This is a genomic window from Synechocystis sp. PCC 7509 (assembly GCF_000332075.2).
Lineage (GTDB): Bacteria > Cyanobacteriota > Cyanobacteriia > Cyanobacteriales > Chroococcidiopsidaceae > Aliterella.
The window spans coordinates 398,463-1,321,208 of the sequence record NZ_ALVU02000001.1; the positions used below are offsets into that span (position 1 = coordinate 398,463).

Sequence of the window (922,746 nt, forward strand, 5' to 3'; positions counted from 1 at the left end):
ACCCGCTAAAATGGCAACGATACCGATATGAACCACAATCGGCCCAATGCGTCCGGCGATGCCTTTACGAGCATATAAATTATTATTTTCCCCAGCAAATACTAAGTAGCGACGGCTTTGGAGTTGTTGAGTTAAATCCGATAGTGTTCCGGTATCAAGTTCGGCACTTAAAGCCAATTTTTGAAACTGACGGGGTTTGTCGTAAAATTTCCACTTGCGCGAAGCTTTTAGTGCTGGCAATTGCCGAGTAAAAGTACAAGCCGTTAAGCTAATGCCAAATAAAATAAGTAAAGCTAAATACCACCAAGTGCGATAAACATGGTCAAAACCCGCCGCTAGCAGCACTTTCCAGCTAAGGAAGCCAAACAAAGCCGGGTCTTCGGGATAATTGGATTGGTAAAAAGCGACAGGTTGTCCTTGCTCAATTACTGTACCGCTAATACTAAATAGCGCGATCGCCAGTAACAGCAAAATTGCCAACCGCAAATCTGTAAGTACAGGTAATAACTCTTTTTTTAAAAATCTTTGTGGTGCAGACCAAATCGAAGGTTGCGGTACAGGTACATTATCTAAAGTCATTTAAAATATTCCTACGGGAAGCCGAACTAATAAGGAAAATACGCCAAAACCTACCAAAATAGCCCCACTTACAGGGGTAATCCAACCCGACCACCGCCGCAACTCTAGTAAGTTTTTAATTGCGGCAGTAAAAGTACCAGCCAAAATTAAGGGTGCAACGTAGCCAGCAGTATAAGCAAGCAGCAAACCCGCACCTAAAACTAAGTCATGGGTACTGGCAATCCAAGCAAGTAAAGTTGCTAAAACTGGCGTACTGCAAGGAGAAGCCACTACTCCAAAAGTTAAACCAATCAAATAAGAACGCAATCCTGGGGGTAAGTCTTTAGAAATCCAATTCATGCCACCAAAAGACGGCAATTTTAGAGGCAACGCTTCTAATAAGTTTAGCCCCATTAAAATTGCAATAATACTAACAATAATCGGTAAACCTATCCCTACTTGACCGTAAACTTTGCCCACAAAGGCGGCAACTATTCCTAGGGCTGCTAAAGTAGTGGCAAGACCTAACGCAAACCAAGTAGAGGCGATCGCCGCTTGCAATCGGTTTTTAGTTTCATAACCACCAATATAGCCAATGGTAATCGGCAGCATCGACAGCATACAAGGAGTTAAGCTCGTAAGCAGTCCGGCTATAAAAATAATGGCAATGCTCGTAAAATTTAGATGAGTTAGCTGACTCGTGACTAAATTATTTGCAAAGTGTTCTAGTTCGTATATATAGTTTTGCATTCTTTTTGAGCATGAAATGCCGATTACTGCTCAATTTTAACGTAGTTAGCAAAAACTATAATTTTAAAAGCGATCGCCCCGACGCTGTGGTAAAGATACAACTTGTCCCTCGCTGCTTTCTCTAGCTACGCGAATTAATAGCCCAGCTATCAACAAACTAGCAATAATTGAATTACCACCATAGCTAACTAAAGGCAAAGGCAAACCGGTAGTTGGTAAAGCTCCCGAAGCTACGCCAATATTTAACAATGATTGTCCTACCAAAAAAATCATTGCGCCAATTGCTACCAAGCGATGTACCGGGTTTGTAGCTTTAAAGGCGACAAGTAAAGCGATCGCGCTATACACTACCAATAGTAGTAAAAATAGTAGGCAGCCCACAAAGCCAAATTCTTCAGCAAATACCGCAAAAATAAAATCTGTGTGCTGAATTGGTAGATAAAACAATTTTTGCTGTGACAGTCCGTATCCCGTTCCCCAAGTACCACCAGAACCAATAGCCAGCAAGCTTTGTACTAATTGATAGCCATTATTTAGCGCATCAGCCCAAGGATTGAGAAAAGACATTACCCGTCGCCGTTGGTAGTCACGTAAGCTAATACTAATTGCTGCCATCCCCACTCCACTTAGCGCCGTCATAGTTAAGTAGGAGTAAGGTAAGCCTGCCGCTAGAGCAACTAGCCACAAAGCCATCCCACACAATGCAGTTGTACTCAAATTTGGCTGTAGTAAAATGCCCCCTAGAATTAGAGCAAAAATACTTAGCCAAATCAGCCGGGATTGCCATTTTAATTTATGCCATTGTCCAAAAACACGAGCGCCTTGCAGTACCAAAAACGGCTTAATTAATTCTGAAGGCTGCAACTGAAATGAACCTATTGCTATTGTCCGGACTGCACCAAGGGAGTTTGTGCCAATTCCTGGAATTAAAGTTGCAAATATCAGTGCCATAAATAGAAATACAAACCAGTGAGCCATACCTAAGATTCGGCGCAAAGGTGAATGTATTACCCAGTTAAATACCACTAAGCCAATAATTATGGCAATAATTTGCCTCTTAAAGTAATACAACCCATCACCTAATTCTGCTTCGCCCACAGGATAAGAAGCAGAAAATAAGATTGCTAAACCGATAAATACCCAAAGTAAAGTTAGCCAGCGCAATAACCGCGCTAAACTAGCCCACTTAGACGTAGAAGTATCAAATACGGGGATTAATTGGCGTAATTCCACAATAATTTAAAGGACTTCACGAGGACATTAGAAGTTTGACACTTGATGCTCAATAGCGCAAGCATAAACAACAAAAAAAGGAGGCTTTAATACCTCCTTAAATGCAAATCTACTTAAATTAAAGTAATTTATGCTAAACCAGTATTCATCCCAGGCTTTCCGGTAGCTAGTTCAACTTTCATAATTTTGCCGCCCATTTTCATAATGCGCTGCTGTTCGCGGAACCAGTTTTCATAAGGAACTAACTTAGTAAAATAAGTATTTTGTAATTCTCTTTGGGTGCGAATCCGTGTTTGGCTGGGAACGCAAGCAGTTATTTTAAACATTCGCATCGGTTAGAATCTCCTAGGGCTAGATGAGAAAAATTTTTGATTTCAATGGTTGTAAGTAAAGTCCTATGCGATCGCCTTTACTCTACTTTTATCTATAAATCGATCGAAGCTGGGAGTCAATCCGTCAATACTAGACTGCTAACACTCATTGACTGGATTTAGTCAATCTAAGCGACAAAACTTTCTAGCACTCACAAACTAACTCCCAGACCTCAAATAAATATGCTATTTAGCTTTTACAGCTATTAGCTTAAGCCAGAGCAGATGTAGTCAAAGTAAACACCCATTTCTTTGCCAGCATCAGGGCCAACTAAGCTTGCGGTTACTTCTTTCATTGCTTGGATAGATTGAACGGTTGCACCGATGGGTACACCCAAGGAGTTGTAGGTTTCTTTCAATCCGTTGAGAACGCGCTCATCGAGGATTGAAGGATCGCCCGCTAACATTGCGTAGGTAGAATAACGCAAGTAGTAGTCCAAATCGCGGATGCAAGCAGCATAGCGACGAGTGGTGTACATATTACCACCGGGACGAGTAATGTCCGAGTACAACAAGGACTTAGCTACAGCTTCTTTTACAATCGCTGCGGCATTGGCGCTGATTGTGCTGGCTGCACGAACGCGAAGTTCGCCAGTTTGGAAGTAGCCTTTTAGCTTCTCCATTGAGGAGTTGTCAAGGTACTTACCTTGAACGTCTGAAGAATTGATTACAGAAGTAATTGCGTCTTGCATTTCTTGATTCCTTTAGCAATTTTTTGAGTAGTTTTGCAGCTACTTACTGCATAGCACCGACTAAGTAGTCGAAGTAAGATCCAGCTTCGGCCGAGTCTTCACCAGACATCATGGAAGTTGCAACGTTCTTCATGGCACGGATGCCTTCAGCAACGCCTTCAATGGGTGTACCGAGAGAGCGATACATTTCACGAACGCCTACAACACCAATTTCTTCAATAGGTGTAACGTCGCCAGCTACTACTCCGTAAGTGATCAGACGCAAGTAGTAATCCATGTCGCGGAGGCAAGTAGCAGTCATTTCTTGACCGTAAGCATTTCCACCGGGAGATACTACGTCAGGACGCTTTTGGAACAACTGGTCGCCAGCTTGCTTAACAATGCGTTCGCGGTTCTCTGTTAAAGCTTGAACGATCCGCAAGCGGCGCTCTCCACTACCAACAAAGCTTTTGATGCGATCTAGCTCACCGGGGCTGAGGTAGCGAGCTTCGGCATCCGCATTCACGATGGATTTCGTGACAATACTCATTAACCGATTCCTCCAATAAATGAACCAATTTTTTAAACTGGCTTAATAACTAACTGAGTTTATCTAAAATAGTGCGTATCTCTACACAACTATTACCGCAATTAAGACAGTAATTCTTTTTAGGCGCTTGCGTAAACCTATACACAAACATTTAAACTCATTTACCTTCCGCAAATATTCTCCTGCATTCCGTTCACGTTTTGACTCATGCCTTAATACTTTTTAATATATCTTTCATCTAAATCAATAATTACAGACTTTCTTAATTTCTTAGGGCGTGAAGAAGTCGCAAGAACTGGTATTGAGAGAAAAAAGCCAGGAAAGCGATCGCACTTCCTGGCTTTTCAGTTAACTAATTTTAAGGCAGTTTAGCGCCCGGTAGAGCCTTGTGTAATCGACGAAGGCGACATATCCGACCACGATTGCTTAACTAAGTCTGCCGCCGCCTTAACGCTGCCTAGGTAGTTACCAGCAGGCAATGATGGGTAGCGGGGGTAAGGGGCAACGTCTTCACCAAAATACTGCGCGTATTCGGTGCTATCCACCATTGCATCAACCGCCGCTTTTAAGCCGCTATCCGCGAGTAGCTTGTTGTACTGGCGAATTTCGCTTTGAGTAGCCGGAGCGCGTCCCAAAATGTGACGGAATAAGAATTCAATCACTTTGGTATTGGGGTAAGGCGTATAGAAGCGCCGACGGTAAGTATCGGAACTAGCTAGAGTACGGACAAATTCTCTGACATTGATTTCGCCATTTCGCAGTTTGCTCTCTAGGTCAGAAATTCTTAGCCCGTCAGGAACCTGACCGCTAAAGATATCCATTATTTGACAGTAGATAGCATTAATCGCCTGTTGAGTTTCGGCGGCGTTATTCCCATTAGTAACGCGATGAATCCGCGCGGGTTTGCGGCGGGTTGTACCAACACCAACTTCTACTGATTGACCGCTACCGTTATTGTAAGAACGTCCAAGTTCAATAAATGCTGGTTTACTTTGGTCAACTTGACGGGCTGCAAAAGCCATATCGGCGATCGCTTTTGCCATCATCGGCATCTTATCTGTTGCCATCATCGGCGTTACAGTTTCAAAGCTAGGTACAACTACATCGTCATTTTGCTTTGTTAGCTGGTTGTACAACTTCTCAGTATTCGGGAAGTTAGCCGCAGGTAAGGTTGGGAAGCGACGGTAAGGAATCGTATCTTCACCAAACATCTGAATGTACTCAGCGCAATTTACCATTGCACTAACGAAGCCGCGAATGCCCGTAGAAGCGAGGATTTGGTTGTATTCCCTAATCTCTGCTTGATCTTTGGGGGCGCGTCCTAAAAAGTGCTTAGTTCCGAGTTCAATTACTTTAGTGTTGGGGTAAGGCGTGTAGAACTCCTTGATATAGAGACTTGAGCTACCCAAACCTTCTATAAATTCCTTGACATTAATTTCATTGTTACCTAGTTTACTTTCTAACTCTGTAAACTCGTTTTTAGTAATGTAAGGTTCGATGTCCCGCTCAAATACTTGGCGATAGGCTGCCCGAATGGCAGTTTTTAAAGCAACTTTGTCGCTGGTATTGGTGAGCTTGAATACTTTTGTTTGTTCGCGCTGCTTGTTCACGCCTTGGTTAATGCGGAACTCGATATCTGGCTGCGTCCGCATTTCCTTAACTTCGCCCAATTCGACAAAGCGTGGAGTTTCGGCTTGGTCTACTTTAGCGCTGACAATATCTCGATTGATACTGCCAACTCGGAGACTCCGCAAGGCTAAACCACCAGGAGTTAAATAACGCTCGTAAGGAACGGTATCTTCTCCAAAGGCTTCGCTGTATTCTGGGCTGTCAATTAGGGCATCAATTAGAGCGTAGAAGCCTTTTTTAGCACAGACATCAAAGTAGCTATTGATTTCCGCTCTACCATAGGTAGGACGACCCAACAAGCGGCGGTGAATGTACTCAACGGCTTTGGTAACGTACAAAGAAGTCCAGTAAAGCTTGCGGAATAAATCGGATTTAGCTAATTGACGGACAAACTCCCGGACTGGAATTTCGCCATTTTCAAGCTTAATTTCTGAGACTTTTAAGCGCTGTCCTTCGTAGACATCCCGCCCAAATACTTGTAAGTATGCGCCTTTAATTACCGCTTGAGTAGAGCTTTCCGAGTATTTAACGCTTGCTCCTTTGGCTGACTTTTTGCCGCTAGTACCGGGAAGTTGGTCTAAGCGGAATACTTTGGGACCTAAAGTACCAGGAAACTCGCCTCGCGCTTGAGGAGTGCTGTTTTGGTTGTTGATACCGGGGCCTTGGTGAATCAAGATCCGCTTAGTATCTTTACCAAAAGGAGCGGGACTTGTGCTAGGATTGCGGGTTTCTTTGGGGAAAATTGCCCCAAATTGAATTTCTAATGGATCGTTACCCGAACCATAGGGGTGCTGATCTGGTAAAGGCTTTTCGTAAGCCGCAAATAAAGTAATAAACTGCGGTACTTTACGGAAAGGTGCGCTGTAATTGAGTAAGTCTTGCTGCGCTCCCCAGTTGCGACATTCTTGGGCTTCCTGACCCAATCCGCGCAAATATGGTACAGTTTCTTCGCCAAAATAATCGGCGTACTCGTTAGAATCGACTAGCGCATCGATTAAAGCGGGTAAACCACCATTGGAGACGATAGAGAAGTAATTTTGTACTTCTTCGCGACTAGAAGGCCCTCTGCCCAAAAAGTGGCGGAAAGCAAGTTCTAGAGCGCGACTATTGATAAAAGGTTGGAAAAATTGTTTTTGGTAAAGAGGAGATTTCCCAACGCGGCGGACAAACTCTTTCATAGAGATGTCACCATTTTTAACTTGGGATTCTAAGTTAGATATCGACTGGCTGTAAGCGCGGGTAATGTCGCGCTCAAAAATTTGTCGATAAGCAGCTTTAATTACTTCTTGCTTTTCTCCGGCGGACAAGCCCGTTTTCATGACGAATTTGGGGCGACGTTCGGCGGCGTTGAAGTATATTTGTGGTAGCTGCAACCCTTGCAAATCTCCAGAAGGGCGTTGTCTAACTTTTTCTGAAGGGGTAGGCGCTTTGAATTCTGTTATTAGTACGTCCATGTACTGACTAACAATATTTGTTGCTTCATCATCCTTACGGAAGTAAGACAGTGATGCTTGTTTAATTTCTTGTAAGGCAACGATTGTGGCTTCACCAGAACAAGCATTTTCAATGATTTCTCTTAGTCCCCGGACGTTGACGGCAATAATATTAGGATCGCCAGCAACGATTGCATAAGTTGCATAACGTAGCATCCAGCTTAAGTCCCGTAAGGACTTTTGCATATTGCTCGGCCCGTAGCGGGAAACGTTGATGGGACGGAAATTTGCTGGTGTAGCACCACCGCCACCAGAGGTATTAAATAGCGATCGCAATCCTTCTAGAAAACCACCCCGGCTATCTACATAGGTTATGTTTCCTAACTGCATCCCTGTTTTTAATTCGTCTTTTGCGCCTACGGTTGCTAGTTGCAATTCCTTGGGCTTTTCTAAGTAAGCCATCGGCGAACCACCAACAAAGATTCGGTTAGCTGCGCGAGACACAATTAGTTCAGCATTTTTGCTTAGTGTCTCGGCAATTTCTAATCGTTTTGTTCCCGATGCAAAATAGTTAGACAGTTCGTTCAGTTCGCCACGCTCTAAAAAGCGGTCTTGTTGTTCCGCTTGGTTGATTGTTGCGACTGCTAGTGTTTGATATAGTTGCGGACGAGCAACTGAGCTTCCACCACTTGCCTTAACACTCATGCGATTATTTAAACTCCCATCATATTTTTTACTGTATTAAACCTGACCGGGATACCAGTAAACTTTCTTTTGAGCTACTTCAAAACTTGACAAATCGCCGCTTTTACCCTTGACTCAAGGAACTTTGATTTTTATATTGCTGCTAGATAGCAATCGCGGTTTAAAGTTAACTCGGTCAGTTCCTACATTAAAACGTTTTGCGTAGCTTCCGCTTGAATATTAAGAAGTGTGTATAATTCCCAGGATTGAGGGGAGTTTTACGAGGATAAGTTGGGGTGGGAAGTGCGATCGCACTTAAAAAACTAAACTACTGATTCATCTGGAGTGCGATCGCGGCTTGAATTTTGCGATCAAATTCAGGCTCTTCTACCGTTGTAGCGATCACATTTTATAAACTCAAAGGTACTAGAATGCGATCGCTTATCTAGATCGCTCAACTAACCTTCTTTACTGCCATAGTCTAAATAAAGCAAAATATTTCTCTTATTTTGCTCTAGCTTAGGTTCAATCCAATGCTTCTTGTCAACTAAGGAAGATACCGAATTGGACTAGCGCCTCCATCAGAGAAATCAGTCCAATTTTTATCTGTTATGCCTACATACTGGACATGAGCAAGTTGAATTACATATTTTTCTTCCTTGCTTTCCTCGAGTGATTTTCCTTTACTGGCATAGTTTGCAATGTATACAGTATTGGATTGTTTTTCTTCATTTCGTAAATAAATAATAATACGATCAACTAAACGATTTTGAGCAATCGTCCAGTTACCAGTTGAACCCGTATTGTCATCATGGACATGAAAATTACGTCCACAAGTAAAAATAACCAATACTTTTTCATTAGACTTAATCAGGTCACGGGCTTTCACAAATTGCTCCTAAAAAATGTCTATAGGTGACAGTTAGTTATAAGAAATAACTCATGATAGCTTTTATATTTGCTACTGCCTATCAACTCTAGAAGCCAATCTTGGTACAAAGATTTTTGTACAATTTCTTTTATCCAACTATTTCCTAGCAACAGTAACAAGACATTCGCTAAACTACGGGATGCTGCAATTTTCCTTACTATGCCAGATCCTCAAAGCGTTAGCGCTGCGGTTGCCAAACTCTACGATACTTACCCATTTCCCCCAGAACCCTTGCTAGATGAGCCGCCACCGGGTTACAACTGGCGTTGGAATTGGCAAGCTGCTTACAATTTCTGCACTGGACAAAAGCCCCAAAAACAAGATATTCGCATTCTTGATGCTGGCTGTGGTTCGGGTGTAAGTACAGAATATTTAGTACACTTAAACCCCCAAGCTCAAGTAGTTGGTATTGATATCAGCGAAGGTACTTTAGCGGTGGCTAAAGAGCGCTGTCAAAGGTCAAAAGCCGATCGCGTTCAATTTCATCAATTAAGCCTATACGACGCAGACCAGATTGAGGGGGAGTTTGATTTAATTAACTCCGTTGGCGTGTTACACCACTTAGACGATCCCATTCGCGGGATTCAGGCTTTAGCTAAAAAGTTAGCTCCTGGTGGATTGATGCACATTTTTGTGTATGGAGAATTGGGACGGTGGGAAATTAGTTTAATGCAACGCGCGATCGCACTTCTGCAAAAAGACAAAGGCGATTACCGCGACGGTGTAGAAGTAGGACGAAAACTATTTGCATCTTTACCAGAAAACAATCGCATTGTCAAGCGAGAAAAAGAGCGTTGGTCAATGGAAAATCAGCGCGATGAATGTTTTGCTGATATGTACGTCCATCCCCACGAGATTGACTACAATATTGAAACTTTGTTTGAACTGATTGATGCTTCAGGATTAGACTTTTTAGGGTTCTCTAATCCCAATTTTTGGCAAATAGAGCGACTTTTGGGCAAAGAACCATCTTTACAGGAAAGAGTAGAAAAGTTGAGCGATCGCCAAATTTACCGTTTAATTGAATTACTAGATCCTGAAGTAACGCATTATGAGTTCTTTTTGGGACGTGCGCCTTTACCTAAAGCCGATTGGTCAGTAGATGCAACCCTTTTAGCTGCTATCCCCGAACGTCATCCTTGTATGGAAGGTTGGGAAAGTAAGTGTTTATTTAACTACGATTACCAAATTGTCAACTTATCAGATTTAGAATTTGAGTTTATGCAGCAGTGCGATCGCGCAAGCGCGCCCAGTTACGGGCTTCGCAATTTAACTAAAACTGTAGGCGAAATCTTGACAACAGTACCGTTGGACTTAGAACGAGTGCGATTTTTACTTACTCAACAGCTAATTATGCTTACACCTAGTTAATTATTTTTAAAGAATCGTTACCTTGTCGTGTTACGATCTTTTCTGGCTCTTTGGAGTCAAACCACTTATTTAAAACGGTTTGCGAGTCCTGTGAGCTTGTCAAACGAACCCACAACCACACCCGAAGTAGAAGAAAAATCTTCCCCCGATTCTGTCCCGTCAGAATCGGGAAAATCGATGCAGGCATTCTATCAACTCTCCCAAGAGTTGTTTTCAATTACCTTGGTTTTGACCGGGATAATTTTTATTTCTGTATGGATTTTTTACTCGCTAAACATTGCCCTAAATTATCTGATCGGGTCATGCACTGGTGTGGTTTACTTGAAAATGTTGGGTAAAAACGTTGAGCAACTTGGCGCAGAAAACCCCCAGTTGAGCAAAAATCGGTTTGCATTGCTAATTGGATTGCTGGTTGTAGCAAGTCAATGGGATCAATTGCAAATCTTGCCCGTATTCTTGGGATTTCTGACTTATAAAGCTACGCTCCTCGTCTATACGCTCCGCACCATTTTCAATCCTGACTCTTAAAGCAGTTGGGTTGTAAAAAAATCGCAAGTTAACTCCTAAAACTTTAGGATCGAAAACTTCCACAATGGAAATGCTCAGTGTGTTAAACACCTTTAACTATAAGTTCCTCGCCGCCTTAGAAGTCGGTCAGCATTTCTACTGGCAATTGGGCAGTCTAAAAATTCACGGACAAGTATTTCTTACGTCCTGGTTTGTAATTTCCCTTCTAGTTATAGCTTCCCTGGCTGCAACTCGAAACATCCAACGAATTCCTAGCGGTATCCAGAATTTTATGGAATACGCCCTAGAATTTATTCGGGATTTAGCAAAAAACCAAATCGGCGAAAAAGAATACCGTCCCTGGGTTCCATTTGTTGGAACTTTATTTCTGTTCATTTTTGTATCAAATTGGTCAGGGGCTTTAATTCCCTGGAAGTTGATTCGCCTCCCAGAAGGTGAACTAGCTGCCCCAACTAACGATATCAACACCACCGTAGCCTTAGCTTTACTGACTTCTTTGGCGTACTTTTACGCAGGTTTTAGTAAAAAAGGTTTGAGGTATTTTACAAAATACATCGAACCTACACCGATACTACTACCGATCGCAATTTTAGAAGATTTCACCAAACCCCTTTCCCTAAGCTTCCGATTATTTGGTAACATTTTGGCGGATGAATTGGTGGTAGGAGTATTAGTTTTACTAGTTCCCTTATTTGTACCACTGCCTGTAATGGCTTTGGGTTTATTTACTAGCGCCATTCAAGCATTAGTTTTTGCTACCCTAGCTGCCGCCTATATCCACGAAGCACTAGAAGGGCATGGTGGAGAAGAGGAGCATTAGAAAAATGCCCTCTGTAGAAGTGCGATCGCACTAAATAGCGCGTAAAATACGCATCTCGTAAACGTTTGTTTTTGTAAATTTTAGGTAAGGAAATCATCATGGATCCATTAGTCGCTGCTGCTTCCGTAATCGCTGCCGCTTTAGCAATTGGTTTAGCTGCAATTGGGCCTGGTATCGGTCAGGGAAACGCCGCCGGACAAGCTGTAGAAGGTATTGCTCGTCAACCAGAAGCGGAAGGCAAAATTCGCGGTACTTTACTACTAACCTTGGCGTTCATGGAATCTCTTACCATTTACGGTCTAGTTATTGCTCTAGTATTGCTATTTGCTAATCCTTTCGCTTCCTAAGAGCCGTTGGATTTAGAGACGTGGAAATCGCGTCTCTACACCAAAGCAAGTTAGTTAAGGTAATTACCCCTCCCATTAGAGGGTTATTGAATTTATCAAAGGAAAACAATGTTTGATTTTGACGCTACTTTGCCCTTAATGGCATTGCAGTTTCTCCTCCTAGCAGCGTTATTGAACGTAATTTTCTATAAGCCAATTACTAAAGTGTTGGACGATCGCGCTAATTATATTCGTAATAGCAAAACGGATGCGCGCGATCGCCTAGCTAAAACTGAGCAGTTGGCAACCCAATACAAGCAGCAGTTAAACGAAGCCCGCAAACAGGCTCAATCGGTAATTACTGCGGCTCAAGGCGAAGCTCAAGTCATTGCTAGTCAAAAAGTTGCCGAAGCTCAAAAAGAAGCTCAAATTCAAAGAGAACAAGCGCAACAAGAAATAGATCAGCAAAAGGTTGAAGCAATGCGATCGCTTGAGCAACAAGTAGACGCTCTTAGTCGGCAAATTATAGACAAACTGCTAGAGCCAGCTAGATAAAGCAATTGCCACACACTAACAACCAAATTTATTTTATTAGCAATCGAGCAGGGCAGTTGTAGATGAATATAATCGGAAGTTATTTACTCACCGCCGCCGCCGAAGCAGGTGCAGCCCACGCGGAAGCTGAAGGCGGTTTTGGTCTAAACCTTGACATTTTTGAAACAAATATCATCAACTTAGCAATCTTGGTTGGGGTATTGTTTTACTTTGGGAAAGGTCTATTGACAAATATTTTGACCGAGCGCAAAGCTGGGATTGCTACAGAAATTCAAGCGGCAGAAAAGAGTGCCAAAGAAGCGGCGGCGGCTTTGTCTGAAGCTCAACAAAAGCTAACTCAAGCTCAAGCTGAGGCGCAAAGGATACGGAAAACCGCCGAAGAAAACGCCCAACTTGCCAAAGAATCAATTTTAGCTCAAGCATTAAAAGATGTAGAGCAGATGAAACAAATGGCGGCTAATGACTTGACGACAGAAACGGAAAGAGCGATCGCCGATTTGCGTCAGCAAGTAGTTGCTAAAGCTTTACAAAAAGTAGAATCCCAGTTGCGTCAGCAAGTAGATGGCAACGCCGAACAAAAACTATTAGACCGTAGCATAACGCTATTAGGGAGTGAAGCCTAATGAAAGGAAGTGGCGGTATAGATTCGGAAGTAGTAATGCCTTACGCTCAGGCGCTAATGTCTTCGGCAAAATCGCAAAATATTACCGAGGAAATTGGTACTGATGTTCGTGACTTGCTGCGTTTGCTCCAAGATTCCGACCAGTTGCAGAATTTTGTAGCTAATCCGTTTGTGAAAGAGCAAGACAAAAAGCGCGTATTAGAGCAAGTAATTGGCGATCGAGTTCATCCTTATTTGCGTAACTTTTTGCGAATCCTGGTAGATCGACGACGGATAATATTGCTAGAAGGAATTTGTCAGCAGTATTTGAACCTTTTACGCCAGCTAAATCAAACAGTTTTAGCGGAAGTGACTTCTACGGTAGAACTCAGTAGAAATCAAAGGCAAGCAATCAAAGATAAAGTTAAAGCAATGACTAGCGCTCGTGAAGTTGAGCTAGATATGAAAATCGACTCAGAATTAATTGCCGGAGCGATCGTTAAAGTTGGCTCTCAGGTAATTGATGCTAGTCTTCGAGGTCAGTTGCGCCGCCTGTCTTTGAGCTTAACTAGCGGTAGTTAAAAAAGGCAATTTTTAACAGTCAAACAATCCTCAATCACCCAAGATAAACATGGCTATTAGTATTAGACCCGACGAAATTAGCAGCATTATCCAGCAGCAAATTGAGCAGTACGACCAAAACGTTAAAGTTGATAACGTTGGTACAGTATTGCAAGTAGGAGACGGTATCGCCCGGATCTACGGCTTAGAAAAAGCAATGGCTGGGGAATTACTTGAATTTGAAGATGGCTCCATTGGTATCGCCCTAAACCTCGAAGAAGACAACGTAGGCGCGGTATTGATGAGTGAAGGGCGAGATATTCAAGAAGGTAGCACCGTTAAGGCTACTGGAAAAATTGCTCAAGTCCCCGTCGGCGATGCAATGATTGGGAGAGTTGTAGACGCTTTAGCTCGTCCCATTGATGGTAAAGGCGATATTCATACGACAGAAAGCCGTTTAATTGAATCTGGCGCACCGGGAATTATTGAGCGTCGTTCGGTATACGAACCAATGCAAACGGGGATCACAGCGATTGATGCGATGATTCCTGTAGGACGCGGACAACGAGAATTGATTATTGGCGATCGCCAAACTGGAAAAACATCAATTGCCATTGATACGATCATTAACCAAAAAGGTGAAGATGTAGTTTGCGTTTATGTAGCGATCGGACAAAAAGCTTCTACGGTAGCTAATATCGTCAACGTGCTGCAAGAAAAAGGCGCGATGGAATACACCATCGTTGTAGCTGCTAATGCTAATGCTCCCGCAACCCTCCAATACTTAGCTCCTTATACAGGTGCGAGTTTGGCGGAATACTTCATGTATAAGGGCAAAGCCACCTTAATTATCTACGACGATCTTTCCAAGCAAGCCCAAGCTTATCGTCAAATGTCGCTGTTGCTACGTCGTCCCCCAGGACGGGAAGCTTACCCCGGCGATGTATTTTATCTCCACTCTCGCTTGCTAGAACGGGCGGCAAAATTGAGCAACGAACTTGGGGAAGGTAGCATGACAGCTTTACCTATTATCGAAACTCAAGCTGGGGACGTATCGGCGTACATTCCTACTAACGTAATTTCAATTACCGACGGTCAAATCTTTTTATCTTCCAACCTATTTAACTCTGGCTTGCGTCCGGCGGTAAACCCTGGTATTTCTGTATCAAGGGTAGGTTCGGCGGCTCAAACCAAAGCAATGAAACAAGTAGCAGGCAAAATTAAGCTAGAACTAGCTCAGTACGACGATTTAGCCGCCTTTGCTCAGTTTGCCTCAGACTTAGACCAAGCAACCCAAAATCAGCTATCACGGGGTAAGCGCTTGCAGGAACTCTTGAAGCAGCCTCAATACTCGCCCCTATCAGTTGGCGACCAAGTAGCAATTTTGTACGCGGGAATTAACGGCTATTTAGATGATGTTCCTGTAGACCAAATCTCTAACTACACTCAATCACTGCGCGATTATCTCAAGAGCAGCAAAGTTCAATACGGCGACTTGCTCCGCAGCGAGAAAAAACTGGGTGATGAAGCCGAGAAGCTTCTTAAAGAAGCCATCAACGAGTCTAAGCAAACCTTCATGGCATCGATGTAAAGCTGTTAGTAATTTAGCGGTTAGGATGGCTAATCGCTAACTTGCTATTAAAGGTAATAAAAATATGGCTAATCTCAAAGCAATTCGCGATCGCATTAATTCCGTCAAAAATACCAAAAAAATCACCGAAGCCATGCGGCTTGTAGCAGCCGCTAAGGTGCGGAGAGCGCAACAACAAGTAATTGCCACTCGTCCCTTTGCCGATCGCTTGGCTCAAGTATTATTTGGTTTACAAACTCGTTTAAAGTTTGAAGAAGCAGATTTACCCCTGCTCAAGCAGCGCCCCGTCGAAACTGTGGGCTTATTAGTTATTTCCGGCGATCGCGGTTTATGTGGCGGCTACAATAGCAATATTATACGCAGAGCAGAAAATCGCGCCAAGGAAATCAAAGCCGAAGGCAGAAACTACAAGTTTATCCTAGTTGGTCGTAAAGCTTCGCAATACTTCCAGCGCCGCAGCCAGCCTATAGAGGGCGTTTACACAGGCTTAGAGCAGATTCCGACCGCCGCAGAAGCGTCTAATGTTGCCGATCAACTGCTGTCATTATTCTTATCTGAGAGTGTAGACAGAATTGAATTAGTTTATACTAAATTCGTTTCGCTCATTAGCTCTCGCCCTGTAGTACAAACCTTGCTACCTTTAGATCCCCAAGGTTTAGAAGTACCAGACGATGAAATCTTTAGATTGACAACTCGCGGCGGTGAGTTTGAAGTTGAAAGACAAAGAGTTACTAGCGAAGCTCGTCCTTTTCCCCGCGATATGTTATTTGAGCAAGATCCGGTACAAATTCTGGATGCTTTGTTGCCGTTGTACTTAAATAACCAGCTACTAAGAGCATTGCAAGAATCCGCTGCCAGCGAATTAGCCGCCCGGATGACGGCGATGAACAGCGCCAGCGACAACGCCAAAGAACTAATTGGCAACCTATCGTTGACTTACAACAAAGCCCGTCAAGCCGCGATTACCCAAGAGATTTTAGAAGTTGTGGGTGGTGCGGAAGCCTTAACTTAGGTATCACATTAATTCAAATTTGTCAACAGCGCTAGAACATTCTGGCGCTTTTTGTTTGCAGTTTTTTAACTTAGTGCGATCGCCTGGATTAAAGTCAAAAACTTAACCATCACTATAGAAAAAACAACACTAAGTTTAAGCTTTTGAGGGCGCTTCTTTTTAGGATTTTGTTGCCATTAAAGTAATATTTGGGGATAAAAAATTAAATTTTCTCCAGGTAAGACTAATAGTAAGTTACGAGATTTTATGGGAGAAATAGCTATTAAATGTTCTAGCATCAATGTTTCAAAGCAGACACCATCAACTTCAACAATACTATTGTTCATATTTTTACTGGGCGATCGCGCTATCTAAGCCAAACCTGCCGATTGCAATGCCATTTGCATAAATATCTTTTGCGAGTTAGTTTGAGGATAAGCCGAAGCATCTTCTTTACTTAAAGCATCTCCGCGCTTTTGATAACTGCCATCAGACTGTAATTCCCAAGCTTGACAGTTATCAGCTAAGGTAATGCCGAGAATTTCCTCTAACTCTTTAGCTAAATCTGGATCTCGCACAGGAGTAATTGCTTCTACGCGCCGATCTAAATTGCGTGACATCCAGTCGGCGCTACCGATATAAATTTCTTCTTCGCCAAGATTATGAAAGTAGTAAATGCGGGAATGTTCTAAAAAGCGCCCAACTATACTAATAACGCGGATATTCTCGCTAATTCCCGGTACTTGAGGACGCAAAGAACACATCCCGCGCACGATTAAGTCAATTTGCACCCCAGCGCGGGAAGCTTCGTAAAGAGTCAAAATAATTTGCGGATCGACTAAAGAATTCATTTTGGCGACAATTCGCCCTGGAATATTGCTAGATTGAGTTTGTGTTATTTCGCGGCGAATTAAAGCTAGAGTGCGATCGCGCATATTTACAGGAGCTACCAACAACTGCCGATAAGAGCGCTGCCGAGAGTAGCCTGTAAGGTAATTAAACAAATCCGTCAAATCTGCCGCCAAGTCTTCCCTACAGCTAAATAAGCCCATATCCGTGTACAGCCTGGCAGTTTTGGGGTTGTAATTACCCGTACCGATATGTACGTAACGACGAATGCGATCGCCCTCTTGGCGCACCACCATGACTACTTTAGAGTGGGTTTTTAGTCCGTTTAGCCCGTAAACTACATGAACTCCAACGCTTTCTAACCGTCGCGCCCAATAAATATTATTTTCTTCATCAAACCGCGCCTTTAATTCCACAAGTACCGCTACTTGCTTACCATTTTCCGCCGCCGCAATTAAAGCATTAACAATAGGTGAATCTCCTGATGTGCGGTACAACGTCATTTTAATAGCTAGGACATCCGGATCGCGGGAGGCATCGTTAATAAACCGCAGTACGGTAGAAGAAAAAGAATGATAAGGATGATGTACTAATAAATCTTGTTCGCGGATAGCAGCAAAAAAGTCAAAGTCTGATTCGGTATTAGGGGAATTAAAAGAGCCTAATTTTTGTAAGCGCGGTGGTATGACTGACTTCCAGGGCGTGTCTTTAAGTTCTGGCATCGGCAAAGACAAAAAAGACATCAAACTCCCCAATCCTAGTAAGCCCTGGTTTTCATAAACATCGTTCTCTCCTACCTCTAATTCTCGCATCAGCCGACGGCGGACACTTTCGGGGGTTTGGGGTTGGATTTCTAAGCGGACTGTAGAACCTCCTACACGGCGTTTGCGGAGTTCTTGCTCGATGGCTTCTAATAAATCATCTGCGTCATCTTCTTCTAATTCCAACGCACTATCGCGGGTAATCCGAAACGGGTAGTATTCTTGAATATTCATGCCCGGAAACAGCGATTCAAGATTATGGGCGATCGCTTGTTCTAAGGGTACACCCGCCCACTTTGCAGGAACTCCATTAGGTGTAAAGCTTAATTGTTCGGGTAAGGGCAAAAATCGCGGTAATACTCTCGGTACTTTTACCCTAGCAAATAATTCTTCATCAGTTTCTGGGTTTTTGACAACTACCGCTAGATTTAAGCTGAGATTGGAAATGTGCGGAAAAGGATGTCCTGGATCTACTGCTAAGGGCGTTAAAACTGGAAAAATTTGCTGCTCGAAATAGGTTTGTAAATAAGCACGCTGTTCTTGATTGAGATCGATATAGTCAAGAATATGAATACTTGCTCGCGTTAAAAGCGGTCTAATTACTTTCTCAAAATATTGGTGTTGTTTAGCAACTAGAGGACGCAGACGTTGACTAACGGATTCCAACTGTTCAACGGCGGTTAATCCATCGGGGCTTAATTTACTTACTTTTGCTTCTACTTGCTGCTTCAAAGCCGCTACCCGTACCATAAAAAATTCGTCCAAGTTTGAGCTAAAAATTGCCAAAAACTTCAATCGTTCTAATAATGGGGAGTTTTCGTTACAAGCTTCCTGCAATACCCGATGATTGAATTCCAACCAGCTTAATTCGCGGTTAAAGTAATATTGCGGATCGCTGAGATTAATTTCCAACGGAGTCTTTTTCGATCTGGGCATAGTTTTAGTTACTTGTCAGGCTAGGGATTTAAAAGCGGTAATTTAGCTAATTATTCAAGTTTGGCATCCCAAATTCTTCTTCCTCTTATTCCCCTCCACCACTCTCCCAAATTCACCAAGATTTGATGAATTTCTGTAAGTTTTCGCCCATACTCCGCCACCGAAATACTTGCTCTTACTTCTTGAAGTTTTTTTAGACGCAATTGTACCAATAGCCAAGGCTTAGAAATACTATCGGTTGCTTCTATATATTGTGCTAATTCTTTACTATCCATTAAACTCCTTTGGTCAAAACTTGAAACACAACTTGAGGATGATATAGCGCTAGAGGTGACTTTAGTAGATGAGCTACTTCCATTAGCAGCGCGTTCATGTTTGGGTCAGAATTTGTTAGTTTTAGCAGTCGCTCGGTATAAGAATGGAAAAATCCCCCCGATTTTATCGGTTTATCTCCACCTTTAGTTGTGGCAAAACGTAAATCTTGCCCCGTTGCTAGCATCCAGGAAAGAGAATTGCTTTTAGCTAACTTTTTTTGAAACCGTGCAGGTTTAAGAGCGCTCAAAGTTGGGCTTTGATTTAACCAGTCTCGCAAAATTGTTGTCGCGATCGCACTAACGGTCATTCCTTGTCCGTAAACCGGACACAAAGCACAAACTGAGTCTCCCAAAGCTACAAAACCTTGAGGTAACGTTATTTGTTCGTAATGGCGCAATCTATTTGTAGTAGCGCGATGAGCATAAATGCGCGATGTGGGTTGAGCATTTTTAATTGCTTGGTAAAACTCCAAACTCGGCAAACTACGGGCAAAATCCAAAAAGCCGCGATCGTCTATAGGTGGAAAATCGCCTCCATACCCACCTAAAGTTGCAATCCATTCTCCATTCTCAATTTTTGCCAAATAACCTAATCTCGTACCTGTGGGCGGCGCACTGGAAATCAGCATTACTTTCCAATTTGACTTAAAACCCTCTGGTTGTTGATAACGCCGAGTTGCATAGCCTAAAAACGGATTAATAATAGTTTCTGGTGGCGGAGCAAAACCCAACTCTTTCAACCAGTTGGGCGCTTGCGATCGGCGACCACTAGCATCTACAACCAAGGAAGCTGATAACTCGGTTTCTAAACCCGTAGACGAACGCAAAGCTACGCCAGTAATCTGTGTTTCCCTAGAAAGTAGCCTTGTAACGCGATATCCATCTACAAACTGTACATTGGCATACTTAGCTAATTGCTGCCTTATAGACCACTCCAATAACGGGCGCGAACAAGTAACAGAAATCAAGTCCGATGGCGTTAAAGAATTTGCATTCCATCCCATGCGATTAAAATGATGAAATTCTCGCGTCCAATCTATAGATATTGCTCCCCCAGCCTTTAGTTGTTCCTCAATTTCGGGGAATAATTCTCCTAAGATTCTGTAGCCTTTTGTAAATAGAATATGAGGCTGTACAGATTGCGGTACGCCGATCCGAGGGCTTGGCAATTCGGGCAATTTGTCAGTTTCAATAATCGTCACGGAGGCAAAGCGGTCAGATAGTATGCGGGCGCTTAATAGTCCAGCAATACTACCGCCAATAACAATGGCAGAGTCATTGATGTTAGTTGTCAACTTTCTTACCTGTGTTTTTACGCGATCGCACTTTTCGATAGTAATAAATTTACTGCTAAAAAAACAGCCCTGCGATCGCCTGGCTGTTTTTTCTCATTCCTAAAACTCTAACTAGCGGCTAGACATTGCCAATCGGTTATTCACTTCATCCCAGTTAACTACATTCCACCACTGCTTGAGGTACTCCGCCCGACGGTTTTGGTATTTGAGATAATAAGCGTGTTCCCACACATCATTACCCATAATTGGGAAATGTCCGCCAGACATGGGGTTGTCTTGGTTTGGCGAACTTGTAATCTCAATTTTGCCGTCGTTAGTACGCACTAGCCAAACCCAACCGCTACCAAATTGCTTTGTTCCTGCGTCGTTAAACTTCTGTTTGAAGCTTTCAAAGTCGCCAAAGTTTTCGCTAATTGCTTGAGCAATTGCTCCCGTTGGTTCTCCACCTGCGTTTGGAGCCATAATTTGCCAAAACATTGTATGGTTTACATGACCGCCGCCATTATTGCGGACTGCGCCAGTAATATCTTGGGGCAAAGTACTTAGATCCTTAATCAATTCTTCCGGGCTTTTTGATTGCAGTTCAGGATATTTTTCTAGGGCTGCATTCAGATTATTTACATAAGCCTGGTGATGCAAATCGTGATGCACCTGCATCGTTTGAGCATCAATGTACGGATCTAAAGCGTCGTAATTGTAAGGTAAAGGCGAAAGTTCAAAGGCCATGTTCACAAAATCCTCAAGTAAGCTCTTTCCAATCACAGCGCTATTTTCAAGCTTTAGCACCTATATTAAGGCGGACTTCCTCATAGATTCACGCAATAAACTGCTGCTGAAATAAAACTTAATAGTTTGTTTTTATAGCAAAAGCTGCAAATTGCTGTTTCAATCAACGTTTTAGTCCACTTCTTGCCCCAAGTCCATTGGCAAGTAAATTTACTTAGTTAGGCGATCGCCAAGCACTTGATCTCTATACTATTTACTTGACTAAGATTACATTTTATGATAGTAAAAAATAATTTTATCAATAACTTGAGCAATACTCAAACCATCGGTACAAATTTCGATTGCATCGGCGGCTTTTTGGAGGGGAGCAAGTTCGCGGGTACTATCAGCGCGATCGCGTTCGGCGATAGTTTCTTCTAGTTGCTCTACCGTAATTTCAATTTCTCCTAGCTTTTTTAAGTCTTGTTGGCGACGACGCGCTCGTTCGCCAACGGAGGCGGTTAAAAATATTTTGAGTTCCGCATCCGGGAAAACATGAGTACCAATATCCCGCCCTTCCGCTACTAAGCCGCCTTGAATCCCCCAACGTTGCTGTTGATGTAACAAGGCATGACGCACGGCTTTTTGCGAGGAGATCGCGCTCACATTGGCTGTAACCTCCAAACTGCGAATAACGTTAGTAACTTCTTGACCATTAATCCAAACTCCTACCGGGTTATTTAGCTCAGTGCTGCTAGACAATTGAATCGAGCAATTGCTAACTAATTGAGCGATCGCATTATGATCATTTACGGCAATCCCTGACTGCAAAACTAGCCAAGTTAACGCCCGGTACATTGCCCCAGTATCAAGATAAACTAAGCCCAGCGTCGCAGCTACAGCGCGCGCTACCGTAGACTTTCCCGCCCCCGCCGGGCCATCAATAGCGACAATCGGCTGACGCACTATTAATTCTGTATTGTCAATTAACCGCGCTGTCCCAATTTGAGAAGCGATCGCGAGTAATCCTTGCTGCTCAATTTTCTCTAACGGCATTAATGTATCTGGCTCTACCAATTCAATATATTCAATAGCCACAGCTTCCACTGTTGCTAGTTCTTTGTTTACAATATTTTTCAACACTTTGCTGTCACGTTCGCCAGATTTAAAAGCCTGCTTTGCAACTTGCAAACTGCGATACAAAACTGCCGCCTGCTCTTTTTGCTCTAAGGACAAATATTGATTGCGGGAACTTTTCGCTAATCCCGATGCTTCTCTAATAGTCGGACAACTGACAACTTCCACTGGAAAACTTAAATCTTTGACCAGTCGCCGAATAATTGCTACTTGTTGAGCGTCTTTTTGCCCAAAATAAGCTTTATGAGGTTGAACTAAGTTAAATAACTGGCTGACAATCGTTGCCACGCCTTGAAAGTGTTTCGGTCTGCTTTTCCCGCACAAAACCGAGGTCATGCTTTGGGGCGGTACAACAGAAGTGCGAGATTGTCCGTCTATGCCCAATTCCTGCGGCGGCGGTGCAAAAATTGCTTCTACTCCCGCTTGCTGACAAAAAGAGCGATCGCGCTCCAAAGTTCGGGGATAGCTCTGATAATCTTCTGTAGGGGCAAATTGCAAAGGATTAACAAAAATACTTACAATTACTAAATCATTTTCCTGTTTAGCCCGCTCAATTAAACTTAAATGCCCCTCGTGCAAGGCTCCCATTGTTGGCACTAAACCAATGGCAACCGAGGAACTGTTTGCTTGTCCCGGTAAATTTCTTTTTTGATACAAATTATTTAAGTAGCAACTCAAAGCTGCAACTGTTGTAAACAGGCGCACCTTAATTTCCTCTGACTTTTTGGCTACCTGTTAGTTTATCGCCATTAATTGGCAAGAATAAAGGATAAATAATTTTTCCCCAGCACCGAAATCAAATAAGTAAGCCACTCCTTCCTTTGCGGACTGGCTTACTTATTTTTGAACAAACTTTTTTAGGAAAACTTATTGTTTTTAGAACGTTGTTTGCGACTAATCCCAATAACCGAGGGTAGCGGTGCGCCTAAAGGCTTGCCTTTGAGATTGTTGGGCCAATTGCTACCGCGAGGTACAGTACGATTTTGAGTAAATAAAGTACCGTCCAAATTCAACATCTCAATATCGCGATTGAGAGTGACTTGGGGACTATAAGGACAATCTTCTCCGGGATGTTGAATGGAAATAATTAGTGTATCGGACACAAAAGTAGGCCCAGTCATCTCACAGCGCGGGGGGCCATAAGCAAAAGGTACTACTTCCCCAGCATCTTTCCCCCGTGTAGGAATATAAAATAGCCAGTTATTGCCAAAAACACCAATTAAGCTTGAAGTTTCGACATTTTTATCTGAAGTAGCTGCACTCTTTGAACTTGCACCTACTACGGTATGTTCTATTAACTTGGGAGTTGCCGCCGCACCTACGTCAAACCCATTATGGGAGGCAGTAGACATATCGGTTACACCCCAGATATTTTCCCGGCGATCAAATACTAAATTGTCCACATTGGCGAAACCAGAACCAATTTCTGCTCCCGCTTCGCCACCTTTAGCAAAGCGCTCCCAACGGAAAGTTAGCCCTGTACCATCGGTACTATCTTCAGTAATTTTAAATAGTTCCCCCGAAGGTTGAGCATCATTTATAGCGCTTGTGTACTTGGAAACAACAAAAATTCTAGAATCAGGATAGCCATCGCCTCCGGGCGCACCATCGGTATAAGCAATAAATACTTGCTTAGTGCGGGGATGCACTTCTAAGTCTTCAGGACGCGCGGTTGGCGTTGCTCCTGCTAAGTTAGCCGCCAAGAAAGCATCGCAAACGATCGCCCCTTTAGTGGTATAAAAGTCTGATAGTTTTTTGTTCCGGTAAGCTGGCAACACCTCCGCCTCACCAAAAGAAGTTGTTGTCCCGCTAGAATTAACAACAGTATTGATCGTCACAGATAAAGAACCGCCATCGGTGGTTTGTCCTGCTACTCCATTACGTCTAGGTAAACGCATAAGTCCATTGTTGGTCGCTTTCCCCAACTGAGCAATTTCTGTAGAAGCAAGTACAGAGGGGATATTGGGGTTAGTTGGCGTATCTAATTGTAAGGGAATCCATGTACCCTTACCATCACTGTTGTAGCGAGCCGCATACAAAATACCCGACTCAAATAAAGCACTATTATCTTTACTTCTGGGGTCAGTTACTGTATTTGTACTCACAAATTTATAGGTGTGTCCTCCCCGGCGATCGTCCCCCATGTAAGCAACTAATTTTTTGCCTCTTTCCACGCGCATAGTAATGTTTTCATGGCGGAAACGTCCTAAAGCTGTATGCTTGCGGGGGCGACAATTGGGGTCTTTGGGATCGATTTCCACCATCCAACCGTACTTTTCCCCTACCATGCCAAATTCCGCCCCAGTAGTCCCGGTAATGTACCCTGTTTGCGTCCCGTCGGGTTTTACGCCTTCCTGTACGCCGACAAAAAAGGCGGTGCTGGCTTGGAAATTTTCCTCCGCCGACATGATTGTTCCCCAAGGTGTTGTTCCACCCGAACAATTATGTCCTGTACCAATAATTTTATTACCTAAACCATCGCTACTAAGATTAAATACTTGAGCCGCCGCCGGGCCTGTACCGATGAGATAATTTTGGTCGCCTTGTTGGTAACTTTTAGCGCCCCAAGCAGTAATAGCTTGATAACCATCGGTACGCTGGCTGTTGATGCCTAATCCTGAAAGGGTGTGAATCCGTCTATTTTTAGGATCGCTGACGACTTTAAATTGTCCGCCGCGCTGTTTGGAAATTCGGAGAATCGAACCGCCCATGTTGTACAAAAATTCGCCTAAAAGCGCCCGATCTTTGCTGGTGGGGGTGTAACCAATTACAGAGGTAAAGGATTCAGGAAATCCGGCTAAATCTGTGGGCGACTCTGGTGCTAAAGCGCTAATTGGATAGGATACATATTCGTGATTTACCCACAAATAGCCATCGTCCTCGCTATAGCCATTGACAGACACAAAGCCTGTATAGTCGCAGTTGTAGCCAAAATATTCTTCTTTGTTGGGAAATACGCGATCGCCCCAGCTAACAATTACATAACGTTCATACTCTGGCGGTACTACCACATCATCAATAATTGTGTAATTACTTAACCTTGCATCGGTAGTAGCATTTAATACTTTTCCTTGCTCGATGCCTGTAGCGTAGTAGCTACTTTGCTGTTGATAAATGGGTAGCGGATGAGGTAAACGCACGGGCGTAAATTTTAATATTTCCGTCGCTTCCACCGCACTCTCGAACAATTGTTCGCCCAAAACTGGCGCTAGTACCGCACTACCAGCACTTGCACCAAAAAATACAAGTAGCTGTCTCCGAGTAAGCTTAGACATCAGACACTCTCTTTATTTCTTAGAATCGCCGTAATTAAAAAATGCTTTTTGCCAACAAATAAGTCCGTTTGCACAGTTATTGTTGTCTTTGCTACCATAGTCTTACAAGATTAAAATGAGTTAATCTTTGGGTTAACACTAAACCAAGTTTGTCTGTAAGATATTGGTTTAATTGCTATAAGTTACAAACTTACTTTTTAATCATCTCGAAAACCTGGATCGCTCTCTATAGAGTTAAAACTTGTTGATACTTTAGAAACTTTCGGTTTAGTTGTTGGTGGCAAATTAAACCCTAATAAAATTCCGGTTTTAGGATAATACTTAGTCCAGGATTGGATTTTAGGTTGAGTTTGCCAATCGGTGCGGGAAACTTTAGCCGAGAGCAAAGGTGCTTCTTGTCCGTTGCGTTCGCCACTAACAATAATTCTAATTTCACTAATGTTTGACGATCGATTGAATTCTCGATCGATCAAATTAATCGCCGTTAATTCCGCCTCTTGCATTAAGTTATTAAAATTTTGATTTTTTTCTGTTTTCAAACTAACACTTACTAATTTTGTTTCCGCAAAAGCTGGATAACTGAGAGGCAAAAGTAACACAATACCAAAGCCTAATAACCAACTATTTAGATAATTACCCATTCCTAATTCCTAAAAATATTCTGCATTTTTAACAATTATTAAATTGCTTAATGCCTATTTAGCTCAGGTTATCAGTTGCTAAATTAACAAGTAAGTAAGCATTAGTTAATGTTGGGTAAAGAAAAATTTATTGTTAACGGGGGCGAAATTCTACCACATCGCGCTTAATTGTGACATCGTAATTGCTAAAAAAATCTTGTCCCAGCAATCCTATATCTAAGTTTGCCGTAGGAGCGATCGCCACAGGAACATTTTTGACAATTGCCCCGCCGACTTCTATTGAATTAACTTTACCAATAGAAAATTCTACATTGCGATCGCTGGCAGTATTGGCTGTAGCTCTACCTATGGGGACAACTCCCAAAACCGCCGCCATTTGTTGAGTAATTACTGTCCCACTCGCGCCCGTATCGACAATCATTTCAAATTGCGTACCGCCATTGAAAGTAACATCAATAACTGGTGTGCCGCCATGACGGCTTTTAATTACCGCTTGAAATACTCCTGAAGGGGTAAGGATTGGCGGCTCTGAAGCCATGGGCATAATGGCAACTACTGGCGCTGGCGGTACAATCGGACGAATTGCTTGTTGCTGGGCGTAGTTAAGATTTTGCTGATACTGAATAATTTTTTTTTGGGCGATCGCTTTGTAGGGACTGCGGACAGGTACAGTTTTCATTAAGGCTATAGCTTCGCTCCATTGCAGGGCGATTAAGCGCCAATCCTCCGCGCCTTGGGCAGACTGACTAATAGTTAAAGCTCCATAAGCTTTATCCAACGCCATTTCAAAGCGATCGGTTTCAACGGGGGATGAGGGCAATTTTGTTGCTTGTGGTAGCGGTGACTTTTTAATTACTACCGGCGTATTTTGTTTAGGAGGCGAAGAATTACTTGTGTCAAAGCTATTACAAGCAGTTCCTATTAATCCCAATATTCCTGTTAGCAAAATTAATTCTAAACGTACAGATAAAAACCGTTTCATACTTGCGTAAAACTACTTAAAAATATTTGTAGTATTTTTGCTACCAATCCTCCAGCATACAAAATTTTATTAGCGATGTCAGGCTACAAAAAAGAAAAAAGTTATATTTATATTCCCGTACACTCTGGTACGCTCAATAGGAAAAACTAAAGACTCTCTTGCTACACAAGTTAAATAGAAAGTTAATCTAATGCAAGAGCAAAATTTAATTGGTGAAAACTTCTCAGCTTAAAGGCGCTTCAACTTATGAGTACAAGTAGCTTCAACTACTTAAAAAATAGTCTGATACTAACAATAGCTGTGGCTATTTCAACAATTTTGGCAACTTCAGTAAAAGCGCTGCAAGTTCAAGTCAGCCCTGCTAAACCAAAATTAGGCGATACATTAACGGTGGTAGTAACTCCCGACGACCCGACCACCTCTAGCAATCCATCGGTAACAGTCAATAATAAAACTTATCCCGCCTTTGCTATTGCTCCCAACAAATACCGGGCTTTCTTACCGACAACCCCCCTGCAAAAACCAGGTACAAGAGCGCTGCAAGTAAAAGCTGGAGCCGAAACTAAGCAATTATCCGTGCTAGTAGGCGATCGCAAATTTCCGGTGCAACGAATTAGATTATCTCCCGGAAAAGCTGGACTTAAAGCTACAGAACACGAACTAAACCGTGTAGCCGCCCTTAAAGCTCTAAAAACCCCGCAAAAATTCTGGAATGGTGCTTTTCTCAAGCCAAATAAAGGGGCAATTACGACAATTTACGGGGTTCGTCGGTACTATAATGGTAAATTCGCTCAAGATTACTATCATCGTGGTGTAGACTATGCCGGAGCTACCGGATCTCCTGTTATCGCTCCCGCCGATGGAAAAATTGCTTTAGTTGGCAGAGTTTCCCAAGGCTTTCGCGTCCACGGTAATATCATTGGCATCGATCACGGGCAAGGAGTAATTACAACTTATTTGCACCTCAGCCGGATAAGCGTCAAAGAAGGAGATATCGTCAAAGCAGGTCAAGTAATTGGTGCTGTAGGCTCAACTGGAGCCGTAACTGGCCCTCATTTACATTGGGGATTATACGTACAAGGCGAAGCGGTCGATCCTAGTCCTTGGCGCAACAGCAAATTTAATTAACTCTATTTTGCAACTTTTTTGTAATAGTAAGGCAAAATTATTGAGTAATACAGAAATCACCAGCAAGTGCCAGAGATAGAGGCGTTATGGGTATTGAAAAAATAGTTGAACAAGCCCTTCAAACTGGTTATCTTACACCAGCAATGGAAGCGGAGGTAGGGTCTATTTGCGATGCTGCCTCAGAGCTTTCTGTCGCTGAGTATATGGCGCTAGACAAGCTTATGGGAGCGCTACTAACCGGGGAAGTAGTAGCAGTACAACGCAAGCAATTTATTAATGTTATGGAAGAATTAGTGCTAACCGAAGCCTTGGCTAGAGTAGCGGAAATTGAAGTAACTAGCGATCGCCATTTAGATGTGGGAGATATTGCAGCTTACGCTCTCAACCGTCTGCCGCCACTCTATGCCACCACCGAAGAAGGCGGCAACTATCAACGTCTACGAGCTAAAGAAGAATTGGAGTATTTAATTGTTCAACAAGTAAACGAAGCCATTTCTCGTGGCTTAGATCGTCCTGACTTTTTCCCGGAAAGGCAAGCTTTGGGTAAAAATTCTGGCGAGGAGGTTTTAAAACAAGTCAGTACCCTGCTCCAAACTTACGCTCCCTCCTTTGAGCAAGCTCCAGAATAGAGCGCTTTTTGTACTCCTACGCCTATATTGGCAAAGATTTATTAGCTTTTGCCCAAGTTTTTAGCAAAAACTAGGCAAACTAAGTGTAAGAGGACGGCGGCAGTTTATCGCTTGTAAAAAAGCTGAATAGCTGTAACCAATCAATTGTAGGTGTGGGAGGCGAAGTGCGTGATCGAAAAACTATTTTTAGCCTTGATAATGACGTTGTGCCTAAACTTGTTGGTAGTAGTTCGGTTAGCAAATAATCCAGATAATACAACAAGTTCGCGCCCAGCAGACAGTGTCACCACTAGGAACAAATGGCTTGATCCTATAGGCGGCAATTGGCAACAACAACTATTGCCAATTGCTGCTAAATAGAGCCAACAAGTACACGGCTTGAACCGGGAACTTACTGCCAATAGCAATGTCTAGTAGGGTGGGATGTTCTATTTCTTATTGGCGTGTATGAGTCAAGCTATTTCTGTACCCTGGTCATCAGTTGAGGCAAAATTTCCTCAAGCGCCAGTGCAAGTAGATAAATTGTCAAACTATGATTTAATTTTGCGTTGCCAATCTGAACGCAGTCCAGATCGTGCGGCTTTTTCGGAGTTGCTACGGCGCTATCAGTCCCATGTGGAAAGAGTGTTGTATCATCTAGCTCCTGATTGGCAAGATCGCGCGGATTTGACTCAAGAAGTTTGGATTCGAGTGTATCGCAATATCAAGCGGTTGCAAGAACCTGTCAAGTTTCGCGGCTGGTTGAGCCGCATTGCTACTAATTTGTTTTACGACGAGTTGCGCAAGCGCAAGCGGGTAGCAAGTCCCCTGTCTTTGGACGCACCCCGGTTTATGGAAGATGGGGAAATGAATTGGGAAATTGCCGGGGAAAATCCCTCTCCAGAGGAAGAATTGACCACTCAGGAATTTTACGAACAATTGAAGGAGGCGATTTCTGACTTACCGGAAGTCTTCCGCACAACTATAGTTTTAAGAGAAATTGAAGGCATGGCTTACGAAGACATTGCCGAAATTACAAAAGTTTCTCTAGGAACAGTGAAGTCAAGAATAGCTAGAGCTAGAGCGAGACTTCAATCTCAACTGCAAAACTACTTAGATGGTTGACACTAGCAATATATTTTGCTCCTTTAACCTCTTGTATAACTTGGTAGGAATGTTAAAATTATCTTTGAATTAATTCATCAGTTAGTTTTGACCCTATAACTACTAAGCAACTTGTCCGCGTTTAATCCTGGTAATAAAAATAATTGATAAATGCTATGAATACACAGAAGCGCGATCGCTTCGAGTTACTAAGTGCTTACTTAGACGGGGAAGTTACTTCTACAGAAAAACGACAGGTAGAAGAATGGTTAGAAAATGATGCCGAAATTCAGAAGCTATACGCGCGGCTATTGGCACTACGCCAAAACTTCCAAGTTCTGCCCGTACCAAGCAATACTCAAAGCGTAGAGCAAACAATTCAACAGGTATTTGGCAAAATCGAAAAACGCCGCCAGTATCGGTCTTTAAAGTGGGGAGGCGCAGCAATTGCCGCTTTAGTTATTGCCGCCCTATCTAGCGTTGTCCCAGGTCGTCAGGTGTTACAAATGGCAACCGTTAGCGATCGCCCAAATACACAAGAAAAGTTATTAGTGGCGCTGAATACTCCCTTGGTTGAACTTCCTGAATCTGCCTTTGAACCCAAAAGCCAGAACCACACAAGCGACAATAACAAAAAGTTTAAATAGACCTGTAGGCTGTTAGCGCGATAGTTAGCAGCTTATTTTTTGCTCTCCCACCAGCCATCGCTGATAAAAATACCACCATACCCATTAATTTGTTGTTGATTCATTGAATAAGTCCAGGCTTTACCCAAAGATTCTTTATTGTATTTATAAACTTCTATTTGGTGTCGCTGGTACAGGTTTTGACTTGTCGGTTGGCTAGGATCGTAATCTTCTAATTCGTCAAGAGCTTGTAAAAATGCACGTTGTAAAAACGTGAGTAAATAACCCCGTACAAGGTACGATTCGGGGAATATTGCTGCCGGATAACCCATCGGTAAGTTGTATAGTTTACCATAGGCGATCGCTTGTTGTACCTCTATTACCTTAGCAGCGCCAAAAAGGTGATAATTTCTCTCTCCTGGCTTCAGAGTTCCGTAAACAAAGACTTTTAACAACTTTAAATAACCTTAGTATCAAAATTAATAGTTAATTGTTGAACGTCATCTAGTTGATTAAGAGAGTAATTTGTAATTATTAATTCTTTGCCAATAGCTGCGTTTTTTTGTTTATAATTATTCATTCCATACTGTACTTGTAATTCCGTTATATTCGCAAAACTAAATAAACTTCTAGTTTCTAAACAGTCATCGTAAGTCAGCAACCATTTATGTTTGCATTGTTTGACATTATGAGCAAATCTTTCATGGTCAAAGTTTGTATGCAAATCTCCTTTATTGCCATAGAGTTTTGATTTTGTAGGTTTATAGTAAGGCGGATCTAGAAACAAAAATACATTTTTACCATCTTTTACTAATAGTTCTTCGTAGTCGCCACAGGTAATTTTAACTTTATCTAAGTAAGGCGATATATTTTTTAGTCTTTCAATAGATGAAACCGTAAATCTTTTATCAAATGCTTGCTGCGAATATCCTCCAGAATCCATAATTCCTGAAAAAGTAATTCTATTCATAATAAAAAAACGAACGGCTTTATTAAAATCAGACTTTTCAAAACTATCACTATTCAAATAGTTATACAAATCTCTGCCAGTTGGGTAGCTTGTTTTTAAATATTTAATGCCGTCTAAAAAAATATTTATATCATCTCTTGCATACTTCCAAAATAAGTATAAATCGCTGTTTATATCATTAATCCAATACTGTTTTTTTTCCTCGCTGAATATACTTTTAAAAGCAATAAAAACCGAGCCGCCGCCTATAAATGGTTCTCTAAAATCATTAATTGTTAAAGGTAAATAAGGAAGCAAGTATTTAACGACTCTAGACTTACCTCCCGGATATCTTAAGGGACTTTTTACGGAGTTATTCATTGGAAGTAATCAACACATTTAATTTATTATTTTGCTTAGTTTCTGCGTCTAAAGATTGAACTATTGTTTTTTGCCTTTTGCTGAAACTATTAGCTTGACAAAATGCCACTTTCGTCACTTTGCAACTGAAGAACTCCGCGAATTTTACCAGTTATTTTTAAGCAGGTAGTAAACCTTACTACTTGCCCATCTAAACGTAAAGATTCTAAATTACTAAAAAGTATTAGCTTGAATAAACCATCTTTAATATCATCTTACGACGGCATTTGTCTTTGGCTAGAATTTTTAGATTCTTGTAAAATAAATACGTTATTCTGTTCATATACTTCATCTACAGTTAAATGATAACTTCCCCCTAAGTGATTGGAAATAAATAATATGCCTTTATAGCCATCAGATAAATGCTCTAATTTATGGGTAGTTATTGATTCTCGCTGGGTAGCAATTAACGATTTACTAAGAGTATAGTTTTTAAACTTTTCAATATTGAAGACTCCATTTAGTTGAAACTCATTAAGTACCTCAATATTCTTGGCACTTGAATGTAAGCTTACCTGTTGACTAATTGCTATTTTTTCGTAGCTATTGACAGCATTTAGGTAAACGGAATTAAAGTCTTTTTCAAAATGGGTAGTATTCCAGTGCAAAGCTGTTAATTGGTAACTACTTAATTCTTCAAGTTTTTGATTAATATAACTCGGATTAAATTTTTGCTTAGTAATCTTGTTTGTTGTGCCTGTTTTTACTTCAGCTTGTTCATACCAAGCGAGGATAATGTAGGCATTTAACAAATTCATCCAAGACAGAGTAATAAAGTTAATTCTATCATTGTCTCCGCCAGTACCTTCGTCTTTTATAATCGGGATTATTGTAACTTTTTTAGAATTTAGATGATAAGTATTATAAATTCGAGAAAAAGGATAGGTTCTGGTTCTTTTAGGAGATTTCCATTGAGAGAAAGCAATGTTGTTTTGCAAAGAATCTAAAGTAATTATGCCAAAGGGTTTAGATTGATTAATATCAAAGGTATTTAAAGAGTAAGTTTTAAGTTTAGGAATAAGCACGGGCTTATAAATAATATCTCTGATGAAACCTTGAAAACAAAGTATAGCCATAGTTATTAAAGTAATACATTCTAAACGCGCGATCGCCCGGCGGTAGATTTGCCGTTATCAACACACAGCAAGGAAACCATCGGGGCAATCCGAGATTGTGTCACAATAACGAAACACCAATTGCGATCGCTTTACTGTAGGAGTTTGTTTGTGGAGTCCCGTTATAACCCCGCCGCCGTAGAGGAAAAGTGGCAAAAAAGTTGGGCAGAAATTGGCTTAGACCGAACCTCTACAGATGAAACTAAGCCAAAATTTTATGCTCTTTCTATGTTTCCCTATCCATCGGGAAGCCTACATATGGGTCATGTCCGTAACTATGTAATTACGGATGTAATTGCTAGACTCAAACGGATGCAAGGTTATCGCGTACTGCACCCGATGGGTTGGGATGCTTTTGGACTCCCCGCCGAAAATGCGGCAATTGAGCGGGGTATACCTCCGGCTAAGTGGACGTATCAAAATATTGCTCAAATGCGCAGTCAGTTGCAACGCCTCGGCTTGTCTATAGACTGGGAAAAAGAAATCGCTACTTGCGCGCCAGAGTATTACCAGTGGACGCAGTGGATATTTTTACAGTTTTTTCAAGCAGGACTTGCTTACCAAAAAGAAGCGGCGGTAAATTGGGATCCTATAGATCAAACTGTTCTCGCCAACGAACAAGTAGATAGTGCGGGAAAGTCGTGGCGCAGTGGCGCGGTAGTTGAGCGCAAACTATTGCGACAGTGGTTTTTAAAAATTACCGACTATGCCGAACAACTGCTAAAGGATTTAGACAAGCTAACCGGATGGCCGGAGCGAGTTAAAACCATGCAGGCAAATTGGATTAGCAAATCTGTTGGTGCTTACTTAGAGTTTCCCATTGTTGGCTTGGAAGAAAAAATTGGCGTGTTCACAACTCGCCCTGATACGGTTTATGGCGTTACTTACGTTGTTTTAGCGCCCGAACATCCATTGACAGCTAGTGTGACTACGCCAGAGCAAAAAGAAGCCGTAGAAACGTTTATTCAAGAAGTATCAAGTCAAAGCGAATTGGAACGCACGGCGGAAGATAAACCTAAGCGGGGTATTCCTACTGGGGGTATAGCAGTTAATCCTTTTACGGGTTCAGAAATCCCGATTTGGATTGCTGATTATGTGCTGTACGAGTACGGTACAGGGGCAGTGATGGGCGTACCAGCCCACGACGAGCGAGATTTTAAGTTTGCCAAAGAAAAGCAATTGCCCATTCAACTGGTAATTGTACCTCCAGGGACGGTAAAAACAGCGTCTAAAACCTCTGTAAAAGCAGCGTATACAGAACCGGGGATACTAATCAATTCGGGGGCTTTTGAGGGGATGGACTCGACAAAAGCTAAAAATGCGATCGTGCAGTACGCCGAACAAAAAGGCTACGGAAAAGCACGGGTACAATACCGCTTAAGAGATTGGTTGATATCAAGGCAACGCTATTGGGGCGCACCAATCCCAATTATTTACTGTGCTAGTTGCGGTACAGTTCCCGTACCAGAACAAGATTTGCCCGTGAGATTACCAGAGGAGGTAGCATTTACCGGGCGCGGCTCGTCTCCTTTGGCACAATTGGATAGTTGGGTAAACGTACCTTGTCCAACTTGTGGCAAGCCAAGTGTTAGGGAAACTGACACGATGGATACTTTTATTGATTCTTCGTGGTATTTCTTGCGCTTTCCCGATGCCAAAAATCCCCAGGCAGTTTTTGCTAGTGCCAAAACTAACGACTGGATGCCTGTAGATCAGTATGTTGGAGGTATTGAACACGCAATTTTACACTTATTGTATTCGCGGTTTTTTACTAAGGTATTGCGCGATCGCCAACTAATCAATTTTGACGAACCTTTCCTTAGTTTGCTCACTCAAGGAATGGTACAAGCGGTTACTTACAAAAACCCTGTCACAAATAAATATATTCCTTCCGCTCAAGTAGATGAAAAAGAGCCAAAAGATCCAGAAACTGGGGAAGAATTGGAGGTTTTCTACGAGAAAATGTCTAAGTCGAAATACAACGGCGTAGCCCCAGAAGATGTAATTGCTCAATACGGTGTAGATACTGCCCGGATGTTTATTCTATTTAAAGCGCCGCCGGAAAAAGACTTGGAATGGGATCAGGCGGATGTGGAAGGGCAATTTCGGTTTTTAAATCGGATTTGGCGATTGGTGACAGAATTTGATGGGGCAAAAGTACGCAGTCAAACCGCTAATTTAAGTTCACAGGAAAAAGAGCTACGCCGAGCAATTCATATAGCAATTAAGGAAGTTACCGATGACTTAGAAGGGGAATACCATCTAAATACGGCGGTTTCGGAGTTAATGAAGTTAAGTAATGCGGTTTTTGATTCTAAATGTACTGATTCTCCCGTATACGCGGAAGGGATTGAGACGTTAATGCAGCTACTTGCGCCTTTTGCGCCCCATATTGCCGAGGAATTGTGGCACTTGAGCGGTAAAACGGGTTCAGTCCATCAACAAACTTGGCTTACTTACGATCCTGATGCCTTAGTAGCCGATGAGATGACGTTAGTAATTCAAATTATGGGAAAAACCAGAGGTACAATCCAAGTTCCCGCCCAAGCCGATAAACAAGAGCTAGAAAATTATGCCCGCCAGTCGGAAGCCGCCCAACGTCATCTTGAAGGTAAACAAATTAAAAAAGTAATTGTTGTACCAGGAAAATTAGTCAATTTTGTAATCTAATTTTAGATACTTTAGGAGCTGGTCATTAAAAATTGATTGTTTTCCCAATTACCCCTTACCCAATACTCCCTCGCTTGACAAGCCTCAAAGCGCAACAGTTGCGGATCTCCTGTCATTATTGGCTTTTGGGGAATAGTGGGCGTAACGCCTAACGCCGCAATAATTTTTTTGCCCACCGCTTGCGCCAACAGTGGCGGCACAGAATTGCCCACTTGTCTAAATCCATGCCATTTGGTTTGATGGAGGCGAAACCAGTCAGGAAAAGAATGCAATCGCGCCGCCTCTCGGACAGAAATTACTCGCGGTAGAATTGGGTGGATTGGACGGGGGGACGTATAACTACCGCGATCGCTTCCTGTACCCGCCCGTAAGGTATGGCAAAGCCCATTTAGGTCTAATCGGCGCAGATGACTAATGGGTTCTCTCTGATTGGCATTAGTAGCCGCAAAACGGGCTATAGAAGTTTGATTATGCTGGGTTTGCATGGAACTTGTTAATAATTGCGGATTCCATAACCGAGGATAAGCAAAATAGTTATTGTGGCGAAGCAGTTTTGCATAAAAGCTAGTTTTATGCTCGATTTGGGCTAGTTGTTCGGCACTTAACAGCACTTCGTCAGTAGTTTTAAGTTCGGCAAAACTATCTAAATCTGGCAAGTCGGCGATCGCATCTACAACTTTAACGTTGTTCCCCTCTAGAGTTTTGGGAAAATAAACTCTAATTCCCGCTTGTGCGCCGCAAAAAAACAACCTTTTGCGTCTTTGAGGTACGCCAAAATCCGCCGCATTTAAAATTTGCGCCTTGCCATGATAACCATGAAGTTTAAACTTATTTTTGAGCTTGTTTAGCCAAGTTTTGTGTTTTCCTGTAACCATTCCTGGCACATTTTCCATCACAAAATAGCGGGGATTTAGCTCAATAACCAGGCGGCAAAATTCCAATACTAAGTGATTGCGATCGTCATTTATCAAGCGTTTTCCCATAATCGAAAACCCCTGACAAGGTGGCCCACCAAAGACTAAATCGATTTGTCCGTCCCATAGAGTACCAGTTTTGTTGTGAGCATCCCAGCCTTTAAAAGCGGCTTGTCTAATGGTAGAAGCGGTTAATTTGGCAACATCCGCGCAAATTACCTCAGTTAGGGGAAAATTAAATTTATAAGCACAAGCATGAACTGGATCGCTTTCTACAGCAACTAATACATCAAAGCCAGCTTGTTCTATCCCTAAAGAAAAGCCGCCCACTCCAGCAAATAAGTCTATAGCAATGGGACGTTTAGCAAGGCTGGTTTTTCCCTTGTCGATTACCGCTCACCCCTTGCCTCTAATAGTTGGAAAATTTCAGCAGCAGCGCGATCGCATACTCCCACTTCTCCTAAAGATAAGCGCATTTGCTCGTAAGCGTCTAGCATTTCTTGGCGACGACTAGGATTAAGCAATAATTCTAGGGCTATTTGTACAATATTTTCGCTAGAAGCTTGTTCTTGAAGTAATTCTGGCACAATCGGCTTCATTTCTACCAAATTAGGCGGCGACATAAAGGGAATAGAAAACTTTAATAACCTGGCGATCGCAATTGTTAATCGGCTAACGCGGTAAATTACTACTTGAGGCACGTTTAATAAAGCAATTTCTAAATTCACTGTCCCCGACTTAGTTATCGCCAAATCCGCCGCCGCAATCGCTTCTGTCGTTTGTCCGCAAACTATAGTAGCTTGTAAACCGTAACGTTTTATGGCTTCTTCGATGGGCTGGCGATAGATTTCTAAAGCTAAAGGAATCAAAAATTGCACGTTTGGCAACTTAGTTTGAATTTGCTTTGCAGCCTCAAACATGGCTGGGAGTAAATATTTTAATTCTTGGCGACGAGAAGCAGGAATAAGAGCGATCGCGGTAGTTTCTGGGGAAATATTTAGTAACTTCCGGGCAACTTCTCGACTAGGCGCATTTTGCATTCTATCAACTAACGGATGTCCTACCCAGCTAACTATTGCTCCCCGCTTTTCAAAGTAACGCGCTTCTTCGGGAAAAATTGCTAGTAGCTTATCACTAATTTCAATAATTCTCTGGGTCGCCCGTCCTGTTATTGACCAAACCCATACTTGGGGAGCAATATAATAAACCACAGGCACTTGCGGCAGCGAGGAATGAATGTAACTGCCGATTTTCATGTTGGGGCCCATATAGTCAATTAGGACGACCAAATCGGGCGGATTTGCCTTCAAAGAAGCGATCGCTTGTTTTTGTAGTTGGAGGGTAGGCAAAATAAAAGGCAATGCTTCTAATAGTCCCATCGAGCCAATGCTGCTAGTATTACCCAGTAAAATTGCTCCTGCCGCCGCCATTTTAGCGCCGCCTAAAGCGACAATTTCTAATTCTACGCCGGCTTTGACAGCTTGACGCAATAGAGCCGTAACTAAAAGCGCACCTTGCAAATCTCCTGATACTTCACCAGTGCTAATAAAAATCCTGACTTTTGTTTGCTGACAAAGATTAGCTGCTAGCAAAGTTAATTCATCTTGCATTAATTCTGGCGCGGACGTAGGCCGGGGATAGAACCGCGCCGCCCTGACTTTTGCGATAATTGCAAAAACTGGCGCAGGTGTTGGATATATTCGTTATCGGGTAATAGGTCTAATTGTTCTAGCGCTGCACTAACCGTTAAATTCGAGCGGTAAAGACTGCGGAAGGCTTTTTTTAAAGTTTGAAAAACTAAGCCTTGTTCTAATTCCGATATTCCTGCTCGTTTTAGACCAACAAGATTGAGACTGCGGACTCTGGAAGGACTACCTTCTACTAACATATAGGGCGGTACATCGCGGTCAATGCGGCTCATACCGCCAACCATTGCTAACTTGCCGATATGCACAAATTGATGAATGCCCAAAACCCCGCCAATGGTAGCTCTTGACTCAATATGTACGTGTCCAGCTAAAGCGACGCTGTTGGCAATAACCACCGAATCGGCGATCGCGCAATTGTGAGCTACATGAGTGTAAGCCATCAGTAAGTTATTATCGCCAATTACTGTCGCTTCCCCTGCCCCGGTAGCGCGGTTAATTGTCACGTACTCGCGGATGCGGTTATTGTTGCCAATTTTTACCCAACTTAAAGAGCCATCATACTTTAGGTCTTGGGGTTCAAGTCCAATAGCAGCACCGGGAAAAATTTGATTATTGCATCCTATTTCCGTCGGGCCTTCTAAGACTACATGAGCGCCGATGATAGTTTCAGAGCCAACTTTAACTTGTTTTCCAATTACCGCATAAGGCCCAACCTGTACGGTGGGGTGCAATTCTGCGCCGGGATGAATTACAGAAGTAGGATGAATTAAGGTCTTCAAAGATAGGTCTCCAACGGAAAGCAGAGGTTATTAGTGGGGTGCATAAGTAAAAACAGGTTTTTTAGACCAAAGGCGCTGTGAGGATTTGTTTCTCCCTACGGTTAACATTTTTTAATCGACGAGGGAAAACATTAATTCTCCTTCACTAACTAGCTGCCCGTCTACTACAGTTTGAGCTTGCATCTTCCCAAAACGACGGCGCTTGACACACAACAGTTCCACCGTCATGATTAAGCGATCGCCTGGAACAACGGGACGACGAAACCGGACTTTATCGATACCTGCAAACAAAAATAGCCCGCCTTCCAATTCTGGCAATTGAGTTAGCACGATGCCGCCCACTTGCGCCATTGCTTCCACTATTAACACTCCCGGCATCATTGGTCGTCCGGGAAAATGCCCTTGAAAATGCGGTTCATTGAAGGTGACATTTTTGATCCCAACTGCACGTTTTCCTGGGACATATTCAATAATCCGGTCTACAAGGGCAAAGGGGTAGCGGTGAGGTAGCAGCTTTTGGATTTCTTCAACAGTAAAAACAGTTTTTACGACTGGAGGCTGATCAACAATAGGGCTTGTTGATTCTGCCGTTGTTGAATTTAAGTTGGTTAGGGCGGTTTTCATGGCAGTCAAAGACTTGGTGCGGGACTAAAAGTCTAATTTTATCTGTAGCAGGGGGCGTTTGTTTAGAAATGATTTAGGCAGATGCCATAGAAGATGAAATCTTTAAGGAGTAATAAAATTTTCTGGCTCTCCCTGCCCAGTTTTCAACTTTTGTATTAGCTGGGCAAGTTGAATATGTAGGTTGTGGCTGGCTTTGTAAGCCAAAAAATGAGCAATAGGCAAATTTTCAACCAAGCTTAAATCTCCTACTAAGTCTAAAATTTTATGACGTACTGGCTCATTTGCAAACCGCAAGGGCGGATTTAACCATCCGGTAGTGCGATCGCAAACTAAAGCATTATCTAAACTTCCACCCTTAATTAAACCTTGTTGCTGTAGTGCCTCAATTTGGTGTGCTAATCCAAAAGTCCGCGCTGGCGCAATGGCTTGGGCAAAAGAATGTTCTCCTAGCCCTGATTTAGCCCAGCTATACCACTGATTGCCGATAGCTGGGACATCATCAAAGTCAATTCCGTAAGTAAAGCGCGTTATGGGGGCTGGCAAGGCAGCGACAAAGGCATCTTGGTAGTGTACCCAAATCGGGGTTAACAAAGGGGTTTGGGGCGACTTCCAGGGCGATCGCACTAAACGGGCGGCGGCGATTTCTTCTACCCACCGTTGGGCAGAACCTTCTAATAAAGGCACTTCTGGCCCATCTATTTCAATTCGCGCATCATCCACTCCCATACCCGCTAACGCTGCTAGGAGATGCTCTACAGTGCGAACGCTTGCCTCTCCTATACCCAATTGAGTTGATAGCTGTGTATTGGTTACGGCGGCTACATTGGCGGGGATAACAGGTTTTTGGGGCAAATCCACGCGCACAAAGTAGCGCCCTTCTCTGGGAGCGGGTAATACTCGCACGGTGGTACTCACCCCGCTATGCAGCCCTACCCCCGACAAGCTAATTTGAGTCGCTAAAGTGTTTCTAGTGGCTGATTGTTCCTCCTCGCCCATTAGAACCTTTCTCCTATACCAAAGTGCAAGCGGCTGTCGCCTTCATCGGTAAAACCGTAATCAATCCGAATTGGCCCTAAAGGTGATTGAACTCTTACCCCCAGACCGTAGCCAAAGCCACTACCAGATTTTCCCCGCACTCCCGCAGGATCGCCAGGGACGTTGTTTCCACTGCCTAAATCTGTACCAACATCAAAAAATAAAGCGCCGCCGACAATTGAAAATACAGGAAAGCGGTATTCGGCGGTAGCTTGGACAAAACTGCGTCCGCTACCTAAATCGCCTTCATCGTAGCCGCGCACCGAGTTACTACCGCCTAACAAGAAAGCTTCATAAGGTGGCAAATCTCCCAGTACCGTACCGCCTTGAATATTAAAAGCCAAAGTTTGGGGACCGTCACTAAAATTAATAAAGCTAACGGGGAAGTATTGACTGTAGCTGCCTCTGACTCTATTTAGCAAAATATTTCCTGCGCCTATAGGCACAGATTGCTCTACCCCAAACCGGACAAGAGAGCCACTGGTAGGTCGAATGGCATCATTTCGGCGATCGCGTACTGCCCCAGCTTGCAAGGTCAATAAATCGTCCGTGCCGTCACCGCTAAAACTTAATTCGTTGCCTAATTCATCTTCCGGGCTAAGTTCGCCGTCCGAGTCGCGGATCGATACCCGTTGGTACTCAAGTCCCGCCGAGGCTGTCCATTCTGACTTGCGCAGGGGATCTTTGGACAAAGGACGAGTAAAGTTTACGCCGCCGCCTAGCCGCAGGATGCGGGGGCGATCATCATTAGGCAGAGTAATTTCATTTTCACCGCCGTCGAAAATTAGCGAAGTTGTCCGCCGTCTAAAGGTATTAACGGTATAAGATGTGCGGTAAGGGTCGCCGCCAATCCAAGGGTCTGTAAACCGCAAATCAAATAATAGTTCTCGCTGACCAATTTGAAATTCTGCCCCCAAATCTTGGTTATTACCGCCTAAGTTTTGCTGTTGATAACTCAAACTACCAAATAAGCCGCTAGAGGAACTGAAGCCCGCGCCCGCCCCTACCGAACCGCTATTTTTTTCGTCAACGTTGACCGTGACAATTACCTTACGCGGGTCTTCTCCGGGGTTTAGGGATACATTCACGTCTTCAAATAACCCTAGTCCAAAGACTCGTTGCAAATCTCTTTGGACGGTAGTGCGGTTGAAGATTTGTCCCGGTTTAAGTTCTAGTTCGCGAGTAATAATAAATTCCCGCGTGCGGCCAACAATTGGTTTTCCTTCATCGTCGGTTGCGTCTCCTTCTTTATTGCGGAAGCTAATTTGAATATCTTCAATTACTCCCTCGGCGATCGCTAAGGTCACTGTCCCATCGGCGGCTACTTGGGGCGCTTCGTTTACCTGCGCTAGGACGTAGCCGTTATCTTGATACCATTTATTTAATTGTTTAATTCCTTCTTGAAAACGGCGCAAATTCAAGATACTGCCGTATTGTTCTTTAAATATGTCATCGACAACTTTTTCTGGTATTACCGATGGGATGTCTGTCCCGGTATTTGCCTGCACCCGCACAGCGCGTAAAATTGGATTTGGTTGGACGATAAACGTAACTCGCACTCCCAAAGGTGTATCTTGAGGTTCGGCGCGGACGTTGGCAAAAAAGCCAGTGGCAAAAATAGCGTTGATGTCTTCTTGCAATTGCGATCGCGTTGCTGTCCGTCCTGGTTGCGTTCTAATTGCTTGGTATACTTCGTTTTCAAGTTCTGTTGTTAGTTGTCCCTCTTGAGCTTGAACTAATACTTCTCCTACTAGCACCTCTGGGTTTGATTGCGAGTCCGCTTCGGGGGTAGCAGTTCCTGGGGTGGGAGTGCCTTGGGGGACTGGTGGAGTTGTCGATGGGGGAGGATTGTTTTCAATCGTCGGAGTTTGATTTCCTGGAGTAATATCAAATTCTAGTTGATTGGGGGTTTCCTGTTGGGGTATGCCTTCAGTTCCCGGCGCGGGAATGATCGGGGCTGACGGATTTACGGGGGTATCTGTATCGGTGGTGGATTGGTTGGGCGTAGTTGAGGGGGTTGGGATCGCCTCATTTTGTGCTACTTCTTGCCCGGTGGCGATCGCCTCTACCACAATACTATTACTAGGAATTTCTTTAGCCTGCGCCGATGGCGGTGAAGTTTTGTTTGTAACTGGTGGTTGTGCTTTGGCAATTTCTGGAGTCAAAATTTGACTTGTTGAAATTGCTAAAACTAACCATAGAGTAAATTTGACTGGGCGCTGAAGCACCCAACGGTAGGTAATTATTGGCATTTTATTGAAATTATTTAACACGTCCACACACCATAATTTAGAGCGACAAGGCTGCTTAGAAGACTTTGCACTATTTGTTTGCTCCTAAGTTATCAACTTTAATAAACCAATAAAAATTATTTTACTTTTTCTCCTAGCTATTCATAGCATTAAACTGGGCTAATACCCTCTCTAGGACTTGCTGATAAGCGTTTTCTACTTTGCCCAAATCTTGTCGAAAGCGGTCTTTATCCATGACGCGATTTTTGAGGTCGGCTTCCAAATTATCCCAAAGGCGGCAAGTATCGGGGCTAATTTCATCAGCTAAAAGTAGTTGCCCGCTACTATCGATGCCAAACTCTAGTTTGAAGTCTACTAAAGTCAAGTTACAGTTTGAGAAAAATTCGCTTAAGTAGCGATCGCACTGTAGAGCCAGCGCAATTAATCGATCGATTTGATCAGGAGTTGCGAGTTTCAGTAATAATAGGCGATCGTGGGTCAATAAAGGATCTCCCAAAGCATCATTTTTGTAGTAAAACTCTACCAGTGGTTGAGGTAAAATTTCTCCTAAAGGCAATCCTGTCTGTTGACAGAGACTCCCGGCAGCAATGTTCCTGACAACTACCTCTAAGGGCAAAATTTTTACTTTTCGTACCCGCATTTGCTTCAAAGTTGGACAATCGATCAGATGGGTTGTTATACCGCATTGCTGCAAATATTGAAACAATTTTTCAGATATTTGGCAGTTAATCGCGCCTTTACCATTAATACTGCCGCGCTTAAGAGCATTAAAAGCTGTAGCATCGTCTTTAAAGTCAACAAGTACAATTTCTGGATCGGCAGTAGCATAAATAATTTTTGCTTTGCCTTCGTAGAGTAAAGAGCAGGACATATATAGTTTAAATGGTCGCAATAAACCTACAATAAAGTAGGCTTAACTATTCTACCTGTGGTTTGCAATCAAGGTAATTCTACTTATTTTTTTCCCAAAATTTTAGTCCTTCAACTTTTTCAGTGCTGCCAAAATACTCTCGCTCTTCATCAATCAAAACTTCAGCAGCGATCGCATCTAAGGGTTTTGAGAAGTAATAGCCTTGAGCAAAGTTGCATTTTAAAGACTTAAGTTGATACATCTGAGTTTTAGTTTCAACTCCTTCAGCAACAGTATCCATACCTAAGTTCCACGCAAGTCCAACTACCGTGCGGATAATTTCTATTTTGCCTAGTTCTGTATCCACATCAATAACAAAAGAACGATCTATTTTTAATGTATCAATGGGGAAGCTGTGCATATAGCTCAAAGATGAGTAGCCTGTGCCAAAATCATCTAGAGATAACCGCATTCCCAACTGACGCATTTTTACGAGCATGGCAGTTACGCGATCGGCATTTTCTACCAAGACGCTTTCAGTAATTTCTAGTTTTAAATGACGACTTTCCAGTCCAGTTATTTGTAAAACTTTTTCAATTTGCTCGATTAAATCTGTTTGAGCAAATTGTTTAGTAGATAGATTGACGCTGACAACTAAAGCCGGTTTGCCGGGAAACTGCTCTTGCCACGATTTCAATTGACGGCAAGCTTCGTACAATGTCCAATAACCAATAGCATTGATTAATCCTGTTTCTTCCGCCAGGGGAATAAATTGGAGCGGCGAAACTAAGCCGCGCTCTGGGTGTTTCCAACGGATCAAAGCTTCAAAACCAGTAATGCGAAAGTTTTTGAGTGAGACAATTGGCTGGTAGTGTAAAACAAATTCTTCCCGTCCGAGCGCTCCTCGCAAATCGTTTTCCAATAGCAACATCGTCCTAGCTTGAGAGTGGAGGGTGCGGTCAAAAACTCGATAGCATTCTTTGCCAGTTTTTTGAGTTTTTACGCCATACATGGTCATATCTGCATCGCGTAAAATGTCTTCAGCTTGCTCATAACCATCGCTACTTAAAGCAATCCCGATACTTATGGTACTAAATACTTGATGACCACCAAGATTAAACGGTAAGGCAAGTTTATGTTGAATCCGTTCAGCAATTTGAGTAGCGTTGTCACGACTATTGATGTTGTCTAGTAAAATTGTGAATTCATCGCCACCCAAACGGGCGACAGTATCTTGAGGACGCACGCAAGACTTTAAAGTCTGAGCAATTTCTACCAATAAGCGATCGCCTATATCATGACCCAAGCTATCGTTTATCACTTTAAAGCGATCCAAGTCTAAAAACAGGACAGCAAATAAATAATCTTTGTTTTGTCGGGGATGGGCAATTACTGCTTGCAAACGCTCCATAAATAGGCGACGATTGGCTAATCCCGTCAAGCTATCGTGGCAGGAGTCATACCATAACTGAGCTTCGGCTGCTTTTTTTGAGGTAATGTCGGTTTGAGAACCAGCTAGACGATAGGGCTTGCCGCTCTTGTCGCTAACAGCCAATCCTCGCACTAGCATCCACCGCTCTTTGCCGTCTTGATGCTGAATGCGGTATTCATTTTCTAAATAGGGAACTTGCCCTTCAAGGTGAGAGGCGATCGCTTTTTTTAATTGCTGGATATCTTGGGGATGGACGCGACTAAACCAATCATTAGCGGTGTTGCCGATTTCGCCCGCCGTTAAACCCAACATTGCTTGCCAGCGAGGCGAAAAATAAATTTCCTTTGTGAATAGATTCCAATCCCACAGTCCATCGTTAGCACCTTGCGCCGCTAAAGCGTACCTTTGTTCGCTAACACTTAAGGCTTGTTGCGTGATTCTACGTTCTTCTTCGACACCAATAGCGGCGGCAATAATTCCGAGGATTTTGCAATCGGCATTGCTAGGAATAAAGTTTTTTTTGTACAGAGCGCACACTGCACCGATGGCAACGCCTTCACTTTTGACAACTTGACCAATGTAGGTTTGTAAATTGTACTGCCGAACGTTAGGTTCACTTTGGGCGTATTTTGTATTCAGCAAATCGTTAATAATTAAGGCTTCATTGTTACTATCAGTAATTAAGTCGTAACAAATACTGCCTTCAATTTTATGCACCGGGTTGTAGTTTTCGGGAGTTTCCCATTGTCCTGCGGCGTACAATGTACCTTTATCTAAGCGATTATATAAAGCGCAACTTGCTTCTAATAATTCTCCACATAAAGCCGTAAGTCGATTAATATTGGCACTTGGCTCTGTTTTGAAGCTTAAAAAGCATTGATTAATTTTTTCTAGTCTTTCTTCAGCTTTTTTACGTTCTGTAATGTCTCGCTTGACAGCAACATGGTGAGTAACCAATCCAGCTAAGTCAAATACTGGAGAAATAGTTACGTCTTGATGGTAAAGAGATCCATCTTTACGCCGACCAATATAGCTACCACTCCATACTTGACCATTACTTAAGGTGACTGCGATTTGTTGATAAAAAGCTGCATCGTGCTTGCCACTTCTAAGTAGTGCTGCCGATGTTTTACTCATTACTTCCGCACGCTTATAGCCTGTTATGGCTTCAAAGGCAGGGTTAACATAGATAAACCTGGCTTCTGTATCGGTAATTTCTATAGCTTCGGCAGCATAGGAAATTGCTGTAGCTAGTAAATTTTTTTCGGCTTCCGCAATTGCGCGATCGCGCAATTGTGCTTTTTGTTCCCTAATATCTTCCGCTACACAAACTATTCCTTGAATTTCTTTTGTCTCGTCTCGCATCAACGAACTTGTAAAAGATACAGGTAGGCGATCGCCATTTTTTTTTAAATAACTTGTTTCCAAGTTTTTAATTGATTTTTGTTGTTCAATATTATTAAGGATCTCTGTTTGAACAAATATTTTTGCAAAAGGTTGGTCAATTATTTCTTCCTCTGTGTAACCTAAATAATCCAGGGTAGCTTGATTAACTTTGACAATTATTTTGTTGCTGTCCAAGACTATCAAGCTATCTAGCATAGTTTCAATAATATTATCTACATAAGCTTTAGAAACAGTTGTTTTTTGCAAAGCTTCATTCATTTGATTAAAGCTTCTTGCTAAACTGCCAAGCTCATCTTTATTTTTAATGTTTATTTCTGTATTCCAGTTGCCTTTGGCAATATTTAAAGCGGCTTTTTTTAGTTGGACTATTGGCTGAGAAATAGAGCGGGACAATACCAAACTTAAAATAATACTGATAGTAAAAATTAAGCCAGCAAAGATAATAATTACTATATTGTCGTTTACAATACTTTCTTCAATAATTTTAATCTCTTTTGTAAGTTCTACTTGTATATCTGTAGAAACTTCCTCAATCAAAGGCACTAATACATTTCTAAAGTATGGTGATAAATTTTGTTTGAGAAAGCTTTCAGCTTTGCTAATGTCTGTATCAGTTAACTCTAAATATTCCCTAACAAGCTGACTGTAAATAGCTGTTTTTTTCGTTAAATTCTCTATATTTTCTAATTTGTCTTCTTCCTTTTGAATTTCGTATTCTTTTTTAAATAAGCTCTGCTTATTTATATAAATACTTTTTTCTATGGCTGCCTCAAAATTGTTCAAATTGATAGCAATATTATTTAATTCTCTTTTAATATCTGCGTAGATTTGCAGTTTATTTGATAGTAGATTGGTTGGTTTTGAACTAGAATTATTTTGATTTATGAGGATATCGTTAGCAGAGGTTTGAATTGATTCGCCTGCAACCCTTATTTTTGTTAGAGCTATAAATTTTTTACTAACACGTTGATTAACTTGAGCAAAATTGTTAAGAATACTTAAGTTACTAGCGACTTCAAAACAAACACTTATCCCTGCCATAAGGGAAGGTAGAAGAAAGCTAAGAAGTAATTTTTGTTGTATTTTCATCTTTAACTTTGACTTGTGCTTATATAACGAGCGAAAAGCAATTTATTACTTTTAAGAATCAGCACAATTGAACTAAAAAAAGTAAGCCAAACCTATCTCGATTTTGGCTTACTTTTGTATTTCCAGCAACCTAGTGTACTAGAAGTACAAAGATATCGTTTTTAAGTGAGTTGCTTAAGTCTCAGTAATTTCAACTAAGATAAGATAGAAATTGACTGTTTCAATTGCCACGCCTTAGCTAATCTTTACGCGCCGTTTCCAGATCCCAAAAATGCGATTATGGGCAACGGGGATGATTACCACCTTGCAGACAAATAGCTGCAAGTTGGGTAGTGTCTAAGTTTTTAACATTTGTAAAGTCAACGCCTTTAAGTAGAACCGATGGGGATTCTGCCACAGGTGTTTGCATAAATCCGTCTGCTTGAGTAGATTTGGCATCAATAAAAATTGCTCCAGCTACATCGGCATTTTGCAAATCGGCATTTCGCAAATCAGCATTTCGCAAATCAGCATTTCGCAAGCTAACGTTTTGTAGATTTGCTTGACGCAAATTAGCATTCTGCAATCGAGCAGCGCTTAAGTTAGCGTTGCTAAGATTAGCACTACTCAAATCTGCTCCTGATAAATCTGCTCCTTGCCAATCGGTGGCACTTAAATTAGCAAGCTGAAAGTTAGTTTTTAAGGCACTAACTCGACTCAAACGAGCAGAGGAAAGATCGGCTTTCGCTAAATTGGCTGCGCCTAAATCTGCCCCTGTAAGACTTGCTTGGGTTAGTACAGATTGTTGCAAATCGGTTTCTACCATCTGAGCGCTACTAAGATTAGCACCAGAAAGATTGCTATGAGCTAGGTTAGCTCGGTTAAGCAGAGCATGAAGCAAGTTGGCGCGCTGCATGGAGACACGGCTGAGGTCGGCTTCAGTAAGGTTAACAAATTTCATTTGAGCATCGTTAAGGGTGGCAATAGCATCATCAAAAGTATTGACGATGCCATCATTTCCTGCACTTTGCCAATGACTTGCCGCTAGATTAGCCCGGTCGAGATTTGCTCCACTAAGTTCAATTCCCGCTAAATCAATTTGGTTAAGGACTAAGCTAAAATTATCAGTCTCACTTAAGTTGATGCGGTCTAGTTGTACCGAAGTCAATTTGCCGCTATAAATAGACAGAATTTCGGCGATCGCATTTTGGGTTGATTGCAACTGCTGGCTATTAGCGGCGGGATTAGTGGCTAAAGACAAGTTCAATCGTTGCAGTGCTGGCAATACCTCCGTGCCACTTGTAACCAACGCTTGTTGGATTACCTTAGTTAGTTCGGGGCTGGAAGATTGCGCTAACAAATTGACGAGCAACTGCTGTGCTTGGGGATTATTTACTGTACCCAAATTTAAAATTGCTTCCGTTCGCTGGGCTAAGGTGTTTGCTTCAGTAGCATTCAGTTGTTTCGTAGCTGCTAATAACTGTTCGCTATTATATTCGGCAACTTGCCCGCTACCTATTTGCGTGCGAACGTAAAGTTGAGTGGCAATTAAAGTTCCCACTACTGTTCCGACGCTACAACTGGCAACAACAGTCAAAACAAATTTGGGATGGCGACGCATCCAAATCCACAAGTCGCGCTGCTGTTCCTTTTTCTTTGTTAAAACAATTGTCGCCTCGCTTACCGGCGCGGCGGTTTGTTTGCCACTATAAGTAGTAGAGGTATCCCACTTAATCCCTTGTCCGTTATTTTCTCCTAAGCGACCCGTATTGGGGGCATAGATGCGACTGGCATTGACAACGTAGGTTCCCGATATTAAGTCGTGCAACGAGCGGCGCTGACGGTCAAATCGAGCGCTGATGCCTTCTCCTAGTACCATTACCCCGGCTAAGATAGTCAGCATTGCTGGATCGGGAAATAAGCCACTACAACGCCATACTACGTAAGCAATCGATAAAGGCAATCCCCAAGTTACGATACCTTCGCGGAGGATAGTTTTTGCTAACCCCGGCGGGTTTCCGGCGGTAGTGACTACGCGGACACCCAACCAGCGCTTAGGCAACGTGCTACCAGTTTTAGCGAGTAAATATATTTGCCAGCTACCTAGTAATATTGGTGTTGCCAGGGCTACCGACCATAAGAAGTTAGTTAGGGGTGGTACTTCGCTTACCTCTCTACTAGGAGGTAAAGCAAAGGTTGCGATTATGACTTTTTCTGTTACTGCTAGTACCGGATTTAAGGGTACTTGCTCTACTAAATGGGTTTTGGCATACATTCCCACGCTGTAGGGAACTATAGCGCTACTGGCAATTATTGATATTTCGATCGCCCAAGCAGCAAAGCGTCTAGTCACTAATGGTAGTGGTTGTAGCCGTGCTTGCTTATAATTGCGATCGCCCCCTCTCCTCACACTTGGATTAGCCATCTCAATATCCTTTATATAAATTTTTTATTCCTGTTCCCAGCGTCGACGGATTTATGACTTTGCTAATTTTGAGAGCTACGAGCTACTAAAAACTGATACACAAAGTACACTACCAACCCTAAAAACGCTAGGCTAAACAGCGCTGCTACTAAGTTTAATAAGCTTTTTAGTACCGCAAAGCCAACTATAATTCCTACGCCGACTACAATTATCTTTCCCGCGTTAGGTAGAGACTTAAACAAGTTGATGAATTTGTTTAATCTTGTTACCGAACCGTTACTGGTAGGTGAGTTGGTTGTTGCTGGGTGGGCATTAGTTGGAGTGGAAACTTCCAATTGTTGCAAACGATGCTCTAAATCTTGTTCGCTTTCTTCGGTATTCATTTGGTGTTTGGCGCTAGATAACAATCTTTAGTCAGCAATTATAAGACGACAAACATTGTTTGGTTAGGAAATTTTAGCGAATTTTCGGATTTGGAAATTGCATCCTAGCGAACAACTCTGGTAAATCTTTATTGTGCTTCTAGATACCATCTTTGCTATCTAGCGTTAGTTAAGGGTGGCATAATTATATAATTTATTTCCTAATTTAGGATGTAGAAATATTAAGTTTAAACTAGAAAAACTAGCTATGTATGATTATGGTTGCAGTTCACTTTGACTCGTCCCACGATGAACTAGATACTTCCACTGCTTGCACGTCAATAGTTCCCGCCAGAGTTAGGCGATTAAACTTGCCTTGGATTACCTGCAATGGTTCGGAGCAATTGGGACACTGCAATTGAGTTTTATTTAAGCCTGTAAATTCGTAATGGCAAACAGGACAAGTGTCTTGAATTAGGTTATTTTGCAGCCAAAAACGGAAGCCAAAAAAGCCTAAAACAGGTATTAGTAGCAGTAAGCCCACCAAAATTAAAAACCAGTTTACTAACCAGCCTAGACCGACGCTTCCAATTAGCCAAAAAACTCCAATAACAGCGATCCACCGTCCTAAATTAGAAATATTGAGATCGAAAGATTTGAGACTCATTTTTAGGTGATTTTAATTGCGCTATCTCTAGGATAACCAATAGCTACGGTGTATTAAAAGCAACTACCCTGCCAACGGATTTTAGTAGAGTTCCAAGCAATTTTAGTAGGAGGGAAGGGCGCTGAATTTTGGCAATTGAGGGTTTTGGGTTGGCTACACCAGAATTTAAAGGGCGATCGCAACTATATCGATTAATCATTCGTCAAAGTATTGACCCTAGGATAGTTTTGCTTTTAACTCCTGGAGGCTGAACGACCAGAAAATAAGGATGCTAGGGACAATCTGCACTTCTAGTATTGCCATAAAATACACTAAGAGCAGTTGCTGTTTATTTCGGTTATTGAATTATTGGTACTATGCGATTAAAGAATAAATTGCGCTCCTTACGTCAATTAATTACTCATGGACTGGCGATCGCTTTTGGGGTATTGTTCGCCTTTAGTAGTTTGCGAGTCTTGCCGTCTCAAGCTCTATCGATCCCGACCGAAGTAGATTCTCCCCAAATTGTTGCCCAAAAGCCCCCCAGAGCCAATGTAGGCTCGAATAACTTTGTCGCCACCGCCGTCAATCGCGTAGGTTCGGCGGTAGTTCGCATTGATACTGAGCGTACCGTAACGCGGAGAATTAACGATCCGATGTTTGACGATCCTACCTTTCGGCGCTTTTTTGGGGAAAGTTTCCCCCAGCGAATGCCAGAAGAACGGTTAAGAGGGATAGGATCGGGATTTATTATTGACCGTAGCGGTGAGATTTTGACCAATGCTCACGTAGTTAATCAGGCGGATAAGGTAACTATAAGGTTGAAAGACGGACGCACCTTAGAAGGCACGGTACAGGGCGCTGACGAAGTTACCGATTTAGCGGTAATTAAGGTTAATTCCACTAACGGCGATTTACCTGTCGCACCTTTGGGAGATTCTTCAGAGGTGCAAGTGGGAGATTGGGCGATCGCCGTAGGAAATCCTTTAGGCTTTGATAGTACGGTTACTTTAGGTATTGTTTCCACTCTAAAACGCTCTAGCGCTCAAGTTGGTATTCCTGATAAACGCTTAGAATTTATCCAAACTGACGCAGCTATTAACCCCGGTAATTCTGGTGGGCCATTGCTAAACGACCGAGGTGAAGTAATTGGGATTAATACCGCCATTCGCGCCGATGCAATGGGAATTGGGTTTGCAATTCCGATTAATAAAGCCAAAGAGATTAAAGACAGATTGATGCGCGGTGAAAGGATTGCTCACCCTTATTTAGGCGTACAAATGGAGAATTTAACTCCAGAACTTGCCAAAGCTAATAATACCGATCCCAATTCTCCCATTAATGTACCGGAAGTTGAGGGTGTTTTAGTGGTGCGCGTAGTTCCAAATTCCCCCGCAGCATCGGCGGGTTTGCGGCGCGGCGATGTTATTTTGCAAATTGATAAGCAATCTGTAACGACTGGGGAACAGTTGCAAAATATTGTTGAAAATAGCCGCGTTGGTCAAACACTGCAACTCAAAATCCAGCGTGGAAATCAAACCCAGCAAATAGGCGTGAAAGCTGGGGAGTTACAAAGCGAGGCGGCATAATTATCAGGAAGCAATACAAAACAAGTATTGCTTCCTTGGCTTTTTGTTCGAGAAGGCGATCGCGCTAGGATAACAAAAATAAACGCGATAACTAATTACTATGTCCGTTAAAGTTGGAGATCCAGCACCAGATTTTACTCTACTCTCTCAATCTGGTGACTCTGTTAGCCTGAATGATTTTCGCAATCAAAAGTCTGTGGTACTTTACTTTTACCCCAAAGACGACACCCCAGGATGTACCAAGGAATCTTGTGAATTTCGAGATCAATACGAAGTATTTAAAGCTGCTGGAGCGGAAGTTATGGGGATTAGCGCCGATTCTCCAGAATCTCACCAAAAGTTTGCCACTAAGTACAATTTACCTTTTACTTTACTTAGCGACAAAGACAACCAAGTTCGTAAGCTTTACGGTGTCCCGTCAACGGCGTTTGTACTTCCAGGAAGGGTAACTTATGTTATCGACGAGCAAGGAATTGTCAAAAATATTTTCAATTCGCAATTCAACTTTAAAGGTCATATTGAAGAATCGCTAAAAACTCTGCAAGCAGCGTAGTTAAGTGGGCGTACATAAATGCACGCCCACTTATTCTTATTTCACTAAATGGGGTTTTTCGCTAATTTTAGTTTGGGCAGATTTGCCATTGCTATTATTAGCGTGTCCGTTGTTGCGCGGTTGAATTACACCATAGCCGCCATGATTGCGTTCGTAAATTACGTTAATTTCTCCGCTTTCGGCATTGCAGAACATATAAAAATCATGATCTACATTCTGTAATTGCTCTAATGCCTCGGATACGGTCATTGGTGGCATGGCAAAATACTTAGTACGGACAACTTCGGCAGGTAATTGAGGAGTGCGATCGCCAATTAAGTCAGATACTAATGGTATCTGTTCTTCGCTATCTACTTCTACTGTTGTCTCTACACTCGCTTTATTAGCTTGTCTTCTTTCTTTGTATTTTCGCAGTTGACGGGCTATTTTATCTGCGACTAAATCTATACTTGCATACAAGCTCTCGCTGCTTTCTTCGGCACGAATTACACTACCGTTGGCATATATTGTCACTTCTGCTGATTGCTTGCTGCTAATGCGTGGATTACGGGCTACAGATAAATGTACATCTACTTCGGTGGTCAAAGATTGAAAATGATTTACTGCTTTTTCAATCTTCTGATGTACGTACTCACGAATTGCATCGGTAAGTTCAATATTTTTGCCGTGAATGACAAGCTTCATATTTAATTCTCCGCTAAAAAATTGCTTGTGCAAATTGTTGTTTTCAAAGGCAAAGCTATGGTAATAGCTGTTACAAGTAACTATTCCTTGGTTTAGTGGGGCAATGCCTTCTTAGGTTTCCTTAGTATCCAATTCCAACTTAAATGTCTTTCTATTGCTACCACGCACGTTATATAAATTACCTTGGCAACTGCTAAAATTTATTAGCTTGCGATCGCCAACTTAATTATTTGACAGTCACGATGGAAATATTTAGACCTTATATCAACGGTATAGATATTGATATTTTGCCCTTAAATATTTCAGCTTTCTAGTGCGTAAGTTAGGTTAGAAGAAACTTCCTCCCTGCCGATTTGAGGTCATACATTTACCCTACCACTTTGCAAACCGGAAAACGTTTATTTTGCTCTGGCTTCAAGATTTTTTGCATCCGTTAACAATTCTTGATTTTAGCACCGAAGTTTAAAGTCAAATTTAGTAAAAATTACCCTTGATTTTTGTAATGATTCCGAGTAATGAAACATTAATCGAAACTCACCGCCGTTGCTGTTACTTATATAACCTGAAGCTAGTAAGTTATTCTCTAGCTTGGGTTTGGCAAAAAAAGCTACTACAAGAGCGAATTGATAATCCTGAGTTGAATGATGCCCTAATTTTGCTAGAACATCCACCAGTTTATACTTTGGGACAAGGTGCTAGTCTAGAGTTTTTGAACTTTGATATTGACAAAAATGCTTTTGAGGTGTATAGAGTAGAGCGAGGTGGTGAAGTTACTTATCATTGTCCGGGTCAATTAGTCGGCTACCCGATATTGAATTTGAGATATTACCGTCAAGATTTGCACTGGTACTTACGGCAGTTAGAGGAAGTATTGATAAGGGTTTTGGCGGTTTATGGGTTGAAAGGCGATCGCATTGCTGGTTTAACAGGAGTTTGGGTAGAAGGGGTTAAAGTGGGTGCGATCGGTATTAAAGTTAGTCGCTGGGTAACTATGCACGGTTTCGCCTTAAATGTATGTCCCGATTTAACAGGGTTTGAGCAAATTGTCCCTTGTGGAATTGCAGATAAAGCTGTAGGGAGTATGGCGCAATGGATTTCAGGTATTAAGTTAGAGGAAGTACGAACCCAAGTAACAGTAGCTTTTGCGGAAGTCTTTGGAGTTGATTTTCAGGAGTTGTAGCACCATGTTGGAATTAGAGACTAGCAACCAAGAATCGATTATTACTGTTTACGATATCTCGTGGGAAAAGTTTGAGGCGATCGCATCTTTGCTAGAAGAAACAAAAATACGTCTAACTTATTTGGATGGAACTCTAGATATAATGTCCCCTTCACCAGCGCATGAAGAATCAAAAGGTACTGTAGGGTTGTTGTTGGAAACTTACTTACGACATATTGGTAGAAGATTTTATACTACAGGCGGATATACGCTAGGGAGTCGTGAGGATGGCGCAAGGGGAGAACCTGACGAATCTTACAACTTAGATTTTGTGAAGCCAATTCCAGATATAGCTATTGAAGTAGTCATTACTAGCGGTGGTGTAAATAAGTTAGAAAAATACAGGCGCTGGGGTGTACCAGAAGTTTGGTTTTACCAAAGACAGCAAGTTTTTATTTATCACTTACAGGGTAATAAGTACGAACAGGTAGATAAGAGCGAATTTTTACCAGAATTAAATATAGATTTACTCGTGCGTTGCTTAAATATGCCCGATCAATACGATGCAACGATCGCATTTTCTCAAGCCTTGCAAGATTAGAAATTACTGGTTATTTTTAAACGACTGAGAAATGTCTGTAAGCGGGTACTTTGAGGACTATCAATAACTTCACGCGCTATCCCTTGTTCTTCTATTTTGCCTTTGTCTAAAAAGATGACTTTGCTTGCTACTTCCCGCGCAAATTGCATTTCATGAGTTACAACTACCATCGTCATCCCATCGGCGGCTAATTGCTGCATTACTTGCAATACTTCTCCTACAAGTTCTGGATCTAAGGCGCTAGTCGGTTCGTCAAATAGCATAATTTGCGGATTCATACACAAGCTACGGGCGATCGCTACTCGTTGTTTTTGTCCCCCCGATAATTGTTCTGGATAAGCTGATGCTTTATCAAATAAGCCTACTTTGTCAAGATAAACTCCGGCAATTTGGGCGCTTTCTTTCTGAGTTTTGCCTAATACCTGACGCGGTGCGAGGGTAAGGTTTTCTAAAACGCTGAGGTGAGGAAATAAGTTAAATTGCTGAAATACCATCCCTACCAAACTTCGCAATTGGCGCAGAGTTCGGTAGTTTAAGGCGGAGTGAGAGATATCAATGCCGTTAACTACCAATTTTCCGCGATCGATGGCCTCTAGGCGGTTAAAACAGCGCAACAAGGTACTTTTACCACAGCCAGAAGAACCAATCACGGCGACAACTTCCCCTTGATTAATTGCGCCCGTGATTCCTTGGAGGACTTTTAGAGCGCCAAAGGTTTTCTCAATATTCTCAAATGCGATCGCTTTGTCCATATTTATTTATCGTTTGATTGTATGGTGGGATAAATTTATTAGCTAAATATGTATAGAGACAAGCAAAAAACTAACTACTGGTGGCTGCAAATAGTTACGGCGTTAGTTTGTTTGATTTTGGTTACTGGTTGTACTAATTCTAATTCTTTGGCGGCGGACAAAACGCTAACTATTGCGGTAGAAGGGACGTATCCACCTTTTGAGTTTCAAACCGACAAAGGGGAATTGCAAGGTTTTGATGTCGATTTGATGAATGCGATCGCCCGTGAATCAGGTTTTAAGATAACTTATCAAAATTTGCCTTTTGCGGGGATGATTCCGGCGTTACAGGCGCGTGCTATCGATGCGGCGGTGGCGGCGATGACAATTACTGAAGAAAGGGCGAAGACGGTTTCTTTTTCTCGTCCTTATTTTAGATCGGGACTGGCGATCGCCATTCGCACTAATGACAAAAGTATCACAGGCTTTGAAAGCTTAAATAATAAGCGAATTTCTGTGCAAATTGGCACAACGGGCGCAGAAAAGGCGGCGGCGATTCCTGGGGCAGAAGTTCGTAGTTTTGACGATGCACCTACAGCAATTCAAGAGTTGCTTAACGGTAATGTTGATGCTTTACTGCACGATGAGCCAGTAATTTTGTATGCGATTAATTCGGGAAATGTTGCAGGCGTTAAAGTGGTTGGAAAACTGCTGACTGAGGAGTATTTTGGCTTTCCGACTCCTAAAAAATCGCCGAATTTGGCTTTAATCGATCGCGGTTTGACAAAGTTGCTTGGTAACGGTGTCTACGCCCAAGTTTATCAAAAATGGTTCGGGGTTGAGCCTCCAACTTTACCGGAAAGATTGCCTTTTCAAACTGAAAATACAACGGATTCTGGTTTTTTTGGGGCTTTTACAATGATCGCTACAGCAATGCCTTTACTATTGCGCGGTGCTTTAGTAACGCTACAACTTACGGCTTTATCGGTGGTTTTGGGCTTGATAGGTGGCTCTTTACTGGGAATTATCCGCCTTTCTCAGATTTTACCTATTCGTTGGGCGGCGAGGGCTTATATAGATTTTTTCCGAGGTACGCCTTTGCTAGTGCAGATTTTTATGATTTATTTTGGCATTCCGGCAATTTCTCAAGAACTCGGACTTGGCTTCAATCTCAATCGTTGGACGGCGGCGGTAATTGCTTTAAGTCTTAATAGTACAGCTTATATTGCTGAAATTGTCCGCGCGGGAATTCAATCAATTGAAACGGGACAATCGGAGGCGGCGGAATCTTTGGGGATGAGTTCTAATCAAACTATGCGCTATATCGTCTTTCCTCAAGCTTTAAGGCGGATGCTACCACCCTTGGGTAATGAATTTATTAGTATGCTCAAAGATACTAGCTTGGTAGCGGTAATTGGCTTTGAGGAGCTATTTCGCAACGGACAACTCATTGTTGCTACTAATTATCGCTCCTTTGAAATCTATGCGGCGGTGGCTTTTATCTATCTGGTGCTAACTATCTTCTCATCTCAAGTTTTTAGCCGTCTAGAACAGTGGTTTAATCCTGTTACTCGCAAAGCAAATTGAGTTAAAGTTTTGTGTAGTTTTATTAAGAAATTTTCTTTACAAAAGTTATTGTAATTAGCTATTGCAATCTGTTAAATTTATTTTATAATGGGAAGTTTGAGTTCAGTGTATAAATACTCACACTTTCACTATCTAATTGTACTGTCAAGCCCCCCCTTTGTAAAGGGGTAAAAGACAAAAAAAAGAATTTTTTTTAGTTAATATAACTTAATTTGTGCGACGACGATAAGCCCAAGGTTCAACAAACTTAGCATCACTCCAAACGCCGCGACGCTTGCTTTTGGCTTCAGTTTCCGCTTGTTCGATAGCTGCGGCGCTAGGACAATTTTTCAAATAAGGACGATAAACGAGGGCTAAACCTTCACGAACTAAGACTTCTTGAATAAAAGTGCGATCGCCTAAACGAACTTCGCTAACTTTGCGTCCGTAGCGGTCGGTATCGGTAATAGTTAAAGTAACAAACCCGCCCTTTTGTTTAATTAACTGCTCAACGCGCATCTGTGCTTGATTTCCCCATTTAAACTGATCCTTATCTACAGATTTTTTACTAGCTTTTTCAGCTTTAGTATGGGCAATTTCCGGCGCATCAACGCAAGCAAAGCGGACTTTAACCTCTGCGCCCCCGGAATCGGTTAAAGCCATCGTATCGCCATCACTGACGCGCTTAACAGAGTATTGATTCGGGGAGTTACAGCCCTGCAACCAAAGGGTAAAAATGGGGATTAGACATAAATAAAATAATCTTTGAGGGATTTTCATAGCAATACTTTGATAGCCGTGCAATTGTTATAAGCGATCGTTAACATAAGTTAAGTAGACTTCTTACTTACAGCGCAAACACTTATGAGCTTGATTACTCACATTTTGCACCTAGTCGGGTCTAGTGGCGTGGCTTATTTTAGCGCCCGTCAAATCCGCGATCCTTTAACTCGCCCGAATACCCTAGCAATGTTCCAGCTTGCAGAATCCGGCGCTGTACCTATGTTACAAAAACTAAGAAGTCGCGCGGCGACGGAAGGCGATACATGGATGGCCGAGAAACTAGCCCAACACGCTGAAGACGAAAAAAGGCATGGACAAATATTTGCTCACGCTTTAAAGCAGATAAATAAACAAGTTATTGACTTTAAAAGTCAGCCAAAAAAAGCTGAATCTAGCCAACGCAGCCCATTTTTTGATGCTTTTTTTGAAGGTTACACTTCCGAGCAACTAAAGACAGAAAATATAGATTGGGATGTATTTATCGGTAGCACCTATATTTTAGAACTAGATGCGAGTAAAGACTTTGCGCGGATGGCGAAAGTTCTTTCCGAAGATGAAGCCACAAGTCGCAATCTCAAAAAGAGTTTACTTAGCGTTGCTAGTGACGAAACTCTTCATGCAGCGTACCTCTACGAAGCAATGCAACGGCGGATGAGTGGGGCGGATGTTCAAGAGTTAGTAGATAAGTGGCGCACTCGTAAAGTAAACGCAATGTTAGCGATGATTGGTGGCTTAATGCAGCCAAAGGGACAACCACCGAACTTAGTTCAAGAGGGTATTCCCCAAGAAGAAACTCCAAACATCCCCGATTTAGCCGCCGCTTAATTTGGCTTTGCTGGCGGTGAGTTTTCCGCTTGAGACTGCGTTTGGCTTTGAGTGGGTTTTAATCGCTCAAATAAAGCTGGAGGCGTAGCTTGGCGGAAAGCCCCGCAATAGTACATTGTCATTACAGCTTTAAAAGCCCAATGATCCGGGGGAACATCGCTAAAAGGTACGGGTAAAGTTTCGGCTTGGTTTTGGACGCAAGCGTTTAAAACCTGATTGTCTGAACTTTGTGGCACGACTGATTGAGCTTTGACGGGGAAATTAAGCGACGTTGTGGCAAGTATAGTTAGGGTTGCTAAAATTCGCAGTTTCATAGAACAAATGTATTAAACCTATTTTTTATTTTGCCTTGGCTGATAAGAAATTGACACAAACAGGAGATAGAAATTGCTAACGCTGGGAGTAAATATCGATCATATTGCCACGATTAGGCAAGCACGGCGCACGGTAGAACCCGATCCTATAGCGGCGGCGGTTTTGGCAGAATTAGCGGGTGCGGATGGAATTACTGTACATTTGCGCGAAGATCGGCGACATATCCAAGATCGGGATGTACGTTTATTGCGGCAAACTGTGCGATCGCATCTTAATCTAGAAATGGCGGCTATCGATGAAATGGTAAATATTGCCTTAGAAGTTAAGCCTGATTATGTAACTTTAGTCCCCGAAAAACGGGAAGAAGTGACAACAGAAGGTGGGTTAAATATTGTTGCTCAGAGCGATCGCATTGGTGAAATAGTAGACAAATTACAATCTGCGGGTATCCCTGTTAGTTTATTTATCGATGCAGAGGAATCACAAATTGAAGCATCGGTTAAAGTAAAGGCTAAATTTATTGAACTGCATACAGGACAGTACGCAGAAGCAAAAAATGAAGCTAGTCGCCAAAAAGAATTAACCATACTTGCTAAAGGCTGCAAACAAGCCATAGAGGCAGGTTTACGAGTAAATGCGGGTCACGGGCTAACTTACTGGAATGTTTACCCAGTGGCTTGTATTGAGGGGATGGAAGAACTTAATATTGGTCATACAATTATTAGCCGCGCTGCACTGGTGGGAATAGAACGAGCAGTAAGAGAAATGAAGCAAGCAATGCAGGGAAAGTAATAAGGTAGAATCAAATTTTTGCTATATAAAACTATGCAGACGTATTACTATGTGTTGGCGAGCGATCGCTTTTTAGTGGAAGAACCAATCGATGAAGTGTTAACTGAACGCACTCGCAACTATCACGAAAACGAAAAAGCTATTGATTTTTGGTTAGTTAAGCAACCAGCTTTTTTAGAAGCGCCAGAAATGGCAGCAATTAAAGCCCAATGTCCACCCCAACCAACAGCAATTATTTCAACTAATCAGCAGTTTATTACTTGGCTCAAACTACGTTTAGAGTACGTGCTGACCGGGGAATTTGCCGCACCTTCTATCACAATTGCCGAGCCTTTAGCTTCAATAGTAGCGGTGTAAAGGTTTTTCTATGGCGATCGCACCCATGATTGATAAATATTAACCGTAGGGGTGCAATGCTTTGCGAAGGCATCTTTTGGGGAGAAGGATTCATCCCAAAAATGCCGCCCCCTACAACGTTCGCAATGTTAGTAACCTAAAAAAGTGGCAATTTCTATCGCCGTAGGTTGAGATGCGATCGCACCGGGTTTTAAAGTTGTCAAAGCTCCCGCCGCACTAGCATAGGTTACTACTTTTTTTGCCATTTCTGGGTCGCTAAGATTCCCGATTCCTGATTGTGCTAGTTGATAGACAAAACCCGCCACAAAACTATCTCCCGCGCCCGTTGTATCAACGACAGGGACAGAAAAAGCGGGGACTTTTCCTTCGTTTTCCGACAAACAATAACTGCAACCATTTTCGCCATCAGTTATAACCACGCCTTCGAGGGTATCTACGCGATAAGTGATTGCGCCGGGATCTGTAGTGTCAAATAAAAATTGCGCTTCTTCCTTGGAAAGCTTGAGAAAGTCAATTTTATTAAAGATTTTTTGAATAATTGGCCGAGCGGTGTTTGGATCTTGCTGCCAAAATACTGCTCGCCAGTTGACATCTAAAACTACCTTAATATCGTACTGTTCGGCTAATTGTAGCGCGCGGTAAACGCTGGTATGGCTATGAGGATAAGCAAGAGCGATCGTTCCTAACACTAAAAAATCTGCTTCTGCAAATAGCTTTTCGGGTAATCCATCAGCTTGCAACTGAGTATCGGCAAATTCTGTAGTGTCTAAGTCGCCAAATCCGGCAAAAATGCGATCGCCCGCTTCTGTCCGCACCACATAAACTTGTCTAGTAGGGGCGGTTTTATGTCGCTGTACGCCACTTATATCGACTCCTGAAGCTGCTAAAACTTGGATTAATTGATTTCCTGGTTCGTCTTCCCCAATGCAGCCAATAAAGCCGGAAGTGGAGCCTAGTTTTGTTAACGCGCAAGCAACATTTGCAGGTGCGCCACCGGGGTAGGGTGTCCAAGATTCGACTCGATCGAGCGATCGCCCAATTTGATCGGCTAGCAAATCGAATAAAATTTCCCCAAGGCAAAGTATGCGAGGATTGCTCATAGCAGCATAGGTCAGCAGAATACAGCTATTATCTGACGTATTCGCCTCAATTGCCTAACAACTTAGTCTTTTGCTTCCTGCAATTGAGTTGCTACCCTTTCCCCAAATTCGGGATCAATATTAGCAAGTCCCAATAGCTGTAAATACTCTTGATTTGTCAAACCTGCTTTTTCAATAATCGCAAAAGCTTCTGTTTCAATTTCTTGGGCGATTCGTAACGATTGCAACTCCGTCTCCGCCGCTTGCAATTCTCCTTCTCGACTGGAAATTAATTGCCAAACTTGTAAATATGCCTGCACGAATTTATTTACTTTTTCGGCAGGAATAGTAGTTGCATCAAGCAATGGACGTAGTTGAGTTGTTTCTGGCGAAGTCTTTTGTATGGATACTTCGGCAAGGCTTGCACCAGCATTTGTTAGTAAAGTAAAGGTAAAAAATATTACTAACAAGTAGATTCTTACAGTATGAAACAGCATAAATATCGCTAAAAGAGTAAAAATTGTTGTTGATTCCTTTGCGGCGCAAAGTCTGACTCTGCAAGCATCCTCTAGAATTAAGAAGGATACTAAGTAAATATACTAAAGGAATAAAATTAAGTCATGGCTATTAGCGAGTCTCAAACCCCCGCGTCTCTATCTGACAGGGAAATGCAAATTATCGAATTAGTGGCTGCTGGCTTAACTAACGAAAAAATTGCTGACGAGTTAGAAATTAGCAAACGTACTGTCGATAATCATATTAGTAATATTCTTGACAAAACGGGAGCAAATAACCGGGTAGAGCTTGTCCGATGGGCATTACAGTGGGGTAAAGTTTGTTTGGATGAAGTCAATTGTTGTACTTTGCCTATCCATAGCGATCGCATATCCTAGTATAAAAGCAAGCAGCCAGAAAATTTATTCCCTTCTGTCTGCCTGCAAAACTACTAAGGAAACTTCCCTTCTCGAACATCTTGCCCAAAATTCTGCACAGCCAACGCAATTTGGGCGCGCAAGTCAGTATAACTTTTTGCAAAAGGTGGTTGATGTTCCGAAAGACCGAGTAAATCGGCGGTAACTAAGATTTGACCGTCACAATTAACCCCCGCACCAATACCAATGGTAGGAATAGTTAGTTTTTGAGTAATTTGTAAAGCTAAAGAAGCGGGGATATGTTCTAACAACATACTAAAAGCTCCAGCTTGTTGCAGTGCGATCGCTTCGTTTAAAACTTTTTCCCCAGCTTCCTTCGTTTTTCCCTGTTGGCGCAATCCCAACTGATGAATAGATTGGGGAGTCAAACCAACATGACCCATGACCGGAATACCCGCTTGCACCAAATAAGCCACAGTTTCCACCATTGCCGGATAACCACCTTCCAACTTTACTGCCTGAGCGCCCGTTTCCTTCAATACTCGTCCCGCCGAATGTAGCGCTTGCCCAGAACTTTCTTGATAAGTTAAAAACGGCAAATCAACGACAAGTAAAGCGTTTTTTACTCCTCGACGCACCGCTTTAGCATGATGGATCATTTCGTCTAGAGTTACAGGGAGAGTATTTTCATAGCCTAGAATTGTTGCTAAAGAATCTCCCACCAAAACTAAATCGACACCCGCATTATCTAATAACTGAGCAAAAACGTAATCCCAAGCAGTTAAAGCAACAATGGGTCTTCCTTGTTGTTTCCATTTAATCAATTGCTGGGGAGTAATTGCCATGTTGTTGATAAGATTGGGTGCGATCGCTTTTCTAGCTAAATTTACTCTGTGGTTTGATTTTGGGCAACCTGTCTAACTTGCTCCATACTCAAACCTAACGCCTGTGCTATTTGCTTCAATGTCAACCCCAGTGCTAATAATGGCGGCACAGATTGTAGCTTACCTTCTTGAATGCCCTCTAGCTTGCCTTCTTGAATGCCTTCTAGCTTCCCTTCTTGAATGCCTTCTAGCTTCCCTTCAAGTTTTGCTTCTTGATAAACCTTCGTTTGTTTCAAATCGCTTAACTCAAACATTGCCTCTATTTCCTCCCGACTTAGGTTAGGCAACTTATAAACTAAGATTGTCTCTACTAATTGTACAAATTTTTCTTGTTGTAGTTGGTTGCCTTGTTGCCTAAATCGATTTACTAATTCTTTTGCTTGTTCGACGGTTTTTAATGTGGGCGCAATTATTAACTTTAGAGTTTTAATTGCTAGAGAGTTTTCAAAAACTTCTCCGCTTAACTCGTTAAGATAAATGCGTCTAATTCGCCCACTATCAAAAAATTCTCGGTAATGTTTTATATTGCCTGCGTCTGTACTGGAACTGGGATACAAAACGATCGCACTCCAATCATTTTCTGGCTGATTTTGCCGCAGATACAAAAATATTTCCGCCAAAAACCTTGAATAAAATTCTTGCTGTGGCTGAAACTGTACTTCTACAAAGTAAATGCGATCGCTTTCCAGGTTAGGAAGAAAAACCCCATCAATGCGAAAAGCAGTTTGCTTGACTTCCACCGATGAAAACTGATAATTGTTAGCAATTTCTGGTGTAGTACCGATAAGTTCAAAAAAGATATTAGGAAATTCTTGAAACAATAGGTAAAAAAGGCTATCAGTTTTCACCCAACAATTTTCCAACTACAAAGATTTTACAACACTCAAGAACTAGAAGCGGCAAGTTCTGCTAATCGCTCTTGCTGATCTTGAGAGATGCAAGACTGGGTGATGGTTTCCAAGTCCCCTTCAATGACTGGGTTAAGGACAAAGTTCTGTCCCAAACGGTGATCGGTAACGCGATTATCTTTGTAATTGTAAGTCCGAATCTTCTCTGATCGAGATCCTGTCCCAACTTGAAGTCGCCGCATAGAAGTTACAGCTTCTTGCTGTTCTCGCAACTTCATTTCATACAACTTCGCTCGTAAAATCTGCATCGCCCGTTCTTTATTCTGTAACTGACTGCGTTCTTCAGTACAAAAAATCCGAATCCCTGTAGGTTTGTGGTACAAATCGGCGGCGGTTTCTACTTTATTGACATTTTGCCCACCAGCACCACCAGAACGAGCGGTACTCATTTCAATATCTTTAGGATCGATATGTATTTCTACTTCGTCCACTTCAGGCATTACCGCAACAGTAGCCGTAGAAGTATGAACTCGTCCGCTTGCTTCGGTTAAAGGTACGCGCTGTACCCGATGAACGCCAGCCTCAAACTTTAACTTACTGTAAACTTGGTCGCCCTGAATTTCTAAAACAGCTTCTTTAAAACCGCCCATTTCGGCTAAAGATTCGCTGACTAGCTTTACTTTCCAGCGTTGAACTTCCGCGTAGCGCGAATACATCCGCACTAAGTCTCCTGCCCAAATACTAGCTTCATCGCCGCCAGTTCCGGCACGAATTTCTAGCATGATGTTTTTGTCATCATTGGGATCGCGCGGTAAGAGCAACATTTTCAAGCGAATTTCTAGTTGCTCTAACTTTGCTTCTAATTCCTCCACTTCACTAGCGGCGATTTCTTGAAGTTCAAGATCGCTGGCTGATTCTTTAAACACCTGACGAGCGCCAACTAATTCTTCAGTGGCAATTTTCCATTCTTCGTAGCTATCAACTACTCGCTCTAAGGAAGAACGCGCCTTAGCCACCCGTTGCATTTCATCGGGATCTCTAGCAACATCGGGGTCAGCAAGGCGGCGGTTGAGTTCGTTAAAGGTTTGCTCGACGGACTTGAGTTTGTCTAATAGGTAAGTTTCAGCCATAAAGAAAAGCCGCGCAATTATTCAAGAAGGATAGGTTAGTTAGACTAGCAACAAGCTAAAAGCTAACCAACGCTACTTTTTATCTTCTTCTTGAGTTGGCTCGGCTTCCATCATGCCGTACTTACGCATAAACCGTTCTACACGCCCTTCGGTGTCAATCATTTTTTGCGTACCAGTATAGAAAGGGTGATTTCCCGACCATACATCAACGTGCAATTCTGGTTTGGTAGAGCCTACAGTCATTACAACTTCGCCGTTGCAATAAACTTTTGCTTCGGGATACCACTTAGGATGAATATCTGGTTTTGCCATTGTTTTAGTGAGGGATTTAGTTATTTTTATTGTAGCCTAGAGGATTTTGGTGTAAAGACGTTGCGGTGCAACGTCTTTATCGTTGGTTTTGTAACCTAAATTTATCAACACCCAAAACCCAATTCCAAATTTTTAGCGCTTCGAGAACTGAGGAGCTTTACGAGCTTTGTGCAATCCGTATTTCTTCCGCTCTTTGGCTCTGGGATCGCGGGTGAGATAGCCTTCTTTTTTCAAAGGTGGGCGATTGTCAGGATCGAGCTTACATAAAGCACGGGCAACACCCAAGCGAATTGAGTCCGATTGTCCAGTTAAGCCGCCACCATGAGCATTTACCAAAATGTCATACTCACCTTCTAATCCCAAAGTTTCTAAAGGGGCTTTGGTGACAGAAATATAGTTGGCGTTGAACTGAAAATACAAATCCCCTGGTTTGTCGTTAACGGTCAATTGACCAGTGCCTGGAACTAGGCGTACCCGTGCTACCGACGACTTACGACGACCTGTACCCCAGTACACGGCACGACCGCTATTAGCTTCTACTGCTTGCATTACTTATCTGCTCCTGGAATTGTTTGAATTTTTAACTCTTGGGGTTGCTGTGCCGAATGGGGATGATCGCCACCAGCATAGACTTTTAGCTTCGTAAATAGTTGCTTGCCCAAACTACTTTTAGGTAGCATTCCTTTAACTGCTTGCTCAATAATCCGCTCTGGAATCCGGGCTTGGAGTTTAGCAAAAGTCTCGGTTTTCATTCCCCCTGGTCGTCCAGAATGACGGCGATAGAGCTTCTGAGTGCGCTTTTTGCCTGTAACTACAATTTTTTCAGCGTTAACTACAATTACAAACCCGCCCGTATCCATATGCGGGGTAAATTCGGGCTTGTTTTTGCCGCGTAAAACCATCGCAATTTCACTAGCTAATCGTCCCAAACGTTGGTCTGCGGCATCAACTATATACCAATCGCGGTTAATAGTGTCTTGGGGTGGAAGATAAGTTTTTTCCATTTTTAGAGTGTCCTGTAAAATTTAATTGAGTAGCCTTGCCGTACTAAGTAGAGGGCAAAACTAATTTAGGCATGGTGTCGTACCAGACTTCCGGAGGAAAAGGAGAGTCTTCATAGCCGACTCGCAGCAAACATAAACCCCAAGGGGGGGCGGCGTGTTTTACTTCTTCTCGGCGCTCTTGCTGCCATAGTTCTGTAAATTCCTCCAGACTCCGCTTGCCTGTACCTACTTGCACCAGTAGCCCTACAAGTAACCGCACCATGCCATACAAAAACCCATTTGCTTGAATTTCAATATGAATAAAGTCTAGAGCGCGATCGCACTGAACTTGTTGCACTTCTACCCAAGAATGCGATCGCTTTGAGCCTGCCCGGTGAAAGGCTGCTAAATGATGAGTTCCCAGCAATGTTTTTAATGCCGCTTGCATTAAGTATTCATCTAGAGGCGCATAATAATAGTGCCAACTAAAGGGACTCACAAACAAGTTTGGTCTAGCGCTGGTATAGAGCGTATAACGATATCGCCGCCACTTAGCGCTAAACCGAGCGTGCCAGGATTCGCTAACCGCCGCACTTGCCCGGATTAAGATATCGGTGGGTAAGTAGCCATTTAACACTGATGCCCAACGCTGGGCGGGAATCAAGCTATTATGCTCAAAATGGGCGACTTGAGCGGCAGCATGAACCCCAGTATCTGTCCTTCCCGCACAGTGTAAAGTAACTTGATATCCCAAAACCTTGTTTAAGACTTTTTCAATCTCCGCTTGAACGGTACGCTGTTGTAGTTGCCTTTGCCAGCCATAAAAATGAGTACCCAAGTATTGAATTACTAGGGCGACTTTATGTTTAGGCGTTTGGGAAGACAAGGCAACCATATTTTAGCTTACACAAGTTCAATGATTGCCATTTGAGCATTATCGCCACGACGGGGCATCGTTGACAAAATGCGGGTATAACCGCCATTGCGATCGCCGTAGCGAGTAGGAACTTGCTCAAATAAAGCATGAACCAATTGCTTGTCGTAGATAAAACCCATCGCTTGACGACGAGCGGCTAAAGAACCATTTTTAGCTAAAGTGATCATTTTGTCAGCTTCTTGGCGCAGGGCTTTGGCTCTAACTTTAGTTGTCGTAATCCGACCATGCCGGATTAATTCTGTAGTTAAAGCTCTTAGTAAAGCGCGGCGTTGGTCGGCAGGTTTGCCAAGTTTACTTATACTATTGCGGTGGCGCATAACAATTAGGGATTAATTAGTTAGAAAGTGGACGGATCTAGCTAGGTTTAGGTGATTTTTCGTGAGGTAAAGTAATACCTAAACGAACTTGCAAGGCTTCAATTACTTCTTCGGCGGATTTTTGCCCAAAGTTTTTAATTTCTAGCAAGTCTTCTTGGGTATAGTCCAACAAATCGGCAACAGAGTTTACTTGCGCTCGTTTGAGACAGTTGTAAGCTCTCACCGATAATTGCAGTTCTTCGATGGGAATTTGGCTAGTGGGATCTTCATCGGTGGGCAATTCGTCTTGCATTGCCTCCAGTGAAATATCTTTTAGTGGATTAAATAATTCAACTAAAATACTAGCCGCCGCCGAGAGCGATTCTTGGGGGGTAACGCTGCCGTTTGTCCAAATCTCCAAGATCAGCCGATCTTTTGCCGCCGAGCCATCTACAAGGGCATCTTCGACACTGTAGTTGACCTTATGAACGGGCATAAATACAGCATCAATTTGCAAAAAATCTAACGCTGAGGCTTCGTCTCGGCTGCGTTCAATTGTCCGGTAGCCTTTGCCGCGCTCGATGCGAAATTCCATTTCTAGTTTTGCGCCCTCGGCTAGAGTTGCTACATACTGATTGGGATCGACGATCTCTACTTCCGAAGGTAGGTCAAAGTGAGCGGCGGTAACGATGGTTGGCCCGGTAACTAATAATCGTCCAATTTGGGGTTGAGAGGAATAGCTTTTTAAAACTACTTCTTTCATCCGCATCAGGATTTCAATTACATCTTCCCGCATTCCTGGGACGGTTGCAAATTCGTGATTGACTCCAGCAATCCGAACGGCGGTGACAGCCGTACCTTCTAGGTTTGATAGTAAAATTCGCCTTAGAGCGTTACCCAGCGTAGTGCCTTGACCGCGATCGAGAGGCTCCAGGACAAATTTACTATATAGACTCCGATGTTCCTGTGTATTAGACTCGACACATTCAATTTGATATTGCGCCACGGAGTAACCTCCCTTATGATTAGCTGCCACTATAGGGCAGAGTATTTACCTTTACTGTTGACGGATTAAAGCAATAAAGCTTTTTTTAGACTCGACGGCGCTTGGGTGGACGGCAACCGTTGTGAGGAATGGGGGTAATATCCCGAATTAGGGTAATTTCAAGTCCCGCTCCTTGCAAAGCTCGAATTGCGGTTTCCCGACCAGAACCAGGGCCGCTTACCATGACTTCGATTTGCCGCATTCCTTGGTCTACGGCTCTCCGGGCGGCACTTTCGGCGGCGGTTTGGGCTGCAAAGGGTGTTCCCTTTTTCGCGCCTTTAAAGCCGCTAGATCCGGCGGATGCCCAAGAAATTACATCGCCGTTTTGATCGGCGATCGTAACTATGCTGTTGTTAAAAGTAGACTGGATAAAAGCGATGCCGTTGGGAACGTTGCGCTTTTGCTTTTTAGCTCCAGGTTTTTTGTTTGTTTGACGCGCCATAACTGAAAATAAGCTAAATAATGCTGAGTAAAGGAAATAATAGAGTTACTTGCCACTGGGTGCTTTTTTCTTCCCAGCAACGGTTTGTCTTCTACCGCGTCGGGTTCTGGCATTGGTCCGAGTTCTTTGTCCACGCACAGGTAAACCCATCCGATGGCGACGACCTCTATAGGTGCCAATATCAATTAAGCGCTTGATCGACATTGATTCTAAGCGGCGCAAGTCTCCTTCGACTTGGTAGGCTTCGATCGCACCCCGTAAGGCAGTAACGTCAGCATCGCTTAAATCTTTGATCCGAGTATCTGGATTTACGCCAGTAGTTGTCAAAATGTTCTTTGACCGCGATAATCCAATTCCATATATGTAAGTAAGACCGATTTCGACACGCTTATCACGCGGAAGGTCTACACCAGAAATCCGTGCCACGCTTTTTTCTCCCTAACTTGCGGTGCTAAAAAACTTGATAGATAATTCTTGTATTTAACGGTCTAACCTTGTCTCTGCTTGTGTTTTGGGTTAGAACAAATTACCATTACTCGACCGCGACGGCGAATAACGTTACACTTTTCACAAATTCTTCGGACTGAAGCTCTAACTTTCATTGCTGTTGCTTTATTACAAACTCTAAATTATATCACGATTGATTATTTATAGGAAGCATTGTTAAACAAAAGCTTGACTTACTATTTTTTCCGCAAGCGGTAAGTAATTCTGCCTTTAGTTAAGTCGTAGGGTGTCAATTCAACTTTGACGCGATCGCCTGGTAAAATTTTGATGTAATTACGACGAATTTTCCCGGAGATGTGGGCTAACACATCAAAGCCATTATCAAGCGATACTCTAAACATCGCATTCGGCAACGAGTCTGTGACCGTGCCTTCCATTTCAATCAAATCTTGTTTAGACAAGTTATATTTTCCTCAATTCTACTGGCTGTTTAATTACCCACAGCTAAGGGCGGTATAGCATAGCAATTAAAACAATTCCACCTTTTATTAATATATCTTATCTAGCATCAAGCTAAAGTTTGACTATCAAACTTGGGTGTATTTGTCAACTAATCGGCTACTACTTGATGGAGGTCGGTGTTGACAGCTTCTAGGGGTTGATTGCCATTAACGTAAACAAGTTGGTGGCGATCGCTATAAAAGCCAATTAATGGTTTAGTATCGGCGTGGTAAACCTCCAAACGACGGCGAATCACGTCTTCGGTGTCATCAGGACGACCGCGACCTAACAATCTCTCGATCAAAATATCGTCGGGTACATCTAAGTTGATGACTTGAGCGCTACTATGACCGAGTTTTTGCAGCAATGCGTCTAAAAACTCTGCTTGGCTGACAGTGCGGGGAAAACCATCTAAGATCCAACCGGAATTGATATCGTCTTGGTGGAGGCGTTCTTCGACCATAGCTTGAACTAAATCGTCTGGTACAAGTTCGCCGCCATCCATGTATCCTTGGGCTTTTATCCCCAAAGGCGATCGCGCTTTCAACGCTTGACGCAAAATATCGCCAGTAGAAATGTGAGGAATCTGTAACTTTTCGGCTAAAGCTACAGCCTGAGTTCCTTTTCCCGCCCCAGGAGGACCTAAAAAAATCAATCTTGCCACTATTGTTTTACCATTCCTTCGTAGCGCTGAGAGATGACATAAGTGCGAACTTGTCTTGCGGTATCAATCGCCACACCGACAAGAATTAGCAAAGATGTTGCTCCTAGTCCTCTAAAAGTTGGTACGCCTACCGCGCTTTCTACCGCCGTCGGAATAATTGCAACAGTTCCTAAAAACAACGCACCAAGTAAAGTTAAGCGATTTAAAACCCCCTCAACATATTCGCTGGTTGCTTTTCCAGGACGAATCCCTGGAATACTAGCGCCCATTTTCTTCAAGTTTTGCGACAAATCAACGGGGTTAACAATTAACGACGCATAGAAATAACTAAAGAAAACAATGGAAACTAGATAAACTAGCGCGTAAGCCCAAGGAGCAGAACCGCCGGGGCTAAGATAGTTGGTAGCAATATTGCTTATAGTTGCGTTTCCAGTTGCGTTAGCTAAAAACGCTGGCAAAATCAGGATACTAGAAGCAAAAATAATCGGCATTACTCCCCCCTGAATTAACTGCAAAGGTAAGTAACTGCGCCGTTCTTCTTGAACTTTTCGCCCAACTTGACGACGAGCAGAAAGAATCGGAATTTTGCGGCTGGCTTCTTGCACAAAAACAATGCCCACAATGGTTACGAGAAACACCAATAGGAGGACAACAACCCGACCTACGGCCGCTCTACCACCCGTTTGAGCAAAAGTAACTGTATCGCCTAAAGACTTGGGTAAAGCCGCGACAATGTTGACGAAAATCAGCAAAGATGCGCCATTTCCAACCCCGCGCTCAGTAATTAGTTCTGATGCCCACATAATGAACATGGAACCCGCTATAAGTGCGATCGCAGTTTGAACTACAAAAGCTGGGCCTGGTACAATCGCAAAAGGTCGCACCCAAATAGCAGCAATAAAAATACTCTGCAAAACTGCCCAACCAAAAGAAACATAGCGGGTAATTTGCGAGATTTTCCGTCGTCCTGCTTCCCCTTCATTTTTTTGTAAGTTTTCTAAAGCGGGAATTGCTGCCGTTAACAATTGAATAATAATCGAGGCGTTAATGTAGGGCAAAATGCCTAAAGCAAAGATGCCCAAGGTAGAAAGTCCACCACCGGAAAAGATGTCTAAAAAGCCAATAATCGCGTTATTATTTTGTACGGCTTGGGTAAACTGTTCGCGGTTAATACCTGGGATGGGTAAAAACACACCAAGACGCGCCAATATTAAGATCCCAATGGTGACAAACAGCCGTCCTCTAAGTCCGGCGGTTTGTGCCATCTGCATAAAAGTTTCTTGAGCAGTTGGGGCTTTATCTCGACTAATCATAAAGTACCTTTTTAATTATTTTGGCACTGCGTTGTTTACGGCTAAAACGTGCTAAAAATTTAGCCTATACTATTTGACAACTGCCCCCAGCCGCTTCAATTTTGCTTTTAGCCGATGCTGTAAAAGCAGCAGCTTGAACTGTAAGCGGTACAGTTAGTTCGCCATCTCCCAAGATTTTTAACGAGCCTTTAAATGCCGTTAAAATTCCGGCAGCTTTTAAAGAAGCAACATTTACTTCGGTATTGGCAGCTAAATCGGCGAGTTTGGAGACATTAATAATAGTGTAAACTTTCCGGTTGACGAGGGGAAAGCCCTTCAACTTAGGAACGCGACGGTACAAAGGCTGCTGTCCACCTTCAAAGCCGGGTCTGGTACTGCTACCAGAACGAGCTTTTTGTCCGCGCATCCCCTTACCCGCACTAGCTCCCTGTCCGGCGGCAATTCCTCGCCCTAAGCGGCTAGAGCGTTTTCTTGAGCCTTTTTGGGGCTTGGCATCATTTAATCGCATAGTGGTTAAGTAGTGTAAAGATTTTCAATGGGTACGCCGCGCTCTTGAGCTACTTCAGACATAGTGCGGAGAGTGGAAAGCGCATTAACTGCCGCCCGTGCATTATTAAGCGGATTATTTGAGCCGAGTTGTTTTGCTAAAATATTGCGAACTCCAGCGAGTTCTAATACCGTGCGTACTGCACCCCCCGCAATTACTCCAGTTCCGGGAGCCGCCGGACGCATCATAACTTTAGCACCGCCCCCTACACCGTTTGTAGGATGGGGAATTGAGTTACTTTTAGTAATTGGCACGTCGATTAAGTGCTTTTTGCCATCAGCTACGCCTTTTTTAACAGCGCCGATGACATCTCCAGCTTTACCCACCCCGATACCAACTTGACCGCGTTCGTTGCCGATCGCTACAATGGCACGGAAACTGAGTTTTTTACCACCTTTAACTACTTTGCTGACGCGGCGAATTTGAATCACGCGCTCTTGAAAAGTAACTTCTTTCTCTTTCGTGCGCTTATTAGTTTTGCGCCGTTCGGTTGCCATAATTTATATTCCTCAGTAGATATTGCTTTAAAAATCTAACCCAGCTTCCCGTGCGGCTTCAGCAAGGGCTTTAATCCGACCGTGATAGAGGTTTCCGCCCCGGTCAAATACAACTTTGGATATGCCTTTTTCTAAGGCTCGTGTAGCGATGAGTTTACCGACTTCGGTAGAGGCAGCACAAGTAGCGCCTAATTCCATTACTTTTATTGCAGCTTCTACCGTAGAAGCCGCCGCCATAGTTAGATGCTGAGTATCATCTATGACTTGAGCATAAATATGTTGATTGGAGCGAAAAACTGCCAAACGCGGGCGAGCTTGGCTGCCGAAAACTTTGCCACGAACGCGGCGGTGTCGGCGGATTTTTGATTGATGGCGAGTGAGTTTCATGTTTACTTCTTACCTGTCTTACCAGCTTTACGTCTAACCGCTTCTCCGGCGTAGCGAATACCTTTACCTTTGTAAGGTTCGGGAGGACGAACGGCGCGAATTTTGGCGGCGGTATTGCCTACTTCTTCTTTGTTAAATCCACTAACGATAACGTTGGTGTTTGTTTCGACAGCAATGGTTACGCCGTCGGGAGGTTCAATAATTACGGGATGGCTGTAGCCTACGTTTAAAGTTAGGGTACGTCCTTGAACTTGAGCGCGATAGCCTACCCCTTGAATTTCCAAACGGCGCTGAAATCCTTGAGATACTCCTTCAACCATGTTGGCAACTAAGGTACGGGATAAGCCGTGCATTTGCCGAGCGGGGCGGGATTCATCGCGCCGCTTCACCAGCAGGGTATCGCCTTCTTGTTCTATTGTTACTGTATTAGAAAGAACCCGCGATAGTTCGCCTTTTGGCCCTTTAACAGCAACGTGCGACCCATCAATCGTGACAGTAACTTTATTCGGTACAGTAATGGGAAGCTTACCAATTCTAGACATAACTACTTACTCCTATTGATTAGCGGTAATAGTGCCGCTAATGTTTCTACCAGACGTAGCACAGAATTTCGCCCCCTAGTCCTTGACGGCGGGCTTCGCGGTCGGTCATGATGCCGCTAGAAGTGGAGATAATTGCAATGCCAATTCCACCTAATACACGCGGTAGCTCTTTGTGGTTGGCGTAAACGCGCAAACCAGGTTTGCTAATCCGCTTTAAGGCATTAATTAAGGGTTGACGGTTTTTACCTTTGTATTTTAAGGCGATCGTCAAGTTGCATTTGATTCCTTCTCCTTCTTCGCCAACTTCGGCAATAAAGCCTTCGCTTTGCAGCACTTTAGCAATATTACGAGTTACTTTTGTTGCTGGTACGTGCGTCACCTGATGCCGTGCCATATTGGCGTTGCGGATGCGCGTCAGCATATCTGCAATTGTGTCGTTAGCCGCCATCGTTTCCTCTTTACAATTTTATTGATCGTTTCGAAAAGGCATTCCAATTTCTTTAAGCAAAGCCCGACCTTCTTCGTCTGTTTTGGCTGTGGTGATAATGGAAATATCTAAGCCACGAACTTGATCGATGCTGTCATATTCCACTTCAGGAAATATTATTTGTTCTCTTACGCCCAAGGTATAGTTACCGCGTCCGTCAAAGCTTTTGGGGCTAATGCCGCGAAAGTCGCGGATTCGGGGTAAAGATAAACCGATTAGACGGTCTAAAAAGTCATACATCCGATCGCCACGCAATGTCACCATCAAGCCGACGGGCATTCCTTGACGAATTTTAAAACCCGCGATCGCTTTTTTAGCGCGAGTAACTACAGGTTTTTGTCCAGTAATTACAGCGACTTCCTTTAAAGAAGCTTCTAAAGATTTAGCGTTTTGCGCTGCTTCTCCCAATCCCCGGTTAATCGTGACTTTAATCACCTTGGGAACTTCTTGAACGTTCTCGTAGTGGAATTGTTCAACTAATTTAGGAACAATTGTTTGCTGATATAAGCTTTTAAGTCGAGTTGCCATAGTTTTGAGCTTTTCCCTGGTCTTTGTCAGGGCTAATAAGTTGAATAAAATAGCTTGGAAATGCTATTTATCCAGGATTTCCCCAGTTTTTTTCAGCATCCGTAGTTTGCGCCCTTGTTCGTTAAAGGTGTAACAAACCCGACTAGCTACATTTTGCTTGGTCGAATACAACATCACATTTGAGCTATGAATGGGAAATTCGGAAGTAACAATTCTCCCCGATTCTCCTTCTTGCTGAGGTTTGACGTGTTTTGTTTTAATATTCACGCCCTTAACTGTGACTTTGCTAGTTTTGGAAAAAACTTCGACAATTTCGCCAACTTTGCCGCGATCTTTACCAGCGATAACTTGCACAGTATCGCCAGTTTTGACATGCATTTTGTGCCGTTGGGGCAGCTTGTTTGATTGCTTGGTTGTTGCCATTACAGTACCTCTGGAGCCAGAGAAACAATTTTAGTAAAGTTTTTATCTCTTAGTTCCCGCGCCACTGGACCAAAGACGCGAGTGCCTCTAGGATTGCCATCAGCATTGATAATTACGGCGGCGTTATCGTCAAAACGAATGCACATACCGCTATCACGGTTCATGCCTTTACGAGTACGCACGATTACAGCGCGGACAACATCGGACTTTTTGACCGCCATGTTGGGACTAGCGTCTTTAACCACAGCGATAATTACATCGCCAACGTTGCCGTAGCGACGATTGCCACCACCGCCACCTAAGACGCGGATACACATCAATTTTCTCGCGCCGCTATTATCGGCGACGGTAAGATAAGTTTGGGGTTGAATCACGGTTGCGCCTCCTCTGTAGCTTCAGTAGTAGCTACCGTCCGGTTGAGGATATCAATTACTACCCAGCGCTTAGTTTTGCTCAAAGGTCTGGTTTCTTGAATGCGGACGCGATCGCCCACTACACATTTATTTTCTTCGTCGTGAACTTTGTAGCGCTGAGTGCGGACTACAATTTTGCCGTACTTAGGATGAGGAGAGCGGTTTTCGATGGCTACTACCACCGTTTTTTGCATTTTATCGCTCACCACTAAGCCAACTCTTTCTTTGACTGCCATAATTACTTACTCTGGTACTGCGATGGCTGCGAGTTTGCGTTCGTGTTCTACACTTAGTAACTGCGCTAACCGATGTTTGGCGTGGCGGAACATATGAGGCTTTTCTAGCTGTCTGGTAGCTTTTTGCAACCGCAACTGAAATAACTGCTTTTTGACGGCGTTAATTTGCTCGTTTAGTTCTTCGTCGTTTAAGCTTCGAGCTTCAGAAATTTTTGGAAGTGCCATTATTTATACTTCCTCCAATTGTTCGCGCATAATAAACTTGGTATGAATGGGCAGCTTATGAGACGCAAGGCGCATAGCTTCACGGGCTGTAGCTTCGGGAACACCAGTAATTTCAAATAAAATTCGTCCTGGCTTAACTACAGCTACCCAAAATTCGGGCGAACCTTTACCAGAACCCATCCGAGTTTCGGCAGGGCGCATAGTTACAGGCTTATCGGGGAAAATCCGAATCCAGATTTTGCCACCGCGACGCAAGTAACGGTTCATAGCTCGACGACTAGCTTCGATTTGCCTTGATGTAATCCAAGAGGGTTCTTGAGCTTGCAAGCCATAATCGCCAAAGTTTAGGGTGCTACCTTTAGTAGCTAGTCCTCTCATTCGTCCGCGCTGTTGTTTGCGGAATTTTGTTCTTCTTGGACTTAACATGACATTAATCAGGAAGTGGGTAGGGCGGAAACAAATAGCTAACTATTAATTTCCTTCGTTGGAGCGGTCTTCAAACTGTTGGCGACGGCGACCTTGGCGACGGCGCGGTTGATTATTGTCGTCAGGAGTAGGTTGCTGTTCTTGTCCGGGGATAATTTCACCCTTAAAGACCCACACTTTTACACCCAAGATCCCGTAAATAGTTTTAGCGGTGCAGTAGGCGTAATCAATATCAGCACGTAAAGTATGCAGGGGTACTCTGCCTTCACGAGTCCATTCTGTCCGGGCAATTTCTGCACCGTTGAGACGACCGCCGACTTGAATTCTGATCCCTTGAATCCCGGCTCTTTGAGCGCGTTGGATCGATTGGCGAACTACACGACGGAAGGAAACCCGGCGCTCTAGTTGTCCGGCGATGTACTCGGCGATTAAATAAGCATTAGCGTCAACTTGAGGCACTTCTACCACGTTGATGCGAATTTGCCGATTGCCGCCTAATAGTTCGTTAAGTCCGTTACGTAGGGCTTCGATGCCCGTACCGCCACGACCTACGACTACACCGGGACGAGCCGTACTAACTTCTAGCTCGATTTGGTCGGCTTTACGAGAAATTTTTACTTCAGCAATTCCGGCGTTATTCGCTGCCAGACGACCGAGTTTTTTTTCTATATACTGCCGCAACTTATAGTCTTCTTGAAGCAAACTCGGATAGCGCTGAGGATCGGCAAACCATTGCGAGCGATGCTCCTGCGTGATACCCAAGCGGAAACCGACTGGATTTATCTTTTGTCCCACAATTTAACGAGTCCTTGTGTGATTATTTACTTGGTTGGTGCGCCGATCGCAACGGCTACAGTAATGTGGCACGTTGGTTTGCGAATTTGGTAAGCCCGACCTTGCGCTCTTGGTTGAAAGCGTTTGAGTACAGGCCCTTGGTCAGCAAAGGCTTGAGAGATTTTTAGTTCGGCGGGATCGAGTCCTTCGTTATGCTCGGCGTTGGCGACGGCGCTCCGCAAGACTTTGAGGACGGGATCGCAGGCACGATAAGGCATAAATTCCAGAATTATTAATGCTTCCCTGTACGATCGCCCGCGAATTTGGTCGAGAACTCGGCGCACCTTAAAAGGGGACATCCGAATGTAACGAGCGATCGCTTTGATTTCTTTTTGATCTGTAGCCATAATTTTCTCCTGTAGCTTTTAGGGGCTAAAAGCTTTATCTCCCGGCTTTTTTGTCACTTTTGGAGTGACCGCGAAACGTCCGAGTTGGGGCAAATTCGCCTAATTTGTGTCCAACCATTTGTTCGCTTAAGAAAACTGGTATGTGCTGTCTACCGTTGTGGACTGCGATCGTATGACCGACCATTTGCGGCAAAATTGTCGAAGCCCGCGACCAAGTTTTGATTACTTGTTTTTCACCTTTGGCATTTAGCTTTTCAACTTTGGTAAGTAAGCTATCGGCTACAAAAGGCCCTTTTTTTAGCGATCGACCCATAATTTAATACTTTTGAAAGTAAGCGATTAGTTTTGAGACAAAAAGAACTGATTTAAGACTCTCTACCGCCTCTACCGCGTTTCGAGGATTTGCGCCGACGACGGATAATTAGAGCGCTACTAGCTTTCTTCTTCTTCCGAGTCTTGTAACCCAAGGTTGGTTTACCCCAAGGAGTAACAGGGCCTGGTCTACCAATAGGCGCTCTACCTTCACCACCTCCGTGGGGATGGTCTACGGGGTTCATGACGCTACCTCTAACTTTGGGGCGGCGACCTTTCCAACGATTGCGTCCAGCTTTACCCGCACTCAGGTTTCTCATTTCTGAGTTACCTACTTGACCTAAAGTTGCGTAGCATTCGCGGCGGACTAACCGAACTTCCCCAGAGGGCAACTTGAGAGTAACGTAATCACCCTCTTTTGCTACTACTTGAGCGCTTGCACCCGCAGAACGAACCATTTGCCCACCTTTTCCGGCGGTTAGTTCGACGTTGTGGACGCTTGTACCCAAAGGAATTTTAGATAAAGGTAAGGCGTTTCCGTCTTCGTAAGGTGAATCGGGACCGGAGATAATCATTGTCCCGACGGCTAAACCTGCGGGGTGAAGAATATATCTTTTTTCCCCATCTCGGTAAAATAGCAAAGCAATTCGAGCGTTGCGATTGGGATCGTACTCGATAGCTGCTACTTTTGCGGGAATGTTGTGTTTATCGCGTTTAAAATCGATCTCACGATAAAGTTGCTTGTGTCCGCCACCGCGACGACGGCTAGTAATTACACCGCGATTGTTTCGCCCTTTGGGACGATGAACGGTATAAGTTAAGCTTTTTTCCGGTTCGCTTTTGGTAATTTCCCCAAAGTCGGAAACAGTGCATTGGCGAGTGCTGGAAGTGTATGGTTTATAAGAACGAGTACCCATAATTAGTAGTTTTGAGTTTTAAGGTTTGAGTTATTAAGACACTTTGAACTGATAACTAACTACACTTCCGGGAATAGCGCTTGTCTAATTTTTTCTTCGTCGCCAGGAGCTAAAGTAACGATCGCTTTTTTATATTGCGGTTTGTACCCGGTATGCTTGCCTACTCGCTTTTGTTTGCGGGGGGGCATATAGGTATTTACTTTAGTAATTTTGACTTGAAACAAGCTTTCGATCGCGGCTTTAATTGCTGGCTTGGTAGCGTTAGGAGTGACGGCAAAAGTGTATTTGTTTTGCTCCATCAGCAGGGTAGCTTTTTCAGTCACAATTGGGCGACGCACGATATCCGGTAGATTCCGCTCATCAAACTGAGTCACTGTAAACCTCCTGGATTTTTGCTAAAGCGGCGGCGGTAGTGATAATTTTGTCGGCGTTTAGCACGTCGTAAATATTCAACTGGTGAGCCGGATACATTTTTAAGCCAGCAACGTTACGGGCTGATAGATAAATGTTTTGGTTTGGTTCGGTAACAATTAACAAAATTTTGGCGCTGCTATCAACTCCCCAACGAGCGATCGCACTGAGCAATTCTTTTGTCTTTGGTTTAGAAAACTGATCGCCAAATTCTTCCACCACTACCATGTCGTTAGTGCGGCTAAAAAATGCGGTTCTTAATGCTAAACGGCGCTCTTTGCGGTTTAGTTTTGTCTCAAAGTCTCTTGGTTTTGGTCCAAAAATAACACCGCCACCTCTCCACAATGGAGAACGAATCGATCCGGCTCTAGCGCGACCTGTTCCTTTTTGTCGCCAAGGTTTGCGACCACCACCGCGAACTTCAGCGCGGGTTTTTGTACAAGCGTTTCCTTGCCTAGCGTTGGCTAGTTGGCGGATTAAGGCACGATGAACAACGTGAGAAGCGGTTTTCTCTTTAGCAACTTTTAATTCTAAAGTTGTTTGCCCGACTTCCTCTCCTTGCCAATTTTTTACTACACAATCAACCATATTGGCTTACCTCGTAACAGCTAAAGCTTGCGCGTTTAACTATCGATTTGACTTTTACTTTTTAAGTGGAGCGTTTTAACCTTTTAGCTGGCGAAATACTTAGTAGTGCGCCAGGTTTGCCAGGAATTGCCCCTTTGATTAATAACAAGTTGCGTTCTGGATCTACTCTAACGATGGTGAGCTTGCCAATAGTGACGCGCTTACCGCCCAATCGTCCCGCCATTTTTTTACCAGGATAGACGCGACCTGGGGTAGTACCCGCACCGATAGATCCGGGCGCTCGGTGGTTTTTAGAACCGTGAGACATTGGACCTCTGCCAAAATTATGCCGTTTTTGATAACCAGCAAAACCCCGACCGATACTTGTCCCTGTAACATCAACAATTTGCCCGGCGGCAAATATTTCTGCTGTAAGTTGCTGACCAGGAGTATATTCGCTGGAATTATCAGCAAGATACTCGCGCAAATGACGCAATGGCGGCGCTGAAGACTTGCTCAGATGCCCCAATTCTGGTTTGTTTAACGATTTTGGCTTTACTTCTTTAAATCCAACTTGGATGGCGCTGTAGCCATCGGTTTGAGTTGTCTTAACTTGGGTAACAGTGCAGGGCCCAGCTTGAACGATAGTTACAGGGATAGCCCGTCCTATTTCGTCAAAGATTTGGGTCATGCCCAGCTTGGTGCCGAGGATTCCTACAGACACGGGTAACTGGTTCTCCTTTTTTCACGCATGGGGTGGTTTTGATTTCTAGTGCGATCGCCAGCATTTAAGCTCTGTTGCAGCACAGAAATATCTAGAATTTCAGCATTACCCGAAATTCTTTTATTTTGATGATTGTTCAGCAATTGCCAACATTAGCAAGAAATCGCTTCTACAAGTTCCAGGGTATTTGAGGACTTAAGCGCATCAATCGCTTAGTATCCCGCACATTAATTTGTGCTAATAACAAATCTTTAAATAAGCTTGCTATTCCTGGCTTTGGGGCTGCTATTTGTAATTAGACTGCTATAACCTTGGGGCGATATTTAACGGATAAAACAATTTTTATCTGAACTCACTCCGGCATAATTTACAGTTAAACTAATCAATTTTGACCACGATCTAATAGTTTAGATGAAGATGAGTAAATTGACAACTCTAATTATCGGAAATTAGCACTGGTGGCGATCGCAATAAAAAGAACAAATCTTTAACGGGCTGCTTTTAATGCCATCGATAGAGATAATAAAAACATTAAGTATAGTTAACAACAAAAGTAATGGCGCTAATTACCACTGGCAAGCAACTGATTCGAGACTTGGAAAAATCGGGGGCGTTGGGTTTGTACGTACCGCCAGAGGGTGGTTACGAAGGACGCTATCAAAGGAGAGTTCGAGCGGCGGGTTATACAACCTTACTAATGACGGCACGTGGTTTGGGAGACTTGGCGGCTTATCTCACTGGAGTGCATGGAGTTCGCCCCGCTCATTTAGGTAAAAAAGATATTAGAGTTTATTACTTACCACCAATTGTTAACTACCATTTGGAAAATTTGCCGCCCAAGTCCAAAGGGCTAGTTTTGTGGATGATGGAAGGGCATTTGCTTTCTAACCAAGAAATAGAATATTTGGCTTCGTTACCACAACTAGAGCCAAGAGTGAAGATAGCGATTGAAAGAGGCGGCGATCGCTTCTTTCGTTGGATGCCGTTAAAAGAAACCTTAGAAGCGAGTTACAAAGCAGTATAGAGAGCTTTTATTTGGGTAATTCAGCATCAACGAGCGATCGCAAATCTGGGGGTAAAGTTTGCACAAGCCGAACTTGAGAAACATTTTGGGCGATCGCTCTTGTATAGTTAGCGCTTAAATAAGGTAAATATTGGGCATCATTGGCGACGTAAGCAGAGCTAAAAGCAACACTCAAGGCTCTCATATAGCGCCGAATTAAGTTAGGGTGAGCGCCGTAGATAGGAATAGGTAAGCTTATAGGAGAAGTAGCGGGGTCAGGTTCGGAAAGTGTAGAAAAGTGAGTTCCACCTTCTAGTAATACTAGATATTTTTTCTCGGTAGTTAACCAGCTAAAAGGGATAATTTGCTCGGATAAAGCTGGTGCAACCGTGTCATCGCTGCTACTGACAATCATTAAGGGAATGGAAATTTTACTGAGGCTTTCTTCCCCAAAAATGCTGTTACTCAAAGGATTAATAGCGATCGCGGCTTTAACTCGCAAGTCGCGCAAGTTGTACTGAGTTACAGGCAATTCTAAAGCCCGACATTGCAGAAGTAGAGATATATTCCAAGCATCAACGCGATTTTTACAGTCTTTTTGCAGTTGAGAGAAATTAATCGGAGCGCCAGCTAAAGCTAGTGCGGTATAACCGCCATAGGATTGTCCAATAACTCCTACTTGGTCTAAGTTAAGTTGGTAGGTGGAATCGTTTTGGTCAAGCAACTGGAGGCGATCGAGTAAATAAGTTACATCGTAAGGACGATTGATAAATTCGCTGGGTTCTTCGGCGGTGTTAACTCGTCCTGTTAGCAGATTTTGCACTCTTTCGGTATTGCTCCCAGGATGTTCGGGGACAGCGACAGCAAACCCATAGGAGACTAGGTGCGTAGCTAGATAAGCTAGAGTTGTGCGATCGCTTGCTAAACCATGAGAAATTACGATTACCGGGGCTGGGCGAGAAGTAACGGGGATGTAAAAATCGGCAATATAATTGCGATCGCGCCTTTTGTCGTTTAGGGTCAGCGTTTGTTTATTCCACTTAAAACGCCCATTGCTGCGGAGATCGGGTAATTGGGAAAAATCCGTTACTCCAGTATTAGCTTCAGTTTCCGATTGTTTGGCGATAGAAGCGATCGCGGTATTGGTGCGATTGATAATAGTTTCTACTTCCTCAGCAAGTTGCAGACTGCGGTTTAAATCTACCCGAATACTGTTGCTAGGAAAGTGGCGCAAAACATTTAATAATGTCAATCCTTCCTTATCGGCGGCGGCTAACACTAGAGCCGAGCGTAAGGCATAAACCCCCGTTTGTCGGGACTCTGTTTGAATAATTTGCCCAATTCTTTGTAGTAAATCTTCCCCTTGAGGGGTGTAAAAAAACTGAGAAATGGCGACGGGTTCTAAATTTACTCGCGTCATCAAAACTCGCCGCAACTGTTCCATTACCTGGGGTTCGGTATAATTGGCATAGGCGGCTAAATCGTCATTAATTATGCCTTTTTTGGCGTAAATTTCTAAAGCATCAACAGAAATTGAGCGCTCGAAAGCTGAATAAGAAACATAAATGCGTTGGGCGGCTATGGTGGGACGAGGTAAGGCGAAGGAAGGTATTAGTAGAGATATAGCGATCGCCAGGGTTTGGAATGCTTTGTGTTTGAGCATAATTAAATTTTCGGGGATGATTTACCTAAAGCGATCGCCATTGAGCCAGAAACTACCATTATCGCCCCAATTATTGCCAAAACTGTCAAATTTTCTGGTTTGACTAATTGGGGGGCAATTTTTGCACCTAAATCAACGGCGATAAAAGTCACAATGGGAGTTATAGCCCCCACTGCACTGATTTTTGAGGCTTGCCAATGTTCCAAAGCTTCAGCAAAAGCGCCGTAAGCTATAAGAGTATTTAATCCGCAAAATACTAAGGCGGCGAACTGGAAAGAACTTAAAGAGAAAATGAGTTGAGGTTTGGCGAGGGGCGTAAATAACAAGCTACAACCGCCATAAATAAATAGCATGATGCTAAAGGAAGAGAGTGTTTGCAGTAACTGCTTTTGTGCTAACGCATAGATTGCCCAAGCAACGGCGGCGATAACTAATAAACTGCTACCAATAAGATATTGTCTAGGCGCGGTTAAAAGATTATTTAGCTGTTCATGAAAAAAGACGCTAAAGCCAAGAGTTAGGACAGCAAAGCCTAACCATTGTTGTAAAGTATATTTTTCTTTAAAAAGGGCGATCGCCCCAATGCCAAAGGCTACCGGGGCGATTTGAATCAAAACTTCGGCGTTGTTGGCGGAAGTTTGGGCTAAACCTTGGACAAATAACAGGTAATTGATGGCGAGAAAGCAAGTGGCGATCGCCAGTAATTTAAAAGTAGGCGATCGCAGAGTAGAAATTTTTGGTAACTGGTGACGTACACCTAAATAAATTGCTAATAGTACAAAGGATAGTAAGAATCTAAACCAAGTCAAAGTATATACATCTAAGGCTTGGAGAACAATAGAGAGGGCTATAGGTAGTATTCCCCAGAGGAAAACAGCTAATAGAGTCAAGACTAATCCTAAGCGCCAGTTACCGGAATTTTGATGGAGTTGCATAAACGAACTTGGGCGCAGATTATTGGTTTAAAAGTTCTAGTAGCTGGGATTCTTCTAAGCAAGTAATGCCTAGTTTTTGAGCTTTGGTGAGTTTAGAACCTGCTTCAGCACCAACAACTAAGTAATCGGTCTTTTTGCTAACGGAATCCGTTACTTTTGCTCCAGTTTTTTCGATTAACTCTTTAACTTCTTCCCTTTTTAGCGTGGGTAAAGTTCCAGTAATTACAAAGGTTTTCCCTGTTAATGGAGTTATGGGAGTTTCTTTAACCTCGGCTTCTAGTTGCAAGCCTAAGTTTTGCAGCCGAGAAATTAAGGTTTGATTGGCTGGAATCCGAAACCATTGATGTACAGATCCGGCAATTTCTGCGCCAATGCCGTAAACTGCTGCTATATCGTGGATTTCTGCTTGTGATAATTGTTCGATAGAGGGGAATTGTTGGGTTAAAGTTTGAGCGTTGACGCTACCTACATGACGAATCCCTAAGCCGTATAATACCCGTGACCAAGGTTTTGTTTTGGAAAGGGCGATCGCATCTATTAGTTTTTCTGCTAACTTATTCCCCATCCGCTCTAAGGTTTGCAGCTTTTGGGTAGTCAATTCGTAAAGGTCTGCAACGGAGTGTACTAAGCCTCGTTCTACTAACTGATATCCTAGTTTTTCTCCCATCCCATTAATATCTAAAGCATCCCGGCTTACCCAGTGTTCTATAGCACCTTTAAGAATGGCGGGACAAGAAGCATTTACACACCTAGTTACAGCTTCGCCCAAAGTTCTCACTACTTTCTGGTGGCAAACTGGGCAATTAAGTGGCATTTCAAAAGCTTGGGTATCCGGTGGGCGTAATTCCCGCAATACGCGCAATACTTCGGGGATAATTTCGCCAGCTTTACGCACAATTACCGTATCGCCAATGCGGATATCTAACTCTTTCAGGCGATCGGCATTATGCAATGTAGCGCGAGAAACCGTTGTCCCGGCTAGTTGCACCGGACGCATATGAGCAAGGGGTGTTAACGCTCCCGTCCGTCCTACGTTGATAACAATGTTCTCAACGCGGGTAGGGGCTTCTTCGGCGGCATATTTGAGTGCGATCGCCCAACGGGGGAATTTTTGAGTAAATCCTAATTGCTCTTGCAAACTAAAGGAATTTAGTTTTACAACTACACCATCAGTCATGTAGGGCAAATTTAACCTTTCGGTATCCCAACGCTGGTAATATTCTGCAACTTCTTGGGATGTGGGGGATAAAGTTCGATTGGGATTGACTTTGAAACCCATTTTTTGCAATAGTTCCAAAGCTTCCCATTGAGTACGGGCAATACTTGTATCGTCTTGTCCTGGAATATGCAAGGTATAAGCAAAAAAGTCTAGTTTGCGTTTGGCGACAATTTTGGGATTTAGCTGGCGCAACGTACCAGCAGCAGCATTGCGCGGGTTGGCAAATAATTGTTCTCCGACGGTAAGTCTTTCTTGATTTATCTGTTGAAATACATCTAAAGGTAAAAATGCCTCCCCGCGAACTTCAACTAAAGGCGGACAATTTTCTAACTCTAACTTAAGGGGAATTGAGCGAATTGTCCGCACGTTTTGGGTGATATCTTCTCCAGTTACGCCATCTCCCCTAGTCACACCTCTAACTAATATGCCGTTTTCGTAACTTAAGGCTAAAGCCGAACCATCTATTTTGAGTTCGCAGACATACTCTGCTACTTTAATGCTAGGCGTTTGACGTTGAGTGCGTTTTTCCCAGTTTTGCAACTCCTCAATATTAAAAGCATTTTCTAGGCTATACAGAGGGATTCGGTGCTGTACAGATTTAAAACCCGTTGCAGGCTTTTCTCCTACTCGCGCTGTAGGACTATCGAGGGAGGCTAATTCGGGATACTGGGTTTCTAGTTGTTGCAATTCTCGGTATAAACTGTCGTATACCGCATCTTCCATAATCGGGTTGTCGAGGACGTAGTAAGCATAGCTGGCTTTTTGCAACAGACTTCGCAACTCACTGGCTCGCTGCTTGATTTCTAGGTTTGGGGATTCCACAGAGTCTCTCTTAATTTTGCCATCGACACCTATTTATCTTAGCTGTCGCTTTGACTTAGATAGTTTGAGAAGATGTTTTGAGATTGCGCAATGGGGAATAGGTAACAATTTTGGGGGAAGACAGGAGAGTTACAGAAAGGAAAAATCATCACACTTTTAGAAAAGCCAAAAATTAGGGCATAGCGCTCATTTGCTCTAAATTCAGCACTTGGGCTAATTCCTCCTCGCTCATCAAGTTGCGTTCTTGGACAATTTGCCGCAAAGATTTACCTGTTTCTAAGGATTCTTTCGCTACAGAAGCGGCGTTTAGATAGCCAATATGGGGGTTTAAAGCCGTAACTAAAGCAAGACTACCTTCAGCGTAACTGCGACAGCGATCGCTATTTGCAGTAATTCCCGTAATACAATTATCTGTCAGCGCAGCGATTGTATTACCCAATATCTCGATTGAGTGGATTAAATCGTAAGCAATTAAGGGCATCATGACATTTAATTCTAATTGTCCTGCTTGGGCGGCTAAAGAAATTGCATTGTCGTAGCCCATCACCTGAAAACATACCATTGCCGTCATTTCTGCCATTACGGGGTTGTATTTCCCTGGCATAATTGAAGAACCTGGTTGTACGGGTGGCAATTGAATTTCTTTTAATCCCGTTTTTGGGCCAGAATCCATTAACCGCAAATCGTGGGAAATTTTCACCAAATCTTGAGCTAAGTTACGAATTGCTCCCGAAACGTTGACAAAAGGGGCCATACTTTGCATTGCCGCCATCATGTGGGGGGCGCTTTGCAACGGAAAATTGAGTAATTCGGATAATACTTCAGCAACGCGCACTTTATAGTCAGGATGAGTATTTAACCCTGTACCTGCGGCACTGCCTCCTAATCCTAGCCGGGTTAAATCTGTTTGTGCCAATTCTAGGCGGGTTTTGTGTTCGGTAAGAATTTGCGCCCAAGCGCGGAAACTTTCGCCTAATCTGACGGGAACAGCGTCTTGTAAGTGAGTTCTACCCGATTTGACTATATCCTTAAATTCTTCAGCTTTAAGATTTAAGGAGGCGATCGCTTTATCCAAAGCTGGGTACAAAGTGCGCCTCAATGACAATAATCCACCAATTCTAATCGCTGTAGGGATTACATCGTTTGTAGACTGTCCGTAATTGACATGATCGTTGGGGCTAACTCTTTGATAATTGCCCTTTTCGTCCCCCAAAATTTCTAAGGCGCGATTGCTCAACACTTCGTTTACATTCATGTGGTGAGAAGTACCCGCCCCAGCTTGATAAATATCTACCACAAATTGATCGCGCAAATCCCCCTTAAGTATCTCCTCCGTCGCTTGGATAATTGCCTCAGCAACATCTTGAGGTATACAGCCAAGTTCAGCGTTTACAAGGGCTGTAGCTTTTTTGATTGTGACACAGGCATCTATATAAGTAGCTAAAGGTTTAATGCCACTAATCGGAAAATTCTCTATGGCGCGTAGTGTCTGAATGCCGTAATAAGCATTGCTTGGAATTTGCCGTTCGCCCATCGAATCGCGTTCGATACGAAACTCAATACTTTGTTGATCGATCTTGGTCATTTTTTGGGAACTTTAAATATAAAATCAGTCTTAGGTATGATGCTAAATATTATGATAATAACTCTCAGTTTAGAAGCAGAATTTCTATTTCACCAAGGAGTACATCAAGTTAAGGCAGAAAAGTACGAAGCAGCGATCGCTTGTTTTACTCGCGCCTTGAGATATAAACCCGATTATAGCGAGGCTTTGTCGCAACGAGGTTTTGCTTTGGGTAGTTTAGGACGACACGAGGATGCGATCGCAAGTTTTGATAAAGCTTTAATGATTCGTCCCGATGCTTGCTGGCTGTGGCATAATCGCGGCATAGCTTTAGGTAAGTTGGGGCGCTATATTGAGGCAATTAATAGCTTCGATCGCGCCTTAGAATTTAATCCTGATAGTTCTACAGTGTGGCACAATCGCGGCATTACTTGGAGTGATTATGGTGTTTTTGAGAAAGCTATTGCTAGTTTTGATCGGGCTTTAAAATTGCAACCAAACGCTTATTGGGCATGGTACAACCGGGGTACAGCTTTAAGACAGTTGCAGCGTGGCGAAGAAGCCCTAAATAGTTTCGATCGCTCGATTGAATTTAAACCTGATGGCTTCCTTCCTTGGTATCACCGAGGTTTAATTTTAAGCGATTGGGGAAAACATGAAAACGCTGTAGCTAGTTTTCACCGGGCGTTAGAAATTCAGCCAGATTGCAATCGTACTTGGTACAATTTGGGGTTGAACTTGGGAAAAATTAAACGCTACGAAGATGCGATCGCAGCTTTTGATCGAGTGCTAGAGTTGAAACCTGATGATTATTGGGGATGGTATCACCGAGGAGTTGCTTTAGAGCAGGTGGGGAGACAAGAGGAGGCGGATATTAGCCATAATAAGGCGATCGCAATTCAGGCTCAACAACAGTTAGAAAATGGGTAATGGGTAAATTCTAGGAAAATAATCTAGCTATCCATCAAAAATAGCCGCGCGGGATCTAAATATACAAGCCAGGGAAAAGGGCGATCTTTTAAAGCCGCCCACTTTTCTTTAAACACTTCTGCTTGCAGATGATAATCGTTAAGTTGAGTGGGTGGCTGGTGTAGTTTGAGATATATTGTCATGCGGTGGGGTGTTTCGCTCGTTTGCACAACCCAGCAAGGAAATGTGTTTTCTGTCAGGGTATCTCTAAAACTTATTTGATGGGCGCGAATCCCTATATGTACTGGGTTAGAGATAGTTTCTATCACCTGCAAAGTACAATCCCAATCTATGGCGCGTACTTGTTGGGATGATATAACTTGAGCGCGAGAGAAATTTTTGCATCCGGTAATTTGAGCGGTGGTAAAGGTTTGGGGATGCTCAAAAATGCTTTCTTTACTTCCGGAAGCAACCGTTTTACCTTCTGAAAGTACCAAAAGATTTTTACAAACTCGATAAGCTTCTTCTAAATTGTGGGTGACAAATAGCGTTACACCTTGGTAGTTGCTAACAATAGAAATTAGCTGTTTTTCTAGTTGGCTACGCAGGTGAGTATCTAAAGCCGAAAAAGGCTCATCTAATAAAAGTACCTCCGGTTGTACTGCTAAAGCCCTCGCTAAGGCTACTCGCTGCTGTTGTCCCCCCGATAAGTTTTTGGGATGGCGTGTTGGTAATCCTTGGAGGTGCATGAGGGTTATTAGTTCGTTTACGCGCCGATTTCGTTCTTGAGGGGACAAGTGTTTTAGCCCAAAAGCAATGTTTTGAGCAACGTTTAGGTGGGGAAACAAGGCATAATTTTGAAAGACAAAACCAATATTGCGATCGCGTATAGGTAAGTTAATTTGTTTTTGCTTGTCAAATAGCACTCGTCCATTTAGTACAATGCAACCACTATTAGGCTTTTCTAACCCCGCAATGCAGCGCAAAATCATACTTTTACCTGCTCCTGAAGCGCCTAATAATCCGAGCGGATAATTATCGATAGTGAAGTTAGTTATTAGATTATAGTTAGGCAAATATTTTTGAATATTTACAAGTAAATTATTTTTGGTTCTCTTGAAATTAGTTATTGGGAGACTTAGATAATGTTCATTTCTTTGCTGGTAAGAAGTTTCTTGTATCTGTGGTAAATCTGACCAATAATTTAAGCCAAACGTTGCTCCTAGGGAAATTGCCACAATTACTAATACCCACACCAAAGCATTATCTATTTCTCCACCTTCGGCGGCAAAAAATATAGCAACGGGGATAGTTTGAGTTTCTCCAGGAATATTCCCCGCCAACATTAAAGTTGCCCCGAATTCGCCCAAAGCACGAGCAAAAGTCAAAATAGTTCCGGCAATAATTCCCGACTTACTTAGGGGTAAAGTAACTTCCCAAAAAACCCGCCACTCTGATGCGCCTAGCGTTCGCGCTGCTGCAAGTAAATTTGCATCTATTTGTTTAAATGTTCCTAACGCTGTTTTATACATTAAGGGAAAAGCAACTACAATAGCAGCAATTACCGTTGCATACCAAGTAAAAATTACTGTAGTTCCTAATAGTTGGAGTAATTGCCCAATTCCATTTTTACCTAGTATTAATAGTAAGAAAAACCCTACTACAGTAGGAGGTAAAACTAAAGGTAGCGTAAGCAATCCGTCTATTAAGTTTTTACATTTACCGTGATAGTTAAATATCCACCAAGCTGTAGCAATTCCTAGAAAAAAAGTAATTATTGTGGCAGTTAAAGTAGTTTTAAGAGATATCCAAAGCGGAGAAAAGTCTAGCATTTATAGTTTTTTAAAACCATATTTTTGATAAATACTAATAGCTTCTTTACTTAACAAAAAATCTGTAAAACTCCTAGCTTGAGAAACATTTTTGCTACTTTGAATAACAGCGATGGGATAAATTACCGGAGAATGAGATTTTGCGGAAGCCGTTGCAATAACTTTAACTAATTTTGATTGTTTAGCATCAGTAACATAAACAATACCTGCATCAACATTTTCTGTTTCTACATAACTTAAAACCTGACGAACATCTTTAGCAAAAATAAACTTTTTTTTAGTAGCTTCAAGGATGTTTAAATAACTTAGAACTTCTTGAGCATATTTTCCCGCAGGTACGCTACTGGGTTCGCCAAGAGCAATTTTTGTAATGCGATCGCTCTGTAAATCTGTAAAGCTAGAAATATCTTGAGTATTCTTTGGTACAATCAACACAATTTGATTGCCTAACAGATTTTTTCGAGTATTTGCAACTAATAATTTTTTGCTTTCTAAAGCATTCATTTGTTTAGCCGCAGCAGAAATAAATATATCTACATTCGCGCCTTGTTCAATTTGTTGCTGTAAAGCTCCCGAAGCGCCAAAATTATAGATAATTTTTACGTCTGGCTGTAACTTAGCATATTCCTGTTTTACTTCTTCTAGTACATTTCGCAAACTCGCCGCCGCCGATACTGTTAAAGAGTTTGATTGATTGGTAGTACAGCTTAGGAGTAAGATCAATAGTAATGCGATAGCACTTAAACGTAAACTTAATTTTTGTAGCATTATTCTTTAATCGCAACTATCCGCAAACGTCGGTAATCTGCAAACCACGTACCATTTTTATATAATGTTGGACGCAATTGTGATTCTACATTAGCTAAAATTCTGGTTTGCGCCTCTTCAGCAAAAGCAACTAATACACTATTTCTAAACATTTTCAGCCAATTACCTATTCCGTTTTCTCCATCTAAAGGAGTAGAACGAGCAAATAATGTCGCAAAAGTCAACTCAAAACCTTGCTTTTCTAATAAAATTCCATATTCGGCAATACTCGGAAAATAGTTAGGATTTACCACTTCCTTAAATGCAGAATCTTCCGTACAAATTGCGTTATTTAGTGCAGTTTGGATTAAGTTAATGTTTCCTTTTCCGCCAAATTCTGCAACAAAACGTCCTTTTGGTTTTAAAGATTGCCAAACACCTGTAATAACTTTTTCTGGTTGCTTAATCCAGTGCAGCACAGCATTAGAAAAAACTGCATCAAATTCTTCTGTAAATTCTAAGTTTGTTGCGTCCATGACTGCAAATTGTAAATTAAGGTAATTTTCCTTTGCTTGCAAAATCATTGTTTCCGCACTATCAATACCTAAAACTTCCGCACCATAACTTGCAATTTCTTGAGTCAGGTGTCCCGTACCACAACCAATATCTAGTATGCGCTCTCCTGCTTTTGGCGACAGTAATTCTACTAAATCGGTAGCCAATTGTGAGACAAACTTATGCTTACTATCGTATAAGCTGGCATTCCATTGTTGGGCGTTACTATTCATGTTGTTCTACGGGTACAAACCTAATTTATGTATATCAGAGATGCGGTGGAAGCTGATTTAAGTGCGATCGTTTCTATCTATAATGCTTCTATCCCTGGTCGTCTAGCAACGGCGGACTTAAACCCCGTCTCGGTGGAAAGTCGCCTGGAGTGGTTTTATCAGCATTCTTCTACGCTGCGCCCAATTTGGGTAATGGAAACAGATAAACTTATTTTAGGATGGTTGAGTTTTCAATCGTTTTACGGACGACCAGCCTACCAAGCAACGGCGGAAATTAGTATTTATGTCTCGCCTACCCACCAACGCCAGCGCGTGGCGTACAAGTTGCTTACGCAAGCAGTTGCTCATAGTCCCAGCTTAGGATTAAAAACTTTGCTAGGTTTTATTTTTGCCCACAATCAGCCCAGCATAAAGTTGTTTGAGCGATTTGGCTTTCAAACTTGGGGATATTTGCCTCAAGTAGCAAAGTTAGACATAATTGAGCGCGATTTATTAATTATGGGGCTTAAAATAACTTAAGATAACTTAATAGAAGTTTTCTTTAAACTGACTGCCTGTTGTGAGTAATGGCTGGGAGCAAAACTCCTAAGCTTTAACTTGCGGTGAATCTGCTTCGAGACGCTTCTGCCACAGCCAATTTTATCAGCAAGTGACTTTAAAACAGTGCTTGCTCAAGGTGTTTTTTAGGTATTCATGACTACATCAGCAATCAATGTTTCGACCTTACCATCTAGGTCAGATTTAACTCTCAAAGATATTATCAAAACTTTACCAAAAGAGTGTTTTCAGCAAAATCAGCGCAAAGCTTGGTCTAGAGCGCTTATAAACGTGCTGATGGTGGGCTTAGGCTACGTTGGACTTGCCTTTGCACCTTGGTATTTCTTGCCTTTATTATGGGTATTTACAGGTACGGGGTTAACAGGATTTTTTGTAATTGCTCACGATTGCGGACATCGTTCTTTTGCAAAACGCCGTTGGGTGAACGATTTAGTAGGGCATATATTTATGATGCCGCTAATTTACCCTTTTCACGGCTGGCGAATTAAGCATAACCATCACCATGCTTACACCAATCACCTCGAACAAGATAACGCTTGGCGACCAATTACCCCGGAAAAATACGAAGGTTGGGGAAGTTTTAGACAATCAGTATTTCAAGGCTTTGCTAAAAATCGTTTTTGGTGGGTAGGTTCTATTGCTCATTGGGCAATAACTCACTTTGATTTGTCCAAATATCAGCCCAAAGAACGCTCTTATATTAAGCTTTCTGTTGCCGTTGTAGTAGTTTTTGCCGCGATCGCATTTCCATTATTAATTGCTACTACAGGTCTTTGGGGTGTAGTCAAATTTTGGTTAATGCCTTGGTTAGTTTATCATTTTTGGATGAGTACCTTTACGTATTTTCACCATACAGCGTCCGATGTAAGGTTTGAAGAAGATAGTAAATGGCAAGCTGCGATCGCCCAATTATCGGGTACAATTCACTGCAACTATCCAAACTGGGTAGAATTTCTTTGTCACGATATCAACGTCCACGTACCTCACCATATTTCTACAGCAATTCCCTCTTACAACTTGCGGTTAGCTTATCAAAGTCTTCAAGAAAATTGGGCGGCGTATTTGCATGATGAGTGTAAGTTTTCTTGGGCGCTGATCAAAGACGTTACCGATAAATGTCATCTCTACGATGAAAAAGATTGTTATCAATCCTTTTCGGAGTATCAGCAATCTAAGCAATTAATGTAGCGAATTTGTTGTAGGGGCGTAATGCCTTGCGCCCCTGCATTAATGTTTATAAATTAGGCTGTGGGGAGAATAATCCGCCCAACATTATCGAATCACCGTGTTTTCACGTAGTTAAAATATGTAAACAGTAAATGTTTACGCGATCGCGCGGTTTAATCTTCCCAATCATCTAAGCATAGTGAGGACATACACTAAATAAAATAAAAATTAAAACTATGTCAGTAACCACACGCCCAGAACTCGGAGAATTTAGTAGTATTGTTTGTCTAAAATCCCTAATTGTGGGAGTAGAAGAAACTTTAGGCGCAAAAGCAACAGAAATAGCCTTAATAAATGCTGGTCGTTCTCGTGGTAAAAAACTTGCTGAAGATTTAGGATTAATCGGCTCATCGGAAAGTTTGAGCGAGGTAGCTCAAAAAATGGGTCAAGCTTTAGGTAAAAATGGCACTCGCCTTTGCAAAATTGACAAAATCGTTCAAGAAGGCGAAATTATCAAAGTTTACACATCAGAAACAGTATGTTCGGCGGGAGAACCCCAAGGATCGCCTCGTAAGTGTACTTTTACATTGGGTGCAGTTTGGGGCGCACTAGAGTACATATTAAAGAAAAGATTGGATGGCAAACACACTGAATCTGTTCTCCGAGGTGGCAAACACGATGTGTTTGAATTTACTACTAAATGGGCAATAAACGTTTAAGCCTCAATTTGTCTAACTACTGTTGAAGCCGAATAACTAGCTCCGGCGGTCCCTTCCCCAGGATGAGTGGAATCGCCCACTAACCATAGATGCTTAATCGGGGTGCGATTAGCAAAACCAAAAGGGCCAAAAGTAGGTACTCTTTGCCCAATTCCCCCCACAATTCCTAAATCACGGGCTGTATAACGAGCAAAAGTACGGGGGGTTGCAGCTTCTTGAAAAGTAATTGTTTCGGGGATGAGGTGGAAAAAGTTTGATAGGTGCGCGATCGCATTTTTCGTATATTCTTGCTTCATTGCTTCGTAATCTCCACTCCACCAAGGGTTAGGATCGACAAAAGAAGACGCGATAATTGTTGCAAATCCATCGGGTGCGCGTCCATCGCCGGGATGACTAACGGAGACAAACAAAGAATTATTTTCGCCAATAACTCCTTCTGAGTCGTAGAGAAATTGCAAGTGTGGCGGACAATTAGCCGGAATCGCCTCTTGTTTTACACCCAAATACACCACAAAAGCCCCCGATGCTTGGGGGAGTTTTTCTACTCGGCGAGTGTAGCCTTTAGGTGCATTTTCCCCTAATAATTGCACCAAGTTCTGCACCGTAACATTAGCAATTATTTCATCGGCTATTTGCGTCCAAACTTCACCATTTTTTTGATTGCGAATAACTACACCCGTAGGTTTACCATCTTTTAATTGGATGCTTTCAACGGTATGACGCATCAACAATTTACCGCCATCTCGTTCTAAAGCTTTTACTAATAAGTCGCTCAATACCTGCATACTACCTTGCAAGTGAAACAATCCTTGAGGCAATTGGGAGACATTCAAAGCCGTTGCAGCGTAAAGTAATGCTGTTTCTTCCGTGTCTACTTGAGAATAAAGCTTGAGTTGCAAATCTAAAAAAGTCCGCAAACGGCGATCGCTCTCTAGTCCATAGCCCCGCAGCGCATCTCCTACGGTCATCAATGTATAGGGCAAGGTAATCAGCGTACCAGGGCGTACAGCCTGCATTAGCTGCCACAAATCCCACAAATTGCGGGGAGGTAGTACCGGATCGCGTGCTTGAAACGCCCAACTAGCTTGAAATAAATCTTCTAACAATTTCCAAAAGTCTTGACTACCAGGAAACTGTCTTAACCTTTCTTGTTGCCACTTTTCCGGATTTCTCCATACATTAATTGGTTTGCTTTCCCCTGGCAAATATACCGCACAAGCTGGATCGCAGGGCGTAGAAGCGGGTAAATCTATCTCTAATTCTGAAAATATCCGATGATGAATCCCCCCAGGTTCTAAACCCGCTACTTGAGTTGCACCCACATCAAAGGTAAATCCTTGGCGTTTAAAGGTAGAAGCGCAACCCCCCGGAACTATAGCTTGATCTAAAATTATCACTTCATAGCCGCGATGTGCGAGTAATGCCCCCGCCGTTAAACCGCCAATTCCCGCCCCAATAACGACAATGCGGGATTTATTACTTTTTGCTGGGCTAGGCATAGATGAATAATGAAAGCGTACTATATAAAACTTAACATTTTCTAGAAAAGTGCTGAGAAGTGCGATCGCCTTTGGTAAAAATTTGTTTTGTAGTGTTAATTTTGCTTAGTCTAGGCAGACTAAGTTTGAGCAATTAGTTAAGCCTTCAAGACATGAATCAAAACCCAGAACAGCAAGCGCGCGATCGCACACCCAAAAATACAAGCATTAAGTTGTTAAAAAGCGATCGCCCAAACACTTCAAACTTTACTACAGAATTTTTATGACTCACAATCCTTTGTTGATAGAAAAAATTGGATTAGCGATCGCTTTGAGGTGGGGATGCTTTTTCACTTCTTGTTTAGCAACTCATCAAGTCCGTTGAGGATCAATTCAAGTCCAAACTCAAAATCATGAATACCGTCATAATGACCTCCAATGATTTGATGGGTAAGTTGATTGAGGTAAGGGTACTCCTGAGCGGGGATGAGTGGAAGCCCTTTCTGCGCCGCTTCGGAATATTCCGCTTCCTCAAAGGGAAAGTTTAGTTCCTGAAGCGTAAAGCCATAGATATGACTGTCGATGGCATTCCAAGCACGATCTGCCATCTCGAAGGAAAAGCCCGCTTTGTGCAAACAACCTAGCGTTGCGTTTACATAGCGCAACATCGCCGCTCCCACATTAACCCGTGAAACGATCAGCATCGTAGACCAAGGGTGACGCAAAAGCATCTCATGGGCGGAGTTCGCTCGCCGTCGCATTGCCAACTTCCAGTCAATTTCAAGGTTAGGAAGATCAATTTCAGCGATCGCCAGGTCCACAATGCCATCTAGCACGTCGTCCTTGTTCGCTACGTGGTTGTACAGCGACATCGCCTTAACTCCAAGTTCCTCCGCCAACTTCCGCATTGAGAGCGCCTCAATGCCCCCCTCGTCAGCCAAATAGAGTGCAGCGTCTAGTACCCGCTCCCGACTCAACGGGACTGGGGACGCAGTATCGGGTTTGCTCGTCTTAGCCATCTAACCTTTCTCACATCAACTTTTAACATCCAAACCAAGCCTAGTTCTGGGGCTTAGTTCGCTTTTCATCTTGACAAACTTACGCCGTAAGTTATGCTTGCAGTGTAAGTCAAAATGGTGCAGGCTCACTCCTGAGTCAGTATTCTGCCCAATTGGAGAGAAGGCTATGAAAACATCGAATGCCCTCACCCCTGCCCAAGGGGATAACAAAGAGAATGGCAAAATGAAAGCGATCGTTCAGACCGAATACGGTTCAACGGATGTATTGAGTTTGCAAGAAGTTGACAAGCCTGTAGTAACAGATAATGGCGTGTTGGTGCGGGTTTATGCTGCGTCCGTCAATGCCGGGGACTGGCATTTGATGCGAGGAACTCCATTTTTCAGCCGCCTTCTTTTTGGGGGGCTACTCAAGCCAAAGATTGCGATCCTCGGCTCTGATATGGCAGGACGGGTTGAAGCTGTTGGCAAAGATGTCACGCAATTTAAGCCTGGTGATGAGGTCTTTGGGGATTTGTCTGAGTGTGGTTTTGGGGCATTTGCCGAGTACGTCTGTGTTATAGAAACGGCATTGGTGCTAAAACCAACCAATGCCTCCTTTGAAGAAGCTGCAACTGTTCCGGGATCGGCTCTTGCCGCTTTGCAGGGTTTACGGGATTTTGGGCAACTTCAGCCAGGGCAGAAGGTGTTAATCAATGGTGCCTCCGGTGGGGTGGGGTCGTTTGCGGTGCAAATTGCCAAAACCTTTGGCGCTGAAGTGACTGCCCTATGCAGTCCGAAAAAAATGAACATGGTGCGATCTCTTGGTGCAGACTATGTTGTTGACTATACAAAAACAAATATTACCAAAAATGAGCAGCGTTATGACCTCATACTTGATATGGCAGCCTACCGTTCAGTGTTTGACTATTTGCCACTATTAACCACCGAGGGAACTTACCTTTTAGTCGGCGGATCTGCTGCTCAATTTCTCCAGATGATGTTTCTTGGCGATTGGATTTCGAGAATTAGTCGCCGGAAAGTAAAATATCTAGCCTGCAAACCAAATCAACAGGATCTCCTCACGTTGAAAGAATTGATCGTGGCAGGGAAAATCGTCCCCTTTATCGACCAGTGCTACAACCTTAGTGAAGTCCCCGCAGCAATTCGTCACCTCGAACAGAGGCAGGTAATGGGGAAAGTCGCCATTCGGGTTTGACCTCTAGTATCTCGTCTTTTTATAGGAAGTCAGCGTTCAGATTTTCTAGCTTTTGCTGGCACTAAAGCCATTACTTATCTAAACTTGGGATTGCACCACCGCAAATATATAAGGTATTTTTATGAAAACTCCGCAAACAGTAAAAGCCTTAGAAGAATTAGGTAGAGTTCAACTATCTAAAAGCTTTTTTATGCGAGAGTTTCTTTATTCAGAAATTGCTCAAATAGAAAACCTCAGCAATATTCCCGAAAATCCAGAACTTGCGATCGCATCTGGCAAAAACTTATGCCAAAAAGTATTAGAACCAATCCAACAGCAGCTAGGCAGAATTACTATTCGTTCGGCTTATCGTTCCCCTGAAGTGAACGCAAAAGGTGCAGAAAAAAACTATAACTGTGCAGCTAATGAATCAAACTATGCAAAACATATTTGGGATGTACGAGACGCTAACGGTTATATGGGCGCGACAGCCTGCATTATTGTTACTTCGTTTATTCCTTACTATGAAAGGACAGGAGACTGGACGGCTTTGGCTTGGTGGATTTGCGATCGCATTCCCGATTATGCTGAACTAACATTTTTTCCTAAATATGCAGCTTTTAATATTAGTTGGCATGAAAACCCAAACTATCCCAAATTTATCTATAGCTACGTAAAAGATCCCCACACCAATAAAAATAGTGGATATTTAACGAAGGAAGGGATGAGCAATTTTACAGGTTCTCACACCGAATTTTATCAAGAATTTGTCCAAGGGTTGTGAAATTAATAGGGTAAAGTTTTTTTACTAAAATGAGCGTAAAAGTGCGATCGCGTAGAGGAAAAATAAAAGAGGTAAAAATGCTAACCAGTGTTGAAGGAATTTATCGCAATGGTCTTGTAGAACTTGTAGAAAGCCCTAAAGATGTACTTGAAGGGGCGCGAGTTATTGTAACTTTTGTTCCATCTAACACAATTGACTTAGCATCTCAGGGAATTGATAAAGCACAGGCTGAAGTTTCGAGTTTAGCGACTTTTGCCGAAGATTGGAATCACCCGCAAATGAGTATATATGACGACTACGACACAGCCAAAGCACACCTTTAAATGAGAGAAAATTATCCGACGTAAGGAAAACTGATTTTTTTAATGCTGATTCCAAATGCAGAGAATGCCATCGTTGATATTCGCAAACTTCGTGATTATTGCCTGAATCTTGAACATGATGAAGGAAAACACAAAGCCTTACTATTTTTAACAATCTTTGGTATGACAGCCAACGACGCGGAAAACTTGCGCCAAATTCTTCTAGAAGTTATCAAAACTCACGAAGCCAAATTAGGGCGACAAGATGAATTTGGACAACGCTATACTCTAGACTTTCAGCTTGAATGGCAAGATAGAAGGGGAATAGTTCGTAGTGGTTGGATGATCGAACAAAGTTTTGATATTCCCAAATTAACTACCTGCTACCCTCTATAATTTTTGAGGTATGAAACTATGACAACAAAGGAAGTCAAATTATTAGATGTAGTTGCCCTTACAGTCGATCTCCCCGAATATAACTTGTGGCGCGGACAGGTTGGTACAGTGGTGGAAATATTAGCTGATGGCGATGCCTTTGAAGTAGAATTTAGCGATCGCAACGGACGCACCTATGAGTCAATGGGTTTACGTCTAAGTCAAATTATGGTGTTGCGTTTTGAACCAGCATCTCCCGATTCTGCCCGTGAAATGGTTACAGTGTAAGCAGTTTAATTTTGACATCCACAGCTTTTAGAAAAACACTACCCTAAATGAACTCATCGATTATTGACGAAGTTTTTGAACGATTGAAAGTAATGCCTCAAAGCTTGCAGCAACAAGTGCTTGAATTTACAAAGGCTCTAACAGATTCAACTACTGTAAAAGGTGTTCCCGGTTCTCAACTACTACGTTTTGCAGGTACTATTCCATTAGACGAGCTTAATTTGATGAACGAAGCTATTAACCAAGACTGCGAACAAGTAGATGGCAATGAATGGTAGTTACTTGCTGGATACCAATATTGTTATTGCGCTGTTTGCAGATGAGATAGAAGTTAAAAACAGCCTTGCAAAGGCTAACGAAGTTTTTATTTCCAGCATTACGGTTGGTGAATTGTACTATGGCGCAAAAAAATCCGCGCGTTCAACGGAGAATTTGGAACGAATTAAAAATTTTGTCGCTAGTATTACGGTGCTTGGGTGCGATCTAAAAACGGCTTATTGCTATGGAGAGGTTAAAAATAAGCTGCGTTTTAAAGGTAAACCACTACCTGAAAATGATATTTGGATTGCTGCTATTACACTTCAATATAATCTTACGCTCGTTACACGCGATGCTCATTTTCGGGAAGTTGAAAATCTGCAAACTATTACTTGGTAAATTGCAGGGATAAGCAGCATAAAGCGTAACTATGGGCAAAATTGAACAAAAATTTAATAACTGGCATGGCAACCTTAATTTAGTTTATGCCCAGCATCAAGGCAAAACTCAGGTAATTCATAGTCAAATGAAAGCACCACTAAAAGTACAACGTCCGTTTTATCCAGAAGGCGGGGTTTGTCATAGTGTAGTGTTGCATACGGCGGGGGGAATTGTGGGAGGCGATCGCAATAATCTATCTTTTCACCTCCAACCCCACTCCCAATCCTTGATTACGACTGCAACGGCAAGTAAAATTTATCGCAGTAATGGCTTGCTTGCAAAGCAAAATATCCAAATGCAAGTAGATACAGATGCTTGTCTAGAATGGTTGCCTCAAGAAACGATTGTATTTGATGGGGCAATATATCGCCAAGACTTGCAAGTAGAATTAGCACCAGGCGCTAAATGGTTGGGTTGGGAAATTACTAGGTTTGGACGCACAGCAAAAGGAGAAAGGTTTTTACACGGCGATTGGAAATCTCATACAGAAGTTTGGCAGCAAGGCTTACCCTTATGGATAGATAGACAATGGCTACCCGCCGGAGAAAAAATTATTGATAGTCCTCATGGTTTAGCTGGATTACCAATTGTGGGAAGTTTAGCTTGGATTGGGCAACCTGTAGAACCAGAAATAGTCGAGAAAGCAAGGGTTTTGTTTCCTAATAATAGTAGTAGCCAAGGTGGGGTAACTCGCTTGCCAATGGGCTTATTGTGTCGTTATCGTGGATCTTCGTCAACAGAAGTGCGAAACTGGTTTACGGAGATTTGGCAATTATTGCGATCGCCCTATTTAAACCGATCTATTTGTCTACCGAGAGTTTGGCAACGATAAAGGAATTATGCAACTTACTCCCCAAGAAAAAGATAAATTACTAATTTTTACGGCGGCTTTGGTGGCAGAAAGACGCAAGGAAAGAGGCTTAAAGCTAAATTACCCCGAAACTGTCGCCTACCTCTCCGCAGCGATATTAGAAGGTGCTAGAGATGGGCGGACTGTAGCCGAATTAATGACTTATGGCACAACTCTATTAACGCGAGATGAGGTAATGGAAGGCGTACCAGAAATGATTGCCGACGTACAGGTAGAAGCAACTTTTCCTGATGGCACAAAATTAGTTACCGTTCACAATCCAATTTTGTAGCTTTAAACAAAATTATGATTAAAAGCTAAGTCAGGTTCGCTAAGATTGCGGGTTTCTTCATCTAACACTTTAACTAAGCGGTTGTAAATTTCCTGTGCTTGTTGCGGAGAATCGCCAATACTTGTAACTCCAAGCTTGCCAAACTCGGAAAGGCAACCCATTAAGTGAAAAATTATTCCCGTTTCTGTGCCAGAGTCAAAATGTAGCCGATTGGTAGCGATAATATCCATCAAATCGTTGGGTAGTAATCCTTTATAGCGTTCTTTTTGCAGGTTGTCAGTGGCAGTATAATATTTTTCGCGTCCCTGCTGGCTGTAAAATAGTCCGGTGGAAAGGTCGTAACGTCCGTTAGTTAGCAGTTTCAAGGTCATAAAGGGGTGAGTAGTACCACCTTTACGCAAATTGATTTCGATCGCCTGAATATCCCAATAATCGCCCTCATTTCCAGGATGGCGCACGGCAATAAAATCAACTCCAAATCTCTCTAACGCGCCTTTTTCCGCCAAAACTCTGCCAACTTTTAACCCCAAGTCTTGAATCCGCATCCGGTAAGCAATATCGGCGGGAAACCGACAACCAAGATATATTTGTCCGTCGGGACCGCCTAAAATTTGGTCGTGGGTAGATAATATTTCTACTTCACCATTGGGGGTAATTCTCCCTTGGACGCTAGGACTGCGCTTTTCTTCCCCTTCGACAAACTCCTCTACTATTGCCCCAATTTCAGGAATTCGCCCCGAAAAATTCTCCCAATTTTCCGATTTTGCTTGAAAGCGCATTTGCTGTAATTGTTGCTTAATAGCTTCAGGCTTTTCTTGGGAAGATATATTTTGAATTGGTCTTAAATCAAATAAAGCATTAGCTTCGCCGGAAATTCCTTCATTGAGTTTAACTACCAGGCGTTTTAATTGCGGCTTGCATTTCCACAGTTCGCTAATAGCTGCAACTAATTCCTCGACATTCCACAGGCTTTCGTTAGTGCCATCGGGGTAAGGAATCCCACTTTCGGCAAAGATTTGTCTACTACCGCTTTTTGTTCCCCAAATTTGCAAGCTGGGATCGCAAGCATACAACGGTACACCAATTTCTACAGATAAATCTCTCTCCCAATTGGAGGAGTTATAACAAATCATAAAAGACTTTCCAGGACGTAAAGCTTGACGCAATCGCGCCATCAACCGGGGACGTTCTAAGATTTTTTGAGTTAGGGGTTTGTTAGAAGAATCGTAGGTAGAAAGTAATAGTAAGCGATCGCGCGCATGAGAAAAAGGTATCCCCGGCAACAACTGCAAATAGTAATCTATAACACTGGGATGCAGTGGTTGAGACGTAACATAAATTAGTCGAGTGCGGGGATTTTGCAAGCGAATCAAGGAAAATAACAATCTTTCTTCGTAGTGGTGAACGCCGTCAATTTTCAGCAATTCCCGCCGATCTAAGCTTAGAGATGGAATGACTAAAATATCTCCATCACTGCGATCGAAATCCTGCACCGTATGCCAGTGTTCGCGCAAACTTGCCTGCAATTGGCGAAATTTTATTTCTTGTTCTGATAAAAGAGAACCATCTATTATTTGCATCGCCTCAGTCCTGCCACCATCGCCTATAAATGCGATTTTACTGTGCCGACTGAGGCTTGCAACATACATCTAGAGAACGAATAAGTTAAATTATCGTCCCATCCTTAATTACGGCATTTTTCATCACCACGACAATGCCACTACGAATATAGAAACCTTGACTTTCTTTCTCGGCTTCTTGGACGCGATCTTTATTAATTATCTGCACATCGCAGCCAATCCGAGCATTTTTGTCAATTATGGCGCGACGAATAACGCTATTTGAACCAATTCCTAAAGGAACTTGGGTAGTTTCACAATCAGATTTTTCTTCAGCAAAGGGTTGATAAAAGTCTGCGCCCATAATTAAAGAGTCATCAATAATACAACCTGATTCAATGCGCGATCGCACTCCCAAAACTGAATGCTGAATCCGACAACTTCTTAAAATGCAACCTTCGCCAATAATTGATTCTGTCACCTGGCAATCTAGCAGCTTACTGGGGGGCAAATAACGAGAGCGAGTGTAAATTGGGGCTTCCTCATCATAAAAGCTAAAAGGCGGGTGCGGTTGCTTTGTCAGCGCCAAATTAGCCTCATAAAATGCCTCTATCGTCCCGATGTCTTCCCAATAACCATTAAACAAGTAAGCTTGAACGTTGAGATCCTTCGCCGCCGCCGGAATAATCTCTTTGCCAAAATCTGTTTGATTTAAAGATTCTTTCAAAAGTTTAATCAAAACTTCTTTTTTGAAGACATAAATCCCCATCGAAGCGATGTAGGGTTTTTGCTGTGCTTCTTCTTTAGTCAAACCCAAAATGGTTGTATCAACCTGCATTTTGCGTAATTCGTCACCCTTGGGCTTTTCGCTAAAGTCTACTATTCGCCCATTGTCGTCAATTTTCATTAACCCAAAGTCAGAAGCCAAACGTTCAGAAATGGGAACAACCGAAAGGGTAATATCTGCCCCGGTTTCGCGGTGACGTTGGACAAATAAGCGGTAATCCATGCGATAGAGATGATCTCCCGACAAAATCAGGTATTCATCAACATCCCATTCCTCCAATAGCCAAATATACTGACGTACCGCATCGGCAGTTCCTTGAAACCAATTAGGGTTTTCTGGAGTTTGCTGGGCGGCTAATACTTCCACAAAGCCCTCGGTAAAGCCAGCAAAACTATAGGCACGGGCAATGTGACGATTGAGAGAGGCGGAGTTAAATTGCGTCAGGACATAAATTTTGTAAATTTCTGAATTGATGCAATTACTAACAGGAATATCGATGAGGCGATATTTGCCTGCTAAGGGTACGGCGGGCTTGGCGCGTAGCTTGGTTAGGGGATAAAGCCGAGTGCCAGCGCCGCCCCCTAAAATGATCGATAATACTTTTTTCATAAATAACTGCTCTTACTGCCAATCAACTCCCAAGTTTAGTGTCTGACTGTGTGGGGCAGTTGGCAAGGGGGGAAAGCAATTTAGTATTTATTGACAACAAGAAACTTAGCTATTGGAAGCTTTGGGGTAGGCAATTCGCTTGTGATGAAATTGCAACCAAACTTTAACAAAAATTTCGGCAATGCGAGACATTTGATCGCGGGTTAGTCCCGAATTTATCATTTGATTATCTTGCCAGCGCGATCGCAATATTTTATTTACCATTGCTAAAGCTTCTTCATAAGTGGCATCTTTAAGGCTTCTTAATGCCGCCTCGCAAGCATCAGCCAACATGACTATCCCCGTTTCCGGCGATTGAGGAATTGGGCCATCGTAACGAAAATTTCTTTCATCCACCACAATCCCTGATGGATTATCTACCTCGGCGGCTAATTGCTGGGCTTGGTGGTGAAAATAAGCAATTAAAATCGTGCCTTGGTGTTCGGGAATAAAGGCTCTAACGGCTTTAGGCAAACGGTATTTGCGCGCCATAGCTAATCCGGCGCTGACGTGCTTTTTAATAATTTCCGCACTCAACCAAGGATTATTAATTTCGTCGTGCTTATTGGGTCCACCCATTTGATTTTCAATAAAGCTTTGGGGGTCGTGTAATTTACCAATATCGTGATAAAACGTACCTGCCCTGACTAACTCCACATTACAAGCAAGTTCTTTGGCTGCGGCTTCCGCTAAAGTTGATACAAATAAAGTGTGTTGAAAAGTGCCAGGAGCGTTCGTTGCTAGACGTTTTAAGAGTGGTCGATTGGGGTTAGCAAGTTCGGCGAGGCGAATAGGAGTTACGAGGTCAAATAGATACTCTAAGTAAGGGCTTAAGCCAATAGCGACAATACTCCAAGCTAACCCCGAAAGCCCTACTAATCCTGCTTGTTGCCAGCGAACATACCAACCAATATTAATTTGGTTAAAAATAAAATCTATCAGTAAAAATACCGTTGCTTCAATTAAACCCACCGCCACGCCTAATAAAGCTAATTCTTCGCGCGATCGCATTTTTCCGGCTAAACTACTTGCAAGTACGCCCCCAGCCGCCCCTGCCAGCAAATAATCTACGTCTATACCCAAGCTCGCTGGCAATAATACGGTTACTAAGGCGATAACTGCAAACCCCAAAGAACGACCGTAGAAACTACCTAAAAGCAAGCCAATAGCCGGCAAGCTTGTATAGTTTACGCCTAAAGTTGCAATCAAAATTGTACTCAAAGTTAGCAACATTGCTAAAATGCGATCGCGCTGCTGTAAATTACAACCAAGTTGTCTTTTGACTAGGGTAAAAACGCCCAAGGCGGCGCTGACAAAAAATCCTAGTTGCCACAATCCGTACCAGTTAATTTCCCGCCGACTTAAATCAAAACGATCTAAAAGGACAAAGGCGGTGTGGTTTATTTCTTGTCCAGCCGTGACAATGGTTTCACCTTGCTGAACTTCTAACATTACAGTGTTTACTGCTAGGGCGGCATACTCTGCTTGCTTTTTTGTTTTGGCAACGTCGTCAACTAAGTTTGGTTGCAAAACGTCTATTAATAGTTCCCTTGCCCAAGTTTCGACCGTTTTTGGTAATCGGGTATTGGGATCGGGGGATTTTAACTGTATATTTATAGCGGATTGAATAATATCTGGTGGTAGACCGGGGGCAATTCCTTGAGTTAAGATGCGATCGCTACTGTTATTAATTGCCGCTTGGGTGATTTTCCACTCCTTATCTGACAATTCCAGCAACAACAAGTTGTTTGGTAATTCTCTACTATCGCTGATGTCTTGAGCTTTTGCTTGGCTGTATTGTTGCCGAATTTGAGTAATTTTATTAATTAATTTAGCTACTGTTTGCGGCGAAGTTCTCCAACTATGAGCTTGCAATTCTATAATCGCTTCTGCTGTGGGATTATTTGCTGGCATACTGGGCTGATTTTTACTACCCGATTGATTTAGTAAAGTTGTTGTTACTAATTTCCAGTCTGATTTTGGGCAGCTACGCAGATAACGTTGCACGGAAATTGATAAAGTTGAGGTTTCAACAAAGGGAAAACTTCCAGCTATTGACCGACTTTCATTAATTGAATCGAGGACTACTTGCAGTTGGGCTTGAACTTGTTGGTTTACTGTTTCGTTAATTTTTAATATCGGTGCGGCAATGGTTCGGGCGGCTTTGCGTTCGGCTTTTGTTGTTTCAATGTCTTCTACGCGAACGTTGTAAGGCGCGGTAATAGTTTGCGGGGCAATTGTACCTATAGCTAATCGCGGTTGATTGTAAAATCTATGTCCTAAAACTGTAGTTAAGGCGATCGCTGTCAAACAAAAAACTGCTATAGAATGATACTTTTCTAGCCCCCGCCAAAGTTTTAACCAGGAGGTGACAAAAGAACTCAAAAATCCCAATTTTTGGAAATTTTGGTTTGTGCTTGCACGCGAGTGGCTTAACAACTTTTGTTGTCGCCCTTGGTTCTTTTGGAAGTCAAACAAGCGCAGTTTTTTCATTGCCTACCATCGCCAACAACCGCTAGAAAGCAAACAAAAAAACAATTTTTAGCTATTAATTTTTGTTGCCACACTATAACTATTTAACCTGTGCGCGATGTCTGTTTAAACTTAGATTACTTTGAATTATTTTTTACTACCTAGTAGCTGGCAGGTCTTCTATCTAAAGTTAACTTCTTTAACGCGAACGGATAACGCGCGGTGCAGCCACTGCCGTAGATGTTAGTTTTGCTTCGCTGTTGTACATTCCCGACCATACCGCAACTAAGTAATCTGATAATTGTAACATTTCTGTCTGGGCGCTAGTTTGAGTATCTACAAATATTGTCTGCCAACTACTAGGAATGCTGAGGGCGCTATTGTAAGCGCCCGATAATGCGCCCACAATTGCACTACTTGTAAATGGCGATAACATACTTCTTTTTACGCTTAATTTTAAGTCTTCGGCGGTACTCAAAAAGTAATAGAAAGCTAAGGCTATTGATGTTGTAAGGCAACTTTTGTTTTGGTTTAATTGGGTTATAGTTCTTTCTACCCCTGCTTTTTGCTCTAATAGCGTTTGAACTTGAATCAATTTGTCTATTAAATCGGTGCTGGGCGCGTCTATAAATGTAACTATCTGAGGTATTAGCTTGTAGGGGGTAAATTCTTCGGTCAAAGCTTGGGCGATCGCATATCCTAAAGCTAATATACTTTCTTGAATTATTAGGTCATTTTCCCAAATACTACCTACCAACAGCAAATTTTGCCGTAATTTAATTTTGTTATCGTGGTAAAAAAGTGCTAACGGTAAAGTAGCAATAATAGCCTGCAAAGGTGTTAGTTTTGATATTGGCAGCTTTTCAAGCCAATATTCTCGCTCAAATCTGCCCAATTCTACTAAACTCTGCGCTCCTGGAATTATAACTTTTGCTATCTGGGGATATTGTCGTGGCTGAGTAATTTTCTCTCCCAAGGTTACACCTAATAAAGTGCCACGAAATCGGCTAGTTATTGAGTAACGCATGAGGTAACACTGCCAATTTTTACAATCAACAAAATTGATTAATTTATTTTCAGTTTGTAGCTAAATGATGAACTAACGCCTGTAATCCTAGTCGATAACTTTCTGCGCCAAATCCGCTAATTTGTCCAATAGCTACTGATGCAATATACGAGTGATGGCGGAAAGCTTCACGCTGATAAATGTTACTCAGATGAACTTCCACCGTGGGCTTTTTCATAGCAGAAATTGCATCGCGAATTGCTACGCTAGTGTGAGTATAAGCACCAGCATTAATTAAAATTCCGTGATGTTCGGTCGCATTATGGATAGCGTCGATTAATACACCTTCGTGGTTTGATTGCAGTGGCAAGATTTGCACCTGCAACTTTGATGCTTCGCTCATTAACAAGCAATTAATTTCATCCAATGTCACCACACCATAAATCCCTGGTTCGCGTTTTCCCAAAAGATTTAGATTTGGGCCGTGTAGCACCAAAATACTAAATAGTTCCAACGGTTTTGGCACAATACTACACTAACGACGACGGGATCTGTCGTTAACAGGAATGGGGATAAGTTCTGGCTCTGCTTCTGGCCCCAATAATGTTTCTATCAGCTTACGCGCCCAGTCCTTTAGCTTTTCCAGTACCTTTTCGATGTAGTCCATTGAGCCGATTGCTCCTACAATATCTGTTTAGTTTTCTAATCTACGTTAAAAATAACGAAATCTTACGACACATTAGATTATCTTAAGCTTATCATGCCGCTCTAAAGCAGATTCATCTTAGCTAAAGAGAGGCAAACAACTTAAAATTAATTTTTTTAACATTTGTACATATATCTTAACTTATTGTGGGAACTTATGCCGTTAATAGTTGACGGCGGAGACAATCAAGAGCGCTGCAAAGGCTGAGGTGACGTATTAAAGCCCGGTCTTTTGTGTCTCCAAAGCGAAACTCAAAACTTGTGACTTGACCATTTTTCATTGCCAAACCAACATATACTAGCCCAACAGGTTTATGGTCGCTACCGCCCTCTGGCCCCGCAATTCCGGTAATGCTTAAGCCCCAGGTAGTCCCAAGTAAATTTTTTACACCCAGCGCCATTTGTTCGGCAACTACAGCACTTACAGCCCCTTGTGCTGCCAATTGTTGGCCATCAACTTTGAGGAGAGAAGTTTTTACTCGATTGTCATAGGAAATTACACCACCGAGAAAATATTGAGAACTTCCCGGCACAGTAGTTAGCATCTGTCCCAATCCGCCGCCCGTGCAAGACTCCGCCACACTTAAAGTTTTCTCAGAGGCGAGAAGTAGCTGCCCAACAATGGAGGCTAAGGTGTCATCATCAGCGCCAAAGTAATGTTTGCCTGCAATTAGCTTTAATTGTTCGACTACGGGCTGTAGTATTTGCTCTGCTTGGGCTACAGAAGTAGCTAGAGCCGAAACGCGCAATTTAACTTCGCCCAAACTGGCATAAGGAGCAACAGTTGGATTAGACAAGTCAAAAAAGGGAACTACTTTTTCGGCTAAAGCTGACTCGGCAATTCCCCAAAATTTCAAGGTGCGGCTGTAAATAATTTGTTGACCGAAGCCGCGACTTTGCAAGTAAGGGACAGCACTTTGCGTCCACATCTGATACATTTCTGAGGGTACGCCAGGGAAGGTAAAAATAATTAGCCCAGCTTGGGATTCCCAGATGACTCCAGGGGCAGTGCCGCTTTGATTGGGTAAAATCTTCGCTCCTAGAGGTAACAGTGCCTGCTTGCGGTTGCTAGGGGTCATTGGGCGATCGCGCTGGGCGTATTTATTAGTAATATCGGCAACGATTTCGGGATGCTCTACCAAAGTCACGCCAAAAAAGTCTGCCAAAGTTTCGTGAGTAAGATCGTCGGGTGTAGGGCCAAGTCCACCAGTAAAGATGAGAATTTGGGCTATTTCTTCAGCCTCGCGCGTCCTAGAGATGGCAATTTCTACAACTTGCTTGATTCTCATTGGATTATCGCCAACCACCGTTTGATAATAGTGACTAATCCCAAGACTTGCTAATTGGGTAGCTAAAAACTGGGCATTACTATTAAGTATGCTGCCTAGCAATAACTCTGTTCCTACACAAATAATTTCCGCACTCATAAATATTTTTTAGCTTAATTACCAACTACCCCTGATTAAGATTGCCTAGCGTGTCGCCAAACGTGCCAACTAGCGTAACTAAGTAAAGAAGTTGCAGCCAAAGCGTAAGCAATACCGCTAGGAATACCAGCGAAGGCTAAGGCTAAACTACCAACCCACAAAGTTAATGCGTAAATAAATAACACCGTTAAACGATGGGACAAACCCGCTTGCAGCAATCGGTGATGGAGGTGACTTTTATCAGCAAGAAACGGCGATTTGCCTTTCCTTAGCCGTGTCAAAATTACTGTAGACATATCTACAATTGGCACAGCCAAAATTAAGTAAGGTAGTAGTACCGCCGTTACTGCTGTACCTTTAACTAAGCCAATTACACCTACTCCAGCCAAGGTAAAGCCCATATAGTAAGCTCCACCATCGCCCATAAAAATCTGTGCGGGATTAAAGTTGTAGCGCAAAAACGCCAACGCCCCCCCAGCCAAAGCCGCCGCAATTAAAGCCGCAGCGCTTTGTTGCATAAATAGCGTCACAATCAGCATTACTACCGCCGCAATGCCCGATACTCCCGCCGCCAAGCCATCTAAGCCATCAATCCAATTAATGGCATTTGCCATGCCTACAAGCCAGATTACGGTAATGGGTAAACTCAGCCAGCCCATTTGGACTAGCCCGATTGCAGGAATACTGAGAAAATCAATATGTACGCCCATTACCCAAGCTAAGGTAGCAAAAATAATTTGTAATAGCAGGCGCACAAAAGGAGATAAGTTAAATAAATCGTCGGCTAAACCGATCGCAAAAAAAGCTAGTCCACCGAGGGTAACTCCCCAGATTTCCCACTCAATTTCTGGGGGGAGAATGCCAAAGCCACCAGACCACCAAACCGTTAATAGGGCAATAAGAGAGCCTAAAAAGATTGATATTCCGCCCAAACGCACCATTGGGCGCTGATGAACTTTGCGATCGCCTGGTGCGTCAACTTTGCCGCTTTTAATCCCAATAGTTTTGACGAGCGGTGTAGTCCAAATTACTACTAAGGCAGAGACGAGAAAGGCAATAAGATGATAAATCTGATAAGGCATTTGCTATCAAGGGCTTGCCGATACAGAATTTTTGGGCAAAATTGCCATCAGTTTACTACAGTTAAGGCACAAATTTCTGTTTGTAATCAAATAGAGACGTTCCCTGGGAACGTCTCTAAGTTTAAACTAAGGCAGCTACGGGAATTGTCAGATGCGGATACAAAGGAAAACGATCGCATAATGCCGCTACTCGATTTCGACAATCTTGAGCTACTGTTTCATCTTGGGGATTAAGCAAGCGATCGCTAATTATATTAGCAATCTCTGTAAATTCTATTGTCCCCATGCCTCTAGTTGTCATGGCGGGCGTACCTAAGCGCAAGCCGCTAGTTACAAAAGGCGACTGAGGATCGAAGGGAACGGTATTTTTATTGGCAGTAATATTCACACCACTAACTAATCTATCGCCCTCTTTTCCGGTCATCTCAATACAGCGCAAATCTACCAGCATCAAATGATTGTCTGTGCCGTTGGAAACAATTTTAAAGCCCCTTGTTTGTAATTGCGTTGCCATGGTTTGAGCATTGGCAATTACTTGAGCCGAGTAAACTTTAAACTCTTTACTTAGCGCCTCGCCAAAAGCTACAGCTTTACCAGCAATAACGTGTTCTAAAGGGCCTCCCTGAGTTCCAGGGAAAACAGATTTATCTAGCTTTTTGCCCAATTCTTCGTCACCAGTCAAGATCAAACCACCTCTAGGCCCACGCAAAGTTTTATGGGTAGTAGTCGTAACTACATGGCAATGAGGGATGGGGTTGGGATGAAGCCCCGTAGCAACTAAGCCCGCAATATGAGCAATATCGGCGAGTAAATAAGCGCCTACTTCATCAGCTATTTCTCTAAACTTAGCAAAGTCAATAATGCGGGAATAAGCTGAATAACCGCAAATTAATAATTTGGGGCGATGTTGCCGTGCGAGTTCCCGGATTTGGTCGTAATCTAGCTGCTCAGTTACTGGATTAACGCCATAATGACAGACCTTAAACCACTTACCAGATACATTAACTGGAGATCCATGAGTCAGGTGTCCGCCGTGGGACAAGTCCATGCCCATAATTGTATCTCCAGGCTCTAGCAGCGTCAGGAAGACGGCAAAATTGGCTTGCGCTCCTGAATGAGGCTGGACGTTAGCATGAGCCGCCCCAAATAGCTGTTTGGCACGGTCGATGGCTATTTGTTCGATTTTATCTACATACTCACAACCGCCGTAGTAGCGCTTCCCTGGTAGTCCTTCGGCATACTTGTTTGTTAGTACCGAACCTTGGGCAGCAAGTACCGCCGATGAGGTAAAGTTTTCACTAGCAATTAGCTCCAAATGGTCTCGCTGACGTTGGAGTTCTTCATTAATTAATAGCGCGATCGCACTATCAGTTTGGGCAAGAATATCTAAGTTATTTAGGCTCACTTGGGCTATCCCTAGAAATTTCACAAAGGTTTAAATTTTTAGCAAGGCAAAAAATTGCCCAATAGTCCATCATAACCTGTAAATCTTCCCTCCTTTAAGCCATCAATGCCTACTTGCCAAGCCCCAAGCATATTAAACTATGTATTTTTTCTCACAATCTCTTGAGGTGAATACCTTAAAATAGACTTAATTGGAATTAAGACCATACCGGAGAAATTAGGATGTTAGTGATTTTGATGGAAAATCAAATCCTTGCTCCTCAGCACGTTTGTCCAAGCTGTTTGCTTGCCGATCGCACGGGTCAACCCCGTTGGAGTAATGGCAAGTTGCGTTGCGGTCGAGCAATAAGTAAAGTTGCTGTCGAGCAGCCAGAACAATATCAATGTTTAATGGGTTTTCGGATTGCAAATATTGAGTAATGCGATCGCCCTAAAACCAGGAAAAGCCAACAAATCCCTATAATATCTGCGTTATCCTAAAATTATTAGACTTAGTTTCAGGAGAACGCAACTATGAGTTTGCGCGGATCTACAACAATTAAAGAGCGAATTTTTGCTTGCTTACCTTATTTATTGCCGTTGATTGAAGGAATAATCTTTGGAAGATTTTTATTTGCACAGGTGCCAGAGCTAGAGTTATTTTTTGTACCTATTGCTCCTTTGATAATACTTTACGAAAAATTTCCTATTATCTCATTAGTCGTATTCTTTGCCTTATTTTTATTAGTAGTGAGAAATGAATCCATTGCTCATTTCATTCGTTTCAATACAATGCAGGCAATTCTTATCGATATTGTTTTGTTTTTATGTAGCTTTGGGTTAAAAATTTTCGGAAATAGTTTTGCAGCAGAAATCCTTAGCAACACGGTATTTATCGGTTTAGTTGCGGCGGTTGGTTATTCAGTCATTCAGTCGGCTTTGGGTCGTTACGCAGAAGTTCCAGTAATTTCCGAAGCAGTTTATATGCAGGTACGCTAAATAATAGCTGGGAGGAGTTTGGAAACTACAGTATTTTCTAAGCGCCCAATACCTTCAATTTCTACGCGAATGCGATCGCCTATTTGCAATGCTCCCACTCCCGCAGGCGTACCCGTAAGCACTACATCTCCTGGTAACAAGGTCATGATTTGACTAATATAAGCAACCAAAAAGTCTGGGGAAAATACCATCCGCTCAATGGAAGTAGATTGTACAGGTTCTGGATTGTCGTTGAGAAAGGTTTGTAACGTCGCGGCGGCGTTTAACTCGCGGACAATCCAAGGGCCTAAAGGACAAAAAGTATCAAAACCTTTGGCTCTTGTCCACTGTTTGTCTTGTTGTTGCAAATCCCGCGCTGTTACGTCATTAGCAATCGTATAACCCCAAATTTTAGTATGTGCTTCTTGGGGAGTACAGTTAATAGTGCGATCGCCTATTACTAGCGCCAACTCTCCCTCATACTCTACTCTTTGAGATTGAGGCGGATAGGCGATTTCTGTAGAGGTAGGAATAATTGCTGTAGACGGCTTTAAAAATAATAAAGGCTCTCTAGGTACATTTGTTCCCATTTCGGCGGCGTGTTCTACATAATTTCTGCCGACTGCGACAATTTTTGAAGGAGCGCAAGGAGCAAGAATTTGATAGCGAGATGCTTCTAGTTCTAAGTCTATAGGTTGCCCTTGCAACCAAGGTGGAGCATCTAATACTTGGACATTTTGATTAAGTTGCAATAAACCGTAATAAATTCGTCCTTGCAAGTCTTGAACTCGGACGTAGCGCTGCGCCATAAATCATCTTCCTATTTAAAGGTTAATTTCAATTGTTTGGTCATAGATTAGGAGGAGTTTTGCAACTATATATTTTTTGCCTAATTAATTGTTTACTTTAGCTGCCAATTAACATAAATATGTCACTAAAATTGATAATTACTTAAGTTCAATATTTTAGAGCGCAATCTGATACAATAGAAAATCCTTGTTGCTTGACTAGAGTTCAAGCAGCCAAATTGTCCATAAGGAGACTAAGACCCATGCAGATCGTTTACGAAACAATGTATATTTTGCGCCCCGACTTAAGAGAGGAGCAAATAGAGCAAGCCGTTAATAAGTACCAAACCTTTATCCAAGAACAAGGTGCGGAACAAATCGAAATTCAAAATCGCGGTAAGCGTCGCCTTGCTTATGAGATTGGTAAGCAAAGGGAAGGTATTTACATTCAAATGAACTACCAAGGCTCAGGAACTTTAATTGCACCCTTAGAACGCTCAATGCGTTTGAGTGAAGAAGTTATCCGCTACTTAACTATCAAACAAGAAGTTTCAGAAAAGACAACCCCAGAAGATGACGCTGAAGACGAATAATTTCCAAAAGTTAAATTCATAACAACTTTAATGAAAAAAGGCAAAAGACTTATCTTTTGCCTTTGATTTTAAAAATAAATCTTTTCATTATGCAACTACAATAATTTTCTCAACAGTTGCTTTAGCAGCAGCATAGTTATCAAAGATTTCAAATACTGAATCTAGTTGAGTTAATTCAAAAATTAGTTTAACTGGAGGCTGTAAGTTACACAATACAAGTCTACAATTATTTGTACGAGCCATTTTTAAAGCTTTTGCTACTGCTACCAACCCCGAACTATCCATAAACTCAACTTGCTCTAAGTCGATAATTAACAGAGTTTGGGCATTATGGGCATTAGTTACTATTCTTAATTGTGTTTCTAATGCTTTACTACCCTGTAAATCCAAGCGTCCTTGGGGTTGAACTAGAATTATTTGATATTGTTGTGTATTGCTCATAGTTTTTACTTGATACCTAATACCTTTAATAAAGCTAATCCCAACTAGATTGAACTGTAAACTAACTTGTTGGTAACTAACGAATCAATAACCATTTTTTTATCAACTTATAAGATAAAATCAAACTTTCTATTCTTTGTGTATCAAAGATTAACAGAACTACAAAAATAATTTGTGTTGCTGTCAAAATATATTTTTACAGCTAAATAGAATAGAGCGATCTTTTTTAAAAAATTCAGACAAGATAACTGTAAAAACTTACAATCCTCTGTCTCAATTACCTTTATGTAAACATACCTGTTAAAAAAGTTCAGTACTTTCCAAGGTATTTATTGAATCTTTATCCCTCTGAGTCGCTTTTGTAAAGTTTTTGTAAAGCCAACCAGCCCTATCTTCCTTAAATTGCATATTTCTAGGGAGAAAAGACTCCAAAAACGAGTGTTATAGACAATTTCAGGAGTTTTGCAGGGAGTTCATGCCCGTATATTTACTTAGAAAAAGAATTGAGCGCCACCGCACGATCGCCCTCTAGAGACAATTTAAGTTTGACACCCTCGATCCAATCGCGCCAAGATAAAGAATAGTTTTACTTTGTAAAGGCAGCAAATGAATGTCGGCTGAATTCCTCTCATTAGAGACAATCCAAGCAATTGCTCAACACTATGGTTATTGGGCAGTTTTTGGGGGAATACTACTAGAAAATCTCGGTATTCCTCTCCCTGGCGAAACCGTAACCCTAGTAGGAGGGTTTTTAGCAGGTAGCGGTCAATTAAACTACTGGTTTGTTTTGAGTAGCGCTATTTTGGGGGCGGTAATTGGTGGTACTTGTGGTTACTGGATAGGGAGGTATGCGGGATGGACTTTTATGCTCAAACTCGGTAAGTTATTGCGTATCCCGGAAACTAAGTTAGAAGAAATTAAAGCTCAGTTTACTGAAAATGCCGGGAAAGCGGTGTTTTTTGGGCGATTTATTGCCTTACTGAGAGTTTTTTCGGGATTACTAGCGGGAATTGCCCAGATGCCTTTTGGACAGTTTTTTTTGTATAACCTTGTGGGTGCGATCGCCTGGGCTTCAGTAATGGTTACTTTAGCGTTTTTTGTCGGGCGAGTTATTGCTTTAGAACAATTAATTGCTTGGGTAGGTCAATTTACTCTAGTAGCTTTTGGGTTAGTAATTTCTTGGCTATTTATTCCGCCTTGGCTAGAAGCTCGTAAAACTAACAAAGAGTTAAAAAGTGGAGAATAGAGGCGCAAGGTATTACGCCCCTATCTGTTGCTACTTAGGAGTTTTGCTGCGACCAAATTCGCGTTGGTAGTCCCCAAACATAGATAAAGCCTTCGGCGGCTTTATGATCGAACTTGTCATCGGCTCCATAGGTGGCTAAATCGGGGGTATATAGCGATTGAGCAGAGGAGCGTCCGACAATTGTGGCATTACCCTTAAATAACTTGATGCGGACGCTTCCAGTTACTCGCTCTTGGGTTTTTTGGACAAAAGCATCTAAAGCAGCTTTTAAAGGGCTATACCACAGTCCGTTATAAATAATTTGGCTGTAAGTTTCCTCAATACCGCGTTTGTAATGGGTAACATCAGCAGTTAAAGTCAAGCTTTCTAAGTCTCGATGCGCCTGAATTAAAACAAGTAGCGCTGGAACTTCGTAAATTTCCCGCGATTTAATCCCAACTAATCGGTTTTCCACCATGTCGATGCGTCCGACTCCGTGAGTACCAACAAGCTCGTTTAGCTGCTTAATTAGCTCTACTGGAGCAACCTTTTGTCCGTTTAAAGCGGTGGGAATACCACGCTCGAAGCCAATCTCTACATATTCTGGCTCATTTGGGGTATCAGCGATCGCACGGGTCATTAAGTAAATTTCTTCCAATGGCTCGTAGCTAGGATCTTCTAGGGGCCCAGCTTCAATACTACGCCCTAATAAATTGCGATCGATACTGTAAGGAGAAGATTTTTTTACCGGGGAAGGAATGCCAAACTTTTCCCCATAGGCTATCGTTTCTTCCCTGCTCATTCCCCATTCCCGCGCTGGTGCTAAAACTTTGAGATTGGGATTGAGAGCGGCGATGGAAACATCAAAACGAACTTGATCGTTACCTTTTCCAGTACAACCATGAGCTACCGCATCCGCGCCGTATTCTTTGGCTGCATCTACCAGGAGTTTAGCGATTAAAGGACGAGCTAAAGCGGTGGAAAGAGGATAGCGATTTTCGTACAAGGCGTTTGCTTGTAAAGCCGCAAAGGCGTAGTCTTTAACAAAATTTTCTGTTGCATCAATAACTAAAGACTCGCTTGCACCGGATTTTAGCGCTTTTTCCCGGACTGGCTCTAATTCATCTCCCTGTCCTAAATCTGCGGCTAGGGTAATCACTTCTTCAACGCCCCATTCTTTTTTAAGGTAAGGAATACAGACGGAAGTATCTACTCCGCCCGAATATGCCAATACAACTTTTTTAGCACGACCCATTAATTTTTACTTCCCACAAAACAACGAGTCAATATTATCTAACTAATTACGCCCTATTCACAGTTAGCAATGGTACAAATTTGTAGTAATGGATAAATTAAACCAACTAGGCGCGGTTTCTCAAGTGACATACTGGAAGTAAGTGGGATTAATTAGGGGGTGACGAGTGTTTTTTAGTGTTGTTATTCCAACTTACGATCGCTTGCCAATTTTACAAAAGTGTCTTAAAGCTTTAGAAAAACAAGATATTCCGGCGGAGAGTGCGATTAGTGGCTATGAAATTGTGCTTGTAGATGATGGCTCAACGGATGGCACTTTAGAATGGTTAAAATCGGCGACGGCGGATTTTCCTCATGTAAAAGCTTACTTGCAAGACCACCAAGGGCCGGCGGCGGCACGTAATCTCGGCGTAGAGAAGGCTACAGGGGATACAATTATTTTTATTGATAGCGATCTAGTTGTCACGGAAACCTTCTTGAAGGCTCACGCAAAGGCGCTACAGGAAGCGGGAAGCGATCGCGTTTTTACTTACGGACGGGTAATCAATACTTGTAACTTTGATTCTCCTACTTCTGAACCTTACAAACTTACAGATTTTTCGGCAGCTTATTTTGCTACCGGAAATGTAGCGATTGCTCGTCACTGGCTAGATAAAGCGGGTTTATTTGATACGCGCTTTCAACTTTACGGCTGGGAAGACTTAGAACTTGGTGTAAGACTAAAAAAATTAGACTTAAAATTAATCAAGTGTCCTGATGCTGTAGGCTATCACTGGCATCCTCCCTTTGCTTTGGCGCAAATTCCTAACTTGATTGATAAAGAAATTCAACGGGGACGGATGGGAGTATTATTTTATCAAAAACACCCTACTTGGGATGTGCGGATGATGATACAAATGACAGCGTTACATCGGCTTTTGTGGGGCATTCTGTCGGTAAATGGGCTGCTAAATGAAAAGACAATGGCTCCCTTTTTACAATGGCTAATTAACCAAAATAAACCCCAATTAGCGCTAGAAATTGCCAGGATTTTTCTTAACTGGTATAACGTTCGGGGTGTTTATGCTGCCTACGATCAAATGCGTCAAGCTTCTAGTTCGTGATATACTAGAAGGGTTGTCTAAACTCACACATCCAGTTTTTTCGGGTGTTTCTTAGTTAGAAATACGCCTGGATGGAGGATTAACCCGAATAGGAGCAAAAAATATGCCAGTAGTTTCATTGGCTCAAATGATGGAGTCGGGAGTTCACTTCGGGCATCAAACCCGGCGGTGGAATCCAAAAATGGATCGTTACATTTATACGTCTCGCAATGGCGTACATATCATTGACTTGGTGCAAACAGCCCAGTTGATGGACGACGCATACAACTATATGCGGACAGCCGCAGAGCAAGGGAAAAAGTTTCTATTTGTTGGTACTAAGCGCCAAGCTGCCGGGATTATTGCCCAAGAAGCTACTCGTTGCGGCGCTCACTACATTAACCAGCGTTGGTTGGGTGGAATGTTGACCAACTGGGCAACAATCAAAACCCGCGCCGAACGGTTGAAAGATTTGGAACGCCGGGAAGAAACGGGGGCATTAGATTTGTTGCCCAAGAAAGAAGCTTCTATGCTGCGCCGGGAAATGACTAAGCTGCAAAAATACCTTGGTGGTATTAAAACTATGCGGAAAATTCCCGATATCGTAGTAATTGTAGACCAACGCCGGGAATACAACGCCGTTCAAGAATGCCAAAAACTAGGAATTGAGATTGTATCAATGTTAGATACAAACTGCGATCCTGATGTCGTAGATGTTCCCATTCCCGCTAATGATGATGCTATTCGCTCAATTAAGTTGATAGTAGGTAAGTTAGCCGATGCAATTTACGAAGGTCATCACGGTCAAGTCCCAGAAGATGGAGACTACGACGGCGCAGAAGACTTCGAGGATGAGGAGAGCGGATATACAGATTCGTTGCCTCCTGACGACGAAGACACTGGAACATAGTTTCCTGGAAAAAAAATTCAAAATCCTTAATTTAATGTTTCAAACCCTAGGGATTTAGGGAGTTAACAGCAAAATTAAGTTTTGAATGATTTGGATAAGTGTTTTAGGGCAAATTATCGGTTTGTCTTAAAGCACTTGTAGCGCAAAGATAACTGTAATTCAAGTAGGGATTAAGGCAAGATGGCGGACATATCTGCACAAGCTGTCAAACAACTGCGCGAAAAAACTGGCGCGGGGATGATGGACTGTAAAAAAGCGCTAAAAGAAACTGACGGCGACCTCACCCAAGCAATGGACTGGTTGCGGAAAAAAGGCATGGCTTCGGCGGCGAATAAAGGTACAAGAGTAGCGGCGGAAGGCTTAGTAGACAGCTACATTCACACAGGTGGTAGAGTTGGCGTACTTGTAGAAGTAAACTGCGAGACGGACTTTGTAGCGCGTGGAGATGCGTTTAAAAAGCTGGTACAAGACATCGCCAAGCAAGTAGCAGCTTGCCCTAATGTGGAGTATGTTTCGGTCGCAGACATTCCCGCCGAAATTTCAGAAAAAGAAAAAGAAATTGAGATGGGTAAGGATGATTTGGGTAATAAGCCAGCCAATATTAAAGAAAAAATCGTCTTTGGTCGAATTGAAAAACGCCTGAAAGAGATGACTTTGATGGATCAACCCTTTATCCGCGATCAAAGTATTACCGTAGAGGAATTGGTAAAACAGAGTATTGCGACTTTAGGTGAAAATATCAAAATCCGTCGCTTTGCTCGGTTTGTATTGGGTGAAGGGATTGAAAAGCAAGAAAGCAATTTTGCTGATGAAGTAGCCGCGCAAATGGGTAAAAACTAACTTAGGCTAATTGCTCGGTGATTAAGACAGGTCAAGCACTAATTAAGGCTGACCTGTCTTTATTTTGAAGGCTTATTTTAAAATAAAGAAGGTACAAATGTACCTACGTTTAGCTTGGCGCTGTGGTAGTTATGGTTGAACAAATAAATCGAGATATTGCGGCGCTAGAAGCAACGGTAAAAGCGATCGCTATTGAACTTGAAAATGCTTATATTAGTTATCTTACGTCTTTGGGGCAAGGGGTGACAAAACAGCTAATGTTGGCAAGCTATCATGTGTGTACTCAGGGCTACCCAAAACAGTTTGTGAGCTTAAGCTTTAATAAAAGGCAGCAATTGCAGCAAGATATCCTTAAGTTGACCCAAAAAGCCGCCGAACAGTTGTTAAAGCATACTCAAACAGAACATCCTTTAGAGTTTTCTTTTTTGGCAGAGGAAGAAGCAACGCCAATTAGCTTTTCTAACCCGGTGGAGTTGATAAAGTGGCAGTTTCAGGTAGAAAATGCGATCGCCCAAACCTTAAAAACTCTCTCTAGTCAAACAAATAGCGTCCTACAAGAGGCGCAAATTTTACCCAATAACCTACCTCTTGCTCCCTTGCTAGAAGCGGCTACAAGTTCCCCCGACGATACGCCGGAAGTTATCACAGGATTGCCCAATCTACTAAACTTATTAATAGAAACCGATAGTGATAACGAAGCCCAAGAATCTAACGTTACCCAGATTGTTGCTATTCACCTGCGACTAATAGATATTGAATTTGCAGATAGTACAGTTAGAGCAAAGCGCAACCAACTTCGCAATTTATCGGGAAAAGTAGGTAAGCTGGAGCGCGAATATCAAAAAAAGCAGCGCGAAAAAGATGTAGCCGAGGCGGAATCCGCATGGCGGGGAAGTTGGTTTGAATCCTAGTTTTAAATTTTAAACATCAATGTATATCACTGATTCACCCGATTGGTTGCGCTTACAAAAAGCCTTGGCTGTAGAGGCAGAAAGGGGCTTTGTTGACCTGATGGGGAAACAGTACCGTTTTAGTGAGTTTTTGAGTCTCAGCTTTGGCAAATCGCCGGATGGACTACCTTTTGAGGAGCGCCAAAGATGGCAAGCAATGGCGGTAGAATTTGCCAACTATCCCCAACTAACTCTTGAGGAACGACAAAGTTTAGTAGCTGCTACTCGCCGATATATTTATACTACTTTTCAATCTCCCGCACCCACTGAGGAGCAACCTTACACGCCCAAGGTGAAGTTGGCAAAAACCATTCCCTTAGTGGCGGAAATAAATGAACGCCTTATACCAACTCTCGACCAATCTCTAACTAGCTTGCCAGAAGTGGGAGCTAGGAAAGCAAGTTATTTAACTCGTTTGGGTTTAAATACCGTGCGAGACGTGCTATTTTACTATCCCCGCGACCATATTGATTATGCTCGTCAAGTCAATATTCGGGAATTAGAGGAGGGAGAAACGGTAACAATTGTCGGTAGAGTTCATCGTTGCAGTTGCTTTAACAGTCCTCGTAATCCCAAACTAACGATTTTAGAAGTAATTTTAAAAGACAATACCGGACAAATTAAACTCAATCGCTTTTTTGCTGGTAGTCGTTATTCTAATCGCGGTTGGCAAGAACAGCAAAAACGTCACTATCCAGTAGAGGCAACGGTCGCCGCTTCAGGATTAGTGAAGAAAAATAAGTATGGCGTAACTTTAGACGACCTAGAATTAGAAGTTTTGGCGAGTCCAGGAGATGGGATTGATTCGCTAACTATTGGGCGGGTAGTGCCGATATACGCGCTAACTGAGGGCGTAAGTGCAGATATGGTAAGACAAGCAGTAATTGCGGCTTTACCTAGTGCGAGTTTATTGAAAGATCCCTTACCTGCGGCTTTACGCAAGCATTACGAATTAGATAAGTTGAGTAATGCGATCGCAAATATTCATTTTCCTGCCGATGACACTGCTTTAGCTGTTGCTAGGCGGCGTTTGGTTTTTGATGAATTTTTCTACCTACAACTAGGTTTACTGCAACGTCAATACAAAGCCAAACAAATTCAAACTAGCGCTATTATTGCTCGGACTGGGCAGTTAATTGAGCAGTTTTACGAAGTATTGCCTTTTAAAATGACGGGCGCTCAATCGCGGGTAATTAACGATGTTCTCAACGATTTACAAAAATCTTCTCCCATGAATCGTTTAATTCAAGGGGATGTAGGTTCGGGAAAAACCGTTGTTGCCGTTGTTGCAATTCTTGCGGCGATTCAATCGGGCTACCAAGCGGCTTTGATGGCTCCTACAGAAGTTTTGGCAGAGCAACATTATCGTAAATTAGTTAGTTGGCTCAATTTGCTACATTTGCCTGTAGAATTGCTCACGGGTTCTACTAAAGCTGCTAAACGGCGACAAATTCACGCGCAGTTAGAAACCGCCGAATTGCCGCTACTTGTAGGCACTCATGCTTTAATTCAAGACCCGGTAAATTTTCAAAGGTTGGGTTTAGTAGTCATTGACGAACAACACCGTTTTGGGGTGGGACAAAGAGCGGCGTTGCAACAAAAAGGAGAAGCGCCCCATGTTTTAACTATGACTGCAACCCCGATTCCCCGCTCTTTGGCGCTGACTCTACACGGCGATTTGGATGTCAGCCAGATTGATGAATTGCCCCCCGGACGGCAAAAGATTCATACTACAGCTTTGACGGGGAAAGAACGCGCCAACGCCTACGATTTAATTAGCCGCGAAGTTGCTCAAGGGAGACAAGCTTATATTGTTTTGCCTTTGGTGGAAGAATCGGAAAAATTAGATGTTAGAGCGGCGGTTGAGGAGCATCAACGGTTGCAGGAGAGTGTTTTTCCCCAGTTTCAAGTAGGATTGCTACACGGTCGGATGAGTTCGGCGGATAAAGATGCAGCGTTGACTGCGTTTCGGGATAATCAGACACAAATTATTGTTTCGACGACGGTAATTGAGGTTGGGGTTGATGTCCCCAATGCTACGGTAATGTTGATTGAAAATGCCGAGCGTTTTGGTTTGTCTCAGTTGCACCAGTTGCGGGGACGAGTGGGACGGGGTGCGGCGCAATCTTATTGTTTATTGATGAGTAGTACCAAGACGGAAACGGCGCGTCAACGGTTGCAAGTTTTGGAACAGTCCCAAGATGGCTTTTTTATCTCTGAGATGGATATGCGGTTTCGCGGGCCGGGGGAAGTTATTGGAACTCGTCAATCGGGGGTCGCAGATTTTACTTTAGCAAGTTTAGTAGAAGATCGGGAAGTTTTGGAATTAGCTAGGCAAGCGGCGGAAAAGGTGATTGAAAAAGATCCTTTGTTAGTTCGTTGGTCGTTGATGCGGAAGGAGTTGGAGTATCGTTATCAAAGGTTGATGGGTGGGGCGATTTTGACTTAGCCGTAACTAGCTTACTTTAAGAAAAACCGAATATGGGGGGTCTGCCCCCCAAACCCCCCATTGGGGGACGAGTTGCCTCCCCCAAACCCCCTGCAAAAGGGTCTTATCTGTAGGTACGCAAGTTTTTGGTAAACGCTCTTTTGTAAGTTATTTGTTTAGGAGATCGCCAATAATACCAAATCTTCTATCTTTTTTATATTGGGATCTCCTGCTAAATAACCAATTCCACGATGGAGATGCAGGCGAAATTGAGTTGCTAAGGTTTCTTTGTCTGTGCCTAAATTGTCGTTGTAGCAGCGCTGTTTGAGGGCAATAAGCAGGATATCGGACATTTCGCCGCCAAATACTCGCCAAGTCATTTCTACGTTGCTATCGGCGGGTATGGGGACGGGTGAGGGAATTGTTGGTTCGGCTAAAGAACGACAAAACGCCCACCTACAAAGAATATTCCATTGTTCTATTTTGGTGCTGCGTTTGAGTTTGGTCAGTTGATCTTTAGCAGTTTGTGAGAGTTGGATTCGGTTTAGAGGTGCTTCCATCACTAAAGTAGCCAGGTTCTATGGTGGTTTGTCGGGTGCTGGGAGAGTATTTTAGGATATATTCACGGGCGATCGCTTTATTATCCCGCAACTGCTGTAATTCTGTCTGCCCAATCTCTGTATCAGTAGATAATAATATTACTTGGTGGCTGGCGTTGGGAAAGTAACGCTCTATTAGGTTGTTGCGGTGAGATGAATCTAATCTACCTAACGGCGTATCAATGGCTACAGGTAAGTTGCGCCCAGATACACGGGCTAATCCCCACAAAAATGCGATCGCCAGTAACTGTTTTTCTCCCGCCGATAAGCGATGTTTGAGTACGGGTTTTCCTGAATAATCGTACAAAGATAAGGTAAAAGTATGAGCATCAATGGCAATTCTATGTACTAAATCTGATTTGTGTAGTAGATAAAGGAAGCATTCTGTAACTACAGTTTCTAGTTGGTTTAGTTTGCGTAATGTGAGTTTTTCCCGAAATAGCTTAAGAGTATTTTGAACTTTTGCCGATGCTTTGATAATATGTTCATCGTTTTTGCGGTCAATATTTTGTTCGCCAAACTGTGATAGTTCTTTAATAGTTTTGTCAACTAATCTACCTAATTCTTCACAGCTTTTTCTAGTAGTTTCGTAATTAGATTTTGCTTGTACTAATTGCGATTGAGAAACTTTGACAGCATCGGCGAGTTTTTCGTAAGTTTCTGGCGCGGCGGCGGCAGCTAATTGTCTTTCAATAGCGGTTGTTTCTTCTTCTTTGTTTTTTAAGTTAAGTAACTGCTCTTTAGCTTTCTTTATCTGGCTTGGTAAGTCACGTTCAATATTGTTATTTAATTGATTGTTCGTTTCGGAATCTATAGCTAAGTAGAGGTTTTCAGTTAAGTTAATATCTTGCTCTAAAGCTTTGTTTTCTTCAGCAATGAAAAGGTTTATTTGCTCGACTTGTTCTGGTAATAATGCAAGAGTTTCAATACAACTTAGAAAACGATTATCTCTAGCTTTTACAACATCTTGAGCAATTTTTGCTTGTAAATGCTTAGATTCTTTCTGTGCTTGGGTTTGCGCTTGATTTAAAAGGTTTGAAATTAAAGCTAATGGTAGAACATCCGCCGCTACTTCGGCTAAATCTTTGCGTTGGTTTGCGATCGCATCATTCCCATAACTTAGCTGTATTTCTAGCTGGCTGCGGTTTTTGGCGATTTTCCCTCCTTCCGACAAGAACTTTTCTGAGGTTTCATCGTGATGTTTTTGAGCTTTTTCTATACCTTTTTGAGCTATTCCCAACTGCTCTTTTGCTGCTTCAAACTTATCTTTTTGCAAAGTTAGTTTTTTTTCAATTACTTCTAAACTTGCCAAGTCCTTAGTATCCGCTAAAGCTTTACGTTTGCGATTAACTAAAATATCAATATCGTTTGCTAAACGCTCGGCTAATTCTAATCCCAAAAGGGTTTTTATCGCATTAGTAACGTCAACAGTAGGCGTTTCTTGTTCGGCTAACTCTTTTACTTGTTCTCCATCAAAAAGAAACAAGTTAGAAATGCCTAAAGGTAGCAAATCTTCGATGCGTTCGTCCCAAATTTGAGTAAGGGCTGTGTCTCCTCTATTATCAATAGAAACGCCTAAAGTATCTTTGCCACTTTTAGAGTTTTTCGTCCAAACTCTTTCAATTTTAAACTCTACTTGAACGTTGTTTAAAATATGTTCAAAAGTTAACTCAATGCGAGTTTGATCGCCAGGGGGTGTATGGCGATTAACTGATTGATTTAAAAACTCGCTATATCCCAAATTATTGCGAGTAGAACATTGCGCCCGATGTCCGTAAAGCGCAAGCCGAATAGCATCCATTAGCGTTGTTTTGCCACCGCCATTCATTCCACCTAATAAAATAATTGGCGGTGAATCTCGGTCATCGGGACGCAGATTTAATACTTGTCTGCCACAATAAGGACCAAAGTTTTGTAATACAAGTTCAAGAAATATCATTTTTTGCCTGAAACTTTAAATCTGCCCAAGTTAATTGTTTAACAGTTTCTACATTCCCATCGCCTGCCGCAGTTTTTAAGTCGCGCTTATAATGGGCATTAGCGATCGCATCTGTCGGGGATCTAGAACTTGTTTCAAAGCACTTTTCTAATTTACTATAGATACCTGTACGACTTGTCATTGTCCGATATTGGCGTTCTGTATCAAGCAATTTTGCCATCAATTCTAGGTGCATAGCATCGCCCTGACAGAGTTCTTCTAATACCGCCCATTCATCTGCACCTAAAAGACTATTATCAGCCCCAGGACGCGGATCTCGGAAAATTTCCCCTGTTACTTCTTGATAGATGCGCGGTAAGCTATCATCAAACTCGTGTTTTTCTTCTAGCCAAATGCGTCTAATTTCGCTAAGTTCTTCCGCCGTAATTAGAGTAATATCGCGCATTGCTTCCGGTGCAGTGCGGCGAATTTGCGTTTGGGCTGCAAGTAGCTTTCTAAGCCAAGTTTCCCGCCACTCCTTAGTATAAGGGCCTGGTATGGGTTCAACAGATATTTCACCGTCGATATTACGCTCAAATAATTGTACATTACCAGTTAGACGGCGAAAATCACGGCGATCGCGATCGTTTTCTACATCTAGTTCATTGCGTATATCTAGTAAAGGCTGCATCCATTCTTTTTCTTCATCATTTTGAATCATTGCCTCCATTGACTTATCTTTACTAACCATTGTGCAAACCCAGCACCCAAAACGAGAACTTCCACAGCTAGGGGTAGAAGTATCGACGACTAAAGGACATTCATTATCTTCTGTAGCACCCCGATACATGGCAAATAAGTCTTTATTACTTTGTCCCCAAGGGTTTTCATACTGATTGAGGTAAAGCCACACTTCATCATTACGCCAGTCTTCTATAGGGCTGTAAATTAATGAGTTAGGTAGGCTAGGATTTTCATATAAATTTGAGTCACGGACGCTAGAATTAGAGATAATTCTCTCCCCTACCTTGCCCGCCCTATGTTTTTCCATTGTTGAGGCTCGTTTGATACTCTCAGCTTTACGAGTCCCCAAAACCAGAATTACCTCGCCACTAGCCCGAATCATATCCCGAATAAAAGAGTTGGAAGGATGTATTTTTAGGCGTTCTGTACACCAGCGAAACCTATTGCGGGGTGCAGGATATCCTTTACCCATCAAACTTACCCAAAACGTATCTTTAATTGCAGGATGAAGTAAATGAGGTTCTATAGGTAGCTTCTGTTCTTGAGCAGCAGCACGCATAAGTTTTAATGAATTACCTACCCATGCAGATACTATAGGATTTTCTACCAGAGTATCTGTTGTAATAACATAAACTATCTTATTTTGTTTCTCTGCGGAGAGTGCTGCGATCGCATTCCAGACAAGTTGCAAGACTGTAGTGCTGTCTTTTCCCCCAGAGTAGCCTATAATCCAGGGAATTGTATCTAAGCAGTACAGTTGTTGTATTTCAGCCGTAATATTTTCTACGTCTTTTAGTAGCTCAGTAGCAGTGCGTTGAGCTTGAGGTGTGTTTTCTGGCTCTTGTATTCTAGTCATTTTTCTTTCCCTGCTAAAACAAGGAGTTTTACAGAGAGATTGTTTTAATCAGTTAATCTTCATTGTCATTTTCATCATACATTCTTCCATCTTCCAAGCTCTCATCTCTTAAATAATTGTGATTGTTAATTGTTGATACATCTTCTTTATTAACATCACTAAAATCCTCTTGAGTAATATTATCTTCATCGATTTTTACTTCAGGCAATTCTACATGAAAACTTTTTCTCCACTCAGCAATTTTGCCTACTGTCCAATCTACTTCACTATCTACATCTTCACGAGTTTTTTCTATTAATTCACGTACACCGTCAGGTTTATTAAAAAATATCATTCTAAGAAGCTCTATGCATTTCTCTCCCCCTGAACCTGTTGTAATCATTGTGAGCTTATCATTTGGCTGCACAATAACATTTTTCCAGTGGGATGCATTCCTATCAAAAAAGCCACTGTCGTGCATCTTTAGTACACTATCAGTTATTTGATTTAATGTTGCAGAAATACGTTGTTCTGGTTTGATTCTCATTAAAAATCTTGAGATGGCAAAAAATAAAATACGCTGACCTAAAACAGTATAAAGAACATTAGATTGCCTTAAGTTCTTAATTTGCTCTTTTTGGCTAGTAGTTAATTTAGTCTGCTCTGGTTGTAAAATTACATTTATATATGAATGCTCAAAATGGTTCATCCAGTCTTTGAATGGTTGTAGCTCGTAGAAAAACCATTTAAAAATATGTTTAGTCCCCATTCCATCAAATAAAGGATGAGATTCGTAGTATTTTTCTAGTGCTTTCTCTCTTTCAATGTGGGAATTAAAGGTTTTCTTTAAAGCTTCATTTTTACTGTTAATTAGCAGTTCTTCAGTACATTTGCTAATTAAATCCAGTGTAGTTAGATAAGGATCTGATTGTGATAAGTTTGTAGAACTGGATGACCATTTTACAATTTTATCCTCTAGGACATCTTCTTCTAAAAGTTTTCTAGGTATCAAAGCAGAAATTTTTGTATCATCCAGCAAAAGTTGAGTTTGACGGTCAATGCGTTTCGCAGTATTGTTTATTACAGTAAATATATTTCTTGTGGCTTTTATTACGTCATCACGTATTGAATCAGTTTCTTGAGAATATCCAACTCTACCAATATTCCCAAAAACTAAATATACAACTGGGATATCAAAAGATTCCTCACATTTACAATTTTCAGCTAACTCTTCAGCCGAAAGAGTCTTTGTACCTATATGTATATTCCAATATTTTTTTAGTGACAATAAACGATGTTGTCCATCAATAACAACTCTAGAGACACCTTTATATAATTTTAAATTGACCCACTTCTCAATTTCTCTTCCCTGACTTATCACATTAGAAAAATCCCAAAATTCTCTCTGCTCATCAGAACTAGGCAGCAAAACGACAACTAAAGAATTAAAAAATCTGATCCCACTTTTAGCCAAGTATGTGAATAACTCTGTTTCTGCTCTTTTATCATCTAGTTGGCGTTGGACTCTTTCAGAAAATCCCCATTTTCCTTGAAGGTCACGCGCAAATCTAATATTTTCTGCTGCATCATTATGGTCAAGGGTTGTTAAAAAGTAACGTACTTCCCCAAAAGTCCCTGTAATTGCTTTGTATTCAATAATTTCTGGTGATTGATTGTCTAATTCCATCATTATGTTTATTTAGCTTCTTTGTGTATTAAATTTAGGCTGGCAAAGCTGAATTAGTAGGCTTTCTAGTTCTCTAGCTATGTTTTCATGACAAGGAAAGCATATAAATAAAAACTCATTTTGAGGTCTTGTCTGTCCATACCTTGCAAAAAATCCATTATCGCTTTCTAAGTGTTGCATAAATCGTTTTTGCAGATTAGTAGCATACCCAATATAATCTGGAGTTTGTAGAATACTACAAGTTAAAAGCAGTTTTCTAAGAGTACGCCTATCTTTTGGTAGAGATACATTGCTAATAAATTTAGTCATAGTGTCTGATAAAACAACTGGTTCTCCACATAAATCTATAGTGAACTTTGTTCCTGTTTTGTCTTCTAAGAAAAGTGTATTAAATACAGTATTACCAACACGCTTATTTATACTTTCAAGCAAATAATCTTCTGAGAAGTCAAAGGCATGATAAAAAGCATATATACCTGGTTTGCTAGGTATATCGTACAGGGCTGAGATGGTAGCTGTAGCTACTAAAAAGTTACTAAAAAATTCTTCATGTATTGTTTCTTGCATTACTATTTTAATGATATTTATATAAATCTACTCAAGTCAAACTCAGTTTTTAATGGTTGATTTTTCTCAAAGCTTAAAAACAATAAAACTCTTTCTAGGTGATCTACTGAGCCGCGCAACTCCTCTTGTAAAACTTCAAGTCCACCGTTGGCATATTCCTCAAAAATATTAATGCGTTCGTTATCACAATCTTCACTATTATCTAAAATTTCTTTATCGTGAGATTCAGAGATTGCTATCAGCTTTATTATAAACTCATAACCCTTGCTAATAAAATGCTCTTGCGGAATTGGATCTGGATCTCCTTTTGATATTTCTTTTAATGGTACTCGCTTCTTTCGTTTTGCTCCTAATGCGGCTGCAAACACAATTAAATCGGCATAAGTATTGAAGCAGTTAGTCGCACTATTATCTGACGCTATTAATAGTTTTACTAAAGTAGCTTTGTCTTTAGCAATTTTAATTCTGTTTAAAGCCATAGTTTTAATATCTATTTGGTAAACTTGTGCTGATAAATTAAGATAGTGTGCGATCGCTTATCTTCCAAAAGCACGCTAGTATAACTTGTCAAAGGGTTAATCATAAGCTTCCATTCCGGGCGCGTCCCAATCGTCTTTAAATGCTATCAACCGATAATATGTCTCTGCCATTTCTGCTGCTGTCCATCTCAAATCGCTAGTTAGCAGTTGTTTCTTGCTTTTATCTACAAAGCGATCGCTATTTGCATCGGTAGTTTTTACAATATCTTGGTTCTCAATATCTTTACTTTGCATGAATACCCTTTACTAATCGGCTAGAGTCGCACTCACCCCCTAAACCCTAGTTTAACTGCGCTTACAGGCTTATTATCCCAAAGCCCCTAAACTTTGGTTTCCTGACGCACAAAGCCGCCAACTTCCGCTAAAGTATACAACGGTCTACCCTTAACTTCTTCGTAAATCCGCCCAATATATTCGCCCAAAATTCCAATCGAAACTAGCTGCACCGCACCAAGAAAAAATGTTGCCATTAAAACTATTGTGAAGCCCGTTAACGGTGAATTGGGGACAAAAATCCGCCAATATAAAACTAATAAAGCCATTAAAATAGATGCGATCGCAGCTAACAAACCTACATAAGTAGATATACGCAAAGGCACTGTAGAAAAAGATACTAATCCGTTAATGGCTAAAGCTAAAGATTTACGGAAAGTATACTTAACTTCCCCTGCAAACCGAGGATCGCGCTCAAATCGGATTGCAGTTTGCCGAAAACCAATCCACGATCGCAAGCCTCTAATATAACGGTTGCGTTCTGGCATTGCATTTAACACTTCTACAACCTTTCGATCTAATAAGCAAAAATCCCCCGTATCTGTGGGAATATCTACATCTGCAAGCTTTTTAAGCAACCGATAAAAACTGTAAGCCGTAAAACGTTTAAACCAACCTTCTTGACGGCGTTGGGTGCGTTGGGCGTAAACTACTTGATAACCTTGCTTCCACTTTTCTACCATATCGGGGATAAGTTCGGGAGGGTCTTGTAAGTCTGCGTCTAAGATAACGACAAGTTGACCTGTAGCAAAGTTTAAACCCGCCGTTACTGCAATTTGGTGTCCAAAATTACGCGCCAAACTTAGATAGCAAACGCGGGAATCTTTATTGTGTAAATCTCGTAGTAATTGCAAAGAGCGATCGCGGCTACCATCATTAATTAAAATTAATTCTACTATTCCATCCATTCGATCCATTACCGCACTCATCCGGCGATACATCTCAGAAATCGTTTCTTCTTCGTTATAAATTGGGATGATAAAAGAATATTTAGGAGACATAATTTAGCGTTCTATTTAGTCTTGATTACCAAGTTCTTCGGATTTATGTAAAGCCTTTGCTGCTTTATTAAGTAAAGTTCGACGACGATACCACGTAGACCCTCCTACCAGAATACCTGTAAGTGCTAACGCTCCTACTAAAGGTAAAACATCCCCCGTATTCAATGCCTTTAACCCCGAACTACCCAAGAGTACGAACGGTAAAACACTAGGAACTGTACCAATGGTTGTTCCCAAAACATAATCTTTGAAACTGATTGATGTTAATCCCGCCGCAAAGTTAACTAAACCGTAGGGCATAATTGGTACTAACCGGATAGCAAACATATAAAATAGCCCACCCTGGCGCACTTCTGCATCCATAGCTTGCCAGCGTCCAGAAAGTCTTTTAGCTATAGTTTCTCTACCTACTGTGCGAGTAAACGTAAAAGCAACAATTGCCGCAATAATTGCCGCCAAGCTAGTCCACAAAGTTCCCCATACAGCCCCAAAAACTGCCCCACCCGTAAGATTAAGGACGGTTGAGGGTAAAACTAATACCGTTGCAACCACATACAACGCAATATAAATAAATGGCGACCAAATACCTACCGCCTCTAACCAAACTGCAATTTGAGCGCTGTCTATGCCCCCAAGTAAATAAATTGCTCCACCCGTAGCTAAAATACAAAGAATTGTCAGTAGTAACATACCTATTTTCATTTTCGACCTCTGATACTGCAATACTTACTGCGGACAAAACTATAACAAAGATATATAACTAAAGCATTGATTTTGAGTAAAATCATTTAGCAACGGCTTTAGTTTTCTAATTTATTAATAATGCCCTCGCATCCCCCAGGAATTGTGGCTCTAGTTTTTTCTCCACCCCATGTACAGCAGTAACAACGCACCGATTCAGACATCCTTTGTACATCGCTAAAATCAGCATTTTCAACTACCGCTCCGGTGTACTCTCCAGTTTGGTAATTAGGCTCTTGTGTGCGGCTGCGGGGACTAGCTACTTCTGCCGTACCGTAAAATAAGCGAGTGCCTTTGAAATCGGCGGCAATTAATTTAGCATCATATAAAATAGTTCGAGCTAGGTTAGTTTTGACCAAATCGCATTTACTTAAGTTAGCGCGAACTAAGTTAGCCTCACTCAGGTCTGTCCACCGTAAATCAGTATTAGATAGATCCGCCCCAGCCAGCATTACGCCTAAATCAATTACTCGCACCCCGTAAAGGCGATCTTCTGCGTAACCACCATTGCCGTTCAAAATAGCTCTACCTAAACGTGAATCGCGCTGCAACGGTGTAAGCAATTTGGAGCGGGACAAAAACCGAATAATTTTGGCTTTACCACTGCCATCAACACTACTAAATATCGCTGCGGTACGTCCTTCGGCGATCGCTCTTTCTTGGGGCCAATCTTCCAATAACCCTTGTTCGTCTAATACCAAGTCAGATACCCCTTGAAAATAAGCATCAATGGTTTGCTGCTGGGTAATTAAGTTTTGTTGGACAGTTAGCAAATTTTGCTGAATAGTCAAGTCTTTAGAAATTACATATTGTCGCCAAGCTACATAAACTGCTATTACAGCAATTAAAATTTGTCCCAAAGCGCCAAACCACTCGGCTAATGTCCCCGAAGCATCCCAGTTAATTTGTTCACCCCAGGCGTAAACTTGGTTACTGATACCTGTGAAGTTAAATAATCCCACAACGGCAGCAGCAGCGCCCAAAAAAGCCACAAATAGCGATCGCTCTTGTGGCGATACCATCTCGCTAACTACCGCTTGCAACCAAGGTAAAATCACCGCTCCCGACAGCAACAAAGCTAGTAGCGTTCCCGCAATACCAATGAGAAAGTTATTTAAAGCTACGCCAATAATTACTAAAGTAATCGCAATTAAAGTTACAACTAGCGCTCTTGGGCTACCCGTGCGAAACTTTGCCAAGTCCTGGTTAGTTGAACGAGATTGAGATAAAGCCGCTAGATTTTGCGGTGATTGCAAGGATGACAAAGCAGCTAAAGCTTGTTGTGTTGCCAAGTCTGCGGTACTAATGCCCAAATCTCGACCATGGCGATCATCGTTTGGCGGTTCTGGGTTAGGCAAAGAGGAATTTGAATCAATAGTCATGCTTTTATTTTGACAGTGGGCTGCTTTAAGTAAAATAGGGCGTTGCGTATTCAAAAGATGAAAATCATCGACTGTAATCTTTGCGGATAGGTAGAGTTGTAGTGCAACGTCTCCACACAATCGATACCTGCGATGTTATCTGCTATCATCCCAAAATTATGCAACACCTAAAATAGGCATTAACGAAGACGAAGGCGATCGCTAAATTAGACCTCTTGCAAAAGTTAATGATAAAATCGTAGGGAAGTGACTAAGTAGAAGTAAAAGTGACTTATAAAAAGGTAAAAAAATTAAAGGCGGAAGAATTTAAACGTTTGACTGGAGTGCATTTTGACACTTTTAATCAAATGGTAGAAATAGTCAAGGAAGCGGAAAAATCAAGGAAGAAAACTGGCAGACCGCCAAAACTAAAGGTAGAAGACCAAATCTTAATGGTCTTAGAATATTTACGAGAGTACCGAACTTTTTTTCATTTAGGTGCTACTTGGGGAATAAACGAATCTACAGCCTACCGAATTATTCAAAAAATAGAAAATATTTTAATTAAAGCTCCTCAACTAAGACTACCAGGGAAAAAGAGATTGATTGACGATGATTATCAGCTAGAAACGGTAGTAATAGATGTAAGTGAGACCCCCATAGAAAGACCTAAAAAAAACAAAAGAGCTATTATAGTGGCAAGAAAAAAAGACATACGTTGAAAGCCCAAGTAGTTATCGATCAAAGAAATGGAGAAATACTGTGTACGTACTATGGCAAGGGTTCTGAACATGATTTCAAGTTATATAAAAGAAGCAAAATCAGGATTAAAAAAGAGGTTAAATGTTTAGCAGATAAGGGATATCAAGGAATTAAAAAGCATCATCATTTTAGTCAAATACCTAAAAAGAAGCCAAGAAAAGATAAGCTTTCTGTAGCCGAGAAAAAAGAGAATAGAGAACTAGCAAAAGAGAGAATAATTATTGAAAATGTTTTTGCCCATTTGAAAAGATTTAGGATTTTACAAGGGCGATATAGAAACAGAAGGAAACGATTTGGATTAAGGTTTAATTTAATAGCTTCTATTTATAATTATGAGCTTAACTTAAACGCAAATCAATCTTAAAGCTTATTTTTGCAAGAGGTCTATTGCTAAATTATTTTCGGTAGTGCATCAAAATGATGTGGGTCTGGTAAGATAAGGAATCAATGATTCATTGGGTCGTGCGTTAAATTGTTGTGGGATAGGTGATTAAGTCTTGCCAAGTCCAAGGAGCAGTTGTCAACTCTGTACGTTGAGCCGCAGTTGTTTTAAGGTGACAGTGCTGCCAAATCCAATTGAAATAACTCACCACCAATCGGGTTGTCACTTTCGTTTGCTCCCACACCTTACCAAACTTATTTTGTCGTCGATGCCATCGTCCTGTCTGTTGCCTGACAATGCCATTGGTTCGTTCCAATCGTTGGGTCTTATCCTTGCCAATATGGTGCAAGATTTCCGGGGGTAGAACTCGTTCATCGCCACCCCAATCATCACTATTCCACCGTTTACAGTCCGTTTTCCCTTCCGTTGTGACCACCAGTTGCTCAATTAATTTGTCCGTGTGCTTGCCCACTCGTGCCGCCAAAATTAGCCCACTTCCTAGCGCCAAGCTTAACCCTATCCAACAGTCTCCAGCGACTAATTCCTCCGGCAGGCATTGCTGCTGTTTTTTGTACAAATGACCATATCTCATCACTGCTCACCTCCTCGGTTTGAACCGGAGCTACTTGGTGATTAGGAACTATTTGAGCTTTGACACTGGCGGCACGAACAATACTTACAACGGTGTTGTATGCTAGCCCGCTAATGCGGCTAATCCCTCGTAAGCTACTCCCTGCGCTGTGGGCTTGGAGGACTTGCCTAATTTGCTCTGGACTGACATGACGGCAGTAGTAGAGGGTGTCAAAACTCCCTTTAAAAAGCTTGTAAGCACTCAGGACAGAAGTAGCGTTGATGTCCGTTGGGCATCGAGCCATGTTTATGAGTTTTATAATGACCACAGAGCTTACATTCCATAGGTTAAGTAGATGAATCATTGATTCCTTCTCTTCCCAGACCCACATCATTTTGATGCACTACCGGTCATTTTCATATTTCCGGTAACAATATGCTAAGTTTAATTGCAAAATTAACGACAGTGCGACCGCATCAAATAGATTCAATATCAATCTGTATAGTCTGAATTATATGCTGCGGTTGTATAATTTTTTATTTTCTGGCAATTGTTATAAAATTCGTCTGTTATTAACTCAGTTGGATATTCATTTTGAAAACATAGAAGTGGATATTCTTAAAGGTGAAAGTAGAACCCCAGAATTTTTAGCTAAAAATCCCAATGGTAGAGTGCCAGTTTTGGAAACTAAAGCCGGGCAATTTTTAGCTGAATCGAATGCTATTATTTTTTATCTCAGCGAAGGAACTCAGTTTTTACCGCAAGAACCTTTTTTACGCGCTCAAGTATTACAATGGTTATTTTTTGAGCAGTACAGTCATGAACCTTTTATAGCTACTTCTCGATTCTGGATTACTTATTTGGGTAAAGCTGAAGAATACATTGAAGCAATTGAACAAAAACGCGCCCCTGGTTATGCTGCGCTTGCAGTGATGGAAAAGCATTTACAACAACATAGTTACTTTGTGGGCGAACAGTATACTATTGCAGACATTGGTTTATTTGCTTACACTCATGTTGCTCATGAAGGCAACTTTGATTTAACAGGATTTCCTGCTATTCAATCATGGATTAAACGAGTAGAATCTCAACCGCTACATATCAGTATTAATCGGGAATAAAACTAATTTTGATTTTTTATATCAATTATTACTAACTTTTGTCGAGATGATAAGCCTAATTTAATTGTAATTTTAGACTTTGATACAGCGAATTTTTTAGCTAATAATTGAATTAGTTCATGATTTGCCTTGCCATCTACGGGGGGCGATTTCAAACTTATAGTTAGACTCCCGTCTGCTTCTTCTATAATCTTTTGCTGCTGAGAATTTGGTTTAACTTTGATACTTTTTTGCATTACTTTTATCTAATCGCCGTAACCATAACCAACCTAAAATACACCCTATAGCATAATGCGGAAAGTCCAACCACGAAAAGGTAGAGCCAATTAATAAACGCCCTACAAGGGTAGCCCTAATTTGTTGTAATTCTGGTGGATGCCACAATTGCAAAAATTCGAGTATACAGGTAATTATAAAAACCCCTAAAGGAATCTGGATAATTGCTTTACGACTTTTTACGAACAAAAATGCAAATAAACACCAGAAAACTTCATAAAATACCGCCGCTCCATTATTATTAAACCACTGTCGCCCAAATCCATCATAGAACTTGAAAAAGAAGCCCATAGAGATAACAACAATCAGGGAAAAAATAATCTTTATTTGCTTGTTTTGGTTAAGGGTCATACAAAAAGCGATTTATTCCTAATTTGGATTGATAAACTTTAAACTTTAATTAATTTACTCTTAATCCTCGCTCAGTACATTTACGGTGTACAAACATTTTTCGCAGGACTACAGACAGTAATAATACTTAAGTTGCTGCCAAAGCTTTTGTTTGACCTAAATGAAAAATCAGTGAGGATTACAAAATGGTTCGGCTTTCCCACTTAACAATACTAACATCAACATTTTTGACGCTTTTGGGCGCAAATCAAGTTAACGCCGCAACTTTAAATGGAGCAGAACCTATTGTGATTGGACATCGGGGTGCTAGTGCTTATCGTCCCGAACATACTTTAGCTGCTTACAAGTTGGCAATTGAAATGGGTGCTGATTACATTGAACCAGACTTAGTATCAACTAAAGATGGCGTATTGGTAGCACGCCATGAAAATGAAATTTCTGGGACTACTGATGTTGCGACAAGATCCGAATTTAGCAGTCGCCAAACTACTAAAACCATCGATGGCGTACCCGTCAAGGGCTGGTTTACAGAAGATTTTACTTTAGCTGAACTAAAAACTCTCAGAGCTAAAGAGCGTATTCCTCTTATTCGTCCTGATTCCGCCACTTATGACGGATTATATCAAGTTCCAACTTTCCAAGAAGTCATCGATCTAGCTGCACAAAAAAGCTTAGAAACCGGGCGTACTATTGGTATTTATCCAGAAACAAAACATCCTACTTACTTTGACTCAATTGGCTTGTCTCTGGAAGAACCTTTAGTAGCTGCTCTCAATGCTAATGGCTTGAACGATGCTGATGATAAGGTGTTTGTGCAGTCCTTTGAAGTCGGAAACTTACAATATCTCAATACTTTGACCAATGTATCGTTGGTACAATTGTATGATGATCGCACTGTTCAACCTTACGATTTTGTTGCTAGTGGCAGCGATCGCACTTACGGCGATTTATTAACCGAAGAAGGATTGACAAAAGTTTCAGAGTATGCAGACGGCATTGGCGCTTGGAAGCGGCTAATTGTTCCTGGGGAAAATATAGACTCCGATGGAGACGGGAAACCTGACGATCTTAACGGTGATGGTTTAATTAGTGATGCTGACACTGTATTACAAGATCCCACTAGCTTAGTTGATGATGCTCACGCTGCGGGTTTGCTAGTGCATTCCTATACTTTCCGTAGCGAAGATTATTTCTTGTCTAGTGATTACGGCGATTTCTTTGTTCCTGAAGGAGATCCAGAACTAGAATACGAACAGTTTTTTGACTTGGGAGTTGATGGCGTATTTAGCGATAATCCAGATATTGCTGTTGCTGTACGCGATCGCCTAGCCAAACCAGTCCCAGAACCAAGTACGTTGTTAGGATTAAGTATATTGCCATTTTTCCAATGGCTGCGTCGTCGCCAAGCTAAACGCTAAAAGATCGGGGTAGCATCTGTAAGGGCTACCCTGACTGAATGAGCATATTTGTTGTCTTATCTACAACTACAACAACTAAAATTACTGTAGATAAGCTAGGTAGAAAACCATGCAAATTGCCCTTGCTGACTACATTATTGGTGAAATTATCCATGACAGCAATAGAACAATTGTCTATCGCGCTCTTAAAACTTCCCAGCGCCAACCAGTTGTTATTAAAATCTTTAAAGCGCCATTGCTGGAACTCGAACAAATCGCTTGTTTTAAGCAGGGTAGATGTTGCAAAAGTGTTGATATGACAACATTCAATTAGGGAAGTAGTAGTATAAATAGTATCAAGATTAGCCATGATTACACAAGTATTGCATTGTCCTTACTGTCAGGGAGTAAATATTGTAAAAAATGGGAAGACTCCTCAAGGGAAGCAACGCTACCAATGTCGCGAACAAGTTTGTGAGGGTCGAACATTCATTTTAAATTATGCTTATCAAGGACAGTCCCGAAAAGTAAAACAACAAATTGTAGACATGGCTCTTAACGGCAGTGGAATTCGAGATACAGCAAGAGTATTGCATATTAGCACTAGCACTGTTATCAAAGAACTAAAAAAACAAACCCAATTGCAACCAGTGAATTTATTAATGTTAAAGCAATCTGATTGCGAATCAATAGTGGTTAATATTTGTGTAGCTAAACTAGACTTGATGACGATTGGGATGGAATCGAAAAAACGATGAAATGTGGAGCTTCGTTGAAAAAAAAGCTAACCAAAGGTGGTTGTGGCACGCTATTGAGCGTTAGAGCAGAAAAGTTTTAGCCTACGTTTTTGGGACACGTTGTGATGAAGTTTTTGTCCAATTGAAAGCTTGATTAGAACCCTTTGAAATTACCCGTTTTTACACCGATAATTGGGGAGCTTATTCACGGCATTTAGAGCAACACTTGCATAAAATTGGCAAACAAAATACTTATAAAGATAAAAAATAAGCATTTGAATTTGCGAACTCGAATTAAGCGTTTAGCTCGAAAAACTATTTGTTTTTCCAAAACAGTTGTCATGCACAACTTAGTGATTGGGATGTTTATTAATAGATACAAATTTGGTCTATCTATTTAACTTCTTACCAACACTTTTACAACACCTCCCGAAGAAGAAACCAAGAGGCGGTAGAATCACGGTTGAAAATAAGCACTTGAATCAACAGTTAGCTAAATTGAGAGTTGTTATTGAACATATTAACGGCAGGCTAAAAATTTTTAAGATTCTGTCCGAGCGATCCAGAAATCGTCATCAGCGTTTTAGTTTACGCTTTAAATTGATCTCTGGTCTTTACAACTATGAACTAAAACTCCTTGATTACTTTAAGCTAGAGGTCTAATCTCGGCAGGTGATTTCAATTACTTACAAATCCTTATCAGGGATTGAAACTCGCTGTACGAGGTGGAGAGAAGCAAATTCTACCAATTTAAAATGAGTAATAGGCAGATGAGTTAAACTGAGCATAGTTGTTTAGCCCCCTTAAGTAATGGCTGGTATTACTTCAATTGAAGTCAAAGAAAGTTTGGATGAGTTGACACAACAGTTGTGTCAAGTTAACTCGTCGAGTGCTAAAGAACGATTGCAAGTTCTCTACTGGCTTAAACAGGATAATGCACCAAGTATCAGCGCGATTGCTAAAGCGGTGGGAAAACATCGAAATACTGTGCAAACCTGGTTATCGAAGTACCGAGATGGTGGGGTAGAAGTGATGTTGAAGTTTAAGAAATCGCCTGGGGGAGTACGGGTAATTCCGCAATGGGCAGAAAATGCTTTGGCAAAGAGGTTGCAAGAGCCAAATCATGGATTCAGCAGTTATGGAAAAGTGCAGCAGTGGTTGGCAGAGACGTTAGGGATAGAGGCAGAGTATCATGCGGTCTACCAGATGACCCGCTACCGACTCAAAGCAAAACTTAAGGTTGCTCGTCCTCAAAATTCCCAGCAAAATAGTGAGCAGAGAGAAGCTTTTAAGCAAACCTCTCTGATGACCTTAAGCTGCTGAACCAGCATGACCGCAAAGGACGGCAGGTTGAACGCCCTATTCGTTACTTTGCCCAGGATGAGAGCCGATGCAGGACTGCATACCATCATCGGACGATTAATTACTGCTTGTGGAGTCAAACCGATTGGGTCGTGGCAATGGCCAGTCAAAGCCTTCTGGCTTTACGGTGCCGTTGAACCTGCTACGGGTGAGTCCTTTTTCTGGCAATTTTCCCATGTCGATACCGAGTGCTATCAACGGTTCCTCGATCAGTTTTCTGCGGCATATCCAGAGAGTCTTAACATTCTTCAAGTGGATAACGGACGATTTCATAAAGGCAAGAATTTGATTGTCCCAGAAAACATTATTTTGTTATTTCAACCACCGTACTGCCCGGAGTTAAATCCTATTGAACGGTTGTGGGAACATCTCAAGGCAAATCTCAAGTGGGCTTCGTTCAAAACCCTGGCTCAACTGCAAACCAAAGTTGATCAACTCCTAGCTGAGTTGACACCAGAAGTAACTGCTTCCATCACTGGTTACTCTTTCATCTTGGATGCCATATCTGCTCTAAACACCGTTTAAATTGGTATAAGAAATAATTTCAATTACTCCAAATTCCTATCAGGGATTGAAACACTGCTTTGGCTTTTCAAGCCACTGAACCCCATGATTTCAATTAGTACAAATCCTTATCAGGTTTATCACCCTGGTTTAACTTTCCGGGTCGGTCTTTTCTCTAATTTTTAGCGAGAAATCGCCCTATTACCTTTTAAAGTTCAAAAACTGGGTGTATTGCGGGTTAAATAGCAGTTTGACTGTCCCTGTAGGCCCATTTCGATGTTTGGCGGCAATAATTTCTGTTACTCCACGATCGGGAGAATCGGTATTGTAGTAATCATCCCGATAAATCATTAAAACTAAGTCAGAGTCTTGTTCTAAAGAACCAGATTCTCGTAAATCTGAAAGTAGCGGACGCTTATTAGTGCGAGACTCTACTCCTCGACTTAACTGAGATAAAGCAATAATCGGAACTTTCAATTCACGGGCTAAACCTTTGAGACTGCGGGTAATTTTAGATAGTTCTTGCACCCGATTATCGCTGCTACTACTTTCCATTAGCTGCAAGTAATCAATTACAATTAAGGAAAGTTCGCTATTTTTCTCCGCTTGCAAACGGCGGGCTTGACTACGCATCTCCATTACCGTCATATTTGCCGTATCGTCTATATATATTGGCAACTGAGCTAAGTTACCAAAAGCCTGACTTAATTGTTCCCACTCATTTTGACTAATGCGCCCGCTACGCATTCTTTGACTTTCAATGCCCGCTTCACTAGCTAATAAGCGTTGTACCAATTGCTCTTTGGACATCTCCAAACTAAAAATTGCTACGGGCATCTTTTTGTAACGAGTAGCAACATTGCGAGCAATATTTAGACATAAAGCCGTTTTGCCCATAGCCGGACGGGCGGCAACAATAATTAAGTCGGAGCGCTGGAAACCACTTGTCAACGCATCCAAATCATAAAAGTCGGATAAAATACCCGGTAAAGTTTGTTCGCGATCGCGATTTTCCAAGTCTTGAAAGGTATCTACTAATGTATCGCCAATCGCAATCAATCCTTGCTGGGGACGATCTTGAGTAATGTTAAAAACTTTTTGTTCGGCTCTATCAAGAACTATTGGCAGTTCGGTTTCTGTTTGATAGCCAAGTTGGACAATTTCATTACCTGCTTGAATCAGCTTGCGCCGCAGATATTTGTCCATTACCAGGGTTGCAAGAGAGTCAATATTGATTGCTGATACGGTGCGATCTACTAATTGAACTAACTTGCTTTTTCCCCCAACTTTCGCTAATAATTCATGATCAGTCAACCAAGAAGTAATGCTAAGTAAATCCGTAGGTTTACCTTGGTTTTGGAGTTTTAAAGCCGCTTCGTAAATTTCTTTATGAGCGCTGATATAAAAAGCTTCCGGTAATAAGCGATCGCTTACACGGCTAATTGCTTCAGCATCTAGTAAAATGCCTCCTAAAACCGCTTCTTCTGCTTCAATATTTTGCGGTGGGAGTCCGCCCAAGCCTTGAAAGTTGAGTTGTTCCACTATAAATTTAATAGAGCAAAAATTTGGGGGGTTTCCCTCTCTAAGCTTTTAACAGATTTCGCCTATCAGCCACGATCCATCGCTAATCAAGAGAGGGGAGCAATAGAACTTTATTCAGCTACTACTTGAATCCGTACAGTGGCGGTTACTTCTGGGTGTAGCTTAACTTCGGCATTGTAAGTACCAGTTTTACTAATATCGGGTAAGGTAATACCCCGACGATCTACTTCTTCATTGATCGCACCTTGAATTAGAGTAGCAACTTCTCTATCTGTTACCGTACCAAAGATTGAATCGCCTTCACCGACTTGTTTAGCGATCGTAAAGCTACCTACTTTTTCTAAAGTTGCTTTCAATCCTTGGGCTACTTGCTTAAGTTCTTCTTGACGTAGACGTTCTTTCTCTTTGCGGCGTTCGGCTTGCTTGAGAATACCGGGAGTAGCCTGAACAGCCATTTTTTGCGGTAGCAAGTAGTTACGAGCATAGCCGGGAGCTACTTCTACAAGATCGCCTAGTTTTCCGAGTTTGTTTACGTCTTTATTTAAAACTAACTGTACGCGCTTTGCCATAATCTTACCTGTAAAGTCTAAATTATCTATTGGTCGAATCTATGATTTTACCCAAATATCGGATGCGATCGCAACTACTCAGTAATTCCTAGTAAAACGATCGCATTTATCATCTTTTTCACAATTAAACATTGCCCTCTTGCATTAATCCCGGAAAGCCCCCTAAATCCCCCAAATTTGGGGGACTTTAAACTCCGGTTTCCCCCAGAATTGGGGAGGCAAAAAGCGGTGTAGCTCTGCTTCCCGCTTTATTGCCGTGGGTTAGGGGGGCAAAAATTATTTACGCAAGAAGTCTATTGCCCTCAATAGTAGGATGTGACTAAGTTGAAACCGTCTTTCTTTACTGGAGAACGTTTAACTGAGCGATCGCATTATATCAGTACATTTGTACTCAATCAAGTTTTGTAATTGCCTACACGATCGCACTAACAGCAGTAATCAGAGCAATCGAGGGCTTTTTTGGTTAAAACGATCGCCGGATGTACAGCACATTTAAGGTAATGATTGTTATCAAAGAATCGACAGTTAGTGCAAGGAACTTGCGGATACTGACTGATAACGTCTACTTTGTTGCTTCTAACTCGCGTCACCTTGCAACAAGCCACAACAATAGATCCAACAGTGCCACAAACTATCATGAAACTCAGAGGAACTAAAATTACGACTACCCAATCATTGTTTCCGGCTTGAGGGACTGTGTTGTTGGGTTGGCTAAGTTGTTTAGCTTCAATTAATTTTATTTGCTCAAAACTCTGATCTTTTATGAATCTATCCCACTAAGGTCAAAAGGTGATAATCTAATTGTCAGAGTGATTAAGTCCTACAGAATATGGCGGGAAGATTTGAGGGATTAAGCGATCTAGAATGGAAGTTGTTTGAGGATGTGATCGGCGAGAAAGGAGAAAAACGGGGACGGGGAATGCCCCATGCGCCTTTCCGTCATGTAATCAACACCTTAATGAAGGCAATTGATTACGGGCTGCCGTTGGTGCGATGTACCGAAGGGAGAAGTTTGGGCATCAAAAAGTTCAGCCCACCGATGGCTAAAAAGCTGGCAAGCAGATGGAACGCTAGAGCGACTACAAGCAAGGATATTAGGCATCGCCTCGGAAAAAGGATTAATTAACTGGAGTCATGGTGCGGTCGATGGCTCTTTTTCCCCCTGGGAAAGGAGGAGGTGAGGACGTTGCTTATGGCTATAAGGGCAAAGGAATTTTAATTCATACTTTGACCGACGGTAATGGTATGCCTCTGGCTAATTGCACGACCGCAGCTAATGGTAGTGAAAGAGAACAAGTGATGCCGCTATTGAATAGCGTTACTGTCAAAATTAATTCTCCTGGCAGACCCCGTAAACGGGTCAAAGTGCTGGCTGGGGACAAAGGCTATGACTCCAAAGATTTGCGTGCGGCTTTACGCAAACGTGGTATTAGACCGCAGTTGCCGAAGCGAGCCTGGAAAACTAAAAGAAATCGAGGTAGACCCATAAAAATGTCAGTCCCTCGTTTTCAACAAGAGCGCTGCTTTGCATGGTTTCAACGGAAATACCGTAGACTTGTTGTTCGATGGGAAAGAATTTCTGCCTGCTTTAATGCTTTTATTTCCCTTGCAACAATTCACATTTGGATTAACAGAATTTTATTACTGGGATAGGTTCAAGGCATCAACTGAAAAAGCTTCAAAAGATTGCATATAAGTAATAGCGCTCTTGTAATGATTAAAAGCCTTGCTAAACGTCACACAGCAAGGCTTTTCGCCGTTTTAATTAGCTGATAAATTATCTAAAGCTAAATTTAGTTTGAGTACATTAACTCCAGGTTCGCCGAAAATTCCCAAAAATCTACCATCGGTGTTTTGAGTGATTAGCGTCTTGATTTGGTCTGGAGAAAGCGATCGCACTCTTGCTAATCGTTCCGTCTGAGCATCAGCAGCAGCTACAGTAATATGAGGATCTAAGCTAGAGCCTGAAGTATAAACTAAATCCGCCGTTGGCTTAATACCCGCCTGTTGCAACTGTGAAACGCTTTCGTTAATGCGTTTGAGCAAATCGGGATTACTAGGAGCAAAATTACTAGCGCCAGATACACCAGTTGTTTGACCAATATTTTCTGGATCTCGCTCTTTGGCGGTAAAGCTGCTGTAGTTTGTCGTACTAGGACGGCTTTGGAAATAGCGCTCTGTCGTAAAAGCTTGACCAATCAAAGCCGAACCCACAATTTGTCCTTGAGCATTTTGAATCAGGCTACCGTTAGCTTGAAAAGGAAAGATAGTTTGAGCGATCGCGATCGTCACAAAAGGATAGATGATTGCTGTTAGTACCCAAATAACCAAAGTTACACGAATTGCTCTAGTAGTTTCGCTGACAATAGACATAAGTTAGAAACGCTCCGGTTGAAAAACGACAATAAATAAGTAAACGGTCAGTCCCAATGTCACCAAACCCAGTAAACCAAGCGCCCAAGCCGAACGGCGTTCTAAGCTTCCACCTGTAGCGGCGTAAACCGTTGGGGCAATTATCAAGTTCAGACACAGCACCAGAAAGATTCCCAAAGGCAGTTTTTGTCTGCGCCACTCTAACCACACAAAAGAAATACTTTCAGCAATACCAGGGACTACAACATCGGCAATTGATTCAATTCTCATAACTTTTTCCTCTTTTTTAGGTTGTCAAGCTAATCCCACCGCCGAGATTGCTAAATCAATCAACTTAATAGCAATAAAGGGCGCAACCACTCCGCCGATCCCATAAATTAAGATATTGCGTTGCAATAATTGATTAGCTGTTAGCGGTCTAAACTTTACCCCACTCAACGCCAAAGGAATCAAAGCCGGAATAATCAAAGCGTTATAAATTAGCGCTGACAGTACCGCCGAGTTGGTACTAGCTAAATTCATAATGTTCAGGCTACCAAGTTTGGCGGAGGCAAATATCACCGGGATAATGGCGAAGTATTTAGCAATATCGTTAGCAATAGAAAAGGTAGTCAACGCCCCGCGAGTAATCAGTAATTGCTTACCAATAGCAACGATATCAATGAGTTTTGTAGGGTCAGAATCTAAATCCACCATGTTAGCGGCTTCTTTTGCCGCTTGCGTCCCCGTATTCATGGCTACGCCAACATTGGCTTGGGCTAAGGCGGGAGCGTCGTTAGTACCATCTCCTGTCATGGCGACAAGTTTGCCCTGTGCTTGTTCTCGTTGAATTACAGCGATTTTATCTTCCGGTGTCGCTTCAGCAATAAAGTCATCAACCCCAGCTTCGGCGGCAATTACTGAAGCCGTCAGCCGATTATCGCCCGTTAGCATGACGGTACGCACTCCCATGCGTCGCAACTGGTCAAAGCGTTCTTTGATGCCGGGTTTGACTATATCTTTGAGATAAATTACCCCGTAAATCTCGTTATTTTGGCAAACAGCTAAAGGCGTACCTCCTAGTCCGGAAACTCGTTCGTAGGCAGCATCAAGTTCTGATATATTGTTTCCACTACGCGATCGCACAAACCCTTTAATCGCTGACACCGCACCCTTACGCACCTCTGTACCATCAGGTAAATTTGTGCCGCTCATTCTCGTTTTAGCTGAAAAATCCACCGCTTCCGCTTTGGTGCGGTCAAAGGTCACTTTTGCGCCTAAACTATCTGCTAAACGGACAATAGATTTACCTTCGGGAGTTTCATCAAACACGCTTGCAGCCAAAACTACATTGGCAATATCCATCATTGAATGACCGTTGACGGGGATAAACTCGTCCGCTAATCGGTTGCCTAGGGTGATTGTCCCGGTTTTGTCCAAAATCAAGGTATTGATGTCGCCACACGCTTCTACCGCTCGTCCAGAAGTAGCTATGACGTTAAATTGAGCAACTCTATCCATGCCAGCAATTCCAATTGCACTAAGCAATCCACCAATGGTTGTGGGAATTAGCGCCACCAGTAAAGCAATTAAAATCACTATACTAACGGGGCTACCAACGTAATTAGCGATCGCCGGCAGCGTTGCAACTACAAATAAAAATACCAGTGTTAGCACGGCAAGGAGTACCGTTAAAGCTATTTCATTAGGGGTTTTTGACCTTTCTGCCCCTTCTACTAAGGCAATCATCCGGTCGATAAAACCTTTGCCAGGGTCGGAGGTAATTCTAATAGTTAATTCGTCAGAAATAATCCGCGTACCACCCGTTACAGAGCTTGCCACGTCTGAACCAGTTTCTTTAAGAACCGGCGCAGATTCCCCAGTAATTGCCGATTCATCCACCGAAGCGACACCCGCAATTACTTCACCATCGGCGGGGATAGTATCACCAGCTATTACTTTAACGCGATCGCCTTGATGCAATTCTGTAGAAGATACTTCCATCATTTCACCATTGGGCAAAAGTTTTTGCGCGATCGTATCTGATTTCGTTGCCCGCAAGGCATCGGCTTGAGCCTTTCCCCGTCCTTCTGCTACCGATTCAGCAAAGTTGGCAAAGACCACCGTGAAAAACAAAATTATTGTAGTCAGTCCATTAAATAAATGCTGATTTTCTCCAGGATAACGACCAAACAAATTAGGATCGATAGTTAATAACGCCGCGATAATTGTGGCAACCCAAACCAAAAACATCACCGGGTTTTTGATCATCTGCTTGGGGTTTAGCTTCACAAAAGCATCTTTAATCGCTCTAGAGTAAAGCCCTTGAGTATTTACCTTTGGCGTATGTTTGCGCTCAGAGCGCATTCCCCTAGGTTGAGGACGAGGAGACGAAGAATTGGCATCCATAATTTACTGTCCACCACTAGCAATATTAAAAGCTCGCTCAGAGCGCATTCCCCTAGGTTGAGGACGAGGAGACGAAGAATTGGCATCCATAATTTACTGTCCACCACTAGCAATATTAAAAGCTTCAGCAATTGGCCCCAAAGCCAAAACAGGAAAGAAAGTTAGCACTCCCAGAATCAAAACAATCCCCGCCGTGACACCAGTAAATAGCAATGAGTCGGTTCTTAAAGTTCCCGCAGTTTCGGGTACTGGTTGTTTGTGCGTCATGCTTTCGGCTAAAAGCAATATGGCAATGATGGGAATATAGCGCCCTCCCAAAAGGCTGACACAGGTGCTTAAGTTCCACCACAAGCCTGTAGGGGCGGGTTGACTGTCTGCCAGTCCTTCAAAACCAGAACCGTTGTTAGCGGCGGCGGAGGCGTACTCATACACCACTTGGGAAATGCCATGAAAGCCGGGGTTACTAATTCCCGCTAAAGTGTCGGGGAAAGCTAAAGTAATCGCACTGGGAATCAAAATCATAATGGGATGAACTAGCAACACTACACTCGCCAGCACAATTTCCCACTTTTCGATTTTGCGCCCCAAAAATTCCGGGGTTCGTCCGACCATCAAACCAGTTACAAACACCGTCAAAATCAGGTAAATAAATAAGTAAGCTGTACCTGTTCCCTGACCGCCCCAGATGATTTGTAAAAATAGATTAAACATCGTAGAGAAACCACCGGGTGGCATAAAAGAATCGTGCAGACTATTAATTGCGCCGCACATAGTCCCAGTAGTAGTCACCGCCCACAAAGCCGATTGCGCCCAGCCAAATCTAACTTCTTTCCCTTCTAAATTAGGTTGTTGTCCACCCAAAAGAGGATTTACAAGCGGATTGCCTTGGTACTCGCCTAAAGCTGTAAACCCGATTAAAACTACAAAAATAATAAAAACCATCCAAAACAGCAACCAAGCTTGCTTTGTATTGTTCGCAAACAAACCGTAGGTGTAAATCAAAGCGGCGGGAATGCACACCATCGCCAAGATTTCTAAGAGATTGCTGGCATTATTAGGATTTTCAAAAGGATGAGCGGAGTTGATGGCAAAAAAGCCGCCGCCATTTTCTCCCAACTGTTTGATAATCTCAAAGTGAGCAACCGGGCCGCGTGCAATAACTTGGGTTGCGCCTTCTAAAGTTGTTACTGTTACAGGACTTGCGAGAGTTTCGGGAACACCTACAATTAGCAATAACAGCGCACCTACTAGCGAAATTGGTAGTAAAATTCGGGTGATGGCGCGAATTAAGTCAACATAAAAGTTGCCTAACGGTCTACCTGTTAAGCCCCGGATAAAGGCAATTCCGACAGCTAAACCCGTTGCAGCCGAGGTAAACATATGATAACCAAGAGCTAGCATTTGACTTGCATAACTAAAGGTTGTCTCTCCTGAATAATGCTGCTGGTTAGTATTTGTAATAAATGAGATAGTTGTATGCAGGGCGGTATCCCAGCTAGGAGCGCCTAAGTTTGTCGGGTTGAGAAACAGCCATCCTTGATTCATGAGAATAAACAAAATTAAAGCAGCCATGACAAGATTGCTATAAAGGATTGCTCTTGCATACTGCCAACCTGTCATCTCATCTTTTGTCACACCGCTTAAAGTGTAGATGACTTTCTCTACAGGGTTCATTATGGGATCAAGCAGAGTTTTTTTTTCCATAAAAACTCGCGCTATGTATTGTCCCAACAGGGGAGTAATTAACACCAGTATTAGTAGTGTTAATGCAATTTGAAAAATTCCTTGACACATAAGTTATTAGCTATTTTGCTGCTAGATTAGGCGAAATATAACGGATTTGGCTGGAGAATACGCCAGAGTTTTGCAAAGTATATACCCGTACTTTTAGCATTTGTTTGTCGAGAACTAAGTCAGGAGTTTACTGTTAATCAGTTCTAAATAATTACCTTTGTTAAAAAATAATTATTTGATTAAATGTTGCAATGACAACTGTTTAAATTCTCAAATTCCTATTAAATAAAACCATGGCTTCAAAATTCATTCCTTAAGCTGCAACTAAACAAACCTCTACTTCTAAAACATCTAATTATTGGTAACAGTTTTCAACTAATGGCAGGTATAAATTGGTTGTTAAACAGTTATATGCTTAGTGTTTAGTGAGCATATATGTATCTATACTTGTAGATATATATATGCGAAAAATATATTTATCCGTCAATTAAATAGTTATGCTGTTAATAAACTTCAGCGCGTTAATGCTCAAAATAAAAATGTAAATGTTACCTTGGTTTTTAAAATATCAGAGCATTTCCCCGCCCAAAAAGTTGCAGATAAAAGCATTTTGGTCAATTATTAGCCTATTTGCACTAATTGTAGGACTGGAATTTACTACACCCGTCAATTATGTATTTGGTTATCTGTACACCGGGCCAATTTTGCTTGCAACTTCTCGTTTAGGTCGAGTAGCAACTTTTTGGGCTACTGGATTAGCGGTAATTTTAACGATCTTAAACCTATGGATTCCGGGTAATACGGCAATTGAAAGCTCAACGGTAGTAAGTAGGATAATTGCTGCTGTCGCTCTAATTGTTACCGGAATTTTAGGCGATCGCAATCGAACTTACGAGCAAGAAATCGCCCAACAACAAGCCGTCTTACAATCTCAAGAGCAATTAGTCAGCGTTAGAGAAGATTTCGCTTCAACCTTGACTCATGACTTGAAAACACCGCTACTTGGAGCGATAGAAACTCTCAAAGCCTTTCAGCAAGGCGTATTTGGGGCAGCAACACCCGTACAGCAAAAAGTCTTAGCAACCATCGTCCGCAGCCATCAAACTACTCTACAACTGGTAGAAACACTGCTAAACGTATATCGCAATGACTTAGACGGATTAACATTGCAGTTAGCCCCCGTTGATTTAGTTATAGTAGCTTCTGATGCGATCGCTACATTGACCAATTTAGCCTCATCTCGGCAAATTTCCCTGAATTTAAACTACGGCGAGTCAGATTTTCGCCGCGCTTTTTGGGTAGAAGGCGACGCATTACAACTCCAGCGCGTATTTATTAATTTACTAACTAATGGCATCAATCATTCGCCGCGTGGGGGAATGGTGGAAGTAGTGTTAACAAATCAATCAGACTACCAAATTGTCAAAGTGCTAGATAATGGATTGGGAATTACCGCCGCCGAACATCCGTATATATTTGAGCGATTTTATCAAGGATATAGCGATCGCCAAGCCAAAGGATCGGGGCTAGGATTGTACTTAACTCGGCAAATTATCACTGCTCACGGCGGTACAATTTGGGTAGAGAATCGTTTACCACGCGGCGCAATATTTGGATTTCAATTACCTGCCTATCCCTTTCAGCCGTTTTTATCGACATAAAATGCCCTCTAATGTGCTGCGACTGTTGCTAGTTGAAGATGATGAGTTGTTTCGCCTCGGTTTGCGGGTAAAACTGCAACAAGAGACAGGTTTAGAAATTGTTGCCGAAGCAGAAGACGGCGAGAGTGCTGTAGAAATGGTTAAGCGCTATCCCCTTGATGTGGTGTTATTAGATATAGGATTGCCGGGAATTGGCGGTATTGAAGCTTGTCGTCAAATTAAGCAACAAAACCCACAACTACCAGTATTAGTATTAACATCGCACTCGCAACAGCCTTTAATTACGCGGTTACTAGAAGCTGGGGCGCAAGGCTACTGTTTAAAAGGAATTTCGGCAGAAGTTTTAGTTTTAGCAATTCGTTCCGTTGCGGCGGGTGCTTCGTGGTGGGATCGAACCGCAACTACAGAAATTAGAGCTAAATTTGAACCTAATGATGAGGATAAAGAAGTAAAAGGATCGTCAACTTTACCTTTAACGCCGCGCGAACAAGAAATTTTGGCACTAATTGCTACAGGCAAATCAAATCAAGAGATTGCTGAAACCCTATATATTACGCCAGGTACAGTTAGAGTACACGTCCATACAATTTTGCATAAATTGGGAGTACGCGATCGCACTCAAGCGGCGGTATTAGTTACCCAAAAACAATGGATGGCTACAGAATTAGCTAAACAAAATGATTGATTTGTCAGTAATTAGGAAATAATAAGTCCTATTTTAAACATCCACTTAACTCAAGATGCTTTAAATAGTGGCTTGTCCACCTCCGCCAAATACCTAACTTGACAATCCTCAGAAATGTTACTACAGTAATACAAATGTAATAACATTACATTTGTATTACTGAGAGCTTGGTGAAAATATCATGTTTACCCTATTAAAGGTTCGGAAAGTTGGTAATTCGCTAGGAACGACACTCCCTAAAGAAATTTTGCAAAAACTCAATGTAGGCGAGGGCGATTGCGTCTTTGTTAAAGAAACAGCGTATGGTGTTGAGCTTACGGCTTACGATCCTGAGTTCGAGAAAGCAATGGAAGCCTATAAAGAAGTAAGCGGCTTATACAAAAATGCTCTACGCGAACTTGCTAAGTGAATGAACCGTCTTGGCTTAACGAGCGGATGGTAGCAGCCTTTCATGAAAATCAAATCTGTTTGCATGGAGGGCTATCAGGGATTGAAGATGAAAATATGTTAGCAGCAAGTTGTGCTAGACCCAAACACTTATTTGCTTACGACAATAAAGCTACCATCTTTGATTTAGCTGCGGCTTATGGTTACGCCTTTGCTAAGAACCACGCCTTTGTAGATGACAATAAAAGGGTAGGTCTTGTTGCAGTGCTTACTTTTCTTTATTTGAATGGGTTTTTGCTTAAAGTTCCAGAAATGGAAGCGGTTTTAGTTATTAGTCGTCTAGCAGCAAGTGAGGAGACACAAGAATCTGTATCGAAATGGTTAGCAGAAAATTCACTTAAACGTTAGTTGGCTTTAAAACCTGTCTTTCATTCCTCGCAGCCTAGCAAATGTTTGAAATGGATTGCTACTATTAACGGCTGTTTGTAATGCTGGTTGGTTCCAACGTAAAAAGGGATTTGTCCGCTTTTCTAACCCCAAATTAGAAGGAATTGTCGATTCGTTGCGGCTACGGACGGCTTGGACGGCAGCAAAACGAGTTTTTAAGTCAGGGTTGGTACTGTCTACTGTTAGGGCAAATTTGAGGTTATTTAGAGTGTATTCGTGGGCGCACCATACCCGTGTATCATCGGGTAAAGCTTGGAACTTGGTTAAAGACTCCAACATCTGCGTTGGCGTACCTTCAAACAATCGTCCGCAACCGCCAGCAAATAACGTATCGCCGCAAAATAGCTCCCCGGATTCGGTCGCTGTCGGCGGGAAATAGTAAGCTATATGGGCGCGGGTATGTCCGGGAACAAAAAATACTTGTCCCGTGCAATCGCCAAAAGTAACGCGATCGCCTTCTTTTAAAAATACTTGCTGTCCGGGTATTCTTCCCCGATCTTCAGCGCCACCATAAACTACAACATCATTGAAAAGTTTGATTAATTGCTGGTTTCCACCTACATGATCGTGGTGATGATGAGTGTTAAAAATTGCAACTAATTTAGCGTCTAGTTGTTGCAATTGCTCTATTACAGGTTCTGCGATCGCCGGATCGACCACCGCCGCAATATTTTTAGTGCGATCGCACAATAGAAAAATGTAATTATCTGTAAGTACAGGAATGCGAATTACTTGCATACATTACCTAGCGCCAAGAATCTAAATCCAAGGATTCAAAACCTTTCTTTTCGACAAAAGACAACATACTGCCTAGTTGATACCATACCAATAAACCGATTAATAAAGTTAAAGGTGCAGCCACTGACGCAGCTAACCAACTAGGAAACCCAAAGATTTCTAAACCCGCCGCCAAAAATACTAAGATTCCGGCATTGATACCCAAGTAAGGAATAATCAATTGTGCAGTGGGTAATTGAGCTTTAGTCGCCGCCGCGCGATCGCTTGACCATTTTGCCACAATTAGTTTTAAAGTTGCTGCAAACGCCGTTCCTGCCGCTAGGGCGATCGCAAATCCGGCAAACATTAAAAAATAAGGCGGTTCGGGATAGTAAGACATAGTAATTTATAGTTGCTGATGAAGTGGGAAAACCTCTACTTGTAAATAGAGGTTTTTTTGGGATTACTTACCGTTGAAAGCGTTAAAAACGGGTAATAATGCGGCAGTACGTTCTTTAGAAAAATCGCTTAAAGCTCCAATTGCTACATTAAATAGGCGATTTGGCTGTAATTCATCTTTAACCAAGTTCCACAGACTTTGTACTTCTGCGGTATGCAAGCGATCGTCCTCCGTTAAAGCAATGAGTAATTGCTGTCTTAAATACTGTCCTTCCTCGGATAGTAAAAACTGTAAACCCATCTGCGCTGTAGGTAATAAGTCAAAACTATTATCGGCGCGGGCGATCGCAATTAAGTCTTCTAACCGCTCCCATTGAAACTTACCATTTTTAAACAATAAATTTAGCAGCCGTCGCCGTAGTGGGGGAGTTTCACCTTTTAACAAGCGCTGGGCGATGTATGGGTAAGCAACTTCAACGATTTTGAAGTCAGGATTTAAGCTTAAAGCAATACCTTCTTGCGTTACTAAAGAGCGAATAATTAAAGCAAACTTTGCTGGGACGCGGAAAGGATACTCATACATCAACTCTGAGAAAGAGTCTGTAATTGTTTTAAAGTTTAGCTTGCTAACACTTTCGCCGATCGCATTTTTAAGTACAGCTTCTAAAGCGGGGACAATTGGGCGAATATCGGTATTTGGCGCTAAAAAGCCCAGCTTAACGTAATCTTCTGCTAACTCGGTATAGTCTTGATTGACGGAATGTACTAACGCATCTACCAAGGTTTCTTTCATTCCCTCCGTTAGCTGATCCATCATCCCAAAGTCAATGTAAGCCATCCGTCCGTCAAAAGTTGCAAACAAGTTTCCTGGGTGGGGATCGGCGTGAAAAAATCCATGTTCTAGCAACTGTTGGAGTCCCGCAGTTACCCCTATTTCGATGATTCTATTTTGATCGAGTCCCGCTCGTTTAATTGCTGCGGTGTCTGTAAGTTTAAAGCCGTTAATCCACTCTAAAGTTAAAACGCGATCGCTTGTGTAGCGCCAATATATAGATGGAACTTTAACGCGGGGGTCGTCGCGGAAATTGGTAGCAAATTTCTCGGCGTTGCGTCCTTCGTTAAAGTAATCAATTTCCTCAAATAACTTTGTCCCAAACTCATCGACAATTAGTTGCAAATCGTGACCGAGATTGAGAGGAAGCCAAGGCGCAAGCCATCCCGCCGCCCAACGCATTAAATATAAGTCTAGATTTAAAACTGGGCGCAGGTTTGGACGTTGGACTTTTACCGCTACTTCTTCCCCCGTGTGCAACCGTGCTTGATACACTTGTCCTAAACTCGCCGCCGCTACAGGATTTGGGGTAATTTCGCTGTAAAGTTCTTCTAGAGGGCGACCTAATTCTCTTTCAATTGTTTGAAAAGCGATCGCATTACTATATGGTGGTAGCTGATCTTGCAGCTTTATTAATTCTTCTAAAAAGTCTTTTCTAATTAAATCCGGGCGCGTTGATAGGGCTTGACCGACTTTAATAAATGTTGGTCCTAAGCGCGTAATTATTTTTCTTAGTTGCGTAGCACGCAACGGCTGATTTTGTTCGGCTTTTCCCAACCACTCATCGGTTTTCATCCCCACAATAAAGCCCGAAAAAAACCAAATAATAGTTAAAATCCGTCCCCATACTAGCCAAGGACGGAAACGGAAGTATTTTACAAGCGTTTCAGGATTGTAACGCCGATTTTCTTGACTAAGTTGATACTGACCCACGCCTCGATCTGCCTCTCAAACTGGGAATTGGACTTTTACTGTGGTTTTTATCTAAAACTAGGTAGCTTTTTTTAAATAGCCGCCAAGAGCAACCACTTATTTATATCTTTTTATTAATTATAGTATTTAAAACTACAAAGTATTTATAAAAAAAGTAACAAATATCTATAGCATCCCTTTGTTGCTAACGAGCTAATAATGGAGACTTGGTTTATACTCCAGAGAACTTATCCCCACTCCACTTTATCGGTTTTGATCGTGGTGTTGCGATCGCCTTGTAGATAATGGCAATAATTCTATCCCTCTTCTGTCACTTTGCCGGATATTATGAATAAAAAAGTAAAATCAAGAAAGCACTAGAGGGTAAGGCAATTACCGTAGTAATAGATGAAACTAGAGATAGAAAAAAAGGAAAAAAACTGATTATGTAGCCAAGCAATATTTGGGAAGTGTAGGGAAAGTTGATAGAGGAATAGTTTCCGTCAATGCCTAGGTCGTTTATGCCAATATAACGATTTCTTTCACAGTGAAAATATTTAAACCCAAGGGAACGCTAAAAGCTGAAGATAAATACAAAACAAAAATAGAATTAGCGTCAGAAATCCTTACAAAATTAATTGAGTCAGGCTTTAATATTGAATTAGTATTGGCGGCTAGTTTCTATGGTGAAAGCAGCCAATTTATTAGAAAGATAGCTGAATACAACTTAAATTACGTGGTATCAATTCGTTGTAATCATAGAGACTGGTTACCTTCAGGGCAGAGCGTTAGGGCGAATAAGTGGAGTTCTTTTGAGAGAACATTTAGTAATCAAAAATCAGAGACTAGATACGTTAGGGAAATAATTTATGGTAAAAAAAGAGCGATAACGAACTTAGAAATAACTACTGATCCAAAAACCATGCCAGAGAATTCTACAACATTTGTAATGACAAATCTTCAAGCTAATCTCAAGGAAACTTTAGGTGACTTATATGGATTAAGAATATGGTTTTAGACAGTGTAAAATGGTTAAGTATTTTCTCTAACTCACATTTATTCCGGGGATTCAATCATTTAATTGCTGCAATGAATTAATTTAAACCCTATTATGCTTCTGGATGATTTAGCTTATTTACTACTTGCTTATTTCAGAAAGTGACAGAAGAGGGATATATACTAAATACCGATGGCGATCTTTATTTTGGCTGCCGATAAACTTTTAAAAAATAGCTAATAATGCAAAAACTCTTACCAGGAATGTTATTAATCGTCCTTGCTATCTCTAGCTGTGATATTCCTCTAAATGCAGACATCGGCTTACCATCGCCGGAAATTGTAGCCGCTTCCCCTACCAAACCGCCCTCAGCTATGGAAAAATCTATTCACCAACAAATCAATCAATATCGCCAGTCGCGCAAGTTGCCGCCTTTAACTCTCGACGCGCGGATTAGCGCCCAAGCAAAGATTCATAGTCAAAATATGGCAAGTGGGAAAGTACCTTTTAGCCATGATGGATTTGATGCCCGTGTTTCTGTTATCCGTCGTCAAATTTCCTATCGTGCAGCCGCAGAAAATGTTGCTTTTAACCAAGGATATCCTAACCCCGCCGAACAAGCTGTAGACGGTTGGATAAAAAGTGACGGGCATAGAGTTAATATTGTTGGTCAATACAACCTAACTGGTATTGGCGTTGTCAAAAATGCCAAGAATGAATACTACTTTACTCAATTATTTATCAACCGCCGCTAACCTAATGGAATTACTAGATTTTCAAGTATGCGATCGCGATCTCCCCGATCATATCCTCGCACAATACTTAAGCGCTGAAGCGATTGCCGTAGATACTGAAACTATGGGATTATTGCCCACGCGCGATCGCCTGTGTTTAGTCCAAATCTGCGATCCTCAAGGTATAGTCGCCGTAGTTCGTATCGCCAAAAATCAAACCGATGCGCCCAACTTAAAGCAATTACTAGAAAACCTTAATGTCGTTAAAGTCTTCCACTTTGCCCGGTTTGACTTAGCTACGTTACGCCAATATCTAAACATTCATGTCATCCCAGTATTTTGTACAAAAATTGCTAGCAAGTTAGCCCGTACTTATACAAATCGACACGGTTTAAAAGAGCTAATTCAAGAACTAGAAAATGTAGAATTAGACAAAAGCGCTCAAAGTTCCGATTGGGGAAATGCGGCAAATTTATCAGATAAACAACTAGATTATGCCTCCAATGATGTCCGGTATCTCCTAAGTGCGAGACAAAAATTAATAGCAATGCTAGAACGGGAAGAACGATTAGAACTTGCTAAAAAATGCTTTGAAGCGTTGCCTACTATAGTTTCTTTAGATTTAGTGCAGTTCAAAGACTTATTTGAGCATTAATAATTGTTCATTATCTATATACTCACCTAGATCATATAACTTTTTATCAAATACTAATTATATATCGTTAGACTGATGCGAAAAAATCCAAAACATTCAAAAATCATAATGCAATGATTGCAAAGATTAGCCTGTAATCAAAGTAGTTCAATTGACAAAAGCATGGTAGGAGTATTTATTATGAAGCGTGTAACTTCTTGGCTGCAAAGCATTAAATTAAAACAGATTATAACAGTATTTATAGTTGGGTTGACATTGTTGATTAGTAGTGCTTTTGATATTCACGGAAATCAACTGCAAGCTCAAGCAGAACCCGTAACACCCGAAGCTACTCAATACAAAGTTGATAGTGGTGAAAGCGAAGCAGAAATTAAGGCAGATAGAATCAAAGATAACGCCGAAAAATCAGCAAAATTGCTTAAAGATGAAGGCATAAATATCAAAAATAGAGCCGCAGAAACTAAGGGCAAAAACATTTTTGAAAACGTCAAAGATAAACTAAATCTTGATGAACCAATCGATCCAGGGACAAAAAAAGCTGGAGAGCAATTGAAAGAAGCCGCCGAAGACGTAGTTAAAGCACCCCAAAAGGCTTTAAAAGATATTAGCAAGTAAAAAAAGTAAAATTAACTTTTAATTAATCCCTCCTAAATCTAGGAGGGATTAATTTTAAATAAACTATTTTATGCAATCAATTATGGAAATCAGTTTTTTACCCCAATTAATTGCCCAACTAACAGAAACTGAATCTATAAGTCTGGCAAAAAGTATCAAACGTCAAGAAATAATTACGCCTTTAAGCCCTAAAGTGATAGCAACTTCCTACGTTCAGCAAGGAAACACCGGAACGCCAATATTATTACTGCACGGATTTGATAGCTCAGTTTTAGAATTTCGGCGCTTACTCCCATTACTAGCAACTCAAAATCAAACATGGGCGGTAGATTTATTAGGTTTTGGCTTTACAGATAGACCTAAAGAAATCAAAATTAGTCCCAGTGCGATCGCAATTCACTTATATTCTTTCTGGAAAACCTTAATTAATCAGCCAGTAATATTAGTTGGTGCATCCATGGGAGGAGCCGCAGCCATTGACTTTACCCTAACTTACCCCAAAGCGGTCAAAAAATTAGTATTAATCGATAGTGCAGGCTTTAGCGCTGGGTCAGCAATGGGAAAATTTATGTTTCCGCCCCTAGGCTACCTAGCGACGAAATTTTTACGCCATCCCAAAGTCCGCGCTAGTATTAGTCGCACAGCTTACAAAGACAAAAGTTTAGCCTCTTACGACGCTCAATTATGTGCCGCCTTACATCTAAATATGCCCGATTGGAATCATGCTTTAATCGCCTTTACCAAAAGCGGTGGCTATACTTCCTTTAAAGATAAACTTGCCCAAATTAAGCCGAAAACGCTAATTTTGTGGGGAGAAAATGACAAAATACTAGATATAGCTGACGCAGAAAAGTTTAAAAGCGCTATCGCTCCTAGTCAACTAATTTGGTTGAACGATTGCGGACACGTCCCCCATTTAGAACAGCCACAACTCACCGCCCAACACATTCTTAAATTTACTTCTGCTTAGTTCTAGGTTTTAAAAGCTGCCTTCGGTGAGCTTCGCCAACGCACTTTTTCCCTAAACTTAGCTTAAGGATTAACTTCATCAACAACCCACCCATCTTTGCGCCGATATATATAACGATTTTGGGGATTGCCTAATAAATTCAAGTAATCTACTTGGATTGGTTCTAATAATAACAAGCAAAAATTAGCTAATGGCTCTACCGGATTGGGCGCAGGCGGATTAAAATTACTATCCTTTGTTCTAGGTTGCCCAGGATTTGCCCAAGCAAATTGTAATCTGGCATTATCGCTAAGTTCTTGCCAACAAGCTTGACGAGCTTGCTGTAACGCCATGTCTGCGTTATCTACTTGTACTAAGTGCAGCAAACCACTAAATCTAAATTGTTCGCGGGTTTCAGTAAAGTACCAGCAAGCCTCCGCCCAAGGCTGCACGGCAATTTGTCGCACTTTCTCGCTGCGACTGTCGATAGTGAACTTCAAACAATCTTTATCTCCGTAAAAACCCCGAAACACTACAGTACGATTGGCTGGGCGATTTTCTGTTGTGACTGTTGCTAGTTGTAAATAACGAGCATACGTAATATTACGGTGACAGTCGAGAGACTTTTCTAACAAAACTCGCCAATTTGAGTCAAACATAAATTAGTTCATCTACAGCTATTTTTTAGCATTATCAAGATTAATAGCGGAAGTTAGCTTCTATAAGCGAAATATCTAAAGCGATCGCCAGAAACATAAAAATTACCATCAATACATACAATTTTCTTTACAACATCAGTAATTTTACCAATATTAGCTTCAAGTCTTCTTATTACAGTCGAGTAGTTTCCTCGATCTTATTTTTAGAGCAATAGGGAAAGATGATTATGTAGCCTATATAGCTATTTGAATTTATCTATAGCAAAGCTTGGGCTGACCGCTTTCCCTCCCCACCGATTTTCAACTAAGTAAATCTTGATACTAGGTCGTACTTACCTATAAATCAAAACTTACCATCTCTATATTTTCTGACTCTTTTTGTGTTTAAACCATCTAAGTGTAGTGCGCTCCCATGAAACAATCTCAAAAAAATCTTTACCGTCCACTACTAACAGCAGCCCTATTAGTCGGGGGAGCCTTTCAACTAGCGGCTCCTATACTTGCAGCCGGAACAACGGCGGGAACAGGTATTAGCAACACTGCCACTGCCACCTACAACGACCCCAATAATCCCGCCGAAGTAATTGATGCCACCTCTAATACAGTCACAATTACAGTGGCAGAAGTTGCAGGTATTACCAACGTAGCAGCAGGCACTACCGATTCAACCCCTAGCACTTCTGTTCTCCCTGGCGATACGCTGACCTACGACTACTTAATTACTAACGTCGGTAACGATACTACAAGGGTATTTATTCCCGCTCCTGTAGTTACAGGCCCTGCAACCCAAGCTGGCACAATTACCTATGACATTGATGCTGACGGCGATGGCACCTTTGAAATTGTAGGTACAGCTACGGCTCCCACCGCCACAGTAATTAGCGCTGGCGGTGCCATTCGCGTCCACGTACCTATATTAGTATCAGCAGGAGCTACCTCTGGTGCGCCTATCATCGTCCGATTGGGCGATACCGCACCCAATAACAACAGCGCAGCTACCCAAAACCAGCCCGACTCTGCTGACGGCCCATTACCTGGAGAAGTTCGCACCGTAGATGTAGTCACCGAATTATCTCCTAATAATGGCGCTCCTACCAACGGAGAACGAGAAGCTAGTGCTAATCAACAAGTCCTTGTGGGCGCTCAACCTCAAGCTTTTGCCGCCGTTCTCAAAACCCAAGGTACTTATTCAGATAATGGTACGGTAGGCGTATTCAATGACGATCTGCAAACTTATAACTTGACCTTACGAGTAGACTCTGCTGCTCCTGTAGGCACTCCCGCCAGCTTAATTCCCGCAAATTTAGAAGGGACTCCAGTAAACGTTGATGGTACGACCGCCAACCGCATATTAGTTTCCGATGCAATTCCTACAGTTGCAGTTCTATCTACAGTTACTCCTATCCCACCTTCCGGTTGGACTGTAGTTTATACTAATTCTTCTACCTCAATCAATGCCAATGCCGCACTTTGGCAAACAAATAGAGCCTCAGTTACGGGTCGTATCACTCGCGTTGGTTATGTAATTTCCACTCCAATTGCCAAAGGTGCTAACCTATCAGGCTTCTCGTTCCAAGTAATCACCAGTGGATTGAATGCAACTAACGGCGGCACAGTTGCTAACCTTGCTCAATTATTCGGTGAAACTGTTGGTGGCGGCACAACAATTGTGTACGACGAGTCCGGCGACCCAACTCCTACCAACTTCAACGATAACGGTAGTCGCGGGCCAAACACAGGCATAGATGCCAACGGTGATGGCATTCCCGAACCTGTTATTGGTACTGGTGTTGCTAACCCAACCGTTGATGAAAATGACCCCACTGGCAACAACACAGGTACTGGGGCTGGTGGTGAAGATAACATTTTAATCCTTGCTCCTACTGGCGCAGTTCTCAACGGGCCTATTGGAGTACCCACAGCCGTTGGACCTAATAGCAATAACGACGACTTTACCAACCAGTCCACCGATATTCCTGCCGGTACTGCTCCTGAAACCCTAATAAACCCAGCCCCTGAAGTCTTTACCAATACCCTCAGCGCCCCAGTCACACCCCTAACTAACGTTTTGCTCCGCCCTGAAGACGGTGCGGCAACAGGTACTCTGCCCACAAATACCACTGTCACCATCACCTTTGGTGGTAGTTCGGCGGTTTATACCTACAATGGCACGGACTTTGTATTTAGCTCTGGAACGGCGATTACAATTCCAAATATCAGTGTTGGGACATCAGTAAATTACACTACCACTATTGACTTACCTGCTGGCACGGCACTATCAACAGATTTACCTGCCGGATTTATCAATGGTTATGCAGCCCCAATTCTTGCCTTTACTGATGTTAACGAAAATGGTGATCTCGATCCGGGTGAATCTTTTAACACCACAATCGATCGAGTCTATACAGGCTTCTTAAGATTGGTCAAAGAATCTCGCATCTTGGTAGGTACTGGACCCGCAGTTCTTGGTGGTGATGGAACCTTCAGTACGGCGGCTAAGACTCCTGCACCCGGCAACATCATTGAGTACCGGATTAGTTACAGCAACATCTCTACTGCCGTATCTGGTAGCAACAACGTTACTCTCAATGCCAGCAATGTCACGATTACAGAAAGTGGCATTACCAACACCGCAGTCTTCCCCATTGCAGCTAATGGTAACAACTGGGGTCAAGATTACTCGCTACCTTTGGGTATCGATACTAGCAATGTGATTGGTTCGGCGGTAGATTCTGGTACTGGCGCTAATATTGCCTTCTTCAATGGTACTGGCGGTAATGTTAGTGCTACGGATCAAACGGGTTCTACGCCAGCAACGGATGTTACTCGCTACGTCAATATTGTGAGCGTACCTGTTGAACCTGGTATTGCACCACGCACATTTAGCTTCCAACGCATCGTCAACTAAGACGCTTTCCAGGGATATCTCCTGTCGGGAGATATCCCTCCTGACTAATAGATTGAGTTTATTAACTAAAGCTTTTCCACTTTTAAGAGGTTTTTTAACATGAAGCGTTCCTTCCTGATTGGTTTAGGTGCCGTAGCTCTACTCGCCTCTGGCTCTTTTGCCACCGAAGTGCCGGCGATCGCCAACTTACTCCCAAAAACAGCAATTGCCCAAAATATTCAAGCCAAACGTCAAGTTCAATTGAATTTAGCAGCCGCTAAAAAGATTGTCCAACAAACTAGCGATGGCAAACAACAAGTTAGCTGGCAAAATCTCCAAGGTAATGTCACTGTACAACCTGGTGATGTCATTCGCTACACGGTGACGGGTGCTAATAATGGCGATCGCCCAGCTAACAATTTAATTGTCACCCAACCTATTCCCCAGCAGACCGCCTACGTTTTAAATTCCAGCAAAACAATTAATATTACTGCGATCGTTACCTACAGTATCGACAACGGTAAAACCTTTGTTGCCAAACCTACAGTCAAAGTCAAACTTACCGACGGCAAAGTAGAAACTCGACCAGCCCCCGCCGAAGCCTATACTCACGTGCGATGGAAGTTTACTAGCGCGATCGCTGCCAAATCTAAGGTAGCCGCAGCATACCAAGTAAGGGTGAAATAATTACCCATTTTCGAGGGCGATCGCCCTCTCCTTTTAGGCGATCGCTCGATTTATTTTGTTATTAAAACTTTTCTATCTTTCTAAGCCAAAGTCCCATCAGTAAATAATTAATTCTCTAACTAATAGCAATAATCAGGTTCTCATTGATGAATTGCTACTAAGGTATAAAAAAATGCACCGCTATCACACTCACACTCAATCAAATCAATGGCTTCAATTACTCACAGCAGCCTTTATTAGCGGTAGTATTTGGCAATCGATCCCAGTTGTTGCTCAAAACGTTCAACCCGTTCAACTCACTAATCAAGTTAGTTTTTCCTACACTTTTGGCGGAGAAACCAACAGTGAAACTACCATAAACGGACTTAGCAGCAAAGCGGACTTGAGTATAAGTAAGCTAGTAGATCCTTTAGGACAGATTACTGGTTGTGCTGGAGAAAAACTAGCAGACTACGAAGGCTTTAGCATCGGTTTATACGAAGTAAATTCCGCAGATCCGACCGGAACAGAAATTAGTGCGCCGATCGCCTTAACTTCTACAGAATTACCAGATATTAGTAATAACAATATACCTCTAGGTCTAAATCCTAATAGAGAAAATAGCAATCCTTTCTCTCTTACTAATGACAATGAAGGGCGCTATAACTTTTTATTCGATCCCAGTAAGGGGCAATTAGCCCCTGGTAAAACTTATATCTTATTTATCAGTCCGCCGCCCGACTCGATTTACAGCGAACGCCGGATCAAACTAATCATTGGCGCTCAAAATGGCGAAGTTATTAGTTACACAGCTACTTCTCTTGATGGTAGACCGATTAGCACTAGCCAAAATCAGACCTCAGTAACAGGAACGATTAATATCGACAATGCCGAACGCATCGGTCTGAGTTTAGCCATCCTCGATTTAGATACAAGCATTTGTCAAAGCCAAGAAATTCAAATTATTAAAACTGGCGATCGCGCTTCCGCCGCCCCCGCCGATACAGTAATTTATCGCATTTCGGTTAAAAACTTGGCAAGTTCTACTCTCAACAACGTAGTTGTTACTGACACTTTGCCTCTAGGATTCAACTTTATTAACGATTCCGTTCGGGCTGAACTTGGAAATCAAAGAGTTGCCGTTACCTCTAGTCATACAGGTAGAACAATCACTTTCCGCGCTGCCGATGTCAACTTACCAGCAAAAAATTCTCCTGACGGCGAGAAAATCCTAAATATTGCCTACGCTGCGGTACTAACCCCCGATGCGATTCGTGGAAACGGACAAAATTCCGCGATCGCTCAAGCTCAACGCGCCGATAACAACTTTACAGTCAAAGATGGCCCCGCCACCCACAGGTTAAGAGTTAATGCTGGCATTCTTACCGATGCTGGCACAATTATTGGTCGCGTGTTCGTAGACAAAAACTTTGATGGCGAACAACAACGCGGCGAACCAGGAGTACCAAACGCAGTTGTCTTTATGGACGATGGCAACCGGATTACCACCGATAAAGATGGACTATTTTCGGTCGCCAATGTTTTACCAGGTTATCGCACAGGAGTTTTAGATTTAAGCAGTTTACCTGGTTATACCCTTGCTCCTAATCGTCGTTTTAGCGAACGCAATAGCCAGTCAAGGCTGGTACATCTAGCCCCTGGCGGTTTAGTCCGCATGAATTTTGCCGTAACTCCTAGCTTTCAAGAAGGTGAAAAGAAGTGAAACGAACCACAAACACCTTAATTACTTTCTTGGTATTAGCTACCGTAGAAGCTTTGAGTTTAGTAATTGCCACCACAGCTAAATCTGCACCACTACCCGTTGCACAAAACAATCAGACTGAGCAACAAAAAATATCGCCAGCCAGTCCTAGCGATGAATTGCTGTTACCCTTTTCTACCGAACTAGCTCCTGCCAAGCCAATAACAGAACTAGCTCCTGTTGAGCCAATAGAACTAGCTCCTGTTGAGCCAATAGAACTAGCTCCTGTTGAGCCAATAGAACTAGCTCCTGTCGAGCCAATAACTGAACCAGAACCCAACCCACTACCTCCTCCCGCCGAGCCGCTAAATACCATTGCTCCAGAAAGCTCAGGAAATACTCAAACTCCACCAACAGAAGCAATTAGCGAACCGGAAACACAAAAGGTACTTTCTGCTTTAGAAGTAAGAATTCTTACGCCTAAAAATGCTTCAGTTTTAAATAATCCAGCTACCTCCGTAATCCTACAGTATTTAGAAGGAAGTAAAGTAGAGCTAAAAATCAATGGGGTCAATGTCGATCCTAACTTTATTGGACGTACAGAAATCGATAGCAAATCAAAAATTGTCACGCAGACATGGTACGGAATTGCTTTTAATCCTGGTAACAACACTCTGACGGCTCAAGCTACCAGAGATGGTAAATCTGGGGAAATTGCCACAGTCAAGCTACAGGTACGCGGTACGGCAACTCAGATTAAATTGCAAACTACTGAAGCCAGAATACCTGCCGATGGGCGTTCCACCGCCACAATTCAAGGTGAGTTACAAGACGCTGAAGGCAACCGCTCCGAGCAAAATGCGATCGTTACGTTAGTAGCTAGTGCGGGAGAATTTGTTGGTGTAGATGCAAATCCCGATAGCGATGGGTTTCAAGTAAAAGCTGAAAAAGGACAATTTACCGCTCAGTTACGTTCTGTCTTGCAAGCTCAAACAGTAAGGATTGCCGCTCAGACTACAAATATAGAAGTCTTTACTCAAGTTCAGTTTGAAACAAATTTGCGTCCTTCCTTGGTGACGGGAGTAATCGATCTGCGTTTGGGTAAAAGAGGTACAGACTATTACAGTAGTTTTAGAGACTTTTTACCCCCAGATGGCAATAATAAAACTCAATTAGATTTTCGTTCGGCAGTTTTTGCTACGGGGAGAATTGGGGATTGGTTATTTACTGGAGCTTACAACAGCGATCGCACTCTCAATGAAGACTGTAATGGCAATAGCCGCTTATTTAGAGATGAGAATGATTGTACCGAAAAATATCCTGTTTATGGCGATAATTCCACGGTTGAAGCTACTACCCCTTCCCAAGATAGTCTGTACTTAAGGATAGAGCGCAACTCGCGGATTTTGGGAGCAGAGCCAGATTTTGCCATGTGGGGTGACTACAATACTGAGGAGTTTTCCCGCTCTTCCCAAGAATATACCGCCTTCAATCGCAAATTGCACGGTTTTAAAGCTAATTACAACCTAGGAGACTTACAAGTTACCGGGTTTTACGCCAACAACGTTGAGGGATTTCAACGGGATACTATCGCTCCTGACGGGACGAGTGGTTATTACTTTTTATCGAGACGGTTACTAATTTCAGGGAGTGAAAGTGTTTTTATTGAAGTAGAAGAACTCAATCGTCCGGGTACAGTTTTGCAGCGCCAACAACTCAGCCGTGGCCCTGACTATGAGATTGACTACGATCGCGGGACATTATTATTTCGCCAAGCAGTTTTACGCACTGCGGTAGATGAAGAAGGCAGAATATTAGTCCGGCGAATAGTGACTACCTATCAGTACGAAAGCCAAGACGGAACCAGTAGCATTTATGGCGGTAGGGTACAATACCATCTTGCCCGCGAACTAGGGCGAGAAAGTTGGATAGGAGCTACTTATCTCACTGAACATCAGGGAGTGCGAGACTTTGAACTATATGGCGCTGATGCGCGATTTGCGATCGGCCCTAAAGGCTTCTTAATTGCCGAGTACGCCCACTCTACCAACGAATCGGATGTTATGGGCAAAGTTAGCGGCTCGGCTTACCGCATCGAAGCAGAAGGCGAAATTGCTAAAAATATTCAAGCACGAGCTTTTTATCGTTCCGCCGATCCTGGCTTTGCTAATGATGCCACTATTAGCTTTGTTCCCGGTCAAACTCGTTACGGAGCCGATGTTACTGCCAAAATTTCAGACACAACCAACCTGCGCGTACAGTACGATCGCGAAAAAAACTTTGGCATTGCTCCCCAAGTTCGCAATACTTTAGAAGAATTATTAACTCCAGGTATTAGAGCTACCCCTGGAAGTGCGGTTGACAACTCACTGACAACTATTTCTGCGGGGGTACAACAACGCATAGGTAAAGCTGATTTAACGGTAGATTGGATTCATCGCGATCGCACTGACCGCATTCCAGAAACAGATTTAAACAGTACCTCTGACCAATTGCGCAGTCGCCTAAACTTGCCGCTCACAAATACTCTAAGTTTCGTTGCTCAAAATGAGCTAACTTTTTCTAGCGATGTAGATGCAGTATATCCCGATCGCACTTTGTTTGGCTTGAGTTGGAAAGCTTTACCTGGTGTCAATATTAGCCTATCGCAGCAATTTTTTACTCGCGGTCAATATTCTGGTAACTCAATTACCAGTTTAGATGTGAGTGGCGAACATAAGTTTGGCTCTGATACTACCTTGACTGGACGTTATTCCATGTATGGCGGTGGTGATGGGCTTGGCGGTAGTGGAGCAATTGGGATTAAACAAGGTTGGACAATTGCGCCGGGATTAAAGGCAAACTTTGCTTACGAACACGTTTTTGGGGATTTCTTTGGCAAAACGGCGGCGGGAACTCAGTTTGCTCAACCCTTTGCGCCGGGTCAAAGTGCCTCATCAATTGGTGTAGACGGCGGCGATAGCTACAGTGTCGGTCTTGACTATACAGATAATCCTAATTTTCAAGCAAATGCCCGTTACGAGCATCGCAACTCTTCTGGTGGCTCAAATACAGTCCTTTCTGCCTCAGCTACAGGCAAAATCACTCCTTCGATTACAGCTTTAGCTCGTTATCAACAGGCTAATTCTTCTAACCAAACTCTAGAAGGATTGGGAACTACTAGAGATTTAAAAATAGGTTTAGCTTACCGCGACATTAATAGCGATAAGTTTAATGCTTTATTGCGCTACGAATATCGCAAAAATCCCTCCACAAATCCCGAAACAATTTTATTTGGTAGCGGGACGGGTTCAGAGGATCATACTTTTGCCTTAGAAGGCATTTATGCTCCTTCTTGGCGCTGGGAGTTTTACGGCAAGTATGCGCTGCGGAGTAGTACGTCTTATTTAGCTGATGATTTGGTCGGTACAAGTACAATTAATCTTACCCAACTGCGGGCTACCTATCGTCCCGGCTACAAATGGGATGTAGTGGGCGAAGCTCGTTTGATTAATCAACCCTCCGCCGGGTACAGCGAAACAGGCTTTCTTTTAGAAGCTGGTTATTATCTCACTCCTAATCTGCGCTTGGCTGGTGGTTATGCGTTTGGGAATGTTGACGATGATGGTTTTAGTGGTTCTCGTTCGGCTAGTGGCCCTTACTTGGGCTTAACTGTCAAACTCAATGAGCTATTTGATGGCTTTGGCTTGCAAAAAGTCGCGCCACCTCAGCAACAAGAATCTCAAAAGACACCTTTAGCTAGAAAGCTTACTCAACGTGAAAATGCGATCGCTCTTTGGGATCGTAACAATGATTCCAAAGAGGAGCTAGAGTTTTCTGGCGCAGAAGTAGATATAGATTTGCAAATTAGTCAGTTAGCTTTCAAAGTTAAGCAATTACTTCACAGCTATCAACAGGTTAATTCCTCCCCTACACCCGATCTAGCTATAAGTACCCAAATTCAAAGATTGGATAAACCTACACTCCCCCTGCTGCTAAGAGGTGAAAAGCTATGAAAAAAATCTATTGGTTGGTTGTTTTTGCTTGTTTGTCACCATTATTACAATTTCCTGTAGTTGCTCAAGAAGCTTTAACAGTGCAGATAGTTGTAAATAGCGATCGCGATGGCACTATTACACCAGATACATTTTTAACTTTGCGCGAAGCTATTGAGCTAGTAAATGGTACTTTGCTTTTAAGTCAACTCAGCGCCGCCGAACAAAATCAAGTTAAATCCCTTAATCCTAATCTGCCTTCACGGATTGAATTTAAGTTACCGCCCAAGCAAACTACGATTCGCTTAGTTAGTATGCTCCCGCCTTTGGCTAAGGCTGGTTTGATTGTCGATGGTGAAACTCAACCAGGTTATACCACTAAGTCCGGCAGACTAAATAAGACTTTTGTGAGAAAATTTCCTTTACCTGTAGTAGCAGTTACACCGGGGGAAAATGTAGAGATATTTCGCGGACTAACCATAGTTGCAGATGGGGTTACTGTTCGGGGTCTAAGTCTTTATGGCTTTACGGCTAAACATGGTACTACAGCTTCTACACCCCCGGCAGATATATTTATTGCCGATGAGGTGACAGCCAGAGAAACCAGCCCACAGCAAAATTTACAGCTACCCCTAGTTCAAAGTAAAGTTTCACCTCAAGGGGTAGTTATTGAAAATAATTGGTTAGGAAGCTTTCCTCCCCGTGTGGATAATTCCACTAAAAAAGTTACAGTAATTGGGATTGTTTACGATCTTCCGCGTTCGGCATTTGGCGTTTCGGTCTTCAATTCTCTAGGTACAACAATCCGCAATAATTTAATTACTAATCATGACGGTAGCGGGATTATTACCGGGAAGCAAGCTACCAATCTCCGCATTACTGGCAACGTAATCGAGCGCAACGGTTTAGCCGGAATGCCCGACGCTATTCGTTTGGAAGGCAATATTCAAAATACAGAAGTTGTTAGTAACTTAATTGAAAACAATGCAGGTAGTGCAGTGTTTTTATTTAAACCCCAAGGAGCGGTACAAATTCGGGACAATGCGATCGCCAATAATGGTAAACGTTTTAATAGAGCGGCTATTTACTTGATGGGCAATGAGCATCAAGTTACTGGCAATCAAATTATTAACCAAAATGGTTCGGGAGTAGTAGTTGCAGCTTATCCCCAAAGCCGTAGTAACAAAATTACCAATAATCAATTTGGTAACTTATCTGGTTTGGCAATTGATTTAGTTACGCAACTCAATGTCAGTCCTCAAGATTACCAAAAAGGGGATGGTGCAAACCCCTTAACCGATAGCTATCAACGTCGGCGCAAAACGGGCAACTTTGGTATGGATGCACCGCGTTTTTTAAGTCCAGAATTTTTTATTATTAATTCCCCAAATGGCGCAACGGTTGATGGACTCGCCGAACCCAATTCGCAAGTAGAGATTTATCTCTCTAGCCAAGAATCAGGGACGCGGGAATTAGTTGGTAAACCCATCGCTACTACAAAAGTGGATGAAAAAGGTAGATTTTCCCTTTCTTTGGGTATGCTAAAGCCTGGAGAACGGGTAAGTGCGATCGCAACTCATTCTCAGTACGGTACATCGGAACCTGCTTTAAATGCTGTAGTGCAGTCTATATCAACAGATTAAAACAAAATTTAGCTTGGCAATAAAATGAAACCTTTTAATCCTTCCAGACAACTTAGGCGCTTAAGAAAGTGCGATCGCATTACTTAAACATTGATTGTTGCCTGTGTCGTTTATATCTAGTCAAATATTAATTATATAAATTTTAAGATGAAAACTAAGCAACAACTATTGCATAAATACTTATTAGCTCCTTCCCAGCACCTCAGTCACCAAAGATGGCTAGTTGGCAGTCTTCAACGCGGGAAGAATAATGCCTTAAAGATGGGCAAGGGAATACAAATTGTTGGGCTAGCTGCCGTCTTGCTGGGTTTGTCTAGCCCAGTACAAGCTGCGGTGATACGAAATTTCACTTCGCGTTTCAGTACCAATGATACCGGTGATATTCAGATTGTGGGTAATAGCTCAGTTACTTGCTCTACAACACTTGGATCTGCCGCAAGTAGCTGTACAAGCGCCCTAAATGGAGGTACTACTGGCGGCTTACTGAACAACAATAGCTATTTCATGACTAATGTGGATGTAGATGCCGACTCCACTACATTCAACTCTAGTAGCGCAAACATTGTCCTACCCACCGGAGCTACCGTGCTATGGGCAGGGCTTTATTGGGGAGCCGATTCGAGTGCTGGCGCAGCACAAACCACTTCGCCCACTGTCCCCGCCGGTAGTGCCGCACCCAATGCCACACAACGCAACACTGTCAGACTGGCAACGCCTGCTACGGGAGGGTACACAACTATAACAGCTACCCAGTTAGACGCAGATAACTCTAGTGGCAACGACTACCAAGGATTTGCTAATGTCACTTCCTTAATTCAAGCTGGCGGTGGCGGTACCTATACAGTAGGTAATGTCCAAGTAGGTACTGGCGTAGATCACCAAGCTGGCTGGTCTTTGGTTGTAGTTTACCGCGATACTTCTCAACCGACTCGTAACCTAACAGTTTTTGATGGTTATGCTGTTGTTAACACTACTACTCCGAATGTTTCATTTACTGTGAGCGGGTTTACTACGCCTCCAAGTGGGGCAGTAACTGCAAAAATTGGTGCTGTTGCTTACGAGGGCGACCGAGGCTCTACGGGTGACAATTTGAACTTTAATGGTACAACTCTAACTGATGCTCAAAACCCTACAGGCAATTTCTTTAACAGTTCGATTAGTCGCACTGGTAGCAATTTAACTAATAAAAATCCTAATAATGTTAACCAATTAGGCTTTGATATTGATATTATCTCTCTTTCTAACCCTAGCAACAGCGTACTGGGCAACAATGCTACAAGTGCCACTATTAATTTGACTACATCAACTACAAATGGTGAATTTTACCAACCTGGAGTAATTACTACCGCGATTGATATTTTCGCCCCAATCGTAGCTGGTAACATCAACAAAAGTGTCAGCGATCTCAACGGGGGGACTGTCTTACCAGGAGACATTTTAGAGTATACAGTGACAGTTGCTAACACTGGTCAGGATGGGGCGCTCAACAATGTACTGACCGATCCCATACCCACCAATACTACCTATCTTCCTGGTAGCCTGCAAATAACGGCTGGAGCGAACACTGGAGCTAAAACCGATACCGCAACTGATGACCAAGCTAATTACGATAGCCTCAACAATAGGGTAGTATTTCGTCTCGGCACTGGGGCTACAGGCACTGCTGGTGGCACTTTAGCTCCTACTAATTCTACCACTATCAAGTTTAGGGTACAGGTTAATGCTGCTACTCCCAACAGCACCATACTTTCTAATCAGGCAACAGTTGCCTATAGGGCCCAGACTCTAGGTACTGATTTCACCGCTCAAAGCGATGGAGATTCTGCTACTTCTGGAGTTCAGCCAACCAACGTTATAGTGACGTTACCTGATATGGCGATCGCTAAAAGCCACACAGGAAATTTTAATAAAGGACAGACTGGCACTTATACTCTCACAGCTACTAACTTAGGTCCGGGAACCACCAACGGAACCGTTACCATCAGCGATACTTTACCTACAGGTTTAACACCCACCGCCGCCACTGGTACAGGCTGGACTTGTACTATTAGTGGTCAAGTTGTCACTTGTACGCGATCGGATGCTTTAGCTGCCACTACTAGCTATCCGCCAATTACCCTCACCGTAAACGTGGCTGTAAATGCACCTGCAAGTATAACTAACACAGCAACAGTATCTGGAGGCGGACAAGCTAATACGACTAACGATAGCGTTAATGATGCAACAACTATCGATCCGTTAGCCGACTTATCTTTGACCAAAATAGTCAACAATGCTAGTCCCAACATTGGAGATAACGTAACATTTACTGTCACACTCAATAATGTTGGACCAGACTCCGCTACAGGTGTTAGTGTTAGCGATCTTTTGCCTGCGGGGTTAACGTTTGTATCCGCAACCCCAAGTCAGGGGACTTACGTTAGTAATACGGGAGTTTGGACAGTAGGAACAGTGGGGACGGCGGTTAATGCAAACAGTGCAACGTTGCAAATTGTAGCAACCGTAGCAACGGCGGGAGCAAAAACTAATACGGCTCAAGTAAGTGCTTCAGGACAACAAGATCCAGATTCAACACCCAACAATAATGTTGCGACAGAAGATGATCAGGCAAGTGTAACGGTAACGTCACAAAATACCGATTTATCCATAACCAAAACCGACTCTCCCGATCCAGTTATTGCGGGAGCCGATCTAACTTATGCGATCGCGGTTACTAATAATGGTTCGGCTACAGCCACTAATGCCACAATGAGCGATCCCTTACCTATTGGCACAACTTTTCAGTCAATCACCACTCCTCCAGGCTGGACTTGCACTACACCCGCCATTGGTAGTAATGGCACAGTAAGCTGTACTAATCCCTCTTTTGTAGTGGGTTCGGCAAACTTTACGGTCGTAGTCAGAGTAGCGCCGACCACCGCCAATAACTCTAGCCTCAGCAACACAGCAACAATATCCTCAACAACTTCCGATCCAATTGCAGCCAATAACTCTAGTACCCAAGCTACAACTGTACAGCAGTCGGCAGATTTGAGACTGACAAAAGTATCAACTCCTGCAAGTCCGACGGTAGGAGGCACTTTTGATTACACAATTACCGTAACCAACGATGGCTCTAGCACAGCTACTAATGTCCAAGTTACAGACCAACTCCCACCAACAATACAAGTAGCAGTTACATCAGTAGGAATCACTACTACTCAAGGCTCAACTACCTACAATGCTACTACTCCTAATGTAGTATGGAATGTCGGTACACTAGCTCCTAATACAAGTGCCACTTTAACTATTCCTGCCACAAGGTTAACAGCCGACAATACATTAAACACTGCTGAAGTAACATTTTCAGACCAAAGCGATCCAGACTCAACTCCTGGCAATGGTCAAGTTGGCGAGGACGATCGTGATAGTGTAACAGTACCGAATCAATCTGTAGACTTAGCAGTAGCAAAAATCGTCAATAATTCAACGCCCAACGTAGGCGATAGCGTAATATTCACTATTACAGTCACTAATCCTATTACTTCCCCAACTGCTGCTACAAATGTTGGTTTGTCTGACATCTTACCTCCAGGATTAACTTATCAGTCCAATACAGTATCTACAGGTACATACAATAGCGGTACTGGGGTTTGGAGCATTGCCAGCCTAAACCCTGGGGTTACAGCTACCTTAACAATTACAGCTACAGTGGCAACGCCCGGTGCAAAGACCAACACGGCTCAACTAAGCGCCCTAGACCAAAACGATCCAAATTCAACGAACAATAGCAGTAGTGCGATCGTCACCCCCAACTCGGTTCCTCCAAATCTGCTGTTAGTTAAACGCATCACAGCAGTTAATGGTGTAGACGTAACTGGGTTTCAAGATGGAGTTGATAGCCCAACTACCGATCCTAATTATGTCGGTACTCCCAAAGCCGTTGAAGATAACGATCCTCTTTGGCCTGCTCCAAATACAACCTCTCTGCGAGGTGCGATCAATAGCAGCACGATCGCACCAACGGTTAGTTTTAAACCTGGCGATGAAATAGAATATACAATTTATTTCCTGAACAATGGGGCATCTCAGGCAACGAATGTCAGTATTTGCGACTTCGTGCCAGCAAACCAAACCTTTGTTAGTACAGGTTACGATAGCTCGCTTCTTAGTGCTGATGCTGGGGGATTATTCGGCACTAATTATGGGATTGTCATCCAAAGTGCTAATGGTGCTGCGCCCGTAAAAGCGACTAATGTATCTGATAGCGATCGCGGTCAATTCTATAACTCTAGTTTTCCGATTGCTTGTAACAAGGGATCAACTAATGGCAAAGGTGCAGTGGTGGTCAATATCGGTACTATTCCTAACGCTACGGGTGCTGGTGCGCCTGCCAATTCCTACGGTTTTATCCGTTTTAAAGCCAAAATTGATTAGTCCCCCTGTTATAACTAAAAAGCTTTATGGTGGAAAAGTTAGAATTTAGCTGCTTATTCCTCATTTTTAACTATGTCTCATTCTTATTTTGATAACGAAGCTAATAGCCACAAATCGTTTGAGTTACCTGGCTCAAAACCTCATTACAACCCCGATCGCCCTGGACAAGTTGAGCATATTTTTTTAGACCTCAATTTGGACATCTCTAATCAAAGTTATACGGGGATTTGTAAAGTCGCTCTTAAACCAATAACAACGGGAATTAATCGTTTATCTTTAGATGCGGTTAATCTCAATATTCAGTCGGTAGATGTTGATGGGATACCGCAAAGCTTTGATTACGATGATACTAAGTTAGATATTCGTTTAGAAACAGCAACGGAAGCTGGGAAAGTAATTAAAATTGCGATCGCCTATTCTGTAGAAAAACCCCAACGCGGACTCTACTTTATTACTCCTGACGATCATTACCCCAACAAACCAACCCAAGTTTGGACGCAAGGAGAAGATGAAGACTCGCGCTATTGGTTTCCTTGCTTTGACTATCCCGGACAATTAGCTACTTCAGAAATTAGAGTCCGAGTACCTAGTAATATGAAAGCTATTTCTAACGGACGCTTAGTTGAAACTCAACAGGACGGGGATGCGAAGATTTACCACTGGTTGCAAGAACAAGTACATCCTACTTATTTAATGACTTTAGCAGTAGGAGATTTTGCCGAAATTGAGGACGAATGGCAAGGCAAACCTGTAACTTACTACGTGGAAAAAGGTAGGGAAGAAGACGCACAGCGCAGTATGGGTAAAACTCCCCGGATGATAGAGTTTTTTAGCGAAAAATATGGCTACTTGTATCCTTTCCCCAAATACGCCCAAGTCTGCGTTGACGATTTTATTTTTGGCGGGATGGAAAATACTTCTACAACGTTGCTCACTGATCGCTGTTTGCTAGACGAAAGAGCAGCTTTAGACAATCGTAATACGGAAAGCTTAGTTGCTCATGAACTGGCTCATCAATGGTTTGGCGACTTGGTAGTTATTAAACATTGGTCGCACGCTTGGATTAAAGAAGGGATGGCTTCGTATTCCGAGGTGATGTGGACGCAAGAAGAATACGGAAATCAAGAAGCAGCTTACTATCGTTTGCTTGAAGCCCGTAACTATTTAGCTGAAGATAGCAGCCGTTACCGTCGCCCGATTGTTACCCATATTTACCGCGAAGCGATTGAATTATACGATCGCCATCTCTACGAAAAAGGTTCTTGCGTGTACCATATGATTCGCGCTTTATTGGGTGACGATTTGTTTTGGCAAGCAATTCAAACTTTTGTTCGAGACAACGCCCACAAAACTGTAGAAACTATCGATTTATTACGCGCCATTGAAAAAGCTTCCGGGCGCAACTTGCTGTTTTTATTTGATCAGTACGTTTATCGCGGCGGACATCCCGATTTTAAAGTTGCTTACACTTGGGACGGAGACAGCAAACTAGCCAAAGTTACTGTTACGCAAACTCAAGTTAAAGAAGGTAGTAATACGGATTTATTCGATCTAAAAATTCCAATTACTTTTGGTTATACCCAGAACGAGTCTAAAACCTTCCCCGTGCGAATTTTTGAACGCGAACAAAGTTTTTACTTTCCTTTAGCTGAAAAGCCCCAGTTTGTTAGCTTTGATGCTGGAAATAATTACTTAAAAACTGTGGTTTTAGAGTACGCTTTACCAGAATTGCAAGCACAATTGGAGTTTGACAAAGATCCCGTTTCACGGATTTATGCTGCTATTGCGATCGCCCTTAAAGGCGGATTAGAAGCAGTTAAGGCGCTGACTAAAGCTTTAAAGAGCGATGATTTTTGGGGGGTAAGGGTTGAAGTTGCTAAAGTTTTAGGTGAAATTAAGCTAGACCAAGCTTTTGATGGTTTAGTAGCGGGTTTGCAAGATGAAGATGCTTTAGTTCGTCGGGCGGTAATTGAAGCTTTGGCACAAATTAAAACTAAAGCTAGTTACAAAGCAATTAAACCCTTTATCAAAGCTGGCGATCCTAGCTACTACGTGGAAGCGGCGGCGGCTAGAGCAATTGGCGCGATCGCATCGGTAGATTTTGATGAGGAATCAAAAGAGAAAAAAGCTATTAAGCTGCTTAATAACGTACTAGAAGAAAAAGCAGGTTGGAACGAAGTAGTGCGATCGGGCGCAATTGCTGGGCTGAGTCAATTAAAAACTTCCTCCGAAGCCCTAGATATTATCTTGCAATATACTAAACCTGGTGTTCCTCAAGCCTTGCGTTTGGGGGCTATTCGGGCATTAGGTAGTATTTCGGCGGGTCAAACTCCAGTTCACTTAGAACGGATATTAGAACGTTTAGACGGGTTATCTGTAGAAACGTTTTTCTTAACCCAAGTTTCGGTAGTTGTCGCTTTAGGACAAATGGAAACCATCAAAGCGGTGGCTATTTTGAACGCTTTAGCCAGCCAAACCCCTGATGGTAGAGTGCGACGTATGGCGGAAGAAGCCGTACAACAAGTACAAGCAAAATCTGGTTCTTTGCAAGCAACAAAACAACTGCGGGAAGAACTCGATCAACTTAAAAAAGACAATCAGCAACTCCTAAGCCGCTTAGAAACATTGGAGGCTAAATCAGTTAGTAGTTAAACGCTGAATCTTTAAGGGCGATCGCTCAATTCCCCAAACCCAACGCCGCAATGATTGACAACATCTCCAAATTTCTGATTGAGCAGTACAGCGCCGATTTTGCCGCTTGGTTATTGGGAGAAGCGATCGCTCTAACTACCATCAATCCTACCGAACTTAATGTTGAACCCATCAGGGCAGATTCAGTAATGTTACCGCAATCGAGTCAAATTATCCTCCATACTGAGTTTCAGACAGTCAGCGACTCGACAATGCCTTTTCGGATGGCAGATTATTATTTACGCTTAAAACGCAAGTTTCCAGAGCGAGATATTCACCAAGTAGTAATTTATCTTAAACCCACAAATTCGGATTTAGTCAGACAAACAAGCTATCAAACCGCCGTAATGACTCATCAGTTTAGAGTAATTAGGTTATGGGAAGAACCATTAGAGGTATTTTTAAGTACGCCAGGACTATTACCCTACGCAGTATTGAGTCGAGCCACAGATAAGGAAAGAGTGTTAGCTCAGGTGTTGGGGGAGTTAGAGCAGATTGCAGACCCTAGAGAACAGAGTAATTTAGTCGCGGCAACGAGTATCTTGGCGGGGTTAGAATTAAATGAACAGACAATCCGACAATTGATGAGGAGTCCAGTCATGCGCGAGTCTACAATGTATCAGGCTATTTTACGCGAAGGCGAAGAACGAGGATTAGAACAAGGATTAGAACAAGGCTTGATAGAAGGTCGCACCGTTGGAGAGAGAGAATTAGTCCTTAAGCAACTTACTCGTAAGTTGGGTAGCTTATCACCTCAATTAACTGCAACAGTAAGCAATCTAACTCTAGAAAGATTAGAAGCTTTGGCGGAAGATTTGTTAGATTTTACCAGCGCGGCGGATTTGGATTCTTGGTTAGACTAATTGATTTAACTAACGCCTAATTTTCGAGCATTGATGAGAAGTCTAAAATGTATCAATCTCTATCAATTATTTGAGGTGTTGAATCATGGATAGAGAAGAATTGATTAGAAAGTACGCTGGAGGGGAAAAAGATAAGACTGGTAGGAAAATTCAAGTTAACTGGATCGATAGAGTCGATAAAGGAATTATTTACCATCAAGCCGACTTCTCCAACTCCTATTTCGAGTTGAGTGGGTTCGACGAATGTGACTTGAGCTTTACTAAATTCGTCCGCGCCCGTATGTATGAAAGTGGTTTCTTCAAAAGTTATATGCCAGGGGCTGATTTTAGAGGCGCTACGTTTGGACAGTGTAGATTCACTGATGTCGATTTTAGAGCTGCTATCTTTAAAAATACTACTGTTAGTGAAACCAGATTTAAAAGATGCAACCTCGCCTATGCCGATTTTACGGGGGCTAGGGAATTCAATCTGAGTGATTGTATAGAATGTCTGTTTCAAGAAACTATCCTGCCCGACGGTAGTATTCGTACTGATGATATTTAAACTAAATATTTCTGTTGTATCAGCTAAAAATGAAGCCGTTGAATCATTAGCGTTAATCCAATTCAAGATTTTATAAAGCTCTTTGCCATTATCTACAAGGCGATCGCATTACCCTAACCAAGATTCCAAATCCTCAACGCTTGTAAAATCAAATATCACCTCCGCTAAAGTCTCCAATTCCTCAAGATTTAGATCGCTGACTTTTGTAGTTATATCTGATGGTAAATTACCCAATTTCCTAGTAAGCAACTTGAGAACTAAGGCTCTTTCTCCGTCAGTACGACCTTCCGCCCGACCTTCCGCCCGACCTTCGCGTAAAATAAATTGATACATCGTAGACTCTCGCATCACTGGACTCCTGATTAGTCGTCGAATTGTCTGTTGCTCTAATTCTAATCCTGCTAATATACTTGTCGCTGCTATTAAATTGCTCTGTTCTCTGGGGTCGGTAATCTGCTCTAACTCCTGCACTACTTGCGCTAACACGCTTTCTTTCTCTGTTGTGCGACTTAACACGGCGTAAGGTGACAATCCTGGACTACTCAAAAACACTTCTACTGGTTCTTCCCATAAGCGAATGACGCGAAACTGGTGAGTCATCACAGGAGTTTGATAGCTCGTTTGTCTAACTAAATCCGAATTCGTCCTTTTGAGGTAAATTACTACTTGTTGAATAGTTTGCTCTGGAAACTTGCGTTTTAAGCGCAGATAATAATCTGCCATCCGAAAGGGCATTGTTTCATCACTAGCGGTTTGAAACTCAGTATGGAGAATCACATCGGTTGATTGCAATAGCATTACTGAATCGGCGCGAATTGGTTCTACATTCAGTTCGGTGGGATTAATAGTAGTGAGACTAATTGATTCACCTAATAACCAAGCGGCAAAATCCGTAGAATATTGTTCAATGAGAAACTTAGAGATGTTGTCAATCACTGGTAAAGCATTGAGGAGAAAAGCAGGACTACTTTATCTTACATAGCTGTGTAACGGCTGTTCCCGATGCAGGAGAACACACGGGTTTGTTTTACTAATAGCAAAAACAACTTGCAGACGGCGGCAATTGAACGCAATATTAGAGCGATTTCTTCTACTTATCTAAGTGTTCGCCGTTCAGGGTGGCGGTGAAATTATCGCCTGTAAAGTAGCGAATACTGTTTTTGGTAAAAGTATAATTATCAAAGCCCCAAAAGCTGTCAATTGCAACAGTGATAAGTTCTCTGGAGTATAAACCAAGTCTCCATAACCAAACAGAAACACTTCGGGATTGAGTAAATCTGACCAAATATTGGTTGCTATAGTATTGAGGTCATTGATTATTTGAGGAGTTGAGTCATGGATAGAGAAGAATTGATACTAAGTTGCAGTCAGAGGTAGTAAATGCCCGCGATAAACAAACGTATTTCGGAGGATTAGACTACAAAACAAAGGAATTTCTCACTTACGTGGCTAAAAAAGGTGATTCCCAAAACACGATCAATTTCTTGGAATATCTCCGTTCACAGCGCCCAGGAGCAAAACTTTTAATAAGTTGGGATGGTGCAAGTTACCACCGTTCGCAGCAAATCAAAGATTATTCAGCTTCATAATTTCACACCAGAGCAATGGTTGATTGTTTGTGAATGGTTTGCTCCCAATGCTCCACAACAAAATCCTGTAGAAGATATCTAGTTACAAGCAAAGAGATTGGTTCGAGAATTTTACTTTTTCTGTTCTTCTTTCTCTGTAGTCGAGGCATTATTTGAATTAGCAATTCACCGTCAATTTTTTGACTTTCCTAAGCTACGTGAATATGGTGTTTTCTCATGAATGATTTAGGATTGCTATAGTTTTAATTGTAAATGGTAGAGTGGGGCGGCTTCTGCGGGATCTAGTCGGCTACACTGCCTACACAAGTTACGATAAATAGGATAATCCGCTTAATTATTTTATGGCATCCCTTAATCGCAAGTCTTCGGACTCGACTAAATCGAAGGAAACTCGTTTTGTTTATCGAGAGTTTGGCGATAGTAATCCAGCTTTAGAAAGGGGAGTTGCGGCCTTACCCCCGGCGGAGCAAAATGTCAGAATCCAAGCTTCTCGTAAAGGACGTAAGGGTAAGACTGTTACTGTAATTACTGGGTTTCAAGCAAAAAATGAAACCTTAAATGAACTTGTGAAAAAGTTAAAAACCCAGTGCGGTACGGGGGGAACAGTTAAAGAAAATGAAATTGAAATCCAAGGAGAACACACCCAAAAGCTTTTACAGATTTTGACGCAGTTGGGCTATAAAGCTAAAATTAGTGGCGGTTAAAAGGCAATTCTATCTATATAGAGATGCTAAAAATGCTAATTTGTGACATCTTGAAAAAGTAGTATAGTAGCTGCGATCGCTTATTGACACGATCATTTTAGCGGCTACAAGGAAGATTGCTATGGATATTATTCGCTTACTAGCTGCAATTTTTTTACCTCCTCTAGGGGTTTTCCTCCAGGTAGGGATAGGAACAGATTTTTGGATAAATATTGTTTTAACGCTGTTTGGCTATGTTCCGGGAATTATCCATGCAGTATGGATAATACTATCTAAAAAGTAAAGAATAAAGCGATCGCTTCTTTAACAAAAGCGATCGCACTTAGTATTGTTTACTTAGGTTTATTGACTGCAAATAATTCAGAGAAAAACTGCCGCATATCTGCAAAAGAGCGCCTATCAGCAGTGGCGTTGTAAGCCGCACCTTTTGAGACATCTTTACCAGCTTCGGGATTAGTAAAACTGTGTACTGTGCCTCCGTACTCTACCATTTGCCAATCAACTTTTGCTTGACGCATCTCGTTTTCAAAAGTATCAACTTGGGCTTTAGGAACTAAAGGATCGTCCGCACCGTGTAGAACTAAAACTTTACTCTTAATATTTGTGGCATCTTTAAGGTTGGGCGTGTCTAAATTGCCGTGAAAGCTAACTACGCCCGCAATATTTGCCCCACTGCGAGCTACTTCTAAAACTGTAGTCCCGCCAAAACAGTAACCGATAGCAGCAATGCGATTTTTATCGGTGAGTTTGTTGTCTTGTAATATTTTTAATCCTACGGCAGCGCGATCGCGCATTAATTTGCGATCAGACTTGTATATACTAGCTTGGGCGGCGGCATCTTTGGGATTAGTGGGTCTAATACCTTTACCGTACATATCAACAGCAAAAGCGACATAGCCAAGGCTTGCTAATTGCTCGGAACGCTTTTTAACATAAGATCCTAAGCCCGTCCATTCATGCACAACCATCACGCCGGGACGTTGCCCTTTAATTGCATCATCGTAAGCTAAATAGCCTTGTAATACGGTATTTCCGTGCTTGTACTCAACAACTTGGGTTTGCACTTTGGCAAAAGCCGCCGTTGAACCGACTATAGTTACAATGGATGCGATCGCTAAAGAAGATAAAACTTTCATTCGGTTGCAAAGAGAAAAGTAGATAATGGGTAAATTATCTTAGCGCGAGTAATTAGACTTAAACATCTTGCCTAAGTAAGGCTACAAATACAAAAGTCCACCATAGGCGGACTTTTTTAAGTTAAAGGAATTAGCGCCCGACTCTGTTTATTGCGTATTTGAACTAGCCAAAGATGGAGCGCCCAAAGTCCGCGCGTACAAGCTAGAGGGTTGTTGTTGAGCAATAACTGGCAACACATTACGTACTTGAGCAGCTACAGCTACAGTCTTCACGTCGTAGACTTGAGTCGCAATTTTGGGGTACAAGCCAATGCCAATAATGGGAACCAATAAGCAAGCGGTAATAAAGATTTCGCGGGGCTTTGCGTCTCCCAAAAACTTTTCAATAACTATGCCAGAGTTTTGTTCGCCGTAGAAAGTTTGACGCAACATAGCAAGTAAGTAAATCGGGGTAAGAATCAAACCTACCGCCGCTAGAAATACGACGACAACTTTAAAGCTAGAACTGTAAACGTCGCTAGTTGCAATTCCTAGAAAAACTGTAAGTTCGCCAACAAAACCGCTCATTCCTGGCAAACCCAAGGAAGCCAAAGAACCCATTGTAAATAAAGCGAATACGGTAGGCATTTGTTTTGCCATTCCCCCTAACTTTTCCATTGCTAAAGTGTGGGTACGTTCGTAAGTTATCCCCGAAAGGAAGAATAGACTAGCCGCAATCAAGCCGTGTGAAACCATTTGCAATACCGCCCCACCGATACCAAGCTCGGTAAAAGAAGCAATTCCAATCAATACAAAACCCATGTGAGCGATGGAAGAATAAGCCAAGCGCCGTTTTAAATGGTCTTGAGCCAAAGCAGCCAAAGAACCGTAAATAATATTGACTACACCCAAAACTACCAATACTGGCGCAAAATAAACGTGAGCATTGGGCAGCATCTCAATATTAAGGCGAATTAGCGCGTAACCGCCCATTTTAAGCATTACTCCCGCCAAAATCATCGATACAGGTGCAGAAGCTTCGCTGTGAGCATCGGGCAACCAAGTATGTAAGGGGAAGATTGGCAGCTTTACACCAAAAGCTATCAAAAAGCCTGCATAAACAAGCAGTTCAAAGTATTTAGGATATTCTTTATATCCCAAAGTTGTCATATCAAAAGTTATAGTATCGCCGTAGAAAGCCATTGCTAGACCTCCTACCAAAATAAATATAGAAGCTGCTGCCGTATAGATAATAAATTTAGTAGCTGCGTAGCGGCGCTTTTCACCGCCCCAGATGGAGATTAATAGGTAAACCGGAACTAACTCCAATTCCCACATTAGGAAAAATAACAACATATCTTGAGCGACAAATACACCAATTTGAGCGCTATACATTGCCAGCATTAAAAAATAAAACAGCTTGGCTTTTTTTTCAACTTTCCATGCTGCCAGCATTGCTAAAGTAGTAATTAAGCCTGTTAGAAGTACCAAAGGCATAGATAGCCCGTCAACCGCTACCGACCACCGGATTCCTAGTTGAGGAATCCAAGCATAACTATCAAATAACTGAAATGCAGATTCTTGTAAGTCATAGCTAGACGAAAAGCAGTAGAGCATTAAAGCTAAGTCTACAATTCCTACTCCAAGAGCGTACCAACGGACAATATTTGTTTTGTTGTCAGGAATGAAGGGGATGGCGAAGGCAGCCACCACAGGCAACAAAGTAATCAGACTCAACCACGGAAATTCGGCGCTAATCATAACTAAGGATTTGTACCTATTGGCTATAGTTTCATTCTATAAACTTAAATAAAGTTTTGTAAAGGGGTAAATCTACGGAAAATCCATTTAATTCGTAAAAAACTTAAGCATAAATACTTAATTATTAAGGGTAAATACAGTTTTGTAACCAAAGATAGAGAAGCGCCGCAGTTAATTAGCTGCGGCGCGGAACTAAAACTTAGGTAATATCAGCTTTAGCGCCTTGAGCATCGAGAGAGAGCGATCGCACGTCTACCATTACCCCCACAGATTGCCAAGCAGAGGCGATCGCCTTTTCCACCTCCGCCGCCTGCATTTTATCTACTAATGCTAGTAAAGTTGGGCCAGCACCACTAATTACCAACCCCAACGCCCCCGCCTCTAGAGCGGCGGTTTGTACCGTCTCAAAGCCATGAATTAGTCCTTGACGATAAGGTTGATGTAACCTGTCTTGCAGTGCCACCTTGAGCCAATCAGCGCGTCCAGTTTGCAAAGCGCGGATTAATAAACCCAAATGCGCCGTATTAAAAATCGCGTCAGCGCGGCTAACTTGCTGTGGTAAAACTTGCCGTGCTTCTGCTGTTGAAAGCTCAAAATTGGGAATCGCAACTACAGGAACAATAGATTCATGCCAAGGTACATCGCAAATTGCCCAAGATTCTCCACTCGCCGCCAACCGACAGCCACCTAGCAAGGCGGGAACTACATTATCTGGATGCCCTTCAAGAGCGATCGCTAAATTCATAATTTCATCAGAACTCAAAGGCAATCCCGCTAAATAATTTGCCCCCAGTAAGCCCCCCACAATCGCCGTTGCCGAACTTCCCAAACCCCTCGCTAGAGGTACATCTAACCCAATTTCAATATGTACGGCGGGAATCTGTTCACCTCTATGTTGATAAAATTTTACAAAGGATTGATAAGCTAGGTTACTTTCATCGGTACTTACTTTTTGTGCTTCTAAACCAGTAACCGAGATCCTAAAACTCTCATTAGGAGTAAATTTAAACTGGTTATATAGAGTTAAAGCCGCGCCAATACAATCAAAACCCGCCCCTAGGTTTGCAGTAGTGGCGGGAACAGTAATATTAATAGCTGTCATATAGATAATTTGCGATCGCGTTACTTACCTTAGCTATCGTATAAGCTAGGCGTGTCTTGACAATCAGAATTTATCTACACAGCTTAAAAGTTGCCGTAATGAGCGATCGCATTTACAATTTTTTCCACTACTTCCGTTAAAGGCAAACTTCCCAATTCCCCAGAGGCGCGGGTACGGATGCTGAGGCTATTGGATTCTACTTCTTTAGCCCCTACAACTGCCATTACAGGAATTTTATCTTTTTCGGCGTTGCGAATCAGTTTCCCTAAACGTTCGTTGCTGGTGTCTGCTTCTACTCGAATACCGCGCGATCGCATCAAAGCCGCTACTTCCATCGTAAAATCTCTTTGGACATCACTTACAGGTAATAATCTTACTTGTACAGGCGCAAGCCATAAAGGGAAGTCTCCGGCGTACTCCTCAATTAAGATCCCAATTAAACGTTCCAACGATCCAAAAGGAGCGCGGTGAATCATTACCGGACGTTTGCGAGTACCATCTTCCGCTACATACTCTAAATTAAACCGCTCTGGTAAGTTGTAATCTACCTGTACCGTCCCTAACTGCCACTCTCTTTCTAAAGCATCGCTGAAAATAAAGTCTAGTTTCGGCCCATAAAACGCCGCTTCGCCGATCCCCTCAAAATGCTCCATCCCTAGCTTTTCTACCGCGCGGCGAATTGCTCCCTGGGCTTTTTCCCAAGCTTCATCAGAGCCAATATATTTATCAGAGGCAGGATCTCTAAAACTCAGTCTTGCTTTAAAGTTTTTTAATTGCAAACTTTTAAACACTGACAAAATTAAATCAACGACATTGAGAAACTCATCATCTAATTGTTCTGGCGTAACAAATAGGTGGGAGTCATCCACCGTAAAGCCGCGTACTCTAGTTAAACCGCCAAGTTCCCCCGATTGCTCATAACGATAAACCGTGCCAAATTCAGCTAAACGCATTGGTAATTCGCGGTAGGAACGCAATTCGCTTTTGTAAATTTGGATGTGAAACGGGCAATTCATCGGTTTAAGGACAAAACCCTGTTCGGCGGCGGCGGCTTCAGAGTCCTCCGCCATCAACGGAAACATATCTTCTTTGTATTTCTGCCAATGTCCAGAAGTTTTAAATAAATCTACCCTAGCGATGTGGGGTGTGACTACTGGCAAATAACCGCGTTTTAGTTGCTCTTGCTGAAGGAAGCTTTCTAAAGTGCTTCTTAGTACAGTTCCTTTGGGTGTCCACAAAGGCAAACCCGGACCCACTTCATCGGAGAAAATAAATAAACCTAATTCTTTACCTAGTTTTCGATGATCTCGCCTGAGAGCTTCTTCTTTGCGCCGCTTATACTCTGCCAATTGTTCGGGAGTTTCCCAAGCTGTTGCATAGATGCGCTGCAACTGAGCTTTGGTTTCATCGCCGCGCCAATATGCCCCAGCGACGCTTTCCAGTTCGATCGCTTTGGGGTTCAAATCGCTAGTATTTTCTAAGTGCGGACCCGCGCACAAATCCCACCATTCTTTACCTAGGTGATAAATTGTAATCGGCTCGGTAATGCCTTCTAATATCTCTAATTTGTAAGGCTCGTTAATTTCCTTAATTCGGCTAGTTGCTTCTTCTCGGTTTATTTCTTCACGAATTACAGGCAACTTACGATTAATAATTTTTACCATCTCTTTTTGGATGGCTTTAAGATCCTTTTCCGTAAAGGGTTCGGGGTTGTCAAAGTCATAATAAAACCCATTTTCAATCCAAGGGCCAATAGTTACTTGTGCCTTGGGAAATAGCTTTTGTACCGCCATTGCCATTACATGAGACGCGGTATGGCGAATTTTTTGTAATGCTGGGGATTCGCTACTACGAGGCAAATATATTTTTTCTGATTGTTCGGGAGATAAAGAGGCTGACATCGGTAGGTTTATTTTGTTAGGACTTCGGCGGTTTTTGCTGAATGCGATCGCTTGTTTAAAATGCGATCGCTTACTTTTTTCTTTCGTTTAAGTATAATTACCTAAACCTTAAGACCGATTTATGAGTTTTTACTTTCTCTATTTTATCTGTCTAACAACTATCCATCTGCCCAATTATGGCAATTAAAGTCGCCAAAAGCCTATAGTGGCTCAGTTTTCCGCAATTTAAGTATTTATAAAGCGGTTTATTATTAAATTTGATTTTATATTATTAAGAAACTTAAATTAAGTTAATATATAGGAGGAAAATACTAATCTATTTTTTCTTCATGCTGAACTCTAACTTGCCGGAGCCAGAATTGCTCAAAACAGTGCTGAAACCACTTTTGCAAGACTTTCATTATTGGTTTGGGCGTAGTTTGGCGCTATTAGAAACTGAGAAAATTGAATTTTTGTCTTTAGAGGAGCAATCAGACTTACTAGAGCGCGTCAAGCAAGCAAAACAAGAAGTAAGCGTTGCCCAAATAATGTTTGAAGCTACCGGAGAGCAAGTTGGCATCGAAATGTCCGCGCTCATGCCCTGGCATCAATTAGTAACAGAATGCTGGAAAGTAGCAATGCGCTTACGTTTACAAAATTCTAATTGGAAAGAAAGCGAAAATTCCAAATAAAATCTAACAACACTCAATAATCAATTATTGAGTGTTAAATAAGCTAATACACCTTTTGAACGACTTTTTAACCGACTGCCTTGGAGAATAACGAAATGTTACATTTACTTTACATTTTAGCTTTTACAGTTCTTGCCTTAATCGCGGTAAGTAATTTAATCCGCAACTTGATTGTCTTTAGTGTGGAAGGAGATGGCGTTTATTCTAGAGGGCAGTCTTCTAGTTATGCTAATGGTAATCATGGTTCGGGTTCAAGAATGGCTCGTTCTGTACCCCATCCAGAGTTTTTAGATAGTACAGGCAAAATAATTAAAGATCCGCTTTTAGTTATGCGTTCTATCGATGTTCAAGATGCCCGCGCTCATTTGGATGCACTTTACGAAGCTTCTCCTGGGTATAGTGGTGAAATTGACAAGGAAAATTAAGTAAACAAATTTATTAATAAACTTTAAAAAACCTACTCTGTCTAAAATGGCATGGGTAGTTTTTTATTGAGTGTCAAAAAACTACTCGTCTTTAAACACCTGATATTTCTCCTCATCAATCCGTCCAGCTTCATACAGTGTTTTTGTAATTTCTGAAATAGTTAAAACAGCATGAGCGCAATAACCATGAGCTTTTAATCTATCTTTAACCCCTTGCTCGTGATCCATAAACACTACAATGTCATTAACTATAAGTCCCGCAGATTCTATTTTTTGAGCGCCAACAATTGCACTTTTACCACTAATCAAAATATCATCAACAACAACCACCGTTTCGCCGGGACAAAAATTACCTTCAATAACTTTACGAGTTCCATGAGCTTTGACTTCTTTACGAGGGAAAATCATTGGATAACTCAAACGCATTGATAAGCCTGTAGCCGTAGGTAATGAACCGTAAGGAATTCCCGCAATGCGATCGAATTGCAAAGTTTTTAATATATCAGCGTAAGCCGTCAAAATTAACGAGAAAACTTGCGGATTAGAAATGATTTTTCGCAAATCGACATAATAGGGAAAAGTTGCCCCCGATGCTTGAACAAAATCACCAAACATAATGCAACCAAGATCGTAAAGCTGCAAAATTAAATCTAAATAACGGTGTCGATCTAACAAACAAACATCGGGCAACCAAATAGTACAACTAGAAGCATTAGAAATAACTTCTTCCCTAACTTGGTTAATTTCTAAGCGTAAAGAATTAATTTTTTCCGGCTGGGTAGTCAACATATCTTGAGGAACGGGAATTAGTAACCCATCACCATTACTATTTAAACCCGCCGTTAAAATATTGTGTAAATTACCACCCTCTGCCCAAATACTCCGCGCCAGTATAACTCGTTCGGGTGCGATCGCCCTGACTCTAGCCAAAACCTCTGGTGAAGTCGTCCCCACTTCCAAACCAACTTGTTCTAAAGTTCCCCAAGTTTGAGCAGCTTTAACTACCTGCAAGTACAATGGAGCATCATTATTAGGATACTGCTGCAAAGCTATAGCACCCAAGTTAGAAGTACAGGCTAAAATAAATACCGATTTACCTGGATAAACTAAAAACGGCGCGACATGATCTTGCCCTACGTAAGGACTTAAAGTAATCGCATCTACTCCCCACTGAGTAAATACCGTCCGCGCAAAAACACTGCTGGTATTAAGGTCGCTATGTTTGGCATCTAGAATCACTGGAATATGACTAGGAATGGCTTTCAGTGTTTGTGCGAGTAATTCCAACCCGCGCGCGCCCAAAGCCTCGTAGAAGCCCAAGGTGGGCTTGTAAGCGCACACCAAATCGGCAGTTTGAGCGATAATTAATTGCAGAGCGTCGGACAAATCGGCGATCGCATCAGACTTACTACTACTTGGCATCATTTCTAGATTGGGATCGAGTCCCACAAATAGCAAACTTTGATTATTGGCGATCGCGGCATTTAACTTATCAAAAAAATTCATGGGATAACTGACGATAAGGAAAGCTATAAAATGGCATCAATATATAAATTTTTAGCCTGCCAAGGCACAGACTTACAATTGATGCTGTAAACAAAGTAGCGATCGCCAATCAATTAGACGCAATTACTCAGAAGTTATTGATGGCGAATTATCAGCATTTTGAGTATTTGTTGCAGTGGAAACGATTTCACACCGCTCCTCTACAGACCAACTATTTAGTAAAGATTGTAGTTTCATTCTTTCAATGTAGGGCCAGCCTCCTTCCGATTCAATATCTTTGAGCAAAGTATGAAATCCATGACGGCTATCAGGTAAAGACTCTTGGAAAACTCCTTCTCGAATCTCTCTATGCCAAGCTTCTAGACATCGCAGCAAAGCTAAGAGCGCTAAACTATCGCCTTGACAGCTTTGGGCTAAAGTTTGAACATCTGTACCAATAGCTGCTAATTTTTCCTCAATATCCGTGCTTCTATCCATTAAAATTCCTCGCTCGCTCCCCCATCAAATATTTTTGCATTCCCATAAAATTTATTACTTTGTGTTTCAAAGCCATAGATTAACTAAATGCTCCCCAGAGTAAACGTAACATCCCCGTGTAAAATTCTGTATTGGGGTCTAAAGTGAATCTTTCTGCAAACCATCACTCTTGAGCTAAATTAATCCAGGTCAAGAGCTTCTAAAAACAATAATTGCAGGAGAGAGACGTAGTCTAAACCACTGCCTAAGTTGCTTAAAGTGCGATTACGGGTAAGGGCGACTATAGGTGGAGGAGCATTTTACTAATAAAGTAGAAGACTCACCTTCCTAACAAGGCATCCGATATTAGCCCAGTTCAATTGTATTATTAGGGCTATCCGGTTAAATATGGAGTTTATAACACATTGAGGTTAACCATGAGGTATCGCGCTTTAATTATTGCCTTTTTAGCAGTCTTTTTAGGGCTAATAACTGCTTGTAGTGATGCCACTATGGCATCGGAAAGTCGAGATGTACTTACCTATGACCAAATTAGAGGTACAGGTCTTGCCAATAAATGTCCGCAAATGGCAGAGACTACTCGCGGTTCCATTGCTCTCGATCCAAATCAGTCCTATAGAATTACCGAGATGTGCTTGGAACCCACAACTTTTTTTATTAAAGAAGAACCTGTTAACAAACGTCAAAAAGCCGAATTTATTGCCGGAAAATTGTTGACTCGCTATACTTCCACTATTGACCAAGTACAAGGCAAACTCAAGCTAAATGACGATCGCAGTTTGACTTTTGTAGAAGAAGATGGTCTTGACTTCCAAGCAATCACTGTTCAACTACCCGGTGGCGAACGAGTACCGTTTTTGTTTACCATTAAAGACTTAGTTGCCCAGTCACAACCTGGTTTAACTAGCATCAACACTTCTACAGATTTTGAAGGCAAGTTTAAGGTTCCTTCCTACCGAGGTTCGGCGTTTCTCGATCCTAAAGGTCGCGGTGTAACCGCAGGCTACGATAATGCCGTAGCTCTACCTTCTAGCGCCGATGACGAAGAACTTACCCGTGCCAACATGAAGCAAGCTGAAGTTGGTGAAGGCACTATTTCGTTGCAAATTGCCAAAGTAGACAGCAATACCGGAGAAATTGCTGGCACTTTCCAGAGCGAACAGCCCTCAGATACCGATTTGGGAGCCGCCGAAGCTAAAGAAGTTAAAATTCGTGGTTTGTTTTTCGCTCGGATTGATACTGCCGCGCTTTAAAAGGCGATCGCACTTAGCTAGATAAGCGATAACTCATAAATCGAGCAGTCTTTACTTATCACAAAAAGGGCATTTAGCCCTTTTTTTATTGACAAATATTATATGTAGGAAGATTCATTGAGGCGATCGAGTAGTTTAACTTAGTAATTTTCTCTAAATTTGGTTTAACTTTAGCTAAAATTCAGTGAATTTTCGGTAGCAAAAATGGCAATAAAATTAATATTCTTAGTGTTAGAGATTCAATCTATCTCGTTGGCTTGACTAAAAATAACTTTTACCCTCCTTTTAATGGCTTCTTGATTCACTCCCTATATTTATTTTGCTGTAGTTTGCTTGTCTGCCTCTTTCAACATTAATAATCTTAAAACTTAAGTAGCATAAAAAAATATGGTGTTAGCATATACCGGAAGTAATAATGAAGTTAAGCAAGAGAGCGCGGCTCTGTTACGAGAGTATCAGCAGACCCAATCGGCTAATATTCGCAATGAAATCGTCACGCTGAACTATGGATTGGTAAGAAAAGAAGCTTATTACTGGACGAATCAGTGTACAGAAAGCTATGATGACCTGCTTCAAGTAGGCTGTCTGGGTTTGATTCGCGCCATCGAAAAATTTGAATTATCTAAAGGAATTGCGTTTAGTTCTTTTGCTATCCCCTATATTCGAGGTGAAATCCAACACTATCTGCGCGACAAAGGAGTTATGGTCAAAATTCCTCGGCGCTGGTTAGCATTACAACAGCAGGCGATAGGAGTTACTCGTCAACTACAACAAAAGTACAACCGCCAACCTACAGATACTGAAGTTGTTACGGCTTTGAACATCACTATGGCTGAATGGCAAGAAGTCAAACTTGCTTGGACAAACCGCTCTCCTCTAAGTTTGGACACCCCAGCCCAAGATGGAGATGAAGACTCCGCATTGTTAGGGGACACAGTTCCCGATGCCCAATATACCAGTTTCCAACTAGCCCAAGAAGATCAACTTCGTCTGCAAGAAGCATTAGTTCAATTAGAACAAAAAACTCATGAAATTTTAAAGTTTGTGTTTTTATATGACTTAACGCAAAAAGAAGTTGCTGAACATCTAGGGATTAGTGTCATTACCGTATCGCGTCGCGTCAAGCAAGGACTAGCCTCTTTGAAAAAACTCATGCTTGTTCCCGAAGATTAGGACTGTATTGAGTTTCTGCTAATCATACTTTATTAGCAGAAACTTGACATTTTAGGCTTAATTGGTAATATGCAAATAAATTAATCTTAATCTTGGCAAAACTAGCGTTGAGTCACCTAAAAAAACCCAGATAAATAAATAATTTTTAATTTTGCTCAGTAATTTTACGGAGCAAAAATTTTTATTTATAAATTAGTTAAAATTAGTAAAATCTGCTTTATTAAGCAAAGTTTAGAAAGTTGCAATTAAATTACCAATTTAAGTACAAAATAAAGTTTTAGTTTATAATAATCGTGCTATACGTAATAGTTATATTACTTAAAAAAACGGCAAAGTACCTGTTTTAAAATAAGGACAGTTATTTATTAAAACTATTTAGTGAAATTATGCGCCAAATCTCAACAACAGCATTTTTAGGAATGTTAGCTTTAACAATAACTGGGTGTCCATCGTCAAACACTCAACAAAGCAGTCCTGTACCATCGCCTTCTACGGCTCCAGTTGTAGTTACCACTCCCCCAGTGAAACCACCCTTAGTGGCTTCAGACCCAAGTAGTGCCGCCAACTTAGCGCCGGGATTAATTCAACCAACTAATGCAAATCAACGCGCCAAACAGGTAGCAAAAGGCAATCGAGATCCTTTTACCGCATTGTTTTTACCTGTTCCAGCTCCTCCCATAAGTGTAGGAGGAAATAGCTCTAATGCTCCTGCCCAAACTCCACAAACGGGAAGTTCGCCTAGAAACATAAATAGTGGGCAGTCAAGACCTAATGTAACTATTAATGTTAATAATCCTAGGACTGCGCCAGGTTCGAGGACTGCGCCAAATCAGAACAACTTAAGAAATGGCACAACTACATCAATCCAAAACATTCCAGTGCCACCTAATACAGCGCAGCCAAATAATAGTTTGGAACCCGTACTACCAGTACAACAAGAACCAGACTTGGCAGAAAGTGTAATGGTTATGGGTGTAATTCAAATTGGCGAACAAACTCAAGCAATTGTTCAAGTACCTAGTGAAGCAACAAGTCGATATGTTCAAGTAGGGCAAACACTATCAAACGGACAAGTATTAGTAAAAAGAATCGAGTTGAATGCAGGTGCAGAGCCATTAGTTATTTTGGAACAATACGGTGTTGAAGTTTCTAAAGCTGTAGGCGAACAAGCTCCAAGCCAGGCGCAGCAAACAACACCTGCGGCGGCGGTTCCGTATTTACCACCGCAAAATGCTAGTACGGCTTCGGTAGAACTTCCAGCACCGCCACCCAATATCAATACGCCGCAAGCAAATATTTCTCTACCAACACTGTCATTACCCAATATCCCTGTAGCAGCTAGGTAACAATGGATAATAATCGAGAAAATTTAACAATTCAATTTTCTAACTTACCTTTGGCAGTGTATCGAGAAATTGCCGCTCATCTCTGCCAAGTCGAAGAAGTGGAAACAAAGTTGCTACCTACTTCCAAGACAGAATTTAATTACAATGACAGCCAAATTGAAAGTCTACAAATTCAACTGCCTGCTGCTAACTTGCACTGTAGAGAGCAAGTAGAAAAAATTTTGGCTTACTATCAAAATATTTTTGGAGTAGTACAAAGGCTTTAGCTTGTCTGTATTTGATGTACTAACGTGGCGCATTTTTTGTGAAAAGTGTGTAGTTTCGGCTGTTTGGCGATCGCGCAGTTAAGCAATTGTCAAGTCCTCAACTCCCCAAACTAAATTGTATTACGGAATTTAAAGTTCTGTAGCCTTTTACTAGCAGTGCGATCGCCTGTGCGGTAGACTATGCCTTAATTATGAGTTTGTATCTAATACTAGCGCTCGTTAGGAGTTTTGCTTCAATGTCTCATACAGTCAAAATCTACGATACCTGCATCGGCTGCACCCAATGCGTCCGCGCCTGTCCTACAGACGTTCTAGAGATGGTTCCTTGGGATGGCTGCAAAGCTGGTCAAATTGCCTCATCACCACGTACAGAAGATTGTGTAGGCTGCAAGCGGTGCGAAACTGCTTGTCCTACCGACTTCTTAAGCATCCGGGTTTATCTGGGTGCAGAAACTACGCGCAGCATGGGTCTAGCATATTAACTAAGAAATTTCCCCAAATTTCTCTAGATAACGTTGATCTAAAACCTGCGTTAGCAAAAATAGCTAGGAAAAACTAGAGAGAGTCAATTAATTGACTCTCTCTTTTTTGTTTGGCAATCCCTTGAGATCAAATAAAACGGCATTGATTAGGGATATTAAGAGCTATTTCATCGCTAAAAAAATAAAACTTAACCTTCTGTTGCCGTTACGGTTTCCCCAACTACCTAATAGATGAATTTTTGTAACTAATAAGAAAAACTTTATTAGTTAAGAAATTTATACTTATGATTAGGGTTGCCGCTATAGGCTTTTTCAAGTATTAAAATTTTAGTTGAGTCATAACAAAGCATCTACAAATATTGCGACTCGATTACAGGGTATCTATCAAAGTGTTTTCGGCACAGTTGAGATTTGCAAAAGTGAATTGACTGATTGAAGGCTATTACTTTCAATCATTGCTGTAAGCTTTAAAGTTTTTATTCTAGGCAATAGCAGTTTTCTACTGCTTGTCAAGACTTGCATGAATACCGTTAATTCCTTAACTACAAAAAATTAGCGTTGTCAGCACCAACTTAAAGCGCGGACATCAAGCTTCAAGTCAGTTTATTGAACCGTTGAAAATTATTGCACTTCATTCTTATTCGCTGAAAAAGAATAAACATGAAAAAGTTTACTAGACGAGAATTACTAAAAATTGGAGCGATCGCTAGTGGCTCATTGTTGCTGCCCATCGCTTTCCAGTATCGTGGGTATGGTGTAACTGCTGGTAGTCCACAACCTACTCCTTTTAAGATAAAGCTTCCCATTCCTCCGGTGCTGCAACCTGTACGGAGTGATGCCACAACTGACTATTACGAAATTGTGATGTACAAAAACCTGGTTAGTATTTTGCCAGGGCTAACAACAGAAGTTTGGGCTTATAACGGAACTGCCCCTGGTTCGACTATTGTACAGCGTCAAGATCGGCAATCTGTCGTTCGTTTTATCAATCGTTTAGATGTCCCAACATCAGTTCACTTGCATGGGATGGCATCGCTGCCGCAGTACGATGGCTACCCGGAGGATCTTATTTATCCAGGCTACTACAAGGATTATATATATCCCAATAGTCGTGCTGCCACCTTGTGGTATCACGATCACGCAATCCATAACACTGCTCGTAACGTTTATATGGGACTAGCGGGAATGTATATCGTTCAAGACAAACTTGAACTCGATTTGCCTTTACCTAAAGGTAAATATGATGTGCCGCTAATTATTCAAGACAAAATCTTTGCAAGTTCTGGCTCATTGATTTTTAACCATGATAATCACAACGGTTTGATGGGCGATATCATTTTGGTCAACGGTGCGCCGTGGCCCAAGATGGAGGTAAGTCAGCGCAAATATCGTTTTCGGATTTTAAATGCCTCAAATTCCCGTGCTTACAAGTTGACACTTAGTACAGGAGATGACTTAGTTGTAATTGGCAGCGATGGCGGACTGTTGGGCGCGCCAGTGAGAACTAAGGATCTACGGATTGGGATGGCGGAGCGCTATGAGGTGATTGTTGACTTTTCTATCTATCCGATAGGAACCAAAATAGTCCTCCAAAATCTGAGTCTTCGCAATAATAAAGATTACGATGGCACAAGTCAGGTTATGCGCTTTGATGTAGTAAGCCAGGAATTTGAGAATAGTTCTATCCCCAACACTCTACGTCCCTTTCAACCTATTTTGAGAACTTCCGCAATTAGAGAAAGGCGGTGGACTTTCGAGCATCGCAGCCAGATGTGGCAAATTAACGGCAATACATGGAATAAAAACCGGATTGATGCCAATCCAGGTTTTGATGACATTGAGATTTGGAATTTTATTACTAATGGGCGTGACTGGTTTCACCCTGTACACGTTCACTTAATAGATTTTCAAATTTTGGAGCGTAACCGTCAGCCTCCTCTTGCTTATGAACGGGGTTGGAAAGATGTAGTCTATGTGGGTGAAGACGATAATGTCCAAGTTATTGCTCAGTTTAGACCTCAAAAAGGTAAATATATAATTCACTGCCACAATACGGTTCACGAAGACCATGACATGATGACTCAGTTTCAAGTAGGTCAAGGTGGAGCAGATCCCATGTCAGCCCCAGCTAAATCGCTTCCAGCAACACCCTTATAATAGTTAAGTTGGGGTTACAAAACCTAGGCTCGGTCTAGTAGAAATAGTGTCTACTGACCGAACCAAATTCAGAAGCATCTTTGATTGCTAGAATAATACGTCTGAGTACCCAAGGTGATTTTTTGTTTCAATGCTCTCAATTGGGCAATAGCAGAAAAATATAACTTGACTACGTGCCTAATGCTCTTGTAGCTTTTAGAGCATATATAAAAGACCTATCGGTGCGACTTATTATGTGTGGAATCGTTGGCTACATTGGCACTCAAGCAGCTACACAAATTTTACTGTCGGGATTAGAAAAACTAGAGTATCGGGGCTATGATTCGGCGGGAATCGCTACGGTTTTAGAAGGGGAGTTGCATTGCGTCCGCGCCAAAGGTAAGTTATGCAACTTACGGGATAAGTTAGAAACTATCGTTAACCCGGCAAAAATTGGCATTGGACATACTCGCTGGGCAACTCATGGTAAACCCGAAGAATACAACGCCCATCCGCACATGGATACCTCTAAGCGAGTGGCGGTGGTACAAAATGGCATTATCGAAAATTACCGCGAACTGCGGGAAGAATTAAAGCGACTGGGGCATGAATTTCGCTCTGATACCGATACTGAAGTTATCCCCCATCTTATCGCCCAGTATTTGCAAGCAGACAATTCATTTTTAGAGGCGGTAAGAGAAACGGTAAATAGACTTAAAGGGGCTTTTGCGATCGCAGTTATTAACGCTGATTATCCCGATGAACTAATTGTTGCCCGTCAGCAAGCACCTTTAGCGATTGGTTTTGGACAAGGAGAGTTCTTTTGTGCTTCCGATACTCCGGCTTTAGTTGCCCATACTAGAGCCGTATTAAGTTTAGAAAATGGAGAATTAGCAAGACTTACACCCCTTGGAGTAGAAGTATATAGCTTTGCAGGCGATCGCCTTAAAAAACATCCCCGTACTTTAAACTGGAATCCGGTAATGGTGGAAAAGCAAGGCTTTAGGCACTTTATGCTTAAAGAGATATACGAACAACCGGGAGTAGTTAGAGCCGGATTAGAAGCTTATTTAGATGCCGCAGATGTTATAAATTTGGGATTGCCAGAGACACTATACGCAGATATCGAAAATATCCAAATTGTTGCTTGCGGTACTAGCTGGCACGCTAGTTTGATTGGCAAGTATTTATTAGAACAAGTAGCAGGTATTCCCACATCCGTTCAATACTCCTCAGAATTTCGCTATGCGCCACCACCAATAGCCGCTAATACTCTAACTATTGGCGTTACTCAATCGGGAGAAACGGCGGATACAATCGCTGCTTTGACTATGGAAAAAGAGCGAAGAATTGGTTTAAAACCAGCTTATCAGCCGCGTCTACTTGCCATTACTAACCGCTTGGATAGTACGATAAGTGCGATCGCTAATAACATTATCGATACTCATGCAGGCATTGAAATCGGCGTTGCAGCAACTAAAACCTTTATCGCTCAACTATTAGCTTTTTACTTATTGGCGTTAGATTTAGGCACTCGCCGCCAAACGCTATCGGCGCAAAGACTGGCAGAAGTTATTACGGGTTTGCGTCAGTTACCCGCGCAAATCGAGCTTATTTTAGAAAGTCAAGAGCGGTATATTCAAGAATTGGCGCACCAGTTTATAGAAACCCATGACTTTATATTTGTAGGCCGGGGGGTAAATTTTCCGATCGCTTTAGAAGGAGCATTAAAGCTGAAAGAAATTAGTTATATTCACGCCGAAGGCTACCCGGCGGGAGAGTTGAAACACGGGCCCATAGCGCTATTAGATGCCAAAGTTCCAGTAGTTGCGATCGCAATTCCTGGTAGCGTTTATGAAAAAGCTTTATCTAACGCCCAAGAAGCTAAAGCCCGCGATTCTCGGTTAATTGGCGTAGTAGAAATGGACGATCCACAAGCGGCGGAGACTTTCGACGATTTGATTCCTATCCCCAAAGTAGACGAGTTACTCTCCCCGATTTTGACAGTAATTCCTTTACAACTATTGGCTTACCACATTGCAGCGCGGCGGGGATTGGATGTAGATCAGCCGCGAAACTTAGCAAAATCTGTGACGGTAGAGTAGAAATAATTGAAATAGGGCGATCGCTTTGGAGTGTGATTTTTTACGAGTTCGGAGCGCTCTTTAATGGCTAAGTATATCAATTACCCATTAAAGATTTGGCGGACTTGTCAAACGCCATAATGCCCCTAAACCCAACCCAAAAATTGCGATTCCTGCCAATATCAAAATCGTATTAAGTTGACTGAAAGATAATAGTAATTGACTTTTTGCACTCAACAAGCTCCAAACACCAGCCCAAGCGATACTAACTACAAATACCCAAATTACAGTAAACGTGATTCCACTTGTAACTAAACCTAAAACTAGACCTACACCGCAAGTTACAATCCAACCCCAGCCTAAAACTTTAACCCAACTGACAACTCCCACTTTAGTCCAAGCCAAACCCCAAGTTAAAGTTAAAGCTAAAAGGATAATTGTAACTCTTGGTAGTGTTAGAGCTTTTCCATTAGATACTTCGTCTATCCCCAAAGCGTCAGCCCAAAGCGATGTCCAGGCAAATAAAGAGCCAACGACTACGTAGCACAATAGACCAAAGATCAACTTGACTAAAATAATCACATTGCTGTTCATAGCGATCGCCCACTTAAATTTTTACTATGCACCAAAATAACCCTAAGTATGGCGCTGATGCCTACTCTCTAGACCAACGAAAAAGCTGGTACAATCCCGTAGCAGAGGCTTACAACCGCGTTAGACCTCGTTATCCTGAAGCGTTAATTAGTCGGGTAATAGAATTAACCCAACTTCCCCCAAATTCAACAATTCTCGAACTAGGCTGCGGCCCCGGAAACGCTACGGTTGCCTTTGCTCAACAAGGTTACGATATGCTCTGTATTGAGCCAAGCGAAGCGACTTGCCAATTGGCTAAACAAAACTGCGCCGCTTATTCACAGGTAAAAATTAAAAACATTACCTTTGAGGAATGGGAACTTGAGACGGAAAGATTTAACGCTGTTTTGGCTGCAAATTCTATTCATTGGATTACCTCAGAAATTGCTTACTCAAAAGCGGCGGCGGCTTTGCAAAATGATGGTTATCTAATTTTGTTATGGAATATGTTGGCTCAACCTGCCTATGAAATTTGGCGATTTCTGTATCCGGCTTACGAAAAATATGCGCCAGCTTTAGGGAAATATGAAGACAAAGCACATCAAACCCAAAGGCTGAAAGAGTTTGGACAGCGTGTTATTGATTCCGGTCATTTTGGCGACTTAGTGTCCGAACAAATGGAATGGGAAGTAAATTACAGCATTGATGATTATTTGCTAATCCTAAGCACTTATTCGACTTATATAGAGCTAAAACCACAGCAAAGAGCCGATTTATTTGCTTCATTGCAGGAAATATTAGAGCAAGACGGTACAAACAACGTGCAAGTTTCTTATCTCTCGGCTTTTCATATTGCCCAAAAAACGCTCTAGAGTGCGGAAATTTTACGCAATACTGGAAGAAATAGCAGCTTTGAGCGAGATACAAGGGATGGAAATTCGAGCCGTTGATACACCACTATTAGATTGGGCTGGAGACGCGATCGCACTGGGTTTATTTGAAGATACTCTAGAACAATCAGAGGAGTTGACCCAGTTAGATGCAAAATTTGCTGGTGTGTTGAAAGAAGTAATTGCCGAGACGGAATTTAAAGGCAAAGATGGCAGTAGTGTTGTAACTAGAGTCGGTGGTAGTAGTTCGGTGCGTAAAGTGCTGTTAGTAGGACTTGGCAAACCCGATAAACTAAAACTAGACAACTGGCGGCGGTGCGCTGCGGCGATCGCTAAACTAGCTAAAAAAGAAAAGTGTCAAACTGTAGGGATTAGTTTACCGATTTGGAACAACGAGCCAGGCGCAACCGCCGGAGCAATTTCTGAAGGTATTGAGCTTGCATTGCACCAAGATCGGCGCTTTAAGTCAGAACCAGAGGAAAATAGTTTTAATTTAGAACGAGTAGATTTAATTGGGTTCTCAGGACAAGAAAACGCCATTTCCCGCGCCCAGCAAATTTGTTCGGGAGTGATTTTGGCCCGTCAACTGGTAACTGCTCCAGCGAATACTGTAACCCCTATGAGTATGGCGCAAACGGCGGAAGAAATCGCTTCTACTCACGGTTTGCAAGTAGAAATTCTCGAACGTGAAGAATGCGAACAGTTAGGAATGGGGGCTTTTTTAGGGGTTGCTCAAGCGTCAGAAATGCCCCCGAAATTTATTCACCTCACCTATAAGCCCGAAGGAACGCCCAAAAGAAAACTAGCAATTATTGGTAAAGGCGTAACCTTCGATTCTGGCGGTCTGAACATCAAAGGTGCAGGTAGCGGCATCGAAACTATGAAAATGGATATGGGCGGCGCGGCGGCGACTCTAGGGGCTGCTAAAGCTATTTCTCAACTCAAGCCGGATGTAGAAGTTCATTTTATTAGCGCCGTAACCGAAAATATGATTAGCGGTCGTGCTATTCACCCCGGAGACATTCTCACCGCTTCTAATGGGAAAACTATTGAGGTTAATAATACCGATGCTGAAGGGCGGCTAACGTTAGCTGATGCGCTGGTGTTTACGGAAAAATTGGGTGTAGATGCGATCGTAGATTTGGCTACCCTTACAGGCGCTTGCGTGATTGCCCTAGGCGATGATATTGCGGGTTTATGGAGTAGTGATGATGAATTAGCAAATCAACTGGTGCAAGGAGCGGACAAAGCAGGAGAAAAAATTTGGCGAATGCCGATGGAAGAAAAGTATTTTGAAGGCTTGAAGTCTTCCATTGCTGACATGAAAAATACCGGACCTCGTCCTGGTGGCTCAATTACCGCAGCTTTATTTTTGCAGCAGTTTGTTAAAGAAACTCCTTGGGCGCACATTGATATTGCGGGGCCCGTTTGGACAGATAAGGAAAATGGTTACAACAGCCCTGGTGCTACAGGCTACGGAGTACGGACTTTAGTTAGTTGGGTAATGAGTTAGTAGCAGTTAAGCCTCTCCCTAAATACAGGAGAGGCTTTTTGTTGCCGCAAAATATTTACTATTTACTTAGATAAATTTGTTTTACCTCGGCGTTTTTGCTTGAGAGCAAAAGCACCTAAGCCAAACAAAATTAAAACAGGTGTTGCTGGAGGTTCAGGGACAGGAACAAAACTAAACTGCTCTCCTGGTAGAGGCGACAAAAGTGCAGGTGGTTTGTGAAACCTGGTCGCCGCTTCGTAGTCGTAGGCATAACTAATAATCTCTGCCTCGCCAAAATAGTTACCCATAAACTCTAGAGACATGGGGATGCCTTCTTCGGAGTAACCCATTGGCACTGTAATACCTGGAACTCCCAGGATATTTGCCTCAAATCGTCCAGGAAGGCTGCCATATAGTTCGTATACTTCGCTAGCTTCTTCCTCTTCTTGGGGTGGAGCAAGATAGTTTAATGTCGGAAACACAAAAGCGTCAATCCCTTGGTCTACCATGAAATCTGCGTATTCTTCTGTCCGCAATTTGGCGATTGCTTCTAATGCTTGAGCAACTTCCGGGAGTTCTTCCCAAGGTTTAGCTTCCCCGGCGGCGATCGCATCGGCAATTGCTTTGACATACTCGTAGTTTTCGTTATCTTCAGGGATAATTTCCAGCAGATCGACAAAAGATTTAATCTCGTCGTCGTTGTACCCTTTGATGAGTTCCTCATAGTAGTACGCCCTACTTTGCAAGTTCCGCGTACTTTCCGGGGAAGGATAGCCTTCGGGAAGATTGCCTTCAACTAGATAATAGACCTCTTGCAAAAATAAGCTTTAAGATTGATTTGCGTTTAAGTTAAGCTCATAATTATAAATAGAAGCTATTAAATTAAACCTTAATCCAAATCGTTTCCTTCTGTTTCTATATCGCCCTTGTAAAATCCTAAATCTTTTCAAATGGGCAAAAACATTTTCAATAATTATTCTCTCTTTTGCTAGTTCTCTATTCTCTTTTTTCTCGGCTACAGAAAGCTTATCTTTTCTTGGCTTCTTTTTAGGTATTTGACTAAAATGATGATGCTTTTTAATTCCTTGATATCCCTTATCTGCTAAACATTTAACCTCTTTTTTAATCCTGATTTTGCTTCTTTTATATAACTTGAAATCATGTTCAGAACCCTTGCCATAGTACGTACACAGTATTTCTCCATTTCTTTGATCGATAACTACTTGGGCTTTCAACGTATGTCTTTTTTTCTTGCCACTATAATAGCTCTTTTGTTTTTTTTAGGTCTTTCTATGGGGGTCTCACTTACATCTATTACTACCGTTTCTAGCTGATAATCATCGTCAATCAATCTCTTTTTCCCTGGTAGTCTTAGTTGAGGAGCTTTAATTAAAATATTTTCTATTTTTTGAATAATTCGGTAGGCTGTAGATTCGTTTATTCCCCAAGTAGCACCTAAATGAAAAAAAGTTCGGTACTCTCGTAAATATTCTAAGACCATTAAGATTTGGTCTTCTACCTTTAGTTTTGGCGGTCTGCCAGTTTTCTTCCTTGATTTTTCCGCTTCCTTGACTATTTCTACCATTTGATTAAAAGTGTCAAAATGCACTCCAGTCAAACGTTTAAATTCTTCCGCCTTTAATTTTTTTACCTTTTTATAAGTCACTTTTACTTCTACTTAGTCACTTCCCTACGATTTTATCATTAACTTTTGCAAGAGGTCTAATCGATAAACCAAGTTTCGTGAGCGGGAATATCAACCTCGATTAAAGTTGCTCCTTGAGCTGACAATACACTTTTCGCTTGCTCGAAGGCGGAGGCAATCTGTGGGTCGAGGGGAAAGCTCTCACCTTTAGCCGGGTCGCCTTTACCAATATAAGGTCGCGGTAGTGCCAAAACTTTGCCTTGCAGCGAATTATCATCTAAGGAATCAGTATAAGAATCGGGGCGAGGAATATCAGGAATGTACGGATTCCAGATATTATTTGGATCGTAGGCAACTAGGGCATCCATGCTTGCCGCCACATCGGCAACGGACTTAGCCATAGGACCAATTACATCCCGTTCGGTGGTTAGCGGCCATATACCATCGACGGAAATTAGCCCCGCACTCGGTTTAAGTCCAACTAGCGCATCGTGTGTACTAGGTACGCGGATTGAGCCACCAGTTTCTCCCCCCATTGCCAACATTGCAAAGCTAGAGGCTACAGACACCCCAGAACCGCTACTAGAGCCACCGGGGGTGCGATCCGGCGCGTAGGGGTTAATTACTGTCCCGTAAGCTTCGCTGATACCGTCGTAGGAAAAAGCCCAGGTACTCATGTTGGCTTTGCCTAAAACGATCGCACCAGCTTCTCGAAGCTGTTTGACCGCAAAGGCATCGTCTGTAGCAATTAGTGACTTGAGCGCTTCAACTCCATTACTTGTAGGCAATCCAGCAACGTTGTAAGAGTCTTTGATTAATACTGGAATCCCATGCAGGGGTCCAAGAATAGTCCCTTCCTGTCTAAGCGCATCTAGCTTGGCGGCTTCTGTTAGAGCGTTAGGATTGATGTAAGCAACGGAATTTAACTTTGGGCCGGCGCGATCGTAGGCATCAATTCTATTTAGGTATAGTTGCGTTAAGGTACTACTGGTTAATGCACCCGCATCAAAGGCGGCGTTAACATCGGCAATAGTTGCTTCTTGTAAGGAGAATGTTGCTGCGTCGGCAATACCAGGGATAAGTCCCCAAATTAAGCATGGAGTGGCAAACAGCACTTTTTGTTTCCAGACTTGGCTCAATCGACTATACCTCGTTAAATGTTTGAACAATAAACGAAATGCTATGTTTTAGCCTTTAGAACTTTTGTTACTTTGATTACTTTTGCCACGTTTGTCATCGAAGTTTGTTTTAACAGAAATTATTTATTTTTAAGAAAATGAAGAGCTTAAGAACTATTTGCTCGTTGGTTTTTAGCACGATAATGTTTATCAACGTTGTTGTTTTAACAGCAAATGCGATCGCCATGAATTTAGCTAAAGTGACGGGAACTTTAAGCTATCCACGATTCTCTCCAGCTCTGGGGAGTGAAGCCACTATTTACATAACTTTAGTAGATGTATCGCCTCGTCAAGATAGTTCTGGAGATATTATCGTTAGACTTACGATTGTCAAGCCCACGCCATCGCCAATTTATTTTGAACTAAAATATAATCCAGCCCAAATTGATCGCCAACATACCTACGCAATTCAAGCCCGAATCACCGAACGGGGTAAAGTTATATTTACCAACAATTCACCCTATCCAGTAATTACAGGCGGAAATCCTCACAAAGTTGATATAGTTTTGACTCCTAAGCAATTGCCCTAAATATCTCACACGTATTTAGCTTCGATAAGATTTGTGTATTCAAGAGCGATCCAGCTTGCAGGTAGTGGATTGTATTTACTTAAGTTCTGGATGTGCGGCTTCAGGCGTTGGCTTACCCATTTGATTAATAGTTGCGATCGCCTGATACAATCTCCCTAAGTCGCGCTGGTTGAAATAAAGCACCAAACGGGGAAGTTCGGCCGTTTCATCTTGCGCTTCTTGAGGTAAAGCAATACTTTTTTCAATCCGTCCTTCAACTAAAATGTCGCTAAAATCAGTATTTAACTGTTCAATTTGCTCGTCCGACAACTCGGTTTTGAGGCGAATTACTAATTTTTCTTTGACGTAGCGGCTAGAGTGGTACACCTGATAAAAATCGGTAATGGCGTTGCAAGCTACCTCTAAGTTATCGGTAATAGTATAAAGACTAGAATCGTCTTTGCTGACTAAACCTGTTTTGCGTAAATTCTTGTCTATATAGGCGCTCCAATCGTGCCAATAACAGCCGCCAGGACGATCGATTAATACGAGCGGTACAGGCCCAAATTTTCCGGTTTGGCTTAATGTCATACATTCAAAAGCCTCGTCTTGAGTACCAAAGCCACCGGGAAACAAAGCTACGGCATCGCTTTCTCGTAATAAAAATAATTTGCGTGTGAAAAAATACTTAAAATGGATTAATTTGCGATCGCCTTCTATAAACGGATTTGCTTCTTGCTCAAAAGGTAATTGAATATTCAACCCAAAAGAGTTTTCCTTTCCCGCGCCTTCGTTACCTGCTTGCATAATCCCACCACCACCGCCCGTCATTACCATAAAGCCTAACTTAGTTACACAACGAGCAAAATCCACCGCAATTTGGTATTCCGGGGCTTCTGGTAAAGTACGCGCCGAACCAAAAATCGTTACTTTGCGGACGTGGCGATAAGTATGAAATAATTCCAATCCCCTTTCCATATCTGCTAGAGAGGCGGATAAAATTTTCCAGTCCAAGCGATCGATTTCGCTATTAGCTAGACGGACAATGGTAGCTAGAGTTTGGGCGATAAGTTGCCGATGTTGCGAGTTTGGTAGCTGCTCAAGTAATTGGGCAACATCAGAGGAAAGAGAATCGATTGGATTGAAGGATGATAAATTCATGAGTGCGATCGCCCAACTGGCATTTTATTGTACTGATTTTTGGGTTATTAAATATTCCCCCTTTAGCAATAAAAAGCACCTTGGATCGGAGAGATCCAAGGTGCGCTATTTAATTTATCGTTAAAACTATTTTTAAAGATACTTTTCCAAAGTGTTTGATAAAGTTGTCTTTGGTACTGCGCCAACAACCATATCAACTCTTTGCCCACCTTTAAAAATCATCAAAGTGGGAATGCTGCGAATACCGTACTGGCTGGCAACATTAGGGTTTTCATCAGTATTTAGTTTAACAACTTTAACTTGACCATCGTATTGTTGGGCAATTTCATCGACTACTGGGGCTACCATCCGACAAGGGCCACACCAAGGGGCCCAAAAATCCACTAAAACCGGAACTTCACTGTCTAATACTTCTTGCTTAAATGATGAGTCTGTAACTTGTACGGCTGCTGACATTCCTAGAAACCCTTACTACGTTTGTTTATTTCTTTGCTGAAAATTCTATCATAGGGCAAAGCCCGTATCTTATCTGTCAACGGTGTATATTTAGACAGACTTTGTTTAATTATAACTTTTGTATCAATGTTTTGTACCTGTACAACAAATAGACTATTGGCTACACATTATTATACAATTTGTCAACCTCTACTAGGTGAATTAAAACTTAAAATATTGTTGTAAGTTTTAGTTTTTTTGGTGATCGGGTTAACGGATAAGTTTTATTACTAAATCAATGAAGTAAGCGATCGCTAATTTTTTCTAACCTCTTTACTATTAGTTAAGTTTATAAGTTAACGAAAAATTAAGTTTAGCCGATCTTGAGCAGTTTTTAGGGCAGAAGTGGGGGTACTTTTTCCTAACAGCACTGATTCTAAGGCTCTACCTAAACTTTCTGATAAGCGACTGTAACGAGGAAAAATTGGACGCGATCGCCCATACTTTGCCTGGTCTAAAAATACTTTAACTGCGGGCTGCTTGGCAACAAAGGTTTGATATTCTTCGCTGGCTCTAGCTTTAATATTTATTGGTAAGTAACCTGTATTAATTGCCCATTGGGTTTGGAATTCTTCACCAATTACAAATTGAGCAAACTTCAAAGCGGCGGCTTCTTGCTTGGGGTTGGATTTAAAAACAAACAGATTCTCGCCTCCGATGGCGGTGGCAGGTTTCAATTTAGTTGGAATAGGAAAAACATCAAAATCGACTCCCGTTGCCTGCAATTGCCCTAAAGTCCAAGGTCCAGTAATTTGCATTGCGACTTTACCAGCTAAAAAGTTGTCAATCTCAAAACCTCTTTCGGGTAACGATAGTACCGCCGAACCATCGGCGATTAAACTGCGCCATAATTCCATTGATGCGATCGCACCAGGGTTTACAATTGCTGGCAAGTGGTTGTCACTAGCTACTAATTCGCCGCCACCACTCCACATAAACGGTAGCCATAAAAATACTGCAAACTCTCCTTTCCCTAAAGGCAAAAATATTCCGTGTTGGTCTACTCGGCGATCGCCATTTGTATCTATAGTCAATTTACGCGCTACTTGGCGCAACTGTTCCCAAGTTTGGGGTAATTCGGTTATTCCTGCGGCTTTAAATAAGCTTGGGCGGTAAAATATACCTACATTATTAGTAGCAAAGGGTACAGACCAAGTATGTCCTCCATACTCCATTGACTCGAACAATGCCGGATCAATTTGGCTAAATTCTGGTAATTTTGCTAACCAATTTTCTAAGGGAAGGATGGCGTTTAGTTCGACTAATTGTCCGGTGAGTGTAGCATTAAACCATAATAAATCTGGGGGTGCATTTCCGACTACTGCTGCCAATATTTTCGGTAGTTGTTGTTCGGATTGTCCTACATATAGCGATTCTACTTTGATATCTGGATGCTCTTGATTGAATTTGTCTACAAGCTTTTGCAGTACATCTCTATTTAGTGGTGGATTTACTCCTTGCCATAGAGTTATCTTTGTTATATCGGTAGATTTAGGAGTTTCAATTAAGTTTTGACATCCGGTTAAAAATAAGCTGACTATAAGTATTAGTTTGAGGAAAAAATTAAATTTATCCCCAAAAACCGAACAGTTAGGAGGTTTAATATTATTTATGCTGAAAAAGTTTGTATTGGTTTTTATACTGGTAATTCTTAGCACAATTATTTTTACAAGTTGTAGTGTTAGTAGACAAGCAAATAACGATGGTGTTGTTACTATAACTCTTAGCGGTTGGAGTAATTTATTAGAAAAACAGCTTTTACAACAGGTGGTTTCGGAGTTTGAGGCGTTGAATCCGACGATTAAAGTTAGGTATGATGCGATCGCAGATGAGTATATGGATGTACTTAAAACTCGGCTAATTGGCGAAACTGCGGCGGATGTTTTTTATTTAGATGCTTTAGAAATTCCCGCGCTGATTTCTCCCGGCGTACTTGAACCATTAAATAATTATATAAACGATGAGTTCGATCTTCAAGATTTTGCCCCAAATTTACTAAAAGCTTTTGAGCGCGATGGGGTAATCTATGGCTTACCTAAAGACTTTTCTACTCTGGCACTTTTTTACAATAAAAATGCTTTTGCGGCGGCAAATTTAAGCATTCCTCCTGTTAATTGGGATGAGTTTCTTAGCTATGCTAAAAAGCTGACAGTTGATAATAATAAAGACGGTAAAATTGATGTTTATGGATTTGGTTTAGCACCAGAATTAGCTAGACAAGTCTTTGTTATTAAAGCTTTTGGTGGTGAATTGGTTGACGTTAATAATAATGCTGCTTTTGCTTCAATAGACAGCTTAAAAGGTTTGCAATTAATAGTAGATCAATATATTCAAGATAAGTCTGTGGCGCAACCAACGGATGTTGGTACAACTTCGGGAGGTGAAATATTTGGACAAGGTAAAGCAGCAATGGTAATTGAAGGTGCTTGGATTATTTCTTACTTAAAAGAAACATTCCCAAATCTTGAATATGGCATTGCAGAAGTACCAACAATAGCAAATAAAAAAGGGACAATGGCTTACACTGTTGCTTATGTCATGAATAAGAAATCGCCGCATAAATTAGCCGCATGGAAATTGATTGCTTATTTAACGGGAAAAGATGGGATGACAGCGTGGACAAAAAATGGTTTAGCATTGCCAACTCGCGCCTCTGTTGCTAATAAGTTAAATTATGACGATAATGATTTATATGCACCCTTTATTGCTGGTGCAAATTATGCCACTATTTGGCAAGCAGGGAAATATTTACCTTTAATTTTAAATAATTTTAACAATCAGTTTGTAAGTGCTATTATTGGCGAACAAACCCTAGAAAGTGCAATGCAAAAAGCTCAGGATACAGCTAACAAAGAAATTGAATTATCCCAATAATTGCTCTATGTTAAATAAGTCAAACAAGCAATTTAAAGATTTAGTTAGTGCTTATATTTTCATGAGTCCTACAATTATTATTCTGTTGTGTTTTTTAGTATTGCCAATTTTATTAGCTATTTTACTTTCTTTGTACAAAGTGCAACCTTTGGGAGATATTAGTTATGCTTTTAGAGGTGGGAAAAACTTCTTGCGACTTACCCAAGATGAACGAGTTGCGATCGCACTTAAAAATACTGTCGAATATGTAGCGATTGTTGTTCCTATTCAAACAATTTTAGCTTTAAGTTTAGCTTTAATATTAAATGCTCAAATTAAAGGTAAAAATCTATTTAGAGTTCTCTTTTTCTTGCCAACAGTTACTTCCTCCGCCGTATTAACTCTAATTTTTATGTGGATTTGTAACTCTAATGGTTTGTTAAATAGTTTTTTAGCTTTTATCCATTTACCTACCTACAATTGGTTGGGAGATCCAAATATTGCTTTAAAGGCAATTATGCTGATGAATATTTGGTCAACTGCTCCTTTATTCATGGTTATTTATTTAGCAGCAATGCAAGAGATACCCGAAAACTTGTACGAAGCTGCAACAATTGATGGTGCTAATTGGTTAGATAAATTTGTCTGTATTACCTTACCTTTTTTAAAGCCAATTACTTTTTTTATAATTGTAATGGGTGTGATTGGAACTTTTCAATTATTTGATCAGTCATACATATTTTCTCGCGGTTCTGGTGGCCCAAATAATTCAACTTTAACCGTTGTACTATTAATCTATCAGTATGCTTTTAAAAACCTAGATATGGGTTATGCTGCGGCTTTAGCCTTGATGCTAACGTTAGTAATTATGACGGCAACTTTAATGCAACGCTATTTCTTTAAAGAAGAAAGAATTGATTAATTATGCAGCGTTTTAAATCTATGAAATTAGTTTTATATTTGATTTTAGTTTTATATGCAATTATTACAATTGTTCCGTTTGCGTGGGCGCTTTCTGCTTCTTTTAAACCCTTGGCGGAAATTGTTGGCGGTGGAAACAGTTTTATCCCGCAACAGTTTACTTTAGCAAACTATCAAAAAATATTTACTCAAGAGCCATTATTTGGACGTTGGTTGTTTAATAGCGTAGTAGTTGCGGTTACTATAACTACTTTTAATTTACTATTTAACTCAATGGCTGGTTATGCTTTAGCAAGGCTGTATTTCCCAGGAAATAAGTTTTGGTTTTTCCTGATTTTAGCGGTTTTAATGATTCCGGGACAAATTACATTAATTCCTACCTTTTTAATCTTAAAAAACTTAGGCTGGCTCAATTCCTACCAAGGTTTAATTGTCCCCAATATTATTAATGCAACTTTTATATTTATGATGAGGCAATTTTTTATAAACTTTCCTAAAGACTTAGAAGAAGCAGCCGCTTTAGATGGGTTGGGACACTTAGAAACGTTTTTTCAAATTGTTTTACCTTTAGCAAAACCGGCTTTGGCGGCGCAAGCAATATTTGTATTTATGGGTGCGTGGAATAATTTTTTATCGCCGCTAATGATTCTGTCTGATTCAACAATGTTTACTTTACCTTTGGGCTTGAATATATTTAAAGGTCAATATATAAGTTACTGGAACTATATAATGGCAGCTTCGATGATGTTTACATTACCTGCATTGGCTATTTATGCATTTTTTAACCGCTACTTTATTCAAGGCGTAACTTTTACAGGTGGTAAATAGCTGTTATAGTAAAAATGAAGAAATGTAAAGTTTAATGCTAAGGCTTGATTCTCCAACCATTTCAAATCCTTCTTTAACCTACGATTACGATATAGCGATCGCGGGTGGTGGCATTATCGGCTTAACTTTAGCTAGTGCGTTAAATAATTCTGGGCTAAAAGTAGTTGTAATTGAAGCAAAACCCCAATCAGTAGCCGTCGCCAAAGGTCAAGCTTACGCCGTTCATCTCCTCTCAGGGCGCATATTTGCGGGAATTGGCGTATGGGATGAAATATTGCCCCAAATTGCTCATTTTTGCCACGTTCAGCTATCAGATGCCGATTATCCCCACTCTGTCAGCTTTGAAACTAACGATTTGGGTACAGAAGTCTTAGGCTACGTCGCCGAACATCAAGCGTTATTAAAGCCACTACAAGACTTTGTAAACCGATCCCCTAATATTGCCTATTTGTGTCCGGCACAGGTGCTAGAGACTCAATATCAGCCCTCTGGAGTAGAAATTAGCTTGCAGATGGGTGAGGAAATAAAAACTATCCGTACCCGCTTGATTGTCGCCGCCGATGGGGCAAAATCTCAAACTCGTCAGAAAGCGGGAATTAATACGCGCGGTTGGCAATATTGGCAGTCATGTATTGTTGCTTTTGTCAAGCCCGAAAAAGGACACAATAATACAGCCTATGAAAAGTTTTGGAGTAGTGGCCCTTTTGCAGTGTTACCTTTACCAGGAAATCGTTGTCGCATTGTGTGGACTGCACCCCACTCCGAAGCTAAAGCATTAGTAGCCTTGAATGATGAGGACTTTTTAGCAGAACTTACCAAGCGTTATGGCGCACACATGGGCAAACTGGAACTAGAGGCCGATCGCTTTGTATTTCCAGTACAGTTAATGCAGAGCGATCGCTATGTTTTGCCTAGACTTGCTTTAGTTGGTGATGCTGCACATTGTTGTCATCCCGTAGGCGGACAAGGTTTAAATATGGGTATCCGCGATGCGGCGGCTTTAGCGCAGGTATTGCAGCAAGCCCATCAAAAAGGTGAAGATATTGGAGACTTGGCAATTCTCAAACGTTATGAAAGTTGGCGCAAGCAAGAGAATTTGACAATTTTGGGGTTTACAGATTTATTAGATCGTGTGTTCTCTAATAACTTTTTACCTGTAGTTATAATTCGTCGGATTGGCTTACTAATGTTGCACCGAGTACCGCCAATTAAGATATTTGCTTTAAAATTAATGACGGGTTTAAAAGGACGCGCTCCAGAAATAGCCCAGAAGTTTTAGTTTTTGGGCAAGTCAATTGTTTGATTATTTTTAATTGTATCGGTTAAAGTTTTTGCCAAATTCATAAAATCTGAAGGCATCATAATTATGGTTGTGGTGTTATTTTCTGCGCCAATTTCTGTTAACATTTGCAATCGGCGAAGTTCTAGCGCAATCGGGTTCTGATCGATATTTCGAGCGGCGGCGGCTAACTGCGTTGAGGCTTCTTTTTCCGCATCGGCTTTAATTATCCGGGCGCGTTTTTCTCTAATTGCTTCGGCTTCTTTTGCCATTGCTCTTTGCATTGCTAGGGGAATTTCTACATCTTTCATTTCTACCCTTTCAACTACAACGCCCCAAGGTTCGGTAATTTCATCAACTATTTCTTGAACTTTAATATTTATTTTGTCGCGGTTTTGCAAAACATCATCTAATATATTTTGCCCTACTACATTACGCAAAGTTGTTAGTGCCGCTTGATAAACTGCTAATTCGTAATTTTCTACTTTATTGATAGCTTTAGACGGGTCAAGAATACGGTAATAAAGAACGGCATTAACTTTAATTGTGACGCTATCGGACGTTACAGTTTCTTGAGGCTCGATACTAACAGTTTTAGTCCGAATGTCTAGTTGTGCCTTTTGGTCTATTATCGGCATAATCCAGTACATTCCTGGCCCTCTAACGCCTTGAATTCTACCTAATCGGAAGATTACCCCGCGCTGATATTCCCGGTCTAATTTTAGTCCTGAACCACCAAAAAACAACAGAGCAGCGATCGCGCCTAAGATAACTTCCATAAAACTTTTGGCTAAATATTTAATTATTACCTTTATTTTAGCCCTGGGATAGATGACCTTACACTAAACAATTAGTTCTTAATCATTTCTAACTCGATAGCGGACTAGCTTTCGCACTTCGGCAATAGATAAGCCTAATTCTTGAGAAATTGCCGATTCTACTTGAGCAAATTCTGTTACTGGAAACTGAAATTCTAAACTTGTTAGTACAGGATTAGTATTTTTAACTTGAACAGTGGTAAAACCAAGCTCCTTATCAATTTCCGCCTTAATTACAACAATAGTAACCGATAGCTTTACTTCTAATTGAGCATCGGCTTCTAGCTGCGCCACAGTTCCGTAGGGACGGCTTAATATGCGATCGCTAGCAACATCACTACCGTACCAAAATGTTAGCCCTAAAATCGGCAAAACTAGCCAAGCACGAGGTAAAGCCATAAATAATTGGAGCTATCAAAATTTTTCACTATTGCGGGCAGTACAAAACCTGTCTGCCCCAACATCGCTATAGTTAGAGCGTAATTATCAAATAACCTTGCTGAAACTTTGCGCCATTAACCGTTCTACCACTTAATCCCGGCGGTAAAAATATATTGCGTCTTTGATCTCCCGCCTCAATAGTCACTTCTGGCCCTGATTGAGTAAGTTTTACCTGTTTTTTGTCAAATCCGGGCAAAAATAGCTTAACTTGACGATTTACAACATCAAACTCTATTGGTTTTGGCACTTCTGTATTTTGCGTAAAATCAGGCAAAGCATCAATTAACGGTTGCCAATTACCAATTGGGCTGCTAGGAATAGTGCTAATGGGTAAAGGCGAAAAATCTTCCGTTGTTGGCGTACTATCTGTTTGGTTGAATAATACACCCCCAACATTTAACCCTACTTGTTGAGCGCTACCCCATAGATAAGTAGCCGTTGCGATATTTAAAGGATTATCTGTGGTAACTAAATAAGCTAAAAGCCTTTTGGGGTCAGCTAAAGCAGCTTTCCCTTGTTCTAAAATATTTGTAGCTTGGTTAGTAGGCGCAGCGAAATTGTCACCCGTCCAACTAACGTTAAATACCGTCGCTATCAAAGGCTGAAGAAACGGCGAAACTGTTTTAACTAAATCAGATTCAGTAATCAACTTACCAAAGCGACGGCTGTACCAGCTAAGACTTTCCGGCATTCCCAACATTCGTAGTGTAGAGGCATCGCCACTGCCATCATAAACGATCGCATCGTACTTTCCACTTGCGTCGTATTCCCGTAAGGCGTTAAGTTCTAAGGCTTTGTCCATTCCTGGTAATACTACCAATTCTTGCCCGTAAACATCTTTAATTACTGGTGTCCGTAAGTATTGGGCTTCTAACTTTTTTACTTCTTCCCAGTTACGTTCCAATAATGCGGAAGTTTTTAAATGCACTGCGTCGAGGTTAGTATCTATTTGCTGGACTTCTGACGTTACCGGGGTTTCTAAAAGCAAATTTATGGCTACAGTGTCTTGCACCGCCAAAAGTACACGCTTACCAAGGCTTGCTAATTTCTTCGCAGCAGCGATCGCTATTGTCGTGCGACCACTGCCGCCTTTACCCAAAAAGGTTAATATCAGTGACATGGTTATTTTTCAAAGGTTGAGTCTATTTAAAAGGGTAGTTCCTCAATGGCTAGTTGGGGCTACCTATTAAGAGATATCCCCAACACCATGCGACTTTTAAACCGCTTTTAGTTCATCTGCAAAAAACCAGGTAGTAAATTCATCTTCAAACTGAACTACCACGCCTAAGTTCATACCGTCCAGAATTTTAAAGCCTTTAACAGTTCCTACTGCCCCTAGCCGTTTCACAACCGTCGATGGTACTCGATCTCGGAGACGGCAAACTTTTACTTGTTGTCCTATTTCCATGCCAACTTAAAATAATGTAATAAACCATGACTCAGTGTAGCGGAATCTGTCACCTACAAAGAGGATAGATTTAATTTGCGTCCAGCCAATAAGTGTACTATTTCTGGAAAGACAGTTTAAAAAGTAGAAAAAACAGCTAAAAAAATGTAACTTACCAGTTTGGAAAAGGGATAACTAAATATTAAGCTTTGTAATAGTCTTTATACCAAGCTACAAAGCGTTCGATTCCGATTTCAATAGAAGTAGTAGGCTTAAACCCTACATCATTATATAAATCGTTTATGTCTGCATAAGTTGCAGGAAGATCGCCTAATTGCATTGGTAGCAGATTTTTTTTAGCTTCTTTACCAATACAATTTTCTAATACTTTAATGAAGTACATTAATTCTACAGGTTGACTGTTGCCAATATTGTATATTTTGTAGGGAGCATTGCTGGTACTGGTATCTGGCGCGTCTCCCGACCATTTAGGGTTAGGTTTTGGTGTTTTATCCATTACTTTAACAACACCTTCTACAATGTCATCAATATAAGTAAAATCTCGCTGCATTTTTCCTTGATTAAAAACATTTATTGGCTGTCCTGCTAAAATAGCTTTAGTAAACATAAAAAGCGCCATATCTGGTCTTCCCCACGGCCCATAAACTGTAAAAAAACGCAATCCTGTAGTTGGCAATTTATACAAATGGCTGTAGGTATGCGCTAACAACTCATTAGCTTTTTTAGTAGCAGCGTACAAGCTGATAGGGTGGTCTACGTTGTCGTGAGTTGAAAAAGGCATTTTGGTGTTAGCACCATAAACAGAACTAGAAGACGCAAATACTAAATGCTGAACTTCTGAGTAACGACAACCTTCTAAAATGTTGGTAAAACCGATCAAGTTACTATTTATATAAGCGTGGGGATTTTTTAAAGAATAACGTACCCCAGCTTGGGCTGCTAAGTTAACAACTATATCAAAGTTTGTTTGAGTAAATAATTTAGCTACCTCCTCACCGTCAGCCAAATTTATTTTGTGAAAGTGAAAGTTTGGATACTTTTTTAATAAAGCTAATCTATCTAGCTTCAAATTTACATCATAGTAATCATTAAGATCATCAAGACCAAATACTTGTACATTTATACTAAGTAAGTATTTGCTTAGATGAAAACCAATGAAACCTGCTGCGCCAGTAACTAAAATTTTTTTCATACTTTATTTATTTTACTAAAAATTCTACAATATCAACCATTTATCTTTTTATTTAATAAATATTTCAAGTTGCAGCAATCCGTTTTTTGCTGGGGAAACTAGGAAACGAAACTGTCCATTTTTTGTAGACGATTTAGGATTATTACAATTATCATTTACTCAATCTAATTTGGAATTTTACTGTTTATCAATAACAATAAACAAATATCAATTAATTCATTCTTTTATACTGTCTAAAAATAGAGTAGAGTTAACTACCTTCTATTAAATTATTTTTTGCCTTGGTTTACATTTTCTAAAAATTCTATAAATTAACATTATAAAATGGACAACCTTAAAAAAATAGCTGTGATATTAAGTAGTTAGCAAATTACACCTTGATAAGGCTATCAAGAGTTGGCAATGTCTAAAAAGTCGATTACATCAACTAAATAAAAATTGCTTCTAGGCGATCGCGCTAGATCCACTAACAATCATCCTCAAAGCTAGGCGATCGCGCAGTTAGTTTACCAGATCAATAGAAAGCAAGCTAACTTCTTCCCGACTCAAACCTCCAAGCTTTTTGCTCCTTATTAAAGCATATTGAGGCTTTACAGCAATTAATCTGGGGAACTCGACCCTAAAAAACCTCCTAAAAACTTGGTCAAATCAGGTATTTTAAAGGTACAGAGCTTTAGCGCAGAGGCGATCGCGCCTACAAACACCTTAGTTCAACATTGTCATAAAATCTTGCCGTATTACAAACACAAGCCTTAGCAATGGTTTTACCCTTTGCCCAGACTAAATTTTATTGGGCGAATAGTTAAAGCTTAAAACAATTTATGATAGAATCTCCATGATGATTTTTAGTTAACTTGTTTCTAGCTGTTTTTGATAATGGGGCTTATATAATATAGGATTTGTTGCTAAAAATTAAGTAAATAGTCAGTGGGTAAGCAAAAATTGTTGCAGAAGATAGTTAATAAATCTCTTAAACTTTATAAAAAGCGTTTTAACCGATTAGGAATCTCGCAACAGCGAGAAATACACCGCTATTGGGAATTATTAAATGTTTTAGTATCACGGAATCTCAAAGTACGTTATAGAGGTTCTTTATTGGGGGTTTATTGGTCTTTATTAAACCCATTAATTATGACTGGGCTATATACAGCAATTTTTGGGGCGACTTTTGCTTCCTATTATCATAATTCTGTTGCCAACTACATATTAGCAGCATTTACTGGCTTAGTAGTAATGAATTTCTTTTCAGCTTCTACATCTCAAGCTTTGACAAGCATAGTGGGTAATGGAGCTATTTTAAATAAAATTCGTTTGCCAATAAGTATTTTCCCGGTATCGCTAATTGCCGCCAATGTATTTCAATTTGCTATAGGAGTTTTGCCTTTATTGGCAGTGATTACGCTGATTAAATCTCACAGTTTAGTCAACTTAATAGCACTTTTAGTACCATGTACCGCTTTAGTTTTAGTTTGTACTGGCATTGGTTTTTTGGTTAGTGCGCTATATGTTTTCTTTAGAGATTTACCATATTTTTATGAATTAGTTGTATTTATGTTATTATTAAGTAGCCCGGTATTTTACCCCGCCGATATTGTTCCGAAACAGATAAAACCTTTTTTATCCTTAAATCCTTTATCACCCATTATTGAGAGTTTGCGTCAAATTTCTTTAGAACAAACATCGCCAGACCTGAGTTTGATCTGGGGTAGTTTGCTCAGTAGTATTGTTGTTATGGCTTTTGGATGGACTGTATTTCACCTGTGGCGACATAAATTTATGGATTTGCTGTAAATGGAAGTAATTCGTCTGGAGCAAGTTTCGCTTTGGCGACGAACGCAAGAAGAATTTTCTTATGATCTGAAAAAGACGATTTTATCTATTTTGCAGGGTAAATATCGTCAGCCAGCAAAGAATTTGGTATTAAATAAAATCGATTTAGTAGTAGCTCCTGGCGAAAAAATTGGCATAATAGGAGCAAATGGAGCAGGGAAGTCAACGCTACTTAAAGTTATTTGTGGTATTCTACAACCAACCAGTGGCAAAGTTCGGGTACGGGGACATATTGCGCCTCTAATTGAGTTGGGCGCAGGGTTCGATCCTGAAATTTCTGTAGAAGACAATATTCTTCTGTATGGAGTGTTGTTAGGATTTTCTAGAGCAGAAATGCGGCAAAGAATACCTTCAATTTTAGAGTTTTCTGAGTTACAAGATTATGCTTTCATGCCAGTAAAAGCTTTATCATCAGGTATGGTAGCGCGTTTAGGGTTTGCGATCGCAACAGACGTACAACCAGATATTTTAATTCTAGATGAAGTTCTTTCCGTAGGAGATGAAAGTTTTAAAAACAAGTGTCAGCAGCGCATCAACAAGTTTTGGAGTGCAAATGCAACGATATTAGTAGTATCTCACGATCTAGAATTTATTGAAAAATCATGTGGCAAAGTAATATGGTTAGACAAAGGGCAGTTAAAGTTTATTGGCGAGTCTCAAGAAGCAGTTTCTTGTTACCTTAATATTGTTTGACTAGATAACCAATTATGAATGTGCATAGGATTACTATAATTAGATTAATAGCTGCTTTTTTTATAATGTAAATATAATTTTATTCACATAAATTACCTTACTAAACAAATCGAATGAATTTGAACGGAATTAATGTATTAATAGATTGCTATAACTTAGAACTTATTCAAGGTACAGGTATAAAAACCTATGGTATAAGTTTAATTAAAGCTTTAAATTTGCTTGAAGCAAATGTGAATTTATTATGCAGTCGTTCTAGTGGGAGTCCTAAGTCAATTTTAAATGAAGTATTATTTTTTGATAGGCAACATACGAGAGCTACAAAACTTAATCAAATTAAAAGCTTACTTTCTACGGTTACTCAATTTTACCCAAAAGTAAAAAACTTAAATAATAGTAATTTTATAATCAAGCAAGAATCAGACTTGTTTTTTGATTTAGTAAATTCTGAAAATATTTTTACCGCTCATAATTGTTATGATATTGCTAATTTTTTATACAAAAATTTCAGAATAACAAATAAAGTTAGATTTGCAAAAAAGATAGATATATGGCACTCAACTTGTCCGATGCCGCTAGAGGTAGATAAAGCCAAGAAAATAACTACTATTCATGATTTAATTCCTTTGAAGTTACCCTATACAACTTTGGATGATAAAAATTTCTTTTTTAAACTGATAAAAAAATCTATTGAAAAATCCCATCTTATTTTAGCAGTTTCAGAACACACTAAAAAAGACATAATAGATATTTTTAATGTTTCTTCTGATAAAATCTTTGTCACGTATCAACCCGTTATACAACCACAATATACATTTAATGAAAATGAGCTTTTAATATTATTAAAACAGTACCGATTGCGTGTGAAAGAATATATCCTTTTTGTTGGAGCTATAGAGCCAAAAAAGAACTTAGGGCGATTGATAGAGGCGTATATAAAACTAGATACTTCTATGCCTTTAGTTATTGTTGGTAAAAAAGGATGGTTATGGGAAGATGAAATTGGTAAACTTCAAAAAGTTTTTCCTAAATATTTTATAAAAAAGATAAAATTTCTTGAATACATATCAAGAAGCGATCTGACTTATTTGTATCAAGGTGCTTGCTGCTTTGTTTTTCCTTCTCTATATGAAGGATTCGGTTTACCTCCTTTAGAAGCGATGGCTTTAGGATGCCCAACTATTGTATCTAATGTTTCTTCGTTACCGGAAGTATGTGGCGATGCGGCTCTTTATGTAGACCCTTACGATGTAGTTAATATTAGAGATCAGATAGAGACTTTAATTACCGATCCTTTCTTGCAAACACAACTTTCATTAGCGGGAAAAGAAAGGGCAAAGTTATTCAGTTTTAATAACTATACTAATAAATTATATGAAGCTTATAAAAAAGTAATTTAGATTAGATGGCAACTTAAATAAACTTAAGCGAACTCTTACTTAAGTTTATTTGTTAGTAATTACTGTTAGAGCGGTTGTAGATATAATTTATCCCAAAATAACGATGGACTAAAATATTAAGATTGACGCGAATAGCTTGTTTTAAGTTTGCGTTGTTAAAGTTCCTGTTATTAAAATTGCCATTGTTAATAGTACCGTTATTGAAATTCTTATTTATAAAATTGCTGTTGTTGGAATTTTGATTGTTATTGCGATCACTGTTTATGTTGAAAAAAGCGCCTATTTTATCCCCAGCTTTAAGTAATTATCAACTATAGAGGGTGTGGTAGCCTCAATGTGCGAGTGTTTTTGTTTTTAAGTAGGGTTTCATAGCCAATTACACAGGTTGTATAGCTAATGGGGATAATTTACCTTTCCAATCGGTTACCATTACCAAAAATTACCACTTAGTAAGCTTTTGTATCGCAATTAAATTATTTTGTCAACTGTCATAAAGCAGAAGTATTTAGTTGATAATTATAACGAGCAATAAATACATTAGTAAGGATTTTTTAATGGAGCGCGGACATATTGGTGTGACACTGTGGTTTACAGGCTTGAGCGGCGCGGGTAAAACCACAATTAGCCAAGCAGTAGAAACAGAACTACGGCTAAAGGGGTGTAAAGTTGAAGTTTTAGATGGTGATATAGTACGTCAGAACCTGACTAAAGACTTGGGATTTAGTAGAGAAGATCGTGATGAAAACATCCGACGTATTGGTTTTGTAGCCAATTTATTAACTCGAAATCAGGTAATTGTTTTAGTTTCGGCGATATCACCCTATAGAGAAATTCGCACTGAAGTACGCCAACGCATCGGCAACTTTATTGAAATTTACGTCAATGCACCTCTAGAAGTATGCGAACAAAGAGATGTAAAGGGGCTATACAAAAAAGCTCGTTCAGGAGTAATTAAAAATTTTACTGGGATAGACGATCCTTACGAGCCACCGATTAATCCAGACGTAGAATGTAGTACCGATAAAGAAAGTTTAGAACAAAGTGTATCTAAAGTATTAGACCAGTTAACTACCCTAGGACTCAAGCTTTAGAAGGTTTCTTGTAGAAGTGGTTTTGCCTGAGTATTCATACTCAGGCTGATACTTGTAGCCGTCAACTGACCCGGCGAACAAAAGGTAAAAGGCTCTCTAAAACTAGGTCATAGAAATGCTCTTGAGGATAGTGTCCGGCTTCTTCTAGCTTGATAAATTCTGAGTGCTTGATAGAGGCGGCAAAATTTTGTGCCATTGAAAGCGGTAGCCAAGGATCGGTTATGCCCCAAATAATAGCTGTAGGATACTGCCATTGTTTAAATCCCGCTTCGATTTCTGCCATTGCGGAGGGCCTTTGCAAATTGCGGATTGTATACATTAAACTGCGTCCGGCGGCGGAACTTTTGAGAAATGGCTGACGGTAAGTGTCCAAATCGCGATCGCTAATTCGGTAACGACTACCACCTTCAAGAGTGCGATCAACTAGCAACGGATCTTGAGTCAACATATCTCCAGCTAAGGGTAAGCCCCATTGTTGCATTTGCCAAGGTAGCTTGGCGCTAGAGGAGAGGGGGGTATTTAAAATAACTAAACTTTCAATTTGCTCAGGATGACGCAAAGCATACTGCAAGCCTACAGAACCTAAAAAGCCTTGTACTACTAAAGAAAAACGTTCGAGTTTTAGGGCTTGCAAAAAGTCCGCTAGAGCATCTATAAAAGCGTCAGGAGTATAGGCAAATTCTTTTTTATCGGGTTTAGCAGAATAGCCAAAACCAACCCAATCGGGAGCGATCGCTCTTGTACCTTGATTTGCCAATGCTGGCATAATTTGCCGCCAACTGTAGCTGTGAGATGGCAAGCCATGTAATAAAACGACAGGTACTAAGTCTGTTTCGCTTCTAGGCGTAGACTCACGGTAAAACCAATCAAGTCCGCCAACTTTAATTTTATTTTCTGTCACGATCGCGCTATTAAGCAGAAGTTATTTCTTTATGTCGTTACGATACCAAGAAACTGTCTAATAATTTTATAATCCTCTGGGCTGTAGCTGGAGCTAATAAAACCCCATTCCGATAATGCCCAGTAGCGAGAAGAACATTACTAAACCCCTCTAAAAGCTCAATTATGGGGGCGGGACGGGCTTCAGGGCGGGGGCGCAACCCTGACCAGGTTTTGATGGTAGTGGCGGCTGCTAATGCCGGACAATAGGCGATCGCACGGTGTCTAACTGCCTCTAGTTTTTCTGCTTCTGGTACAACTTGCCCCGATTCTAAGGGAAATTCTACCGTTGCCCCAATCCAGTAATCTGTAACAGGATTGCTAGTTAAACACGGCACTATATGCACATCGTTACCAGTAATTACAGGTTGAAACTCTGGGTTTCCTAAAGAGTTTGGTAAGCGGATATGGATTGCTTGACCTAGTACGGGTCTAATATCTAGTAGAGGTGGAATTTGCAAGTTAGGAAGAGACTGCAACGAACCTAAGCCAGCAGCTACTACTAAGCAATCTATTACTTTGCCTTGTACAGATTTAACTACATGGTGAAGATTAGCAGTAGTCAGATCGTATTGTAAATTTGTGGCATCAAAATGAAAAATTACGCCCCGACTTTTTGCCGCATCTACTAAGGCTAAAGTTAGCGCTACAGGATCTACTTGGATATCTTGGGGAGAATAAATTGCTGCGGGGATATTTTGACAATCTATTTGCGGACAACTCGCTTTTAGTTTGGCGCTATCCCATAATTCTAACTGCCATCCTTGCTCAGAACGAATTGCGGCTAATTTTTCCCATTTGGCTAAATCTTCTCCCTCTGGGCAAAGTTTTAAAATTCCCTGTTGATTGTAAGGAATTGTTCGCTTGGTAATTGCTTCTAGTTCGGGAATTAGGGTTGTATAGCGCTCAATGCTGTGCGATCGCATTTGCCAGGCTTTGCCTTTAGTTTTGTGGCTAATGATGCCCATTAATACACCTAAAGCGGCGGCGGTAGAGCCTTGGGCGGGTGGTTGTTTATCTAAAACGGTAATTTTTAGTCCGGGGATTAAACTAAGCTCGTAGGCGATCGTTGCCCCAACTACGCCGCAGCCGATAATTACTATGTGATTCATGATTATTTGCAAGAGAGACGTTTCACCGAAACGTCTCTCTGTTTTCCTAATCCTCTACCTGTGCGGGGACAGCTTGTTTAGGAATCAAATCTACAAATTTATTGATGTCTGCAAAGGCATTTTGGTAACTACGTACTGCTCCAGTGGTGCTGTTTTCTTCAATTGCTTGCTCGACTTTTACTAAGTCATCAAACAATTCTCGCGTGATTTGCCGCGCTTTTGTTTGCTCTTTTGGTAGCAAGTTGCGGGTTATGTAAGTCATTTTTAGCCGCAATTCACCCAAGGGCCCGTGAATAAAATTCCTAACTCCAATCCAATCTCGCCGTTGAATGAGGACAGGAATTTCACTCATGCGATCGCGTAAAGCTAGTAAAGTAGGAGCATATTCCTGAATTTGCTCGATTTGAGCGGGGGTATAAGTTGGAGATACTTTAGCCACCGTGGGACTACTACAACTAATTAAAAATACTGCCACCATAGCCAGAATTAATGACAAAATCGACCGAGAACGCACCATAACCTAATTTTCTATCTGTTAACGAACAGTGTCATTTTAGATCGCTACTGAGCTTAAGCGCCAAACAAAAGCGCGACTTGCTCTAGGTAGAAAAACTTTAGCGGTTTAGTTAGGTATTAATGCTTACTTTAATGAGCGCCTAAGTTCTCTAAAATTTGATAAGCTGAAACACAATAGCAGTAGTATTTATAGCGATATCTATCCCCGCGATCCAAAGGTAGGAGCATTTTTCTTGTGAATGCAGCAGAAGCGGCAACTAACCTAGAACTTACAAGTAAAATTGCCTCTGTCGTCAATTTGTTTAAAAGTGAGTTTCCGGAAATTAAGTCGGATCTCAAACCTTGGCAAAACGATCCAGAAACTAGGGAATTAATCGATCCAGATTCGATTGATATTGGCTTGCATTTCCCTGGTAGAAGTAAGTTGTTTCAAAGTCGTAGCATTTTAATTCAAATTCGTTTTTATCAAGATCCAATGAATAATAAAGTTTCTTGCATTGGCGTGGAAGCGGCGGGTTTCGATCATCGGGGCAAACAATGGCGACTTTCTACGGTGGAAGATTGGCGATGTGAAGGCGAAACTCAACCTAAGCCTGAAGCTGGCGAACAGTTAAAACACTTTTGTCGGCAGATTATTGAATTATTTAATACTTAAAGTTTTTTGCCAGGATTACAGCCGCAATCAATGTTGTAAGCAGAATTATAAGTAGTGTCGCGTTTACCAAACCAACTGTAACGATTGTCGCGGATTTGCTCGTAAAGGCGATCGCCTGTCCATTTTAATCCGGGTAAAAGTCGATAAGCCGCTACAAATACTCCTCCTAGGGGCAATAATTCCCCGATCTTTTCGGCGGCGGCGCTTCCTTGCCAACGTTTTTTGGGGTCGTTGGCATCAATTACTATCATCCCTAGTTCGCAATTATTGGGCGTAATGTCCCAACGCTTAAGGGTTTCTTCTGCTTGCATTGGTGCGTATTGGAATAATTCACCCCGATCTATGGTTTCGAGGATTTGGACTAAATTTGTACAAAGGTTGCAGTTGCCGTCGTAAATGACGTAATAAGTCATGCGGATAAAAATATTAGGTGTATCTTCTATCTTAGAATCTACAAAGCTTATCCTAAGAAAAACCAAGAATTGGGGGGTCTGCCCCCCAAACCCCCCATTGGGGGACGAGTTGCCTCCCCCAAACCCCCTGCAAAAGGGTCTTGTCGATGAGCGTTCAAGTTTTCGGCAAGTAGACCAGAAACGAATTATTCCCCAAACTCTTTGTAAAAAAATCTTTTAGGTAAACATCCGAGTCTTTGTAATCTTTAAGTTGCGATCGCAATCCCCCCCACAAACGCTATAATGCCAAGCTAAACGAATGTACAGGCACAAAATAATGGCAGACTGGCACGAAATTAGCGGGGGTGTTACTGCTCCTAAAGGCTATCGGGCGGCAGGAATTAAGGCAGGTCTAAAACCTTCGGGTTTGCCAGATTTGGCGCTGATTTTATCCGATGTAGATGCGATCGCAGCAGGGGTTTTTACTACGTCCCAAGTCCGTGCTGCTTGCGTAGACTATTGCCGTCAGCTACTACAAGCTAAACCTAGCGCTCGTGCCATTCTCTGTAATGCTGGTCAAGCAAACGCTGCTACCGGTTCTCAAGGCTGGCTGAATGCTTTAGAAAGTGCCATGCTACTCGGTCAAGCTTTGGGCATTCCCTCAGAATCAGTGTTAATTGCTTCTACTGGAGTAATTGGTCAACAAATTAAAATGGAGGCAATGCGATCGGGTATTCCTCAACTCGTGGCGGCGGCTTCCAATACTGGCAGCGATGCGGCGGCGCAAGCTATTGTTACTACGGATTTAGTCACAAAATCTATTGCTCTAGAAACTACGTTTAGCGATCGCCCTGTACGCATTGGTGGCATCTGTAAGGGTTCGGGAATGATTCACCCCAATATGGCTACACTACTAGCTTTCGTAACCTGCGATGCGGTGGTTTCTCCGGCTCTATGGCAACAAATGTTAAGCCGCGCGGCAGATAAAAGTTTTAACCAAATTACGGTTGATGGCGATACAAGTACCAATGATGCTCTTATTGCTCTTGCTAATGGTCAATCTCGCACTCCGGCAATTACAGAAATGGGCACGGAAGCGGAAAAGTTAGAAGCAATGTTAACGGCTGTCTGTCAGCATTTGGCAAAGGCGATCGCTCGTGATGGTGAAGGCGCTACTTGTCTTATTGAGGTGCAAGTTTCTGGCGCTACTGATGAAAAATCTGCTCGGCAAGTTGCTAAAACTATTGTCGGTTCGGCTTTATTCAAATCTGCCGTTTTTGGACGCGATCCCAATTGGGGCAGGATTGCGGCAGCCGCAGGACGCGCTGGTGTCCCTTTTGAACAGGAGAACTTACGGATTATGTTAGGGGATTTTCTGTTAATGGAAAATGGTCAACCTCTAGCTTTCGATCGCGCCGCAGCAAGTAACTATATGAAACAAAAAGCTTCTAGCATTGTTCCAAATCAAGGAGTTGAGAAACTTAGTGCTTATAGTAATAGCGGTTTATCCGTTGAAGATGACCAAAGCGCTGCTAGTCGTTACTTAAAAGATGACACAATTTTAATTTCTGTCTGTATTGGCAATGGTTCGGGAACGGGTACGGCTTGGGGTTGCGATCTCAGCTACGATTACGTGAAAATTAATGCCGAATATACTACTTAAAACTCTGGCATTGCTGAAAAGATTGAAGACGTTGCAACGCAACGTCTCTACATTTAGATTCATATAATATCTTCTCAATTTCTTTACCCTAAATCGCTGCCTGCGGAGGTGGGAAAACGATCGCCTTCTTGCCCATTATTGTAATAATACAAAGTCCGAATCGGGTAGGGGATGGGAATCTCGGCTTGTTCGCAGGCGGTTTTTAGAGCAATAATTACACGAGTTTTGGTTTGGCGCACTTCGACTTTTTGCGGTAATGTCCAATAACGAATCATTAAATCTATAGAACTATCCCCAAACCCTACAGCGTCCACTTCTGGTAAAGGAGCGGCTAATACTCCTGGTACAGTAGCAACGGTTTTAACTAAAATATCTATTGCTTTAGTTAAAGGTGTATTGTAATCAATCCCTAATGCTAAATCTGTGCGGCGATGAGGCATTGCTGTAAGTACCTGCACGGGACTTGTAAATACAATAGAGTTGGGAATTACTACGCGCTCTCCTTGATAGGTCTTTATTTGAGTTGAGCGAATAGTAATATCCTCAATTGTTCCCTCATACTCGTTGACAATAATTTGATCTCCTAAGCGAAAAGGCTCGTTTAGTAACAATAATATTCCTGCTAAAAAGTTTTTGAAGATATCTTGAAAAGCAAAACCAATCGCTACCGAGCCTAAACCTAATAAGCCAACAATATCGCCCAATCCCAAATCGGGAAAAGCCATTACACAAGCAAATAATATTCCCGCTACCCAAGTTGCTACATAGCTAATTTGTGTTAGTAGCGATCGCAATGAATGGCTTTTTAGTACCCGTCTTCCCGTTGCTGTTGCTAGGCGCTTAGTAAAATTAGCAATATAACGAGTTATTAGGAGAATTACGATCGCAAACATTATCCCTGGTAAGGACTCAATAACACTACCAGTTAGCTTTAGTAAGCTTAGTTTGATTTCTTGTAGTAAGGCAGTCATAGGCTCAAACTTGTTTTGCCTAGAATTTTACTACTTACGTTGCTTATCTAGCTTGAAACTCTAGATGCAGGCTTCAAAAACAACCAGCTTACAAAAAAGAATGATGCGGTGAAAAGCTGCACTATATCTAATGCTGACAAATACCCGTCTGCAAAGGAAGCAATACTTCTATCGGTGATTCCAAACAACCAAGACGAAATACCAACCAACCAAATACCATTTCTCAGGCTATCTAAAAATGTTGTTGCTTCTGACGATTGCTTATTCTTCATTACGTTAGTCTTTTTTTGGAGATGAGTTTGTATTTAGATAGCTCTCTATTTAATGGCGCGAAACAAACTTATATTTTGTCCCCCCTTGGATTCTTACTTTAAGAAATGTCTCTTTTATTTGCCATTACTCTAAAGAAGTATTTAGATGTATTGACAAGTTACACCTTAACTATTATAGAAAATTATGCCGTGCTGTGGCGAATCCTAGGGATTTAGGATTATCTTCTTAAGCGATCGCCCAACGACAGAGCAATAGTTTGAACAAGTTTTTAAAATCTATCTAAAGATAGATGAATATTAAATTAATAAAAAATTCTGCCTTGGGATACTTAAAAAAGTAGTTAATGAATAGCTCTAATAAAGAAAAATCAAAAAGATATTCATGACTGCTGCTCAAATAAATAAAAAAATCCTGGTAAATCAACCAAACTTAGGATTAGTCTGTGTTACAGCTTCTAAAGACATTCGCTATCGCACAATTACCCGTACTCGCTACTTAAAACTAAGCGATGGCGATCGCCAAACAACTCTCACAAATCTTTATAGTGACAATATTAGTCGTCTAGATAAAGCTGTAGATTTTTGTCAGCAACACTCAATCAAGCTTTATAGGCTACCTTCTGGTTTGTTTCCGATGAGCGATTGGGAAGACAATATCGGCGAAACAATCCTGGAATCAATGAGCGCGCAATTAGCTTTAATTGGCGAAAAAGCTCAGAAATTAGGCATTAGATTAGTATCTCATCCCGATCAATTTGTGGTTTTAAGTTCCGATTCTGAGCAAGTATTGGCAAATAGCATCAAAATCTTAGAAGGACACGCAAAAGTCTTTGATTTACTAGGTTTACCGCGAAGTCCTTGGGCATTAATGAACATTCACGGCGGAAAATCGCAAAGAATAGATAGGTTGGTTGAAGTTTTAGCACAGTTACCTACTTATATCCGCGATCGCTTAACCTTTGAAAATGACGAATACTCTTATAGTTCCGCAGAGATTTTAGAAGTATGCAATAGATCCGGCGTACCGATGGTATTTGATGCTCATCATCACATTTGCCACGAAGGTTTGACAACCTATGACGATCCCTCGGTAACTGAAATGTTTTATGCAGCAAGAGAAACTTGGAGTAACTCAGATTGGCAATTAGTACATATTTCTAACGGACAAAATAGTTTTAGCGATCGCACTCATAGCGATTTTATTACCGATATGCCTAGTGTGTACCGTCAAGCACCTTGGATCGAAATAGAAGCTAAAGCTAAAGAAGAAGCGATTTCCCGCGTAGAAGCCGAATGGCTTATGAGAAAATAATTTTAATTCCGCCGCACCGCTATCTATGTTTGCAATCGATTTTGGTACAAGTAATACCTGTGTAACTCGCATTAATCCCGTCACCGGACAATCGGAAACTGTCAGCATTCCGGGCTTATCTCAGCAAATCGGGGCAAATCCGCCTTTAATTCCTAGCTTAGTATATGTAGAAAATGCCGCCGAAGGTAAAGTATTAATTGGGCAACAAGTGCGCGATCGCGGTTACGATAGCAAAAACGATCCAAGATTTTTCCGCAGTTTCAAACGCGGTATTGGCGCAAATATTCAGGGCTTTTTACCAGAATTAGACGGGCAAATTATCACCTTTGAGCAAATCGGGACATGGTTTTTGACTAATCTAATTTCCCAACTAGGAAGTATAGAATCTTTAGTTTTAACTGTACCTGTAGATAGCTTTGAATCTTACCGTCACTGGCTGGGGGAAACTTGCCAAACTTTGCCTATAGAGCAAGTTAGAATGCTTGATGAGCCTACCGCCGCCGCTTTAGGTTATGGTATGGCAGATAAAGAAAATTTGCTAGTAATTGATTTTGGCGGCGGTACTTTAGATTTATCTTTGGTACGTCTAGATGCAAGCATCCAAGCGGGTAAAACTACTTTAGGCTTTTTACTCAAATTCGGGCAAAAATCCTTAGCTGAAAAATCTGGACAAAAGTTAAAAACCGCTCGTGTTTTAGCTAAAGCTGGGCAAAATTTGGGCGGTACAGATATTGATAACTGGTTAGTTGAATACTTTGCTAAAACTCAAGGATTAGCCGCTACATCGTTAACAGCTAGGTTGGCGGAGCGGGTAAAAATTCAACTATCTTCCCAAACTCAAGCAAGCGAAGTTTATTTTGATGACGAAACCTTAGACAGCTATGAATTAGAACTAAACCGCGATACTTTAGAAACCATCCTTGAAGAACATCAGTTTTTTGAGCAACTAGACGAATGTATGACGCAGCTATTGTATCAAGCGCGGCGACAAGGTTTAGAAATTGCCGATATCAATGCAGTGCTGTTAGTTGGCGGTACTTCGCAAATGCCTGTAGTGCAAAATTGGGTGCAAAAGTATTTCGATCCAGCGTTAATAAGTAACAAAAAACCCTTTGAAGCGATCGCATCTGGCGCACTCCAACTTACTCAAGGCGTAGAAGTAAAAGACTTTCTTTATCACAGTTACGGTGTCCGTTATTGGGATCGGCGCAACAATCGCCACAATTGGCATCCTTTAATTAAAACCGGACAACCGTACCCAATGCAAGATCCGGTAGAGCTAGTATTAGGCGCTTCGGTTGAAAATCAACCAAGTATTGAATTAATTATTGGTGAATTGGGAAGCGAAACGGGAGCAACCGAGGTTTTTTATGACGGCGAAATGTTGATTACTCGTCGCCAAAAAGATAGTCAAATTCAAGTACAGCCATTAAATGACAAAGCCGCCTCCATTGCTCAATTAACGCCGCCAGGATTTCCCGGAAGCGATCGCATTCGGGTTTTATTTTACGTTGACTCCCAGCGTTTTTTGAGAATGACTGTTGAAGACTTGCTTACAAATCAAACTTTGCTAGAAGCTCGATTAGTTACGCAGCTAAGTTAATTTACTTTTGCGCTTGATTTGGAGTTGAACCCACTTTTGCCATCGCTGAAAGCTAGGATCGTCCGATCTAGTTTGTTGCCAAGATGGGCGATTGCTAATACGTTCTCGCCAAGCGTCTAAGCAAGGATAGCCATTTAACGAAACTCCCAAACGGTAAAAGAGTGGAATCGTCGCACCTGCCACAATATCACCAAGATTTAGGCGATCGCCTCCAAAATACGTTTTTCCTTGTAACTCATCATCCAAAAATTGCCAAGCCGTAGCTAGGCGCGTCTGAACAGCACTAGATAAAGGCTGTTGTTCGGCATTAACAACGGCGATCAAATTTGGCATCAATTCGTTTACGGCGACTTGTTGCACCATCCGCATTTTAGTAATTGCTTGAATCTCGGTAGGTATTAAAGCTAGATCGGGATAGCACAGTTCAAGATATTCTAAAATTGCTATTGATTCAAATACCCGAAAATCACCATCTACAATTACAGGTACATGGTGAAAAGGATTCATTGTCAAAAATTCCGGCTCAAACTGCTTACCAGTTCCTAGATTAACCTCAATAAGCTGGTAGGGAATCTGTTTTTCTAATAGTAGAAGCCATACGCGCCGCGAAATTGGGGAAAGTGGGTGGTAATAAAATTTCAGCATAGGAAACTTCTTTTAAAAATCTAAAAATATAACTCTATTTCAATTTTCTCGACTCAATAGTAAATTCTGGAATTTGCTCAAGTTCTCGCTCTACAAGATTATACTGTTCGCAAACTAAACTTAAACGATTAGAAACTGCACTTTTAACTTCATTTACTGAGTGCGTCAAATCTCCTTGAAAAAGCACCAAAGTATTGTATTGCGGCTTTATACAGCCAACTTGTTTTTTACCGTGACGCAACACTAATTCGCCACCTTCCAACTCTGAGGAAACTTGCACGTATAAGACGCTAACCATAGCAGGAGGAGCGATAGTTTTACAATACGATCGCAAACTCCGATCTATGTGCGGATCGACCCGCGAACCCTGGTTTAACACCAAAGGATTGAGATAAAAAGCATTACAATCCTCTTGCAAAGCAACGTTCAGATAGTTTTTAAAAAAAGGAAAGCAACGCTCAACTTCGCTAATATGCGACTTCTGAAACACTACAGAAAACCCCTTAGTTGCTATAAAGTCGCGGTTGAGATTGTTAACTGCTAAGTATGGACACGCTAAAATCCTGGCTTGTAACTTTGTAAGGTAGTTAGGCTTAAATGTATTCTGTGTGGTGCTGTAATAACTCATGAATCGGTCTTGTTTAGCCTTTGATTGAGGTAGGAAAACTAATTTTTGATTGCATACTTATAACAAAAATAAAGTATTAGCTGATACTTTTTATTTGAAATTTGAAACTTTTTTGTAAATAAAAACAATCGGAACTAAGTAGAGTGATAATTATTAGAAATTGTTTAATTTAAGGTTAATTAATGGCTGAATTTTGTTTAAAAATACTTTAAGACTATTAAATATATGACTTATTGAATAAAAGGATCTTATCAAAACTTTTTATGCTTGTATGGACATCTCGTAATGTTATTTAAGTAGCATTTTTGATTGTGTTTGTTAAGAAAAAAAATAACAGTCAAGTCCTTAAGTTTCTAAGCATTAGTCTTTTAGTTGCCGCTTTAATTACCTCTCCTTCTTTAGCTAATAGAACGCTGCAATTGTTTTCTGGCTTACCAGGTGTGGAATACAGTACCCAAGCTTCTACTTTAGCTCAGTCTCAACAATCCGAGGCGAAAATTAACTTTGAAATTGCTCAAGCGCCAAACCCAACTAACGAAAAAGAAGCAGAAGAAGAAATTATCGACTTTTTTGCAATGGCTATGGGTGCATTAGCAGGTTTAGTCCTGTTTATCTACGGTGTGACGCGCCTAGCCGAAGGATTAGAAGACATGGGAAGCGATCGCATGAAAAATATACTTGCCAAATTTACCACTAACCGTTTTGCGGGAGTTGCAACGGGAACTGTAGCCACAACATTACTTGAATCATCGTCCGTTACTATCATTATGGTAATTGCGATGGTAAGTGCGGGAGTATTGACCTTTGTGCAATCTCTTGGCGTGGTTTTGGGTTCAAATATTGGGACTGCTGTAGGCGCTCAAATCATTTCCCTTGACATAGATAAATATATTCCAATTTTGATGTTTGGAGGCTTGCTACTACTGTTTGTAGGTAAAGGACAAACACTAAAAACTCTCGGTATTGTGCTGTTAGGATTTGGCTTAATGTTTTATGGTTTAGAAGCCATTGACGAAGCAATGAAACCGTTTAGAGAGTACCAGCCTTTTCTTAATTTAATGAAATCTCTCGCTCAAAATCCGCTCTTAGGGGCGCTAGTTGGAGCAATTTTTACAATAATTATTCAATCTTCTTCCGCCACTGTAGCAATTGTAGTTACTTTGGCAGGTTCGGGCTTAATTTCTCTACCCGCAGGTATTGCTATTATGTTAGGTGCAGAAATTGGTACTTGCGCCGATACCCTCGTAGCAACCATTGGGCGCGGTCGTCCCGCACTGCGAACTGGGGTGTTTCATTTGCTATTCAATTTGGTAAGTGTGGCTTTAGGACTGTTGTTTGCGCCGCTATTAGTACAATTAGTCTCATCAATATCTGGCGATGATGTCGGTCGTCAAGTAGCTAACGCTCAAATTATATTCAACGTCATGGGCGTAGTTGCAGTTATTGGTTTTCTGCCCATCATAGCGAGACTGCTAGAAAAATTTATTCCCGATGTCGCCAGTGATCGCAAATTGCAGCCAGAAAAATTACTTTCCCGTTAGCTGTTTCAGCAAATTTTGACATCGAAGTGCGATCGCCTCCCAATCTCGCTTTACAACTAACTCCTGGGGAAATAACTCTCTAGAAAGTCCAATAGCGCTCGCACCTGCTAATAAAAAACTCTTAGCATTATCTACCGTCACCCCTCCAGTCGGAATTAACGGTATATGTCCAAGCGGTGCTTGCAGGCTTTTAATGTAGCTTGCTCCCCCCACTGCTTGCACGGGAAACACTTTTACACAACTTGCGCCAGCATTCCAAGCTGTTACAATCTCCGTTGGTGACAGCGCTCCCGGTATAATCGGTATATCTCCCGATGCTTCAATCATTGCTATATCGGTATGGGGTGTAAATAAAAATTGCGCTCCCGATGCGATCGCTTTTCTTTGTTGCTCTAGAGTCAAAAGCGTTCCCGTACCTATCGTACAGCCTGGCAACTCGTCACGCAATTGGGAAATTGTTTCGGATGCGCGATCGCTATTCCAAGTAATTTCGATTAGTTTTACTCCCCCTTTAGCTACAGCAAAAGCCATTTGCAACGCTAAATCTTTATTGCTAGAGCGTATAACTGCAATTACTTTATTTTTTTGTAACAAAGCTAACCAGTTTTGGTTAGATATTTTCATTATTTGAAATACCTATACTGAAAAGTAATTTTAAATTTTGGATTACAACTTTTATTCAGCCTAAAGATCGAGTTATTTCAGCCATCAGAAGGATGAAGATATTTATATATATTTTTACTGTATATAGGTAAGTATTATTTTGTATTAAATAAAACGATGCCTCTTTATAAGCTCGAAGACTTCGATGCAAACTACCGTCAAACCTTTAATGGAGAAGACGTTAAATCAATGGCTCTCTATACTGAAGGTGGTAATCATATTGGTAAAGTAGCCGATGCTTTAGTAGATAATGAAGGCAAGTTTCGGTATTTGGTCATTGATACAGGTATGGAATATTCTGGCAAACAAATATTACTACCAATTGGTCTATCCCGAATTGATTATAACGCCCAACAAGTCTATGTAGATGGTTTAAGTAGAGAGCAAGTAGCCCACTTACCAGAGTATAGCGATCGCATTGTAGTAGATTACGATTATGAAGAACAGGTGCGTGGCATCTATCGCGATCAAAATACTTCCTCAATCCAATCTAGCGATCGTGATACTTACAGTTATCAGCAAGAACCTTCTTTGTATGATTTAAGCAACCAAAATCACCAGATTTTCAAGTTATACGAAGAAAGATTAATTGCTAACAAAAATCGAGTTAAAACTGGCGAAGTAGCTGTTAGCAAGCATATAGAAACTGAAACAGCAACAGTTTCTATACCAATTACAAAAGAAAGAGTTCTAGTTGAACGCGCCACACCTTCAACTATAGGTCAAATAGTTACACCTAGCGAAATGGATTTTCAATCTGGTGTGATAGCTCGTATAGAATTGTACGAAGAAAAACCAGAATTTCGTAAAGAAACTTTTATCCGTGAAGAAGTCCGCATTACAAAAATTGTCGATAAAGATACCGTGGAAGCTCAAGAGACAATTCGCCGAGAAGAATTAGATATAAATACTGAAGGTAATCCAAACATAACTTTAGATTCGTAGATCATAAACAACGATATTTATGTTTTAAGTATTGTTGTTTATTAACTTGAAAATTTGCTTAAGCAACTCAAAAACACAGCGTAACATAAAATTGGATATTAATACATGACACTCTATAAATTAGACGAATTTTACCCTAACTATCAAGAAGAATTGTTTGATGGCGAAGATATAAAAGGACTTGATGTATATGCCGGAAAATCGGATGATAAAATTGGCAGTATAGAAAATGCTTTAGTAGACGAGCAAGGACGCTTACGTTATTTTGTAATTGATACAGGGTTTTGGATTTTTGGCAAAAAAGTCCTATTACCTGTTGGTAAATGTCATATTGATGCCAAAGCAAAACGGATAAATGCCATTGGTATTTCCCATAAAAAGCAAATAGAAGACTTACCAGAATATCACGAGAGCAAAATTATCGATCGTCAACACGAAGAGCAAGTAAAAAAAGCTTATCACCCGCCGTTAATGAAGTCTTTAGAAGAACCTAGTTTAACCGCAACTTATTCAAGTCCCCCCCCGGTGGAAGCAAGAAGTCACCCTAATTATGATTATCAACAAGAGCCATCTTTATACAATTTAGATTCTGACAACCATCAAACTCTAAAATTGTACGAAGAAAGGTTAGTTACTAATAAAAAACGTCAGCAAACTGGAGAAGTAGTTTTAGCCAAGCACGTTGAAACCGAAACTGCTAGTGTTTCCCTACCTTTAGAAAAAGACCGAATCATTATTGAGCGTAGCACCCCTAAAAATATAAATGCAGCTTCGGTTAGAGATGCAAATTTTCAAGAGGGAGAAATAGTTAGGATGAAAGTTTATGAAGAAACCGCAGATGTTCATAAAGAGGCTTTTGTCCGCGAAGAAGTAACAATTAAAAAAGCAGTAGATATTGATACAGTTAAAACTCAAGAAACGTTACGCAGAGAAGAACTAGACATTGATACAAAAGGTTCTTTAGATATTGATACACAAAATAGTTAGGTATCACCTATCTGAAAAATAGACAAGCATTTCTAAGGAGTTTAGAAGTGCTTGTCTATGTCTATTTATTGTTTCTAGTGAAGCTCGGCGCAAGTAATTCTACTAATGAGTTACCGTGTACAAATAATTTTTTATATGAAATTTGTTAACTTTTGTTAATACTAAATATCTATCTTTTGTAAATAATTGACCTTAGCTAATTCTTTCGTTAGGAAGATGAAGAAAAGCTAATAAATTAATAAATTAGTCAAGTATCGAGATGAAAAAAATAGAGGTTTTACATTATGGCATTAGTAAAAATTTCAGATTACGATCCAGACTATCGCGATAGCCTTGGTGGTTCTGATCTTAAAGGTATGGGAGTTTATACTCAAGCAGATGAAAAAATTGGCACTATCCATGATGTTTTAGTAGACGAAGACGGACAGTTTCGTTATTTAGTAATAGATTTAGGTTTTTGGATTTTTGGTAAGCAAGTTTTGTTACCAGTGGGACGTTCTCAAATCGATCAAGATAGCGATCGCGTATATGCAGTGGGTATGACTAGAGAGCAAGCGGAAAACCTACCAGAATTTAGCGATCGTCTAGCTTTGGATCACGACTACGAGGAAAGCGTTAGAAACGTATACCGCACACCTGCCGTCGGAGCGTCTACAAGTGCAGTAACAGACACGGCTGCACCACTAGATGCTGCTATGCCTTTAGAAGCCTCTGCACCTCTGGATATGCCCTCTACGGCTGCTATGACCGGAGCTAGTGCCACTCCCGCTTATACTCGCGACACTTACAACTATCAAAACGAGCCAGAATTGTTTGATGTCAATCAAACTAATAACCAAACCCTCAAACTGTATCAAGAACGCCTAATTGCTAACAAAAAGCGTGTGAAAACAGGAGATGTTACTGTAGGCAAGCACATTGAAACTGAGATAGCCCAAGTATCTGTACCAATTGAGAAAGAGCGCGTTGTCATTGAGCGCATTACTCCAACCAATGCGGGAGTAGCTGTCAGCCCAGGCGAAGCAACCTTCCGCGAAGGAGAAGTTGCTCATGTTGAAATCTATGAAGAAACTGCCGACATTCACAAAGAAGCCTTTGTAAGAGAAGAAATTAAGGTAAGAAAAGAAGTAGAGAGCGAAACCGTTGAAGCCAAAGAGACATTGCGCCGTGAAGAATTAGATATTAATACTGGTGGAATCCCGGTTGATGAACGCCGCGATCGCATCTAAGCTAGATTAGCAACTTTCAATAGTCGAGTATAAGCTGTGGTCAAATAGCTTTCTAGCTAGACTCGTGCAGGCAGGGCATAAGATATGCCCTGCCTGCACTTTTGCAGGTAGAATACACTCATAATAATTGTCAATTTGCTTTCTCTGAAGTTATCATTTGTTCTTATTGAACCGTTTGAAAAAATAAACACAAAAAATCATTAGGTAGTATTAATTATGAATAGTTCAGATCGTGATTTTTCTAATTACCAAGATAATAATCAACCAAATACTGAGTCTTCTAATACACAGGACGACTCTAAGGATCAAGAGGATAAAAGTATTGATTCTTTATTTGAATTGACAAATTTTGCTAACCAATCATCTGATGATGATTTAATGAGCTTATTTGAAAATTCTGGGATGCCAGAAACAGATAATCCAGAGATGATGTCAACGGCAGAACATACTGATTTATTCAATACCCCTGAAATGCCAGGAGAAACAAGCGAACTAGACTTGTTTAATACTCTCGAAACGATGTCAATGGGAGAAAATACTGACTTGTTTAATACTCCTGAAATGCCAGGAGAAACAAGCAACATGGACTTGTTTAACACTCCCGAAATGATGTCAATGGAAGAAGAAACAAGCGATATGGACTTGTTTAATACTCCTGAAATGATGTCAATGGGAGAAAATACTGACTTGTTTAATACTCCTGAAATGATGTCAATGGGAGAAAATACTGACTTGTTTAATACTCCTGAAATGCTAGGAGAAACAAGCGACATGGACTTGTTTAACACTCCCGAAATGTCAGGAGAAACAAGCGATATGGATCTATTGGCGACTCCCGAAATGATGTCAATGGCAGAAAACACTGACTTGTTCAATACTCCTGAAATGATGTCAATGGGAGAAGACACAAGCGACATGGACTTGTTTAATACTCCTGAAATGATGTCAATGCCAGGAGAAACAAGCGACACTGAATTGTTCAATACTCCTGAAATGATGTCAATGGGAGAAGAGACAAGCGATATGGATCTATTGGCGACTCCTGAAATGATGTCCATGGGAGAAAATACTGAATTGTTTAATACTCCTGAAATGATGTCCATGGGAGAAGACACAAGTGACATGGATCTATTGGCGACTCCTGAAATGATGTCCATGGGAGAAGACACAAGCGAAATAGATTTGTTCAATACTCCTGAAATGATGTCCATGGGAGAAGACACAGACTTGCTTGTGACTCCTGAAATGATGTCCATGGGAGAAGACACAAGTGACATGGATCTATTGGCGACTCCTGAAATGATGTTGATGGGAGAAGACACAGACTTGCTTGTGACTCCTGAAATGATGTCCATGGGAGAAGACACAAGCGAAATAGATTTGTTCAATACTCCTGAAATGATGTCCATGGGAGAAGACACAGACTTGCTTGCGACTCCTGAAATGATGTCCATGGGAGAAGACACAAGTGACATGGATCTATTGGCGACTCCTGAAATGATGTTGATGGGAGAAGATACAGACTTGCTTGTGACTCCTGAAATGATGTCCATGGGAGAAGACACAAGCGAAATAGATTTGTTCAATACTCCTGAAATGATGTCCATGGGAGAAGACACAGACTTGCTTGTGACTCCTGAAATGATGTCCATGGGAGAAGACACAAGCGAAATAGATTTGGTTGCTTATCACAACAACTTAGCAACAGAAACCAACGATATAAGCCAACTTACAGAAGTGATGGCAAATGATGTTGAGGACGAACAAGATTTAAGTCAACAGTCAGAAACAACCGAAGAAACAAATGATATGAATTTGGGTTTAGGTTTAGGAATAGCAGCAATAGCCACAGGTGCAAGTATTCCTTTACTAGAGGAAAGGTTGATAGTAGATGTTAATAAGCAAAAAATTGGCGAAGTAGTTGTTAGAAAAGAAATTGAAACTGAAATGATCCAAGTTCCAATTAGACGAGAAAAATTGATTATAGAACAAGTAGGTGAAGAAACTATCCAACTTGCAGAGATCGATTTAGGACAAAGTGAAATTCAAGGAGTTGATTTAGCCACAAATACAAGTCAAGTTTCAACCGTAACTAAAACTAATGAACTGATCGTATCCGGCGAATTTACCTCTGCTAAAATAGCAAGCTTGCTCCTAAATGCGATCGCATTAGAACGCCGTCAAGGATGCAAAAAAATCAGCATCCAAATCGTTGTAGATGATGCCGAACGCCAGCAAACCTATCAAGAGTGGGTAAACCGTTGCTCCATTAAGCCATCACAAAACTAAAAATCTTCCTGACAATCGCATCAAAAAAGCAGGGTAATTCTAGTTTTAGAATTACCCTGCTTTGTATATCAGTTGCTTATGCTAACGATGCAGTTTTTACATCGCTATTGGCTAACAACTCTTGTAACTCATCCGCGTCTACAGTCTCTTTTTCAATTAGCATATTTGCTAAAGTATCGAGAATGTGACGATTGCTAACTAGCACTTCTTTTGCTCTACGGTAAGCTACATCTACAAGCTTGCGTACCTCGTCATCAATAGCGGCGGCGGTTTCTTCAGAGAAATCGCGCTCGGCGACAATATCCCGACCGAGGAACATATTACCTTGCTGACGACCTAAAGCAACTTGCCCTAGGCGATCGCTCATGCCAAATCGAGTTACCATTTGACGCGCTACTCTTGCTACTTGTTGCAAGTCATTAGATGCGCCTGTGGTCACTTCTTCCTCACCAAAGATCAATTCTTCAGTAATGCGACCACCCAAAGCTACAGCCATTTGATTCTCTAAGTAAGAGCGGCTGTATAGTCCGGTATCCATGCGGTCTTCACTAGGAGTAAACCAAGTTAAACCACCTGCACGACCACGAGGAATAATGCTAATTTTCTGTACGGGATCGTAGTCTGGCATTAATGCACCAACTAAAGCATGACCTGCTTCGTGGTACGCTACCAAAGTTTTGCGCTTTTCGCTCATTACCCGGTCTTTTTTCTCTGGGCCAGCTAGTACGCGATCGATCGCATCATTAACTTCATCCATCGAGATTTCGGTCAAACTGCGCCGTGCTGCCAAAATTGCCGCTTCATTGAGCAAGTTAGCCAAATCAGCACCTGTAAACCCAGGAGTACGCCGAGCAATTCTGTCTAGGTCAACATCTTTAGCTAAAGTTTTGCCGCGAGAGTGAACTTTGAGAATTTCCGCGCGTCCTGCGTAATCGGGACGATCTACCACCACTTGGCGATCGAAACGACCTGGACGTAGTAAAGCTGAATCTAGAACATCGGGGCGGTTGGTTGCTGCAATTAGAATAATTCCCGTATTACCTTCAAAACCATCCATTTCTGTAAGCAACTGGTTTAAGGTTTGCTCTCTTTCATCATTACCGCCGCCTAAACCTGCACCCCGTTGGCGACCTACAGCGTCGATTTCATCAATAAATACGATACAAGGAGCGTTAGCTTTGGCTTGCTCGAACAGGTCGCGGACGCGGGACGCACCCACACCGACGAACATTTCCACAAATTCCGAACCAGAGATAGAAAAGAAAGGAACCCCGGCTTCTCCAGCTACCGCACGTGCTAAAAGGGTTTTACCAGTTCCGGGAGGCCCAACTAGCAGTACGCCTTTAGGAATTTTTGCCCCTACCGCCGTGAAACGGTCAGCATTTTTGAGAAAGTCTACAACTTCGTTTAACTCAAGTTTTGCTTGGTCGATTCCCGCCACATCACCAAAAGTTATTTGGGTTTGCGGTTCCATTTGAACTCTAGCTTTTGACTTGCCAAAATTCATTGCTTGACTTCCGGGCCCACTTTGAGCGCGTCGGAGCAAGAAAAATAAGCCAACCAATAGCAGCACTGGCACAAATATACTGCTGAGGACTCTAAACAAAGTGCTATCGTCAGCTTGGGGTGAAACTACTATATCAACGTTATTTTTACTCAATATATCGATTAAGTCAGGATCGTTGAGTAAGTTTACTATTTTCTTTTCGCCATCTTGAGGTGTTACTTGCGCTCTAGTGCGATCAGCACTAAGACTTACTCGCTCAACTTTGCCTTGTTGAACTTCTTGAATAAATTGGCTATAGCGCCATGTCTCTCGGCTTTGAGGTTGTTTTTCAAAAAATGCTGTTCCCAATGCTAAAACTACAATGCCTAGCAGAACGTACAGCCCCGCGTTTCTCCAGCGTTTATTCACCGAGGTCTTTCCTCCTAACCTTAGTTAACTTATGAAGGTCTTTATAAGTTAAATGTTAACTATTCTTAATCTACCTTAGAATCACAGGAGTTGCCCATGTTAGGGATCGGGCTTTGGCAATAGAGCTTTTTTACTCGATAAACAAGTCTTGAAGGAGCTTCAAAGCTGGATGTTGAACTTCGTAGTGCTTTTGAGTTGATAGTGATGCGATCGCCCTAATCGGCATAATCTCCACCACACTATTACTATAACAAATCGTTTCAAAGCCTTGCACCAACTCCTGTTGCCAAGGTTTTTGTTTTACTTCTAAGTTTTGCTCTTGCAACCAGTTAATTAATTGACTTCGCACTATTCCCGGCAAAATTCCCGCTTTTAAGGGTGGTGTCCACCAACAATTATCTTTCCAGCCCCACAGGTTTCCGGTGCTAGTCTCCAACCATTCCCCGCTACTAGATACCAAAATCGCCTCTTGCGCCGAGTTTTTTCTAGCTAAGTTCTGCGCCAACCATGCACTTAGATAATTTCCGGTTTTATGAGCAGCAAGGCTTCGGACTAATTCTATAGTATAAGCCGCTCTACCATATTTTTGTTCTTTTGTCAAATCTGCGGGTAATTCTCTCCCAATAATCCATTCGCGCCCATCGGGAAATAAAGTAAGGCGGAGAATAGGGAAGTATTGCAGCATTGCTTTTGCTCCTTGTTTTACTTGCGTCCAATGGGGTTGTTGCCAATCAAAAGCTTGTAAACTTGCCGATAAGCGATCGCAATGTGCCGCCCAGTTAGTCAACCTTGAGTCTAGGGAGTGCTGATATACGCGCATAGTTGTAAATACCGTTGCGCCATATAGTAGCCCCGGATCGTCAATTGCCAATTCCAGCGTATTCCCTGCAACTAAGCCACCGTTATACCAAAACATATTAAAGTCCGCAAAACCCAGAAAGAGCTACTTCCCAAGAACTTGCGAACCTACAGACAAGACCCTTTTGCAGGGGGTTTGGGGGACGAGTTGCCTCCCCCAATGGGGGGTTTGGGGGGCAGACCCCCCAATTCCTGGTTTTTCTTAAAGTAAGCCTCAAACGCTTAACCTTGATATGCAAAAGAACTATAAAAATACTTTAAAGCCTGCCATTACCTTGAACAATATGTTTAAGCGTGGTTAGAGTTTCCAAACTAATTAAACCGCGCCTTTGTCCTTTTTGATTAGACATCCCCAAAAACACCGAATCGCCGTGGGATGGATTGCGGGAAAAGCGAGGCGAAGCATTGATATAAGTAGAAGCGCTACTTACACCCAAGGCAAAATAACGGCTTTCTTGGTAAGACTCAGTAACAATACAATCAGCATGACCGCTACTATGCAAATTAATCAGCGCGATCGCTTCCTCCAAATCATTGACGACTTTAAAAGCCACAATTTTTTTTAAATAAGCGCGATCCCACTCCTCATCCTCCGCTAACTTTAAGTCAGCAAAAGCCTTACAAAGTTCCTCATCGCCTCTAATTTCAAAACCTTTTTCTTTTAAACTATTCCATAAAGTTACCAGCGACGACGGTTGGCTAGAGCGATGAATTAATACTTTTTCAATAGCATTTACAGGATCTGGCTGGCTTTGATGGCTATCTAAAATCATTGATTTCACCATTTCCAAACCCCCCGACACCGCCCAATACAAATAACAATTGCCCATCGCCGTTTTTAATACCGGGGCGGTAGATTGGCGCATTACCTGCTGTACCATACTCGGACGACCGTAGGGAATGACTAAATTTATGTACCGATCTTGAACGATTAAATCTCTAACTACCGCACTCCCGCCTTCTGTACCTAGCAACTGTACGCTTCCACTAGGCAAATCTGTTTCATCTAAGGCAGATTTAAGCGCTTTGGCGATCGCTTCATTAGAATGACTAGCTTCGCTACTACCGCGCAAAATTAAACTATTACCCGTTTTAATACATAATCCCGCCGCGATCGCTCCCAATTCTGGAAATGCCTCATAAATTAGCGCAATTACTCCCAAAGGCATCAATTGGCAGTAAGTTTGCGAGTCTTGAAGTTGATATTCGGCGTTTCTAACTCGGCGTAAAGGATCAGGTAACTTCCCCAACCGCTCTAAAATTTCTATAGTTGCTTGTAAGCGTTCTGGGGTCAACTTCAGCCAATCTAAAATTAGCTCTGGGACTGCCATTTCCCGACTAGCTTCTAAGTCTAGGGTATTGGCTTCTAAAATGTCATTGACGGAGTTTTTAAGAGCTTGCGCCATAGCGGAAACGGCGTTATTGCGATCGCCTCCCTTGGTAATGCTTAACTTCAAAGACGCTCGATAGGCGCGTTCTACTGTAACCATAGGTTCAATATTTGCAGCCACATTATCTGTCGTCATTTATTAACGCCTGTAAGTCAGCCAATGTATAAATGCTGGTATTATAGCCACAATTACGGCAATCATCGCCCAGATTAAGAAGTTTGCCCCACTTGGTACTTTTAATGCCGATGGCAACCAGACAAGTAGCAATATGACGATTGCTCCTAGAGCTATAGGTAAATAACTTTGCTTTAAGTGCGATTGAGCCGTTATCCACCGATTTCCTACCCATCGCCAACTTGGTTTGTGGGGGTAGGTTGTTGCTAGTTGCTCTAAAGCATAGCCATTTTCTTCTACTACAAAGATTTTTTGACAGCGATCGCATCCCATCGCCTCAGTTAGCACAATTGGAATCAACCGCCCTTGACGGCGACACGGACAAGGATAGTCGGTATTGAGATCAATTTTTTGCGGCTTTTGAGATTGCACGAGAAGTCGCACTGCCTAAATTAATAGTTTTTCTTGAGTGTAGCTGAAATATATTTGTATATAAACCTAATAAATCCAATTTTCATCGGCTAAGGGTTCGCGTTTGAGGAGATCGCGGTATAGCTTCCACTGAGGGAGGTATTTATCCATATAAGCTTTAAAGCGATCATTGTGATAGCGTTCTAGTAAGTGTACCAATTCGTGAACTACAACGTACTCCAGACATTCGAGGGGTTTTTTCGCTAGTTCCAAGTTTAGCCAAATGCGGCGCTGAGTAATGTTACAGCTTCCCCACTTTGTTTTCATTTTTTTTATTCCCCAGTCCTCAATCTCCTTACCAATTATTACTTGCCAGCGATTTAGTAAGGTGGGAATTTGAGCTTGTAGCTGATGGCGATACCATTGATTTAGTACCAATTCTCGATTTTGGGTGGAAGTACCGGGATTAACAAAAAGTTGGAGAGTGTTGTTACTTGCGATCGCAATTTCATGAGTTCCCCGGCGTTCAATTACGTCAAGACGGTAACGTTTACCAAACAAATAATGGCTTTCCCCTGTAACCATTTCCCGCGCTGATTGGCGAGGTTGAGCTTCAAACTTGGCTTGTTGTTTTTTAATCCAACCTAAGCGAGAAATCACAGCTAGACGTATATTGTCATCAGATAGATGCTTTGGTACAGCTACCCGGACGCGACCATCGGGGGGATAGACGGATAGATGCAGGTTTTTAATAGATTTCCGTACTATTTGCACAGGTATACCGCTAACTAACATGGCAACTTTTACTGATACTCAGGTTGGTTTTTGATTAGCTCTACCACTTCTTTAGCGTTAATGTTATATCCGGTGGCGGCTTCTCGAACTACTTTAGCAACTTCTCGCTCTTTGAAATTATTGTTTACCCAACCTTCTTTTTTAGTTTCGCGCACAACTTTATCAATGGAGAGTGCTAAGTCTTCATTTTTGCCCAAATTGTCATACAGAGACTTCAATGCTGGAGTGTTTAAAGTTGGCGGGTAATTAGTCGTAAAAGGCTGTACTACTTGACGAGAGAGTTGTTTAACTTGTGCTAGATAGTCTTGATAGGCGATCGCATTATCGCGGCGTTCTTTAATTAAATCGTCAAGCAACTGGGACATTTGCTCATAGTATTTGGGATTTACAGGATTTTTATCGATGATAGTTTTCCGCAGATTGTTTTCGATGGTTTCCGCCATTGCTACGGGGTCTTTTTTCAAGCCATCGGGCAATTCTTCTAGTACTTCCAACCCGTTTTTAACAATTAATTCGACTAAACCTAGTTCTGCAAACTCTGAAAAAACCGCACTGTCATCAGCGCGAATATAACTATCAAGCAAGTGACGCATGGCGCTTTCGTAGCGTTTCATATCGAGGTAGTCGCCACTAGCAACTTTTACCTCGTTGCGAATTAAGGTGTAATGGGTAACTTCGGCTTTAATAGCGGCGGTTTCTTGGGGGCTGTAGCCTGCTTGGGTCATCTCATTAGCTAGGTTGGCGTAGGCACGAATTAAGGCGGCGACAGCTTGATATAGAGCGATTCTTTTGGGGGCGTTGCCAGGTAAATCGGTGGTATCTGCGCCACAAAAATAGTGTAAGTAATCTTGAGTTTCGCGGGGAAGTAAAACGGTTTCGCACAAGGCTTTAACTTTTTCGCGGGTTTCTTCAAGGCGATCGCTTGCTTTTTCGAGGCGATTACTTAATAATCCTGCTACATCAGTGCTGTCGTACCCATCTAATGCGCCGCTTGTGTAGTCGCCAATTGCTCCCTCCAAGCTCTGAAATAGGTCTTTGTAATCCACAATATACCCATATTCTTTATCGTCTCCATCTAGGCGGTTGACGCGGCAGATTGCTTGAAATAAGCCATGATCTCGCATTTGTTTGTCGATATAAAGATAAGTAGCTGAAGGAGCATCAAAACCTGTAAGTAGTTTATCAACCACAATTAGCAATCGCATTTGTCCGGGTTCGTCAATAAAGCGCTGTTTAACTTTTTGCTCAAATTCTTCTACCCGATACATGGCTTTATCTTCAGATTCGCCAAAGTAATCCGCCAACATTTTGCGGTAAATAGCGTACTGGTGGAGTTTTTCCGTGAGTCCTTCGCCGCTTTCTTCGCCTTTAATATCGGCGGGGGAAGGTTTGTAACTTGTGGCGATCGCACATTTGCCAGCCAAATCGGTACGGCTGAATAACTCGTAAACTTTACAAGCTTGGTAGATACTGGCACAAACTAACATGGCGTTACCGCGTCCATCCATCAGGCGGGGTTTGGTATCCATATCGAGCATAATATCTTTAACAATTTGCTCTAAGCGCGATTGGCTAGAAAGTACCTTTTGCAACGTTCCCCATTTTTGTTTGAGTTGCATTTTGGCAATGTCTGTTAAACCGCGAGTTTTTGCTTCAAACCATTGGTCAACTTTTTGGGGTGAAGTAATGTGTTGATCAATATCGCGGGCTTCGTAGCGCAAATCTAAAACTACGCCATCGGCGACGGCTTCATCAAATTTATAAGTATGAATATAACTGCCAAAGATTTCAATACTTTTTTGCTTGTCTTGTTTTAATAAAGGTGTACCTGTAAAACCAATAAAAGTTGCATCGGGTAAAATCGCCTGCATTGCATCGTGGAGTTTTCCCGATTGGGTACGGTGACATTCATCTACAAATACAAATAGGTCGCCTTTGGGATTAAAGTTGCTAGGTAGCTTGGTTTTGATGTCTTGAATAAATTGGTCGGTGGCAATATTTCCCTCGTCGCTATTGCCAAATTTGTGAACCAATGAGCAAAGCAGCCAAGGAGTTGTTTTATGAACCTATCCCACTAAGGTTAAAAATGTGATAATGTAGTTCTCAGATTGATTAAGCTACATGGGATATGGCTGGAAAATTTGAGGGATTGAGCGATTTAGAATGGAAACTGTTTGAGGATGTGATGACAGAGAAAGGAGAAAAGCGGGAACGAGGAATGCCCCATGCGCCTTTTCGTCATGTACTGAACACCTTAATGTATGTATTGATTACGGGTTGCCGATGGTGTGATGTGCCGAAGGGAGAAATTTGGGCATCGAAAAGTTCAGCACATCGATGGCTAATGCGTTGGCAAACGGATGGAACGTTGGCACAATTACAAGCACGGATACTAGGAATCGCATCAGAGAAAGGATTAATTAACTGGAACTATGGCGCGGTGGACGGGTCTTTTTCCCCCTGGCAAAGGCGGTGGTGAGGATGTTGCTTATGGTTATAAGGGCAAAGGGATTTTAATTCATACTCTCACTGACGGTAACGGGATGCCGTTGTCTAATACGACTACACCAGCTAATGGTAGTGAACGCCAGCAAGTAATGACGCTAATTGACCGCAACGCCAGTCAAAAATAATCAACCTGGTAGACCCCGTAAACGAGTCAAAGTGCTGGCGGCGGACAAAGGCTATGTCAAAGTGCTGGCGGCGGACAAAGGCTATGATTCAAAAGATTTGAGAAAGGCTTTGCGTAAGCGTGGTATTAGACCACAGTTGCCAAAACGAACTCGCAAAACAAAGAAAAATCGGGGTAGACCAATTAAAATCTCAGTCCCTCGCTTTCAAATCGAGCGTTGTTTCGCATGGTTTCAACGGAAATACCGTAGGCTCGTTGTTCGATGGGAGAGAATCTCTGCCTGTTTCAATGCCTTTGTTACTCTTGCAACAATTCACATCTGGATTAACAGAATTCTGTTAGTGGGATAGGTTCATTGAGAGTAACAAATAAATTTGCGCCGCTAACAGTGCGATAAATGTCTTCTTCTACGCCTTTAAAAACTTTCTCGATTTGTTCGTCTAATTCTGTGCGATCGCTAACAATCAAAACTCGCGTATTGGTGACATTTTCCCGAATCCATTTAGCCAGCCATACCATAACTAGGGTTTTACCTGAGCCTTGAGTATGCCAAATTATGCCCCCTTCACGGCGCTGGATGTGCTGTTGGGCAGCTTGAATGCCGAAATATTGGTTATGGCGACAGGTTTTTTTAATCCCAGAATCAAAAACTATAAAGTCGTGGATGATTTCTAAAAACCGAGCTTTGTTGCATAGCAAACCCAGATGGGAGTCTAGGGAATTGTCGGCGGTTTCTTTCCATTGCAAGTAATATTTTTCAGGAGTTTCAATTGTTCCATACTGCAAACCCTGAGTATCGTTACCCGCCATTATTAATTGCAGAGTGGTAAAAAAGGGGCGAATAAAATCTTTTTTCTGATTGTCGAGGTTTTGGCGGATACCTTCGCCGATCGCAATGCTAGATCGTTTTAGCTCCAAAATCCCCAAGGCGATACCGTTTACATACAAAACAATATCGGGGCGTTTTTTGTTTTCACCTTTAATTGTGACTTCTTGGGCGATCGCAAAGTGGTTATTTTCTGGCTGTTTCCAATCAATTAGCCAAATAGTTTGATTTTGTTCTCCTGCACCTTCTTTAACTTTGACTCCGTAGCGCAGAAGGCGATAAACGGCTTTATTAGCATCGTAGAGGTTTTGACCTTCGCCCAAGGTAGCAGCTTTGTCTAGTTCGCGGAGAGTTTTATCAATTAAGGTTTTGCTTGCGCCTTGCTGTTGCAGCCATTTACTGAGTAAGTCGGGTTCGATGTTGCGGTTGTTGGCGCGGGTATCCCAATTGCCGAGGTAACTGTAACCTAATTGTTGAAACAGTTTAACGACGCGATTTTGAGTGATGCGCTCAAGTTGTCCGACTTTACTCACATTTTTTTCCTTTTTTGGGTTGCCTGACAGTACGCAGTCATTGAGTCAGTTATAACAACAGTGTCTGAGAAAACGGTAGATTTTTTTATAGCAATCTTCAATCAATTGCGAAACTTGTAGGGGGCGCAATGCATTGCGCCCCCTACGGTTAAACCCATTACGCTATATCTAAATCAAGAAATTTGAAAAAATCCATCAGGTTCAACGGTGGGTAAAAACTTGCGGCTATCTGGTGGCAATTTCTCTAAAAATAAAACTAGACACCATTGTTCTAAGTTATCTAGAAAGGCAACAGAAGGAACAACGATCGCTTGGGTTGAAGTCGTATTACGGATAAAGTTTGCTGTTGAACGGGCGATATTTTTGTCTTTAAAACAATCTGGCGCTGTTTCTAAAGAAAGTTCTGCCCAAACTTTGGCATTTGTTAAGTCAAGCACGTACTCTAGCTCTACTTTAAAACGAAAAACTTGACGGCGGTAAGTTTGGGCTGCAAGTTCTGGTGTTCGGTCAACTTTAAAATGTCGGGCGTATTCAGCCAAAGCAACATTTTTTTCTTTTGCTAGATATAGGGTTGATTCCCCAGCAATATTCCAACGATTTTCGCTGCTGCGATCGCAATACTTGAAATTGTAAATATCGTAAGTTTTGCCAGGGGTATCGGGTATGTGTCGAACAGCGTAACCTGTCCAGGGTGATATATAAGCCTGGAGGGGCATATTTTAAAAACCTGTTCCCTCAAAATCTGCGGCGATCGCACTCAGGACAGTTTCATAGTTGCCTAACCCAAACAAATCAAAAGCACACCGTCCCTCAAAAACTGGCAAAGGTGTTTTTAAAAACTCTTGAAACCCAACTGCTGTATAAACCATTAGTCCTAGTTCGGTAATTTCTTTGAGCTTGGCTAACCGCGACAGCGCCTCGGAATTGTTGGGTAGTCGTTCGCCTTTTTCCCAGCGAGTTATGGTTTTGCTGCTAACTTTTAACAAGTTACTCATCCGCTCTTGAGAAATACCTAATCCTTGACGAATATCTAGGGGATTTAAAAGCCGATCGCTGTTTATAACTGTTGGCATATTCTAATTGCCTCCAATAACTCGGTATATTTATTTTAATTAATGTCTAGACTTTTGTCTAGACTACTCAAGAATAGCGATCGCTACGCAACTCCGTAGCCTGTGTACGGTCGTTTATAAGCAGGATGTAGACCTAGAACAATATCTTGTTTGGGAATGCCCATATCAACCAGTTCTTGCCCTACATCAATATCGGTAGTGTTTTGCTGAAGCCAAACTTTACCATTTTTGATATCGAAGTGCAGGACGGTGTGATAAACGCGGCTTAAGCCTTTCCAGCCAACGCGCATTAATTGATAGCGATCGCGCACAAGATCGAAAAAAAGTTCGTTCTCAATTTCTTCATCTTGAAATTTGGACTGGCTGTATTGCTCCAAAAGGTTTTGTATACAGGTTCGATAAAGTTCTAATTTATCCATATTGGAAAATACGCTATTCAATAATTTCCTCGTACTGGGTTGCATCGTCTTTTTGGCGCTGTCTCATTGATGTCAAAATGTCTTCTAAGGGAGTTTTGTCTAGCCACTTTTGGCGCTCTTTGGTGTAGTCTCCTTGTCCAGGGGTGAAGTGTTGAATAAAACGAATAGCATCTACAACTCCCAAGGAATCGAATAATGCTTGATAACCTTGCTTAATAATTTCCTGCTGTGTTTTGATCACAATCTACTGGAGTTTTCTGGGAAAATAGGTGCAATTACATCGCCTAAAATTTTACCTGTGCCTTTCATAAATCCAAAGGCGGGACGTTGGGGGAGACTTGTAGATTCAGTTGATCGCATATCCTGTTTAAGCGTATTCAAAATTGCCTCAATAATGCGAATCCGATCTTCTACTGATGATCCTTGCAGTTTTTCGAGAATTTCTGACTCAAGCATTTTTCTGTTTTTTAAATTGATGGATAGTCTATTTATGTCTCAATCTCCTGAGCGATCGCACTATCGGGATCGCAAAGTATGCTACTCAATAATTTCTTCGTATTGGGCTGCATCGTCTTTTTGGCGCTGTTTCATTGATGTCAAAATGTCTTCTAAGGGGGTTCGCTCTAACCACTCATGGCGCTCTTTGGTGTAATCTCCTTGTCCAGGGGTAAAGTGTTGAATAAAACGAATAGCATCTACAACTCCCAAGGAATTGAATAATGCTTGATAACCTTGTTTGATAACTTCCTGCTGTGTTTTAGGCATTGGCGTTGTCTTCAGTTTGTGAGATTTTAATTAACCATTGAACGGGATTGTCGATGTCTACATAAATTAGTTGAGTATTGTTTTGAGCTTTCTTGAGCAATCTGTCGTCGGTAGTCAAAAATATATCGGCTCGACTCCTTTCTGCACTAGCAATATGAGTTGCATCGTACCCAGAAAATCCCAGTTTTTGCAGTTCTAGCGATCGCCTTTCGATAAATTGACTACTAATAACTTTGATTTTAGCGATCGCTAGTGTGGTTTTTACATTTTTAAGCCTTTCTAAATCTGGGGTTTGTTCGAGTTCTTCGTCTAAGGCGGTGCTGGAGATTAGTTTCCACAATCCCAATTCACATTTACTCAAGATAGCGAGAATTGCCTGGGTTTCTAAAGCAATGCGGGGCTGGGTTTGGTCATCGAAAGGGCGATTGAGGCAGCAAGCGTCTAAATAAATTCTATAGCTCAAACTCATACTAGCCGCGTCCGTCCAGTTAAAAGTTCTTGCATCATGCCTTGTTTGATGGCTTGGGTTTTAGATTGGCGGGATTCTAAAGCAGAAATCGCTTTATCCATATCAGATAGTACAAGTGCGATCGCTCTTTGTTCTTCTAGCGGGGGAATTGCAACCTCACAGTTTTTAACTACATTCCAATCGGCTCTAGGCATATGCGTACCGTAAGCAGTGCTTGCAGCTTCAATAAACCAATCAAGGGTGACAATTTGATATAAAAATTTAGGTATAGTTAGTTGGCTATTTGCGACTAAAACCCATATTTCAGTTGAGCAAACACCCTTACAATCTGCAAGCCAATATTTTCGTAAATAGGAACGCAATTTACCAAACAAAACATCTCCAGGCTGAAAGATTGCTTTAAGAGAAGATTGCTCTCCCGTTTGGGTGCTGCCTAGCAATCTTCCTGTACTTGATTCGATGTGTTCTAACTCAACACAAAATTCTTGAGTATTGGATTTTTTTGGATCTAAACGTTCCTTTCGATAAAAAGCAATTTCAGAAAATAATTTTATCTTCCACTCACCATCAAACCCCCGTAGGCGTTTTTTGCCCGTGAGAAGTTGCTGCATGATAGCGGTTTTGAGGTCGCGTTTTTTGGCAATTAGCTTATCTAGGGCGGAAATTAGGGCATCTACGTCAGATAAAGCTTGAGCGATCGCGTGTTGTTCTTCTAGCTTTGGAAAAGGTAATAATAATTGACTATATTCATTGCCATTAATTCCCGGTTGTCCACTTCGCATAGACATTACCAGTACCCAGTTCCAATATGCTTTTGTTTTTACATACTGAGAAAGAAAGCTTGGCAGTAATACAGATTTATTAGGCTGTACTTTAATAAGAAAGCCTGCATATACAAGCCGTCCATCTTGGGATCTATAAAAATAAGACTTGCCAACACTAGCACCAGTTCTTGCAAAAACTAAATCACCTTCCTCAAGAAAATATTGGTTTGCGCTAGAATGCCTTACACTTGCTAGGTTTTCTGGTTTAAAGTAGCCATCTTCTGAAATATCAGTAATTCTAATGTAAGTGGGAAGATCGCCTTGACACACAACAGCAGCAGCATTAATTCCATACTGAGGATTTGTTTTTAATGCAGTTTTTAATTGCTTAACTTCCCAATCTTCAGGAATCAAACCAATTTCAGTTTGCTTATACCCTTCTCTCACTTGATTACTCATTCCCTTTTTCCTCAACAACTTTGAGAACTCTGTCATACAAAGGTGCAGCAATCCAAAAGCCAGCGCGATCGCATTTATTGCCCTGTACTTTAATAATTGTGCGATCGCTAAACAACTGAGGAGAAATGCGATCGCTAACAACAATCACAGCCAGCCCTTTGTATTTAACTGCTGAATGTCTTGCTGAAACTCGGCTACATCGTAGTGAACGCAGATCCCGCGATCGGCAATCAATCTCTGAAATCGAATCTGCGGTATTTTTAACAATTCTGCTGCTTTCCCTAAACTAATTTTGTCCAGCTTAAAAAGCATCACGACAATTTCTATTAAAAGTTCATTTTCTGAAAGCCTACTAGCTTTTACAATTTCGTCAGAAATAACTAGACTCATCTTGCTTTCTCCTTGCAGCTACTTGAATCCTAATTTATTTTCTTGTCTCTAATTCTCTGCAAGTCTTGCCAGAAATCATCTCTCGATCCCGAATCTAGTACATCCTTTCTTTCTTGGGTATAATCACCACTTCCCAACTCTACTTGTGTTTTCTTTTCTAATAGCGATCGCAGCCTGCCCATTTCCCGCAGATTTTTAACATCTTGTTCAAAATCCTCTACATCGTAATGGATAGAAATTTGACGGCTTGCCAATAAATGTTGAAATGCAACGCGATTCATTCCAGCAAACCGACTTGCCTGACCAAGAGTAAACTTTTCTTTCTGAAACAGCAAAACCGCAATTTCTTGTTTCATTTCCGCTTCAGTCATGAATCTATCCCACTAAGGTCAAAAGGTGATAATCTAATTGTCAGAGTGATTAAGTCCTACAGAATATGGCGGGAAGATTTGAGGGATTAAGCGATCTAGAATGGAAGTTGTTTGAGGATGTGATCGGCGAGAAAGGAGAAAAACGGGGACGGGGAATGCCCTATGCGCCTTTCCGTCATGTAATCAACACCTTAATGAAGGCAATTGATTACGGGCTGCCGTTGGTGCGATGTACCGAAGGGAGAAGTTTGGGCATCAAAAAGTTCAGCCCACCGATGGCTAAAAAGCTGGCAAGCAGATGGAACGCTAGAGCGACTACAAGCAAGGATATTAGGCATCGCCTCGGAAAAAGGATTAATTAACTGGAGTCATGGTGCGGTCGATGGCTCTTTTTCCCCCTGGGAAAGGAGGAGGTGAGGACGTTGCTTATGGCTATAAGGGCAAAGGAATTTTAATTCATACTTTGACCGACGGTAATGGTATGCCTCTGGCTAATTGCACGACCGCAGCTAATGGTAGTGAAAGAGAACAAGTGATGCCGCTATTGAATAGCGTTACTGTCAAAACTAATTCTCCTGGCAGACCCCGTAAACGGGTCAAAGTGCTGGCTGGGGACAAAGGCTATGACTCCAAAGATTTGCGTGCGGCTTTACGCAAACGTGGTATTAGACCGCAGTTGCCGAAGCGAGCCTGGAAAACTAAAAGAAATCGAGGTAGACCCATAAAAATGTCAGTCCCTCGTTTTCAACAAGAGCGCTGCTTTGCATGGTTTCAACGGAAATACCGTAGACTTGTTGTTCGATGGGAAAGAATTTCTGCCTGCTTTAATGCTTTTATTTCCCTTGCAACAATTCACATTTGGATTAACAGAATTTTATTACTGGGATAGGTTCATACGAGTTGCTGACAAAACATCATCAGAGATTAATATACTCATTGCTTTAGCCTTCTCTCTCAACTTTTATTTTAATAATTAATCTCATTCCAACCCCCGCCAATTTGTGCGACAGTGTCGCACAAATTTGAATAAACTTACTTTCCACACAATTGTTACCAATCTAACCCCATTCGCTTCAAATGCTCCTCTACCTTGCTCGATAATACTTCCACCTCCTGCACCAACTGCGGTAATGGTTCGGCGTAGCGTTCCTCTAGCGTCTTTACCCGATTTGCCAATTGTTGCGTTACCCTTTCAATCTCGGATGCGATCGCACTTCTCAAAGTAGTTTGCCATTTATCATCTACTACCAAGGTTTTTATCTCGTCTTCTGTTAGTTTGGGATAGTAAGCAAACACCGCTTTATCTAACGCCGTCTGCTTATCTCTTAACACTTTTTCCCCCTCAGCCTTGCTATCAAACAATTTAAGGCACTTTTTCAATACCTCTTGTTCTTCTTTATCGCCTTTTAACTCCTTCAATCTCGCTGTAATGCTGGCTTTAGTTACTTTCCCCGTATCGGTTTGAGCATCGCTAAGTAAACCTTCTTCGCCAATGTGTTCCTCAATCAACGCCTCCAACTCCTGAGATTTTGCCTCTACTTCTGCTTGCAACTGGTCGATTTGTGCTTGCTGTGGGGCAAAGTAGCGCTCTACTATTAGTTTTGGCGGAATCAAGTCCGACTTATATTTGTTTTTATCAATCACTAAATCCGGCGTTTCCGTATTCTTATCGCCTTTTTTAACTATCAATTGTCGCAACCCATTACCCGCCGCCCAGCCGTCTTGTACCAGCACGTACACATCATCAGTCATCGTCTGCGCCCAATAATCCATCAATAGCTGATAAATTTCGTAATGGCTCAACAAATCAGCGTCTGCAAACCGTGCTAATAGGTCTTCTGACAGGATTTTAATTAATTCTTTGGGCTTATCGGCGATCGCAATTCCCTTTAATAAAGCATCGTGTGCCTTACGCCAATTAGTATAAATAGCAATAGAGCGATCGGCAAAGGTAGTAAATTCAGGATGATTGAGAATAGTTGCCTTTACTTGACTAGCTGCTACTAAACTATTGCTGTAACCATTACGTTTACTGTCTGTAAAAAGCGTCTTTCGCAGATTGGGAAACACCGCCCAGTAGTCTTGCAACGCATTAATATCTGTGTCAGGAATCCCGCCGTTTAAGTGAGCGCCCAGGTCGTGCAAATCTTCCGGCTTACTAGAATCGATATAGCGCGGAATATTGAGGTTATAGTCATTTTTAGCAATTTCTTCTAAGCTAACCATCCGGCTGTAGCGGGGTAACTCAATTTGTTTATTAAAAGCATCAACAATTTTGTGAATATCTTGGCTACGCAGGCGGTTTTTATTGCCATCTTTAATAAAACCTTTGCTTGCATCCACCATAAATAAACCTTGACGGTTTTTAGCATTCTCTTTATCGATAACAATAATGCAAGCCGGAATCCCCGTCCCGTAAAACAAATTTGCAGGTAAGCCAATAATCCCCTTAATGTATCCCTGACATACCAAATTTTGCCGAATCCGCGCTTCTGCATTGCCCCGAAACAGCACCCCATGAGGCAAAATCACCGCCGCCTTCCCCGTACTATTTAAAGACTTGAGGATGTGTAGCAAAAAAGCATAATCGCCGTTTTTATCAGGAGGCGTACCGTAGTCAAAGCGCCCAAATTCATCGTCTGTTAAATTAACGCCATTACTCCAAGACTTGTAGGAAAAAGGGGGATTAGCAACAGCAAAATCAAAGGTTTTCAGACTGCCATCAGCATCTTTCCAGTAGGGAGCGCAAAGCGTATTATCTCGCCAAATTTCGTGAGTCGGATAACTGTGCATAAACATATTCATCCGCGCCAACGCCCAGGTAGAATTGTCCATTTCCTGCCCGTAAATCGACAACCCGCGCGGCGCTTCATCCGCCACCTTTAGCAATAACGAACCCGAACCACAGGTAGGATCGTAAACTGTTTGATCTTGGCTTGTTTGCGCCGTTATCCCGATGATTTGGGCAAGAATCCGCGACACCTCTGCCGGAGTATAAAACTGCCCCTTACTTTTGCCCGACTCCGTAGCAAAATGACGCATCAAATACTCGTAAGCATCCCCTAGCAAATCGTCCCCTTCAACGCGATTGGCGCTCAAATCTATGCCGTCAAAAATTGCTACTAGGTTAGACAAGCGATCGACCATTTCCTTCCCTTTGCCTAACTTATCCTCATCGTTAAAATCAGCAACGTTAATTACACCCTTAAGATCGTTTTCCGCCGCCAACGCCCCAATAATTTTATTAATCTTGTCGCCAATTTCTTTATCACCCTTCAGCGCCACCATGTCTTTAAAAGAGCCGCCTTCTGGGACTAAAATCGTCCCGTCAGGATCGCCAGCATACTTGTCGCTAACGTACTTCATAAACAGCAGCGTTAGCACGTAATCTTTGTACTGAGACGCATCCATCCCCCCGCGCAACTCGTCACAACTAGACCACAACGAGCTATAAAGTTCCGTCTTTTTAACTGCCATTAAGTTTTAGTAAATCCAAAATATAGAAAATAAGGTTACAAATCGGGGAATAGTGCGATCGCCTTAAATGATGTTTGATAAGTTCCTGCTAATCTTAGAAAAAACCCGATTTAAAATCCCCCATGCGTTGGGGAACTTGGGGGGCAAAAAATGTAAGTTTACTATCCAAAATGAAGCGCAGGCAAACCAGAAGTATTAGTTTGAAGGCTAAATAAGTCCCCAGAGTAGAAACTTTTTTGAATTTCTCCTTCGCTCAAACCTACTGAAGCCGTTGTAATATAAAGCGTCGTCAAGTCTCGATCTCCAAAAGTACAAGAAGTTGGACGCTGGACAGGCATTTTTACCCGCATCATCTCTTTACCTTTGGGGTCAAATTGGATAATACACCAACCGTCCCACATTGCCGACCAAATACAGCCATCTTTATCGACTGTCAAACCATCGGGAAAAAAAGATTCAGCTTGTAAATTGATCAGTGTTCGGCGATCGCTAATACTACCGCTTTCAGCGTCAAAATCATACGCATAGATAGTTTTAAGCGGCGAATCTGTTAGATAAAAAGTCTTATTGTCTGGACTCCATCCCAAGCCATTAGATACTGTTAGTCCCGTTTCGAGTATATGTAACGATCCATCGTAGCGGTAAAGTTTGCCTTGGGGTTCGCCTTTACTACTCATTGAACCAAACCAGAAACGCCCAGCGCGATCGCATTTACCATCGTTAAAACGGATATCGGGATTATCTTCTATATCCATAATCGCCGTAACTTGACCATTGCTAGTATCCAAAAAAGCAATTCGGTGACGTTGACCAATAATTAGGCGATTATTTCCGGCGGGTGCAACACAACAAACAACTTCACCCACATCAAAAAACCGATCTTCCCCTGTCGCTGGATTAAATTGATGGACGCGATGATTGTAAATATCACCCCAGTAAAGCAATTGCTCGTCAGGATGCCAAAAGGGAACTTCTCCTAGCCGCGCTCTAGCTGTGAGGATGTTTTGTGGCGAGTAATTCATTACTTTTTTATTTAACTTCTGGTGCGGTTTGATTCCAAGTATTAGAAAAAACAAACTTATCTAAAGGCTTGCGAGTGCGCGGATTTTGTTCTCTTTGTTGCAATGATTCTGATAGAGTTTGAGCATTGCCAAGATAGCCAAGAGCGATCGCACTTGCAGGTTCGTAACCAGTGGGTATCTGGTAAACCTCTTTTGCTTTTGGTACGTCAAAACCTGCCATTTGGTGTACAAATAAGTCTAAAGCAGCCGCTTGAATCGCCAAACTAGCAGAAGATGCACCCACATCATGAAAAGCATGGCGATTTTCTACACCATTGCGTTCAAAATGTAGTTTGGCAACGGTAAGCATCAATACTGGAGCATTCCGCGCCCATTCTTGGTTTCCTTCTGCGAGAATACTAAGCAAACGCTCAAATTCAACGGAGTTTTCTTTAGTAGCAATAATAAAGCTCCAAGGCTGTTCGTTGTAAGAAGAAGCCGCCCATCGTGCTGCTTCTAGCACACTTAGTAACTTTTCTGTTTCCACCATGCGATCGCTAAAAGCTAAAGGACTCCAACGTTTACGTTGCGCGTCTTCGATTGGATGTTGATTATCAGCTAATTTATCTATCATTAAATCTTTTCTCCTAAGTGCAACTCAATCGTATTTATCTTACTGCCTACATTTGGTAGTATTTCCCGATGTTTTTTGACGGCTTTCTACACTGCAATATTAAATAATTTAACATTAAACTAAATACAGTTGAATGGAGCAAACATAATATGATTACTCTACGACCAGGCAATCAAAGAGGTCATGCCAATCATGGTTGGTTAGACAGTTACCATACATTTTCCTTTGCCAATTATTACGACCCCAAAAATATGGGCTTTCGTGACTTGCGGGTAATTAATGAAGATTGGATTGCTCCAAACGGCGGGTTTGGCGCTCACAGTCACCGCGATATGGAAATTATTACCTATGTTTTAGAAGGGGCGCTAGAACACAAAGATAGTTTAGGTACGGGAGCAGTAATTAAACCTGGAGATGCTCAAAGAATGAGTGCGGGGACAGGAATTACTCATAGCGAGTTTAATAACTCTACAACGGAGGCTGTGCATTTATTGCAAATTTGGATTTTGCCCGACACAACGGGAATTGATCCAAGTTACGAACAGCGCAACTTTCCCATAGACGAAAAGCTAGGCAAACTAAGGTTAATTGCCGCAAAAGATGGGCGTGAGGGGGCGGTAAAAATTCATCAAGATGTAGATTTGTATACGTCCGTTTTAAGGAAAGGCGATCGCCTAGTTCATAATTTGCAACCCAACCGTCACGCCTGGTTGCAAGTAACAAGCGGGGAAATAAAGGTAGGCGATATGGCGCTTAAGGCTGGAGATGCGATTTCAGCTAGTGATTCTCAATCGCTCAATATCAGCACTGATACCGATGCGGAAATCTTACTATTTGACTTAGTTTGATAAGTAGTCGTAGAGGCGCTATTTCCCTCCGCCTCTACCTTTGACGGCAAGTACACCTAAGCACATACGGCTCTCACTACTGCCGAAAGTGACCCCAGATAGATACATTAAAGCAAGAAAGTACATAAAAGTTTAATTATGGGTGAGAGTAACTCATCCGCTCTATTTAGCCAAAAGAGGGCAACCCACGATGTTTGAACACTTCAGCAAAGAAGCTATTAAGGTAATAATGTTAGCCCAAGAAGAAGCCCGACGCTTGGGACACAATCTCGTGGGGAGCGAGCAAGTGCTTTTAGGGTTGATTGGCGAAAATACTAGCATTGCAGCTAAAGTATTGAACGACTTAGGCATCAATATCAAAAACGCCAGAGTAGAAGTAGAAAAAATTATTGGTCGAGGTTCGCGCTTCGTCAGTGCAGAAATTCCTTTTACTCCCAAAATGAAGCGGGTATTTGATAAATCCTTTGAAGCCGCGCGTCAACTAGGAGACAACTTTATTGCTCCCGAACACCTATTTTTAGGACTAATTGAAGAAGGCGAAGGTGTAGCCATCAAAGTAATTGAGAACTTGGGCGTTGATACCGCCGTTGCCCGCAAAGCCGTGTTAGATGAATTAGAAAAGCAGCCTGTTGGCGCTAATAGGGGCAACGTTCAAAGCTCTACAAGCCGAGGTGTTGCAGGCAAGACGACCACTTTAGAGGAGTTTGGGACAAATTTAACCAAACTAGCCGCCGAAGGCAAGCTTGACCCCGTAGTAGGACGAGATAAGGAAATTGAACGCGCTGTACAGATTTTAGGACGACGCACGAAGAACAATCCCGTACTAATTGGCGAACCGGGAGTCGGTAAAACTGCGATCGCCGAAGGATTAGCACAGCGCATTGTTGACAAAAATATTCCTGACATTCTCGAAGATAAGCAAGTATTTAGCCTTGACGTTGGTTCGTTAGTTGCTGGAACTCGTCATCGCGGAGACTTTGAAGAACGTATCAAAACAATTATGGAGGAGATTCGGGCGGCGGGAAATATCATCTTAGTAATTGACGAAGTACACAACTTAGTTGGTGCGGGATCGGTTCAAGGTGGAATGGATGCGGCGAATATTCTTAAACCCGCTTTAGCAAGAGGCGAACTTCAGTGTTTGGGTGCAACTACTCTTAACGAATACCGCCAGCACATTGAACGAGATGCAGCTTTAGAGCGCCGCTTTCAGCCGATTATGGTGGGCGAACCTTCGGTAGAAGAAACCATCGAGATTTTGTACGGTTTGCGTTCTGTTTACGAACAGCACCACAAAATCAAAATTTCTGATGAGGCAATTTTTGCCGCCGCTAAGTTGTCGGATCGTTATATAAGCGATCGCTTTTTACCCGACAAAGCCATAGACTTGATCGATGAAGCAGGTTCTCGCGCTCACTTAGCTAGTAGCCAACAATCGCCCGAAGTTAAACAGTTAAAGCAAGAACTTGACAGCATCTCTAAAGATAAAGAGAAAGCCGTTAAAGACCAAGATTTTGAAGTTGCTGGACAATTACGCGATCGCGAAATTGAGGTAAATGAGAAAATTAAGTTAGCCTCAGAAAATAAGCAAGCTGTCGTGACTACTGTTGATGAAGAAGCGATCGCCCACATCGTTGCTTCTTGGACGGGAATACCGCTCAACAAACTAACCGAATCTGAGTCTACAGTTTTACTACACCTAGAAGACACTTTGCACCAACGCATAATTGGTCAAGAGGAAGCAGTTACAGCAGTTTCACGCGCAATTCGTAGAGCTAGGGTAGGCTTAAAAAGCCCCGACAGACCAATTGCTAGTTTTATCTTCTCTGGGCCTACTGGAGTTGGTAAAACCGAACTTTCTAAAGCTTTAGCTGCTTACTTCTTTGGTTCGGAAGAAGCCATGATTCGCTTAGATATGTCGGAATACATGGAGCGCCATACAGTTTCTAAACTAATTGGTTCGCCCCCCGGTTATGTCGGCTATGACGAAGGCGGACAGTTGACCGAAGCCGTAAGACGCAAGCCTTATAGCGTCATCTTGTTTGACGAAATTGAAAAAGCGCACTCTGATGTATTCAATCTGCTGTTGCAACTATTAGATGACGGTAGGCTTACTGATGCTCAAGGTCGGACAGTGGACTTTAAAAATACACTGATTATCATGACATCTAATATCGGTTCTAAAGTCATCGAAAAAGGCGGCGGTGGGATTGGCTTTGAGTTTGCTGATAATGGCGCAGAGACTCAATACAACCGCATCAAAACCTTAGTTAACGAAGAACTCAAAAACTACTTCCGTCCTGAGTTTCTCAATCGTTTAGATGAAACCATTGTCTTTACACAACTGAAGAAAACAGAAATTAAGCAAATTGCCGACATTTTGCTTCTTGAAGTTGCCAATCGATTAGCTGAACAAGGAATGACTTTAGAAGTAACCGACTCCTTTAAGGAACTTGTAGTAGAGCAAGGCTACAGTCCTAGCTACGGTGCTAGACCATTGCGCCGAGCAATTATGAGCTTGTTAGAAGACTCCTTAGCCGAAGCAATGCTAACTGGACAAATCAAACTTGGCGACAATGCGATCGTTGATGTCATTGGCGGTGAAGTGAAAGTAACTAAATCTGAAAAACCAGAATTGGTACTTGCTTCTATTGCATAGTTATAAACCTTGGTATTGGCACTAGGTTAAAGCGCACATTTTTAGGAATGTGCGCTTTTTTAATTAAAGCGATTTAATGTTTCGCGGACTGTATCATTTTGCCACAGCCCTTAAACGGGGAGAAGCTGAGGAAGTAATTTCCTATTTTCTTTCCTCACCATCGACTTCTAGGTCTCGTCAAAGCATCTCGCCCACGACATCAACAGCGAGATGCCCTCTCACAACAGATTTGGGGCGCAACTTCCTCCTTATGTTGAATGAATGCTTTGCGCCCCTACGGTTGTATGTTTATGAATCCTATAGGATCGCTATAGTTATCGCCACCTAAAAGCTATTTAGCAACCGGGAGAGGCTCGTTAATCCAAATTAAAGCCTTACTATTGGGACTACCCATAGCCTTGAATTGCAAAGAGTTACTTAACTTCAAAGCGGCGGAAATATCCATTACTCGCACTTGACCCGCTACCAAACTCCCGGCAAGAAAATCGCTACCATTTACCGATAGCCGTAGCTCGGTTAAACCAGGATTAGCATTAAGGATGTTAAATAGACCTTGTTGCTGTCCTATCCCCGTCAAAGTTGCGGCGATGGGTTTGCCAGTGCTGCTAATTAAAACAGTGGCATAGTTGGAAGTGCTAACGTTACCTGCAACATCTGTCACCTTGACTTGGAAGGCAAGAGTTTTAGAGGGGGTTGTAGGTTTGGCAGACAAGACTAAAACCGAACTTTGAGTTCCTGGGGTAAAACTAGGGGTAGTGACGGTAGTATTATTAGCGCTGCTCACCATAACAGTAGCAAGTCCTGAGCCTGGATCTTGGGCAGTCACTTGGATGGGTGCGGATAAGTTAGAGGGTGTATAAGTTACCGAAACAGTGGGGGGAGTTGTGTCTGGTAAAGGAACTGGGGTGCAGTTGTTGACCAATACCGAGACAGTGTCGGAGCTACCATTTGCCACGAATAGGTCTTGCTTATTATCGCCATTGACATCCCCTAGGGTAATAAAATTGGAATTACTTCCGGCAGCAAAGGTTTGTTGGGTTTGGAAAGTTCCGTCCCCATTGCCTTTCAATACCGAGACGTTGCTGGAGTTAGCGTTTGCGGTGACAATATCTTGCTTATTATCGCCATTGACATCCCCTAGAGTTACAGAATTGGGAGAAGTCCCGGCGGCAAAGGTTTGTTGGGTTTGGAAAGTGCCGTCCCCATTGCCTAGCAACACCGAAACGTTGTTGGAGCTAAAGTTTGCGGTGACAATATCTTGCTTATTATCGCCATTAAGATCCCCTAGAGTGACGGAAATGGGATTACTTCCGGCGGCAAAGATTTGTTGGGCTTGGAAAGTTCCGTTTCCATTGCCTAGCAATACCGAAACGTTGTTGGAGTAAAGGTTTGCGGTGGCAATATCTTGGTTGCTATCGCCATTGACATCCCCTAGGGTTACGGAAATGGGATTACTTCCGGCGGCAAAGGCTTGTTGGGTTTGGAAAGTACCGTCTCCATTGCCTTTCAGCACTGAGGCACTGTTGTTGCTAAAGTTTGCGGTGACAATATCTTGATTGCCATCGCCATTGATATTCCCTAGGGTTACGGAACGAGGATTAGTTGCGACGGCAAAGGTTTGTTGAGTTTGGAAGGTGCCGTTCCCATTGCCTAGCAATACAGAAACGTTGTCGGAGTAAACGTTTGCTATGACAATATCTTGGTTGCTATCGCCATTGACATACCCTAGGGTAACGGAAGTGGGAGCAGTCCCAACGGCAAAGGTTTGTTGGGTTTGGAAAGTACCGTTCCCATTGCTTTTCAATACCGAGACAGTGTCAGAGGAGTTATTTGCTACGACCATGTCTTCGTCACCATCGCTATCAATATCTCCCAGGGCTACGGAAATAGGATAAGTCCCAGTGGCGAAGGTGGTTTGGGTTTGAAAGCTAACGTTGCTGCATTGGACAAGCGCCTGTGCTTGTGCTTTTGGCATTGGTGCTTGCACCAGTAACAAGCTGCTGATTGGGACTATGGTTGCTATAAGTTTAATAGCGCGATCGCCACCATGAATATTTACCCTTCGATAAATTAGTTTGATTGAATGGGTAACAAACTTTGATTGGGATGCTGAATTTACTGAACCTGATACAGGTATAAAATTGTTAGTTTTCATGGTGGTTACTGTAATAATAGGTAGGTTTTTAACCCCAAGATCGCCAAAGGTTTTAATTGGGTGCTGCCAATTTTTAGCTTTTTACAGGGAAATTTGGAGGATTTTATTAACTTTTGGCTGAGTAAGACTGATGTTTGCGATCGCACTTACCTTGCAACTAAGCATTTCTGTGTAGTTACCAGATAAACTATTGGCGGGCGATCACATTTATATACAGTCGAAAAAAGAGCAAAAAATAAACTCTAAACTATTCCTGACGAGCAAAAACGGCTTAGAGTATTTATCAGAAAGTTGCTCAAAGGCAGAGTCCGTCAGCAAGCTGGAAATATCTTTGGCTAAAATTTAAGCTACAGCGTCAAACCCTCACTGGTAGTTAGTTTCATCAAATACCACTACCAATTAAAACTGTTGTTGAGTCACCAAAAGAGTTAGATTGAGGTATATCTAGGGCGGGGTCGCCTACACTTGAAACACTATTAATAGCCAAAGGAGCTAGACCTCTAATAGTAATTACCCCTGCTGATCCATAAGCAAAGGCTGTATTCTCTTCAAGAAAAGCATCGTTAAAAGCGCCAGCAAAAGCAGTTTGCTTGCCGATTGCGGCGGCAAGGGCTACCCCAGTTACGGAACCCTCAACAATTGTAAAAGCTGCACTACCTGCCGCACCACCTTCACCAGCCATTGCATTAGTAGATAGTGCTGAGATACTAGCAACAGTAGTTAGACAAACATACAAAGTTTTTGTTAGTAATTTCATCTTTTTTTCCTAAAAACTTGATCTTTAGCAACATCTTATTTTAAGAAATGGAAAAATGTCTATAACTTAATTTATTAAGCCTTCATTAATAAAAAATACTGCCTCAGTATATTCCACATATTGCTTATTTTTTTTCTCAATAAATATGTTGTTTTAATGGTTAAAGGCGCTTTTTCAGTTTTTAGCTCTGTGAAAATACTTAGTTATTAACACAAAGTGTAAAATAATTTTATTCAAAATTTATAGGAATTATATAGTTTTCTTTAAAGTCTTCAAAAATCTATAGCGATCCTAAATCAACTATGAACGTTGTAGTAGGGGCGCAAAGCATTGCGCCCCTACGGATAATTTTCACTAATCAATTAGGATTGCTATATATCAATTGTTATATGTATATTTTTAAATAGATTTATAGAGAATAAATAATTATAAACTTACTTTCCAATTCGCCGTAGCCTGATATTATTTATTAGTGTTTAATAAATTTATTCAAGCGAATATTTCTATAAAACCTAGTGAGATTATATAGCTATAACAATCCTAAAGCAGTCCTTAAAAAGCTAGACGGCTTTGCCCCCTAGCCGCAAACTTGGGGGAAGCGGAATTTTAAACTCCAAGCCTGGGGAATAGGTGCAAACGAATATTTCACTAGCTCAAAACAGATTGCTATAGGAATTAAATAAAAATATAAAACTTTATTATTGTGTCACAAATTGAAAATACTAAATCTAGTTATAGTAGGTGAAAGATGTTGGTATCACTTATTATATTTTTTTGGTTATAATCATTGCCATTATAATATTTGCTAGTAGTTTTTTGAAGACCAATGAATAATTTAGGATAAGATTTTCCTTTAATCACAAATCTACTTTTCTAAAACTTACTTAAACTTAAAAATTACTTTTATAAATAAAATTATGATTGCCAAACAACTTTTTGTTACCCCTAAGTTACTTTTAAAACTTATTTACTTTAATTACTTAACTAATGGACTGAAGCCAAACAATATTAGCTTAAATTTAATAACTCATACATTTTGTAGGCTGTTATTATTAGGTCTGCCTTCAACATTACAGAGATCAAGTTTAGCTATAACTTTATTATTAATATTTACCAGTTTAAGTTTAACTAAACCTGCTTTTGGTCAAACTTCTTTGGCTTATTCTATTTTAAAGACTTCTGAATTACCACCAATTGACAATCAAATTCAACTTGCAGAAACACCAATAGACTTTTCTCCAGTTTTAGCTAATTTAGAATTAATAATACCCGCCGATCCAACGATTAAACCATCAATTCGACTAGAAAATACAACACCGACCCCACAAGATTCTGAATATATTATTACTCCTCGTGTTGTCCCGGATAATAAAATTAATCCTTTCACAACTGCTTTACCTCTAAATGGCATATCAATTAGTCATTTGACCCAATGGGAAGCTCTCGGTGGTTATAATTTTGGCGAGAATCAAAATGATAGTTTTATTGTTGATGGGATTGTCAGACTTGAAAGTTCAGTTACAGAGAGTTTAACTAGAAATAATGTCTTAACTATTGATCAAAAAGGTACTTACGCTCAGTTGCGAACAGTTAGACAATTTAGAGAAGTAGATGTTACCCGCTTCGATCCTCAAACTTTAATTGGCTTACAAATTCAACTTAGCTTGACTGCTGCTTGTATTGGTGAAACGGCTTCCACTTCACAGCAATGTACCTATACGCCAGGATTAGTTACCGACAGAAACAGTATAGATCCGCAGTTTTTAGTCCCTACACGCATCAATCAAACTGCTAATGTCTTCGATATTGTTACACCCGAATCGTTAGCGATAATTGAGCGTCCAGGCTTTCAATCTGGCGCTAATGGGCAGCAAATAGGAATAGATTTGTACTTTCCCAATGTTGGGGCGTTTCCAGGTAATACCCAAAGCGATCGCACTAGAATTGAGCGCCGAGAAACCCTTGAAGATACTCCAGCGCTGACTATTTCGGGAGTTAGACAAATTATTAAGGCTAATGACTCTGAGGCGGTAATTGCTCGTACTATTCGCGGCTGGACGGGAATATTGGAAGATGACAATACGGGTCTTAATTCTTTATGGCAATTAGGCGCTTACTTGCTCCCGGATGTAGAACCGCAGCTTGATGGTGGGGTTAATCCTGTCAATAGTAATATCAATAAAAACTTGTTTTTGGCTGCTAATAATACTCGCGTTCCCTTAAATAGTTTTACAGCTTATCAAGCCGGAATTGGGCGATCGCCAACTCCAAAAGTACCACCTACAGATTTACGCGAACTTCCTAGTGTTAATTACAATAGCCTTTGGGTTGGTCTTTCTCCCATTACAGAGCGTACTTTTTCTCGCAGTGTTCGGTACAATGTTACGGGTCTGCCGCGAATTCTCGCTGCTGCTGGTGGAGAAGGTGGAGTTAATTCTAATGTGGCTTTTGTCTCGGTAGTTAATAATCAAGGTTTCTCAACAGATGAGTTTCAAGATTTTTATACCCAAATTTATTTAACATTTTTAAATCAAAATGCTGATTTTGTTAGTAGTACCAGATTGACAGAAAAAACTACTTACTATCCCCATATTAGTTTTACAGGAAATATTACAGGTTCGGAAGATGTTTTGCGCTATTATGCTGGGGTAATTCCAGCAAATAGAACTAAAGCTTATTTGGGTTTAGATTATACAAAAAATACTTCAAACGGCTGGACTTTTAATACTGGAGCTATTGGTTATCTCAATCCAGACCGCGATTATTACAGTCAATTGGTTGGGAATTTAGCTAAAAGAATTGCAATTAATAAAAATGCCAACGTAATTTTATCAACGGCGTTTAATTATGCTTTAGATCGTGAAACAATGATTGGTAGTACCGTAATTATTTCTCCTGCTAGTTACGTTACTTTGGGTGCAAGAGCTAATGTAGGTAGGGTTTCTTTTGGTTTAACTAATTACTTTGGTGACTTACTTCCTGAATCAATTGATGATACTTTATTGGCAAATTTAGATTTAAGAATTAGCAAAAATCTAGTTTTATCTGCTTATCTTACCCCAATTAATAATAACTCTAGCCGCAGTCGCTATGGTGCTAGTGCTAATTTACGGTTGGGCAAAAGCTACAATAGTCCTTCTTTGATTTTCCGGTGGACTAATAATGAGTATGATTTTGGTAACGACCCAGTAGGGAGAGAGTTGTTAACTACAGATAATGTTTTTAGTGTGGTATTTAAGTTAGGTCAACCATCTAATCCTTTTGATGTAGAAACTGCGGAAAAAATTCGTCAACAAACAGAGCAAGAGGTGCAGCGATTGCGAGAATCTAATCAAGACCAAGATTTGCTACCTCCGCCCTTTCAAGCACCTGTGCCTTAAAAATTTTATTTTTTTAATGTTTGAAAATGCTATAGTTATTTATAATTAATAATACTAAACTGATGACTAAACAAGGTTGATGTTCAATATTCAATATTTGATAATTTAGTTTTTAGTAATCAACTAAATAAATTTTTCCACTTTTACCTAGAAAGTAGCCAACTTACGAAAAATACAAAAATATGGAGATCGGTTCTAAGTTTTATAGTGTTGATGACTTTATCTGTACTTGGTACTAGGACTAACGCTGCCAAAAAACCACGAACCTATCCCAGTAATAAAATTCTGTTAATCCAAATGTGAATTGTTGCAAGGGAAATAAAAGCATTAAAGCAGGCAGAAATTCTTTCCCATCGAACAACAAGTCTACGGTATTTCCGTTGAAACCATGCAAAGCAGCGCTCTTGTTGAAAACGAGGGACTGACATTTTTATGGGTCTACCTCGATTTCTTTTAGTTTTCCAGGCTCGCTTCGGCAACTGCGGTCTAATACCACGTTTGCGTAAAGCCGCACGCAAATCTTTGGAGTCATAGCCTTTGTCCCCAGCCAGCACTTTGACCCGTTTACGGGGTCTGCCAGGAGAATTAGTTTTGACAGTAACGCTATTCAATAGCGGCATCACTTGTTCTCTTTCACTACCATTAGCTGCGGTCGTGCAATTAGCCAGAGGCATACCATTACCGTCGGTCAAAGTATGAATTAAAATTCCTTTGCCCTTATAGCCATAAGCAACGTCCTCACCTCCTCCTTTCCCAGGGGGAAAAAGAGCCATCGACCGCACCATGACTCCAGTTAATTAATCCTTTTTCCGAGGCGATGCCTAATATCCTTGCTTGTAGTCGCTCTAGCGTTCCATCTGCTTGCCAGCTTTTTAGCCATCGGTGGGCTGAACTTTTTGATGCCCAAACTTCTCCCTTCGGTACATCGCACCAACGGCAGCCCGTAATCAATTGCCTTCATTAAGGTGTTGATTACATGACGGAAAGGCGCATGGGGCATTCCCCGTCCCCGTTTTTCTCCTTTCTCGCCGATCACATCCTCAAACAACTTCCATTCTAGATCGCTTAATCCCTCAAATCTTCCCGCCATATTCTGTAGGACTTAATCACTCTGACAATTAGATTATCACCTTTTGACCTTAGTGGGATAGATTCACAGATAAGTATTACAAGTAATGAAACAATACTTGCTCAAGATTGTTCTTACAATAACCCCCGATTGAGATACGGTAGAGTAGCGACCAAAGACGGTGACGACTTATCTATTGGTTTTCGTCCCAAAGGTAAAATAATTGGTACAGTGCCTTTTGGTTAGGCGGTACTTACGGTCAAAAGAGATGCTACTAAGCAGTGAATTTATATTAATGAGCAATATCCTTATGGCTCTGCTCCAGTCCTAACACGAGGCTGGGTATCGGCTAAGTTTATCAAACCTTTAGGACGATTGACGATTTTGCGAAAAGCCGACAGCTTTTATTTGATTAAAATGTACGTTTCGTTTATTTGCCACGAGTCATTGGTCGAACGCAGTGATGGTCGGCATCGCTTATCTATTTCTGGACTATATTCCTGTACCCAACGAAACACCGTTGTAAAATATACCTCCCGCACTCATTTACTATCTCTGCTACTTGGCGATAGGAAAGCGGATAACTAAGATATCCGCTTTCCTATCGCAAAATGATTTCGGGCGAATAGTGCCGCCACTTACAGCAGTTCTTGATTAAATAGGATACAAGTAAAGGGCAAACTTAAACGGAAGCCGAATAAAAGCGTACTCTGTAGACCTGCGCCAGAAAGTTATTGATGCGTACAACCAGCCAGAGGGATCACAGCGACAACTAGCTAAAAGATTCCGAGTTAGTTTGACATTTATTGAGAATTTATTAAAACGCTATCGCACAGATGGAACAGTGGAACCCAGAGCGCATCAGGGATAATTCGTTGATGAGAAAAATATTAAAATGATGAAAACAAATAAGTTTTGGAAATTTTGATGGCGGTCAACTTAATTCAATCATTGCAGGAAATCAAAGATTTCCGAACATCTCGATGTAGACGTTATTGTTGATATTGAGAAAACTCACGGATGAATTACCTGTCGCATCGTCAAGGTCTTTAGTGAACTTAAGAACATTGACCTCGATTGGGTAGAAGTGCAAAGCCTTATTCAAATTGAACGCATCGGTATCCGCGTAGGCAAGAAATATCTACAGACTAACTATTACATTAGCTCCTTAGTCTCAAAAGCAATTACCTTTGCGAAGGGAATTCGCTACTCATTGGGGAATTGAAAATCGTTTGCACGCTCGTGAAAGATGTAATTTTTGGAGAAAATGCTGCCCCATTTAGTAACTACAATGCTGCCACCAATTGGTCTATTATCCGCAATATCGCGCGGAGGTCTGGCTATGATTCTCTTACCAAAGCCGAACGATGTCTTGCTCATGATATCGATAAATTATTTTCTCTTCTAGAATGAATTATCCCTGACTGTTGACTCGTTCCGGTATCGCATAAAATAGTAAGCACTATGTGTTAGAGCAAAAATCAAAATTATGACTATTTCTACGACACAATCAGCTTCAACGGTACAACTTGCCCCTAGCTACACTTTACCTATAGTTATTGTCATTGTGGCGATTCCAGTATTGTTGTTGCAGATGTGGGTAGGATTGGTTTGCGCTTTATTTGGATTATTTCTGATGTTTCAAGCGGCAACAATTCGCCTACAATTTAGCGACACCGCTTTAGATATTTATCGAGGTGAAACTTTAATTCGTTGCTTTCCCTTCACTGAGTGGCAAACTTGGCGCATATTTTGGTCATCTGTACCAATTTTGTTTTACTTTAAAGAAGTTAAAAGTATTCATTTTCTGCCCATTTTGTTTGATCCCAAAATGCTGAAAAGCTGCTTAGAGCAACGCCTACCTAATCAGTAATACATAAATTGTATCGATCGCCTGGCAAACTTGTTTTTATATGAATGCAGACCAATTTCCCCTCCCAGAAACAACTACTGAGCCTGTAGCAGAGTCAGAAAAAGCCGATCGTAATTCTGCAATCCAACTTCCAAAATCAGAAAATGAGTCGTCAACACAAATAAAAACAGGCATTTCTGACATTGAGCAAATAGAATCAAAGCAACAACGCATAGCTGGTTTACAAGTTGAGGAACAACGTCTTAAACAAGAAATTGCAACTTTGCAAGCCTCTTACAGTTCGATTTCTGAGCAGTTGGCGCAAACGCAAAATGCTATGTCGGTAGTGGTGCAAGAATCTTTAGCGCACCTAGAGCAACGCAAACAAACCTTACAAATTACGATTGAGCAGCTAGAACGCCGTTCTGAACGTATCCGGACTGAGATGCGAACTACTTTTGCTGGAACTTCTCAAGAATTAGCCATTAGAGTTCAAGGTTTTAAAGATTATCTTACGGGTAGCTTGCAGGATTTGGCAGCGTCCGTCGAACAGCTACAATTAACCCCCGCCGCCATAGAGCCACCTTTACCGCCCGTTTCCACTGTAGAACCGCCGCCACAAAAAAAAGTTGTTGCGCCACCAAGTACGCCCCAATTTGCCGAGCAACGCTTTCAATCGACTACTAAAGAAATTCGCCAGATGCTGGACGAATACCGCACCAAGCCCGATTACTACGGAGAACCTTGGAAACTACGCCGCACCTTTGAACCCATCCATGCAGAGCGGGTGTCGCAGTGGTTTTTCAATCAAGGTGGTAGAGGTGCATTAAAAACAATGGGTAGTCGCTTGCAGAATATCTTAATTAGTTCCGCCGTTATCTCTATTTTGTCAGAGTTACATGGCGATCGCCTCCGCGCCTTAATTCTTGCTAATACCCCCGAACGTTTGGGAGAATGGCGGCGCGGCTTACAGGACTGTTTGGGTATTGTTCGCGCTGATTTTGGCCCCGATCGCGGTGTAGTATTATTTGAGTCTGCGGACGCTTTGGCGATTAAAGCCGAGCGTCTAGTTAAAGCTAACGAGTTGCCGTTAATTATTGTTGACGATTCAGAGGAAAAAATTAGCCTTTCTCTATTGCAATTTCCTTTATTACTAGCTTTTGCTCCCGATCCGCAAATCAATAGAGAGCGAGAAGACGACTTTTTTAACTAAAGCGATGTCCCCTTTTTAGAAAAAATATGCTTACTTGGTTAACTTTGGGCGGCGCACTTTTGCTGGTAGCTTACTTATTAGGTTCTACTCCCACAGGCTACACCGCCGCGCGGGTGCTAAAAGGCATTGATATCCGCGAACACGGTTCCGGGTCTACAGGGGCAACAAACGTGCTAAGAACCCTCGGAACTGTCCCAGGAATGTTTGTTTTATTGGTAGACGCGCTCAAAGGTTATAGCGCGATCGCATCTACTCATTGGTTAGTCAATTTTGCCGCCAACAATCAACTCATTCCCCCAGAAGTAAATATCTCTTCTTGGCTTCCTTGGATGGTGACAAGTGCGGGTTTAGCCGTTGTTTTGGGACATAGTAAGTCAATTTGGCTTGGCTTTAGTGGCGGTAAATCTGTCGCTACAAGTTTAGGAGTTTTACTGGCTATGTCTTGGATGGTAGGCTTATCAACGATCGCCGTTTTTGGGTTAGTATTTGCCTTTTCGCGGATTGTGTCGTTGAGTTCTATAGCGGGGGCGATCGCAGTAACTTTACTAATGCTATTTTTCCATCAGCCTTTAGCTTACGTACTATTTGCGCTTACGGGTGGATTTTACGTGATTTTACGACATCGCAGCAATATTGAGCGCTTAATTGCCGGGACTGAACCCCGAATTGGGCAAAACTCAGCTACTCAACCAGAACAAAGTTTGCAATAAATAAGTAGCTTTTTTTATCGTCAAGTATCTAAGCTTGATGGCACAATTTAGTTATGAATTGGCAAGAAATTTCTGGTAATTGGGTATTAATTCCCCCGCACCCAGTGGGGATTGTACATTTTTTAGGGGGGGCGTTTGTGGCGGCGGCTCCTCAAGTGACTTATCGTTGGTTATTGGAACAAGTCGCCAAGCAAGGCTACATCGTTGTAGCTACACCTTTTGTAAATACTCTCGATCATAGTGCGATCGCGCAATCCGTTTTGCAAAGCTTTGATCGCACTATCAGCGAACTAAAATATCGCTCCTTACTCCGCCAGCAATACTTACCTATTTATGGCTTAGGTCATAGTATGGGTTGCAAACTTCATCTCCTCGCTGGTAGTTTATTTTCTGTAGAGCGATCGGGCAATATTTTAATTTCTTTTAATAACTATGCAGCGCGAGATGCTATACCTTTTGTTCAGCAACTTAATCCTGCTTTTGCTGTCGAATTTACCCCCTCGCCTCTAGAAACTAATAACATAGTTCAAGAACGTTATAATGTCCGTCGCAACTTGTTAATTAAGTTTAGTAATGATACTCTCGACCAATCTGCTGCCTTGACTCAATTGTTACAAAAACGTTTTCCCAATATGGTAACAGCCCAGACTCTCAACGGCACGCATACTACACCATTAGGGCAAGATGTCAATTGGCAATCGGGAACAACATTTACACCTTTTGATGCGATGGGTCAGTGGTTTAAACAAGAAATTTATCGGGATCTAAATCAACTCAAAAAAGCAATTGTTTTCTGGCTAAATCCTCTAAAATCTCTATGATAAATAAACTTAATTATTCATGTTTACGATTTTAATTATTGATGATGACGGAATAGTACAGCTAACACTTACAAAAATATTAGAACAACAAGGTTATCAAATAATCACGGCTACGAGCGGCGAAACTGGGCTAGAACAAGCGCAACAATTGCAACCATCGTTAATTATTTGTGATTGGTTAATGCCAGGAATGGACGGGATAGAAGTTTGCCGTCAAGTGAAAGCCACTCCTAATTTATCCACTACTTTTTTTATCGTACTAACTTCTTTAGATTCGGTTGCAGATGTGGTTAAAGGTTTAGACTCTGGAGCGGATGATTTTATTACTAAACCCATCGAGCCAAATGAACTAAAAGCGCGGGTAAGAGCAGGTTTGCGCTGGCATCAAATGAGCCGCGATTTACAAAATCAAAAGCAACTTTTAGAAACAGAATTGGGCGAAGCTGTGGACTATGTGCAAAATATTTTGCCTAGTCCTATGTATCAACCTCTAACTATTAATTCGCGCTTTATACCCTGTAAAAATCTTGGTGGCGATTGTTTTGATTATTATTGGTTAGATGGAGATTATTTAGCAATTTATTTATTAGATACGGCGGGACACGGGTTAGGCGCTACTTTGCCTTCTATATCTGTCCTAAATCTCCTTCGTTCTCGTGCTATTCCTCGCCTTAATTACTATCAACCTAATCAGGTTTTAAGTGCGCTTAATGATGCCTTTCAAATGAGCTATCACAATAATAAGTATTTTACAATTTGGTACGGAGTTTATAACCGTATAAATCATCAATTAATTTATTCTAGTGCCGGACATCCTCCAGCAGTATTACTTTCTAAAAATTCTACAGATAGCAGTCAAATAAAATTACTAAGAACTGCGGGTGTTCCTGTAGGGATGTTTCCAGATTCTGAATATGTAAACGGGTTTTGTCACATCGAAGAATCTAGTATTATTTATCTATTTAGTGATGGGGTTTATGAAATCAATTCGGCAAAAGGTAGAGATTGGGACTTTGAGGCTTTTGTAAACCTACTTCAAGAGCAGTACAACAACAACAGTTGTAGTCTTGATGCAATACTAAATCATTTACTAACATTAAACTCAAAAACAGGGTTTGATGACGATTTATCTATTTTAGAAATTATATTTGAGGGTTATATAAGTAGACCTAATTCTATTAGCTGGTAATTAAATTTTATCCCCAAGGGAATAGTGAGAAACTTCATTGCCTAAAGCTATAGCGTTTTCTTTCATCAATTGCGCCCCTACGGAAAATGATTATGAATCTGCATAGGATTGCTACATATACCAGCGCACAGGAGAGGATAATTAGTCGCAGCCTTAACAAAAATATATATTTAAGTAAAATTAAATAAAATGCCCAGCGACTCCATGCAGCTAAAACTTACTGATTCAAAATTGTTGGCTTCAGTGTTACTTATTGCGCCCTTTTTCTTCTGGGGTACAGCAATGGTAGCAATGAAAGCCGTAATACCCCATACTACGCCGTTATTTATGGCAGGAGTGCGTCTAGTCCCGGCGGGGGTACTGGTGTTGATAGTTGCGGCAATTTTAGGCAAACCTCAGCCTAAAGGCTGGATAGCATGGCTGTGGATTGGTTTATTTGCCTTGGTAGATGGGACGATGTTTCAAGGCTTTTTGGCAGAAGGATTAGAAAGAACCGGGGCGGGATTGGGATCTGTAATGATTGATTCTCAGCCCCTAGCAGTGGCAATACTGGCGCTATGGCTATTTGGCGATCGCATTGGGTTATGGGGATGGCTAGGCTTGTTTATTGGGGTACTGGGGATTAGTTTAATTGGTTTACCCGATGAATGGATCATCAATCTGTTCCATAAAGATGCAATTAATATTGCTCTTAGCTGGCAAAACTTGTTTGCTAGTGGGGAATGGTTGATGCTATTAGCGGCGCTGTCGATGGCGGTAGGGACGATTTTAATCCGTTATGTATGCCGCTATACAGATCCCGTAGTAGCTACGGGATGGCATATGATTTTGGGCGGTTTACCATTGTTTGCGCTGTCGAGCGGCGTTGAATCCCAACAGTGGATAAATATCGATTTGGGCGGCTGGCTGGCGTTAGGATATTCAACTATATTTGGTAGTGCCTTAGCTTACGGCTTATTTTTCTACTTTGCTTCTAGCGGTAGCTTAACAAGTCTTAGCTCCTTAACCTTTTTAACTCCGGTATTTGCCTTATTTTTTGGTAATCTCTTTTTGGGAGAATTCCTGAGTCCTTTGCAGTGGCTAGGAGTTGGCTTAACTTTAGTCAGTATTTACCTAGTAAATCAAAGAGAAAATTTAACCGCCGCTAAAAATCCTGTAATTACTAGCAGCGAAACCCAATTGCAGCAGGCAATTGTTAATTTAAACGAACCTGAAACCTTACCTTAAAGTTATTTTGCCTAACTATTCTCTCAAATTATTATTTGTTTCTACTCCCGTTGGTGCATTGGGTACGGGAATCGGTGGCGGAGTGGAACTAAGTTTATATAATATTGCTCAAGAAATGCTAAGGCGAGGACATAGCTTACAAATCCTTGCGCCTGTTGGCTCAAAACTTGCCCAACTACCCATAATAGAAATTCCGGGCAATAGGCAGATTATCGCCCAAAGTCAGGGACGCGACACGCCGATTATGATGCCCGATAATTCCGTACTGGCGAATATGTGGGAGTACGCGCGGCAAGTACAGGGAGAGTACGATTTAATAGTTAATTTTGCTTACGATTGGCTGCCTTTTTATGTGACACCTTTTTTTGATAAAGCGATCGCTCATTTTGTTAGTATGGGTTCGTTATCGGTGGCAATGGATAAAATGGTTGTCCAAGTAGTCGCAAAGTTTCCCGGTACGATTGGTTTTTATACTCCGTCTCAAGCGGCAACTTTTGCTCTTAATACTGAATGTGCGTGTTTGAGTAGCGGCGTAGATTTATCTTTATACGAATTTTGCCCCAATCCAAATAATTATTTAGCTTGGTTGGGGAGAATTGCCCCCGAAAAAGCTTTAGAGGATGCGGTACAAGCGGCGCAAATTAGTAATATTCCCCTAAAAATTATGGGCAAAATGCAAGACGAGGAATACTGGCAAAAGATTTGCATTACTTACCCCAACGCGCCGATAGAATACTTGGGATTTTTGTCTACAACCAATATGCAGCAACAATTGCGCCAATGTATTGCCTTACTAATGACACCGCGCTGGATAGAAGCTTTTGGAAATGTAGCAATTGAAGCTTTAGCTTGTGGCGTACCAGTAATTGCTTATCGTCGCGGCGGCCCGGCGGAGATTGTACAAGATGGGAAAACAGGGTTTTTGGTAGAACCAGATAGTGTAAAAGGATTAGTAAGTGCGATCGCACATTTACCCCAAATTGACCGCTCTAACTGCCGCCAGAGTGCGGAAACAGACTATTCTTTAGAAGCATTAGGCGATCGCTTTGAACATTGGTTTAGAGTTATGCTCAAATAAATCAAAATTTCCCCACTGCTTGCGGATGCTAACAAAATGCTAGATTTACAGCCGCCTCCAGTGAGGAAACAAGTTAAAAGTTTAGAATTTTTATGTAACGCCACTAAAAATTTAGCGGAGTACACATTTTATGTTGAGCTTTTTAACACAGGTTTAGGACATTGACTGAATGATATAGTCAAAGTAAGGTGCTGCTTCTGCCGCATCTTCGGCGCTCATTAAGTTAAGAGCCGCAGTTTTTAAGCAACGGATAGATTCAACCATTCCTGGAACGGGAACGCCCAAAGAATTGTACATTTCACGCACGCCAATTAAACCAATTTTTTCAATCGGTTCTTTATCGCCAGCCAGTACGCCATAAGTAATTAGGCGCAAGTACCAGCCATAATCGCGCAGACATAAAGCTCGTTGACGTTCGCCGTAAGCATTACCGCCAGGGGCGATAAAGTCGGGGCGTTTTTGCCAAAGCTGCTTGCTGGCTTCAGTGACAATCTTTTTTTCGTTCTCAGCTAGAGTTGCAGCGATTCTCATGCGCTGTTCCCCAGTTCTCAAAAACTCTTTAATGGTATTAAGTTCGCCAGTGCTGGGGTAGCGAAGATCGTCGTCGGCTTGCAAAATAAGTTGACTAACTACACTCATGATGATTGCGATCGCTAATAAACATTAGTAGTTTAACTAAGTCTATGTACACAAATAAAGAGAAATTTACACTATGTCTTTAAATCAATTATCCACCGATGCAGAAAATCAACCGCAGCAATGGCAACAGGGTAACTTAGTTGAGATAGTTATCGACGATTTGAGCGATACAGGGGACGGGGTAGGACGCTTTGAGGAGCGGGTTGTATTTGTACCGGATACTGTACCAGGCGATCGTATTTTAGCGCGGTTAATTAGAGTAAAACCTAAGTATGCCTATGGTAAACTTTATGAAATTTTAGAGCGATCGCCCCACCGTCGGCGACCTAGCTGTATTGTTGCCGATAAATGCGGGGGTTGTCAGTGGCAAAGCGTAGCTTACGAATATCAACTAAAAGCAAAATTTAATCAAGTTGTGCAAGCAATAGAAAGAATTGGCGGATTTACAAATCCCCCCGTAGATCCAGTTTTAGCAGCACCGGAAGCTTTAGGCTACCGCAATAAAGCAACTTATCCCCTTAGTAGGTCAGCAGAAGGACAAGTACAAGCAGGATACTATCAAAAAGGTACTCATCAACTAATTAATCTTAATCAATGTCCCGTCCAAGATGAGCGGCTAAATCCGTTACTTAAAGAAATCAAGCAAGATATTTACAATCGCGGCTGGTCAATATACAACGAAACCCGCCATCAAGGAAGATTGAGGCATTTGGGTTTGAGAATTGGTCGCCGCACTGGGGAAATGTTACTAACGTTAGTTGTTACAGATTGGACTTTACAAGAACTTGAAACCCAAGCGCAAGAATGGTTAGACCGCTATCCAAAATTAGTCGGAGTGTCGCTAAATCTCAACGCCAAAGCTACTAATACGATATTTGGTGAAAAAACTCGTTGTATTGCTGGGGAGGCTTACTTAGTAGAACAATTTGCTGGCTTAGAGTTTCAGATGTTGCCTACTACGTTTTTTCAGGTGAATACAGAGGCGGCAGAGGCGTTGTTAGAGGTAATTAAACTCCAACTCAACTTACAAGGTCAAGAGGTCTTAGTGGATGCTTATTGTGGCATTGGGACGTTAAGTTTGCCCTTAGCCTCCCAAGTTAAACAAGTAATTGGTTTAGAGGTACAAGCCGCCGCCGTAGAGCAAGCTAGGTTTAATGCTTGGCGCAATAATATTGAAAATGCGACGTTTCAATTAGGTTCGGTAGAAAAGGCGCTTCCAGCTTTGACGATTAAGCCAGATGTTGTATTGCTAGACCCACCCCGCCAAGGATGCGATCGCACAGTAATTGATGCTTTAATTGCAACTAAGCCCCAAAAAATAGTTTACGTTAGCTGCAAACCTGCAACTTTAGCCCGTGACTTGAAGCTACTTTGCTCTGATGGTAACTACGAATTAGTCAGAGTCCAAAGCGCCGATTTCTTCCCCCAAACATCTCATGTTGAGTGTGCAGCTTTTCTAGAACTCGTTGGAAATTAGCTCTTATGGCTGAATGATTAAAGGCTCTCCTTGTCTGCTAGTACCAACTACAACAATTTTGGCATTAGAAGATTGGGCTAATTTTTCATTTGCCTCAATTTGTTTTAATTGCAAAAGTTTATCATTGAGTCCTTGAGAAATAATCTGTTGAGAATCAGCAATTCCTCTAGCTTCAATGCGCTTGCGTTCAGCTTCTTTGCGTTCTTTTTGAATCACAAAATCCATTTGCTGAGTTTGCTGCTCCGCTTGCAATTTGTCTTCTACAGCTTGGCTAATTTTTGCGGGTAATTCTAGCTTTCTTAAGGGAGTATCTTCAATAATTATGCCTCGATTAGCTACAAGTTGGCTCAAAGAGTCGCGGATTTCTTGAGCTAGCTTCTGTCTTTCGGAGGTATAGAGAGCTTTAGCATTGTAAGTAGCGGTTACTTTCCGAATTACCGAGCGAAATTGCGGAATCAAAATAATTTGCTCGTAATCCGTGCCAATAGTTTGATAAATTTCTTGAGCCTTTTTTTCGTCCACATGGTAAAGAATACTGACATCTAGTTTGATGTTTAATCCTTCTTTAGACGGTGCATCTAGAGTTTCCTTCATTTCCTGAGTGCGAGTTGAAAACTTGACTACTTGGGATAAGGGATTTTTGAAACTCAAACCAGGCTTAAGAGTTTGACTTGAAACCGAGCCAAAGCTATCAACCACGCCCACATAGCCAGCCGGAACAATAGTAATGGAGCGTAATAACAGGAGTAAAACAGTGATAGATGTAGTAGTTAAAGCGATCGCAAAAATTGAGTAACGATTAATTAGGAGTTTCATTATTTTATTTAGCTCTTAATCTTAGAGTTCCCAAACTTGCGATCGAAACGCTCAACTTAACTATTTTTCAATTCTTGATGAGCCATTGTAACTAATTGTGCAATTTCTATTTGGTCTGTAGGCGGCGTTTGGCTATCCATACCCAACCACAAAAGATACTCAATATTTCCGGCAGGCCCAACTAGAGGCGACCAAGTTAAACCACGATAAAGCCAGCCAAATTCTAAAGCAGCTTGGAGGACGTGAAAAATAGCCTCTGCTTGGTCTTTGGGGTCGCGAACAACGCCTTTTTTGCCCACGCGAGACTTGCCCACCTCAAATTGCGGCTTAACTAGCAATACCGCCTCGCGCGGCGGGGTTAGTAATTGCCATAAAGCAGGCATCACTTTAGTTAGGGAAATAAACGACACATCAACCACCGTTAAATCGGCGATTTCCGCACCCTGATATAAGTTTTGAGGCTTTAGATAGCGCAAGTTGGTACGTTCTAATAAAACTACTCGCTTTTCGGTACGCAAGCGCCAATCAACTTGTCCATAGCCAACATCAACGCCATAAACTTTTTTTGCGCCATTTTGCAGCAAGCAGTCAGTAAAGCCACCGGTAGAAATGCCACCATCTAGACAAATTCTATCGGTTACGTTAATAGCAAATACCGATAGAGCCTTAGCAAGTTTTTCGCCACCTCTAGACACGTAAGGCAACTTTTCTTTAACTTGAATTGGCGCTGTGGTATCGACTTCTGTACCAGCTTTATCGACAACTTGACCATTTACCCTAACCTCGCCAGCCTGAATTAGCCTTTGAGCTAAGGCGCGAGAGGAGCATAATTTAAGCTCTACGAGTAGAGTATCTAGGCGTTGTTTAGGCAAGGAATTTTATTGAGATTGAAGTATTATAAAGAGCTTTGTTGAGATTTTCGCAACAGTGTTATGTACAAATTTAGCGGTTAACAGATATGACCCTTTTGCAGGGGGTTTGGGGGAGGCAAGCCGTCCCCCAATGGGGAGGCAAAAAGCGGTGTAGCTCTGCTTCCCGCTTTGTTGCCGTTGGGTTTGGGGGGCAGACCCCCCAAGTCTTGGTTTTTCCTAGAGAAATTTTATGCAACCAACGTAAATCAAGAAGCCCACAAAATCAAGCGGGGTTCGTAGGGACTAGACAAGTATTCATGCTGAGGTAGGACGCGCAAAGACAAACCCTGCAAGCCAGAACGAGTATAAACAATATTTGCCGTATACACGCAACTACCGTGGGAATCATGCCCTTGACACTCCATAACGACCGGAACGCCATCAACAATCTCGCCATTAGCATCAATAGCACCCTGATAGAGTTGGACTTGAATATCATCAGGGGTTAAAGTAGCTAGATCGATTTTTGCCTTAACAGCGATCGTTTGGTCTACCTTAACATCTGTAGTATCAGAGATATCAATACTATCGATTTTGATGTTGTACCAGTGGTCAGTTAAATTAGCTTTCCACTCGGCTAATTCATTAGCGGGCGCGTAATGATTCACACTTAAACTATGATAGCGATCGCTTGCCGGGAAATAAGCCCTTTGTGCGTACTCACTCACCATCCGCTCAGTATTAAAAAACGGACAATTGAGCCGAATTGCGTCTTTCATCTTTGCTACCCAAGGGCGGGGTAAGCCTTCCGCATCGCGGTTATAAAACAAAGGCACTACATCTTGCTCAATCAAATCATACAAAGCATTAGCTTCAATCTCATCTTGATACATGGGGTCTTCGTAATTTTCCCCGTGACCAATAGCCCAACCCGTGCGCACATAATCCGCTTCATCCCACCAGCCATCTAAAACGCTCAAATTGGGCAACCCATTCATCGCCGCTTTCATACCGCTAGTACCAGAAGCTTCGCGGGGACGACGGGGAGTATTGAGCCAAATATCGCAGCCAGCAACCAATAACCGCGCTACATGGATATCGTAATTAGGCACAAATACCACTTGCTTAGATAAACCCTGCTCCCGGATAAAGTGGTTGATATCGCGAATTAGCTCTTTACCAGGAATGTCTTTAGGGTGAGCTTTGCCAGAAATTACAAATTGCACTCGACGATCTTTATTTCCCGCTAAAATCCGCTTGCATCGCTCCAAGTCGCGCATCCATAGCGTAGCCCTTTTATAGGTAGCAAACCGACGAGCAAAGCCAATAGTTAATACTGAAGGATCTAGCACTTCTTGAGCTTGGGTAATTTCTGCCGGACTTGCCCCGCGATCGCGTAAATGCTTTACTAAATGTTCGCGGACAAACACCACCATATCTAAGCGGCAACGTTCGTGATTGCGCCACAATTCCTCATCGGGAATTGTATGTACACGCTCCCACAACTGGCTATTTGCCGGGGCTGAAGACCAATTTGGGCCTAAGTAGCGATCGTACAACGTCTGAGTAGCGCTGGCAACACAACTTCGGGCGTGAACGCCATTAGTAATGGCGGTAATTGGTACTTCTTGTACAGGTAAATTCTGCCACAAGGCTCTAAACATTCCTCGCGATACGACACCGTGCAACTGAGCAACACCATTAGCAAAAGTTGCAGTTTTGAGCGCCAACACTGCCATACTAAACGGCGAAGTCAAATCTCCCGTATTTTCCCGTCCCAAACCTAGCAATTGATCTTTGGACAAACCAAAAATTTCCGCATAATGACCCAAATAATACAAAGTTTTATCTGGTGCAAATAAGTCAATTCCCGCCGGTACGGGGGTATGAGTTGTAAAAATATTACTTGAGGCAACTAATTGTCTTGCTTGGGTATATTTTAAACCTTCTTCCTGCATCAAGATTCTTGTCCGCTCTAAAGCCGAAAAAGCCGCGTGTCCCTCGTTCATGTGATACGCTGTGACCCTTAAGCCCAAAGCTTTGAGCATTCTTACCCCACCAACTCCCAGCATTATCTCTTGGTGGATACGCATATCAATGTCGCCACCATACAGTTGATCTGTGATGTCGTGATCGTAAGGGTTATTTGGTTCGATATTTGTATCCAATAGATACAAAGGCACAGTTCCCACCTGCACCCGCCAAACTCTAGCGTAAACCGTGCGTCCTGGGTAATCTACCTCAATTCGCAACTCCGAACCATCAGAATTACGCTCTAAAAACAAAGGCATATTATAAAAATCATTGATGGGGTAGCGCTCTTGCTGCCAACCATCGGCGTTGAGATACTGAGCAAAATATCCTTGCTGGTAAAGTAAGCCAACTCCTACTAAAGGTAAACCTAGGTCGCTCGCTGACTTTAAATGATCCCCCGCTAAAACCCCCAAGCCTCCCGAATAAATTGGCAAACAATCAACTAGCCCAAATTCGGCGGAGAAATAGGCAAAACATTCTTGGGAGTATTTATCAGTTTTATTATCTGTTTCCTGCGCCCGATTTTTGTCATACCAGCTACGCTCTTGCAAATAATCTTCCAACTGACGTGCGGCTCTGTCCATTTGGGCTAAAAAGCCCTCGTCTTCTACCACTTCTTGTAAACGTACTTGGCTAATATTGCCCAACATATAAACCGGATTATGGCGGCTTGCTTCCCAAAGGTCAGGATCTAAACGGCGAAATAAGTCTTTGCTTTCGGCACTCCAATCCCAATGAAGATTGTAAGCTAACGGGCGCAAGCTTTCTAAGCGAGGCGGCAAAGAGGGATAAACGTTAAAAGTCCGAATTGGCTGCATGAGTTAGTAGAGATTTAAGTAAGGTGGTTATGGCTATTGTTTACCTGGTTCTACCTTGAATTGGCAACTCTTGATACTTTTATGGGTAAAAAAAATTATTTTAGTAGTTTTTGCTAGCGACTTCTAATCTAAATTAATTTACTTAGGGCGATCGCACTTGCAGAAAAATAGCCCGATCTTTGGGTATTATAAGAAAGCTATCTGCTGAATATTTATTGCGGAGACAATTCCTGTGGTCACTCTCAAAATAGCTGTGTATATTGTTGTTGGTATATTTGTCGCCATGTTTTTCTTTGGCTTTTTGTCCAACGATCCTTCTCGCAATCCTAGCCGTCGCGATTTAGAATAAACCGCCCCTTGCGACTTCTATAGACACCTGCAAACAACTAATACTAGAGGCGGTTGCCAGTGTGGTTAAATTCATGCTTCCGGGCTGATAATTCGCTACTCATGTTTTGAACGAATATGCCCTACCCATTACCGTCACCTGCACCGCCTCCTATAGTTCAAGTAGAAAAAAACCGCTTTATTGATTCCAAGCCATTATCAAAGCCTCATATTAGCCCGGTAGTAACGCCAAATACCCCCGATTCACCTTTACCTTCTGCCTTACAAGCCCATAAGAGAGCGATCGCTCTAGATAATCCTGTTAGTCTTAGCGATCGCTTACAAGCGGCGACAACTCAAAGTAACCAACAGACACCTATTGAACCTGTAGCACCAGCAACCCCTACAAACAACCCCCAAAGCGTCGAAAATATCCCAACGGAAAGTGTAGAAACCTCGCCTAGTCCAACTACACCCGTAGAAATACAATCGCCACCAAGGGAAAACCCTCCCACCCCAACGGGGAGCGGAGAAACCCAACCGAGTAATGTTGCTCCAGTAAATAGCAGAATTGTAGAATTAAACGCCGATCGCCAAGAGTACGACGAGCAAAGACAAATTGTTACCGCCGAAGGTAACGTCGTAGTAAGGCTAAATGGCGGAGTTATAGACGCAGACAGCTTGCAAGTCAATCTATCTAATCGCATCGCTGTAGGGCAAGGAAATGTAGCCGTAACGCGAGGCGAACAAATACTTCGGGGTGAAAGATTTACCTACAACTTTGTGCAAAATACTGGTCAATTGCTCAATGCTAGTGGCGAAATTTTTATTCCTAGCGCTAGTCAAGACTTATCTGTTAATTTAGCCACCGATATCAGCGCCGGAGGAGTAAGCGCACCACCAAGCGATCGCATTACCGCCAATCAACCCAGGCAAGACGTTACGAGTACAGGGGGAATTGGCATTAGTATAGGTGCAGGTAGAGACGTTAACAACGTTGCTTTACCGCAACAAGGGGGTGAAGTTCGCCGCTTGAGTTTTCAGGCACAACAAGTCCAATTTTACCCGGAAGGTTGGCAAGCTCAAAATGTCAAAATTACCAACGATCCCTTTGCGCCACCAGAACTAGAATTAAGAGCAGATACAGTGACGCTGACACGGGAAACGCCCCAGCGCGATCGCATTGTTACTACTCGTCAGCGTTTAGTATTCGACCAAGGGCTATCAATCCCCATTCCTAAAAATCAAACAGTCATTGATCGCACCGAAAGAGAAGTTACACCAGGATTATTTCAAATTGGCTTAGATGGTGACGAACGAGGTGGAGTATTTATTGAGCGCAACTTTAGCCCCATCAATAGCGAACAAATACAGTTAACTTTAACACCACAGTTTTTTGTACAATCAGCAGTCACCGAAAGCGGCGGTAACGTCCTCGATCCCGATTTGTATGGTTTGAGGTCAAAATTGCAAGTAAATCTGGGAGAGCGGACTTCAGTTAGAGGTAGAGCCTCAATTACTAGCCTAGACTTAAGCCAATTAGAAGACAATTTGCGAGGGAGCTTGCGACTTACTCAAGCCGTAGGGAGCAGCGCTAGACCCCATCAATTGACCGTAGAATACAGCTATCGCGATCGCTTGTTTAATGGCAGTCTCGGTTATCAAACCGTACAAAGCAGTTTAGGCGGGGTTTTGACTTCACCAGTGATTGCTTTGGGAAATACTGGAATTGCTTTGAGCTATCAAGGTGGCGCACAGTTGATTAATGCCGAAAGCGATCGCTCAGACTTATTGGCATCCCAGAGAGATAGCGATCGCATTTCTTTAAGCCGCCTGCAAGCCAGCGTTGCCCTCAATCGTGGCTTTACTTTGTGGCAAGGACAAGCTTTAGCTGCTACTCCTACCGAGGGGCTGCGATATACCCCCGCCCCAGTAATTCCTTATGTCAGTTTAGCTACTGGATTAAAAGGAGTTAGTAGCCTTTACAGTAGTGGAGATAGCCAAAATACAATTACCGGAACTATTGGTATTCAAGGACAATTTGGGCATTTCTCTAGGGAGTTTTTTGATTACACGGGCTTTAAAATCAATTTTTCCCAAGATATTCGTAGTGGACTATCACCATTTTTGTTTGATCGCGCGGTGGATAATAAAGTTCTCGAACTTGGCTTTGTCCAACAAATCTACGGGCCTTTTCGTTTTGGTATCCAAGCCGCCCTTAACTTAGATACGGGAGAAAATATTAGCACTGACTACATTTTGGAATACAGCCGCCGCACCTATGGCGTTGCTTTACGTTATAATCCAGTGTTGGAATTAGGCTCTTTAAGTTTGCGGATTAGCGATTTTAACTGGAATGGTGGCAGTAATTTATTTTCCGATTCTGAGGTGCAGCCCGTGTTAAATGGGGTGCGTCAAACTAATGATTAAAGTTAGTTAGATATTTTTGATAGCCCATCGCTTCAAGTTTTGCTTGTTTGTCTAAAACAGATTGCTTTAAAGTTTGGCGATACTTTTGGACTTTCTCTAATAACTCGCTTTGCGAAGTTGCTAAAATTTGAATCGCTAACAACCCAGCATTAGCCGCATTACCAATCGCTACAGTAGCGACAGGAATACCCGCAGGCATTTGAACAATAGAGTACAAAGAATCAAGCCCTTGTAAGTGGCGACTAGGTACAGGAACGCCAATTACAGGCAAAGGAGTTAAAGCTGCAACCATACCAGGCAAATGCGCCGCACCACCTGCCCCAGCAATAATAACTTTAATGCCGCGTTTGTGGGCTTCAGTGGCGTACTCAAACATCCGTTCGGGAGTACGATGAGCGGAAATAATTGCAACTTCAGGCGTTAGCGCAAATTCTGTACAAATTGCGATCGCATCCTGCATAACCTGTAAGTCTGAATCGCTACCCATAATAATGCCGATTAGTGGTTGAGTCATAGTATTTAGAGGTTAGTTAAAAATTTTGTAGCAGATATAGGGACGCAATTTAATGAATAGTGCGATCGCCAACTTAGATATTATCAATGCTCGTGTACCTGATGGTGGAACTTTACGGGCAATTAGAGTCGATTCTCAAGGCAAAGTTGCTCAAATTCTACCCATGAGCAAACTTGCAACAGATAGAAAAGTATTGGATGTAGCTGGCGATTACATTTCCTTGGGTGGTGTAGATTTACAGATTAATGGGGCGCTAGGATTAGCATTTACTGACTTCCAGGCACAAGACAGCGAATTATTGTCAAAAATCTGTCAATTTCTTTGGCAACAAGGAGTAGATAGCTTTGTCCCTACTCTAGTTACAACTTCTGTGGAAAATATTAAACGAGTTCTCGCTACCCTGACTGATTTTATTGAGAGTCAAAAATCCACGTCTCAACAAACCGCGCAAATTCTGGGAGTGCATTTAGAAGGGCCTTTTTTAAACCCTGAAAAGCGCGGCGCACACCCAAAAGAATACTTATTACCACTGACTATTGACAACTTGAAGTATATTTTGGCCGAACAAAGTCACATCGTTAAGATCGTCACCTTAGCGCCGGAATTAGACCCCACTGGGCAAGCAATCCCCTATTTAAAGAACCTAGACATAACTATTAGTTTAGGTCACTCCCTAGCCACCGCAGCCCAAGCAAAACGAGCTTTTGAACTAGGGGCATCAATGGTAACTCATGCCTTCAATGCCATGCCATCACTGCATCATCGAGAACCAGGATTGCTAGGAGCAGCTTTAGTAAATCAGCGCGTAAAATGCGGTTTAATTGCCGATGGGCAACATATCTGCCCTACCATGATTCAAGTGTTACTTCAAGCCAGCAATTACCAACAGGGATTGTTTCTAGTTAGTGATGCTTTAGCACCCTTGGGATTACCTGATGGCGTTTACCCCTGGGATACAAGACAAATAACTGTTACGAGGGGTACAGCACGATTAGCTGACAACACTTTATCCGGCACAACTTTACCATTATTTACCGGAGTCCAAAACTTAGTTAAATGGGGTATATGCGAAGTTGGTAGTGCGATCGCATTAGCTACAAGTTCACCAAGAATTGCCATTAATATCGCTAGTGGAATTGAAAACACTGTAGCTAATCAACTAATCCGTTGGCATTTCGACGAATCGACCAAAAACCTAAGTTGGGCAAGACTAATAGATTCTCTTGACTACTCGTCACCTCAGTTGATGAGTCTCTAGCACCTATAAATGTTAAGTTAAACCCTGGGAAAGTATAAAAATAAATTCATGAATCCAGCAGACGATAAAACCATTGTTAAAGAGTATTTTAACTCCACCGGATTTGATCGCTGGCGGCGAATTTATGGCGATGGCGAAGTTAACAAAGTTCAGTTAGACATTCGTACCGGACACCAGCAAACTGTTGATACCGTCCTAAATTGGCTCAAAACCGATGATTTAAGCTCGTTGACCATCTGCGATGCGGGGTGTGGTGTAGGCAGTCTGAGCATCCCCCTAGCCCAAGCTGGAGCGACAGTTTACGGCAGCGATATTTCTGAGAAAATGGTTACTGAAGCAATAGAAAGAGGTATTGCCGAGTTAGGTAAAACAGATAAGCTTAAGTTTGCGGTTCAAGACTTAGAAACTCTTAGCGGTGAATACCATACAGTTACTTGCTTAGACGTTTTGATTCACTATCCCCAAACCGAGGCGGATAAAATGATCTCTCACCTTGCTTCTATGGCGCGATCGCGCCTAATTTTGAGTTTTGCTCCGAAAACTTTGGCTTTAAGTATTTTGAAAAAAATTGGTAGTTTTTTTCCTGGCGCAAGTAAAGCAACTCGCGCTTACCTACATCGCGAAGCCGATGTGATCAAAATTCTGGAAAGTAACGGCTTTGTAGTCCAAAGACAAGCAATGACTAAAACTAGCTTTTACTTTTCCCGCATTTTAGAAGCGACCCGCAAATAAATGTGAAGTAGTGCAAGATGTATATAATTTTGCACTACTAAAAACTTCTATCTTAAATATAGTTATAAGACTTTGGATGCAATGAAAATTAGTTAACAAGGGAGAGAAAAATCGCTGATTATTTCAGTTGGCTTTGGCGGACAAAAACAATTTTTTGCTGCCTTTTGCAAAGTAATTTTAATTGAGTCTATTTGCTTGATTTGTTGGGGAATAAAATAATGTTGAGAAATTTCTAACCAATCTTTGTCGCGCAAAGTTACAATTCCATCTAAGAAATAACTAACCCAACACTCGCCGATTTTGGAACTTGCTATTTCTTGCGCGAGTTTAAGCTTTGAAGCCTCACAATAAACATAGTCAAGTTCAAAGCCGATAAAATTTCTGCCTAATCGTTTAGCAGCGATCGCCGTTGTTCCTGTTCCTAAAAATGGGTCAAGCACAACGTCGTTTTCGTCCGTTGACATTAAAATTACTCTCTCAAGTAAATGTATGGGCAATTGACACGGATGCTCGTCGCGGTATTTATTATGTTTGATGCGATGAATATCTGTCCAAACATCAGAAACTAGCGAACCAAATGGATGAAGTAAAGCTTTTTTGCCGCCGTAATCTTTATGTAAATAGCCGCATTTTCGACAGCGTTTATGCGGGTAACGTAGCTCGTAAAATTTATTCTGCTTTGCATCTTTCGCGTAAAACAAAATTCCGTAATGATTCGGTTGTAGAGATTTTCCCATCGGTGCCGTTGGCGCGTCCCACGAAATCCAATGCCGAAAATCTGCGAGATTGTTTAATACACTCGCGTAGTAAGTTAGCCATTTAGGAATATTATGCAAAAAAATAGAACCCGTTGGTTTTGTAATTCTGACACACTCAGTAATCCACGTTTCACACCAGTTCAAATAGTCTTGCAAAGCCAGACTGTCTTTGTGACTATTATATTTTTTCTTAAGATTAAACGGCGGATCGGCAAACACAATATCAACGCTGTTACTTGGAAGTTTGCGTAGTAAATTCAGGCAATCGCCTTGCACAATTTGGTTTAGATACTTTTCTATCATTGAGTTAATTCCTGAATTAAAAATTGCTCGAAGCGGAAAGTTTGCGGGAGGCTGTGCCTACCGAAAACCTTTCCAAGAGAAGCGTAGTAACTCGCTTTTGTGAAAAGTAAACACTTCATCAAACGCCGCGACCATTCTCCGCAAATCTTGTTTGCGAACATACCAGCCAACACCATCCACGAATCCAATAAATTTCGCTGCTGGATAATGTTGTTTGAGTAAAAAACCGACGGCAATTTCTGTTTTAGCTTTGTCTCCTTGACTAGAAGCAGTTGTCGCCAGATAGGAACTTTCAATTATAATTCTCGGATTTTGCTTGTTGGGAATGACAAAATCTATTGTACGATTTGTGTTTGGTGCGTTTGCTACGAGTTCGCTTAAATCCCCTGCTTCAAACGTCAAATTCAAACTTTCGAGGAGTTCCACAATAACAGCTTTTGAGTTGTTTTGTTTATTTCCCGAATACGAGCCTTTTTCCTTGTATCGAATCAGCGTATAGGTTAGATACTAGGTTTTTTAAGTGGTTAATTACTTTTTCCATTTACTTAATTATAACATATTGCAGGTGCTTAAAAGCACTAACCGCCTACATCCCCATGTTTGAAAACAGGGGCTTTAGCTCGTTTTTCGGTAAAAAGTCGCACAGTACAATAAATAGGCTTATTGCTTCAGTTACAGGCTAAAGCAGTAGGCTTAAAATTTGGGTTAGGATGCAGAAACAAGAATTTGCAAAAGCTGGAGTCTATTTTGTACGGAGCCGATCCCAAAAATAAGCATCCTATGGAGGGATTTCCCCAAATTTGCTTTATTCAAAACACCGTATCGAATCCCAATATAATCATTGGAAATTACACCTATTACGACGATCCAGAAAATTCGGAAGACTTTGAACGTAATGTTTTGTACCACTTTCCCTTTATCGGCGATCGCCTAATCATTGGCAAATTTTGTGCTTTGGCTAGAGGCGTAAAATTCATCATGAATGGTGCAAACCACAAGTTAGATGGGTTTTCAACTTATCCGTTTGGGATATTCGGTAATAGCTGGGAAAAAGTCAATCCTCAGCCTCAAGAACTACCATATAAAGGAGACACAGTTATTGGTAATGATGTGTGGATTGGCTATGAAACAGTGATTATGCCGGGAGTGCAAGTAGGAGATGGAGCGATCGTTGCCGCAAAGTCCGTAGTAGTAAGTGATATCCCGCCCTATACAATTTTTGGGGGCAATCCAGCCAAGTGTATTCGTCAACGATTTAATGATGAAACTATTCGATCTTTACTTGAAATAGCTTGGTGGAATTGGGAAAGTGAAAAGATTACGCACAATTTAGAAAAAATCGTATCAGCAAATATTGAAGCTTTGCTTAATTGTAAGTAGAAGATTAACATCGACAGCAAAATGAGCGTGATACTAAATCGCTCTTTTCCTATCCAAACCCAAAAAATGACTCAGTTATTCATCTCTTTAGGGGCAATTTTAGGTGGCTTATCCGTTGCTGCTGGAGCTTTTGCAACCCACTCCTTAAAAACAACATTGAGCGATCGCGCGATAGAGATTTTTGAAACGGCGGCGAAATATCAGATGTATCATGCGATCGCATTTATAGAAGCTTTCAATTTAAGAGATATGTGGAAAAATAGAGCAGTAGTAAGTTGTCTAAAATCTATGATTGTAACGAAGCTCTTTCCAGCTTTAAGAGATTTACCGCGCGGTGATAAGTTGAAAGTTATACAGTTTTTGGTTATGGAACTGGCTAAAGAAGAAGAACCAAGTTTACAACCTGGAGCAACTTATCCAGTCTGGTCGCCATTGAACTCTCACGGGGCGGCGCAAAAATTGGCTCAACTTTTAGAATCAGATCAACCCACAGCTTAATGCTTGACAGTCAAAGATTTGATTTCACGGAAGGATTTGATACATTTGGCGTTTCTGATGCCTTGCCTCAACTGCCTCTAACATTAATGTACCGAGATTCATCGCTCAAGGTTTTAGCCTTACTAGATACAGATGCAAGTGTTAACGTGCTTCCGTATAGCATTGGAGTCCAGCTTGGTGCGGTTTGGGAAGATATGACAACTTCTAGTGACTCTGGCTGGCAATCTAGCTTCAGTTGAGGCACGGGGTTTATTGGTTTCTGCTCAAATTGGTAATTTTGCTCCAGTTCGGTTGGTATTTGCATGGAGTCAGTCGGATGATGCACCATTACTATTAGGTCGCATGAATTTCTTTTTAGAGTTTGATGTCTGCTTTTATCGTTCGCAATTGAGCTTTGAAGTCCGGTCAAATCGTAAAATTTTTAAAGGTGGCTAAATATCATAAGCGATCGCTCTTTTTCTATCCAAACCCAAAAAATGACTCAATTGTTCATCACTTTAGGGGCAATTTTTAGTGGCTTATCCGTTGCTGCTGGTGCTTTTGCCACTCACGCCTTAAAAGTAACACTAAGCGATCGCGCTCTAGAAATTTTTGAAACAGCCGCTAGATATCAGATGTATCATGCGATCGCACTGCTAATAGTCGCGATATTACTGCTGCGGACTGATTCGCCCACAATTTTAGTTGTCACCGGATGGGCTTTTATTATCGGTATGGCGCTATTTTCTGGTAGCTTATACGCCCTCAGTCTTACCGATATCAAAATCCTGGGAGCAATTACCCCTCTTGGCGGTGCGGCATTTATTGTTGGCTGGCTGTGTCTTGCTTACGCAGGTTTCAGTATCAAGTAACTTGCCTACATCTATCTTTAGTAACGACCTATACATCTATCTTTTGCAGGGTTAATTTAGCCGCTTTGATTGATTAAACCTAAGTTATTGCCATGCAATAAGAACAATCAGACACTTTTAACTATGACTTTTGCTACCGACGAAAACACAACGCAATCTCTAGAAACCTTCAAAAGCTTTGATGTAGATACACAATTAGCCATTCTCTGGTTTGGTTATCTCGATCTCAAAGATAAACTAAATCCCGGCAATTCTGCTTCTGCTCAAGACAGCGCCGAAGCTTTCTATGATCGCATTAAATCAATGCCTCAAGATCAACAATTACAGGCGCAGCGCGACATTGCTAGCGGTACAGATTCCGATATTAGCCGTAGCTACAGCGCTTTGAGTTCTAGCGGTAGATTGGATGTATGGTTGCGTTTGGCTCAAGGTATGGATGAAGGTTTAATTATTCAAGTCCCTTCTGATTATCAGTTGCCATCTCAAACCGATGAATTTGTAAATCAAATCAAACAACTTGACTTTGAACAACGTATCAATTTCATGCGGAGTCTAGTAGTTGAAATGGGTGCTAAATCCTAAATATTATTTAGGCAGAAAGTTCAGATTAAACATATTTTATCTAGATTTTCTGCCTTTTTGATATCTATAGTAATTCTATTTGATTCATAAACATTATCTCGTAGGGGCGCAATGCATTGCGCCCCCTACAACGTTTACTAATTAAAAGATAGATTTAACTATCGCTACTCAACTGCTTCAATAAACGCCGGATTACAGGAGCATCTTGAGCATCAGGAACTTTTTGTAAATAAGTTTCAAAATCTTTTACCGCAGATATCCAACTACCTATTTGATAATAAATTAATCCGCGATCGCGTATTTCTACAATGGCGCTCGGAAACAACATTAAAATGCGCTCAACGGCGGCTAAAGCTTTTTCTAATTGTTGACTATTGAGATAAATTAGTTTTAAGTTACTCAGCATTCGGGCTAAAAACTGCCGATTACTTATAGTTGCAAAAAATTCCGGTTGCATAACTACAGGTTGCCCGTAAACTTTCATGATCCGTTCTTGACAATCTTCAAGAAATAGCACCTCACCGTGATTAAAAGGATCGACGAATATTTCCATGTCTGCAAGCTGGGGACGAATTACAAAATGTCCCGGCATTCCTACGCCTACCATGGGGAAATCAATTCGTTTAGCAATTTCTAAGTATACTAATGATAGGGTAATCGGGATTCCTACTCGTCTTTCAATAACGTCATTTAAAAAACTATTACGTGGATCGTAGTATTCAGTAACGTTACCGCTAAATTTTAGATCATCGTACAAATAACTGTTAATAGTTTGAATATTTTTTAACGGATAACGCTGGCTTGGTAAGCGCTTTTTTAGTTCGGCTGCCATAGCATCTAAAGTATTAAGATATTTGAGTACATCTAAACTAGAATATTCTTCCTGAGCAATGTACAGTGCTGATAATGCTAAATCGATTTCTTCGTCTTGCTGACTAATTTCTTGTTGAAAATATTGCCGCGATCGCAAATAACTCATAATTTATGTTTTTGCTTTAATAGTTAAACCAGAAACAGGTTTTCGTTATTTTTATTGATGGTGAGAATGTTACAAGTAATGGTGGCATCATCAATTTTTACCTTAGACACCAACAATTACTTATTTTCTTCTCATTATTAAGTCACCAACCCTACAAGTTTACAATTTTCAGGGCGATCGCATTACCGATCGGTGATGCGAAACTTTTGTACCTAATTTCCAGCAAACATAGGTAGAGGATTGTTGTGCAAATAATTTTTCTAGGCGATCGCTCTATCTTATTTACCGCTACTACAAACAGCTTTATTTGCGGGAAATTAATTTATCAGTCTCTAAAGATATCATGCTTTGCAGTAAATGTCAAATAGCCTTTGAAATAGGTCTAGCACCACTAATAATTAGTTACTTCCTCGCCACTGGAAGGATGCGAGTATTTATACTAACCCTTGTAATTGCTGTCATTGCCTGAACTGTCTAACTTAATAGCCTAGTCTAACTCTCTACATAAGTTAGACATAAAGTAACCACTTAATGACTATAAAGTTGTCATCTTAGAAAAGTAAGGTTAATAAATCTTAACTTCTAGCTAATTTTCCAGCCACCCAATAGCACACCGCCACCTTTCAAACGAGAACACCAAAATGACATCAATAAGTAGAAGACAAGCTCTCAAGCTAGGAGCGCTTGCAGGAAGTTCATTATTATTACCCATCGCATTCCAAAGCCGTAGTTATGCTGGAACTGCGGGTAGTCCTAGCGTAACGCCCTTTACGCTGCCATTTCGCGTCCCACCAGTCCTTAACCCAGTGCGCAGTGATAGCACTACTGATTACTACGAAATTACGATGAAAAAAGCTTTGGTAGAGATTCTCCCAAAGCTAAAAACTGAAGTTTGGGCTTATAACGGTATCACTCCTGGTCCGACAATTAAGCAAAATAAAGATCGGCGTTCAGTAGTTAGATTTATAAATAATAGTGTAGGTACGCCTACTTCCGTACACTTACATGGAATGGCATCGCTACCTCAATACGATGGCTATGCTGAAGACCTGACCAATCCAGGTCAATATAAAGATTATATTTACCCCAATAACCGTGCAGCTACGTTGTGGTATCACGATCACGCTATTCATAAAACCGCCCGCAACGTCTACATGGGACTAGCAGGAACTTATTTAGTTCAAGATCAAGAAGAACTTAATTTACCTTTACCCAAAGGTGATTATGATGTACCGCTACTCATTCAAGACAAGCAGTTTGGTTCAAAGGGCAATTTGATATTTGACGATCAAGGTCAAAAAAGTCAAATGGGCGACATTATTTTAGTTAATGGCGTACCTTGGCCCAAAATGCAGGTTGCAAATCGAAAGTACCGTTTTCGGATTTTAAATGGCTCAATTTCACGGTCTTACCAACTTGCTCTTAGCACTGGCGAACCTTTGATTGTCATCGGTACGGATGCGGGGTTAATAAGTGCGCCAGTACCTACTAGCAGTATGCGAATTGGGATGGCAGAACGTTACGAAGTAATTATTGACTTTTCTAAATATGCAGTTGGAACCAAAATTGTCTTAAGGAATCTCCAACCACCCAATAATGACAATTACGACAACACAGAAAAAATCATGCAGTTTGAGGTAGTGAGAACGGAAAGCGACCCTAGCTCTATTCCTAGCACACTGCGCTACGTTCAACCTATTGATGAAGCTTCCGCCGTCCGCACCCGTGAATTTAGATACGAGCGCTCTAATGGTTTATGGGTAATTAATGGGAAAATCTGGGACAATCAACGCTTTGATGCCAGTCCTCAGTTAGGTGATGTGGAAATCTGGAAGATATACAACAATGCTGGTGGTTGGTTTCACCCAATTCATATGCACCTATTAGATATGCAACTCCTCGACCGCAATGGTAAGCCTCCCTTCGCTTACGAAAAAGGTTGGAAAGATGTGTTCTATGTGGGTGAAAATGAGACCCTAAGAGTCATTGGTAGATTTGGTCCAAATAGTGGTACTTATATGTCTCACTGTCATAATACAGTCCACGAAGACCATGACATGATGAATCAATTTAAAGTCGGCGAAGCCACCGTCAACCTTGCTTCTTTGGCTCCAGCCCAATCATTACCAGCGCCACCTCTTTAAAGTGGACTGAGATTATCTACTATTAAGTATCCCGTAATGCGATCGCATTACGGGGGCTGCTGGCTATATAACTTTTAAGTTAAAAACTTATTGGTTTTTATTTGGCTGAGAATCATAAAACCTTTTACTTTGGCAAGAATTACTACCTAAAATTTATTTAATAAGCTGTTATACACTGAAAAAATAAAATAGCTAAGTATCAATAATTAAATAACTTAAAAATGCAAAATCATCATTCAATCTGGCAGCGTCTAAAAAACCAAGAAATTAATTGCGAACAAGCGTTAAAAATATTAGTAGATGACCAAGGAGTTGTCAATTTAGGATTGCTTGATCCAGAAGTAAGTCAAAGATTTCTGCGGCAATTTTCCGACCGGAAAACTATACCCCCAGTAATTCCACTACTGCTATGGCGCAATTGCTACTTTCTGGGAAGTTCTGTACCGTTAACACCCGATATAATTAAAAAAATCAGTCAACAAACTGCAACAGATATCAAGTTTGTGCCTATTAAACATCAAAGTTACCGAGACTGGGTTCACCGTTACAACCAAGCAAATAATCATCGTCTTAGTTCTACTTCTTCGCCTGACTATAGCGACAAAGAAGCGCCAAAAGTAGAAAACCTAAGCGAATCTACCGAAATTTCTTTATCAAAAGCCGCCGACCAAATTAGTAGAATCAAAGCGATTATTTCTAGCGCTTTGCGTAGTCGAGCTAGTGATATTCACTTAGAACCAATGCCTAATGGCTTGAGAGTTCGCTATCGCATTGATGGAATTTTGCGTAACATTACAACTTTGCCCTTAGAAGTAAGCCGCAAAGCAATTATTGCGCTCAAAGTTATGTCAGAAATGGATATTTCTGAAAGCCGCCGTCCTCAAGATGCGAGAATTAGTGACAAATATATGTCGGCGCAAGATAGCGAACAAAGCCTAGATATGCGAGTTAGTACGTTGCCTTGTATAGGTGGAGAAAAAGCTGTAATTCGGCTGTTACCAAGAGAAAATAATTTCTCTAGTATCGAAGAATTAGGTTTTAGCGATCGCACTTTAGCCACTTACAAGCATTGGTTGCAACAGCCTCAAGGAATGATTATTTTTACAGGGCCAACAGGTTCTGGTAAAACAAGTACGCTTTACACCAGTTTGCAAAGATTGGCAGAAGAACACGTCAATTTGGTAACGGTAGAAAACCCTGTAGAATACGTATTACCTGGGATTACTCAAACTCAAGTTCACGAAGTTGCGGGGATGACTTTTGCGGCGGGTTTACGAGCAATTTTGCGTCAAGATCCAGACATTATTATGATTGGAGAAATCCGCGATCGCGAAACAGCAGAAACGGCAGTAAGAGCAGCTTTAACGGGGCATTTGGTATTAACAACTTTACATACTAATGATGCTCTAAGTGCTATTCCACGTTTAAAAGACCTTTGCCCAGATGCGGGATTTATTAGCGATGCACTTTTAGGAGTTGTAGCTCAACGTTTGGTTCGCAAAGTGTGTCCTCATTGTGCAGAAAAATATACTCCTACCGAAGCAGATTTGAAAGTTTTAGGCTTGGATACAGAGCAGGCAAAAACGGCTAATTGGCGGTATGGTAAAGGCTGTCGTCAGTGTTTTAATTCTGGGTATTTGGGGCGAGAAGCTCTAGTTGAACTGCTCAATATAGATGACAGCATCCGGCAGATAATTTACGAAGGGACAATGACACAACTGCAACATTATGTTCGTGGGGCTAACTTTGATTCTTTTCGACTAGCGGCGATCGCAAAAGTAACAACTGGGGTAACTACGGTACAAGAAATTTTGCGCGTATTGCCTCATAGCTCTTTGTATTCTAAGCCTGTAACTAGCACTAAGCTAGAGCAGCATAGAAATTTACTAAATGTAAATTAAAAAAGCTTGATTTGAAATAGTATCTTAAGGAGAATTTAGGTATATGTTTAGTAGGGCGATCGCATTTATAGCCGCAATTGGGATAGTTTTAACGGTCAATAAACCTGTAATTTCTCAAAATCATAGCGAACATCATTCCGTACCTAGTCCGTCCGAAACTTCCGCAGAAAGGGAAAGTTCGCGCCTTACTGAATCCCACGTCAATGAAGGGCTAACTAAGCTACATCAAAAAAACTACTCTGGTGCAATTGAAAGCTTTGGTAAAGCTGTAGAGATTCAGCCTAGTCATTATCTTGCTTTTACTTATCGGGCGGATATTCACCGCTTACTAAAAAATTATCAAGCGGCGATTGATGACTATACCAAAGCCATTGAATTTAATCCCGCCCATTCCTATCTCCGCAATAGCCGAGGGGTTTCCTACGCGGCTTTAGGTGATTATCAAAATGCTATTGAAGACTATACTCAAGCAATTAGCATTTATCCTGAAGAAGGTGCGGGATATCGCCATCGCGGCGCAGCTTATTATCAACTAGGCGAAAATGAAAAAGCCATGGCAGACTTAAATAGTGCGATTTCTCGTAATCAAAAAGACGCAGAAGCTTACACTATTCGCGGTGAAATTTATACTAACCTAAAAAATCCAGATTTAGCGATCGCAGATTATCAACAAGCGGCTAAACTTTTTTTAACTCAGTCCAATCGAGAGGGTTATACTAAAGCCATAAATTTAGCCAAGTCACTTCAGCAACAATCAATTGTCCCAGATTCTAAGTAAGGGCGTAATGCACTGCGCCCTCACACAAGCCATTGCGCCCCAGATTTTTTACTGGGAGCGCAGTTATTTTTGATAGAAAATTATAAACGAGCAATAATTAATTACCTTCTCCATACAATTCATCATCAAATTTTTTGATAGCATTGTTATTATAGGGATTAGCGCTCGCTACCTTTGACTTTGAAGAATTTGCTTCTTTAGGTGACTGGCTGCAAAGATTGTTGAGATTCCAAGTTTTACCATCGGATGTTTGCAAATAGCATAATGGGGTTTCTTCTTGCGTTTTTAGTCCTGCTGTAGGTTTGGGCTGCTGAGGCTGAGGTTTACTAAAAGCTGGAGCAACTAAAATTATACTCAAAGCAACGGATAAAGACATTACAATTAATTTTCTCATTGCTTTTTAATAATAAGATATATCTAACTTCTTATAGCAATTAATTAATAATAAATATCTCTATCTAAAGCAGCAAAATTAATTATACAACAAGGAATTAGTTCCAAGGTATCAGTAACATTATTTATACTGCGGTACGTGAATTAAATAACCTGTGCCGCCGATCTTATGCGGGTAGTAAGTGTAAAATATAAATTGCATTTAAGTAAAAAGTTACTATAATTGCTTTTACTGCGATTAGTTGCATCAATTTTTACTAAACAGGCTGATTTTTTGATGAATTTTCTAAAACTAAAATTGACTTTTTTCAAGCAATATCTAACTTTCACACTGATGGTAGTGGTGTGCTTATTATTACTGGGAATGCCTATAGCTAATGCAGAGATAGACAGCGATCGCTTTGAAGGCAATATTTTTGTATTGTATGCTGGCAATGGCTCGTTAGTGCCGTCTAAAGTCACCTTAGCGCAATCTATAGCCGGAGCAAAGCCGACGATATTAGTTTATTATGTTGATGACAGCAGCGATTGCAAACAGTATGCGATCGTTGTTTCTAATATGCAAGCTTTTTATGGACGTGCTGCCGATATCATCCCTGTAAATGTAGATGCAATTCCTGTACAAAGTAGCTATACACCAACGGAAGCAGGATATTATTACAAAGATATAGTGCCTCAAGTTGTCATCTTAGATAAGGCTGGGAAGTTAGTATTTGACAAGCAAGGACAAGTACCTTACGAGGAGGTAGATGATAAATTACGCGAAGTATTTAACCTCGTACCTCGCTTGCAGTCAAAAGAACTAAAGCTACGTCCGGTAAATGAATTTAACAACGAGTTAGTGGAGCAATCGACAAAGTAACACACCAAACTTTTGATTAGCATCTGTCCATACGTGCGTTGGGTTTAGTCCTTGTGCTTGCAATTCTTGCTCGATAGTATTTAAGTCAAATTTGCGGGATATTTCTGTAAGTATGGTTTCGTCAGATGCTAGATCAATTGTTAAATCTAGAGCGTTTAATCTCACAGTTTGAGAACATACACTTCGCAAGTGCATTTCAATTTGGCGCTCAGTTTCATTATAAAAAGCTAAGTGTTCAAATTGGGTTAAATCAAAGTTGCCATCAAAGCGTTGATTTAAGTGGTTAAGCATATTGAGATTAAAAGCTGCGGTAACTCCTTGACTATCGTTATAAGCAGGTTCTAGTACATCTTTAGATTTATGTAAATCTATGCCTAATAAAAAGTATTCTCCTGGTTGGAGAGCTTTAGTAATTTGCGCGAAAAAACTCTGGCATTCTTGAGGATTGAGATTGCCTAAAGAACTACCAATAAAACAAATTACTCGGTTCGGTAATGGAGAAGGTTTTAGTTGTTTTAAAGCAAGTTCGTAGGTGCTAACAAGAGCATGAACTTGTAAATAGGGGTAATCAGCCAAGAGCGCTTTGGCACTGCTTTCTAAAATACCTGCACTCACATCAATAGACTGGTAGTGTAGAGGATAGTCTAATTGATTGTAAGCATCTAAAAGAATGCGAGTTTTAGTCGAGCTACCACTACCTAATTCTACCAGTTCGCAAGCCCCAGTAAGTTGAGAAATCGCGATCGCACATTCTTGTAATATGGCGGTTTCCGTGCGCGTAAGATAGTATTCGGGCAATTCACAAATTTGTTCAAATAGTTGCGAACCATAGTCATCGTAAAAGTAACGAGCTTGAATAGATTTAGGCGTTTGAGTTAATCCAGCAATCACATCGCTTTTCTCTGTAAGCGCGGAAGCCGATAAAGTGGCTGCATTTAACAAATGCTCGATTTGCAAACGATTTTCTAGATTAGTGGAAAGATTACCGCTTGCATTATTAGAAATTGACATTGACACTCCTACTTAGGAAACAACCTATCTTTTAAAACCATCCGAAAATCGGGAATTGAAATTATTACCAATTACCAATTACCAATTACCCATTTACTTATTTTTAGCACAGCGAAACCCAGCTAAAATTTGCCGCACGTCAGGATAATACCAGTTGCGAAAACTAGAACGTAGCGCCCAGGGACGAGTTGCCCAACTACCACCTTTTAGCACCCAATGCTCTCGATCAAAATATACCTGAGAGTAGCCAGGATAAGGATAGCTAGCAAAACCTTCATATCCCTCAAATATTGTAGATGTCCATTCCCAAACATTACCCAGCAGATCGTAACAACCATAAACACTTTGCCCAACGGGGTAAGCATTTACTGGCGTTGTCTGATTAACAGTATTATCGTGATTGCAGTGGTTTTCTGTTGGTATATCTTCTCCCCAAGGATAAGTACAATCGCCCCCGGCGGCTTTTTCCCATTCAGCTTCGCTAGGTAGCCGTTTACCAACAAATCGGGCGTAAGCATCAGCTTCGTACCAACTAACCCCACAAACGGGGTGATTGTCCCAGCGATGATCTTCTGACCAATATAAAGGTTTTGTTACTTGCCCAGATTGTACCCATTTCCAGCCTGATTTTGACCACCAAGTAGGATTTTGATAGCTACCAGCTTCAATAAAAGCTCTATATTGCCCGCAGGTAACGGGGTAGCGGTCAATATAGTAGGTATCAAGGCAAACTTGATGAGCGGTACGCTCGTTGTCTAAAGCGTCTATAGAGTCGTTTCCTTGGGTAAACTCACCCGATTCAATGCAAACCATTTCTGAATCTAAACAGTTGGCTGGAACTGTAGAGGAATTGAGAGCGGGATGCACGGTAAATTTGTTTTGAGTAGTAAGATTTTGCCAACTTGCACCTACTGGGGCGCGGTCGTGCCAGCGTTGAAGTTGCATCACAAAAGCAATAGTTTCAGTATGCTGACTTTCATGTTGCAGTAGCCAACGCCATAGACGTTCTTCTTGCTCCAAATCGACGGTTTCTAGACGCAAAAGAACTTTGTTTCTAATTGCTTCAAGATAGGTTTTAATCTCGCTTATGGGGGGCAATTTGACGCGCTCAGACTTGGGTAATCCATCGGCGACAAACAAACGGCGATATTCGGGAAACTCTGGCTTTATGCCTGTTTGACGTTCGAGCAACCACAAGGACTCAGTATAGCCAATATGTCCCAAATGCCAACCAACGGGGCTAAATTCCGAGTGCGCTTGATGACAAAATGTTGTTTCGTCTATAGATTCAAATAACTCTAAAGTTCCCGTTCTACACTGATGCAACCATTGCTCTAATTGTTGTCTGCGGTCAACAACTTGGCTAGTTTGTTGAAAGTTGATGGATTTCGATCTCAAGGTCTTGTCCCACACTAAGAATACTCTGTTCGGAAAAACGATGCCAGTCGCCTTTAAATACAGGTTCAGAGGCGATAATTACGGATTTTGGATAAGCTAGGTCGTCCCTAGTCCAATATAAAGAAGGACACTCTATCCCGCTTGCAAATCGAGCAGCAATTAGCCGCTTACCATCGCTAATAATGATATTAGCGGAGGCAGAAACTTGATGAATTTTAGCTAATTCATCCAATTTTAGTAATGCTGCTCGCAAAGCTTGTTCTAGAGTACCATCGGGGTTTTTTAGATATTCATCAAGAAATACAGCAAAAAAATGTTCAGAATCAGTGCTACCTTTGATAAATTTGTATGCAGTGTCACTCAGGGCTTCGCAGATTGGACGCATGAGCGTCTGCTTAAAGTTTTCAATCCTACCATTATGAATAAATAACAGTTGATTGAACTCAAACGGCTGACAATTGCTCATATCCACTGCTTGTCCGGTGGTTGCACTGCGGACGTATCCTAAAATGCAGCCTGACTCTACATATCTCCCTAAACTAGGCAAATTTACATCATTCCAAATCGGGATAATGTTTTTGTAGATAAAAGGATTCGTTTCTTTTTCAAGATGATACCAACCAATACCAAAACCATCGGCGTTGACTACTCCTGAGTTCATTTCGAGCGGTTGATAGCTTTGAACGATCAAAGAGTGTTCTGGTTTGGATAATATATAGTCCAATGGAATTGATGAGCCGATATAGCCTAATAATCTACACATAATTAGCGCGATCGCACTCAGCGTTCCTAATCGTCGTTCCTATTGTATTGGTTTAATCGGGGTGGCGTGTTGTCGCAAATTCTGTCTTAGGAATGAATACAAGAAAATAACTACTTTTGTACTGTAATTATTTTTGGCGATTTTTCTGGGCAAATCTCAAAAAATCGCCCTCCACCTATATTTTGCAAACTTTCCTCGAACTTCTATAAGTCTGACTCTAAAGTAATTTCAGTATCGCTTTTAGACATCAACAACCGAATCCCCAATATAGCAAACCCGATAGCGGCAATTAATTTTACTGTCCGTACCGGCAACAATTGCGCCATCCATTCTCCAGCCATTACCCCCAGCAAGCTAGTTAAAACTAGCGCCGCCGCAGTACCAAAAAATACAGCGCGGGGTGAAGATGACTGTCCACTCAAAGCGATCGCCGCTAACTGACTTTTATCGCCTAATTCCGACAAAAATACGGTAACAAAACTCAGTCCTAGCAAATGCCAATCCATATTTTTAACCTTTGATTACGTCCCATAACAGCGTTGCAGATATCAATAGCAAACTAATACCTGCGGCTATTTCTATAGTTTTGGGCGCAAAACGACTAGCAATCCAGCGTCCTACGATTACGCCTAACAAGCTAGTAGTAACTAAAGCTGCACTTGCACCTAAAAATACGATCCAAGGATTTTGAGATTCTGCGCTCATCAGCAAGGTTGCTAACTGAGTTTTGTCTCCTAATTCCGCCAAAAATATTGTCAAAAATGTAGAGCCAAAAATTGCCCCCATAGAGCCTCGATGGCGCTCTGGAGCGATCGCTGAATTAGGATTAGCACTCAAAGGCGCAACATCAAGTTTCACGATTAGGTAATTCTCATATTCTTTTCATTTTCTCTGTATTTGCGACAAAAATCAACTACTTCAGCAAAAAACCTGGCTTCATAGTGTAGGAGGCAAATCTAAACTTATACCTATTGCCTTTTCAAAGCGCAGCATTTCTAAAGACAAATCGCCATAAACTCCGGTAATTTGTTCTTCGCAGCATTCGATTGCAAAGTCGTTTAATTCTTCTGGTTCTATACCATACATATCGCCAAATACTTCAGCTTCCACACGACAAAAACGCGGTCTATCGGCATAAATGCGACATTCTCTGGCAGTGCGATCGTAGTTGACGCACCAGCCATCAACTCCTACCATACTGAGATATAAGGTTAATTGTTCAGGTAAAAGATACTCCTCCAAATCCGGGCGATCGCGCGCGTCAAGATGACAGCAGGCTCCACATTGCTTAACACATTGCCAAGTTGCCATAATTTAATTAAAGATATTGCCTTTCGATCTTAGTTAATTTCTTGAGTGCTGCCGTGGTTTGGCGGCAAAAAATGCCTCAAAATCAGAGATTTTGTTGAGAGTGTAATATAGAATTGTGAAGTTACTTTAATTAGGCGATCGCTCTTTGAGGTAAGATAGGGTGCGGATTTCATACCGCATTTAAAGATTTTTTTGGGTAAATTTGGAGGAAAAATGGAATCATTGTTTGATGGATTAGGCAGCATTAATTGGCTTGTACTGGCTCAATTGGTTTCTGTAGGACTAATTATGATTTCAGGACCAGTAGTAATATTTATTCTTGCCTTTCGCAACGGCAACCTGTAAAAGCCTAAAGCGAAGACCACAAAAATTTGCTATTTGGGGGTACTTATTGTACCCCTAATCTATTTTCAATCAAGCTAAAACCCAACGCTGTTAGACAAAACAAACCCGTTACCAATTAATATAAACGATGCCCAGTAATAAGGATGAGTGTTGCGACTGCCAGCAGAAGTTTGATTAATTAGAGTCAACTGAGCTTGACGTAGAGTTTCAGCTTTAGAGAATTTTTGAGTTTGCAAGGATTGGTAAAAAGCATTCATCAACTGTTGAGTAGCCTCGTCATCAACTACCCACAAAGAGGCAATAGTTGCTTTTGCTCCAGCTTGTTGCATTTGGTAGCCTAAGCCAAGAATTTCCTCCCCGTTGCCCAATTGTCCGCCCACCCCAGTTTGACAGGCACTCAGTACCACTAAATTCGCCGTTAGCTGCCAATCGGCGATATCTCTTAAAGTAGCGCGATCGCCATTGCCAAATAAGATAAAAGATTCTTCCGGTTGACCTTTAACAAAGGCTGCATGAGTTGCCAAATGAATGATATTGTAATTGCTTAAATTGGGAACTGTAGCCGCACGGTTAAATTGCCCATTTAATAGTTGGGTTGTCCCTGGAATTAAGGCGGCGATTCCCGCAACTTCTTTGCCAGCAAAAGGCAACCCCACAAAGTCAAATTGATTAGCACCGACGTTGAAATTATAATTACCCTTAGTAAAAGCCGCCGCTAAAATTTTGGGAGCGTCCAAAGGCTGGGGGCTAAAATCGATTAAACTTGCTGCCGTGATATTGTTAACGCTATAACGCTCAACTAGCCACTGCTTGCCGTCGTGTAATGCCGCTAAAGGCACGTAACGCAACTGACCATCGGGAGCGTAAATAAGACTATCTATGCCCGCCGTCACTAAATCTTTTTCCAGAGGAGCAATTAGCCAGTTATACAGTTTATTGGCGGAGGGAATAACTCGCTTTGTAGATAATTTGCGGTTGGTAAGAGCAGCGCGAAAATCGGCTACAGCTTGCTTAAGTTCAGTCCGGCTAACGGGAATAGAGCGGTGAATCGGGGCAGAATTGGGAGTAATTAAGACAAGTTCTAAGCGGTCTTCTAAAATCAAGGGATAAAGTAGGGCAGTTTTGGCATCTAGAGTTTTTAACTGTTGCTGTAAGTAATTAAAATTAGGTAGTTCGGGGTTTTGGGTGCGTAGGCTTTGATTTAACTGTTGGACTAAAGCTACAACTCCGGGACTATTAGTCAATTGGTTAAATTCGGCTATAACTTGCTGCTGTTGTTGTTCTAATTGAGTTAGGCGTTGTTTTTGAGTTGCAGAGCGCGAAGCTGGCGAGAGTTGTCTAAGGGGGATTAATTGGTTGCTAATAATTGCTAATCGCCCTTGAATTGCGGTATATTTAGCTAAAATTTGCTGTTCCATTGGTAGTAGTTGAATCCCTACTACCGTTTGTTGGTTGGATTTTACATTTCGCAGGTAGTCTTCAAGCTCTTGAACTTTGAGCAAATCAAGAATTTGCTGTCCTTCAACTACGCGATTTTGATTGAGAAGTAAAGAGGCTAGAGCGCGGTAAGTGTCGCTAATAGTTGTAGTGTAAGATTCCTGTTGAGAAGTTTCTAATACTCGCAATTCTTGGCGAATTTTCTCCGTAACATTGACTGACTGCTTGTAAAAAATTATGGCTAGACTGCGCTGTTTTTGCTGCTCTAACACTTCCCCAATATTACTAAGGGTAATTCTTTCGCCATCCAAATCGCCGACTTCTTTTTGAATTGCTAGAGCTTGTTGATAGTAGCCTAAAGCTTGCGCCGAGTTATTGAGAATTTTGTAAGCTGTACCGATGCTGTCTATTGTCCGCCCTTCCCCAGCTTTGTCGCCAAGTTCTTGAAAAATTGCCAAAGCTTGATTTAGAGAAGTTAAAGCTTTTGATTGCTGCTTCAAAATGGCGCTAACAACACCAATGTTGTTGAGAGTGGCCCCAATTCCAGCTTTGTCGCCAGCTTCAGTACGAATAACTAAAGCTTTTTGATAAAAATCTAAGGCTTTATTAGGATTGTTCTGGCGATCGTAAACAAAACCGATATTGTGCAGGGTTGCGCCAACTCCGGCTTTGTCGTTAATTTTTTGACGCACTATTAAAGCTTGTTCGTAAGACTTGATTGCTTGATCGTACTGACCAAGTTGAGTTTTTACTAAACCAATATTATTTAAAATAGCGCCTACGCCTGTGGAGTTATTAGTAGATTGAAAAATATTTAATGCTTGCTGATAAGACTCAATTGCTTGGGGATACTGCCCCAATTGGTTGTAAACTAAGCCAATATTATTAAGGGTACGTCCTAATCCCGCCGTATCTTTGACTTCTCGGCGGACAACTAAAGCTTGCTCGTAAAATTGCAAGGCGCGACGAAAATTGCCTTGCTGCTGATAAACAGAGCCAATACTATTGAGAGTGCTACCAATGCCAATTTTATTATCAGTTTGCTGGCGAATCGTTAAAGCTTGCTGATAATAGTTGAGAGCTTGGGAATATTGTCCTAAGCGATCGTAAGCTGCACCAATTTGTTGCAGAATTTCCCCCACGCCCGTGCGATCGCCCCTTTGTTGCCGAAGTGACAAAACTTGTTGATAAGTCTGGAGAGCGGCGGTGTATTGACGGTTACGAAATTGCTCCGTTGCTTGTTTAAGTAGCCTGTTTTCCTCGGTGCTACTTGCCCCATTATTACTATCTTCCGGCAAAATCGTTCCCGAACCTCTGGGAGATTGCACAATGGGGATTGTTACTGGATTTTGCGGCAAAACTGGCTCTGAATTTTTGAGAGATTGGGCTACAGCGCTAGAAATTGTTAGGTTTTGGATGAGTTGCCAAGGGTAAAAAGACAATATCAGCGTAGCAGTAGCAACGCTGAATAAAGTTTTATAAATTCGCATAATTTAAAAATTCCTGTTGCCGAGAAGAAGTAGATTGTTGTCTTAAATTGGGCCTAAGCCGTCAGTTTGAGCGGGTGTAGTAGGACGCCCGTTAGGAATACTTCTAGGTAGTGGTAGTGGAGTAGGAATTTTCGGATTGTTGTTAGAGATAACACCCGCCGGTGAGATTAATCCCTCTGTTTCGTATTCGTCTAACAAAATAGTACCACTACTAAATCCTGACTCTAGGCGCGGACGAGTAGGAGATAAAGCTTCTGTAGTTGCTTTGATCCCGTTAACGTCTTTCATTTGGTTGAAAATTGTCATTGCTTGAGTGAAAGATTTTTGAGCTTTCGTATTTTGGCGTAACTCTTGATAAACCAATCCAAGGTTGTACAAGGTTCTAGCTTCGCCTAATTTGTTGCCCATTTGCCGCCGAATTGCTAGGCTGCCTAAATAAACATCCAAGGCTTGGTAATATTGGTCTTGCTCGTAATACAACCCACCCAAGCTATTGAGGGTGCGTCCTACTCCAGCATTGTTACCGTTTTCGCTTTCTATAGACAGTAGTTGTTGATAAGTCTGGAGCGCTTCAGGGTACTGTCCGTTCCGAAACTGTTTTAATCCTTGGTTGTAAAATTGTTTGGCTAAAGCAGTAGAGTTTAGTGCTGTTTGTGCTTGAGCGGGTGAAGGATTAATAGTAGGAACTATAGCTGTTAAGCCGATTAAAAGAATGGAAGTAATGATGATAGGCGATCGCATAAAGATAATCCATTACTATAAAAAGCTATATATAACTAGAGTTGCTGTACTAATATAGTTTGCACAGGGGTATTAATAACTGTGCCAACCTTTGAACTCTAGTTGTTTTATAACTACATTTTAACTGGTTTCAATTCCTAATTTTGTAGAGATTTTTTGCTTTAATCTTTACGAAGTCTTTAAATTATTAAGTTCTCTAGCAACTTACGATTTCTTAAAAGTAGGCAAAATTTACGATCGCAAAACCATTTATTCTCAAATAAAATCTTAATTATCTCCAGCTTTTTTGTCTGTTTCTAAGGCTTGGAGGGCTGCTTGGACTAAATGATAAAATTTGGGCTGCGATAAATCCACAATTGTTGCGTTTTCTCGATTAGTACCAAGCAAACCTGTATTTTGACCGGATTGGATAGCTAAAACTTTACCAACATCATTTTTAATTCTTAATTCTAATAAAGCATTTGTGGGAAAGAAGCCACAAGTGTAGTGGCGTTGTTTGTAGTCAAATTTGGCGTTTTTGGGTGTAGGGGGAGAAAAACAAAGCGGGACGGAAATTTGGGCTGCGTGGTTTTCCTGCTCCCAAATTTTCCCAGACACTTGCAACGGGGTGGCAAGTTTTGCCCCTAATAATTCAAGTTCAATAGTTGTGTTGCCATTCCAAGTATTTTCTCGCAATCGGTAGGCAATATCAAGTCTAGGTGGTAGGGGAAAATAATCACCCCAACGCCAAGCGATCGCTTTGATTTTACTACTACCATCGGCTACCGTAAGTTTAATATGACCTTTGCCGATAATTTTTTGCTCTACTATTTGAACATTTGCCGTCCAAAATACCGGATCGGGGTTTTCAATTCCACAGGGATTTAGAACTAAAATCTCTTGATAAAGTAATGAATTTATTTGTTCAAGCTGAAGCTGGGCATCAATTTTTAATAAGGGTTTGAGGTGTTCGACTTGCAAGTATTGGTTGGCAAAAGTAATTAAACGCGATCGCAATTGGGGCAAATTACCCGCCGGCAAAGAAAAGCCCCCCGCCGCTTGATGTCCGCCAAACTTGCCTAAAAGGTCTTTACAGGCTTCTAAAGCGGCAAATATATGAAATTCTGGAATCCCCCGCGCCGAACCCCGAATCTGTTGTTCATTCTCATCAGTACCAATAAAAACGGGTACGCCGTAGCGCTCCAAAAGGCGTGAAGCGACAATCCCAATTACACCATGATGCCAATTTGGTTGAACAAGCACCAACACCCGATCTTGATGGAGAGAAGAAGCATACAATTTTTCGACCACAGAAATCGCTTCCGTTTCGATTTGTTCGCAAAGTTGCTGGCGAGTTTGGTTAATTTGTTCGCACTGCATGGCTCTTTCTAGAGCGATTCCGGGGTCGTCAGTAGTGAGTAATTCAATTACTATTTGGGGGTCAGCAATCCGCCCAATCGCGTTGATTCTCGGACCTAAGCGAAAACCGATATCATCAGGCTTAAGGGTTTGTTGCTTTTGGGTTTGTTTACCTTTGACTCCCGATACTTGAATCAAAGCCTGTACGCCCGCTAGTTGAGAATGAGGTAGCTGTTGCAAGCCGCGTTTTACCCAACGACGATTGACACCAGTTAAGGGTGCAAGGTCGGCAATTGTTCCCAAGGTAAATAGTTCTAATAGTGGCTTAACTAAGCCTTTAATTTGTCCTAGTTGTTGGGCTAAAGAAATAGCTAAGATGTAGGCAACACCCACCCCCGCCACACCGCGATAAGGCGAAGATTCGGCGATTAGTTTGGGGTTGAGAATAGCATTAGCTGGAGGGAGTTTTTGCGGGACATCGTGGTGGTCAGTAACGATGACAATTAATCCTAATTCGCGCGCGCGTGCGATCGCATCATAGGCAGAAATGCCATTGTCTACAGTAATAACTACCCCAAACCCAGTATTTTTAAATTCTTCAACGATGCGTTTATTGATACCATAGCCTTCGTGCATCCGGCTGGGAATAGCATAATCTACCTGTGCGCCCAACCACCGCAAACTGCGTAATAATAGGGCGGTGCTAGTCATCCCGTCCGCATCGTAGTCGCCGCAAATCGCAATTTTTTGTCCAGTAGCGATCGCCTTTTCTAGCAACTCTACGCTCAAAGCTAGATCGGGAAACTCCTCTAGGGGTGAAGGTAAGTTTTGAGATTCAGGATTTAGATATGCTTGAATTTGTGCTAAAGTTTCTACGCCGCGATTGATGAGCAATTGGCTAATTATCGGCGATATTTGACTTTTTTGGGCAATTTCTGTGGCTTTTTGGGCATTGGTGTGAATTTGCCACCGATGTATTGGTAGCCGCCAAATTTTCGGCTCCGGTGTAGGACGGTTGAGCATCGGGGTTGATATAACGAGAAACTAGCGCTTATTTTACCGCGATGCTCTAAGATTTAGCGATCGCTCGGAAAACCAATAGATAAACTAGCAGGAGTGGGGGGAATCCGATCCGATCTCTGATAGCCAGCAATGTTTGTTGGTGGAAGCTGAATATAAAGCGATTGGGTGGGATTATTCGGGTCAGAAATCAAAATTACTGTACTCACAGTATCATTTTTGTTACTGATGCCAGCATTGTAGGTGGCGCGAGTGTTAACAAAATTTACAGTTTGACCGTTAGCTGTAATCGTGCCATTAACTGTTAAAGTCCCGGTTCTGAAGTCTGAGTTTTGTTGTACGGAACTAAATTGAAGACTACCGAAATTGCGATCGCTATTAAAGGTTGTGAACAAGAAGTTGGGACTATCTTCATTGGTACTTCTAACAGCAATAGTCCCAGCGACGTTTCCTGGAGTAGCATACAAAGAATTAGCATTTGCTTCAAAGCCAGATATTTTTGCTGGATCGGCAAAGGAGTTTTGTTCGCCATCTAAAGCCGAGCGGAGAAAGTCACCAAATCCAAATTGTCTTAGTCTTCTTTCTTCTTCAAAAAACGTTGCTCGCAGGCGCGGTTTAGCTTGAACAGCATTATTAGCGGGATTTGGGGGAGTTTGGGCTAAACTATTATTTCCCAAAGCTAAATTAGCGCCTAAACAAGCTGAAACTAACAGTAAATAAGTTATCGATTTTTTTGTCATGATTTTCTCCGCTCTCAGAAGCGGAAAGTAGTGCGAATTGTGCCAACGTAAATAGTATTATTATTGTCGATATTTCCAGGATTTGTAACTAGAAAAAAGCCTGGAGTAATGGAAATATTGTCATTTACCAGGAGGCGATAAAAAGCTTCAAGATGCAATGATGTCGCTTCGTCAGCAAGCCCGGTAGATGCCGAAGTATCGCCAATGTCAATCAATTTGGGAGGTTGCCCAAACAAAACAGCGAATAAATCTCCTTCTCTGCCAAAGGGGTCAGAGTAACCAAGAGAAAATAGATAGTTGGTGCTAACCGCAAAAGCATCAGTTTGAGCAGCATAAGTACCCACAATACCGCCCCAGGTTGCAAAAGTTAATTGTGGTGTCAAACGCCATTGCAAAGTTCCACTCAAAGCATGAATATTAGAGCTTTGATTAATAAAACCTGAAGCATCAGCGATCGCACTTCCGGTAAAAGTGTTTAATCGACCGTCCGGGGAGTAGCCGTACACATAACTAAGTCCCGTCAGGACGCTAGGGGCTGGGGTAAATAGTAATTGAGCCGCCGCCGCATGAGAACGTCGACCAAATACAAACCCATTGTCTGGATTATTGGCATTATTAGCACCATAAGCAAGTTGAATGCGTGTATTTCTACTAACCAAGAAGTCCGCCCCAATCCCTGCATCTAAGTTACCAATTTTAAATATTGGCGGAGCCTCTCCAAAGCGAGATATTGCTCCTCTCCCAGCATCAAAATAAGGAGAATTAGCGGTGAGGACGCTGCTTAGACTAAAACCTACTGGTCTAATTGTAAACACGGCGCGATCGCCAAAAGCCGCAAAGCGATACTCTAATGTTGATAATTGAATCTGATTATCGGTAGCGGTTTGAAAAGATAATAAAGCGGCGTTGGTATTAAAGATATCTCGGTTAGCAAAGCCTAATCCGTCAAAATTTCCTGCCGCTAATTCGAGGCGCAAGCGATCTTTACCCGTAAAGGTAGAAACGGTCTGCAACCGCGTCAGATGAGTAAGGATAGTATTAGATTCTCCCGTTCCGGGGGGGCCGCCGCCAAAGGCTTGAGAGACGGCAACTACTACTTCTCCGCCTAAGATGGTGGTAGAGGAAGTAAATTTATTAGATTCAAGTTCTGCTACTTGCGCTTCTAAGTTATCAACTCGACCGCGCACGCTGGCAAGTTCGGTTGCAAATTCTTGTTGCAGTCTTTGTAGAGTTTCCAAGTCTTCGCGTTTGACGGTATTAGCTGTACCAGAAGCAATTAATTCGCTAATTCTGTCTAATGCCGCATTTAGTCCCGCCGCAAACTCGTAGCGCGTCATAGAGCGGTTTCCCCGATAAGTTCCGTCGGGGTATCCGGCAATTACTCCATACCTTTCTACTAGCGATTGCAAAGCTTGAAATGCCCAATCTGTAGGTTGTACGTCAGATAGTTGCGATACTGATGTGACTTGTTCGATTGTCTCTTGAGTTGAATTGAGATCGCTTTGAGCAGATAAAGTTGGATCTATTGATGAATTGGTTAAAACTTCTTGACGCAATTGCGTTCTTAATTTTTGCTCTAACGAACTGTTATTATCAACAATTTGTGTTTCTACTGGTAGTTGCTCCGAGTTTACTTTGATTAATGCTTCTGCCCATACTGCGGGGGCAGCACAAAATAATATTGATATACTTGATAAAAGTAAAAAAAGCTGTTTATTTAACACATTATCCCTCACACCTATTAGGAGAAATGCCTCTAGAGGTATTCCTGTCGCCAATAAGTTACCATACTTTTGTTGATTTAATCACTAAATTTTTCTTAAAATTATTGAGGAAATAAGTAACCTAACTAAAGTTTTACGAGCTTCAAAGGTAAAGACATTAGTAAGTAGTCAAAAAATTACAAACCGCTACAATTAGAATCGCGATCGCCTAACAAAACGCTGCCAACCCCCCCAGATGGGCAATCTCTAAGCAAGTTACCGAGTTGAAATGAGTAAGCTTTATAGATATCTTTGACAACATCTTGGGGATCGGACAAAGCATCAGCACTAGCATCAAATTCTACTTTACCGCTTGCTTGGGCAAGCTCATTAATCTCATTGCTTCTTAGTCCTTTTTTAATTGCTTGTTCTGAAGGAGCTTTGAGATTGAAGGATAATTTTACACCGTCTCGATTGATCAAACTCAAAAAGAAATTAACATTTTGAGAACTACTAAATCGTTTTTGCAAACTGCTAAAATCCGAACCATTCGCGGCGGCGGCATTAGCTTCAGATTCTAACCTTGCTCCCGACTCTGGGGTGGCAGTTTCTAGAGCAACGCTACTACCACATTTTGGTTTACCTAATCTGCCTTGTCCGTGACTGCCAATTACTCGCCCGTTGCTGTCAAATACAGGCCCGCCACTCATGCCTACACGAGTATTATCGGTATAAAAAATACTATATCCCAGAGTATCAGGATTTTCAGGGTTGACTTTTCCGGTCACGGGTCCCCAAGCTAAACGCCGTTGCCGCCTAGCTACTTTATTACGACATTTACCAGTATCAGTATCTAATTCTTTTTCTGGGTCAGGCCAGCCAGAAATGTAAACTGTGTCTCCAAGTTTGACAGCATTAGCATCGCCGATAGAGGCAATGGGATAATTTTTATCGCTTGTAAAAGTAACGATCGCTAAATCTGTACCTTTTACGTCGTCTTTCCCTGCCAAGCGGTCAACGGTATTTGTACCGGGAATAAAGCGATCGCGGCAACCGTAACGCAAAAGCACTCCCAATTCTGGTTTACCTTGAAGCGGACAACCGCGCTTGTCGTCTACAGGTCTAACTACATGAACTTCTCCATCGCTTGTGCGAATACCATAGTAGGGAGCGCCGCCGGATTGTTCCCAATAAGATTTTGTATCTAAGTGTCTTTGAAAGAAATTATGGGCAACGGTCAACACGTAATAGTTCTTTCCTTCAACGGCAATAATGACTCCCGATCCTGGATTCCATACTCCTTCCGGGTTGCGTTTTTCAGCGAGGGGGTTATTGCGGTTATTTTCGATTTCTGATTTTAATTGTGGGGTAAGTCCTGGGGCAATTAATACCGTAGTTTGCCTAGCAATAGAATTTACTTCAGCAATAGAAAGAGCCGCCATTGACGGACTTGCCCCTATCCCTAATAAAATCCCACTTAAAGCTGTAACTGTACATTGTTTAATAGACAGCATATTTTCTAACTATGTCAAAATTTAATAACCATCGTCGTTTTTTTGGACTGGTGGCGGTAAAGTGCGATCGCGTTTTAGCGGCATAATGACCATAGGTGGATCGCCTATATCGATTAATCCCCGTACATCTACGTAGGGAATATCTTGCTCAAAGGTATCATCCTCGCTTTCATAGCGAATCTGCGCCCCAGCTTTGTTTTGTGCCAAATTTCTAATCGAGTTAATAGCTTCAACGGCAGATTCTCCAGGCTTGAGAGTATAAAGCAATCCGGTACAATGACCAGGAGCATTGCCTGTACAAATTACTGGCTGATTGTTAATTGTGCTAGTAGTAATAATCGCCAATTTGCCTGTACTGCGATACTCCTCAAAGCGTCGGCTTACTTGTTCGCAGCGACTGACAGGATTGTAGCCGGAGGCGGATAACAGCGTAGAAGTCCAACCAATCCATAGTTGCTGCACATTTTTTTTGTTTTGATATTTTGTAATTGGGTAAGTACCAGAAGTATCGCACCAAAAACCCGGCTTGTTTTCTAGCGGGCGAGTTCCGGCAAGACTTGGTAAGTTCAGAAATACTCCACTACAGGAAACCGCAACAAGGACTAGGGAAAATTTCATTGGTTACTCCTAAACATTGTAAAAAAACTTGTCATTCTAGCTACTTAAATCGCCCCCAACTGCTGAGAAACTGTACTAATCGGAATTGCCCAACTTAGGGCGGTCATCTGCTCAAAAAACGCCTGGGATGGGATACTTCCATCAGCGAAGATGTAAGACTCTATACCTTGAAAGGGATATTTTAAGCGCCCGTTAATGCCAATTACTTGACCTTTACTATTTAAGACTGGACCCCCACTCATGCCGTTTTCTATATCATTGGTGTAGCCAAGACGGTAGCCTCTAGGCAAGGATTTGTTTAGCAATAATTCTACATTTCCTGTGGTGACGCGAAAGGCTAAAAAGCCCCACGTGCGGGTATTTTCAATAGTTAGTTTATTAATCCAGTGCCAATTAGGAAATCCTGAAGCATACACCGTTTCGCCTACTTTTAGAGTTTTAGAGTCGCCGATAGTGGCAACTTGATAGGCTAAATTACTCCTAAACTCTACTAGGGCTAAATCTACATTGCCAAATTTTATTGACTGCCGCCGTAGCGCTTTGTGCCTATTCCCATCGACGGTTAAAACTTGGTAATTATCGTCTTTACTATCGGCGACAACGTGATCGCAGGTCAAAACTGTATAAGTTTGCCCGTGACGAGCAATAATTACTCCCGCACCTACGCCGGGATTTGTAACAATTCTTACTGTCACTTGGCGGGCAATTTCGGTGACGGAATCGGCAACGGCGGGACGACGTGTTGTTAAATTAAGTTGATGACCAGTGGCGACATCGCTTACCGATGCCAATACCAATAAGGGTAATGTTATCAATAATGATGCGATCGCCAATACTTGTAAATACTTCACAGCAATTGACGAGTAATAAATTGTTTTTTATTCGTTGCCAAAAGGCGATAGGTTAGTTAGCTTTGAATGCTCTTTCGCTCCAAGCTTCTAGACTAACCGCTTGAGTGGGCGCTATGTTGGCATCGTCTTCCGATTCAAAAATTGGTGAACCGGAACCTTTTTCGCTAAACTCTTTTAAGGAAGCGAGAATTTGAGAAGCGATCACTCTATTTTCGGGTTTGAGCGTAAAGACAACGTTATCGGTAGTACATTGAGCTTGGGCTGTATGGTAAACGCAGATTGCTACTTCTTTGTTTACAGGCTTGTAATCAAGTAGTAAGTTTCTTAAACTACCTTGTCCTAAAGTTGATACTAAATTTGTTAAGCGTTTAGCAACGGCATTACAGCGTCTCTCTGGGGTATACAAACCTCCATTGGCATCAGAATTAAGGGTTGCAGTCCAAACAATGAGCGGGGTTGAGGTTCTATTTCCTCGTTTGGCAATCGTGGCAATGTTGCCACTACTTTGTTCTTTCACGCATTCAAAAATTGTTTTTTCCCCTTGGTTTGCTCCTTGAGCTAATAACGGCAGCGTTGCACTTAAACTCAATGCAGCAGTCAAAATTGGTATACTCCAAATTGTCTTCATCTCTGACTCCTGTAATTAACCTTTATCTAAATGTTAGATATACCCTTTATCTTTGGCAATATTTTGATAGTATTTTGGTTAATAATTTATTAATCTTGCAATTTCTTTACGAAAATTTTGTAAAAATTTTCCGTAATTATTCCTCTAAATATTGAGGAAAATAATCTTTTACAAACAAAAAAAATATTATCTACTCAAAGATTAAAGGTTTATTATATCAAGCTTTTTGGGCTATAAAACTTTTAATTCTAATCCGTAAAAAAGCACACAAACATTATGTTTATGTGCTGGCGATCGTTTTAAGACAATACTTAACGATTAACGGCGGCCGATGCGCGAGCGGCGGTGGCTTCGTCGGGGTGAATACCTAAACGGGTAAGATTAATTCGCCCTTTGTTGTCAACCTCACGGATTTTTATAACCACTTCGTCGCCAATGGTCAATTCATCTTCAACTTTGGCTACACGGTGTTCGGCAAGTTGGGAAATATGAACCATTCCTTCTTTACCGGGTAGAAATTCAATAAATGCGCCAATCGGAATGATTCGAGTTACGCGACCAATGTAAACATCGCCTTCATTGAGCTTGCGGGTCATGCCTTGAATGATGTTACGGGCTTTTTTAGCTTTGCTTTCATCAATAGCTGAAATTGTTACCGTACCATCATCTTCAATATCAACTTTTGCGCCGGTTTCTTCGGTAATACCTTTAATGGTTTTACCACCAGGGCCAATAATTAAGCCAATTAACTCCGAATCGATCTTAATTGTTAGTAAACGAGGGGCAAAAGGTGAAGTCTCCGAGCGAGGTTTATCAATTACTTCCAGCATTTTCTCTAAAATATGCTGCCTAGCTGGACGTGCTTGCTCGATGGCTTTAGCAATGGTTTCTATTGGTAAACCACTAATTTTCATATCCATTTGCAAGGCGGTAATTCCTGCGTCTGTCCCGGCAACTTTGAAATCCATATCGCCTAAAAAGTCTTCAATGCCTTGAATGTCAGTAAGGACGCGCACCTCGTCGCCTTCTTTGATTAAACCCATCGCTGCGCCGCTTACAGGTTTAGAAATTGGTACACCCGCATCCATCAATGCTAAGGTAGAGCCGCAGACTGAACCCATAGAGGTTGAACCATTGGAAGAAAGAATTTCTGATACTACGCGAATAACGTAGGGGAAATCTTCTTTTGATGGTAGTACAGGTAAAATCGACCTTTCCGCTAAAGCTCCGTGACCAATTTCTCGCCGACCTGGAGCGCGTAAAGGTTTAGTTTCGCCTACAGAAAAAGGTGGGAAATTGTAGTGATGCAAGTAGCGTTTCTTTTGCAAGTCTGGTTGCAAGTCGTCTAAAAGGGTTTGAGCATCTCCGGGAGTACCGAGAGTACAAGCAGATAACACCTGCGTTAGTCCCCGATTAAATAATCCGCTACCATGTACCCGTTTGGGTAATAAGTCAATGCGACAAGAAACTGGGCGCACTTCGTCTAGTTTGCGTCCATCAACTCGAACCCCGTCTTCGATGATTTGACGGCGCATGAGTTTTTTGGTTAAAGCTTTAAAGTTGTTGCCTAAAGCCTTACTATTTGTTTGCGTTGCCACTCGGACTGAATCATCTTCTGGTAATGCGGCAATTTCTTCGACTATAGATTTTTTGACTTCATCTAGAGCAGCATCGCGGACATTTTTATCTTTTTCAAATCGCCCTAGGATTTCTTTAACTTTATCAGTGGCGCGATCGCTGATAAAGTTAAGCAATGTTTGATCTTCTTGCGGTGGCACTTCTGTCACCCTTTCAATACCCATTTCCGCAATCAGGTCTAGTTGCGCTTGAATTAAGTCCCGCACTGCTTCGTAGCCAAAATCAATCGCTTCGATAATATCTCGCTCTGGCAACTGGTTAGCTCCAGCTTCAATCATCAGTACGCCATCGGGAGAGCCTGCTACTACTAAGTCCAATTCTCCAGCTTCGATCTCTGCGTAGGTAGGATTAATGATAAAATCGTCTCCTACTAACCCAACTCTTACTGCTGCCATTGGGCCATTGAAAGGAATTTTAGCCAGTAGCGTTGCTAAAGACGCGCCTGTTACCGCTAAGATATCTGGCGGTACTAATTCATCCATTGATAAGGTAGTAGCGACTATTTGCAAATCATCCCGCAACCAAGAGGGAAATAAGGGACGCATGGGACGGTCAATTAGACGACTAGCGAGAATTGACTTTTCTGGGGGACGACCTTCGCGACGCAAATATCCTCCCGGAATCCGACCGACAGCATACAGTCTTTCTTCGTAATCTACAGTTAATGGTAAAAAATCAATGCCCTCTCTGGCGGTGGAGCGCGTCGCGGTTACGAGGACTGCGGTATCTCCAGATTGCACTAAAACTGAGCCACCAGCTTGAGGAGCCAATAGACCAACCTTCAGTCTAATATCCCGTCCATCAAAGGATATTGACCTATCAATCTCTATCATTCAGTTTTCTTCCTTCTCTTTTTCTGCTTTCTCTGTGGCAATCCTAGCATCGATAGACCAGACAAGGGGTAGACAAAAAAAACTAATAGTGCGATCGCACGGCTGATTGTGTTATGTGTAAATACTGCAAATTCGTTTTGAACTTTAAATTAATATTCAATTTGATTAACATAAAACAAGTTAGGCGCTAAAAGTCCCACTTTTCAACAACAAATGTATAAATAGTTACTCTAAAGTTTTAAAAGAAAACCAGTTTGCGTAAGTCGAAAGTTTGGGAAAAAGATGGCAATTTTACACGGTAGTTGGTTACTGCAAAAGCAAGGTAGTTGTTTATTTGTTTGGGGAGAAACTTGGCGGAGTTCCGTAGGATTATCAGAAAGTTCTACAGAGATACCTAATCACCCGTTGGCGATGACACCAGAGGAATTAATAGCTTGGGTATCTCTACAAAACCCAGCAGTGGCTAAATTATTTCCTCGTGGGGTAGCAAAAACTCCTCGAAAAGGGACAAGTATTGCCAAGCTAGATAATAATCAACTACCTTCCATTCAAGGGATTGCGCTACCAACCCACCAAGATAAAACTCTACTGTATCCGGTACATTCGGCGGCGGACGTGCTAGACACTAATTTGTTGTACCCTTGGCAAGTTGAGGGATTTTGCTTTAGCCCGTTAGAAGCGATGAAACTGCTAACAGCTTTACCTTTGGGAATTGAAGAAAATTCTTATTTGGGTGGAGATTTGCGTTTTTGGGCGCAAGTTGCTAGGTGGAGTTGGGATGTCATGAGTAGGGCTAAGTTTTTGCCTACTTTAGAAAGACTTGAAGACAATACGCTCACAACCAGATGGCGGAGTCTTTTAGATAGTTATGTCGATTCGGGGCGCTTAGAACAATTTGCCCATAATATGCCTCGTTCTTGCCTATCCTATCAGCAGGAAACCAACCAAGTAATAAATTTACCATTACCGCCGCAAACACTAATTCAAGACTTCCTTAGCAATACCATAGATGCTCAAGTGCGAACGGTGGTTAGTAGCGATTTGCCTACCTTACCGCCTCTATGGAAAGAATGGCTACAAAGTTTAACTCGCACCAGTAATACTGTTAAATCAGAGCCAGGGCAACTAGAGCGGCTGGAATCGTCTTTAAATGCTTGGATTGCGCCAATGCAATATCAACTAACGGCGGCTCAAAATCGTTTTCGGACTTGTTTTGAGTTAGTGCCGCCAACCTCTGATAATAATGAGTGGATTTTGGCGTATTCTCTCCAGGCTGTAGATGAAGCGGAGTTTTTAGTAAAAGCGGCGGCTATTTGGCAACATCCGGTTGAAAGTTGGGTGTATCAAAATCGAGAAATAGAAAACCCTCAAGAAACTTTTTTACGCGGCTTGGGTTTGGCTTCTAGATTATACGAACCCGTTGCCCCTAGTTTAGAATCTGCTTATCCTGAAAGCTGTACTTTGACTCCGTTACAAGCTTATGATTTTATTAAGTCTATCGCTTGGCGGTTTGAAGATAATGGCTTAGGGGTAGTTCTACCGCCGAGCTTAAGTAGTAGCGGCGGTTGGGCTAATCGTTTGGGCTTAAAAATTAGCAATGCTACTCCCCTACAACAGCAACGTTTAGGATTGCACAGTTTACTAACCTTGCAGTGGCAATTAGTGATTGGCGGGCAAACTATATCAAAAGCCGAGTTCGATCGCCTTGTAGCGCTGGGTAGCCCCCTTGTAGAGATAAATGGGGAATGGGTAGAACTACGATCGCCTGATATTAAAACTGCCCAAAACTTTTTTGCCGCTCGTAAAAATAGCTTGACATTATCCCTAGAAGATGCTCTGCGCCTGAGTACCGGGGATACAATGGCAATTGAAAAGTTGCCAGTAGTCAGTTTTGAAGCTTCGGGAGTGCTTCAGGAATTGATGACTACATTGCAAGATAATAATGCGATCGCAGTTTTACCAACACCAAGCAAGTTTAAAGGAGAGTTGCGCCCTTATCAACAAAGGGGTTTTAGCTGGTTGGTATTTTTAGAACGTTGGGGTTTGGGTGCGTGTTTAGCTGATGATATGGGTTTAGGAAAAACAGCACAGTTAATCGCCTTTCTACTACATCTGCAAGAACAAAACGCCTTGACACAGCCAACGTTGGTAGTTTGTCCTACTTCGGTATTAGGTAACTGGGAACGAGAGGTCAAAAAGTTTGCACCTAGCTTAAAAGTAATGATTCATCACGGCGATAAACGCTCTAAAGGTGAGGCTTTTATTAAAGAAGTGCAGAAGTATGAAATTGTGATTACAAGTTATGCGTTAGTGTACCGGGATATTAAGATATTTGAAAGTGTTTCTTGGCAAGGATTGGTATTAGATGAAGCGCAAAATGTCAAAAACTCTGACTCTAAACAATCCCAAGCAGTTAGACAATTAAAAGCTAATTTTAAAATTGCTCTAACTGGTACGCCTGTCGAAAATAGATTAGGGGAATTATGGTCAATTTTAGACTTTCTCAATCCGGGTTATTTGGGCGCTAAACAGTTTTTTCAACGGCGATTTGCCATGCCAATTGAAAAGTATGGCGATGCAGCTTCTTTAAATACATTAAGATCCCTGGTACAGCCTTTTATTCTGCGGCGATTGAAAAGCGATCGCACGATCATCCAAGATTTGCCAGAAAAGCAAGAACTGACCGTGTTTTGCGGACTTTCGGTAGACCAAGCAAGCCTTTATCAGCAAGTAGTTGAAGACTCTTTAGCTCAAATAGAATCGGCGGAAGGCGTACAGCGTCGCGGCATGATTTTAGCGTTACTTGTGAAGCTAAAACAAATCTGCAATCATCCAGCGATGATAGGAGAAAAAGCAGCAAAAGTAAATATATTACCTAGCGATTTTGATAAAAAATCGGGTAAATTGCAGCGTTTGCAGGAAATGTTAGAGGAAGTTTTAGCCGAAGGCGATCGCGCTTTAATTTTTACTCAGTTTGCCGAATGGGGAAAGTTATTAAAAACCCATTTAGAACAACAGTTAAATAGAGAAGTTTTGTTTTTGTATGGAAGCACTACAAAGACGCAAAGAGAAGAAATGATTGATCGTTTCCAGCACGATCCGCAAGCGCCGCCAATCTTTATTCTTTCCCTTAAAGCTGGTGGCGTAGGGTTGAATTTGACGAGAGCAAATCATGTTTTTCACTTCGATCGCTGGTGGAATCCTGCCGTTGAAAATCAAGCAACTGACCGCGTATTTAGAATTGGTCAAAAGCGGAATGTTTTAGTACATAAATTTGTTTGTACTGGCACTTTAGAAGAAAAAATCAATGCCATGATTGAAAGCAAAAAAGAACTAGCCGAACAAATAGTAGGCGCAGGGGAACAATGGTTAACGGAATTAGATACTAACGGATTGCGGGACTTATTGATTTTAGATCGAGATGCGGCGATTTCTGACATACGCCCTTTTTTGGTATAAATGGATAGTTTTTCTTGACACTAGACTTTTTCTCTTTGCTGGGAGATTTTCTAGTGTCTTTCTTTTTGGTTGGCTTTGATTCTACTTTTGGTTCATTCAGCGTCCGTCTTACAGAATCGCTTCTTCGTCTCACCTACCCGCCAATACTCTGCCATAACCCGCCATTAACAGTGTCGTCTAATAGTCAACCTTTCAGCCATCAAGTGGCGGCAAATGACAGCCTCGCTGATTTCACCCCTAGTAGCTATGTAGTCGGTTTAAGTTACCTTAAAAGATGAGCTTTAAAGTGACGTTGATATTGGCGATTTTGACTTATGGATATTACAGAGTTTTTTGAACTAAGCGCTGGTAAATGGTTCTCTCACCGTACTAGCCACCACTTAGCTTTTAAGCAAGCTGAAGACGGCAAATCAGATATAACAATTGAAATGTTGGCTAAAGACGATCCAGAAGTCATTAAGCTTTGTCAGCAATACGAAATCGATCCTGCCTTGGCTACCTGCGGCGCTAGAGTTAATTGGAATGGAACAATGGAATGGGACGAAGAAAAGCATACAGGTTCGACAGTATTAGTCACCATACCCGATACAGACGATCCTAGTCGCGGTAAATTGCTGCGAGAAATGGGTTATGCCGAAAAAGCGCCAGTAGCAGGTAGTTATGCTATGGGTAGCGATGACGCATTAACCTTAACTACTGAGTACGAAACCATGTATTCAGAAGAAAGATTATGGTTTGCAAGTCCCAATTTAAGAATGCGAGTTAGCGTATTAAAGCGCTTTGGTGGTTTCAGTATGGCTTCCTTTACTTCCGAAATTCGCACAGGTGGATTAAAACCAACTTCTGAAACGGTTACATCATCAGCAAGTTGATATCAATTTTTTAGGGCGTACTGAAAAGTGCGCCTTTTCTTACCACTATTTAGCAATTCCATCAAACCCGAACAGTTTAGCAAGTCCACCCAGCAAAGCTACCAATAATCCAATTGCTACGCTGCGATTAATAAATTCTTGTCCGTCTAGTCTTTTGTTTATTCCTTGGATATCTTTTGAAAGTCCTTCTATTTCACCCTTAAAGGTGGCTTCAACTCTCACTAAATTAGTCTTCACATCTGCAATATCAACAGTTACTTTATCGAGCTTGGTTTCAATTCGTTCAAATCGACTTTCTAGTTTTGTTTCTAGGGTTTCAAATCTATTGTCTAGTTTGTTAAGAAGTTCTTTTAGGTCATACTCTACTTTTTCCGTCATGTGTTTTGCCTCATCCTATCCAAATTTCTACTTTTTTAGCTTTTGAGCCAAAAATGCGATCGCTCTCTAGCCAATTTAGTTTCATCACCTGGGTTATGACGGCGGCTAAATAATTCTACGTACTCCACCAATATCTGATTTCAAAGCTCTTTAGATGCGATCGCGCGAAATTGCTTTTAATTTACCGTAAAAATCGTTAGTATCGCCCTTGTACGGGCTAAACTGCTCGATGGGTTGGTTAGCCTGTGTAGGTTTGGTTTGACGAGAATTTTGTGTTAATAGGATGTCTAATTTTTGAGCAAGTTGAGAATCTGCTTGTATTGGGCGATCTAGTTTTCGCCATCCATTGGCAAAATTACCACACACTAGGCGCTCAAATTCGTGATTAAAACGAATTTGACTCTGTCCTTTACGCTGCCAAATTGCTAAAATTTGCTCTACCGAGTTTGCTTTATAACGCCCTTGGTACAGTGCTTCAATGACCGCTAAATAGATCCAGCGATCGGTATAATCTTTTAACCAGCGCTCCATTAGCACGTTTGCACTACAGCCACCAAAATCAAAACTGTAGTGAGTTAATAATTTTACTGCTAAGTCGATAGGCGTTCCCAAAGTTTCTGTCAACATCGCATTTGCGGCATCAAGCAAATATCGTTCGCCTATAGCCTATCGTTAAATCACCTATATTAGGTACAACTAATACGATAATTTTAAACCTGCGTTAACTATATACTTAGGAGCATTATTAAATATTCCTTTTGGAGGTTGATTTAAACATTGTGATTGAAGTTGAACATTTAAGTAAAAACTACGGCTCTACCCCAGGCATCCAAGACATTAGTTTTAATGTAGAACCAGGGGAAATTATGGGCTTTTTGGGACCCAATGGCGCTGGAAAAACTACAACTATGCGGATATTAGCGGGTTACTTACCAGCTACCGCCGGAACGGCGCGTATTGCTGGTTATGACGTGCATGAGAATTCATTATTAGTTAGACAGCGCATCGGCTACTTACCAGAAACGCCGCCACTATACCCAGAAATGACTGTAGAAGGGTTTTTGTACTTTGTAGCTAGGGTAAAAGGAGTAAGTGCCGGAAATCAGGCGGCGGCAGTAAAAAAAGCTATAGAGCGCTGCAACCTCCAGGAAAAAAGCAAAGTATTAATTCGCAAGTTATCTAAAGGATTTCGGCAACGAGTAGGCATTGCTCAGGCAATAGTACACGATCCGCCAGTAATTATTTTAGATGAGCCGACGGTAGGATTAGATCCTCGGCAAATTATTGATGTGCGAAACTTAATTAAAAGCCTGGCAGGTAGTCATACAATTATTCTTTCTACTCACATCCTCCCTGAAGTTAGTATGACGTGCGATCGCGTGACAATTATTAATGGCGGTAAAGTAGTTGTTACCAATACCCCCGAAGGCTTAGAAGCAAGTTTAGCAGGCGGTGTAGAGTACGAAGTTGAAATTGATGGCGAAGCAACAGAAGCTGTCCAGCAACTACAATTTTTGCTGAACGTGCGGCTAGTAGAAATTGCCCATTCAGGAAATAAGCAAAGCGATCGCCCAATATTAAAAGTATCCTCAGAACCAGGAACTGAACCCGGAAGCGATATTGTTCAAGTATTGGTAAATATGGGCATTAGTGTCTATGAAATGCGCCGCACTCGTGCAAGTTTGGAAGATGTATTTTTAGTAACGACTGAAGAAAAATTAGCACCAGCAACTCTTGAAAAGGACAACTTAGAAGCTAGTGCGCCTACCCCGGAGAATGAACTAACTAACACCGCAGAGGAGATTTAGATGGGTATTGTTTTGGGCAATATTATTGCTATTTACCGCCGAGAATTGCAGAGTTATTTTACATCGCCCTTAGCTTATGCGATCGCGGTGATTTTTTGGCTGCTATCAGGATACTTTTTTGTAGCAATTTTACTTGGAGATCAAGGTATTCTTGCGCAAGTCGCCGCCGCCGAAGCGCAAAGTCAGCAAACCGGTCAACAACTACCACCAATTGATGTAGCTTACGAATTTTTGCGATCGTTTTTGAGTGTGATGAGTTCATTGGCATTATTTATTTTGCCTATCCTATCAATGGGATTGTACGCCGAAGAACGCAAGCGCGGTACTTTAGAACTTCTCGCCACATCACCGATAACTAATTGGGCGGTAGCAGTGGGTAAACTGCTGGGAGTAGTAACGTTTTTTACGGTGTTGATATTGCCATTATTTGCTTACGAAGCGATCGCCTTTAGTGCCGCCAATCCCCCCGTTCCCCCGGCTATACCCTTTTTGGGACATTTGGCATTAATTCTATTAGCGGCGGCGATATTGTCATTGGGAATGTTTATTTCTTCCCTAACGGACAGTACAATCTTGGCAGCAATTATGACTTTTGGCTTAATTATGTTTTTGTGGATTCTTGACGCAATTGCTAAAAGTATCGGTGGTTGGTTGGGTGCTACTTTAGGTCATCTTTCTTTACTCAAACATTACACCAATTTAGTCCAAGGCATTTTTGACACCAGCAGCTTAATTTTATTTGCAAGTTACATCGTTTTGGGTGTATTTCTCACCGCTCAATCGATTGATGCTTTGCGCTTCCAAAGATCGTAAAACCTATGAATATCTTAAAAAAATACCGCCAATATCTAGTTTGGGTAGCTCCGTTTCTGGCTTTGATGGGGATAACGGCGGGACTTGTCTCTAATAGTTGGGGCGTAATTCCATTGGGATTATTAATTGCAGCAATTATTACTAGCAGTTTGTGGCTAATATTTTTATCCTCGCGAAGTAGCGGAGACAATAAAGGCGAAAGCGATCGCAAAAACAATTCCCCCTGGCAGATTTCGCGGTCTACCAAATCGGGAACTAATGCTTTAGTTGCAACGTTATCTGTCTTCGTAATTTTGGGTCTAATCAATTTTCTGGCTGTTCGTTATCCCACAAGAGTAGATTTAACCGAAACTGGTTTATATACCCTTGCTCCCCAATCGCGCGAATTAGTCAAAAGCTTGCAACAACCTGTCAAAGTCTGGGTATTTGAACGAGATGGAAAGCCGGAAGAGCGAGCTTTATTAGAAAACTACCGCCAGCAAGGGAAAAACTTTAGCTACGAGTATGTAGATCCGCAAATCAAGCTAGGACTTGCACAAAAGTTCAACGTCCAAAGTCTCGGCGAAATCTATCTAGAAAAGGGAGAAAAAAGGCAGCTATTGTCAAAAGCAAACGAGCAGCCTTTAACAGAAATTCGCTTAACAAACGCTTTGCAACAAATAACCACTAACTTTAGCGCTCAAGTTTATTTTGTACAAGGTCATGGCGAACAACCATTAACAGGCGAACAAAATAGTTTGTCTCAAGCTTTGAATGTACTAACAGAAAAAAGTTTTACTCCCCAAGCGCTTAATTTGGCACAAACGACTATTCCTCAAAATGCCACTGTAGTTGTATTAGCAGGTGCTAGACGGGGTTTGTTGCCATCAGAAGCAAAGGCTTTAAATGATTACCTCAATCGAGGTGGTAGTTTATTTTTAGCTATCGATCCGACGATTAATTTGGGAATTGATAGTTTGCTGAAAAATTGGGGCGTAACTTTAGATAACCGTTTAGCTGTAGATCCGGCGGGTGCAACGGTAGAACAGGGCCCGGCGGTCATCTTAGTAAATACTTACGGGCAACATCCCATTACTAAAGATTTTGGCAATGGTTTATCATTTTATCGCGGTGCTAGACCAATTGAAACAACGATTGTTGAGGAAGTACAGGCAACTCCTTTGTTGCTAACAAGTAGTCAAAGCTGGGCAGAGAGCAATTTAAAAGACGAAAACTTAAATTTTGACCCAAAAAGCGATCGCCAAGGGCCTTTAACTCTGGGTGTTGCTCTAAGCCGTCAAGCTACAACTACCAGTAACAGCAAGCCTTCAGAATCGCGTTTAGTTATTATTGGCAATTCTGACTTTATTACCAACAATCAATTTTCACAGCAGTTAAACGGAGATGTATTTACTAACTCTATTAGCTGGTTAAGTAAGCAGGACGGAGCAGCACAGCTTTCTGTGCGTCCCAAAGAAGCAAAAAATCGCCGTATTAATTTGCAAGCAGCGCAAGCGAGTATTTTAAGCTGGACTGCACTGGGTTTGATACCACTAATTGGTTTTGTTAGTGCAGTTATCCTCTGGTGGCTGCGTAGATAGTAATTCTTACTGATCCCTTACTTATGAAGTTACCGAAAACAACTTTGATTTTGCTGTTGTTAGCACTAGGATTAGGCGGTTTTGTTTATTTCTATGAAATTAGAGGTGCAAGTCAAAGACAAGAAGCTATAGCCCAAAGTGAGGAAATTTTTGCTTTTACTGAAGCTGATGTCAAGGCTTTTGCAATTAAAAATCAATCCCAGACGCTAAAGTTTGAACAAATTGATTCAAGATGGCAAATGAAAGAGCCTGACGATACTCCAGCGAGTAACGCTTCGATTGCTTTCTTGTTAAATTTGCTGGAAACAGGAAAAAGTAATCGCACTTTCTCTGTACCTACTACCCAATTAGCTGATTATGGACTAACTGAGCCATCTAGTGCGATCGCCATTACCTTAAAAAATGCCGAAACTCATCAATTAATTTTGGGCAAACCAGACTTTAACCGCACTTTTTTGTATGCTTTAGTCGATCCTCCGGCTAAGTCTAAGGGTAATGTCAACGTATTATTAGTTTCTCCAGACTTCGCCAACGCTGTAAATCGGCAACTATCAGAATGGCAAAGCCAAGATACTAAAAATCAACCCACAAACCCCTCGCCATGAGTAGTCCTACGGCAACTCTCCTTGTTTCCTGCGCTGATAGACAAGGATTAGTTGCAAAAATTGCTAACTTTATTTACTCCAATGGTGGCAATATTATTCATGCCGATCAACATACAGACTTAGCGGCGGGATTATTCTTAACGCGTATAGAGTGGCAGTTAGAAGGGTTTAATTTGCCGTGCGAATATATTAAACCAGCTTTTAGTGCGATTCCTCAACCCCTAGATGCTAAGTAGGGATTACATTTTTCTGACAGTATTGCTCGAATTGCTATTTGGGTGAGCAAGCAAAATCACTGTCTGTTTGATTTACTTTTGCGCCAACAAGCTCAAGAATTTATTGCCGAAATACCGCTAATTATTAGCAATCACCCTAATTTGCAAGGAGTAGCCGAGCAATTTGGCATCGACTACCACCACATCCCCATTACCAAGGAAAATAAACAAGAGCAAGAACTACAACAGCTAAAATTACTTAAAAAATACCAGATCGATTTAGTAGTTTTGGCTAAATATCTGCAAGTTGTGAGTGCAGACTTTATTACTAAATTTCCGCAGATAGTTAATATTCATCACTCGTTTTTGCCTGCGTTTGTGGGCGCAAACCCCTACCATAAAGCTTACGAGTGGCAATGGAATCAACCGGAGTCTATTGGATTGCGCTATTTCAGATTCTTGAAACTCGTGGCTTTGAGGTCAAATTGGTCAATGCTCATCATGTCAAAACTCTGCCAGGGCGCAAGAGTGATGTTTTAGACTGTCAGTGGTTACAGCAACTGCACAGCTACGGTCTACTCTCGACCTCTTTTCGTCCTGATGACCAAATCTGTGTTCTCAGAAGCTATATACAGGCAGTAAGGTGAAAAACTCCCGAACTCGACGGGGTCGTCAATCGCGCTGCGAACGCTTTCCGTATGGCGGCGCTAGCCGCAGGTAAAACCCGCTCTGCCCTCGGTGGGTTTTATCGGCGGTTGCGAACTCGTCTGGGAACACCGAAAGCCATTACTGCCACCGCTCATAAACTAGCTCGCATTTTCTATCGTCTTTGGAGAAATGGTAGAACTTATGATGACCCAGGTTTCAACTACTACGAGCAACGCTACCAGGAACAAATTCTCAAACATCTTCAGAAAAAGGCTCAAACATTAGGATTTGAGCTTGTTGCTACACCCTCCACTCAAATTGTTTCTTAGGAGAGTGATAATATATTTGCATTCATTATTGGTAGGTGTAATAAGAAACTAAAAATTTTGCAGAATATAAGCAGAATATAATAAGTTAATTATCCCCAGCCTAGCTCAAATACTTATACAGTCGCCAATTATATGAATAGCTCCTTCCTTTCTCGTCTTCATAGTAAAAGCCGCCCAGTTATTGTATTTGATGGGGCGATGGGTACATCTTTGCAAACGCAAAACTTAACTGCTGAAGACTTTGGCGGTGCGGAGTATGAAGGATGTAATGAATATTTGGTACATACTAAGCCTGAATCTGTTAAAACAGTGCATCGTGACTTTCTGATTGCTGGAGCAGATGTAATTGAAACAGATACTTTTGGCGGCACATCTATTGTACTTGCGGAGTACGATTTAGGCGATCGCGCCTACGAACTAAATAAAACCGCCGCCGAACTTGCTAAAAGCGTTACTGCCGAGTTTTCAACTCCCGAAAAACCTAGGTTTGTAGCGGGTTCTATTGGGCCTGGGACGAAGTTACCAACACTTGGACACATTAATTATGACTCTTTAGAATCTGCCTTTGCCGAGCAAGCAGAAGGGCTGTATGACGGTGGAGTAGACTTATTCATCGTCGAAACTTGTCAAGACGTGCTGCAAATAAAAGCGGCGCTAAATGGCATTGAGCAGGTTTTTCAGCGCAAGGGAGAAAGACGACCTCTAATGGTGTCGGTGACAATGGAAGTACAAGGGACAATGCTTGTAGGTACAGAAATCGGCGCTGTATTATCAATTTTGGAGCCTTACGCCATTGATATATTAGGGCTAAATTGCGCCACTGGGCCCGATCGCATGGCGGAACATATTAAGTATTTATCCCAGCATTCGCCCTTTGTGGTTTCTTGTATTCCTAATGCGGGTTTACCGGAAAATATTGGCGGTCACGCTCACTATAAATTAACGCCCATAGAATTAAAAATGGCGTTGATGCACTTTATCGAAGATTTGGGAGTACAAGTAATCGGCGGTTGTTGCGGAACAAGACCCGATCATATTCAAAAATTAGCCGAAATAGGTACAACTTTACAACCCAAGGAGCGACAGTTTCAGTACGAACCGGCGGCGGCTTCTATCTATAGCGCTCAACCTTACGAGCAAGATAACTCATTTTTAATTGTCGGCGAACGGCTTAATGCTAGTGGCTCGAAAAAGTGCCGCGATTTATTGAATGCGGAAGATTGGGACGGACTTGTGGCTTTAGGAAAGGCGCAAGTTAAGGAAGGGGCGCACATATTAGATGTCAACGTCGATTATGTAGGACGCGATGGGGTGCGCGATATGCACGAATTAGCATCTCGTCTAGTAACCAGCGCAACTTTGCCTTTAATGCTGGACTCGACTGAATGGGAAAAAATGGAGGCTGGTTTAAAGGTTGCTGGTGGTAAGTGTTTGCTTAATTCGACTAACTACGAAGACGGCGAACCCCGGTTTTTGAAAGTGTTGGAGTTGGCAAAAAAGTATGGCGCGGGAATAGTTGTCGGGACAATTGATGAAGATGGGATGGCGCGAACGGCAGATAAAAAGTTTGCGATCGCTCACCGTGCCTATCATCAAGCTGTAGAGTATGGTATCGCCCCTTATGAGATATTCTTCGATGCTCTAGCATTACCGATTTCTACAGGGATTGAGGAAGATAGAGCTAATGGCAGCGCGACTATTGAAGCTATTAAAACAATTCGCCAAGAATTGCCCGGATGTCACGTTATTTTGGGTGTTTCTAACGTTTCTTTTGGTTTGAACCCCGCCGCACGAGTCGTGCTAAATTCGATGTTTCTGCACTATGCAACCGAAGCTGGGATGGATGCAGCCATTGTTAGCGCTAGTAAAATTTTGCCTTTGGCGCGGATTGAAGACAAGCATCAAGAAGTTTGTCGTCAGTTGATTTTTGACGAGCGCAAATTTGACGGGGATATCTGCGTATACGATCCGTTGACCCAATTAACAACCTTATTTGAAGGAGCAACTACAAAACGCGATCGCACTGAAGACGAAAACTTACCTGTAGAAGAACGACTCAAGCGCCACATCATTGACGGCGAAAGGATTGGTTTAGAAGAACAACTAAAAAAAGCTCTAGAAACTCACCCACCGTTAGAGATTATCAACGTTTTCTTGCTCGATGGGATGAAAGTTGTAGGGGAATTATTTGGTTCGGGACAAATGCAATTGCCTTTTGTATTGCAGTCGGCGGAAACAATGAAGGCGGCGGTGGCATTTTTAGAGCCGTTTATGGAGAAAAAAGCCGGCGAAGTTAGTACCAAAGGTACAGTTGTAATTGCCACTGTTAAAGGCGATGTCCACGATATCGGCAAAAATCTTGTAGATATTATTTTGTCGAATAACGGTTACAAAGTAGTCAATTTAGGCATCAAACAGCCTGTAGACACCATTATTGACGCTTGCTTGCAGCACGAAGCCGATTGTATTGCCATGAGTGGACTATTGGTTAAATCTACCGCTTTTATGAAAGAGAACTTGCAAGTATTTAACGATCGCGGAATTACTACCCCAGTAATTCTAGGCGGTGCAGCGCTGACACCTAAGTTTGTTTACGAAGATTGTCAAAACGCCTACAAAGGTCAGGTAATTTACGGTAAAGATGCTTTTTCTGACCTGCATTTTATGGATAAATTAATGCCAGCAAAGTCCCAAGATAAATGGAGCGATCGCACGGGCTTTTTAGATGGTACGGCAATAGAAGTTGTAGAAAATGGCTCTAAGCCCGTCGTAGAAGTGGCTGAAACTGTAGTTGAAGCTGAAAACCTACCCGCAGACACCCGCCGCTCGGAGGCGGTAGCAATAGACATAAAACGCCCCACGCCGCCCTTTTGGGGAACTCAGTTATTAGGTGCTGACATCGACTTAGAGGAAGTTTTTGGGTATTTGGACTTGCAAGCCCTAATTGCCGGACAATGGCAGTTTCGCAAGCCTAGAGAGCAATCTAAAGAAGAATACGAGGCATTTTTGGGGGAGAAAGTTTACCCAGTTTTAGAGCAATGGAAGCAACGAGTAGTTGAGGAAAAGCTGTTGCATCCTCAGATAATTTACGGGTATTTTCCTTGTCAATCCGAGGGAAATTCTTTGTATATTTACGAGCCAGAGACGACAGAAAAAATTGCAACTTTTGAGTTTCCGCGTCAAAAGTCATTGAGACGATTGTGTATTGCTGACTTTTTTGCTCCGGTGGAATCGGGCATTATGGATGTATTTCCAATGCAGGCGGTAACAGTGGGAGAAGTGGCGACCGAGTTTGCTAAATCCTTATTTGACGAGCATAAATATACTGATTACCTCTACTTTCACGGGTTAGCGGTATCTGTGGCGGAAGCATTGGCGGAATGGGTACACCTTCGGATTCGGCGCGAATTGGGTCTGGGCGCGGAACCGACCAGTATTCGAGATATATTAGCTCAACGCTACCCTGGTTCTCGTTATAGTTTTGGTTATCCAGCTTGTCCAAATATTCAAGACCAATACAAGTTGTTGGATTTACTGAAAAGCGATCGCATTAATCTACATATGGATGAAAGCGAACAACTATATCCCGAACAGTCTACAACGGCAATTATTGCCTATCACCCCACGGCTAAATACTTTAGCGCCTAAATAATATAACAGGGCAGTTTTGTGGCTGCCCTATAAATAATCTGCAAAGTCTTCGCAAAATAATCAAAAAGCACCCCTTATGGGGTGCTTTTTAAGTTGTCAAATTGTTAGCAGGTGAAGTTAATAATTTCCATTTGCTCTAGGCTTACGTGCGCCAGCAGCCGAACCAATCATTGAAGCGGCTAAACCTAGTAAAGAACCAAATACAAACGACCACAAGCCTCTTGTTGCTCCTTCCGCGATCGCCCGTGCATCATTAGCGCTCACATTTGGCGCTGGAGGTACATTTACGCCACCTTGCTGCTGTACCTGGTTTGTGATGGCTCCTGCCGCATTAGCCGCCGCATTAGTTACCAAACCAAAAGCACCGCTAACTCCACTTGCTAGTAACCAAGAGCTAAGAGCTAGAGTTGTTGCCCACAAAATTGTCCCATTTAGTAAAGCTGTTTTCCGGTTCATTGGTCCGCAAGCTTGGGCTGTAAACCAACCACCGATAAATAACGAAACTAGCAAAGCAATAATTGCACTAATTCCCGCCGTCGCTCCAGCATTATCAGCGTTCGATCTGGGTGCGCCAGAATCAGAAATAAACCCTGTAGTGATTGCGCCAATTAATGCTGTCAAAACTAACTGAGTTGCTAGGGCTACTACTAAACCTGAAAATATTGGGCCCCATCGGACGCGATCATGATAATCTACAACGTTAGCCGTTACTCCCGGCTCTGTAATTACATCGTTAATTGGTCTGTTTACGTAAGACATAACTTTATGTTTCCTGATTATTTATTTGTTAGGATTGCTTAGTTTTTTTTACTTCAGAGCTTTATTTAATTACAAAATTCGTCATTACACTATCTATCACTAGAAATACATTAATTGTCTACCTTTAGACATAAAAAAGAAAAAATTATGATTAAATTAGTTTCTATCCACACCATGATCTTTGATTTTGGGGTTTTTATAAGCTTCAATAAATGTCTAAAATCCTCATAGTTTTTTTGTTTTAATAAGTAATTTTAAAAAGTTTTCAAAATGATTGGGATCTTCTCTGGGCTGACAAAAAATTAACTCATAAAGGAGATTAAATTTTTAAAACAACGACTTTTTGGCTAATAATAATTGCTTAATTACTCGGCGGCTATTTAAACAAATAATCAAATTTAATCTGTACAATTTGCAAATTTACCAAATTCTGATTTAATGTAAAAATAATTGTAGTCAATGTAAAAATTTGTAAAGATTGTAAAGAACTATAGGTTATAGGCTAGTGCAAAGATCAAAATTATTAGGAATTGGTTTAGTATTGCTGGGAGGAATCGCGGTCTTAGTACCGACGGTAGCTACTGCGGAGATACAGATAGCGTCAAAAAACAGTAGTAAGCAAGCCATCAGCCAGCAGTTAAATAAATTGCTAGAACAAGGGCGTAAATTAGTAGATGCGGGCAACTGGTCAGGAGCGATCGCCTTGTATCAAAAAGCAGCGAAGTTAGAGAAAAATAATCCTCGCATTTTCTCTGGTATAGGCTACTTACAAGGATTGAAAGGTGATTTTGCGGCGGCGGTCGTAGCCTATCGTCAAGCGGTAGTATTAGAGCCAAAGAATCCAGACTTTCACTATGCTTTAGCTTATAGTTTAGGGAAATTGGGCGAAAATACGGGTGCAGCCGAAGCTTATAGTCGCACTATAGAGTTAGACCAAAATAACCCTAAAGCTTATTTAGGATTTGGGGTAATTATGTTACGCCAAGGAAATTATAATAGCGCGATCGCAGCCTACGAAAAAGCTTTAGCCCTAGAACCGGATAATGCCAGCGCTCACGGCTTTCTAGGAGAAATATTACTAAGACAGGGGCGTTCAATGGAAGCAATTTCGGCTTTACAAAAGTCGGCGCAAATAGACCCCAACAATAGCACTGTACTGTTATCTTTAGCCGACGCTTGGGGAAAACAAGGGAATGAAACGGCTAAATTATTAACATTGCAGCAAGTCGCCAAGCTAGAACCAAGCAATGCAAAAGTCCAAGTAGCAATTGGCAATATGCTGTTGACACAAAATGATTTAGAAAATGCAATACTTGCTTACGAAAAAGCTTTAACTGTCGAGCCAAACTTAGTTACAGCCCAAGAAGCGATTGGGAATATTTTACTAGCCAGGGGAGAATTAAAGCCAGCAATTAGAGCCTACAAGCGGCTAATTGTGCTATCGCCACAAAATGGTAATGCTTACTATAGCTTGGGTGTAGCTTTGCAACAGCAGCAACAAATACCAGATGCGATCGCCGCTTTTAGCCGCGCCCGCGAACTTTATCAGCAAAGAGGACAGTTAGAAGGCTTACAAAAAGCCGAAGCTGCATTGAAACAATTACAGCCTTAGCTTAAGTTTTTACACTTTTTAAGCTGTCTCGGCTAAATATTTATGAGCAAAAGTAACAGCCATCGCCCCTTCCCCGACGGCAGAAGCTACGCGCTTTACTGAACCGTGTCGGACATCCCCCGCCGCAAAAGAACCTGGAACGCTAGTTTCTAGAAAGAATGGATCGCGATCTAGAGTCCAGCATTCGGGTGGACGACCATCTTTAAGTAAATCTGAGCCAGTAATTAGATAACCTGACAAGTCACGGATAATACTGGTATCTTTTGCCCATTCAGTATTTGGCGCGCCACCAATGCAAACAAAAAGTCGTCCTGTATCGATTTGCTGCACTTCTCCATCACTGCAATTAGTAACTTCGATTTGACGAAGCGATGTATCGCCACTTAATTTAGTAACTTGAGATTGAAACAGCACTTCAATGTTGCTAGTGTTTGTAATTCGATTAATTAAATAATGAGATAAGGTTGCTGCTAAATTATTGCCACGAACTAGCATCGTCACTTTGCGCGCGTAGCGAGAGAAATACATAGCAGCTTGACCTGCGGAGTTACCACCACCAACTACAAAAACGTGTTCATCTTGACACATGGGCGCTTCGCTTGCACCTGCACCATAGAACAATCCGACTTTTAAAAATTGGTCTTCGTTGGGCAAATCTAGTCGTCGATATTCTACCCCAGTGGCACAAATATTTGCTCGTGCAACCATTTTGCTGCCATCCGCCATATCTGTATAGATACGATTATTCTTAAATTCTGATTTTGTTCCTTCGCGCAACAGCAGAATCTCTATGCCAAACTTAACCGCTTGCTGCCGTGCGCGTTCGGCTAAATTAGCACCGCTAATTCCTTCTGGGAAGCCCATATAGTTTTCAATCAAGGAACTTGTACCCGCTTGTCCTCCTACCGCATGACGTTCAACTAAAACTGTACGCAAACCTTCGGAAGCCGCATAAACCGCCGCACTTAACCCTGCTGGCCCTGCACCGTAAATTGATACGTCGTATTCTTTAAGCTTTGGTTGCGTTACCCAGCCCAAATGTTGAGCAATTTCGCGGATACTAGGAGCAAATAGCCTCGTTCCATCAGGTAATTCAACTACTGGTAAGCGAATATTGCTTAAAGATGGCAATCCAAGTTCTCGGTTGCAATCAGCGTCGCAAGTAATTAAAATCCAATCAAATTCAACTACCATGCGATTGAGAAAATCACGGATTTCATAGGCTTGGGCTGAATCTGGTTGACCGTAAAGCCGGACTTTTTTTTGATTTGGTTGTGTAGAATCTAAATCTTTTAGTTGGGTCATTTTGGTTTCCTCGGATTATTTTGTATAGATGCGATCGCGTTTTGTCCCAATCAAGGATTGCACTGTAAAGTTAAAAGGGCGATTTGTTCGCGCCAATACACTGCTCTTTATTTAACTAAGGCGAAGATTTATGCCTGATATCGTAGATACTGCAATTAACGCGGGTACTTTCAATACTTTGGTAACAGCTATCACTGCTGCGGGACTTGATACAGCACTGAAGGGCGAAGGGCCATTTACTGTTTTTGCACCCACTGATGAAGCTTTTTCAAAGCTGCCATCGGGAACGGTTGAGTCGCTGTTAGAAGATGTTATTCAACTGCGAAAAATCTTGGAGTACCATGTCGTATCTGGCAAAGTAATGGCAGCCGATGTAGTGAAACTTGACTCAGCAACTACAACAGAAGGTTCAACCGTGAAAATTGATGCCTCTAATGGTGTCAAGGTAAATGATGCTACCGTTGTTACCCCCGATGTTGAAGCAGATAATGGTGTGATTCACATTATTGATACAGTGCTAATTCCTCAATAGGTACTAAGAACAAGTCTGATCGCTTCAGGCTTGTTCTATCAATTGCTTATCAATAATTCCTGGCAAAAGATAGAACGCGGGAATAAGGGCGTAAAGTATGATACTCAAGTTAAGGCTGATAAAAGCTAAACCTGCGGCAACAAGATAAGAAATTGGATAGCTAAGAGTCCAAAGGGTTGCTTTTTGAACAACTTTTTGGTGAATAGTTTTTTCCGTCTTAATGTAGCGACGAACAACATAAAACCAAAGTGCGTTGTAAGCAAATCCAGTAATTGCTAGAGATAACCCATAAAAAACAACGACAGGTAGAGATGAGCCATATTCACCAATAAGCGCTGTAGGATAGGGGATAAAAGCAACGCACATTAACAATAGTAAGTTGATTACTAAAATAGTGCGATCGACTCGTTTGATAAAATGAAAAAGTGCGTGATGATTGATCCAAATTACGCCAATGACAATAAAACTGGTGGCATAACTTAGAACATGGGGTAAAACTTGGAGTAGTTTAGCAATAACTTCAGAGGAGGTGGCTTGAGTTAAGTCCGGTGCTTTGATTTCGATTACAAGTAGAGTTACAGCGATCGCAAATACACCATCACTAAAAGCCTCAAAACGGTTTAAACTCATCAAGGGAACTTGTTTTGTACTCTCCAATTGCGGCATTTTAGTCTCCTGAAGTAGTAGTTTAAATCAGTTTACTCTACGCTTTTTGTTGCAGAGTCGCTAAATTTTCACCAAATCGACCTGTACCATAACTAAATTGAGAGAAGTCGCCCATTTGTTTACCTGATGCCATAAGTTGTCTGCCATAAGCTAGTTGACTTGGTTGCCAAGCTGACAGAGCTTTAGTAACATCATGATTGGATTTAACTAGCGCCTCTGCTAAAGAAATTGCATTTGCTGCTGCTTTTGCGGTACTTGCTGCGGTATGCGGACGAGGAATAAAAGCAGCATCGCCAACTAGCGCCACTCGTCCAAAGGTCATTTGCGGTACTCCCAAGTCTAGAATTGCTTGGACAAAAGGCTCTTGGGTTGCAGAAACAAGTTTTTGAAATGGGGGAGCGAGTACGGTATTTGCATAATTACGCATCTCTTGCTCAACAGAAGGTGCGATCGCACCTGGTGGAATAGAATAATCTCGACGTTTGCCATTTTTATCGGTCAAAATGCGCGGTAATTCGGTTGTTTCGTCATAGTTTACATACCAAACCCAGTTAAAACGGCGTTCTCCAGGTATTAATGATTCGCGATCGCCAGGAATTACATATTGCAAAATATGCGAGTTGGGAAATTGATAAAATACAAATCGCTCTGTAAACAGCGCCGCCGCTTCTGATTGCAGTTCGTTTTCGTTGACAAGTCCTCGATAAGCAACATATCCGGCGTAACGATAATCAGCATGGGGTAAAAATTGTTGGCGTACTGTAGAATTTGGGCCATCTGCACCAATCAATAAATCTGCCGTTTCTTGAGTTCCATCGGTAAAAATGGCTGTAACGCGATCGCCGTTTTGCCCAATATCAGTTAAGTATTTGCCGTAATGATAACGCTCCGAGGGAAAATGCCGACGCATAGAACCGTAAAGCAGATTCCAAGAAGTCAACATTTGACGCATTGGCATTGGCTCATCAACACTACCATCAGAATTTAGATAATAACGTTCCTTTGCTACTACACCCAGCGATTGAGTAGAGATTCCCGCGCGTTCAAAAGCTTCAATAACATCGCTTTGTAATACAACACCACCACCGCGACTATCAAGAGTGCGATCGGAACGTTCGTAAATATCGACATCCCAACCAATAGAACGCAAGATGATTCCGGTAAACAAACCGCCGAGCGATCCACCAATAACAATTGCTCGATTACCTGTTGATTTGATAGTCATTGAACCTCTTGTTATACAACTTCTAATTCATTTACCGCCGTTTGTAAGGCTGCTAAGAAAACCTCAACGCTTTGCGCTCCAACAATTGTTTCTCTGCCGATTTTAATTGACGGTACGCCGCGTATATTTCGGCTTGCTGCTTGTTCTTCTAGCGCTTTGACCTCCTCAACGCCTTCAGTTGAATTTAAAAATGCTCTAATGTCACCTTTTAACCCAACTTCCTCAGCAAGTTTAGCTAAGGTTTCAACATCGGTAATATCTTGACCTTCAGTAAAGTAAGCGTTTAAAATTCGCTCAACCATTTCTGTTGCTTTGCCTTCTTGTTCTGCAAGCCAACTGAGGCGATGCGCCTTTAAAGTGTTGGGGGTAACCTGCATTAAGTCATACCGAAATTTGATGCCATCACCACTAGCCGCCTGCATTGTTTGAGCATCAAGGCTCTGGGAATATTCCCAACTACCAAACTTATGAGAGCGATAGGTTTTACGATTCATCCCTGCTTCTGGCATCGTTGGGTTTAGTTCAAAGGGATACCAAAGGCGCTTTATCTTAATGGGGGCTTTTAGTTGCTCAATTGCTCTATTGAGTCTTTTATCTACAACCAAACACCAAGGGCAAATAAAATCTGAGGTAATTTCAATCGTTAAAGTCATGAGTTTGTTTCCTTTAATTCCTGACTTTTTAACAATAACTCCATTCATAAAAAATGATAATATAGCTAATATGCTAAACACCTTTGCGTTTTATGCAAAAGTATAAAAACTCCGATGGATCAGTTTGCAGCAATGCGCGCTTTCGTCAAAGTAGTAGAAACAGGCGGATTTTCTGAAGCATCTAGGCAAACTTTAATGGCGGTATCTTCTGTAACTCGCCAGGTAAATGCTTTAGAAGCAATGCTCAATACCCAATTACTTAATCGATCAACTCGCAGCGTTACTTTGACAGTGCAAGGACGTAAGTATTACGATCGCGCTGTTCGCATTTTGCAAGACTTGGAGGAAGCAAACCAAGGTGTAATCGAACAAGATATTCCGCGTGGATTGTTGAAAGTTAGCGTACCTGTTGCTTTTGGAAGGCTGCACATTGCACCAATTGTCAGCGATCTTTTTGTACAGTATCCAGAATTAAAGCTAGATTTGAGATTGAGCGATGGATTATCTAACTTAGTAGAAGAAGATTTAGATGTTGTGATTCGGATTGGCAATCTCGATCGCTCTGGGGGAAATCTAATTTTGCGTAAAATCGCCTCTCATACGCGCCTCGTCTGCGGTAGTGCAAAGTATTTCGAGCAACATGGTAAACCCCAACATCCAGAGGATTTAGCAAATCATAACTGTTTATTGTTTGCCTATTTTATGGGCTATGACATCTGGAAATTTAAACGAGATACCGAGTTTTATGATGTTAAAGTAAGCGGCTCTTTAATATCAAGTAATTCTGAGGTATTGCGCCAAGTTTGTTTGGATGGTACGGGTTTGATTTTGATGCCAACTTGGTTAATTGGTGAAGATATCCGCAAAGGCAGTTTGCAAGCAGTGTTAACCGATTGTCAAGTTTACCCCCAAACCAGTACAGATATGGGTATTTACGCGCTTTATTTGCCCTCTCGCAGAAATTCGTTGAGGGTAAAAGCATTTATTGATTTTTTAATTAAACGGTTTGGTAATCCGCCTTATTGGGAAGAAACCACGCTTTGAAAAAGCTCTAATCAAGTTGTCTCCCTGTGAGTTCAACAAAAATATCTTCTAAGTTAGCTGGGCGTACCATCATTCCGGTTTTATCAGGTTGGCTATTGAGGTAGGCGTTTGCGTCGGTTAAATCGGGGAAAAACTTATACTCCCAGCGATCGCCCTCTTGTTTCATGACCAATCCTTCGCCATACTGAGATTTTAGTTGTTGTAATGTACCCAAAGATATAAGTTTACCGCCGTCCATAATTCCAATGCGATCGCACAGATACTCGACTTCATCCATATAGTGTGTTGTGAGTAACATTGTCATTCCTTGCTTATTTAAGTCAAGAATAATCTCCCACAATCGCCGCCTTGTTTGCGGATCTAAGCCTACTGTCGGTTCATCTAAAAACAATATTTTCGGCTCGTGTAATAGCGCTCTAGCAATCTGTAAGCGGCGTTTCATCCCCCCGGAAAGCGTTTTAACTAAATCTTTGCGCCGCTCGATTAGTTCGACATATTCTAGCCAGCGATTAATAGATTGTTGGCGTTGAGGATTGGGAATGTGATGCAAGCGCCCGTGCAATTCCATGTTTTCCCACACGCTCAAATCAGCGTCTACACTGGTTTGCTGCAAGACTACACCAATATTTTGCTTGGCTTGCAATGGTTGGCGAGTTACATCAAAACCAGCTACTTCAATGTGTCCTTGAGTAGGTTTAGTAAGAGTTGTTAGCATCCGAATGGTAGTAGATTTACCCGCGCCGTTTGGCCCAAGTAAACCGAACATTTCTCCAGATTGGATTGTAAAAGATAAATCGTTAACTACAGGGATGTTGTTATAGACTTTATGGACGTTTTGGAGAGAAACCGCCGTCATGAATGTTTAGATAAATTAAGCTTATCTTTACATAAAAACGCTGTTTATATCCGATTAGCTTCTAGCCGGGGAAGGAATTTTAGCTTCGGTTTGATGACTACTAGCATCTACCCATTTATTCGCAATCGGCATTCGCCAACCTGTACCAAAAGCGCGATCGGTAATCTTCAATCCTGGGGGTGCTTGACGGCGTTTAAACTCCGATCGCGCAACCAATGCCAAAATCCGCGTAACCGTTGCTTTGTCGTGTCCCGCCGCCACAATTTGCGCCGCAGATTGATAATTATGAATCGATCTCTGCAAAATATCATCCAAGATATCGTAAGGCGGTAACGAATCTGCGTCCACTTGTCCAGGTTTAAGTTCGGCGCTGGGGGGTTTAGTTAAAATGTTTTTGGGGATAATTTCAGTGGTGCGATTTAGCCAGTTACAGATAGAATAAACGCGAGTTTTGGGAACATCTGCGATCGCAGCTAAACCCCCATTCATGTCACCATACAAAGTACAGTAACCTACAGCCATTTCGGACTTATTACCTGTAGACAGTAGCAAGTAACCGAATTTATTTGCGATCGCCATTAATAAGTTACCCCGAATCCGCGATTGGATATTCTCCTCCGCTAATCCAAAAGGTGTATCGGCAAATAAAGGCGCTAAAGTTTTGTCATAACCCGCCATTAAGTCGCCAATCGGTAGAGTTTGGGTAGCAATCCCTAGATTTTCGGCTAAAAGTAGCGCATCTTTTACAGAATGGTCTGAACTATAGGGAGAAGGCATTAATACGGCTAAAACGTTCTCTTTTCCCAAAGCTGTAGCAGCAATTTGGGCAACTAAAGCTGAATCTACCCCGCCGCTTAAACCGATAACTACTTTAGAAAATCCACACTTGCGGCTATAGTCACGAACCCCTAATACCAAGGCTTTCCAGATTTCTTCGTCGTCATTTTCTGGCATAAGTGCTAACGCGCTTGGTTGTAATACCAATTGTTCGTCAAATTCTACTACTACTAAATCAGTCTCAAAAGCCTTAGCACGACAAATTACTTCACCTTTGCGGTTAAAACCTACACTACAACCATCAAAAATTAGATCGTCATTTGCACCTACTTGGTTGGCGTAAATAATTGGTTTTTGATAGCGAATAGCAGCGTGTCGCAGCATTGCTTCTCTTAAGTGTGGTTTCGCCGCACTATAAGGAGATGCTGACAAATTAACGATTAAATCTACATTCAAGTTAGCCAAGTCTGCAATGGGATTGGTTGCATAACTGCGTTTTCCCCAAAAATCTTCATCATTCCAGAAGTCTTCGCAGATAGAGACACCAATTTTTATTGAGGAGAAACTAAAACAATTAGTTTGCAATCCTGGTTCAAAATAACGGTGTTCGTCAAATACATCGTAATTAGGTAAAAGCCGCTTGTGAAAAACTTGCTCAACTTTGCCTTGGTGCAACAAAGCCGCACTATTAAATAACGGTTTTCCGCCGGATTGATGAGATTTATCGTTTATTTGTACGCAACCTACCAATACCGCCATATTTTGCGGCAATTCGTGCGCTAACTTCTCTAAAGTCGCCGTTATATCGTTAATAAAACTCGCATTAAGTAACAAATCCTTGGGTGGATAGCCACATAAAGATAGTTCTGGGGTTAGAAGTAAAGAGACATTTTGCTGCTGTGCTTTTTGGGCAAATTGGCGGATTTGATCGGCATTTCCAGCCAAGTCGCCGATAGTTGGGTTAATTTGGGCGATCGCAATTTTCATAATTTCAATCTAAATAAACACTAAAGGCTTATCTTTAAATGGTGCAAAAGCATCCGCATCAAACCGATACAATGTAGCTGGACGACCTGCACCCCGCGATACTTTAACTTTGGTATCAGCCAAAAATCCCAACTTTAGCAACCGCGCTCGGAAGTTGGAATAATCAGAGAAGTTATCGCCCAAAACTGTAGAGTAAAGCTGATACAAATCGCTTAAAGTAAATAATTCCGGTAACACTTCAAAAGCTACCGGACTGTACTCTAGTTTATTTTTCAATCTTCTATGTCCATAAGCCAAAATCTCTTGATGATCGAAAGCTAGTTGCGGTACTTCTTTGACGGGATACCAAGCAATTCCACTCACGCCATCAGCAATTAATTCTGCTTCCTCAAACCGCACCAAAGCAAAATAACTCACCGACAAATAACGCACTCCATAACAATCCATCGCTTCACGCGGATCGCGGTTTGGGCCGCCAAAAGTATATAGTTGCTCCAAATACAAGTTTTTAGCGCGAATTTTCTCCGCCAAAATCCGATAAGCGCCATCTTCCAGCGATTCCCCCTGACGCACCAAAGTACCGGGAAGTCCCCAATAATCTAAAAATGGCTCTTGGTGTCGCATTACTAATAGAACTAATAGCCGATTTTGCGAAGTATCGACAGAAAAAATTACATTATCAACCCCAACCTTAAAATCAGCTAAAGGTTGTTTATTTAGTGAATCGGCAAACTTTTTTTGGATGTGTCCTGGCACTTGTACAACTGCTCTTGATGAATATAGGCTTGAATTTGAGGAGTTATAACCTGGTCGTCGCCATAATTGCGGTATGCTGTGGAAGATACATCTAGCCCGGTTAAATCAGCAACTTCTACACCCAGCGCCAAGTCCTTTAATTGTTGCAAATCCTCATTTTCCAGTGTATAACCTGGTCGCGGGACAACCAAAATTTGAACTTGCTGTAACAATTCCTCGGCTTTATACCAACAGGGTAATTGGTTAACTAAATCTGCACCAATAACTAAGGTAAAATCTACCTTTTCAGAACTCCACAACTTCTTAGCTTTTTCTACTGTTTCCAGGGTGCGACGGCTACTAAGTTCGGGATAAAATCCAATATTATGTCGTGGTGGGCGCATTTCCTCAATCAGCAATCGCAGCATGGTACTACGATGAGCTAAAGCCGTTTGATGAGATTTCAAGGGATTATCCGCCGCCCAAACCGCTACCCAGTCGTAATACTGAGAAAGCCAATTAAGAATTTTTTGATGTCCAGAAGTGGGCGGATCGGCGCTTGTACCAAATAATGCAACTCTCATCTATTTTTTTCACTCACTTGTTGAGTTAACTTCTGCAATTCGGGAGAAATATTTACTTTACAACTTACAGGAGCGTTGATATCTCGACATTCTGGGGGCAAACTAGCTACAGAAGCCGTAGTACGCGATCGCAAATCCGCTAGACTTTCTGGTAATTGTAACCTTTGTCCTTGTTTAACTACCAACTGCAATAGTGGCACTTGCGATCGCGGTTTTGCCTCTGTAATTAGTCCCAATTTGTCGTGCTGTACTACTCCATCAATATAAGTTCGCCAAATTTGTTTACGTCCTGGATAAGTTACTTTACTTGTAGAAGCTTTCATTACGGGAATACCGTCAATTTCTACTAGCTTATACACCCCATTTACTGGCGCTCCGGTTACTAATTTTGTACCAATCCCATAACCATCAATGCAAGCACCGTTGGCTTTTAGCCTCGCAATTTCGGTTTCGTCAATATCTCCACTGGCAATTATCGGTACATTTGGTAAAAGATTTCTGACTATTTTTGATAACTGCTCTATATCCCCTGAATCTATCCGCACTCCAGCTAACTCAATCTCTCCAGCATTAACCCTTTGTGCCAATTTTTCCGCCGCCGCCACTGTATCGAAAGTATCAATTAACAGCGCACCTGTAGGAAAATAACGATGAAAAGCGCTAAAAGCTTGCTCCTCAGTACCTTCTAAGGCAGTCAGCGCCATAACTAAAGCATGAGCCATTGTCCCACTAGGCTTTTGTCCTAATTTCAAAGCCGCTAATACGTTCGATGTTGCATCAAATCCTGCTGCTAAAGCCGCCCGTGCCGCCCATAAAGAGCCTTGAGGACTAAAAGCTCGGCGCGTCCCAAATTCTAATAAAGTCGCTTCCGCCCCAGCTACATCTCGCAAACGAGCCGCTTTTGTGGCTACCAAAGTTTGGTAATTTAAGGTATTGAGTAAATAAGTTTCTACTAATTGAGCTTGCCATAATGGGGCTTCTACCCGTAATAATGGCTCATTGGCAAAAACTGCCGTTCCTTCTGGTACAGCCCAAACATCGCCTGTAAAGCGCGCACTAGCAAGTAAAGCCCAAAATTTATCGGGTGCGTGGGCAAAAATTCCCGTTGCTTTTAATGCTTCTAATCCCGCAGCGCTAAAACAAAACTTTTCTAAATACTCCAATGCTTGCGCCAAACCCATAGCGATCAAATAGCCAAACCCTTCGGGCAATTTTCGCGCGAATAATTCAAAGCTGGCTTGTTTTGTTTCTACACCTTCGCCTACATAGCTGGCTGCCATTGTAAGCTGGTAAAGGTCTGTTAATAAACTGTAGTCTTGTCCTTCGGTTAAAGTTAATTCTTGAGTTGATGCTATTGGTTGCAGGTGGTTATCTTGCAGACACTCCCAATTAGGGGAAGTAGTCATGGCGCAGCTACCTCGATGGTGATTTTTTTAATTATAGTGCATTTCACCAAAATGCCAATAGATTTTTGGTATTCTTCGGTACACATATAGAAAATAGTTAGTTTATTAATTTTTCTTTATGGTAGTTTTTGCTAAAACAGACAATATAAAGTAATGCGAATATAAACAAACAAATACTGCGAATGCTTGCAATTGATTGAGATAGCAAGGGTTTTACTCATTTTTGACTTTAGAATGCAATTAAGTAACATTCCTTGGCTTTTGCTTGGAGGGTTGATTTTATGAATATTTCTCAAAGAGTTGTCAGCATTGTTCAATATCTTTTTGAAGGATTAGCGCGGACTTTTAGACCTACTGACGATGAATATCCTGTAATTGGCGTACAGCCTTTTACTGGTGAACCTTTTAAGCCTGGTGCAGATTAGCACTAAAAAAGATTGTTTTAAATAGAATACTCAAAAAAGTTGGTGGAAATAGTTTTATTTTCGCCAACTTTTTTATAAGCTAAAATAAATCACTTGCGCGATCGCAGTTTCCGTTAAAAGTGCATCTAATCAGTGCTAGATATCTTAGGCTGTTCTACTGGACAGTTTAATGTCCCCTCGATAACTACAAAGTAGGGGAAACGATAAAAACCCTACACCACTACCATTTAACGGAAACTACCAATCAATTGCAAGTTATGCGATCGCTTGATCCTTAGACATCGTTCTCCTTTAGGAAGCAACTAGCAAGACAAACAGCAAAAAGCCTGCTACGACCTAGCAAAATAGATTGCTTATCTACTTTGCTATTAATAATTTTGCCTACAAATTAATGTTATTTAATCAATCAAAAGAGCTAATAAATTTATATATTTAAGTAGCCTTTGAGTAGATGTGAAGTTTGCTATAACTACTTTTGGAGAGAGATTGATAAATATTATCGTAGGGGCGCAATGCTTTGCGCCCCTACAACATTCGCAATTATCCCAAATAACGGGGCAATATTTCAATCAAGAAAAAGCCTAAAGCCGCACTTCCTAAAGGTACAGTCAAGTTATCAATCCCGTACATAGAAAAAGCTTCTAAAGTTGTTGCCAGCAGTGCCACATTTAAAGATACTATCCAAGTTTGCCAATTATTACCTTGGACGTTCAGAAAAATTAAACTACAAACAATAAAACTAACTACAGCCATTGTGCCAGAACCTTCCCAGCTTTTGAGATTGTCCCAAATTTGGTAAGGATGTTTGCCAAACCTTTGTCCAACTAAAGCCGCTAAACCATCTCCCCAAGCCATGACTAATATCCCTAAAGCTGCATACTGGGGTTTATTTATACTCCAAAACCAAGCAACTAATATCCCAATACTCACCGCATAAAAGAACGTACCTAAACTTTTGCGCCCGACGCTATTAATTCCCGGTAAAATTGGGAAACGGTACGACAAAAAAGTAACTATACTCGCCAAAATTGAAGCGCCAACGCCAACAAAAGCGGGAATATGCAGCCACCACGCAAATAAAATTACATTCCCCGTACCAATATGGACAACTTTGCGGATAACTTCGGAATTACCCGTACCAAAGCGACTTAACAAAGATGCTACAAGTAAAAGTAAGCCTATCCAAAGTACAACGATCGCAATTTGTAGACTTATCGGCGCAAGTGAAGTATCCAAAGTGTTTACGGTAAAAAATAAGCTCTTTATATAAATGTAGTAGATTCTGAATGATGAAAATCCTGCTGTTGTGGCTAATTCATGGCTATCGGTTACTTATATCGCCTTTATTTGCGCCTACTTGTCGATTTCATCCCACCTGTTCAATGTACGCTATAGAAGCTATAGAGAGATTTGGGGCGATAAAAGGTAGTTTTATGGCAATTAAGCGGATTTTGCGCTGTCATCCGTTGCATCCGGGTGGTTACGATCCCGTACCTTCGTTACCGGAAAAAGTTATAAAATGAAACCTTATCAGCAAATTGTGATCGCAGAATGTGGCGAACCTTTAGTACCAATTCCCTTAGAACTATTTGCTGTAGAATCTCCTCATCCTTATCAGCTATTAGGTGCAACTTATGCAGAAATGTCGCCCTATTATCTGCGTAAATCTGTACTTGATAATTTAATTAAAGCGCAAGAGTATCTACAGACAAAACATCCCGGTTGGCGGATTCAAATTTTTGATGCTTATCGCCCGGTTACTATACAACAGTTTATGGTTGATTACACTTTTTCTCAGGTAGTGGAAGCGCAAAAGCTGAGTATAGATAACTTATCCGCCGTAGAAATCGAAAATATCTGGCAACAAGTTTATCAAATTTGGGCAGTACCTAGTTTAGATTCACTTACTCCACCGCCTCATAGTACGGGCGCGGCGATAGATATTACTTTAGTAGACGATCGGGGTAAAGTAGTAGATATGGGTTCGCCTATAGATGAATTATCAGCGCGATCGCATCCTAATTATTTTGCTAATAGTAACTTACCCGCACATCACTATCGCCAACTGTTGCTAGAAGTAATGGAATACGCAGGTTTTGCGCGTCATCCTGGGGAATGGTGGCATTTTTGCCAAGGGGATCAAATGTGGGCGTGGTTGAGTTCTAAGCCTGTATTAGCGCGTTACGGGCGAGTAGAAAAATAATTAAGCATCTTGGGGGTTTATTTTCATCATCTCCCAAGTAGTGTAAGTACCGATGGGACTCCAAAGTATATAGGGAACAAGTAACAATGCTGCCCAGCCAGAAATTGGCAATACTGCTAGGGTAAGTATAATTCCGATAATTGCACCAGTACCGCCGATAATTGTGCCAATTTTTAAACTGCGGAGTCTAAACATAACTGGAGTGTAGGCAATAGTAACAAGTTCTAGCAGCAAATACAGTCCCATTATTAACCAATTTTTGCTACTTTCCCAAACTATATAAGCCGACCAAGCGCCACAAATAAAAATAGTAATCCAAATAAAGGGAATTGCAAACTCAAAGGTTAACCATTTTGGGCGACGCAAGCGTTTAAACCATTTGCGATCGCTTGGTGTAAAAAAGTTCGCCGCCATCGCCACAAGTAGCGTTACACCCCCAATTACCAGCCAAGATTTAATCATATTTTTATCATTGCTTTTCTAATCCAATCTTGTAAGGTTACTTGCTTAAGATCAATCAACCCTTTGAATTATTCTGCACCTGGATTTAGTTGGATCATTTCTTCGGTAGTATATGTACCTACAGGACTCCAAATAATATAAGGAAGAAGTAATCCGGCGGCTAAATGAGAAACGGGGAAAATTGCGATCGCCAAAAGCACACTTAACACCGCTCCCGACCCGCCTAAAATCGTCCCTACAAGTAGACTGCGAAGCCTCAGAGTTACGGAAGTATAGGAAACGGTAATAATTTCTAAAAGCAAATATACGCCCATTAACAGCCACGTTTTAGCGCTATTTGGTTCGTGTTGCCAAACTATATTAGCTGACCAAGCACCGCAAATAAATATAATCGTCCAAATTACCGGGATTAAAGGCTCAAATGTCAACCATTTTGGGCGGCGCAATTGTATCGCCCATTTGAGATCGCGGGGTTTAAATAACACGCCACCAAAGGCGACGAAGAATGTTATCAATGCGATCGCCATCCAAGATTTAACCATACTAGCTTTATTGTCTTAACCTTACACATTTATAATGCCAATGGATAAAAACAAGATTAATCTTCCTTAAGTTTGAATCGTATTTTTTATCTTAAATCTTTATTAAGTTTTGACGAGTTTTCAATAAAGATTTTATTGGCAGCGCGAGCAAAATATTAATTTGTCTAGCAATGGTTAATTTATTCAGTGTATTCTCGGTTTTTATATCAAGGGATCGGTAATATAGTTGAGTTATAGCTTTTAAATTTAATTCTTAAAAATATGAAAAATAGCGCTCTTTCAAAAGAAATTGGAGAAATAAAAAACACACTTTTATTTACTTTAGTTTTGGTTTGCTTATTATTATCAATTACTTGGCTCTAAGTTAAGGGTAAAGGAAATGCGATCGCATTTCCTATTTTACAGACTACAAAAGCCCTAATTTTTTCAACGCATTCTCCGCCGCGTTTTTTTGCGCTTCTTTTATTCTATGACCTTTTCCTCTGCCATATTCTTTTCCTTTTATACTTACTTTGAAAATAAATTCCTTATTGTGGTCTGCTCCTGACTCGCTTACTAGATCGTATTTAGGTTCTTCTCCGAATTGAGGTTTTGACCATTCTTGAAGCATACCTTTATAATTTTTATTTGATTGAAAATCGACAATATGTTCAGCAACTTCCATGACTAGCGACTCTACAAAAAAAGAAGTAGCTTGAATTCCTGAATCAAGAAAGTAAGCTCCTATAACAGCTTCAAACGTACTACTGAGTAAATTAGAATTGTGACATCCTCCGTCTAATTTTGCGCCATTCCCTAAAAGCATTTGACCCCCAATATTTAATTTTCTAGCAAATTTTGCTAGTTGCTGTTCATCTACTAATGTAGAACGTAATTTAGTAAGTTGACCTTCATCCATATCTGGATATTTATGATAAAGTCGTTCAGCAATCAATAAACCTAATAAGGCATCGCCTAAGAACTCTAAACGCTCATTATTCCCTTTTATTCCAGGATTTTCATGCATATAGGAGCTATGAGTTAGAGCAAGGCGTAAAAGTGAAGGATTTCTAAATTCTGGTAGTTTGGACATTATTTTTTTAATTGCCTAAGTAAGATTTGATCATTGCCAAAAGTTCTAATTGTTCAGGACAACTTGATTGCTGAGGAAAACCTGGAGGGAAAGGGCGGTTTCCACGAGAATTATTACAGGAAAAGCAAGCTAATCGTAAATTGTCGATAGAATTAGAACCTCCACGGCTTATATGTTTGATATGTTCAAGAGTTTGTTCTTCTTTTGTAAGAGGTTTATTGCACCAGCAACATTTAGAGCCATATTTATTAGCTAACTTTCGCTTCTGGTTTCGCTTAGTTTTAGAGGACATTGCATCTCTTTTAGCTATGGTTAAATACCATGCAAAAAGCACACATAGCGCTACTTCAAGTTACTACAAAAAACCTACTACTCCCTAAATAAGAAATAGTTTATGTTGCTAGAAACCTGAAAATAGAGACAGCATCAATTATTTAGCAAATAACTGCCTGTTACTGCTGAATTTGTATTGCAATCTCACGTATTACAAGACTTAGAAAGCCTCAAAGACATGAAATTGCAGCACACATCCAACAATTGTTGGTTTTGCTCAAGATTGACGCGAAGCCCTGCGTGCGCGCTTGCGCTATCGCACTTAGTAACGCGAAATATGCTCCTTTACTTAGCATACTTCAATCATACATATAATTCTTTTGTTGTCAAGAGGGCTGAGTAAGTATCTTATTTTTCACCCAATCACGAAATAACTTGATTAATGTAATCTCTCCGATAGTTTTACTTTGCTCTATAAATTGGTTTATTTCTGTTGCTGATACGAGCGGAAAAGCACAACTAAACTCACGTTCAATGTATTGATTTTCTACTAACTGATAAAACTGTAAAATCTGTCCGTTATATCGCCAAATTTCCGGGACACCCAAAGCGGAATAAATATCTAGCTTATTTACCGAACTACTTGTAATATCAATTTCAATCGCTAAATCTGGCGGTAAATCTATAGTTAAATCTAAGGTTTGTTTACCTCTAAAAGCTATTTCATTTTGAATGTAATAACAATTATCTGGTTCTATACCGCGATTAGCTGATTTAAGTTTTAAAGTTGTAGAACCAGCACTTTTAATTTCAATTCCTAATTCTTCTGCTAATACAACAACTAAGTTACCAAAATTACTTTTATAACTTTCATGTTCAATTAATGGAGACATTATTTCTAAAGTTCCACACTCATAAACAAACCTAAAACCCCTGTCTTCACCCGTTTCTGTCAACAAAGTTTCAAAAGTTTGCCAGCTAATATTTTGTAAAATTGTACGTTGTTCGGCGGGAATTGAAGTAACAATCATTTTACAAAAAATCTTTTTTTAAAGAGTAGGGGCGCAATGCTTTACGCCCCTACTTTATTGTCGTATGTTGGAGAAAATCTCCCTCTAAAAAATGCTCCCAAAAAACTCTACAGCTTCCTTCAAAGCCGCAATGAAAACATCAATTTCCGCGCGAGTATTGTAAAAAGATAAACTAGCTCTTGCAGTGGATTGAGCTTTTAAATAACGATGCAAAGGTTGCGTACAATGGTGTCCGGCACGAATAGCAACCCCCTCTTGGTCTAACATGGTAGATAAGTCGTGAGGATGCACCTCTCCCGCCGTAAAAGATGCTAAGGCGGCTCTCCCAAAACCTGCTAATTTAGGCAAAGGACCATAGGTGCGAATTTCGGGAATCTGTGCTAACTTCTCAAACAAATATCCCGTCAACTCTGCTTCATAGGTATAGATTTTATCCATACCAATATTAGTAAGATAATCTACTGCTGCCCCTAGTGCGATCGCTTCCGCAATTGCTGGAGTACCTGCTTCAAATTTATGGGGTAAATCTGCATAGGTTGAATGGTCTAGGTATACATCGGCAATCATCTCGCCACCGCCTAAAAATGGAGGCATAGAGCGCAGTAATTTCAACTTTCCATACAAAAAGCCAATTCCTGTAGGAGCGCACATTTTATGACCAGATGCGACTAACCAATCGCAATCTAGCTTCTGTACGTCTATAGGCATATGAGGGACACTTTGGCAAGCATCAATTAATACTTTAGCACCGTACTTGTGTGCGATCGCAATAATTTCTTGAACGGGATTAATACAGCCTAAAGTGTTGGAAACATGAACAACTGAAACTAATTTTGTTTTGTCAGAAATCAGCGTTTTAAACTGTTCTAAGTTAAATTCTTCAGTTTCCGTTAATTCAACAAACTTTAGCACCGCTCCAGTTTTTTGCGCCAACAATTGCCAAGGAATTAAATTACTGTGGTGTTCCATCACTGATAGAATAATCTCATCGCCAGCCTTTAAATTGCTAGTACCCCAACTATAAGCGACTAAATTAATCGCTTCGGTTGCGTTACGAGTAAACACAATTTCTTGACGAGAATCAGCATTTACAAAAGCTGCAATTTTATCGCGGGAACTTTCGTAAGCATCGGTAGCTTTGGCGCTAAGAGTATGTACACCTCTATGAACGTTAGAGTTGTATTGCTCGTAGTAATCGCGGAGAGTATTTAAAACTTGGATTGGTTTTTGCGAAGTAGCCGCATTATCCAAGTACACTAAAGGATGCTCGTTAACTTCTTGGTGCAATATTGGGAAGTCAGCGCGGACTAAATCAGCAAGAGTTTTTTCTTTAGTAACTGTCATTTTGAATAAGTAATGAGTTTGCTTATTTAACTAACTGTGGAAAAGCGTTTAATGGAAGCATTCAAACTTTCGCGTAACGAATCTATTGGCAACTTATTAATAATTTCTGCCGCAAAAGCATTAACTAAAAGATTCCGCGCATCGCTGGCATTTATCCCGCGACTTTGTAAGTAGAAAATCTCATCATCTTCTAATTGACTTACCGTTGCACCGTGAGAACATTTGACATTATCCGCCGTAATTTCTAACTGGGGTTTAGTATCAATTCTCGCTCTAGAAGACAATAATAGATTGCGATTTAACTGCGCTGCATTGGTTAATTGCGCTGGTTTAGGGACAAAAACTTTACCGTTAAAAACACCGTGCGACTTTTCGGAGACAATACACTTATGTAACTGATTTGTCGTACCATGAGGATAATTAAGTGCGATCGCACTGTGAGTATCGCCCACTTGATTACCAGAAATTGCCGTCAATCCAAAGAGATTAGTATCCGTTTGTTCGCCAGCTTGGAAAACTTCTAAATTGTGGCGCGATAATTTACCGCCAAGACTTACCGCGTAGCAAGTATAGCGACTATCACGCGCTTGAGAAACCGCCGTTTTCCCAATATGGAAAGCTTCTAAACTTTCCTGCTCAATTCTAGTATGGCTAACTTCGGCATTTTCTTCTAGCCAAATCTCCGTAACGGAATTGGTAAAGTAAACCGTATCTGCGCTTCCAGCTTTTTTGTATTCTTCAACTACCGTCACATTACTACCAGACTCCGCCACCAGCAAGCAGCGCGGTTGAGAAACTATTGGTTGTTCGCTTGTAGAAACAAATAATAAATGAATGGGAGTATCGACTACAACATTTTTACCTACCCACACAATCGCCACATCGCTTATACCAGAAGTATTTAAGGCTGTAAAGACTTCTGTAGCGCCTTGTTGCTGCGCTAGATATTTTTTAATTTTAGAGCGATGAGTTATTGGTAAACCAGCTAAATTACTAACGGTAATTCCATCGGGTAAATCTGCAACCCTTGATAGTTCAGAGGTATAAACGCCATTAACAAACACTAAACGGCTGTTTTCAGCTTCCGGTAGAATTAGCGATGAAATATCTATTTGTGGTGAAGTGTTTTCGCTAAAGTTTAGTTGACGCAAAGCCGATAAATCGGTAAAACGCCATTCTTCATCGCGGGTTGTGGGGAGAGTAGCAAGATTTATTATTGAGGAGGTGCGATCGCGCAATTCCTGCAACAATAATATTAATTCTGGTTCTAGTACGGCGATTTTTTGTGCCTGACACAGTTCTAATAAGTTGCTAAGTGTTGCATCTCTATCTTTTAGCTCAAGATTTGTAAGTAACTGCATACTTATCTTACCTCCGTTACCGCTTGCTCTAGCACCCAGTCGTAACCGCGCGCTTCTAATTCCAGCGCCAAATCTTTACCGCCACTCTTAATAATTCGTCCTTCTGCCATTACATGAACGTAATCCGGGACAATGTAATTTAGCAAACGCTGGTAGTGAGTAATTAAAATCGTCGCATTATCAGGACTTGCTAACTGATTAACGCCATTAGCAACAATTTTCAGCGCATCAATATCCAATCCCGAATCTGTCTCATCTAAGATTGCTACTTTTGGCTCTAATATCGCCATTTGCAAGATTTCGTTGCGCTTTTTCTCTCCACCGGAGAAACCCTCATTGACGCTACGACTCAAAAAAGCTGGATTCATTTTGACAATATCTAGCTTTTCCTGCACCAACTCATCAAAATCAAAAGAGTCTAATTCTTCTAAACCCTGTTGTTTGCGACGAGAATTGTAAGCTACGCGCAAAAAGTCTAGGTTACTAACTCCAGGAATTTCTAAGGGATACTGAAACGCCAAAAATATACCCGCTCTAGCGCGTTCTTCGGCTTCCATTTCTAGCAACTTCTCCCCTAGAAAAGTTACTTCTCCCGCAGTCACATCATAAGCTGGATGTCCCGCTATAACCTTAGAAAAAGTGCTTTTACCCGAACCGTTAGGACCCATAATTGCATGAATCTCTCCGGCTTTTACTTCCAGATTCACACCCTTTAAAATCGAATTTCCATCTACTTCCGCCGCGAGGTTTTTGATCGACAGGATAATGGGACTACTAGGATTAATCATATTTAGATTCGTTTAATTACATTCTATATAATGTTCAATCAAATGCGTTTAGTCTTTCATCATATCATTGGATGAATATATCTGAATATCAACATCCATTCTACTACAGTTACAAGTTCATATTATATTGATGTAATTACCCAAGGATTTTGAACATTAAAATTATTAACGATGTATTCAGTTACAACTGCATTAAATATGAGAGCTATTGCACACACGTCGCGAACATAATTCCTGACATTTCCCATAGTTGGTTTATCTGCCGCCGAACCATGTGTAATATTGTTTCGCCTATTAATAAAAGCATCTAAATTATTTTTTGACCTCATAGTAGTGTCTTTATTTTCTACCAAATTCCAAACATCATTAATCCCAATACTTTTAAACAAATCGTCTACATTTTTACTGCCAGGTGATGCAAATCCTTTTAAATGAAGTTCTAAATTAAATATACCCTGATAGCATTTATTGTTAGTATTAGCAAACGGACTTTGAATCATACTCTCAATAATTTTCCATTTTTTATCAAAGCCTAAATTGTCGGTGATTGGTTTACGAAGAGTTTGAATAACTTTTAAGCGATCGGGTAACATACTTATTGATGTTTGATTGTATTCATGAAAGGTCAAAATATCGAGAATCAAATCCTCAAAGAAGCTTTCAATGTGACTGCAAAGTAATAAAATAGATGCTCTAGATAAACACTCATTAATTTCTCTTTGCTTTGATGAACTGTCATTTTCTTTGGACAATTATGCTAAAACTCCTACTTCTCTCAAGTTAACCCAAAACTTCATCAAGGCTGGAGACCGATCTTTCATGAAACTCATCTTTATATAGTTTCATGTGCTGTCGTTCCAATAACGATTCGTTCGATTGGGATGCCAATATATTCAAGTCTATCTCGCCACAAATCGAGTCGAGATTGCATCTGAGTTACTTTTTCGGGTTGAGATACAATTGCATCTTCAAACTTAGGAGCTTTGAAAAGTTCTGTAAATTCACTAATGATTTCATCACGCTTATGTTCGAGCAACTCCAAAGACAATCTAGAAAAATACAACATCTCCACATCGTAAACTGCTCTATTTATAGTTGATTTCCATACCCGCTCGGTAGGATCGTATCTACGAAAACTGTTTTCCCCAAATATATTATGTATGATATCAATGGTTTTTAAAAATATCTCTCGATGCTGTTCTAATATTTTGGAATTAAATTTCATACCAGATTCTAGGTAATCATCCAAAAATTTAGATAATTTACCTTTATAGTTAGCTCCATTGAAATAAAAAGCAAAAAATCGTAGAATCATTTCACAATCATTCATTCTCTTTTCAACATCTTTAGCTCTACGCAGCTTTATAAATGTCTCATGTTTCGATAAATCTTTAATTAATTTATTAAGCGAGCCTTTGTATAAACTATTTCTTAATTCTTGACGATTTAATTTAACTGAATTAGAATTCAGTCGGTCAAAGACATCAAATCTAATCTCTGGATCTGAATCCTTTAAAATAACAACACATCTAATTATTCTCAATCTAATCGATCTTTGATCGACAATACTCAATTGACTAAATTTCAGCTTATTAAGATCGTCCCTGATTTTTAATGACTTTAACTTAAAATCATCATTAAGATATCTATAAATAGCCGTAAGCCTTTGCTGTCCGTCAATTACACTACAACTACTATCTTCCAACTCGGCAAAATAGCAAACAGGAATTGGTACATTTATTAATAGAGATTCTATCAGCCTACTTGCTTTTGTATCATCCCAAACTCTACGACGTTGAAAGTCATCTGCAAGCACTAAAGTTCCATCTTCTACTTGCTCTTTTAGGGATCTAATACTATAGTCGTAGGGATGCACGAATAGCTTTCTATCTCGAATTTTAATACTACTACTAATATTTAATTCTGCATCTTCATTTTCGGTGTTTTCACGATCAAATTCATCTTCTGTGAATACAGGAAGGGTAGTATCATTAACAATCGAGCTATTTGCAAGCATTATTTTACTCCTTCTTCACCAAAGATAAATATTTCTCTAATTAAGCCTGTCAATTATGTTGCAAAATGATTTATATCCATTGCATATAAATCATTTTGCTTTCAATTCTTTATCTTTAACCTACACTTCCTTCTAACTTCAGACTCAATAACCTATCTGCTTCTACGGCAAATTCCATCGGTAATTGATTAAATACATCCTTACAGAAGCCGCTAATCATCATTGAAATCGCATCTTCTGAAGAAATACCCCGTTGCGAGAAGTAAAATAATTGGTCTTCGCCAATTTTAGAAGTAGACGCTTCATGTTCTACCTTCGCCGCCGGATTTTGTACTTGAATATAGGGAAAAGTATTCGCACTAGCATTATCGCCAATTAGCATCGAGTCACATTGCGAATAATTCCGCGCTCCTTCAGCCTTGGGATTAATCTTCACCAAACCGCGATAACTGTTAGAGGAATTACCCGCCGAAATTCCTTTAGAAATAATCGTACTGCGGGTATTTTTGCCCACATGAATCATTTTTGTCCCGGTATCGGCTTGCTGTTTGTGATTGGTAAGCGCTACCGAGTAAAATTCACCTACAGAATTATCGCCTACAAGTACGCAACTAGGATACTTCCAAGTAATCGCCGAACCTGTTTCTACTTGCGTCCACGAAATCTTAGAATTGACTCCCTGACACAAACCGCGCTTGGTAACAAAGTTGTAAATTCCACCTTTACCATTTTCGTCGCCAGCGTACCAGTTTTGAACTGTAGAGTATTTAATCTCTGCATTGTCCAAAGCAACTAATTCTACTACCGCCGCGTGTAGCTGGTTTGTGTCGTACATGGGGGCTGTACAGCCTTCTAGATACGAAACTGAGCTACCTTCTTCTACGACAATCAAAGTCCGCTCAAACTGCCCTGTATCGCCGCTATTGATGCGGAAATAGGTGGATAGTTCCATTGGACACTTGGTGTTTTTGGGAATGTAGACAAAAGAACCATCGCTAAATACTGCGCCATTTAAAGCGGCAAAATAATTATCGGCGGCGGGGACAACACTACCTAAATATTTTTTGACTAATTCGGGATGTTCTTTTAAAGCTTCAGAAATTGAGCAGAAAATTACGCCATCTTTGGCTAGTTTGTCTTTGAAGGTTGTGGCTACAGATACGCTGTCAAAAATTGCATCTACCGCGACGTTGGATAGACGTTTTTGCTCGGATAGCGAGATTCCTAGCTTTTCAAAGGTTTCTAAAAGTGTGGGGTCAACTTCATCTAAGCTGTTGAGCTTGGCTTTTTGCTTGGGAGCAGAATAGTAAATAATATTTTGATAATCTATAGTTGGATACTTGACATTGGGCCAAGTAGGCTCGGTCATTTTCAGCCATTGACGATAGGCTTTAAGCCGAAACTCTAGCATAAATTCCGGTTCTTCTTTCTTCGCCGAAATTAGGCGAACTACATCTTCACTAAGTCCACGAGGAATCGTGTCTGACTCAATGTCGGTGATAAAACCGTATTTGTAGGGTTGGTTAACTAACGTTTGGACAGTTGCACTCATCAGTAGTGTTCTCTCGCGTTCTCTTGTGAATCTTGGCTATTAGCAGCTAAACTACTAACTTTTCTCTCTTTAGGTGGCAGATGGGAAGTCGCCATTTTTGTAAATGGCTTTCACTATATAGTACGATTAAAGCAACACAATTGTTGTTTAATGTATCTCCATTTTAGGCTACATTAACAACAGGTATGTTGTCAAAGTGAAATTTTTTGGGAAAAAGATGGCGATCGCACAGCAGCCCTCAACAAAGCAAGACATTCTGCAATACTTAGGGCAGCATTCTTCAGCTACGGCTCAGGAATTGGCAACAAAGCTAGAAATTAGTCAACAAGCCGTGCGCCGTCATTTGAAAGATTTAGCTAATCAAGAATTAATTTCCTACAGCGCCAAGTCTCAGCAAATGGGTCGTCCCCAACACGCTTATCAAATTAGCAGTAAAGGGCGCGAAAGTTTAAATAAGTCTACAAGTCAAAATTACAGCGCTTTTGCAATCTCGTTACTAGGAACTTTAGCCGAAACGGTAGGCGCAGAGCAAGTTAGTCAAATTTTAAGCAAACAATGGCAACGTAAAGCTATGGAGTACCGGGAAAAACTAGGTAATGGCTCTTTAGAAAATCGCGTTGCTAAACTTGTAGAACTGAGAAAAGCTGAAGGGTTTATGGCGGAGTGTCATTCTTTAGAGTCTAGGGAAGGCTTTATTATGACCGAGCATAATTGCGCTATTTCTAACGTTGCGGAATCTTTTCCGGGAATTTGCGGACACGAATTAGAAATGTTTGCTCAGGTATTGCCCGATTGTACCGTTGAGCGTACCCATTGGATAATTAATGGAGAGCAACGTTGTGGGTATTTAGTGCGATCGCATAATGTTTAGAAGAGATCCCCCCTAACCCCCCTTAAAAAGGGGGGAAAATATAGAAAATATAGAGTTGTTACCCTTTTTTAGTAAGAGTATAGCTATTGGATAGTAATCAGAATAATCTTAAAGTATCTTCTAGGGTTGTTACTTATAGCCCCGCTCATACAATAGTCCCAACTTATGAATGTTTCAACCGTTGTACTTACTGCAACTTTCGCACAGACCCCGGTAAAAGTAATTGGTTGAGTTTAGAAACGGCAAAAAAACAGCTATTACTGCTCCAAAGTCAAGGAATTTGCGAGATTTTGATTTTAAGCGGCGAAGTTCACCCCCATTCGTCCCGCCGTCAAGCATGGTTTAAACTAATTTACGATTTGTGCGAACTTGCTTTATCTCTAGGATTTTTACCTCATACTAATGCAGGCATTTTGAGCTTTACAGAGATGGCTAAATTAAAAGCTGTCAATGTCTCGATGGGATTGATGTTAGAACAAATAACGCCCAAACTATTGCAAACTGTTCATCGACACGCACCTAGTAAAGTTCCAGAAGTACGGATACAACAACTAGAATGGGCGGGAGAATTAAAAATTCCTTTTACTACTGGGTTGCTTTTAGGAATTGGGGAAACGATCGCAGATTGGAGAGAAACTTTAAAAGTAATCGCACATATACATCAACGCTACGGTCATATTCAAGAAGTTATCTTACAACCTCATAGCCCCGGAACTTTACAAGCCATCGATACACCAAGTTTTGACTTAGAGGAGTTACCAAAAGCGATCGCCCTAGCTAGGGAAATTTTACCACCAGACATTGCAATTCAGATTCCACCCAATTTAGTTGTATATCCCAGCTTATTACTTGCTTGTTTAGAAGCAGGTGCGCGAGATTTGGGCGGAATTGGCATAAAAGACGAAGTTAACCCTGATTATCCACACTTAAACTCTAAGCATTTAGCCGATATTCTAGATTCTTGGCAACTTGTACCGCGTTTACCTGTTTATCCTCAATATCAAAGATGGCTAACGGGGGAATTACAGGCAAAATATCAAACTTGGGGCGATCGCATTGAGGCTCAATCGTAAAGATTCATTTTAGAGCCTACCGGAGCATTTTTTTAACCTATGTCCTTTCTGACGGGTTATGTTACCAACCGTTATGTGGCTGAAGTAATCTCCCGTTTCAGCATCACGCGCTGAGATGACACTAGCATTTGAGTAATCCGCGTTTTCAGCTTCAAGTCCGTTAGGAAAATCTACTGTTAACACTGATACCATTCGGTCGGGAGAAGTATCATAGGGAACACTACCCCCATCTCCATACTTAAGCATATATTCCCCGTATGTCATTGTCTCAAATGTCCTCAAAACAGCCCCTGGTTGCATTCTTGACTGATAAAATTCTTTTTTAATGAAATGGTCAGGTGATAATGCTTTATTTCCAAAAAGTCTTAGAGGTTGAGAGGGTAAGGTGAGAGGGGTCTGTGGATTAGGTAATGAGTTTGGCTGTGAATTGGCTATTGTGGTAGAGGGAGTAGCTACCATAAAGCAGCTAACTAAGACCAAGACATTTTTGATTAGATTCATAGAATAAGTGTGAGTTTAGATTTCGTCTAACTGTATTAAAGTAGAGCGTTTGAATGTTGAAAGAATTGTCTGTTCAGAAACTCTCTTAAAGCAACGCATTTTTGTAGAATAGGATTACTGGATTCGGGAACCATTTACTGGTTAAAACGCTTATAGAAACTATATACGGAAATCTTCAAGGGCTAAAATCTAGCCAAATTAAACAATTACAAAAACTGTATCATCAGCGATTACCAGGCGATCGCTTGACTACGCCGGAATTTGCCCAAAGACTCGCTGCTATTAGTACCGACATAAAACAGCCTATATGCACCTATTTCAATCGCCGGGGACAGGCTATTAGAGTAGGTGTTGGTACGCCCCGTCAAACCCAGATTCCCCCCTTAGAATTGCCCCGCTATGGCGCGGAAAGATTGAGCGGGATTAGATGTATAACTACGCAACTAAAAACCGAACCTCCAAATGAAGCCTCTTTAACTGCTATGGCGCTTCAGCGATTAGATAGTTTAATCGTTCTAAACGTTACCGGATCGGGCTTTGAACGTCGTGGCGGCGGTGCTACAGGTTATGTAAAAGAAGCTTATATTGCTAACCTTACTCCCGAAAATGGGTCAACTTGGCAAGTATCGCCACCATTGAGCTTAGATATTGTTGTCAATCAAGATTTTATTGACTTAGTAGCAGAAATAGAAGGAAGGTTTCAGCAAGAGTTTGTTGCTCAAAACGTTGATAGCGATCGCGATCGCGTTTTATTAGTCGGAATGATTACCGATGGCATTACACCCCAACAACTTAAAGATACTGTAGTGGAACTAGAACGCCTGATAAATACCGCCGGGGGGGAAGTTTTACAAATAGTGCAGCAAAAGCGATCGCGGGTTCATCCCCAAACGGTTGTTGGTGAAGGAAAAGTTCAAGAAATTGCTCTTATGGCTCAAACTTTGGGAGCTAATTTAATCGTTTTTGACCGCGATCTTTCCCCTTCTCAGGTGCGTAATTTGGAAATCCAAATTGGGATTAGAGTTGTAGATAGAACAGAAGTAATTTTAGATATCTTTGCTCAACGCGCTCAATCACGAGCTGGAAAACTGCAAGTAGAACTGGCTCAACTTGAATATATGTTGCCGCGATTGACGGGTAGAGGTCAAGCCATGTCAAGGTTGGGTGGTGGTATTGGGACGCGAGGACCTGGAGAAACTAAACTAGAAACCGAAAGACGAGCGATCGCCAAGCGAATTAGCAGGTTGCAAACTGAAGTAGACCAATTACAAGCTCATCGATCGCGGTTGCGCCAACAGCGCCAACATCGGGAAGTACCTTCAATTGCGATCGTTGGTTATACAAACGCGGGAAAATCAACGCTATTAAACGCCTTGACTAATTCGGACGTTTACACCGCCGATCAATTATTTGCAACCCTCGATCCTACTACTCGCCGAATGCTGTTACCGGACGCGGTGACAAGTAGACCTAAGCAGATCGTGCTTACAGATACGGTAGGATTTATTCACGAATTGCCAGCGTCATTAATGGATGCTTTTCGAGCAACTTTAGAAGAAGTCACCGAAGCCGATGCTTTGCTGCACGTAGCCGATCTATCCCATCCAGCTTGGCATAGTCAAATTAGATCAGTTATGAGTATTTTGTCCGAAATGCCAATAACTCCGGGTCCTGCATTAGTGGTTTTAAATAAAATTGATTGCGCTGATAGTGAGACATTAGAACTTGCTAGAGAGGAATTTCCTCAAGCTGTATTTATTTCAGCGCGCGAAGTCTTGGGGTTAGAAACTCTGCGCCAACGGATTTCGCAGCTAATTCGCTATGCGGTTGCTTCGTAAATAATCGGGACACAACTAAGCGTGTCCCTTTTGTTAAATATCAGCGTTAGTTGCCAAGTTACTAGCTTCTTAAGAATTTGCAATACAACCAGAACAACAACTTATGACAGCAAATCCGTCGCGCCCTAGAATCTGGCGATCACTGTACCTGCAATCGATTGAGTTGGTACATAGTTTTTGCAAAAGCTATTCATTGCCCCGCCATTTTCACGAAGAACTGGAGCTTAATATTAGACAGGGTGACGGCTGGCAATTTAACTACCGAGGCGCAATGTATAGCGTGCCATCAGACACCTTGGTAGTGACCCAACCTGGAGAGGCACATTATGCAGATGCTACGAGCGCTCAAAACTGTACTTTTCGAGGGTTACGGGTAGGTGTAGATTTACTTCAACAAGTGGCAACAGAAGTCGCAGGACGCGAAACAGCGCTGCCATTTTTTTCGATGCCTATAGTCCATGACCGCGACCTGAATATACAAATTATTCAAGTTCATCAAGCTTTAGAACAACCTATCTCTCAGCTTGAACAACAAACATTAATTCTAGAATTATTAGCACAATTAATTCTGCGCTGTGCAAAATATCCACCTTGCCAAACCAAGTTAGGGGAAGAACGTCAGCCCGTCAACCGCGTTCGAGCGTATCTAGAAGACCATTACAATCAAGAGATTTCCTTAGAACAATTAGCACAGATTGCAAATTTGAGTTCCTTTCATCTCAATCGATCTTTTCGCAAAACCTTTGGGCTGCCGCCCCACGCTTATCAAATTCAAGTACGAATATTGCAGGCAAAACGGCTGCTAAGAAAAGAGTGGGCAATCGAAAAAGTAGCCTCTGAAACTGGATTTGCAAGTCAAAGCCATTTTGGAGCATACTTCAAGCGGCTTGTTTGTGTTACTCCGAGGCAATACGTTCAAGACAGCAAGAACTTGATAGATTTCGATGCTTAAATTCATTACGTTATGGAAAGATTCCTTCTAAATCAAGCTCGCAAGCTGTAGTAACAAAAACTAGAAAAATTGGAATCTTTAAACAATAGATTAGATTCGCTCCCAACGCCTATTGAACCCGATCGCAAAAGCCCGTTGGCGATCGCTAATTGAAGTAAAAGAGCCATAAATGAACAAACAAAACAAGCCACAATCTTTTCAAGTCAATAGTGCCGAAGGTCGCGCTTACTGGGGTATGGGTATTCTCTGGATTATGCTGGCAACTGCCGAAGATACTAATGGAGAGTATTCCTGTATAGAGGAGCTATTATCGCAGGGCCCAGCAGCACCGCCTCACATCCATGAGGCGGCAGATGAAACCTTCTATATTCTCGAAGGCGAAGCAACCTTCTTTGTAGAAGACCAGCCAATTAAAGCAACCGCCGGGTCGTTTGTGTCAATTCCACGAGGCACAAAACACGCTTTTCAAATCGATTCTGAAACGGCACGATTACTTAATACTTATGTACCCGCAGGTTTTGAGTATACGATTATGGCGACGACAGTACCCGCTCAACAGCGCACATTGCCTCCTGCTTCGCTGCCTTTTCCCGATCGCGAACAATCCAATCAAGCGCTCGATCAAGTTACTAAGAAGTATCCTGCGGCTAAAACCAACTTTCTACAAGGTTTCGCACGCTAAATTATCAAACACCGGACAATCTAAGTTTAGCTCCAGCAAAGCGATCGCTGGTGTTGCAATTGCTTTTCATGTAACGAGTCTGCCTCATTGATGAATCCTGTAAACTTTACGAGGAAAATTATGACTACAAAATTGATAGTTTTGGTTGCTGGTTCTACTGGAATGCTGGGTGATAAGATTGTTTCGGCTTTACTCGACAAAGGCAACATTGATGTTCGAGCAATGGTGCGACAAAGCAACGATCCCAACGCAAAAAATCATCAAAAGATCGACGCAATGAAAGCCAAGGGCGCAACGATTGTAGAAGGTGACGTGATGCAGCCAGAAACACTACTGTCAGCGCTGGCAGGAGTTGATGTAGTCGTCTCTGCGATCGGTAATAATGAAGTGACTGTCCCAGGGCAGAAAAACTTGATTGATGCAGCCAAACAGCAGGGCGTAAAGCGCTTCATTCCCTCTGATTATTCGGTGGACTATCGCAAGCTAGACTACGGTGACAATGACAATTTAGATAAGCGCAAGGAAGTGTTTGAGTATCTTCAGCAAAGCGGTTTGGAATATACCTTAGTTCTCAACGGCGCATTTATGGAATTCATTACTTATATGCCACTGTTTGACCTGGAACATCAGATTTTTCAATACTGGGGCGATGGTGAAACGCCGCTCGATTTCACCACCACTGATGATACTGCCAAGTATGTAGCGGAAGCGGTGAGCGATCCGCTCTTGGCAAACATGGCATTGGAAGTTGCGGGTGACACTCTAACCTCAAAGCAGTTGAAGGCTACTTATGAAGGGGCAACGGGTAGTAAATTAACCGAAAAATCACTGGGCAGTATAGCCGAGATGCAAGCTTGGATTGCTGCCAAAAAAGCTTCAGCTAGCTCTCTTGAGGAGTACGTTTATCACCAGTATATGTACGCGATGGTATCGGGCAAGGGCAAACTCGATCGCCTTGGCAACGCTCGCTATCCTCACATCAAACCCATGAAAGTGAAGCAATTTCTAAACAACCGTCACATTTCTTGATTGTTTAAAGTTTCAGTTAGGTATATCCATATTTTTTGATGAACCAAGTTTTCACAAATTGAGTCAATAGGCAATAGCAAGTGAGGATTAAAGCCAACCAGAGAAAATAAACGGCTGGTAAGGGAACAAATCCTAAACTATGTGCGATCGGCGAAAATGGTAGATACATTCCAACCGCCATCACCGTTGCAGTAATCAGCAGCATCGGTAAAGAAGCCCGACTCTGGAAAAAAGGAACCTTAGCCGTGCGAATGACATGAACAATCAACGTTTGAGTCATCAGACTTTCCACAAACCAACCCGTTTGGAACAAAGCTTGATTCTCTACCGAAGTCGCCCCAAATACAAACCACATTAGGGCATAGGTGCAATAGTCGAAAATGGAGCTAACTGGGCCAATAAAGACCATAAATCGCCGGATATTATCAATTTTCCACTTCGGCGGCTTGACCAAATCTTCAGAGTCCACACGATCAAAGGGGATACCCGTCTGCGAAAAGTCGTAGAGGAGATTATTTATTAATATCTGTACTGGCTGCATTGGTAAAAATGGCAGAATCGCACTCGCACCTAAGACGCTAAACATATTACCAAAGTTAGAGCTAGTACCCATTCTGATGTATTTGATGATGTTGGCAAAAGTCTTACGACCTTCGACTACCCCAGATTCCAGAATTAACAAGTTTTTTTCTAATAAAATAATATCTGCCGACTCTTTGGCAATATCGACTGCTGTATCAACGGAGATGCCTACATCTGCTTCCCGCAAAGCGGCTGCATCATTGATACCGTCTCCCATGTATCCCACAATGTTGCCTTTTTTTCGCAACACTTGAATAATTTTGGCTTTTTGGGTGGGAGAAAATTTAGCAAAAATAGTTGTGGTTGCGGCAACTTCGGCTAATTCACTATCGGAAGTTGTTTCAATAGCGCTACCTAATAAAACGTGGTGGACAGGTAAGCCTACATCTTTGCAGATTTTACGAGTAATGATTTCATTGTCCCCAGTTAAGATTTTTACATCAACTCCATTGCGCTTGAGGGCTTTAATTGCTTGAGCGGCGGAATCTTTGGGCGGATCGAGAAACGCAATATTGCCCAACAAAATCAAATCGCTCTCATCGGTAATGGCATAATGTGATTGATCTGGAGGCATTACTTTGTATGCCACCGCAATTACTCGTAACCCGTCAGAGTTTAGTTTTTGTTGTAAATCGGCAACCTTGGTATGGACTGATTCATCCATTGGCAAAACCTCACCATTGACTTTGAGTTGAGTACAGACTTTTAAGACTTCTTCAACTGCACCTTTGCAAATCAGAATATGCTGTTTTCCCATTTCTTCAACGACAACAGACATTCGACGGCGCACAAAGTCAAAAGGAATTTCATCAAATTTCTGGTAGTTTTTCTCAACGTCCAAAGATTTAAGTTCTTGATGGCGATCGAGAACGGCGACATCTAATAAATTTTTTAATCCAGTCTGGTAAAAGCTATTGAGATAGGCATATTTAAGTACATCTGTACTGTCTTGACCGTAGGGATCTAAGTGCCTCTGTAAAACAATTTTATCTTGGGTTAACGTGCCTGTTTTGTCAGTACACAGGATATTCATAGAGCCAAAGTCTTGAATCGCATCAATGTTTTTGACAATTACCTTTTTGTTAGACATAGCGATCGCTCCCTTTGCCAAATTTGCTGTGACAATTACAGGTAACATTTCTGGAGCTAGTCCTACAGCCACAGATAAAGCGAAGGTGAATGCCTCAATCCAATTACCTTTAACTACTCCATTAATCAGAAAGACTAGCGGAGCCATAATCAGCATAAAGCGCACTAGCAGAATAGTTACACCATTTACACCTTTATCAAAACTGGTTCGTGGTTTGCGATCGCTAAGAGTTTTAGCCAGTGATGCTAAATAAGTATGACTACCAGTTTCGGCGACAACAGCCGTTCCCGAACCACTAACTACCGTTGTACCCATGAAACAGAGATTGACTAGCTCTAGTGGGTTTGTCTCCTTATCATCGGGGAGTTCTGGGTGTTTTTCAGTGGGTAGAGACTCCCCGGTTAGGGTTGACTGACTCAAGAATAAATCCTTCGCAGTAATCAGCCTGACATCGGCGGGAATCATATCTCCGGCAGAAAGAAAGATAATATCACCAGGTACTAGCAGTTTCACCGCAATTTGTTTACCTGCGGTTATTCCTTTATCTTCTTTCGATGCAGCATCCTGGCGATTCACCGTTGCCGTTGCGCTCACCATTTCCCGCAGCTTTTCGGCAGCTTTACTTGACTGAAATTCTTGGGAAAAGCGCAGCAACCCACCAAAAATCACCATCATAGAAATGATGAAGGCGGCGGTTAGACTTCCAGTTAGTAGTGAAATAGTCGCCAGAGCAATGAGTAAAAGCGAGAGGGGATTAGTTACTGTTTTCAGTAATTGGACATACCATGCGATCGCTTTTTCGCGCTCGATCTCATTCAACCCGGATTTTCCTAACCGCCGTTTAGCTTCCGTCTCACTCAGTCCTTCTAGAGAAGTATCGAATAAGTGTATAACTTCATTTACACTACTATGAGCGACATTGATGAGCGTTTTAGATGAATCTACAGACGGGCTAGCTCTGGTTTTAGGCTTTTTGGACGCATTGGCAGTTTGACCTAATTTCTTCATAAAATAATTCAATTGTTAAATTGACGTGAGTTTGGCGCATTGATTTAGGTACAAAAAAGACTAAAGTTTGTTTTTTTGGGGTGAGTTAACGAGCAGAAATTGTTTGCCATTCTTGGATCGCTGTGGAGGGGATTTGTAACTTGATTGATGTCCCACTTACCATCGGCAAAGTTAGGTGAAGGGGAATTTCAGCCTGCAACTGTGGTAAAACTTGCTGAATGTCATATTCTCCGACATTGGTTAGGGCTGATGTGTCCTGAGAAATTTTGCTAGAAACATTCTTGGCGGTAAAAGTTTTGCCTAGAGATGTAGTTAGAGTAAGGGTTTGAGTGCGATCAAATTCTACTGCACCAGGAAAGCCCACTAGCCGCAAAGAAACCATAGCACTACCATCGGGATAGATCCGCTTGAAGGCGATCGCCTGCCAGGATTTTCCAGTCTGATCTTGCAAGTTTTGTCGGGATTGATAGAGCATTTGCCCAGTTGCTTCTTCAATTTTCGTTATAGCAGCAAAAGCGGGTAAGGGACTCCAAACAAGTAGTGAAAGGCAGATTAAAGCAGCCAGCAGCCAGCGCACGGGGCGAATTTTAAACCTGTTGCAGCAGATAGAGTTGATCGTCAAAGTCTTCACAAAGTTAAATATCATAAGATTGCTCGTGAAATAGATTCAACAGTCCTAGCACCAAGATTGTTCTCCTGGCGGATTGTGTAGCAACTCGCGGATATTGGCTTCGATGACCCGATAACCTACATTGCCGTTGAGTCTCTGCCTACCTTCATTAAAAATCAGGGTAGGACTGACCGTAACCGTATGTTCTTTGATTAAGTCAAAATCTTTTGATAACTGAGCGTAAGCCTCACCAGTATCGATCTGAGCTTGAATAGCAGCAACGGGGAGTCCTAATTTCTCGGCGATTTCAAATTGCACAGGGCGATCGCCAACCTTTGCTAGTTGGGTAAAAAATGCCTCTCGAAATGCCCAAGTTGCTTTTTCAAACATCTGTTGTTCTACTAAACCCTTCTTTTCTAGAAGTTGTATGGCATGGAGAAACAAATGACAGGAGGTAGATGATGGTGGTGTAACGTGAGTCCAGATGTCAGGATGAACGGTGATGTGAGCGAACTTTTTGGCAACTTCCTGAATATGATTGCTGTAGCCTGGCAATCCTCCGCGATCGCGCCATTGTTTCTCTAGCTTTTCTGGCGCATTACCAAAGACGGGGACAAAGTGGTATTCAATCTCAATCTGGTCTTGAAAGGTTGTTTTCAACTCATCTATGCGAACCTGAGCAATATAAGCCCAAATACAGAGAACATCAGAAAAGTAAAAAATATTAATGGGTTTCATGGCTATTTTAGTAATGGGGGTGAAAAACTTGCTTTCAATTTGAGTAAGAGCAATAGATTTTGCTACAGTGCAAACTCATAGTTAATCTCTGTAATCTTTCCTTTGAAATAAAGCCGAAGCCCTTCTGGATGCTCCCATCCCACTTCGCCATATAAAGGAATGAGCATCCCATTTTGAATTGAATATTCCCCAAATCGACCGACCCAAGGCATTGCAGTCAGCTTGTCACGATAACGAGCCTCAGCCCTAATCGTAGAAATTACTCCTTCAGCATTAAACTGAAATACTAGGGAAACAGTTGTAGCGCCATCGGTCAAAGTACCACGAGCAGAAGTGTCATTAATTGCTTCCCAAACCACACCCTGACTGGGCAACAAAGCCGTAGGATACCAGACCGCTTCTGCCAAGAATCGCAATAATTCACCTTGGTTCAATTCAGGCGTATCGTGCATTTTTGCAAGGGTGAAAAGACCGAGTAATGATGCGTGCAAGTTGCCTTCCCCTAACAAATAGGTATCATGGACAAAAGCATTTAGCAATGGAGCGATCTGGATACGCGCATCCCAATCAAAACCCAGACGTTGAGCCACAAAAAGTTGAGTAGCAGTAAACGGATTCCACTTATCTTTCATTTCATTCAGATTGAACTCTCCCTGCTGAAAGAGTTTGACCGCAGACACGATCGATTGTTTATCTTTAAGCACCGTTTGAAAAAATCGCTGTACAGGGGCGGGTTCGCCTGAAATTTCTTTTTGCTCGTAGATTTTGGGCTGAATTTCCCGCCGTCCATTTGTTAATTGGGCGCGTAAGTTATCAGTACCTATCTGCCAGCGATAGCTACCATAAATGGCGGCAATTCCTAAGCTGACTATGATTAAGACACTAATAATTGCCATCCATTGAATCCACATGATACTTACCTCTGTTTGTTAATTGAGAATTTGATAGATTGTGATGATGAAAGCGATCGCAAAAAGTGTTGTATAAATTAACTTCGTATACTTGGCAAGCCAACTGGGAAGATAAATATCAAAATTGTCTTTTGGAGAATTTGTATAGTTTCGTGCCATCAGATTTAATGGGCAGTGGTTTTTAAAAGCTAGTAAAATTAGCCCTTCTAAAAATACAAATCCATAACCCATCCAGAGCCAGAGATCGAGTTTGTTGGCGATCGCAGCATAAAGCATATAAAAAATTACAAAATTAAAGAATATCCATATCAAGGTATGGATGACTTTAATTAGAGTCAATTTAGTTTTACTTTCCATAGGCTTTACTCTATATTTTTCTTAGAGTTAACTGTTTCCAATTACCCTTCCACAGCAGTAATCCGCCTAATATTGTAAACGTTAGCATCTGCCAGATATCAACTAGAGAACCAAACCCGATTGAAGATGCGATCGCATCTCGAATTTCATCAAAGGCAGCGTGATAAACTGTTACAACTGCAAGGCTTTGAGTAACTGTCCAAATATAGGCATAAGCGATCGCGTGCATCATTGTAGGAATTAGACTTACTGCAAGCACAATGACGATTGAATTTCCCACATTATCGGTAAGTTTTTCAGTGATACCCATGCCAATAATTACAGGCAAATGCCACGCCCACCAAATCAACCCATGAAGTAGCAGTGCTGTTTTTAGGCTGTATTGTTTGACTAGGTGCGGCAGCATATAGCCTCGCCAACCAAACTCTTCACCAAAGGCTGGAATCAACGTTGCCACAAAACGAAGTAGAAAATTGGCGAGAATATCTGAAAGCATGAATCCTCTAGGAATACTTCGCATTCCTAAGACTAATTCGAGGATTGTGGGAACAACCCAGACAAAGATTGCTAATGAAAATACTGCTAAATAGTGTTTTGATTTGCCCCAATTCCAGCCAGCAGTAGAGAAACCATCACGGAATATATAGCGCCCAGCGATATAAGTGCCAACTGTCACCATAATCATTGGTAATGAGCTTAAGGCATAGCGCATAAATGGTGTTTCTGCCCACAGCACATAGGCGATTTGAAATGGCCAAGATAACGCAATAACGACCAAAAAATAAATTTTTAATGAAAAAGGTTTTTTTAAATTCTTCATACTTGAACTGTACCTTCAATATTTTTAGTTGTTGTCTTCCTTCAGCAGAATCTTCGGCACTTGCAGAGGCAAAACTAGGTATATTGCGGTCGCACTTTAATTCACAAATATTAACCGTAGGATCGCAATTGATTTAGAAAACGCTATGTTTAAAAAAGTAATATTAGAGGTGTCGTCGTCTAAGCATATTAGTTAGGAAAGTTAGTAACAATAATATAAAAATAACTATTACAAAAGACAGTATGGTAAACTCAAAACCAAATCCTTTTGTAGTATTTTCCCAACGTATAATCAAAAAATAATTATTGCCGACAATGAACGAAGGAATTTCTAATATTTTTAATAGTGGTACTAGCAAAAAACTAGAAATTAGTACCAACAAAAAAGTCATAAAAGCAATGTTCAATACAGCTTTTACACCTGAACCAAATCTATTATTACCAGTTATAGCAAAAGGAAGTTCTTGGCAAGTCACATTTAAAGGTGCATAAATTGCTATGCTTTCTTCCCTATCTTCAACTTCAATTGATTTTGGGCTAGGATGTTGTCCTCGGCGCTAATCGTGAGAGATTCTTTGCCAGTCTGCTGAATCTTAAGTTTGCCTACAGATTTAAAGGCGGTTGTAAAATTCCACGCCATCCTAGTTCCTCTAATCCACCTCCAATTATAAGAAGTGGTAAGCTAATTAAGATATAGAGAATAGATATAGGATTCTTGACTCCAAAAGCAACCCAAACCATAAATAAACGCCAAATTAAAAATAATCCAAATATCAGCCACACTTTTTTATCTGTCTTTTTACCAAAGACAAACTTAATAAAAGATTGTTTACCAAAATCTTCTTTGAACTGTCGATAAATAATATAAGAACTAATGGCTGGGCCTAAACCGCCAACTGTGTAGGGAACAAAAGATAAAGGCTTACCATACCAAAGAGTATTAAAATATCTGTTGGCGATAATAATAATTAACCAGGACAACCATGTTATTGAAAAAGTGTAAAGTAGAAAAAATCCAACTTGCTTAAGCGATCGCTTCTTTTGGTTCATATTTTTATTGAGCGCCATACAGTAAGAGTAAATTTATTTGTAGGCGGTATTTATGAACGAATAAACCAATCAACGGGGCGGCGTAGTGAAACTGGCTGAGGATAATTCTTTAAATAACCCACTCGCAAAATAAATTGAATATTCTCGCTGATTCCCATCGCTGGATTTAGCTGTTGCTTTGTTGAAGATTCTTCCAATATTTGAGTCATGGGGTGAATCGCAATATTCCTTTCTCGCACTTTTAAAAAAAGTCTTTGCATTTTGCGACCAGTTTCTAGCAGTGTCGCTACCGAATCATCCTTGCTGGTAATGAGAATCCAACCTGCCGATTCTGACACCTGTTTTTTAACATTATCAATGCCTCGCTCTCGGAAATCTTGTTTCATTACATTGTTTTTGCTGTAGAAATTCCGCACCACCCAGCCAGAGAATCCTTCTATTTCCATAGTTGCCGTTGTTAGCCCATCGCTATATTTCTTAGCATCCTTGCTAGAGAATCTGATCCATTCGGCTAACTCTTGCTGCGCTGGATTGCGATCGCTTTGAATGCGGTTGGCAATAATTGTTTGTTCGTCTATATATTGACTTTCTTTGCTAGTGACAGGCAGATAATGAATAAATTCCGGTTCTGAATTGACAAGATACTCAATATCTTCTTTTTTCAGTACATCACTTAAAAAATTGGAGCGAACAGTACGGCGGTTTTTGATTTTAGTGATGTCAAAAGCATTTTTTGACTCTTTTTTAATCAGGTTTACTTCCATCACCTGTTCGTCTTGGTTAGTTTTAGCTAGTAAATTCCAATCGCAGGAGTAACCAAAAGCACCAGCAGCATATTCAAGATTTTGCATGAAAGTGCCGATTGATAAAATGGTTTCTCTCTGAGTCGGATCAACCGCAGGTAGCCATTTATTTTTGTCGTTACCGATAATCCAATGTAATGGTTCGAGATATTGGACAAACCAAGGCTGTGTATTGTGACCGCTCGGTGCGAGGGAGGCAAGAAACAAAATCTCTTTTTCGTCTGACTTGAGATTTTTATTTTTATCTTCTGTAGTTTTCATATCTGCCCTTAAAAGATTACTTTTATCGCTGAATAAATAAGATGTTGTCCCGACGGTAATTGTCGTCCCGATCGCAAGGCTGATAAATTTTTCTCTGTTCATTTCAATAACCTATTTAATGGGATTCAATTGGTAGTTCTAGCGGGAATGCTAACCACGACCAAACGTAGAGTAAAACAGATGGAGAAAAGACGATCGCTACAATAACAGTGACAATCCGTACTCCTTGAAGGGGTAAGTTCCATTGCTGGGCGATCGCGGCACATATTCCGGCAATGACTTTATGGCGGCGACTACGGTAAAAAACGGCAGTTTGTTTCCCAGCAATATCTACTGTTGTTTGCGACTTCTTGACGGTGAGAATCAAAGATATAACAAGTCCGATCGCTCCCAATACCGCCGATGGGATGCTAATAATTGCTAACCAGTGCATAAAAGCCATTCTTGTAACTAAGTCTCCATGCCAGGAAGGGTCGGGACAACGAAAAACAATAGCTTCTGCTTGACAACCAAGGCGCTTTGCTAAACCTATGCCGCTCCAAGCTACTAGAAGCGGTAAAATTGCATAGAAAATACAAAGGACAAATAGAAATAAGTGCCAACGGATTGAAAGCGATCGCATTATGGCAATGGAAGCGATCGCTGGACCCACAAGCAATAGTATCGAAATCAAAGGAAGGAAAATCATTTTATGTGACTGACTATTTAATAACTCTTTGGGGTTGATGGCGTAACTTTAATAGTTCAAACCAAATTAAGCTAATCGCCGCCCCTACCAAACAAATAACAAGGTCGATTGAATGTAGAAAAGAGAAACTAAACAACTGGCGCAAGAACGGAATATAAAGTACAAGGATGAGAAAAAACAGTCCTCCCCCAAGCACCCACCAAAGGGCAGGATTTGGAGATTTCAGTATTTTCAGACTCAGGCGTGAGGTCGAACCTTCACTCAAAATCAGTCCTAAATTAGCCAAAATCAACGTCGTAAACGTTAAAGCACGAGCATCGAATTCGCTTTGCTGGCGATAGATGGCGATCGCAAAGATTGTTAGGATAATTACTAAAATTCCGCCTCCTTGCAGTATCGCCAAGCCCAAAGTCTTCTTACCAAATAAAGGTTCTTGGGAATTTCGGGGAGGGCGCTTCATTACGTTTGCTTCAGCAGGTTCAGCTTCTAAAACAATTGAGCAAGCTGGATCGATAATCAAATGTAGAAAGGCAACGTGAATGGGAAGCAATACTAACGGCAACTTAAATAACACTGAAATCAAAGACATCCCCGCGATCGGAATATGAATAGCAATTAGATAGGACATTGCCTTGCGGAGATTATCAAAAATTCGCCGCCCTAATTTCACTGCTTGGACGATTGATGAAAAATCATCATCTAATAACACCAACGCCGCAGATTCACGGGCAACATCTGTTCCTCGTTGCCCCATCGCAATCCCAATTTGGGCGGCTTTGAGGGCAGGGGCATCATTTACGCCATCTCCCGTCATGGCGACGACTTCGCCCTTGGCTTTCAAGGCGTTGACTATCCGCAACTTTTGTTCGGGAACTGCTCTTGCAAAGATATTTGTACTTTGAATGCGCTGTTGGAGTTCAGTATCACCCATTTGATCCAATTCCGCCCCGGTTAGAATGGCTCCCATTTGCAACAATCCCACCTGACGGGCAATACTTTGAGCAGTTTCTGGATAATCACCCGTAATCATCACAACTCGAATGCCTGCTGTATAACATTCTTGAATCGCCGCCGCTACCGTTGGACGCACTGGATCGGACAGCCCCACTAATCCGATAAATTCAAAAGGAAAGTCATGTTGTTTATCGGGTAAATGCTCAGGATTAAGCGACGGATGGGGCGGTAAAAATGGCGGTGGCGCATCAATAAGAGACGCTTTGGCAACGCCTAATACCCGCAATCCTTGACTTGCCATTTCACTAACTTGTGCTGTGAGAATTTGCTGCTGTTGGGGGGTGAAATGACACAGATCCGCGATCGCTTCTGGTGCGCCTTTGGCAGCAATTTCATACTGCTGGCGATCGCTTGATTCCCAAACGTGAGACATTGCCAATAGATTTGGTGAGAGCGGATACTCTCGCAACAGTTTCCAATCGTTGTGCAGATGTTCGGTATCTGCTAGATAGCGACTTCCTAATTGCTTAAAAGCCTTCTCCATTGGATCGAAGGGATCTCTTTGGCTTGCCAGAATGCAGAATTCGATTAATTGATGAACGGCTTCGGGTAGTGGCTTTTGTGGATGCAGCCCCAAATTATAAGGCTGAGTTTTTTCTGGTTTATGAGGCAATAGTTGCTGCACAGCCATCTGATTGAGGGTCAGAGTTCCGGTTTTATCGACACAGAGAACCGTTGCAGAACCCAAAGTTTCCACAGCGATCGCACGACGAGCCAAGACATGGTTTCGAGAAATGCGCCAAGCTCCCAACGCTAAGAAAAGCGTCACAACGACCGGAAACTCATTCGGTAAAATTGCCATTGCTAAGGTAATGCCTGCGAGGACTCCTTTGAGCCAATCGCCTGTAGTGAATCCATAAATCACCACAATCGCCACACATAACAATAAAGCGATGCCAAATAAACGGCTCACCAACCGAGTCATTTCTTGCTGTAAGGGAGTTGATTCGGGCAACACTTTTTGTAAAGCCTTGCCAATCTTTCCCATCTCCGTCTGAGCGCCGACTGATTGAACTTGAGCAATTCCTTGTCCCTGAATTACCAATGTCCCAGAATAGACAAACGGCAACTCGTCACCCCCTGGGTGCGCCATCTCCACCTTGCCTTTGGCGGCAACTTTACGAACGGGCAGAGATTCCCCCGTCAATAATGATTCATCGGTGGAAAGATTGGTACAAGACAACACGATCGCATCTGCGGGTATGCGATCGCCTTCTGCCAGCACTAAAATATCTTCTCTAACAACTTCTCGCCCAGCAATTCGTTTTCGCTCTCCCCCCCGAACCACCAAAGCACGGGGACTCGAAAGATCGCGCAAGGCTTCTAGGGCGTGTTCGGTTTTGCCTTCTTGGTAAAGGCTAATCCCCATCAGAAAAAAGACAAAACCTAGCAAAATCAAAGCTTCCTGCAAGTCGCCTAAAATCCAATAGATGATGCCACCCCCGACCAGCAAGAGAAAGATCGGATCTTGAACCATATCCCAAGCGATCGACCAGAGACTCTGAGATTGAGTTGAGGGAAGCTCGTTGTAGCCTTCTTGTTTGAGTTGAGAAGCCGCGTCTTGCTCAGATAAGCCAGTCACGGTATTGAGATCGACTAGAGAAACCATAATCTCGCTTTTTCCTATGAAACATCAAAAGCAGGTCAATCTGACTAGATACAAATGCCAAAATTAGCGGCATTAATTCTGACTTTTTGGAAAATAATTGGTCTATTCCAGGAGCGACATTAAGATGGATGAGATTGATAAACTTTAAGCTGTGCGCGTAATTGAGCAATTTCCTGAGCCATATCTAGCACCATTGCGGCTCCGACTAAGTTCAACCCCAAGTCTTGACGCAACCTCCCAATCTGAGCAATTCGCGCAATCTCGCGGGAACGGAGCATAGAGCCGAAAGCTTCAATTACGCCTAATTCAACATAAATTTCCACAACCGTAGTTGAAGTTTCAGCAATAGATGCGGCATATTCAAAGGTATACAGTTGCTCGCCTTCCGGTGAAACCACAATTTTTGACAGGCTGAAGCTCATAATTTGATCTCCTCCAACTGGGCGCGTGGGTTAAAGTTAGTATTTGCCTTAATTTTTTCGTAACATTCTTGCTCGATTGGGCTTAGGTCTTGCGGCGTAACAATCTGAAGCTTGGCGAACAAGTCTCCTCGTCCCCCTTTTTGCAATGTCCAGCCTTTGCCGCGCAATCTAAGCGATCGCCCTGACCGTAAGCCTTTAGGAACTTTCATCGTCACACTGCCATCAGGGGTCGGCACTTTAATTTCAGCCCCTAAAACCGCTTCATCGGGGCGAATTGGCACGTCACAAACAAGGTTGTCGCCCTCAAATCGAAAGAATGGATGAGGCAATACTTCAATCGTGAGATATAAATCGCCGCGCTGTGGAGAGAAAGGACTCGGACGACCTTTACCTTTGATCCGAATTCGACTGCCTGGTTTTGCGCCTGCGGGAATGCGGACGTTGATTGTTTCGTCATCAAGCAGCAAACGTTTCTGGACACCATGAAACGCTTCAGAAAATGTGAGAGCGATCGCAGCTTCGGTATCTGGTGCGGGAGCTTGGGAACGAAAACCGTTACTAAAATCATCAGTAGGACTACGACTGGACTGGGTTCTACGTCCCGATCGACCTAGCAAATCGTTGATAAAGGAATCAAAGTTGTCGTACTGATTAAAGTCGCCCGTCGCCGCATTATTATTTGCACTGGGTGGCGGTGCTTCACCATAACCTGGCTGGTTCCAGTGCTGACCAAAGCGATCGTACTTTTGCCGTTTCTCTGGATCGGAAAGTACCTGATTTACTTCATTAAGGTCTTTAAACTTTGCCTCTGCATCTTTGTCCCCAGGATTGAGGTCAGGATGGCACTTACGGGCAAGCTTTCGATAAGCTTGTTTGATTTCTTCAAAAGTTGCAGTTTTGTTTACTCCCAGGGTGGCGTAGTAGTCCTTAAAATCTGTTGCAGTTGCCATTACTAACCTCTCGGTTCTCCGGCGGTGGGTTGTTCAGTTATAAATAAGTTTCTTTCGCTGTTTAGTTGTTCAAAATCCCCAAGGCAATGTTGATCCATGTTTCCGGCAATATCAGTTGCGATCGCTTGCTATACCAGAGAAGATTCGATCTATGTTCCGGCTTCGGTTTGGCTGATTTGTCAATTCAACTTCACCACCATCTTGCCAACATTTTTGCCGTCAAAAAGTCCGATGAATGCGTCTACCGCTCGATCGATTCCGGTCACTACTGTTTCCTGGTTTTTCAATTTGCCAGCTTGGAAATAGCCGCCTACTTCTTGCTCAAATTCACTTTGACGATCTAACCAATCACTAACGATTAGCCCTTTCATCGTCAACCGTTTAGCAATCATGTTAAATAGATTGGTAGGGCCAGGCTGCGGTTTTTCATCGTTGTAACCAGAAATGCTGCCACAAGCAACGATTCGACCATGCACGCGCAATGCCGAGAGCGCTGCTTCGAGGGTTTCGCCACCGACATTATCAAAATAAACATCAATCCCGTCTGGTGCTGCAAGGTTCAGTTGTTCGAGAATAGGGTCGGTTTTGTAATTGAAAGCAACATCAAATCCGCATTCTTCCCGCAGCATTCTAACTTTCTCCAGTGACCCGGCTGAACCAATGACACGACACCCACGCAATTTTGCCAGTTGTCCCGCCACATTTCCCACCGCTCCGGCGGCTCCTGAAATAAAAATTATATCCCCGGCTTTGACTTCTACCAAATTTAACCCAACCCAAGCGGTCATACCTGTAATACCGAGGACACCGAGGTAAACAGAAAGCGGTTGAACCTCACGGTTGACCAGATGCAACTCTTGCGGTGAAGCAATAAAGTATTCCCGCCAGCCAAAATTGGAAGTAACGACATCGCCTGGCTTGAATTCTTTAGCGTGCGACTCGATAACTTCACCTACTGCACCACCGTCAAGCGGTTTACCTAACTTAAATGGTGGAACATAGGATTTTCTGTCGTTCATACGACCGCGCATATATGGATCGACTGAAATATAGAGATTGCGAACAAGTACCTGTTGCTCTTGAAGCGGCTCTAGTTCAGTCTGCACCAAGGCAAAATTGTCGGCGGTTGGAATCCCGTTAGGGCGGGAAACTAACTGAATCTCTCGGCTGATTATATTAGTCATAATTTTCTCCTGATTATTTATCTGGGCAACACTCATTTAAACGCCTTAATTAAAGCTTCAAACTGTACTCGTAGTGACTTGTCATGAGATGAAATAGGTGGAATCTGGCGCTCGATACCTAAAAATTCGTAAACCGCCATTTGAGCCGCTCGTACTGAATACTCAACCGTAAAAACGACATCATCAGGAATTTCGACAAACTGGCTAATGAAAGCGAGGTTTTTTGAGCTATGCGGGATCGGTAACGGTCGATCTGTGCGTAGACGAGGCATAAACATACTTGTGATGTAGGGCATTCTGCAAGGAATGCAGTTTGCTGATTCCATGATATCTAGCTCAAATCTCAGATGACCGCAGAGTTCTTTGAGAATTTCTGCACCGTTGCACTCACTCATCGGTTTAGGAACAAAATTCCCCACGCGATCGGGGAAAAGGGCATAGCCCCAAAAGACCTGTACATCAGCAGGCTGATTTATAAAATGGGGTTGATAGGCAAGCACAATCGACATCAGCCAGTTTGAGTCTTTAAACGTGATGAGTCCGCCAGTCCCCGCTTGATTGCCGCTAAATTCGGCGATTTTATCAAAAAATGCGGGGTTTTTTAGCGTGACGGTGAAAGACTCCCAGAGAGATTGAGCAATACTACTGTTGAAAGCCGCAGGATTCCCAAAATCTCGGTTTTCCGCCGCCAGTTTTTCCCATAGAGTCCAACTATCACAGTCCGGTTTTGTTAGCTGCTTAGGCGCACTTGTCATTGACCCCAAACTGGAGGCATCAGTCATCGATCCGTTTTGCAGAAAAACTAGGTCGCCGTCTTTAACCGCGATCGCTTTACTTTCACCCTTCTGCTGATAGTGAATACCTGTTACTACCAACTTACCTTCTTCAGTGGTGCGCTCTAGGTCTGTCACTTTAGAATCTAAAATGACATTGACACCTTGGGAGGTGAGCCAACTCTGCAATGGACGAACCAATGAATCGTACTGATTGTAGATGGTGCGCTTAACACCTCCAAGGGTTTCAATCCGAGTAAATTCAAGCATGAAGCGATGCAAATAACGCTTGAATTCAATGGCACTGTGCCAGGGCTGGAAAGCGAAGGTAGTAACCCACATATACCAGAATTCAGTTTCAAAGAAGTCTGGAGAAAGCCAATCGGTTATACAACTTGCACCTAACTTGTCTTCATCAGCGAGACTAAGCTCCAACAATTCCTTGCGATTTTGCATAGAAAAGCCCATCGAACTCACGGGAACTTTCGCCCGGCGGTGGTCAACGAGCCGCGCCATAGAATTTGACTTGTGCTGCTCATTGAAATCTATGGTTTCGTCAAATACCGTTTTACCGGGCGAACTCATCGAGGGTATTGACTTGTAGAGATCCCAAGTGCATTCGTAATTGTCGGTCGTCAACATCCGTCCCCCTCGCAACGAATAACCGTCTACAGGGTTTCCGGCTCTATCCAGACTCCCGCCCAAGATGGGCTTTGCTTCTAGGATAAAAATATTTTGACCGGGGAGTCCACCGTCACGAATCATGAAAGCTGCGGCGGCTAAAGAGCCAATACCACCACCCAACAGATAGGCATTAGATTTCTTAACCATGTCAACTAATTCTCCAAAAAAATTGGTTTAATTCTGTCTTATCAAGCGGCATAGTCTTCAGCTTTATCTGCCTGGTGTTCAAGTTTCTCAACTTTGCGACTGGTTTTCTATTTCTCGACATTCAGCTTCACCTCAGATTATTTCGTCTTAAATTGAGTTTTTTGGTTGCAGATTTAATACTTTCCTTCGGTTCTTACTTACTACTTACGCCATCAGTTGTGCGTCCGCTCCTTTCACTCTCGTGGATGCGGTAGATGGCGATCGCTTCGGAATGTCCCCATGAATCAACCCAGGTTCGATTGATAGCAGGTGACAGCGTTGGATTGCGTTCTTTGACCAATTGCATAGCGCGATCAATGTCTTGCTGCTCCGTGAGACGTTCGGCTTGACCCGAAACAATCACGCTACGCCAATGAGAGGACTCGTGGATTTCTTCAACCTGTAGGCAAACTTCTGGATTCGCGTCTATGTCATGAGTCTTCATGCCTTCGGTTGTAAACAGGTAGATGTCCTTTTCTTTGAGATAATAATTCATTGGCATCACATAGGGTTTTCCTTCATGTATGTAGCCAAGATGACCGTACCCTACTTTTTGCAAGAGGTCTTGTATTTCTTTTGAACTCATTTCATCAATATCTAACACAGTAATTATCCTCTTTTAAATTCAGTTGCCTTTGCGTCTCAAACCTTTATTCATGTTTGAATTCAGGTTACAAAATTTCAACTGGTTGCTTCTCCACTGCTTCTCGCATGATGTCAGCCGTATGTTCGTTAATTGCAGCTTTAACTGATTCGCTTAGAGGTATTCTGATAGCAGCATGGGGACTTTGAAAGGTTTGTTGGGCATCAGGTTGTTGGCAAGCAATCATTGTTTTGACGTGTTCTAGTTCATCTTCCCTAATAGCAACAAATACATCGTAGAGATTTTCAATTTTGGGACGACGTTCTTGAGGAACTCGTGTAGTTTGAAATTCATCAAATAAGTAAAGGTCGCCATCCTGATAGTAATTAATGGCGATTTGCGGTGCTGGCAAAGTTTTAAGTTCATCACCATGCTCTTTTATGAAAGCATTATAGGTATGGTATGCGTGTTCTTCCACCTGCTGCATAAAATTGTAGGCATGGCGGGGGGAAAGGACATATACAAAAACAACAATCCAGTAGTAAACAAAGGCTCCTGTATGAGCAACAAAGCGGTCAATCCAGTATTGATTGCCGCCAAGAGACTCGGCAATAAGTAGATGATGTAATTCGTTCCAAGATTCGGCAAAGTGGACTTTTATCCAGTCTGCTTTGCGCCACCAACCCATTGTTTCATACAGATGTAGAACGGAGGTGAAAGCGAAGTAAGGGACGCGAGCGACTGTTTCTAATACATAAAATCGTGGATATATGCGAGTACGATAAAAGGTATTTAGTAGTGCTTCTAAAATGTTGACGAGTAGTCTAATCATTTTGTTATTTTCTTCAAGTTTGTTCTATCAAAACACTGTGATTTTGGAGATTCCTTTTAAAAGAACGTAGTCTATGAGATGCACATTTGACAGATTGTATTGAGCTAACAATTTATCAAAACTATTTTGTGAAGTAATTTAGTAAGAGGCTGTCGATATTAACTTTCAGGCAACAGACTTTCTGAGTTAGTTTGTAAACGCGAAGTCTAATTTCTCTAATAAGTTAATAAACTGGAATATTTTGGTAACAGTGACTACAACGCCAGGAAGTTCTTGTTAAGCTGATGTGACGCAGCAAAGTGTAAGACCAACAAGGACAAGCATTTTCACTCATCATAGGTTGCCAACTATACGAAATTGTATTTTCCCAGTGACTACTTATTTGGATAATAATTCAGCCATGAACAAGACTTATTTACCAAATTTTGCATTTTTTAACCTGATTTTTGTGAATATTCAAATCAAAGTTGGCTCTAAGCAACAATTAAGGTAATTTAAAAATGCAATGAGCTAGAGTGATTGTGAGTAGCACAGTTCACATTCCCCATTTGATTAAGGCGACTACCAATCCATTCCGCATTTTCTCGCAGGAGATGCAGGATACCTCCGTGAATTAAATTCTCCATCTGTACCCGCTCCTGTACAGGAGAAGGATGTAGAAATTTAGGTTCTTTAAGTGTTAGCTGCTCACCTTGAACTACATAGCGATTGGGAATGTGAGTTAGAACATGGGCAAGTAGCCTTTGCCGCATTTCCGGCAAAGAAAAAGCTATTTGATAAGGAGATTGAGGGTAATCCTCTAAAACATTTTCAATTTCTGTAATTACAAGGGGCAATGTTAAGTTGATTAATTCGTAAGACATTCTGCACCTTTAAGGGTTGTTATTGTGACGGCGATCGCAAGTTACTTTAGAAGCTTCAATCAGAATGAAATAGTTTGAACAGGAAACTTGATTGAAGTTCCGCTTTCCTCAATATATGAATCGTGGCAAGAAATTCAATCTCGTCTAGCAAAGTAAAAAACCAAAATACTACTTGGGGTTTGTTATCAGTTATTTAGGAATTACTGATAAATATTGCTTGTTGACTGTTGCGTGTAAAAGTAATATTGTTCAGAGTTGTAAAAAATCTGCAAGACTGGGCTTCACCAGTTTTTAGACCTATTGAAACAGGCTAAACTAAATAGCTCTTGATAACGTATTATCTTGCCCTGCCATTGTGTAGAGGTTTCGAGAGTAATCTTTATTTATAGTGCGATCGCAAGCTCTTAAATGCAGACTGCCTTGTACAATAACAAGGTTTAACCTTTTCTGTACGCCAACGTACTTAAACTACTACTTTTCAATATAGCGCTTATGTACGTTATGGTACGATATTAAATTAAGTTTGTTACAATGGGCGTGTAAATAAATTGCCCAAAAGCTTGTTTTTTGAGAATTCATCTTTTGACATCAGAAGTAGGAACAAACTCCTCTTTTCGTGCTGTTAGCTGGCTTTTTTAAACGCAGGTGGCAAAGGAATCTGCTGATGTCCTTGTCAACCTCACTGCCAATTTTGGTTCAAAACCAGATTTTGACTGCACTTTCTTCTGAATCTTATACACGTCTTCTCCCTAAGCTCGATAATGTTCCTTTGATTTTCAAGCAGGTAATTTACGAGCCTGGAGAACTGATCCAGCACGTTTATTTTCCTTTGAGTGGCGTAGTTTCCTTACTCACTATCTTGGCAGACGGGACGGAAACTGAAGTGGGTATAGTAGGCAATGAAGGCATAACAGGTATCTCTGTATTCTTGGGAATTGATGTAACGTCGATTAAGGCGATCGTGCAAATTCCCGGTGATGCTATGCGGATGCGGACCTCTGACTTTAAAGCAGCACTTTTAGACGGTGCGCTGCACAATTTACTGCAACGCTATACCCATACGCTGATTGGTCAAATTTCCCAAACCGTTGCTTGTAACAGCCATCACTCCATCGAAGAACGCTGTTGTCGTTGGTTACTAATGTGTGGCGATCGCGCCAAGTCAGACCACTTTCCGATCACCCAAGAGTTTCTCTCCCATATGCTAGGCGTGCGCCGCGCCAGTGTAACGGTAGTTGCTGGTATGCTGCAAAAGGCAGGACTAATCAGCTATAGTCGCGGTCGCATGACTATTCTCAACCGTCCTGGTTTGGAAGAAGTTAGCTGCGAGTGCTATGAGAGCATCAAATCAGAGTTTGACCGCGTTTTCGGTGTAACAGTGGCGACAATGCCAGAAAAGTCGCGTCGAGCGGATAGGAGAAAAAGCTCTAAGCAATTATCAGGTTTAGAAAAGCAATCAGAAGCCTAGAAACATACCCTGCACGGAGCTTTGGAAAATTTCTTATTACTTGACCGAAAAGCGAGACGCAAGCCCCTGACTGAAGCTATGGGGAGTGTCAAAAAAACTTGTTGAAGTTTTGTCAAACGAACCATACAGTAAATTTTCACGTTCTCGATCGGTAACTATACAAACACCTTTGAGCAAACCGCATTTAGCATCGCGCTATGGTGGAAAAAGTTAACCAGGCAGTAGCGCATTCTATGACAACGTATTTAGTTACAGGGGCAAATCGTGGCATCGGCTATGAATATTGCCGTCAAATTCAGGCGCGGGGGGATAGTGCGATCGCAGTTTGTCGGGAAGCGTCTAAGGAGTTGAAGGCGCTAGGAATCCGAGTAGAAGAAAACATCGATATAACTTCTGATGATTCTGTCGCCAACTTGCACAAGAAGCTAGGAGAAACCCAAATTGATGTACTAATTAACAATGCTGCAATCGCCAAGAACATAACACTGGAACATCTAAACTTTGACAGTATCCGAGAACAGTTTGAAGTAAATGCTTTAGGCGCGTTGCGGGTAACTCAGGTATTACTTCCGCGTCTCAAGGTAGGTGCAAAGGTGGTAATGATGACAAGTCGCATGGGGTCAATTGGCGATAATACTTCTGGCGGTTCTTACGGCTATCGAATGTCTAAAGTGGCGCTATCAATGGCAGGTAAATCGTTGTCCCACGACCTCAAACCACGAGGTATTGCTGTGGCTATTTTGCATCCAGGTTTGGTGCAAACTCGAATGACTAATTTTAGTGCTTCTGGTATCACGCCAGAAGTATCGGTACGGGGATTATTAGCTCGGATTGATGGGCTAACGCTAGAGAATACGGGGACTTTTTGGCACAGCAATGGAGAGGTGTTGCCTTGGTAGTATGCTGCTTTTTGGCTAGTAGCACATAGGAAGGTCTAAGGTTATGAAGCAGTTTTTAAATTAGACCTTCTCTAGAGAAAAGGGACAAAGGTTTCTTATGAAGCGTTCCTAGCGTATCTAAATCTTTGATAGCGCTTTTGTCTTTCCTGAGAAAGCGGAGCAGCCATTAGTAGTATTTTCTCTACCAACATTGGAGCAATACGATTGAACCATACAGCTAAATGACTTTGCCATCCTACCAAAATTTCTGGTTCGTCTTTACGCAGTCCGGCAATTAATCTAGTTGCCACTTGCTTAGAAGTCATCGGCACTACCCAACGGAACAATTTTAATTCTCGCACCATATCAGTGTCCGTCAAAGATGGTAACAAAGCTGTTACTCGAATATTGTGTGCGGCTAGTTCACCACGCAAGGCTTGCGTAAAGCCTAAAATTGCAAACTTGGTAGCAGAATAAGTAGCCATTGTCGGTGCGGCTATCTTGCCCATGAGACTAGAAACATTCACGATGTTTCCTTCCCCTTGTCTTGCCATGCGCCGAGCAATTATCCGAGTAATGGTGTACATTCCAACTAAATTAACAGCAATTTCTTCCTGCATATGCGGTAGTTGAGATTGCAGGAAAGGCGTTTGGTGGGCAACGCCAGCACAATTAATAAGTAAATGAATTGCTCCGTAATCTCGCCATGCTTGTGCCAGTGCCGTATTTAGTTCTACAGGCTTTGTCAAATCCAAAGCTAGGATGACAACTTCTACGCCAAGTTCGGACACCTTAGCTGCCACTTCAGCTAACTTAGCTTCATCCCGTGCTAGTAACAATAGGCGTTTGACTCCTGCTTTTGCTAGTTCCAGGGCGATCGCTTGTCCGATCCCACGACTAGCTCCAGTAATTAAAGCTGTCTTTCCTTGAATGTCCATAAATAAAACCTCCTTGCTTGTGGTCTTGAATGCGCTGTTAACCAGTGTCAGACTGGGAAAAAACTAGATTGAAGTAGAGCATGGATGAGATATTTCCTAAATACAACCACTAACAGAAGAAACTGTGTAGACACACCCTAGCAATGGGATCAAGTATCTGCAATATTTATTAACAAAAATGGGTAATTGTAATGAAGTTATACAAAGCTCTCAGAGACGGCAGGATCGTCAGCAGCAGCGCAAATACCCGTCCGCTCTTTGCAGGGAACACTTCTATCAGGTTTGTAGACTTATGCTTAACCCCAGAAAACTCTGAGAGGAGGGTAGTCATAATGAAGACACGACCGTTACTTGATTCTTCTAGAGAAAATTAAGTAATGCAGCAATTAGAGTTGCAATTATTGGTTTACTATTCCTTGAGTAATTCTCTGCCACATTGGTAGCTGCGTATCGCCACCGCCCTCAATCCGTTCCAACGCTGCCATCATCTCAATGCGTACATCAAATTCGGTTTCGCTGTTTACAGCCTGGTGTAGAGCATCCACCGCACCTAGATCGCCCAATTCGTTTAAAAATCGAGCGGCTCTCCACCTCATTAGCTTTGAGGGATCTGTTAATGCTTGAGTCATTGTGGCGATCGCCGCTACATCTCCCAAATCGCTCAAGGCATCCCCCGCCGTCCGACGTACAATAGCGGAGGGATCGGCAAGGGCAATCTGACAGAGGGGTTCAACTACCGCCGTCATCCCACTAGCACCCAAAAGAGCCGCCGCCCAACGTCGGATTGTGCTTTGTTCGTCATTGAGTAAAGTTAAAACCCGATCCAATGTTTCAGAGTTAACTTCAATCTGTTGAAGGGCTTTAAGTCGATGTTTCCAGTTCGGGTGACGTAGCTCCGCTAATAGAGATTGCTGCAAATCGGTATGGCTGAATTGTTTAGTTTCAGCATGATTAGAGATAGCGGCGGCTTCGATTCGAGCCAACTCATCGTCATCAATTAAATCGGCAATTTCATCAGCAACTATCCTTGCCACGTCATCAGCAGAACCAGCCGGAGACGGATAAGGTTCCCAGCGTCGCTCGGCTACATAATTGGCTCCCGTTGCAACAATTGTCCTTTGCAATGCTTGGTTAAATCGGTCAGGCAACGCTACTCGTGCTTGTTGACCATCAGCAGAAACCGCTCGAACTTGAATCCCAATTGCCCGAAACACCTGTACAGAAACTTCAACTTGACCAAAATTTGAGGGTGTAGGCTGCTCAGTAGTGGAATTAGCGCTTGTTGCTGTTATCTGAGACGGAGAAACTTGAGCGAGTAACGCTTTGTTAGCATCCTTCGCTACCCCAATAATATCCGCAGCTTTAGCTAAAATAGGCTGCCAATCTGCGTTTCCTTGGCGCGTAAGGGTAATGAAGTCCTGGAATAAAAAGACCGATTGTACCGATTCAATGGCAAGTATCTGTTGGGCAAAAGCAGGGGCATCCGGCTTCGTCACTCCTTGTTGTAAGGTTAGAGCTTTGGCGCTAATTACCTCGCTTAGGTTAAGCTTGATACAGTGAGGACTGGGAGTAGTTTCAATTGAGCGAAGTTGCATAGCCTCATCTTTAAATGTATCAGTATCAAACAGTCAGCAGTCAAGATAGTTTTAGAACAAGTGGCAGCTACCGTCGATCCTAACTCATTACGCTTGGGTAAAAATTTTCAAAGCCGTGTTTGGAGCAATACTAACTTTGCTTGGCGATCGCTTTCTTGTTAGGCAACGTAGGGGAAAGTCTAAAGTAATAATAAGTAGTTGCGGAAAGGTAAGCAAAAGACCAATGAGACGTAAAACTAACTCAGATAACATTAACCTTCTATCTAAGGGGATGCAGTTTACTTTTAATGTTGTTATTGAGGAAGTAAAACGCGATTGCTGAGGAATGCGATCGCATAAATTAAATTAAAAATCCTCTATTTGCAGCGAAACGTATATAAAACCGATGCAAACTATTTGTTTGGGATAATGCGAATATTATCTGTATTATCTTTAGATAATTCCCAAAAATTTCAACGACAAAACAGCGATCTTGCGCTCTATTCAAGATTCTCTTGCCAGGTCGAGTATGTAAAAAAGCTAGGAAAATTTGCCTTCTACATTGCAAGAAACAGAGAGACTTATCACCAGCGATCGCACTTTCGGTCAAGGGAGGTTAAGGAACTGGAACCGCCACTCGATTGCCGGGTACAATCTGCCCTTGATAGGAAAATACCTCTCGGCTACGAGGATTTACAATCACCTTGACCCATTGGACTTCGTTGTTACCATTTGCCGCACTATTGCCGAAGGTTTCGACACGAGTAAAGTTCTCAATCCGATTGCCTTGAGCATCTTGAAATGGCTTATCAATCCGATGATAGTGCGAGTCGCCATGCACATAGCTAACAGGTTTACAGAAAGCAATCGTCTCATCGCGCAGAGCTAACAAAAAGTCTTGGTAGCCATCAGGCTGTCCGTCGGTTTGGGCAAGCGTCTTGGGATCGCGTAAAGGCGCTCTAGTTCCATCAGATAGATCCCACCCTGGATTACCTTGGGATATAAACATGACCGCTACTGAATTTCTTGCCTTTGCCTCTGCGAAAGTCTGCTTCATCCAGGCAATGTTAGCTGTGTTTCGTGCCGCGTACTCCTGCTGGTCTGGCGCAGTGTCGCACAAATTGTTACACGAACCCTGGATATTCATGGTGGCATAAGTAACTCCGCGAACTGCCCAGCGACGGTTTTCGGAGCAGGGTACTGAGGCGTTTGCACCGAGGCATAGCGGCTCTTTTTGCACTACTTGGGCTAACGGACGTTGACCTAAAGAAAACTTGGTGCTAAAAAATATCTGACGCTCGTAGTCGAGACGCTCTCGCGAGTTAAATCCACCGTTTGAGGGGCGATCGCAATCAGTCCAATCATTGTCGCCGGGTGTAAAGACGGCTGGAGCTTTGAGGGCGTTAAAATAGCCGACGGCTTGGGCATAAAGGTCGTTACTACAGGTAGTCGGCGTAACTGAGTTGAGTGTAGAATTGCCAGCCTTGAGGTCGCCGTTGTGAGCAGTGAAAGTTAGGTTTTGCGAGTTCATGTCAGCGATGAGGTTTGGAACCCCAATTGTCGCCTGCAAGTCAGAGTAAGGTAAGTCGCCCCAAAGCCCGATAGCGTAGGTCGCGTTTTCATTACCATACTCATTCTCTTTAGCAATCCCTGGACTTGCTAGAAAAGGCACAGTTAGAGCTATTAAACACACTTTATACAGTAATTGAGTAGTGGCGAAACGTTTAAATCCTAAAGAGTCATTTGTCATCAAGATATCCTCAACTGTTCTAAGCATCGTCATTTCAGCCAGCAACGCCAGAATATCAGATTGTCAACAATAAATAGGTTACAGACAGATTATGAATAGATTAGAGTTTGTCTTTTTACCATTTTTAATGTATCGACAATCATAGTCACAAAAAATAAAAATAAGCCTGAAACGCTTGCTAAAATCAAACTCTTACCCCAGAACTAAGAAATGTCAAAAACTTAGTCAAGAGAGAAGGTATTGATGCAACTTCCAATGCTGCGGTTGTTTCTTTGCAGGGCAGTCAAGAGAACCCATACGATGGAAATTTTGACAATCGTGTAAACTCTACGAAACAACAGCTTGGGTTGAAAATGGATAGTAATTTTTTAGAAAAAAGAGAAGCACTTAACTATCTGTCTCAAAGACTATTACTAACGCCAATCCCGACTGATAAAGAGTGGGGAGGCGCTAATGTTGTGATAACTTCTCTTCAAGTCAACAGAGCAAGCAGTAGTTTTTATTCTGAGCTAAGATACGTTGTTACTGAGGACGCAAAGGAACTGAGTTGGCTTTTCTGCCAAATTCGGGACATTTTTTCAGACTTGTATGATAGTACGTCAAAACTTGAGTTCTTTGGTCGTCTTGCAAATACCTCATTGCGTTATCAGCGCATGAGCAAGGATGATGAAAATCAACGGGACTTGCTATTTGCTGTTCTTCACGAGGCGTTTGCCATATTGGACGAGATGGAAAAAGGTACTTTTGAATACTTCCTTGTCTCGCCTGGAAATGAGATCGTAGATGATTTTATCGAGCAGTCCGAAAGGCATGGGTTTATTAGTGTTGAAGAAACAAAAAGGTTTTTCGCTGAAAAAGGAATTAAGTCATGATGCTTGAATAAAATTTTGGAGGCAAGATTTTTCCTACAGTTACAGCTTTCCCAAAAACCGGAGGGCGATCGCATTAGTTCTAGGGGATCTACGATGATTTAGTTATAGAACTAGAGTCAATCTTTTGGAAGCCGCCGAGATATGTGCAAAACGGGACACGTTGTAAAGTTTTGTTAAGAGAGCTAGAGAAAACTCGGTAGTGCATCAAAATGATATGGGTCTGGGAAGAGAAGGAATCAATGATTCATCTACTTAACCTATGGAATGTAAGCTCTGTGGTCATTATAAAACTCATAAATATGGCTCGATGCCCAACGGACATCAACGCTACTTCTGTCCTGAGTGCTTACAAACTTTTTAAAGGGAGTTTTGACACCCTCTACTACTGCCGTCATGTCAGTCCAGAGCAAATTAGGCAAGTCCTCCAATCCCACAGCGCAGGGAGTAGCTTACGAGGGATTAGCCGCCTTAGCGGGCTAGCATACAACACAGTTGTAAGTATTGTTCGTGCCGCCAGTGTCAAAGCTCAAATAGTTCCTAATCACCAAGTAGCTCCGGTTCAAACCGAGGAGGTGAGCAGTGATGAGATATGGTCATTTGTACAAACAACAGCAGCAATGCCTGCCGGAGGAATTAGTTGCTGGAGACTGTTGGATAGGGTTAAGCTTGGCGCTAGGAAGTGGGCTAATTTTGGCGGCACGAGTGGGCAAGCACACAGACAAATTAATTGAGCAACTGGTGGTCACAACGGAAGGGAAAACGGACTGTAAACGGTGGAATAGTGATGATTGGGGTGGCGATGAACGAGTTCTACCCCCGGAAATCTTGCACCATATTGGCAAGGATAAGACCCAACGATTGGAACGAACCAATGGCATTGTCAGGCAACAGACAGGACGATGCCATCGACGACAAAATAAGTTTGGTAAGGTGTGGGAGCAAACGAAAGTTACAACCCGATTGGTGGTGAGTTATTTCAATTGGATTTGGCAGCACCGTTACCTTAAAACAACTGCGGCTCAACGTGCAGAGTTGACAACTGCTCCTTTGACTTGGCAAGCCTTAATCACCTATCCCACAACAATTTAACGCACAACCGATCAGTTATTTCCCAAAAGTTTCTTTATTTATCAAAATACAAATATTGTTTTTTCTCAAGTAAAATTCACCTAAAATATACAATTGTTATTAAATAGTTGCAAAATATCTTCTAGATTCCTAATTTTTTTGTACGTACTTTAACATAGCGAAAATAATATTCAAGTCTAAAGCGTAGGCTAAGTTTCTGTTGCTGCTTCATTCATCACAATAGTTAATGCAATCTGGTAGAGTTCTTGGCGAGAATGGGCGGTAACTTTTGCTAGTTGACGGCTGGCTTGGGATCTGGATACTTTCTGGAGCATGATTGCTTTTAACTCCGATTCAATTTCCACCGCCGAAAGGTAAGGTAAAGCCGTAGGTGTACCTGCTACAACTAGAGTGTATTCGCCTTGAGGTTCTTTATTTTTTAGCTGAGTTGCTGCTTGCTCTAAAGTTCCTCGCCAAAATTCTTCGTACAATTTAGTCAATTCCCGCGCTAAAACAATTTTTCTTTCTATTCCTAATACTTTTGTCAAATCTTTTATTGTTTGTGACAAGCGGTGGGGAGACTCGTAAATAATTATTGTTCGTGCTTCTGAAACCAAAGAATCTAAGCGACTTTGCCTTTCTTGTCCTTTGACGGGTAGAAATCCCTCAAATATAAACCTATCTGTTGGTAAGCCACTGGCGCTAACTGCTGTAGTTACTGCACTAACTCCAGGAATGGGGACTACAGGAATATTAGCTTCAATGCAAGCAATAACCAATTCGTAGCCAGGATCAGAGATTCCCGGCATTCCCGCGTCTGTTACTAAAGCGATCGCTTTTCCTGCTGTTAAATGCTCTAAGATTTCGGGGTGGCGGCTATGGCGGTTGTGGTCGTGATAGCTAATTTGTGGTGCTTTGACCTGAAAATGATGTAATAACTTACCCGTATGGCGCGTATCTTCGGCAGCAATAAGGTCTACACTTTGCAAAACTCGCACGGCGCGATAGGTGATATCCTCTAGGTTGCCTATGGGTGTACCAACTATGTAAAGTGTTCCTGGTTGGGGTTCGGTAGGCATGGTTTTAAGATGAAGGGCGATCGCACAATTAGAGGATTATTCGTTGGCTTAGTAACATTGGACTTTGTTTACCTAGCGACTTGCGCTCCTAAAAGTAATCAAAAAATTGTTGCTTCTGATTATACTGTCTCTGCTGGTGGCCCGGCGACCAATGCTGCGGCAACTTTTAGTTATTTAGGCAACGAAGCAAATTTATTAAGTGTAGTGGGGAATCATCCTATCACCGAACTTGTTAAGGCAGATTTGGCAACTTGCAACGTAGAACTAAGCGATCTTGCCCCAACTACTAATTCTTTGCCCCCGGTATCTTCTGTTATTATCACTCAAGGGACAGGGGAAAGAGCGGTAGTTTCGATCAACGCGATGAAAACTCAAGTAACTAGCAGCGATGTAGCCACCGAGCTTTTGAGTAGAAGTGATATTGTCCTGATTGATGGGCATCAAATGGCTGTAGGAAATGCGATCGCGCGGGAAGCTAAAATAAAAAATATTCCTGTAGTAATTGATGGCGGTAGTTGGAAGCAAGGATTTGAGCGTATTTTACCTAATGTTGATTACGCGATTTGCTCGGCTAATTTTCATCCTCCCAACTGTAATAATAGCGAACAGGTGTTTGCTTATTTGTCTTCCTTTGGTATTTCCCATATTGCGATTACTCATGGCGAACAACCGATAGAATACTTGAGTAACCGTCAAATTCATACTATAAACGTTCCTAACGTTAAAATCATTGATACTTTAGGTGCTGGAGACATATTTCACGGAGCTTTTTGTCATTTTATATTATTTAAAAGTTTTGCTGATAGTTTAGTAGAAGCGGCTCAAATTGCGGCGGATTCTTGTCAAGCTTTCGGTACTCGGCGTTGGATGGATACTAAAGGATAAATAATGAAAGAACTATCAGAGATTTTAGAACTTGCACGCTCTATCGGTTGGGGTGCATCTTACCTTTTACGCTCTTATTATCACGGCGAGATTAACGATGGCAATTTAGACATTCAAAATAAAAAAGATGGGCCAGTTACGGCGGCGGATATTGCTGTCAATCATTACATTTTAGACAGGCTAAAAACTAACTTGGGTGAAGAAGACTTTGGGTATATTAGTGAAGAAACTTATAAGTTGCATTCAAAGCAGTTAGAGGAATCTTTTGTATGGATTATCGATCCTTTGGATGGTACGCGGGATTTTATTGATAAAACTGGAGAATATGCAATTCATATTGCTTTAGTTAAAGATCATCGTCCAATACTTGCTGTAGTAGCTTATCCTGAAGCCGAAAAGTTGTATTATGCAACTCTTGGGGAGGGAGCTTTTGTAGAAACTATTGACAAACAAATCACACCGATAAAAGTTTCTGAACGCAACTTAATTGAAGATTTAACTTTAGTTGTTAGTCGCACGCATCGAGATGAAAGATTAAATTATCTGCTGCAAACTCTGCCTTGTAAAGAGCGGAAGTATGTAGGGAGTGTAGGTTGTAAAATTGCGAATATTATTGAGCAAAAAGCCGATATATATATTTCTCTTTCCGGCAAATCTGCGCCCAAAGACTGGGATATGGCAGCACCTGAACTAATATTAACGGAAGCTGGCGGACAATTTACTCATTTTGATGGCACGCCTTTAAAATACAATCAAGGTGATGTAAATCAATGGGGTGGTTTACTTGCAAGTAATGGCAATTGTCAGGTAGAGCTTTGCACTGAGTCGGAAAGAATTTTAGCTGAGTTTGATAGTAAAGATAATTAGGTTTTAGGTTATAAAAATTTTTCTAGAGATCCCCCCCAACTCCCCTTGAAAAAGGGGAGAGAATATTTTTGACAAGGGGGATTTTAAACTAAGCATTTTGAGCTATTTAGATTTCAGCTACGGCTCTTTCAATTAAGCGTCGCGCTAAAGTTTGAGTACCAGTATGTTCGTAATAGTTGGTACTAACATCAATAAATGCTGCTAAATAATCCAACTTATCGTCAGCAACGGTTACAAATTTTTGTAAGTTACCGACAACGTTTTGCGGTGTCAAATTGTGAGAAGTAACTAAGCTACTCATCCAACCTTTTACCGAATCAAAACTTTGATTGATAAAGCTAAGTTTTCCGGCGGGATTGCCTCCAGGAATCTCGCTATTGATACCTTGAAAAGTTGAACTTTTTTCCAAATCCTGTGGGGTTGTTTGACTTAGATTTGATTGAACTTTGCTAATAAAATCCGGGCCTAATGGAATTAAACCATCGACGCAAACTAAAGCCACCATTCGGATCAGCGACTCGCCACTATAATCGGCTAAAGAGCCAACAAAATCGCCAATACTATCTCCAGGAATGCCATTAATTTGACAAAAAGCAACTAATTCTGCCACTAATTTGAGTGTCAAATCGATAGTTTGAGCTTTGTCAGCTTTGGGAGTAAGTTTGTTTAAAAAACCTAAAAGGGGGACTGCTTCGCCGACTTTGTTAGCTAAAGCTGCTGCACCCAAAGCTTTATCGGTGCTATCTACAGTTTGATAAAGCCACATGGCTCTTTGATAGCCTTGGGATCTGTCGTTGTACAAAAATATAGCTCTTTCGCCAATTTGTTGAATCAAACTCTCGTCCGTTTCACCCGTTACCGTGCGAATTGTATTTTCAAAGCCAACTAAATTATTCCACTCTCCCGGTGCAACAAAGTCAAGACTTCGCAGCATGGAAACAGTTAAGTTGTTTGTTGGTAATTCATTAACCAACTCAAAAATTGATTTGCTCACATTAGTCTCCAATTTTTTGCTAAATATCTGGGGTTAAAAGACAAGTTTTCTCTTGTCGCCTATAGCTTTTCAAGTCCTCGGAGGTTGAATTTTGTTAGCCAAGCTTCGCGATCGCTCTCTGTAAATGTTGCATCGCGGGAGGAGATTTTTACTTGGTAGCGATCGCCAACTAACAGCGCCGTACTATTTTTCCCTTGAGTAACGGCGGGATAACCACCAATTTGCAGGCTGCTGTTTTGAAACTTGGCGCTAGGATTTGCGCCACCAGTAGTCCCTTGGGTATCGGAAATAGACAATACTGCTACGTCTTTACCGCCTTTTTTTAACTTAGCTTCAGCAAAGCCTTTTTTCTCTTGGGTATAAACTCGCTCAAAACCTGCTTGAGTACCGGGGAAAAATCTGTTAAAACTGCTTCCTTGAGTTGCATCTTTCGCAACGGCTAAACCAGTTTTTTTCTGAGTGCTTTCCTGTTGTGCTTGGTCAAAACGTGTAGGCGCTTCGGTTGCACAAGCGGTTACTAGCAGCATTACCGAAACTAGCAAAGCCGCTACAACTCTACGAGCATTACGAACTATCATTATTTGCCTCCTAAAGGCTTATTGGGCGATTATTACCGTTATTTCGACAATAGTTGTTTTTTACTACGATTGTTTAAATTAACTGCGGTATGCAATTACAGCATAGAAAGGATCGCCACCGCCTGCACCTAACCACTGGAGGAAATTAGGCGCGGTGGCTTGACGGCTAACTACTTCTGGTGAGCTAAATCCTGGTACAGACTGGAAGTAACTTTTTACTAAATTTACGCGGCTACTTTCCGAGCCTTCTCGCCAAGCTTGAATTGCTTTGTCGTAAAACATTCGGTTAGAAAAGCTAAATATTGCTACTCCCCCTGGCTTGAGAATCCGGTAGATTTCCGTAAATATGGCTTCGGGGTACTGCAAATACTGCACGGAAACACAGTTAAGCACCGCATCAAACTGATTATCGGTAAACGGTAGCTTAGGATCGGCGTTTAAATCTTGGACTACATAGCTATCTAAGCGGGGATTTTTGGCTAATTCCTCGCCATTGAGTCCGTGTCCTTCGACGCGCGCAAACTTTATTTCGTCGGGTAAATGCGACACCCAACTGCTCATCATATCCAAGATTTGCGTATCGGGTTTTAATCTTTGGCGATACAAGTCGGTGAGTTGATGAATAAAACCTTCGTCTACATGAGTCACCAGTCGCGGGTAAGAATAAAACTGGCGATCATCGGTATTGTCTAATTTTGTACGTTGATCCGGTCGCAGGGGCATTATTATGAGGTAACGATTAGCTTTACTCTTTCTAGTTTAGAAAAAATTACGAAATGTAAATTTACTACGTTGGAAAGAGTAAGATTGACAAAAAAATTCCTTTAAAATCATAAGTACCTAAATAACTTTGGAAATGCCTTCTACGCCTGTTGAGCAAACGATATGTCAGTGGCAGCAAGTTTTAGCACCCTTCAACATGGGTTATAGAATTAAACTACTGTCACAGCTTTTGAGCCGTGCTTTTTCCGACCGATTAGAACCTTTTGGCTTGACTCCTTTTCATTGGCTAGTATTGTGCTGTTTGTGGACAGAAGATGGGTTGCCAACTTCAAGTATTGGGGACAAGCTGCAACAAGTAGGAGGTACTTTAACCGGGGTACTCGATCGTATGGAAGAACGCCAATTAATTCGCCGCGAAAGAGATCCGCGCGATCGCCGCATCTGGCGAATTTGGCTCACTGATGCGGGAAAAGAGCTAGAAAGCGTTTTACCTCCGATTGCTGTAGAGTTACGAGAACAAGCTATGCAAGGGATTTCTTCAGAAGATCGGGAAAAAATGTCCGATCTTATCGATCGCGCGATCGCCAATATGTCCTAACTCGCTATTTGGTCTGTTTTTGCCGCCATAATAAAATCGTTGCGATGCAGTCCACAAATGGCATGAGTCCACCAAGTTATGGTTACTTTTCCCCATTCAGTGAGTAAAGCGGGGTGGTGTCCTTCAATTTCGGCGGCTTCTGCTACTTTGTTTGTAAAGGCGATCGCGCTCACAAAATCAGGAAACTTATAAGTACGTTCTAACCGCGATTGTCCTTCAACTTCAATTATTTGCCAATCGGGAATTTGTGGTTTAAGTTCGGCGATATCTGTATCAGTGACGCGGGGTGCATCTTTGTGACAAGCCGTACATTTTTGGTGGGTGAGATTTTCCATGTTTATTACTTTAATAGTTTTTGCTAATTATATAATTCCCAATACAAATCAAAATTTAATTTGCACTCTTTGTATTATATAGCAATCCTATTTGATTCATAAATATATAACCGTAGGGGCGCAACGCATTGCGCCCCTACAACGTTAACAATTGATTTAGGAGCGTTATAAATTAAGTAACTATAATATTCTCCTGCGCTCAAAAGGAAAAAATATTTTTACTGCTTTACCAATAATATTAGCTTTGGGTAGAAATCCCCATATATGACTATCAAAGCTATTATTACGACTGTCTCCCAATACAAAGTAAGAATTAGGCGGTACAGTTGTAGAATTAAATTGATATTCCGCAGGTTCGGAAATATAGTCTTCTTGTAAAGGTTGATTATTAATAAAAACCTTTCCCTCTTTAACTTCTACTGTCTCACCAGGTAATCCAACTAAGCGCTGGATAAAAGCCTCATTGGACTTAATCACCGGATTTTGGGCTTTGATTGTATCTGTCACTGAAAATACTACAATATCTTTTCTTTGTGGCGATTGAAAGTGATAATCCCATTTATTGATAATTAAGCGATCGTTAAGTTTTAATGTGGGTAGCATTGCATTAGAAGCAATATAACGGGACTCAGCAACATAAGCTCTAACTGCAATAAAAATAGGACTAATAATAAATAACGGAATGATAATTGACAAAGTAGAAATTATAAATATTGCTTTTTTAGACAATTCTCGCTTGATAGGAGATGAGATATAGACATGATAAACGATCGCTACAAAAACAACCAAATTTATTACTGTTATAAAAATAGCTAAAATAATAGTCTTACTTCCTGGCTGCCAAAAGAAAGAACTTATCCAAACAGTTATTATAAATATCCCTAAAAATGTTTTTTCTAAATATATATGACCCGTACCTGGTATTATTCTAGAAAAAAAGACAGCTTTCCAAGGATCTTTATTATCTTTTCTTAGTATTTCAAAATCAGTATTGTTTCTATTTACAGCACTTCTATAGGCATCAAACAAGTTGAAAATACCAAAAGCAAACCCAAAGACAATTAATAAAATACCAATTACTGTATCGCCTTTAGAACTAAATATTAGTCCAAATCCAAAAACATATAATAATAATTGACTAATAATAAAAAGCCAGCCTTTAACTATATTGCCTGTATATATTTGTCCGATTCCAGCTAAAAATGCTGATAAATTTACAGCAAGCCAAGGTTCTTTGTTATTGGAGCTTGGAGAAACAATATTATTTGAATTAACCATAATTAAAACAAAGCTTATTAAAACACTTTTACTATAAACTATGAGTAAGAAAATTTCTAAGTAAAAATTTAAAATAACTTTAATTGTGTAGGTTTGTTAGTTTTATGCCAAGGCAAGGGCGGTACAGTTACGTTATGCTGTTGTAATAATTGGTGGAAGTAACGAGCATTGTGCGGCGATCGCACTTCCATCGGACAATGAACAAAAAAGTAAATCTGCGTACCTTGACGTAAAGCGCGATCGCAAAAACTAACCCATTCTTCTAAGTAACTTTGATTAAATTGTTGCTCAGGGTGACTAATAAAGCGAATTAAACTAAAAGGTGCAGTGACGCTAAAGTTTACAGGTAAATTAGGTTTACGGCGATCGCTATGTAATTGTGCATCGTCTGGCGCATTATAAATAGGACGAGAATCGAGTAAAACTCTACCGATTCCTAGCTTTTCTAAAATAGCTGTTAGCTTGCTACTATGAGGCTCTGTAAACCAATCGGGATGACGAACTTCTAAAGCTAAAAGTGCTTTAGTATCCGCCCAAGTTTCGAGAAAAGTTGTTAAATCTGTTAGTAATTGCGGGCTATAACTAGGGGGAAGTTGAGCAAAAATTACTCCCAGGCGATCGCCTAATGTCTGCATTTGTGCTAAAAAGCTTAACGCACCAGCAATAGAAGGCTGCAATAAACCTTGATGAGTTAATTGTTTTGGTAACTTTAAGCAAAACTTAAAACTTGGCGGAGTTGCTACTATCCAACGCTTTAAAGTGTCTTGATTAGGGATAGCGTAGAAAGTTGTGTTACCTTCAACAGTTGAAAAGACTTCGCTATAAAGCCTTAAAAACTTACTACTAGGACTTTTGGGCGGATAAAGGTCTCCCACCCAACCTTTGTAAGACCAAACAGCGCAACCGATGCGAAAATTCATGCTAAGTAATCCCGTAATATTAAAAGAGCGAAAAGTTGAGGGGAGCGGGAAATCTGTGGGGAGGGTATCCTTCCACAGAGTTTCCCAAGAGAGCGGTTTCCCTCCCCTAAGCTTTTCAAGAGAGACAAATTAGGAGTTTTCTTCAACAGTGTCACAAAATCAGCCCCCCCAACTACCACCTACTGGGGAAATTCAAAAATTACCATCATTAACGTTTGAAAACTGGTTTGAGTATGCAATTAGAGCGCAACCCCATCATACAGATTATGCCGGAGTTGTTTGGCATGGCGCGTATGTAGCTTGGCTGGAAGAAGCGCGAGTAGAATGCTTGCGCTCAATTGGTGTAGACTATGCGAATTTAGTGGCGATGGGATGTGAATTGCCCGTTGTCGAGCTTTCTATTCGCTATCATCGCCCGATTCAGTTGGGAATGGCAGCGATCGTCAAAACTCGCATGATAGATATTAGCGGTGTAAGGATTAATTGGGACTATCAAATTCAATCCCCTGATTTTCAAGACTTGTATGTGTCAGCGCAAGTTGTGCTAGTGGCTATAGATCGGGAAAAAGGTAAAATTATGCGTCAATTACCCGCAGCAATGGAAGAAGCTTTAGCGCGATTAGCAGCAATGAGCGAAAAATAATTTATGTCATCTTTAGAAAAACGCTTAGAAGCCTTCCGTCAACTACCCCTACGCGCTCAATTGTCGTTGATTAATTCCACCGCCAGCAACGAAGTTTTGAGCCAAAATCAGGAGTATTTGCAGAGTTTAAACCGCATCCATCAAGAATGTCTAAACTCTGCAACTCCCAAACAAAAAGCAGCTTACGAAGTCTTTATTAAAAACGCGCCTGATTAAGTCCAGTATAAAATGCGGGCTTGAGGAAATCTCTTTTGAATCTCCCCTTCAAAAAAGCGGCGCATTACCTTCATAATATCAGCGTTATAAACGTACTTTGTGCCGCCAAACTTGTTACGCTTGACGCTGCGCTTTTCTTCGTCTAAGTCTAGCTTGGTGTTGGGATACCAACTCAACAACACTTCTTTTGAGCCTGGGGTAAAACGGTGAGAAATTAACTCAAAAGTTAGATCGCAATCAAAATCAAGCGCCGCCGAAATTTGATCAAATAACTGATTATAGTGCAACTCCCAATCTTCACCAGGCATAATTGGAGCAATTACTATTCCTACCGGATATCCACCGCCACCAAGACTGTGCGCTAATGCCAATTTTCGTAATGCCGCAAGCCGTGCTGTTACCTTCGCTGTACCGCCCTCAAACCGCCCAGAAACGGGCGCAGCGTTGACACTTACCCGGCAGCGTGTATGACCATTATGAGGCAAATCTAGTAAATTATCCACCGCATCAAACTTGGAAACCCAACGCAAATAACCATCTTCCCGCGTCCCAAAATAGCGGATAGCTTCAGCCAAACTCCCGGTTAAATGCTCAATTCCCAAGGGGTCAGTATAACAACTAACTTCAAAGCTTTTAGCTTCCCCCGGCTTCTCGTAGTTAGCTAAATTTGCGAGTATTTGCGGCAAGTTGGCAAAGACGCGAATTACTGGCGGACCTTGCAAGCTCCCGGCTAAATAACAATACTGACAGTGGGCTGGACAGCCTTCGGCGATGTGAAACTGCCAATCTGCCGAGGGAGGAATAGGACTAAGCTTGAAGGCGCTAGGGGGGGCTGTTACCACTGCTAAAGTACGTTTAGCAATGTTGTAAGTTTCGCGGGGAGTCTCGCCGCGTAAGCCTGTTAAGCGGTTGCGGGGCAACTCCTCAATAGGCAAATTAAAACTTTGCATCCGCTTGTAAAGTTGCTGTCCCCAAGGTTCATCTAGGGCTGCTGGGGTGAAGATAACGCGGTCGGGCATCCACAACTTAGATCGTGGTGTCTCAACAATGGGAGGGTTTTGGACTATAACGCCGGAGTTCATTTAATTAAAAATCTGTAGAGTGCAAATAAACTAGGACTGAGAAAAAAATAGGCGGCGCAGAATTATCATCCTGCGCCCAAAAGTTTAGTTTTCTAAAACTTCGCGGATGCGTTGCTCTAATCGTTCTAAATCTAAACCACCTTCATCCCTTGCAATCCGCCTCACAGTTTTATTGACATTATTGAGGTCTAACAATAAGTCGTGGAGGATTTCTTGTTGCTGGCGTGACTGGGTAACTTCGCGGGGTTCTTGCACTAAGTCGCGCACGATGGAATCTTCAGCGCGAGAGGCTACTACCGGGTCTTTTTGACCTTGTACCTGTACAAACGTCCTTCTACCTGGCCCTCTATCTTCTTCGATAGGAATAACGGCGGTAACTTGGTCGGAGCGGACATACTTACCAAATCCTAAATGTACCAATACCGATGACTGTATTCTCATTTAGCTATTGCTTTTATCTTTGACTTATCTCTATTATCGAACATTTAGAGATGAGCTACAATCAATACTCAACGCGGGTTTTGCTACTTTTTTGTAGGGTTTACCGCTCGGCGATTATGCTGAAAATTTTGTTTAATCAACGAACAATTGTCCGTTGATTAAATTAAACCCCGCCGGAGGGATTTGAACCCCCGTGGTACAACTTAGAAGGTTGTTGCCTAATCCACTCGGCCACGGCAGGATGCTTTATTTGCTGTCATATTATAACATAACTAGCTAACCGCTCATTAAAATGATGAGCCTGGTTGAGTCAGAAATTCTGCTTCTGCGGGTGTATTCTCCCTACCAAGAATTTTGTTGCGATGGGGAAAACGCCCAAAACGTTCAATTACCGCCTTGTGACGCAAAGCATAATCGATAGTATTTGCACTATAAGGATCGTCGGCTAACGTTGCAAATAGTTCAACGCACCGCTCTTGATCGCCAAGGTTTTCGCTATGCTCGAAGGGCAAATAAATAAACCAGCGCTGTACTGGTAGTAAAGAGCGATCGCACCCCTTTTCTACTGCATTTTTGGCGACAGACAGCGCTTGAGCGTCCGTAGCAAAGCTTTTCGGCCTTCCCCGAAACATATTGCGAGGAAACTGATCCAATAGCAAAACTAGCGCTAAGTAACCAAGGGGAGAATCTTGTAAGTAGTCTAATTCACCCCTAGCGGCTTGTTCGTAATCTAGTAAAAAGTAATCGCTTAACTCTTGGTCAAATTCTGGCTTTTTGGTAAACCAGTGCGATCGCTCTTTACCATAATCTACTGACTGAGGATTACCAAACCAAAAATCTAAAATCTCATTTACGCTTGTCATGCTTAACGCAATGCTAGGTTGGAGTTTAGGGTTATAGCTAAATCTGTATCAGGCTCAATTACTACTACATCAGCCTTTCTGTTTCGTAGTAAAGCCCCACCTAATGCACCTGCTCCCGTACCTAATAGTATCTCCTCTGTAGCGATCGCGCGATCGCCTGTCAATGCTCCTAAAGCAGCAGAGGCGGCGGCTCCAATGGCTGCACCTTTTAAAATATTGCCGACTTTAGAACGGCTATTAACGCTAGTTTGGCTAATTACTTGAGATGACGCATCAATGGACTGACGGCGATTATTTGTAATTAGTGTTCTAGCTATAAATTGCGAACCATTGGTAGCAGGTTGTAACTCTCCTTCAACGGTGCTTCCGGCGGGAATCAATATAGTACCACTGCGATTAACAATATTGCTGGCTACCGTCAAAGTTACTGCCATAGTCTCTTTAGGACTAACAACAATTTTTTCGGCTTTGTCGTAGCGCACGGGAATAGTTGTTCCCGAAGGAATTGTAATTTGGCTAGGTGTGGTACTTCTTGGCGATGTGGGGAATAGTTGAGCCGAAGCTGACTGTGTTGTAAATATTGGTGCGCTTATACCTGTTGTAATTGCTAATGCCATGAGGGCGGCAGTTCCAGATTTCCAATTAGCCATAAATACCCTTTTTTCTTTAGTAAACTGCTGTGTGCGTGTTAGTTAAGGAGACTTTTACTCCGCAAAAAAGGTTCCTATCTATTAGGATACACAAAATTAATACTTGACTATTTCTAAGATTAGTGGTATTGAGTCAAGGCTGTTCAAATCCCAAAACTCGCGCCTTTGTCTCCTCTATGCTACGCGGATCGGTTTGAAAAGTTACCCAACCCTCACGCTTAGAGTGACGGGGAAGAAAACCAATTTCTAATTGAGCGTTTTCTTGCTCTTTCCCCAAATTTTCGAGGGTTACTTCAATTTGCACGGTTTCGGCAGTGGTGTCGCCGCTATTGGTAACGGAAACAGGAATTATAAAGCGGTTTGCTTGCGGCTGGGGCTGACCTAACTCTAATTGAATATTAGCCGGGGTTTTGGCGGAGGTTGCACCGTCATACACCAAATAGCCCAAAGTACAAAGTACGATCGCCAAACTTATCGCAAAAACCAGCCATTCTAACCAATTTTTTTGTAATTTCATTGTAATAGCAGCCTCCCCGCCGAAGCGCCTAAAGTAGCCGCAAGTCCTAGTACCACTGTTTCCGACAAGCAAACGATCGCACTTGTATCGTCAAAGCGCCCGAACACCCACAAAATTGCCGCCGAAACAATTAAGGCGATCGCATAAGTAATTATTGCCCCACCAAATACAGTTTTTATGCCTCTACTTTTACTAAAGCTTTGTGACCTGCTAAAGTCACTATAAAACAAGATTAGCGAACCGAAAACCATTGATAGCATTGCCATTGCTACCAATTTTAAAGCTGTCGTTTGAGTCGCAATTATAATAATTTCTTCAGTGGGTGCAACATTTGCGGCAAATAATACCGCTCCACAAGTTGCGATCGCAACTTGTCCCATTAAGTCGCTATTTTCTGATAAAAATGGCGTTAATTTATCATCCATTCCGGTATCGCCATTATCTTCACTACCCCCTAACTGAGCAGTACCCACAGATACACCGATTGCTACAGTCATCGATTCAATAATTATTTTGCCTGCAACTTCGCTTCCTGGCATTTCGGTGGTAATTTGGCCCAATAGCCAGAGAACAACGGCAGAAATTACCATCCCTATTCCCATTTCTTCCACCGAATCAACGGCTATTTCTAAAGGTGTAAAATCGCACCTCAAACCCGCGTAACGGTTATAGCCTAGTAATAAAGTAAAAGTAGCTAAAACGTACATTAGTAGCCGCAAAGGGTGCATTGTAAAACTTGCCCACCATACTTCCATTGTGTAAAGTAGGGGCAAGCTAAACATTAGCCCCCCAGCAATTCCGCGTAAATATTCTTGAAGACTTCGCCCCATAGAGCGATCTTTTTGAGAGCGATTCATGACAAAAATTTAGGTACAATTTATACCGTTTTTTCCATCATCTACTTCTAATAGCGCGTTCTTCATCCCTCTGCTGACTTATTTACTTTTTTTAGTAAATAAATCAGTAAACATCATTAACAAACCGCCGCCAAAAATAGCGACCGCCAGGACCCCAGCAATCAAGTCCAGTGTATGCGTATCCATAGTTTAAAAATCCACACCGCGTTTAAGTTCTACCCCAGTATCAGCATAATGTTTATGACAAAATACTTCCGAATGTACTCCAGCTAAATCAAAATAAGCCGGGGGATTGTGACAGCGCCCAGTAATCACTATTTGCGTATCGCGGGGTTTACGGAGGAGAGATTGCACAATCGGTTGAGGGTCGAGCAACTCTAAGTCTACGGTAGGATTAAGCTCGTCTAAAATAATGGTCTTATACAAACCCGATGCGATCGCGGCTCTAGCAATTTCCCAACCTCTTTCAGCTTCTACATAATCAAGCTCTTTTTGCTGTCCCCGCCACACGATCGCATCTTGCCCACAACGTTGATGATCGACTAAATCAGGGTAACTTTGTCTTAAAGCAGCGATCGCCGCGTCTTCAGTGTAGCCCGTTCCACCTTTGAGCCATTGCATGATTAAAACCCGGTGGGATTTATCTTGACTTATCCCTTTACCAATAGCTTGCAGTGCTTTACCCAGAGCGCTTGTAGACTTGCCTTTACCTGCACCTGTATAGATTTCTATTCCGGTAATTCCTTGAGCGGCGGCGGTGGGATGGTAGTGGGGTTTCATTTCAGAATGCAAATCGGCAATATCTAATAATTGCGGCGGTGCAGCCCTTCCGGTGGCAATGATTTCTAACTCCTCTGGTTTGGATTTTAGAACTTTGACGACTTCCTCAACCTCCAATAAGCCCAAGTCGAGCATGGGGTTAAGTTCGTCTAAAACTACTACTGAATATAAACCACTAGCGATCGCACCTTTTGCCACATCCCAGCCGCGAATCGCTTCTTGGCGATCGAAACGGGTAATTTGTTCTTTATTAAAAAACTCGGCTCTACCGGTGCGGACTTGATCGATTAAATGGGGAAAACCTCTTTGTAGCGCTTCAATTGCGCCATCTTCATCATAGGCACGTTCTGAGCCTTTGAGGAATTGCAAGAGCAAAACGCGGGTAGCAATATTACTATTTATCCCCAAACCAATAGAGCGTAAAACTACCCCTAAAGCCGCTTGAGACTTACCTTTGCCTGCACCGTCGTAGACATGAATTTGACCTACAACTCGATGGGTTCGTAGTTGGGCTGTGCGAATACCGATACCGTTTCTTGTCATTGCTCGTTTTGGGCTTGTGTCAGCTTCCAGCCTAACCAAAAATGAGTAGGTAGATATAATGTTAGTTAAAAATTGAAAAGTGCGATCGCAGTATCTAAATACTAATTTCTGCCTTTTACCTCGTAAAACCTGCTAATGTTTGCCTTTGTTTTCAATATTTTGGCGCTGAATGGTTTTTATCCACTCACCCAGGCAGATATTTGGCTGCGATTATTGTCAGTTTTAGTATTAATTGCCATCAATGCGTTTTTCGTGGCGGCGGAATTTTCATTAGTTACCGTGAGGCGATCGCGCATTCATCAATTGGTAGAAGCTGGAGACGTGGAAGCGGTGGCGGTGCAAACTCTGCAAAAAAGTATCGATCGCCTGTTATCGACTACCCAGTTAGGAATTACGCTATCTAGCCTTGCTTTGGGATGGATTGGCGAAAGTACGATGGGAATATTGGTTGCTTCAGTAATTGGAAACTTGCCTATAGAGCGAGGAACGCGGAACTTGATCGTTCATTCCATATCTGTTCCCAGCGCGTTTATATTAGTAGCTTATTTGCAAATAGTTTTAGGCGAATTATGTCCAAAATCTGTAGCTTTGCTTTATCCAGAACAGTTAGCAAGATTTTTAGCGCCTCCCGTAAAAGCGATCGCGCGGTTATTCAATCCGTTAATTTGGGTAATTAATCATTCTACTCGTTGGCTGTTGCGCTTAGGCGGGATTAACTATACGGGCGTTGGTTGGAGAACCCCTGTATCGTCGCAAGAATTGCAGCTAATTATTGCCACCGAGCGCGAATCTACAGGATTGAAAGCAAGAGCAAGAGAATTACTAAATAATGTATTTGAGTTTGGCGATGTCACCGCTTCTGAAGTCATGATTCAACGCAATAATATTGTATCTTTACCAATTGATGGAACTTTTGAATCGCTGTTAGAAGTAGTCACTGCTACCGGACATTCTCGCTATCCTGTAATTGGCAAATCTTTAGATGATGTCTGCGGAATTGTTGAGTTTAAGGAATTAGCAACACCTTTAGTTACAGGAAAGCTGGCGCTAGAAACACCGCTAAAATCGTGGGTGCGTCCAGTTAGGTTTGTCCCCGAACATACGCCACTAAGCGAACTATTGCCCATGATGCAGCGAAGTCATTTATCTATGGTGATGATCGTAGACGAGTTTGGCGGCATTGTGGGTTTAGCAACGATTAAAGACTTGGTGGCGGAAATTATTGGAGATACGGGAGAACCCGGAAGCGCTGACGAACTGATGATTGAACGCTTGGACGACCAAACTTATTTAGTGCAAGCGCAGATGAATTTAGAAGACCTCAACGAGCTATTAAAGTTAAATTTGCCTTTGAGAAACGAGTATCAGACTTTGGGCGGTTTTTTGCTATATCAGTTACAAAAAATTCCTGCGGTGGGGACAACTTTAACTTACGAAAACCTAGATTTTACTGTGATTTCTGTAGATGGAGCGCGTTTGCATCATATAAAAATGCACCGTCAAGCGTGACAAAAGTTATTGATAGACAATTGGATCGATTAATCTCAATTCAGCAAAAGCTTCTAGTCTTAGCTTGCAAGAATCGCACGCGCCGCAAGCTTTTTCGTTTCCGGCATAACAAGACCAGGTTTTTTCCCAAGGTACGCCCAGTTTGTTACCTAATTGGATAATTTCAGTCTTTTTCATATCAATTAGCGGTGCAACTATTTTGATTGCTTCCCCTTCTCTGCCTTGCTTTGTCCCCAATCTAAAAACTTCCTGCATTGCTTGAATATAATCGGGACGACAATCGGGATAGCCGGAGTAATCTAAGGCATTGACACCTATGCAGACGCGCTCTGCGCCGATGGTTTCGGCGTAAGCTAGGGCAAAACTCAAAAATATCGTATTACGGGCGGGGACGTAGGTTACAGGGATATTTTCGCCCATTTGGGCAAGACTTCGCTCTACGGGTAAATCTATCTTGTCATCGGTAAGCGCCGAACCACCCCATGATCGCAAATCAAAGCTAATTACTTTACTATCAACTACACCTGCGGCTTCACAAAGCGCGATCGCACTTTTTAATTCTCGTACTTGTCTTTGGTTGTAATCAAAAGATAGCGCGTAACATTCATACCCGGAGGATTTGGCGCTGTAAAGTACCGTTGCTGAATCCAACCCACCAGACAATAAAACAACTACCTTCACGTTAGCAACACCTTTTGCATATAGCTTTTGTCAGTTTCCGGGATTCAAGAGTAATAAATAAGTGAGATTATCCAGAATTATAACAGGGTTTAAATTGATTCATTGCCGCAATTAAATGATTGAATCCTAGCAATAAATGTGAAGAAGGCAAAATATCTAACCAGGGGAGAATTAACCAGAACAGTAAAAGTGGTTGGACAATGAGACGCAGATTATTTAAAGTACTTTTCCATCCGTATTCATGGTTCCATTGCTTAGGATTAGAAAAATCTATTAAGCTATCCTCTTTTACCTCTAGTTGAATTTGATCAGCTTTGTTTATGCCTAGAAATGTTGATGAATTTAAACTAATCATTGTGTAAACAGAAAAAATGATTTCCCACCATCTCTGAATATCCGGAAACTATCATATCCACTTTTTTGCGCACGGGCTACGACACTTACCAAAATGTTCTATTGAGCAAATTAGCAGCTTTAACCCAGAAGATAAGTTATGGTTAGCTCATGAATTTCAAAATCCCTACGATTCTCAAGCTTTGACTCTAAATACCGATGACCATTACATAGTAGGTTATTGTCCGCGTTACTTGAATAACGAAGTATTTGAGCTTCTTTCTACAAATCCTAACCTTGTAAATGTGCGTGTAGAAAGTGTAAATCAATCTCCAGCACCTTTACAATTTCGCTTGTTGTGTAATTTGATAGCCCAATGGAGCGATAAATTACGCCCCTTTTCTAAAAAAGAGTTTCAACCTATTGTCGATGAGGCTGCAAGCGTTGTTAAATAAGTTACTCTCAACCTAAAAGACAAGCTGCTGGAAAAATGAGGTATTCCAGAAAAAATAATTTCCAGATAAATTGATAAAAAGAGGCGATCGCAATCTTATCGAGCAAATCTACCTGAAAACTGCGCCACCAAAGCAAAACTAATAAGCCTAAATGAGTGCTAATTAGAAATATAGAATTAATGCTAGGTAGCCAAAAAACCGCCGCGACGAGCATTCCTACATAGCATATAGTTATTATCCAACGAGCTAGATTAAATACTCGCTCTTGACCTAAAGCAATTGTAAAAGTAGAAATTTGGTATTGACGATCGCCTTCTAAATCGGGAATATCTTTAAATATAGCGATCGCAACTGTAAACACAATTACAAATATAGTTAAAGCCCACACCGTCGCCGGGATAGTGAAACTGCTAGTAAAATGCAGATATAGCCCTAAATTGACTACCGCTCCCCGCACTGTAAAAATGCACAAAGCCGCCCAAAAAGGAAACCGTTTTAATCGAATAGGTGGTAAAGAATAAGCCGTACCAATAATTAAACTAATCGCCACCATCCCTAGTAAGTAAGGGGATTGCAGCCCCGCTAATAGCAACGACAGTATCCCAGTTACTATTACGATTAACTTGCCCGTAGCTAGGGAAAACTCGCCACTAGCTAAAGGTAAATCAGGCTTATTAATTTTGTCGATAGCCACATCTTCCAACTGATTCAAGCCAACAATGTAGATATTGCCACACAAACAAGCCAGCCAAGTCGCCAAAATAGACAGCACGGAAGTAGTGTTTAAGCTTTGAGAAAGAGCGAAGCTCTGCGAGCGCGCTAGCGCTATCGCATATACGCCCCAGACACTCAAACTCGTACCAATAATTGTATGAGGGCGCGAAAATTGCCAAAAAGCCGCCAGCTTGTTACTTTGTAGGCTGCGGTTTGTATCCTTATTTAGTACCACACAATAACCCAAACTTAATCAATCCGCGATCGTAACCCCGACTCATTAAACCCAAAGATAGCGCCGCCTGAATTGTTCCCCAACCAGAGCGAATTAAGCCGACAAGCGCCTCAAAATTGAACGCTGAATCAATTACCACATCCCAAAAAGGCGCTACTGCTTTTGACCAATCGGCGGTGTGGATGTTTTGTAATGATAGATTTTGAGCGATTTTCTCATACTCCGGTAAAGAGATCACGTAAGGCAAACAATAAACCCGATAAATATCTGCTAAATGCTGCTTTTCGTCGGTAGTTAATGCTTCATTTTCTGTAGAACGATGACACCAAGTCACCATAATAAACTTACCCCCAGGCTTTAGCACCCGATAACACTCTTGCATAAACTTAGTTTTGTCTGGCATATGTTCGCCACTTTCCAGCGACCACACTAAGTCAAAAGAATTGTCAGCAAAGGGCATATTTTGGGCATCGGCGACTTGGAAACTAGCTTCGGCGGCTAAATCCGCTTCTGTTGCTCGTTCTGCGGCTCTAGAAGCTTGCACGGGGCTAAGAGTAATTCCCGTTACTTTAGCATTGAATTTTTGCGCCAAATATAGAGAACTGCCACCAATCCCGCAACCAACATCGAGAATATTCTCAGCTTGCTGTACGCCTGACCATTGTAGTAATTCTTCAATTAAATCTATCTGCGCTTGGCGGCGTTCTTTTTTGATTTTGCCATCTGCGCCATAATAGCCATGGTGCATATGTTCGCCCCATATCTGTTCCCACAGACTTGAAGAAGCATCATAAAATTGCTGGATTTGCTGTTGTAGTGCCGTACTCATGTTTCTAGCGTCGAAGTAGACCGGAATTAGCGTAGCAGAAGATGCGATTGCTTGACACGACTCTTAAGTTTTAATTGAGGCGTTTTATGAGCAAAATTAATCTTAGTTGTTTGAACTTGTTTGAGTTGGGGCTGAAGATGTGACGGTTTCGCGGACAATTTGCCTGGGATTTTTGGCGGTAATTACTGTTGGCACTATTTTACTGATGATGCCTTTTTCTTTGGCGGCGGGGACTTGGGGCAACTTAATTGTGGCGTTATTTACTTCTACTTCTGCCGTTTGCGTTACAGGTTTATCGGTAGTTGACATTGGTACTTACTTCTCTTTTTGGGGGCAATTTTTTGTAGCGGCGCTGGTGCAGATTGGCGGCTTAGGTTATATGACTGCAACTACCTTCCTTTTGCTGCTGCTGGGGGCTAAATTTGGCTTGCGCGACAAAGTTGCCATTCAACAGGCTTTAGACCGGACGGGAATGCACGATAGCGCCCAATTAATTCGCTCGATTATTGCGGTTACTTTAATTTTTGAAATTAGTGGAGTATTTTTACTAATACCTGTTTTTACGCCCAAATATCCATTAAATGAAGCTTTATGGTACGCAATTTTTCATAGTGTAAACTCCTGGAATAACGCGGGTTTTAGTCTATTTAAAGATAATTTTATCGGCTACCAAACTTCGGTACTTTTAAACCTGGTAGTTACGGGGTTAATTGTTTTTGGTGGGATTGGTTATGGTGTAATTTTGGAGCTATTTATTTGGTTGCGCGATCGCCTACAGCGCAAACCGGAACGCATGATATTTTCTCTCAACTTCAAAGTTGCCGTTAGCACTACTATAGCTCTATTGATTTTGGGGACAACTGCTTTCTTTTTTATCGAAGTAAAAAACCCAGCAACTTTTGGCTCTTTAAGCTTACCCAATCAAATACTTGCCGCTTGGTTTCAATCGGTAACGCCAAGAACGGCAGGATTTAATACTATTGATATTGGTAAAATGACAACGGCGGGTTTATTTCTTACTATTGCTTTAATGTTTGTTGGTGCAAGTCCTGGCGGTACAGGTGGCGGTATAAAAACCACTACTTTTAGAGTGCTAACAAGCTGTACAAAAGCAATTTTGCAAGGGAAAGAAGAAGTATTTTTGTATGAAAGAACTGTAGATATTTCTTTGATTTTAAAAGCAGTGGGTGTAGCTGTTGGCTCTTTTGCTACAGTCATTTTGGCAACTATTTTAATTGCTCTAACCGATCCAACAGTAAGCTTTATTCAAATTTTATTTGAGGTAGTTTCAGCTTTTGCTACTGTAGGACTTTCTACAGGCATTACGGCTAGTGTAACCGCCGCCGCCAAACTAATTTTAATTATGACTATGTATATAGGTAGAGTGGGAATTTTGCTACTAATGGCTGCATTGCTTGGAGATCCTAAACCTAGCTCAATTCGCTACCCTGAAGAAACTTTAATTGTCGGGTAAAATCGCCATACAAAATTATGCAACAATAGTAATAAAATTTAGTTTAAATAAAGTTAATTAACCAAGGTAACAAAAAGAGTGAACCTATCATCTTTAGGGTTTTTACGCAGTTTACGCAAAGATAATCGTCAGTTTGCTGTTATTGGTTTGGGGCGTTTTGGGAGAGCAGTTTGTACAACATTTCATAAGTTGGGTTATGAAGTGCTGGGGACAGATATTAGTGAAAAATTTGTGTCTCAAGTGCTAACAGATCAAATCGTTTCTCATGCAATTCAGCTAGATTCTACTCAACCTGCGGCATTAAAAGAAGCAGGAATTTTTGAGTTTGACACGGTAATTATTGCGATCGGTAACTATATTCAAGAAAGTATTGTCACAACGCTAAATGTCAAAGAAGCTGGCGTACCTCATGTTGTTGCCAAAGCATCATCGGAAGTACACGGAAAATTGTTGCAAAAAGTGGGAGCAGATCATGTAATTTATCCCGAATTTGAGGCGGGTTGTGCTTTGGCGCGGAGTCTTACTAAGCCACATATTTTAGATCGTTTTGACCTTGACCCTGACAACAGTATCGTTGAATTGATTGTCCCGGATGTATTTCATGGTAAAACCATTACTGAGCTTCAACTTCGCACTCGCTACGGTTTAAACCTAATAGCTGTAAGTCACGACGGCAAGTTTGAAGTTAATCCCGATCCTAAAAAAAGCTTACAGCAAGGCTCGGCGATGGTGGTAATTGGCTGCAATAAAGACATTGATCGCTTACCAATGTGATAAATTTTTCTGTATACGGGTAGAGACTTCGGCAAAGTTTTAGAATAAAAATAGGAAAGCTAGTCCGATTAGGCATACATTGAGAAAAAAAAGCACCATGCTGGATTTGTTACTGATTCTAGCGGTAGGTTTTTTTGGTAGCTTTGGGCATTGTGTGGGAATGTGCGGGCCATTGACGGCGGCGTTTTCTTTATCGCAAAAACAAGATACACCGCCAAAAATGCGATCGCTTTTTAGGTTTCATATTTTGCTCAATGCTGGCAGACTAATAAGTTATGCCTTAGTTGGCGCGGGTATTGGCGCTATAGGTTCGGTGATTTTGGCAAGCGGACAATTAGCTGGAAGCGGTAGCACTTTGCGTCAAACTATTGCTGTTACTACCGGAGTTTTGCTAATTTGGTTTGGCATTATTCAAATTAACCCCAAGTTTTTACCACCCATTCCCTTGTTACACCCTCTAACTCAAGGAAACTGGCATCAGCGCCTAAGTAAAGCAATGGTACAGCTTTCTATGGGTAGCCAATGGTGGACACCAGCTATTTTAGGATTCGTTTGGGGTTTAATGCCTTGTGGTTTTTTGTACGCCGCGCAAATTAAAGCCGCCGAAACTGGCAGTATTTGGCAAGGTGCGGCAACAATGGCGGCTTTTGGCTTGGGAACTTTACCAACGATGTTAGGGGTAGGCATTTCTACTTCGTTAGTTAGCAAAGATCGGCGCGGTCAATTATTTAGGTTAGCGGGTTGGGTAACTATTACTGTTGGCGTATTAACTCTCCTACGGGCAATGGGAGAGGAAATGATGGTTTATTTTACAGGTCATGGGGCGCTACTGTGTTTGATGTTAGCGCTTGTCAGTCGTCCGATTAGCCGCTTTTGGGCGCAACCATTGAAGTATCGCCGCGCTTTGGGGGTTGGTGCTTTTGTTCTAGCGATCGCTCACATTACTAATACTATGCAGCATAACTATGGTTGGAATTTAAACGCGATCGCCTTTTTGCTGCCAAATCATCAAATTGCGATCGTTTTGGGGTTAATTGCGGTTCTATTGCTGGTTCCCGCAGTTTTTACTAGCAGAGATAAAATACAGAAAAGTTTAGGCACGTATTGGCGACAAATTCATTTACTAAGTATTCCCGCTTTGCTCCTTGCTGTAATTCATGCCGTACTTATTGGTACTCACTATTTAGGCGGAATTAATGATACGTGGATAAATCAGCTAATGGTAGTTAGTTTGGGGTTGATAACTTTGGGCGTATTGATATTACGTTGGCAAAATCCACTTAAAACGCGCGGTTTATGAAAAGCTTTGGTTTGTTTCAAGAGTTTGTAGCTCGGAGATCCCCCCCAACCCCCCTTAAAAAAGGGGGAGAAGATGGAAAGGTCACTATTAAAGCAGGGTGTTTAGAGCAATTTCAAGTTGTTACAACTTTTCTAGCATCTTTTGATAAAACAATGAGTTTTGGCGGGTTACTGCTAATTGAAACTTTAGTTACTACTCCCGCCAATGCTCACAAAATAGAAATTCACAAAGATGTCGGTGCAACTATCCATATTGAGCCAAATGATTCTCCCCGCGCAGGTGAAACGGCTTTAACTTGGTTTGCGCTTACTCAAAAAGGAGGGAAAATTATCTCTCTAAATGAATGCAATTGTAAGTTGTCGGTTTACTCTCAATCTCGCAAAGAAGATACTTTACAACAGCCACCACTCAAACCTGTATCCCAAGAGCGCTATAGAGGCATTCCCGGCGCAGAAATTACCTTTCCGGCGGCGGGAGCTTATCAACTACAATTGCAAGGAAGCCCCAAAAACGGGGGGACATTTTCACCCTTTGAACTAAAATTTGATATTAATGTTGCACCGGGAATTGCTGCACCAAAAAGCAGAGATATTAAGGTGTCACCGGGAGTTGTCGTCCAAAAAAATACCGATCTCATTATCAGCCAAACAACTCCGCCTTGGTTGACTCCAGCCATTGTTATCGGGACAATTTTAACAATTGCGATCGCTCTATTAGTTTGGCGCAAATTGCAACGCCACGATTAGCTGTTTACTTTGGCGCGAGTTGTTAAGGCGATCGCTAATCCAACTATTACTGTACCTATCAAATAACTAAAACTAATTAATCTAGTTAATAACGGTGTTGCAACGGGGGCTACTTCTATTTCTTCGGTAGCAACAACGGGTTTAAACTGACTGTTGGCATTGGGGATAACTTCTACTTCTAGCTGATGCGGTGCGCCATCAAAAAATTGTTGTTGCCATTTTAACTTGCCTGTACTATCGGGAATACCTTGATAAACAAAAGCTATCCAGTTATTTTCTAGTTGAGTAGTTTTGAGCTTAAAAGTTACATCTGTTACAGGCTGATTGGTTTTTGGATCGATCGCGCTAACTTGTAAATTAGCTAATTTCCCTACGGTGGCGTACTTGTCGCCGCTTATTTGGATTTTTAGCTCAGAATCATTAATAGCGTCGGTTTCTAAGGGCGCTGGGTGGGAATGGTGGTGAGATTTGGATACTTCGGCGCTGACATTCACGACAACTAAACAAGCGATCGCTACTAACACCGCCCCACTTAACAATAATCGCACTTTCGCCGGGGCAATTTCTCCCCTTTGCGGTAAAGCTTGTTTGCCCATCACCCAACCGCCACCAATTCCCACCGCTAACAAAACTACAAGTAAAATCGCGTAATTGCGATACTTAACCGGATTTTCTGGCACATCTAAAGTTAAAGTTTGCTCAATGGGGCTAAATTGATTGGCAATCGGCGTAACATTTACCAATAACTTGTATTTGCCCCGAATTGGTAACATTTGCTGAAATTGTACTTTACCTTGTGGGGCGATCGCATTTAATTCTAGTAATTTAGTACCTTCCACAACGGGAAAATCGGTAGCTAAAAACGGATTGCTTGGCGGTGTAAATATTTCAATCTTAAATAAACTATTTGCCAACAATTCCCCGGCGGGATTTCGCGCAGTTAAGGTTAATAATGTCGGCGTTTGGGGCGTTGTAGCTTCGGCTTCAAAGGGGTAAAACTCTCCAACTTGTGGACTTGTAGTTAGCTCAATCCTAGGGATTGGTGTTTGAGATAAGCTAACAATTGCCACCAAAAACAGGCTCATCAAGCCTGTAACGGTGATGATGAGCGCCGAGCGCTGAAATTTTGACATTTCTTTAATGACAGCTAATTGTCAAGGTGTGGTGGCGCAAGGAGTGCATCGAATCGTGGGCGGGGGGATAGGTAGAAAAATATACCGTCCACACACTTAAAGCGCATAGGGAAGTATAAAGGGTTAATTGTACGGGTAACGATAAAGTCCAATCAATTGCCCGATTTTGAACGAAACTAAGACTATTTGTAGCTCTCACAACCAGTGTTCCTCGCACATTAATGTAAGTTATTTGCGATCGCAGGCATTCTGACTTAAAGACTTTAGATAGTCTCATCACAGTTGCGGAACAGCGTCGGAATTGCACCGAACTTTCCCTTCACCTCTAGTGATTTTCACCAAAAGCGATCGAATAATTATCTTATCACTAAGCGCGATCTCTAAAACTAAAGGTAGAATGTAATGCTAATTAGTCTTGAGGATAAGTAACAATATGTGTACAACTTGTTTACTATTTTCCGCTTTAATGCTGTTCACTCCCGCAGAAAATGCAGCGCCAGTTAATGGGGTTTCCGTAGCCCAAGAAACTCAAGTAGCCATTACACAAATGGTTAAACAATTGCCCAAGTCTTCAGACACAACATTATTACGCAGTGGATTATTAGAATTACATTCGCAACTAGCAACGACAAAAAACGACGCACAAGCCCAACAGATTATTGATAGCGAACTAAATGTTTTATCGCAGCAGATAAACAATTCTTCTAGCGGCGAAGAAGTAACAGAGTTACTAGAAGATATGCTGATAGAAGACGAACCAGAACCGCTCGTAAAAAGTTTAAACAAATCTACTTCTAAACCAACTTGGGGATGGCTGCGTTAACTAAATTGTCTTTCTTATCCATCCCTTCTCAACTCCCATAAAAAGATAGACTCTAATATTTTCCTGCCCTTTTTAAGGGGGGTTAGGGGAAATCTCCGAATATTCCCTAAAACCCATCCCCAAGAAGGCGCAATGCTTTGCGCCCCTACTTCAATATTTCTTCTAATTGGTGCTGATTCCAAAGAGTTTGATATAAACCTGGTTTTTGTACCAATTCCCCATGATTACCAGCTTGGACAATTTGCCCTTTATCCATCACTAAGATTCTATCGGCGGTAGCGGTGGCGGATAGTTGATGAGAAATAAATACCACAGTTTTGCGTTTAGTTCCTTGGGAAAGATTGTTTAAGATATCTGTAGCAGTTTGATTATCCACACTAGAGAGGGCATCATCTAGTATTAGTACGGGCGCATCTACGAGCATTGCTCTAGCTAAAGCGGTACGCTGCCTTTGTCCGCCAGAGAGAGTAATTCCGCGTTCTCCCACGATAGTTTTGTATTCTTGGGGAAAAGTGCGAATTTCTCCGTCTATTTGGGCAACTTTGGCACTATATTCAACTTCTGCTTGGTCGCTTACCGGATCGCCGTAGCGGATGTTATTTTTAATTGTGGTGCTAAAAAGAAAGCTATCTTGAGGAACATAAGCGATCGCACTACGCAAGGAATCTAAGTCAAGTTGGGTAATATCTACCCCATCTAAAAATAATTGTCCCGGTTCAATATCTAATAAACGCGGTATTGCATTAGCTAGAGTTGATTTGCCCGAACCAATAGCACCAACAATAGCTACAGTTTCGCCCGGAGAAATCGTTAAATTGACATTATCTAAAGCTGGAGTTTTAGCGCCAGGATAAGTAAAGCTAAGATTAACTGCTTTGAGTTCGCCTTTTACTTGCTCTTTGGGTAAATGGATAACTTGTTCGCAGTTTTGAATTTTGGGCGTGACAGTTAAAATAGATTCAATGCGATCGATACTAACTTCCCCTCGTTGGTAAGCCGTAATTGTAAAGCCTAAAAGGGCTGTAGGAAATACCAAACGCTCTACATAAATTAAGAGTTCGAGAAAATCACCAATCGTAATTTGTCCAGAAATAATTTGACTAGATCCTAGCCACAACAAGATTAGCAAACTTACATACGCAAGTCCGCCCACAAGCGGAAACAAAGTATTGCGGGTTTTGGCTAGTTTTAAGTTAGCAGCTAAAAGCCTTTGGTTATTTTGACTAAAAGCCCGACGCTCATTTTCTTCTTGAGCGTAGATTTTAATTAAAGCCATCCCGCTCATATCTTCTTGAATCAACTCGCTGACAAGAGAAAGCTCCTCTTGTACCTCTAGTTGTTCGTTGCGGAGGCGATCGCTAAATAACTGTACAGTAATTAGCATAAAGGGATAAATAGCGATCGTTGCTAAAGTCAGATTGACGCTAATAGCTAACATGGCTGGGAGAGTAAGAGCGTAAGCAAATACAGTATTTGCCAAACTCAGCACCGCAAACCCCAACAAGCGGCGGATATTTTCGACATCGCTAGTAGCGCGGTTAATCAAGTCACCCGCCGTATTAATGGCAAAATAAGCAGGTTCAAGCCTTAGCAAGTGTTGAAAAATCTTTTGTTTCAGGTCAAATTCTACCTGTCTCCCAACGCCAAATAAAGCGATACGGGAAACCATACGGATTACCCACATGACCGAACTAAGCACAATAATTAGAATAACGTAACGTACAACTTGGTCGAAACTGAACGCCGATTGAAATTTATCGACAATTTCGCCAATTAATTTTGGAATATAGACACCAATCGCATTAACAACCAGTAAAGCAACAATACCGACAGTAGTTGCTTGCCAATGGGGGCGGAGGTAAGAACCGAGTTTAGCAAGTCGAGATTTCGCCATTAGAGCAATTGAGCAACTAAATTACGATTTTAACAACCGAGCGATCGCAATAGTTACGCTCAAAAGGTAGGTAATAGCTGTAGAACTAAACTTATACGCCCGTATTGTTGCTTCCACTAAAAACCTATAGCATCAATAAAGATGAACCAATAGGAGAAAAACCCTTGCTAGACGAACAAGCTAAAAAAACCATGCTGCGGAAGATTCCTCATGGGCTGTATATCTGCGGTGTCAAGGACGGGGAAGAAGTCAACGGCTTTACTGTTAGTTGGTTGATGCAAGCTTCTTTTAAGCCGCCTTTAATCGTCAATTGTGTAAAACAAGATTCCAAATCTCACGCCATGATTAAAAATAGTAGGGTATTTGCTATTAGCTTCTTGGATGCGGAACAAAAAGACATTGCTCAGAAATTTTTTCAACCCCAGCGCCGAGTTGAAAATAAATTTGATGATGTAGAGTTTTATTTGGGAGAAACAGGCTGCCCAATTATTTCTGACTCTTTAGGCTACGTTGAGTGTCAAGTTGTCGGTGCAGTAGAACAAGGCGATCATACAGTTTATGTTGGGGAAGTGATCGCCGCTGGGATTCATCGCGAAGGCGAATCTTTGAGATTAGAGACTACAGGCTGGCAATACGGCGGTTAATTAATAGTTTTGCTTTGGAGGTGGCGGGTAAGTTAATATTCCCGTCAACCGCTCCATTACCCATTACTCAAAACTTTTTGTAAAGTATCCAATAATTCTTTTGCCGTATAGGGCTTGGGCAAAAAAGCTTTAACACCCGTGCCAACATTCTCTGCAAGCTGGCTATTGGAGGCAAGACCGCTAGTAGCAATTACTCTAACTTGAGGATTTAGTTCTTGCAAGCGGGCGATCGCAGTTAAACCATCCATTGACGGCATCATAATATCCATTAGCACTACACTAATTTGATTAACGTATTCAACGTACATGGCGATCGCTTCAAAACCATCACTAGCTACAATAGCCCGATAATTATAGGTTTCTAAAGTAGTTTGAATCACCTGTTGAATCAATGGTTCATCATCTACAATCAAAATCAACTCTTGTTGTCCGCTCAAAAGTTCCAACTCTGTAACTTGCGAACTTACAGTTTCGGCGATCGCCGGCAAGTACACTCTAAATTGAGTTCCTTTTCCTACCTCGCTATAGACGTTGATAAAACCGCTATGATTTTTAACAATTCCTAGCACCGTAGATAGTCCTAATCCTGTACCTTTGCCAGGTTCTTTGGTAGTAAAAAACGGATCGAAAATTCGTTCCATTAATTCCGGCATAATTCCCGTTCCCGTATCTGCCACCGTAATCATTACATAGCAACCAATACAAGCTTCTACATTCATCCGCGCATAGGCAGAATCAACAACTTGATTTTCTATAGCCAAGCTGAGAGTACCACCATTAAGCATAGCATCGCGGGCATTAACGCAGAGATTTAGCAACACTTGATGCAACTGGTTAGCATCCGCAGCCACCGTCCACAGGTTGGGCGAGGAGCTATCGCTGCAAAGCTTAATGTTTTTGGGAAAAGTCTGACGGGCAACTTGGATTACTTCGGCTAATATATGCTTGGCTTGCAGAGGTACTCGTTTGGCTTCCGCTCCACGAGCAAAGGCCAAAATTTGCTTAACTAGCCCTGCGCCTCGCTTTGTGCTGTCTTCGATCAATGTCAACAGTCCGCGAGTTTGATCGTCAAGACCCTTAATTTTTAAAGGCAATAGTTGCACCGCCGCTAAAATTGGCGTGAGAATATTATTAAAGTCGTGAGCAATTCCGCTTGCTAGAGTGCCAAGACTTTCTAGACGTTGAACGCGCATTAATTGCGCCTCAAGTTGCTTTTTCTCAGTAATATCTGTACTTACCGTCAAAATAGATTTATGATTGCCAGATTCATCGTATACCAACGTCCAGCGACTCTCAATCACAACAGTTTTGCCGCTAGAAGTAACATTTTGCAACTCTCCTTGCCACTGTCCTTCCTGAAATAGGATTTTCTGCATTGCGGCAAATTGCGGCAGGGTTTCCCCTGGTTTGTACAACAATTGAATCGCATTTTTGCCCAAGACTGCCTCGGATTCCCACCCATACAAACGTTCTGCGCCTTTGTTCCAAAAAAGTATGCGATGGTCTAGATCCCGGACAAAAATTGCGTCTGTTGTAATATCGAGCAAGGCAGCTTGTTCGCGAATTTTTGCTTCTGCTTGTAAGCGATCGCTAATATCCCGTCCTTCAGGAATCAGCATCACAACTTTGCCCTCGTGATCAAAAACTGGCTTAATAGAAAAATCTACATAAGCCTTAGTGCCATCTGCCCAAATATGCTGGGATTCAAAGCGTACAAGCTCACCACCAGCAGCAGTAAAAATCGCCCTTTGCACTTGCACCTGTTGCGAACCAGTCCACCATGGAGTTAGCCAAAATGGTTGTCCGACAACATCTTTGATTTCCACTCCTACCACCTCTAAGGCGGTGCGATTAGCTTCGACGACTATTCCCTCAGTGGTTAGCAGCCCCATCAATTGAAAGGTACTATCGAAGATGGCGCGAAACTTTTGTTCGCTGCGTTTTAAATTATCTTCCGCTAGAGCGCGATCGCTAACATCAATTACCACCGAGCGATTCATCAAGTAGCTTCCCGTACTATCAATCATTGCTGTGGCGCTCAAGCTCACGGGTAAAATTGTGCCATCAGCGCGTAACATTTGAAATTCTAAGTCGCGCACCCAGCCTCGTTGCTGAAATAGGGAGAAGTTTTCCCAAAAAACTTGCTGGCTTTCCTCTGTCAGCAAATCGGCAAACTTTTTGCCGACGATTTGATCGCGGCTATACCCCAACATCTTGAGTTCGGTATCGTTGATGCGGACAAATACGCCATTTTTGTCTAGAGAGTGATAGCCGCAAGGAGCTTGATTATAAAGTTCTTCTAACTCCTGTGTATAGTCTCGCAAGACTTGGTTGGCAACAGCTAGGGCATTGGCTTGCAGGCGTACTTGTTCTTCGCTTTCCCGTAAAGCTTGTTCAGCGCAGCGCCGCAGGTGGCGTTCTTTTGCCTCTCGTAACTCTCGCTCCACTGCCGGCAGCAAACGAGTCAGATTGCCTTTAATAATGTAATCGTGCGCTCCCGCCTTCATGGCGGCGACGGCAGTTTCTTCGCCAATCGTGCCAGAAACAATAATAAAAGGAATGTCCAACCCCCGACTTTGGAGCAGTTTAAGAGCTTCAGGAGCGCTAAAAGTGGGTAAAGTGTAATCGGCGATCGCAATATCCCATGTCTGGCAAGCTATAGCTGCCTCCATAGCTGCGGCGGTATCAACTCTTACATATTCTAAGGTATAGTCACCCCTCCCTAGCTCCCGCAGCATCAGGAGCATATCATCTTCCGCATCTTCGATAATTAAAACCCGCAAGTTCATGGCTATTACCTTCTCAATTTTGTTCTCTTAAAGGGGTGGTGGTTCGTTCATCAATAGCCAATACATCCCTAGTTGCCTAATTGCTTCAGAAAATTGCACAAAATCTACAGGCTTGCGGATATAGCTGTTGCAGCCAAGACTATAACTATTGAGCATATCTTGTTCTTCACTGGAAGTAGTTAAAACTACTACGGGCAGAAGTCTTGTGCGATCGTCTTCTCGCAAGCGACGCAAAACTTCTAATCCATCAACGCGGGGTAGTTTGAGGTCGAGCAAAATTACTGTGGGTTTGAAGTTAATATCTCGCTCCGCATACATACCCGTACAAAACAGATATTCCAAAGCTTCAACTCCATCGTGGGCAACTATGACTTGATTGCTAATATGATGGCGTTTGAGGGCGCGGATTGCCAAAGCTTCATCATCAGGATTATCTTCTACGAGCAAAATTGTTTTGGTTTGTTCATTGCTCATGTTTCTACCTCCTCCGCTACTAAAGTAAAATAGAATGTTGCGCCTTGTCCCAAAATTCCCTCTGCCCATACACGCCCGCCGTGACGATGCACAATCCTTTGCACGGTAGCAAGTCCAATGCCATTGCCAGGAAATTCATGGCTGGCGTGCAATCGCTGAAACGGGCTAAACAACTTGTTGCTATAAGCCATATCAAAACCTGTGCCATCATCGCGCACAAAATAGACGGTAGTCCCGTTTGTTTCCAGCCTTGTACCCACCTCAATTTTTGCTTGCAGTTGTTTGGACGTAAACTTCCAAGCATTATTTAGTAAATTTTCCAACACGACTTGTAGCAGGTGACTATCGGCTTGAGCAACTAATCCTGGTTGGAGCGTAAACTCTACCTGTCGCTCTGGCTGTGTCTGCTGTAAATGGGTGCAGATGCGACTAGCTAATCGGTTGATATCTACAGATTCTACGTGCATATCAGTGCGCGTCACCCGTGAAAGGGTGAGCAAATCATCGATTAATTGTCCCATTCGTTGGGTAGCTAGGCGAATCCGCCGCAAATAGTCTTGCCCCGTTGGATCTAGTTGTTCGCCGCAATCTTCTAACACCGCCTGACTAAAGCCATCAATACTACGTAAGGGCGCGCGCAGATCATGGGATACAGAATAGCTAAAGGCTTCTAATTCTTTATTTACTGCTTTTAGTTCAAGGATAGCTTGCCGCAATCCCTGGTTTAATGCCTGCTCTCGTTGTTCTGCTTGCTGGCGTTCCTCAATTTCTAGGCGTAAGGTTGTCAAAAGTTCGGCGTGCTGGAGGGCAACTCCCAATTGATTAGCAATTTGGTTGATAAAATCAATCTCAATATCTTGCCACTGTCGAGGGGCGCTACATTGATGGATGCAGAGCAGTCCCCAGAGTTTTTCCCCTTGTAAAAGTGGTACGACTAAATTCGCTTTGATTTCAAACTGTGCCAAAATATCGCGGTGACAGTCGCTCAGTCCAGCGTTATAAATATCCGCTACTGCCTGCACCCGTCCTTTTTGATAATGGATGGCAAACTGATCGCCAAAGCAATAATCGTGAACTTTTTTTTTCATAGCCGAGGAAAAAGCCGGATCGACATCTTCCGAGACAAATTCGCCATCATTCCAGCCAGAATCTGCGTAGAAACGAAACATTCCTACTCGATCGGCGTTTAAAAGTTGACGCACTTCGATCGCTGTGGTACGAAAAATTGTCTCCAAGTCTATTGGTTCTCGCAGCCGCGCGATCGCCCGATACAGAGTTTCCCGTTGCTCGGCAAGGGAATGAGCTTGACTAATTTCTTGCTTTAAGGGTTGTATTTCGTCGCTCAAGGTTTGTTTAAGTTGTTCAAACGCGAATTCGTCAATGCAAAAGCTGCGTAGTTTTGCTAAGGTTTCTAAATTCATAATTAGCAAGTTATGGCAATAAGTACCAACAGGGGAGAAGGGATTAATTTCTGTTCTTATACGAGCAATATACAACGCTGAGAATAGTATTAAGTAGCAGAGGCAGCGAGTTAATACGATCGCCCAAACAAGATTTTTATTCTGCTTCCCCAATTAATGTAAATGCTGCCCAATCTCTAGGGTTGGGGTTTTGCTTCATAGTGTTTAGCATCGCCTGACGCAGCGCTTGAGCCTTATCGGGATCTTTTTGCATATTTTGATAAAAATTTGTCATCAAGGTAGATGTAGACTCATCTGGCACTAGCCACAAGGACACAATTACACTCGATACCCCGGCACTGATCCAAGAACGGGATAAGCCAATAATTCCATCTCCGGTAATTTGCCCCCGCCCAGTATTACAAGCACTCATGACGACTAAATCGGCATCCAGTTTCAAGTCGAGGATTTCTTCGGCGGTAAATAAACCGTTATCTTTGCCTGAAGGGGCTAGAGCGATCGCACTTCCTAGTCCCCGCACATCATCTAATAACCCATGCGTTGCTAAATGTACAATCCGCGAACCCGGCAACTTAGCCACAATCGCCGCTTTAGTGGCATTTGCGCCAGTAATTGCTTGAGTTTTTAATAGTGGTGCGATCGCCTTTGCTTCAATTTCGGCGGCGGGTAAACTAGCTAATTGTACGGGGGCTAAACCAAGTTCGGGGGCGACTTTGGGCATAGTTGGATTACCAACTACTGTTGCGCCTCTATTTTGGTTTGACGCTAGTCTTTTCCGCCCGTGAGTCACTGCTAGTAATTGAATTGAGGGCGATGTCAAAATAGTATGTTGCTCAATTAAATACTTGCCGTTTGCTTGTTGCAATGCTGGGAAAGGTACTAAAAATAAAGAGCCTTGAGGAATAAAAACTACCCGCGCTGATGGGTTAGTAGGCAATTGGTCAGCGATGGGTTGAATTAGTAGCTGATATAGTTGCTGTAAACTACTGCGACTCCTACCGGGAATTGCTTGACGGCTATTATTGACTAAATTGCTGAGAGAATTATTTTTTTGTTGCCATAAAGGTTTCAAGTCGCTGCGTCGGAACACGACTTCCCCTGTAGGTTTAACTACCCAAATATATAGCTCCGATTCTCTAATTTGAGTTTTTCCTTCTACCTTAAACTCATCAAATATTAGGGAATATTCTACAAGGGTTGCTTTTTGCTGCTGGGCAATTTGGCGAATTTGCTTAATATTTGGTAAAGGTACAGACTCTGCCGATTGTGGGGCTACTTTTTTGGCGAGTAGTTCCAAAAATGCCCGCGCCCTACCTCTTTCAGAAGTTTCTAGCGCCGCTTCAGGCTGATTGCGACCCACTAAAATTTGTTGCAAAATACTATATATGCCCGATTGGGTATCAAAGATAGATACTTTGTTGGCATCGCTCAAACCAGGGCGTAATGATTCAATTATAGCGATCGCTTTTTCTAACGATTGCTGTGCCGCTTCTAGCTTACCAGCCTTAAATAAGGTATAGCCAATATTAGTTAAAGTTTGTCCTTCCCCGGAGCGATTATTAACTTGTTGCAAAATTGTCAAGGCTTGCTGGTAAGATTTCAGCGCTTGGTCATAATTACCTTGCAAGCGGCTAACTTCGCCAATATTATTTAGAGTTGTGCCTTCAATGGCGCGATTGCCTACAACTTTTGTAATTATTAAACCTTTTTCGTAAGATGCGATCGCTTTTGCATAATCTCCTTGACGGCGGTTAACTTCACCAATATTATTCAAAAGCGTTCCCACCCCGGCGCGATTTCCTACCTTTTCTAAAATTGCTAAAGCTTGTTCGTAAGTTTGAAGTGCGCGATCATAATCCTCGTAGCGCAGATAAACATTACCAATATTGGTTAGTATAGTTCCTTCGCTAGAGCGATTGCCTAGAACTTGACTAATTTTCAAAGCCGATTGCAGAGATTGCAGCGATTTATCGTACTGACCAATGCTTTCATAAAGTAAGCCAATATTGCCTAAACTTACTGATTCTCCAGCTTTATCGCCGATCGCTTTAACTATCTTTAGCGACTGCTCGTAGACTGCTATCGCCTCGGCGTAGCGACTTTGACCTTGATAAACCAAACCAATATTATTTAACGTCCTACTCTCTCCGGCGGGGCTACCAACTTTTTTATAGATAGCCAATCCTTGATTAAAAGATTCCAGTGCTTGAGTATATTCGCCTCGGTAAGTGTAAACTAAGCCCATTCCGCCATAAATTTGACCTTCTATAGCAGGATTACCCAAAGCTTTTGCTAAAACTAAAGCTTGCTTGTAAGACTCCAATGCTTGAGCATACTGGCTTTGATTGAGGTAAATATCGCCAATACTGTAGACAATATTTACTTCTATAGCTTTATCGCCAATTTCTTTAGCAACTTGTAACCCTTGCTGATAAGAACTTAATGCTTGGGCGTACTGACTTTGATTTGCATAAACTAAGCCTATACTAATTAAAAGTTGAGCAACAGCAGATTTGTCACCAATAGCCCTAGCGGTTTCTATAGCTGGTTGGTAAGCGGCTAATGCTTGGGCGTACTCTCCGGTAGCCGTATAAGCTAATCCGATATTATTAAGACTAATTGCTTCTAAAGAACGATTGCCAAATTCTCTAGAAATTTTCACCGCCTGTTGAAACGAGTCTAGGGCTTGAGGGTATTGGCTGCGACTGTAATAAATTAAGCCAATATTATTTAATGTCGTGCCAACAATTGATTTATTTCCTACCGCCTCATGCAAAACTAAAGCTTGCTGATAAGTCTCTAAAGCTTTGGCATACTGACCTTGAGATGTGTAGACTAAACCAATATTATTAAGCGTTGTGCCTTCTTCGGCGCGGTTTTTGGTTTCTTTATGAATCGCCAAGGCTTGCTGTAACGATACCAACGCGGGAGCATAATCACCGCGACTGTAGTGAATTAAGCCAATGTTATTTAATGTAGTGCCAGCAAGGACGCGGTTTTTAGTTTCTTTGTGAATAGCCAAACCTTGCTCTGCAAATTTTAGAGCTTGAACATAATTACCTTGACTTTGATATACAGAGCCAATATTAGTAATTACAATCCCTTCCTCGGACTTGTTTTTAAGTTCTCTAGCGATCGCCAATGCTTGCTGATAGTAGTCTAGCGCTTGGACATAATTGCTTTGACCGCGATAAGCTTCGCCGATATTATTTAATAGAATGGCGACAAGAGGCTTGTTGTTATTGCGACGGGCGATCGCCAAGGCTTGTTGTAAAGTTGTTAAAGCTGCTTTAAATTCTCCTCGGTTTAGCTGTTCTCTACTCGTTTGTGCCAAAGTTGTTAAATCTCCACTTCCACCAACGGTAGGAGTTTCTGGACTTTGGGATGCCAGTAATTTAAAGGAATTTAAAAACCTATTAGTATCTTGAGCAAGAATTAATTTTGGATTTGGCGATACAACTATTTGCTGATATAAACGTTTTTTTACCCAGTACATTCTCACTTTGTAAGTTAACTTGTCCAAGTCTACGAACTCAATTTCTTTACCAACGTAGCCATTTAAGGTAATAGGGCGCTCTTTTAGTAACTTACCTTTGCCTACCACACCATCGCGTACAGATTTGAGCAATTCGTCTATTTGCTGAGAATTAAAATCCTTGGGAATATTCGGAAAATCCGCATAACTAACTCCGTAAGTACCCTCTTTCGATTCAACAAAAAAATTGTATAAAGTACCAGAAGTTGCTTCCCTACCCACAGACTCTGTAGTTTCTTTAGGTTCACCGGGCAATGAAACTACAAATCCTCCGACTTTTGCCGTAAATTCTTGCCAATTTGCCGAATTAATATTAGTCTGAGCTTGGGCGCTAGAGTTGTTACTATTTATCAATAAAAAGGAAGAAAAAGACAAAAGTAAGGTAGTAGCAATAATAGATTTGCTAAATTTATTTATGTAAGGGTGCATATATCAATTTTCTATGTCTTTAGTTAGAGTTTTAATTATCTAGTTATAGCTTTTCGTTGGGACAATTCTTAAAAATACATTTAAACGGCTGTAGAAATAACTGATATATTGCAAAAGCAAAGAACACCGGTTTTAAAGCTGTGAAAGCAATTTATCCTGGAAGTTTCGACCCCATTACCCTAGGACACCTAGATATTATTGAGCGTGGCTGTCGAGTATTTGAGCAGGTAATTGTCGCCGTGCTGAGAAATCCCCACAAAACGCCTTTATTTAGCGTCCAAGAACGTTTAGGGCAAATTCGCCAATCTACCCAACATTTGCCTAATGTAGAGGTAGACAGCTTTGAAGGTTTGACTGTAAACTATGCCCAAATGCGGCAAGCACAAGTTTTGCTACGGGGTTTACGAGCGCTTTCAGATTTTGAAGTTGAGTTACAAATGTCTCACACCAACAACACCCTTTCTAGGGAAATAGAAACAGTGTTTCTGGCAACTTCCAATGAGTATAGTTTTTTAAGTAGCAGTCAAGTCAAAGAAATTGCCAGGTTTGGTGGCTGTGTCGATCATCTTGTCCCCCAGCACGTCGCAATAGAACTCTACCGATGTCACGAAAAGAATCACCTAAAATAGACTCCAACCAAAACCCTCAAAATCCTACCGTAGAACCGCCTTCTACTGGCAGTCAAAGCATGGATATTCAGCAAGAATTAAACCGCGTAGAGGAGATAGTGCTTGCTAGTCCAAATATTCCCTTAACGCGGCGCACTCTAGTAGATGAAGAACGCTTGCTAGATCAGTTAGATATAGTGCGAGTAAATTTACCAGGGGCTTTCGAGGAAGCCAAAGCCATTGTCAAACAAAAAAAAGAAATTATTTTACAGGCACAATTAGAAGCGGAGCAAATTGTTGAAACAGCAAAAATTAGAGCCGAGCGGATACTGAATGAAACTGAGATTTTGCGTCAAGCACACCACGAGGCTACATTGCTACAAAGTCAAGTACAGCAAGAGTGCGAACTTGCTTTAGAGCAAAACCAAATCGAAGTTGAGCAAGCACGTCTGCAACTAGCTCAAGAATTGGAACAAATGCACAATAAAGCAGTTACTGAAGCGCAAGAAATACAGCAAGGAGCAGATGCTTACGCCGATACCGCGCTTGAAGGTATCGAGCAACAATTACACGATATGCTACGAGTGATTCAAAATGGACGAAAACAGTTGCAACCAAAAGGAGAGTTGATAGACAAAGAGGAGATTGAGGCAAAAGAAAATTTTGAATTTTGATTGGTGGAGGGTATCATTTATCGATGCCATTTTGAGCCATCAGCACTATCAATAACAGTAATTCCTTGTTCTAATAATTGGTTGCGAATTTGGTCAGACTTGGCAAAATCTTTAGACTTACGCGCGAAGTCTCTTTGTACCAACAACTCCTCAATCTCCTTGTCACTCAAACCTTTAACTACTACATCCTCCTGAGCTTCTAATCCCAAAACCTCCGCCAATTTAACTAAGGTATTCCACATTGCTTGTAGTTGCTTCGGCGGTGTAACCGTATTTCCCTGATGAACTAAAATATTGCCTTCTCTCTGCAAATCTTTGGCAATTTCAAACAGCACTGATAACCCGCTAGAGAAGTTAAAATCTTCATTTACCGCCGCTTGAAAGCGATCTACAGCCTCCGAAACCGCCACGCCATTACTTGACCAGCCTAATTGTTTGCCGTACCTTGTGCCAAATAGCAGCCCCTCTTTAAGAGTTTCCCAGCCATTGTTAGCAGATTCTAAAGCGCGATCGCTAAAGTCAATCGGTTTGCGGTAATGTGCCATCAAAACAAATAATCTCACCGCCATTGGATCTGTGGGACGATCTAATAATTCTCGGATAGTAATAAAATTGCCCAAAGATTTAGACATTTTTTCATCATCTACCGTCACCATGCCGTTATGCAGCCAGTAATTTGCTAAAGGCTTACCTGTAACAGCTTCCGATTGAGCAATTTCGTTTTCGTGGTGGGGAAAAATCAAGTCTGCGCCCCCAGCGTGAATGTCTATAGTGTCACCTAGGCGATCGCGCACCATTGCCGAACATTCTATATGCCAACCCGGTCTTCCTGCACCCCAGGGCGACTCCCAAGCAGGTTCTCCGGGGTTTGCAGCCTTCCACAGGGCAAAATCAAAGGGATATTGTTTTTTACTGGCTTCTGCGTCTTCTAATCGCCCACTAGCTCCCGCTTGCGAATCCTCTAACTTTCGTCCTGAAAGCTTCCCATACTCCGCAAACGAGCGAACTTTGTAATAAACATCTCCCCCAGAAGCGTAAGCATAATCTTTTTGTTCTAGTTCGTGAATTAATCTTTTTATCCCGTCTATAGTGTGAGTTGCGCGGGGATACTCATCGGCTTCCTTGATATTTAACCGCGCCATATCTTCAAAGTATGCTTGTATATAGCGCTCTGCGACCTCCTCCATTGAGGAATTTTCTTTTCTTGCGCGGTTAAGAATTTTGTCATCAATATCGGTAAAATTTTGCACGTACCGCACTTTATAGCCCAAAAATTGCAGATAGCGGCGCACTACATCCCAAACAATACAAGCTCGCGCATGACCCAGATGGCAGTAATCGTATACTGTTACGCCGCAATAGTACATTTTAACGGTGTTGGATGCGATCGCCTTAAATTCTTCTTGGCGGCGAGTTAGGGTGTTATATATTTTTAAAGTCATGGTCGAGCAATAAACAAATCAGCCGATAAGCTAATAATAGGGGAGGAGGGCTGTTAGAAAAAAGCTAACATATAATGCTACTCGAAACACTCTCCACGTTGAAGCCTTATTTTTTGCCCTTTAGACAGCCGACGCAGCTATGCAATCAGCAGTTAGTTCCGACCAATCTCAAGTAATGGATATCCAAAAACGCGGTTTGCCAGTGACAATTATTACTGGTTTTCTCGGTAGTGGCAAAACAACTTTACTCAATCATATTCTGACTAACCAAGAAGGTGTAAAAACCGCAGTTTTGGTAAATGAATTTGGTGAAATTGGCATCGACAACGAGCTAATTGTCACCACTGGCGAAGATATGGTAGAGCTAAATAATGGTTGTATTTGCTGTACCATCAATAACGATTTAGTTGAAGCGGTTTACAAAGTTTTAGAGCGCCAAGAACAAATAGATTACTTAGTAGTAGAAACAACAGGACTTGCCGATCCTTTACCTGTAGCATTGACATTTTTAGGTACAGAGTTACGCGATTTAACTCGCTTAGATTCAATCGTTACAGTAGTAGATGCAGCTAACTATAGTCTGGATTTATTTAACTCTGAAGCGGCTTTAAGTCAGATTCAGTACGGCGATATTATTTTGCTAAATAAAACTGATTTGGTAGATGAAGCCGATCTAGATTTATTAGAAGTAAAGATTCGGGACATTAAACAAGGTGCAAGGATTCTCCGCACTACCCGCAGCCAAGTATCGATTCCATTAATTTTAAGTGTGGGTTTGTTTGAATCGGATAAGTATTTTGAGGAAGAATCAAAAGCCGAACACAATCACGATCATCATCACCACGATCATAATTGCGACGATCCCAGCCATGACCATTCTCATCACTTAGAAAATGATGGTTTTACGTCAATATCTTTTTTAAGCGATAAGCCGCTTTCAATTCGTAAGTTTCAATACTTTCTTGATAACCAATTACCAGAAAATGTCTTCAGAGCCAAAGGAATTATGTGGTTTGAGGAAAGTTCTAAACGGCATATATTTCACCTCTGCGGTAAGCGGTTTAGTATTGATGACGAAGAATGGACAGGAGAACCTAAAAATCAATTAGTTCTAATTGGGCAAAATCTAGACCACGATGCTTTATTAGCGCAATTACAAAACTGTGTTGCTGTACCTTCAGCAACTCGCGGTAAAGGTTTCGGTAAGTAACCGTTTATTAATGTGGAGACGTTGCAATGCAACGTCTCTACACGGGATTTATGCTTGTTTAGCCAACCGCACGATCGCAACTCCTGCGCGATCGCCCATTATTTTTTCTTGGTCGTAACCTAATACCAATTCCCAAGCTCTATCGGGGTAACGCTCGGCTAAAGGTAAAGATACATCAGTAAGCATCCATTGTCCGTGACGCTCATCTTCTCTAATGTGCAATTCCCAATAACCCATCGCTGCTTGAGACAATTCTAAACGTTGTGCGGCGGCTAAATAGTTGCGATAAGCGGCGGGCCCAGCAACTTCAAAGTACGTTAAACCGCCGTTGTAGCGCAGAAAATATATTTTCCGCTCCGTCATCAAAAAGTTATGGTTAGCGCAAGCCAAAACTTCCCAGGGGACTAAATCGAAGTAATATTCAGGCTGGGTATTCATGCCAAATTCTTCTAGCATCTGAGCAAAATAGGTTGAATGCTTGCGAGACAAACGACCGTTGCCATATTCTTCAATTAGGACGCGCATTAAAGTAGCGTGAACTTCATTAGCCGCACCGCCCATAATGCGAGAAAGACGGCTTCCTTCTACTAAGCCATCAAAAGATCCAATCGCTAACACGTGACGATAACCAGCTTCGGTCATTTCTTCGCGCAAATAACGGCTATCTTCAGATATGGGCGGATTAAGATCGCCATCGCTTCTTGCAATTAAAGCCAGCTTTACATCTACTTTTTTAATTGCTTCTACATCTAGCTGGGATAACTCCCAGTTTTGCCAAGGTGTTTCGATTTTGTCGCGAACTTTATTTAAGTAGGGCGATCGCTCGTTGGTATAATGCCGCAAATCGTCGTACCAAAACAGTTGTAAGCGATTAATGCGGTAGAGGATGCGTTGCAAAAATAAGTGGGCGCGATCGTCTCCAGAAGCGCCGCTAAAGGCATTTTCTATAGCTTGGGCGATCGCATTATCGACAATACTTGCAAGTTCTGGTTGGGTTTCTAGCTTGCTGTCTAAGTCTTCTAAGTCGAGCAGGTGGATAAATTGCTGCTCGGCTTCATCGTAATTGATGGTATCAGCAATGGAAGTAACGATGTTGCTCTGCATTTAAAACATTTGTTTGTACTACTAACTACAATTTTGAGCCATTCAAGAAGCTAGTTACATCCACTTTGGAGGTATATACAGGCGACTTTATACACATTTTTCCGTAGAAACAGCCTTGACAACTGAATCTTTATATAGGGTTCAGTAAATTTTCTCTTGTTTCCAACTAGCAACGTTCGTTAGATTACTCTTTAAATTCTGCTGTCCTCAAGCTAAAAAATCTAACTGTAATTCGAGGAGACTACATTTTTGTATGAGCGTAAATCAACTAAGTTTCAAAAGAAAGTTTGTAGCCGCCTTGATTGATGGAATTATTTTAAATAGCGGCTTAGGCGTTATTTTAGCGATTATTTCAAATATTGCTAGTGATATTGCTTTACTCAATGCCTATGTAGGCAATGTTAATCTGGTTCTGAGTTTGGTCTACTTCGCCGCCTTAGATAGTATTCCTAAACAATTAAGAATTGGCAGCAGATTAGTTGAAACTAAAGTGTCAAAATAGCAGAGTTTTTCAGTAGCTACAACCAAAACTAGCGATCGCCCATCAACGTACTACAAGGGGTAAATCCCTTGTAATCATAATCCAGCTATACAATCCAAGCCATATAATAGCCTTTGTCAGCCCGGTTAATTGCTTTTGGTGTTTTTACAAAGCCCATGTCCAAACTTAACTTGATGGTAAAGGCAAAACATTAACGCTAACAATCTTCTCATCGCCCTTAAGTTCAGAAATACGACTACCCGTACCTTCTTTACCCGTCACACTAATAGCACTAGCGGGCAATTGCAACAAGCGTTGATTGGTTGTCACCGCCAACAAGGCCGAAGTTGGAGCTAAAACTAAACTCACCACCCCATCAAACTTACTGGTAAAAGATATTGCTTGAGTGCCAATATCGCCGCGATTAGCCCGCCGCAGCGATCGCATTGGCATTTGTTTGGCATATCCTAGCTGCGTAAACAGCAATAAATTCTCCTCCGCATCAGCACCAGTAACGCCACCAACTAATTGTTCATTTTTCCGCAATCGTAAAGCTTGTAAGCCCATCGCCGTCCGTCCTAGAATCGGCAATTGCTCGTCATCAACCCTAAATCGGAGCAAACGCCCCGCCGCCGTAGCTAAAACTGCATCTTCTCCCGCTCCGGTAATTCGACAAGTCAATAAGCGATCGTCATCCTTAAACTTAATTGCCATCAAACCGCGACTGCTTAAACCCGCCAAATCCTCCAAAGCCAAGCGTTTGATGCGCCCCAACTTTGTTAAAAGCACCATTTGCGCCTCATTATCTGGCAAAACAAACTGAGAAACGACACTTTCGGTTGTATTAGGTAGCAAATTAATCAAGGGCGTACCTCGTCCCGATAAGCTGCGATTCGACAACAAAGGCACATCCCCCACCTTCACCGGGTAAACTTTGCCGCCACTGGTTAGCACTACGAGGTCTTGCTTTGTATTTGCCTGGATTAGCTGCACTACGCAATCATTGTCCATCGTGCCATTAGTTTTTTTTGCCGTTTTCTGACCAAATACCTGCCTTCTTGCATACCCGCGCAAAGTAAATTCGACGATCGCCTTTTCACCCTGTTCTTCTTTCTGGGCGTTTTCGGCGTTTAGGCGCTGGTTTTTTTCCTTTTCTGCCTGCAACATCTGTTCGTTGACAAACTTAGTCCGCCGCTCATCCCCATACTTGCGTTTAAGAGTGCGTAAATCTTTTTTCAACGCCTTCAATAACTCGCGGCGATCACTTAATAGCCTTTGTAAGCCGGTAATTTCTGCACTTAAACGCTCAAATTCTGCCTTTAAATTCTGCTTTTCTAAACCTGTCAATCGACGCAAAGGCATAGCCAGCACAGAGTCCGCTTGAATTTCACTTAAACCAATAAGACTTTGCAGCCCCATTTTTGCCGTGCTGCCATCCGCCGCTTGACGCAAAATATCAATAACTTCATCCAATCTTGCCAACGCCTGATTTAACCCTTCAACAATATGAATTCGCCCTTGAGCTTCCTCCAATTGGTGGGAGTAGCGACGATTAAGGGTTTGTTCGCGGAACTTTAAAAACTCCTGCAATAGTTGCCTTAAATTTAACTGTCGTGGTTGTCCCTCCACGATCGCCAGCATAATCGCCCCAAAATTTATTTGTAAAGCCGTTTGCTGATATAAGCTTTGCAGTACCGCATAAGAGTTGGCATCGCGCCGTAGTTCAATTACTACTCTCATCCCTTCGCGATCGCTTTCATCGCGGATATCGGAAATTCCTTCTAGTTTTGCCCCATTAACTAATTCCGCCATTTTCTCAATCCAAGCGGCTTTATTTACCTGGTAAGGCAACTCGGTAACGACAATTGCTGTCCGCCGCCGAGTATTTTTTGTCGCCGGGATTTCTTCAATTGCCGCCACTCCTCGCAGAACAATACTACCGCGTCCGGTGGTGTAAGCTTCTTTAATGCCACCAATACCCACAATTTCGCCCCCAGTGGGAAAATCGGGACCTGGAACTAACTCTAATAGCTTTTCTTCTGTTAATTCTGGCTGATCGATTAAGGCAATTAAACCATCTACTACTTCCCCCAAATTGTGGGGGGGAATATTTGTTGCCATCCCAACAGCAATTCCCGCACAGCCATTTAACAGTAATACAGGCAGTTGGGCAGGTAATACCGTAGGTTCTTGCTGAGAATTGTCAAAATTACTAATAAATTCAACCGTTTCCTCGCCAATATCCGCCAACATTGCCTCGTGACTCATGGGCGATAACCGAGTTTCGGTATAGCGCATCGCCGCCGGGGGATCGTTATCTACCGAGCCAAAATTGCCATGTCCTGCTAACAGTGGATAGCGGCTAGAAAAGTCTTGTACTAGCCTAACTAACGCCTCGTAGACTGATTGATCGCCATGGGGGTGATATTTGCCCAGTACGTCCCCTACTACCCGCGCACACTTACGATAGGGGCGATCGGGAGTCAAACCCAATTCGTGCATTGCGTACAATATCCGGCGGTGGACGGGCTTTAAGCCATCACGGACATCGGGCAACGCTCGCCCGACAATTACACTCATGGCATATTCAAGATAAGACCGTTGCATTTCTGTATGCAGGGCGGTGGCGATCACCTGTCCCGTTGAGAGAAGGTTTAACTGTTTTGCCATGAGGTTTTCCTGTCTAGATATAAAAGAGATGTTGAGACTAAGTTAAGAAGTTGGATGAATTACTTTTGACTTTCTACAAGCGTAAGTTGTAGGGTAATCCGCAGGAGGAATTTTGGGGACGCACTTAAAGAAGTAAATTATTCTATTTTTAGGATGCGTTAATTTTAGTTATAGCTTCAACATTTTTAACTACGAGCATTTGATAGCTTGCTTGCGCCCAATAAAGTATGAAAACTGTTTTGATTGTGGAAGATGATCCGATTAACGCGCGTGTTTTTGCCAAAATTTTGACCAAACGTGCAGGCTTAAATGTTAAGCATACTGAAAATGTAGAGGAGGTAATGCAAATTGCCTTGGATAAATTAGCAGACATTATCTTGATGGATGTTTCTCTTTCTCGCAGTGTTTACCAGGGTAAATCTGTAGATGGGATTAAAATTACCCAACTGTTAAAAGCCAACCCCGCCACGGCTTGTTTGCCAGTTATTTTGGTCACGGCTCATGCTATGGAAGGCGATCGCCATAGTTTTCTCTCTCTTAGTGGTGCTGATGGCTATATTTCTAAGCCTGTAGTTGACCATCAAGAATTTGTTGACCAAATTATGGCGTTATTGCCCTCCGATTAATACTGCCTCGCTATAGTGCAACTGTACTATAGCAGGAAATAGGTAAAGTCTCTTGCTAGCAAAACTAAAATTAGTTCTAACCCTTAGTGGGCAGAGATTGGGGGTTAGAACTAACTAAGACTATTGGCAAAATCCTAAAGACTAGACATAACTTCCCGTGCGGCGGCTAAAGTCTGGTCAATATCAGCCTCGGTATGGGCGACAGAACTAAACCCAGCTTCAAATTGGGAAGGGGCTAAATAAATACCGCGCTCTAACATTCCGCGATGGAAACGGCTAAACTTACTGAGGTCAGACTTTTTCGCATCTTCATAGTTATGCACTGGCCCGGCGGTGAAAAATAAACCAAACATCCCGCTAATTTGACCGACACAAACATCGTGACGAGTTTCTTTAGCAATCTGCAATAAGCCATCGGCTAATTTTTTGGTAATTCGGTCTAGATACTCATAAGTACCAGGCTTTTGCAATAGTTCCAAAGTTTTGATTCCCGCCGTCATTGCCAAAGGATTCCCTGAAAGCGTCCCCGCTTGATACATAGGTCCCGACGGTGCAACCATCAACATAATATCTCGACGACCGCCATAAGCTCCTACAGGCAACCCACCGCCAATAACTTTACCCAAAGTTGTCAAATCTGGCGTAACCCCAAACTTTTCTTGAGCGCCACCGTAAGCAATCCGAAAGCCTGTCATTACTTCATCAAATACCAGTAATGCGCCATTTTCTTTGGTCAGTAAGCGTAAACCTTCCAAAAATCCCGCATCGGGGGCGATAAAACCCGCATTTCCTACCACTGGTTCTAAAATTACCCCAGCAATTAAGTCTGGATGTTCGGCAAATAAAGCTTTAACGGCTTCCAGATCGTTGTAAGGCGCAGTTAAAGTATCCGCCGTGGTGGATTTAGGTACGCCGGGAGAATCGGGTAAACCCAAAGTCGCCACCCCTGACCCAGCTTTGACTAAAAACATATCCGCGTGACCGTGATAGCAACCCTCAAACTTGATAATTTTATCGCGCCCGGTAAAGGCTCGCATCAAGCGCAGGACTGCCATACAAGCTTCCGTGCCAGAATTTACAAAACGTACCATTTCAATGCTGGGAACGGCATTAATTACCATCTCTGCCAGGACGTTTTCGAGGACGCAGGGCGCACCAAAGCTAGTACCTTTTTCTAAGGCGGCTTGCAAGGCGCTGATTACTTCTGGGTGGGCGTGACCACAAATAGCAGGGCCCCAGCTACCCACGTAGTCAATATACTGATTGCCATCCACATCCCAAACATTTGCACCCTTGACGCGGTCAAAAACAATCGGTTGTCCGCCTACGGATTTGAATGCTCTTACTGGAGAATTTACGCCTCCCGGCATTAAGTTTTGAGCGGCGGCAAAGATTTCCTCGGATTTGGTAGTTTTGATGGTGGTATTAACCAAAGTTGTCTCCTAAAAATGTATCTGTAAATAGTTGCGTGCCTGGTTTAGAATTCTTATAGTAATCAATTACGCCAAGCATAAAAATAAAATTATGTAATCTCGAACCGCGATTTACCAGATATAAATTTCACATTTCTCCGGTTTATAGCGATACAAAGGCTTACGGTATTGCGGTGGGAACTAAAAAAATGAATTTTGGTTAGAAAAATAGCCTGACGCTTCACTTATAGAAAATAGGCGCTCGTTCGTTCCAATGGTATCGTAAACAAATAAGTTATTGCCTGGAATACCAGCAACTATGTCACCTCAAACTATTTTGGCTCAACTGCGTTATGACGATCGCGGTTTAATTCCAGCTATTGTACAGGACTATTTAGACGGCACGGTTTTAATGCTGGCATGGATGAACGTTGAATCAGTGCAAAAAACTCTAGATAGTGGGGAAACATGGTTTTGGAGTCGTTCGCGCGGGGAACTATGGCATAAAGGCGCAACTTCTGGGCATATTCAAAAAGTAAAAAGTTTTCGTTACGATTGCGATCGCGATGCCTTACTTGTGGGAGTAGAACAAATTGGCGATATTGCCTGTCATACCGGGGAACGCAGTTGTTTTTACGGGGACACCGACGGGCAAAAAGTCGATCCTCCTGGAGATACATTATCAGAATTATTTAAAGTAATATGCGATCGCCGAGACAATCCTACCGATAATTCCTATACTTGCCAATTATTTGCTGATGGCGATAACAAAATCCTCAAAAAGCTGGGGGAGGAAACCGTTGAGTTGGTAATGGCTTGTAAAGATGACGAAAAAGAGGCGATCGCCTCAGAAGCTGCGGACTTGCTGTATCATACTCTCGTTGCTTTAGCTCATCATCAAGTTGATATTAAAGACGTTTATCGCAAATTACAAGCCCGTAGGCGCTAATTTTCTCTTTTTAGGGGCGTATTTGCAAGAGTACACCCCCATACTTTAAAAAGTAAACGTAGTCCGAAGTAAACCTACTACGGTTGTTTCATTATTGCTATTAGATTCTGGGTTAAACAATACAAAAGCTCCTGGAGTAACGCTGATATGGTCGTTAACTCTAAAGCGATAATAACCCTCCAAATGGTAAGGAGTTGCTCTTTCTTGCCCTGGTAGCGATGTCACTGCATCGCCACTAGCACTAGAGCGATATAGGGGTTGTCCAAACAGCAACCCCGCATTGTTGCCTTCAGCAAACAAATCTCGAAAATGCAAACCTACCATCCAACTTGTAAAAGTAGAACTAGCATCTACCGCTCCCGAAGCCGCGTCAACAAAAATTGCTGCTCCATACCCAGAAATAGCCACCTTGGGAGCAAATCGCCAAGTTAAAGTTCCCCCTACAGAATTAAGTTTAACTGGTGTCCCGGCGGCAAGTCCGCCCAATGCTCCAATATCTGCATTTACTAATCCCGTGCCTAAAATGTTGATTTCGTGGTAGCTGTTGGCATAGTTAAGCCCAATATCTATACTTTTGCTAGGTCTAATTGTCAACTGCGCCGCCGCTACGGTACTACCGCTAAATAAACCTGCTCCCAAAGGTGTACCCGAAACTCCCGGAAGTATATCAGGAGCTTTCCCCGGAATTGCGGCGTTGACGCTACCATACAAAGCCGTCAAATTGATCGCTTCAGAGATATTCCAAATAAAGCCCCCCGCCGAAGCTAAACCAGAACCCGAAGAACCCCCCGATACGCGCACTACAGGGTTGTAGCCTGCAAATCGAGAAATTGCTTCTTGTCCTTCACCAGCAAAAGGAGTAATGGCGGGAAAAGCATCTGTTGTCTCTGCTGCTGTTCCCGCAAACAAAGTTACTTTACTAGCCACGGGAAAAACATACAGCAGCTTGTACAAAGAAAAACTATTAGCATCAATTGCCGACAAGTTTTGCGGATTCACCCCAGGAAACTGCGGTTCAAAGCTAAGTTTGGCGCTGCTACTGCTCAATCCTAGCCCATCGGCTAAACCTAAAGCACCCCCTGTACTGTTGTCGCCTCCAAGCAGGTTGTAAGCTTGTAAGCCTGTAATTAAAGCGTCTTTGCCTGTAAAGCTGCTAGTGAGATTTATTCGCGTGCGATTAGCCAAAATAATATTCGGATCGCTGTCATTTGCTCCACCTGTAGCACCAATAGCGGCTACAATCACCTCTCCGCTTAACTTGGTGGTAGTAGAAAACTGATTTGCTTCTAATTCGGCGGTATTTGCTTCTAAAGAGTCTACACGCCCCCTTAGTGCAGCGAGTTCGCTGGCAAATTCTGTTTGCAGTCTTTCAATAGTCGTTAAATCTTCTCTTTTGGCTAAGTCGCTGGTGGCGGTAGCAATTAATTCATTTACTCGGTCTAAACAGGCATTTAAGCCCGCCGCAAATTCGTAACGAGTTAGCGCCCGATTACCCCGGTAAGTACCGTCTGGATATCCGGCAATACACCCGTAGCGTTCGACTAATGATTGCAGTGCTTGAAATGCCCAATCTGTCGGCTGTACATCAGATAATTGCGATACTGATGTTACTTGCTCCATTGACTGAGATAAAACGATTGGTTCGTTTTTAGGCTTATTTGCGGTGTCAATTGGGCGATCGCCATCTATCTGTTCTGACAATAACTCTAAACTACTAGCTTTAGCAGGGGTTACTACGGATGACAAAAACCCAGACAGCAAGCACAGTAGAGCTAATTTGCTCGAACAACTCAGCAAATTACTATTCATAAATTACTCCTCACAAACCTATTATTTTGATTCCTAGATAAAACTCTAATACCGAGCATTTTTCTAGTTTTTTAAAAAAGCATTAATTCAACAAAACACTCTGGACTAGAGTTAACAGATCCTACTTGAAAATATTGAAATGTTTGCACGAAACGGAGAGATTTACATAATTTCTTAATTATTGCTATTTTTAATTATTAAATTTGTCTGTGTAATACAGCTTGACAATAAAATATTTGTCTCGTCGCAGTTAAGGCTTAGGAGATAACATTTGCTCTAAATAATACAAAATTGAGATTAATATACTTACGCTTAAAGCTAAACCTAGCCAAAAATTGTCGGCAAATACGGGAGTTTGATCTAAAGCCCAGCCACCTAAGGGCGGCCCAATAAAATAGCCTGCTGCCCAACATAAAGAACTGATGGAAAAGTATACGCCTAATTGGGATTTGGGCGCTAGTTCGGTAATTAAAGCTGAAGCTGAGGGGGTATAAGAAACAATAGCGATCGCAAATACACTTAATGCGCCAATTGCCCACCATAATTGATAATCCGTAGCAACTCCTGTCACCCACATTAAAATAAATCCAATCGCCCACATTACCGCTGAGAAAATCAAGGATTGGGGATGAGTAAAGCGCTTTAAACCACGAACTACAGGTAATTGAGTAAATATAGCGATCGCCAAATGCCAACCAAAAATTACACTAATAGTGCCTTCGGTAAATTCTGCTCCCGATGCGTTTAAAGCCACGAAGTTTTTTAAATAAAGTGGTAAAGTGCTTTGCAATTGAGAAATATAAGTAGTAAAAATAATATTGACTAAAACGTAAATTAATAATCGGCGATCGCTTAGGGCTATTTGCCAGCTAGATTTTAGAGATATAGCTGCTTTAGCATCTACAGGTTTGTAAGTTTCTTTAATAGCAAAATACACCACGCCAAAAAATACCACAAAAGAAACAGCATCAACTATAAATAGCGTCCTATAAGCCCCCGTAGCGCTAATTAATGCCCCACCTAATACAACCCCCATACCTAGCCCTAGATTATCTGCAAGTCTGGTAATGGCATAAGCTTCATGACGTTGTTCAGGGGCGGTTAAATCGGCTACTACTGATTCGTTGGCGGGCCAATACAAGCCTTGTCCTAAGCCCACTAATAAGTTACCGATAACTAAGATTGAGAAGTTATTAGCACTAGCCAAAACTAGAGATGCGATCGCACTAATGGCGGCTGAAAGCAGCAAAGTCTTACGTCGTCCCCAATCCTGCGAATCGGAAAACGCACCGCCCAAAATTCGCCCCACAACCCCAGATATAGATGCACTACCTAAAGCAAACCCTACCGCCGTTGCCGATAATCCTACCTGATTGACAAAAAATATTGGAGCGTAAAATAAAGTAAACCCCGTCCCGACTTCCGATAAAAAACGCCCAAATGCCAAAATCCAAACTTGAGGATTTAGTTGCGGCATCCAGGAAAATAAGCTATTTTTTTTAGAAAAATTCATTAAATCTTTAGATCAATACGGAATTTACTGAGTAACTCAAACAACTAATTAGGGAATCTTAAATACAGAGATACTTACTCGACTCCCTTAGTCTGTATTACCTGATGACCCTTTTAATTCTCAAGCTACTAATTTCAATTGCAATCTTGTATGGGTTATATCTTCTGTATCAGGGTAAAGATCCAACCAAGCAGCGATGGCAATTTACAGATCGAGGTAGCAAGCAACAGCCTTCTAAACATCTGCAAATAAAACTCTTACAGCTACTAAATGGCGATCGCAATACGGCAAATAGACTAATCGCCTCAGCAAAGGCTAGGAATCCTGATAGAACGATAGATTGGTGTGTGGAGAAGGTAATTTTTGACTTGCAACGCGATCGCGGTAGGTATTAATTTTCACTTTGCAGCCAAGTAGTTACATCTGTAATTGCCACAAAATCTAGTAACGCTACAGCTAATTGTTCTAGGCGATCGCTTGTTAAGCTGCGAATTTGTTCTAAAGTGGTAGCGTCAATGCTGCCAAAACGGCGTTCTAATTGACGGATAACTAAAGTTGATTCTCCTAATTGTTGTCCTTGTCTAACTCCTTCTTGGAGGATTTGTTGATAAATAACGGATTCCTTCATGATGTCCTCTCTAAATAATTGATTAATTAAATTTTGCTCGAATCTCAAACCCGCTAATATTTCTACACTAGCGGCTAAATTTTGCCTCTGCTGTGCTGATTCAATCCTAGCGACTTGCGCGGCTACTTGCTCTAGTAAAGTTCTAGGCGTTTCTGCCCTTGTAAGAGTTGCTAGGGGTAGCAAAGCATTATCGGCGAGAAAAGGGGCGGGATCTTGCTCCCACAGGCGAATTACTCGGTAACGATGCCAAGTGTTAGCGGCGGTAAATTCGTTAATAAATGCTGCTTGGGAAGTTGTGGATTTGAGAAAAATAATAACTTGCTCGATGGGACATCGATATTGCCGATATAGTCGCAACCAATAATCGAGCATTCGTAAAGGTAATGGCGGTTCTAATACGGGTAGAGTTTGAAACTCTAGATGTAAGATTTGGTTGGAACTTTGCACTAATGTCACCGAATCCGCGCGGATTGGTTCTAGGCTTAATTCAGTTTTTAGTACCTCAACTTCTGTTGCTTGGTTGGGAAGTAGCCAACGGGCAAAATTTTCTGGGTATTCTTCAGCGAGATATTTGCAGATATTGTCGTAAGTCATGGCGAAATCTATTGCTTTTGCTAACCTTAAAAATTGTTAGCTATAACGAGTCATCATGAAATCATTTTTATTTGTAACCGATTTAGATCATACCCTTGTGGGAGAACGTCGCGCTTTGGCTGTGCTTAATGAGAAGCTACAACAGCATCGAGAAGAACACGGTACAAAAATAGTTTATGCCACTGGGCGATCGCCAATCCTATTTGCCGAACTCCAAAGCCAACAGCAACTTATAGAACCAGATGCTTTAGTTGCTTCCGTTGGTACAGAAATTTATTTCAAAGGTAGCGATACTGCTGATAATGGCTGGTCAGATAAACTATCGCCAGGATGGAATCGAGAGCATATTTTGGCAACTACGGCTCATTTTGCCGATTTAGTCATGCAACCAGATTCCGAACAGCGCCCTTACAAAGTTAGCTTTTTGCTAACCGAAGACTCCGCCCAAGAAGTTTTACCACAACTAAAATTATATTTGCAACAGCAAGGCTTGGATACCAAGTTAATTTACAGTGCTGGTGTAGATTTAGATATTTTGCCCCGTCATGGCGATAAAGGTTTAGCTGTGCAATATCTGCGCTCTCTATGGGATATAGAAGCACAGCAAACGGTTGTTTGTGGAGATTCGGGTAATGATATTTCGCTATTTTCCCAAACAGAAGAACGCGGTATTATTGTTGGCAATGCCAAATCTGAACTATTGCAATGGCATAACGAAAACGGTGCGGACTATCATTATTTAGCTCAAGCTTTTTGCGCGGGTGGTATTCTTGAAGGCTTAAATCATTTTGGTTTTATTGAATGATTAGCTATCTTAAAGGCATTGTTGCAGGCATTTCTAAAACTACTACTAATCGCATTACTTTGACATTAGAAGTAAATTTTTGCGGCTACGACTTGCTAATTCCCGCCCGATTGGTGCAACAATTACCGCCAATTGGCGAAACGGTACAGATTTTTACGCATTTGCAAATTAGAGAAGAACAGCCTTTACTCTATGGATTTAGCACTTTAGCAGAACGAGATTTATTTAGACAATTGATTAGCGTTACCGGGATTGGATCTGCAAATGCGATCGCACTACTTGATACTTTACCTTTACCCGATCTAATTCAGGCGATCGTTACTAGCAATACGCAGTTATTAATTCAAACTCCTGGCGTGGGGGGGAAAACTGCCGAGCGGATTTGCTTAGAATTGCGGAAAAAACTGGCAGATTGGACAGATATTCCGGGCTTAGTTGCCCCTACCGATGGCCCAAGTCCTACCATTTTAGAAGATGTGCAGATGACCTTACTAGCTTTAGGTTATACCCCTAGTGAAGTTTCTAAGGCTTTGCAAGCGGTGAGTCAACAAGTGGGGTTGGCAAAAAATGCTAATGCGGAAGATTGGATTCGTCAGGCGATCGCTCATCTCAGCAATTAAGCTGATTTTTAGCCTTTATTCGCCAAATTTTACTTTAATTAGCTTTTATAGCTAGTTAGCTAAGATCCGCAACCATTAACCTAAGTTATCTCCCTAGAACGATTACAGAATAGAGGACACGCTGAGAAAATATGAATGTTGTGTTTTTATACTTGACTTACTTATATGGCAACTCCCATAGAATTTAATTTATTTGCACCATATATAAAAGGCGCTGCATTAGTTGGCGAATTTTCTGATTGGAAAGATGTACCAATGAAAAAAGGCGAAGATGGTTACTTTCGTACTCTAGTAGAACTAGAAGACGGAGTTTATCAGTATAAATTTCGCGTTCAATCTAAGTCGTGGTTTTTTGAACCGGATCAATGGGTAGAAGTTGTAGATCCTTACGCGGTAGATATTGATAACGCTAGTCAAAATGCGATCGCCCGGATTAAAGACGGGGAAAAAATCGTTGATACTTATGTATGGAAACACGACGATAAACCCTTACCCGCCGATAGCGAATTAGTTATATACGAGTTGCACGTAGGCGACTTTTCGGGGGGAGAAGATGACCCCTTTGCACGGGGTAAATATAAACACGTAGTCGAAAAATTAGATTATCTGTGCGAATTGGGTGTAAATGCGATCGAAGTTATGCCTGTAAAAGAATACCCCGGCGACCATAGTTGGGGCTACAATCCTCGCCACTTCTTTGCTACAGAGTCAAGTTATGGCCCTACCGAAGGATTAAAACAATTAGTAGATGAATGTCATGGTAGAGGGATGCGGGTAATTATGGATGGTATTTACAACCACTCCGAAGCCGAAGCGCCCTTAACTCAAATCGATCACGATTATTGGTATCATCACGCCCCCCGCGATCCTGACAACAACTGGGGTCCAGAATTTAACTATGAGTTTTACGACGAAAAACTAGAAACCTACCCCGCACGTAAGTTTATCGGCGATAACGTGCGTTTTTGGGTAAGTGAATATCATACCGATGGCATCCGTTTTGATGCTGCGCGGCAAATTGCCAATTACGACTTCATGCACTGGATTGTCAAAGAAGCCAAAGATACAGCCAGCATGAAGCCCTTTTATACCGTTGCCGAACATATTCCCGAAACTGCCAGTATTACTAATGTAGATGGGCCGATGGATGGTTGCTGGCACGATAGTTTTTATCACTGCATTTTAGAGCATATCTGCGGCGATACCTTCGATCTTGAACGCTTGAAAGATGTAATTGATTGCAAACGTCAAGGGTTTATGGGCGCTACGAATGTTGTAAATTACCTAACAAATCACGATCATAATCATGTCATGGTGGAATTAGGCGATCGCGAAATCTTTGACGAAGCAGCTTTTACTCGTGTCAAATTAGGCGCAGCTATTCTGTTAACCGCCGTTGGTGTCCCTCTCATTTGGATGGGTGAAGAATTTGGCGAATACAAACCTAAAACCCCAGATTCTGCCAAAATTGATTGGACTTTATTAGGTAATGACTTAAATCGCGGTTTGTTTGAATCCTACAAAGGCTTAATCAATCTGCGTAAAAGCAATCACGCTCTTTATACAGAAAATATCGAATTTTTCCACGAAAACCCCGAAGCAAAAGTTTTAGCTTACACCCGTTGGAATGATGAAGGTTCGCGCGTGGTTGTAGTTGCCAATTTCTCGGAAAACTTCTTAGCTGGCTATCAAGTTTCTGGTTGTCCCGCCGGAAGATGGCACGAATGGACAAAGGACTACGATTTAGAATCTGGCGAAGAAGGTTTAATGACAGACTTAGGCGCATACGAAGCCAAAGTATTTGTTTGGCAGTAATTCACTGAGTTTTGACATAAAAAACCCCTCTCTGGTATAGAGAGGGGTTTTTTGATTTTAAGCTTCCTCAACTTCTGGCGCAGATTGACCAAACTTTCTACGGCGGCTAGTTATCAATTTCTCGTAACGATTCATCAGTGGCGTTGTGCTAATACCGTGCAAAATGACCGACAGCACAATAGTAATGTAGGTAATCCAGGCAACTTGTTCGCCCAAAGACCCTTTCAAGCCATGCCCAAACGCATAACATAAGTAATAAATAGAACCGACCCCGCGCACCCCAAACCAGCCAAATAACAAGCGAGTAATGGGTTTGTAATGACCGCCGATGGTACTAATCCAAGCCCCCACCGGGCGAATTACAAATAGCAACAAGCCGCCAATTAACAAACCAACGCTTAAATATTGCCAAATTGCTTGGACGCGCAACAGCGAACCTAAAATTAAAATTGTCGCTACTTCCATCAATTTCTCAATTCGTTCTGTAAATTCAAGTTGAGAATGATGTTTTTCTTCGTCTGTATATTGCCTTTGTGCTGCTATAGCCGCGACAAAAACCGCTAGAAATCCGTAGCCGTAGACAACTTCTGTTAGAGAATAAGTAAGCAAAATTGTGGCGATCGCAATAAAATCTGCCATCAAATCATCTACAGGTGTATACTTTTCTAGCTTTTGTTGTAGCCAAACGACGGATTTAGCAACAATAATTCCCATTCCTATACCCGCAACTACTGCCCAGATTAGGTCTACCGCCACCCATTCTTTAAACCAGTCTTGCCAGTTATTACCTTTTTCTAGCCAATGAATCCCAAAATAGACAAAGGGGAAAGCTAAAGCATCGTTTAAGCCACCTTCGGAAGTTAAGCCAAAACGCAATTCATCTTTGTCATCGGTATCGGCTAGCTGAACTTCTGAAGCTAGTACGGGGTCTGTAGGCGCAAGAATTGCCCCTAGTAATATCGCAATTCCCCATTCCATTTTTAAACCCCAATGGGCAACTGCTGCGATCGCAAAAATGGTAATAGGCATCAAAAAGCCAATTAGCCGCACCGTTGAACGCCAAGCCCAAAAGTTTAGCTGCCGATTCATTTTCAATCCGCAACTATATAAAGATACCAGAACAACAAATTCTGTTAATCTCTCCAGAAAGTTAGCATCTGGTCGCAATTGAACAATATTAAATCCATAAGGGCCAAGAGTAATACCGACAACTAGATAAATTAAGGCAAAAGAAAGCGGTAATTTAGCAATCCAGCCCGATCCTAAAGTCACGAAAAGTAGCAAAAAACCAATCACAAATAGATCGATAATATATATATCTAAATCCAAACCCATAGAAATCGCCTAACAAACAACAAGCCGCTTCCGCAAGCTTACAGCGAAGTTCCTTTACCCTAAATCCACCTCAGACAGATTACGGCAATAAAAAGTTAAAAATCATCTTAATTAGCGTTTTATGAAATTACCTGATGGCCCTAAAACTTTGCCTTTTATCCAAATGCTGCAATGGATTAGTAACCCTTTAGAATTTATGGATAATTGCAGCCAGCGTTACGGCGACTGTTTTACAGTCCGGTTGGCTAACTTTAAACCGATGGTGTTTTTTAGCAATCCTCAAGCCATTGAGCAGATTTTTACAAGCAATTTAGGGCAATTTGACTCTGGTAGAGCAAATTCTGTTTTACAGCCTTGGGTAGGCGATAAATCTTTGCTATTACTCGATGGGCGCAGCCACCAAAGGCAAAGAAAGCTACTTACACCGCCCTTTCATGGCGATCGCATGAAGTCTTACGGCGAGATGATTTGCAATATTACCGAACAAGTAATTAGCACTTGGCAAATTGACAAACCTTTCTCTGTGCGATCGGCTATGCAGGAAATTTCTCTATCAGTTATTTTACAAACAGTGTTTGGCTTGCAAGAAGGCGATCGCACAGAGAAACTTAAGCGGCTTTTAACCTCACTCCTTGATATGACTTCTTCGCCACTAAGTTCTAGCTTAGTTTTCTTTAAAGCCTTACAGCAAGATTTGGGTGCGTGGAGTCCTTGGGGGCGTTTTGTTCGCCAAAGAGCGCAAATAGATGAGATTATTTATGCTGAGATATGCGATCGCCGTCAACACCCCGATTCGTCGAGGGTAGATATTCTGAGTTTGCTAATGTCAGCTATTGACGAAAACGGCGAACCAATGAGCGATGTAGAATTACGCGACGAGTTGCTAACTTTACTGGTTGCAGGTCACGAAACTACAGCTTCAGCTTTAACTTGGGCGTTGTACTGGATTCACCATTTACCAGAAGTCAAAAGTAAACTATTGGATGATTTGGCTACAGTAGGAAATTTAGATTTTAATGCAATTGCCAAACTTCCCTATCTAAATGCCGTTTGTCAAGAGACGCTGCGAATTTACCCGATCGCTATGCTGGCATTTTTCCGCATTGCTAATGCTCCCATCAATATTATGGGGCAAGAGTTTGAACCTGAAACTGTGCTTACTCCCTGCATTTACTTAACTCACCACCGCCTAGACCTTTACCCAGAACCCAACCAATTTAAGCCAGAGCGCTTTTTAGAGCGGCAATTTTCTAAGTCAGAATACATCCCCTTTGGTGGTAGCAATCGGCTCTGTATTGGCATGGCATTCGCCTTATACGAAATGAAATTGGTGCTGGCAACGGTAATGTCCCGCTATAGTTTGGCGATTTCTGGAAATCAAACAGTAAAACCTGTACGTCGCGGGATTACCTTAGCGCCTTCCGGCGGTAAGTGGTTGGTAGCAAAGCAGCGTCATACTTCTAGAGAACTTGTTAGTAGCCAAAAAACTTAGATTTGGATGGAGTTAGGAAAATTTGGCACAATCACTGAATTTATCATCTGTCCATCTTTACTATAAAAACTCATTTCCCCCTTTTCGTTACATAACCAAAATTCTGTCGCACCAGCTTTAAAATAAAGCTCTTTTTTAAACTTCATTTCTTCCAATGTATTGCTAGATGATTTTATTTCAATGCAAATTTCTGGCGCAATTGAACAAACATCATCATTTTTGATTTGTTGATATCGCTTTTTAGAAATCCATATCACATCAGCTACTTTTACATTATCTTCCGTTTGAATTGGACACGCTGGATAAGTTAAACCTTCTTTAACCAGTGATTGAATTAAAGACTGAATTAAACCTTGATAAATTGAATGCTTGTTTTTCGCTGGACTCATTACAATTTGTCCCCAACGATTAAGCTCAATTTTATAAGGGATATTTTGCAATGCTGTATCTGCACAAACTTCTTGCCAGTTCATAAGTTATTTTTGTAACTTTATTCCCCGAATTGAAAAATCTAATAATTCTATTGGGTGAATTACATCTATTTTTTTACCTTGCATTTTTAAATGTTTATTTATTTGCAAAGTACAGCCAGGATTAGCTGAAGCAATTAAATCTGCACCAGTATTAAGGAGATTTTCAACTTTTTGGTTTCCCAACTCCTCCGCAATTTCCGGTTGCAGCATATTATAAACTCCCGCACTACCACAACATAAAGCCGCATCAATAGGTTCAACTAGCTTGACTTGAGGAATTTGTTTTAATAATTGACGCGGCTGGACGCTAATTTTTTGACCGTGCAGTAAATGACACGCATCTTGATAAACAAGTGTTAATGTTTCCTCAGTAATTGGCAGCAATTTCGCCGTCAATCCTACTGTTACTAAAAACTCTTGAACATCTTTAACTTTACTTGCAAATTCTTGAGCTTTTTCTTTGTATTCTGCGTCATCTTCTAAGATATGTCCGTATTCTTTTAAAGTATGTCCGCAACCAGCAGCGTTAATAATTATCGCATCAACTTCCGTATCTGCAAAACTATCAATCATTTGTCTCGCCAAGCTTTGCGCCTGCTGCTTTTGTCCTTGATGTTCGGGAAGTGCGGCGCAACAACCTTGACTTTCAGGAATTACCACTTCACAACCATTAGCCGTTAAAACTCTCACTGTCGCCTCATTAACTGGCGAGAAAAATAAGCGTTGTACGCAGCCTAAAATCATCCCTACACGATAACGTTTTTTACCTTGGGCGGGAATAACTGTAGGTAAGTTATTTTGAAAGGCTTTAAAAGTAACTTTTGGTAAAATTGATTCCATCGCAGCTAGGCGAGGAGATACTATTTTAAGTAAGTTTGTAGCACGGACAATTTTTTGTAAGCCTAGCTTTTGATACACCAATAAAGGCGCAAGCAAAAAGCGCAATCTATCAGGGTAAGGAAATAAAGAAAAAATGATTTGTCTAATTAGTTTATCGGGCAAACTTCGGGGGTAGTTTCGCTCAATTTGCGGACGAGTTGCAACTAATAATTTGTCATACTGTACCCCCGATGGGCAAGTTGTCACGCAAGCAAGACAACCTAAGCAAGAATCAAAATGTTCTACGGTAGCTTCGTTTAAAGAGATTTCCCCTTTGTTGATAGCATCCATTAAATAAATTCTACCTCTGGGGGAATCCATCTCTTTACCAATTACTCTGTAACTTGGACAGGTAGAAAGGCAAAAACCACAATGAACGCAAGTATCAATTAGTTTAGGATTGGGTGGGTTTTGTTCGTCAAAACCATTAATACTACTTAGAGTTGCAATGTTATTATTAGTATCTTCGGTTTGCATAAATTAAAAAATTATCTAAATTCCGCCAACAAAACGGTGAGGATTAAATACATTCTTGGGGTCAAATTGATGTTTGATTTTACGCATCAATTCCAAAGAGTTACCAGAGTAACCCCACACATCTAGCTGTTGCTTGCAATTAATGGGTGCTTCTAATATTGTAAGAAAACCGCCGTTGCTTTGACAGTGCGATCGCATTTTTAAAATCTCTGCTACGGTAGTATCGGCTGCACATTTCCACATCCCTAACCCACTAAGTGCGTGAATTAAGCTTTTCCCCCCACTGATACTATCAAGTTGCAGCAATACTTCTACAGCCGCAGATGGTAACACGCCGATTTTACAAGTAATTTGCTCTACATCAGATTGGCGCATTTGCTGCTGTAGTCTATCCCAGAGGCTAACTTCCTCTTTATCTGCATAAACAGCACTTTGCAAACCTAACTGTTTCCCAACTTCTACAAGAGTTGCTGACTGTTGTTTTACGCTTTCCTTTAAGCTGGCAAAACTAGCAATTAATCCCATCCCCTCCCCTAGTTGCAAATTGGTGACTAACTGGGGTGACAATAAATCGAATTTAGCAGGGGTTAAAGCCGAAGCGCGGAGAGTTTTTGTTGCTTGGGTAAGATTTGCTACGTCTCCTGTCAATACAACGGTTTCTGACGCTTCTGGTAACGGATAAACTCGCAAAGTTGCTTGACAAATCGCCCCTAATGTACCGTAAGAACCAGTAAATAGCTTCATTAAGTCGTATCCGGCAACATTTTTTACTACCTGTCCTCCCGCCGTCGCAATCTGTCCATCGGCGCGCACAAAGGTAATACCTAGTAATAAATCTCTGACTCCACCGTAGCGTTGGCGCAGCGAACCAGTGTCCGCCGTAGCGATAATACCTCCAATAGTAGCTGATTCGGGGCTGGTGGGGTCGAGGGGGAGAAATTGCCCAGATTTTGCTAAAACAGCCTGCAAGTCAGCAAATTTAGTTCCAGCTTCTACTGTTACTGTTAAATCGCCTATAGCGTGTTCAATAATTTGGTTTAAGCCTTCGGTACTCACAACTATATCCGCATTTTGTACCAACCCACCCCAGCCAAGTTTGCTACCACCGCTACAAAGTAAAATTTTTCTGTTGTTATTGTATGCATAGGCAATAACTGCGGCTAGTTCTGGCGGATTTTGGGGATAAATAATACAGTGTGGATTATGAGAAGATGCAAAAGCTTGAGTTATTTCTTTTTGTTTGGTAAAGTCTAGGTTTTCCCACTGGCAACAATTTTTTGGGCTAACTAGAGTGTTTATTTGAGAATAAGTCGCATTCATCCTAATTCATTTAATACTAGCAACAGTAAAATTACTGATTTAATTTATATTATAGGGACTTACGCCATGAGCAAAACAATTATATTTATAATTAGTTTTTTAAATCTGCAACCATAGTTAAGGCATAATGTTTTCTCCCTTTATTAATAAAAGAGCCTTTTTAGCCTTAGTTTTTCTCACTCTAGCAGCCTTAGCAGGCAACTATTTTACCCTCGATTTATTTTGGGGTATATCTTTCCTGTTTGGTAGTATTGCTAGTTTGGTGGTTTTGTACCTTTTTGGTACTCCTTGGGGTGTTTTAGTAACTCTTATTTCTAGTATTCAAACTATAGTTTTATGGCATCATCCTTATGCCGCAATTCTTCTTGGTTTAGAAATTTTATTTATAGGGTTATTCCGTCGCCAGCCTTCAAATATTCTCTTAGTAGATATACTCTACTGGCTGATTATTGGTATGCCTTTAGGTTGGTTATTTTATGCTTTAGTTTTAAACTTAAATAATACGCAAGTTTTACTTTTATTACTTAAAAAAGCAGTAAATGGAATTGCGAATGCTTTAATTGCCAATTTAATAATTACCTACCTACCTCTTAACAAATGGCTGCATCGTCCACAAGCTGACAAAAAAATATCTTTGCAATCAAACATCTTAAATCTATTAATTTGTTGTTTATTTTTACCTTTATTAGTATTGACGCTTTTGGATAGCAATCGCGTTGTAAATCATCTGGTTAGTGATATACAAGCCGATCTTGAACTCACTTCCAGCTTTCTATCTACTGAATTGCAAGCTTGGCATCAAGCTCACTTAGATCGATTTAATAAGTTAGCTCAAATCGCTGTAAAAAGCAACGTTAAGTCTTCGGCAAATTTGCAGCTTAGTACAGATTTAATGCAACAACTATTCCCAGACTCTTACAGTATTAGCATTGAAAATAATCTAGGAAATCAAGTTGCATTTTCTGGAAACAACCAAAATAAAATAATTGGCAACTCAGACAATAAATTACTTATAGAAAAGGCAAAAAATACTTTAAAGCCTATACTTAGTAGCGCAATCAGTGATTCCAGCTTACCCGATTCCATAGTAAACTTAATAGTTCCAATAGTTAGAAATAAAGAATTTTTGGGTACAGTCAATAGTAATTTGGATCTGCGTTACTTCAGCCAATTACTTAAAATAAACAATAGCAATAAATCTTGGCAATTTACTATTCTTGATTCTCAACAACGCATTATTGCTAGTACGGGGACGGAAATAGAAACAAGTTTTGCCCGCCGCCAAGAAGGAGAATTTAGATATATAAACTCAACAATGTATAACTGGTTGCCATCTAAACCAAATTTGACACCTATTAATCGTTGGCAACAATCTTTATACGGTCAAAAAATTAGTATTAATGATACTATTCCCTGGAGCATAGTTGTAGAATTGCCTGCAAAGTCTTATATTAATTACTTAAATTCTCTATACATCAATAACTTTGGTATTGTTTTAATTGTCGGAGTTTTAGCAATAGAGTCAGCAATAATTGTCAGCAGAAAAATATCTAAACCTTTAGCCAAGCTAACCGATTTAACTAATAATTTACCTCATAAACTTACTACTAGAGAAGATATTGAATGGTTTTATAGCCCAATAATTGAAATTGACTCTTTAATAAATAATTTTAGGTTAATGGCGATCGCATTAAATAATAAATTTACCGAAATTCAAAATATTAACAAATCTCTTGAAGAACAAGTGCAAGAGCGGACAAAGGTCGCCCTGCGTGTAAAAATGAATTTGATAAACGTAATCAATCAACACCAACAAACCGAAGTAGCACTACACGAAACTGAAGCAAGGTACTGGGATTTATTTGAAAATGCTAACGATTTAATTCAAAGCGTTACCCCAGAGGGTAAATTTATTTATGTTAATCGTGCTTGGCGAGAAGCTTTAGGTTACAACCAAACAGAAATTGATAATATATCTATGCTAGACATTATTGATTGCGATAGCCATGCTCACTGTATAGAAGTGTTTGAACAGGTAATGTCAGGAGAAAAAATTGATAAAGTTGAAACTACATTTATTACTAAGTTTGGCAGAAAACTTATCGTTGAAGGTAGCGTAAATTGTAAAATTGTGCATGGCAAACCTGTGTCTACTCGGAGTATTTTTCGCGACATTACTGAGCGCAAGCAAGCAGAAGCTGAAATTCAACACGCCTTACAAAAAGAAAGAGAACTTGGCGAACTCAAATCCCGCTTTATTAATACCGCTTCTCATGAGTTTCGCACACCTTTAACTATTATTCTCATGTCTGCTAGGTTGCTAGAACAATTTAATCAGCAAGCCAGCGAACAACAAAAAAACTTATATTTTGAACGCATCAAAGCTGCTATTAAGCGCATGAATGAATTACTAAATGATGTTTTACTTGTGGGTAAGTCAGAATCAGGGAAAACTGAACTTAATTCAACTCGCCTAGCTTTAATCAAGTTTTGCCAGCAATTAATAGAAGAAACACAAATGAGTACAGGTAGCCATCATATTATTAATTTTATTAGTCAAGGTGATGATACTAGCGCTTATTTAGATGAAAAACTCCTCCGTCACATTTTAAGTAACTTACTTTCCAATGCTATTAAATATTCTCCTCAAGGTGAGGAAGTTAATTTTAAGTTAACTTGCGAAACTAATCAAGCAACCTTTGAAATTAAAGATAGTGGTATTGGCATTCCTGTTAAAGATATAGAACAGTTGTTTAACTCTTTTCACCGAGGTAGCAATGTTAAATCAATTCCCGGTACGGGATTAGGATTATCAATTGTGAAACAATATGTAGAATTGCACGGCGGCACAATTACTGTTAATAGTGAATTAGGAGTAGGAACTACATTTACAGTTGTATTACCTTTTATTTACAATCATCAGTTTCATAAGAATTAAACATTTATAAAAAATTAAAGGGTTTTTAATATATTTAGCTAACTAAGGTAGAATACAAATTGATATTTTAAAACCCAGGTAAAAAAAATTGTTATCATTTTTGACCTCATCAATAATAGCAGTAAATACTGTTCCAATTAACTCTCAATCTCTACCGCAAAAACTATCCTCACCTGCACCAGTTACCCAGTTTTTACCCACCGACACAACGCTTATAGGAATAGTTAATACCAAAACTGAAAAATGGCAAAGCTTAACTAAATTTGAACTATTTGCCCAGATTTTCAATGCTGTAGAAAAGCAACTTCCTACTCAAATGGGCTTAAATTACCAAACAGATATTAAACCCTGGTTGGGAGAACAAGTAGCTTTTACACTTTTGCCTCAAAAAGATATAAAACCAGGCAGTTTAGAGGGTAGTTTTCTACTTTTAGCGACGGTAAAAGATGAGCAATCATTACAAGTATTAATAGATAGATTAAAAAGTAGTAACGCGCAAGAAGTAACCGAAAGACAATACAAAGGTGTAAAAATTTTGGAATGGAAACCGTCTGCACCTATTGCACCAGTTTCTACTTTGCCTAAATCGTCTGTAGCCGCAGTCCCAGGTATACCCAATTTACCTATGCCTAACCGAAATAGTATCAAAAATCGAGGCATGGCGATCGCACTCCTACCAGGATATATAGTCACAGCCAGCACAGCTAAACCCATTGAACAGTTACTAGACAAGCCTCCAGGTAGTGCTAATTTAGCCCAAAACCCCAATTTTAAACAGCTAACCCAGCATCCTCAATATAATCAAGCCCTATTTACCCTCTACGAAGACCCGACTAAGGTTCTTTCTTTATTCAAGTCTTTAGCTCAAGATCCTAGCTTACCCTTTCCCATTGCTCCCAGCGCCATTACTTCCGCCCAAGTAGAGCAATATAGTTCAATAGATGGTTTAGTGTGGGAACAACCAGAAGGCTTACGCTTGCAACTGTTCGCCCACCGCAAAACACCCAGTTTAGCTAATATCCTAACTCCCAATACCGCGCAATTACTCCCGCGCATCCCCGCACCCGCGTACTCTGCAACTACTGGAAGCAATATTTATCTGCAATGGCAAATGCTAGAAACGGCGCTAAATGGATATCCACAATTTAAAGATGGACTTGCCAAGTTGAATCAAACTATTACTAGCACAACTGGATTAGACCTCAATAAAGATATTCTAGGTTGGATGGATGGCGAGTATGCTTTGTTTTCTTATCCTACCGAACAAGGCTTAATAAGTAGCCAGTTAAAGATGGGTTTAGGCTTTTTTGTCCAAACAACAAATCGTAGCAAGGCTGAATCTACTTTAAATAAATTAGGTCAATCTCTCAAGACTCTTTCTGGCGGCGCATTATCTACTAATACTTACAATGATATTGATGGTTTCAATGTCAATAGTTGGAACTTTGGAGAACAAAGTATATTTGCTTACAGTTGGGTAGATGATAAAACTCTATTAATTTCAACGGGATTAGGCGCAGTTACAGAATTGTTACCCCAGCCTCAAAAACAACTAGAAAAAGATTACAACTTTGCTACAGCTATAAGTTCCTTGCCATTTCCTAATCAAGGTTATTTTTATATCAATATGGGTTCTTCTTTGGCGTGGGTATATAGTCTTGCACCGGAAACATTTAATACTCCAAGCTTTCAAGTCTTCAAGCAAGTTATTGGTAGTGTGCGTAGTTTTAGTACCACAACAACTACTACTAGCAAAAAAGAGCAATATGACGGCTTAGTTGTACTAGCACCTGCTAAAAAGTAATATAGCAATCCTATGCAGATTCATAAACATTAACCGTAGGGGCGCAATGCATTGCGCCCCTACAACTAAAAATATCTAAAATAACTCTACCTTCTCAAATTGCTTTAGATTTTGAGCATTTGCTGCTTCTCCGCAAGTACGGGGTGTGGGAAATATTTTATCGGGATTAGCTAAACCTTTCGGGTTAAATGCTGTGCGAATATACTGCATAGTTTCTAAATCTACTTCTGTAAACATATTCGGCATATAACACTTTTTATCTGCGCCAATCCCATGTTCTCCCGAAAGACTACCGCCGACTTGGACGCAAAGTTTGAGAATATCGCCGCCTAATTCTTCGACTTTTTCAAAAGCCCCAGGAACAGCATTATCGTAAAGAATTAGCGGGTGCAAGTTGCCATCTCCGGCGTGAAATACGTTAGCAATTTTGTAACCGTATTTTTTACTCAAGTTTTCAATTTCTTGCAATACAAATGATAACTTAGTGCGAGGAATTACCCCATCTTGGACGTAATAATCGGGGCTGAGATGTCCCGCCGCCGCAAAAGCTGCTTTACGCCCTTTCCATAATTTATTGCGCGTTTCTATATCCTTTGCAGAAGTAACATTTCTCGCGCCGTTTTGTTTACAAATAGCTGCAATTCTCTTTTTCATTTCGTCTACTTCTACTTGCAAACCATCTACTTCTACAAGTAAAATTGCCTCGGCATCGCGGGGATAGCAATTTGTTGCTAATACATCCTCTACAGCGTTAATGCTGAGATTGTCCATCATCTCCATTCCCGCCGGAATTATCCCTGCGCTGATGATATCGGAAACCGCCGCCGCCGCCGCTTCAATGCTGGTAAAGTCTGCTAGTAAAACGCAAATTGATTCGGCAGTTTTGAGGATTTTTAAAGTAATTTCTGTAGCAATTCCTAACGTGCCTTCCGAACCAACAAATACTCCGGTAAGATCGTAACCAGGCATCTCTGGTATTTGTCCGCCTACATCAGTGATAGAACCATCGGGCAATACTAACTTTAGTCCCAAAACGTGGTTAGTTGTTACGCCGTATTTCAGGCAATGTACGCCCCCGGAGTTTTCCGCGACGTTACCACCAATAGAACAAATAATTTGACTAGAAGGGTCGGGGGCATAGTAAAACCCCGCACCGCTTACAGCTTGCGTTACCCAGTTGTTAATTACCCCAGGCTGTACAGTAACTCGCTGATTTTCTAAATCAATATCAATAATTTGCCGCATTAAAGCTGTAACAATTAGTACGCAATTTTCTGTAGGCAGTGCGCCACCTGATAAGCCCGTACCCGCACCCCGCGCAATAAATGCTATAGAATTGCGATCGCATACCTTAACTATCTCTGCTACTTGTTCGGTGGTTCTTGGTAATACCACAACTTCCGGGCGCTGCCGATAGCTAGCTAATCCGTCGCACTCATAGGTTATCAATTCTTCCCGGCGCTGCACTACGCCCTTTGTACCTACAATTGCCTCAAATTGCTTAATTATTGGCTTCCAGTTGCGTTGCTTGCTTGCTTCAACTAACATTAAAGGCTTTCCAGTATTAATCTTTATATCTATGATGAATTAAATTTTTGTGTATTTTTGTAAAAATTTTTAATTCTTATTAGACTTTTGCTTGTGTATTTTTGCCTATTGACATACAATTATATAATCGAGATATCAGCAAAAATATTATTAGGGCAAATATTTCCCATTATAACATAAATTTTAAACCAAAAAGCCGCCCAAGTCAAGCCCCATACCTTATTTAATCAACTTTTTTGCCAGTAAAAACTCGCTGACAACTTGTTTAACATTTTGCTTTTCGCCTTCGACTAGGTAATTCAAGCGCTGCATTTGTTTTTCATCAATTAAACCGCTTAGTTGCGCGATCACACTTTGCAATTCTGGATGTTGTTTTAAAACAGATTGACGCACAATTGGCGTAGCTTCGTAGGGTGGAAAGTATTGCTTATCGTCCGTTAGCACCACCAAATCTAAGCGGGGAATTGCGCCATCGGTAGAGTTTCCGGCAACTATATCTACTTGCTTTTGCTGCAATGCTTGGTAAAGTAAACCTAAGTCAATAATTTTAGGTGGCTTTGTAAACTTGAGATTATAGGTTTTGCTAAGTCCTGGTAAACCGTCTTCTCTTTCACTAAACTCATAACCAAAACCTGCTTGCCATTGGGGAGTATATTTAGCCGCTTGAGAGATTGTTTGCAGGTTTTTTGCTCTAGCCTCATCGCCGCGAATAATCATGGCAAAAGTATTTTGAAAACCCAAAGGCGGCATAACTTCTAACTGAAACTGCTTTGCATAATCTTGTTTTAATTGCTGATAAACTTTTTGGGGATCGGTAATTGCTTTTTGCTTCAAAATAGTAGTAAAAGCTGTACCTGTATACTCAACATAAGCATCAATTTGTCCGGCTTTAATTGCTTCGTGACAAATAAACGTGCCGCCAAGATGCAGGCGACGATTGACTTTGAGCTTAGTATTGGCTTCAATATGCTGCACTAAAAGTTCGCCTAAAATATCTTGCTCGGTAAAATCTTTAGAGCCAATGGTAATAGTATTGCTAGGAGCAGAACAACTATAAATCCCAATAATTAAAGCAAAACTTACCAAGCATAACGCCAAAAACCTTTTCATCTTCTACTTACCTTTGTAAACCGCCCTTCCAGCCAACCAATAGCTACATCTAACAATAAAGCGATCGCGGCGGCGGGAACAGCACCCGCTAAAATTAGATCGTTATTTAACGTTGCAATCCCTCTAAATACAAATTCGCCCAAACCCCCCGCACCAATCGCCGCCGCAATAGTCGCCACCCCAACGCCAATTACCGCCGCTACTCTCACTCCTGCCAAAATTACCCCCAAAGCTAAAGGAATTTCTACTTGCAATAATAACTGGCGGCTAGTCATTCCCATCCCTTTACCAGCTTCCCGAATCGCCGGATCGATATTAATAATCCCTGTATAAGTATTGCGAATAATCGGTAAAAAAGAATATAAAGTTAGGGCAATAATTGCCGTGCGATCGCCAATCCCGCCAATATAGGGAATAGGTAGCAAAAAACCAAACAGCGCCAAGCTAGGGATAGTTTGCAGGATATTAGCAATCCCTAAAATTGGTTGACGCAGATTTGCTTGACGAGTAATAACGATTCCCAAAGGAATACCGATAATTGTGGCAAAAAATATCGCTGTACCAACTAAAAATAAATGTTTACCTGTAGCTGCAAAGATATCAGAACCATATTTAACTAAGAAAAAATCGCTAATATTCACGGTTTGAACATCCCTAAACAGTCTAAAAAAGCGATCGCTTCGCTTTGAGAAGATTTTAAAAATTCTGTGGGGGTTTCTAATACTACCAAGCGTCCGGTTTCCATTAAACCAATGCGAGACGCAAGTACAAAAGCTTCTTGGATATCGTGAGTTACAAAAATCACAGTTTTATTTAATTGCTGTTGCAGCTTGCGAAACTCTTGTTGCAACTCTAAGCGCGTAATTGGATCTAATGCGCCAAAAGGTTCATCCATTAATAATATCGGCGGATCGGCAGCTATAGCCCTTGCTACGCCTACTCTTTGGCGTTGTCCTCCCGATAATTCGTGGGGATAGCGATCGCTAAACTGTACCGGATCTAACCCAACCAACTGCAATAACTCATGAACCCGCGCTTTAATCTGTTTGGGATTCCAGCCTTCTAAAGAGGGAACTAAACCAACATTGCGGGCGATCGTAAAGTGAGGAAATAAGCCAATTTCTTGAATTACATAGCCAATAGTACGCCGCAACTTAATTAAATCCCAATCCTTTGTCGATCGCCCATTTACCCTAACTTCCCCTCCAGTAGGCATAAATAAACCATTAATTAGCTTCATCGTAGTAGTTTTGCCGCTACCACTGCGCCCTAAAAGTATTAAAGCTTCTCCTTGATGGACGGAAAAATTGAGATTGGAGACTAGAGAGCGATCGCCCACGCTAAAAGTAACATTATCAAATTCAACAGCAATTTCTCGATCTTCTGGCATGGTTGGCTAGAACAATAATAGGTCTATGAACGGGCGATCGCGGGATACAGGGAAAAATATGATAATGCCTGGTAAGGGCTTAAATCTTCCTAAACCAACTGTAAATATAGAAGACAATACTATGAATTCCTTTGAATCTATCAAAATCGAGGGCTACCGTCGCTTATTTGACGTTGAAGTTGAGATGCGACCCTTGACAGTGATGATTGGTGCTAATGGTGTAGGTAAAACTTCATTACTAGAAATATTCTCGCTTCTCGCAGCCTCCGCTAAGGGTCAATTGCAGTCAAAAATATCTGATATGGGCGGTTTAAGCGAGATGATGACTCGTGACAAAGCTGATAGTTTAGCGATCACATTAGCCATGAGTGTAGCAGGTGGATATGCACCGTTAGATTATTACCTTAAACTCGAGCCCAAAGGTCAGTTTTATGAAATTGGCGTAGAAACCTTAACCCAAAAGAATAATCCTAATGCTCATGAATATCTCAAGCATATAGATTCTCACAGAGCAGATGTTAAGTATTTTGAGCCGCCAGATCAACATTATGTATTACGTCCAAATTGGGAACACAATCCTTATGAAACATCACTCTATCAAGTTCCTAAAATGTACCAAGAGCCAGAGAATCTTCGCAAGCGGTTGGCTTCCTGCACATTTTATGGGGCGTTAAATGTAGCGGCAAAAAGCCCCGTCCGTCTACCGCAATCAATGAGTCCTGCAACTTTACCAGGTGCGAATGGGGAAGACTTAGTATCTTGCCTTTATTATCTACGCGAAACAGAGTCAGAACGATTTGAAATCATAGAAGATACACTTGCGGCGGCTTTTCCAGATTTTGACCGTTTAGGATTTCCCCCCGTAGCCGCCGGAACATTGGCTATGACTTGGAAAGACAAAAATTTTTCCAAACCTTTGTATATGCACCAATTATCTGAAGGTACATTAAGGTTTTTGTGGCTAATAACACTTCTACAAAGTCCTAGTTTAACGGCTGTAACTTTAATTGACGAGCCGGAAGTTAGTTTACATCCAGAATTATTACGACTATTAGCCGATTCAATGCGAGAAGCTTCTCAAAGAACTCAACTAATTGTAGCAACTCACTCCGATAGACTAATTCGGTTTTTAGAACCCAAAGAAGTGTTAGTTTGTGATGCTGAAGATGGATTAACAACTATGAGTTGGGCTGATTCTTTTAATTTAGATAACTGGTTGCAAGAATGACTACAAAACGCTTTACTATTGAGTTTAATCAGATAGCTCAACTTCCTCAAATTTTGCATAGACTTGTAAAGCTCAAGTCTTTGGAATCTCTTAAGATTAATTGTTGCGATCTCGATTATCTACCGGACACAGTTGCTGACTATCTGGTTTAAAACATCTATCATTGTGTGACAATTACTTTTCAGAAATACCATTAGTAATCCAAGAGCTAAAAAACTTGGAGCAACTACTTATGCGTCGAAATAAGATAAGTTGTATAACTTCTAATATAGTCCAACTCAAAAATTTGACCCTATTAGATTTAGGTGAAAATGAAATAACTAAAATTCCTAATGAAATTGGAGAGTTGAGAAAGTTACAGCGGCTTTATTTAGATGAAAATCCTATTTCATACGTCTCTCCATCTATTCAGAATTTAATTAACTTAGAATATCTTTCCATAGACCACGATATGAGAATTACGTCAAGCATTAGTCTATTACCAAAAACAGTAGAAGTTGATATGCCTATCGATACTTCTTTCACGTAGAGTCATTAGATGTGCAGCTTATACAGTTTCGCTCTGTAAGAATAGACCTCTTACAAAAGTTCCTTTTGCAAGAGGTCGGGAAAAGGTAAGAATTTTCCTTTAACCCTTCCCCCTTACCCTTTAACCTATTTCTGCAAGAAGTCTAACAAGTCTGCACCAACTGGAGCGCCAGAGCAAGTTAATCATCATAATCCGCCGTCCTATCGGATTAAAGAAGTATTTGAGAGTGGTAAATGCGATCGCAGTTATAGCAAAATCCGCGATGCTCAACGCATTCTAAAAGACAATGATTTGATGGTAGCTGTCAAAGCCTGTCCTGAATTAAAGGCTTTTGTAAATACAATTTTATTACTTTGTGAAGGCGATTTGATTATTTAGTGGTACAAAGCGCAGAAATTGCGATCGCCGTTTTTCCCGTCTACAGTTAGCTAAACTATAAGCAACCCAACGACTGCAACTATTATGGTACAAAGCAGCGAAACTAATGCCCCAATATTTCCCCCTAGCGACTTATTGAGCGACGAACCACCCTGGGAAACTTACCGCCACCTCAAACAAATCATTTTGTTACTAACTAGCCTAGAACGCCTGTGGCAAGACCGTCAGGACTTCTTTGCTGGGGCTAACTTAAGCATTTATTACAGCGATCGTCAACCCAAATCTGAAGATGTCCGAGGTCCAGATTTATTTGTAGTGCTAGACACTGAGCGTAAAGAGCGCAAAAGCTGGGTAGTTTGGGCGGAAGATGGCAAATATCCCAACTTTATTTTAGAAATTCTTTCTGACTCCACCGCTAAATGCGATCGCGGATTGAAAAAGCAACTGTATCAAGATATTTTTCGTACTCCCGATTACTTCTGGCTTGACCCTTATAGCTTAGAGTTTGCGGGGTTTAAACTTAATTATCGTCAGTATGAGGCGATCGCGCCTAACGATCAAGGCTGGCTGTGGAGTAATGAATTACAGCTATATCTAGGCATTCTTAACGAACAGTTACGGTTTTTCACGCCGGAAGGAGATTTAGTTTTAATCCCAGAGGAAGCCGAAGTAATCAGCAATCAAAGAGCAGATACCGAACGTCAACGCGCCGAAACCGAACGTCAAAGAGCAGACTTCTTGCGGCAAAAACTACAAGAATTAGGCATCGATCCAGATGAAATAATGTGATAACCAACTCTTGACTAAAATTACCTAGTTTGGCGATCCTAGGGCTAGAGGGTTTTAATAATTGATATTTGAGGTAATTTTGTGGATATTCAGCAGCTACGCCAATCATTGAAAGTTAAATGGCTTCTTTACTATCGGCGCAATCGCCCTTGGATGACAAAATTACGCATTTGGGGAACTTATGACGGTCAGCGTCGCCCTTCTTCTAGCTTTATTTTGGCAACTTTAACGAATTTAGAACCGCAACTAATCCAAATGTTTCCTTTTATTGTGGCTTTAAGTAATCATCCTGACCAAATTATTGCCGCTTTAGGACTAAACTTTAATCCTGAAGTAGAGATTAAAGCGCTTACCGAAGCTACAAATAATGCAGCAATTACTGCTACAGCAAATAATGCGGAAATTAATTCTAGTAGTAATGGCATAACTTACAACACTACTGTAGTGCAAACTAATGGTAAAAATGGTACTGCGCCAAAGCTTCCGGTAGCGAGTGACCAAGTGCGAGTAGCGCCATCCAACCGAGTTAGTAATATTGCGTCTTGGGTCGATGAAAGTTGTACGGGTGTGGGAACTAGCAATAGTTAAAGGGAAGCTTTTAAAACTTCCCTTGATGACAGCGTTAGAACGTAAAGGTAGTTCTGAGCGCTCCAATTACGGTATCGTTGTTGTCTTTGTCAAACCCAGGAGCGGTAAGCCAAATAACTCCTGGGGTAATTGAGATATTTTCTGTAACCTGAAACTGATAAAACCCTTCAATATGTAGGGATGTGTCCTCATCTTCTCCTAGTTCTGCATTTATATCGGGGTTTGAGGAGCTAATGCTAGAATCAGTTACTTTTGGTTCCATCCCAAACACAAAACCTAGCAAATTGCCTTCTTTACCCAAATCTGGAAAAGCTAAAGTAACAGCGTAATTCCAAACATTGATATCACCGCGATCGAATAATCCTCCCGCCGTCGAAAGTAACTGAGTATTTGTATAGCCAACCCAACCACCTAAGACAAAGCGATCGCTCAATTGCCATGATAATTCCAAACCGTAGGAATTACTGCTAGTTGGTACATCTACCGAATCTAGTCCCAAGTCTTCAAAAAATACATCGTCAAACCGAGCAAAACTATTGCGTCCGCTACCTGTCCCCGTATCATCAGCGTTGTAAGAATTGATGTAAGTTAAACCTATATTCAATCTTTCCGTCGGCTTAATTACTACTTGCGCTAAGGTGCTGTAAGGTCCTTGAAATAAACCATCGCCAACACTTGGATTATTTGCTTCTCCTGCCAAATACCCTAAACTAAGTTCTAAGCTTTCGCCAAACTCTTTTTTAATCCCTATACCTGCACCATCTCCTAAATAATAAATGGGGTTGCGCGTCCCAAAACTAGATATTGCTCCTGTAGCGCCATCTCCATCCAAAAAATTAACGGTACTTGCAAAGTCATCAAAGGCTGTACCTACTGCACCTAATACAATTTCTGTACTCTCACCAATCGGAAAGCTATACAACAGCACTTCTAAGCCAATCTGATTATTGTCATCTTGAGTAAAGGCTAATTCTCCCTCGGCTGTACCCGTCTGGCTAGAAAACCCAGGGAAGTTTCCGGTAGCAAGTTCTGTTACCAGTAAGTCTCTCCCGTTAAAACTTGTTTCAAAGTCTAGCCGCGTCCGGTGTCCAAGGATTGCAGAGGTATCTAGATCGTTACCATCAATATCATCTCCGGTAATAATTCCAGCTACCGCCGTTACTACTTCCCCACTTAACTTAGTTGTAGTAGAAAATTGATTTGCTTCTAGTTCCGCCGTTGCTACTTCTAAAGCATCCACTCGTCCGCGCAGACTGGCTAATTCGGCGGCGAATTCTTCTTGCAGTTTTTGTAAGGTTGCTAAGTCTTCCCTTTTAACTAAATCGCTGGTAGCTGTAGCGATTAACTCGTTTACCCTATCTAAACAAGCATTTAACCCGGCGGCAAATTCGTACCTAGTTAAAGCTCGATTTCCCCGGTAAGTACCATCAGGATACCCCGCAATACATCCATAACGCTCTACTAATGATTGCAATGCTTGAAATGCCCAATCGGTCGGCTGAACGTCCGATAATTGCGATACAGAAGTAACTTGAGCCATTGTGTTATCTAAAGCGGCTGGTTCTTCGGCGATCGCTTTCCCACCTAACATTATTGTGCAAACCACTGGACTCACCAGTATCAAGTTCCATAAACTTTTGTACATTTCTATTACTCGTCACTACCCACATTTTTTCGTCTATCTGCCGTAAATCCACTATCTAGCGGCAATTATTCCGCAAAATACCATATTTACTTGTCAAATACTCAACTTCACATCTTACCCGCGTATGAGATTGATTCTCATTATATTGAGTATAATAATATTCATTCTCATTTAACTGCTAAAAATGCGTCGTCAAAAAAGCTTACTAATAGTGGGATTAATCCTTTCAGCTTTAACAGGCTGCAATCAATCCTATTCCCAAGTGCAGCAACCATCTCCAACACCAAAACTTAAAGTAGTAACTACCTTTTTGCCGATGTATTGGTTCACTAAAGCTGTAGTTGGGGAGGAACAACCAGTAGAACTATTGATTCCACCAGGGACAGAAGTTCACGATTATCAAGCAACGCCAGCAAATGTAAGTGCGATCGCAACGGCTAATATATTAGTAAAAAATGGTATTGATTTTGAGGAGTTTTTGGAGGGGACTGTAAAATCGGCTCAAAACTCTCAATTAAAAGAGATTAACGCTAGTGCAAATATAAAGTCTTTAGCGGGAAATCCTCACGTTTGGCTAGATCCTGTTTTGGCAAAGCAACAAGTAATAAATATCCGCGATGGTTTAGTTGCTGCAAATCCTGAAAAAAAGGCAACTTATCAAGCTAATGCTACAACTTATATTCAAAAGTTAGAAAAGCTTGATGCGGAATACAAGCAACGTTTACAAAAGTATCCAAATTGCACCTTTATTAGTTTTCACGATGCTTATCCTTATTTAGCTAATCGCTATCAAATCAAACAAATTGCCGTAGTAGAAATTCCCGAAGATCAGCTTTCACCTACCGATATCCAAAAGACAATTAATGCTGTGAAACAATACAAAGCCAAAGCTATTTTTGGCGAACCAGGTGTTGATAATAAATTGCTTAAAGCTCTATCTCAAGACTTGAATTTAACCTTGCAACCCTTAGATTCTTTAGAGTCGGGGACGCTCGATCCGCAGCATTATTTCACAGCAATGCAAGGAAATCTAAAAACTTTAGAATCTGCTTGTAAGTAGGTAGGTAGGTAGGTAGGTAGGTAGTTATGAAAGCTCAATTACCAATATTAAGAGTTGAAAACTTAACCGTTGTGCGCGGAAAGCATTTAGCAGTAAGAGATGTTTCTTTTGAATTATTGCCAGGAACAAATACAGCCGTAGTAGGTGCAAATGGCGCAGGAAAAAGTACGCTAGTTCAAGCAATTTTAAACTTAATTAAGCGTTCTTATGGTAGAATAAGTGTTTTTAATTGTCCTATTGAACACCTAAAATCTCTACGTTCTCAAATTGGCTATATGCCCCAAAACTTTATATTCGACCGCAGTTTCCCCATTTGTGTTAGAGAATTGGTAGGAATGGGTTGGGTAAAAAATAAAGGGATAGCAATTTTTTCTCGACAACATCATTATCAAAGACAAGCAGCAATTAACCAAGCTTTAAGGCGAGTAAATGCCGAACGTTTACAACATAGAGCAATTGGTACTCTTAGCGGTGGTGAACTTAAGCGAGTATTATTAGCTTATTGCTTAGTAATGCCGAGAAAACTGTTAGTTTTAGATGAAGCTTTTGCTGGTGTAGATGTGCAAGGAACAGCAGAGTTTTATCAATTATTAGACCAATTAAAGCAAGAAGAAAACTGGACAATTTTACAAGTTTCTCACGATATTGATATGGTAAGCCGCCATTGCGATCGCGTTATTTGTTTCAATCAAACTATAGTTGCCGATGATACGCCTATTGCCGCCCTTTCTCAAGAAAACTTATTAGCTACTTATCACCCCAGTATAAATAAATCTTTGCCGCAAAACTCTTTTAACTTCGACTACAACTAATCTTTACTTCTAGTCAATTCAATGGTAATTTTGCCGCCAAAGTCAGGAATTGGCGCAGCAGGTTTACTTAAGCAAACTTTAACTTGCGCTACACCACTAACATCCAAAATAGATTTGGCTATTTCTGTAGCTAGTTTTTCCACCAAAGCAAACTTAGAAGTTTTAATTAGTTGCTGAACATTGCTAATAATGCTGCGATAATCGATAGTATCGGTAATGCGATCGCTTGAACCCGCTACAGACAAATCCAACCACAGCGTTACATCAACCTCAAACCATTGTCCTAATACTTGTTCTTCCGCTAAGTAGCCAGTGTAACCATAGCTGCGAATCCCCGTTAATTGAATCGAATCCATAAATATTCCTCAAAGGGCGACTTAAAATAAAAAGAACTTGCTTACTTTAACGATGGGGTTCATCCCCGATTGATGATCGATTATAGAAACACCAACTTACTTTTTGCTTCCGTACTAGCAGAAACCTTAAAGCGTCTGGGTTTGACTACCGCCGTCATCTGTCCCGGATCGCGTTCTACGCCCCTTGCGATCGCCTTTGCCAGCCAAAAAGGTATAGAAGCCTTGCCAATCCTTGACGAGCGATCGGCTGCCTTCTTTGCCCTGGGAATAGCCCGTAAATGCAAGCTTCCGGTGGTGCTGGTATGTACTTCAGGTACGGCGGGGGCAAATTTTTACCCAGCGATAATAGAAGCAAAAGAAAGCAGAGTACCATTAATCGTTTTAACTTGCGATCGCCCTCCAGAACTTAGAGACTGTCATTCTGGACAAACTATCGACCAACTAAAATTGTACGGCACATACCCAAATTGGCAAACAGAATTAGCTTTACCATCGGTGGATATGGGGATGTTGGCATATTTGCGCCAAACAATGATTCATGCTTGGGAAAGGGCGCTTTATCCTGTAGCGGGAGTAGTGCATATAAATGTCCCCTTTCGAGATCCTTTAGCACCACTTCCTGATGGAATTGCAGATAATTTGTTGCAGGAGGAAGATTTTTTTAGTAATGTAAATCTGCGATCGCCTAAACTTATGCAGACATCCGCGCCTATATTTCCGGTGCAATGGCAAGAATCTAGTCGCGGTATTATTATTGCTGGGGTTGCACAACCAGAAAAGGTGCAAGAATATGTAAGTGCGATCGCGCATTTATCTAAACTCCTTCAGTTTCCCGTACTAGCCGAAGGTTTATCCCCGGTTAGAAACTACGCAGACTTAAATCCTTATCTTATTTCTACCTACGATTTACTTTTAAGAAACTCTGAGTTATCAAAACAACTTACACCAGAAGTTGTAATTCAAGTAGGCGAACTTCCCACAAGTAAAGAGTTACGAAACTGGCTAACTTCAACTCAAGCCGAGAGATGGATTATTGACCCCAGTAATCATAATTTAGATCCACTTCATGGTAAAACAACTCATTTATCAATTTCTATAGAGCAATTAGCTGAAACTTACAAATTTTCTCCTAAAGCTCACAACTCTTACTTACAATTATGGTGTGAATGTGAAGCTAAAGCTAGAGCAAAGATAGATACTAGCATGGCAGAAATAGAGCATATCTTTGAATGTAAAACGGCTTGGTTGTTATCAAAAGCTTTGCCTTCAGAAACCCTTCTATTTATTTCTAATAGTATGCCAGTTAGAGATATAGAATTTTTCTGGCAACCTAATAATTTAAAAATTCAACCTTTTTTTAATCGCGGTGCAAATGGGATTGATGGTACTTTATCAACAGCTTTAGGCATAGCTCATCGTCAGCAAAGGAGCGTCTTATTAACGGGAGATTTAGCTTTATTGCATGATACCAATGGATTTTTATTAAATAATAAGTTTATTGGACATTTAACAATAGTTTTAATCAATAATAATGGAGGTGGGATTTTTGAAATGTTGCCTATTTCTAAGTTTGAACCACCTTTTGAAGACTTTTTTGCTACTCCTCAAAATATTAACTTTGCGTCATTGTGTGCAACTTATAATGTAGAACATGAATTGATTAAATCTTGGGAGCAATTGCAGCAAAAATTAAATAAGCTTCCCAGCACAGGAATTAGAGTTTTAGAATTACAAACTAATCGGAAGTTAGACGCGAAATGGAGACAGGAAAACTTAGGTGAATTTGCCGCAGATATAGCAATTCTAAAGTAGTTGTAAACAGCAGAACGGTTTCGCCCCCAAGCTTGGAGGAACAAGAATCTTAGCCCCCAGAATTGGGGGTTGGGGGCAGATTTCTATGTAATTTAAGCTTTACTAAAAATCAGCAAGTGTTGAGATGGTAAAAACTCTTTCGTTTCTACCCATTCTAAACCAACGGCGGACATTTCTTTAATTGCTTGCTTTTGAGTCATTTTATGCAGCTTTTTAATCGCAATAAATGGATTTTCTCGGCGATATTCTACTAATACTACTTTGCCATTAGTTTTAAGAGCTTTAACAACTTCTTGCATTACTTCATGAGGTTGCGATAACTCATGATAAGCATCAACCATAATTGCTAAATTAATACTATTTTCCGGTAAGTTCGGATTAGTAAGAGTGCCTAAAATAGGCTCTACATTAGTTATTTTATTTTCATTTTTTAAAAACTCAATAATATCTAACATTTCCGGCTGAATATCTACCGCTAAGACCTTGCCTAAAGGTAATTTTTGCGCTAGCTTAAAGCTAAAATAGCCTGTTCCTGCGCCTATGTCCGCTACAATGTTTGTAGGTTCAAGATTTAAAGCTTCTATTAGTTTCTGTGGCTGTTCTTCAACTTCCCGCGATGGACGCTCTAGCCACAGTGCCTCAGTATGTCCCATAACTTTTGCAATCTCTCTACCTTGGTAAAACTTACCGATACCATCAGAGCTATGGATAGTTTTTGATTGATAAATATCATCAGCGATCGCACTTTCACAAACCCCTAACAGAAAGCAACAGCAAAGAATAGCAGTTAGAAGACGCTTAAACCTATTATTTCCAGTCATGTTCGGCTTGCTCTAATACATAGGCGGAAACATCAAGAATTTGTTGATCTGTAAGACGACCTTTATAAGCTGGCATCGCATATTTACCATTTTTGACTAATTGAGCGATCGCATCTGTTGAATCCATGCCAAATTTTTTTAGGGCTTTTGTCTTTAAACTTTTACCACGCCGGACAATATTACCGCCGTTTATATGACAACCCGCACAGTTATTAGTAAAAAGCGTAGCAGTTTCAGTAGTTGATGCAGCCAATACTGGAGTAGTAACAAGGATTATTAATGCGATCGCGCTGATAAAAATAGTTATTAGTTTTCTCATTATTCTGAAGAAAAGCAAATTTTAGTTAATAGTGTTTATATTACTAACTACTGCTCGACTGTAGTTAACTCCAACACCGTATCCTTAATAGGATGCTGCGGGAAGTAGGGAAAATGGAGAATAGGAGACTCGAACCCCTGACCTCTGCGGTGCGATCGCAGCCCGAAACGGTGTAAGACCCTTTGTACCGTAGTCCTTTGACAGCCTAGCATCTCATTCTTGCATAAAAAGTTGCATAAAGAATGAGGGAAATTCAAGTTAGAAATAACAACGGGCGCTGCCTAATTAGATTCAATTTTGGGGGACGATCACATAGTCTCACATTAGGCAATTACACAGATAAGGTAGACAGGGCTAGGGCTGAGGCATTAGCTAGTAAAATTTATGCTGACTGCCTCGCGGGAAATTTCGATCCAACTCTAAGCAGTTATAAGCCTATATCTTTCAGCGTTGCCAGACGACTCGCGGACAGAGCGATCGCACAGGTGAAGGAGATTAAAGCAGAACAGTGGGAGCTAGTCACTAATTGGGGCAAGTTTGTTGAGTTCTCAAACCTGACTGAGAGGCAATACACTAACCACTGGAAACCAATTACGATAATGCTTGCCAAGTATGGTAAGCCGATTACTTTAACTGAAGTGCCTAAATTTATCTCATGGATGAACTCTAGATTGTCCAGTAAAACAGTTAACGATCGCTTGTCCTACTTGCGTAAATGCTGTAAGTGGGCAATTACTCAAGGAATAATGACTACCAACCCCTTTGAAGGAGTTAAAGCGCAAAGGGCTAGAGCTAAACCAAAGCCTAAGCCATTTAGTAAAGAGGAAATTGGGCAAATCATTATTGCCTTTGAGAACTCCCGTTACTATTCCCACTACACCGATTATGTAAAGTTCCTCTTTGCCACAGGGGTAAGGACATCAGAGGCGATCGGGCTGCGGTGGAAACATATCAGTTTCAGTCGGGAGGAAATAGAAATATACGAGGTTATGGCTAGGGGTGATGACGGTAGTTCATCTCATAGAGTAAGGAAAGGGACTAAAACAGAGAACTTAAGAGCTATCCCATGCAAGGGGAAATTAAAGGCTATGCTCCAATCGCGTAAAGATTCCACTATCAATCTCAAACCTGACGATCTAGTATTTCCTTCCCCCACAGGGACAACTATTGACGATAACAACTTTCGCGATCGCGCTTGGAGAAAAATACTGGATGAGGTGGGAATTGAATACCGACATCCCTACATCATGCGACACTCGTTTATCTCCCACATGGTAGAAGATGGTGTTCCCCTTACTGGCATTGCTTACATAGCAGGTCACAGGGATACTACAATGATTCAGAAAACTTACGGACACATGATTAACCGCCCTGATCTACCCGACTTACTTTAGGGGGGTAGCGAAGTCATATCGCTCAACCAATGCTCAACCCAAAATTTAGGTAACATTTTCCTAAATTTTGGGTTGCTTTGAAAGAGGTGATTGTAATTTTTTTAGATAGGACACAAAATCTTTTTGTCATTTCTAGCCAATTGATCTAGGTCTTTTTCTGACCAATTCTCTAGCCAGTCGCCATCTACATCTTCAACGAACTGACTGATTCCATCTACACCTAAAGTTTGGCGACTTTCCCTTAAAGCTCTTGCCTTTTGGAGAGCTTCTCTAGCTTTACCAATTGTTTGGGCGCGTTGTTCTTTCGTTTGAGTGGTCATCTTGACCTCACGAATTATCTAATAGTTAATTGATGATAGCACTGCTCAGGTAATCTGTCACTATGCGTTAGTGCATACTGTGCAATTTTAACATCCACCTGTATTTGACTGGGATTATAGCTTATAAATATCCCACGTCTAATACTCCAATGTTTTAAAGTTTTCTGCCATTGACTTTGTTTATCGGTGGATAGAGCATCTCTGACGGTTGTTATTTGAACGCAAAGCGGAATTTGTTGGCTTCCAGAGGCGATGAAGTCTGTTGACATTGATAAATCGGCAATAAATGGGTTTAGAGTTTCACCACCGCAGTTTTTTAGTTTTGAACAGACTTTATTAATGAAAGCAGCATCCTTTCCTTCAAAGTTCCCTGCCATCAGATTTTCCTTCCAAATGTGTAGCTTAGGATCTTTTTCATTAAACCAAGCCGGAAACAACTGTAAATACCAATACATCTCTAGCGTTGATAATTCAGCAAGTTCAGCGCTTTTGTCTTCTTCAGAAAGTAGTTGAATACTGAGCCAAAAGGTTGAATCTTCTATTAATTCTTGAAGTAACTGCATGACATGGCTTTTACTCCTCAAAAGACCGGACTTTTTTTTAACGATCCAACGGCTCATTTCATCTAGTTTAGATGCTAATTCAGGCGATACATCTTTTGAGTCCTGAATTAATTGAACTAGGTCAGACTTAACATCTTCTGGATTTCGCACACTACTCCTACAAGTAAGGTATTACGCCTACAATTAATCAGTTTTCACTATAGAGTTAAACTGCCAACGCATGAGTAGGAAAGAAATACACTAATTTGACTCCGGCTAGTATAACCTCAGAAGGAGTCAAATTAAGCCAATCACGAAAACTGGTTACTAATTGGGTGATTGCTTGCCAAGTTAACCCTCGATGGAAAACTAAACAAATTAACTCAGCAAAACTATTGTTAGTGTACGTATAGTCAGTTGTAATCGATATAGGATGATTCAGTAGAAACAACAGCGAGAGTTAATCAACAGAGTCAGCGAGAGACGAGCTACTGAGGGGAGAAGGAACAGGAATGTGACGGTTTACTCACATTAGTTGGGTGCGATCGGTTGTAACCCACGCGAGGGGCGGAGGGGAGGACATTATGAAGTCCTGCTCAGACATTTGTGATGGAGATTTGGCGGGAGAGGCGTAGGGCTGGATTTTGGGTTGCCGAGTTATGTGTCCGGTTTCGCGAATAGAGATGGTGTGGGGATTTGAGCCATTAGCAAGCGTTAAGGGGGCTGTTAGGGCGCGTGAATAGTGGTAGTAAGTGACGGACAAACTTTTGAAAGATCCGGCAATTTTTGGCACGATCCGGCAAAATATGTTACAATATGTAGTATATCTGTAGCACGGAGTTCACCCATGACGTTAGATTTTTACTTTGGTTCTATGAAAAAGATTGCCGATAAATTCAATACGACAATCGCAATTGTGTCAGATGTGCAAGACGGCAAAAGCGTTCCAATAGGGACTGACGTTGAGGGCATATTACAGGAGCTAGTTAATGCTGACTTACGCTGGGAAATTTACGCATAATGATTAAGGGGACTGAGACTACTTGGAGTAATTTGTCTGAAACGATCGCTATCCTAGGGATCTCGGATCGTACTCTGAGGCGCTACGCGGCATCAAATCGCATCAAGACACTCAAGATCGGCAGACAGCTATTTTATGATGTTGAGAGTTACCAAGAGGAACAATTAGAGGCGGCTACTGAAGCTGATACCTTGGTTAAAACCAGCTTTGTTGCCGTGGTTTACGATTCTAGAAAAAACCCCGATAATACAATACCTGGACTGCGGACGATCTGCCGCCCTTCATTTACGGCGATGATTCCGGGTGGGGTGCAACAACTGTATGACGGAAGTTTTGGGAAAGTGTGGAAAACTGCTACTTTCTGTGTAGGTTCAAATCTCGACTTTAGGATGCCGGCGGGCAGTGGTCTTATTTTAAGCGAGGATTGGAACGCGATCGCAATTCAAGGGGCGATCGGTAGACTAATTGAAGCTGGAGAACTTCAAGTCTTCTTGCCAGTTGCGGAGGAATTTGGGGCAAGTTTTCGCGCATACAGTCAGGATGATGCTTTATCTCTAGTTAAGCAGTGCTATGAGTTCTTGAGCTTGGAAAGATATGCTTTAAACGAGGACAGGCGAGTGGTGCGGGCAGCGATAGAGGATAAGAGGGAAGAAATTAGCAAAGCTGTAACTAGAGGTCGGAATCTTGGGATTAATGACACCGATTCTGATAGGAATTACAGAGGTGCTGCATAGTGAGTAGTGCAAGTGGTGCAGAAAAATTAAAGGCTATTTATAGCGCTCAAGCAGAAAAGGAAATGGAAAAACTCAGGTTACTTGATGCTAAGAGAGAGTCTAAAAGGCAGTCGGAGCGGGATAAGACCAAGAACGCTACAAAGGGGCTGATTCCAAATAACAAACGAACGCACAATAATTTGCAATTCGCGGATATCTTCAAAAGCGAGTAAACAGATTTTCTCTTTTCAGGGGAATTAAAGAGCCGCCTTCTCCGTTTTCAGGAAGGCGGTTTTCTTATGGTGACGGAGGAGGATAGTAACAACTCTGTTCAACGATGGGGTTAGGTTTCAAAGGCAGTTCTCACAAAAATGCGAGAACTGCCTTTGAAATGGTTTTTTCTATTGAGTGTGATCAGAAGTAGTTGGTACGGTTAAGCATCCGATGTAATGTTTTTATGCTGTCATGCAAGCTCTTTCAACTACTTCCTGAGCATATCCGTTGTGTTCCCATGCACCTGTTACTGCTCCAGCAACACCTACAATAAAAAAACCTAGAACGGGAATCTGTTGCAACTTTTTAAACTCAGCAATCTGGTAGCATCTACAATCTCCTGTTGACACGAGCCGCGCCCAATGTTCGCAATTGAAGCGATATAAATCATAATCCCAGTTTTCATGAAACTCTTTTATAGATGCGTGTAGCGACTTGTTGATCTGTTCTTTTTGCTGATGCCGTGCTTGGTCAGGTTGAAAGTGACTCCAATCAATAGACCAAATTGCCAGCCGCCCCGTATCTTTTTCCCTACCAGCGCGGGTAGGCTCCCACGCTAAAGAATCCAAATCGTTGAGTTGTATAGAATAATGAAAAGTATTGGGGTTACTATAATCACGGTGCTGAAGTAATCGTCCGTAGTGTGGATGAGAAAGATTACTATCAATTAGCTGATGAAGGGTTGACATAATTTAGCTGCTCAAGACTTGACACATTTCCTCTCTAGCTTTCCCAACTGGAGAGCAAAATATAACTTGAAACTAGCCTCTATGTTCAGACATCTTAATTTTTGACCTTTTAAGCAGGGTATTTTTATTGTTACTTAGAGTGCCAACGGATGGACTCGCCCTGTAATATTTGCCGAACCAACGTACTACACAAGTTTAGTGTCATACGTGCATTGACATATTTTCCGACAAATTGACATAATTGCCGTCAATTGTACAGCGCGGTAGAGGGGCAAGTGCAATCGCGTTTGGGCAAAAGTATTTGATAGCAGCCCCTACCTGTTTGTCCCCCGTTTGTCGCCTGTCCGTTAACCCTAAAGAGCGATCGCGAGTTGGAATATTAAGGGGAGACATAGAGTAGTTAACCCTTGCCAGAGTGTGCAGTGTGGGAGGAGTGCGATCGTATTTAGAGGGTCAAGTGGGGTAAGTCATAAACGTACTACATTTACTTATCTGTAGTACGTTTATACGTGACTTGGAAACAGAATTAATTATTCAGTGTAATAACGGTGGATAGATTGTGAAGTAATGCTTTTAGGGTTTATTTTTAGACAATAAATCCGTAGTTTCCCCCTTTTTTACATAGCCTTAAAAGGGTAGGATTGTAGCATACCAAAGGAGGAAAACAATGCTGAATAAGCGGGGTAGAAAACCCAAGCCTGATGGAGAAGTCCGCAAAAGACAAATGAATGTAGCGCTAACAGAATATGAGAAAGAAGCCTTTGATGAGTTGGCTATGAGCAGGGGTACGACAGTTTCAGAAATGGCAAGAGGACTAATATACCGCGAGTATAAAGAAGACTTGCGTAAAAACCTACTTTGTCACAGGTACGTCATGCAGCTAAGAGAGCGATCGCATTTAGAGGCAGTGTGAAGCCTAATTAACAAATAACAACTAACTGACCGATGCGAGTGAAGTCATAAAAAGCAAAAGACAGGTTAGCCGCCTGTCTCTCGTAAAACTTAATGTAGAAAATTCAATTGTTTCCTTTAATACGCCACAGAAGCGTTAATTTAATTATGAACCCACTGAAGACAAATGACAAGACCGTAGATGTGATCGCACTTGGAGAAGAAACCTCTAGTGATCCTAGTATAACACAGAACACCCCTAATCTCCCTGTAGTTACCGTAGATTCAGTTGAGGAGATTCGTTGTACGTCACTTAATGATAAACACCGGAAAGAGACTATAGAGGGTAGCTGTGTGTCTGAAGCGATCGCACAGTCAGCATTCTTTACTACAAATCGAGAGTGTGATGTAGTAGATTACCTCAGACGTAAGGGAGGGGGCAAAGTAGTAGGAGAGTATGGGGGTGAGCAGATAACAGACTTAAGCTCAGGTTGGGCTGTACACTGTGTTATTCCTTATACGGGTAAAGTAGATACGTTAGCAGGACAGTTTAAACCCGATCACCCCTCACCAAAGTTAGATGAAAACGGTAAGCCAAAGTTAGGTACGGACGGTAAGCCCAAGGTAAATAAGTACCTTTCCCGTAACGGTGGAGGTACGCCAATGTTCCTAAGAATGCCAGATGAGAATTATTGGAGAGGTGTAATAGATGAGGAGGGTGAGAAACAGCAACCAATCTTTATCACTGAGGGAGCTAAGAAAGCAGGAGCTTTATTGACTCTTGGCAAAGCTGCTATTGCCCTCCCAGGTGTTGATAACACGCAGGATAAAGAGGACAAAAAGGAGCTACACCAATATATCTTTGACTTCCTGAATCCAGGTAGAACAGTGGTCATTTGCTACGATGCAGATCAACACACGAACCCCGGTGTAAAGAGAGGATTGCGGAAATTGGTGAGGAGACTCAGAAAGTTTGAAGGGGTGACAGTTAAAAACTTACCCCTACCTAATGACCCTGAAGCTAAAGGTGTAGATGATTTTGTCAAAAAGCACGGCGCAGAAGCTCTGGAGAGATTGATCGCAAACGCAAAGGAGTGGGGAAGTAGTGAAGTTGAGGAATGGGAATTTAAGGAAGGGGACACAACAATAGAGGTCGCCTTTACTGAGGCTTGGAAGGATAACTATGGGAAAGATTATAAGTTAACTAAGAGCGGCTGGATACATAGAGGAGAGACGTACTGGAAGCACATAGAGGAAAGGGAAATGAAGCAAAGAGCGATCGCACTCCTAGAAAAGGCATACGAATATAGAGAGAAGGTGGGCAACAAGTTTGTATTTGCTTCTACAGCAAATCTAAATAACTGTTGGACGTACCTGCACAACAAAATATGTGAGGAAGTGAAAGAGGACTACTCAGGCATTGCTTTTAACAACGGCTACTTAGACCTTGAGACTAGAGAGTTTGGTGAAGTAGCAGAGAGTAAGATTAGTCTCCATGGTGTAGATTACGATTACGATCCAAGCGTGAACGAATGCCCACCGATGTTCTTACGCTTCATTGAGTCATCCTATGGTTTAGACCAACTAGAGTCAATACGGGCTTATACCAGTTGGGTAATTGACACTACAGCCCCCTGGAAAAACTTTCCTTTCTTACTGGGCAAAAGCCAAAGTGGTAAATCGGAATTACTGAAGGTTTGGGTGAAGCTGTTGCCAGAAGGGGCAGTAAGATCAGTGTCAAACCCAAATGAATTGAGTAAGGAGGAGGGAAGACAAAAAGTAGTAGGTAAGCGAATGTATACCGTGGGAGACTTCACTGGGCATATTCCTGACCTAGGCGCGATACTTGAGATGGTGAATAATCACCCCCTGACAATCAGAAAACTGTACAGTAGTGACTCACCCTCGATCAAACTCTACTGTCGGTTAGTCTTTGCAGCCGTGGATGTACCAAGACAGAAAGGTACAGCAGGCTGGGATAAGCGCGTAAACTACATCACAACTAAAGACTTTGTAGACAAGCTACAGCTACCCCTTGGTATGAAGTTAGAGGATGAGTTAGCTAAGGAAATACCAGCGATCGCATCTTGGGCGATCAACATGGATAGAGGCGTAAGGGATATGTATCTGGAAACGAAACTAAATAAGAACGCCCATGATGAAGCTGAGAAAGACAACAACATCTATGCTCAATTCTTATCTGAGGAGTTTGTCGCAGCAGAAGACAGTGAGCATTTAATTGATATTGCCTCTCTATTCCGTCCTTTTCTCGCCTATGCAAGTTACAAAAATCAAGGAAAGGACATTAAGCAAGGATCGTTTGTTAAGGGCTTCAGAGCGCTGCTTGATAAAAAGAATAGAGTAACTGACAGAGAACACAACGTGAGGATAGGGGGCAGATTAACAGGAGTAGAAAGGATTGTCAAAGGTTTAACACTGGAAGAACCTAAGCGTTTTAATGAAAGACAGCCTGGAATGTGGGAGTACGATCCTAACTACACCTCACACCATAAAAAATAGACCGTTGTGGTAAACGCTTGTAGCTGATACAAACATCCGACAAGTCACGTATACTGGTACAAAATACTGGTACAAAATAAATCAGCTACAAGCCTTACCATGCAAAAATTTCAGTCCTAAACGTCGTAGAATGGTACATTTTGATTTTCATTCTGTACCAGCTACAATGTAGACACAGTAGGTAGCCTAGTTTTTTTGGTACAATGGTACATTATTTAAAGAGAAAGTATATATAAAAAGAGTAAAGAGAGTATATCCTGTAGAAACTTTTAGAGAATTATTCTGTACCAGGATACATGATACACCTGTAAGCGCTACTGTACATACAATGTAGCTGGTACATTTTTGATTTATTTTGTACCAGTATTTTGTACCAGTATACGTGACTTGTCGGATGTTTGTTATTGTTGACCTTTCCACTGCTACAACGAGTCATTTCTTCCCACAAAGCGATCGCGATTACACTCCCCCGCTAACTATCCCTCACGTTGTAACCGTATACGTGCATTGACATACAAGACATTCCACTGTCGCAGCTATAGTGAGTAATTCTGACTCCGCGTCAAACCTTTGAGTGCTTTTTCCCTAAAAAATTGACTGAGCAACTTATGATCTTTACGATTGTTTTCGCTACTCAAGTTACCTTAAATCTAAAACTTCTATCTGGCAACTGAAATACGTCTAGTTCGATGTCACCCAAAAGAATAATTGCCCTCACAGCTTTTTGAGTGTCGTTAAATTGTCTTGCTTACTTCAAATTATAAACAGTTGTTAAAAAGGATACGCAAATATCCCGCTATTCAGTTCTAACTTAGCTACATCTGCATATCAACGAAAATACTAAAAAACCACTCGATGTTTCCCTAAGTGGTTCGCAAAACTAACACTTAACTACTGGTAAAACTCCTGCTCACACTGCTTATAAACTCGTTCCCTTTCTCGCGCATTCTCCTCCCCAATTTCAGCTAACACATAATACTGCCTGTCCCCTGCACGAGCCATCCTAGATTTCATTCCAAATTCCCGCCAAGTTTTAGCAAGGGATGAATTATACCGTTGCTCAAAACAGTCACTAGCATATATAGCCTTACGCTCCTCTATCCGCATTTCTTGCATAGCATAAAGTCCTGATACAGTAACTACTCCAATGATAATTAGAGCGGAAATCCTACCATATTTCATGTTTTGTTTTCTGTACTAAATTATTCTTAATATACTTGCACGTTTTTACACCGTCAATACCTCAGACCCGTCAGGGTTACTTACGTCAGTAAAGCTTTGTGTCTGCGTTAGAAATTCTGATTAAAACTCATTATTTAAGTGCGCTACTTTTTGGCTTCTAAATCCCTGGTTCTACCTTCATCTTTCCAACTTGTAGAACGTGCTGCAAAAATAGCACCACAAACAGCAATAAACCCGCCTGTATTGGTATATGTACTTTTTGCACTAATTGCACCGATATTGTAAGTACGATCTAACCCAAACGAGCCAGATGATACCGTCGGATCGTAAGTTAGCCCGATTCCCATCATTGCACCACCTAAGATAAGTAGAAACCAACCAAAGCCGTGCGTAGGGTTATTTACGCTTTGTGCGCCAGTTATGGTAGATGCTTGGTTATTTGATGTTGACCTTACTTCTGAGCTTAAGCCTTGCTCCTTCGTCTCGTCAGAAACTAATGCACTTTTGGGCTGATCGCTCCATCCGCACTTTTTACAAACTATTCTTCCTGTTGCATAGCGAAGGGGTAGCACAGATGTACATTTCGGACAGTTTTCTGATTCAGACAATTTCATAAAATACCTCACTTAGCTTTAACTTGCGTTGATGGCTCTCTATCTGCTAATTGCAGTATTCCCAAACTAAAGTCACATCTAACTAGGTTCATCAGTTTTTCTATAAAATTCTCAGCTTATTTCCCAGTTGATACTGTTGTGATTTATATGTTGTACGCGATCGCTCCCGACTCGCGTAGTCTCACTCTTGACGCTGACTAATCCCTTAAGCCAAATTAGAGTCGTCAACAGAACAAACTACCCACACTCAATTGGTTAAATGGGTACTTTGCACCACTGCACTCAAAATGTAGCGTCCCTTCCTATGTCTTCTACAACCCCAACTCTCACCCAAATTCTAGCCAACAGTGCAGAAAGAGAGAAACTAGAACAACGCCTATGGGCAAAGGTAGAGAAAAGCCCTGATAGTCATTGTTGGCTGTGGACAGGGAGTAAGAACAAAAGCGGCTACGGCGCGATTAAAGTAGCCGGGAAGCCTCTACAAGTACACAGAGTAGTCTATGAAATGTCTTATGGAATTATACCTAGCGATCACTTTGTCAGACATCGCTGTGATAATCCCTCGTGCTGCAATCCGAAGCACCTCAAGTTAGGGAGCAACCAAGATAACGTAGACGACCGGACGCTGCGGGGGAGATCCGTTAAAGGGTCTAAACAGACTACTGCCAAACTAACCGAGTACGAGGTTGAGGAAATTATTAGGGAATTACAGGGGAGTTTTATCACTACTCAGGCGATCGCCCAAAAGTACGGGGTAGTTAGATCCGTTGTAAGTAGGATTAACACGGGTAAGTCTTGGACTCATGTTAGCCCCCACTTGAGTAGACCGATACGCCCCTACGATCTCCCTAGAGGGACACCAGACGCTAAATTGAATGTTGACCAGGTTAAGGCAATTCGTCACCGCTACAACCTCGGTGAGAAGCAGTGTGACTTAGCTAGAGAGTTTCAAGTGTCCCTCAGTGCAATTTCTAACTTAGTCAATTTCCAGACTTGGGCGGGTGTCGTTTGAAGCTTGCATAAACCTTGCATAAAAGTTGCATAAAAATACGGATATTAGGTTAATCTAGACAGGTATAAACCGTGAGATGCTGACGCTCTAAGGAATGGAGAATAGGAGACTCGAACCCCTGACCTCTGCGGTGCGATCGCAGCACTCTACCAACTGAGCTAATTCCCCTTTTGTTCAATTTTCCATCATAACATTTTGCTAGCCAGAAAAGTTTATTTTTTCTCTCTTAATACTTTTTGCACTCGTTCTATTTCTAAATCGTGAAGATAATCAACTGTCCAATTTGCTTGACGCTGAAGCATATGGAAGGGATAGGTATTAGCTACGCCTACAACGGCGATTCCCGCTTGTTTGGCGGCTTGGATACCTACGGGGGTATCTTCAATGGCTAAACAGTTCGCAGGCTGTAAATTAGTGTTGGGATAGAGTTCTTTAAGACGTTCTACGGCTAAAAGATAGCCATCGGGGGCGGGTTTGCTCGTATTTATATCGTCTCCAGCAATGATCGCATTAAAGTATTTAGCTAAATTTGTACTATTGAGGACAAGTTCTACTTCTTTGCGAATAGCGCCTGTAACTACAGCTAACTTAATGTTGCGCGATGTTAGTTGATATATCAAATCTTCCACACCAGTATAAATTGGCAACTGCTCCGATTTTTCGTGCCACAGTTTTTGATAGGCTTGGGCTTTGCGCTCGATTAATTCGGTTAAATAACTGTCGCTGACCACTCTACCGCGATTAGTGAGTAATTCTTTTAAACAAAGGCGATCGCTTCTTCCTAAGCAAACTTTTCTAAATTCCCCTGGTTGGGGGCGCAAATTTTCCCCTAGCAAAATTTGCTCTATTAGTTGCTCATGCAAGGGTTCATCATTAATAATCACCCCGTTAAAATCAAATAAAACTGCCTTCAAACTCATAGCTTTTTAGTAACCGGGCGCAGGTATCCAAGCTGAGTCAACAGCATACTCTTTTGTCGGCGCTAATGGTTTGACGGCGCGAGTTACTTGATGAATAAACCACCAGTCTAGAGTTTGCACGGCGGCAAATCCGGCTTTATTCATCCAATTATCGACGCTGGCGGCGGCATAATCCTTGATATACGGTTCTTCAAAGATGTTAGTTAACCACTCTAAATTGCGTAGGGTTTGCTGATTGCCATCGAGGATTGCTACTTCTCCCCCGGCGGGTAATAAACGGAAGCATTCATGCAGAATTGTTTGAGATACAGCCGTTGGCGTTTCATGAAACAACAAGGATGCTGTAACTAAATCGAAACTACTATCTTTAAACCCTGTTTGTTCGGCGTTTCCTTGTATCCACTCAATATCTAATCCGGCAAGTTTTGCTTTATGACTTGCTCTAACTAGCATATAAGGAGATAAGTCTAAGCCGATGACTTCCGCACCGGGAAAGGCTTGTTTGAGCATTAAAGTCGTTGAACCCGTACCGCAACCTAAATCTAAAATTCGCCTCGGTTTACATTGAATAGAGTCTATAAGAAATTGGCGTACTAGGTTTTCGCCGGGAGGTAAAACATATTGAGTAATTGGATCGTAGGAAACGGCTGCACCCGCAGTTAAATAACCGCCATCAATTCCATGAAAGTTTTGGCTACTGTAGTAATCGGGAATTGTGATATCTGCTTTTTGGAAAGCTGCGCCTTCAGCCTCCCAATCTACACTTTTGTAGTAACGCTGCAATTCTTCTTCATTAATAAAGGAGCGAACTATAGGAGATAAAAAGCGTTCCCAGATTGTGTCTTGACGTGCCATAGAGTTTGGTAGGTGTAGAGTTGGATTTGCCCTCTTTACAAAGTTTAATATATTGATTGGGTTTGGGGCGATAGTGCGATCGCATTAGAATAGCTTTTAACTTTGCGCGACTTTCTGTGAAAACTGATACTATTTTTTTCCGTTTGTTTCAAGAATTTCCCTATATCTTCTTTGAACTAATTGGTCAACCTGAATTACCCGCCGATACTTATCAATTTACCTCGGTTGAACTCAAACAACTTGCCTTTCGGCTTGACGGCTTATTTTTGCCACCTCCTAATCAGCCAAATCTACCAATGTATTTTGTTGAAGTACAGTTTCAAAAAGATCAGGGGTTTTACTACCGCCTGTTCTCTTGAAAACCTTTTGGGAGGCTGCTGCCTCCCCAAAAGTTTCCGCTTGCAGAAATTTTCCTGTATATTTATCAGTACAAACCTACAAATAACTGGCGTGCAGTAGTCGTTTATCCCCGGCGGAGTGTCGAATCAGAACAGCCGATACAATATCAATTGCTCCTAAATAGTAACCAGGTACAAATTATCTATTTAGATGAGCTAGGGAAATTTGCTGAAGACTCTTTAGGGGTGGGAATTGTGCATTTAGTAGTAGAAAGCCAGCAAAAAGCTACTGAACGAGCAAAACAACTAATCGATCGCATCAGACAACAAGTAACAGATCCGCAAATTCGGCAGCAAATTATAGAATTTATTGAGACGATAGTAATATACAAATTTCCGCTTCTCAGCCGTCAGGAGGTAGAAGTCATGTTAGGTCTAGATTTGATTAGAAATACCAGAGTTTATCAAGAAGCTTTTGCAGAAGGAGAACAACAGGGTAGGTTAGCAGGCGAACAACAGGCTAAGTTAGCCGCAGTAAAGCGATTATTAGAGTTGGGTTTGACTTTAGAGCAGATAGCACAGGTAATGGAGTTAGATATTGAAGTTGTTACACAAGCAGCACAGCAATTGTAAGTTTTGGCGATCGCCTGTTATTTGAGGGCTATTGTGCGATCGCGCATTCTTTGACTAACTGCTAAAAAAATTTATCTTAATTCGTTTAATTCGACTGTTGCGTTTATCTCGTTGATATATTGCAGTGGAATTACAAGAACTGGCACAGCTTAATTTTGCGGAAGTAAAATTAGGCTTTCCTCAGTCATGGGAGAAACCTTAATGACAAGTACCACACTTAACCGAAATTCATTCCTACAGAGTTTGAAGCCCAGCTTGCTCAAGAGAGCCGCCGCATTTTTGCTGCTCATGTTCCTCACCAGGGTTCTACTATTGAGCTTAAAGTTGCCTATGACGACAATAATAGTGAAGAAAAAGTTGTTATTCCTGCGGCTGCTTTTCATCTGCTTGTAGATATTTTGTCTCAAATAGCTCAGGGAAACGCCGTCACGCTCATTCCCCTTCATGCAGAATTAACTACTCAAGAAGCCGCAGATATTCTCAACGTTTCGCGCCCTTTTCTTATAAAACTAATAGAGACAGGTGAAATTCCTTATCGAAAAGTAGGAAAACATCGCCGTATTTGTTTTGAAGACTTGATGAACTACAAACAAAAGATCGATAGCGATCGCCTGCAAGCCTTGGATGAGTTGGCATCTCAAGCTCAAGAGTTAAATATGGGTTACGAAGAAACTTAAGGCAATTTAGTATTCAGGACAAAGAGATCGCACGTTATTTGACGAACTAAAACAAATTTGATATTAAATATTTCAAATCTATATAATAATTTTGGTGAGAGGGCATCTCGCTGTTGATGTCGTGGGCGAGATGCTTTGACGAGACCTAGGAGTCGATGGTGAGGAAAGAAAATAGGAAATTACTTCCTCAGCTTCTCCCCGTTTAAGGGCTGTGGCAAAATGATACAGTCCGCGAAACACCATCTCCAGAGAAATCTTCTCCAAAGGTTGTTGCAAAGCGACGGACACTTGAGCGCAGAGGTCATTAAGGACGGCGTATAAGATCCAAGTAGCATAGATTTGAATTTGCACGCCATTAGAATCGCCCACCCACAAATAAGCAAAGCCCAAGAGTCGTTTAGTTAAGGCAAAAGCATCTTCCACTCGCCAGCACCGCCGATAGAGGTCGCACACTTGCTGGGCAGACAATTGTTGAGGATCTAGCACATTAGTTAAGTAGCGATACCAAGTAGTCCCCCACAACACAGACACCAACCGCACAGGATAGTCGCACGCAGGAGAACGATACTTACCCAAGAGAATAATTTCATCTCTGTAGTGAGTCCCACTAGAGAGCAATCGCAAAGCTTGATCAGAGGTTTTCTCTCGCTGCCTGGTGACGAAAAACTTCTGCTGTTGAGTAAAGGCATCAAACCAGGCAAACTTGAAAAAGCCTAAATCAAAGTAAGCCACCGACGGGTAGACGAGCGAGCAAGACATCGAACCATTGCTGATCATTGGCCCTAGCCTCCGAAGTGTACCAACGGGCGACGGGGCGATGGGTAAACACTTCAACCACTACCATCATCATCCGCCCGGCCAGTAACGTTCCTTGGTCTTGCAGGAGTTTCAAAGAACGACGTAGCTCTTCCAGCGTTGACCCATCGGCGACCCAGATAGCAGCAAATTTTCCCCTCAGTGCTTCCTCGCCGGAACCCGTTGGCGGTGGCACTGCTCGCTGCTGAAGTTGCACCAACACTTGCTCGAATAGCGCCTCGGATAATCTGGCTGGTAGGTTCATCAACCGTTGGGATATCGCTTGCTTGCTTACCCCTAATGGTTCTACCCACCGCAGACCCTCTTGAGCTAGGACGCTCACCATTTTGCTCAAGCCGGGTAGTTTTCGGTACACTAAACTTAGCACTACTGCCAACATTACTGGTAGCGTTAGCAGACGATCTCGACGCAATTTTTCTGGGATTTGATGATAGCTGCTAATCGGTTTGAACTGCGACGGTTGCCATAACTTCCTTAACTCGGTTTCGATAGTTTCTATCGGCGGTCCTGGCATCAATGCTTGATGTCGCAAGTCGGGATTGGCATCTTTAAAGGGGCGACTTCTAGCCATTACAGATTGACTTCTTTGGCACAGCTTTCTCTACCTTAGCTGTCATCGCCACCCTTAAGTTGACACCAATGAATGCTTTGCGCCCCTACAAGTTCACAATTGATTTAGAAAAATATTCGAGGTAAGCGGCGAGTAAAACCACACAAAATTTCCCAGGAAATTGTATTTAGCTGCTTTGCCCAATCATCGGCGGAAATGTTTTCGCTACCATCAATTCCCAGTAGTGTTACTATTTCTCCTGGCTGCAAATTGGGAATAGCACTAACATCTAGCATCAATTGATCCATTGTAATTGCCCCGATTTGGGGTATTTTTTTGCCGCGAATTATTACCATCATTTGATTAGACAAATTACGCGGGACTCCATCGGCGTAACCAATTCCTACAACGGCAATTAAAGTAGTGCGATCGCTAATAAATTTGTAACCATAACTTACACCAGTTTGAGGCTCAATAGTTTTTACTTGCGTTACTCTAGCTTTGACTTGCAGCACTGGCTTAAGGTTAACGGCGGTTTGCAGTTGGGTTGCAGGATAAAGACCATAAACCGCTAAACCCACCCGTACCAAGTCATAATGCAATGATGAATCAGTTAAAGTCGCCGCCGAATTGGCTAAATGCAAACAAGGTGGAGGTAAATTGATGGCAGCTAGTTGAGCAATTGCTGTTTCAAAGCGTTGTTGCTGCAAGTTCATGACTGTGCGATCGCAACTTTCCGCCGTTGCTAAATGAGAATAAATACTAGCAATTTGAAGATTCGGCAAATCATGCACCAACTCCACAAATTCGACGGCTTGCTGCCAAGATAATCCCAAGCGCGACATTCCGGTATCTAATTTAATATGTACGGGCAAAATCTCCTTTAAAGTCTGAGAATATAATTTAGCCGCTTCCAGGCTGCCTAACGTTGGTTGCAGTTTCCAGTAAGACACCGCCTCAATTTGCTCGACAGTGTAAGTTGCTCCTAAAATCAAAATTGGGGCTTTGATCCCACTAGAGCGCAATTCTATACCTTCGGGGACTGTCGCCACACCCAACCACTCCGCGCCCGCTTCTATAACCGTCTTTGCTACAGTAACCGCCCCATGACCGTAAGCATCAGCTTTAACTACCGCCATCAGCGCAGTTTGGGGCGCTAATAAACTTTTTAATTCCTTAATATTATGTTTTATGGCACTTAAATCAATCTCTACCCAAGCCCGTTGGCGATCGCCAAGCCCAAGATCGCAGTCAATAGAGGTATTTTTTTGGACTTGTGGTTGTCCCATTACTCACACCCAATAAAATCTTTAGCTTTAACTAATAGCAAAAAAGAGCCGCAATTTAAGAGTTTTTCTAGAGCGATTGACAAAAAGAGCGATCTTTTATCCATATTTAGCCTAGTTGTGTTACCATTTGTAAAAAATGTCGGCGATTTGATGTTAATCGATGGCAAAGGTTTTAGTTCTCAACGCCTCTTACGAACCGCTCAACATTACAAGTTGGCGACGTGCGGCTGTTTTGTTAATTAAAGGCAAAGCAGAGCAAGTAGAACATAACGGTAAGTTTATTTATACGGGCTTCCCTTTGCCCACCGTTATCCGCCTACGCCATTTCGTGCGCGTACCCTACAAAGAAATTCCTCTTACCCGTCGCAATATCCTCCACCGTGACGGGCATGGTTGTCAATACTGCGGTTACACGGGCGACGACTTGACATTAGATCACGTAATTCCGCGATCGCGTGGTGGTGGCGAAACCTGGGAAAATATGGTGACAGCTTGCGTCCGTTGCAACGTCAGAAAAGGCAATCGCACCCCCCAAGAAGCAAAAATGCCTTTGTTCCATCAACCCCGTAAGCCTTATAGTAGTCTTTACTTTGAAGTCAGCAAGCATCTAAAAAGCGGGCTACATCAAGAGTGGCAAAAATATATTATTGGACTTTAGGCGATCTCTTATTGCTTGTAAAGTTCTGTAAATAAGTATTGGCAGTGATATTACTTTTGAATCGACTATGCCTAAATGAGGATATCTAAAGAAATTATAAAATTTTCTTTACAAAACTAAACGAAGGGATTAATGTATAAACAAGGAAGTAAAAAACTTCTGATACATTCCAAAATCAAGCACTTATAAAACAATGACAACAACCTTACAAAGACGCGAAAGCGCCAACGTATGGGAACGGTTCTGTAGCTGGGTAACCTCCACAGAAAACCGTCTATACGTAGGCTGGTTCGGAGTATTGATGATCCCCACACTACTCGCCGCCACCACTTGCTTCATCATCGCCTTTATCGCCGCACCTCCCGTAGACATCGACGGCATCCGCGAGCCGGTAGCAGGTTCATTAATCTACGGAAACAACATCATCACTGGTGCAGTAGTACCATCATCGAACGCGATTGGTTTGCACTTCTACCCAATTTGGGAAGCAGCTTCCTTAGACGAATGGTTATACAACGGCGGCCCTTACCAATTAGTAGTATTCCACTTTTTGATCGGAATATTCTGCTACATGGGACGTGAGTGGGAACTATCCTACCGCCTCGGAATGCGCCCTTGGATTGCCGTAGCATATTCAGCGCCCGTAGCCGCAGCCACCGCAGTATTTTTAATCTACCCAATTGGACAAGGTTCATTCTCCGACGGAATGCCCCTAGGAATCAGTGGAACATTCAACTTCATGTTAGTATTCCAAGCGGAACACAACATCTTGATGCACCCCTTCCACCAGTTAGGAGTAGCCGGAGTATTCGGCGGTTCATTATTCTCCGCCATGCACGGTTCTTTGGTAACTTCTAGCTTAGTTCGTGAAACAACTGAGACCGAAAGCCAAAACTACGGTTACAAATTCGGACAAGAAGAAGAAACCTACAACATCGTTGCCGCCCACGGTTACTTTGGTCGGTTGATCTTCCAATACGCATCCTTCAACAACAGCCGTAGCTTGCACTTCTTCCTAGCAGCATGGCCAGTAATTGGGATTTGGTTTACATCCTTGGGCATCAGCACAATGGCGTTCAACCTCAACGGGTTCAACTTCAACCAATCCGTAATTGACTCTCAAGGACAAGTAATTGGCACTTGGGCAGACGTACTCAACCGCGCTAACCTAGGTATGGAAGTAATGCACGAGCGCAATGCTCACAACTTCCCTCTAGACTTGGCGGCCGGTGATGCGACTCCTGTTGCTCTTACTGCTCCTGCGATCAACGGTTAATTTTTAACCCTTCTAGCTAAAATAAATTAAGAGGCGCTCTCCACTTGGAGGGCGCTTTTTGCGTGATTATCTTAAAATTAGTGTAATGACAACAATCCCTGAACCGTTAAATTTTGCTAGCGCGATCGCCTATACTCAAGAATTACTAGCACAAAGTAAAATATCCGCCTCCGAAATATCCCAATTAGTCAAAACTGAAGACGGTGCAAGAGGTTTTTTTGTTACTTACCTGACCTCAGATTTTGCAATGTCAGAGGAAATTATTGTCGGATTGCGATCGCATCCTAAAATAGTATCTGAACTATTGGTAAAAAACTTAGCCATGTCTACAGCGCAACAGTTATTTCACCGTCGCCGTCAGGATGAAAACATGACTTTTTCTTCGCAACGGGTGCAAGAACGAACAGCGCAATTGATAAAGTTAGTAGACTTAGATTTGGTCTATGAAAAGTTGCAGCAGATGATAGCAAGTATTGATACTGGTGGTGACTATCAAGCATTTTTAGAGCGATGGAACTACGACGACGAACAAAAACAAGCAATAAAAGCGGCAATTAACAACTTTTTAGGTAAATAATAACTTTGCAAAATTCAACAGAGTATTTTTGTGCTTATTGCGGCGAATCGAACGTAGCCTTTATTGATTTAAGTGCTGGTAACTATCAGTCTTATATTGAAGACTGTCAAGTTTGCTGTCGCCCAAATGTGTTGTATATTCAAGTTGACGAAGAAACTCTAGAATTAAGCGTAAATAGCGAATATGTAGAGTAGAAAGCACTTATTTTAAGGACTATAAAGTTATGGAAATTAGAACAATTATTTCTCGTTATTTGCCTATAGTTTTAACTATAGTTTTTTTACTAGGGGGAACTATACTATTTTCTGGGCAAACTAAGTTATTAGCAGGTACAAAACCTAATAATCTTGGTATGGGTACAGGTCAATTATTAGCTTGTCCTGGTACGCCTAATTGCGTCAATAGCCAAAGCTTGGATGCCGAACATGGTATTGCGCCTTTAACCTACAATTCCTCTGCTGAAGATGCTTTTAAGACCCTTAAAAATGTTGTACAGTCTTTTAAACAATCTACGATAGCGCCAGCGCGCTCGCAGAGCTTCGCACAGGAAACTGATAATTATATCTATGCAGAGTTTACTATTCCTGTAGTGGGATTTGTTGACGATGTAGAATTTCTGTTAGACAAAAATGCCCAAGTAATTCATGTCCGTTCAGCTTCTCGTTTAGGCGAGTCAGATTTGGGTGTAAACCGTAAACGAATTGAGACAATTAGAGCTAAATTTAACCAGTTGCAAACAGAAGTAAAAGCTTGACAATATTGGCTCTACTTCTGCACCTAGATAGAGATGTTTTTCGTTACAATTATTTACGGTAATATTAATATATACAATTGATATTAGCGCTGACCATGTCTGACACCCTAACCAAGCTGACTTATCAGACTTTTCAAAATAGTAAAAACTACTTTGGTTTAGCTCATAAATACTTAAGTTCGCAAGTAATGGGCTTAGTATCTCCTCAGTTAAAACCAAAATCATCGCCTTTGACTCCAGCATTACTCTTACAACTGCAAGCAAGGTTAAACAAATTGCTAGAAGTAGATTGGCAAGATGCGGAAAACGGAGTATATGCTCATAGTTTGCTATTTGATAATCCTTGGGCTGACTTTTTCCGTTATTATCCTGAAGTTTGGCTAGATATGCCGCAAATTTGGCAGCGAATCAACGAGAAAAATTATCAAGATTTTTCTGTAGATGTACCCAAAGATGGCTATCCTAGCTACTACTTGCAAAATTTCCACCATCAAACTAATGGTTATTTAAGCGACTCGTCAGCTAATTTGTATGACTTGCAAGTTGAACTATTATTTGGGGGTTCGGCTGACCCCATGCGGCGACGCATTCTAGCACCCTTAAAAGCTAATTTAGCAGCTAATCCCAAGCCTCGGATTTTAGATGTAGCTTGTGGGACGGGGAGGACTTTGAAGTTATTACGAAACGCTTTCCCCCAATCGTCGCTATTTGGTACAGATTTATCCGCCGCTTATTTGCGAAAAGCTAATCAAGAATTATCGCAAATTCCTGGGGAATTACCGCAGCTTCTCCAAGCCAACGCCGAAGAATTGCCTTATTTAGACAACTATTTCGATGCTGTAACTTGTGTATTTACATTCCACGAGTTGCCAAGTGCTGCACGTCAGCAGGTAATAGAGGAGTGTTTTAGAGTGGTGCAGCCAGGAGGAGTTTTTGTAATTTGCGACTCAATTCAAATGAGTGATTCGCCGGAAATGTTGCCGATTATGGATAGTTTTCATGAAACCTTCCACGAACCTTACTATAAGCATTACATTAGCGATGATTTGGTAGAAAGGCTGGAAAAGGCAGGTTTTGAGGATATCACAACGGAGGTGCATTTTATGAGTAAGTATCTGATTGCTCATAAAAAAGCGACTTAATACAGGAGATTTAGTAGATTTTTCCTTTGGGGAAACACCCCCTTCATGGTAATAAGGTGGGAAGCGTAGGGGCGCAATGCATTACGCCCCTACGACGATCACTATAAAATACATGATTGGCTAAAAAATCAAATAAAAATGCTATATGCTTACAGGCGGTAGAGTAGGTTTAAGCAATTAAAAACTAAGAATTTTAGGAGTTATTAGTATGACTAATGCCGATGCGATCGCAAATCAACCCATAGCCAGCGAACAATTGATTGACGATTTGATTGAAGGAAGTCCATCTAGCCATATAGATGTAATTCAAACGGTCATTGCCAGCCTCGAACAAGGCGATAGCGCAATGGTAAGCCATACAGAAACAAACTACTTATGGAAATTTAAGTACGGTAGCGTAGAAGTATTCGTGCAACTTAGCGGACTAACAGACGAAGATACAATCTCAGTTTGGTCTAAAGTGTTAAATTTACCGACTAAAAATGACGCGGGATTGATGCGGAAGCTTTTAGAAATGAATTGGACGAATACCTTTGAAGCTTGTTTTGGCATCGATAAAGAACAAGTAGTTGTATTATCAAGCCGCACTTTAGCAGAATTGTCGCCAGGAGAGATTTCGCGCATCATCACGATAGTAGCCACAATCGCTGATGACAATGACGAAGCCTTACAAGCAGAATTTGCAGCCTAGACCTATTTGGCGGCTAATTCCGCTCTTAGAAGCCCCTGGGCGGGTACAAATGGCAATTGACCAATGGTTGGTAGCTCAACACCAGTTAGGCTTGCATCCGCCAACTTTGCGCTTTTATACTTGGTCGCCTGTGGCAATTTCTTTAGGCTATCATCAATCTAATTTTCCCCGCAATTGGCAACAAATTACTTGGAAGGGCGAACTTTTAGAATTGGTACGTCGTCCTACGGGGGGAAGGGCGGTACTACATCAAGGAGATTTGACTTATGCTGTTGTAACATCAGGACTCAATGGGAGTCGAATGCAGGTGTATCAACAGCTTTGTGAGTTTTTAATTAGAGGATGGCAAAGTTTAGGAATCGAGTTGCAATACGGCAATGCTGGGCGGGGATACATTCATAACCCCAACTGTTTTGGTACGGCGACAGGCGCGGATTTGGTGCTACTTGATGGTAATAAGTTGATTGGTAGCGCTCAGTTAAAACGCGGTGGGGTAATATTGCAACATGGTTCAATGCGTTTAGCACCAGATAAAGAGTTATTTGGGCGGGTTTTTGAAACGGAGGTTTTTCAGCCTATTAATCTACCTCTAATTGAACCAATTGCTGTGATAGAAGCTTTGACTACTGCTGCCAGCAATTGTTTTAACATTCAATTAGAGGTAAAACCTTTGTCTGCGGTGGAGTGGAAGGAAATATCTAGCCTTTTGTAGATTAGACTTCTTGCGTAAATAATTTTTTTCCCCCCTAACCCCCCAATTCTGGGGAGAACCGGAGTCCAAATGCTAGAGACGTTGCACTGCAACGTCTCTAGATAGATTCGTATATTTAATCAGCAATGTCTAGCTTTTTGTAGATTTGGCGATCGCACCTAATTGTAAACTAGGCGGAAAACTACCATCATCCTTAATCCGCTTGATATCAGCTTCGGAAAAGGGCTTTTGCAGCTTTGCACCTACCGCCCTAACAATATCACCACGATCTATTATCCCTGCTACCGCGTCGGCGGGAGAAAGAACTATAATTCTTGGCAATTGCTGGGTTTCTAGCCGATTAATTACTTCGACTAGCGGTGTAGATTCTGTAACGGAGGGAACGTCGGTTAAAGGATGCAATATATCGTGCAAAGTTTTATTTTCCCACTCGCTACGCTCTACCGCCCGTAAATCATCTATTGACACTGTGCCTCGGTATCTGCCCTCAGAAGCGGCAAAATAGACCTCTGGGGCGGTGGTTTGGAGTAAATAGGTATCTGCAAAAGAACGCAGGCTTTGATCGGCATCAATGACCCGAAAATCGCTGCTAACGGCATCACTAGCTACCAACTTCAGCAAAATTTCTTGCAAGGAAGTCACGCTGTTATAGGCGTTGGCATTACGAATCCCAAACCAACCAAGTAAAGCAATCCATAAGCCAGTAATTAATTCGCCTGTAAAAAAGTCTATGGCTAAACCCGCCGCGATCGCACTCCAACCTAAAACTAACCCCGCCCGTGCTGCCCAATGTACAGCTTTAAAGCGATCGCCTGTAACTTTCCATACTGCCGCTTTCAATACTTGTCCGCCATCTAAAGGTAAGCCCGGAATGAGGTTAAACAAGGCTAATACGATGTTGATTTTGGCTAAATCCCCAGTCATGGCACTGACTAAACTACCGCTTGGTAAGGCAATACTAAGCAGCGTCAAAATTACAAATAATCCAATACTAACGGCGGGTCCGGCGATCGCAACTTGAAACGCGCCTCCTGGAGTTTTTGATTCTTCTTCAATTGCGGCGATTCCACCAAAGAAAAATAAAGTAATTGATTTAACTTTAATTCCCTGCTGTTGTGCTACTAAACTATGACCGAGTTCGTGCAATAATACTGAACCAAACAGCATTAAAGCCATTACTAGCCCTGCACTCCAAGATAGTACGCTTCCCCATTGAGTGTAAGCAACGCCAAAATTTACTGTAGCGATCGCTAAAATCCCAAACCATAGCGGATCTAAAAATAAAGGGATTTCAAATAAAGATCCAACTCGCCAACCTGTTTGCATGGCATTTTCCTATAACTAAATATTTCCAGGCGACGGACATATTAACCTGTAACTTCTAGAATAGACAATTGCCCTTTAACAGGGCGACGGCTAACCGTTCGCATAATCCGTACTTGCAAAAGTTTAATCAATAAAGGGCGCAGAAATGCGCCCCTACATTAGACTTTCTGCGTAAATAATCTTTCGCCCCCTTGACCCCCAAGTCTGGGGGAACTGGATCTCAATTCCCCCAGACTTGGGCGATTTAGAGGGGGCAATCCTTGATTCGTACAAGAAGTCTAGTTAAAATTTTTTACTTCAATGCACCGATATTTGTTAGTCCCAAAACGGTAGCAATACCGATAATATGACCAAAGCTCATTGAAGCTAAAAACGTACCAACGCTAGGATTGTTGAACAGCGCCGGGAATGGTAAAGGCATTTTAGGGCCAGCTTGAGGATAGCGAATAGTTCTACCCGCAATAAACAAGATTACTAAGCTAATACCTACAATAATCGCTGTTCCCGTCCAGCTCCATCGTACAGTGTCAGGAACTGTTGGCTGGACTGCGGCTAGTAACATCAAATTAAGCAAGGTGTATTCCTCCCGAAAACAAGGATATTAACAACTTATTATCAAAATAGACTGGCATAAAACCAAAATCTGTTTTAAAAGTTAATTAAAGATTTGATAAGAATTGCAATGCGAGTCAAAATTTGTGGGATTACAAAACCAGACCAAGGAAAAGCGATCGCTTCCATAGGTGCTAACGCCCTTGGTTTTATCTGCGTACCAGCTTCACCTCGCTATGTCACCTCTGGGCAGATTCTAGCAGTCACAGAACTAATCCCAGACAATGTAGGGTGTATAGGTGTTTTTGCTAATAGTACCATTGCCCAAATAAACCAGATAGTCGCGGAGGGTGGTTTAACCGGGGTACAGTTACACGGCGACGAATCCCCAGATTTTTGCGCCCAGCTTCGCCAAGTTTTGCCCAAGGTAGAAATTATCAAAGCGCTCAGGGTGAAAAACTCCCAAGCGCTAAAAGAAGTAGATATTTATACAAGTTACGTTGATACTTTATTACTTGATGCCTATCATCCTCAACAATTAGGCGGTACAGGGAAAACTTTAGATTGGGATACTTTGCAAGAATTTAAACCTAAATGTGCTTGGTTACTAGCTGGAGGTTTGACCCCCAACAATATAGTTGAGGCTTTAAGTCAAGTAAAACCTAACGGAATTGATTTATCTAGCGGTGTGGAACGAAATCCTGGAGACAAAGACTTGGATAAAGTCTCTCAGCTATTTGAGCAATTAAAATCGATTAAAAATTAATTAAATGCAGAAATTGAATTAATAAATCTCAAATTCTGCATCAATTATGAGGTTTTTGTTGTCTTTAATACAAATTAATTAGGGAATTATTTTGAATGTCTTATCTAGGATCATAAAAAACTAATGTGCCTAAATCAATTACAGCCAAAAAAACCTTGTTGTAGTTGGAAATGGCATGGTAGGGCATAAGTTTATAGAGGAAATTATTGCCACTGGTGCAAAGGATTCTTGAAATATTATAATATTTTGCGAAGAACCGCGCGTAGCCTACGAGCGAGTAAATTTAAGTGGCTATTTTTCCGGTAAAACCGCCGCAGACTTAACTTTAGTTACACCGGGCTTATATCAAGAAAATAATATTAAAATTCATATAGGCGATCGCACAATAGAGATCGAACGTCAACAAAAAGTAGTTCATAGTGCTAACGCTTTAGCAATTAGTTACGATAAATTAGTATTAGCGACAGGTTCTTTTCCTTTTGTCCCGCCCATTAAAGGCAAAGATACCGCCGGGACATTTTTTATCGCACGATTGAAGACTTGAAAGCCATGTCTGCGTATACCAAAAATTGCCAAGCTGGGGTAGTAATTGGTGGTGATTTATTAGGCTTAGAATGTGCTAACGCTATAAAAAATATGGGTTTAAAAACTCATGTAGTCGAGTTTGCATCGCGATTAATGCCCACGCAAATAATAGAGTACAAATAGCAACAAGCTAAGTGCATTATCCTAGAAGATAAGAATGCCAGGATAAAGAGTTTCGCCATGAGCCAGACTACAACCGATAGAGTGCGCTGGACTACAAAAGACATAGAACTTTTAGCCAACAGCAATGAAGGTACTCGCTATGAAATTGTTGACGGAGAATTGTTTGTGACCAAAGCGCCCCATTGGACACATCAAACTACTTGTGGCAATATTTGCTTTGAATTAGAACATTGGTCAAGAGATAAAGGCTTAGGGCGGGCTACTATCAATCCTGGCATCATCTTTACAGATAGCGACAACGTAATTCCCGATATAGCTTGGGCTAGTAACGAACGATTAGCAGTTTTGCTAGACGATGCGGGACCTTTGACGGGCGCACCAGAATTAGTTGTAGAAGTATTATCCCCCGGTGCAGAACAAGAGCGTCGAGACAGGGAAGCTAAATTAAAACTCTATTCTTTAAGAGGAGTACAAGAGTATTGGATTGTAGACTGGCGGTTGGAAACAGTGGAGATTTATCGCCGCGAAAATGCCGCCTTAGTATTAGTAGCAACGCTGACAAGTGAGAATGAATTAATTTCGCCCTTGTTACCAGATTTTGCTTGTACTGTAGGGCGGTTTTTTGAGTGATAATTTCATATACGGCAAATTGCCGTATACAATTAAAGCTATCAGCTTACACAGATTTCTATTTTACTAATATGGAGATTGCACCCCAGCAAAAATTAATAGCACGGCTTGAGGCTCGTGTTAGTCCAGAAACTAAAGCTCTTTTGCAAAAAGCAGCAGATTTAGAAGGGCGTACCCTAACCGATTTTGTTGCTGCAAGCGCTCAAGCAGAAGCTTACAGAGTGATTGAGAAACATCAAACACTTAAACTCAGTGCTGAAGATAGTATTGCTTTTGTCAATGCGCTGCTCAATCCTCCCCAACCTAATGATGCTTTGCAGGCGGCGGCTTTACGCTACAAGCAAATAATGTCAGTTTAATGGGATTCAAAATTGAGCTATTTGAAAGCCGTAGGCATTCTCGTTCAGGCTTCTGTTGTGGGATAGATAGTTTAGACAGCTATGTAAGCAAACAAGCATCTCAGGATCTCAAAAGACGAGTATCAACGGTGTTTGTCTTAATTAATGAGCCTGAAACTAATGTTTTGGCTTACTACACGCTCTCATCCTACACTGTTGAAGTTAAAGCTCTAAACGAAGATTTTGCCAAAAACTTACCTCGTTACCCATTATTGCCAGCTACATTGTTAGGTCGCCTTGCCGTTGATAATAAATACAAAGGTAATAGATTTGGTGAGTTGCTGCTGGTGGATGCTCTCAAAAAATCTCTAGATGTATCCTTGCAAATTGCATCTTTAGCTGTAGTCGCAGAATCCTTAGATGAAAAAGCTTCGGGCTTTTATCTCAAATATGGCTTCCAACAGTTTAAGCAAGATCCTTTAAAGCTATATCTACCCATGAAATCCATCGCCAAACTTTGTGCAAAACTGAGTATTTAGAATAATTGGCATGATAAGTAATAGGCGATTGCATATTTTTATTGAAGTGGTAAAGTGCGATCGCCTAATAACTTTCTATCTGTTGCTTAACTTCTATCTCAACTTGCGCCTCAATAAGTGCAGCATAAATTGGAATATTATTTTCTACTGCCTCAAAACTAACGACAAGCGAGTATGGAACTTGCGCGTCTGGATCGTTGTTCCAACCTTCATGTCCAACTACTGCTAGACAAAACGCTTCGGTTAGCTCAAATGACTTTAAAGTAGCCCAATCTTTCTGGATAGTACCTGCGCTTCTAGATACACCTCTAACTGTTCCGTGATTATTTTGCTTACCCAGAGTCCATTTAAACAATCCTTCTCCTTTCTCAGCATCTTCTGGAGCATCATACTCTTGTAAAATCCTCGCTAGAAACCTTTTTGAATCTTCTCCTTTTTTACTGCAATCCCAGTCAAGCCAAGTAGAAAGATACTTTCTACGGTTTCTACGAGTTCGGCGTGGTTGTGCTTTGTAAGATAGTGTAACTTCTACCAAGATATCAAAAGCCTCTCCCTGCGATCGCAATTGTTCTGGTAGCTTGACCTGATAAACATGAGCCTGTCCAGCTTTAAGTGATGGTTCTGCTGTTGTCATCAACGTAATGCGGTGAGGAGAATTACTCAAAGCCCGTTTAAGGTTAACCAGACCATAACCCATTTGACGAATAACTTGCAGTTTGTCAGCATTCTGTTCCATTGCCCATGCTGACCACCTAGCTGATTGTACTATTAACGCTCGATAAAGAAGGCAACTTTCCTTTGGTAACTCAGCCGCGAGACACGCTGCAATATAGCTAACTTTTGGCGCAGCAAATGATGTGCCAATATTGTCTGAGTCAAAGGCTGAACCACCACTTAAAGTTGACCGTACCAATTCAGGACAAACATTTGTAGGGTAAATAAGGTTAGGTGGGATACTTTCATCTTTTACTAAATCTCCGCCATATTCAACTACTTCCGGTTTGATCGTACCCCAAAGTCCTAACCCAGAGCAGGAAAAAGCTGATGGTTTATCTTGTTCTGCAATCGAAGAATAAGGTGGTACGTGATATGAAGCTGAAGAAATGGAGCCAACAGTCAAAGCTTGAAAACTTTGGGCAGGGTTAGCAATTCTGCATGATTTTTCAAATAAATAATCTGGGTATGGTCGATTAGCTGCAAGATGTTCGCTAATAGAGAGCCTTGTCGCGCCTACTTTGTTGTTTATAGGTAAGTTTCCGGCTGCTACGATAAAAAGAATATCCCTTTGCCATGTCAGATTATCAATAGTTGCTGCCCACGCACTCATACACTGAGTTCCACAAGGAACAGCCCCAGTAATAGAATGATTAAAAATTCTTGTATTCGTTCTATTGTTGTAAAAATCTACAATATCCCCTAACAAATTTGGTGGGAATAACTTGTCAGGTAACTTACAATCTTTATCTAATCCTCTAGCATTTTGTATCCAACAAACAGCTTTTTCCCTTCCACTACGAGGTATATTTCTAGGATAAAGCACTGCACCTGCTACTCTAGTTCCGTGTCCTCCATTATTGACATAATCAGCAGTTTTATCAATTTCTCCAGGAATCCAAGATTTTGAGTTTTGCGAATCAATTGCTGCTTTAAGAAGAGAATGCCCCTCTTGAATGCCACTATCTATAATACATACTTTTGGAGCATCTGGTTCTGGTGGTTCAAGTTGAAATGGAGGAGAAGCGTTGTTATGCAAGCTTATTGGCTGAAGATGCTCAACAAATTTATCTGGTTCACTAACATCAAAAACATACGGGAAGTTAGAAACTAAATCTTTTAATCCATTACCGGAAATTTGAACTCGACAGGAAAAACTATCTGATAATTCAGCAGAACTGGGAACAATCCCGTCAACTATATTTAATATTTCTCCTTGATATAAACTAACAAACTTTGTTAATTCATCCTCTCTTTGTGATTTTAAATCATCCCATTCTTGATAGGTAAGATCCCGTTTATTTATCCAATTTATAATTTTTTTAGAGTAGGTTTCTTTTGTGTCGCTATCTGTTTCCTCTGGGTAGTTAGGTAATTTTGATTTAATCCCTATACAAGCAATTCCTACATCCACAGTATAGATTTGCTGACCGTTAATTTTATCCCACTCACTGAGCAAGTCAGGTGACAAAATGTATTCTGGTAGTTTATCCCCCTCCAGTAATTCCCATATCTCGCCAACTTTACCCGATCGTTGTTCTTCGTTAATAAATTTTTCTATCTTTTTTTGTAATTCGCTTAGTTCTATATCAGCAGACGCACCAATAATATATCCATCTTCTAGTTCAGCAATTAATTCAATACCATAGGATTTTAAACTTGCTGGATCGAAAGCAGAGGGATCAATTTTTAAAATAAGCGGTTTGGCATTGGGGAGGGGAGGTTTTGCTTCTTGCTCTCGTTTTTCTTGAGTGTCTTGCCAATAAAATATTATGGATTCTATAGAGTTTTTTAACCTACTGCCATGTCCTTGACGATTACCAAAATTTTCAGTAGTTCGAGGATTTTGTTGCCTAGCGCCTCCTCTAGAAAGTTCAGCAGATCCTGTTCTTACAAGACTAAGCTGAATATGGGGAAATTTATTAGCCCGTTCTACCATTTACTTCTCCACACACCAAAAACTTAATTCCAGGACACTTTACTTTCTTTAATCGCTTCTTCTAAATGTTCCTGAATAACCAAATCTTCTCGTTCAAGAATTGCTCTTTTAGCTGCATCTTGTGCAACCCGCACAACTTGAGCCGCAGAAAAACCTTCCATCTGCTTGACGATCGCTAACCAATTGATAGCACCTATTTCAACAGCAGATAATGTATCTTTTAGGATAATTTCTAACTCTTTTGCTCCTGGTTTTGGTACTTCAATCAAGTCATCAAATCGTCGCCAGAGTGCAGTATCTAGAGACTTATTGAGATTGGTAGCAGCTACCAGAAGACCTGACGATGGTTCATATTCATCCAAAATTTGCAGAAATGTATTCACTACTCGCTTGATCTCTCCTACTTCTTGATTATCCTGGCGGGACTTGGCAATAGAGTCACATTCATCAAGAAACAATAAACAGGGGTATTTTGCTGCATCCTCAAACACAAGCCTCAAATTGCTAGCTGTTTCTCCTAAATAAGACGAAACCATAGCATCAAACCGTACTTTAATTAGTGGTAAACCTGTATTCCAGGCTAAACGCTCGGCTCCTAATGTCTTTCCACAACCTGGGGAACCGTATAATAGGATCTTTTGCCGATAACGAAGCCCGTAGTGAGCAAGTCTGTCTCTTGCCGCATACTCACGTTCAATGCGGCGGAAACGTTTTTCAATATTTTCCGGCAATACCATATGATGCCGTAGATTTTCTCTTTGTATAATAGTAACTAGAGGCAAAAGACTTCGCTTGCTAGTTGGTAGTTCGCTAAAAGTTTGTAATTGTTTTGGGATCAGGGAAGTAGGCTGGCTACGATTAGTAAAATTATCTTGCTGGTTGCTCTTGGTAATGTTTTCTAACTGTTCGGCTAGAAGCGTATGTCCTTTTTTCCGCTCCTCCTGAATTACTAAGTACGTCAATTTGTCGATCGCCACTACATCTGAACTGGCGATCGCTTTAAAAAATCTTTTGAGAAGCTCTGCTTTCATCATGCTCCTCAGTATAAAGGTTTGTGTGAGGCTATTCCAGCTAGCTTTTTACGATCATTATAATACATTTGTACTATTTAAGCCAGTAAGAACACTTTTTATTCTGTGACTTAATCCATAAGTTACAAAAGTAATTTTAACTAAATTGTTGGCTGTTGCAATGAGAGGATTGAGTAACACGGGCGATCGCATCTTCTTATCCAGATACGTTAATCTATCTTTAATTGGCAAAAAGGAAACTGCAATGAATTGGTGGCAACGACTGAAAAAAAATCCTTTAGCCCGATTTGGGGCAATATTGCTGTTAATTTTCTATATATCAGTATTTGCGGCGGATTTTGTTGCACCTTACGATCCTTACGATGCTCAAGCAAATGGCTCTTTATTACCGCCTACTCAAATTTATTGGAATGATGAGGCGGGTTTTGGCCCTCATGTTTATCCTACAACTCAGGGTAAGACAGATTTAGAAACAGGCGATCGCAAATTAATTGTAGATCGTCAAAAACCTGCCTGGTTGCGGCTATTTGTCACTGGTGCGCCCTATCAAATGTTTAAGTTCAGTCTGCCTTTACCTCCTACTTTTCAAGAAGTAGAAATATTTGGCGGTATTCCTGGAAATCTGCACTTATTTGGGACATCGGGAGACGCAAAGTTTAATCTCTTGGGTACAGATGAACAAGGGCGCGATCAATTTACGCGATTATTGCATGGTGGGCGAATTAGTCTCAGTATCGGCTTACTAGGGATTGCGATTACTTTCCCTTTGGGTATGATTGTGGGCGGTATTTCTGGCTACTTTGGCGGCTGGACAGATAGTATTATTATGCGCTTGGTAGAAGTGCTGATGACTATTCCCAGTTTGTACCTTTTAGTTGCTTTAGCGGCGGTTTTGCCCCCAGGATTGAGTAGTAGCGAAAAATTTATTTTAATTGTCTTAATTACTTCTTTTATTGCCTGGGCGGGTTTGGCAAGGGTAATTCGCGGACAAGTGCTATCAATTAAAGAGCGCGAATTTGTCCAAGCAGCTAAAGCTATGGGTGGCGATTCGTTTTACATTATTATCCGCCACGTTTTGCCCCAAACTGCTAGTTATATTATTATCTCTGCAACTCTTGCCGTGCCGAGCTTTATTGTGGCAGAATCGGTACTTAGTTTGATTGGTTTGGGCATTCAGCAACCCGATCCTTCTTGGGGTAATATGCTGTCGCTGGCAACTAATGCCTCAATTTTGGTGCTGCAACCTTGGTTAGTTTGGCCCCCAGCATTATTAATTATTCTTACGGTATTGGCGTTTAATTTGCTCGGTGATGGGTTGCGCGATGCTTTAGATCCCCGGAGTATTCGGCGATAGAAAGTTATCAATCCCAAAGCCTACCGCGCGGTGAGGATTAGCTAATTCAACAGCTAAATTTAGGGCGGAGTTTCTACCAATTTCTGTTTCAAAGGCGGAAGAGAAAACAGCGTCAATGGGGTAAGTTTGGCAAAACTGACGCAAGCGAGAAGGATAACCAACAATACTAGGTTTGATGACAAAAATCCCTCGCCATCCCCTTTGATAACAAGCTTGGAGTTGATTAAAAGTAGCCACCGATTCATCAAGGGCGATCGCAGTATTATATAAATTACTCAATGTCTGCATCTGCTCAAACTGTTCTAATCCTAGCGGTTGTTCGATAAATTCAACTAATTTACTACTGTCACTTTTTTGCAACCATAGATTAGCTTCGTCGTAAGTCAAACCGCCATTAGCATCTAAGCGCAATTTTACAGGTTTTGGAATTTGGGTAAAGGCGGCAAAAATTTCTAATTCCTCAACAATGGGGTAAACTCCAATTTTCCATTTAAAAGTACGATAACCTTGTTCCCAAAGCTTACCCCATTGTTGTAATGCCGCTTTTCCGGCACTTAGCAAGCCACTGTAGGTTAAATGGTGGGAATTTTGATTGTTAAGCGCCAAAGCTGACTCAAAGCCAAACTGACAAGCTGGGAGCGAATCAGGAATTGTGTAAATAGTTTCTGTGGTAATTTCTGGTGGTAATTGACGACAATAATTAAGGGCTTGGTTTACAGTTTCAGATCCAAACCAGCTAATCGGGGCAATTTCTCCCTGATGGGTTTTACCTAAGTTATCTGTAAGACTTAAAATTATTCCTTCCCTAACTTCCCATTTGCCATGACTTGTTTGCAAAGGTTGTTTAAAGGGGCGTTGATAAGGCTGAAAAGCAAATTGGTACATTAACCAAGCATAAATCCCAAACTCAAAAGTAATCCACTCCAAAAATGTAAGGCTACAGCAATAAACTTACAATTACTAACTATATCTGGGCGATCGTGATTTTTTTGGACGTGCTGAACTAACTTAATTGCAAAAGGGCAACTTAACCAAATAAGTAATGTCCAAATTGGGAAGTTTCCCACAATTGCTAACATCGTTGTTAGTAAATAAATGCTTCCACCCAGCCAAGGTAACAAATTAGCAGCTTTTAAAGTACCTAAACGTACAATTGGCGATTTTTTTCCGGCGGCTAAGTCGTCGGTTATTTGGTGGAAGTGAGAGCAAAATAAAATTAAACTTGTGGCAACTCCTACTACAACTGAAGCTGATAAGCTAGTCATAGAAAGGCTTTGCGCTTGGCTGTAGTAAGCGGCGGCGACAGCTAAGGGGCCAAAACAAATAAAACAAATAATTTCCCCTAAACCTTGATATCCTAAGCGAAAAGGTGGCCCTTGATAGGTGTATCCTAATCCGCAACACAACATAATTAAGCCAATAATTGTTACGTCTTTTTGCCAAAATGCGATCGCACCTATTCCTAATAATCCCACACCTAAAAACAAATTACCCAACCAAAATATTAGCTGTTTGTTTCCGGTTAAATTTACCAGGGAATGAGCTTTATTTTTATCGATTCCTGTTTCAGAGTCAAACACATCGTTGCTAAGATTTATCCAAGCAACAATCAAAATTGCTGACATTAAAAAAGTAGCAAAATGCCATCCAACAAATACTTTCGTTTCGGCAAAAGCTACCGCCGTCCCTACCCAAATAGGAATAATAGCTACACTATACATCGGCGGCTTAATTGCTGCCATCCATAAATTAGGCTTTGGATAAGAAATTAATTCAGTAGTCATATATTGATTATTTGTTCAAGAACGAGTGTAAAAATAAAAAATGTTTCGATCTATTAATTAAATTTAAAATGTTGGTGATTCAATAACCTTTGATTGATGTTTTTCTATAACTTAATTTTTCAAATAGTACAGTTATTCGGTAACATAAAGGTATCTTACTAATAATAGCTAGGACTTATATACTACAGGAGAGACAAAGGTATAGCAATGAGCATAAAACTTAATCTTTGACTAAGTGGCTAAAGGTCGCTCCAATATGATACCTCTAGGAATATCATCACAAGAAGCCGCTTTTTAAGAACGGAAGTTTAAAAAAGTTTACTATTTTTACATCCATGCCAGTTCTACCTTGTATTACCAGTTTTGCTTTAGATTACAAAAAACTCTATCAATTTCTCTTAGCTTGCCAGCAAAAATGTTTGCTCAATAGTTGCCAGCAATTCGTTAGCATACCTGTGGCAATTGAACAAGTAGATCCATTAGTTATTTTTGAAAATATTGCCCAAGTTCAGCAACTAAACTTTTATTTTGAACATAAAGGCAAACAAGAAGCAACGGCGGCGATAGATGCGATCGCACAATTACATTTGCATGGTAAAAATAGATTTAATAAAGTTCAAGAGTTTATCAAATCTTGTCAGGCAAAGACAGTAATTTTTAGCAATCTTAATAATATTGCTTTACCGCCGCGTTTTTTCTGTAGTTTTAGTTTTTTTGACGACAACGAGGCAAATTATCCTTTTCCCGCCGCTACAGTGTTTTTACCGCGCTGGCAAATTACAAAAAATAGTGACTTCTGTACATTGGTTGCTAATGTAGCAATTGATGCCAAGACAAACTTAGAACTACTACTAGACGACTTAAAAACCAATATTCAAAATATTCTCAGCTTGGACGATCAATTAAATAAATATCACCTACCAGGCAAGTTAATCAAAAAAGATGTCTCGAATGTCAAGAGATTCAAACAAACCATCTTATCGGCGCTGGAGTCTATCCACAAAAAAAAGCTAGACAAAATTGTTTTGGCTCAAACCTTAGATGTATTATCGGGTAAAGACTTCAGCTTATATAACTCTTTAAATAATTTGCGGCAAATTCACCCAAATTGTTATGTATTTTCCACCAGCAATGGCAAAGGACAAAACTTTATCGGTGCAAGTCCAGAGCGTTTAATCAGTATACGCGATCGCCAATTAGTTATTGATGCTTTAGCAGGAAGCGCCCCCAGAGGAAAAACCGCCGTTGAAGACGCAGACTTAGCAAACTTATTACTAAACAGCGACAAAGAAAAACGCGAACACAAAGTAGTTATAGACTTTATCACCCAACACTTACAGGCGCTAGGAATAGAAGCAAATATATTACCCCCCAGCTTGCGCCAACTATGCAATATTCAACACTTGTGGACACCAATAGAGGCAAAAATTCCCGTTAATGTGCATCCTTTAGAAATTGTGGCACAATTGCACCCTACCCCTGCCGTTGCAGGAGTTTCTAGAGATTTAGCTTGCGCGGAAATTCGACGCTATGAAGATTTTGAACGGGGATTATACGCCGCACCTTTAGGATGGGTAGATTACCAAGGAAATAGCGAATTTATTGTTGGTATTCGTTCGGCTTTAATAGATGGCGATCGCGCTAGACTGTACGCAGGAGCAGGAATTGTCAAAGGTTCTGACCCCGATAAGGAATTAGCCGAAATTCAACTAAAACTCCAAGCATTACTTAAAGCTTTAGTCTAAATCTTGATGGTTAAAAGCTTTAGCATCAACCCCGGTGTAAGTCGCGGCAATTTGTCCATTTCCCACAAGCTGATACTTGTAAGTAACTAACCCTTCTAAGCCCACTGGGCCGCGCGGAGGCAGCTTTTGGGTACTAATTCCCACTTCAGCCCCAAAACCATAGCGGAAGCCGTCAGCAAAGCGCGTAGAACAGTTGTGATAAACCCCAGCGCTGTTAACTTGAGATAGGAAAATATTTGCAGTGGTGGGATCTTCGGTTGCGATCGCATCGGTATGTCCTGAGCCATAATAATTAATATGGGCGATCGCATCGGTTAAAGAATCAACTACTTTAATTGATAAAACTAAATCGCTGTATTCTGTCTCCCAGTCGGTATCATTAGCGAAGCCTACATCAATAATTTTACAAGTACGTTCATCGCCCCTTAATTCTACAAAGCGCTGTTGTAAAGCCTTGGCGATAACGGGGAGAAATTCTGCTGCAATATCAGTATGAACAAGCAAAGTTTCAATCGCATTGCAAGCGGCGGGATATTGGGTTTTGGCATCAATAGCAATTTCTACAGCTTTCGCCACATCCGCCGCCTTATCCACGTACAGATGACAGATTCCTTCAGCGTGACCTAATACGGGAATATGCGTGTTATTTTGCACAAAGCGGACAAAAGAGTTAGAGCCTCTAGGGATAATTAAATCTACATACCTATCTAACTTTAAGAGTTCTAAAGTTTCCTCTCTAGTTGTAAGTAACTGGACAACTTCGGGGCTAATGTTTGTTTGCGCTAGTCCTGTATGAATTGCTGTTAAGATTGCTTGACAAGAATGAATCGCCTCTTGTCCACCTTTGAGGATTACGCCATTTCCTGACTTAATCGCTAAAGTAGAAATTTGAATAGCCGCGTCGGGTCTAGCTTCAAAAATAACCCCTAAAACCCCTAATGGACAAGTAACGCGCTTGAGGATTAAATTGTCATCTAATTGACGGTGAATTTGGATTGCACCTACAGGATCGCTTAAATTAGCTACATCTCTAACTCCGGCAATTGCATCGTTTAGCTTGGCTTCGTCTAATTTTAGGCGGTTGTATAAAGGTTTGGGAATGCCTGCACTGACGGCGTTTTGGCAATCAATCCCATTAGCGGCGATAATTTCGGCTTTTGCTGATTCTAAAGCAAGTGCGATCGCATTTATTGCCCGATCTTTCTCCTCACTGGTAAGCGTGGCAAGATTTTGGGCATGATGGCGACAAATAGAGGCGACTTTAATTAAAGAATTATCCATGCTACTTAAATAAATATTGCATCGTGATCAGGATAGTTTTATTTTGGCTAAGATTAAAGCTTGCTTCTTTAAACTTGGGAGCGCGAGTTTTTACTTTAGGATTATTAGAAATCCCAAAACCTTCCGATGGAATACCTAAAAAGTTGGTATTTAGCTTACTGTCGCTATTTTTGTCTGCATACAAAGAAACGGCATAATTACCGGGTTTTAATCCGTAAAAGTCTTTCGTTGCCGAGTTTCCAGTAATTTTAGTACAGCCGCTTTGCACCATACCTTTAGCACTTCCCGGAAATCCTTGCTCGTTTGAGTAAATTCTTAAGCAAACTTGCCCTGTTTGATGTCTTAATCCATCTATTACAACTGTTAGCTTTGCTGTAGGTTGCGCCTGTGCTGAAAAAGGGATGAGGCTAGATAAGGTGGCTAGGAAAAATACATTAAATTTATTCATACCTTATTTTATTGAAAATCGGTAGAGATTGAGGTAAGTATATCGAAGTCAATCTCTAGCATGGTGACAAGGGGGAAAGGCGATCGCTACCTTAAAGGAAATGTAAAGATAAGAAAGTTACAAAAATTACTATTTAGGCTGCTCATGACAAGCGTATCACCTGCAACACCGCCTTTGGAAAGTCGCAAGCCAAGGGAAAACGACTGGCGATTGTTCCTCCGGTTAGTGCCTTATGCGCGTCGTCACGGACGTTTGCTAACAATTTCCATGTTATTGCTCGTACCTTTAGCGATATCTGGAGCGTTGCAACCTATTGTAATTGGACAAGCAATTTCTTTAATTCGCAAGGAATCAAGTACCTATGAATTTTTGCGAAATCTCCCCTTAGCACAAGGATTAGGGATTTTAGAAGGATTATTACTACTAACTGTTGTAATTAGGCTAGTATTTTCCGGGATTCAAGGCTATTTGGTGCAAAAAGTAGGGCAACAAATTACCGCAGACATTCGAGACGATTTATTTGAGCGCGTTACCTCTTTGGCGGTACGTTTTTTTGATCGCACTCCCGTAGGAAAATTGATCACCCGTCTTACTAGCGACGTTGAAGCGTTGGGAGATGTCTTTACAACAGGGGCGATTGGGATTGTCAGCGATATATTTTCTATGCTGGTAATCATTGTATTTATGTTTCGGGAGCAATGGCAATTAGCTTTGATGCTGGTGTTGATGTTATTGCCAATTACCGGGTTAATTGTTTACTTTCAGCAGCAGTACCGCAAAGCAAACTACAAAGCTAGAGAAGAATTATCAGCGCTCAACTCTACTTTGCAAGAAAATATAGTTGGCATTAATGTAGTGCAGTTGTTTCGCCGGGAAAGATTCAACGCCGAGTTGTTTCGCACTACCAACCAGCGCTATATCAAAGAAGTAGATGTAACTATTTTTAATGATTCCGCCGTATCGGCAACTTTAGAATGGATTGCTTTAGTGGCGATCGCTGCCGTACTCTGGTTAGGTGGAATATTTATCTTGCGTCAACAGTTAGATATTGGGCGTTTATCCACGTTTATCTTATTTGCACAACGATTATTTGACCCTTTGCGCCAGTTTGCCGAAAAATTCACCGCTATTCAAGCAGGTTTTACCGCCGTAGAGCGAGTTAGCGATATTTTAGACGAGCCGATTGAGATTAGAGATCCTGAAAAAGGGAAAAGTGCGAAGTCATCTATGATATCTATGGGCGAAATTCGCTTTGAAAATGTCTGGTTTGCCTACAAAGACGACGATTACATCATTAAAGACTTAAGCTTTACAATTAATCCTGGCGAAAAGATTGCTTTAGTTGGGCCCACCGGAGCGGGGAAAAGCTCAATTATTCGTCTCCTCTGTCGCCTGTACGAACCTAGTCGGGGACGTATTTTGGTAGATGGGGTAGATGTAAGAGATTTGCCACAATCCGAGCTACGCCGTCGTATGGGGGTAATTTTACAAGAAGGTTTCTTATTTGCGGGTGATGTGAAAAGTAACATTACCTTGGGTGATACCTACACAATGGATGAAATTCGCGCCGCCGCCCAAAAAACCAATGTAGACAAGTTTATCGAACAATTACCCCAAACCTACGATACTCAGCTAAGAGAGCGGGGGACAAACCTTTCTAGCGGTCAAAAACAGCTACTAGCCTTTGCACGGGCGGCTATTCGCAATCCACCAATATTAGTATTAGATGAAGCAACAGCGAGTTTAGATGTGGGTACAGAAGCATTAATTCAAGACGCGCTAGATAAATTGCTAATTGGACGCACTGCGATCGTTATTGCTCACCGTCTCTCTACTATTCGCAATGTAGATCGAATTTTTGTATTGAAACGCGGACAATTAATCGAGTCAGGTACTCATGAGGAATTGTTGCAACAAGGGGGACTATACGCCAGCTTGCATAACCTGCAAATGTTTGGTAGTTAGTTTATATGTCATAATATCTAAAATATGACATCGTTTAATGAATATGACAGAAGCAATAGTCCGTATCAATGAGCAAGGTAGAGTTGTCATACCAGTAAATTTACGTCAGGAATTGGGTTTAGTTACTGGCTCAAAGTTGATAGTTCGCTTAGAGGGTAAAAAAATTGTTTTAGAGCAGCCAGAGGATGTTTTTAGGCGGTTGCGTTCTACTTTTAATTCTCCCACCTCTTTAGTAGATGAATTAATTGAGGAGCGACGTACAGAGGCAAAAAATGAGTAATTATGTTTTAGATGCCTCAGCAATTTTAGCCTTGCTCAATAATGAACCAGGGGCGGATATAGTACAAGCAGTTTTGAATAATGAAACTTGTATCATGTCTGCGGTAAACTGGTCGGAAGTAGCAAAAAAATTGTCCGACAAAGGTTTAGCCATAGAGCCAGTAGCTCAAACTTTAAAAGGGCTTGGTTTAGAATTTCAAAACTTTGACTACAACCAAGCCGTTGCTACAGCTAGTCTTCAAGCTCCTGCTTTATCTCTTGGCGACCGAGCGTGTTTGTCATTAGCTCAATTATTGGGATTCGTAGCATTAAGTGGCGATCGCCTTTGGCAAACTTACAATCTAGGTATTTCTATTCAACTTATTCGCCCTTAAAGCCTATTTTGGCGTGAAAATGATTCTGCATGGTTTCAAAACCAATACAACATCTGGTTGCCACAATTGGTACATCTAACCAACAACATCTAGCAACTAGGCAATTTGAGCCATGTTTGTATATTCAGTCAACAACTCATCATAGGTAAGGCTATCGGTTTCTACTTGAGGACTCCAGATTAATTCAAACATCATCAAATAGTCCGATCGCATTGAACCTACTTTGTTTAAAGTTGTTGTTAAAGCTTCTATTGTGCGAACTTCTGTAAATAATGGGCGATCGCCTGCTGTGCCAATAATTAAAGTAACGATAATGTAGTCTGCGGAACTTTCTTCAAAGTTAGAAGTTACGGGTTTTTGTTTTCTAAGCCCATTATGTTAATTTTTATACCAAGTTTCTTACTATTGTAGATAAAAGTTGGATTATATCAGTAACAAATATTACACACCACAAAGGTGTAAATTTAGCCATGAATAAATATCACCAATTAGTTGTCAGCCTAGGTGTGCTAACAGTTTTAGGGCAAGAAACAGCACTGGGGCAAAATAGAGATGAGGCAGTAATACTAAAGGGACAGCAACAACAATTGTCTACCGAAGCAATAAAAAATGCTGCACCTCATAAAAATTATCTATCACCATTAAATCTTCCTAATCTAGCTCCCACAAGCGAAGCAGAATTTAGACAAAATTCTGCTTCGCCTGGGATAAGTTCCCAAGCAAAAATTCCTAATAATAATTTAATAAATAGTTCTACTTCTACTTCTACTCCTAGGGCTTTTGGTTCCTATGGGGTACCCTATACTTCCAAAAGGGTATCTCATTTTCCAACTTCCGTTGTAAGCTCCAATGCTAATGGTTACCTAAGTGCTACTTATCCTTATAGTACTATGGGAAGATTGGCTTTTAGTGTAGGCACTAATAATGCTCATTGTTCGGCTACACTAATTCGTCGAAGTATAATTGTTACTGCTGCCCATTGTATTCAAGGGTTTGGTAGTGGTAGTAGCATCTATTCAAACTTTACCTTTGTACCCTCTTATTATAATGCCATAGCTCCTTATGGAAGTTGGAGTTGGTTATCTTTAGTAAGACCATCTTCTTGGGCTAATGGAACAGATACCGGAAGTGGTGCAGCAAGAAATAATGATCTAGCAGTAATTGCCATACGCAAAAACTCCGCAGGTCAATTTATTGGAGACATAACAGGATATATGAATTATGGTTGGAACAACTACTCTTTTACTACTTCTAGTCGTACAGGTAATATCCCCATTGCTGCTATTACAACCACAGGATATCCAGGATTATTAGATTTAGGTCGAATAATGCAAAGGTCTGATGGACCAGGTTATTTAACTACAATTAGTAGTGCTAAACAAATTTATCAAGGTAGTAATTTTACTGGAGGATCTAGTGGTGGAGCCTGGGTAACTAATTTTGGATATCAGTCTCCTGCTTTTTCTGGTGGTGCATCTGCTGGAAATTCTTCTGTGCCTAACGTAATTGTCGGTGTTACTTCCTGGGGTGCTAGCGATCCAAATTTACCCAAAGATAATTACTCTTCTCAATTTGGACAAAATACTCAGTATCCTTTAGCTACCTACGGTACTCGTGGTGCTGGTAATATAGCTTCAATACTTAACACACTATGCTCTTCTACTCCTTCTGGCAGTACTCAAACTCTCCAACAACAAGGTTACTGTAATTAAATGATTTCTTATTCTTGGAACCAGGAATAAGAAATAGGAGTCTATAAAATTATAAATAGCTCTGTAAAAATTATGCGAAAACTTTTTTTAATCCCATCAATTATCATGGGAATCATTTTAAGTTCTGGTGCTAGTTTATTAGCCTGTAATTCCAAATCTATGAATTTAGAAAATTCTTCTTGGATTCTTAAAAATTGGGATAATCAAGGTTCTATTGTAGAACCTGAATCGAAAATATATCTAAGCTTTAAAAATAATCAAATAAATGGCTCTGGGGGCTGTAATAATTTTGGTGGTACTTATAAAATAGTTGATAATAAACTTATTGTAGAATCATTTGGTGCAACTAGAATAGCCTGCAACCCCCTGATAATGAATCAGGAATCTCAACTTTTTTCTGCACTCCAATCTTTAGGTCGTGTTAACTTTAATACTTCCGGTAGCCTAGTATTGCATACTAATACAAGTGTATTTTACTTTAATCCTAATAAAATTAATTAGATATTGTCAGCATTATAAAATAGAGGAATAAAAATAGGCGTTGCTGAAACAAGGTAGGAAAATGATTTTACGAAATCTTTAAACCAATGCTAGAGACGTTGCAGTACAACGTCTCTACAGCGATTCTTAAGTATGTGATTATACTTAGGTTTCTAAACTGTCAAATTGAGAGCCGGAATTTGGCGTTGCTAAAGACTTAATGATTTAAAGGTACAGTGCGATCGCACTCATATCTACTCAATCCCGTCACACGAAAATTGCACAGATTAAATCGCTACCAAGGACTACCAACAATTGTAAAAGCTGACCAATAATAAGGATGAGCTAAATTTCGTTTTCCCAAATCTGTAAGTTGAGGAGGGAGTTTAATATTACCTCTAACCGTCCGCAACTGACCTTTTTCTAAACGTACTTGTCCTCTAATCATCGCTATTTGCGCCTGTCTTAAAGCTTCGGCTTTAGTTGGCGATGTTCTTAACTGCGGATATAGTTGGGACATTAAGGCTAAAGTCCCTTCATCACTGACAAACCACAAACTAGCTATAGCTGATTTGACCCCCGCACCCACCGCTAACCCCGCAAAACCTAATTCTGCATCGCGATCGCCTATAGCTGTCTCGCAAGCGCTTAATACTAATAATTCTACAGGGATTTTTTGCCAACCTAACTGTCTGATTTGGTTTAGCTGCAACCTTGTATTCCAAAATTGGACGTAGGAATTGCTTGAGGTTCCAGATTGAAAATTAGCGTGGGTTGCTAGATGAAGAACCCGAAAAGGCTGCTGTTGGAGTTGGGATTGCAGATTATTTAGGGTAAATTCTTGATTGAGAAACGATCGGTTTTGGCGGCGATTTTGGGTAACTAACGATAACTCTACCGGAACGGCGGGTAAAGAATTTTGGCTGCTAAATTCTGATGCACCCATAGCTAAAATTGGTGCATTTTTGACACTGGTGAAGGTGGCATTAGTTAATATGAAGGCAGGTATGCGCCCGATACCGTACTTTTCTACTAAAAACCTTTTGCCGTCGTGTAAAGCCGCTAGAGGCATTGTCCGCAAACCAACACCAGCACAAAACATCAGCGTGTTTATTTTCTGGGCTTTTAAGTCGGATTCAATTGGTGCGATTATCCACTGATAAAGCTGCTTAGATACTGGCAAGTAGCGGTTAGTGTTTCTTTGTGAAGGAATAGTAAGAGCATTTCTAAATTCTTGAACTTTAGCTAGTAATGCTCGATTATTAGCTTGTTTGACGCGCCTATGGATTGGTTTTCGTCCTGGAAAAATCACCACTATTTCTAGCTGCTGCTGTCCGGGAAGTAAATAGATTAAGGCGGTTTTTCTGCCTGTAGTTCGGGCTAATCTGTTTAAAGTACCAGAAATAGCGCGATCGCTAATTGTCCGATTGACAAAGTTAGTTTTAAAATAACCTTCGTATTGGTTTTCCCAAGTTGCTTCTATTTGCGGTACTGCTGCTTTTAAGTCATCGCGATTGAGCGCCCTTTCTAAAGCCGAAGTTTTATTTTGAGCCGTAGCAAAACTAGGTATATTCGGTTTTGCAAGTACCCTTTCGTTGATGCCGTAAGGGCAAGCTAAAACTAGCAATAAGCTAATGCTGGTTAATAATTTCATAAATACCTCGTTTAGGCTCAGTATAAAGTGAGGTTGCTAATTGAGAATTAATTGTTGGATTGCTTAAACATTACTATTATCAGTTGTTCCTTGATAGGATAACGTTAGCTTTGTAATGCGAGCGCCCTTGTTGGTTAATTCACTCCTTTAACTTCCGCTTTTATACTGCCCTAAAAGCCATATAAACCAGTCAGGAAGAGGCTTTTGTACAGTAGCGGCGAAGTTTTGTGGCTGCTTGCTGGGTATATTTTTGCCCGTCGCTATCCCATTATTCAATTTTGCCTAGATCACTAAAAAGTTAAGGCTTTTTAGTAACAAATTGTACTGGGCAAAGCTTATAGGCGAAAGTAAACGGGACTGACGGGGCTCGAACCCGCAACTTCCGCCGTGACAGGGCGGTGCTCTAACCAATTGAACTACAGTCCCTTATTTCAGGGCTTTACTATAATTACAGCTTTTTGAGAGTTTGTCAAATAATTGCTCAAAGCTAAAAATTAAGTATCCACTCTAGCGAGAAGATCGCTGGAAAAACTTAGATTTGCGTTTGGCGACTAATCCTGCAACTACAAGTGCTGCTAACCCTGCGGTGGCTTCTGGTTCGGGGACAGGTTCAACACTAAAAGCCAAAACTTGTGTAGACTGACTAGAGCTAAAGTTATTGTCACTAACTACGATCAAAGAGCGTTTCCCGTCAGGTAAATCGGGACCAAAAGTCAGACCTTCAATATTATCTAAAGTTATATTTAACTTATCAAAGTCCAACAAAAGTTCTTTTTTAGCAGGCTTAATATTAGTGATATCAACGGCACTTAAACTATTAATATCTCTGATATTGTCCGCACCTTCCAAAGAAACCTCGTACAATTTAATCGTGTTGCCTGCACCGACAGAAAAAGAACGCTCTAAACTAAGAAAGTGCTTATCATCAATTGCCAGTAAATCTACTAGCCCATTAGTATTAAATCCGCTTGCTGTAATTGGCGGATTAGCAACTTTATCGGTGAAGTAAAGATATTCGGCGGCGGGTTTACCAGTAACGGTATTGTAGCCAACAATCCTTGATGGACTTCCATTACTGACGGTGGCGATCGCACCATCTTGAACTAAAGCATTCTCTGTTGCCGTAAATAAATAATTTTGGCTAGGCGTTATTGTCAAGCTTTCAAAAGCTAAGTTAGTGCGAATACCGCTAGTTTGGGGAGCAGTGGGGAAATATTTGTCATCGACAGGTAAAGCTTTTAATTGCTCTCCGGTTATGGAAAACTCGTTAACAAAAGGATTTGTTAAATTTGTAGCCGTTGCATCACCCTCGGAAGAAATATATAAAATTCCCTTACTTGTTAAAGCAATTCCTTCAGGATCGAGACTTTGAGCGGGAAAATTTTGCCCGTCTTGATTTTTGAGCAAAGTTACATCTGTAAACTTGACTGCTCCTAAAGAGTTTTGCTTAAGTTCGATAGTTAGTGTATAAAATCTTGCCGGGTTGTTTTGACTGCGATCGTCTGAAATACTATAGTAAACATTTTTACTAGCATCGTAAGTAATCCCGGAAAGCCCGCCTAGCAAGGTTTGTTTTACTTGTGTATCACTAGAAAATGTGACTTCACCCAAAAAATCAATGTTTTTGATAGTGGAAGCCATGCTTGGCATCACCGTAAGGGTTGTAGCCGTAATACTGAGTAAACTAAGTATAATCAGTTTAAATAGAGGCAAAACTTGCGTAATATTGCTCATGACAATAGAGGCATCCTAATCTATGGGATTACCTTATCAAAACAAAGATAAGTAGGTATTAAAGCCAGGTTATCAAAGCGTTATTAGTTAAGAATTTTGTAAAAAACTTACAAACCAATCTTTGAGATGGCGAGTAGCGAGACAATCATCTTCGTTGTACTGGACGATCGCATCTAATAAAGTGCGATCGCCTGTTTCTAACCATTTATCGTACCAAAGTATTGATTGCGAACCGTTTGCTTCGAGGTTGCGCCATTCAAAACCCAGCCACCGCGCTAGAGTTTTTAAAGCGTAGCTTTCGGTAGGTAAAACCACTGTATGCGCTACTTGCTCGTAAATGTCGATAAATCTTGCTAGTAACACTGATATTTGCTCGTTTGGGGTGCAATAAAGTTTACCTAATCGCTTGACAGTATCCACTTCGTAGGGGCAAAAATGAAAGATTGGTGCTTGGGGATATTGTTCGACTAAATCAAGAAATTGCTGCCAAACTTTTTCTTCCTCCGCTTGACTTTCAGCCAAAAAAGCATAATATTTTTCTGTGTTAGCAATGCGATCGCAAACTAACACCCCTAACAAGTAATCTAAATTTAAGTCTGGTTGCGCTTCAATATCAAAGTAAAGTTCTATCGGCGCAATCAGAGATTCAGGATTTGGTGGTAAATATTTACTTTGCAACAAATCCCGTAAAACTGTTTGGGAGGTTGGGGTTGGCAAGGTTTGTTGAATTTCGTAAGCGTTACCAAAAGGTAAAATAATTGGGCTGTTAAGTGTTGCCGATTGAGCTTGTAAGACTAATTGCTGGGCGCTTTTGCCTTCAAAACTGGGTAAAATGTCTATTTCGTCGGGATTTGCTTTAGCAAGTGCTTCTAAGGTAACTAAATCGATGGTTTGCAAGTCACTGTAACGACTTGGGGTTACACCCGGTAAAAGGGAAAGATGTTCAGTAGCTTTGGCTTGGGCGTAACATTGAGGAAGCCAGCCGCAAAAGTTGCATTTTTGCCGAGAAATAAATACTTCAGGAATTTCTGACGAATTTAGGGTACTAATGCACTCCTCCAACGATAAGTGCATTTGCGGAATCCATTTACTCAAATTGACTTCGTAAGCATCGGTACGTCGCAGTATGAGCAAAGCTGTGGGAGGATCGAAAGACTGGGCGATCGCCAACATTTCCGCATCATAAGCCGCTACAATTTGATACTCTAACTTAGGACGCTTCCCTAACTGAATATTTGCAGAAATATAAAACCAATCGCCAAATTTGGAATGTCCTGGTTGCTTGATTAATAAATGCGGACGACTTAATAAAGTAATATTTTCCGAGTGAGGCGCTAGTATTACGCCTTTGTAAATACATTCAACGCCTTGTTTCATTAATTCAAGGGTGGCTTTTGTTCCTGCTTCCCAGTCATTTTTAGGATATTCTGGGCGAGAGTAGTTGTATTGCGCTAAGACAAATTTTTGATAAGCAAATTTTTCTTGGATTACTCTATGCAACGCATCACTAATGGGATCTCTTTGGTTAAGATCGCCGTTAGTATCTAAAAAAGCCCTTCGCTTACAGCGTTGGTATTGTAATAGGATTTCAGCATTAAGCAGCATGGCTCTAGACTAACAATAATTTACGGGCATTGTTTAATTGGGCGCAAAATTCTTGTAGAGACGTTGCATTGCCTAATTAGGCGCAAAATTTTTGTAGAGACGTTGCAATGCAACGTCTCTACACCGAAATATATAGTCGCAGCGTTAAAGTTAAAAAAGCTGTTATTTTTATTTTATGAGTATTTCTACTTCCAATTCTCAGCTTGAGTTACATAGACAACAGTTTCCGGCTTTAGCAAATAAGACTTATTTTAATTATGGTGGTCAAGGGCCAATTCCCCAATCAGCAATTGAGGCGACAAATAATGCTCAAGAATACATCCAAACTTACGGGCCATTTTCCACTAAAGTTAATAGCTGGATTGCTCAAGAAGTAGAAGAAACCAGAAAGGCGATCGCACTTGAACTAAACACTACCTCTGATACAATTACTTTAACCGAAGATGTTACAGTGGGCTGCAATATTGCCTTGTGGGGTATTGATTGGCAAAAAGGCGATCGCATTTTACTTACCGACTGCGAACATCCTGGTATTATTGCCACAGTAAGAGAAATTGGGCGCAGATTTGGGGTAAAAATCGATACTTGTCCAATTATGGCAACTTTAAACCAGGGCGATCCTGTACAAGTAATTGAGCAACATTTATTGCCGCGCACTCGCCTTGTAGTATTAAGTCATCTACTTTGGAATACCGGGCAAGTTTTACCTCTTGACAAAATAGTTAAAGTATGCAAGGCAGCTAATGTCAGAATATTAGCAGATGCAGCGCAATCGGTGGGATCTTTGCCTTTAAATTTAACTGAACTAGGTGTAGATTTTTATGCTTTTACGGGTCATAAATGGTGGTGTGGTGCGGCGGGTGTAGGCGGTTTGTACGTGCATCCAGAAGCTAGAGAGAGTTTGCAGCCTACGTTTATCGGTTGGCGGGGTATTTTGATGGATAGTAAAGGCAATCCTACAGGTTGGCAACCAGACGGACGCAGATATGAAGTAGCAACTTCAGCTTACGGACAGTATGCAGGATTAAGGGCTGCGATCGCAACTCATCAGAAATGGGGAAGTGCGGAGGAAAGATATCAGCAAATTTGTGATTTAAGCAAGTATTTGTGGCAAAAATTAACCCAAATCCCAGAAATTAAATGTTTGAAAGCTTCCCCACCAGAAGCGGGACTTGTATCTTTTCAAGTTAGCAACAATCGCCAATTGGTAGAGTTTTTAGAGGCGCAAAACATTATGACGCGGATACTACTAGATCCTGATTGCGTTCGTGCTTGCGTTCATTATCTAACATTGACATCGGAAATAGATCGATTAGTTGCAGGAATTGAGAGTTTTGTTAGCAATATTTAATTATGCCTAGACCAATTTTATATATAGCTATTACCAATCATGGTTTTGGTCATACTACCCGCGCGGCTGCGGTTGCTGCAACTATTCAAAAGCTTTATCCTGATGTATTGCTAATCATCGTTACCACTGCACCCCGTTGGTTATTAGAGTCTTACATTGAAGGAGATTTTATTTATCGTCCCCGTAGCTTTGATATTGGCGTAGTACAAGCGGATAGTTTGACAATGGATAAAGCCGCTACTTTGGAGAAATTGCAAGAAATTAAGGCAAAACAGCGCTCTCTTGTAGCTTCGGAAGTTAACTTTATTCGTCAAAATCGCGTTAGTTTAATTTTGGCTGATATTCCGCCTTTAGCTGCCGTATTTGCGAAAAATGCTGGGATTCCTTGCTGGGGAATGAGTAACTTTAGTTGGAATTTTATTTATCAAGATTGGGGAAAGGAATTTAGAGAGATTGGCGATTGGATGAGTGAATGTTATAGTCAGTGCGATCGCCTATTTCGGCTACCATTTCACGAACCGATGAGCGCCTTTAACAATATTACCGATGTTGGCTTAACGGGCGGTTCTCCTCGCTACCAAATAGACGAATTACGTACAATTTGGCAAATTACCAAACCCATAGAAAAAACAGCTTTACTAACCTTTGGTGGCTTGGGTTTGCAGCAAATCCCCTACGATAATCTTAAAAACTTTCCCGACTGGCAATTTATCAGTTTCGATGCTTCTGCGCCCAATTTACCTAATTTACTTAAAATCTCTGACCGAAAATATCGCCCAGTGGACTTAATGCCAATATGTAGCAGAGTAATTTCTAAGCCTGGTTACAGCACCTTCGCCGAAGCAGTACGTTTAGGTATTTCCATTGTGACTATGACTCGTGAAGATTTTGCGGAAGCTGCTTTGCTGTTAGAAGGAATTACAAACTATTCCCAACATCAAATTCTTACCCCATCAGAGTTTTTTCAGGGAGATTGGGACTTTTTAGTGCGATCGCCACAACTACCACACAAAACTGATTCTATAGCCAAAAATGGAAATGAACAAGTTGCCCAATCCGTTATTAGCTATTTTCAATAATTATGCACCATCAACAATTACTCAGAATTTCCACTAAAGGCAAATCTCTATACAAAATTACATCCAAAATAGAGTCTATAGTTGCCGAATCTGGAGTAAAAACAGGACTATGTACTATATTTCTTCGTCATACTTCCGCAAGCTTGATAATTCAAGAAAATGCTGACCCGGACGTACTTCTAGATTTATCCAACTTTCTCGCCCAATTAGTCCCTGAATCTGCGCCTTACGTCCATAATGCCGAAGGTGCGGACGATATGCCAGCGCATATACGTACCGCTTTAACTCACACTTCCGAGCAAATTCCTATCGCTCAAAATAGATTAGTTTTAGGCACTTGGCAAGGAATTTACATTTGGGAACATCGAGAAAGAAGCCAACAAAGAGAACTTGTAGTTCACATTATGGGCGAGTAATTTTAGCTTCTGGCAATATTAGCATCGCATCGCCAAAGGAATAAAAACGGTACTTTGATGCGATCGCTTCTTTATACAAGTCTAACAATCTCTGTCGTCCAATTAACGCGCTAACTAGCATCAGTAAACTAGAACGGGGTAAGTGAAAGTTAGTAATTAACCCCTCCACCACCCGCCATTGATAGCCAGGATAGATAAACATATCGGTTTTGCCGCAAAAAGGCTCTAATTGCCCCGATGCTGCTGCCGCCCCTTCCAAAGCCCTTACAGCCGTTGTTCCTACAGCAATAATTCGTCCACCTTTAGCTTTGGTAGCGCGGATTTGTTCGACAGTTGCTTGAGAGACATCTATCCATTCGCCGTGCATTTGGTGGGTGGTTACGTCTTGCACTTCTACCGGGCGAAACGTACCTACACCAACGTGTAAGGTTATAAAAGCCGAGTTTATGCCGGAATCTGCTAGTTTTTGGATTAATTCGGGCGTAAAATGTAGTCCGGCGGTGGGAGATGCGATCGCGCCTAAGTTTTGAGCGTACACTGTTTGATATTCGTCATCATCCGCTTGGGAATTTGTAATATAGGGCGGTAATGGCATTTCCCCAAAAGAGTCTATAACCTGCAATAAAGATAAATTATTCGGGACATCAAACTTTAATAAACGTCCTCCTGTAGCTTTATCAATTTCGATTACCGTAGCTGTAAGAGTTTTTTCTTCTTTACCCTCAAATACAATCTGCACTCCTGGATGTAAGCGCTTTCCAGGTTTAACCAAAGCCAACCAAGTATTAAACTCTTTTTCTTCTAACAGCAAAACTTCTATAGCTGCACCGCTAGTTTTGCGCCCGTGAAGCCGTGCGGGAATCACCCGCGTATCGTTCATAACTAGCAAATCTCCTGGTTGTAGGAATGAAGGTAAATCGCTAAAAATGCAGTGCTTGTAAGTATTAGGAGAATCTATAACTAGCAACTTAGCGCTATCTCTGGGAAATGCTGGATTTTGGGCAATTTGTGCTGGGGGAAGTTGGTAATCATAACCAGCCAAAGAAGTATCTAAAAAATTTAGCGATTTTTCTGTATCTAAACTAAGATGAGAATCTTGAGCCATAATTTCAATAAGTATTCCTTTAGACATAAATAGCAAAAAGTTGGGTAGATATACCCAGGTAAAGTAGGCGTTACCCCCTAGTCATAGCGATCGCCGCTTTGTCACAATGGAAGTATAAGATTGACATATTTATAAAAGCAGTAATGGAATACATTTATTATCTTGCTAATGCTACCCTCACCTTGAGGATTGTCGAGCATCTGTATCGCAGACCGCAAATGCCCATTAGCTTTGTTAGTGTAATTCATCAAATTGATGGTTGGGTAGTTAAAATTAAAATGGCATCTCCCCTAGATTCGCGACAGGATGGAGATTTTAGAGCTTTTTTGCATGAATTGGGCATACCCTACGAGCCGCCCATGCGTCTAAACATGGCACTATGGAGTTTAGAAGCCGGACAATCTCCCATTGATGTCATGCGGCGCTATCAAGTAGCAGTGGTTTCCCATGGTAGCCCAGAAATAGAAGAAATTGAAGCCTTCCGAGAGCAATTTGTCCAAGGCTTAGGTTACTGCCCAGAAACGTTAGCGTAGAGACGTAGCATTGCTCTACATTTATTTTAAAAAGCGGCGGGTATGTATTCTTTTAAAGACAAATTGTATTTTAAATCAGGCGCAGTTTTTTCACAATAAACTAGCGCCACATCAAAGCTACAACCATAATCGCCAAACTCTGGATAGGTAGCCAAAAAGTAATTTGCAGCTTTCCAGAGTTTTGCTTGTTTTTGAGGCGTAATTGCCAGCAATCCTCCCGCATCCCAACTTCCAGCACTGCGCGTTTTGACTTCGACAAAGGCTAAAGAATCGCAAGTATTAGCAATTAAGTCTATTTCGCCCCACGGGCAGCGCCAACGACGATGTAAAATTTTCCAACCGTTAGATTGTAACCATTGAGCAATAAAATCTTCTCCTAAAACACCGATATCGGGATAATGAGATGAGCGATCGTTTGCCATTGGTCATAACACAAAATGAATTCTACAACTGTGCTACACAAGCGGATTTTGAGCAGCGTACTATGTTTATTAGCAGTGCTAGTAAGTGTAAGTATTTGGGCTTTCCCAGCTTTTGCTCTTGACTATAACAGAGAAAACTTGCTTGGTCGGGATTTTTCGGGGCAAGTATTAACAGATGCTAGTTTTACCAAAGCCAATTTACGCAATAGCAATCTCAGCCACAGCGATTTGACAGGTGTAAGTTTTTTTGCGGCTAACTTAGAGTCGGCAAATTTAGAAGGCGCAAATCTAACTAATGCCACCTTAGATGCAGCCCGAATTATTAAAACTAATTTAACTAATGCCGTTTTAACGGGGGCTTTTGCTGCTAATGCTAAGTTTGATGGCGCAATTATTGACGGAGCGGATTTTACTGATGTATTGCTTCGCCAAGATGAGCAAGACAAATTATGTAAAGTTGCTCAAGGTACGAATCCCACCACCGGGAAACAAACCCGCGAAACCTTGATGTGTAGATAAATATAGCGTTTTTTTCATCAATTGGTAGGGGCGCAATGCATTGCGCCCCTACTACAATAAATCGGTTAAACAAAATTGGCGCATCAAATCTAACTCTTGTAACCGCTTTTGCTCGGTATATAACGACTGATGACACAATTGTGACTTCTCCGGCTCGTTTATGGGGTCGGTTTGCTCCCACTCTTTCAATAACGAGCGATAACGTTTTTCACATAATACTCTTTCCATACAAGCGGTAGCGGCTTGAATTACTTGCGTACCTCGAAGCAAATCTTGCTGGGTTTTCTCGTCTAGGTGAAATAAAGGAGAAACTTGAGCTATTTCTATAGAAGATTCTAAACAGCGAGTTTGGATACGAGAAACTAAACTTTCTTGCGCTTCTATAAGGTGAATCTCAGATTTTTCATCAACAATTTGCTGCCACAAAAAGCGGTGATGAGACAAACTAAACTGTAAACTTTGCTCTTGTAAGGCGCTACTGACCGCTTGACGATGTTCCGGGCAGTGGAGATAAATTCGCAATAGCAATGCCTCTGCTTGCTCTAATAGACTGCGCTCCGAGGCTTCTGGAAAAGCTTTATCTTTGGGGTTTTGCTTTGGGGTTTTATAAGCAATCGGCTTAGATTGATACTTAGGAGTAATTTGAGCTAACAGATTTTCTGCTCGTAATGGTACAAACCGCGCATCGCCAAGGCTGAGAATTTCCGCGCAATGACTTACATAATAATTGCGAGTATCGCTGTTATCTATTCGTTGGAGTAGCTTTACCATCTCTTTTGCTACGTGCTGAAATTCTGTAGCTTGTTTAAGATTGCGATCGCCTATTAGTTGTAAAATCTGCCAATCTAACCACAATGGCGCGGATTTTAGTAACTTTCTGTACTCCTCGGCGCTAGCAGTATGCAAATATTCGTCAGCGTCTTTCCCGGCGGGTAAATTAAGAATTTTTAACTGTACTTCCCCACGATAAGCAAGGTTAGCAATTTCTCCTATGGCTCTTTCTGATGCTTGTATCCCCGCTACATCTGCATCAAAATTGAGAATTAATTGTTTTGATTCGCTATAACGCATTAGTTGCTTTACTTGCTCTAAACTTAGCGCCGTACCCAGAGACGCGGCTACATTAGTTATTCCCGCCGCGTGCAAAGAAATTGCATCAAAATATCCTTCTACAACTACCGCACAATCAAGCTCGGAAATTGCGGATTTAGCTTTATCTAAGCCAAATAAAGTTTTACCTTTACTAAAAAGCTCCGTTTCTGGGGAGTTTAGATATTTTGGTTGCTCATCTCCTAAACTTCTTCCCCCAAAGCCAATAACTCGCCCTTGTAAATCTAAAATTGGGATAATGACGCGATTTCTAAAGTAGTCATAATAACCATCTCCAGATTGACGCTGACGAAGTAAACCCGCTTGTTGTAATAACTGTACTGGGTAGCGTTTTTGCTCTACTAAATAACGATACAAAGTTTCCCAACTATCCGGGGCATAACCTAAGTTAAATTGTTGGATAGTTTCGGCTCTTAGTTTTCGAGCAAATAAGTAATGTAACGCTGCTTCCCCTTGGGGTTGATATAGAGCGTGTTGATAAAAGCGGCTAGCGATCGCCAAAATCTCATACAATTGCTCTCGTAAAGACAACTGTTGCTGCAATTGCTGGCGTTGCTCAGGTTCTAAAGTTTGTACTGTTACTTGATAGCGCCGCGCTAAATCTAACACTACTTCGCTAAAAGACTGCTTGCCTATTTCCATCAAAAACTTAATCGCATCTCCCCCCGCATTACAGCCAAAGCAGTAATACATTTGCTTCGATTGACTAACACTAAAACTAGGGGTTTTTTCCGTATGGAAAGGACACAAACCTACAAAACCTTTACCACCCTTGCGTAAAACAACGTGTTCGGAAATGACATCGTAAATATCTGCTTTTTGCTTTACCTGCTCTACAGTGTCAGGATGCAAGCGAGGAATTTGCATAATTTTTGATTATAAATAGATTGGGTGTAGAGACGTTACGGTGCAACGTCTCTATCATTGGGTTTTAAAATCGGGCAATCTAGCAAATATAGCTTTGCACAAACTCAACTACCGTCTCGACTCCGATTTGCGTTTTTAAGTTGGTAAATACAAATGCTTTCTCACCCCGCATTTTTTTAGTATCGCGCTCCATAATCCCTAAATCTGCTCCCACGTAAGGAGCAAGATCGATTTTATTAATTACTAGCAAATCGGACTTAGTAATTCCTGGCCCGCCTTTACGGGGAATTTTGTCTCCCGCAGCAACATCAATGACGTATATAGTTAAATCTACCAATTCTGGGCTAAAAGTTGCTGCCAAGTTGTCGCCGCCACTTTCCAAAAATACCAAGTCTAGATTAGAAAATCTTTGCTCCAATTGCTCAATGGCGACTAAATTTATTGAAGCATCTTCTCGAATTGCCGTATGGGGACAACCACCCGTTTCTACCCCGATAATGCGATCGCTCTCTAAAGCCTGACTGCGTACTAAATACTGAGCGTCTTCTTGAGTATAAATATCATTGGTAACTACAGCAATATTATATTGTTGGCGCAATGCCTTACACAGAACATCGACCAAAGCTGTTTTACCAGAGCCAACAGGCCCTGCTACTCCGACACGAAAAGCGTTCACTTGAGAATTGGTCATTGGGAATTGGTCATTGCTTAATTATCCATTACCTATTACCTATTACCTATTTAACTGCGAAACAAGCGAGTATATTGGGTTTCGTGCGCCATACTTGCTAGCGATAACCCCCAAGAGCAACTACTAAGCTCATCATCTTCTAAACTCATTATTTCTGTAGCAGCATCGCTAATATTAGCGTGTAACTCGTGTAATAAAATTTGTCCGGCAGTTTGTCCTAAAGGAATTAATTTTACCCCCGCAGTAATTAAATTAGTCGCCCAACTGTGCAAATAGCCAAGAATTAGCGATTGAAGGTTTATTTGCTCCAAGGATGCAAAAATTCCCAAAGCGATCGCATAATTACATTCACCTTCTATACAAAAACTTTGCGCTTGTTGGGGTTTAATTGCGAATAGCAATCGCATCAAACTTTGTCCCATTTGCCAGCTAGAAGCCCGTAATTCGCTTGTTTCTCTCGCGGCGGATAGCCATGTATTCCAGTAACTTAAGGCTGCTATATCGTTCTCTAAGGTCGTTTGGTAAGCCCGTACCATTATCGCCGCTTCAAGACGAATTGCACCATAACTCAATTCTTGTTCTAACCAATGCTGGAGGGTATGGTTATTAATAATTGTTTTTGATTCTACCAGTGTCTCTAATCCTTCCGAATAGCTATAAGCGCCTACGGGTAAAGCGGGACTAACTAGCTGTAACAAGCTTAAAACCTGACTGCGATCGCCAATGGACATAAATAAAATAGAAAAATAAACTCTAAACCTATAGCCTTTTAAAAAATCTTCTATGCTTTGGAGTCGGTTGTCTAGATTGAATGCCGAGCTAAATTTCCGTGCGCCCAAAGAGCCACTTGAGGGCGATCGCCTAATTCTAACTCGCTAAGAATCCGACTAATGATTGCTTTTTGGCGTAGATCATAACTGTAAAGATTTGCCATCAGCACTGGGACTAGGATTTGTTTCTATATGGTCTTAACTACGATACCAGTTTACACATCGCAAAATGATCTCGCCGCCATTTAAACGGGGAAAATGAATTCATTAGAGGTAAGCTAAATAATTTTCTCTGTTTAAATTATTTAGCTTACCATTTTTTGCAACACAACCAACTTTAACAAAGCCATGTTTGATGGCTGAAATTGATAGACCACAAGGGTTATAAGCTAATAAGATCGCTAATGTATTCCTAGTAAATTTCTAGATAAAAAGTGCTAAAAAATAGCTGAAAGGCTTGTATTACGTAATATATTATCTTGGGTTCTAGTTGCATCAGTCTCGTTAAAATAAAGCGAAAATTATAGTTTCTAGATCAGCGCCTGAATTTATGACTGTTCGCGTCCGCATTGCTCCAAGTCCTACTGGAAACCTACATATTGGTACGGCGAGAACTGCTGTATTTAACTGGTTATACGCCCGTCATCATGGCGGTACGTTCATTATAAGGATTGAGGATACAGATACAGAGCGATCGCGCGACGAATACACCCAAAATATATTTGATGGTTTGCAATGGTTAGGTTTAACTTGGGATGAAGGGCCTTTTTACCAGTCAAAGCGCCTAGAAATGTATAAGCAAGGAGTAAAAACCTTGTTAGATAAAGGACTAGCTTATTATTGCTATACCAGCGAAGCGGAACTAGGAGAAATGCGGGAGCAACAAAAAGCTAGAAACGAAGCACCCCGTTATGATAATCGCCATCGTAATTTAACCACTGAACAACAAGCCGCTTTTATTGCTGAAGGTCGCCGTCCGGTAATCCGCTTTAAAATAGAAGACGATCGCGAAATTGTTTGGAATGACATGGTACGCGGACAAATGAGTTGGCGTGGTAGTGATTTGGGCGGCGATATGGTAATTGCTCGTGCTGCCAAAAATGAGATTGGGCAAGCTTTGTACAATTTTGCCGTAGTAATTGATGACATTGATATGCAAATTAGTCATGTGATCCGGGGAGAGGATCATATTGCTAATACTGCTAAACAAATTTTGTTGTACGAAGCTTTTGGCACGAAAGCGCCAGAATTTGCCCATACTCCTTTGATTTTGAACATAGAAGGCAAAAAGCTATCTAAACGCGATGGTGTAACTTCGATTTTTGACTTCAAAGAAATGGGTTTTGTCCCCGAAGCATTAGTAAACTACATGACATTGCTCGGTTGGTCGCCTCCAGATTCGACTCAAGAAATATTTAACCTAGAAACCGCCGCGCAGCAATTTGGTTTTGAGCGCGTTAATAAAGCTGGGGCAAAATTTGACTGGGACAAGCTAGATTGGTTAAATAGTCAATACTTGCATAGTATGCCTGCAAGCCAGCTTACAGATTTATTAATTCCCTACTGGCAAAAAGCTGGATATGAATTTGACGAGACAAGCGATCGCTCTTGGCTAGAACAAATTACAAGTTTAATTGGTGCTAGTCTAACGCGCCTTCCCGATGCGGTAGACATGACTAAACTATTTTTTGTTAAATCGCTAGAATATAGCGAAGATGCGGCTAGTGCCTTGCAGCAAGAGGGAGCAAGTACCGTTTTACAAGGCATCCTTGACGCTTTAAATAACACCGCAGATTTTAATGAAGCAGCCATCCAAGAAATTATTAAACAAGTAGTCAAAGAGAAAAATGTCAAAAAAGGTTTAGTAATGCGGAGTTTAAGAGCAGCACTAACAAAAGCTATGCACGGGCCTGATTTGATTCAATCTTGGTTAATTCTGCATCAGCTTGGACAAGATAAAACAAGGTTACAACAGGCGATTGAATTAAAGTAGTTTGTGATATTGATGCCAGTGACGAGCAATATCTATTCGGCGGCAAATCCATACGCGATCGCACCTTTGCACATAATCAAGAAAACGAGCCAAAGAAGCCGCCCTTCCTGGTCTACCAGCTAGGCGACAATGCAATCCTATGCTCATCATCTTGGGGGCGGTTTCGCCCTCCTCGTACAACACATCAAAAGCATCGCGCAAGTAGGCAAAAAACTGATCGCCACTATTAAAACCTTGGGTAGTAGCAAAACGCATATCGTTATTATCCAGGGTGTAGGGAATAACTAAGTGAGGTTTGCCATAGTCCTTTACCCAGTAAGGTAAGTCATCGGCGTAACTATCGGAGTCGTAAAGAAAACCCCCCGCTTCTACTACCAAACGTCGAGTATTTGGACTATTGCGCCCAGTATACCAACCGAGAGGACGGCTACCTGTGATAGAAGTGTGAATTGCGATCGCTTTTTCTAAATGTTCCCGCTCTACATCCTCGCCAAAATATTTATAATCAATCCAACGATAGCCATGACTTGCAATCTCCCAATCGGCTTCTATCATTGCTTCTACGGCTTCTGGGTTGCGCTCTAATGCCATTGCAATACCATAAACGGTAAGAGGGATATTGCGCTCGGTAAATAATCTATGCAGTCGCCAAAAGCCCGCTCTACTGCCATATTCGTAAACCGATTCCATATTCATATGTCGCAACCCGTTTAATGGTTCTGCGCCGACAATTTCTGATAAAAAGGTTTCTGAAGTTAAATCGCCGTGAAGAATACAAGTTTCTCCACCTTCCTCGTAATTAATCACAAACTGTACGGCAATTTTGGCGCGATTGGGCCATTTTGGATCGGGTGGGTTGCGTCCGTACCCAATCATGTCTCGTGGATAGGGCTTTGACATTAGTTTTCTACCAAGTTTAGAAGGCGAAACCAAGCAATTTTGTTTATTTGGGCGATCGCACTAGCTATTTCTGCTTCTATAGTATTTTTTAAACGGCGCTCAAATTCGTTTAAAATGCTGTCTTTAGTCTGATTTTTGACGGCAACTATAAACGGAAACCCAAATTTATCTTTGTAGGTCTGATTGAGCAATTGAAAGTAATCGTATTCTTGAGGAGTTAGCCTATCTAAACCAAGTCCAGATTGTTCTACTACCGAAGCTTCTGCCATTAAAGCTTTGCTGCCTAAGTCAGGATGCGCTCGAATTAAAGCTAGTTGCTCATCAATTGTCATGAGGCTAACTATATCAACCATTTTTTGATATAAGGCAGCTATATCTGCAAACGGGCGATCGCTCCAAGCTTTTTGAGCAATTTCTGGGGTGTGTTCAAACAGAGTTCCCAAAACGCTGACAAATTCCTCCTGGCTCATTTGGTTTAAATCAGTGATGGACTTAGACATATAGAAATTTTAATCAGTAGGTGACTTCGCATTGGTTTTTCGCCTAACAATCTTATCTTTATTTGAATACTGTATACAAAATCTGTTGTTGAATATACAGAAAACAGTAAAAATGTTGCTTAATGTGAGCAGTAATAAGATAAACTCAAAACTTTTGTAAATTCCGGCTGCGTTAATTATTATGCTAGTTACAAAACAACCTGTACTCCGAAAGTTCTGGTATCCGGCAATTCCAACTACAGAGCTTTCAAATAGTCCTAACCCTTTTGAGTTACTGGGTGAAAAAATAGTTATTTGGTTAGATAAAGCCGGGAAACCCGCCGCCGTTCAAGATAGATGCTGTCATCGTTCGGCGCAACTAAGCATTGGTAAGGTGGTAGATGGCAATATTTGCTGTGCTTATCATGGTTGGCAATTTAATAGTGATGGCGCGTGTGTCTGCGTACCACAATTGAAAGATGAGACAATTCCTGCTAATTATAAAATAAAGTCTTATCGCTGTACGGAGCGTTACGGGTATGTTTGGGTATGTTTGGAAGAACCGCTAATCGATCTTCCAGAGATTGACGAAGCCACAAAGCCAGATTACCGATTGCTGCATGAATTTTATGAACTTTGGAAATGTGCAGCCTTGCGGGTAATGGAAAATGAATTTGACTTAGCTCATCCTACGTTTGTACATACTACGACCTTTGGCAGCGAAGAACATCCCATTCCTGAATCGATGAAGCTTACAGAAACAGAATGGGGATTGCACGTACAGGGTGTTTTGGGGGTTGTAAATCCCCAATTGCAACAACAAAACTTGAAAATGGACACAAAACAAACCTTCCGCACCTTAGACATGACTTGGTTTATGCCTTTTACTGTCAAGCTGCAAATTACCTACCCAAACGGATTGACTCACATTATTGTCAATACAATGACACCAATAAATGATTCAACTTCCCAAATGGTGCAGTTTTGCGTCCGTAATGACACCGAAGCAGACACAAAAAGCAGTGATGTAGTTGCTTTTGATCGCGCGGTAACGTTGGAAGACAAGCATATATTAGAAACAACCGATTACGATGTGCCTCTGAGTGTGAGTCAAGAGCAGCATATGTTTACAGATAAACCTGGTATAGTTATGCGTAAAAAGCTGGCGGCTTTATTGAAAGCATACGGCGAAGTAGAGCAAACCAAAAGTAATAATTAACGGGAAGCGTAGGGGCGCAATTAATAAAACGTTATATTTTCTATTTTTGCGCCAAAATATATCAACTTCCTCGGTAAGTGCTGTATGACCAAGGTGAAACTAATAGCGGTACGTGATAGTGAGTAGTAGTGTCTGCAATACCAAATTGAATAGGTACGCGATTAAGAAAGGGCGGGTTAGGTAGTGTTTCAAAATAAGATCCAAAGTAATCGCCAACTATAAAGACTAATTCGTATATTCCAACTGTTAAATCTTCAGTTAGCAATGGGGTATCTGTGCGCCCGTCAGAATTGGTTACAGTAGTTTTTAGTAGGGTTTTTTGCCCCGATTCACTTATTTGCCACAATTCTAGGGTAATTCCTTTGGCTGGACATCCGCGCGCAGTATCTAAAACGTGCGTAGTAAGTTTTCCCATTGTTTAGTTTAATGGCCCAGCTAGGATTGTTTTAGAAATTGCATCCATAATATCTGTTCCATCTTCGTACTTTAGGGCTTCGTACCACTGTTTAGTAACTTCTGGCGCTTTACCGTGAGTCATATCCGATCGCTTTCTAGCTCTAGTAATGATGTCTGCAACGCGATCTTTTCTGGCGGTTTCGTAGCGTTTTAAAGCGTCAGCAACACTGATATTGGTTGTTTGCAAGTAATTTGTCAACACTAAAACATCTTCCATCGCTTGACAGCCACCTTGTCCTAAGTCTGGTGCTGTACCGTGTGCAGAGTCACCTAATAATGCTATGCGATCGCGCACCAATGTTTGCAATGGCTCAATGTCGTGTATTTCCACACGATTAGTCTTCATGGGATCGAGGCACTTAATTAATTTTTGCACGGGTTCTGCCCAACCTTTAAAAAAGCTACTCAATTCTTCTCTATAAGTTTCTGGCGAGCTTACACTACCTTTAGGCATGGGGACATCAAAAAAGAAATAATAGCGATCGCCTCCCACAGGCATCATAGAGGCTCGTTTGTGTTCGCCGACATACACTGCCCAAGTATTACCCGGCGCTAAATCTTCACTAGCAGTCACTAATCCATTCCAATTTACATAGCCCACATAACGCCGCTCAATAATTTTATCTAAAACGTAACTGCGAATTAAAGAGTGAGTTCCATCTGCACCGATCAACACATCTCCGGTAGCTTTACGTCCATCCTCAAAAGTAGCTGTAACGCTGTCAGAATCTTGTTCAACAGCAACACATTTAGCATTAAGTTGAACGTTATTTGCACCCAGGGTATTGAGTAACATTTCCTGTAAATCCGTCCGCGCTACTGGGTACGGTTTTTGCCCTACGCGATCGATTAACGGCTGCAAACTAAAATCTGTGAGCTTTTCCCCGGTATGGCTGTAGTATGCAGTGCGTTCCATTTTGCCGCCAATACTGGCAATTTCTTGGCTTAAACCCAAGCTATTTAAGACTTTAACCCCATTTGACCATAACGAAATTGCCGCCCCTGCTGGACGTATTTTGTTGACTTTTTCGTAGATTTCTACTTCGTATCCAGCTTGACGCAGGGCGATCGCTGCCGTCAATCCTCCCATTCCTGCCCCGATGATTACAACTTTTAAATTTTTCATCTTATAAAAATTCCTTAATTGGTTTAAATCAACTCAAAATTATGCCGTTTTGCTGAGAAAATTTACTCAAAGACCTGCTAGAATGTACTCAAATATACAGAAAGTTTCGTTCATCTTCTATTTAAAAAACCTCTTGAATTAGGGAGAGAAGACGGAAGTAAGGTTAATCCTGAAGGAACGCGCCTCAATTCATAACTATTTGATGAAAGGAAGGAGGACGTTATGAACGTTCAATGGCAACGATACAAAGAGCTAGAGCTAGTTCCCGATAACATCTCTGCGCCAAAGCGCCGTTTTGAGTTATTTCCCTTAGCTGCGGCTTGGCGAAGTCTTGTAAATGCTTTAATGTGGGAACACTTTTACGAGCATCGCACTGATTATCTAGAACGGTGCTGGGAGCTAAACGAGCAAGAAAATCGCTCTTTGGCATTGCAAAAGCTTTTGAGGTTGATGAATTAGACACAACTTGGGCATCGCGGTAGTAAATAACTATTTGTTTTTGTATACTGTATTCAGTATCTAGTATCTACCCTCAATTTTTCAAGAGTATTAAAAGAATTTCTTTTAATACTTTTTGATTTTGTAATATCAATACATAGGCTATTTTAGTAAAAAAAATATTAAGTAGAAATTGACAAACTTACGCCAGTCTACTTTTAAGCTCATTTTTGTTAGTTTGCTACCTGATAATAAATTAACTTAAGCTAATCAATGAAAATAGTATTGTAAAATACAAAACCATTATTTGTCATTGGTGTAACCGACAAAGTATTTATTAAATAAGAGTTGCTGCTAAAGATTTCCCAAAAAATATTTTGTGAATACAAATAGGTTGTAGTTGGAGTTTTTTCGCTTAAAATGCGATCGCTAATTTTTTTACTAAACACTAAGCTTTTTTGTGTACTTAGATACAAACGCAGTTCCTGAGATAAGCTTATTCTGTATGCAGAATACAATGCCGTAGAAGTAGGGCAGAATAAAGACTTTAATAGAGGAAATTTATATGGCTCATGCTGGCACTCATGGAGTAAGTGAGAATGATAGCGATCGCCCAAAGCTGCTTTATGGACTAAACGATAAACCACCCCTTAAAGATTCAATCTTTGCGGAAGTTATGAAAGATACGGCTAGGGCGGAAATAAAATAAATCGCTTTGTCTACCTTAGAGCGCGATCGCACTGATTGAAATAATTTTTGGGTGTGGGGAGTATTCATGAATAATCGACAATTTAAACTGGTTGCTGCAACCAGAGTTTTAACGTGCCTATTGATGGGAGTTTTGGGGATGTCTGCGCGATCGCCTGTAGTCGCCCAAGAACTTCAACCAATGTCTGAAGCAGAAATATCACAAGTTACCTCTGTATCTCAATTATCCGATGTACAGCCTACAGATTGGGCATTTCAGGCATTGCAATCATTGGTAGAAAGGTATGGTTGCATTGCTGGGTATCCCGATGGTACTTATAGAGGAAACCGTGCTTTAACTAGATACGAGTTTGCGGCGGGTTTAAATGCTTGTTTAGATAAAGTCAACGAATTAATCGCAACGGGTACTAGCAATTTAGCTAGTAAAAATGACTTAATTACTCTACAACGCTTACAAGAAGAATTTGCCGCCGAACTTGCCTCATTACGAGGGCGAGTCGATGCTTTAGAAGCCCAAACCGCCGAACTTGAAGCCAATCAATTTTCCACTACAACCAAGCTAACAGGAAATATTTTTGTTAATGTTACCGGGGCGTTTGCGGAGGGAGATATTTTAGCTGAAGGAGAGACGGTTTTTAGAACTCAACCGAGAACAAGCCCCAATGCTTTACGGCGAGTTACGGAAGATCCAAATATTACTCTCAGCAATTATGTTTTTCTCAACTTCACTACTTCCTTTACAGGCAAAGATAGCTTAGTCACGCAATTAGTAACTGGAAATGGCGACTCTCCAGCTAATAGATTTGCTTCGGCGGGTTTGTACAACACCCTTGGCGTACCTTATACCGATCAAACTGGGGTAACGGGAGGAACGGGGAGAGTTGTGTTGCGAGAATTATTTTATAATTTCCCCATCGGCGAATCTTTGCGGGTAGTAGTTGGCCCAAGAGTTAATTGGTATCGCTACTTTGACAACAACCGTTTTACCTTCTATTTAACTGGCGCTGGTAGTTTTAACTCCAGTGGTAGCACGTTATTAAACGCTGTAGATAGAGGTTCAGGGGCGGCGGTATTATGGCAAATAAGCGATCGCCTAAAACTCAACGTAGCTTACTTAGGCGAAAATACAGAATTTCTTACCAGCAACTTATTTAACTCCTCTAGCAACCCTAGCCAAGGCTTGTTTAGCCCTACAAATACCTTGACGGCAGAATTGACAGTTTCACCGATCAAGAGCTTAAATTTGCGCTTTTTGTATAACCGATCTCATGTAAGAGCGATCGCCGGACAAGTTGGCGGCGCAATTGGCGAACCTATTTATGGCTTTGCTGATGATGGTTTTGATGGCTCTATTGACAATGCCACAGGCGATACTTATGCTTTCAACTTTGATTGGTTAGTTACTTCTGGTTTCGGTTTATTTGGACGCTATGCTTACGGGAGTACAAATATAGAGCCTTTAAATGCAAGTAGACCAAATGGCGAAGTAAACGCGCAAACAATTCAAGTAGGGGCAGCATTTCCTGACTTAGGCAAAGAAGGAGCATTATTTACCCTTTCTTATCTCATTCCCTTTTCTGTCGTAGATGGGCGAAACTTTCTAGTATCCGGTGGCGGTGATGGCGGCGTGCAGTACGAATTTGAAGCTACTTATTTTTATCCGTTAAGCCAAAATATTGCTTTAGTTCCAGCTTTTTACTGGATTGGCAACCCCAATAATTTTAGCGGCAATCCAAATATTTATGTGGCTAATTTACGCGCTCAATTTAGCTTCTAGTTAAAATAGTTGTGCTGGCGCTACTTAATATCTGCCCCCGTGAAAAATATCACTTGTTCGCTATTATTAGCAATGAATGTGTGGCTACCATTGCCAGGTGCGATCGCAACAGAAACTAACTCTGTTACACCCCAAGATCAAACAAACCAAAAGCTACAAAAACGACTAGCAGAACTCCAACGCGATCGCCAATTAATTGCAGCAGATAGCCTATACCTAGGCGGACAATTTGCCGCCGCCGAAAAAATTTATCGCCAAGTCAAAACACCCCTCGCTCAAAGCATTGAGCCAAAAACCCCCGAACCCGTATTAGATCCGGCTTACTTATCCCCCGCCGGAAAAGTATACTGGCGCGAAACTCGAGCAGGGGTTGCCCAAAATCTGCAAACAAGGACGCTTGTACCATTAAGACTATTAGTTGAACAGTATCCTGAATTTATCCCCGGACATCTGCGTTTAGCCGAAATTCTTACTAAGTACGACAAATCTGAGGATGCTTTAGCAGTTTTAGAAAAAGCCAGCGCCCTCTATCCCACCCAACCGGAAATTGTCAAAGCTAAAATTGCCGCCTTAGCCGCCGAAAAAAAATGGATGGAAGCCTCGCTAACCGCGCGTCAATTTGCTTTGCTTAACTATAACCAACCCCAGCAAACAGAATTTACATTAATAGCGGAAGAAAATTTAAAACGCTACAAATCGCATTTAAGAGGGCAATTACGGGGAAATGCGATCGCAAATGTGATTACAGGCGCATTAGGTTACGCGCTTACCGGAAGTATTTTCGGGCCAATTTCCGCCGTCCAAACTACCGCGATGCTATTGCAAGGCGAGTCATCAGTGGGTAAATCTGTCTCCAAACAAGCCCGTAAGCAGTTAGAGATGGTAGAAGATCCAGACGTTGTAAATTATGTCAATGAAATTGGACAAAAGCTGGCGGTAGTAGCTGGGCGCAATGATTTTGAATACGAATTTTTTGTGATTATGGACGACGACTTAAATGCCTTTGCTTTACCTGGGGGTAAAGTATTTGTCAATGCTGGATCTGTCGCTAAAACTAATTCTGAAGCCGAACTTGCAGGATTACTCGCCCATGAATTGTCTCATGCAGTTTTGTCTCACGGCTTTCAATTAGTCGCCGAAGGCAACTTAGTTGCCAATGTGACCCAGTACGTCCCTTTAGGTAACACTGTTGCTAATCTATTTGTCCTCAACTACAGTCGGGACATGGAAAAGCAAGCAGACACTTTAGGAACGCGGCTGTTGTCTTCTACAGGCTACGCGGCGGATGGATTGCGCAACTTGATGATTATTTTAGAAGCACAAGAAAAAAATAATCCGCCTAGTTGGTTATCTTCCCACCCAGCCACAGAAAACCGCGTAGACTACTTAGAAAAGCTAATCGTGCGTAACCAGTACAATCGCTATGCTTATGAAGGAGTAGGGCAACACGCCGAAATTAAAGCAAAAGTAAAAAAACTTTTGGTCGAACAGAAACACGTTGACTAAAAAAAACGTCAAGAATGAAGAATGGTTGCAAAGCTGAAAAAAAGAGTCGTTTAACGAAATTAACAGGGGTTTTATGTCACCAAACAAGTTTAAGTTCCCAATAAAAAGTTTGAGTTTAGTTCTCGGTGCGGCTTTTATGCTAGGTCAAAACAGTCTAATAGCCACGGCTCAAACTCCCTCAGATGTGGTGGTCGATACCGACTCCAATAGTGGCTCTAATAACGGCTCAAATCCTATTTACGATCGCAATACTCGTTTTGGATGCCAGACTAATAACGGTCAATACACCGTGATGTACTTCCCTGAAAGTCAACCAAATCAAGCTTTTGCTTGGGCAACTCCATCACAATTGGGTGGTGGTTGGAATCCGCAAAAACGCTGCGCCGAAATCGCTAGACGACTAGAGCAGTACCGACCAGACGGTTTAATTGAACTAACTACCGATGTGGAAAATGGCTACAACACCGTTTGTGTGACCACTGAAAAAGTTCCTGGCTGTCGGATTGTCCTTACTGTACCTCCCGGACAAGATCCTTTGACTACCCGCGATCGCGTTTTTGAAAATTTGACCGTAGCCGATAGCGGACAACAAACTCAAGGAGTTTATACCTACAGCGCCGGACGAGGTAATAGTCAAGTAGACAAACTAATTAACAGAGGGAGAGCAATTTTAGGTGGCGCAAATAATCGCCAGTCAAGTAGCGCTATCAATCTGCGACCGTTTTTAGATCGCGCCGATGGTGGAACTGGTGCAATGCTCAACAACGGCGTACCCACAAAAAAACAGCGTCAGCAGAACCAGCGCCAACGCCAGCTAAATCCAGGTAGTTTCCGCTAATACATTATTTAAGTTGCCAGAGTAAGTTAAATTTGGGTGGAAAACAAACTTACTCTGGCTCAATAAAAAATGTTTAATCAACAGCGCATTGAACTACAGCCCGGTCAAGAATCCGTCTGGGATTACCCGCGTCCGCCTCGCTTAGAAGATACAAATAAGCATATTCAAATTATATTCAATCAAGTTGCGATCGCCGATACCCATCAGGCAAAGCGGGTATTAGAAACAAGTCATCCACCTGTTTATTACATTCCACAGTGCGACTTATTAACGGAGCATCTAGTATTAATGCCTCATTCTAGTTGGTGCGAGTGGAAAGGTAGAGCCGCCTACTACACGGTATTAGTAGGTGAAAAGCAAGAACAAAATGCTGCTTGGTTTTATCCCGCTCCCACAACGGAATTTGCCGCCATCAAAGATTATGTAGCTTTCTATCCGCACTTAATGGATGCTTGTTATGTAGATGGTGAAAAAGTGCAGCCTCAACCAGGAGATTTTTATGGTGGCTGGATTACAAGCGATATTGTTGGGCCATTTAAGGGTGCAGCCGGAACTTGGGGCTGGTAGATGGGTTTAAAACCGTTCGCCAATCGGTAGTCCTAAAGATGTAAGGATGAGTTGTAGTGGTGAACAAAATACCAAATTGCACCAATATGATTATCTAACTTTTTGGAAAATGATCATGTCTTCCTCACTAATCGTGACTCGCGTTGACGCAAGGTACAGTTAAACCGCTCAATATAGCTAGTTTTGCCACTATCCTTGCTAACGCTTTGATGTCATTTGCCTCCGGAAAATATAGTCGTAAGCTGACCAGAAATCCGTGGAGGATACAGCACACTGTCGATATACTGCGGGCAAAGCATCCCACAATCCTTGCGCCCCCACGGCTACGAGTTCCAACAGACACCCAACAATTTCTCGTGTTTCAATAGGCATCTCCGAAATATATGTATTTTATAATAGAAGGATATTAAATGAGCTTTTAACGCCAGGAAACTAAGCTGTTCAGCATTTAAACAGGGTATAGTATAAATTATATTTTAGCTAATTTATTGCAATATGCCAGCGAAAAATCATCTCAATTTTGAGTAAGTAAAAAAACTACAGCAAGCCTTAAAAGCAGAAGACAATAGAGATATTAGAGAAAGAATTCTGATTTTATTATTGCTCAATGACGGAAAAACCCAAGCAAAAATTGCCAAGTTTTTGGGTTGCTCTGTAAATAAGGTATCTTACTGGTGCGTTCATGGAAACCCGGAAAATCTAGAAAGCTTTGTAGATGAAAGGATGAAGGGAAACCATAGAAAAGCGACGGAAAAATACCTAGAAATATTATTAGAAACCGTAGAGAAACCGCCGGAAGAATTTGGGTATGAGTTTGGGCGATGGACAGCGCAAAGATTAGCAACATATTTAGAAAATATTACGGGTATTAAATTAAGTGGTTCTCAGGTTCGGAGGATATTAAAGCAAAAAAAGTATGTATACCTTTGGGCAAAATATAGCTTAGAGTTAAAAAGAGATTCGGAAAAAAGAAAAGCTTTTAATAATAAAATAGCAGAATATTTAAAAATAACAAAAGAAAGTTCAGAGCGTTTACAAGTATGGTTTTGGGATGAAAGTGGTTTTAGTTTAAGAGTGATTAGAAGAAAGACGTGGTGTAAAAAAGGAACCCGAAAAAAGGTCAGAGGAGATAGAAGAAAAGGAAGAATTAACGTAATGGGTGGTCTAAGGTACTCCGACAAGAAAAAGTTCGTAGAATTTCTAGAAAAAAGCAATGCAGGTAGTTTTTACAGCGTGCTAAAAGTTTTTTATCAAAAGCTAATTTATGAATGGGTAGAAGCCGGAAATCAAGCAAAAGACTTCACAGAAAAGGGAGCGAAGATAGTAATCATTCTTGATAATGCGAGTTTTCACAAACAAAAAAAGTGCCTTGAAAAGATTTCCATAGAAATGCCCAATCTTTACTTAGAATTTCTCCCAGAATACAGTCCAGATTATAACTTGATAGAGTTGGTCTGGCATTCAACAAAAGGATATGTAGCTAATCGACTATTTCAATCAATTGAAGAGCTAGAGCATTTATTACATCAGCTTTTAAATGAAGGAGAGTTGGTTATTAAGTAGTAACGAAAACTCAAAAACAAGGGCAATGCTTTTATCACAGTTTAAATGCACAACAGCTTAGTGAGGATAGCATCATCGATTGCTGTATATTGAGCTTTTTTACCTTTAACTTTGTATTCCACGACTAGCACTGTTTTAACCTCGTTGTTAAACTTATTCGTTTTCGACCTATCCATATACTAATATGAATGTATATCGATTGTGTAGCCAAAATGAAAACTAAACAATTACGTTTTAGATTGTCCGATAGAAGATTCTGGAAATTGCAGTTATATGCCAGTCAGCATGATAAAACAATGACGCAGGTGATTGAAGAGTTGCTTGACACTTTGCCAGAACCGAAAATGCCTGAAGGCAGGATAAATCCTGCTAACTAGCCTTCATCCCCAGTCTGAAGTACGGAATGCGGTACTACGTATCTGTTCCTCCGGGGTTTTCGGCATCCACCTTATAAGTAAGTTTTACTTAAACGGGCGATCGCTGCTATAATTGTCGAATACGTGGGTATGTAGCTCAGTGGATAGAGCATCAGATTCCGGTTCTGAGGGTCGGGGGTTCAAATCCCTCCATACTCGTTTTAACAAAAGCCTTGAAACACAATTGTTTCAAGGCTTTTAATTTTAAAATAGCAAAATTTTTAAGCGTCTTTAAAGATATAAAGCCGAAGAAATTACCCTTCAGTATCTTTAAAACTCTGAACTATCCGCGACAGCTCGCTTTTCTCATCAATACTAATCCGGGTAGGCGAACCGCTAATAATGCCTTCGTAGTTGCGGAACGAATCGGTAATTTGCGGGCCGGTGGCGCTAATTGTATACTCGCGGATGCTTTTGTCATGCCAGGAACCGCGCATCTTAAATACATTTATTGCCCGTGACATTTCGCCACGAATTTCTACGTATTGCAGCATCAAAATTGTATCGGTAATTGTAGAAATATGAGAATCAGTAATAGAATTTGACCCCATAAATTGCTCGGAGGTATTTGTAAAAAATCCAGTGATTTCTTCTTGTTTGGCGTAACCTGTTACCCCAATTACAAATTGTCGAAAAGCATTGTTACTAACTCCCCGTGCTAAAGCCGAAAGCGAATCTATCGCAATTCTTGATGGCTTAAATTCAGCAATTTCTGACTTAATAATTTGTAAATGATCTTCTAATCCCGTTGATTCGGGGTAAGCACAAATAATTTTTAGTAACCCTTTGCGCTCTAATTCCTCAAAATCTATTCCCCAGGAATAGGCGTTACGCGATAATTGAGCGCGGGACTCTTCGTAAGCAAATACCAAAGCGCGATCGCCATTTTTGCAAGCATTTTCTAAAAACTTACTCACTAACAAGGTTTTACCCGTTCCCGTCGCTCCCGTTGCTAAAATAATTGAGTCTTTAAAAAAACCGCCGCCGCACATTTTATCTAAGGTTTCTACTCCCGAAGATACCCTAACATTAGATGATCTTTGGGTTAATTGCATTGCTCCTAAAGGAAAAATATTAAATCCTTCATTGCTAATTGTTAAAGGATACTCGCCTTTCATATGTGTAGAACCGCGCAACTTCAAAATCTCAATTGTGCGGCGGCGACGCTCTCCTTCTAAAACATTGCGAACAATAGTTACATTATCTGATACAAATTCTTCAACTCCAAATCTGGCTACCGGCCCGTATTCTTCGGTGCGCTCGGTAGTCATAATTGTGGTTACGCCAATTTGTTTTAGCCGCGCTACCAACCGAAAAATCTCTCGCCGAACTATAGAGGATGCTTCGTATTGTTGAAATAAAGCAGTAATTGAATCAATAGAAACTCGTTTAGCTTTATATTTAACAATCGCGTATTGCAAACGTTCAATTAATGCTGAAAGATCGAAGCTTCCTACTACTTCTTGTCCTTCGGGATCGGGAGAAGCATCTAATATAAATAGCTTACCGTCATCAATGGGCTTTTGTAAGTCCCAGCCCAAACCCCAAGTATTCTTAATAATATCTTGAGGAGTTTCTTCAAAAGTAACAAATACTCCCGGTTCATCAAAAAAAATTATGCCATTGTAAAGAAATTGTAGAGAAAATAAAGTTTTACCTGTGCCAGATGTGCCGCTAACTAACGTTGTTCTGCCAATGGGTAAACCGCCCTGACTTATATCATCAAATCCCTCAATCATTGTCCGCAGTTTCTGTACGCCTTTATTAGGCAATACTTGAGAATTTTGAGTTTGACTATGCTCGTTCATTTTTTATTAAAGTATATAATTAATCAGATTCGCTTAAAAAATAGTTACACCTAAATATTAGTCATTCTTCCTGATCTTCTTGTAGTTCTTCGTAAAATAAGTTCAAGCCAACTAATACCTTTTCTCGATCGGAAAGGTCACCAATAATTCGTCGTACTGGTAGAGGTAAAACTTTAGATAACGTTGGTATTGCTAAAATTTTGTCCTCCTCAGCTATGTGAGGATTTTTGATTATATCAATAACTTTGAGCGAATACACTCCTGGAAATTCTTGCTCCATAATATTTTTTAGCATTTTTAAAGCCCGAATAGAATTAGGTGTATTACCAGCAACGTAAAGCTTGAGAACGTAAGCTTTTTTTAAAGTATTCATGGGGCAGACAAATAGAATAAATAACTAACCAATAGCAGCATAATTAGATGGATGGCAACGATACATTTCACACAAATGCGCCAAAATTTCAATTAAAGTTAGCCGATAATCAAGGAGTATTTCTTCACTTCTACCTTCCAATTTTAATTGTTTAGAAAAATCCTCTATTAGCTCCAAATGAATTTGAATAACTTGCGGCACGGGAATGTTACTAGAAAAAACTTTATCTGTAAATTCGTCAATCTCAAACTTTACATTTGGGCTAGTAAAGTAGCTCAGAATAATTTGCCGATAGTCCTGTTTTAAACTTTGCAAAAATTTATTTTGCTTGTCTACAGACATTTGCTGAAATAATGTTTGGTTTTGCCCATTTTGATAACTAAAACGCTCCATGAATTTTTATTAACAAATTTTAAGCCTACGTTGTTATACTTTGAAAATTTTATAGAAATTGAAGGACATAAAAACTTAAGAAATTATTAATGTAAAATAATATTTTTGCGAATATATCTGTAAATAAAATCAAAATAGTTATTTATTAGATAATGTTACAAAAATATGTTAAGTCCCTAGCAAAAATTGTCAAAATTGAACCAATAATACATTGTATTTTACTATAATTGCTAAATGCGATCGCTCCTAAATAAAGATATGATCACAAAAAACGAAACCAGTCATCAAAAATTTAGCAGTTATTGCCTTGTCAGAGGTAGCATTTACTATACCAGAGAGTATAGAACCTACGTATTACCTCGATCAAAGATTTGCGGCACTAGATGATGTCAATGCTAACCATTAAACTAAGCAATTTCCTAGCGATCGAACCTTGGTGTGAGCATAAAACGGCTATAGCAGCAGTAGTAGAGGTATTGACAGTTAGGGAATGCGATCGCCTAGTAATAATTAATGCCCAGCAGCAACCAATAGGAATAATTTATACGACTAGACTCAATCTCCATCTAAGTGAATTGTCAAAAGCTAAAAAACAGCGTTTGCTAAAATCCGCACTTCAAGACAATCCTAACTTAGTAGAACCTTTAGAGGTATTGCCTGGAGATTGGAGCTTAGAACAATTTACCCTGCACTTACAAAAGCAAAACTATTCTAGCAATAGAGAATGGGCAGTAGTAGACGCAGACGCTAAATATTTAGGATTAGTAAATAGTTCGCTATTGTTCCAGTATTTAGGCTCATCAGCGTCGGAAAACAGCTTTGTCAACCAACTGGCTTTAGATTTTTTAATTGAGATCGTCAAAAAATTGCCTTGGGCGATTGTATTACAGACAAGTTTAGGAGTACAAATCGCTCAATCAAAATCCTGGCAAGAACACTTCGGCTGGTGGAAAGATTCGGGTGCTATCCGGCAAGAAATAACAGATATTCTAGATTCCACAACGCCAAACGTAAGTACACAAGTAAATCCACTGACGGACGAACTACCGCCTAGTTTTAGTCGCTGTCAGTTGGGAACAAAGCCCCATACTTGCGTTTGTGTTTGCCCAACAGCAGATGGAAAAGAAAAAGTATGGGAATTTATTAAAATTTCGCTGACTAACTCCACTGAAGATTTATCGCTATTAATAGCCAACGACATTAGCTATCAACAGCAATTGGCTTCGGAACTCTCTGCCAAAAATGCCGAACTAATTGGGTTGAACCGCCTCAAAGACGAATTTTTAGCTTGTATTAGTCACGAACTAAAAACCCCGATTACCGCCGTCATGGGGCTATCAACTTTATTAAAAGATCCGGCTTTAGGGCAACTAAACGATCGCCAAGCACGTTACGCGGGCTTAATCAACCAAAGCGGTCGTCATTTGATGGCGGTAGTAAGCGACATTCTAGACCTAACGCGGATGGAGACAGGACAGATAAAGTTGAACCTAGCACCTGTAAAGGTTCTCGCTATTTGCGATCGCGCTCATGAGCAAGTCAAAAGCATGAATTTTAAAGCTCAGGACTCAAATTCGACCGAAACTATCGAGGAGCATCGATTTACCTTAGAAATCGAACCAGGTATAGATATCTTCATTGCTGATGAATTGCGCCTGCGTCAGATGTTGGTAAATATGCTTAGTAATGCCTACAAGTTCACAAAACCAGGCGGCGAAGTTGGTTTGCAAATAAATCGCTGGGAAGGCTGGATTGCTTTTACAGTGTGGGATACGGGTATTGGTATATCTGAAGAGCAACAACACTTAATCTTTCAAAAATTTCAGCAACTAGAAAATCCCCTAATTCGTCAGTTTGAAGGTGCGGGCTTGGGACTTGTATTGACAAGAGCGCTGGCGCGTTTGCATGGCGGAGATGTAACTTTTTTATCTAAGCAAGGAATTGGTAGCTGCTTTACTTTACTACTACCCCCAAGTCCTCCCCAAAAAAGCATCGCGGACGAGCAAACAAGTCTTAGAAGTTATCCGATTCGCGGACAAACCCCCACGGCTCCTGCTTTTTTATCGCTATCAAATGTGGGGCTAAAAACAACACTCCCTTCGGCGGTGCAATTGCGCCCTAACCCATTGATATTGGTAGTCGAGGCTGCACCTCAATTTGTCGAAAATCTTAGCGAACAGCTAAACACTTTGGGCTATCGGGTTGTTGTTGCTCGTTCGGGAACTGAAGCTTTGGAAAAGTCACGGAGATTGCAACCTGTTTCTATATTTCTCAATCCAGTGTTACCTCTGCTTTCCGGTTGGGATGTACTTACCCTACTTAAAGCCGATGTTGCTACTAGCCAAATTCCTGTAATTGTGACGGCAACGGGGGCCCAGAAAGAGCAAGCATTATTGAATCATGCAGATGAATTTATGATCCTCCCGGTTCAAAACCAAAACTTGCAGCAAATTCTCAATCGGTTTTGTTCGATAGCGCCGATTTTTGCGCCAGAAGATCGCGATCGCCCTCGATGTGATTTATTAACAGTTTTGTGGTTGGTAACTCCTTTTGAACCTTCTTTGTTAACTTCAAGTTTGCTGCAACTTCATCACCGGGTGATTGAAGCCGATGACTTAGAGCAAGCAGAGTTATTAGCTCGGATTTGGCAACCGAATGTTGTTGTGATCGACGGTTCAATTTTGAAACCTTTAGATTATGTTCATCAACTTAGCAAACACTCTAAATTAAAACGTTTACCTTTAGTAACATTAAATGCTGCTACAACAGAGGCGGCAAACCAAGTACCAGGACTAATGGTGTTTCCTTGCTTAAATACAGATCGAGATGTAACAGTAAATTCTTTATTGGCAGTTTTGCAGGTGGCGGCGGGTATTAGTTGGCAACCAAGCTTGTTGATCGTCGATATTGCTAGTTTGCCTGACTTAATACCGTTAAAAGTTGGAGAAGATGTTGAATCTGCGCCTAAAAAAGAGTGGTTTCAAGCTTTAGTTCAATATTTACAAACGGCTGGATTCCAAGCAACTATGAGTCAGTCATGGGCGGAAGTGATGCGCCAAGTTCAATCTTCTGCTTGTAGCGTCGATGTAATGCTAATTAGTTTAGGCAATAGACCTTTTACGCCGCAAGCAATTCAAGCATTTATTGCTTTAAGTAAACAGGAAAATCTACCACCAATTTTGGTATTGGATAAGCTAAATCAAGATAACATCAAACCGCAATCTGTCCAGTTTCACCAGCCAGTAGAATCTAATCATAGCTATGTTTCAGAACAGCTTTCTACGGAGCAAACGTTCAAATCCGTTGATTTGGAAAATATTATCGAGGCGATCGCTACTCGCATCTTGCCACCTTCTCTATCAATGAAAGAATTATTAAACTATATTCACTGGGCTTTGATTGGGGATGAGTAAAGCCGACTTATTTAGTTACTCGGATAAGTCGATAAGCGCCAGCTTCTCCCAATTGCTGGGAATTGAAGGCGGGGGTTTCTAACTTGACTAGCTTTTTGGGTTGAGCTAAAACCATTGCCGAAAACGAAGCAGATTTAGTTGTTAGCAGTTTGTCTATGTAATTTATCCCCGCATTAGTTTCTTTGATGTAAGTTACGGGCAATTGACTATAAAATACTACACTCGGCTTTTTGAAGCCAATCATGACTAATTCTTCATTGGCTACGTGATTTGAAGAAGCGATCGCCGATAATTCTTTTAAGGGTACTTGCCTTGCTTCATCCATTAAAAAAGCCGCAGGCATCATCACAAAAATTACAAAGGCAATAAAGGCTACTATATTTAATTTCAGCAACCATTGCCCTTGACGACTTAGAAGTAAAGTCGCGCCGCCAATTCCACAAACTGCCCAAATTGCCCCACCGATAACAGGTAAACCCGATTGTTCCACAAGTTGGCGCAAGTTGGGGATAGCTGGATCTACACCCACTAATCCCGGCGCTAAAAACATTGCCACCGCTAGAATTAAAACTAATCCTACATTTAACCAACGGCTGATATAAAAAAACCTGCGGTATTTCCAACTAGGTTGATAAGGTATTGGTTCGCTCCAAGGTAAAGCTACTAAAAGCGCCGAGGCTGGCATTAGCGGTAATACATAGCTGGGTAGCTTGGTAACAGCGATCGTGAAAAAGCCAAATATACCCAAAAACCAAAATAAGGCAAATAAACTTAATTGATAACCCCGTTCTTGTTTTTGCCAGTGCGATCGCGCCTGTAACTTTATTTTAGTAATGGCTACGGGTAAATAAATCGACCAAGGAGCAAAACCTAAGAGAACCACCACAAAGTAATAATACCAAGGCGCAGAGTGACGGTTAACAACTCCTGTAAATCGTTCGAGATTGTGATAGCCAAAAAATGAATTGATATAATCGTTGCCATTACGGGCAATAACTAAAATAAACCAAGGTAGGGAAACCGCGCTAATTATTAATCCACCTACGACTAGGTGCATTTCTAGTAAGACTTCTCGCAGTTTACCCACATAAAACAAAAACGAGCCAATAATCAAACCTGGTAAAACAATGCCTACAGGCCCTTTAGTCAGAATTGCCAACCCAATTAAAATATAAAACGCCACATACCAACGTAGTTTTATCTTTGGCAAAGAATTGGCATAGCCGCAAAACCAACACAGCAGCGCCGAACCCATACACCCGCTTAAGAGCATATCTGACACCCCCGTTCGCGCCCAAACTATAGTTTCCGGGTTTAGGGCAATTATTGCCGCCCCAAGGGACGCACTTAGCCAATAGCGGCGATGTTCAAACTGCACCATTGGGGCGGAGGTATGCAACCCAAATAACCAAATAGTATAAAAACCCAAACCTACTAAACTCATCGCCGCCAACGCTGAAGGTAGACGCACCGCCCACTCATTTACCCCGACAACGTGATAAAACAGCGCCATTAACCAATAAATCAACGGTGGCTTATCAAAACGAGTTTCGCCGTTAAAAAATGGTGTAATCCAATCCCCGGTTATCTTCATTTGCCTAGCAGCTTCAGCAAATAACGGCTCGGTTTCGTCAATGAGGCTAATACTACCCAAATGCCAAAAGAAGGCTACTATACCCACCAATAGCAGCCACAACATCGCTAAAATTAGAGCTTGGCGAGGACGATTCGCAGTGTTGTTTAGCCAACTAATGAGAGGGCGATTTAGACGTTTTTTCATGTAGCAATTAAAATAATTAGCGATCGCAGGCAGTTTATCAGTTTTGTTTAGTCGATGGAAATTTTTAAGAGCTATTGCAAAGTTAAATGCCACCTAGAGAGTTTGGCATCCCAAATAGGTGCATCGCTCTCGCCGACTACATAAGGACCCCAATACTGACCCGAACCATCTTGAGCAAAAGCAACTAAAACGTCTCCTTTTTCCAGCTTAAAATTCCCTTCCGGCAAAGAAAGCACCAATCCTTCTTTACTCCCTTCTAAGGGCGCAAAGTCCCAATGAGCAGGTTCTACCGCCTTCTTCCCTCTTGCCAGCAATGCTACTCTTACAGGTAAATCGGTTTGATTGCTCAAGATTAACGCCCCCGGAACTCCTGCCATTTTAGTAGCAGGCGCAGAAGCAACTTGTTGACTTCCTTTGGGGGTAGCCGATGGAACTGCACGAGGTACGACCTTTTCCGGGGTTACTGTAGGTTGTTGTGGTGGCTCAATTGATATGCTAAATTGCATTGCCCCCACTACTAAAACCACCAACCCAAATAAAGAAGCAATCATGACGGCAGGGTATGCCGACGACTTAGCCTTCATAGTTTTATAGATATCTAGTTTATTTATGCTTATCATGTGCCAGTCTATAACTCTATTATCTATCGGTATTTTTAGAAATAACGTCTTTTTGACTACTGCCATAGGCTAAAGCTTGTAATATATCTTTGGTTAGAGCATATTGTCAGAAAGAAATCTGTCACACTGGCACGGGGGTAATTTTAGCGATGCAAAATACTCGTCTGAATAACTTATTTGGGGCTATTGGCGGACAGTTGAGCAGATGGTTATTTAATCCTTGGCGGCGGCTATCTCTGTTAGCTATAAGTCTGCTATTTGGCTTCTTTTTGGGGACAGCAGTTTCAACAACCGCAGGACAAGCAGCAGATTGGGATATTATTGCGGCAGGAATATTAGTAGCTTTGAGCGAAATCGTCGATCGCATTTATTACCGTCGTCGCTCTGGAGATCGCAGTTTTTGGGTAGAGTCTTTAAATGCGCTGAAAATTGGGCTGACTTATAGTTTATTTATTGAAGCTTTTAAACTGGGTTCGTAATTGCTCAAACTCTGTGCAAAAATGTCAGACTAGATGAACGAAGAAGCTTACTACATCTATATTTTTGCGGCTCTTTGGTAGAAAAAATTAAAATTTATGGCAAGCCTGCGCGTTTTATCGGGAGTCCAACCCACCGGAAATTTACATTTGGGTAACTATTTAGGAGCAATTCGTAACTGGGTAGAAGGACAAAGTCAATACGAGAATTTCTTTTGTGTCGTCGATTTGCACGCTATTACAGCGCCTCATAATCCTGCAACCCTGGCTACAGATACTTATACGATCGCAGCTTTATATTTAGCCTGTGGTATTGACCTAACTTACTCAAAGATTTTTGTTCAGTCTCATATTTCGGCTCATAGCGAATTAACCTGGCTGCTTAACTGTATTACTCCCCTAAACTGGCTGGAAGATATGATTCAGTTTAAGGAAAAAGCCATCAAGCAAGGCGAAAATGTCAATGTTGGCTTACTAGATTATCCGGTGCTGATGGCGGCAGATATTTTGCTCTACCAAGCTGATAAAGTGCCTGTCGGCGAAGATCAAAAGCAACATTTAGAGCTTACCCGCGATATTGCGGCTCGGTTTAACTACCAATTTGCCCGTAAAGATCCGGTTTTAAAGTTGCCCGATCCTTTAATTCGTAAGGAAGGCGCAAGAGTAATGAGTCTTACCGATGGTACGCGCAAAATGTCTAAGTCTGATCCTTCTGAAGCTAGTCGGATTAATTTACTAGACACTCCAGAGCAAATACAACAAAAAATTAAACGCTGCAAAACTGACCCAGAGCGGGGGCTAGTTTTTGACGATCCAGCGCGCCCGGAGTGTCACAATTTACTAACGTTGTATATGCTACTATCGGGCAAAACTAAGCAAACCGTAGCCGATGAGTGTCAAACTATGGGCTGGGGACAGTTTAAGCCATTACTTGCCGAAACTGCGATCGCATCCTTACAACCAATTCAAGCAAAATATCAAGCAGTAATGAGCGATCGCGGCTACTTAGAATCAGTATTGCGTGATGGCAGACAAAAAGCTGAAGAAGTCGCAAGCAATACCTTAAGTAAAGTTAAATCGGTTTTGGGGTATTCTGTCCCAGTGTAGTTATCTAGCCTCTTGACTGATTCCAAATACCTCCTGTTAGCTGTTAAAACAGATGCAATGTAGGTAACAGCCAACACCAAAAACGAGCCAATGAGTAATATATTTCGCACCGCCGTCAAAAACAAAGAATTTTTAATTACCGCCGAGGTTGCACCCCCCAAAGGCGGCGATCCCAGCCACATGATCCAAATTGCCAAAACTCTCAAAGGGCGAGTCCATGCGGTAAATATTACCGATGGTAGCCGAGCGGTGTTGCGGATGTGTCCGGTAATTGCTTCGGTACTGTTGCTACAGCAAGGTATAGAACCAATTTGTCAAGTAGCTTGCCGCGATCGCAACCGCATCGGCTTGCAAGCAGATTTAATGGGCGCTCATGCTCTTGGTGTCACCAATATCTTAGCTTTGACAGGAGATCCGGTAAAAGCTGGGGATCACGTAGAAGCTAAAAGTGTATTCGATCTTGAATCCGTGCGGCTGTTGCAATTAGTTGGCAAGCTCAATACTGGCTTTGATTACAACAATATTCCCCTTACTGATGGCGCAACAGATTTATTTGTCGGAGCGGCGGTAGATCCGCAATTGCCCAGTTGGTCGAGCTTACAGCGTCGGTTTGAGCGTAAATTAGAGGCGGGAGCGCAGTTTTTTCAAAGTCAGTTGATTACAGATTTTGAACGCTTAGAAAAATTTATGAGTCAAATTGCTGTAGGTTCTGATAAACCAATTTTGGCAGGGATCTTTTTACTTAAATCTGCTAAAAACGCCCAATTTATCAATCGTTGCGTCCCTGGGGTAAATATTCCCCAAGCTACTATTGACCGTTTGGCAAAGGCTTCTGACCCATTACTTGAAGGAATTGCGATCGCTGCCGAGCAAGTTAAGTTAGCGCAGCAAATTTGTCACGGTATCCACATGATGGCGGTAAAGCGCGAAGATTTGATCGCCCAAATATTAGATAAAGCTGAAATTGCTCCATTATCAAGTTAAATAAATTTTTATTAAGGTAAATATGAAAGTAGCAATTACTGGTGCAACCGGATTTGTAGGCAGCCGTTTAGTAGAGCGATTGCACTTACAAGGGCATCACCTGTTGGTATTGACTCGTAACGTCACAACGGCTCAAAAAACCTTCTCTAGCTCAAAGTTTCCCAACGTTGACATCGTTGCTTATACCCCCGATTCTAGTGGCTGGCAGCAATCCATATCGGGCTGTGACGGCGTAGTTAACCTAGCTGGCGAACCCATTGCGGAAGGACGATGGACAGCAGAGCGCAAGCAAGAAATTTTACAAAGTCGCAAACTGGGAACGCAAAAAATCGTCGAAGCAATTGCCCAAGCAAACCCCAAACCCCAAGTATTAGTAAATGCTTCCGCTATTGGCTATTACGGGACGAGCAAAAACGCCACGTTTGACGAAACTAGCGCGGCGGGGAGCGATTTTTTGGCTCAAGTTTGCCTTGACTGGGAAGCCGAAGCCCAAAAAGTTGTAGCGGCGGGAGTTCGGTTAGTAATTATCCGCTTGGGGATAGTTTTGGGTAAAGGTGGAGCTTTAGAAAAGATGATTACACCTTTTAAACTCTTTGCTGGTGGGCCAATTGGTACAGGTAAACAGTGGTTTTCGTGGATTCACCGCGACGACTTGGTAAACTTGATTATTCAAGCGCTGACACGCCCTGATATTACTGGCGTACTCAATGGTACAGCCCCCAACCCCGTGCGAATGAATGAACTATCCCAAACTATGGGACAAGTTATGAATCGTCCTTCTTGGTTGCCCGTACCCGGTATAGCAATAGAGGCATTACTAGGAGATGGTGCGATCGTTGTCTTAGAGGGGCAGCAAGTTGTCCCTAAGCGGACTTTGGAGTACAACTTTGATTATCAATACCCCACCCTGCCAGAGGCGCTTAAAGACATTCTAGGCAACAGCTAATATTTAGTCCGAAGTTGGGTAATTTTCCCTACAATACCGCTAATAATTGTCCCTGCCATCAAAATCCCGATCGCTGGGGTAAATACTGGTGTCCAGAGTTTGTACCATAGGTCTAAGCCTAGGGGGAGTTTAAGAGCGTGTCCAGCTACAGCGATCGCTAACCAAAAAAAGGCAAGCAATACTACAAAAAAATCTGCTACTAAAGCTAAATTAATCCACTTGACAAAAATATTTTCGCGGCGAGTTTGGTTAGTCATAAATCAACTTATACCTCAAACAGCCATTTATTAACTCTTTCTAAGCTTTTCCAGCCAGGCTTTCGAGCAAACCCATCGGCAATGCTTTGTTTGATTTCGGCGCGGACTTCTTCATCAATCATAATTAGCTGCATCGCTAAATCAATGTGTTCGCGCACGCCCTTGGTATTATTTTCTAACATTGCCAAGGCTAAATTAACTCGTGACTGCGCGTCTTGAGGATTTAGTTTTACCGCTTTTTGAGCGGCTTTGTAAGCGAAAGTTGGCTTGTTATCCAACATATACAGCCAAGCTAAACAAGCCCAAGCGGCACTACTTTTGGGAGCGCGATCGCATACTTCCTTAAAAGCTGGAATTAAAGTTGCTACTTCTTCCCCAGCTTTGTAACGTTCTAAACTTTCTTCAAATAAAGAGCCAACAGTTTCGGTCATCGTTTCCAATCAACAAAGGTATATGGGTAGTAGAAACCCAACAAGGGAATCAGGGTTGTGGTAGAGACGTTGCACTGCAACGTCTCTCCATGGGGTGGAACGTCTTTACATTTTAAACCCCGAAAGACTTACCACAGCCGCAGGTTTGCGCCGCATTGGGATTAGTAAATTGAAACCCGCCTCCAATTAAAGCATTGCTGTAATCAAGCATTAAACCATAAAGATATAACAAACTTTTGGGATCGCTGACAATTTTAAAACCATCGTAATCAAAAACTTGATCTTTCTCGCCAATGTTAGCTTCGGCTTCAAAATCCATCATGTAAGACATTCCCGAACAACCACCCTGACGCACTCCCACACGCAAATATAGATCCTTACCTTGTTGCTGTTGTAATGCCTGTAAGTGTTGTAAAGCAGCTTGGCTTAATTGAATCCCGCGTTGAGCCGATTGAACTGTAGAATTTGTCATAGTTACGAACCTGCTTTAAAGTTAAAGTGAAGTAATAACAGCTTTTTAGTTTATTTTAGCGAGTTGTAGAGCTTTTAACTGTTCAAGATGTTAGCTAGTATCAATAATAGATGTGCTAGTTACAAACCTAGCTTGGTATTGTGGCGGTTTCAGCAATTGTCAACAATCCTGTAGTTACAATGGCTAAAGGCTATATATCTTAGTTAGGAAGAGCGCAATTTGTGGAAAATATCAACAAGTAAGCGTTCATCTTAAAAATTAGAAGCAAGATCGCTAAACAACTTGCGGCTAATGGCTTTCTCCCTCTTACACTTCTGGTGATTGGTTTGGTTTATGACAATGTCTTTGAATAGTGCTACCCTTCGTCGGTTACAAAAATTAAACCAGATTGCTAGTGTTTGGGAGGGCGATCGCCGTCCATTTGCGCCCGCGACATCCGCGTTGGAATCTAATCCAGAATCCAAAGGTGAGTGTATCCTCTGGGTAGATGGTTCTCAAGGAGTGGTACGGGCGATGGATGTAGTAGCCGAAGATACTGGCCCAGAGGCAATTGTGCGGACGCTATTGAGAGCCATAGAGCATCCCAACAGCCCCGCCAAACCTGCACGCCCGCAAAAAATTGTTGTTAGAAGTCGGGAAATTCAGTTTTTTTTACGTGGCGCTCTCCAAGAGTTGGATATTGCGATCGATTATGTCCCCGATTTACCGCTAATTGATGAGCTATACCGCAGCTTTCAAGAAGTAGTTGACAGTCAAGTTCCCGAATTACCGCCCCAGTACGCTCAAGCTCTCAATCAAAAAGCTTTTGAAATTTGGCATGGCGCCCCTTGGGAAGTATTAGAGGAGCATCAAATTATCTCTATTGAATTAAATCAATGGGATGTAGGTACTCTCTACGCTTCAGTTATGGGAATGTTGGGGATGGAGTACGGAATTTTGCTCTATCGCTCGGAGGAGTCTTTAAAGCAATTTCGGGCAAAGGTGTTGTTAGAAGACGAGTCTCCAGGAAACTTGGAAGAAGCTTTTTTACAGCAAGACTGCTTGTTTTTGACTTTTGATACTGATGAGGAAGATGAGGAGGATGAGGAGGATGAGGATATTATTGATTTAGCCGATTTGCCCCTAACAGAGATCCAGCCATCTTTTGGAAATATTCACCCCTTGGAAGGTTTGCGCTCGGTACTGTACGAAGAAGAAGCGATCGCAATGTATATGGCGTTAGAAGGACTTAATCGCTTTATCCGGGACGAACGCGAGGTTTTATCTGACGATGAAATAATTCCCCTCAAGCATAAATATAAGATTTCTCCTCCGCCAACAGAGGCAAAAACTAAAGAAAAGCCCATTGCTGTTACTGTTGCAACAATGCCAGAACTCACCGCCGAATTAGAAGCGATGACTTTTGATGGTGATGAGGATGACGATGAAATGCCAACGTTTCAGTCCTTGCGAGATGATTTGATCCCCGAAGACTCTTTTTTAAGTTTGGGTGTAGTCTCTTGGGAAATGGTGGGTTATCTCCGTACCGGCGCAATTCATCACCAAGTTGGACAACCTACCCAAGCGGGGGATGGATTGCCAGTAATTTTGATTCAGACATCCCGCCCCAAAGCTATGACGATTATTACTACTATTCAAGAAGCGGGGGGACTTCAAGGAATTGGGTTTAATCCTGGCGCTGATCCTTTTGAAGGGGAACGTTACGATTTAGGAGTCTTAAAAACTGAAAATGAGGAAATGTTTTTATTTGGCGAGTTTTTAGACACAGATCCAGTTCACGTTGCAGCGCGCAAAAAATGGGACGAGCGGTGTAAAAATACTGGCGGTTATTGCGGTTTGATTGTTGCTAGGGGATTGATGGGAGCTTCACGGGGAAAGCCGCACTTAAAAGATATGATGGCGCTATTTGTGGGGCAAAATCTCTCTCCTCAAGATTTAGGGATTGGAACGCTACAACTAATGCCGCAATTTGAGTAAACAAAACCGCTAACAGATTAAAATATGTAAAGAATACGCGAAGGATTAAATACTAGATGCGGGTGGCGATCGTTGGGGCAGGACTAGCAGGGCTGGCAAGTGCGGTAGAATTAGCAGATGCTGGCTGGGACGTAGAAATTTTTGAATCTCGTCCGTTTGTGGGCGGTAAAGTTGGCAGTTGGGTAGATACGGACGGCAATCATGTAGAGATGGGATTGCACGTCTTTTTTGGCAACTACTATCAACTATTTGACTTGATGAAAAAAGTGGGGGCGCTAGATAACTTGCGCTTAAAGCAACATACCCATACTTTTATTAATGAAGGCGGACGCATTGGCGAATTAGATTTTCGCTTTCTGACTGGTGCGCCCTTCAACGGATTAAAGGCATTTTTTACTACATCTCAACTATCATTACTTGATAAAGCCCAAAATGCGATCGCTCTTGGTACTAGCCCCATAGTCCGAGGCTTGGTAGACTTTGAAGGGGCGATGAAAACTATCCGCAACTTGGATAGCGTCAGCTTTGCTGATTGGTTTCGCCGTCAAGGGGGTAGTAATGGCAGTCTCAAGCGGATGTGGAATCCCATAGCTTACGCCCTCGGCTTTATCGATACGGAAAATATTTCGGCTCGTTGTATGCTCACAATCTTCCTGATGTTTGCTACCAAAAGCGAAGCGTCAGTATTGCGAATGCTAGAAGGTTCTCCCCACGAGTATTTGCTTAAACCAATTGTGGAATATTTGGAGGCTAGAGGGGTAAAAATCCATACTCGCCGCCGCGTTAGAGAAATTCAGTTTGCAGGGGAAGGGCAACAAACAAAAGTTACTGGCTTTGTAATTGCTAAAGGCGAAACAGAAGAAACCGTTTTAGCCGATGCTTATCTATTTGCTTGTGATGTCCCAGGAATTCAGCGAGTTTTACCCCCACAATGGCGCAAATGGTCAGAATTTGACAAAATTTATAAGTTAGATACTGTACCTGTGGCTACCGTACAGTTAAGGTTTGATGGTTGGGTAACAGAGTTGCAAAATGCTACAGAACGAACTCAATTAGACCGTGCCGCCGGGATAGATAATTTACTATATACAGCAGATGCTGACTTTTCTTGTTTTGCAGATTTGGCTCTAACTAGCCCCAGTGACTACTACATTCCCGGAAAAGGCTCGTTAATGCAACTGGTACTAACGCCAGGAGATCCATTTATCAAACAAAGTAACGAAGAAATTGCCCAGCACGTCCTTAAGCAAGTCCACGCTTTATTCCCTTCATCGCGGGAATTAAACATGACTTGGTTCAGCGTTGTCAAACTTGCTCAGTCATTGTATCGAGAAGCTCCTGGAATGGACGTATATCGTCCATCACAAAAAACCCCTATAAGTAATTTCTTCCTAGCGGGGAGTTACACTCAGCAAGATTATATCGATAGTATGGAAGGCGCAACGCTTTCTGGTCGTCAGGCAGCAAAAGTAATTTTGGCTAGTGTAGGGGAAATAGAAAATCCTCAACAATTATCTACTGTCGCGTAGCCCAAACAACAATAGAGGAAACCTAGATGGCTGATTGGTTAGAGCATAGCGTACAAGTTGAAGTAGATGCGCCTATAGATGTAGTTTGGCAGTTATGGGCGGATTTGGAGCAAATGCCTTTGTGGATGAAGTGGATTGATTCGGTGAAAGTTCTACCAAACGATCCGCAACTATCGCGCTGGAAACTAAAAACGGGTAGTTTAGAATTTAGCTGGCTATCGCGCCTAACAAAAATTGTCCCCCACCAAATTATTGAGTGGGAATCGGTGGACGGTTTACCCAATCGGGGCGCTATTCGCTTTTACGATCGCCCAAACAATAGTAGTATTGTCAAACTTTCTATTGCCTATGCTATTCCTGGGATCTTGGGCAAAATTATGGATGGTCTGTTTTTAGGGAAAGCAGTAGAATCAACGATTCAAGCAGACTTAGAAAGATTCCGTGATTACGCCATGCAAGCAAAAGCTCAAAAAGTTGGGACGCATCCTTATTGAAAAAACTCTAAGTTTGATGAGAGCTTAATGTAACTATTAGTACCAATCTTCCACCAGATAGATTTAGAGCTAAATCTAAAACGACAAAATGGTTTTTATAAATCTTCATAAAAACCTCATGTCCTGCAATTATCGGAAATTGAAAAAGTGCTATGGGAGATGAGCGCTTAGAATTATTTGCTGATTTAGCAAGTAATTTACCTCAAAAGTCGCCACAGCTTCTAGTTCCGACACCGCCCTTAGCTCTATGCGAAGTCTGCGTTATTGTCCCCGTTCGTAATGAAGCCCAAACTATAGAAACCACTCTTAGCGCCCTAGCCTACCAAATCGACTTAAAGGGAAACAAACTCGATTGGCGGCGTTATGAAGTTATTTTATTAGCAAATAATTGTAGCGATAATTCCGCCGAAATTGCCTGTTATTTTGCCAGACGGCATCCCGAATTAGTTTTGCACGTAGTGGAAATAACTCTACCTCCGGCGGAGGCATACATCGGTAGAGTGCGGCAAATTTTGATGGATGAAGCTTATCGTCGTCTAGTTTACTTGCGACGCAGACGAGGAATAATTGCTTCAACTGACGGGGATTCTCAAGTTACGCCGACTTGGATTGCGGCTAATATTGCCGAAGTTGCGGCGGGTGCGGATGCGGTAGGTGGGAGAATATATATAACTAAAAGCGATCGCGCTACTTTAAATCCTTACGCCAAAGCTTGCTATTTGCGCGAAGTTGGCTACCGTTTTCTCATTGCTGAATTAGAAGATTATCTCGATCCCGACCCCGACGATCGCTTTCCCCGCCACTATCAACATTATGGTGCAAGCCTGGCTGTAACAGCCCAGATGTACCAACAAGCAGGAGGATTACCCGCCGTCCGCACCCCGGAAGATGTAGCTTTTTACCAAGCTTTATTGCGGGTAAATGCGCGTTTTCGCCATAGTCCTTTAGTAAAAGTTGTAACTTCAGCCAGAGAAACGGGACGCGCCGCTTTAGGGTTGGCAAATCAATTGCATCAATGGGCGGCGATGGGAATGGGTGAGCAACCTTTTTTAGTAGAATCAGTAAATGCGATCGCGCTGCGTTTGCAAGTACGTCACCAATTGCGAATACTTTGGTCGGGCATTTTAGACGGTTATCAGCCAGATATTGCTCATATAGCTCAAATAGCAACAGATTTGGGGGTAAACGTACAATGGTTAGCCAAAGAATTGACGCAACCACATACTTTTGGTTTATTGTTTGAGAAAATCGAGCAACGCCAAGAGAAAGAAGGGATTTGGGCGCAACGTTGGCAAAAGGTAGAGATTAGACAAGTTATAACAGAATTACGGATATATCTTGATGAATTACGGAAAAAGTGCGATCGCTATAGTTTATCTAAATTGCCTAGTTTTTCAGCCCAAGATTTTGCTAATTTGCAGGCTGAACGGCTGATTCCTTTTTAGAAGCAATCTAAAAAAGTGCATAAGTTTGTTGGTTATGCTGATTAAGTGCGATTACTTTTTGAGCAATTGATATTGTAGAGAATGCGATCGCTATTTTTTTCATTTACTTAGACAAGTTAGGTTCTACCACAATTGGGAAACTCTCAAACCGGAGAGTTCATTTCGCCGCAAGCACTTTCAAGACGCTAGTGTTAAAATTCTTACATATTTCTTACTCTTTTGACCCCGAATCTGATGAAAGTAACCAAGCTGTCGAGCAAAGGACAAGTTATTATTCCAAAAACCTTACGTGCTGCTCATAATTGGGAAGCAGGTCAAGAGCTTATTGCGATTGATGTTGGTGATGGTATTCTTTTAAAACCCAAAAAGCCTTTCCCAGAGACGACGTTAGCGCAGGTTGCAGGATGCTTAGAATATTCAGGAAAGCCGAAAAGTTTAGATGATATAGAAGATGCGATTCACCAAGGAGTAATGGAACAGTGGCATGATTGCAGTTGATACAAATATTGTTGTACGTCTCTTAACTCAAGATGACGAACAGCAATACAACAAAAGCTTTAAGCTATTTCAGAAACATGATGTATTTATTCCAGACATAGTAATCCTTGAAACAGAGTGGGTTTTACGTTTTGCTTACAACTTCAAACCCAATAAAATTTGCGAAGCATTTAAAAATTTATTCGGTTTACCTAATGTTCAGCTTACGAATGGAAATTTAATGGCGCAAGTTCTGCAATGGCATGAAAACGGCTTGGATTTTGCCGATGCAATCCATTTAGCACAAAGCCAGAACTGTTCCGCGCTTTACACTTTTGATACTAAGTTCGTAAATAAAGCTAAGAAATTAACGGAGTGTGCAGTTCAGCAGCCTTGAAATATCTTTAACCGATTGCCTTTTAAGTGTAGGCTCTAATTCTACCTAGAAGCGGGTTTCGGCGGGGAAGCAGAGCCAGTATTGTAAGGATTGTGGGAACTAGGCTATAAAAAATGCGATCGCTAACCGTTGTTGAAATATCTCTCAAGTGAACACTGATTGGTTTTGAGGATTTATCAACCAACCCACCGAAGGAAAATATTAGCAACTCTATCATTTTTTAAGTGAGAGTCAAGCTTTTAGGCTGTATTTGCTACCATTTCCGCTTGCTCGCTCAAATAAATCGAGCCGATATTGTTCTTCCTTTTGTCCTAATAAATGCCGTTTTACAAAAGTAGAATATTTTTGGATTGATTATGATTATACTCTTTGCAGGTTATAGGCATCGAGAGCCAGATCGCAATTCATCAAAATAAGGGAATGATTCAGCGAGGTAATATTAAGAACACAAGCGCAAGCTAAATTTAAATTTTAATTAAACTCTGTATAGGAAGTTCAAAATGGAGATTTTTTGGAAATTCTTACTAGATATATGTCTATTTCTAGCGTTGGTATTATCTACAACAATAATAAATGTCATATTAGTTATTTTGTTTCAAGGTAATATCAGTTTACGATCATTGTGTTTCGAGACGATTAAACAAATTTTGCAATCTCCATGGTTAACAGCAATGTTTACTATGTTCTTCTCTTTTTCGTTAATTGCTAGCTATTTTTGCAGCAAGATATTTTATGTAATGTTTAACTCTTTCAACATATTAGATGTATCTTTCGTCTCAGCTTGCTTTTTTATCTTCATGCTTTTGTTAATGGATTGTAATAAAATTTTGGCTAACATCGAAAAAACAGATAGTCTCAAAGAAATGGACTACTACAAAGTTATATTATGGCGAAACATAGACTCATCATTAACACCTGCAATAATTAATACATTGTTAGTTGTGCTAGGTATGTTGATTACCTACTACCAATTTAACTAGATTCGTTAGTCAGATTGTAGCTTTGGAGTTTTTTGCTCTTGAGAGTATTTCATCCACATTCAAACCTGGACAACTTCATCTAGATAGCATTGCCTGTGCTACTAAAATGCGATCAAAAGGATCTCTATGATGTAGAGGCAAGTTAAAATAGCGCTCAGTATTAGAGAATGCGATCGGCAAAACTTCTATTTTTAGTTGTTGTAGCACTATCTCTAACTCAGCAAAGGAGTTTTGCAAGCTAAGTTTTCCTAAACCAAGCTTAATTGAAATTTCCCATAGACTGGCAATACTCAACCAAAGAGTATTACTTGGATCTTCAAGAATTTCTGCTGCTTTAGAACTTAATTTTTTGCTGTCTTGCAAGTACCAGAGAAAAGTATGGGTATCCAGGAGAAGATTCATGTTTACATATAATCTTTTAATTCTTCAAGTGGTTCATCAAAATCCTCAGACATCCAGACTTTACCTTTCCAGATTCCAAGTCCGCCTCGCTTGGTAGTATTTGGCGTTTTAGGAGCTTCTGGGGCGTAGCGATTTACTAGAAATTCTATATAGTCAAGAACTGACTGTTTGGCAGATTCCGGCAATTTTTCGAGATTTTTCAAGATAGTAGTTTCTATCATTTTTACACGCGCTCAAATAAATCGAGCCGATATTGTTCTTCCTTTTGACCTAATAAATGTCGTAATTTAGTCGGAGCAAGTTCAAAAAACGAGTCGTGGACTTCATCGCCACTTAAAGGATAATCACGGGCGTAAAGCGTCCAGTGAACTAAAAGCAAATGTCCGCTGGGTTCTAGATGCTCTAGGATTAACTGTTGAGCTTTTTTTAAGTCTTCCCAACACCAGTAATAGCCAACTTCTGAAACTAAAGTTAAATCAAATGTTTCATTAGGATATTGCTCTGGTACAGACATAATCTCAAATTTAACGTGGGAAAGCGATTTACAGCGCGCGATCGCTTTCTCTTGCGCTAACTTTGATACATCAATAGAAAGCAAAGCATCGCAACGTTGGGCGAGTTTTTGAGTTAGTACGCCAATAGATCCGCCAATTTCAAAAGCCGAACGATAACGTTCTTTTGGTAAAGCGGCAATTGTGGCAGCATATTTATTAGCTTCGTACTCGCTAGTTTCAAACTTCCAAGGATCGGGACTTTCAGTATAAAGCTTGTCAAAGTAGCTAGGCGGTAAAGAGTTAGGTTGCGACTCGTTCATAAATATTCCTCTAAATAAACTTCCACTGGACGAGTAAAGTTTACCAACATTTCTGAGGTTAGCCGAAACCCTTGGGGGTCATCATCAATTAAATTAGTGATTTGGGAACGATAAGATGCGATCGCTTGTTGTTTTAATTTCAGTACAAAGCTAATATCTAATCGCCAGCTAATAAGCTTGTGATTATCCCAGTTTGTACTTTGCGAGTCGTCCCAATCCCAGATTGGATACTCTATTAAACGCGGAGTCATATTTAAGCTAGTTAAAGCTTTACTAACTAACTGAAAACTAGCACGGTGATCGGAGTGAGGATCGCAGCGCAGAGGTAAAAATACAATTTCTGGGGCAATTTGCGCTAAATATTGACTCAAATCGAGGTTTTGATGAGCAACTCCGCCATCGGGTAAACGCAAAAAGTTAATCGCCGTTGCATCAACTCCCAATATGTCCAAAGCTGAGATTGTCTCGCTTTCCCGTAATTCTCGCAGCGCTAAAGGTGGATACTTTCGGGAATTGGGGTGAGACAAAGTACCGTCGCTAACTACCAGCACGCTTACGTCACAGCCAATAGAACGTAAAAGTGCGATCGCGCCTCCACAGCCCAAAGTCTCATCGTCGGGGTGTGGTGCAACAATTAGCGCCCGTTTAACAGCAATTTGGGACACCGAATACAAGGGCGATTCTACACCCGTTAATAGTAAGTTTTCGACCATAAAGAATCAATTGAGGTAGTGTCAGCCAATGCGTACTTACCAGCGCTGCCTAAAGCTGCATCAAAAGCAGGTTGGCGTAAATACAAACTTAAATCGCGGATAATTCGCTCCATCGGATAGGGAGGTAATAAGCCGCGAGTACCAACAATTCGTTCGCTTAGTTGCATTGCATCCATACAAATAGACTCGATTGTTGTTCTTACCATATTTGTATAAGCAACTAATTTTTCGGCTTGGGGATGGTCAACATCAGGGTAGCCACCAAAAATCGGCGCATAACTTGCAACCAAATCCGCCGCACCTTTTAGCCAAAGATTTCCGCTTTCAATGGCGATCGCCATTTTTCCAATTCGGGCTTGTTGATGCGGATCTTCCGTCCTATTTAGCTCGTGTAAATACTGCCGCGTTGCGTCAAATAATGCCTCTGCGCCCCCCAACTGCACCGCCGCAAACCTAATTACTCCCGCCGTTAACCAAGGTTGGCGATAATAATCTCCTGGCTTGCCAATTAACCACTTAGCGTCTAATTCTACCCCAGTAAAATCTACTTTATAACTAGCCGTTGCTCGCATTCCCATCGGTTGCCACCAAGCCGGATCGCTCACCGTTGCGACTTCTTCCATCGGTACAATACACATTTGCCAAGTGCCGTCGGGCAGCGATCCGTTGACAAAAGGACGCTCAACGTACCCGCAGCCAGAAGCAAAGGTTTTTGAGCCTTCTAGCCTATAGCGTCCGTCGCCGAGGGGAATAATTTTTACACCATCTTCAGCTTCAGCATTCCAAACGCCAAATATTTTGTGGTGAAGTCGCGCGTCTTCTGCCAATTGCTCGATTTGTTCTCTTGTCCCAAAACTCTGCACCAATTGCAGCGCGTTAACGTGTCCTTCATAGATGCGCCCTACCGCCAAATTGCCGCTCCCAATGCACTTAAGCAACATTAGCGTTTCGTAAATGGCAACAGCGTCTATTCCCGCACCCCAGCCGCCTAAATGGGGTTGTAGTGGCGCTTCTAGCAGTCCACTATCAGCGATTAGTTCAAATTCTCGTACTGGAAATACCCCAAAGCGATCGCTCTCGGCGGCGTTGGTGGCACAATAAGCAGCAATTTCTTTTGCTCTAGCTAAGTGGTTAACGGCGTTACAAGTAGTGTTGAGCTTCGCGCTATACAATTGAGTATTGATATTTCCCCCTTCTTTGACAGCTTTGATAATACTGCTAAGAATAATGACTTATTAGTTCGATCTAACACCTCTATCTTCTGTACGATCTGACGATGGGTTATTTTTGTAGCTGTTAAATCTGTAAATTTGCGATCGCCCGCAATATGTAAATCAAGAATTATGTCAATCTGACTTTTACCCGTAGTTTGCCGGATTCATCCTACTTGTAAAATAGATAGACTCTATTAGCTAACGATTTTTTAGTATTAAAACATGAACTCACCCACAAATTTCGATTTTGAAGACGATAAATTTAACGCTCCACCATCGCTAACTATTCCTTGGTGTCAAATGATTAATCCTAGGTATGACAATGGCGAAATGCAGCCCTATGGATTAGCTATTAGAGTAGACAATGCTAAAGCCGTAGGTTTTACTCCTGATGCTAACTGGCAACAGATAGATTACGCTTTTAGCACTGGAGAAATTCAACCACTGTTTATTAGTAATACACCGCAGTTAGTTGTTGTTCGCCGAGGGCCATTATCGCTAAAAAATCGCGAAACTGGCGAAAAGATTGGGACGCTTAAAGACCATTACGACGCTTTTTTAACAGATAAACTTAAATTCAAAACCTATACTCGTCACTTAATTTACTTAGTAGATAATAACAAAAAGTTTTTGCATAAATTGCCTCTACAATTAACATTAAATGGCGCAGCAGGGGCAAGTTTTAGCAAAGCTTACTACGATTACAACAAGCAAAGTAGAGAATTAACTGGATTTTTGGGCGAATTAGAAAAAGCTTACGCGCAATATCGCCAACAACCAGTGTCATCAAAAGGTGGTTTATTCTACGCTCACGGTATTTTTTGCCCAATAATTGAATCTGAAGAAAGAGGAAGCGGCGAAAATACAGCCTTAATTGCGGCGACTACAGATTACGAACATCCTACCGTAGATACTTTAAGTAAGTACTTAATTGCCTCTGATGCTGAAGAATCGACAATAATTGTTCAAGCTTTTGAAGAACATAAAGAGTTTGGTAAAGAAAACATTAAATTTGTTGAAACTTCTAAAGTGGCAGCAACTTCTAGTTCTGCTTATACCGATGATGATGAATTTGATTATCCACCCTATTAAAAAACTTCAAGAGCGGGTAATTATTAATTGTCAATAACATGAACAGCCTAGAATTAAAGCTAATTCCAGGCTGTTTGGTCAAAAATAGTAATTTTTACTTAAGTAGCAAATAATACAATTGACCTCTACTACCCGTAACTCCCGCGCGATCGCCTGCCAATTTTCCTGTACCCATAAAATAATCTACTCGTCCCGCACCTTTAATCGCACTCCCCGCGTCTTGATCCAAAACATAGCGGCTAACACTGCGATACTCCATTTGCGTTTTAGGATCATTTTTAAATAGCCCCTTGGAATTACCTTGAAAAGGCAGGCTAGTATGAATCAGTGCTAAAGCCCCTGGAGGCATTAAAGACTTATCGGTAGCAATCGAGCGCTCGGCAGTTACAGGTACGCCTAAACTCCCCGTAGCTGGCGCTCCATAGGTTTTGCGGAAAAACACAAAACTGCGGTTGCGGGGTAAATAACTATTGAGTTCCCAAGGTTTTTGGGTAAAGTAATTAATCATTACAGGTAAAGTTAAGCCTGGAAGCGGCAGTTTGCCATCTTTGGCTAACTCCTTGCCAATACTGGTGTAAGGATAATCGGTTTTAGCCGCGTAACCTATACTCATTTGAGTACCATCAGTAAGAGCAAACCTAGCCGAGCCTTGAATTTGAGCTAAAAAAGCGTCTAAGCGATCGCTTAACCAAACTAATTCTAATCCCTTCAGCTTGCTTTTTGCCCCTAACAAACCATCTTTGCCTTCTAATTGGGCGCGAGTAGGATGAGGTTTAGACCATCTTTTAAAGTTGTTAGGCAGTTGATACAAAGGGTAACGGTATTTTTCGGTTTTGACGGGACTAGCCTCGTACATTGGCTCGTAATAGGCGGTAAATAAAACTTCTCCCTTACCATCTCTGCCCGTCGAACGATAAAAAACAAAATCTCGTTTGACCGCCTGCTGGAGATCGGCGGGAGTTTTGGCGGCAACTACCAGTTTGCGGAAATGAACTAAACTGCGACGGACGCGATCGCGGGTAATACCACTAGAGCTATATTTTCGGTAAGCTTTCAACGCACTAGGCGAATTTACATAGCGCAAACTGCTATCAATAGACTTTAGTACCTCTCGCCAATCGCCACTTTGACCATTTTCACCCCATATTTGCGCGTCTAGCCCCAAGTTGGGATCTTGAGCCTGTTTATTTACTTGCAGAGGTACGCGGGCGATGGAAGGGGTAGGACAAAGCGCGATCGCCACTCCTATAGAGGTCAGTAAACCAAATATCTTTTTCATCATTTACTAATATCTTTCTACACTAGAACTAAATATTGGTTCGACACGAATAGCCAAAATGCTGGCTGGACGCACTACCATGTACTCTCCCTGAACGTTTTTGATCGGTACACTAATAAATTCAGTTGAAGCTGACTTAGGCACAAGTTCGCCACTGTACCATTTTTGAAATTCCTGAATGTTACTAAAACGTATTTCTTCCCGGTGTCCACCTGCAATCATTAGGTGTACGACGTATTCGTTAGGAGTTCTGGGCATACAATCGAGTTACCTTATAGTGACGACTAGCTGTTAGTCAAGAGCAAGTTTACCTAAAAATATGAATTATTCAACCCAAGTCAAAGTTAGGACTTGTTTTGACGACCCTGTTTAGTCAAACTTGTAACCAACAACGGCGATCGCGCATATGACAATAAATTAACCACAATTAGCGCAAAAAAGGCAACCTAAGAGTCAATTTTTATGGTAGTTGGTTGGTAAATAAAACTAGCGATTTTCATTTTTGCAGTCAGACAAACCGTCAGGGCAACTAGCAATTTCTTAGAATGTGACGTAGAGCTACTTCAAATTGTGCCAATTTAGGATAATGCCGTTACAAACTTTACTCGCTAAAAGTTAATTATTTTGCTCAAATTGCTCGATCAAACACTCGGCAATTCGCCGCGCTGCGCCAGGTTTTCCCATGCGTTTATAACCATTTTCGGCAATTTGCGCTAACTGCTCAGTATCAGTTAATAAAGTCTGTACCGCTTCCCCCGTTTGGTTTGGATGCTCTAATAAAATGAGCGATGACCCTAAATGACGGCTTTGGGCTTCGGCAAAACTATAGGTAAATTGCGGGCCATTACCAGGAAAGGCGATCGCCGGTTTGCCAAGTCCAACAAATTGTTCTGTTGCTGTCCCCGCCATGGCGATCGCAATGTCTGCTCTTGCCAAACACTCGTTATAAGCTGTTTGACTTAAAACAATTGAGGCATTTTTATAAGTGAAGGTTTGGTTATTTAATGAACAAAAACCTGCTTTGACGAGCATTTGAGCCAGAATTTCTAGATTGACTTGAGCGGAAATTGCCCCCAAAAATAACAAAGAGCGATCGCTAAAAACTTCTAGTAAGCTAAAAATTGCTACTAAAATTTGTTGCCAATTGGTGTAAACTTCCGGCACTCTAGAACCAGGAAGCAAAACAATACTCAATTGTGCTAGGGCAGATATTTGTAGAGGGTGGACGGGGATTAATCCATCCATCATCGGGTTGCCTAAGTCAAACACTGGGATACGCCATTTTTGCAACATTTTTGCAGTCATTTGATCTCTAGGAAAAACTGCTAAAGAACGAGGATTGCTCATTAGCCAGCGTTCCCAAGGTAAATAAATAGAACTATTCAACCCTAAAAAATTTGCCATGCGATTATTTTGGCGTAGATTTCCCAACCCATCGCGCACGTAGTATTCCGATTTGGCTGTCCCCACAAAAGCATAGTTAGCACTGCTCCACCAAGCAAACAATAATGGTACGACATCTCCCACAGCTAAAATCTTGCCACCGCCATCTTTTACCCAAGTACGCATAGCTTTGAGCTGAGTATAAGTTAGTTGCAATAAACCTCCTTGTAAGTCCCGTACCAATTGCCGCCCATCCATGTAAAGAAAACCACCCGAAGGCATAGCTTGCACAGAGCCAATCACCGGAATATCTGCCGCAAAGTATGCTCTCCCTTCACCAACTAGGGGCAGGGCCGAAATATTGAGTTTCTTCGAGATTTGGCTTAGTTCCTGTAAAATACGCACAGCAACTATATCCTCTCCATGACCATTACTGAGGCAAAGTAATCGAAATTCAGACTTGTTGGACATGAAAACCAATAAAAAAGGTTTGGGTTGAATACTAAATTTAATCTACGCTTTTAGAGCGATTAGACCGATGGCGATCGCATCATACGTTTAATTGAGCAAAAATTTCTCCTTAAGCAATGATATTTTTACATTAATTTTATGTGTGTTTTTTATCTTAAACTTGTTGTCTTGGCAGTTATTTTTAACTTAAATGTATACTGTGTAGGTGCGACAACGTTACCAGAAATGCTGAGGCAGCAAAGAGATAGTAAGGCCCCAGAAAGCGATTTATTTATTTTGGCTACTGATGTCCAGATAATAGGCGCAAAGGCAGAATTAACAGAAATTGTCCGCAATGTGATTTCTACGCGTCAGGGGAGCGATACAAGCAACCGCCAGTTGCAAGCAGACATTAAAGCAATTTTAGCTACGGGTTTATTTGTGAGCGCCCAAGCAAATACTACTAGCAACGCCACGGGAATAGATGTAGTAATTACTGTAGAGCCAATAATTGTCACAGCTATTGCCAGCCCCAATGCTAACGTTCTACCAGCAAATATCACCTTAAAACTATTTCAAACCCAGTTTGGCAAGGAGATTAGCTTAGAGGCTATCAATCAAAGCCGAGCAGAAATTGACAAGTGGTATACCGAAAATGGCTATGTAGCAGCAAAAGTATTAGCAATAAATCCAAGTCCCGATGGAGTGCTAACTATAGACGTAGCAGAAGGAATTGTCAGCAATGTTAAATTCCGCTTTTTGAATCGCGATGGCGATCCTACAGACTCAAAAGGAAACTTGATTAAAAGCCGGACAACTACAGAATTTTTGCGCCGCGAAGTTAGAGTAAAACCGGGGGATGTAGTCAAAAGTCGCACGATCGAACAAGATTTGCGGCAGTTGTATCAACTAGGATTATTTAGAACCGTTAATGTGGCTTTAGTAGGCGCAGGTGAGCAAGTTGAAGTCATTTATGACTTGACAGAGAAACCTGCTCGCAGCGTCAGCCCTGGGGGTGGTTATGATGACGATACAGGGATTTACGGCACAATCGAATATCAAGACTTTAATCTGAGCGGCATTAATAATTCTATAGATGTAGATTTGCAATTTAGCCGCCGCGACTTACAATTTGCTACTACTTTTACAAGTCCTTACCGCGCTAGCGAACCCGATCTTCCAGGTTATGAAGTGACTGTATTTCGTCGCCGGGGAACTTCGCCGACTTTTGATAGCGATATTGATTTAGCTAATGGTAGTAATCCCCGTGAAGGACGCTATGGCGGCGGTTTTATCCTCAATAAACCTATTGATGAGTGGCAAACATCTTTGGGGTTAAATTATACCCGTATTAGTATCCGCGATCGCGATGGTAATATTTCCCCCATTGATGAATTAGGCAATCAGCTTTCTTTTAGTGGTAAAGGAATTGACGATCTGACAATAGTATCAGTTAGCGCCATCAAAGACGATCGCAACGATCGCAGTAATCCGACGCAAGGATCAATTGTTAGCCTAAGTACCGAGCAATCAATCCCGATTGGGAGAGGTGATATTACAATGAATCGCCTACAAGCAAACTACATTCAATACTTTCCGGTACAGATACTTGGACAAAGAAATATAGAGGTTTTAGCCTTTAATCTCCAAGGTGGCACTATTATCGGCGATTTGCCACCCTATGAAGCTTTCAACTTAGGTGGACTTGATTCAGTTAGAGCTTATGGAGGTTCGGAAGTTGGTAGCGGACGCTCTTATGTTTTAGCCTCGGCGGAGTACCGCTTTTTGATTTTTCAACCCGTAGGCGGCGTACTATTTGCAGATTTTGCCACAGATTTGGGTTCGGGCGACACGGTGTTAGGAGAACCTGCGGTAGTTCGAGGTAAACCAGGTACGGGCTTTTCCTATGGTGCGGGCTTGCGGGTAGAATCGCCTATAGGTTTATTGCGAGCAGATTTTGGCATTAATGACAGAGGCGAAAGTCAGGTACAGTTTGGAATTGGACAAAGATTTTAGCGGCACCGAAGGCGATGAAGCTAAAATGCAGAGAGCATAAAATTGAAAACATGATAGCTGGCAAAACATTACAGGGCGGAAAATATACCTTAGAGCAAGAACTAGGGCGCGGTGGTTTTGGCATTACGTTCAAAGCTACTCATCGTTATCTAAATCAAGTCGTGGTAATTAAAACCCTGAATGAGTCTTTGCGGCGCGAGGCGCAATTTGCCAAGTTTCAAAGTCAGTTTCAAGATGAAGCAAGAAGACTCGCTACTTGTGTACATCCAAATATTGTGCGCGTCAGTGACTTTTTTATTGAAGATGGTTTGCCCTACATGGTCATGGATTACATACCAGGGGCAACTTTAGACTTGGTAGTATTTCCCGATCAACCACTTCTTGAAACCAAGGCGATTCACTATATTCAGCAAATTGGCGCAGCGTTGCAGGTAGTACATCAAAATAATTTGCTGCATCGGGATATCAAGCCGCAAAATATAATTCTGCGCCAAGGTACAGAGGAAGTTGTTTTAATTGATTTTGGCATTGCTCGTGAATTTACCCCTGGTTCAACTCAAACTCATACAGGGATGGTGTCGGAAGGTTACGCGCCCATTGAACAGTATCTCTACCAAGCCCCCCGCACGCCTGCCACCGATGTCTACGGGTTGGCAGCAACAATGTATGCCTTACTTACTGCGCGAGTTCCGGTGGCGGCTTCTTTGCGCGATCGCCTGCCGCTACCTGCTCCCGTTGACTTGCAACCTCAATTAAGCAAGTCCTTAAGTCAAGCTGTAATGCGTGGTATGGCGGTAGAAGCAAAGTTTCGTCCTGCCACTATCTCCGAATGGTTGGCACTGCTTCCCGCCGTTACTAAGGCTATTCCTGTGACTCCTGTACAGACACTAGCAACGGTAGCTTTAATTCCCCAGCACTACAAAAAACCCGATCGCCTAGTACCGCCACCTAGAACGATTCCGGCGGTCAAAAAACGCCCTTTTCCTTGGTTATTAATTGGCGGTGGTGTTGCCTTGGCATCAATAGCGGGAGTAGCTTTAAGTCAGGTTTTATCCAACTACTTGCAGCAACCCAACTCTGTACCTGTTGTCATACCTTCGCCAGAAGTTCGCGAGACGACACCGCCGCCAGTAGAAGCTAGTCCGACACCAGTTTTAGAACCAACACCGGATACAAAGCCAACAACTCAAAATTCGCCTACGCCAGATGTTAGTCCTTCTCCTGACGTTACCGATTCACCCATTCCTAGCGATACGGTTTCCCCTGCGGTGCGACAAAAGTGGCGGGAAATCCGCCGTAGGCGATCGCTTTCTCCAACTCCTTTAGAATCTCCAACTCCTACTATTTCTCCAACTCCTACTGTTTCTCCCACTCCTATTAATGAAAATCCTGATGTAGTTGTACCTACAGAAGAAATGTCCCCCTTTCCTACGCCAGAAATAACGGACGAATCAGAGGATAATTCTGGGCGGCAAAAACCAGACAAGGAAGAAAAGGCAGAACGCCAAGATAAGGACGACTAACTACTCATCTTGGGTAAAATAGCGATCTAAGAAATTAAGAGCATGGTTGCGAAGTTCGTAATATTCTTTTGAGTTTCTCATTGAGGCGCGATCGCGCGGATGATCGAAAGGTACATCTAATATCTCCCCAATAGTTGCTTCGGGTCCATTAGTCATAAGGACAATGCGATCGCTCATATAAATTGCTTCATCAACATCGTGGGTAATCATCATCACCGCTTGGCGCTGGTTTTCCCAAATATCTAATACTTGTCTTTGCAATTTGCCACGAGTTAAAGCGTCTAATGCCCCAAAAGGTTCGTCCATCAATAGCATTTTTGGGCGAGTTGCTAAAGCTCTAGCAATGCCTACTCTTTGCTTCATGCCACCGGAGATTTCATCGGGGTATTTATCCGCCGCCGCGTTTAAATTCACCATCGCAATATGTTCGTTAACGATGCTAATTTTTTCAGGTCGAGTGGCTTTTTTTAATACTTCATCTACCGCTAGTCTGATATTTTCTCGCACAGTTAACCAAGGCAACAGCGAGTATTGTTGAAATACCATCATCCTCTCTGCGCCGGGTTTGCGAATGGCTTTCCCTTCTAAAGTTACTAAGCCAGACGTTGCTTTTTCCAGTCCCGCGACAATTTTTAGTAAGGTAGATTTGCCACAGCCAGAATGACCAATTACTGAGATAAATTCATTTTCTTTGATAGTTAAATTGATACCGTTTAAAACTACGGTTTCTTTGCCATCGGGAGCGGGGTAAGATTTGATCAGATTTTCTACTACTAAAAATTCTCCCCTATCGAAGATCGAGCGATCGCTATTTTTTGTCGATGATAATTGGCTCATATTTACCTCTAATTTACGAAAAGTAGAAAGATTTGGGGCGATTAGCACGAATTTCAAAACTGTTGAGATAACCAACGGGATCGCTAGGATCGAAGGCTTTGTTATCAATAAATAACTCAGCCCTTTCAATTTTGTAGTTATCTTTGGGGCATTCGATACCCATTTCCCCGGCAATTTCGCGGTAAAGATCGGTTCGCCAAGCTTTACGGGCTACAGTTTCAGCATCCTTGGGAACGGTGGGTATTTGACCCCACCGCGCTGCTTGAGTCATTAACCAAATACTTTCGGACTGCCATAAAAAAGTAGAATGATCGCCGGGGATTTTAGCTAAATTATCCGGCAAGTCGAAGAAAATAGTTGTATTAGGCGATCGCACTGTCCGAGCTTTGCCATCAAAACCGCCGTAGTTATAATTTCCTACAATCGCCGCGCTAGTTAAGGTTGGTTTAGCGCCTGTATAAGACTTTTGAGCGATAATTTTGGCGATTTCCGGGCGATTTTCGGCTTTGCTGCAATACTGACAAGCTTCAATCATTGCCTTAACTAGCGAACGATAAGTTTTTGGGTTTTCATCGATAAAAGACTCCATTACCGCTAGTAACCTATCTGGATGTCCTTCCCAAATCTCTCTACCTTGGGCAAAAGTAAACCCAATGCCTTCATTACCGCTAATTGCCCGTGTATTCCAAGGTTCGGCTACCATATAAGCTTGCATCGCCCCAATTCGCATATTTACAAGCATTTGTGGCGGTGGGACAATAATTACCCTAAATTCCGCAAAAGGATCTACCCCGGCGGCGGCGGATAGGTAGCGGACAAAATACTCATAAATAGCCGAACTCAATACCACCGCCCAAACTCTTTTTTCGGGGGGAATGTTATCAAAATAGCGGCGAAAATCTCGTCCAAATTCCTCTAAATTGCCGTTATACTCCCGCCAAGGACGCAACCCCGATTCCCACATTGCCCTATTCATGGTTAAGGCGTTACCGTGACGGTGAATTGTCATCGCCGCACACAAAGGGGCTTGTCTTGCGCCTTCAGCACCGTCTCTAGCATTAGTTACCGCTCCACACACTACCGGGGCAGCATCCAAGCGTCCGAAAATTATCCCATCGCGCGATGTTCCCCAACTTGCTTCTCGACTCAAAGTTACATTCAAGCCATACTTACGAAAAAAGCCTTTTTCCCAAGCAACCGCAAAGGGGGCGCAATCGTTTACAGGTACATAGCCAACAGTGATATTTGGTTTTTCTAGAGTTTTTGAATCTACAACGGGTTCTATAGCTAAAGCAGCTTCTGACAGCCCTTGAGGAGCGCGATTGGCATTGATAGCACAGGAGGAAACCGCCATACTCGCCGCCGTCGCCCCGATGCCTTTAATGACACTCCGGCGACTCCAACTGTTTTGGTAATTATCGTTCATATTTAGTTGCTGAATAGTATTTTATGTAGAGACGTTGCAGTGCAACATCTCCACATTTTTAAGAAGTTTTTGGGCGATGAGTAACGAAAGTTTCTATTTTGCCTACAGCATAATCAAGCACTAACCCAGTGATGCCAATTACTAATACTGCCAAAAATACCGAACTTAAGTTTAAACGACTCCATTCATCCCACACAAAAAAGCCAATTCCTACACCACCAGTCAGCATCTCAACGGCAACAATTACTAGCCAAGCAATCCCTAGACTAATTCGCAATCCTGTGAAAATGTAAGGTAGGCTTGCAGGTAAAATTATTTTAGTAATTTGTCTCCATCGCGGCATTTCCAACACTCGCGCCACATCTAAATAATCTTTGTTGACGCTAGAAACGCCCAAAGCCGTGTTGATAATTGTCGGCCACAAGGAGGTAATGAAAATTACAAAAATCGCTGAAGGATCGGCTAAGTTGAAAATTGCTAGAGAAATAGGCAACCAAGCTAAAGGAGATACAGGTTTAAATATTTGAATAATCGGATTAAGGGCAAGTAGTGCTTGCTTGGACATTCCAATTAAAAATCCTACAGGAATAGCGACTAAAGCACCCAAGGCAAAACCAATTAATACTCGCCGCAAACTGGCTAGTAATAACCAACCTAAGCCCAAGTTTCCGGGACCGCGACGATAGAAAGGATTTAAAATATAGTCTAAGTTTTCTACAAAGGCTTGGGCAGGAGTGGGCATTAAGTCTGTTAAAAAAGTTGCCACAAACCACCAGAGGATAATTACCCCCAAAAAACCCGCCAGAGGTAGTAAAATTGCTTCTTTGATAATTGCAGGTTTAGTCCGTTTCCAGGCAAGTTGTCCAGCAACCGCAAGGGCTGCAAGATTAAACTGTATTAGCATTTGATACTCCTCAGAAATAGAGAGTAGGTACAACGGACGTGAGTAATACCAACTAGGAATACTGACGAGTTCAAATCATTTTATAAAAATGCCTTGAATGTCTAATTTTCCCCCAATGCCGACGAAGTTAGCTGACGGGCTAGGACTGAGAGATGTCCATCTGCTTAAATACAGATACGCCCCAAACTGTGGTTCCTCCGTTCTATCCTTGTGTTGTTTAAAAAGATAGATTTGGCTACTTTACTCAAATTTCTCAAAATATAGCCTAGATTTTTTTGATAGTCAATATTTCCCAAGGAGTAGGGGCGCAATGCATTGCGCCCCTACTGATTTTTGGCTTTATCCGTTAGCTTATATATTCAATTATTTTAGATTTACTTATGGTAGATATTGCTCAGTTTTTAACTAAAGAGCTTTCCCTAAAACCTTCTCAAGTTAAGAACGCCTTAGAATTATTTGCAGAATCTGCGTCAATTCCCTTTATTGCTCGTTACCGCAAAGAACGCACGGGAGAAATGAACGAAATTCAGTTGCGGGAATTGTCGGATAGATTTACTTACCTCAGCGAACTTGAAGAACGAAAGACGACGGTTATAAATGCGATCGCCGACCTTGGTAAACTTACAGAGGAACTAAAGCTCAAAATTGACTCTTGTTTGCAAAAAACCGAACTTGAGGATCTTTATTTACCTTACAAACCCAAAAGGCGCACGAAAGCCACTATTGCTAAAGATAAAGGTTTACAACCCTTAGCAGAATTTATTAAAGCAAACTTTGTTGATAGTTCTTTGGAAGAAGAAGCCGCAAAATATATTTCTGTAGATAAAGGCGTAAATACCACCGTTGAAGCGCTAAAAGGTGCGGCGGATATTTTGGCGGAAGAAGTAGCAGAAAAGGCTAATTTACGTGCTTACGTGCGCGAATATTTCCTAAAATCGGGCGTATTTAGAGCAAAAATCAAAAAAGATCATCCCGAAGGTAGTACCAAGTACGAAATGTACCGCGACTACCAAATTAACGTCAAAAATATTGCTTCGCACAATATGTTAGCTCTTTTGCGCGGTGAAGCGGAGAAAATTATTAATTTAGACCTTGATTTTGATGAATCTGTAGTATTAAGTTATTTAGAAGATCGGGAAATTAAAACTAAAAACAAGGAAATTCGAGAGTTTTATCGAGTTATGCTCAAAGATGCTTTCAATCGCTTAATGAAGCCATCTTTAATTAGCGAAGTAATTGCTAATAGAAAAACTTACGCAGACATTGAATCTATTAAAACATTTGAAAGTAATTTAAGAGAATTATTGCTATCCAGTCCCGCCGGGATGAAACCAACTATAGCAATTGATCCAGGGTTTAGAACTGGTTGTAAAGTAGCAGTTATTGATAACACAGGCAAGTTTTTGGAATATCAAGCGATATTTCCTCACTCTGCTGCATCACAACGCCAGCAAGCAAGTCAAACAATTGAAAGATTAATTAATAAATACAATATTCAACTAATAGCAATTGGTAATGGTACAGCAGGGAGAGAAACCGATGAATTTGTTGCTGAAGTTATAGAAAAATTAGCAACTAAGCCCGTTAAAGTTATGGTAAACGAATCGGGAGCATCAATTTATTCTGCTAGTGAAATTGCGATCGCTGAGTTTCCCGATTTAGATATTACAGTACGCGGTGCGATTAGTATTGGTAGGCGTTTGCAAGATCCTTTAGCAGAGCTTGTAAAAATCGATCCTAAATCTATTGGTGTGGGACAATATCAGCACGATGTCGATCAAAAGTTACTCAAACAAAAGCTAGATGAGACGGTAGAAAGCTGCGTTAACTATGTAGGTGTGAATCTCAACACCGCTTCAGGAGAGCTTCTAGGATTTGTTTCGGGAATTAATGCCACGATCGCTAAAAATATTATTACTTATAGAGATAAACACGGCGCATTTAGCGAGCGCTTTCAATTATTATCTGTACCCAAACTCGGCGCAAAAACCTTTGAACAATCGGCGGGATTTCTGCGGATTAGTGGCGGAAAAAACCCCTTAGACAATACTGCTGTACATCCAGAGAGTTACGCTGTTGTAAAAGCGATATTCAGTGACTTAAATGTGCCATTAGCGGAGATTTCCCAAGCATCCAAGCAGCTTAAATCAATAAATTTGCAAAAGTATGTCACCGTTACCGTTGGCGAGCCTACATTGCGCGATATCATCAACGAATTAGAAAAACCTGGCAGAGATCCAAGAGCAGAATTTAAGTATGCAACCTTTGCAGCAGGAGTGAAAGAGATTAGAGATTTAACTGTGGGAATGGAGTTAGAGGGAGTGGTTACAAATGTAGCTAATTTCGGTGCATTTGTAGATATTGGTGTGCATCAAGATGGGTTAGTGCATATATCGCAAATGGCAGATAAATTTGTAGACGATCCTAATAAATTTGTCAAGGTTGGACAAGTTGTAAAGGTAAGGGTAATGGAAGTTAAAGAGAATTTAAAGCGGATAAGTTTATCAATGCGATCGCGCTAATATTTTTTACAAGCGACTTATCCACAATGTCAACCTATAATCTGAGAAATCATGCGATTAGCCTGGGATTCGTAACCACCACCAAATAAATTGAAGTGATTGAGAATGTGGTACAAGTTATACAAAGTTTTGCGTTGCTCGTAACCTGATTCTAAGGGGAAAGCCTCGTTGTAAGAGCAGTAAAAAGCCGCCGGAAACCCGCCAAATAATTCTGTCATTGCAATATCGGTTTCGCGATCGCCATAATAGGTTGCAGGGTCAAAAATTACGGGTTCTCCTTGTTCCGTACAAGCGGCGTTACCTCCCCATAAGTCGCCATGTACTAAAGATGGTTGCACTTGGTGCGATAGCAATTGGGGGAGAGATGCTAACAATTGTTCCTGCTGCGGGAAACTTCCCCCCTTGCGTTTAGCTAATTGAAATTGATAGCCTAAACGACGAGTAGCGTAAAATTCTACCCAATCAGTTGTCCAGTTGTTAATCTGCGGTGTAGAACCAATAGTATTATTTTGTTCCCACCCAAAACCGTTAGCGCTAGTTGTGCGGTGCATTGCGGCTAAATTGCGCCCCATTTGTTGCCAAAAGGTAGCCGTTACAGCTAAATTTAGCCACTCTAAGACGATGTAAGCAGAATTTTCAGCGATTCCCCAACAAATCGGTTTTGGGACGCGGATAGTATTTGTTTGCGCCATTTCCTGCAATCCTAATGCTTCGGCGACAAACATCTTAACTTTAGAAGCTTCGTTTAATTTTACAAAATAAGTGCGCTCTCCATCGCTAACTGCGTAGCCTTGATTTATACAGCCACCACTTACCGGGCGATGACTGTTAATTTTAAACTGTGGTTGAACTTGGGAGATATGCGCGGCTATTTGCGTCCACATAGTTAATTTAAGGCTTGAGAATAACCGCACCGTAAGCATTAGCGCTGAGATACTTTTGGGCGGCGGTTTGCATTACTTCTGCCTTTAGGGCTTGAATCCGTGACGGGTAATCAAAGGCTGGTTCTAGGTTTCCCACCATAGATTGATAGTAACCGTATAAACCCGCGCGATCGCTCGGAGTTTCGTTAGCAAAAATAAATCGGTTGGCTACTTGAGTCCGAATCCGGGCAATTTCCCATTCTGCTACAGGCTGAGTTTGAATAGTATAAATGTGCTGGGCGATGGCTGCTTCTACTTGAGCTATATTTTCTACTGGAAGGATTGCAGAAATATAAAAAGTACCTTGCAAGCGTTGAGTGATATTGCTTACAGATATACTTGAAACCAGTCCTTTTTCTTCTCGCAAATCTCGCACTAGCCTTGAAGTCCGCCCCGAACCTAAAATTGCTGCCAAAACATCTAAAGCATAGGTTTCTTGAAGATTACTCAATCCTGGAACGCGCCAAATCATAACTAATCGAGCTTGTTGCAGGCTATCATCTTTTAACTCGTGGCGGACAATTTCTGTAAAAGCAGGTTCTTCCGTGAGGGTATTTGCTAAGGGTTGATGATTAACAACTGGTAAAGGGTTAGTAGCTTCAGTAAAACTATTAGAGACAATTTTAATTAATTCGTCTACAGGTAAATTCCCCACAGCTACGGCGGTAATAGACTTTGGTTGATACCAAGATGAGTGAAAATCGCGCATTTGTTGCGGTTGTAGCTGAGAAATTACCTCAAATTCTCCTAGTACCGGGCGACGATAAGGTAAACGATTAAAGGCGGTTTGCATTGCTTGGGCAAAGGTGCGCCGACGCGGGTTATCATCAGAGCGGCGGATTTCTTCTAATACAACTAACTTTTCTCGACTAAAAGCATCGTCGGGAATCAAAGAATTAAGCACAACATCAATTTGCAGAGGTGCTAGGCTGGCAAAATCTTTTGGGGAAGTGGTGATGTAGTAATGAGTGTAATCTTGGCTAGTTGCAGCATTTGTAACCGCTCCTCGTTCTTCGATGCGGCGCTCAAATTCTCCGCTTACAATGCGCTTAGTACCTTTAAAAACCATGTGTTCGAGAAAGTGAGCCATCCCATTAATTTCATCAGGTTCATTAGCAGAACCTACATTAACCCACAAACTCAAGTTGACGGCTTCTACGGGCATTTGCTCGGCGACAATTGTCAAACCGTTGGGTAGCTGATGGAGGGTAGGAGAATTTAAGCGAGGCAATTTTACAACAGTTGAAGTCATTATCACTACAGAATCTGCCAATATGTCTTTATCTTAACCATTGTTGAGGGTAGGCAGAACAGATAATGCTATTTTAGAGTGCGATCGCAGAGCTTCGTATTTCATGCCCATTTTTTACCCAAACGCCTAAATATCTACCTAATTCGCCTTGTATTTGAGCTATGTTATCTGTTCAACAAGTCAAAGCTAAAAAAAAATCTTCTCGCCGCAATCTTTGGTTAGAAAAATTACTAGCAATTATTGCCGTTGCAAATTTAGTGTTAGTAGGTTTCGATTTTAGTTACATACCTTGGCGAGATTTTTACTTTACTGAAGCACCAACAATAGTTAGATACTATGATGAAGTTAAGGGTATACAACCTCACCGTGAAACTCAAAGATATCTTGATAAAGTTGAGCAATTAGAAACCCAAATTGAGCAAGCTGGGTTGCAATCGTCGGAAGTTGAAAGCGTGCTACAACAGTTGCGCCAACTTAGCAATGAAATGATTGAAGACAATCCTTTTGATGTTGCCGGAAAAACTGGCAGTTTAGCCAAAATCAAACGATTAATGCGTCTTCATGTCGCTAGTTTTAATAATCGCACTATAGAAGCCTCCGCCCACGAAGCCTTTACATTATTTTGGAGTCAATTGTATCTGTCTCAAGTAGGTTGGGAAAAAGAAATTAACTTTTTCAATACCCAGTTACGCCCTTTAATTGCAACTAATTATTATCGAGATATAGGAGAAACAGGACAATTTATAGATAAGTTTTGGTTGATAGATTTACCATTTATAGCTATTTTTGGCATGGATTTTTTAATTAGGGCGTTTTTTATTAGTCTCCGCAATCGTTTAAGTTTATTAGAAGCAATATTGCGGCGATGGTACGATGTTTTTTTACTATTACCTGTTTTTCAGTGGTTGCGAGTAATTCCGGTAACGATTCGCCTGTACCAATCTCAGCTACTAAACCTTGAACCTGTGCGATCGCAAATTAACCACGATTTTGTTGCCAACTTTGCCGAAGAAATTACCGAAGTTGTGGGAATTAGAGTTATAGATCAGCTTCAAGAAGCAATTACTAATGGTAGCATTAGTCGCCGATTACTACGTTCTAAAAGTAGTGGTTATATAGACATTAACAACACTAATGAAATTAGCGCGATTGCTTCTCGCATAGTAAAATTAAGCGTTCATCAAGTTATGCCAAAAATCCAGCCAGATGTAGAAGCACTAATCCATTACAATCTACAAACCATTCTTAACCAATCTCCTGTATACAAGCAACTTCAAAACCTGCCAGGAGTAAGTAATTTACCCAAGCAATTAGCAAGTGAAATAGCCAAATCTGCTTATAGTGCAATTGTAAGTGTTGTAGACGATCCGCAAAGCGCAAAAATTTGGCAGCAGCTAACTAATAATTTTAGTAAAAATTTAGAAGGAGAATTACAGAAAGAACATAACCGTAAAGAAATTCAAACTTTGCTCGTAGACTTATTAGAAGAAATTAAAATTAACTATGTTCAAAACATTGCCGGCGGAGGAATGGAAGAAATATTAGAAGAGTCCGAGCAAATTAGACGCATTAAACGCAACAAATAAAAGTAAAGGAAATTATGGTTAATTCATTAGAAACAAATACCCCGATTAGAGTAGGTTTAGTTGGCACAGGTTATGTAGCAAAGCTTAGAGCCGAAATATTACAGCAAGACGATCGCGCTAAATTAGTAGCAGTAGTTGGTAGTACGCCAGAGAAAACCGCCGAATTTGCGCAAAAATACGATGTGGAGGCGATCGCATCTATAAAAGACTTACTAAACTTAGATATAGATTTAGTAATTGTGGCAACTATCAATAGCGAACATGGCGCAGTTTGTCGTCAAGCTTTGCAACAAGGCAAACACGTTGTAGTTGAGTATCCTTTATCTTTAGACGTATACGAAGCGGAAGAACTAATTAACCTAGCTTCCAGGCAAAATAAACTACTGCACGTAGAACACATCGAATTACTCGGCGGATTGCACCAAGCCTTAAAAGAAAATTTAGCAGCAATTGGCAATCCATTTTACGCCCGTTACAGTACCCTAAATCACCAATCCCCCGCACCCCAACGTTGGACTTACAACAAAACATTATTCGGCTTTCCCCTAAGTGGCGCAGTATCGCGGCTTCACCGCCTAACTGATTTATTTGGTACTGTTGCAACTATTAGCTGTCAAAACCGCTATTGGGGAATGGATGGAGAGTTTTTCAAAGCTTGTTTGTGTACAACGCAGTTGCAATTTACTAGCGGACTTATAGCCGAAGTTGTTTATGGTAAAGGCGAAACTATTTGGCTAGAAGAGCGCAAATTTACCGTTGATGGCGAAAAAGGCGGCTTAAGTTTTGACAAAGAAGACGGCAAATTAATCAACTCTGAAGGGACAAAACCTATTGAAATAGGGACGCGCCGGGGTTTATTTGCCAAAGATACAGCTATGGTATTAGAGCATTTAATTAATGGTACGCAAGTATATGTAAGTTCTGCCGCCAGCCTGTACGCTCTCAAAGTTGCTGATGCAGCTAGGCGCTCTGCTCAAACTGGTCAAACGGTAGCTTTGTAGATTCCCTCGTCAATCTGGTAAAACCGCCGACGGACACAAATCTGCAAGGATGCAAACACTGCATTGCGGACTTCTCGCTTTACAAACTGCTCTCCCGTAATATACCAATCTAATTGACCAATTTTCCCAGTCTGGCTGAGGCAACAAGCGCATCAAATCGCGCTCAATACGGATGGGATCGGAATATTCCGTTAAGCCCAGGCGATCGCACAAACGTTTAACATGAGTATCTACCGTTACCCCAGCATTGATGTTGTAACCATGCGCCAACACAACATTGGCAGTTTTTCGCGCTACTCCTGGAAGCTTTAATAACTGCTCCATACTTGCAGGTACTTGTCCGTTAAATTCCTGCACTAACAAAGCACAAGCCGCTTTGATGTTTTTAGATTTATTGCGATAAAAGCCTGTAGAACGAATTAAAACTTCTAATTCTTCAATATCAGCCTTCGCCAAAGCCGCCGCATCAGAAAAACGGCGAAACAACTCTGGCGTAACTAAATTAACTCGCTCGTCGGTGCATTGCGCCGATAAAATAGTTGCTACCAGAAGTTGTACGGGGGTTGCATAGTCGAGCGTACAAGGTGCGTTTGGATAAAGAGTTTTCAAACGCACCAAAATTTCTAACGCCCGTTGCTTTTTAGCTGCCCATTTGCGAGTTATGCTCACTGAAACAGTTTTTGTACCCACTCCAAGTTTGCCGTGTCGCGCACAATTAAGAAAATGCCCAAACCTAACAATAACATTAGCCCGGTTTGCATTACCCCATCTTGAATTTTTGATGGTAAAGGTTTACCGCGCACTGCTTCAAATAACAAAAATGCCAATTGACCGCCATCTAAAGCAGGTAAGGGCATAATGTTAATTACAGCTAAGTTAATGCTAATTAACGCCGCAAATTGAAGCAAATTAGCCGCATCAGAACTAGCAATTTTTGCACCAAAATTAACGATCGCCACCGGCCCAGAAATTTGACCCGCCGTTTCGCTAAAATTGCCGATTAGTTGCCCAAAACCACTAATTGTTAACACGACAATTCGTTGAAATTCTGTCGCCGCCGCGCCAAAAGCATCCAATACACCCACTTTTGTACGTTCTACGCTGCCATTAGGAGCTAAGGCAATGCCAATACTACCGCGATCGCCGCTTTTAGCTTCTGGGGTCACATTGACGGTTAATTGCTCGCTTTTACGCTCAATTTTTAACTGGAGTGGTTGACCTGCGCTAGTTTTGATAATTTGGCTTAACGCCTCCATTTCTTGAAGGGAATTACCAAAAGTGCGATCGCCTGCTGCCAAAATTACATCGCCGGGTTTAATTCCCGCATCGGTTGCAACTCGGCTGACATTGGCGGCTAATTCTGGAACTAAAACGCCCGGTAAACTAGCTTGGGGAATACCTACAAAACCAATATGTGTAACTAGAAGTAAGTAAGCAAAAATTAAATTTGCAATAACTCCAGCGCTAATTACGATCGCGCGATCGATTACCGGACGATTGCGGAGCAAATCGGGGTCATTGGCGGGAATCTTGCTATCGGGGTCATCATCGGGAAAACCAACGAAGCCACCGAGGGGAAAAGCTCTAACAGCATATTCTGTTTCTGGACCCTGGTACTTAAATAAAACCGGGCCAAAACCTAAAGAAAAACGGTTGACATGAATACCCTGAGAACGGGCGGCTACAAAGTGTCCAAGTTCGTGTACTACTATAAGCACCGCTAAAACGGCGATCGCTGCCAATACTGACATAGCAAATTTTAATTAAACGCAACATTTCTTTAATTCTACGCTGATGTCGCCTTGGACGGGGTGAAGCACGGAGGAATTACAAAGATGTAGGTTTAAGACTAAATAATGCGATCGCACCCACTAGCCTTAGACATAACTACAGGTGAGAAGCGGGAGAGGGAGGTTATCTTATCGCATCTATAGCGATCCAAAGCCTGACTTATAAGCATTAACCTTGTGTTAATATTTACCTAATCTAACCATAATGAATACCGAATTGGGTTAGAGATGTGAGTTGCAGTAGGCATAGGCAGGTCATTATGTCCGTGAAATCGATCTGGATTTACCAAGTAAAAGCCCTGCTCCCAGTGTTGATTTGTATTTATGTACCATTACTGCTGGCATTACTAGCCCTAACGCTGGCAAGTCAAGTAGCTGGAATATCAGTATCATATTTCACTCGCGATCCGTCAGCGATAATGGGAGAACCATTTTATATTGGCTTACTCTCAAATCTTGGTATTTTGCTATGGTGTTCTTCTGCCGCTATTTGCTTATTTAGCTTTGTAGTCTTCCGAGGAGGTGTCAAAAACACCGAGATTACCTCATTTTTTTTATTCTCAAGCGTTTTAACGATTATTCTGCTATTCGACGATTTTTTCTTGATCCACGAAAGCGTCTTTCCTGACTACTTGAATATCTCTGAAAATTTTTTTTACGTTGGTTATGTATCAGCACTGCTAGCTTACCTGGCGAGATTTAGAAAGACAATTTTTAAAACAGAATTTCTGTTTTTGCTTTTAGCTCTTAACTTTTTTGGGTTGTCAATTTTCATCGACTTGTTCCAGCAGACTTTTCACTTACTAAAACCTAATTTGGCAGATTTAATTGAAGATGGCTGCAAGTTGCTGGGAATAGTTAGTTGGTGTACTTATCTGGTCAGGGAATCTATACAGCAGGTAAAAAGCAAGGTTTGGGTTCAAGAAGACTTGTATTATAAAAAATGACAGCAAGCTTCAAAGCTAGTAAGTTATAAGACTTCGCGTTTCAAATAAGTTTGTAATACGCCAGGTATTCTCACCGTCCCATCAGGCTGTTGGTAATTTTCTAAAATTGCTGCCATTGTGCGACCTACCGCTAATCCCGAACCATTTAGGGTATGAATGAACTGCGTGCCTTTTTTCCCAGCTTCCTTAAAGCGGATTTGCCCTCTACGTGCTTGAAAATCGGTACAGTTGGAACAGCTAGAAATCTCTCGATATTTCCCTGCCGATGGTAGCCATACTTCTAAGTCGTAGCACCTCGCCGCCGAAAACCCCATATCGCCACTACATAGCTCTAAAACTCGATAAGGCAACTTTAAGGCTTGTAAAATAGCCTCCGCATCTTGGACTAATTTTTGATGCTCGTCTTCGGAATTACTTGGATGAACAAACTTGACTAATTCAACTTTATTAAACTGATGCAGGCGAATTAAACCCCGCGTATCGCGCCCGTAAGAGCCAGCTTCTCGCCGAAAACAGGGCGTATAGGCACAATGATAAATTGGTAAGTTTTCCGCCGCTAAAATCTCCTCTCTGTACAGGTTTGTAATCGGTACTTCCGCCGTTGGACTTAGCCATAAATCATCTTCGGCGCATTTAAAGCTTTCTTCGGCAAACTTGGGCAACTGTCCTGTAGCGGTTAATGATTGAGTATTAATTAATACTGGCGGCATTGCCTCAATATACCCCGCCTCAATATGGCGCTCTAGCATAAATTGAATTAATGCCCGCTCCAAAGCTGCCCCCGCCCCTAACAGAGTCACAAAGCGACTTTGGGCAACTTTTGCTGATCGCTTAAAATTAAAAATTCCTAGTTGTTCGCCAATTTCCCAATGAGGCAAAATATCAGAGTTTTGCGGGATAAATTCATCCCCCCATCGGCGAACTTCAATATTTTCATCTTCGCTTTTCCCTACTGGTGTAGCGTCACTAGGCAAGTTTGGCAAAGCTAAAAGTAACGTCCTCAACTCCTCTATTAATTCCGTTTCTTGGGGTTCTAATTCGCTTACTTGAGCTTTAACTTCGTTTCCTTCTGTTCTTAAAGCGGCAATTTCCCCCTCTTGAGGATTAGCTTTCATTTTTTGCCCGACTAATCTACCAATTTCATTACTCCGGGCTTGGAGATGCGATTTTTTAGCCTCAAGTTCTCGCATCTGTTTATCTAACTGCAAAATTGGCTCTAAATCGTACTCGCCACGACGACTTAGTAATTCTTGTACCTTTTGAGGATTTTCTCTAATTTGTTTAATATCCAGCACGGATTATTACCTAACTTTTCTGCCCATAATTCAGCTTATAATAGCTCCTCTGGTTCATTTGGTAACGCGATTGAGTAAAAATAGCGTTGCTATTAGTCCAGCAAAATGAGCCGCAACGGTATTAGTATTTGCTTGGACTACAAAAATATCTACTGGGCGGATAAGTTGTTGAGGATTATAAATAGCCGCCCCAAAACCTTGAGGTAAAGATAAAGAACGCAATAGCAAAATTCCGGCGATCGCCTGCGCCCCTAAAATAGTTAATAAAGTGCCTACCAAATTCACAATTAGCCCCAATCGCAAAATTTGAATTGTATCGGCTTTACGCGGACGGTTATTGGGATTAGGCGATTGCAAACGCCTACCAATGCGGGTATAACGAAAAGCTATATAGCCCCCAATTCCTAAAGTAATAATTCCACTGACAGCAAAAACTATGCCGATGCCAGTTCCGGTATTTCTTTGCCCTTGAGTAGCTATATCGCGCCCAAGACTTGCAAAAATTAAAACTAAGGTAGACACTACCCCCAACACTAACTGAACCCAGAAACTAGCCCAACCTGCTAAACGAAAAGCAACAGCTATTTGCCCAAGGGCGGCGGGAGCGGATTTAGAAACAGATTTGTCCACAATAAATAATTTCCGGTATCGGTGCTATGAATCTATACCTAATTAAATATATTTGAGCAATTCACTACAATTATTGATTTAGCAAGTTTAAAAGGCGAAGCTCTGCGAGCGCGCTGGCGCTATCGCATCATAGCTAAAAAAGGTACTAAGTGCGATCTTGGCAGACAAACCGAGATAAACCGTTTAAAATTGCCTCAAATCTACTTTAGGACAGCCTGTGTCTCAAATTATCTCAAAAGTTTTGTAAATCGAGTTAACGGCCCTCAAAATTATGGCTGTAACAATAGTAAATTGAAGCTTTAAACATTTTGACTGGCGTTGTTTTTTTTAGTTTTTCCGCCCATAATCTCTATAAAAATTCACAAATATATAAGTAGCTGCGAGGTTAATTGACAATCCGAGAAAAATAAAGTTTACTGGATTTTTTTATAACTTCTTTTAGCACCCTGTCTCAAGCCGCCGCGAAAATTAATTCACATCCTATGTCTATGAAAACTTTACTAGGAGAGCGACAAATGAAACTTGAGCATATCTATGAGTTTTTTCGCCATCGTCCTCCAACTTATTTAGGTCAAGAACTTGCAGTATGTTATGTTCTTTCCGTTTTAGTTGAAAAAGAATCTTACGGTACAGAGCTTATTACCATGCTTGAAACCGAGCATCCACGCTATCGCCTGTCTGACACAGTTTTGTATAGCGCCATTAAGTTTCTAGAAGACGAAAAAGCCATTACTGGTTACTGGAAAAAAGTCCTTGGGCGAGGTCGCCCCAGGAGAATGTATCAAATTAGTCCCCAGTGGCAAACCCAATCTCAAGACTTGGCTCGTCTTTGGCGAGAATATATCATTACTAACCCAGGGTAGCCAATAATAAAGAAGTTGGTATGAGTTTTAACCCCAATAGCCGTGAATACTGCTACTATTCCCTCACTTTTTGTCTTGACTTTGGTGTTAGCAACGGGCTTGTTTTTCTTTATCCGAGCCTCTGCTAAAGATCGTACTGAGCAAATAGAATTAATTTCTCAGCAACCGGAAGCAACTCTCATGGCTCAATTACAACAGTATTTTGACATTCGAGCCTACCGCGTTGCCAGTATAGATAAAGAAAATAACTCTGTTACTTTTACGGGTATGGTTAGACCTAGTATTTTTCTAGCAATGCTTCTAACCATCCTCGCCAGTGCGGGTATTCTCAGCTTAGTCTTAGCTTTGTCGCTCCTGTTTCCCAACTTAGGTAAAGTTTTTTTGTTATTGGTGCTTGCGTCCCCGGCGGCGGGTATTTTTTATTGGAAAAAAGCTGGTCGCATCGAACAAGTATCTCTAAAATTGCAACCTACAAGCAGTCAGAATGTGACTATTTGGATCAAAGCTCACCGCGATGAAATTCTTGAACTTCGACAGGCTATTCCTTTGACCGAGGTAGGCGATCGCGAATAAATATTTATTGTCCAAAAAATTACCCCACCCAAACTAGAGGCTTGAGTAGGGTTAAAATTTGACTAAAACTAACGATTCACACCCTGGTATTTCTGTTAAAAAACCTCATAAATAATTGTTTAAAGGATTTATAGCCGATCAATACCATTTAACTAAACTCCTGTCACGCCTACTTGCGTATCGTCACCAATTCCTTCTCTGTGGGATTTTCTAAAAACCGCAGACTAGGAAACAAAAAATGATTCTCCTCAACGTACTGCGCCCCAAATAATCCTTTTTCTGCCCAGAAGTAACGATCCGTTGTGTGTTCATTCCGTTTCACAAGTAGCAACGCTGGTGGTAAGATGCCCTCCGCTTGAATATATTTTCTGGCGGCGGTCACAGGCTTATCTTCTCCACTTTCGATACTAAATTGAGGCACGTTTTCCAGGATTCGGCGACCCTCTTGACGACGACGACTTTTCCGCTTGCGTCTCCTTGCCAACTTTTTGTCCTCCTCTCTAAACAATGAAATATTGTAGTTATGGTTACAATTTCCGTCGCCAGTATATCGTTCTGAATTTTTAAAATCAACTTATGTTAAGTATTTGATACAAAGTTATCAAGATATGGTTTAAAAGTGCCGCAAAGGTTAAGAAGTTGTTTAATAAAGTTAATAATTGTTAAAGAACTACGCTTGATATAAAAATCTCTCGCTCAAAGGCTGAAAACATCTCATAGCCCAATTACCTTGTTAATATGAGGCAAAAGTCCCGGTAGTGTAGGCAAGCTGAATAAGTTTTAGTACATAAAGAATGCTGACCAGTTCTGATTTTGTTGCTCTATGCCAAATCCAAGTTGCCGCGCTCACCCAGAGGTTGGGAGCGGTATGGAGCATGGTTTATTTGACAGAGGAATTGGTAGAAAAAGAAAGCAGCCAAGCTAAGTTAATTCCCGTATTTGCTTATCCCGATTTAGCTGCTTGGCAAAAAGCAAAGGTTTCAGGAGGGATGCTACACGAAGTAAGGGAAAATACTTCACCGAAGTTACTACCAAATATTGCCCCTACCTCTGTACCATTGCCAGCCAGAGAATTTTGGCAAGCGCCAACGCCGTCATTAAGCCCTACTAGACAAATTGTATTGCCATTAATTTATGAAGGGATGTTGATGGGATTGCTCGTAACTGGGAGAGAAGACAGAGCCTGGAATGAAGCCGAGCGTCAAGAAATTGAGACCATTGCTCAAACTTTAGCGATCGCTTGTTCGTTAGATCGGCGTAGAGTTTGGGTAGAGCAGCAATTGTCAAAGCAGCAGCATTTACAGCAACAGCAAAGAGATTTACTAGATAACTTATTACATCAATTCCGCAACCCTTTAACGGCGCTGCGAACCTTTGGTAAGCTATTGCTCAAACGCTTTGCCCCCGACGATGCGAATAGAGCCGTAGCGGATAATATTGTCAGAGAAAGCGATCGCCTGCAAGAATTGCTTAAACAATTCGATCGGGCAATAGATTTGACGGTGGATGACTTAGAAGCCCAAAAAGCTTTAGCTCCGGCTTTAACTAAGGTAAAATCTTTGCCATTACTGACGGCGGCAAATAGCCAATTATGTGTAGTTGCCAATGTATTAGCGCCGCTTGTAGAATCAGCACGGGCGATCGCTCTTGAGCGAAATTTACGTTTAGAAGCAGACATTCCGATGAATGCACCCGCCGTCAAAGCTGACGAAGGAGCTTTAAGGGAACTATTGAGCAATGTGATTGATAATGCTTTGAAATACACTCCCAAAGGCGGACAAATTAATATTCAATCTGGCATTTGGGGAGACAGTTTACAAGGTATAGCCATTAGCGATACTGGGTTAGGAATTCCCCCTGCTGATTTGGGAAAAGTTTTCGAGCGGCATTACCGAGGAGTACAGGAAAATTCAGCAATTCCGGGTACAGGATTGGGACTTGCGATCGCTAAAGAATTAGTAACACAAATGCAGGGTGAAATTGAAGTTTTCAGCCCTGCATCTAATGGGTTAGGAACAAAGTTTATAGTTTGGTTGCCCCTATCTTAGCGATTTAGCACCAAATTAGAAGTTAGGGTTAGTTGCAAGTCCGTATCAGGGTCGATGGCGATTAAATCGACAACTTTTCTGCCTAGAAACAAGCCGACCAAAGTGCCAATACCCGCACCGCCTAAAATTTCTTCCGTTGCCAACGCGCGATCGCCGGTTACGGCTGAAATTGCGGCAGCAGCAGCAGCCCCTAAAGCCGCATTTTTAACTACATTCCCCACATTAATACCTTTGCGGATGCGCTCAGTTTTGGTAATTACGTTTGAAGTAGCGCTAATGTTATATTTCTGACCATCAGGAAATACTAATTCTTGAGCATAAAATTGCGAGCCAAATTGAGAGCCATTATTTGCTGGGCGCAACTCTCCGACTACTTTACTGCGTGCAGGGATTAAAACTGTGCCGTTACTGGTAACAACGTTTTGTGCCACTGTCAAAGTTAAAGGAGCAGTTTCTTCCCTTGTGACTAAGATTCGTTCTGCTTGGTCGTATTTAACCGGGATAGTAGTTCCTGACGGAATTGTTATCGCTTGGGGTGTAGTGGGAGTAGTGGGCTGGGGTTGCTGACCGACAACGTAAGCAGAATTAATCGCCGATACTTGCCCCGCATCTACCAAAGCTTGGTAGATAAAAGCTGATACATCAGCGCGGGTTGCTGTACGAGTTGGGTTGAGGAATCTAACATTGGGGTAATTGACTACGATTCCTTTTTCTGTTGCGGCGGCAATAGGGTTACGAGCGTAGCTAGTGATACTGTTATCGTCGCTATAGTATTGGCTGAGAACCGTTGAATTGTTGGAGTTGTAATCTAAACCACTAGACAAAGATACTAAAACTTGTTCGCGGGGAATATTTTGTTCTGGTTGAAAGCGATTTCCTGGGTAGCCGGAAAGAAAACCTGTTCTATAAGCTTCTTGAATGGCACTAGATGCCCAATAATTTGCTGATACGTCAGTAAAATTAATGGCATTGCGTTCGGGGCTTTTTGCAAAAGCTTTACGGACAATCGCCGCAAATTGGGCGCGGGTTACGGGTTGATCGGGGCGGAAAGTATTATCAGGAAATCCAGCAATAATATCGCGTCTAGCAAGTTCGGCAATAAAAGGACTTGCCCAATAATTGCTAGATACATCATTAAAACTTGTATTTTGAGCAAAAACCGGGGCAGAGATAAATAGAGGTGCGACACTACCCGCACTGAGGGCGATCGCCATTAGTCCGGCGGTTCCTGCTTGTAAGCGATTGATAAAAATAGCCATTAGTAAAGATTCCTCGTAAAAGATTTATTCATTGTTCTCTTAATAGCTTAGATTTTAAAAAATGTAAATTGTTCCTTTTTTTTCTCTCTCTCTAGACACATTTATTTAATTTTTAAAAAAATTGCAAATCTACCTATTTAAGTGCAAATTTAAGCATAAAGAGGTTCTAAATAGCAAGACGAACTTTAAAATTGTAAGTTTCCTTCGCTGCTAACAATATTTTTAACTAAGTAATGTTGCAATAAGCCAATTATTATTTCTGGCATTTCTAAATGAGGCAATACACCTACTCCAGAAATCTCTTGAATCTCAATTGTGGCAGGATTTAGTTGTGCTAAACGTTGCCCTAGTTTTATATCTGTAAACTGTGCAGATTTCCCCCACAACATAACTGTAGGAGTAGTTAAGCGTTGAATATATAAAGACAAATCAAAATAAAGATCGCCCCGTAAAAAAGCAAGAGCGGCATAAATAGCATTAGGCTGTTGGGCGCAAGCCAGATAAGCTTGGACTATTTCTGGAGAGAGGCGGCTAGGATTGGCAAACAAAAATCGTTCTAGAAAACTACGCACGGCAATTTCATTTTCAGCGCCCAAAGTGTAAATTAAGCGATCAAGAAATGGTGTATTGATAACTTGTAATGGTATTCTGCGCCCCGCACCTTGTCCAAAATCATCAAACCCTGATGGCGAAACTAAGATTAAAGCCTTAAATAAATGTGGCTGTTGGATTGCTAGGCGAATAGTTATAGCTGCTGTTAGAGAAGACGCGACAACGATCGCCCCAGAAGGACAAACAAGGGAGATAAATTCGGCAATAGTTGTTAGGTAATCGTCAACTACATAGTTGCGTACAGGATGAGCAGATGCACCCCAACCAATTAAATCTGGCGCAATAACGCGGTAGTTGTTAGTAAATGCTGGATAAACCTTAGACCATTCGTAAGCTGAAGCACCACCGCCAAAACTATGTAGAAATATTAACGGCGGTAATTGCTGTTCTAAGGCATTTACAGCGCTGTAGTAGACCATTTTTCCTAAAGAAGTATTTACAGCTTGTTGAATAAAGCCAGGCGGTTGAAATTGCAGCATAGTTATAGGAATATTTGAGTTAAACATCTTAGAAATCGCTACTATGGCAATTTCAGAAATCGCCATAGGTTCTCCGCCAGTTGTCAGCTTGTTGAAACTTGATTTTGGCGTAAAGTCTTGCGCCGGGGATACTCCCCGCGCAGAGCTTTACAGACTGGGCGGCTTGTTTATCTTCAATGCGATCGCCTACAAACATAATTTTGTCGGCTTTGTGCAAGTCCATCACTAGCAATAGCATTCCGGGGTTTGGTTTGCGAAAAGTTCCCGATAGTGGATGTTTGCTATAGTCTTTTACTTCTTTTGGAGTGACGCAAAAGCATTTTTTTCCGGCAAAATCTGGGCAAAAGTAAACTTCTTCAATTTCTGGGAGTAGAATCATTGTTTGCTGTTGTTCTTTGACGCAGCTAGTTAAGGATTTTTTACCCGCTTCTACACCCGCTTGATTGGTTACGCCGATTACTTTCCAGCCTTCGCTTACAAAATAGGCGATCGCACCATCCGCCCCTGGGATAACTTTTTGATCTCCCGGACGTTGGATAAACTTATTATCAGAACGAGGCGATCGCACTGTTCCATCCATATCGACAATCAAAAGGTTTCCAGTATTAATAGTTTTTATATCTTCCTGTTCCATCGCTTAATTTTAAACTAGAAAATAAGAAGGTTATTAAGGTAATAATTTATAATGGACAGACAAAACATTTCAACTGGAAGCCATTGGGAGCCAATTGTAGGCTATTCGCGGGCAGTTCGGATCGCTAACTTTGTTTATGTTTCTGGTACAACCGCAACGGATAATAGTGGCGCAATTGTCGGTGTGGGCGATGCTTATAAGCAAACTATCCAAATTCTGCGAAATATTGAATCTGCATTACAATCGGCAGGCGCAAGCTTGAATAGTATTGTTCGCACGCGAATTTACGTCACGAATATTGATGAATGGGAAAAAATCGGTAAAGCACACGGCGAATTTTTTAGTGAAATTCGACCAGCTACAACAATGGTAGAAGTAAAGCGCTTAATTTCCCCTGAGATGTTAGTAGAAATTGAGGCTGAGGCGTTAATTGATGAATTTTACAAAGTAGTATGAATCAAAAAAAGCCCTCGTGGGATATCGGTAGATTTGTAAAAACTCTGGCTTACTTTGACATTATTCCGTTTATTGGCTGCCTGCAACGGTTGCTCTCAGGTAACGATAATAAAAATAGGTTTATTGGTAAAAGTATGGGAATTGTTTTAGTAGCTGGGGCGACAGGTGGCGTAGGTAAGCGCGTAGTACAGAAATTAGTCGATCTCGGTTATCAAGTGCGGTGTTTGGTCAGAAATTGCGATCGCGCTAAATCAATTCTTCCCCAAAATGTAGAATTAATCGAGGGTGATATTACAAAGCCAGAAACCTTAACACCGGAACTCATGGCAAACGTACAAGCAGTAATTTGTTGTACATCGGTAAAAGTTCAGCCAGTGGAAGGAGACTCGCCAGATAGGGCTAAGTACAATCAAGGGATTAAATTCTATCAGCCAGAAATTGTCGGCGATACACCGGAAAATGTGGAATATTTGGGCGTAAAAAATCTCGTTCAAGCGGCGGCGAAGTATCTCAATAAATCTACAGACAAACTTATATTTGACTTTGCTAATCCCTCGACGGATTTAAAAGAGATTTGGGGCGCAGTGGATGATGTGGTAATGGGTGGCGTGAGTGAAAGCGAGATCAAATTTGTTGATAATATGGCAGTATTTACAGGCAATGTATCTACTCAAAACTCCGGGGGTTTTGCCTCTGTAAGAACTAAAAATATTGCGCAGCCATTTAATTTATCTAACTATGAAGGTATAGAACTGCGCGTTAAAGGCGATGGTCAACGTTACAAATTTCTAGCGCGTACAGAGTCAAAGTGGGATGGTGTCGGCTATTCCTACTCTTTCGATACCGTAAATAATAGTTGGATAGATGTACGGATTCCTTTTAACCAATTAGTGCCAGTGTTTCGGGCTAAAACCTTAGATACTAACGAATTAATCAACGCTCAAAATATTTGCTCTTTGCAATTAATGCTCAGTAAGTTTGAGTACGACGGCGAATTAAACCCCAACTTTACGCCGGGTCATTTTGCTTTGCAAGTAGAATCGATTAAAGCTTATGGTGGTGAAACCTTGCCACAATTTGTCTTAATTAGTTCGGCGGGTGTAACTCGTCCCAATCGTCCCGGTATCAACCTTGCAGAAGAACCCCCCGCAGTGAGAATGAATGAGCAATTGGGAGGTATTCTAACTTGGAAATTGTGCGGGGAAGATAGTTTAAGAGAAAGTAAAATTCCTTATACAATTATCAGACCTTGCGCGTTGACGGAGGAAACTGGCGTTCAAGAATTAATATTTGAGCAAGGAGACAATATTAGAGGGAAAGTTAGCAGAGATGCGATCGCACTCCTTTGTATTGAAGCATTATCCCAACCTCAAGCAAGCAATGTAACTTTTGAAGTCAAAGCTATCGAAAGTACCAATCCATCGAACAATTGGCAACAATTATTTGCATCTTTACAACCAGACTAACAATGTACAAGAAAGTTTTAATACTTTGTCTCACAACAATTTTGGTAATAATTAGCTGGTATGGGTTAAATAGTGCGGCTTTTTCCCAATCATCACAGTTTAACGTCCAAGCAGACATCTCTAGGATAGAATCGCGGCTAAATCGTCTAGAAGCTCAAATTAGCCAAATAAGTAGAGGACAAACCCCCGTATCTCCATCTCCATCAAATTCCGGGCGCAAACAGCCACAATTGAGCCGCGAACAAATGTTTGACAATCTGGCGACTTTAGCAATTGAAACCAAAGATCAAGTAAATAAATTGCAAGCTCGTGTTTCTAAGCTAGAAAAACTCCTTAAGAATTAGTTATGACTAACTCAGATACTTTTGAAGGCGGTTGTCATTGCGGCGCAGTAAGGTTTCGAGTAGTTGTAGACAAATATAAAGTAGATGAATGCAACTGTTCAATTTGTTTAAAAAAAGGGTTTTTGCATTTAATTGTCCCCTCTGAAAGCTTTACTTTATTGCAAGGTGTGGAAGCCTTAACCACTTATACGTTTAATACAGGCGTTGCCAAACATACATTTTGCCGAATTTGTGGCATCCATAGCTTTTATACACCGCGATCGCATCCCGACGGTTTCAGTGTCAATCTGCGCTGTCTGGATGGCGAAAACACCCTATCTCGCTTTGAAATAGTCCCTTTTGATGGTGCAAACTGGGAGCAAAATATTCACAACCTAGACTCATAATAGTTTATTTACTTTAAAAAGCCTAAAATAGTTTGTTAGTGTCGTCAATTTCAATATTAGAGTTGTATTCATACATATAAATTTATATCTAGACACCAAACAGGTAGCGATAACTGTTTTATTTTAATAATAAATTCGTTGTATATTAATAAATAAAGACAAATAAAATAAGTACCAATGTATTTAAGTACCGAACCTAATACTATACCCTATGATGTTACTAGAAATACTACTTTAAACAGCCTAAATTTGAACTGGGGTGAGAAAGAATTACCGGAAAAAGAGCGGACAAAGCACGTTCATAGACTCCATCCATATTTAGGTAAGTTCATTCCTCAATTAGTTGAAATTTTCCTACGAAAATACTTTATAGCTGGTCAAACTGTTATAGATCCTTTTTGTGGATCTGGCACCACTTTAGTTCAAGCTAATGAACTTGGGATTAACTCAATTGGTTATGATGTTTCCGCATTTAACATACTTCTAAGCAGAGCCAAAACTACTAAGTACGATTTGTTAAAAGTTCACAAAGAAATTATGGATATTTTTAATAAAACTTATAGTATGACTCAAAGAGGGTCTCAACAACTCTATTTATTAGAAACAAGTTGTAATAATAATGTACTCTCACCAAAAACAGAAGATAGTTATCTTACCCAATGGTTTGCACCGCAAGCTTTAAGCGAGTTGTTAACATATCTCCAATTGATTGAAAATGAAGAATATGAATATCAAAATTTACTTAAAATTATACTTTCACGTTCAGCGCGTTCTGCTCGTCTGACTACACACTTCGATTTAGATTTTCCTAAAAAACCTCAAAATGAGCCTTACTGGTGTTACAAACATTCTAGAGTATGCCAACCTACGGGAGGAGCATTAAAGTTTTTAAAAAGATATAGCCTTGACACCATTAAAAGAATTGAAGAATTTTCGCACATACGCACGAATGCTACAACAATTAGCTGTCATGCAGATAGTCGTAATACACCTCCTCCTTTGATACATGGAGCAATTACAAGTCCTCCTTATGTTGGTTTAATTGACTACCATGAGCAACACGCTTATGCTTATCATTTATTTGGATTAGAAGATAAAAGAGATTGGGAAATAGGAGCAGCAGTTAATGGTTCAAGTAAAAAAGCTCAAAAACAATATCAAGAAGATATTGCGGCAGTTTTTCAAAATGTAATGGGTTCTATGCAAGCTGGAAGCCCTCTGATTGTAATAGCAGGTGACAAAGCTAATTTGTACAGTGGGATAGCAGATATTTTAGGTGTAGAAGTAGAAGCTATTATTCAGCGCCATGTTAACCGTAGAACAGGAAGGCGATCTGGTGAATTTTATGAATCTGTGTTCATTTGGCGAAAGCGTTAAATAGATAAAATCGAAATTTTCATGAGAGGATTTTACATAAATGGCTGACTCGCAGGAAATGAAACTTGCTATCCAATCTGTTATCAAAATAATGATGGATAAGGTGATGAATAGAGTGCTTAATACAGATCCTTTTATAAAGGAAAAATATCAAGCTGATAAACCTCTCTATGCAGCATTAATTCCTGATGAAATATTTAAGGGTTCGCATTTTGAAAGAAGATTTGTTACTTCATTTGGGAAGGCGTGGGAAACATTAGCTGTAGTAGCTGCAAAAGAAGGCTTAGGTTATGGAGTTGTGGGTCATAGTATCAGTGGAACAGTTAAAGAAGAAAGGCTTAGAAGAATTACACAAGTGTTAAATAAGCTAGAGCATCCAGAAAAAGGACGAAAGAGAATAAAACCGGATTGGAATGAAGAATTAGCCTTTATTTTAGAAGGTGGTGGAGAAGATATACCCGTAACTATAGTGTGTGATGTTTACGCAGAGGATAGAGTAAATAATAAAAGGTATGCTTTCGAGCTTAAAGCGCCACTTCCTAACAGCGACCAAACTAAAGTTAGTAAGGAAAAAATTCTGAAACTCCGTAGCATGGAACCATTAAAAATTGATGGAGCCTATTATGCACTACTGTATAATCCTTATGGGCGTAAGGAAGATTATGCTTGGAGTTTCCCTGCCCGATGGTTCAACATGAGAGAAGATGAGGTCGTGCTTATAGGGAATGAGTTTTGGGAAAAAATAGGTGGTACAGGCACTTATCAATCATTTATTGATGCTGTGAATGAGATAGGTAAAGAATACAAAGAGAAGATATATAGGGAATTTTTAGAGATTGAACCTCCATCTGATATTGACAAAGGAAAACTTTAGCAATCAAGATGTGAGAATTTAAGTCAAAAATAATCGTTACTTTGAACAAAAGTACGGATTTTCACCCAAGCCATTAGCTAACGCCCAAGAAATAGAACTTTATACTAGAAGTAGACCAAATAATTTCACTTGAGGGAAGGGCATGGCTCCAAATCCCGCCATCATGGAGGCTGTGGAACAACTGGGTTATCGCGTCACTGTTGGCGACGTAGCAACCCAGGCAGGATTTAATGTAAATTTAGCCGAGCAAGGACTACTCGCTCTAGCCACCGATGTCGGCGGACACCTGCAAGTAGCCGAAACTGGGGAAATTGTTTATCTATTTCCCAAAAACCTACGGGCGGTTTTGCGAAACAAGTTTTTGCGCTTGCGCCTGCAAGAGTGGTGGAAAAAAGTTTGGCGAGTCTTGTTTTACTTGATTCGTATATCTTTTGGAGTTTTATTAATTGCTTCCATTGCTCTAATTATTGTCACCATTTTTGTAATTTTGACTGCCGCTAATCAAAATAACGATGACGATAATAGCAATAGCGATCGCAGTTACGGCGGCGGTAGTTCATTTTTTATGCCTTACTACTGGATTGGCCCTAATTGGTTTGGGGTATTCTCTCCAGACTACGATAGGCACTACCAAGAGCGGCGAGAAGAAGAAAGTCAGTTAAACTTTTTTGAAGCAATTTTTTCGTTTCTATTTGGCGATGGCAACCCAAACGTGGATTTAGAAGAACGCCGCCAGAAAGAAATTGCCGCCGTCATTCGCACTAATCGCGGAGCAGTGGTAGGAGAGCAAATAGCGCCTTATTTAGACAATATTGGCTCCGGCTACGTTCAAGAGTACGAAGACTATATGTTGCCTGTGCTAACTAGGTTTAATGGGCAACCAACCGTTAGCCCCGAAGGACATATTGTATATGTGTTTCCTGAGTTGCAATCTTACGCTTCAAGGCAACAGCAGCTTTTAGCTATTCCACCTTACTTACAAGAATTGCCTCAGCAATTTAGCGCTGCAAGTTCGGGACAACTAGGGTTAAGTATTGGGCTAGGAGTGCTGAATTTAGGCGGAGCATTATTTTTAGGTAGTTTGCTATCAGACATAGCCACCGCCGGGGGGCTTGTGGGCTTTGTCCAGGCTATCTATTGGCTACTACTAGGGTACGGAGCGGCTTTTTTGGGCGTGCCTTTGGTCAGATATTTCTGGTTAAAGTGGCGCAATACTAAAATAAGCGATCGCAATGCTCAACGCCAAGAGCGCAGTTTACAATTAGCCGACTCCACCGTTAAGCAAAAAATTGCCTACGCCCGTCAATTTGCCGCCCAAAACGTCATTGCTAACGAGGATTTAGCCTACACTACCGAAACCGATTTGCTAGACCAAGAAGCTGAAAACTCAGACTCTATTGACGCGGAGTGGCAGCGCCGATTAAGAGAATCTGGGTAATGGGTAATGGGTAATGGGTAATAATTTTCAATGACCAATGACCAATTACCTAGCTTTAATCGTAGTAAGTTTAGTCCCGTTGTAATAATGCCCCAAAATCTGTTTGTAAGTGATACCTCGCGCTGCTAACTTGTAAGCGCCCCACTGACTCAGCCCTAGCCCATGACCCCAACCGCGCCCATCAAAACGCAACCCTGTGGGTTCTTGAGTAATCTTAAAGCGCGTACTCTTTAACCCCAAAGCGTTGCGTACTGCTTCCCCTTTTAACTCTTTTGTACCACTTGTCCCTACAATTTTCATCGATCTAAGGCTGCCATAGGGAGTAAGAGTAGGGGTAATTGAAACTACATTGCCTACCCCGGAAATCCGCTTATTTAGCTCCTCTGGTGAAAAGCTTTTCACCCACTGGCATTGAGTTACATCTTGATCGTAATCTGGTACGCCACGCAGATAAGGCAAGGCTTCAGACCACACATCTTCTACATTTTCTGTATGTCCACCCGAACAAGCATGAAAAACTGACAAAATTAACTGATTATTGTAAGTTAGTACCTGTCCCGCCGTCGTATTTACTGCTGCTTGGGTGCTACTGAATTCCTTAGCGACACCTCTATAAACTTGGGATGATTGAGTATTGCTGACATCGTAAGAGGCATTGCGTTGATTTTGACGCTTATAGACAGCATAGGTACGCGCCGCCACCGCTTGAGCTTTGAGAGCTTCTAAGGGCCAACTGGCACTCATTTCACTACCTAGGACGCTGTAAAGATATTGTTCGAGATCGACATAATTAATTGCCGTTAATCCTTTTTCTGAAGGAATTACTAAAACTTCGCCCCGATACCAAGAGTCGCCTATATATACGTAACCCCCCGCCAATGGTTCAATCCACACCGCGCCAGAGCGCATGGTGTCTAAGGCTACTCCTCCCTCGCTGGGGGTCGCATAAAAGGCATTCATTGCTGCAATGTCCCCTAGTTTTCGCCCAGAAACATCCTTAACTACAGCATTGGTTGAACTACCAACTTTGAGCCGATCAATACCTTTTTCTACGGCAACTCTTAATTGTACTGCCGCTTGAGCCGGGACAGCTAAAGCAATCCACAGCAGCATAGTCAGCAACCAATGGTGTTTTGTAAGTTGAGCTAATAATAGGCGTAAATTCATGTAGGTCTTGCTCCAAATTAGGGGGTCGGTAGTAGTCAATTTCAAATAAACTAATATAAGCTAATAAATTAGATATTTTTCGTTAAAATCAGCAAATAATAAAGTTTTGTCCTGCTCTTCACTATACTTCCCGTGCCACCATAGAAACAGCGATCGCAAATAAGGTTGACTAACATCTAGTGCAGATTACATTTTTAGGAACAAGTTCCGGCGTACCAACTCGTTCGCGTAATGTTTCGAGTGTGGCTTTGCGTTTACCCCAACGAGGGGAGTTGTGGTTGTTTGATTGTGGTGAAGGAACTCAGCATCAAGTTATGCGTAGTGACTTAAAAATTAGTCAACTAACGCGCATTTTTATTACTCATTTACACGGCGATCACATTTTTGGTTTAATGGGACTTTTGGCTACCTGCGGTTTGGCGGGTAATACTAGCCACGTTGATATCTATGGGCCACCCAATCTTAACGAATATCTCATTGCTTGTCGCCGTTATTCTGGTACTCATTTTTCCTACCCTGTGCAAGTCCATACCGTTCAACCAGGGATAGTTTATGAAGATGATGAATTTACAGTAATTTGCGACTATCTCCATCATCGCGTTACTACTTTTGGCTATCGTATAATCGAAAAAGACCGCCCCGGACGCTTTGATATTGATAAAGCTAAAGCTCTAGAGATTCCCCCAGGGAGAGTTTACGGACAACTTAAGCGCGGGGAAATGGTGACTTTGCTTGATGGCAGAATTATTAACGGTAAAGATTTGTGCGGTGAAACGGAGATCGGACGGAAAATTGCTTACTGTACGGATACGGTTTTTTGCGATAATGCTGTGTCTTTGGCAATGGATGCGGACGTACTCATTCACGAAGCAACTTTTTCTCATGTAGATGCCGATCTTGCTTTTCAGCGATTGCATTCTACGTCAACCATGGCAGCGCAGACGGCTTTAGCTGCGGGAGTAAAGCAATTGATTATGACCCACTTTAGCCCGCGTTATGCTCCTGGTAATCCGATTGAATTTAAGGATTTATTAGAAGAAGCTCGTGCTATTTTCCCCAATACAAAAATGGCTTACGACTTTTTTAGCTATGAAGTACCGCGCCGGAGAGAACCGGAGCTAGTTTCAGTCTAAATGCTAACTTCCCCAAGTTTGATTTTCTAGGCGATCGCATATATCTGATAATTTTGCTTGACTATTGACAGGCAATCGCGGCGTGGGTAATTCCCAATTGGGCCAATTATCCAAATCTTTGCAAGGACACTCTAAGGGCAACATTCCCGCATCAACAAAGGGTACAGGCATCGTACAACGAGCGCAGGGCATTACCTGCCAAGTGTCGGTTAGTAGTTCTCTAATTGTTTCTTGCGTGCCTGCTAAATAACTATCGATCGCATCACAAGATGTAATTTGCTGCCAACATTCTTCAAAGGCTTGACTAAAATCTTCGCCCTGCATTATCGGTTGCGGTAATAGAGCTTTACCACTATCAGCGATTACTACTTTCTTGCCTAGTTGAAACCAGTAAGCAAGATACTGTTTAACTTCTTGTTCTGATGCCATTGCTTAAAAACTTGCTTTCTACAAACCTACTTGTTTCAAATATATACTACCGCTTAGATAAATTTGCTGCGGCAGCTACAAGCTTATTTTGACCAAGTTCTATAATTGCAATAATAAAACTTATGCAACTATGTCTGAAGAACTCCAGCAGATTATCCCCACCCCACCATCGCCGATTATTCCAGAAACCTTCGCCGCGATCGCCACTACGCGCGAATTTTACCGCGAAGTCCAGTCTCGCGATGCCATGAATGTTTATTGCGCCTGGTACTATACCACAGCCCAAAAGCATCGTCAAGAACTAGAGCAAATGCGCGGCGAGCTAAATATACTAAGTTGGTTTCGTTTTAGACGGCGCTAGGATACTACTTCTAATTCATCTTCCCGTAAATGCGCCTTGAATTTTTTAGTAAACTGGACGTAGACAGGCAGATTAGCACTTACAGGTCTACCATGCCATTCGGTTACAATAGCGATAACTTCCCCTTCTGAGCCTTTAAGGTCAAAAGCTTGACTGCGATGCTCTGGGTGATGGTAAACAATGATTGATTCAGTAATCCGAACTTTATCGCCAACTTTCATAAACCTGTAACCTAATAGTTCTCCAGAAACCTGCTATGACAGCCAGTTTTCCGTAATAATTGCGATTGAACAATCTTTCTATTTTTGCATAATAATGTCCTCAGTCTATTTTTGTAAGCAAATCTGGCGATTAAAAGTTTCTTGGCTAAAATGGACTCAGACTTAGCCTAGGCGCAAGTATTTTTTAAACCAATGCCAAAATGTTCATAACTTATACATTGGTATGGCTGATAGCTGGAGCAGTTTTGTGTTTGCTAGAACTGTTTTTACCGACAGCTTTTGTTGCCTTCATGATGGGAATTAGTGCTTTAATCGTAGGGTTAGTATCGGTGCTGATTCCGCAATTAAGTTTGCAAATTATCCTGTGGTTGGGGCTTTCTACAAGTTTTGTGTTGCTATCGCGGCGGTTTATGCCCAAAGCCAAGCAAAGCCGCAAGTTTCAAGATGCGGTTTTTGCAGAAACTTTGACAGCCATTGCTCCGGGGAAAGAGGGAAGGGTAATATACGAAGGCAATTCTTGGCGCGCGCGGTGTGAAGATAGAGATAATGCGATCGCGCCTTACGAAAAAGTGTATGTAGTTAGACGCGAAGGAACGCTTTTAATTGTCATTCCCGAAAATGTATTAGATTCCTAAAATAGGGACAAAATCATGGAACAGTTTTTTTTATTAATATTTTTAGCCTTGGGTGGCTCGGCTTTGGCGGGTACAGTAAAAGTAATTAATCAAAGTAATGAGGCTTTGGTGGAACGATTGGGTAGTTACAACAAAAAACTTTCCCCAGGACTAAATTTTGTCGCGCCTTTTATCGATAAGATTGTTTATCGAGAAACCATTAGAGAAAAAGTTTTAGATATTCCCCCCCAGCAATGTATTACCCGCGATAACGTCTCAATTACCGTTGATGCGGTGGTTTATTGGCGCATTGTCGATATGGAAAGATCCTATTACAAAGTAGAAAATCTAAAATCGGCGATGGTGAATTTGGTATTAACTCAAATCCGCGCCGAGATGGGACAACTAGAATTAGACCAAACTTTTACCGCCCGAAGTCAAATAAGCGAGCTTTTGCTGCAAGAATTAGATATATCGACTGAACCTTGGGGCGTAAAGGTGACGCGGGTAGAATTGCGCGATTTGATTCCGTCTAAAGCCGTTCAAGAATCGATGGAATTGCAAATGTCCGCCGAAAGACGCAAACGTTCTTCGATTTTGACATCCGAAGGCGATCGCGAATCTGCTGTTAATAGTGCCAGAGGTAAAGCTGAAGCGCAACTATTAGACGCGGAAGCTAGACAAAAATCGACAATTTTGCAAGCGGAGGCTCAACAAAAAACTATTGTTCTCCAAGCTCAAGCGGAGCGCCAACAGCAAGTATTGAAAGCTCAAGCTACTTCTGAAGCTTTGCAGATTATCTCCCAAACCTTGAAAACCGAGCCTAGCGCTCGTGAAGCCTTACAATTTTTACTTGCACAGCAATATCTAGAAATGGGCATGAAAATCGGTAGCAGCGACAGTAGCAAAGTTATGTTTATCGATCCGCGCAGTATTCCCGCAGCTTTAGAGGGAATGAAAAGTATTGTTTCGGACGGAGTCAAGCCAGAAAATCGCCCAACTTAGCCCATCAAAATTACTGTATCTATAACGTGAATTACGCCGTTATCTGCTTCAATATCGGCGGCGAGTACCGTAGCGTTTTTGACTTCAAAGCCATCAGAGCAATCTATAGGAATTGGCGAACCTTCAACGGAGGTTACAGAACCAAGTTTTGCGAGGTCTGCTTGCATCAATTTACCGGGTACGACATGAAAAGTTAGAATTCTGGAGAGTTGGGGAATATTTTGAATTAAAGTATGTATTGTTCCTGGCGGGAGTTTGGCAAAAGCATCGTCATTAGGGGCAAAAACTGTAAACGGGCCAGGACTTTTGAGAGTTTCGACTAAGTTAGCTAGTTGTACCGCCGTTACTAGAGTTGTAAAAGAGCCAGCACCAACAGCAATATCGACAATATCGGGCATTGAATTCACCAAACGATAGTTTAAAAAAGATCCAGAGTTGCGGAGATTCCCTTAAAAAGGAAATTTGGGGAAATCTCTTGCCAACTCACCGATAATCCTGACTTTGAATATCTCTTAACCGAGCTTCTGGGCGCTTAAATCTATCGATTTGACCTTCAAAAAAGGCTCGATTTGCCTGCAAATGTTTAGGATTTGTGTCATCTAAAGGATAAAGCAACGCCGTTCGCAATGCTTGAATTACCGCCGAAGTTACGCAGTACATAGAGCGCTGGAAACTAACCCCTAATTGAATCAACATATCTTGTTCGCCGCGACAGTAATTTTTGTAATACTCCACTAAATAAGGGGGCAAAAAATGCAGCATATCTTGCATTAGCAACGTTGGGGGAATCCCTGCCGTCCCCACAGGGAATACATCGGCGTATAAAATGCCGTAGTGAAAATCTTTTTGCTCTGCGGGTACTTGTTTAGCTTGGGCGTTGTAAGACTTTGTACCGCGAAAGGGTGCAGTCCGATAAAAAACCGCCTCCACATAGGGTAATGCTGCTTCGTACAGCCATGTAAAGCCGCAAGATTTGGGGATAATTTCGTACACTTCCCCGCGAATATAAACATGATGATATATTGGACGACCAGCAACCGCAAATATCCCATTTACAAGAAAATTCATTGCTTCCGGGACGCTGGTAATTTTACCTTCGTCGTATAAATCGCTCATTTCAAAGAAAACTGGAGCCATTACTTCCCAAAACAAGCCCAAATTGCTGTAATAAGACAGTTGGCGCACTTGCTCGATAAACATTTGGGGAAATAGCTTATACATTCCTAGCATAGCTGGATTGCCTTGGAAATAAGCTTTAATTGCGCGATCGCACGCTGCAATATATTCTGGTGTATCTAAATAAGGGTCAAACTTTCCCCCCATCCCGCGATGCCACAACATTGCCTGCATACAAGCTTCGGCAAATTCCATGTTAATGCGATCGTGCCATAAATGATGCAATAACTTGGGCATTTTTATGGTTTCGCCTTTTTCCATAAATGCCAATAGTTCAGGATGGGCAGTAGCTGCGCCTTTTTGCCAGATTCTTAAATCAGCATCTTCTCCCGCATAGTGATTGTGCAAGTCTAAATACTCTTGAGGTAAGAAGTATTTGAAAGCAGGTAAGGGGTTTAAAAATACGCGCTCGGCGATGTAAAGTAAATCGCGCCAGTAAAAATCCATCGGTACAGCATAGGCTTTGTATAAGCCAATAATCTGCATTAAATTCTCTGGCGTATCTGGAAGCATTGCACCACCTGCTTCTAAGCGGTGAATGACATGGGCAAATTCGTGAGTTGAAGGTGGAAGTTTAGTAGAAGTTGCGATCGTCATAGTTTTAGTTAGGAATTTCGGAAAGGATTACAGTTGCGGGAGTTTTTATAACTTCGATCCCCCCTAACCCCCCTTAAAAAGGGGGGAAAATAAAGATTTCTTTTTTAGGGTTTGGGGATTTGTTGTGTGTAAGTTCCAAGGATTGCAGTTGCGGGAGTTTTTATAACTTGCAATTCAGTTTTTACAGGAGTTGCAACCATCATAGTTGCAGTCGTTTCGCTCCAACGTACTAGCCAATTAGGTTGTACTCCTAGCACCAAAACGATCGCAGCTAATACCAAAGCTGGGACGCGCTCAGACCAGGATACTACTGGGTAGTAAGATTTGTAGTTGTCTAGTTTGCCGAAACAGGTGCGGTTGAGCAAAATTACAAAGTACACGGCTGTTAAACCCGTACCTACTACAGCAAGTAGCGTTAGTAAAGGGAAAACTGGGTAGCTACCCTGAAATACCATAAATTCCGAGATAAAACCTACCATTCCAGGGATACCCGCACTAGCCATCCCTGCATAAACTAATAAGAAGCTGACTCCAGGTAAACCGCGCAGAGGATTCATTAAGCCATTAAGAACATCTAAATCCCTTGTCCCGACTTTGTTTTCGACAACTCCGACTAAATGAAACAATAGCGCCAAAATTAAGCCGTGAGCAACCATTTGAGAAACTACCCCCACTAAACTTAGAGCATTAGCGGCAGCAGCGCCTAATAGAACGTAGCCCATATGACCGATGGAACTGTACGCAACCATCCGCTTTATGTCTTTTTGCGCGATCGCACTAAACGACCCATACAACACACCTATAGTCCCTAAAATCGCTAATCCCGGTGCAACAATTGTCCAAGTTTGAGGAAATAAACCCAAACCAAACCGTAATAAGCCATAAGTGCCTAATTTTGCTAGTATTCCTCCTAATAAAATAGCCACAGGCGGCGAAGCTTCAACATAGGCATCAGGTAGCCATGTATGTAGAGGAACTAAAGGAATCTTGATGCCAAAACCAATTAACAGCACTGTCAGTAAAATTAGCTGACTCTGCAAAGATAAGTTTTGAGTATGCAGCGCGTCGTAATTAAACGAAGTTGAACCACTTAACCAAGTAATACCTAAAAAGCCTGCCAGAATTAAAATGCCGGAAAATGCTGTGTAGATAAGAAACTTAGTTGCAGCGTAACCGCGCTTAGAACCACCCCAGATGTTAATTAGTAAATATAAAGGGATAAGTTCAAATTCGTAGAATAAGAAAAATAACAGCAAGTTTTGAGCGACAAAAGCCCCAGCTATTCCCGAATTGACAAGCAAAATCAAAGCATAATACAGGCGCGGACGTTCTACAGTTTTACTGCTACTGTAAATAGCAATCCAACTTAGCAAGGCGTTGAGAGCGATAAGCGGAAAAGATAAGCCATCAACACCTAACTTGTAGTCCAATCCTAAAGTTTCAATCCAAGGTAAAAACTCCTGAAATTGATAGCCTATAGTTGTGGTACTAAAAGAAGTTGCTAAATAAAGCGTCCATAAAAATACAGCAAAAGAAATAGCCAGCGCAATCGTTCTAAGCCTAGTTGCAGTAAAGTTTCCTGGCAAAAATCCGATAATTGCTGCACCTAATATAGGTATCCAAATCAAGGTACTGAGCATAAAACCTTTTTCTAAAGTCCCAAATTAAAAACGTTGTTGTAAGCTGACCAGTGAGGAAAACTTAAGAAAGCGCCAATGATCCCAATTCCAATTAAAATAGTTAGCGCGTAAAACTGAGATTGACCGGAAGTGCTGTACTTCAAGCTTTCTCCACCCAAAAGCGAAGCTAATCCCACCAAATTCACCGCGCCATCGACGATAAAACGGTCAACCCAAGCGACAATTTTAGAAACTCTATCCACTGCAAACACAATAGTAAAGCGGTAAATATCGGGAGTGTAAAAGTCGTAAGCAAACAAGTTTTGCAGCGCTTTCGACGGTAGTTGTACGGGTTTGGGTAAAGCATTACCTAGATAAATTACGCCAGCTATAGTGCAGCCAAAGACGCTTGACAAAAACAGCAGTATGGCGACATCTTTGTTCAAGTTTCCCCAGTTAGGTAGCAAAGATACGCTTTCTAAAACTAAAGGCAAATGTAGAGTAAAGCCTAGTAATAGCATCATGGGTAATACTAACAGCCACATTGCTTCCGGCGATCGCACTGTCATCTGTTTTGGCTTACCACCAAAAATTAACGAAAATATCCTGACTAAACTAAAAGCCGTCAAAGCATTGACAAGCAAAACTATTCCCACTAACCAAGGCTGAGTTATCCACAAAGTATCTGCTAAATTCAACAGCGCCCAAAAACTACCAAAAGGAGGACAGCCAATTAAAGCCGCCGTACCCCCTAAAAATGCCAAAGCCGATATAGGACGACGCGACCACAACCCGCCCATTTGCGTCAAATCTTGGGTAATATTATTCCAAATAATGCCCCCGGCGCTCATAATTAATAAACCCATTGCAACGGCATGAGTTAGAACTAATAACAACGCTGCATCATTTTGTCCCGTACCAACGGCAATAAATACTAAACCCATGTAAGCGCTAACAGAGTAAGATAGAGCGCGTTTGATATCAATTTGAGACGCTGCAATACAAGAAGCACCCACCGCCGTTACTGACCCAATTAACACCAACGCAGACATCGTTATCGGCGACAAGCTTAAGATAGGTTCGAGCTTTATTAGTACCCAAGCCCCCGTTGCTACGACTACAGAATTGCGTAATATCGTACTAGGAAGCGGGCCTTCCATTGCTTCATCTAGCCACAGATGCAAAGGAAACTGAGCGCATTTACCCATTGGCCCGGCAATTAATGCCAAACTAATCAAAGTAATTACTTTCGGGTCTGGGTGCGCTGTCGCCGCCCAATCGCCTAATTCCCAATAGTTCCAAGTCCCGGTTAAGGATAATAAGGCAATTACTCCCATTAGCAATACCAAATCACCCACCCGCTTAGTTAAAAAGGCATCTCTAGCCCCCGTAACTACCAAAGGCTGACTAAACCATAGCCCAACTAAAAGGTAAGTTCCCAAAGTTAGTATTTCTAGAATTACATAGCTAAAAAACAAAGAGTTACATAAAGCTAAAGCACACATCCCACATTCAAACAGTGCCAAAAGCGCATAAAATCGCGCCCACCCCCAGTCCATTTCCATGTACCCTACTGCATAAATCTGGGCAAGTAAATTCATCCCAGTTACGAGTAACATTGCGCCGACAGTGATAGTCGAAATTTCTAGCGGTAAGGAAATATCTAAATTTGCAACTTGCAGCCAAGGGATAATTATTTGTTTTGCTGGTTGATGCCAAGTTGCTGGGATAGCAACTAAGCTATGCACAAAAGCAATAAATGTCATTAATAAATTGATGTAACCCGCAGGTCTTGGCCCCGTGTTCCGAATAATTCCCGGCGACCAAGGTATCGTCAAAACCGCACCAATTAAGGCATACAAAGGTACAGCCCAGATGGTTTGAAGAAAAAATTGCGCCATCGGTATCAACTTTATATTGTTTTAAAACAAATTAACTTTCTAGAACAAATTTGTGCTTGTTCCATGTAACTTTAAAAATCTTAAATCCAAACAAATTCATGCTCTTTTTTAAGATTTAAGTTAAGTTAAAGCTTACCTTATAATAGTTGCATAAGTAAATTATTAATATAGCTGAATAATCAATAAAAATAATTAACTTTACTTATGTAAACAAGCTAGTTATTAATTAAATCAATGATTACCATTGATGGATTTTATAGAAATGTTATCGTCCAAAAAAGACACCGATAATTAAAGCCAAATTATTACAAGCCGTTATATGAAAGGAAATAAGCGCCTTTTGCCTCTAAAATCTAAATGTAAAAAACTACAATGTGACGTTTATAAGCCAGCAATTAGCAAAGTAAGTTGATAAATATAACGGATATATTTATAAATATCGGCTTCCATCTATAGTAATGATTAAAATATCCTATGCACCTTTATGATCGGTTTGAATAAGTTGGCATTGGTGGCACAAACCAAAAAATTCTAAAGTATGATAAAAAATCTTGAATTCATGGGCGTTGTGTAACTGAGTTTCCAATTCATGTACGGGACATTCATCAATTAGGATAGACTGACCGCACTGCAAGCAAGTAAGATGATGTTTATCTTGCTGGATCGAGCTATAAAGGGATTCTCCAGAAGCTAGAGTTCGCACCTGTACGACACCTTCAAGTTTTAGAGCTTCTAAGGCGCGATAAATTGTTGCTAAACCGATATTTTGGCTAGTACGCAATTCTATATAAATATCCTGAGCAGAAATCCCTCGATTGAGGGTTTTGAGGAGTTTAAGAATTCGCTCCTGGCTGCGGGTGCGTTCGGTTCTCATAAAATAATTGTTTAAGTGAATATATTAAAGTTAGTTTGGTCGCTCTTGGTTTTTCTTCTCCCTACTAAAACTACCTTTTGGCGGTAGGATAGCGTTTGTTGCTTTTCTAACCTCTACCTATGAATCGAAAGTATCAAGCTAATATCTATGTTACTCTGCGCCCCTCTGTTCTCGATCCGGCGGGAACTGCCGTACAATCGGGATTAAAGCATATGGGTTACGAACAAGTAGAACAAGTAAGAATTGGTAAGTATATAGAGCTTAAGCTTTCGTCAACCGATGAAAACGCCGCACGGCAACAATTAGATAAAATGTGTGAACAGCTATTAGCCAACTTAGTAATCGAAAATTATCGCTTTGACTTAGTAGAAATTGGAGCATAAATACATGAAGTTTGGCGTTATAGTTTTTCCTGGCTCAAATTGCGATCGCGATGTAGAATATGTCACCCGCGATTTACTCAAGCAACCTACCCGCATGGTATGGCATGAGGAAACAGATATCAGCGATATAGATGTGGTAGTAGTCCCTGGGGGCTTTAGTTACGGCGATTATTTGCGTTGTGGAGCGATCGCGCGTTTTTCGCCAGTCATGCAGCAAGTCGTCTCCCACGCCCAACAGGGTAAGTTTGTGTTAGGGATTTGCAATGGTTTTCAGGTACTCACAGAAGCGGGATTATTACCGGGGGCGTTGATGCGTAATCGAGATATGTTGTTTGTGTGCGATCGCGCTTCCATTAAAGTAGAACGAAATAACCTACCTTGGACGCAAGCCTACGAGCAAAATCAAGTTATTACTTTACCCATTGCTCACGGAGAAGGGCAGTTTTACGCCGATAGCGAAGTATTAGCACGGCTAGAAGACAACGGACAAGTTTTATTTCGTTACGAGGGCGATAACCCCAACGGTTCGGTAAATAATATTGCTGGCATCTGTAACAATGCTGGTAATGTATTAGGAATGATGCCCCACCCTGAAAGAGCTTCCGATCCTATGCTTGGCGGTACAGATGGTTTAAAGCTGTTTCAAGGCTTGTTAGCAAAAGTTGCAGCTTTAGCTTAAGACGGCACTAATATCTAATACAAATCCTGGTAATACTTCCTCTCCTGACAGATTTACTGGATTTTCTAGTAATTCTACAGTACGATCAGGGCGATATATTTCTACTCGTCGCGTCTTTGCATCAATTAACCAACCCAGACGCGCACCATTATCGATATATTCCTGCATTTTTAACTGAGTTTGTTTGAGGGAATCGTTAGGAGAAGGTAACTCAACAACAAAATCGGGACACAAGGGGATAAATTTTTGTTTTTGCTGGGGTGTAAGAGCTTCCCATCGCTCTTGTTTTACCCAAGAAGCATCAGAAGAGCGATTTGCCCCATTAGGTAACTTAAAGCCAGTAGAGGAGTCAAAACCTTTGCCTAGATTATATTTTTTATTCCAGATACCAATCCCAACAGTAATTTCAAAGTTTCGGTTTCCTGTTTCTCCTCCAGTAGGTGGCATAATTATTGGTTCTCCTGAAGCAGTACGCTCAAATTGCAACTCGCGGTTATTTTGACATAGCTGAAAAAACTGCTCGTCAGTCAAGTTGAGACTTAATTGCAATGTTGGGGGTAAAGAAACGGTTGCTGCATCCATAGCTTTATTTCAGCAAGGGTATATTCCAATCTAGCTACTTTTGGCGATCGCTCAATCAGGCGACAGAATTTGAGTCATATCTAATACAAATCCTGGTAATACATCTTCGCCTCTCAAAGTTACTGGTTTAGAGAGTAATTCTACATCTTGACTAGGGCGATAGATTTCCACTCGTCGGTTTTTTACATCAATTAACCAACCCAAACGCGCCCCATTCTCTATATATTCCTGCATTTTTAGCTGAGTTTGTTTAAGGGAATCTGTGGGAGAAAGTAACTCAACCATAAAATCGGGACATAGGGGTAGAAATTTCTCTCTCTGTTGGGGTGTAAGAGCTTCCCAGCGCTCTAATTTCAGCCAGGACGCATCAGGGGCGCGGACTGCACCATTAGGCAACGTAAAGCCTCCATTAGAGTCAAAAGCTTTACCTAGTTTATTTTGACGACTCCAAGCTTGGAGTTGATAAGTTAGTTCGCTATTGCGGTTGCTAGTTTCGCCCCCAGTGGGTGGCATAATTATTATTTCTCCCGATGCGGTGCGCTCAAATTGCAAGTCGCGGTTGTCAATACATAGCTGAAAAAACTGCTCGTCAGTCAAGTTGAGACTTAATTGCAATGTTGGAGGTAAACTAACTGTTGCTGCATCCATCGATTTATCTCAGCAAAGGCATACTTCCTAATCTAGCTACTTTCTTAGATTATTAATGACAAAATTGAGTAAAGAGCGATCGCACCCATGCAAAAAATATATTATGAATGCTGACGAACTAAAACAGCGTTACGCCGCCGGAGAAAGAGACTTTACTGGAGCTAATTTAGCTGAAGTTAAGCTAATTGGAGTTAATTTAGTAGGGATAAACCTTTGGGGAGCAGACTTGAGCGGAGCTAACCTTGCTAGAGCAAAGCTTTGGGGTGCAAACTTGAGCGGTGCAAATCTTGCTAAAGCTAACCTAACTAGAGCAAATCTTAGTGGAGTGAAACTAACAGAAGCCAATCTCAGACAAGCTAAGTTAGTCAATACAAAGCTTTTTGGTGCAAACTTGAGCGGTGCTTATTACGACAATACTACTCGCTTTTCTAGAGGCTTCGATCCGACTAAAAACAATATGCGCCAAGTTTAAGACAAAAGTATAGTCATGCTGTTTACTATTACTAGGCGTAGCTTTAAACATGAAAAAGTGGCATTGTATCGGATGTTACCTTACTTCATATCTCCATTATGCAACGCCACACCACTCACCTTCAGCTAAAAGATAGCCAGCCCTTTAAGGATAGATATCTTTGACGAGAACAGTGCCACGAGCCGTGCCATTACTCTTCCATAGCTCCCTTCCATAAGCTGGGGTATAGGCAGTAAAGTACAGTATGCCATTGACATTGGTTAGGTTATCTGAGAAAGAAGAATCATCATTACCAGAATTGATATTTTTGACAAGAACAGTGCCAGCAGCCGTGCCATTACTCTTCCATAGCTCCCATCTATAAGTTGGGGTAAAAACAGTAAAGTACAGTATGCCGTTGATATTAGTCAGATTATCTGAGAGAGAATAAGGTTCGCTAGGATAGATATTTTTGACAAGAACAGTGCCAGCAGCCGTGCCATTACTCTTCCATAGCTCCCTGCCATCAGCTGGGGTTAAGGCAATAAAGTACAGTATGCCGTTGACATTAGTCAAATTATCTGGTTGAGAATGATTGCCACCAGGAACGATATCCTTGACGATCACAGTACCAGCAGCCGTGCCATTACTTTTCCATAGCTCGTATCCATTGGCTAGGTTATGGTCAACAAAGTACAGCATTCCATTGATATTGGTTAGGTTATGCGGGTTAGAATAATTAATACCAGGAACGATACCCTTGACTCGAACAGTACCCACAGCCGTGCCATTACTCTTCCATAAATCGATTCCATTAGTTAGGCTCTCGGCACTAAAGTATAGTGTGCCATTGACGTTAGTCAGGTTATCCGGGTAAGAATAAGCAGTACCAGGAACGATATCCTTGACGAGAAAAGTACCAGCAGCCGTGCCATTACTTTTCCATAGCTCCCATCCCGTAGCTGGGGTATAGGACTCAAAATACAGCGTGCCATTAACGTTAGTCAGTTTATTTGAGTAAGAGTAACCACCACCGGGAACGATATCCTTGACGAGAACAGTACCAATAGCCGTGCCATTACTCTTCCATAGCTCCCTTCCAGTTCCTGGTTTATAGGCAACAAAGTATAAAAGGTTATTTATATTGGTCAGGTTAGATGGGGCAGAAAAAGCAACACCAGGAGCAATATCCTTAACGAGAACAGTGCCAGCAACCGTACCATTGCTCTTCCATAGCTCAGTTCCAGTCACTGGGTTATAGGCAGTAAAATACAGTATGCCGTTGACATTGGTCAGGTTATTAGGGTTAGAACCAGTAGCTCCAGGAGTAATATCCTTGACGAGAACAGTGCCAGCAGCCGTACCATTACTCTTCCATAGCTCGTTTCCACTCGCAGGAGTATAGGAACTAAAGTAAACTGTACCATTGACATTAGTGAGGTTATTAGGGTTAGAACTGTTAGGGACTGCCTGTACTTGAGTAGATGTTTGCACTAATGTGCCTAGGATGACTCCACAAATTAGCATCCCGCTACAAAACTTGGCATCACGCTTAAGATTTGGAAAACCCATTAATAAACTCCCTTTTTACCTAAAATATTCAAAAATTAACTTGATAAGCCTTCCCTTCTGCCAATGTAAGACGTTGTAACTTCCAGTTTGCAGCACTGTAGCAAATATTACTAAAGCTATAGTTGGAGTATCATACCTTCTGCGTGAGTGGTAAATTAGGCAGTTCAAATTATTGGAAGCTCGTACCAAAATCAGATTCATGCAAGAAGTTTATTAATTTCAATTCAACGCATATAGCACAATATACCTAGTTTAACGTCTTCAAGCCTTCAGACAAAAGATAACCAGCCCTTTAGGGATAGATATCTTTGACGAGAACAGTGCCAGCAGTCGTACCATTACTCTTCCATAGCTCGTTTCCAACAATTGGTTTATAGACAGTAAAATACAGTGTGCCATTGACATTGGTCAGATTATCTGGGGAATAACCAACACCACCAGGATTGATATCCTTGACCAGAACAGTGCCAAGAGTCGTGCCATTACTCTTCCATAGCTCGTTTCCATAAGTTGGGTTAAAGGCAACAAAGTACAATTTGCCATTAACATTGCTTAGAGAAGACGGGTAAGAATAACTACCGCCAGGATAAATATCCTTGACCAGAACAGTGCCAGCAGCCGTGCCATTGCTCTTCCATAACTCCTCTCCAGTAGCTGAAGTTTTAGCACGAAAATATAGCGTGCCATTGACATTTGTCAGGTGTTCCGGGTCAGAATTACTAAAACTAGGAAAACCAGGATAGATATCCTTGACCAGAACAGTGCCACGAGTCGTGCCATTACTCTTCCATAGCTCGTTTCCTGTATCTGGATGATTGGCACGAAAGTACAGTGTGCCATTGATATTAATCAGTCTAGACGGGTTAGAATGCTCGGAGCCAGGATTGATATCCTTGACCAGAACAGTGCCCGCAGCAGTCCCATTGCTCTTCCATAGCTCGTTTCTATAAGCTAGGCTACTAGCACCAAAGTACAGAATCCCATTGATATTGGTCAGGCTATATGGGTTAGCATAAGGCGCACCAAGAAAGATATCCTTGACCAGAACAGTGCCAGCAGCAGTCCCATTGCTCTTCCATAGCTCCCTTCCAGTAGCTGGATTATAAGCCTCAAAGTACAGAAGGCCATTGACATTTGTCAGGTTCTGCGGGACTGAACCATAGTAACCAGGATTGATATCCTTGACGAGAACAGTACCAACAGCCGTGCCATTGGTCTTCCATAGCTCCCTTCCTCTATCTGGATGATAGGCAACAAAGTATAGCGTGCCATTGACATTTGTCAGGTACTCTGGGTCAGAATCACTAAAACCAGGAATGATATCTTTAACTACAACAGTGCCAACAGCCGTGCCATTGGTCTTCCATAGCTCCCTTCCAGTAGCGGAGGTATTGGCACTAAAGTACAGAAGTCCATTGACATTTGTCAGGTAAGATGGATAAGAATCAGCAGCACCAGGATTGATATCCTTAACCAGAACAGTGCCAACAGCGGTGCCATTACTCTTCCATAGCTCTTTTCCCTTTGCTGAGGTTGTGGCACTAAAGTACAGTGTGCCATTGAAATTTGTTAGGTTCTGCGGGTGAGAATCACGAGTGACGATTGCCTGGGCCTGGGTGAAGGTTTGCAGTAGTGTCACTAATGTCACTCCACAAAATAGCATCCAGCTACAAAACTTGGCATCACGCTTAAGAGAAGATTGAATCATAACCCTCTTGCCACATAGGAAATAAGGTCTTTGTCTTACATAATAAGTCCGTTTTAACCTGACCTTGCCTATTGTAATAAATGTTACTAAAGATATCAGTTGAGGAATTAATTCCAGTGCGACGTGATCGCACAATAGACGACAGAATAATTATGGGCGATCGCTTTACATATATTGTAGAAAAATGGTGTAAATTTTTCTTGCAAAAGGGCTTTTTAACTGGCTTAAACTTTTTTGGCGAGTACCTTAAATCTACCGGATGGAATCAAAGAAAACTTAGGCGACTAGAAGTTATATTACCAATGCTGTTTTAGGGATGACAACAGTATTGGTACTTATCCCAAGGGGAGAAATCAAGCTTTTCAAGAAGTATTAACTCAACTTAGCGGAAAAAAATTGACATTGGAAAATATAGCAAGAAAGGAGAGTTTTTAAATGCAGATACACTGATATTATTGCAATGCGATAAAGAACAGAGAGTTTTATGTGTAGATTTATCGGTGTTTTTTATTAAGTCAATTAGAGATTTATTAGATGTAGATAGTGTGGAAGTAATAAAAGATATATTATCCAGGGAAATTAACTATCTAAAATCAAAAAGTATTTTTGCTAATTTGGGTTTAGATACTAAAATAGGCTTGAATTTATCCCCAGATTTAGCGCACTATTTTAGCGCCTTTAAACGCGAGGATAAAGAAAGTGTCAAACTAATTCAAGCAGCTAGTTATACCCATAGCTTTTATGAATTTATGCGATCGCACAATCTTACTACCGACGATAACACACTGACCTTTAATGTAGTAGGATACAGCGATCGCGCTATCAATGCAATGTCTCTAAATCTGGATAACTTGCGCGTGTTAGAAACTTGTTCAACTATCTATAAGCAAAAGTTAAGCGATATACAAATCAACGATGCGCGTAAAAAAGTATTAAAGCTAATTCAACGCAATACGGCTAAAAGCTTTAATGAGGGTAAAGAATTTATTGCGAAACTTCTCAACGTTCCTGCGGGAATTACAACAGTAACCCATACAGAACGAATAGAGGGCTTTCTCAACTCTCAGGGTAAAATTCCCCAAAAACACGCCGAACAACTGCACATTAGCCCAGAATTGACGCTCAGAGATGCTCACGCCGAACTAATTAAACAGGCATTAATGTCTGAAGATGTTTACATATTTTTAACAGGTAATCCTGGAATTGGCAAGACTACCGCGATCGCAAATGTGCTAAAAACTCCAACTTATAGCGATGAGGGGTTTTTGTTTTTCTACGCCAGTCCCAGGACGCAAGTTAATTTAGATATTATTGAAAAATTTACTGATGAAGATACCCAAACTTTATTTAACGACAAATTCCTGACAATTACTACTAACTCCGATTTAATTAAGAAGCATGGCGGACGCTGTACTGTAAATTACTTATCAGATACACGCGATACAGATTTTATCGAAAAAACTGTCCATTTTATTAATCAAAATAACCCTACCCAAGAGGATACAAACCCTAAGAAAAAATTAGCAATTACTAGCGAAGATACAATCCAATGTAGAGAACAAAAAAACCGAGGAGTTTTAGATAGTATTTGCGAAGCAATTTATACAGTTATTGAGAGCAATATATCCACTAACATTTTAGCTACGGTTTCAATTCAGTCATTAAAAAAGACGAGAGGTGGTAAAGATACTCTTGAGCATTTTGAGAAAATCTTTAAAAGTGCCTATAACGAAAGAGAAGGTAAGGTTATTCCAGCAAAAATGCAGGGAATATCTCGCCAGATTAAACATTTATTTATCATGATAGATGAAATTACCGGAGACGATAGCGGTGTTGAGTTTTTAAGTCGAATTGGTGAACTTATAAATAAGTACAAATTAACCGATCCTCAACATGGCTTTAATGTCAAAGTAATCGTTGCTGATGCTTCTATAGTTAACAGTTCAATTATTGAACAACATCTTAAATCGTCATCGGTAGAACCAAATAAGATATTTTTTAGACAAGGGATAGAAAATTGTCCCCCTATAGCTAAAGATAGTTTTAATTTTAATAATTTTCCCGCCTCGGTTATCAATACAAATTCTTACCCTGCTAAAAGCTTAACCATCACTTACAAAGTAATAATTGAATCGTGCAAATACGTACAAACGGCTGAAATAGACAAGGGAAACGGGTTAAGAAGCCGATTGCAACAACAACTTATCGATGACATTTATAAGCTTTTAGCAAGTCCTGACTTTGAGCAAATAATTGTATATATTCAAGACAAACAGAGACTAGCTGAGTTAATTGAAAAGATTAGAAAAGATAAAGGAATTTTTCAATATCAGCAAGACTATATAGAGATTCATGCTGACCTTTCTGAGCAAAAAAAACAAGAGATAAAACAATATCAAAACTCAGTAAAAATAGTGTTTATGACAGCTTCAGCTAGTCGGGGTTTATCTTTTCCTAAAACCAAATACATATTAGTTGATGCACCGAGATTTGAAGTTGAAAAAAACTTGATGGAGATTATTCAGGTTATTTATAGAGGGAGAGGAAGTTATTTAGAAAATGGTGTGAAGCAAACTTTAGATAATACTGATAAAGAATTGATTTTCTACTTTTCTGAACGCTCGGTATATTACGAAGATCCCAAATTATCTACGGAAGATTTCGCCACGCAACGCCAACTATCTTTGCAAGAAAGCGTACTAAGTGTTTTAAATATTTTGCTAGTCTTAAAAACTTCAATAATGACTCGTATTACTGGATTTGGTCAGATAGGTAAAAACAATTTTATCATGATTCCTATAGGCGGAAAGTCCGTAACGGCTGCGGGACAAACTTTTAGTAGTACCATGAGTTCGCTAATAAATAAATTAAAAAAAGAATCGTCAAAACAGCAATTTAACCAGCAATTAAAAGAAGTGTACTCAACCTTAAAAAATTTATTAAATAGGTCAGAGATTGTATTAAAAAATCCAGAAAGTTTCACAGACGAGCAAGTTTCTTACCTTTCTTTGCGAGAATCTCTAGCTAATAAATTTATTAAATCTATCAACAAAAATTTTGCAGAGTTACTAGACTTTAAAGCAATTGAAGTAGGTTATGTTAGTGGAAGCCTATTAGTAATTCCTCTAGCGGGTAGATTGATTGAAGAAAAATATGAAATGCGAATGGAACAAGAAATACTTAAATATGCAAACAATGATTTCCTCAAAAAAATGTACGATATTAAACGCGCTCCTAGCTCTACAGAAAGTCTCAAATATGCGATAGATGAAGCAATAGAATTAGTTAAATTATTGCGAGATCAATCCGATAAAACCCAGAGACTTGAACAGTACAGCCAACGTTTGGATCGATATTATGCTCTACCTTTATTTACTTTTCTCAGTAGCGAAGAAATTAAGAAATACTTGGCTAATGCTGAAGAAACAGAAGACAAAGGTTTTAAAAAGATTCTAACTCAATACCTCCAAACTCTTTACCCAATAGGTAATATTTTACCCATTGGTAATAAGTATTCAGATTTTCCTTTCATTGTTTTTACAAGCTATAGCTTAAATGAAATGAGAAATAAGATTTTTACAAATAATTATCTAATAAGTTCTAATGAATTGAATGTATTAAATTTAATTCTTGCTACCGATGAGTAAGCTAAAAGTTAAACTTTCAAAACCGCCAAAGATTGCAACTCGCTTAAAGCTGTTAAAAACTCTTATCTTACCTACTCTAAAAAGCCACAGGTTATCTATTTAGCGATTTTAATGACAAAATTGAATAAAGAACGATCGCGCCTACGCGAAACCCAATTTTATGAATGCTGAAGAACTAAAACAACGTTACACCGCCGGAGAGAGAGACTTTACCGGAGCTAATTTAGCTGAAGTTAAGCTAATTGGAGTAAATTTAGTAGGAATCAACCTCTGGGGAGCAGATTTAAGCGGCGCTAACTTAGCTAGAGCAAAACTTTGGGGAGCAAACCTTAGTGGTGCTAATCTCGCCAAAGCTAACTTAACTAGAGCAAACCTTAGTGGAGTGAAACTAACAGAAGCTAATCTCAGACAAGCCAAATTAGTAAATACGAAGCTTTTTGGTGCAAACTTGAGCGGCGCTTATTACGATAACACTACCCGCTTTTCTAGAGGATTTGATCCGGTTAAAAATAATATGCGCAAAGTATAAAATTATTCGGGTACAATGCTTATGCAAGTATTCGTTTATGTGGCAGCATCTCAGTTTTCGATCAGGCAATGATCCTCGATTAGATAATTTAGCTATCAAAAAAGATTGTGGCACAGGTTGTTTTAGAAAATATTTATAAAAGCTTTCCCAGCGTTGCTAAGACAGAAAAAGCGATCGCTCCAGTAGTCGCTCAACCATTAATTACCTCGGTAGAGGAAACCAAGCAAGAATTAAATAGCATTCATGTCTTGCGGCGGATCAATCTGGCGGTGGCGGATGGGGAATTTATGGTACTGGTGGGCCCTTCTGGGTGTGGCAAAAGTACCCTGTTACGGCTAATTGCAGGCTTAGAAGAAATGACTGGAGGCAATATTTGGGTGGGGGATGCCTTAGTCAACGATTTGCCTCCCAAAGCGCGAGATATTGCCATGGTGTTTCAAAACTATGCTCTTTATCCGCATATGACTGTTTATGACAACATTGCTTTTGGGCTGCGTCGTGGGGCAAGAGACGGGCAAAAAAAAGATTTATCAACTTGGGCAGAAAATACGCTGTTTGGCATGACACGGCTGCTTCCTGCACCTCTAAGTTACAAGAGCGATCGCGAAATAGAGGTAGATAAGCGAGTAAAAAATGTTGCATCTTTATTACAAATTGAGGCGTTATTAAACCGACTACCCAAACAACTCTCTGGCGGTCAAAAGCAGCGCGTGGCATTAGGTCGGGCAATTTCTCGCAATCCACAAGTTTTTTTAATGGATGAACCGCTTTCTAACTTAGATGCCAAACTCCGCGCCGAAACTCGCGCCCAAATAGTTAAGTTGCAACGCCAATTAGGAACGACAACAATTTACGTTACTCACGATCAGACCGAAGCAATGACTATGGGAACTCGCATTGCAGTAATGAATTTAGGTCAATTACAACAAGTTGCTCAACCTCTAGAACTCTATAATCGTCCAGCTACGAAGTTTGTAGCCGAGTTTATTGGTTCGCCACCGATGAATTTTTTAGAGGTGGAATTTCAATCGCCTTTAGTAATTTCGCATCCTTTATTTCGCTTTACACTTCCCCAAGTATGGGAACTCGCTTTAAGTAAATACGATCGCCAACCATTAATTCTTGGCATCCGACCAGAGCATTTTAGTCTTGGTAAGGCTGCACCGACAAATCTTCCAGTCCAAGTAGACCTTATAGAAGCCCTCGGTAACGAAACCTATCTTTCCGTCAGTCCCACTAATTCAACTAATGCCGCTTCTATGCAAGTGAGAATTCCCCCCGATCGCCAAGTATCGTATCAAGAGGCGTTATGGCTATCTTTTACCCCAGATAAGCTGCATTTCTTTGATCCTGATACTGGTAAAGCCATTTGGTATGACTAACTTAGACAAGAGGATAAAAGCGATCGCATTTATGCAAATTCGGTTGTTTCACCCCCAAGACACAGCACAAATAGCCCAGTTATTTCATCAAACCGTCCACCAAATCAACCGCCAGGATTATTCTCACAATCAATGTTTAGCTTGGTCGCCAGAAAATATTTATTTTCGAGATTGGGCGAATATTTGTGCCAGTCGCTATACTTTTGTTGCGGAAATTGGAGATGCGATCGTTGGTTTTGGCGAATTAGAAGCCAATGGTCATATTGATTGCTTTTACACCCACAAAGACTATCAGCGCTGTGGTGTAGGCAGTCAAATCTATCGAGCGATAGAAAAAAAGGCAGTAGAATTAGGCTTGCAGCGCTTGTTTACCGCATCAAGTATTACAGCAAAGCCCTTTTTTCAGCACTTAGGATTTGTAATTATCACCGAGCAGCAAGTTAGTTGTCGAGGAGAAACTTTTACAAACTACGCCATGGAAAAGTTTTTACATAGCCAACAAAGAAACTAAGAACAGCCTTCTACGTATTCAACTTCTGGCAGTTTGCCGGATCTAAAATTAGTTACTCGTTTGCCATCGGTTTCAAATACTACTCGATAATTGCGATCGCTTTTATCTTTAGGTACAAACGTCAAATAGTGTCCCCCACTGTCTCCCGTATATTTATGAGCGCTGACTTTTATTTGTCCGGGATAAAGTGCCTTGATCCGGGCTTCGCTATCGCCAATTTTTGCGCCACTTAAAGTAGTAACAGAACTTTTATTGTATACATCAACTCTAGCAATGCGCCCCTCTGTCACCATAAAACCTAGCCCTTTAGGTGCGCCTTGAGGCTGGACGTAATAGCAACTTTTCTCTATATAATCGCCGCTAGAAACTAGCTTAGTTCCCGATGCTCGACTCGCTTCGGTTACTGTCATCCCGACTCTAATTGAGCCAATGCCATTAATCGCAAGTCTTGACTGATTTGTAATTTTTGTTTGGGCGCTAGTTGCACCAATTGCTACAACTGAAATTACTAAGGGACTAATTAAATAAGTTAAAAATTTTATTTTCATATTTTAGTAATCTTTTTTTTGTAGACTGCTGCGATCGCCCAATTGTTGCTAATTACAAAAAAAGGGATGACAAAATGTCATCCCTTCTCTATTTAATCAGCCTTAATTACAGAGTTGGTACAAACTTCTGCTTTTCGGGTACATCTGTGTACTCGGCTACAATTTGCCGTAATTCTTCGCCGTCAATGGTTTCTTTTTCAATCAATAAATCAACTAAGCGATCGCATACAGTGCGATTTTCTCTAATTATCTGTTTGGCTACTTCGTAGCACTCACCAACGATAAGCCGTACTTGCTCGTCTACGCGAGAAGATATAGCTTCCGAGCATTCCGAGCGAGACATCAAATCGCGCCCTAAAAATACCTCGCTGCTCTGGCTGTCCAACGATAACGGTCCTAAGTTTGACATTCCAAACTTAGTTACCATTTGTCTTGCCATCCCGCTTAACTGTTGCAAGTCACCGCCAGCGCCAGTTGTAATTTCCGAAGCCCCAAATACTTCGTATTCTGCCGCTCTACCGCCTAAAGCTCCAGTAATTCTAGCCTTCAGTTGCCCTCTAGAAATCAATCCTTGTTCCTCATCGGGAGTAAACCAAGTTAGTCCTTGAGCTTGTCCGCGTGGAATAAGCGTAACTTTTTGGACGGGATCGTGGTCTTTAACCAAAGTACCAATCAAGGCGTGTCCAATTTCGTGATAAGCAATCAAACGCTTGCTCTTGCTATCAACTAAAGGCGTACCTTCCATTCCGGCGACTACCCGATCTACCGCATCATCAATTTCTGCGAGGGTAATCGCATCTTTGCGCCGTCTAGCGGTCAAAATTGCCGCTTCGTTGAGCAAGTTAGCTAAATCTGCTCCCGTAAAGCCTGGAGTCCGCCGCGCGATCGCTTCCAACGAGACAGAAGACGCGAGTTTTTTGTTGCGCGAGTGAACGTTTAGTATTTCGACTCTGCCTTTAAGATCCGGCGCATCTACCGTTACTTGGCGATCAAAACGTCCCGGACGCAATAAAGCCGAATCTAGCACGTCTGGGCGGTTGGTAGCAGCAATAATAATAATCCCTGTATTCCCCTCAAAACCGTCCATTTCTGTAAGTAACTGGTTTAGAGTTTGTTCCCTTTCATCGTTACCGCCGCCAATTCCTGCACCCCGTTGTCTACCTACTGCGTCAATTTCATCGATGAATATCAGACAGGGAGCGCTTTCTTTGGCTTTCTTAAACAAGTCGCGGACGCGGGAAGCACCAACGCCTACGAACATTTCCACAAATTCCGAACCAGAGATACTAAAAAATGGTACTCCAGCTTCCCCGGCGATCGCTTTAGCTAGTAAAGTTTTGCCTGTTCCGGGGGGCCCAATTAGCAATACGCCTTTAGGAATTTTTGCCCCTACGGCGGTAAATCTTTCCGGCTGTTTTAAGAAAGTAACTACTTCTTCTAATTCTTCTTTAGCTTCATCAATTCCAGCGACATCATCAAACTTGATTCCGGTTTTAGCTTCACTTTGAAACCGGGCTTTTGATTTGCCAAAGTTCATTGCTTGACCTGGGCCGCCAGGAATGTTGCTAGAGCGTCTAAATAGGAAAAATAGACCGCCAATCAACAATACAGGGAAAACTAAATTGCCGAGTAGTCCCCAAATTGCCCCATCATTCCGCATTGGGTGAGCATCAAGGTTGATATTGGCTTCCCGTAACTTAGAAATTAATTCCGGCGCGTTGTAAGGCAAATCTACCCGCAAGCGTTGAATGCGATCGTCTAAGTCTGGGTCTACAGCTTCAACTATTGCGGTTCTACCACCTTCGTATAAGTCTACAGTTTTGACTCGTCCTGAATCTATGTACTCCAAAAACCGCCCGTAGGTCATGCGGGTACTAGCCGTATTTTTCGTTGTATCCACAGGAGCGGTAGCAAAAGCCCCTTGCCAAAAGAAAAATCCGATCACAAGTGGTGGCAAAGTCCACAATACAAGTGTTTTCCAAGAAAATTTCATCAATTAGTTGCCTCTATTTGGTGTATATTCGCCAATTACCTTTACCACAATTTGCTGGTGTCACCCTTGGGAGATTAAGCTTTTAACTAAACAAGTTTTTAGTATTTAGCCGTAAGCTAAGTAATCGATATTTGTTTTGAATCTTAATTAAATTTAACTTAATTTTAAGCCTTCCTACCATCTAACGCTTACATCTGCAAAAGACTTTGGGCAAAAGTACCAAGCTAAGAATAGTTTGATTACCTCCTGTTCTGGCTTTGCGCTTTCTGTCTCTACAGTTATTATGGGAAGATACATAAAGAAATGTAAAGAGTTATGAAAAATAAAGTTGTAGTTGTTGTGGGCGCAACGGGCGGCATAGGTTCAGCATTGACTCGCAAATTAGCAGTGGCGGGAGCGCGTTTAGTATTAGTGGCACGTAATCAAGGTAGATTAGCAACCTTAGCGGAGGAGTTGTCAGCAGAAGTTGCGATTGTACCTACAGATATTACAAAACCAGAGCAAGTAGAGGCACTATTTAAGCAAATACTCGCTGAGTTTGGACAAGTGGATGCGCTAGTGAATGCGGCAGGAGCGGGAGTTATGAAACCTTACAGCAACCTAGAACCTGCGGATTTGGATGCCATGCTAGAGGTGAATTTAAAGGGCAGCTTCTACACTTGTCAAGGGGCGGCGGAGTTGATGCAGGAGCGCAAATCGGGACATATCTGTAATGTAGTAGGAATTTTGGGCAAACATTCAATGCCCATGGCATCAGCTTACTGTGCTTCCAAATACGCGGTAGTTGGTTTTAGCAAGTGCATGGCGGAGGAATTAAAACGTTTTGGGGTTAAGTTCACGTTATTCTATTTTGGTGGCGTAGATTCGCCTTTTTGGGATGATGTCAGCTTGAAGGTAGACAGGAAAAAAATGCTGAGTCCCGAAACTGCGGCGGAGGCAATTATGTATGCTCTTGCTGCCAATCCTCAAGCTGTACCAATGGAAATAAATATTCAGCCAGAAAGTCATTTATTTTTCTAAGCAAACAAAATCATTACTATAGATTGACTTGCAAATAGATGTAGATCGGGGAAAATTTACTTAAAGTAAGCTTAAAAGCTGGATTTTGGCAGATTTTATGAAAATTGACCGCGTTCACTTCTATGTAGAAGATGCTAAAGCGTCCCGCGACTGGTTTATTAACCAATTGGGGTTTCAATCGGTAACTAGCGAGTCCAATTTCCACGCCTGCACGGAAGTAGTCAATAATGGCGCTGTCTGTTTTGTTTTGTCGTCACCGTTAACTATTAACAGTCCTGTAGCTAAATTTTTGGCTCAACATCCCCCTGGGGTTGCGGATATTACTTTTAGCGTTGACGATGTGGAAAATGCGATCGCACGGGCAAGTTTTGGCGGCGCAAAAGTCTTAAAAAACGTTCAAATCGATACCTCAAGCGGCAGAAAATGGGGGAAAATTTCGGCTTGGGGTAGTCTAACTCACACCCTAGTAGAAAAGGTACAACAAATCAATTTTTTCTCTGGCGCTAGTTTTACGGGCATCGATCATGTGGTGCTAAACGTTGATGCGGGAGACTTAGAACCTGCGGTAGCTTGGTATCAAGAAACTTTAGGTTTTCAAGCCAAACAAGCGTTTAAAATTCAAACCGAGCGTTCGGCTTTACACAGCCAGGTAATGGTTTCCCCCAATCGCCAAGTCCAATTTCCCATCAATCAGCCTGCTTCCCCCAATTCCCAAATTCAAGAATTTTTAGATGCCAATAAAGGCGCGGGAATCCAACACATTGCTCTAGAAACCGCAAATATTATTAGTGTAATTTCTCAATTTCGGCGCTGTGGGGTTGATTTTCTCCCCGTACCTTCCAGCTACTATACACAACTACAACAACGCCCAGGGCTACCGCTAAGTGTCGCTGAACTAGCGGAAATTGCCGAGCAAGAGATTTTAGTTGATTGGCAAGAAAGAATTCCCCAAGCTTTACTATTGCAAACTTTTACGCAACCAATTTTTAGTCAGCCTACTTTTTTCTTAGAAATTATTGAGCGCCGTCAGCAAGCGCGGGGCTTCGGGGAAGGCAATTTTCGCGCTTTATTTGAAGCTATGGAACGCGAACAACTTAAAAGAGGTAGTTTGCAAGATTTTTAATCAATCCCATCAGGAATTTAAAACTTACTGTAGTAAAATTTCTGCTAATTTTGCCTAGAAAGAGATAATGTATAAATAAAGTTTATATTTTATGTCCAAATGTTAAGGCTAATTACGGACTTTGACGGGCCAATTATTGATGTTTCCGAGCGCTATTACCAGGTTTACAAGTATTGCCTAGAAACTAGCAAGCATCCCGAACAGTTAGTAAAGCCGCTAAGTAAAGCCGAGTTTTGGCAATTAAAGCGATCGCGCGTCCCGGAATTTCAAATTGGCATCATTTCCGGGCTAGAAGAACCCCAAGCAAAAAACTTTTCTGGGTTGCGTCGCCAAACCGTACATACTCCCTCTTATTTTGGCTACGACTCCCTAGCACCGGGGGCAATTGCCGCCCTCGAAAAAGTCCAAGCGGCGGGAATAGATTTGGCGGTAATGACCATGCGCCGCGTCAAAGAATTAGATTATGCTTTTAACCGTTACCAGTTGGAACGATTTTTCCCAAAAAATCGCTGTTACTGCTTGACCAACGATTATGTCAAAACCCGCGATATTGACGACAAACCCTTACTGATGGAACGGGCTTTAGCCGAACTTCCCGCCGCCGACGACACTTGGATGGTAGGCGATACGGAAGCGGACATTATAGCAGCAAAAAACCACAATGTCAAAGTAATGGCGGTTTTATGTGGTATCCGCGATCGCGAACAACTCCAACTCTACAAACCTGACTTAATTGTAGAAACTTTAAGCGAAGCTGTAGACCTTTTGATTGCTAAATCTTTGTCCCAAGTAGCCTAAAAACTAGCGCAAAAAGCTACTAACTAGCCACAAAACAATAAACGTGACTACCGTAGAAAATTGCTCGGCTTGGAGGTTAATTTGGTTTAGGGGCAATATCAGTAAACTAGCTAGTAAACCGCCTACAACTAGCCCCACAATTAAACCAGCACCCGTCAACAGGATGGCGCGACTAAAGTTTTGTTCTTTGCGCCGCACAAAATAAATACTTAGGCATACTCCTACCATCAGCACTACCTGCAATAATTGAGCGCCAGCAGTTGGATAAATAACGCTCAAACCGCTCAAGCTTAGAAATAAACCACCAGGTAGCAATACATCTTTTGGACTTGGGCGATCGCGTAGCCTTTCCAACCACGATGGTGATTGCTGGATTGAAGTCGGGTTTGGTTTTGGTGGTACTTGGGAACGCTCGGCAAATTTGATACCTTCTGGCACTTTAATTTTGCCTTCTTGGCGCATTCGCAAGCGCTCCATTAATATTGCATCGTAAGCTTCTTCCACCATATTCAGACGATCCAAGTCGCCATTGTGTTGCTCTACAAGGCGATTGCGAGCTTCTTGAATTTGGTCAAAAGTAGCGTCTTGTTTTACCCCAAGTTTTTCGTAGGGATTAGGCTCGCTCATGTAACTTTATCGCCTCAGTATCGATCGCAGCATAGAGTAAACAAAAAACAGATTTAGACAAGAAGTGCTGCTTGTTGAAATCGCTGCCACTGGTAACATTATAGGTACTCAAATGCGATCGCTCTATTCAACAACTAATTGCAGCCTGCCTTCTATATTGGACTTTAGCATATGCCAACAGTCACGTGTAGCTGTAGCTTTGACAAATTAAGTTATAGTTTTAATTCAGGGAAAAAGTAGTTTGAGTTTAGGATATAATTTTCGCTCTAGCAACTTCGGCGGTAAAAGGGCAAAGATATAGAAATCGCGATCGCCTTTAGGGTGTCTTGACTAATATTTGCTTTGCTAAGTTATAGGTTAATAATTAATAAGAGTACAATAATTTTAAACAAAGTTGATCAAGCTACTAGCTAAATTTCCTTTTGCCTGTCGATCCTCTCTTTTAAGTTTTAAAAAGTAATGGCTATGGCTCTTGCCAAGATTCTGATAGTTGATGACGATCCTGCAATTCGCAATTTAATCCAACGCTTTTTAAGTAAGCAGAAATACCAAGTGGAATCTGCCGAAGATGGGAAAACGGCTCTAGCAATTTTCGAGCAATTTAACCCCGACTTGGTAATTTTGGATGTAAATTTGCCCGATGCGATCGGCTATAACCTTTGTGAAGAAATGCAAAAACGCACTAAGGTTTTTGTACTTATGCTCACAAGTCGCGCTGACGAAGCAGACAAAATTCGCGGGTTTTCCACTGGAGCGGATGACTACTTAACTAAACCTTTTGGCTTAGGCGAATTGGAGGTGCGAGTAGGAGCGATTTTAAAGCGTCAACGCACAGTTACAGCACCAGAAAAGCAACGTTTGAGCTTTGAGCAGCTGTTAATAGATCCAGAACGCCGGGAAGTAACACTAAATAATCAATTGATTCCCTTAACCGCTTTAGAATTCGATTTGTTGCGTTTTCTTGCCAGTCATCCTGGCAGAGTTTGGCGACGAGCCGAATTGCTGCAAGAAGTATGGGATTACGACTATGTAGGGGATCAAAGAGTTGTAGACGTTCACATTGGTCAGATTCGTAAAAAAATTGAAATTGATGCAACTCAGCCAATTTTGATTCAAACTGTACGCGGTGTGGGATACAAATTTGAAGCTCCCAATCGCCTGCCCTAGTAAGAAATGAGAGGAAAAAGCTAGAATTTGTTGATTCTTTTCCCTCTTTTTCCCAGCCTAGGCGCAGCGATCAAACAAAGTTTCTAGGTACACCCTAGCGGCGCGGCGATCTCCTTCGCTATTTTGCAGTAAAAATAATGATAGAGCCGCCGCAAAAACTCGATCTTGATCCCAATCTGGATGGCTTTCTAAATAGCTTTTGAGAGATTGGTGTAGTTCTTCAGGAATTTCCGTCAATATACTCAGGGTATTGCTCATTGATTACCTTGCCCTAGGCGTAAATAAATCCAAAATCTGACTCTTAGTTAAAAAAACTTAAATGAAAGTTTAAAGCAACTTTAGAGGTAAGTGCTTTATTGTGCGCTAACAGGGGGTAGAGTTGTCAATGCTACGAAATGTTGCAATAGTTTTTAGGCAAAAAAAATAGCTACGAAATAATCATACTTGTAACCTGTTTTTTGTTACTTAACTTTATATAAACTGCGTACTTGCAACACTACAACAGAGAAATAGGTAATCCACAGGGGAGGGTATTTATCTATAGCTACCGTTGCGGGTTGGGGAAAAAGCCTAGATATCTGTGGAAAACCTGGGGAAGAAGTTGGGGAAAAGTGGGGTTAAAAATAAGAATTACAAAGCAGGGAAATCTTTACTATTTAACTTGAAGGACTTTGTTTTAACTTTTGGATAGTGGCTTGAATTGCCAAAGCGAATAAGGCGAAAGCTACAATGGCAAAAATAAAAGTTGCCAGGGTACTTAAACCTACAACTAAGGTACGAACAGCAATAGTAATTTTGACCACTAAGGCATTATCAGAATGTAAGGGTTTTTGAGCAAAACTAAGAGAAATAGCGCTAGTGACGCGGTAGAGGGCGATCGCAAGTCCTGACGCAATTACCGCTCCTAGAGACGAGCGTAGGGGGGTAGGGAGAGGTTTTAAATCGGTGGGGGGTTCGGTGGGCGGAAGATTATTCATAATAGAAATTTGAAGTTTAATCTTTATCACTAGACAATACTTGAATGCCTGTAGAAGTGAGACGCGCTATAAAAAGGTCTAAATCTTTTGGTTGGGCTAAGTTTCGTCCTTGCTGCTGCACTTTTTGGGCTTGCTGTTCGCTATCGCATAGTGCAAACACTGTAGATCCAGAACCTGACATCATTGCACCCAAACAGCCAGCAGTTTGAAAAGTCTCTTTTAAAAGCAATATTTGCGGATAGGCGGGAATAACTACGCGCTCTAGATCGTTATGCAACCTTTGACCAATGGCAATTGGATCTTCGTGAATAATTGCTTGTACCATTGAGCTAGAATGAACCGCCGCCGCCCGTGCTTTGAGGTCTTGCTTGCCCGCAACGTAAGAATTGCCGTATTGAGCGCGGTAAGTTTGGTAAGCCCAAGCGGTAGCTACATCTAAATTACGATATTTACCTAGGACTACATACAAATTATCTATACTGGGCAAGGGTGAGAGCTTTTCCCCTCGTCCGGTTGCGATCGCACTACCGCCAGCAATACAAAAAGGTACATCCGAGCCTAATTGACTGCCTAATTCTTCTAATTCCGATTGAGTTAGTCCTAGTTGCCAAAGTAAATCTAACCCGACTAACACCGCCGCCGCATTGCTAGAACCTCCAGCCAAACCCGCAGCGATGGGAATATGCTTGTCAATAGTAATTTCTACGCCGCCAAACTGGGCAAAAGCATCGGGAAATTCTGCTGCTATTAATGCCGCCGCTTGGTAGGCTAAATTAGTGCAATCGCTTGGTACTTGGGGATGAGCGCAACGAACAGAAATAGTATCGGTGCTTATCGATCGCAAATCAATGCGATCGGCTAAATCGATGCTTTGCAGTACCATAGCAAGCTCATGATAACCATCAGGGCGATCGCCAATTATTTCTAAATATAAATTAATTTTGGCTGGAGACGTTAAAGAATAAGAACGCATTAGGGCTAATTATTAATTAGTTGAATCACCTTGTAGAGACGTTCCACCGGAACGTCTCTATACTTATAAAGACGTTCTACCGGAACATCTTTATAATATTTCTACAATCCTAATGCCGCTAAAACATCATTAGCATGAGTAGAAGTATTCACGCTTGAATCTACGTGAGTAATTTTGCCACTGCCATCAATTACATAGGTAACTCGTTTAGCATAACCACCACCATCGACATCGTAAGCTTTAATCAAAGTTTTCTCAGTATCTGCTAGTAAGGGAAAATTGAGATTGTATTTTTCGGTAAACTTTTGATGAGATCCTTCGTCATCGGCGCTCACACCTAGAATGACTACATCTTTGCCCTGATACTGGGTACTTGCATCACGGAAACTACAAGCTTGCTTAGTGCAGCCTGGGGTGTCATCTTTGGGGTAGAAATACAAAACTACTGTTTTACCAGCATAATCAGATAGCGAAACAGTGTTGCCATTGGTGTCTTTGACGGTAAATGCTGGTGCATTTGTGCCAACTGCTAAAGCCATAATATGCCCTTAATATCAAGTTTTCTAGTCCTCGATATTTATAACAGTTTTCTTTGGTGCAAATACACTAATCTAAGCGGCGATCGCTCTGGTGGGGTTTCCTCGCAGCAATTCCATTAATTCATCTCGGTAATCATGGAATATAGAGTGGCGCTTGACTGTAACGTTGCGATCGGGTAATTTAATCGACATTTCCTTTTGTATTGTACCCGGACGAGTTGTTAAAGCATAAATTCGATTGGAGAGAAACACCGCTTCCTCTACATCGTGAGTAATCATAAAAATTGTTAAGTTGTTTTTTTCCCAAAGCTCTAACATGAATTGGTGCATAGATTCTTTTGTATGGACATCTAACGCCCCAAAAGGCTCATCCATTAACATTACTTTGGGTTCAGAAGCCAAAGCACGAGCGATCGCACAGCGTTGTTTCATCCCACCCGATAGCTCTTTGGGTAAGGATTTGGCAAAGTTTTCTAACCCTACAACTTTCAGATAATAGCTGGCTTTCTCGCGGCGCTCTTTTTTGGACAATCCTTGCAACTTCAGTCCAAACTCTGTATTTTTTTGAACGTTCATCCAAGGATAAAGCGTGTAGTGTTGAAATACCATCCCGCGATCGGGTCCTGGCCCTGTAACCTGTACGCCATCAATTTTAACTTCTCCAGTGGTGGGGCTATCTAATCCGGCAATTTGGCGCAACAAGGTAGATTTACCCGATCCTGATGCGCCTACAGCACAGATGAATTCACCTTGGGCGATCGTCATATTAATATCTTTTAATACGACTAAAGATCCTTGCTTAGTTTCAAAGTTTTTGTTTAATTCATTGACTTGTAGATACATGATATGCCCCTGGTTATGTAGTAAATGCTCGAAAGTTGATTTATCTTTTTTGACTTGTCCAGCTACAGGAAACTCTTAATAAATATTGAAATAGCAAGTCGAAAGTTAGCCCGATTACACCAATTACAATTAACCCCACAAAAATTTCATCGGTTCTCAAAAACCTCCCTGCTACGCTGATTCGCCGCCCTAATCCTTCGTTGGCGGCGATTAATTCTGATACAATTACCAATTGCCAAGCGGCGGCTAAGTTAATCCGACAAGCATCAATAATTCCTGGGATAACGTGGGGGAAAATTACCTGTAACAATGTCTGTATACGACTTCCACCCAAAGTATAGGTTGCCTCAATTAAGTCTTTGGGTACAAATTTGACTGTATCCATGACCATTAAAGAGTTGAAGAAAAATACGCCAATAAAGATCAAAGTGATTTTTGGTTCTTCGCCAATCCCCAAATATAAAATTAGTAATGGAATAAAAGCCGGAGCAGGCATATAGCGAATTAAGCCAAATAGAGGCTCTAGTAAAGCTCTAATACTGGCAAAACTGCCCATCAATACCCCTACAGGAATTGAAAAAATTACCGCCAGCGAAAACCCTACCCCCACTCGCCACAAACTCGCCACAGTGTCTTTTAATAAATCTCCCGTACCCCACAAACGCCCGAATGCTTCTAAAACTTTTCCTGGGGAGGGCAAAAACTGCGGGTTTACATTGCCAAAAGTAGTTACTAACCACCACAGCAAAAGCGGTAAAGCAATAGAAGTAGTAATTAAGCCTGTATTTAAAGGCTTGGGGATATCTTCAGCAAGTCCCCAGAAAACCGTAGATTGGAGGCTTTTAGATTGTTTGGCATTTCTCCGCATTGATTCGGTAGGACTCATGGCTTTGAGGTGATAAGTGGATTTATTTCTTAGCTTTTGCGGCGTAGGCTTTAATAAAGCGATCGTCAAATAGCTTACTAAGGTCTGGCTTTTGCTTTGCTAGTCCAACTTTGGTTAAAAACTCGCTCATTTCTGCCGCCGCAAAAGCCAGAGATGTTCTATCTTTGCCGGGAAGAAAGGCTTTGAGGTTTTCTTCAATGCTAAAAATGTGAGTTCCTTCGGCGTATTCTTTGTATTGGGCGACGCTCACCCCGGCTCGTTTTGCCATAATTGCGATCGCACTATCAGAATTTGCAGCTATATAATCTAAGGTTGCAAACCACGAATCGACTAGCGCCTGTACTTGCTCTGGATGCTCGGTAAGAAATTTGCGCGTTACTACCAAATGATCGGGAATCGCCCCCGGAAACTCTTTAGAACTAAATAATTCTTTGCTCCCAGGACGCTTAAGAGCTTGAGTTGTAAAGGGTGCAAATACTCCCACTGCATCTACTTGTCCTCCTACGAAGGCGGCGGAAGCTTTACCTGTTTCTAAAGGTACAAATTGAATATCTTGAGAACTTAAACCTGCTTTTTCCAGTCCCAATAACAATAAAAAGTGATCTACAGTTCCTTCTTCGGCGGCTACTTTTTTGCCTTTGAGGTCAGCAATCGAGTTAATGCCCTCGCGCACAATGATTTTATCGTTGCCTGTAGAGTTGTCGTTTACTAACACAACTACTTGGTCTGCACCTCCAGAAACAGAGCTAATCGTATCGTTTAAAGTTTGACTATTGGCGGTAATTTGTTGCGCGGCTAAGGTACTGATAGATTCTAAATACCCGTCAAACCATTTCAAGTCTACGGAGGCTTTATGTGTATCAAATATACCTCTATCCTGGGTTACTTGCCAAGGAATCCAACCGGGCCATGCGCTAAATCCTAAACTTGCCGTAGCTGCTACACTACCTTGAGAAGATGAAGTAGTATCGGCATCAGTTTTAATGTTGGCTGCTGGATTTGTACAACTAACTGTTAAAGTCAAGCCTGCTACAAATAGAGCAATGTATGTAAATAGCGATCGCAGTTTCATTTCATTTTTTGTCAGTATTTTTTAAGGCTTAGTCTAATTTCATAGGAAATAGCAGATTACTTTGTCTGCTACTATTGCTACACAATTTTTTGTTAGCAAGGTTTTCCAACTAAGGTAGGTTTTATGATGATTTGCGACTTCACCCAATCTAACCAAGCTTCTAAACCTGCTCCAGTTTTGGCAGAAATAGCAATTATTTTGACGTGAGGATTCATTTGTCTAACATTTTCCTCAATGCGGTTAATATCTACGTCTAAATAAGGCGCTAGATCAATTTTTGTAATTAGTAAGCAATCTGCTTGTTGAAACATAATTGGATACTTGAGCGGTTTATCTTCTCCTTCAGTAATACTTAAAAGCGCAACTTTTAAGTGTTCCCCTACTTCAAATTCGGCAGGACAAACTAAATTACCCACATTTTCTACTAACACCAAATCAAAATCTGTGGGGTTGTATTGATGTTCTAATTGATGAATCCCCCCCGCCACCATTCTTGAATCTAAGTGACAAGAACGCCCGGTATTAATCGCAATAACTGGAACATTATATTTCCGCAAACGTTCCGCGTCTAACTCTGTCGTCATATCCCCTTCAATAACAGCAATTTTGATTTCGCTGCTCAAAGCTTCTAGAGTTTGTTCTAATAGCACTGTTTTACCAGCGCCGGGACTACTCATAATATTTAAGCAAGTAATTCCCCACTCATCAAAGCGATCGCGATTGCTGTCTGCTCCGGTTTGGTTAGCGTGAAGCAAATTAATCCCTAAAGCTGCGTCAAAAGTTTGGTGCATAATTTTCTACATACTCAACTCGATCAATTTTTAATTCTCTTCCCGATCTAATATCATCCATCGGCGACTTGCACTGAGGACAAGCATATTGAATGCCGATTTCTGGGTGATATTCTGCTTGGCATTGATGACAAAAAGCTACTAATGGCGTTTCTTGTATAACTAGCTTTACACCATTTAAAAATGTATTTTTAGTTTGCACTTCAAAGGCAAATTGCAAGCCTACAGGCTCTACACAAGTAAACTTACCAACAATTAAATGGATACAGGATATTTGCGGATTTTCTTTCTGACTTTCTTGCCAATCTTTGACGGTCAAAATTAGCGCCTTAGTCATGTCCGTTTCGTGCATTAATTAGTCCACTCCTTAACTAATTCTGGTTGAGCGTAAGGATGAATATAGTCAGGTTTTTGTTTTCTTGGTAATTGTCCCGATACTACCAAATGTCCCATTGTGTCACAAATTACCCTGGCGGCTAATAATGCTGTCATGTCGCTAACATCATACGGTGGAGAAACTTCAACCACTTCCAAGCCACAAATAGGAGCGCGTTGGACAATTTTACCTAACATATATAAAGCTTCACGGGGTAATAAACCGCCGGGTTCGGGCCAGCCAGTACCAGGAACAAAACCCGCATCAATACAGTCAATATCAAAACTGATATAAACGCAATCTGTGCCGTCTAAAGCTCTTTCTAAAGCAAAGTCTACGGCGTAATCTAAACCTTTTTCAACAATGTCTGTAACTGTTAAGATATTGCAGGCTTTCTCTCGATGAAACTTTACGCCTTCGCGGGGAACTTGCCAACCACCTATTCCTAATTGAACTAAGTTTTTAGGTGGGGCATTTTTAATATTTGTGGCGTGAAACCAAGGACAAGTGTGCATCCTTTCGTCTAAATCTTTCTCTTGAGTGTCTACGTGGCGATCGAAGTGAATAATCCCAACTTTTTTGTCGCCTAAATGCCGACAAATACCGCGTACTGTAGGGTAGCCAATAGAATGATCTCCCCCTAAAATAATTGGGAATGCGCCAGAGCTAAAAATGTGAGCAATTCCTTTAGAAATTTGGTCAAAAGACTTTTCATTATTAGCGGGAATTGTAAAAATATCGCCTACATCGCACAAAGTAATCTGTTCGCGCAAATCTACTCCTAATTCAAAACTATAGGGCGTATAAAGCGCTGAAATGCGGCGGATACCTTGAGGTCCGAAACGAGTACCGGGGCGATAAGTTGTGCCAGAATCATGAGGTACACCAACAATTGCTACATCAAATTCGCCAACTCTGCGGACATCCTCAATATAAGGCGCTTTTAAAAAAGTATTGATTCCCGCATAGTGAGGTAGTTCACCACGAGAAAAAGTAGGAATAGAGCGATCGCCTATACTATCTGCTCCTTCTAACCCAAATTCTAAACCCTTAGATACTTCTTGTTGCCAACCTGTTAACGGTAACTTTCTTTCACTCTCTAAAGCCCTTTCTGCCTCGCTAGGGGGTTGCTGGGGATGAGATTCTAAACTTTCTTCTAATGGGCGATCGCGTTCGGTCATTTTAACTGCTCCCTAGTATAAACTTGCATTCTGGCAACAAAAAACCCAGGAGTCAACAACAGTTGCGTAACTGTTAATGTTTCTCCTGGGCTTTTCCCCCACCGTGTAACTAATACTTATCAAGTATTAGTTGCTTCTCTTGGACCTGCCGCTTAAATTTCCTGCAAGGCGTAAAAATTTAAACCGGAACCCTAGAAGCTAATTAAGTTTTTGTTTTAGCTAGTCATCTAAACTATTACTATAGCCAGTGCTAATTGATAGTAATATCAAGATTTCCTAAATTGAAATGTATTTACAAATACAAAATGTCAACTATTGAAGCTAAAAGTTATAACTCCTTAACTTATTCTCCCAAAACTATTGCCAGAGCCAAGCGGGGTTTATTTTGTTCACCTTTCAAGATACATTTATTGGCAAAGATGCGCCACCAGAGCGTACCCATAAATGCGATCGCTTCCAATTTGGGGGTAGAAAATGGCTATACTCGCCACGCTGTATCAGAACTCGCCGCCGACAATGCCCTAGGATGGCTAATTCAAGTAGGTGTCTTGCGCCGCGAAGTAGATGGGCAGGGAATTACTGATAGTTTTCGCCTTACACCCCTAGGTAGCCAGCTAGTAGAACAATATGCTAATAGTGATTGGCAGCCATCCATAGGCGAAGTCTTTTATAACGGTTTAAATCAGTGGTTGAGATGGCCTTTTTAAAATCAGTCGTAGTTAATAGTTATAAACAAGCCGGAACAGGGAAGAATAAAACAGACGGTGCATCTTTTTCAATCTTCACCCGCCGCCATCAATAGCCGCTTATGAAATCCTTAATGGTAGTGGGAACAACTTCCCACGCTGGAAAATCCCTAATAACTACCGCTATATGTCGGATTATGTCTCGTCGTGGCTGGCGGGTAGCACCTTTTAAGGGGCAAAACATGGCTTTGAATGCTTATGTAACCGCTAGTGGTGGAGAAATTGGTTATGCTCAAGCGGTGCAAGCTTGGGCCGCCGGAACGCAGCCGACTATAGAAATGAATCCAATTTTGCTTAAACCCCAAGGTGATATGACATCTCAAGTCATCCTTAAAGGTAAAGCCGTTGGCAAGGTAGGAGCCGCCGATTATTACCAGCAATATTTTGATATAGGTTGGCAAGCAATTCAGGATTCTTTACAGCAGTTAAGTACAGAATTTGATTTGATTGTTTGTGAAGGTGCGGGAAGTCCAGCCGAAATTAACCTCAAACATCGCGATTTAACCAATATGCGGGTGGCAAAACATCTAAACGCGCCCACGCTGCTAGTAGTAGATATTGAGCGCGGAGGTGCTTTTGCTCATGTGGTCGGAACTTTAGCTTTACTAGACCCGGACGAGCGGGCTTTAATTCGCGGGATAATTATTAATAAATTCCGGGGAATGCGCTCAATTTTGCAACCAGGGATTGAATGGCTAGAGCAATATACAGGTATCCCAGTAGTAGGGGTAATTCCCTGGCTAGAACAGGTATTTCCTGCCGAAGACTCTTTAGATTTATTTGAGCGCAAAACATCTTCGTCTCAAGGCGATCTTAATATTACGGTGCTGCGTTTACCGCGAATTGCCAATTTTACCGACTTCGATCCGCTAGAGTCTGAACCTACAGTATCCCTAAAATATCTCCATCCCAAACAAGAATTAGGACATCCAGATGCGGTAATTATTCCTGGAACTAAAACTACCATAGCTGACTTACTATTGCTGCAAAAAACTGGTATGGCAGAAGCAATTAAAAACTATGCAGCTTCCGGCGGTACAGTTTTAGGGATTTGCGGCGGTTATCAAATGATGGGGCAATATTTAACCGATCCCGATCGCCTAGAAAGTGAATATAGCAAATGCGATGGGTTGGATTTGTTGCCAATTAAAACTATGATTACCGATTATAAAATTGCCAAACAAAGGCAAGTAACTTCAAACTTTCCCCAAAGTGGCTTACCGGTAGCTGGGTATGAAATTCATCAAGGGCGATCGCGTTTAATCGATCTTGAGGCAGGTACAAAGGATTACAGTCCCTTATTTGACGACCCTAGCCTCGGATTAGTGGATAAAGATCAATTAGTTTGGGGTAGTTATTTGCATGGATTATTTGATAATGGGGCGTGGCGACGTGCTTGGTTAAATCGTCTCCGCCAACAACGAGGATTAAAGTCTTTACCTACAGGCATTCCCAATTATCGAGAGCAACGAGAAAGTATGTTAGATACCTTGGCAACTAACATTGAAGCTCATTTGAATTTAAACGATATTTTGAGGTAATAATGGTTTGCGTACATTTTTTGCCCGACAATATTACCACTGAGGCACAAGTTGGCGAATTAATCTTAGATGTGGCTTCGCGGTGTGGGATAACTATTCCCACAGGCTGCTTGATGGGTACTTGCCATGCTTGCGAGGTAGAAATAGATGACGGTAACGCGATTCGTGCTTGTATTACTGCTGTACCGAAACGATCGCATTTAACAATTAATCTCTATAGCGATCCAACGTGGTAAATAGGGGCGCAAAGTATTGCGCCCCTACTACAATGGCAACGATTTATTTATTTGGTTGGGGAGTCATCCGCAAATAAGGCTTAATTTCTTCGTAACCCTTGGGAAACTTTTCTTTCAACACGGCTGGATCTTTCAACGATGGTACGATTACACAGTCGCCGCCATCTTCCCAGTTTGCCGGAGTTGCTACGCTGTAGTTGTCTGTTAGTTGCAATGAATCGATTACCCGCAAAATCTCCGCAAAGTTGCGTCCTGTACTAGCGGGATAGGTAAGAGTCAAACGCAGTTTTTTCTGTGGATCGATAATAAATACCGATCGCACGGTTAAAGTGTTGTTAGCGTTGGGGTGAATCATATCGTACAAGTCGGAAACTGTGCGATCGGGATCGGCTAAAATTGGAAAATTTAGTTTAGTTCCCTGAGTTTCCTCAATATCTCCAACCCAGCCATTGTGCGATTCCACATTGTCAACGCTTAATGCCAAGGCTTTAACATTGCGCTTATCAAGTTCTGGTTTGAGATAGGCGACTTGTCCAAGTTCTGTCGTACAAACTGGGGTAAAGTCCGCCGGGTGAGAAAATAAAACTACCCAACTATCTCCTGCCCATTCGTAGAAATCAATATCGCCGTGGGTCGAAGCTTGTTTAAAGTTAGGAACTGTATCGCCTAATCTTAGCGCCATGAATTGTTACCTCTGCTCAAAAATTCCTGTTGTTCACTTTAGCGATCATGCCATAAAAGACCGGTTTTCCGGTCGGATTGTAGCGGATTTGAATAAAATTTTAATAAGCGGGTGCAGCCAACGCCGAAATAGTTACACCTAAAATCGAGCCGATAATGACTTGAAAAGGCGTATGTCCGAGCAATTCCTTCAAACGGTCTTCATTAAACTCGTGGTCTTTGCTAAATAGTTCGTCAATCATTTGGTTAAGAATCCGGGCTTGCTTACCCGCCGCTTGACGTACTCCGGCGGCATCATACATGACAATAGCAGCAAAAATAGTGGCGATCGCAAATTCGGGACTTCCCCAGCCAGCCGTTTGTCCGACCCCGGTTGCCAAAGAAGTTACTAGCGCCGAATGAGCGCTAGGCATTCCCCCAGTAGTGACTAAAACGCGGACATTAAACTTACGATTTTTAGCTAAGTCAATAATTAGTTTTGAAGCTTGAGCAATCAGACAAGTTATGACAGCAATGTATAAAACGCTGTTATCTAGAATGTCGCCAAAGTCCTGCATGGTTTTGTTAAATAAGGATATTTAATGAGTGCGGCTAGTGATATAGTGAGCGATCGCTTTTAAGGGCGTGGCTTTGTCTCCAAATGGCTCTAATTGAGCTATAGCGGCGGCTATTAGCTGTCGTGCCTGATGGAGTGATTCTTCTATCCCCCACAAGCTAGGATAGGTTACTTTTTGCGCTTGTAAATCTTTTCCGGCAGTTTTGCCTAATTGTTCTTGAGTTGAGGTGATATCCAAAACATCATCAATAATTTGAAATGCCAAACCGATATTTTGAGAAAAACCAGACAATCGTTGCAAATCTTCTTCTGACATCCCGGCTAAAATTCCCCCACAAACTACACTAGCTTCTAGCAATGCCGCCGTTTTATGGTTGTGAATGAAATTCAAAGTTTCTAAAGAGACATCAGTTTTGCCTTCCGATTCTAAATCCACTACCTGACCGCCTACCAATCCTGCCGCACCTACCGCGCGTCCTAGCTTTGCTATTACTTTTAAAACTTGCTCGGCGGGTACATTAAAAGTATTAGTAGCAACAAATTCAAAAGCGTAAGCGAGTAACCCATCGCCAGCCAAAATCGCAATATCTTCGCCATAAACTTTATGATTGGTCAATTTACCCCGGCGATAGTCGTCATTGTCCATCGCTGGTAAGTCATCGTGAATCAATGACATGGTATGAATCATCTCTAAAGCACACGCCGTAGGCATCGCTGTTTCTAACGTCCCTCCAGCCATCTGACAAGTAGCAAGGCAAAGAATTGGACGCAACCGCTTTCCCCCAGCAAGTAAGGAGTAGCGCATCGCCTCGTATATCTTTTCTGGATAAACAACAGAAATCGCCCGGTCTAAGGCTGCTTCTACAAGGCTTTGATGCTCAAGTAAGTAAGCTGATAAATTAAACTGGGCTGTTTGTGAAGTCATTTGCAGATTATCCATTGCTACCATCGGTCAATTCCTCAAGCTGCTGTTACATCCGTAATAATTTTACGAGGCTTTGGGGAATATATTTTAAGAAATTTTATGGTAATGGCAATAGCTAAGTACAGTATTTTGCAACAATATAGCTCTAGTCATGGGTCCAATTCCGCCAGGGACAGGGGTAAGGTAGGAAGCAACTTGTTGCACCGAGGCAAAATCTACATCTCCTACTAAACGGCTTTTACCTGTAGTCGCATCCGTAATACTATTAATTCCCACATCAACAACTACCGCTCCCGGCTTCACCATTGCAGCAGTGATTAATCCTGCCTTGCCTACGGCGGGGATGAGGATGTCAGCTTCCTTAGTAATAGATTCTAGGTCATTAGATTTGGAATGGGCGACAGTAACCGTTGCATCTGCCTCTAATAGCATCAATGCTAAAGGCTTACCCACTAAAATACTTCTCCCGACAACAACGGCTTTTTTGCCCTTAAGTTCTATATTGTATTCTTGCAACAATCGCATAACTCCGGCGGGGGTACAACTGCGTAAACCGGGTTCGCCTCTTAGCAATCGTCCTAAATTAAGCGGGTGCAGTCCATCAACATCTTTGTTAGGCTCTATTTGGTGTAGCAGGGTAACGGCATCTAAGGGTTGTGGTAAAGGCAACTGTACTAAAATTCCATCTACTCTTTCATCTTGATTTAGCGTTTGAATTACTTTTTCTAGCTCCAATTGGCTTGTATTGACGGGGAAATGCTGACCAAAAGAGGCAATTCCCACATTTACACAATCTCGCTCTTTGTTTCGCACGTAGGCAGCGCTGGCGGGGTTGTCACCGACCATAATTACTGCTAAACCAGGGTTGCGTCCTATCTGCGGTGTCAATGCTTGAATCCGCTCTAAGAGATTCGTTTGCAGCTTTTGAGCTAAAGCCTTACCGTCTAATAATTTAGCCGTTGTATTCATTAAGATTGCACCTAGATTTTTAAAGAAAACTATTTAATCAATTAGCATTTTTTTTAACCGCAGCAAAGGTATTCGTATTTTTAGGTAGGTAAAAATATATTTATCTACATTTTGGGTGTTGACAATAAATAATTGACGGTATATCTGTAATTAACTTAATAAATTTTTATATGAAAATGCTATCCATAAGAAGTTTTTGTCTAGTAAGCTGTAACTTTTTTATTGTCGGCGGCTTAATTAGTTGTAACGGTTTAGGAAACTCTAGCTTTAATGGTATCAATTTCAGAAATGTAACTGAAATCCGCAATATCAAGTTGCCCAACAAGCAAGGAACAGTATATTTGCAAGGACGAATAACTAATATTGTGCCATTATCAGAACCTTGGCAAGCTTATCAAATGCAAGACTCTAGTGGGACAATTTGGGCGATAACCAGTCTTAAAGGCTTAAAAATCCAAGATAAGTTAGTAATTAAAGGCAATCTTCGCTACCAAAGCATTCCGGTAGCAACTCAAGAATTAGGCGACTTTTATGTAGAGGAACAAGAAAGGCTCGAACATACGCCAGCAGTTCAGTTATGAGTAATTCAATTGTACAAGTAGCGATCGCAATTCTCTACCAAAACGACAAATTTTTAATGCAATTGCGCGACGACATCCCCAACATAGTCTATCCCGGACACTGGGGTTTATTTGGCGGACACCTAGAACCCGGTGAAACTCCAGATATTGCCGTAAAACGAGAACTATTAGAAGAAATTAGTTATACGCCACCAAACTTAATTGAATTTGGCTGTTATCCAGATGAAAAAGCTATTCGTTATATTTATTATGCGCCGCTAACCGTAGAACTAAATCAGTTAGTTTTACTTGAAGGTTGGGATATGGATTTTTTGACAATTGATAATATAGAACAAGGTATATATTATTCACAAAAAGCTCAGGGTATTTATCCATTAGTTTCTACTGCTCAAAAAATTTTGTTAGATTTTATAGATAAAATAAGTAATGCTTAAGAAACTCATACTCAAAAATTGGAAAAGCTATCGTTATGCTGAACTCTTTATTGACCCTCTAACCGTTCTTATTGGTACAAATGCTAGTGGAAAATCAAACGCCCTTGATGGGTTAGAATTTTTAAATAGAACTGCGTTAGGAAAAGATATTCCAGCAGCTTTGATAGGTGATGAAACGCTTTCTTCTATTCGAGGTGGTGTAGAATGGGCAGCATTTAAGCCGGAAAATCAATTTACATTAGAAGTATTAGTACAGGGCAACAATGACAGGGTAGACTACTTTTATAGCATTACTGTGGAAACTGAACCTCGCGTTCAACTTCTAGCTGAGTCTTTAGTAAGAATTACGAAAAGACCAAAAACAGATAAAAATCCTCATAAAATTTCTTTGTTTCAAGCAGATAGTGACTCGCCAGATAATCCTAGTATAGTTGCACGGCTTTACAATACAAAGAAGGGTAAGCCCAAAGATGTAAGACGTTCTAATTCTATTCTAAGTCAGCTAACAGGATTGGCTTCTATTTCTCAAGATATTACTGAAGGACTTAACATAGTTTCCCAAGTTTTAAAAAATATTTTTATTCTCGATCCTATTCCTTCCAAAATGCGTTCCTTTTCACCTTTTTCCGATCGTATACTTAGCGATGCTTCTAATATTGCTGGTATATTAGCAGCTTTAGCAGAACCCGAAAAAAGTCAAGTGGAAGCAGAAATAACTAAATATGTTACAGATTTACCAGGACGAGATATTCAAAAAGTCTGGGCAGAACCAGTAGGTAGATTTAAGTATGATGCAATGCTATATTGTCAAGAGATGTGGGTAGAAAATAAAGAATCTACCCTTATAGATGCGCGGGGAATGTCTGATGGAACACTCAGATTTTTAGCAATTATTACAACACTATTAACAAGACCAGAAAATAGTCAAATAGTAATTGAAGAAGTAGACAACGGGCTTCACCCATCTCGTTCTGAGTTGCTAATAAAAATGCTCCGAGAAATAGGAGAACGTAGGCAAATTGATATATTAATTACTACTCATAACCCAGCTTTACTAGATGCGTTAGGTTCAGAAATAGTCCCTTTTGTAGTGGTAGCGCACCGGGACAATGAAACGGGAGAAAGCAAATTAACGCTACTTGAAAATATTAATAATTTACCTAAACTGATGGCATCGGGAACCCTAGGTAAACTTACGTCTCAAGGTTCTCTTGAAAAAAGCCTTTCTAGTGTTAATTAGCCACGAATATGAAAAAAGTGCTAGTTATTGATACTTCTATTCTTTGTGTTTATCTTGAAGTTCCTGGAAAAGACACTTGTGGGTCTAACAAAGACCAATGGGATAAACAACGCGTTGATGACTTATTAAAAAAAGAAGTACAAGAATCAACAATATTTGTGCTTCCCCTAGCTGCAATTATAGAAACTGGCAATCACATCGCCCAAGCTGTAACAAAACGCTACGAGATAGCTCAAGCTTTAGCTGAAATTATCCTCAAAACAGCAAAACAGGAAACTCCCTGGGCAGCATTTACTGAACAATCAGTTCTTTGGGACACACAAGGACTAAAAAATTTAGCGGCAGAATGGCCTGAACTAGCCAAACAGAAACTTTCTATTGGCGATGCTACTATCATATCGGTAGCTGAATACTACGCCAAAATGGGTTCAACGGTAAAAATTCTCACAGCCGATAAGGGACTGGAAGCATACCAGCCAATAACTCCGGTTCCAACTCCTCGCCGGAGAAGTTAGGATTTATCTTTAACTAAAACCAACGATTACAATAATTTTTACTCCTCACACCTTAAAATTGCGGCGAAGGCAAATCTTTCCTTCAGGCCAGAGGTTTAGTCAATGCGGTAAAGTCAAATAGTGAGCAACCTGCAACCTTTAGACATGAACGTTTCGCCTGACCCATCATCACTAGATTCCAATCAACGCAAATCAACTATGCCTAACGCCGATTATCGGGAGTTGGAGCGGAAAAAACTTAGCCCGATGATGCAGCATTATGTTGAAGTCAAAGAGCAGTATCCTCACGCGCTGCTATTGTACCGAGTTGGTGACTTTTTTGAAGTATTTTTTCAAGATGCTTGCACCGTTTCCGAGCAACTAGAATTAGTTTTAACTAGCATTCAAGCCGGGAAAGAAATCGGGCGAGTACCCATGTCTGGCGTACCTCACCATGCCATAGACCGCTATTGTGCCATGTTAGTTGAAAAAGGATTTGCGATCGCACTTTGCGACCAAGTAGAAGATGCGTCGGTAGCAGCAGCGCAAAATCGCCAGGTAAAGCGCGAAGTTACAAAGGTTATTACTCCCGGAACACTGTTAGACGAAGGAATGCTCAATGCTCGTCGCAACAACTTTCTCGCCGCCGTTGTCATTGCGGGAGAACATTGGGGTTTAGCTTACGCAGACATCTCTACAGGGGAATTTCTCACTACTCAATCAAGCAGTTTAGAGCATTTAACCCAAGAATTAATGCGTTTGCAGCCGTCAGAAGTATTATTTCCCACCAATGCCCCCGATTTAGGTAGTTTATTGCGTCCAGGGGAAAAGTCTGCCCACTTACCTAGCTGCCTTCCTAGCTCGTTTTGCTATGCGCTGCGTAGTCAAAACCCTTTCACCCTCGCCGAAGCACGAAGTCGGCTGTTGCAGCGCTTTAGAATGCGGAGTCTAGAAGGAGTTGGCTTAGAACACCTACCCCTTGCTGTACGGGCGGCGGGGGGATTGCTGGAATACTTAGAAGCTACCCAAAAAGAAAACCCTGTAGCTTTGCAATTATTACGAACTTACACCCTTACAGACTTTTTAATTGTAGATAGCCAAAGCCGCCGCAATTTAGAAATTACTCAAACTGTCCGCGATGGAATTTTACACGGTTCGCTGCTGTGGGCAATTGATAAAACCAGTACAGCAATGGGCGGTAGAGCTTTGCGGCGTTGGTTTTTGCAACCATTGTTAGACATTAAAGGTATTAAATCGCGTCAAGACACTATTCAAGAATTAGTCGAAGACACGTCGCTGCGTCACGACTTAAGGCAACTATTGCGGCAAATATACGATTTAGAAAGGCTAACTGGACGGGCGAGTTCTGGTAGTGCTAACGCGCGAGATTTGGTGTCTTTAGCCGATTCTTTATTAAGGCTGCCAGAAATAGCTAGGTTAGTAGAAAATGCTCAATCGCCTTATCTTAAAGCTTTGCAAAAAGTACCGCCGATTTTGGAGCAATTGGGGCATCAAATTCGCAATCATTTAGTAGAATCTCCCCCTTTATACCTCACTGAAGGCGGCTTGATTCGCAGTGGCATTAATTCTCAGCTTGATGAGTTGCGTATAACAGTTGAACAAGACAAACTATGGATTGCGAACCTAGAAGTTAAGGAAAAAGCTCGAACGGGAATCCCCAACCTTAAAGTGGGGTTTAATAAAACTTTTGGATATTACATTAGTATTTCTCGCTCTCGCGCTGACCAAGTTCCCGATAACTATATCCGCAAACAAACTCTCACTAATGAGGAGCGCTATATTACGCCGGATTTGAAAGAAAAAGAAGCGCGAATTTTGACGGCAAAAGATGACCTCAATCGTTTAGAATACGAGGTTTTTTCCCTTTTACGTCAAGAAGTTGGGGAAAGTGCGGAGATTATTCGCAATACTTCTCGCGCGGTGGCGGCGGCGGATGTATTGTGTGGTTTTGCGGAAGTGGCGGTTTATCAAGGCTACTGTCGTCCGCAAATGGTAGAAGGGCGAGAAATAATAATTATTGATGGTCGTCATCCTGTCGTTGAGCAATCTTTGCCATCGGGGTTTTTTGTGCCAAATTCAACAATGTTAGGGTGGGAAGAAAACAGCCCAGATACCTTAGAAAAACCGGATTTAGTAATTTTAACCGGGCCTAATGCTAGTGGAAAAAGCTGTTATTTACGGCAACTAGGATTAATTCAACTAATGGCTCAAGTAGGTTGCTTTGTGCCAGCAAAAGAGGCAATACTGGGAATATGCGATCGCATTTTCACTCGTGTTGGTGCAGTAGACGATTTAGCGACAGGGCAATCTACTTTTATGGTAGAGATGAACGAAACAGCTAATATCCTCAATCATGCTACGTCTAAATCCCTAGTATTATTAGATGAAATTGGGCGTGGTACGGCAACCTTTGACGGACTTTCGATTGCTTGGGCAGTGGCGGAGTATTTAGCCCAAGAAATTAAATCAAGAACAATTTTTGCGACTCATTACCACGAAATGAACGAATTAGCCTCAATGATGCCCAATGTCGCTAATTATCAAGTGACAGTCAAGGAGTTACCCGACCAGATTATATTTTTACACCAGGTTCAACCAGGGGGCGCAGATAAGTCCTATGGAATTGAAGCCGGAAGACTAGCGGGTTTACCTTCTGTTGTTATTGGACGCGCTAAAGAAGTCATGGGACAAATAGAAAAACATAGTAAAATTGCCATCGGACTAAGAACGCAAATTAACGAGTTGTAAAGAAGTGCTTACAGAAGACTTCACCTAGTTAAAATGGCATAAGTCCAGAGAGTAATAGTTATCGTTGTTACACTTGATTGCAAATTAGGTAACAAGCAAAAGCAACATGATAATTTCTAATCTGGTAAGAAATTAACCATCTAGGAGAACATCGCTCGTGGCAATTCAACAGCAGGGACTACCATCTAACGACTTAAAGCGTGAAGATTTTAGCGAATATGTTGCTCATCTGCAATTGCACATGGCTTTGCAAGCACGAAATCTAGTCCCCAACTTTAGCAAAACTGCGGGCGATAGCCGCGAACAATTACTACATCAAACCCAAGCAAATTTTGAAAAATTAGTATCCCGTCAAGCACGCTAATTACTTCAAAATAGACCCGGCAACCCGTGTCAGTTGATTTTGCTAGGTCTAAATATTAAAAATCGCTCTTGAGATTAGCAGCATAAACTCAGAAAATCGTTAAAATATTGGTGCAGCATATTAACTAACTTTAGGCTGGATTCCAACCAGACGAATCATGACTTCCGTACTTCCGCAAAATCTAAACGTTGTTATTCGCACGGTTCAACGCCGGGATATAGAAGGAATTGAGCGTCTTTGTAGCGAATCATTTACATCGGATAAACCGATGGTAGCTACAGAGCAAAATCAATTAAAATTACTGCGTCGCTGGTATGGATTGCTGAAGTTTTTAAATTTGTTTCCCAATCCCCTACAATACCATTTTTATATTTATGTCGCCGAGCAAGCCAAGCAAGTTCAAGGCACAATTCAAATTTCGCCTTGCAACCGCACACGCAGCACTTGGCGAGTAGAAAAGTTATTAGTAGATGCTCAAGCCCGCGCTCAAGGCGTTGGCTCTCAACTACTGCGCTACTGTTTTGAAGCGGTAGGAGAAGCTAGAACTTGGCTACTAGAAGTTGATGTCAATGACAAAGAGTCGCTGGCTCTTTACCGTCAAAATGGCTTTCAAAGTTTGGCGCAACAAACTTACTGGGAAATTACCCCTAGCTTGCTACAAGAATTAGCATTGCGCGAACCTGATTTGCCGAACCTTTTACCTGTAAGTAATGCTGATGCTCAATTGCTCTATCAGTTAGATACCGCATCAATGCCGCCTTTGGTACGTCAAGTATTTGACCGCAATGCTGACGATTTTAAAACTAGCTTGCTAGGTGGCATAGTTCAAGCCGTGCAACAATGGCTAAATAAGCTGGAAGTAGTCAGTGGCTATGTTTTTGAACCTCAGCGCAAAGCAGCAATTGGCTATTTTCAAATTCGGATGTGTCGCCAAGGTACGCAACCTCATGTAGCTACACTTACCGTTCACCCAGCCTACACTTGGCTGTATCCCGAACTATTATCACAATTAGCTCGAATTGCTCAAGATTTACCCCCTCAATCGTTGCAACTAGCATCGGCAGATTACCAGCAAGAAAGAGAGGAGTATTTAGAGCAAATTGGCGCTAAAAGAGTAGAACACACCTTGATGATGTCGCGCTCGGTATACCACAAGCTGCGCGAGTCTAAATTTGTGTCTTTAGAGGGATTGCAATGGTCAGAAATGTTGCAAGGATTCCAGCCAGCCCGCAAGCCTGTAGCGGGAGGAATGTCTTGGCTACAACCAAAACAACAAATGTCGCCGATAGAGGTGACAGATCCTAATTTAACGTCGTCAGAACCCAATACTTACTCTAATTTAGAATCGCCGCTCCCACCAGAATTAGGCAACCAGTAGACCAAACACCTATGTTACCGAGGATTTCCGCCCTAGGGTTAGATATTGGCAAAAAGCGCATTGGTGTAGCTGGCTGCGACGGTACAGGATTGATTGCCACAGGTTTAACTACGATAGAGCGTCAAACTTTTACTTTAGATGTCGCCCAATTCCAAAAATTGGTGCAAGAGCGCCATGCTCAAATCTTAGTAGTGGGAATGCCTTATACGATGAGTGGTGAACTAGGTTTTCAAGCTAAACAAGTACAAAAATTAGCGTCAAAACTTGCCCAAGTTTTAAACCTACCTGTGGAGTACGTAGACGAGCGCCTAACTTCGGTGGAAGCCGAGCAATTAATTCATTTAGAAAAAAAGACTACCCATTTTATTGATAAGGGATTAATCGATCGCAAAGCCGCCGCAATTATTTTACAGCGCTGGCTAGACCTAAGACGCAGTAGCAACTATTTACAGACCTTGGATGCTCCCCTCACCTAACTTGATTGCCGTTAAACTCGCATCCCGTGATATCCTAAAAACTGACAAATAGTACCTAATCAAGGCGCAAGTTCTTTAGTTACTTTTGTTATTAACAAATTGACAGTCCCCCATCGTCTATGTTTCCCTCCCCTGAAGAAAACGATCCATCTCCAACAGCTTCCATCACCCTTACTGATGAATCTGGGCGAAGTCTTCCCTGTTATATCGAGCGATCGCTATTTGTCGGGGATATAGAATATGTTTTACTGCTCCCGGAAGACTCAGCTATCGAAATTTTCGCATGGCATGGCGATGGCGATGAGGAAGAAGCAGTACCGATTGAAGATGATGAAACCATCGATCAAATCTTTACTACCGCCGAAGCTGTCCTCGCCGAGCAAAACTTGGTTCTCCGGCGCACGGCTTTCGCGCTTACGGTTGCGGGCGAACTTCCCCCGGTGGAAGATGCGGAGTTATTTACTTTAGAAATTGAAGAAGAAGGCTCGGAATTAGAACCGGAACAGTTGCAATTACTATCAAACTTCTATCATCAAGAGCAAGAATACTCAATCTATACGCCCCTAGATCCGTTGCTATTTTTTGCTAAGATGAATGCCGCCGGAAAGCCAGAGCTACTTTCTCAAGAAGAATTTGGTAAAATCCAGCCGCTACTAGAGGAGCAGCTATTTGACGAGATGGATTAATAGGTAGTTATTTAGGGTAGTTAAATAAGATGAAAGTAATGCAAAAAGCTTTCAAGTGGTCGCTCCTATTACTCTTGCCAGCCTTGGGAGTAGGTACTTGGTTGGGTTGGAATTGGTGGAATGGAGCAACTTCTCCTACCCCAAATAATCGCGTAACATCTATTCAAGTCAAACCAGGAACGCCCGCGCAACAAATAGGTCAACAGTTGGAAGCGGCGGGGGTAATTCGTTCTAGCCAAGCTTGGAGTTTATGGGCGCGATACTTGCAAAAACAAGAACCCAAAGGAGGCTTTAAAGCCGGAAACTATCTCATAGCTCCAAATCAACCGCTATCGGTGGTTGCCGAACAAATCTGGAATGGCAAAGTTGTAGAACTAAGTTTTACGATTCCTGAAGGTTGGTCATTGCGACAAATGGGCGAATACTTTGAAAAACAAGGTTTCTTCTCGGCTCAAGAATTTTTAGCGGCGGCACGGAAAATTCCTAGAAACGAGTATTCGTGGTTGCCTGTCAACTTACCTCATTTGGAAGGTTTTTTGTATCCCGACACCTACAAACTCAATGGTGATAGCGTTACTCCGGCAATTGTTGTTAGGCAAATGCTCAACCAATTTCAAGTTGTAGCTTTGCCTGTATACCAAGCAGGTAAAAGTAAAACAGATTTAGACTTGTTAGAGTGGGTAACTTTGGGCAGTATTGTGGAAAAAGAAGCCGTAATTCCCCAAGAGCGATCGCGCATTGCGGGAGTATTTGCTTCAAGGTTGCGTCAAGGGATGCTATTACAAACCGATCCGACAGTAGAATACGCTCTTAATATTCGCCAAACTAAAGAACAACCTTTAACTTTTGCTCAAATCAAAGTTGCTAGTCCTTACAATACCTATGTTTTTCCTGGCTTACCCCCTACTCCCATAGCAAGTCCCGGCATTGCTAGTTTAAAAGCCGCCTTGAACCCCGAAAAGACTGCTTATCTTTACTTTGTCGCTCGTTACGATGGGACTCATGTATTTAGCAAAACTTTAAGCGAACATACGGCGGCGCAAGTAGCTATTCGCAAACAAGTTTCGGCAAATTAAACCCCAATGAAAATATGACATGGAACAAATATTTACAGCCAGACTTAAACTTGCAAAGCTCAGTTTTAAGTTTGACCCCCGATATTATCGCTCAGTATCAACTTAAAGGGCTAGTTTTAGATGTAGATGAAACTCTTGTCCCAGTAAAAGCAACTACCGCCTCCCCAGAACTACAAGACTGGGTTGAGGGTATTCGACCCACTACTAAGCTGTGGCTAGTAAGTAATAACCTTAGCGATGTGCGGATTGGTGGTATTGCCCGTTCTTTAGACTTGCCTTATATTTTAGGCGCAGTAAAACCATCGGTGCGTAAGCTACGACAAGCGGTTGCAGCCATGAATTTACCTGTAGAACAAATTGCTATGGTAGGCGATCGCTTATTTACAGATGTGATTGCTGGCAATCGGCTGGGAATGTTCACAATTTTAGTAGATCCCTTTCTTAATCCAGGGGAAGCGGTGCGCTCTTATCCAATCCGCAATTTTGAGGTACTTATATCGCAGCTTGTAGGCGCTTCAATATTGCCGAAACAAAAACTAACACAGAATAAAAGTTAGGAAATATAAAGAAAATATTATAAACTTGTGATTTTCCAAAAATGTCTGTAATGATATATACAGTTCAAATAGAGTCAGCGCTATAAAGACTCTATCTATAAATAATAAATAATTTTGTCAAGCGTCAGCCTCACTTATAGGGGAACTGGCGCTTGACTATTTGTCTGTAGCACAGGCATATATCTAATGACCCAAACTATAGTTATCAAAATTGGCACTTCTAGCCTGACTCAGCCCCAAACCGGACAACTGGCTTTGTCTACTATTGCCACATTGGTAGAAGTTTTAAGTCAGTTGCGGCAGCAAGGTCATCAAGTAATTTTGGTATCTTCGGGAGCGGTAGGGGTAGGTTGCGCCAGGTTGGGATTGACCGAAAGACCCAAAGAAGTCGCCCTCAAACAAGCTGTAGCCGCCGTAGGTCAAGGGCGATTGATGCGGGTGTATGATGACTTGTTTAATACCCTCGGTCAGCCTATTGCTCAAGTGCTTTTAACTCGTGGTGATTTGGTATCGCGTAGCCGTTATATCAATGTCTATCGTACCTTTGCTGAACTACTCAAACTAGGAGTAATTCCGGTAGTCAATGAAAATGATACTGTAGCTGTTGATGAATTAAAGTTTGGCGATAACGATACTTTATCTGCTTTAGTGGCAAGTTTGGTAGAAGCCGATTGGCTATTTTTGTTAACCGATGTCGATCGCCTTTATTCTGCCGATCCGCGATCGTTTCCCGATGCTCAACCCATTTCTTTAGTTAAAAATATTAATGACTTAACCGAGCAAGTCCAAATAGGCGATCGCGCCTCTAAATGGGGTACGGGGGGAATGATTACAAAAATCGCCGCCGCCCGTATTGCTACCGCCGCCGGGGTGCGGACAGTAATTACTCAAGGCAATCCTGGCAATATTCAAAAAATCTTACAAGGAGAAGCTTTAGGTACAGAGTTTGAACCGCAAAAAGAGCCAAATAAGGCGCGTAAACGTTGGATTGCTTACGGTTTAGTCCCTATGGGAAAATTAACTTTAGATATTGGTGCAGTTAAAGCCATTGCTCAAGAAAGAAAATCTTTACTAGCGGCGGGAATTAATGCTGTAGCGGGAGAATTTGAAAGCCAAGAAGCGGTGGAATTGTGCGATCGCAGTGGTAAAGCGATCGCCAGAGGCATTGTCAACTACAATAGCAGCGAACTGCAACAGATTTTAGGACGACATTCGAGCGAAATATCAACGATTTTGGGCTACACGGGGGCGGAAACCGTAGTCCACCGCGATAACCTTGTTTTGACCTAAATTAGCTAGAGGGGTAGGTTTTGCTGCTTAGAATTTTAATGTTTAGATTTAGTCCTTTTAAATCCGAACTAATGTAGGACAGCAAAGCATAGATAAAAATAACTATCCCCATCATTTCCATAAATTCCTCAATGGAGGTAAGAATAGATGTAATAAAGTTATTGTTGGTATAAAGCTCGGTATAAGCTCCAGACAATAATTCCATTCCCATTGCCCCGCCGATAAAAACTGCCCCCGCCGTTAAAAATAAGCGTTTTGTTTTAGGAGGGAGAGCATTAATAAATTTTAGAAATCCCAAAAATACCGCGAAAGCAAAAATTGCTCCAGGAATCACCCAAGCGTAATATAAAAAGCCACTGGTATTAAGAGAACTTCTCAAGGGTTCTATAAATTTTTCGTGAATCGCAATTGCTTCATCAAGGGCTAAATATACAAAAATAATTGCTAATGCTTTCCAGTAATTGACATGGCGATCGCCCGCTACCTGTTTGATCTTAGCAACGATCGCCAGTAACATTGCACAAAATAGTAAAGCTGACCAAGAGTAGAGGGTAGGAATATTTTGTTCTACATCGACATTAGATATGGATGCCAAAGTATCTCTTAAGGGGAAATCCGGTAAATAGTATATACAGAACTGGAAAAACAAACTGCATACAACCAAACCAGATACTAAGAAAACTAAAAAACGGGTAGTTTTTTCAGGAGACAAAGAAAATATTAGTTTTTTGGTTGACGATCTGGTGATGTAAGGATAGTTGTTTATCTGTTCGACGGCAGTTAGATTAGTATCACCCTTTTGGGACTCCTTAGCCCATCTATTTGCAGTTCTGTGGGGCAATACTATTTTTTCCATTAAATACTCAATAGTTTGCTGTTTTACCCAGCCGCAATCTACGAGAATTGTTCCTAAGCGCTTTTTGCAATAGCTTTGCTTTTTGAGGGCAACTTCTAATTGTTCTGGTGTAATCATCCCAGCTTCAATTAGGTACGCTCCTAACGGCTTAACGCTCTCGCTTTGTGCTTCAATTTTACTAATCACTACTTTAACCTTATTCTTGATCTATGCTCGTTGAATTAGTAAAGTTCTACTTACTTTTACCGCGCTCAGTAAGTAGATATACGTAATATTGAGCTTGATTAAGATTAGTTTAACTAAGATTAGATTAAGAAAATATAAACCTTAGGTAAATTTAGGGGCAAATATATTTTAGTTAATAAATTTTTTGTAAAGCTATACCTAACTTGGGTATAGCTTTAACTTTGGGCGCAAACCATACAGCCTTTTTGGATAATTGCTTTAGGTCGCTATCTACAAGCGTACTAAGAACTTAGTAAGCTTTTTTTGGTTAAGACTTGACGAATTGCAATTAAAACTATTCCTATGCCTGTAAACACCAATGCCAAAATATGGCTTTCACGGGTAGCAAAATAAACAAGAGCCACATTAGATAGCAACGCTACAACTGGGACTGCGGAGGGAACTTGAAACCCACTGGCGCGGGGTTCTCGGCGTTTGGTAATTAGAAGGGAAATATTTACCAAACAAAACATTGATAGCAGCAAAGTCGCGGTAGTTCCAGCTAAAAATTCTAAAGTCCCAGAAAGCGCCAGAAAAATTGCAATCGGTAAAATAACCACCATCGTTCGATGGGGAGTAGCCCGCCTAACGTGTAACTTTCCCAGCCAAGATGGTAATAGCCCTTCCCGCGACATTCCATAAAGCAGCCGCGATGAAGTGACAAAATTTAGCAACCCCGTATTGAGAATCGCAAATAGAGGAATGATTGTAAAGAATATGGGCGGAAAATTGGGTTGCGCCTGGCTGACTACATCAAGTAAAGGAGCGCTAGAGTTGTTAAGCTCCACTGGATTGACTACCTGAATAGCAAGCCAGGAAATTAGAATGTAAAAAGTTCCCGCAATGCCCAATGATAGCAGGATGGCTCTAGGAACATTGCGCTCAGGATTTTTTACTTCTTCAGCAACATTGACAATATCCTCAAATCCAATAAAGGCATAAAAAGCCAGAGATGCTCCTTGTAAAATTGGTATCCACCCAATGGCTGGCGTTGGGGAAGTAGAACTTATAGGAGTTGCTTCACCTCCCCCGAATAAAAACAAGCTGGCAACTAAAATCACAATAACTAGCCCCGAAGCTTCAACTGTTGTGCAAACAATATTTAGGGCTGAAGACTCCTCCATGCCTCTAAAATTGACAAAGGCTAGAGCCGAAAACAGCGTGAGGATAATTAACCAAACAGGAACCGATGGAGCAAATTTGTTGAAGTAGCCAGCAAAGGCGTTTGCTCCCGTCGCCATTGAAACGAGGCAGGTACAAAACATTACCCAACCGACTAAAGTTGAGAGCAAATGGTTGTGAAATGTCTTGTGGACGAAGTAAGCAACGCCTCCACTTTGGGGAAATCGGCTGCCAAGTTCGGCGTAACTTAAGGCTGTAAGCGCTGCCACCACCATCGCGCTCAAAAACGAAACCCATACCAAAGTTCCAGAAAATCCGGCAACTTTGCCCACCAGTGCATAAATTCCCGCGCCGAGAATATCACCTACGCCATAAATAACTAGCGTTGGCAGTCCAAACACTCGCTTTAGTGAATCTGCTTCCAGGTTTTCCATAAACTACTGTACCTACTGTGTTTTCGTCAGTATAGAGTTTATAGGCTTTGTAACTGCTCAATTGTTACTGTTTGATGGCAAGGAAATTAATATTTTAAGAAAACCGTCAGCACCCTAATTAATAGTAGTAGAAATATTTATAGCAAAAATGCCCAATTTGTGAGGAATTTAGGCATTTTTAAAGTTGTACATTAAATAATTTTTAACTTATTCAGTTACATTAGGTTTTTTAAAGCTACATTCTTGGATAAAACAACGTTCTAGTAGTTTAATTTTATATAAATACCCAAATTGGCGCGGATTTAATATACATTTAGTTTCGGCACTAAAGACGGGTTGGCTTAAAAATTGCCATACTGGAAAATTATTCGAGCTATTTAGTATATTCATAGTACAAATTTACGGAGCGACGGTTTGATTGATTGCTGGAAAAATACAATCTTTGTTTACTTTTCCAGATTGCCATAATTAATATTCAATTTGCTTGGTGGGTTCTACGGAATATTTTAGACGGATTTTTACAAACTATGTAATTTTGCGGATGCGCTATGAACAAATATAGTTTTTTTGTAGTAATTTGATACTGCAACTAACCAGTATCAATAAATTTATTACTGTATTAATACAGTAAGTTGGGAAAAGGCGATCGCAAATTATTATTAAATTTTTATACTAACTTCAACATAACGTAACATTGCAGTTTGTAAAGATAAATACTGAGTAATGGAGGCTTGCCATAAACATTTTTGAAATGGTAACGTCTAAGGCTATCTAGACATCTTACGTTAAAGAAACTCCAGTATATGAAGTCTCCGCTTATTGGTTTGACATTGGTTGCAACTTTGTTTACCCCCGTTGCTATGGCTGCTCCTCCTAGAAGTGCTGACCAAACTATCGAATGTGAAATATTAGTAGTGGGTGGTGGATTGAGCGGGGTTGCTACCGCCTATGAAGGCTTGCTGAGTGGCAAAACCGTTTGTCTGACAGAGATTACTGACTGGGTAGGAGGACAAATTTCGGCTCAGGGAACATCGGCTTTAGACGAGCGACCAACCCAAAGAGCAAAGTTATTATACCCCCGTGGTTATTTGGAATTGCGATCGCGCATTGAGCGCAAATATAAAGAACTAAATCCTGGAGACTGTTGGGTAAGCGATTCTTGTTTTTTGCCGAGGGATGGCAATGAGATTTTAGCTAAGGTACTAACAGATGCGGCAAAAAAAGGCAAGGGCAAGTTTAAGTTTTTCCCTTCGACGGTAGTCAAGGAATTACAAAAGACACCAAATATAATCAATGGGGCGATCGCTATTCAACACCGCCCCGCCAAAGGCGCACCACCTCTTAATACTCAGCCTCTATCGCAAACCATTACCCAAGCCTATACTTACGCTAATTCCGCTAATTTTGACAAAAGTATTATTCGTTTTGTCCCCGCCAAACCCAAGAAAAATAGCCCTTTAGTTAAAAGTAATGCCCCTAACTGGTACGTAATTGATGCGACCGAAACGGGGGAATTGGTGGCGCTGGCAGATGTCCCTTATCGGCTGGGTATTGATGCGCGTTCTTACTTAGAACCCTCCGCTTCTAGTGCGAGTAACGATGCTTATTGCACTCAAGGCTTTACTTATACCTACGCCATGGAGGCAACAAAAGAACCCCAAGTTCAAACAATGCCACCTTTTTATCTTCAATATTCACCCTACTATAGTTATGAGTTGCAACGTCTAGCAAGTTTTCCTTTAGTTTTTACTTATCGCCGCATTTGGAGTCCGGGAGAAGGAGAAACAGCTAAGTTTGGCGGGATTGAATTTACAAACCCCACACCGGGGGATATTTCTATGCAAAACTGGACGTGGGGCAATGACTACCGCCCAGGTACGAGCAGCGATAATTTGGTGTACGCTCGTAACCAGTTGCAGGCAACCAAACAACTAGATCCGGGACAATGGATGGGAGGCTTGCGAGTAGAAAGTCTGCGTAAAGCTGAAGAAATTGCCATTGGCTATTATTACTGGCTAGTAGCTGGAACAACGGACTCTCAACTAGGGGAAGGAGTTAAGCAACCGCAACCAAATTATCGCTATTTATCAGGATTAGATTCGCCGATGGGAACTGTTAACGGCTTATCTAAGTATCCTTATATGCGAGAAGGAAGGCGGATAATTGGCAGACCTAGTTGGGGACAACCCCAAGGCTTTACAGTATGGGAAATTGATATTTCTCGCCGGGATTATACAGATAAATACTACACAGACACCTTATCACCAGAGACTTATCGCAGTTTAAAAGCGGCGCTATCGGGATTAGAAGCAACGGCTGTAATTGGTGGTACTAGAGAAGCAAATTCAACCATGAGGCGATCGCGTTCGACAATTTATACTGACTCTGTGGGTATTGCTCACTATGCTATAGACTTTCATCCCTGCATGGTCAAAAGTCCCCCCGAAGCACCAGGAAATATCGAGCGTCCCGGCGAACGATTGGGCGCTGGACAAGCTTACCCGTTTCAAATTCCTTTAAGGGCGATGATTCCGCAAAAGATCGATAATATGCTGGTAGCAGGGAAAAGTATTGCGACAAGCCATATTGCAGCCGCAGCTTACCGAGTACATTCTTTTGAGTGGTCGTCGGGAGCGGCGGCGGGAAATACCGCAGCTTTTAGTTTGGATAATGCGATCGCACCTTACCAATTAGTCGATAATTTACCCCAACAAGAGCCGCAGCTAGAGGCGCTTAAACGTCGATTGAAAACCCAAGGCAATCCTACGGCTTTCCCTGACACTTCAATTTTCAATGAAGATTGGGACGATTGGCGCTAAAAAGTTAGGGGATGAGGGGATTTATTTACAGTTCTCTCATCCCGATTTTTTTATCCTCTGGTATCTTGGAATGTAGTTTAATTAAGCTTTTTTATATAGATTATGACTAGGTTACATTCAACAATTGTCCGCGCTATGGTAAATTCTGCACCAACTATTGCTCCCACTCGTAACAGCGAAGTTACTCGTAAGATTTATCCCAACTACAAAATTATTGTCTTAAATGACGATTTCAATACCTTTGAACACGTAGCAAAATGCTTGCTAACTTATATTCCGGGGATGAGTAGCGAAAATGCTTGGGAACTAACTAATCAAATCCACTTTGAAGGACAAGCTATTGTCTGGGTTGGCCCTCAAGAACAAGCAGAGCTTTATCATCAACAACTTAGACGTGCGGGTTTGACTATGGCTCCTCTAGAGGCAGCCTAAACCATCATGGGCAAACCCACTAGCGGTAGACTTGTACTCAATCACTCTACCCATATTCCTGGACTGATTCGCATTTTGGAAGCTTTGACTAAGCTTGAAGGTATCCACACGATTACCCCCGGCGTTATTAGTAGAACAAAAGGTCACATCCCCCAAATGCAGTTAAGAGTATCTGTACCAATTCGCGGCGGCTTTAAAATTATTGCCAGACTTGGTAAGACGGTGCAAGAAGTATTTATTCTCACGACTTTGAGCCAAGAACAACTAGAGGAGTTGTTGCAACGGTAAGGCTCTACATTGGCTCGTAGACAAGATCGGGAATCAGACTCAACACTTTTTCTAATTCCTCTTGATGACCAATGCCTAAAAATTTGTCATCTTCGCGATAAATTTGCACCGGAGAATTAATTAAAATTTGCTCATCGCCTGCAACTTTTTGTCCTTGACACCATTTTTGAGCCACAGGCGCAGATAAAGTTACTAAGGGTAGATGCTGTAAGGCGGCTGGAGGGGCAATAGGGCTAAAAGTTCCTTGTTGTAGCTGCGCCGTTAGTTCGTCGAAAGTCAAGCTGTTTGAGAGGCTAAAACCAGCGCTTTGAGTGCGAATTAGAGCCGCTAGAGTTCCGCCAGTAGCTAAAGCTGTACCCAGATCGCGGGCGATCGCTCTGATATAAGTTCCTGCACTACAACTAATTGCTACATCAATTTCAGGATACTCACCATCACGCCACTCTAATATTTCTAACTGATATACTTCTACATTCCTAGCTGGAACTTCTATAGTTTCACCACGCCGCGCTAGATCGTATAAGCGCTTTCCCTGCACTTGTATGGCACTATATTTTGGCGGAATTTGGGATAATTTGCCTATAAATTGCTTTAAAGTCCAGGTAACTTGTTCTAACGTTACGTTTGTTCCAGGCGTTTGACTAATAATTTCTCCTTCTAGATCGTCTGTCGCCGTTACTACCCCCAAGCGAATTGTTGCTTGATAAGCTTTGTCTGGTTGCAAGTATTGTAATAGCCGCGTTGCTTTACCCAAGGCGATCGGCAAAACCCCCGTGGCGGCTGGATCTAACGTGCCTCCGTGTCCTATACGTTTGAGACGCAACAACCCCCGCAACTTAGCTACACAGTCATGAGATGTAAAGTCAGTTGGCTTGAATAGATTGATAAAACCTTGCACAAATAAAGTATCCTACTAAGCTGCTAATCGATGTTTATTTTAGTTGGAAACCAGAAGTGCGATCGCTTTTATAAATTTTGTACTATTGGTACAAAATGCCACAAAGCTTATAGATTGGCTAAAAACTTGAAGATCGTCTTTAGTCAAAAATCATCAAGGTTTTGCCGGAAATCACCCTTGAGCCATCGATACTAATTATTAGTAATTTGCTTTTTTGGGTGCAATGATGATTCAGAAAATTAAACAGAGTAAAGAAAATTGGCACTTTTTCTATCGTGCTTTTACTATTAGTCTCAGCATTTTGTTATTATCTGAAGCCGTAGCCGTTGGTACTCACAGAAGTATAATAGCCCAACAACCGCCCGCCGCTACTTCTCCTAGTCTTAACAGCCAAGGACAACAACTATTAAACGAAGCACAGCAACTTTTAAAACAAGGAACTAATCAGTCGCGGATACAGGCTTTAGCTAAATACCAGCAAGCTTTGGCAATTTGGCAAAAACTAGGCGATCGCGCATTTGTGGCTTTAACACTCCAAAGTATCGGTTTAACTTACTATTTGCAAAACGATAATCCCAAAGCTTTAGCAAATTATACCCAAGCTTTAGAGCTTCGACGGGCTTTAGGCGATCGCTATGGTGAAGCAATTATGCTTAATTCTATTGGTGGGGTTTATGCTGCTTTGGGCGACAAGCAACAAGCTATTCAATCCTACAACCAAGCTGTAACTCTGTTTAGAGCCGAAAAAAAATCAGCCGAATTAGCATCAACATTAATCAGCTTAGGGGGAGTTTATGCTTCAGTCGGCGATACAGCTAAAGTAATTGCGTATTACAACCAAGCTTTAGAAATCCAACGCTTGGCAAACGATCGCCTTGGAGTTGCCAGCACTTTGAGCAATTTAGGCAGAATTTATACTTCTTTAGGCGAAAATCAGCAAGCGTTAAATACTTATAACCAAGCACTGGAGATCCAAAAAGCGGAAGGAAACAAACCTGGAATTGTAGAGGTTTTGCAAGGGTTGGGCGCACTTCATACTTCATTTAACGAAAGTCAAAAAGCTTTAGAGATTTACAACCAAGCTTTAGAAATCCAAAAATCGGGGGTGGGTAATTCCATCGATCGCGCTTTAACACTAATCGGTATTGCTGGTAGCTATCAGGGATTAAGCGATTATCCTCAAGCTATCGAAAACTACAATCAGGCTATAGCCTTACAACAAGCGGTGGGTAATCGTTTAGCAGAAGCCGAAATCCTCAATCAACTAAGCTTTGCTTACGATCAAACTGGGGAAAAGCAAAAAGCCTTGGAAGTTTTGAATACAGCCTTAAACTTACAAAAAGCCGCAGGCGATCGCGCACGGGAAGCTTTTACTTTGGGTAATATCGCCGGAATTTATAATTCTTTGGGAGATTATCAACAAGCCCTCGATGCCCATAATAAGGCTTTAACACTCCAAAAAGCTGTTCAAGATCGCCCCGGTGAAGCTGTTTCGCTTAATGATATTGCCCAAGTTTATAGTTCTTTAGGCGACTATCAGCAAAGTGTTGACTCTCATAACGCCGCTTTGGCGATCTTTCGCTCCATAGGCGATCGCGCCCAAGAAGGGCAAACTCTCGATAATATTGGCGGCGTATACCGCTTATCGAAAAATTATCACCAAGCCTTAGATTACTACAATCAAGCCTTGGCTGTACGACGGGCTACGGGCGATCGCTTTCGAGAATTTGCAACGCTAACAGGTGTAATTAGAGCCTATGAATCGTTGAAAGATTATCCCAAAGCTTTAGAATCAGCAAATAGCGCTCTAAGCATTGCTCGCGCCCAAAAAAGTCCCTTTGCTGAAGCTTCCGCCTTAGCTTTAACAGGGAGAGTATATTTAGCTTCGGGAAATAACCCTCAAGCTTTAGAATCTTCAAAGGCGGCGTTAAAAACTTGGCAGCAATTGGGTATTCGCGCCGCCGCCGCCCCAACGCTGGATAATATTGGTAAAACTTATCATGCTCAAGGAAATTATCCTAACGCGATCGCCTCTCACAAGGAAGCTTTAGCTGTATGGCAAAGTTTGGGCGATAAAGCAGGCGAAGCTGAGAGTTTATACAATATTGCCATTAGCGAACAAGGGCGAAACAATTTCCCTCAAGCTCAAACTCAAATTAAAGCCGCGATCGCCGTTGTTGAAACATTGCGTACCAAAATCGCAAGTAAAGACTTAAGAGCTACTTATTTTGCTTCAGTGCAGAGATACTATGAGTTTTATACAGACTTATTGATGCAGTGGCACAAAAAAGAGCCAAGAGCGGGGTTTAACGTGGAGGCTCTGCAAGTAAGCGATCGCGCCCGCGCCCGTAGTTTGTTAGAAATTCTCACCGAAGCTAACGCAGACATCCGTAAGGGGGTAGATCCGCAACTGCTAGCAAAAGAACGGAATTTGCAAACGGCGTTAGATGTAGCCGAAACTCGGCGGGTAAGAATCCTTAGCGCTAACCATACTCCCGCCCAAGCCACCGCCGTAGATAAACAAGTTTCTGAACTATTAAACCAATACCAAGCCTTGCAAGCCCAAATTCGGACTACAAGCCCCCAGTATGCCGCCTTAACTCAACCCCAAGCGCTGAAACTCGCCCAAATCCAAAAACTCTTAGATCCCGATACTGTATTGCTGGAATACTCTCTAGGTAAAAAACGCAGCTATTTATGGACGGTAACGGCTAATTCTTTAACTAGCTACGAATTGCCACCCCAACAAGAAATAGAAACTCTTGCCAAGCAATATTACCAATTAGTTACCGATAAACGTTTTGGTTTGAAACGGCAAAACTTAGCTCAAGTAGCTACTAATTTAAGCGACATTCTTTTAAAACCCGTAGCTGGACAAATTGCCAAAAAACGTTTAGTAGTAGTTAGCGATGGTGCGCTGCAATACGTGCCATTTACTGCCTTACCTTCACCAAATAACAATGCTACGCCGTTATTAGTTGAGCATGAAATTGTTAGTTTGCCATCAGCTTCTACAATTGATGTATTGCGACGCGAATTAATTGGACGTAAACCTGCACCTAAAACCGTAGCAGTAATAGCAGATCCAGTATTTACCACTAATGACGAAAGAGTAAAAACTGCAACTTCATCTACTCCCTCTAGCAATCCCAACTCTTTGTTGCAGAGATCCGCTACACAATCGGGCGTAAATTTTGCCCGTTTACCTGGTACGAGAAAGGAAGCCGAGCAAATTTTAGCGCTTGTACCCGCAAGTGAGCGATCGCAAACTTTTGATTTTCAAAGCGATCGCGCGGCGGTGACTAGCTCAAATCTAAGCCAGTATCGAATTATTCATTTTGCTACTCATGGCATCCTCAACAGCCTTAATCCTGAGCTTTCGGGGGTGGTGCTATCGCTGGTAGACGAAAAAGGTGCGCCGCAAAATGGCTTTTTGCGCCTAAATGAAATATTCAATCTCAATTTACCTGCCGAATTAGTTGTACTTAGTGCCTGTCAAACAGGTTTAGGAGAACAAGTCCGAGGTGAAGGAATTATTAGCTTGACAAGGGGCTTTATGTATGCTGGTGCGCCGCGAGTGGTAGTAAGTTTGTGGAGTGTAGACGATCTTGCTACTGCCGAGTTAATGGGCAAATTTTATACAGAAATGCTGAAAAAAGGGTTAAAGCCTGCCGCAGCCTTGCGCTTGGCGCAGATAGAGGTGTGGAAGCAAGACAAATGGAAATCGCCTTATTACTGGGCAGCATTTGGGTTGCAAGGGGAATGGAGATAACTTTTTGTCTTACACTTTGAGGCTGAAGGCAAGTTGATGAGCAAACAATTTACTCATCAACTATTTTGCCATAAGTCTGATGTTAGACTTTACCATTTTGGGAATCTGCTTCGGCTTTTGAGTTATTTGTTGGTTTGATTACTTTGGCAATTGCTTGCTGGATAAATTCCTGCATAAATTCATCACGGCGATTAAGCTCAAACTGTCTTTGGACTACTTCAGTCATCCCACCATCTCCCCAATCTTGATTGTGGCGAAAATACTCAATAAAACTTCTCCCAGCAATCCGCGTCAAATAAGCCGCCGTGACTCCTTGAATTGCTTTACCAACAACAATTGTAGTGAGATTAAATTGCAAAGCTGTGGATAAAAGTTGAATTGCTCCTTTGACAATGCCCAAACTGGCTAAAGTTTTGGCTAAAGACAGCGCTAATTCTCGCCCCCGCTCTAAATTTAACTCGCAGCCGTAAATTTTGCCGATTTCTACTACCATTTGGGCGTTTACTGCGGCGGTTGCCAATAAATCCACCACAGGTATTGGAGTTACCGAAACTACCCCCGCCCCAATCCAAGCAAAACGATCTACAACTTTTTCGGCTTGGCGGCGACGTTGGGAGTCAATAAGTTTTCGAGCGTCATCTCCTAGGCGTTGGGATTGCAGCAAAATGTTATCAGCAACTAAATCCTCTCCTTCCGCTCTTAGCACCGCCGCCATACGCCGGAGTAAGGGGAGAATTTCGGGTTCGGGATGGAAAATTTCGCCATTTTCGCTTTTGAAGCTTTGGGGATTGGCAGAAATTGCCACAATGTCCACGGGTTTAATAAAACTGTGGACTCGTTCGCGCAAACGGGCAATAATTATTTCGGTATCGGCTTCGGTGTAAAGATCGATTTTATTGAGGACAATTAGCGATCGCTTGCCCATTGCCGCTAAGGTCTGTAATGGCTGATATTCCGAGCTTCTTAGGTCATTATCTACTACAAATAAGAGTAAATCTGCGCCAGTTGCTAAGGAACGCGCTAGTTTTTCGCGCTCAGTTCCCGCTATACCCGCTTCTAAAATACCTGGAGTATCAGTAATCAAAATTTCCCGACTCATGCCTTTTAATTTTAAGCTGTAAGTCTCCCCAATTTCTGTTGTTCCCATCGGTGCATCGACTTTACCAATTTGGTTGGCAAGCTTTGAAGAGTGTTCCCCCGAACTTTCCACAATGCGCCCAATTAAAGCATTTACAAGCGAAGTTTTCCCCGCCGAACCCGTACCAAATACTACTACTTGCAATTCACCGCCCGACAACGTAGCTTCAATTTCTTGGGAACGACCTAATAAAACTCGTCTGGCAACTTCATCCTCAATTTGGGCTACTTGTTGACGAATTGCGCGGAGAGTTTCTTCCGCCGCTTCGGTTTTAATAACGGGAATTTGTGGTTGACGGCGCTGCTTTGGTGAAGACTTAGCACCCTTATTAAATAGCAAAACATAGTAGACAAATAAGCCAATTAATCCTGCCAGCAAAGCAACAATTAATAGCAGTAGCAAATTAGCTAAAAAAGGTGAGGTAAAAGCAGTATAGCTATACAACCAGGACAAAGAATTAACTAGCCACAGCATTAACCCCAAAATCAGGATTAAACCAATAATCAGCGTCAATAGGCGCGATAGGGGCATAGTTTAGGGTCAGGTGGTAGCAACAATTAACTAGATTCTAGTCTTTCTGTGGCGAAGGTAGTATTTAAAGTAGCTATATAAACGTTTCTCTAGAGCTTACTACCAAACAATTATGAGTAACGAAGTTGCTGCAAATAATTCTCCTGCAACGATTCAGCCTGTAGAAATTCAAGAAACTTTGGACGAGTTATACAATAAGTATCGGCTTTTGCAAATAGGTCAGTTGGCAACTTACATTCCAGAACTAGCAAAAGTGAATCCAGAATTGTTTAGTATCTGCATCATCACTGTAGACGGTCAATGTTTTAAAGTCGGAGATTTTCAGCAATTATTTACTATTCAGTCTATCTCTAAAGTGTTTGTTTATGGACTGGCGCTGGCAGAACATGGACGAGAACAAGTGTTAGCTAAAGTAGGTGTAGAACCAACGGGAGATGCTTTTAATGCGATTATTCTTGACGAGAAATCCAAGCGTCCTTATAACCCAATGGTCAATGCTGGAGCGATCGCTATTACCAGTCTAATTAAAGGCAATGAACCAACAGAGCGGTTAAGTCGGATGTTATCAATGTTTGAGGGCTACATTGGACATGAAACTACTGTCGATATGCTCACCTTCATGTCAGAGCGCACCACCGGACACCGTAACCGCGCCATGGCTCACCTGATGCTTAATTTTGGCATGATTGATGAAAAAATCGATGAAGCTCTTGATCTTTACTTTCAGCAATGTTCTTTGGCGATTAACTGTTTAGATTTGGCTGTAATGGCTGCAACATTATCTAATCAAGGTAGAAACCCATTAACTCACGTCCAAGCTGTTCCCTCCTGCTATATCAGAGATATTCTTAGTGTTATTTATACCTGCGGAATGTACAACTTTGCTGGAGAGTGGGCTTACAAAGTTGGCTTACCTGCAAAAAGTGGTGTAAGTGGTGGGCTACTTATAGTTGTACCTGGTCAGATGGGCATTGGGATTTTTTCACCGCTTTTAGATGAGCGTGGTAATAGCGTTCGAGGAGTCAAAGTTTCTGAAGAACTATCGCAACGTTTTGGGTTGCATCTGTTTGATTGTAAAAAACGGGATGTTGGCTAAAAATGCGATCGCATTCTAGATGTTGGTCAAGCTAGAACTGTAGAGTAGGGCAAGCGCGATCGCCATTAAACCAGTTCCAAAAAATTATTCTGTATCTATTAAAACCGTAACCGCCGCAACCGCAATTAGCATTTCGTCGTTTTTATCCTTGAGAGAAGCGATCGCCCGACCTTGAACCACCATCCCACCGGACTCTACAGTTAAAGACTTTTGTCCAAAAGGTAGTACAGCTAGAACTTCAGATTCCCGTACTTGTTCTGGGTAAGGTACAGCTACTTTGACCTCAACAATCATTTGGTCTGGATCGCTTAAACCCGCAACTTCCCAAACGCCCAGCAAAGCATTATTGGCGATCGCATTTCTTACCGCCCTTGCTGCTGCAACAGTGGGTTCTTGCCCGTGTTGGTCAATGCCCATCCCCATTTCAATGATGAATCGTTTACCGGAAAAATGGGTCTAAAGCCCCGCCGTTCTAGGACGGCTTTATATTAATTATATTAGTTATCCGTATCATTGTATAATAAATGTTAGGAGGTAACGAGAATGTACGGATGTCAGCAAACATTAATTAGTCACAACAATGAACTTAAAGCAATACTTAAATATGTCTGTGCCGAAGCTAACAAACTGTCTAATTGTGGGCTATACTACGCCCGTCAAATGTATTTTAAGGCGGGAAAAATAGTTAATAAGTTTGACTTGCATAAGCAACTTAATAAAAACCCACATTTTGGGGCATTGCAATCGCAAACGGCACAGCAAGCACTAACCACTATTGCAGAGTCGTTTAAGTCATTTTTAGGACTGTTAAAAGCTTATAGAAACGGAACTATAGCAGATTGTCCTAAACTGCCTAACTACCGCAAGAAAGGATTAACACTTGTTACTTATCCAAGCCAAGCAGTCAAGTTAATTGACCATCAATTAAGGTTTCCGCTAGGAAGTAAAGTTAAAACTTGGTTTGGGCTAGATGCTTTTTATCTGCCGATGCCATCAAACCTAGATTATAAAAGCGTTAGAGAGTTTAGAATACTGCCTAGGGGTGGCTGCTTTTATGTAGAATTTGTTTATAAACTAGAATCGGTTTCAAGCGATGTAAATCCTGATTTTGCTTTAGGAATTGACCCAGGTTTAAACAACTGGCTAACTTGCGTTTCTAACGTAGGAACAAGTTTTATAGTTGATGGAAAACACCTCAAGTCGCTTAACCAATTCTACAACAAACAAATCTCAACTATTAAAGAAAACAAACCACAAGGTTTCTGGTCTAATAAGCTTGCCTCTATCACAGAAAAGCGCAATCGGCAAATGCGGGACGCTGTTAATAAAGCCGCTCGAAAAGTTTTAACTCATTGTTTAAATAACAAGATTGGGACTCTTGTATTTGGCTGGAACAAAGGGCAAAAAGACAGTTCAAATATGGGAAGAGTTAATAACCAAAAGTTTGTATCAGTCCCGACTGCCAAACTGAAAGATAGGATTGCTCAGTTATGTGAACAGTATGGAATTAAGTTTGTAGAAACTGAGGAATCCTATACTTCAAAAGCTTCGTTTGTTGATGGTGATTTTCTGCCTATTTTCGGTGAAAAACCCGAAGGGTGGAAGTCTTCAGGCAAACGGACAAAGCGAGGATTGTTCCGCACCTTTGCAGATTGGCATATTAACGCTGATTGCAACGGGGCATCAAATATCATCCGAAAAGTAGCAACAACACTTGGTTTAGACTTGAGTGGAGTTAGTAGAGGCGCATTGTCTACGCCTTTAAGACTAAGAATTTGGTCTTAAGAATCCTCGTTCCCTTTAGGGCGAGGAGAAGTCAAGAACCATTGCTAACTTTTCCCACAACTGCTTTATTAGCTTAGACTTTCCTATGCTCTACGTGTCAATAAAGCGCCGCACTCCCAAAATATCACTCAGTATACTTGAGGAACAAAAAACTGCTCATTGCGAGGGGCGCGAACATAATCTTCAAAGGGAGGTCTGGGCGGAAGTTCTAGAGGCGGAGGGGTCATATCTTCGTAGGGAATTTTGCTTAGTAGATGATGAAGGCAATTTAGCCTAGAGCGTTTTTTATCATCCGCCTCAATCGTAAACCAGGGAGCTTCGGGAATATTTGTCCGCGCAAACATAGCATCTTTGGCTTTGGAGTAATCCATCCAGCGATCGCGCGATTCCAAATCCATTGGACTGAGTTTCCAACGTCTTGCTGGATCGTGACTGCGGGATAAAAAGCGCCGCTCTTGCTCGTCATCGCTGACGGAAAACCAGTATTTGAGTAAAACAATCCCCGAAGCGACTAACATTCGTTCAAATTCCGGGCAAGATTGCATAAATTCTGCATACTCAGCATCACTACAAAAACCCATAATCCGCTCAACCCCGGCTCGGTTGTACCAACTGCGATCAAATAATACAATTTCCCCGGCGGCAGGCAGGTGTGCCACGTAACGCTGAAAATACCACTGTGTTTTTTCGCGATCGGAGGGAGTACCCAAAGCTACAATCCTACAACCACGGGGGTTAAGTGGTTCAGCAATGCGTTTAATCACGCCACCTTTGCCCGCCGCATCGCGACCTTCAAAAATTACCACAACTCGATAACCAACGTGCTTGAGCCAGTATTGCATTTTGACTAACTCAATCTGGAGTTCTCGTAGTTGAGTTTCGTAAGTTTTTTTGGGAATTTTCTTCGCAAAGATTTCGGTACTACCATCAAAAATCTTTTTTGATTTCTTAGGTTTCTTCCGATCTTGTGCCTTTAAAAGGCTCTCTGCTAGGTCTGTAACTGGTTGAGCTAAACTATTATTTTTTAGTTTTTCTCCTGTGATTTCATCTGTTGACATATACAATTACTCTCAATTATTTAATTAACTAACTTAAATTTACTTACCAAGTAAGGTTCTAGTCTGTATAACCTAAAGCATTGACTTCAAACTGTTCTCGAATACTGTCAAAGTCGAGATGTTGTCCTGTGTTATGCGCTTGGTGATGCCTTCGGCGGTTCGCTTTGCAAACATCGCTGCGTTGTTAATTAACACCTCAATCTGGGTTGCTCCTAGCCGCTCGTGCAAGGACGCAACAAAATCATCAGCTATATCAATGTTTTCTTCGACTCGGATTCCTAGCGCCTTCAACTCCTTAGACGCTTCAGGGCAGACGGCGATCGCCTTGTCTCCCCATGCCTGAAGTTGACGACAATACTCATAGCCGATGCCGCGATTGGCTACTGTAACTAAATATGTTGCCATAGGATGCGCTACTGCAAACAACCTTGATTATGTCCCACAATAACGCAGTCTGGCAGTTCCCTTATTAAAGCAGGTAAATTTAGGTATGAAGGTAGTTGAAAGAATATTTACAACTAAGCTTTGCTTGCTTGGGCTAAACGATTATTAACTTCATCCCAATTAATGACATTCCACCAAGCTGTCAAATAGTCGGCGCGGCGGTATTGGTATTTGAGATAGTAAGCGTGTTCCCAAACATCATTGCCCATAATTGGGTAATTGCCATCAATTAGCGGGCTATCTTGATTGGGGGTAGTGGTAATTTTTAGTTTGCCATCATCACGTACTAGCCACACCCAGCCACTACCAAAACGTTTAGTACCTGCTTCGTTAAACTGTTTTTTGAAAGTAGCAAAATCGCCAAAGTCTGCGGCGATCGCTTTACTAATTGCTCCAGTTGGCTCTCCGCCGCCGTTAGGCTTCATGATTTGCCAAAACATACTATGATTTACATGACCGCCGCCATTATTGCGGACGGTGGTGCGAATAGCCTCTGGTACGCTTTCAAGATTGGTTAGCAACTGCTCGACACTTTGCGATTTGAGGTTAGGATACTTTTCTAAAGCCGCGTTTAAGTTTTTTACATAAGTTGCATGGTGGTTATCGTGATGAAACCGCATGGTTTGAGCGTCAATGTGTGGCTCTAGAGCGTTGTAGTCGTAGGGTAAAGGCGGTAAAGAAATGGTGTTACTTGCAGGAGTAGGTTGAGCTATTGCTGTATCCATCAACCCCGACGAGCGCCAAGAACTTAAAGCTACGGCTCCGCCTGTTGCTCCGAGTAAAAATAGTAGTTTGCGTCGATTTAGTGTCATAAAAAAATTGGTAGTTAGGGCGATCGCCTTTGACAATAACAGCCTAATTAAATAATCAATCCTGCTGCCCAAACTCCATGCTACGTCACAATAGAATCTTAAAAATCTACCTTTTTAAGTGTTTTTGAGCTACTAGCCGACATTCAGCTAGAATTTGCTATTTATCCCTCTGGCGCTAGTTAAAATGCGAGCGATCGCTAAAAGTTTAATTTTTTGGGGTAATTACTGTTAGTTTGCTTGATTGTTTGGGAATACTATCAGCAAGGCTTTATAGCGCGATGTGTTCCATGAATAATGTACTATTGCAAAATTTAATTCAATTGATCGGTAGCCATACAGGGTTACATATCCGCGAACAGGATAAACAAGCTCTAACCAATAAAGTAAATGCCCGGATGCTTGCGCTCAAACTTTCTACACCAGAGCAATACTATCAACTGTTAGATACAAATATCCACAACGGCTCAACTAATGAAACCCAGTGCGATCGTGAATGGAAAGCGCTTACTCTCCTACTAACTACTGGAGAAAGTTACTTTTTTCGGGATAAAGGACAAATAGCTTTACTAAAAGATTCCCTACTACCACAAATAATCGAACAAAAAAAGCGATCGCATTATCAGCAAAACTCCTCAAAATTATCGCTAAGAATTTGGAGCGCGGGTTGTTCTACGGGGGAAGAAGTTTATTCTATTGCTATTCTTGTTAAAGAATTGATTCCTGACTTGCACAATTGGCATATTTTAATTTTAGGTACAGATATTAACTTAGAATCCGTTGCTAAAGCCAAACAAGGAATTTACGATTCTTGGTCTTTTCGCATGGTAGAACCGCAAATTATTCAACGTTACTTTAAGCCCTATCAGCAAAGTTGGAAAGTTGAAAAAACAATTTGCTCGATGGTAAAGTTTCAATCTGGTAATTTAATTAAAGACCACTTTCCCCAACCCCTAATTGATATTTACAGTATGGATATCATTATTTGTCGTAATGTTTTTATTTATTTTGATACTACTTCAATTTCAATAGTGTTAAACAAGTTTTACCATACTCTTAACACCGCCGGATATTTAATGACTGGTCACGCAGAATTACACGGTCAAAATCTTGACAAATTACAGACAAAAGCTTTTTCGGAATCTTTGGTATATCAAAGAAAAGATTTAGCAGTGATAGAAACTCCTACAATGCCTGTACAGTTATTGTCTAATTTCAGCAATAGAAATAAACAACAAAATAGTTTAATTAATCAACGAGAAATAAAGCCCTTAGTATCACCAACAAAAAAACAAATTAAACCAGAAACTACTAAAACTGCTGCAAATTTAACTACAGCAGAAAACCTATTTCATCAAGGGGATTATCCTCTCGCTATTCAAGAAGCAGAGCAAATAATCAAACAGCACCCAGTTGATTTTGATGCTTATTATCTTCTCGCTCAAGCTTGGGCAAATTTGGGTGAAATTGAAAAAGCTGCTTTTTACTGCGAACGAGCAATAGAGATAAATTCACTTTCCACATTTCCTTACTATTTATTAGCTCATATTGCCGAAGAAAAGGGAGATGCTAGTAAAGCTAAAAAATTACTAAGAAAAATTATTTATATTACTCCTACTTCCGTTGATGCCTACTTAGAAATGGGGGATATTTATCAACGAGAAGGCGACATGAATAAAGCAAAAAAAATGAGAACTACTGCGTTCGAGTTACTTAACCAGTTGCCAGGGCATTTTTTGGTAGAACCAAGTAAGAATACGGTAAGTGAATTAACGGCTCAAGTTAATAAATTATTGCAAAATCATCGGTAAGTAAAGGTTATGCGATCGCTTTTGCAGCTATTTCTTAACCTTAGCAAGGTATTAACGTAGTTGCTTTGGAGATTTTACAAATATCTGAGGGTTAAACAGATAACACCTAAAATAGGTGCTAAGTGATATTACTGATTAACCGCTAATTAATTATTAATTTCAGTAAGTTTACAGATAGACTTATAAACTCGTTTCAATATATTAATGAGCTTAGTGATTGTAATTATAAACAAAATGAGTATGGATATTTTAATAAAATAAATTCTTGGCAAAAATTATGAGTTCAACTTTTTATCAAAAGCAGCAATTAGCTACTGTTTTAGAAGCATTCCAAGCCAAGCAAAATTATGGGGTTTTATATTTAGATGCTGAGATAAATCTCCAAGCTACAAAAAGATCGCGCGTTTTGGTTTTGCACAATGGAAAGATTGTTTATGGAGATATAATTTTACCTACCAATAGAGAATTTGCCAAAATCTTAGGCAAACAATTAAATCGGGAATGGTCAGAAAGTGCGATTGCCTTAGCAACTCAAAAAGCTACAAATAAAACTTCTACTAGGGCGCTTTTAGACTTATTGATAAAAATGCGACTATTTACCTGGGAACAAGTAGAAACTTTTGTACATAAGCAAGTAGTCCTAACTTTAGAACAACTGTTACCTCACGCCGGATATTATCGACTTGATAATAGTCTTGAGTTTGACCTTTGTCATGGAAAGGATTGTCACGGCTTAGATTTGGCTAAGTTAATTGCCGATGTCAATTACCGTCAACAACAATTGTCTGCTTTTGCGCCCGCTATACCCTCCATAGAAGCAATTCCCTATTTTAATCCTAGCGCTGCTGATAAAATTACTAACCCCGCAGTTCGCAAGCATTTAGAACAATGGGTAAATGGGAAGCGAAGTTTAATTGATATTGCCGAAGGTCTAAATAAAGATGTTATGCAAGTAATGCAATCTTATTTACCTTGGGTCAAAGCTGGCTGGGTATTAATTAATAATAATAATAACTTACCTATTCCTAAAAAAGAGCTACCAATTATTTTAGCTGTAGACGATAGTCCTATTATGCAAGTAACGCTTAAACGGGCGCTATCAGAGCAATATCAGGTACTAATAGCAAGCAACGCCAAAGATGCGTTGATGTTATTACATCGTACTGATGTTGAACTGTTATTACTTGATGTGACAATGCCGGAAATTGATGGCTTAGAAGTCTGTCGCACAGTGCGAAGTATTGCCAAGTTCCGTGACTTGCCAATAATTATGGTGACAGCAAAAGATGGTTTCTTTGACAAAGTTAAAGGTAAATTTGCCGGGTCTACTGACTATGTAACTAAACCTTTTAATCCAGAACAATTACGCCAGCTAGTTAGCAAATATATTAACAGCACTAACAATTCTGATTCTTTAAGTACAATCTAAATCTAAATTTTTGTAAGTTTTATAGCTTAATATTATCTCTGCAAAATCTACCAAAATTGCTAATAAAAATGGAAAATAAGTCTTATCTAGTCTTCAGTTTAGATAATTTAAAATATGGAATAGACGCTTTATTGGTGCAAGAAATTTTTTATCTTCCTGAACTTATCCCGATTGTTGAAGCCCCAAACGACATTGTAGGATTGTTAAATTTGCGCGGCAAAATTGTGCCAGTTATGCACTTAAGTTTGCGGTTAGGAAATCAGCTAGAACAGTGTTATTTGACCGATAGTATCATTGTTTTAGATTATGATGGATTGCAGGTGGGAATCATTGTAAGTAACGTCCATGAGGTTAAAAACATTAGTCCAAAATTAATAGAAAACGCTATAGATTATGGACGGATAAAAGATATTAATTATAGGTTTTTAGCGGGAATAGCAAAGGTCGATTCTACCACAATTTTATTGCTAAATCATCATAATTTGCTTCGCGAACCTGAAAAGGTAGAAGCCCTCCTTGAGGAAGATAGCCAAAATTTAGAGCAATCGAGCTTAGTCAACAATTTTTATACAACTTGCTGCCCTAATGCTACCACTAAAGAAAAAACGATTTTTAAGGAACGAGCAGATAATTTAAAACAGTTAGCTAATGATAATAGTTCTATAGAATTAATTCCCTTGGCCGTGATTGGATTAAATAATGAATACTTTGGCATTGAGCTAGAGTTTGTTCAAGAATTTACTAACATTCCTAAAGTTACTCCAATACCATGCTGCCCATCTCATATAGTTGGCAACATGAATTTAAGAGGCGAAATTTTGACATTAGTTGATATTCGTAGCCTTCTAAATATGCCTTTAGCAAAAACAAGCAATGGGAATAAAGCTCTTGTCGTTGGCAATGAAGATTTAATTGCAGGTTTTTCAGTAGATGAAGTTTTTGATGTGATGTATTTACATCCATCCGCAGTAACTTCTTTGCCTGTAGCTGTCAACTCAAAAGATGAAAAATATTTGCGAGGAACTGTTGCTTATTTGGGAAATATGCTAACTATTCTTGACTTACCTAAACTATTAATGAATGAATTGTTAGTAGTAAATGAAACCGTCTAAAACCCACTAATTTTTTGATAAATAAGAGCCGAAAAATGTTGAGAAATTTAAACAATTTACCATTGCGGACAAAAGCGATCGCCTTAGCGATCGCCTTAGGCACAATTCCGGTACTTTTAGTCGGTACAACTAACTACATTTCCTCCATACAAAAAAGCCGCCAAGCTGCTGAACAAGCCCAAGAAAACCTAACTACTGCGCTAGCGGATAAAGTTGGGCAGTTTATGTTTGAGCGCCATGGCGATATTCAGGTACTTGCTAACTTGCCAATTCTTTCCAACCCCGAAAAAACTTCAGGAATTACACCCCAGCAAAAGCAAGCTGTATTAGATAAATACATGAAACTGTATGCAGTTTATGACAGTATTGCTGTAGCCGATCTAACGGGCAAAACTATTTTGCAAACTAGCGGAGAAGCCATTAGTGGATTGGGAGAGCAAGACTACTTTAAAGCAGCGCTGGAAACTAAGCAATCGGTAATTGCGCCGCCAACAAAGTCTAAATTAAACGGCAAATATTATGTTTTTCTTGCTTCACCAATAGTTAACGCCAACACCAACAAAATAACTGGTGTAGTGCGAACCCGGATTCCGGTAGATAATTTAGATCCAATTGTTAAAGTTAGCAACTCTACGGTAGATGGAAGCAGTCAAACCGCCGCAGAATACCATCTAACGGATGCGAATGGTAAATTCTTTGCCGCCGCCGAAAAAGACCAAATAGGACGAGATGCAAAAAAAGATTTTGCAAGTTTTGCCCAGTTACAGGGAGATAAAAAAGTTGCAAGTGCCGTAAATATCGATCAACTTGATAAAAACGAACAACTCGTATCTTATGCTCCGGTAACTCAAATTGCGGGAATGCCCAATCTCAATTGGAGTGTAGTATTAGCAGAAGATACGGCAAAGGTTTATGCCGGGGAAGGTCAACTACTGCTAAACCTCATTTTGGGTACGGGATTAACCGCGCTAATTGCCAGTGGACTTGCGGTACTTTTTGCTAACCGGACTACTAAATTAATTCAGGGAATTGCTAGTGCGATCGCCTCAAGTTCTACAGAAATCGCCGCCACCGTAGAGCAACAGGAGCGTACCGTTTCTGGACAAGCAAGTTCTGTAAATCAAACAACTACCACAATGGACGAATTGGGAGCATCTTCGCGCCAATCAGCAGAGCAAGCGGAGGCTTCCGCCGCCGGAGCAAGTCAGGCTCTAAACCTCGCTGAAGGGGGAACTCAAGCAGTACAACAAACCCTCAAAGGCATGACAACTCTCAAAGAGCAAGTCAATGAAATAGCTAACGCAATTATTCGCCTCAGCGAACAAACAAGTCAAATTGGCTTGGTTTCGTCTCTGGTAGGGGATTTAGCTAATCAAACTAATATGTTGGCGCTCAACGCAGCAGTAGAAGCCGCTCGTGCGGGAGAACATGGTAAGGGGTTTGGGGTAGTAGCCACCGAAATTCGCAAGCTTGCCGATCAAAGTAAAAAATCCTCTGAAAAAATCAACACTTTAGTTGGTGATATTCAGTCAGCGATTAATAAAACCGTGATGGTGACAGATGAAGGGACAAAAAAAGTCGAGCAAGGATTGGAATTAGCCGAAAAAACCGCCGAAACCTTCACAGGGGTAGCAGATTCAGTTAATAACGTATTTTTAAACAGCCAACAAATTTCTCTTAGTGCCAAACAACAAGCGATCGCTGTTCAGCAAGTAGTAACGGCAATGAACTCTATTAACTTAGGGGCAAAAGAAAGCGCTAGTGGCATTACTCAAGTTAAATCCAGCGCCCAGCAACTCAAAGAGGCGGCGCAAAAACTCCAAGCTGTAGTTTAAAAACTGCCACAGTTCAATCCAAAATTATCGGAACAAAAGAAAATGTTTGACAATTTCAGCCTCAGAAACAAAATGCTACTTGGCTATTGCGTCCCTATTGTCTTATTTATTGTCTTAGGAGGGATTACCTATTCCAGCATTACGAAGAAAAATGCTTTGGAAGAAAAGATAAAACTTGCCCAAGAGACAACTATAAATGTTGATGAGTCCGTCTATGGCTTATCAAGAATGGTACGCAACGTCCGGGGTCGCGTGCTATTTCCCCAAGATGCGAGTTACTTAAAATCCTATCAAGAAGGGCTAGACGCATTTCAGCAAGCATCAACCCAGTTAAAGCTACAAGTTAAAGACCCCAAGCAACTAGAGCGTTTAAATACCATTATCGCAGATGGAAACCGGCTCAATCAAGTTGCAGAACAGACCTTTGGCTTGCTATCTCAAGGAAAAATTGCCCAGGCAACTCAGCTTACCAAGACTTTGCGAATGTCTAATATAGATAAAGCTAAAACAGCAGCGATCGCCCAAGAACAAAATTTTCTTAAAGCAGCATCCTCGCAAGCTCAAGCAACTAATAATCTGCTAGTTCTATTGAGTACCCTAGGAACATTACTTACAACACTATTTGCTTTAGCTGTGGGAATATGGCTTTCTGCAAATATTGGGCGGACGATTAAAACCGTTAATCAAGCCGCTAGTGCGATCGCCTCAAGTTCTACAGAAATCGCCGCCACCGTAGAGGAGCAAGAACGCACCATATCTGGGCAAGCAAGTTCAGTCAATCAAACTACTACCACAATGGACGAACTGGGGGCATCTTCGCGCCAATCAGCAGAACAAGCGGAAGCCTCCGCTTCCGGCGCAAGTCAAGCTTTAACCCTCGCTGAAGATGGCACAAAAGCTGTACAGCAAACCCTCAAAGGAATGTCAACGCTTAAAGAGCAAGTCAATGAAATAGCTAACGCCATCATTCGCCTCAGCGAACAAACAGGACAAATTGGCTCGGTTTCATCTCTAGTTGGAGATTTAGCTAATCAGACTAATATGTTGGCGCTCAACGCGGCGGTAGAAGCCGCTCGTGCGGGAGAACATGGTAAGGGGTTTGGGGTAGTAGCAACCGAAATTCGCAAACTTGCCGATCAAAGTAAAAAATCCTCTGAAAAAATCAATACTTTAGTTGGCGATATTCAATCGGCGATTAATAAAACCGTGATGGTGACAGATGAAGGGACAAAAAAAGTCGATCGCAGTTTAGAACTAACTCAAGGTACGGCGAAGATTTTTACTGGGGTAGCAGATTCGGTTAATCACGTATTTCTAAACAGTCAACAAATTTCTTTGAGCGCCAAACAACAAGCGATCGCCGTCCAGCAAGTAGTAACGGCGATGAACTCCATTAATTTAGGAGCTAAAGAAAGCGCCACTGGTATCACTCAAGTCAAGTCCAGCGCCCAGCAACTCAAAGTCGCGGCGCAAAAACTCCAAGCTGTTGTTTAAAAAACTTACCTACCCCCCAACGCCATGATGATTGAAGACGTTGAATTACGAAATCTCTTTAAAACCTCCAGTGAAGAACATTTGCATAACCTCGAAAATGGGTTAATGCAGCTTGAAAAAAATTCCCAAGATCGAGCAATATTAGAAGAAGTTTTGCGCGAAGCACACACCCTCAAGGGTGATGCGCGAATGTTGGGCGTAGATGATATTGAAACTTTGATTCACCAAATCGAAGATATTTTCGTTGCTGTCAAAAAACAAGAGCAAGTTCTGACTCCAACATTATGCGAGTCCTTGTATCAAGGATTAGACGCGATGCGAAAAATAGTCGGCGAAGCAGTTACCGGAGTAGCTTCGGGGGTGAATGTCTTTTATGTCTTAGCTCAATTGATGGGAGCAAGTACCAATACTTGCTTAGAAGATGAGGACGCACTTTTTGCGCCAACCACTAGCGAAGTCGATTTATTTGCCAATACTCCCGAACAGCTAGAAGTCGATCTATTTCCCAATTTATCTGCTAGCGAACCATTGGCGCAAGATATTCCTAGTCAAGACATAGCTACAAGCGAAAATAACTATCAAATTGAGACAATCCGCGTCGAACCCCAAAAACTCGATACTTTGATAACTCAAGCTGGGGAACTAGCGGTTACTAAACAACGCATTGCTTACCATCTCACCGAAATCGAGGAAATAGCTACCCTATACGACGAATGGAGTCGCGAGGCTTTTGTACAGCGTTTGGCGCTAGATAACTTAGAGAAGATGGCACATAATTCTAGTGCTAACGAGCAGTTACCTTTTCATCATCAAGTAGAACAACATCTAGACCGTTTGGGAATTTTAATTAACCGATTGAAAAATCAAGCTTACGAAGATACCGCTAGACTCGAACTTGTCGCTAATGAATTAGAATCGGGCATTCGCACGTTACGACTATTGCCTTTGTCTACAGTATTTAATCTGTTTGGGCGCATGGTGCGGGATCTAGCAAGTCAACAATCAAAACAAATAAACCTAGTGATTGAAGGGGGAGACACTACCGCCGATAAGCGCATCTTGGAGGAAATCAAAGATCCCCTCCTGCACATGATTCGTAATTCCATCGATCACGGGATCGAAACACCCCAAGAGAGGGAAAAAGTAGGTAAGCCGCCAACAGCTACAATTCGCCTGCGAGGTTATCAATCAGCTAATAGTATCGGGATTGAAATAATTGACGATGGGCGCGGATTGGATACAGAAAGCATTAAACGTACTGCTTTGCGGCGGGGGGTTTGTTCTTCTGATGAACTTACAAAAATGTCTCCTCATCAAATTCAGTCGTTGATTTTTGCGCCCGGATTTTCGACGCGCACAGAAGTTACTGAGCTTTCGGGTAGAGGTATCGGCTTAGATGTGGTACGCGCCAAAGTCGAACAACTCAAAGGTGCGATCGCTGTTGAGTCAAATCAAGGGTTGGGATGTACCTTCAAATTACAGCTTAATACCACGCTCACGACCGCTCACGTCTTAATTGTGGAAGTTAATAACGTTTCCTATGCAATTCCTGTAGACTCGGTACAGACTACGCTACTTGTGGCTCGTCAGGAGATTTTTGCGACGGGTGGCTCTCAAACAATTATGTTAGATAGTCAACCTGTATCAGTGGTTTGGCTGACCGATTTGTTGCAATTACCCTTAAATATTCCTACTTCGCCTAAAGCGGTAGATTCCACCGCAACAATGCTCCCTTGTATCGTGTTGCAAGTCGGAACAGAGCGATTGGGACTATTGGTAGATGCTTTACTTGACCAACAAAATGTAGTTTTAAAGCCGCAAAGTAAGTTACTTCAGCGCGTTCGTAATGTTTCTGGCGCAACTATTTTAGGTACGGGGGAAGTGTGTATGATTCTTAATCCCCAAGATTTGCTTAAGTCCGTGCAAAAAAGTACAGGGGCAACGATTACTGTTTCACAGCCATTTCTCCAAGAAGTCAAGAAACCCGCAATCTTACTGGTAGAAGACTCTATTACAATTCGGACTCAAGTTAAACGCATTTTAGAAGGTGCAGGCTATGATGTAACCGCCGCCGTGGATGGATTAGATGGTTTTAATAAATTAAAGTCTAAAAATTTTGATGCGGTGGTTTCAGATATCCAAATGCCCAATGTTGACGGTTTAGCGCTGACGGCAAAAATTCGTCAACAAAAACAATATAGCGAACTGCCAATTATTTTAGTCACTACTCTAGCTGACGATGAAGATAAAAAAAGAGGCGCTGAGGCTGGCGCAAATGCTTACTTGACTAAAGGCAACTTTGAGCAACAATTACTCTTAGATACTTTAAAAAGATTAATCTAAATGCCAGAACCAATTTCTGTTTTATTAGTAGAAGATTCCCCGGTTGCTTTAGAGATTATCGATAGGTTGCTCACATCGTCGCCAGACATTAAAGTTGTAGGCAAAGCTCGTAATGGCAAGGAAGCACTAAATTTAATTGCCAAACTGCAACCCAAGGTAATTTGCACAGATTTACATATGAAAGAAATGGACGGTTTAGAACTTACTAAACAAGTAATGGAAAATTATCCCCGTCCAATTTTAGTGATTAGTACTTCCGTCCAAAAAGAAGACACTAATACTATTTTTGAACTTTTGCAAGCTGGAGCGGTTGATGTTTTTCCGAAGCCAAATACAGGGTTAGCTTCCGATTACGAACAAGTGAAGCGAGACTTGATTAATAAAATTAAAATTCTCTCTGGGGTAACAGTTTTTACTAGGCGGCAAGCTCTCCCTCTAAGTAATTTTAATTCAACTAATAATTTTGCTTTTTCGGCGGATATTACTAGAGCAATTAAAGTAATTACTATTGGCACTTCCACTGGTGGGCCGCAAGCTGTGCATAAAATTATTGCTCAATTACCAGCCAACTTACCTGTACCTGTAATTTGTACTCAACATATCAGCCAAGGATTTTTGCAGGGATTGGTAGATTGGTTAGATTCGGAGTGTAAAGTAAAAGTGAAAATTGCCCAAGTTGGCGAAATGCCTGTCCCTGGAACGGTATATTTTGCCCCAGACCAGAATCATTTAGAATTAGATACTCAAGGCAACTTTATTTACGGTTCATCAATACCCGTAGATGGTCATTGTCCTTCAGTGACAGTTACCTTTAAGTCAGTTGCGAAGTTTTATGGTAAGGCAACTATGGGTATTTTGTTAACAGGAATGGGTAAAGATGGGGCGCTAGGAATGCAAGCTATTTCTACTGCTGGGGGAATTACCATTGCTCAAGATGAAAAAACTTGTGTAGTCTTTGGGATGCCCTCCGAAGCGATCGCTCTTGGAGTTGTACAACAGGTTTTGCCAATCCAAGATATCGCTCCTTTGTTATTGAAAAAGCTTGCTAGGTAGCACTTTCCCCACTTACTCCTTACTCCCATTCAATAGTTCCCGGTGGCTTGGAGGTAATATCGTAAACAACCCGATTTACCCCGGCAACTTCGTTGACAATCCGGTTAGATATTGCTTCTAATACATCGTAAGGAACTCGCGCCCAATCTGCGGTCATGCCATCTTCACTGGCTACTAAGCGTAAAACTATCGGGTAAGCGTAGGTACGTTGATCCCCCATTACTCCTACAGTCCGAACCGGCAACAGCACAGCAAAAGCTTGCCAAAAGTCGTGATAAATTCCCCGACGGTTGATTTCTTGACGGACAATTAGATCGGCTTCTCGCAAGATTTCTAAGCGCTCAGAAGTAATTTCTCCCAAAATCCGAATTGCTAAACCAGGGCCAGGAAACGGCTGTCGCAAAACAATTTCTTCGGGTAAACCAATCTGTCGCCCAACTTTGCGGACTTCATCTTTAAATAGCTTGCGCAGGGGTTCGACGAGCTTAAACCGTAAGTCTTTAGGTAAACCGCCAACATTGTGATGGCTTTTGATTTTCACCGCTACTCGTTCGCCCGTTTTGGGGTCAATATTGGTATCGGCTGATTCAATTACATCGGGGTAAAGCGTACCTTGAGCTAAGTAATCAAAGGGTCCGAGGTTTTTGGAGGCTTCTTCAAATACTTGGATAAATTCGTGGCCAATCCGGCGGCGTTTTTCTTCAGGATCGGTGACACCTGCTACTAAAGCCAAAAAGCGATCGCGCGCGTCTACATACTCCACAGGAATATGGAACTGCTCTTGAAATAGCTTCACTAACCGCTCTGGCTCTAATTTGCGCATAAAGCCTTGATCGATAAAGACGCAAGTTAAGCGACTTCCAATTGCCTGATGAAGTAAAAATGCTAACGTTGACGAATCTACACCCCCAGAAAGGGCAAGTAGCACCCGCTTTTCGCCTACTTGAGCGCGAATTTCTCTAATTGCTTCTTCCACAAAAGCGGCGGTTGTCCAAGTGGGTTCGCACTCGCAAATGTGGTAAACAAAGTTGCGAATTAAAGCAAGTCCGCCAACAGAATGCACTACTTCGGGGTGAAATTGTACGCCGTAGAGTTTTTGATCGTAATTGGCGATCGCCGCACAAGGTGTATTTTCGGTATGCGCCAGCACTTCAAAGCCTACAGGTAATTGAGCGCAAGAGTCGCCGTGACTCATCCACATAGTTGTCCCTTCTTCGACGTTTGTTAGTAAGTCGGTAGGGTCGTCAATTAATAAGGAGGCTTTGCCGTACTCTTTACGCTCGGCGGGTTGTACGTCTCCCCCTAGTTGCTTAACCATAAGTTGCATTCCGTAACATACCCCTAAAATTGGAATCCCTAAATGCCAGATTTGGGGATCGCACTCTGGAGCGTTAGGAGTATAGACAGAACTTGGCCCACCAGAGAGAATAATTCCTTTAGGATTTAGTTGGCGCAACTGTTCGGCGGTGGTGCGGTAGGAGAGAACTTCGGAATATACTTGAGTTTCCCTAATTCTCCTGGCGATTAGTTCTGAATACTGCGAACCGAAGTCTAAAATCGCAATCATTTGGCGATTTAGTTGGTTCAATTCTTCATTTTGCGGCAACGCTTCTGTCTGTACCACCTAATTTATTCCTATTAATTGCAAGTAGTGGAGGTTAGAAATAGATAAATTTTTGGGTAAAGGGAATAAACGATCGCTAACCCGTAGATAAAAACTTATTTGTTAGTATTTCAATTATTCTTATTAAATTAACACAACTGAGACAGCAACGTCTTAGCAGTTTGACTGGTAGCAACTATAGTGCGATCGCGGTCAAACAAGACTGAACCAACATCAACATGGCGACTTGTAAGCTTGAATATGTATTGCGTAGAGCGCAAGTCGATAGCAGCAGCAACCGAGTTATAAAGCTCTTGTACCCAGTTGCTCCCCGTTTGCTCGTCCAAGTCTCGGAGGTATTGCAAAGCCGATTCGGTAGTAGAACTGTTAAAAATATTTTGTAATCTGGAGGTTGATATACCTAATTGAGCAGCATGAGCCGTCAAAATTTCTAAGCGTCCATCGGCTAAATGGTGGTGAGTATGAAAAATTCCCCCAGCCAGTTTTACGAGTTTTCCATGATAACCAAACAATAAAATATCCTTAACTTCTTGACTAGCTGCTTCAACTAATAACGATCCTAACCAATTGGCAGTTTTAACTAATTGTTGAGGATTAATCCCCAAATTTTGCGCTAAATCCAACCCATTTTCGCCAATACAAAACACCAATAGCTTGTTAGATTTTGCTTTTAGGCGCACTTGTTCTAAACAAGCCTCCAATTGTCCGGGGGCGCTCAATGGTTGAGAAATCCCGGTTGTACCGAGTAAAGAAAGCCCTTCAACTACTCCAAAAGCTGCGTTAGAAGTCCGTTCAGCTAAGGCTCTACCTTCAGGGAGAATAATTGTGAGTTTAATATTTTCCTGGGGTTGTAAAAGCCGCAATAAATTAACTTGTAATAATTGCTGGGCGTAACTATAGACCGCCGGATCGCCGTTTAACTTGTGTCCCAGACCTTCACCACCAACAATTGTAATTTGCTGCGGTGATGATTCTAGCCATTCTACTAAAGCCCAAATGGGTGTATGGCGCGTTAGATCCAAGTTATCACCAGGATCGCTACGAGTGATTGCTAGAGCCATTTGGGGCGATATTCCGGCTACTTGTTCGATCGCAATTTCTACCGTTTGATCGGGGCAAATTAAATCCACAGCTACCGTTTGGCAACAAGTGCGATTTTGTAACCATTGCAAAGCAGCGATCGCACTGGCGCAAGCAAAAACAGGTAAAGTATAACCAGAACGCGGCAAACTTAAAGACACATTGCACCAGTAAGGAGTAGATCGATTTAGGGATTCTCTTTCTGCTGACTGTTGTTTAGGGCAGCATTTTTATCCTATCCTCCAGTAATTATATAAGCAAACCTGATTTGCCTAAAGATGGGTCAATAGAGACTCTCTATATTAAACACAACACTTATTGGATTAAGCTTTGGTGGAAACCATCACTCAACCAGTTTTAGAGCCACAAGAAAATGTGACCTCATCATCGGTGCTTTTACCCGATAGCCAAAACCAGATTTATAGCAAACAAGCAATTCGCACCACTCTTCAAGCTTCTACTATTGATGGTGTATTTGCGGCTATTTTTACAAGTATTACTGGCGGCGTATTACTGACCAATTTCTTGCTTCAAGTAGGCGCAAGCCCCATAGAGATTGGAATGCTGTCATCGATTCCTATGCTATTAAACTTATTACAGCCCTTGGGGGCTTATATAGGCGATCGCACAAATAGCCGTCACTACTATTGTTTGTGGATTTTTGGCATCGCTCGGTTATTGTGGTTGATTTTGGTGGTGGGGATTGGCTGGATTAGTTGGTCAGGAAGTAATCTGCATCAGCTAGTCAGTTGGACTCTAGGAATGGTTTTAGCTACCCACATATTAGAATCTTTGGGTGGCTCTGCTTGGCTCAGTTGGATGGCGGTACTCGTTCCCCATCGTTTGCGGGGGCGTTATTTTGGGTTTCGCAATAGTGCGGCTAGTTTGACTAATCTAGTAGGTGTACCGCTACTCGGATTTGCGGTATCGGCTTGGCCAACTGGCACAATTGATGGCTACGCATTAGTGTTATTTCTAGCCGTAGTTGCAGGCATAATTAGCCTGGGATGTCAGTTTTTTATGACTGATGTCAATCCCCAGCTAACAGCGAAACAGCCAGTCCAAAAACCAGAAAAATTTTCACTTTTAGGTAATTTTTCGCCTAACTTTTTGATATTTTTGTTTTACTTTGGTTTGTGGACGTTTGCCGTTAACCTTAGTTCGCCATTTTTTAATCTTTACTTGTTAGACAACTTGCATTTAGATTTGTATTGGGCAACGCTGTACGGCAGTTTGACGGCGGGGGCAAACTTAGTAATGCTAATTTTGTGGGGGAAAATCGCTGATAAAGTCGGCAATCGTCCGTTGTTATTATTGGTAGGAGTTTTAGCTGGGGTAACGCCGTTATTTTGGCTAATAGCTGGAACGAATAATATTTCCTTATGGGTATGGCTACCATTAATACATATATTTAGTGGTGGTACTTGGGCAGCAATTGAATTGTGTAGTAGTAATATCCAAATGGAAGTTGCACCCAGAGAGCATCCTTCTAGTTATTTCGCCGTAGCGGCGGCCGTAGCGGGGCTTTGCGGAGCTTTGGGAACGACCGTTGGCGGCTTTTTGAGTCAGATACCCTTTATTGGTGGTTTACCAGGCTTGTTCGCGCTTTCGGCGGGGGTACGATTGTTTGCTTTATTGCCCTTAGTATATGTCACAGAACCTCGCAGTGTGAGAGTTACGCACCTTGTGAGTAATTGGCTAAATTCAAAAAGGCGATCGCCCGCTCAAAACATAACTGTGACAAATACCCCAAAATAGAACATAGAGGACTTGCTCTAAAGTAAAAACCGCATGAATACTGTTGATTATCTCCGCATTAGTTTAATTGACCGTTGTAATTTTCGCTGTCAATACTGTATGCCGGAAGAAGCCGAGCTAAACTATATTCTGCAACAAGAGAGATTGACGGATGAGGAGTTAGTAATTCTCATCAAAGAAGTTTTTATTCCTGTAGGTTTTACTCGTTTTCGTTTAACCGGGGGCGAACCTTTATTGCGTCCTGGGGTAGTAGATTTAGTAAGCAAAATTGCCGCACTTCCCCAAACTCAAGACCTTTCTATGACTACTAACGGTTTTCTTTTAGCTGGAATGGCGCAGCAATTGCACGATGCGGGGTTGCGCCGGGTAAATATTAGTTTAGACTCGTTAAACGCTGAAACCTTTGATGCAATTATTGGCAATCGCGGGCGATCGCAATGGGGGAAAGTATGGGATGGAATACAAGTAGCTTACAAAGTAGGTTTTGACCCTTTAAAACTAAATGTAGTTGTAATTCCCGGTGTAAATGACAGCGAAGTATTAGAATTGGCTGCTTTAACTATTGACAAACAATGGCACGTCCGGTTTATTGAATTTATGCCCATTGGTAATGATCGCCTATTTAACGAGCAAGGCTGGATATCTTCAGAGCAATTACGCACCCAGATTAGCAATAAGTACGGTTTAACCACAGCGTTTGTAAGCGGTAATGGGCCCGCCGATGTATTTAAAATTCCTGATGCTCAGGGAACTTTAGGCTTTATTAGTCAGATGTCAGAGTGTTTTTGCGATCGCTGTAACCGGATGCGCTTATCGGCGGATGGTTGGCTGCGTCCGTGTCTGTTGAATGAAAGTAACCAAATAGACTTAAAAACAGCTTTGAGGAGTGGCGTAGAGTTAGATAAATTGCGAAGTCTTGTCAGCGACTTATTGGCGCTTAAACCCGAAATTAACTACAAAGCCAGAGTTTCGGGGACTACAGGCGCTTACAACCGTACCATGTCGCAAATTGGCGGCTAGTTAGCAGCAACTTTTTAGCTGCGGAGGTCTTTTACAGTATGGTTATAATCGCTATCATAAAAACAATAGTGTATGCCTACTAACGACCAGGCTATTGCTTGTGTCAGAGTGTGTCAAATGCTCTCAAATGGTTATCAGCCTATTCATGTGTTCAGGTACAACCAGAAAACCAAAACAGTATTTATTCTTGCTGGGATAACTGAAAGCTTAGAAGTTTTGATTTTTCCTGATGGTCAATGGAGATTTAATGATGATGAAGCCTGATTTTAGCAAAATGACTCGTCAAGAATTGAGAAATTATGTATTAGCGCACCGAGAAGATGATGATGCAATCGAGGCTTTAATCAATAAAGGAAATTCTCACAGCCTTAAATATCCTTTTCCCAAGACGGAAGACGATTTTAGAGAAATGGCAGAGATACTCAAGCAAAAATTGGGGAGTAAAGGAGAGATATCCTAGAAAAGATACTATTTTGAGCGATCGCGCAATTCCACAATATTTTTAGCATTCTCCTTACCTATTTCCCCTATTCTCCACATTCTCTACATTCTCCCCCCTTATCAAGGGGGGCTGGGGGGGATCAACCGTTGAATCTCACCACAAACCCGCTCAAAATCACCTAAAATTTGCTGATTTGTAAATCGGATTACCTCGATCCCGTAACCTTCTAACCTTTGAGTTCTTTCGCAATCATAATCTTTGCCATCATTGGTACAGTGGCTTTCTCCATCGACTTCAATTACTAGCTTGAGAGTAGGACAGTAGAAGTCAACAATAAAATAATCAATTGGTCTTTGTCGTAAAACTGTAAACTTGAAAGTTCTTAAATATCCGTACCAAAGCCTTTTTTCTGCGCTTGTCATGTTTTTTCGCAGTTCTTTCGCTTGAGGAATTAAAGCGGGATTGTAGGGAAGATAAAACTCGCTATCTTTGACGTTTAACAGTTGATCCCCCCCAACCCCCCTTGATAAGGGGGGAGAATAAATAATTAGGAATGGTTGTGGTTGTTTGTTTGTTCAATTTATCCTCTTTTGTGCGATCGCCTGAGTTTTTTTAGCACGATTATCTCTAATGTAGGGAGCGATCGCGCAATTCCACAATATTTTTAGCATTCTCCCTACCTATTTCCCCTATTCTCCACATTCTCCACATTCTCTACATTCTCCCCCCTTATTAAGGGGGGTTGGGGGGGATCAACCGTTGAATCTCACCACAAACTCTCTCAAAATCACTCTTAATTTATCTCTCCTTCCACAATCTTAATTTCTGCTTCTGTCAATTCGTAAAGTTGATAAACCAGTCGATCTATTTCGGTTTCAATGTCCTTAATGTCTTTCCCTTTAGCGTCAAGACATTTTTTTACAAGAGTCTCTATCTTTTTTTGCTCTGTTTTGGTAGCAATAAAGATAGGAATTTGTTTCATATAGTCGCTAAATGATCTCAGATAACCACCTCGAATAGAGTTAGAAATCATCGAATAGAACCATTCAACTAATTGAGAGTTTAAAAGCCCACAAAGCCACACTTCATTAGTTGGAATAAAGTAGCAAGTATTACCTGCATAAAAACCTAATCGATCAATTGAAAAACTTTGATGCTCATAAATATCAGGATAGATAATTTTAGGTTGCTCAAATTCTTGCCAGTAAATACAAGAGCGTAATTCCCAAAAATATTTACCTTGGTCGCAGCGCTTGATTAATGATTCTTTAAATTGAAAAAAATATTGATAAATTGCCGGATAAGTTTCTGAAAAAATTTCCTCTGCCTCTTTTTCTGGTCGATCAGACCAGGGATGTTTTTTATTTTCAGAAGATTCAATTTTGATGATATATTGATCAGTAAAATCAATATGCCATCGCTTAATATCTCGACCACGCAAAAAAGGCTTTAACACTTCAGCAGAAGAAGTGTCTTCAGTAATCAATCTGTCGCGTGTAGCTTTATTTACAACGAATGCCTCATTAAAACCTGTCTTAATTCCGTAATAAAATCTGCCGTTTATATACTCCCCTAACGGCGTACCAGAAGTTTGCAGTTTTGCTAATAAGTTTAAGGTTTGAAAAGACTCTAGCCGCCAACCGTCAGATTTCAAGTTTCCCTGCGAAATTGTTAAACTATCTTGCTCTAATTCCGTCGCAAAATGTGCAATATTTTGTTTTTTCGCTTCATCCCATGACAAAGTTTGTACTTGATTTGCATTAGATTGAATTTTACTTAAAATGATAATGCTAGGATAGGCGATCGCTTCTTCAAAAACTGGAAAATCACCGAAATCGATTAAATAGTGAATCGTTGTTGAATCTGTTAAAAGTTGGCGTAATTTCTTACCATAACCCGCTCTAAAATATTTGTTAGAAGATATATAAGTTAAATGACCGCTTGCTTTTAATAAATGCAAGCTTAATTCATAAAAATATACAAACAAATCAGCAACACCTGTATAGCATTGATAATTTTGCAGCAAAATTGGCTTTAATTCCTTGATATCTTCCTGTCTGATATAAGGTGGATTCCCAACTACTACATCAAAGCCAATAAAATCACCTTCATTATTCAAAACTTCAGGAAATTCAAACCGCCACTCTAGCGCATTTTCATAAAGCCTACCGCTTTCTATATCCTCAATCTCAACCCTTAATTTATCAATTTCATTATTTAACTTAGCGATCTTTTGATCTCGTGCTTTTTTAGCTGCTTTTGTCTCCTCAAATAACAAAGGTTGTTCTAAACCATAAACCTCACCCTCTAAATTTCTCAACTTAGTTTTATTTGGATCAATTCCTTGCAACGTCGTCTTAAAACTGCCTTTGATATCTTTAATTAATCTTTCCATTTCTCGCTTTTGCTCTTTACTTTCAGCATTGCGATAAGTTTGCACAGCATTTTTATAAGTATCTATACTGTGTTTATTTTTATTTAAAGCTTGTTTCAAATCAGCATCCAACGCAAACCGACTAATTAAAGAATTACCGCACTTGATATTAATATCAATGTTTGGTAGAGTCTCTAATTCTGTCCCATTACTTTCTACCCGATAATAAGCATTTTTTAAAAGCTCAATCCATAGCCGCAAACGACAAATTTTTACTGAGTTTGGATTAATGTCGACACCAAATAGACAGTTTTCAATAATTGTCTGCTTCTCGTGAAAAAGCGTTTCTTGTATGCGCTGACTTTCTTTGCTTTTTGGATTGTACTCAAATAACTTTCCATCATCATCAATGACAATCAGTTCATCATTTACAACTTCAACCTGATAATCTCTTAAGGTTTTCCCACTTCTATCAAGGAGAATTTTTAATTCACTTTTGATTGCAATTATTTCATTAAGAGCCGAAACTAAAAAATGTCCCGAACCTACCGCCGGATCGCAAATCTTTAAACTATTAATAATGTTGTTAGCGGCTTTTTTGTCTGTAATTTTTTCATTCAAATCATCAATATTTTGGTGATGCATCAAATTAATGTGGGATAGGTAGCAATATCATGCCAACTCCACGCTCTCGTTGCTAATCCGGCTCGTTGTGCAGCAGTTGTTTTGAATCGGCTATGCTGCCAAATCCAGTTGAAGTAACTCACCACTAATCGAGTTGTCACTTTTGTCTGTTCCCACACCTTACCAAACTTGTTCTGTCGTCGATGCCATCTTCCGGTTTGTTGTCGCACAGTACCATTAGTACGTTCTAATCGCTGCGTTTTGTCTTTGCCAATGTAGTGGTGAATTTCAGGAGGTAGAACTCGCTCATACCCGCCCCAAGCATCACTGTTAAATTGCTTGCAATTTGTTTTTCCCTCGGTGTTGAGGACTAACTGACCAATCAGTTCATCAGTGTGTTTGCCAACTCGCGCCGCCAGAATTAAGCCACTTGAATCGGCAAGACTCAGACCGATCCAACAATCCCCGACTTCTAGTTCTTGAGCGCAACACTGTTTCTGTTTTTTGAGACAAATGACCACATCTCATCGGCACTTACCTCCTCTGTTTGTACAGCTTGGACTTCGGCATTGTGAACCAATTGGGCTTTTTGACTGGCAGCGCGAACAATACTCACAACTGTGTTGTAGGCAAGCCCAGTTGTTCTACTAATCCCTCGTAAACTACTGCCCTCACTATGTGCTTGCAACACTTGGCGAATTTGTTCAGGACTAATATGTCGACGATAGTACAAACTGTCGAAGGATTCCGAGAACGTTTGATGGCAAGCGGGACACAGGTAACGTTGATGTCCGTTCGGCATCTTGCCATGTTTATGGGCTTTAATGTGACCACACAGAGGACAATCCATAGAGATGCTTCGAGTTTAAAACCACCCTGTCACTATATCATCCCACATTGAATTGACGCACTACCAATATTTTGACAATTTAAACCATTAAATTCATTAAATTTCTGTACCACCGCTCTACGAATTGTTTCACGACACATATACATCGTAATAAAGCCTGGTGTAAAGAAAGAACCATCTTTATAGCCGTTAATTTTCTCAAAAATTAGACCAAGCACCGAAGCATTAATTAGTGTTTTATTTTCTTCTTGAATCTCCTCCGAACCTTCACTACTAAAATCATAAGCATTGAGAAATTCAAATAAATATTCCAAAGCATTGAGATTACCCAATCGCCTTTTACCATTACTATTTTTTAAAACACTAGATGAAAAAATAGGCAGCTTTTCATCTCTGAGATTGCTAATAAAAATGGTTAACTGCTCGATATCCGTTGGCTCAAACAACGAACTGTTAAGATAAGGAATATTAGCAAAAATGGCTTTTATACTTGCATTGCGATCGCATTGCTTACGAGCTAGTACGTCAAAGAAAAGTCTATTAACATCACCATAACTTTGTACTTTTGTCAAGCTCAAAAAAGCAAAAGATTGATCGCCTTTATGATATTTGATTAATTGAGCTTCTAGTAACTTAAGGAAAAGAACACGATTTATCCAAGTGATTACTAACTCTAAACCAACATTAAAAAGTCTTTCTCCTTCAGAATCTCCAAACTGTTCCGGCTTTTCTATTCGAGAGATTTTGTCTAAACTATCAAGCTGATTGATGGCATTTTCAAGCAAAGAACCTGCAACGCGATCGCCTTCTTTTTTGCGTCCGATTAGCTTTTTGCTACCTTCCTTTGTTTCCGTCAAGCCGATAATATACAACAACTCGTTATAAAAAGCCTTATCTAGTCTGTTGCTATCGTTAGCAAAGGGCAATTTTAATAAATGTTCTGGGGAAAACAGCTTAAATAATGCAATCAGTTCGTGATCGCCTTCTTCGTTACTATTCCTCAAAAACCCGTCATAGTCGCGGATATCAAAATGGGTAAACTCAATTTCATTTTCAACGAGTGCGAGTGCGATCGCTTTTTTAGCAATTTGTGTATAGAAAAATTCAGTTTTTGTACTACTTAGTCTCCCGGCTTCAAAATCAGTAAATTGCTTTACCAGTGCTTTGTTTTGGACAAATAGCTGTTCAAAAGTCGTTGCATCAAAAATAAACCACTCGTAAATATTAGTTGCAACTAAGTATCTAATTTCAAGATTATTGCCTTTTATTCTTTCTCGCAAAAAGTATAAAACTAATTCCTGAAAAGCCTTAGTATTTAGATTGTCAACCGCCAGCATCTCGCCTTTATTGGTTGGCTTCTTAGCTTCCACAATTACACCAACATTGCTTTTAGCATCTTTGCCATTATGAATAACAAGATCGTTGCGACCTTTGGTATTGATAAAATGACTTGGACTATAATAGGTGTGCTTTAAAAAATCAGCAACAAGATTTTTATGAAATTCCTCAGATTCAGTCTCATTGATTTGGTCGATTAGTTTAATTAGATTAGTTTTGAAAGTTTCAATATTCTCCCTGATTGGCTTAACTTTAAGGAATGCTTTATTTAATGCTTGTCTTGGCGATAATTTTTTGGGTGTCATGAAAAAAACTAAGAGTAATAAATATATTTACTCCAGTATGCCCAATTACTACTAAATTGGTTGTATTTTCTCCGGCGTTGGATGAATTACTTACAACCTATCTATTTAATAAAACTTAATGCCAAGTTGTAGCTCTAATGCGTACAGATTGGTGGTTAGTTAGAAGCAACAATTTATAGTGAAAAAATGAAACAAGAGCGATCGCGCGATTCTTTAATTACGATTCTGCTGCCAATATCATTAATTTTTGGTTTAGTTTTACTTTTGAGTCTAAATACCGGAGAGTCGAGTATCCCCGAAGAAAGCAGCCCTTTAGAGTCTGGGCTTAAAGTCATAGTTGATTATTTAGCAGTAGGGGCAGAAATTGCCGCCGCTTTAGTTATTGGTAGCGCGGTTGTACGGGCGATCGCTACCTATTTGCGCCAGTTATTTTCTCGTTCTAGGCAACATCAAGATGCTACCGAATCTATCCGCCTAAAATTAGGACGATTGTTGACTTTGGGATTGGAATTTACTGTTGCTAGTGACATTCTCCGCACTGCTGTCGCACCCACGCGCCAAGATATTTTAAACTTGGGGGCGATCGTACTGTTAAGAACTTTACTTAATTACTTTTTAGAACAGGAAATTAGACAAGGAGAAGAAAGCCATCCTAGTGAACAAGAACGCAATTAAGTTAAAAAAAATAACAGACGCTAAATATAACGTCTGTAGCCTAGTAATTATCAGTTGTTTGCCCCTTCGTAAACCTCTCAGGACTAGATCGATCAACTCAAGCGGTCTCGCCCTAGTACGCCTTTTACACTTCATGGAAGTCCCACCGGGTAGGGCGTACTAGGGCGAATGACCGTACAGTCAAGATCGAGCTAGTGATGCGTGCTTGAACTAAACGCAAGGATGGCGATCCACCATCCGGATTGCAAGGCTGTTACCAACTAAAATTACTCAATTTAATATTGTCGGGCGTGTTGCATTCGCAACGCTAAAATGTGTTCGCAAGGGCCTTTATACAGCTTGTTTTGCTGATGCCAATTGCAAGTACATTCTGCGTTAATTATCCGCTCATCGGTGTCTACTGTCAAGGATGGGTGGTAGTTTTTCTCGCGTTCTGTAACATTTCCTTGTAAGGTGAATGAGCCTGTAGCACCGCCAGTAATATTTGTAACTTGAACGTTGTTATCAATTAAAAAACGGGTGGCTTTTTCTTCCCGATCATTGGCAAATCGCAGCCTTTCCATTGGTAAAGGTTCGCGGCTAAGTTCTCGGATACGGTAGACTTGCTTGTTTAAGTCGTAAATAGCCCGTCCTGCTTGGGTGTACGCGCCTAAAGCGCCGAGAATAACTACTCGATTGAGGTTTAATCGTTCGGCGAGACTATCGACGCTTTCTACCCAGTTTTTCTTAAGTTCGTTGTAAATATGTTGCTGCGTCCACTTGTCTATATCGGCACGAGGAGCCATAAGATCGAAGTTACCAGATTGCGCCCAATCGTTTGCTGTCCATCCTGATAAACCGAGGGTAAAAGACATATCGCCTAAGTCAGCGACGTAGAATGAAGGCATCCCCGTACCTAGTAAGTAAACCGAAAACTTTTTGGCAATGGGAATTAGGCGTTCTAAGATATTAAGGCGGCGACGACCCCAAATGCGGATTTCTTGCTCATGCAAGCCAGTGTAAGGCGATCGCGTACAAACTAATTCTATTCCCCAAGGTTCAAATTTTACCTTCACTGGTTGACCTGGTTTAAGAATATAGCGCATACTACGAGGGCCTTTTTTCTCTTTGTGGCGGCGGAGAATAAAGCAGATATTATAAATATCCATTGGGTGCAAATCAAAGTGAGTTGCGGGTAAAGACATCGCCGAACTAACTTGTAAAAAGCCTCTTACCCAACTATCAGGTAAATCAATTTTGACTTCTTTATAATCGGCTTCGTTGGTTGTTTTAACGTCAAAGCCGGAGGGGTCAATTTCAAAGCGAGTATTTTTATAACTGCGGATTTTTTGAAACTCATCGTACAAAGCGGCGGAGTAGTCAATATTTGTAGTTCCGCAAGCAAATTCGCTGATGTTTTTAAATATTTCGTAACTAGCACTAAGTCTCCCATAACTTGATTCATCTTGACTAAAACATTCAAAAAATACCTCGTCAGGATGAACGGTAATTACTGGATCTAAAACAAACCAAGCATCTCGATCTTTTTGATAAAGATATTCAAAGTAACGGCTTTGAGCGTTGTAAAAAGGGGCGCGTCGGTCGTAATTTCGGCGGTTTAATTCTTGAAATTCTTGCTGTAATTGATTGAGGCGGTTTTTTACTTCAGCGCTTTGGGCGGCAAGTAATTCTAAATCTAAGTTTTGCTGATTTGCTGCCCATTCTTTGTAAGCTGTTTTATCTTTTGGTTTGAAGCGCATATCGGAAACAACAACGTTATGTAAGGCGCTGATTGCTTCTCTAAATGCCACATTTTGCCGCAATTCTCCGACAAAATAAGTGGGCTGGCGCAAGGTGTCAGGAGAAAATGACATTTGAGTATTTGCGCTGTTTTCGTTTATTACGGTGCTGCCTTTGTAATTGTAGTTAAATTCCATAAGATTTATTTGTTCTGAACGGTTTTATCAGTCACCTATTACCTAACTTCTACAGTTGGTTTAATTGCTATTGGTAAAGGTATTTGCGGGTATTTTATATGAATTTTTAGCATTATTTGCAAGGCGGAGGCTTTATCGCCAATTGCGACTGTTGCAGATTGCTGGGTAAGAATTTCTGCAACTATTTGGGCTGCTACTTCGCTTTTTTGAGCTTCAGTTTCCAAAAAACTAAAAATTCTCTGTTTTGCTACTCTCCCGCGATTGACGCTGCATAAAATTCTCATGAAATACGGGGTTAATTCTTGCAAACGTTCGGGATTATTTGCGCCATAGTTTTCTAAATAATTAGTCACAAATAGCTGCATATCTGCGGAGGGATGTTCGCTAAGTTTTAATAGATATTCTTGTCCAAAACTTTCTTGAAAGTTGCGAGTTACTAAATCTCTCCCAAATTGACGCACATCTTCTCTCACGCTGTCACAAATACTTACCATTACTTCCGGTGTCCAATCTTTTTCAGTGGTAAAAATTGTGGTGGCAAACTCTCTAGAATCATTCCATTTTGATTCTAATAAACGTACAGCCGATCGCATTTGTTCCGAGTTATGGCGTATTTGCGGCAAAACAAGCTGAAACATTTGTCTAGCTGCTTCCCGAATTGCTAGTATTTCGTGACTTGCAAGTTTTACTATTTCGCTAATGGAAAATTCTGGTAAAAAGTTGCTGCTGTTGGCTTGCAATACAATTCCTCCCAATTCTTGCGCTAAAGCAGATTTATTCCGAATTAATAGCATAGTTGTATCTTTGCTAATGCTAGACATTCCACTTAACAAGTCTTCGCGCATTAACTGCACTAAATCTTTGTGAACTCCATCATGGTTTTCTGGGGTAAGGAGAAAAAGGATTAATTCAAGAGCGATCGCACTAGCAAATTCTGTATTATTATTGGCTAAACGTTTAATTACTGGGCGAATGGCGTGGCGAATCTCTGGTACGGCGTTGATTGCCATTGCCACAAGTAAAGTGCGATTATTTAAGAGTTTTTCATCGGGTAATTGTCCAAAAATCCTCACTCCTATACCCCTAACTGATGCGTGAGGGGAAGCTAAAAGAAACTCTATTAAGTCTGAGGGTAAATCTGCCGCTTTAGTGTCATGATTGAGCAAAATTCGCGCCCCCAACTCTTGAATTTCTGACATTGGGTGTTGTAATAAATCCAAAATGATCCCAAAACCTAGGCTGCGCAGTTGAGGAGTAAAGCTAAGTAGTAAGGTTTGGCTAATGTCATGCGCTATTTGAGTTTGAGTTGGTTGTAATGCTAGTAGCGCCGAGATTATTTGCCCGATTAGTAATTTAGCTGTAGCATCGTTTAAAATGGCTGAACTTAGCAACCTCCGGGCAAAGGCGCGAGTTTCGGATTGGTTGCTAATAACTAAACCTGCAATTAAGTTACTTACAGAAGTTAAAAAGTATTCTTTTTTCGCTTCAATCCAACTATAAGATTGGGTACGAGCATTTTGTAAGATGCAATTGGCAACCGCTAATACTAATTGTGAATTTGGTTGAGTAGGATTGTAATGAGTAAGGGCAAGTTCAAAACCCAATTCGGCGGTAACTTCGTAGGGTTTAGCGAGTAGTTTAATTGTGGTGTCAATGTTTAAATTATTGTAGTCTGGGCAGCTACGAAAAGCTTTTACAGCAAACTGGTGTACTGGGCGACATTCACTCCCTAGAATTAGCTGTAATAAAGCGGTAGGTTTTTGTTGCCATAATTGCGGAAACGCCTCCTCTCTAATCGTCGGTTCTTTGTCTCCTGGTTGGTAAGATGGGCTGCAACGCCAAGATTGGGAATGATGGATGTAGCGCTGACTGTGTTCGTAGAGAATATGGTTAAAAGTTGTGTAATTAGCGTAGGCATCCCAATTTATAGTAATGACTTCGCGTCTACGAGTTTGTTGATTCCACTTAAAATAGCTGATTTGACGCACTGGTGCAGCATCGGCATCAACGTATTGTAAAAGAATACCAACAGCTAAATTGACATAATTAGCATCGCCTTCTTCTCCCAACTGCTTGAGAGTACGCCATACCCGCCGCCGCAGATATTCACGAGTTTGTTTACTATAGGCTTTGGTTGACTTAGGACTTTTAAGTTCTGTAGCATGGATTCTAGGCTTGCTAACAAGAATGGATCTTTGATTAACTGCATCCCAGCGCCAATTATTTGTACGCTTATTGTCAAAGGTACTGGGTTCTTTTTCAAAAGCATAAGCAAGAATACCAAAAACTTCTGCGTCGTGGCGATACTCGGCAATTTTAAAGATATGGCGCAGACGTTGGAAATAGTTGGGTTTTAAAGGTGCTTCGCAAATAGCATCTAGCAATGCAGGGCGCACAAATTCGTTATCTATTTGATAAATTGTGTCTAAAACGGCAAAACGTTGATATTCGTTTGTTGTTAAATAATCTTTGAGTGCGATCGCAAATCCTGTACTATTTAGCGCTAAATCCCTTAACTGCGGGGGTAATTGAGCAATTTTTTGGGCTTTCATTTCCTCCCGCGCTGCGGTATCTGATAGCTTATACAAGGCTTCCCAGGCAATGCGGCGGACAAATTCAAATTCGGCGGAATTTTGAGTAAGCTGTTGTAAAGGTGCGATCGCACTATTATCGCCACACCATCCCAAAGCCCAAGCTATACAGTAATCTCGCAATAGTTCGCCCGTGCCAATTAGTTGAATTAGAAGCGGTGTAGCTTCTCTAATTTTTAGTTCTCCAGCCCGCCAAATTGCCCGATCTAAATTCCATTTACTGCGGTTTCTACCTGCTAAACAATTAAGAATTTGGGCGTGTCGAGGGTTGTTATCAATCGTTGTTAGCGGTGAGATTATTACCGGAATTACAGTTTGTTTTGCAGGTAAATTATTTGGTTCGCAATAGCCTTTTTGAATTTGCGTTTCAACTAATTTGTCAAATACTTTCTGCGCCTCGGTTTGGGCTATGGGCTGAACGGTTTTTATACCTTCTTTTAAACTAGCGCCGCGCTTGCCGTAGCGGAAGTTAACTGTATATAAGTTGCCTATTTGACATAGATCGATTTCATAGATTTTATCGGAACTACCTTGTTGATAAATTAAGGTTGTTCTTTTAATTAATTGCATAGGAATATATATAAAAGCTTATTACTAATTATATTCCTAGTTAATAAGATATCCTGAACTTATTGCAGTTAGTTTTTGTTAAATCTTTATAAGCTTAACTTTATAATTAAAAATTGATTTTTTAGTTAAATAACTATGTGTGAACCTACTATCTTTGCAACCCAAACAATCTGATACTTTTAGATGTCTTACCAGCTAGAGGAATTTCGGCAAAGTTTGGTTATACGCTTCACCCTAAAACTAAATTTTTGCTTACCAACTTCTAGGTAAGGTGAAAACTCCACAGTGCCAACTTTACGGGGGACTTACATTATTAAAAAAAGACCAGCCTACCACAGCTAGTCTATAAATTTTTTCTTAGATTGTCGTTTGATTCCAGGAAACCCAACTGTGCTATCCCAAAGCTTCAGCTAGTAGAAATCTGTGCTTTTATTGTAACAGGAAACACAGACTTTTTTATAAAAGTTCACAGTATCTTGACATACTACTCTCAAAATAGATATGTAAAGCTTAAATTTACGTCTAAATCAAGAGGACAAAATTACAAATTACTAATTACCGGATTGAAGTTACTCGGCTTTCCCCACAAAATGCGTTCTTGCTTATAAATAGCAATACCAGGTTTAGCGCCCTTAGGCTTATAGACGTGCTTGGGTTGAGTATAAACTACCGGAACGCGATCGCTTTGACGGGAACGACTGTAGTAAGCAGCTAAATCCGCAGTAAATTGTAAATCGCGGTCTTCTGCTACAGCACCGGGTTCTAGGCGCAATAGTACGTGAGCGCCAGGAATTTCTTGAGCGTGAAACCACAAATCGTAATCATTGGCTAGGCGAAAAGTTAAGCGATCGTTTTGCTGATTATTACGCCCGATTAAAACCTCAAAGCCGCTAGGAGTGCGAAACCTATGAAAATTTGGGGTTGTGTCAGTTTTAGAAGTAGGACGCAGGTATTGCAAACCTTCCAGAATCTTTTGCCCAATTAATTCCTCGCGGATTTCATAAAGTGCATCTAAATCGGCGATTGATTGATACTTATCTATTTGAGAAATTGCATTTTCTACCTGCTCTAAATAGTCAATCTCTCCCTGTACGTCGTTTAGTAATGGCTCTACCGCACCACGAGCGCGTTTAAGCTTGCCTACTTGTTTATAAAGCTTTTGAGCGTTTTGGACGGCGTTTTTTTCCGGCTCTAAACCAATTGTTACAGGTTGACTTGTATCAAAATCAAGCAAAACAATTTCTTTCATCCCCAGTTGCCATGCTGGCAAATTAGCCATCAACAAGTCGGCTTGCTGGCGGTACACATCCGCCCCTTCGGACTGCTGCAAGCGCTCCGTAAAAGTTCGAGCTTTGAGCCGCAATTTTTCCAAAATATTGCTCAGTTTTTGCAACAATTGATTGCGTAACTGAATAAATTCTTGCTGATTTAACTCCTGTGTATAGTAAAAATCGAGCAACTCTTGAGTATTGGCAACGGGTTTTGTTACTTCCCAACCCATTACTGTATAACCTTTAGCAGTCCAGCCAGGAAAAAATTGTAGTTTCTCTAAGTTTTGCAACCATTCCAGCCAACGGCTAAATAACCTTTGCCAATCGGCGGGTTCTAAACTGGTGGTAGATTGTTCTGGATCTAAATCTGCTGCTCGTACCATTGACTGTACCAAAGCTGGACTCAAACCCCGGTAACTTTTGAGTAAACAGCGTCCTATTGGACCTGGAACTAAGTTTACTCGTTCAATCCAACGCGAATTTTCCTCCTTCACCGATGGTACAGTACCGCTCAATGATGGGGGCAATTCGTAAGTTTGCCCGGTTTGAATTGGACGAACACTTGACTGCTGTTGGCTGACTTGGTGCGCCGCCGTGACGATAACATTACTAGCATCGGTAAGAATAACGTTGCTGTATTTGCCCATAATTTCTACATACAAATGCCACAGAGCGCTTTCTCCGGGACGACGGGCAAATTGCAAATCAATCACCCGTTCCCAAGGGGCGACTTCTTCAAGCGCCACTAGCGCCAAACCATTTAACTGATGAATCAATTGTTGACTAAAGGTAAAAGTATCAGGACTTCGCGGCGGCGGTGAACCCATACAAAAATGCGCCGCTTGGGGATGCCAGCATATTTCTAGCCATCCTCGCTGATTTAATGTGCGTAAAGCGATCGCAATTGTAAAGCGGTTTCGTTGGTATACTTGCTCGGTACGCGCTGGTAGCCACAACGTCCGAATTTCGCAAGTAGAAGCAATTAAAGTTGTCAAGTCAACAGGTTGCAAAGCAAATCTTCTTTAACTAAGAGAATAGAATTAAGTATTTGTTCTACCTTTTGAGGCATATCTAAAGGTAGAAAAATTAAAAAAACCGAGATTAAAACCCCAAAAATCAGGTTTTTAGCTAATTTTAGGCTTGTAAGTCCAAATTTTTGTATATAACATTGAAGTTAGGTTTCAAAGCTTGTCATAAGGCGCGTCGCGTCATTTTTGCATGGATATTCAGCTTATAAATATCGGTTTTGGTAATATCGTCTCTGCCAACCGAGTAGTTGCGATTGTTAGTCCCGAATCTGCCCCCATTAAGCGTATTATTACAGATGCGCGCGATCGCGGGCAGCTAATTGATGCTACTTATGGTCGGCGTACTAGGGCGGTAATTATTACTGATTCTAGCCACGTGATTTTGTCGGCAATTCAGCCGGAAACTGTAGCCAATCGGTTTGTCCTTAGCCGCGAACAACCAGATAATTAGTATAGAGCGCTGTAAATAAAAATTGAATATGTCGAATTTGTGCCAGGGAATGCAAATTTCTAATTCTACTCAAGACAATTGCCCATCTTGGGGGAAGTTAATTGTTTTAACCGGCCCTAGTGGCGTTGGCAAGGGTACTTTGGTGCAAGTTCTCCGGCAACGTCACCCCGAACTTTATTTGTCAATTTCTGCGACTACTCGTTCGCCACGTCCGGGGGAAATTCAAGAGCAACATTACTACTTTGTTAGTCGTAATGATTTTGAAAAAATGATTGCGGGCAATAATCTTCTGGAATGGGCAGAGTTTGCGGGGAACTATTACGGCACTTTGCGTTTACCTGTAGAACAAAAACTCGCCCAAAGCAAAACTGTTTTGCTGGAAATTGAGCTACAAGGAGCTAAACAAATTTCTACTTCTATGCCCGATGCCTTACGGATTTTTATTCTACCGCCGTCTTTTAGCGCCTTAGAGCAACGCTTGCGAAACCGCGCCACCGACTCCGAATCAGCTATTGTTCGTCGTCTTCAACAGGCCCAAATAGAAATTGATGCCGCTTGCGAGTTTGATTTACAAATTATTAATGACGACTTAGAAACAGCTTTGCATCAACTGGAGACTGCTATATTTGGTTAAAGCCAAAAGAGTAGGCAAAAAAAGTAAAAGTTTTCACTTAAAGTAAATACAATTTACCTTTCTTACCTACTCTATTTATCCCGCAAATTTTTAGGCGTGCGGTGAGTTCTCCCAACTAGCCAAACACTCGTTGGATTACTTCTATATTGTCAAGCAGGAAGTAGGCAACTACCGCCCCACCAACGCCACCAATTAGAAAGCTAGTAGCGTAAGTATTCCAACCTTCGGGGGACTTGAAAGCATCAGGTACTTTATTTGCTGTCGTTACATTAGCAACTGGTTGGGGAGGATTGCTATTAGCGTACAGTGCGATCGCAAAAGCTGAAATTGCCACCATACCCAAGGTTGATAATAACCCAGCCAAATTAGCAATATCAGTATCTCGCAGTGGCCCTAGTTTGGCAAAGGGGCCAAGCAGCCAATAACCATGAGCCATACCAGCTTCTATTCCTCGCCGTTGGGTAGTTATCCCTTGGCGGTAAGCTGGCAAGTTATTAATGAACCATTTAACGAGGCTAGAATTATTGATTGGTGTTTCCAAGTCTCCCCACTGCGGATCGCGGTTGGGAGGAAACACAACTTCTCTATTTCTAGGATCGCTAGGGCGATCTTTTGATGCATCTATTGCTTGCGCCATATTTGCTCTGATGTATTTAAACAAGATAGTGGCATCATTTTAGGTTATTTGCTGTAGTTAAATAACAGTTTTCGTTGCCAACTTTAGAAAAATTAATTAAGCTAACTTTTGCTAAATAATCACTAAAAAAACTCGCAATCTATGCTATGGAAAAATTGCAAATTTCTACCTTTAGAAGTAAGACTAAATTACAGTTATTAGCTATTAGCTAAGTAAATTACCTGGTTGACAAGTAATCTATAGGAGCTAACAGCTAATAAGATTTTATCGAAGTAGTAAATAGCTACTGCTACGGCATAGGATGAAAAAGCAAGTCAGGGAAACTGTAATTGAATAAAGCCCAAGTAGTGAAAGCAACAGAAACTGAAAGCACTGCCAGCACTGGCGCTAGAGAAAGATACTGAAGAAAGTAGGTTTTTTGGTCTTCTTTATTTTTCATCAATTGACATCCAAAATAAACGGATAAATTAAGCTAAATTAGCGCGGCGAAACAGGTATTTCTTCATCTTTGGCGTAAAGTTCGCCAGATAAAAATTCCGAAGTAGCTGCCAAAGGCCAAGTAGCACCTCCGACGGTACATTGCAGCGCCAAAGGCACGTCAATGATAATTTCCTTGCTTTCGGGAGAACCGTCTAATTTCTTGATGGCTCGGATATAAGAGCGACCTGCCCAGCCAATCCAACCAGCAATATAAAGAAAGAGAATGCTAGGAATAATAAAATCTCCAGCACGGTCGAGGCGACCATCAACAATTAAATGGGGCAAACCTTCAGGACCGCACTGGGCTTGAGCATAACGCTCAAAACGTTTTGCGCCGGATTGAGGGTCGGAAGTTGTGTTGCGGGCATCTTTTGCCCGTTGAAGAAACGCTGGTGATTCACTACAAGGTACTAGGTTAGCTCCCGGTGAAGCTGAGGCTGGAGGAGCAAAGTTAAACCAGAAACCAATGACTAGAACCAAAGCAAACAATCGTTGCATGAAATTGTTTCCCTTTGTTACAAAACAAATAAAGTTTGTTGTACGAGCGAAAAATCTGCTCTTGAGGGTTTCCCTCTACAGAGTTTTCCCAGAGAGCGGATCTTGGCGGTAGCAATAGTTATACTGCCGATTTTCCCCAAGAGCGAAAATGCTTGTACAAGTTTTTTTGGGGAGGCGAGTTTGACCGGAAGCATAACGATACCTATCAAACTCGCGCTCTGAGCTTGGAAGTTATCATACTCTTGTCGGCGATCCGAGAAGGGTTTAAGTAAATAAAAGTTTAAGTTTCTCAAACAATACAAGCAGGCAACTGCCAGAAATATAGTAAATTAAGCGTTGATTTCAAAAAATGGCAACTATCTTAGCAATAGAAACTAGCTGCGATGAAACTGCCGTGGCAGTAGTAAACAATCGTACCGTTTGCAGTAGTATCGTAGCTTCTCAAATTCCCATTCATAAAAAGTACGGCGGGGTAGTACCAGAAGTAGCATCGCGCCAGCACTTAGAAACCATCAATAGCGCGACTTCCGCCGCCCTAGAACAGGCGCAAATATCAATAAACCAAATTGATGCGATCGCCGTAACTTGTGCGCCAGGGCTTGTAGGGGCGCTAATGGTAGGCTTATCTGCCGCCAAAACTTTAGCAATTTTGTACAACCTGCCATTAATCGGAGTACATCACCTCGAAGGGCATATTTACGCCAATTGTTTGAGCGAACCTAGTTTAGAGCCGCCGTTTTTAAGTTTGTTAGTTTCTGGCGGTCATACCAGCTTGATTTATGTCAAAGATTGCGGCGGATACGAAACCCTGGGGCAAACCCGCGACGATGCGGCGGGAGAAGCTTTTGACAAAGTAGCCCGATTATTAGACTTAGGATATCCGGGCGGCCCAGCCATTGATAAGTTAGCTCAAATCGGCAATCCCCAAGCTTTTGCCCTTCCCGAAGGCAAAATTTCTCTGCCCAAGGGTGGTTATCATCCTTACGATTCTAGTTTTAGCGGCTTAAAAACGGCGGTGTTGCGGCTAGTACAGCAGCTAAAGGTTGAAAACGTGGTTGTTCCCGTGGCAGATATCGCTGCTAGTTTTCAAGAAACTGTAGCCCAAAGTCTCACCAAAAGAGCCATTGCTTGTGCTATCGATTTCGGTCTAGACACTATTGCTGTAGGTGGTGGCGTAGCGGCAAATAGCGGACTGAGACAGCATTTACAAAAAGCTGCTACCGATCGCAATTTACGCGTACTATTTCCACCGATGAAGTTTTGTACCGACAATGCGGCAATGATTGGCTGTGCGGCGGCGGCACACTTTGAGCGCGGACACACTTCACCATTAACTTTGGGAGTGCGATCGCGTTTACCACTAACAGAAGTTATGCAACTCTATCAGCATTAGGGAATTGCCATTACCCCTATCTAACCAAAATAGAACGAATTTCCCTAGCCACAGCATCTGTTTGTTCTAGCATTGCCAAGTGTCCGCAATTGGAAATTTCTAATACATTGCCTTGGTTGCTTTGAAACAACGGGTGAAAGCTTGCCAGATGACGTACATATTTTGGTTCCATAATCTGGTCTTGCTGTCCGGCAAAGAAATACACAGGCTGAGACAATTGAGATACTAACGAAGGTAATCGGTTAACTTCTGCCTCGGTGGTCGAGTCTAAAAGCGTGCCTAAAGCAGCTTCGGGGTCAGCCATTACAAAATCAATTACTCTTTGCCGACCCCACTTTTGGGCGATCGGATTAACTACGTTAGCGCGGGTAAATATTAAGTCAACTAAAGGCAAATAACAAAGCCAACGCGGACGGATTTTTACTAACTGCTGACCGGCGGCGCGAAACTGCTCAAAAGCCTCTTTGAGATAAACTCCTCCACCCGCATTAATACAAATTACTCCTTTAATTTGGGTACTACGGTCGGCAGCCCATAGCGCCACCGTAGCGCCTAGAGAGTGACCAATTAACCAGGCGTTGTTAATATTTAACTTTTCTAACAAAATTACTAAATCCTGGGCATAAGCCGCCGCCGTGTAGCAATTAGAAAATATATTTTCCGCCGTCGCCTCTAAGGAATTGGTCTGAAATGGGGTAATGGAGAAAGAATTATTTGTTAACTTAGTTTTTGCTGTGTTGGGCGCTAAACCGCCAATCGATTCACCAAAGCCACGTAAATCGTAAGCCAAACACTGGTAATCGGGGGCAAATCCTTCGATTAAAGGTTGCCAGTATTTACGACTTAATAGCCAACCGTGAATAAAAACTAAGGTCGGAGAACTTGACGCAAAGCCCGTCAGTTCGTAGCTATGTTCAATTCCCAAAATTTCAATAGTTGCCATAATAATATCCTATCCCTAACACCCCTCCGCTTTGAAACTAAAATGCGCAAGAAACTGACTTAGTACCAAATAAAGCAGCTTGACAAGCTATTTAAAGATTTGGAGCTTGAAAAAATATACTTTTAGTTTTTTGCCAGCAAGAAATTGATCCCTGTCGTATATCGGATTGTAAACAAAGTGTTAAAGTTGAAAATGGTTAGGTAAAAGCATCATTGGCTTCTAGGAGTCTATACAAAGCAGAAAACTAAATTTTTCTACTTATTTGCTTTTATACCAAGGATAAAGTTTTGCTTCTTGCTTATGACTTTATCTTTATTAACCAATACAGTCAGATAATTTTACTATCGAACCACGTTGGCATGGGTTTTTGGAAAAGCTGGTTTAACGGTGCTGAAACTACCACGGAAACCAAAATAACGTCGGGCGATGATTACACAGCCCTAGAAGCCGTTAGCGGTTTTTCTGCTAGTGGCGATCGCACAATTGTGTTTAGTAGCGATCGTCATATCGATCTTTATGAACTGGAAGAACTTTGCGATGCTGTTGGTTGGTCGCGTCGTCCTTTACGTAAAGTTAAAAAAGCCATTGAGTTTAGTTTTCTTGTCGCCTCAATGTGGGAAGTACGCGGGACGGGAAAACGTCTTATAGGCTTTGCCCGTGCTACTTCCGACCATGCCTTTAATGCCACTATTTGGGATGTAGTCGTTCATCCCGATTTTCAAGGCAAGGGCTTGGGCAAAGCAATGATGAAATATATGATTAAAAAACTTAGGAGCGAAGATATTAGCAATGTAACTTTATTTGCCGATCCTCAAGTAGTGGACTTTTATCGCGGTTTAGGCTTTACTGCTGATCCAGAAGGAATTAAAGGGATGTTTTGGTATCCAAGTTGAAGCCGTTCCTACTAGACAATTAAATGGTTATTTGTTATAGTCTTACTTCTTGTGTTAAGTTAGTGGACGAGATTAAATCCGGGATGTAGCGCAGCTTGGTAGCGCGCCTGCTTTGGGAGCAGGATGTCGCAGGTTCAAATCCTGTCATCCCGATTGAGAAAAAATATCTAAAATAATTGCAATTAGTTACAATTTATGCTGCAACTAAGATAAAAAACAGTGCCAATTTTCAAATTGGTAACAAAATCTTGTCCAAGCAGCTTACTTAGATCCGGTGAAGTAGGAACGATTTTTCTTTGCCCAGCGTCAACCATAAACAAGTGTAGATTGTCAGCGATTAGAGATTTTGTCCAAAAACCTTTGTTTCCCTGAGAACGCCAGGAACAAATTGTGCCAAATTTTCAACAGCTAAAACTAAGTAGAATTATATTGAGCGGGCAAAAAAAGGAATGAACGATAGAATAGCTCACATAAATTGTTCCTCCTCATCACACATCGAATCAATAGTAAGTAAGATATAACCGTTTGACTGATAATAATTGGCAACTCATGCCAGGAGTATTCATGAAATCAATGTTTAATTTGGGTGCAAAGTTAGGGATAGTTAGCAGTGCCATCATCGGCTCGGCAATTGTCGGCACCCTCAGCGCGATCGCCATGCCTCAAGAGAAAATTGTCCAAAAGCTAGGGCCAGTACCTGTATTTACCATCACTGATGCCAAAGGAGCGCCGCTAGTAGCTTCTAATAGCGACAACGATAAGCAAGGAGGAGTTGCGGGGGTATTTATCAATCAACGGGATGCAGAAGCGTTCGTCAATCAGCTTAAAACCAAAAACCCGGAACTAGCTAAAAGCGTCCGGGTAGTTCCCGTCTCTTTGGGTGAAGTATATAAGCTAGATCAATCTACCGCCAACAAACCTAACGCCTTAGACTTTGCTTACGTACCAGCCAAGCAACAAGTAGATGCAGCAATGGCAATACTTAAAAAAGCAGGTCAAGATGAGAAAAAGTTTCAAGGAACGCCGTTGTTTGTCGCTAAAGCTGGCAAAGAAAAAGGCTACTTAACGGTAAAACAAGCAAATCAACAAGTAATTCCTTTCTTTTTCAACCAAGAAGAATTGCAAACAATGCTAGAGCGCTTCAAAAAACAACAACCAGACTTAGCTTCTACTGTGGAAATTCAAGTAGTGAACTTAGAAGGGGTAATTGAAACGATGAAAAGTCGCAACGATAACCAGCTAGACCAAATCATGTTGGTTCCACCCAAAGAATCAATAGACTTTGTTCGCAGTCTGCAACCAGCAGCGCAACCACGTAAAAAATAGGTTGGTTAGTGACTCAAAAGCTGTGGGTGGTTTCGGGAGACGAACTTTGGCAGTGGCGTAAAGCCGCCCAAAAAGCGGCGATCGCAGCTAAAGTTTTACCAAGCGAATTAGACTGGCTGCTGCAAGAAGTAGCAGGACTTGAAAAATTAACTCTACGCCTAGAGTCTTTTCAAGATTTGCCCCAAATTCCCCTACAGCTAAAGCTTGAAGACTTAGACAGGTTATGGCAAAGACGGCTAGAGGAGTGCTTGCCAGTTCAGTATATTGCTGGAGTTGTGTTTTGGCGAAACTTTAAATTAGCGGTTTCTCCAGCAGTACTGATTCCCCGCCCAGAAACAGAGCAACTAATCGATCTGGCGGTAATGGCGACAAAAAGTAGCCCCCCACTCCTACAAGGACACTGGGCAGACTTAGGGACGGGTAGTGGAGCAATTAGTGTAGGACTTGCGGAGGTATTTCCGCAAGCAAAGATCCATGCTGTTGATTCCAGCCAACAAGCTATAGAAATCGCGCTGACTAATGCTCAATCCTTGGGTTATGGAAATCGCATTAACTTCTACCAGGGTTCTTGGTGGCAGCCTCTAGCAAGGCTCAAGGGTAAATTTAGCGGTATGGTGTCCAATCCTCCTTATATTCCCAGCGCTTTAGTATCGCAGCTACAACCGGAAGTTGCCCAGCACGAACCAAAGCTGGCTCTAGATGGCGGCGAAGACGGCTTAGACTGCTTGCGCTATTTAGTTGACACTGCGCCAGATTATTTGCAGAGTGGGGGGGTTTGGTTGGTAGAAACTATGGCGGGACAAGCAGAAATTGTTGCAAAGTTGCTAGGCGATCGCCAAAGTTATACTAATATTTCAATTCATGCCGATTTAGCAGGCATTGAACGTTTTGTTTTAGCTTTAATAAAGTAATTAAATTTTCAAAAAAACTAACAATGACGCAAGCAACGCGGCAAGAATTGATAGAGGGAGTTCTTGCTGGCAATTTAATTAGTTTTCCCACCGATACAGTTCCAGCTTTGGCAGCTTTACCGCAAAAAGCACCATTAATTTTTGCCGCCAAGCAGCGCAGTCAAGATAAACCGCTAATTTTGATGGCGGCCGATGCTACCGAGCTTTGGGATTTTGTGGCGGGGAGTAGAGAGGAATTATTAATTTGGCAACAAATGGCGGCAACTTATTGGCCTGGTGCAGTAACTATGGTGCTACCAGCTAGCGATCGCGTGCCTAAAGACATCAACTTAGCAAGTCCTGATACTGTTGGCTTGCGCGTGCCAAATCATGCCGTTGCTCAAGCTATTTTGGCTCGTACTGGGGCGCTGGCTACTACTAGCGCTAATAAGTCGGGTAAACCACCATTACAAACCCTTGAGGAAATTGCTGCTGAGTTTCCCCATGTTCTAACTTTACTACCTACATTAGGTGGAGAACCTTTAGCCAGTGCTATGCCTTCTACAGTTATTAAGTGGATTGGTAACAATTGGCAGATTTTACGTTTGGGAGCGGTTACGTTAAAGACTTGATTTACGCAATTAATTATGGATTTGGCTAACTGGGTATATTTCGCAACGGGATTAGGAGTGGGATTAGGGAGTCGTTGGTTAAAGCCGCCAAGAGTTTCTACTTCTGCACCAGTTATTCCCCTACAACAATCAGATATTTGGCAACAAACCCAACTTGCTTACTTGATGGCGCAACAAATGAGCCAATTTAAAGGGGGTTTTTTGGCGCGTACTTCTCATGAATTGCGATCGCCTTTGAGTAATATTATTGGTTTACATCAATTAATTTTGTCCGATTTATGCGACGACAAAACCGAAGAACGTCAATTTGTTGCCCAAGCTCATGAAGCAGCCTTGGAGTTAGTCAAGCTGATCGACGAAATCCTCAATGTTTCCAGAATCGAGCAGGGGACTAATAAACTAGAAATTCAACCACTACAATTAAGTTTTGTTTTAGAGGAAGTTTGTAATATTTTACGCATGGTAGCGGCAAATCGCCGCCATCAGATAAATCTATCGCCGCCGCCTCCAGAAATTTATGTTTTAGCCGATCCTCGCTGGTTGCGGCAAATAATTCTCAATCTAATCGATACAGTGATTCTCGGCGTTGAAGATGGCACAATTTTGTATCTATCGGTTTCTTTAGTGCCAGAAACTGAATTTGTTTATATTTGGATAGATGCGCCCTTAGCTGCTAGTAATTGGAATGAGCCTATCAATTTAATGCAATCGACGGGTGCTAGTTGTGACACTATTGGTTGCAAAGCACGTTTTGTTGCTGAGTATAGCCTAAACAAAACTTCCCCCGGATTAGGATTGTTACTTGCTCAAACTTTGTTGGAAGTTATGCAAGGCAAATTAGAAATTTTTCCTGCGCCTACAAATAGTGAACTATCGCCCACAACGCGAATGCAAATTTCTATCCCCCGATTAACTCTTGATAATGCGCTTCTAGAGCTTGAACCTTAGCTATGGGTTGATTGTACAGTACCATTGTGGTGCTAGAATTAGCTTCAAAGCCGATTCTTTCATAAAAGCTTTGTTGATGAGTTGTAGTTAGGTAAATCCTCTCAACTTTATTCATACGGGGATGACTCAAAACCGTTTCTACTAACTTGCGTCCCAATCCTGCACCCCGGTATTCTAGATCAATTACCACATCCCAAATAGTCGCGCGGTAGATACCGTCAGAAGTCGCACGAGCAAAACCAATTAGCTTTTGATTATCCCAAACGCTAATTACTGGTTCGCTGTTTTCAATGGCAATATTCAAGTCTTCAATTTTACGCTCGGTTGCCCAAAAAGCTCCTAACTTCAATAGCGCTTGCAATTGAGTTAGATCGATAACGGATTTGCGATCGCAAAATCGTAGGTGGCTACAGTCCATAGTTTTTTTTGTAAACCAAAATTTATTGTAACTTTTTCTTTACATTTATTCAATTATGCAAAATTTTTAATTTAACCACCGCTCACGGGTGGAATTAAGACTACTTCATCACCATCTACTAAAGGTGTATCAGGAGAAACAAATTGCAAGTTGACCCCAAAGCGAGTAATTTCTTGCCATTTTTTTAGTTCGGGATGTTGAGAAATTAGGCGTTCTAAAACAGCGAAAGCCGGAGTTTGGGGCGGAAACTCTAACACTAATTCTGATTGTTGGTAAGCCTCTTGATAGGCTGCAAACAACTTGACAGTAACAGTAATTGCTTGAGACATCATAATTGGGAATTGGTTATATTAAAACTATTACCTATTACCATATTTTTTCTAGTCGCCGAAATTCTTGCTCTACTTGCGACCATAGCTGACGATTTTGAGGATCGGTTTTTAAGGCTTTTTTGAGAAAAATTCGGGCTTTGTCTGGCTGCTTTTGACCAATTAAATAACTTCCCCAACGCCAGTAAGATATTGCACTCCAAGATTTGATTTCTTTGTCATAAGGTAAACGTCGCGCCAAACCTTCTGCTAAAGCGATCGCTCTAGGGAATTTTTGATACTTCCATAACTCTTGTAACTGTTGATAATAGTCATTTTTTAGCTTTTGTTCGGCAACAGATAATGGTGGCGATGTGGGGCGCGTTACTTTAATTTTTGGCTTGGTGGGAGCGATTTCTATAGGCGGCGATTGCTGGGTTGATGCTACCAGAACTTGGTAGGCTGCCGCTAAAGCAATGAATTTTTCCTTGGCCGCGATATGGTCGCCGGGATTAATATCAGGGTGGTATTGCCGCGCTAATCGTCGGTAGGAAGCTTTTATTTCTGCTAAGGTCGCTAAAGGCGACAATTCTAACAAGCGGTAACAGGCGGCAATGTCCATAAAGTTAAATATTGAATAGCCTTTAGGGTTTAATCTAAAGGCTAATAGCATTAATTGCGTTCTTCAATTACCCGGTCAATTAAGCCGTAGTCTTTAGCTTCCGCCGCCGACATAAAATAGTCTCGGTCTGTATCTTTCTCAATTTTTGCCAATGGCTGGCTGGTTCTATCTGCCAGCATTTGATTGAGTTGATGACGCAGGCGGAGAATTTCTCGCGCTTCAATTTCGATATCGGTTGCTTGACCTTGAGCGCCCCCGGCGGGTTGGTGAATCATAATTCGGGCGTGAGGCAATGCCAAACGCTTGCCCTTAGTACCCGCCGCTAGCAAAAACGAACCCATAGAAGCCGCCATACCCACACAAATCGTCACTATATTTGATTTGATGTGCTGCATGGTGTCGTAGATTGCCAATCCGGCGGTAACAGAACCACCAGGAGAGTTGATGTAGATATAAATATCTTTGCTTTGATCTTCAGAATCTAGATACAAAAGTCTGGCAATGATCGAATTTGCCATTCCATCAGTGACTTCTCCACTTAAAAAGATGATTCGTTCTAGGGAAAGGCGTTCGTAAATATTTATCCATTGGGTGTAAGGCTCACCTGGAAAGCGATGGGGGACTCTAGGAATACCAATAGGCATAATAAATTCTCCAGGAGGGGGTTATAAAAATTATCGAGCAACAGCCAGAGGTTGAGGAAGGTCTTTAGAACTTTCCAAAACTTTGTCAATCAAGCCGTATTCTTTGGCTTGGTGAGGAGTCATGTAGTACATCCGATCCATGTCTTTGGCAATTTTTGTTTTTTCCTGACCTGTATTAGCAGTGAGAATATCTAAGATAATCTCTTTATTGACAAAAACTTCTTTGGCGTGGATTTGGATATCGGTAGCTTGACTGTAAGGAGCGCGGCGGCGAGCTTGATGCAGGACGATGGTAGCGTTGGGCAAACTTGCTCTAAAGCCTTTAGTGCCAGCCGAGAGAATCATAGCGGCAGTTCCCATTGCTTGCCCAATACAAATAGTATGGACTGGGGGCTTGATATAGTTCAGCGTGTCGCAAATGGCGAAAGCCTCGGTTTCTGCTCCGATCGCATCGCCGCCATACCAAGAAGTACCCGTAGAGTTGATGTAAATATAAATAGGTTTTTCTGGGTCGTCGTATTGCAAGTAAAGTAATTGAGCAATAATTAGCTCGGTTACATCTACCCCAAGTTGCTGTTTATATTCATCTGGTGTAACTAAAGGTAGTCCCAAGTAGACAATTCGTTCTTTTAAAAGTAACGAAGGTAGATCCGGTGGTGGGGTTCTGTAAGAAGAATCGCCAGAATAAGCGGCTTGGACAGCCTTTACTTGTGTCATAGCAACTAATGCCTGAAATAATACCAATATATGTAATACATCCTAGCGCGAGGCTAGGGCTAGTAGAGGTACGGTTTTCTAGCTATAGTACCGATAATCAACTTATAGGCGATCGCCTGGTTAATTTTTTGCCCAACTTAAAATTTTGCCGCCAGTCAAAAAATCTTCTTTAATGCCAACTAAGTTTTCCGCTAGGCGATCGCACCCTGAATTAAGACATCCCTCAGATTGGCATTTAATCGGGATAACCGTTGAAGAAGACTATTTTTAACTTAGGCGATCTTTTGGGGACGAAACGTAAATAGGTAGGAAAATTTGACTTGTCTGCACAACCAATCAATGGCTATAGGTGCATAAATACCTACTACAGTTCCCAAAATAATGTGTGCGGCTGGTTCTGTAATGCCAAATAATTTTTGCAAGCATATCCGCGTTCCTGCCGTACAGAGGGTATGAACTACATAGATTTGCAATGATAATAGTCCCCATAGTTTCACAAAACTAGCGACTTCAAACCGATCTAATAAAACGGCACAAGCTATCGTAGCACTTACCCCAATCATAGCAACGATGGGAAAAATTCCTTGATTCTCTGCCATGTTAAGCCAGACAATTGCTCCTATTGCCAGAAATCCACTGGTAGTTATTAAGATCAAAGTAGGAACGTTGATTCGATCTAAACTAGGCATGAGTCGGTTACTAACTGTTGCACCTATAGCAAAATAAATTGTGAAGCTACACACTAAGTCTAAAACTTGCCAGGAAATTAAACTAAGTTGTAGTACGTGCCAACAATATAAAACAATAGAAAAAGCTAAGAACTGAAGGGGAGTAATTTTAAAATCATGGGCAATTTTATAAAGGATTAAAATGATAAATAAGACGTAGAAAAACCAAAATACAAAGATTGGCTGATAGATAATTTCCCAAAGGCTGGTCAGCGATATGGAGCTATTAGTATATTGAGATGCTAAGTAAACTAAGACCCCTTGGATAATTGACCAGACAAAATACGGATAGGCAATGGTTTTTAGCTTGTCTACAATAAAGGTTCTAAAAGATTTTGATACTCCATACTGAATGAGCAATCCAGAAAGAAAAAAGAAAATTGGCATATGGAAAGCATAAATCCACTGGTTAATTGACTTAGCTATAGATGGAGCGAGAATTGAACTTTCTTCTAACCCCCGGCATACGTGTCCAAGGACTACTAAAAAAATGCCAATACCTTTAGCATAATCAATCCAATAAATGCGGTTTTTCTTTGGTACATTCATCCTTTTTGCTCCAAGGCTGTGATGTTATGTAACGATCTTATTTTGGTTTTTTAGAAAACTACATTATATCTTTCTGTAGAGGGATACATTATTTAAAATTTTGAGATTTTGTATAATTAATGACACTGCTAAAATTGCAAAATTCACGATAGTTGCTACTGTGCAATAATAGGCAATTGTGAACTGTCCTAGAATGTACCTAATGGTCGAATCGTCAAAATGTTTGGATTCACAAGGTTAAAAAACGATTTCTCTGCCGCGATCGCAGTTTAAAGTTTGTCTGCCATCCTTAAAAGAAAGCAATCGACTTTACTGAGGGTTTTTTCAGTCCGCTCCTACAAGAAAATGAGCTACTTTAGGTAAAAGTCTATACATTATGCTTAAAGTTGCGATTAGCATGATGGCTCAAAAGCTAACAATTTTTAGGTAACGTTAATGTTTAGAAAATTAGAGATAAATGCAAAATAATAATTTTTAATTGCATTTTTTTATATTATGTCGTTGAACTGATAACAGTTTGATAAAGAATTGAATTAGACTATTTAAAGATATCAAAAAGTTTGGATGTCATAGGCAAAATATACAAACAAAAGTAAGTAATTAATATTATGTTTTTATCTAGATGGGCAAAAGATATTAATTCACAATCTCTTGTATCGTTAGATAGTTGTAGTTAGGAATCGCCATGAAGGTTTTACTCCAGCCAGTTTTAAATGATGTTAACTTAGATGCAAATCAACTCAATAGTCAGCGTCAGTTAGCAATCTCAATTAGCGCTGTTTCTCCTAGTAGCAATCGGACTGTACCGCTAAACTTGTGTCTAATTCTCGATCGTAGCGGTTCGATGAAGGGACGACCGATGGAAACGGTTAAACAAGCCGCAAATCGAATAGTAGATAAGTTATCTTACGGTGATCGCTTATCAATTGTAGTATTCGATCACCGTGCCAAAGTATTAGTACCCAATCAATTAGTTGAAGATCCAGAGGCAATTAAGGCACAAATAAACAAATTAAAAGCCGATGGTGGTACGGCAATTGATGAAGGGATGAAGTTAGGGATTGAGGAATTAGGGAAAGGCAAAAAAGAAGCAATTTCTCAAGCATTTTTGTTGACTGATGGGGAAAACGAACACGGAGACGACAAGCGTTGTCTAAATTTTGCCCAACTAGCAGCCGAATACAATTTAACTTTAAATACGTTAGGCTTTGGCGACCACTGGAACCAAGATATTTTAGAAAAGATTGCCGATATAGCTGGCGGCAAGCTGTCTTATATTGAAGAAGTCAATCGCGTAGAGGAGGAATTTGGACAACTATTTAGTAGCATTCAATCGATTGGTTTAACTAATGCTTATTTATTATTTTCTCTAGCGGCAAATGTGCGTTTAGCTGAGTTAAAACCCATCGCTCAAGTTGCGCCCGATACCGTGGAATTATCAAGTATTGAAGAAGCCGACGGACGATTGGCGGTGAGGCTAGGCGACTTATCAAAAGATGTCAGCCGTGTAATATTGGCAAATATGTATGTAGGGAAGCTCCCTCAAGGAAAGCAAGAAATCGCTCAATTGCAGGTAAGGTATGACGATCCCGCTCAAAATAAATCGGGGATACTTTCAGAAATTGTTTCTGTAGAAGCTAATATTGTTAGTAATTATCAACCGCAAGTCAATCCCAAAGTACAGACAAATATTTTGGCTTTGGCAAAGTATCGACAAACCCAGATGGCGGAAGCAAAATTACAACAAGGCGATAGATCCGGGGCGGCGACGCTGCTGCAAACGGCGGCGAAAACAGCGCTGCAAATGGGCGATAAAAATGCGGCTACGGTATTGCAAACGAGCGCTACAAGGTTGCAGGCGGGAGAGGAATTGTCGGAGAGCGATCGCAAAAAAACGCGAATTGTCTCCAAAACTGTATTGCAATAACGTCTTTATGCTGACTTTTTGTGAGCTTTCCACGTACCTCCATAGGTATAAAAAGGATTACTTTGCTTAATTGTTGGCAAACAGGAATCGCAGACAAAAAACCATTCGCCATTTTCTCGATCTTTAACTCTATATAAAATCGGTACAGTCAGACTACACCTGTCGCAAGCTTTGATTCTTTTTGTACGCGCCATCCTAAGCCAAAGCTGAAGCTTGAGTTCGAGCAAAAATCATTCTCCCCGCAGAAGTTTGTAAAGCGCTAGTTACCACCACTCGCACCTCTGCACCTACAAAAGGGCTACCTTCTTCTACTACTACCATCGTGCCATCTTCTAAGTAACCAATGCCTTGACTAGGTTCTTTGCCTTCTTTGAGAATTTTGATATCTATATTGTCGCCGGGAAGATAGCTAGGACGAACAGCATTAACCAAATCGTTGACATTTAAAACCGGAACTTTTTGGACGCTGGCAACTTTAGATAAGTTGTAATCGTTAGTTAGAAGCGTACCGTTAATTTCTTGAGCAAATTTTACTAACTTAGCGTCTACGGTGGGGATATCTTCGTAGTCTGTGGAATTGATAATAATCCGTTCTGGGTAAGATTCTTTAATCCGGTTAAGAATTTCTAGTCCGCGCCGTCCTCGGACTCTTTTTAAATCTTTCGCACCATCCGCCAGTTGTTGCAATTCTTGTAAAACAAACTGCGGTACTAAAATTTGTCCTTCTAAAAAGCCTGTTTCAAGTAAAGCTTCGATGCGACCATCGATAATGCAGCTAGTATCTAAAACTTTAGTAATCGAAGGCTTGAGTGTACCTTCCGCAACTAGCATTGATTCGACGGTATTGGGGTTAATAATCCGTAAAAAACTCCGCCCGTGAGTATCGGCGAGGCTAATTCCCGAAAATGCGGAGATGAAACTACCAAGGATAGCAACTAAAGGTTTAATAAAAGCAAAGTCTTCAGGAATTGGCAGCAAAAATAACGGCGCTAACATTAAGTTGGCGACCAATAAGCCCGCTACTAAGCCGATAGTGCGAGTTAAAAGCACATCTACAGGCATTTCTCTGACTTGAGTTTCCAAACGACGATAGGTAATTTGAAAACTCAAGCCGACGGCGCCGCCAATAACGCCGCCAAAAATGCCGACAATCAAGCGCAACGCATCTTGGTTTGTAACTTGCTGTTGTACTGCTATAGGTAGCAATTCGAGGCTGTAGAAGCCGATTCCGGCTCCGGCTATGATAAATGAAAAGATTATAATTGCATCAAGCATGGTTTTAGCCACTTGAATAATTTGGCAGAAATTTCTAAGTAGAAGATTAATCAACCAATTTGATATTGTTCTATGATAGTATTTTTGCTGTTTTTAAGCGCTAGTTAAAATTAATACTAGCTTACATAGAAATTATAGTTTCTTCAGAAAAATAATTAACCTCTTAGTGTTTAAGAGCAAATAATTAGAATATTAATTAATTTTTAAGGTAATTACAGTTGGTTAAATCAAGGTGTTAAGCGATTTATTAGAAGTTTTTGCGCCGCTAAGTCTAGAGAGTCCTAGTTCTGCTTACGTGCATATTCCTTTTTGCAGAAGGCGATGTTTTTACTGCGATTTTCCCGTAAAGGTAGTAGGCGATCGCGCGCGGGGAGACAATTCTCGTAGTATCTGTGATTATGTACAAGTAATAAAGCAAGAAATTGCCGCAACTCCAAACACCGGGAAACCTTTACAAACAGTTTTTTTTGGCGGTGGTACGCCTTCCTTGCTGTCGGCAAATCAACTTACCCAGATAATCGAAAGTCTCGATCGCCAATTTGGGTTAGCTTCCACCGCAGAAATTTCTATGGAAATAGATCCCGGTACTTTTGATTTAGAGCAGTTGCAAGGCTATGTAAAGGCGGGGATAAATCGCGTCAGTATGGGAATACAGGCATTTACCCAAGAGTTATTAGAGGTGTGTGGGCGATCGCACAGCGTCGATGATATTTGGAAATCTGTAGAGATAATTGGTCAAGTAAATGTACCCAGTTTTAGCTTAGACTTAATTTCTGGCTTACCACACCAAACTTTAGCTCAATGGCAGGAATCAATCGCCACGGCGGTGAAAATTGCCCCCAATCATATTTCTATCTACGATCTGACTATTGAGCCAGTTACAGCTTTTGGCAAGTATTATAAACCAGGAGTTGCGCCCCTCCCAACGGATGAACTTACGGCTCAAATGTATCGTCAAGGCCAGGAAATTCTCACCGCCGCAGGTTACGAACATTACGAGATATCTAACTACGCTCGCCAAGGTTATCAGTGCCGTCACAATCGAGTGTATTGGGAAAATTCCCCTTATTATGGCTTTGGTATGGGTGCAACTAGCTACGTCCTTGGACAGCGCTATACTAGACCCCGCAAGACTAACGAATACTACAACTGGGTGGGAGAATATGTTATTGCTGGCGGAGTCTTAGATTGTCCACCCACACCTTTAGATGAGAGGTTGTTAGAAACACTCATGTTGGGATTGCGTCTTAGAGAAGGGGTAAATTTATCTAGCTTAAGTCAGTTATTTGGTGCAGCTAAAAGAGACAAAATCGAGCAGTGTTTGCAACCTTACCAACAGCAAGGCTGGGTAGAATTTGTCAAGGAAGAAAGCTCGAAATATGCCAGGCTTACCGATCCAGAAGGCTTTTTATTTTCTAACGTGGTACTGGCGGCTTTATTTGAGCGATTAACTTAAAGAGATAAGTTAAATATCGGGTTTAAAATAATTCCAAAACCCTTCGCCAGAATCAGCCCGAATTAGTCCCAATACTACGTTGGGTAAGGTCGCTAAACCAGGATAAACTAAATAGCGCGGCTGCCATTGGGGTTGAAACTTATCTTTAAAGGAATGCAATCCTTTAAAATTGTAAAACTTGCTAAGATGAGCGCTCAAGTAGCGCAAACCTTGTTCTAAATGGGGAGATCCTTTCGTGTCTCCTACTCCCGCAAGGGCGGATAAACCTAAATTGAAACTGTCGTAGCCTAACTGTTGAAAGTGCTGCAACATTGAAGCAAACAAAAACTCCATTGTCCCATTTTCTACTTCTAAACGCCGTCGCATCAAATCGACACTTACTTGCTTACCTTGATAGGCAGGAAATACACTCGCAAAGGCGCAAATATTGCCATGAGAATGCACCACAGCTATATGTAACCCGCGCACGTATTCATCTGTAAACCAACCAACAGAAAAGTGTTTTTCTCCTCCTTTGGTTAATTGCAGCCATTCATTGGAAACTTCTTTTAGTTGCACTAGCAAACTATCGGCAATAGGAGGAGTATAAAATTCAATCTTATGTCCGGTTTTAGTGAGGCGATTAATTGCTGTTCTTAAATTTTGGTTAGCTTTACCAGTGAGGCTAAAAGTAGCAAGATTAACGATCGCTTCCTCGCCAATTTGTAAAACTCGAAAACCCAAAGACTTGTATAGGTCTAAGTTATCAGGCAAAGTTTGATAAAAAGCTGGATACCAATCATTGCGATCGCAAAAGTGTTGAAAACCAATAATTGCTTCTTTTACATCTGTGTTTGCGCCGATGGGATCTCCAAGAGCGATCGCACTGCGTCCTTTAGCCACATAGGCGATCGCACTTTCACCCGTCGGACTAAAATAATAAGACTTATCTTCTAGCAATGCTAGTCGCGTCAAAGACGTTTTTCCGTACTTAGTAGCAATTCCTTTTGCCCGTCGCCACTGGGCATTATCAGCACCCTGACGGGCTAAAACTGGGCGCAACAGCATCACTACAGCATAACTAAGAGTAATAGCTCCCACTAAATAAATTGAATTAGCAAAAAATTCACCAAACTGCGTTTTAGCCCGTAAGCCTGCATTATCTTCGGTGAAAAACATTGCCAAAGTTTGAATAGCGGCGGCAGAAAGATTGAAATTTTCCGAAAATTGGCGATCAAGTAAATAAAAGCCAGCAATGCCATAAGCTAACGTAAATAGTAACGAACCAATTAAAACTTTAATTCCTTGAGCAATAGCAGGGCGATCAGAGGAAGCGGTAAACACATTGCGCATTAAGATTAATTGCATCAGCAACATAGCGGCAAGTATGCTTTCTTCGTAGTCCAACCCCTTGATTAAATGACTGAGAATAGACACAACTAATAGCCCAACAGTCAGCAACCAAGCTACTCGCTTGCGTCGAAGCAAATTAGTAGAAAGCATTAGCAGCATAAAGCCAGTAATTGCCGCAAATATATGCCCCCCAGCGCGGAGGGGGAAAGGGAAAAACTCATCTAGCAATTGAGTGCGGTCATAATAGCTTAAAGATACAGCAGACAATAGGTTGACGATCCCCATCAAACCAGTTATGAGTACCGCTATCCATAGCCAAATTCGAGTACGTTGAGTTAGCAAAATATTTCCTTGGCTAATTGAGGCTATTTTTTCAACTAAGTCTCGCAAACTGCGCTTATCTTACCCAAATCATCTTCTCATCTAACAGTTTGTTAACGTAGTACCATCAAGTTAACTGCCGTGTATGGATATTTTGATTGTTGAAGATGAACCAGAAATAGCTAGACTCATCCAACTATCTTTAGAAAAAGAAGGTTTTTCTTGCTATATTAGCCGGGATGGTCTGAGTGCGTTGCGAGTAATTCAGGAGCAACAACCGGATTTAATAATTCTTGACTTAATGCTCCCTGGCTTAGATGGACTAGAATTGTGTGCCAGAATCCGTCAAAAACCTGGAGCAAAAGATCCTTATATTTTGATGCTGACGGCTAAAGGTGAAGAAATAGATCGAGTTATTGGCTTATCTACAGGGGCTGATGATTATTTAGTTAAGCCTTTTAGTCCTAGAGAATTGGTTGCTAGAGTTAGAGCTTTATTGCGCCGTAGTCTCCGCCAAGGAGGGCAATCTCAAGTATACAAGACGGGGCATTTTATAATAGATATAGATGGGCGGTCGGCTAGTCGCAAATTAGCAGGTGCGGTGGCGGGAGAACTGCTTGATCTAACAACTTTAGAATTTAATTTGTTAACAGTATTTGTTAGCAATCTTGGACGAGTTTGGAATCGTACCCAGCTAATAGATAAACTTTGGGGTAGTGACTTTTTTGGCGACGAACGGGTAGTAGATACTCATGTTGCCCGATTGCGAAAAAAAATCGAACCAGATCCTAGCAATCCGACATTTATTAAAACCGTTGTTGGTGCGGGCTACAAGTTTGAAGACTCGGCTAGTTAATGTCAACTTACAAAAAACTTTAACTAATGTGAATTTGCGATCGCGTTTATTTTTTTCCCACCTTCTTGTCATGATCGTGGGTATCCTCAGCTTAGTAATTGTGGGCAAAGTTTCCTCGCCGCGCTTTTTTGTCCTGCGCCTAGAACAGCTAGAAGGTACGGGTTATCGCTTGCGTTACGCTCGTCCCCAACTAATTGAAGGCTTTGAAAATGCTTGGTATCGCGGCACACTTTGGTCTTTAGTGGTCAGTACAACAGCATCGGGGGCTTTAAGTTATTGGGTATCACGGCGCATTGTTCTTAGTTTGACCCAAATGGAACAAATTACCCGCCAAATTGCCGCCGGACAACTAGATCGGCGTTTACCAAATAGTGACATTCCCGAACTTGATCGCCTCAGTGCTAGTTTTAACCATATGACCGCTAGTTTGGAAGGGGTAGAACAACGGCGGCGCGAACTTATTAGTGATTTAACCCACGAATTACGAACCCCGCTTACTATTGTTCGGGGGTATTTAGAAGAATTAGCCGAAGGTGGAATCGAGCCATCGCCGGAAGTTTATTTACGGCTATCTACCGAAACCAAACGTTTAGAGCGGTTAGTTAACGATTTGCAAGAACTCTCCAAAGCTGAAGCGGGTTATCTAGCAATTAATTTGCAGCCTGTAAATATTCATCCCTTATTAGAATCATTGGTTCAAAAATTTGCTGACCAACTATTAGATGAAAGTCCAATTTTACTTTTAGAATGCCCGCCCCAATTACCGCTAGTATGGGCAGATATAGACCGAACCGAGCAAATATTAGTTAATTTACTCGGTAATGCTTTGCTTTATACCATCTCTGGCTCAATTAAGCTTTCTGCTTGGACTGAAGCGGGTAAACTTTGGCTGGCGGTAACAGATACAGGTATTGGTATTGCTCCTGAACACTTACCGCATATATTCGAGCGTTTTTATCGGGCGGATAGATCAAGGTCTCGTCATTCGGGAGGTACAGGAATTGGGCTTGCTATCTCTCGCCGTCTAGTAGAGTTGCAAGGCGGCGAAATCTCCGTAGAAAGTGAGTTTGGTAAAGGTAGTACGTTTAAGTTTTTTTTGCCTTTAGCTTAACTTCTTTGCCGGAAGTCCCGCGCTCTACCGGTACTCATTCAGCGCCGGGATGGATAGGCAGGCAGTGACGATTACATCCAAGTTTGTAGTTGAAACGCAGCTTCTACGGGAAAGGGAATGAATGAGGAACTGCCAATCTATATTGGCTCTTAATGGATTCCAGGGATCTACTTGAGGAGACATCCCAGAAGAGATAGAAGTAGTGATTTACCTCGTTTTCGCGTGTTGTGAACAAACTCAAAGAATCCCAGATACAGGGGTAACTTTTCTTGAGAAATGCCTCGGTGCGGTCTGAACCAAGACCGAAGTAAGGACCAGAAGCCTTCCATCGTATTCACATGGACTTCGCAGAATCCATCTCCATCTTCCAGAGCGAGCATACTCTCCCTTACCATGACAGACACTTTTATGGTCATACCCCCATTTAGATAGACGAGAGTAGATGCTATATTCATCAGTGTAGATAAGAGTCCCAGCTCCTATACTGCCTTGAATCAATGGTGCAATTGTAGTCGGTTTTACGTTGGGAAGCATCTTGAGAACTACTTCTCCTTGGCGTTGAATCATCCCGAAAATCGGAGGTTTTTCTTTTGCCAGAGTTCCTCGTCCCGATTTTGATTTCAGACGACGGCATCGTCCTGTTCTACCTTTTTTTTGACTACTTCTGGCTATCCCTTATGTCCAGCGATGACCTACACTTCGTCCCACTCTACTTCTCCTTCCAAGCTGACCGTCGGTTTGTTTGCTACGATTCCAGAACGTAATTGTGTTGTCATTTGCCTATCATCAGCTTGATTGAGGTCGAGTTCAGTGGAGATTTGATGATTGGAGAGATTCAATCCCATCAGATATAAACACAGTATCCAAATCCGTAGAGGCTGATGATGTCCTGCCAAGATAGTATCGCTCAGGTCACCCGTAGCGTTTTTGGCAAGCCTTGCACTGGTAACGTTGGCGTAGAGGTTGAGTTTCATCAAATCCCTGCTTAACGACTTGATTGGACTTGCAACCTGGGCAAACTATACCAAGAGGCCATCGAATCTGGCGTAGGACTTCAAAACACTTAGCATCATCAATCAACGTTTGAAGATTTACCAGCGAGGGATTGGTCATGGACTGGAATACGCGCTCCGTTTAGAACTCAAGGTATTATAACCCTTTGACCAGTCCTCCACTTCCAGATCCCTGGAATCCATTAAGAGCCTTAATGTTTTGTTTTTGCCGTCCTTTGAGAGCAGATTAAACGTCGATCGCCGAGTAATTTGAGATAATCTGCTGGTACTTTGTACTTACTTGCGCCAAATCATAGGTAGGAGTAATGGTTTCAACTTTAAGCACCTTGAGTTGCCCAACACATTCGCTTACCTCCGTCAACTGTTCAGCCATTTGCAGTTTTGTAGTCACCGTCACTCCTGCTGAACAGACTGCCGCCAATAAACAGATTGGCTTCCAGTTTTTGTCGTTGCCGATCGTTCCTGCCGTACCAGCAAAGAGCGCCGCTAAGGCAGCGAGAATGATGCTTGTTGTCGTGTATCGATTATTGTTACGTTTGAGCGTATTCTTTTGTGCTTGCGCTTTTTCAAGGCTACTAGAGATTTGCTCTCTCATTGCATCAAATTGTGGTTCTGGAACAGTTGAGTTTGTATTCATGGGTCTCTCCTCAAAACAAAATCAGAAGTATACTCACCTGCTTACAGCAGTTCTCAGTTGGGTGAAACATAGCAACAGCAATGGGTGAACCAGCCAATAATGTCTTGGAGTGTCACCGCAGCGAGAGCATCGGTAATTGCTTGGTCTAACTGAGCATAGGTTCGTGCCGCTCTGGCACGCAGAAACTCTTTGACTTTTGACCAACAGTTTTCAATTGGTGAAAAATCTGGCGAATAGGGGGATAAATAAATGACTGTTGCGCCTACCGATTCAATTGCCTCACGGATACCATTAACTTTGTGGGCGGGCAAATTATCCATAACTACACACGCGCCTGTCCAGAGATTAGGCACTAATACCTGTCCAGAGATTAGGCACTAATACCTGAGTCACATAGGTCTTGAATGCTAGAGCATCAGTTGCACCGGGAAAAGTAATTTCACCTACCAGCCCCCGTAGCGCCATTGCACCAATCAATGTTACATTTTGTCCGCGCCCGTAAGGAGCGTGGTTATAGGCGCGGCTGCCTCGGACAGAACGGGCATAACGCCGTGTCATTGCTAAGTTGGAGCCTGTCTCATCTACAAACACCAAATCCTCCAAGTTGACTGCTTCAATTTCATGCCAATATTCTACCCGCAACTGTTGTACTCGTTCGCTGTCTCGCTCCGTTGCGCGCAGAGTTTTTTTTTCTGGTAAGTTTGAGCTTTTGGACGTATCGTCCCATCGTAGCTCGACTGATCCTTACTCCAACANGTTGCTCCAGTTGGTCGCATAACTCTACCAAAATGGCATCATTATTTTCGTCTACTAAATCAGCTACTACCGCCTCTTGTTCGGGGCTAAGTTTAGCTACTTGACCTCCTCCATGCGCTCTGGGTTCAACGGTTCCATCGGTGCGATAACGCTTTAATAAATTCTCAATAAATGTCAAACTGACCCGAAACCTTCTTGCCAACTGCCTCTGGGAACTCTCTTTTTGGTTATACGCATCAACTATTTTCTGACGCAGGTCTGTAGAGTATGCTTTCATTTGTCTTCCATTCCAGTTTCATCTTTAACTGTATCTTGCTCAATCAAGAACTGCTGTATCTTGTAGCAGATACAAAGCACGCGCTCCTAATTCCTGAAACTAATGATGGATTTTTTGAGTAAGTTATCTGCACAACTCATTTAAGGTTTGACTTGCAAAACGGTCCCTTTGCGAGAGCAAACGAAAGATACCCAATAATAAGAGCTTTGGTATTGGAGTGAGTGACCATTTCTAGTTGAGGTTGCCGCAAAGCCGCACTTCTACATACATTTTTCCGATAACATAATTTGGGAGCTATTCAGATATCAAAAAACACGATTGTGCGTAGTTTTTTTAAATCCACTACTTCATCTAAGCATGACTTCAAATACTTTCAAGCTGTAAATTATTCGTTGGTCAGGCAGCCTGAGTGGGGAACCATAACTGCTGCCACTGACCGTTAAGTTCAACCACTTTGAGTAGACATAAAGCTCTGCTGCCAAGGGGTCGCCAACTCATCCCCTTGTTTTTCTGGCGAGAGCCGACAGTTAAATCTACTCCCTTCTCGACCCGCCCGCTACCAATAGTTTTACCAGCTTGACTGCGGCGACTATAGTTGATGCTGCTTGACTGACAAAAGTATTAGAGGCTAGGACAAAGACTAGGCGGGAAGTCGAAGCTAGTTTAAGCTGAACAGTTACCACACTAATCGGCGAACACTATGACTCCCACTTCCCGCCTTTATGATGCAATGAATGCCTTCCTGAGTCAATGTGACATTCAGTGGCGCGATATTCGGCACTTAAAAACGCTCTGCTGGATGATGGTCGGCATGATTGAAAGCCAAAACGTTCATCTCAACGGCTTTGGAGTCTATATTAATAGTCGCGCCCAATACGCTCAATCTCACCAGCGACGATTTCGGCGCTGCCTCTCTAATCGTCGCATCGATATTTCTGCCACTCACCAAGTTCTGATGGCACAAGCCTTATCCACATGGGGCAAAAAACGACTGTATTTAAGCTTGGATACGACAATGGTGTGGAACTGTTTCTGCTTGATCTGGGTGGGGGTGGTCTATCGAGGACGCACGGTCGTCGTCGCTTGGCGGATTGTGCCGCAAGCCAGCAGCACTGTCAAATTGTGGGCAATTCAACGGGTGTTGCGACAAGCTGCACGGATCGTTCCGGCAGAAGTAGAGGTCGTTGTCTTGGCAGACAGAGGGTTTGCCGATGGCAAGTTCATGAAATACCTCCGAGAAACCTTGCAGTGGCACTTTCGGATTCGGATTAAACGTTCCTTTCAGTTTCAACTGGACGGTCAATGGCGCAAGGTTGCATCCGTTTCTCTTCCACCCGGTCAAGCCTATTTCACGCCAGCTATTGCCATTGGTAAGACCAGACCTTACGGGGATGTCTATTTAGCCTTTGCCCATGACCGCCAAAGTGGCGAAGATTGGGTGATTGTCAGCGATGAACCGACGACTCTTCAGACCTTTGCCCAATATCGCTTGAGGTTTCAAGTGGAAGAATCATTTTTGGATTTGAAATCGAACGGCTTTAATCTCGAAGCCTCTCGGTTGCGAGACAAGTTTGCCCTCACGCAACTGTGTGGGGTCATTGCTCTGACCACGCTATTTTTAGTTTTACAAGGGACGCAAGTTGTGACCTCTGGAAAGCGTCGATTCGTCGATACTCACTGGAATCGTGGCATGAGTTATCTCAGGCTGGGTTGGAACTGGATTCGTCTTGCCCTGACTCGTCAGTGGGAAATTCAGATTTATCCATGCCTCTCCAGTCTGCCTGACCCCGAACCTGCCTTTGCTTCTAAGCGTCAACAGGAGAACGAGTTTATGCGTGAATTCGTTGTTCTCAGCCGCATTCCAGCTTCTTAGTTTTGTCAGTCAAGCAGATAGTTGATGATTTCAGGTTGATGTTTTTCCAAATATCTAATCAACTCTTGCCACTTGTCTAAATTTCTAGCCTGCACCTGGTGTTGCAAATATTCAAGAGCAATCGCAGTATTACCTTGCCATAATTGGGAGAATAAAAACTTTAAATGTTTTGCTTTTTCGAGCTTATTGGTGGCAATCATTGACATCAGCTCTCGGAGTTTTTTACAGAGGTGATACCAATCTAAAACCACGACAACTGCTGGTCCAAAAATAGTAAAGAGCCGATGACGAATCGTTCTGGCTCCATCAGTAATTGCTACTAAATTTAAGGGGAAAGTTTTACTTCCATACTCTTGGATAACTTTAGCCTTGACAACACTGGCTAAATTTAGTAAATTTTCACCTTTTGTATTAATAAAAGCAGCTATGTACTCAAATCCAGCCGTCGCTTTTTGGAGAATGACAATATCTGTAGTAATAGCTGTAGCTTTATCACCTATATATTTTTGGCTCTTATTTTCGTCTTTTGCCTCTTGGCGTTCGGCTTTTTGACCTTTTACTTGAATACCATCATCAAATAAAAGAATTTCTTTTTCTTTAGGATTGTAAATATCCACAATGGGGTTTACTTGGAGTATATCATCGCCATTTTTAGCTAAAGTTGCTCTATTACTTTTGTAAATCTCTTGGCTAATTTCTAGGGCTTTAGCACTTACAATTTGCCCAATTTTCTGGTCACTTAATAACCTTTCTCCACTGGTTCGCTCTACTAATAAAGCTACTTCTTCATAGCTCATACGATTGCTATAGTAGCTACATAGCTCTTGCAATCTTGAACTCACATAGCCTTTTTGCAATTGGTTTGTTAGAGCCAAGTAGTTTGTTTCTCGTGCATCAAATTGGTATTTTTGTAAAGAAAACACGAACTTTCCGTGTAACGTCTTAATCCACACCAGTAGTCTGCCGTTACAACTAAATTTTTTGTTTTTTTATCTCTTGGGTAAACTGGTTTTGAGCCTCTGTTAACAAGCTTGCCTCTATTTCTGGCAGTGCTTGTCGTTTCCATGCCTCCACTGCACCTTCAATGTCATGCAAGCTTTGATTCCCTAAATTTATCTCTTGTGGAGCAAGTTGACTCACAATGTTCCCTGCTTCATCTCTAATGGCAATTTCCACTCTTGCTCTCATGCTTCACTCCTGCTGCCGTTTGCTTCCATACTTTTAGGGCTATTCTCTCAGTCTACCGATATCAACGGATTTTTTACAGGTGGAACTTTTATATATATCTATCTATTCATATTATGAACTTTTTTTAGAGTTGCCCGTCTAACTGACAAAAGTAATGAAACGAATTGGAGGACTTCTTAGGTATTAGGTGTGTCAACGAGTGATGATTGTTAGCTATTGACATGACGCGATCGCCAAACACTCAAAAGCTACTATCCTTTTAAAAGGATTAGTTAACAATTAATTTATCCTCCTCTTAGTTTCCGGTTAACAATTTTATTAACTTACGTTGCTTTTTAATTATTGCTGCATTGTAGTTTCTTTAAGGTTTGTGGAAAAATTATTTTGATAAATCTCTATCCTCTTTTATCTACAAATAACTTAATGACGATCGGGAAAATACATTAGTAATTTGAGGTATATGGAATTTAAAACAACGGCGAAAATCTGCCAAATAGGTCTACCAAAATTAACGTACTTGAAATTTGAATTAATCTAATGAATAAAAAATCTTTGATATTGTCAGTATTAATAGTTTTCGGCACAATTGTTCCCAGCAATGCTACTCCTACCCCAGCCGATCCCAAAGTAGTACATATTTTAAACCGTTTAAGTTTTGGGATTCGTCCTGGTGACATTGAAAAGGTTAATTCTATGGGTGTAGAAAGTTATATTAAACAACAATTATCGCCGAATTCGATTTCCGAGCCGCAAAGCTTAACTAGCAAAATTAATAAGTTAGAAACCTTAAATCTTAGTGTTGTAGAACTAACAAGAAAATACGGTAAAACTAAAATACCCGGACAAAAACTAACTCAAGAGCAAATCCAAGATGCTAAAAAGCAAATGCGAAAATTGCCAGTAGAAGCAACTAATGCACGATTATTACTAGCAGTAGAAAGCCCCAGACAATTACAAGAAGTGATGGTAGACTTTTGGTTTAATCATTTCAATGTTTTTGCTGGAAAAGACCGGATTCAATTTTGGGTAAGTGCTTACGAACGCGGTGCAATTAGACCGCATACTTTAGGTAAATTCCGCGACTTGCTAGAAGCCACTGCACGCCATCCAGCGATGTTATATTACTTAGATAATTGGCAAAATACCGCCCCAAATAGTCCTGGTATGCGCCATCGAACTAGAGGTTTGAACGAAAATTATGCCCGCGAGTTAATGGAACTGCATACACTTGGTGTAGATAGTGGTTATACTCAGCAAGATGTTACTACTTTGGCAAGAATTTTGACTGGATGGGGGTTTGATTTGAAACAAAATCAAAATAATTCGGGGTTTTTCTTCGACTCCAATCGTCATGATTTTAGCGATAAGATTTTTTTGGGACAGGCAATTAAAGGTACCGGTGAAGCCGAAGTCGAACAAGCTTTAGATATTTTGGCAAAACATCCAGCCACTGCACGTCATATCAGTTATAAGTTAGCGCAGTATTTTGTCAGGGACAATCCACCAGAAACTTTAGTAAAAAAGATGCAGCAGCGTTTTATCGCTACGGATGGAGATATTCGTGAAGTCTTAACAACTTTATTTCAAAGTTCTGAATTTTGGGATGCAGAAAATTACAATGCTAAATTTAAGACTCCCTATCAGTATGTAATTTCCGCAGTTCGAGCAACGGGAATGGAAGTAAATAACGTCCAACCACTTGTTAATACATTAAAACAATTAGGAATGCCGCTTTTTGGTTGTCCAACACCAAATGGTTACGAAAATACAGAACAAGCATGGTTAAATCCCGATGGTCTAAACAAACGTTTGACTTTTGCCGTTGCCCTTGCTAACGGTCGTTTGCTAGGACAAAAAAATGAAAAAAAAGCTAGCTCAATTACTCGTATTGATGCTTCCCAATTATCAAATTCGCTGGGAAACAATTTTTCTTCTAAAACTCAAAATGCAATTAATTCAAGTTCACCGCAACTAAGGGCGGCGTTGATTTTGGGCAGCCCAGAATTCATGAGAAAATAAACAGGCAAAAAACTGAAAATTATTCACCATTAACTATTAACTAATTATGAAAAGACGTGATTTTATTGTGCGCTCTAGTATTTTCTCTGCTAGTTCTTTGATAGCTGTTGGTACACATACTTTAATTGCGAGAACGGCTACGGCTAAAGCTAATCCAAAACGTTTGGTTGTGATTTTTTTACGGGGGGCGATAGATGGATTAAGTGCAGTAGTTCCTTACTCAGAAAGTGCGTACTACGAAATGCGATCGCGGATTGCAATTCCGCAACCAGGCAAAGCTAAAGGCGCAATCAATTTAGATGGAAATTTTGGCTTGCATCCAGCTTTAGCAACTTTAATGCCTTTTTGGGAACAAAAAAATTTAGCCTTCGTTCATGCCTGTGGCTTGCCTGATGCGAGCCGTTCTCATTTTGATGCTCAAGAATATATGGAAAGTGGAACTCCTGGAGTCAAAAACACTACCGATGGATGGATGAATCGCTTGCTGGGGAGTCTATCTGCAACTTCACCGATCCAAGCGATAAGTCTAAGCCCAACTACACCGCGCATTTTAACCGGAAAGATGCCAGTAGCAAATATTTTTATCGGTAGAAATAGAATTAAACGCACTCCTTTAGATACACCGCGAATTCGTACAGCTTTTGACAAGTTTTATGATGGTAGCGATAACTTGAGTCAAACTTATCGAGATGGGCAAGAAATAAACCAAACTGTAACTAAACTTCTAGATGAAGAAATGCAAAGGGCAAATAATGGTGCGCCTTTACCAAATGGATTTCCTTTAAATGCTCAAAAATTAGCTCAATTGATGCGAAAAGACCCTAGAGTGGAATTAGGTTTTATTGCTTTGGGTGGTTGGGATACTCATGTTAATCAAGGTGGAAGTAAGGGACGATTGGCAATAAACTTAGAGTTGTTGGGTAAGGGCTTAGAGACTTTAGTAAAAGAATTGGGTTCGGCTTATCAAGATACAACTATTGTCGTCATATCGGAGTTTGGGCGCACAGTGCGAGAGAATGGAAATGGCGGAACCGATCACGGACATGGTAATGTGATGGCGATTTTGGGTGGTAAAGTTAAGGGCGGAAATATCTATGGAGATTTCCCCGGTTTGGCAAGTAATAAACTATATCAAGGTAGAGATTTAGAAGTTACAACAGATTTTCGAGATGTTATTGCCACGATATTAACAGGACATTTGAATTTGTCAGATCGAGAATTGAATCGGGTTTTACCAAATTATGCTGCTAAAAACAATATTAAGTTATTTGGGTAATTAAACTTGGCTCTTAATGGATTCCAGGGATCTGGAAGTGGAGGACTGGTCAAAGGGTTATAATACCTTGAGTTCTAAACGGAGCGCGTATTCCAGTCCATGACCAATCCCTCGCTGGTAAATCTTCAAACGTTGATTGATGATGCTAAGTGTTTTGAAGTCCTACGCCAGATTCGATGGCCTCTTGGTATAGTTTGCCCAGGTTGCAAGTCCAATCAAGTCGTTAAGCAGGGATTTGATGAAACTCAACCTCTACGCCAACGTTACCAGTGCAAGGCTTGCCAAAAACGCTACGGGTGACCTGAGCGATACTATCTTGGCAGGACATCATCAGCCTCTACGGATTTGGATACTGTGTTTATATCTGATGGGATTGAATCTCTCCAATCATCAAATCTCCACTGAACTCGACCTCAATCAAGCTGATGATAGGCAAATGACAACACAATTACGTTCTGGAATCGTAGCAAACAAACCGACGGTCAGCTTGGAAGGAGAAGTAGAGTGGGACGAAGTGTAGGTCATCGCTGGACATAAGGGACAGCCAGAAGTAGTCAAAAAAAAGGTAGAACAGGACGATGCCGTCGTCTGAAATCAAAATCGGGACGAGGAACTCTGGCAAAAGAAAAACCTCCGATTTTCGGGATGATTCAACGCCAAGGAGAAGTAGTTCTCAAGATGCTTCCCAACGTAAAACCGACTACAATTGCACCATTGATTCAAGGCAGTATAGGAGCTGGGACTCTTATCTACACTGATGAATATAGCATCTACTCTCGTCTATCTAAATGGGGGTATGACCATAAAAGTGTCTGTCATGGTAAGGGAGAGTATGCTCGCTCTGGAAGATGGAGATGGATTCTGCGAAGTCCATGTGAATACGATGGAAGGCTTCTGGTCCTTACTTCGGTCTTGGTTCAGACCGCACCGAGGCATTTCTCAAGAAAAGTTACCCCTGTATCTGGGATTCTTTGAGTTTGTTCACAACACGCGAAAACGAGGTAAATCACTACTTCTATCTCTTCTGGGATGTCTCCTCAAGTAGATCCCTGGAATCCATTAAGAGCCACTTGGGAAACAGAAACTACACTTATTTTTTGTTGACGGTCAAACAATACCCTAGGTTTAAGTAATATTTTTAACAGCAACCACAAAGATTGTAACTCCCCTGGGGTATCTTGACGTTTCCATTGTCCGGGGCGACAAAACAACATCTCTACCAAAACCCTGTGTTGAGCCGGAGTTACCTGCTCAAATACTATTTGCACGCTAGGAAAGCGATCGCTGACCCCAGTTTGAGTAATTTGTCCTTGCAAAACCATCTTTTCTTCTAAAATTTCTAAGGTTACTGGCAAGGTTTCTCCCCTGGGAAGGGTTGGAAGCCCTAACTGAGTAAGCGCGACTTCAGCACCAACTTCAGAAATTTTTGTTGTCACGCCCCACAGGGTTTGTCCACCAACATCCAACCGTACTGACCGCCGCAGATCGAACCATTCGTGTAAATCGGGTTTAGGAACATCCAGTAGTATTAGTAAAGAAACACTAATTAATAGCAGGTTGTAAATACTCCAAATCCAACCTAAATTAATACCTCTAAGTTGCTCCGCAATTTCTGGTGCCATTGCTGGCATCATCGCTCCCCTCATCACCGACATACCTAAATTCCACCATAAGCTTACTGAGGTCAGGATAAACAAGAGGATTAAAGGCCAAGCTAATCTCCAGTTAAAATAAAAGTTATCGTTGCGAGTTCCTTTTGGCGTTACATTAAATCCTTTTGAAAAGGGATTTAGCATTACTTGAATAACCGTTGTTACCAAAGGTAAAGTTAGCACCAAAGTATAAATATCTGACAGCAACGCCGAACGAGAACGCTGATTTAACCATGAAAATACTGTTAATTGCACTACGTAATAGGGCAAAAAGAAATACAGCAATTCGGTAGGGGCGGCTTTAAGAGGAACAACCCCTAAAAACGAATAGGCTAAAGGTATAATCAGGAATCCTCCACGAGATATGCTGGTAAACCAATGCAGCAAACCTTCTAGATGTCCTAATCTTTGTAAAGGTCGCAGTCCGGGGATAGTCAAAGGATTAGCTTTAATAAAAAATGCTTGCAACGTTCCCCTTCCCCAACGCAATCGCTGTAGAGCATGGGCTGCTATATTCTCCGCAGCTAAACCAGCACTTAATTTTTCATCTAGATAAACTAAGCGATATCCTAGAGCAGATATCCGAATGCCTGTAAAATAATCCTCACTTACGGAATCGGTGACAAAACCTCCGACAGCTTCAAGGGCGCTGCGCCGGACAACAAAAGACGTTCCCGAACAAACAACACTACCCGCAGCATCGCGAATCGGCTGAATTTGTCTGTAAAATACTTCTTCTTCCGGCGCTAGGACATTCTCTAAGCCTAAATTACGGGCAATGGGATCGATATTGTAAAAACTCTGCGGAGTTTGAACAAGGGCTATTTTCTGATCTTGAAAAAATCCCACTGTGCGAGTTAAAAAGTTTTTAGTGGGGACAAAATCTGCATCAAAAACAACAATTAACTCCCCGTTAGTTTGGGGAAGAGCGTGATTTAGGTTTCCGGCTTTAGCATAAAGATTGTCAGGACGGGTTAGATACTCGCAACCTAATTCTAATGCCAGTTGTTTCATTGGTGAACGTCTAGTATCATCAAGCAGATATATTTTTTTATCAGTGTAATTAATAGCTTGACAGCCGATTATAGTACGGCGCACGATAAATTCTGGCTCGTCATAAGTGGGAATTAAAATATCAACAGATGGATAAAAGCTACCATCTAAAACCTGCAACGTTAAAGAATCTGCTTCACGCTGGCGATTTTTGACTCTCAGCATCAAAAATAACTGGAGTGTGGCATTTACAAGCAGCAACATTTCTAGAAAAAATAAACCTAAACTAAAGAAGCCATTTAGGGGGTCAGCTACATTTAAAGTAGAAAGACTTCGCCATAAAATATAACGAATGGTCAAACCCAACAAAATGCACACTACTAGCACCCGCGACCAAGTTTGGGGTTGAGGAGAAATTTTTATTACAGCGATCGCGATTAAAAATAGCATTATCGTAGGTGCGAGTAAATATTTTCCCGCTACCATTGGTGCTTCTAGCCACATCGGCGGGTTATCTTGCATTAACTGAATTTGGGTAAAAATTTGCTGAATTGTCCCTAACCCTGCAAACCAAGCTGCAACCCCCGCACCAGATACAAATACAATACCCAATAGCAGTATCGTTGCCAGTTGCGGCTGCATAAACTGCTGTGGGCGATCGCGATTGTTTAAAGCTTTTTTACTAAGATTAGAATTTTTCATATTATGATTTTTATCCTATTTGAAATTTAATATAATCAGGAAACTACAATACGTCGGATTAATTCGTCACTTTTTTTTAAGGTTAGTACCGAAATGAAACTTAAGTAGGTTAATCGAGTCGCTTTACTCGGCTTTAGAGAGTAACAAACTGACTTATAAATTCTCTAATCACGCAACACATACCCCACACTACGAATAGTTTGAACTAAACGCTGTTCGCCCGTTGCTTCCAACTTTAAACGCAGATAACGAACATAAACTTCAATAATATTGGAATTGCCCATAAAGTCATAACCCCAGACTTTTTCTAAGATGCGATCGCGCGTAATCACTTGCCGAGGATGCAATAACAAATATTCTAGTAAATCGAACTCTTTAGCGGTTAATTCAATTAATCTTGCGCCGCGATAAACTTGCCGCGATCGCCGATTTAAACTAAGGTCTGCAAACTCTAGCATATCTGCGTCTACTTCTTGCCCTGGCCTCAGCCGGGCGCGGATTCTGGCTAACAATTCTTCAATACTAAAAGGCTTAACTAAATAATCGTCTGCACCTGCGTCTAAACCAGCAACGCGATCGCTTACTTCGTCTTTTGCTGTTAATAATATAATTGGGACTTTATCCCCCGTAGTCCGCAAGCGGCGACAAATTTCGATCCCCGATAACCCCGGTAACATCCAATCTATTATAATTAAGTCAACTTGCAATTCTCGCGCTGCGGTCAATCCCGCTACGCCGTCATAGACTACACTAATTTCGTAGCCTTCATAACCTAGTTCTAATTGAATAAACTTAGCTAATTTAATTTCGTCTTCTACGAGCAGAATATGTGCTGTCATAAGTTATGCCGCACTGGGTAAAGTTACCGTAAAAGTGCTACCTTCTCCTAGTTTGGATCGGACTGTAATGCTACCGCCCATACTATCAACCAAAGTTTTCACAATCGATAGACCCAAACCGCAGCCACCAGTAAAACGATTGCGGGCTTCATCGACGCGGTAAAAACGCTCAAAAATAAGATGTTGTTGTGACAAAGGAATGCCCAAACCGCGATCGCAAACATGAATTAAGGCACTTTCTGCTTTTAAATCTAATACTACAGCAATCGCAAAGTGCGGGTCGGAATACTTAACGGCGTTATCAATCAAATTTGTCAATACTTGTTTAAGGCGGCTGCGATCGGCTTTAACTAAAATTTGTTCGTAAGCAGCCTCTAAAGTAATAATCCGATCGGTATGTTGCATTGCCATTGCCGCTACTTCTACAACTAAATCGTTTAAAACTAATGATTCAAGATGAATATGCAAGTAACCAGCATCTGCCCTAGCTAAATCGAGCAAGTCTTGCAATAAACGGATAGTGCTTTCTGCTTCGGTTGCAGCAGTTTCTAGAGCTTCTCGCTGGGTCTGTGTTAAATTAGTTTCGCGTTTGAGGACGCTTTGCAAATAACCATGCACGATTGTTAAAGGTGTACGCAATTCATGGGAAACATTACCGACAAATTGGCGCTGTTGCTCCCACGCCTCGGATAATCGATCTAACATCATGTCACAGGTACGGGCTAACTCTTTTACTTCTGTAGGGGCGCGGTTGAGGTGCAAGCGGGCTTGACTGAGATCATTTACAGATATGGTTTCAGCTAGTTGACTAATACGGCGCAATGGTTGCAGGGATTTTTTAATGTATATTGCGATCGCAATGGTAATAATTATTAAAGCAATTAAGCTAACAATCCCCAAACTTTGAACTAGAGATGAAAACATCTGTTGCTCATAAGAAATATCTTGCGCTACAAATAATAATCCTAGTTGCTGCCCCTTAACTTGTAAAAATTTGCCGCATACTACAAAATAGCGATCGCCAATCTTGTACACTCTGGTACTCAGAGGCGATCGCATTAACGACATCAATTTAATGGAAGCAACATCATTGGGAACTAAGTTTTCTCCTGAGTTAGTCCCATCCTTATGCTTGACCCATATCAAAGTTTTACCTGTGCTACGGTTAGCGATCGCCTTTTGCAGCCCTATTTCTAAAGAAAACATTTCGCTATAAACTTCTACGTCACCTGGCAAACGCTCGGCAATTTGCTCTATATTCTGCTTGTGACCATCAATTAAAATTTGCTGCATTTTCCACGTTGTCCACAGAGCAATACTACCCACTCCTATAGCAAAAGCCGCAGTGATGCCAATAGTGAGCCGCACTTGTAAGGAAAAAGGATCTATTTTCTGCCAAATTTGTTTTATTTTCTGCACTGCTACTCTATAAATTTCTATCCTTTTGGTGGTGGGCTAGGACAAGTCTTGTTAGCAAAGTCACACTGATAAATATAAGGCTCTTGCCAGCTTAGAGGAATTTGTAATAAGTCTCGCGTCCCAGTCAATCCTTGTCCGATAAATAGTAGTAAGGCAATGCAGTTTAATACGGTGTGAACTATGCGCCAACGATGGGATTTGTCTTTATAAATAGATGGTGCGATCGCCAAGGAAAAAATCATCAATAACGCCGCTACAATTCCAATATAGTAATGCGACCAGTACCACTCGTTTGAAAGCCTGTAAACTCCATCTTGGCAGCCTAAAATAACTAATCCTGCACCTGCTAAAGTCGCAAATACAGCCCGCCATTTTTTTTCTCTCGATTTGTAAAGAAATACCAAAGAGGCAATTGTAGCAACGAACATTAGTCCAATAAATGCTACTTGAAAGGAGTTTTTACTAACTAAATCCTTAGACAAAATGTTTTTAATAATTGGGTGAGCGATTCCCAATAAAGCAATTCCGACAACAGTAGAAGTTAGCCAATTTCCCAAGCGATTATGTTCTGCACCAACTACAGGGGGAATTTTGCTTTTACCCTCAGCTTTTGTTTGTAAGCGGCGCTGACGAGTTTGCCATGCGAGGTTAATTACCATACCAATGAGCGGAAAAACAAAGAAAACTGCGATCGCTGGATGCAATAAAGTAAAAGCGTCTTTGAGTTCTACCATCCGAAACCTCAGTGTAAAAATAGAATTTGACCGACACGTTCTAACTGTGAAAGGAAAGCAATGTTATCGGGAGTGCGGATAGGTGATGAGCTACCCGCGATCGCACTTTAAATATGTATGATTAACGCTGGGCTGTAGATGTTGTGGGTAACAAAGCATAGCCAAAAGTAGCATTAAACATTCGACACCATATAGCTACCGTGCGAAAGTTTGCCAAATTAATATTATTGGGAATCTCATAACGTTGAGTACCGCTAACTTTTTGTAAGCGGCTGAGAGTAACATAATCAGGCTTTTTTAAACCACCTTTTGGTAATGTAGCATCGCGGTGGAGGATAACGTGCAAGTCTGGACCCATATCTGACTTAAAGGTTTTGTCAAATACTAGGTAGCGTTTACCCTTTTCGTTAAAAATACTGACCGCTCCTTGAGTAGGATGTTCTGCGGCAACAAACATTTCAGTTTTTTGTTTAGATATTACCCCATCGTTCATTTTTGGAGAAGACATTTCTCCAGCGTGTGCTAATAGTTGATGAGAAGGCAATCCACTTACACCGAGGACAAGAGCAGTAGCAACACTAAATACCAAATATTTCAGTTTCATGGTTTTAAATTTCCGAAATAACTTACTTTCATACTGTATAAGATCCCAGTAGGTGCAAAATTAATCAGGGTTAAGAAGCGGATTCAATAATACTCATGCTTTTCTCAGTAAATTCTCATTTAACTACTGAGTTTAGCCGTCCCAAAAGTAGCATTATAAAGAGCGACACCAAATCACCGCCGATTGATAGTTTTCTAGCTTAATATTTTGAGGAATAGCATAACGTTGGCTGCCGCTATACTTTTGTGAACGATTAACAGTGATACCAATTCTTTATAAAGCTGCGCTAAACAAAGCTTCAAGGATGAAATCATCAGAAGTGAGAGAAGCAATCGTTTCTGGTCTAATACTAAATCCGGTTCAGGTATCCTATGAATTTGTCAAGCGCAACTAAACTAATGATAGTTTGTTAAATTTTTAATTTCTCCCTGCATAGTGCTGAGAATCTTACAACGCTTTATTAACAGTTTTTCAATTTCATCAATTGTCTCAAAATGCCTATTAACCAAAGGTTCATCAACTATCGTTTTACTATTTTCCAGCACATTGAGAAATGGTGGGAAATTATTTTTTGTATACACAATGATAAGTTTAAATTCTCCAGCTTTTTTAAACTTGAATAAATCCCTGACAATTGAAATAGAAACCCATAACAATCGCGCTGATAACTTTGCTAATCATAAACTATGGAATTATGAGGGCGGATGGAAAAATACGTTAAATAATCTACGTCTAATTCTCCAACCGCTCTTAGTATTTTGGTTGATTTATCTCTGGCTAGATATTTTTCCCAATTCCAATTTATTGCTAGGATTCAATCACTTAATTGCCAAGATGAATCAATTTAAACACTTTTATGCTTCTGGATAATTTCATTTATTTATTATTCGTTAACCCCGGAAACTGACAGAGGAGGGTAAGTGCTGGATACGGCTAGAAATCCAATTACTTAACGCTCAAAAATTAAAGAGAGAAAATACAACATTTTCTCTCTTTAAGCGATTTATAGCGAAAGCAATCGCTACTGGGTTGCTTAACTATTAAGCTTTTTGGCCATCAATTGATTAGTTACCTTTGGATCGGCGCGTCCTCCTGTTTGTTTAATTACTTGTCCAACAAAGAAGCCAAGTAATTTAGTTTTGCCGTTGCGGTATTGCTCTAATTCCTTGGGATTGGCGGCGACAACTTGCTCAATAATTGCCTCCAATTCCCCGGTATCAGAAATTTGAATCAAACCTTTGCTTTCCACTAACTCTTTAGCCGAACCGCCTTTGGTTAGCAATTCTGGCAAAATATCTTTAGCAATTTTGCCGCTAATTGTTCCCGATTCAATTAAACCAATTAATTCTGCAAGCGTTGTAGGTAAGAGAGCAATTTCGGTAATACTGAGTTTATTTTGATTCAAATAACCAGCAATATCGCCCATAATCCAGTTGGCGGCAAATTTGGCATTAGCACCCGCATTAATTGCGCTTTCAAAGTATTCAGCAACGGCTCTTTCATCGGTCAAAACTCGCGCATCGTAGGCGGAAAGCTGCATATCGCTTTCGTAACGGTGGCGTTTGGCGGCGGGAAGTTCGGGTAATTGACTTCGCCATAATTCTAAAGTAGCTAATGGTACTTCAATCGGAGCTAAATCTGGTTCGGGAAAATAGCGGTAGTCGCTAGAACCTTCTTTGACACGCATACTAATTGTACGTTGGCTGCCTTCTTCCCACAGCCTTGTTTCCATAATAATCCGCTCCCCGGCTTCTATGGCTTTGGTTTGGCGTTCAATTTCGTATTCAATCGCTCGTTGAATAGCATTAAACGAGTTCATGTTTTTGATTTCTACTTTTGTCCCAAACTCTTTTTGTCCTACCGGACGCACGGAGATATTAACATCGCAACGCAGAGAGCCTTCCTGCATATTGCCATCGCTGACACCCAAATACAGCATGATTCGGCGCAATTCTTGGGCGTATTCCGCCGCTTCAACGCCGGATGTCATATCTGGTTCAGAAACAATTTCAACAAGCGGTACACCCGTGCGATTATAGTCTACCAATGAGTAAGTAGAACCAGATAAGCGATCGCTTCCCCCATGAACTAGCTTGCCTGCATCTTCTTCCATATGCAAACGAGTAATGCCGATTTTTTTTCTGATCGGATTGCCATCCGCATCAACTAATTCAATCTCTAGATAGCCATGTTCGGCGATTGGCAGGTCGAATTGAGAAATTTGGTAGTTTTTGGGTAAATCGGGGTAAAAATACTGTTTGCGGTCGAATTTGCTATAAGGGGCAATTTGGCTATTTAAGGCAAGTCCCGCTTTAACGGCGTATTCAAGGACGCGCTCGTTTAGAACGGGTAATACGCCGGGATAACCCATACAAACAGGACAAATATTTGTATTTGGTGGCGTACCAAATTCGGTAGAACAGTTACAAAAAACCTTAGTGTTTGTTTTTAGCTGACAGTGGGTTTCTAAGCCAATTACAGCTTCATATTTAGTTTTAACAGGGGTAGCAGTAGTCATATTTTTATTTTAGCTAATTACGGAATAATACATATTTTGCTTGCGATCGCGCTACTTAAGCGCTACATCTATACAAGTTAACAAAGGTTTTTCATGTCTTGGGTAAAAAATCTCGTACCCGTCCTTACGGTGCTTTGCTGTACAACTATCGCCACCACTGCAAACGCCGATTCCTTTGACCAAGATGTATCGCAATTTATCTCTAAGGAAGGTACGATTATCTACCTAGGAACGGGGGTAGTTTTACCTTTGATCTTAGATGGCAAAAATGGTAAAAACCAGTCTTTAAGGGTAGTAGATTCCCTCGGTACGAGCTTGCTTGTGTGCGAAGGATTAAAGGTTGTAACCGATGTCAAACGTCCTGATTCTGAGGAGCGCGATAGTTTTCCTAGCTGTCATGCAACCTTAGCTTTTGCGGTGGCAACAATGCAAAGTGAGTTTCAGCCTAAATATACGTTGCTTTGGTATGCGGGGGCAAGTGCGATCGCCTATTCGCGGGTAAATCTCAATCGTCACCGTTGGACAGAAGTATTAGCAGGTGCGGCAATTGGTTACGGCATTGCTAAATTAGAATTGAGTCAACCCAACGGACTAATTTTGTTTCCTTTAATTGGTAGCGATGACGAAGGGGGAACAATTGTAGGTTTGCAGATGAGTAAGTCTTTTTAGGATGGGTAATGGGGAAGTTTTTTAACTAGCTTTTGTTGCTACGCCAATAATATGCGGGGTAACTAGAGGAACTGGTGCTTGAAAGTCTTGGTAATCCACCTTTGCAAAACCAGCATTTTTGATAGCGAGTCCAGTTTCTCGATTGGGATTGCAACCATCGCCGATTACATTCCAAACTGGCTTAACTGTATTTTGTACCTGGCGCAAAAAAGTACCCTGTGGTGCAGCAACGTGTTCAATAAATAAAAAGCGTCCTCCAGGCTTCAGAACTCTTAAAACTTCCTGCAATGTCTTGTCTAAATTAGGTACAGAACATAAAACTAAGGTACTGACAACGGTATCAATGCTATTATCTTGCGCCTCTAGCTGTTCGGCGGAAATTGTTTGAATCTCAACGCTTAAACCTAATTTTTCGGCGTTTTTTTGCAAATAAGAGTGCATAAATGGATTAGGTTCAACTCCAATCCATTTAATATCGGTTGGATAGTAAGCAGCATTAGCGCCCGTACCTGCGCCAATTTCTAATACAGTGCCGTGTAAGTCTGTAAACAGAGATTGTTTGCGATCGCGTATCTTTTTTTCGTACTCCGCCGTACCATTTGCCATTAGCCAAGCAAATACTCGTTTGTACCAGCCAGGAGAAGAATTTTCACTAATCATGTTTGCATTGTAGGTATTGTAGAGACGTTCCGGTGGAACGTCTCTATCATGGTTAGGTTTTAACAAAAGCATCAAGCGTGAAGATTTGCTTGTTCCAGCAACCAAGGATCGACGGGTTCGCCATCGCGGCGACTTAGTTGGACTTCTACAACCATTACCTCTTTAGATCCTGGTGGCGCGGGTTTTTGCAGAAATTTAATATTGTAATCTGCCGGGTTATGATTGCGCTCAGTAAGCCAATCTTGGACTTTTGTAGTTGCAAATAATGATTGCCCTTGTTCAAACATTCGGGTAATCTGCATTTGGAGCGTGTAAGGATTTAATCTACCCATAATTTCCTCTAAAGTTAATCGGGATTGATGCCTAATTCTCGAAGTTTAGCGGCTAGTTGCTGCGATCGCACTTTTTCAAGTTTTAATTCCTGCTGCGATCGTTCTAACTCCTGCTGCGCTTGTTCTTTAGCAAGGTTTTCTTGTTCTCTTGAAGTTGCTAGTTCTACATAAGTCGCAAATTTTTCCCCATCTGGTCGATATAGTTGCAACTCTGTACCCAGCATATTAAATTTAATCTTTAATCTAGGGCTAACCCAATCTAGCATTTGGTCAATTACGTCTAATCGCCCGTCACGACGCAACCAGCCGCTTAAATCGCCCTTATCGGGGTCGTATAGATAATATTCTTCAGCGCCATAGCGATCGTAAAATACGAGCTTTTTATCTAATCTTGTCTGCGTGTTTCCAGGGGAACGAACTTCAAATACTACCTGGGGTGCAATATTTGCTTCTTTCCATTGTTGATACGAACCGCGATCGCCTTTTGGTCTACCCATAATTACCATAGCGTCTGGTGCGGCGCGGATAACGTTGTTACCTTCTACGGGATACCACAGCAAATCTCCGGCGATAAAGACATTATCATCGTTCTTAAATAGCCATTCCAAGCCTTCTTTAATCGTCACTATCCAGCGAAATTGCTTGGTATTATCTGACATTGGTTCGCCGTCGCAATCTGGATAAATTATTTCTGTTTGATTGGTAGTTTGTGTAACCATTGCCTTACTCCTTCATACAACGCATACAAACCGGAAATATAGTTATAAGTGCGATCGCTTCAAACAAAACTTGAAATTGGGAAGCAGTCAAAGCAAATCCCCAAACTAGAAAAATTGCGCCTCCTATTACCGCACCAAGCCGATAAATTTCATCTTTTGTTCTCAAACCTAGCCAAACAATACTTAGCCCAAGTCCCAGTAAAATTAGATTCATAATTTAAGGTTGGCTGAGAGTAGCTTTTAGTTGAGTACGGGCATATTCTAGTGCTTCTGGTAATTTACTTGCGTCCCTTCCTCCAGCTTGAGCGAAGTTTGGTCTTCCACCGCCACCACCGCCACAAATTTTAGCGATTTCGCCTACAAATTTACCTGCTTGCAATCCTTTCTTATTCACATCAGGACTAAAAGCCGCAACTAAGCTAACTTTGTCGATTTCGGGAACAGAACCTAATACTACTGCGCCTTTGCCGATTTTTTGCAATAGCCTTTCCGCCGCAATTTTTAAAGAGTCTGGCTCAACTTCGCCAATTTGAGCAACAATAATTTTGTAGTCGCCGATAGTTTGCGCTTCTGTTAGTAAAGTTTCAGATTTATGTAAGGTTAGTTCGGCTTTGAGTGCTTCTAGTTGCTTTTGAGCGGTTTTTAGTTCCGTTTGTAAAACTGTAACTCGCATTGGCAATTCTTCGGGTTTTACTTTAAAGAATCCGCTTAGTTCCCTAACTACTTTATCGCGGACGTTTAAGTAATCCAATACCGCCGCTCCTGCAACGGCTTCTATTCTCCTTACTCCTGATGAAATCCCGGTTTCGGAAACTATCTTAAATACGCCGATTTCCGCCGTATTTCGCACGTGAGTACCGCCGCATAATTCCATTGATACGCCCGGAAAATCTATAACTCTTACGACATCGCCGTACTTTTCCCCAAACATAGCGATCGCACCTTTTGCTTTAGCCTCTGCAATTGGTAGTATTTCTATATCTGCATGATGGGCTTCAGCTATCCAGGTATTTACTTGCGCTTCTATTTGCTGCAACTCATCCGGGGTTATTGGACGCGGACAATTGAAGTCAAAACGCAGCCTATCAAAAGCTACCAATGAACCCGCTTGAGAAATAGAAGGATCGACAATCTTTTTTAAAGCTGCTTGCAATAAGTGAGTAGCAGTATGATTTGCTTGGGCGCGGAGACGACAAGCGCGATCGATTTGGGCGGTTAAGGGATCGCCTACGTGCAGTGTACCGCGTTCAATTCGTCCGTAATGAATGTAGATACCCGATTGCTGCTTAACGTCATTAATAGCTACTACTACACTATCTCCAGACAAGTAACCGCGATCGCCTATTTGTCCGCCCGATTCGGCGTAAAATGGAGTTTGATCTAACAATACTTGTACTTCGCTTCCAGCTTCTGCTGCTTCTACTTGCTGACCGTTAGCAATCAATGTCATAACTTGAGCAGGGGTTGAAGGCTGAGTGTAGCCGAGAAACTGCGTTGCATTAATTCCCGATGCTAGTTGATTGAGAGAGTTTGCAGTTAAATCAATAGTTTCATGCGCTCCTTTAGAAGTACCGATTTGAATCTCCATCTCCTCCTCAAAGCCTTCTACATCAACCTTTATCCCGTGTTCGGCGGCAATTTCTTGAGTAAGTTCTAAGGGGAATCCGTGCGTATCGTAAAGAATAAAAGCATCTTTACCAGAAATCTCTTTAGGGGATTTAGCTAATATATCTGCTAATAATTTTTCGCCTTTAGTTAGAGTTTTGAGAAAATTCGCTTCTTCTCGTTGCAGTTCATTTTTAATTACAGTCTCTTTGGTGCGAACATTGGGGTAAGCTTCTTCAGAAAGAGCGATCGCACTTTGGGCAACAAGAGTTGTAAACTCTCCTTGTATGCCAATTAATCGCCCGTGACGTACTACCCGACGAATCAAGCGGCGCAATATATAACCCCGTCCCACGTTAGACGCGGTAATGCCATCAGCGATCATATGCACTACAGCGCGGATATGATCGCCAATTACTTTGAGAGATATTTTAGTTTGTTCGTCACTTTGAACGTAATCAATCCCGGCAATTTCCGCCGCCGTTTTCACAATTGGCTTAATTAAATCAGTTTCGTAGTTATTCGGGACTTGCTGAAGAATTTGCGCCATCCTTTCAAGTCCCATCCCCGTATCAATATTTTTGTTTTGCAACGGGGTCAAATTGCCTTCTACATCCCGGTTGTACTGCATAAATACCAGGTTGTAAAACTCAATAAACCGCGTATCGTCTTCTAAATCTATATTCTCATCGCCGTGTTCGGGGTGAAAGTCGTAATATATCTCCGAACAAGGGCCGCAAGGGCCTGTAGGGCCAGATACCCAAAAGTTATCATCCGATCCCATCCGCTTGATTCTTGCTTCCACAACGCCGATTTTGTCGCGCCAAATAGCAAAAGCTTCGTCATCGTCTTCAAAAACGCTGACAACTAAGTTTTCGGGTTTTAGTCCAAATACTTGTGTTGATAATTCCCATCCCCAAGCGATCGCTTGTTCCTTAAAATAATCTCCAAAGCTAAAATTGCCCAGCATCTCAAAAAATGTATGATGCCTAGCTGTACGCCCGACATTTTCAATATCATTGGTACGGATGCACTTTTGAGAAGTAGTCGCCCGTTTATACTCCGACTGTCTTTGTCCTAAAAAAATTGGCTTAAATTGCAACATCCCGGCGATCGTTAGCAGTACCGTCGGATCTTCTGGTACAAGGGAAGCACTAGGTAAAATTTGATGCTGTTTATTAGCATAAAAGTCCAGAAATTTTGTCCGAATGTCGTTACCGCTAAGATACTGGGGATTTGCAGCCATAAAACTTTAATTGGTTTAAATAATATATAGATATTTTACAATAGCGAAAAAGTGCGATCGCGCTTTTTTGATTATCCAACTGCGGGGTAATGAGAAATCGCACCTCTAAGCCTTAGAATTAAAGCCTGAAATATACCCAAATGATTTACTATGGCGCTCAAACTCAAAGTTCCTAATATCATGTGTGCTGGCTGTGGCGAAACAATTACTGATTCTATCCATACGATGGAACCCGATGCCAAAATTGATGTCGATGTTCAAGCAAAAACTGTCACCGTAGAATCTGCGGCTTCCGAAGAAACTATCAAGCAAGCTATTGTCGCCGCAGGCTTTACCGTCGAAGGCTATCAACACGGCTAACTTTTTTCCATAAAATAAAGAGACGCTTACAAAAACGTCTCTTTATCAATTATTGTGCTTACTCTATTTCTTCGGAGAAATTAACATCATCATATTGCGCCCTTCTTTTTTGGGTGCTTGCTGCACTTCTCCAAAAGTCTGTAAATCTGTCGCCATACGCTTTAGCAACGTTTCGGCTAGGTCGCTATGCTGAATTTCTCGCCCGCGAAACATGACCGTTGCTTTTACCTTGTCGCCGTCTTTAAGGAAACGCTCGGCTTGATTTATCCGCACCTTGTAATCATGCTCCTCAATTTTGTAGCGCATTTTTACTTCTTTTACGTCGGCGGTATGCTGCTTTTTCCTCGCCTCTCGCGCTTTCTTCTCTTGCTCAAATTTATATTTGCCGTAGTCCATAATTCGGCAAACTGGCGGTTCGGCTTTGTCGCTCAACAATACTAAGTCTAGCCCTCTTTCTTCGGCAATTGTCATCGCCTCCGTAGGGGTAATAATGCCTAGCTGCGCCCCGTCACTGTCGATTACTCGAATTTCCGGGAAGCGGATTCTTTCGTTTATTTGGGGTAAATCGCGAGTTCTTCTTTTTTCTATCACTGGTGTTATGATTTAATAGCAACTGTCTTGAATGACCTAGCTTTACTTCAAGCTAAGAAAAAATTAACCACTGGCAGTATACTTCTTTCAAACTTTAAGAGTTCAAAAAAAGCTGCACCCCGCTTTTAGTTAATCTGTATCAAACAGAATACTTCTTTGTACTTGCGATCCACCATAGCATTTTTACTATCAAATTGCTAACGCATAAAGTAGGTATTTTGTAAAGATTTTCTTAACTTTAAAAATTTCACCACTCGGTTTGCTGACGCAGACAAGCAATAGCTTCCTCGGTGGGGACTTGTTCAAAGCGATCATAAAAATTACTGACACTAAAAAAAGGTTCGGGTGTATTGAGAATAACTAAGACATCGCCCCAAGTTTGTAGCCAAGGTAGCAAGGAAGCGGGAGCAACGGGCGCACACAGCCAAATAGCGGCGGGTTGGTAGATTCTCAACGATTGAGCCGCCACCGCCATAGTTAGCCCTGTGGCAATGCCATCATCAACAATAATTGCGATCGCACCTGTTAAATTAACATCAGGACAAGCAGGGCTAAATTGCTCGTCTTGAAATTTAGCAGTAGCTAAAGCCGTGTTTAGCAAAGCTTGTCTATGTTGAGGTTGTTTAGGTATTCGGCTTTCTTCCCACAATACATCTCCTTGAGCCGTTACCGCACCAATAGCAAGTTCGGTGTTTTTGGGATGGGTAATTTTTTTCGCAACGATCGCACTCAGGGGGCATTTTAGCAAACGGGCAACGGGTAAAGCTACAGGTAATCCCCCTCGTGGCAAAGCATACACGACTTGGGGCGGCATAATTGTAGTTGCCGATAGTTGGGTAATAGTTGTGTAAATCGCTTCGGCTAATTGAATTCCGGCATCAGTGCGATCGCTAAAAAGTGGAGTTGACATAAATTAAGTGCGCCTAAATAAATGTAGCGGACTTACTTTTGATATTGACGGATTTTTGAGAAAAGTTAGCAAAAATTGCAACTTTTGACATAGTTTGATTGAGGAAGTACGGGGCGTAGAATGAGTTTAAAATTAAGGCACACTAAGTTAGGATGCGAAGTCTCGCTGACGCAAGTAAATCAATCTCCATGAATAGCGAACAACAACTCAGCCTTTTTGACAATTCAACAGCGCCAGCAGTACCTCAACCGGATTTGATTCCTACTGATGCCAAAATTCCTATCCCTCCCGGTACTTATGCCCACATGACGGAGTTGGCGCAGCACTGCAACCATTGTTATCGATGTCCTTTGGGAGCAACTCGCACTCATGCGGTGGTAGGAAAAGGTGATTTAAAAGCACCAATTATGATTGTTGGCGAAGCACCAGGGCAAAATGAAGACGAAACGGGATTGCCTTTTGTGGGTAGAGCAGGACAATTGTTAGATAAAATCTTAGCTTCGGTGGGCTTAAATGCTCAAGAAGATGCTTATGTATGCAATATTATCAAATGTCGTCCGCCTAGCAATCGCGTACCAACTACCGACGAAATAGCGGCTTGTAAGCCTTATATATTAGAGCAAATTCGGTTAGTAGATCCAAAAGTTATTTTATTAACTGGGGCGACGGCGGTAAAAGGATTAACCGGAAATAAAACTGGGATTACTAAAATTCGCGGTACTTGGATTGAGTGGGAAGGGCGGTTATGTATGCCAATTTTGCACCCAGCCTATTTATTAAGAAACGCTTCCCGCGAGCAAGGTAGTCCAAAATGGTTGATGTGGCAAGATATGCAGTTAGTTAAGGCAAAAATAGACGAGCTTGGCGCTACAAGTGGCTAATGTGTAAGTGTTAATAGAGATCCCCCTAGCCTGCCTTAAAAAGGGGGACATATCTATATGTAGCGATCGCACGCGCGATTCCTAAGCATTTTCCGTAGGGGTGCAATACATCGCGCCCCTACAACGTTCACAATTGATTTAGGGTTGCTATGTCGTTAGGTAGAAAAAATGTTATCTATTGCCGAAAAACTCGACAATTTGCAGCGACACACTACGGATTCCGAGCAGCTACTGATTATCAACGATATTAGCTGGCAGATGTACGAAAGTCTTTTAGAGGATTTAGCAGATAATTCTTACTTGAGAATTGCTTACCTAGAGGGAATTTTAGAAATAATGTCCCCCAGTCGTCGCCACGAGTTCATTAAAACTAATATAGGCAGACTTGTAGAAGTTTACCTTGAGGAAACACGCACCCGTTTTTATGGTTTGGGTTCAACAACTTTTCGTCAAGAAACGGTAGCAAGAGGTATTGAACCGGATGAATGTTATTGTATCAATTGCGAAAAACCAGTTCCAGATATTGCCATTGAGGTAGTTGTTACCAGTGGCGGCATTAATTCTCTAGAAATTTATAGAGGTTTACAAGTCCCGGAGGTTTGGTTTTGGGAAAATAATTGTTTTTCTTTGTATTATTTGGATAACGGAAATTATCAAACCCTAGCTAGAAGTAGGTTTTTGCCGCAATTAGATTTAAGTTTATTAGCTGGTTATGTAGTCTCTCCTGAACCAATGGATGCAGTTATCGAGTTTCGGCAAAAGATTCGGGAGCAGAGGCAAAAATAAGCGGAGACTTCGCCCGAAATCTCCGCATTATATTTTTACTTAGTAGGGCGTAAGTTGAGCAACTCTTGAGGAGAAGCCAACATATCAATTGCTACAAAGAAAATTTTGTCTTCAGGATTGATTAAAAACCGCCAAGAGATATTCATCCCCACATTGACACCAAACCAAGGAGTTTGAACTACACCCGTTACCTTGACTTGCTTAGAGCCATCGGGGGCTTTTTCGCTGATACCTTGCTGGGGCATCATATTTAAACCCTGGGCTTCTTCACGCATATATTTTGCGATCGCTTCTCTTCCCACAATCGGCTTTTGGAAAGGTGGCTGCAATGCACCATCGGTTGTAAACAATTCTACAGCGCTCTTAAAGTCGTCCGCATTCATTGCAGTAACGTAGCTTGATACCGCAGGCTCGTTAATACCAGCAATTTCAATTTTGGTAGGCGCGGGAGCATCGCGTTCAAACATAGGCTCGGCGGCTCTTGGTTCGCTGCTAGAAGCCACGGTTGTATCAAAGCCCATATCTACTACTGTATTGCGAAGTACAGTAATTTGCTGCCCAGCATCAAGCTTTTTAATCGCATCTAATACTATCTGCACACCGGGAGACATTTGATAGCCTGTAGGTACGGGAGTTACTAACCCTTGCTTCATCAATTCCCCTAATTCGTACCAAAAAGCTAACTTGGTATTGACGCTAAAGAATCCATAGGTACGGCTCATAGGGGTATCAGCGCGTCTAGCTAGTTCGCGCATTACCTGCATTTGATCTTCGTTGGATTTTTGCTGAATATCTTTAAGCATCCGCTCGGCAAATTGCAGGCGAGCGGCTCCAGGAGCGGCGGGAGTAATGGTTTTGCCCATTTCGGTATAAGCGTACCATAGCAATGCTAGGCGGTCGTCTACGCTCAGTTGGTCGAATAAAGCGATGATAGCTGGAATCTGACTGGGAACTTGAGTGCTTGAAAATATATTTTGAGCGGACTCAATTGTATAGGTCATTATCGAAACTCCAGAATTATTATTTGCTTTGAAAATTTACAAATTGGCTTAAAGTCATGTCAAATCTAGGCTTCCTAACGTAGAAAACCTATGAGTTTGACTTTACAGCAAAGGGACGTGTTAAACCTAGAAGCGCGATCGCTTGGCTATGTAAATGAATGTAACTTAATTAGTGATTTTTGTAAAGTTTTTTAAAATTTTTGTCCAAAATTAGAGTTATGAGGTATTTTCATGTATTAGTTTGTAGAGTGCTTATATAAATAAATTCTGGTGTTAGAGACAAAAAACGCTGAGATTTAACTCCATATTCCCCTATGGGGAAAGAAGCTATTTCTATGAATTAGTTGTTTTAGTGCGGGCTTTGATACTTACAGCAACAAATACTTACTTAAATTTCTCACTATCTTTCCCAAATTTATTTGCAGGAAAAGATCCGCCAATACCTTGTAAGATACCACGTCCAACTAAACCGATAGCTCTACCAATTACTTGTGTTAGCACGTAAACAATACCACTACCTAAAAATGCTACCGCTCCCCGCAATCTCGGAGAAATCGCATCTCTCAATTCTAAAGCTAATGTTACCACCAAAGGAATACCTGTAAGCTGCTTTAATTCTTGGTTTCGCGGTGCATAAATTGAGACTTTAGCAATTCCTCTACTCGCCAGCACAAATAACTCATAACGACTTTCAAACATTAGTCTTGGTGCGGTGATATATTCATTCAGGCGATATTTCCAAGATAAGCTATTTCTAAATCGCTCTATTTCACGAGTAGAAATTAAATTAGCATCGTAAAAATTTTGTTTAATTACTTCTACATCTCCTAACTTATTTAATAGCGGTTGGATTACAGCATTAGCTATTTCAATTAGTAAGTGTTGCAAGAGTATTTCTGCTCTTGCCATTGCTTCGGGAGTAGGCGCAGAATAAGGCACATTGTCAATGACTAAAGGTGTCGCAAATAATAAGTAAGAAAAAAGCGATCGCACAAAGGGAATTTTGGGCAATAAGTTAGTTTTTATAATTTCTGCATCTTGCAACAAATAGTTAGAAATTTCTATGCTTTGTTCGTTTGTTTGAATAGTCGCATACTTACCAAAAAAGTCTATTGTTGCTGCTTGCCATAAGTCTATTAAAATGACATCTTGCATTTTTGGCAACTTATCTACTTGAATTTTAGCCGTACTTAGTTGAATAATAATTGCTTCAATTTTTACTAAAACTACATCAAGCAATTCACGTTTTTTTTCTATTTTTAAAATATCAATTTCTAGCGGTACGTCAGTTAAATTTTCTAAGCTAAATTGCAACTTCTCTCTTACAGATGCCAATATATTAGGCGACGATGACTGAAGTAAACTTTGATTAGTTGCGACAATAGAGCTTTCTTTAATCTCTAACTTTCCGCGCTCTAACAGTTGAGGATAAGCGCCATTATTGATAACAATTGCTTGTGGCTTTAATAATTTATTAACTAACCAACGCGAGGCTAATAATTCTCTCCTATGTCCGGCAAATATGGCTTTTTCTAATACTGTTAATCCAGGATTTTGTAACTGTGTAGTTACCTCGTTTAAAGTCCTGTCAATTTGCTGCAATCCAGACAAGCGCCAGGTTTCTTTTATTGCCCTAAATATATTAGTTGTTGATAAGGAAATTTCTAAATCCCAAAAAAATTGTCTGTTTGCTACTTGTCTAATAATAGCTACTAGCTCAGGAATAGACGTGTTTTTAAAACAATAACCATCTATACCTAGGTTTTTTGCTGTAGATAATTGGGTAGATTCATTAACGGCGCTAATTAGTAATATAGGTAAGCTAGGATATAAAACTTTTATTTGTTTACCTAGTTCTAAAGCTGATAATTGATTGACTTGGCTATTTGGTATATTTGATGCCAAAATTACTAAGTCTACGGGAGTGCGATCGCGCATTTCTAATAATTGGAGTGCAGTCTTTTCGCTGTCGGCTTCTGCAACTACTTCAATATCGGCGAATTCTCCAATTATTACGCGCAATCCAGTCCGATATATCAAATCTTGGTCGATTAACAGGAGTTTGAGGATAGCATCGCTCATACTGTTATTAACCGCGCTTTAGAAAGAAAAATTGGAGCAAAAACTTACAACTATTAATGTTCAATTTTCTTACCCCAACTTCCCAATTATTCATTATCTTGTTTTTGTCTGTAGCCGTAAAAGTTGATATTGTAATCGGTAATTTTTACGCCCGTTTGTTGTTCAATTTGCTGTAATAATTCTGCGGGTAACTTAACTTCGACATCTAAAATTTGGTTGGTATCCAAACAATTTACATGACTGTGAGAATCGCTGATATTTCCATACAATCTACCATCCGAGCGCTCGATACACTCAATAATATTTTGACTAGAAAGCGCCTCTAAGTTTTGATAAACTGATGTATGACCAATTTCTTTACCTTGCTGATTTAAGCGATCGTAAATTTCTCTTGCCGATAAGTGTTCTTTTGCTTGCCAGAGTAGCTCTAAAATAAAGCGACGTTGACGGCTCAAACGCATACCTAAATTTTGACACCGATCTACGGCATCTTCAAGGGAGCGAATCGGTTTTATTACTATTGCCTCTTTTTGCATAACTATAATTTTCAACTATTTTAGTAATTAAAACGTGGATTTAAGCGCCTTTAACCTCCAAACTTGAGTGCTGAATCGGTCTGTAGGCTAACTTACGTGCAAGTTAATTTGTTAAAGTAAACTCATTACAACTTTATCCTAACCTATCGGCAAACGTCCATCACCAAGCAAAGGCGGCAGATTCGTTATCATGGCGCATAGAACAACTCGTCTGTTTTTGTAGCTACAACTACCTATGTCCTTATCTAAAAATTCTTTGATTGGTTTGAAAGCTGACGAATTTCGTCACCCCCTAGACTTAGAAGCAACCAAGGCTATCAAACAGATACCTGGTATAGATTTGATGGTGCGAAATCTCTTAGGGCCTTTAGCCGAGCAGTTTTTTTATGTAGAAAATATTGCTTCTAGCGTACTTGTGGGCAAGTCTCAGCTACCACAGTATCACCAATTACTGCTAGAAGCCTGTGCAATCTTGGATTTAGAGCCACCACAGCTATACGTCCGTCAGCACCCCATTCCTAACGCTTACACCTTCGCTATGCGTGGGAAACAACCCTTTGTAGTGCTGCATACTTCCCTAATTGACTTACTCACCCTAGAGGAGATTCAAGCAGTAATTGCTCACGAATTAGGACATCTCAAGTGCGATCACAGCGTTTATTTGACACCGATAAATTTACTTATACTCGCTGCTAGTCAAATTCCTACTTGGGGGGAAGTTTTAGCCCAAAGCATACAAACGCAATTATTGCAATGGGTACGTTGTGCCGAATTTACGTGCGATCGCGCGGCATTACTCGCCACCCAAAACCCCAAAGTAGTCATGTCTTTATTAATGAAACTAGCAGGGGGATCGCCGATCCTTGCTCCCCAACTGAACCTTGAGGCATTTATCGATCAAGCTCGCGCCTACAGCGACATCAGCAAAACTGAACTCGGAGAAATGCTAGTTTCAGCCCGGACAGCCCAACTAAGCCACCCAGTACCCGTATTACGCGCTAAAGAGATCGATCTATGGGCAACAAGTCAAGAATATCAATCCTTGCTAAAAAGCCATACAATAGGTTATACTAGCAAAGCTTCAGACAAGGGCGGATGGCGGAATTGGTAGACGCACTGCACTCAAAATGCAGCGGGGAAACCCGTAGGAGTTCGAGTCTCCTCCTGCCCACTGAAACTATTTAATTGTTGGGAGACTAAGGGTTATGAACCAGCGCCTAAAGCGGTGGGAATCGCCGCGTTCTGAAGGCAGAAACAAAAAAGGTAGAGGCGGAACAGCTAGAGCGAGGCAGTTGAAAAAGCAAACGCAAATGCTACGGCAAAGGCTCAAAGAAGATAATAACAATAATAAAAAGCGGGGAGATGATTTTGTCTTCCCGCTTTTTTCTTTAGATAGTTGCCGCAGCGCTTAAATATCTTTTTCGCTTAATTCGCGCGTCATATAATCAAACGGCTCATCTACAAAACTTGTATCTACAACACCTGCTGCCGCTACTTCTTGCTTAACAATATCTTTCATAATTTGAATGCCTTGGACTGTGGGTCCAATGGGTACACCCAAAGAATTGTAAGTTTCGCGCAAGCCCTGCAATACGCGCTCGTCTAGCACGTTCATATTGCCAGCGACTAAAGCATAAGTAGCATAACGCAAGTAATAATCCATATCGCGCAAACAAGCAGCGTAACGCCTTGTGGTGTAAGCATTGCCACCAGGACGAATTAATTCTGGCAGATTTTCAAATAACTGAGAACCTGCACGCTTGACAATAGCAGCAGCATTAGAATTAATAGCTGCGGCGGCTTGGATTCTTGCAGTTCCTGTCTCAAAGTAAGTTTTAAGACTATCGATGGCATTGCGGTCAAAATAGCGACCAGCAACGTCATACGTGCCAATTAAGCTTGTGATTGCATCTCGCATAAAATTGTTCTCCCAATTTTTTTGTGATATTTAATATTTTTAACTGGCAGAAGTCGCACTTGTTATAAATTTGTGTAACGCTAAAGCACTCTTTCATACTTATCTAAGGATCTTAAGCCAAAAATGCGATCGCCATAACCTAATTTATCAATAAATAAGCAGTGTTGAGCCGCAAATCAAACCGATCAAAACAGTGTTTTGTGTATTAAGCTACAAAACTGCCCCAATTCTGTCTCTAGGATGATTCAAAAGTGGCATAATTAGTTCTCACCTGCAACAGCAGCAAAGAGAAACATCATTATAAATTTGAGTGCGTCGGCTAAACAAGGAGTTATCAATGGCTGAAACCCCCCAAGAAGTCTTGAAAATGATTCAAGACCACAACATCGAGCTAATCGATCTAAAATTTGTTGATATGCTAGGTATCTGGCAGCACTGCACTTTCCATCGCAGCTTAATTGATGAAGATTCTTTCACTGACGGCGTTGCGTTTGATGGCTCTAGTATTCGGGGTTGGAAAGCAATCAACAATTCGGACATGGCAATGCGACCCGACCCAAGTACCGCTTGGATCGATCCATTTATGGAAGTGCCAACATTAAGTATGATTTGTACGATTGTAGAACCTCGTACTGGCGAACTATACGATCGCGATCCCCGCTCCATTGCCCAAAAAGCTATGGACTATCTAATTGCTAGTGGGATTGGAGATACAGTTTTTTGCGGGCCAGAACCAGAGTTTTTTATCTTTGACGATGCCCGTTTTGACCAAACCGGACATCAAGGTTACTACTACATAGACTCCGTAGAAGGCGGCTGGAATGCTGGTAGAACTGAACCCGGTGGCAACTTGGGTTACAAAATTGCCAATAAAGGCGGATACTTCCCCGTTGCACCCACCGATACATTGCAAGACATTCGCTCAGAAATGTTGCTAACAATGGGCAAGTGCGGCGTACCAATTGAGAAGCATCACCATGAAGTAGCTTCCGGCGGACAGTGCGAACTCGGTATTCGGTTTGCGCCCTTGGTTGCGGCGGCGGACTATGTAATGACTTACAAGTACATTGTCAAAAACGTTGCGAAGAAGTATGGCAAAACAGCGACATTCATGCCCAAACCCATGTTTGGCGACAACGGTACAGGAATGCACACCCATATGTCTATTTGGAAAGATGGACAACCTTTGTTTGGCGGCGATAAGTACGCCAAATTAAGTCAAATGGCGTTGTATTTTATCGGTGGATTGATTAAACACGCCCCTTCAATCCTGGCTTTTAGCAACCCCAGCATCAACTCCTACAAACGATTAGTGCCAGGTTACGAAGCCCCAGTAAACCTAGCTTATTCTCAAGGCAATCGTTCCGCTTCGATTCGGATTCCGTTGTCGGGAGACAATCCCAAGGCAAAGCGCCTAGAGTTTCGTTGTCCCGATCCTAGCTGTAATCCTTATTTGGCGTTTTCAGCGATGTTGTGTGCGGGTTTAAATGGGATTAAAAATCAGATAGATCCCGGCGATCCTTTGGACGTAGATATTTACGAACTCAGCCCAGAAGAATTAAGTAAAATACCTTCTACGCCGGGATCTTTGGAAGCAGCCTTAGAAAGCTTGGAGCATAATCACGATTTCTTAACCGAAAGTGGCGTTTTCACTGAAGACTTTATTCAAAATTGGATTACCTACAAACTGGATAAAGAAATCAACCCGATGCGCTTGCGTCCTCACCCCTTCGAGTTTTCGTTGTACTACGATTGCTAAAAAGTAAGTATATTACTTGCTTTAATGCCGCCGTGTAGGGGCGCAAGTCACCTTTTGGGATTTGTAAGCATTCTTCCCAAAAAAGCCGTCTCCTACACGGCATTTTTTAGCTCCTCTTTGAGCATTTTTTGATAAACTTTGGGCAAACGTCCCGTTAAAGAATTATCTTCTATGCCATAGCCTAAACTTGTCCAAGTTCCTGAAAGTAGCCGCCGCACTTGATTTAACTTGCCTGCTTGTAATAGCTTGGAAAGGTCTTTGCCCCAAAATTGGCGATCGCTTAACCAAGCATAAACTACCGCATCTTGAAATTCTGGCTCAAAGCTATAGGTTTGCCAAAACATAATTTTTGGGGGTTCGGGATGGTATAACGCCGCCTTTTCGTACCAAGTAATATTAATCATCTGATAGCGTCCCGCCGCCGTCGAACAATCTCCCCTATTGGGACCAGAAACTATCGTAATACATTGCTCTGGATGACGGCTCAAGTCGTTAATTTGCCCGCCACCATACAAAATTGAGTAAGGCTTAGGATCGTTTGCCTCACTTGCTGAAATCGTCCGCATTAAGGCGCGAATATAAGGATCGCCTCCTTTCATTTCCAAAGGGGGTAAATATCCAAAAGCAGGATCGAGGCGCGATTTTTTTTGCTGTTGCCCTGATAAATTATTCAGTAATAAAGTGAACAGTAAAACAGCGATGCTAACTGGAATAATCTTTTTTAAAGCCTTTGCCAAAACTTGCGGGCTTACACTTGCTGGGGTTAAAAAACGCGCCAATTTCTTATCCTCAAGATTCTAATTAAGCTACACCTGTAAATAACTGCTCAAAGCTCTGTTGTGGTGCTTCTTCCTTCGCGACAATTTCCACAATCTTATTGCGAGCGGCGGCTTGCGATAGAGCTTCAATGCAGACTTGCGCTACTTTAGTACGAGGAATGCTGCCATCAAACAGCGTATCTACCGAAGACATGACAATAGAACTATTATTGTCTTCATTTTTCAATCCCCCAGGGCGCACAATTGTGTAGACAAGTCCGCTTTTTTGAATATATTCCTCGGCTTGCTTCTTCCAGACTAAAATTAACCAAAACAAATTTAGCGGATGAAATAGCTTAGATGTACATAAAGAAGATACAAACACAAAATGCTCAATTCCTTTAGTTTTAGCAACATCGACCAAATTTTTAGTCCCTTCATAATCTACTTTATAAGGACTTGTGGGGTCAAAACTTGGTTTAGCACCCGTCGCACACAAAATTACCGTACTATCACCTATAGCCTCGCTTAATGTCTCTGGTTTTAATACGTCACCAACTACTAACTGCGCGGACTCTGGCAAAATGGCTCTAGCTTGCTCTAAGTCTCTCACCATTGCCCGAACGGGAATATTCCGCTCTACCAACTGGTTGACAATCCGCCGCCCAGTTTCGCCTGTTGCCCCTGCTACAAATGCTTTCATATCAAAATTGTGCCTACACTATAAAGAAATTTACTGACAAACTAGCAAACTTCTATTTACCCTATTGTAGATTTACTGAATAAAACCCTAAAGTTTTTAGATTTGATGAAGATGTTAGTTTCAGTGAAACATTGACTTCAATAATGGGAATCCTGAAGTTAGAGCCAAGCACCGTCACACAATTAAAAGCTTATGTTGTCACAAAACCACGAATATCAATCACGAGAAGCCGCTACATGGGATGTAAGAGCAATGTCACAGACGGACGCGGATGCCCTCGCGCCTATATCAATGCGTTTTTCCGGTCAATTTGCTGACTGTATGGAAATGTATGCGCCAGCTTCTACAGTGGCGGAATATCTCAATACTCATCAACAGTGGTTTTGTCGCTGCGCCCAGCCTATGAAGGTAGAAACAATTTCTGTAAATGGTTATGCTTTGGTAATTGGTCGCTTTGGCGCATTTGGTTATGATGTAGAGCCAAAGGTTGGTTTGGAGCTTTTACCCCCAGAAAATGGCGTATACCGGATCAAAACGATCGCTATTCCTAACTATGTCGCTCCAGGCTATGATGTTGATTTTAAGGCGGTAATGGAGCTAGTAGAAGTTCCCGCCGATAGTCAAGGAAAAGTAGTTACAAAAGTAGAGTGGACGCTGGACTTAAACGTTGATGTCCAGTTTCCTAGATTTATTTATCGCTTGCCTAAGTCAGTAATTAAAAATACAGGCGATCGCTTACTTAACCAAATTGTCCGCCAAGTATCCCACCGTTTAACTGCTAAAGTGCAGGCAGATTTTTACAAATCTGTAGGGCTACCCAAGCCTCTTAAATCCAAATGTCATAAGTAGGCTTGGATTTTAAGCTAATTTTTACAGTTTGCTGAGAATGTTTAAAATAATTTGGATTCCGCTCACGGCTTGCCAAGCAAATAAGGCTAAAAGAGCAGAATTTAATACTATATGCGTGTATCTTGCCCAATCTTGACCTTTTTGCATATAAGGAGACAAACTAGCAGAAACTGCAATCATTCCTGTCATCCCCAATCCTGCTAACAAATGTGACCCAAGAAATAACTTTTGGTTGTTGATATAGGTAGCGCCCATGCCGATTAATGTCCCTACTACCATTAATCCCAAAAGGATCGAGCCAATTTGATAATGCCTATTGTTGAATTTTCCCTTGATTAGCTCTTTTTTAACTTCACCTTCAGCGTATCTAGTCTGCCGAACTTTCACGCCTAGGTATAGCGCGTAAACCGAAACTCCTAGCAAAACAAACATTAAAAGTGGGTGAAAAATATTTAGCCAAGGTTTGATTTCTGTGGGAATTTCCAGACTCATAATGTCCTATCGTGTTTCTTAATATGCTTGATAAAACTTAGCATAACTGCTTTAAAAAACATATTTCAATAGCTATAACGAGTTTCTAGTTCGTAAAAAACATACAAAGTAACTGCTCCCAGCTTGCCAAAGCTCAATGTAGTTAAAATCACCTTTGACCTAAACGCAACGTGGTATCCCGGAAATTAGGGGAATTTCGATGGATTGCTATAGTCAGGAGCGACATTACTTTACTATTCAAAAACCTACGCACTATCAATAATTAAATATAAAATAATACTAAGTGTTTGTATGAAGGTAGACATATTTACAATTAATTTCGAGGAAATTAAGAAATTATTTACCGAATCCATGAGCAGTAAAATTAGCAGTGCGTGGCTATAAAGTATAATTTCTAGCATTAGGCGGGGCAAGGTGCTAAAGAAAGTATGGCTTCTAATCAGGATATTTTGTTGCTTAAAGCGGCAAAAATTGGCAACATTAAGCAAGTTATAGCGTTATTAGCAGCAGGGGCGGATGTCAATGCCAAAACGCGCGATCGCACTACGGTTTTAATGTTTGCCACGATAGGAGGCTATAGCGAAATTGTCCGTTTGCTAATTGAACGGGGCGCCGATCTCAATGCCCATCGCAAATTTGGAGCCACCGCCCTGATGTTAGCGGCGGCAAATCATCAAGTTGATGGCACACAAATTTTGCTCAGTTACGGTGCGGAGGTCAACGCCACAAATGACGATGGTAGTACAGCATTAATGGCAGCGTCCCTAAAAAATGATCTTGAAATTGTCCAACTGCTTCTAGCTGCTGGGGCAGATATCTTTATCAAAGATCGAGATGAAGATACGGCGCTAATTGTAGCTGTACAGCACGGACACACTAAAGTAGTGCGCAGTCTTTTAGCCGCAGGTACAGATATAAATCGTTCTAAACACGGCGAAACAGCTTTAATGTTGGCTGCCGTCCAAGGACACAGTCAAATAGTACAGGTATTGTTGGAGTATGGAGCAGCGCTAAATAGTAAAAACTTAGACGGTAGAACGGCTTTAATGCAAGCGGTAGTCGCGTCGTCCCTACCGGAGATTGAGTTATTGCTTGCTAAAGGCGCAGACGCAAATATTCAAGACAGCGAAGGCGAAACAGCTTTAATGCTGAGTTGCGACTTGGGTAATTTTAAAATTGTCCAACTACTGCTACAGGGAGCGGATCTAAACGTCAAAAACAAAGAGGGAGAAACTGCACTCATGGCGGCGGTGGCGGGGGGCTATAGTGCCGTTGCGGTGTCCTTAATCGATCGCGGTGCAGATATCAACGCCCAAGACTTTAATGGCGACACAGCCCTCCATTTGGCGGCGGTGGAAGGCTACTATGAGCTTGTACAAATTTTATTAGAGCGCGGTGCTAATCCCTCATTAACTAATCAGCTAGGAGATTCACCTTTATTACTAGCAGTTTTGCAGGGACACAGCAAAATTGTCGCCGCGCTATTGAGTCACAGAGCCGATTTGAACGCGCCGATGGGGGAATTGTTAACTATTGCCGCAGCCCAAGGCGATCGCGCTACTGTACAGGTACTACTAGATTTTGGATGCGATCCCAATTTTCAAGGCTCTGATGGCAAGACAGCTTTAATTAAAGCCGCCCAAAGCGATCGCCTAGCCATAATCCAACTATTGGTAGCAAAAACCGATGTCAACCTCCAAGACACTGCTCAAGCTACAGCCTTGATGTGGGCAGCTTCACGGGGCGATTTTCAAGCAGTGCAATTATTGGTGCAAGCTGGAGCCAATATAGACATAAAAAATCGCGGCGGTTACACAGCTTTAGCATTGGCAGAATTTAATGGTTACAAAAATATCGTGGAAATGTTGCAGTTAGAAAAATAACCTCCTGTAAGCAGGAGGTTCATTAATTCAAGCGCACTTGAGATCGATACACACAGTAGTAGTTGGCTCGGTTTTTGCAGATTTGATTATTAATTGCCCATCGTGGAGTTCAGCAAGCTTCTTGGCAATCACTAACCCTAAACCACAACCACGCTGCTCGTAAAACTCGCGCTCAAATTGTCTGCACGCGCCGATACTGGCAATTTGCTCTAAAGTCATCGCACACCCACTATTAGAAACCGTTAGCTGAAAAAGGTCATTATCTACAGTGGCTTTAATCTGTACGGGTGTCCCATCTTCGGAGAACTTAAAAGCATTATCAATAACTTCTTCACCGATTTTTCGCAAATCTTGTTCGGCAATTTTTACCCCAGCGCGAGCGATATTTAAAGTTAAGTCTGCCTCCCGCCCGTACTGCGTAGCTTTTTGAGTTGCTACTTCTACAATTACCGTGTTGGGGTTAGATGTCCGACAATTGCTCAATACTTCAACTTCTTGGGAATTGAGGTTTAAAGACTTTAGTTTTGAGTAAATAATGAAGTTTTCCATCAACCGATGCAGGTACATTGTTGAATGATTAATATGCTCGGCGACGGTGAGTAGTTCCTGGGGGGCAATTGAATCGTGTTCGTCTACTAGCTTTTGAGTCAAGTTAAAAATTTGATAAATTGGACTGAGCAGTTCTTCGGGTAGTGCGTCGGTGATACTTTGAACAAAACTAACTAATTCTTCTTCAAAGTGTTGAGCGACAACAGCTTGTTTTTCGAGGCGAGTGGCGATCGCTCCCAACAATTCGGTTTTTGTAAATGGTTTGGTTAAGTAATCATCTGCTCCTAATTCCATTCCTTGACGCAAGGAAGCTTTATCAGCTTTTGCCGTCAAAAAAATAAACGGGATTGCGGCAGTATTTGGGTTTTGGCGCAAAGTTTTTAGCACTTCATAACCATCTAGCTCCGGCATCATCACATCGCAAATAATCAAATCCGGGCGATCGGCTAGAGCTAACTTTACTCCGTCTAAACCGTTTTCTGCACCTAATGTATCAAACCCCTCAGATCCAAGACGTTCTAACAGGTTTTCTCTAATCAAAAACTCGTCTTCAATTACTAAAATCTTATTCATATATTTTTTCTGGTGTTGTGAGAGGAATAGAAACTAAAAATGTGCTACCTATACCAACGGCACTTTCTACAGCAATTTTTCCTTGATGTGAGTCTACCGCCTTTTTGACGATCGCAAGTCCCAAACCCGTCCCGGAAATATTACCAACATTGCTGGCTCTATAAAACGAGCTAAACAAGCCCTCTTGTTCAATCTTTGGAATGCCAATACCTCGATCTTGAATTTTAAAACTTACTTCTTTTTGCTGGCAATCAAGATCAAAATTAATTATCCCTCCATTAGGTGAATACTTAATCGCATTTGATAGTAAATTACTCAAAATATGCCGTAATAGTTTTTCATCTATGTAAGCGTGAAGCTCGTTAGTTTGGCTCACAAAAGCGATATGGTGATTTCTGATACTAGCCGGGTGTAGTTCGTCTACCAAATCACGGCAAAATTGAACTACATCCAGCAATATGGGATGACAATCTAGTTTACCCATTTCGGCTTTGCCAATTAACATCACGTCATCTAATAATTGCGTCATGTGCTTGACCGTATCTTTAATGCGATGAAAATATAACTGTTTTTTTTCTTCGCTCCAAATAGCACCAAAGTCTTCTAGCAATTCCGCCGAAGATAAGATAGTAGTTAGCGGCGTGCGAAACTCGTGGGAAGTCATACTCACAAAACGGGACTTCAATTCGTTTAGATGTTTTTCTGTTTTTAGCGCACTACTAACTTCCGTTTCTGCTCGCTTACGCTCGGTAATATCTCTAACTATAACGATCGCTTCATTTTCCCCACTTACAGAAATCCGAGCCTCGTATTGACAAGTCGGATCGTTCAAAAACATCTGACACTCAAAAACTTGTAATTCTCCGGTGGCGATCGCATTTTTAATTCCATTCATTGTCAGTTCGGCTACATCCGTAGGCATTACCTCACAAACGCTTTTACCCAAAAATTCCTCTGGGGGTATTGGCACCTGATGAGTTTTACTGGCTTTAAAATTCACAAAAATACCATCAGCGCTAATCCGAAACATCAAGTCTGGTAAAGCATTAACTAAGGCGTGATTGGTAGCTAGGCTAGAACGAAAGGCTGCCTCGGTTTGCTTGCGTTCGGTAATATCTCGACCTTCCAATAGCAGTAAAACAACATTACCTATTTCGTCGGTGACGGGCTTAATTGAGAAATCCACTGTAACCACTATATTTCCCGTACCAACAATCTCTACTTCGTAGCGAACAAAATTCCCTGCCTGTGCCTGATAAATCGCATCTTTAAGTTGTTCAATTTGGACTACTGGAGAATGCCGCCACCAAGTTGTTTCCCAAAAGAGGTGTCCTACGACTTCTTTAAGCTTTACCCCAGCAAAATCAAGAGCAGTTTGGTTTACTTCTAGCACCACACCATCGCAAGTTAGCAGCCCAATAAACTGAAACGCTTGGTCAAATACAGCTTTAAATAGTTTCTCGCTTTCTCTTAGCGCGGCGGCAGCTTGTTTGTTTTCGGTGATATCTTGGAGCGTACCCGAAGTACCTAAAATATTTCCCTGTTCGTCCAAGGTCAAACGCGCATAAACTTCAATCCAACGATAGCCGCCGTACTTTGTCAAGTAACGAACTTCATGACGGCAGTATTGTTGCTGACGTTGAAGGAGATAAAGGAAAAATTCTAGATTTTGCTGGCGATCGCTTTCATGAATGTAGTCTAAGAAATTTGTTCCCAGACTTTCATCAATGGTAAATTCGGTAATTTCTGTCCAAGCTGGATTGAGAAAAGTCCACAATCCCATCGCATCTGTTTGAAAAATCACCTCTTTAACGTTATCAACTACCGAGCGATAATTCTTTTCGCTCTCTTGCAGGGCTTTTTCGGCATTAAAGCGATCGCTGATATCTTGAGCTAAAGAGGCAACCCCCACTACATCGCCATTGCTATCTACTAAAGGAGTATTAAACCACTCGCAAACAATTGTTTTGCCATCTTTGGTAATATTTTCATTGATGTGATGAGCGCCGCCTGCTTGCGTCAATAACTCCGTCATTACTCGTTCTACATCGCTTCGCGCCGCTTCTGGTACTAATAGCCCCGTCGCATGGCAACCAATAGCTTCTTGTGGGTAGTAGCCAAAAATATTTTCTGCTGCCCGATTCCAGTTAGTAATATTAAAGTTCAAGTCCCATTCCAAAATCGCTACTGGCGTTTGCTCAAAGTGCATTGCTAGTTTTTGCTCGGACTTTTTGAGAGCTTCTTGAACTTGGATGCGATCGCTTATATCTTTAGCAATGCCAATAAAGCCTATAATATTATCGTAGCGATCGCGTAAAGCTGTAACCGATAGCATGACAGGAAAACGGCTACCATCAGAGCGAATATAAGTCCATTCCCGCTCGTCTACCTGTCCGTAACGGGCTTTGGCTACAAAAACTTCAAATCCTGCCTCAATGGTTCTTCCCATTTTTTGGGAGAGTTCGCCCGCGTACTGTGTGACTTCCTCTAAATCGTGAATCAACCCAGGAGTTTGCCCAATAAGTTCTGTGGCTGTATATCCCAACCAGCGCTCGGTAGCAGCATTAACAGTTTGAATAATTCCGTCTTTAGTGGTGGAGATAATTGAATAATTTGCCCCATCCAAAATCCCTTGCTGAAACCTGACCACTTTTTGGAGAGTTTCGTCGGCTTTTTGGCATTGAGTTGTAGACTCTTGGAGTGCTACTAAGTTGCGCCGTAAACGTAATTGCGTCATCACTTGCCGCGACAAAACTACTAAAGCATCTTGTTGTTCGTTGCTTAGTTGGCGGGGTACATAGTCTATTACACACAAAGTACCTAAAGAAAAACCTTCAGGATCGATTAATGGTGCGCCCGCATAAAATCGGATACCAGGCTTGCCCGTAACTAGAGGATTGTCAGCAAAACGCTCGTCAAGCTCGGCATCAGGGATAATTAACGGCTCTATTTGTAAAATCGCATGGGCGCAAAAGGCATCATCTCTAGCAGTTTGCAAGATTTCGATGCCAAGCTTAGATTTGAACCACTGGCGATCGCGATCAATTAAACTAATCATTGCTGTGGGAACTCCACAAATATACGCTGCCAAACGTGTTAGATCGTCAAAAACACTTTCAATTGCAGTATCAAGAATTTCATAATTACTCACTGCAAGCAATCTGGCAGCTTCATTACTGGGTAATGGCGCTTTCACAGGGAAAATTCCTACCTTTATTTATCAAACCTCATGTTTTTGATTAATAGCGATTGCCAAAGGTAATGCTATTTTTTGTTGATAAAACCGACGATTTGTCCAATTTGTTGCTTGAGAGCATTAATTTCTGCCTGCATACTCATAATTTTCTGCTGCATTACCTGAATTTCCGCAAATCCGGTACTGTACGTACTGCTACGAGTAATCCCGGCGGCGGTTGTTGTACCTTTAGCAGGTAATTTAGATTTTGCCATTGCTGACTTGATAGCGCCAATTAAATCTTTTTGCTCAAAGGGCTTTAAAATAAATTCAAAATGCTCAAACGGCTCTTGAATTTTCTCTATTACTTCTTCTTTGCGCCCAGACATTAAAACTAAGGGGATTTTGCGTAGTTCCGGGTTCTGTTGAATTTGCTGAAATACTTCCCAACCGCTCATTTTAGGCAAGAGAAAATCAAGCATAATTAAGTTAGGCAGTTCTTGGCGAATTAAATTGATCCCTTCTAATCCGTCTTTAGCTTCTAAAACTTCAAAGTTACCTGGGGGCAACATTTCTTTTACCCGTACTCGAATTACGCGGCTGTCATCAATAACTAAAATTTTACGGCTGGTCATGAGTTAATCCTGTGCAGAAGAATTTGAATTTAAGATAGTAAAATTACTAATGTAGTTATGACTTACATAACCCTAAATTAAACTTAACGCTAGGGCTACTATCCATTCAAGAGAAATTTTACTGAGAAGTGCAATTAGAGCGGATTTTCCTTATTGTTAAATTAAGTAAATTTACGGATTCTTTTGTAAAATTCATCCAAATTATTTTAATTATTTACATACCTATGACTGAATCACCATCTCTATTGAAAAGCTTTGAGGAGAAAAACCACTTTGTAGAGGCGGTGGAGGCTGAAAAACCCCTCTCCCCAACTTCTTTGCCATCTCCGAAGATTTTTGCGTCGCCGCGCAAATCACCAATTGTTGAATCAATACCCGATTGGTTGCGTCGCCCGCTTGGTAAAGCTAGTGAAATTTCTACTGTCCAACGGATTGTCAAGCAACGGCAAATTCATACTATTTGCGAAGAAGGACGTTGCCCAAACCGGGGCGAGTGCTACGCTCAAAAAACTGCAACTTTCTTATTGATGGGCCCAGTATGCACTAGGTCTTGCGCGTTTTGTCAAGTAGATAAAGGTCATGCACCAATGCCTCTAGACCTAGAAGAACCGCAAAAAGTAGCCGAAGCCGTGCAATTATTGGGTTTAAAGTATGTGGTTTTGACTTCCGTAGCTAGAGATGATTTGCCGGATGGGGGAGCAAGTTGGTTTGCAAAAGTAATTGCCAAGATCCGGTGCTTAAATCCAGAAACCCAAATTGAAGTATTGACATCAGACTTTTGGGGTGGGAAGGAAAGTAGCCAGGAGGCGTGGCGAAGTCGGATTGCGACCGTAGTAGAGCAAAATCCTGTATGTTACAACCACAATATTGAAACCGTCAAAAGGTTACAAGGACGAGTGCGGCGGGGTGCTAAATACGATCGCTCTATGCAGGTTTTACAAATAGTCAAACAATTAGCGCCGCAAATAACAACAAAATCAGGGTTAATGCTTGGACATGGAGAAACCCAAACCGAAGTAATTGCAGCAATGGCAGACTTAAGAAGTGTGGAATGCGATCGCTTGACTATAGGGCAATATATGCGTCCATCGTTGGCACACTTACCCGTGCAAAAGTATTGGACACCAGAAGAATTTACTCAATTAGGAGAAATTGCCCGAAATATGGGTTTTAGTCACGTGCGATCGGCTCCATTGGTGCGTAGCTCTTACCATGCGGGAGAAAGTGAGTAGGGTAAAAGATATTTAAGCAGTTTTTCATGACCAATTAGCAAAAATATTTCTACAGATTTCTAGTCAAGGGTAGCGTTCTTTGGTATTCCTTAATTAAGTTACAAGAAAAAGGATTTCTCCTTATGACTGCCAAAATGAACGATCCCAAAGGCGCAACTATGAATACTAGCACTGCTCCTTATCCATTTCGGACTATTGTTTCCTTGATTCTTTTAGCTGGTAACTTTTTAGTTGCGGCTATCTATTTCCACATTGTTAATCCCTAGGGTTAAAGCGTTAAGGCGCACCTGCTTAACGTGCGCCTTAGTTATCTAAATCGTGCTTCTAAACAAGCCTTTAGGACGAATTAACAGGACTAAAATCATAAACGCTAAAGCTACTGCTAGTTTGTATTGAGAACCCAACCAAGGTGTACTCATTTCTTGGGTAACACCAATAATTAAAGCCGCCGCGATCGCTCCGTAAGGGTTGCCAATGCCTCCCAAAATCACCGAAGCAAACATTGGTAAAATCAAAAACCAGCCCATATTGGGGCGTAAACCTGTGGTTAAACCGTACATACAGCCGCCGATAGCGGTCAAAGTGCCAGCAATTATCCAAGTCCAAATAACTACTCGCTCGACATCTATCCCCGAAACACGAGCAAGATCGATATCGTCTGCTACCGCCCGCATCGCTTTACCGACTTTGGTGTACTGCAATAAGTAATGCAATGCTAGGATGGCAGCCGCCGCAAGTCCCATAACTAATAACTGATTTTGAGGTATTCTTAACCCCCAAAGTGTTAGAGCATTAGTCACAGGCAAATCATAGCTTTGACTAGCACCGCCCCAAATTAGAATAATGCCATTGCGGATAAATAAAGCAAGTCCAATCGAAATAATAATTAGAGTAGTAGAACTAGCGCGGCGATCGCGCATGGTTGACCAAAGCAATTTTTCTGACAATAACATTCCGGCAATCGTGCCTAATACGCCTAAAATTATTGATAGCCAAATATTCACGCCCCGAAGATTGCCAAAAAGAGCGATATAAGCGCCCAAAGTCATAAAGTCTCCATGGGCAAAATTTGATAACCGCAAAATGCCGTAAGTTAAAGTTAGCCCTACCGCAGCGAGAGCGATAATACTGCCTACAGCAATGCCATTAATGAATAATTGTGCTAGTTGTCCAGCCATAGGTGATTTTTTGACTAAAAAGTATTGACTATAAGGATAGAGTGTTGAGAGGGAAGTTATGAAAAGTAACTTGCCAATACTTGCAAGTTGGCAAAAACAATTTATAGCTGGGAAAATATTTTTAAATAATTAGCTGCAATCTATGCGCCGTTTTTATTTTACTAGCCTGCGCGATCGCTTAATTTTACTAATACTTGTTTGCATTCTACCCGTACTAGGAATGACACTATATAACGGCATAGAAGATCGACGTTTAGCTATACTTCAAACGCGAGCAGATATGCTCAAAGTTAGCAAGATTGCGGCTACTCATCAAGAGCAAGTTCTGCAAAATGCTCAACAGTTATTATTTGTGTTGGCAAAATTTACGCGAGTCCGCACTGCAAAAATGAACGAGTGTGGAACGCTTTTAAAAGATGTCCTCAAGTCCTATCCAATTTATAACAATATTGGGGTAGTCACATCCAAGGGGCAAGTAGTTTGTAGCGCTTTGCCCTCCATAACGGGAGTTGAAACGATCCAAGATCGCCACTGGTGGCAACAAATAGTCATAAATCGTACTTTTGCCGTTGGCAAATTCCCTGATAGCTCTAGTCAAAACTCCATTATCTGCGCTTACCCACTATTTAACGAGCAAAATCAAGTAGAGTCAGCAGTATTCGTCGTTTTAGATTCTAGTTGGCTTAGTCAAATTGTGCCTAAAATTCCGCTTCCAAAAGGGGCGACTCTAAGCATCATCGATCGCCATGGTTCGGAGATTGTTCGCTATCCAAAGCCGAAAGATTGGCAAGTAAAATCTACGATGAATATGCCAATAATTAAGGATATGTTAGCCACTGGAAAAAATGTTGCCCAAATTCGCGGCGTAGACGGTAGCGAACACTTGTATATCCCCACGCAGACAACCCGTTTCGCCGATCCCAATAGGTATATGGCGGCTATTGGAATTTCCCAAATCGATCCCTTTGCGCAAGCTAGTAGGGCTTTGAACCGCAACTTGCTGGGACTTGCGATAGTTACAGCGATCGCCATAACTATCGCCTGGATAAGTAGCGAACTATTCTGGATTCGTCCCCTAAAAAAATTAGTTAGTGCTACCGCGAGGATTGCGGCGGGGGATCTAACTACTCGAACCAATTTACCCGATCGCCATGAAGAACTTAGCCAACTAGCGCAGACTTTTGATTATATGGCTGCGTCCCTAGAGCGCCAACTTACCGACTTGCAACGGGTAGAAATGGAAGTTAGACAACTCAATCAAACTTTAGAGCAACGAGTTGAGGAGCGTACCGTCCAATTAGAATTTACAAATAAAGAATTAGAAGCATTTTCCTATTCTGTATCTCACGATTTACGCGCTCCTTTGCGGCATATCATTGGTTTTGTTGAAGCTCTAGAGCGCGGATTAGAACCTACAGGCGCTTTAAAAAATCGCCAGCTTGCTCATTATCTAAGTGTAATTAATAATAGCAGCTATAAAATGGGACTGCTGATTGATGGTTTGTTGAGATTGTCGCGGGTTGGGCAAAAACCCTTAAGTACCCAAAAAGTTAATGTCCGCACTTTGGTGGATACTGCTATTGCTTTAGTAGTTCAACATCCTGATAGTTTGACGATAAAATTTACTATTACAGAATTACCCACTGTGGAGGGCGATTCTACGTTACTTCAACAAGTATTTAGTAACTTAATTGACAATGCTGTTAAATTTAGTAGCTTTCGCCATCCACCCGAAATTAACATCGGCTCTTTACCTGACGGCACAATTTTTATTCGAGATAACGGCATTGGTTTTCAAATGGAATATGCAGATAAATTGTTTGCCGCATTTCAGCGTTTGCATCCCCAACCAGATTTTCCCGGTACTGGGATAGGACTTGCAATTGTGCAAAGAATTATTCATCGCCATCGAGGTAAAGTTTGGGTTGAAAGTCAACCCACTTTAGGTACAACTTTTTATATAAAAATTTAATAATTGGATATTGGTTGGGAAAATATTTCTAAACAAACAGCTTGTACGAGGCTAAGGTTTATCATGCAACTTATACTACAAACACTTTATAAACCCTTGAGAGTGATCAAATTTGATTGACTATCAAATAGTGCGTAAGGCGGATACAACAGTTATCATATATCCAAGTCATAAATAGACTTGGATTAAACTTACTTTTTTAAAAAATTTCATCCCAAAACTTTAGATAAATAATATAAACAGAGAAAAATTAAACTATGTTTTAAAAAATTGTTATTGCTGATTGTTGTGAAAAGATATTCATTTTTATTTACTTTCAATCCCAGTAACTGCAAAGTATAAAAAAGTCAATTTTATTATTGAGTATAGTTAATTTTACGTACGTTTATACAGTTAATATCGATATAGAAGTAGTCAAATAATGGATGATGTAGATTACTCTCAATCTGGAGCGTGGCAGGAATTGCCAATCAAATTACCTCTACACCTATTGATTGTAGAAGATACGATCGCAGATGTGGAACTAATAACGCTGGTTTTAGAAAAGGCAAAAATATCGTTTTCCTACGACGCTATAGATACTTTGGCAAGTTGTAAAGACTTACTGCAAACTTCTGCTTATGATGCGGTACTTGCAGATTATCGTTTACCTCAGTTTACAGCTTATCAAGTGTTAAAAATATTACAAAGCTCTTGTCAAGAAATTCCTTTGATTTTAGTTACGGGGAGTTTGGGAGAAGAAGCCGCCGTTAACTGTATCAAAGCCGGAATGACGGATTACGTAATCAAAGACAGGTTATTTCGATTGCCGATAGTTTTAAAGCGATCGCTACAAGAATTTGCAATGCGTCGTGAACAGCAAGCCGCCGTGGTGCAAATAGAACAAAGAGCCAAAAGCGAAGCAATTATTAATCAAATTGTGCAAGCAATGCGCGGTACGTTGGTATTAGAAGAAATACTGCAAACTACCGCAGATATGTTGCATTTGAATTTAGAAGTAGACAGTTGCCTCATATTTCAACCGGATGCCATAGGGGAAATGTGGATTTATCATGTTAGTGCAGCTACTTCAGCTAGGGAAGATTTTATTGATAGAAAATGTAATCTTTACCCCTACTATCAAGATAAATTGAGGTTGGGAAAAGTAGTAGCTTTATCAATTATTGATAGTAGCGTTCCTCCAGAAGTTCATGAATTTGCCCTAAAGGAAGGAATTCACTCGTTAATAATTGCTCCCTTAGTGTATCAACAGATGGAGTTAGGCGGAATTATTTTATTTCAAGGCGATCGCGATCGCTATTGGAGTGATAACGAAATATGGTTGATTAAAACTATCGCCGATCGTTGTGCGATCGCAATTCATCAAGGTAAGTTGTTTCGCCAGCTTCAAGATCGTTCAAGTAGAGAACAAACTTTAAATCAAATCGCTAGAACAATTAATTCTAGTCTCGATCCAGAATTTATTCTCCAAAAAATAGTTCAATTAACTGGTGAATGCTACAGAGTAGATCGAGTAGTTATTTTTTGTATCGATTTAAAAACTGAGCAAATTTCTGTTCGTAGTGAATGGAGAGCAAGAGAAGAAGTTAAACGTATACAGGGATTTCAAGAACCAATATGGGAATGGCTCGAATTGTTAGAACCAGCAGAGCAATCAAAACGTCACCAAGTTTTACACGTACCTACTGATAAAGAAAAAGCTGAAGTTGTAAGCAAGGAATTAGCGCTAATTGAGCAAGGGCAAATTCTTTCGATCCTCAAGGCTCCTATTTATATTCGGGGCAAGTTTTTTGGGGGGATAGGTTTGCACACAACCACTAAACATAGAGTTTTTAGCCAAGAAGAAATCGATTTATTAACCCAAATTTCCGATCAAGCTGCGATCGCGCTCTACAATGCTCAAAGTTACGAAACGTTAGAAGAATTAGTTAAAGAACGTACTCAAGAATTAGAAAAAGAAAAATTAGTTTCTGAAAATGCTAATTTAGCCAAAAGTGACTTTTTAAGCAATATGAGCCACGAGTTAAGAACTCCACTAACTGGAATATTGGGCTTTTCTAATATATTATTACAACAAATCTTTGGGCCGCTAAACGACAAACAAAAACAGTATATAGAAGGTGTGGCTAGTTGTGGGGGACATTTACTAGAACTAATTAACGACTTATTAGATTTATCTAAGGTAGAAGCCGGAAAAGAAGAATTAGTAATAGAAGAATTTGTAGTAGAGGATCTTTGTCAAAGCTGCTTGTCTCTATTTCGGGAGAAATGTTTAGACCAAAAAGTACAACTACAAATAGCGATCGCTAATGATGTAAACACTTGGATAGCCGATCGTCGTAGAATCAAACAAATACTTGTAAATCTATTATCTAACGCCGTCAAATTTACAGAAAATGGCTCGATAAAATTGCAAGTAGAAAAAAATGGGGATAATCTAAACTTTTTAGTAATAGATACAGGTATTGGGATTAACCAAGCAGAGCAAGTAACTTTATTTCAACCCTTCAAGCAACTAGATAGCGGTTTGAATCGCAAATATGAAGGGACGGGATTAGGTTTAGCTTTGTCACGCAAATTAGCGCGGCTGCATGGAGGAGATATTACTTTAAAATCCCAATTAGAACAAGGAAGTTGCTTTACGTTGCATTTACCAATGTCCCCATTGCTGTAAAACTGGGCAAAGATGCCTCCTGCTAGAGGTATCAAAGACTTTTAAAGTATTTAAAATAGAGTAGAGCGATCTTATGTAGATGAAAAATGCGACAAAAAATTGAGCAACTAAAAACTTTATTTGCAGAGATGGAGCAAGCAATCATTGCTTACTCTGGAGGCGTTGATAGTGCTTTGGTAGCCAAGGTTGCTTACGACACGTTGGGAAGTCGCGCTCTAGCAGTTACGGCGGCTTCTCCTTCGCTACTACCAGAAGAATTGGAAGATGCTTGTATTCAAGCGGCGGAAATAGGCATTGCTCATCAAATAGTCCAAACTCACGAAATGGACAATCCTAATTACCGAGCAAACCCCATAAATCGCTGCTATTTTTGCAAAAGCGAGTTGCACGACACTCTTAAGCCTTTAGCTAAAGAACTTGGTTATCCTTATGTAGTAGATGGGGTAAATGCGGATGATTTGCAAGACTATCGACCAGGAATTGCCGCCGCCAAAGAAAGAGGAGCGCGATCGCCTTTGGCAGAATTAGGAATCACTAAGCTTGAAGTTAGGCAAATCTCGCAGATTTTAGGTTTGTCTTGGTGGAATAAACCCGCGCAACCTTGTCTTAGCTCGCGTTTTCCTTATGGGGAAGAAATTACCGTTGCTAAATTGCAGCGTGTAGGGAGAGCAGAAGTGTATTTACGAAAGTTGGGGTTTAATAATTTGAGAGTGCGATCGCTTGAGGATACGGCAAAAATTGAATTAGCACCAGAGCAAATTAAGGACTTTGTCGCCAATAGTGACTTGAGTGCGATCGTTTCTACTTTTCAAAGCTATGGCTTTATGTACGTTACTTTGGACTTGGAAGGCTACCGCAGTGGCAAATTAAACCAAGTTTTGACATCTAACGTCTTATCATTGCCAGTTTAGAAAAATGTGGGGGTATATTTGTATATACCCTCTTACCAAAGCAGAAATAAATGGGTTTTAAATTAGATAAAATTATTCCTTGGGGAAGATCCACAAAGGAATATATTGGGATGTTTGATTTAACACCTCAAGAGCTTAATTTAGCAATGCTTGATTGCGGCGGTGGCCCGTCTAGTTTTAATGCCCAAATGACTCGCCAAGGGTGTAAAGTAATATCTTGCGATCCTCTATATCAGTTTAGCGCCGATGAAATTGCCGGGAGAATTCAAGAAACTTACCAAACAGTTATCGATGGAGTAAAAGCAAATTCAACTAACTATGTTTGGCACAATATTGAGTCACCCGAACAATTAGGAATAATTAGAATGGAGGCAATGAGTAAGTTTTTAGAGGATTTCTCTTTAGGATTACAACAGAAACGTTATGTATTAGACAAATTGCCTAGTTTATCTTTTACAGATAAACAATTTGATTTAGCATTGTGTTCTCACTTGCTATTTACCTATTCAGATCATTTATCAATAGAATTTCATTATAATTCTATTCAGGAATTATGCCGAGTTGCCAAAGAAGTCCGTATATTTCCGTTACTAAATATTTCTGGAGAGGAATCAAGCTTTCTTTTACCAGTGCTACAAAACTTAAAACAAAGCGGATACAAAGCTGAGATCAAACAAGTCAATTACGAATTTCAAAAAGGCGGAAATAAATTGTTAAGTGTAAGTTTATAAAAAATAATGACTCAAACAATATGGATTGCTAGACACGCCAACCGCCAAGACTTTGTTAACCCCGATTGGTTTCTCACTGCCGAAAGACGCTACGATCCGCCGCTTTCTGATGATGGCATAATCCAAGCATCGCAACTAGCACAACGTCTGAGAAAGGAAAACATTACAGCTATTTTCTCCTCGCCATTTTTACGCACAATCCAAACAGCAAACCAAGTAGCAGAAGTTTTAGATTTACCCATTAAACTTGAATGTGGACTAAGTGAATGGTTAAACCCGCAGTGGATGAGCGAAACCCCAGAAAAAATGCCAATTAAAGATTTGGTGGCATTATTTCCCCGGATTGATATTAACTATAATTCTCGCGTTATTGCCCAATATCCTGAAGTCGGTGAAACAGCATTTTTGAGAGCGGGAGAAGCGGCAAGAAAAATTGTTGAGGAGTTTTCCGAAGATATATTATTAGTAGGACACGGTGCATCGGTAGTCGGTGCAACAAAGGGATTGGTTGGGGAAGTTATCGAAATAAAAGCAGCTTTATGTTGCTTGATTAAAATAGTGCGTCAAGCTCCGCATTGGGTATTAGAACTCAATGGGGATACTTCCCATTTGGCTCAAGTAGAAGAAATAATCCGGTTTAATTAAATTATGAACTTATTATTAGCGGGAGATATAGGCGGGACTAAAACCGTTTTGCGGCTAGTCGAGGCATCAGACGAATCAATTTTATTGACTTTATACGAGGAGAACTACCGCAGCCGAGATTTTATCGATTTAGTGCCAATGGTGCAGCAGTTTCTCGCCACCGCAGCCCAAAAAATAGGGGATTCTTCGCCACCAGAGAGGGCGTGTTTTGCGATCGCAGGGCCAGTAGTCAACAATGCTGTAAAGCTAACTAATCTAGCTTGGTTTCTAGATTCCAAACGTCTAGAGGCAGAACTAAATATTAAGCACATTAGTTTGATTAATGACTTTGAAGCTGTGGGCCATGGAATTTTAGGTTTAGATGCCTCTGACTTGTATTCTTTGCAAAGTGGGAACTTACAACCAATTGCTCCAATTGCAGTAATTGGCGCGGGGACGGGTTTGGGAGAAGGTTTTTTAATTCAAAATGGCGACAGTTACCGGGTTTTTGGTTCTGAAGGTGGACACGCCGACTTTGCCCCCCGTTCGGAATTAGAATTTCAGCTATTGAGGTACTTGTTAGATAAGCACGATATTCCCAGCGTTTCTATAGAACGCGTGGTTTCAGGACAAGGTATTATCGCCATTTATCAATTTTTGCGCGATTGGCATTTTGCCAACGAGTCGCCGAGTATTGGGCAAATTGTCCGTACTTGGGAAGAAGAAGCAGGTAAAGGAGAAAGAAGCGTCGATCCGGCGGCGGCGATCGCATCGGCGGCTTTAGAAAAACGCGATCGCATTTGCGAACAAGCTATGCAAATTTTTGTCGAGGCTTACGGCGCAGAAGCGGGAAATTTGGCTTTGAAACTGTTGCCTTACGGGGGTTTGTATGTGGCTGGGGGGATTGCGGCAAAAATATTGCCTTTATTAGAAGATGGTTCTTTTCTCCATGCTTTTACCCATAAAGGGCGGGTGAGTTCGCTATTAAAAAGCGTCCCCGTATATATCATTCTCAATCCTCAAGTGGGACTAATGGGGGCGGCAATGAACGCTGTGAAGTTGTCATAGTTGTTAATGACGAAATTCATTAACAACTCGATCTAATCCCACCGAATGGGAGGCTTTGAAAAGTAAGCGATCGCCGCTTTGCACAAATTCACGCAGTCGTTTTACTAATTCTTGACCCGTTGTAAAACATTCAACGTTTAGAGGCATAGCGGCGGATGCCATTGCTTGGGCATCCGCGCCATCAACTAAAACAAATAAAGCGTCTAAATTTAGCTGCAATACTTTTGCTCCTACTTGGGTATGAAATTCAATTGAAACTTCGCCTAATTCTTTCATTGCGCCCAATACTGCTATCTTTCTTTTACCCGGAGTTTGGGCTAGTAGTTGCAAAGCCGCAAGCATTGATTCAAGTCCAGCGTTGTAGGTTTCATCTAAAATTACAACGTCACCTGCTAATTCGTAACGCTGACTTCTCCCCGCAGGCATTTTAACTACTAAGTTTGCGGCAATTGAACTCCAATCAATTTTTAAAGCTTCAGCTACAGCTAAAGCCGCCAGGAAGTTAAAAGCATTATGCGTACCTGCCAAAGGTAAAGGTAATGTTTGTTTGCGGACACTTATAGTTTTGTTATCGATTAATTTTCCTTGCAAGTCGCCGCTTTCCAAACCATAAGTTATAGTTTTTCCTTGCCAAACTTGATTTGAAGTAGTTATTAAGCGTTGATTGTCAGCGTTGAGAATAGCAACACTATTTTTGGGCATCTCGGCTAATAATTCGCATTTGGCACGAGCGATCGCATCTTTTGATCCCAACCTGCCTATATGAGCTGTGCCGACATTGGTAATTACTCCAATCGTTGGACTAGCTATTTGAGTTAACAAGGCAATTTCACCAGCAGCACGCATTGCCATTTCAATTACAGCAAATTTGTGATCTGACCCTAGTTCTAGTAAGGTTTTGGGTACGCCAATTTCGTTGTTATAATTTGCTTGAGTTTTCAAGACTTTGCCAAAAGGTTCTAAAACGGCGGCAATTAATTCTTTAGTAGTAGTTTTGCCTACCGATCCAGTTATACCAATGACGGGAATCGAAAACTGTTTGCGCCACCATTGAGCAAGTTGTTGGTATGCCTGGAGGGTATCAGTGACTTGCAATAGTGGTAAATCGGTGCTTTCAAAGTCACTCATGACAATTGCTGCAATTGCCCCATAAGCCTTAGCCTCAGACACAAATTCATGTCCGTCAAAGTTTTCGCCACGTAAGGCAACAAATACATCTCCCGGCTTAATATTACGGGTATCGGTAGTGATCCTAGAGATATTTGCTAAAGCAGCATCAGATAAATTTATTGGCCTAGCTGCTAAGATTTCCACAAGTTGGCTAAGAGTGGCACTAAAAGACATATTTTGGGTCAAAAATTCCTAATTTCCTCGTGTTATTGTCTCAGGAATCTGCACTTCTGCACTGGTTCAATCAACCCTTAGCTTATTTTGACTGGTACAGATGCTAAAACTTGCTTATTTAGAAGCAGTTTCCCTTCGGCATCTACGCTGATATCTTTGCCAGGAACAAACCCTTTAGAAGTCAAATATTTGTAGATGGTAATAGTAGTAATTTGTCTAACTTCCTGCATGACATCGCTAGGAATCATCTGTTCTACTGCCCAAAGTATGGCATCGGGGTCAAACCACATCAACCGTTCAATACTGATAATTACCAAACCTGCTACTTCCGAAGTCGGTAATTGCATTCTCAAATACGCGATTAAATCTTGACCAATTTCTCGATTGCGAGTCATCATCGCTCTAACTATTCTTCCAATCTCTAGTTCTACTTGTAAGCAGTTCATACTAGGCATAGATGCAGCTTCCTTGTTTTAAAGGGTAACGCCCTGCCTTGAGTAGTGTCTCAATTGCAGTTCTGCTCAGTATATCTAAAGATTACCCAAAGTCTACCTCCGGGAAGATGCGGAAATTTTTAGCCTGTAATGCGAGATGCTAGAAAAATTTACTTATAGGGACTGCCGATTAGTTAAACCACTTGGTGTTAAAAGGATTAGTATCGCCTTCTTCAATCGTTTCAATTACTGATAAACCAATATAAGAAGTTGCAATTAACAGCACTAGGGAAAGCAAATAAGCATTGGTGAGCATTCTTAGCGCTGTTTCCATCAAAATGTAGGTATTCATCGTTTGGTATTTTTCCTTTCTGTTGGTAGTTGGTGTTACTATATTTCTCCACGATGTGGCTATCAAATTCCACCGAGAAATTACTACTTTTTAGTTTCGTAACAATATATTACACCCGTAGTTACACGGTGAAGCAATAAAAAAAGATATTTTCAAGCTAAACATTGTGCCACTGTAGCAACCACGGACTGCGATAGAGCCTTTAAATCGTAGCCACCTTCAAGCCCAAAAACAGTCTTTCGAGTTAGTTGCAAGCAGTATTGGGTTAACAATTTGTAATCATCAGGTTGTAAATCGATGTTAGCTAAAGGATCGGCGGCATTTGCGTCATAACCAGCGCTAACGATTAGTAAGTCGATTTGAAAATTAGCAAAAAAAGGAATTATAGCTTGGGCAAATAGTGGCTGGTAGTCAGAAATTGTGCTGCCGGCAAAGAGAGGCAGATTTAAGACATTTTTGTACTCGCCTCGTTCTGTGGCGCTGCCTGTACCCGGATAGAAAGGAGATTGATGCAGAGAACAGTAAGCAATTTGAGGATTATTTTCGACAATTGCTTGCGTACCATTACCGTGATGTACATCCCAGTCGAGAATGCCAACAGAGTTAACTTTTGGTTGTTTTAAAGCATAGTTGGCGGCGATCGCAGCATTGGAAAATAAACAAAAGCCCATACCGCGATCACTTTCGGCATGATGTCCTGGAGGACGCGCCAACACAAAAGCTGGATTATTGGTCGTCAATACCTTATCTACTCCATCTAACCAAGCACTAACCGCTAGTAAAGCCACATCGTAACTAGCTGGGGAAACCGGAGTATCAGGATCGAGATAACCGCCGCCGCTAGTAGCTAAGTGTTCAATAGTGTTGATATGTGCTGCTGTATGCACTCGGTGGATAGAGCTTATTACTCGCTCATTTACGGGAGTAGGCAAGAGCCATTCTAGTTGATGGGCAAAGTTAGCAGATTTTAGAGCAGAAGCGATCGCAATTAGTCTTTCAGGTTTTTCGGGGTGAAATCTACCTGTTTTGTGCTGGAGAAATTCATCGGAGTAGATGATGGGGAACATAGGAATTGGGAATTGATCAATTGGGAATTGATTGTTTTTACCTATTTATAGCGTTGAGCAAGGATAAATTCAGCGATCGCTAAGTCGACAGGAGTAGTAATTTTTAAGTTGGTTTCCTCTCCTTCAACTATTTGCACGGGCAAACCGCATCTTTCAAATAAAGCCGCATCGTCTGTAACTTCCCACCCTTGAGCTAAACCGATTTCATGGCATTGTTTTAAAAGCTTGACATCAAAAGCTTGAGGAGTTTGAGCCGCCCACAACTGCCGCCGATCGGGGGTACTTTGAATAAATTTGTTTTCATCTACTACTTTGATTGTGTCTTTGACTGTCACCGCCGCAATTAATCCTTTACAGTGTTTAATTGTTTCAGCGCACCGCTCTAATAATTCGGGTGTAGCCAAACATCTAGCGCCATCGTGAATTAATACTTGTTCTGCGGTAGCTGGTAGCGACTGCAAGCCGTTGTAAACCGATTCTTGACGTGTTGTACCGCCATAGATGAGCTTTACTTCTGTAGTCACTGGTAGCGCCGCTAGAATCTCTTTGATATATTCTTCGTCACTTGGTTGAGCAATAATTCCTATCCAATCAATGCTACGAGTGGCTTGGGCGGCTAAGATTGTCCAGGTAAGCAGAGGTTTAGCTCGTAAGGTTAGAAGTAGCTTGTTGCGGCTGCTTCCCATTCTTCGCCCCATTCCGGCGGCGGGAATTAATAAGTGCATTCTGTGATGGGTAAAAAATAACTGCTGACAATTATTGTTTCAAATAAGTAGCAGTTCTCCTAGAATGGGGAGCGAGTAATAGTAAAGAAATATTATGCGAATAGTAGCCTTAGTTCCTGGCAAAATTGGCGAGCAAATTTTATTTTTCCCTACCTTGGACGATCTACAAAGAGTTTATCCTGACGCACAAATAGATGTGGTAGTCGAACCGAGGGCAAAAGCTGCCTATCGAGTCTGTAAGTCTGTTACTGATACGATCGCTTTTGATTTTAAAGATCGCAACAGTCTAGCTGACTGGGGTAATTTAATTGGTTTGCTGCGCGATCGCGAATACGATATTGCTATTTCTCCCCAACAGCAATCTTTACCACATTTGTTGCTATGGCTAACAGGTATTCCTACTCGTATTGGTTACAAAGGCAAAGGTTCAATATTTCTAACTGATCCTGTACCCCAGAAACTCCAACAATCTCCGGCGGCGAAGTATCACGATTTATTACAAGGTTTGGGTATCAATTCCCCAGTTCCCGAATTAAACATTAATGTCCCCTCCTCAGATATTACCTGGTCAGAAAAAGAACAAAAACGTTTGGGCATCAACGAAAGCGGTTATGTAGTTTTTTATGATCGCCCCTCTCCAGATCATAATTCAACTTACCCGATAGATTCTTGGCGGCAAATTGTTCAAAGCTTACAGGAAAAACAACCAAACTTACCTGTAGTAGCAATCAAAGATCCTGAAAACGAGCTATTTGTCAAGTCAATGCTGGCGTTTTTTCCCGATCTCAAAGTAACGTCTCCCGAAGATATTGGCAAATTAGCCGCAACGATCGCCGCCGCTAATTTGCTGGTATGTACTGATAGCGCACCGATGTATCTTGCTTTAGCAGTTCAAACTTACACCGTTGTACTAGGAGAAACATCGATTAAAAGCGATCGGTTAATGGAAGTCAAATCTTCAACGGCTAAAATTGCTGATATTGCTCCGCAAACGGTGATGCAGCGTATTTGGGGGCAATCGTAGCGATTATTTTTCTAGTAGCGCCCAGAGTTACCGCTCGGTAAATGGTACTACTAATTCTGCTTCAAATTGATACAAATTAACTGGCACGTGGGTAGAAGCATTGTCACCTTCTCCCTGACTCCTTCCCACGCTTTTTTGTTGCAATACCCATAAGAATTCGCCTTTGAAAATAGTAAAATTACTTCTATATTCCCAAGTAAATAATGAAATCAACTGATATCCGCGCTATTTTTGATCGCATTGCGCCCGTGTATGACCAAATGAACGATCGCCTAAGCTTAGGTCAACATCGTATTTGGAAGCAAATGACCGTAAAATGGAGCAAAGCAAAGCCTGGTGATACTTGCTTAGATTTATGCTGCGGTAGCGGAGATTTGGCTTTGCGTTTAGCGCGGCGAGTTGGTGCTACAGGTAAAGTATACGGTGCAGATTTTGCGGTAGCGCAACTAGAAATTGCTAAACAACGAGCTTTAAAACAATATCCCCAACCGTCGATAACTTGGGTTGAAGCTGACGCTTTAGATTTACCTTTTGCTGATAACTATTTTGATGCGGCGACAATGGGCTATGGTCTAAGAAATGTTGTAGATATTCCCCGCAGTCTTCAAGAATTATATCGAGTTCTTAAGCCCGGTGCTACGGCGGCAATTTTAGACTTTCATCGTCCAACTAATACTTATTTAAGTAGCTTTCAGCAATGGTATTTAGATAATTTAGTTGTACCAATGGCGCAAAACTTAGGTTTAACGGAAGAATACGCTTATATTAGTCCCAGCTTAGATCGCTTTCCGACAGGACGATCGCAAGTAGAATTAGCTAATAATGTTGGCTTTTTATCCACCCATTACCCTATTGCCAACGATATGATGGGAGTGCTAGTAGTTAAAAAAGTGCGATCGCCTTTAACTTAGACTTTCATAGTCTTTTATCTACTAGAAAATACTACCTATTAAAATCTTGCTTTGGACTGGTCTAATTTGTGGCTTTACGTTGCTCCGCCTGTAGTAGGTGGAATTATTGGCTACTTCACTAATGATATAGCCATTAAAATGCTGTTTCGTCCTTACCGAGCGCTCTATATTGGTAAACAACAGTTACCTTTTACTCCTGGCTTAATTCCCCGCAACCAAGAACGTTTAGCAGTGCGGGTATCAGATACAATCATGGGTTCGCTATTAACACCAGGAGAGTTGCAAAAACTAGCGCGGCGACTACTGCAACCGGAAAGAGTCCAAGCAGGCATTCTGTGGCTGCTGAAGCTGGCTTTAGAGCAGGTAAAAGTAGATAAAGAGCAAAAAAGTACAAAAATTGTCGCAGGTATTCTAAAGGACTTAGTAGGGCAATCTCTACCCCGTTTATTGAAAGTTTTAGCACGGCGGGAGGATTTTTTAGAAACCCAAATTAATCAAATATTTGACCAAGTATTATTAGACTTTCAACTGAGCGAAGATCAAGCAACAAAGCTTGCTGATTGGCTGTTGCAGGTAGTATTACCACCCGATGCGATTAGACAGTTGATAATTGACTTTTTAACCGATCGCACGATTCAATTAATCGATGAAGGATTCAGAGAAAAAGCAAGCGGTACTTATTGGGTAGTTGCTAACTTATTTGGTTTACGCAATACACTGACTAGGTTACGGGCTTTTTGTTTGGATGAAAAAGAAGCAACTAACGAGCGATTAGCTGAATTAATTAAATCTTTAGCAGTACGCGATCGCCTGAAAACCTGGTTAAAAAGCATATCCTTACAAAACTTGCCTGTTTCTACCGTGCGACAGCTACGCAAAACAACCCGCGATACTATCCGGGGTTACGTGCAAACGCGCGGGATGGACTTTTTACAAGGGTTTAACGATTCGATAGATTGGGATAACACCTCTAATTTGCTACTAAATCGGCTAAGAAATTCCGCCGCTTTGGGAAGCTCTTTAGAAGTTGTCAGCAAAGAACTAGCTTTACTGTTAGAACGTTACTTAGAGAAAGATTTAGAGGTTATTGTCGCTCAAGCGATTCCTATTTTGTCTATTGACCAAGTAATTATAGATCGCGTCAAGTCTACATCGGCGGCGGAGTTAGAGACAGCGATTGAAGGAATTGTCAAAAATGAATTACAAGCGATCGTTAACTTGGGTGGTTTATTGGGTTTTGTAATTGGTTTATTACAAAGTGTAGTATTATTACTGCGTTAATTAGTAAACATAATAGCTGTTTCTAGAACTTTGATATTACTCTATTTGCCTTAAACTCTTAAGAGTTTAGGCTATTTATTCTTACTTATTAAATACTATCGATACTATAAACTTGTACCAAAAATAAATTCAGGCAGTGGCTCCATATACATCAATCATTTCTGCGGATTTTGGCTGCGAAACAGTCTAATCCACGAGCGTAACTGTCCGAGCGAGAAATCTTGGGGTTCATAGCCAAACTCAAATAGCAGAATTTCATAGATTTGAGTTGCTCCCCAATGTTTTCCCCCAGCGGCAATACAGGTCTCGATAGCTTCTCGTAGCTCTGGGAGAGAGTTAATTTTCCCCTTTCCTTGGCGATTGCCGTAATTACCACCGAGAGACTGCAACGAATCGGCTGTTTGTCGGCACTTATTTTTTGCTTTCAGGGTTGAACGACTAATTTGAGGCACGTATTCCTGCACCCAGTCAGGAAGGTTCAATTGTCTGGTATTATATGCTTTCGCAAACTCTAAGTCGCGGATCAATGCGCTGCTATAGTTTTGAAGCTTACTCCAACTTTCATAAGCTTTGAGGATCTCTAACCAAGCATCAGTACGCTGTTCAACAAGTCCTCCTTTAGATTTTGTTTTAGGTACTTGATTAAAGATTTTTGGATGTTGGTTGTCGATTTGCTCAACTTTTTTTGTTGAAGTCGTTGTAGAAGCTAATTTTATGGGTACAGGTAGTTTGTTCCATTTAGTCGTTTCATTTGCTCCGTCAGAAGTGAGCGCTAAAGTGCCGTCTGATGTGCATTCGAGTTCATATAGTTTTGCTTGAGTTTGGGCAGGTAAACTATCATAGGCGTATTCAAGGGCCGCCGCCCTGACCGTTGCGCTGACGAAACTGCCAACCTTCAGCCACAGCTTTTCTCGTGACGTTTCCTCTATGTAAAGGTAGCCCTGGTAGTCCGGCTAGTTCTGAGGATGAGTACCACTGTTTCATAATCTAGGTTGAGGTTGGAGTGTTAGGTTTTGTCTGATATGCCACTGATGACGACCCAGTAGAGGTTAAATACAATTGACTTCCTTTCTCAAGAAAATCACGTACACTTGGAAGCAAATATATTTTGTTTGTCATATTTAGCTCTCAGAGATGTTAAGGCTAAACTCTTTCTCATCGATGCTTCCTATAAGTTACAACGAGCGCAGCTTTCGTATCAGATTTGACGATTTGACGATGCAAGCCGCGAAGCAGCGATCGCGAAGGGTTGTCCATTCATGTAGCTGGCAGCATCAGAGCAAAGAAAAATAACGGCTTGAGCAACTTCTGCTGGTTGACCAATTCGACCGATCGGAACACAGCTATAAAATCATCAGTCGTGATCCCCAGTTGCTTAAAGGTTCGATCGAGCGTTTCAGTAGCAGTGCTTCCACGATTCACCGCATTAATCCCAATGCCCTGACTGCCTCCGCGTTTCCCCAACGCAGCGATCAGTTTGTTGGCTTTACATCCAGCCCCGTCCAGTGAGCGGCAAAAGCCCACATATCTGCCGTTTCCTCAATGATCTTGTCGGTAGGCTTGCCCGCTCCATGTCCCGCTCGCGTCTCGATGCGGGCAAGGTGGGGCTTGTCACCGATATCTGCCGCCTGGAGTGCGGCGATATATTTGAAGGTGTGCCCCGGCACCACGCGATCGTCCGTGTCGGCAGTGGTGGCAAGGATCGCGGGATATGCCTTGCCAGACTGGATGTTGTGATAGGGCGAATAGTTCAAGAGGTTCCGGAAATCTGCTTCCCGTGCCGGAGACCCAAACTCGTCTACCCATGTTTTCCCACTCGTGAACTGGTCGAAGCGGAGCATGTCCATGACACCGACTCCAGGCAGCGCGGCGGCGAACAGATCCGGTCGCTGATTGACCACTGCGCCGATTAGGAGTCCGCCATTCGACGCGCCCTGAATCGCCAAGCCGTTTTGGGGTGTGATGCCCTCCGCCTTCAGATACTCGCCCGCTGCGATAAAATCATCGAAGACGTTCTGCTTGTTCTGACGACGACCCGCTTCGTGCCATGCCTTGCCATATTCGGAGCCACCGCGAATATTGGCGACAGCGTACACCCCGCCCTGTTCGACCCATCCCAACAACGCTGGCGAAAAATCGGGAAGCATGGGGATGCCATAGCCCCCATAGGCATAAAGCAGGGTCGGTGCGGTCGCGGTCACATCCTTGCGTCGGACGATAAACATCGGGACACGGGTACCATCCTTCGACTTGTAGAAATGCTGTTCGACCGCGATCCGATTGAGATCGATCGCTACCTTGGGTTGTGTCCACACCTGCAACCTGTTGCTGGCGACATCATATCGATAGATCGCGCCTGGAGTATTGAAGCTGGTGAAGACGAAGAAGGTTTCTGGGTCGTCCTGGTCGCCCTTAAAGCCGCCAGCGGTGCCGATACCAGGCAGCTTCACCATACCGTCAGCCTTGCCATCGAGCGTGTAGCGTCGAACTTCCGTCTTCACGTCAGCCATGTAAGAGATCAGCAACCGTCCGCCGACCAGCGACGCATTGAGCAGAACTGAATCCTGTTCCGGCACCACATCCCGGATCGCTGGGTCGGCGGCAGCGATGTCCATCATCACCACCTTGGAGCGCGGCGCGTCCTGAGTAGTCATGAGGAAGAACTTTGTCCCCATATTGCCAGCGATTAGCCATGAATTATCGAGATTATCGATCAGCTTGCGAGGCTTCCAATCAGCACTCTGGAGATCCACTACGGTCAGTGTGTTGCCCAGTGAAATGGGTGTGGAAACGATCGCGACGTAACGCCCGTCTTCGGTGATGCTCAAGGTGTGCAGCATATTCGGCTGATCCGGGTTTGTATAGACCAGTCGATCTTGCGCCTGGGGGGTGCCGATCGCATGAAAATAGACGGCATGGTTGGCTACGCTCGCTTGGGATTCGATGCCCTGCTTCGGTTCAGGGTAACGGGTGTAGAAAAAGCCAAACCCATCCTTAGTCCATGCGATGCTGGTGAATCTCGCCCATTTCACCTCATCGTTGAGTACCTTGCCCGTGTTTACGTCCAGCACTCGAATCGTGCGCCAGTCTGTGCCGCCATCCTGCACCGCATAAGCCACGCGCTTACCGTTGTCGGAAGCTGACCACTCGGCAAGTGCGATCGCCCCGTCCTCTGCCCAACTATTGGGATCGATCAGTACGCGCCCTGCGCCATCCACACTGTCACGGACATAGAGAACCGGTTGGCTCTGAAGTCCGAAATTATGGAGGTAGAAATACCGTCCGCCCTTTTTGACCGGAATAGAGAACCGCTCATAGTTGTACAACTGCTTCAGTCGGTTCTTGAAGATATCTCGACTCAGCAGCGTATTGAGATGAGCATTGGTGACTTTGTTCTGCGATTCGACCCAGGCGGCGACTTCCTTGTCGTTGCGGACATCGTTTTCCAGCCAGCGATAGGGGTCAGCGATTGCCTGCCCAAAATGTTCCAGGGCGACATCGACTCGCTTGGTATCAGGATAGGCGATCGTAGACATCATTGCTGTAGACTCCGTGCAGGCGGAGGCGAAGTGGGTAGTAAAGAGCAGCGCGATCGCGAAAAGGGCGGTGCGGCGCAGTGGTTGATATGAGAGTCGAAATCCAAAGAGGTCGAATTTCAGTGTTTTTTGTCGTGATTTTGCAGTTTTGAACATATCATTGACCTACGTAACAAAAGGGTTGACCGTAACTACCTGGGTTAAAAGATCGCAAGTAGGTAAACAAAATTAATTACATTGTTTTCACCAAATTCTTTCAGCACCTTCTCAAGAGACTGAACTACGCTTTGCCAGCTTCGATGAACACTTGCTAGTTATGCGTACTTATATTTTGGTTAACTATTTAGAAGCAATTAGTTTCCAAGTTGCGATCTACGCTTCGCTATCGCATCGAATCAGCCCGCACCGCTGAACTGCTGGTTTAATCCTTGACCCCGGTTTTGATGACGAAAGCCCTTAATTCGACAATCTTACCGTCGCGAAAACGCCAGATATCACAGTACGAGTAATCAGCCGCCTTCCCGTCTTCATCCTTCATTGTGATGTCGCCGAGTGCCGTGACGAAATCACCCTCGGCGATGAAGTTAGCGACCATAAACTTTGGCGGCTCTACGTATGTCGTCGCCATCCATTGGCGAACAGATTCTTTTCCTTTAAGGGTCTTGTCGCCTACAAACGTCCAATGCGTGTCGTCGGCGCAGAATGACAAGAATCCTTCATAGTTGCCCTCAGCGATCGCCGCGTTTGCCTCTTCTAAAATTGCTTTATTGTTCTCTGACATCTGAATCTCTCCTTTGTTTAAATGGATGCTTTAACGGAGCAGTCTCTGCTGCCACTGATGCGAAACTCACGGAATAATTGCAGTAACGCGGATTTCAATCCGCATCGTTGGAAGTGCAAGAGCCGCGACTCCTACCTCTGTCCAAATTGGGGCATGGTTGGGCATATAATGACGAAATAGCCTGACCATCACATCGTTAACCTCCGGGGGAAACCCGCCAACATGGTAAGAATTGACATGGACAACAGGCTCCCAACCCGCCCCGGCAGCTGCCAAGGTTCGCTCTAAGTTCCGAAACGCCTGAGCAATCTCGTCCGCAAGCGATTCGGGAGTTTGCAGATTGTCATCCACCCCGCCTTGACCTGATGTCTCCACTCGATTGCCAATTTTTATCGCCTGAGAGTAATGCAATCCATTCAACTGGCGTTCCCCATAACCGGGGGTGACAAAAAATTCGGGTTTATTCATGATGTTTCTCCGTTCAGTACGTTTGACTATATTTCGCGCTGCTAAGACGAGTTCGTTTCGGTATCGTCTGATTTATACACTAATGTTCAGAATTTACTTGCCATGTAACAACAATGATTTCTGCAAACAGTAAGACAACTAATAGCCGCGAAAACGCTCGTAAAATGGCTTCCATCGTCCAGTTCTGACTCTGAACATCCCAGAGCATCCAAACAATGTTCACTCCAATCACCAACCAGGGTAGAATTACCACTGAATTCCGTTTGCGATAGAAGCGGCTCGTCGTCTCGCGCCAAAAATTGATCACCTGTATCGTTCTACTTTCGATCCACTGATTGACAGCACTCACAACCTCAGAGAAGGATTCATAATCGGAAGCTCCGCCGAAGGGTACTCGTTCAGTAATCCGAGGTGCAAAATCTTTGCACTTAATCATTTGATCCACCACCTTGAAACTGTAAAGTTGACCATCACTTCAAGAAACTATCGTGATTTGATTTGTTTATATAAAAGGGCGGTAGGCGTAAAACTCAGTCGCTTCAGCGCTGAGATATAAACGACGCGAGGGATTTTAATCCCCTTGGTCTTCGGTAACAGGTGTGCTATAATATACACAAAAGCGGCGATAACTCTTAAAACAGCCAGGATGTCTAAGGACTCCGCGCACCTTGAAAACTGAAGATAGGGGGTTCTACTAGGAAATATAGCTCTAGTAGGTAAAATCTTTAAGCACCAAGCAGAGAGAACAATAATCAGTTCTTTGCCGTACCGTAGGGCATACGGGAACGTACTTCTGTAAGGGAGTAAAACGCTTTTGGAGAGTACGATCTCTGCATCGAATTGAGCTAGGCTAGGCATTTGGTATTTAGGTACGGGTGAACAGGTTTAGGTATTGCTTGCAAAAGACAATTTGAGGTAAGTCGGCTCGATGAATTAAGAATTTCAGTCGCTTCAGCGCTGAGAGTGTCAAAGATCGATTCACTGTGATTCCACCATCAAGAATCAAAAATTAACTCGCTGTATATCCGCCATCAATCGTTAAGGGTTGTCCCGTAATATAGCTGGCAGCATCAGAGCAGAGAAAGACAACTGCTAGAGCGACTTCTTCTGCTTGAGCAATGCGACCCATCGGCACCATCGCTGTAAGATCGTCAGCCGTGATGCCCATTTTCATCAAGGCACGATCGAAACCCTCAGTCGCAATGCTGCCAGGATTCACCGCATTAATCCGAATGCCCTGCTTGGCATAGTCAAGTGCTGCCGATCTCGTTAACCCCATGACTGCATATTTACTCGCAACGTAAGGAGATGACCCTGAAAGACCAATCAACCCTAAAATTGAGGAGTTATTAACAATCGCGCCCGATCCTTGAGTCAGCATTTACTCAATTTCATATTTCATGTATAAAAATAGTCATCGCACGTTAATCGCCATGAGGTTGTCAAAATCCTCGATCGATTGCTCGTGTAGTGGTTTTCCGGGTGATACAACGCCTGCATTATTAAAGGCACAATCGATTCGTCCATAGGTTTCAACTGTTTTTTGAACTAACGCTTGGATATCTGCTTCATTTGAAGCATCTGAATGAACATATAAACATTCAGCACCCGTTTCACGAATCAGTTTGGCGGTTTTTTCGCCTTCTACGTCGCCTCTGCCTGAGAATACTACTTTTGCTCCGGCAGCACCGAATGCGATCGCGGTTGCTCGACCAATTCCTGAAGTTCCGCCAGTGACTAGCGCCACTTTATCCTGAAGTATCATTCTATTTCTCCTAAAATCTAAGTCCGGTTGTTCTTTCTTGAAATAATCGTGAAATCGCTTTAGAAAAAAGCTTAGACAAATCTTGCAAGCATTAGGCTAAGAGCAAAGGAAAAGGCATGAAAGCTGACATGGGATAACATCGCAGCCTCAAGCGAGTATTGCCAAAAGAGCCAACCAAAAGCAATGCCACCAATCCCATTTAGTAATATCGCTCGGATAATCACAAGCGGAGTGAGTGGAACTATCACGGCAGTTGCGGGCAGGTGTAAAAGTCCAAATACCAGCGCTGCTAGCACAATCGCACCTTGGTATATTCCTTGGCTTGGCAACGTAATACCTTGTTTTAAGACTTTCCACGCTATCCAAACAAGCAGCGACATTAAGCCCCAGCGCATCAGAATTTCCTCAGTGATGCCGCCATAAAGCATTGCTGTAAGCGAACTCAGCCAATCCGGTTCTGTGTTATTGGATGTCTGTAGCGCTTCAGGTAGAGCAGGTTTCATGAACCGATCGAGTAACAGGAGAACGATCATTGTCGCTGCACCCACACCCAAGCTCCATTTCATCTCAATGACAGAATATGGAATCTTAGGGGTATGAAGTACCCAGTAGTCAATCAAATGTGAGCGTAATCCAACGCGATAGGCACAGCCAATTCCGATCAGAATGCTGATTGCCAGTAGAAATGTAAGCTGTAGTCCTTGCAGCAGCATTAAAACCCACAGTGGCGGAACTTTTGCCAGTCTTTCTGGAGACAGTTTTGCCAACTGTTGCTCAACTAATGGAACCGACGTAATCGTAAGCATTGCAATTCCCGCAATGCCCAACACAAATAGAATCCCAAATTGTTTCAAAACTGCCATTGATTCAATCTCCAGAGACATCAGAATACTGGGTAGACACAATGCCAATATAGAGAATGACAACTGGTGACTAACGCCACCTTATTCTGAAGTATCATTCTATTTCTCCTAAAATCAAGTCCGGTTGTTCTCTCTTGAAATGGATCGATTCACTGTGAGTCCACAATCAAAAATCAACTCGCTGTATATCCGCCATCGATCGTTAAGGGTTGTCCCGTAATATAGCTGGCAGCATCAGAGCAGAGAAACACAACCGCTTGAGCAATTTCTTTTGGCTGACCGACGCGATTCATCGGCACCATAGACCCTAAATCGTCAAACGTAATGCCCATCTGGTCAGCGCTACGAGCCATTAGGTCAGTTGCAATGGGACCAGGATTGACGGCATTGATCCGAATGCCCTGTTTGGCATAATCAAGGGCAGCCGATCGCGTCAGCCCCATCACCGCGTGTTTGCTGGCAACGTAGGGCGATATCCCCGGAAGCGCAACCAGACCATTGGTTGACGAATTGTTCACGATCGCGCCTGCGCCCTGGGTTAGCATCTGTTGAATTTCATATTTCATACAGAGAAACAGCCCTCGCGCATTGATCGACATAATCTTGTCAAAATCCTCGATCGATTGTTCGTGCAGTGGCTTAACAGCAAGATCAATTCCAGCATTGTTAAAGGCACAATCGAGTCTGCCGTAAGTTGCGATCGCTTTTTGCACCAAGGCTTGCACATCCGCTTCACTCGATACATCTGATTTCACAAATAAGCATTCCGCTCCAGTCTCGCGAATCAAATCAGCAGTTTCTTCACCTTCGGTGCTGCGTATGTCCGAGAAGACAACTTTTGCACCCGCAGCACCGAATGCGATCGCAGTTGCTCGACCAATTCCCGATGCACCTCCAGTAACTAATGCTACTTTATCTTGCAGTATCATCCTGTTTCTCCTGTTCCAATCAATATTGACCTTCCGCACACAATCAAACTCCGATCCCTTTAGCAATTACCAACGCCGTGAAGCTAGTCTAATTTTCTGTAAATTTCAGCACAATTTTGCCCCGTGTTCCTCCCTGCTCTAGACGCTGATGTGCCAGAACGACCTGATCCCAAGAAAATACTGAATCAATCACTGGGCGAAGCTGATGACGCTCGATTAGTTTTGTCAAAGCCTCTAATTTTGCTCGATACTGAGGTGTAAGAACAAAATGAATCGTCAGATTCTTGCCCCAAGCTTCAAGGAGCGATTGCGGTATTGCAATGTCTACAATGCTTATAAGCCTACCGAAGGGACGAATGATTTGTAGACTACGCTGAATTGTTTCTCCGCCGATCGTATCTAGAACTAAATCCACACCCAGTCCATTTGTTTCTTGACGAATGACTTCTACGTAATCTTCATTTTTGTAATCAATCACTCGATCTGCGCCCAGTTCTGTCACGAAATCTCGGTTTCTAGAACTACACGTTGCAAAAACGTATGCCCCTATTGCTTTGGCGAGTTGAACTGCGATCGAACCAACTCCACCCGCACCCGCATGGATGAGAACTGTTTCACCAACTTGTAGATTGCCCCTAGTCACTAGACAATCCCAAGCAGTTCCGCCTGCAAGCGGAAAAGAAGCTGCTTCAATGTGCGATAGATTTGCAGGCTTCAATGCAATAATCGCTGCATCAGCCACATGATACTGAGCGTAGCTACCGAATTCTCCAAAAACTTGCGGCGAGTAATACACGTTGTCTCCCACCTTGAAATCAGTCACAGCTTCGCCAATTGCCTCAATCACCCCTGAAACATCGACTCCAAGGATGGCGGGTAATCGAACCAGTTCCTTGTAATCACCACGACGAGTTTGGTAATCGATCGGGTTAATCGAGGTTGCACAAACTCTGACTAACACCTGATGCGCCTTCAGTGTTGGTGTGGGAACAGTTTGAATCTCAAACTTCTCAGCATCACCAAACGCAGTTAATACGGCTGCTTTCATAGATTCCATCTGTGCCAACTCTCCTTGATTTAGAATAAACAGTGGTTCTCGCTTCGTTGAAATTCTGGATGTTATCGGCAACTTGGAGGAATATCGTCAAGATCGGCGCTAAATCCTTGAGGTAGGAATTTTGATGCGTGAGTTGAAACGTAGCCCAACACGGCGTTGGGCGTGCCGTTGTACAAACCGGACTTCACACTACCAGCACTGGACTGTTCAGAACATCGTGTTATCGTTAGCCGACGATTTCGGGACGGTCTGAAGCACGTCCCAATGCTCGACTATCTTGCCTTTATCATCCAGGCGGAAGATGTCGATGCCCGCCCAGTCGTTGTCGCTTGGCCATTGCTGGTAGCAATGCAAGACTACATAATCGCCTTCAGCGAAAACGCGCTTAAACTGGACGCACTTGCCCGGATATTCTTTCGCCATCCTCTCGAAATATTCGATGAAAGCCTGCTTCCCGTCGGCTACTGCTGGGTTGTGCTGGATGTACACATCGCCGACATATTTCTCGACGGCTTCTGCGGGCTGACACTGATTGAACATCAGGTCATAAAATGCCGTGACCGTCTGTTTGTTCTGCTCAAGTTTATCCGTCATCCGTTCTACACCTCACATTACCCGAAACGCCCAGCGGCTCAAATCAGCGGCAAAGAAACTCAAACGTAGCACTAGCAGCTTGAAACCGTCTGCTGCATTGTTAGGTGACCGCTCTGGACACAGCACCCATTTAGATTGACGTGAGGACGAAAACTGCTCGCGGAACTGCATAGAATGGTTCGCTGCGTTCCAGGTACCTCTGGTAGAAGGGTAGTTGCAGGATCTCGTTTAGGTACTCGTTTCCGTTACGCCAGCGCTCGGACAGCACAAACATCCCAGGCTGATCGGCGACCTCACCGACCTCAAGTGAGATGCACGCTTCCAAACGGCGGGCTTGAGGCAATATCTCCCGGAGTTCCATCAAGAAGTCCTCGCGGTACTCAGGCTGAATCATGAGCGTGTTACTCATCATCAGTTCTTTATCAGAGACTTGTGGCATCTTTTCCTGTGGCACGTGTGTTTCTCCTTCGACTCTGTTCGATGGGAAGTTTATAGATGGACTTTTACACGCGATCGCGTAGTGCTTTTTAACTAGGAAGCGATCTTAGATTTGTGCCATGCCACCATCGACGAATAGCTCAATACCGTTTACAAAGCTGCTGTCATCTGAAGCCAGAAAGACAACGGCTTTGGCGATCTCATCGGGCGTGCCAACTCGTCCCAATGGGATATTGTTGGCTTGGCTCTTCACAAATTCTTTCATCTGCTCTTCACTTAGTCCAAAGAGACTACTGTAAGCGGGAGTCGGAATGACACCAGGGCTAACCGCATTCACTCGAATCTGGCGGTCTTTGAGGTCGAGTATCCAGTTGCGGGCAAACGATCGCACGGCAGCTTTGGTGGCACTATATACGCTGAAAGCCGGGGTACCCAGGATGGAAGTAGTTGAGGCATTCAGGATGATGGAAGCACTCTCTGGCATCAGTGGCAGTGCCTTCTGCACAGTGAAAAGTAGACCCTTGACATTGGTGTTGAATGTTTTATCAAAGTGTTCTTCGGTAATCGAGCCAAGTGGGACGACTTCTCCACCGCCAGCATTGGCGAAGACTACATCGAGGTGTCCTTGCGCTTGCTCGATCTTGGCGAACAGGCGATCGAGGTCTGCCAGATTGGAGACATCGCTCTGAATGCCCATAACGTTCTTGCCAATCTCGCTTTCAGCCGCATCAAGTTCAGTCTGACGACGACCCGTGATAAAGACATAGGCACCTTCGGCAACGAATCGCTTGGCTGTGGCAAGCCCAATACCGCTGGTGCCACCAGTGACAAGCGCAACTTTTCCTGAGAGTTTTTGTGACATAGTGTTTTACTGGGTATGTGATTACTAATGTGATGTCAAATCGGCAATTTACTTACCAATTACTAATAAGCCCGCGAATCGCTTCGCCCTGATGACAAATGCCGGGTCGGTCGAGTGCAGTGTCGGGTTATTCCGCCGCCCGCTCCGCCTGATAAATTCAGCCTGGAATACGGGCGATGACCTTGATCTCGAAGTCGAACCCCCCGAGCCAGTTGACGCCGATCGCCGTCCAATTCGGATAAGGCGCTTCCGGGAAGACTTCGCTTTTAACGATCATGACCGTGCCGAACTGCTTCTCGGGATCGGTATGAAAGGTCGTCACGTCGACGATATCGTCAAGCCCGCATCCACCCGCTTGCAGGGTCGCCTCGAGATTGGAGAATGCCAGGCGGACCTGAGCCTCAAAGTCCGGATCGGGCGAGCCATCGCTGCGACTGCCGACCTGACCGGACACGAACAGGAGGTCACCTGATCTGATCGCTGCGGAATAGGTCTGTAACGTGTAGAGGTCATGCCGACCGGCGGGGAAAACGGCGTCACGCTGGGTCATATAGAATGCTCCTGTTGTAGGTCGCTGGAAAGCGGTGTTCGGTTTTTGCATTTTTTACAGTTTCTTCACCTTCATCAATTCGACGACCAACCACTACCACCTTTGCTTGTTGTTGGGCATAAGCGATCGCAGTTGCACGACCAATTCCTGAAGTTCCGCCAGTGACAAGCGCAACTTTTCCTAAGAGTTTTTGTGACATAGTGTTTTCCTGAAACTAGTTGTTTACATTCATCTCAAACATGAATCTCGATGCATCAGATTATTCGCTACTCTCTGACACAGGTTCCATATACAAGCGTGACCACTCAATTCGATCGGCTTGGATGCCAAAAATGATGACTCCGCGCATCCCAAACCGTGTGCGATCGCGATGGGTGCCAAACCAGTACCACTCAGCCCAAGCCGTATCACCCTCAACTGCCAAACGGAGCAACTCTGAGTGAAAGTCTGGAATATCGTGGAACATGGCAGACCAATTTTTACGGACACCCTCAATTCCCTGAAAACCTCTCTCAGGATGAAGTGGATGATTGCCCTGAAAGTTAGGCGAAAAGCAGGCTAAAAGTGCTTCCAGGTCTTGTGCGTTCTGTGCTTGTTGCAGGCGCTCTATGACGACGATTTGTCTAGTTTCCATAATTTCTCCGTGTTGTAGATTGAGTCACTCAACGGTATTCAAGCTATTTTTCTACTTCTCAAAGAACGGCAACTCGTTTGTTTTGTGATGAAACCATCCTGTTGCTAGTCCCGTCCTGACGCAATAATCTTTTCGGCTAAACCAACCGGGTTAGAAAACATCACCTCATGGCTACCAGGCATTTGCACGAACCGAAATTGCCCTAAGCGACTGGACATTTTGGGATGCCATCCCCACTCGCCTTGAGGCAGAACGTTGTCTTCTGTGCAGTAGAGGTAACTTTTAGGGATGGGCAGCGAGTAAAACTGCTTCAAGTCCAGCTTGTCAATCCACGGTTGGTAGGGTTCAGGGGATAGTTGTGCGTAACTCGATTGAGCCAGTTCAAGGTCAGCGTCGTCGATAAACACTTCTCGCCACATCTCAAAAGGTAGCATCACCGTCCGATCGTTTGATTCTCTAACTAGCTCGTCGAGTAATGCTTGAAGATGCGGTGGAACGTTATCTCTAAGGCTCTCTCCATCGTTGAGAACAAAGGCATCGAAGAAGATGAGCCGTTTAATGCGATGAGGAATTGCTTCGGCAACTTTCGCAATAATTGTCCCGCCGAAACTATGTCCTAATAGGACAATATCGGTTAAGTCTTTATCAAGGATGTAATCGACGATCGATTGTGTACATTGAGCATGGTTAACGTTTTTGTTCGCGCCTTTCCCGTGTCCAGCGATCGTAGGAGCAAAAGCTAGATGTCCTTTAGCTTCTAGCTGGTCAATGACTGGTTTCCAAGCAGAACCATCATGCCAGGAGCCATGAACTAAGACAAAAATTGACATTGGATAACTCCTATTATTTAGTCGCGATCGCACTTAGCGATCGATTAGTGCGTTTGAGGGCAAGTTCGGTTCGAGTGCCTTACGCGCGCTGTCAACGCCTACAACGGGAAGCGTAGCAGGATCGAGTAAGCCAAGTTGAACCAAGACACTCGCCTGATCCCAGTAGATGTGTTCGTGGGCTAGCTTGTCGTCACAGAACTGAACAATCGCTACCACTGCCACTTCAATCCTTTTCCCTGTCGGAGCAATACCAGGTAGCATCCAATCTATTTGAACGGTATGAGTGAATTTAATCACCATTTCATCTACGAGGCGATCGTTTCCAATCGTGCGCGAGATCGGAGTTAGCTCGGTGTCTGGCGGGATCTGTGGAATGAGGTATTTGGAATAAAACTCGCGCAGTGCTGGTTTCCCGACTCCCCCAGTCATTACCGGGATGTGGTTAACGTAAGCATCTTCAACCATCGTAGCGAGGGTATCTTCAGTGTTGTGAGTGTCAAACTCGTACCCCAAATGCTCTTCCCAGAGTTCTTGCAAAAACTCCTGGGCTGGTGTCAGGTTGGTGCTTGCCTTTCTATTTGCTTGTTCGTCTACAGTTTGTTTGTTGACCATGTTATATTCTCCTGGTTCTATCTATCTAGAGTTTATTCAGTTCCAATGCTTAACTTCTTTCAGATTCTTACGATGATTTGTCAGATTCTTATCTAAATATTTCCGCTTTATACTGTTTCCGATTTGAGCGATCGCAGGTCACTAATTATTCCTGCTGAAGAAAGTCCAGTAACACGGGATTGACCCGATCGGCGTGAGTCCAGTTAATGGCGTGCGGCCCGCCAGGAATAACAACAAGTTGACTATTTTTAATTAGCTTTGGAAGTCTTGCTGCGGTGGACTCAAGCGGCAAAATGCGATCGGCATCGCCATGAATGATCAGGGTTGGTACGTCAATGTGGGGCAGATCATCGCGGAAATCAGTCAGCCAGGACGGTACACAATCCAACGTTCCCTTGGCAGATGCACCTACGGCAACATTCCAACTGGCTTGAATTGCCTCATTGCTAATGCGATCGCCAAGCAACACATCCACATTGAAGAACGCTTTGAAAAATTCAGAAAAGTAAGCTGGACGATCTTCAACGACCTCTTTCATAATGCCATCAAAAACGCTTTGATCAACGCCTTCGGGATTATCATCGGTCTTTAGCAAGAAGGGCGGCACTGGAGCCATCAGCACAGCTTTCTGCACACGCTCTGAGCCATATTTGCCAAGATAGCGCGTGACTTCACCCGTCCCCATTGAGAAACCGACCAGCACAGCATTATGCAAGTTAAGTTTGGTCATCAGCACGTTCAAATCTGCTGCAAAGGTATCGTAGTCATAGCCAAACGAGGGTTGGCTAGAAGCACCAAATCCTCTGCGATCGTAGGTAATTACTCGATATCCTGCGTTCAGTAAAACTAAAACCTGCTTCTCCCAGGAATGTCCGTTCAATGGAAATCCATGAATCAGTACAATCGGTTGACCTGTCCCAATATCTTCGTAGTAGAGATCGATGTTTGCAGAGTTTTCTTGACCAATGGTAATGTAAGGCATGACGAGGTTTCTCCATTGTAAATTGATGATGTGTTTTTGTCTGTTGCATCACAATTGTTATGCAGCGATCGATCACCGTCTTAACAATGCTGCGTTAAGCAGACTTCAAGATGGGGCAAGCATCCATTGCGTATCATTGGTTCAGAATGACAAGAATCCTTCATAGTTGCCTGAGCGCGTTTGCCGCGTTTGCCGCCTCTAAGATGGCTTTAATTCTGCTTCGGTAGCCAGCGCGGCACGCACACCAGCATCGAGATTCATGTGGTCTACAAATCGTGACAGGTTCTCAAAGCCTTGTAGTCCGACCTGAGTGTTAATCGCCCAGCGTAGAATGACGAACAGGTAGGGATCGGCAATCGATCGTTCGCCAGTGAGCCAGTTTCGTCCGTCGAGTCGGGTATTGAGCCGTTCAAGGTATGTGCGTACGCGGATGCGGGCGGTATCTGCGATCGCGCCTGCGAAAGCTTGGTCTTGCAGGAAACGGGTCGGCGTGAAGATCGGCTTGAACGTCATGTGTACGTCGGAATTGAGGAAGCCGAGCCAGCGCATTACCTCAGCACGATCGTGCGGTGTGCCGTCGCCAAGCAGCCGCGCCTCCGGATATAGGTCGGCGAGATAACCGAGGATAGCTACGTTTTCGGTGAGTGAAAAGTCGCCGTGATCCAGCAACGGCACCGTGCCATCCGCGTTAATGGTGAGGTAGTCTGGTGACTTGATGCTTTCAAGACTCATCCTGACAATTTCGTGCGGCACACCAATCCATTCAAGAACGATGAGATCAGCCAGCGAACAGGCACCGGGCATATGATAGAGTTTCATCGAATGTCCCTGATCGCGAAGAATGTGTTTTTGCTTCTTACCTGCTATTTTCATAGTTTGGGTCTAATGACTTTTAATGCTCGGTTTCTTTCAGATTCTTAGGGTGTTTTGTCAGATTCTTGTGCAATCACCTTCAAGACGCAGCGTGGAACCGATCGTGCTGTCGAGGAACGCGCGGATCAAAGTTGCCACCTCCTCCGCATGAGTCTCCAACGCGAAATGTCCGGCGTCGAGCAGATGAATCTCTGCATCCGGGATATCTCGTTGATAAGCGGCAGCGCCAGCGGGCTGAAACGCCGGATCATGACGGCCCCAGACGGCGAGAAGCGGCGGACGGTGTTCGCGAAAGTAGGACTGGAAGGCCGGATAGAGCGCGACGTTGCTGCGGTAGTCGAGGATCAGATCGAGCTGGATCTCCTCCGCACCTGGCTGCCCCATGTAGGCGATGTCGAGTTCGTAGCCGTCGGGCGACAAAAGGTTTGGATCGGCTCCGGTGCCATACTGCCAGTTCCGAATTGTGTCCGGTGCGAGCGATGGTCGGCAGGCTTCCCGGTTCGCTGCGCTCGGTTCGCGCCAATAGGTTTCCCACGGTCCCCATTCGTCACTGAAACCCTCAAGGTAAGCGTTGCCGTTCTGCGAGATGATCGCAGATATCCGTTCAGGATGGCGCATCGCCAGACGTAGACCGACCGGCGCACCATAGTCGAAGATGTAGAGTACGTATTGATCGAGCGACAAAGCAGCGGTGAAGCCCTCGATCACGTCGGCAAGGTGGTCGAACGTGTAGTCAAACGTCCCGCGCGGCGGTGCCTTGGTCTGTCCGAAACCAGGCAGATCCGGCGCGACGAGCCGAAAGCGATCAGTAAGGAGAGGGATCAGGTCGCGGAACATATGGCTAGCGGTTGGAAAGCCGTGCAACAGCAGTATCACTGGCGCATCGCTTGACCCAGCCTCGCGGTAGAACACTTCGATGTCGCCGACCTGTCGAAACCCGTAGCGTACTTTCATATCTTTTCCTTTGATTGCACGTGTAAAAGTTTTGATCTGCTTCAGCCTGAGCTTCGGCGCTCAGATTTGGAATCTGCCAGACACATCCACTACACCGCCGCTGATGTAGCCAGCATCTGAACCTGCAAGGAAGCAAACGGTTGCCGCCACCTCCTCCAATGTTGTGAATATGAGTTTTTGCCGCCTTCACAGAAATATTAAGCTTCCGAGCGATCGCGATACTGTTATCTCCATCAACAATCAATTGCAACACCTCCAGTTCCCGGTCTGTGAGTGATTCAGCGAGAATCATTTGCCTCAAGTCTGAATCAACTGCGGGAATCACGATTGCTTCAACCGAGTTATTGTCATCAGATGGAGGAGGATAGGCTTGTTGGAGCCGCTCAACGACCTCTTGGGCAACCGTAACAAGGGCATGATTAAAAGAGAGAACCATGGGAAAATAAGTCTGAGTTGAAAACCTCGATTGCTTAAAATTATCTTTGGTCGATCGTGGACTGGATGTCATAAAATTGTCCTCAGTCAAGCATGAATGGCGAACAAAGGTTGGGGAGCTTAGTAACTTGCAGCAATAATGGCTGCCATCAACTCCGTCATGTTCCAGTGCCCGACATACCAATTTCCATTGATAAATAGGGCTGGGGCAGTCGTTACTCCACTCTGTATTCCGCCTTCGATATATTCGTTGATACGATCAAAATGCACTTGTTTAGCCAACTCTTTGAGAAATTGAGGGATATCAAGCCCTAAATCATTGGCGTACTCAACTAGATAACCATTCTCCAACTTTTGTTGATGGGCAAATAAAGTATCGTGCATTAACCAAAACTGTCCTTGGGCAGCAGCAGCTTGGGCGGCTTGGGCTGCCCGTTGAGCATGAGGATGAGTCTGTGCTTGCGGAAAATGACGGAAGATAAAGCATAAATAATCCTCTCCAAAAAAAGCACTAAGCTCTCGTTTGATCGCTTTAATCAGCTTGTAAACGTCCGCACTTTTGGAGTCTTGATAGTCTCCATACATCACCAGCACGACCTTGGCACTCAGCACACCTTGCATCCAATCTTGGGTTGAAGGTGGTACAAGTAAGGAACTATGGCTACGATCGTCGTTCATTTTTCTATATCTGCATCAAGCATAGAACCTTGCAATTTACTTGCGTGGGTTCATTGCCTGCATAACTGTTTGCTATAAATTCAATATAGGCGATCGCCTTTAAGCCGTCGTCTACAGTGAGTTAAATTTTTTACAGTACAAATTGATAGAATAACTATTCCATCGCGGAGTAGAAGGTTGGCTATAACTTAAGTTAAATCGGGTACACTGATTTGTTTGAGAGTACATCGGTTTGTAGTGACTATCAGAGTAGGTAGTATCATCAGTCAAACATTTTTCTCCTAATAGGGCGGATTCCCAAATCGCTGAATTAGGAAATCAATAAATACCTGAACACGCGGCGAATGCTTACGATTGGTAAATACAATACATAAAAGCAGTTCGTCCAGATTAAATTTAATCTGGACGAACTGCTCAATTTATAGTTGAACTTTAGTCGCTAGCAGTGTGACCAAATCAGCATGAGCTAACACCACATCGGGGTTGCGTTGAAACGCCGCATCATACTTCACAGCAAAGTCATTTCCAGCTTCATCAGGTGTGAGTAGAACCCGAACATCAGCAATGAGAGCAGCGATCGCCTCGGAGGTGACAGGCTCATCAGAGTGGATTAACTCATCAATTTGCACAATCAATTCTGAGAGGCGATGCAACCAGGCAAATTGATCGCCATCGATCGCCAGTTGCAGCAATTCACCATTAGAGACCTGTCCGCGCACTTGTTCGTAACGAATACGCTCTGTATCCAACAACACTTTATGCAAATGCAATAGCTTGATGCGTATATCGGTCAACAGTTGATGTTGGGTAATGCGGTGTTGAAGCGTGTTAAGCATGAATATGTCCCATCCTTCCATTTTGGTAATCGTCGATCGCTTGCAGTATTTCGGCTTCAGTGTTCATCACAAAGGGACCATAGCGCACCACAGGTTCATTCAGCGGCACTCCAGCAATCAGCAGTAGATCGAGGGGTTGGGTGGCATCCGCAGGATTGGCGATCGCCACTTCCTCACCATCCGGTGCAAAAATTACCATTTGCCCATCCTCACCCCGTTTCTGCTCAGTGCCAAACAAACCAGACCCATCGAGGACATAGATAAAGGCGTTGTACTCTTTCGGTACTGGTTGAACAATGCTTGCTCCCGGTTGTAGCGTGAAGTGCAGGTAGATAATCGGGGTGCGGGTTTCAATCGCCGCTTTCGCCCCCAACGCTGCTCCCGCAATCGCGCGCACTGTCACGGACCCATCTTTGGTCTGAGCCACCGGAATCTGCGCTGATGGAATTTCCTGATAGCGAGGAGCAATCATCTTGTCCTGCTGCGGCAAGTTGACCCAGAGTTGAATGCCGTGCAGTCGCCCACCCGTGCGGGTAAACTCAGCTTCTGGCATTTCGGAATGCACTACGCCTGCCCCAGCGGTCATCCACTGCACATCACCGGGATTGAGCAGTCCGGCATGACCGACCGAGTCCTTGTGTTCCAGCCGTCCATCCAGGACGTAGCTGACGATTTCAAAGCCACGATGGGGATGATCTGGTGCGCCCTTTGCTTGACCGGACTTCAGATTCACGGGACCCAATTCATCGAGGAGGAGAAAGGGGTCAAACTCGGAAAAGCTACTCTTGGGAAAGGGACGACGCACCAGGAAGCCTGCTCCTTCAAGCGTTTCTACACTATTAATGATTCCAGCAACGGTTCGGAGTGTTTGAGTTTGAGTTGTCATACAGTTGCCTCCAAGCAGACAGTTTATAAAACTTGTCCCATATATGATTAATCATATATTAACATAGAAGTATATAAATTCCATGGGTTGGGCTTGTCCTCCCTGTTCGTTCGGTAAACCGCCTATGTCTCTTGCCCATGTGATTCTGGGTCTGCTCCAACAACAGGAGTGGACAGGCTACGACCTCAAAACCAAGTGTTTTGACGATTGCATTTCCCATCTGTGGCAAGCAGATCAGGCACAGATTTATCGGACTTTAGACAAACTGGAGTCACAGGCGTGGATTACCTGTACCGTCGAGATTCAGCACGATCGCCCCAATCGCAAGGTTTACCGGATTACTGAAGCAGGTGAAGCAGAGTTAACCCACTGGCTTCAGACGCATCATCCGTTGCCCGTGTTGCGAGAGCCGTTGCTGGTGCAACTCTATTTTGCGGCTCAGTTGCCTAACGAGGCGATCGTGTATCTGCTAGAGCAGGAACTGGAAGCACGGCAAGAAAAGCTAGCCCAGTGTGAGGAAATCGAGGCTCTATCTTTGAGTAATCCGACTGCATCGCGCGAACAAAAACTGCATCGACTGGTTTTGGACTTAGTGAAGCAACGGGAACAGACTTATTTAGATTGGTTGGAAAAGGCGATCGCAGCAATCCCTAGCCAATCAACGTAAATTCTTTCTTCTAAGTTAGAATCCGAACTCGATCGAAAGTACAGCCTACAAACTGACAATGCCAAGTTTAACGGCAACAATCACAGCCTGGGTGCGATCGCTCACATCGAATTTATTCAAAATCCGATTGACATGGGATTTAACCGTGCCTTCACCAAAATAAATTGCGATGGAAAGTCAACAAAAATTCAAGCATTGTCTACCCCTGTAGAAGTGGGGTATGCTCCAGTGCATCCCGATCCCAATGTCCTAAATTTGCTGCTGCTTCATAGGTGCTTTGAAAAAAAGCAAGAATCATCGCATCTGGGTCGCTAGCCTGCCTAACGGCTTCATAAGGCAGGACAAACTCTTGCATCTCTGAGCTGTAAAATGCTTCCTTGGGTGCGATCAAGTAATCCTGAAACCCCTCCGGCGCAGGGTAAGCATACGCATAAAAAATAGGGTCTACAACTGACCCACCCCCCGGCCAAAAGCCACAACTACTGACTTCGTGCGAGTAAGCTTCCCGTGTCACCCAATCTGCCATATTTGGGACTCCCCCTGGATGCTCTGGCGCACGACGACCAGAAAAACGAGTCACAGCGTGATCAAAACTCCCCCAGAAGAAATGCACAGGGCTGGATTTACCAATAAACCGGGAACGAAACAGGTTCATGACCCGATCGACTTGCACGAGAATTCGCCAGAATCGTTGTGCATAATCAGGATCATAAGAGGCGTGTTGGTCGTCTTGGGCGAACAGGAGCGGCTCTGCTATTTCCTGCGGCATCATCCAGATTCGGACTTCGATGCCCATTTCACTCAGTGCGGCCATAACAGTCTGGTAAAAATCTGCAACGGAGCGAGGAACCAGTGCAATTTGTTTAGTCATGCCGTCACTGGTGTCAATCTGCAATTGATGATCGAGAAAATCAAAACTGATCTGAAAGCTTCGATTTTCATAAGGGATTGAAGCGGTTGTTAGACCACGCGGCGTTACATAAAGAGTAGACTGCCACCAGTGATTGAGTTTAGGCGCTAGTGCCAACCGAATTTTGCCAATAATTTGTGTCCATAGATGGAGAGTTGCATAGGTATCCTGCCAGGCGGCAAGCGGTAAACTGGGCCAAATAATGTCAACGGAAGTACCTTGAGCAGAAACTACCATAAGAAGCCTCCATGTGAGGAAAATATTGTGGGAAATGGAAAGAGAGTCTAGGCTCTGTTCTAAGTTGACTACATATCACTGCATATCTAAGCTAATGGACGTTCAAATTACACCTTTAAAAAGCTTGCCTCATGGGCTTTAGCTCCTTTCTTGTGCAAATTAAGTGTCTTTTAGCTTATCTGTATAAATTCAATATAGGCGATCGCCTCCAAGTCGTCGTCTACAGCAAGTTAAAACTTTTGCAGTATAAACTGATAGATCGACCATGCTATCTTGGAGTAGAAGGCTGGTTATAACTCAAGTTAGAATCCGAACTCGATCGAAAGTACAGCCTACAAACTGACAATGCCGCGTTTAACGGCAACAATTACAGCTTGGGTGCGATCGCTGACATCTAACTTATTCAAAATCCGATTGACATGAGATTTGACAGTGCCTTCACCGATACTCAAAGCAGCCGCAATATCAGCATTACTCATCCCCTGCGCCAGTGAGCGGAGTACCTCTAGTTCTCTTTCACTCAGTTCTGGATTGCTGAGGCGCTGTACCAACTTTGCTCCCACATCAGGCGGAATATACTTTTGACCCCGATGAACGGTACGAATAGCATTTAGAAGCTCATCCGGTTCAGTGTCTTTCAACAGATATCCTTTTGCGCCTGAGTGCAATCCCCGATAGATATCTTCGTCACTATCATAGGTGGTCAGTACAATAATCCGAGCAGATTTAGCGATCGCACAAATTGCACCGATAGCGGCAACTCCCCCTAATTTAGGCATTCGCAGATCCATCAGCGTGACATCCGGTTGGTGTTCCTCATATAATGCGATCGCTTGTTCTCCATTTTCAGCTTGGGCAATTACCTGCATATCTGGGTCACGATTAATAATCGTGGCTAATCCTTGCCGAAAAATGGCATGATCGTCCGCAATCAGAACCCGAATTGTTGTGGCTTGGCTCATCGTCATGCTACCCCCGATTGACGGTGACAATAATCTCTGTTCCTTGTCCAGGTTGACTCCGAATTGTGAGTTGTGCGCCAATGCGCTCTGCCCGCTCGCTCATGCCTAATAAGCCAAAACCCTCAACGCAGGGAATACTGCCAACTCCAAAGCCCTGTCCATTGTCTTGCACGCGCAAACAAACTCGATCGCGATCATAGATTAGCTCCACTCGAATTTCATCAGCATTGGCGTGTCGAATCGCATTGGTTAAGGCTTCCTGCCCCATTCGCAATAGATTACTCTCGACTTCAGCAGGTAGAGAATACGCTGCACCCTCAATCTCATAATATAAAGTGGTATCCATTGCGGCAGTTCTGATTTGAGCGATGAGACGATGTAGAGCGCTCTGTAGACTGCCTTCCTCCAAAAGCTGAGGACGGAGCGCCACGACCGATCGCCGTGCTTCAGTCAGTCCAGTTAGCGCCAGTTCTTTGATCAGGTCTAGGTGTGCCTGAGCAGCTTCTAAATCATCCGTTAGCACCTGTTTTGCCGCTCCCACCTGAGCCAGAATGCCTGTAAACGCCTGAGCGAGTGTATCGTGAATTTCCCGTGCCATGCGGTTGCGTTCTTCCAAAATCGAGGCTGCTTCTGCTTGCTTTTGCAGCGTAATATCTCGCGCTATCCAAATGACCTGTTCGTGCTGAATCGGGGCAATGCGAGCCGAAAACCAGGCTTCTCGTCCATTTAGAAACGCACTGTACTCGACTGTGAGGATTTGTTGGGTTCTCAGCACCTGCTGAATATAACTTAGAAATTCATCGGCTTGTTCCCTTCCGAGTTGATGCAAGGTTTTACCAATCATCTCCTCATAGGGTTGCCATAGCAGATTTGGTTCCTGTACGATCATTTCAAGGAATCGCCCTTCAGCAGTCAGTACAAATAATGGATCGGGAATTGCCTCAATTAGAGTCCGTAGCTTTGACTCTGAGGCTTGTAGGGCTTCTTCTGCTTGTTTGCGATCGCTAATGTCTGCGATCAGACCATAGTATCCTTTGACTTGACCATCAGTACCAAAATGGGGAATGTAGGTTGCACTGATATAGTAGTTGCTTCCTTTAGGAATTTCTGCCTCGAAAGAAATCCTCTGCCCTTCCAGTAATTGCTTGATGTATGGCTCAGAAATCTGATAAGCCGCCTCGCTCTGGATCTCACGCACAGATTTGCCGATAATCTCTTCTCGACTCCGGTTGAACCAGACCTCATAGGCACGATTCACAAACTGGTAGCGTTGATCTGCATCCACATAGCTGATGTAGACAGGCAGAGCGTCGGTGATCAGTCGTAGCTCTTGTTCTCGTAAGCGAAGTTCATCGTAAACATCGCGCAGTGCGGCTTCACTTGCCTGCAAAGCAGCCGTTCGTTGGGCAACTTGTTGCTCTAAAGTGCGGTTGTAGTCCGCTAGCAGTTTCTCTGCTTGTTTGCGCTCGGTAATGTCTTGAAAGGTGGCGATCGCATAAGCCACATTACCCTGTTCATCAAAAACGGGTGTTCCCCATACCTCCACTGGAGTCACTACATTGTTTCGACAAATTTCCATATCATTAATCATCGTGCGATCGCCACTCAATGCCCGAACAACTGGCATTTTCTCAGTGGGATAGGGTTGATCTGTTCCCGCTAAATAAATTTGATAAACTTCTGCAAATTGATCCGGTGTCACAGCAGGATCAATCCCTTTACCCAATAGCTGAACTGACCTTTGATTGGAGTAGCAAGGGCGACCTGTTGCATCGACCACTCCAATTCCCACTGGCACCGCTTCAAAAAATTGCGTCAATTCATTTTTGCTGGCGTGTAGCTGTGCGTAGAGTTTGGCATTTTCGATAGCGATCGCTGCTTGAGTGGATAGCAAGTTTAAGACTTGCGATCGCTCAGGTGTAAATACTCCAGTTGCTAATTTATTTTCCAGATACAACACACCAACAAGCTTACTTTGATTCAGCAGTGGCAAACAGAGCAGCGATCGCGGTTGGTTGTGCTGAATGTATGGGTCATGGATGAAATTACCTTCATGAGTCGCATCATTCAAGATCGCAGGTTCATGAGTCCGAATCACATACTGAATAATCGATTCGGGTAAACGATTTGCCATTGGCATCGATTCCAACACTTGCGTCGTAAACACATTCTCACTATCATTGAGTTCACAAGCAGCCTCAATTTTCCATTCTCCTGAGTTTTCTAAAATCAGACTTCCAGTTTGTGCGCCAGCATTCTCGATTAATATCTGCATTAAGGAACGGAGCAACCGATCTAGTTCAATTTCACTCGAAATTGCCTGTGATGCTTTCAGTACCGCCGCCAAATCGATCGTTGCTGTCAGACGACGGATCGTTTCATCGGTCACGATTGAATGCGATTGCCGAATCAGGTTGGTGTTGAGAAGTTGTGGATAGCGGTTTTCTAAGTCTTTAACTTTAGCGATCGCGCCCCAGCGATCGTAGCAATAGTGCGCCTCTTTCATGTAAATCTGAGCTATTTTTTCTCGACCTCGTGCTAGATAATGTTTAGCCGCTAATTCATAAGCGAGTGCTTCTTCCTGGATAAACTCATTCTCGGCAGCACCTGCGATCGCACGTTCATACAGCTCTTCAGCCTCAAGAAATTGCCCTAGGACTCGTACTTTCTCTGCCTCAACTAAATAAAATTTATGGAGGTAATTCATTGGAGCGTGTTCTGCCCATTTCTGCATCTTTTCTTGGTTGGTAGTAACACTATTTAGCCAAGCTGCTCTTTGAGAGTTTGAAGCATCGAGCGATAGGCTCAAAAGCGCCAAAGAATGGTAGAAACAGAATACAGGTAAAATCCTGATTGCTGTTACCTCTTCAAAATATTGCCCTGCCAAAACAGCAGTTTGTTCAGCTTGGCGATCTTCTCCAAATAGATAACACAACATAACTTTGTGTAAATAAAACATTTGAATTGCAATCCCATCTTTAACTGCAATAGCAGATGGCAACCCCTGCTCTTCATCACATACCTCACCCGTTAAGCGGCGGGGATTCTCAGACCGATCTAACAAATTAAGAATGGTTTGCCACACTATTGCAATCCAAGTCGAGGGGCTTTCCCGTCGGATTCGATCAACCGCTTTGCTGTAGGTTGCCGTTTTCTGTTCCAGTTGGGTGAGTTCCTCACCGACGAAAAACGAGTTGTAGCACACGTCATAGGCAGCATAACCAGCGATTTCAAAGTCTCCGGTTTCCACTCCTTTTTGATAAACCTCAACCAGCAGTGGTATCGTCTCCCTAAGATGTACCTTCCATTGCATAACATGGTCACTAAATAACTGTAATGCTTTAGCATTGCCTTTTTTGGTATTCAACCGTTCTGCCAAGCTAAGAGCCAATTGACCAAATTTATAGCCGAGTTCAATGTCTTGAACGGCTGCACATAAAATAAATCCGTAGCCAACATAACCCAGTGGTGACCAGGCAGCATTACCGTAGTCGAGCGATAAATTTACCATTTTGCCAGTAGTCAGTATGAATAGTGCTGGTGACCTGATAAATGCAGCCGCCCCAATATTCGTCAGGATATAAATTGCTGCTAGCGGTTCTGGTGCAGTCATCTCTGGTAAATCAATTAAGTCTTCGATTTCTCGTCTAGCGAACAGTGCAGCCGTTTCCTCCAATCCTCTCTGAACATCTACCTGACTTGGATTTTCCGGTAACACTACTTCCAGAAGCTTTAACACTTCCAGTCCAGTTTTAAGTGCTTCTTCTAGATTACCCTGTGACAAAAACGCTTGAATTCTGCTATCGTAAACCTGCACTTTATCGATCGCAGTCTTCGCATTGTTGAGTACTCCTTCTACGAACTGTTCCATTTCATCAAAGCAACCCTGAAGATACGCTGCTCCTGCGGCTTCTGAGTACAGCGATAAGGTAAGGTCATACTCACTAAGCCAACTGTCTGTATCGAGGAGTTTAAGCCCTGTCGTCAAATACTCAAGAGCTGCTTCATAAGCCGTTGCTGCCTTAGCTTTCTGACCTGCGATTAAATTCAATCTAGCAATTTCAGATCGTTCTGCTCGATCTGTAACTAGCTCAAGTCCTCGATCGAGATGATCCACAATGGCAAACAGTCGATCGGATTGTTGCTCTGGTAAAGTTTTTTCGAGTAAGCTGCGACCGATTTGGAGATGAACAACTTGTTTGCACGACTCATCAATTAAGACATAAGCCGATTGCTGAACGCGATCGTGCGAAAACTTATATTCTTGTACTAACAAGTTCTCATCTAATTCTGACAGAGGTTGAATTAACCCAGCTTGGATTGCTGCGAGTAAATCTTGAGAAATTGCTTTCGGGGATTTTTCACACACGATCTCCAATGTCTTTAAATCAAACTCAGATCCAACACAAGCCGCAATCGAGAGAATTTGCTGTGTTGCTTCCGACAATTTCTGTAACTGACGCAGCAGCAACTCCACTACATTATCCGTGATATCTTGAGCTTCAATCTCAGCCAAGTTCCATTGCCAGCTCAACTGTTGGACATCAAAGGTTAATAGATTTTCGCCATACAGCAGCTTCAAAAATTCACTAACAAAGAATGGGTTGCCCTCGGTTTTACGTGACAAAGTTTTGGCGAGTGAATGAACTGTCTCAGGAGTGTGATGGAATGTCTCAGCTAACAGTTGGCTCAACGATTCCAATGTTAAGGGGGTCAAAATGATTTCCTGAAGCACTGCTCCCTGTTTTCGCAGGCTCTCTAGTGTCAAAATTAAGGGATGCGTCGGAGTCACTTCGTTATCTCGATAAGCTCCGATCAAGAACAGAGATTGAGTTTGCTCGTCAAGTAAGATGAGTTCGATTAACTTCAGCGTCGCAGCATCGATCCACTGGAGATCGTCTAAAAAAATCGCCAAGGGATGCTCTTTTGCACAAAATACCCGTACAAACCTTTGAAACGTCAGATTGAAGCGATTCTGCGCTTCTGCGGCTCCAACTTCGGGTACAGGCGGCTGCTTGCCAACGATCAACTCAACTTCGGGAATGACATCAATAATGACTTGTCCGTTGCTGCCCAAAGCAGTGAGGAGACGCGATCGCCACACTTCCATCTGTTCGTCTGGTTCCTCCAAGAGTTGCTGCACCAACTTTTGCAGGGCATCGACGATCGCGCTGTAGGGGATATTGCGTCTGAATTGGTCAAATTTACCCCAGATGAAATAGCCGTGCTTTGCGGTGATCGGTTTACAGAGTTCCTGCACTAATGCTGTTTTGCCAACGCCAGCATCACCAGAAACCAGCATCATTTCACGGACTCCCTCACTCCCAGCCACTCGGTCAAATGCCACCAACAATGCTTCAATCTCTGCCGCTCGTCCATACAGTTTTTGGGGAATGCAAAACTGTTCAGACATATCTTGCAGTCCCAATTGCATCGATTCAATTCGACCCACTTCTGCCAGTTGCTCGGCGCAACGTTCGAGATCGGCTTTGATCCCCCAAGCACTCTGATAGCGATCCTCCGCATTTTTCGCCATCAGTTTCAAAATCAGGTCGGAGATGGGTTTGGCAATCATAGCGTTCAATTCATGCGGCGGAATCGGTGGTCTAGCAATGTGACAGTGAACTAGCTCCAGGATGTCTTGGGTGGGAAACGGCAACTGTCCCGTTAACAGTTCATAGAAAGTTACGCCCAATGAATAAAAATCAGTGCGATAGTCGAGCCTCCGGTTCATCCGCCCGGTTTGCTCTGGCGAAAGATAGGCAAGGGTTCCTTCTAGAAGATGGAGACTTTTAAACGTGGGATTAGTGCGACTGAAGCGAGTGGCAATGCCAAAATCAATGATTTTGACCACGCTAGTGTTCGGATTAAAGACAATATTGCCAGGATTGATATCTTTGTGAATGACATTCGCCGTGTGGATTTTGCCCAAAGTATCGGTAAGGGCGATCGCGACATTCAAAAAAACTGACAAAGGCATGGGACAGAAGTCTGATTGCTGCCGCATCCAGTATTCTAAAGACTCTCCACCAAAGTCTTCCAAGAGAATAACCAGCGTGCGCTGGTAGTCTTGCTGGCTGTAAGCCTTAACTACGCCTTCAATGTTGAGGGAACGAGTAATTTCATATTCCTGCCGATATCGAGTTAATTCCCCAGAAGAGGGATAATCCTGCTTGAGAACTTTGGCGATCGCGCCACAATTCTCCTGCTCCCTGATGCCCCGATACACTAGAGTTGCCAAGCTCTCATAGATTTTGCTGTGGATCGTAACTCCAGGTAGGGTAATCATTGAACGCTCCCCTGACGAAGGACTGTCAACCGTCTCCTAAAGTATATCGCTTGCCAAACTTCAGAAAATTAAGCTTCTAGGTGAATTTTTTGCAGGTTTTCAATGACACTGCTGCACCAAAACACCGTTCCAGTTAGCTTGCCGACTTGCGATCGCTGCTTCTTCCATTGGAAAGACCTCACCAACTCAGCCAGCGACCCGGCTTTCAGTAGAACCATTCCCGTCTATTGATCGCATACTATCGATGTCGTCGAATTTTACCAGAAGAGATTAGAAAGCATTGCTAAGCTAATAGACCTTTAAAAAGTATAAAGTAGAAGCTTGAATTGGCAAAGGGTGGAGGGGACAATGCCTGTCAAAGGATTTCTAAATTTGGAACAGAAAGAGGGATTGCAAACGCTAGTACGCAGCAATAACTATGAAAGAATAAGAGAACACGCTTTGATACTGTTACTTCAAAACGATGGTAAAACCTATGAAGAGATTGCTAATTTTATTGGTTGCGGGTATAGAACGGTAGCGCACTGGTGTGTGCATGGCGAAGAGCGACAATCTAGAGAGTTTAGAAGACAAAAGACAGAAAGGTAATCACCGAAAAGCGACAAAGAAATATATTGAATTATTGCTAGAAGTAGTGGAACGCCCCCCGCAGGAATTGGGTTATGAATTTGGCAAATGGACAGGAGAAAGATTATCGATTTATCTACAACAGCAAACAGGAATTAAATTAAACAGTAAACAAATTAGTAGAATATTGCAAAAAAAACTACGTTTACATTTGGGCAAAGTACAGCTTAGAATCTAAGCAAAATCAGACACAAAGAGCAATATTTCGGGAGAAGCTAGAGACTTATTTAATAGCTTCTTTTCACAGTGCAGACATGATGAATTTTGGGATAAATACTCTGCTACTTGTCTTTCGACCAAGGTGGATTGAATATTTTGCAGTAATGTTTTTGATTCGGCTATGCTCAGTCCTAAGTTTTCTGATTGTAAAGAACTGCGCTCAATTTTACTAACTTCTTGAATGACTTGAGTTTCACCATTATCTAATTCAACGACAACCTGAATCTTGATTTTCACTTTAGCTGCTCCTCTGTTCAAATAATATTGATTCTCGATCGCCTGTTGCATATTGTTTGAGCCGAGAATTGATATGATTGAGGTCAAAATGATTGACCAGTAACCATTGACGGAGCTGAAAAATATCTTCTATACTGTCAGAAATCTTCTCTGCTTCGACAATTTCTGTGAGCCGTTTGGCGATGTAGCCGACCCAGTATTGCTGTTTTTTTGCCATGAACTGCCACGCGCCACCACAGTCTTCTGGAGGGCAAGCACGTTGACCACTAATGCAGATTGGCTCTAAGCTGCTCGATTTGGACGTGATAATTTTTTCGACTCGAATTTGATGCTGCCAATAATCGCCGAAGTCATACTCGTATAAAAACCGTTCAAGCTCACGCCAGCCCAAGTTTGCTAATCTGACTTTCCGGGGATCGTCAGCGAAGGAAATACCGCCGATTTGAGCGATCCCGTAATTCTTGCCGTGGATGACGAAGCGATGCAAAGGAGAGTCCGTCCATCCCATTGCGATCTGAATGATGTAGTGTAGATCCGCGATCGTGCTGTTGCTGCGAACTTTGATGCGCCGCCAAATCATGGGACTAATGCCCAGGATGAAAATTTTGAGTTGATAGACGGTTATTTGCTTGGAGTCAGAAATGGAGCCATTTTATTGCATTTCGGGTCTTTCATCTCCCCCGAAAATAATCACTCTCCAAGTAGAAGCGGTATTGTGGCAGAAAATAGTGTAGGTGCGATCGCAATTTGCTTATTGCCAAACCTCGGCGTAATCTTGAACAAACTGCTCAAAACTTATCGGTTGCTTGCCTGTAACTTGCTCTACGGCTGGCGATACCGTCGCTGCTTGTCCTGCTTTGTAACTAGCATACAATTCTAGTAAGGCGTTAACTGTTGGTTCGGGCATTCCCGCGCCTTGCATTCCTTGGCGTACAGGATCTTCGGGAACATCTACATAATTGATTGTTCTACCCAAAACTTGAGATAAAATAGCCGCAGCTTGACTATGCGACAATGCTTCTGAGCCTGTAATAGTGTAAGATTGCCCTTCATGACCGCTAGTTATTAAAGCAGCCACCGCTACAGAAGCAATATCACGAGTATCGACAAAGCTAACTTTCCCTTCTCCCGCATTTAGATAAAAAGCATTGTCAGATTTAATAGTCTCTGCCATTGCATTAACAAAGTTTTGCATAAATCCATTGGGACGCAAGAAAGTAAAAGCAATTCCTGAAGATGCGATCGCATTTTCCATTTCAGAATGCCATTTACTCAACGCAATTCTTGGCTGTGCTAAGGCGGAGAGTTTTACAATTTGCTGAACGTTTGCTCTTTTTGCGGCTTCAATCAAAATAGCTGTAAGTTCAACCATGTTCGGCACAAAAGGACTGACTAAGAAGACTTTATCTACTCCCACCAATGCAGATTGAACAGTCTCCGGGCGATCTAAATCCATTTCCACAGGTTCAGCACCAGCTTTTTTTAGCGCCTCTGCTTTATTCATTGAACGCACTGCTACACGCGGTGTTATTCCAGAAGCAATTAGCTGTTGGACAACTTGACTGCCTACATTACCTGTAGCGCCAGTAACAAAAATTGTGTTGCTCATGTTTTGCTCCTTATTTAGTAAATTTGAGCGACTACAACGAGCCGCTCACAAACTTTCTACATATCAGTAATTACGGCTCTAAAACGTACTTCACCATTAGCTACGCGATCGTAGACACGGCTAATATCGTTTAAAGAGTAAGTTTCAGAAATTACTTTTACTTTCCCTTTGGCGACATAATCTAATGCCTCATAGAGATATTCGTCACCGTTTTGCATTGAACCGATAATGCGACTGCGATTAGTAATAATATCTCCAGTTACTTCTAATGGTTCTTCAGAAATTCCCATCAATACCATGCGTCCATCAGAGCGTAAACCTTTTAATGCAGCGCTAGCGGATTTATAAGAGTTCCCTGTAACGAGAATTACATCCGCGCCGCCCATTTTTTGCAGTGCTTCAGCATCAGCAACTACTTCATCTGCGCCCAAATCGCGGACTAACTTCTCTTTATTTTTAGAGTGGGTAATTGCAATAGTTTCAAACCCCGCAGCTTTAGAATACTGCACAGCTAAATGACCTAAACCACCAATGCCTAAAATTGCTACTTTTTCGTGGGGTTTGGGATCGGCAAACCGCAAACCGCTCCAAACGGTGTAACCAGCACAAAATACGGGTGCAGCTTGTTCGTAGGATATGCTATCGGGTAAGAGCATCGTGCTATCAGCGTAAGCAAGCATATATTCAGCATGACTACCTTGAGTTTGCACGCCTGTACCAATTTGCTGTTGACAAAACATTTTTTTGCCCCGCAAACACCACTCGCAACGCCTGCAACCTGATTGTACCCAAGGTACACCCACGCGATCGCCTACTTTTCTAGATGTTACTCCTACTCCAACTTCTACAATCTCCCCAACGGGTTCGTGTCCTAACGTGCGGGGGAATTGTGTTGGAATAGCACCTTTAGTAATATGAACATCGGTGTAACATAGTCCGCTTGCACCAATTTTAATTAATACTTGGTTTGCACTGGGTTCGGGTGTGGGAACTTCTCTGATTTCCCAAGGACTATTTAAGGCGGGAACAATAGCAGCTTTCATCTATTTAGTCCTTTAATTGCTGTAATTGAGGCAAAGTTGAGCATTTAGGTACAGTTTTTAGCATAAAAAACTGTTTTTAATCATCTATCGCTGGTTTACTTGCAGAGACAATATCGATAATTAGCTTGTTATGGCGACGAATAATAGTTAAAAGCGATCGCATTCCTACTTATTCGTGAGTTAGTAATTTATGTAAGTCGTCAATACTAGCAATTGGTTGATTGTTCATCCCCACAATTACATCTCCTTCAACGAGTCCGGCGGTTTGGGCAGGACTAATAATCTACTACACCGATTACAGATTGAGAATAAGCATCAAGTAGCCTTTGATCGGAAGTTAGAACAGTTTGGGGCATCATCCCCTCGTCAAAGTTCCTATTTGATATCAGTTGCAGATTTTGGTTCATACAACTCCTGCCTTTTTTGTTTAGAGAGGGCGTTTTAATGATTCTGCCAACAAGCTCCTCTTTTTGCCAAGAAGGCACTCAAAAGTGCTATACATACCTTATGGTGCGTAACTATCCAGAAATTAGCGTATGCAATGCCGAATGTCCCTCGCGGCAAGTTCTAGACTTGATTGCCGATAAGTGGAGTGCGATCGCAATTTATCGTTTATCAAAAGGTACAAAGCGCTACAACCAGTTGCAGAAAGAAATTGGCGGTATATCTCAAAAAATGCTCACCCAAACTTTACGCAACTTAGAACGCGATGGGATTGTAAATCGCAGGGTTTACCCAGTAATTCCGCCAATGGTTGAATATTCTTTAACGCCATTAGGGGAAACATTAATTGAACCATTGTCTCAGCTTTGCAAGTGGGCGGAAACACATATACCTGAAGTAGAAACAGCGCGAGATAGATACGATCGCGTTTAAATTAGCTAAACTTCGTTAAGCAGTGGGCTATTATAGTTTAGCTATCAACCCCATAGTAGAAAGTTGAAGTTGCTTGATATGTCATTTAAACCGGAGACAATACCAATAACAGATGAACAGCGAGAAGCAGCAGAAGCAGAAATTCGTGAGAAGCAGAAACCTGTTGATTATGATACAAAAGAATATCCTATCGAAATCTTGATTCAGAAGTATCAGGATGGAATAGATAACAGTACGAACGAATTATTTATACCAGACTATCAACGAGAGATGGCTTGGAATGAAGAAAGACAATCAAAGTTTATTGAGTCTGTGCTTCTGGGTTTACCAATTCCCTACATTTTTGTTGCTGACGTTCGTGAAGAGGAAGAAGATTTAGCACGATTAGAAATTATAGATGGTACGCAACGTATTCGGACTTTAGCAAAATTTCTTAATAACAAACTTATATTAAGTGGTTTAAAGAAATTAGAGCAATTAAATAACTTTAACTTTAAGGATTTGCCACTAGCTCGTCAAAGACGCTTTATGAGAACTACTATCCGGATGATTCAACTTACTGAAAACGCAGATGAAGAAATCCGAAGAGATATATTTGAGCGTCTCAACACAGGTAGTGTAGAACTTAATGAAATGGAAAAACGCCGAGGCATACAGCGCGGCCCATTTCTAGAACTAATTGAGGAACTTTCAAAAAATTCTAAACTTCGTAATCTGTGTTGCTTTAGTGACGCGGCTATCAACAGACGTGAGCCTCAAGAATTTGTGTTGAGGTTTTTTGCCTTTTTAAATAGTTATCAAAACTTTAATGCGAAAAAGATCAATAATTTTCTTGATGATTATCTTGAATCAGTCAACAAAGATCCAAGTTTTAAGCATGAGACAATGCAATTGGAGTTTCTATCAATGATAAATTTCATAGAACAATATTTTCCTCAAGGCTTCCGCCAGGGCAAAAATTATGACAAGACAACTACTAGAATTAAATTTGAGTCTTTGTCTGTGGGAGTTGCCCTTGCATTAAGAGAACAAAGCAATATTAAGCCACAGTCTACACAATGGTTCAATTCAGTGGAGTTCAAAGAATTTACAAGTGGGGATGGGAGTAGTTCAAAAGTGAAAGTCATTAAGCGAATTGAATATGTGTGCGATCGAATATTAGGCAGATGATAATCACATTATTTCAAGATTTTGAGCTACGCTCTAAAGAAGTTAGTAAGTATTTTATATTTTTAAAAAATTTAGAGCAAGGCACAGTTCAGTTAAGTATGCAAGATAGGGGTAGAAAGCCTAAAATCCAAAAAATAAATTCTGATTTAGAAAAAACATTGAAGGCTAGTGGATTTCTACTTCTCTACAATCTAGTTGAATCTACTATGCGAAATGCTATTGAAGTTATATTTGATGAATTACGGAGTCAAAAAATTTCGTTTGACGAAGTCAGGGCTGATATAAAAAAAATAGTACTCAAAAATTTTAAAAAATGTAGTACCGATAAAATACTTGAAAATATTACAAAAATATCTCTTGACATTATTGCTGTATCCTTTGATAAGGAAAAGCTTTTTTCGGGTAATATTGATGGAAAACTGATTAAAGAAATAGCTAAGGAGTTTGGTTTTTCATGTAAGACAGATTTTAGGAAAACAGGAGATGGCAAGGATTTATTAACTGTCAAAACTAATAGAAATGATTTAGCCCATGGAATTAAGTCTTTTGCAGAAGTAGGAAGGGATAAGAGTGCTGACGAACTTTTGAAAATAAAAAGCAACGTAGTTAAATATTTGAGAGGAATACTATTAAACATTCAGGAATATTTGTCAAATCAAGAATACTTAAAACCTTAATTGTTAAGTATAAATTCATTAAATAAAAAATTTTTAGAGATAACAAACCATAAACTATACACAATCTTTAATCGATGTGATGAGCATTAAGCTTAGACTCTTATTTCAGCAAGTAAAACATGAGTGCTAACTATTTTTGTTGATTTCGTAGTTAAGTGGGAATGCGATCGCCCAACATTAACACTTGTAGCGATCTCATTATTGTTATGTTAGCTTTGATGCTGAGATAGTTTTAGCGCCAAGCTATAGTTAGGGTTCTGTATGCCCAACTGGTGCGCCCCACTAATTGTGGAAGTGTATGCCGCCCATGTGTTTTAACTATTTTATCAACCCGAAAGTTGACTCTAATTGGTAGAGCGATCGGTGTATTACCGATCGCAGAAATTCAATATCGTCGTACTAATCAAATTCGTGCCTTGAATCAAAAGCTGCATCAAGACAAGCGGATAAATCTTAGTTTAGTACCGATCGCCGATGGTTTGACTTTAGCAATGAAACTGCCCTAGGATTTTCCTCTTAAATTTCGCACTTCGCCCATATTGTGTAATTTCCTTCCTTAAAAAGGGGGTAAATTAGAATATTGCTAAATTTAATTTATCGCCTCTTTTTCGTTTTCGGCGATCGCAATTTAAAAATAGCGATTTATATTTAAAAGTCGGTGAATTATTAGGATAAACGCGATCGCGCTTTACCTTACATTTATTCAAGATCGATGTTGTATTGTTCTCGAATAGACTCTGAGTTGAATATTGCATTATTTCGTTTGCGAATGAAGTTAAATTCTTTGAATAGAGTCTCATTCTCATTAAGGACTTCAGGTCTTCTATGACCATCTTTGATAGTTAGAATTTCTCTCTCGTAGCATTCGAGAGTTGTAAGAGCCATGCTAGTTATACTTGAATAAGCCAATCTAATATAGTAATCGTCAGTTGTTACAAGGATTGGAGATACATGATTTCCATCACAAAGCGCAAAATGAACCCACCGCTCAAACTCCCCAAACATAACTAAGGTTGGGACTGTTATTTTTTCCACTATAAACTCAAGTTCAGATGCTACATAAGGTTGATAGTAACTATATTGAATGGCTTTCTCTAGGGGCATACAGCCAAGAGCTTCACCCTGCCAAGGTGAGGGAAAAAGCATACAGCCATTTGTCCACTGATACAATTCTTTAATTTCTTGAGTAATTTGAACAGGTATATCTTTGAAGTGGTTGTCAATTTCTTCAGAGGTTAGCCCTGGCCCTAATAATTCTGCGACACCTGGATGATTCTGCCACAGCCAATATTCAAGCCGATCGAGGGTTTCTGTTAAAACTGTCATAAATTCAATTTTTTACTTCTAAGCTAGTTTATAAACAGATTTTGTTATGTCAATAAATACTTTGCAGTTTTACGGGCGAAATAAATGGTTGTGTTCGGGATGGTATAAACGACTTCGCATTTCACCCGTATTTTGTAATGCTGGACTAATTACATACAAGGTTGTGCGAATTAAGTTCTCTTTTTGAGTAACTTCTGCAATTCGGTCAAGGGGTACTACTAAAATTTTTTCATCTACCCAACCTAAACGAAAGCAAATAGCTACGGGGGTTTCGGGTGCGTAGTGTTCTAATAGTTGAGCTTGAGCATTATCTATATGACGAGCGCTCAGATACAAGCACAAACTAGCTTTATGGGCGGCTAAAGAGGCTAATTCCTCGGTGGCGGGTACTTGGGTGCGTCCGCTAATGCGACTGAGGATAATTGTCTGTACTCCTCCTGGAACAGTTAATTCTATTTTCAGTTTGGCGGCGGCGGCTTGAAAGGCGCTAATTCCGGGAATAACTTCAAAAGGAATATCGGCGGCGGCGAGAGCTTGCATTTGCTCGTGGATGGCGCTGTAAAGGCTCGGATCTCCCGATTGTAAGCGAATTACTGATTTACGCGATCGCACTTTTTCCACCATCAAAGGTAAAATTTCCTCCAATGTCTTATTTGCAGTACGAATAATCTCCGCATCCGGGCGACATAACTCTAATATCTGTTTGGGTACTAAGGAATCAGCAAATAAAATTACATCTGCTTGCATTAAAAGTTTTTGCGCCTTGACGGTAAGTAAATCCGGGTCGCCAGGGCCTGCGCCCACGAGGTAAACTGCGGGTGCTAAAGGAGTAATTGGCGTTGATTGGAGAAGCTCGGACTGAGACATAAAAAAAGTTTTACTAATTTTCTATTTTTTTGCGGAATGGACTAATTGGCTCGTGGAGTAAGAAATGGTAGATGCACCCTGGTTAAGCTCTAGATTTGACTCTAGAGCTTTTTTTTATAAATTTTATCTCCGGGACAATTATTTGTCTTCTTTTCTCACTGGTGCAACATCGGGTAAAGACCGCTTGTAAAGGTATAGCCAAGCTAATCCCGCTAATCCTAAACTAATACCCGTCAAACTTACAACTTGAGCTATCTTCAACCATCCCAGCATCAAGCTATCGGTACGCAATCCTTCAATCCACAAACGCCCCAAGCTATAAGCAACTAAATAAACTAAAAATAACGTTCCGGTTTTGAGTTGCTGTCCTTTCCAACCCCGAAAAAACAGCGTCATTAGTAAGCCAAATACCATTAAATTCCACAGCGACTCGTACAAAAATGTGGGGTGAAAGTAAGCAACATCAGCAAATTGAGAAGGGCGATATTGTGGCTGTATGTATAGCTTCCAAGGTAAATTAGTGGGACTTCCAAAAGCTTCGGAATTAAAGAAATTGCCCCACCGTCCGATCGCTTGTCCTAAAATTAACGAAGGTGCTACTAGGTCTGTTAGTTGCCAAAAGGAAATATTTTTAACCTTAGCAAAAATTAGCGCCGCGATCGCACCACCAATAATTGCGCCGTGAATTGCTATCCCACCTTCCCAAATTCTAATAATTGTCTCTGGATTTTGGGAGTATTGCGACCACTCAAAAATAACGTAGTACAACCGCGCTGAAGGAATTGCACCAATAATTAGCCAAATAATCAAGTCTCCTAGCAAATCGGGGTCAACCTGGCGGCGTTTTGCCAAATACTGAGAAAGATTTATCCCAATTAATACCGCCGAAGCGATGAGTAAACCGTACCAGCGAATAGTTAGCGGCCCAAGTTCAAACAAAACCGGCCCTGGAGACGTAAATTGAATCGCCAAAGGTAATTGGCTAATATCTGGCAACATCTAATAATTCCTCAGAAATATTTATTATCCCGTGCGATCGCCTAGGCAAAATTGGTTGTCTCATCGGCAATAAGTTAAGGTCGTAATATATCTGTTTTTATATCCAAAATTACTTTTATGGGCAGCCTAGACCAAACTCAACTTCCACAAACTGCCACTGTTACTTTAGAACAACCTGGTTCAAGTCCGCTATTAGGTTTAAATCTACAAGAACTAACAGACTGGGTAATCTCTCAAGGACAACCCGCCTATCGTGGCAAACAATTACACGATTGGATTTACCATAAAGGGGCGCGTAGTTTTGATGATATCTCGGTTTTTTCTAAACAGTGGCGAAGTAGCGTTTCTCATGTCCCTATTGGACGCTCTACAGTACATTTGCGATCGCAAGCACCAGACAAAACTGTAAAATATCTACTGCAATTAGCCGATAATCAAGTAGTGGAAACGGTGGGTATTCCTACCGAAAAACGCCTAACTGTCTGCGTTTCGAGTCAAGTCGGCTGCGCGATGGCTTGCGATTTTTGTGCTACAGGGAAAGGTGGCTTCACTCGCAATTTATCATCGGGCGAAATTGTCGATCAAGTTTTGACCGTCCAAGAAGATTTTAAACGGCGTGTCAGTCATATAGTATTTATGGGGATGGGCGAACCGCTATTAAATACTGATAATGTTTTAAAAGCTATTGAATTACTCAATAAAGATGTAGGTATTGGACAGCGCTGCATAACTCTTTCTACTGTTGGCATTCGTTCGCGCATTCGTAAACTCGCTAGGCATGAGTTGCAAGTAACTCTTGCTGTCAGTCTTCACGCTTCAAACCAAAACCTACGCGCCGAACTTATCCCTAGCGCTAATACTTATTCTCTGACCGATTTAATTACTGAATGTAAGGAGTACGTGCAAATCACGGGGCGACGAATTAGTTTTGAGTATGTTTTGCTAGCGGGGGTAAATGACTCACCAAGGCAAGCAACAGAACTTGCTCAACTGCTGCGCGGCTTTCAGTGTCATGTAAACTTGATTCCCTACAACCCCATTGCGGATGCAGATTACGAACGCCCAACTCCTCGTGCGATTCAGGCTTTTGTAAATGCCTTACAACAGCAACAAATCGCCGTTAGCGTGCGTTACTCGCGCGGACTGGAAGCCAACGCTGCTTGCGGACAACTTCGTACTACTACGCAAGTTTAAACGGCAACTATCAAGTCCTGGGGCATAGGACTCTATGACTTTGCTAGTATCCGAACAAGTAACCAGTAAGTAGTCGCAAGTTGGGCATTGTGTCCGAATTATATTGCTTTCGGCTATATGGTGACGTTCACCTTCACTACCGCAGTTTGGACAGCGTATTGCTTGAATTAATTGCATTTTTAGTACCTTTTTGAGCGATTGTGAGGAAAAACAAATTAAAATGAGAATTTACAGAACTTAATCAATCTAACAGAATCTTTTAGTTTTTAAATGAACATAAATCGCAATGTTTGTAACTTCCTATGTTTATTGTGTAAGCCTGTATCGGTGCTTGTCCTGCAACTTTAGATAGAGTCTTAAAACTTTTTTTTGTGTCTTTTGCCTTGAATTTCGATGATCCCCGCCGCTAATCTCTTTGTATTCTAGCTTCGATTTCTAAATTGCTCGTAAACTTAATCAAAAATTAAGCCTTGGGAAACTAATTAATTGTTAAGTAATTTATAAAACAAGTGCGATCGCATATATTTATGTTTTTCCCCCTATTTACTTAAACTTTGAATTAAAAGACAACTTAAACTTATACACTTTTGCTGAGGACAATTTCGTAAGAGGTGCAAAAATGACTCATTCGCTGATTAGGGAAACGTTATACAAACCCCTATACAAACCAAATCAAATAATTTGCGGTACAGGTCAAACAGTAGTTGCGACCGGGTGGACGGTAAAAGAAAGCGTCTCCAAACACCTACAACAACACGAATACGCAGGTATAGGAGCTTGTTACAGCCCCACTAGAGGCATTTCGCTATTAATTCGCAATCTCTTAGCAAATCCCAATGCACGATATTTAGTAGTTATCAACGCTACGAAAGAAGACCGCAACGCCGGAGCGGGAGAGTGTTTAATTGACTTTTTCCGTAACGGTTTTGAATTAGGACTCACAGATACAGGTAAGCAGTGTTGGCTAATTCGCTCTAAAGCAACGGGCTATATAGATATCGAAATTCCTAGAGAAGTATTAGAACAGTTACGCCAATTGGTAGAATGGGTGGAAGCTAAAACCATTACTGAAGCGGTAAATAAAGTCAAAGCTTACGCGCTTAGAGAGCCGTTAGAGCCTTGGAGTAATCCGTTAACCTACGATTTAGCCACAATAGAACCGACAGTATTACCAGGGACGCGCTACGGACATCGCATCGAAGGGCGCACAATTGCCGAAACTTGGGTAAAAATTGTTCACCGGATTAAAACTACTGGGACAATCAGACCGACGGGCTACGATGGACAATGGCAAGAATTGATAGATTTAGTCGCAATTGTCACCGATGAACCGGAGGAGTTTTACTTTCCCGAACCTAATTATCTACCATGCGATCGCACTTTTATCAATGAGTACGTTTCACAAATATTAGATGATGCGCCAACGGTGGAAGGAGTTAAGTATACTTATGGGCAAAGATTGCGATCGCATTTTGGTATTGACCAAGTAGAACAAGTAATTGATAAATTAAGCAATGATATTGATTCTGCTAGAGCAGTAATGTCTTTATGGGATGTGCAGGACGGCGAAGCGAATAACAGTCCCCCCTGTCTCAATCACATTTGGGTAAGAGTTGTAGATAACGAGCTATCTTTAACTGCTACTTTCCGTAGCAACGATATGTTTTCCGCCTGGGTTGCAAATGCGATGGGATTACGAGCATTACAAAAACATATTTTAGATCGAGTGTGCGATCGCGCTAACCATAAATTACAAATGGGGGCATTAATTACTATTAGCCAAAGCGCCCATATTTACGATGATTGCTGGGAAAATGCCGATAATTTAATTCAAAATCAGTACAAAAAGCTTGTAGCACAAAGAGATTATGCCGATCCTTCTGGTAGTTTTGTAATTACTATCCAAGATGACACAATAGTTGTCGAACACATGACCCCCGGAACGGGAGAAGTTGTTAATTGTTATTCTAGTAAATCTGCAAAGGTGCTTTGTAGACAAATCGCCGCCGATTGTCCGGCTTTACAAGTTGGACACGCAATGTATTTAGGAAGTGAATTACAAAAGGCAGAATTAGCCTTGTCGAGAAAGCTAATCTCTTTGTACGAGCAAGATAAATAACTCGAATAAAAATTTTATATTTGTTTACTAAAACAAAATATAAAAGGCATCTTTATGGAAACCAAAGATAAAATAGCAAAAAATAACACTGTAAATTTACTATCTTTACTATATATAGGTAATAAATCAATATAAAATTATAAGTATTTTCTCCGTAGACGCATAGCACAAATAAAAATAATATCTTTTTATTGTTTCGCAAATTTTATAAAAATGGCTATTTTAAGCGATGAAGATATTAAGCGGGAAATAGGAGAAAAGCTTTACATAGCACCATTTAATCTTACAAAGCTTAAAGGGGCAAGTTATAACTTGACTGCTAGTAAACTTGCTTGGAGCTTATCATCAAAAAAGAGTATATACGATGATACAACGAATAAAATTATTATTCCTGCCTCAACGACTGCATTAATAGAAACTCATGAAGTTATTTGGGTTTCTCAAGAAATATGTGGAAGTTATCATTCAAAAGTCCTTCAAGTATCACAAGGTACAGGACATATTGGAACGACTCTCGATCCCAATTACATAGGATTTTCTCTAATAGCTGTTCATAATCATAGTTCTAATCCAATAGAGTTAGTTCCAGAACGAGACGAGTTTGTTACTATAGTATTTCAATATTTATATACAAAATCATCTAGGGAATTGCATGGTAACACAAGTGGAAGAATAGAAATTTTAGAACAAATAGGTATAAAACTTACTGACGAAGAGAGGCTTGTCTTCAAAGAAGATTTTACTTATAATTCAGAAACACTAAAAACGAAAATGGAGCAATGTGAAGACTATAAGAAAATTAAAGGCAATCGTGAAAATACAGCAGAAATAATACAAGTTCAACTTAACCGGAAATCTATAAACTTCAAATTGATGTTAATTTTTTTTGGAATCATAGGAGCATCAGTAATCTTATATGCTGTTATAGCAAACTTTAGTGATCAATTTTGGTATGCGTCTGTTACTTCTGTTATAGATAAAGTTATACCTTCTATTATTGCTGTTGTTTTTGGTACTTGGGTTGGATTAAGTATTAGTCCTACTATGCATCCGAAAAATAAATAATTTTAAATAATGAGTTACCGGAGTGATAATGAAACTAAAAATACTAAAACTGAATGATGCAGCGATTATTCCTAAATACGAACATCCAAACGATGCGGGACTGGATTTGATTTCTATAGAAGAATTAGAAATTCCTTCTGAAGAGAGCAGATTAATACATACGGGAATTTCAATAGAGCTACCTCAAGGAACTGAAGCTCAAATTCGTCCTAGGAGTGGTTTAGCTCTCAAACATCAAATTACAGTTTTAAATACTCCGGGTACTATAGACGAAGGCTACCGAGGAGAAATAGGTGTAATTTTAATCAATCATGGCAAAAATTCTTTTAAAGTCACAAAAGGTATGAAAATTGCTCAGATGATTGTTACACCCGTTATTCATGTTGAAGTTGAAGAAGTTGATAATCTAAACGATACCTCTAGGGGAACGGGAGGTTTTGGCTCAACAGGAATCACCGCCAATGTCTAAATCTTATTTCCTATAGGTTATATACGAGCAAGGGTAACAACTTCAGCTTGGTCTTGATACTTACCTTTGCGATCGTCGTAACTTGTAGCGCAAGGTTCACCTTCTAAAAATAGCAGTTGTACTACCCCTTCATTAGCGTAAATACGACAATCTGCACTAGAAGAATTAGAAAACTCTAAAGTTAAATGCCCTCGCCAAGCCGCTTCGGCAGGAGTTAAATTTGCAATTATTCCACATCTTGCATACGAACTTTTACCAATACAAATAACTGTAATATTTGCGGGAACTTCTAACTTTTCTAATGCTACTCCTAAACCGTAGGAATGAGCAGGCAAAATGAAATATTTGCCACTATTATCTGTATGCAATTGAGTTTGTTCTAAGTTTTCAGGATTAAAGTTTTTTGGATCTACAACTGTTCCGGGAATGTGCCGAAAAATGCGAAACTCGGCGGGTGAAAGACGGATATCGTAACCATAGGATGAAAGTCCGTAGCTGATTACAGGCTGTAATACTGAGTCATGTTGATGTTTTCTAACTAATTGTGGCTCAAAAGGCAAAATCATACCTTCGGTAGCCATTTTAGTAATCCAAATATCGTTTTTAATCACAGCATTACAACTAAATCAACAGACTTACTAGGATACCTGAGATCGGAAATATATTACCTTTTGAGTATATTAAATCCTTAAGGTTGGTGACTGCGGCGAATTTCGGTAATTTGGTCAGCTAGTTCTAGAATCTCTGGGGGCATTTCTGCGCCTGTCAGTACAATATCTACATGACTAGGACGCTTTTTGATAAATTCCAATACTTCATCTAGAGGAATTAAGCCATAAGAAATCGCTAAACTCAATTCGTCTAGCACCACAAAAGCATATTTACCTTCAGATACAACTTTTTGTGTATGCTGCCACAATGCGAGTAATGATTTTGTTTCAGCTTCGTCTAGTTGGGGTGTGTCAATATAACGGGGTAAATCGCAGCGAATCCAATCTAAGTTTTGTCCCAACTGTACCGGATTCTCAAAACCTTGTCCTATCCCGCCTTTAAGAAACTGAACGATCATTACGGGCGTACCTTGTCCAGCAATTGTTAAGGCTTGCGCCATCACACTTGTGAAAAAGCAACGGGGAGAACAGGTAAATACTTGCACAAGCCCCGCGATCGCATAAGGTAGGCTATTAGCAGTAGTTAAGGCGGGGTTTTCTAGCTGGGCAACCATAGGACAACATTTAACCGTTGAAGGAAAATAATACAGATATATAGCGTATTTATTAGCTAAGTCCTTTGATTTAACACTAGATATGAGTAGAGGTCAACAGCTAAAAGATAGTTGCTTTTACTAAAAAACTATCTGTAGCTTGAGGTAGAGGAGTGTAAGAGGCGATCGCAAAATGTCATAAACTTGGCTCTATTCTTATAACTAAACGAGCAATCCTCATGTCCTGGCAACGTCCCGATGGTAGACAAAGCGAACAGTTACGTCCGATTAGCTTTGAGCTTGGGTTTACGCGCTTTGCAACAAGTTCGGTTTTAACTAGATGCGGCGATACGCAAGTTCTTTGTACAGTAACGATTAGCGACGGAGTACCTAAGTTTTTAGTTGGTTCAGGAAAAGGCTGGCTAACGGCAGAATATCGAATGTTACCCGGCGCAACTCCCCAACGTCAACCCAGAGAATTATTAAAACTATCGGGACGCACTCAAGAAATTCAACGCTTGATTGGACGCAGTTTACGCGCAGCCGTTGATTTAGAGGCACTAGGGGAGCGGACAATTACTATAGACTCTGACGTACTCCAAGCCGATGCTGGAACTCGTACCACCTCTATTACTGGGGGCTTTGTGGCGCTATCAGAGGCGATCGCCTCCCTGATAAAGCAAGGAGTTTTAGAAAAATCTCCCATTCGTCACCAAGTAGCGGCGGTTTCTGTGGGAATACTCCAAGGCGAACCCTATTTAGACTTAAACTACCCCGAAGATGTAGCCGCCGAAGTAGATTTAAACGTAGTTATGGACAGCAACCTAGGAATTATAGAAATTCAAGGAACTGCTGAAGAAGGCAGCTTTAGCCGGGTGCAAACTAATTTAATGCTCGATATTGCCGAAAAAGGTATCAAGGAACTGTTTATCGCACAACAGCAAGCGTTACGCACTGAATGAACTTTCACAGCAAATAGAACGATTAGGCAAGACTTTAGCAATGGTCTTTGTGATGGTGGCGATCGCTAGACTGTTAGTTAAGCGATCGCCACAAAGCCTTATACACTACTTGGCGCAGTAACTAATACCTCCCCTTTAAGCATCCTTTGAGCCGCATCTAGTAAAGCTTCTTCAAGATAGGGCTTAATAAAGTAACCGCTTGCGCCTAGTTGAATTGCCATTTGGCGATGGCGATCAGAACCACGAGAAGTTAGCATAGCAATGGGTAAATTTGGAAAATTAGCGCTTTCGTGGATGCGCGATAGTAATTCCAAACCATCCATTCTCGGCATTTCGATATCGCAAAAGACGATATCGCAAGGTAGCCCATCATTAAGCTTGTCCCAAGCTTCCTGACCATCACGAGCTTGCTCTGTGCGGTAGCCAGCATTATTAAAGGTCATTGACAGCAGTTCTCGAACGGTAATCGAGTCATCAACAATCAATACCATTGGTTCAGTTTTAACGGCAGGTCTAACAGGGATTCTTCTATCTCCAGAATCCGGCAAATTAATCGGTTCTCGTTGTAGCCGTCCTGTAGCTAGAGCCATTAATTCTAGTACGTCAGCAATGGGCATAATTCGCCCATCTCCCATGACTGTAGCTCCCGAAACTCCCAAAGGTTTAGGCGCGGGGGCTTCAAACTGCTTAATTACAATTTCTTGCTCTCCTAGCACTTGGTCAACTTGCACTGCCATAAAGGCGTTGCCACTGCGGAGGACGATTAGTGAAATCGTGTCTTCTGATCGACCGCTACCGTAAATACTGCCACGACTGAGATGGCGATTGTAGGTTAAAAGTTCTTTCAGGTGTCTAAATGGTAGCAAGGAGTTATCCCGCCAAGGAAGACAGGTTTCTCCTTGGGCATTTGTAACTACATCTTTAATTGGCAATTCGATCATTTGCTCTACTCCATCCATGGGGAAGGCAATACGAGCTTTATCGCTCAAGCAATACAACGCCTTACAAATGCTCAAAGTTAGAGGTAAGCGGATGGTAAAAGTAGTTCCCACTCCTAAAGTAGAGTCGGTACTAATTGAGCCACGCATCCCAGTTAAGCTAGTTTGCACGACATCCATACCAATGCCTCGCCCAGCAAATTCATCAACGGTATCTTTAATACTAAAGCCAGGATGAAATAGCAGGTTGTAGATGTCTAAACGCGCCATAGTTTGAGCTTTTTCTGGAGAAACCAGCCCTTTTTGAATGGCTTTAGCTAAAACTTTTTCCGTATCAATGCCCGCACCATCATCAGTTATAGAAATAACGGTTTGATTGCCTTGGTAGAATGCCTGAACAGTAATTTTACCAGTGGGTGGTTTGCCGTTACTTAAGCGCACCTCTGGGGTTTCTATGCCGTGAGCAATGGCATTATTAACCAAATGCGTCATCGGGTCGTATAGTTGCTCCAACAGCACTTTATCAATTAAGGTATCTTGACCGTTAATAATTAGTTCCGCTTCCTTACCAGACTTGAGCGAAATATCTCGGACAGCGCGGGGCAATCGACTAGCAATCTCGGCAAACGTGACCATGCGCGATTGCGTTACACCTTCTTGCAATTGAGTTGTAACTTGGCGGAACTGACGAGCTACTTGATCGGTTTCATCGGTAACAAATTCAATGTCCGAAGATGATTCGCGCACCCGGACAATCAATTCAATCATTTGCTGCGTCAGAGTATGAAAGCCTGTAAAGCGATCCATTTCCAACGAGTCAAAATCGTGACCTGTAGAGTGAGTATTGCTATTATCTGAGACAATAGCAGCAGATCCTTCTTTTTTGCGATTAGTGAGAGAACTTTGCAACAGACTTCGTTCGTACAATTCCTGCATCTTGAACCCTACTTCGCTGAGTTGTTGGACTTTATTGAGTAGGTTATCGAGAAATTGTCTGAGTCTTTGTTGGTCTTGTTCTAAACTGTTGCGATAAACAACCAGTTCCCCCACGAGGTTACTAATATTGTCTAAGTGCTTGACGGGTACGCGCATCATTTGCTCAAATACTGCCCGTTTTGGACTAGCAGTCAGACTTAGTTCTGTAGCTTCTACACTTTGAGCTATATTTGCAGCGCTATCCGTGGGCGGATCTAATTGGAGAACTGTAGAAGGACCAAGGATTACAGGAGGTTGTTCTAGCAGCTTGTCTAAATCGCCAAACTCATAGTCTAGTAATGGATCGGTATTTTCTAACTCTTGAGCGTAATTGAATTGCTCTAACCTATCATCAACTTGTAAGTCATCTTCAGCAGCAAATAGATTTTCTTCCTCTGCTGCGGGTGCAAAGACTTCATCGTCCCAGAAGCTATCGCTTTCAACCTTGCCGTTTTGGTTTTGAGGATTGTCCTCAAATAAATCGGTAAAGTTAAATTGGGCGGCGGGGAATTCCTGAATGGTAGTTTGAGTTTCTGTAAACAAATTATCCAGCGCCAGCATTTCGCTTTGAGCTTCCGCATCAAGGTAATCTGGGGTTTCGGTATTTGTTTCTAACTCAAATAAATCAGTAGTTTCTTGATCGCTAGTTTCAAACTCGTCGAATAAATCGTTGGCGATCGCACTGGAGCTTATATCTTCCTCAGTATCCCAAGCTGGTAGGGCGATTAAAGATTGCCATTGTTCGCAACTAATTATTTCCGTAGCCTGTCCTGTCGCCACCAATTCTTGCGCTTGCTTGAGTTGGGTAATCACAAGGGGCGCTAGAGTCCGGTAGGTGTTTTGGGGATTTGCGATCGCACCACTAGCTGTTTGGCAAAGCTCCATCCAATTAGGTAAGCCAAATTTTTCTCCTAACTCAATTAATTGCTGACAGTATTGTTGCAGTTGTTGGCTAACGGCGGGGGATTGCGGTTGCTTAAATAGCTCCAACATCTGCCGCAGTTGTAGAGGTACATCGTTTTGGAAAGCCGCAAGTATTGGTGCTTCATTGGATTGGGTATCAATGCGATCGCCAGCAGCTAAATGTTGGTCAATTTCTGTGAAAACTGGCTCTATTTTGCTCATCAAAGCCCCGGCAGTTTCGTCGCTTAAGGTGGCACTCTCCAAATGCTCTACCGAAGTGCGTAACGTGTCAAACACTTGCAATAACAGCGATTCTAGTTCGCGATCAACTTGCAGATTAGGAGAATCTTTGAGAATTTTAAAAAAGTCTTCAAAACGGTGAGCTATACGCAAAATGCTACTAATTCCTAGCATTGCGGCTCCACCTTTGACCGAGTGAGCGGCTCTAAATAAGTCGTTGACCATTTCCGAGTCTTGGAGCGTGGTTTGCAAGTTCAGCAATCCTTGCTCAACAGTAACTAAGTGGTCTTTAGCTTCTTCAATGAAGTAGCCCAAAATACGCTGTTGTTGTTCTGGCAGCATAGTAATAGTTTGATTTATAGGGTTTAGGTATGGAAGACAAAATCGTTGTGGGTGGCTTTGGAGGTTTTTAAGCTTGCCTTACACCCGGAATCGCTCGACAGAATTTAGCAAGTCTCCGGCTACTCCAGCCAAGCTTTGCAAGGAACCAGAAACGCGCTGGGCTTCTTGAGAAGTTTCTTGGGCTGTTAGTTCTACCGACTGCACTACAGAGGCAACTTGACGAGAAGTTTCTGTTTGCTGGACTGTATCGGCGGTAATGGAGCGCACTAAAGTATCAATCCGATTTGATACTTGAACGATGTCATTGAGTGACTTTTTAGCTTGTTCTGCTAAGTTAGTTCCTTGAATAACCTGTTGAGTGCCTTCTTCCATCGCTGTCATTACTGAACCCGTCTCAGTTTGGATTTGTCTAACGACTTGTTCGATTTCTTTCAGGGCTTTGGCAATGCGATCTGCTAGTTGACGGACTTCATCCGCTACGATCGCAAATCCTCGCCCAGCTTCTCCGGCTCTTGCTGCTTCAATACTGGCATTAAGCGCCAATAAGTTGGTTCTAGAAGCAATTTGTGAAATTAAAGCAACAATTTTTGATATTTCTTGCGATGATTCTGCCAATCTCTTAACTTTGCGCGTTGTTTCTGCCACAGTTTGGCGAATTTCCATAATTCCTTCCACTGTCCGATCTACGGCTTCACCACCTTTAAGGGCGGTCGCGGAGGCAGAACGGGCAACGGTTTCGGCTTCTTTGGCGCTTTCGGCTACCCGTTGAATTGCATCGGTTAGTACCTGCACAGAATTTAGCGTGACAGCTAATTGCTCCGCTTGACGCAGGGCATCGGAGGATAAATCGCGGGCAAAAGATTCACTATCTGTTGCACCTTTATTTACTTGCTGGGCGGCGGTTTTTACCTGTTGAATGATTTCGCGCAGATTGTGAATTGTCAAGTTAAAGGAATCGGCAACGGCTCCCAAAACGTCGGCGCTAACCTCCGCTTGAACTGTCAAGTCGCCACGAGCGGCTCCTTCTACGTCATCTAGGAGGCGAATTACTTGGCGTTGTAGTTCTTCTTTAGCTTGTTCTTGTTCTAAAGCTTTGCGTTGCGCTTCTCCCGTTGTCTCTGATAGTCCTTTGACCATAGTGTTGAAATTGGTCGCTAGTAAACCAAATTCATCTTGGGAATAAACAGTCGCTTGAGCATTGAAGTTGCCAGTCCGCAGAACTTCAAATTGGGCTTTCAAATCCGCCATTGTTTGGCTGCGGTATTTTGCTGATTTACCTTCCATAACTTTAGTAGTAGCAAAACCTGCAAGTCCGGCGGCAGCAGCCATAGCTAAACCGCTATTGCGCACGGCAGCGCGACTATCAACGGGCGATAATAGTTGCCCTCCCAGAGTTACGGCCGCTACTACTAAAGTAGAGACAAATCCTACTGTTACCGCCGTTAGGAAAGGTTTTTTTTCGGTGTTAGCATTATCCCAAAGATTTAACAAGCTATCTTTGTCGCTAGATTTGCTAGCAGCTACAGGTTCTTGCTGGTAGTTTGGGCTGGAATCTAAAGCATTATTAATGCTAAATACTTCTGCTTCTGCCTGAGCGATCGTTTCTGGCAAGAAAAAACCACTACTTGATTCATCGTCGTCATCAGGAAGTAAAAGCGGGCCTGACATATCTTCTAGAGAAGATGAATCCATTGCGTCATCAGCGTTAGTGTTTTCCTCCTTGTAGGAGCGCAAGTCAAGAGAGTTGGTTTGATGGCTTTGATTACTGGTATCAAAGTAGTCATTGACTTGGTCGCCAACAGCCTTATCTTCAGTAACTTGCCCTGCACGATCGCCGTTTTGGCTTAAAAACCCATTTTGCTCAAGATTGGCAGCTAAGTTCTGCTCGTTATTGGCAATATTTTCTATATCTTCTTGGGTATCAACCAAATGAAACTTATCGAAAGCGATTTCTTGAGTCAAAGTATCTTGAGATGACTTGCCTACAACTAAAAAAGTTTGGTCTTCACTGCTGTCGGTTTCTGGTGATAAGTGAGAATTACTGTCTCCATCGATACCAAAAAACTCATCGCTGGGGCTATGGTCAATAAGCAAATTGTCTGAATTTTCTTGTTCAGATTCTTGAGACTGGTTCCAGGCAAAAGGGTTAGCAGAAGTTTGGAAATCATTGCTGGCGACATCAGCATTTTCTAAATTGCCAAAATCTTCCTCTAAAAAATTTTTGCTGCCAAAGTCAAAGCTAGGATTAGGAACATCTGCTGCTAATGGAACTACTTGGAGAGCCGGTAATGAAACATTTTGTGGTTCAGCACTAATTAAAAAGGTATTTTCTAATTCTGACTCTTGAGAGTTTGAGGTTGCCGTGTCTTGAGTTTCGTACTGATTAACAGCTTCAAGACCACTGCTGGCGCACTCAATTAAGTCTAGATCGGTTGTTAAGTCCAGAACTTTTTGATACTGTTCTTTTGCTACGTTGTACTGCTCTAAAATGCAGTAAATGTGACCTCGCAACAAACGACTGCTGGGGTCGGTGGGAAAATGCTCGACCAAGCGGTCAACTAGGGTTGCCGCTTCTGGATAGTTGCCTTGAATATAAGCTTTTTGTGCCGCTTGATATGCTTGTTCGCGATCGTTGCTTGATGTCATTTGCCCCTCTGCTTGCTGAGATTTCATGCTTGCCATAGCCTACTTTGTATGATTGCTTTTTGCTCCAGCAGTTGCAGGCTTTTATTGGTAAGCTCATCTAGCATCCACTCACCGCGTACAAATACGTTTGCTGTACTGTCTGGATTGTTTATTTGTTGTACTTCTTCCACATCTAGCCATTCCATCCCCACTATGCGATCGACGGCTAACCCAACCATAATCTCTTGTTCTTCAACGGCGATGACCGAAATCTCCGCTCGTTCTGTATTTAGAGCATTTGGTTCGCCCAGAAAGTAACCTAGGTCGGCAACCCAAATTACTCTACCGCGCAAGTTTAGCGTCCCTAAAAGCGCGTAAGGGGCATTGGGAATTGGTGTAATTCGATCTAGAGGCGCGGAAATTACTTCACGGACTGCTGTTGCTGGGAGGGCAAATTCTTGATTTGAAGCTACGTAAAAACGCAGGTACAGTTCGCCTTCTTTGCTTTCTAAGTCTTGAAATTCAGTTAAATGTTGCTTGGGGCTGCTACTGGTTAACGAGTTGGGTTCCATAGTGTTCAACCTCGAAGTAATTGTTTGACTGTTCCAACCAATTCTTTTGGTTGAAACGGTTTGACAATATAAGCATCCGCGCCTTGTTTCATTCCCCAGTAACGGTCGAATTCTTCGCCTTTAGAGGAACACATGACTACTGGTACACCCTGGGTTTTGGGGTCGGTTTTCAAGCGACGACACACCTCGTAGCCATTCATTCTGGGCATGACAATATCTAGCACAACTATATCTGGACGAAAACTTTGGATTTGTTCCAATGCTTCCATGCCGTCTGTCGCGATCGCTACCACTAAGCCACTACCTTTGAGAAGATCGGTAATCATCTCTCTTTGGGTAATACTATCTTCTACAACTAAAACTGTACTCATAATTGCTAATTTGCCTTTTGGTTCAAACGCTCCCCTACGGAAACGAACTACCATGGTTTATCCTAATAACGTTTAATCAATTTAAGTAACTGATGACTAGAATAGTTACTTTTTGACTAAATAGTAACGATGAAATTATGTAAGCTAATTTTTTATATAGATTTTTATTTCATCGAACTTTCAAGTAATAATGCGCCTAGCGTGTAAATAAAACATCTTAGAAAAGTTGAAAAATACACGTTAAATATTTCATGTTTAAGATCAATCCTCAGTTTTGATGGAGATTTAGACTAGCGTCTCTAACTAAACTACAAAACAAACTTAACGCTACCAGTGCTATGTATCCAAGCGAAAATTCACTGAGAACTAGGTCAAAATAGATTAAAGCAAGCTTTTATATCAGTGAATGTACGCAGAGAATAACCAGGTAAGAAAATTATTGATGGCTCAATTTATTTACTAAGTTTTGGGTAATCAATAATGCTAGGAAAATTTAGATATTTTTCTAGTAATGTTAATAATTGGGTTTCGGTAACTGGGGCAACTAAATAATCTGTAGCTCCAAGCATTCGGGCTTTGATGCTTTCAATATAAAGGCTTTGAGGACTCAAGATTATAATCGGCGTAGCTCGAAACAAACTAGAGCGCCGGAGCATTGCACAAAATTCGTAGCCATCTAGGGACGAGGATGATGTTGCTAAGTCACAAAAAATCAAATCTGGCTTGACTTGAAATACCTGGCTAAGAGCCGTAGCCGCATTCTCAAAAAAAACAGCTTCGATTTGTTGATGGTACTGGCTCAAAACAGATTTAAAAACTTGAGAATTTGCTGAGAACTCAGTAATACAAGCAATTTTTAGGGTTTTGGCGGGCGAAAAAAGTTGCAGGTTCTCGGTATGAGCAGCGATGCTATTGGTAGGGGGAGACACTAACTGTACCCAACCTTTTTGAATAAAGGGATAAATTGCTCTAGCAACAGTCACTAACTCTCGGTTGAGATAGCGGGCTAATTGCCGCAAAGAAGTTTTGCCGTCAGCCCAATGCTCCAAATGTTGCACGGTAGAAGCAGGCAAATATTGATGCAATTTTAGTTTGTCTGTAATTATTGGACACTGATGCAGGGAAGTGATGTGAGGATGGAGTTGCTTCCATTGTTGCATCTGCTGCATGGTTTTTATGACTGCGGAGCTAATTTTTAGGGTAGTTAACTGCGGTGCTAAGGCAAATCCGCTTTCAAAAATAAAAGTGCCTTGATGCAAACTGAGCAAGTCAAATAGCGTTTCATGAATAATGCTATGAATAATTCTGCGTCCCTGACTTGGAGTTAGGAAATTATGTTCTAGCAGCGACCACAAATAAGTATATTCAAGGATATTATTGGCTTGACTACAGGAAAGTTTTAGATTGTCAAGGGTGGGAGCTACTTGATAGCGGTAGAGATAATCGCGCAGGCGCAATAAATCGTTATTGCTATCAGTGGTATAGATAATTTGACCATTGAGAAAAAAAATAAACCAAGAGCGAGTTGGCAAAGATGAAGAACTGTGTAATCCTAGGCTTGGATCTATATCTCGATTGGGAGTTATGCGATCGCCATAGGCTTCTATAAATAGTTCGCCAGTTCGCTGACCAACTTCAATCAATTGGAGAATACTACGGATATCGATTTCATTTAGATTTCCTTGCATTTAACTAAACGCTCCCATGATTTTAATCAGTGTTATGGTCTGAGTTAATTCTGCCCAAGGATAGATAAAAATGTCTCTATGGAAGTAAAAATTTATGCAAGATTGTATGGACTTAAGAAATCTTATTGTTAAAAAGTTAAAAATTATGAGCGCACCAATTAGTGAGTGGATAAATAGCAAGTTGAGGCAACGCTGGGTTTAATTAGGTTACTTAAAGAAGGATTTTAGTTGCCGATATGTAACAAATAATCTGCAATCACGTAGTCTTAGAGCTTATATAGTAGCTAGTAGTACTGCCTTAGTTAGTCCAAAATCAAAGCAAAAAAGTTTGGCATTTAGCGATATGCAAGCCAAGGTAAAAGAAGAAAACTTCTTTATTTTGCTTTAAGGGCTAAGTTCAATGTCGGCGGACTAAATAATTTTTCAAGGAAAGGTTTGATCCCAAAATTGGGCATTAGGTATATTTAAGAGGGCGATCGGCGTGCTGTATTTAGCAGAAGTACAAAAGCAAAAAAGTAAGACTGGATTTATGGGGGCCGCAAAGGCGGAATTGAAGTTGCTGGCTTATCAACGGCCAGATCAAAGCTGGGCTGCCGTCCAAGGAGAAGAAGCGATCGCGGCAGAAGAAGCCAACAATTTTAATACTGGGGTATTAGTATTAGCAGACTTAAATGCCAATAGACAAGCGCAGCAAATCCGCGAGGCTGGTCGCCCACTGGTGGGAATATTACAAAGTTTTTCCCGCCAGATGGAAAAAGCTAAAGGTCAGGAAGAAGAAATTGAGCAATGGAAGCAATCTTTAACTTATCAAAGTGAGGAATTAAACCGCCGTAATACCGAGCTAGAAGGGCGGCTAGAGGAGTTAGAGCATATAGAGGAAGATTTTCATCGTCTGGAAATGCAAAAACAAGCCTTTGCTACCGCCCAAAACAATGTCGAACAATTGCAAGCGGAAGTTGATCGCAGTCGTGGCGAATTAGAAGGTGCTTGGGAACACTTGCGAGGGGAACAGTTGCGCTTGGTAGATAAGCAGGGTAGCTTGTTAGACGATGAAACTAAGCAGCAATTGCAACAATTGCTCGATCTAATAGTTAGTAGTATTGCCCCCAAAGCAGCTTTAAAAGAACAGCTAAATTTCTCTACAGAGACTGTCAATAACCAGCAAAATATTTTGAGCTACCACTGGCAACAGTTGGAGCAACAACGCGCTAATGCCCAACAGCAGCAAGAAGAAGTCGATAGTCTTAAATCGATGTTGACTAATCGGCAAACCCAGTGGGATACAGAGCAAAAGGCTATGGAGACGGCGTTAGTGGAATTACAGGTGCAAAAATTAGCCCTTAATCACAAGCAAGACGAGGCGCAAATTCTTGGCATCAAATTACGCAAGCAAGAGGAAATTTATCACCAAATCCATTGCTTAGTTGATCCAGAGGCGGTTGATAGCGCTCAAAATTTGGACTTAGAGGCACTTGAAAATATGTCTTTAGACCAGCTACAGCAGGTAATCCAAGATTTGCAACGAGATTTGGAAGGTGCTTCAGGTTTTGTCTACGATCAAGAGGAAGAACTGAGGCTTTTGCAGCAAAATATTGATGACTTGCAAGCAAAGGTGAGCCATGGGCATGAAAGCGATCGCTCTAGGCTGCAAACGGAATTAGCCGATGAACGAGACACTTATGAGTTTTTAGATCAAACTTTAGTTGGTCAGCGCCAAAACTTGCAGGAACGCAAACAAGTTTTAAATCAGCATCAGTCAGTGCTGTGGCGGCGGCAAGGAATTACTCCAGCTAATAGACAAGAGGACTATAAAATTGATTTGAGTCCGATTCTGGTGCAAGTTGACGCAATTAAGCAGCAACAAGCAAAAGAACTGCAAAAGATCGAACAGGAAATTACCCAATTGGGGGCAGATATTCAGCCCTTGCAAGAAAATGTTTCTCGCCAAATCAATACGCAGCAAACTGTTCGCCAGCAGTTGCAAGAGTTGGCGGAAAATTTGTACTCTCAATTGTCATTAACGGCGCAGTGCTGGGGCAAAGTACATCTTTACCAAGAAATGCTCCAACCGGTGCAAGATAATTTGGATGAGTTAAAACATAAGCTAGGGGCAATTGCTGTCAATATCGAACAATTGGAAATTTCCAGCGAGCAAATTCAAGTAGAGCAAATCCGGGAAAAGCTGTCAAATCTGGCAGTTCGTTAGCGAAAAATGTTTTTAGGGTGGGGTTAAGAAAATCCAGCCATTTTCTACTCTAGCGATCGCTCCTCCAAAAAAAGGATCGGTTTGGGTGTGATTGGGGGCGTAAACCAGGGCGATTAATTTCTCAATTTGCTCGAAGTTAGGACTGCGATTTAGGAGTTGAAAAAGCCATTGACGTAAAACTCGGCGTTGTAGGGCTAGAGGTGAAGCTTGCAGCACTTGACAGTTTAGTTTTAGTGGTTCTGTGGGATGACAAGCGGCTTGGGCGTGCAACTGTTGGGCGGTAAATTCTAAATACTCTACTTCAGAATGCAATAATTCAGCAGTTTGAGCTAAAGCCGTTTCTACTTGGGGATTAAAGTTGTATAAGTAGGGCAATAATTCGTGGCGAATCCGGTTGCGGGCATATTTCAAATCTTGATTTGTGCTATCTTCCCAGACAGGCAACTGCATAGCTTGACAAAATTGAGCAGTGGCGGCTCTTTGAACTTGGAGTAAAGGGCGAATTAATTGGAGTCCAGAATCGAGGGAACGCTGCCAAGTAAGCGCCTGTAGGCCATCGGCTCCGCTACCACGAATTAAATTGTAAAGCAGTGTTTCAGCGCGATCGCTGCTTGTATGTCCCGTCACAATGTAGTGGTAATCGTTGGCTGTCGCAATTTCCCTTAAAGCCTCGTAGCGCCATAATCTTGCCGCAGCTTCGCTCTGTAAGGAACGGTCTGTTATCGCTCCGTAATAGGGGATTGACCAAGCACTAGCCAGGGTTTCGACATGGAGGGCATTAGCCTCGCAATCGGTGCGAGTGCGATGATTGCAATGGGCGATCGCCAGCTTCCAGCGCCATTTAGGTTGCAAGTCTAGTAAAAGTTTGATTAAGCATAAAGAATCTTGCCCCCCGGAGACGGCAATTAGTAAGCGCTGATTTTTGGGTAGTAGCTGGCGCAACTTCAATGTGCGGTGCAATTGGGCATGGAGCGGTGTCCAGAGGGGCAAGTCGCTCATGATTTTAAAATTGAACTGGTAATACTAAGCCGACACCAACAGCTAAATCATTATCGGCTCGGACTCGCAGAGTTTCAAAAGGTGACGAGCCTACGCGGTTGGTTAAATAAGCCTCTAGTTGGGGAGGGTTTTCCGAAACCCCAAATAAACCTGATGGTTGCCAACGTAAACCCACAGTCCAAGGAACAGCGTTTTCTAGAGTGTCCCCGGTAAAAGCATTCCCGTCACTTGTCAGGTTAATTCCGGCTTCGGCGATCGCATCTAATTGGCTACTTACCGCTACCGAGCCGCCCAAATTAAACCCAGCAATTTGTAACCCATTGCGTTGCACAAATCCCAAGGTAGGAGTCAACCAAACGGCACTACCGCCGCTAAATTGATAATGTAGGGGCGCTGAAAGAGTAATGATAAATAATTCGCCGTCTCCTTCATTACTAAACGCAAACCCACCCTTATCGAGTCCTCTTTGCTCGAACTCATTACGATTGTTTTCGATGAGGTTGATTAGCACGTTATTCGAGCGAGCCAGGGTAGCGACACCACTTAAAGTAAAAGGATCGCCATCCGCTTGATGGAGAAATCTAATTTTGCCGCTAAAACCAAATTCCGATTCGTCGATAATTCCCGAAACGTAGTCAAGAAAAATCCCAAATTCTAGGTCGTCTAATAGTCCATAGCGCAAAGCAGCCAATATACCTTGACTTCCTCCCGCAAGATTGAGGACAGCTTGCCCATTTGCCACCGTACCGCCATCTAAAAAGGCAAATCCGGCGCTACTGCTAGGGGGTGGCTCTTGGGTTTCTCCAAAACTTTGAGCGTAGCTGCGATTCGCCCCCGTAACTCCCGGTAAAAATGTTACGCCCAAGCCCAAAGAAGTATAAGCGCGATCGCCCACGACAGACATCGCTCCAGTATTGCCCAAAGTATTAGAAACAAATAAATCGGTGGCTAACCGAGGATTGACTAGGTAGCGCAAGCCCGCGTTAAAAGCGACGGTACGAGCTGGAAGCCCGGTTTCGCGATTAATAGAGTTATTACCTGTAAAGGGGACAAAGGCATCGCCCCATAGTAGAAGCCGAGGTAAAACTCGATAAGTAACGCCCCCCGCTACGCCGAAAGTTGTCCCAAAGGAGTCAGGATTACGAACTGGTGGCGTACCAAAATACAGGGCGTGACTGTCGGGTAAAAAAGCAATTTTTGGGGATAAAGTCAACTGCAAACGATCGCCCTGGGAAATTGTGTAAGGTAATTCCAGGGAAGTAACAAGTCCGTTATTTCTACCTTGACTTGCGATCGCTCCTGTCGTGGCATTGGTAAATCTGTAAGGTCGTCCTTGCAAACCTGTAGAAAAAGCAACTACACCGCTCAGTGCTTGCGTTCTTGATTGGTTTTCCCAAATTCTTTGCTTACCTTGGAAAGTAATTTCTTGAAAGAAATTTGGGCTAGTTTCATCGGCATTAATCCTTTTAACATCAAAGCTGCCTTGGCGACCTGGCCCTGAATTATCAACAGTTTGAACATCTACCGTTAATTCTAAGTTATCGGTTACGCCCCAAGTAGCGCCAATTGTTGGCTGACCTGTCAAACCAGTATCGGCAGCATTTCCCGTCGGGAAAGATTGGCGGTAACGTAAATTAACTAAAATCTCTCCTTGACTTAGTTGCTCGGCGGTTGACAAGACAGGGTGACGAGTTGTCACTGGCGATCGCGGTGATTTGTCTTCGGTTGCTTGGGCTAATTTGGGAGGTGCTGTCTCTAGCGCTTCGCTTGTGGTTGCTGGCGATATTCGATTACTAATGAGGGGAGAATTGGCAACTTCTCTTGCCATCTCAATTAAGTTTTGTGGGGATGCTGACTGGGTAACAGTATAAGTTTGGTTTTGTTGCTCCCACATAATTGATGAAAGTTCGGAAGTGGTTAATAAATAACCTCGCAAATTTTCACCTAGAGCAATCGGTGCTGCAACTTCCTGATATTGCTGGAATTTTTTGGCAGTAGTAGCTAATAAGCGATCGCTTACGGCTACACTCCCGACCAAGCAAGAAGTTATTTGTTCAGGGCAGTTAAATATATTTACTGTTAAATCAGATTGATTTGCTGGTGTAACTTGGATATATTGGCGATTGGGTTGACCGACATGAGCAACGAACCAATCAGGCGATGGTAGGCGCAGCGCCCATCCAGTGGGCAGGCTGTGGCTAATCATCTGTTGCCACGAATTACTCATAGGTATGGCAGATACTTTAATAGCATTACTTGCCATACTCAAAGCTGATGCTATTCCTAGCAAAGCAATTGAAGCAGTTTTATGTTTCACTTTTTTTAAAGGTTCATGAATTAACGCTAGGAGTTCGGGCTTTGTAGTAGTAGTAATTGTACGCATTCCCACTATGTTTTTTCACCCCATTGACTACCAGTCCCAAGACATTAGCGCGAGAAAGTTTTAAACCATCCAAGGCTTGTCTAACAACACTCCGGTCAGTTTTTGCCATTCTAACTACCAAGACAATTCCGGCGGTATGAGTTGCCACTATACTGCTATCAGCAAGTCCTAGAATTGGTGGAGTGTCGTAAATAACAAGGTCGAATTCCGTCCGCAATTGGGCCATAATATTCTGCATCTTTTTGGAGGAGAGCAGTTTAATAGGATCGGGGGGAATTTGACCGGAAGTAATCGCAAACAAGTTTTCCCATAAAGGCGATCGCTGAATCGCCTCATATATAGGTAAATTGGTAGAAATAATATTGCTCAATCCCTGTTCGTTGGGTAAACCTAAGCGAGTATGAATTTGTGGCAAACGCATATCAGCATCCACAAGTAGCACTTTTTGTCCCATGGCGGCGGCGGCTTGGGCAAGTTGAATCGATACTGTAGATTTACCATCACCTTTTTGGGCTGAACTCACGACTAAGGAGTTTATTGGCGTATCTGAACCCAGGAAGTTGATATTAGTATGCAAAGAACGAAAAGACTCTACAAAAGGAAAGTAACTTTCATTTTGAGTATTGTTCATACTCGGCAATACCAATTTGTAACCTTCGGCTTTTTTTTCCACCTTAGCTTGAGCTAAAGAGGCTAGTTGCTTAAGACCTTTATTAAAAGGTATTACTCCCAGTAGTGGCAGTTTTGTTAAGTCTTTCAGGTCTTCAGGAGTGTGAAAGACATTATCTAATCTTTCTGCTAGCAACGCTGCCGCGATTCCTGCCATAATTCCGGCGATCGCACCTAGGGCTAAATTGCGTTGAATATTGGGAGAAATCGGTTCGTTTCCGACTTTAGGAGCCGCGATTACTTGCCAAGGTATTTCATTTTGAGCGTTTTCTATCTGTAATGATTCGCGTTTTTCTAAAAATCGGTTTAAGCTTTCCGTTGCTACTTTTAGTTCTCTTTGCAAGTCTGTATATTGACGAGCTAAGGTTGGCAATTGCGCAACAAATCCATTTAATTTATTTTCGGCGCGGCTAATTTCTGCTAACCGAACGTCTAAACCAGAAATTTTCGTTGATAGTTCTACTAATTTATTGCCTAATACCCGTTGTGCTTCTGCTCGTAATACTGGAAGTAAGTTTTCGCGTTTGTTGCGAAGGCTTACCATATTTGGGCTGTCTTCTTGAAACCTGGTAGCATCCGCCCCAATTTGACTTTCTATATCTCGCAGTTGACCTATCAATTTTTGGTATACGGGCGCTTCTTTCAAGGCTTGAGCCGTATCCGAGCGCTCCTGAGAATTGCTAGCCGCGTAAAAGTCAGGATTATCCGCCAGGGCAGCCCCCGATTGAGATTGAAAATTTGCGTATAACGAGCGAGTTTCTGCTAGTTCTTTTTCTGTCTCCAAGCGCTGCAATTCAATATTATCTACTTGCGCGGCTAGTTGTTGAGCTTTAAGTTCTGGGTCGATAAAGTTGTATTGTTGTCTAAATTGTTGCAATTGTCTTTGTAAGCCATTGACTCGCAATTCCAATTCGGGTAGTTGGGAATCTACAAACTCAATTCCCTGTCGTAAATTAGTTTGTCGCTCTTGGAGGCTGTATTTTAAATAATCTTTAGCTAACTGTTGCAGAATAAACTGAATTTTTTTTGTTTCAGTATCTCGGTAGCTAACTTCTAAAATCTTAGTAGTTTCAAATCTTTCAATTGTCAGCGCTCCCAGCATTGCATTATAGTTAATGTCTGGGTATTGCTCTGCTAGTTTCTTAACAATGGGAGCCATTAGTTCAGGGCTGATTAATACCTGAATTTGGGTATTATAATCTAAGCTTTGCTGCACATTAGAAGTTACCCCAGGAAGTTGCGTCAATCCTTCTAGTTGATTTTCCGTAGTCACAGGTTCAACTAAGAGTCTAAATGTACCTTGGTATTTTGGTTGTTGACTAAAAGTCCAAAAACCAATGCCCACCGCAATAGAAACAGCTACACTCCCAATCACTACTATGCGGCGGCGTACTATTGCTACTAGCTGCCGTAAATCCAAGTCCTCGCCATCTTGGTTAGAATTATTAGGTAAAGAATTTGTATAAGTTGGCAGCGATGGCTGTGAGTATTTGCCGTTTTTCTCAAAGTTTGATGGCTGCGTGCGTTGTTGATCTTCCATAAGTTAGCTACTAATTAGCAATCCGGTGCAGGATAAATTTTTTCGAGCGTATTTCAATCTAAATTTCCACAGTCTAACGTTCAATGTCTTCTTTTTTATTAATTTCTGTAATAAAATTAAGGTTGCTGACTACAGATTTTACATCCAGAGCTTCCTTAATGGTTTTTTTTGACTCGATTGTTGCTTGACGTAATAATTTTGAATATTCAAGAGCAATAATTTCTGGGGTAAAATTAGACTCTAAATACTGTCGTCCTGCCTTACCCATGTTTAGGGCTAGTTCTCGATCTTGAGCTAGGCGACGAATAAATTGTGCAAGTCCTGTGCCATCTCCATTGTTAAAGGTTACACCGCATTTTGCCTCTAATAAAAGCGATTTTAAGTAAGAATGTGATTCACAAATTGCTGCTACTGGACGACCTGCCGCTAAGATACCATAAAGTTTGCTTGGCGCAACTAATCCTTCCATTCCCGAACTAATGCTGACTAAGGATAAATCGCAAGCTGTTAGCGAATGGGGTAAAATGTGCTTTTCTTGGTAGGGCAAAAATTGGCAATTAGGCAAATTTAGTTCGCTAACTTGTTTAACGCAAATTTGATGCTTTGCCCCACCGCCAATAAATACAAATTGAATGTCTTCATTTTGGAGTTGTTTGGCTGCCGCCATAATTGTATCCATTTCATGGCAGCGACCCATGTTCCCGGAATACATCACTGTAAATTTATCTACTAAATTATGTTTTTGGGCAAACCAGTTGTCTTCTTTAGCAATTGGGATAATCCAATCTGGGTTAGCCCAGTTATGAATTATCGAAATTTTGTCTTTAACTTCGGGGCATTTGGCTTGAACTTTATCTTTCATGGTAGAACTAAGTACCACAATACTTTGAGCTTGTTGCCAAATTTTTTTGTTGAGCCAATCCCAGCTTTGTACTAGCCAATTAGAGGCGGAAACTACTTTTAGTTCTACCGCCACATCTGGGTACAAGTCATAAATTAGACATATGTAGGGTGTACCGAAACAACGGTTGGCTAGATATCCCAAAACTTGCAGAAAGGGTGGAGCAGTGGTGATTAATAGAATATCTCCTCTGCCGGCGGCTTTAAGTAAATGAAACCCCGATCGCACGCAAAACAAAATTCCGTTGATTGCTTTGCCACGAATACGTGAGTTCAATAGTCTAGCTGTACGACTGCGCCTAATTATTAGTTTGTCTAAACGTTCTTTTAGAGGCGCAGAATTTTTTCTAAAAGCATAGCCTGGTTGCCCTGTAAACACTTTTACATTTATACCTAGCTTTCCTAATTGAACGGCTAATTCTTCAATTAATTGCCCTGTGGCTGCATAGTCTGGAGGATAAAATTGGGTAAAAATAGATAATTTAAAACAACTATGCAGTTCCTTTCTATTGTCAGTTTTTTGCTTTACTACTTTTAGTTTAGTTGGAGCAGGTTTTGACAAATCTTTCTCTAACATTGACAATTTCCTAGCCCTTAATTTTTTAGATTATATTCCCATGGAATGATAAAGATTTCCTACTATCTACCACTTTTTTTTAAGTTTTGCTTAATTTTGCCATAAATCCTGTTTTTATCAAAAAAAATATTAAAAATTGTTTTCTTATAAAAAAATCAGAAAAAAGAAGAATTCTCAAATTCTTCAAACAATTAAAACTCGGCAAACAGTAAAAAGTTAAATGTAAATTTACTTCAAAAAAAATTACACAAAGAATTTAACTTACATTCTATTTTTGGGCAAGTGTGATTATACGGAGGAGGTTATTTTTTTTGATACTAATTACAGGGGAAATACGTAGGGTAAAATAAATTTTTGTGTATAAATAATTATTTAAAGATCGCAAGAAAACTGTCGCCGTCGAGCGAGCGAGGCTTTGCCAGAGCAAGTTTTAAGGTATGAAACTACGGAGAGCAAACTAACCTTAGAAAAAAATTAGCATTGTTTATCTAGGGTGTAAATAATAAAACCAACGTTAAATATTAAATTGCACGTTTTTTTACTTGTTGAGCCGGGTTGCCAGCATAGATAGTCATAGGTTGAAGACTATGCCCAGTTACACTAGCCAAAGCTAAAACGGACCCAGAACCTACAGTTACGCCAGGCCCTACTACTGCACGCGCAGCAATCCAGCTACCTTGTTCGATATGAATGGGAGCCGGGATCAGTTTAAAATTGCGATCGCGATAATCATGGTTTCCCGTACACAGATACACTTCTTGAGATAGACAAACATGGCTTTCAATGATGATGGGGGCAACATTATCTAGCCAAGCATTTTCGCCAATCCACACATAATCACCGACCGTCAACCGCCAAGGAAACTTTATTTTTACGCCAGGTTTAATTGTGACTTGTTGCCCAATTTCTGCGCCAAAGCGACGTAAAAGCCAAACTTTGAAGCCCGTAAAGGGTAGCCAATAGCTGCTAAATAATGGAGAGCCAATAAAGTACCAAAGAATTTGTCTCAGGAGCGTTGCGCCGGGAGTATAAGTACCAACAGTGTAATTGTCTAAACGCATTAAGCTATATTTACGGATTCTGATTAAAATTAACTTTAGTATGGCTTGAAAATTCTCCTACTCAAAGAGTTTGCCAAAATGATTTTGATTATAAGGACAAGAAGGCAATTATTTAATCAAATCTGCTTGCTTTGCAAGCACCATCATTTGAACTATATCGGTAAGCTTATGTTTTGCTTGCCATCCTAGTTTTTCTTTGGCTTTAGCTGGATTGGCTCTACCAACGGCAATATCTGTAGGACGAAATAAACTAGCATCGCTGACAACATACTTACGCCAGTCCAAGCCCACACAATTAAAAGCTACGGCAATAAAATCGGCTAAAGAGTAACTTTCACCTGTAGCAATTACATAATCATCCGGCTGCTCTTGCTGCAACATTAGGTACATAGCTTCGACATAATCGGCAGCCCATCCCCAATCGCGCTGAATAGAAATATTGCCTAAATGTAGTTGCTCCATGCTCCCTTGAGCAATACGGCAAGCGGAGGAGACAATTTTTTGAGTAACAAAGCGTTCGGGACGTAAAGGGGAATCATGGTTGTAGAGGATGCCAGAACAAGCAAATAAGCCGTAAGCTTCACGGTAATTAGCCACTTGCCAAAAAGCGGCGGCTTTAGCTACGGCGTAGGGACTTCTAGGGCGAAAAGGGGTAGTTTCATCGGCGGGTTTGTCGCTACTATCGCCAAAGCACTCACTAGAGCCAGCGTTGTAGAATTTAATGGGTTTACCTAGAAAGCGAATTGCCTCTAGTAAGTTGAGAGTGCCAATAGAGATACTTTCTAATGTTTCTACGGGTTGCTCGAAGGAAAGACCGACAGAAGTTTGCCCAGCCAAATTATAAACTTCATCTGGTTGAATTTTTACCAGTGCCTGCAATACGCTGCGAAAATCATTAAGGGCAACGGATTCTAATTTTAAACTTTCGCGGATACCCAGGCGAGTTAGATTTGGAAAAGAAGATATTTGAGCATCGCGGGATGTACCGCAGACGGTGTAGCCTTTATTTAGAAGTAACTGAGCTAAATACGCTCCATCTTGACCGGATACTCCACAAATTAATGCTTTTTTCAAGGGCGTTAGTTTCCTCCTTAGTGGCGAGCAAAATAATTATCAATTTTATAGTACGCTTTATTTCGCCTTGGAGCGAAATCTTGAGCCGGAATAGGTTACTGATGCAAACTAGCTCCCGTATGCCTTGTAAATATCCACAGCAACGCTCGACCAACGTCACGCAGCAATGGCAACCACGATTCTACAGGCTTATTGGTGGGGATGGAAACGGGAGTAAAGGCAATTCCTTGACTGCCTAAAACAAATGTGGCGATCGCTTTGGCTCGGCGCATATGATAGTCATCAGTAATTAGGTAAATGTGGTGAAATTTGCGGGTTTTAAAATCAGCGACCAAAGAGGTAAAATTAGTCACTGTATCTACGGCTCGGCGATCTAAGTGTAATTGGTGCGGAGGAATAGTTTTAATAACTTCTTGCCTTGGGGTTAAGTTTGAACCCGATGAAATCCATAAGTCTAAGTTTGGATACATTTTCGCAAAATTAGCCGCAGATATTTCGCGATATATATCACCGCCTAACGTCAGGATAGCTTGAGGAAAAGGGGCAATCTTTAGAGCGATCGCACTACGAATAGGAATAACGCTAACCAAGACTAAAATTAGCCCTGATATTGCTAAACAGCTAAAGCGATGTTTTTGATGTTGTAGCTTATGTCCCATCAGTTTTTTGCTATTTTAAATAGCAATCTTTTTAGTTTTTTCCTGCCGCAATTTTTCCATTTCTATCAAGCGAATTGAAAGTAATGTTTCTGCTAACATTCGTTCAAAAGCATAATACCAACCCGCCCAACCGTCTAAGATCCCTTTTTTTAAAATTAAGCAGTAAAACAATATTGCGAAAGGGGCGATAATTTTTTGTTTGCGGAGGCGATCGCTAAAACTAAGCTGGTTAGTAGGAGTTTTGAGAATCTTTTTTGACTCAATTATCATGTATTTATTTTGAGCATTTAACCATCGATCCAAGGATTTGCGATCGTCATGATAAATGTAAGAGTTCAGTAATGCGTAACTTCCAGCTACCAGAACGCGATGGGCATGACCATCTTCTTTGTAAACAGCTTGTTTTCGACGGTATAAAACTTGACGAGGTGGATATAAAGTTCCCCGTAGAGACTTGCCAAAAACACAATACTTAAATTTAACGATATAACTATTTACTTCCGATTCTTTTGGTAAATTTCTAATCTCATCAATTAATTCATCGCTCAAAACATAATCTGCATCTAAGGAGAGTACCCATTCTGAGGTAATTTGCTCTAATCCATAGTTACATTGAGATGCAAAGGATTCAAATTTATTTTGATATAGTTTGATTTGGGGATAAGCTTGCAAAATTTCTAAAGTTTCGTCTGTACTATAACTATCAATAACTACAATCGTTTTTGCCCAAGTTAAACGTTCAAGGGTACGAGCAATATTAGGTGCTTCATTAAAAGTAAGAATAAGTGGGGTTACTTGCTCAAACATTATTCTATATTTTTTGACATTGATACTGGAGAGCTAGAACATAACATTGATTTCCAAAGATAGGGAAATCTTCCCGCAAATTGAAAGTTGATATCGCTTAAGCTTTCTGCTTCTAATAAATTACTTAAGGTTTTTACAGAAAAAAACTTGATATGACCACCATCCACAAGGGTAGTAAAATGCTTATCCATTTTTCCAGAGATAGCCAGAACAATATTTTTTAAATAGCCATGGTAGGGAGTTGTTAAAATTAAGCGTCCGTTCGGCTTTAGACATTTTTTTGCTGCCCTAACTAACTCGCTAGGATAAAATAAGTGTTCGATTACTTCTGAGGCAATGACAACATCAAAGGCATTTGCTAATTGTTGGTAAGGCAGATTATAAATGCTGGATTGGATAAAGTGGCAATTAGGAAAACTACTACTAGCAAACTTAAAACCCGATTCAGATTCTTCAACGCCCACAACTTCGTAACCTTGCTGGGCAATTGAGTTGCTAAGACTACCATTTCCACAACCTAAATCTAAAATGCGTAGTTTTTGGTTAGCTATGGTGTTTTCCCTCAACATCGCTAATAAAGGAGATAGGAGATAGGCGTGATGATGCCCAGCATTGCTATTACCGTAGTGATATTCTGGCTTGTTAGAGATAGTTTTCATGATGACTGTTTGAGAATATTACTGTATATCTGGCTCAGTTTTAAACCAATCTGGGGCCAACGGTAGTTGTCCAAAATTAATTGACGAGCGCGATCGCCCATTTGTTTAGTTTGCTGTTGATCGTTTAGAGCATAGCTAATCGTAGCAGAGACTTTTTCTACATCTAGTTCTACTACATAACCAACTTGCTCTTGTTTGACGGTAGAAGCTAAGGCAACTCCAGGAGTAACAATTATAGGTAATCCTACCGCCATTGCTTCTAATACAGCAATACCAAAGTTTTCCGAGTAGGAAGTTAAGGCAAATAGATCCGCTCCCTGGAGTAATATATCTTTGCTTTCGCCGGTCACAAAGCCAGTAATATAAGTGCGATCGCGCATACCTGTATTAACTAATAATTTAATGATTTCTGCTTCATACTCCGGCGTACCACTCCCGGCGAGGACAAAAGTAAAACGTTGATTTGTTAACTTTGCTAAAGCTGGGATTAGGTAATCTAAACCTTTTTTGGGATGCTGGCGCGACAAAAATAAAATTACTGGTTCATCTAAGGGGACTTTCAATAACTGTCGCAGTTGTTGACGAGCATCGGGGATGGTTTCAGGGATAGAAAGACCGTGAGGTAAAATAAAACTTGGTGCTTTTAAACCTAAAAAGGCTGCTTCTTGCTGTTCTTGTAGAGAGGTAAAGTGAATAGCTTGGCTGTGGTTAAGGTTAGCGCGTTCTATTAAACTGAGATAAATTTGTTTTTTCTGAGCGCCTTGTTGTAAAGACCATTCACACAGTTGTCCTAAAGGTCTAACAATGTAGGGTATGCGTTTAAAGCGGGCGATCGCCATTGCGGCGGTAGACGCATAAGAAAAAATTGCATGGACGTGCAAAATATCGTACTTGGCAATATTTTGCCACAGCCAGTTAGTTAGTTCAAGAGAAAAGGCAAATTCTCGTACCGAGTCAATTTGTGGAGAAAAACGGGGGAAAAACCATACAGGTACTTCCTCGTAGTCTATTTTTCGATTCAAAGGCACATTTAATAAAGCCGAGCCACTATCGTTAGTTGTAGCAATTTCCGCCTCTAGATCGCATTCTCTTAAGGCTTTAACCATTTCTAAAACTGCTTGACTGGGTCCGCCGCGAATTTGAGCAACCGAGGGAATTATATGCAGAATTTTCACAACAGCGCTCTACTATTAGCTTTCTCTAAATTTGATGGTTTTGTTATCAACAGATAGAAAATGTAAGACATTATTACCCGCGCAATCATCATATATAAGCGACCTAAACAACTTAACCATTGATCCAGGAAAATAAGTTTAATTGAGTCTAAGCCAAAAATTTTGGTTGAGGTTTATCTTTACAAGAAATGAAATGAGTTTGTAACAATTCATCTACTGTTTGTTGAAACCGCTCAAATCCAAACTTTTCCATGACTTTTTGTCGTAAAACTTGAGGCTGATAAAGGATAGGGTGAGGATAATTATTCTGCAAAATTTGAATCAATGTTTGCGCGATCGCCTCTATATTATCAGGATCGACCATAACTCCCAATTCGCCATGAGCTAAAGCATCCATCGCGCCATCTTGATTTCCACCGACAACGGGCTTACCACAAGCTAAAGCTTCTAGATAAACTATCCCAAATCCTTCTTTTTTGCTAGGCATAGCAAACACATCACAAAGGTTGTAATGATCGCCCAGTTCTTCGTCAGGGATAAACCCAGTTAAGGTTACACACTCTTGTAGAGCCAATTGTTTAATTAATTGTTCAATTCTAGGGCGATCGGCTCCTTTACCAACGAGGATATAGTGAATATTAGGGATAGAACGCCGAATTTGCGGTAATGCTTGTAGAATTTGGTCATAACCTTTGTAGCGTTCATTATTATCTAATCTAGCTACCGTGAGAATTATGGGTTGTTCTGCTTTTAAGCCGTAACGATTAAGCAAACGTTGAGGTTTAGGGGCAATTTGAAATCGTGAAGCATCAAAAGTAACTGGTAAGATGACAATTTCTTCAGGTTTTAAATTTTGCTCTTTAATTAGGCGATCGCGAGTATACCCACTAATTGAGATAATTTTCTCAGCTTGATGTAAAGCTTTTTTCTGCCAATAATTCGTTACCATCCAGGCATCTACACCATAAACAATTATCCAATAAGGAGTTTTTGTTATTTGATAAAGCAAAAATGCAATAAAGGCAAAATTAAGATGACCGCAGATAATTAATTGTGGTTTCTTAACCCATGCTTGGGAAATCAATTGCCAAGTAAAATTGTAAGTGCGGAGCTTTTCGGGCGCGTTTCCACTAAAAATAAAATTAATATTGGTTGAGTAAATTTCTTGGTCTGGTAAACTTTTATCTAATTTGTCAAAAACTGTTATTTTTAAACTTTTATAATTATCTTTTATAGCTTTTATTACATCTTGTAAATATACTTGAATGCCTCCTTTAAATTCAAAAATATTAGGTACCCATAAATATAAGATAGGTTTTTGCATATAAAACTATTAATAGGGTGATTCATTTAAGTATGTATAATCATTATATTGTTGTAGGAATCCTTGTTCTTCCTGCCTATTTTCTATTTTCTCCAGCTTTGGTAATAACCAGATAAAACTAGAGAAAAACCAAAAGTAAATAGAGAAAGTATGGTGAAAAACTAAAGGGTTTGATATATGTATTATTTGAATTAGGCAAGCAGTAAGAGCTAGTTGGCGCAAAAAAGGTCTTCTTAATTTCAAAAATCCATTCCAAAGGGCAATAGCAAGGACAATCCTAAGTCCATACCAAAGAAAAAAGCCTATAGGACCAAGTTCCAAAGCAATCTTACCAGGTTCTGGCTCAAAGCTTACAGGAATTGGCTCCCCCGCAGGTAACTTCAAAACTTTGCGAAGTGCTGGAGTTGCTTGGTGTGTTGCTCCAGTACCGAATCCATCAAGTTCTTTGTACTGAATAAAGTTAAATGGTTGAGTTAAACTTCCTGAAATACGTGCAGATACATCATCAGTAGAAGTAACGCGAAACCAAAAAGAATCAATAGCCGGACGAAACCAAATAAAAGCTGCAATAGCAACAACAAGACTTGGGAATAAAAACTTTTTTGCCAAACGCAAAGTATTAGTTGGCTGCGTAACTAACTTAGCACTGAAATACAAAAATAGGAATAAAACTGCGGCAAAAATTACGACACGATAGCCAGTCATAAAAGAATTAACACACACTAGAAACAGTTCAGATACAAAAATCCATAACCACAAACGAGATTGCTTTAGAGAAAGAAAAGTTATTAATAAACCAAAGCACACTATCAAATATACGGAATATCCACTAAGAAAAGAAAATGTGCCTGTAATTCTAGCTGCACCTGTATTACCAAAAGTAGCTCTAGAGATTGCTTCATCATTGGCATAAGCATTAAGAATGCTGGAAGCTGGACTAAAAAATTGTAAAAATCCTAAAATACCCACAGGAATCATGAAAAAAGTATGCAGCCGCAAAAAATTGTATAGTTTTTTTTCTGATGAAAACATGGATGGAATCATCCACATCAAAGGGATATAAAATATATAACCTCTCAGCCCAAAAATTCCCACTAGGGGCGATCCTAAACTAGGGTTAAATGCTTGAAACACACACCAAGCAACTGTTATAAAGGTTAAACTATTAATACCCCAATTTTTAATTGGGTATTTCTTATCTGAGTTTGATAAAATATAGTAATTAATATAAATTCCTACAAGTATGAAATCCTTTAAAAAGTAAATTAGTTCACTAAATTGGGGAAAAATCCATTTTCTTATTGCACCTTCAATAATTACAATGATAAATAATAGATAAATAGAACGCCGCCAATTTTGGAAGCATAAAAAACCTAAAGCTAAAATAGCTAATAAACCGATTAGTAAAGTCACGCAATAGCCCTTTTACTTATGCAAATTAGTAAAGATTCCTCGATGTTTATTTTTTCTACTTTATTGTCTCCTCTGGAGTTGTAATCTCAAGGTGAGTAGCAAAAATTTTGCTTTGCATTAATAAACTATGAGGTTGATACCAGTCATAGGCATTATCTGCGATCGCTTGTCCTCTGTCCATACATAATTGCTCTAATTGTTCTTCTGCCACCCAGTAATGTTTCCCAGCTTCTAAATTATCCGTTGACACAGAATTAGAGGAAGTGAGGATAGGGATTAGCTTATGAGTGCAGCAAGCTGCAAATATTGTTGATTTAGCTAAGTATGCTGAAGAAGGTGAACCTAACAAACTGGCCACGGATTCCAGCATAATTCTACTGACTTCTGCTGCTTTTATGACTCCCATCTCTACTATAGGAATGTTGTTAATTTGGGATGGAGCTAAACCTGTAGGAACGCCGATATCATAAATTTTTTCTATTTGCAAAGTTTGACATAATTGTTCTACAAGGGCAAGATGTCGCTGATAAACTATCAATTTACTATCTTTACGTCCGAATACTACTAGCTGACGATGGCGCTGTGCTAACGGTAGTAGGCTTTCCGGTTCACCTATATTAGAAAAAACGGGAAGATTGATAATTTGAGTTTGTTTTTTATGACTGAACTCAAATAATTTTTTGGCATAGCCTTCTCTGCTAGTAAAGCAGAAATTGCTTAGAGTGGTTAAATCTGACGTTAGTTTTTTTTGTAATGGTGATAGCCAAAAAGAACTCGTCCAAGGAGGCCCAAAACCATAAATTTCATGAAACATCGTCACTAAACGTGAGTTAAATGACTGGCTTTTCCATTTTTTGATAGCTCTAACTAACCAGATTGGACAACCTCGATTTTCATAACCATAACCTACATAGTGTAAAAACACTGTAATTGGAATTTCTAAGTTTGATGGTAGTAGTGGGAATAAAGCATTAGTAGAGCGTGTTGATACTTTACTAATACTAAATCCTGCGATTTCTTTTGCTCCTGACCAACTTGGATCACCGACGATAAAATGTGTCTCAATCCCAAAATCTTTACGCAACTGACAAGCGAGATTTAGGGCATAATCACCTACTCCGCAAACTGCTGGAGGAAGACGTGGCACAACTTGAACAATCAACATTACATTTACTTACTTCTCTTAATTTAATAGCACTATACCTAGCTTTGTACTGGAATTTGAAATAAAACAACGATAGCTGTATGTACTCTTTTTTTAATTTTCACAGGCAAAGATGTAGTAAGTTTCTCACATTTATTAACCCATAAACGAGGTAAAAACTTTAATAAAAATCTAAGTTTTAAATGACCGTTACTTAATGGGTTAGTAAAAATTCTAGTTTCTAAAATTTTTAAGCCTACTTGTTTAGCAATCGATTCCACTTCATCTATATGTAGTAAAAATATATGACCGTCGCTATCTGGTTTAAACTGTACTGCTTCAAATTTGCTAGGATCGGGGCAATCTGAAAACCTAGGTAAACGATTCTGAAAATATTCCCCATTAGGCGTACTCATCACAATATATCCGCCAGGTTTGAGCATTTGAGAGACTTTGCTTAAAAACTCATCTGGATGGGCGACGTGTTCAATTACTTCAGCAATTAAAATTACGTCAAATTTTAAATCATCACCTAAACTAAAAATGTCGCCCGCTACATAATGAATAGTACCCTTTTCCCACTTAAGCTTGACATAATCAACTAATTCTGCACGTAGATCGTTCCAAGTAACTTCATAACCTAATTCAGCTAATGTCAAACTAAAATTGCCTTGACCTGCGGCCGCATCTAAAACTTTTGCTCCTGGCTTCGCTACTTGTTGAATTAAGTCTAAAATATGTTGGCGACGATTTGCATAAGCGTAAGCATAACCGCAAGAATTTTTGTCCCCATAAATTTCCATTAAGTCGTAGGGATAGCTATATTGCCATGTTTCAGGCCAACTAGGTTGTGGATTTACTTTTTTCATGGTTTTATTTAGTTGCTTTAAAAAATAAAAATATAATCGATTGTTCAAAAAAATAATCGCAAGTAACTAGCACTATAATTCAAATCTGAACTACGGATACCAATAGACTTAGCGGGAATTCCAGCCACAATTGTAAATGGTTCTACATTCTTGGTTACAACCGCTCCGGCGGCGACTACACTACCTTTACTAATAGTCACACCAGGTAAAATCATCGCTCTTGTGCCAATAAAAACATAGTCTTCAATAACTACTGGACGTACTCTACCTGAAAAGTCTGGACTTTGTAAGTCATGATCCCCTGTTAAAATACATACTTCTGCTGAAATTGAAACATTGTCGCCAATTGCGATCCCGCCACGATTATCTAATCGACATTTTTGATTAATTGTACTGTTTTTACCTATACTAAAGTTTTTTTTACAATCAAACCAAGCATCCATAAAAATATGGCTGCCTGTACCGATTTCAAAACTAAGACACAGTCGGTAAAAACCTAAGCGGATAAAATGAAATGGGACTTGAGAAATTAAGCGGTTAGTTATATATAAAAAACCATCACCATATATTTTAATCAGGTAGTTTAATAAATTACAAAATCTTTTTCTCATAATTTATTTTTAAATTTATGAACTAAATAAGGATATCCAATTAATATAGGATGTTTAAAGATTGATAATCTATGTATAAAAAAATTACTTTGCGGTGATACTTTCCAGTTTGTATTATCTGAACCAAACAATTTTTGCCATTCTCTTTCCGCTTCTTGCTTACCAATATGAGCAATAGTCGAGCTTTTACTATCTGCGTGACATCTAAAATAACCTAAATATTCATTTAGTTTAATAAACTTGCCAACTTTGTAAAGGCGACAAAAAAATTCTAAATCAACAGCAAATTTAAGATCCTTATCTAATAATCCCACTTGCTCCATTGCAGAGCGCCGCCAAAAGGCTGTTTCTGAACAAACATTGAAACCTGCTTTTGTTGGATCGAAAGCTGGCAAAAATCCCCATCCCGTAACATTATCGTCGCGGTCGATTAAAATGCGATCGCCATGAACTAAAATACAATCTGAGTTACGGCTAAATCCATTAATAACTTTACTAAACGAGTTTTTTGTATAAACATCATCGCTATTTATCCATCCAATTATTTCTCCTGTGCTTTTATTAATTCCTTTATTAATCGCATCAGATTGACCGCCATCTTTTTCACTAACCCAGTAAGATAAGTAGGGTTGATATTTTTTGATAATTTCTACACTATTATCTGTGCTACCTCCATCAATTACAATGTAGTCAAGATTAGAATAACCTTGCAATAAAACCGAGCGAATAGTAGCTTCAATAAATTCACCTTGGTTGTAGCTAGGAGTTATGATACTAATTGGAGGCATTTTACTAACTAAGGGTGGGCGGCTTTGTTCTGTCCATGGCCAGCCAGATTTCCTCGGTGGTGGGGCAGGTAAATCGTCAAGGGTTAAAGCAGGATTAATAGTTGACATTGTTAAATTAAGGGCTATTTTTATAAATAAAACAAAATTAAATCATCGTTGTAAATTTAGCTGCTTTACTTGTTACAACTACCTCTAGCAATAGCAATAAATTGTTCAGCAAAAGTGCGGACATCGTTAATATTATTTTTTCTAGCTGTAGTTTCTTGCTCCAAATTAGGTCCTGGTGTAAGACGCTCCCACCAATCGGCTAAAATAATAGCTAAACTTTCTGGGGAGTGGCGCTCAAAAAACATACTATTGGGGGGATTTTGTTCTAAATGTACTGGAAAGTCCGAAAGGACAATAGGTTTTCCTAAAACTCTAGCATCTTCAACAACGGTACTCCAGCCTTCAAAAAGTGAAGGTTGAATTATCCCTAAAGAACGTCGCACTAGCTGGACTTGATCTAGTTTAGGTATCAAACCTAATAAAGGTACTTGTTGTTCGATATCAAGCTGTTGAAGACTTTGTTTGATTGTATCTGAGTATTCTGGTTGACGATAATCGTAAATTTTACCAGTACACACCACAATTGGATAAATTGACTTCTTTTTTAAGAGATTTAAAGCCTCAAATACTAATAAATGATTTTTGTGTCGCCAAAATTGGTTGCTAATGACAAAAAAGCGATCGGGTAGTTTGTACTTAGTTTGAATTTCTGTTGGGTCAGCTTCGTACCAGTCTGGTAAGCTATAAGTTCTAAAAGACAAAACTTTTGCTTTTTCTGCGGCTTCAGGAAAAAAATCTTTAAATTCTTTAGCAGCGTGTTTACTACTGAGAACAACAATAGCAGAATAACGAGTTGCATATTGATGTGCTTGTTCTCGTCTTTGAATTTCGGTTTCGCTAAAGTAATGAGTTAAATGTTTATGTTGAAAATCAGGAATCCAAGCGGCGGACTGATAATATTTTTTACCCTTATTTGGAGTCAAGTAAGGATAAATAAAATCAATTTTTGCTCTTTTAATAAAAGTATCAATTTGTGGAGAGGGTTGATTAAATACAGTTTTGATTAATTTCCATTTTACCCGACTTAAAAATATTCTTGGTTCTATATCCTCTTGATAATAAATTTCATTTATGTAAGGTTCGAGTTGCTGATGTAAACTTGGATCTACAGACTTACTAGAAACTAAGCACAATTCAAAGCTGGAACGAACGGCAATAGGGAGACTTCCTAAAGCCAGAATTAAATTTTTAATGTATTCTGTACCGCCAATCCAGTCAGAACCACCTTGCATAATTAGAGCAATTCGTAGAGGTTTCGTCATCATACGCCGATTAATTCTGCTCGACACCAGTTTGCAAAGGTTTTGATTCCTTGTTCTAGCGGTACAGAGGAATTAAAGCCTAAAAAATTTAATTTGGCAATATCTGCACTCCAATTGAGAGGTGTAGCCACAGGGACAACTCCATCAAAAGTGGGGGTATAGTCACAACCTAGAGCCTCTAACACCATAACAGCTAAGTTAGCGATCGCAACTTCTCTCCCCGTACCTAAGTTATACACTTCTCCCTGCATGGGCGCTTTGGTAGCTATGATGTCTAAAGCTTTGGCAATATCTAGGGCATGAATAAAATCTCTACTTTCTTGACCCGTACCTTGCAGTTTTAGCGATTTTTGGGCGATTACTTTTTGGCAGATATCCCAAACTACCTGACGACGCAAACCAGGACCATAGGCAGAAAAAATCCTCACACTAGCGGTAGGCAAACCATAAACTTTGGTAAATTCCAAACATAGCTGTTCGCCTTGCCATTTATGAAAACCGTAAGGAGACACAGGACTTGGCGGCTGATCTTCGCTGACGGGTAAAGATTGGGGATTGCCATAAACGGCAGCGCTAGATAGATAAATGAATCGACAAGTAGGTACATCGAGGCGCAAAGAGTTGAGTATTTCTAGCGTCAAAGCGGTATTAGCATAATAATCGGCAATAGGGTCAGTCACCGATAAACCAACCGATGCTCTACCCGCGCAGTGAATACAAATTTGGGGAGAGTGTTGCTTTAAATAGGTGCTGAGGTGGGGGTCAGGCAATCTTAGCCGATAGTAGACTGATAAATTGCCCAAGGGTGCATTTTCTGGTGGTGAATTATCAATCCCGATCACGTACCAGCCTTGAGCAAAGAAGTGACGGGCAATGTATCGACCTAAAAAGCCTGCAACCCCAGTCACTAAGATAGAATTAGTCATGGTTTGGCGGCTAAAAAAGAATAGTGACGACCGGGATAATTGGACTTTTGGGACAGCAGCCAACTGTATAACTTCTGGAGCAATTTGTTAGTTGCAAGTGTCGCCGCTAATTTACCACCACAATAAGCAGTTAAAGAAGTTGAGAGCTTTGCTTGAAACTCTTGTTCGGTCATGGGAGCGTAATTTATGACACTTTGGTAGGGTGCGATCGCGCTTTTTAGTTTTAATCCAGCTTTTTTGATTGCATTGGTATACTCGGTAAGCAGATAGGCGTTTTCTCCGCCGTATAAGTTATGGAGGGGATGAGATTGTAAAAATGTTGGTAAGTCTTCTTTACGGGAAATAATATGTTCGCGGGTAGCGATAAATATGCCTTTTGGCTTTAAAACTCTAGCCGCTTCAGAACACAACTTATCTAAATCTTGAGCGTGATGTAAAACCGCACGTCCGTAAACTATATCAAAAGTATTTGCAGCAAAAGGTAAGGTTTCGCCGTACTCTCGAACAGTTTGAATCGCTACGCCAGTTTTATCGACTAATGATTGGATTGCTTGAGCGCCAACTAAAGCGCTAGGATCGGGTTCTAAGGCGGTAACGTTACAACCAGCCTTGGCAAAAGCATAACTAGAAATGCCTCTACCTGCACCTAAATCGAGGACTTTCCCAGATAAACTACCTTGCAATAGCTTTTCTACAGCTAACCACTCCTGGCTATTGCTAAATCGTTCGGCGGCGGATTCGATCGGATCGTCGTAGTAGCAATATTTTACCAGTGCTTGCTGTTCTGGCTGCGATCGCAACCAACTTACAGCTTGTTCCCAAGTATGAGTAAAATTTGTGTTCATACTAACAATTTATTTCCAAAGTTCTAGGGCGGCGATCGCTCGGCTACAAGCAGCATAATCGGGATCGTAATCTTTTGTACTCTTTGGATTGAAATATTTTGTATCGTGAATATTAAACCCAGCAAAGTCTTGGCAATGTTCTTTGTCGCTTATTGACCAACCGCCAGCTTCGTAGCAATAATAAGTCTCCACCAATTTACTCGGCGCAAAAGTAGCGATCAATTGGTCAATCATTTCCTTAGTAAACTGTTGATACCAGCCAAAATCTGTATATTTACCGTAAGGAACGCTAATATAAACTTTTCCTCCTGGTTTAGTTACTCTTTTAAATTCCTTCACAGCTAAGAGAAAGTCTAAATTTTTTTTCTCTTGGAAAGCTTCGTTGTCAGAGTAAATTGAATTATTCATGCCAATATGTTCAATTGTTGACAGCGAAACTACTTCATCAAAACAATTGTCTTTGAAATCTAATTGCCGCAAGTCTCCAAATACATAGGAAATCCTATTTTCCCAGTAACAGTTAGGTTCTGGTTCTAAAGTCACAATTGTTATAGCTTTAGAGCAAAGGCGATCGTGTTTTAAAACATAGTCATAATTTAATATAGATCCCGCATCAAGTATTTTGCTTGTTTTGTTATCAACTCGCGACAAAAACCAAGGATACTCAACTACTCGCTCATCTAAAAACTCTCCATATTTTTCCGATAGCTTTTGATTATTACGGAATTTTTCTAAGGTAGAAGCATCATTAATAACGTTGTAGATAAAATCTTTTTTATATAATTCATAACCTACAGACCAAGGTTTGCGCTCGTTGTTAATATAAGCTTTAATTTGTTTGTTTTTTATTGACTTATATCGCCAGTCTCGGAAATTTTCGTAAACTTGTTTTAAGGACGTGATTAGCATATTTTTTTAATTATGTTAGCTGGGTTTCCTGCCACAATTACAAATTCAGGAACATCTTTAGTTACCACAGAACAAGCCCCAATAATTGCTCCTTTGCCAATGGTTACTCCTTTAAGGATTGTGGAGTTAAATCCTATCCAGACATCATCTTTGATGTAAACAGGTTGGGATTCTATACCAACATCATTAATTGTAGGATGACCACTTGACATGATTTTAGTAAAATGATTATGTCTTAGATTGGCATCGGTAGAGTGAGAATTTGTATCATGGATATTTACATTATGTGAAATTAGGACGCGATCGCCAATTTTTACTGAGGTTGCAGACCATATGCGCGTACCTTCTCCTATATAACAATCTTGTCCAATGTCTATTTTACCCGCATGAGCAAATATAAGTAGTTGACCCATTACTACAGAATTTTTACCAATTGAAATTAATTCAGAGTTATTTGCCAAATTATCAATTCTAGCCTGGGGCATAATCTTAACAGAGGTATCTACAATAGCATTTTGAAAAAAAATATTATTTAATTCCACCTGACTTCCAAATTTTATTAAGCTTGATACAGCTTTATAAAGTTGATACTTCAACTTATTTTTATTAGACTCCATACTCTTATTCATTTAGAGAAGCCGATTTTTAGTTGTAAAAGCATTTTTCTTAATCAGCTACCAACCCCTACTACTGTCAAACTTATTCAATATAACCTAGCACCTCTAATAAGTTTCCTGTAGCTTCATTAAAACACGCTTCAGTTGATGGATTGAAATGATTTTTCCAATCTCCTGCTGATGCTTTACGGTAATGGGAACTTATATCTTCCTTACCTTGCTCTCTTCCTTGGAAATGATTATCAATTTTGTGTCTTTCGTACAAAATATTAACTTGATCCTCTGGCATTTGGATATCTAAGTATTTAAAAATGTCTTTTAAACAAGTGAAATTATTGCTTGCTAAATCTTCATAAAGTATTATTTTGATTTTACTATCACTTTTAGCTGCTTCCATCCAAGATTTTTGAGCAGCAAATAGACCAACGTCTTTAAGTTTATATATACTGTAAGTCAAACCATCTTCTAAATTTAATTTATTCAACTCATCTCTTACAGGATTTACTAAACGATTTGGAGTGTGGGAATATCGCACCGAAAAATACCAAGAAATTACAATGTCGCGTGGATCTCTTAAAACAAAAAAAGACTTATAGGACTTTGGCTTAGGAATACTTATATAAGTTGGGTAATCAATATAGAAATTAGTACCAATTGTGCGTTTAGGCAAAGGTTCATTGAAGGCTGCATCTTGTAATCTGTTAGGTATTTGATTAAAAGGATGTACTTCTAAACCAGTATATTTGTAGAATATCGGATCGTTAAATATCGCTTTAAACCATTGACTAGCAGTTTTTTGAGTACAACAATGATAAATATTGTCGTAGGGAGAATATTGAACTACTCCAAATCTTCGATAAAGCTTATATAAATTAATTAATACTTGTTGCTTGTTCATCTTAGATTTAATATTTAACAGCATATGTACCTCTATAAAAATTAACTTGCCTAAAAAAACTCTTTAAAACTTAACTTATTATAAATAGCCTAGTTGTTTGAGAGTTAATCCATGTACTGCAATAAAATTCGTCATTAACTCTTGATTAAAATACATTTCAGCTTCTCCAATTTTACCATTTCTTACAAATTGAATACTAGGATCTAAATCTTTAATAATTTGTTCTTTTCGTTCAAGCTCTAGTTTTTTCATGCTTTCAAAACTAGAGGCTTCTACCGCAGATTTTACTAACTTGGTATCAATAACAATTTTGGCAAATTTTAAAACTCTAATTAATTCAAAATATGGATTTAATTTTAAGTCTTCATATTTAATTAACAGAAAATCTTTTGTTGGATTGTTCAACCAAGAATTAACATGGTCACTCCAAGCTGTGTAGTTATCAACTTTACCTGCATTGAACTTTATTAAAAAGTCTTCAAACGTTTCTTCTTTGCTAACTATACCAAACTTTTTTGCATGGAAATAGTAAGATACGGCTACATCTTTTCCATCTCGAACTAAATATATAACTTTATGATAATCGCCTGTAAATGGCTGATGACTTTTAACAAATTTTAACCTGTCTTGACTACTAATAGATTGCTTCTGCGTAAAGTGAATACCTGGTATTAACAAATGAGCGTTGTCAAAATTACACTGATTGTCAGTTAAATAATTAGCAAGTAAAAAACGTAGCCAAGTATTACCAGACTTAGGATAGGAAACTAAAAAAATATCATCAGTAGATATTTCAATATTTGATTTTGACTCTTTGAAAATATTTAATATTTTCCGAACATTTGTTTTGAGCATTTTTTAAAAGAGTACCATTTAATTTACTGCTGTTTTATTTTTTATTAATAATTCTTGAAAATGAATTTTTAATTCGTTTTTTTACTCATCATCAATATACTAAGCTACATTTGTAATATTTGAAATATCTTTATTCTCAAATAACATTAACTTAAATCATAAACAACTATTTTTATGCCGATTTTGGTAAAAACTTTATGATTGATATTAACAACACATAATAACAATATTGATTAAAAAAAATCTATTGTATTTATGGCTAATAGGTTGTACTTCACCTCTATCTATCAAAGCAAAAATGGTTTATTCAAGCTAACCACCAATCAACAATTTGTGTTTAACTTTAAGATAGTTTGCATAAATAACATTATTTACAAAATTAAAAGCTTTAAGTTCTTTGGCTAAAAAATCTTGTTGCTCAATCTGTTGCTCAATTTTGGTTTCAGCGTATTTATATAATTCTATATCTAATTTGTTTAAATCTTTAATTACATTCAATGTACTATTTAAAATGTCAGAAGTTTCCGGCCTGTTTTTGGTAACATTTTGCTTTTGATACAGTGGAAGACTCCAGCTAAAATAATTTTTAAGCAACATTAAACTTTCATCAAATTTAGAAGTCGTACCTACAAAGGAAAAATGGGTATTAATATTTTTTTTAGCTTTTTCTAACATTGCTACAGAGCATTTTCCAAACTCTACTTTATTGGCATCGACTCCTGCTATCATTCTAGTTTGACCATTGTCTAATTGAGTTGCTACGCCGCTATAAATATAATCATCCAAGCTCATATTTTTAGATGTTATCAGTTCATAATGTCGGTGAGCAGGATGGCGACGTATATAGTAGTAAAGCGAAATTGCTCTATCGACAGGTTCGCGCAGTAAAGTTACATAGGTAGCCGGACGAACTAAAAGCTCATGAAATCCATAACAAATATGACCTTTAATAACTTTGATGTTTTGGTGCTGTTTTTCAGATAAATGTTTGAAGTTTTCAGTTAATTCTAAAATCTGATCCGCATTTCCATAAAGATTATAAATATTTTTTGAATTATACTGCCGACTAATTATATTATTTAAAGTACTTCCAGCAGTCTTAGGAAGATGTAAAAAAATCAAAGCGGTGTTATTTAGTTTTTGCATTGGATTACTTTTATCATATTAGGTTCAAGCAATGGCTCGCTTAAGTTTTAACCTCGTTTACTACTCAAAATGTTTAACTAGACTGATTGCTTGCAACGAACCTAAAGCAACACGCTATGCTAGAAAATAACATAGTTCTTAAGACTTGCACAAATTTTTTTTGTGTCTTTTACCTTACTGCTTTAGTTATTAATTATGCTTGGCGACTATCTGGCATAAGGTAAAACAATTAATTACGCTTGTTAAACTATTTTGGCAAATAGGGGATTATTTTATATTTTTTTTGCTGTTGCTTCAATATTAAAGTCGGTAAAATGAGGCTTTGACAGCACAACAAATTACTTTTTCCAATTGCTTTTAATTTATTTACTCTCAATTAATGCTCTCCCAGGTAACTTACACTCAACTAATTTAGTTTGACTTTATAAAGTTGTTTTAGAAAAACTCACAAGAGCTTAACTTAGTCGTCATGAAAGTACCACCGTATAATTACGGTAGTTGACTAAAAAGCTTTGGTATTAAAAGCTATGATTTTAGAATTGAGCATGGATAAAGAAACTAAAAGTGCGATCGCCTATTCTAGTTTTGGATTTGTCCTTCATAAGGTTAAGCTGGATAATGGTAGCGATCGCTAACTGTTCATCAATATATGAGTTTTGGGTTATAGAAATCGTTAATGTTTGACCAAATATTAAATTCTCCTTACCATGCAGGGATAGAAGCGGCTTTTGTTTTAATTATCTTGTCGTTTTTAGAAGCGGTACTATCGGCGGATAATGCGATCGCTTTAGCGGCGCTGGCGCAAAGACTTGAAGATCCCAAGCTTCAAAGTCAAGCTCTCAATATTGGCTTGGTAGTTGCCTACGTGCTGCGAATTAGCTTGATTTTAACGGCAACTTGGGTAACAAAGTTTTGGCAATTTGAGTTGTTAGGCTCGGCTTACCTGTTATGGTTGGCGTGGCAATATTTTAGTTCGCCAAAGGACGAAGACGGAAACGAACATCACGCGCCGGGTTTTACGTCTTTATGGCAAGCCATCCCAGTTATTGCCTTTACAGACTTGGCTTTTTCCTTAGATAGCGTTACTACAGCGATCGCAGTTTCTCAAGAAACTTGGCTAGTCTTAACGGGTGCAACTATTGGGATTATTACTTTACGGTTTATGGCGGGCTTGTTTATCCGTTGGCTTGATGAATTTGAGCATTTAGAAGACGCTGGCTACATTACGGTGGCGTTAGTCGGCTTGCGATTGCTATTAAGAGTGTTTGACTCGGCTTTGATTCCGCCAGAGTGGGTAATGATCAGTGCGATCGCCCTGATTTTTACTTGGGGTTTCTCGAAGAAGACGGTGACATCTTCTCCGACTCCCGAACCAGAGAAAGACGCTATTTCTAAATAAATATAGTTAAAACCCGCCTAGGCGGGTTTTGTTTATTCTCGAATCCAAGCGCTTACCGTCGGTTGCCAATTAACTAATTCATCGTCTGTAAACCACAAAGCAATCTCACTATTGGCAGTTTCTACCGCATCAGAACCGTGAATTAGGTTGCGACCAATGTTTACTCCCAAATCTCCTCTAATTGTCCCTGGCTCGGCTGTTAGAGGGTTGGTAGCGCCAATCATTTTTCTGGCGGAAGCTACTACACCGTCACCTTCCCAAACCATAGCCACGATCGGAGCAGAGATAATAAATTCAACTAAACCGCTAAAAAACGGGCGATCGCGATGAATAGCATAATGCTGTTCGGCTAATTCGCGACTTACTTTCATAAATTTTAAGCCAACTAGAGTAAAACCTTTGGCTTCAAAACGGCAAATAATCTCGCCCACCAATCCGCGTTGTACGCCATCAGGCTTAATGGCGATAAATGTCCTTTCCAAAACTATCTCTCCAAAACTCAATTGCCTATCAGATTATCCTAGAAAGTCTCCCTCTTTACTTATATGCTCTTAACCCTGATGCGTTAAACTGGCTATTCGTCAGGTGATAATTGAGGTCAGCCAAAAATGGGTGTTGAGTCAACCGCCACATCAGAAATTGAGAAAAAAGCCACCACCGAAACCCCTGAAGATAAAGCAGGGAAGCTATCGGCGCAGCACAAAACATCTGTAGCAATTGTCAAACCAGAAACTCCGCACTCGTGGAAGATTGAAGATAGCGAAGACCTTTATCGGATTGAAGGGTGGGGAGAGCCTTACTTTTCAATTAATGCGGTAGGTAATATCACCGTTTCCCCTAAAGGCGATCGCGGTGGGTCATTGGATCTGTTTGAATTGGTTAATGCTCTTAAGCAACGTAACTTAGGATTGCCGTTATTAATTCGCTTTTCCGATATTTTGGAAGATAGGATCGAGCGGTTGAATGCTTGCTTTGCTAAAGCGATCGCTAGATACAATTATCCGGGAGTTTATAAGGGAGTTTTTCCAGTTAAATGCAACCAACAACGGCATTTGATTGAGGACTTGGTGCGTTTTGGCAAACCTCATCAATTTGGTTTGGAAGCTGGTTCAAAACCCGAACTAATGATTGCGTTGGCGCTGTTAGATACTCCCGGAGCGTTGTTAATTTGCAATGGTTACAAAGACCGAGAGTACATTGAAACGGCGATGTTGTCCCAAAGACTCGGACAAACGGCAATTATTGTCCTAGAGCAAATAGAGGAAGTGGATTTAGTCATTGCTGCTAGTCGTCAGTTAGGAATTAAACCTATTTTGGGCATTCGGGCAAAGTTAAGCACTCAAGGGGTGGGGCGCTGGGGTGGTTCTAGTGGAGACAGAGCCAAGTTTGGGTTAACTATCCCCGAAATTATCCAAGCTGTAGAGCAACTAAGCGCTGCTAACTTGCTAGATTCGTTGCAGTTGCTGCACTTTCATATTGGTTCGCAAATTTCTGCCATTAACGTCGTTAAAGATGCGATTCGTGAAGCCAGCCAAATTTATGTAGAATTGGCGACTTTGGGCGCAAACATGAAGTATCTGGATGTGGGTGGTGGCTTGGGGGTAGATTATGACGGTTCGCAAACCAATTTCTACGCTTCCAAAAACTACAATATGCAGAATTACGCTAACGATATTGTGGCGGAATTGAAAGATACTTGCGCCGAACGTCAATTGCCTGTACCTACACTTATTAGCGAAAGTGGGAGAGCGATCGCTTCTCACCAATCTGTGCTTATTTTTGACGTTTTAAGTACCTGCGATGTCCCTTCCGGACAACCAGAACCGCCTAAAGAAGGAGAACCGCCGATTATTTGGAATTTGTGGGAAACTTATCAATCGATCAATGTCGAAAACTTCCAAGAGACTTTTCACGATGTGACTCAATTCAAAGAAGAAGCTATTAGTCGGTTTAATCTGGGAATTTTGCGTCTGACGGAGAGAGCAAGAGTAGAGCGGATTTATTGGGCGTGTTGCGAGAAGATTTTGGCAATTACTCGCCAGCAAGACTATGTACCGGACGATTTGGAAGATTTGGAAAAAATCATGGCTTCCATTTATTACATTAATTTATCGGTTTTTCAGTCCGCGCCGGATTGTTGGGCGATAGATCAGCTTTTTCCGATTATGCCAATTCACCGTTTGGGAGAAGAACCTACTCAACGCGGCATTTTAGCTGATTTAACTTGCGATAGTGATGGCAAAATTGACCGTTTTATCGATCTAAGAGATGTGAAGTCAGTTCTAGAATTGCATTCCTTCCAGCGATCAGAACCTTATTATTTGGGAATGTTTCTTGGTGGCGCTTATCAGGAAATTATGGGCAATTTGCACAACCTGTTTGGCGATACTAATGCTGTACATATCCAATTGACTCCCAAAAGCTACGAAATTGAACACGTAGTTAAGGGCGATACGATGACTGAAGTTGTTAGTTATGTTCAATACGATGCGGAAGATTTGATTGAAAGTATCCGCAAGCGTACCGAGCAAGCATTACAAGAAAAGCGGATTACTCTTTTGGAAGCGCAAAGATTGCTGCAAACCTACGAACAATCTTTGAGTAGGTATACTTATTTGAGTAACTAACTTTTAACTTTAGGAGACAGTATATATACTGTCTCCTATTAGTAATTGCTAGTGACTATCTAATAAATCCGCGATCGCTTGGCGCTCCGATGGCGGCTCTGATGGCGGTGCTTGCCTAGTATCGGTAATTAACCAATCTAACGCCGCCGCTTGCACATCAATCGTTGCTCCAGTTTTGTCTACACAATAACGCCCAAATACTAGCTTATCTACCAAACGTACCCCTGGGCCAAGACGGGCATATTCAAAAATTACGCTGTTTTCTACCGTAGCATCGCCACAAATCCAGCAATTGGGGCCAATCATCGTTGGCCCAACTATTTTAGCGCCATCTTCAATATGGGTCATGCCACCGATATAAACAGGGCCAGTAATATCTACTTTGTCCCAATTTACAGCCACATTTAACCCTGTATAAATGCCTTCTTTGACTTGATGTCCGGGAATTTTGACATTTTTTACCTTGCCCATCAGCACATCTTGAATTGCTTGCCAATAGTCGGGGACTTTGCCAATATCTACCCATTGGAAGTCCATCGAAATGCCATAAAAAGGTGCAGCTATTTCAACTAATTTGGGAAATAGTTGGCTGCCAATGTCGTATTCTTGACCAGAAGGGATGTAGTTTAAAACTTCTGGTTCAAATATATAAATTCCTGTATTAATATTTGTACTTAAAGCTTCTTCTACTGATGGCTTTTCTTGGAAAGCTTTAATGCGTCCATCTTCGTCGGTTACAACTACGCCGTAGCTAGATACTTCTTCTTTTGGCACGGATTTCATTACCACCGTGGCGATCGCACCTTTGGCTTTATGCCATTTAACCGCCGCCGTTAAATCTAGGTCAATTAAAGCATCACCGCATAAAACTACAAAAGTATCGTCAAAAAACGGCGAGAAGTCCTGAATCCGGCGCATCCCTCCCGCCGAGCCAATCGCTTCACCCACAAGCTCCCCGTCTACAATTCTTCCTTCAAAAGAGTAGGCAATTTGTACCCCAAAATGTTGCCCGTCGCGGAAATAACTTTCAATTTCGTTGGCTAGGTGGCTAACATTGACCACAATTTGGTCAAAACCATGCTGGCGCAATAGTTCCAGTAAAAACTCCATCACTGGCTTTTGCAGGATGGGAATCATTGGTTTAGGCATCGTATAAGTAATCGGGCGTATGCGAGTACCTTTACCAGCCGCTAAAATCATGGCTTTCATAAAGTCTTACTCCTCCGTTAATGCCATTTTATTGTGGTTAGTTGAGAATTCCATCATCTGTCAATTTCCGCCTTAGATGGTGACTGAGAGCGCGATCGCGTCCTAGAAAAAATGCCAATTGTTCATAATCAGTATTTTTGGGAGGTTAGATAGTTTTACGCAATTATAGGAATCATCGCAATTACCCTGGGGTAGATAGATGTTTTTGCCTAAAATTAACGGAGTCTACTTAGTCACCTGTATATTAATCTACTCGGATTTTGAGCTTTTGCTAAAAATTTACAGCGATCCTGGCTCTGGGCGATCGCCTACTGGTAAAGTTAAAGGACGAATTTTTAGTTCTTGATAAAATTCTTCTTGCTCCAACTCTACTTTGGATTGAGCAGATAGTAACAACAAAGCCCAAAATACACCAACGCGATCGCCCTTTGCCAAGGTTTCAAGATTGCTATGGTCAGGCAAATCTACCTTTGTTGATGGCATTAAGGAGCTAGTTTCTTGATGCCACAAATATACAAGTTGGTCTAAATTTAACCAATTTTGCCCCTGGGAATGCTGAGAGTAATTCGTCAAAAATTGGTCTAACTTTCCTGCTACTTCTGTCAAATTTTCTTGATGGGCAAGTTCTAACGTTGCGCGCGTAATTTGAGCGCGGGAAGCTAGACGCGAAGGGCGGCGACGATGGGGGGGAACAGGATGTTGCTCTCTATGGCTGTTTTGAGCCGCCATTAACTGCAACTGAGCGATTAATTCAATCAGAGTGACGGCGCGTTTTTGGGGCGGGAGTGCGGCGCTACGGCGGCGGATGTGTCCATCGTATTGCCCTCTAGATTTGCCTAGGGTCGTTTCCGCAAAAGCCAATAACTCCTCATCTTCGACGATTGGGTTCAATTCTAAAGCGCTGAGGGTGTTGGCTTTAAATAGCACTAGCATTGACGCTGATAAAAAAGCTTGTCCTGACTGGGACAAGTCCGTTTCATAAGCTGTGGGCATTGTTTCTTGGTTAGCCAAGAGTTTAATTAAATAGCGATCAATAACTTCAATTACCTGCACGTCCCAAGGATCGATCTCGCCTTTTTGGGCAAGCTCAATTAAAAGGGCAATACTTGCAAACAGTTGATCGGTATTCATAAATAGGGATGTTTGGTATAAGTGCGATCGCCCTCAATAAGTTTGAGCAATTAGCTTTTAGTTATAAAACATTTTGTGTCAATTAGTTATTGCTGTGGGGCGAATCCTCTCCAAGCGTCACGGTAGAGATAACGTCATTAGTTTGCTGGGCGCGAATAGCGTCAATTGTGCCTTTAATTGTGCCAGCAATTGGCACGGCAACAAGCGCTCCCAAAAATCCAGCTATTTCTGCTCCCATCAATAAAGCGACAAAAATCCAGATAGGATTAAGCCCGGTAAAATTGCCCAGGAGTCTAGGAGCGAGAATATTATCTTTAATTTGTTGCACGGCGATCGCAAATAATGCCGTTTGCACAGCTAACCACCAATTTTGAACTAAAACCAAAAGCGTAACTAAGCTAATTCCTAAAGTTGCGCCAATAAATGGAATCAACTCCGCCGAGCCAATTAGTAGCGCAAATAGTAAAGCAAAAGGTAGCCTCAAAGCTAGAAAGATCGGCGTTAAAACCACAAACATAAATAAGCCCAGCATTAACTGCGTAACAAAAAAATTATGGAAGTTTAGCTGTAAAGAAGCATTGAAAGCCGAGCCAAAGGGAGAAGGTAGTAACTCAATTAATCCTCTCCAGACGACTTTGCCGTACAACAGCATATAAAAAGCTAGTACCACCACAAACACAGTGTCAACTAGCCCGGATAGCGTTCCTAAAGCCAAGCCAAAAGCTTCTCCTGCTAATACTTGTACTTGGCTCTCTACGCGGGCGGTAATCCGATTGCTAAAGCCCGTCAGATCCAAGGGTAAGCGCCTAGCTCTAGCCCATTTGTCCAACCATGCCAAATTATCTTGACTCCTCTCTAACCAAGCGGGAATGCCTTGTAATAGTTCTTGCAACTGCTCAAAAATTAACGGCACAAGTGTGAAAGCAAAAATCACTAACAGCGATAGGCTAACAAGCAAAACAATAATCACCGCTTGAGTGCGACTGATGCCTACCCTTTCAAAAAATTTGACTGGGTAATTTAATAAAAAAGCTAGAATTGCCGCAACGATCAATACTGTAAACAAATGGTCGAAGTAACTAACCGCCTGGGATATTACCCAAACATTTATTGCCACAACTGGAGCGCCCAAACCAATAATAATTAAGCGTTGAAAAGAGGCTAAACGGCGCATTTCAAGTAACCTATACTATGGAGACTCCCATTTCAAGCATTCTCAGATGGACATTAGCGTAGCCAATCTTCGCCAAGATTACACGAAAGATGGATTAAGGGAAATAGATTTAGATCCCGATCCTGTTAAGCAATTTAAAACATGGTTTGACCAAGCCTTAGCCGCCCAGTTGCCCGAACCAAATGCTATGACCCTTGCTACAGCAACAATTGATGGCAAACCGTCAGCGCGGATGGTGTTGCTTAAAGACTTTAGCGATCGCGGTTTTGTCTTTTATACTAATTATCTCAGCCACAAAGGGCAGGAATTAACAACTAATCCTCAAGCTGCTTTAGTTTTTTGGTGGGCGCAGTTAGAGCGCCAAGTCCGCATTGAGGGGAAAGTTGAACTTGTTTCCCCCCCTGAATCTGATGAGTATTTCCACCAACGCCCAATTAATAGTCAATTAGGCGCTTGGGTATCAAATCAAAGTCAAATAGTCAATAGTCGCGAGGTTTTGGAACAACGTCAAGCCCAGTTAAAAGCTCAATACGAACAGCAAATTGTTCCTCGTCCCCAGCATTGGGGAGGTTTTCGGGTTGTACCTACCGCTCTTGAGTTTTGGCAAGGAAGACCTAGCCGCCTGCACGATCGCTTGCTGTATCGCCGCCTTGAAAATAATAGCTGGTCAATTGAGCGTTTAGCTCCTTAGCAAATTACTGATTTTGAGGGGTTGGAGCTAAAAAGGTTTGGGGATCGGGCATAAAACTATACCTCAAGAAAATTCCCAAAGCGACAAATAGACAAATAAATACTGTACCGATGCCTAAAAAGTCCGGCATCCAAAAAACTACTTCTATATGGTTCAATTGCCCAGGTTGTAGTTTCCACAACATTTGTTGTCCGTAAGTTTGTGGAGGAATAGAGTTTGCTGATTTTTCGATGCTTCGACCCCCCCAAGGAGTATTTAGACTAAATTCTAAATCAAACACCGCACCTGGACTAACTAAAACATTACCGTTATTGGCAATTAAAGAAAGACTCCGCAAATCTAAGTCATAAGTCAGGACTTGGCGTGATAGTAGCAATAGGTTGTTTTGAGCTACTTCTAGCTTAGAATCAATTTTTGGTAGTTCTTCGCTTGTTTTAGTTGAGTTTTGTGGCTCTACGGGATTAAAAAACTGATTAAATTTTGTCTCTAAATCCGCGCCATTATTAAAGGGAATTGTCACAGTGATTTCTTCGGAGGAAAGGCGCTTAACTTTGCCTTCTAGGCGTTTGGTACGCTGTTCTATGCTATTTAGCCATTGAGTCGCCGAGTCGCCGCTAAAACTTGTTAGGCGCTCTCCTAGCTTAATATGCTGGACGATTTCGCCGTGATTGGGACGGTCAAAGTTTACGCCTACGTCATATTTTACGCAGCCAGACAGGAAAAGTGAGGCTAGGATCATTATCCAAGCTATGCGGCTGCGTTTAATCCCACTGCTAATTTTTCTAGTCAAAAATTTACTGTTCATTTTTAACGAGCTAATAAATCAAATTGTTACCATCGTAAGCTTTACAAGGAGACTTAGCGCTAATTTAAGTATTTCCCCAATAGAGCAAGCCAATGGTTAAACCAATCACCAGTAGCGATACCCAAATAAATTGATTGTCTTTAGTATTTACTTGACTTAAATCTACAGGATCGGGCGCAGTCCGTGGTTTGGGCGCAGTCCGAGGCAAATTAGTATTACTTAGACGGGTTTGGTTAGTATTGTCGGCGATCGCTGCCAAATCGGGAATTTGGGTTAGCCATTCCGTCGGTCTTTTTAGCTGGGGTGCTTGCATAATATATAGCAACCGCTTTCCCTGCGAGCTAGTTTCCGCGTCAGGATGCTTTTTGATTTGTTCGCAAAGCGCGATCGCTTCCCCTAGTTGTCCGGCGGCTTCATAAGCTGTCACGAGCCAAATTAAAACTTTCCCCCCAAAACCCGAATTGCGGTTAACTAAGGCGCTGGCTTTTTCTAAGCGTTGTACCGATTCTCGGTACTGTCCCTTTTCAAAAGCACTGACTCCAGCGATATATTCTTTTTTAGCAATTTCCAAGCTTTCTGTCACTTTTTCCAGTTATTCAAACTCGTCTAAAGCGATCTTGCCATTTTCTCTAGCTACTTTGCCAATCAAAAAACTATTAGAATTGAATTAAGGCTTTGTTCAGGCTTAATGCCGTTACTCAATTGGGACAAAACTATGAATACTCAACGCTCTCGATTTGACCTAAATAATTTTAAGCTTCTAACCAAGGCGATCGCGCCTATCACGCTAATATTATTGGCTGCTGTGTCACTTTATGCCCCTAGGGCGATCGCCCAAAACCGTAGTGGGGTATCTTATCGCACACCCCTAAATAATCCAACTATTTACAACAACCCAATTAATAGTTCCGTTATCTACGGTAGTCCCATTCCTGCCCCATCAATCACTTATCCCCATAACTATTACCCTTACCCCAATAACTCCTACACTTACCCTAATTCGGTCGTTACTTATCCCAATAACTCCTACACTTACCCTAATTCGGTCGTTACTTACCCCAATAACTCCTACACTTACCCTAATTACCACCCAGGTTCGGTAATTAGAGTAAGAGAAGGTAGATCAAGATGGGACAATCGTATTTTAGTTAATCCGATAATTCGCGATTCTACGTTGATTAATCCCACAATTATTAAAATTCAACCCCAAAGACGCTATCGGTAAGTAAGTGCCATTGAGTAATTTTTAGCTGCATAAATTAGCTGTGCTTCTAGTTTAAAAACTCCGAGGCGACAATCATTGAGCCAATCCCGCTATCGGTAAAAATTTCTAGCAGTAAAGCGTGAGGGATACGTCCATCAATAATGTGGGCGGCTTTTACTCCTTGAGCCAAACTCCGCACGCAACAATTTACTTTCGGAATCATCCCCCCACCTACAATACCGTTAGTAATTAATTCGCGGGCTTGTTGAATATCTAACTTATAAAGCAAACTAGAGGGATCTTTATAGTCTTGCAAAATTCCGGCGGTATCGGTGAGCAAAATTAACTTCTCTGCTCCCAAAGCGGCGGCTATTTCCCCGGCTACGGTGTCGGCGTTAATGTTGTAAGCTTGTCCCGATTCGTCCGCCGCGACGCTGGAAACTACAGGAATATAACCATCTTTAAGTAATGATTCTAAAATTCGCACGTCTAGGGCGCTAACTTCGCCGACAAATCCAATTCCTTGACGACCTTCCGGGCGGGCTGTAATTAAATTGCCATCTTTGCCACATAAACCCACCGCCGAGCCGCCAGCTTGGTTAATTAAAGAAACAATTTCTTTATTAACTCGACCGACTAAAACCATTTCTACTACATCCATTGTGGGTGCGTCGGTTACTCGTAGCCCATTATTAAATTGAGGTTCAATTCCTAGCTTATCTAACCAGCTATTGATTTCTGGACCCCCACCGTGAACTATTACTGGGCGCAATCCTACACAAGCTAAAAATACAACATCCCTAACTACTTGGTCTTTGAGGGTGCTATCTTTCATCGCTGCGCCGCCATACTTGACGACGACAATTCGACCAGAAAACTGTTGGATATAGGGCAAAGCTTCACTTAGCACTCGGACGCGAGTAGCTTCAACTTCCCTAATATATTCGCGATCAAAGTTGTCCATAATCTGCTTTAACGTATCCTATGCAGTTTAATAGAGGATGCGATCGCACTTCAATGTCACAAATAACAGTTTTTAATTCCATCTCCTGCTATGAATTTAGATTCTTGCTAATTTGGTGGGGATAAATTTTGTTTAAGTACGCTGGGAATCAGTGCTATTACTCTATTGGCTATTTGTGATGCGGTTTCTTCTTCGCTGACACGGATGTGTAAATCGGCTTGATTGTATAGGGGTTGGCGTTGCTCAAAAATACTTTGTAGTTTGCCTAAAGGATCGGCGGCTTGCAATAAAGGTCTAGTATTATCCTCCTTTAAGCGCTCGTAAAGCACTTTTATCGGCACATCTAACCAGACAATTAAGCCGTAATGCAAGTAACTCCAGTTTTTTTGCTGGGTGACTATCCCGCCACCGGTAGAAACCACTAAATTGGTATAAGCACATACCTCGGCTAAAACTTGACTTTCTATTTGCCTAAATTCTGCCTCTCCTACTTCGGCAAATAGTTGGCTAATCGAGTGCTTAGTTACTTGCTCAATTACCGCATCCGTGTCTACAAACCCGTAGCCTAGCTCGGTAGCAATTAAGCTTCCAATAGTCGTTTTTCCTGAACCCATCATGCCAATCAGGTATAAATTTACTCCTTTCAATAGATTACTTGCTGTAGTTATTCGCATATTCTCGATCTTGTAGTTGCCTAAATTGTTAATCCGGTTGATAGCCTACGCCACAAAGATGTTAGCAATTGAGCGCTAGTTTTTACAGTTCATCTGGAAATCTTGATCTTTATGCTATTTTTATATAAAGTTTACAGAAACTTTATTTGTTCTTTTAACGTCAATTCAAAAATGGTAAACATAAAATTGAAGATTCGACTGTTTAACCAAGCCTAACAGCGCAGTGCTAATAACTCTAACCTTTACAGGACTAGAAGGTTAATAGCTTTTTAATTTAAAAAGTCCCTAGCGCTAAATATATTTTCTAAGGTTTAAGGACATGGCTTCGATTAGTGACCTCGTACAAAAAACCCTAAAAGCTGGTTATCTGACTGTTGAAGCAGAAGAACAACTGCGACAATTGCTGGCTACTCAGTATAATGACGAAGACTTAAATGCTTTTGTTACCCTTCAAGAAGCAACAATGATGGGTCGAGTAAAGCAGGAGTCGCGGGAACGTCTGCAAAGAAGTAAGACAGAAAAGCAGCTTGTTTCTTCTTCAGCCTGTCGCTACGCGAATATGCAGTATTAAAGACCATTTACTGCGTATAAGTACGGTAAATTGGTCAATATTTAGAAAATATTGACAGTAATTAATATAAATTTTTCTACAACAAAAACGAAGTTGAAAGCACGAGAGCGATCCCGTGCTTTTTGGCGTTTTAGCTAAGGGAGTCGAAATAATCCCGGACGCGATTGCGTCGCTTGGGTTGGCGCAATTTCTGGAGGGCTTTTGATTCAATTTGCCGTACTCGTTCCCGCGAAAGGTCTAAAGCTCGTCCGATTTCTGCCAAAGAGTAAGCATGACCATCTCCTAAGCCGAAACGCATCAAAATTACATCCCGTTCGCGATCGCTAAGATCGGTTAGTAAATACTGCAAATCGCGCTGCAATGATTCGCGCATCAATACGTCTTCTGGGGATATAGTATCAGTTTCTAGTAAGTCGCCAAGTTCTGTATCTTTGTCTTTACCTACTTTTGTTTCCAGTGACACCGAGCGCGGGACTCGCAATAAAACGTCCCGCAACTGCTTGGGTGTGATCTCTAATTCGGCGGCGATTTCTTCAATCGTGGGAGTGCGACCTTTTTCTTGGGCAATTTTGCGCTGAACTTTTTTAATTTTGTTCAGCTTTTCGGTGATATGGACAGGTAAGCGGATTGTACGGCTTTGAGTTGCGATCGCTCTAGTTATTCCTTGGCGAATCCACCAGTAAGCGTAAGTGCTAAAACGATAGCCTTTGGTAGGATCGAACTTTTCAACGGCGCGTTCTAAACCGAGAGTTCCTTCTTGGACTAAATCTAAAAGTTCTAAGCCGCGATTTTGGTATTTTTTGGCGACAGACACGACTAAACGAAGATTTGCTTGGATCATGTGTTCTTTAGCGCGAACACCTTGGGTTTGAATCTGCTCTAATTGTTCTACAGTTAATCCAGCAATTTCTGCCCAGCGTCGTTTCCCGGCGGATAACAGGGGCTTGAGTTCCGTTACATTTATTTCAGCATTTTTAGCCCAACGCTCTAAAGAAGGGCGGTGTCCGAGTTCGGCAGTCAAGCGTTCTTGAACTTCAATTAAGCGATTGAAAAGTGTAATCACTTCATCGCCACTACTCGCCGCTTGGGAACATAGTTCTCGCAGGCGCAAATAACGTTGAACTTTTTGAGCTTCGGCGACTTCTTCGTCTCTAGCTAATAAATCCACCCGACCAATTTCTTGCAAATACAAACGAACTAAGTCTGTAGAGCGACGATTGGCGCTTTGCTGTTGGCTGGCGGTTTGCTCGATAGATGTATCCCCTAGGATGTCCTGTACTAAAGAATCAGCTTCTAGGAGGCTGTCTTCTGGCACAAGCTCTAAGGACGATGGGCGATCGCCTTTGGTAGTATCTGCGTAAAAAGATGTTGCTGGCATAAGAATAGTCTCAATGGCTCTGGCGTGACAATAGACTGAATCAATGGTGCTTGTTGTTGCTATTGTTCCCGTCATTTAGCAAGAAATAACATCAAGCGCGAAAATTTCTTTGCTGAATTTTTAACTAAAAGGAAATTTGGATAGCAATTTTTCCCTGCAAGCAATCAACACACATGGTTGAGCAGTTAAGTTGATCTACAACACAACAGATCGATATTCCTGAATTGATTAGTTTCCGCCGCGTTGGCTAATCGTCAGCAAAGGTTTTTAAAGGTAAAATCGCAGTAAATACTGTATCTACGCCTGTTTCACAAGTAGATGCGATCGCCCTTGGCGCTTTGCGTAATTGCATTTTAAAATTTTGGCGATCGCATCTACCACCATTTTTGGCTAAATAACCTAAATTTTGCTAAATCCAGCCGGGTTACTTGAAAACCAAAGTAAATTAGCACTTTAACTCAATTCAAAGACTTGGAACTATAATTTATCAACCATAGTCTGTCGAATATAACGATTGTGGTTGTGTTTATGAAAGTGCAAAAACTATTGAAAGTAGTTTCTCTAGGAATTGGTTTGACGTTAACTTTGGGATCGGCGGTATATGCCGATCAATGTGCTTATACGAGCAAACAGCAAGCAATAGCTGCGGTGTCTCGCTTAGACGAAGGTCAAACTATTTATGAACTGTGCGAACCTTGTGGCGATACTGTCCCTAAAGCTCTCAAAATAAAATCTGTTTCGGCGGGAACGGTAGGCTATGAATTATTGTGGGGAGTAAAAGTTAACGATCGCAATATTGATTTAGCCTATACCTATGTTGATGACGGTAAGAACAAAAATAGAAAAGTGAATTTAGCAAACCTGGCAAGTTGTCCAGCGTCAGATGTTAGTAGTTCTATCTTTTTATCTCAACAGCGATAATATAACTAAAGATTTTTTGGTAATTGGTAATTGCTATGAAAGAGAGTAAGACAGGAGAGTTGCCAACGCCGGGTAAATCATCACACTTTCAGCAGCGCCGATTTTTTTAAGTAGACGATGTTTGCGCAAAGAGGCGATCGCGTATTACTTTTCTACAAGGACGTTACCTAAGGCTTTTAATAATTCCTGTGCAGTGAAAGGCTTAGACAGAAAGCCTTGAGCGCCAATATCTGTAACTTGGGCGAAGTCTTCCGTAGAGGACAAGCCGCTCATCGCCACTATAGAAATTTGCGGGTTTATTTTTTGCAAGGTTTGGATGGCAACTATTCCATCCATTTTTGGCATCATCCGATCGAGTAGCACTAGGCTAATCTCATGTTTATTTTCGGCATATAAAGCTAAAGCCGCAATCCCATCATTGGCAGTTAATACTCGGTAGTTATAGCTTTCTAGAATTGCTTTGGCAATCTCACAAATTGCAGCTTCGTCATCTACCACTAAAATTAATTCACCATGTTCCATTAGTAGTTCTGGATCTTCTATCAGTGGGATTGCTGTTTGCTCTACAGCAGGCAAATACACCTGAAATTTGCTACTTTTTCCTACCTCACTACAAATTTCTATAAAACCGTCGTGGCTTTTGATAATGCCAAGAGTAGTAGACAAACCCAAACCCGTACCTTGACCAACTTTTTTAGTTGTAAAGAAGGGATCGAAAATCTGCTCAACAATTTCCGGGGTGATACCTGTTCCCGTATCGGCAACGGTAATTACAACGAAGGGATCGAAAATCTGCTCAACAATTTCCGGGGTGATACCTGTTCCCGTATCGGCAACGGTAATTACAACATAGAGTCCAACTTTTGCCTCAACACTCATCTGGGCATAGCTTTTCTCAATTTCTAAATTACTTGCACTCAGCTTTAAACTACCGCCATTGGGCATGGCATCACGAGCATTAACTACCAAGTTCATCAACACTTGATGTATTTGCGTCGCATCGGCGGAGACTGTGCTTAAGTCTGGGGCTATATCTATACAAAGTTCAATGGATTTGGGAAATGTCTCTTTGACAATATTGGCGATTTCTAATATTAAGTGTGTGACTTGGACAATAGCGCGTAGGGCTTCGCCCGTGCCGGAGGCATCGCCTTCAACTCCACGCGCAAAGGACAATACTTGCTTAACCAAAGCCGCCCCCCGTCTAACACTAGCTTCGAGGGTTTTTAGCAGTCGCCGATCTTGATCTTGGGGGTATTTGAGTTGCAAAATTTCGTTGGTATGAACCCTTGCAGCAAGCTGGACTGAGTCACAAGTCCTAGCAATTGACCGCTTTCGTCTACTATGGGCAAATGGTGAATTTGATATTGACGCATAAGCGACAACGCCGCGATCGCATCGGTAGCTTTGGATTGAGTTAGGGTAACGACTTCTTTTGTCATCACCTCCGCTAGTTTGAGTGTAGACAAGTCTTTTCCTGAAACAACGAGCCTAACTACATCTCGCGTTGTAAATATTCCTACTAATTGCAATTTTTCAACTATCAAAACACAACTAGCTTGTGTTTGATTAAATAAAGCGATCGCCTCTAACACTGAGGTATTAACTGCAACTGTTAAAAAGGATAGATCGAGTATCTGCTCTAGTGGAGATAGGTTAATGCCCTGATGATTTGGTTGCATAGCAGACACAGCTTGAGCGTAAGTTCAAGCAATAATCACTGGAGAGACATTAAACCCACTATACCTTAAGAAATAATAAATATTTATTTTTTTAATAGTTTTCTTACCAATTAAATGATATAGGCTTTTCGAGCTTTGCAGCGATCGCACTGGCTAAATATTTACCATTGAGTAGGAGATATTAGCTTGTTTAAAGCGTTGCAAAACTTCCGCCAGGCGATCGCATTCAGCGATTAGGCTAATTCTGACATAACCTTCTCCCCCAGTCCCAAAAGCATTTCCAGGGGTTAATACTACGCCCGTTTGTTGCAATACCGAAAGGGCGAAATCTGTAGAACCTATCCCCACTGGGCAAGGTATCCATAGATACATTGTGGCTTTGGTTTTAGGAATATTCCAGCCTAATTCCCCTAATCCCTCAATTAAGAAATCGCGGCGGCGAATGTAGCGATTTTGAACTTCGTGCAAATAAGAATCAGGTAATTGCAGCGCGGTTTCGGCGGCGGTTTGCAAAGCGGCAAAAATGCCGTAATCTAAGTTAGTTTTTAGCGTTCTTAATCCTTGAATAATGTGGCGATTGCCCACAACAAAGCCTACTCGCCAACCTGCCATATTGTAGGTTTTTGATAAAGTATGAAACTCGACGCTAATATCTTTTGCGCCGGGAATTTCTAGTAAGCTAGTGGGCTGATAGCCATCAAAAGCTAATTCGGCGTAACATAAATCATGAACTAAGAGAATTTCGTATTTACGGGCAAAAGCAACAATATCCTCAAAAAACTCGCGGGGTGCAGTGGCAGCGGTGGGGTTGCTAGGATAGTTGAAATAAAGAATTTTTGCTTGTTCGGCGACAGCATCGGGAATATCGGCTAAATCGATTAACCAGTCATTTTCTGGTTTAAGAATAATGCTATGAACTTTACCGCCAGCAATTAAGGGTCCGCGAAAATGGGCGGGATAGGCGGGACTTGGGACTAAAACTAAGTCGCCAGGATTGATATAGGCGATCGCTAAATGGGTCAATCCTTCTTTAGAACCTATTAAGGGCAAAGCCTCGCTATCGGGATCTAATTGGACATCGTAGCGGCGATGATACCAGTTAGTAATAGCGCGACGAAAATTAGCCGTCCCTTCAAAGGGAGGATAGCCATGATTTGCCGGATTTTGCAAGGCGGCGATCGCTGCGTCTACAACAGGCTGAGGTGTAGCGCCGTCAGGGTTGCCCATTCCCAAGTCAATTAAATCTAGACCTTGCTCTCTAGCTTTAGCTTTTAATTCATCTAAACGGGCAAATACATAGGGCGGAAGTGATTGAATGCGATCGGCGGGATTAATCCAACTTAAACTCATTTTTTGACCTCCTCATTGATGCAGATATAGTTGAGGGAGTCTTTATTATTAGTGGGTGCTGTAGTAGAAACCATTGCTGCGAGGAGTTGTTCTACAGCAACTTTAAAAGGCAAGCGATGAATGTCAGAGTTTGGAGCTAAAGCGAGTTCTGCCGATTGTTCTAACTCTTTTAAACTAATATCTTCTAGTCCTAAATCCTTTAGTTTTTGGGGTAAACCAATTTCTGTATAAAACTTTAGTAACTGTTGACGAGAGGTTGCGGCTAATTGATTTCCCTGTACCATTTCCTCTAAACGCAACTGTACCAAAATCCCAAAAGCCACTTTTTCGCCGTGAATGCTGCTATGTACGGGTAAATGAGTTAAACCATTATGCACAGCATGGGCGGCTACAGTCCGACATTCTGCGCCTCCTAGCCCCCCAATTACCCCCGCGAGTAATACCGTTGCGTCTACAACTTCCTTCCAAACAGCACTACCGGGAGATTGCAAAGCGGCGGCGGATTTTTGAAATAAGATATCTCGTAAAACTCTAGCTTGCTGCACGGCAGAAACAATCAAAGTTTGCTCAGAGTTGCCACTACTAACGGAGGCTTCGTACCATTTGGCGATCGCATCGCCAATTCCTGCTACCAAAGTATAAGCGGGAGCAGTGGCAATTAAATCGTAATCAAGCAAAAGTAAATTAGGACAATTTTCGAGGCTGACATCATACAAAAATGCCCCTTCCTCGGAATAAACATTAGATAATGCCGTCCACGCCGCACAAGTTGCCGCACTGGTAGGAATTGTCACGACGGGCAAATGACACTGATAAGCCAATAACTTTGCCGCGTCTAGAGCCTTACCACCACCCACACCAATAATTAAATCTGCTTTATGTGTTTTTACAGCTTCGCGCATAGTAGCTAAACCCGCCTCACTACAATCAGCGCCGTAACTTACGGTACTTGCTTCGAGTTGCTGCGCTGCTAAAACGGGATGCAAGCGGGGTAATGTAGCTTTTAAAGTGCGATCGCCTCCCACAATCAGGGGACGGCTGCCAAAACGGGCGATCGCGTTTCCAGCTTGTTCTAGCAGTTGTTCGCCGCGTAATACTTTAGCTGGGGCGACACTAAGAGTAAAAATTGGAGAGGTTAAGACTTGGTTCATCGACTTTTACGTGGCATCAGGTTTAGGTAATTGAGCAAATTTATCGGGGAAAATCTCAATCTGCATTTGGGTGTCTTCTTTATTGACAAGACTACGTTTGACTTGCCCGATATATAGGGGCTTTGACATTCCTTTTTGGGGGTGAATAATCGTTCTAGCCCGAATAATTAGTTTATCTTCCTCTTGCCCCAACCGACCATAGGAATACAAGTTTCCGGCGGCTTGACGCAAGGTTGCTTGTAGCTCAGTTTCAGTAATGGTAGGCGCTACAGAAATTACAGCTTGATTTGAGCCAGCATCGTAAACTCTGGCAAACTTTACCGCGCCTGGTACTACTGTCCGCATAATCGGGACTAAACTTAAGGCAAATAATCCCCCTGTAAGTACGCCAAAAAATCCTGTAACGCCGACTAGCTGAAATCTAGCCGCCCACTTGAAACTAAAACCTAACACTGCTAAAAAAGCACAGAATAAAGTGAGAATACCTATCCATTGGGCAAAGGTGAGAAAAGTAGCAGTAGTTGGCATTGACTTAATTTACTCGTTTTCATTACTTATAGGTTCTGCTTGGTCGTTTTCCAAAGCAGCTTTGATTGTATGCCAAGAGAGATTAGCACATTTAATTCTGACTGGAAATTGAGCTACGCCTTGCATAACATTTAGTTTCCTTAATTCTTTGGGAAACTCCTCTTCACCTTTCATCATGCCTTGAAAGCGTTTCACCATTGTCAAAGCTTCGTCTATTTGTTTACCGCGCAAAGCATCTGCCATCAAGTCTGCGGAAGCCATGGCGATCGCGCAGCCTTCACCAACAAACTTTACATCCTCAATGCGATCGCCCGTATCGTTTAGCTGTACGGTTAGTTCAATCGTATCGCCACAAGAAGGGTTATGTCCCCGTTGCTGGCGGTGGATAGGGTTTGTTTGCCCTTTATGACGCGGTTTTTTGTAGTGTTCTAGTATTACCTGCTGATATAAATCGCGGACATTGCTTAAAGCCATAGCTTGAATAATCAATACATTATTCTTTTATCCTATCAGTCCGCTAATTTTCTGCTCTGTCAGCACGTCAATAAATCCCATACTTCAACTAAGCGCAAGTATAATAAAGTACATTAGATACTGATTAACTACTGCTCAAGCTTGTTAGTTTCTTTAAAGTAGACGCTGAAAAAAGTAAGTAACGGTTGGCAGTTTGTAAGGGAGAATAATCTTGAAAATTTTGTTTAAAGTCAGTTATATAAACTGTTTAAGCTTTTTCCTTTAAAATGACAATGTAGAGCATTTGGTGATATCGGCGATATTTCAGCACTAGATAAAAATAATAAATTGGTAATAATTGAACTCAAAAATGTCGAAGCTCGATACATTGTTCAACAACTTACCCGTTATTACCATAGGAAGCTATGCGATCGCCATACCTTAATATTTTACCCTTCAAGACAATACTTTAATGGAGATGGATTTTATTAAATCCATCTCCATTTTGCTGTCTAATGGGCTTCTAGAGATTCCTTGTGCTATACCAACCGACCTATATTTAGGTGGCGGGTATTATAACTTAAGGACTAACCAAAAAATCAGTGCGGTATGTTAACAACTTAGTTTTTTAAGAGATGCCAACTAAAAAGTTACAGCAATCGTAGCTTGACATTTTTCACCAGTAGCAGGGTTAGCTGCCATGGCTGTCACTATATTCTGTCCGGGGGGATTAGAAAAGCGACTATTAATGCTAAAAGAACCGCTAGGAGCTTGTGTTACTACATTGTTGCTTCTAAACACCGGAGTGCGATCGCGTCTAATGACCACCGACCACCTTTGACCATTTCGATTTTGATCTACTTCAAATTCAGTTTCAATCAAGGGATTATTTCGGTTATCGTCATCAGGGCTAACTTTAAGCTTCCAGGTGCTTTTAGCCGTACAAACTCCGGTTTTAATAATATCGCCTCTTTTGGCAAAGGCAACCGGAGTTACACCTAAAGATGCCGCTCCAATTATTCCTGCTAAACCCAAACAAATTGCTTTACGCACGATAATATCTCCACCAAAAATATTTGTTACAATTGTTACAAGTTTCATTGTTTTATTCTACTACCTCCAGAAATATACTGAGGGCTTTGGCAGTATTTCACACAACATTTAAAGTTACTGCATAGTTACACAAAAAGCTGTCGGAATATGCCTCACACAGCTTTTTGAGCAACTCATTTCTAATTAGAAATAACATTAGTCAAACAAAAGCGGCAGGTATACTTCAAAAAGTATAGAGCGATCGCGTTTATACTGTTACGCTACCTTAGAGCTTTTTTAGTTCGGCGGTCTTGAGGCTGAGTATGTATAAAAAATTATTGTTATTTTTGCAATAGCAAGTCAGCACGGGGATTAAAAGTTTCAATTTGTCGCAATTTTTCGTACAATTCCTTTTCTTGAGAACTAATAGTTTTAGGAATGACAATCTGAATTTTTACCAATTGGTCGCCGCGTCTACCTTGGTCATCAATGTAACCTTTATTTGCTAGGCGCAACCGTTGACCAGATTTCACCCCGGCGGGTAAATTCATTTGTACTAAACCGTCTAAAGTTGGCACTTCTACCGGATTACCTAAAACCGCTTCGCTAGGAGTAATGGGAAGTTTAACGGCAATATCGTTACCTTCAAGAAGAAAGTAATCGTGGGGAGAGACGGTAATTTTTAAAAATAGGTCGCCACCTCCTACCCCTTGTTCTTTCAAGCGGATAGTTTGCCCGGTAAACATCCCTGGAGGCATATCTACTTCAAGGCTGCGCCCATCTTCTAGCCTAATTCTCTCCGCCCCACCTTCATAAGCTTTTTCTAAAGGGACAACTAGCTTGGCTTCAATATTGCGACGACTGGGACGCGGAGTAACGGTAGTGGCGTATTTTGTTGTCCCAGGACGAAAAGGATCATCGTCATTACTGGCTTTGTTGTTGCGTCCTAGCACTTGGTCGATAAAACTCTCAAAATCGGCAAACTCGTCTAATTCTGTCTCACGAGTACCGCGCTTAAAAATGCTTTTTCCAGCTTTACCGCGAGACTTCTGTTGCCAAGACAAGCTAAAACGATCATATTGCGATCGCTTATTTGGATCGCCTAGAATTTCGTAAGCTTCCCCAATATCCTTAAACTTTTCCTCAGCTTCTTTGTTTCCCGGATTCAAATCGGGGTGATATTGCCTAGCCAATCGCCGGAAAACCTTTTTGATTTCCTCTGAGGCAACATCTTTCGGTACTCCTAAAATATCGTAGTAATCTTTGAAATTCTGCAAGTTCTGCATATTCTGTAAAAGCGGTTAGTTTAAAATTCTGTTATGCAGCTAGAGCCAATTGTCATCGTTATCATCCCAATTATCTTGATAACTAGGGCGTTGAGGTCGGCGACGGTTATAACCCTCATCATTACTATAATAAGGACGTTCGCGGCGCTGTGGCGGTTCGTAATCATCATCATCATCGGTAAATACGCGCCGAATCGAGTCAAATATGTTGCCACCATCGTCATCATCGCTGTAATACTGACGGACTTCGCGGTTAAGTTCAGCTAAAGCCTCTTTCAAATCGGCGGCCGATTGATCTATACCGCGATCGCTATCTTGGTTAAGATAGTCCCGTAATTGCCGAACTAAAACTTCAATCCTTTGGCGGCGATTGCGAGCAAATTGCATCCCAAAATCCAACGCTACTTGCTTAAGTTCTCTTTCTGCTTCCAAAGTTAAAGCTTCGGCGCGGGTGCGTTTTTCGACTCTTTCTTTACGTTTGCGATCGGAAGAAGCATATTTTTCTGCTTCCTGCACCATTTTATTTACTTCAGCTTCGCTAAGAGTAGACGCACCTTGAATTGTAATACTTTGCTCTCGTCCAGTATTGCGATCTAAAGCGGTTACGAGCAATATACCGTTAGCATCAACATCAAAGGCTACTTGGATTTGGGGAACTCCACGCGGTGCGGGGGGAATTCCGGTTAGCTTAAATTTGCCCAAGGATTTGTTATCCGTTGCCATTTCCCGTTCGCCTTGGATAACGTGGATTTCTACTAAAGTTTGATTGTTTTCTCCGGTAGAAAAGATATCCGATCGCCGTACAGGGATCGTTGTGTTGCGGGGAATCAGTTTTTTCATTACACCGCTAACAGTTTCTAAGCCCACCGATAGCGGCGTAACATCGAGCAATAGTATATCTTTGAGTTCTCCGGCTAAAATCCCGGCTTGAATAGCCGCGCCAACGGCGACAACCTCATCAGGATTGACATTTTGGTTGGGTTCTTTGCCGATTAAACTGCGGACTAATTGCTGTACCATTGGCATCCGCGTACCGCCGCCAACTAAGACAATTTCATCAATATCGGCGGGTCTAAGATTAGCATCGTTTAACGCTCTTTTGACTGGTTTTCGCAGTCTGGCAATTAAGTCTTCGCACAACTCCTCAAACTGACTGCGATTGATGCGGGTTTCTAAATGTTTTGGTCCATCTTCCGTAGCGGTAATAAACGGGAGATTGATGTCTGTGATGTTGACGCTAGATAGTTCAATTTTTGCTTTTTCCGCCGCTTCCGAGAGTCTTTGTAAGGCTTGGCGATCGCGTCTTAAGTCTATTTCCTCTGCGTCTAAAAATATTTCTGCCAGCCAATCGACAATTTTTTGGTCGAAATCATTACCGCCTAGTTGCGTATCTCCACTGGTAGCTTTGACTTCAAAAACACCATCGCCCACATCCAAAATCGAGACATCAAAAGTACCTCCACCTAGATCGAAGACTAAAATCGTTTGACTTTCTTGGCGATCTAGTCCGTAAGCTAAAGAAGCCGCCGTTGGTTCATTGAGAATTCTTCGTACTTCTAATCCGGCAATTCTCCCCGCGTCTCTTGTCGCTTGCCTTTGGGAATCATTAAAATAAGCCGGTACAGTAATTACGGCTTCTGTCACCTTATCCCCCAAGTAGCGGCTGGCATCATCTACCAATTTTTTTAGCACCATGGCGCTAATTTCTTCGGGGGCAAAATCTTTCTCTAAGCGGGGAGAGCGAATTTTGATATTGCCCATTTCATCGCGGCGAATAGTATAAGCAACCCGCTTAGAATCGGGGCTGAGTTCGGCATAATTGCGCCCAATATACCGTTTAACTGCGTAAAAGGTGTTTTGCGGATTAGAAATGGTTTGCCGCCGGGCTAACTGTCCTACCAAGCGTTCGCCATCTTTACTAAACCCTACCACCGAGGGAGTTGTCCGCATTCCTTCGGCATTGGCAATTACTACGGGTTTGCCGCCTTCCATGACAGCAACTACTGAGTTAGTTGTACCTAAGTCTATACCAACTACTTTACCCATGCCTAACCGTTCTCCTCGCGTATCTTGTTTAACACTCGTGTTTGAGCCAATCCTTGGGATTATTGTATCTTGCTCCTCGCTATGTTTTAGATTACGCTGCCGTTAACAGGTGACTTCGCCCTTAAATTTTGCTATTTACTGCTATTACTGAAGGCGATCGCCGCTACTACAATTAAACCTAGCTCTGTTAGCGCATATCATAGCCAAATAAATTGGGGTCAACTTCTCCTAGGTTTAAATCTGCTAAACCGTACTCTTGCCAACGTCTTTCTACCATAGCTGCAACATCGGGATCGGACTCTAACGCCGCCCCCCAATCGTGGTCGGTTTCTGGTGGTATTTTGGTTGTGGCATCAATTCCCATCCGTCCACCTAAGCCAATTTTTTCGCTAGCAAAGTCTAGAGTATCAAAGGGGGTATTCGGAAGTATAAATACATCCCGCGTTGGGTCTACTTTAGAACTTATCGCCCAAACAACTTGTCGCGGATCGCGGATATTAATATCTTTATCTACCACAATTACAAACTTAGTATAAGTAAATTGCGGCAAGGCACTCCAAAAAGCTAACGCCGCCCGTCTCGCTTGACCGGGGTAAGCTTTGTCTATAGAAATAATCGCCGCTTTGTAGCTAAGGGCTTCCATCGGTAAGAAAAAATCAACAATTTCTGATACTTGCTGGCGGAGTATAGGCGTGTAAATGCGGTTGAGGGCGATCGCCATCATTGCCTCTTCTTTGGGCGGACGACCGCTAAAAGTAGTCAAATAAATGGGGTTTTGGCGATGAGTCATACAGTGAAAACGCACTAAGGGCGAATCTTCCACGCCGCCGTAGTATCCCATATGATCCCCAAAAGGGCCATCGGGCATAACTTCCCCCGGTGTAATTGTCCCTTCTAAGACAAATTCTGAGTCGGCTGGCACTTCTAAGTCTACGGTTTTGCATTTTGCCAAATTGACCCCCGAACCGCCGTACAGCCCTGCAAATAGCCACTCGGAGAGGTCTACAGGAATGGGGGTAGCCGCCGCCATAATAATCATGGGATCGACTCCAAGAGCGATCGCAATTTCTAATTTTTTCCCTCTTTCGGCAGCTTTGCGTAAGTGTCTAGCACCACCTCGTACCGAAAGCCAATGAACGGTCATTGTATTGCGCGATTGCAGTTGCAGGCGATAAACTCCAACATTGGGCGTTCCGGTTTCGCAGTCTTTGGTAATTACTAAGCCCAAAGTAATAATTTTCCCCGCATCGCCGACGTAAGGACGAATTAAGGGGAGTCTCGTCAAATCTACATCGTCGCCTTGAATTACTACTTGCTGACAGGCGGGGAAAAAGTCGCGTCCCGGCTTTGCCTTAAGTACGTCAAATAACAACTTCCCAAACTCTACCGCCTGTCCGATTTTTTTGGGGGGTTTAGGTTGCTGGAGCATTCCTAGCTTTTTGCCTAAGTCTTCTAACTCCTCTGGCTGCTGCATATTCATCGACCAGCAAATCCGCTCTACTGTCCCCATCAAGTTTATAGCTACCGGGAAAGCTGCACCTTTAACGTTTTCAAATAATAACCCTGGCCCGCCTTGAGTCAGCATTCGGTTAGAAATCTCGGCAATTTCTAGCTCTGGATCAACTAAAGCACTAATTCGCTTTAACTGTCCGCGATCCTCTAGTTGTTTGATAAATCCCCGTAAATCTCTTGCCATTGTTTCTAGTGCGAAATTTTAAATAATGTTTAGCTGTATTTTTTATTATCAGTGCCTAATCGCAGGGATTGAAGGAGTTTTACGCCTGGTAAGACAAATAATCTTAAATAAAACTTTACCTTTTTAAATTATCGTAATAAATAACTTAGATTCGCAAGCAGCCGGAGAAACTTGGTATGCTAGTTTTTTCCTAAATTATGTCTAGAGTATATGACTTGTTTGTAGCCGGAGGTCCGGTAATGTACCCTTTGCTAGGCTTATCAATTGCTACTTTTGCTTGTGCTTTTGAGCGCGGCTGGTTTTGGTTTCAGTTAACTAGCCAAGAAGATCGAGTTGTAAATGATGTCCTAAAATCTGCTCCCAAAGATTTAGCCACCGCCGCTCAAATCGCTAAACAATTTCAAAGTTTGGCAATTGGTAGGTTTTTATTAGCACCGCTCAAACTCAATCTACCTAGCCCTGAGACTTTTCATTTAGCAATGGAAGCCGCCGCCGATAAAGAATTTGTACAGATGCGGAAAGGCGATAAGTTGCTAGAAACGGTAATTGCGATCGCGCCATTATTAGGTTTATTAGGTACAGTAACGGGTTTAATTACTACCTTTGGCAGTTTAAAAATTGGCGGTGGTGGTAGCAGTGCGGACGCAACTAGAGCGGCGGCGGGTATTGGTGAAGCGCTCATAGCTACAGCGACGGGAATGATTGTAGCTATTATTGCTTTATTTTTTTTCCGGATCTTTGTTAGTTTGCAATCGCAGCAAATGGATTATTTTTCGAGAGTAGGTAGCGATTTAGAATTAATTTACCGTCAAGTGTGGTATGAACCCTCTCAAGCGGCTATACCACAAAGATTTATGGAACAAGACAGTAATTAACAATGCCCTTAAATTCTAGATTCCGCGCTTCTAAGTCTCAAATGCCAGAAATAAATCTAGTACCAATGATGGATGTGTTAATGACGGTTTTAACATTTTTCATCATCATTTCAATGACATTGACGGCGCAACAGCAATCGGTAAATATCAATTTACCTAGTACCAATACTGGCGCAAATACTGTCAAAACTCCCGATCCTTTGGTTGTGGGATTAACTCAACAAGGGATACTGCAAGTCGCCAATAATCCGGTTACTGACGCACAATTAAGCCAACAGATGCAGGTTTATTTGCAAACAAATCCTAACGGTGTGGTAGTTTTGCAAGCAGATAAAAAATTGCCCTACGAGCAGGTAGTACAAGTATTAGGCAAAATGCGGGATGTTGGGGGCGATCGCGTTTCTTTAGCGATCGATGCTAATTAATTAGGTAAACTGTTCCAAGCTACAACTATTGTGCCTTGGCGATCGCTTGTTGGTACTAAGTTGAGGTAGGTAATAAAAGTTTCTTGTTTAACTTCATAAACCATTCCTCCCCCATATTCGCCTTGGGGATTAACCTCAAAACCACTGCTTTTTAATGCGGGAGCAAATATCGTACTAAATACTTGCTCTGGTAATTGATTGGGAATTAAACGAATAGTCCCTAAAGTGTTTGATTTTGGCACTACTTCGTAAAAACCATCTTTCCCTGCACCAAACTTTGAATAAAACAAACTAGGATCAGTTAAATAGCTTTCCGGGTCGTCTATATTTTCAAAATTTATCTCACTAAGAATACCGATAAATGCTTCTTCTTGGGGACTAGCTTTTGCAACATCGTTTATATTTTCTGGACTGAGAATTTCTGAAGCTAATACAATAACTGTTGAACTATTATGATTAATTAAGTTAAGAAACTTAGTTGTATTACCTTTAGTAATTTCAAAAACCTTGGTATCCGATTCATTTTTAGCTAAGGTAAGTTTATATTCTCGCGCCTTTAGCTCTCGCTCAAAGTATTTAGCTACTAAAGCGGTTGCGTCTTTAGTTTGTTGACTAGATTGGTCTAATTCTGCCTTAAATAAACCCAAAGATCCAGGTTGAGCATTTATATATTTAGGAAAATCACCAAAAGGATCGCTCAAGTTAGAAGGATTTGGTAAAGCGATAGTTTCAGTCCCAGAAAAAGCAAGAACTTGAGGAGTTGTTTTTGCAGGTTTAGAATCTGCTGGTACTGCGGGAGATTGTTTAATTACAGGCTGACTAACGGATTTTTGATTAGCTATGAATCTATTAGTTGGGCGAACAATTGGCAATTTGACTGTGGATTGGGAAGTTTTTTTAATAACGCGCGGTGGATTAGAAGAAACTGGCAATTGTGTAATTTTAACTCGCTCAGTAGCGATTTCTTTTTTAGGAAGCTCCGTTTTGTGCGCAGGCGTAGGGGCAAATAGTATCAAACCGTGAAATCCTATAGAAAGCAATAGCATCGGTCGAGCTAGTTGCTGCCATGAATAATTTTTAACAGGATAAGATAGGGTCATATTTTTAGTTAAGCTTTTTTGGTATTGATTAATATAAAAAAATGAACTGCTAAGGCTGAGTCTATTTTGTTTGGCGTTGATGTGTTTAGCCTTAGATGATTAATAACAAAGCATTTTTAGAAAAAATTATTGTTAATTAGCTTATTATCAATAATATCAATAAAACTTAATAAAAAAGTTTTTTAGCAAGCATATATAGGTTTTTTAAAGCAAATTTAATTAGAAATTAACCTCTTTCTCCCCATTACTTAACCAGCATAGTAGTAAATTTATTCAGGGTGACAAAAATAATTCTTTTGATAGAGGTTGAATTTATATGGTTGTGCATAAAACCACTTTTAGGCTTGCTTTTACAGCTTCAGTAGTTACGGCGGCTATGGTGTTAGGGTCTGTAGTTGGAGCTTTCGCCCAAAAAGCAGTAACTTTAAATGGTGCTGGAGCTACTTTTCCAGAACCCCTTTATCAGCGCTACTTTAGCGAACTGCGTAAAGGTAGCCAACCTGTACAAGTCAACTATCAAGGTATTGGTAGCGGTGGCGGAATCAAACAGTTAGCGAATGGAAGCGTTGACTTTGCGGGTAGCGATACAGCGATGACTGACGCGGAAGCCGCCAAAGTTAAAAATGGAGTATTGTATATTCCTACTGCCGGAGGCCCGGTTGCTGTAGTTTACAATTTACCTGGTGTATCGAATTTGAAACTATCGCGCAAAGTTCTACCAGCAATATTTTCCGGTCAAATAACTAAGTGGAATGACCCCAAAATTGCCGCAGATAATGCCGGAGCCAAATTACCAAATAGTCAAATTAAATTAGCTGTACGCGCTGATAGCAGTGGTACAAGCTATATTTTTACCAACGCTCTGAGTTCAATGGATAGCTACTTCAAAGGTAGAATTGGACCTAACAAAACTCCAAAATGGCCCGGTAAGCCAGTAAGCGGAAAAGGAAACCCCGGTGTTGCTCAAATTGTCAAGCGGACTTCTGGTAGCATTGGCTATGTAGAAGCTTCTTTTGCGACAAACAATAAACTCCAATCAGCGCTAGTCCAAAATAGCCGAGGATCATATGTTGCCCCAACTCTAGCGGAAGCAAATAAGGCGCTTAATTCCGTACAGTTCAATTCTGACCACCGCGTTACCTTCAGTAAGTTGGGCAATCCTGGAGATGGATACCCAATTACAGGTTTAACTTGGTTGATGGTATATAAAACTTATACTCAGCCCGGTGATGCTGCTGCTGTCAAGCGGATGGTGCGATGGATCATGACGGATGGACAACAGTTAAACGATAATCTTGGCTATACTCGCATTCCTCAAGGAATTGCAAGTAAAGTTGTTAGCAGTGTAAATAGTGGTGTTAAAGGCCCCTAATTTCTGAAATTTTGGTCAATTAAAACAACTATTGGGGTGTTTCCTAGGGAGATACCCCAATACTTATTTACACTAAGTAGTAAAAATAACTTTATTAGAGATGCAACACTCAAAATATGAAGTAAACGATCTAACAATAATAGATAGCAATAATCATTGGTTAGATAAAGTATTTAGCGGGCTAGTGTGGCTTTTTGCTTGTAGTACGGTTTTGTTATTGTTTTGGATCAGTTGGATAATCTTTGACAAAGCTATGCCTGCCATTGGCAAGTTTGGGCTGGGGTTTTTGTGGAGTCAAGAGTGGGATGTAGGGAGTCTGGTTTTTGGCGCGTTGCCTTATATCTATGGAACTTTGGTAAGTAGCGCGATCGCTATATTATTAGCTTTTCCGGTAGGACTTGCTGTAGCTCTAGTTACTAGCGAGAATTTTTTACCCCCAGTAGTACGGAATCCTTTAGCCTTTGTAATTGAATTAATTGCGGCAATTCCCAGCGTAATTATTGGGCTTTGGGGCATATTTGTGTTAATTCCAGCTTTAGACCCTTTGCAGCAATGGTTATATCAAAATTTCGGCTGGTTTCCTTTATTTAATACGCAACCTGCGGGTTACGGAATGCTAGTGGCGGGTTTGATTTTAGCAATTATGATTTTGCCGACAATGGCGGCAATTTCCCGCGAAGTATTATTAGCAATTCCTAAAGAGTTGCGGAGTGGTTCAATGTCTTTAGGCGCAACTCGTTGGGAAAGTATTTTTGGGGTAATTATTCCGGCGGCGGCTTCGGGAATTGTGGGGGCAGCAATTTTGGCGCTGGGACGGGCTTTAGGCGAAACTATGGCTGTAACTCTTGTAATTGGCAACTCTCCAGTTATTAGTTCTTCTATCCTCGACTTGGGTTATACAATTCCGGCGGTAATGGCTAATGAGTTTGGCGAAGCCCAAGAAGATTTACACGTTGGCGCACTGATGTATCTTGCCTTGATTTTGTTTGTCGTGACTTTACTTGTCAATATGGCGGCGGTGTTGATGGTGCGATTGATTGGTAGCAAACAACAATAAAATCCTATGTCTGCAAGTTATCCCAAAAAATTAGATACATCTTTAGAATTACAAAAACCTTTGTCTGGCTATCGGACAATGTTTAATTATGGGATGAGTGCGATCGCTTTTATCCTTACTGCAATCGCTTTAATACCTTTAGTTGCCATACTAATCGAAATTCTCCGTCAAGGATTGCCCAACTTAAAACCTGAAGTATTTACAGCCTTACCCGCGCCACCGCCGATATTACCTACAGATCCTAACGGTTTTGGCAATGCGATTGTTGGTACGTTAATGATGGTAGGTATTGCCTCGCTAATTAGCATTCCTGTAGGATTAATGACAGGGATATTTTTAGCAGAATTTGGTCAAACTTCGGCGATCGCCAGTTTTGTACGCTTTATTACTACTATTTTGACGGGTGTACCTTCAATTATTGCGGGGGTATTTGCCTATGGCGTTCTGATTCTCAACCACGTTACCCAATTTTCGGCGGTAGCTGGGGGTTTTGCGCTTTCGGTAATTATGCTGCCGATTGTTGCTTTGACTACCGAACAAGCCTTAAAATTAGTGCCACAGCCTCAACGCCTTGCGTCCGCCGCTTTGGGTGCTAGTCGGTTTCAAACTACCTTTAAAGTTGCTGTCGCGGCGGCAATTCCAGCTATAACGACAGGAATTTTGTTAGCAGTGGCTAGGGCGGCGGGAGAAACTGCGCCGTTAATTTTTACGGCTTTATTTAGCGATATTTGGCCAGAGGGATTATTTGAACCTAGTCCAGCTTTATCTACTTTAATTTACAAATATGCCCAATCGCCGGATGTAATTCAAAATCAAATTGCTTGGACGGCTTCGTTAGTTTTAGTTGGTTTGGTTTTGTTGATTAGTATTTTGTCGCGGCTGGCAACGCGCCAACGTTTTAGCGATCGTTAATTTAGCATCTACTCCCCCTGTGAATAACAATAATTTTCCTCCTGCTTCGACGACAATTCCCGCGCTGCGAGTTAAAGCTTTAAGCTTTTACTACGGCAACCTCAAAGCCCTCGAATCGGTGTCAATGGACATCTACCAAGGACAGATCACCGCAATTATTGGCCCCTCTGGTTGTGGTAAATCAACTTTTATCAAATCTCTCAATCGAATTAGTGAATTAGAAAGTAGTAGTGTCAAAGTTGAAGGTGAGGTAGAGTTTTTTGGGCAAAATATCTATGCAAGTCGCGTCAATTTGAATCGTTTACGACAGCAAATTGGGATGGTATTTCAAAAACCGAACCCCTTTCCGATGAGCATTTATGACAATGTTGCCTATGGAGTGCGAATTGCTGGGCGTTGTGCCAAATCTAAGTTAGATGAAATTGTCGAATCGGCAATTAAAAGCGCAGCTTTGTGGGATGAAGTCAAAGATAAGTTAAATAAATCAGCTTTGGGGCTTTCGGGGGGACAACAGCAGCGCCTTTGTATTGCCCGTGCTTTAGCTGTAAAGCCAAAAATTTTATTAATGGACGAACCCGCTTCAGCCCTCGATCCAATCGCTACAATGAAAATTGAGGAATTAATTAAAACTTTGCGATCGTCTGTCACGATCGCCATTGTTACTCACAATATGCAACAAGCGGCGCGAGTTTCTGATTACACGGCTTTTTTTAGCACTGATGAAAGCCGCATTGGGCAGATGGTCGAATTTGGTTCTACAACTCAGATTTTTTCTGAAGCTACTCACTCTCGCACCCGCGACTATGTACAAGGACGTTTTGGCTAATTTATGAATAAGATTAAACGATTGATAATTTCTTGGATAGCGATCGCCTTTATAGTTCTACTAGCAACCACAAGTAGCGCCCAAGCCGCCAACCTACCCGAAGCAATTATGTATCGAGATCCAGCCTGTACTTGCTGCGGTAGTTGGATGAAACACTTGCAATCTCAAGGGTTTTCTGTAAAAAATGTTCCCGTTGCAGACATATTTGCTTTTAAGCATGAACAAGGAGTAACCGACGATTTAGCCTCTTGTCATACGGCAATAATTGATGGTTATGTGGTAGAAGGTCACGTTCCAGGAGACGATATTAAGCGCCTCTTGGCACAAAAACCCGATATTACAGGAATTGCTGTTCCCGGTATGCCTGTAGGTACGCCAGGGATGGAAATGGGCAGTAAAAAAGATTCTTACGCGGTAGTATCTTTTGATAAGCAAGGACAAACTAAAGTTTTTAAGCAGTATTCTTTTTAAAAATATCGCGGTATATTAAATGTTCTCTAAAGCTGAGTAATTAAAAAACTCAGCTTTTTGTTGTATCAGTCCCAAAACTTACACAGCAAACCTATAGTTAAGCCCACTACTATTAGATTAGGCGATCGCCGTAGGTTATAAATTTACTTAAAAAACTATGTCAGAACAAACTCAATCGTTTCCTGAAGCTAATTCTTCAGAACAGTTAGAATTTCTTGAACCGGAGACTAAAGCGCCTGTAGATGTTAAACCTAGTACCGATGCGCCTTTAGTAAGCGATCGCTCTGCTAAAACTCGGCAAATGCTAGGCATGAAAGGAGCTTCTAGCGGTGAAACTTCTATTTGGAAGATTCGTTTACAGCTAACAAAGCCGATTACCTGGATTCCCTTAATTTGGGGCGTACTTTGCGGTACAGCATCATCGGGCAATTTTACTTGGTCGCTGGAAAACGTGCTAAAAGTAGCTACTTGTATGTTACTTGCTGGCCCATTGCTAACAGGTTATACCCAAACTGTTAACGATTACTCTGACCGCGAGATTGATGCTGTTAACGAACCTTATCGCCCAATTCCATCGGGTGCAATTAGTACACCGCAAGTTATTACCCAAATTTTGACATTGCTATTATCGGGAATTGCGATCGCTTTTATCCTCGATAAATGGGCTGGTCATCAGTTTCCCACAATTACCGCTTTAGCGCTGGGTGGCTCTTTCTTAGCATACATTTACGGCGCTCCCCCTTTTCAACTCAAGCGCAACGGTTGGTTGAGCGGTTATGCTTTGGGAGCAAGTTATATTGCTTTACCTTGGTGTACGGGTCATGCTTTATTTGGCGAACTCAATTGGACAATTGTAGTTTTGACGCTCATTTACAGTATGGCGGGGTTGGGAATTGCAGTTGTTAATGACTTCAAAAGTGTAGAAGGCGATCGCCAATTTGGTTTGCAGTCTCTCCCTGTCATGTTTGGAGTCAATACCGCCGCTTGGATTTGCGTAGTAATGATTGACTTATTTCAAGCTGGAATTGGCGCTTATTTACTAAGTTTGCATGAAAATGTTTATGGTGCGATCGTTTTGTTGCTGATTGTGCCGCAAATAGTTTTCCAAAAGCTTTATTTCCTTCCCGATCCTCTTAACAATGATGTCAAGTATCAAGCCAGCGCTCAACCGTTTTTAGTTTTGGGAATGTTGCTTACAGGTATCGCGTTAGGTCATGCTGGGATTTAAAATTTACCTCTAAACGGATATTAACTTCACTGATGAAATACATTAACATGGCTAATAATAAGTTGTTAGCCTGCCTAAAATGATTGTGTTTCAACTGCTACAAGTTTTAATTCATTTCCTCCAGCCGATACTTATGCCGATTTGTTTTTTGTCTGCTTGGTCTTTAACTTTTCTGTTCTGTTGGAGTTTGTGGAATGCTATCCAAGATGGCGCAACTACTACCCAGAAAATGCACCAAATTCCTTGCTCTGGTTGTCAGTTTTTTACCAACGACTATCGGCTAAAATGCACTGTACAGCCTTCTATAGCTAATACTGAAGATGCGGTTTCCTGCATGGATTATCAGCCTAAAACTAATTCCATGCTCTACTAAAAACATAATTGTCAAATGCTGATTCAAAAACTGCTCGATTGCGATGAATTTGTGGCTGGGGATAATACCTTGTTGCGGGAATTGCTACACCCCGACAAACAGGCGATCGCATTGGGTTACAGTTTAGCTCATGCAACGCTACCAGTAGGTAAAACTTCTCAGCCTCACTCCTTAACTACCTCAGAGGTTTACTACATTTTGAGTGGTAAAGGAGAAATGTACATCAATTCAGAAGTTCAAATCGTTGTACCGGGGGATGCGGTGTACATTCCCCCCGATGCAAAGCAATTTATCTACAACTGTGGCGACGAAGCGCTAGTATTTATCTGCATTGTCGATCCAGCTTGGCGCAAGGAAGATGAAACTGTTTACTAAGCGCCTGTTTTTGCTATCGTTGTTTGCGATTAGTGCGATCGCTATAGGGTTAATTGCTATACCTACTTATAGTCAACAGATAGATGATTGTCGTCCGCAAATAGTTTTACCAGAAAATTTTAGCGGCGCTATTGAATTTTTAGAAGATAACTCCAAGTGCAAAAATAGCAATCAGGTAACCAGCTACTCCGAAGCGTTGCAGCAACTAGCAAAAGCAAAGGTTGTTTACTTAGGGGAAACTCACGACAATGTTAAAGATCATCGGCTACAACTAGCTATTATTCAGCAACTCTACAAGAAAAATAGTAAGGTTGCGATCGCTCTCGAAATATTCCAACGTCCTTATCAAGGGGTTGTGAATGATTACTTAGCCGGAAAAATCAACGAGCAAGAGTTATTAGATAAAAGTGAATATAAAAAGCGTTGGGGTTATCCCTGGCAATATTACGCGCCGATTGTTCAATTTGCTAAAGCCAAAAAGCTCCCAGTTTTAGCTTTAAATACTCCCACAGAAATTACTCGCTTGGTTGCTAAGAATGGCTTAGATAGCCTTACTCCAGAGCAAAGTAAACTTATTCCTCCCCTCTCAGAAATTCGTACAGACAATGCTGAGTATCGCCAATTAATGCTAGGTATTTTTCAGCAACATCAAGCCGATGCTAAAGGTAATAGTGAGAGTTTTGAAAAGTTTTTTCAAGCTCAAGTATTATGGGATGAAACTATGGCGGAAGCGATCGCTAAGTTTATTCAATCAAACCCAGGCTACCAAGTTGTAGTATTAGTTGGACAAGGGCATATTGTCTATAACTACGGTATTCCCAGCCGCGTAGCACCACGACGACTGAAAACACCGCTTAATCAACGTTCGGTGTTATTAAGTAACGATTTAGAGGAGAAAAGTGCTACTAAATTACCAATTGCTGATTATGTTTTTTGGCAAGAAAGTAATTAAGTTTTTGTTTGCGATCGCACTGTAAAAACCTTTAAAGCAAAATTCCACAGGTTATGGAGCAATAAAAGGAATAATAGATATGGTGTGATTGAGAAAAGATGATTGATTATTTTGCTTCGCGATCGCCTAGCACCAGAGCAAATAGACCAAATGCTTCAAGCTCATGGCTTTTATGTAAAAATAGCAGTAGATATTGAACGGGGTATTATTGCCGGAGGCGGAGAACTTCACGCTGATTGCGAAGCTGTATTATTATCAGATGGAAGCCAGCAAAAAGATATTTGGGGAGCAAATTGGAATCCGTTAACTCAAGAAGTTAGTTTTGAATCTCTGATAAATATTCGTCCTCGTCAAAACAATCGTTCCATAGAAATCCTTGACCCTAATATTAAAGCTAATGTTGCAGCGATCGTTCAAAAATTGATTGGGTAGTTATGAAAGATTGGAACACAAAAAAAGAACGCTATCTACAGGACGATTTACCTAAACGATTAGGTAATTTAGCCGTTAATTTAGCTCGAATTGAATCTTTGTCTAATAACTCTGTTAACGGTGACTTGGTTAAAAGTTTAGTAGAAGAAAGTAAGTTTTTTATTGAATGGGTAGCTACTGATATAGACCTAGATAAAGCCGCAGACTTAATCGAGTTCCAAATTCAACTAGCTAAATGGCAACTAACTTGGGCAGAGGTTTGGGCAAATCCTACAGAACGTAGGAATGTCGCTAAACAAGCCCATAATTGGTCAGAACGCTTGCTAGATATTTCAGGCTTAATATCTGGTGCAGTTTCTTAACTATCCTAAAAGTCTACTAAACTAACAAAAGGTTGAAAAATAGGTAATAAATCGGCTCTGCTAACTAGGAGAGTAGGATAAGAGAAACTACCGTAATCTTTGCCAGAAGTTAAAGGAAACATTGGTTGAGGATTTAAAGACAGCCAAGTACAGCCAGCCGCTTGAGAAATCACCCAAACTGCTGCAATATCCCAAATTTTGGGTGTAGACTCTACAGCACCTAAAGTTGAAGCATTTGCAACCGTAAGTAAGTTGTAGCTGGCAACGCCAAGCATCCGAATTTTAGCCGGAAAGCCTTTGATAGGGAAGCTTTGCAAAGTGCGAGAACAGATACTAAAAAAGTGATTGCCTGTAAGTTGCTCCGAGCTAGAGTAAATAGATAAGTTATTACAAAAAGCGCCTTTAGGAGGCGGTACAAGTTCGGGAGAATCGCACCAATAGCCATGAAAAGCTTGGTTTATCAGTGGAAAATAGACGTAACCAAAAACGGGTGTACCTTTGTAAAGCAAGCCTAGAGAAATGCCCCAAATTGGAATACCCCTAGTAAAGTTGGTAGTACCATCAACGGGATCGATAATCCAACACCATTCAGTATCGGGGAAAGTATGCGATCCTTCTTCAGTTAAAATGCCGTGAGTGGGAAAAGTAGATGCGATCGCGCTTTGAATTTCTAAGTCCGCCCATTTATCCGATCTCGTAACTAAGCTACCATCGGCTTTTTCTTCGGCGGAAACTTGCCCAAAATCTTTAAGTAACTGTTCCCCTACGTGGCTTGCAGTAGTTTGGGCAAAATCAAAAACTTGCTGCCAAAAATCAGTATTCAATCTAATTCACCTTTTAAAACCGATGCGATCGCGCTTCTTGTCTTCGTTTGAAATTCTGCCACATTAACGCGCCGCAAACACACTACAGCAAGGAGCATTCCCACCGCTTGCAACCCAAATACTAAACCATAAGATAACACGGGCGCAGTAAACATTGATTTACCTACTTGCAGCACCGCACCGCCTGTAACTGTTGCAATTCCTCGCGCCATTGCTTGCGACAAACCCCAAGCACCGATAAAAGTACCCGCCGTTTCCGCCGCCGTCAAATCCAACATTAAACTAATCGCGCCTGTGGTAGTTACTCCAGAAGCCAAGCCAAATATTAATAACGCACCTTGCAGCATTTGCGGGTTAGCAGTTAAACCTGCGGAAATTATCAAGCCAAAAGTTGCAGCTACAGCAATACAACCAATTTGAGCCGTTTTTTGTTTACCCAGACGCGGCACAATTAAAAAGCCCGTTGTACTCATACCGATTAGCGTACCCGTACCCCAAAAAGCGTTCAGTTTTGTAGTTTCAGAAATCGTCATGCCAAAAACTTCACCGCCGTAGGGTTCTAGTACAGCTTCCTGCATAAATAAGCTAATTGTCATTACCAGCAAAAAAGTAAAAAATATCCCTGTTTGACGGTTAGCTGTTAAAACTCTTAAAGCCCGACCTAGAGTAATACTATCTTCTCGGTTTACTAATTGCGATCGCGTTGCATACTGAGAATACTTTTTTTCTACACCCACCGTAGCGATAAAAGCTAATCCCACAACTAAAACGGGAACAATTAAAAACAATCGGTTTACAGAAGATTGCAATAACTCTAACGGTGCGTCTAAAGCAATTTGTTTTAACAAACTGCTGCTAATGATTGCGCCGACAATAATACCTACCATCAACATCGACCAAACAATTCCCACTAGCTTAGAGCGATTATCTTCTTCAGAGACATCGACTAACAGCGCTGCAAAGGGGGTAGAACTGGCACTAATAGCTAAACCATACAGAGCAAAAACTAGCCCTAATAATCCTACTAAACCATAGGTTTGCATCGTCCAGCCGGATTGTAAGCTTGAGCCAAGTTGCCATATTACTTGAACAGCTAAGAAAGATGCGATCGCAAACAATGTCGCTCCCGTCCACACATAGCCTGTGCGATGATAGCCGTATAAAGGTTTAGAATCCGACATTTGCCCAAACCATACCCTTGCTGGGGCGATAAATTGGTGCATAGCGATCGTTCCCGCAGCCACTAAGGCAGGTACTTTCAATTCATCGATCATTACCCGATTAAGTACACCGAGGGTCAATACTGCCATAATTCCTAGTCCCATCTGAAACAAGCCTAGCCGGAACATGGTTAAGAGGTTTAGCTTGGGTGTAGTAATTGGTTGCGAGTCCAAAAAATCGCTGCTTGCCATAGTTTTATAAAAGAAACTTAGTATATAGGCGATCCTAAATCAATTGTGAAAATTGTAGGGGCGCAATGCATTGCGCCCCTACGGTTATATGTTTATGAATCAAACAAGATTGCTAGAGGCGATCGCCCAAATCAATTGTAAACTTCTTAGGCTGTGCAACGAAAAGGGAAGTAGTGGGCGTACTATACTTCAGGAATAAGCATAGATATTGACTATATTTTTTGATTAAAAGCTATGTTCCCAAATCATCGCCCTCGCCGTTTAAGAACTCATCCCCAATTGCGCCGCATGGTGCGCGAAACTGTTTTAACCACTAACGATTTAATTTATCCTTTGTTTGCCGTCCCTGGTGAAGGAATTGCCACAGAAGTTAAATCAATGCCGGGAGTTTACCAGCTATCGGTAGATAAAATTGTTGAAGAAGCTAAAGAAACCTACGATTTAGGCATTCCCGGAATTATTTTATTTGGTATCCCCGAAGACAAAGACACCGATGCAACAGGCGCTTGGCATGATTGTGGGATTGTCCAAAAAGCTGCTACAGCCGTTAAAGCCGCCGTTCCCGATTTGATTGTCATAGCAGATACTTGTCTATGCGAGTACACGAACCACGGACATTGTGGCTACTTGCAAGTTGGCGATTTAACCGGAAAAGTTTTAAACGATCCAACTTTAGAATTGTTAGGCAAAACTGCGGTTTCCCAAGCGAAAGCAGGCGCGGACATTATTGCGCCTTCGGGGATGATGGATGGCTTTGTGCAAGCCATTCGCACAGCTTTAGATGCGGCGGGTTATCAAGATACGCCAATTATGTCCTACGCGGCTAAATACGCCTCAGCTTATTATGGGCCATTTCGTGATGCTGCCGATTCTTCCCCGCAATTTGGCGATCGCAGAACTTACCAAATGGACGCAGGAAACGCCCGCGAAGCCTTAAAAGAGATTGAGTTAGACATCGCTGAAGGCGCAGATATGCTGATGGTAAAACCAGCTTTAGCATACATGGATATTATCTGGCGCGTAAAAGAAGCAAGTAACTTACCTGTAGCGGCTTACAACGTTTCTGGGGAGTATGCAATGGTAAAAGCGGCGGCGCTGAATGGTTGGATAGATGAGGAACGAGTTGTAATGGAAACCTTGACGGGGTTTAAACGCGCTGGTGCAGATATGATTTTGACTTATCACGCTAAAGATGCGGCGCGTTGGTTGGGATAATAAAGTGCGATCGCATTTTCAGTAAGTGCGATCGCATTATAATCAGTCCCAAAACGCTAAGATTTTAGACTAACGATCAAAATAACTATTGATGTAATGGCAGAAACATTATTTTTTAACGCCCTCAATCAGGCTATAGATGAAGAAATGGCGCGGGATGCTACGGTACTTGTGCTAGGTGAAGATGTAGGTCATTACGGCGGTTCTTACAAAGTTACCAAAGACTTACATGGCAAATACGGCGATATGCGCGTATTAGATACTCCCATTGCTGAAAATAGTTTTACAGGTATGGCTGTCGGCGCAGCTATGACAGGCTTAAGACCGATAATTGAAGGCATGAATATGGGGTTTCTACTTTTAGCCTTTAACCAAATATCTAATAATGCTGGGATGCTGCGTTATACCTCTGGAGGTAATTTTACAATTCCAATGGTAATTCGCGGGCCTGGGGGTGTAGGGAGACAATTAGGTGCGGAACATTCCCAGCGATTAGAGGCATATTTCCAAGCCGTTCCGGGGATAAAAATTGTTGCTTGTTCTACACCCTACAATGCCAAAGGATTGTTAAAATCGGCAATCCGGGACAATAACCCCGTGCTATTTTTTGAACACGTATTGCTTTACAACTTAAAAGAAAATTTACCCGACGAAGAATACTTACTTCCCTTGGATAAAGCTGAAGTCGTCCGTAAAGGTAAAGACGTAACTATTCTTACCTATTCGCGGATGCGTCACCACGTCATGCAAGCCGTGAAAGTATTAGAAAAAGATGGCTACGATCCAGAAGTAATTGATTTAATCTCTTTAAAACCTCTAGACTTTGATACTATTGGCGCTTCGATTCGCAAAACTCACAAAGTAATAATTGTTGAGGAGTGTATGCGTACTGGCGGCATAGGTGCAGAATTAACCGCTTCCATAAACGATCGCTTATTTGACGAATTAGACGCACCTGTACTCAGACTATCTTCCCAAGATATTCCTACGCCTTATAATGGCAAGTTAGAGCGGTTAACAATCGTGCAGCCAGAGCAGATTGTTGAAGCCGTCCAAAAGATGGTAGCTTTGCGGGTTTAGCGGTAGGTAATAGGTTTTCTGCTACGACCCGTTCAAAACCGATTATCATACATTTGTTAAGAGCGGGTCATGGTATGCAGAAACAGCGAGGGGTATTAGCTTTAATTTTAGTATTGATTATCGGAGCGATCGCCACGATAATTAACATTGATATTCCTTTGGGGTTGGACTTACAGGGAGGTTCTCAGTTAACAATTCAAGTAAAAACCACCGATAAAATTAAGCAAATTACCCAGCAACAGCTAGAAGATGTCCAGAAAGTAATTGAAAACCGGGTTAACGGTTTAGGGGTGTCCGAACCATTAGTACAGACGGTAGGACAAGATCAAATTTTGGTACAATTGCCGGGAGTAAGTAACCCCGAACAAGCAGAAAAGGTTTTAGGCGGTACAGCACAGTTAGAATTTAAAGCCCAAAAACCTGGTACAGAAGCCCAGTTATTTGCTTACCAACAATCACAGAGCGAACTATTAGCCAAGCAAGCAGAGTTAAGCAAAACTGACGATCAAGCGGCAATAGAAAAAAATCTTGCAGACTTGCAAAATAATTATAAAGCGATCGCCGAATTGTTTGAAAGTAAGGGATTAGGCGGTAGAAATCTTCAAGATGCCTTTGGCGAACCTACCCAAGCCAGCAATAATTGGAATGTCGCTATCCGTTTTGATGATGAAGGCGGCAAATTATTCGCAGACTTAACAAAAAATCTGGCAGGGACGGGGCGCAGTATAGGAATTTTCTTAGACAATAAACTAATTAGCGCTCCTAATGTTGGGGTAGAATTTGCCAAAACGGGAATTGCTGGAGGCGCGGCAGTAATTACTGGGAATTTTACCCCCCAAGCCGCAACGGATTTAAGCGTACAGTTGCGCGGTGGTGCTTTACCTGTACCAGTGGAAATTGTTGAAAACCGTACAGTAGGCGCAACTTTAGGACGCGATAGTATTCAACGCAGCATCTACGCTGGGGTGGGTGGTTTGCTTTTAGTCTTAATTTTTATGGTGGTTTACTACCGCTTACCAGGACTAATTGCCGATATTGCCTTAATTATTTATTCTCTGCTAACTTGGGCTACTTTTGCCCTTTTAGGCGTGACGCTGACACTCCCAGGGATTGCGGGGTTTATTCTCAGTATTGGGATGGCGGTAGATGCCAACGTTTTAATTTTTGAGCGGACGCGGGAAGAATTACGGGCGGGAAAAACGCTATATCGTTCTGTAGAATCAGGCTTTTATCGAGCTTTTTCTAGTATTTTAGATGGCAACGTAACCACTGTAATTGCTTGTGGGGCGCTGTTTTGGCTGGGTTCGGGTTTGGTACGAGGCTTTGCTTTAACGTTAGCTTTGGGCGTAGCTATGAGTATGTTTACAGCGCTTACTTGCAGTCGGACGTTTATGTTTATCGCCATTACCTTCCCTGCTTTGCGTAAACCAGAACTATTTTGTCCAAATCTACCAACCGCTAAAAAGGCATCGGGGGCAGTATGAAGTTTAGTGTAAATAAACAAAGAAATCTCTGGTGGAGTATATCTTTGACGCTGATTTTGGGTAGTTTAATTGCAATGCTGGTTTCGTGGCAACAAATTAATGCACCGTTGCGCCCTAGTTTAGATTTTATCGGCGGTACGCGGCTGCAACTCCAGCGCGATTGTACTATAGCAGGGGTATGCGATCGCAAAATCGACCTCGCGGTAGTGCGTCAAATTATGGCAGACCAAGGACTAGGCAATAGTACAATTCAACTTGTAGATAAAGATCGCAACTCTAACGATCAAATTCTATCTATTCGTACCAAAAACCTTAGCGTTGACGAACGGACAGCGTTGCAAGATGCTTTAAGTCAATCTATAGGTGCTTTAGATTTGCAAGCAAGTCAAAATGACACTGTTGGCCCAACTATTGGTAGACAGCTACTTAGTTCGGGTCTACTGGCGCTAATTGTTTCTTTTGCTGGAATTATTATCTACTTAAGCTTTCGCTTTGAGTTGGATTATGCGCTATTTGCGATCGTTGCCCTATTTCACGATGTCTTGATTACGGCGGGAGCTTTCTCGGTTTTGGGATTAGTCCAAGGAGTAGAAGTAGATAGTTTATTTATCGTCTCTTTGCTGACAATTACAGGTTTTTCTGTTAACGATACTGTAGTTATTTACGATCGCATTCGGGAAGTAATTAAGCTAAATCCCGACCAACCAATTAAAGAAATTGTCGATGATGCGGTTAATCAAACCTTAACTCGTTCGATCAATACGACTTTAACGGTGTTGTTGACATTGTTTTCAATCTTCTTTTTTGGTGGCGAAACTCTCAAAAACTTTGCCTTAGCCTTAATTATTGGTTTTACCCTGGGCGCGTATTCCAGTATTTTTATTGCCAGTACGTTATTGTCCTTGTGGCGAGAATCAAGAGTTCAACCCAAGTCTGTAGAAGTGCTTGAGTAGTAGATCCCCCTCAGTCCCCCTTAAAAAGGGGGAGGAATAAATATTTTATTTTCCCCCCTTTTTAAGGGGGGTTAGGGGGGATCTACATCGTCAAGTAACCAAGAGATTTTGCAAACATTCCCACAAAAGCAGGCTTTTTACCTGCTTTTTTAACGAGCAAATCAATACCCGACAAAATAAGTCGGGTATGTTTGACGTGGTAAATAGCCCGTGTTAGTATCAAGCGACTGATGGAAAACAGAGGGTATAGAGTCAATGACCAAAGCGATCGCACAACCAATATCTTTATCAGCTACCTTTAGCGCTTTAAAGTGTAAAGAATGCAGCGCCGAGTACGAACTAAAAGCTATTCACGTTTGCGAAGAATGCTTTGGGCCATTGGAAGTAACCTATGACTACGACGCTATCCGTCGCACTGTAACCCGCGAAACTATCCAAGCTGGGCCAAATTCAATTTGGCGTTACCGTGCTTTTTTACCCGTAGCCACCGACAACCCCATTGATGTTGGTACGGGAATGACACCCTTAATTCAGGCGAATCGCTTGGGGCGACGCTTGGGATTGAAAAAGCTTTTTATTAAAAACGATGCCGTAAATATGCCCACCTTGAGTTTTAAAGATCGGGTGGTTTCTGTAGCGCTTACTCGTGCTAA

Annotated in this window: 927 protein-coding genes, 6 tRNA genes, 16 pseudogenes and 4 riboswitches (2 of these 953 running past the window's edge); of the genes and pseudogenes, 408 read left to right on the plus strand and 541 right to left on the minus strand. The window is 41.6% G+C overall.

Going from position 1 to position 922,746, the window contains the following annotated elements:
- The 8 genes from SYN7509_RS0202050 to SYN7509_RS0202085 all read right to left on the minus strand — a co-directional run.
- Positions 1-579, minus strand: the beginning of a protein-coding gene (locus tag SYN7509_RS0202050; RefSeq protein ID WP_009634164.1) for a cytochrome c biogenesis protein. It extends 828 nt beyond the left edge of the window; only the first 579 of its 1,407 coding nucleotides appear in the window; the start codon lies at positions 577-579; its stop codon lies off the left edge, out of view.
- Complete coding sequence (locus SYN7509_RS0202055; RefSeq protein ID WP_009634165.1) at positions 580-1,308, minus strand: cytochrome c biogenesis protein CcdA; 729 nt, start codon at positions 1,306-1,308, stop codon at positions 580-582. It abuts the gene before it with no gap.
- Positions 1,309-1,371: 63 nt separating this feature from the next.
- On the minus strand, positions 1,372-2,541 hold the full coding sequence (locus tag SYN7509_RS0202060; protein ID WP_009634166.1) for an FtsW/RodA/SpoVE family cell cycle protein: 1,170 nt from the start codon (positions 2,539-2,541) through the stop codon (positions 1,372-1,374).
- A 128-nt stretch (positions 2,542-2,669) separates the two neighbouring features.
- The gene (locus tag SYN7509_RS0202065; RefSeq protein ID WP_009634167.1) at positions 2,670-2,873 is read right to left on the minus strand and encodes a phycobilisome linker polypeptide; all 204 of its coding nucleotides are present in this window, start codon (positions 2,871-2,873) and stop codon (positions 2,670-2,672) included.
- A gap of 245 nt (positions 2,874-3,118) precedes the next feature.
- Complete coding sequence (gene apcB / locus SYN7509_RS0202070; RefSeq protein ID WP_009634168.1) at positions 3,119-3,604, minus strand: allophycocyanin subunit beta; 486 nt, start codon at positions 3,602-3,604, stop codon at positions 3,119-3,121.
- Positions 3,605-3,647: 43 nt separating this feature from the next.
- Positions 3,648-4,133, minus strand: coding sequence for an allophycocyanin subunit alpha (gene apcA / locus SYN7509_RS0202075; protein WP_009634169.1), 486 nt, complete (start codon positions 4,131-4,133; stop codon positions 3,648-3,650).
- Between the two features lie 368 nt (positions 4,134-4,501).
- Positions 4,502-7,900, minus strand: coding sequence for a phycobilisome rod-core linker polypeptide (locus SYN7509_RS0202080; RefSeq protein WP_009634170.1), 3,399 nt, complete (start codon positions 7,898-7,900; stop codon positions 4,502-4,504).
- Between the two features lie 526 nt (positions 7,901-8,426).
- Entirely contained in the window at positions 8,427-8,768 is a 342-nt protein-coding gene (locus SYN7509_RS0202085) for a hypothetical protein (protein ID WP_009634171.1), read from the minus strand.
- 201 nt (positions 8,769-8,969) lie between these two features.
- Between SYN7509_RS0202085 and SYN7509_RS0202090 the strand changes: the two genes are divergently transcribed.
- From SYN7509_RS0202090 to SYN7509_RS0202130, 9 genes are all read left to right on the plus strand, one after another.
- Complete coding sequence (locus SYN7509_RS0202090) at positions 8,970-10,181, plus strand: class I SAM-dependent methyltransferase (protein ID WP_009634172.1); 1,212 nt, start codon at positions 8,970-8,972, stop codon at positions 10,179-10,181.
- A 90-nt stretch (positions 10,182-10,271) separates the two neighbouring features.
- A complete protein-coding gene (locus SYN7509_RS0202095; RefSeq protein ID WP_028954050.1) occupies positions 10,272-10,709 on the plus strand; it encodes an ATP synthase subunit I in 438 nt (145 codons plus the stop codon).
- A 64-nt stretch (positions 10,710-10,773) separates the two neighbouring features.
- Positions 10,774-11,529, plus strand: a complete 756-nt coding sequence (gene atpB, locus SYN7509_RS0202100) for a F0F1 ATP synthase subunit A (RefSeq protein ID WP_009634174.1) — start codon at positions 10,774-10,776, stop codon at positions 11,527-11,529.
- A 98-nt stretch (positions 11,530-11,627) separates the two neighbouring features.
- Positions 11,628-11,876 (plus strand): ATP synthase F0 subunit C, encoded by a 249-nt coding sequence (gene atpE, locus SYN7509_RS0202105; RefSeq protein ID WP_009634175.1) that lies wholly within the window; start codon positions 11,628-11,630, stop codon positions 11,874-11,876.
- Between the two features lie 108 nt (positions 11,877-11,984).
- Positions 11,985-12,410 (plus strand): F0F1 ATP synthase subunit B', encoded by a 426-nt coding sequence (locus SYN7509_RS0202110; protein ID WP_009634176.1) that lies wholly within the window; start codon positions 11,985-11,987, stop codon positions 12,408-12,410.
- Between the two features lie 62 nt (positions 12,411-12,472).
- Positions 12,473-13,033, plus strand: a complete 561-nt coding sequence (locus SYN7509_RS0202115; RefSeq protein ID WP_009634177.1) for a F0F1 ATP synthase subunit B — start codon at positions 12,473-12,475, stop codon at positions 13,031-13,033.
- Complete coding sequence (gene atpH / locus SYN7509_RS0202120) at positions 13,033-13,593, plus strand: ATP synthase F1 subunit delta (RefSeq protein ID WP_009634178.1); 561 nt, start codon at positions 13,033-13,035, stop codon at positions 13,591-13,593. Before SYN7509_RS0202115 ends, atpH begins: the two co-directional genes overlap by 1 nt.
- A gap of 49 nt (positions 13,594-13,642) precedes the next feature.
- On the plus strand, positions 13,643-15,163 hold the full coding sequence (atpA, locus tag SYN7509_RS0202125; RefSeq protein ID WP_009634179.1) for a F0F1 ATP synthase subunit alpha: 1,521 nt from the start codon (positions 13,643-13,645) through the stop codon (positions 15,161-15,163).
- 64 nt (positions 15,164-15,227) lie between these two features.
- Complete coding sequence (locus SYN7509_RS0202130) at positions 15,228-16,175, plus strand: F0F1 ATP synthase subunit gamma (protein WP_009634180.1); 948 nt, start codon at positions 15,228-15,230, stop codon at positions 16,173-16,175.
- A gap of 176 nt (positions 16,176-16,351) precedes the next feature.
- Here the strand turns inward: SYN7509_RS0202130 and SYN7509_RS30035 are convergent, their stop codons facing one another.
- The 9 genes from SYN7509_RS30035 to SYN7509_RS30875 form a co-directional block, all read right to left on the minus strand.
- Positions 16,352-16,501 (minus strand): hypothetical protein, encoded by a 150-nt coding sequence (locus SYN7509_RS30035; RefSeq protein WP_009634181.1) that lies wholly within the window; start codon positions 16,499-16,501, stop codon positions 16,352-16,354.
- A 24-nt stretch (positions 16,502-16,525) separates the two neighbouring features.
- Entirely contained in the window at positions 16,526-18,700 is a 2,175-nt protein-coding gene (gene ppk1, locus SYN7509_RS0202140) for a polyphosphate kinase 1 (RefSeq protein WP_009634182.1), read from the minus strand.
- A 50-nt stretch (positions 18,701-18,750) separates the two neighbouring features.
- Entirely contained in the window at positions 18,751-18,975 is a 225-nt protein-coding gene (locus SYN7509_RS0202145; RefSeq protein ID WP_009634183.1) for a hypothetical protein, read from the minus strand.
- On the minus strand, positions 18,975-20,309 hold the full coding sequence (locus tag SYN7509_RS0202150) for an FAD-dependent oxidoreductase (protein WP_009634184.1): 1,335 nt from the start codon (positions 20,307-20,309) through the stop codon (positions 18,975-18,977). The genes SYN7509_RS0202145 and SYN7509_RS0202150 overlap by 1 nt, the downstream gene beginning before the upstream one ends.
- Positions 20,310-20,420: 111 nt before the next feature.
- A complete protein-coding gene (locus SYN7509_RS0202155) occupies positions 20,421-21,035 on the minus strand; it encodes a superoxide dismutase (RefSeq protein WP_009634185.1) in 615 nt (204 codons plus the stop codon).
- 267 nt (positions 21,036-21,302) lie between these two features.
- Positions 21,303-22,856 (minus strand): bifunctional pantoate--beta-alanine ligase/(d)CMP kinase, encoded by a 1,554-nt coding sequence (locus tag SYN7509_RS0202160; protein WP_009634186.1) that lies wholly within the window; start codon positions 22,854-22,856, stop codon positions 21,303-21,305.
- A gap of 152 nt (positions 22,857-23,008) precedes the next feature.
- On the minus strand, positions 23,009-25,426 hold the full coding sequence (locus SYN7509_RS0202165) for a PhoX family protein (RefSeq protein ID WP_009634187.1): 2,418 nt from the start codon (positions 25,424-25,426) through the stop codon (positions 23,009-23,011).
- A gap of 197 nt (positions 25,427-25,623) precedes the next feature.
- Complete coding sequence (locus SYN7509_RS0202170; protein WP_009634188.1) at positions 25,624-26,067, minus strand: hypothetical protein; 444 nt, start codon at positions 26,065-26,067, stop codon at positions 25,624-25,626.
- Between the two features lie 133 nt (positions 26,068-26,200).
- A complete protein-coding gene (locus SYN7509_RS30875; protein ID WP_009634189.1) occupies positions 26,201-27,049 on the minus strand; it encodes a retropepsin-like aspartic protease family protein in 849 nt (282 codons plus the stop codon).
- A gap of 300 nt (positions 27,050-27,349) precedes the next feature.
- Between SYN7509_RS30875 and SYN7509_RS0202180 the strand changes: the two genes are divergently transcribed.
- The 5 genes from SYN7509_RS0202180 to SYN7509_RS24920 all read left to right on the plus strand — a co-directional run bounded on the left by SYN7509_RS0202180 (position 27,350) and on the right by SYN7509_RS24920 (position 30,536).
- Positions 27,350-28,177, plus strand: coding sequence for a M23 family metallopeptidase (locus tag SYN7509_RS0202180; RefSeq protein WP_227501462.1), 828 nt, complete (start codon positions 27,350-27,352; stop codon positions 28,175-28,177).
- A gap of 86 nt (positions 28,178-28,263) precedes the next feature.
- The gene (locus tag SYN7509_RS0202185) at positions 28,264-28,806 is read left to right on the plus strand and encodes a late competence development ComFB family protein (protein ID WP_009634191.1); all 543 of its coding nucleotides are present in this window, start codon (positions 28,264-28,266) and stop codon (positions 28,804-28,806) included.
- 168 nt (positions 28,807-28,974) lie between these two features.
- The gene (locus SYN7509_RS0202190) at positions 28,975-29,166 is read left to right on the plus strand and encodes a hypothetical protein (protein WP_009634192.1); all 192 of its coding nucleotides are present in this window, start codon (positions 28,975-28,977) and stop codon (positions 29,164-29,166) included.
- An 87-nt stretch (positions 29,167-29,253) separates the two neighbouring features.
- Positions 29,254-29,910, plus strand: coding sequence for a sigma-70 family RNA polymerase sigma factor (locus tag SYN7509_RS0202195; RefSeq protein ID WP_009634193.1), 657 nt, complete (start codon positions 29,254-29,256; stop codon positions 29,908-29,910).
- A gap of 155 nt (positions 29,911-30,065) precedes the next feature.
- On the plus strand, positions 30,066-30,536 hold the full coding sequence (locus SYN7509_RS24920; RefSeq protein WP_009634194.1) for an anti-sigma factor family protein: 471 nt from the start codon (positions 30,066-30,068) through the stop codon (positions 30,534-30,536).
- Between the two features lie 32 nt (positions 30,537-30,568).
- On the opposite strand, the gene SYN7509_RS0202205 is transcribed toward SYN7509_RS24920, so the two are convergent.
- From SYN7509_RS0202205 to SYN7509_RS24925, 3 genes are all read right to left on the minus strand, one after another.
- Positions 30,569-30,970, minus strand: coding sequence for a gamma-glutamylcyclotransferase family protein (locus SYN7509_RS0202205; protein WP_009634195.1), 402 nt, complete (start codon positions 30,968-30,970; stop codon positions 30,569-30,571).
- A gap of 2 nt (positions 30,971-30,972) precedes the next feature.
- Complete coding sequence (locus SYN7509_RS0202210) at positions 30,973-31,845, minus strand: DNA adenine methylase (RefSeq protein ID WP_009634196.1); 873 nt, start codon at positions 31,843-31,845, stop codon at positions 30,973-30,975.
- A gap of 254 nt (positions 31,846-32,099) precedes the next feature.
- Positions 32,100-32,960: a hypothetical protein gene (locus tag SYN7509_RS24925; RefSeq protein ID WP_009634197.1), complete on the minus strand. Its 861-nt coding sequence runs from the start codon at positions 32,958-32,960 to the stop codon at positions 32,100-32,102.
- A gap of 150 nt (positions 32,961-33,110) precedes the next feature.
- Between SYN7509_RS24925 and leuS the strand changes: the two genes are divergently transcribed.
- Positions 33,111-35,669 carry a leucine--tRNA ligase gene (gene leuS, locus SYN7509_RS0202220; RefSeq protein WP_009634198.1) on the plus strand — a complete coding sequence of 853 codons (2,559 nt, stop codon included), beginning with the start codon at positions 33,111-33,113 and terminating at the stop codon, positions 35,667-35,669.
- An 11-nt stretch (positions 35,670-35,680) separates the two neighbouring features.
- Here leuS and SYN7509_RS0202225 read toward each other — a convergent pair whose 3' ends face one another.
- The 11 genes from SYN7509_RS0202225 to SYN7509_RS0202275 form a co-directional block, all read right to left on the minus strand.
- Positions 35,681-36,973, minus strand: a complete 1,293-nt coding sequence (locus tag SYN7509_RS0202225; protein ID WP_038020750.1) for a DNA cytosine methyltransferase — start codon at positions 36,971-36,973, stop codon at positions 35,681-35,683.
- Positions 36,973-38,193, minus strand: a complete 1,221-nt coding sequence (lpxB, locus tag SYN7509_RS0202230; protein WP_009634200.1) for a lipid-A-disaccharide synthase — start codon at positions 38,191-38,193, stop codon at positions 36,973-36,975. Before lpxB ends, SYN7509_RS0202225 begins: the two co-directional genes overlap by 1 nt.
- Positions 38,193-39,011, minus strand: a complete 819-nt coding sequence (gene lpxA / locus SYN7509_RS0202235; RefSeq protein WP_009634201.1) for an acyl-ACP--UDP-N-acetylglucosamine O-acyltransferase — start codon at positions 39,009-39,011, stop codon at positions 38,193-38,195. The genes lpxB and lpxA overlap by 1 nt, the downstream gene beginning before the upstream one ends.
- 111 nt (positions 39,012-39,122) lie before the next feature.
- Positions 39,123-39,635, minus strand: a complete 513-nt coding sequence (fabZ, locus tag SYN7509_RS0202240; protein ID WP_009634202.1) for a 3-hydroxyacyl-ACP dehydratase FabZ — start codon at positions 39,633-39,635, stop codon at positions 39,123-39,125.
- Between the two features lie 102 nt (positions 39,636-39,737).
- Positions 39,738-40,631, minus strand: coding sequence for a UDP-3-O-acyl-N-acetylglucosamine deacetylase (lpxC, locus tag SYN7509_RS0202245; RefSeq protein WP_009634203.1), 894 nt, complete (start codon positions 40,629-40,631; stop codon positions 39,738-39,740).
- Positions 40,631-42,922 carry a BamA/TamA family outer membrane protein gene (locus tag SYN7509_RS0202250; RefSeq protein ID WP_009634204.1) on the minus strand — a complete coding sequence of 764 codons (2,292 nt, stop codon included), beginning with the start codon at positions 42,920-42,922 and terminating at the stop codon, positions 40,631-40,633. Before SYN7509_RS0202250 ends, lpxC begins: the two co-directional genes overlap by 1 nt.
- A 133-nt stretch (positions 42,923-43,055) precedes the next feature.
- Positions 43,056-43,793: a phosphoribosylaminoimidazolesuccinocarboxamide synthase gene (gene purC, locus SYN7509_RS0202255; protein ID WP_009634205.1), complete on the minus strand. Its 738-nt coding sequence runs from the start codon at positions 43,791-43,793 to the stop codon at positions 43,056-43,058.
- A gap of 79 nt (positions 43,794-43,872) precedes the next feature.
- Positions 43,873-47,700, minus strand: coding sequence for a bifunctional diguanylate cyclase/phosphodiesterase (locus tag SYN7509_RS27435; protein WP_084610617.1), 3,828 nt, complete (start codon positions 47,698-47,700; stop codon positions 43,873-43,875).
- A gap of 277 nt (positions 47,701-47,977) precedes the next feature.
- Positions 47,978-50,104: a pentapeptide repeat-containing protein gene (locus SYN7509_RS0202265; RefSeq protein ID WP_009634207.1), complete on the minus strand. Its 2,127-nt coding sequence runs from the start codon at positions 50,102-50,104 to the stop codon at positions 47,978-47,980.
- A gap of 62 nt (positions 50,105-50,166) precedes the next feature.
- Positions 50,167-50,487, minus strand: coding sequence for a hypothetical protein (locus SYN7509_RS0202270; RefSeq protein ID WP_009634208.1), 321 nt, complete (start codon positions 50,485-50,487; stop codon positions 50,167-50,169).
- A gap of 268 nt (positions 50,488-50,755) precedes the next feature.
- Positions 50,756-51,133 (minus strand): hypothetical protein, encoded by a 378-nt coding sequence (locus SYN7509_RS0202275; protein ID WP_009634209.1) that lies wholly within the window; start codon positions 51,131-51,133, stop codon positions 50,756-50,758.
- 128 nt (positions 51,134-51,261) lie between these two features.
- On the opposite strand from SYN7509_RS0202275, the gene SYN7509_RS31190 reads away from it, so the two are divergent.
- The 3 genes from SYN7509_RS31190 (at position 51,262) to SYN7509_RS0202290 (ending at position 53,254) form a co-directional block, all read left to right on the plus strand.
- The gene (locus SYN7509_RS31190) at positions 51,262-51,384 is read left to right on the plus strand and encodes a hypothetical protein (RefSeq protein WP_255327277.1); all 123 of its coding nucleotides are present in this window, start codon (positions 51,262-51,264) and stop codon (positions 51,382-51,384) included.
- A 105-nt stretch (positions 51,385-51,489) separates the two neighbouring features.
- Positions 51,490-52,701, plus strand: coding sequence for an HhoA/HhoB/HtrA family serine endopeptidase (locus tag SYN7509_RS0202285; RefSeq protein ID WP_009634210.1), 1,212 nt, complete (start codon positions 51,490-51,492; stop codon positions 52,699-52,701).
- Between the two features lie 100 nt (positions 52,702-52,801).
- Complete coding sequence (locus tag SYN7509_RS0202290) at positions 52,802-53,254, plus strand: peroxiredoxin (RefSeq protein WP_009634211.1); 453 nt, start codon at positions 52,802-52,804, stop codon at positions 53,252-53,254.
- 36 nt (positions 53,255-53,290) lie between these two features.
- Here SYN7509_RS0202290 and hpf read toward each other — a convergent pair whose 3' ends face one another.
- The gene (gene hpf, locus SYN7509_RS0202295; protein WP_009634212.1) at positions 53,291-53,938 is read right to left on the minus strand and encodes a ribosome hibernation-promoting factor, HPF/YfiA family; all 648 of its coding nucleotides are present in this window, start codon (positions 53,936-53,938) and stop codon (positions 53,291-53,293) included.
- A gap of 502 nt (positions 53,939-54,440) precedes the next feature.
- On the opposite strand from hpf, the gene lipB reads away from it, so the two are divergent.
- Positions 54,441-55,118, plus strand: a complete 678-nt coding sequence (gene lipB / locus SYN7509_RS0202300) for a lipoyl(octanoyl) transferase LipB (RefSeq protein WP_009634213.1) — start codon at positions 54,441-54,443, stop codon at positions 55,116-55,118.
- Between the two features lie 4 nt (positions 55,119-55,122).
- Positions 55,123-55,698, plus strand: coding sequence for a Uma2 family endonuclease (locus SYN7509_RS0202305; protein ID WP_009634214.1), 576 nt, complete (start codon positions 55,123-55,125; stop codon positions 55,696-55,698).
- Here the strand turns inward: SYN7509_RS0202305 and SYN7509_RS0202310 are convergent.
- The gene (locus SYN7509_RS0202310) at positions 55,695-56,450 is read right to left on the minus strand and encodes an amino acid ABC transporter ATP-binding protein (RefSeq protein WP_009634215.1); all 756 of its coding nucleotides are present in this window, start codon (positions 56,448-56,450) and stop codon (positions 55,695-55,697) included. The genes SYN7509_RS0202305 and SYN7509_RS0202310 overlap by 4 nt on opposite strands.
- A gap of 48 nt (positions 56,451-56,498) precedes the next feature.
- Between SYN7509_RS0202310 and SYN7509_RS0202315 the strand changes: the two genes are divergently transcribed.
- On the plus strand, positions 56,499-58,016 hold the full coding sequence (locus tag SYN7509_RS0202315) for an ABC transporter permease subunit (RefSeq protein WP_009634216.1): 1,518 nt from the start codon (positions 56,499-56,501) through the stop codon (positions 58,014-58,016).
- A 207-nt stretch (positions 58,017-58,223) separates the two neighbouring features.
- Here the strand turns inward: SYN7509_RS0202315 and SYN7509_RS0202320 are convergent, their stop codons facing one another.
- On the minus strand, positions 58,224-58,775 hold the full coding sequence (locus SYN7509_RS0202320; RefSeq protein WP_009634217.1) for a thermonuclease family protein: 552 nt from the start codon (positions 58,773-58,775) through the stop codon (positions 58,224-58,226).
- Between the two features lie 84 nt (positions 58,776-58,859).
- Here SYN7509_RS0202320 and SYN7509_RS0202325 point away from each other — a divergent pair, with 84 nt between their 5' ends.
- Positions 58,860-59,603: a hypothetical protein gene (locus tag SYN7509_RS0202325; RefSeq protein WP_009634218.1), complete on the plus strand. Its 744-nt coding sequence runs from the start codon at positions 58,860-58,862 to the stop codon at positions 59,601-59,603.
- Here the strand turns inward: SYN7509_RS0202325 and SYN7509_RS0202330 are convergent.
- A complete protein-coding gene (locus tag SYN7509_RS0202330; protein ID WP_009634219.1) occupies positions 59,600-59,917 on the minus strand; it encodes a hypothetical protein in 318 nt (105 codons plus the stop codon). The genes SYN7509_RS0202325 and SYN7509_RS0202330 overlap by 4 nt on opposite strands.
- Positions 59,918-59,990: 73 nt before the next feature.
- Between SYN7509_RS0202330 and SYN7509_RS0202335 the strand changes: the two genes are divergently transcribed.
- Both SYN7509_RS0202335 and SYN7509_RS0202340 read left to right on the plus strand, forming a co-directional pair.
- A complete protein-coding gene (locus SYN7509_RS0202335; protein WP_009634220.1) occupies positions 59,991-60,710 on the plus strand; it encodes a pyridoxine 5'-phosphate synthase in 720 nt (239 codons plus the stop codon).
- A 33-nt stretch (positions 60,711-60,743) separates the two neighbouring features.
- Positions 60,744-61,067 (plus strand): MgPME-cyclase complex family protein, encoded by a 324-nt coding sequence (locus SYN7509_RS0202340; RefSeq protein ID WP_009634221.1) that lies wholly within the window; start codon positions 60,744-60,746, stop codon positions 61,065-61,067.
- 128 nt (positions 61,068-61,195) lie between these two features.
- Here the strand turns inward: SYN7509_RS0202340 and SYN7509_RS0202345 are convergent, their stop codons facing one another.
- Positions 61,196-62,167: a carbohydrate kinase family protein gene (locus SYN7509_RS0202345; protein WP_009634222.1), complete on the minus strand. Its 972-nt coding sequence runs from the start codon at positions 62,165-62,167 to the stop codon at positions 61,196-61,198.
- Positions 62,168-62,229: 62 nt separating this feature from the next.
- Positions 62,230-62,643, minus strand: coding sequence for a DUF4168 domain-containing protein (locus tag SYN7509_RS24935; protein ID WP_009634223.1), 414 nt, complete (start codon positions 62,641-62,643; stop codon positions 62,230-62,232).
- A gap of 123 nt (positions 62,644-62,766) precedes the next feature.
- Here SYN7509_RS24935 and SYN7509_RS0202355 point away from each other — a divergent pair, with 123 nt between their 5' ends.
- The gene (locus tag SYN7509_RS0202355; RefSeq protein ID WP_009634224.1) at positions 62,767-63,039 is read left to right on the plus strand and encodes a photosynthetic electron transport-dependent transcriptional regulator PedR; all 273 of its coding nucleotides are present in this window, start codon (positions 62,767-62,769) and stop codon (positions 63,037-63,039) included.
- A 53-nt stretch (positions 63,040-63,092) separates the two neighbouring features.
- Here the strand turns inward: SYN7509_RS0202355 and panB are convergent, their stop codons facing one another.
- The 33 genes from panB to rplC all read right to left on the minus strand — a co-directional run bounded on the left by panB (position 63,093) and on the right by rplC (position 81,643).
- Positions 63,093-63,863: a 3-methyl-2-oxobutanoate hydroxymethyltransferase gene (gene panB, locus SYN7509_RS0202360; protein ID WP_009634225.1), complete on the minus strand. Its 771-nt coding sequence runs from the start codon at positions 63,861-63,863 to the stop codon at positions 63,093-63,095.
- Between the two features lie 41 nt (positions 63,864-63,904).
- Positions 63,905-64,750 (minus strand): Rpn family recombination-promoting nuclease/putative transposase, encoded by an 846-nt coding sequence (locus SYN7509_RS0202365; protein WP_009634226.1) that lies wholly within the window; start codon positions 64,748-64,750, stop codon positions 63,905-63,907.
- 35 nt (positions 64,751-64,785) lie between these two features.
- Positions 64,786-65,880, minus strand: a complete 1,095-nt coding sequence (gene prfA, locus SYN7509_RS0202370) for a peptide chain release factor 1 (protein ID WP_009634227.1) — start codon at positions 65,878-65,880, stop codon at positions 64,786-64,788.
- A 72-nt stretch (positions 65,881-65,952) separates the two neighbouring features.
- Positions 65,953-66,192, minus strand: a complete 240-nt coding sequence (gene rpmE, locus SYN7509_RS0202375; RefSeq protein WP_009634228.1) for a 50S ribosomal protein L31 — start codon at positions 66,190-66,192, stop codon at positions 65,953-65,955.
- 132 nt (positions 66,193-66,324) lie between these two features.
- The gene (rpsI, locus tag SYN7509_RS0202380) at positions 66,325-66,741 is read right to left on the minus strand and encodes a 30S ribosomal protein S9 (protein WP_009634229.1); all 417 of its coding nucleotides are present in this window, start codon (positions 66,739-66,741) and stop codon (positions 66,325-66,327) included.
- Positions 66,741-67,196, minus strand: a complete 456-nt coding sequence (rplM, locus tag SYN7509_RS0202385) for a 50S ribosomal protein L13 (RefSeq protein ID WP_009634230.1) — start codon at positions 67,194-67,196, stop codon at positions 66,741-66,743. Before rplM ends, rpsI begins: the two co-directional genes overlap by 1 nt.
- Positions 67,197-67,239: 43 nt before the next feature.
- Positions 67,240-68,070 (minus strand): tRNA pseudouridine(38-40) synthase TruA, encoded by an 831-nt coding sequence (gene truA / locus SYN7509_RS0202390; RefSeq protein ID WP_009634231.1) that lies wholly within the window; start codon positions 68,068-68,070, stop codon positions 67,240-67,242.
- 8 nt (positions 68,071-68,078) lie between these two features.
- Positions 68,079-68,429, minus strand: coding sequence for a 50S ribosomal protein L17 (rplQ, locus tag SYN7509_RS0202395; protein WP_009634232.1), 351 nt, complete (start codon positions 68,427-68,429; stop codon positions 68,079-68,081).
- Positions 68,430-68,466: 37 nt separating this feature from the next.
- Positions 68,467-69,414, minus strand: a complete 948-nt coding sequence (locus tag SYN7509_RS0202400) for a DNA-directed RNA polymerase subunit alpha (protein ID WP_009634233.1) — start codon at positions 69,412-69,414, stop codon at positions 68,467-68,469.
- 85 nt (positions 69,415-69,499) lie between these two features.
- Positions 69,500-69,895 (minus strand): 30S ribosomal protein S11, encoded by a 396-nt coding sequence (rpsK, locus tag SYN7509_RS0202405; protein WP_009634234.1) that lies wholly within the window; start codon positions 69,893-69,895, stop codon positions 69,500-69,502.
- Positions 69,896-69,940: 45 nt separating this feature from the next.
- The gene (gene rpsM / locus SYN7509_RS0202410; RefSeq protein ID WP_009634235.1) at positions 69,941-70,321 is read right to left on the minus strand and encodes a 30S ribosomal protein S13; all 381 of its coding nucleotides are present in this window, start codon (positions 70,319-70,321) and stop codon (positions 69,941-69,943) included.
- Between the two features lie 62 nt (positions 70,322-70,383).
- On the minus strand, positions 70,384-70,497 hold the full coding sequence (rpmJ, locus tag SYN7509_RS28130) for a 50S ribosomal protein L36 (protein WP_071994138.1): 114 nt from the start codon (positions 70,495-70,497) through the stop codon (positions 70,384-70,386).
- 81 nt (positions 70,498-70,578) lie between these two features.
- Positions 70,579-70,803, minus strand: a complete 225-nt coding sequence (gene infA / locus SYN7509_RS0202415; RefSeq protein ID WP_028954055.1) for a translation initiation factor IF-1 — start codon at positions 70,801-70,803, stop codon at positions 70,579-70,581.
- A gap of 149 nt (positions 70,804-70,952) precedes the next feature.
- Positions 70,953-71,507: an adenylate kinase gene (locus SYN7509_RS0202420; protein ID WP_009634237.1), complete on the minus strand. Its 555-nt coding sequence runs from the start codon at positions 71,505-71,507 to the stop codon at positions 70,953-70,955.
- Positions 71,507-72,820 (minus strand): preprotein translocase subunit SecY, encoded by a 1,314-nt coding sequence (secY, locus tag SYN7509_RS0202425; protein ID WP_009634238.1) that lies wholly within the window; start codon positions 72,818-72,820, stop codon positions 71,507-71,509. The genes SYN7509_RS0202420 and secY overlap by 1 nt, the downstream gene beginning before the upstream one ends.
- 64 nt (positions 72,821-72,884) lie before the next feature.
- Positions 72,885-73,328, minus strand: coding sequence for a 50S ribosomal protein L15 (gene rplO, locus SYN7509_RS0202430; RefSeq protein WP_009634239.1), 444 nt, complete (start codon positions 73,326-73,328; stop codon positions 72,885-72,887).
- A 5-nt stretch (positions 73,329-73,333) separates the two neighbouring features.
- Complete coding sequence (gene rpsE / locus SYN7509_RS0202435; protein ID WP_009634240.1) at positions 73,334-73,864, minus strand: 30S ribosomal protein S5; 531 nt, start codon at positions 73,862-73,864, stop codon at positions 73,334-73,336.
- 27 nt (positions 73,865-73,891) lie between these two features.
- On the minus strand, positions 73,892-74,251 hold the full coding sequence (rplR, locus tag SYN7509_RS0202440; RefSeq protein ID WP_009634241.1) for a 50S ribosomal protein L18: 360 nt from the start codon (positions 74,249-74,251) through the stop codon (positions 73,892-73,894).
- 2 nt (positions 74,252-74,253) lie between these two features.
- Entirely contained in the window at positions 74,254-74,793 is a 540-nt protein-coding gene (gene rplF, locus SYN7509_RS0202445; protein WP_009634242.1) for a 50S ribosomal protein L6, read from the minus strand.
- Positions 74,794-74,839: 46 nt separating this feature from the next.
- Entirely contained in the window at positions 74,840-75,241 is a 402-nt protein-coding gene (rpsH, locus tag SYN7509_RS0202450; protein WP_009634243.1) for a 30S ribosomal protein S8, read from the minus strand.
- 18 nt (positions 75,242-75,259) lie between these two features.
- Entirely contained in the window at positions 75,260-75,808 is a 549-nt protein-coding gene (gene rplE / locus SYN7509_RS0202455) for a 50S ribosomal protein L5 (RefSeq protein ID WP_009634244.1), read from the minus strand.
- Positions 75,809-75,871: 63 nt separating this feature from the next.
- Positions 75,872-76,231, minus strand: coding sequence for a 50S ribosomal protein L24 (rplX, locus tag SYN7509_RS0202460; RefSeq protein ID WP_009634245.1), 360 nt, complete (start codon positions 76,229-76,231; stop codon positions 75,872-75,874).
- Positions 76,231-76,605 carry a 50S ribosomal protein L14 gene (gene rplN / locus SYN7509_RS0202465; RefSeq protein ID WP_009634246.1) on the minus strand — a complete coding sequence of 125 codons (375 nt, stop codon included), beginning with the start codon at positions 76,603-76,605 and terminating at the stop codon, positions 76,231-76,233. The genes rplX and rplN overlap by 1 nt, the downstream gene beginning before the upstream one ends.
- A complete protein-coding gene (rpsQ, locus tag SYN7509_RS0202470) occupies positions 76,602-76,880 on the minus strand; it encodes a 30S ribosomal protein S17 (RefSeq protein WP_009634247.1) in 279 nt (92 codons plus the stop codon). Before rpsQ ends, rplN begins: the two co-directional genes overlap by 4 nt.
- 6 nt (positions 76,881-76,886) lie before the next feature.
- Positions 76,887-77,105: a 50S ribosomal protein L29 gene (rpmC, locus tag SYN7509_RS0202475; RefSeq protein ID WP_009634248.1), complete on the minus strand. Its 219-nt coding sequence runs from the start codon at positions 77,103-77,105 to the stop codon at positions 76,887-76,889.
- 3 nt (positions 77,106-77,108) lie between these two features.
- The gene (rplP, locus tag SYN7509_RS0202480; RefSeq protein WP_009634249.1) at positions 77,109-77,531 is read right to left on the minus strand and encodes a 50S ribosomal protein L16; all 423 of its coding nucleotides are present in this window, start codon (positions 77,529-77,531) and stop codon (positions 77,109-77,111) included.
- 45 nt (positions 77,532-77,576) lie between these two features.
- Positions 77,577-78,326: a 30S ribosomal protein S3 gene (rpsC, locus tag SYN7509_RS0202485; RefSeq protein ID WP_009634250.1), complete on the minus strand. Its 750-nt coding sequence runs from the start codon at positions 78,324-78,326 to the stop codon at positions 77,577-77,579.
- A gap of 26 nt (positions 78,327-78,352) precedes the next feature.
- Positions 78,353-78,712 carry a 50S ribosomal protein L22 gene (gene rplV, locus SYN7509_RS0202490; protein ID WP_009634251.1) on the minus strand — a complete coding sequence of 120 codons (360 nt, stop codon included), beginning with the start codon at positions 78,710-78,712 and terminating at the stop codon, positions 78,353-78,355.
- A 34-nt stretch (positions 78,713-78,746) separates the two neighbouring features.
- Positions 78,747-79,025: a 30S ribosomal protein S19 gene (gene rpsS / locus SYN7509_RS0202495; RefSeq protein WP_009634252.1), complete on the minus strand. Its 279-nt coding sequence runs from the start codon at positions 79,023-79,025 to the stop codon at positions 78,747-78,749.
- 52 nt (positions 79,026-79,077) lie between these two features.
- On the minus strand, positions 79,078-79,941 hold the full coding sequence (gene rplB / locus SYN7509_RS0202500; protein WP_009634253.1) for a 50S ribosomal protein L2: 864 nt from the start codon (positions 79,939-79,941) through the stop codon (positions 79,078-79,080).
- A gap of 59 nt (positions 79,942-80,000) precedes the next feature.
- Entirely contained in the window at positions 80,001-80,315 is a 315-nt protein-coding gene (locus tag SYN7509_RS0202505) for a 50S ribosomal protein L23 (RefSeq protein WP_009634254.1), read from the minus strand.
- Positions 80,302-80,940: a 50S ribosomal protein L4 gene (gene rplD / locus SYN7509_RS0202510; RefSeq protein ID WP_009634255.1), complete on the minus strand. Its 639-nt coding sequence runs from the start codon at positions 80,938-80,940 to the stop codon at positions 80,302-80,304. Before rplD ends, SYN7509_RS0202505 begins: the two co-directional genes overlap by 14 nt.
- A 61-nt stretch (positions 80,941-81,001) precedes the next feature.
- Positions 81,002-81,643: a 50S ribosomal protein L3 gene (gene rplC, locus SYN7509_RS0202515; protein WP_009634256.1), complete on the minus strand. Its 642-nt coding sequence runs from the start codon at positions 81,641-81,643 to the stop codon at positions 81,002-81,004.
- 556 nt (positions 81,644-82,199) lie between these two features.
- Between rplC and ndhN the strand changes: the two genes are divergently transcribed.
- Positions 82,200-82,667, plus strand: a complete 468-nt coding sequence (gene ndhN / locus SYN7509_RS0202520) for an NAD(P)H-quinone oxidoreductase subunit N (protein ID WP_009634257.1) — start codon at positions 82,200-82,202, stop codon at positions 82,665-82,667.
- 7 nt (positions 82,668-82,674) lie between these two features.
- Here ndhN and SYN7509_RS0202525 read toward each other — a convergent pair whose 3' ends face one another.
- The 4 genes from SYN7509_RS0202525 to SYN7509_RS0202540 all read right to left on the minus strand — a co-directional run bounded on the left by SYN7509_RS0202525 (position 82,675) and on the right by SYN7509_RS0202540 (position 88,870).
- The gene (locus SYN7509_RS0202525) at positions 82,675-84,309 is read right to left on the minus strand and encodes an alpha/beta hydrolase (RefSeq protein ID WP_009634258.1); all 1,635 of its coding nucleotides are present in this window, start codon (positions 84,307-84,309) and stop codon (positions 82,675-82,677) included.
- Between the two features lie 2 nt (positions 84,310-84,311).
- Positions 84,312-85,244: a DMT family transporter gene (locus SYN7509_RS0202530; protein WP_009634259.1), complete on the minus strand. Its 933-nt coding sequence runs from the start codon at positions 85,242-85,244 to the stop codon at positions 84,312-84,314.
- A gap of 19 nt (positions 85,245-85,263) precedes the next feature.
- Positions 85,264-87,285, minus strand: coding sequence for an NAD-dependent DNA ligase LigA (gene ligA, locus SYN7509_RS0202535; protein WP_009634260.1), 2,022 nt, complete (start codon positions 87,283-87,285; stop codon positions 85,264-85,266).
- Between the two features lie 172 nt (positions 87,286-87,457).
- A complete protein-coding gene (locus SYN7509_RS0202540) occupies positions 87,458-88,870 on the minus strand; it encodes an aspartate ammonia-lyase (protein ID WP_009634261.1) in 1,413 nt (470 codons plus the stop codon).
- Positions 88,871-88,921: 51 nt separating this feature from the next.
- On the opposite strand from SYN7509_RS0202540, the gene SYN7509_RS0202545 reads away from it, so the two are divergent.
- Positions 88,922-89,779 carry a tetratricopeptide repeat protein gene (locus SYN7509_RS0202545; protein ID WP_051482542.1) on the plus strand — a complete coding sequence of 286 codons (858 nt, stop codon included), beginning with the start codon at positions 88,922-88,924 and terminating at the stop codon, positions 89,777-89,779.
- 23 nt (positions 89,780-89,802) lie between these two features.
- Here the strand turns inward: SYN7509_RS0202545 and modB are convergent, their stop codons facing one another.
- The 3 genes from modB to SYN7509_RS0202560 are packed head-to-tail and all read right to left on the minus strand — an operon-like array spanning position 89,803 to position 93,125.
- The gene (modB, locus tag SYN7509_RS0202550) at positions 89,803-91,590 is read right to left on the minus strand and encodes a molybdate ABC transporter permease subunit (protein ID WP_009634263.1); all 1,788 of its coding nucleotides are present in this window, start codon (positions 91,588-91,590) and stop codon (positions 89,803-89,805) included.
- Positions 91,591-92,358, minus strand: a complete 768-nt coding sequence (gene modA / locus SYN7509_RS0202555; protein ID WP_009634264.1) for a molybdate ABC transporter substrate-binding protein — start codon at positions 92,356-92,358, stop codon at positions 91,591-91,593.
- Positions 92,358-93,125, minus strand: coding sequence for a class I SAM-dependent methyltransferase (locus SYN7509_RS0202560; RefSeq protein WP_009634265.1), 768 nt, complete (start codon positions 93,123-93,125; stop codon positions 92,358-92,360). The genes modA and SYN7509_RS0202560 overlap by 1 nt, the downstream gene beginning before the upstream one ends.
- Before the next feature lie 27 nt (positions 93,126-93,152).
- Here SYN7509_RS0202560 and SYN7509_RS0202565 point away from each other — a divergent pair, with 27 nt between their 5' ends.
- The 3 genes from SYN7509_RS0202565 to SYN7509_RS0202575 all read left to right on the plus strand — a co-directional run bounded on the left by SYN7509_RS0202565 (position 93,153) and on the right by SYN7509_RS0202575 (position 95,569).
- Entirely contained in the window at positions 93,153-93,644 is a 492-nt protein-coding gene (locus tag SYN7509_RS0202565; RefSeq protein ID WP_009634266.1) for a GNAT family N-acetyltransferase, read from the plus strand.
- Positions 93,645-93,818: 174 nt separating this feature from the next.
- Positions 93,819-94,871: a fatty acid desaturase gene (locus tag SYN7509_RS0202570; protein ID WP_009634267.1), complete on the plus strand. Its 1,053-nt coding sequence runs from the start codon at positions 93,819-93,821 to the stop codon at positions 94,869-94,871.
- Positions 94,872-95,086: 215 nt separating this feature from the next.
- On the plus strand, positions 95,087-95,569 hold the full coding sequence (locus tag SYN7509_RS0202575) for a hypothetical protein (protein WP_009634268.1): 483 nt from the start codon (positions 95,087-95,089) through the stop codon (positions 95,567-95,569).
- Here SYN7509_RS0202575 and crtD read toward each other — a convergent pair.
- Both crtD and SYN7509_RS0202590 read right to left on the minus strand, forming a co-directional pair.
- Complete coding sequence (crtD, locus tag SYN7509_RS0202580; RefSeq protein ID WP_009634269.1) at positions 95,566-97,068, minus strand: C-3',4' desaturase CrtD; 1,503 nt, start codon at positions 97,066-97,068, stop codon at positions 95,566-95,568. The two genes, SYN7509_RS0202575 and crtD, sit on opposite strands and share 4 nt — an antisense overlap.
- Before the next feature lie 329 nt (positions 97,069-97,397).
- Positions 97,398-98,066 (minus strand): TetR/AcrR family transcriptional regulator C-terminal domain-containing protein, encoded by a 669-nt coding sequence (locus SYN7509_RS0202590; RefSeq protein ID WP_009634270.1) that lies wholly within the window; start codon positions 98,064-98,066, stop codon positions 97,398-97,400.
- Positions 98,067-98,232: 166 nt separating this feature from the next.
- Here SYN7509_RS0202590 and SYN7509_RS0202595 point away from each other — a divergent pair, with 166 nt between their 5' ends.
- From SYN7509_RS0202595 to ureA, 9 genes are all read left to right on the plus strand, one after another.
- Entirely contained in the window at positions 98,233-99,261 is a 1,029-nt protein-coding gene (locus SYN7509_RS0202595; RefSeq protein WP_009634271.1) for an NAD(P)-dependent alcohol dehydrogenase, read from the plus strand.
- 121 nt (positions 99,262-99,382) lie between these two features.
- On the plus strand, positions 99,383-100,024 hold the full coding sequence (locus SYN7509_RS0202600; RefSeq protein ID WP_009634272.1) for a peptidase M15: 642 nt from the start codon (positions 99,383-99,385) through the stop codon (positions 100,022-100,024).
- Between the two features lie 29 nt (positions 100,025-100,053).
- Complete coding sequence (locus SYN7509_RS0202605; protein WP_227501463.1) at positions 100,054-100,347, plus strand: hypothetical protein; 294 nt, start codon at positions 100,054-100,056, stop codon at positions 100,345-100,347.
- Between the two features lie 42 nt (positions 100,348-100,389).
- Complete coding sequence (locus SYN7509_RS0202610) at positions 100,390-100,722, plus strand: DUF6883 domain-containing protein (RefSeq protein ID WP_009634274.1); 333 nt, start codon at positions 100,390-100,392, stop codon at positions 100,720-100,722.
- Between the two features lie 18 nt (positions 100,723-100,740).
- On the plus strand, positions 100,741-100,989 hold the full coding sequence (locus tag SYN7509_RS0202615; protein ID WP_009634275.1) for a DUF4926 domain-containing protein: 249 nt from the start codon (positions 100,741-100,743) through the stop codon (positions 100,987-100,989).
- A gap of 47 nt (positions 100,990-101,036) precedes the next feature.
- Positions 101,037-101,267 carry a hypothetical protein gene (locus tag SYN7509_RS0202620; protein ID WP_009634276.1) on the plus strand — a complete coding sequence of 77 codons (231 nt, stop codon included), beginning with the start codon at positions 101,037-101,039 and terminating at the stop codon, positions 101,265-101,267.
- Positions 101,257-101,646, plus strand: a complete 390-nt coding sequence (locus tag SYN7509_RS0202625; RefSeq protein ID WP_028954058.1) for a type II toxin-antitoxin system VapC family toxin — start codon at positions 101,257-101,259, stop codon at positions 101,644-101,646. The genes SYN7509_RS0202620 and SYN7509_RS0202625 overlap by 11 nt, the downstream gene beginning before the upstream one ends.
- A gap of 31 nt (positions 101,647-101,677) precedes the next feature.
- Positions 101,678-102,520, plus strand: a complete 843-nt coding sequence (locus tag SYN7509_RS0202630; RefSeq protein ID WP_009634278.1) for an urease accessory protein UreD — start codon at positions 101,678-101,680, stop codon at positions 102,518-102,520.
- Between the two features lie 7 nt (positions 102,521-102,527).
- Positions 102,528-102,830, plus strand: a complete 303-nt coding sequence (gene ureA, locus SYN7509_RS0202635; RefSeq protein ID WP_009634279.1) for an urease subunit gamma — start codon at positions 102,528-102,530, stop codon at positions 102,828-102,830.
- Positions 102,831-102,832: 2 nt separating this feature from the next.
- On the opposite strand, the gene SYN7509_RS0202640 is transcribed toward ureA, so the two are convergent.
- The 9 genes from SYN7509_RS0202640 to glyA all read right to left on the minus strand — a co-directional run bounded on the left by SYN7509_RS0202640 (position 102,833) and on the right by glyA (position 113,921).
- Positions 102,833-104,410, minus strand: a complete 1,578-nt coding sequence (locus SYN7509_RS0202640; protein ID WP_009634280.1) for a peptide ligase PGM1-related protein — start codon at positions 104,408-104,410, stop codon at positions 102,833-102,835.
- A gap of 85 nt (positions 104,411-104,495) precedes the next feature.
- Positions 104,496-105,785, minus strand: a complete 1,290-nt coding sequence (locus tag SYN7509_RS0202645) for a glucose-1-phosphate adenylyltransferase (RefSeq protein ID WP_009634281.1) — start codon at positions 105,783-105,785, stop codon at positions 104,496-104,498.
- Positions 105,786-105,890: 105 nt separating this feature from the next.
- A complete protein-coding gene (locus SYN7509_RS0202650; protein WP_009634282.1) occupies positions 105,891-108,317 on the minus strand; it encodes an HD family phosphohydrolase in 2,427 nt (808 codons plus the stop codon).
- Between the two features lie 178 nt (positions 108,318-108,495).
- Positions 108,496-109,323, minus strand: a complete 828-nt coding sequence (locus tag SYN7509_RS0202655) for a hypothetical protein (protein WP_009634283.1) — start codon at positions 109,321-109,323, stop codon at positions 108,496-108,498.
- A 49-nt stretch (positions 109,324-109,372) separates the two neighbouring features.
- Positions 109,373-109,828 (minus strand): type II 3-dehydroquinate dehydratase, encoded by a 456-nt coding sequence (gene aroQ / locus SYN7509_RS0202660; protein ID WP_009634284.1) that lies wholly within the window; start codon positions 109,826-109,828, stop codon positions 109,373-109,375.
- A gap of 9 nt (positions 109,829-109,837) precedes the next feature.
- A complete protein-coding gene (locus tag SYN7509_RS31195) occupies positions 109,838-109,969 on the minus strand; it encodes a hypothetical protein (protein ID WP_009634285.1) in 132 nt (43 codons plus the stop codon).
- Between the two features lie 193 nt (positions 109,970-110,162).
- Positions 110,163-111,434 (minus strand): competence/damage-inducible protein A, encoded by a 1,272-nt coding sequence (locus tag SYN7509_RS0202670; RefSeq protein ID WP_009634286.1) that lies wholly within the window; start codon positions 111,432-111,434, stop codon positions 110,163-110,165.
- A 35-nt stretch (positions 111,435-111,469) separates the two neighbouring features.
- A complete protein-coding gene (locus tag SYN7509_RS0202675) occupies positions 111,470-112,516 on the minus strand; it encodes a glycosyltransferase family 4 protein (RefSeq protein WP_009634287.1) in 1,047 nt (348 codons plus the stop codon).
- 121 nt (positions 112,517-112,637) lie between these two features.
- Positions 112,638-113,921 carry a serine hydroxymethyltransferase gene (gene glyA, locus SYN7509_RS0202680; protein ID WP_009634288.1) on the minus strand — a complete coding sequence of 428 codons (1,284 nt, stop codon included), beginning with the start codon at positions 113,919-113,921 and terminating at the stop codon, positions 112,638-112,640.
- A gap of 221 nt (positions 113,922-114,142) precedes the next feature.
- Here glyA and SYN7509_RS0202690 point away from each other — a divergent pair, with 221 nt between their 5' ends.
- Entirely contained in the window at positions 114,143-114,340 is a 198-nt protein-coding gene (locus tag SYN7509_RS0202690; protein WP_009634289.1) for a hypothetical protein, read from the plus strand.
- Positions 114,341-114,433: 93 nt separating this feature from the next.
- Positions 114,434-114,898 carry a Tic20 family protein gene (locus SYN7509_RS0202695; protein ID WP_009634290.1) on the plus strand — a complete coding sequence of 155 codons (465 nt, stop codon included), beginning with the start codon at positions 114,434-114,436 and terminating at the stop codon, positions 114,896-114,898.
- Here SYN7509_RS0202695 and SYN7509_RS0202700 read toward each other — a convergent pair.
- Positions 114,895-115,686: a fumarylacetoacetate hydrolase family protein gene (locus tag SYN7509_RS0202700; protein WP_009634291.1), complete on the minus strand. Its 792-nt coding sequence runs from the start codon at positions 115,684-115,686 to the stop codon at positions 114,895-114,897. The two genes, SYN7509_RS0202695 and SYN7509_RS0202700, sit on opposite strands and share 4 nt — an antisense overlap.
- A 242-nt stretch (positions 115,687-115,928) precedes the next feature.
- Between SYN7509_RS0202700 and rpsF the strand changes: the two genes are divergently transcribed.
- Positions 115,929-116,258, plus strand: a complete 330-nt coding sequence (rpsF, locus tag SYN7509_RS0202705) for a 30S ribosomal protein S6 (RefSeq protein ID WP_009634292.1) — start codon at positions 115,929-115,931, stop codon at positions 116,256-116,258.
- Positions 116,259-116,345: 87 nt separating this feature from the next.
- Here rpsF and SYN7509_RS0202710 read toward each other — a convergent pair whose 3' ends face one another.
- A complete protein-coding gene (locus tag SYN7509_RS0202710; RefSeq protein ID WP_009634293.1) occupies positions 116,346-116,699 on the minus strand; it encodes an STAS domain-containing protein in 354 nt (117 codons plus the stop codon).
- Between the two features lie 610 nt (positions 116,700-117,309).
- Between SYN7509_RS0202710 and SYN7509_RS0202715 the strand changes: the two genes are divergently transcribed.
- On the plus strand, positions 117,310-117,945 hold the full coding sequence (locus SYN7509_RS0202715) for a DedA family protein (protein WP_009634294.1): 636 nt from the start codon (positions 117,310-117,312) through the stop codon (positions 117,943-117,945).
- 34 nt (positions 117,946-117,979) lie between these two features.
- On the opposite strand, the gene SYN7509_RS0202720 is transcribed toward SYN7509_RS0202715, so the two are convergent.
- Positions 117,980-119,179, minus strand: a complete 1,200-nt coding sequence (locus SYN7509_RS0202720) for an argininosuccinate synthase (RefSeq protein WP_009634295.1) — start codon at positions 119,177-119,179, stop codon at positions 117,980-117,982.
- Between the two features lie 166 nt (positions 119,180-119,345).
- Here SYN7509_RS0202720 and SYN7509_RS0202725 point away from each other — a divergent pair, with 166 nt between their 5' ends.
- From SYN7509_RS0202725 to recG, 5 genes are all read left to right on the plus strand, one after another.
- Positions 119,346-120,281, plus strand: coding sequence for a glycosyltransferase family 2 protein (locus tag SYN7509_RS0202725; RefSeq protein WP_009634296.1), 936 nt, complete (start codon positions 119,346-119,348; stop codon positions 120,279-120,281).
- Positions 120,282-120,384: 103 nt separating this feature from the next.
- The gene (gene rpsB / locus SYN7509_RS0202730) at positions 120,385-121,170 is read left to right on the plus strand and encodes a 30S ribosomal protein S2 (RefSeq protein WP_009634297.1); all 786 of its coding nucleotides are present in this window, start codon (positions 120,385-120,387) and stop codon (positions 121,168-121,170) included.
- A gap of 180 nt (positions 121,171-121,350) precedes the next feature.
- A complete protein-coding gene (tsf, locus tag SYN7509_RS0202735; protein WP_009634298.1) occupies positions 121,351-122,010 on the plus strand; it encodes a translation elongation factor Ts in 660 nt (219 codons plus the stop codon).
- 131 nt (positions 122,011-122,141) lie between these two features.
- A complete protein-coding gene (locus SYN7509_RS0202740) occupies positions 122,142-122,921 on the plus strand; it encodes a hypothetical protein (RefSeq protein ID WP_009634299.1) in 780 nt (259 codons plus the stop codon).
- 19 nt (positions 122,922-122,940) lie between these two features.
- Positions 122,941-125,409: an ATP-dependent DNA helicase RecG gene (gene recG, locus SYN7509_RS0202745; RefSeq protein WP_009634300.1), complete on the plus strand. Its 2,469-nt coding sequence runs from the start codon at positions 122,941-122,943 to the stop codon at positions 125,407-125,409.
- A 155-nt stretch (positions 125,410-125,564) separates the two neighbouring features.
- Here the strand turns inward: recG and dndE are convergent, their stop codons facing one another.
- The 10 genes from dndE to SYN7509_RS0202795 form a co-directional block, all read right to left on the minus strand.
- Complete coding sequence (gene dndE / locus SYN7509_RS0202750) at positions 125,565-125,948, minus strand: DNA sulfur modification protein DndE (RefSeq protein ID WP_009634301.1); 384 nt, start codon at positions 125,946-125,948, stop codon at positions 125,565-125,567.
- On the minus strand, positions 125,905-127,926 hold the full coding sequence (gene dndD / locus SYN7509_RS0202755) for a DNA sulfur modification protein DndD (protein ID WP_009634302.1): 2,022 nt from the start codon (positions 127,924-127,926) through the stop codon (positions 125,905-125,907). The genes dndE and dndD overlap by 44 nt, the downstream gene beginning before the upstream one ends.
- Positions 127,913-129,505, minus strand: a complete 1,593-nt coding sequence (gene dndC / locus SYN7509_RS0202760; RefSeq protein WP_009634303.1) for a DNA phosphorothioation system sulfurtransferase DndC — start codon at positions 129,503-129,505, stop codon at positions 127,913-127,915. The genes dndD and dndC overlap by 14 nt, the downstream gene beginning before the upstream one ends.
- A gap of 52 nt (positions 129,506-129,557) precedes the next feature.
- Positions 129,558-131,174 (minus strand): ParB N-terminal domain-containing protein, encoded by a 1,617-nt coding sequence (locus SYN7509_RS0202765; protein WP_009634304.1) that lies wholly within the window; start codon positions 131,172-131,174, stop codon positions 129,558-129,560.
- 9 nt (positions 131,175-131,183) lie between these two features.
- On the minus strand, positions 131,184-131,738 hold the full coding sequence (locus SYN7509_RS0202770; protein ID WP_009634305.1) for a GIY-YIG nuclease family protein: 555 nt from the start codon (positions 131,736-131,738) through the stop codon (positions 131,184-131,186).
- Positions 131,739-131,755: 17 nt separating this feature from the next.
- On the minus strand, positions 131,756-132,217 hold the full coding sequence (locus tag SYN7509_RS0202775; RefSeq protein ID WP_009634306.1) for a DNA phosphorothioation-associated protein 4: 462 nt from the start codon (positions 132,215-132,217) through the stop codon (positions 131,756-131,758).
- 96 nt (positions 132,218-132,313) lie between these two features.
- Positions 132,314-132,511, minus strand: a complete 198-nt coding sequence (locus SYN7509_RS0202780; protein WP_009634307.1) for a hypothetical protein — start codon at positions 132,509-132,511, stop codon at positions 132,314-132,316.
- 86 nt (positions 132,512-132,597) lie between these two features.
- Complete coding sequence (locus SYN7509_RS0202785; protein WP_009634308.1) at positions 132,598-133,551, minus strand: glycosyltransferase family 2 protein; 954 nt, start codon at positions 133,549-133,551, stop codon at positions 132,598-132,600.
- Positions 133,552-133,566: 15 nt separating this feature from the next.
- Complete coding sequence (locus tag SYN7509_RS0202790; RefSeq protein ID WP_009634309.1) at positions 133,567-134,253, minus strand: TVP38/TMEM64 family protein; 687 nt, start codon at positions 134,251-134,253, stop codon at positions 133,567-133,569.
- 98 nt (positions 134,254-134,351) lie between these two features.
- Positions 134,352-135,674, minus strand: a complete 1,323-nt coding sequence (locus tag SYN7509_RS0202795; RefSeq protein ID WP_028954059.1) for a pentapeptide repeat-containing protein — start codon at positions 135,672-135,674, stop codon at positions 134,352-134,354.
- Between the two features lie 266 nt (positions 135,675-135,940).
- On the opposite strand from SYN7509_RS0202795, the gene SYN7509_RS28135 reads away from it, so the two are divergent.
- A protein-coding gene (locus SYN7509_RS28135; protein WP_202807208.1) for an IS5 family transposase occupies positions 135,941-136,779 on the plus strand; the annotation gives its coding sequence in 2 pieces (ribosomal slippage) (positions 135,941-136,331 and positions 136,331-136,779; 840 coding nt in all).
- Between the two features lie 103 nt (positions 136,780-136,882).
- On the opposite strand, the pseudogene SYN7509_RS29010 reads toward SYN7509_RS28135, so the two are convergent.
- Positions 136,883-137,712, minus strand: a pseudogene (locus SYN7509_RS29010) (IS1 family transposase).
- Between the two features lie 171 nt (positions 137,713-137,883).
- Here SYN7509_RS29010 and SYN7509_RS0202820 point away from each other — a divergent pair.
- Positions 137,884-138,489 carry a glutathione S-transferase family protein gene (locus tag SYN7509_RS0202820; protein WP_009629927.1) on the plus strand — a complete coding sequence of 202 codons (606 nt, stop codon included), beginning with the start codon at positions 137,884-137,886 and terminating at the stop codon, positions 138,487-138,489.
- Between the two features lie 2 nt (positions 138,490-138,491).
- Here the strand turns inward: SYN7509_RS0202820 and SYN7509_RS0202825 are convergent, their stop codons facing one another.
- Entirely contained in the window at positions 138,492-138,725 is a 234-nt protein-coding gene (locus SYN7509_RS0202825; protein ID WP_009629926.1) for a DUF167 domain-containing protein, read from the minus strand.
- Positions 138,703-139,116, minus strand: coding sequence for a ribosomal maturation YjgA family protein (locus tag SYN7509_RS0202830; protein WP_009629925.1), 414 nt, complete (start codon positions 139,114-139,116; stop codon positions 138,703-138,705). The genes SYN7509_RS0202825 and SYN7509_RS0202830 overlap by 23 nt, the downstream gene beginning before the upstream one ends.
- A 185-nt stretch (positions 139,117-139,301) precedes the next feature.
- On the opposite strand from SYN7509_RS0202830, the gene SYN7509_RS0202835 reads away from it, so the two are divergent.
- Entirely contained in the window at positions 139,302-140,534 is a 1,233-nt protein-coding gene (locus SYN7509_RS0202835) for a glycerophosphodiester phosphodiesterase (protein ID WP_009629924.1), read from the plus strand.
- A gap of 25 nt (positions 140,535-140,559) precedes the next feature.
- Here SYN7509_RS0202835 and SYN7509_RS0202840 read toward each other — a convergent pair whose 3' ends face one another.
- The gene (locus tag SYN7509_RS0202840; protein WP_028954063.1) at positions 140,560-140,883 is read right to left on the minus strand and encodes a hypothetical protein; all 324 of its coding nucleotides are present in this window, start codon (positions 140,881-140,883) and stop codon (positions 140,560-140,562) included.
- Between SYN7509_RS0202840 and SYN7509_RS30880 the strand changes: the two genes are divergently transcribed.
- The 6 genes from SYN7509_RS30880 (at position 140,882) to SYN7509_RS0202855 (ending at position 143,137) form a co-directional block, all read left to right on the plus strand.
- A complete protein-coding gene (locus SYN7509_RS30880; protein WP_071994139.1) occupies positions 140,882-141,271 on the plus strand; it encodes an IS1-like element transposase in 390 nt (129 codons plus the stop codon). The genes SYN7509_RS0202840 and SYN7509_RS30880 overlap by 2 nt on opposite strands.
- Positions 141,272-141,419: 148 nt before the next feature.
- Positions 141,420-141,521, plus strand: a complete 102-nt coding sequence (locus SYN7509_RS31605; RefSeq protein WP_369792301.1) for a hypothetical protein — start codon at positions 141,420-141,422, stop codon at positions 141,519-141,521.
- Positions 141,522-141,531: 10 nt separating this feature from the next.
- Entirely contained in the window at positions 141,532-141,651 is a 120-nt protein-coding gene (locus SYN7509_RS31610; protein ID WP_369792217.1) for an IS1 family transposase, read from the plus strand.
- On the plus strand, positions 141,635-141,913 hold the full coding sequence (locus SYN7509_RS31615) for a transposase family protein (protein WP_071994140.1): 279 nt from the start codon (positions 141,635-141,637) through the stop codon (positions 141,911-141,913). Before SYN7509_RS31610 ends, SYN7509_RS31615 begins: the two co-directional genes overlap by 17 nt.
- A gap of 147 nt (positions 141,914-142,060) precedes the next feature.
- Positions 142,061-142,573: a helix-turn-helix domain-containing protein gene (locus SYN7509_RS0202850; protein WP_009629958.1), complete on the plus strand. Its 513-nt coding sequence runs from the start codon at positions 142,061-142,063 to the stop codon at positions 142,571-142,573.
- Between the two features lie 6 nt (positions 142,574-142,579).
- Complete coding sequence (locus tag SYN7509_RS0202855; RefSeq protein ID WP_009629957.1) at positions 142,580-143,137, plus strand: IS630 family transposase; 558 nt, start codon at positions 142,580-142,582, stop codon at positions 143,135-143,137.
- 180 nt (positions 143,138-143,317) lie between these two features.
- Here SYN7509_RS0202855 and dnaB read toward each other — a convergent pair whose 3' ends face one another.
- The gene (gene dnaB / locus SYN7509_RS0202860; protein ID WP_009629956.1) at positions 143,318-144,658 is read right to left on the minus strand and encodes a replicative DNA helicase; all 1,341 of its coding nucleotides are present in this window, start codon (positions 144,656-144,658) and stop codon (positions 143,318-143,320) included.
- 110 nt (positions 144,659-144,768) lie between these two features.
- On the minus strand, positions 144,769-145,227 hold the full coding sequence (gene rplI, locus SYN7509_RS0202865) for a 50S ribosomal protein L9 (RefSeq protein ID WP_009629955.1): 459 nt from the start codon (positions 145,225-145,227) through the stop codon (positions 144,769-144,771).
- A gap of 829 nt (positions 145,228-146,056) precedes the next feature.
- Between rplI and SYN7509_RS29020 the strand changes: the two genes are divergently transcribed.
- Both SYN7509_RS29020 and SYN7509_RS0202875 read left to right on the plus strand, forming a co-directional pair.
- A complete protein-coding gene (locus tag SYN7509_RS29020) occupies positions 146,057-146,353 on the plus strand; it encodes a hypothetical protein (protein WP_202807209.1) in 297 nt (98 codons plus the stop codon).
- A 20-nt stretch (positions 146,354-146,373) separates the two neighbouring features.
- A complete protein-coding gene (locus tag SYN7509_RS0202875; protein ID WP_028954066.1) occupies positions 146,374-146,880 on the plus strand; it encodes a transposase in 507 nt (168 codons plus the stop codon).
- 108 nt (positions 146,881-146,988) lie between these two features.
- On the opposite strand, the gene kdpC is transcribed toward SYN7509_RS0202875, so the two are convergent.
- The 4 genes from kdpC to kdpA all read right to left on the minus strand — a co-directional run bounded on the left by kdpC (position 146,989) and on the right by kdpA (position 151,782).
- The gene (gene kdpC, locus SYN7509_RS0202880; RefSeq protein WP_009631916.1) at positions 146,989-147,600 is read right to left on the minus strand and encodes a K(+)-transporting ATPase subunit C; all 612 of its coding nucleotides are present in this window, start codon (positions 147,598-147,600) and stop codon (positions 146,989-146,991) included.
- 3 nt (positions 147,601-147,603) lie between these two features.
- On the minus strand, positions 147,604-147,870 hold the full coding sequence (locus tag SYN7509_RS0202885) for a potassium-transporting ATPase subunit F (RefSeq protein ID WP_009631917.1): 267 nt from the start codon (positions 147,868-147,870) through the stop codon (positions 147,604-147,606).
- Positions 147,871-147,894: 24 nt separating this feature from the next.
- Positions 147,895-149,988 carry a potassium-transporting ATPase subunit KdpB gene (gene kdpB / locus SYN7509_RS0202890; RefSeq protein WP_009631918.1) on the minus strand — a complete coding sequence of 698 codons (2,094 nt, stop codon included), beginning with the start codon at positions 149,986-149,988 and terminating at the stop codon, positions 147,895-147,897.
- A gap of 93 nt (positions 149,989-150,081) precedes the next feature.
- The gene (gene kdpA / locus SYN7509_RS0202895) at positions 150,082-151,782 is read right to left on the minus strand and encodes a potassium-transporting ATPase subunit KdpA (RefSeq protein ID WP_009631919.1); all 1,701 of its coding nucleotides are present in this window, start codon (positions 151,780-151,782) and stop codon (positions 150,082-150,084) included.
- Positions 151,783-152,267: 485 nt separating this feature from the next.
- Between kdpA and SYN7509_RS0202900 the strand changes: the two genes are divergently transcribed.
- From SYN7509_RS0202900 to SYN7509_RS0202915, 4 genes are all read left to right on the plus strand, one after another.
- Positions 152,268-153,383 carry a sensor histidine kinase gene (locus SYN7509_RS0202900; RefSeq protein ID WP_009631920.1) on the plus strand — a complete coding sequence of 372 codons (1,116 nt, stop codon included), beginning with the start codon at positions 152,268-152,270 and terminating at the stop codon, positions 153,381-153,383.
- 1 nt (position 153,384) lies between these two features.
- The gene (locus tag SYN7509_RS0202905; RefSeq protein WP_009631921.1) at positions 153,385-154,068 is read left to right on the plus strand and encodes a response regulator transcription factor; all 684 of its coding nucleotides are present in this window, start codon (positions 153,385-153,387) and stop codon (positions 154,066-154,068) included.
- A gap of 181 nt (positions 154,069-154,249) precedes the next feature.
- Entirely contained in the window at positions 154,250-154,477 is a 228-nt protein-coding gene (locus SYN7509_RS0202910) for an AbrB/MazE/SpoVT family DNA-binding domain-containing protein (protein ID WP_009631922.1), read from the plus strand.
- Positions 154,474-154,863 carry a type II toxin-antitoxin system death-on-curing family toxin gene (locus SYN7509_RS0202915; protein ID WP_009631923.1) on the plus strand — a complete coding sequence of 130 codons (390 nt, stop codon included), beginning with the start codon at positions 154,474-154,476 and terminating at the stop codon, positions 154,861-154,863. The genes SYN7509_RS0202910 and SYN7509_RS0202915 overlap by 4 nt, the downstream gene beginning before the upstream one ends.
- Before the next feature lie 6 nt (positions 154,864-154,869).
- Here the strand turns inward: SYN7509_RS0202915 and gloB are convergent, their stop codons facing one another.
- From gloB to SYN7509_RS0202930, 3 genes are all read right to left on the minus strand, one after another.
- A complete protein-coding gene (gloB, locus tag SYN7509_RS0202920; RefSeq protein WP_009631924.1) occupies positions 154,870-155,640 on the minus strand; it encodes a hydroxyacylglutathione hydrolase in 771 nt (256 codons plus the stop codon).
- A gap of 7 nt (positions 155,641-155,647) precedes the next feature.
- Entirely contained in the window at positions 155,648-156,019 is a 372-nt protein-coding gene (locus tag SYN7509_RS0202925) for a hypothetical protein (protein WP_009631925.1), read from the minus strand.
- A 63-nt stretch (positions 156,020-156,082) separates the two neighbouring features.
- Positions 156,083-157,783: an ABC1 kinase family protein gene (locus tag SYN7509_RS0202930; protein ID WP_009631926.1), complete on the minus strand. Its 1,701-nt coding sequence runs from the start codon at positions 157,781-157,783 to the stop codon at positions 156,083-156,085.
- Between the two features lie 338 nt (positions 157,784-158,121).
- Here SYN7509_RS0202930 and SYN7509_RS27445 point away from each other — a divergent pair.
- The 5 genes and pseudogenes from SYN7509_RS27445 to SYN7509_RS0202955 form a co-directional block, all read left to right on the plus strand.
- Positions 158,122-158,774, plus strand: a pseudogene (locus SYN7509_RS27445) (transposase); the annotation flags it as partial.
- 227 nt (positions 158,775-159,001) lie between these two features.
- Complete coding sequence (locus SYN7509_RS0202940; RefSeq protein WP_009631928.1) at positions 159,002-159,514, plus strand: CAP domain-containing protein; 513 nt, start codon at positions 159,002-159,004, stop codon at positions 159,512-159,514.
- A complete protein-coding gene (locus SYN7509_RS0202945) occupies positions 159,474-160,148 on the plus strand; it encodes a ribonuclease H-like domain-containing protein (protein ID WP_369792218.1) in 675 nt (224 codons plus the stop codon). Before SYN7509_RS0202940 ends, SYN7509_RS0202945 begins: the two co-directional genes overlap by 41 nt.
- 180 nt (positions 160,149-160,328) lie before the next feature.
- A complete protein-coding gene (locus tag SYN7509_RS0202950; RefSeq protein WP_009631930.1) occupies positions 160,329-160,763 on the plus strand; it encodes a hypothetical protein in 435 nt (144 codons plus the stop codon).
- An 82-nt stretch (positions 160,764-160,845) separates the two neighbouring features.
- The gene (locus SYN7509_RS0202955) at positions 160,846-161,733 is read left to right on the plus strand and encodes an alpha/beta fold hydrolase (RefSeq protein WP_009631931.1); all 888 of its coding nucleotides are present in this window, start codon (positions 160,846-160,848) and stop codon (positions 161,731-161,733) included.
- 62 nt (positions 161,734-161,795) lie between these two features.
- On the opposite strand, the gene SYN7509_RS0202960 is transcribed toward SYN7509_RS0202955, so the two are convergent.
- Complete coding sequence (locus SYN7509_RS0202960; RefSeq protein WP_009631932.1) at positions 161,796-162,371, minus strand: Npun_F5749 family FMN-dependent PPOX-type flavoprotein; 576 nt, start codon at positions 162,369-162,371, stop codon at positions 161,796-161,798.
- A 412-nt stretch (positions 162,372-162,783) separates the two neighbouring features.
- On the opposite strand from SYN7509_RS0202960, the gene SYN7509_RS0202965 reads away from it, so the two are divergent.
- The 9 genes from SYN7509_RS0202965 (at position 162,784) to SYN7509_RS31620 (ending at position 181,757) form a co-directional block, all read left to right on the plus strand.
- Positions 162,784-165,279 carry a beta strand repeat-containing protein gene (locus SYN7509_RS0202965; RefSeq protein WP_009631933.1) on the plus strand — a complete coding sequence of 832 codons (2,496 nt, stop codon included), beginning with the start codon at positions 162,784-162,786 and terminating at the stop codon, positions 165,277-165,279.
- Positions 165,280-165,378: 99 nt separating this feature from the next.
- Positions 165,379-165,945, plus strand: coding sequence for a DUF11 domain-containing protein (locus SYN7509_RS0202970; RefSeq protein ID WP_009631934.1), 567 nt, complete (start codon positions 165,379-165,381; stop codon positions 165,943-165,945).
- A 172-nt stretch (positions 165,946-166,117) separates the two neighbouring features.
- Complete coding sequence (locus SYN7509_RS0202975; RefSeq protein WP_009631935.1) at positions 166,118-167,647, plus strand: DUF11 domain-containing protein; 1,530 nt, start codon at positions 166,118-166,120, stop codon at positions 167,645-167,647.
- On the plus strand, positions 167,644-171,621 hold the full coding sequence (locus SYN7509_RS24960) for a hypothetical protein (protein ID WP_009631936.1): 3,978 nt from the start codon (positions 167,644-167,646) through the stop codon (positions 171,619-171,621). Before SYN7509_RS0202975 ends, SYN7509_RS24960 begins: the two co-directional genes overlap by 4 nt.
- Positions 171,618-173,243: a right-handed parallel beta-helix repeat-containing protein gene (locus SYN7509_RS0202985; RefSeq protein WP_009631937.1), complete on the plus strand. Its 1,626-nt coding sequence runs from the start codon at positions 171,618-171,620 to the stop codon at positions 173,241-173,243. Before SYN7509_RS24960 ends, SYN7509_RS0202985 begins: the two co-directional genes overlap by 4 nt.
- Before the next feature lie 147 nt (positions 173,244-173,390).
- A complete protein-coding gene (locus SYN7509_RS24965; protein WP_009631938.1) occupies positions 173,391-177,659 on the plus strand; it encodes a DUF11 domain-containing protein in 4,269 nt (1,422 codons plus the stop codon).
- Positions 177,660-177,731: 72 nt separating this feature from the next.
- Positions 177,732-180,311 (plus strand): M1 family metallopeptidase, encoded by a 2,580-nt coding sequence (locus SYN7509_RS0202995; RefSeq protein WP_009631939.1) that lies wholly within the window; start codon positions 177,732-177,734, stop codon positions 180,309-180,311.
- Positions 180,312-180,361: 50 nt separating this feature from the next.
- Positions 180,362-181,213: an Rpn family recombination-promoting nuclease/putative transposase gene (locus tag SYN7509_RS0203000; RefSeq protein ID WP_009631940.1), complete on the plus strand. Its 852-nt coding sequence runs from the start codon at positions 180,362-180,364 to the stop codon at positions 181,211-181,213.
- Positions 181,214-181,493: 280 nt separating this feature from the next.
- On the plus strand, positions 181,494-181,757 hold the full coding sequence (locus tag SYN7509_RS31620; protein WP_369792302.1) for a pentapeptide repeat-containing protein: 264 nt from the start codon (positions 181,494-181,496) through the stop codon (positions 181,755-181,757).
- 108 nt (positions 181,758-181,865) lie between these two features.
- Here the strand turns inward: SYN7509_RS31620 and SYN7509_RS0203010 are convergent, their stop codons facing one another.
- Complete coding sequence (locus SYN7509_RS0203010) at positions 181,866-182,693, minus strand: Rpn family recombination-promoting nuclease/putative transposase (protein WP_009631942.1); 828 nt, start codon at positions 182,691-182,693, stop codon at positions 181,866-181,868.
- Positions 182,694-182,759: 66 nt separating this feature from the next.
- Here SYN7509_RS0203010 and SYN7509_RS31205 point away from each other — a divergent pair, with 66 nt between their 5' ends.
- The 4 genes from SYN7509_RS31205 (at position 182,760) to SYN7509_RS28170 (ending at position 184,333) form a co-directional block, all read left to right on the plus strand.
- Positions 182,760-182,885, plus strand: coding sequence for a hypothetical protein (locus SYN7509_RS31205; protein WP_255327281.1), 126 nt, complete (start codon positions 182,760-182,762; stop codon positions 182,883-182,885).
- A gap of 408 nt (positions 182,886-183,293) precedes the next feature.
- Positions 183,294-183,428 carry a hypothetical protein gene (locus SYN7509_RS31210; RefSeq protein WP_255327282.1) on the plus strand — a complete coding sequence of 45 codons (135 nt, stop codon included), beginning with the start codon at positions 183,294-183,296 and terminating at the stop codon, positions 183,426-183,428.
- Between the two features lie 259 nt (positions 183,429-183,687).
- Entirely contained in the window at positions 183,688-184,050 is a 363-nt protein-coding gene (locus SYN7509_RS0203020; protein WP_009631943.1) for a translation initiation factor, read from the plus strand.
- Positions 184,051-184,171: 121 nt separating this feature from the next.
- The gene (locus tag SYN7509_RS28170; protein WP_009631944.1) at positions 184,172-184,333 is read left to right on the plus strand and encodes a YqaE/Pmp3 family membrane protein; all 162 of its coding nucleotides are present in this window, start codon (positions 184,172-184,174) and stop codon (positions 184,331-184,333) included.
- Positions 184,334-184,382: 49 nt separating this feature from the next.
- On the opposite strand, the gene SYN7509_RS0203030 is transcribed toward SYN7509_RS28170, so the two are convergent.
- The 4 genes from SYN7509_RS0203030 to thrS all read right to left on the minus strand — a co-directional run bounded on the left by SYN7509_RS0203030 (position 184,383) and on the right by thrS (position 189,929).
- The gene (locus SYN7509_RS0203030; protein WP_009631945.1) at positions 184,383-185,186 is read right to left on the minus strand and encodes a dienelactone hydrolase family protein; all 804 of its coding nucleotides are present in this window, start codon (positions 185,184-185,186) and stop codon (positions 184,383-184,385) included.
- A 147-nt stretch (positions 185,187-185,333) separates the two neighbouring features.
- Entirely contained in the window at positions 185,334-186,926 is a 1,593-nt protein-coding gene (locus SYN7509_RS0203035; protein WP_009631946.1) for an NAD(P)H-quinone oxidoreductase subunit 4, read from the minus strand.
- A gap of 199 nt (positions 186,927-187,125) precedes the next feature.
- Complete coding sequence (thrB, locus tag SYN7509_RS0203040; RefSeq protein WP_009631947.1) at positions 187,126-188,028, minus strand: homoserine kinase; 903 nt, start codon at positions 188,026-188,028, stop codon at positions 187,126-187,128.
- Positions 188,029-188,111: 83 nt separating this feature from the next.
- Positions 188,112-189,929, minus strand: a complete 1,818-nt coding sequence (thrS, locus tag SYN7509_RS0203045; RefSeq protein ID WP_009631948.1) for a threonine--tRNA ligase — start codon at positions 189,927-189,929, stop codon at positions 188,112-188,114.
- 329 nt (positions 189,930-190,258) lie between these two features.
- Here thrS and SYN7509_RS0203050 point away from each other — a divergent pair, with 329 nt between their 5' ends.
- Both SYN7509_RS0203050 and SYN7509_RS0203055 read left to right on the plus strand, forming a co-directional pair.
- Entirely contained in the window at positions 190,259-190,600 is a 342-nt protein-coding gene (locus SYN7509_RS0203050) for a DUF2605 domain-containing protein (protein ID WP_009631949.1), read from the plus strand.
- A 95-nt stretch (positions 190,601-190,695) separates the two neighbouring features.
- Positions 190,696-191,025, plus strand: coding sequence for a DUF2973 domain-containing protein (locus tag SYN7509_RS0203055; RefSeq protein ID WP_009631950.1), 330 nt, complete (start codon positions 190,696-190,698; stop codon positions 191,023-191,025).
- A gap of 81 nt (positions 191,026-191,106) precedes the next feature.
- On the opposite strand, the gene SYN7509_RS0203060 is transcribed toward SYN7509_RS0203055, so the two are convergent.
- Together SYN7509_RS0203060 and SYN7509_RS24980 are read right to left on the minus strand one after the other, a co-directional pair.
- Positions 191,107-192,531 (minus strand): bifunctional orotidine-5'-phosphate decarboxylase/orotate phosphoribosyltransferase, encoded by a 1,425-nt coding sequence (locus SYN7509_RS0203060; RefSeq protein ID WP_009631951.1) that lies wholly within the window; start codon positions 192,529-192,531, stop codon positions 191,107-191,109.
- 123 nt (positions 192,532-192,654) lie between these two features.
- A complete protein-coding gene (locus tag SYN7509_RS24980) occupies positions 192,655-193,008 on the minus strand; it encodes a hypothetical protein (protein WP_009631952.1) in 354 nt (117 codons plus the stop codon).
- A 416-nt stretch (positions 193,009-193,424) separates the two neighbouring features.
- On the opposite strand from SYN7509_RS24980, the gene SYN7509_RS0203070 reads away from it, so the two are divergent.
- The 7 genes from SYN7509_RS0203070 (at position 193,425) to glmS (ending at position 201,769) form a co-directional block, all read left to right on the plus strand.
- A complete protein-coding gene (locus SYN7509_RS0203070) occupies positions 193,425-194,261 on the plus strand; it encodes a photosystem II manganese-stabilizing polypeptide (RefSeq protein WP_009631953.1) in 837 nt (278 codons plus the stop codon).
- Positions 194,262-194,648: 387 nt separating this feature from the next.
- On the plus strand, positions 194,649-195,434 hold the full coding sequence (locus SYN7509_RS0203075; RefSeq protein WP_009631954.1) for an RNA polymerase sigma factor SigF: 786 nt from the start codon (positions 194,649-194,651) through the stop codon (positions 195,432-195,434).
- A gap of 386 nt (positions 195,435-195,820) precedes the next feature.
- Positions 195,821-196,780, plus strand: a complete 960-nt coding sequence (locus SYN7509_RS0203080) for a hypothetical protein (protein ID WP_009631955.1) — start codon at positions 195,821-195,823, stop codon at positions 196,778-196,780.
- Between the two features lie 2 nt (positions 196,781-196,782).
- Positions 196,783-197,046, plus strand: coding sequence for a hypothetical protein (locus SYN7509_RS0203085; RefSeq protein WP_009631956.1), 264 nt, complete (start codon positions 196,783-196,785; stop codon positions 197,044-197,046).
- 236 nt (positions 197,047-197,282) lie between these two features.
- Positions 197,283-197,528, plus strand: a complete 246-nt coding sequence (gene psaC / locus SYN7509_RS28175; protein WP_009556083.1) for a photosystem I iron-sulfur center protein PsaC — start codon at positions 197,283-197,285, stop codon at positions 197,526-197,528.
- A 660-nt stretch (positions 197,529-198,188) separates the two neighbouring features.
- Positions 198,189-199,685, plus strand: coding sequence for a multicopper oxidase family protein (locus tag SYN7509_RS0203090; protein ID WP_009631957.1), 1,497 nt, complete (start codon positions 198,189-198,191; stop codon positions 199,683-199,685).
- Positions 199,686-199,918: 233 nt separating this feature from the next.
- Positions 199,919-201,769: a glutamine--fructose-6-phosphate transaminase (isomerizing) gene (glmS, locus tag SYN7509_RS0203095; protein WP_009631958.1), complete on the plus strand. Its 1,851-nt coding sequence runs from the start codon at positions 199,919-199,921 to the stop codon at positions 201,767-201,769.
- An 87-nt stretch (positions 201,770-201,856) separates the two neighbouring features.
- Here the strand turns inward: glmS and SYN7509_RS0203100 are convergent, their stop codons facing one another.
- Positions 201,857-202,342, minus strand: a complete 486-nt coding sequence (locus tag SYN7509_RS0203100) for a hypothetical protein (RefSeq protein ID WP_009631959.1) — start codon at positions 202,340-202,342, stop codon at positions 201,857-201,859.
- Between the two features lie 26 nt (positions 202,343-202,368).
- Here SYN7509_RS0203100 and SYN7509_RS0203105 point away from each other — a divergent pair, with 26 nt between their 5' ends.
- Positions 202,369-203,193, plus strand: coding sequence for a class I SAM-dependent methyltransferase (locus SYN7509_RS0203105; protein ID WP_009631960.1), 825 nt, complete (start codon positions 202,369-202,371; stop codon positions 203,191-203,193).
- Positions 203,194-203,251: 58 nt separating this feature from the next.
- Entirely contained in the window at positions 203,252-204,724 is a 1,473-nt protein-coding gene (locus tag SYN7509_RS0203110; RefSeq protein ID WP_009631961.1) for a leucyl aminopeptidase, read from the plus strand.
- Positions 204,725-204,786: 62 nt separating this feature from the next.
- Here SYN7509_RS0203110 and SYN7509_RS0203115 read toward each other — a convergent pair whose 3' ends face one another.
- From SYN7509_RS0203115 to SYN7509_RS24985, 3 genes are all read right to left on the minus strand, one after another.
- Positions 204,787-205,521, minus strand: a complete 735-nt coding sequence (locus SYN7509_RS0203115; RefSeq protein ID WP_009631962.1) for an amidase family protein — start codon at positions 205,519-205,521, stop codon at positions 204,787-204,789.
- Positions 205,522-205,530: 9 nt separating this feature from the next.
- Positions 205,531-206,369 (minus strand): IS5 family transposase gene (locus SYN7509_RS28180; protein WP_202807208.1). Its coding sequence is split into 2 segments (ribosomal slippage): positions 205,531-205,979 and positions 205,979-206,369, totalling 840 coding nucleotides; the frame shifts between segments, so codons are not numbered across the junction.
- A gap of 56 nt (positions 206,370-206,425) precedes the next feature.
- Complete coding sequence (locus SYN7509_RS24985; protein ID WP_009631225.1) at positions 206,426-207,487, minus strand: amidase family protein; 1,062 nt, start codon at positions 207,485-207,487, stop codon at positions 206,426-206,428.
- Between the two features lie 182 nt (positions 207,488-207,669).
- On the opposite strand from SYN7509_RS24985, the gene SYN7509_RS0203135 reads away from it, so the two are divergent.
- Positions 207,670-208,056, plus strand: a complete 387-nt coding sequence (locus SYN7509_RS0203135) for a YbaY family lipoprotein (protein ID WP_009631226.1) — start codon at positions 207,670-207,672, stop codon at positions 208,054-208,056.
- 75 nt (positions 208,057-208,131) lie between these two features.
- On the opposite strand, the gene SYN7509_RS0203140 is transcribed toward SYN7509_RS0203135, so the two are convergent.
- The 3 genes from SYN7509_RS0203140 to SYN7509_RS0203150 all read right to left on the minus strand — a co-directional run bounded on the left by SYN7509_RS0203140 (position 208,132) and on the right by SYN7509_RS0203150 (position 211,349).
- Positions 208,132-209,196 (minus strand): LOG family protein, encoded by a 1,065-nt coding sequence (locus SYN7509_RS0203140; protein ID WP_009631227.1) that lies wholly within the window; start codon positions 209,194-209,196, stop codon positions 208,132-208,134.
- Positions 209,197-209,328: 132 nt separating this feature from the next.
- The gene (trxA, locus tag SYN7509_RS0203145; protein ID WP_009631228.1) at positions 209,329-209,652 is read right to left on the minus strand and encodes a thioredoxin; all 324 of its coding nucleotides are present in this window, start codon (positions 209,650-209,652) and stop codon (positions 209,329-209,331) included.
- A gap of 335 nt (positions 209,653-209,987) precedes the next feature.
- Positions 209,988-211,349: an ABC transporter substrate-binding protein gene (locus tag SYN7509_RS0203150; RefSeq protein ID WP_009631229.1), complete on the minus strand. Its 1,362-nt coding sequence runs from the start codon at positions 211,347-211,349 to the stop codon at positions 209,988-209,990.
- On the opposite strand from SYN7509_RS0203150, the gene SYN7509_RS0203155 reads away from it, so the two are divergent.
- Genes SYN7509_RS0203155 through SYN7509_RS0203170 form a run of 4 tightly spaced genes read left to right on the plus strand, consistent with a single transcriptional unit; the run spans position 211,303 to position 215,572 of the window.
- On the plus strand, positions 211,303-212,565 hold the full coding sequence (locus SYN7509_RS0203155) for an ABC transporter substrate-binding protein (protein ID WP_028954071.1): 1,263 nt from the start codon (positions 211,303-211,305) through the stop codon (positions 212,563-212,565). The two genes, SYN7509_RS0203150 and SYN7509_RS0203155, sit on opposite strands and share 47 nt — an antisense overlap.
- Positions 212,566-212,572: 7 nt before the next feature.
- Entirely contained in the window at positions 212,573-213,466 is an 894-nt protein-coding gene (locus SYN7509_RS0203160) for a carbohydrate ABC transporter permease (protein WP_009631231.1), read from the plus strand.
- Between the two features lie 20 nt (positions 213,467-213,486).
- Positions 213,487-214,293 (plus strand): carbohydrate ABC transporter permease, encoded by an 807-nt coding sequence (locus SYN7509_RS0203165; protein ID WP_227501465.1) that lies wholly within the window; start codon positions 213,487-213,489, stop codon positions 214,291-214,293.
- A 34-nt stretch (positions 214,294-214,327) separates the two neighbouring features.
- Entirely contained in the window at positions 214,328-215,572 is a 1,245-nt protein-coding gene (locus SYN7509_RS0203170; RefSeq protein WP_009631233.1) for an FAD-dependent hydroxylase, read from the plus strand.
- On the opposite strand, the gene SYN7509_RS0203175 is transcribed toward SYN7509_RS0203170, so the two are convergent.
- The 5 genes from SYN7509_RS0203175 to SYN7509_RS0203195 form a co-directional block, all read right to left on the minus strand.
- Entirely contained in the window at positions 215,569-216,351 is a 783-nt protein-coding gene (locus SYN7509_RS0203175) for a slipin family protein (protein WP_009631234.1), read from the minus strand. The two genes, SYN7509_RS0203170 and SYN7509_RS0203175, sit on opposite strands and share 4 nt — an antisense overlap.
- Before the next feature lie 78 nt (positions 216,352-216,429).
- A complete protein-coding gene (locus tag SYN7509_RS0203180) occupies positions 216,430-216,789 on the minus strand; it encodes a hypothetical protein (RefSeq protein WP_009631235.1) in 360 nt (119 codons plus the stop codon).
- Between the two features lie 73 nt (positions 216,790-216,862).
- Positions 216,863-217,951: a Get3/ArsA fold putative tail anchor-mediating ATPase NosAFP gene (locus SYN7509_RS0203185; RefSeq protein ID WP_009631237.1), complete on the minus strand. Its 1,089-nt coding sequence runs from the start codon at positions 217,949-217,951 to the stop codon at positions 216,863-216,865.
- 96 nt (positions 217,952-218,047) lie between these two features.
- Positions 218,048-218,239 (minus strand): cytochrome b6f subunit PetP, encoded by a 192-nt coding sequence (gene petP / locus SYN7509_RS0203190; RefSeq protein ID WP_009631238.1) that lies wholly within the window; start codon positions 218,237-218,239, stop codon positions 218,048-218,050.
- Between the two features lie 181 nt (positions 218,240-218,420).
- Positions 218,421-219,431, minus strand: a complete 1,011-nt coding sequence (locus SYN7509_RS0203195) for an NAD-dependent epimerase (RefSeq protein ID WP_009631239.1) — start codon at positions 219,429-219,431, stop codon at positions 218,421-218,423.
- A 927-nt stretch (positions 219,432-220,358) separates the two neighbouring features.
- Here SYN7509_RS0203195 and SYN7509_RS0203200 point away from each other — a divergent pair.
- The 4 genes from SYN7509_RS0203200 to cysC all read left to right on the plus strand — a co-directional run bounded on the left by SYN7509_RS0203200 (position 220,359) and on the right by cysC (position 224,445).
- Positions 220,359-221,222, plus strand: a complete 864-nt coding sequence (locus tag SYN7509_RS0203200) for an ABC transporter permease (RefSeq protein ID WP_009631240.1) — start codon at positions 220,359-220,361, stop codon at positions 221,220-221,222.
- Positions 221,223-221,954: an ABC transporter ATP-binding protein gene (locus SYN7509_RS0203205; protein WP_009631241.1), complete on the plus strand. Its 732-nt coding sequence runs from the start codon at positions 221,223-221,225 to the stop codon at positions 221,952-221,954.
- A gap of 113 nt (positions 221,955-222,067) precedes the next feature.
- On the plus strand, positions 222,068-223,354 hold the full coding sequence (locus SYN7509_RS0203210) for a glycosyltransferase family 4 protein (RefSeq protein WP_009631242.1): 1,287 nt from the start codon (positions 222,068-222,070) through the stop codon (positions 223,352-223,354).
- A gap of 554 nt (positions 223,355-223,908) precedes the next feature.
- Positions 223,909-224,445: an adenylyl-sulfate kinase gene (gene cysC / locus SYN7509_RS0203215; RefSeq protein WP_009631243.1), complete on the plus strand. Its 537-nt coding sequence runs from the start codon at positions 223,909-223,911 to the stop codon at positions 224,443-224,445.
- Positions 224,446-224,506: 61 nt separating this feature from the next.
- Here cysC and SYN7509_RS0203220 read toward each other — a convergent pair whose 3' ends face one another.
- The 3 genes from SYN7509_RS0203220 to psbQ are packed head-to-tail and all read right to left on the minus strand — an operon-like array spanning position 224,507 to position 227,013.
- Entirely contained in the window at positions 224,507-225,346 is an 840-nt protein-coding gene (locus tag SYN7509_RS0203220; RefSeq protein ID WP_009631244.1) for an alpha/beta fold hydrolase, read from the minus strand.
- 37 nt (positions 225,347-225,383) lie between these two features.
- Positions 225,384-226,496: an NAD(P)/FAD-dependent oxidoreductase gene (locus SYN7509_RS0203225; protein WP_009631245.1), complete on the minus strand. Its 1,113-nt coding sequence runs from the start codon at positions 226,494-226,496 to the stop codon at positions 225,384-225,386.
- A 46-nt stretch (positions 226,497-226,542) separates the two neighbouring features.
- Positions 226,543-227,013: a photosystem II protein PsbQ gene (psbQ, locus tag SYN7509_RS0203230; RefSeq protein ID WP_009631246.1), complete on the minus strand. Its 471-nt coding sequence runs from the start codon at positions 227,011-227,013 to the stop codon at positions 226,543-226,545.
- Positions 227,014-227,247: 234 nt separating this feature from the next.
- On the opposite strand from psbQ, the gene SYN7509_RS0203235 reads away from it, so the two are divergent.
- A complete protein-coding gene (locus SYN7509_RS0203235) occupies positions 227,248-227,667 on the plus strand; it encodes a hypothetical protein (RefSeq protein WP_009631247.1) in 420 nt (139 codons plus the stop codon).
- Here SYN7509_RS0203235 and SYN7509_RS0203240 read toward each other — a convergent pair.
- Positions 227,664-228,080, minus strand: coding sequence for a thiol-disulfide oxidoreductase DCC family protein (locus SYN7509_RS0203240; protein WP_009631248.1), 417 nt, complete (start codon positions 228,078-228,080; stop codon positions 227,664-227,666). The two genes, SYN7509_RS0203235 and SYN7509_RS0203240, sit on opposite strands and share 4 nt — an antisense overlap.
- Before the next feature lie 316 nt (positions 228,081-228,396).
- Here SYN7509_RS0203240 and argJ point away from each other — a divergent pair, with 316 nt between their 5' ends.
- Positions 228,397-229,722 carry a bifunctional ornithine acetyltransferase/N-acetylglutamate synthase gene (gene argJ, locus SYN7509_RS0203250; protein ID WP_009631249.1) on the plus strand — a complete coding sequence of 442 codons (1,326 nt, stop codon included), beginning with the start codon at positions 228,397-228,399 and terminating at the stop codon, positions 229,720-229,722.
- An 83-nt stretch (positions 229,723-229,805) separates the two neighbouring features.
- On the opposite strand, the gene SYN7509_RS0203255 is transcribed toward argJ, so the two are convergent.
- Together SYN7509_RS0203255 and SYN7509_RS28185 are read right to left on the minus strand one after the other, a co-directional pair.
- Complete coding sequence (locus tag SYN7509_RS0203255; RefSeq protein ID WP_009631250.1) at positions 229,806-230,693, minus strand: mechanosensitive ion channel family protein; 888 nt, start codon at positions 230,691-230,693, stop codon at positions 229,806-229,808.
- Between the two features lie 47 nt (positions 230,694-230,740).
- Complete coding sequence (locus tag SYN7509_RS28185) at positions 230,741-230,965, minus strand: hypothetical protein (RefSeq protein WP_071994143.1); 225 nt, start codon at positions 230,963-230,965, stop codon at positions 230,741-230,743.
- Between the two features lie 382 nt (positions 230,966-231,347).
- Here SYN7509_RS28185 and uvsE point away from each other — a divergent pair, with 382 nt between their 5' ends.
- Positions 231,348-232,277 (plus strand): UV DNA damage repair endonuclease UvsE, encoded by a 930-nt coding sequence (uvsE, locus tag SYN7509_RS0203260; RefSeq protein ID WP_009631251.1) that lies wholly within the window; start codon positions 231,348-231,350, stop codon positions 232,275-232,277.
- 25 nt (positions 232,278-232,302) lie between these two features.
- Positions 232,303-233,880, plus strand: a complete 1,578-nt coding sequence (locus tag SYN7509_RS0203265; RefSeq protein ID WP_009631252.1) for an Hsp70 family protein — start codon at positions 232,303-232,305, stop codon at positions 233,878-233,880.
- Here the strand turns inward: SYN7509_RS0203265 and SYN7509_RS0203270 are convergent.
- Positions 233,872-234,525, minus strand: coding sequence for a glutathione S-transferase family protein (locus SYN7509_RS0203270; protein WP_009631253.1), 654 nt, complete (start codon positions 234,523-234,525; stop codon positions 233,872-233,874). The genes SYN7509_RS0203265 and SYN7509_RS0203270 overlap by 9 nt on opposite strands.
- Before the next feature lie 34 nt (positions 234,526-234,559).
- Positions 234,560-235,153 (minus strand): 2OG-Fe(II) oxygenase, encoded by a 594-nt coding sequence (locus SYN7509_RS0203275; protein WP_009631254.1) that lies wholly within the window; start codon positions 235,151-235,153, stop codon positions 234,560-234,562.
- A 311-nt stretch (positions 235,154-235,464) separates the two neighbouring features.
- Here SYN7509_RS0203275 and SYN7509_RS0203280 point away from each other — a divergent pair, with 311 nt between their 5' ends.
- Entirely contained in the window at positions 235,465-236,694 is a 1,230-nt protein-coding gene (locus SYN7509_RS0203280) for a Na/Pi cotransporter family protein (RefSeq protein WP_009631255.1), read from the plus strand.
- Here SYN7509_RS0203280 and SYN7509_RS0203285 read toward each other — a convergent pair.
- Positions 236,680-237,318 (minus strand): bifunctional 4-hydroxy-2-oxoglutarate aldolase/2-dehydro-3-deoxy-phosphogluconate aldolase, encoded by a 639-nt coding sequence (locus SYN7509_RS0203285; protein WP_009631256.1) that lies wholly within the window; start codon positions 237,316-237,318, stop codon positions 236,680-236,682. The two genes, SYN7509_RS0203280 and SYN7509_RS0203285, sit on opposite strands and share 15 nt — an antisense overlap.
- 156 nt (positions 237,319-237,474) lie before the next feature.
- Between SYN7509_RS0203285 and SYN7509_RS0203290 the strand changes: the two genes are divergently transcribed.
- The 4 genes from SYN7509_RS0203290 to SYN7509_RS30890 all read left to right on the plus strand — a co-directional run bounded on the left by SYN7509_RS0203290 (position 237,475) and on the right by SYN7509_RS30890 (position 242,807).
- Entirely contained in the window at positions 237,475-238,302 is an 828-nt protein-coding gene (locus SYN7509_RS0203290; RefSeq protein ID WP_009631257.1) for a DUF2382 domain-containing protein, read from the plus strand.
- A gap of 105 nt (positions 238,303-238,407) precedes the next feature.
- Entirely contained in the window at positions 238,408-239,289 is an 882-nt protein-coding gene (locus SYN7509_RS0203295; protein ID WP_009631258.1) for a DUF2382 domain-containing protein, read from the plus strand.
- Positions 239,290-239,573: 284 nt separating this feature from the next.
- Complete coding sequence (locus tag SYN7509_RS0203300; protein WP_009631259.1) at positions 239,574-240,518, plus strand: DUF2382 domain-containing protein; 945 nt, start codon at positions 239,574-239,576, stop codon at positions 240,516-240,518.
- A gap of 378 nt (positions 240,519-240,896) precedes the next feature.
- A complete protein-coding gene (locus SYN7509_RS30890) occupies positions 240,897-242,807 on the plus strand; it encodes a YsnF/AvaK domain-containing protein (protein ID WP_227501466.1) in 1,911 nt (636 codons plus the stop codon).
- 76 nt (positions 242,808-242,883) lie between these two features.
- On the opposite strand, the gene ftsH3 is transcribed toward SYN7509_RS30890, so the two are convergent.
- The 6 genes from ftsH3 to SYN7509_RS24990 all read right to left on the minus strand — a co-directional run bounded on the left by ftsH3 (position 242,884) and on the right by SYN7509_RS24990 (position 250,324).
- A complete protein-coding gene (gene ftsH3, locus SYN7509_RS0203310; protein WP_009630197.1) occupies positions 242,884-244,722 on the minus strand; it encodes an ATP-dependent zinc metalloprotease FtsH3 in 1,839 nt (612 codons plus the stop codon).
- Between the two features lie 130 nt (positions 244,723-244,852).
- Positions 244,853-245,638 (minus strand): aminotransferase class IV, encoded by a 786-nt coding sequence (locus tag SYN7509_RS0203315; RefSeq protein ID WP_009630198.1) that lies wholly within the window; start codon positions 245,636-245,638, stop codon positions 244,853-244,855.
- Between the two features lie 199 nt (positions 245,639-245,837).
- A complete protein-coding gene (locus tag SYN7509_RS0203320) occupies positions 245,838-247,106 on the minus strand; it encodes a glutamate-5-semialdehyde dehydrogenase (RefSeq protein WP_009630199.1) in 1,269 nt (422 codons plus the stop codon).
- Between the two features lie 3 nt (positions 247,107-247,109).
- Positions 247,110-247,517, minus strand: coding sequence for a hypothetical protein (locus SYN7509_RS0203325; protein ID WP_009630200.1), 408 nt, complete (start codon positions 247,515-247,517; stop codon positions 247,110-247,112).
- A gap of 66 nt (positions 247,518-247,583) precedes the next feature.
- Positions 247,584-248,291: a M48 family metallopeptidase gene (locus SYN7509_RS0203330; RefSeq protein WP_009630201.1), complete on the minus strand. Its 708-nt coding sequence runs from the start codon at positions 248,289-248,291 to the stop codon at positions 247,584-247,586.
- An 8-nt stretch (positions 248,292-248,299) separates the two neighbouring features.
- Positions 248,300-250,324: a type I restriction endonuclease subunit R gene (locus SYN7509_RS24990; RefSeq protein WP_009630202.1), complete on the minus strand. Its 2,025-nt coding sequence runs from the start codon at positions 250,322-250,324 to the stop codon at positions 248,300-248,302.
- A gap of 95 nt (positions 250,325-250,419) precedes the next feature.
- Between SYN7509_RS24990 and SYN7509_RS24995 the strand changes: the two genes are divergently transcribed.
- From SYN7509_RS24995 to SYN7509_RS29035, 3 genes are read left to right on the plus strand one after another with little or no spacing between them, the layout of a single operon-like run.
- Positions 250,420-250,770, plus strand: coding sequence for a transposase (locus SYN7509_RS24995; protein ID WP_009630203.1), 351 nt, complete (start codon positions 250,420-250,422; stop codon positions 250,768-250,770).
- A complete protein-coding gene (locus tag SYN7509_RS30595; RefSeq protein ID WP_009630204.1) occupies positions 250,724-250,924 on the plus strand; it encodes a hypothetical protein in 201 nt (66 codons plus the stop codon). The genes SYN7509_RS24995 and SYN7509_RS30595 overlap by 47 nt, the downstream gene beginning before the upstream one ends.
- Positions 250,899-251,273 (plus strand): transposase, encoded by a 375-nt coding sequence (locus SYN7509_RS29035; RefSeq protein WP_051482543.1) that lies wholly within the window; start codon positions 250,899-250,901, stop codon positions 251,271-251,273. Before SYN7509_RS30595 ends, SYN7509_RS29035 begins: the two co-directional genes overlap by 26 nt.
- On the opposite strand, the gene SYN7509_RS0203350 is transcribed toward SYN7509_RS29035, so the two are convergent.
- The 12 genes from SYN7509_RS0203350 to SYN7509_RS29040 all read right to left on the minus strand — a co-directional run bounded on the left by SYN7509_RS0203350 (position 251,248) and on the right by SYN7509_RS29040 (position 256,992).
- Entirely contained in the window at positions 251,248-252,282 is a 1,035-nt protein-coding gene (locus SYN7509_RS0203350) for a type I restriction endonuclease (protein ID WP_009630047.1), read from the minus strand. The genes SYN7509_RS29035 and SYN7509_RS0203350 overlap by 26 nt on opposite strands.
- A 173-nt stretch (positions 252,283-252,455) precedes the next feature.
- Complete coding sequence (locus SYN7509_RS0203355; RefSeq protein ID WP_009630046.1) at positions 252,456-252,998, minus strand: RES family NAD+ phosphorylase; 543 nt, start codon at positions 252,996-252,998, stop codon at positions 252,456-252,458.
- A gap of 3 nt (positions 252,999-253,001) precedes the next feature.
- Positions 253,002-253,355: a helix-turn-helix domain-containing protein gene (locus SYN7509_RS0203360; RefSeq protein ID WP_009630045.1), complete on the minus strand. Its 354-nt coding sequence runs from the start codon at positions 253,353-253,355 to the stop codon at positions 253,002-253,004.
- Positions 253,356-253,438: 83 nt separating this feature from the next.
- Entirely contained in the window at positions 253,439-253,774 is a 336-nt protein-coding gene (locus tag SYN7509_RS0203365; RefSeq protein WP_009630044.1) for a XisI protein, read from the minus strand.
- 13 nt (positions 253,775-253,787) lie between these two features.
- Positions 253,788-254,015, minus strand: coding sequence for a hypothetical protein (locus SYN7509_RS0203370; protein WP_009630043.1), 228 nt, complete (start codon positions 254,013-254,015; stop codon positions 253,788-253,790).
- The gene (locus SYN7509_RS0203375) at positions 254,012-254,230 is read right to left on the minus strand and encodes a hypothetical protein (protein WP_009630042.1); all 219 of its coding nucleotides are present in this window, start codon (positions 254,228-254,230) and stop codon (positions 254,012-254,014) included. The genes SYN7509_RS0203370 and SYN7509_RS0203375 overlap by 4 nt, the downstream gene beginning before the upstream one ends.
- Positions 254,231-254,311: 81 nt before the next feature.
- On the minus strand, positions 254,312-254,539 hold the full coding sequence (locus SYN7509_RS0203380; protein ID WP_009630041.1) for a hypothetical protein: 228 nt from the start codon (positions 254,537-254,539) through the stop codon (positions 254,312-254,314).
- Positions 254,532-255,008 (minus strand): PIN domain-containing protein, encoded by a 477-nt coding sequence (locus SYN7509_RS0203385; RefSeq protein ID WP_009630040.1) that lies wholly within the window; start codon positions 255,006-255,008, stop codon positions 254,532-254,534. Before SYN7509_RS0203385 ends, SYN7509_RS0203380 begins: the two co-directional genes overlap by 8 nt.
- The gene (locus SYN7509_RS0203390; RefSeq protein WP_009630039.1) at positions 255,005-256,231 is read right to left on the minus strand and encodes a restriction endonuclease subunit S; all 1,227 of its coding nucleotides are present in this window, start codon (positions 256,229-256,231) and stop codon (positions 255,005-255,007) included. Before SYN7509_RS0203390 ends, SYN7509_RS0203385 begins: the two co-directional genes overlap by 4 nt.
- Positions 256,224-256,379: a hypothetical protein gene (locus SYN7509_RS30040; protein WP_009630038.1), complete on the minus strand. Its 156-nt coding sequence runs from the start codon at positions 256,377-256,379 to the stop codon at positions 256,224-256,226. Before SYN7509_RS30040 ends, SYN7509_RS0203390 begins: the two co-directional genes overlap by 8 nt.
- Positions 256,376-256,621, minus strand: a complete 246-nt coding sequence (locus SYN7509_RS0203400; protein WP_009630037.1) for a UPF0175 family protein — start codon at positions 256,619-256,621, stop codon at positions 256,376-256,378. The genes SYN7509_RS30040 and SYN7509_RS0203400 overlap by 4 nt, the downstream gene beginning before the upstream one ends.
- Before the next feature lie 29 nt (positions 256,622-256,650).
- Positions 256,651-256,992, minus strand: coding sequence for a UPF0175 family protein (locus tag SYN7509_RS29040; protein ID WP_009630036.1), 342 nt, complete (start codon positions 256,990-256,992; stop codon positions 256,651-256,653).
- Between the two features lie 65 nt (positions 256,993-257,057).
- On the opposite strand from SYN7509_RS29040, the gene SYN7509_RS29045 reads away from it, so the two are divergent.
- Both SYN7509_RS29045 and SYN7509_RS0203415 read left to right on the plus strand, forming a co-directional pair.
- Positions 257,058-257,354 carry a hypothetical protein gene (locus SYN7509_RS29045; protein WP_202807211.1) on the plus strand — a complete coding sequence of 99 codons (297 nt, stop codon included), beginning with the start codon at positions 257,058-257,060 and terminating at the stop codon, positions 257,352-257,354.
- 20 nt (positions 257,355-257,374) lie between these two features.
- Positions 257,375-257,881, plus strand: coding sequence for a transposase (locus SYN7509_RS0203415; protein ID WP_028954076.1), 507 nt, complete (start codon positions 257,375-257,377; stop codon positions 257,879-257,881).
- Positions 257,882-258,042: 161 nt separating this feature from the next.
- On the opposite strand, the gene SYN7509_RS0203420 is transcribed toward SYN7509_RS0203415, so the two are convergent.
- From SYN7509_RS0203420 to SYN7509_RS0203430, 3 genes are all read right to left on the minus strand, one after another.
- A complete protein-coding gene (locus SYN7509_RS0203420) occupies positions 258,043-260,469 on the minus strand; it encodes a type I restriction-modification system subunit M (protein ID WP_009630514.1) in 2,427 nt (808 codons plus the stop codon).
- Positions 260,470-260,630: 161 nt separating this feature from the next.
- On the minus strand, positions 260,631-261,491 hold the full coding sequence (locus SYN7509_RS0203425) for an SMP-30/gluconolactonase/LRE family protein (RefSeq protein WP_009630513.1): 861 nt from the start codon (positions 261,489-261,491) through the stop codon (positions 260,631-260,633).
- A gap of 7 nt (positions 261,492-261,498) precedes the next feature.
- Complete coding sequence (locus SYN7509_RS0203430) at positions 261,499-262,104, minus strand: nitroreductase family protein (protein WP_009630512.1); 606 nt, start codon at positions 262,102-262,104, stop codon at positions 261,499-261,501.
- A gap of 149 nt (positions 262,105-262,253) precedes the next feature.
- Between SYN7509_RS0203430 and SYN7509_RS0203435 the strand changes: the two genes are divergently transcribed.
- The 3 genes from SYN7509_RS0203435 (at position 262,254) to SYN7509_RS29540 (ending at position 265,939) form a co-directional block, all read left to right on the plus strand.
- Positions 262,254-262,952 (plus strand): pirin family protein, encoded by a 699-nt coding sequence (locus SYN7509_RS0203435; RefSeq protein ID WP_009630511.1) that lies wholly within the window; start codon positions 262,254-262,256, stop codon positions 262,950-262,952.
- 190 nt (positions 262,953-263,142) lie between these two features.
- Complete coding sequence (locus SYN7509_RS0203440; protein ID WP_009630510.1) at positions 263,143-265,611, plus strand: ATP-dependent Clp protease ATP-binding subunit; 2,469 nt, start codon at positions 263,143-263,145, stop codon at positions 265,609-265,611.
- 76 nt (positions 265,612-265,687) lie between these two features.
- Positions 265,688-265,939 (plus strand): hypothetical protein, encoded by a 252-nt coding sequence (locus SYN7509_RS29540; protein ID WP_148297918.1) that lies wholly within the window; start codon positions 265,688-265,690, stop codon positions 265,937-265,939.
- A 3-nt stretch (positions 265,940-265,942) separates the two neighbouring features.
- On the opposite strand, the gene SYN7509_RS27450 is transcribed toward SYN7509_RS29540, so the two are convergent.
- Both SYN7509_RS27450 and SYN7509_RS25020 read right to left on the minus strand, forming a co-directional pair.
- Positions 265,943-267,766, minus strand: a complete 1,824-nt coding sequence (locus SYN7509_RS27450; RefSeq protein WP_051482544.1) for an FG-GAP repeat domain-containing protein — start codon at positions 267,764-267,766, stop codon at positions 265,943-265,945.
- 382 nt (positions 267,767-268,148) lie between these two features.
- On the minus strand, positions 268,149-268,523 hold the full coding sequence (locus tag SYN7509_RS25020; protein WP_009630518.1) for a hypothetical protein: 375 nt from the start codon (positions 268,521-268,523) through the stop codon (positions 268,149-268,151).
- Between the two features lie 917 nt (positions 268,524-269,440).
- Here SYN7509_RS25020 and SYN7509_RS0203455 point away from each other — a divergent pair.
- A complete protein-coding gene (locus tag SYN7509_RS0203455) occupies positions 269,441-271,903 on the plus strand; it encodes a hypothetical protein (protein ID WP_009630517.1) in 2,463 nt (820 codons plus the stop codon).
- A gap of 266 nt (positions 271,904-272,169) precedes the next feature.
- Here SYN7509_RS0203455 and SYN7509_RS0203460 read toward each other — a convergent pair whose 3' ends face one another.
- Both SYN7509_RS0203460 and SYN7509_RS29050 read right to left on the minus strand, forming a co-directional pair.
- Positions 272,170-272,676 (minus strand): transposase, encoded by a 507-nt coding sequence (locus SYN7509_RS0203460; protein ID WP_028954076.1) that lies wholly within the window; start codon positions 272,674-272,676, stop codon positions 272,170-272,172.
- A 20-nt stretch (positions 272,677-272,696) separates the two neighbouring features.
- Complete coding sequence (locus SYN7509_RS29050) at positions 272,697-272,993, minus strand: hypothetical protein (protein WP_202807209.1); 297 nt, start codon at positions 272,991-272,993, stop codon at positions 272,697-272,699.
- A 396-nt stretch (positions 272,994-273,389) separates the two neighbouring features.
- Between SYN7509_RS29050 and SYN7509_RS30045 the strand changes: the two genes are divergently transcribed.
- From SYN7509_RS30045 to SYN7509_RS0203505, 10 genes are all read left to right on the plus strand, one after another.
- Positions 273,390-273,560, plus strand: coding sequence for a hypothetical protein (locus tag SYN7509_RS30045; RefSeq protein WP_158506131.1), 171 nt, complete (start codon positions 273,390-273,392; stop codon positions 273,558-273,560).
- A 145-nt stretch (positions 273,561-273,705) separates the two neighbouring features.
- On the plus strand, positions 273,706-273,843 hold the full coding sequence (locus tag SYN7509_RS31885; RefSeq protein ID WP_432205683.1) for a hypothetical protein: 138 nt from the start codon (positions 273,706-273,708) through the stop codon (positions 273,841-273,843).
- A 371-nt stretch (positions 273,844-274,214) separates the two neighbouring features.
- Positions 274,215-274,385: a hypothetical protein gene (locus SYN7509_RS30050; protein WP_158506132.1), complete on the plus strand. Its 171-nt coding sequence runs from the start codon at positions 274,215-274,217 to the stop codon at positions 274,383-274,385.
- A 76-nt stretch (positions 274,386-274,461) separates the two neighbouring features.
- A complete protein-coding gene (locus SYN7509_RS0203475; protein ID WP_009631707.1) occupies positions 274,462-274,845 on the plus strand; it encodes a DUF3119 family protein in 384 nt (127 codons plus the stop codon).
- Positions 274,846-274,885: 40 nt separating this feature from the next.
- Complete coding sequence (locus SYN7509_RS0203480; RefSeq protein ID WP_009631706.1) at positions 274,886-276,037, plus strand: DUF3086 domain-containing protein; 1,152 nt, start codon at positions 274,886-274,888, stop codon at positions 276,035-276,037.
- A 26-nt stretch (positions 276,038-276,063) separates the two neighbouring features.
- On the plus strand, positions 276,064-276,747 hold the full coding sequence (gene plsY / locus SYN7509_RS0203485) for a glycerol-3-phosphate 1-O-acyltransferase PlsY (RefSeq protein ID WP_009631705.1): 684 nt from the start codon (positions 276,064-276,066) through the stop codon (positions 276,745-276,747).
- 53 nt (positions 276,748-276,800) lie between these two features.
- Complete coding sequence (locus SYN7509_RS0203490; RefSeq protein ID WP_009631704.1) at positions 276,801-277,568, plus strand: DUF1350 family protein; 768 nt, start codon at positions 276,801-276,803, stop codon at positions 277,566-277,568.
- A gap of 19 nt (positions 277,569-277,587) precedes the next feature.
- On the plus strand, positions 277,588-278,757 hold the full coding sequence (locus tag SYN7509_RS0203495; protein ID WP_009631703.1) for a PP2C family protein-serine/threonine phosphatase: 1,170 nt from the start codon (positions 277,588-277,590) through the stop codon (positions 278,755-278,757).
- Between the two features lie 204 nt (positions 278,758-278,961).
- Complete coding sequence (locus tag SYN7509_RS0203500; protein WP_009631702.1) at positions 278,962-279,984, plus strand: DMT family transporter; 1,023 nt, start codon at positions 278,962-278,964, stop codon at positions 279,982-279,984.
- A 7-nt stretch (positions 279,985-279,991) separates the two neighbouring features.
- Positions 279,992-281,062, plus strand: a complete 1,071-nt coding sequence (locus SYN7509_RS0203505; RefSeq protein ID WP_009631701.1) for a glycosyltransferase family 4 protein — start codon at positions 279,992-279,994, stop codon at positions 281,060-281,062.
- A gap of 153 nt (positions 281,063-281,215) precedes the next feature.
- Here SYN7509_RS0203505 and SYN7509_RS0203515 read toward each other — a convergent pair whose 3' ends face one another.
- Positions 281,216-281,701: an allophycocyanin subunit alpha-B gene (locus SYN7509_RS0203515; protein WP_009631699.1), complete on the minus strand. Its 486-nt coding sequence runs from the start codon at positions 281,699-281,701 to the stop codon at positions 281,216-281,218.
- 73 nt (positions 281,702-281,774) lie between these two features.
- On the opposite strand from SYN7509_RS0203515, the gene rlmD reads away from it, so the two are divergent.
- Entirely contained in the window at positions 281,775-283,178 is a 1,404-nt protein-coding gene (gene rlmD, locus SYN7509_RS0203520) for a 23S rRNA (uracil(1939)-C(5))-methyltransferase RlmD (protein ID WP_009631698.1), read from the plus strand.
- Positions 283,179-283,181: 3 nt separating this feature from the next.
- Here the strand turns inward: rlmD and SYN7509_RS0203525 are convergent, their stop codons facing one another.
- The 3 genes from SYN7509_RS0203525 to glgP form a co-directional block, all read right to left on the minus strand.
- Positions 283,182-283,994, minus strand: a complete 813-nt coding sequence (locus SYN7509_RS0203525) for a prohibitin family protein (RefSeq protein ID WP_009631697.1) — start codon at positions 283,992-283,994, stop codon at positions 283,182-283,184.
- Positions 283,995-284,050: 56 nt separating this feature from the next.
- Positions 284,051-284,866, minus strand: a complete 816-nt coding sequence (locus tag SYN7509_RS0203530; protein WP_009631696.1) for a TlyA family RNA methyltransferase — start codon at positions 284,864-284,866, stop codon at positions 284,051-284,053.
- 245 nt (positions 284,867-285,111) lie between these two features.
- On the minus strand, positions 285,112-287,697 hold the full coding sequence (glgP, locus tag SYN7509_RS0203535; protein ID WP_009631695.1) for an alpha-glucan family phosphorylase: 2,586 nt from the start codon (positions 287,695-287,697) through the stop codon (positions 285,112-285,114).
- A gap of 232 nt (positions 287,698-287,929) precedes the next feature.
- Between glgP and SYN7509_RS28210 the strand changes: the two genes are divergently transcribed.
- Both SYN7509_RS28210 and SYN7509_RS0203540 read left to right on the plus strand, forming a co-directional pair.
- Positions 287,930-288,046: a photosystem II reaction center protein I gene (locus SYN7509_RS28210; protein WP_071994145.1), complete on the plus strand. Its 117-nt coding sequence runs from the start codon at positions 287,930-287,932 to the stop codon at positions 288,044-288,046.
- 116 nt (positions 288,047-288,162) lie between these two features.
- A complete protein-coding gene (locus SYN7509_RS0203540) occupies positions 288,163-290,454 on the plus strand; it encodes a DUF3769 domain-containing protein (protein WP_009631694.1) in 2,292 nt (763 codons plus the stop codon).
- On the opposite strand, the gene purE is transcribed toward SYN7509_RS0203540, so the two are convergent.
- Positions 290,444-290,968, minus strand: coding sequence for a 5-(carboxyamino)imidazole ribonucleotide mutase (purE, locus tag SYN7509_RS0203545; protein WP_009631693.1), 525 nt, complete (start codon positions 290,966-290,968; stop codon positions 290,444-290,446). The two genes, SYN7509_RS0203540 and purE, sit on opposite strands and share 11 nt — an antisense overlap.
- 52 nt (positions 290,969-291,020) lie before the next feature.
- On the opposite strand from purE, the gene nagA reads away from it, so the two are divergent.
- On the plus strand, positions 291,021-292,226 hold the full coding sequence (gene nagA, locus SYN7509_RS0203550; protein WP_009631692.1) for an N-acetylglucosamine-6-phosphate deacetylase: 1,206 nt from the start codon (positions 291,021-291,023) through the stop codon (positions 292,224-292,226).
- A 48-nt stretch (positions 292,227-292,274) separates the two neighbouring features.
- Complete coding sequence (bchM, locus tag SYN7509_RS0203555; RefSeq protein ID WP_009631691.1) at positions 292,275-292,958, plus strand: magnesium protoporphyrin IX methyltransferase; 684 nt, start codon at positions 292,275-292,277, stop codon at positions 292,956-292,958.
- Positions 292,959-293,050: 92 nt separating this feature from the next.
- Here bchM and SYN7509_RS0203560 read toward each other — a convergent pair whose 3' ends face one another.
- Both SYN7509_RS0203560 and SYN7509_RS0203565 read right to left on the minus strand, forming a co-directional pair.
- A complete protein-coding gene (locus SYN7509_RS0203560; RefSeq protein ID WP_009631690.1) occupies positions 293,051-294,019 on the minus strand; it encodes a DNA-methyltransferase in 969 nt (322 codons plus the stop codon).
- Positions 294,020-294,076: 57 nt separating this feature from the next.
- Positions 294,077-294,445, minus strand: a complete 369-nt coding sequence (locus tag SYN7509_RS0203565; protein WP_009631689.1) for a DpnII family type II restriction endonuclease — start codon at positions 294,443-294,445, stop codon at positions 294,077-294,079.
- 318 nt (positions 294,446-294,763) lie between these two features.
- On the opposite strand from SYN7509_RS0203565, the gene SYN7509_RS0203570 reads away from it, so the two are divergent.
- The 6 genes from SYN7509_RS0203570 (at position 294,764) to SYN7509_RS0203595 (ending at position 297,330) form a co-directional block, all read left to right on the plus strand.
- Entirely contained in the window at positions 294,764-295,399 is a 636-nt protein-coding gene (locus SYN7509_RS0203570; protein ID WP_071994176.1) for a Vat family streptogramin A O-acetyltransferase, read from the plus strand.
- A gap of 21 nt (positions 295,400-295,420) precedes the next feature.
- Entirely contained in the window at positions 295,421-295,897 is a 477-nt protein-coding gene (locus tag SYN7509_RS30895) for a DUF423 domain-containing protein (protein WP_009631687.1), read from the plus strand.
- On the plus strand, positions 295,897-296,136 hold the full coding sequence (locus SYN7509_RS30900) for a hypothetical protein (protein ID WP_009631686.1): 240 nt from the start codon (positions 295,897-295,899) through the stop codon (positions 296,134-296,136). The genes SYN7509_RS30895 and SYN7509_RS30900 overlap by 1 nt, the downstream gene beginning before the upstream one ends.
- On the plus strand, positions 296,105-296,332 hold the full coding sequence (locus SYN7509_RS30905) for a hypothetical protein (RefSeq protein ID WP_009631685.1): 228 nt from the start codon (positions 296,105-296,107) through the stop codon (positions 296,330-296,332). Before SYN7509_RS30900 ends, SYN7509_RS30905 begins: the two co-directional genes overlap by 32 nt.
- Positions 296,333-296,373: 41 nt before the next feature.
- Positions 296,374-296,748 (plus strand): DUF423 domain-containing protein, encoded by a 375-nt coding sequence (locus tag SYN7509_RS0203590; RefSeq protein ID WP_009631684.1) that lies wholly within the window; start codon positions 296,374-296,376, stop codon positions 296,746-296,748.
- A gap of 123 nt (positions 296,749-296,871) precedes the next feature.
- A complete protein-coding gene (locus SYN7509_RS0203595) occupies positions 296,872-297,330 on the plus strand; it encodes an orange carotenoid protein N-terminal domain-containing protein (protein WP_009631683.1) in 459 nt (152 codons plus the stop codon).
- A gap of 154 nt (positions 297,331-297,484) precedes the next feature.
- Here the strand turns inward: SYN7509_RS0203595 and SYN7509_RS0203600 are convergent, their stop codons facing one another.
- Entirely contained in the window at positions 297,485-298,309 is an 825-nt protein-coding gene (locus tag SYN7509_RS0203600) for a SirB1 family protein (RefSeq protein ID WP_009631682.1), read from the minus strand.
- Positions 298,310-298,950: 641 nt separating this feature from the next.
- On the opposite strand from SYN7509_RS0203600, the gene SYN7509_RS0203605 reads away from it, so the two are divergent.
- The 3 genes from SYN7509_RS0203605 to SYN7509_RS27455 all read left to right on the plus strand — a co-directional run bounded on the left by SYN7509_RS0203605 (position 298,951) and on the right by SYN7509_RS27455 (position 303,132).
- Positions 298,951-300,453, plus strand: a complete 1,503-nt coding sequence (locus SYN7509_RS0203605; protein WP_009631681.1) for a multicopper oxidase family protein — start codon at positions 298,951-298,953, stop codon at positions 300,451-300,453.
- A gap of 221 nt (positions 300,454-300,674) precedes the next feature.
- Positions 300,675-302,354 (plus strand): GspE/PulE family protein, encoded by a 1,680-nt coding sequence (locus SYN7509_RS25035; protein ID WP_009631680.1) that lies wholly within the window; start codon positions 300,675-300,677, stop codon positions 302,352-302,354.
- 43 nt (positions 302,355-302,397) lie between these two features.
- The gene (locus SYN7509_RS27455) at positions 302,398-303,132 is read left to right on the plus strand and encodes a tetratricopeptide repeat protein (protein ID WP_009631679.1); all 735 of its coding nucleotides are present in this window, start codon (positions 302,398-302,400) and stop codon (positions 303,130-303,132) included.
- A 97-nt stretch (positions 303,133-303,229) separates the two neighbouring features.
- Here SYN7509_RS27455 and SYN7509_RS0203620 read toward each other — a convergent pair whose 3' ends face one another.
- Positions 303,230-303,526 (minus strand): hypothetical protein, encoded by a 297-nt coding sequence (locus tag SYN7509_RS0203620; RefSeq protein WP_009631678.1) that lies wholly within the window; start codon positions 303,524-303,526, stop codon positions 303,230-303,232.
- 276 nt (positions 303,527-303,802) lie between these two features.
- On the opposite strand from SYN7509_RS0203620, the gene SYN7509_RS0203630 reads away from it, so the two are divergent.
- Complete coding sequence (locus tag SYN7509_RS0203630; RefSeq protein WP_028954079.1) at positions 303,803-304,387, plus strand: thylakoid membrane photosystem I accumulation factor; 585 nt, start codon at positions 303,803-303,805, stop codon at positions 304,385-304,387.
- Here SYN7509_RS0203630 and egtD read toward each other — a convergent pair.
- The 6 genes from egtD to SYN7509_RS0203660 all read right to left on the minus strand — a co-directional run bounded on the left by egtD (position 304,364) and on the right by SYN7509_RS0203660 (position 308,870).
- The gene (gene egtD, locus SYN7509_RS0203635) at positions 304,364-305,398 is read right to left on the minus strand and encodes an L-histidine N(alpha)-methyltransferase (RefSeq protein ID WP_009631676.1); all 1,035 of its coding nucleotides are present in this window, start codon (positions 305,396-305,398) and stop codon (positions 304,364-304,366) included. The two genes, SYN7509_RS0203630 and egtD, sit on opposite strands and share 24 nt — an antisense overlap.
- A gap of 93 nt (positions 305,399-305,491) precedes the next feature.
- Positions 305,492-306,796 (minus strand): ergothioneine biosynthesis protein EgtB, encoded by a 1,305-nt coding sequence (gene egtB, locus SYN7509_RS0203640; RefSeq protein ID WP_038020785.1) that lies wholly within the window; start codon positions 306,794-306,796, stop codon positions 305,492-305,494.
- Entirely contained in the window at positions 306,762-307,559 is a 798-nt protein-coding gene (egtC, locus tag SYN7509_RS0203645; RefSeq protein WP_009631672.1) for an ergothioneine biosynthesis protein EgtC, read from the minus strand. The genes egtB and egtC overlap by 35 nt, the downstream gene beginning before the upstream one ends.
- A gap of 203 nt (positions 307,560-307,762) precedes the next feature.
- The gene (locus SYN7509_RS0203650) at positions 307,763-308,065 is read right to left on the minus strand and encodes a TMEM165/GDT1 family protein (protein ID WP_009631671.1); all 303 of its coding nucleotides are present in this window, start codon (positions 308,063-308,065) and stop codon (positions 307,763-307,765) included.
- 4 nt (positions 308,066-308,069) lie between these two features.
- A complete protein-coding gene (locus SYN7509_RS0203655; RefSeq protein WP_009631670.1) occupies positions 308,070-308,417 on the minus strand; it encodes a TMEM165/GDT1 family protein in 348 nt (115 codons plus the stop codon).
- Between the two features lie 78 nt (positions 308,418-308,495).
- Positions 308,496-308,870 carry a YkgJ family cysteine cluster protein gene (locus SYN7509_RS0203660; protein WP_009631669.1) on the minus strand — a complete coding sequence of 125 codons (375 nt, stop codon included), beginning with the start codon at positions 308,868-308,870 and terminating at the stop codon, positions 308,496-308,498.
- Between the two features lie 213 nt (positions 308,871-309,083).
- Here SYN7509_RS0203660 and psb30 point away from each other — a divergent pair, with 213 nt between their 5' ends.
- Positions 309,084-309,215: a photosystem II reaction center protein Ycf12/Psb30 gene (gene psb30 / locus SYN7509_RS0203665; protein ID WP_009631668.1), complete on the plus strand. Its 132-nt coding sequence runs from the start codon at positions 309,084-309,086 to the stop codon at positions 309,213-309,215.
- 74 nt (positions 309,216-309,289) lie between these two features.
- Here psb30 and SYN7509_RS0203670 read toward each other — a convergent pair whose 3' ends face one another.
- The 10 genes from SYN7509_RS0203670 to SYN7509_RS0203715 all read right to left on the minus strand — a co-directional run bounded on the left by SYN7509_RS0203670 (position 309,290) and on the right by SYN7509_RS0203715 (position 323,766).
- The gene (locus SYN7509_RS0203670) at positions 309,290-312,142 is read right to left on the minus strand and encodes a CHAT domain-containing protein (RefSeq protein WP_009631667.1); all 2,853 of its coding nucleotides are present in this window, start codon (positions 312,140-312,142) and stop codon (positions 309,290-309,292) included.
- Between the two features lie 42 nt (positions 312,143-312,184).
- A complete protein-coding gene (locus SYN7509_RS0203675) occupies positions 312,185-312,883 on the minus strand; it encodes a tetratricopeptide repeat protein (RefSeq protein WP_009631666.1) in 699 nt (232 codons plus the stop codon).
- A gap of 267 nt (positions 312,884-313,150) precedes the next feature.
- A complete protein-coding gene (gene recJ / locus SYN7509_RS0203680) occupies positions 313,151-315,244 on the minus strand; it encodes a single-stranded-DNA-specific exonuclease RecJ (protein ID WP_009631665.1) in 2,094 nt (697 codons plus the stop codon).
- A 53-nt stretch (positions 315,245-315,297) separates the two neighbouring features.
- Entirely contained in the window at positions 315,298-315,981 is a 684-nt protein-coding gene (locus SYN7509_RS0203685; protein ID WP_009631664.1) for a hypothetical protein, read from the minus strand.
- Between the two features lie 14 nt (positions 315,982-315,995).
- Positions 315,996-317,705 carry an iron uptake porin gene (locus SYN7509_RS0203690; RefSeq protein ID WP_009631663.1) on the minus strand — a complete coding sequence of 570 codons (1,710 nt, stop codon included), beginning with the start codon at positions 317,703-317,705 and terminating at the stop codon, positions 315,996-315,998.
- 176 nt (positions 317,706-317,881) lie between these two features.
- Positions 317,882-319,198 (minus strand): S1 family peptidase, encoded by a 1,317-nt coding sequence (locus SYN7509_RS0203695; protein ID WP_009631662.1) that lies wholly within the window; start codon positions 319,196-319,198, stop codon positions 317,882-317,884.
- Positions 319,199-319,219: 21 nt separating this feature from the next.
- Positions 319,220-319,816, minus strand: coding sequence for a COP23 domain-containing protein (locus SYN7509_RS25045; protein WP_009631661.1), 597 nt, complete (start codon positions 319,814-319,816; stop codon positions 319,220-319,222).
- 44 nt (positions 319,817-319,860) lie between these two features.
- Positions 319,861-320,667, minus strand: a complete 807-nt coding sequence (locus tag SYN7509_RS0203705; protein WP_009631660.1) for a S1 family peptidase — start codon at positions 320,665-320,667, stop codon at positions 319,861-319,863.
- Positions 320,668-320,719: 52 nt separating this feature from the next.
- Positions 320,720-321,295: a COP23 domain-containing protein gene (locus SYN7509_RS27460; protein WP_009631659.1), complete on the minus strand. Its 576-nt coding sequence runs from the start codon at positions 321,293-321,295 to the stop codon at positions 320,720-320,722.
- A 311-nt stretch (positions 321,296-321,606) separates the two neighbouring features.
- Complete coding sequence (locus tag SYN7509_RS0203715) at positions 321,607-323,766, minus strand: polyribonucleotide nucleotidyltransferase (RefSeq protein ID WP_009631658.1); 2,160 nt, start codon at positions 323,764-323,766, stop codon at positions 321,607-321,609.
- Between the two features lie 282 nt (positions 323,767-324,048).
- On the opposite strand from SYN7509_RS0203715, the gene SYN7509_RS0203720 reads away from it, so the two are divergent.
- Together SYN7509_RS0203720 and SYN7509_RS0203725 are read left to right on the plus strand one after the other, a co-directional pair.
- A complete protein-coding gene (locus tag SYN7509_RS0203720) occupies positions 324,049-327,225 on the plus strand; it encodes a DEAD/DEAH box helicase (protein ID WP_009631657.1) in 3,177 nt (1,058 codons plus the stop codon).
- Between the two features lie 314 nt (positions 327,226-327,539).
- Positions 327,540-328,097 carry a phycobiliprotein lyase gene (locus SYN7509_RS0203725; RefSeq protein WP_009632017.1) on the plus strand — a complete coding sequence of 186 codons (558 nt, stop codon included), beginning with the start codon at positions 327,540-327,542 and terminating at the stop codon, positions 328,095-328,097.
- Between the two features lie 45 nt (positions 328,098-328,142).
- Here SYN7509_RS0203725 and SYN7509_RS0203730 read toward each other — a convergent pair whose 3' ends face one another.
- Positions 328,143-328,475, minus strand: a complete 333-nt coding sequence (locus SYN7509_RS0203730; RefSeq protein WP_009632018.1) for a hypothetical protein — start codon at positions 328,473-328,475, stop codon at positions 328,143-328,145.
- A 150-nt stretch (positions 328,476-328,625) separates the two neighbouring features.
- Complete coding sequence (locus SYN7509_RS0203735) at positions 328,626-329,123, minus strand: hypothetical protein (protein ID WP_009632019.1); 498 nt, start codon at positions 329,121-329,123, stop codon at positions 328,626-328,628.
- A gap of 131 nt (positions 329,124-329,254) precedes the next feature.
- Here SYN7509_RS0203735 and SYN7509_RS0203740 point away from each other — a divergent pair, with 131 nt between their 5' ends.
- From SYN7509_RS0203740 to metH, 8 genes and pseudogenes are all read left to right on the plus strand, one after another.
- A complete protein-coding gene (locus SYN7509_RS0203740) occupies positions 329,255-330,283 on the plus strand; it encodes an ABC transporter ATP-binding protein (RefSeq protein ID WP_009632020.1) in 1,029 nt (342 codons plus the stop codon).
- Positions 330,284-331,096, plus strand: a complete 813-nt coding sequence (locus SYN7509_RS0203745) for an ABC transporter permease (RefSeq protein ID WP_009632021.1) — start codon at positions 330,284-330,286, stop codon at positions 331,094-331,096. It begins immediately after the preceding gene.
- A gap of 5 nt (positions 331,097-331,101) precedes the next feature.
- Positions 331,102-332,676 (plus strand): GldG family protein, encoded by a 1,575-nt coding sequence (locus SYN7509_RS0203750; RefSeq protein WP_009632022.1) that lies wholly within the window; start codon positions 331,102-331,104, stop codon positions 332,674-332,676.
- 23 nt (positions 332,677-332,699) lie between these two features.
- Positions 332,700-333,281, plus strand: a complete 582-nt coding sequence (locus tag SYN7509_RS0203755) for a DUF4340 domain-containing protein (protein WP_009632023.1) — start codon at positions 332,700-332,702, stop codon at positions 333,279-333,281.
- Positions 333,278-333,907 (plus strand): annotated as a pseudogene (locus SYN7509_RS25055) (formyltetrahydrofolate deformylase); the annotation flags it as partial. The gene SYN7509_RS0203755 and the pseudogene SYN7509_RS25055, both read left to right, overlap by 4 nt.
- Positions 333,907-334,131, plus strand: a pseudogene (locus tag SYN7509_RS31625) (IS110 family transposase); the annotation flags it as partial. The pseudogenes SYN7509_RS25055 and SYN7509_RS31625, both read left to right, overlap by 1 nt.
- Positions 334,132-334,194: 63 nt before the next feature.
- The gene (locus SYN7509_RS31630) at positions 334,195-334,473 is read left to right on the plus strand and encodes a hypothetical protein (RefSeq protein WP_009632026.1); all 279 of its coding nucleotides are present in this window, start codon (positions 334,195-334,197) and stop codon (positions 334,471-334,473) included.
- 132 nt (positions 334,474-334,605) lie between these two features.
- The gene (gene metH, locus SYN7509_RS0203770) at positions 334,606-338,121 is read left to right on the plus strand and encodes a methionine synthase (protein WP_009632027.1); all 3,516 of its coding nucleotides are present in this window, start codon (positions 334,606-334,608) and stop codon (positions 338,119-338,121) included.
- A 120-nt stretch (positions 338,122-338,241) separates the two neighbouring features.
- Here metH and SYN7509_RS0203775 read toward each other — a convergent pair whose 3' ends face one another.
- Positions 338,242-338,883 (minus strand): hypothetical protein, encoded by a 642-nt coding sequence (locus SYN7509_RS0203775; RefSeq protein WP_009632028.1) that lies wholly within the window; start codon positions 338,881-338,883, stop codon positions 338,242-338,244.
- A gap of 505 nt (positions 338,884-339,388) precedes the next feature.
- Here SYN7509_RS0203775 and SYN7509_RS0203780 point away from each other — a divergent pair.
- Positions 339,389-340,495 carry a tetratricopeptide repeat protein gene (locus SYN7509_RS0203780; protein WP_009632029.1) on the plus strand — a complete coding sequence of 369 codons (1,107 nt, stop codon included), beginning with the start codon at positions 339,389-339,391 and terminating at the stop codon, positions 340,493-340,495.
- 18 nt (positions 340,496-340,513) lie between these two features.
- Here SYN7509_RS0203780 and SYN7509_RS0203785 read toward each other — a convergent pair whose 3' ends face one another.
- On the minus strand, positions 340,514-341,800 hold the full coding sequence (locus tag SYN7509_RS0203785; protein WP_009632030.1) for an NAD(P)/FAD-dependent oxidoreductase: 1,287 nt from the start codon (positions 341,798-341,800) through the stop codon (positions 340,514-340,516).
- Positions 341,801-341,930: 130 nt separating this feature from the next.
- On the opposite strand from SYN7509_RS0203785, the gene SYN7509_RS0203790 reads away from it, so the two are divergent.
- Positions 341,931-342,332, plus strand: coding sequence for a fasciclin domain-containing protein (locus tag SYN7509_RS0203790; RefSeq protein WP_009632031.1), 402 nt, complete (start codon positions 341,931-341,933; stop codon positions 342,330-342,332).
- 24 nt (positions 342,333-342,356) lie between these two features.
- Here the strand turns inward: SYN7509_RS0203790 and SYN7509_RS0203795 are convergent, their stop codons facing one another.
- The 3 genes from SYN7509_RS0203795 to SYN7509_RS0203805 are packed head-to-tail and all read right to left on the minus strand — an operon-like array spanning position 342,357 to position 344,876.
- The gene (locus SYN7509_RS0203795; protein WP_009632032.1) at positions 342,357-342,998 is read right to left on the minus strand and encodes a TMEM175 family protein; all 642 of its coding nucleotides are present in this window, start codon (positions 342,996-342,998) and stop codon (positions 342,357-342,359) included.
- Positions 342,999-343,035: 37 nt separating this feature from the next.
- Positions 343,036-344,223 carry an FAD binding domain-containing protein gene (locus SYN7509_RS0203800; RefSeq protein WP_009632033.1) on the minus strand — a complete coding sequence of 396 codons (1,188 nt, stop codon included), beginning with the start codon at positions 344,221-344,223 and terminating at the stop codon, positions 343,036-343,038.
- Between the two features lie 11 nt (positions 344,224-344,234).
- Positions 344,235-344,876 (minus strand): DsbA family oxidoreductase, encoded by a 642-nt coding sequence (locus SYN7509_RS0203805; RefSeq protein ID WP_009632034.1) that lies wholly within the window; start codon positions 344,874-344,876, stop codon positions 344,235-344,237.
- Positions 344,877-344,990: 114 nt separating this feature from the next.
- On the opposite strand from SYN7509_RS0203805, the gene SYN7509_RS0203810 reads away from it, so the two are divergent.
- Entirely contained in the window at positions 344,991-345,920 is a 930-nt protein-coding gene (locus SYN7509_RS0203810) for a LysR family transcriptional regulator (protein WP_009632035.1), read from the plus strand.
- A gap of 7 nt (positions 345,921-345,927) precedes the next feature.
- Here SYN7509_RS0203810 and SYN7509_RS0203815 read toward each other — a convergent pair whose 3' ends face one another.
- Genes SYN7509_RS0203815 through SYN7509_RS0203835 form a run of 5 tightly spaced genes read right to left on the minus strand, consistent with a single transcriptional unit; the run spans position 345,928 to position 351,265 of the window.
- The gene (locus SYN7509_RS0203815) at positions 345,928-346,776 is read right to left on the minus strand and encodes an ABC transporter ATP-binding protein (protein WP_009632036.1); all 849 of its coding nucleotides are present in this window, start codon (positions 346,774-346,776) and stop codon (positions 345,928-345,930) included.
- A gap of 54 nt (positions 346,777-346,830) precedes the next feature.
- On the minus strand, positions 346,831-348,543 hold the full coding sequence (locus SYN7509_RS0203820; RefSeq protein WP_227501528.1) for an NAD+ synthase: 1,713 nt from the start codon (positions 348,541-348,543) through the stop codon (positions 346,831-346,833).
- A gap of 6 nt (positions 348,544-348,549) precedes the next feature.
- Positions 348,550-349,296, minus strand: a complete 747-nt coding sequence (locus SYN7509_RS0203825; protein ID WP_009632039.1) for an NUDIX hydrolase — start codon at positions 349,294-349,296, stop codon at positions 348,550-348,552.
- Positions 349,257-349,859, minus strand: coding sequence for a nicotinate-nucleotide adenylyltransferase (locus SYN7509_RS0203830; RefSeq protein WP_009632040.1), 603 nt, complete (start codon positions 349,857-349,859; stop codon positions 349,257-349,259). The genes SYN7509_RS0203825 and SYN7509_RS0203830 overlap by 40 nt, the downstream gene beginning before the upstream one ends.
- The gene (locus tag SYN7509_RS0203835; protein WP_009632041.1) at positions 349,856-351,265 is read right to left on the minus strand and encodes a nicotinate phosphoribosyltransferase; all 1,410 of its coding nucleotides are present in this window, start codon (positions 351,263-351,265) and stop codon (positions 349,856-349,858) included. The genes SYN7509_RS0203830 and SYN7509_RS0203835 overlap by 4 nt, the downstream gene beginning before the upstream one ends.
- Before the next feature lie 281 nt (positions 351,266-351,546).
- Here SYN7509_RS0203835 and SYN7509_RS29055 point away from each other — a divergent pair, with 281 nt between their 5' ends.
- The gene (locus SYN7509_RS29055) at positions 351,547-351,690 is read left to right on the plus strand and encodes a hypothetical protein (RefSeq protein ID WP_009632042.1); all 144 of its coding nucleotides are present in this window, start codon (positions 351,547-351,549) and stop codon (positions 351,688-351,690) included.
- Positions 351,691-352,230: 540 nt separating this feature from the next.
- Here SYN7509_RS29055 and SYN7509_RS0203845 read toward each other — a convergent pair.
- A complete protein-coding gene (locus SYN7509_RS0203845) occupies positions 352,231-352,926 on the minus strand; it encodes a diacylglycerol/polyprenol kinase family protein (protein ID WP_009632043.1) in 696 nt (231 codons plus the stop codon).
- 53 nt (positions 352,927-352,979) lie between these two features.
- On the opposite strand from SYN7509_RS0203845, the gene yidD reads away from it, so the two are divergent.
- Both yidD and SYN7509_RS0203855 read left to right on the plus strand, forming a co-directional pair.
- The gene (gene yidD / locus SYN7509_RS0203850; protein WP_028954081.1) at positions 352,980-353,213 is read left to right on the plus strand and encodes a membrane protein insertion efficiency factor YidD; all 234 of its coding nucleotides are present in this window, start codon (positions 352,980-352,982) and stop codon (positions 353,211-353,213) included.
- Positions 353,210-353,893, plus strand: coding sequence for a M15 family metallopeptidase (locus tag SYN7509_RS0203855; RefSeq protein ID WP_009632045.1), 684 nt, complete (start codon positions 353,210-353,212; stop codon positions 353,891-353,893). The genes yidD and SYN7509_RS0203855 overlap by 4 nt, the downstream gene beginning before the upstream one ends.
- On the opposite strand, the gene SYN7509_RS0203860 is transcribed toward SYN7509_RS0203855, so the two are convergent.
- The 11 genes from SYN7509_RS0203860 to sufB form a co-directional block, all read right to left on the minus strand.
- A complete protein-coding gene (locus SYN7509_RS0203860) occupies positions 353,894-354,355 on the minus strand; it encodes a TspO/MBR family protein (protein ID WP_009632046.1) in 462 nt (153 codons plus the stop codon).
- 68 nt (positions 354,356-354,423) lie between these two features.
- The gene (locus SYN7509_RS0203865) at positions 354,424-354,897 is read right to left on the minus strand and encodes a TspO/MBR family protein (RefSeq protein WP_009632047.1); all 474 of its coding nucleotides are present in this window, start codon (positions 354,895-354,897) and stop codon (positions 354,424-354,426) included.
- Positions 354,898-355,303: 406 nt separating this feature from the next.
- Complete coding sequence (gene rnc, locus SYN7509_RS0203875; protein WP_009632048.1) at positions 355,304-355,969, minus strand: ribonuclease III; 666 nt, start codon at positions 355,967-355,969, stop codon at positions 355,304-355,306.
- A 7-nt stretch (positions 355,970-355,976) separates the two neighbouring features.
- Complete coding sequence (locus tag SYN7509_RS27465) at positions 355,977-356,261, minus strand: HNH endonuclease (protein WP_009632049.1); 285 nt, start codon at positions 356,259-356,261, stop codon at positions 355,977-355,979.
- 367 nt (positions 356,262-356,628) lie between these two features.
- Positions 356,629-357,273 (minus strand): Uma2 family endonuclease, encoded by a 645-nt coding sequence (locus tag SYN7509_RS0203885; protein ID WP_009632050.1) that lies wholly within the window; start codon positions 357,271-357,273, stop codon positions 356,629-356,631.
- A gap of 84 nt (positions 357,274-357,357) precedes the next feature.
- Complete coding sequence (locus tag SYN7509_RS0203890) at positions 357,358-358,617, minus strand: SufS family cysteine desulfurase (protein ID WP_009632051.1); 1,260 nt, start codon at positions 358,615-358,617, stop codon at positions 357,358-357,360.
- Between the two features lie 26 nt (positions 358,618-358,643).
- On the minus strand, positions 358,644-359,978 hold the full coding sequence (sufD, locus tag SYN7509_RS0203895) for a Fe-S cluster assembly protein SufD (RefSeq protein WP_009632052.1): 1,335 nt from the start codon (positions 359,976-359,978) through the stop codon (positions 358,644-358,646).
- A gap of 2 nt (positions 359,979-359,980) precedes the next feature.
- Entirely contained in the window at positions 359,981-360,766 is a 786-nt protein-coding gene (gene sufC, locus SYN7509_RS0203900; protein ID WP_009632053.1) for a Fe-S cluster assembly ATPase SufC, read from the minus strand.
- A gap of 122 nt (positions 360,767-360,888) precedes the next feature.
- On the minus strand, positions 360,889-361,518 hold the full coding sequence (locus SYN7509_RS0203905) for an MAE_28990/MAE_18760 family HEPN-like nuclease (protein ID WP_009632054.1): 630 nt from the start codon (positions 361,516-361,518) through the stop codon (positions 360,889-360,891).
- An 80-nt stretch (positions 361,519-361,598) separates the two neighbouring features.
- Positions 361,599-362,783, minus strand: coding sequence for a GmrSD restriction endonuclease domain-containing protein (locus tag SYN7509_RS0203910; RefSeq protein WP_009632055.1), 1,185 nt, complete (start codon positions 362,781-362,783; stop codon positions 361,599-361,601).
- A 115-nt stretch (positions 362,784-362,898) separates the two neighbouring features.
- The gene (gene sufB / locus SYN7509_RS0203915; RefSeq protein ID WP_009632056.1) at positions 362,899-364,335 is read right to left on the minus strand and encodes a Fe-S cluster assembly protein SufB; all 1,437 of its coding nucleotides are present in this window, start codon (positions 364,333-364,335) and stop codon (positions 362,899-362,901) included.
- A 196-nt stretch (positions 364,336-364,531) separates the two neighbouring features.
- On the opposite strand from sufB, the gene sufR reads away from it, so the two are divergent.
- The gene (gene sufR / locus SYN7509_RS0203920; protein WP_369792220.1) at positions 364,532-365,206 is read left to right on the plus strand and encodes an iron-sulfur cluster biosynthesis transcriptional regulator SufR; all 675 of its coding nucleotides are present in this window, start codon (positions 364,532-364,534) and stop codon (positions 365,204-365,206) included.
- Between the two features lie 86 nt (positions 365,207-365,292).
- On the plus strand, positions 365,293-366,279 hold the full coding sequence (gene cofG, locus SYN7509_RS0203925) for a 7,8-didemethyl-8-hydroxy-5-deazariboflavin synthase subunit CofG (protein ID WP_009632059.1): 987 nt from the start codon (positions 365,293-365,295) through the stop codon (positions 366,277-366,279).
- 9 nt (positions 366,280-366,288) lie between these two features.
- On the opposite strand, the gene SYN7509_RS29555 is transcribed toward cofG, so the two are convergent.
- Complete coding sequence (locus SYN7509_RS29555; RefSeq protein ID WP_148297922.1) at positions 366,289-366,543, minus strand: hypothetical protein; 255 nt, start codon at positions 366,541-366,543, stop codon at positions 366,289-366,291.
- 482 nt (positions 366,544-367,025) lie between these two features.
- Here SYN7509_RS29555 and hflX point away from each other — a divergent pair, with 482 nt between their 5' ends.
- Both hflX and SYN7509_RS0203940 read left to right on the plus strand, forming a co-directional pair.
- Entirely contained in the window at positions 367,026-368,618 is a 1,593-nt protein-coding gene (gene hflX, locus SYN7509_RS0203935) for a GTPase HflX (protein WP_009632061.1), read from the plus strand.
- Between the two features lie 103 nt (positions 368,619-368,721).
- Positions 368,722-369,570 (plus strand): AraC family transcriptional regulator, encoded by an 849-nt coding sequence (locus SYN7509_RS0203940; RefSeq protein ID WP_009632062.1) that lies wholly within the window; start codon positions 368,722-368,724, stop codon positions 369,568-369,570.
- Between the two features lie 32 nt (positions 369,571-369,602).
- On the opposite strand, the gene SYN7509_RS31215 is transcribed toward SYN7509_RS0203940, so the two are convergent.
- A complete protein-coding gene (locus tag SYN7509_RS31215) occupies positions 369,603-369,737 on the minus strand; it encodes a hypothetical protein (RefSeq protein WP_255327284.1) in 135 nt (44 codons plus the stop codon).
- A 2-nt stretch (positions 369,738-369,739) separates the two neighbouring features.
- On the opposite strand from SYN7509_RS31215, the gene SYN7509_RS0203945 reads away from it, so the two are divergent.
- Both SYN7509_RS0203945 and SYN7509_RS0203950 read left to right on the plus strand, forming a co-directional pair.
- Positions 369,740-370,252, plus strand: a complete 513-nt coding sequence (locus SYN7509_RS0203945; RefSeq protein WP_009632063.1) for a quercetin 2,3-dioxygenase — start codon at positions 369,740-369,742, stop codon at positions 370,250-370,252.
- A 120-nt stretch (positions 370,253-370,372) separates the two neighbouring features.
- The gene (locus SYN7509_RS0203950; RefSeq protein WP_009632064.1) at positions 370,373-371,281 is read left to right on the plus strand and encodes an aromatic alcohol reductase; all 909 of its coding nucleotides are present in this window, start codon (positions 370,373-370,375) and stop codon (positions 371,279-371,281) included.
- 16 nt (positions 371,282-371,297) lie between these two features.
- Here SYN7509_RS0203950 and mgtA read toward each other — a convergent pair whose 3' ends face one another.
- From mgtA to SYN7509_RS0203980, 6 genes are all read right to left on the minus strand, one after another.
- Positions 371,298-373,961, minus strand: a complete 2,664-nt coding sequence (mgtA, locus tag SYN7509_RS0203955) for a magnesium-translocating P-type ATPase (protein ID WP_009632065.1) — start codon at positions 373,959-373,961, stop codon at positions 371,298-371,300.
- An 85-nt stretch (positions 373,962-374,046) separates the two neighbouring features.
- A complete protein-coding gene (locus tag SYN7509_RS0203960; protein WP_369792303.1) occupies positions 374,047-374,592 on the minus strand; it encodes a DUF3122 domain-containing protein in 546 nt (181 codons plus the stop codon).
- Positions 374,593-374,637: 45 nt separating this feature from the next.
- Positions 374,638-375,309, minus strand: a complete 672-nt coding sequence (locus tag SYN7509_RS0203965) for a DsbA family oxidoreductase (protein WP_009632067.1) — start codon at positions 375,307-375,309, stop codon at positions 374,638-374,640.
- Between the two features lie 62 nt (positions 375,310-375,371).
- Complete coding sequence (locus tag SYN7509_RS0203970; protein WP_009632068.1) at positions 375,372-376,220, minus strand: DUF6920 family protein; 849 nt, start codon at positions 376,218-376,220, stop codon at positions 375,372-375,374.
- Between the two features lie 18 nt (positions 376,221-376,238).
- Positions 376,239-376,577: a hypothetical protein gene (locus tag SYN7509_RS0203975; protein WP_009632069.1), complete on the minus strand. Its 339-nt coding sequence runs from the start codon at positions 376,575-376,577 to the stop codon at positions 376,239-376,241.
- Positions 376,578-376,587: 10 nt separating this feature from the next.
- Positions 376,588-377,355: a CPBP family intramembrane glutamic endopeptidase gene (locus SYN7509_RS0203980; protein WP_227501468.1), complete on the minus strand. Its 768-nt coding sequence runs from the start codon at positions 377,353-377,355 to the stop codon at positions 376,588-376,590.
- Between the two features lie 356 nt (positions 377,356-377,711).
- Between SYN7509_RS0203980 and SYN7509_RS30055 the strand changes: the two genes are divergently transcribed.
- A complete protein-coding gene (locus SYN7509_RS30055) occupies positions 377,712-377,888 on the plus strand; it encodes a hypothetical protein (RefSeq protein WP_009632071.1) in 177 nt (58 codons plus the stop codon).
- Positions 377,889-377,999: 111 nt separating this feature from the next.
- Here the strand turns inward: SYN7509_RS30055 and SYN7509_RS25065 are convergent, their stop codons facing one another.
- The 11 genes from SYN7509_RS25065 to SYN7509_RS25070 form a co-directional block, all read right to left on the minus strand.
- Positions 378,000-378,464 carry a hypothetical protein gene (locus SYN7509_RS25065; RefSeq protein WP_009632073.1) on the minus strand — a complete coding sequence of 155 codons (465 nt, stop codon included), beginning with the start codon at positions 378,462-378,464 and terminating at the stop codon, positions 378,000-378,002.
- Between the two features lie 32 nt (positions 378,465-378,496).
- Entirely contained in the window at positions 378,497-379,612 is a 1,116-nt protein-coding gene (locus tag SYN7509_RS0203995) for an Acg family FMN-binding oxidoreductase (protein ID WP_009632074.1), read from the minus strand.
- A gap of 13 nt (positions 379,613-379,625) precedes the next feature.
- Positions 379,626-380,198, minus strand: coding sequence for a PspC domain-containing protein (locus tag SYN7509_RS0204000; RefSeq protein ID WP_009632075.1), 573 nt, complete (start codon positions 380,196-380,198; stop codon positions 379,626-379,628).
- A gap of 13 nt (positions 380,199-380,211) precedes the next feature.
- Positions 380,212-382,821 (minus strand): cation-translocating P-type ATPase, encoded by a 2,610-nt coding sequence (locus SYN7509_RS0204005; protein ID WP_009632076.1) that lies wholly within the window; start codon positions 382,819-382,821, stop codon positions 380,212-380,214.
- Between the two features lie 119 nt (positions 382,822-382,940).
- Positions 382,941-383,243 carry a chaperone modulator CbpM gene (locus SYN7509_RS0204010; protein WP_009632077.1) on the minus strand — a complete coding sequence of 101 codons (303 nt, stop codon included), beginning with the start codon at positions 383,241-383,243 and terminating at the stop codon, positions 382,941-382,943.
- Positions 383,240-384,193, minus strand: a complete 954-nt coding sequence (locus SYN7509_RS0204015; protein ID WP_009632078.1) for a DnaJ C-terminal domain-containing protein — start codon at positions 384,191-384,193, stop codon at positions 383,240-383,242. The genes SYN7509_RS0204010 and SYN7509_RS0204015 overlap by 4 nt, the downstream gene beginning before the upstream one ends.
- Positions 384,194-384,372: 179 nt before the next feature.
- Positions 384,373-385,377, minus strand: coding sequence for an NADP-dependent oxidoreductase (locus SYN7509_RS0204020; RefSeq protein ID WP_009632079.1), 1,005 nt, complete (start codon positions 385,375-385,377; stop codon positions 384,373-384,375).
- A gap of 32 nt (positions 385,378-385,409) precedes the next feature.
- Positions 385,410-386,981 carry an oleate hydratase gene (locus SYN7509_RS0204025; protein ID WP_009632080.1) on the minus strand — a complete coding sequence of 524 codons (1,572 nt, stop codon included), beginning with the start codon at positions 386,979-386,981 and terminating at the stop codon, positions 385,410-385,412.
- A gap of 193 nt (positions 386,982-387,174) precedes the next feature.
- Positions 387,175-387,606, minus strand: a complete 432-nt coding sequence (locus SYN7509_RS0204030; RefSeq protein WP_227501530.1) for a pyridoxamine 5'-phosphate oxidase family protein — start codon at positions 387,604-387,606, stop codon at positions 387,175-387,177.
- 85 nt (positions 387,607-387,691) lie between these two features.
- The gene (locus tag SYN7509_RS0204035) at positions 387,692-388,435 is read right to left on the minus strand and encodes an alternative oxidase (protein ID WP_009632082.1); all 744 of its coding nucleotides are present in this window, start codon (positions 388,433-388,435) and stop codon (positions 387,692-387,694) included.
- Positions 388,436-388,929: 494 nt separating this feature from the next.
- Positions 388,930-389,298, minus strand: a complete 369-nt coding sequence (locus SYN7509_RS25070; protein WP_009632083.1) for a hypothetical protein — start codon at positions 389,296-389,298, stop codon at positions 388,930-388,932.
- 664 nt (positions 389,299-389,962) lie between these two features.
- Between SYN7509_RS25070 and SYN7509_RS25075 the strand changes: the two genes are divergently transcribed.
- Positions 389,963-390,766: a Crp/Fnr family transcriptional regulator gene (locus SYN7509_RS25075; protein WP_009632084.1), complete on the plus strand. Its 804-nt coding sequence runs from the start codon at positions 389,963-389,965 to the stop codon at positions 390,764-390,766.
- A gap of 233 nt (positions 390,767-390,999) precedes the next feature.
- Positions 391,000-391,665, plus strand: a complete 666-nt coding sequence (locus SYN7509_RS0204050; RefSeq protein WP_028954086.1) for an SDR family oxidoreductase — start codon at positions 391,000-391,002, stop codon at positions 391,663-391,665.
- A gap of 95 nt (positions 391,666-391,760) precedes the next feature.
- On the opposite strand, the gene SYN7509_RS0204055 is transcribed toward SYN7509_RS0204050, so the two are convergent.
- From SYN7509_RS0204055 to SYN7509_RS0204070, 3 genes are all read right to left on the minus strand, one after another.
- Complete coding sequence (locus SYN7509_RS0204055) at positions 391,761-392,582, minus strand: SDR family NAD(P)-dependent oxidoreductase (protein ID WP_009632086.1); 822 nt, start codon at positions 392,580-392,582, stop codon at positions 391,761-391,763.
- A 398-nt stretch (positions 392,583-392,980) separates the two neighbouring features.
- The gene (locus SYN7509_RS0204060) at positions 392,981-394,177 is read right to left on the minus strand and encodes a virulence factor (RefSeq protein ID WP_009632087.1); all 1,197 of its coding nucleotides are present in this window, start codon (positions 394,175-394,177) and stop codon (positions 392,981-392,983) included.
- Positions 394,178-394,772: 595 nt separating this feature from the next.
- Entirely contained in the window at positions 394,773-395,906 is a 1,134-nt protein-coding gene (locus SYN7509_RS0204070) for a hypothetical protein (RefSeq protein WP_009632088.1), read from the minus strand.
- Between the two features lie 272 nt (positions 395,907-396,178).
- Between SYN7509_RS0204070 and SYN7509_RS0204075 the strand changes: the two genes are divergently transcribed.
- Together SYN7509_RS0204075 and SYN7509_RS29060 are read left to right on the plus strand one after the other, a co-directional pair.
- Positions 396,179-396,778 (plus strand): hypothetical protein, encoded by a 600-nt coding sequence (locus SYN7509_RS0204075; RefSeq protein ID WP_028954087.1) that lies wholly within the window; start codon positions 396,179-396,181, stop codon positions 396,776-396,778.
- Between the two features lie 259 nt (positions 396,779-397,037).
- Positions 397,038-397,867: pseudogene (locus SYN7509_RS29060) on the plus strand (IS1 family transposase).
- Between the two features lie 188 nt (positions 397,868-398,055).
- Here SYN7509_RS29060 and rsmI read toward each other — a convergent pair.
- The gene (gene rsmI, locus SYN7509_RS0204090; protein WP_009632760.1) at positions 398,056-398,925 is read right to left on the minus strand and encodes a 16S rRNA (cytidine(1402)-2'-O)-methyltransferase; all 870 of its coding nucleotides are present in this window, start codon (positions 398,923-398,925) and stop codon (positions 398,056-398,058) included.
- 9 nt (positions 398,926-398,934) lie between these two features.
- Here rsmI and SYN7509_RS0204095 point away from each other — a divergent pair, with 9 nt between their 5' ends.
- Positions 398,935-399,810: a sugar kinase gene (locus tag SYN7509_RS0204095; protein ID WP_009632759.1), complete on the plus strand. Its 876-nt coding sequence runs from the start codon at positions 398,935-398,937 to the stop codon at positions 399,808-399,810.
- A gap of 3 nt (positions 399,811-399,813) precedes the next feature.
- The gene (locus SYN7509_RS0204100) at positions 399,814-400,677 is read left to right on the plus strand and encodes a 3'(2'),5'-bisphosphate nucleotidase CysQ family protein (RefSeq protein ID WP_009632758.1); all 864 of its coding nucleotides are present in this window, start codon (positions 399,814-399,816) and stop codon (positions 400,675-400,677) included.
- Between the two features lie 106 nt (positions 400,678-400,783).
- Here the strand turns inward: SYN7509_RS0204100 and SYN7509_RS0204105 are convergent, their stop codons facing one another.
- From SYN7509_RS0204105 to SYN7509_RS0204115, 3 genes are all read right to left on the minus strand, one after another.
- Positions 400,784-401,671: a hypothetical protein gene (locus tag SYN7509_RS0204105; protein ID WP_009632757.1), complete on the minus strand. Its 888-nt coding sequence runs from the start codon at positions 401,669-401,671 to the stop codon at positions 400,784-400,786.
- A 59-nt stretch (positions 401,672-401,730) separates the two neighbouring features.
- Positions 401,731-402,249 (minus strand): hypothetical protein, encoded by a 519-nt coding sequence (locus tag SYN7509_RS0204110; protein ID WP_009632756.1) that lies wholly within the window; start codon positions 402,247-402,249, stop codon positions 401,731-401,733.
- 78 nt (positions 402,250-402,327) lie between these two features.
- Complete coding sequence (locus SYN7509_RS0204115) at positions 402,328-402,972, minus strand: class I SAM-dependent methyltransferase (RefSeq protein ID WP_009632755.1); 645 nt, start codon at positions 402,970-402,972, stop codon at positions 402,328-402,330.
- Positions 402,973-403,105: 133 nt separating this feature from the next.
- On the opposite strand from SYN7509_RS0204115, the gene SYN7509_RS0204120 reads away from it, so the two are divergent.
- Entirely contained in the window at positions 403,106-403,570 is a 465-nt protein-coding gene (locus SYN7509_RS0204120) for a MarR family winged helix-turn-helix transcriptional regulator (RefSeq protein WP_009632754.1), read from the plus strand.
- On the opposite strand, the gene SYN7509_RS0204125 is transcribed toward SYN7509_RS0204120, so the two are convergent.
- From SYN7509_RS0204125 to SYN7509_RS0204135, 3 genes are all read right to left on the minus strand, one after another.
- A complete protein-coding gene (locus SYN7509_RS0204125; RefSeq protein ID WP_009632753.1) occupies positions 403,567-403,905 on the minus strand; it encodes a 4a-hydroxytetrahydrobiopterin dehydratase in 339 nt (112 codons plus the stop codon). The two genes, SYN7509_RS0204120 and SYN7509_RS0204125, sit on opposite strands and share 4 nt — an antisense overlap.
- Positions 403,906-404,085: 180 nt before the next feature.
- Positions 404,086-405,183, minus strand: a complete 1,098-nt coding sequence (gene lepB, locus SYN7509_RS0204130; protein ID WP_009632752.1) for a signal peptidase I — start codon at positions 405,181-405,183, stop codon at positions 404,086-404,088.
- A 68-nt stretch (positions 405,184-405,251) separates the two neighbouring features.
- Complete coding sequence (locus SYN7509_RS0204135) at positions 405,252-406,103, minus strand: DUF72 domain-containing protein (RefSeq protein WP_009632751.1); 852 nt, start codon at positions 406,101-406,103, stop codon at positions 405,252-405,254.
- A gap of 148 nt (positions 406,104-406,251) precedes the next feature.
- Here SYN7509_RS0204135 and SYN7509_RS0204140 point away from each other — a divergent pair, with 148 nt between their 5' ends.
- Together SYN7509_RS0204140 and SYN7509_RS0204145 are read left to right on the plus strand one after the other, a co-directional pair.
- Positions 406,252-406,746, plus strand: a complete 495-nt coding sequence (locus SYN7509_RS0204140; RefSeq protein WP_009632750.1) for an acyl-CoA thioesterase — start codon at positions 406,252-406,254, stop codon at positions 406,744-406,746.
- 3 nt (positions 406,747-406,749) lie between these two features.
- Positions 406,750-406,962, plus strand: coding sequence for a hypothetical protein (locus SYN7509_RS0204145; RefSeq protein WP_009632749.1), 213 nt, complete (start codon positions 406,750-406,752; stop codon positions 406,960-406,962).
- On the opposite strand, the gene SYN7509_RS0204150 is transcribed toward SYN7509_RS0204145, so the two are convergent.
- The 8 genes from SYN7509_RS0204150 to SYN7509_RS0204190 form a co-directional block, all read right to left on the minus strand.
- The gene (locus SYN7509_RS0204150) at positions 406,959-408,044 is read right to left on the minus strand and encodes a spore photoproduct lyase family protein (RefSeq protein ID WP_009632748.1); all 1,086 of its coding nucleotides are present in this window, start codon (positions 408,042-408,044) and stop codon (positions 406,959-406,961) included. The two genes, SYN7509_RS0204145 and SYN7509_RS0204150, sit on opposite strands and share 4 nt — an antisense overlap.
- A gap of 84 nt (positions 408,045-408,128) precedes the next feature.
- Positions 408,129-408,485 (minus strand): hypothetical protein, encoded by a 357-nt coding sequence (locus SYN7509_RS0204155; protein WP_009632747.1) that lies wholly within the window; start codon positions 408,483-408,485, stop codon positions 408,129-408,131.
- 168 nt (positions 408,486-408,653) lie between these two features.
- Positions 408,654-408,726, minus strand: a tRNA-Arg gene (locus SYN7509_RS0204160).
- Positions 408,727-408,772: 46 nt separating this feature from the next.
- The gene (locus tag SYN7509_RS0204165; protein ID WP_009632746.1) at positions 408,773-409,348 is read right to left on the minus strand and encodes a DUF924 family protein; all 576 of its coding nucleotides are present in this window, start codon (positions 409,346-409,348) and stop codon (positions 408,773-408,775) included.
- A 2-nt stretch (positions 409,349-409,350) separates the two neighbouring features.
- Positions 409,351-409,998, minus strand: coding sequence for a hypothetical protein (locus SYN7509_RS0204170; RefSeq protein WP_009632745.1), 648 nt, complete (start codon positions 409,996-409,998; stop codon positions 409,351-409,353).
- A gap of 133 nt (positions 409,999-410,131) precedes the next feature.
- On the minus strand, positions 410,132-410,515 hold the full coding sequence (locus SYN7509_RS0204175; RefSeq protein ID WP_009632744.1) for a DUF2393 domain-containing protein: 384 nt from the start codon (positions 410,513-410,515) through the stop codon (positions 410,132-410,134).
- Positions 410,512-411,372 carry a TIGR02587 family membrane protein gene (locus tag SYN7509_RS0204180; RefSeq protein WP_009632743.1) on the minus strand — a complete coding sequence of 287 codons (861 nt, stop codon included), beginning with the start codon at positions 411,370-411,372 and terminating at the stop codon, positions 410,512-410,514. The genes SYN7509_RS0204175 and SYN7509_RS0204180 overlap by 4 nt, the downstream gene beginning before the upstream one ends.
- 189 nt (positions 411,373-411,561) lie before the next feature.
- Entirely contained in the window at positions 411,562-412,695 is a 1,134-nt protein-coding gene (locus tag SYN7509_RS0204190) for a cob(I)yrinic acid a,c-diamide adenosyltransferase (protein WP_009632741.1), read from the minus strand.
- Between the two features lie 135 nt (positions 412,696-412,830).
- Here SYN7509_RS0204190 and SYN7509_RS0204195 point away from each other — a divergent pair, with 135 nt between their 5' ends.
- Positions 412,831-414,204, plus strand: a complete 1,374-nt coding sequence (locus SYN7509_RS0204195; RefSeq protein ID WP_009632740.1) for a hemolysin family protein — start codon at positions 412,831-412,833, stop codon at positions 414,202-414,204.
- A gap of 6 nt (positions 414,205-414,210) precedes the next feature.
- On the opposite strand, the gene queC is transcribed toward SYN7509_RS0204195, so the two are convergent.
- Together queC and SYN7509_RS25085 are read right to left on the minus strand one after the other, a co-directional pair.
- Positions 414,211-414,885, minus strand: a complete 675-nt coding sequence (queC, locus tag SYN7509_RS0204200) for a 7-cyano-7-deazaguanine synthase QueC (RefSeq protein WP_009632739.1) — start codon at positions 414,883-414,885, stop codon at positions 414,211-414,213.
- 67 nt (positions 414,886-414,952) lie between these two features.
- Positions 414,953-415,288: pseudogene (locus SYN7509_RS25085) on the minus strand (IS701 family transposase); the annotation flags it as partial.
- A gap of 7 nt (positions 415,289-415,295) precedes the next feature.
- Here SYN7509_RS25085 and SYN7509_RS29065 point away from each other — a divergent pair.
- Positions 415,296-415,673, plus strand: a complete 378-nt coding sequence (locus SYN7509_RS29065) for an HIRAN domain-containing protein (protein WP_227501531.1) — start codon at positions 415,296-415,298, stop codon at positions 415,671-415,673.
- A gap of 7 nt (positions 415,674-415,680) precedes the next feature.
- Here SYN7509_RS29065 and SYN7509_RS0204215 read toward each other — a convergent pair whose 3' ends face one another.
- Positions 415,681-416,622 (minus strand): homogentisate phytyltransferase, encoded by a 942-nt coding sequence (locus SYN7509_RS0204215; protein WP_009632736.1) that lies wholly within the window; start codon positions 416,620-416,622, stop codon positions 415,681-415,683.
- Positions 416,609-417,451, minus strand: coding sequence for a methyltransferase domain-containing protein (locus tag SYN7509_RS0204220; protein WP_009632735.1), 843 nt, complete (start codon positions 417,449-417,451; stop codon positions 416,609-416,611). Before SYN7509_RS0204220 ends, SYN7509_RS0204215 begins: the two co-directional genes overlap by 14 nt.
- Before the next feature lie 139 nt (positions 417,452-417,590).
- Here SYN7509_RS0204220 and SYN7509_RS0204225 point away from each other — a divergent pair, with 139 nt between their 5' ends.
- The 4 genes from SYN7509_RS0204225 (at position 417,591) to SYN7509_RS0204240 (ending at position 421,745) form a co-directional block, all read left to right on the plus strand.
- Positions 417,591-418,925: a TrkH family potassium uptake protein gene (locus SYN7509_RS0204225; RefSeq protein WP_009632734.1), complete on the plus strand. Its 1,335-nt coding sequence runs from the start codon at positions 417,591-417,593 to the stop codon at positions 418,923-418,925.
- A gap of 78 nt (positions 418,926-419,003) precedes the next feature.
- Complete coding sequence (locus SYN7509_RS0204230; protein WP_009632733.1) at positions 419,004-419,699, plus strand: potassium channel family protein; 696 nt, start codon at positions 419,004-419,006, stop codon at positions 419,697-419,699.
- 97 nt (positions 419,700-419,796) lie between these two features.
- Complete coding sequence (locus tag SYN7509_RS0204235) at positions 419,797-420,999, plus strand: urease accessory protein UreH domain-containing protein (protein ID WP_009632732.1); 1,203 nt, start codon at positions 419,797-419,799, stop codon at positions 420,997-420,999.
- On the plus strand, positions 420,996-421,745 hold the full coding sequence (locus SYN7509_RS0204240; protein ID WP_009632731.1) for a hypothetical protein: 750 nt from the start codon (positions 420,996-420,998) through the stop codon (positions 421,743-421,745). Before SYN7509_RS0204235 ends, SYN7509_RS0204240 begins: the two co-directional genes overlap by 4 nt.
- Here SYN7509_RS0204240 and SYN7509_RS0204245 read toward each other — a convergent pair.
- Together SYN7509_RS0204245 and SYN7509_RS28235 are read right to left on the minus strand one after the other, a co-directional pair.
- Complete coding sequence (locus SYN7509_RS0204245; RefSeq protein WP_009632730.1) at positions 421,742-422,878, minus strand: hypothetical protein; 1,137 nt, start codon at positions 422,876-422,878, stop codon at positions 421,742-421,744. The two genes, SYN7509_RS0204240 and SYN7509_RS0204245, sit on opposite strands and share 4 nt — an antisense overlap.
- A 4-nt stretch (positions 422,879-422,882) precedes the next feature.
- Positions 422,883-423,077, minus strand: coding sequence for a CbtB-domain containing protein (locus SYN7509_RS28235; protein ID WP_009632729.1), 195 nt, complete (start codon positions 423,075-423,077; stop codon positions 422,883-422,885).
- A 23-nt stretch (positions 423,078-423,100) separates the two neighbouring features.
- Positions 423,101-423,243, minus strand: a riboswitch (cobalamin riboswitch).
- A gap of 68 nt (positions 423,244-423,311) precedes the next feature.
- Between SYN7509_RS28235 and SYN7509_RS0204250 the strand changes: the two genes are divergently transcribed.
- Positions 423,312-423,701 (plus strand): hypothetical protein, encoded by a 390-nt coding sequence (locus SYN7509_RS0204250; RefSeq protein WP_009632728.1) that lies wholly within the window; start codon positions 423,312-423,314, stop codon positions 423,699-423,701.
- Between the two features lie 145 nt (positions 423,702-423,846).
- On the opposite strand, the gene SYN7509_RS0204255 is transcribed toward SYN7509_RS0204250, so the two are convergent.
- Positions 423,847-425,595, minus strand: coding sequence for an ABC transporter ATP-binding protein (locus tag SYN7509_RS0204255; protein WP_009632727.1), 1,749 nt, complete (start codon positions 425,593-425,595; stop codon positions 423,847-423,849).
- A gap of 164 nt (positions 425,596-425,759) precedes the next feature.
- Between SYN7509_RS0204255 and SYN7509_RS0204260 the strand changes: the two genes are divergently transcribed.
- On the plus strand, positions 425,760-426,239 hold the full coding sequence (locus tag SYN7509_RS0204260) for a flavin reductase family protein (protein WP_009632726.1): 480 nt from the start codon (positions 425,760-425,762) through the stop codon (positions 426,237-426,239).
- Between the two features lie 56 nt (positions 426,240-426,295).
- On the opposite strand, the gene SYN7509_RS27475 is transcribed toward SYN7509_RS0204260, so the two are convergent.
- From SYN7509_RS27475 to SYN7509_RS0204280, 4 genes are all read right to left on the minus strand, one after another.
- The gene (locus SYN7509_RS27475) at positions 426,296-429,028 is read right to left on the minus strand and encodes a hybrid sensor histidine kinase/response regulator (protein WP_009632725.1); all 2,733 of its coding nucleotides are present in this window, start codon (positions 429,026-429,028) and stop codon (positions 426,296-426,298) included.
- A gap of 27 nt (positions 429,029-429,055) precedes the next feature.
- Positions 429,056-429,502, minus strand: a complete 447-nt coding sequence (locus SYN7509_RS0204270) for a response regulator (RefSeq protein WP_009632724.1) — start codon at positions 429,500-429,502, stop codon at positions 429,056-429,058.
- Positions 429,499-430,923 (minus strand): GAF domain-containing protein, encoded by a 1,425-nt coding sequence (locus tag SYN7509_RS0204275; RefSeq protein WP_009632723.1) that lies wholly within the window; start codon positions 430,921-430,923, stop codon positions 429,499-429,501. The genes SYN7509_RS0204270 and SYN7509_RS0204275 overlap by 4 nt, the downstream gene beginning before the upstream one ends.
- Positions 430,924-431,059: 136 nt before the next feature.
- Positions 431,060-434,887 carry a CHAT domain-containing protein gene (locus SYN7509_RS0204280; RefSeq protein ID WP_009632722.1) on the minus strand — a complete coding sequence of 1,276 codons (3,828 nt, stop codon included), beginning with the start codon at positions 434,885-434,887 and terminating at the stop codon, positions 431,060-431,062.
- A gap of 140 nt (positions 434,888-435,027) precedes the next feature.
- Between SYN7509_RS0204280 and coaD the strand changes: the two genes are divergently transcribed.
- Both coaD and SYN7509_RS0204290 read left to right on the plus strand, forming a co-directional pair.
- Positions 435,028-435,516 (plus strand): pantetheine-phosphate adenylyltransferase, encoded by a 489-nt coding sequence (gene coaD, locus SYN7509_RS0204285; protein ID WP_009632721.1) that lies wholly within the window; start codon positions 435,028-435,030, stop codon positions 435,514-435,516.
- Positions 435,489-436,169 (plus strand): ATP synthase subunit B family protein, encoded by a 681-nt coding sequence (locus SYN7509_RS0204290; protein ID WP_009632720.1) that lies wholly within the window; start codon positions 435,489-435,491, stop codon positions 436,167-436,169. Before coaD ends, SYN7509_RS0204290 begins: the two co-directional genes overlap by 28 nt.
- A 17-nt stretch (positions 436,170-436,186) precedes the next feature.
- Here SYN7509_RS0204290 and cysS read toward each other — a convergent pair whose 3' ends face one another.
- Positions 436,187-437,611 (minus strand): cysteine--tRNA ligase, encoded by a 1,425-nt coding sequence (cysS, locus tag SYN7509_RS0204295; protein ID WP_009632719.1) that lies wholly within the window; start codon positions 437,609-437,611, stop codon positions 436,187-436,189.
- 139 nt (positions 437,612-437,750) lie between these two features.
- Between cysS and SYN7509_RS0204300 the strand changes: the two genes are divergently transcribed.
- Positions 437,751-438,821: a CobW family GTP-binding protein gene (locus tag SYN7509_RS0204300; RefSeq protein WP_009632718.1), complete on the plus strand. Its 1,071-nt coding sequence runs from the start codon at positions 437,751-437,753 to the stop codon at positions 438,819-438,821.
- Positions 438,822-438,869: 48 nt separating this feature from the next.
- On the opposite strand, the gene SYN7509_RS0204305 is transcribed toward SYN7509_RS0204300, so the two are convergent.
- The gene (locus SYN7509_RS0204305) at positions 438,870-439,925 is read right to left on the minus strand and encodes an iron-containing redox enzyme family protein (RefSeq protein ID WP_009632717.1); all 1,056 of its coding nucleotides are present in this window, start codon (positions 439,923-439,925) and stop codon (positions 438,870-438,872) included.
- 253 nt (positions 439,926-440,178) lie between these two features.
- On the opposite strand from SYN7509_RS0204305, the gene SYN7509_RS0204310 reads away from it, so the two are divergent.
- On the plus strand, positions 440,179-440,427 hold the full coding sequence (locus SYN7509_RS0204310; protein WP_009632716.1) for a hypothetical protein: 249 nt from the start codon (positions 440,179-440,181) through the stop codon (positions 440,425-440,427).
- A gap of 165 nt (positions 440,428-440,592) precedes the next feature.
- Here the strand turns inward: SYN7509_RS0204310 and gyrA are convergent, their stop codons facing one another.
- The gene (gene gyrA / locus SYN7509_RS0204315; protein ID WP_009632715.1) at positions 440,593-443,076 is read right to left on the minus strand and encodes a DNA topoisomerase (ATP-hydrolyzing) subunit A; all 2,484 of its coding nucleotides are present in this window, start codon (positions 443,074-443,076) and stop codon (positions 440,593-440,595) included.
- 227 nt (positions 443,077-443,303) lie between these two features.
- Here gyrA and SYN7509_RS0204320 point away from each other — a divergent pair, with 227 nt between their 5' ends.
- Positions 443,304-443,702, plus strand: a complete 399-nt coding sequence (locus tag SYN7509_RS0204320; RefSeq protein WP_009632714.1) for a response regulator — start codon at positions 443,304-443,306, stop codon at positions 443,700-443,702.
- Positions 443,703-443,836: 134 nt separating this feature from the next.
- On the opposite strand, the gene hemL is transcribed toward SYN7509_RS0204320, so the two are convergent.
- Entirely contained in the window at positions 443,837-445,135 is a 1,299-nt protein-coding gene (gene hemL, locus SYN7509_RS0204325; protein WP_009632713.1) for a glutamate-1-semialdehyde 2,1-aminomutase, read from the minus strand.
- A 298-nt stretch (positions 445,136-445,433) separates the two neighbouring features.
- Between hemL and hisIE the strand changes: the two genes are divergently transcribed.
- Positions 445,434-446,063, plus strand: coding sequence for a bifunctional phosphoribosyl-AMP cyclohydrolase/phosphoribosyl-ATP diphosphatase HisIE (gene hisIE, locus SYN7509_RS0204330; RefSeq protein ID WP_009632712.1), 630 nt, complete (start codon positions 445,434-445,436; stop codon positions 446,061-446,063).
- Positions 446,064-446,108: 45 nt separating this feature from the next.
- Here hisIE and SYN7509_RS0204335 read toward each other — a convergent pair whose 3' ends face one another.
- Both SYN7509_RS0204335 and SYN7509_RS0204340 read right to left on the minus strand, forming a co-directional pair.
- Complete coding sequence (locus tag SYN7509_RS0204335) at positions 446,109-447,872, minus strand: iron uptake porin (RefSeq protein WP_009632711.1); 1,764 nt, start codon at positions 447,870-447,872, stop codon at positions 446,109-446,111.
- A gap of 250 nt (positions 447,873-448,122) precedes the next feature.
- Entirely contained in the window at positions 448,123-449,385 is a 1,263-nt protein-coding gene (locus SYN7509_RS0204340) for an MFS transporter (RefSeq protein WP_009632710.1), read from the minus strand.
- Between the two features lie 104 nt (positions 449,386-449,489).
- Here SYN7509_RS0204340 and SYN7509_RS25100 point away from each other — a divergent pair, with 104 nt between their 5' ends.
- Entirely contained in the window at positions 449,490-449,780 is a 291-nt protein-coding gene (locus SYN7509_RS25100) for a hypothetical protein (protein WP_009632709.1), read from the plus strand.
- Here SYN7509_RS25100 and SYN7509_RS0204350 read toward each other — a convergent pair.
- On the minus strand, positions 449,777-450,607 hold the full coding sequence (locus tag SYN7509_RS0204350; protein ID WP_009632708.1) for a DUF4351 domain-containing protein: 831 nt from the start codon (positions 450,605-450,607) through the stop codon (positions 449,777-449,779). The two genes, SYN7509_RS25100 and SYN7509_RS0204350, sit on opposite strands and share 4 nt — an antisense overlap.
- 55 nt (positions 450,608-450,662) lie before the next feature.
- Between SYN7509_RS0204350 and SYN7509_RS0204355 the strand changes: the two genes are divergently transcribed.
- The 3 genes from SYN7509_RS0204355 (at position 450,663) to SYN7509_RS0204365 (ending at position 453,847) form a co-directional block, all read left to right on the plus strand.
- Entirely contained in the window at positions 450,663-451,412 is a 750-nt protein-coding gene (locus tag SYN7509_RS0204355; RefSeq protein ID WP_009632707.1) for a sucrose-phosphate phosphatase, read from the plus strand.
- The gene (gene ruvA / locus SYN7509_RS0204360) at positions 451,409-452,032 is read left to right on the plus strand and encodes a Holliday junction branch migration protein RuvA (protein ID WP_009632706.1); all 624 of its coding nucleotides are present in this window, start codon (positions 451,409-451,411) and stop codon (positions 452,030-452,032) included. Before SYN7509_RS0204355 ends, ruvA begins: the two co-directional genes overlap by 4 nt.
- Positions 452,033-452,197: 165 nt before the next feature.
- On the plus strand, positions 452,198-453,847 hold the full coding sequence (locus SYN7509_RS0204365; protein ID WP_009632705.1) for an alpha-amylase family glycosyl hydrolase: 1,650 nt from the start codon (positions 452,198-452,200) through the stop codon (positions 453,845-453,847).
- A gap of 57 nt (positions 453,848-453,904) precedes the next feature.
- On the opposite strand, the gene SYN7509_RS0204370 is transcribed toward SYN7509_RS0204365, so the two are convergent.
- A complete protein-coding gene (locus SYN7509_RS0204370) occupies positions 453,905-455,182 on the minus strand; it encodes a cation:proton antiporter (protein WP_009632704.1) in 1,278 nt (425 codons plus the stop codon).
- Between the two features lie 121 nt (positions 455,183-455,303).
- Between SYN7509_RS0204370 and SYN7509_RS0204375 the strand changes: the two genes are divergently transcribed.
- Positions 455,304-456,674, plus strand: a complete 1,371-nt coding sequence (locus tag SYN7509_RS0204375) for a cytochrome P450 (RefSeq protein ID WP_009632703.1) — start codon at positions 455,304-455,306, stop codon at positions 456,672-456,674.
- Here SYN7509_RS0204375 and SYN7509_RS0204380 read toward each other — a convergent pair.
- Genes SYN7509_RS0204380 through SYN7509_RS0204390 form a run of 3 tightly spaced genes read right to left on the minus strand, consistent with a single transcriptional unit; the run spans position 456,671 to position 459,823 of the window.
- Positions 456,671-457,147, minus strand: a complete 477-nt coding sequence (locus SYN7509_RS0204380) for a Uma2 family endonuclease (RefSeq protein WP_009632702.1) — start codon at positions 457,145-457,147, stop codon at positions 456,671-456,673. The genes SYN7509_RS0204375 and SYN7509_RS0204380 overlap by 4 nt on opposite strands.
- A gap of 3 nt (positions 457,148-457,150) precedes the next feature.
- Complete coding sequence (locus SYN7509_RS0204385) at positions 457,151-458,503, minus strand: (Fe-S)-binding protein (protein WP_009632701.1); 1,353 nt, start codon at positions 458,501-458,503, stop codon at positions 457,151-457,153.
- Positions 458,504-458,518: 15 nt separating this feature from the next.
- Complete coding sequence (locus SYN7509_RS0204390; RefSeq protein WP_009632700.1) at positions 458,519-459,823, minus strand: FAD-binding oxidoreductase; 1,305 nt, start codon at positions 459,821-459,823, stop codon at positions 458,519-458,521.
- Between the two features lie 127 nt (positions 459,824-459,950).
- On the opposite strand from SYN7509_RS0204390, the gene SYN7509_RS0204395 reads away from it, so the two are divergent.
- A complete protein-coding gene (locus SYN7509_RS0204395) occupies positions 459,951-462,761 on the plus strand; it encodes a sensor histidine kinase (RefSeq protein WP_009632699.1) in 2,811 nt (936 codons plus the stop codon).
- Between the two features lie 100 nt (positions 462,762-462,861).
- On the plus strand, positions 462,862-464,565 hold the full coding sequence (locus SYN7509_RS25105) for a DUF3352 domain-containing protein (RefSeq protein WP_158506133.1): 1,704 nt from the start codon (positions 462,862-462,864) through the stop codon (positions 464,563-464,565).
- A gap of 75 nt (positions 464,566-464,640) precedes the next feature.
- Here the strand turns inward: SYN7509_RS25105 and glcD are convergent, their stop codons facing one another.
- The 4 genes from glcD to SYN7509_RS0204420 form a co-directional block, all read right to left on the minus strand.
- Positions 464,641-466,113 carry a glycolate oxidase subunit GlcD gene (glcD, locus tag SYN7509_RS0204405; protein WP_009632697.1) on the minus strand — a complete coding sequence of 491 codons (1,473 nt, stop codon included), beginning with the start codon at positions 466,111-466,113 and terminating at the stop codon, positions 464,641-464,643.
- A 219-nt stretch (positions 466,114-466,332) separates the two neighbouring features.
- Positions 466,333-467,223, minus strand: a complete 891-nt coding sequence (locus SYN7509_RS0204410; protein ID WP_009632696.1) for a glycine betaine ABC transporter substrate-binding protein — start codon at positions 467,221-467,223, stop codon at positions 466,333-466,335.
- Positions 467,220-467,864, minus strand: coding sequence for an ABC transporter permease (locus tag SYN7509_RS0204415; RefSeq protein WP_009632695.1), 645 nt, complete (start codon positions 467,862-467,864; stop codon positions 467,220-467,222). Before SYN7509_RS0204415 ends, SYN7509_RS0204410 begins: the two co-directional genes overlap by 4 nt.
- The gene (locus tag SYN7509_RS0204420; protein ID WP_009632694.1) at positions 467,861-468,613 is read right to left on the minus strand and encodes an ATP-binding cassette domain-containing protein; all 753 of its coding nucleotides are present in this window, start codon (positions 468,611-468,613) and stop codon (positions 467,861-467,863) included. Before SYN7509_RS0204420 ends, SYN7509_RS0204415 begins: the two co-directional genes overlap by 4 nt.
- 121 nt (positions 468,614-468,734) lie before the next feature.
- Between SYN7509_RS0204420 and SYN7509_RS25110 the strand changes: the two genes are divergently transcribed.
- From SYN7509_RS25110 to SYN7509_RS30060, 5 genes and pseudogenes are all read left to right on the plus strand, one after another.
- Positions 468,735-469,841 (plus strand): AAA family ATPase, encoded by a 1,107-nt coding sequence (locus SYN7509_RS25110; RefSeq protein WP_038021245.1) that lies wholly within the window; start codon positions 468,735-468,737, stop codon positions 469,839-469,841.
- Positions 469,842-470,127: 286 nt separating this feature from the next.
- Positions 470,128-470,370: a hypothetical protein gene (locus SYN7509_RS0204435; protein ID WP_158506134.1), complete on the plus strand. Its 243-nt coding sequence runs from the start codon at positions 470,128-470,130 to the stop codon at positions 470,368-470,370.
- A 153-nt stretch (positions 470,371-470,523) separates the two neighbouring features.
- Positions 470,524-470,748, plus strand: a pseudogene (locus tag SYN7509_RS31635) (DUF4276 family protein); the annotation flags it as partial.
- Positions 470,749-470,832: 84 nt separating this feature from the next.
- Positions 470,833-471,537 (plus strand): Uma2 family endonuclease, encoded by a 705-nt coding sequence (locus SYN7509_RS0204440; protein ID WP_009632690.1) that lies wholly within the window; start codon positions 470,833-470,835, stop codon positions 471,535-471,537.
- A gap of 81 nt (positions 471,538-471,618) precedes the next feature.
- Positions 471,619-472,125, plus strand: a complete 507-nt coding sequence (locus SYN7509_RS30060; protein WP_009632689.1) for a DUF5331 domain-containing protein — start codon at positions 471,619-471,621, stop codon at positions 472,123-472,125.
- A 34-nt stretch (positions 472,126-472,159) separates the two neighbouring features.
- Here SYN7509_RS30060 and SYN7509_RS0204450 read toward each other — a convergent pair whose 3' ends face one another.
- Positions 472,160-473,770 carry an iron uptake porin gene (locus SYN7509_RS0204450; protein ID WP_009632688.1) on the minus strand — a complete coding sequence of 537 codons (1,611 nt, stop codon included), beginning with the start codon at positions 473,768-473,770 and terminating at the stop codon, positions 472,160-472,162.
- Between the two features lie 184 nt (positions 473,771-473,954).
- Here SYN7509_RS0204450 and SYN7509_RS0204455 point away from each other — a divergent pair, with 184 nt between their 5' ends.
- A complete protein-coding gene (locus SYN7509_RS0204455; RefSeq protein WP_009632687.1) occupies positions 473,955-474,830 on the plus strand; it encodes a metal ABC transporter solute-binding protein, Zn/Mn family in 876 nt (291 codons plus the stop codon).
- A gap of 26 nt (positions 474,831-474,856) precedes the next feature.
- Positions 474,857-475,642, plus strand: coding sequence for a metal ABC transporter ATP-binding protein (locus tag SYN7509_RS0204460; RefSeq protein ID WP_009632686.1), 786 nt, complete (start codon positions 474,857-474,859; stop codon positions 475,640-475,642).
- Here the strand turns inward: SYN7509_RS0204460 and folB are convergent.
- On the minus strand, positions 475,639-475,998 hold the full coding sequence (gene folB, locus SYN7509_RS0204465) for a dihydroneopterin aldolase (protein ID WP_009632685.1): 360 nt from the start codon (positions 475,996-475,998) through the stop codon (positions 475,639-475,641). The genes SYN7509_RS0204460 and folB overlap by 4 nt on opposite strands.
- A gap of 72 nt (positions 475,999-476,070) precedes the next feature.
- Between folB and menD the strand changes: the two genes are divergently transcribed.
- Positions 476,071-477,810: a 2-succinyl-5-enolpyruvyl-6-hydroxy-3-cyclohexene-1-carboxylic-acid synthase gene (menD, locus tag SYN7509_RS0204470; RefSeq protein ID WP_009632684.1), complete on the plus strand. Its 1,740-nt coding sequence runs from the start codon at positions 476,071-476,073 to the stop codon at positions 477,808-477,810.
- A gap of 92 nt (positions 477,811-477,902) precedes the next feature.
- Here the strand turns inward: menD and SYN7509_RS0204475 are convergent, their stop codons facing one another.
- Positions 477,903-478,631, minus strand: a complete 729-nt coding sequence (locus tag SYN7509_RS0204475) for a class I SAM-dependent methyltransferase (RefSeq protein WP_009632683.1) — start codon at positions 478,629-478,631, stop codon at positions 477,903-477,905.
- On the minus strand, positions 478,618-478,950 hold the full coding sequence (gene petJ, locus SYN7509_RS0204480; protein WP_009632682.1) for a cytochrome c6 PetJ: 333 nt from the start codon (positions 478,948-478,950) through the stop codon (positions 478,618-478,620). The genes SYN7509_RS0204475 and petJ overlap by 14 nt, the downstream gene beginning before the upstream one ends.
- A 242-nt stretch (positions 478,951-479,192) precedes the next feature.
- Between petJ and SYN7509_RS0204485 the strand changes: the two genes are divergently transcribed.
- Positions 479,193-480,344 carry a site-specific integrase gene (locus SYN7509_RS0204485; RefSeq protein ID WP_009632681.1) on the plus strand — a complete coding sequence of 384 codons (1,152 nt, stop codon included), beginning with the start codon at positions 479,193-479,195 and terminating at the stop codon, positions 480,342-480,344.
- A 101-nt stretch (positions 480,345-480,445) separates the two neighbouring features.
- Here SYN7509_RS0204485 and SYN7509_RS0204490 read toward each other — a convergent pair whose 3' ends face one another.
- The 3 genes from SYN7509_RS0204490 to SYN7509_RS30065 form a co-directional block, all read right to left on the minus strand.
- Entirely contained in the window at positions 480,446-480,664 is a 219-nt protein-coding gene (locus tag SYN7509_RS0204490; protein WP_009632680.1) for a hypothetical protein, read from the minus strand.
- A gap of 14 nt (positions 480,665-480,678) precedes the next feature.
- On the minus strand, positions 480,679-481,377 hold the full coding sequence (locus SYN7509_RS0204495; protein WP_009632679.1) for a hypothetical protein: 699 nt from the start codon (positions 481,375-481,377) through the stop codon (positions 480,679-480,681).
- A gap of 355 nt (positions 481,378-481,732) precedes the next feature.
- Positions 481,733-481,969 carry a hypothetical protein gene (locus tag SYN7509_RS30065; RefSeq protein ID WP_158506135.1) on the minus strand — a complete coding sequence of 79 codons (237 nt, stop codon included), beginning with the start codon at positions 481,967-481,969 and terminating at the stop codon, positions 481,733-481,735.
- Between SYN7509_RS30065 and SYN7509_RS0204500 the strand changes: the two genes are divergently transcribed.
- Genes SYN7509_RS0204500 through SYN7509_RS0204510 form a run of 3 tightly spaced genes read left to right on the plus strand, consistent with a single transcriptional unit; the run spans position 481,949 to position 483,173 of the window.
- Complete coding sequence (locus SYN7509_RS0204500) at positions 481,949-482,227, plus strand: hypothetical protein (protein WP_028954097.1); 279 nt, start codon at positions 481,949-481,951, stop codon at positions 482,225-482,227. The genes SYN7509_RS30065 and SYN7509_RS0204500 overlap by 21 nt on opposite strands.
- Positions 482,227-482,961 (plus strand): helix-turn-helix domain-containing protein, encoded by a 735-nt coding sequence (locus SYN7509_RS0204505; protein ID WP_009632677.1) that lies wholly within the window; start codon positions 482,227-482,229, stop codon positions 482,959-482,961. The genes SYN7509_RS0204500 and SYN7509_RS0204505 overlap by 1 nt, the downstream gene beginning before the upstream one ends.
- A complete protein-coding gene (locus SYN7509_RS0204510; RefSeq protein ID WP_009632676.1) occupies positions 482,961-483,173 on the plus strand; it encodes a hypothetical protein in 213 nt (70 codons plus the stop codon). The genes SYN7509_RS0204505 and SYN7509_RS0204510 overlap by 1 nt, the downstream gene beginning before the upstream one ends.
- A gap of 222 nt (positions 483,174-483,395) precedes the next feature.
- On the opposite strand, the gene SYN7509_RS0204515 is transcribed toward SYN7509_RS0204510, so the two are convergent.
- On the minus strand, positions 483,396-483,902 hold the full coding sequence (locus SYN7509_RS0204515) for a hypothetical protein (RefSeq protein WP_009632675.1): 507 nt from the start codon (positions 483,900-483,902) through the stop codon (positions 483,396-483,398).
- Positions 483,903-484,103: 201 nt separating this feature from the next.
- The gene (locus SYN7509_RS0204520; RefSeq protein ID WP_028954098.1) at positions 484,104-484,295 is read right to left on the minus strand and encodes a hypothetical protein; all 192 of its coding nucleotides are present in this window, start codon (positions 484,293-484,295) and stop codon (positions 484,104-484,106) included.
- Between the two features lie 274 nt (positions 484,296-484,569).
- Between SYN7509_RS0204520 and SYN7509_RS0204525 the strand changes: the two genes are divergently transcribed.
- Together SYN7509_RS0204525 and SYN7509_RS0204530 are read left to right on the plus strand one after the other, a co-directional pair.
- Complete coding sequence (locus SYN7509_RS0204525; RefSeq protein WP_009632674.1) at positions 484,570-484,815, plus strand: hypothetical protein; 246 nt, start codon at positions 484,570-484,572, stop codon at positions 484,813-484,815.
- Between the two features lie 146 nt (positions 484,816-484,961).
- A complete protein-coding gene (locus SYN7509_RS0204530; RefSeq protein ID WP_009632673.1) occupies positions 484,962-487,313 on the plus strand; it encodes a DUF3854 domain-containing protein in 2,352 nt (783 codons plus the stop codon).
- Positions 487,314-488,204: 891 nt separating this feature from the next.
- On the opposite strand, the gene SYN7509_RS0204535 is transcribed toward SYN7509_RS0204530, so the two are convergent.
- Entirely contained in the window at positions 488,205-488,495 is a 291-nt protein-coding gene (locus SYN7509_RS0204535) for a hypothetical protein (protein ID WP_009632672.1), read from the minus strand.
- A gap of 143 nt (positions 488,496-488,638) precedes the next feature.
- A complete protein-coding gene (locus tag SYN7509_RS0204540) occupies positions 488,639-489,109 on the minus strand; it encodes a hypothetical protein (protein ID WP_009632671.1) in 471 nt (156 codons plus the stop codon).
- A gap of 304 nt (positions 489,110-489,413) precedes the next feature.
- Here SYN7509_RS0204540 and SYN7509_RS27480 point away from each other — a divergent pair, with 304 nt between their 5' ends.
- Positions 489,414-490,121 carry an HNH endonuclease gene (locus tag SYN7509_RS27480; RefSeq protein ID WP_158506136.1) on the plus strand — a complete coding sequence of 236 codons (708 nt, stop codon included), beginning with the start codon at positions 489,414-489,416 and terminating at the stop codon, positions 490,119-490,121.
- Positions 490,122-490,216: 95 nt separating this feature from the next.
- Here SYN7509_RS27480 and SYN7509_RS0204555 read toward each other — a convergent pair.
- The 3 genes from SYN7509_RS0204555 to SYN7509_RS0204565 form a co-directional block, all read right to left on the minus strand.
- Positions 490,217-490,289, minus strand: a tRNA-Ala gene (locus SYN7509_RS0204555).
- Between the two features lie 44 nt (positions 490,290-490,333).
- On the minus strand, positions 490,334-491,041 hold the full coding sequence (locus tag SYN7509_RS0204560; protein WP_009632669.1) for an HAD family hydrolase: 708 nt from the start codon (positions 491,039-491,041) through the stop codon (positions 490,334-490,336).
- 6 nt (positions 491,042-491,047) lie between these two features.
- Positions 491,048-491,896 (minus strand): class I SAM-dependent methyltransferase, encoded by an 849-nt coding sequence (locus SYN7509_RS0204565; RefSeq protein WP_009632668.1) that lies wholly within the window; start codon positions 491,894-491,896, stop codon positions 491,048-491,050.
- Positions 491,897-492,012: 116 nt separating this feature from the next.
- On the opposite strand from SYN7509_RS0204565, the pseudogene SYN7509_RS25130 reads away from it, so the two are divergent.
- A pseudogene (locus tag SYN7509_RS25130) lies at positions 492,013-492,867 on the plus strand (Rpn family recombination-promoting nuclease/putative transposase).
- A gap of 398 nt (positions 492,868-493,265) precedes the next feature.
- The gene (locus tag SYN7509_RS30910; RefSeq protein WP_009632665.1) at positions 493,266-493,544 is read left to right on the plus strand and encodes a helix-turn-helix domain-containing protein; all 279 of its coding nucleotides are present in this window, start codon (positions 493,266-493,268) and stop codon (positions 493,542-493,544) included.
- Between the two features lie 86 nt (positions 493,545-493,630).
- Here the strand turns inward: SYN7509_RS30910 and SYN7509_RS29075 are convergent.
- Together SYN7509_RS29075 and alr are read right to left on the minus strand one after the other, a co-directional pair.
- Positions 493,631-494,931, minus strand: a pseudogene (locus tag SYN7509_RS29075) (IS4 family transposase); the annotation flags it as partial.
- A gap of 104 nt (positions 494,932-495,035) precedes the next feature.
- Positions 495,036-496,199 (minus strand): alanine racemase, encoded by a 1,164-nt coding sequence (alr, locus tag SYN7509_RS0204585; protein WP_009632662.1) that lies wholly within the window; start codon positions 496,197-496,199, stop codon positions 495,036-495,038.
- A 160-nt stretch (positions 496,200-496,359) separates the two neighbouring features.
- Between alr and SYN7509_RS0204595 the strand changes: the two genes are divergently transcribed.
- The 8 genes from SYN7509_RS0204595 (at position 496,360) to SYN7509_RS0204630 (ending at position 502,009) form a co-directional block, all read left to right on the plus strand.
- Entirely contained in the window at positions 496,360-496,857 is a 498-nt protein-coding gene (locus tag SYN7509_RS0204595; protein ID WP_009632661.1) for an HNH endonuclease, read from the plus strand.
- A gap of 193 nt (positions 496,858-497,050) precedes the next feature.
- A complete protein-coding gene (gene psbA, locus SYN7509_RS0204600) occupies positions 497,051-498,133 on the plus strand; it encodes a photosystem II q(b) protein (protein WP_028954100.1) in 1,083 nt (360 codons plus the stop codon).
- 85 nt (positions 498,134-498,218) lie between these two features.
- Positions 498,219-498,710: a hypothetical protein gene (locus SYN7509_RS0204605; protein ID WP_038020804.1), complete on the plus strand. Its 492-nt coding sequence runs from the start codon at positions 498,219-498,221 to the stop codon at positions 498,708-498,710.
- A 5-nt stretch (positions 498,711-498,715) separates the two neighbouring features.
- A complete protein-coding gene (locus SYN7509_RS0204610; RefSeq protein ID WP_009633097.1) occupies positions 498,716-498,904 on the plus strand; it encodes a CPXCG motif-containing cysteine-rich protein in 189 nt (62 codons plus the stop codon).
- Between the two features lie 29 nt (positions 498,905-498,933).
- Positions 498,934-499,464 (plus strand): DUF1499 domain-containing protein, encoded by a 531-nt coding sequence (locus SYN7509_RS0204615; protein WP_009633098.1) that lies wholly within the window; start codon positions 498,934-498,936, stop codon positions 499,462-499,464.
- 95 nt (positions 499,465-499,559) lie between these two features.
- A complete protein-coding gene (locus SYN7509_RS0204620; RefSeq protein ID WP_009633099.1) occupies positions 499,560-500,606 on the plus strand; it encodes a class I SAM-dependent methyltransferase in 1,047 nt (348 codons plus the stop codon).
- A gap of 208 nt (positions 500,607-500,814) precedes the next feature.
- Entirely contained in the window at positions 500,815-501,297 is a 483-nt protein-coding gene (locus SYN7509_RS0204625; RefSeq protein ID WP_009633100.1) for a YbjN domain-containing protein, read from the plus strand.
- On the plus strand, positions 501,263-502,009 hold the full coding sequence (locus SYN7509_RS0204630) for a lipoate--protein ligase family protein (protein ID WP_028954102.1): 747 nt from the start codon (positions 501,263-501,265) through the stop codon (positions 502,007-502,009). The genes SYN7509_RS0204625 and SYN7509_RS0204630 overlap by 35 nt, the downstream gene beginning before the upstream one ends.
- Before the next feature lie 129 nt (positions 502,010-502,138).
- Here SYN7509_RS0204630 and SYN7509_RS0204635 read toward each other — a convergent pair whose 3' ends face one another.
- Positions 502,139-503,335, minus strand: a complete 1,197-nt coding sequence (locus SYN7509_RS0204635) for a site-2 protease family protein (protein WP_009633102.1) — start codon at positions 503,333-503,335, stop codon at positions 502,139-502,141.
- Between the two features lie 292 nt (positions 503,336-503,627).
- Positions 503,628-503,909 (minus strand): photosystem I reaction center subunit PsaK, encoded by a 282-nt coding sequence (gene psaK / locus SYN7509_RS0204640; protein WP_028954103.1) that lies wholly within the window; start codon positions 503,907-503,909, stop codon positions 503,628-503,630.
- A gap of 102 nt (positions 503,910-504,011) precedes the next feature.
- Between psaK and SYN7509_RS0204645 the strand changes: the two genes are divergently transcribed.
- From SYN7509_RS0204645 to SYN7509_RS0204665, 6 genes are all read left to right on the plus strand, one after another.
- Positions 504,012-504,653, plus strand: a complete 642-nt coding sequence (locus SYN7509_RS0204645) for a phosphoribosylanthranilate isomerase (RefSeq protein WP_202807269.1) — start codon at positions 504,012-504,014, stop codon at positions 504,651-504,653.
- A 241-nt stretch (positions 504,654-504,894) separates the two neighbouring features.
- The gene (locus SYN7509_RS31640) at positions 504,895-505,197 is read left to right on the plus strand and encodes an FAD-dependent oxidoreductase (protein ID WP_369792304.1); all 303 of its coding nucleotides are present in this window, start codon (positions 504,895-504,897) and stop codon (positions 505,195-505,197) included.
- Positions 505,198-505,202: 5 nt separating this feature from the next.
- Positions 505,203-505,361 (plus strand): NAD-binding protein, encoded by a 159-nt coding sequence (locus SYN7509_RS31225; RefSeq protein WP_009633105.1) that lies wholly within the window; start codon positions 505,203-505,205, stop codon positions 505,359-505,361.
- Positions 505,362-505,418: 57 nt separating this feature from the next.
- Positions 505,419-505,991: a Uma2 family endonuclease gene (locus tag SYN7509_RS0204655; protein WP_009633106.1), complete on the plus strand. Its 573-nt coding sequence runs from the start codon at positions 505,419-505,421 to the stop codon at positions 505,989-505,991.
- Positions 505,988-506,350 carry a type II toxin-antitoxin system TacA family antitoxin gene (locus tag SYN7509_RS0204660; RefSeq protein WP_227501469.1) on the plus strand — a complete coding sequence of 121 codons (363 nt, stop codon included), beginning with the start codon at positions 505,988-505,990 and terminating at the stop codon, positions 506,348-506,350. The genes SYN7509_RS0204655 and SYN7509_RS0204660 overlap by 4 nt, the downstream gene beginning before the upstream one ends.
- Positions 506,350-506,868 (plus strand): N-acetyltransferase, encoded by a 519-nt coding sequence (locus SYN7509_RS0204665; RefSeq protein ID WP_009633108.1) that lies wholly within the window; start codon positions 506,350-506,352, stop codon positions 506,866-506,868. The genes SYN7509_RS0204660 and SYN7509_RS0204665 overlap by 1 nt, the downstream gene beginning before the upstream one ends.
- A gap of 64 nt (positions 506,869-506,932) precedes the next feature.
- On the opposite strand, the gene SYN7509_RS0204670 is transcribed toward SYN7509_RS0204665, so the two are convergent.
- Together SYN7509_RS0204670 and SYN7509_RS0204675 are read right to left on the minus strand one after the other, a co-directional pair.
- Entirely contained in the window at positions 506,933-509,521 is a 2,589-nt protein-coding gene (locus tag SYN7509_RS0204670; protein WP_009633109.1) for a S8 family peptidase, read from the minus strand.
- 23 nt (positions 509,522-509,544) lie between these two features.
- Positions 509,545-510,555 (minus strand): ATP-binding protein, encoded by a 1,011-nt coding sequence (locus SYN7509_RS0204675; RefSeq protein ID WP_227501470.1) that lies wholly within the window; start codon positions 510,553-510,555, stop codon positions 509,545-509,547.
- Between the two features lie 241 nt (positions 510,556-510,796).
- Here SYN7509_RS0204675 and SYN7509_RS0204680 point away from each other — a divergent pair, with 241 nt between their 5' ends.
- A complete protein-coding gene (locus SYN7509_RS0204680; RefSeq protein ID WP_009633112.1) occupies positions 510,797-511,906 on the plus strand; it encodes an ABC transporter permease in 1,110 nt (369 codons plus the stop codon).
- Here SYN7509_RS0204680 and SYN7509_RS0204685 read toward each other — a convergent pair.
- Both SYN7509_RS0204685 and menA read right to left on the minus strand, forming a co-directional pair.
- A complete protein-coding gene (locus SYN7509_RS0204685) occupies positions 511,880-512,833 on the minus strand; it encodes an o-succinylbenzoate synthase (protein ID WP_227501471.1) in 954 nt (317 codons plus the stop codon). The two genes, SYN7509_RS0204680 and SYN7509_RS0204685, sit on opposite strands and share 27 nt — an antisense overlap.
- Positions 512,791-513,690, minus strand: a complete 900-nt coding sequence (gene menA / locus SYN7509_RS0204690; protein WP_009633114.1) for a 2-carboxy-1,4-naphthoquinone phytyltransferase — start codon at positions 513,688-513,690, stop codon at positions 512,791-512,793. The genes SYN7509_RS0204685 and menA overlap by 43 nt, the downstream gene beginning before the upstream one ends.
- Positions 513,691-514,025: 335 nt before the next feature.
- On the opposite strand from menA, the gene SYN7509_RS0204695 reads away from it, so the two are divergent.
- Positions 514,026-515,435 carry an isochorismate synthase gene (locus SYN7509_RS0204695; protein ID WP_009633115.1) on the plus strand — a complete coding sequence of 470 codons (1,410 nt, stop codon included), beginning with the start codon at positions 514,026-514,028 and terminating at the stop codon, positions 515,433-515,435.
- Here SYN7509_RS0204695 and SYN7509_RS0204700 read toward each other — a convergent pair.
- Together SYN7509_RS0204700 and SYN7509_RS0204705 are read right to left on the minus strand one after the other, a co-directional pair.
- A complete protein-coding gene (locus SYN7509_RS0204700) occupies positions 515,427-516,716 on the minus strand; it encodes a glutamate-5-semialdehyde dehydrogenase (protein WP_009633116.1) in 1,290 nt (429 codons plus the stop codon). The genes SYN7509_RS0204695 and SYN7509_RS0204700 overlap by 9 nt on opposite strands.
- A 1-nt stretch (position 516,717) precedes the next feature.
- Positions 516,718-517,164 (minus strand): DUF2141 domain-containing protein, encoded by a 447-nt coding sequence (locus tag SYN7509_RS0204705; protein WP_009633117.1) that lies wholly within the window; start codon positions 517,162-517,164, stop codon positions 516,718-516,720.
- 144 nt (positions 517,165-517,308) lie between these two features.
- On the opposite strand from SYN7509_RS0204705, the gene SYN7509_RS0204710 reads away from it, so the two are divergent.
- Genes SYN7509_RS0204710 through SYN7509_RS0204720 form a run of 3 tightly spaced genes read left to right on the plus strand, consistent with a single transcriptional unit; the run spans position 517,309 to position 519,782 of the window.
- Positions 517,309-519,129 (plus strand): ABC transporter ATP-binding protein, encoded by a 1,821-nt coding sequence (locus SYN7509_RS0204710; RefSeq protein WP_009633118.1) that lies wholly within the window; start codon positions 517,309-517,311, stop codon positions 519,127-519,129.
- Between the two features lie 43 nt (positions 519,130-519,172).
- Entirely contained in the window at positions 519,173-519,409 is a 237-nt protein-coding gene (locus SYN7509_RS0204715) for an AbrB/MazE/SpoVT family DNA-binding domain-containing protein (RefSeq protein WP_148297927.1), read from the plus strand.
- Positions 519,402-519,782 (plus strand): type II toxin-antitoxin system VapC family toxin, encoded by a 381-nt coding sequence (locus SYN7509_RS0204720; RefSeq protein WP_009633120.1) that lies wholly within the window; start codon positions 519,402-519,404, stop codon positions 519,780-519,782. Before SYN7509_RS0204715 ends, SYN7509_RS0204720 begins: the two co-directional genes overlap by 8 nt.
- A gap of 96 nt (positions 519,783-519,878) precedes the next feature.
- Here the strand turns inward: SYN7509_RS0204720 and SYN7509_RS28260 are convergent.
- Positions 519,879-520,139 (minus strand): annotated as a pseudogene (locus SYN7509_RS28260) (DUF1517 domain-containing protein); the annotation flags it as partial.
- A gap of 113 nt (positions 520,140-520,252) precedes the next feature.
- Here SYN7509_RS28260 and SYN7509_RS0204730 point away from each other — a divergent pair.
- Complete coding sequence (locus SYN7509_RS0204730) at positions 520,253-521,494, plus strand: trypsin-like serine peptidase (protein ID WP_009633122.1); 1,242 nt, start codon at positions 520,253-520,255, stop codon at positions 521,492-521,494.
- 72 nt (positions 521,495-521,566) lie between these two features.
- Entirely contained in the window at positions 521,567-521,995 is a 429-nt protein-coding gene (locus SYN7509_RS0204735) for an META domain-containing protein (RefSeq protein ID WP_009633123.1), read from the plus strand.
- A gap of 274 nt (positions 521,996-522,269) precedes the next feature.
- On the opposite strand, the gene SYN7509_RS0204740 is transcribed toward SYN7509_RS0204735, so the two are convergent.
- The 4 genes from SYN7509_RS0204740 to SYN7509_RS0204755 all read right to left on the minus strand — a co-directional run bounded on the left by SYN7509_RS0204740 (position 522,270) and on the right by SYN7509_RS0204755 (position 526,967).
- Positions 522,270-523,628: a CHAT domain-containing protein gene (locus SYN7509_RS0204740; RefSeq protein WP_009633124.1), complete on the minus strand. Its 1,359-nt coding sequence runs from the start codon at positions 523,626-523,628 to the stop codon at positions 522,270-522,272.
- Positions 523,629-523,980: 352 nt separating this feature from the next.
- A tRNA-Asp gene (locus tag SYN7509_RS0204745) sits at positions 523,981-524,054 on the minus strand.
- An 81-nt stretch (positions 524,055-524,135) separates the two neighbouring features.
- A complete protein-coding gene (locus SYN7509_RS0204750) occupies positions 524,136-525,362 on the minus strand; it encodes an esterase-like activity of phytase family protein (protein WP_009633125.1) in 1,227 nt (408 codons plus the stop codon).
- 87 nt (positions 525,363-525,449) lie between these two features.
- Positions 525,450-526,967 (minus strand): TM0106 family RecB-like putative nuclease, encoded by a 1,518-nt coding sequence (locus tag SYN7509_RS0204755; protein ID WP_009633126.1) that lies wholly within the window; start codon positions 526,965-526,967, stop codon positions 525,450-525,452.
- A 175-nt stretch (positions 526,968-527,142) separates the two neighbouring features.
- On the opposite strand from SYN7509_RS0204755, the gene SYN7509_RS0204760 reads away from it, so the two are divergent.
- The 3 genes from SYN7509_RS0204760 to SYN7509_RS0204770 are packed head-to-tail and all read left to right on the plus strand — an operon-like array spanning position 527,143 to position 529,813.
- The gene (locus SYN7509_RS0204760) at positions 527,143-528,318 is read left to right on the plus strand and encodes an aminotransferase class V-fold PLP-dependent enzyme (protein WP_009633127.1); all 1,176 of its coding nucleotides are present in this window, start codon (positions 527,143-527,145) and stop codon (positions 528,316-528,318) included.
- Between the two features lie 2 nt (positions 528,319-528,320).
- Positions 528,321-529,397, plus strand: coding sequence for a hypothetical protein (locus SYN7509_RS0204765; protein WP_009633128.1), 1,077 nt, complete (start codon positions 528,321-528,323; stop codon positions 529,395-529,397).
- Between the two features lie 2 nt (positions 529,398-529,399).
- Positions 529,400-529,813 carry a secondary thiamine-phosphate synthase enzyme YjbQ gene (locus SYN7509_RS0204770; RefSeq protein WP_009633129.1) on the plus strand — a complete coding sequence of 138 codons (414 nt, stop codon included), beginning with the start codon at positions 529,400-529,402 and terminating at the stop codon, positions 529,811-529,813.
- Here the strand turns inward: SYN7509_RS0204770 and queA are convergent.
- Complete coding sequence (gene queA, locus SYN7509_RS0204775) at positions 529,800-530,918, minus strand: tRNA preQ1(34) S-adenosylmethionine ribosyltransferase-isomerase QueA (protein ID WP_038020811.1); 1,119 nt, start codon at positions 530,916-530,918, stop codon at positions 529,800-529,802. The genes SYN7509_RS0204770 and queA overlap by 14 nt on opposite strands.
- Positions 530,919-531,061: 143 nt before the next feature.
- On the opposite strand from queA, the gene SYN7509_RS0204780 reads away from it, so the two are divergent.
- Entirely contained in the window at positions 531,062-531,451 is a 390-nt protein-coding gene (locus SYN7509_RS0204780; RefSeq protein ID WP_009633131.1) for a hypothetical protein, read from the plus strand.
- Positions 531,452-531,477: 26 nt separating this feature from the next.
- On the opposite strand, the gene SYN7509_RS0204785 is transcribed toward SYN7509_RS0204780, so the two are convergent.
- Positions 531,478-531,873 carry a YraN family protein gene (locus tag SYN7509_RS0204785; protein WP_009633132.1) on the minus strand — a complete coding sequence of 132 codons (396 nt, stop codon included), beginning with the start codon at positions 531,871-531,873 and terminating at the stop codon, positions 531,478-531,480.
- Positions 531,874-531,888: 15 nt separating this feature from the next.
- On the opposite strand from SYN7509_RS0204785, the gene SYN7509_RS0204790 reads away from it, so the two are divergent.
- Positions 531,889-532,392: a pentapeptide repeat-containing protein gene (locus SYN7509_RS0204790; RefSeq protein ID WP_009633133.1), complete on the plus strand. Its 504-nt coding sequence runs from the start codon at positions 531,889-531,891 to the stop codon at positions 532,390-532,392.
- 51 nt (positions 532,393-532,443) lie between these two features.
- Here SYN7509_RS0204790 and dnaG read toward each other — a convergent pair whose 3' ends face one another.
- The 4 genes from dnaG to SYN7509_RS31230 form a co-directional block, all read right to left on the minus strand.
- On the minus strand, positions 532,444-534,369 hold the full coding sequence (gene dnaG, locus SYN7509_RS0204795; protein ID WP_009633134.1) for a DNA primase: 1,926 nt from the start codon (positions 534,367-534,369) through the stop codon (positions 532,444-532,446).
- Between the two features lie 79 nt (positions 534,370-534,448).
- On the minus strand, positions 534,449-535,060 hold the full coding sequence (gene ureG / locus SYN7509_RS0204800; protein ID WP_009633135.1) for an urease accessory protein UreG: 612 nt from the start codon (positions 535,058-535,060) through the stop codon (positions 534,449-534,451).
- A 50-nt stretch (positions 535,061-535,110) separates the two neighbouring features.
- Positions 535,111-535,791, minus strand: a complete 681-nt coding sequence (locus tag SYN7509_RS0204805) for an urease accessory protein UreF (RefSeq protein WP_009633136.1) — start codon at positions 535,789-535,791, stop codon at positions 535,111-535,113.
- 71 nt (positions 535,792-535,862) lie between these two features.
- On the minus strand, positions 535,863-535,994 hold the full coding sequence (locus tag SYN7509_RS31230) for a hypothetical protein (RefSeq protein WP_009633137.1): 132 nt from the start codon (positions 535,992-535,994) through the stop codon (positions 535,863-535,865).
- Between the two features lie 386 nt (positions 535,995-536,380).
- On the opposite strand from SYN7509_RS31230, the gene gltX reads away from it, so the two are divergent.
- Positions 536,381-537,823, plus strand: a complete 1,443-nt coding sequence (gene gltX, locus SYN7509_RS0204815) for a glutamate--tRNA ligase (RefSeq protein ID WP_009633138.1) — start codon at positions 536,381-536,383, stop codon at positions 537,821-537,823.
- Here gltX and puuE read toward each other — a convergent pair.
- Together puuE and uraD are read right to left on the minus strand one after the other, a co-directional pair.
- Positions 537,815-538,723, minus strand: coding sequence for an allantoinase PuuE (puuE, locus tag SYN7509_RS0204820; protein ID WP_009633139.1), 909 nt, complete (start codon positions 538,721-538,723; stop codon positions 537,815-537,817). The genes gltX and puuE overlap by 9 nt on opposite strands.
- Positions 538,723-539,223: a 2-oxo-4-hydroxy-4-carboxy-5-ureidoimidazoline decarboxylase gene (uraD, locus tag SYN7509_RS0204825; protein ID WP_009633140.1), complete on the minus strand. Its 501-nt coding sequence runs from the start codon at positions 539,221-539,223 to the stop codon at positions 538,723-538,725. Before uraD ends, puuE begins: the two co-directional genes overlap by 1 nt.
- A gap of 181 nt (positions 539,224-539,404) precedes the next feature.
- Here uraD and SYN7509_RS0204830 point away from each other — a divergent pair, with 181 nt between their 5' ends.
- On the plus strand, positions 539,405-540,421 hold the full coding sequence (locus SYN7509_RS0204830) for an aromatic ring-hydroxylating dioxygenase subunit alpha (RefSeq protein ID WP_009633141.1): 1,017 nt from the start codon (positions 539,405-539,407) through the stop codon (positions 540,419-540,421).
- A 61-nt stretch (positions 540,422-540,482) separates the two neighbouring features.
- Here the strand turns inward: SYN7509_RS0204830 and uraH are convergent, their stop codons facing one another.
- Both uraH and hpxO read right to left on the minus strand, forming a co-directional pair.
- Entirely contained in the window at positions 540,483-540,836 is a 354-nt protein-coding gene (gene uraH, locus SYN7509_RS0204835; RefSeq protein ID WP_009633142.1) for a hydroxyisourate hydrolase, read from the minus strand.
- 3 nt (positions 540,837-540,839) lie between these two features.
- Entirely contained in the window at positions 540,840-542,003 is a 1,164-nt protein-coding gene (gene hpxO, locus SYN7509_RS0204840) for an FAD-dependent urate hydroxylase HpxO (RefSeq protein ID WP_009633143.1), read from the minus strand.
- Positions 542,004-542,108: 105 nt separating this feature from the next.
- Positions 542,109-542,187, plus strand: a riboswitch (Glutamine riboswitch).
- Between the two features lie 38 nt (positions 542,188-542,225).
- On the opposite strand from hpxO, the gene SYN7509_RS0204845 reads away from it, so the two are divergent.
- From SYN7509_RS0204845 to SYN7509_RS0204875, 6 genes are all read left to right on the plus strand, one after another.
- On the plus strand, positions 542,226-542,462 hold the full coding sequence (locus SYN7509_RS0204845) for a hypothetical protein (RefSeq protein ID WP_009633144.1): 237 nt from the start codon (positions 542,226-542,228) through the stop codon (positions 542,460-542,462).
- Between the two features lie 544 nt (positions 542,463-543,006).
- The gene (locus SYN7509_RS30070) at positions 543,007-543,150 is read left to right on the plus strand and encodes a hypothetical protein (RefSeq protein WP_009633145.1); all 144 of its coding nucleotides are present in this window, start codon (positions 543,007-543,009) and stop codon (positions 543,148-543,150) included.
- Between the two features lie 66 nt (positions 543,151-543,216).
- Positions 543,217-544,926 carry an iron uptake porin gene (locus tag SYN7509_RS0204860; RefSeq protein WP_009633146.1) on the plus strand — a complete coding sequence of 570 codons (1,710 nt, stop codon included), beginning with the start codon at positions 543,217-543,219 and terminating at the stop codon, positions 544,924-544,926.
- A gap of 72 nt (positions 544,927-544,998) precedes the next feature.
- Positions 544,999-546,432, plus strand: a complete 1,434-nt coding sequence (locus tag SYN7509_RS0204865) for a M48 family metallopeptidase (RefSeq protein WP_009633147.1) — start codon at positions 544,999-545,001, stop codon at positions 546,430-546,432.
- A 73-nt stretch (positions 546,433-546,505) separates the two neighbouring features.
- On the plus strand, positions 546,506-547,270 hold the full coding sequence (locus tag SYN7509_RS0204870; RefSeq protein ID WP_009633148.1) for a COP23 domain-containing protein: 765 nt from the start codon (positions 546,506-546,508) through the stop codon (positions 547,268-547,270).
- A gap of 69 nt (positions 547,271-547,339) precedes the next feature.
- The gene (locus SYN7509_RS0204875) at positions 547,340-547,837 is read left to right on the plus strand and encodes a DUF427 domain-containing protein (protein WP_009633149.1); all 498 of its coding nucleotides are present in this window, start codon (positions 547,340-547,342) and stop codon (positions 547,835-547,837) included.
- 32 nt (positions 547,838-547,869) lie between these two features.
- Here SYN7509_RS0204875 and SYN7509_RS29575 read toward each other — a convergent pair.
- Positions 547,870-548,049 (minus strand): annotated as a pseudogene (locus SYN7509_RS29575) (IS1 family transposase); the annotation flags it as partial.
- Positions 548,050-548,332: 283 nt separating this feature from the next.
- Here SYN7509_RS29575 and SYN7509_RS25140 point away from each other — a divergent pair.
- The 3 genes and pseudogenes from SYN7509_RS25140 (at position 548,333) to SYN7509_RS0204895 (ending at position 549,975) form a co-directional block, all read left to right on the plus strand.
- Positions 548,333-549,445, plus strand: a pseudogene (locus SYN7509_RS25140) (IS630 family transposase).
- A gap of 167 nt (positions 549,446-549,612) precedes the next feature.
- A complete protein-coding gene (locus SYN7509_RS30425; protein WP_192819835.1) occupies positions 549,613-549,777 on the plus strand; it encodes a hypothetical protein in 165 nt (54 codons plus the stop codon).
- A gap of 125 nt (positions 549,778-549,902) precedes the next feature.
- Positions 549,903-549,975 (plus strand) — tRNA-Arg (locus tag SYN7509_RS0204895).
- A gap of 95 nt (positions 549,976-550,070) precedes the next feature.
- Here the strand turns inward: SYN7509_RS0204895 and kaiC are convergent.
- The 3 genes from kaiC to SYN7509_RS0204910 all read right to left on the minus strand — a co-directional run bounded on the left by kaiC (position 550,071) and on the right by SYN7509_RS0204910 (position 552,390).
- The gene (gene kaiC, locus SYN7509_RS0204900) at positions 550,071-551,624 is read right to left on the minus strand and encodes a circadian clock protein KaiC (RefSeq protein ID WP_009633153.1); all 1,554 of its coding nucleotides are present in this window, start codon (positions 551,622-551,624) and stop codon (positions 550,071-550,073) included.
- A gap of 61 nt (positions 551,625-551,685) precedes the next feature.
- Positions 551,686-551,997, minus strand: coding sequence for a circadian clock protein KaiB (gene kaiB / locus SYN7509_RS0204905; protein ID WP_009633154.1), 312 nt, complete (start codon positions 551,995-551,997; stop codon positions 551,686-551,688).
- Between the two features lie 24 nt (positions 551,998-552,021).
- A complete protein-coding gene (locus SYN7509_RS0204910) occupies positions 552,022-552,390 on the minus strand; it encodes a KaiA domain protein (protein WP_009633155.1) in 369 nt (122 codons plus the stop codon).
- Between the two features lie 392 nt (positions 552,391-552,782).
- Between SYN7509_RS0204910 and SYN7509_RS0204915 the strand changes: the two genes are divergently transcribed.
- Positions 552,783-555,803 (plus strand): ATP-binding response regulator, encoded by a 3,021-nt coding sequence (locus tag SYN7509_RS0204915; RefSeq protein ID WP_051482617.1) that lies wholly within the window; start codon positions 552,783-552,785, stop codon positions 555,801-555,803.
- A gap of 7 nt (positions 555,804-555,810) precedes the next feature.
- On the opposite strand, the gene SYN7509_RS0204920 is transcribed toward SYN7509_RS0204915, so the two are convergent.
- Complete coding sequence (locus SYN7509_RS0204920; RefSeq protein WP_009633157.1) at positions 555,811-557,583, minus strand: ArnT family glycosyltransferase; 1,773 nt, start codon at positions 557,581-557,583, stop codon at positions 555,811-555,813.
- 71 nt (positions 557,584-557,654) lie between these two features.
- Positions 557,655-558,167, minus strand: a complete 513-nt coding sequence (locus tag SYN7509_RS0204925) for a hypothetical protein (protein WP_028954108.1) — start codon at positions 558,165-558,167, stop codon at positions 557,655-557,657.
- 125 nt (positions 558,168-558,292) lie between these two features.
- Here SYN7509_RS0204925 and SYN7509_RS0204930 point away from each other — a divergent pair, with 125 nt between their 5' ends.
- The 4 genes from SYN7509_RS0204930 (at position 558,293) to thyD (ending at position 561,716) form a co-directional block, all read left to right on the plus strand.
- Positions 558,293-558,682, plus strand: coding sequence for a DUF565 domain-containing protein (locus SYN7509_RS0204930; RefSeq protein WP_227501472.1), 390 nt, complete (start codon positions 558,293-558,295; stop codon positions 558,680-558,682).
- Positions 558,683-558,778: 96 nt separating this feature from the next.
- On the plus strand, positions 558,779-559,786 hold the full coding sequence (gene trpS / locus SYN7509_RS0204935; protein ID WP_009633160.1) for a tryptophan--tRNA ligase: 1,008 nt from the start codon (positions 558,779-558,781) through the stop codon (positions 559,784-559,786).
- Between the two features lie 90 nt (positions 559,787-559,876).
- Entirely contained in the window at positions 559,877-560,770 is an 894-nt protein-coding gene (locus tag SYN7509_RS0204940) for a methylenetetrahydrofolate reductase (RefSeq protein WP_009633161.1), read from the plus strand.
- 22 nt (positions 560,771-560,792) lie between these two features.
- The gene (gene thyD, locus SYN7509_RS0204945; protein WP_009633162.1) at positions 560,793-561,716 is read left to right on the plus strand and encodes a thylakoid membrane protein ThyD; all 924 of its coding nucleotides are present in this window, start codon (positions 560,793-560,795) and stop codon (positions 561,714-561,716) included.
- On the opposite strand, the gene SYN7509_RS0204950 is transcribed toward thyD, so the two are convergent.
- The 3 genes from SYN7509_RS0204950 to SYN7509_RS0204960 form a co-directional block, all read right to left on the minus strand.
- Entirely contained in the window at positions 561,713-561,973 is a 261-nt protein-coding gene (locus tag SYN7509_RS0204950; protein WP_009633163.1) for a hypothetical protein, read from the minus strand. The two genes, thyD and SYN7509_RS0204950, sit on opposite strands and share 4 nt — an antisense overlap.
- Before the next feature lie 8 nt (positions 561,974-561,981).
- Complete coding sequence (locus SYN7509_RS0204955) at positions 561,982-562,404, minus strand: tetratricopeptide repeat protein (RefSeq protein WP_009633164.1); 423 nt, start codon at positions 562,402-562,404, stop codon at positions 561,982-561,984.
- 112 nt (positions 562,405-562,516) lie between these two features.
- Entirely contained in the window at positions 562,517-562,876 is a 360-nt protein-coding gene (locus tag SYN7509_RS0204960) for a HesB/IscA family protein (protein WP_009633165.1), read from the minus strand.
- A 333-nt stretch (positions 562,877-563,209) separates the two neighbouring features.
- Here SYN7509_RS0204960 and SYN7509_RS0204965 point away from each other — a divergent pair, with 333 nt between their 5' ends.
- The 6 genes from SYN7509_RS0204965 (at position 563,210) to SYN7509_RS0204990 (ending at position 569,195) form a co-directional block, all read left to right on the plus strand.
- The gene (locus SYN7509_RS0204965; protein ID WP_009633166.1) at positions 563,210-564,853 is read left to right on the plus strand and encodes a DUF6930 domain-containing protein; all 1,644 of its coding nucleotides are present in this window, start codon (positions 563,210-563,212) and stop codon (positions 564,851-564,853) included.
- Positions 564,854-564,909: 56 nt separating this feature from the next.
- The gene (zds, locus tag SYN7509_RS0204970) at positions 564,910-566,382 is read left to right on the plus strand and encodes a 9,9'-di-cis-zeta-carotene desaturase (RefSeq protein WP_009633167.1); all 1,473 of its coding nucleotides are present in this window, start codon (positions 564,910-564,912) and stop codon (positions 566,380-566,382) included.
- 26 nt (positions 566,383-566,408) lie between these two features.
- Positions 566,409-566,876, plus strand: a complete 468-nt coding sequence (locus SYN7509_RS0204975; RefSeq protein ID WP_009633168.1) for an SRPBCC family protein — start codon at positions 566,409-566,411, stop codon at positions 566,874-566,876.
- 152 nt (positions 566,877-567,028) lie between these two features.
- On the plus strand, positions 567,029-568,321 hold the full coding sequence (locus SYN7509_RS0204980; RefSeq protein WP_009633170.1) for a glycosyltransferase family 2 protein: 1,293 nt from the start codon (positions 567,029-567,031) through the stop codon (positions 568,319-568,321).
- Between the two features lie 234 nt (positions 568,322-568,555).
- Positions 568,556-568,819, plus strand: coding sequence for an AbrB/MazE/SpoVT family DNA-binding domain-containing protein (locus tag SYN7509_RS0204985; RefSeq protein WP_009633171.1), 264 nt, complete (start codon positions 568,556-568,558; stop codon positions 568,817-568,819).
- On the plus strand, positions 568,806-569,195 hold the full coding sequence (locus SYN7509_RS0204990) for a type II toxin-antitoxin system VapC family toxin (protein ID WP_009633172.1): 390 nt from the start codon (positions 568,806-568,808) through the stop codon (positions 569,193-569,195). The genes SYN7509_RS0204985 and SYN7509_RS0204990 overlap by 14 nt, the downstream gene beginning before the upstream one ends.
- A 1,055-nt stretch (positions 569,196-570,250) precedes the next feature.
- Here the strand turns inward: SYN7509_RS0204990 and SYN7509_RS0205000 are convergent.
- The 5 genes from SYN7509_RS0205000 to SYN7509_RS0205020 are packed head-to-tail and all read right to left on the minus strand — an operon-like array spanning position 570,251 to position 573,276.
- Positions 570,251-570,577, minus strand: a complete 327-nt coding sequence (locus SYN7509_RS0205000; protein ID WP_009633174.1) for a type II toxin-antitoxin system VapC family toxin — start codon at positions 570,575-570,577, stop codon at positions 570,251-570,253.
- A gap of 2 nt (positions 570,578-570,579) precedes the next feature.
- On the minus strand, positions 570,580-570,798 hold the full coding sequence (gene vapB, locus SYN7509_RS0205005; RefSeq protein WP_009633175.1) for a type II toxin-antitoxin system VapB family antitoxin: 219 nt from the start codon (positions 570,796-570,798) through the stop codon (positions 570,580-570,582).
- A 2-nt stretch (positions 570,799-570,800) separates the two neighbouring features.
- Positions 570,801-571,391 (minus strand): class I SAM-dependent DNA methyltransferase, encoded by a 591-nt coding sequence (locus tag SYN7509_RS0205010; RefSeq protein WP_009633176.1) that lies wholly within the window; start codon positions 571,389-571,391, stop codon positions 570,801-570,803.
- Complete coding sequence (locus SYN7509_RS0205015; protein WP_009633177.1) at positions 571,388-572,104, minus strand: PIG-L deacetylase family protein; 717 nt, start codon at positions 572,102-572,104, stop codon at positions 571,388-571,390. Before SYN7509_RS0205015 ends, SYN7509_RS0205010 begins: the two co-directional genes overlap by 4 nt.
- Positions 572,083-573,276, minus strand: coding sequence for an acyl-CoA dehydrogenase family protein (locus SYN7509_RS0205020; protein ID WP_009633178.1), 1,194 nt, complete (start codon positions 573,274-573,276; stop codon positions 572,083-572,085). Before SYN7509_RS0205020 ends, SYN7509_RS0205015 begins: the two co-directional genes overlap by 22 nt.
- Before the next feature lie 264 nt (positions 573,277-573,540).
- Here SYN7509_RS0205020 and SYN7509_RS0205025 point away from each other — a divergent pair, with 264 nt between their 5' ends.
- Positions 573,541-574,410 carry a DUF5895 domain-containing protein gene (locus SYN7509_RS0205025; RefSeq protein WP_009633179.1) on the plus strand — a complete coding sequence of 290 codons (870 nt, stop codon included), beginning with the start codon at positions 573,541-573,543 and terminating at the stop codon, positions 574,408-574,410.
- A 94-nt stretch (positions 574,411-574,504) separates the two neighbouring features.
- Here the strand turns inward: SYN7509_RS0205025 and mltA are convergent, their stop codons facing one another.
- The 3 genes from mltA to SYN7509_RS0205040 form a co-directional block, all read right to left on the minus strand.
- Positions 574,505-575,692, minus strand: a complete 1,188-nt coding sequence (gene mltA, locus SYN7509_RS0205030) for a murein transglycosylase A (protein ID WP_009633180.1) — start codon at positions 575,690-575,692, stop codon at positions 574,505-574,507.
- A gap of 3 nt (positions 575,693-575,695) precedes the next feature.
- Positions 575,696-575,947: a hypothetical protein gene (locus SYN7509_RS0205035; RefSeq protein ID WP_009633181.1), complete on the minus strand. Its 252-nt coding sequence runs from the start codon at positions 575,945-575,947 to the stop codon at positions 575,696-575,698.
- Between the two features lie 357 nt (positions 575,948-576,304).
- The gene (locus SYN7509_RS0205040; protein ID WP_009633182.1) at positions 576,305-577,543 is read right to left on the minus strand and encodes a lipid-A-disaccharide synthase-related protein; all 1,239 of its coding nucleotides are present in this window, start codon (positions 577,541-577,543) and stop codon (positions 576,305-576,307) included.
- A gap of 138 nt (positions 577,544-577,681) precedes the next feature.
- On the opposite strand from SYN7509_RS0205040, the gene SYN7509_RS0205045 reads away from it, so the two are divergent.
- Positions 577,682-579,538: a BamA/TamA family outer membrane protein gene (locus SYN7509_RS0205045; RefSeq protein ID WP_009633183.1), complete on the plus strand. Its 1,857-nt coding sequence runs from the start codon at positions 577,682-577,684 to the stop codon at positions 579,536-579,538.
- Positions 579,539-579,588: 50 nt separating this feature from the next.
- Positions 579,589-581,061: a serine/threonine protein kinase gene (locus SYN7509_RS0205050; RefSeq protein WP_038020818.1), complete on the plus strand. Its 1,473-nt coding sequence runs from the start codon at positions 579,589-579,591 to the stop codon at positions 581,059-581,061.
- Here SYN7509_RS0205050 and SYN7509_RS0205055 read toward each other — a convergent pair whose 3' ends face one another.
- From SYN7509_RS0205055 to ntrB, 3 genes are read right to left on the minus strand one after another with little or no spacing between them, the layout of a single operon-like run.
- Positions 581,062-581,898 carry an ABC transporter ATP-binding protein gene (locus SYN7509_RS0205055; RefSeq protein WP_009633185.1) on the minus strand — a complete coding sequence of 279 codons (837 nt, stop codon included), beginning with the start codon at positions 581,896-581,898 and terminating at the stop codon, positions 581,062-581,064. It abuts the gene before it with no gap.
- Between the two features lie 13 nt (positions 581,899-581,911).
- Positions 581,912-583,324: an ABC transporter substrate-binding protein gene (locus SYN7509_RS0205060; protein ID WP_009633186.1), complete on the minus strand. Its 1,413-nt coding sequence runs from the start codon at positions 583,322-583,324 to the stop codon at positions 581,912-581,914.
- A 58-nt stretch (positions 583,325-583,382) separates the two neighbouring features.
- Positions 583,383-584,228, minus strand: coding sequence for a nitrate ABC transporter permease (gene ntrB, locus SYN7509_RS0205065; RefSeq protein ID WP_009633187.1), 846 nt, complete (start codon positions 584,226-584,228; stop codon positions 583,383-583,385).
- Positions 584,229-584,330: 102 nt separating this feature from the next.
- A riboswitch (cyclic di-AMP (ydaO/yuaA leader) is annotated at positions 584,331-584,475 on the minus strand.
- Between the two features lie 133 nt (positions 584,476-584,608).
- On the opposite strand from ntrB, the gene SYN7509_RS0205070 reads away from it, so the two are divergent.
- Positions 584,609-586,750, plus strand: coding sequence for a Tex family protein (locus SYN7509_RS0205070; protein WP_009633188.1), 2,142 nt, complete (start codon positions 584,609-584,611; stop codon positions 586,748-586,750).
- 29 nt (positions 586,751-586,779) lie between these two features.
- On the opposite strand, the gene SYN7509_RS0205075 is transcribed toward SYN7509_RS0205070, so the two are convergent.
- Together SYN7509_RS0205075 and SYN7509_RS0205080 are read right to left on the minus strand one after the other, a co-directional pair.
- Positions 586,780-587,634: a fructosamine kinase family protein gene (locus SYN7509_RS0205075; protein ID WP_009633189.1), complete on the minus strand. Its 855-nt coding sequence runs from the start codon at positions 587,632-587,634 to the stop codon at positions 586,780-586,782.
- A 7-nt stretch (positions 587,635-587,641) separates the two neighbouring features.
- A complete protein-coding gene (locus tag SYN7509_RS0205080) occupies positions 587,642-588,925 on the minus strand; it encodes a M16 family metallopeptidase (protein ID WP_009633190.1) in 1,284 nt (427 codons plus the stop codon).
- Positions 588,926-589,086: 161 nt separating this feature from the next.
- Here SYN7509_RS0205080 and SYN7509_RS0205085 point away from each other — a divergent pair, with 161 nt between their 5' ends.
- Positions 589,087-590,511 (plus strand): hypothetical protein, encoded by a 1,425-nt coding sequence (locus SYN7509_RS0205085; protein ID WP_009633191.1) that lies wholly within the window; start codon positions 589,087-589,089, stop codon positions 590,509-590,511.
- Between the two features lie 14 nt (positions 590,512-590,525).
- Complete coding sequence (locus tag SYN7509_RS0205090) at positions 590,526-591,512, plus strand: Gfo/Idh/MocA family protein (protein WP_009633192.1); 987 nt, start codon at positions 590,526-590,528, stop codon at positions 591,510-591,512.
- Between the two features lie 9 nt (positions 591,513-591,521).
- On the opposite strand, the gene nth is transcribed toward SYN7509_RS0205090, so the two are convergent.
- Positions 591,522-592,181, minus strand: coding sequence for an endonuclease III (nth, locus tag SYN7509_RS0205095; protein WP_009633193.1), 660 nt, complete (start codon positions 592,179-592,181; stop codon positions 591,522-591,524).
- Positions 592,178-593,263 carry an RIP metalloprotease RseP gene (gene rseP / locus SYN7509_RS0205100; RefSeq protein ID WP_009633194.1) on the minus strand — a complete coding sequence of 362 codons (1,086 nt, stop codon included), beginning with the start codon at positions 593,261-593,263 and terminating at the stop codon, positions 592,178-592,180. The genes nth and rseP overlap by 4 nt, the downstream gene beginning before the upstream one ends.
- 299 nt (positions 593,264-593,562) lie before the next feature.
- Between rseP and SYN7509_RS0205105 the strand changes: the two genes are divergently transcribed.
- Positions 593,563-594,249, plus strand: coding sequence for a hypothetical protein (locus tag SYN7509_RS0205105; protein ID WP_009633195.1), 687 nt, complete (start codon positions 593,563-593,565; stop codon positions 594,247-594,249).
- Between the two features lie 23 nt (positions 594,250-594,272).
- Here SYN7509_RS0205105 and serS read toward each other — a convergent pair whose 3' ends face one another.
- Together serS and SYN7509_RS0205115 are read right to left on the minus strand one after the other, a co-directional pair.
- On the minus strand, positions 594,273-595,544 hold the full coding sequence (gene serS, locus SYN7509_RS0205110; RefSeq protein ID WP_009633196.1) for a serine--tRNA ligase: 1,272 nt from the start codon (positions 595,542-595,544) through the stop codon (positions 594,273-594,275).
- 54 nt (positions 595,545-595,598) lie between these two features.
- Entirely contained in the window at positions 595,599-596,174 is a 576-nt protein-coding gene (locus SYN7509_RS0205115; protein ID WP_009633197.1) for a DUF3611 family protein, read from the minus strand.
- Between the two features lie 482 nt (positions 596,175-596,656).
- Between SYN7509_RS0205115 and SYN7509_RS0205120 the strand changes: the two genes are divergently transcribed.
- Together SYN7509_RS0205120 and SYN7509_RS0205125 are read left to right on the plus strand one after the other, a co-directional pair.
- A complete protein-coding gene (locus SYN7509_RS0205120; protein ID WP_369792221.1) occupies positions 596,657-597,037 on the plus strand; it encodes a PadR family transcriptional regulator in 381 nt (126 codons plus the stop codon).
- Positions 597,038-597,079: 42 nt separating this feature from the next.
- Entirely contained in the window at positions 597,080-597,610 is a 531-nt protein-coding gene (locus SYN7509_RS0205125) for a cofactor assembly of complex C subunit B (protein ID WP_009633199.1), read from the plus strand.
- Between the two features lie 169 nt (positions 597,611-597,779).
- On the opposite strand, the gene SYN7509_RS0205130 is transcribed toward SYN7509_RS0205125, so the two are convergent.
- Positions 597,780-598,094, minus strand: a complete 315-nt coding sequence (locus SYN7509_RS0205130; RefSeq protein ID WP_009633200.1) for a DUF3155 domain-containing protein — start codon at positions 598,092-598,094, stop codon at positions 597,780-597,782.
- 310 nt (positions 598,095-598,404) lie between these two features.
- Here SYN7509_RS0205130 and SYN7509_RS0205135 point away from each other — a divergent pair, with 310 nt between their 5' ends.
- The gene (locus SYN7509_RS0205135) at positions 598,405-599,658 is read left to right on the plus strand and encodes a GAF domain-containing sensor histidine kinase (RefSeq protein ID WP_009633201.1); all 1,254 of its coding nucleotides are present in this window, start codon (positions 598,405-598,407) and stop codon (positions 599,656-599,658) included.
- Here the strand turns inward: SYN7509_RS0205135 and SYN7509_RS0205140 are convergent.
- The 3 genes from SYN7509_RS0205140 to SYN7509_RS25155 form a co-directional block, all read right to left on the minus strand.
- On the minus strand, positions 599,655-600,917 hold the full coding sequence (locus tag SYN7509_RS0205140; protein ID WP_009633202.1) for an S-layer homology domain-containing protein: 1,263 nt from the start codon (positions 600,915-600,917) through the stop codon (positions 599,655-599,657). The genes SYN7509_RS0205135 and SYN7509_RS0205140 overlap by 4 nt on opposite strands.
- Before the next feature lie 185 nt (positions 600,918-601,102).
- Positions 601,103-602,074, minus strand: a complete 972-nt coding sequence (locus SYN7509_RS25150; RefSeq protein ID WP_009633203.1) for an alpha/beta fold hydrolase — start codon at positions 602,072-602,074, stop codon at positions 601,103-601,105.
- On the minus strand, positions 602,061-602,642 hold the full coding sequence (locus SYN7509_RS25155) for an HAD-IA family hydrolase (RefSeq protein WP_009633204.1): 582 nt from the start codon (positions 602,640-602,642) through the stop codon (positions 602,061-602,063). Before SYN7509_RS25155 ends, SYN7509_RS25150 begins: the two co-directional genes overlap by 14 nt.
- 51 nt (positions 602,643-602,693) lie before the next feature.
- Here SYN7509_RS25155 and SYN7509_RS0205155 point away from each other — a divergent pair, with 51 nt between their 5' ends.
- From SYN7509_RS0205155 to SYN7509_RS0205185, 7 genes are all read left to right on the plus strand, one after another.
- Positions 602,694-603,098, plus strand: coding sequence for a RidA family protein (locus tag SYN7509_RS0205155; protein ID WP_009633205.1), 405 nt, complete (start codon positions 602,694-602,696; stop codon positions 603,096-603,098).
- On the plus strand, positions 603,095-604,564 hold the full coding sequence (locus SYN7509_RS0205160) for a CIA30 family protein (protein WP_009633206.1): 1,470 nt from the start codon (positions 603,095-603,097) through the stop codon (positions 604,562-604,564). Before SYN7509_RS0205155 ends, SYN7509_RS0205160 begins: the two co-directional genes overlap by 4 nt.
- 2 nt (positions 604,565-604,566) lie before the next feature.
- A complete protein-coding gene (locus tag SYN7509_RS0205165; protein WP_009633207.1) occupies positions 604,567-604,908 on the plus strand; it encodes a valyl-tRNA synthetase in 342 nt (113 codons plus the stop codon).
- A gap of 2 nt (positions 604,909-604,910) precedes the next feature.
- Positions 604,911-605,294 (plus strand): GFA family protein, encoded by a 384-nt coding sequence (locus SYN7509_RS0205170; protein ID WP_009633208.1) that lies wholly within the window; start codon positions 604,911-604,913, stop codon positions 605,292-605,294.
- Positions 605,295-605,471: 177 nt separating this feature from the next.
- Entirely contained in the window at positions 605,472-606,671 is a 1,200-nt protein-coding gene (locus SYN7509_RS0205175; protein ID WP_009633209.1) for a DNA methyltransferase, read from the plus strand.
- A 40-nt stretch (positions 606,672-606,711) separates the two neighbouring features.
- The gene (locus SYN7509_RS0205180; protein WP_009633210.1) at positions 606,712-607,545 is read left to right on the plus strand and encodes a TdeIII family type II restriction endonuclease; all 834 of its coding nucleotides are present in this window, start codon (positions 606,712-606,714) and stop codon (positions 607,543-607,545) included.
- Positions 607,546-607,687: 142 nt separating this feature from the next.
- Positions 607,688-608,983, plus strand: a complete 1,296-nt coding sequence (locus tag SYN7509_RS0205185; protein ID WP_009633211.1) for a hypothetical protein — start codon at positions 607,688-607,690, stop codon at positions 608,981-608,983.
- A gap of 45 nt (positions 608,984-609,028) precedes the next feature.
- Here SYN7509_RS0205185 and SYN7509_RS0205190 read toward each other — a convergent pair whose 3' ends face one another.
- Positions 609,029-610,150 carry a SpoIID/LytB domain-containing protein gene (locus tag SYN7509_RS0205190; RefSeq protein WP_009633212.1) on the minus strand — a complete coding sequence of 374 codons (1,122 nt, stop codon included), beginning with the start codon at positions 610,148-610,150 and terminating at the stop codon, positions 609,029-609,031.
- Positions 610,151-610,329: 179 nt separating this feature from the next.
- On the opposite strand from SYN7509_RS0205190, the gene SYN7509_RS0205195 reads away from it, so the two are divergent.
- Positions 610,330-611,283 carry a ribonuclease Z gene (locus SYN7509_RS0205195; RefSeq protein WP_009633213.1) on the plus strand — a complete coding sequence of 318 codons (954 nt, stop codon included), beginning with the start codon at positions 610,330-610,332 and terminating at the stop codon, positions 611,281-611,283.
- A gap of 3 nt (positions 611,284-611,286) precedes the next feature.
- Here the strand turns inward: SYN7509_RS0205195 and SYN7509_RS0205200 are convergent, their stop codons facing one another.
- Complete coding sequence (locus tag SYN7509_RS0205200) at positions 611,287-611,712, minus strand: hypothetical protein (protein ID WP_009633214.1); 426 nt, start codon at positions 611,710-611,712, stop codon at positions 611,287-611,289.
- 130 nt (positions 611,713-611,842) lie between these two features.
- On the opposite strand from SYN7509_RS0205200, the gene SYN7509_RS0205205 reads away from it, so the two are divergent.
- Entirely contained in the window at positions 611,843-612,073 is a 231-nt protein-coding gene (locus tag SYN7509_RS0205205; RefSeq protein WP_009633215.1) for a hypothetical protein, read from the plus strand.
- Here the strand turns inward: SYN7509_RS0205205 and SYN7509_RS0205210 are convergent.
- The gene (locus tag SYN7509_RS0205210) at positions 612,070-612,294 is read right to left on the minus strand and encodes a ferredoxin-thioredoxin reductase variable chain (protein ID WP_009633216.1); all 225 of its coding nucleotides are present in this window, start codon (positions 612,292-612,294) and stop codon (positions 612,070-612,072) included. The two genes, SYN7509_RS0205205 and SYN7509_RS0205210, sit on opposite strands and share 4 nt — an antisense overlap.
- A 200-nt stretch (positions 612,295-612,494) precedes the next feature.
- Here SYN7509_RS0205210 and SYN7509_RS0205215 point away from each other — a divergent pair, with 200 nt between their 5' ends.
- Together SYN7509_RS0205215 and SYN7509_RS0205220 are read left to right on the plus strand one after the other, a co-directional pair.
- Complete coding sequence (locus SYN7509_RS0205215) at positions 612,495-612,929, plus strand: NfeD family protein (protein WP_009633217.1); 435 nt, start codon at positions 612,495-612,497, stop codon at positions 612,927-612,929.
- A gap of 15 nt (positions 612,930-612,944) precedes the next feature.
- A complete protein-coding gene (locus SYN7509_RS0205220; protein ID WP_009633218.1) occupies positions 612,945-613,913 on the plus strand; it encodes an SPFH domain-containing protein in 969 nt (322 codons plus the stop codon).
- Here the strand turns inward: SYN7509_RS0205220 and SYN7509_RS0205225 are convergent.
- The 5 genes from SYN7509_RS0205225 to SYN7509_RS0205245 form a co-directional block, all read right to left on the minus strand.
- On the minus strand, positions 613,910-614,311 hold the full coding sequence (locus tag SYN7509_RS0205225) for a fasciclin domain-containing protein (RefSeq protein WP_009633219.1): 402 nt from the start codon (positions 614,309-614,311) through the stop codon (positions 613,910-613,912). The genes SYN7509_RS0205220 and SYN7509_RS0205225 overlap by 4 nt on opposite strands.
- Positions 614,312-614,396: 85 nt before the next feature.
- A complete protein-coding gene (locus tag SYN7509_RS0205230) occupies positions 614,397-615,686 on the minus strand; it encodes a CO2 hydration protein (RefSeq protein ID WP_009633220.1) in 1,290 nt (429 codons plus the stop codon).
- A gap of 104 nt (positions 615,687-615,790) precedes the next feature.
- Positions 615,791-617,326 carry an NADH-quinone oxidoreductase subunit M gene (locus SYN7509_RS0205235; RefSeq protein ID WP_009633221.1) on the minus strand — a complete coding sequence of 512 codons (1,536 nt, stop codon included), beginning with the start codon at positions 617,324-617,326 and terminating at the stop codon, positions 615,791-615,793.
- Between the two features lie 11 nt (positions 617,327-617,337).
- Entirely contained in the window at positions 617,338-619,206 is a 1,869-nt protein-coding gene (locus SYN7509_RS0205240) for an NAD(P)H-quinone oxidoreductase subunit F (RefSeq protein WP_009633222.1), read from the minus strand.
- A 472-nt stretch (positions 619,207-619,678) separates the two neighbouring features.
- Positions 619,679-620,080: a Fur family transcriptional regulator gene (locus SYN7509_RS0205245; RefSeq protein ID WP_009633223.1), complete on the minus strand. Its 402-nt coding sequence runs from the start codon at positions 620,078-620,080 to the stop codon at positions 619,679-619,681.
- Positions 620,081-620,199: 119 nt separating this feature from the next.
- Between SYN7509_RS0205245 and purS the strand changes: the two genes are divergently transcribed.
- Together purS and purQ are read left to right on the plus strand one after the other, a co-directional pair.
- Positions 620,200-620,463, plus strand: a complete 264-nt coding sequence (gene purS, locus SYN7509_RS0205250) for a phosphoribosylformylglycinamidine synthase subunit PurS (RefSeq protein WP_009633224.1) — start codon at positions 620,200-620,202, stop codon at positions 620,461-620,463.
- Positions 620,464-620,467: 4 nt separating this feature from the next.
- Positions 620,468-621,142, plus strand: a complete 675-nt coding sequence (gene purQ, locus SYN7509_RS0205255; protein WP_009633225.1) for a phosphoribosylformylglycinamidine synthase subunit PurQ — start codon at positions 620,468-620,470, stop codon at positions 621,140-621,142.
- Here purQ and SYN7509_RS0205260 read toward each other — a convergent pair.
- Together SYN7509_RS0205260 and SYN7509_RS0205265 are read right to left on the minus strand one after the other, a co-directional pair.
- Positions 621,134-621,724, minus strand: coding sequence for a Uma2 family endonuclease (locus tag SYN7509_RS0205260; RefSeq protein ID WP_009633226.1), 591 nt, complete (start codon positions 621,722-621,724; stop codon positions 621,134-621,136). The two genes, purQ and SYN7509_RS0205260, sit on opposite strands and share 9 nt — an antisense overlap.
- 51 nt (positions 621,725-621,775) lie before the next feature.
- Positions 621,776-622,372 carry a Uma2 family endonuclease gene (locus tag SYN7509_RS0205265; RefSeq protein WP_009633227.1) on the minus strand — a complete coding sequence of 199 codons (597 nt, stop codon included), beginning with the start codon at positions 622,370-622,372 and terminating at the stop codon, positions 621,776-621,778.
- 55 nt (positions 622,373-622,427) lie between these two features.
- On the opposite strand from SYN7509_RS0205265, the gene SYN7509_RS0205270 reads away from it, so the two are divergent.
- Entirely contained in the window at positions 622,428-622,844 is a 417-nt protein-coding gene (locus SYN7509_RS0205270; RefSeq protein WP_227501473.1) for a pentapeptide repeat-containing protein, read from the plus strand.
- A gap of 144 nt (positions 622,845-622,988) precedes the next feature.
- Here SYN7509_RS0205270 and SYN7509_RS25160 read toward each other — a convergent pair whose 3' ends face one another.
- Together SYN7509_RS25160 and SYN7509_RS25165 are read right to left on the minus strand one after the other, a co-directional pair.
- The gene (locus SYN7509_RS25160) at positions 622,989-624,395 is read right to left on the minus strand and encodes an ELWxxDGT repeat protein (RefSeq protein WP_051482549.1); all 1,407 of its coding nucleotides are present in this window, start codon (positions 624,393-624,395) and stop codon (positions 622,989-622,991) included.
- Between the two features lie 292 nt (positions 624,396-624,687).
- Positions 624,688-626,103: an ELWxxDGT repeat protein gene (locus SYN7509_RS25165; protein WP_051482550.1), complete on the minus strand. Its 1,416-nt coding sequence runs from the start codon at positions 626,101-626,103 to the stop codon at positions 624,688-624,690.
- 80 nt (positions 626,104-626,183) lie between these two features.
- On the opposite strand from SYN7509_RS25165, the gene SYN7509_RS29580 reads away from it, so the two are divergent.
- The 5 genes from SYN7509_RS29580 (at position 626,184) to SYN7509_RS0205300 (ending at position 632,172) form a co-directional block, all read left to right on the plus strand.
- A complete protein-coding gene (locus tag SYN7509_RS29580) occupies positions 626,184-626,417 on the plus strand; it encodes a hypothetical protein (protein WP_009632180.1) in 234 nt (77 codons plus the stop codon).
- A gap of 141 nt (positions 626,418-626,558) precedes the next feature.
- Positions 626,559-629,750, plus strand: a complete 3,192-nt coding sequence (locus SYN7509_RS25170) for a helicase-related protein (protein ID WP_009632181.1) — start codon at positions 626,559-626,561, stop codon at positions 629,748-629,750.
- 160 nt (positions 629,751-629,910) lie between these two features.
- Entirely contained in the window at positions 629,911-630,279 is a 369-nt protein-coding gene (locus SYN7509_RS0205290) for a pentapeptide repeat-containing protein (protein WP_009632182.1), read from the plus strand.
- Positions 630,280-630,386: 107 nt separating this feature from the next.
- Positions 630,387-631,661 carry an ABC transporter ATP-binding protein gene (locus SYN7509_RS0205295; RefSeq protein ID WP_009632183.1) on the plus strand — a complete coding sequence of 425 codons (1,275 nt, stop codon included), beginning with the start codon at positions 630,387-630,389 and terminating at the stop codon, positions 631,659-631,661.
- On the plus strand, positions 631,654-632,172 hold the full coding sequence (locus SYN7509_RS0205300; protein WP_227501474.1) for a GNAT family N-acetyltransferase: 519 nt from the start codon (positions 631,654-631,656) through the stop codon (positions 632,170-632,172). The genes SYN7509_RS0205295 and SYN7509_RS0205300 overlap by 8 nt, the downstream gene beginning before the upstream one ends.
- Here the strand turns inward: SYN7509_RS0205300 and SYN7509_RS0205305 are convergent.
- On the minus strand, positions 632,169-632,720 hold the full coding sequence (locus SYN7509_RS0205305; RefSeq protein WP_009632185.1) for a hypothetical protein: 552 nt from the start codon (positions 632,718-632,720) through the stop codon (positions 632,169-632,171). The two genes, SYN7509_RS0205300 and SYN7509_RS0205305, sit on opposite strands and share 4 nt — an antisense overlap.
- 106 nt (positions 632,721-632,826) lie before the next feature.
- Positions 632,827-634,713: an ATP-dependent zinc metalloprotease FtsH2 gene (ftsH2, locus tag SYN7509_RS0205310; protein WP_009632186.1), complete on the minus strand. Its 1,887-nt coding sequence runs from the start codon at positions 634,711-634,713 to the stop codon at positions 632,827-632,829.
- A 315-nt stretch (positions 634,714-635,028) separates the two neighbouring features.
- Between ftsH2 and SYN7509_RS0205315 the strand changes: the two genes are divergently transcribed.
- From SYN7509_RS0205315 to SYN7509_RS0205325, 3 genes are all read left to right on the plus strand, one after another.
- On the plus strand, positions 635,029-635,733 hold the full coding sequence (locus tag SYN7509_RS0205315; RefSeq protein ID WP_009632187.1) for an SDR family oxidoreductase: 705 nt from the start codon (positions 635,029-635,031) through the stop codon (positions 635,731-635,733).
- Positions 635,734-635,830: 97 nt separating this feature from the next.
- The gene (hppD, locus tag SYN7509_RS0205320) at positions 635,831-636,856 is read left to right on the plus strand and encodes a 4-hydroxyphenylpyruvate dioxygenase (protein WP_009632188.1); all 1,026 of its coding nucleotides are present in this window, start codon (positions 635,831-635,833) and stop codon (positions 636,854-636,856) included.
- A 99-nt stretch (positions 636,857-636,955) separates the two neighbouring features.
- Entirely contained in the window at positions 636,956-637,654 is a 699-nt protein-coding gene (locus tag SYN7509_RS0205325; RefSeq protein WP_009632189.1) for an HAD family hydrolase, read from the plus strand.
- A gap of 3 nt (positions 637,655-637,657) precedes the next feature.
- Here SYN7509_RS0205325 and SYN7509_RS0205330 read toward each other — a convergent pair whose 3' ends face one another.
- Positions 637,658-638,281 carry a CPP1-like family protein gene (locus tag SYN7509_RS0205330; protein ID WP_009632190.1) on the minus strand — a complete coding sequence of 208 codons (624 nt, stop codon included), beginning with the start codon at positions 638,279-638,281 and terminating at the stop codon, positions 637,658-637,660.
- A 465-nt stretch (positions 638,282-638,746) separates the two neighbouring features.
- Between SYN7509_RS0205330 and SYN7509_RS0205335 the strand changes: the two genes are divergently transcribed.
- On the plus strand, positions 638,747-639,448 hold the full coding sequence (locus SYN7509_RS0205335) for a response regulator transcription factor (protein ID WP_028954113.1): 702 nt from the start codon (positions 638,747-638,749) through the stop codon (positions 639,446-639,448).
- Between the two features lie 57 nt (positions 639,449-639,505).
- Here the strand turns inward: SYN7509_RS0205335 and SYN7509_RS0205340 are convergent, their stop codons facing one another.
- From SYN7509_RS0205340 to speB, 10 genes are all read right to left on the minus strand, one after another.
- On the minus strand, positions 639,506-639,706 hold the full coding sequence (locus tag SYN7509_RS0205340) for a DUF2811 domain-containing protein (RefSeq protein ID WP_009632192.1): 201 nt from the start codon (positions 639,704-639,706) through the stop codon (positions 639,506-639,508).
- A gap of 398 nt (positions 639,707-640,104) precedes the next feature.
- Positions 640,105-640,425 carry a DUF3082 domain-containing protein gene (locus tag SYN7509_RS0205345; protein ID WP_009632193.1) on the minus strand — a complete coding sequence of 107 codons (321 nt, stop codon included), beginning with the start codon at positions 640,423-640,425 and terminating at the stop codon, positions 640,105-640,107.
- A 16-nt stretch (positions 640,426-640,441) separates the two neighbouring features.
- Entirely contained in the window at positions 640,442-641,398 is a 957-nt protein-coding gene (ispE, locus tag SYN7509_RS0205350) for a 4-(cytidine 5'-diphospho)-2-C-methyl-D-erythritol kinase (RefSeq protein ID WP_009632194.1), read from the minus strand.
- Positions 641,399-641,499: 101 nt separating this feature from the next.
- Positions 641,500-641,937: a peroxiredoxin gene (locus tag SYN7509_RS0205355; protein ID WP_009632195.1), complete on the minus strand. Its 438-nt coding sequence runs from the start codon at positions 641,935-641,937 to the stop codon at positions 641,500-641,502.
- 72 nt (positions 641,938-642,009) lie between these two features.
- Entirely contained in the window at positions 642,010-642,780 is a 771-nt protein-coding gene (locus SYN7509_RS0205360) for an ABC transporter ATP-binding protein (protein ID WP_009632196.1), read from the minus strand.
- Positions 642,781-642,820: 40 nt separating this feature from the next.
- Positions 642,821-643,666, minus strand: a complete 846-nt coding sequence (locus SYN7509_RS0205365) for an ABC transporter permease (RefSeq protein WP_009632197.1) — start codon at positions 643,664-643,666, stop codon at positions 642,821-642,823.
- A 22-nt stretch (positions 643,667-643,688) separates the two neighbouring features.
- Entirely contained in the window at positions 643,689-644,738 is a 1,050-nt protein-coding gene (locus SYN7509_RS0205370) for an ABC transporter substrate-binding protein (RefSeq protein ID WP_009632198.1), read from the minus strand.
- 92 nt (positions 644,739-644,830) lie between these two features.
- A complete protein-coding gene (gene hypB, locus SYN7509_RS0205375) occupies positions 644,831-645,529 on the minus strand; it encodes a hydrogenase nickel incorporation protein HypB (RefSeq protein WP_009632199.1) in 699 nt (232 codons plus the stop codon).
- Positions 645,513-645,881, minus strand: coding sequence for a hydrogenase maturation nickel metallochaperone HypA (gene hypA, locus SYN7509_RS0205380; protein ID WP_009632200.1), 369 nt, complete (start codon positions 645,879-645,881; stop codon positions 645,513-645,515). Before hypA ends, hypB begins: the two co-directional genes overlap by 17 nt.
- Positions 645,881-647,086, minus strand: coding sequence for an agmatinase (gene speB / locus SYN7509_RS0205385; protein ID WP_009632201.1), 1,206 nt, complete (start codon positions 647,084-647,086; stop codon positions 645,881-645,883). The genes hypA and speB overlap by 1 nt, the downstream gene beginning before the upstream one ends.
- Positions 647,087-647,166: 80 nt before the next feature.
- A riboswitch (guanidine-I (ykkC/yxkD leader) is annotated at positions 647,167-647,292 on the minus strand.
- A 99-nt stretch (positions 647,293-647,391) separates the two neighbouring features.
- On the opposite strand from speB, the gene SYN7509_RS0205390 reads away from it, so the two are divergent.
- The 3 genes from SYN7509_RS0205390 to SYN7509_RS0205400 all read left to right on the plus strand — a co-directional run bounded on the left by SYN7509_RS0205390 (position 647,392) and on the right by SYN7509_RS0205400 (position 649,609).
- Entirely contained in the window at positions 647,392-647,793 is a 402-nt protein-coding gene (locus SYN7509_RS0205390) for an Npun_F0494 family protein (protein WP_009632202.1), read from the plus strand.
- Positions 647,794-647,894: 101 nt separating this feature from the next.
- Positions 647,895-649,373 carry a cobyric acid synthase CobQ gene (cobQ, locus tag SYN7509_RS0205395; protein ID WP_009632203.1) on the plus strand — a complete coding sequence of 493 codons (1,479 nt, stop codon included), beginning with the start codon at positions 647,895-647,897 and terminating at the stop codon, positions 649,371-649,373.
- A gap of 2 nt (positions 649,374-649,375) precedes the next feature.
- Positions 649,376-649,609, plus strand: a complete 234-nt coding sequence (locus SYN7509_RS0205400; protein ID WP_009632204.1) for a 2Fe-2S iron-sulfur cluster-binding protein — start codon at positions 649,376-649,378, stop codon at positions 649,607-649,609.
- Between the two features lie 43 nt (positions 649,610-649,652).
- Here SYN7509_RS0205400 and SYN7509_RS0205405 read toward each other — a convergent pair whose 3' ends face one another.
- The 4 genes from SYN7509_RS0205405 to folD form a co-directional block, all read right to left on the minus strand.
- Positions 649,653-650,291: a peroxiredoxin gene (locus SYN7509_RS0205405; RefSeq protein ID WP_009632205.1), complete on the minus strand. Its 639-nt coding sequence runs from the start codon at positions 650,289-650,291 to the stop codon at positions 649,653-649,655.
- Between the two features lie 100 nt (positions 650,292-650,391).
- Positions 650,392-650,847: a divergent PAP2 family protein gene (locus SYN7509_RS0205410; protein ID WP_009632206.1), complete on the minus strand. Its 456-nt coding sequence runs from the start codon at positions 650,845-650,847 to the stop codon at positions 650,392-650,394.
- Positions 650,848-650,868: 21 nt separating this feature from the next.
- Complete coding sequence (gene crtE, locus SYN7509_RS0205415) at positions 650,869-651,795, minus strand: geranylgeranyl diphosphate synthase CrtE (RefSeq protein WP_009632207.1); 927 nt, start codon at positions 651,793-651,795, stop codon at positions 650,869-650,871.
- Between the two features lie 63 nt (positions 651,796-651,858).
- Complete coding sequence (folD, locus tag SYN7509_RS0205420; RefSeq protein WP_009632209.1) at positions 651,859-652,740, minus strand: bifunctional methylenetetrahydrofolate dehydrogenase/methenyltetrahydrofolate cyclohydrolase FolD; 882 nt, start codon at positions 652,738-652,740, stop codon at positions 651,859-651,861.
- 170 nt (positions 652,741-652,910) lie between these two features.
- On the opposite strand from folD, the gene SYN7509_RS25175 reads away from it, so the two are divergent.
- The 12 genes from SYN7509_RS25175 (at position 652,911) to proB (ending at position 664,085) form a co-directional block, all read left to right on the plus strand.
- Positions 652,911-653,321: a hypothetical protein gene (locus SYN7509_RS25175; protein WP_009632210.1), complete on the plus strand. Its 411-nt coding sequence runs from the start codon at positions 652,911-652,913 to the stop codon at positions 653,319-653,321.
- The gene (locus tag SYN7509_RS0205430) at positions 653,318-653,755 is read left to right on the plus strand and encodes an NUDIX hydrolase (RefSeq protein ID WP_009632211.1); all 438 of its coding nucleotides are present in this window, start codon (positions 653,318-653,320) and stop codon (positions 653,753-653,755) included. The genes SYN7509_RS25175 and SYN7509_RS0205430 overlap by 4 nt, the downstream gene beginning before the upstream one ends.
- A complete protein-coding gene (locus SYN7509_RS0205435) occupies positions 653,748-654,995 on the plus strand; it encodes an AAA family ATPase (protein ID WP_009632212.1) in 1,248 nt (415 codons plus the stop codon). Before SYN7509_RS0205430 ends, SYN7509_RS0205435 begins: the two co-directional genes overlap by 8 nt.
- An 8-nt stretch (positions 654,996-655,003) precedes the next feature.
- Positions 655,004-655,510 (plus strand): hypothetical protein, encoded by a 507-nt coding sequence (locus SYN7509_RS0205440; RefSeq protein ID WP_009632213.1) that lies wholly within the window; start codon positions 655,004-655,006, stop codon positions 655,508-655,510.
- Between the two features lie 144 nt (positions 655,511-655,654).
- On the plus strand, positions 655,655-658,258 hold the full coding sequence (gene mutS / locus SYN7509_RS0205445; protein WP_009632214.1) for a DNA mismatch repair protein MutS: 2,604 nt from the start codon (positions 655,655-655,657) through the stop codon (positions 658,256-658,258).
- 157 nt (positions 658,259-658,415) lie between these two features.
- The gene (locus tag SYN7509_RS0205450; protein WP_009632215.1) at positions 658,416-658,622 is read left to right on the plus strand and encodes a hypothetical protein; all 207 of its coding nucleotides are present in this window, start codon (positions 658,416-658,418) and stop codon (positions 658,620-658,622) included.
- 157 nt (positions 658,623-658,779) lie between these two features.
- Positions 658,780-660,000 carry a GNAT family N-acetyltransferase gene (locus tag SYN7509_RS0205455; RefSeq protein ID WP_009632216.1) on the plus strand — a complete coding sequence of 407 codons (1,221 nt, stop codon included), beginning with the start codon at positions 658,780-658,782 and terminating at the stop codon, positions 659,998-660,000.
- 11 nt (positions 660,001-660,011) lie between these two features.
- Positions 660,012-660,476 (plus strand): Holliday junction resolvase RuvX, encoded by a 465-nt coding sequence (gene ruvX / locus SYN7509_RS0205460; protein WP_009632217.1) that lies wholly within the window; start codon positions 660,012-660,014, stop codon positions 660,474-660,476.
- Between the two features lie 119 nt (positions 660,477-660,595).
- Positions 660,596-661,162: a DUF3727 domain-containing protein gene (locus SYN7509_RS0205465; RefSeq protein ID WP_009632218.1), complete on the plus strand. Its 567-nt coding sequence runs from the start codon at positions 660,596-660,598 to the stop codon at positions 661,160-661,162.
- A 29-nt stretch (positions 661,163-661,191) separates the two neighbouring features.
- A complete protein-coding gene (mltG, locus tag SYN7509_RS0205470; RefSeq protein WP_009632219.1) occupies positions 661,192-662,238 on the plus strand; it encodes an endolytic transglycosylase MltG in 1,047 nt (348 codons plus the stop codon).
- A 14-nt stretch (positions 662,239-662,252) separates the two neighbouring features.
- Positions 662,253-662,795: a YqeG family HAD IIIA-type phosphatase gene (locus SYN7509_RS0205475; RefSeq protein WP_009632220.1), complete on the plus strand. Its 543-nt coding sequence runs from the start codon at positions 662,253-662,255 to the stop codon at positions 662,793-662,795.
- A gap of 186 nt (positions 662,796-662,981) precedes the next feature.
- Positions 662,982-664,085 carry a glutamate 5-kinase gene (proB, locus tag SYN7509_RS0205480; protein ID WP_009632221.1) on the plus strand — a complete coding sequence of 368 codons (1,104 nt, stop codon included), beginning with the start codon at positions 662,982-662,984 and terminating at the stop codon, positions 664,083-664,085.
- A 1-nt stretch (position 664,086) separates the two neighbouring features.
- On the opposite strand, the gene SYN7509_RS0205485 is transcribed toward proB, so the two are convergent.
- Together SYN7509_RS0205485 and SYN7509_RS0205490 are read right to left on the minus strand one after the other, a co-directional pair.
- Entirely contained in the window at positions 664,087-665,127 is a 1,041-nt protein-coding gene (locus tag SYN7509_RS0205485; protein ID WP_009632222.1) for a hypothetical protein, read from the minus strand.
- A gap of 281 nt (positions 665,128-665,408) precedes the next feature.
- The gene (locus tag SYN7509_RS0205490; protein WP_009632223.1) at positions 665,409-666,722 is read right to left on the minus strand and encodes an APC family permease; all 1,314 of its coding nucleotides are present in this window, start codon (positions 666,720-666,722) and stop codon (positions 665,409-665,411) included.
- An 803-nt stretch (positions 666,723-667,525) separates the two neighbouring features.
- On the opposite strand from SYN7509_RS0205490, the gene SYN7509_RS0205500 reads away from it, so the two are divergent.
- The 3 genes from SYN7509_RS0205500 to SYN7509_RS0205510 all read left to right on the plus strand — a co-directional run bounded on the left by SYN7509_RS0205500 (position 667,526) and on the right by SYN7509_RS0205510 (position 670,261).
- Positions 667,526-669,541 carry an FAD-dependent oxidoreductase gene (locus tag SYN7509_RS0205500; protein ID WP_009632224.1) on the plus strand — a complete coding sequence of 672 codons (2,016 nt, stop codon included), beginning with the start codon at positions 667,526-667,528 and terminating at the stop codon, positions 669,539-669,541.
- Between the two features lie 135 nt (positions 669,542-669,676).
- Positions 669,677-669,973 (plus strand): ATP-dependent Clp protease adapter ClpS, encoded by a 297-nt coding sequence (gene clpS, locus SYN7509_RS0205505; RefSeq protein ID WP_202807272.1) that lies wholly within the window; start codon positions 669,677-669,679, stop codon positions 669,971-669,973.
- Positions 669,974-669,979: 6 nt separating this feature from the next.
- Positions 669,980-670,261: a DUF2103 domain-containing protein gene (locus tag SYN7509_RS0205510; protein ID WP_009632226.1), complete on the plus strand. Its 282-nt coding sequence runs from the start codon at positions 669,980-669,982 to the stop codon at positions 670,259-670,261.
- A gap of 4 nt (positions 670,262-670,265) precedes the next feature.
- Here the strand turns inward: SYN7509_RS0205510 and truB are convergent, their stop codons facing one another.
- Positions 670,266-671,159, minus strand: a complete 894-nt coding sequence (gene truB, locus SYN7509_RS0205515) for a tRNA pseudouridine(55) synthase TruB (protein WP_009632227.1) — start codon at positions 671,157-671,159, stop codon at positions 670,266-670,268.
- A 223-nt stretch (positions 671,160-671,382) separates the two neighbouring features.
- On the opposite strand from truB, the gene SYN7509_RS0205520 reads away from it, so the two are divergent.
- Positions 671,383-674,931, plus strand: coding sequence for a CHAT domain-containing tetratricopeptide repeat protein (locus SYN7509_RS0205520; protein WP_009632228.1), 3,549 nt, complete (start codon positions 671,383-671,385; stop codon positions 674,929-674,931).
- Positions 674,932-675,013: 82 nt separating this feature from the next.
- Here the strand turns inward: SYN7509_RS0205520 and SYN7509_RS0205525 are convergent, their stop codons facing one another.
- Positions 675,014-676,600 carry a YcjF family protein gene (locus SYN7509_RS0205525; protein WP_009632229.1) on the minus strand — a complete coding sequence of 529 codons (1,587 nt, stop codon included), beginning with the start codon at positions 676,598-676,600 and terminating at the stop codon, positions 675,014-675,016.
- A 112-nt stretch (positions 676,601-676,712) separates the two neighbouring features.
- Between SYN7509_RS0205525 and glsA the strand changes: the two genes are divergently transcribed.
- The gene (gene glsA, locus SYN7509_RS0205530; RefSeq protein WP_009632230.1) at positions 676,713-677,696 is read left to right on the plus strand and encodes a glutaminase A; all 984 of its coding nucleotides are present in this window, start codon (positions 676,713-676,715) and stop codon (positions 677,694-677,696) included.
- A gap of 84 nt (positions 677,697-677,780) precedes the next feature.
- On the opposite strand, the gene SYN7509_RS0205535 is transcribed toward glsA, so the two are convergent.
- Positions 677,781-678,128 carry a Lin0512 family protein gene (locus SYN7509_RS0205535; RefSeq protein WP_227501534.1) on the minus strand — a complete coding sequence of 116 codons (348 nt, stop codon included), beginning with the start codon at positions 678,126-678,128 and terminating at the stop codon, positions 677,781-677,783.
- 111 nt (positions 678,129-678,239) lie between these two features.
- Here SYN7509_RS0205535 and SYN7509_RS0205540 point away from each other — a divergent pair, with 111 nt between their 5' ends.
- Complete coding sequence (locus SYN7509_RS0205540; protein WP_009632232.1) at positions 678,240-679,481, plus strand: RNA-guided endonuclease InsQ/TnpB family protein; 1,242 nt, start codon at positions 678,240-678,242, stop codon at positions 679,479-679,481.
- Between the two features lie 128 nt (positions 679,482-679,609).
- Here the strand turns inward: SYN7509_RS0205540 and ppk2 are convergent, their stop codons facing one another.
- From ppk2 to SYN7509_RS0205555, 3 genes are all read right to left on the minus strand, one after another.
- Positions 679,610-680,539: a polyphosphate kinase 2 gene (gene ppk2 / locus SYN7509_RS0205545; protein WP_009632233.1), complete on the minus strand. Its 930-nt coding sequence runs from the start codon at positions 680,537-680,539 to the stop codon at positions 679,610-679,612.
- Positions 680,540-680,611: 72 nt separating this feature from the next.
- Positions 680,612-680,944 carry a Rossmann-fold NAD(P)-binding domain-containing protein gene (locus tag SYN7509_RS25180; RefSeq protein ID WP_009632234.1) on the minus strand — a complete coding sequence of 111 codons (333 nt, stop codon included), beginning with the start codon at positions 680,942-680,944 and terminating at the stop codon, positions 680,612-680,614.
- 113 nt (positions 680,945-681,057) lie between these two features.
- Complete coding sequence (locus tag SYN7509_RS0205555) at positions 681,058-681,795, minus strand: superoxide dismutase (protein ID WP_009632235.1); 738 nt, start codon at positions 681,793-681,795, stop codon at positions 681,058-681,060.
- Positions 681,796-682,082: 287 nt separating this feature from the next.
- On the opposite strand from SYN7509_RS0205555, the gene SYN7509_RS27485 reads away from it, so the two are divergent.
- The 7 genes from SYN7509_RS27485 (at position 682,083) to cheB (ending at position 692,869) form a co-directional block, all read left to right on the plus strand.
- On the plus strand, positions 682,083-683,603 hold the full coding sequence (locus SYN7509_RS27485) for a CheR family methyltransferase (RefSeq protein ID WP_051482551.1): 1,521 nt from the start codon (positions 682,083-682,085) through the stop codon (positions 683,601-683,603).
- Between the two features lie 277 nt (positions 683,604-683,880).
- On the plus strand, positions 683,881-685,032 hold the full coding sequence (locus SYN7509_RS28270; protein WP_009632237.1) for a response regulator: 1,152 nt from the start codon (positions 683,881-683,883) through the stop codon (positions 685,030-685,032).
- A gap of 68 nt (positions 685,033-685,100) precedes the next feature.
- Positions 685,101-686,144, plus strand: a complete 1,044-nt coding sequence (locus SYN7509_RS0205570) for a chemotaxis protein CheW (protein ID WP_009632238.1) — start codon at positions 685,101-685,103, stop codon at positions 686,142-686,144.
- A gap of 35 nt (positions 686,145-686,179) precedes the next feature.
- Entirely contained in the window at positions 686,180-687,979 is a 1,800-nt protein-coding gene (locus SYN7509_RS0205575) for a methyl-accepting chemotaxis protein (RefSeq protein WP_009632239.1), read from the plus strand.
- A gap of 42 nt (positions 687,980-688,021) precedes the next feature.
- Positions 688,022-689,473 (plus strand): methyl-accepting chemotaxis protein, encoded by a 1,452-nt coding sequence (locus SYN7509_RS0205580; protein WP_009632240.1) that lies wholly within the window; start codon positions 688,022-688,024, stop codon positions 689,471-689,473.
- A 24-nt stretch (positions 689,474-689,497) separates the two neighbouring features.
- Positions 689,498-691,816 carry a hybrid sensor histidine kinase/response regulator gene (locus SYN7509_RS0205585; protein WP_009632241.1) on the plus strand — a complete coding sequence of 773 codons (2,319 nt, stop codon included), beginning with the start codon at positions 689,498-689,500 and terminating at the stop codon, positions 691,814-691,816.
- Complete coding sequence (cheB, locus tag SYN7509_RS0205590) at positions 691,817-692,869, plus strand: chemotaxis-specific protein-glutamate methyltransferase CheB (RefSeq protein ID WP_009632242.1); 1,053 nt, start codon at positions 691,817-691,819, stop codon at positions 692,867-692,869.
- 19 nt (positions 692,870-692,888) lie between these two features.
- Here cheB and guaA read toward each other — a convergent pair whose 3' ends face one another.
- Both guaA and cbiD read right to left on the minus strand, forming a co-directional pair.
- A complete protein-coding gene (gene guaA, locus SYN7509_RS0205595; protein WP_084610718.1) occupies positions 692,889-694,436 on the minus strand; it encodes a glutamine-hydrolyzing GMP synthase in 1,548 nt (515 codons plus the stop codon).
- Between the two features lie 185 nt (positions 694,437-694,621).
- A complete protein-coding gene (gene cbiD / locus SYN7509_RS0205600) occupies positions 694,622-695,722 on the minus strand; it encodes a cobalt-precorrin-5B (C(1))-methyltransferase CbiD (protein WP_038021282.1) in 1,101 nt (366 codons plus the stop codon).
- A gap of 184 nt (positions 695,723-695,906) precedes the next feature.
- Here cbiD and SYN7509_RS0205605 point away from each other — a divergent pair, with 184 nt between their 5' ends.
- From SYN7509_RS0205605 to SYN7509_RS0205620, 4 genes are all read left to right on the plus strand, one after another.
- Positions 695,907-697,331, plus strand: coding sequence for an MFS transporter (locus tag SYN7509_RS0205605; RefSeq protein ID WP_009632245.1), 1,425 nt, complete (start codon positions 695,907-695,909; stop codon positions 697,329-697,331).
- A 33-nt stretch (positions 697,332-697,364) separates the two neighbouring features.
- A complete protein-coding gene (gene moaA / locus SYN7509_RS0205610; RefSeq protein WP_009632246.1) occupies positions 697,365-698,351 on the plus strand; it encodes a GTP 3',8-cyclase MoaA in 987 nt (328 codons plus the stop codon).
- A 72-nt stretch (positions 698,352-698,423) separates the two neighbouring features.
- On the plus strand, positions 698,424-698,615 hold the full coding sequence (locus SYN7509_RS0205615; RefSeq protein ID WP_009632247.1) for a DUF6888 family protein: 192 nt from the start codon (positions 698,424-698,426) through the stop codon (positions 698,613-698,615).
- Complete coding sequence (locus SYN7509_RS0205620) at positions 698,581-698,811, plus strand: DUF6887 family protein (RefSeq protein ID WP_148297931.1); 231 nt, start codon at positions 698,581-698,583, stop codon at positions 698,809-698,811. The genes SYN7509_RS0205615 and SYN7509_RS0205620 overlap by 35 nt, the downstream gene beginning before the upstream one ends.
- A gap of 101 nt (positions 698,812-698,912) precedes the next feature.
- Here SYN7509_RS0205620 and SYN7509_RS0205625 read toward each other — a convergent pair whose 3' ends face one another.
- From SYN7509_RS0205625 to SYN7509_RS25200, 4 genes are all read right to left on the minus strand, one after another.
- Positions 698,913-699,341: an endonuclease domain-containing protein gene (locus SYN7509_RS0205625; protein WP_084610637.1), complete on the minus strand. Its 429-nt coding sequence runs from the start codon at positions 699,339-699,341 to the stop codon at positions 698,913-698,915.
- Positions 699,342-699,586: 245 nt separating this feature from the next.
- The gene (locus tag SYN7509_RS25190; RefSeq protein ID WP_009632250.1) at positions 699,587-701,812 is read right to left on the minus strand and encodes an Eco57I restriction-modification methylase domain-containing protein; all 2,226 of its coding nucleotides are present in this window, start codon (positions 701,810-701,812) and stop codon (positions 699,587-699,589) included.
- Positions 701,812-702,641, minus strand: a protein-coding gene (locus tag SYN7509_RS29080) for an IS1 family transposase (RefSeq protein WP_148297933.1) whose coding sequence is annotated in 2 segments (ribosomal slippage) — positions 701,812-702,297 and positions 702,300-702,641 — 828 coding nt in all. Because the reading frame shifts where the segments join, the coding sequence is not laid out codon by codon here. The genes SYN7509_RS25190 and SYN7509_RS29080 overlap by 1 nt, the downstream gene beginning before the upstream one ends.
- A gap of 32 nt (positions 702,642-702,673) precedes the next feature.
- Positions 702,674-704,284, minus strand: coding sequence for a DUF7149 domain-containing protein (locus tag SYN7509_RS25200; RefSeq protein WP_009631129.1), 1,611 nt, complete (start codon positions 704,282-704,284; stop codon positions 702,674-702,676).
- A gap of 186 nt (positions 704,285-704,470) precedes the next feature.
- Here SYN7509_RS25200 and SYN7509_RS0205635 point away from each other — a divergent pair, with 186 nt between their 5' ends.
- The gene (locus SYN7509_RS0205635) at positions 704,471-704,959 is read left to right on the plus strand and encodes a DUF1622 domain-containing protein (RefSeq protein ID WP_009631130.1); all 489 of its coding nucleotides are present in this window, start codon (positions 704,471-704,473) and stop codon (positions 704,957-704,959) included.
- Positions 704,960-705,234: 275 nt separating this feature from the next.
- Here the strand turns inward: SYN7509_RS0205635 and SYN7509_RS0205640 are convergent, their stop codons facing one another.
- The 3 genes from SYN7509_RS0205640 to SYN7509_RS0205650 all read right to left on the minus strand — a co-directional run bounded on the left by SYN7509_RS0205640 (position 705,235) and on the right by SYN7509_RS0205650 (position 712,317).
- Positions 705,235-706,875 carry a hypothetical protein gene (locus SYN7509_RS0205640; protein WP_009631131.1) on the minus strand — a complete coding sequence of 547 codons (1,641 nt, stop codon included), beginning with the start codon at positions 706,873-706,875 and terminating at the stop codon, positions 705,235-705,237.
- Positions 706,876-706,913: 38 nt separating this feature from the next.
- Complete coding sequence (locus SYN7509_RS0205645) at positions 706,914-710,036, minus strand: hypothetical protein (RefSeq protein WP_009631132.1); 3,123 nt, start codon at positions 710,034-710,036, stop codon at positions 706,914-706,916.
- Positions 710,037-710,577: 541 nt separating this feature from the next.
- The gene (locus tag SYN7509_RS0205650; protein WP_009631133.1) at positions 710,578-712,317 is read right to left on the minus strand and encodes an Rqc2 family fibronectin-binding protein; all 1,740 of its coding nucleotides are present in this window, start codon (positions 712,315-712,317) and stop codon (positions 710,578-710,580) included.
- A 208-nt stretch (positions 712,318-712,525) separates the two neighbouring features.
- On the opposite strand from SYN7509_RS0205650, the gene remA reads away from it, so the two are divergent.
- Positions 712,526-712,786 (plus strand): extracellular matrix/biofilm regulator RemA, encoded by a 261-nt coding sequence (gene remA, locus SYN7509_RS0205655; RefSeq protein WP_009631134.1) that lies wholly within the window; start codon positions 712,526-712,528, stop codon positions 712,784-712,786.
- Between the two features lie 49 nt (positions 712,787-712,835).
- Positions 712,836-713,420: a guanylate kinase gene (gene gmk / locus SYN7509_RS0205660; protein WP_009631135.1), complete on the plus strand. Its 585-nt coding sequence runs from the start codon at positions 712,836-712,838 to the stop codon at positions 713,418-713,420.
- 115 nt (positions 713,421-713,535) lie between these two features.
- Here the strand turns inward: gmk and SYN7509_RS0205665 are convergent, their stop codons facing one another.
- From SYN7509_RS0205665 to SYN7509_RS0205670, 3 genes are all read right to left on the minus strand, one after another.
- Positions 713,536-714,057, minus strand: coding sequence for a photosystem I reaction center subunit XI (locus SYN7509_RS0205665; protein WP_009631136.1), 522 nt, complete (start codon positions 714,055-714,057; stop codon positions 713,536-713,538).
- Between the two features lie 289 nt (positions 714,058-714,346).
- Positions 714,347-714,496, minus strand: coding sequence for a Photosystem I reaction centre subunit IX / PsaJ (locus SYN7509_RS28280; protein WP_009631137.1), 150 nt, complete (start codon positions 714,494-714,496; stop codon positions 714,347-714,349).
- Positions 714,497-714,534: 38 nt separating this feature from the next.
- Positions 714,535-715,035 (minus strand): photosystem I reaction centre subunit III, encoded by a 501-nt coding sequence (locus SYN7509_RS0205670; protein ID WP_009631138.1) that lies wholly within the window; start codon positions 715,033-715,035, stop codon positions 714,535-714,537.
- A 349-nt stretch (positions 715,036-715,384) separates the two neighbouring features.
- On the opposite strand from SYN7509_RS0205670, the gene tsaD reads away from it, so the two are divergent.
- Positions 715,385-716,428 (plus strand): tRNA (adenosine(37)-N6)-threonylcarbamoyltransferase complex transferase subunit TsaD, encoded by a 1,044-nt coding sequence (gene tsaD, locus SYN7509_RS0205675; RefSeq protein ID WP_009631139.1) that lies wholly within the window; start codon positions 715,385-715,387, stop codon positions 716,426-716,428.
- A 16-nt stretch (positions 716,429-716,444) separates the two neighbouring features.
- Here the strand turns inward: tsaD and SYN7509_RS0205680 are convergent, their stop codons facing one another.
- Positions 716,445-717,371, minus strand: coding sequence for an alpha/beta fold hydrolase (locus SYN7509_RS0205680; RefSeq protein ID WP_009631140.1), 927 nt, complete (start codon positions 717,369-717,371; stop codon positions 716,445-716,447).
- Between the two features lie 359 nt (positions 717,372-717,730).
- Between SYN7509_RS0205680 and SYN7509_RS0205685 the strand changes: the two genes are divergently transcribed.
- The 6 genes from SYN7509_RS0205685 (at position 717,731) to SYN7509_RS0205710 (ending at position 722,060) form a co-directional block, all read left to right on the plus strand.
- Positions 717,731-718,264 carry a GNAT family N-acetyltransferase gene (locus SYN7509_RS0205685; RefSeq protein ID WP_028954121.1) on the plus strand — a complete coding sequence of 178 codons (534 nt, stop codon included), beginning with the start codon at positions 717,731-717,733 and terminating at the stop codon, positions 718,262-718,264.
- Between the two features lie 79 nt (positions 718,265-718,343).
- Positions 718,344-718,417, plus strand: a tRNA-Pro gene (locus tag SYN7509_RS0205690).
- A gap of 372 nt (positions 718,418-718,789) precedes the next feature.
- Positions 718,790-719,590 carry a Tic22 family protein gene (locus SYN7509_RS0205695; protein ID WP_227501475.1) on the plus strand — a complete coding sequence of 267 codons (801 nt, stop codon included), beginning with the start codon at positions 718,790-718,792 and terminating at the stop codon, positions 719,588-719,590.
- Between the two features lie 8 nt (positions 719,591-719,598).
- A complete protein-coding gene (gene prmC, locus SYN7509_RS0205700) occupies positions 719,599-720,501 on the plus strand; it encodes a peptide chain release factor N(5)-glutamine methyltransferase (protein WP_009631143.1) in 903 nt (300 codons plus the stop codon).
- A gap of 23 nt (positions 720,502-720,524) precedes the next feature.
- Complete coding sequence (locus SYN7509_RS0205705) at positions 720,525-721,112, plus strand: L-threonylcarbamoyladenylate synthase (RefSeq protein ID WP_009631144.1); 588 nt, start codon at positions 720,525-720,527, stop codon at positions 721,110-721,112.
- Positions 721,113-721,127: 15 nt separating this feature from the next.
- Positions 721,128-722,060, plus strand: coding sequence for a sensor histidine kinase (locus SYN7509_RS0205710; protein ID WP_009631145.1), 933 nt, complete (start codon positions 721,128-721,130; stop codon positions 722,058-722,060).
- Here the strand turns inward: SYN7509_RS0205710 and SYN7509_RS0205715 are convergent.
- The 5 genes from SYN7509_RS0205715 to SYN7509_RS0205735 form a co-directional block, all read right to left on the minus strand.
- Entirely contained in the window at positions 722,011-722,478 is a 468-nt protein-coding gene (locus SYN7509_RS0205715; protein WP_009631146.1) for a GNAT family N-acetyltransferase, read from the minus strand. The two genes, SYN7509_RS0205710 and SYN7509_RS0205715, sit on opposite strands and share 50 nt — an antisense overlap.
- 71 nt (positions 722,479-722,549) lie before the next feature.
- On the minus strand, positions 722,550-722,810 hold the full coding sequence (locus SYN7509_RS0205720; RefSeq protein ID WP_009631147.1) for a MoaD/ThiS family protein: 261 nt from the start codon (positions 722,808-722,810) through the stop codon (positions 722,550-722,552).
- A gap of 34 nt (positions 722,811-722,844) precedes the next feature.
- Complete coding sequence (locus SYN7509_RS0205725) at positions 722,845-723,459, minus strand: J domain-containing protein (protein ID WP_009631148.1); 615 nt, start codon at positions 723,457-723,459, stop codon at positions 722,845-722,847.
- On the minus strand, positions 723,459-724,052 hold the full coding sequence (locus tag SYN7509_RS0205730) for an ATP-dependent Clp protease proteolytic subunit (protein ID WP_009631149.1): 594 nt from the start codon (positions 724,050-724,052) through the stop codon (positions 723,459-723,461). The genes SYN7509_RS0205725 and SYN7509_RS0205730 overlap by 1 nt, the downstream gene beginning before the upstream one ends.
- Positions 724,053-724,082: 30 nt before the next feature.
- Complete coding sequence (locus SYN7509_RS0205735; protein ID WP_009631150.1) at positions 724,083-724,769, minus strand: ATP-dependent Clp protease proteolytic subunit; 687 nt, start codon at positions 724,767-724,769, stop codon at positions 724,083-724,085.
- 145 nt (positions 724,770-724,914) lie between these two features.
- On the opposite strand from SYN7509_RS0205735, the gene SYN7509_RS31235 reads away from it, so the two are divergent.
- Positions 724,915-725,040: a hypothetical protein gene (locus SYN7509_RS31235; RefSeq protein ID WP_255327286.1), complete on the plus strand. Its 126-nt coding sequence runs from the start codon at positions 724,915-724,917 to the stop codon at positions 725,038-725,040.
- A 1-nt stretch (position 725,041) separates the two neighbouring features.
- Here SYN7509_RS31235 and SYN7509_RS0205740 read toward each other — a convergent pair whose 3' ends face one another.
- Complete coding sequence (locus tag SYN7509_RS0205740; protein WP_009631151.1) at positions 725,042-726,046, minus strand: acyltransferase family protein; 1,005 nt, start codon at positions 726,044-726,046, stop codon at positions 725,042-725,044.
- A gap of 685 nt (positions 726,047-726,731) precedes the next feature.
- Between SYN7509_RS0205740 and SYN7509_RS0205745 the strand changes: the two genes are divergently transcribed.
- The gene (locus SYN7509_RS0205745) at positions 726,732-727,973 is read left to right on the plus strand and encodes a vWA domain-containing protein (protein ID WP_009631152.1); all 1,242 of its coding nucleotides are present in this window, start codon (positions 726,732-726,734) and stop codon (positions 727,971-727,973) included.
- Positions 727,974-727,978: 5 nt separating this feature from the next.
- Here the strand turns inward: SYN7509_RS0205745 and SYN7509_RS28285 are convergent, their stop codons facing one another.
- Both SYN7509_RS28285 and SYN7509_RS0205750 read right to left on the minus strand, forming a co-directional pair.
- Entirely contained in the window at positions 727,979-728,167 is a 189-nt protein-coding gene (locus SYN7509_RS28285; RefSeq protein ID WP_071994147.1) for a hypothetical protein, read from the minus strand.
- A 1-nt stretch (position 728,168) separates the two neighbouring features.
- Positions 728,169-729,248 (minus strand): PIN/TRAM domain-containing protein, encoded by a 1,080-nt coding sequence (locus SYN7509_RS0205750; RefSeq protein ID WP_009631153.1) that lies wholly within the window; start codon positions 729,246-729,248, stop codon positions 728,169-728,171.
- A 232-nt stretch (positions 729,249-729,480) separates the two neighbouring features.
- Here SYN7509_RS0205750 and hemW point away from each other — a divergent pair, with 232 nt between their 5' ends.
- Positions 729,481-730,704, plus strand: coding sequence for a radical SAM family heme chaperone HemW (gene hemW / locus SYN7509_RS0205755; protein ID WP_009631154.1), 1,224 nt, complete (start codon positions 729,481-729,483; stop codon positions 730,702-730,704).
- A 9-nt stretch (positions 730,705-730,713) separates the two neighbouring features.
- Here hemW and SYN7509_RS0205760 read toward each other — a convergent pair whose 3' ends face one another.
- Positions 730,714-732,426: a phosphatidylglycerol lysyltransferase domain-containing protein gene (locus SYN7509_RS0205760; protein ID WP_009631155.1), complete on the minus strand. Its 1,713-nt coding sequence runs from the start codon at positions 732,424-732,426 to the stop codon at positions 730,714-730,716.
- A 76-nt stretch (positions 732,427-732,502) separates the two neighbouring features.
- Between SYN7509_RS0205760 and SYN7509_RS0205765 the strand changes: the two genes are divergently transcribed.
- The gene (locus SYN7509_RS0205765) at positions 732,503-733,213 is read left to right on the plus strand and encodes a response regulator transcription factor (protein WP_009631156.1); all 711 of its coding nucleotides are present in this window, start codon (positions 732,503-732,505) and stop codon (positions 733,211-733,213) included.
- On the plus strand, positions 733,194-734,324 hold the full coding sequence (locus SYN7509_RS0205770) for a sensor histidine kinase (protein WP_028954125.1): 1,131 nt from the start codon (positions 733,194-733,196) through the stop codon (positions 734,322-734,324). The genes SYN7509_RS0205765 and SYN7509_RS0205770 overlap by 20 nt, the downstream gene beginning before the upstream one ends.
- Before the next feature lie 237 nt (positions 734,325-734,561).
- Here the strand turns inward: SYN7509_RS0205770 and SYN7509_RS31645 are convergent, their stop codons facing one another.
- The 7 genes from SYN7509_RS31645 to SYN7509_RS29590 form a co-directional block, all read right to left on the minus strand.
- Complete coding sequence (locus tag SYN7509_RS31645; RefSeq protein ID WP_202807277.1) at positions 734,562-734,996, minus strand: transposase; 435 nt, start codon at positions 734,994-734,996, stop codon at positions 734,562-734,564.
- Between the two features lie 20 nt (positions 734,997-735,016).
- The gene (locus SYN7509_RS30605; protein ID WP_028954126.1) at positions 735,017-735,298 is read right to left on the minus strand and encodes a hypothetical protein; all 282 of its coding nucleotides are present in this window, start codon (positions 735,296-735,298) and stop codon (positions 735,017-735,019) included.
- A complete protein-coding gene (locus tag SYN7509_RS31650) occupies positions 735,237-735,437 on the minus strand; it encodes a transposase (protein ID WP_202807212.1) in 201 nt (66 codons plus the stop codon). The genes SYN7509_RS30605 and SYN7509_RS31650 overlap by 62 nt, the downstream gene beginning before the upstream one ends.
- 126 nt (positions 735,438-735,563) lie before the next feature.
- A complete protein-coding gene (locus SYN7509_RS0205785) occupies positions 735,564-735,974 on the minus strand; it encodes a hypothetical protein (RefSeq protein WP_028954127.1) in 411 nt (136 codons plus the stop codon).
- Between the two features lie 53 nt (positions 735,975-736,027).
- Positions 736,028-736,327: a transposase gene (locus SYN7509_RS31240; protein ID WP_051482553.1), complete on the minus strand. Its 300-nt coding sequence runs from the start codon at positions 736,325-736,327 to the stop codon at positions 736,028-736,030.
- Positions 736,320-736,616 (minus strand): transposase, encoded by a 297-nt coding sequence (locus tag SYN7509_RS31245; protein ID WP_148297937.1) that lies wholly within the window; start codon positions 736,614-736,616, stop codon positions 736,320-736,322. Before SYN7509_RS31245 ends, SYN7509_RS31240 begins: the two co-directional genes overlap by 8 nt.
- A complete protein-coding gene (locus SYN7509_RS29590) occupies positions 736,594-737,007 on the minus strand; it encodes a helix-turn-helix domain-containing protein (RefSeq protein ID WP_148297939.1) in 414 nt (137 codons plus the stop codon). Before SYN7509_RS29590 ends, SYN7509_RS31245 begins: the two co-directional genes overlap by 23 nt.
- 700 nt (positions 737,008-737,707) lie before the next feature.
- On the opposite strand from SYN7509_RS29590, the gene SYN7509_RS0205800 reads away from it, so the two are divergent.
- Positions 737,708-738,880, plus strand: coding sequence for a transposase (locus SYN7509_RS0205800; RefSeq protein WP_028954128.1), 1,173 nt, complete (start codon positions 737,708-737,710; stop codon positions 738,878-738,880).
- Positions 738,881-738,885: 5 nt separating this feature from the next.
- On the opposite strand, the gene SYN7509_RS0205805 is transcribed toward SYN7509_RS0205800, so the two are convergent.
- Both SYN7509_RS0205805 and SYN7509_RS0205810 read right to left on the minus strand, forming a co-directional pair.
- Complete coding sequence (locus SYN7509_RS0205805) at positions 738,886-739,803, minus strand: hypothetical protein (protein WP_028954129.1); 918 nt, start codon at positions 739,801-739,803, stop codon at positions 738,886-738,888.
- Between the two features lie 49 nt (positions 739,804-739,852).
- On the minus strand, positions 739,853-740,068 hold the full coding sequence (locus SYN7509_RS0205810) for a hypothetical protein (protein ID WP_009629988.1): 216 nt from the start codon (positions 740,066-740,068) through the stop codon (positions 739,853-739,855).
- Positions 740,069-740,605: 537 nt separating this feature from the next.
- On the opposite strand from SYN7509_RS0205810, the gene SYN7509_RS0205815 reads away from it, so the two are divergent.
- The 5 genes from SYN7509_RS0205815 (at position 740,606) to SYN7509_RS31660 (ending at position 744,338) form a co-directional block, all read left to right on the plus strand.
- Positions 740,606-742,087 carry a DUF1800 domain-containing protein gene (locus SYN7509_RS0205815; RefSeq protein WP_009629989.1) on the plus strand — a complete coding sequence of 494 codons (1,482 nt, stop codon included), beginning with the start codon at positions 740,606-740,608 and terminating at the stop codon, positions 742,085-742,087.
- Positions 742,088-742,133: 46 nt separating this feature from the next.
- Positions 742,134-743,363: a DUF1501 domain-containing protein gene (locus SYN7509_RS0205820; RefSeq protein ID WP_009629990.1), complete on the plus strand. Its 1,230-nt coding sequence runs from the start codon at positions 742,134-742,136 to the stop codon at positions 743,361-743,363.
- A gap of 99 nt (positions 743,364-743,462) precedes the next feature.
- A complete protein-coding gene (locus SYN7509_RS31655; RefSeq protein ID WP_202807212.1) occupies positions 743,463-743,663 on the plus strand; it encodes a transposase in 201 nt (66 codons plus the stop codon).
- On the plus strand, positions 743,602-743,883 hold the full coding sequence (locus SYN7509_RS30930; RefSeq protein WP_028954126.1) for a hypothetical protein: 282 nt from the start codon (positions 743,602-743,604) through the stop codon (positions 743,881-743,883). Before SYN7509_RS31655 ends, SYN7509_RS30930 begins: the two co-directional genes overlap by 62 nt.
- Positions 743,884-743,951: 68 nt before the next feature.
- Positions 743,952-744,338, plus strand: coding sequence for a transposase (locus SYN7509_RS31660; RefSeq protein WP_148298071.1), 387 nt, complete (start codon positions 743,952-743,954; stop codon positions 744,336-744,338).
- A 62-nt stretch (positions 744,339-744,400) separates the two neighbouring features.
- Here SYN7509_RS31660 and SYN7509_RS0205835 read toward each other — a convergent pair whose 3' ends face one another.
- The 6 genes from SYN7509_RS0205835 to SYN7509_RS31665 form a co-directional block, all read right to left on the minus strand.
- Positions 744,401-746,710, minus strand: coding sequence for a glycosyltransferase family 2 protein (locus SYN7509_RS0205835; RefSeq protein WP_009630317.1), 2,310 nt, complete (start codon positions 746,708-746,710; stop codon positions 744,401-744,403).
- 164 nt (positions 746,711-746,874) lie between these two features.
- Positions 746,875-747,549: a response regulator transcription factor gene (locus SYN7509_RS0205840; protein WP_009630316.1), complete on the minus strand. Its 675-nt coding sequence runs from the start codon at positions 747,547-747,549 to the stop codon at positions 746,875-746,877.
- 3 nt (positions 747,550-747,552) lie between these two features.
- Complete coding sequence (locus tag SYN7509_RS0205845) at positions 747,553-748,968, minus strand: sensor histidine kinase (protein ID WP_009630315.1); 1,416 nt, start codon at positions 748,966-748,968, stop codon at positions 747,553-747,555.
- Between the two features lie 17 nt (positions 748,969-748,985).
- Entirely contained in the window at positions 748,986-749,702 is a 717-nt protein-coding gene (locus SYN7509_RS0205850; protein WP_009630314.1) for a DUF4079 domain-containing protein, read from the minus strand.
- A 121-nt stretch (positions 749,703-749,823) separates the two neighbouring features.
- Positions 749,824-750,306, minus strand: a complete 483-nt coding sequence (locus tag SYN7509_RS0205855) for a DM13 domain-containing protein (RefSeq protein WP_009630313.1) — start codon at positions 750,304-750,306, stop codon at positions 749,824-749,826.
- A 153-nt stretch (positions 750,307-750,459) separates the two neighbouring features.
- Positions 750,460-750,576, minus strand: coding sequence for a DM13 domain-containing protein (locus SYN7509_RS31665; protein WP_071994180.1), 117 nt, complete (start codon positions 750,574-750,576; stop codon positions 750,460-750,462).
- 248 nt (positions 750,577-750,824) lie between these two features.
- Here SYN7509_RS31665 and SYN7509_RS29595 point away from each other — a divergent pair.
- A pseudogene (locus tag SYN7509_RS29595) lies at positions 750,825-751,176 on the plus strand (IS701 family transposase); the annotation flags it as partial.
- A gap of 163 nt (positions 751,177-751,339) precedes the next feature.
- On the opposite strand, the gene gatB reads toward SYN7509_RS29595, so the two are convergent.
- On the minus strand, positions 751,340-752,824 hold the full coding sequence (gene gatB, locus SYN7509_RS0205865) for an Asp-tRNA(Asn)/Glu-tRNA(Gln) amidotransferase subunit GatB (protein ID WP_009630311.1): 1,485 nt from the start codon (positions 752,822-752,824) through the stop codon (positions 751,340-751,342).
- A gap of 93 nt (positions 752,825-752,917) precedes the next feature.
- On the opposite strand from gatB, the gene SYN7509_RS0205870 reads away from it, so the two are divergent.
- Positions 752,918-753,493, plus strand: coding sequence for a phosphatase PAP2 family protein (locus SYN7509_RS0205870; RefSeq protein ID WP_009630310.1), 576 nt, complete (start codon positions 752,918-752,920; stop codon positions 753,491-753,493).
- Between the two features lie 21 nt (positions 753,494-753,514).
- Here the strand turns inward: SYN7509_RS0205870 and SYN7509_RS0205875 are convergent, their stop codons facing one another.
- From SYN7509_RS0205875 to alaS, 5 genes are read right to left on the minus strand one after another with little or no spacing between them, the layout of a single operon-like run.
- Entirely contained in the window at positions 753,515-754,225 is a 711-nt protein-coding gene (locus SYN7509_RS0205875; RefSeq protein ID WP_009630309.1) for a class I SAM-dependent methyltransferase, read from the minus strand.
- Complete coding sequence (locus SYN7509_RS0205880) at positions 754,225-754,485, minus strand: hypothetical protein (RefSeq protein ID WP_009630308.1); 261 nt, start codon at positions 754,483-754,485, stop codon at positions 754,225-754,227. The genes SYN7509_RS0205875 and SYN7509_RS0205880 overlap by 1 nt, the downstream gene beginning before the upstream one ends.
- Positions 754,486-754,499: 14 nt before the next feature.
- Entirely contained in the window at positions 754,500-755,204 is a 705-nt protein-coding gene (locus SYN7509_RS0205885; RefSeq protein ID WP_028954131.1) for a Uma2 family endonuclease, read from the minus strand.
- A 4-nt stretch (positions 755,205-755,208) separates the two neighbouring features.
- Positions 755,209-755,418, minus strand: coding sequence for a hypothetical protein (locus SYN7509_RS0205890; protein ID WP_009634607.1), 210 nt, complete (start codon positions 755,416-755,418; stop codon positions 755,209-755,211).
- A 3-nt stretch (positions 755,419-755,421) separates the two neighbouring features.
- A complete protein-coding gene (gene alaS / locus SYN7509_RS0205895; RefSeq protein WP_009634606.1) occupies positions 755,422-758,055 on the minus strand; it encodes an alanine--tRNA ligase in 2,634 nt (877 codons plus the stop codon).
- 150 nt (positions 758,056-758,205) lie between these two features.
- Here alaS and SYN7509_RS0205900 point away from each other — a divergent pair, with 150 nt between their 5' ends.
- A complete protein-coding gene (locus SYN7509_RS0205900) occupies positions 758,206-758,415 on the plus strand; it encodes a heavy-metal-associated domain-containing protein (RefSeq protein WP_009634605.1) in 210 nt (69 codons plus the stop codon).
- Between the two features lie 63 nt (positions 758,416-758,478).
- Here the strand turns inward: SYN7509_RS0205900 and infC are convergent, their stop codons facing one another.
- Positions 758,479-759,006, minus strand: a complete 528-nt coding sequence (infC, locus tag SYN7509_RS0205905) for a translation initiation factor IF-3 (RefSeq protein WP_009634604.1) — start codon at positions 759,004-759,006, stop codon at positions 758,479-758,481.
- Positions 759,007-759,253: 247 nt separating this feature from the next.
- Positions 759,254-759,916 carry a phosphoribosyltransferase gene (locus SYN7509_RS0205910; RefSeq protein WP_009634603.1) on the minus strand — a complete coding sequence of 221 codons (663 nt, stop codon included), beginning with the start codon at positions 759,914-759,916 and terminating at the stop codon, positions 759,254-759,256.
- A gap of 188 nt (positions 759,917-760,104) precedes the next feature.
- Here SYN7509_RS0205910 and SYN7509_RS0205915 point away from each other — a divergent pair, with 188 nt between their 5' ends.
- Together SYN7509_RS0205915 and SYN7509_RS0205920 are read left to right on the plus strand one after the other, a co-directional pair.
- Positions 760,105-760,797 (plus strand): uracil-DNA glycosylase, encoded by a 693-nt coding sequence (locus SYN7509_RS0205915; RefSeq protein ID WP_009634601.1) that lies wholly within the window; start codon positions 760,105-760,107, stop codon positions 760,795-760,797.
- Positions 760,798-760,965: 168 nt separating this feature from the next.
- A complete protein-coding gene (locus SYN7509_RS0205920; protein WP_009634600.1) occupies positions 760,966-761,583 on the plus strand; it encodes a Uma2 family endonuclease in 618 nt (205 codons plus the stop codon).
- 35 nt (positions 761,584-761,618) lie between these two features.
- Here the strand turns inward: SYN7509_RS0205920 and SYN7509_RS0205925 are convergent, their stop codons facing one another.
- The 3 genes from SYN7509_RS0205925 to SYN7509_RS0205935 all read right to left on the minus strand — a co-directional run bounded on the left by SYN7509_RS0205925 (position 761,619) and on the right by SYN7509_RS0205935 (position 765,202).
- Entirely contained in the window at positions 761,619-762,584 is a 966-nt protein-coding gene (locus tag SYN7509_RS0205925; RefSeq protein ID WP_009634599.1) for an orange carotenoid protein N-terminal domain-containing protein, read from the minus strand.
- Positions 762,585-762,968: 384 nt separating this feature from the next.
- A complete protein-coding gene (locus SYN7509_RS0205930) occupies positions 762,969-764,666 on the minus strand; it encodes a DUF3685 domain-containing protein (protein WP_009634598.1) in 1,698 nt (565 codons plus the stop codon).
- An 86-nt stretch (positions 764,667-764,752) separates the two neighbouring features.
- Positions 764,753-765,202 (minus strand): Fur family transcriptional regulator, encoded by a 450-nt coding sequence (locus SYN7509_RS0205935; RefSeq protein WP_009634597.1) that lies wholly within the window; start codon positions 765,200-765,202, stop codon positions 764,753-764,755.
- A gap of 235 nt (positions 765,203-765,437) precedes the next feature.
- Between SYN7509_RS0205935 and SYN7509_RS28295 the strand changes: the two genes are divergently transcribed.
- From SYN7509_RS28295 to SYN7509_RS0205950, 3 genes are all read left to right on the plus strand, one after another.
- A complete protein-coding gene (locus tag SYN7509_RS28295; RefSeq protein WP_028954132.1) occupies positions 765,438-766,313 on the plus strand; it encodes a M48 family metallopeptidase in 876 nt (291 codons plus the stop codon).
- Positions 766,292-766,373, plus strand: a tRNA-Leu gene (locus SYN7509_RS0205945). The genes SYN7509_RS28295 and SYN7509_RS0205945 overlap by 22 nt, the downstream gene beginning before the upstream one ends.
- A gap of 34 nt (positions 766,374-766,407) precedes the next feature.
- Positions 766,408-766,614: a hypothetical protein gene (locus SYN7509_RS0205950; protein ID WP_009634596.1), complete on the plus strand. Its 207-nt coding sequence runs from the start codon at positions 766,408-766,410 to the stop codon at positions 766,612-766,614.
- Here SYN7509_RS0205950 and apcB (SYN7509_RS0205955) read toward each other — a convergent pair.
- Positions 766,611-767,120, minus strand: a complete 510-nt coding sequence (gene apcB / locus SYN7509_RS0205955; protein WP_009634595.1) for an allophycocyanin subunit beta — start codon at positions 767,118-767,120, stop codon at positions 766,611-766,613. The genes SYN7509_RS0205950 and apcB (SYN7509_RS0205955) overlap by 4 nt on opposite strands.
- A 337-nt stretch (positions 767,121-767,457) precedes the next feature.
- Between apcB (SYN7509_RS0205955) and glnA the strand changes: the two genes are divergently transcribed.
- Positions 767,458-768,879 (plus strand): type I glutamate--ammonia ligase, encoded by a 1,422-nt coding sequence (gene glnA, locus SYN7509_RS0205960; RefSeq protein WP_009634594.1) that lies wholly within the window; start codon positions 767,458-767,460, stop codon positions 768,877-768,879.
- 92 nt (positions 768,880-768,971) lie between these two features.
- On the opposite strand, the gene SYN7509_RS0205965 is transcribed toward glnA, so the two are convergent.
- Positions 768,972-769,658, minus strand: a complete 687-nt coding sequence (locus SYN7509_RS0205965; protein WP_009634593.1) for a glycoside hydrolase family 24 protein — start codon at positions 769,656-769,658, stop codon at positions 768,972-768,974.
- Between the two features lie 22 nt (positions 769,659-769,680).
- Complete coding sequence (locus tag SYN7509_RS0205970; RefSeq protein ID WP_009634592.1) at positions 769,681-770,340, minus strand: NAD(P)H-binding protein; 660 nt, start codon at positions 770,338-770,340, stop codon at positions 769,681-769,683.
- A gap of 192 nt (positions 770,341-770,532) precedes the next feature.
- Here SYN7509_RS0205970 and SYN7509_RS0205975 point away from each other — a divergent pair, with 192 nt between their 5' ends.
- Complete coding sequence (locus SYN7509_RS0205975) at positions 770,533-771,189, plus strand: DUF1997 domain-containing protein (RefSeq protein WP_009634591.1); 657 nt, start codon at positions 770,533-770,535, stop codon at positions 771,187-771,189.
- A gap of 21 nt (positions 771,190-771,210) precedes the next feature.
- Here SYN7509_RS0205975 and SYN7509_RS0205980 read toward each other — a convergent pair whose 3' ends face one another.
- Positions 771,211-771,681 carry a DUF4079 domain-containing protein gene (locus SYN7509_RS0205980; protein WP_009634590.1) on the minus strand — a complete coding sequence of 157 codons (471 nt, stop codon included), beginning with the start codon at positions 771,679-771,681 and terminating at the stop codon, positions 771,211-771,213.
- A 428-nt stretch (positions 771,682-772,109) separates the two neighbouring features.
- Between SYN7509_RS0205980 and SYN7509_RS0205985 the strand changes: the two genes are divergently transcribed.
- Complete coding sequence (locus tag SYN7509_RS0205985; RefSeq protein WP_009634589.1) at positions 772,110-773,564, plus strand: ankyrin repeat domain-containing protein; 1,455 nt, start codon at positions 772,110-772,112, stop codon at positions 773,562-773,564.
- A 27-nt stretch (positions 773,565-773,591) separates the two neighbouring features.
- Here the strand turns inward: SYN7509_RS0205985 and SYN7509_RS0205990 are convergent, their stop codons facing one another.
- The 3 genes from SYN7509_RS0205990 to SYN7509_RS0206000 form a co-directional block, all read right to left on the minus strand.
- Positions 773,592-774,686: a hybrid sensor histidine kinase/response regulator gene (locus tag SYN7509_RS0205990; protein WP_009634588.1), complete on the minus strand. Its 1,095-nt coding sequence runs from the start codon at positions 774,684-774,686 to the stop codon at positions 773,592-773,594.
- Positions 774,679-777,882, minus strand: a complete 3,204-nt coding sequence (locus tag SYN7509_RS27505) for a PAS domain S-box protein (RefSeq protein WP_009634587.1) — start codon at positions 777,880-777,882, stop codon at positions 774,679-774,681. Before SYN7509_RS27505 ends, SYN7509_RS0205990 begins: the two co-directional genes overlap by 8 nt.
- A gap of 68 nt (positions 777,883-777,950) precedes the next feature.
- Positions 777,951-778,496, minus strand: coding sequence for a response regulator (locus SYN7509_RS0206000; protein ID WP_009634586.1), 546 nt, complete (start codon positions 778,494-778,496; stop codon positions 777,951-777,953).
- A gap of 224 nt (positions 778,497-778,720) precedes the next feature.
- Between SYN7509_RS0206000 and lipA the strand changes: the two genes are divergently transcribed.
- Positions 778,721-779,728, plus strand: a complete 1,008-nt coding sequence (lipA, locus tag SYN7509_RS0206005; RefSeq protein ID WP_009634585.1) for a lipoyl synthase — start codon at positions 778,721-778,723, stop codon at positions 779,726-779,728.
- Between the two features lie 122 nt (positions 779,729-779,850).
- A complete protein-coding gene (locus tag SYN7509_RS0206010; protein WP_009634584.1) occupies positions 779,851-779,994 on the plus strand; it encodes a photosystem I protein PsaX in 144 nt (47 codons plus the stop codon).
- Between the two features lie 45 nt (positions 779,995-780,039).
- Here SYN7509_RS0206010 and SYN7509_RS0206015 read toward each other — a convergent pair whose 3' ends face one another.
- Complete coding sequence (locus tag SYN7509_RS0206015) at positions 780,040-780,906, minus strand: branched-chain amino acid ABC transporter permease (protein ID WP_009634583.1); 867 nt, start codon at positions 780,904-780,906, stop codon at positions 780,040-780,042.
- Between the two features lie 142 nt (positions 780,907-781,048).
- Between SYN7509_RS0206015 and SYN7509_RS27510 the strand changes: the two genes are divergently transcribed.
- The 6 genes from SYN7509_RS27510 to SYN7509_RS0206045 all read left to right on the plus strand — a co-directional run bounded on the left by SYN7509_RS27510 (position 781,049) and on the right by SYN7509_RS0206045 (position 788,886).
- Complete coding sequence (locus tag SYN7509_RS27510; protein WP_009634582.1) at positions 781,049-782,878, plus strand: sensor histidine kinase; 1,830 nt, start codon at positions 781,049-781,051, stop codon at positions 782,876-782,878.
- 421 nt (positions 782,879-783,299) lie between these two features.
- Positions 783,300-785,552 (plus strand): ATP-binding protein, encoded by a 2,253-nt coding sequence (locus tag SYN7509_RS27515; RefSeq protein ID WP_009634581.1) that lies wholly within the window; start codon positions 783,300-783,302, stop codon positions 785,550-785,552.
- A gap of 86 nt (positions 785,553-785,638) precedes the next feature.
- On the plus strand, positions 785,639-786,463 hold the full coding sequence (gene larE / locus SYN7509_RS0206030) for an ATP-dependent sacrificial sulfur transferase LarE (protein ID WP_009634580.1): 825 nt from the start codon (positions 785,639-785,641) through the stop codon (positions 786,461-786,463).
- 50 nt (positions 786,464-786,513) lie between these two features.
- Entirely contained in the window at positions 786,514-787,194 is a 681-nt protein-coding gene (locus SYN7509_RS0206035; protein ID WP_009634579.1) for a hypothetical protein, read from the plus strand.
- A 6-nt stretch (positions 787,195-787,200) separates the two neighbouring features.
- Positions 787,201-787,839: a histidine phosphatase family protein gene (locus tag SYN7509_RS0206040; RefSeq protein ID WP_009634578.1), complete on the plus strand. Its 639-nt coding sequence runs from the start codon at positions 787,201-787,203 to the stop codon at positions 787,837-787,839.
- Positions 787,840-787,842: 3 nt separating this feature from the next.
- Positions 787,843-788,886: a glucokinase gene (locus SYN7509_RS0206045; protein ID WP_009634577.1), complete on the plus strand. Its 1,044-nt coding sequence runs from the start codon at positions 787,843-787,845 to the stop codon at positions 788,884-788,886.
- 3 nt (positions 788,887-788,889) lie between these two features.
- Here the strand turns inward: SYN7509_RS0206045 and SYN7509_RS0206050 are convergent, their stop codons facing one another.
- From SYN7509_RS0206050 to ispD, 5 genes are all read right to left on the minus strand, one after another.
- The gene (locus SYN7509_RS0206050) at positions 788,890-790,242 is read right to left on the minus strand and encodes a UDP-N-acetylmuramoyl-tripeptide--D-alanyl-D-alanine ligase (protein ID WP_227501476.1); all 1,353 of its coding nucleotides are present in this window, start codon (positions 790,240-790,242) and stop codon (positions 788,890-788,892) included.
- A 65-nt stretch (positions 790,243-790,307) separates the two neighbouring features.
- Positions 790,308-790,685 carry a hypothetical protein gene (locus SYN7509_RS0206055; RefSeq protein ID WP_009634575.1) on the minus strand — a complete coding sequence of 126 codons (378 nt, stop codon included), beginning with the start codon at positions 790,683-790,685 and terminating at the stop codon, positions 790,308-790,310.
- Between the two features lie 169 nt (positions 790,686-790,854).
- Positions 790,855-791,016 carry a hypothetical protein gene (locus SYN7509_RS30435; RefSeq protein WP_009634574.1) on the minus strand — a complete coding sequence of 54 codons (162 nt, stop codon included), beginning with the start codon at positions 791,014-791,016 and terminating at the stop codon, positions 790,855-790,857.
- A 152-nt stretch (positions 791,017-791,168) separates the two neighbouring features.
- A complete protein-coding gene (locus SYN7509_RS0206065; RefSeq protein ID WP_009634573.1) occupies positions 791,169-792,083 on the minus strand; it encodes a histone deacetylase family protein in 915 nt (304 codons plus the stop codon).
- Between the two features lie 41 nt (positions 792,084-792,124).
- Positions 792,125-792,808, minus strand: coding sequence for a 2-C-methyl-D-erythritol 4-phosphate cytidylyltransferase (gene ispD, locus SYN7509_RS0206070; RefSeq protein ID WP_009634572.1), 684 nt, complete (start codon positions 792,806-792,808; stop codon positions 792,125-792,127).
- A gap of 94 nt (positions 792,809-792,902) precedes the next feature.
- Here ispD and SYN7509_RS0206075 point away from each other — a divergent pair, with 94 nt between their 5' ends.
- The 3 genes from SYN7509_RS0206075 (at position 792,903) to SYN7509_RS0206090 (ending at position 796,024) form a co-directional block, all read left to right on the plus strand.
- Positions 792,903-793,832 (plus strand): glycosyltransferase family 9 protein, encoded by a 930-nt coding sequence (locus tag SYN7509_RS0206075; RefSeq protein WP_009634571.1) that lies wholly within the window; start codon positions 792,903-792,905, stop codon positions 793,830-793,832.
- Positions 793,833-794,035: 203 nt separating this feature from the next.
- Positions 794,036-794,743, plus strand: coding sequence for a bifunctional demethylmenaquinone methyltransferase/2-methoxy-6-polyprenyl-1,4-benzoquinol methylase UbiE (gene ubiE, locus SYN7509_RS0206085; RefSeq protein WP_009634570.1), 708 nt, complete (start codon positions 794,036-794,038; stop codon positions 794,741-794,743).
- 51 nt (positions 794,744-794,794) lie between these two features.
- A complete protein-coding gene (locus SYN7509_RS0206090; protein ID WP_028954137.1) occupies positions 794,795-796,024 on the plus strand; it encodes a DUF445 domain-containing protein in 1,230 nt (409 codons plus the stop codon).
- 155 nt (positions 796,025-796,179) lie between these two features.
- On the opposite strand, the gene SYN7509_RS0206095 is transcribed toward SYN7509_RS0206090, so the two are convergent.
- The 27 genes and pseudogenes from SYN7509_RS0206095 to SYN7509_RS0206225 form a co-directional block, all read right to left on the minus strand.
- The gene (locus tag SYN7509_RS0206095) at positions 796,180-796,506 is read right to left on the minus strand and encodes a hypothetical protein (RefSeq protein WP_148297944.1); all 327 of its coding nucleotides are present in this window, start codon (positions 796,504-796,506) and stop codon (positions 796,180-796,182) included.
- A 367-nt stretch (positions 796,507-796,873) separates the two neighbouring features.
- Positions 796,874-797,008, minus strand: coding sequence for a DNA-binding protein (locus SYN7509_RS28300; protein WP_009634567.1), 135 nt, complete (start codon positions 797,006-797,008; stop codon positions 796,874-796,876).
- 214 nt (positions 797,009-797,222) lie between these two features.
- Positions 797,223-797,357, minus strand: a complete 135-nt coding sequence (locus SYN7509_RS31670; RefSeq protein WP_202807279.1) for an SDR family oxidoreductase — start codon at positions 797,355-797,357, stop codon at positions 797,223-797,225.
- Positions 797,358-797,496: 139 nt separating this feature from the next.
- Positions 797,497-799,716, minus strand: a complete 2,220-nt coding sequence (locus tag SYN7509_RS0206105; RefSeq protein ID WP_202807213.1) for a prolyl oligopeptidase family serine peptidase — start codon at positions 799,714-799,716, stop codon at positions 797,497-797,499.
- Between the two features lie 265 nt (positions 799,717-799,981).
- Positions 799,982-800,341, minus strand: a complete 360-nt coding sequence (locus SYN7509_RS0206110; RefSeq protein WP_009634565.1) for a nuclear transport factor 2 family protein — start codon at positions 800,339-800,341, stop codon at positions 799,982-799,984.
- A gap of 66 nt (positions 800,342-800,407) precedes the next feature.
- Complete coding sequence (locus SYN7509_RS0206115) at positions 800,408-800,809, minus strand: RidA family protein (protein WP_009634564.1); 402 nt, start codon at positions 800,807-800,809, stop codon at positions 800,408-800,410.
- Positions 800,810-800,888: 79 nt separating this feature from the next.
- A complete protein-coding gene (locus SYN7509_RS30440) occupies positions 800,889-801,062 on the minus strand; it encodes a hypothetical protein (protein WP_202807214.1) in 174 nt (57 codons plus the stop codon).
- 756 nt (positions 801,063-801,818) lie between these two features.
- Positions 801,819-802,574 (minus strand): annotated as a pseudogene (locus SYN7509_RS25270) (glucose 1-dehydrogenase).
- Between the two features lie 71 nt (positions 802,575-802,645).
- Positions 802,646-803,437, minus strand: coding sequence for a CPBP family intramembrane glutamic endopeptidase (locus tag SYN7509_RS0206140; protein WP_009634560.1), 792 nt, complete (start codon positions 803,435-803,437; stop codon positions 802,646-802,648).
- A gap of 173 nt (positions 803,438-803,610) precedes the next feature.
- A complete protein-coding gene (locus SYN7509_RS0206145; RefSeq protein WP_009634559.1) occupies positions 803,611-804,366 on the minus strand; it encodes an SDR family oxidoreductase in 756 nt (251 codons plus the stop codon).
- A gap of 88 nt (positions 804,367-804,454) precedes the next feature.
- Positions 804,455-805,414, minus strand: coding sequence for a zinc-dependent alcohol dehydrogenase family protein (locus SYN7509_RS0206150; RefSeq protein WP_227501477.1), 960 nt, complete (start codon positions 805,412-805,414; stop codon positions 804,455-804,457).
- 71 nt (positions 805,415-805,485) lie between these two features.
- Positions 805,486-805,611 (minus strand): hypothetical protein, encoded by a 126-nt coding sequence (locus tag SYN7509_RS31255; RefSeq protein WP_255327287.1) that lies wholly within the window; start codon positions 805,609-805,611, stop codon positions 805,486-805,488.
- 19 nt (positions 805,612-805,630) lie between these two features.
- Positions 805,631-806,017: a nuclear transport factor 2 family protein gene (locus SYN7509_RS0206155; protein WP_009634557.1), complete on the minus strand. Its 387-nt coding sequence runs from the start codon at positions 806,015-806,017 to the stop codon at positions 805,631-805,633.
- Between the two features lie 130 nt (positions 806,018-806,147).
- A complete protein-coding gene (locus SYN7509_RS0206160; protein ID WP_009634556.1) occupies positions 806,148-806,471 on the minus strand; it encodes a putative quinol monooxygenase in 324 nt (107 codons plus the stop codon).
- A gap of 90 nt (positions 806,472-806,561) precedes the next feature.
- Complete coding sequence (locus SYN7509_RS0206165) at positions 806,562-807,317, minus strand: glucose 1-dehydrogenase (protein ID WP_009634555.1); 756 nt, start codon at positions 807,315-807,317, stop codon at positions 806,562-806,564.
- A gap of 157 nt (positions 807,318-807,474) precedes the next feature.
- Positions 807,475-807,867 (minus strand): RidA family protein, encoded by a 393-nt coding sequence (locus SYN7509_RS0206170; protein WP_009634554.1) that lies wholly within the window; start codon positions 807,865-807,867, stop codon positions 807,475-807,477.
- Positions 807,854-808,066, minus strand: coding sequence for an SDR family NAD(P)-dependent oxidoreductase (locus SYN7509_RS25275; RefSeq protein ID WP_009634553.1), 213 nt, complete (start codon positions 808,064-808,066; stop codon positions 807,854-807,856). Before SYN7509_RS25275 ends, SYN7509_RS0206170 begins: the two co-directional genes overlap by 14 nt.
- Before the next feature lie 60 nt (positions 808,067-808,126).
- Entirely contained in the window at positions 808,127-808,501 is a 375-nt protein-coding gene (locus SYN7509_RS0206180; RefSeq protein ID WP_009634552.1) for a nuclear transport factor 2 family protein, read from the minus strand.
- Between the two features lie 104 nt (positions 808,502-808,605).
- Complete coding sequence (locus tag SYN7509_RS0206185; protein WP_009634551.1) at positions 808,606-809,331, minus strand: alpha/beta fold hydrolase; 726 nt, start codon at positions 809,329-809,331, stop codon at positions 808,606-808,608.
- Positions 809,332-809,364: 33 nt separating this feature from the next.
- A complete protein-coding gene (locus tag SYN7509_RS25280; protein WP_009634550.1) occupies positions 809,365-809,943 on the minus strand; it encodes an ester cyclase in 579 nt (192 codons plus the stop codon).
- Between the two features lie 145 nt (positions 809,944-810,088).
- Positions 810,089-810,925 (minus strand): alpha/beta fold hydrolase, encoded by an 837-nt coding sequence (locus SYN7509_RS0206195; RefSeq protein ID WP_009634549.1) that lies wholly within the window; start codon positions 810,923-810,925, stop codon positions 810,089-810,091.
- Positions 810,926-811,123: 198 nt separating this feature from the next.
- On the minus strand, positions 811,124-811,798 hold the full coding sequence (locus SYN7509_RS0206200) for a glutathione S-transferase family protein (RefSeq protein ID WP_009634548.1): 675 nt from the start codon (positions 811,796-811,798) through the stop codon (positions 811,124-811,126).
- 57 nt (positions 811,799-811,855) lie between these two features.
- Positions 811,856-812,752, minus strand: a complete 897-nt coding sequence (locus tag SYN7509_RS0206205) for an alpha/beta fold hydrolase (RefSeq protein ID WP_028954141.1) — start codon at positions 812,750-812,752, stop codon at positions 811,856-811,858.
- Complete coding sequence (locus SYN7509_RS29100) at positions 812,640-813,260, minus strand: LuxR C-terminal-related transcriptional regulator (RefSeq protein WP_009634546.1); 621 nt, start codon at positions 813,258-813,260, stop codon at positions 812,640-812,642. The genes SYN7509_RS0206205 and SYN7509_RS29100 overlap by 113 nt, the downstream gene beginning before the upstream one ends.
- 47 nt (positions 813,261-813,307) lie before the next feature.
- Entirely contained in the window at positions 813,308-813,865 is a 558-nt protein-coding gene (locus SYN7509_RS0206215; RefSeq protein ID WP_009634545.1) for a DsbA family protein, read from the minus strand.
- A gap of 419 nt (positions 813,866-814,284) precedes the next feature.
- Positions 814,285-814,701 (minus strand): hypothetical protein, encoded by a 417-nt coding sequence (locus tag SYN7509_RS0206220; protein WP_009634544.1) that lies wholly within the window; start codon positions 814,699-814,701, stop codon positions 814,285-814,287.
- Positions 814,694-815,587: a pirin family protein gene (locus SYN7509_RS0206225; RefSeq protein WP_009634543.1), complete on the minus strand. Its 894-nt coding sequence runs from the start codon at positions 815,585-815,587 to the stop codon at positions 814,694-814,696. The genes SYN7509_RS0206220 and SYN7509_RS0206225 overlap by 8 nt, the downstream gene beginning before the upstream one ends.
- Positions 815,588-815,711: 124 nt before the next feature.
- On the opposite strand from SYN7509_RS0206225, the gene SYN7509_RS0206230 reads away from it, so the two are divergent.
- On the plus strand, positions 815,712-816,254 hold the full coding sequence (locus tag SYN7509_RS0206230) for a PadR family transcriptional regulator (protein WP_028954142.1): 543 nt from the start codon (positions 815,712-815,714) through the stop codon (positions 816,252-816,254).
- 45 nt (positions 816,255-816,299) lie between these two features.
- On the opposite strand, the pseudogene SYN7509_RS28315 reads toward SYN7509_RS0206230, so the two are convergent.
- The 5 genes and pseudogenes from SYN7509_RS28315 to SYN7509_RS30075 form a co-directional block, all read right to left on the minus strand.
- Positions 816,300-816,416, minus strand: a pseudogene (locus SYN7509_RS28315) (LuxR C-terminal-related transcriptional regulator); the annotation flags it as partial.
- Positions 816,417-816,453: 37 nt separating this feature from the next.
- Positions 816,454-817,401: a DUF5996 family protein gene (locus tag SYN7509_RS0206235; protein ID WP_009634541.1), complete on the minus strand. Its 948-nt coding sequence runs from the start codon at positions 817,399-817,401 to the stop codon at positions 816,454-816,456.
- A gap of 332 nt (positions 817,402-817,733) precedes the next feature.
- Positions 817,734-818,363 (minus strand): response regulator, encoded by a 630-nt coding sequence (locus tag SYN7509_RS0206240; RefSeq protein ID WP_009634540.1) that lies wholly within the window; start codon positions 818,361-818,363, stop codon positions 817,734-817,736.
- Between the two features lie 7 nt (positions 818,364-818,370).
- Positions 818,371-824,652, minus strand: coding sequence for an AAA family ATPase (locus tag SYN7509_RS0206245; RefSeq protein WP_009634539.1), 6,282 nt, complete (start codon positions 824,650-824,652; stop codon positions 818,371-818,373).
- A gap of 68 nt (positions 824,653-824,720) precedes the next feature.
- Complete coding sequence (locus SYN7509_RS30075) at positions 824,721-824,870, minus strand: hypothetical protein (RefSeq protein WP_158506137.1); 150 nt, start codon at positions 824,868-824,870, stop codon at positions 824,721-824,723.
- 317 nt (positions 824,871-825,187) lie between these two features.
- Here SYN7509_RS30075 and SYN7509_RS29110 point away from each other — a divergent pair, with 317 nt between their 5' ends.
- Positions 825,188-825,457 (plus strand): helix-turn-helix domain-containing protein, encoded by a 270-nt coding sequence (locus tag SYN7509_RS29110; RefSeq protein WP_009634537.1) that lies wholly within the window; start codon positions 825,188-825,190, stop codon positions 825,455-825,457.
- Here SYN7509_RS29110 and SYN7509_RS0206255 read toward each other — a convergent pair.
- The 6 genes from SYN7509_RS0206255 to SYN7509_RS31260 form a co-directional block, all read right to left on the minus strand.
- A complete protein-coding gene (locus SYN7509_RS0206255; RefSeq protein WP_009634535.1) occupies positions 825,454-825,735 on the minus strand; it encodes a hypothetical protein in 282 nt (93 codons plus the stop codon). The two genes, SYN7509_RS29110 and SYN7509_RS0206255, sit on opposite strands and share 4 nt — an antisense overlap.
- A 1-nt stretch (position 825,736) precedes the next feature.
- Positions 825,737-826,378, minus strand: a complete 642-nt coding sequence (locus SYN7509_RS30935; RefSeq protein ID WP_028954143.1) for a plasmid pRiA4b ORF-3 family protein — start codon at positions 826,376-826,378, stop codon at positions 825,737-825,739.
- A gap of 108 nt (positions 826,379-826,486) precedes the next feature.
- The gene (locus SYN7509_RS0206265) at positions 826,487-827,344 is read right to left on the minus strand and encodes an SDR family oxidoreductase (RefSeq protein WP_009634533.1); all 858 of its coding nucleotides are present in this window, start codon (positions 827,342-827,344) and stop codon (positions 826,487-826,489) included.
- A 56-nt stretch (positions 827,345-827,400) separates the two neighbouring features.
- Positions 827,401-828,387 (minus strand): alcohol dehydrogenase catalytic domain-containing protein, encoded by a 987-nt coding sequence (locus SYN7509_RS0206270; protein ID WP_009634532.1) that lies wholly within the window; start codon positions 828,385-828,387, stop codon positions 827,401-827,403.
- Between the two features lie 169 nt (positions 828,388-828,556).
- Positions 828,557-828,670 (minus strand): PDZ domain-containing protein, encoded by a 114-nt coding sequence (locus tag SYN7509_RS31680; protein ID WP_202807280.1) that lies wholly within the window; start codon positions 828,668-828,670, stop codon positions 828,557-828,559.
- Positions 828,663-828,794 (minus strand): hypothetical protein, encoded by a 132-nt coding sequence (locus tag SYN7509_RS31260; protein WP_009634531.1) that lies wholly within the window; start codon positions 828,792-828,794, stop codon positions 828,663-828,665. Before SYN7509_RS31260 ends, SYN7509_RS31680 begins: the two co-directional genes overlap by 8 nt.
- 37 nt (positions 828,795-828,831) lie before the next feature.
- On the opposite strand from SYN7509_RS31260, the gene SYN7509_RS0206280 reads away from it, so the two are divergent.
- The 4 genes from SYN7509_RS0206280 to SYN7509_RS30940 all read left to right on the plus strand — a co-directional run bounded on the left by SYN7509_RS0206280 (position 828,832) and on the right by SYN7509_RS30940 (position 831,616).
- On the plus strand, positions 828,832-829,263 hold the full coding sequence (locus SYN7509_RS0206280; RefSeq protein ID WP_009634530.1) for a winged helix-turn-helix transcriptional regulator: 432 nt from the start codon (positions 828,832-828,834) through the stop codon (positions 829,261-829,263).
- Positions 829,264-829,341: 78 nt separating this feature from the next.
- Positions 829,342-830,433: a DUF262 domain-containing protein gene (locus tag SYN7509_RS0206285; RefSeq protein ID WP_009634529.1), complete on the plus strand. Its 1,092-nt coding sequence runs from the start codon at positions 829,342-829,344 to the stop codon at positions 830,431-830,433.
- Positions 830,430-831,110 carry an MAE_28990/MAE_18760 family HEPN-like nuclease gene (locus SYN7509_RS0206290; protein ID WP_009634528.1) on the plus strand — a complete coding sequence of 227 codons (681 nt, stop codon included), beginning with the start codon at positions 830,430-830,432 and terminating at the stop codon, positions 831,108-831,110. Before SYN7509_RS0206285 ends, SYN7509_RS0206290 begins: the two co-directional genes overlap by 4 nt.
- A gap of 338 nt (positions 831,111-831,448) precedes the next feature.
- Positions 831,449-831,616, plus strand: a complete 168-nt coding sequence (locus tag SYN7509_RS30940) for a hypothetical protein (RefSeq protein ID WP_227501478.1) — start codon at positions 831,449-831,451, stop codon at positions 831,614-831,616.
- 193 nt (positions 831,617-831,809) lie between these two features.
- On the opposite strand, the gene SYN7509_RS0206300 is transcribed toward SYN7509_RS30940, so the two are convergent.
- From SYN7509_RS0206300 to lgt, 3 genes are all read right to left on the minus strand, one after another.
- Positions 831,810-832,436, minus strand: coding sequence for a hypothetical protein (locus SYN7509_RS0206300; RefSeq protein WP_009634527.1), 627 nt, complete (start codon positions 832,434-832,436; stop codon positions 831,810-831,812).
- A gap of 69 nt (positions 832,437-832,505) precedes the next feature.
- A complete protein-coding gene (gene cobM / locus SYN7509_RS0206305; RefSeq protein WP_009634526.1) occupies positions 832,506-833,303 on the minus strand; it encodes a precorrin-4 C(11)-methyltransferase in 798 nt (265 codons plus the stop codon).
- A gap of 138 nt (positions 833,304-833,441) precedes the next feature.
- On the minus strand, positions 833,442-834,302 hold the full coding sequence (lgt, locus tag SYN7509_RS0206310) for a prolipoprotein diacylglyceryl transferase (protein WP_009634525.1): 861 nt from the start codon (positions 834,300-834,302) through the stop codon (positions 833,442-833,444).
- A gap of 117 nt (positions 834,303-834,419) precedes the next feature.
- On the opposite strand from lgt, the gene rlmN reads away from it, so the two are divergent.
- The 4 genes from rlmN to dut all read left to right on the plus strand — a co-directional run bounded on the left by rlmN (position 834,420) and on the right by dut (position 839,149).
- A complete protein-coding gene (gene rlmN / locus SYN7509_RS0206315) occupies positions 834,420-835,496 on the plus strand; it encodes a dual-specificity RNA methyltransferase RlmN (protein WP_009634524.1) in 1,077 nt (358 codons plus the stop codon).
- A 619-nt stretch (positions 835,497-836,115) separates the two neighbouring features.
- Positions 836,116-837,615 (plus strand): thymidylate synthase, encoded by a 1,500-nt coding sequence (locus tag SYN7509_RS0206320; RefSeq protein WP_009634523.1) that lies wholly within the window; start codon positions 836,116-836,118, stop codon positions 837,613-837,615.
- 213 nt (positions 837,616-837,828) lie between these two features.
- On the plus strand, positions 837,829-838,680 hold the full coding sequence (locus tag SYN7509_RS0206325) for a dCTP deaminase domain-containing protein (protein ID WP_009634522.1): 852 nt from the start codon (positions 837,829-837,831) through the stop codon (positions 838,678-838,680).
- 28 nt (positions 838,681-838,708) lie between these two features.
- Complete coding sequence (gene dut, locus SYN7509_RS0206330) at positions 838,709-839,149, plus strand: dUTP diphosphatase (protein ID WP_009634521.1); 441 nt, start codon at positions 838,709-838,711, stop codon at positions 839,147-839,149.
- 17 nt (positions 839,150-839,166) lie between these two features.
- On the opposite strand, the gene dcd is transcribed toward dut, so the two are convergent.
- Positions 839,167-839,760, minus strand: a complete 594-nt coding sequence (gene dcd, locus SYN7509_RS0206335; protein WP_028954146.1) for a dCTP deaminase — start codon at positions 839,758-839,760, stop codon at positions 839,167-839,169.
- A 77-nt stretch (positions 839,761-839,837) separates the two neighbouring features.
- Complete coding sequence (locus SYN7509_RS0206340) at positions 839,838-840,374, minus strand: P-loop NTPase family protein (protein ID WP_009634519.1); 537 nt, start codon at positions 840,372-840,374, stop codon at positions 839,838-839,840.
- Positions 840,375-840,592: 218 nt separating this feature from the next.
- On the opposite strand from SYN7509_RS0206340, the gene rph reads away from it, so the two are divergent.
- A complete protein-coding gene (rph, locus tag SYN7509_RS0206345) occupies positions 840,593-841,315 on the plus strand; it encodes a ribonuclease PH (protein ID WP_009634518.1) in 723 nt (240 codons plus the stop codon).
- Positions 841,316-841,413: 98 nt separating this feature from the next.
- On the opposite strand, the gene SYN7509_RS0206350 is transcribed toward rph, so the two are convergent.
- The 5 genes from SYN7509_RS0206350 to SYN7509_RS0206370 all read right to left on the minus strand — a co-directional run bounded on the left by SYN7509_RS0206350 (position 841,414) and on the right by SYN7509_RS0206370 (position 849,969).
- Positions 841,414-844,713, minus strand: a complete 3,300-nt coding sequence (locus tag SYN7509_RS0206350) for a hybrid sensor histidine kinase/response regulator (protein WP_009634517.1) — start codon at positions 844,711-844,713, stop codon at positions 841,414-841,416.
- Between the two features lie 78 nt (positions 844,714-844,791).
- Positions 844,792-847,386, minus strand: coding sequence for a methyl-accepting chemotaxis protein (locus SYN7509_RS0206355; protein ID WP_009634516.1), 2,595 nt, complete (start codon positions 847,384-847,386; stop codon positions 844,792-844,794).
- Positions 847,383-847,910 carry a chemotaxis protein CheW gene (locus SYN7509_RS0206360; RefSeq protein WP_009634515.1) on the minus strand — a complete coding sequence of 176 codons (528 nt, stop codon included), beginning with the start codon at positions 847,908-847,910 and terminating at the stop codon, positions 847,383-847,385. Before SYN7509_RS0206360 ends, SYN7509_RS0206355 begins: the two co-directional genes overlap by 4 nt.
- A gap of 5 nt (positions 847,911-847,915) precedes the next feature.
- On the minus strand, positions 847,916-848,281 hold the full coding sequence (locus SYN7509_RS0206365) for a response regulator transcription factor (protein ID WP_028954148.1): 366 nt from the start codon (positions 848,279-848,281) through the stop codon (positions 847,916-847,918).
- Between the two features lie 452 nt (positions 848,282-848,733).
- On the minus strand, positions 848,734-849,969 hold the full coding sequence (locus SYN7509_RS0206370; protein ID WP_009634513.1) for a response regulator: 1,236 nt from the start codon (positions 849,967-849,969) through the stop codon (positions 848,734-848,736).
- Positions 849,970-850,450: 481 nt separating this feature from the next.
- On the opposite strand from SYN7509_RS0206370, the gene hmpF reads away from it, so the two are divergent.
- On the plus strand, positions 850,451-852,175 hold the full coding sequence (hmpF, locus tag SYN7509_RS0206375) for a pilus motility taxis protein HmpF (protein WP_009634512.1): 1,725 nt from the start codon (positions 850,451-850,453) through the stop codon (positions 852,173-852,175).
- 12 nt (positions 852,176-852,187) lie between these two features.
- Here the strand turns inward: hmpF and tilS are convergent, their stop codons facing one another.
- From tilS to SYN7509_RS0206495, 24 genes and pseudogenes are all read right to left on the minus strand, one after another.
- Positions 852,188-853,174, minus strand: coding sequence for a tRNA lysidine(34) synthetase TilS (gene tilS, locus SYN7509_RS0206380; RefSeq protein WP_009634511.1), 987 nt, complete (start codon positions 853,172-853,174; stop codon positions 852,188-852,190).
- 4 nt (positions 853,175-853,178) lie between these two features.
- Complete coding sequence (locus SYN7509_RS25295; RefSeq protein WP_009634510.1) at positions 853,179-855,557, minus strand: hypothetical protein; 2,379 nt, start codon at positions 855,555-855,557, stop codon at positions 853,179-853,181.
- Positions 855,505-857,766 (minus strand): GumC family protein, encoded by a 2,262-nt coding sequence (locus SYN7509_RS0206390; protein ID WP_009634509.1) that lies wholly within the window; start codon positions 857,764-857,766, stop codon positions 855,505-855,507. The genes SYN7509_RS25295 and SYN7509_RS0206390 overlap by 53 nt, the downstream gene beginning before the upstream one ends.
- Positions 857,767-857,839: 73 nt before the next feature.
- The gene (locus SYN7509_RS0206395) at positions 857,840-859,243 is read right to left on the minus strand and encodes a glycosyltransferase family 4 protein (protein ID WP_009634508.1); all 1,404 of its coding nucleotides are present in this window, start codon (positions 859,241-859,243) and stop codon (positions 857,840-857,842) included.
- A 521-nt stretch (positions 859,244-859,764) separates the two neighbouring features.
- Positions 859,765-860,304 carry a WcaF family extracellular polysaccharide biosynthesis acetyltransferase gene (locus tag SYN7509_RS0206400; protein WP_009634507.1) on the minus strand — a complete coding sequence of 180 codons (540 nt, stop codon included), beginning with the start codon at positions 860,302-860,304 and terminating at the stop codon, positions 859,765-859,767.
- A gap of 108 nt (positions 860,305-860,412) precedes the next feature.
- Positions 860,413-861,378, minus strand: a complete 966-nt coding sequence (locus tag SYN7509_RS0206405) for a GDP-mannose 4,6-dehydratase (protein WP_009634506.1) — start codon at positions 861,376-861,378, stop codon at positions 860,413-860,415.
- Positions 861,379-861,473: 95 nt separating this feature from the next.
- The gene (locus SYN7509_RS0206410) at positions 861,474-862,037 is read right to left on the minus strand and encodes a YdcF family protein (RefSeq protein WP_009634505.1); all 564 of its coding nucleotides are present in this window, start codon (positions 862,035-862,037) and stop codon (positions 861,474-861,476) included.
- Between the two features lie 15 nt (positions 862,038-862,052).
- On the minus strand, positions 862,053-862,844 hold the full coding sequence (locus SYN7509_RS0206415) for a glycosyltransferase family 2 protein (protein ID WP_009634504.1): 792 nt from the start codon (positions 862,842-862,844) through the stop codon (positions 862,053-862,055).
- Positions 862,844-863,503, minus strand: a complete 660-nt coding sequence (locus SYN7509_RS0206420; protein ID WP_009634503.1) for a class I SAM-dependent methyltransferase — start codon at positions 863,501-863,503, stop codon at positions 862,844-862,846. Before SYN7509_RS0206420 ends, SYN7509_RS0206415 begins: the two co-directional genes overlap by 1 nt.
- On the minus strand, positions 863,500-864,678 hold the full coding sequence (locus tag SYN7509_RS0206425; protein WP_009634502.1) for a glycosyltransferase: 1,179 nt from the start codon (positions 864,676-864,678) through the stop codon (positions 863,500-863,502). The genes SYN7509_RS0206420 and SYN7509_RS0206425 overlap by 4 nt, the downstream gene beginning before the upstream one ends.
- A gap of 148 nt (positions 864,679-864,826) precedes the next feature.
- Entirely contained in the window at positions 864,827-866,002 is a 1,176-nt protein-coding gene (locus SYN7509_RS0206430; RefSeq protein ID WP_009634501.1) for a glycosyltransferase, read from the minus strand.
- A gap of 9 nt (positions 866,003-866,011) precedes the next feature.
- Positions 866,012-867,415 (minus strand): hypothetical protein, encoded by a 1,404-nt coding sequence (locus tag SYN7509_RS0206435; RefSeq protein WP_009634500.1) that lies wholly within the window; start codon positions 867,413-867,415, stop codon positions 866,012-866,014.
- 55 nt (positions 867,416-867,470) lie between these two features.
- Entirely contained in the window at positions 867,471-868,580 is a 1,110-nt protein-coding gene (locus tag SYN7509_RS0206440) for a hypothetical protein (protein WP_009634499.1), read from the minus strand.
- Between the two features lie 38 nt (positions 868,581-868,618).
- Positions 868,619-869,428 carry a class I SAM-dependent methyltransferase gene (locus tag SYN7509_RS0206445; RefSeq protein WP_009634498.1) on the minus strand — a complete coding sequence of 270 codons (810 nt, stop codon included), beginning with the start codon at positions 869,426-869,428 and terminating at the stop codon, positions 868,619-868,621.
- Between the two features lie 44 nt (positions 869,429-869,472).
- On the minus strand, positions 869,473-870,039 hold the full coding sequence (locus SYN7509_RS31685) for an acyltransferase (protein ID WP_009634497.1): 567 nt from the start codon (positions 870,037-870,039) through the stop codon (positions 869,473-869,475).
- Positions 870,036-870,935 carry a glycosyltransferase family 2 protein gene (locus SYN7509_RS25300; RefSeq protein ID WP_009634496.1) on the minus strand — a complete coding sequence of 300 codons (900 nt, stop codon included), beginning with the start codon at positions 870,933-870,935 and terminating at the stop codon, positions 870,036-870,038. The genes SYN7509_RS31685 and SYN7509_RS25300 overlap by 4 nt, the downstream gene beginning before the upstream one ends.
- A gap of 203 nt (positions 870,936-871,138) precedes the next feature.
- Positions 871,139-872,200 (minus strand): annotated as a pseudogene (locus tag SYN7509_RS0206460) (glycosyltransferase); the annotation flags it as partial.
- Positions 872,197-873,123 (minus strand): NAD-dependent epimerase/dehydratase family protein, encoded by a 927-nt coding sequence (locus SYN7509_RS0206465; protein WP_009634494.1) that lies wholly within the window; start codon positions 873,121-873,123, stop codon positions 872,197-872,199. The gene SYN7509_RS0206465 and the pseudogene SYN7509_RS0206460, both read right to left, overlap by 4 nt.
- On the minus strand, positions 873,120-873,968 hold the full coding sequence (locus tag SYN7509_RS0206470; protein ID WP_009634493.1) for a class I SAM-dependent methyltransferase: 849 nt from the start codon (positions 873,966-873,968) through the stop codon (positions 873,120-873,122). Before SYN7509_RS0206470 ends, SYN7509_RS0206465 begins: the two co-directional genes overlap by 4 nt.
- Before the next feature lie 9 nt (positions 873,969-873,977).
- A complete protein-coding gene (locus tag SYN7509_RS0206475) occupies positions 873,978-874,877 on the minus strand; it encodes a methyltransferase domain-containing protein (protein ID WP_009634492.1) in 900 nt (299 codons plus the stop codon).
- A complete protein-coding gene (locus SYN7509_RS31540; RefSeq protein ID WP_038020834.1) occupies positions 874,871-875,494 on the minus strand; it encodes an acyltransferase in 624 nt (207 codons plus the stop codon). The genes SYN7509_RS0206475 and SYN7509_RS31540 overlap by 7 nt, the downstream gene beginning before the upstream one ends.
- 82 nt (positions 875,495-875,576) lie before the next feature.
- Positions 875,577-876,392, minus strand: coding sequence for a sulfotransferase domain-containing protein (locus tag SYN7509_RS0206485; RefSeq protein ID WP_202807215.1), 816 nt, complete (start codon positions 876,390-876,392; stop codon positions 875,577-875,579).
- Positions 876,393-876,470: 78 nt separating this feature from the next.
- Complete coding sequence (locus tag SYN7509_RS27520) at positions 876,471-877,247, minus strand: sulfotransferase domain-containing protein (protein ID WP_009634489.1); 777 nt, start codon at positions 877,245-877,247, stop codon at positions 876,471-876,473.
- 312 nt (positions 877,248-877,559) lie between these two features.
- On the minus strand, positions 877,560-878,393 hold the full coding sequence (locus SYN7509_RS0206495) for a sulfotransferase family 2 domain-containing protein (RefSeq protein ID WP_009634488.1): 834 nt from the start codon (positions 878,391-878,393) through the stop codon (positions 877,560-877,562).
- A 676-nt stretch (positions 878,394-879,069) separates the two neighbouring features.
- On the opposite strand from SYN7509_RS0206495, the gene SYN7509_RS0206505 reads away from it, so the two are divergent.
- A complete protein-coding gene (locus tag SYN7509_RS0206505) occupies positions 879,070-879,792 on the plus strand; it encodes a TerC family protein (protein WP_009634487.1) in 723 nt (240 codons plus the stop codon).
- A 32-nt stretch (positions 879,793-879,824) separates the two neighbouring features.
- On the opposite strand, the gene ndk is transcribed toward SYN7509_RS0206505, so the two are convergent.
- Complete coding sequence (gene ndk / locus SYN7509_RS0206510; RefSeq protein WP_227501540.1) at positions 879,825-880,280, minus strand: nucleoside-diphosphate kinase; 456 nt, start codon at positions 880,278-880,280, stop codon at positions 879,825-879,827.
- 120 nt (positions 880,281-880,400) lie between these two features.
- Here ndk and speA point away from each other — a divergent pair, with 120 nt between their 5' ends.
- Positions 880,401-882,419, plus strand: coding sequence for a biosynthetic arginine decarboxylase (gene speA / locus SYN7509_RS0206515; protein ID WP_009634485.1), 2,019 nt, complete (start codon positions 880,401-880,403; stop codon positions 882,417-882,419).
- A gap of 48 nt (positions 882,420-882,467) precedes the next feature.
- Here speA and SYN7509_RS0206520 read toward each other — a convergent pair whose 3' ends face one another.
- The 3 genes from SYN7509_RS0206520 to SYN7509_RS0206530 form a co-directional block, all read right to left on the minus strand.
- Positions 882,468-883,628 (minus strand): sugar phosphate nucleotidyltransferase, encoded by a 1,161-nt coding sequence (locus SYN7509_RS0206520; protein WP_009634484.1) that lies wholly within the window; start codon positions 883,626-883,628, stop codon positions 882,468-882,470.
- 279 nt (positions 883,629-883,907) lie between these two features.
- Positions 883,908-884,759, minus strand: coding sequence for a segregation/condensation protein A (locus SYN7509_RS0206525; RefSeq protein ID WP_009634483.1), 852 nt, complete (start codon positions 884,757-884,759; stop codon positions 883,908-883,910).
- Positions 884,760-884,841: 82 nt separating this feature from the next.
- Positions 884,842-885,933 (minus strand): AI-2E family transporter, encoded by a 1,092-nt coding sequence (locus SYN7509_RS0206530; protein ID WP_009634482.1) that lies wholly within the window; start codon positions 885,931-885,933, stop codon positions 884,842-884,844.
- A gap of 46 nt (positions 885,934-885,979) precedes the next feature.
- Between SYN7509_RS0206530 and pdxH the strand changes: the two genes are divergently transcribed.
- A complete protein-coding gene (gene pdxH / locus SYN7509_RS0206535) occupies positions 885,980-886,624 on the plus strand; it encodes a pyridoxamine 5'-phosphate oxidase (protein ID WP_009634481.1) in 645 nt (214 codons plus the stop codon).
- 4 nt (positions 886,625-886,628) lie between these two features.
- Here pdxH and SYN7509_RS0206540 read toward each other — a convergent pair whose 3' ends face one another.
- A complete protein-coding gene (locus SYN7509_RS0206540; protein WP_009634480.1) occupies positions 886,629-887,429 on the minus strand; it encodes a DUF3153 domain-containing protein in 801 nt (266 codons plus the stop codon).
- 64 nt (positions 887,430-887,493) lie between these two features.
- The gene (locus tag SYN7509_RS0206545) at positions 887,494-888,012 is read right to left on the minus strand and encodes a tetratricopeptide repeat protein (protein ID WP_009634479.1); all 519 of its coding nucleotides are present in this window, start codon (positions 888,010-888,012) and stop codon (positions 887,494-887,496) included.
- 132 nt (positions 888,013-888,144) lie between these two features.
- On the opposite strand from SYN7509_RS0206545, the gene SYN7509_RS0206550 reads away from it, so the two are divergent.
- A complete protein-coding gene (locus SYN7509_RS0206550; protein WP_038020836.1) occupies positions 888,145-888,654 on the plus strand; it encodes a hypothetical protein in 510 nt (169 codons plus the stop codon).
- Positions 888,655-888,700: 46 nt separating this feature from the next.
- Here SYN7509_RS0206550 and argB read toward each other — a convergent pair whose 3' ends face one another.
- Positions 888,701-889,597 carry an acetylglutamate kinase gene (argB, locus tag SYN7509_RS0206555; RefSeq protein ID WP_009634477.1) on the minus strand — a complete coding sequence of 299 codons (897 nt, stop codon included), beginning with the start codon at positions 889,595-889,597 and terminating at the stop codon, positions 888,701-888,703.
- A 107-nt stretch (positions 889,598-889,704) separates the two neighbouring features.
- The gene (locus SYN7509_RS0206560; protein ID WP_009634476.1) at positions 889,705-890,271 is read right to left on the minus strand and encodes a shikimate kinase; all 567 of its coding nucleotides are present in this window, start codon (positions 890,269-890,271) and stop codon (positions 889,705-889,707) included.
- A 319-nt stretch (positions 890,272-890,590) separates the two neighbouring features.
- Between SYN7509_RS0206560 and SYN7509_RS25310 the strand changes: the two genes are divergently transcribed.
- Positions 890,591-890,842, plus strand: coding sequence for a hypothetical protein (locus tag SYN7509_RS25310; protein ID WP_009634475.1), 252 nt, complete (start codon positions 890,591-890,593; stop codon positions 890,840-890,842).
- 130 nt (positions 890,843-890,972) lie between these two features.
- Here SYN7509_RS25310 and sigC read toward each other — a convergent pair whose 3' ends face one another.
- Entirely contained in the window at positions 890,973-892,295 is a 1,323-nt protein-coding gene (gene sigC / locus SYN7509_RS0206570) for an RNA polymerase sigma factor SigC (RefSeq protein ID WP_009634474.1), read from the minus strand.
- 453 nt (positions 892,296-892,748) lie between these two features.
- On the opposite strand from sigC, the gene SYN7509_RS0206580 reads away from it, so the two are divergent.
- The gene (locus tag SYN7509_RS0206580) at positions 892,749-893,141 is read left to right on the plus strand and encodes a hypothetical protein (RefSeq protein ID WP_009634473.1); all 393 of its coding nucleotides are present in this window, start codon (positions 892,749-892,751) and stop codon (positions 893,139-893,141) included.
- 144 nt (positions 893,142-893,285) lie between these two features.
- Here SYN7509_RS0206580 and SYN7509_RS25315 read toward each other — a convergent pair whose 3' ends face one another.
- The 6 genes from SYN7509_RS25315 to sufU form a co-directional block, all read right to left on the minus strand.
- The gene (locus SYN7509_RS25315) at positions 893,286-894,410 is read right to left on the minus strand and encodes an ATP-binding protein (protein WP_009634472.1); all 1,125 of its coding nucleotides are present in this window, start codon (positions 894,408-894,410) and stop codon (positions 893,286-893,288) included.
- Positions 894,368-894,823, minus strand: coding sequence for a CBS domain-containing protein (locus SYN7509_RS0206590; protein WP_009634471.1), 456 nt, complete (start codon positions 894,821-894,823; stop codon positions 894,368-894,370). The genes SYN7509_RS25315 and SYN7509_RS0206590 overlap by 43 nt, the downstream gene beginning before the upstream one ends.
- A 153-nt stretch (positions 894,824-894,976) precedes the next feature.
- Entirely contained in the window at positions 894,977-896,173 is a 1,197-nt protein-coding gene (locus tag SYN7509_RS0206595) for an aspartate aminotransferase (RefSeq protein ID WP_009634470.1), read from the minus strand.
- Entirely contained in the window at positions 896,170-897,324 is a 1,155-nt protein-coding gene (locus SYN7509_RS0206600) for an iron-containing alcohol dehydrogenase family protein (RefSeq protein ID WP_009634469.1), read from the minus strand. The genes SYN7509_RS0206595 and SYN7509_RS0206600 overlap by 4 nt, the downstream gene beginning before the upstream one ends.
- A gap of 6 nt (positions 897,325-897,330) precedes the next feature.
- Positions 897,331-897,852 (minus strand): Ycf51 family protein, encoded by a 522-nt coding sequence (locus tag SYN7509_RS29600; protein ID WP_009634468.1) that lies wholly within the window; start codon positions 897,850-897,852, stop codon positions 897,331-897,333.
- A gap of 9 nt (positions 897,853-897,861) precedes the next feature.
- Complete coding sequence (gene sufU / locus SYN7509_RS0206610; protein ID WP_432205679.1) at positions 897,862-898,341, minus strand: Fe-S cluster assembly sulfur transfer protein SufU; 480 nt, start codon at positions 898,339-898,341, stop codon at positions 897,862-897,864.
- A gap of 312 nt (positions 898,342-898,653) precedes the next feature.
- Between sufU and SYN7509_RS30080 the strand changes: the two genes are divergently transcribed.
- Positions 898,654-898,797, plus strand: a complete 144-nt coding sequence (locus tag SYN7509_RS30080; protein ID WP_158506138.1) for a hypothetical protein — start codon at positions 898,654-898,656, stop codon at positions 898,795-898,797.
- Positions 898,798-898,947: 150 nt separating this feature from the next.
- On the opposite strand, the gene SYN7509_RS0206615 is transcribed toward SYN7509_RS30080, so the two are convergent.
- From SYN7509_RS0206615 to SYN7509_RS0206630, 4 genes are all read right to left on the minus strand, one after another.
- Positions 898,948-899,406 (minus strand): hypothetical protein, encoded by a 459-nt coding sequence (locus SYN7509_RS0206615; RefSeq protein ID WP_009634466.1) that lies wholly within the window; start codon positions 899,404-899,406, stop codon positions 898,948-898,950.
- Positions 899,407-899,678: 272 nt separating this feature from the next.
- Complete coding sequence (locus tag SYN7509_RS0206620; protein ID WP_202807284.1) at positions 899,679-900,614, minus strand: DnaJ C-terminal domain-containing protein; 936 nt, start codon at positions 900,612-900,614, stop codon at positions 899,679-899,681.
- 48 nt (positions 900,615-900,662) lie between these two features.
- Positions 900,663-902,669, minus strand: a complete 2,007-nt coding sequence (dnaK, locus tag SYN7509_RS0206625) for a molecular chaperone DnaK (RefSeq protein ID WP_009634464.1) — start codon at positions 902,667-902,669, stop codon at positions 900,663-900,665.
- 187 nt (positions 902,670-902,856) lie between these two features.
- Complete coding sequence (locus SYN7509_RS0206630; RefSeq protein ID WP_009634463.1) at positions 902,857-904,365, minus strand: UbiD family decarboxylase; 1,509 nt, start codon at positions 904,363-904,365, stop codon at positions 902,857-902,859.
- Between the two features lie 197 nt (positions 904,366-904,562).
- Here SYN7509_RS0206630 and SYN7509_RS0206635 point away from each other — a divergent pair, with 197 nt between their 5' ends.
- Positions 904,563-905,240: a MotA/TolQ/ExbB proton channel family protein gene (locus tag SYN7509_RS0206635; RefSeq protein ID WP_009634462.1), complete on the plus strand. Its 678-nt coding sequence runs from the start codon at positions 904,563-904,565 to the stop codon at positions 905,238-905,240.
- 2 nt (positions 905,241-905,242) lie between these two features.
- A complete protein-coding gene (locus SYN7509_RS0206640) occupies positions 905,243-905,665 on the plus strand; it encodes an ExbD/TolR family protein (RefSeq protein WP_009634461.1) in 423 nt (140 codons plus the stop codon).
- Here the strand turns inward: SYN7509_RS0206640 and SYN7509_RS0206645 are convergent.
- On the minus strand, positions 905,662-906,765 hold the full coding sequence (locus SYN7509_RS0206645) for a hypothetical protein (RefSeq protein ID WP_009634460.1): 1,104 nt from the start codon (positions 906,763-906,765) through the stop codon (positions 905,662-905,664). The two genes, SYN7509_RS0206640 and SYN7509_RS0206645, sit on opposite strands and share 4 nt — an antisense overlap.
- Positions 906,766-907,081: 316 nt before the next feature.
- Here SYN7509_RS0206645 and pstS point away from each other — a divergent pair, with 316 nt between their 5' ends.
- The 11 genes from pstS to SYN7509_RS0206700 all read left to right on the plus strand — a co-directional run bounded on the left by pstS (position 907,082) and on the right by SYN7509_RS0206700 (position 915,125).
- Entirely contained in the window at positions 907,082-908,137 is a 1,056-nt protein-coding gene (gene pstS, locus SYN7509_RS0206650) for a phosphate ABC transporter substrate-binding protein PstS (RefSeq protein WP_009634459.1), read from the plus strand.
- Positions 908,138-908,237: 100 nt separating this feature from the next.
- Positions 908,238-909,194: a phosphate ABC transporter permease subunit PstC gene (gene pstC / locus SYN7509_RS0206655; protein WP_009634458.1), complete on the plus strand. Its 957-nt coding sequence runs from the start codon at positions 908,238-908,240 to the stop codon at positions 909,192-909,194.
- A 6-nt stretch (positions 909,195-909,200) separates the two neighbouring features.
- Positions 909,201-910,106: a phosphate ABC transporter permease PstA gene (pstA, locus tag SYN7509_RS0206660; RefSeq protein ID WP_009634457.1), complete on the plus strand. Its 906-nt coding sequence runs from the start codon at positions 909,201-909,203 to the stop codon at positions 910,104-910,106.
- A 19-nt stretch (positions 910,107-910,125) separates the two neighbouring features.
- Positions 910,126-910,932: a phosphate ABC transporter ATP-binding protein PstB gene (pstB, locus tag SYN7509_RS0206665; RefSeq protein WP_009634456.1), complete on the plus strand. Its 807-nt coding sequence runs from the start codon at positions 910,126-910,128 to the stop codon at positions 910,930-910,932.
- Between the two features lie 3 nt (positions 910,933-910,935).
- Positions 910,936-911,403: a DUF411 domain-containing protein gene (locus tag SYN7509_RS0206670; protein WP_009634455.1), complete on the plus strand. Its 468-nt coding sequence runs from the start codon at positions 910,936-910,938 to the stop codon at positions 911,401-911,403.
- Positions 911,404-911,560: 157 nt separating this feature from the next.
- A complete protein-coding gene (gene chlG, locus SYN7509_RS0206675) occupies positions 911,561-912,631 on the plus strand; it encodes a chlorophyll synthase ChlG (RefSeq protein WP_009634454.1) in 1,071 nt (356 codons plus the stop codon).
- Between the two features lie 133 nt (positions 912,632-912,764).
- Positions 912,765-913,004 (plus strand): hypothetical protein, encoded by a 240-nt coding sequence (locus tag SYN7509_RS0206680; protein ID WP_227501480.1) that lies wholly within the window; start codon positions 912,765-912,767, stop codon positions 913,002-913,004.
- Positions 913,005-913,019: 15 nt separating this feature from the next.
- Entirely contained in the window at positions 913,020-913,379 is a 360-nt protein-coding gene (locus tag SYN7509_RS0206685; RefSeq protein WP_009634452.1) for a cupin domain-containing protein, read from the plus strand.
- A complete protein-coding gene (locus SYN7509_RS0206690; protein ID WP_009634451.1) occupies positions 913,363-914,331 on the plus strand; it encodes a ChaN family lipoprotein in 969 nt (322 codons plus the stop codon). Before SYN7509_RS0206685 ends, SYN7509_RS0206690 begins: the two co-directional genes overlap by 17 nt.
- A 102-nt stretch (positions 914,332-914,433) precedes the next feature.
- A complete protein-coding gene (locus SYN7509_RS0206695) occupies positions 914,434-914,763 on the plus strand; it encodes a DUF5674 family protein (protein WP_009634450.1) in 330 nt (109 codons plus the stop codon).
- Positions 914,764-914,765: 2 nt separating this feature from the next.
- On the plus strand, positions 914,766-915,125 hold the full coding sequence (locus tag SYN7509_RS0206700) for a hypothetical protein (protein ID WP_009634449.1): 360 nt from the start codon (positions 914,766-914,768) through the stop codon (positions 915,123-915,125).
- A 5-nt stretch (positions 915,126-915,130) separates the two neighbouring features.
- On the opposite strand, the gene SYN7509_RS0206705 is transcribed toward SYN7509_RS0206700, so the two are convergent.
- Both SYN7509_RS0206705 and SYN7509_RS0206710 read right to left on the minus strand, forming a co-directional pair.
- Positions 915,131-915,949, minus strand: a complete 819-nt coding sequence (locus tag SYN7509_RS0206705; RefSeq protein ID WP_009634448.1) for an inositol monophosphatase family protein — start codon at positions 915,947-915,949, stop codon at positions 915,131-915,133.
- Positions 915,946-917,361 (minus strand): BCD family MFS transporter, encoded by a 1,416-nt coding sequence (locus SYN7509_RS0206710; protein ID WP_009634447.1) that lies wholly within the window; start codon positions 917,359-917,361, stop codon positions 915,946-915,948. The genes SYN7509_RS0206705 and SYN7509_RS0206710 overlap by 4 nt, the downstream gene beginning before the upstream one ends.
- Positions 917,362-917,595: 234 nt before the next feature.
- On the opposite strand from SYN7509_RS0206710, the gene hemB reads away from it, so the two are divergent.
- The 5 genes from hemB to thrC form a co-directional block, all read left to right on the plus strand.
- Positions 917,596-918,576 carry a porphobilinogen synthase gene (hemB, locus tag SYN7509_RS0206715; RefSeq protein ID WP_009634446.1) on the plus strand — a complete coding sequence of 327 codons (981 nt, stop codon included), beginning with the start codon at positions 917,596-917,598 and terminating at the stop codon, positions 918,574-918,576.
- 96 nt (positions 918,577-918,672) lie between these two features.
- On the plus strand, positions 918,673-919,656 hold the full coding sequence (locus tag SYN7509_RS0206720; protein WP_009634445.1) for an alpha-ketoacid dehydrogenase subunit beta: 984 nt from the start codon (positions 918,673-918,675) through the stop codon (positions 919,654-919,656).
- 74 nt (positions 919,657-919,730) lie between these two features.
- Positions 919,731-921,140: a protein translocase subunit SecD gene (gene secD, locus SYN7509_RS0206725; RefSeq protein ID WP_009634444.1), complete on the plus strand. Its 1,410-nt coding sequence runs from the start codon at positions 919,731-919,733 to the stop codon at positions 921,138-921,140.
- Positions 921,137-922,093 carry a protein translocase subunit SecF gene (gene secF / locus SYN7509_RS0206730; RefSeq protein WP_009634443.1) on the plus strand — a complete coding sequence of 319 codons (957 nt, stop codon included), beginning with the start codon at positions 921,137-921,139 and terminating at the stop codon, positions 922,091-922,093. Before secD ends, secF begins: the two co-directional genes overlap by 4 nt.
- A gap of 255 nt (positions 922,094-922,348) precedes the next feature.
- Positions 922,349-922,746, plus strand: partial view of a threonine synthase gene (thrC, locus tag SYN7509_RS0206735; RefSeq protein WP_009634442.1) — the 5' end (the start) only. Its footprint extends 904 nt past the window's final position; the window shows 398 of its 1,302 coding nt (coding positions 1-398); its start codon is at positions 922,349-922,351; the stop codon falls past the right edge of the window.

Bases quoted from the DNA above. Each gene is read 5' to 3' on its own strand.
- SYN7509_RS0202055 (WP_009634165.1), bottom strand. From the start codon at position 1,308: ATGCAAAACTATATATACGAACTAGAACACTTTGCAAATAATTTAGTC.
- SYN7509_RS0202065 (WP_009634167.1), bottom strand. From the start codon at position 2,873: ATGCGAATGTTTAAAATAACTGCTTGCGTTCCCAGCCAAACACGGATT.
- apcB (WP_009634168.1), bottom strand. From the start codon at position 3,604: ATGCAAGACGCAATTACTTCTGTAATCAATTCTTCAGACGTTCAAGGT.
- apcA (WP_009634169.1), bottom strand. From the start codon at position 4,133: ATGAGTATTGTCACGAAATCCATCGTGAATGCGGATGCCGAAGCTCGC.
- SYN7509_RS0202080 (WP_009634170.1), bottom strand. From the start codon at position 7,900: ATGAGTGTTAAGGCAAGTGGTGGAAGCTCAGTTGCTCGTCCGCAACTA.
- SYN7509_RS0202090 (WP_009634172.1), top strand. From the start codon at position 8,970: ATGCCAGATCCTCAAAGCGTTAGCGCTGCGGTTGCCAAACTCTACGAT.
- atpB (WP_009634174.1), top strand. From the start codon at position 10,774: ATGGAAATGCTCAGTGTGTTAAACACCTTTAACTATAAGTTCCTCGCC.
- atpE (WP_009634175.1), top strand. From the start codon at position 11,628: ATGGATCCATTAGTCGCTGCTGCTTCCGTAATCGCTGCCGCTTTAGCA.
- SYN7509_RS0202110 (WP_009634176.1), top strand. From the start codon at position 11,985: ATGTTTGATTTTGACGCTACTTTGCCCTTAATGGCATTGCAGTTTCTC.
- SYN7509_RS0202115 (WP_009634177.1), top strand. From the start codon at position 12,473: ATGAATATAATCGGAAGTTATTTACTCACCGCCGCCGCCGAAGCAGGT.
- atpH (WP_009634178.1), top strand. From the start codon at position 13,033: ATGAAAGGAAGTGGCGGTATAGATTCGGAAGTAGTAATGCCTTACGCT.
- atpA (WP_009634179.1), top strand. From the start codon at position 13,643: ATGGCTATTAGTATTAGACCCGACGAAATTAGCAGCATTATCCAGCAG.
- SYN7509_RS0202130 (WP_009634180.1), top strand. From the start codon at position 15,228: ATGGCTAATCTCAAAGCAATTCGCGATCGCATTAATTCCGTCAAAAAT.
- SYN7509_RS30035 (WP_009634181.1), bottom strand. From the start codon at position 16,501: ATGAACAATAGTATTGTTGAAGTTGATGGTGTCTGCTTTGAAACATTG.
- ppk1 (WP_009634182.1), bottom strand. From the start codon at position 18,700: ATGCCCAGATCGAAAAAGACTCCGTTGGAAATTAATCTCAGCGATCCG.
- SYN7509_RS0202145 (WP_009634183.1), bottom strand. From the start codon at position 18,975: ATGGATAGTAAAGAATTAGCACAATATATAGAAGCAACCGATAGTATT.
- SYN7509_RS0202155 (WP_009634185.1), bottom strand. From the start codon at position 21,035: ATGGCCTTTGAACTTTCGCCTTTACCTTACAATTACGACGCTTTAGAT.
- SYN7509_RS0202165 (WP_009634187.1), bottom strand. From the start codon at position 25,426: ATGTCTAAGCTTACTCGGAGACAGCTACTTGTATTTTTTGGTGCAAGT.
- SYN7509_RS0202170 (WP_009634188.1), bottom strand. From the start codon at position 26,067: ATGGGTAATTATCTAAATAGTTGGTTATTAGGCTTTGGTATTGTGTTA.
- SYN7509_RS30875 (WP_009634189.1), bottom strand. From the start codon at position 27,049: ATGAAACGGTTTTTATCTGTACGTTTAGAATTAATTTTGCTAACAGGA.
- SYN7509_RS0202185 (WP_009634191.1), top strand. From the start codon at position 28,264: ATGGGTATTGAAAAAATAGTTGAACAAGCCCTTCAAACTGGTTATCTT.
- SYN7509_RS0202195 (WP_009634193.1), top strand. From the start codon at position 29,254: ATGAGTCAAGCTATTTCTGTACCCTGGTCATCAGTTGAGGCAAAATTT.
- SYN7509_RS24920 (WP_009634194.1), top strand. From the start codon at position 30,066: ATGAATACACAGAAGCGCGATCGCTTCGAGTTACTAAGTGCTTACTTA.
- SYN7509_RS0202210 (WP_009634196.1), bottom strand. From the start codon at position 31,845: ATGAATAACTCCGTAAAAAGTCCCTTAAGATATCCGGGAGGTAAGTCT.
- SYN7509_RS24925 (WP_009634197.1), bottom strand. From the start codon at position 32,960: ATGGCTATACTTTGTTTTCAAGGTTTCATCAGAGATATTATTTATAAG.
- lpxB (WP_009634200.1), bottom strand. From the start codon at position 38,193: ATGCAAGATGAATTAACTTTGCTAGCAGCTAATCTTTGTCAGCAAACA.
- fabZ (WP_009634202.1), bottom strand. From the start codon at position 39,635: ATGAAAACCGCCCTAACCAACTTAAATTCAACAACGGCAGAATCAACA.
- lpxC (WP_009634203.1), bottom strand. From the start codon at position 40,631: ATGGGCGAGGAGGAACAATCAGCCACTAGAAACACTTTAGCGACTCAA.
- SYN7509_RS0202250 (WP_009634204.1), bottom strand. From the start codon at position 42,922: ATGCCAATAATTACCTACCGTTGGGTGCTTCAGCGCCCAGTCAAATTT.
- purC (WP_009634205.1), bottom strand. From the start codon at position 43,793: ATGTCCTGCTCTTTACTCTACGAAGGCAAAGCAAAAATTATTTATGCT.
- SYN7509_RS27435 (WP_084610617.1), bottom strand. From the start codon at position 47,700: ATGAAAATACAACAAAAATTACTTCTTAGCTTTCTTCTACCTTCCCTT.
- SYN7509_RS0202265 (WP_009634207.1), bottom strand. From the start codon at position 50,104: ATGGCTAATCCAAGTGTGAGGAGAGGGGGCGATCGCAATTATAAGCAA.
- SYN7509_RS0202270 (WP_009634208.1), bottom strand. From the start codon at position 50,487: ATGAATACCGAAGAAAGCGAACAAGATTTAGAGCATCGTTTGCAACAA.
- SYN7509_RS0202275 (WP_009634209.1), bottom strand. From the start codon at position 51,133: ATGAGTCTCAAATCTTTCGATCTCAATATTTCTAATTTAGGACGGTGG.
- SYN7509_RS0202285 (WP_009634210.1), top strand. From the start codon at position 51,490: ATGCGATTAAAGAATAAATTGCGCTCCTTACGTCAATTAATTACTCAT.
- SYN7509_RS0202290 (WP_009634211.1), top strand. From the start codon at position 52,802: ATGTCCGTTAAAGTTGGAGATCCAGCACCAGATTTTACTCTACTCTCT.
- hpf (WP_009634212.1), bottom strand. From the start codon at position 53,938: ATGAAGCTTGTCATTCACGGCAAAAATATTGAACTTACCGATGCAATT.
- lipB (WP_009634213.1), top strand. From the start codon at position 54,441: ATGATTCCGAGTAATGAAACATTAATCGAAACTCACCGCCGTTGCTGT.
- SYN7509_RS0202305 (WP_009634214.1), top strand. From the start codon at position 55,123: ATGTTGGAATTAGAGACTAGCAACCAAGAATCGATTATTACTGTTTAC.
- SYN7509_RS0202310 (WP_009634215.1), bottom strand. From the start codon at position 56,450: ATGGACAAAGCGATCGCATTTGAGAATATTGAGAAAACCTTTGGCGCT.
- SYN7509_RS0202315 (WP_009634216.1), top strand. From the start codon at position 56,499: ATGTATAGAGACAAGCAAAAAACTAACTACTGGTGGCTGCAAATAGTT.
- SYN7509_RS0202320 (WP_009634217.1), bottom strand. From the start codon at position 58,775: ATGAAAATCCCTCAAAGATTATTTTATTTATGTCTAATCCCCATTTTT.
- SYN7509_RS0202325 (WP_009634218.1), top strand. From the start codon at position 58,860: ATGAGCTTGATTACTCACATTTTGCACCTAGTCGGGTCTAGTGGCGTG.
- SYN7509_RS0202330 (WP_009634219.1), bottom strand. From the start codon at position 59,917: ATGAAACTGCGAATTTTAGCAACCCTAACTATACTTGCCACAACGTCG.
- SYN7509_RS0202340 (WP_009634221.1), top strand. From the start codon at position 60,744: ATGCAGACGTATTACTATGTGTTGGCGAGCGATCGCTTTTTAGTGGAA.
- SYN7509_RS0202345 (WP_009634222.1), bottom strand. From the start codon at position 62,167: ATGAGCAATCCTCGCATACTTTGCCTTGGGGAAATTTTATTCGATTTG.
- SYN7509_RS24935 (WP_009634223.1), bottom strand. From the start codon at position 62,643: ATGCTGTTTCATACTGTAAGAATCTACTTGTTAGTAATATTTTTTACC.
- SYN7509_RS0202355 (WP_009634224.1), top strand. From the start codon at position 62,767: ATGGCTATTAGCGAGTCTCAAACCCCCGCGTCTCTATCTGACAGGGAA.
- panB (WP_009634225.1), bottom strand. From the start codon at position 63,863: ATGGCAATTACTCCCCAGCAATTGATTAAATGGAAACAACAAGGAAGA.
- prfA (WP_009634227.1), bottom strand. From the start codon at position 65,880: ATGGCTGAAACTTACCTATTAGACAAACTCAAGTCCGTCGAGCAAACC.
- rpmE (WP_009634228.1), bottom strand. From the start codon at position 66,192: ATGGCAAAACCAGATATTCATCCTAAGTGGTATCCCGAAGCAAAAGTT.
- rpsI (WP_009634229.1), bottom strand. From the start codon at position 66,741: ATGCAAGCAGTAGAAGCTAATAGCGGTCGTGCCGTGTACTGGGGTACA.
- rplM (WP_009634230.1), bottom strand. From the start codon at position 67,196: ATGGAAAAAACTTATCTTCCACCCCAAGACACTATTAACCGCGATTGG.
- truA (WP_009634231.1), bottom strand. From the start codon at position 68,070: ATGGTTGCCTTGTCTTCCCAAACGCCTAAACATAAAGTCGCCCTAGTA.
- rplQ (WP_009634232.1), bottom strand. From the start codon at position 68,429: ATGCGCCACCGCAATAGTATAAGTAAACTTGGCAAACCTGCCGACCAA.
- rpsK (WP_009634234.1), bottom strand. From the start codon at position 69,895: ATGGCGCGTCAAACAAACAAAAAACCTGGAGCTAAAAAGCAAAAGCGC.
- rpmJ (WP_071994138.1), bottom strand. From the start codon at position 70,497: ATGAAAGTTAGAGCTTCAGTCCGAAGAATTTGTGAAAAGTGTAACGTT.
- secY (WP_009634238.1), bottom strand. From the start codon at position 72,820: ATGATTAGTCGAGATAAAGCCCCAACTGCTCAAGAAACTTTTATGCAG.
- rplO (WP_009634239.1), bottom strand. From the start codon at position 73,328: ATGCGATTAAATGATGCCAAGCCCCAAAAAGGCTCAAGAAAACGCTCT.
- rpsE (WP_009634240.1), bottom strand. From the start codon at position 73,864: ATGGCAACCGAACGGCGCAAAACTAATAAGCGCACGAAAGAGAAAGAA.
- rplR (WP_009634241.1), bottom strand. From the start codon at position 74,251: ATGAAACTCACTCGCCATCAATCAAAAATCCGCCGACACCGCCGCGTT.
- rplF (WP_009634242.1), bottom strand. From the start codon at position 74,793: ATGTCTAGAATTGGTAAGCTTCCCATTACTGTACCGAATAAAGTTACT.
- rpsH (WP_009634243.1), bottom strand. From the start codon at position 75,241: ATGGCGGCTAACGACACAATTGCAGATATGCTGACGCGCATCCGCAAC.
- rplE (WP_009634244.1), bottom strand. From the start codon at position 75,808: ATGGCAACTCGACTTAAAAGCTTATATCAGCAAACAATTGTTCCTAAA.
- rplX (WP_009634245.1), bottom strand. From the start codon at position 76,231: ATGGCAACAACCAAGCAATCAAACAAGCTGCCCCAACGGCACAAAATG.
- rpsQ (WP_009634247.1), bottom strand. From the start codon at position 76,880: ATGGCAGTCAAAGAAAGAGTTGGCTTAGTGGTGAGCGATAAAATGCAA.
- rpmC (WP_009634248.1), bottom strand. From the start codon at position 77,105: ATGGCACTTCCAAAAATTTCTGAAGCTCGAAGCTTAAACGACGAAGAA.
- rplP (WP_009634249.1), bottom strand. From the start codon at position 77,531: ATGTTAAGTCCAAGAAGAACAAAATTCCGCAAACAACAGCGCGGACGA.
- rplV (WP_009634251.1), bottom strand. From the start codon at position 78,712: ATGGCTACAGATCAAAAAGAAATCAAAGCGATCGCTCGTTACATTCGG.
- rpsS (WP_009634252.1), bottom strand. From the start codon at position 79,025: ATGGGTCGATCGCTAAAAAAAGGGCCTTTTGTAGCCGATAGCTTACTT.
- rplB (WP_009634253.1), bottom strand. From the start codon at position 79,941: ATGGGTACTCGTTCTTATAAACCATACACTTCCAGCACTCGCCAATGC.
- rplD (WP_009634255.1), bottom strand. From the start codon at position 80,940: ATGGTTGATTGTGTAGTAAAAAATTGGCAAGGAGAGGAAGTCGGGCAA.
- ndhN (WP_009634257.1), top strand. From the start codon at position 82,200: ATGGCGCTAATTACCACTGGCAAGCAACTGATTCGAGACTTGGAAAAA.
- SYN7509_RS0202525 (WP_009634258.1), bottom strand. From the start codon at position 84,309: ATGCTCAAACACAAAGCATTCCAAACCCTGGCGATCGCTATATCTCTA.
- SYN7509_RS0202530 (WP_009634259.1), bottom strand. From the start codon at position 85,244: ATGCAACTCCATCAAAATTCCGGTAACTGGCGCTTAGGATTAGTCTTG.
- SYN7509_RS0202540 (WP_009634261.1), bottom strand. From the start codon at position 88,870: ATGACCAAGATCGATCAACAAAGTATTGAGTTTCGTATCGAACGCGAT.
- SYN7509_RS0202545 (WP_051482542.1), top strand. From the start codon at position 88,922: ATGATAATAACTCTCAGTTTAGAAGCAGAATTTCTATTTCACCAAGGA.
- modB (WP_009634263.1), bottom strand. From the start codon at position 91,590: ATGCTAGACTTTTCTCCGCTTTGGATATCTCTTAAAACTACTTTAACT.
- modA (WP_009634264.1), bottom strand. From the start codon at position 92,358: ATGCTACAAAAATTAAGTTTACGTTTAAGTGCTATCGCATTACTATTG.
- SYN7509_RS0202560 (WP_009634265.1), bottom strand. From the start codon at position 93,125: ATGAATAGTAACGCCCAACAATGGAATGCCAGCTTATACGATAGTAAG.
- SYN7509_RS0202565 (WP_009634266.1), top strand. From the start codon at position 93,153: ATGTATATCAGAGATGCGGTGGAAGCTGATTTAAGTGCGATCGTTTCT.
- SYN7509_RS0202570 (WP_009634267.1), top strand. From the start codon at position 93,819: ATGACTACATCAGCAATCAATGTTTCGACCTTACCATCTAGGTCAGAT.
- SYN7509_RS0202575 (WP_009634268.1), top strand. From the start codon at position 95,087: ATGTCAGTAACCACACGCCCAGAACTCGGAGAATTTAGTAGTATTGTT.
- crtD (WP_009634269.1), bottom strand. From the start codon at position 97,068: ATGCCTAGCCCAGCAAAAAGTAATAAATCCCGCATTGTCGTTATTGGG.
- SYN7509_RS0202590 (WP_009634270.1), bottom strand. From the start codon at position 98,066: ATGGCTAAGACGAGCAAACCCGATACTGCGTCCCCAGTCCCGTTGAGT.
- SYN7509_RS0202595 (WP_009634271.1), top strand. From the start codon at position 98,233: ATGAAAACATCGAATGCCCTCACCCCTGCCCAAGGGGATAACAAAGAG.
- SYN7509_RS0202600 (WP_009634272.1), top strand. From the start codon at position 99,383: ATGAAAACTCCGCAAACAGTAAAAGCCTTAGAAGAATTAGGTAGAGTT.
- SYN7509_RS0202605 (WP_227501463.1), top strand. From the start codon at position 100,054: ATGAGCGTAAAAGTGCGATCGCGTAGAGGAAAAATAAAAGAGGTAAAA.
- SYN7509_RS0202610 (WP_009634274.1), top strand. From the start codon at position 100,390: ATGCTGATTCCAAATGCAGAGAATGCCATCGTTGATATTCGCAAACTT.
- SYN7509_RS0202615 (WP_009634275.1), top strand. From the start codon at position 100,741: ATGACAACAAAGGAAGTCAAATTATTAGATGTAGTTGCCCTTACAGTC.
- SYN7509_RS0202620 (WP_009634276.1), top strand. From the start codon at position 101,037: ATGAACTCATCGATTATTGACGAAGTTTTTGAACGATTGAAAGTAATG.
- SYN7509_RS0202625 (WP_028954058.1), top strand. From the start codon at position 101,257: ATGAATGGTAGTTACTTGCTGGATACCAATATTGTTATTGCGCTGTTT.
- SYN7509_RS0202630 (WP_009634278.1), top strand. From the start codon at position 101,678: ATGGGCAAAATTGAACAAAAATTTAATAACTGGCATGGCAACCTTAAT.
- ureA (WP_009634279.1), top strand. From the start codon at position 102,528: ATGCAACTTACTCCCCAAGAAAAAGATAAATTACTAATTTTTACGGCG.
- SYN7509_RS0202640 (WP_009634280.1), bottom strand. From the start codon at position 104,410: ATGCAAATAATAGATGGTTCTCTTTTATCAGAACAAGAAATAAAATTT.
- SYN7509_RS0202645 (WP_009634281.1), bottom strand. From the start codon at position 105,785: ATGAAAAAAGTATTATCGATCATTTTAGGGGGCGGCGCTGGCACTCGG.
- SYN7509_RS0202650 (WP_009634282.1), bottom strand. From the start codon at position 108,317: ATGAAAAAACTGCGCTTGTTTGACTTCCAAAAGAACCAAGGGCGACAA.
- SYN7509_RS0202655 (WP_009634283.1), bottom strand. From the start codon at position 109,323: ATGCGTTACTCAATAACTAGCCGATTTCGTGGCACTTTATTAGGTGTA.
- SYN7509_RS31195 (WP_009634285.1), bottom strand. From the start codon at position 109,969: ATGGACTACATCGAAAAGGTACTGGAAAAGCTAAAGGACTGGGCGCGT.
- SYN7509_RS0202670 (WP_009634286.1), bottom strand. From the start codon at position 111,434: ATGAGTGCGGAAATTATTTGTGTAGGAACAGAGTTATTGCTAGGCAGC.
- SYN7509_RS0202675 (WP_009634287.1), bottom strand. From the start codon at position 112,516: ATGCCTTATCAGATTTATCATCTTATTGCCTTTCTCGTCTCTGCCTTA.
- SYN7509_RS0202690 (WP_009634289.1), top strand. From the start codon at position 114,143: ATGTTAGTGATTTTGATGGAAAATCAAATCCTTGCTCCTCAGCACGTT.
- SYN7509_RS0202695 (WP_009634290.1), top strand. From the start codon at position 114,434: ATGAGTTTGCGCGGATCTACAACAATTAAAGAGCGAATTTTTGCTTGC.
- SYN7509_RS0202700 (WP_009634291.1), bottom strand. From the start codon at position 115,686: ATGGCGCAGCGCTACGTCCGAGTTCAAGACTTGCAAGGACGAATTTAT.
- rpsF (WP_009634292.1), top strand. From the start codon at position 115,929: ATGCAGATCGTTTACGAAACAATGTATATTTTGCGCCCCGACTTAAGA.
- SYN7509_RS0202710 (WP_009634293.1), bottom strand. From the start codon at position 116,699: ATGAGCAATACACAACAATATCAAATAATTCTAGTTCAACCCCAAGGA.
- SYN7509_RS0202715 (WP_009634294.1), top strand. From the start codon at position 117,310: ATGTCGGCTGAATTCCTCTCATTAGAGACAATCCAAGCAATTGCTCAA.
- SYN7509_RS0202720 (WP_009634295.1), bottom strand. From the start codon at position 119,179: ATGGGTCGTGCTAAAAAAGTTGTATTGGCATATTCGGGCGGAGTAGAT.
- rpsB (WP_009634297.1), top strand. From the start codon at position 120,385: ATGCCAGTAGTTTCATTGGCTCAAATGATGGAGTCGGGAGTTCACTTC.
- tsf (WP_009634298.1), top strand. From the start codon at position 121,351: ATGGCGGACATATCTGCACAAGCTGTCAAACAACTGCGCGAAAAAACT.
- SYN7509_RS0202740 (WP_009634299.1), top strand. From the start codon at position 122,142: ATGGTTGAACAAATAAATCGAGATATTGCGGCGCTAGAAGCAACGGTA.
- recG (WP_009634300.1), top strand. From the start codon at position 122,941: ATGTATATCACTGATTCACCCGATTGGTTGCGCTTACAAAAAGCCTTG.
- dndE (WP_009634301.1), bottom strand. From the start codon at position 125,948: ATGGAAGCACCTCTAAACCGAATCCAACTCTCACAAACTGCTAAAGAT.
- dndD (WP_009634302.1), bottom strand. From the start codon at position 127,926: ATGATATTTCTTGAACTTGTATTACAAAACTTTGGTCCTTATTGTGGC.
- dndC (WP_009634303.1), bottom strand. From the start codon at position 129,505: ATGACTAGAATACAAGAGCCAGAAAACACACCTCAAGCTCAACGCACT.
- SYN7509_RS0202765 (WP_009634304.1), bottom strand. From the start codon at position 131,174: ATGATGGAATTAGACAATCAATCACCAGAAATTATTGAATACAAAGCA.
- SYN7509_RS0202770 (WP_009634305.1), bottom strand. From the start codon at position 131,738: ATGCAAGAAACAATACATGAAGAATTTTTTAGTAACTTTTTAGTAGCT.
- SYN7509_RS0202775 (WP_009634306.1), bottom strand. From the start codon at position 132,217: ATGGCTTTAAACAGAATTAAAATTGCTAAAGACAAAGCTACTTTAGTA.
- SYN7509_RS0202780 (WP_009634307.1), bottom strand. From the start codon at position 132,511: ATGCAAAGTAAAGATATTGAGAACCAAGATATTGTAAAAACTACCGAT.
- SYN7509_RS0202785 (WP_009634308.1), bottom strand. From the start codon at position 133,551: ATGTCTCCTAAATATTCTTTTATCATCCCAATTTATAACGAAGAAGAA.
- SYN7509_RS0202790 (WP_009634309.1), bottom strand. From the start codon at position 134,253: ATGAAAATAGGTATGTTACTACTGACAATTCTTTGTATTTTAGCTACG.
- SYN7509_RS0202795 (WP_028954059.1), bottom strand. From the start codon at position 135,674: ATGACTATTGATTCAAATTCCTCTTTGCCTAACCCAGAACCGCCAAAC.
- SYN7509_RS0202820 (WP_009629927.1), top strand. From the start codon at position 137,884: ATGCTGCGGTTGTATAATTTTTTATTTTCTGGCAATTGTTATAAAATT.
- SYN7509_RS0202825 (WP_009629926.1), bottom strand. From the start codon at position 138,725: ATGCAAAAAAGTATCAAAGTTAAACCAAATTCTCAGCAGCAAAAGATT.
- SYN7509_RS0202830 (WP_009629925.1), bottom strand. From the start codon at position 139,116: ATGACCCTTAACCAAAACAAGCAAATAAAGATTATTTTTTCCCTGATT.
- SYN7509_RS0202835 (WP_009629924.1), top strand. From the start codon at position 139,302: ATGGTTCGGCTTTCCCACTTAACAATACTAACATCAACATTTTTGACG.
- SYN7509_RS30880 (WP_071994139.1), top strand. From the start codon at position 140,882: ATGATTACACAAGTATTGCATTGTCCTTACTGTCAGGGAGTAAATATT.
- SYN7509_RS0202840 (WP_028954063.1), bottom strand. From the start codon at position 140,883: ATGGCTAATCTTGATACTATTTATACTACTACTTCCCTAATTGAATGT.
- SYN7509_RS0202850 (WP_009629958.1), top strand. From the start codon at position 142,061: ATGGCTGGTATTACTTCAATTGAAGTCAAAGAAAGTTTGGATGAGTTG.
- SYN7509_RS0202855 (WP_009629957.1), top strand. From the start codon at position 142,580: ATGACCGCAAAGGACGGCAGGTTGAACGCCCTATTCGTTACTTTGCCC.
- rplI (WP_009629955.1), bottom strand. From the start codon at position 145,227: ATGGCAAAGCGCGTACAGTTAGTTTTAAATAAAGACGTAAACAAACTC.
- SYN7509_RS29020 (WP_202807209.1), top strand. From the start codon at position 146,057: ATGGCGGGAAGATTTGAGGGATTAAGCGATCTAGAATGGAAGTTGTTT.
- SYN7509_RS0202875 (WP_028954066.1), top strand. From the start codon at position 146,374: ATGGCTCTTTTTCCCCCTGGGAAAGGAGGAGGTGAGGACGTTGCTTAT.
- kdpC (WP_009631916.1), bottom strand. From the start codon at position 147,600: ATGTCTATTGTCAGCGAAACTACTAGAGCAATTCGTGTAACTTTGGTT.
- SYN7509_RS0202885 (WP_009631917.1), bottom strand. From the start codon at position 147,870: ATGAGAATTGAATCAATTGCCGATGTTGTAGTCCCTGGTATTGCTGAA.
- kdpB (WP_009631918.1), bottom strand. From the start codon at position 149,988: ATGGATGCCAATTCTTCGTCTCCTCGTCCTCAACCTAGGGGAATGCGC.
- kdpA (WP_009631919.1), bottom strand. From the start codon at position 151,782: ATGTGTCAAGGAATTTTTCAAATTGCATTAACACTACTAATACTGGTG.
- SYN7509_RS0202900 (WP_009631920.1), top strand. From the start codon at position 152,268: ATGTTACCTTGGTTTTTAAAATATCAGAGCATTTCCCCGCCCAAAAAG.
- SYN7509_RS0202905 (WP_009631921.1), top strand. From the start codon at position 153,385: ATGCCCTCTAATGTGCTGCGACTGTTGCTAGTTGAAGATGATGAGTTG.
- SYN7509_RS0202910 (WP_009631922.1), top strand. From the start codon at position 154,250: ATGTTTACCCTATTAAAGGTTCGGAAAGTTGGTAATTCGCTAGGAACG.
- gloB (WP_009631924.1), bottom strand. From the start codon at position 155,640: ATGCAAGTAATTCGCATTCCTGTACTTACAGATAATTACATTTTTCTA.
- SYN7509_RS0202925 (WP_009631925.1), bottom strand. From the start codon at position 156,019: ATGTCTTACTATCCCGAACCGCCTTATTTTTTAATGTTTGCCGGATTT.
- SYN7509_RS0202940 (WP_009631928.1), top strand. From the start codon at position 159,002: ATGCAAAAACTCTTACCAGGAATGTTATTAATCGTCCTTGCTATCTCT.
- SYN7509_RS0202945 (WP_369792218.1), top strand. From the start codon at position 159,474: ATGAATACTACTTTACTCAATTATTTATCAACCGCCGCTAACCTAATG.
- SYN7509_RS0202950 (WP_009631930.1), top strand. From the start codon at position 160,329: ATGAAGCGTGTAACTTCTTGGCTGCAAAGCATTAAATTAAAACAGATT.
- SYN7509_RS0202955 (WP_009631931.1), top strand. From the start codon at position 160,846: ATGGAAATCAGTTTTTTACCCCAATTAATTGCCCAACTAACAGAAACT.
- SYN7509_RS0202960 (WP_009631932.1), bottom strand. From the start codon at position 162,371: ATGTTTGACTCAAATTGGCGAGTTTTGTTAGAAAAGTCTCTCGACTGT.
- SYN7509_RS0202965 (WP_009631933.1), top strand. From the start codon at position 162,784: ATGAAACAATCTCAAAAAAATCTTTACCGTCCACTACTAACAGCAGCC.
- SYN7509_RS0202970 (WP_009631934.1), top strand. From the start codon at position 165,379: ATGAAGCGTTCCTTCCTGATTGGTTTAGGTGCCGTAGCTCTACTCGCC.
- SYN7509_RS0202975 (WP_009631935.1), top strand. From the start codon at position 166,118: ATGCACCGCTATCACACTCACACTCAATCAAATCAATGGCTTCAATTA.
- SYN7509_RS0202985 (WP_009631937.1), top strand. From the start codon at position 171,618: ATGAAAAAAATCTATTGGTTGGTTGTTTTTGCTTGTTTGTCACCATTA.
- SYN7509_RS24965 (WP_009631938.1), top strand. From the start codon at position 173,391: ATGAAAACTAAGCAACAACTATTGCATAAATACTTATTAGCTCCTTCC.
- SYN7509_RS0202995 (WP_009631939.1), top strand. From the start codon at position 177,732: ATGTCTCATTCTTATTTTGATAACGAAGCTAATAGCCACAAATCGTTT.
- SYN7509_RS0203000 (WP_009631940.1), top strand. From the start codon at position 180,362: ATGATTGACAACATCTCCAAATTTCTGATTGAGCAGTACAGCGCCGAT.
- SYN7509_RS31620 (WP_369792302.1), top strand. From the start codon at position 181,494: ATGTATGAAAGTGGTTTCTTCAAAAGTTATATGCCAGGGGCTGATTTT.
- SYN7509_RS31205 (WP_255327281.1), top strand. From the start codon at position 182,760: ATGCAGGAGAACACACGGGTTTGTTTTACTAATAGCAAAAACAACTTG.
- SYN7509_RS31210 (WP_255327282.1), top strand. From the start codon at position 183,294: ATGGTGCAAGTTACCACCGTTCGCAGCAAATCAAAGATTATTCAGCTT.
- SYN7509_RS0203020 (WP_009631943.1), top strand. From the start codon at position 183,688: ATGGCATCCCTTAATCGCAAGTCTTCGGACTCGACTAAATCGAAGGAA.
- SYN7509_RS28170 (WP_009631944.1), top strand. From the start codon at position 184,172: ATGGATATTATTCGCTTACTAGCTGCAATTTTTTTACCTCCTCTAGGG.
- SYN7509_RS0203030 (WP_009631945.1), bottom strand. From the start codon at position 185,186: ATGAAAGTTTTATCTTCTTTAGCGATCGCATCCATTGTAACTATAGTC.
- SYN7509_RS0203035 (WP_009631946.1), bottom strand. From the start codon at position 186,926: ATGATTAGCGCCGAATTTCCGTGGTTGAGTCTGATTACTTTGTTGCCT.
- thrB (WP_009631947.1), bottom strand. From the start codon at position 188,028: ATGACAGCTATTAATATTACTGTTCCCGCCACTACTGCAAACCTAGGG.
- thrS (WP_009631948.1), bottom strand. From the start codon at position 189,929: ATGTCAGCCTCTTTATCTCCCGAACAATCAGAAAAAATATATTTGCCT.
- SYN7509_RS0203050 (WP_009631949.1), top strand. From the start codon at position 190,259: ATGCTGAACTCTAACTTGCCGGAGCCAGAATTGCTCAAAACAGTGCTG.
- SYN7509_RS0203055 (WP_009631950.1), top strand. From the start codon at position 190,696: ATGTTACATTTACTTTACATTTTAGCTTTTACAGTTCTTGCCTTAATC.
- SYN7509_RS0203060 (WP_009631951.1), bottom strand. From the start codon at position 192,531: ATGAATTTTTTTGATAAGTTAAATGCCGCGATCGCCAATAATCAAAGT.
- SYN7509_RS24980 (WP_009631952.1), bottom strand. From the start codon at position 193,008: ATGGATAGAAGCACGGATATTGAGGAAAAATTAGCAGCTATTGGTACA.
- SYN7509_RS0203070 (WP_009631953.1), top strand. From the start codon at position 193,425: ATGAGGTATCGCGCTTTAATTATTGCCTTTTTAGCAGTCTTTTTAGGG.
- SYN7509_RS0203075 (WP_009631954.1), top strand. From the start codon at position 194,649: ATGGTGTTAGCATATACCGGAAGTAATAATGAAGTTAAGCAAGAGAGC.
- SYN7509_RS0203080 (WP_009631955.1), top strand. From the start codon at position 195,821: ATGCGCCAAATCTCAACAACAGCATTTTTAGGAATGTTAGCTTTAACA.
- SYN7509_RS0203085 (WP_009631956.1), top strand. From the start codon at position 196,783: ATGGATAATAATCGAGAAAATTTAACAATTCAATTTTCTAACTTACCT.
- psaC (WP_009556083.1), top strand. From the start codon at position 197,283: ATGTCTCATACAGTCAAAATCTACGATACCTGCATCGGCTGCACCCAA.
- SYN7509_RS0203090 (WP_009631957.1), top strand. From the start codon at position 198,189: ATGAAAAAGTTTACTAGACGAGAATTACTAAAAATTGGAGCGATCGCT.
- glmS (WP_009631958.1), top strand. From the start codon at position 199,919: ATGTGTGGAATCGTTGGCTACATTGGCACTCAAGCAGCTACACAAATT.
- SYN7509_RS0203100 (WP_009631959.1), bottom strand. From the start codon at position 202,342: ATGAACAGCAATGTGATTATTTTAGTCAAGTTGATCTTTGGTCTATTG.
- SYN7509_RS0203105 (WP_009631960.1), top strand. From the start codon at position 202,369: ATGCACCAAAATAACCCTAAGTATGGCGCTGATGCCTACTCTCTAGAC.
- SYN7509_RS0203110 (WP_009631961.1), top strand. From the start codon at position 203,252: ATGGAAATTCGAGCCGTTGATACACCACTATTAGATTGGGCTGGAGAC.
- SYN7509_RS0203135 (WP_009631226.1), top strand. From the start codon at position 207,670: ATGTTTATCAACGTTGTTGTTTTAACAGCAAATGCGATCGCCATGAAT.
- SYN7509_RS0203140 (WP_009631227.1), bottom strand. From the start codon at position 209,196: ATGAATTTATCATCCTTCAATCCAATCGATTCTCTTTCCTCTGATGTT.
- trxA (WP_009631228.1), bottom strand. From the start codon at position 209,652: ATGTCAGCAGCCGTACAAGTTACAGACTCATCATTTAAGCAAGAAGTA.
- SYN7509_RS0203155 (WP_028954071.1), top strand. From the start codon at position 211,303: ATGCTGAAAAAGTTTGTATTGGTTTTTATACTGGTAATTCTTAGCACA.
- SYN7509_RS0203160 (WP_009631231.1), top strand. From the start codon at position 212,573: ATGTTAAATAAGTCAAACAAGCAATTTAAAGATTTAGTTAGTGCTTAT.
- SYN7509_RS0203165 (WP_227501465.1), top strand. From the start codon at position 213,487: ATGAAATTAGTTTTATATTTGATTTTAGTTTTATATGCAATTATTACA.
- SYN7509_RS0203170 (WP_009631233.1), top strand. From the start codon at position 214,328: ATGCTAAGGCTTGATTCTCCAACCATTTCAAATCCTTCTTTAACCTAC.
- SYN7509_RS0203175 (WP_009631234.1), bottom strand. From the start codon at position 216,351: ATGGAAGTTATCTTAGGCGCGATCGCTGCTCTGTTGTTTTTTGGTGGT.
- SYN7509_RS0203180 (WP_009631235.1), bottom strand. From the start codon at position 216,789: ATGGCTTTACCTCGTGCTTGGCTAGTTTTGCCGATTTTAGGGCTAACA.
- SYN7509_RS0203185 (WP_009631237.1), bottom strand. From the start codon at position 217,951: ATGTCACTGATATTAACCTTTTTGGGTAAAGGCGGCAGTGGTCGCACG.
- petP (WP_009631238.1), bottom strand. From the start codon at position 218,239: ATGGAAATAGGACAACAAGTAAAAGTTTGCCGTCTCCGAGATCGAGTA.
- SYN7509_RS0203195 (WP_009631239.1), bottom strand. From the start codon at position 219,431: ATGAAAAAAATTTTAGTTACTGGCGCAGCAGGTTTCATTGGTTTTCAT.
- SYN7509_RS0203205 (WP_009631241.1), top strand. From the start codon at position 221,223: ATGGAAGTAATTCGTCTGGAGCAAGTTTCGCTTTGGCGACGAACGCAA.
- SYN7509_RS0203210 (WP_009631242.1), top strand. From the start codon at position 222,068: ATGAATTTGAACGGAATTAATGTATTAATAGATTGCTATAACTTAGAA.
- cysC (WP_009631243.1), top strand. From the start codon at position 223,909: ATGGAGCGCGGACATATTGGTGTGACACTGTGGTTTACAGGCTTGAGC.
- SYN7509_RS0203225 (WP_009631245.1), bottom strand. From the start codon at position 226,496: ATGAATCACATAGTAATTATCGGCTGCGGCGTAGTTGGGGCAACGATC.
- psbQ (WP_009631246.1), bottom strand. From the start codon at position 227,013: ATGGTGCGTTCTCGGTCGATTTTGTCATTAATTCTGGCTATGGTGGCA.
- SYN7509_RS0203240 (WP_009631248.1), bottom strand. From the start codon at position 228,080: ATGACTTATTACGTCATTTACGACGGCAACTGCAACCTTTGTACAAAT.
- argJ (WP_009631249.1), top strand. From the start codon at position 228,397: ATGGCAGACTGGCACGAAATTAGCGGGGGTGTTACTGCTCCTAAAGGC.
- SYN7509_RS0203255 (WP_009631250.1), bottom strand. From the start codon at position 230,693: ATGACTGCCTTACTACAAGAAATCAAACTAAGCTTACTAAAGCTAACT.
- SYN7509_RS28185 (WP_071994143.1), bottom strand. From the start codon at position 230,965: ATGAAGAATAAGCAATCGTCAGAAGCAACAACATTTTTAGATAGCCTG.
- uvsE (WP_009631251.1), top strand. From the start codon at position 231,348: ATGACTGCTGCTCAAATAAATAAAAAAATCCTGGTAAATCAACCAAAC.
- SYN7509_RS0203265 (WP_009631252.1), top strand. From the start codon at position 232,303: ATGTTTGCAATCGATTTTGGTACAAGTAATACCTGTGTAACTCGCATT.
- SYN7509_RS0203270 (WP_009631253.1), bottom strand. From the start codon at position 234,525: ATGCTGAAATTTTATTACCACCCACTTTCCCCAATTTCGCGGCGCGTA.
- SYN7509_RS0203275 (WP_009631254.1), bottom strand. From the start codon at position 235,153: ATGAGTTATTACAGCACCACACAGAATACATTTAAGCCTAACTACCTT.
- SYN7509_RS0203285 (WP_009631256.1), bottom strand. From the start codon at position 237,318: ATGAAAATATCTAACCAAAACTGGTTAGCTTTGTTACAAAAAAATAAA.
- SYN7509_RS0203290 (WP_009631257.1), top strand. From the start codon at position 237,475: ATGCCTCTTTATAAGCTCGAAGACTTCGATGCAAACTACCGTCAAACC.
- SYN7509_RS0203295 (WP_009631258.1), top strand. From the start codon at position 238,408: ATGACACTCTATAAATTAGACGAATTTTACCCTAACTATCAAGAAGAA.
- SYN7509_RS0203300 (WP_009631259.1), top strand. From the start codon at position 239,574: ATGGCATTAGTAAAAATTTCAGATTACGATCCAGACTATCGCGATAGC.
- SYN7509_RS30890 (WP_227501466.1), top strand. From the start codon at position 240,897: ATGAGCTTATTTGAAAATTCTGGGATGCCAGAAACAGATAATCCAGAG.
- SYN7509_RS0203315 (WP_009630198.1), bottom strand. From the start codon at position 245,638: ATGTTTTGGTATAACGGTGGCTTAGTTGCAGGGAATACGCTGGAATTG.
- SYN7509_RS0203320 (WP_009630199.1), bottom strand. From the start codon at position 247,106: ATGACGACAGATAATGTGGCTGCAAATATTGAACCTATGGTTACAGTA.
- SYN7509_RS0203330 (WP_009630201.1), bottom strand. From the start codon at position 248,291: ATGTTAGTTAGCGGTATACCTGTGCAAATAGTACGGAAATCTATTAAA.
- SYN7509_RS24995 (WP_009630203.1), top strand. From the start codon at position 250,420: ATGGCTGGAAAATTTGAGGGATTGAGCGATTTAGAATGGAAACTGTTT.
- SYN7509_RS30595 (WP_009630204.1), top strand. From the start codon at position 250,724: ATGGCGCGGTGGACGGGTCTTTTTCCCCCTGGCAAAGGCGGTGGTGAG.
- SYN7509_RS0203355 (WP_009630046.1), bottom strand. From the start codon at position 252,998: ATGCCCCTCCAGGCTTATATATCACCCTGGACAGGTTACGCTGTTCGA.
- SYN7509_RS0203360 (WP_009630045.1), bottom strand. From the start codon at position 253,355: ATGCCAACAGTTATAAACAGCGATCGGCTTTTAAATCCCCTAGATATT.
- SYN7509_RS0203365 (WP_009630044.1), bottom strand. From the start codon at position 253,774: ATGGATAAATTAGAACTTTATCGAACCTGTATACAAAACCTTTTGGAG.
- SYN7509_RS0203375 (WP_009630042.1), bottom strand. From the start codon at position 254,230: ATGCTTGAGTCAGAAATTCTCGAAAAACTGCAAGGATCATCAGTAGAA.
- SYN7509_RS0203380 (WP_009630041.1), bottom strand. From the start codon at position 254,539: ATGCCTAAAACACAGCAGGAAGTTATCAAACAAGGTTATCAAGCATTA.
- SYN7509_RS0203385 (WP_009630040.1), bottom strand. From the start codon at position 255,008: ATGAGTTTGAGCTATAGAATTTATTTAGACGCTTGCTGCCTCAATCGC.
- SYN7509_RS0203390 (WP_009630039.1), bottom strand. From the start codon at position 256,231: ATGAGTAATCAAGTGAGAGAAGGGTATAAGCAAACTGAAATTGGTTTG.
- SYN7509_RS0203400 (WP_009630037.1), bottom strand. From the start codon at position 256,621: ATGAGTCTAGTTATTTCTGACGAAATTGTAAAAGCTAGTAGGCTTTCA.
- SYN7509_RS29040 (WP_009630036.1), bottom strand. From the start codon at position 256,992: ATGACTGAAGCGGAAATGAAACAAGAAATTGCGGTTTTGCTGTTTCAG.
- SYN7509_RS29045 (WP_202807211.1), top strand. From the start codon at position 257,058: ATGGCGGGAAGATTTGAGGGATTAAGCGATCTAGAATGGAAGTTGTTT.
- SYN7509_RS0203415 (WP_028954076.1), top strand. From the start codon at position 257,375: ATGGCTCTTTTTCCCCCTGGGAAAGGAGGAGGTGAGGACGTTGCTTAT.
- SYN7509_RS0203420 (WP_009630514.1), bottom strand. From the start codon at position 260,469: ATGGCAGTTAAAAAGACGGAACTTTATAGCTCGTTGTGGTCTAGTTGT.
- SYN7509_RS0203425 (WP_009630513.1), bottom strand. From the start codon at position 261,491: ATGAATTACTCGCCACAAAACATCCTCACAGCTAGAGCGCGGCTAGGA.
- SYN7509_RS0203430 (WP_009630512.1), bottom strand. From the start codon at position 262,104: ATGATAGATAAATTAGCTGATAATCAACATCCAATCGAAGACGCGCAA.
- SYN7509_RS0203435 (WP_009630511.1), top strand. From the start codon at position 262,254: ATGATTACTCTACGACCAGGCAATCAAAGAGGTCATGCCAATCATGGT.
- SYN7509_RS0203440 (WP_009630510.1), top strand. From the start codon at position 263,143: ATGTTTGAACACTTCAGCAAAGAAGCTATTAAGGTAATAATGTTAGCC.
- SYN7509_RS29540 (WP_148297918.1), top strand. From the start codon at position 265,688: ATGTTTCGCGGACTGTATCATTTTGCCACAGCCCTTAAACGGGGAGAA.
- SYN7509_RS27450 (WP_051482544.1), bottom strand. From the start codon at position 267,766: ATGAAAACTAACAATTTTATACCTGTATCAGGTTCAGTAAATTCAGCA.
- SYN7509_RS25020 (WP_009630518.1), bottom strand. From the start codon at position 268,523: ATGAAATTACTAACAAAAACTTTGTATGTTTGTCTAACTACTGTTGCT.
- SYN7509_RS0203455 (WP_009630517.1), top strand. From the start codon at position 269,441: ATGATTGCCAAACAACTTTTTGTTACCCCTAAGTTACTTTTAAAACTT.
- SYN7509_RS0203460 (WP_028954076.1), bottom strand. From the start codon at position 272,676: ATGGCTCTTTTTCCCCCTGGGAAAGGAGGAGGTGAGGACGTTGCTTAT.
- SYN7509_RS29050 (WP_202807209.1), bottom strand. From the start codon at position 272,993: ATGGCGGGAAGATTTGAGGGATTAAGCGATCTAGAATGGAAGTTGTTT.
- SYN7509_RS30045 (WP_158506131.1), top strand. From the start codon at position 273,390: ATGTACGTTTCGTTTATTTGCCACGAGTCATTGGTCGAACGCAGTGAT.
- SYN7509_RS0203475 (WP_009631707.1), top strand. From the start codon at position 274,462: ATGACTATTTCTACGACACAATCAGCTTCAACGGTACAACTTGCCCCT.
- SYN7509_RS0203480 (WP_009631706.1), top strand. From the start codon at position 274,886: ATGAATGCAGACCAATTTCCCCTCCCAGAAACAACTACTGAGCCTGTA.
- plsY (WP_009631705.1), top strand. From the start codon at position 276,064: ATGCTTACTTGGTTAACTTTGGGCGGCGCACTTTTGCTGGTAGCTTAC.
- SYN7509_RS0203490 (WP_009631704.1), top strand. From the start codon at position 276,801: ATGAATTGGCAAGAAATTTCTGGTAATTGGGTATTAATTCCCCCGCAC.
- SYN7509_RS0203495 (WP_009631703.1), top strand. From the start codon at position 277,588: ATGTTTACGATTTTAATTATTGATGATGACGGAATAGTACAGCTAACA.
- SYN7509_RS0203500 (WP_009631702.1), top strand. From the start codon at position 278,962: ATGCAGCTAAAACTTACTGATTCAAAATTGTTGGCTTCAGTGTTACTT.
- SYN7509_RS0203515 (WP_009631699.1), bottom strand. From the start codon at position 281,701: ATGAGTGTAGTTAGTCAACTTATTTTGCAAGCCGACGACGATCTTCGC.
- rlmD (WP_009631698.1), top strand. From the start codon at position 281,775: ATGTCTTTAAATCAATTATCCACCGATGCAGAAAATCAACCGCAGCAA.
- SYN7509_RS0203525 (WP_009631697.1), bottom strand. From the start codon at position 283,994: ATGAAACTCCTAATTAATCGTTACTCAATTTTTGCGATCGCTTTAACT.
- glgP (WP_009631695.1), bottom strand. From the start codon at position 287,697: ATGCAGCCAATTCGGACTTTTAACGTTTATCCCTCTTTGCCGCCTCGC.
- SYN7509_RS0203540 (WP_009631694.1), top strand. From the start codon at position 288,163: ATGCCCTACCCATTACCGTCACCTGCACCGCCTCCTATAGTTCAAGTA.
- purE (WP_009631693.1), bottom strand. From the start codon at position 290,968: ATGACTCAACCACTAATCGGCATTATTATGGGTAGCGATTCAGACTTA.
- nagA (WP_009631692.1), top strand. From the start codon at position 291,021: ATGAATAGTGCGATCGCCAACTTAGATATTATCAATGCTCGTGTACCT.
- bchM (WP_009631691.1), top strand. From the start codon at position 292,275: ATGAATCCAGCAGACGATAAAACCATTGTTAAAGAGTATTTTAACTCC.
- SYN7509_RS0203560 (WP_009631690.1), bottom strand. From the start codon at position 294,019: ATGATAGAAAAGTATCTAAACCAAATTGTGCAAGGCGATTGCCTGAAT.
- SYN7509_RS30895 (WP_009631687.1), top strand. From the start codon at position 295,421: ATGAGCGTGATACTAAATCGCTCTTTTCCTATCCAAACCCAAAAAATG.
- SYN7509_RS30900 (WP_009631686.1), top strand. From the start codon at position 295,897: ATGCTTGACAGTCAAAGATTTGATTTCACGGAAGGATTTGATACATTT.
- SYN7509_RS0203590 (WP_009631684.1), top strand. From the start codon at position 296,374: ATGACTCAATTGTTCATCACTTTAGGGGCAATTTTTAGTGGCTTATCC.
- SYN7509_RS0203595 (WP_009631683.1), top strand. From the start codon at position 296,872: ATGACTTTTGCTACCGACGAAAACACAACGCAATCTCTAGAAACCTTC.
- SYN7509_RS0203600 (WP_009631682.1), bottom strand. From the start codon at position 298,309: ATGAGTTATTTGCGATCGCGGCAATATTTTCAACAAGAAATTAGTCAG.
- SYN7509_RS0203605 (WP_009631681.1), top strand. From the start codon at position 298,951: ATGACATCAATAAGTAGAAGACAAGCTCTCAAGCTAGGAGCGCTTGCA.
- SYN7509_RS25035 (WP_009631680.1), top strand. From the start codon at position 300,675: ATGCAAAATCATCATTCAATCTGGCAGCGTCTAAAAAACCAAGAAATT.
- SYN7509_RS27455 (WP_009631679.1), top strand. From the start codon at position 302,398: ATGTTTAGTAGGGCGATCGCATTTATAGCCGCAATTGGGATAGTTTTA.
- SYN7509_RS0203620 (WP_009631678.1), bottom strand. From the start codon at position 303,526: ATGAGAAAATTAATTGTAATGTCTTTATCCGTTGCTTTGAGTATAATT.
- SYN7509_RS0203630 (WP_028954079.1), top strand. From the start codon at position 303,803: ATGAATTTTCTAAAACTAAAATTGACTTTTTTCAAGCAATATCTAACT.
- egtD (WP_009631676.1), bottom strand. From the start codon at position 305,398: ATGTCAATTTCTAATAATGCAAGCGGTAATCTTTCCACTAATCTAGAA.
- egtC (WP_009631672.1), bottom strand. From the start codon at position 307,559: ATGTGTAGATTATTAGGCTATATCGGCTCATCAATTCCATTGGACTAT.
- SYN7509_RS0203650 (WP_009631671.1), bottom strand. From the start codon at position 308,065: ATGGATTGGCATTTGCTAGGACTGAGTTTTGTTACCGTATTTTTGTCG.
- SYN7509_RS0203660 (WP_009631669.1), bottom strand. From the start codon at position 308,870: ATGGCAACTTGGCAATGTGTTAAGCAATGTGGAGCCTGCTGTCATCTT.
- psb30 (WP_009631668.1), top strand. From the start codon at position 309,084: ATGGAATCATTGTTTGATGGATTAGGCAGCATTAATTGGCTTGTACTG.
- SYN7509_RS0203670 (WP_009631667.1), bottom strand. From the start codon at position 312,142: ATGCGAATTTATAAAACTTTATTCAGCGTTGCTACTGCTACGCTGATA.
- SYN7509_RS0203675 (WP_009631666.1), bottom strand. From the start codon at position 312,883: ATGCGATCGCCTATCATCATTACTTCCATTCTTTTAATCGGCTTAACA.
- recJ (WP_009631665.1), bottom strand. From the start codon at position 315,244: ATGCTCAACCGTCCTACACCGGAGCCGAAAATTTGGCGGCTACCAATA.
- SYN7509_RS0203685 (WP_009631664.1), bottom strand. From the start codon at position 315,981: ATGACAAAAAAATCGATAACTTATTTACTGTTAGTTTCAGCTTGTTTA.
- SYN7509_RS0203695 (WP_009631662.1), bottom strand. From the start codon at position 319,198: ATGCTGTCTATTAAACAATGTACAGTTACAGCTTTAAGTGGGATTTTA.
- SYN7509_RS25045 (WP_009631661.1), bottom strand. From the start codon at position 319,816: ATGAAATTTTCCCTAGTCCTTGTTGCGGTTTCCTGTAGTGGAGTATTT.
- SYN7509_RS27460 (WP_009631659.1), bottom strand. From the start codon at position 321,295: ATGAAGACAATTTGGAGTATACCAATTTTGACTGCTGCATTGAGTTTA.
- SYN7509_RS0203715 (WP_009631658.1), bottom strand. From the start codon at position 323,766: ATGATAGAGATTGATAGGTCAATATCCTTTGATGGACGGGATATTAGA.
- SYN7509_RS0203720 (WP_009631657.1), top strand. From the start codon at position 324,049: ATGGCAATTTTACACGGTAGTTGGTTACTGCAAAAGCAAGGTAGTTGT.
- SYN7509_RS0203725 (WP_009632017.1), top strand. From the start codon at position 327,540: ATGGATATTACAGAGTTTTTTGAACTAAGCGCTGGTAAATGGTTCTCT.
- SYN7509_RS0203730 (WP_009632018.1), bottom strand. From the start codon at position 328,475: ATGACGGAAAAAGTAGAGTATGACCTAAAAGAACTTCTTAACAAACTA.
- SYN7509_RS0203745 (WP_009632021.1), top strand. From the start codon at position 330,284: ATGGGTATTGTTTTGGGCAATATTATTGCTATTTACCGCCGAGAATTG.
- SYN7509_RS0203750 (WP_009632022.1), top strand. From the start codon at position 331,102: ATGAATATCTTAAAAAAATACCGCCAATATCTAGTTTGGGTAGCTCCG.
- SYN7509_RS0203755 (WP_009632023.1), top strand. From the start codon at position 332,700: ATGAAGTTACCGAAAACAACTTTGATTTTGCTGTTGTTAGCACTAGGA.
- SYN7509_RS31630 (WP_009632026.1), top strand. From the start codon at position 334,195: ATGGCGGCGCTAGCCGCAGGTAAAACCCGCTCTGCCCTCGGTGGGTTT.
- metH (WP_009632027.1), top strand. From the start codon at position 334,606: ATGAATAGCTCCTTCCTTTCTCGTCTTCATAGTAAAAGCCGCCCAGTT.
- SYN7509_RS0203775 (WP_009632028.1), bottom strand. From the start codon at position 338,883: ATGTCTTACGTAAACAGACCAATTAACGATGTAATTACAGAGCCGGGA.
- SYN7509_RS0203785 (WP_009632030.1), bottom strand. From the start codon at position 341,800: ATGACCCAACTAAAAGATTTAGATTCTACACAACCAAATCAAAAAAAA.
- SYN7509_RS0203790 (WP_009632031.1), top strand. From the start codon at position 341,931: ATGCCTGATATCGTAGATACTGCAATTAACGCGGGTACTTTCAATACT.
- SYN7509_RS0203795 (WP_009632032.1), bottom strand. From the start codon at position 342,998: ATGCCGCAATTGGAGAGTACAAAACAAGTTCCCTTGATGAGTTTAAAC.
- SYN7509_RS0203800 (WP_009632033.1), bottom strand. From the start codon at position 344,223: ATGACTATCAAATCAACAGGTAATCGAGCAATTGTTATTGGTGGATCG.
- SYN7509_RS0203805 (WP_009632034.1), bottom strand. From the start codon at position 344,876: ATGACTTTAACGATTGAAATTACCTCAGATTTTATTTGCCCTTGGTGT.
- SYN7509_RS0203810 (WP_009632035.1), top strand. From the start codon at position 344,991: ATGGATCAGTTTGCAGCAATGCGCGCTTTCGTCAAAGTAGTAGAAACA.
- SYN7509_RS0203815 (WP_009632036.1), bottom strand. From the start codon at position 346,776: ATGACGGCGGTTTCTCTCCAAAACGTCCATAAAGTCTATAACAACATC.
- SYN7509_RS0203830 (WP_009632040.1), bottom strand. From the start codon at position 349,859: ATGAGAGTTGCATTATTTGGTACAAGCGCCGATCCGCCCACTTCTGGA.
- SYN7509_RS0203835 (WP_009632041.1), bottom strand. From the start codon at position 351,265: ATGACTACTTCCCCTAATTGGGAGTGTCTGCAAGATAACCACCTGCAA.
- SYN7509_RS29055 (WP_009632042.1), top strand. From the start codon at position 351,547: ATGAATATTTCTCAAAGAGTTGTCAGCATTGTTCAATATCTTTTTGAA.
- yidD (WP_028954081.1), top strand. From the start codon at position 352,980: ATGAAAATCCTGCTGTTGTGGCTAATTCATGGCTATCGGTTACTTATA.
- SYN7509_RS0203855 (WP_009632045.1), top strand. From the start codon at position 353,210: ATGAAACCTTATCAGCAAATTGTGATCGCAGAATGTGGCGAACCTTTA.
- SYN7509_RS0203860 (WP_009632046.1), bottom strand. From the start codon at position 354,355: ATGATTAAATCTTGGCTGGTAATTGGGGGTGTAACGCTACTTGTGGCG.
- SYN7509_RS0203865 (WP_009632047.1), bottom strand. From the start codon at position 354,897: ATGGTTAAATCTTGGATGGCGATCGCATTGATAACATTCTTCGTCGCC.
- rnc (WP_009632048.1), bottom strand. From the start codon at position 355,969: ATGTCCAAACTACCAGAATTTAGAAATCCTTCACTTTTACGCCTTGCT.
- SYN7509_RS27465 (WP_009632049.1), bottom strand. From the start codon at position 356,261: ATGTCCTCTAAAACTAAGCGAAACCAGAAGCGAAAGTTAGCTAATAAA.
- SYN7509_RS0203885 (WP_009632050.1), bottom strand. From the start codon at position 357,273: ATGATTGTTACTTCAATTCCCGCCGAACAACGTACAATTTTACAAAAT.
- SYN7509_RS0203890 (WP_009632051.1), bottom strand. From the start codon at position 358,617: ATGACAGTTACTAAAGAAAAAACTCTTGCTGATTTAGTCCGCGCTGAC.
- sufD (WP_009632052.1), bottom strand. From the start codon at position 359,978: ATGCAGTTACTTACAAATCTTGAGCTAAAAGATAGAGATGCAACACTT.
- sufC (WP_009632053.1), bottom strand. From the start codon at position 360,766: ATGATTAATCCTAGTAGTCCCATTATCCTGTCGATCAAAAACCTCGCG.
- SYN7509_RS0203910 (WP_009632055.1), bottom strand. From the start codon at position 362,783: ATGCTTGCAAATAGCTCGATTGTTAATGATACTACCCTTCCTGTATTC.
- sufB (WP_009632056.1), bottom strand. From the start codon at position 364,335: ATGAGTGCAACTGTCCAAACGTTAGTTAACCAACCCTACAAATACGGT.
- SYN7509_RS29555 (WP_148297922.1), bottom strand. From the start codon at position 366,543: ATGACATACGGGGAATATATGCTTAAGTATGGAGATGGGGGTAGTGTT.
- SYN7509_RS0203940 (WP_009632062.1), top strand. From the start codon at position 368,722: ATGACAGCAAATCCGTCGCGCCCTAGAATCTGGCGATCACTGTACCTG.
- SYN7509_RS31215 (WP_255327284.1), bottom strand. From the start codon at position 369,737: ATGGCTCTTTTACTTCAATTAGCGATCGCCAACGGGCTTTTGCGATCG.
- SYN7509_RS0203945 (WP_009632063.1), top strand. From the start codon at position 369,740: ATGAACAAACAAAACAAGCCACAATCTTTTCAAGTCAATAGTGCCGAA.
- SYN7509_RS0203950 (WP_009632064.1), top strand. From the start codon at position 370,373: ATGACTACAAAATTGATAGTTTTGGTTGCTGGTTCTACTGGAATGCTG.
- mgtA (WP_009632065.1), bottom strand. From the start codon at position 373,961: ATGAAGAAATTAGGTCAAACTGCCAATGCGTCCAAAAAGCCTAAAACC.
- SYN7509_RS0203965 (WP_009632067.1), bottom strand. From the start codon at position 375,309: ATGAAACCCATTAATATTTTTTACTTTTCTGATGTTCTCTGTATTTGG.
- SYN7509_RS0203970 (WP_009632068.1), bottom strand. From the start codon at position 376,220: ATGTGGATTCAATGGATGGCAATTATTAGTGTCTTAATCATAGTCAGC.
- SYN7509_RS0203975 (WP_009632069.1), bottom strand. From the start codon at position 376,577: ATGGAAAGTAAAACTAAATTGACTCTAATTAAAGTCATCCATACCTTG.
- SYN7509_RS30055 (WP_009632071.1), top strand. From the start codon at position 377,712: ATGAACGAAGGAATTTCTAATATTTTTAATAGTGGTACTAGCAAAAAA.
- SYN7509_RS25065 (WP_009632073.1), bottom strand. From the start codon at position 378,464: ATGGCGCTCAATAAAAATATGAACCAAAAGAAGCGATCGCTTAAGCAA.
- SYN7509_RS0203995 (WP_009632074.1), bottom strand. From the start codon at position 379,612: ATGAACAGAGAAAAATTTATCAGCCTTGCGATCGGGACGACAATTACC.
- SYN7509_RS0204000 (WP_009632075.1), bottom strand. From the start codon at position 380,198: ATGATTTTCCTTCCTTTGATTTCGATACTATTGCTTGTGGGTCCAGCG.
- SYN7509_RS0204005 (WP_009632076.1), bottom strand. From the start codon at position 382,821: ATGGTTTCTCTAGTCGATCTCAATACCGTGACTGGCTTATCTGAGCAA.
- SYN7509_RS0204010 (WP_009632077.1), bottom strand. From the start codon at position 383,243: ATGAGCTTCAGCCTGTCAAAAATTGTGGTTTCACCGGAAGGCGAGCAA.
- SYN7509_RS0204015 (WP_009632078.1), bottom strand. From the start codon at position 384,193: ATGGCAACTGCAACAGATTTTAAGGACTACTACGCCACCCTGGGAGTA.
- SYN7509_RS0204020 (WP_009632079.1), bottom strand. From the start codon at position 385,377: ATGACTAATATAATCAGCCGAGAGATTCAGTTAGTTTCCCGCCCTAAC.
- SYN7509_RS0204025 (WP_009632080.1), bottom strand. From the start codon at position 386,981: ATGGTTAAGAAATCTAATGCCTATCTGTTGGGTGGTGGTATTGGCTCT.
- SYN7509_RS0204030 (WP_227501530.1), bottom strand. From the start codon at position 387,606: ATGAGTTCAAAAGAAATACAAGACCTCTTGCAAAAAGTAGGGTACGGT.
- SYN7509_RS0204035 (WP_009632082.1), bottom strand. From the start codon at position 388,435: ATGATTAGACTACTCGTCAACATTTTAGAAGCACTACTAAATACCTTT.
- SYN7509_RS25070 (WP_009632083.1), bottom strand. From the start codon at position 389,298: ATGTCTTACGAATTAATCAACTTAACATTGCCCCTTGTAATTACAGAA.
- SYN7509_RS25075 (WP_009632084.1), top strand. From the start codon at position 389,963: ATGTCCTTGTCAACCTCACTGCCAATTTTGGTTCAAAACCAGATTTTG.
- SYN7509_RS0204050 (WP_028954086.1), top strand. From the start codon at position 391,000: ATGACAACGTATTTAGTTACAGGGGCAAATCGTGGCATCGGCTATGAA.
- SYN7509_RS0204055 (WP_009632086.1), bottom strand. From the start codon at position 392,582: ATGGACATTCAAGGAAAGACAGCTTTAATTACTGGAGCTAGTCGTGGG.
- SYN7509_RS0204060 (WP_009632087.1), bottom strand. From the start codon at position 394,177: ATGCAACTTCGCTCAATTGAAACTACTCCCAGTCCTCACTGTATCAAG.
- SYN7509_RS0204070 (WP_009632088.1), bottom strand. From the start codon at position 395,906: ATGACAAATGACTCTTTAGGATTTAAACGTTTCGCCACTACTCAATTA.
- rsmI (WP_009632760.1), bottom strand. From the start codon at position 398,925: ATGCCTACCGAACCCCAACCAGGAACACTTTACATAGTTGGTACACCC.
- SYN7509_RS0204095 (WP_009632759.1), top strand. From the start codon at position 398,935: ATGAAGGGCGATCGCACAATTAGAGGATTATTCGTTGGCTTAGTAACA.
- SYN7509_RS0204100 (WP_009632758.1), top strand. From the start codon at position 399,814: ATGAAAGAACTATCAGAGATTTTAGAACTTGCACGCTCTATCGGTTGG.
- SYN7509_RS0204110 (WP_009632756.1), bottom strand. From the start codon at position 402,249: ATGATAGTTCGTAATGCTCGTAGAGTTGTAGCGGCTTTGCTAGTTTCG.
- SYN7509_RS0204115 (WP_009632755.1), bottom strand. From the start codon at position 402,972: ATGCCCCTGCGACCGGATCAACGTACAAAATTAGACAATACCGATGAT.
- SYN7509_RS0204120 (WP_009632754.1), top strand. From the start codon at position 403,106: ATGCCTTCTACGCCTGTTGAGCAAACGATATGTCAGTGGCAGCAAGTT.
- SYN7509_RS0204125 (WP_009632753.1), bottom strand. From the start codon at position 403,905: ATGGAAAATCTCACCCACCAAAAATGTACGGCTTGTCACAAAGATGCA.
- lepB (WP_009632752.1), bottom strand. From the start codon at position 405,183: ATGGTTAATTCAAATAATATTGTTTCTCCAAGCTCCAATAACAAAGAA.
- SYN7509_RS0204135 (WP_009632751.1), bottom strand. From the start codon at position 406,103: ATGAATTTTCGCATCGGTTGCGCTGTTTGGTCTTACAAAGGTTGGGTG.
- SYN7509_RS0204145 (WP_009632749.1), top strand. From the start codon at position 406,750: ATGTCATCTTTAGAAAAACGCTTAGAAGCCTTCCGTCAACTACCCCTA.
- SYN7509_RS0204150 (WP_009632748.1), bottom strand. From the start codon at position 408,044: ATGAACTCCGGCGTTATAGTCCAAAACCCTCCCATTGTTGAGACACCA.
- SYN7509_RS0204155 (WP_009632747.1), bottom strand. From the start codon at position 408,485: ATGAGAATACAGTCATCGGTATTGGTACATTTAGGATTTGGTAAGTAT.
- SYN7509_RS0204165 (WP_009632746.1), bottom strand. From the start codon at position 409,348: ATGACAAGCGTAAATGAGATTTTAGATTTTTGGTTTGGTAATCCTCAG.
- SYN7509_RS0204170 (WP_009632745.1), bottom strand. From the start codon at position 409,998: ATGGCTAATTGGAAATCTGGAACTGCCGCCCTCATGGCATTAGCAATT.
- SYN7509_RS0204175 (WP_009632744.1), bottom strand. From the start codon at position 410,515: ATGAAATTACAAAAAAATTGGTTAGAATGGCTGGTTTTTGCGATAAGT.
- SYN7509_RS0204180 (WP_009632743.1), bottom strand. From the start codon at position 411,372: ATGAATCGCTCTCAAAAAGATCGCTCTATGGGGCGAAGTCTTCAAGAA.
- SYN7509_RS0204190 (WP_009632741.1), bottom strand. From the start codon at position 412,695: ATGACAAGAAACGGTATCGGTATTCGCACAGCCCAACTACGAACCCAT.
- SYN7509_RS0204195 (WP_009632740.1), top strand. From the start codon at position 412,831: ATGTTTGCCTTTGTTTTCAATATTTTGGCGCTGAATGGTTTTTATCCA.
- SYN7509_RS0204220 (WP_009632735.1), bottom strand. From the start codon at position 417,451: ATGAGTACGGCACTACAACAGCAAATCCAGCAATTTTATGATGCTTCT.
- SYN7509_RS0204235 (WP_009632732.1), top strand. From the start codon at position 419,797: ATGCTGGATTTGTTACTGATTCTAGCGGTAGGTTTTTTTGGTAGCTTT.
- SYN7509_RS0204240 (WP_009632731.1), top strand. From the start codon at position 420,996: ATGAAAAGCTTTGGTTTGTTTCAAGAGTTTGTAGCTCGGAGATCCCCC.
- SYN7509_RS0204245 (WP_009632730.1), bottom strand. From the start codon at position 422,878: ATGTCAAAATTTCAGCGCTCGGCGCTCATCATCACCGTTACAGGCTTG.
- SYN7509_RS0204250 (WP_009632728.1), top strand. From the start codon at position 423,312: ATGTGTACAACTTGTTTACTATTTTCCGCTTTAATGCTGTTCACTCCC.
- SYN7509_RS0204255 (WP_009632727.1), bottom strand. From the start codon at position 425,595: ATGGCGAAATCTCGACTTGCTAAACTCGGTTCTTACCTCCGCCCCCAT.
- SYN7509_RS27475 (WP_009632725.1), bottom strand. From the start codon at position 429,028: ATGAACTTGCGGGTTTTAATTATCGAAGATGCGGAAGATGATATGCTC.
- SYN7509_RS0204270 (WP_009632724.1), bottom strand. From the start codon at position 429,502: ATGAGCAATGAACAAACCAAAACAATTTTGCTCGTAGAAGATAATCCT.
- SYN7509_RS0204275 (WP_009632723.1), bottom strand. From the start codon at position 430,923: ATGAATTTAGAAACCTTAGCAAAACTACGCAGCTTTTGCATTGACGAA.
- SYN7509_RS0204280 (WP_009632722.1), bottom strand. From the start codon at position 434,887: ATGCACCCTTACATAAATAAATTTAGCAAATCTATTATTGCTACTACC.
- SYN7509_RS0204290 (WP_009632720.1), top strand. From the start codon at position 435,489: ATGTCACGAAAAGAATCACCTAAAATAGACTCCAACCAAAACCCTCAA.
- cysS (WP_009632719.1), bottom strand. From the start codon at position 437,611: ATGACTTTAAAAATATATAACACCCTAACTCGCCGCCAAGAAGAATTT.
- SYN7509_RS0204300 (WP_009632718.1), top strand. From the start codon at position 437,751: ATGCAATCAGCAGTTAGTTCCGACCAATCTCAAGTAATGGATATCCAA.
- SYN7509_RS0204305 (WP_009632717.1), bottom strand. From the start codon at position 439,925: ATGCAGAGCAACATCGTTACTTCCATTGCTGATACCATCAATTACGAT.
- SYN7509_RS0204310 (WP_009632716.1), top strand. From the start codon at position 440,179: ATGAGCGTAAATCAACTAAGTTTCAAAAGAAAGTTTGTAGCCGCCTTG.
- gyrA (WP_009632715.1), bottom strand. From the start codon at position 443,076: ATGGCAAAACAGTTAAACCTTCTCTCAACGGGACAGGTGATCGCCACC.
- SYN7509_RS0204320 (WP_009632714.1), top strand. From the start codon at position 443,304: ATGAAAACTGTTTTGATTGTGGAAGATGATCCGATTAACGCGCGTGTT.
- hisIE (WP_009632712.1), top strand. From the start codon at position 445,434: ATGTCACCTCAAACTATTTTGGCTCAACTGCGTTATGACGATCGCGGT.
- SYN7509_RS0204335 (WP_009632711.1), bottom strand. From the start codon at position 447,872: ATGAATAGTAATTTGCTGAGTTGTTCGAGCAAATTAGCTCTACTGTGC.
- SYN7509_RS0204340 (WP_009632710.1), bottom strand. From the start codon at position 449,385: ATGAATTTTTCTAAAAAAAATAGCTTATTTTCCTGGATGCCGCAACTA.
- SYN7509_RS25100 (WP_009632709.1), top strand. From the start codon at position 449,490: ATGACCCTTTTAATTCTCAAGCTACTAATTTCAATTGCAATCTTGTAT.
- SYN7509_RS0204350 (WP_009632708.1), bottom strand. From the start codon at position 450,607: ATGACTTACGACAATATCTGCAAATATCTCGCTGAAGAATACCCAGAA.
- SYN7509_RS0204355 (WP_009632707.1), top strand. From the start codon at position 450,663: ATGAAATCATTTTTATTTGTAACCGATTTAGATCATACCCTTGTGGGA.
- ruvA (WP_009632706.1), top strand. From the start codon at position 451,409: ATGATTAGCTATCTTAAAGGCATTGTTGCAGGCATTTCTAAAACTACT.
- SYN7509_RS0204365 (WP_009632705.1), top strand. From the start codon at position 452,198: ATGGCAACTCCCATAGAATTTAATTTATTTGCACCATATATAAAAGGC.
- SYN7509_RS0204370 (WP_009632704.1), bottom strand. From the start codon at position 455,182: ATGGGTTTGGATTTAGATATATATATTATCGATCTATTTGTGATTGGT.
- SYN7509_RS0204375 (WP_009632703.1), top strand. From the start codon at position 455,304: ATGAAATTACCTGATGGCCCTAAAACTTTGCCTTTTATCCAAATGCTG.
- SYN7509_RS0204380 (WP_009632702.1), bottom strand. From the start codon at position 457,147: ATGAACTGGCAAGAAGTTTGTGCAGATACAGCATTGCAAAATATCCCT.
- SYN7509_RS0204385 (WP_009632701.1), bottom strand. From the start codon at position 458,503: ATGCAAACCGAAGATACTAATAATAACATTGCAACTCTAAGTAGTATT.
- SYN7509_RS0204390 (WP_009632700.1), bottom strand. From the start codon at position 459,823: ATGAATGCGACTTATTCTCAAATAAACACTCTAGTTAGCCCAAAAAAT.
- SYN7509_RS0204395 (WP_009632699.1), top strand. From the start codon at position 459,951: ATGTTTTCTCCCTTTATTAATAAAAGAGCCTTTTTAGCCTTAGTTTTT.
- glcD (WP_009632697.1), bottom strand. From the start codon at position 466,113: ATGTTAGTTGAAGCAAGCAAGCAACGCAACTGGAAGCCAATAATTAAG.
- SYN7509_RS0204410 (WP_009632696.1), bottom strand. From the start codon at position 467,223: ATGAAAAGGTTTTTGGCGTTATGCTTGGTAAGTTTTGCTTTAATTATT.
- SYN7509_RS0204420 (WP_009632694.1), bottom strand. From the start codon at position 468,613: ATGCCAGAAGATCGAGAAATTGCTGTTGAATTTGATAATGTTACTTTT.
- SYN7509_RS25110 (WP_038021245.1), top strand. From the start codon at position 468,735: ATGAATTCCTTTGAATCTATCAAAATCGAGGGCTACCGTCGCTTATTT.
- SYN7509_RS0204440 (WP_009632690.1), top strand. From the start codon at position 470,833: ATGGTACAAAGCAGCGAAACTAATGCCCCAATATTTCCCCCTAGCGAC.
- SYN7509_RS0204450 (WP_009632688.1), bottom strand. From the start codon at position 473,770: ATGTACAAAAGTTTATGGAACTTGATACTGGTGAGTCCAGTGGTTTGC.
- SYN7509_RS0204455 (WP_009632687.1), top strand. From the start codon at position 473,955: ATGCGTCGTCAAAAAAGCTTACTAATAGTGGGATTAATCCTTTCAGCT.
- SYN7509_RS0204460 (WP_009632686.1), top strand. From the start codon at position 474,857: ATGAAAGCTCAATTACCAATATTAAGAGTTGAAAACTTAACCGTTGTG.
- folB (WP_009632685.1), bottom strand. From the start codon at position 475,998: ATGGATTCGATTCAATTAACGGGGATTCGCAGCTATGGTTACACTGGC.
- menD (WP_009632684.1), top strand. From the start codon at position 476,071: ATGATCGATTATAGAAACACCAACTTACTTTTTGCTTCCGTACTAGCA.
- SYN7509_RS0204475 (WP_009632683.1), bottom strand. From the start codon at position 478,631: ATGACTGGAAATAATAGGTTTAAGCGTCTTCTAACTGCTATTCTTTGC.
- petJ (WP_009632682.1), bottom strand. From the start codon at position 478,950: ATGAGAAAACTAATAACTATTTTTATCAGCGCGATCGCATTAATAATC.
- SYN7509_RS0204485 (WP_009632681.1), top strand. From the start codon at position 479,193: ATGAGGGAAATTCAAGTTAGAAATAACAACGGGCGCTGCCTAATTAGA.
- SYN7509_RS0204490 (WP_009632680.1), bottom strand. From the start codon at position 480,664: ATGACCACTCAAACGAAAGAACAACGCGCCCAAACAATTGGTAAAGCT.
- SYN7509_RS0204505 (WP_009632677.1), top strand. From the start codon at position 482,227: ATGATTAAGGGGACTGAGACTACTTGGAGTAATTTGTCTGAAACGATC.
- SYN7509_RS0204515 (WP_009632675.1), bottom strand. From the start codon at position 483,902: ATGTCAACCCTTCATCAGCTAATTGATAGTAATCTTTCTCATCCACAC.
- SYN7509_RS0204520 (WP_028954098.1), bottom strand. From the start codon at position 484,295: ATGTCTCCCCTTAATATTCCAACTCGCGATCGCTCTTTAGGGTTAACG.
- SYN7509_RS0204525 (WP_009632674.1), top strand. From the start codon at position 484,570: ATGCTGAATAAGCGGGGTAGAAAACCCAAGCCTGATGGAGAAGTCCGC.
- SYN7509_RS0204530 (WP_009632673.1), top strand. From the start codon at position 484,962: ATGAACCCACTGAAGACAAATGACAAGACCGTAGATGTGATCGCACTT.
- SYN7509_RS0204535 (WP_009632672.1), bottom strand. From the start codon at position 488,495: ATGAAATATGGTAGGATTTCCGCTCTAATTATCATTGGAGTAGTTACT.
- SYN7509_RS0204540 (WP_009632671.1), bottom strand. From the start codon at position 489,109: ATGAAATTGTCTGAATCAGAAAACTGTCCGAAATGTACATCTGTGCTA.
- SYN7509_RS27480 (WP_158506136.1), top strand. From the start codon at position 489,414: ATGTCTTCTACAACCCCAACTCTCACCCAAATTCTAGCCAACAGTGCA.
- SYN7509_RS0204560 (WP_009632669.1), bottom strand. From the start codon at position 491,041: ATGAGTTTGAAGGCAGTTTTATTTGATTTTAACGGGGTGATTATTAAT.
- SYN7509_RS0204565 (WP_009632668.1), bottom strand. From the start codon at position 491,896: ATGGCACGTCAAGACACAATCTGGGAACGCTTTTTATCTCCTATAGTT.
- alr (WP_009632662.1), bottom strand. From the start codon at position 496,199: ATGGGACAACCACAAGTCCAAAAAAATACCTCTATTGACTGCGATCTT.
- SYN7509_RS0204595 (WP_009632661.1), top strand. From the start codon at position 496,360: ATGGCAAAGGTTTTAGTTCTCAACGCCTCTTACGAACCGCTCAACATT.
- psbA (WP_028954100.1), top strand. From the start codon at position 497,051: ATGACAACAACCTTACAAAGACGCGAAAGCGCCAACGTATGGGAACGG.
- SYN7509_RS0204605 (WP_038020804.1), top strand. From the start codon at position 498,219: ATGACAACAATCCCTGAACCGTTAAATTTTGCTAGCGCGATCGCCTAT.
- SYN7509_RS0204615 (WP_009633098.1), top strand. From the start codon at position 498,934: ATGGAAATTAGAACAATTATTTCTCGTTATTTGCCTATAGTTTTAACT.
- SYN7509_RS0204620 (WP_009633099.1), top strand. From the start codon at position 499,560: ATGTCTGACACCCTAACCAAGCTGACTTATCAGACTTTTCAAAATAGT.
- SYN7509_RS0204625 (WP_009633100.1), top strand. From the start codon at position 500,815: ATGACTAATGCCGATGCGATCGCAAATCAACCCATAGCCAGCGAACAA.
- SYN7509_RS0204630 (WP_028954102.1), top strand. From the start codon at position 501,263: ATGACGAAGCCTTACAAGCAGAATTTGCAGCCTAGACCTATTTGGCGG.
- SYN7509_RS0204635 (WP_009633102.1), bottom strand. From the start codon at position 503,335: ATGCAAACAGGTTGGCGAGTTGGATCTTTATTTGAAATCCCTTTATTT.
- SYN7509_RS31225 (WP_009633105.1), top strand. From the start codon at position 505,203: ATGTCTGCGTATACCAAAAATTGCCAAGCTGGGGTAGTAATTGGTGGT.
- SYN7509_RS0204655 (WP_009633106.1), top strand. From the start codon at position 505,419: ATGAGCCAGACTACAACCGATAGAGTGCGCTGGACTACAAAAGACATA.
- SYN7509_RS0204665 (WP_009633108.1), top strand. From the start codon at position 506,350: ATGGGATTCAAAATTGAGCTATTTGAAAGCCGTAGGCATTCTCGTTCA.
- SYN7509_RS0204670 (WP_009633109.1), bottom strand. From the start codon at position 509,521: ATGGTAGAACGGGCTAATAAATTTCCCCATATTCAGCTTAGTCTTGTA.
- SYN7509_RS0204675 (WP_227501470.1), bottom strand. From the start codon at position 510,555: ATGATGAAAGCAGAGCTTCTCAAAAGATTTTTTAAAGCGATCGCCAGT.
- SYN7509_RS0204680 (WP_009633112.1), top strand. From the start codon at position 510,797: ATGAATTGGTGGCAACGACTGAAAAAAAATCCTTTAGCCCGATTTGGG.
- menA (WP_009633114.1), bottom strand. From the start codon at position 513,690: ATGACTACTGAATTAATTTCTTATCCAAAGCCTAATTTATGGATGGCA.
- SYN7509_RS0204695 (WP_009633115.1), top strand. From the start codon at position 514,026: ATGCCAGTTCTACCTTGTATTACCAGTTTTGCTTTAGATTACAAAAAA.
- SYN7509_RS0204700 (WP_009633116.1), bottom strand. From the start codon at position 516,716: ATGGATAATTCTTTAATTAAAGTCGCCTCTATTTGTCGCCATCATGCC.
- SYN7509_RS0204705 (WP_009633117.1), bottom strand. From the start codon at position 517,164: ATGAATAAATTTAATGTATTTTTCCTAGCCACCTTATCTAGCCTCATC.
- SYN7509_RS0204710 (WP_009633118.1), top strand. From the start codon at position 517,309: ATGACAAGCGTATCACCTGCAACACCGCCTTTGGAAAGTCGCAAGCCA.
- SYN7509_RS0204715 (WP_148297927.1), top strand. From the start codon at position 519,173: ATGACAGAAGCAATAGTCCGTATCAATGAGCAAGGTAGAGTTGTCATA.
- SYN7509_RS0204720 (WP_009633120.1), top strand. From the start codon at position 519,402: ATGAGTAATTATGTTTTAGATGCCTCAGCAATTTTAGCCTTGCTCAAT.
- SYN7509_RS0204730 (WP_009633122.1), top strand. From the start codon at position 520,253: ATGAATAAATATCACCAATTAGTTGTCAGCCTAGGTGTGCTAACAGTT.
- SYN7509_RS0204735 (WP_009633123.1), top strand. From the start codon at position 521,567: ATGCGAAAACTTTTTTTAATCCCATCAATTATCATGGGAATCATTTTA.
- SYN7509_RS0204740 (WP_009633124.1), bottom strand. From the start codon at position 523,628: ATGAAATTATTAACCAGCATTAGCTTATTGCTAGTTTTAGCTTGCCCT.
- SYN7509_RS0204750 (WP_009633125.1), bottom strand. From the start codon at position 525,362: ATGAGCAATATTACGCAAGTTTTGCCTCTATTTAAACTGATTATACTT.
- SYN7509_RS0204755 (WP_009633126.1), bottom strand. From the start codon at position 526,967: ATGCTGCTTAATGCTGAAATCCTATTACAATACCAACGCTGTAAGCGA.
- SYN7509_RS0204760 (WP_009633127.1), top strand. From the start codon at position 527,143: ATGAGTATTTCTACTTCCAATTCTCAGCTTGAGTTACATAGACAACAG.
- SYN7509_RS0204765 (WP_009633128.1), top strand. From the start codon at position 528,321: ATGCCTAGACCAATTTTATATATAGCTATTACCAATCATGGTTTTGGT.
- SYN7509_RS0204770 (WP_009633129.1), top strand. From the start codon at position 529,400: ATGCACCATCAACAATTACTCAGAATTTCCACTAAAGGCAAATCTCTA.
- queA (WP_038020811.1), bottom strand. From the start codon at position 530,918: ATGGCTCAAGATTCTCATCTTAGTTTAGATACAGAAAAATCGCTAAAT.
- SYN7509_RS0204780 (WP_009633131.1), top strand. From the start codon at position 531,062: ATGGAATACATTTATTATCTTGCTAATGCTACCCTCACCTTGAGGATT.
- SYN7509_RS0204785 (WP_009633132.1), bottom strand. From the start codon at position 531,873: ATGGCAAACGATCGCTCATCTCATTATCCCGATATCGGTGTTTTAGGA.
- SYN7509_RS0204790 (WP_009633133.1), top strand. From the start codon at position 531,889: ATGAATTCTACAACTGTGCTACACAAGCGGATTTTGAGCAGCGTACTA.
- dnaG (WP_009633134.1), bottom strand. From the start codon at position 534,369: ATGCAAATTCCTCGCTTGCATCCTGACACTGTAGAGCAGGTAAAGCAA.
- ureG (WP_009633135.1), bottom strand. From the start codon at position 535,060: ATGACCAATTCTCAAGTGAACGCTTTTCGTGTCGGAGTAGCAGGGCCT.
- SYN7509_RS0204805 (WP_009633136.1), bottom strand. From the start codon at position 535,791: ATGTCCATTGGCGATCGCAGTCAGGTTTTAAGCTTGTTACAGCTAGTT.
- SYN7509_RS31230 (WP_009633137.1), bottom strand. From the start codon at position 535,994: ATGGCAAATCTTTACAGTTATGATCTACGCCAAAAAGCAATCATTAGT.
- gltX (WP_009633138.1), top strand. From the start codon at position 536,381: ATGACTGTTCGCGTCCGCATTGCTCCAAGTCCTACTGGAAACCTACAT.
- puuE (WP_009633139.1), bottom strand. From the start codon at position 538,723: ATGTCAAAGCCCTATCCACGAGACATGATTGGGTACGGACGCAACCCA.
- uraD (WP_009633140.1), bottom strand. From the start codon at position 539,223: ATGTCTAAGTCCATCACTGATTTAAACCAAATGAGCCAGGAGGAATTT.
- SYN7509_RS0204830 (WP_009633141.1), top strand. From the start codon at position 539,405: ATGCTAGTTACAAAACAACCTGTACTCCGAAAGTTCTGGTATCCGGCA.
- uraH (WP_009633142.1), bottom strand. From the start codon at position 540,836: ATGGGAAAACTTACTACGCACGTTTTAGATACTGCGCGCGGATGTCCA.
- hpxO (WP_009633143.1), bottom strand. From the start codon at position 542,003: ATGAAAAATTTAAAAGTTGTAATCATCGGGGCAGGAATGGGAGGATTG.
- SYN7509_RS0204845 (WP_009633144.1), top strand. From the start codon at position 542,226: ATGAACGTTCAATGGCAACGATACAAAGAGCTAGAGCTAGTTCCCGAT.
- SYN7509_RS30070 (WP_009633145.1), top strand. From the start codon at position 543,007: ATGGCTCATGCTGGCACTCATGGAGTAAGTGAGAATGATAGCGATCGC.
- SYN7509_RS0204860 (WP_009633146.1), top strand. From the start codon at position 543,217: ATGAATAATCGACAATTTAAACTGGTTGCTGCAACCAGAGTTTTAACG.
- SYN7509_RS0204865 (WP_009633147.1), top strand. From the start codon at position 544,999: ATGAATGTGTGGCTACCATTGCCAGGTGCGATCGCAACAGAAACTAAC.
- SYN7509_RS0204870 (WP_009633148.1), top strand. From the start codon at position 546,506: ATGTCACCAAACAAGTTTAAGTTCCCAATAAAAAGTTTGAGTTTAGTT.
- SYN7509_RS0204875 (WP_009633149.1), top strand. From the start codon at position 547,340: ATGTTTAATCAACAGCGCATTGAACTACAGCCCGGTCAAGAATCCGTC.
- SYN7509_RS30425 (WP_192819835.1), top strand. From the start codon at position 549,613: ATGAAAACTAAACAATTACGTTTTAGATTGTCCGATAGAAGATTCTGG.
- kaiC (WP_009633153.1), bottom strand. From the start codon at position 551,624: ATGAACGAGCATAGTCAAACTCAAAATTCTCAAGTATTGCCTAATAAA.
- kaiB (WP_009633154.1), bottom strand. From the start codon at position 551,997: ATGAATACTTTAAAAAAAGCTTACGTTCTCAAGCTTTACGTTGCTGGT.
- SYN7509_RS0204910 (WP_009633155.1), bottom strand. From the start codon at position 552,390: ATGGAGCGTTTTAGTTATCAAAATGGGCAAAACCAAACATTATTTCAG.
- SYN7509_RS0204915 (WP_051482617.1), top strand. From the start codon at position 552,783: ATGCTAACCATTAAACTAAGCAATTTCCTAGCGATCGAACCTTGGTGT.
- SYN7509_RS0204920 (WP_009633157.1), bottom strand. From the start codon at position 557,583: ATGAAAAAACGTCTAAATCGCCCTCTCATTAGTTGGCTAAACAACACT.
- SYN7509_RS0204925 (WP_028954108.1), bottom strand. From the start codon at position 558,167: ATGAAGGCTAAGTCGTCGGCATACCCTGCCGTCATGATTGCTTCTTTA.
- trpS (WP_009633160.1), top strand. From the start codon at position 558,779: ATGGCAAGCCTGCGCGTTTTATCGGGAGTCCAACCCACCGGAAATTTA.
- SYN7509_RS0204940 (WP_009633161.1), top strand. From the start codon at position 559,877: ATGAGTAATATATTTCGCACCGCCGTCAAAAACAAAGAATTTTTAATT.
- thyD (WP_009633162.1), top strand. From the start codon at position 560,793: ATGAAAGTAGCAATTACTGGTGCAACCGGATTTGTAGGCAGCCGTTTA.
- SYN7509_RS0204950 (WP_009633163.1), bottom strand. From the start codon at position 561,973: ATGACTAACCAAACTCGCCGCGAAAATATTTTTGTCAAGTGGATTAAT.
- SYN7509_RS0204955 (WP_009633164.1), bottom strand. From the start codon at position 562,404: ATGACCGAAACTGTTGGCTCTTTATTTGAAGAAAGTTTAGAACGTTAC.
- SYN7509_RS0204960 (WP_009633165.1), bottom strand. From the start codon at position 562,876: ATGACAAATTCTACAGTTCAATCGGCTCAACGCGGGATTCAATTAAGC.
- SYN7509_RS0204965 (WP_009633166.1), top strand. From the start codon at position 563,210: ATGACAATGTCTTTGAATAGTGCTACCCTTCGTCGGTTACAAAAATTA.
- zds (WP_009633167.1), top strand. From the start codon at position 564,910: ATGCGGGTGGCGATCGTTGGGGCAGGACTAGCAGGGCTGGCAAGTGCG.
- SYN7509_RS0204975 (WP_009633168.1), top strand. From the start codon at position 566,409: ATGGCTGATTGGTTAGAGCATAGCGTACAAGTTGAAGTAGATGCGCCT.
- SYN7509_RS0204980 (WP_009633170.1), top strand. From the start codon at position 567,029: ATGGGAGATGAGCGCTTAGAATTATTTGCTGATTTAGCAAGTAATTTA.
- SYN7509_RS0204985 (WP_009633171.1), top strand. From the start codon at position 568,556: ATGAAAGTAACCAAGCTGTCGAGCAAAGGACAAGTTATTATTCCAAAA.
- SYN7509_RS0204990 (WP_009633172.1), top strand. From the start codon at position 568,806: ATGATTGCAGTTGATACAAATATTGTTGTACGTCTCTTAACTCAAGAT.
- SYN7509_RS0205000 (WP_009633174.1), bottom strand. From the start codon at position 570,577: ATGAATCTTCTCCTGGATACCCATACTTTTCTCTGGTACTTGCAAGAC.
- vapB (WP_009633175.1), bottom strand. From the start codon at position 570,798: ATGATAGAAACTACTATCTTGAAAAATCTCGAAAAATTGCCGGAATCT.
- SYN7509_RS0205010 (WP_009633176.1), bottom strand. From the start codon at position 571,391: ATGAACGAGTCGCAACCTAACTCTTTACCGCCTAGCTACTTTGACAAG.
- SYN7509_RS0205015 (WP_009633177.1), bottom strand. From the start codon at position 572,104: ATGGTCGAAAACTTACTATTAACGGGTGTAGAATCGCCCTTGTATTCG.
- SYN7509_RS0205025 (WP_009633179.1), top strand. From the start codon at position 573,541: ATGAACTCACCCACAAATTTCGATTTTGAAGACGATAAATTTAACGCT.
- mltA (WP_009633180.1), bottom strand. From the start codon at position 575,692: ATGATGAAAAAGATATTTGGTTTACTGACCTCTATAGGAGTGGCGATC.
- SYN7509_RS0205035 (WP_009633181.1), bottom strand. From the start codon at position 575,947: ATGCCCAGAACTCCTAACGAATACGTCGTACACCTAATGATTGCAGGT.
- SYN7509_RS0205040 (WP_009633182.1), bottom strand. From the start codon at position 577,543: ATGTCCAACAAGTCTGAATTTCGATTACTTTGCCTCAGTAATGGTCAT.
- SYN7509_RS0205045 (WP_009633183.1), top strand. From the start codon at position 577,682: ATGTGTGTTTTTTATCTTAAACTTGTTGTCTTGGCAGTTATTTTTAAC.
- SYN7509_RS0205050 (WP_038020818.1), top strand. From the start codon at position 579,589: ATGATAGCTGGCAAAACATTACAGGGCGGAAAATATACCTTAGAGCAA.
- SYN7509_RS0205055 (WP_009633185.1), bottom strand. From the start codon at position 581,898: ATGAGCCAATTATCATCGACAAAAAATAGCGATCGCTCGATCTTCGAT.
- SYN7509_RS0205060 (WP_009633186.1), bottom strand. From the start codon at position 583,324: ATGAACGATAATTACCAAAACAGTTGGAGTCGCCGGAGTGTCATTAAA.
- ntrB (WP_009633187.1), bottom strand. From the start codon at position 584,228: ATGCTAATACAGTTTAATCTTGCAGCCCTTGCGGTTGCTGGACAACTT.
- SYN7509_RS0205070 (WP_009633188.1), top strand. From the start codon at position 584,609: ATGGTAGATATTGCTCAGTTTTTAACTAAAGAGCTTTCCCTAAAACCT.
- SYN7509_RS0205075 (WP_009633189.1), bottom strand. From the start codon at position 587,634: ATGTGGACGCAAATAGCCGCGCATATCTCCCAAGTTCAACCACAGTTT.
- SYN7509_RS0205080 (WP_009633190.1), bottom strand. From the start codon at position 588,925: ATGACTTCAACTGTTGTAAAATTGCCTCGCTTAAATTCTCCTACCCTC.
- SYN7509_RS0205085 (WP_009633191.1), top strand. From the start codon at position 589,087: ATGTTATCTGTTCAACAAGTCAAAGCTAAAAAAAAATCTTCTCGCCGC.
- SYN7509_RS0205090 (WP_009633192.1), top strand. From the start codon at position 590,526: ATGGTTAATTCATTAGAAACAAATACCCCGATTAGAGTAGGTTTAGTT.
- rseP (WP_009633194.1), bottom strand. From the start codon at position 593,263: ATGTCAGTATTGGCAGCGATCGCCGTTTTAGCGGTGCTTATAGTAGTA.
- SYN7509_RS0205105 (WP_009633195.1), top strand. From the start codon at position 593,563: ATGTCCGTGAAATCGATCTGGATTTACCAAGTAAAAGCCCTGCTCCCA.
- SYN7509_RS0205120 (WP_369792221.1), top strand. From the start codon at position 596,657: ATGTCTATGAAAACTTTACTAGGAGAGCGACAAATGAAACTTGAGCAT.
- SYN7509_RS0205135 (WP_009633201.1), top strand. From the start codon at position 598,405: ATGCTGACCAGTTCTGATTTTGTTGCTCTATGCCAAATCCAAGTTGCC.
- SYN7509_RS0205140 (WP_009633202.1), bottom strand. From the start codon at position 600,917: ATGGCTATTTTTATCAATCGCTTACAAGCAGGAACCGCCGGACTAATG.
- SYN7509_RS25150 (WP_009633203.1), bottom strand. From the start codon at position 602,074: ATGGCGATTTCTGAAATTGCCATAGTAGCGATTTCTAAGATGTTTAAC.
- SYN7509_RS25155 (WP_009633204.1), bottom strand. From the start codon at position 602,642: ATGGAACAGGAAGATATAAAAACTATTAATACTGGAAACCTTTTGATT.
- SYN7509_RS0205155 (WP_009633205.1), top strand. From the start codon at position 602,694: ATGGACAGACAAAACATTTCAACTGGAAGCCATTGGGAGCCAATTGTA.
- SYN7509_RS0205160 (WP_009633206.1), top strand. From the start codon at position 603,095: ATGAATCAAAAAAAGCCCTCGTGGGATATCGGTAGATTTGTAAAAACT.
- SYN7509_RS0205165 (WP_009633207.1), top strand. From the start codon at position 604,567: ATGTACAAGAAAGTTTTAATACTTTGTCTCACAACAATTTTGGTAATA.
- SYN7509_RS0205170 (WP_009633208.1), top strand. From the start codon at position 604,911: ATGACTAACTCAGATACTTTTGAAGGCGGTTGTCATTGCGGCGCAGTA.
- SYN7509_RS0205175 (WP_009633209.1), top strand. From the start codon at position 605,472: ATGTATTTAAGTACCGAACCTAATACTATACCCTATGATGTTACTAGA.
- SYN7509_RS0205180 (WP_009633210.1), top strand. From the start codon at position 606,712: ATGGCTGACTCGCAGGAAATGAAACTTGCTATCCAATCTGTTATCAAA.
- SYN7509_RS0205185 (WP_009633211.1), top strand. From the start codon at position 607,688: ATGGCTCCAAATCCCGCCATCATGGAGGCTGTGGAACAACTGGGTTAT.
- SYN7509_RS0205190 (WP_009633212.1), bottom strand. From the start codon at position 610,150: ATGAATTTACGCCTATTATTAGCTCAACTTACAAAACACCATTGGTTG.
- SYN7509_RS0205200 (WP_009633214.1), bottom strand. From the start codon at position 611,712: ATGGCATCAGAACAAGAAGTTAAACAGTATCTTGCTTACTGGTTTCAA.
- SYN7509_RS0205205 (WP_009633215.1), top strand. From the start codon at position 611,843: ATGTCTGAAGAACTCCAGCAGATTATCCCCACCCCACCATCGCCGATT.
- SYN7509_RS0205210 (WP_009633216.1), bottom strand. From the start codon at position 612,294: ATGAAAGTTGGCGATAAAGTTCGGATTACTGAATCAATCATTGTTTAC.
- SYN7509_RS0205215 (WP_009633217.1), top strand. From the start codon at position 612,495: ATGTTCATAACTTATACATTGGTATGGCTGATAGCTGGAGCAGTTTTG.
- SYN7509_RS0205220 (WP_009633218.1), top strand. From the start codon at position 612,945: ATGGAACAGTTTTTTTTATTAATATTTTTAGCCTTGGGTGGCTCGGCT.
- SYN7509_RS0205225 (WP_009633219.1), bottom strand. From the start codon at position 614,311: ATGCCCGATATTGTCGATATTGCTGTTGGTGCTGGCTCTTTTACAACT.
- SYN7509_RS0205230 (WP_009633220.1), bottom strand. From the start codon at position 615,686: ATGACGATCGCAACTTCTACTAAACTTCCACCTTCAACTCACGAATTT.
- SYN7509_RS0205235 (WP_009633221.1), bottom strand. From the start codon at position 617,326: ATGCTCAGTACCTTGATTTGGATACCTATATTAGGTGCAGCAATTATC.
- SYN7509_RS0205240 (WP_009633222.1), bottom strand. From the start codon at position 619,206: ATGGCGCAATTTTTTCTTCAAACCATCTGGGCTGTACCTTTGTATGCC.
- SYN7509_RS0205245 (WP_009633223.1), bottom strand. From the start codon at position 620,080: ATGAGAACCGAACGCACCCGCAGCCAGGAGCGAATTCTTAAACTCCTC.
- purS (WP_009633224.1), top strand. From the start codon at position 620,200: ATGAATCGAAAGTATCAAGCTAATATCTATGTTACTCTGCGCCCCTCT.
- purQ (WP_009633225.1), top strand. From the start codon at position 620,468: ATGAAGTTTGGCGTTATAGTTTTTCCTGGCTCAAATTGCGATCGCGAT.
- SYN7509_RS0205260 (WP_009633226.1), bottom strand. From the start codon at position 621,724: ATGGATGCAGCAACCGTTTCTTTACCCCCAACATTGCAATTAAGTCTC.
- SYN7509_RS0205265 (WP_009633227.1), bottom strand. From the start codon at position 622,372: ATGGATGCAGCAACAGTTAGTTTACCTCCAACATTGCAATTAAGTCTC.
- SYN7509_RS0205270 (WP_227501473.1), top strand. From the start codon at position 622,428: ATGACAAAATTGAGTAAAGAGCGATCGCACCCATGCAAAAAATATATT.
- SYN7509_RS25160 (WP_051482549.1), bottom strand. From the start codon at position 624,395: ATGGGTTTTCCAAATCTTAAGCGTGATGCCAAGTTTTGTAGCGGGATG.
- SYN7509_RS25165 (WP_051482550.1), bottom strand. From the start codon at position 626,103: ATGATTCAATCTTCTCTTAAGCGTGATGCCAAGTTTTGTAGCTGGATG.
- SYN7509_RS29580 (WP_009632180.1), top strand. From the start codon at position 626,184: ATGTTACTAAAGATATCAGTTGAGGAATTAATTCCAGTGCGACGTGAT.
- SYN7509_RS0205290 (WP_009632182.1), top strand. From the start codon at position 629,911: ATGAATGCTGAAGAACTAAAACAACGTTACACCGCCGGAGAGAGAGAC.
- SYN7509_RS0205300 (WP_227501474.1), top strand. From the start codon at position 631,654: ATGACTAACTTAGACAAGAGGATAAAAGCGATCGCATTTATGCAAATT.
- SYN7509_RS0205305 (WP_009632185.1), bottom strand. From the start codon at position 632,720: ATGAAAATAAAATTTTTAACTTATTTAATTAGTCCCTTAGTAATTTCA.
- ftsH2 (WP_009632186.1), bottom strand. From the start codon at position 634,713: ATGAAATTTTCTTGGAAAACACTTGTATTGTGGACTTTGCCACCACTT.
- SYN7509_RS0205315 (WP_009632187.1), top strand. From the start codon at position 635,029: ATGAAAAATAAAGTTGTAGTTGTTGTGGGCGCAACGGGCGGCATAGGT.
- hppD (WP_009632188.1), top strand. From the start codon at position 635,831: ATGAAAATTGACCGCGTTCACTTCTATGTAGAAGATGCTAAAGCGTCC.
- SYN7509_RS0205325 (WP_009632189.1), top strand. From the start codon at position 636,956: ATGTTAAGGCTAATTACGGACTTTGACGGGCCAATTATTGATGTTTCC.
- SYN7509_RS0205330 (WP_009632190.1), bottom strand. From the start codon at position 638,281: ATGAGCGAGCCTAATCCCTACGAAAAACTTGGGGTAAAACAAGACGCT.
- SYN7509_RS0205335 (WP_028954113.1), top strand. From the start codon at position 638,747: ATGGCTCTTGCCAAGATTCTGATAGTTGATGACGATCCTGCAATTCGC.
- SYN7509_RS0205340 (WP_009632192.1), bottom strand. From the start codon at position 639,706: ATGAGCAATACCCTGAGTATATTGACGGAAATTCCTGAAGAACTACAC.
- SYN7509_RS0205345 (WP_009632193.1), bottom strand. From the start codon at position 640,425: ATGAATAATCTTCCGCCCACCGAACCCCCCACCGATTTAAAACCTCTC.
- ispE (WP_009632194.1), bottom strand. From the start codon at position 641,398: ATGCGTTCTTATTCTTTAACGTCTCCAGCCAAAATTAATTTATATTTA.
- SYN7509_RS0205355 (WP_009632195.1), bottom strand. From the start codon at position 641,937: ATGGCTTTAGCAGTTGGCACAAATGCACCAGCATTTACCGTCAAAGAC.
- SYN7509_RS0205360 (WP_009632196.1), bottom strand. From the start codon at position 642,780: ATGTATCTACAAGTCAATGAATTAAACAAAAACTTTGAAACTAAGCAA.
- SYN7509_RS0205365 (WP_009632197.1), bottom strand. From the start codon at position 643,666: ATGAGTCCTACCGAATCAATGCGGAGAAATGCCAAACAATCTAAAAGC.
- SYN7509_RS0205370 (WP_009632198.1), bottom strand. From the start codon at position 644,738: ATGAAACTGCGATCGCTATTTACATACATTGCTCTATTTGTAGCAGGC.
- hypB (WP_009632199.1), bottom strand. From the start codon at position 645,529: ATGCACCAAACTTTTGACGCAGCTTTAGGGATTAATTTGCTTCACGCT.
- hypA (WP_009632200.1), bottom strand. From the start codon at position 645,881: ATGCACGAAACGGACATGACTAAGGCGCTAATTTTGACCGTCAAAGAT.
- speB (WP_009632201.1), bottom strand. From the start codon at position 647,086: ATGACCGAACGCGATCGCCCATTAGAAGAAAGTTTAGAATCTCATCCC.
- SYN7509_RS0205390 (WP_009632202.1), top strand. From the start codon at position 647,392: ATGTCAACTATTGAAGCTAAAAGTTATAACTCCTTAACTTATTCTCCC.
- cobQ (WP_009632203.1), top strand. From the start codon at position 647,895: ATGAAATCCTTAATGGTAGTGGGAACAACTTCCCACGCTGGAAAATCC.
- SYN7509_RS0205400 (WP_009632204.1), top strand. From the start codon at position 649,376: ATGGTTTGCGTACATTTTTTGCCCGACAATATTACCACTGAGGCACAA.
- SYN7509_RS0205405 (WP_009632205.1), bottom strand. From the start codon at position 650,291: ATGGCGCTAAGATTAGGCGATACAGTTCCTAACTTTAAACAAGCTTCG.
- SYN7509_RS0205410 (WP_009632206.1), bottom strand. From the start codon at position 650,847: ATGCAGGACTTTGGCGACATTCTAGATAACAGCGTTTTATACATTGCT.
- crtE (WP_009632207.1), bottom strand. From the start codon at position 651,795: ATGGTAGCAATGGATAATCTGCAAATGACTTCACAAACAGCCCAGTTT.
- folD (WP_009632209.1), bottom strand. From the start codon at position 652,740: ATGAATACAACGGCTAAATTATTAGACGGTAAGGCTTTAGCTCAAAAG.
- SYN7509_RS25175 (WP_009632210.1), top strand. From the start codon at position 652,911: ATGAAAATGCTATCCATAAGAAGTTTTTGTCTAGTAAGCTGTAACTTT.
- SYN7509_RS0205430 (WP_009632211.1), top strand. From the start codon at position 653,318: ATGAGTAATTCAATTGTACAAGTAGCGATCGCAATTCTCTACCAAAAC.
- SYN7509_RS0205435 (WP_009632212.1), top strand. From the start codon at position 653,748: ATGCTTAAGAAACTCATACTCAAAAATTGGAAAAGCTATCGTTATGCT.
- SYN7509_RS0205440 (WP_009632213.1), top strand. From the start codon at position 655,004: ATGAAAAAAGTGCTAGTTATTGATACTTCTATTCTTTGTGTTTATCTT.
- mutS (WP_009632214.1), top strand. From the start codon at position 655,655: ATGAACGTTTCGCCTGACCCATCATCACTAGATTCCAATCAACGCAAA.
- SYN7509_RS0205455 (WP_009632216.1), top strand. From the start codon at position 658,780: ATGACTTCCGTACTTCCGCAAAATCTAAACGTTGTTATTCGCACGGTT.
- ruvX (WP_009632217.1), top strand. From the start codon at position 660,012: ATGTTACCGAGGATTTCCGCCCTAGGGTTAGATATTGGCAAAAAGCGC.
- SYN7509_RS0205465 (WP_009632218.1), top strand. From the start codon at position 660,596: ATGTTTCCCTCCCCTGAAGAAAACGATCCATCTCCAACAGCTTCCATC.
- mltG (WP_009632219.1), top strand. From the start codon at position 661,192: ATGAAAGTAATGCAAAAAGCTTTCAAGTGGTCGCTCCTATTACTCTTG.
- SYN7509_RS0205475 (WP_009632220.1), top strand. From the start codon at position 662,253: ATGACATGGAACAAATATTTACAGCCAGACTTAAACTTGCAAAGCTCA.
- proB (WP_009632221.1), top strand. From the start codon at position 662,982: ATGACCCAAACTATAGTTATCAAAATTGGCACTTCTAGCCTGACTCAG.
- SYN7509_RS0205490 (WP_009632223.1), bottom strand. From the start codon at position 666,722: ATGGAAAACCTGGAAGCAGATTCACTAAAGCGAGTGTTTGGACTGCCA.
- SYN7509_RS0205500 (WP_009632224.1), top strand. From the start codon at position 667,526: ATGAAGTCTCCGCTTATTGGTTTGACATTGGTTGCAACTTTGTTTACC.
- clpS (WP_202807272.1), top strand. From the start codon at position 669,677: ATGGTAAATTCTGCACCAACTATTGCTCCCACTCGTAACAGCGAAGTT.
- SYN7509_RS0205510 (WP_009632226.1), top strand. From the start codon at position 669,980: ATGGGCAAACCCACTAGCGGTAGACTTGTACTCAATCACTCTACCCAT.
- SYN7509_RS0205520 (WP_009632228.1), top strand. From the start codon at position 671,383: ATGATGATTCAGAAAATTAAACAGAGTAAAGAAAATTGGCACTTTTTC.
- SYN7509_RS0205525 (WP_009632229.1), bottom strand. From the start codon at position 676,600: ATGCCCCTATCGCGCCTATTGACGCTGATTATTGGTTTAATCCTGATT.
- glsA (WP_009632230.1), top strand. From the start codon at position 676,713: ATGAGTAACGAAGTTGCTGCAAATAATTCTCCTGCAACGATTCAGCCT.
- SYN7509_RS0205540 (WP_009632232.1), top strand. From the start codon at position 678,240: ATGTACGGATGTCAGCAAACATTAATTAGTCACAACAATGAACTTAAA.
- ppk2 (WP_009632233.1), bottom strand. From the start codon at position 680,539: ATGTCAACAGATGAAATCACAGGAGAAAAACTAAAAAATAATAGTTTA.
- SYN7509_RS25180 (WP_009632234.1), bottom strand. From the start codon at position 680,944: ATGGCAACATATTTAGTTACAGTAGCCAATCGCGGCATCGGCTATGAG.
- SYN7509_RS0205555 (WP_009632235.1), bottom strand. From the start codon at position 681,795: ATGACACTAAATCGACGCAAACTACTATTTTTACTCGGAGCAACAGGC.
- SYN7509_RS27485 (WP_051482551.1), top strand. From the start codon at position 682,083: ATGAATAATGTACTATTGCAAAATTTAATTCAATTGATCGGTAGCCAT.
- SYN7509_RS28270 (WP_009632237.1), top strand. From the start codon at position 683,881: ATGAGTTCAACTTTTTATCAAAAGCAGCAATTAGCTACTGTTTTAGAA.
- SYN7509_RS0205570 (WP_009632238.1), top strand. From the start codon at position 685,101: ATGGAAAATAAGTCTTATCTAGTCTTCAGTTTAGATAATTTAAAATAT.
- SYN7509_RS0205575 (WP_009632239.1), top strand. From the start codon at position 686,180: ATGTTGAGAAATTTAAACAATTTACCATTGCGGACAAAAGCGATCGCC.
- SYN7509_RS0205580 (WP_009632240.1), top strand. From the start codon at position 688,022: ATGTTTGACAATTTCAGCCTCAGAAACAAAATGCTACTTGGCTATTGC.
- SYN7509_RS0205585 (WP_009632241.1), top strand. From the start codon at position 689,498: ATGATGATTGAAGACGTTGAATTACGAAATCTCTTTAAAACCTCCAGT.
- cheB (WP_009632242.1), top strand. From the start codon at position 691,817: ATGCCAGAACCAATTTCTGTTTTATTAGTAGAAGATTCCCCGGTTGCT.
- guaA (WP_084610718.1), bottom strand. From the start codon at position 694,436: ATGATTGCGATTTTAGACTTCGGTTCGCAGTATTCAGAACTAATCGCC.
- moaA (WP_009632246.1), top strand. From the start codon at position 697,365: ATGAATACTGTTGATTATCTCCGCATTAGTTTAATTGACCGTTGTAAT.
- SYN7509_RS0205615 (WP_009632247.1), top strand. From the start codon at position 698,424: ATGCCTACTAACGACCAGGCTATTGCTTGTGTCAGAGTGTGTCAAATG.
- SYN7509_RS0205620 (WP_148297931.1), top strand. From the start codon at position 698,581: ATGGTCAATGGAGATTTAATGATGATGAAGCCTGATTTTAGCAAAATG.
- SYN7509_RS25190 (WP_009632250.1), bottom strand. From the start codon at position 701,812: ATGCATCACCAAAATATTGATGATTTGAATGAAAAAATTACAGACAAA.
- SYN7509_RS25200 (WP_009631129.1), bottom strand. From the start codon at position 704,284: ATGACACCCAAAAAATTATCGCCAAGACAAGCATTAAATAAAGCATTC.
- SYN7509_RS0205635 (WP_009631130.1), top strand. From the start codon at position 704,471: ATGAAACAAGAGCGATCGCGCGATTCTTTAATTACGATTCTGCTGCCA.
- SYN7509_RS0205640 (WP_009631131.1), bottom strand. From the start codon at position 706,875: ATGGAATTTAACTACAATTACAAAGGCAGCACCGTAATAAACGAAAAC.
- SYN7509_RS0205645 (WP_009631132.1), bottom strand. From the start codon at position 710,036: ATGCAATTAATTAAAAGAACAACCTTAATTTATCAACAAGGTAGTTCC.
- remA (WP_009631134.1), top strand. From the start codon at position 712,526: ATGGATATTCAGCTTATAAATATCGGTTTTGGTAATATCGTCTCTGCC.
- gmk (WP_009631135.1), top strand. From the start codon at position 712,836: ATGCAAATTTCTAATTCTACTCAAGACAATTGCCCATCTTGGGGGAAG.
- SYN7509_RS0205665 (WP_009631136.1), bottom strand. From the start codon at position 714,057: ATGGCGCAAGCAATAGATGCATCAAAAGATCGCCCTAGCGATCCTAGA.
- SYN7509_RS28280 (WP_009631137.1), bottom strand. From the start codon at position 714,496: ATGAAAAATAAAGAAGACCAAAAAACCTACTTTCTTCAGTATCTTTCT.
- SYN7509_RS0205670 (WP_009631138.1), bottom strand. From the start codon at position 715,035: ATGCAACGATTGTTTGCTTTGGTTCTAGTCATTGGTTTCTGGTTTAAC.
- tsaD (WP_009631139.1), top strand. From the start codon at position 715,385: ATGGCAACTATCTTAGCAATAGAAACTAGCTGCGATGAAACTGCCGTG.
- SYN7509_RS0205680 (WP_009631140.1), bottom strand. From the start codon at position 717,371: ATGGCAACTATTGAAATTTTGGGAATTGAACATAGCTACGAACTGACG.
- SYN7509_RS0205685 (WP_028954121.1), top strand. From the start codon at position 717,731: ATGGGTTTTTGGAAAAGCTGGTTTAACGGTGCTGAAACTACCACGGAA.
- SYN7509_RS0205705 (WP_009631144.1), top strand. From the start codon at position 720,525: ATGACGCAAGCAACGCGGCAAGAATTGATAGAGGGAGTTCTTGCTGGC.
- SYN7509_RS0205710 (WP_009631145.1), top strand. From the start codon at position 721,128: ATGGATTTGGCTAACTGGGTATATTTCGCAACGGGATTAGGAGTGGGA.
- SYN7509_RS0205715 (WP_009631146.1), bottom strand. From the start codon at position 722,478: ATGGACTGTAGCCACCTACGATTTTGCGATCGCAAATCCGTTATCGAT.
- SYN7509_RS0205720 (WP_009631147.1), bottom strand. From the start codon at position 722,810: ATGATGTCTCAAGCAATTACTGTTACTGTCAAGTTGTTTGCAGCCTAT.
- SYN7509_RS0205725 (WP_009631148.1), bottom strand. From the start codon at position 723,459: ATGCTATTAGCCTTTAGATTAAACCCTAAAGGCTATTCAATATTTAAC.
- SYN7509_RS0205730 (WP_009631149.1), bottom strand. From the start codon at position 724,052: ATGCCTATTGGTATTCCTAGAGTCCCCCATCGCTTTCCAGGTGAGCCT.
- SYN7509_RS0205735 (WP_009631150.1), bottom strand. From the start codon at position 724,769: ATGACACAAGTAAAGGCTGTCCAAGCCGCTTATTCTGGCGATTCTTCT.
- SYN7509_RS0205740 (WP_009631151.1), bottom strand. From the start codon at position 726,046: ATGAATGTACCAAAGAAAAACCGCATTTATTGGATTGATTATGCTAAA.
- SYN7509_RS0205745 (WP_009631152.1), top strand. From the start codon at position 726,732: ATGAAGGTTTTACTCCAGCCAGTTTTAAATGATGTTAACTTAGATGCA.
- SYN7509_RS28285 (WP_071994147.1), bottom strand. From the start codon at position 728,167: ATGGCGCGTACAAAAAGAATCAAAGCTTGCGACAGGTGTAGTCTGACT.
- SYN7509_RS0205750 (WP_009631153.1), bottom strand. From the start codon at position 729,248: ATGCTTGATGCAATTATAATCTTTTCATTTATCATAGCCGGAGCCGGA.
- SYN7509_RS0205765 (WP_009631156.1), top strand. From the start codon at position 732,503: ATGGATATTTTGATTGTTGAAGATGAACCAGAAATAGCTAGACTCATC.
- SYN7509_RS30605 (WP_028954126.1), bottom strand. From the start codon at position 735,298: ATGAAACTCAACCTCTACGCCAACGTTACCAGTGCAAGGCTTGCCAAA.
- SYN7509_RS31650 (WP_202807212.1), bottom strand. From the start codon at position 735,437: ATGACCAATCCCTCGCTGGTAAATCTTCAAACGTTGATTGATGATGCT.
- SYN7509_RS0205785 (WP_028954127.1), bottom strand. From the start codon at position 735,974: ATGAATACAAACTCAACTGTTCCAGAACCACAATTTGATGCAATGAGA.
- SYN7509_RS0205800 (WP_028954128.1), top strand. From the start codon at position 737,708: ATGACTCCCACTTCCCGCCTTTATGATGCAATGAATGCCTTCCTGAGT.
- SYN7509_RS0205810 (WP_009629988.1), bottom strand. From the start codon at position 740,068: ATGAGAGCAAGAGTGGAAATTGCCATTAGAGATGAAGCAGGGAACATT.
- SYN7509_RS0205815 (WP_009629989.1), top strand. From the start codon at position 740,606: ATGAATAAAAAATCTTTGATATTGTCAGTATTAATAGTTTTCGGCACA.
- SYN7509_RS0205820 (WP_009629990.1), top strand. From the start codon at position 742,134: ATGAAAAGACGTGATTTTATTGTGCGCTCTAGTATTTTCTCTGCTAGT.
- SYN7509_RS31655 (WP_202807212.1), top strand. From the start codon at position 743,463: ATGACCAATCCCTCGCTGGTAAATCTTCAAACGTTGATTGATGATGCT.
- SYN7509_RS30930 (WP_028954126.1), top strand. From the start codon at position 743,602: ATGAAACTCAACCTCTACGCCAACGTTACCAGTGCAAGGCTTGCCAAA.
- SYN7509_RS0205835 (WP_009630317.1), bottom strand. From the start codon at position 746,710: ATGAAAAATTCTAATCTTAGTAAAAAAGCTTTAAACAATCGCGATCGC.
- SYN7509_RS0205840 (WP_009630316.1), bottom strand. From the start codon at position 747,549: ATGACAGCACATATTCTGCTCGTAGAAGACGAAATTAAATTAGCTAAG.
- SYN7509_RS0205850 (WP_009630314.1), bottom strand. From the start codon at position 749,702: ATGGTAGAACTCAAAGACGCTTTTACTTTATTGCATCCAGCGATCGCA.
- SYN7509_RS0205855 (WP_009630313.1), bottom strand. From the start codon at position 750,306: ATGAAACTGAAATATTTGGTATTTAGTGTTGCTACTGCTCTTGTCCTC.
- gatB (WP_009630311.1), bottom strand. From the start codon at position 752,824: ATGACTACTGCTACCCCTGTTAAAACTAAATATGAAGCTGTAATTGGC.
- SYN7509_RS0205870 (WP_009630310.1), top strand. From the start codon at position 752,918: ATGTCTTGGGTAAAAAATCTCGTACCCGTCCTTACGGTGCTTTGCTGT.
- SYN7509_RS0205875 (WP_009630309.1), bottom strand. From the start codon at position 754,225: ATGCTTTTGTTAAAACCTAACCATGATAGAGACGTTCCACCGGAACGT.
- SYN7509_RS0205880 (WP_009630308.1), bottom strand. From the start codon at position 754,485: ATGGGTAGATTAAATCCTTACACGCTCCAAATGCAGATTACCCGAATG.
- SYN7509_RS0205885 (WP_028954131.1), bottom strand. From the start codon at position 755,204: ATGGTTACACAAACTACCAATCAAACAGAAATAATTTATCCAGATTGC.
- SYN7509_RS0205890 (WP_009634607.1), bottom strand. From the start codon at position 755,418: ATGAATCTAATTTTACTGGGACTTGGGCTAAGTATTGTTTGGCTAGGT.
- alaS (WP_009634606.1), bottom strand. From the start codon at position 758,055: ATGGCTGCAAATCCCCAGTATCTTAGCGGTAACGACATTCGGACAAAA.
- SYN7509_RS0205900 (WP_009634605.1), top strand. From the start codon at position 758,206: ATGGCGCTCAAACTCAAAGTTCCTAATATCATGTGTGCTGGCTGTGGC.
- SYN7509_RS0205910 (WP_009634603.1), bottom strand. From the start codon at position 759,916: ATGTCAACTCCACTTTTTAGCGATCGCACTGATGCCGGAATTCAATTA.
- SYN7509_RS0205915 (WP_009634601.1), top strand. From the start codon at position 760,105: ATGAATAGCGAACAACAACTCAGCCTTTTTGACAATTCAACAGCGCCA.
- SYN7509_RS0205920 (WP_009634600.1), top strand. From the start codon at position 760,966: ATGTTATCTATTGCCGAAAAACTCGACAATTTGCAGCGACACACTACG.
- SYN7509_RS0205925 (WP_009634599.1), bottom strand. From the start codon at position 762,584: ATGACCTATACAATTGAGTCCGCTCAAAATATATTTTCAAGCACTCAA.
- SYN7509_RS0205930 (WP_009634598.1), bottom strand. From the start codon at position 764,666: ATGAGCGATGCTATCCTCAAACTCCTGTTAATCGACCAAGATTTGATA.
- SYN7509_RS0205935 (WP_009634597.1), bottom strand. From the start codon at position 765,202: ATGCAAAAAGAGGCAATAGTAATAAAACCGATTCGCTCCCTTGAAGAT.
- SYN7509_RS28295 (WP_028954132.1), top strand. From the start codon at position 765,438: ATGTCCTTATCTAAAAATTCTTTGATTGGTTTGAAAGCTGACGAATTT.
- SYN7509_RS0205950 (WP_009634596.1), top strand. From the start codon at position 766,408: ATGAACCAGCGCCTAAAGCGGTGGGAATCGCCGCGTTCTGAAGGCAGA.
- apcB (WP_009634595.1), bottom strand. From the start codon at position 767,120: ATGCGAGATGCAATCACAAGCTTAATTGGCACGTATGACGTTGCTGGT.
- glnA (WP_009634594.1), top strand. From the start codon at position 767,458: ATGGCTGAAACCCCCCAAGAAGTCTTGAAAATGATTCAAGACCACAAC.
- SYN7509_RS0205970 (WP_009634592.1), bottom strand. From the start codon at position 770,340: ATGAAAGCATTTGTAGCAGGGGCAACAGGCGAAACTGGGCGGCGGATT.
- SYN7509_RS0205975 (WP_009634591.1), top strand. From the start codon at position 770,533: ATGTTGTCACAAAACCACGAATATCAATCACGAGAAGCCGCTACATGG.
- SYN7509_RS0205980 (WP_009634590.1), bottom strand. From the start codon at position 771,681: ATGAGTCTGGAAATTCCCACAGAAATCAAACCTTGGCTAAATATTTTT.
- SYN7509_RS0205985 (WP_009634589.1), top strand. From the start codon at position 772,110: ATGGCTTCTAATCAGGATATTTTGTTGCTTAAAGCGGCAAAAATTGGC.
- SYN7509_RS0205990 (WP_009634588.1), bottom strand. From the start codon at position 774,686: ATGAATAAGATTTTAGTAATTGAAGACGAGTTTTTGATTAGAGAAAAC.
- SYN7509_RS0206000 (WP_009634586.1), bottom strand. From the start codon at position 778,496: ATGACCAGCCGTAAAATTTTAGTTATTGATGACAGCCGCGTAATTCGA.
- lipA (WP_009634585.1), top strand. From the start codon at position 778,721: ATGACTGAATCACCATCTCTATTGAAAAGCTTTGAGGAGAAAAACCAC.
- SYN7509_RS0206010 (WP_009634584.1), top strand. From the start codon at position 779,851: ATGACTGCCAAAATGAACGATCCCAAAGGCGCAACTATGAATACTAGC.
- SYN7509_RS0206015 (WP_009634583.1), bottom strand. From the start codon at position 780,906: ATGGCTGGACAACTAGCACAATTATTCATTAATGGCATTGCTGTAGGC.
- SYN7509_RS27510 (WP_009634582.1), top strand. From the start codon at position 781,049: ATGCGCCGTTTTTATTTTACTAGCCTGCGCGATCGCTTAATTTTACTA.
- SYN7509_RS27515 (WP_009634581.1), top strand. From the start codon at position 783,300: ATGGATGATGTAGATTACTCTCAATCTGGAGCGTGGCAGGAATTGCCA.
- larE (WP_009634580.1), top strand. From the start codon at position 785,639: ATGCGACAAAAAATTGAGCAACTAAAAACTTTATTTGCAGAGATGGAG.
- SYN7509_RS0206035 (WP_009634579.1), top strand. From the start codon at position 786,514: ATGGGTTTTAAATTAGATAAAATTATTCCTTGGGGAAGATCCACAAAG.
- SYN7509_RS0206040 (WP_009634578.1), top strand. From the start codon at position 787,201: ATGACTCAAACAATATGGATTGCTAGACACGCCAACCGCCAAGACTTT.
- SYN7509_RS0206045 (WP_009634577.1), top strand. From the start codon at position 787,843: ATGAACTTATTATTAGCGGGAGATATAGGCGGGACTAAAACCGTTTTG.
- SYN7509_RS0206055 (WP_009634575.1), bottom strand. From the start codon at position 790,685: ATGCCTAGTATGAACTGCTTACAAGTAGAACTAGAGATTGGAAGAATA.
- SYN7509_RS30435 (WP_009634574.1), bottom strand. From the start codon at position 791,016: ATGAATACCTACATTTTGATGGAAACAGCGCTAAGAATGCTCACCAAT.
- SYN7509_RS0206065 (WP_009634573.1), bottom strand. From the start codon at position 792,083: ATGTTCCCCATCATCTACTCCGATGAATTTCTCCAGCACAAAACAGGT.
- ispD (WP_009634572.1), bottom strand. From the start codon at position 792,808: ATGCACTTATTAATTCCCGCCGCCGGAATGGGGCGAAGAATGGGAAGC.
- SYN7509_RS0206075 (WP_009634571.1), top strand. From the start codon at position 792,903: ATGCGAATAGTAGCCTTAGTTCCTGGCAAAATTGGCGAGCAAATTTTA.
- ubiE (WP_009634570.1), top strand. From the start codon at position 794,036: ATGAAATCAACTGATATCCGCGCTATTTTTGATCGCATTGCGCCCGTG.
- SYN7509_RS28300 (WP_009634567.1), bottom strand. From the start codon at position 797,008: ATGAAACAGTGGTACTCATCCTCAGAACTAGCCGGACTACCAGGGCTA.
- SYN7509_RS0206105 (WP_202807213.1), bottom strand. From the start codon at position 799,716: ATGTTCAAAACTGCAAAATCACGACAAAAAACACTGAAATTCGACCTC.
- SYN7509_RS0206110 (WP_009634565.1), bottom strand. From the start codon at position 800,341: ATGTCAGAGAACAATAAAGCAATTTTAGAAGAGGCAAACGCGGCGATC.
- SYN7509_RS0206115 (WP_009634564.1), bottom strand. From the start codon at position 800,809: ATGAATAAACCCGAATTTTTTGTCACCCCCGGTTATGGGGAACGCCAG.
- SYN7509_RS0206140 (WP_009634560.1), bottom strand. From the start codon at position 803,437: ATGGCAGTTTTGAAACAATTTGGGATTCTATTTGTGTTGGGCATTGCG.
- SYN7509_RS0206145 (WP_009634559.1), bottom strand. From the start codon at position 804,366: ATGATACTGCAAGATAAAGTAGCATTAGTTACTGGAGGTGCATCGGGA.
- SYN7509_RS0206150 (WP_227501477.1), bottom strand. From the start codon at position 805,414: ATGAAAGCAGCCGTATTAACTGCGTTTGGTGATGCTGAGAAGTTTGAG.
- SYN7509_RS0206155 (WP_009634557.1), bottom strand. From the start codon at position 806,017: ATGACGGATAAACTTGAGCAGAACAAACAGACGGTCACGGCATTTTAT.
- SYN7509_RS0206165 (WP_009634555.1), bottom strand. From the start codon at position 807,317: ATGTCACAAAAACTCTCAGGAAAAGTTGCGCTTGTCACTGGTGGCACC.
- SYN7509_RS0206170 (WP_009634554.1), bottom strand. From the start codon at position 807,867: ATGACCCAGCGTGACGCCGTTTTCCCCGCCGGTCGGCATGACCTCTAC.
- SYN7509_RS25275 (WP_009634553.1), bottom strand. From the start codon at position 808,066: ATGTCACAAAAACTCTTAGGAAAAGTTGCGCTTGTCACTGGCGGAACT.
- SYN7509_RS0206180 (WP_009634552.1), bottom strand. From the start codon at position 808,501: ATGGAAACTAGACAAATCGTCGTCATAGAGCGCCTGCAACAAGCACAG.
- SYN7509_RS0206185 (WP_009634551.1), bottom strand. From the start codon at position 809,331: ATGTCAATTTTTGTCTTAGTTCATGGCTCCTGGCATGATGGTTCTGCT.
- SYN7509_RS25280 (WP_009634550.1), bottom strand. From the start codon at position 809,943: ATGGTCAACAAACAAACTGTAGACGAACAAGCAAATAGAAAGGCAAGC.
- SYN7509_RS0206195 (WP_009634549.1), bottom strand. From the start codon at position 810,925: ATGCCTTACATTACCATTGGTCAAGAAAACTCTGCAAACATCGATCTC.
- SYN7509_RS0206200 (WP_009634548.1), bottom strand. From the start codon at position 811,798: ATGAAAATAGCAGGTAAGAAGCAAAAACACATTCTTCGCGATCAGGGA.
- SYN7509_RS0206205 (WP_028954141.1), bottom strand. From the start codon at position 812,752: ATGAAAGTACGCTACGGGTTTCGACAGGTCGGCGACATCGAAGTGTTC.
- SYN7509_RS29100 (WP_009634546.1), bottom strand. From the start codon at position 813,260: ATGACATCCAGTCCACGATCGACCAAAGATAATTTTAAGCAATCGAGG.
- SYN7509_RS0206215 (WP_009634545.1), bottom strand. From the start codon at position 813,865: ATGAACGACGATCGTAGCCATAGTTCCTTACTTGTACCACCTTCAACC.
- SYN7509_RS0206220 (WP_009634544.1), bottom strand. From the start codon at position 814,701: ATGCTTAACACGCTTCAACACCGCATTACCCAACATCAACTGTTGACC.
- SYN7509_RS0206225 (WP_009634543.1), bottom strand. From the start codon at position 815,587: ATGACAACTCAAACTCAAACACTCCGAACCGTTGCTGGAATCATTAAT.
- SYN7509_RS0206230 (WP_028954142.1), top strand. From the start codon at position 815,712: ATGTCTCTTGCCCATGTGATTCTGGGTCTGCTCCAACAACAGGAGTGG.
- SYN7509_RS0206235 (WP_009634541.1), bottom strand. From the start codon at position 817,401: ATGGTAGTTTCTGCTCAAGGTACTTCCGTTGACATTATTTGGCCCAGT.
- SYN7509_RS0206240 (WP_009634540.1), bottom strand. From the start codon at position 818,363: ATGAGCCAAGCCACAACAATTCGGGTTCTGATTGCGGACGATCATGCC.
- SYN7509_RS0206245 (WP_009634539.1), bottom strand. From the start codon at position 824,652: ATGATTACCCTACCTGGAGTTACGATCCACAGCAAAATCTATGAGAGC.
- SYN7509_RS30075 (WP_158506137.1), bottom strand. From the start codon at position 824,870: ATGGTTCTACTGAAAGCCGGGTCGCTGGCTGAGTTGGTGAGGTCTTTC.
- SYN7509_RS29110 (WP_009634537.1), top strand. From the start codon at position 825,188: ATGGCGAAGAGCGACAATCTAGAGAGTTTAGAAGACAAAAGACAGAAA.
- SYN7509_RS0206265 (WP_009634533.1), bottom strand. From the start codon at position 827,344: ATGAGCAACACAATTTTTGTTACTGGCGCTACAGGTAATGTAGGCAGT.
- SYN7509_RS0206270 (WP_009634532.1), bottom strand. From the start codon at position 828,387: ATGAAAGCTGCTATTGTTCCCGCCTTAAATAGTCCTTGGGAAATCAGA.
- SYN7509_RS31260 (WP_009634531.1), bottom strand. From the start codon at position 828,794: ATGAACCAAAATCTGCAACTGATATCAAATAGGAACTTTGACGAGGGG.
- SYN7509_RS0206280 (WP_009634530.1), top strand. From the start codon at position 828,832: ATGATTCTGCCAACAAGCTCCTCTTTTTGCCAAGAAGGCACTCAAAAG.
- SYN7509_RS0206285 (WP_009634529.1), top strand. From the start codon at position 829,342: ATGTCATTTAAACCGGAGACAATACCAATAACAGATGAACAGCGAGAA.
- SYN7509_RS0206290 (WP_009634528.1), top strand. From the start codon at position 830,430: ATGATAATCACATTATTTCAAGATTTTGAGCTACGCTCTAAAGAAGTT.
- SYN7509_RS0206300 (WP_009634527.1), bottom strand. From the start codon at position 832,436: ATGACAGTTTTAACAGAAACCCTCGATCGGCTTGAATATTGGCTGTGG.
- cobM (WP_009634526.1), bottom strand. From the start codon at position 833,303: ATGTCTCAGTCCGAGCTTCTCCAATCAACGCCAATTACTCCTTTAGCA.
- lgt (WP_009634525.1), bottom strand. From the start codon at position 834,302: ATGTTGCCAGATATTAGCCAATTACCTTTGGCGATTCAATTTACGTCT.
- rlmN (WP_009634524.1), top strand. From the start codon at position 834,420: ATGGGCAGCCTAGACCAAACTCAACTTCCACAAACTGCCACTGTTACT.
- SYN7509_RS0206320 (WP_009634523.1), top strand. From the start codon at position 836,116: ATGACTCATTCGCTGATTAGGGAAACGTTATACAAACCCCTATACAAA.
- SYN7509_RS0206325 (WP_009634522.1), top strand. From the start codon at position 837,829: ATGGCTATTTTAAGCGATGAAGATATTAAGCGGGAAATAGGAGAAAAG.
- dut (WP_009634521.1), top strand. From the start codon at position 838,709: ATGAAACTAAAAATACTAAAACTGAATGATGCAGCGATTATTCCTAAA.
- SYN7509_RS0206340 (WP_009634519.1), bottom strand. From the start codon at position 840,374: ATGGTTGCCCAGCTAGAAAACCCCGCCTTAACTACTGCTAATAGCCTA.
- rph (WP_009634518.1), top strand. From the start codon at position 840,593: ATGTCCTGGCAACGTCCCGATGGTAGACAAAGCGAACAGTTACGTCCG.
- SYN7509_RS0206350 (WP_009634517.1), bottom strand. From the start codon at position 844,713: ATGCTGCCAGAACAACAACAGCGTATTTTGGGCTACTTCATTGAAGAA.
- SYN7509_RS0206355 (WP_009634516.1), bottom strand. From the start codon at position 847,386: ATGAAATCTCAGCAAGCAGAGGGGCAAATGACATCAAGCAACGATCGC.
- SYN7509_RS0206360 (WP_009634515.1), bottom strand. From the start codon at position 847,910: ATGGAACCCAACTCGTTAACCAGTAGCAGCCCCAAGCAACATTTAACT.
- SYN7509_RS0206365 (WP_028954148.1), bottom strand. From the start codon at position 848,281: ATGAGTACAGTTTTAGTTGTAGAAGATAGTATTACCCAAAGAGAGATG.
- SYN7509_RS0206370 (WP_009634513.1), bottom strand. From the start codon at position 849,969: ATGCAAGGAAATCTAAATGAAATCGATATCCGTAGTATTCTCCAATTG.
- tilS (WP_009634511.1), bottom strand. From the start codon at position 853,174: ATGAGCGACTTGCCCCTCTGGACACCGCTCCATGCCCAATTGCACCGC.
- SYN7509_RS25295 (WP_009634510.1), bottom strand. From the start codon at position 855,557: ATGCGTACAATTACTACTACTACAAAGCCCGAACTCCTAGCGTTAATT.
- SYN7509_RS0206390 (WP_009634509.1), bottom strand. From the start codon at position 857,766: ATGGAAGATCAACAACGCACGCAGCCATCAAACTTTGAGAAAAACGGC.
- SYN7509_RS0206395 (WP_009634508.1), bottom strand. From the start codon at position 859,243: ATGTTAGAGAAAGATTTGTCAAAACCTGCTCCAACTAAACTAAAAGTA.
- SYN7509_RS0206400 (WP_009634507.1), bottom strand. From the start codon at position 860,304: ATGCGTTTAGACAATTACACTGTTGGTACTTATACTCCCGGCGCAACG.
- SYN7509_RS0206410 (WP_009634505.1), bottom strand. From the start codon at position 862,037: ATGGGACATAAGCTACAACATCAAAAACATCGCTTTAGCTGTTTAGCA.
- SYN7509_RS0206415 (WP_009634504.1), bottom strand. From the start codon at position 862,844: ATGTTTGAGCAAGTAACCCCACTTATTCTTACTTTTAATGAAGCACCT.
- SYN7509_RS0206420 (WP_009634503.1), bottom strand. From the start codon at position 863,503: ATGAAAACTATCTCTAACAAGCCAGAATATCACTACGGTAATAGCAAT.
- SYN7509_RS0206430 (WP_009634501.1), bottom strand. From the start codon at position 866,002: ATGCAAAAACCTATCTTATATTTATGGGTACCTAATATTTTTGAATTT.
- SYN7509_RS0206440 (WP_009634499.1), bottom strand. From the start codon at position 868,580: ATGTTGATTGTTCAAGTTGTGCCACGTCTTCCTCCAGCAGTTTGCGGA.
- SYN7509_RS0206445 (WP_009634498.1), bottom strand. From the start codon at position 869,428: ATGAAAAAAGTAAATCCACAACCTAGTTGGCCTGAAACATGGCAATAT.
- SYN7509_RS31685 (WP_009634497.1), bottom strand. From the start codon at position 870,039: ATGAGAAAAAGATTTTGTAATTTATTAAACTACCTGATTAAAATATAT.
- SYN7509_RS25300 (WP_009634496.1), bottom strand. From the start codon at position 870,935: ATGTCAACTATTAATCCTGCTTTAACCCTTGACGATTTACCTGCCCCA.
- SYN7509_RS0206465 (WP_009634494.1), bottom strand. From the start codon at position 873,123: ATGACTAATTCTATCTTAGTGACTGGGGTTGCAGGCTTTTTAGGTCGA.
- SYN7509_RS0206470 (WP_009634493.1), bottom strand. From the start codon at position 873,968: ATGAACACAAATTTTACTCATACTTGGGAACAAGCTGTAAGTTGGTTG.
- SYN7509_RS0206475 (WP_009634492.1), bottom strand. From the start codon at position 874,877: ATGCTAATCACGTCCTTAAAACAAGTTTACGAAAATTTCCGAGACTGG.
- SYN7509_RS31540 (WP_038020834.1), bottom strand. From the start codon at position 875,494: ATGGAGTCTAATAAAAATAAGTTGAAGTATCAACTTTATAAAGCTGTA.
- SYN7509_RS0206485 (WP_202807215.1), bottom strand. From the start codon at position 876,392: ATGAACAAGCAACAAGTATTAATTAATTTATATAAGCTTTATCGAAGA.
- SYN7509_RS27520 (WP_009634489.1), bottom strand. From the start codon at position 877,247: ATGCTCAAAACAAATGTTCGGAAAATATTAAATATTTTCAAAGAGTCA.
- SYN7509_RS0206495 (WP_009634488.1), bottom strand. From the start codon at position 878,393: ATGCAAAAACTAAATAACACCGCTTTGATTTTTTTACATCTTCCTAAG.
- SYN7509_RS0206505 (WP_009634487.1), top strand. From the start codon at position 879,070: ATGTTTGACCAAATATTAAATTCTCCTTACCATGCAGGGATAGAAGCG.
- speA (WP_009634485.1), top strand. From the start codon at position 880,401: ATGGGTGTTGAGTCAACCGCCACATCAGAAATTGAGAAAAAAGCCACC.
- SYN7509_RS0206520 (WP_009634484.1), bottom strand. From the start codon at position 883,628: ATGAAAGCCATGATTTTAGCGGCTGGTAAAGGTACTCGCATACGCCCG.
- SYN7509_RS0206525 (WP_009634483.1), bottom strand. From the start codon at position 884,759: ATGAATACCGATCAACTGTTTGCAAGTATTGCCCTTTTAATTGAGCTT.
- SYN7509_RS0206530 (WP_009634482.1), bottom strand. From the start codon at position 885,933: ATGCGCCGTTTAGCCTCTTTTCAACGCTTAATTATTATTGGTTTGGGC.
- pdxH (WP_009634481.1), top strand. From the start codon at position 885,980: ATGGACATTAGCGTAGCCAATCTTCGCCAAGATTACACGAAAGATGGA.
- SYN7509_RS0206540 (WP_009634480.1), bottom strand. From the start codon at position 887,429: ATGAACAGTAAATTTTTGACTAGAAAAATTAGCAGTGGGATTAAACGC.
- SYN7509_RS0206550 (WP_038020836.1), top strand. From the start codon at position 888,145: ATGAATACTCAACGCTCTCGATTTGACCTAAATAATTTTAAGCTTCTA.
- argB (WP_009634477.1), bottom strand. From the start codon at position 889,597: ATGGACAACTTTGATCGCGAATATATTAGGGAAGTTGAAGCTACTCGC.
- SYN7509_RS0206560 (WP_009634476.1), bottom strand. From the start codon at position 890,271: ATGCGAATAACTACAGCAAGTAATCTATTGAAAGGAGTAAATTTATAC.
- SYN7509_RS25310 (WP_009634475.1), top strand. From the start codon at position 890,591: ATGGCTTCGATTAGTGACCTCGTACAAAAAACCCTAAAAGCTGGTTAT.
- sigC (WP_009634474.1), bottom strand. From the start codon at position 892,295: ATGACGGGAACAATAGCAACAACAAGCACCATTGATTCAGTCTATTGT.
- SYN7509_RS0206580 (WP_009634473.1), top strand. From the start codon at position 892,749: ATGAAAGTGCAAAAACTATTGAAAGTAGTTTCTCTAGGAATTGGTTTG.
- SYN7509_RS0206590 (WP_009634471.1), bottom strand. From the start codon at position 894,823: ATGCAACCAAATCATCAGGGCATTAACCTATCTCCACTAGAGCAGATA.
- SYN7509_RS0206595 (WP_009634470.1), bottom strand. From the start codon at position 896,173: ATGAGTTTAAGTTGGATTAATCCCGCCGATCGCATTCAATCACTTCCG.
- SYN7509_RS0206600 (WP_009634469.1), bottom strand. From the start codon at position 897,324: ATGAACCAAGTCTTAACCTCTCCAATTTTTACTCTTAGTGTCGCCCCA.
- SYN7509_RS29600 (WP_009634468.1), bottom strand. From the start codon at position 897,852: ATGCCAACTACTGCTACTTTTCTCACCTTTGCCCAATGGATAGGTATT.
- SYN7509_RS0206615 (WP_009634466.1), bottom strand. From the start codon at position 899,406: ATGAAACTTGTAACAATTGTAACAAATATTTTTGGTGGAGATATTATC.
- dnaK (WP_009634464.1), bottom strand. From the start codon at position 902,669: ATGGGTAAAGTAGTTGGTATAGACTTAGGTACAACTAACTCAGTAGTT.
- SYN7509_RS0206630 (WP_009634463.1), bottom strand. From the start codon at position 904,365: ATGGCAAGAGATTTACGGGGATTTATCAAACAACTAGAGGATCGCGGA.
- SYN7509_RS0206635 (WP_009634462.1), top strand. From the start codon at position 904,563: ATGTCTAGAGTATATGACTTGTTTGTAGCCGGAGGTCCGGTAATGTAC.
- SYN7509_RS0206640 (WP_009634461.1), top strand. From the start codon at position 905,243: ATGCCCTTAAATTCTAGATTCCGCGCTTCTAAGTCTCAAATGCCAGAA.
- SYN7509_RS0206645 (WP_009634460.1), bottom strand. From the start codon at position 906,765: ATGACCCTATCTTATCCTGTTAAAAATTATTCATGGCAGCAACTAGCT.
- pstS (WP_009634459.1), top strand. From the start codon at position 907,082: ATGGTTGTGCATAAAACCACTTTTAGGCTTGCTTTTACAGCTTCAGTA.
- pstC (WP_009634458.1), top strand. From the start codon at position 908,238: ATGCAACACTCAAAATATGAAGTAAACGATCTAACAATAATAGATAGC.
- pstA (WP_009634457.1), top strand. From the start codon at position 909,201: ATGTCTGCAAGTTATCCCAAAAAATTAGATACATCTTTAGAATTACAA.
- SYN7509_RS0206670 (WP_009634455.1), top strand. From the start codon at position 910,936: ATGAATAAGATTAAACGATTGATAATTTCTTGGATAGCGATCGCCTTT.
- chlG (WP_009634454.1), top strand. From the start codon at position 911,561: ATGTCAGAACAAACTCAATCGTTTCCTGAAGCTAATTCTTCAGAACAG.
- SYN7509_RS0206680 (WP_227501480.1), top strand. From the start codon at position 912,765: ATGCCGATTTGTTTTTTGTCTGCTTGGTCTTTAACTTTTCTGTTCTGT.
- SYN7509_RS0206685 (WP_009634452.1), top strand. From the start codon at position 913,020: ATGCTGATTCAAAAACTGCTCGATTGCGATGAATTTGTGGCTGGGGAT.
- SYN7509_RS0206690 (WP_009634451.1), top strand. From the start codon at position 913,363: ATGAAACTGTTTACTAAGCGCCTGTTTTTGCTATCGTTGTTTGCGATT.
- SYN7509_RS0206700 (WP_009634449.1), top strand. From the start codon at position 914,766: ATGAAAGATTGGAACACAAAAAAAGAACGCTATCTACAGGACGATTTA.
- SYN7509_RS0206710 (WP_009634447.1), bottom strand. From the start codon at position 917,361: ATGGCAAGCAGCGATTTTTTGGACTCGCAACCAATTACTACACCCAAG.
- hemB (WP_009634446.1), top strand. From the start codon at position 917,596: ATGTTCCCAAATCATCGCCCTCGCCGTTTAAGAACTCATCCCCAATTG.
- SYN7509_RS0206720 (WP_009634445.1), top strand. From the start codon at position 918,673: ATGGCAGAAACATTATTTTTTAACGCCCTCAATCAGGCTATAGATGAA.
- secD (WP_009634444.1), top strand. From the start codon at position 919,731: ATGCAGAAACAGCGAGGGGTATTAGCTTTAATTTTAGTATTGATTATC.
- secF (WP_009634443.1), top strand. From the start codon at position 921,137: ATGAAGTTTAGTGTAAATAAACAAAGAAATCTCTGGTGGAGTATATCT.